This is a genomic window from Paenibacillus mucilaginosus 3016 (assembly GCF_000250655.1).
Classification (GTDB): domain Bacteria; phylum Bacillota; class Bacilli; order Paenibacillales; family NBRC-103111; genus Paenibacillus_G; species Paenibacillus_G mucilaginosus.
On the sequence record NC_016935.1, the window covers coordinates 4,258,537 to 5,181,282 of the forward strand.

The following is a 922,746-nucleotide window of genomic DNA, read 5'->3' on the forward strand; positions in this document are numbered from 1 at the left end:
GGGGCCTTGCAAAAATATCGGGATGGCAGTGTAACTAGCGAAGTGTATGGTATTCCCCTCGATGAATTCTCAGTACCTTCCGAATTCTATCAATACAATAATGGATGGCTCGCCTATATAGGCGAAAACCATCAGGCGTATTTGAAATCCCCGGAAGGCACGGTCACCCAAGCTACTTACTTGCAGGAGCCGGTATCTCTACATGCTCTTGGGGAAGACGGCACGCTGATCGTTAAGGATTCGCCATTTACCTACCATCTTTACCGTCCGGGTCAGGAGCAGCTAATTGAAATTGGATCTAACCGGGGGGCACGGGTGGATATACATGACGGCCAGGTCCATTATCTGCTTGGAGATACGATCTTCTATGTAAGCCAAGCTCCCGAAAATACACAGGCCTTCTCTTCGCCAGCGGCTCATAGCTTGAGTCTACCGTAGTTCAGCATAGTTATGCCCATGGTGGCATGCACAATCGGCAGTGATAAACCAAGAAGCGCGAGTCATGGAGGTCAACGACCTCTAAACTCGCGCTTTTTGACTCCGTATCCAGGAGTCCAAATGGTCGGAATGAATATGGAGTATGAAAGAAATAATTTGGTGCTAGGTCTAAATGGAAGTGCGTATTGTTTCTTGACCACACCATATCTTCCTCGTCCTGACTTAATAAGGTCCATCCGCCCGACAAGAACATATATCCATTCCAATCCAGGCTGTTAAAACGAGGCGGCCCTTAATGAATACATGTTCTTGTCCTCCGACAATCGCGTTGATACGTCTTGCCGCCGAAAGGCGGCAGCGTGCCGCCATGGCCGCTCCACCCCACCAATACTCGTTATCTAATAACGGAATGCGGATCGTTTCGGTCTCCATAGCAGCCCGTGCTCACCACACGCCGCAACACTCTAAGCGGTGTGTATAACTAACTATCGATTCAATGATTGATCGTCGTAATGACATAACGCCCGCCACTTTCAACAGGGAATCCAATCCGGCCGTTCTCCGTATAGGACCATTCCACTTCTTGATCGGCTTTGGTGATCTTGATCTGATGCTTTGCAGACACTTCACAAGTCTGCGCGATCGAAGAAGTGATGACGGCCTTGGACAACAAGCCGTTCTTCCATTCCAGATCCACTTCGTATCCGCCTCTGCCGCGCAATCCTCTGACATAACCGTCTTTCCATGCATCAGGCAGTGCCGGCAGAAGCTCCAAGAAGCCTTGATGAGATTGCAGCAGCATCTCGGCGATTCCGGCCGTCGCAGCAAAGTTACCATCAATCTGGAAAGGAGGATGCGCATCAAACAGATTGGCATATACACCGCCTCTGTGTGCATTAAGCGGTTCATCCCCCTTAACGAGTGTCAGCAAATTCGAGAGGAGCCGCTCCGCACGATTGCCATTCTTGAACCGGGCCCACAAGCCGATTTTCCATCCTAAACTCCATCCAGTCCCCCCATCTCCCCTGATTTCAAGCGATCTCCTGGCTGCATGGAAGAGATCGGGAGCCAAATGCTCCGTAAGGAGCCGCCCGGGATACACGCCTACAAGATGGGAAACGTGACGATGATGAACATCTTCGTCTTCAAAATCTTCAGACCATTCCTGCAGCTGACCTTTCTTACCGATTTGCATAGGAAGCAGCTTTTGCTTCGTTTCAAGCAGGGTGTTTGCAAATTCTTCATCCACCTGAAGCGTTTCTGCCGACGTTATACAGTTACTGAACAGCTCTCCGATCAATGCTAAATCCATGGTTGCCGCCGCGCCAACAGCATAGCGTTGATCTCCGATCATGAACTTGTGCTCCGGAGAGGTGGAGGGCGACGTAATCCAATAGCCATCTTCATTTGGAGTGAGCCAATCCAAACAGAATAATGCTGCCTGCTTCATGATGGGATATGCCGTATCCCTCAAAAATGCTTCGTTTCCGCTAAAGGCATAATGCTCCCATAAATGCTGGGTCAGCCATACACCACCGAGCGGCCAAAACGCCCATACCGGATCTCCATGACCATAGTCACCGACAGGCGCTGTCTGAGCCCATACATCGGAATTATGGTGCGCCACCCAACCTCTGGCTCCATAATTCACTTCTGCGGTCTTCCTGCCATTTACAGCTAACCTGCCAATAAAATCAATCAACGGCTCATGGAGCTCAGCCATATTACAAGTCTCGGCAGGCCAGTAATTCATCTCTGCGTTAATATTTAGCGTATAATTACTGCTCCAGGGTGCCCGGGTATCCTCATTCCAGATGCCTTGAAGATTGGCAGGCTGTGTGCCCGGGCGCGAGCTGGCAATCATCAGGTAACGCCCATAATGGAACAAGAGCTCAACCAACCCGGGATCACGGCTTCCATACTCGGCAATCCGCTGATCTGTAGGTAAATCCTGCGGAGCTGAACTCTCTCCCAAATGAAGATCGACCCTGTGAAAAAGCCTGCTGTGATCATCCACATGATGCTTGCGTATATCCGAATACTTCTTCCCGAGAATGGCCTGAATCGCTTCTTCGGTTACTTGTTCCGGCACGCGATTGGTGCTGCTCGCCCCGATCAATGGATCAAACGATGTCGCCGCACTGAAATACAAGGTTGCGCTAGTTGCTCCCACAATAGAGAGCCCATCCGCCTCGACTTTCATATTCCCGCCTTCGTGCACTGCAGAGAGACGTCCATAGAACTTCAAGCTTTTTGGCGCTTGCTGATCACCATAATGTACAGGATTCTTCACATTGTAGTAATTAGGCGCGACATACTCCGGTGCTATGCCTGATAGGGTATAGTGATCCGCGTCGGGCTTTGAACTGGAACGGAGTGGACTATCCAGTTTAGCGCGGAAACTAAGAAGTCCCTCCTTACTTGCCGTTAATCGTACTACGATGACCTGGTCGGGATGTGAAGCAAAGACCTCGCGGGTGTAGCTAACATCGCCAATGTCATAAGTAACGGTGACGATACCCGTTGAAAGATCGAGTTTTCTCTCATATCCGCGACCGCAAACTTGACCATGCTCCATCAGGATATGCAGATCGCCAAAAGGTAAATACGATTGAGTAAAAGGACCCATCATGAATTTGCAGAATCGATCCGCTTCTTCATATCTTTGTTCTGCAATGAGCTGCCTTACCTTCGGCAGCACTTCTCTGGCTTCCGGATTATTCCAATCGGTTGGGTATCCAGACCAAAGTGTATCTTCGTTCAGTGCGATGCGTTCTTTCTCAACACCGCCAAAGATCATCGCGCCAAGTCTGCCATTTCCAACGGGCAGCGCTTCCGTCCAATAAACGGCAGGGGATTGAAATTGAATGTTCATGCTTTTTTTCAGTATATTTATGGATTGGTCATGACTCATCGGTTATCACTCTCCTGCAGGTTTTAACATCGAGTCTCATTTGACCGGGCTTACGATAGTCTTCTGATCCCCTCAATGTAATGCTTATGTTATCCTCATACACCTTGTAAATTCCCATTCCCGGTCTTGACGGATCCAGGTCGGATACATGTAGCGCATCACCATGTCCCCATCCGGTCGAATACAGTCCGGTACCGTCATGATCACAATTTCGTCAAATCCGTTGCCATCTACATCAGCTGCCGCCAAACTATGATTGCCTTGTCCGGCGTATTCGCCGTTACCGGGGTCCTTGCTGTCGAACACCCAACGCTGGACTAACTTTGACGTGCGAAGGCTTCGGATTCACTTTCTTTCCGTTGCGATAAAGATCAAATTCAACATGTTCAGGATCCGTTCCAAGCTTGCGCCATCCAACGTAAACTCCTTGCCCGGTCTTAACAGCCACCAGTCCACGATCCAGGCGCTCCATCTGGCGAAGATACTTGAACGTCCCCGGCACCTCCAGCGACTTGGATGCCTCCAGACCACCGGCAGTTACTTGTTGATCGTCGAGGAATCATAGGAAGCCTGCATGATTTCGAGATAACGCTTCATGTTCAGATCCTCAAGACCTTTCACATAAGCATCCCAATCCTTGTCCAGACTCTTGGTGCCCGTTACGAACTGCAGTGCGTTCTGGTCGATATAGTCCTTGATGTTGGTCTGCATCATGCTTGCTTCGTCCGTATTGGCAGGGTCCACCCACAGCGCCCAGTGCGGAAAGATCTCTTCCGGCTCCTTGTTCTCCATAAGAAGCGTCGCTTCATACAACCGGCGCTCGTATCCGTCAGCCGCATAAATGTCCTTGCCTTGTATTTCGGCATCACGGTACGCCCGGTGATGATTATACTGACTGAGTGCTCCCCAATTGTCGTTGCGCGGTTTTTCACCAGATGCCAGCGGGATCGTTTTATAGAGCGGCTGAACCTTATCGTTCAGGGCCACGTCTCCCTCCTGCGGTCCGCGCCAGCTCTTGCCTTCTTCACCAAGATAAGCTCTCATCGCGCCCTCTTGCGTGTAGATGTAATCCAGCATCTTGATAGCCGTGATCTGCGCTTCCTTGCTTGCCTTGTTCGTGATAACGAATGATGCACCCGGATCGACCGGATAGTTAAACGTTGCATAGCTTGCATGCGGTCCCTGCAACGGCGGCAGCGGGTCGTAATCCTTCCCGTATGGAGCGTCCGTCGCCGTATTGACGAAGAGGGCGGGATGCATGCCGGCACCGACGCCAAGAAGCTGTGCGTCGGCGTTGTCGCCGATCTTCTTGAACGCTTCCGCATTCTGCGTGAACGCGCCCGGATCGATGAGCCCAGCATCATAGAGCGACTTTACGTAAGCAAGTCCTTCCTTCCACTCTGGCTTGTTGGCCGCCGTATCGACCTTGCCGTTCTTCATGATGAGATAGGTTCTGTCGTCGTCGTAAATAAATCCGTTCATCAGGTACGGAATGATGTGTACGCCGTAAGGCTCAATGGATCCGCTCAGCGGCACTTCGTCGGCTTTGCCGTTGCCGTTCGGGTCCTTCGTCTTAAATGCTTCGAGAACGGCCTTAAACTCTTTAAGCGTTTTCGGCGTGGAGAGACCAAGCTGCTTCAGCCATTTCGTGTTGAGCCACATCTTGTTCGGGTACGAGCAGTGGAAACATTCGTTTAATCCCGTCAGGCCGTAGATGTTGCCATCGGGAGCGGTGTTTATTGCTTTGTAATATTCGTTGCTTTCCAGCACTTTCTTGATGTTCGGCGCATACTGATCGATCAAGTCGTTAAGCGGAACGATAACGCCTTGCTGCCCAAACTTCAGTAAATCGGTCTGCGAGAAGCGGTCTACCCAAGGAATCAGCAGGTAGAGGTCAGGATAGTCTCCCGACGCAAGTGAGATTTGTCTCTTTTCGGCTGCACCGTCGAACGGTACCGTCGTCCAGTTGAACTGGATATTGAACTTGTCTTCCATCAGCTTCGTGAACTTGTTCGTTTTCAGATCGACGTCGTTTGCTTGCTGTGCAAATACGTTGATCGTAACTTTCTCCCCGGAAGAAGCCGTGTCCGTCTCACCGCCGGCGCTGCCGCCGTCATTATTCGATGAGCATCCGGCAAGAACCATGCTGAGAATCAGAATCGCCGCAACGATAACCGTCCATGTTTTTCTCAAAATAACATCTCCCCCTATTGATTTTAATCGAACAGCGACACAGACACGACGGGACGGCTACATACAAATACCCCCTGGTTTTGCCGCCGTCCGGTCAGCCTTTGACCGAACCGATCAGCATGCCCTGCACGAAATACCGCTGCACGAACGGATAGATGACGAGCACCGGCAAGCTTGCCACTACGATAAGCGAATATTTCATCAGCTCCGCCAGCTGCTGACGCTTCACCATCTCGGCGGCGTCGATGCTGCCCGTTCCGTTATTCAGAATCAGAATGCTGCGCAGAATCAGCTGGAGCGGATAAATCGACTGCGATTTCAGATAGATCAGCGCGTCGAAGTAAGCGTTCCATTGACCTACCGCATACATCAGCGCGAGTACGGCGATAATCGGTTTCGCAAGCGGAACGATGACGCTGAAGAGGAACCTCATATCGCTGCACCCATCGATTTCGGCAGCCTCGGATAACTCGTCGGGAATTGTCGACTGGAAGAACGTCCGTGCGATGATGACCTGCCATACCCAGATTGCGTTCGGGATCAGAAGCGCCCACCGGGTATCGATCATGCCTAACGACTTGACGACCAGATAGGTCGGGATCAACCCGCCGGAGAACAGCATGGTGAACGTGACGAAGATCATCAGCGGACTCCGTCCGAAGAACGATTTTCTGGACAGCGGGTAAGCGATCATGATCGTAAGAGCGACACTGATGAGCGTGCCGAATACGGTGTAGAACAGCGAGTTGGCATAGCCGGAGATGACTTGGTCGTTCCGGAACACCGCCTTATAGCCATCCAGGGTCAGATCAACCGGCCACAGCCACACTTTGCCCGATGATACTGCAGCCGGACTGCTGATGGATGAGCTGAGAATGTACACTAGTGGATACAGTACGGCGATCAACACTACGGTCAGGAAAATGTAGGTGCCGGCAATGAAAATCCGGTCTCCCAACGATTCTCTAATGGCTCTCCTAACGGAGCCTGCAGCATGACCCGACTGTGTTTTGGCGATTAGCATGGTCTTCCCTCCCTTGTGTATGCCCCTACCATAGGCTTGTGTTGGATACGCGTCTTGCGATCGTATTCACGACGAGCAGCAGCACCAGGTTGATGACGGAGTTGAACAGGCCGACCGCCGTCGCGAAGCTGTAGTTGGCGTTCAACAGCCCGATCTTGTACACGTACGTCGAAATGATTTCGGACGTCGAGAGGTTCAGCGGATTCTGCAGCAGGTACATTTTCTCGAAGCCCACGGCCATAATGTTGCCGACACTCAGAATAAGAATAATGACCGCCGCGGGCATGATGCCAGGTATATCGACGTTGAGGATCTTCTGGAAGCGGGACGCCCCGTCCACCTTTGCCGCTTCATACAGGGACGGATCAACCCCCGACAGGGCGGCCAGGTAAATGACGGCAGAATAGCCCATCGTCTGCCACACGTCCGAGAAAACGTAGACGGATCGGAATAGCGAAGGATCGCCCAGATAGTTGACGGATTCGAAGCCGAGCGCATTGGCGATCGTATTGACGATGCCAAGGCGCGGAGACAGGAACAGCATCACAATCGAGACCATAACGACCGTTGAAATGAAGTAAGGGGCGTAGGTCACCATCTGTACCGTCTTCTTGAAGCGCACATTCTTCACTTCGTTGAGTGCAAGCGCCAGTATGATCGGAATCGGAAAGCTTACGGCCAGATGATAAAACGAAATGTACAACGTATTCACAATCAGTGTCTTAAACGCGGGATTCTGAAAGAGCAGGTCGAAGTATTTCATTCCTACCCATGGGCTGCCCCAGATGCCTTTAATGACGTTGTAGTTCTTGAAGGCCAGCACGGCGTTAGCCATCGGCAGATACTTGAAGATCACAAAGTAAGCTACCGGCGGGATCACCAGCAGGTAGAGCTGCCAGTGTCGCTTCAGACTCTTTAACGCTGCCGCACGTAATGAAGCTCTTCTTCCTATGGATTTGACCGTCTTGACATTCGTAATCGCTGTACTCAGATTAACCCCCCCAGATTGAGAGCAGGATCTTATGCAGCGATCCGCTCGATATGATAACGTTTTCTTGCCCTAATCCTATGTCACCGTCACGAAACCTGTAAAGCGTACACTTCTTCCCAACCCGTACAAAACCGGAAATGCACCCTCAAAAACGTTGATATGACAGCGTTTTCGGCGTACGAAACGAAAAAACCATCCTGCCGGATGGGTTTTTTCGTTTCGTACCTATTCCTTAATCTGGCGGAAGGCGCTGGGTGACACGCCTCGTACCCGCTTGAAGGCCCTTCGGAACGAATGTGCACTGTTGTAGCCCACTTGTACGGCGATCTCGTCGATCGTCAGACGGTTCTCCAGCAGCAGCTCCGCCGCTTTGGTTATCCTGACGAGCTCGACGTATTCCGAAAGGTTCTCGCCTGTATGCTCCTTGAACAACTGGGAGATGAATTTCTCCGGTCTGCCGATCCTTTCGGCTACACGGTACAGCGTAAGATCCTGATCGGAATACTGCTCGCTGATGTAATCGATGACGGCCTTCACTGTAACGGCGTTCATATCCGATTTCTTCCGCACGACGTCACTGCAAATATCCTCGACCAAGCCTTCGAACGTCCGTCTGATCTGCAGAACGCCTTCGGTTGGCTGGATTTGCGCAATGCGGTTCTTGATCTCCTCGGCCAGCACTTCGTTGTGCAAGATCTTCTTCTCGGTCAGCTTGAGGAATGTACCCTTCAGTTCAATGATAAACTGCTGCGTCATCTCGTAGGACAGGTCTCGCTCTTCGAAGTTTCGCGTGAACAATTGCGCAAGAATGCGCTGGCTCTCCTCGCATTCGCCGGCCTTCAGCGTATTGAGCAGACGCTGCTCGGAATCGAGCGGATAATAATACATGGCGGATTCGCGCACTGCATCCTCGTACCGGGTTACTCCTTCCGCTCCGACATAGGTGGCGTAATCCAGCGCCTGAAGGGCTTCATTGAAGGAACGGCTGACATCGGACAGCACCGTATACTTCGCTCCCATGCCGATGTTGAAGGACAGTCGATACTGCCTGTAAGCCGTATCCTGCAGCTTCATAAGCGGCGTCTCGTCGGGGTAAGCGTCATCTCCGGCCGTTTCGTCGTCCTGCATAAAGACCACGGCGATTTTGTCGGTGCCCCAGTCCGTAATCAGGATGTTCGCATAGGCTTCCTGGAGCATCTGCTTCAGGAGCAGACGCCATACGCTCAGCTCTTGAACGATCTCCTCGCTTTGAAGGCCGCCGTAGCCGTTTATTTTCAAGATGCCGACATGCCCCTGACCGCCTATGACCTCGATACCGGTTTGGGAGGAGACCGCTTCGACTTCCCGGGCGGAGGAGAACTCACCAACAAGCAGCCGCTTGATGAATGCGTCCCGCAGCAGCGGAAGCTGCTCCTGAAGCTCCGTCTCCAGCCGTTTGCTGCTGGTTATTAGCTTCGAAATATTGCCCGCAATAAAATCCAGGTCGTTCCTGGCCGATTCCTCGCCTGAGCTGCCATATTCGCGAAATACCGTCAACAGCCGATGAATCGGTGCACTGTGACGGTAAGCGAGAAGCAGACCGATAAGCAGTCCCGCGATTGACGCTGAGCCTGTCAGGATGGCAGTGACGCGTTTGATTCGGTTCGCTTTCTCCATGATCGCTTCTTCGGGAATGCCGGCAGTATAGAGCCATCCATTGAGCTCCGACTTGATCGAAATCAGAAACTGCCCATCTTCGAACCGCATCGTGTCTCCTTCCACACCGGTCGGAACGGAGCGGAGTCTCGCAATCTCCTCATCGTCAATCCCCTGGGAAATAAGGGTCCGCCCTTCCAGATCAGTAACCATCGCCCAGCCCCCGTATTGCTCCACGGTATTTTGAAACATGCTGCCCATCTTCTCTTCATCAATGATGACGGCAACCGTGGCTTGTGGATTGTTGAAGCTGTTAATGGGCAGAGACTGCAGGAAGGTGATGGCCGCCGTGCTTTTCTCCGATGGACTGCCTTCATTGCGGGTATACGTGCGCAGCGGCATGATCTCGTTGAGGTGAGGCTTCTTCAAGATAGTGTCATTCCATTCCGCGAAGCTCATATTCTCCAGCTGATGAAGCTCATAATAATGCTCCGGCCGGTAAAACAGCGTATTAGGCGTGATCATAACATTATAATTTTGTAAATATACGAAATAGTTCGCCAGGTAATCGTTCGTGCTGCTGTAATTGGTCAGGCTGCGCTGCATGCGCCCAAGTCCAACTACGTTATTGGCGTCCAGCGGTCTGGGATCGACGATCAGGCGGTTAAGATCCTGATTAATGGCGAGCTGCTTCGTAAACCCCTCTACCTCTTGAAGCCGCCGTTCCAAAATTTCCTTGCTAAGCCGCAAGGTCTTGGTGCTATTCTCGATGGAGCTTGACTTCGCGACGTCGATCGATGCCCGGTAAGAGGCGTATCCGGCTATGTTCGGCAGGATAAGAATAATAAGATACGACACGAGAAATTTTCGGAAAACAGGCGAGAAGTTCGACCAGATTTGCTGCTGCATAGGCCCCCCCTATGGTAACAAAGAAAGCGTAATCAAGAAGCAAGAGGGGTCCCGCTCCGCCTTTCCTCACGGAGAGTGGATTCCTCTGCGGCTCGATTACACATGATTATGAATACGATACCATTAGTACTCCGCGAAAGACAATCCTCTCGCCCAATAAAAATCATAACCTAGCTTGATACCATGGGATATCAAGTTCGATATATAACTCAAAACGATGAAAAAGGACAGCACTTCCTCTGCCCCCAGACTTGTTTTAGATATCTTGTGTCATAACCCATAAAAATGCGATCCAATACTAGCCTTTTCTGTCGAATAGCAGCTGGTTGAGAGGCCCTAAGGCTGAAGCTCTGTGACAAAGTAACCTGGAATACTTGGCCATGCGGCGCTTAATGAATATGTGTTCTTGTCCTCCGACACATGGCTTTGTGTCTCCTGGACCTGGTTGTTATTTAGCTATCGTCTCCAGTTAACGTAATGAAGCTGCCGATCGTGCCAGCAGCTTCATCCTTGGTTGTTTGATGGAACTAACGCTCTTCGTTAGTTCCATCGTTACTTTTTCTTTACTGGTATCCAGATCTCACCCTGTGTATGCCCTGGCATTCCATAATACATTTCGAATTGAGGACCCTCAACCTGTTCGTATCCAGATTTCGGAAACCATTCGGTATATACCCGTTCCCATAGTTTTTGTAAATCACATTGCGGCTCCGGGAAAATAGCCCATGTTAAAGCTGGAACAGAAAGCTTTGTAAATCTCTTCGGAATTTCAAGTCCCTTCGGTAAATGATAGCATACCATGTACTTGAATGATTCTCCCGTATGGTCATATAAGGCAGCGTGCAGCACGGTATTACCAAACCGCCCCAGCAACTCATTCATTAGATCCACACTTCCGTCCTCATCACATTGTTTACGGAACTGAGGAACATCAGTAAATGCCGTTTGCAAATCCTGACTAACAAGACCATAAACGCCGAACATCTCAAAAGCTCCTCTTTGTTCTATCCGGTAATTCATCTCGACATCTCCTCTTATGGAGATATGAAAGGACATTCGAGGATAGGCTTTTAAGGAAACGCCTTTATCGCGCGCAGATATCGGCATGATTCCATGGAGATTCTTGAACGCCCGTGCGAACGCCTCCGGCGATTGGTATCCATATTTCATGGCAACATCGATCACCCTTGCATCGGTTGTCTGCAGTTCAAAAGCCGCTAATGTCAAACGTCGACGTCGGATGTATTCGGATAACAAGATTCCGGTGATGAACGGAAACGTGCATTTCCTGCACCAAATTGTCAGCCTCCTTCGCAACCCCTGTGGCGGTGTGTCTCCACCTTTCATTCCCAATAACTAGTCTCAGCTCTACCAACGATGAAAGCCTGTATTATATTCGCAGATCACCTTCTTTCATACGATTGTATTGGTTCTTCAACTTAAAGGCGCAATACAAAGTTGCGATGACGACGACCGGAAAGAATAACCACATTAAACCTCTGAAGACGGCGAATGGCGTTTCAAAAAGAAAGGACCTCCAAAACGCCTCCCCTTCCAGCTCCCAAAGGCCTGGCGTGTAATACAGAAGCTTCGGGTTGAATATCGCGCCGGGGTCTATACTTTCGCTCCGGATTAGCGAGAACATAACAATGGCATAGACGCAAGCCAGCAGTGCCCACAGATCAGACAACCTCTTATAGCGTATGGCCTTGGAATCGACATCCGAGAAGATCTCCTTGCTTCCGTCCGTATCTGCTTTCCGGAAGTACTGAAAACCGGAGTTTTTCGTACCGCTAATATGCTCCCAGCCGCTATCTTCGAATAAGGCTCGATAATCCTCGAAATCCGACGCCCGCTTGAAGGTACGGTAGTCCATCTTGATGGTGGCCGCCTCCGGCTGATCGCGCCGGAATTTATACCCGAGCCACGTCTTTTTCTCCAGTCGGATCCCCTGCTTGGTCAAATCGCTTAGCCACTGTTCTTCTTTCTCGAGATTCGTAAACACCTTGTAGTTCCTCACGGTTATCTCCCCCATACAATGTTAGGTTATCAGTTTCGCGGTCACGTTAAGCATATGCTGCATACAATCGCGGTCAAGCCGGGGCATAGATAACTCCCTCTATGGAGAATCCATTTGCGTCTCAAATGCTCACTTTTTCTTAGACTTTGACCAGCTGTAGATGAAGAAATATATGGGACTAACGAAGAAAGATCTCCACATGTATACATACAGTTGTATATTGGAACATATTGGAAGTAACCCGCCCGTTAATTCAATGAAGAAGAGAGCAGCTGCCGCGCGGCGATCTGCTCCCTGGTAGCTCAGCGTATAGATTGAAACTCTTCCTTTAGTATGGAGTACATTTTTAGATCTTGATGTCTCCCTTTTATAAAGAGTCCCTTTCTAATAATTCCTTCAAATGACATTTTCGCCTTCTCCATAACTCGTGCAGAACCGATATTTTCTAAGTAGCATTTTGCTTGAATACGAACCAAGTCCATATGAGTAAAACCGAATTTGATTACTTCTCTTGCGGCTTCCGTTGCGATACCCTTTCCCCAATAATCCGGTGATAAGGCATATCCGATTTCGGCAATTTTATGCTGTCTATCCCATGTGGCGAACTCTATTGTACCAATCAACCTGCTATTTTCTTTATATTCAATACCCCAATGAACCAAGCTCTTATTATCCCACTGAACAAGTACTCGCTCAATCGCCTCTTTTGTTTCTGTTATTGTTTTGTGAGGGTTCCAAGAAGCGTACCTCGGCACTTCCTCATTAGAACAGTAAAGATACATATCCTCTACATCTCCTACTGTTATCTTTCTTAGTTTAAGTCGATTGGTCTCAAGGACTGGCAGCGCATCGAATACATCTCCCATAAGAACACCTCCTAGTTTGGTTTACCTAGTACTAAATTCCAGAGATGGGCTGTATTCTCCTTCCCGAACAAGTCCACGTTATCCTGCCAGTTACTTCAACGACGATAGTGCAGCTGCCGCGCGGGGATCTGCTCTGGTTGATTGAGCCAATGCTCAATCACTCATTATTATTTGATAAAGGTTCTAGGGCGTTTGCTACATTAATCCCGTCTGTGAGAGTAGGTGCGCTAATCTGGTATCGAACATTCTCTTGATCCCAAAATAAAAAAAACGACCATTGTATCTGCTCCACTGGATCTCCCCCCATTTGCTTTCGGTCTTCCCTCTGCTACTTTCTGCATTTTCTTCAGCGAGCTCGGGCATCTTTTCCATACACTCATCTTTTTTCGGAATGAGCATTTGTGTGAACGACAGCCTGGCTTGTTCCGTGTTTGTATAGATGATATGGACACTTGTATCAGAGGCATCAATAGCCGGTGAACCATAGCTACCTGGCATATTTGAAGGAAGATAGAGATTAAATGCATTAAACCCAAAGCCTTTCAGTTCCTCCAATGAGTGAGATTTTAGCCTCTTTTTTTGGGGGAGCTTGATCTTAGAGGAAGGGTCGCTAAGGACTGGTAGTCCGATGGGAACTGAGGGTATAACAATCGGGTTGGCGTATTGATCTGGGGGCCTTACTTTAATAATCCCTTGAGGAGATGATGCTGGATTGTGCTCCTTTATGTCTGCGGGTATTTGCAGGGCAATACTTAACCCAAGGAACATCATGGGAAACTTAATAAAATCCATATGCCACCTCCTTATTACCAAACGATTCCATATATCATAATGTTGCATGGCGGTCTCTATTGCATCTTTCTAATGAAACAAGGAGCAGATCGGGTAATCTGCTCACCTAAGCCTTGCGCTATCGTTCCCAGGGAGTTGAATCAGGTGTATCTGCAGGATATTGTCCGGCGTGTTACGGTCTTATGTTTCTTTAGGGTATATACCACGCTTATAAACGCACAAACGAAGCAAGCAACCTAAGTCTTTGAGTGAAGATGGGAACTCTTAGAATTTTGTGATGGATGCAATATGGTCCGAACGCAACATAATGATTTATGGAATCGTATGGTAGTTAGGACACAACAAGGAGCCCTCCGTCGTTGGGGGGCTCCTTCAATTAGAAATCAGGTCCATGGGGGCATACAAAACTCTACCCCAATCGCCTATCAAAATGATTTCATTATTTGGATGCGGTTTTGCACTGTATACAGTGATGGTATCCGGTGTGCTGTTTTCATAAGCCAACTTAAGCTCACCATTGACGCATGTTATCCAGCCAAATTTCATTCCAGGTTCTATTCGAGTATTCTTTTCCTTCAAATGATAGGTTTTCCCACCCCATTCCACCACGTCAGGTGGATTGTTACAAGTGTCTGATGAAACAATTGTATTTGATAAGCATCCTATTACGCTGAACATCTGAATAGCAATTAGAAATAATGCAGCAGCTCTATTCAAATCATTCCCTCCATGACTCGTTGATGGTCGACCATGAATGAGACGATTGCAACCCACAAAGTATTAAAAGCATTACCAATCCACCCATTATATAAACTCGAACAGGGAGCAGACTGCCGCGCGGCGATGTGCTCCCTGGATATTGAACTAACGTCTCCCGTTTATTTCAATGACCATAAGGACCAGCACTCAAAGATTGCAGGTCCTTATTAACCTTAATTAGAAACACGGATGATTTATATCCGGAATATAACCCCTTTGATCTAGTTTTCTTCACACTAGACAACTTAATTCAATTATCGTTCTACCAATAGCTGAATGAAAAAGCAGTAATAATTTCTAGTCCCATACCTTTGGCCGCTTTAGTCCGGCTGTTCTCAAATAATCTAATAGTTGGCCTGTATGGACAGCTTCATGGTATGCAATTCTCATAAGCATATCACCTAATGTCCGAATATACCCGACGTCGCTTCGATCAATCTTAACTTGCGTTAAATCGTCTTGTGTATAAGATTTTACGGTATCTATAAATGCATCACGATATGTTTGCGAAAAGTCAATCTCCTCTTTCAGCGTTGAAAAAGGGCTCTTCTCGTATGGAGAATCATAAGCCTCCAGACTTCCTTTGTTCAACAATGCAAGGTGGTAATAGTGTTCGCTATCTAATACATGACGGATCATCTCTTTCATACTCATAGCATCTGAATCGGGACTCCAGTCCAAATATTCCTTTGGGATACTTCCCCATACAATAATGCTTCTACGCCGGATTTCTTCTAAATTCCACACTATTGCTTCAATTGCGTTCATAATAGCTTCCTTTCAACTTTAATATATTACCATAATACCAGAACATGCATTCCTATTTCAAATAAAGTTCTTTTACTTCCAGTCAGCACAGCGAGGGCAGCCGTTCGAGCAGACCGGCTGCATGTTGTCACACAACTCTATCTGGACATCCCATTTTTTTAGTTTATGGTAAAATATGCTTACTCTCGTTAGAAAAAGTTCACACTTAGGAGGAAATGAGAAATGACTGGTCAAAGAGTCAGGCTGCGTCCTTTTGAAACAGAAGATATTAAAGAGCTTCAGCGATGGTCCAATGACCCGGTTTCCATCCTGTTGGTTGGCAGAGCTCCACAAGCCTACGAACAAATTGAACGGCAAATTATGAGTAAACGACAAAAAGGAGATCTTCTGCTTGCAATTGAGAACGAAGAAAATAAACTTATTGGCTGGGTTTTCCTTAAGGATATCGAACATGAACACGGCAGAGCCGGTATAGGAATCCTACTCGCCCCAGAGGCTCGCGGACAAGGTTACGGAAAAGAAGCGATGAAAGCCATGATTAGAATAGGTTTTGACCAACTCCGCTTACATAAAATCTACTTAACTACAAGAGGTTTAAATGAACAGGCGATTGCGCTGTACAAAAAAATTGGATTTGTCATCGAAGGAAAATTGAGAGAGCATGCATTTTGTGATGGCCAATATTATGATACATACTATATGGGAATGTTAAAATCGGAATGGCAGATTTCCAACAAATCTTAAATAAGTTGTGGTGTACAGTTGAGATGAGTTTTTCTGCGCAAATCTGCCTGTTTGCTTAATCAAAATCCAAAAAGGGATGCCTCCATCACATAGTCTGGAGAGCATCCCATTTTTTTCAGGTATCACTTATATGTGCGTATATTCTTCCGCATACCTAAGTTATAGGTGATGCAGTGTGATGACCTATATATATGATGGAACTCCGTTCTTAATCCTCGGCTTCCGTCTAGGGTAAGGCGCACTTTTTTGTCTTTCACCAACAGATAATTTGCATAACCCCGCCGCATGCGATATGATTTTATTATCGACAAATTTGCAGGTCTAAATAAGGAGGTTCACGCATCTATGTGCCCCCGTACCAAAGAACAAAATGAACTCATCCGCACGCAGCGTAAAGAACAAATCCTAAAACGCCGCCGCGCGCGCTTACTTCCGCACGGGCGGCAGCTTTGATATTCGCGATGTCGCCCGCGAGGCGGAGCTCGGTTACGGCACGGTGTACCATTATTACCCCAACCGACATTTATTGATAGAAGATGTGCTGGACAGCGGCTTCGAACGATGCGAGCTTGCCCTAGCAGAATGGGCAAACCTCCGCAGCGGAAGCCCGGATGAGAGGCAGGTTATCTCGTATTGCAAGGCGCTGCTCCGGCTATGGCAATCGGACGCCCGCGCATATCTCGTCTACAAGATGGCCGCGGAACATTATGCAGGCATGTCTGAGAAAGATCGGCTCCCCGCCAAGAGACGATTCATGGAACGGCTGTACGTTCCACTCCAATCGATCACCCAGCGCGAAGACGACAGCGTCGACCATCTGCTTGCCGTGCTGGTGGGCTGCTGCGGGCTGAACTACTATGCGGGCACTTCCGAGCTGGACGTCGATCGAATCGCCCGGCTTGCTATGCAAGCAATCACAAAGGAGCACTGATGCGAACATGGTCATCTTAAAAAGCAAACATGAAATCGAGGCCATCCGCAAGGCATGCCAAGTGGTGGCCGAATGCCATCGCGCGGTCGCGCCGCTCATCCAACCGGGCATCACGACCAACGAGATTGAGCGGATCTTCGAAGACATTATCTTGAAGCACGGGGCCAAGCCCTACACGAAGGGCTATAAGGGCTATCAATATGCGACCTGCGCCTCCGTCAACGACGTGATCGCGCATGGCTTCCCGAGTGATAAGCCACTTGAGGAAGGCGATATCGTGACGATCGACACGGTCGCAGAGCTCGACGGCTGGCTCGGCGATTCGGCCTGGAGCTATGCGGTCGGGAAGATCTCGCCGACGGCCGAGAAGCTGATGCGCGTCACGAAGGAATGCCTTGACCTCGGTATCGCGCAGGCGCAGGCCGGCAATCGGCTCGGCGACGTGACGAGCGCGATCCAGCGGCATGCCGAATCGAACGGCTTCGGCGTCGTGCGAGACCTTCTCGCGCATGGCATCGGCCGAGACCTGCACGAGGATCCGAACTATATGCATGTCGGCAAGCCCGGCAAAGGCCTCCGCATCAAGGAAGGCATGGTGTTCACGATCGAGCCCATGATCACCGAAGGCACCTACTACATGACAATCGATGCGGACGGCTGGACCGCGCGGACACTGGATCGCAAGCTCGCCGCACAATACGAGCATACGATTGCCATCACCGCTGAAGGTCCACAGATCCTGACCTCACAATAGAATAATTAGAAGTCGGGCATTGCCTTCTATGAAGCTGGGAACATCACAGTGCCCGTACTCCTCGTGCATGCGGAGTGGGATATCGACGTGCCTCTTGAACTGGCGCAAAGTTTCTTCACTTCCCTGACCGGTGCCGTGTATCGCCGCTGGGTCGAAATTGGTGAAGGAACGCATATGGTGCTGTTAGAGAAAAATAGGCTGCAGGCATTTCAAGCCATTCAAGTCTTCCTGGACGAAGAATATTCGCCGGCACTATAAGCATGTTGCAATCTCAGTGATTCATTTCGATCTCCGAAGGAACAGGGACCCGCATGGGCAAGCAATTTATTGAGCTATACGGCAAAGAATATCTGTTCTTGTCATTTATGCCTAAGGATATATGTTCTTGTCATGCACTTTGGACAAGAACATATATCCTTAACCGGCAACGACGGTAGCCCGGACATCCCTCACCGCACAAGAGGCGAGCAGGTTATCACGACACAAGGACCGTCCGGACATGTTCCGAACGGTCCTTCTATGTGAAATATCAGGGAGTATAACTCGGAGGGGGATTGCTTCGGGGCTAGGATACGCCGCCTTCGGCAAAGGCCTCCCACTCCTCAAGGGATGGACCATATACGCCGGACACGCGCAGACCGGCTTGGCGCATCAGAATCGTCATCTGGCCCCGGTGATGAATCTCGTGAGCGGCGACGGCATACAGCGTCTGGCTGTTGGTCCACTGCTCGCCGTACATATCACACGACTCCTGCAGGGAGGCATCGGTCCATTGGGCCGACAGTGCTTCGAGCAGGCCCTGGCTGGACTGTCTGTAGGCAGCGGCGATCTCCGCTGCGCTCGCCGGCACGGGGGAATCCATGGCAGGAGCATCAAACTTCAGACCGGTACGGGACAGCATCTCATGATGGGAGGTAACGATATGCCAGGCCAACTCTCCAAGGGTACGGTGATTTTCCGCCACCTGCTGCTTCAGCGATTCATCGGTCAGCACATCGAGTAGCTTTTGCGTGGAACCGCTTTCGAAAGTCCAGGTCTGTTTGAACGCTTCGATAGATTGGAACATTTTTATCATCCTCCATTGGATACGGTTGTCCGGTCTTCTGCCGGCAGCTCTGTCCGTTATGCTGGTCCATTTCATCCTATTCCATTTTTTTCTTCTCTGCAAATATTAAATTTTCTTAAAAAAGATGGAACTGGTGTTCTTGTGTCGTGAAAGCCAAAAAGCCCTCTTCTTCTAGCCGGTGCTCCAATTTTTGCTCAATCCGATCGATTTGCTTAGTTTTGGAAACTGCCCGGTACTTTAATGGAGAAAGGCAGCCGATTATCTTAGCTGGCTGCCACGTTGTCCTAATGGAGGCTATCGTTCCCACTTGGTTGAATCTATACCAACTCCGAAATAAACATTGGCATGGCTCCATCCTCTTTGGAAAAACCACATTTATGATAAAAATCCATTGCACTCTTATATGAGATTAATACCTTCGTTTTACATCCTTTATATCTATCCAGCATAATGTCCATCATTTTCTTACCTATTCCTTTTCCCTGATAACTCGGATTGATTAGCATGTAATGGAAATACACGGTTAATACACCATCAGAAAGAGCATTACTAATTCCGATCAGCTTATCCCCATCCCAAGTTGCTACAATCGAATGAGATCCTTTAATGGCTTGTAGAAGTTCGTTTGGATACTTTCCTGATTCCCACTCTACCGAAAGAAATAATTCTTGAAGCGCCTCTTTAGTGATCCCTTCAAGATTCGAAGTGTAACGTATGCTCATCTTCCATACCAGCCTTCATCAAAATTTGACGCTTATGGTGCAGATTTTCTTTACTAAGTATACCGTTAATTTGATGAGCATAGCAGCGCATAGGACTGAGACGCTAGTAGGCCCTCCTCTTGGTACAATGCACGATATTTCAATGTCTGGCTAAATAAGAAGTGGCTTGTCACGGCTCAGTCTTCTTATCTAGATCATTCACTAAGAAGTCCAAAATCTGGCGCACATTCGATTCCACACTGTTCGTGAGCGTATGTATCGTGATTTCCGGATTCACCGGCGGTTCATAGACATCAGAGACACCGGTAAATCCTGCGATCTCACCTTTTCTCGCTTTGGCATATAAGCCTTTCACATCTCTGCGTTCACATTCCGCCAATGGACAATGCAAATACACTTCGACGTAGGACTCCAGCTCCGCTCGTGCATAGTTCCGCATTTCCATATAGGGTGCAATCATAGAGATGATCGTCGTAACCCCATTGCGGTTCAGCAGCTTGCTGATATAGACGGCGCGGCGAATAGTTTCGAGCCGGTCTTCTTTGCCGAACCCAAGCTCTTGTCCTACCTCGCGTCTAAGCTCATCGCCGTCCAAGCATTCGACTCTAATGCCTCTTTCCTTAAGGGCCGCTGTCAGAGCTATGGCCGTCGTTGTTTTACCGGAGCTTGGAAGTCCTGTTAACCATATTGCCGTCCCGACCAATGGCACTGTACCCCTTTACGATAAAATAGCGATCCTCTCAAGTGCGCGGTCTCCGTAAATAGGATCGAACGGCTGCCCCTCCATATGGATGTAGCCTATATAACAGTCACATTGCTTCATACGGCACGGGCTTTCTTTAGAGATGCCTTCCAGCCCATGTTTATACAGATTTCCGATCACTTGACGATCCTTGTAGCAGCGCTTTACGCGTCCGTCTCCTTGGACATAAAACACATTGTACCCGGCACGGCACGGCTTGCCCATACTGTCGTAATCCTTGGCATTAAGGGCAAAGAAAGGGTCCATACGGCTCAAAAACGCTGTATCCTCGGCAGAATAGTAATCCTGCTTATCTTTGTAGGCGTTCACCCACATATACACATCTTCAGGTAATGCCTTCCTTAGGGAGGAAATGGAGTTGAACGCGCTCTTGACACCGACACAGCCTACACTGAACGGGATTTTTTGCTCGTAGAGTTTGCCGCATTGCCGAACAAATCGTTCTTCCTCCGTCTGCCCGGGATGGTAGGTTACCCAGAATGCAGCCGTGACCGGATTCAATTCGCACGTCCAATCGAGCTTTGCGGATAAGTTGGTTTGTATAGCGACTTTATCCACGTGATGCATATGGGACAGCTGGGCCAAGGCTTCCCTGTACCAACGATGCGTAAGTCCCTCACCATAAGGGTTAAAAAACACGGACAGCTGATGTCCCCTGTCCTCCTGATTCCTTACCCAGTCGACAAATGCCTGCACCTGCAGCCGATCCTTAGCCAATGTCTCTTGGCTGTCCGTGTTCTTGCTAAAAGGACAGTACGGGCAGTCGTAATTGCATGAGCTTAAGCTCCCGCGGAAATAAATCGTCGCTTTCATGAGAGCACACAGCTTTCCATGCGGGCCCGTATATCCGGGGAGATGAACCAATCTCCGATGGCGTCGGAGTACATAAGCCCTTCTTCCGTAAGCCGCAGTACCTCATGCTCTACAGCAGCAAGATCCGTATGTACGAGCAGATACAACTCGGGATAATCGATGAGAGGCGACGAGGTGAACCTATCCACATAGCTGCTCAACGCCAAGCCTTCCGTATGAAGCAGCGCTTTCAGTATAAAGCGGCGCTGCTGGTCATCCCTGCTTAGCACAATGCCGTAATCTGCATGGGTGTAATCGGCTGCAGCCACATAGTCGGCTATGATGCTTGCTGTAGCTGAACGTCCTACGCTGTATCGCGAGGAATAATGGACCGATCTTGTGTAAGATCGTGCACCGCAGCCGAGTCCAATCATACCTTCCTCCTGGCAGCCATATGGAAGCAAGGATTTCCCCGACCCCGCTTCCGCTTTGGCGAATCTCCGCATAGAGTACTGGGTATACCCGCTTGCAAGCATACGTTCCCGCGCCGCGCTGTAGAATCTTACCCTCTGATCCTCGCCGCTCTGCCTGATCTGCTCTGGCTTTACAATCGTGTGCTCACGAGTGTACAGCGGATAAATAAAGATCTCCTCCGGCTCATAAGACAGCGCTCTGTCCAGCGAATAGATCCATGAATCAAGGGTTTGACCGGGAAGGCCATAAATCAGATCCAGATTAAGGATGGGAAAATGGTGCAGCTTGAGCTGTTCCAGAGCCCTTTCCACTTCCTGCGGTTTTTGCGGACGATAGATCGCTTCCGCTTCCGACTCGATGAAGCTTTGAATGCCCATGCTTACCCGATCCACCTGCCTGCTCTTTAAAATGGCTAGGCGTTCATCGGTTACCGTCTCGGGAGATGTCTCTACCGAGATGGAAGCTTGAACGGGATCCATGCCTATGACATGCTGAGCAATATGGAACAACCGATCAAGCTGGAGGGGCTCGAGTAAAGTCGGCGTTCCGCCTCCGATCGCGAATCGGGCAACCGGCTTTTTCTGAATGAACGGCGCCCATTGTGCAGCTTGTCTTTCCAAAGCATCCACGTATTCGGCATGTACATTGGCCCTCTTGTCAGGCAATGTGAATAAATTGCAAAAGCCGCAGCGAGCCCCGCAAAACGGGATATGCATATACAAAAAGAACGTATTCGCCAGTTCTTGGCTCCACAGATCCGATAGCGGCAGCTTCGTCTCCAATGCTCGATAGGAGGTTTTGTGCGGATAAGAATACAGATAAGACCGGTAAGGCTCTAGTGTCAGGTTGTCCTTCCAGCTGCGCAGAGCCTCCGGACTCTGGATGATGTCCCGATAATTAGGGTAGGCCGTATGGCTCACTATGATCTCCTCCTCTCCCCTTACAAAATAAATTCGCGATAAGGCACGTTCCACACGACTTCATGGGCAAGCCTGTGGCCGTTGTAGCCATCTTCACCGAAGGCGGTGCCGTGATCCGAGAACGCCATGCAGAATACAGGCCGTTCCCGTTCTCTGAAGGCCTGAAATAATCGGCCAAGTTCACCGTCAACATATCGGAGTGCCGCGCGCTGCGTCTCAACCGAGTCTTTTTTCGCTCCAGGCACAAAATAATGATTCGGCCCATGAATCGCTGATATATTCATAAACAGAAACAAACGCTCTGTCTTCTCGTAATTGTGCAGCAGCTTGATGGCATGGTTCACCTGATGCTCGGTAGAGCGTGGATTCGTAACCCCAAAGTTCATTCTCCAATAGCTTTCCTGGAAATAGCCGGGAAGCACTCTGGCCAGCGGAACTTTCTTCGTGAAAAAGATGACTCCGCCAATACAGATCGTACGGTAGCCCTCTGCCTGCAATCCGGAAACGATATCCGTTGAGTCAAATTGCCATGTATAGGGATGGACATTGAATCCCGTATTCTTCGAATGAAACAATCGAACATGCTCTGACTTATGGGTCGTAGCCGGGGTTGGCAGAAATCCGCCAAAGAAAGCGTGATGCGCTGCATAAGTGAAACTGCCCGGCGTGTGCCGCTTTTCCCAAGGTCCGCCGCCGCACAAATTCGGGCAGTTTGCTTCCTCCATTACGGCGGCGTCATAGCGCAGCGTATCCAGTGTAATCATGAGAATATCATGACTGCCTACAATTTCATTCATGTTAAACATGGTGGGGATCCCCTTCCATTCAGATAGTCGAAGGGAGTGTAGCCATTCTCATTTCCCATTCATAGGGGTCATGTCCTTCATAATGACTATGATATAGTAAATCTCCGAACGGATTGACATCCAATACATAAGGTCGAAAGGATGTGCTGCTCAATAATACATCTATGCCTGCAACAGTAGAACGTGGAAATGCCGATAGCGTCTGTTCGGCACTTTGCCGCACGGCAGCCTGAAGATCGTCAGGCAGGCCCATCTCATCCAAGCGGAATCGGGCGCTGTTGAGATGCAGGTTCGTTATAGGTGTTCTGCTTGCCCTGGCAATACTGTGACAAGCCTTCCCTGCTACGACAAGCTGCCGAATATCGAAAGCGCGATCCCTGTAAGACGCTTTCGGAATCCATTGTTCTACATGAGCGCCATGCCCCAATAACCAGTTGATGATTTGGCGGATGACATGGCGTTCTTTATAGTTCACCAGCTTTTTGACGTTATAAAATAACGGAGGTCTGGTTTGATAGCTCTGCACACCTATCGTAGTCACGGCCGATTCCGCCCCCGTAGCGGGGTTGACTTGGTACGCCATGACTCCGCATGCGCCGGAACCTGAGGCCAGCTTAATGAATAAACGGTGCATTCGTTCATTTGCCATAGCCTCCCGCAGTGTATCGTAATCCGGAATGGCTTCCGGCGCAGCTAATCTTCTGGGCGCCGGCAATCGGGCTGCTGATAAGATCTGGTGCGTGCGCCTCTTATCGAACATCGCGGCAATATCCTCAGGAGCATTCATCCATCGCGGCGTCTCCCACAGCTGTATAGCCTCCCTGTCCAGTCGGGACAACAGCCTGCAATACCCGCGAAACCACTGGGAAGGATGGTACAGCTTGCCCTTGATTTCCTTCAATCCATGGGCCATCCTAACCGGAATAGGCTGAACAACGCTCTTGTTATACCAAAGCCATCGCTCGTCTATAGGGAGGCTTGCCGCATCGGGGGCGCCAAGTGCAATAAGCTCACGTTCCACTTCAAAATGCTCCCCTGGTGCGTCGAGCCGCAGCAAGGGCGGTTCATCCATAGATCGTCCCAGACTTTGTGCAATCGAACTCAAGGATGCTCTTCCCTGAAGCACATCGATATAATTCAATACATGTGCCGGCGGTAACCCCAGCCGGGCCCTTGCCGCTTGCAGTCCGGCTGTTCTTCTATTATCGGCATTGCCAATAACAATCATCGATTCCATTGTTATTCCGTTAATGAAGGATAGCGGTAATCCTCGTCATCATCCGAATCCTGCTGATCGCTGATATCTACGCTCAGGCCTGACTGCTTCCAACGATCCATCATTTCATCCGACATGTAATGATAGCTTAAATCAAGATGCTGCAGTTTCTTTATCTTTTCACTATTCATAAGTGCTTCTGCTCCAGCATCCGTTAACGTACCCATGGAAAGATCCAGCGTATGTAGTCCATCAAGAATAGGTGCATTGGCTACAGCCATAGCAATTTCATCTTGGATTTCACTGTCTTTGAGCCCAAGATAGGTGAGCTGGGGGAATTTCCCTGGCTCGATCAGAGCGAGAACATCTTCGAGGCTCCCGTCAAATCCATAGTCTTCAACCCCCAGATAAAGCTCCAGCTTCTTCAGGTTTTTGAAACTGCCTTCGCTGATGCTGGTAATGACGTCTTTTCCAAGTCCGCCGCAAATGATCGTAAGCGCCTCCAGCTTGTCATGGTGAGCAGGATCTATGCTGAGACCTGTGCTTCCTTTAATCGTTAGTGAACTAAGCTCGGGATAAGCAGAGAGAATCGGTCCCAGGTTGGATTGATTAATCCAGGAGACCTCACATTCTTCAGAGGACATATCGCCAATAAACAAGCTGCGCAGCTGCGGGAAGCGGTCTTTCAACCGAACAAGCGCTTCCACAATTTCGCCGGAATCATTCTCGTAGGCGCCGCCCCAGTCACCGATGATGAGACTTTCAAGCTGTAAGCTCTCATCTTTGCTTGCAAGCTCCTCTATTAAATCTACAATGTTGACTCCATTCTCATATTGGTCATAATCGACAGATAGTTTACATTCGGACATAAGAAAACCTCCTGGAAATGAATGCTAACCTTTCATTCATTATAAGATTCACTCGCACGGATTTCAAACGTATACCCTATCCTATGCTCATTTAGAATCTCACAGACGAAGAGATGATAGCTCGGATACGTTGGCCAATAAAACGGACTGCCGTTGGGCGGTCCGTTGTACCCATGTGTTGTCGATTTAAGTATTAGACTGACGCGGTAAAGGAAACAGCAGCAGCCATGGACGAGAAAATAAAGTCCTAGACTGCTGCTGTTTCTTTGAACAAACATTCCCAGCTGGATCGTAATGTTCAAAGTGATTCGGGTTTTTTGGGCCGATTAACCTTTCTCTCGCAATCTAATTCAGGGAGACAAGATAGTCGGCAAGCTTATCGAAAGCACCCTCAAGATCTTGTTGAAGCTTTGGTGCCATACCCTTGTAGGTTTCTTGTTCCTCAGCGGAAGCGTTCACAGGGTAACCTTTCAGTTTTAAAACAGTTTTACCTTCGTCATCTTCTAGCGTTATGATATTCATAATTTCAAGAGGCCAGCTCACGCTAAAAGGCGCTCGGACCGTATTGCCTTGCTCATCGGAAAAGGATTGAATATAAGCCACTTTCTCAGGTTCGACAACCTCTTGGTATGCAAATTTTCTCCACATCACCAGATTTCCGTCAGGAGACGTCTGAATACCTAAAAACTCGCCGCCTGATCGAGCGTCCATGTTAACGACTTCGAGGGTGCCCCCCTTTGGTCCCCACCATTTTGTGAAATGCCCGGGCTCTGTCCATGCTTTAAATACGAGTTCGCGAGGGGCATCGAATACACGCGTAAATGCAATTTCGAACGATGGATTCAGATTGTTATCCATGAAAAGCCTCCTTTAACTCGATAATTGTTACCAGCTTCCAAATCAAAATGTAAACGCCTGCATGTTGGGGTTCGTACAGACTGTTTTTCCCTTTCTTGCACATCGTTAAAAAGTAATCTGTCAGATACGTAAACCGTTGGCGAGGATGGATAGAATTCCTCTCACTGTAAAACTCCTACAAGTATTTTACCATGACGTGTCCATCCGCACTACGGCGGCTGCTGCCACCGGACGGGATTTTGTGGATATGTTAAAAGGAGCTGCAGCCATGCAGCTCCTCCTCCGCACCCAACGCGGCTTTTCTTACTTTTCCTCGTATGTTTGAATTAGCTAGGCTCAAAAAAAGCGATTGATCTCCGCTAAATCACCCACAGCTCCAATAACCGAAGCAAACCGCATGGTTTGTCTCTGATTCGGCTCATAAGACGGCCATGGGATGAAGACGCCAGGATTGCCAGTTCGTATAAACCCGATCCAGGCGCTGCGAATAGCAGTTGATAAGTCAGCAACCACTTCTGAACTGGCCCCTTGTAATATCGGTGCATCTTTGCTGGCCTCGAAATTTCCGAATACAAACGGCACTTCCAAGCCATGGCAGGCTTTATAAGGAGATCCAGGCGGTGCCCAATCCAACTGATAAACCCAAGTACGAGAGCCTGTTTGATAAACTGCTTCTGCTAACCTTAGAGAGGGGAACCGGAAAATATAGTCCGTCATCAGGTCAGAGAGCAGATCGGCAGTTGTGCTGCCCGGCCGACGCCTGCGGTATCGCTCGATGGCTTCTTCTGTCCCGGTCAAAGCAGCAAAATGCTCATTCACCAAAGCGGGATCAAGGCCCTTGACGCTCCCCAAATAAACATGGGCCTCCTCTCGATTGGTACCAATAATGAGATCAATTCCTGCTTCACCGGCACCTTTTGCAGCCATCTCAATAAAACGGTCTGTCGTAGAAAGATGATCGAAAACAGGCATAAAAGGAAGATTGATTTGACCCAAACGTGAAATGTCTTGAGCCAATTTCCCCGACGCTTGTATGATTTGTACAGGAGGTATGGTGTTCAACTGTCTGATGATTTCTTCTGGACTTCTTTGATCGACATTCAAGAGATCCAGCAGCCGTTTTCCCAACTCAAATGCTTTTGCTTCGGATAAAGGTGAAATACTTGCAACTGCACTTTGCAGAATAGCCCTTTGGAAAAGACCACGAGCCTCCGGCATGGCCAATAGGCACATGATGGCATGTGCTCCCGCGGATTGCCCCATCACTGTGACCTGATCAGGATCACCGCCAAAACACTCAATATGGTCTTGAACCCATCTTAGAGCAGTGAGGATATCCGAAATCCCCATAATTCCATCGCTAACTTCAGGGTAATACAAGAAGCCCAACGCACCAAGCCGGTAATTGACGCCTACGGTAACCATGTTTCCATCCTTAGCAAGCTGCGCTCCATCGTACCAGTCCAGCGAACCTGCGCCGGTCATGTAACTTCCGCCATGCAGCCAAACGACAACCGGCCGTTTTTCCTGGTCCATGGCAGGTGTGGAGATCGTAAGAGACAGACAATCTTCCCCTTGTGGCGGTTCATAAGCATCTCTGACGACATGACGCAGGGGGTGAGGGGGCTGCGGCGCAATCGAGCCATGCCTACTTGCGTCCCGAATTCCCGTCCAAGGCAAAACAGGGCGTGCTGGAGAAAAGCGGAGAGCACCTATGGGGGCCTCGGCATAAGGAACACCCCGAAATTGAAATACATCTTTCCATCGAATACCTTGAAGGAAGCCAAGGGAGATTTGAACAATCTGCGATTCGTTTCTCATAGAAATGCACTCCTTTACATGTAATTCAGCTAAACGGATTTGGTACGCCGCTCGCCTGCATCATGCTGCCGTCTCCACAGCCGGGCATACAGGCCATGGGCCGAAAGCAATTCGTCATGGCGGCCTTGCTCCACGACCCGCCCTTGATCCAGTACGACAATTCGGTCGGCATGCTGTACGGTCTTGAGCCGATGAGCGACGACGATGACGGTTCGGCCCCGAACCAGCCGATCGATCGCTTTCTGAATCTCCGCTTCGTTCCCGGGATCCAGAGAAGCTGTTGCTTCATCGAGGAGAAGGATCGGCGCATTTTTCAGCATCGCCCTGGCAATGGAGATCCGCTGTTTTTCACCGCCCGACAAGGTGCTCCCGCCTTCACCGACCATCGTGTCGTAACCGTTTGGCAGTTTCAGGATAAAATCGTGACAGCAGGCAAGCCGTGCCGCTTCCTCGATTTCCTCACGCGTCGCGCTGCTTCGTCCGAACCGGATATTGGCTGCAATCGTATCCTGAAAGAGGTATACATCCTGAAATACCATGGATACTTTGTGCAGCAGCGCTTCCGGGTCCATGGCACGCAGATCCTCCCCGCCCATCGTTACCACTCCCTTTTCCGGGTCGTAAAAACGGGCAATGAGCCGAAGAATGGTGCTTTTGCCGCTGCCCGAAGGGCCGACGAATGCGGTGAAGGAGCCTGCCGGTATGCTTACGCTCACGTCTCGCAGGACCGGTTGATCCCGATAGCCGAACGTAACCTGCTTCAACTCGACATCATGATCTGCAGGCGGCTGCCGTTCTCCTTGCATGACCGGCTCCCGCAAAAGCTGCACGATGCGTTCACCCGCCTGCTCGCAGTAGCGAAGCTCCGCATAACCGGCGAGTGCTGTTGTTAGCGGATCGAAAATTCGGGTTCCGATGATCAGGAACGCGACGAAGGTCGTCACTTCCAGGCTTCCGCCGAGCAGCAGATGAACACCAGCCATGGTCATCAGGGTCAGGCCGGCGCGTACACAGGCCATCGCGCTCAGCACAATGGGCCCCAGCAGTCCTTCCAGGCGGATGCTCTGCCGCATCAATTCACTGAATGACCGTTCCAGCCGGACAAAACGTTCTCCGGTCAAGTTATAAGCCTTGATCACCCGGATCCCATTCAAGTATTCCTGCAGCCGGTTGGAAGCTTCGATCTTGGCACGTACATGCTGCGAGCCGAGCTTGCGCTGGATGCCGGACGTCAAGAGCACCAGCCCTATTGCCGCAGGCAGCGCTGCGAACAGGGAAAGCGCCAAGCGCCAGTCGAGGAATGACAGGCCGATTAAGGCCAGAACCGGCATGACGGCGGCTCCGATCAACTGCGGAACCAAATGGGAAATGCCATGTTCCAGCATCGCAAAATCGCCCGTCATCCTATGGGCAAGTTCGCCTGGATCGCGTTTGTTCAGGTACCCCAGCGGCAGCTTGCGCAAATGCTCGGCCAGCCGCGACCGTCCCTCCGCCGCCGCGCTGTATGCGTCGCGGTATTGGGCGCGGTAGGCGGGAATTTCGAAGATGAACAAGAGAAGGAGCGAAACCGCCAGCCCGATGCATACCCACCAGAGCCGTGCCGTATCGAGCGGGATACCGGGATGGACAAACGGGTCAAAGATCAATCTCGCCGCTTCCACGAGCAGCGCGAAAGGGATGACGGCCGCCAGATTGGCAGCGGTCGTGTATACAACGGGTTTGATCAACGAGCGTGGATTATCCGCTGTAATGTTTCGCAGCATGTTCATGATCATGTTCACCGTACGCCTCCCCTTTGCCCAAATGCCATTGTGCCGCATGGCGATAGGAACGCCACATGCTGGCGTACAAGCCGTTAGCCGAGACGAGATCTTCGTGCCTTCCCCGCTCGATGATTCTCCCGTTTTCCATCACGAGAATTTGGTCCGCCTCCCGAATGGTGGACAGGCGGTGAGCGATGACGATGACCGTCTTGTTTTTCATGAGCGCGGTCAGCGCCAGCTGCATCTCATGCTCGTTCTCCGGATCGGCGAACGCCGTCGCTTCATCGAGCACAAGGACGGGGGCGTTTTTCAGGATCGCTCTGGCGACGACGATCCGCTGCTCCTCCCCGCCGGACAAATAGACGCCGCCTTCTCCAATCCGTGTGTCATACCCATGCGGAAGGTTCTCGATGAACGTCTGGCACTGCGCCGCCTTCGCCGCGGCGTACACTTCCTCCGGCCGCGCGTCCGGCCGCCCTACCGCGATATTACTGTATACGGTATCGTAGAACAAAAACGATTCCTGAAACACGAATGCGACGGTGTTCATCAGATCGGGGCCCGGCATGTCACGGATATCCACACCGCCGATGCGGATGGTTCCCTTGTTCACATCCCAGAAACGAGGAACGAGATTGGCAGCCGTCGATTTGCCCGCTCCCGACGGACCGACGAGCGCCGTCACTTCCCCTTGGCGGGCGGTAAAGGTAATGTCCGTAAGCGCATTGCGGTCTGCCGGCTCCTTGCCATACGAAAAATAGACATGATCAAAGGAAACATCGAATGCCATCGGCCGCCTCGGACGCTCCGGCTCCGGCACCTGCCCCTCCGTCAATATGCGGTCGATGCGCTGAACGCCTTCGTGAATATCTCTAATCGTTTCAGCCAGGAACATGATTTTAAACATCGGGGCGGATAGGCCCGGAGCCATGACCAGGAAGAACAGCAGAACGGAGGAGAACGTGACGCTTCCGGGATAGCGGCTTACTAACAGTACGCCGACAGGCAGGATAAACGCGGCAAGTGACCCGAGAATCACCTTAAACGTCAAAGATCCGTATTGAAATTGATCGGTTAATTTCACCCCGTAGTCACGATAGCGGATCATGTCCTCATAAAATTGGCGAAACGATTGCACAGTCTGTCCGAACACCTTGACGGCCGGCATCCCCCGCACATACTGGACGGCGGAAGCATTCATCCTCTCCAGCGAATCATGGCACTGTCTGAGGTTTTCTTTCGTCTTCGGTCCGCTGATCAACGCGATCTGAACCGCAAAACCGAGGATCATCGGCACGACGCACGCAAGCGCCAGCCAAACATTCAGCGTAAACATCACGGCAATCATCAGGACCGCTGTCACGGCAGCATGAACGAAATCCGGCAGGTGATGAGCAATAAACGTTTCCACCTTCTCCACGTTCTGTTCCAGCGTTGTCTTGACGGCCCCCGTCGAAGTCCCGTTCAGCCAGCCGAGCGGAAGCTTGCCGATGTGACCGGAAAGCTTAACCCGGAGACCGTAAAGAATACGAAATGCGGCGATATGAGATAGCATTCCCCCCGCGTACGTCGTGACCAAGCCGGCTGCGAGGCCGATGAAAGCGATCACGCCAAGGCGGATCATCTTTGCACCGTCTGCTGAAGCCGGGGACGCTGCATGCTCCAGCAACTCTTTCAAAATAAAATAGACGGAAGCATAAGGCACCAGCATGCAAACGGCGCTAAGTGAAGACAGCAGGCTGGAGGCGATGAGTAGTCCGCGCTTCTCTCCGGCGATTTCCAGCAATCGGGGCACCCCCGTTTTTTGGGTCATTGTTCTCCCTCCCTCATGTATCCATCCGAATGCATACCCAAAATTCGCTTGAAATAAGAATACAGCCTGAATGGATTCCTTCTCTACCGCTGGACGGAGTATTTTCGCGGCTGCAGGGAGTTATCGATCCAAACCAAAAAAGACCGCCTAGGAGAGCAGCCTTTCATTCAAAAATGTTCAAGAACATCCATGCCGCAAATCAAAATGAACGTCTGCGTAAGTGTCCGGGATTCACGCCGTACTTGTCCCGAAACGCTTCCGAAAAGGAACTGGGGTTGGAATAGCCTACCGTAAGGGACGTTTCCATCACATTCAAATCTCCTTGCTGTAAAAGGAGAAAGGCTTTTTCCAGACGCTTTTCCCGCAAATAACCAAATACGGTCGTTCCGTACAGTTCTTTAAAGCCCATTTTTAATTTATTGTCATTCAGGCCAATCATGCGGGACAGTTCGATCAGCGAGGGGGGATTCGCCATCCGTTCCAATAGGATATCGCGTGCCCGCTGCAGTTTTTGCTTATCCATGGTGGATAATCTAAGAAGCTTCGGCTCGAAAAGAAACGATTGAAAGGCCGACCATAGGAGTTCCAGCACACTGCTCTCCAGCTCCAGGTTTTTCATGCGGCAGCTTTGCACGGATTGAGTCAACCGTCTAATGATTACGTCAGCCGCCGGATCGATGGATTCCTGAAAAAGGCGAAATGGCTTTCTCCCGAGCAGGCTGGAGAAGTCAGTATTCCTGGCACCCGAGTAATCCTCCATGTAATGATGGAAGGTCGAAATGGGAATCCCGATGGACAACGCCTGATAAGGCTGATTCCCTGTAAACTCGAACTGCACACTCCCTTCGTCGACGAGCTGGAGCACGCACATCCCGGGAACAAATTCATATTGATTCCGTTCGACATGGAGGACTCTTGTACCTTGCATACAATAGTGAAGCTCAACCATTGGCGTTTTTGTCGTCAGCGGCATCAGGAAATCGCTGTGAAACGTCAAGTCTTCAAACACGATATCAAGATCGGGGCGAGGAATAAGTCGATGAAGGGTTCCCGATCCGATTTGCGGCTGCACAGTCATGGGTTCCGAACCATATGATCGCTGCTGCTGCAGCCCGAATTCGTCGAAAAACAAATGAAAGTTATGATGGAAGTCTTCCATTAAGGTTCTACTCCGTTTCGACCAATACCAAGTACTGGTACATAAGATCATTAACGAAAATCTGGCTTGCTGCTGGATCCTAGTCTGTGCATCTCGCCTCTCATAACCTGCAAGCAAATTGCGGGGGAACCTCCGGGTCTCCACCATCCTTATAACTAAGACCGAACTGCACTAAACGGAACGCCTTCCCCAATGCACTTCTCCATTATATTCATAGTAGCATTCAAACTTCACGCATACCAGAGGATCTTTCCCTATGCCTGTCCTCACTTTCCTACTTGAATAGGATCAAAGCAGCGATTAACAGGAGCAAAACGATGACTGCGGATCCAACCACTTTTATCCAGCGTGGTGTTGTATAAGGCTCGGTGCTGCTTTTGTATTCCAGCTGCTTACGCCATCCATACCTGGTCATACCTTTTGGTTTGTACACCGACAAGACTGCTGCCACAAGCACGATCAGAAAATTCGTGGAATAACCTTGTATTTTCTTACTGATGAGGCTCTGTTCCAACGGCGCATTCCTAAATGAACAAAAAACAGCCGGTTCAATACCGGCTGCAAACTATCCTATTTTTTGTTGATTTTATAAGTGGCTTAAATCATATAATGCTTTGGCGTAGATGGCTGTCGCTTTGATTAAATCATCGATTTCTATAAATTCATCAATTTGGTGAGAGCTATCTACCTTGCCAGGGAAAAGCGCACCGTAAGCCACCGCATTTTTCATTAACGTCGCATACGTCGCCCCGCCCGATGTTACAAGTGTGGGTTCATCCCCTGTAATCGATTGATAAGCCGACTGCAATGTTTTAATCATAGGTTGATCGGCAGGGATATAATGTGTAGGGAACTGCTGTGCATCGGCGATTGTAAAATGGCAGGTCTCCGCTTTTTTCGTGATCATTTCAATGGTATGTTGGGTATCATTATTTAAGGGAACGCGAATGTTCAACTGAATGGTACCGCCATCTGCATGATTGTATTTGAAAATGCCGGCATTGACCGTTAAAGGTCCGAGCACATCTTCACTGTATTGGATTCCCAGCTTTTCCCCAAAAGGATCTCTATATAGGCAGTTATCGGCAAATGTGATGAATGATTGGTCCCTACCCGCAAAACTTAATGTGTTTAAGAAATGCAGGCACTCCAGTCCGGCATTCACTCCATTTTGGGGTTCCATACCATGCACGGTTGTACCGTAAAGGGTTAAAGTAATCGTTTCATCGGACTTGCTGACCTCACCGTGCAGCGCCTGTTCCTTACAATAGGTTTTAAAACGATTCATAAGTTCCTCAGGTTGATTCGTTTTCATTTCAGCAGCGGCTTGTCCAGGTACCATGTTTCCCCTGTCACCTGAGGAAAAGTTAACTAAAATAGTTCCGTGTTGTTCTTCTTCACTGCCACTTAAAGTCAGTTTCACATTAATTTGCCCTTTTTCGGCATACACCATCGGAAATACATCATCAGGAGAAAAACCGTAAGTTGGCTCGGGCTCTACGTCAAGATAATGTTTCACACAGCCCATACCACTTTCCTCATCTGTGCCATAGATCATACGGATCTTCCTTTTTAAAGGAAGGCCAAGGTCCTTCAATATCTTCAACGCATAAAATGCAGCCATTCCCGGTCCTTTATCATCAATGGCACCGCGGGCATAGAGCTTTCCTTCTCGAACAGTTGGCTCATAAGGTGGCGTTGTCCACTCTCCGGGAGCTGGAACCACGTCGACATGGGCAAGTACCCCAATATATTCTTCAGACTCTCCCCATTCAGCAAACCCGGCAAAGCCGTCTAAGTTTTTAGTTGTAAACCCCTCATTCTGGGCTAATGCCAAAACATAATCCAATGCTTCGCCAATCTTTTCCCCCATTGGATATTCGGGAGTACTCGTTGTTAAATCCTTAACACTCGCAATACGCAATAAGCCTTCCAAGTCCTTTAAAAGATCACCTTTTCTTTTTTCCACTTCTGCCAGCCAATTGATTTCCATTACATCCCAACTCCCTTCTCAATTATATTGATTTTATCATTCAAAATCGCTTCCCTCACAGGTTATCTTATCAAGCTGTTTAAGGAACAGTTCGGTGTCACTGTATGGGATGTATCCGTGTTCCGGCACGGTTACTATGGCCTGTGAGGTAAAGACATCCGATCATTTTAGCCGGCTGTCTTTATTCAGCTATCATCTCCCGGTAGTTCAATAGCGCATATGCTAAATATCAATACACTTTAGTGTTCCAGGCTCATTTTGAAACATAAGTTCAAGATGATTTTTTATTGCATGAAGTTGATCTACAGCAGCATTGAACCTAATTGCAACATGATTTGGTACTCCGAGTACTTTGACTGTTGAGTCATCAAGGATGATCTCTACTGAGTCACTGCGTAAAATGATTTCTTTGATATCGCAGTAGCCTGAACACTCTTCTCCATTTATGGTGATATGCACTTTATCAAGCCCTAGAGCCTTGTCTTGGTCATCGCTCACTGTGGATCTCTGAAGAAGTATATATTCTTTTGTTTCAACTTCTTGATCGGCCAAACCAACTAGTACAACCTCTGCGTCTTCATCCACATTCGAATATATAAATTGGGCGTATTGAATGAACAAGGGTATCCCTCATCTTCCGCTAAATTTACGATGGCCTTGAACTATCGTTCCCAGATCGTTCACTGTACCTTGTATAACATTATTTAAAAAGTTCGTCGACCGGAAGACCGTCCAATACGATATCTACAATAAACGGTAGTTTTTTAATGAATTTATTCCACTTCATGCCTCCATAAGTGTACAGTTCTTCATGCTCGACATCAAAGCTCCCTAAACATTTTTGATCAGGGATCCAAATAACAAAGCCGGTGCTGTTATAGCCCTCAACATCTTTCGTTAAGTCCAGAAAAACCCTGCCCTGCCACTCTATAGGCTTAACGTCAAATATCGTTTCGAACACGATGTATTGTGCGGGACATGCCTCAGGAAGGTCCAAGCGACGATTTTCTGTTCCAAGCCACTTAATAATGTCAGATGGTAACCCCATTTTCTTGAGTTCTGCCGCCCGTTTATCCGCTTCATGCCAAATAGACGGTTCAAACTGCTTAATATACTCCATCATTTCTGTATTTTTATGCCGTTTCGCCTCCAGAAACGCACGATTCCCGTACTTATCCTTAATCGTCACGTCCGCGCCATGCTCCACCAAATATGTAACGATTTCAAAGTGATTTCCATTCGCAGCCATTTGTACAGGAGTTGTACAGTACGGAAAGACCTGATCCGGCCCATTGAAATTGACATCCGCTCCATGCTCGACGAACAAACGGACCATTTCGAATTTACCATCCCCAGATGCAGTTCGAAGAGCAGCCCCGCCATTTGATTTCAAATCGAAGCCCAGCTCAATTAAAGCACGAACACCTTTATAATTTTTAAAAGCAAGGGCTCTCCAGAGAGCGGATGTTTTTACATGATTCAGCGCATGGAGATCTGCTCCATGTGTTAAGAGTTTTTCGAAAATCGCCCTGTTCCCATATCGAGCGGCCGTGGTGATTACGGGTTCTTCTCTATCATTTATACTATCAATGCTGTAGCTGTCTAGAATATCGGAAGCCCAACTTATTCGGTTATATTCAAGTGCTTTCCCCAACACCTGAAACGGTAACACAGAGCCTGGGGGATATTTGTATTTTTCCAGCGTATCCATGAACTTACTGTAATCACCTTCCTTCAAATATTTTTGTACTTCTTCTAGAAAGTCTTTCATAAGCTCCCCCTTTTGGGCAATACCCATAAAAGAAGAAGCCGCAGCTTATGCGGCCCTTCATAAATATATGTTCTTGTGCTCTCTTGCTCTGCCGAAGTGTTCCCCCGCCTTCTGCAGCTGACCCGTCGCCTATGGCCGATCGAAAACCGCCCCTACTCTCTTCGCAGCGGAATTCGATAAGCGGCACCGCAATCGGCATCCGGGCTGTCTCGGTGATGCCCAATGCCGAACGGTTGTGGGCAAAAAGCGAGGAATGGATAGGGGCTTACATTTAAGATCTTGTCCTAGAGCACCCCTCAACTATAATCTTCAATAAGGATTAACTTATCTTCATATATTGCAAATACGGACCTTCCCTTTAGTTGTAATTTATCCCCCACCTTTAATCCGTTAGGCAAATCATGAGCTAATACGGCCTCGTAATTAATCCAGACTTCTATTCTGTCTTCATAGTAACCATAGTTAGTAACGGTCTGACATCGACTAGAGAATAACTGTGCAGATTTTTCTGCTATTTCTCTGAATTCATTTATTCCTTTAGTCTCAGAATTCAGTTCTCCATTTGCAAAATTTTTGAATACAACTTCCTGATGCAGGAGCTTTAGCATGCTTTCAGTATCAAACGAGTTATAAGCCTTAATGTAACTTTCGATGATTTCCTTGGCTTTATCGTTAATCATAATGGAGCTCCTTTCCATATGTGGAGATGGCCTTAATGAAAATACAAATAGCTCCTCGTCCGAAAGGGACGAGGAGCCGCGGTACCACCCTATATTAGAACATTCCGATAAAAGAAATGCTCTCACTTAAACAAATAACGGTAAAAAACCGGTACACCTCTACTCACCAAAAATTGGTTTCAAGGGACTGCTCCGGAGTGAACTTCATTCAATCCTTATCCCCAGAAACGCTCTCAGTCTTCGGCGTTCCCTCCCTGTAAGAAGGCATTGAATTACTTTTCTCCATCAAAGCATTTGTATTGTATGAAATTTCTTCCATTTTAACCCGCTAACATGAATGAGTCAATAACTGATTACAAAATGGGGTTGTCAATTGAATTGCCAGTTACGTCGACGGAAAAAGGCTACCGGCTAAGAAGGCTACCGTGGTGTCTTATTCCAGCTAAAGTTATCGTCGAGTTAGCGGTGCAGTTCACGCGGCGTTCTGCTCCCCGGTTATTGTATATCGTTCCTCGTTTGTTCAATGAATAGCTCTTCCTGCATCTATCATTGTAAAAACTCCAATAAACAACACAACTTTATATCCGTTTATCCTCTAAGTCGGTAGTAGTTCTCTGCATTATATAAGGGCCAATTCCAAAACTTCTCACCTTGACTCATGATGAATCTGTCAAACCACAATTCAAAGTTCATCATTAAGGGGCGTGCCTCATGAAAGTGTTCCGTATGCCCTTTAACCATTAAGTAATTATTGTTTCCTTCGTTATATGCATTTAAATTAATCACGATATTATCCTGATAAATATATGCGATTTTCAAATATCCTTCGTCTGGTTCCTCATATGTAAACTGGGCTATATCTTGCCAGGGATATAAATAGGCTTCACCGCCATATTGAGGATGATCAAATAAAGAACATCCATTACATATTGTGAGGAAATTATAATAATCTTCGGGGAGCTTGTACCCTAAGCCTTTTTGAAAACTTAATAAATCTTCTGCTAAGGCAGGGATGTTAAATTTACAAGTGGTCTTTGCTCTGTAACCTTCTTGTAACTGTATATCTAGTAATCCGTTCCCCTCGTGCAGCCTTTCTTTAAGGGAACAGATTGTCTTGTATATTACTTCTCCTTGTTTCATCTTAGTCCTCCTAAAGCATTACGTTAAAGGAGCGACTCCTTGATGGTGTTGTGGACAAATCCATCATACGGAGGCGCTCCTTTTTTGACAAAGCCGAATCATAATCCACTTATTACTCCTCCGTCAGCTCCGGAGCCTCAAATACTTGACGCAATTCAATCTGCCCCTCCCCATTTCCTTGCGGGTCCGGCATCCGCATGGCCCACTCGATGGCTTCTTCCCTCGACTTTACATCAATCAGAATAAACCCGGCAATCAATTCTTTTGATTCCGTAAAAGGGCCATGCGTCACCACCGGCTTTTCCCCTGGTTTCGGATAAGAGAGGCGAATCCCATTTGAACTTGGGTGAAGTCCTTTAGCCGCAACCCGCACGCCTACCTTTACTAATTCCTCATTGTACTTCGTCATGGCTTCAATGAGCTCAGAGCTCGGGAGCTTTCCGGCTTCCGAATTCTTCGAGGCTTTGACAATCATCATAAATAGCATCCAATCTTCCTCCTTATTGTTGAGTCACTCTGAATTTCATTAGCGGCTTCCTCTGAGATCCGTGAACTTGCTGTCCTAAATATATCCTTTAAGGAGACCTATAATTTCTTTTCGATTGCGCTGTTCTGGAAGTCTTGTTTGCTATTTCATTAACGGAGCCGAGTCTAGATCAGGTGGCCGGTTAGATATCCTTCATGATCGTTCAGTTGTACTCCAGCTGGAACAAGCTGTATACTTAATCGGCTTTCTTCCAGAAACCTGCAGTGGATTGTGAACATTTGAAGGGGATCAAAGACGTGAACAATGATCACTAGTGTATGTTCGTTCGTCCAAACTGCGGCCCCGTAGGATGCTGCTCCTATATCCATAAAAGGTTCCGACCCAGGAAGCCAAACGCCCAATCCGAACCGAAGCTCCGTAGGTTCACCGTTTTTGTAAAAAAGAAGCCCCGGCTCTGCTCCCTCCAATTCAAATTGACACGCTTCATAACCGTATGGATTTGGGTCCAAGATCCAGCTCCGGCCTGTAATATTCCGGGATAAGCGGGAATGCGCCTCTCCTTCCGGCATGAATAGCTTCAAAGAGGAAAGTCGGCTCTGCAGCGCTGTTTCCCCTTCCGGATCCGGAGCCTGCTGAATCGTTTCGTTCTCTCTTAACGACGCATAGATAGTTGACCAGAAGCAATCGAATATACGTGCTTGCCCATCCCTGTACTCAAGTGTATTCGCGGTGGTTACGAACACCAGCTCCTGATCCGGAAGAACGATGACCAGCTGGCCCCCCATGCCGAAGGCGCAATAGCCGTTGTTACGAATCCTCCAGAACTGATAGCCGTAACCTAACTTCCCGTCCAGCATCATCCGGGTGCCATAGGTGCCGATCCGGCTGCCGGTGCTGCGTTTCACCCAACCTTCGGGCAAAATGCGGACACCGTTCCAGATTCCATCCTGAAGATAAAGCTGGCCAAATCTGGCTAATGCATCTGTCGTGCAGCGGAGGCCGCTGCCTCCCTTGTTGATGCCAGACGGGCAGCTCTCCCACCACAATTCCCCCATACCGAGCGGTTCGAACAGCCGGGGCCGAACATAGTCAAGAACCGACATGCCTGTCACCTTTTGCAAAATCGCACACAACGTATGGGTCCCGGTCGTATCATAAGCGAAGCTTGTACCCGGCAGCTTGGAAGGAGGCGTATTGAGAAAGCATCGAACCCAGTCCTCCACCCTCGTGTCTGTGGACCTCGGATGAACCGTAGCCATGAGCAGCAGGTGCTCGACGGTCATCATCGACGTATAGGCATGTACTTCTCGTTCCAGTTTCTCAGGGAAAAAATCTACCACACGGTCCGTTAACTTCAGCAGCCCCTCGCCCATAGCAATACCTATTGCGGCGGATGTCACGCTTTTGCTTACAGAAAAAATAGGGTGCAAGTCGTTCGCTTGAAAGGGACTGTAGTAGCCCTCAGCCGCAATTCTTCCGCTCCGAACAAGCATGAAACTGTGCAGCGGTATCCCCAGTTCCTCCGCCTTCTCTACAAAGTCCAATACCGCTCCCGATGAAATCCCGGCCTGCCCGGCCGAGATTCGCTCCCACTGCTTTTGACCTTGATCCAACCGAACCAATCCCCTCTTTGAGCAATTCTTCCGACCAATAATCCCGTATACATCCAATCCACTGATGTGGAGATGGTCACTTTATTATGGGGCATAAAAACACAAAAAAGTTAATCTTTCATGCGCACTTTAGCTGTTCAATTCATTATTGTTGTCGGATTCTGACTATGCAAAGGACGCATGGACAGAGATACCACATACAGACCGAGTCATTGATACACATGCATCGAAACGCGACAGAGGATCTATGCAGTAACTTTGTTCCGTCCATCTCATCCTAAAATACCCAATTGAATGACATATTCTAGGCCCTCATTGTTCGGAGTATTGACTCCATACCTGATACCGTTTACAAACTATTAACTTGTACGAAATTCTAGCGAGATGTTACGATCTTCACGGAATTATTATCATGATTTGGGGGGTATTTCCTTTCCATGGTGAAGAAATCAAGGTTGTTTGTTTTTGCGTTGGTTCTGTCGCTGTCTGCTGGTTTTTATGGCACGCCTACGGCCTCGGCGCTTCCGCCGGGAACACCATCCAAGTCCACCGCCCAATCCCAGCTGAACTCCCTGACTGTGAAGTCCGAAAGCACCATGACTGGCTACTCGCGCGACAAGTTCCCGCACTGGACCAGTCAAGGCGGTGGCTGCGATACCCGCCAGGTGGTGCTCAAGCGAGACGCCGACTACTACAGCGGGAGCTGCCCCGTCACGTCCGGCAAGTGGTACAGCTACTACGACGGCATTACCGTGTACTCACCCTCTGAAATTGACATCGATCATATTGTGCCGCTGGCCGAGGCATGGCGTTCCGGTGCTAGCAGCTGGACCACTGAAAAGCGTCAGAACTTCGCCAACGACCTGGGCGGCCCGCAGCTGATCGCGGTGACCGCCAGCTCCAACCGGGCCAAGGGTGACCAGGATCCATCGACTTGGAAGCCGACGCGTTCCGGCGCCCACTGTGCGTATGCGAAGTGGTGGATCAATACCAAATACCGCTGGGGCTTGCACCTGCAGTCGTCGGAGAAGACCGCTTTGCAAAGCATGCTCAACACTTGCTCCTACTGAGTCCGTAGTGCGTCTGCAAGGTTTGCCAACCGTTGGCAGTACACTTGCAGCGCAGCCATCATAACCGAGAAGGGAGTCACCTGAATGGAAGAGAAGTCGTCAATCTTCATCGCAACCCACGGTGTGATGACCGTTGAGGTCGGCGTGATCAGCGGGGAACTCGAACTGCGTACGACCTGCGATGACGAGGGTGCCCTCACGCTCGCCATCACGTATGTCGGCGCCGAGGAGTGGTATACGCTGCCAGGTGAGCACTATCGCCTGCACGATCCGCGTGACCACGAAGTCGTCCACCGCATGCTCGTCACCGTACTAGAGCGCCCTTGAGACAGACTGACCCGCCGGTCCGGTAACTTAACAAGCGTTCTGCCGTGCGCCTGGCACGTTTGTCTGTGCTAGATACATTTACTCCACTTAAAAAGGGATGCTCTCCGACACCTAATCTGGAGAGCATCCCTTTTTTACGGCAGAACGCACGCAGTTTTCAACCCAGCGTCCCCCCTTCCAAGCCGGCATCGATGTCCGGAACGAGCCGGTCGTGCAGGTTCGTCTCGCTCATCTGGCGAATAATTCATATAGGTCCATTTACTTCTAAACGGAGAGGAGTTAGGTGGGGAACGAAATGCTACGAATCTGCCTTTTTCGAAAGGACTACCCGGGCCAATCAGAAGGGAGAGCAGCGATGCCGAAATCGAAAAGGCTCATGGAGCTCATGATGACGGTCAACCGTAAACGGAGGTTCAAGGTTCAAGAACTGGCAGACGAATTTGGCGTCTCCACGCGGACGATCCTGCGGGATTTGCAGGAACTGAGTGAGCTTGGTGTGCCGCTGTATTCGGAGGTGGGGCCGCACGGAGGGTATCAGGTGGTGAGGGAACGGGTGCTGCCGCCGATTGCTTTCACGGAGGGGGAGGCCGCTGCCATGTTTTTTGCCGTGCATGCACTTCGCCACTATTCCTCGCTGCCGTTCGATGCGGAATCTGCCTCGGCCTTGAGCAAATTTTATCTGCACATGCCGGGTGACGTTCGGGACCGGATCGATGGCATGAAAGAGCGGGTCGATTTTATAACGCCGGCGCGCCGGTCCGATGCCCTGTTCCTGGCCGCCTTGCTGGATGCCGCCGTAAAGCAGAAGGTGCTTGCGGTCTTATACGAATCGAAGGAGGAAGGCACGACCAGCCGTCGAATACAGCCGGTTTTCCTGTATGCGCACAACGGCTTCTGGTACTGTACGGCATATTGCTTTCTGCGCCAGGGCTACCGTCTATTCCGCTGCGACCGGATCCGCGATGCGGCGGACGATCCGACCGAGCCGCTTAAACTGAGCCATATTCGCCTGTCCCGGCACGAGGCAGAGTCACCGGTGGATGCCGTAAGGTTGAGAGCCGAGCTGACCCGCATCGGTACCCAGCGCTGCGAAGCCGAGCTCTGGCTCTCCCCCATGCTCCATGTGCGTGAGGACGGGACTGGGACGATTGATACGGACGTCAACCGGGGCGACATCCCATTTTATACCGATTTTTTCATTTCGCTGGGAGACGAAGTCAAGCTGACCGAACCGGCGGAATTGAAAGAATCAATCCGCAGAAGGCTGATCGAGCTGCTGAAGAAATATCAGGGGTGAAGACGGGATGGTCTTGCTTATTGCACCGTCCCGTCCCTCGCTTCGTCTCTTGGGGTAAAGATTTGAATCGTTATGCCAAACCGGTCCGTTACGATGCCTAAAGCTGGACTGAAGTACACTTCTTGCAAAGGCATGACCACTTGGCCGCCCTCCAGGAGAGCATCATAGAAGCGGGCCGATGTTTCGGTATCGGGGGTTGTAATGCAGATCTGCAGGCGATTACCGGTCTCATTCGGCTTGTCCGAAATCGAATCCGCAACAAACAATTCCGCCTCCCCGATTTTCAAAACAGCGTGTGCTACCCAATCTTTGGCGTGTGCCGGCAGCGGGTATGACGGATCCTCGGGTCCTTCACCGAACGTTTGCATAAATACAACTCTGGCCTCCAGCGCGGATTCGTAAAATTGAATCGCTTCCCTGGCATTTCCGTTCAGCATGATAAAAGGTGTAACTTGAAATGTCACGATAGAGCAGCTCCTTCATGTTTAGTTTAGCTCGGACTGCTGTGCCGGGCTCGAACTTTATTGTATCCCCTAATCGTGACAGATCTCGTCATAAACTTTTATGTTAGCTCTGTTATCGTGAGCCCGCGAATTACGCATTCCTTGGCAAAGTTATTTCGTATGAGGTATGATTCGTAAAAAAGATGCTTAAGCAGGTGATTGGGTTGGACATGAAATATTTGGAGACCTTCATAAAGGTGTGCGATTTGGGAAGCTATTCGGCCGCGGCCGAGGCGATGAATATCAGCCAGCCGGGCGTCAGCAAGCAAATTGGGCGCCTGCAGGCGAACCTCGGCGTTACTTTATTGCGGCGGGAAGACAATGGGATCAAGCTGACCGAGGCCGGACGAGAAGTATATTTAAGCGGGAAGAATATCCTTGCGATATGGAACAAGCTTTCGGATGCCTGCCACACTGTAAGCAGCCAGCTGTCGGGCCTTCTGCGCATCGGTGCCAGCACCATCCCTTCCAAACATCTGCTGCCGAAGCTCCTGATGCAGGTTAACTCCACCTACCCGCATGTGGAGCTGTCCGTCAACGTTGCGGATTCGCAGCATGTACTGGATTCGCTCTATCGGGGTTCGACGGATATTGCCTACGTGGGGACCAAACCCGAGCATCCCGAAGCTCATTACATTCCTATGGCAGCAGATAAGCTGGTTGTCATCTCCAACCGGCCCGAATGGTCGGACCGGGATTTACAAGACTGTCCGTTCATTCTCCGGGAAGCCGGCTCCGGCACGCGAACCGCCTTCGAGCAAGCCGTGTCCGCCATGGGGGTGATGCCGGACAGAGTGAAATGCGCCGCAGAGGTTAGCGATACCGGCCTGATCATCCAGTTGGTCGAAGCCGGAATGGGACTTGCCGTCGTCTCCCGTCTTGATGTTGAAAGCCTGATTCAGCAGGGGCGCATTAAGGTCGTGTATGAATTGCCGGCCGAGCGGCAATTTTACCTCGTATTTATGCGCGATTCATCCAGCCAAGCCCTTATTAAGGCCTTCGTGCAATTGGCAACAGCCCCAGTCTGACCACGGCAGCGTTTCAAGCTTACCCTGGCCGACCGGGACTTCGTCTCATAAAAGCTTTTTAAATAGGACCTCAAGCTCCGTTGATCGTTTTAGGGTATTGTAAATCGGGGACTTGGCAAGCGCATTCAAGCAAAAATCATCAAAAGCCTTGTCCTCAAGATCAACATATAAAAAAACAGTCACTGTCATTTTTCGGATAAACGGTTCTTCATCGTACCCTTTTACACCAATCATCGATAAAGGGTTTTCCAGAGAAAGGTGTAAAACTCCCTCAATTTCTTCAATAAGTGAGCCCCTTTTTTTCGACTGCTCCAAAAGTGACAAGAGGATGCTGCTTAACACGGATCCGGCGAAGTATTCAAGACTGCTGATGGGTTTGTATTCCGAATCAAAACTGATTTGGTTTTCGATCTGAAAACTGTTTTTATTCGTATAGATCTTCACAGAGGAGAGATCATTCGATGTTCCTCTAAACTGGATATCGAACATTTTGGACTCATATAAGGGGGTTGCTTCATTATTTGCCCGCTTCATGATATTTGCTCCTTAGGATGGAAGCCGCTTCCGTTAACGAACGTATTTTGCCGGAAATCGTCTCAAGCACATTGACAGGGCTGTTGGAGAAGGTAGCAAAGCCGCAGTCCGGATTCAGCCATAATCGCCCCATTGGAAGATAGGTCATGGCCTCTTCCACTCTAGAGACGATGGGGTCAACAGTCTCAATTTCATCCGTACGCGGATTGATTACGCCCAAACCAAGCGCCGTATGCTCTACAATCCTAGGATCGGCCAATAAGGAGTTCAGCTCCCCTGCCCTTGGCGTCGAGAATTCAAGGGTCAGCAGGTCCGGATTCACCTTGGCCAATAACTCAAGCAGCGGTGTATAGGGTCCGGTCAATAATGTACTTTCATTCTTGCTCCAGTTGCCTCTGCAGACATGCAGAGAGGCGACCGTCTTGGTCCGGTCGATATGCTCCATGATCTGTCCAATCAAGGAACCGGCAAATTCAAGCTCCTCTTTCGGATCCTTCCTCTCGGAGAGAGCCGCGCACATAAATGACCTTGGCTTTCCCTCTGTGAACACTACCTCGGTTAGTACCGGTTCATCGAATTGAATCACATCAACCCCAATGCTTACAAGGTTGTCTATCTCTTCCTTCAAGATCCTTATCACATCTTGCCCCAGCTCTTCCTTGCTCCCATATACCTTGCCGGAGAGATTAGGAAGCCACATCGACCGGGTGAGCAGATAGGGGCCCGGTAATGTGATCTTGACGGGTTTGTCGGTGAACTTCTTCAGGTTCAACAGCTCATCGGCGACAATACCCCCGTTGTACTGCAGCTTACCCACACAAATCGCATTTTTTATGCTCACGGCCGGAACATCAAGTGCGGTCAGCATGTCCTCGAACGCCTTTTTGTCATCCATATAATCGAGCATTTCACTCATGCTCATCATTTGAACGCCGCCGATTTTATCGGAAACGAAGGACACATAATTATCCCGTCCCAGCTCGCCGCTTGTGATGATATCAATCCCCAGATCCTCCTGCAGCTTGACGACTTTGAGAGTTTCCGCTTCAATCAGCTGGTTGAAGTCGCTGGATTCAATCATTCCTCTTCTCATCATTCGTAGGGCGCTTAGCAGCGCTTTGGATCTCGGCATGCTTCCGATTAAGGAAGTAGGAAATAACGGTAACTGCTTTCTCATGACTTTGCTCTCCCAAAGTGAATAGAAATAGTGAAAAGAGAAGTAGCGGAAACATCCACGCTTCTCTTTTTCAAGGGTTACTTATTCAAAAACTTCAGATAATCATTGGCTTCGCGCAGCTGCTGGAATCCGGTGATTCTGCCTTCAACCCATTCCTTCAGGCCTTCCATATCCATCATTTTCTGATGGGCTTCATTGGTATAGTCCATTCGATGAAGCACCTTCTGCCATTCCACGAACCTTTCTGTCGAGAAATCAGGATGCGCTGTGAAAATGCAGTGGTCAAACGACGCCGTCGTATCGATGCATGTCAACTGATTCTCATCCATGGTGCCATCCTTCTTCCAAGCTTCCCAGTTCAAGTCCAGCGTTACAGAGGCGTCAACCTCTCCCGCCATTAAGGCTCTCATGGCATCCAGTTCTCCTCCAACATGGTCTCCATGGAGACCAACGCCGATATCAAACCTTTTCTCCACATAGTCCGCACCATACTCAAGTCCATTCTTATGCAGGTGGTTGATTGGAATCAACCTTGCTTGGGGCGAATCTACAGCTCCAAAGCCGATCGTCTTGCCCCTCAGCCCATCGAGATTGGTAATGCCGCTGTCTTTCCGGACAACGAAGACCGTCTTTCTGTCTCTGTCCGTATCTCTCATAGAACCCATCTGGCATGTCCCATCGGTTCTTATATACGTATCCAGCCAGGCCAAAGGGGAATTCCAGGCGATGTCGATTTCCCGGTTCATCAAGCCGTCAACCTGTCCCTCATAATCCTTATAGAAGACACATTCGATTTCCAGCCCTTCTTCTTTGAAAAAATCAGCGATGATCCCCCAGATCACGGTAACCCGCGGATCATAAATAACCGCCCCGACTTTTATTTTCTCGTTACTCAACTGAGCTCACTCCCTTGTTTCATTATGGAATCATCTGACCCGTTAATGCTTTTCCAAGCCAAACAGACAGAACGTCCGCACTTGGAGCCATAATTTGACCCGCATAGGCGTCTCTCAACAGCCTTTCGAGCGGTAGTGCCTTATTGTAAGCTTTCCCCCCGCCGACTCTCATGGCAAGCCTTCCGCACTCGATGGCGGCTTCCGAGGCAAAGATTCGGGCCGACAAAATCTTGGCAAGGGCATCAGCTTCCCCGTTGGCACCTGCTCTGGCCGCTTCCATCGTGATTGCTTTGGCGGCAGATGCCTGCTTGTAAATATTGCCTATATGAACTTGGATGGTTTCAATATTGGACAAGGTACTTCCATCCGGATATTTCCGGTTCGCAGCATGGCCGGCGGCGATCTCGTACATATGCAAGGCCGTACCGCTGTAGATCGCACCCAGCCCTGTGATGAAGAATGGAGCGACTACATTGAATACCTGCTCCTGCCCCGAGCCTTCCGCTCCGATGCGGTGGGATGAATCCAGCGTTACATGATCGATATGCATGGGACATGACGAATTGCCTCTCATCCCTAGGCCCTGCCATTCTGACAATTCAAAAGATAAACCCTTGGATTCCAACGGGAACACCCAGTTGTTGATCTTTCCTTCCTCAATCGATGGCGCAAGAACAAGATAGTAGGACGCATAGGAGGCGGACGTCACCATGCTCTTCTTTCCGTTAAACGTTGTGTATTCCCCGTCAACCTCAGCCGTCATTTCCGTTATGTAAAAGTGGGTGCCCGACCCGAATTCACTGTACGCCAAAGCCAAGAACTTTCCGTTTTCGATAATGTCCGTGAAGATCTTCTTCTTCAGGTCGCCGCTTCCATGAGTGACCAAGCACATCACTGCAACATTATGCATCATATAGCAAAGCGCCGTAGTGGAGCAGGTCTCCGCGAATGCCAGACAAGCCTGGGCATGCTCCTCAAGTCCCTTGCCTAATCCGCCGTATTCTTCTGGAATTAGGAGTTTTAGAAAGCCTTGTTCACCCAGCTCCCTAAAAGATTCCTGAGGAAATCTTGACTCCCTGTCTGTCAGATCTGTGTAAGGTGCAATGTAGGCCTTTGCAAAATCCCTGCCTTCTTGATAAACGTGATTCATAACGTTCCCTTCCGTTCGCTAGAATTATTATTTGCCGTACACAGATCGGAATAAGCCGGAAAAGGCGTCTGCCTGCGGCTTCACAACTACGTATCGACAAGAACCATCTAAACAAATATATCATAAGCTTACTGTCAAATGATAGTTTTTCATGGTACTTATAACAGAATGGAATAAACGCAGCGGACATATCGGCTTAACGGGTCCACCAGTCAAAATGCGAAAAAAGGAGCTGCTGCGGCATGCTCCTTCGTTTGTATTTGTACGTTATTCAGGAGAGCGGCGATCAGGGCAACCGCCCAGGCCACCGCTATTTGGGTCAATACCAGGTTACCCGACTTTCGAAGCACGGCACGTCAGCGGGCAAGCCACCCGCCATCCACCGCCAGCGTATGCCCGTTGACGTAGTTGGACGCCTGCGATGCCAGGAATACGACCGGACCGGCCAGATCCTCCGGTGTACCCCAGCGGTCCGCCGGGATCCGTTCTTGAATGGAGCGGTTCCTGGCCTCATCCGCCCGGATCGGCGCCGTATTGTTCGTCGCCATATACCCCGGGGCAATGGCGTTGGCATTAATTCCGTGCTTCGCCCACTCGTTGGCCATTAAGCGCGTAATGCCCATAACGCCGCTTTTGCTCGCCGTATAAGAAGGAACGCGGATTCCTCCCTGGAAGGAAAGCATGGAGGCCACGTTGATGATTTTGCCTCCGGTTCCCTGCTTCATATACTGCCTTGCCGCTGCCTGACTAAAAAGAATACGGTCTTGAGGTTGATGTTCAGCACATCGTCCCAGTCTTTTTCGGTAAAATCGATGGCGTCCGCCCGGCGGATGATCCCTGGGTTATTCACTTAAATGAGTGCCACTCGGTATTGCACGTGTGCCGGGTGCTAGTCTTCGATGGCCTGATAGACCATGGTCCAGAAGTCTTGGATCAGATGCGCCGAATCCGAGGTGGACATCCCGACCTGGGTGAGCAGGATACCAGTGAGCTGTTTGTCCGGGTCGGCGTACGCCGAGGTGCCGCTTCCGCCGTCCCAGCCGAACTGACCGATGGAAGCGTAGTCGCCGCGGTAGGTGCGTACCGCCATCCCGAAGCCCCAACCGCCGTGCTGCCCTTGGCCATGCGACAAATGAACGTAGTTTTTTGCCAAGTCGTCCCGGAATGCTTGTTGTTCGGGCGTGAGGCGGTTGGTGGTCATCAGCTGGACGGCGGGCCGGGATAATATCCTCTCGGTCCCGTGCATCCCTTGGTTCAGCAGCATCCGTAAGAACGCGTGATAGTCGTCGACGGTTGAGAGCAGCCCACCTCCTCCGGCTTGGAACGCCGGAGGTTGGGTGTAGCGTCCGCCTGCGGCCTCGTCCCACACGTTGAACTCTCCGGTCTGCGGATCGGGGATATAGGCGGGTGGCAGCCGGTCAATCTTGTTGGCGGGCACGTAGAAGCCGGTGTCCTTCATCCCCAGCGGATCAAGGATGCGTTCGCGCAGGAACGTCTCGAATGTCTGACCCGTGACCCTGGCAACGAGCACGCCGAGCACTTCGTTGCTCAGGTGGTACTGCCACCGCTCTCCGGGCTGGTAGCTCAGTGGGAGTGTACCCAGGCGGCGCATCCACTCATCCGGCTCGGGCAGCACTTCTTGCGGCGTGTCGTATATCCCCGCCTCGAAGATCGCGTTCTGGATCGGGGAGCCCATCAACGTCATATCCATGCCGAGCCCGAACGTAGAGGTTAACAGGTCCCGCACGGTGATCGGCCGCCTAGCCGGCACGGTCTCGTCCAGCGGGCCGTCGGGTCGTTTCAGCACCTGCCGGTCGGCAAGCTCGGGCAGCCATTTGGCTGCTGGATCGTCCAGATGCAGCCTGCACTCATCGAGCAGGACCATTACCGATGCGGCCCCCACCATCTTGGAAGTGGATGCCATCCGGAAGATCGTGTCCCGGCACATAGGCGCGCCTCCGTCGTGACGCATCGTGCCGAGCGCTTCGACGTGCGTCTCGCCGTACCGGCTGACCAGGACGACGAGCCCAGGGATCTTCCCGGACGCGACATGCCGTTCCAGCACGTCGCGCATTCTGTGCAGCCCAGTTTCGGAGAAGCCTCTATTGCTTTGTCCCATTATCTTTTTCATTTGGTTTCCCTCACTTTACTTTTTTATCAGCCCAATGGATAGGGTTCTCACTCCTTCAATCAACCTCCATACTTGTAGGATAAATCATAATACTGTGACAGTCAAGGTAGTATTTGAAACATAATACATTATCTAAAAAAACACATGCAGATACCATCAAAAACGCAGCGCAATAAGACCCGGCCATTACGGCCCGGGTCTTATCTAAGGCTAAGGCATTCATCAAACAAACGGTTTATCATCAGGCAGCCGGTGTCAGGCTCGACGAACCGGTAGAGGGAGACTCCGCAGGTGAGTCAGCCCCTTCTGTCCGGTTACTCTTCGTTTATAAATAAATCCGGCAGGATATCGTAAATATACTGGTTCACCCAATTCCAGGCATGTGTGCCGCCATCGGCTACGATGAAGTAGAAATTTCCTTTATTCCTATCGGATGAATAGATGAAGGTGTCCGTTACTTGTTTCATCGCATCGATCTGAGGCTTCATATTCGGATACGCGATATCCAAGTTGCCTGTGGCACTGAAAATGTAGTAATCCTGCGGCGTATAACCGGACTCTCTTGCAGCACCCGCAAGATACTCCGCGGTTTCCACTGGCTTGCTGCCGCCGCCAGCTTGGCCCATTACCCAGCTGTCACCGCTTAACGGCACATAATACTTGATATACTCTAAGCAATGGACAAAAGTGTACCACGTCGTGACGGATCCCATGGAGAACCCGCCAAATGCCCGATGGGCTCTGGATGCTTTGATATCCTCCAAGCTTGCGGATTGGGCATAGGTATGATACTTGGTTTCCACTAACGGAATAATGTCTTTGATTAGTTCCTCGTGGAAGTAAGCGGGCTCATTTTTGCCGCCATAGAAGGAAGGCGTTACAACAATAAGCGGTTCAATGTCACCGTTTTCAATCATATGGTCGAGGATTTTCTTTAATTCTTTGCTCTGGCCGGGTCCGCCAAAGATCAGGTTCTCATTCTCGCCGCCGCCATGCATCAGATAAAGCACATTATATTTCTTGCTCGGATCGGAGGCATCATAACCATTCGGAAGATAAACGTTCAGTTTCTTCTCATCTGTACCCTGGGTCAAATTAGGTGTTTTGTACGACAGGCTTTCAATCGTTCCCGGTTTATTACTCTCCATCCGGTATGCATCCGGAACGGCTTTGAAATACTTCTCATTTGCCGCTTCTTCGGTCATTTCCAGCTTACCAACCGCATCCTTTAAAGCAGCATATTGTTCATCCAGCTGGCTTTGAGTGACTTTATCGGTAAGGAAAGCGCCTTCAGTTGTTTTAAACAGGGCATCCTTTACGATATTTGAATTCTTATAAAGCGTAAAATCCAGTCTCAGCGAGCTCCTGATCAAATTGAGGAGATCATATGGATTCTGTCCGCTGACGTCCCCCCTGGTCCTGCCGGCAAGCAGAATTTCACCGAATTTACTCGTATCATTCCAAGCGCTGCCAGATGAATCGAACAAATTAAGGCTGCCGATTCGCTCCGGTCCTTTGGCATCATTAATCTGCAGCTCGATGCCCAGCACCTTTCCATTCTCAGGTATGGCCTCGAGAGCAATTCTTGCCTCAACTACATATCCGCCTTCCACTTTTTTCGCAGCGGTATAATATTGCTCGGCATCTCCGTTGTCCACCGTCAGTACATTTTCATAGTTTGTGCGGATATGTAAATCATCCACCTGATATTCCTGTGTCTTGTCATTGTTCTCATCTAAGAATATTTCCAGTGAGTCTTGCATGTAATGCGTTCCGGATTGTACGGACAGGTGCTTATCTTTGACTTCCGCCAGGATGTAAAGCGCACGATCATCCCATAACGCTTTAAACGTCGCTGAAGTGCCGGGATCGACTGATCCGTGCTTCGGGGCAACCGCAGGCGCCTTCTTCCAGTCATGATCCACTTGACCGTCAATGACCGGCGATCCAAAATAGGCAACCATTCTTCCCTGGGGATCGAATCCATTCTTGTCTACAGGACTTTTCCAGGACCCATAGGCGGTTTCGCAGGGGTGCCATTGTGTTTTAATGCAGACTCACCGCCCGCTGCGGCTGCAGTGACGTCAGGCCCCACGCCCAGCGAAGACGTGAACAATAGTGTTGCGGCAGCCAGCTTCATCATACCGAGGTGCAGACACAATCTCTTTCCTTGTTTCATCGTAAGCTCCTCCTCGCATTCTTCAAGTACGTACACCTTCGCGATAATCTTGAGGCGTTAAGCCGGTCCATTTCTTAAAAAAGCGGGTGAAGGAATGCGCCGCTTCATACCCGACCTTCGCTCCCACTTCGGCAATTTTGAGTTCGGTTTTCCTCAGCATCTCTTTTGCCGCTGCCAGTCTCGTTTCCTCAATATACTCGGATAAGTTTATACCCCGCTCCAGCTTAAACAATCGGGACAAATACGAGGGGTTAAAATGGATCACTTCCGCCAAACGAACGAGGGAAAGATCCTCGCTGATGTGTTCTTCGATGTATACGCAGATTCGATCGATCGCAGCGGCCGCACGGTTCTGCTCTCCGTGCTGCCTTGCCGAAAAGATCGCTGCCGCTGCACCCCGCAAGTGCATGAAACGCTCGGTCCAAGTCGGATAGAGCTCCGCCTGCATGAGCCCGTCCGCACCGATCTTCTCACGCAGCTCCCAACGGTTCACATGCGAAAGCAGAAGCAGTGCGATCGTATAATACAGCTCTGTCAGGTATGCGGCTCCGGCTCTTCCCGTACGGATCGGCTCTGCAAGCTCATCGAATAATTCAAGGAATTCCTCTTTCCTGCCGCTTTCCAAGTGCACCGTTAATGCCTCGGCTTTATCCCGCGGAGTGCGTTCCCGAAGATCAGGAAAGAGATCGGCTGCGAACAAATCCACTCTCTGAATCATACGCGTCCCGTCGCCCGCCCGGTAATGCTGCTGTTCTCTCAATTTCTCGTATACGGAAGGTATTCGATCCCATTTCGCAGGCTCACCCGTGAGGGCCACCGCCACCGTCATCTGCAATGAATCCAGGCAAGATTGCAGAATGAGCTCGAACATTCCCTCCAGGAAACGGACGGTCTCTTCGTGAGTCCGGGAAGATGACGGCTGCACAAGCCAAACCAAGTCGTCGTACCGGTCAATAAACCCGACGCTCGCAGCCTGCCCGGCTAAGAAAGTATCGGACAGCATCTTAACGGCGAGCGCCCGCTCCTGTCTGTAAGCACGCGATGACTTCCCGCCCGAGTGCGTTAAGGAACCTAGTGCGACGATCACGGGCGCATCCGGATTCAGCCGAATGTTCAGCCTTCGGAAGTCTTCCCCTACCGTCTCGTCTCCCGGAGCGTCGTACAGGAAGTTTCGGAAATAGTTGCTTTGCGCCAAAGTCTCGATCATATCGGATTGCGTTCTGGACTGCTGAAGAAGATCGAGGATCCGCAGTTCGTCCTCGACTTCCTTGATTGACTCTTTCACCGCGTCGATGACCTTCGGGTAACCTTCGCTCTTCAGCAAATATTTCACGCCCGGATGCTGGATGGCCTGGTACACGTACTCGAAGTCGTTAAAACCGGTAAGAAAGACCACTTTACAACGCGGCCAGCTTTGCCGGATCACCTCCATGAGCGCCAAACCGTCCATCCCCGGCATCGAAATGTCGGACAATACGATATCGAAGCGGGTCCGCTGCAGCCATTGCAGAGCTTCCTGCCCGGAGTACGCTTTATAAATATCCAGCTCGAGGTCGAGATTGCTGAAAATTTCGAACAGACCGTCTGTGATAATTTGCTCGTCGTCGACGATCAATAACCTATACATCCACTTCTCCCCTTCTTCTCGGCAGACGGAGTGTTGCCTGGAGACCTCCAAGAACACTACGGGACACCTGCAAGCCGCCGTTTCTGCCGAACGTCATGCGGACCCTGCGGTGTATGTTAATCATGCCGGTCGTCTCCGCCTGGTCGTCCCGATCGTGTAAAGAATGCGAGATCAAGATCAGCTTTTCTTCCGTAAGCTCGTCACCGTTATCCTCTACGACAACCCGAACTTCCTCCTCGTCCGTCTCGAAGCGTACGATGATGAGGCCGTCCTGTACTTTACGCTCCAGGCTGTGCTCAAAAGCATTCTCTATGATCGGCTGCACGATCAGTCTCGGGACCATCAACGTTTCGAACTCCTCCGGCAGCGGTTCGAAGCGAACCCCGATTCTTCGGGAGAACCGAAGGTCTTGAATTTCCGCGTACATGCGCGCATGGCGAATCTCTTGCTTCAAGGGAATTTCATCCGAAGCGTTGCGCGTCACAAATTGAAAGTAACTTCCCAGCAGTGTGGTAAATTGTTCGACCCGCTCCACATCACCTGTTTTCGCCATGGTGTTCAGGATAAAGAAGCTGTTATACAAGAAGTGCGGATTAATCTGGGATTGCAGTTGTTTCAGCTCGGCGCGCTGCGCCATGATTTTCTGTTTATAAGCTTGATCAATCAGCGAACGTAAATTCGCCACCATCTGGTTGAACCGATCATACAGATATCCGAACTCGTCTTTCGGCCCACGGGCCAGGAAAATATCCAAATCGCCGCTTTCCATCCGGCGGAAGCTCTTGACGAGCGTCAGCAGAGGCCTGTGGATGAACTTGTATGTAGAAAACACGTACACGGCGATCATCGACAGAGCTAGAATGGAGAAGAGCCATGCCCAGGTATAAAACCGGTCCCTCGGCTCCTGAACGACCCATTCCGGAATGAAGCGATACATGGTAAAATCCAGCATCGGGGAGTCGGCACGAACAAGATAGTACCTGTCTCCCGAGAGGGTAACGGTTTGCGAATCGGATAATGGGGCCTCTTCGGCCTGGCGCAAGAACGAGGGGAATTCCCTTACCGCGACCGCCCCCGTACCGCTTGTCAGCACGACCCCGCTGCGCCCGGGCAGTAACATGGTCCCGCTGCCGTCATACGTGTCGAATTGATGGAGCGCCTCCTGCAATTTCTGATTGTCCAGCTCGATCTCAACCGTGAACAGCGGTTCCCGGCCTCTCGTTCCGCTTTGCTTGGCTGCGCTGAGAAATAAGCTCCCGTTCCATTCGATGACCTGAGAGCCTCGGCCGAATTCAGAGCGAATATCGTAATAACGTTCTGCATCGAACGGCAGCGCACCGTTCAACGCGGACACCGACCGTCCGATCGTTGCGATGTGTACGCTTACGTTTTTGATATACATGCTGCTGTTTTGGATCGTAAACAACCGCTTCACGAGAGAATTGGTATGCTCCATCCGATCGATCGTACCCAGCGTCTGCCACGTCAAAGCCAATTCGTTCAAATTCTCATCCTCGAGCAGACTGTATTGCAGCAGCTTCATGCGTTCGATTTGATTCTCGAGATCGGTCAAATAGAATTCGATCTGTGAACCCGCCGTCTTCGAAATATCCTCGCGTGCGGTGTCTACCAGCCAGTTATACAGGTAAACGCCGAGCGACAACACGGGCAGCAAAATGAGAAGAAACGTAACGATCAAGCGGAGAAATATCGTATTCCGCAGTGAGAAGACTTGATGATTGAACAACATCTCAGCCCCCGAAGTTTTCCTCCATTATAGCTTGAAATCGATTCCCTTGTCTGTCCCAACTTCCCGCGCTATCCCTTCACGCTGCCCAGTACAATGCCCTTGACAAAATACTTTTGGAGGAACGGGTACGCCAAGATAATCGGCAGGGAGCCTAAGAAAATCTGCGATGCCTTCAAGGTCCGGTCGGAAATCAGCGCCAGGTTCAACATATCGTCACGGGACATATTCGACAAATTCTGTTGAATGACGATCGTCTGGATATAACTCTGCAGGGGATAGTTGGCCGGGTTGCCCATCATGAGCAGCCCGTCGAACCAGCTGTTCCAATGCTCGACCATCGAGAACAGCGCAAGCGTTGCGAGCGCCGGCTTCGAGATCGGCACATAGATGCGCCACAGCGTTGTCCAGTGGCTCGCGCCGTCGATGAGAGCGGCCTCTTCCAGCTCCTTCGGTACTTCTCTGAAGAAGTTTAACAGCAAGACGACACTGAACACGGGTACGGCCGTGGGCAGAACCAGCGCCCAGATCGTATCGAGCAAGCCGAGCTCTTTGACTGTGATGTACCAAGGAATCAATCCGCCGTTGAACAGCATGGTGAGAAAGAAGGTCCACGCATACACCAGCCGGAATCTAAGGGCATCCGACTCTTTGGACAGCGGGTAAGCGACCATAATCGTTAACAATAAATTCAAGGGTGTGCCGATGGCAATCCGCTTTAGTGACACTACCATGGACTGCCAAAACTCGGATCGACTCGCCGCATACTCGTAAGACGCCAGCGTAAAATCAACCGGCCACAGCTTGACATATCCGGCAGACGCCGCAGCACTTGAACTGAAGGACACGGCGATAATATGAACCAGGGGAAGGATGCATAACAATGCAACGAGAATCAAAAACGTTGTATTTACGATAGGGAACCATTCGAACCGCCGTCCCCGCAGAGCCGGGTTCAATCCCCTTTGGACCGTTGTTCGCTCCACTGCTCCCTCTCCTCTCTAGAAAATGCGGTATTTCGCAAACTTGTATGCAAAGAAATACGAAGTTGAAATCAGGATCAACGAGACTACCGACTTGAAGAATCCAACCGCCGTCGCTACACCGTACTGCGCGTCCAGCAAGCCGATCCGATAGACGAACGTATCCAGGATATCTCCGCTTTCGTATACCTGAGGGCTGTACAGGTTGAACACTTGATCGAATCCTGCGTTCAGCAGCTGCCCGAGGCTCAGCACCGAGAGCAGGACAATGACCATTCGCATCCCCGGAAGGGTGATGTGCCAAATTTTGTGCCAACGGTTCGCCCCATCGATGGTAGCTGCTTCGTACAACCCTGGATCGATATTGGTGATGGCCGCCAAATATACGATCGTACCGTAACCGAAGTTTTTCCAAACATCGGAGATGATGAGCGTGCCCGGAAACCAGTTGTTATCGCCGAGGAAAAACACTTGCGGAAGTCCAATCGCTTTCAGGAAGCTGTTCATAATCCCGCCGGAAGGCGATAAAATATCGATCAGAATACCTCCAAGGACAACCCATGACAGGAAATACGGCAAGTAAATCGTCGTTTGTACCGATCGCTTCACGAACTCATTCTTCACTTCGTTAAGCAGCACGGCAAAAACGATCGGGACGATCAAGCCGAGAACCAGCTTCAGGCTTGCGATAAACAACGTGTTCCACAACACCTGCCCGAAGTTCGGCAAGTTCATGACATACTCAAAATTGTCCCATCCGATCCACTTCTGATCCCCGAACAACCCTTTGGCGGGAATAAACTTCTGAAACGCGATCATAATCCCGGCCATCGGAATATACGAGAAGATCACGATGAACAGCAAACCGGGTAAAATCATGAAATGCAGCGGCAGCTCTCTCCTTAATTTCATACCCATTCCTATCCCTCCATCCTCTGGAAGCAAAGACAGCAGAGGACGAAAGAGCCGTTCCATCCCCCTGCCTGCGCCATTACTTCGTCGATGCGTACCATTCGTTGACTTCTTTCGTAATTTGATCGCCGCCAAGCTGCTTCCAATCGTTGACGAATTTATCGAACGTTTCGATCGGTTCACCAAGAATAATATTTACGAACACTTGGTTTTGCAGCTTCTTGAGCGTCGCATCCCTTTCGACCATCGTTGGCGTCGGGGCACCTACGAACTTCTCCATCAGGAATTGCTTGTTCTTGTCGTACTGGTCAACGACGCCCATGGAGCCCTGAGCACCGTAGATCCGCTCCCAACCCCACAGTCCAAAGCCTTCCTTTGAGCCCGACGCGAACATGTCCAGCTTCTCTTGAATCGTCTTCGCCTCGCCCTTCAATGCCGACGTATCGCCGGCCTTGCGTGCCGCATCGATCGCCCGGAACGCTTCCACGTTCTTCTTCAGCGGATACGGCGTCACCGGCGACAACTGCCATACGCTTTCCGCTTCCGGCGGCGCGAAGTATTTATTGAACTCTTCCGTCTCGCCCCAGTTCTTCTCGAGGTGCATGTTGAACAGCTTCACGAGCGCCTCGGGATGCTTGGCGCCTTTCTTTACGGCCCAGAACCGAGTCGTGCTGAATTTAAGCGGCACCTTCGGTGTTTCTCCGGATTCCGAGACGATCGGGAACGCCTGCCATTGCGACTTCGGATCGTTGTCCTTGCCCAGTTGGAGCGGCCAGATCGAGTTCCATTGCTCGCCGTATTCCATGCCGATCTTACCTGCGGAAATTTGCTCCGATACTTTTCCACCGTCCTTGATGCCGAACTCCTGGTCGATCTCTCCGTTCTTAGCCATGGTTTGCAGTGCCTGCAGCGCCTTCCGGACTTCCGGCTGGATGCCGCCGAACTCAAGCTTGCCGGAGCTGTTCTCGATCCAGATGCTCGGGTAGGCCTTGTAACCGGCCATGAAGCCCTCCAGCCCCATCGCGCCGCCCCATAGATCTTTGGTAACCCCGAGCCCGAACGTATCCTTCTGCCCGTTGCCGTCGGGGTCTTTTTCCGTGAATGCTTTCGAGATCGCCAGCACGTCCGACATCGTCTTTGGCGGCTGCAAGCCGAGCTTCTCGAGCCAATCGGTGCGAATCCAGATGAACATCGCCCGCTCGATCGAAGATTCGACCTGAGGAATCGCCATGAGCTTTCCGTCCATCGTCACAGCATCGAACGGACTGGAGCCTTCCTGCCTCAACACCTCTTTCGTCATCGGGGAGGCGTATTTTTCGTAGATGGCTCCCAAATCTTCGATCTGGTCGGAATCTGCCAGTTGTTTCAACTGCGTTGCATTGACCGGAATGAAGTCCGGCAAATCGCCTGATGCCAGCGTTACGTTGATTTTCTGCAAATACTGATCCGAAGTCGGATTGCCCTTCACGACCCAATCGTACTTCATTTTGATGCCAAGCTTTTCTTCATAGAGACGGGACCAACGGTTATCCTCCAGCGTTTCGTTCTTCAATACACCGAGCACGTTGTTCTCTACCACGTCGCTAAGGTTCCGAACGAACGACACTTCAATGGGAGGTTCGTATTTGCCGAACGGTCCGTCGTTCGCAACCGCCGTCCCGCCATCTTTGCCGCTGTTCTCATTTGCCGTAGATCCGCCCCCGTCCGTGCAGCCCGAGAGCACCAACGAAGTTAACAGCATCACGGAAAGTCCGCGCTGCAGCTTCGTCGAAGTCGATGGTTTGTTCATTGTTTATCCCCCTTTTTCATTGCTTTCACTTGGGCACGCTTTCATTATGAAGCCAAAAAGCGGATCAAACAACGTACATGTCTTTACTTGCTTACCCGATGTTTACAAAAATGTAAGCGTTACAAATGAAGCTCGCCAGTTGCTTCAATGAAAAAAGGAGCAGCTGCCGCGGCAAACTGCTCCTGGATCGTTCAATTATCGTTTATTTCGATGAATCAGTGATGCGCCCTCCTACCGCTCACCGAGCTTCAGCAGTCCGTAACCGGATGTATTCTGATAGGATTGGCCGGAGGTATCGTTCCAGATCGAGACGCTGTCGCGGTCCCCGTCGCCGTCTTCATCATTGTTGACCTGGATATCGAAGCCGATGAGCTCGTTTGCTTTCGGCGGCACTCCGGTCCATGCGATGGAAGCTTCCACCACATAGCCGTCTTCCGTCCGTTTGGCCGCAGAGATCAGGTTTCCGCTCAGCGAAGCCGGGTTGACTGAACGTTCATTGTCGAAGTTGATCCGGTATTGCCCGTCATCCGGCTCGAAGAAGTCCGTCTTCGCATTGTTCGTATCCACGAAAATCTCAATGGAATCCTGCTCGTAGGCATTGCCGCTTTGCTTGGACAGCAGCGTATCCTTCACCTCGGCCAAAATATACAAACGCTCATGGTCCCACAGGGTCCGTACCTTGGCCGTCGATCCCGCCGAACCGATGACATAGCGATCGGTCCGGATGGGATCCATCCCATTCCAGGCCGCATCGATCGTTCCGTCAATCACCGGCGTTCCCTGCTTAGCCGATACGTAGCGCGGCCCTTCGTCCAGCTTCAGGACCCCGAACTTGGAGGTATCGGTATCCTGCGATCCGGTGGTATCGTTCCATGAACTCATCAATACGTCCTTACCAGAACGGTCGGCAATCCGAATATCGAACCCGAGCTCTTGGCCCAGCACCCCGTTCTCTATGGGGATCGAGGCTTCGATGCGGTACCCGCCCTCGGTCCTGATCGTCTTGTAATCCGCATGCTTGTGCGGATTTGTCCCGCTGCGCCGGAACGTGTACTTCTTATCGTCCGGTTCATAGGCGGGTGTTTTGCCATTATTACCGTCAATGTATACCTCTACCGCATCATTGCCGTTCACCGTCGTATCGAATACATCGATGGTCACATACAGATGCCGCTGATCCCACAGCGATGTAAAGGCAGCTTTTGTCTCGCCGTTCTTCCGAACAGGTACGGAGGTTCCGCGTGCCCAAGCTTCCTCCAGCCTGCCGTCAATGTTTATCAAGCCGGCGGAGGTGGAAGCAGAGGCATGCCCGATCTCAACCGGTACTTTGCCCGGGTCGACGAGAGCCCAATACGCATATTTCGCCTGCAGGTTCTCATCGAAGAGCAGCGGCCAGTTCTTGCGCACGGTCGGGAACGTGCGAAGCCACGTATTTCCGTCATCTTTGCCCCAGAAGATCACGGCGGTAATTTGGTCTTTATGCTTCTTGAACACGTCGAAGGTATCCTTGTATTGATAGGCCTGCCTGATCTGCAGATCCACCGGGAACGTCTCCCAGGAATCCGTATCGTTCGTATAGCTGCTCATGTCAAGCTCGGTAATCTGCTGCTCGATGCCCAGATCCCTGAATGCGCCGATCGTCGCATCAATCTGCTGCGGGGAAGGACTCTGAATGCTGTTGTGCATCTGATGGCCAACGCCGTCAACGGGAATCCCTTTCTCCTTCAGCCGCTTGATCAAATCATACAGATACTGCCGCTTCACCGGATCATGCGTATTGTAGTCGTTGATGAACAGCTTGGCGGACGGGTCGGCGGCATGGGCGTATTCAAACGCCTTCTCGATGTACTCCTCGCCGGCAATCTGGTACCACAAGCTGTTGCGCAGACCCTGCGGCTGCGAAGGATCGATGACTTCGTTCACCACGTCCCAGGCATAAATACGGCCCTTGTACCGCCCGACTACCGTATCGATGTGCCGCTTCATCCGCTGCAGGAGAACTTCCTTGCTTGCCAGGTTCCCGTCCGCCCCGCGAAATACCCAATCCGGTGTCTGGCTGTGCCACACCAGCGTGTGTCCCCGGAAAGCCATCCCATGGTCGACAGCGAATCGGAATGCTTGATCTGCACGCGTAAAATCAAACGTGCCTTCCTGGGGCTCGGTGGCGTCCCACTTCAGCTCATTGCCTGCCGTCAAGCTGTTAAAATGCTTCTTGAGCAGCTTGGCGTCCGGCCCGTTAGGGTCGGCGATCTCAGATACAAGAAAGGCGGATCCGAGCATGAAGTCATCCTCGAACACATCCTTCAGCGAAGGAATATCCTCCTGGATCGCCGCCGGAGGAGAGTCCGGCAGGCGCTCAATCCGGATATCGTCTATGTAAAAAGCGAGTGTCGGATGATCTGAGGATTCAAAGTATATGGTTACCTTCTCGGAAGCGGCCGGGAGCGTGTATTCCCCCTTCAGCCGGACCCAGCCGCCGGCCTGGACCGGCCCCGAAGTGACGCTCTCATAGTGATCGGTGCCGCCCGTTGTCCGCTGGATGGTCATCGATACGGAGGCGTCGGGCGTACCTGCGGGCAGACGAAGCCAGGCCGACAGTGCATACGGCTGGCCCTCCTTCATCATCGAGGTGATATCGGCCTGCGGGCCGTTCCAGCCCTGCGTTCTTCCCTCCACCTGAAGACCATATACGCCGCTGTGCGCCGCGAGGGCGGCCGCCGTCAGAACCTCCGAGCCGCCGCGACCGTACCAGCCCTGTGCCGTTCCATCCTCGAAGTCGTAAGAGAGGGATTCCTGCTCTGCATTCGCCCGGTTCGGCATCGCTGCAAGAGACATGAAGGTCGTACCAAGAAGGGCGGCAGACAGCATCAGGGAGAGGGATCGTTTTCGGATGAGTCCCCAATTCATAGCATAAATCACACCTTCCTAAGCGTATTTTTCGTAAGCGCCCAAACCTATCACACTGCTATTCCTTCACACTGCCCATCTGCATCCCGTGTACGAAGTATTTTTGAAGGAACGGATAGACGATGAGAATCGGCAGGGAAGCCACGATCGTGATCGATGCCCGGATCGACATCGGTGTTACCATATTGCGGGCGGCACCCGGGTCCGCCCCGTTAGCGACCGCCGCACTGCTGTTCGAGATCATGGAAGAAGACAGCAGCTTCATAAGCTCATACTGCAGCGTGCTCAAATTCTGCTTGGAGGAGGCGAAGAGGAACGTATCGAACCACGAGTTCCACTGGCCAACGGCGACGAACAATGCCACGGTGGCAAGCACCGGCTGGCAGAGCGGCAGAATGATCGACAGGAACGTGCGGAAATCCCCTGCCCCATCTATCTTGGCGGATTCCACCAGGCCTTCCGGCAGCGTTTGGATATACGTCCGGATCACGATCATATTGAACGCGCTGATCAGACCGGGAATGATGTACACCATAAAGTGATTGAGCAGATGCAGGTCTTTGATCAGGAAGTAATAGGGAATCAGTCCGGCATTGAAGTACATCGTGAGCACGATGATGATCGTAACCGGCTTGCGGAATACATATTCCTTGCGGCTGATCGTATAGGCAATCATGGAAGTCAGGAACAGGCTCAGTACGGTGGCGATCACCGTGCGAGCGACGGACACCCAGAAGGCGTGAAAGATATTGCCGCCTGCGAAGACCGCCTCGTAGTTCTGAACCGTCCAGATGCGGGGCCAAAGATAGATTCCCCCGCGGATCGTATCATTGCCGGCGTTGAATGAAATCGCGAGCGTATTCAGAAACGGATACAGCGTAACGACCGCCATCAGGATCATGACTACCGCGTTGAACGTATGAAAGAATAGCGGCTCCATCTGGATCCGGGTTCTCATCGGTTTGTCCTCCTCATATCAGTCTGTCTTCGCCGAGCCGCTTGGCGATCGTGTTCGCGGCAAAGATGAGAGAAATACTGACCACTGTCTTGAATATGCCTGCCGCGGTAGCCAGCGAATAGTTGCCGACCTGCAGGCCGTACTTCAGCACGAAGATATCGATCGTCTGCGCCCAATCGACAACGACGCCGTTGCCTAGGAGGTACTGCACCTCGAAGCCTGCTTCGAGGATCCAGCCCATATTCATAATGAGCAGAATGACAACGATCGACTTGATGCCCGGCAGCGTCACATAGAGCATTTTCTGGTACCGGTTCGCCCCGTCGATCTCCGCCGCTTCATACTGGGCCGGATCGATCGAAGTAATGGCGGCCAGGTAGATAATCGCGTTCCAGCCGACTTCCTTCCATACATGGGAAGCCCCCACGATGCCCCAAAAATAGCTGGGCTCGCTGAGCCACATGACCGGTCCGTCGATCCACCCGAGCTTCATGAGCAGTACATTGACAATGCCGCCGTCAACAGACAGCGAGTTGGCCACAATGCCCGTTACAATAATCCAGGACAGGAAGTGCGGCAGGTACGATATCGTCTGAATCGTGCGCTTGTACAGCTTGTGTTTGATCTCGTTAAGCAGGATCGCGAACACGATCGCCGTAACGAAGCCGAGAACCATGTTGATCAGGCTCATGGCGATCGTATTGCGCAGCACGTTCAGGAACGTAGCGTCGCTGAACAGAAAGGCAAAATGCTTGAAGCCCACCCATTCCTGCTCCGAGAAGGACTTCGCCGGGCGGTAGTTCTGAAAGGCCATGGTCCATCCCCATATGGGGTAATAAGAGAATAAAATAACATAAGCCACGATGGGCATCGACATCCACATCAGCTGCTTCTGTCCGCGCATACGATGCAGCAAGGACGCTCTCCGGGAGGCGGCGCCCGCTGCGGATTTCTTGGATGGCACGATTTGTTGAATGCCCGCCATCGTTCTCTCCTCCTGTCTCTCTAGCGGTTGGAGCATCTGACGAAAGCGGTGGAAAGCACGGGAAGGTATGCCGGTGCTCTCCACCGTTTCATCGACGTCCTCCGTTTATTTGGAAGACCAGTTTTTGATCCTCCACTGAATCTGCTCGTTGATGCGGTCCTCGTAAGCCTTCACGTTGATTTTCTTGTAGGCATTGACATACTCGTTCCACACGGAGTCGAATTGGTCCGTTTTGGACATGATCGCCTTCGGCAAATATTTGAGTGAAGCGTCGGTCATCTGCTTATTGGCGACCGCGGCATCGGAGCCGTCGATCAGATCGATCTGCCATGCCGGGTAATAGACCGGATTCTCAGGCGGCGGGGAGAAGAAGTCCGTCCAGGTCTTATGCCCGTAAGCATCGAGCAGCTCCTTATCCTCCGGCTTCAAGGATTGGTAGAACTCCTCCGGCTGGCTGCCCGCACTTGTCGCATTCCCGTCACTGAAGGTGCCTTCCATCTTCGGTACGGCCCCGAAGAATCCGTCGGCACGGTTGGCAAGCTTCCAGGCCGGGTCCTCCTGCTGCTTGCGCTGCTCCGGCGTACGGTAGAACTTCCCGTCCTTGCCGACCATATAGTCGACGCCCTCTTCCCCCCATGACAGCAGCTTCTGGTATTTCTCATCCATCAGCGCGTCGAGGAATTTGATGATGCGTACGGGGTCTTTGGCGTCCTTGCTGATGCCGAAGCCGTTGTTTAAGTTGGGTGCCGGTCGCTCGAGATAGTAATCCTTGATGCTTGTGTCATAGACCAGCGGGAACCCGACATAGGTTCTGCCGATCTTATTCTGCGAGACCAGCGTATCTTCCGCCGGCTGGAAGTTCCAATGCTGGTCGAACATGCCGAGCACGCGGCCGGACGACAGCTTCGCGAGGTACTGATCGTAGTTCTGGACGAACGCCTCCTTATCCAGCAGGCCGTCGTTATACAGGCCGTTCAGTTCCTTGTAATACCGCTTGGCCATATCCTTGTCGGCGAATACGGACGCTACGGCGTTATCCACGACCACTCCGCCGTCGTTCGGATGGCCTGTCAGATGCTCGGGCGCATTCAGCAGCGGAAAGGTTCTCCAGTCGTAGGCGAGGGTGGTGAAACCGATCGTCGGTTGGCCGTCGATGGCCGGATGCTTCTTCGCATAATCGCGGATCAGCTTCAAGTAATCGTCCAGGGTCTTCGGTGTGGGGTAACCCGCTTCCTTCAGAATATCTTTTTGGATCCAGAACGCCGGGCCGGAATAATAAGTGGTAAGATACTCCCCGCTAATCACTCCGTAGTTCGGCAGCCAATAGATATGCCCGTCTTTGGAGTCCTTCATCTTGTTCCAAACCTTAGCAAAGTGTTTTTTGAGATTGGGCGCATGCTGGTCGATCAGTTCCTCCAGCGGAATGACCGCTCCCGCCGACACGAGCTTTGGGTCAGCCGTAATAAGGTCCGGGTAGTCGCCCCCCGCGATCATCACACCGAGCTTTTGCTGCAGGTCACCGACGATGAATTCCATGTTCAGCTTGACACCGAGCTCCTGCTCGATTTTTTTGTAGATCCGGTTATCCGCCGTCGGCGCCTGATTCGGCGTATTGATGAACGCGGATATGCTAAGCGCTTTCGTTCCATCTGTTGAAGCCATGTTGTCGCTGCCGCTGTCCGAACAGCCGGTAAGCCCCAGACTGAGTGCCAGAACAAGCGGCATCCGGCCGCCTTTGTTCCTTGCTCCCCCCATGCCTTTCTCCTCCTTCGGTAATGAAATGGTCTATGAATTGGTTTACTTCTTTATTATGTGGAAATGTATCCGTTTACAAAATAAATAGATTAAAGCTCTATGCCCCCTTAACTATAGATGCTGCGGGGAGGGTTCCGAAGGAAGCTGCTCCTCTCTCTGAAACAAAAGCCTGTAATGGGCGGGCTTCATCCCAAGTCGTTTCTCGAACTGCTTGAGAAAATGCTGATAGCCGCAGTAGCCAAGGGATTCCGCGATAACATACGAGGCCACATTCGTCTCTCTGAGCAGCCGCCGGGCTTCCTCGATGCGAAGGTCATGAATATAATCCAAAATGCCCACCCCGTACTTTCGGGAGAACGACTGGCCCAAGTAGACAGGGTTGATATAGAAGCGGTCTGCGAGTTCTTTGATCGTGAACGTTTCCCTGTAATGGCGACGCAGGAAGTCGGCTACCTGAGCCTGCGTGCTTCCCGTCTGTCTCTCCCACAGCGTGGAAGCGGCTGATTGGCAATTCAGGCAGAACCGGGTCAGCATTCGGGCGGTCTCCTCTATGTGACTGCCATACCGCATCGAGGTTCCAAAGCCCGATGAATGAAGAAGTTCATCGGCATTGCCGCCGAGCTCCTTATAGAGCATGGCGCAGCGAAGCAGCACCTGCGTCGTAAATATACCTACAAGCTCGGGCAGTGTCATCCGCTCTTGGAACGTACGGAAAGCTTCCCTGACCGCAGCGGCAACCGTTTCCGGGTGCCCTCCCTCCACTGCATCTATGATGGTATCCGCCGCTTTCAGGGCCTCCGGGTCGGAAGAGAGGGTCCTGCCTTGAATGTCGGCATAATGAACGATACCGGCAGGGCTGTAGTACAAAAACCTTGCGGCCTCAAGCGCGCTGCTGTAAGAGAGCGTCAGGTCATGGAAACGATCTATGCTGCAGCCTGCGGCCACCCCTGCCCTGACGCCGGATGACGTGCACTGCACAGTCTCATGCAGACGCTCTGCGAATACCCGGATGCTGCCGGGTTCTCGCGAACCGTAGACGAGCCCGAAGGTGCCCCTGCTCGAGTCGACCAGGCAGCAGCAGGCTGATCTCTCCGCCAAACGCTGCGCGGCTTCCCGGGCCCTGCCCGAGCTTTCTTCATCCGTCTCGACATGCAGATAAGTCCACTCGGACGCCCGGTCCGCAAGCTTCTCCAGCGTCCGTGCCGCTTCCCGCCGCTCGGCCGTCTCGCTCCCGTAGAGCAGCACCGAAAGCGAGCGGCTGAACGCATAACCTTCCGCCTTGTCGCTGATGAGCTTTCGCCTCTCCCGTTCACGAAGCTCCGCGTCAAGCTGCACCAGAACCTCTTCCACTTCCGAGGGGATGAGCGGCTTCGTCAAATAATGCGAAACGCCCATACGCATTGCCTGTCTCGCATAGTCGAAATCGCTGTGCCCGCTCATGATCACGAACAGGATGGAGTCCAGCCCCTCCCGGCGTGTTTCTTCCATAAGCTCCATCCCGTTCATCACCGGCATGCAGATGTCGGTAACGACCAGATGGGGCGGATCCCTAAGGATATGACGAAGAGCCTCCACCCCGCTGCCGTATGCAGAGTCAATTTGAAAGCCATGCTTCTCCCAATCCACCATGATCCTAAGCCCCTCGATGGCGTACGGCTCATCATCCACCAGCAGCACTTTGTACACGTTTACGCCTCCTTCATCCATACCTTCACATCCAGCCTGGAGACCGGAATATGAAAGCCCGCCTCCGTTCCCGTATCCGGATCGCTCTCCATTAGAAAACGGGCCTGATCGTGATAGAACAGCCCCAGCCGCCGGTATACGCTGCGTATTCCGATATGGCCGTCCATCCTTCGGTCGGACCGTATATCCTCCATCAGCCTTCTGAGCTTCGCTTCCTCCATACCGACCCCGTTGTCGGAGACCTGGATTTCCAGCGCACGCTCCGTCAGCCGCGCAGCGACCCTGATTTTGCGATTGTCCTTTCGGGCCTGAAGCCCATGCTTGCAGGCATTCTCCACGAGCGGTTGAATGCTCATTCGGGGGATGCGCAGAGCAAGCGCCCGCGGATCGATGTCGAAGGTGTAATCGAACAGTTCGCCGAAGCGGAATTTCTCGATCTGCAGGTACATCGCCGTGAACTGAATCTCTTCCTGCAGCGGAACGAGATCGTCCGCACGGGTGAGCAGCTGCCTCATGAGCAGGGACAAGTTTTTCATAATCTCGGCCACGTCGGTATATCCCTTTTTCGTGCATACGACCAGCAAAGCGTTCAGCGTATTGAACAGAAAATGCGGATTCATTTGGCTTTGCAGCATGGAGAGTTCCGTGCGTACCCGTTCGAGCTCAAGACTTTTTTGCCGGATCTCCAGCTTGTAGACTTCGTTGATGAGCGAGTTGATTTTGCAGGTCATGACGTTGAAGTTCCGGATAAGAGCGCCGATCTCATCGCGTCCCTCCGGGATGTCGATCAGGTCGAAGCACTCGTTGCGTACCCTGCCCATGTGCTTGGACAGCTTTTTGACCCGGTAATGATAGGAGCGGAGAATAATCCAGATCAGGAGCGTAGGCAGCACCGTGCTTGCGACGGCAAGCCAATATATGGAACGATGGGCGGCCGCCAGCAGCGCATCCATGCGCCGGGTATCGGCAAAGCCGACCAGCTTCCACCCCTTCACATAGTTCAAGCTCGCTATGGGCCGCTCCAACACTAACCCGGATTCCGGGTCAGCGGCCTGGAAAGACGGATGGGCCGGGATCTGTGCGCCCGGCTCCCCGAAGCCTGCGCTGGTGGCCACCACCCGGTTCTGTTCATCGACAAGCTGAAGCTGAAGGCTTCCGGTCTCCCGATTCAGAATGCGGTCCACTTTGTCCACGTTCAGGTCGATCTTCAAATACTTGGCATACTTCGAATAAGAGGGGAACTTGTTCATCCGGGAAACGATGCTGATGCGCCTGCCGGGGTTGAAGATGCGGTTGTCGTGGTAAGCCGTGAAGGAGATGCTTCCATCCGTGCTCATCAGCCGCTCCAGCCATGGCGTATTCTGGCTCCCCGTACCGATGACATGGTAGTGCGTACCGGTCTGTATCGTCGGGTTATCCGCATAGATGCCGATTTCCAGTATATTGGGAGAGGCGGACTGATAGCGGGTCAATTTCCCCCGCAGGGAGCTGTTATATTCTTCATAGTAATCGACCGCGGTATCATACGTTCGATCGAGCGCTTCGTATATCGAATTGTCGCTTGCGATCGAATGGCTGAGTGCCACGCTCTCCTCAATCATGCCGAGCAGCTCCCCCGAAGCCCTTTCGATCGACTTGCGGAGATTATCTTCCTCGCGGATCCGAATATCGGCGGTATGGCGCTGATAGAAGAAGATATTGAGCGCAATGATAGGGAAAAGCACGCAGAACAAGTAGATCAGCAAAAATTTATACTTGAGAGGAATGTCGTTGACTTTATGGAACATCCGGCCTGGATTCCGCATACCGATCCTCCCTGCATTTCGATTTGTAAAGGGACGGAGACTCCCCTGTAAGCGCTTTAAATTTGTGGGTGAAATACTCGGTATCATGGTAACCCAGCATGGGGGCGATTTCGGAAACACGCAGTTCGGTAAGGCGAAGCAGTTTGAGGGCTTCGCCGATCCGCAGCTTGTGGAGGAATTCGTTGAAGCGCATGCCGGTTTCCCGTTTAAACTGCTGTCCGAAGTAGACGGGACTGAGATGAAAGCGCCGGGCCACATCCCGAAGCTGGATTTTCTCGCGGTAGTGCCGCCTCAGGTAGGCGGCCGCCTCTGCTACGACACTGTGCCCGGTCATTGGAGGCCCTTTCCTCACCGCAAGCCACCCCGCGGTCTTGGTCCACAGCCGCTTCAGACTCTCGCCGTACCATGCTCCCTCATGGCCATCCCATGCGTGCAGCATCTGCCACTGCCAGCCGTCTTCCTCAGCGGCTGCTCCCCCTGACGAGGCAAACCGGCGGAGCAGCTCCCCGTGCAGATGTCTGGCCGCTGCCTGAACCCAGCATTCCTGCGCACCGGATCTCTCAAATAGAAGAAGAAGGCTGTCCGCGGCGCGGCTGACCCCTTCCAGGTCCGCCGAGTCCATGGCATGCAGAAGCATCTCTGTACATCTCGTCAGATCCTCCAGAGGGAAGGAGGGGGCAGGCCAGGTGCTCTTGGTATCGTTGCATGCCCGCTCTGCGGCCGCAGAGCATGGACCGCCGGCGGGTGACCATCGTCTGTCTGTACAGCTCAGTCAGGCCGGCAAGTCCGGCGGCCGCCATGCTGCAGTAAACTGCAGCATGCTCAAGCTGCTCCGCCAGCACGGAAGCCGTCCCGGTCAGCCGGGATTCAAACGCATCTCCGCTTGATCCGTCATCCAAGACTAGCAGGCCGGCGCGGCCCGGCGCTTCTTCGAATGCCAACAACTGCAGCCCGCCTGGGAATTCAGCCCCGGCCATGCGCTGTACGCGGGGGAGAAGCGACATTGCGTCATCCACCCTCCCGGGATCTACCTGAGCAGCTTCAGCGATTACAAGACCGCATCGAGTCTCTTCCCGGACACCGAGCACCCGGGCGGCTGCTCCGGCAGCCGTTGGTCCCCCCTGTTTCAGCAGGCTGACCACAGCGGCAGCCGCCGCTGCGGCCCGCTCCCTCTGGGCCGTGTCTTTCTCCAGAAGACGCTTCTCCAGCGGACCGGCCAGCTCAAGCAGCAGCTGGTGAATTTCTTCCGGCACGAGCGGTTTCAGCACATAACGGTCCACCTGGTAGCGCAGGGCCTGCTGAGCGTAGGTGAATTCCGAATAGGCGCTCACAATGACCGTCATGGTACTGACGCGCAGCTCATCTCTCATGGCCCGGATCAATCCGAGCCCGTCGAGAACCGGCATCCGGACATCGGTTAAGACGAGATCCGGTTCACTGGCCCGAATCGATGCGAGGGCCTCTTCCCCGTCCGTCGCGGTTCCGCAAAGCTCGTAGCCGCAGCCCTGCCAATCCACCATGGTTTTCCAGCCTTCGAGCATCAACGGTTCGTCATCCACCACCAGAACCTTAAACATCCGTTTCACCTGCCTCTTTTTTTATTGCAAGATAGGCTTCTCCTTTGTACTCACAGGGTTATCAGGGCTTCGCGGTATTCCTGCGGGGTCATGCCTGTCGCTTTTTTGAAGAAGCGGCTAAAGGAATGCGCCGCCTCATAGCCGACCGATGCGCCCACTTCGCGTATTTTGCGGTCTCCGTCCCCCAGAAGCTCCTTGGCCTTTCGGATTCGGCACTGCTCGATATAATCCGACAGGTTCATCCCTGTCTCCTGTTTGAATAACCTGGATAAGTAAGACGGGTTGAAAAAATGGATTTCCGCCAGCCGAACGAGGGACAGGTCTTCGTGCAAATGCCCGGCAATAAAGCCGCAGATTCTGTCGATGATATGCGTCGTCCGGTCCCTTTCATCCATCTGCCTCACACTGAATATACGGCCGGCAAGGCTGTATAAATAGTCAAATCCTTCTCTTATGGAGGGGTGCTCGTCGAGACGCATCAGTTTGCTGTAATCACCGATTTGACCGTGCAGCCTCCAGCGGTTGATGCAGGAGAGCAGAACGAGGGCGATCGAATAATAGGCCTCGACCGTTTTTTGTACATCCCCCTTCCTCTGCAGCATGCTGCTTGTCACTTCCTCCAGACATTGGAAGAAATCCTCCGCTCTGCCGGCTTCCAGGTGGGATTCCAGAAGTTCCGCCTGCAGACCGGTTCGCGATCCCTCTTTGATCGGAACGTGATCCACCTGATCCCGTCGGTCCGTTAAGATCATGGCCACCCCGTCACCGATCTTCATCTGCTGCAGCTGGCGGAGTCGTTCATACTGCCCGGTGACGGCTCCCCATTCACAGGAGGCACCGCTTAGGGTGAAGGACATCGTGAACCCGAGGGAGGACTGACAGGCTTCCTGGATCTGCTCAAGCGTTCCCTCCAAGAAACGGATCAAGTGCTCTCCGAACCTCTCTTCCTTTCTCTCAGACATCTGAATGAACCACAGCATATCCTCATGCTTGTCCAGAATTCCGAGGCTGCGCACATGCTCAGACAGGAAGGAGTTCCAGATGATTCTGGCGGAAGCCAGCATCCCGCTTCTTTCGGCATACGTGCTCCCTTCGGGATAAGCTAAGCGGCCAAGGGCCAGCACAACGGGTAGATTCGGATCCAGCGGGATGTGAAATGTATCAAAATGGCCGGCCAGCAGCTCCGGATGCTTAGCAAGGTGGTGGCTTTCCTGCAGAAGGTGGCGGAAGTAGCCTCCTTGCGCCATGAATTCAAACGCATCCCGCTGCTCTTGCGAGCGCTCGACTAAGGCTTTCATTTGACTGCTTTGTTCCAATTCCAGCATGACCTCTTGAACGGTTTGAATCACTTTGGCGTAACCTTCCGTTTTGAGCAAATACCGGACATGGGGCATTTGAATCGCCTGATAGGCATAGTCGAATTCACTGTAGCCGGTGAGGAAGATGATCCTGCACCTTGGCCAATACGATTGGATGGACTTGGACAGTTCGAGGCCCGTCATTCCGGGCATACGAATGTCCGTCAATACCAAATCGATACGGGTACGCGACAGCCAGCGCAGTGCTTCTTTGGCCGAATAAGCTTTGCAGATATCGAGGTTGTCCGGCATGAGCTGGCGGAACGCCTCATAGAGTCCATCGGTGATGATTTCTTCATCATCCACAATCAGCAGCCGGTACATACGGCCCCTCCTCTCCGTGCATGATCCGAATCTCGACCCGCAAGCCCTTCAAGCCGTTTTGCGACAGAAAGAGGCCGCTGCCTTCTCCGTAAGTCAGGTGAATCCTCCGGTGAATGTTGATCATACCCGTCATCTCGCTCTCCGACGTATGAACCAGACGCTGCTTCAGGGCCTCGATCTCTGCAGGAGTAATGCCGTCTCCGTTATCTTCTACAATGATTCTCGCCTCGTTCCCATGCGTCTCAAAGCAAACGCGCAGGAACCCTTCCTCATCCATTTCCTCCAGACCGTGTTCATAGGCATTTTCAATAATCGGCTGAAGGATCAGCCTTGGGACACGGATCTGCTCCATGGCTTCCGGCAGCTCATCGAACTGTACACGAATGCGCCGGCTGAAACGAAACTGCTGAATATCCGTGTACATCCTGGAATGCCTGATCTCTTCCGAGAGCGATACATGGTCTTCCCCATTGCGGGTAATGAAGCGGAAGTACTCTCCAAGCATATGGGTGAATTGTTCGATTCTCTCGATATCCCCGCTTCGGGAGAGCGAATGGAGAATAAAAAAACTATTGTAGAGAAAATGCGGATTGATCTGGGATTGCAATTGCTTCAGCTCCGCCTTCTGCATCATGAGCTTCTGCTTATAATCCTGATCAATCAGCGCCTGCAGCTTCAACAGCATCTGGTTGAAACGGTGATACAGATATCCGAATTCATCCTTGGGTTCGTGTTCAATCTGCATATCGAGCTCACCTTCTTCCATTCGTTTGAAGCTTTTCACGAGAATCAGCAAGGGCTTATGTACATACCTGTACGTGGAAAAGGAATAGATGGCGACCGCCACCAAAGAGGTGAAGACGAACAGCCACGCCCAAGTATAGAACCTGCTGAGCGGTCTTCTGACGGCTTCTTCCGGCAAATAGGCCGCCGCGGACAATCCCAATGCAGCCGAATATACACGATCAAAGTGATAGTTCTTGCCTTCGGAATGGACATAAAACGTATCGGAGCTTGCTGCCCTTGCCTCCCGCAGATAGCTTTGGACCACAGAAGCGGCCTCCTGACCGCTCGTAACTGTGAATCGTGCTCCGTCCGAGACGAGAAACGAACCGCTTTCCGGATTCATGCGGATTTGAAGCAAGGACTCCCTCAGCTTTTCCATATCCAGTTCAATCTGCACCGCGAACAGGGGCTCCTCCCCCTTCTTCCCTCTTTGCTTCAACGCACTGAGATGGAGGGAATCCCTCCACCAGATCAGCCGGCTTTCGTTTCTTCCCGGTTGAGAACGAAACCAGCCGAATCGCTCCTGATCCAATTCATCCACCGCATGAACCGCAGAGATGGTTTTATTCACGTACGGAATATGCACGGAAATATCTTTGATGTAAGCACTGGTATTCTTAACGGAGGTCAGCCGCTGCAGAAGATCATTCAGGCTGGCCCTCCGGTCCACAGGATCCATCCTCTCCCAGGTGACGGTAAGCTTATTCAGGTCGGGATCTTCCAGAATATCGAACTGCTGGAGCTCCATCCAGCTGAGCTCGCGATTCAAATCCTGCAAATAATGGGAAAGCCGAGTGATGGAGGTTCTGGATAACTCTTCACTGGCGTTCGTATAGCTCCACTGGTAAAGATATCCCCCCAGCGCTAGAATGGGCGCTATCACGATGACATAAGTGAAGAGCAGCCGGGCAAAGATGGAGCTGCGCAGGGTTCTTGAGGAAAAAGTAATCAACAAAACGCCTCCGTAACCGATTGGGATGCTTCTATATGATGATGTGCGGCAGCTGACAGGCTAGTCCGTTTCCTTGCGCTCTCTGCCCTTCTCCGCATGCCACCGGTTCACCTCCTCGGTCATCCGGTCTCCGCCCAAGCGATGCCACTCTTCCACGAACCGGTCAAACTCATCGATCGGCCTGCCGAGAATGATTCGAATAAAAGCCTCATCCTGCAGCTCATTCAGGATCGATTGCCTGTCCATCATCGTATCCGTCAGGGCCCCGTTAAACCCATCCGGCAGGAGCTGATGATTTTGTTCATACCGGTCTATGATCCCATAAGCACCGTTCGGGCCGTAAATCTTCTCCCATCCCCAACCGGATTCCTTATCCGGGCCTCCGGACGCGTAGGCGTCCAGACGCTTCTTGATCGCCCTGGCTTCATCTTTCAGGAAGGAGAAGTCTCCTGTGCGGCGCGCCTTGTCCAGCTGCTGAAAGGCCTCCAGGTTTTTTCTGGCCGGATAGGGAGTGACCGGAGACAGCTGCCATACGGGAAGAGGAGAGATATAGTAGGATTCGTACGCTGCCGATGCTCCCCAATTCTTCTCTAAGTGAAGATTGAACAGCTGGACGACGGCTTCGGGGTGCGGCACGTCTTTCCTTACCGCATAGAACTGCCATGTGCTGAATCGGAGTGGAACTTGTGGCGGCTCTCCGGACCCCGACACGAGGGGAAAAGCCTGCCACTCTGCGGAAGGGTCGATACCGCGGCTCCCCTGCACTGCAAACGAACTCCACTGCTCCCCATACAGCATGCCGATCTTGCCGGCTGCGACCTGCTTCCCCACTTTGGTACTATCCTTCATTCCGAATTCGCTGTCGATTTGCCCGCTCCGGTACATATTCTGGAGCTCTTGAAGCGCGGTTTTCACCTCGGGCTGAATGCCGCCATATTCAAGCTCACCGAATGAATTCGTCACCCACAGATTCGGAAACGCCCCATAGCCGGCCATGAAGCCTGCGACTCCCATAGCGGGATCCCATAGATTCCGGGTCACCGCAAGTCCATAGGTATCCGGCCGTCCATTCCGGTCCGGATCTCCCGTTGTAAACGCTTTAGAAATAGCGAGTACGTCATCGATCGTTTGCGGCGGCTGCAGCCCAAGCCTGTTCAGCCAATCCGTGCGGATCCAGATCAGCAGGGCTCGGTCGATAGAGGAGTTCGTCTCTGGAATCGCCATTAATCTGCCATCGATCGTTGCCGCATCGAAGGGGCCGGTCCCCTCCTGGCTCAGGATATCTTTGGTGAGCGGAGAAGCATATCGCTCATATACCTGGGACAGCTCTTGAATTAAACCCTTATTCGTAAGCAGCCTCAGCTGCTGCGCATTCACCTTGACCACATCCGGAATATTCCCGGACGCAACAGCCACGCCGAGCTTCTTCTGATACAGATCGCCTTTGGCCGTCCAATCGTACTTTACTTTAATCCCCAGCTCCTGCTCATAGATCCGGGTCCACCGGTTATCTCCCAGCGTCTCGCCCGGCAGTTGACGGAGCAGCTCTTCCAAGCCGTCATTCTCGGCTCCCACAAAGGAGATTTCAACCGCCCTATGGGATCGGGCTGCTGATTCCACGCCTTCAGGCTTCGCCCTGTACATTCGGCTCGTCTCCGCGCCGCTGCCGCCATCGCATGCGGACAGGATAAGAATGGATAGCATAGCCGTAAGTATACCATGACCGATGGTCCTTGCTGGCTTCTGCAAATGACATGCCCCCATTTCCCCTCGTGTTGTATGCTGCCACCCGCCCGTTCCTTTTTTCATTTTCATTATCCAAGCTTACGGAAGGGAAGACAATACACATTTCTTTATTTCCTTACCCATTCTTTACTAAAAATTCAAAATAACTGTACACCGGCAGGGAATGTGATATGATTCGTTGCGTTAGAAATCAGCATCCGCAGCGAATCGGCTGCATTTGCGGCCCGTGAAGTTGAGAGCGGTTTCAGTTTGGCCGCAAGCCGCCGTACTTGTTGAAAGGAGGTGTATGCAAGCTAACCAAGCAGAGGCTAGTCGGTTTCGATGAAAATATCAAAAAATGGAGGTAATAGGTTGATGATCAGGAAGCTGACCGTTTTGTTATGGGTTCTCACCTTACTATTGAGCGGGCTGCCGGGATTGTCTGTTCATGCGGCTAACAGCCCTCTCGCTAAAATTCCGGGCAATTCCAATCCCCTGATGGACCATAAATTAGGGGCCGATCCGTTTGCACTGGTCTATAAAGGCAGAGTCTATGTCTATATGTCCAGCGACGAGTATGTATACAACAGTGACGGAACGGTCAAAGAAAATGATTTCAGCCCGCTGAATAAAATTCAGGTCATCTCTTCCGCCGATATGGTGAACTGGACCGACCACGGAGCCATTCCAGTCGCAGGATACAACAATGCAAATAACGGAAGCGGCATTGCCAAGTGGGCCTCCCTCTCCTGGGCACCGTCAGCGGCATACAAAACGATCAACGGGAAGGATAAATTTTTCCTGTATTTCGCCAATGGTGCATCCGGCATCGGCGTGCTGACTGCGGACTCACCCATCGGACCTTGGACCGACCCGCTCGGTAAAGCTCTGGTTACTCAAAGTACACCGGGCATGTCCGGCGTTACCTGGCTTTTTGACCCGGCCGTACTGGTGGATGATGACGGTACAGGATATCTGTACAGCGGCGGAGGCATACCCAATACCTCGGACCCGGCCTCTGTCGCCAATCCCAAGACGGCCCGGGTGCTAAAACTGGGAGCGGATATGACCAGTGTTGCCGGAAGTGCGGTAACCATCGATGCCCCTTACATGTTCGAAGATTCGGGAATTCATAAGTACAACGGCAAATATTATTATTCGTACTGCATCAATTTCTCCGGAACCCACCCGCCCGATTATCCGGCAGGCGAGATCGGCTACATGGTGAGCAGCAGTCCAATGGGGCCGTTTACTTACAAAGGGCATTTTCTGAAAAATCCATATACCTTCTTCGGCGTTGGCGGAAACAACCATCATGCCGTATTCAACTTCAATAATCAGTGGTATGTTGTCTACCATGCCCAAACGGTCAGCAAGGCGCAGCTGGGAGAAGGAAAAGGCTACCGTTCTCCGCATATCAATAAGCTTGTGCATAATGCGGATGGAACCATCCAGGAGGTCCAGGGCAATATGGCAGGCGTCCCCCAAACCGCCAACCTGAATCCATACACCAGGGTCGAAGCGGAAACGATCGGGTGGCAGGCAGGCATTGCAACGGAAAAAAGTCAAGCAGCCGGCGGCCCTGTTGCTAATCTCAATGTGACGAATATTCATAATGGAGACTGGATCGCTGTAGGCAGCGCTGACTTTGGTACCGGAGGCGCCAAGACGGTTAAGGCCAATGTAGCCTCTACTGTAGGCGGAAAGATCGAAGTGCGTCTGGACAGCGCAGCCGGGCCGCTGGTCGGCACGCTGAACGTCAGCCCAACGGGCGGAGCGCAGGTCTGGAAGGAGATCGAAACCGGCGTAAGCGGTGCCGCGGGTGTTCACAAGGTATTCTTTGTTTTTACCGGATCCGGGACCGGCAGCTTATTCAATATGGATTACTGGCAGTTTACTCCGAATACGTCCGGAACAAAGGTTGAGGCGGAGACGATGACCCTGGGCGGTACCTACGCCGGTAAGGTCAATTCTCCTTTCTCGGGAGTCGTTCTATACGCCAATCAGGATTCTGCCGCGTACACGCAGTATTTTGCCAACTCCACCCACAGCATTTCAGTACGGGGGGCCTCGAGCAGCTCCGCAACCGCGAGAGTAGACCTTCTCATCGGAGGTACGGCCGTCGGCTCCTTTTATTTTACCGGAACTGCGCCGACGGTTCAGACCTTGTCCGGCATCTCCCATGCCACTGGAAATCAAGAGGTGAAGCTGGTCCTCACCACCGATAACGGCACATGGGATGCCTATGTGGATTATATAGAATTTCAATAATACGTGCAGATTCATCAGTCCGTCGAGGGCTTCTGGAGACGGTTACAATCCTTTATATCCATATTAGGCGCTCTCTTCAGGTCTATAGAATATACAAAAACAGCGGAGTTTGCCGCTGTTTTTGTTTTTAGGAAAAAAGCCGGTTTTGTATTGGCTACCGGCTTCCGGAATTTTCACCGGCTGCACCGAACGCATAAGGTAGCCCCGCTCCTCTGACACAATCAGCGAATACTGCAAACGCTTTGCTGCTGAACTGTTCTTTTCGGGTAACCAGCCTCGTTGTCACGAAACGGTATCGTTCGGGAACCGGATGCACTTCTAATCGTTCGTCAACCTCAGCAATAACTGATTCGGTTAAAAGCGTGTAACCGATGCCCGCTCGTACGCAATTCAGCATCGTATCCAGCGTGCTCACCTCAATCATATTTACGGTCGATACCCCCTGCCCATGGAGCCAATCCACGCTTGCTGCGCGCAACGGGCAGCCCTTTGGAAAAACGACCCATGTCGCATTCGCAATGTCGGGAGGAGCAGATTTTCCGTCTGCTTTCGTCAGGAGGATAACCTCTTCCCGAATCTCATGAGCCACCTTTAGCGGAGCCAGATCGAAATCTCCTGTGAAGAAAGCTCCGTCCAGTTCGCGGTTCAGCAATTTCTCGTAATTTTGCGGGGATGTTCCGGTGACAAGGGACAACGCTACTTTAGGGTGTTTTTTTTGAAAATCGGATAGCGCACGTATAAAGGGAGGAGTGGACGCAACGGTCTCCACTACGCCGATCGTGAGCGGACCGCTCGGATATTCAGGTTCTTGGACGGACATGATCGCTTCCTCGACCTTGAGCAGAATGTCAGAGGCATATTGGCTGAATATGCGCCCTTTCTCGGTCGGCAAGACGCCTTTCGGCGTTCTGTGGAAAAGCTGGACACCGAGCTCCGACTCCATTTTGCGAATTCGCATCGTGATGTTCGATTGAACATACTCCAGCCTCTCCGCTGCGCGGGTGATACTGCCCTCTTGTATGATGGCCATGAAAATTTTTAGATCGGTTAACTCCACTCGCGAACCTCCGTTCGTAGGTATGACATCAATAATTTTGATTCCCTCATCTATAATGATCATTTTACTATATGGAATGATCCGGTTACAATCGAACCTAGAAATGGATCATGCGGTGGAGATCAAGGGTATTGATACCGTAACATCGAGGAGGAATATTAATATGGGTAACTATTCTCATCTTTTTTCAACCTTTCCATTGGGTTCACTGCGCTTGCCGAATAGGTCCGTGCTGTCTCCGATGACACGGACGAGCGCAGAGCCCTCCGGGCTCGCGAATGAGCGTATGGCACGGTATTATACTCGGTTTGCCAAAGGGGGCTTCGGCCTCATCATTACGGAAGGCCTCTACCCGGATGCGATAAGCAGCCAAAGCTATGAGAACCAGCCCGGCCTAGCAAATGAAGCGCAAGCTGAATCCTGGAGACCTGTCGTCCGTGCTGTTCAGAGCGCAGGGGGCAAGATTGTTGCGCAGTTGATGCATGCAGGGGCGCTAGTCCAACATGACGGATTTACACCGATCGCTCCATCCGCAGTGAAGCCCGTAGGTACGATGCTGGAAGATCACGGCGGGAGCGGCGCGTTTGCTGTTCCAAGAGCCATGACCCAAGAGGATATCCGCATTGTAATCGGAAGCTTTGCCCAAGCGGCATTACGCGCAAAAAAAGTTGGATTTGACGGGGTCGAAGTCCATGCAGCGAACGGTTACCTGCTTGATCAATTCATCACAGATTACACAAATCGGAGAACCGATGAGTATGGAGGCCCGACGGAGCGGCGAATCCGCATCGTAGTGGAGGTCCTGAAAGTCATTCGCGCCGCCGTGGGTCCTGACTTCGTGGTAGGCGTCCGCATTTCCCAAGGCAAAGTAAACGATTTTCATCACAAGTGGGCTGGCGGAGAAACGGATGCCCGGATTATTTTCGAGCATTTGGCAGCAGCTGCTCCCGATTACATTCATACGACCGAATATAAAGCGTTTGCTCCGGCTTTTTCGGAGGGCGGCCCTACACTTGCCAAGTTGGCCAAACAATATAGCGCCCTTCCTGTCATAGCCAACGGCAAGTTAGGCCAACCGGACAAAGCGGAATCTCTCCTGGAGAATGATCATGCGGACCTTGTAGCAATCGGTACTAGCGCATTAGTTAACCCAGACTGGGTGAACAAAGTAAGGGTAGGCATGGAGCTGCATCCATTCGACCATCATTTTCTGCAGCCGATCGCAACGCTCAAGGAGGAAGAAGTTGGAGTGTAGGAACCTGCTGTCGCCGGCTATATCTAACTTCACATTGTAATCCCAACTCAACACTCTCTATCGAACTATCCCTCTGGTTAAGTAAGAAGCTGCCGGACATGGGCCGGCAGCTTCTTCTTGGTTGTTATTCTTCTATCGTTCCCCGTATACCTTCTTGAAGTTGAACTCCAGATTAAGCTTCGTTTCCTGTAGCCCCTTTATAATGATGCGTATGTGGTCTCATACCATTTAGAGTCGTAAAACCTTCAAAGTAATGGATATGTCCACCGCCTGGAACATCTACAGCTGGACCTGTAACCCCTTGAATAACATGAGAGTGGCCATGATTTACTGACGTAACGGTAGAATAACGATGAACATGGGGCACACCTGTAGGAGCGGGTTCAGTAACTCCGACATATTGATGAACGTGTCCATCATCATAAGAGGTCACTCCTGAAAAAGGGTGAACATGATAAACAGGACGACCGTCCCAGGAAGTAATGTAAAGACCATGGGAATGTTCATTTCCTGAGTCCCTTGAGTGAACAACGAATCCTTTAACGGGGATTTTTTTCAATTTTTAATGTTGCAGCTCCTTTTAAATGGTTTGGTAATAACCTATGTCAATAAACCATTTAAGTTATAGGCATTCGTGTAATCGTCTGGCGAAATAGGCTCTATCCCAGGTTCTCATAACAGCTGGCCAGAAAATGGCAAAAATCCTTGACAGCACTAATTGGCAAGGGACAAAAGTGTATGATAAAAATAACAATGACTTAACAAATGAAAATGCAGGTTTTATTGGTCTTGCGAAATATGATGCCGAAACAGCAAGATATGAATTTTTCGATATAACAACAAAACAAAAGGAAAGGCAAAGATAAAGATGGAAATGAAATATTCATAACAGTAGAACATGTCCCTTATAAAGGAGCTTTTAACCCCAAATTCACCAAGTAATAGTAGTGATGGATGGCCAGTTTGCCCAGCTGCATCAAGGCTTTCCGATCGGAATCCGCTCCAGTCTTCACCGACCGGCTGGCTGGCATTGCTTAGATATTCCTTCCAGATAAAGTAAAGGAATAAAGTTGCCGTCCAGCCGTCCGCAAGGAGATGATGAAATTTCGCTATCCCCCCCTTCGCTCTCCGATTTCAAGAAATAAAATTTGAACTATTCACAGTTGAACAGCGACCCACAGCTGGCATTCAGCATCTGGCGAAGGTTGATCGGGGGTCTCCCTCCTTGGGGTTTTCTTTCGGCTGGCAGCAGTTCCTTGATTTTATCCCATTGGTCATCACGGATTTCGTATCGTCTCATCATATCTATATGTACCCAATATTATCGGGTCAGGGTATGCATACACGCCTTAGTGATTATTGTGTTTCTTGAAGTTTCCGCCTCTCACTTCGGCAACATCGTATACCATCACAAAAGCAGTTGGGTCAATTTCATAAATGATTTCTTTCATTTTGCTTTCTTCCAATCGGTTAATGACGCACGTGATTTCCCTGAACTGTTCGTTTGAATATCCGCCTTCCACAAAATTATATGTAGCGCCTCGACCTAAGCGGTCACGAATGGTCTCTACCATGGTTTCGGGGTGTTTGGAAATGATTTTAAACGTTTTAGCGCGCTGATGAAGTGCGATACCCATCATGGCAGCCAGCTTTAATAAAATACTTTACGCAGAGCATTTACGGCTTGCTCCACTGCTTTTCTTCCTTTTTCAAAAGCGTCTGTTGCGTGGAAGAAGCCGTGAACCATACCATCATAACGATTCACTTCTACCGGGATGCCCGCTGCTTTCAGCCGCTCCGCATAAGCCTCACCATCATCGCGCAAAGGATCGAATTCGGCCGTGATCACGAGCGCCGGAGGCAAGCCGCTTAGATCGGCTGCCAATAAAGGAGAGGCATATGGATTCTTCCCATCCCGCTCATTCGCCAAATAATGGTTCCAATACCACCGCATGGTGCTAGTCGTCAATCCGTACCCATCCGCATTATCTCTATAAGAATCTGTCTCAAATGAATAATTGGTAACAGGACAGACCAACATCTGATAAACGAGAGAGGGAAATCCTCTGTCCCGTGCCATTAATGTTACGACAGCCGCAAGGTTTCCTCCTGCACTATCCCCGCCGACCGCAATTCGATTGGAGTCTGCACGGATAGAAGATGCATTCTTTGCAGCCCACACAACTGCTGCATAAGCATCATCGGAAGCAGACGGGAATTTGTGCTCCGGTGCCAGACGATAGTCAACCGAAACTACGACACAGTTCACACCATTGACCAGTTTGCGGCACAGCACGTCTACGGTATCCAAGTCCCCGACCACCCAGCCTCCGCCATGAAAATAGACGATTACCGGAAAAGGACCTTCTCCTTCTGGTGTGTAAATGCGCACCGTGATCTCGCCGGATGGTCCGGGAATCAACCGGTTTTCAATTTTGTATACCTCTTCCGGCGAGGCAGCCAAAGCGCTGCGATAGATTTCCCTGGCTTTGACTACAGGCAGCTCATGTAATGGGGGAACACCCTTGAGCTTCATTTGTTCCAATACAACCTGAACTTGGGGATCGAGCGGCATACTGAATAACCTCCTATAGTTGGGTATATGTCTCTCGTCATTTGCTGAATCAGGCGAGACTAGAGATTCCTTGAATCACCTTAACTGCTTTCCCACTCGCCTGCATCATGCTGTCGCCTCCACAGCCGGGCATACAGGCCATTGATCGAAAGCAATTCGTCATGGCGGCCTTGCTCCACGATTCGCCCCTGTTCCAGGAAAACAATCCGGTCAGCATGCTGTCGTGTCGTAACCGTTTGGCCGCTTCAGGATAAAATCGTGGCAGCAGGCAAGCCGCGCCGCTTCCTCGGTTTCCTCGCGCGTCGCGCTGCTGCGCCCGAACCGGATATTGGCGGCAATCGTGTCCTGAAAGAGGTATACATCCTGAAACACGATAGATACTTTCTGCAGCAGCGCTTCCGGGTTCATGGCACGAAGATCCTCCCCGCCCATCGTCACCCTCCCCTTGTCGGGTGCGTAAAAGCGGCGGCTGCCGTTCTCCTTGCAAGGCCGGCTCCTGCAATAGCTGCACGATGCGTTCACCAGACGATGATGAGCCCGCGCTTCTCTCCGGCGATTTCCAGTAATCGGGTCCTCCCCGTTTTATTGGTCATTGTTCTCCCTCCCCCTCCAAGGTCTTTATCTATTTCTTAGAATACAGCCGAAGCGATCCCCTTCTCTACCGCTGGGCGGAGTATTTTCGCGGCTGCAGGGAGTTATCGATCCAAACAAAAAAAAGACCGTTCAGGAGAACAGTCCTTCATTCGAAAAAGTTTTCAAGATGATTCATGCCGCAAATCAAAATGAACGTCTGCGCAAGTTTCCGGGATTCACACCGTACTTGTGCCGAAACGCTTCCGAAAAGGAACTCGGGTTGGAATAGTCTACCGTAAGGGACGTTTCATTCACATTCAAGTCCCCTAGCTGTAAAAGGAGATAGGCTTTTTCCAGACGCTTTTCCCGCAAATAACCAAATACGGTCGTTCCGTACAGTTCTTTAAAGCCCATTTTTAATTTATTGTCATTCAGGCCAATCATGCGGGACAGTTCGATCAGCGAGGGGGGATTCGCCATCCGTTCCAATATAATATCGCGTGCCCGCTGTAGCTTTTGCTTATCCATGGTGGATAATCTAGGAGGCTTCGGCTCGAAAAGAAACGATTGAAAGGCCGACAATAGGAGCTCCAGCACATTGCTCTCCAGCTCCAGGTTTTTCATGCGGCAGGTCTGTACGGACTGAGTCAACCGTCTAATGATTACGTCAGCCGCCGGATCAATGGATTCATGAAAAAGGCGAAATGGCTTTCTCCCGAGCAGGCTGGAGAAGTCCGTATTCCTGGCACCCGAGAAATCCTCCATGTAATGATGAAAGGTCGAAATGGGGATCCCGATGGACAGCGCCTGATAAGGCTGATTCCCGGTAAACTCGAAGTGCACACTCCCTTCGTCGATCAGCTGAAGCACGCACATCCCGGGAACAAATTCGTATTGATTCCGTTGGACATGGAGGACTCTCGTACCTTGCATACAGTAGTGAAGCTCGACCATTGGCGTTATTGCCGTCAGCGGCATCAGAAAATCGCGGTGAAACTTCAAGTCTTCAAACACGATATCGAGATCGGGGCGAGGAATAAGCCGATGAAGAGTCCCATATCCAAGTTGCGTTTCCATAGTCATAGGTTCCGAACCAATCGATCGCTGCCGCTGCAGCCCGACTTCGTCGAAAAACAATTGAAAGTTATGATGGAAGTCTGCCATTAGGGGTCTACTCCGTTTCTCATAGAACTTGAATGATGAACGTCGACTATGTTTCGCGGTGATCCGGTGATGCGGCACGATGGGATCGACGGCGCTCGTCTCGATCGCCGAGCGCGGCATGCCGAAAAGGACGCATGCCTCCTCCGCTCCGGCGACCGCCGTGCAATGCCGCCGCTTGACGAGCCCCAAATTAACTGCACTGAAAGATCGTTTGTAAAGGCTTTGATTTGCATGAATGCCATATAAAAAAGTATATTTTCCCATGTCGCCCAGAGAAACTCCAAGCGGAGATTGGATTGCCTTCTTTTCCTGATATGGAAGTTTCTAAACATCCTCTATTTCTGCATGGCACCACCGGTTGTATGTACCACTGTCAAATTCTGCTTCGGAAATGGTCAAGAGGTGTTCCATCACGTGGTTGCAGTGACATTTTGGTGTTTCGTCAGATTGAATGAATCCAATTTACATATCCGCCGACTTTTGTGCCATCCGCCACACTTAATTGATACTCGTAAATGGCCTCATCCTCTTCATGTTCCTCACCTGCTTGTTCCTGCCATTCCATAATGGAATTAGCTAATTCCTCTTAAGAAGACCTCCCTTTTCTTCCATAAACAAAGTACAGCGTAACCGCGGACATGATCATCAGAATGACAGAATAGACCAGGGTTAGCGCTTTGGTATCCGCCAAAGCCTGTGCATCCGTGCTGTTCTTAATGACGATACCGAGAGGCTGATACAAAGGATGATAGAGGAATACGGTAAGATCGTAATCAGCCAAAATGCCATTAAAGTTCAGGGCAAGAACGGCCAACGTCGACGGGAGTATGATGGGCAGCAGTACTTTCATGAACGTATACAAGGACTTGGCACCCAGATTTTTCGCCGCATCCTCCAGATTGGAATCCAGACTGAAGAAGGAGGCTTTCACCATCCGGAGGGTGAAGGGAAGGTGTACGATGACATAGCCCAGCAACAGCATCCAGACCGAGCCCACGAGAATCGAGTTCCCGATCAGGAGTCTTGGCGTGTTAAACGTTACAATGAGCCCAATCGCGATTAATGTGGAAGGCAGCATCCACGGGATCAGAAGGGCGTACTCCAGAGCCGCCGTCCATCCGTTCTTGTACTTATGCAAAATTCGCGATGCCGCCAAGGCAAGGGCCACAACGGCTGCCGATGCCGCTGCGGCATACCCCATGCTCACCAGATACGGCTTGAACGCGGTCATATTGGAAAACACATGCATGTAATTGTTCAAGGAGAAGCTGCTGAGGTTCAAGGTTGCCGTGGATATGCTGTGCGCATCGGTAAAGGAAAAGAGTACAATGAGAACAACCGGAATGATATACAGAAGGAATAGGAAGTACGCCACGACATGTGCAGCCAGATTTCCGAGCTTATTATTGATTTTCTGCTTGACCAGCTCCGACTTCACTTTGGAAACGGACATGAAGCTGCCTTTTTGCTCAAATCGGATCATGACGGTCAGCAGAACCAAAGTAGCCAGGCCGAGAATGAGCGCCAGCAGCGCAGCCAGATCTCTGGATGACGCGCTGTTCGAGAACGTTAGAATCATCGGGGTGATCGTTTGGAACTCTGCCCCACCCAGGATCAGAGGAGCAGATGTGGCAGCCAGGCCTGTCAAAAAGGTCAGAATGGTCAGCGCAAACATCGTGGGCTTCAACACCGGGAGAACCACCCGCCGCAGGATATAAAAGGTGGATGCCCCCATATTTCTTGCTGCTTCCACGGTTTGAAAATCGATTTTACGAATGGCATTGCTCAAAAACAGGACGTGGTTGGAGGTACAGGCGAAGGTCATTACGAATAGAACGGCCCAGTAGCCGTGAAACCATGTCGTATGGAAGGAAGGAAACAGATGGACCAAGAGCTTGGTCATGAATCCACTTTCTCCATATACGAATTTATATCCGGACACCAGTACGACACCGCTGTAGATCAGGGTCGTGAAATAGCCAAGTCTTAACACTCTTGCACCCTTGATATCAAAATACTCCGAGATCAGAACCAGAGTGACGCCCACAAGGTTTACCGTAAAAACAAGAGATACGGCCAGAATAAAGCTGTTATACAAGCTTCGCATCGCCCGTTCGGATGACAACAGCTTCTCCGCTGCCTCGAACGAGAATCGGCCGTCCTTAACAAAGATTTCGTAGTAGATATTCAGGTTGGGATAAATCAGAAAGGTCACGACAAACCAGGCAATCAGACCGTAACAAAGGTATGCGGCCGGATGGATGGAGGCCATCTTTTTGGTTATTTTCTCTGCGTACAACACACTCCCTCCATTCCCTAGTACTGCAGAATATCACTGACACGGATATAGATATCCAGTTCAGCCCCTACCCTATGTGGAGTCATCCCGCTTTCCTTCTCGATGGTCTTGAGTAGCCCCCCGCCAGCCACCTCTACGACATACTTGCTGTACAGTCCATAAAACTCCTGATCGACGATCGTCCCCTTCAGCTGCACGGCATCTACATCCGGCAGAGGCTGCAGATTCACTTTTTCGTTACGGATATAGGCAGCTTTGCCGGGATCGATCACATCCTTCAACCGGCTGTTTCGGATCATCCGCGGATCGAGCCGGTTGATATCCCCTATGAAATTGCACACGAACTCCGTTTGGGATTGATTGTAAACCTCCTGAGGGGTGCCCACCTGCTCTACGATGCCATTGTTGAATACCGCAATACGATCCGACAAGGTTAACGCTTCTTCCTGGTCATGAGTGACGTAGATCGTCGTAATCCCAAACTTCTTCTGAAGATTTTTGAGCTCATTTCTCAGCTGCACTCTCAGCTTGGCATCCAAATTGGATAAAGGCTCATCCAGCGCCAAAATGCTCGGCTTCAGCACCAGCGCTCTGGCAATGGCTACGCGCTGCTGCTGTCCGCCGGACAATTCAGATACCTTTTTGGGCAGCTGATCTTCCTTTAAATCCACCTTCCCGGCGATATCCCTCACTTCCCGGTCGATCTCAGCCTTCGAAACCTGTTTGACGCGCAGGCCAAAGGCGATATTCTCATACACATTCATGGTCGGAAACAGGGCATAGCTTTGAAAAACCATGCTGATTTCTCTTTTTTCGATTGGCACATGGGTAATATCCCTGCCGCCCAGCTTAATTTGTCCGCTCGCAGGCGTAATGAATCCGACCAGGCTTCGAAGAATGGTGGTTTTCCCGCATCCCGACGGGCCGAGAAAGGTAAAAAACTCGCCTTCGTTGATCTGCAGATTGAGGTTCTTGACCGCATGGAAATGACCGAACGTAATTTGAATATCATGAAATGTGATCATCGCTGTTACCCCTATATCCCTTGTCTATTTCATAATCTGCAGCTCGATCTTCTCTACCCACTTTCCAATGTTGCCAGCGATGAAGCCCCAGTCCAAAGGCTGTGCTTTTAAATTCGAATACAATGCTTTCACGGACTCATTGGCTTTTGCAGCTGCTTTGGTGTTGGCAGGCATGGAATTGAACTTGGAGGCAAATTCTCCTTGAACCTCGGCCGTTCCCATCCACTCTACGAACCGCTCAGCCGATGCTTTCTTTTTTGTACCGTTAATAATCGCTGCGTGCTCCACTATCATAGGTACGCCGATAGAAGGATTTACGATACCTGCCTTCACTTTATATTGTTCTTCCTTCTTGCTGAGCGTACCGGAAACCACAGCTCCCAGCGGTGTCTTTCCGCTTGCCAGATTGGAGTAGAAGTCCTCACCTTCGACCGCTCTGACCCCATTGTCAAACAACTGCTTGACTTCATTCCAGCCTTCCTGGGAAATGCCAAGCTCCCCCTTCGGGTCCTGGTGTCTGGTCAGAATACCTGCGACTACGAGCTGCGGGGTAATTTGCCCAAGCAGTGTGGGAGCCTCATACTTGCCCTTGAATGCGGCATCTTTGTAAAGATCCGTCCAATCCTTCGGTGCGGTTTCGGCAGTGAAATGTTTCGGATTATAGCCAAGCAGAATGGCCTGCTTCACAAGACCGTGATAGTATCCCTCCGGATCGTTTAAGCCCGGCTCTACTTCTCCAGCCCATTTCGGGACATATTTCGTCAGGACGTTTTCCTTCTTCAAATTTTCATACAGCATGTTGTTCAAGCCGAATACCACATCCGCAATCGGATTGTTTTTCTCTGCAATCAACCGATTGGTCAAGTTTGCGCCGCCTGCTCCAACAAGCTCAATCTCAAAGCCGGCACTCTTCGCTTTCTCGATTAACCATTCGCCGCGACCATCGGAATTCGCATTCGTATACACAATCAGTTTCTCATTTTTAACCGGTTCACTTGCTGCCGGTGCAGCCGTTGTGTTGGTGGCTGGGGCAGTCCCCGCCGCATTACCGTTATTACCGCCGCCGCCGCAGGCCGTTACCGCCAGACACAGGATCGACAGCAGAGACACGTTCGCCATTGTTTTGACCATTTTTGAATGACACCCCTTTTAGGATATAGGTTCATTTCCACATCGAATCAGGCAGTCCTAGATATATAAAATCAATCCGTCATGGGCCACCGTGACCCCCGAAGGCTTGAAGATTTCGTCAAATTCATCGTGAAGCAGCCTGGAATTATGGCTGAAGTGGGTGACTACGATTTTCCCTTCCTGTTTCAGTATGTTTTGCCTCCGAAACTCACGCTGGGCCTCCAGCACCGTCTCGATTCCCATATGATTGGTGTCGCGGGAATTTCCGGTATATCCGTGCGTGCAGTCCAGAATGACGCAATCCAGATTCCGTTCCTTTAACCATGCCCAGGTCGCTTCGGGGAACCAGCCCGAATCATGTCCGTACAACAGCTTTTTGCCGTGCTTTTCGATGACGTACAGCAAGCAGGTTTCCATTCGGTCATGATCCGCAGGCAGCGGGGTAACCACTGCATCCCCCACAGCTATCGTCTCGAATGGGCGCAGCAGATGGAAGGCAAACCGTTCGCCTTCAAAACGCCCGATGGCGACGCGCGTATGGTGCATGACGGCATCATTCCCGTAGATGTGCATGGGATGCTGAAGCCCGTGGGCAATCCCCTCCCGCCGGCATTCCAGATCATACGCATTATAATGATCGGAGTGCGTATGGGTCACGAGCAGGTGCTCTATGGCTCCCAGATCTATGCTGTCGCGAAGCGCCTGCATATAAGAATCGGGCGAATAGTCGAATTTGATCACATCGTCGATGATGGCCGAGCTTCGGGTGCGGATATTTTTTCCGCCAAGCTCCCGGGCTTTGATGCAGGATTCACAGCGGCAGAATGCATTGGGAAAACCCTCTGCAGCAGCGGTTCCGAGAAAATGAATTTTCATGAAATATTCCCCCTGGATGGCTTACTTGAGCTAACTACTTGCACGTTGGAGCACGGATTTTCTTTCCACAATCGTCGTTTGAACCTTGATGGTAATCGGTTTCTCCATGGTATGATGGACGCGTTTCATCAGGAGATGAAAGGCCGATTGGGCCAGCTTCTCGGTATCCTGCCTGACCGTGGTGAGCGGAATGGGAGTCAATGCGGACAAATGAATATCGGAGAACCCCACGATCGACAGCTGGTCAGGAACCGCAACCTCCATGCGCAGTGCCGTATATAAGGTTGAAATGGCAACATAATCATCCCCGCAGAGGAGAGCGGTCATCTGTGGATTGGCACGAATCAACCGTTCCTGTTCAGGATCACTTTCGTTCATACGGCTGGGATCGCAATCCACGTTTTTAAAATGAATGTACTGGGTTTTGACTGGAATGGCATGATCGAGCAGCGCCTGGATGTAACCCTGATACCGTTCCTCCCTGCTGGTGATATGATTGACCGGGTTCGAAGTGTATCCGATCTCCCGGTGTCCCTTCCCGATCAAATACTTGGTCATCTCGTAAGAGCCCTGATAATGATCGTGGTAGACGCAATCAATCGAAACCTCACGAAAAATTCGGTCGATAATCACAATCGGGAACTGCTGCAGTTTCAGCCTCAGCACCTGGTCACTGCAGGTCTTGCGTCCCTGGGGAAATAAAATGATGCCGCCGATCCCCCCTTCAACCAGCCTCTGCAGGCACACATCCTCATCCTCTTTATCCTTGCTGATCTTCAGAATAAGGTCGCAATCGTACTTGCGCACTTCGTTCTCGGCGGCAGCAATGATCTTGGAAGTGTAATCGGATAGATGGGGCACGATGAGGGCGATCTGCTTGCACGGCTGCTCCTCTGCCCGAACGGAATCCGGTTCTCTCTCCAGCGGCATCTTATCGTTGGACGGGGTACCCTCCTGCTGTCCGGACAGGAAGGTCCCCCTTCTCGGCAGACGGTACACCAGGCCCTGTTCGGCCAGCAGCTCCAGCGCCAGCTTGCTCGTCATCCGGCTTACGCCGAACAGCTTCGCAAGCTCTCCTTCGGATGGGACGGGATCATGCGGTTGAAGCCTCCGGCTCTGGATGATTCCTCTGACTTTATCCGCAATTTGCTGGTACAGCAGATTCGGTTTCTTTGACGCATGTGCATTTTTCATGTTAAGGCATCCCTCGTTTTACCCAAATCATGGACTGCAGCGCTGCCCTGGTGCATCCCTGACATGTGATCTAGAATGAGCTTACTGAATGTCACTGACATATTCAATGATATGTCCGTTAAGATTATGTAAATGAAGCGATCCCCTTCACGAACTCTTGATATCTCATCGATTTCTATATCAATGAATATTCACGCTTGATACTGACATAGAACTTGGTTCACTGGTTCTATGGATTTTTGGTCACCATATCTTCAGATACAAGAAGGTACCCATACGACGTCCACCTTGTTGGAGCACAAAAAAACGCAGCCCCAGGCTGCGTTTAACGAAAAGCTTTAACCGGACCGCCATTCCTGTACACCATCTTCAATGCGATAGGCTTTGAACCCCCTTTTTCTGCATGACATCCGGGCGTGATGTGGAGGCTTGGAACTTTAGCAAGGAGAAGCATATGGACCCTGGCCTGCGCTATGAGGGGGCACAGGAGTTTCTTGTGCGCATCTTGGCTTACCGAGACCCGCAAGCCGGTCCGAGTGAAGACAAACTCCCTTTGCCGAGATGGCGAGGGAGTTTGCTGTCTTCAAGCGGCTTGAGCTTGGCAAATACACGTTCAATCGTTACTGGTCTTCTTTGTCCCCTTTTTCCTGCACTGCTGCTTGCTGCCGTATATCGTCAACTCTGTTCTTGTAGGTTATTCCCCACTTCTTCATATCAAGGATGATCGGCGTCAACGTCATGCCGAATTCAGTCAGCGAGTATTCCACTTTAGGAGGCACCTGTTTATAAACCTCGCGGTGAATCATGCCATCCCGTTCAAGCTCGCGGAGCTGCAAAGTAAGCATAAATTGCGTCAGCCCCGGATAGAGCCGCCGGAATTCGCTGAATCTCTTGGGGCCATCGATAAGATGAAACAGAATGATCGCTTTCCATTTGCCCCCGATGACATCCAACGTCGTTTCGACAGGACACACCTCCACCCTCGCTTCGAGCTTGTTTTTGCGATCTCCCATAGCCATGACCCTCCAATAGTTTGATTTTTAATACTATATTATAAAATTATGCGTACTTCCCTAAATGCAATATTCATTCTAATATAACACTCATGCGGCACTTCATAAAGCGTCGCAAGCCAATGCAAAGGGAGAGTGGAGTCATGTCAAAAAAGGTATTGATCGTTTATGCGCACCCCGAGCCCACTTCGTTAACCAGCCGGTTCGTTGAGACGGCTGTGCAAGCACTTCAGGAGCAAGGACACGAAGTCATGTGGTCCGATCTGTACGCAATGGACTGGAAGGCCGTGTTCGATGGGCGCGACTTCCCGGATCGAGTCAATCCTGAACGATTATCCTTTGTTAAAGAGTCAGCGCACGCCTATTCAACTGGCCGTCAAACGGCAGACGTCGCTTTGGAGCAGCAGAAGCTTCTTGCTGCCGACGCGGTGATCTTACAGTTTCCTCTGTGGTGGTTCAGCATGCCGGCTATTCTCAAGGGCTGGGTAGAACGGGTATTCGCTTATGGTTTCGCATATGGCTTTAAGGGCGAAGGGAATCGCTACCGCTACGGCGATGGCATGCTAAAGGGGAAGCGGGCCATGCTGTCCGTGACTGCCGGAGGGCCTGAGAAGGATTATTCGCCGCGAGGCATCAATGGGCCGCTGGAGCAATTGCTGTTCCCCATTACTCACGGCACCCTCTTCTTCCCGGGGATGGATGTCCTGCCTACCCATGCCGTCTACGGAGCCGATCGCATGACGGCAGGCGACATCGATGCGGCGATGGCAGTCTGGCGCTTGCGTCTCGAGCGCCTGTTCGAGGAGGAGCCCATTGCGTTCCGGCATCAGAACGGCGGGGATTATCCGGACGGCCATGTGCTTGCAAGCGACATCGCCATCGGACAGACCGGCTTGACGGCTCACATTGCCGAAGGCGCGGCGCCTCTATGAGTGGAGCCTGATGGGGAAAAGCCGGTCTCAAAAAAGGTGGAGCAGCTGCCGCGGCAAACTGCTCCCGGATCGTTTCATTATTGTCTGCAGAGCATTCGTATGGACGCTGCTTGTCGGATACTGAAGCAAAGCCGCCTAAGCGGGTCTTCTCTCCCCTGCTTCCTTGCTATTTGACCGGTTCATTCACCTTTTCGTACCATGCTCTGGCGCGCTTGGTAACCTCGTCGCCGCCGGATGCATACCACTTCTCGACGAACTCGTCGAATTTGCTGATCGGGTACTGCCCGAGGATCATCTTGGTCGCATACTCCACATACAGCGTGCGGTTGTTGATGTCCGGGAACCCCGCATAGATGCTGGCAGGCAGGCCGTCTCCGGCAATATTCTTGCTGTATGCTTGGGCTCCCTCCATATTCCGGATCGTCTGGTCTACGCTCCACAGGCTGTCATCCGATGCCGCACCTTTTAGAAGTCGAGTGGTAAAATCCAAGGCAGCAAGCTCCTGCCATGGGTGCAGGAGCAGGTTCTCCTGCGTCCTCTTATCATCAGGGAGCCGGATCGCTTTGCCGTCCTTCAGGGTATAATGCATGCCTTCTACGCCCAAATACAATGCGTTCCAATTGCGTTTATCGTACAGGTTGTTCAGCAGCTTTAAGGTGGCCATCAATCTCGTCCGATCCTTGTTGTTCTTGACGACCCACTGCGGGTTCCCCACCTTTTTCTTGCTGTAGAAGCCCTGATAGCCGGATACTTCAAGCACAGGCATAACGGAGAAATTCCCCTTCACCCCCGTGTTCTTGTACATATTATCCAGATATAAGTGGGTTTGTTCGAGCCAGTGGTAATAGCTTCCCGCCCTGTCTCCCTGTACTTTCCCGTCCCATTGGAGCTTGTCATTCAGAAGCGATTCCTTATCCAGCAATCCCTCCTTATGCAGCTTCGACAGGAACGCCAAGGCCGCTTTCATGTTCGGGGTTACCGCGGAATAGGTCAGCTTGCCATCATACAGATCCCAATCCGGGTAGCCTTCGATCATGGCAACACCGTACATGGCAAACAGATGATCCATCCATCGCGCTTCCTGCCGGCCGCCTGTAGGAATTTCATCCTGCTGTCCATTGCCGTTGGGATCCTGATCCCGGAAGGCCTCTAACACCTGGACATACGCTTCTTGTGTTGTCGGCATGGATAAACCCAGCGCTTCCAGCCAGTCCTTGCGGATCATGGCGGCGTATCTGCCATAGTCCATGACGATCGGGATATAATAGATTCGCCCCTGTCCGGTGGGGTCGTTAGCTTTCACGACATCCCAAACGTCCTTCGGGATGCCGCGCCAAACATTCGGTGCATAGGCCGGCAGCAGCTCGGTCAGATCCGCTATCGCTCCGTTCTTGGCCAGGTTGGATTCGATCCCCTGCCAAGGCAGAAACAGGTCGGGCATTTCACCGGCAGCGATCTTCAAGTTCAACCGGTTCTGGTAGGTCGTGCCTCCATTCCATTCCACATACGGACTAATGATGCCGACGCCCAGCGTCTTCTTATACAGTTCATACAGCTTGCTGCCCTTCTCGATCGGCCTGTACCCGTCGTTCGAGCCCCATACTTCCAGATCGATGACCCCCTCCGCTGCAGGTTCGGCATTCAGGTCAGACGGAGCGTCCGTACTGCCGCTGCAGCCCGCCAGGACGATCAGGGCAAGGGAGCAGCTGACCGCGAGCCTCCTAAGTTTGTGGATCACCATGCCTGCATTCCCCCTGCGAAGTTTAGCGTTCTGCCATCCGGTCATTGCTTCGGCGTCGGTATTCGCTCGGCTTGCAGCCCGTCAGTTTCTCGAACAACCGGGAAAAATACTGCGAATCCGAGTAGCCGACGGCCTGGCAAATCTCATATACTTTCTGATCAGTCATTGCAAGCAGTTCCTTCGCCTTGTTCATCCGGATCTGAACCAGGTAGTTCAAATAGGTCTCCCCCGTCTTCTGCTTGAACAGCTGGCTTAAGTAATAGGGATTGATAAAAAAGCGGGCTGACAGATCCGCCAGGGAGATGGGTTCGTGGAAATGCTCCTCTACGTAGGCCTTGATCTCTGCAATCGTATCTTTCTTCCTCGATGCATGATGTTCGTTTCGAACCTGCTCGGAATAGGGAATGACAGCTCCCGCCCCCTTCCCCATCTTAAAGGTCAGCGCATCCCGGGCTTCTTCGAACGACAATCGAATGTCGACGGCCTGTTCCTTCACCGTTCCGACACCGGCCGCCATGGACAGCTGCAGCTCCAGCCATACTGCCTCCTTGAGACCGTGCAGAGCATCGATCAGTTCCCCGTACTCTATGCTTCCTTCATCTGTAACGAGTATGGCTGCTTGATTCGCGGTATACCGGAACGGGTAGACGCCTCCGAATGGGCTGCATTCCCGTTCCACCAGGCTGAACACGGATTCGAAACCCATATCCGCGCCTGGATTCAAGGGGCTGTCGAGCTCAAGTAAAGCACAAACGAAAGAAGTATGAGTCATTGGAATTTCGGCTGATCTCAGCAGTTCGCGGGCATAGACCGGATTGTCACGGCCTGCATCGATAAGGTCGCGCAGCGTATGCTGGAGGAGCACGCTCTTCAGGTTGTCGATCTGCTGCATGCCGCCCCGTTCCACCCGAATTTGCTCCATCGCATCACAGACGCAGTCCCGCAGCTCCTCTTCCTCAACGGGTTTATTGATATAATATTGAACGCCGAGCCGCATCCCTTTGCGCGCGTACTCGAAGTCCGCGTATCCGCTCAGCAGGATGTATTTCGCCTTACAGCCGGCCTCCTGCAGCATAGCTATCATGTCCAATCCATCTGCATGCGGCATCCGGATGTCCGTGATGACAATATCCGGCTTACAGGCTTGGATCAGCTGTGCGCCTTCCACCCCGTTGTAAGCCACGCCTGCAATTTCGCATTCCGGGATATAGCGGCCCATCAATTTCTGCAGACCGTCCACAATGCCTTTCTCGTCATCCACCAGTACGACTCTCATACGAGGCACCGTCCCTTCCATATCCTGACACCGTATGGTGGCTTGGGATATGAATCTCAACCATTGTCCCTATTCCTCTTTCCGAGCGGAACTTCAAATCATACGGATCGCCGTAATGCAGCTTGATGCGTTCGGCGATGTTCTTAAGCCCAAGACCTTCGCCGCTGCGTTCATCCGTCTGCTCCAGCTTGTGCAGACCCGACGCTGCCCCTTCCAGCAGAGCAGACAGTTCTTCCTGCTTGTCCTGCGGCATCCCCATCCCGTCATCGATGATCCGGATGACCATTCCCCCCTTCTCCGTCCATGAGCCTTCAATCACAATGTTCATGAAGTGGCTGTAATCCCGGAAGCCGTGAATTATGCTGTTCTCCACAATCGGTTGGAAAACAAGGGGAATGATGCTGCACGCGAGCATGTCCTGCGGCAGTCGGATATGGAGGCGGAAGCGATGGTCGAACCGGATATTTTGCAGGTCCAGGTAGTTTTTGGTGTACTCCAGCTCATGCTGTATCGAATGGAGCTTGCCTTCCTTGCCTAATGTCAGGCGGAACATGCGGGCGAGGATTTTGATCATATATGCAATCTCATCCTCATCCTTCACCAGCGCCTTCATTCGAATGGATTCTAACGTATTGTACAGCATATGAGGGTTGATCTGGTTTTGCAGCGCAAGGAACTTCGCCTGACGCTGCTTGATCTCCGCCAAGTACACGTTCTCGATTAAGGTTCGTATCGTAACGATCATCTTGTTGTAGCTGTGGACGAGGCTGCCGATCTCATCGCGGTAATGGGCGCTGTCAATGGGCACATACTGCCCGGCCTCCGCCTGCTTCATGCTCCGGCGCAGCCGTTTGATCGGATTCGTAATCGCGTAGTTCAGACCAATGGACACGATGGCCATAATGGCAAAGCCGGTCAGAATGACGAATGCGGTGACCGTTTGAATTTTCCGAATCCGCAGCATCAGCTTCTCCCGGGGAATCATCGTCGTAATCTTCAGCTTCCCCAGGTTCACCTTACCGGATATGACAATGCTTTCCTTGCCGCTGTCCTCCCGCGTATAACGGTCTCCCGCATTCAGTACATCCTTCCAGGTGAACCGGCCGGTAGCCGCATCGGAATGATAGACGGGCTCCCCGGAGCCATTGCTGATGACCACGCTGATATCGTATTTGTCCCGGGCAAGCACGAATTCTCGGTTCGGAGTCAGCAGGGTGAACGGGTCCAGATCGATGATCAGCCATCCTGCGAACGCGCCATCGTACGTGAATAACTTTCGGCCCACCGTGGTGATGGCGCCTTCCCCATGATCCTCGTAGTAAGCTCTGTCGTGCAGCCCCGTGACAAAAAACGCATCCTCCGAGTCACCCAGCCGTTTATACCAATCCTGTGACAGCAGTGCTTCTTCATTCACTATGCTTGTTGTATTGGTATAATGATACAAGGTGTCGTCAGGACCTATGAGCATCACCGTACCAATCTCCGGCTTGAGTAAGGCAACCCGCATTAGCATGCGACGGACCATCTCCCTCTGATGGATGAGCTCAGCCATGGTCATCTGCTTAGTATCTCTCAGCCCGGATATGAGGTCGTTGTCGACAAGTACGGTCTTTGTAATCTTATCGTATTCCTGCATAAGCAGATCGAGCGAATGCTCGATTTGAGAAGTATACAAGGCGGCGAATTCCTGCGAAGAATCCTCCAACCCGGCAACGGATTCATTATAAATAATTACGCTTACAATAAAAACGGGAATCGCGCAGCCAAGCAGGTACCCTCCCATCAGTTTATTCTGAAGCTTCATATTTCCGATCGTTGAAAGTAGTTTTCGCATCCAACTGTTGTACGCCATATCCTGATATGCTGCACCTCTTTCAACCGATGTGATCCTTGACTGGAAGGGCTGTCATAAAACAAGTGCGGCAATCCGGGCGGCCGTGAGGGACGCATGAATTACCGCATCTGTTATCGATATGACTCTATACTATCACAAGATCTGCAGATTTCACTACTCTCCCCTTCGGATCGCTGCGTACAAATTCTGGCTGCCTGATTCGTGAAGAGGCCTTAGCCTTTGGATTGCTGGTAGGATGCGTTGAACTCTTCGATAACTTTGGCGCCGCCTTCGCTCTTCCATCGTTCCACTTCCTTCTGGAAGGCAGCTTCATCGAGATTCCCAAGGATATATTTGTAGGTGGCATCCTTGATGATCTGACCAAGCCGATCCTTCTCTTGGGAATAGGTCGCAGAGTCAAGATTAACCGTCGGGTCGGCAACCACATGCTTTTCGTTATCCAGGTACAGCTGGTCCGCTTTATTATTGACCGGATAGTTCGATTGCCCTCCCAGGCGTCCGTTCGTATCCACTTCTCCTAACTCCAATGTTTTATAGGGACTGACTTCCTTGTCGATCTTCGCCTGATCTGCAATCGGCACGGCGACGCCATCTTTCGTTGTATAATGCTCCCCTTCGATTCCCCAGATGAGCAGGTTGGAGATTTCAGGCGACATCATCTGATCCAATACGTTCAGGATGCGCTTCAGTTCTTCTTCCGTCTTAATGGCCGACTTCGGGAAGAGCAGAGGATGATTGTAGCCTGCGGTGGACCAGACGGTGAATTCACCGCCAGGACCTTTGATTTGGTTCTGTACGTCGAACTGGGCTTTCGCATTCGACTTCACGGTGTCGGTATTCAGCGGCAGCACATCGCACATGCATCCGATATAGGCGCCGGCTTTTCCGCTTTTCACGAGATTCTGCTGATCGACCTTACTTGTAACCGGGAAGTCCAGGTTGATATATCCGTTGTCCCGCAGGTCCTTCATATAGTTCATGGCGCTCATATATTCCGGGAAGGTGAATGCAGGCATCAGCTTGCCATCCTGGAGCCCCCATTCATTCGGCGTGCCGAACCAGGAGGCGATTGTTTTGAACGCACCGAAAGCAAGATCTCCGCGGTCGGCCAGTCCCATCGTATCCTTCTGTCCGTTCTGATCGGGGTCATTCTCCGTAAATTGCTTCAGCATGGTATACAATTCATCGGTATTGGTCGGTGCAGGCAATCCCAGACGGTCAGCCCAGTCTTTGCGGAAAATAAGCCCTTGGCGGGACAAGGGCCTGCCTTGATACAGCGAATAGAGCTTACCGTCGACCTTCATATTGTTCAAGATCTCATCTTTTAACTTGCTCAGATTCTTATACTGTTCCAGGTAAGGACCGATTTCCCAGTATTGACCGTCCTTAATCGCGTCGCGGTTGGCCCCGGTTAACGAATAGATAGCCACATCCGGCAGATCGCCGGTAGCGAATGCCGCATGGAGCCGTTCTTCGAAGGTCGTGCTCGGAATCCATTGAATCTCAAGCGAGGCCTGCAGCTTTTCTTCTAAGATCTCTTCGATTCGGGGATGCGGTGTTTCGGCCTGATGAAGAGGCACCATAAAGGAAACCGTTACCGGTTGGCCTTCCTCACTGGCCGCGTCACCTTCCGAATTCGACGACGCGCTGCAAGCCGTGAGAACGGCTGTCATCACGACCAGCGCCGTGATGCCCCGTTCGTTGAATCTCACCATGAACTCAACTCCCCTTCCTGTGTGGCGGCCTTCGATATTCCGCTTGAAGCCGGCCTCCTCATTCGCTCTCCCCCTGTCTCGTCATGAAGGCCGCCTCGGCCGGCAGAACGGAGACGAAGAGGTAGGTACCCGAGCCAATTCCATACAACTCCCCGGCATCGCCTTCGCTCAGCTTCTCACAGCCTTTTACCTTCGCTTCTGCTGCACCAAGCCGCACACCATCGATCTCAACAAGCCTTCCCGGAACAACCACCTTCGCCTTCGTTCCCGGTGGAATGGTAACCTCCAGCCTGAATCGTTCGCCCTCCCGGTGCCAGCTTACGCGAATCTCGCCATAGAGCGATTCGTAAGCGGCGCGCACGTACTGGAGCCCGCCTCCCGGATGAGGCCGGATGATCGTCCGGGCGAAGCCGGGGGCATCGGGATCGGCCTCGATACCCGCCATATACCGGTACATCCATTCCCCCACCGACCCGAGCGAATAATGGTTGAACGAATTCATGCCTGGCGTCTGAAACCCCTTCTCCTCCGTCCAGCCGTCCCATCGCTCCCAGATGGTCGTGGCGCCGTGCCTGATCGAATACATCCAGGACGGGAACTGTTCTTGCTTCAGCAGGCTGTAAGCGATATCAGCTCTCCCGTGATCCGTAAGCGCGGGCAGCAGATACCCTACGCCCAGGAAGCCCGTCGTCAGCCGATCGCCGTTGGCTCGGATCTTCCCAACGAGTCGAGAGATGGCGCTGTCCCGCAGCGTCTCTGTCAACAATCCGAAGGAAAGCGCAAGCACGTATACCGTCTGCGTATCGCCATAGATCGTACCGTCCTGCGCGACGAAGGCGCCGCGGAAGGCGGCTGCGATCTTCTCATGCAGCGCGCCGTAGCTTCCGGAGTCCTCGTCATGCCCCAAGATGGCTGCGATCCGCGACATCAGCAGCGCATCGTAAGCGAAGTAGGCCGTCGCCAGCACTTCGTTCGGCGTGTTCTCGCCAATGGACAGCCAATCGGCGTAATTCGCATACCCCGGCCTCACCAGACCGTCGGTCGTCCCTTCCAGATAGGCCATCCATCGCTGCATGGCTTCGTAATGGGTCGATAGAATCCGCGTATCGCCGTACATTGTATACAGCGTCCAAGGGATGATGACGCCTGCGTCACCCCATCCCGAGTTATCCGGGGCGAACCAATTCAGCCGATCATTCCACATCTTATGCCGAATCCATCCGGCATCCGGAGCTACGTCGGTGAAAGCGCCCGACGCCTGCTGACAATCCGCGATATCCAGCATGTATTTGGTGAAGAAGCGGGAGACGTCCATATTGTACGACGCGGTACGCGCGAAAATCTGCGCGTCTCCCGTCCAGCCCAAGCGTTCATCGCGCTGCGGGCAATCGGTCGGGACGGACAGGAAGTTGCCCCGCTGCCCCCACACAATATTGCGGTATAAGCGGTTAATCATGTCGTCTGACGTCTCGAGCGTTCCGGTCACCGGCGTATCCGAATGAACGACCTTGCCTGTGATCGTGTCCAGATCCGCTTCCCCTTCGAAGCCGATCAGCTCCACGTAGCGGAAGCCGTGGAAGGTGAAGTGAGGCTCATAGCGCTCTACTTCCCCCGTTCCTCTGCAGATGTAGCAGTCCTGCTGCACGGCTTGGCGCAGATTGTCCAGATACAGCGTGCCATCCGGATTCAGCATCTCGGCATGGCTGACGACGATCCGGCCGCCCGGCTTCCCCGTCACGGCGATCTCCGTCCAACCGACCATGTTCTGCCCCATATCAAAGATGAACGTTCCCGCTTCGGTGCGCCGGATCGATACCGGCTTCCGCTCCTCCAGGATGCGAATCGGCGGCTCCAGCGCGGCGGTCAGCATGCCGTTATAGCCGGAACGAACCTCAGGTGCAGCCCAGCCGGAGTCGTCGTATCCAGCCTCGTTCCACCCGGTGAGTTCCAGCCGCGCGTCATAGCACTCCCCCTTGATCATATCCGAATACCGGATCGGACCGTCCGACGTCCGCCAGCTGCCGTCGGTCGTCACCCTCTCCCTTCGTCCGTCCTCGTATTCGATCGACGCTTGCAGAAGGAAGAGCGGCCGCTTCCCGTATACATGCCGGCCGAGGAAGCCGACCGTACCGGCGTACCATCCGTCCCCAAGAACGGCGCCAAAGACATTGTCGCCTTCGCGCACCGAATCCGTAATATCGTACGTCTGCACCTGAACCCGCTTCTCGTAATCCGTCCATCCCGGAGCAAAATAGCCGCCGATGCGAACGCCATTGACATACAATTCATATACGCCCAGTGCCGTCGCATGCACCAGCGCGCGCTTGATGGGGCCTCGCGTGGTGAACACTTTGCGGAAAAAGGGACAAGGCTGCAGGCTGCCCTCCATGGACGGCTCCGGTCTTCGTCCGATCCACCTGCTTCTCCATTCCCCGCGCTTCAACAGTCCCATGGTCCATTGAGCGGTCGTGCTCCACGCCGAGATGTTCCCTTCCCGATCCCGCACGCGCGTTTTCCAATAATACGCACATTCCGATTGAAGCGGCAGGCCGGCATATTCAATATGCGCCATCGCGGTGGACGGCACCATACCGCTGTCCCACAGATCCCCTATGTCACGGGCGAGCTTCTCCTCGCTCGAGGCGACAAGCACATGGTATGCGCTCTGCTCGAAGCCGCGTTCTTCGGCTTCCAATCTCCAGGACAACCGCGGATGGGGCGTATCCAGCCCCAGCGGATCAACCAGATATTCCGTACGACAGCCTGCGACCGAGTAACCCGGGCTCATGCTCGTCCCCCCTATCTCACGCGTTGAATCCGGACCGCCGTGTACAGCTGATCCGGAAGCTGCAGCCTGCTGCGGCCGCGAAGCGTATGGTCCAGCTTGGTTATGGTCATCTCCCACGTATCGATGATTTCGGCAGTGAACTCCGCGTCCTCCGGCAAAGGAATTTCCCTGTAGCTGGGCCGGTGAACGCCAAAATACTGAAGGTAGTACTCATCTTCCACACCGATCGTCGGCACATCGTAGATGCCCGGAATCGGTTTGTACCCGGCAGGCGCTTCTTCGAGGATGGACTTCAGGAAGGCGATACGCTCGGGACTTTGCCCGTACAGCCGGCCGCCCTTCGCCCACCATATCTCGTTGTCCGGATGGGTATACGTCTCCCCGTGCGTGCAGTAGGCTCCGCGAACGATCGATTCCCAGAACCGCCGGGTCATCTCTTCCGCCGTGATATTGCCCCATCGCTGCGGGAGATTGCCTTCGTAGCAGCATTCGTCGATGACGATCGGCTTGTGGTACTCTCTGCGCCAGATCGGGGGCAGCGTCACATCCCAATGCTGTACGCTCAGATGCGTCACCCAAGGCTTCGCGTGATCATAGAATCGGACGCTCCCGTGGTCATACATCCGCGTTCCATTATGTATCGATCTCGGGTGCCCATACGGATCTTCTTCCTGCACGATTCGGAACAGGCGGTCCCAATCGGCCGGCTTCTTCTCCTCCATAAAGTCGTATTCGTTGGCAAGAGACCACCATACATTCCGGAAGGCGGAAAGCCTCGCCAGCACATAGGACAAATAAGAATCATCCACCTCTGCGTCCATCCGGTCAAAGCCCCAATGTCCTTTGTCGTACGGATGGAAGAGAATCAGGTCCGCTTCGATACCCAGCTTCTGCAGATCCAGGATCCGGCGCTCCAGCTTGGCGAAGAACGCGGGATCGAACCTCGTATGGTCGAATCCGTCGTCTTCCCGGCGGGCGAACGGGAACGAATCGGGTTCTTCCGAGTTAAAGGCATAATGCTTCGGGAATACGCACATCCGCAGCTTATTGAAGCCGTTGTCCGCCAAGGTCTGCAGCGTCTTCTCCTGCATGCCCTGATTCAGATGAATCCAGGCATAGCAGGTCGTACCGAACGGGTGGAAGACCGTGCCATCCTCATGGGCGAACCGGTATTCGTCCATCACCCTGACCGGACCATGATTGCCTGCCGACGGAGGCGTGCATACGAAGCTGCCGGATATCCCGTCCAGCTCCGGAACCGGGCTGGAGGTCTCGAACCGCCATTCTCCCTGCCGATCCGGCATGAAGCGAATGCGATACGTGCCGCCGCCGTCGTAGAATCCTGCCGTCTTTACTTCGCGGCCGCCGAAGCGGAAAGCGGCCTGGAGCGGACAATCCCGGTAAGGATTCCCTTGATCGGGACCCTCCAAGCTGAGTTCAAACACGCCCCATTGTTCCACTTGTTCGTTTACCATGTTCATTTCGTATGTTCCACCTTTCTACCCTTTAATACCGGAGGTTGAAATGCCTTCCACAAAATATCGCTGTAAGGAAAAGAAAATAACCAAACTTGGGATGAGGGACACGACCGACATCGCCATCATCGCCCCCCAATTGGACTGGCTGGAGGAGTCCAGGAACAGGCGCAGTCCGAGCGGCACCGTATACTTGGCCGGCGTATTCAGATAGAGCAGCTGGCTGAAGAAATCGTCCCACGTCCAGATAAAGGTGAATATCGCCGTCGTGATCAATGCGGGCAGCGCAAGCGGCATCACGATCCGCCAGTAGATCTGAATAGGACCACAGCCGTCGATTCGGCCCGATTCGTCCAGATCGCGGGGCAGCCCCCGGATGAACTGCACCATGAGAAAGATAAAGAATGCGTCGGTGGCCAGCAGCTTCGGCACCGTCAGCGGACTGAACGTATCCACCCAGCCGAGCTTGTGAAACAGCACGTACTGCGGGATGATCGTGACATGGTGCGGCAGCATGATCGTGACCATCATGAGCCCAAACCAGATGTTCTTCAAGGAGAAGTCAAGGCGTCCGAACGCATAAGCCGCCATGGAGCAGGATACAAGGTTGCCGAGAACGGCCAGCAGGCACAGGAGCATCGAGTTGGCCAGGAAGCTGCCGAAGGACGTCCCGGAAATCCCGTTCCACCCTTTGACATAGTTGTCGAGCGTTATTTCCGCCGGCCACAGCCGCAGATCGGAGAAGATCAGATGGTCCGGCTTGAATGAGCTCGAGATGAGCCAGAGAATCGGGTACAGCATCAGGATGCCGAGCGCCATGACAAGCGCATGGACGAGCCAGGCCGTAGGTCTGGGGTAAGCTTGCATCACGATTTCCCCCCATCTGCGTAATGAACCCAGTACCTCGATGTTCCAAACAGGATCGCGGTGCAAAATCCGATAAGCAGCAGCAGGATCCAGGCCATCGCCGAGGCGTAGCCCATCTCGAAGTGCGAGAATCCTTTTTGATACAAGTACAGCGTGTAGAACAGGGTCGAATCGATCGGTCCGCCGGTGCCGCGGCTGACGACGAACGCCTGCGTGAACGCCTGGAACGACCCGATCAGCTGAATGACGAGGTTGAAGAAGACGACCGGCGACAGCATCGGGACCGTGATGCTGAAGAATTTCTGGATCTTCCCGGCGCCGTCCACCTCGGCCGCCTCGTACAGATCCTGCGGAATCTGCTTCAGTCCCGCCAGGAAAATGACCATCGACGATCCGAACTGCCACACCGTTAGAGCAACGATAGAGTACAGCGAGTACGTCGGATCGGATACCCAATCCGGCGCCTCGATGCCGAACGCACCGTGAAGGAAGAGGTTGAACAACCCGTCCGCTCCGAACATCTGCCTCCACAATACGGCGATAGCCACGCTTCCCCCGAGCAGGGTAGGAATATAATACAGCGTCCGGTAGAAGTGAAGCGCCCGCAGCCCTTTATTGAGAAGCATGGCGACGGCGAGCGCGAAACCGAGCTTCAGAGGAACCGAAACGAAAACATACGTCAGCGTTACTTTCAGGGACTGCAAGTAGCGGGTATCCTCCAGCAGCATGTTCTCGTAATTCGCGGTGCCCACCCACTTCGCGGGCGTCAACAGATCATACTGCGTGAACGACAAGTAGAGTGAGCTGATCATCGGACCCAAGGTCAGAACAAAGGTGCCGAGAAACCAAGGCAGCAGGAAGAGGAAGGGAACCGCATTTTTCTTCCATAGCCTTCCTACATAGCTGTGAGCGCGATGTGGTGTAACCGTCTGCTCCACATACGGAACCTCCCCGTCTCGATTAAGATTTCGATTTGGATTTGCTGACGGCGGCGACAGCCGCTTTCACCGTCTCTGCTGCCGCATCCGCAGCGGAAGCCTTGCCGAAGGCAAGCTTCTGCGCGCTGTTGCGCAGCGCCGTGTCCCACTCCTGGATGTTCGGCATTTCCCGGTCCATCTCGCGAGAGTGTTTGACCGCAACGTCCAGATAATTGTACGTCTTCAGTGTGATCGGATCGGCATTGGCCTTTAAGGCATCGCGCACGACGGTGGAACCAGGAATTCCCCGGTCACTGCCCAGAATTAAGGTGGCTTCCGGGTCATTGACGAAGAAGTTAAGGAGCTGGGCGGCTTCTTGCGGATGCTTGCTGTTCTTATTGATCGTCATGAACTGGCTTGGCTGGATCCACATGCCGTTCTCGGAACCGCCGGCCGGCAGCGGGATCATCTGCAGCTCATCCTTCATCGCCTTCTGGAAGGCGACGAACTGGTTGGACCAGATGACAAGCATCGCGAGTTTGCCCTCGACCAGCAGGGAATTGTCCGGTGTGGACTCCAAGTAAGCGGCGGACTGCGCGGCGGTTGGAATGATGCCTTCCTGACGGAAGCGGTTCCACATCTCAAACCATTTCGTTCCCAGCGCTTCGTCGAATGCGATCTCGCTGCCGTTATACAGCGCTTTGCCGTTCTGTCTTACGTAATGCCCCAAGTAGTGTGTGAAGCCGGATTGATCGGCGAAGGCATAATACCCTTTGCCCAGCTTTCCGACGAGCTGTTTGCTGTAGGCCTCCATCTCTTCCCAGGTCCAGCCTTCCTTCGGCGGTTCCATGCCGGCTTTCTTGATCAGCTCCGTGTTGTATACGATACTCAGCGCATTGGAGCCCATATTGACTCCATACTGCTTGCCGTCCAGCTTGCCTGTGGAGGCGATCTGCTCGTCGAACGTCCCGAGATCGATTGGTTTGCCGATGTACGGGTCGAGCTCCAGCAGCGTCCCGCGGGAGACATAGTCCGGGTAGTTGTTCCCCAATTGAATGATGTCGGGCGCGTTGCCGCCGGCGACCAGGGTATTCAGCTTGTCCCAATATCCATCCGCACCCAGGTATTCCGCGCTGACTTGGATATGGGGATTCTTCTGCTCGAACAGATCGATGACCTTATTGGTCGCGTCATGCCGGGCCTGCGAACCCCACCACATGATGCGAAGCGCAACGGTGTCCTTCCCTTCGCTCTTCCCCCCCTTTGTCGAAGAGGGCTCGGACACTGCGGCAGGCTGCGATCCGCTGCCTGTGCTTGGATCGCCCCCACACGCTGCCAGAAGCATGAACGTACTGATGAGCAGCAGTGAAGCAGGTTTTCTTCCGATTCTCATTTCTAACCACCTCTCTCTTGGGATCATAGTGGATGCCGGGATTCAGCCCTAACCCCGCAATTTGAAGGAGGAATCCGCTTACATTCACTATACCTAAGGCATTTCTTTCGCTCAAAGGGACGTTATTAAGTTTCTACCCGGTCATTTTTTAGCTTTATGCGACAGAAAAAAGGGGCAGATCCATGACTATCCCCTCTTCTCAATCTAATATCCTATTCTCTCAAAATTTGATTAACTTCCCCTGCAGGGAGGTATGTATGCAGCTTCTCCTACGGCAATTGAAATAGAATCCGGCTTCCGTCCGGAAACCATGATTCGTCTATGACTTCATTCATCCTACCTTGTAGCGGTGATGGCTACGCCGGATTGACGAGTACGATGTTTAGTTATGATTAAGTACAATTCCCCTATGAACACGATTGATACCGCTTACAAACTTGGCGTAAATCTATGTATACTTTTAGCGTTTCCATGCTGAATCGTTCAGGAAAGGAGGCAGAGGGTCCAGTCTTTCCTTAGGTCCGCTCACAAACCAATTTTAATCTCGATGATGGAGGGTGTTCACGGTAATGAAGCGGTTATCCTCACTAGTTTCAATGATCGTTATGGTCTTCACACTGACAGGCACTGCCGTCGTCTCCCCCGCTTCGGCTCAAACCGGGGCGGCCCCAGTGAAATCAATGAATTCAAAATCAAAATCCTCGTCCCATTTCCAGGATGTCCAAAGCCTGCCCCAGGATGTAAAAACCAAATTGGACGCTCTGCTTCGCGACGGCGTGTTTGACGGAGTCGAGGATGACGTGTTTGGTGTAGATACCCTAATGAATCGAGCCCAGTTCGCCAAAGTCGCGGCCATCATCTTCTCGCTTCCGGTCGACCAGACGCTTTCGCAATCCTCCTTTGCCGATGTGAGCACGGACGATCCGGCCAACGGCTACGCACTGCCATACATCGAAGCGCTTAGAACCGCCCGCCTCACGAACGGCGTCGATGCGGAAGGTACAATGTACAACCCTGCGGGGTCCGTAACCAGGCAAGAGCTGGCTGCCTTCTTAATCCGCGGGCTGAAGTGGGAAGCCCACGCCCATAGCGCGGCTCCTATCGCCGACGCCACCGTGGATGATTGGGCCAACGGTTATGTCGCCTATGCGCTGGATAAGAAGCTTATGGACGGTCTGCCGAATGGAAGCTTCGGAGGCAGGACCGAGGCTACCCGTCTTATGCTTGCGCTGTCCAGCTATCATGCGAAGCACGCTTCACCGGGGGCGGCGGTAAGTGGCGGCGGAGTCACTAAGGCCCCTGCATTGCCGGCCGGCATTCCCGTGGCACCTACAGGGATTGAGATCGATGGCGAAGGAGTACATCTAAGTGCTGGGGATACGTACTACGACGCCGACGGGAAAATCACGACTATGGGGCAGCAGCCGGTCATCCCCCTGATCGTGACGGGTCCGGATCATTACGAGTTTACGCCTAGCCAGATCGAAACTTTATACAGCAGCGGGTTTATTACCGCTGCCGCTGCGGGCGGAATCATGCTCGACAACCCAGTGATCGGACAGAGCGACAACGGGCTCGGCAAGCTTGTAATCAAGGAAGTGCAGTCCGCCGGAGACGTCACCGTCGCTGTGAAGCTGCCCTACGCTCAAGCCGGGAACGCCGCAGCAAGCCGGACGTTACAGGCAGGGTCCATGCGAGTTCCGGCAAGCATCGAGGTCAGCTCTAAGGATTTGATTGTGTTGGCAGAGAATGAGCAGCCGCAAGGCTTAACCTTTACGGTCAAGGATCAGTACGGCAAAGTGTTCAAAGCGCCGTCCTCACAGGATACGAGCCGCTACGCCATCCAATATAAGCTGGAGCGGCTGTCCGGTCTGCCGAGTCTGCAAAGTGCAGGTGGGATTTTCGATAGGCCGTGGGACGAACGGACTCCCGCCGATGCCTCCGACCCGAATCATCTTACGCAAACGTGGCAGCTCCCGATCGAGAAGAACGGAGATTACTTCAAATTCATGATCAAGCCCACTCTTAAGCCGGTAGGCCCGGAAGGCTCCCAATACACCATATCGGCAGCCGTCATCAACCTGGATACGGCCCAGGAGCTGGCTTCGGCCTCGGCCCATTTGGAAGTACACAATTGGAAGGACCTCGACCCCCTCATGGATTACAAGGTCGACATGCTTTCATCGCATTTCGCAGCCGGCCAATATTTGTCCGAACGCAAGCTTATCAATAGCCCAACGGATATTGACGCGGTGAACGCCAATTATCCTTTCTACGGGAAAGAAGTGAACATCATCGCCACAGACAATAAAAACCGCAGAATTGATCTGTCGAAAGTAGTACGGGATGACTCCGGCAATCCGGCAACCGTCGTGCAGCATATTGCCGCTGCTTCAGATGGCGTGCTCATGGGAGCTCCCGGCGTCAATTCAAATGGCATACCCGTCTACAGAGCATACGGAATTCATCCTTCGCCCGATCTGTTCGATCTCGATGTCACTTTCTACACACCGAGCGGCAGCAGAACGTTGCAGAAAACAAAGATCGAAGTCGTCTCCGGTGAACCGGTGGCGAGAGCGGTAGCCGTCAAAAATCCGGTGCTTAGCTTCAGCCTGAGTACCCAATACAAGATCCGTAAGCTCGACGGAACGGTTGAAGTAATCAAAGGCTCGGACTATCTGGCCGGTAAGCCGACGATCTGGGAGTTCCTCCGCTTCTGTGATTTTAACGGCTTGGATACGAAAGACGAGAGCAATTTCTTCAAATACTTTATTCAAACCACCGACCAATTCGGCAACAAGTATCAGAATACCAGCGACAACAAAATATTGGACCTCACGAAAGCCAACGACGTGCTTAAAGTGAAAGCCGTTATCGACACGGACAACAAGTATCAGGCCAAATGGAGCGTGAAGGACGAAGCCGTCCAAGATAAAATCCGGATCGACGATCAGATGCGGCTCCACTATGAGCCTCACGCCAAACATGCCGATGGAACCTTCGATTATTCGAAGCGAAACCTGCAAAGCTTTGGCATCCAGCTGGTCACGCCGTCCGACCAGAAGTCCTGGTGCTATGTAACTTTGAATGATTGATAAGAACTGGAAAAGCAGCTATCGCTAAGGGCGATGGCTGCTTTTCCTCCTGCTTCTTCCTCTATTCTTCAGCCTAATTATACCATCGAACCGGCTGCATGGATCAGATGAGGCCAGGATGAGGCCAATGTGTAAGGCGTCAATTCGCCGAACCATGTGATGAACATGCCGACTCTGCAATGTGAGGTAGAAGCAAAAAAGTGATTGCTTTTAAGCAACCACCTCAAGCTCGTATGGGTACTTTTCAAGTTCATTCTGCAGCCGGATCCGCTTCTGTTGTGCAAAGATGGCAAGGGCCCTTGGAGCCATCCGGGCAAGTGGTGCCGGTAGTTGTGTTCCCCAGCACGGTAGCGGAATAGGAAAGCATGACGGGAATTCGATTCCCATAGTAATCCTTGTACACCTGACTAAATTCGCCCTGCCCGGTCGATACCTGCGCAGCTCTCATATCAAGCCCATCCATATTGGCGCCGGTACAGTCCGCGCCCCGCAAATCCGCCTCATAGAAGCTGGCATCCGGATTAGGCGGCTGCGTGGCCGGAATCAACTGCGCTTGCTTGAAGCTTGCGCCGACCAATAGGGCTTCGCTAAAATCACTTCCCGCCAGTTGAGAACCGTCGAATTCAGCTTGAATCAAGATGGCTTTATTGAATTTGGCCAGATTCATCGCGGCACCCTTTGCGCTGGCAATCCCATCCGGATCCAGACCGGCATAAGTCATGAACAGCGAGCCTGAGAAGTCCACTCCGTCGCAGAACGAACCTGTTAGATTCGTGTTGATGAGGAACGCATCAACTACGACTGCCGCTTCATGCTTGACCGGGTCGCCAGAAGACGGAGCATTCTCAGAAATCAGGTAAGCGCTGTCCAGGTTAGCCATCGACAGATTGGCGCCGGTCAATTTGGCCCCTTTCAGCCGGGCATGCGTGAGCTGCGCCTTTTCCAGGTTGGAGTACTGGAGCTGAATCTCATACATCCGGCTTCCGGTGAAAGAAGCGCTGCGAAGATCTTTCTTGCTTAAATCCAATCCATCCGGAAGCAGCGCATAGTTCGCATTCAGGGCGGCTAAGGCTTCCGGGATATCTGTGATCTTGGCTTCGGACAGATTCAGATAAGACCAGTCGCTGCCGAGAAGCTTATATGGCACGACAGCCTGGACGAAGGAGGTACGATCCTTCTCGGTTCTGGCGAAATCAGGCGGATACTGGAAAGATACCGATGTCAGATCACAATGGTCAAACCGGGTATGATGCATAATGGCGCCGTCCAGCTTCGTGTTCACAAGGGATGCACCGGTGAAGTCCGCTCCTGACAAGTCCGCGCCGCTCAGGTTAGCTCCGTTCAACATCGCGCCGCTCAGGTTCGCGTTCGTCAGATTAGACTTGGACAGGTCGACACCGCTCAGATTGGCTCTGGACAGATTGGCATAGGATAGCTGGGAAGGTGAAGGCCGTATCTTCGTAAGATCCGTTCCACTGAAATCGGCATGCGTGAAATTGGCACCGTTCAAGCAGAGGCCGTCAAATCGGGCCAGCTGCAGATTGGCATTGACGAATTGCGCATTATGAAAGGATTGCACCTTGGTGAAATCCGCCATTCTAAAGTTGGCATTCGTGAGATCTGCGTTGTCCAGGTTCAGCCCGGATAAATCAGCACCGGACAGATCCAAATTCCGCGCTGAGTTCGTAATGATCAGGATAGGCAGTAGATTGCCCCCTACCCTGAATAAAGTTTCTTCCTTCATTTCTAAAGTGCCATTCCCAAATCCCCAGTTGACGGGATACCAGCCGCCCTTGACGGATTGAATATACTTCCCGGCATATGGCCCGGCTGCGCATTGAAAGGATACCTGTCCGTGGCCTCGATTGATGAGCCGGAACTTCTGTTCGTCCCCTATTCGCTCGGACGTAAAATTGTGATCGTTATTATTCCACAGCATCATGGTGTCATTGTAATGGCTGTTCCAATACCAGCTCGTATATGGATCCTGAATCGCGATCAGGCCGCCGCCCAAGTTGTAAATATCGAATTCAACATGGCCGCCTCCGTTCCCGATGCCAACGACAGCCAATCCGCCTGCATAGTGCAAATCATAATAATAGCATTGTGCTTGCCCAAGTGTATCAACCGAGAACGTCCACTTTGTAATAGGATTCACAGGGTCCCATCCCTTCTTGGCGTGCTCGGCGTCCATTCGCTGACCGAAGGCTCCGTACGCCCCGCCGGAGAGCTGATTTGTTGGAAGTTGAGAGTATACAGATTCCGCCAGAGATCAACGGCCATCGACGCTGCGACCATGCCTCTCTGGGTAACCAAGTGGCTCCCGGCAGGCGTGTAAATATCCAGGTAGTACTGGTCCGCCTCATACCCGTTTCCATATTGGCTTAGTACATAGATGTGGCCTTGAATTTCTACGCTCATGGCGAGATACTTCACATCCTGAGCAGCGTCGTGATTCACCAAGTTGATCCAATAGGGATACGCGGGATCGGCAAAAGCGGCTACTGGATGGCCGCCGCGGCTAAAGGCCTGGATTCGCTGGTTGCCTTTCTCCAAGACATACACCGTCTGATTCGGTGCTATGGCCACAAGCTCCGGCTGCAGCAGCAGTCCTTCCCTCGTGCCAGGCCCCAGTGTGATCATCGCCCATGGCGCTTGGTCGTCCGGCTGGCTGCTGGAAGGGATTCGGAGAATCTGCATGACGGGATACGAGGGATTGACGGCAATTACATACCCATTGGAATGGTAGGCCATGGAGGCCGGGAGCAGATTGAAGCGTCCCCAGCTCTCTTTTGCGGATAAGTTGAATTCGCGATCCGGACTGTTCTGGGGGACCGAGGGGTCATTCATCGGCTCGATTCGCCGAAGGTGGTAACCGCTCGCTGGATCTCCGGTGGGGTCCAGGTAAAAATATTCGGCATCTCCGCTTTCCGCTCCTAATTGGGGATAAGCGAGCAGCGGAGCTTTATTAAAGCCTCTGGGCGTGTTCATCACGCCTGCATTCGGATTCGGGCCATAGGAGATATTCTTGAAAGCGTACAGCTGCAGATCGTCCCCGTTGTCTCCATCGACTGGCGGAATGTTCATGCCGGATGCTTGCCAAACATAGCCTAGCAGTCCCTTATTTGAATTAAGCGTCAACCCCGCCAGACTCTCCAGCACATGTCCGCTTCCCCCTGTTCCAAGGCTTTCAGCTGTTTCTGAAGGGGGCTCGGCTGTATGCTGCCATGAATAGTGGCCATCCTGCTGGACCAGCAGCTGGCTGTGCTGATAGGTAGTCTGTTCATTAAGCGGATACAGCATCTGCTTCACGTTCACGGAAACGACCAATTGGTCTTGGCCCGGCGTAAGCAGATTATCCAATCGTTCCGATTTCCCTCCGCCGACAAGCCATCCTTCCTTGGAGTATACGGCAGCCAGGAAAGTCACTTTGCCGCCGACCGGAACGTTCTTTAGCTCGAACGATAAACGGGATACCTTCGGATCCGGAATAACGCCTTTGTATGTACGGGTTGTATTGTCGCTGTATTGCGCCGTTACGATATAATAGGCCGCGGCAGCTGCGAATTCAGGCTGCTGCCCGTTGTCTGCTTCCGCCATGAGAGAGATTGATGCATCCATCGTCACGGTCAGTTCAAAATCGATCACGCGCGGAGAAGCAATCACTTCGCCAACGGTTTGAGCCAGCTGGGCAACGGTCCCCTCAAGCGCCAAGGCCTTCAGTCCCCAGCCTACGATGGGAATGGCTTCTTCGACCTCCTCGGCCGACAAGATCGCAGCGAGCTCGGCTGCAAATTCCGACCCTGTGAGAAGCGTGGAGACAATCCGGTCCGCAAGCGAGGCGATCATGTCTTTTACGTCGTTGCCTGTATTGCTTGAGTTATTGATGATATCTTTGACAATGGTATAGATCGAATAGACCGTTGGAGCGATAAATTTGACTTTTTTGAAGAGCGTGTCGAACATCTTGCTGCTCTCGGTGCCTACCGTCATGATCAGGGACACGGTTGGGATGACCAAATCCATCAGCGAAGTCGCCCCGATGCCGATCCATGCCGCCCTCGGGTCCGCGTCGGAATGCGAGTTGCCGTTGCCGAGGCTCCCGATGGATAAACGGAGCTTGCCGATCGGATCAGCGGACGGCAATTGGAACGAGAACAAGGAAGAAGATTCCGTCACAGGAATACCAAGGAAGGTTCCCTCCGAGCTGACGTTGCCTATGAACTTCAACGACTTGGTTCCAAGAAGCAGCTGCTCCGCCTCACCCAAAGCATCCATCCACTGCTTCACTTCGAAGAGGTTCTCTCCCCTTAGCAAAGCAAGCAATGCCTCGTCGTTCATCTCAATGGGAGTGACGCCATCCCCCTTATAGAACGTCGCATAGACCGACATATGCCGGATGAACGAATTGGTCACCTTCAGATCAAGCTCGAACGATTCGGTCAGCTTCTCTACCGCTACCGAAACGCCGTATTGTGGCCCGCCATCCTTCAGGTTATAGTGATACCCGCTCTGATTTACGGCAGAGACACCCGTATCCCCCTGATTGGCCGCGATGTGGCTGATTCCTGGCTGTACATTCCAACGGACGCCGCGCAAGGCAGCATCGCTGTAAATCTTGCTCTTGATGCCAGCCGAAGCACCTGCGGTAAGATTCAGCAGGTACGGATGAAGCTCATAGGTGTAGAACGGCTTTCCTGCCTTATCCAACACCGGCTGGCCCTTCTCGTCCGTTAGGACCGTTGGCGTATTCCAGCCGTCCTTCAGCTGTTCAAGCAAAAAGACCATCTGTCGAAGCTCGTCGGAATCATCCATATGCTTCAATACGATGTCCGAGTGGTCAGGCGTTAGAACGGTTATGCTGGGGTTGAGAAACAAGATGGATTTGGCCGTATCGGCCGCAGAGAACACTTTCCCGCTTGCAGAGGTGGAGATGGCGGTTGCCTTAAGCGTGGGGATGCCTTGATGGTCCGGCGGGCCAAAGACTCGAATGAACTGAACCTTGGAACTGTCGTGAGGAACGGAGACGCAGTAATGAGTGGGATGGAAGTCTAGCGACTCGGATAAAAAGCCGCCCGCGCTCAAAGAATCGATGCTGTGCCTCACAAGTGGATACGATACACCTCCTGCTCTTAGAATAAGCGGCTCATCCGGTCCCGTTTCACCCAGAAATCGGAGATCATAATGCACATTGAGATTTCTGATCGGCTGGCTCAGTAACATATATTCCCCCTTTCGGAAACTGGTATTGTTGGGGACGTAATCCAGTTTCCTGCATGCTATTATAGTCAACGTCATGAACATATAGAACGAGTCTCCGGAACTCCCGGATTCACTTCATTTTTTTATGAAAATTGCCAATTCAATGGCTTTGAGAGTCGGTCTTGGACAGGTTCTTCCACTTAGAAGCACAAAAAAATTAGAAGCACAAAAAAAGTGCCCTGCCCTGCCAAGTCTTGTTCCCTTGGAGGACAGTGCACCATTTGTTCAACTTGTTTTCCAGGTTTTTACTCAAACTGCACTTGAATGCTCACAAGCTCAGACCTCGTGCCGATCCGGATGGGCGGCCCCCAGAAGCCGAAGCCCGACGTCACGATGGAATGCATGTCACCCTTTTGAAGATAACCCCAATCATTCTCATAGATCGCATCTGTGATCAGGTTCCCAGGGAAAATTTGACCCCGGTGCGTATGGCCGGATACCATCAAGTCAATGCCCAGCTGCTCTGCGATGTCCAGTTCATACGGCTGATGCTCGAGAAGAATCACCGGCTTCGATCGGTCAACACCTTCCATCAGCCGCTCCAAAGGTAACCGTTCACGGTCGGTACGGTCTTTACGCCCCACGAGGGTTAGCTGGTCATTTACAGTTACTGCTTCATCATAGAGAACCTGGATTCCACTGCGCTCTAGCGTATCGATCAACTCCTGCATGGTGCCATCATGCTTATCATGATTGCCGAGAGTGGCATATACACCGTAGGGTGCCTGAAGCCCGGACAGTATCAGATCGATCTTCTGATCGATGAACGGCTGAACGTCGTCGTCAAACATGTCCCCTGGCAGCAGGATGAGATCCGGCTTCAGCGCATTCACTTGCTCCACCAAACGCTCCGCATGGTTTCTGCCCGACAGAAGCCCAAAATGCGTATCCGCGGCCATCGCAATGTTCAGGGAAGCAATGGATGAGGAGTCTTTGTCCATTGGAAGGCTATACGCACGAACAACCGGGCTGTAGGCATTGTAAGAGCCGAAGGCAAGCAAAGAAACCAGCAGTGCCAGCGTCGTAAACCCAGCCACCCTCTGCGTCCCGTGCTGTGGCAGCAGGGTGAAGCGCAGCAGAATCACGGTAAGATGTGCAAGCGGCACCAGCAGGAGCAGCAAATAAAATAGAGCCATCCAATAGGCTCCGACCATCCCCAGGAGCTTGACCCCCGACATGCGTCCGATAATGAAGGAGCTGGCCGCGAGCGCCACCACGAGGCTGTAGAGTGACTTGAACCGCCGGGTTGATGTACCCGGACGAAGCCAGCGATACCCGCGCCATCCAATGTAATAGACTAATCCGCTATAAATCAATAATACGATGATTCCTATTCCGATAAACATACCCATTCTCCTGATGTCAGATTTACAATTGCACTGAAAACGGCAGCCATGAGGTTGGCTGCCGTATTTTTGAAAGCTCGTACACTATGGAACCGGTCCGGCAAGATAAATGGTAGGTGGCTTATCTTAGACTCTTCATTCTACACCTGCTTCAATGTATTTATTGTATTTGCTGTTCCATACGTGTTGTCGAGTTAATAGTTTCATGTGCATCCTCTACATCTACAACACTGGCGATGTTCTCTGCTTCACTTGTAGTAAATAATGGTATATATTATATATTGTGTAAAATGATAAGGGGGTTATTTGTGAGTGCAGCCACTCTACGGTTAATGGCTTGGGGTACATTTATTGTTGTTGTTCTATTCATTCTAGTGGATGGCTTTGTGCTTCATGCGGGCCAGAGATATGATGGTATTGGGCTCCTATTAACCTTTATTTTACCACCCATAGGTCTTGCCTGTACTTATATTACGTCTAAAATTAATAATTCCGGGAGTTATATGGCTCTGTACGTAATGAACATTCTTGCTTTATTATCGTTTCCTCTTTAGATGTTCTTCGGCACCTTACTCTTCGGTCCATAATAATTAAATTAAAAAGCCGCAACTGTGCGACTTTTACTTATTCCCCGACAGTATTGAGAGTTTTGTCACTCTCAGACAGAGAGGCAGTCAAAGTGAAAGACTACTCTCTCTTATTCTCTTCATACACAACTCGCTCCAGTTGAAATGGATGGTTCTCCAGTCTGATGATAAGTCGAGAAAGGGCACTTTGGCTTAAATTAATTGGAATTGAGAGCCATAAACCACTTTCTTTTTAGCTCTCTTGCAGAATGTCTTCCCCATTAATATTACCCTCCTGAATACGTCTTTTTTTAAGCATAAAAAGTCATACTATATTTTGAAAGTACAGAACACTTGGGAAATGAGCTGCGGTTAGTTCAATGAAAAATGGAGCAGCTGCCTCGGCAAACTGCTCCTGGGTTGTTTAACCATTGTTCCTCGTTAATGAAGTGGTGCATACAATGAACGTTTCCATTCATTGCCCCACTGCCCCATTAAAATGTAATCATTTTCTGAAGTTTCTGGTACATTGTACACTGTTATGGCGTCCAGCTCATCTGTCGCGGGCAGTAACTCGCCGTTAGCTAATTTGAAATAACAACATTTATTTCCTGGTTCTAAAATGGTATCTCTTGATTTTAGGAAAAAGATTGTTCGAAAATCTTTAAATAAGTAGGTGGCTCTTGATTATACAAAGTCCGAGTATCACCTATGTTAAGTGAAGACGACGATTCCAAGATTGTAAAGAATGCAAGAATCCCAAAAAGCATAATTGTTTTCATTTTTTATAACCTCCTCAACACAATGTTTCCACAAAATTACTTTTTTATGTGTAAAGGTTAATTTAATCATCCTGCGTTACTTCAATGGAAAAAACAGCCGATCATCCTTAGCCGGCTACCTCTGTGCCTTATTCAGATATCGTTCCACAATGAAGCCGATCCCTCTCCTACTTGAGGGACCGGCTTCCCCATTACTATATGCCACTTACCAAAGGGGTGGTATCCAATTTGAACTTTCAGATGAAAGACCTCCCCCCATAGTTGATTAACTATCCTCGAATCCCCAGGCGCTGGAAGATTTTCGCATGGTTTTCATATCTTGCAGCGGAGGCAGACCAAACAGCCTCCGGTATTCCCGGTTGAATTGCGACGGACTTTCATAGCCGACGGTCAATGCAGCCGTCGTCACACCCATGGGACCGCTCAACATCAGACGCCTCGCTTCCTGAAGACGCAGCTGTTTCTGATACTGCAGAGGCCCCATGGTGGTGATGGCCTTGAATTTATGATGCAGTCCGGAGGTACTCATGCTGCAGGACTTGGCGAGTTCCTCGACGGTGAATGAACGTGCGTAGTTTTCCTTGATCCAGTGGATCGCCTTGCCGATTCCATCCGCTCTTTGATCGAATAGCGCCTTTTGGAAAAATAAATGCCCAAACTCGCCCGACAGCAAGTTGAAAATCATTTCCTTCTTTATCAACTCGGACAAATATCGCACGTCCTGAGGCTTCTCGGTGAGCTTTACTAATCGGAGAAAGATATCCAGCAGCTCAGCATCCGATTTACCAATGAAGGCTCCGGCACTCAGCCCTTTCTCTTTGGATTCCGTGATGATGCCTGCCTCCATGACCACAGACGCGATTTCTTTCGTCGTAAAATCGATGCGCAGCCCCAGATACGGCGCGGGTTCAACAGCTCCGATCACTTGGGCTGAAGCCGGCATATCGATCAGCGATGCCAAATAATCGCCTGCACCATAGTGAAAGATATCTTGACCAAGGTAGAGCCTCTTCGTCCCTTGAAGAATCAGACAAAAAGATGGAGTCAGCACGCCCGGGCTTCGCTGTGTATCTCGACTGTGTTTAATAATGGATAGAAACGGAATCTTGGTTGGTGTCCGTCCATCTGTCAGGGGAATCCGATTCGTCATGGCAATAAGCTGCTCCAGCGCCTGCTTATGAATAGAAGCACTCTCTCCATTCCTCGCGTGGCCCTCTCTGCTTCGTTCCGGCATTCATTTCACCCCTCCCGTCCTGATCTAAATTATATAGACCTTGCATTGGATTGCAAAGATCGGAGGAGGCAAAAAGGAACTGAATTGCAGCTTTAGGCAATTTTCAGGCAGGAACAGTCTACTTCCTTCCATGGATTCCCTTCATAATACATTTCAGGTACAGAATCTTTGTTAGGAAGGAAGGAACGTGACTATGCATCATTCAAAATGGATCCTGCTAACCATTATCATCGCATGTCAGCTTATCGTTGTACTTGACGCCTCGATTATGATCACGGCGGTGCCGGAGATCGGCCGTACCCTTCATATGTCGACCACCAGCTTGACCTGGGTCCACAACAGCTATATTTTGGCATTTGGCGGTTTCCTGCTGCTCGGTGCCCGGACAGGGGATCTTTGGGGACGAAGAAAAACGCTTAGCGCAGGCATTGGACTGTTCTCGCTTACCTCTCTGCTGGCCGGTTTGGCGCCGACAGCCGAATTTCTGCTTGTTTCCCGTGCATGCCAAGGCTTGGCGGCTGCATTGGCAACGCCTGCTGCGCTGGCCTTGTTGTCAGCGAGCTTTGTGGAAGCCAAGGAGCGTACCAGAGCGATCGCGATGTACAGCGCAGTTTCGGCTGCGGGCGGCAGTATCGGTCTCATTCTTGGCGGATTTTTCACTGATTTCATTTCATGGCGCGTCGGGATGTTTATCAATGTCCCCATTGGGATTGTCCTGCTGTACTTGGTTCAGAGATTTGTACAGAATACAGAACCGAGGACTGGACGGTTTGATCTTTGGGGGGCGTTGACATCCGTAATGGGCATGACTTCGTTGGTCTATGGCTTAGTTCAAGCTGCGGAGGGCGGCTGGGAGAGAACTGCAGCATGGATTCCGCTTGCAGCCGGCATTATTTTGTTAGCGGCCTTCGTTCTTATTGAAGCTCGAGCGGCAGAGCCGATTGTCCCGCTTCGATTATTTACGAGCCGCCATCGGTCCGGGGCTTATCTGGGCAGGTTCCTTATCGTTAGCGGAAATTTCTCACTCTTCTTCTTTGTCCCGCAATATTTGCAGAGCGTCCTCGGTTTCAGTTCCTTTGAAGCAGGTTTAGCTTTCCTGCCGTTCACAGGGGCCCAGTTCGGGATGATGTACCTGATCCAAGGATTGGTGCACCGATTCGGCACGATCAAAGTACTGACAGCCGGTTTGCTGCTCGCATCCCTCGGTACCCTTTGGCTGAGCAAAATCATACTCGCCCAAGCGCCATTCTTCCCGCATATGTTCATCCTGCTGGCGATGATGGGGATCGGCTCCGGCATGGTCTTCCAGCCGCTTACCGCACTGGGGCTCACCGATGTTGATGCTCGCGATGCCGGTGCTGCTTCGGGTCTGATTAATGTCGCACACCAAAGCGGCTCCTCGTTCGGATTAGCCGTTCTCATTACTGTATTCGAAGCCGCTGTCGGATCGGATCAGCCTTCAACGCTGCAGCTTGCCGAGGCCCTATCGAGTTCCGTCCTGGGATCCGTCGTATTTATTATCCTAGCCCTTGCTGCTGTGCTTCTCTGCTCTCTTCCATCACGCCGGCCCGCTCGTACACAAGCACCAAAAAAGCAAATAAGCGGAATCTTGTAAAATCCGGCTCTCCTACTTGCAGCAGAGCATACGGGGTTACACCGATGGCCTTCTTGCTGCAGTTCCGAATCGAGCAGTCCAAGCGGCTGCTGGTGCAAACCACGTGGCCCGTCGCACGGATTGCCGAGGAAGTGGGATTCCGGTATCTCTCTCATTACTCCACCTGCTTCAGCAGGAAGGAAGGCCTGTCTCCCTCCGCGTTCCGGAGCAAGTTCACAAGAAATCAATAAGGCTTTACATAAAAAAACGCCAAGGAAAAAAATCATCAAAAACGGCCGCTCATCAAAATGAGCGGCCGTTCTCTGGATTTCTCCCTGCTTGCTGCTGAACTAGTGTAACTTTTTGCGTTCACTTCACCGGGGCAATCTACTCCTTGGGATCTCCCGCGATGTTCGCTTTCTTTTTATTGAATCGTACGCTTCAGCAGCATACTCAGCATCTTGGCCGCTTCCTCCCGCGTAACCGCATCCGCCCCGGCGAAGAAAGAACCGGTCCGGTCGGTGTACGACTTCCCATCCACGATGCCCGCCTGCTGCAGGGCCTGAGAGGCAGCCTGCGCATACGCCGGAATCGACGACTGATCGGCGAAAGGTACGGCAGACGCTGTTCTCGGTAAGGCGTGCTTCATGGCAGAAGCATACCTTACCAGCATCGCCGCCATCTGCTCACGGGTAACGGGAGCCTGCGGGGCGAATTCCGTCTCCCTTACTCCGTCGGTAATGCCGGTATCGACGGCCCACTGAACGGCAGCCGCATAGTAAGCATCCGCTGGAACATCCGTAAAGGATGTTCCTTGGGCCGTGCCCTGGCCGGCTCCTGCCATCCGGGCGAGCATCACGGCAAGATCCGCTCTTGTAACCGGAGCTTGGGGAGAGAACGTCTGTGGAAGGGTTCCGTTCACAATGCCGCGCGCTGCGAGAAATGAGGTGTGCGGTCTGGCAAAGCTGGAGCCCATATCCTCAAAGTGCAACGGATTGTAGCCTACGGCATAGCGGGACAAATGGTGCACGCGAAGAATGAGCGTATCGGCAGCAGCGTCATAGAAGCTGTACGGCAGCACTTCCAGGCTGTCCCCGGTGAGATGATACCCCACAAGGCTGTCCGGTCCTTCCCCTGCCGCGGCTTCGTATGGCATGTGAATGTTCACCTTGCCTCCGCCAAACGCCGATACATTCGCACGGCCCGATACGACCGTGTAGGTGAAGACCGGACGGCTGCCAATGGCTGCTCCGATCGTTTCCCTTGCCGCCTCCGGGAGTCCGGCAGACAGCGCCCCCTGCTCCTCGCGGGCGATTCCTACCGTAACGTCTCCATCCTCTCCAGCGGATGGGATGGCTGTGAGGGCTGTCCGGTCAAACGTAAGGCTTCCGAGCGCCGTGGAGACGGTCAGCTGGGCAGCCTTACTCTTCGCTATTGCTGCGAAGGCATCGCCCGGTACAGCAAGCTGCAGGGCGCGGGTGGTGCTATCGCCGCCCGTTACCTTGAACACGATGCCGGCGGACTTCCCTTCTGCCGCTGCCTGCTCCACTGCCTCAAGGAGCTCATTTACTTGTTCGGCGGCAATGCTTGCCTTGCCCGCCCCATCAAGAGCGGCTGTGAGTGTGACTTGGACCTGCGAGTTACCGTTCGATGTCACCACAGGGGCGGACCCGTTAGGGGCCGTACCGCCTGTCGAGACCCCTCCGCCAGATGCACTGCTGCTGCCGCCATCCGAGCTGTCATCCGAATCGTCATGATCCGTACCACCGCCGCTGTCGACAGAGTCTGAGGCCGTAACCGTTACCTCACTGAACGCGGTCCCGTACCCGCTGGCGGTAGCAGCGGTAATCCGCGTACTGCCGGGGGCGACCGGTGTCACGATCCCGCTGCTGCTGACAGCAGCGGCGGCCGGATTGGATGAAGACCAGGTGATCTCTGCCTCGGCATCCGACGGTGTTACTTGCACCTTCAGCTGCACGGGACTGCCGCCAACCTTCAGAGCAAGCTCAGGCTGATCGAGGGTAAGCTGCGGCTCCTCGATCTGCAGCACGGCCACGGTGCCTCCGACTTCGCTGGCCACCAGCAGCAGAGGCAGGCCCGTCGGAGAGTCTGACGCCGGGATGAATTCGATGCCTTCGGGTCCCGTATCGGTCGCGAGCGGATCCTGCAGCGTGAAGTCTCTCGTATTGGTGTAGTTCACAAACTCAGCATGAGCGGGGTTCGTCACATCATAGGTCATGATACCGCCGACCCGTTCGAGACCCACGAAGGCCAGCATCCGGTCCCCGACCTTGCCGAGGGTGATCCCTTCCGGCTCCGGCCCTTTCTTGGCGCTGCGGTCATCGGACGTCGTCTTGCTGTTGCTGGTGTTGAAATGATTCGGCAGCCGCTGGGCCGTGATCTGCTCGAAGTCGCTTCCGCTGTCATACACTTGTGTCATCCCGGTTGTATTCCAGATGGAGAAGGAGCGGGCGCCGAACATGTAGATGCCGTCCGGCCTTATACCGCTGACGGCCTCCACTTTATCATAGGCTGTCTTGCCCTCGAGGAACCGGGCTGCGGCCGAACCGGCCGTCAAGCTCTCCTTGAGATCCTTCACCGTGCTGACGTTCTCCCGGAAGTCCCACTCGGTCCCGTCCCCTTCATTCGCCGAAAGCACATACGTTGTCCCGTTCACCGTGTAGCTGGAGATTCCGTCCGGCATGTAGACCCCTTGGAACGGCACATTCTCCATATGAATGCGGCCGTCCTTGATCACATCGACGGGATTCCGGGGGTCATTCCAATCTTTAAACCCGAGACCCTTTACGCTCAGAACCGAACGAGCAGCGATATCGATCGTCGCAATGGCATTATTCTCCTGGAGGGAGACATAGGCCCGGCTTCCATCTTCCGACAGCGTGATGTATTCCGGCTCCAGGTCGAAGAGGGCATCCTGCTTGCTCCCCGGGCCCAGAATCTTGTTCTTCGGGGATCCATACGCGCCCCGGATCAGTACCCCGTCATCGATCACATCCGGATGGTCGAACTTGACATGCGTTACGGAGGCATTGTTATCTTCAGCCAACGTGTCCACGATCGTCACGCTGCCATGCGGGTCCGTCTCCGCCGAATCTGCTTCTCGCGGCTCTCCTTCGTCGGCCGTCAGGATATACCGGCCGTCCGAAGTGAACTTGATCATATCGGGCTGGACCCCTGCCTCGTACGTCTGCAGCAGAGCGCCATCATAATCCAGGACCAGGATCCGCCCCTTCTTGGCAAAGTCAGCTTCCTGCACGGAGACGGCAATCCGCTGGGTCGCTGTATTGATATCCACGCTGGTCAGATCCCCATAGACGAAGCCGCCCGTTTCGGACAATGCCTTGACGTTGACGGTGGCATCCTTGCTCATCTCCTGTCCGGTCCGCAGACTTACGATATCCAGGCTTGGCGGATTCGTGGAGCCGTTCACGAGATAAAATTTGCCGTTATCCTTGTTATACTTATGATCTCGGCTACCCCGCCGTCTTCATTCGTTGTGCCGACGGAGTATCCTCCAATCTTCGTCATCCGGATCCGGTCCTTTATTCCCTCTGCCTGCACGGTGAAGGGCACTGTCCTCTGCGTCACCGCATAGGCACTATCGGTCACCGTCACGCTGACCGTGTACTCACCCGCCGCTTCAGGAGCCGGAGTGCCGCTAAGCGTACCGGCGGCGCTATCGATCTGCAGTCCTGCCGGCAGTCCGGAAGCGCTGTAGGTGTACGGCGCCTTACCGCCATAAGCCGAGAAGGTGACGGAGTACGGCACGTCCTCATAGGCTGTAGGCACGGTGATGTCCGCCAGTCCGAGAGGGTCCGCTGCTGTGCCCCACTCACCGTCTATGCTGCCGCGGGGAGCCCCTGCCGCAAGCTCCTGCGGAGCGGCCGTACTGTAGTCGAGCTGGGCGAAATCGAGCTTGTTGTTGTCGCTGTCCGTGCGGTCCCGGCGTACGACCGCTTTCTTCTTCGACGTTCCCTCCGCACTGCCTGACGGGTAGCTCGTCTCATAGCCGTCGATGTCACTGCCCTCATCGTTGCTTGCCGTTCCCAGCATGTCCACATAGCCGGGAGGCTTCGTAAGATATGGATTCACATCGGTCAGCAGCTCGGTGCTGCTCATCAGCACAACCTTCAAGCCCTTGTTATTGATGAAGCGTCCGGGCCAGGAGAGGTCGCTCTTCGCAGCCAGCGTCAGCTGCGGAGCGGGATTGGCCGCTCCCGAGGCTTCCCCAGTGATCAGGAAGGAAGAATGCGCCGGGATCGTTCCGCTCAGGTCCAGCTTCTGCCATGCACCCGTGGGGCCTGTCTTGGCGTTTGACCCCCGGTCGGCGTACTGCAGGGACCATCCGTTCAGACTGATATCCTGGTCCGTAGGGTTGTACAGCTCGATGAACCCGTGGCTCGCATACGTATCGGCTGCAGGCGCCAGCCCGCCGCCGTAGACCTGGTTGATCATCACGTGCGGCACGCTGACATCATAGGCTCCTCCGGCCGTATAAGGTGTGCCCGGCAGCGCTGCTTCGGCAGCGCCTGCCTGGCCGGGTGACGCTCCCGTGAGCACGGTGCCTGCGGCCAGATGGGCTGCCAGCATCAAGGCGACCCACGGTTTGCTTTTGTTATTCGACATAATCAGACGTCTCCTTCGGTTCATTCATCCCATCCATTATAGGGAGAAAGACCCGAAGGGATCTACGCAGTCCATGTAAAGGGGATATGAAGGTTTTGTAAATAGATGCCGGATCGCCCCAGAAAACAAAAAAAGCCGCGATCTGCGCGGCCTAAGATGATCAGGAGTAATGGATGGAAAGGAAATTCCAATAGAACAAAAATGCCGTGAATCCCAGGGTAAAGGTGGAAAAGGCGATCTTCCAAACAGCCCCCCCGCTCTTTCTGTTCACAGCACTCTTCCAGAGCAGCAGTATGGCCAGCGCTGCCGAGAGAAGCGGCAGGGAGCATATGCCCCAGGCATACCAGCCGGGGTACCCATACGTGAGCTGACTGATGCCGTAGGTGAGATGAACCATCAGGAAGACCGTATGAAGTAGGGCAATAGCTCCGATCAGACGGGAGAACGGCCGTGTCGATTTTCGTAACGACTGCACAACGTACCTAACGAGCCAGATCAGCATGGTAACGATGAAAATCAGAGAGCCGGCTGCGTACAGGGACAGCAGCGTCCATGTTTTTTGCCAGAAGGACACTTTCTCCAGGGTGATGTTGTCGGAACCGTTGACGGTCATCTTCCCGTTCACCTTATGGAAGGAAAGCGTCTCTGGGCCAGCAGCGTCCCGGTACAGTCCTGCTCCGGCAGGCTTGAAGATCTTCGTCTGTCGTTCTTCGCTGCCTGAGAAGATTCCGGTAACCTGCAGGGTCGACGAATCCATTGCTTCCACTTTCGAACTGAAGCCTCCGAGGAACCGGAGCCACTTGCCCCATCCGTGCACCGGGTTGATTCCCGCCTGGTAGTCCCCCGCCAGCTCTGCCGGTTCGTAGCCTGCAGACGTACCGCTTCCGGCTGAACGGCCGGAAGCCGACATCTGTAGAGGAAGAATCATGTAGTTGCTGAGGACATCGACGATCCGATCGTGCAGCTCCACACCCGAACTCCCTCCGTTTATCGCAACGAAAATCCCGATGCGCTCTGAGGGAATCAGGACGAGTTCCGAGACGAAGCCGTCTATTTCGCCCGTATGGTACAGGGTAAGCAGGCCTGCGGATGTCCTGCCCCGAAAAAAACCGTAGCCCAGGCCGTCCTGCTGTTCGTTCGCCGCATACTGCTTCGCATGCATGGCATTCAGGGAGGGTTCCGGCTTCAGGATGCCCTGTCCGCCTGCCTGCCCCCTGTTCAGGTGAGCGATAAGGTAATTCGCGAATTCATTGGGCACGACACTCAGCCCTCCCGCCCCGGGAAGAGCGATATGACTGTACGGCACCTCCTCATAGCTTCCCCTGGAGTAAGTGTATGACTTTGCAAGCTTTGGGTCGCCGACCGGAAGATCGAGCGTGGCGCTGGGCATCTTCAGCGGGCCGAAGAGATGCTCCTTATAGAAGGACGACAGCGTCTGTCCCGACGTCTGTTCGATCAAATTCCCGACAAGTCCGAGACCGACGTTGCTGTATTCGTACTTTGCGCCGGGCGGCCGAATCGGGGGCTGCAGCCCGGAATACCGCTTCAGGAACATCGCCGCAGACGGAACCGTGTCCTCGGACCGGCCATAGACCCCGTACACTGCCTGGTCAAGCCCGGAGGTGTGGGTCAGCAGGTCATGCAGCGTGATGGGCGTGTTATGGTACGGCTGCAACTGGTAGGTATTGAGGTAGGTGTTGATGTCCCGTCTCAGATCCAGCCGTCCCGTCTCCACGAGCTGCATGGCGGCCGTCGCCGTCACCGACTTGGTCAGCGAGCCGATCGGGATTCGGGTGCCGGCCGGATCCATCGGTGACAGGGGCTCCAGCGTGGCATAGCCGTATCCCTTACTGAAATAGATGCTCTCCCCCCTGGTCACCACAACGGCCGCTCCGGGGATATGAAGGGTGTTCATCCGATCCTTGATCAGCGGATCCAGGGCTGTTTCCAGTGCGGACGGCGTCAGGATAAAGTCGGCGGCCGCCGTCTGTCCGTCCGTAACTACCGGAGGAAGCAGCAGACAGGCGCAGAGCAGAAGCCGTACGGCAGACTTCAAGATAGATTTCATGGTTTCCCCTTATCTCACACTTTCCTGCGTGACTTCTCATCGATCATCTTCAATGGCCTAATACCCTCCGCTTCCACTTCGGAAATGCATGCTGTTCTCATCATAGTTCGAAGGATGACTGGGAACCATTCCATTTTGCCTATACGAGGGTTAAGGAACGTCTATAGCTTTATTGTAACGCCCCCTTCACCACTATAAAAATGAAGTTTTTGTTTTCAATCGTATCCTGTGCCCTTTTACGAATGTTTCACGCTCAATTGATACGGGGTTAACCATTCCCGATGGGATCAAGGTTATAGTAAATACCGAAACGTGCTGCTGCAGGAATAAGTAGAGAGAGCATGATTGGAGGAGGAGAATCATTGAAGATCTACTATTTGATAACGGGAACCTCGAGCGGCATTGGTGAAGCTCTGGCAGCGAAGGCTTTGCAGAATGGAATGGAGGTATGCGGCATATCGCTCGGAATGTCCGGTAATCTGGTTCCTTTCGATCATTACCGCCATATCAATTATGATATCAGAGAGACCGCAGGCCTTGAACCGATCGCTGCCACTATTCTGAAGAACCTCGACACCTCGAGGCTGGACATGATCTGTCTCATCAATAACGCGGGGACGGTGGAGCCCCTCCAGTCCTTTGAAACCTGCGGACATGAAGCCATCGGGGCCAACATCCTCACGAATCTGATCGCTCCTATGGTTCTGACCTCCTCCTTTATCAAGTACACGGAGAACTATCCTATTCGAAGGAAAGTTGTTAACATCTCCTCCGCCGCCTCCATCTATCCGCTCAGCGGAATGGGAACTTACTGTACGGCGAAAGCGGGCATCAATATGTTCACAAGCTGCGTCGGGGCAGAGCAAGCCGACAAACCCAATCCGGTAGAAATCATTGCCGTTGATCCCGGCATGGTTGATACTGAGATGCAGCTGCGCTGCAGAGAAACGGAGAGATTTGCCATGGCAGAGTATTTTCGGGGTCTCCAGAACCATAACGGGCTTATCTCGGCCGCACGGGCTGCAGAGAACATTCACCGTATGATCGAGCGGAAGTATGAGAGGGGGAAGCTGCTGTCGCCTATTGGCGAGGTGATGTAGAGGCGCAGACAGCAGGGAGAGAACTTCTCAACACGGTCTACACAAGTGTATAGACACGAAAGACCGATAATTGGGAATGATCGGCTTCTTGCTCTCGTTCCAGGGCAAGGCACCGGAAACTGGGGTGCTGTAAAGCTCACGCCCTCCAGTTCTTCCCGGTGTATTCATTCGACGGCCCTGTTCCCGTCTCGTCTTGTTTATGCTTATGCCGACTTCAACAGTTCGAGAATCGCTTGGTGGGTTTGCCCCTCCCAACCTTTTTTGGCCCGTTCCAAAGCGGTTTTGCCTACGTAATCGCATATATAGGGATCCGCGCCATTGTGAAGAAGAAGCTCGGCTATTCGCGTATGTCCAAAATAAGATGCGCACGATATAGGGGTACGTCCTAGCGGATCCTGGCGGTTGATCTCCGCTCCATATTGTATCAATTCTTCTACAATGTTTACCTTTCCATGGAAAGTAGCCCGGTAAAGCAAAGTCTGTCCATTTTCTTCTTCATCCACGTCGTGAGCTGTCAGGTATTCTCTCAACATGGCAACATCGTTTTTCTCTAGTATTTCGTCAAAATCCAACAGTTCTCACCTCTCTTTTATCAATAATCATGACAAAATATTAATATTTTGTAAATAGTATAGTGTAAATTATTTTAATATCATCATAAGAGAATGCGGGGTAAGCCATGAATATATTGATGATCGGCGGCACCGGATTTATCGGCTTTCAACTGATCCTCCGGCTGCTCAACGTCAGCGGCCACAACCTCTACCTCCTCGCCCGCAGCCCCGAGAAAGCCCATCACCTTCTGAGCAGGCTGGAAGCGCACCACCGGCAGCGAATACACATTCTCCACGGCGACATCACCCAGCCTGGGCTCGGGCTCTCCCCGATTCAGGCCGCGGAGCTTCAGGGCCGCATCGGGGTTGTAATCCATATGGCCGCCTGTCTGCGGTTCGAAGAGAGAGCGCGGGCGCAGCTGTTCGCTACGAACGTCGAAGGGACGAGACACGTGCTCGACTTCGCTTCCGGCATCCGAGCCGGGCAGCTGCACTATATCAGCACGGCTTATACCGTAGGTACGCGCGAGCATGGGGTAGAGGAGTTGTACCCGCTGGACAGCCGGTTCAACAACCCCTACGAAGAGAGCAAAGTCGCAGCCGAGCAGCTCGTCTTCTCCTACAGAAGCCGCATGTCGGTATGCATTTACCGCCCGTCCATCGTCATCGGCGACTCCAGAACGGGAGAGGCCGACTCGTCATTTTCCTTCTACGGCCTGCTGCTCACCCTTGAAGCTTTCCGCAACCGGGCAGCCCGGACAGGCGATGATGGATCCCAGTCCTACCGTATCGCGGCGTCGCCCAATGAGAAGTTGAACGTGGTACCTGTCGATTATGTGTGCGACGTAATCGAGAGCGGCCTGCGCTGCGGTACGAACGGAACCATTTACCACATCACCCACCCTTCGCCCCCTGCGATCGGGTCCATGCTGGAGCTGGCCTTTTCTCATGTCGGCTTCCCGAACCCGGAATACGTTTCTCCGGAGCAGATACCCGAGTGGACCAAGGAAGAGCGGCAGCTCGCCAAATTGACCGCCGTCTTTAGCCCGTACCTCACGCAGAAAACCTGCTTCGATGATGGTAATACCCTGCACCTGCTGCGGCAAAACGGATTGAAGCCTCTGCAGCTTGACTTCAGAGCAGTGGAATCTATTATCGGCAGGTACAGCGGACTCCGCAAAGCGGCTTCCCCGGATCCATCGGAGATGCTAATTCAACACTAAGAGCCGCCCTCCTGAACAAAATCCTTCCCCCATATCTTAAGGAGTCAACAAGGAGAAAGATAAAAACCCGCTTCAGCCATCGTGCCGAAGCGGGTTTTTTTGCATGGATTCGCACCATATTCGCATTATCCAAAGGTAGAAACGAGAACTTTTTGCTTTATCTTTGAATGGTTATGGATGATATTTTCTCAGACGTTCGGCCCTACCGCATCTTCCGCGTCTGCAGCGGAGCCTGTCAACTGATATGCCAGAGTGAACAGCGGCGCTCTATAATGACCGTACCGTTTCTCCATTCGCCGTCTCACCTTTTCCGGCTGTGGGTTCGTATCTGGCTGCTATCGCAGCATACTGCCTTTATCCCATGCCAGCTGCCTGATTTTCCACCCCAGCTTTCCCGTTATGATCATATGAAGTCCCCATTTGCTTCCCCATACAAATCCGCGGTTCTCTCCCAAGCCGATGCAGAAGAATTCCATTATCGAGCCGGCGGATTTGTGAACCGGCGCGGGGCGGCCCTCCAGATCGGCAATCACGATTTTCCCCAGTCGATCTGCCTGCAGCACACCTTCTCCAGCCCTCATCAGATCCGCCTTGCCGTTCTCCGGATCGACGATTCTCGCACAGTCGCCGATGCTGTAAACGCCCGTCGCCCCTTGGACGCGATAACATTCATCCACCAGCACTTGCCCATCCGAAGTTAGCGGCAAACCCATGCTTCGAAGGGCCGGATTCGGGATCAGACCAATGGTCCAGATGCATAGGCCAACCGGCAGGCGATCGCCATTGCTGAGCTTCACTGCTCCTGCTTCCGCCTGCATCACCTTACGGTTGTAAAGTACGGTTACGCCGCATTCGCTGAGAACCCGATCCAATTTTATGCCTACTTTTTCGGGCCCTTCCAGGAACAATTGGTTCTGTCCGCTCAACAAATAGACCGTAATATCGGACGGGTCCAATCCTAATGACGATGCTTCCTTCCTCATCTCAAGCGCCAGCTCGGCGGATGTCTCAACGCCGCTGATGCCCGCACCCGCAACCGCGATTGAAGTCAGCCGCTTTCGTTCCTCACGGTTCGTCTCACCGGCAGCTTTCCGCAGGTTGGCGCGCCAGCGCTCCCGGATGTCCGCCGCGGCTTGCGGGTCGGTCAAAGCGATGCCGCCCCGATCGGATGCCGGCTGCCGAACGACACTGCCAACCGCTACGACCAAAAGGTCATACGGCATGAGGGCATGAATACCATGCGCATCCTCAAATCGAATCTGTTTTCCCCCGCTGTCCACGGACGTAACCTTACCTCGCACGTGTTCGACACCTTCTAAGAACGAATAATGCGTCCACGGAATCGTAATCTCTTCCTGGCCCACGGCCGGCCGGAACAACAGCATTTTACGCACATGACCGGGCTGCTTGTCGATCAGAACAAATCGAATCCGCCGCCCGTTCACCATGCCCCGGGTCTCATCCTTTATTGCTTTGAGTGAATGAAGCCCTACATGGCCGCCTCCGATGATGACGCATGTCAAGTCGTTCATCTTGCCTCAGCTCCTTTTACGTTTTGCACATATAACAACGTAAGGCGCTGATTTGTGACATCGGAAACGAGCAGCTGCTGCCGCGCGGCGATCTGCTCCCTGGGTCATTAGGCGATCGTTCCCAGCCAGTTAAAGCTCACCCAGATAACACGTCTCGAGTACCTGCTCTCTTACCGTGTCTTTTTTGAATACTCTGTACGCCTTTGAGGCGGCTCTGGAACTAACGATCTTGTGAATGTGCTGCCCAATGAAGTGAACACCTGCTCCATCATCAACCGCAATACCGGAGCATAGTTTCTCTGATTGTATCAGTTGATGGAAAGCAGGTTTCCTTTCTATTTCGCCATCATAGTGGGGACAATTACTGCCTTCCAAGAATCCCAGACATTTTATAGGCTCAAGTCCGTCACCGTATGAATCGGTTACACCTTCCTCAAACCAACAAATAGACCCAGCACTTATACCGGCCAAGACAACTCCTTGATCCCATGCTTTACGCAAAACAATATGGAGTCCCCAGTCCTTCCATAAGGCTAATAAATTCTTGGTATTCCCACCCCCAACATAGACGATGTCTTTAGTAAGTATAAAATCCTCCAAGTCTCTAGTCGGTGGTTTAAACAAGGAGAGGTGGGAGGCTGCACAGTTATATTTATGAAAAGAAGCGTAGAACCTTGCTATGTAACTTTCCGAGTCCCCGCTTGCTGTCGGAAGAAAGCATACAGTGGGGCAGGACTTTTTTGATTGCTTAAGTACATAATGATCCAATAGTGGGTTATCTGGCTCCATGGAGAAGCCCCCGCCCCCTAAAGCAATAATTTGACGCATGTGTAAGCCTCCCTGCTTCAAAATAGAATCCTCTGCATTATACCATATACTGGAACTTTTCTGTCCTTTAGTGGAACGGCTGCCCGAGCTCCTGCGGATTATTTTTCTAATAAGGTTTGTGGTTTGGAGAAATACTTTTTACGAAGTAAGACGGGAGGTGAACTATAAACATGAGCACAAAAACTAAACCTGACAAAAACAATCCCAAGCATGCTGCATCGCGATCTAACAAGCCGAGCGATCAAGGACAAAGCCCGGTACAAAAAAATTCTTAGCAGCGAATGAAGGTGCGAGTGAATCAAAAAACCGCCGGAGCTGCAGCTGCTCTGGCGGCCAATTAGTACTCTATTTGGGGGGATTCGTACAGCCTCGGGTAAATGAAGCATCCGCATCGAATTGGCCAACTAATGACCTCGTGTGCAACCCCATAACCATGAATTATGAAATCACCTCGATAGTAACATTTTCCGCAGAGATCGTGAATTCCATTAAAGGACCATCAAATAACACATGAAGCTCAAACCCTGTATCTGTGAGATAAACTTCATCATAAAGCCAAATACTACCTACACTTAAGCTGTGAGGCTGTAACTTTTTCACTCCCGCAAATGTTAATGTAACATCTGTCCCATAATGATAGCCTCCCCTACAGTCCAATTTTATGATAAACGCATCCTTCATAGGCATCTCGATCGAAGTTACTCGTGCATCATGTAATGACTTTTCAAACAACTGAATCGCATTCTCGGGGAGTGAGCATTTTATGGAGTTGTAGTAGTTCCGATAAGAAATTCCTTTTGCTTTCGTCCGCTCATCATACTCCATCCGCCATTGGTCAGCCATTTTTTTAAGTTCTTCAGATGGAAATTGTGAGTTTAGCGTTCCGTCTTGAATATATGGATGAAAGAATGCTGGAAGGAATCGCAGCAAGTCCTTTTTGGCAATCTGTAAACGGTTCAACTGTATTTCTTCAAAATGCAGTCCTTCCGAAACATGCCATGCGACATTTTCATCCCACTCTTTTTTCGTTTCCGGAAATAACAGAAAGCGTGAAATCTGCGCTTCTTCAAACCACTCTTTAGTGAAATAGTTCATTAGTTCCTCCTGGAATAGTCTCTCACTAACATACCGCTTGTTTACATGTTTTGTTGCTGCAAAAGACCGTCCCTCCATGGCAAAAGGCAACCGTCATCCAGCGGCTGCCTTCGTGTCTCGATGAACTATCGTTCTGTTCCGTCTTTTTGATAAAAAGTCAGCCGGTTTCCGAATGGGTCGGCCACTCGGATCTCCAAGCCACCCCACGGAGCCGTCTCCAGGCCGGGCCGGGCATAGTTATACCTTTTGGACAATAACTTTGCATGCAGCTCCTGAATTCCTCTGACTTCGATCCTCAGTGCCGCGCCCGGAGTACAGTCACCATGGTGTTCCGACAGATGAATGACGCATGGTCCATAAGAGACTTGCATATATAGCGGAAAATCAACTTCAAAGCGGTGCTCCCAATCGAGTTGAAATTCTAAAAATCCCAAATAAAATTGCTTTGCCTTCTCCTCGTCGAATATTCTCAGGATTGGCGTCAGGGACTCCACTCGGACGTTCGATTCTCCCATTCGTTTTCCTCCGTGACATGGTAGGGGTGGGATGCTTTAGAGCATTTTATCCTTTTAAGATTAGGGCATTGGTTATGCGCAGTTAGACGCGAAAAGAGGAGTAATCTGTGCCTAATAAAGCAAAAATAAGCAATATTGTGCGAGCGAGTCTCGAAGGGGATTATTGTATGCTAAAAGATGTGCTAACTTATATTGCTAAGATGATCCTGTTAATTGCACCAAGTCTTATTATTCTTCGTATGCTTCTCATGGTATTTCCGAACACGGGCCTAGGATTAATAGTAGCGTTGCCGTTGACAGTAAGTAAGCACAGAATCATTAGTTGCAATACTCATTTATTGGAGTGCTCGGCTGGTGAAAAAAAGACGAGGGTAGTTAGGTCCTCCGTCACATTATAGAATCTATGTTCTTTATTAGCTTCTACGAATAAAATGTCCCCTTTGCTAATCTCAGCAGTTTCATTACCGTTCTGAAACGAAGCTTTACCCTCAATGATCAAATAAATCTCATCTTCTGTATGAGGCTGCTGCTTATCCTTCTCTCCTTTATTCAGTCTGTAGAGCCCTACACTCATGGATGATACCCTCAGAAATTCATAATATGAAGTGTTTTCCAATTCTTTCAACTGGTTTAGATGCTTATGTAAGTCAGCTAATTTAAAATTCAAAGTGTTATCCCCTCTCTTTGCAATGGGTCTCTTTTTTGTTGTTCAGCAGATATTCATACCATAATTTTGTAAATCTTACATAAGTATTCGTTATCCTGTGGCGTTATCCTCCCCGCTAACATGTCTCGTTTTGCTTAATAATCAATCCTCCACGGGTTCCCAAGCCATCGAATTTCGATAAGGGTTCCATTTAATGGTTAACTGTGATGTAATAAAAAAAGTGGGAGGTGACGTTCATACATGAACAATACTTTTCTAAGATGTAGTTGGGGATTTGTTTATGGCTTTATAGCCAGCCTAATCTTTAGCGCATTTATTACAATAATAGGTAATGGGCTGGCAGGTGGAGGTACTTTGGATGGATGGGGCTGGTTCTTTATTGGACTAAGCGTTCCTTTATCAATTACTGTAAGCATCGCTGGGTACTACCATGCTTTTAAAAATCTAAGCCGGCTAAAAATTTTGGCTTTGCTGCGCGGCATTCGGCTTTCTAATTGTTACTTATATGAGCACCGTTGGAGCATTAATGGCTGATTCTATAGTTTACGATATTCACAATAAGAATATGGACCACTTCCGTTGGGGGCCTATAACGGCGTTCCTTTTCTTACCATTGTCCACTTTCCTTGTTGTTTTTTTGTTAAGTGCATTCAGAAACTTTCTGGACCTCAGGCGATTACTATAGATGTAAATATAGAAGTTCCGGAGCGTCCGTTTCCCCAAGATGCCGCTCCCAACCGCATCTTGGAGTCAATACAACAAACTCCCTTTGGCCTCGATGGCAAGGGAGTTTGTTGTATTGATTGGCGCCGAACAAATGAAGGGATGTAAGTCACCAACAAGCGGATTGGCTTTTTCAAATGGCTGCGCCATTCTTAATAGTCCCATTCAATTAAATCTTTCATAAACTTGCGTGCAAATGCTAATTGTTCCGGTGTATATTGGTCCAAGAAGGACAGAAATCTTTGTTCTATTTTGCCGTGAATGCGGTGGTGAATGCTGTGGATCTTCTGCCCGGCTGCCGTCAGACTATAATAAACTTCCTTCTTGTTCTCATTGATCTGCTGTCTTTTGATCAAATCAAGCTCTAACAGCCTCTTGCTGATTCGGGTTATCGATCCCTTGGTTAACTGCGTTTTCTCTGCAATCGTTGTTACATTAATAGGACTGTAATCGCCAATGCAGGCCACCAGATGAATCTCAGAGAGAGTCAGATGGAGCGGTGAACCAAACTCTTCTTCAAGCTGCCGCATTTCTTCATGGAATCTAACCGCCAACCGACTGTCCCTGATCTCCTGCTGGCTGATCAGTTCAATAAAATGTTTAAGCACCCACTGCTTGGTAACTTCCATTTCTTCCATCCAAGTAAGCCCCTTTAACTTTTGCATCTCCTCCCTGAGTATACAACAATCGTTTTGAGGAAAACAATTTCTTCAAGGTGATTCCCTTTGGATGATCGGATTTTGTTTTGGTCGAAACAAAATTGATATGTGGGATCAAGATCGTCCGCACCAATGAACAAGTCCCTGCCGCAGCTTCTCGATGTGATCAGATTCGGAGCGGGATACAGCCCATGCGATATAACCGTCAGGTCTAATAAGGACGGTATGAACATCCTCCCAATCCACGGTAGAACGATCCGCTAAAGTATAACTGAACGCCTTGATCTGCGGGGGCCATTGGCAGATGTTCATCTTCTCGTCTGAAGCCAGATGAAGCAGTACGAATGAGCCATCACGGAAGAGTTCGAAGCTGCTGATGACATCGCCTTGCTCGGAGCGGAGTTGAAATTCGGCCAAGCGCCTGCCGGTTAAAGGATGTGACGAACCGGGAAGTGTGGGGTCATAATGGACATCCACCGCGGCGATCCGGCTCGCCAATTGATAATTCGCTGCCGGTACATTCAGCATATCCGACATCATCTTTCTCAGCTGAATCATGCTGGATGTAAAACTCGTACCGAAGAGTAAGGTTTGTACCTGGGTGTTATGCAGCAGAGAGGTGTTGACAGGAAATCTTTCATTGTGATAACTATCCAGCAGCCATGGAGGGGCCCAGCCCTTCAGGTCCGCAGCCAGCTTCCACCCCAAATTGAATGCTTCCTGTATCCCTACATTCATCCCCTGCCCCCCGGCTGGGAAATGAACATGTGCCGCGTCACCAGCGAGAAAAATCCGCCGCTCTCTGTACTGCTGCGCCTGACGGGTCGCATTGCCGAATCGGGTCAGCCAGGAAGGCTCCCCTGCCCCCAGATCATCACCCAATATCCGGAGCATTCCTGACCGCAGTTCTTCAAGGGTGACCGGTTCACTCTTCGGGATATGGCTTCTATGCGGGTCGATTAGAACAACCCGGTGCATTGCCGCCGGTAAGGGGACGATCATGATCATCCCTTCTTCGCTGTATCGTGAGACCACGGGGAGGGCCGGCGGATGCTTCAGAATGACATCCCCCTGCATTGCCGTCAGGGTCTCGTCATGGCCGATAAACGGGATACCGGTTTGTTTCCGGACGATACTGCCTGCGCCATCCGCACCGACAAGATAGGCAGCTTTTAGACGGACCATCCCCTTTGTTCCGGCTGCGGTCACCTCTACTCCTTCATCATCCTGAACAACCGATAAGACTTCCGTGTTTCGCAGAATGTGGGCGCCTAATCGGACCGCGTTGTTTTCCAAAATGGCTTCCGTTTCGGATTGGGGCAAGAACAAGGAGTAATTGGAGGAGGAGTCAATCACGGAGAAATCCAATCGAGTATCCAGACCGGCAAAATGCCCCGTGGTCAAAGGGGTGCCTCGTTTAAGAAACTCCTGTTTGACCCCCCTCAGATCCAGCAGCTCCAATGTTCTCGGGTGAATGCTGAGCGCACGGGAATAAGGTGTCGTTTGAGACAATCGTTCGAGGACACACACCTGAATATTTGCTAAAGCAAGTTCAGAGGCGAGCATCATGCCGACCGGTCCTCCGCCGACAATAATAACTTCATAATCCATCGGAAACCTTCCTCCCTGTCATTTATGACTTTTGTTTCGCACAAAACAATAAATTTTGTTTTGTGCGAAACAAAATCAATTTACCATAGATTTTCTCTGCTGACAATAGGAATAGCTTATAGCACCACAAGGAAAGGGAGAGCTGCAATCAAGCGGCCCTCCCTTTATTAAACGGCTGCATCCCCTGCCGGTTCCCTTATAACAATTCCGTATTGAATTTTACCTCCGGAAAGCGCGGATTCGGCCCCTGAATGAGCTCCCCTCCGGTTCCTTTCAGCTGTTTATTAAAGAAGTCCAGCACATACTGGTTCACGATAAACTCCCCTCTCCTGCCGTTGATCTCCCCTGTCAGTCCCATGACTTGAAGCAGGTCGGAAAACAGCTGGAAATCGGTGAAGTTATAGTGGGCGGTTCCTTCCATGTAGATCCGGCTTCCATTATGCTGGAGAGTCGTTTTGATCAGGCTTTCCTCATATTGAATGATGTCTTCATGGAGATGTTTCCTTTTGCTCTCGATCGTTTCTTCCGACTCTATAAAGAGAAACGGCTTGGTCAGGTTAGCATTCTTACTCACGGGATATAAGGTGCCGTCCATATTGATTCCCGCTTTGATCCGGGGGTCCGTGACCGCCAGTTCAAAAGCCGCTGCCCCTCCGAAGGAATGCCCGACGATACCGATGTTGTTCATATCTATTTTCCCGCTGAATTCGCTGCCTGACTCCCCCGCATTCACCTTCTCCAGATGCCGGATCAGGAATGCGGCATCCTGATTCCAGATCCCGCCGACTTCCCGCCCGATCGCCTCCAAATCCTCGGAGGATACATCCGTCTCGAAGCCCGTTACTTTCCCATTGGGAAAGATGGTGGCCACCGTGCTGTACGTATGATCGATCACCGCTACGATGTAGCCGTTGCTGGCCAAGTTCTCGGCCTGGGCGGAGTGCAGAATTCTTCCGGTGCCCATGCCGTGGCCGATCAGCAGAAGCGGGTAAGGCTTGCCGGACGGCAGCAGCGCCGCGTTCTCGTAGGCATTCCCCCGGATATACCTCCAATAGTCCAAAGCAAAGCCGGGGATGTTGAGTTCCTTGGCAAAGGCCTGCTTATAGGCTTCGAACGCGCCGTCTTCCTCTGGAAACAGCTTATCACGGTTCCCGGTCGGCGGGTTTGAGGCCGGATACCACAGCTGCACCATCAGCTCCCTTCGGTCTTTCGGGTCGGTGGTAAGCGGCTCCTCACGCGAGGCGTCCGTCAGATGCAGGGTGCGGGTCCCGACCATATAGGGACCGTTCGGTTTAGGCAGATCGAATACCGGCAGGAATGCCGCGAGCGCGGACGAAGCGGCAACCAGCAATCCGGCGGTGATGGTCACCCCGTATCTCCATGCTTTCCTGAGCGGGGTGGTCTTGACTTCATGAGCCGGGCGAAGCAGGAGCAGCACGGCGCAAATTAGCGCAGTGATATAGACAACAAGCATCTGCCAGCGGTAGCCCTCGACAGCCAGGTGAAAGGCCAGCAGAGCAATGCCTGCCGTACCCGTAAGCATACCGGCGAGCCTGTTTGTCGCAGGCTTCCGACCAAGCTGTAAGAGCATGGTCAGGCACGCTCCGATAAGCAGAATTTCCAGCAATCTCACAGTGGTTCCCTCCTATGTTTTTCTCTTTCTATTACTCTTACCCCGAAATCCACATTTGGATATCATATACTCCTATGGAATAATTTACAGATCGTGCTGAAATCAGCCGGTTGCCCTGTAAAGACAAACGAAGCCGTCCCTCTTCACACGTGAGGGATCGGCTTCGTTAATTATGTGACTATTTGACTTGCGGATAAGGACGAGCTGCAAAGAAATCTGTCTTCCGCCTATTCCGCCGGCTCGTAGTCAAACCAATCGAATAAGGCGGGCGTACTCTGTCCCGTTGTCCTGGAGGCGGAGGCATACATCGCAAGGAAGATTCCCGTAAAACCGCCTGCCACTTCCGTAGAAAGCAAATGGGTCTCACCTCTACCCACTTCCACGGGACCGAGCTCGTCCTGCTGAATGAAGAATGTAAAGACCTCAGGCCGTGCCTCGATTCGTAACACAACCGTTCCTGTACCACAATCATGCCACGTCTCGGTACGCATCAGCCCTACGGTTCTTCGGAACAAGACCATCCTGCTTCCGCTGCGTTCTTTTATGACAAGATCGTAGTGATACTTTTCATTCATATACACAGTCAGTCCGGCTTCCTCTCCGTCATGCACCGGTTGAAAATCGACCGCGGCTGCCGCGCTGCAGGAGAAGTGGCACAGCCGGCGTCCGACAAATGCAGGTGAACTTGCATCATCCAGCGTCGCCTGGTTTCCCTTCAGCGCCAGATGCCCCGGGTAGTCCTGCAGCGACCAGCTGTTCTCCTTGGGATTGCGCAGGAAGGTCCAGTCGTACCGCAGCCGCCCTTCGTCAAAATCGTCCCGGACCGGCTTGTCCGGCCACCGCACGGGCAGCAGCTTGGGCGCCTCCATGACGGGCTCGATCCGCCCTTCCTTACCGATGACCGGCCAGCCGTTCGGTGTCCAGGTCACGGGAGCGAGGAAGGTCTCCCTCCCCAGATGATGCCGCATAGGGTAGGAAACCGGCCGGATCCCCAAGCAAACCGCCCACCAGCTCCCGTCATGCGCCTGCACAAGATCCGCATGTCCCATCGCTTGCAGGCTGCTCTTCAAGCTTCGGTGCGAAAGAATCGGATTATGGGGGCACCGCTCGTAGGGCCCATAGGGATCGCTGCTTCTTGCGATCGTCACCATATGGCCGTACTCGGTCCCGCCCTCAGCGATCATCAAATAATAGAGGTCGTTGATTTTATACAGATGGGGGGCTTCCGGATGTGCGCCTCCGGTCCCCTTCCAGAGCAGCCGGCTTTCGGTCAGCATGCTGCCGTTCGAGATATCGATCTCGCACTGGTAGATTCCGTCGCCCGGATCGCCTGAACAGCTGGATTGAAAATACACCCGGCCGTCCTCATCAAAGAGGAGGGATGGATCGATGCCCTTCTGCATTACGGGGATCGGATCGGACCATGGACCCTCAGGCTGCCTGCTGCGGACATAGAAATTTCCGATTCCGCCCACGTTCGTCGTCGTCATGTAGAACCAGCCGTCATGGCAGCGTATCGTGGGGGCATAAATGCCGCCGGAACTCCATGCGTTCGCCAGAGACAGCTGCTTCTCGGTGAGGAGACAATGACCGATCTGCCTCCAATGAACGAGATCCCTGCTGTGAAAGACAGGAACGCCGGGGAAATATTCAAAAGAACTCGTCACCAGGTAGTAATCCTCACCCGCACGGCAGATGCTGGGGTCAGGATAAAAGCCGGACAGGACTGGGTTGGTATACTGCATCGCATCTGCGCTCCTATTCATTCCAAAGTTTCACGCGGTCCTGAACATACTTCGTGAAGCCCTTCTCCATTTTCTCGACACCAGCCTTGATCAGATCCTGCTGATACGCCTCCCAGATTCCATCGAATTCTTCTGGTTTGGCCATAACCGCTTGAGGAATCCGCTTTCTGGTAATGTCCCTCATTTTATTCGCAAGAATTGTGACATCATCGTCGCCCGGCACGGAAATATTCCACGCGGCCCCCCATGCCTTAACCGGGAATTCCTCTTCCTTTGGAAACAGGTCCTTCCAGGTCGAAGCTCCGTAAGCTTTAAGCGTTTCCTTGTCGGCATCGGAATAGGTGTTGAGGATTTGTTCCGGGTAATTCTTGGTGTAATAATTACCTGTGGAATCTTGAACGCCGTCACCATAATGGGCGCCGAGATTCGTATAGAAGCCGATACCGGATTCCCTGCTGAATGCGGTGTTGTCGTTCATGATGCGCTGCTGAACGTCCTGCGGAACGACGCGTTTGCCATCCTGCATCTGGTAATGCTTGCCTTCCAGGCCCCAATTGTTCAACACCTGTGCCTGCTCCGATGCCAGAAAGTCGAGGAATTGGATGGCACGGACCGGATCTTCACACTCCGTAGTAATCCCAACGCCCCAGCCGGCCATAAAGCCGGTCGATTGGAACCGATTGTCCTTGTATTGATCGGACAGCATCACGGAATAGTGCCCGTACGTATGGTCCTGCTTCCCTTGGGACTTCAGCGATTTCTCGCCGTCCGCATAATCCCAGTCGACGTCGATTAATCCGATCACCCGTCCTGAAGCGATCTTGGCCAGATATTGATCATATTTCTGGACAAAGCTTTCTTTATCGAGCAAGCCGATGGTATACATATGGTTGAGCCACTTGAAGTAGTCTTTTTCACCTTCCGTCCGGTAATGATATTGGGCTTCGTAGGTTGTCGGATCGATGTAGTATTCGCCGTCCCCCGACTTACCGGTGGTCTCGGCTGCCGGGTTCGTCACGGAGATGTACATCCGCCAATCGTCCGCATTAAGGGAAAGCCCGATGTTCTTGTTTCCCTGTTCATCGGTCGGATGCTTGTCGATATAGGATTGAATGACCTTCTCATAGTCCTTCAGCGTCTTGATCGGCGGGTAGCCCGCTTCCTTCACGGCACGGTGCTGAAGCTCGAACCCTCCGCCAGCCGTGAAGTTGACACCTCCCACAGCCGAGTAGGTCGGGATGACATAGATCGACTTGTCCTCGGTGCTGTAGCGCAGACGCTTCGACTGATCGCCGATCAGCTTCTTGATATTTGGGGCGTGCTTCTCAATGAGATCGGTGAGGTCCAGCATGGCCCCCGCGTCAACCAGCTTGTTGAGCTCTCCTTTGGGGCTGATGAGATCCGGATATTGGCCGCTTGTCGCGATGAGCGCAACCTTCTGTGCCGGATCTCCTACGGCGAACTCGGCATCCAGCGTAACGCCTGTCCGCTTTGTGATTTCTTTTCCAACGTCATCCTGCATGTTCTGCCAATTGGGATTGGGATCGGCACTGAAGAACGTGAAGCTGATCGGAGTTGTACCTGCAGCATCGGTGCTGCCGTGTTCGCTTTCGCTGCCGCCGCTGGTTCCGACGCATCCGACCAGTAAACTAATGGTGAGCGTCAACGCCATGCATCCCTTTGGTGTGCTGCTCATGTTCCGCATCTGAATCTCACTCCCCTGATTTTGTCTGCCCGCTCGTATTATAGTTCACGGAATGACGGTCAAACCTTGATTTTCAGGTCATAAAATAGCATGATATAGACATTGAAGCTTTGGGTTGGGTGGTGTCCGAGTGATCGACGTTCATTTGGATTGGTTTACGACCGATCATCAGTTCCAGTTTTTTATTCAATATGGCGGCCATGAAGATGACATGGAGCTGCATCGTCATGTCGATTTTTCCGAGCTCGTCGTGGTATTGAACGGGAACGCCACACATAGGGTCAATGCCGAAACTTCGTTTATCAAGAAGGGAGACGTCTTTGTTATAGACGGAGCTACTCCCCATGCGTATATTGATCCCCACCATTTCAAGATCTGCAATATCATGTACCGCCCTGAGATGCTGCGGTCGGCCGGGCCCGATCTTCGAATGTCCAACGGCTATCAGGCGCTTTTCGTTTTGGAACCGTTTTATCGTCACCTTCATCCTTATCAGAGCAAGCTCAGCCTGCCGATCCCGAGTCTGGAGTATGTCTTCTCCCTCATTAAGGTCATGATTGAGGAATATCAACATAAGATTCAGGGCTATCAAACCATGCTTAATGCGCGATTTATGGAACTCGTTGTCTATCTGTCCAGGCAGTATGAGAATCAGGAACGCCACGGGGACCCAAGCAATCTGATGCATTTGGCGGCGGCGATCTCCTATATGGAGGATCAATATCTTAAGTCCATTTCGCTGGAGGAGATTGCAGCCGAGTCCAATATTTCGGTGAGGCACTTAAACCGGATTTTCCGTTCCTACTATCAAACCACCCCCTTCGCCTATCTTCAGAGGCTGCGGCTGGAGCATGCATGCATGATGCTGAAAAAGACGGGCCTCCCGATCACCGAAATTTCGCATGAAAGCGGATTTAATGACAGCAACTACTTTACCCGGCAGTTCACTAAAGTGTATGGCCAATCTCCAAAAGCCTATCGGCAAAGTTGTGGGGACAGGCCATACAGGGTGTGAATTTCGCTGCTATTGTATGGCAAAACAAAAAGGAGCCGAGTTTCCTCAGCTCCCTTTTGCCCATTTATTCTTGTCTTCTGACCACTCTTTTTCTGTTTACTTCTGCACAATCTGAAGAAGGTTGCCGCATGTATCGTCGAAGACAGCCAGTGTGAGTTCGCCCATTGTTGTCGGCTCGATAGTAAACTTTACGCCGTTTTCCACTAATCGGTTGTACTCTTGATGAATATCCGTAACGCCAAACATGGTGGCCGGGATGCCTTCGGCAAATATCTTCTGTTGATACTCTTTGGCGGCAGGATGGTTATTCGGTTCGAGCAAAAGCTCGGTACCGTCCTGATCATCCGGAGAAACCAGCGTGATCCACCTAAACTCCCCGACGGGAACGTCATGCTTTTTTACAAAGCCCAGCGTTTCGGTATAAAACTTCAATGCCTTGTCCTGATCTTGAACGAATATACTGGTAACAATGATTTTCATATGTTCGCCTCCTTTGATATGATCCCCAAAACCTGCATTCGTCAGAAGCTTCCGATGAAAATTAATCTATGAAATTAATCTATCCATCCTTTCAGCAAATGTTTAAGGGGTTCATTGTTGAAAATAATCACTCGATATTTTCCTTTTTTTCTGATGTTACGAGCCCGGCATCCTCCAATGCAGAAAGATGTTTGGCTATCGCCTGTCGCGTAATGGAAAGGTCGTGCTTCATAATAAGGCGTACCGAAAGTTCATACAACGTCATCTCATTGCGTTCGGATAGTTCGTCCAACATAAGCCGCCGAGTCGAGTCGCTTAGTGCTTTGAATATAGCGTCTTTGTCCCCATTCATATATCAAGTATAAGCAACCGTTGGGTTGCTTGTCAAGCATAAACAACCATTGGGTTGCTTGTCGCCAAAAAAGCCGCGGCATGCGCGGCCTTCATGAAAATATGGAAATGGGCTGCTTCATCTCATTGTTGTCACTGAGGATGATCGAGTGGCGTCTGCAGATCCTCCCGATGCTTCCTGATCCCATCCAGGAAGAGCCGGATGACGTTCATGCTGTTGTCCAAATCCGCCGCGTCGGGCGTGCGGCTTGCCAGCCAAAGGGAGGTTTCATTGAGCGCTCCCGAAAGGAAGTGCGCCATGGCGGCTGCGGACACGCCCGGGATATGTCCCTGTTCCTGCATCAGTTCCAGCTGCTCCCGCAGAAGGCGCATGGAATATTTCTCATCCATCGCCCGCCATACGTCCCAGCCCATAATCGCCGGGCCGTCAACCAGGAGGATCCGTTTGCGATTCTGTTCGACCGCTGCCAGCACGAATGCCCGGCAGCCCCGATAAAGCTGCTCCCAGACCTCATCCGCAGCGGATGCCGCGGCCTCCACTTGTTCGGCCACTTCAAGCTGCACCGCTTCCAGCACGATCCGGAACAGCTCCTTTTTGCTGCGAAAATGATGATACACGGCTCCCCGCGTCACGTCCGCTTCCTGCACAATCGATTCGAGCGACGCGCCCACGTATCCGTGCTCGGTAAAATGGGCGCGCGCCACCTCTGTCAGCCTGCGGATGGTTTGATGAGCTTCCTCCTTACTTCTCCTCATGGTGATCCGGACCCTCCCATACGGCCTCTGCATACTGTTCACGGAAGTCCCCTGAAGGAGGAATCACGGTAATGATGTCGATCAATACCCCATTCGGGTCACAAGTGATAAAATGCCGCTGCCCAAACTCTTCGCTTCGGATGTCTTGGACAAGGGGCAGCTTGTGCGTAAGGATAAGACGGTCGTATTCTGCGTCGACATGGTCAACCTCCAGGTTGAGCAGCAGCCCCTTCACCCCTCCGCGGTAAGCCGCGGGCACGGTTGAATGGTCTGCATCGAGAATGGCGAGTTCGAACGGGAGGGATCCGCCGGCCGATCGAAGACTAACGTACCAATCCGCCTCAAACACCGGTTCGAACCCAAAGTAATTCATGTAAAAGGCGGCTGTGTCTGCAACCCTGTCGGTCATCAGAACCGGATAAAAGCTGTTGATCTTCATGGAATCATCTCCCTTTTTCATCGTCTGTATCCATTTTACATACATACTGTATGTATGTAAATAGCAGCATAGGACCTTTTGTTCCAAACGACACTATTTGGATCACTAAAGTTAACTTAATAATAGTTATGTAAACAAACTGCGTGCGCCGGGGGGCGCCAAAAGCACCGGATCAGATTCATCATCCGGTGCTCTTCGCGATTCGTTACTTTTTGGCCGGCACGCCGTTCCTCCCTTTCGAGATGCCTTTGACGTGAGGGTTCCCGAAAGAGGAGAGCGTGAGCTTCTCCCCTTACTTGACATATTCAGCCATTACAAAAGTTCGATGTACCCTTCTGTTCCATGCACGCGAATTCGTTGTCCGTCTTGAATCAGCTTGGTAGCATTCTCCACACCGACAACGGCGGGCAAGCCATATTCACGTGCGATAACGGCTCCATGGGTCATCAGTCCCCCAACTTCGGTGACCAGGCCCTTGATGAATACAAACAAGGGTGTCCAACTGGGGTCAGTAAAGGTGGTGACCAATATATCTCCATCTTCCAGATCAGCTTCTTCCATATGTAAGATGACACGTGCTCTTCCCTCTATCACTCCGGAAGAAACAGGCAGACCCGCAATCGCTTCGGCTGGGAGATGTTCTCGTTTGTACTTGCCTGCAATGATTTCACCGTCAGACGTGATGACACGTGGTGGAGTTAGCTTTTCATACCATTTGTATTCGTCTTTTCGTTTGCCGATGATCCCGTAATCCAGTTGATTGGTGCGTACGACCTCGTGAAGCTCTTCAAAAGTGAGATAGTATATATCTTCTTTCTCATGGATTACGCCCGCTTGTACGAGTTGTTCGGCTTCTTTCAGCAGAGCCTGCTTATAAACGAAGTAACGGTTCACCAAGCCATACTTGGGATATTCCCGATAACCGATGAAATTCCGGATTAAGTCGATCTTTCGTTTGGTTTCTTTGGCTTTTTGTTCGCCATCCGGTAAGACCTTCAATCGATCTAATAACTCCTGTTCTTTTTTCAAAGCTTCCTGCCGCCCTTGCTCGAATTTCCGGTGGCTGGCATGAGGCTCCAAGTTTTTGATATTACTGAGAATCATGGGGATAAGCGTAGTTGGTTTTTCGCTCCAACGGGTTCTAGTAATATCGATTTCTCCTGTACATCGCATTCCGTATTTGCTGAGATAATCATGGATCGCGTCCAGCGTCTCCTGTCCACCTTTACACTTAACCAGGTCATCCTCAAAGTGATCCTCTTTTACCTGTTGTAAATATTCAATGACTTCTGGAAAAGGACGAATCACATCTGCGACATCCAGCAGCGCCAGACCCATTTCCGAGGTAATATTGTTCGGTACGGATTGAGATAGCGTATCCGCTGCGTTTTTTTCACCCAACCATTTCTTCATGTTTTCATTGATCCACGATGAAGCATCTATAGCAGCCATAAACACAGCCGAACTTTGTGGGTCAAATAAGATCTTCTTTAATTGCTGGATATCTTCCAGGATAAAATCAAACAAATCCGATCCTGATTTCGTTCGGATGTTTTGTTTCAACTCTTCGACCGATGTTTGATTACGCTTAATCAAATCGGTAACGATGGTCGGATCGTTTTCGATGGGGGCTTGAAGACCCGCAGACGATACACCTTTATTGCTTTTACCAAGACTCTGTTCTTTATTATTATTGGGTAGCGATTTGATAAAATCTCCCCGCTCTATTACGGTCATAAGTGCGTCTTTCATGAGCGGATCGTGTTGTTCCATGGCATTGAATAAATTTTCCCTGCTGTCAGGTGTAGCCAGCATAGCCGTAACATCGACAAACAACCTCCCGCCGGCTTTACGCATGGGTGCAGGAGTGACTAGAAGGTAAAAAGACAACCCCAGCGGTTTCAAGGGATCTGTCATCATTTGTTGATGTCCGACGGATACGTATACGTGATTTTCTCCATCATTCGCTTCAGGGATCGGGTATAACGTAGTGATGGGCCGACTCTGGACCATATAAAATGTATCGTGGGCCAAACACCATTCGATATCTTGAGGACATCCAAAATAAGCTTCGATCTGTCTTCCTGTGCGTGCCAGCTGCAGAATTTGTTGTTCCGTAAGGGTTTGAGCCTTTTGCTGATCGGGATCGATCGGCCGTGTCACTGTTCCGCCTTCTTTACGTGCATAGACAGCCAGCTTTTTCGCTGCTATTCTCTTTTCGACGATTTGCTCATCGCAAACTTTATAACTGTCGGCAGATACCAAGCCGGAGACCAGTGCTTCTCCAAGTCCAAAGCCGGCATCGATCGACAGCAGCTTTCGGTTAGAAGTAATCGGATCGGCGGTGAATAAAATTCCTGAAGCTTGTGGAAAAACCATCCTTTGAACGATAACGGATATATACACTTGACTGTGATCAAATCCATTCTGTATACGGTAGATTACCGCGCGGTCCGTAAACAGGGAAGCCCAGCATTGGCTGATATGCTGCAGGATGGCTTCCTTGCCGATGATATTTAAATAGGTGTCCTGCTGACCTGCAAAAGAAGCATGGGGCAAATCTTCAGCCGTCGCACTGGAACGTACGGCGTAAGCATGTTCTTCGCCAAACCGGGAAAGATAGTGAGTAACGGCTTTCATCACATCGGAAGGAATTTCTGCTTCCCTAAGGATTTGTCGAATTTTTCTGCTGATCTCACCAATTTGAGCGCGATCTTCTGCTTTGAGCATGGTTAGCCGATCCAACAAAGCATGATACGTTTCGTTTTGTTCGATGGCTTTTTGATATCCCGCTGTTGTCACACAAAATCCTTCCGGTACTTGTATTCCTTCGATTTTGGATAATTCCCCTAAGTTTAACCCTTTTCCGCCCACGAGCAAAAGCTGCGTTCTGTCCATTTCCTGAAAACCGAGAACCAAAGAAGTCATTCAACATCTCTCCTAACGATGAAATTGAGAAAACCATTTGACAAGAGTTCACCGGAATGGTACAATAAAATTGTAAGATAGAATAATTGTGTTCGTTAATAACGAAGATGTAATCTGATTATAACATCGTGTTTGTTTATATGCAATATAAAAGAACCTGATGAAACAACTCAGGTTCTTTTTTGATTTCATGCCATCAGCTACTGCATGCTCCTCTTGTGTTGTTGAGTATGCTAACCAAGCCTGTCGGGTGTCTTTTGCACTTCAAAGTTTGCTTGATCGTTGTAAGAAGGCAACGAGTTTTCATAATTGGTTGGTACATTGTCCTCCTCGAGTCCCGAAGTCCTATCTGTATCGGCCGGAGACTCTGGAACTGCCCAGCTGGGCTTCTCTCCCCGCATCTTCTCTTCAATCAGCTTATCATTTGATGGATCCATATCTGTAACTCCTCCTTTAGCCATCCATGCCGCGCGAACGCGGCACCACGGAATCATGAAAATTTATACTTCCTGCCTTATACTATTCTTACGGCTGGTGAGGAAGGTCGATAAGCTATGGTGTTGCGAACCCAACCTTTAGTCTGACTCCGACGACCATGGTGCACCACGGAATGTCGCTCCCTTTGGGGAAGCACGCAGGGTAGATTAACCCTTTTGCTGGTTGTTGCGCCAGTCCTCAATTCAATTTGCCGAAGAAAGGTGAGTATCATGGAAGTTCTTATTGAACGAGCTTGCGGGTTGGATGTTCATAAGAAGTCCATCACAGCCTGCATCGTTACTCCTGAAGGAAAGGAGATCAAGACATTCCGTACCCATACAGTCTTTCTTCTTGAACTTATCGATTGGATCAAGGAACACCGCTGCACCCACGTGGCCATGGAGAGCACCGGCGTTTTTTGGAAGCCAATCGTCAACCTGCTTGAAGCGGAACAGATTGAATTTCTGGTTGTGAATGCACAGCATATGAAAGCCGTTCCCGGCCGCAAGACAGACGTGAAAGATGCGGAATGGATCGCCGATTTATTACGGCACGGCCTGCTTAAAGCGAGCTTTATTCCGGACCGAAACCAACGTGAATTGCGAGAGCTGGTTCGCTACCGCCGAAGCTTAATCCAGGAGCGTGCCCGTGAACACAACCGGATTCAGAAGGTTCTGGAAGGGGCTAACATTAAGCTGGCTTCTGTCGTTTCTGACATTATGGGCGTCTCGAGCCGGGACATGCTGGAGGCCATGGTGAATGGGGAGACGGATCCGGAGAAGCTGGCAGGCTTCGCACGCCGAACCATGAAGAAAAAGAAAGAAGAACTAGAGCTTGCGCTGCGGGGGAACATGACTGCACACCAGCGTCTCATCCTCAAAAGCATGCTGACGCATATCGACTTCCTAAATGAACAGATTTCCGAACTGGATATGGAGGTAGCCAAACGGCTCGACCCTTTTCAGCAAGATCTGGATCGCCTGGATACCATTCCAGGGGTCGCCAGACGGACCGCTGAGCAAATCCTGGCTGAAATCGGCACCGATATCGCCTCCCGTTTCCCGAGTGCACCACACCTCTGCTCGTGGATCGGCCTTGTCCGGGGCATAATGAGAGTGCAGGTAAGCGCAAACCCTCCAAAACCCGAAAAGGCAACAAGTACCTCCGCTCTGCCCTCATTGAAGCTTCCCATTCCATTCGAGGATCGAACAACTACCTCGGTGCTCAGTATAGACGCATTGCAGCCCGTAAAGGCGGACATAGAGCAGCTGTTGCAGTTGCTCACTCCATCATGACTATTGCATACCATCTGATAACACGCCAGGAAGATTACACGGATTTAGGCTCTGATTACTTTGAGAAGCGAAAGCAAGACGCCATTGTCAGACAGACGGTTCGAAAGTTAGAAAACTTAGGATACTCTGTTACTTTGGCCACTACCGAAGTATCTTAGTTCTGAAATAACATCATTACTTGGAGGAAGACGCAGCTTTTAAAAAATTGAAGCAGCTGCGCCTAGTTTCGTGCTGCCTTTTTAGGCTATACGCTATGAGTTATTTTCAGGGTAGCTTTGAGCTTCCACATTTTACTTCCCATGTAGGGTATCTTCTTCAGCCGCATCTTATTCGCGGTGTTTGAGACGCAGGAACACTTTCATTGGCGCCACAAGGACCACTGGGTCATTGCCTGCATATACTGGGTTTGGGAATTACCCATCAATTGTGAAGAGGTGACCGTTTTGTATTATTACAATCATCCGGCATATGGCCAGCGTCCTGTGTATCCTCCGTATCCGCAATACGTTCCGACCCCTCAGCAAGAAATGCAGCAAGAACTTGACGAAGAGGATACACGTGAGATTCTTGAGCATCATGTCGGGGAGATTGTCGTCGCACGCATCCCAACTCTTTTTGAAGGCCGGAGGCAAGTATTTATCTATAGAGTAACGGGCGGCGGCCGCCGTGGACGCGCAACTATCATTTACGGTGACTCCAGAGATGGCGGCAGATGTTCCCTGAGAAGGGCCGTCGTACGGGCCAGAGACGTTGATATTGTAGGGTAAGGCTCAGGCGCGCCGGCTGCTTTCGAGTTAGGCTCATTCCGGAAACATCAAAAAACGCCCCACCGGGCTTCCGACCTGGTGAGGCGTTTTTTCGCTTTTCTTTCTAACCATGAGATTTTCGCCACCGGGTGTATGCGAAGGCATGGCGGTACATCATCAGGTGAATACTCAGCAGTATTAAGTAGACGGGTAAAGAATAAATCAATTGGTACCCGTTTTTGTAGTGGAACACTCCAGCGTAGTCCCCCAGCCACTCAAAACAAAGAGAGAGCCCAGCCCAAAATAAAATGTACGGAATCGTCATCCATTCATACATCCGTAATCGCTCATACCCATAAATATACCAGTAACCGAACGGGGCATACATGGTGTAGGAAAATAAATCAAATAACTGGAATTTAGTCTGATCTCCGAGATCATAAAGGTCGAACGGGGGAATCTCAATCGTATGATCGAAAATAAGCCCAAATGCGATGCCAATAAGCATATTAAAGGTGATTTGGAGGGGAGAAAATCGTCTGGGGAAAAACCAAATCGGTATCAGCGCAGCGGCAATGATGCCTAATACAAACCACTCGTTTCCACTGAACCCAGTATCGTATATGATATTTTCCATTATCGCAGCCACCCTTCCCTCAAAGCCATACGCTGAAACAGCTTCCCCATAAGCAAGGTATATGTCATAAAGGATAATATCATTATGGACTCTCTTGTCGTACCCCAGCCATGATCAATAAGCACGTGATTCCAGCGGAGCGCAGCACCCAGGAACCACTGCATTCCGAATGTGTAAACGGATATGGCCCACCGAACACCAGCTTTATTCGTATGGAGATATACGTTAGCAAAGGTAAGAAGAACAAAGGTAATCGTAAAATCATTGTGCAAAATCATGGATAAAAAATGAGGAATGCTCCACGTATTGATTCGAAATAACCTTAGATTGAATCCAATAATCGTAAGCTTATTCGTTAAAACCGCTTCAATGGCCATGAATAAAAGGAAGTTGGCAGCCAAAGGCAACTTGCGGGGCAGCTTTATCCATACATAAATGCAAAACCAAGCAAGGGAAAGGAAAACAACCAATACGGACAATCACATTCTCCCCTTCCTTCCATTTTTATTAACTTTCCCCTTGGGTATAACAATAATGTATTGTGAACCTTGAAGCTGCGTGGACACAACAAAGGCGCCACCCAGCGGGATAGCGCCTGACCATAGCGGCTGAAGGAATAAAAAAAACGACCACAGAGCAGATGACGATGCTCCGTGGCCTGTGTGCGAATCAGTGTCAGACACCGTTTCAAAGGATGACCGCTGTCGTGTTCGGAGGGATCGAACGGTACAGGCTGCGTTTAATGCGAAGAATGCAAAACTTCCCGCTTGACGATGACGCGGCGAATGAAGAACGCCATGGCCAGTCCGATCAGGGTGACGGTCATCGCAAAGACAAACACATTTTGGGATCCCAATGTGAGTGCGTTCGCCACTTCAGTCTGCTGCGTCGGTGCTTTGGAGTTGTGCAGGTACCCTTCCATGCCGCTCGTAAGAATACTGATCGCCACCGCCGTACCGATCGCCCCTGCGACCTGCTGCAGCGTATTCATAATGGCCGTGCCGTGCGGATACAGTTCCGGCGGCAGCTGGTTCAGGCCATTCGTCTGCGAAGGCATCCACACCATCGAGATGCCCACCATGAGCCCGATGTGCAGCGTGACCATAAAAGCAACCGAAGACGCGGGAGTAATTCCGGAGAAAAACCATAGGGTTACCGCAACGAGGATGAGGCCGGGAATGACGAGCCACCTCGGTCCGTACTTGTCGAACAAACGCCCCATCCGCGGGGACAGAATCCCGTTCAGCGCACTGCCCGGCAGCAGCATAAGTCCGGCGCCGAACGCAGAGAGGCCCCTGCCATTCTGAAGGAACATAGGCAGAATAATCATGCTCGACAGGATGATCATCATGCAAGTGAGCACCATAAACAGTCCGACGATATACATCGGATATTTGAAGACTCGCAAGTTCATCATCGGATCGCGCATCACATGCTGCCGGAGCGCGAAGAAGATGAGGGCCAGCAGCCCGATGCCTATCGAAGCCAGGACGACCGTACTGCCCCATCCTCCCCCGCCTTCCCCCGCACTGCTGAATCCAAAGACGACTCCGCCGAACCCAATCGTGGACAGGAAGACAGAGAGAAGATCGAGCTGTGGCTTGGCGACCTCGGTCACGTTATCCAAATACTTCAGCCCTACCAGCAGCCCGATAATCAAGAAGGGCAGCGACAACCAGAAGATATAGTGCCACGTAAAATATTCGATCAAGAGACCCGCCACGGTCGGCCCGGTCGCCGGAGCAAACATGATGACGAGTCCGACGAAGCCCATCGCCGCGCCGCGCTGTTCAGGCGGATATACGACCAGAATCGTATTAAACATCAGAGGAATTAGCAGCCCCATGCCTACCGCCTGCAGCACGCGCGCGAACATTAACATCTCGAAATTGAATGCGAGTGCCGCAATCAATGTGCCTACAATCGAACTTGCGAGCGAAGCGATAAACAACTGCCTTGTCGTGAATCTCTGCAGCAGCCACCCGGTCATCGGCATTAAGATGCCAAGCGTCAGCAGAAACCCCGTTGTCAGCCATTGTGCGGTCGCCGCCGAAATCTGGAACACTTTCATTAAGTTGCTGATTGCAATATTCAGTGCCGTTTCGCTGAACATGCCGACGAAACCGCAGATAAGCAATGACGCCATGATGGCACGCGTATTGTATACTTTCATTACTCCATTTCACTTCCCATGCTTTTCATATTATATATGTTAAACCCAGTAACACGTAACGTGCCAGCTGCCAGGTGACCTTTCCATAGCGGACTGCAGCATTTATTGTAAACGAAATGATGGATTTGCGGTTAGTAAATATTATGTAAAATAAAACAATCCCTAAACGGCTACAAAAAAATACACCCCCGCAAACATCAAAGTGCGTGAGTGTAATTCTATAATGAAACGGATCATAGTTCAATCCTAATGCCGTTCAGGACTTTCCTGATTTGGTATTTGCATTGTTCCCGCGGGAGAAGCATGATATGGTGAAATGCAAGGTTGAAGATAAAAAAATAGATACTTCTGAAAGGATCGTGTGAAATAGTATGGGTATGGCTGACTATAAAGGTAAAGTGAAGCATATTCAAGATACGCCCTTTGGTTATACGTTATCGGTCATCGGCGGCAAGTGGAAAATGATCATTATTTACCTCCTCGCCGAAAACCGGACGGTTCGCTTTAATGATCTGAAAAGACAGATCGGAGCGATTACTTATAAAACATTGAGTTCCCATCTGAAAGAATTGGAAGCGGATGGGATGGTGAAGCGGCAAGAGTATCCCCAAGTTCCCCCTAAAGTGGAGTACAGTCTCACAGAAAAAGCGGAAACCTTACTACCCGTTCTGGAAGAGTTATGTGAATGGGGCGCCAAAAACCAAAATCAGTAAATTCTTTTCTCTCTGCTGGCAAAAAGCCAAATGCTGCGTGTTCTCATAGAAAAGAACATACAGGCACACTTTATCAGAGGGAGTTTATAGTCTTGGTCTACTATTGGGTTATCATCACGTTTATCGCTTTCATTTTGTTTAGAGTTTTCAGCTTGTTTTCAAAAACAAAATGGAAAACCGATCTCATGTTTGCCATTCTCATCGGATGTGCAGCTGCCCAGGTAAATAAAAGAAGCCTCTAATCATATGATCCATATGATTAAGGGGCTTCTTTCATCACATCTTAGAGCAGCCGGCCTTGCGTGCGGTGCCAATCAGAAAAGGCCGAACCACTTTTTCTTGGCGACGTTCTTCCGGTCGGGCTGCACGAGTTCGTTGACACCCGCTTGAGCCAGCTTCTCCAGCAGCGCCTCCGTGCCCTGGGTCAGCTTCAGATTCATCTCTTCGGCGTAGAGCGGAATCAAGGTGAAGAAATGCACGGCCTTGCCGGGCTCCATGTTGAGAGTGAAGAAGGCGTGCGGGTCGTCCACTATCGTCGGCAGCTCGACGAGCATGCAGGCCAGCTTCGTGCTGCGGGCGTACGGCTGGGCCGGATCGCCGTTTGGAATCGTGTGGGCATGGTAGAGCCAAGTGCCGTAGTCATGGGGAAGGCGGGCAAGCGTCTTCAGCATGCGGACCGGCCAATAGTGCTCCTCCTTGCGGAACGCCTCTTCCGTCACCGCCCACGAAGGCGGCAGACACAGCATGAGCTCCGCGTAGCGAAAGTTCTCTGCGCCTTCGGGAACCGTCATCGGCAGATTGCTCATACCACAGGTGACGAGCGTGTAGTAATTGCGCCGCGGTGTCGGCGGTACGAGCAAAATATCGAGGTGAACCCGATCCGAAACCAGCTCATGGAACACGTTCGTGACTGGTCCGATATGCTGCTCTACATGCGTGGTGATGCGCTGGATGGCTGCCTCGTCACCGACTGCGAAATCGATATCCCGTTCTTTCGCTTCGTGATGGTAGATGGGAATGCCGGATGGAGATACTTCTTGGTTGCTCATGGCAGCCTCCTTAGTGATAGATGAAATCAGCTTATCAAGTCTCGTGTCATTGGGAAAGAAACGATGCTTTTTCTTATATCGGTGCAGAATGTTCCAAAAATTAGTGAAACGACTTTCGAATTGCTAAGCTCCACCGCGCTTCCCCTATTCCCCATACCCTTCAGGAGCGGGAATTCCTTTTTCAGCAGCACGGCTTACGGGTTCCCATGACTTCCAGGTCGCTATGCGCTCTTCGTAGCTGTGAATGGCTGCATCGAATACCATACTGCCAAGGATCAGTCGTAAAGGAGGATCTTCGCTGTCGACCAGCTTCATAAGAGCTTGTGCTGCTAATTGCGGATCGCTGTCTACCGAGCCCTCCGCATATTGCTTAGCCAATTCTTCTCTGAGAGGTCCGTAAGCCTCAATCGGATGACTTAAACGCAAAGCGTTGTACATCTCCGTCCAATATCCCCCGGGTTCTACCATGGTAAGCTTGATGCCGAAGGAAGCGGCCTCCCTTGCTAAGGCCTCACTCAATCCTTCCAGCGCAAACTTACTCGCACTGTACATCCCGCTCATTGGACCGGATACCAATGCGCCGATGCTCGAGATCTGTATAATGTGCCCTGAACCCTGTTCCCGCAGGTGGGGCATTACCGCCTGACTGACCCAGAGAGCACCAAAAAAGTTGGTTTCCATCAGGTCTCTGGCATCGCTTTCGCTCAGTTCTTCAACCATCCCTAAAGTCATGGTACCTGCGTTATTGACGACGATATCCAGCCGCCCAAAATGTTCTTTCGCCGCTTGGATTACTGCAAAAACAGATTCTCTATTCCTTACATCCAGCATCAATGGCAGTAAGGAGTCTGGATATTGGTCTTTCAACGGGTCCAGAGGGCTGATGGCTCTCGCGACGGCCACCACCTGATCCCCTGCCTCCAAGGCTGCACGGGTGTAGGCATATCCAAGTCCTTTGCTTGCCCCGGTAATGAACCAAACGCGCTTTCTCTTTGTTGTCATAACAGCACTTCCTCTCAGGAAAAAATAAAAAAACACAGACCTGTGGCAGCCTGTGCTTAACGTAATCGGAAGTAAAGCCCTATGAGTTCTTTAGAAGCAGACCTAAAGAAACCAACTCCTGCATCCTGCAATGCACTGGAGAAAGTTAGTTTTCCGCTTATCCTCATGGAACGTCACATGGACAGACCTCTCCCGATTACTCCGCTAACAGGCAGAATAAAAAAAGAAACCAGTATGCTGCATGGTTTACTTTTATCGGGAAGAATCAATCACACGTAACCCTCCATTCGATGTAGATTAGGAAAATCATACCAATCGTCCAAGCGGATGTCAACCGTGCTCTTTTCTAATAACTGTATTTTCCTGTACGTATCCATGAAAAAAAGCCGCGATTCCCGCGGCTTTCCTTCCTTATTTAAACTTGAACCAATCGATGTTGAATAAAGATCCGCTGGATCCTGTAAACTTCAGATAGACGTCATTCGTAACGGAGACACCGCTGACAGAGCACGATTTCGTTTCCCAAGTCTGACTGCTGTCGGTATCCGACACCTTGCAGGTTCCGGCCAAAGGTCCGGTCAGGCTGTCAAGCCGGACTTCCATGCTGCCTCCCGCTTCAGGCGCAACCCTTGCCTCCAACAGCTTGGGCGTACTGCTTCCAAAGTGTACGTTCTGAAATACGATATAATCCCCATTCTGAATATCTCCAACGAACGGGCTGCCCGCCGAACCGGTCTGGATGGCGACACCCGACATGCTGCTGTGACTTTCCGCCTGAATCGTCGAATACGCATCAATGTAGTTTGTCCTTAACCAGTCTGCGGCACTGAAATTCAATTTGGTGACGCCGGCGTATTTTTTGACGGTGGGTACTACGCTGGCTAAAGGAACGGTTTTATACGCATACGGCAATTTCTCGTTATACCCGTATGTAAAGGTAAACGGTGTGCTGGGCGGGTTCGTTTTGCTCATATTTTCTACCCCGTCGATGTGTGAAGACCATGCCCACTTCCCGATGGTGGATTTGTCATACCATGTGAATCCCTTGGTAAACGCATTCACACCATTGTTGTCCCAGCTGCTGCCAATGTAGGTCCCGCTGCTGTTGGTTACTTTGGAATTGACAAGTAAACTGTGATTCTTCGCATCTTTGAACAGCTCGCTGAAAGGCAGACTCATATTCCCTGTATCATCGCCTTGTCGTTCCGCACCGATGATGGGTTCATTGAACGCATTATATACGTTGGTATCTCCTGCGATCGAAGCCCCGTTTCTTGCATTGATCCCGCGTGATAATTTGTCTCCGCCGTATTTGGAGATCGCGGCGACACTATCGATGGCATGCTGATGCGTCGAATTATCAAAATAATTGTTATAGATGTGCCCCGTGCCCTGGCGAATCATAGGCAAACGTTGTCCCACATTCGTATAGCTGTTGTACGCCATGGTCAGCCGGATTCTTTGATTGCCATCCTTCACTTCGACGCCGGCCGGACTGATGTAGTTCGTATAATCCTTATCGCCGGAGCCTGCCAGATGAACTTTGGAGTGATAGGCCGCATAAGCCATAATCTGGTTCGGCGTAGCGCCTTCGTTACGCATTTTATAATACACGCTGCTTGAAGGGTTCAGCGTACCTGCCGCATATTTTTGCTCCATAAAGCTGATGGACTGGTAAACGGAGCTGGTGACGGACGGCTCGGTCTCTGCCGCCAAGCCGAACTCATTCCAGGAGAGCGTCACGTTCGACGCGCCATTCTCCATGTCAATCATGCCGTCTGCTGCGATAGTGAACTTGCAGTGGTCGATCCATACGTTGTTCGCGCCGTTTACCTTGATATAGGACCAGCCTACCTCCTTATGCTGCCCGGAGTCATCCCACTGCCACATTTCATCGAATTTGAGATTTCGGATGACAATATCGTTGGCGGAAGCCTGCAGTTTGATTTCGGCGTGCCGGATGGTTTTGCCTGATGTGGAGAAAATGGTCAGTCCGTCCACATTGGAGATATTGACTTTGGATACGCCGGAGGCGATCAGCAGCGGATTGGTGAATCCGTTGGACGGGTTCGGATATCTGGAGACAAAACTGTATTTGGATCTTTCGGTTGAATCCAGAGCCAATTCCGTCCAGCCCAGGTTAATATCTTCCTTCACTTCGATGACTTTGACCGTCCCGCTGCCCGCATCCAGGATGGCCTGCAGAAACTCTCTCCCGTTACTGACGGTACGATAATATGGCGTTCCTATGTAACTGCTTCTATCTTTTACGCCTAAAGAGGCATAGCCGGGAACGGATAAAAAGCCGCTTTCGTAGCTTTTCTCAACCTTCGTCGTATTCGGTATGGATTGAATCACGGCTGCCTCTGCCTTGCTGCCTGTATCAATGAAAGTAGGAGTGACCAACAGACTGCCGGCCACCAAACCGCTTATCACTTTTCTCTTCATGAGTACATGCCTCCCCGGATTGGTTACACGCTTAATCGAACGATGATGTCCGAAATTTATTATGGTTCCCCCCTCTTATAAAAACGTTTCAATAAAACGCTTCCAAATCCCCCTGTACGATATGTTTCATCTCATGAGCATGTACGGGAAACGAGGAATTATTTACTTGAATTATACCATAGCGCATGCTATGTATTTAGACAGAAAGCATTTGAAATCAGCCAAAAATTGCACTGGGTGGGGTCGTCATGTTACCGTTCTACGAGGTCCAAGCGAAAGATTTGAGAGTATTTCATTTGGTGGCAAGACAGCTGACGTTTCCTGCACATTTGCACCGGAATATCGAAATCCTCTATGTGTTCTCGGGTGTCCAATACCTGGAGATTGAAGGGAAGGCATACGCAGTCCATGCAGGCGAAGGGGCTATCATCTTCCCGGATATGGTCCATCGTTACTATAAGCAGGGGGAACAGCCCGCTGATGCGGTCCTGATTCTATGCAACCCGCAGCTGCTTGGAGGCGTGTTTCCGGACTTCGAAAAATTCCAGCCCCTCACGCCTTACTTGCCAAATGAAAAGATTCCCGAAGAGGCTGTGTATGCGCTTAAGCATATCAAAAAGAAAGATGCGTTTGCCGTAAAGCTGGGCTGGATCTATGTCATCATGTCCCATCTTCTTCCCCATATGGAGCTGAGGCAGCGGAAACGGATTCCCGTCCCGGATATGTCGAAAAAAATGATAGAGTATGTAGCCGATCATTTTACGGAGCCGATTACGCTCGATTCTCTTCGCGGCTGAACTCTGTGTCAGCAAATACTACATCTCGCACATTTTCTCGGACCGAATCAAAATGAATTTCAGGCAGTACCTCGGACTGCTTCGCGCTGAATACGCTGCCAAGCTGATACGTACAACGGATGCGGCCTTATCGGCGGTCAGCAGCAGTGCCGGGTTTGACAGCCAGCGCACGTTCAACCGCGTGTTCCATGCCAAATACGGGATGTCCCCGAGGGAGTACAGGAACCATGTTCGCCAATCTAAATAACTGAGGCCCCTGGAATTTTCTGCCCATACCAAAAGAAGACTGTCCTTGTACAACACAAGGGCAGTCTCTCTTGTACAGCTCCTAGAACCCATTGCTTACCGCATCATGGCGTTTGAAGGAACAGCAAATTCCGGTACACGAACCTCGAGAATGGAAACTTAAAGTTAAGTGCTATGCCTCCCTGCTCTACACCGACATCCACAGAAACCAGTGCCGGAGTGCGAACCAGTGAACGGACCATCCGGTTCACCGCTCTCCGATCTTCTCTTCCCACGGCTTTGCTGAAGGCCGCTGCGAAGCAGGTGTTACGGGCCAATTGGATGTACAGAGGCAGGATCGCCCGGGCAACGGCCCGGTGTGCCCGCGCCTCAAAGATAAACTGAGCCGTTCCAGGTGGAATGGTAACTCCAGCCGCCAGCTCCAATCTGAAATTCCCTGTCGGAAAGGCCACGAAATATCCGATCCCGTTGGTACCCAGAGGCAATCCGCTGGTTCTCGGAGAAACTGACTTCAGGAGTCTGCCCATCGCAATGAGGTCAGTCGCCACGACAGCCCTGCTCCACTGCCTGGCGAAGGCTCCATTCTTCGCAATGGCCCTGTAGAAAGGCAGCATGATTGCTGCTGTCCGCTGAAGCACCCGGACAGGGACAAATCCATTCTTGCGTTTGCCTATACTGTTCTTCGTCATAGCGATCATCCTCCCGAATCGTGCCAAGACGTATCTAAGAACAGCATATGAGCGCAGGGGAGGATCTGCTTGGACTGCCCTATTCGGGGTTCCTGTGAAGAAAAGGCTGCGTGTTAAACCCCTTGGGCTATCATCGCCTCAGCGACTCTCACAAATCCCGCAATGTTGGCGCCGATGACCAGATTGCCCGGAACTCCGTATTCTTCAGAAGCTTTCATGCTTTCCCGATAAATATTATTCATGATCGTTTGCAGTCTAGCATCCACTTCTTCCATCGTCCAAGACAGTCTTGCGCTGTTTTGGGCCATCTCCAAGGCGGAGACCGACACACCGCCCGCGTTTGCCGCTTTGGCAGGGGCGAAGAGTACTTTATTTTCCAGGAAGATATCGATGGCTTCTAAGGTGGAAGGCATGTTCGCCCCTTCTCCTACGGCCTTTACCCCATTGCGAACAAGCAGCTCGGCGGAGGCTTTGTCGATTTCATTTTGTGTGGCGCACGGCAAAGCGATGTCGCACGGAAGGGTCCAGATCCCCGAGCAGCCTTCCGTATAGATGGCATCCGGGTGTTCCAGCACATAATCACGGCATCTCTTGTTTTCTACTTCCTTTAGCCGTTTGATGGTAGAAAGATCGATACCGTCCTTATGATAAATAAAGCCGCCGGAATCACTGCATGCAACCACTTTGGCACCTAGCTGCATCGCTTTTTCCATGGCATAGATGGAGACGTTCCCTGAACCGGATACAACAACGGTGCTGCCATGAAAGCTCAAATTCCGGTCATTCAACATGTGTTCCACAAAATATACCGCGCCATATCCGGTTGCCTCTTTGCGGCCGAGGCTCCCTCCGTAACCGATCCCTTTTCCGGTTAATACACCCGCTTCGTAGGCGCCGGCCAGCTTTTTATACTGCCCGAACATATAGCCGATTTCTTTGGCTCCAACGCCGATATCGCCTGCGGGAACATCCATATCCGGACCGATATATTTTCTCAGCTCCGTCATGAAGCTTTGGCAAAAACGCATAATCTCCAGATCCGACTTCCCTTTCGGGTCAAAATCGGAACCGCCTTTTCCGCCGCCGATCGGCTGCCCTGTTAACGAATTCTTAAAGATTTGTTCAAATCCCAAAAATTTGATGATACTGGCGTTCACGGAGGGGTGGAATCTTAAACCGCCCTTATACGGACCGATCGCATTGCTGAACTGAACCCGATAACCTCGGTTCACCCTTACTTTTCCCTTGTCATCCACCCAAGGAACCCGGAAAGAAATACACCGGTCCGGTTCGACCAGCTGATCCAAGATGGCATGCTCGATGTATTTGGGATTTTTGTCGAGTACAGGGGTTAAGGAGTGTAAAACTTCTTTAACCGCCTGGTGAAACTCCAATTCATTGGGATTGCGTTGAATTACGGTTTCAAATAGTTGGTTGACATAATCTTCTGCCGTACGACGGTGCATGGGCTCGACTTCCGTTAGTACTTTCATGAATACACTCCCCAGTTGTATGAATGCAAAATTAAACTCTTTTTTTCATTGTGGTTTCATTCTATAATTTAATAATTCATCGCTCCAATATTCAAATCCGATGAAGTTCATGCGTTTTATGCATAAGCAGGGAGGGAAACATCCAGTGGAAATTAGACAAATGCGATACTTTATGGAAGTTGCCGAAAGAGAGCATGTAACGGAGGCTGCGAATGCCCTGCACGTTGCCCAATCTTCCGTGAGCAGACAGATCTTTAATTTGGAAAGTGAATTGGGGGTCGATCTCTTCATACGTGAGGGACGGAGAGTAAAATTAACACCGATAGGAAAAATATTCCTTGCACGCGTGAAGCAGGCCATGAACATGATTAACGAAGCGGAGAGGGAAGTAAAGGAATATTTGGAGCCGGAAAAAGGTACGGTTCGCATTGCGTTTCCAATCAGCCTGGCAGCACATGTACTGCCAACGGCCATCTATGCTTTTCGAGAGCGGTATCCGGAAGCGAAATTTCAGATGAGACAGGCTCTTTATCGGGACTTGATTGACGGGGTGATCCAAGGTGAATTTAACTTGGCCATGATCGCCCCCGTACCGGAAGAAGAGAAAAAGATTAAGCAAAAGATATTATTTACAGAACAAATCGTCGCCCTGCTGCCGATTCATCATCCGCTGGCCAAACGATCAACCATTGGGCTTAGAGAACTGAAGGATGTTCCTTTTGTCACACTGCCCGAAGGAACCGTGTTTCGAGAGATCGTTCTGAGGGCATGCGGTGAACTTGGATTTACCCCGCATATCGCTTTTGAAGGAGATGATATCGATGCGCTGAAGGGGTTAGTCTCAGCAGGACTGGGAGCCGCGCTAATGCCCGAGGTTACCTTAGTGGATAACATTCCGCAGTCCACTGTGAAAATCCCGATAGTCGATCCCCCGGTGACTCGATCGATAGGCGTGCTCTGTCCAACGCAGCGCAAATTACTTCCTACGGAGCAGTTGTTTTATAATTTTCTTTCGGATTTTTTTGCAGGAGGCCAGTATGCCAGACGATAGCGGAGGACATGATTCTGTACTCCCTAGGGGTCATCCCGTATTCCCCTGTTCGGGGTTCCTGCAAATCAAAAAGACCAGCCCGTGGGCTGATCTTTTGGGTTGGTTACCTTCTACGGTCTTATTCATAATATTCATACGGCTTCCACTGGGAATAGGGAGATACTTGCTTCTGCCCTGGCCAAGGCCTTGCCGTAACCCATGAAGAGGAACCCCGCAGCACCTCACCCCGGATCTTCTCGATCAGCGAATAAGGAATCTTCGGCTGCTCAACAGGGGTCAATGCCGCCTGGATGTGATTCACTTCGGCACACAGCCGCTGCACACAAGCCTCCATGATCTCTTTTCCGAGTTCGGGGCTTGCTTCGTCCGCATCGCTTCCCAGGGCCAGACGTCCACCGGATAAAGGGACGTTCTCCCATCCTCTTGCTTTCATATCCACCAAATCGGGCCGGATATACATGAGCTGGGAGAGCTCGTATTTGCCTGCATGATCCCCCGTATACATACCTTGGACTAACTCGGGGTCACTTCTCACCCACACCTTGACCGGAATGTACGCCATGAAACGGTCTGCAGCCTGCCGCAAATCTTCCTGATTTCCTCCGCTGTGGCCCGTAATCACGACAACGGCTTGAAACCCCGCATTCACAAAGGCCCTGAGTTGATATAAGAAGAAGGACAGGAACACAGCCGGAGGTACGGCGGTCATATGGGGATTCTCTTTTCCGACGTTCTCTTCGAGCCATCCTGCATGATATCCCGATTCATGAATATGGTATCCCATGGACGGAGCGACAATGCCGCCTGCCTGCCAGGCAGCCTGATGACATAGCCATTCCGCTTTGATCGTGTCCAATCCGAAAGCGCTGACCTGACCATGAGGCTCACACAGACCGAGCGGCAAATAGACGACCGGACACTGGGCTAACCGCTGCTTGAACTCATAGGGCAGCAGCTCCGACCACAGCGTCTTGGTGCCAGGGGCCGGATTACCACCAGTACTTGGTTTCATAGAAGTTTCTCACCCATCTGTGATGGCGCCGGATCTGTTCAAAGACCTCGCCCGGTAAAGGATCACGACCCGCTGCGGCTATATTCTCGTCCGCGTACTGCGGAATATGCATTGAAGAGATGGCCGTCGTGACACCCGGGTGATGCAGCACGAATCGGATGGCCAGCTCGGCCAGACTGTTCGCATAGGCAGGGACATATTCTTCACGCAGCCGGTTGACCCGGTCGATATACACCTGACGGGGCATGTAATCAAAGTACGATGCTCTGAAATCATCCGGTTCAAACACGGTATCTTCCCTGAGGAAGCCCGTTAATCCGCCTTCATCCAAAATACAGCGTGCGATCACGGCGACCTGGTGTTCCTGGCAGATAGGAATGAGGCAGTCGAGCGCCAGCGGATCGAAGATGTTAAACACCGTCTGAACCGCGTCGATCTGCCCGCTTTGGATAATGGACAAGGCAATATCGTGGCGCTGGTCGGGTAAAGAGATCCCGATGGCCTTGATCTTCCCCTCCCGCTTCAGCTGCTGCAGTTCCTCCATCCAGTAGCCGGTCTGATCCCATTGGGGCCAATATTGATGAAGCTGCATCAAATCGATCGATTCTACCCCTAACTGTCCCAGCGAAATTTCCGTACTTTCCCTCAGCCAGCCTTTGGGATACGCCGTTTCCACCGGGATGGGCATGCCCCAGCCCAGATTGCCGGGGCCTTTGGATTGAACCTTGGAAGCAATGAACGGTGCTTCACCTCTCCATTCGCGCAAGGCCAAGCCGATGATTCTCTCCGACTCCCCGTAATTTCGTGCGGTGTCAATCAAATTCACGCCATTCTCCAGGCTGTGCAGGACGGAGCGGACCAATTCGTTATCCGTATATGGGCCAAACGCCCCGCCTAATCCCATCGCGCCAAAGCCCAGGCGCGAAACCTGCTTTCCTGATCGTCCGAACGCATTAGATTTCATGAAGATAGTCTCCTCTAATCGATTTGAATAAGTACTTTGCCCTCTTCGATTTTGACAGGGTACGTTTTGAGTGCAATGCAGACGGGCCGGCGTTTGGCCGCACCGGTTGGGATGTCGAACCGGCCGTTGTGCTTCGGGCACTCAATCACATCCCCCATCACGAGACCGTCCGCCAAATGAACGGGTTCGTGCGTGCAGTATCCGTCGGAGGCGTAGTACTTGCTGTTCTCCGTCCGGTAAATGGCAAAGGTCCGGTCCCCATAGTCGAAGCGGATGACATCCTCCACCTCAATCTCTTCCGCAGCGCAGGCTTCGACCCATTGTGCGATGCTCATGATTCTTCCCTCCATTCCCTATTGAATATCGTTAACTTGCGGTTCCATTCGTTACGGCTGCTTCATCCCCATCCTGCCGGATCCCGTATACATACGGACGGGCCGTGTCCGGCAGGGGCCGCTCAATCACATAGGCCGGATTGTCCTTTTGTTTGATCAGGGCGGCAACCACTTCCTTCAGGGCAGCCCAAAGGCTGGGGCTTGCCGCCGGACAATCATGCTTCATCTCCTGATGAAGCTGGGGCAGCGCGTGATAGGGAACCATCGGGAACATGTGGTGCTCCGTATGGTAGTTCATATTCCAGTACAGGAACCGGAAGATCGGATTCATATAGACGGTGCGGGTGTTCAGCCGGTGGTCGAGCACATCTTCATGCAGTCCCAGATGCTGTGTGATGCCGAAGAGGATGACTACTGCGCCCCCGTAGAACGAAGGCAAAAAGATGAACATCGCGGGCAGGATGCTCCCGGTATAGATGCATGCTGCAATCACGCCAAGGATAACGAACGCGTAGACTCGCGCTTCCCAGAACGTCTTCCCGTACTCCGATGCGGGAATGTATTCTCTCTCCTGCTTGTCGAGCCGGCCGAACACATGCAGGATTACCCGTTTGAGTTCAACCGGTCCGCCATACAAATGAAAAATTTGCATGAGCAGGATTTTCCACACGGGAGGCCGTTCTGTTATGATCTCCGGGTCGCGGCCTACGATGATGGTGTCCGTATGGTGGCGGGCATGGCTCCACCTCCAGGGCGTTGCCGACCGGAGAACCATGAAGGATGCGATCTGGTAGATGACTTCGTTCATCCACGGGGTCTTGAATGCGGTTCCGTGTCCGCACTCATGCCATCTGGAATCGCCCGGTGTCGCATACAGGATGCCGTAGACGAGGAAGGCGGGGACCGCCCACCAGGTGCCCCAGGTTTGATAAGCGATTAGCCCTACGAGGGCAAGGGATCCGAACCAGATGAAGGTATCCCGGATCGCCGGACCGTCCTTTCTCTTCATCAGCTCTTTCAACCGCTGCCGGGGGATCGGACTCGTATACCACTCCGCTGTAGCGAGTCCTCTCTCCTGCGCGCGCTGATTCTCGGGTCCGGTAATGCTGTAATCTCGTTTGTGCGGATTCGAAGCCATGCCTGATTCCTCCTTTGCCCGCTGGATGTGCGGCGGATTAGCAGCCGTTCTGCTTCAGTTTGTCATCCAGGAATTTCTTCGCCCGCGGGATGTCCTGCTCATCCAGATGCTCGATAATGATTGGGATGTTCGGATGAAGCCTGGACAGCCTCTGCAGATACAGGTCGTAGTTCAGGATCCCGAGTCCCGGGGCCGGGAGCTCCACCGCCCCGGCTCCCCGGAACGTGTGGGATTCGACAGCGTCGATGGCGGCGTGCTTCTCCGAGGTGTCTTCGGCAGGCTTGCAGTCTTTGGCGTGGGCCATCTTGATTTTGTCGCCCAGCGTATTGAAGATAAGATTCAGTTCCTCATCCACATGATGAATATTCGTATCCGTAAAATAATTGGTAGGATCCATCAGCAGGCCAAGCCCCGGATGATTCACGTCGGAGAATAGTCGGGACAGCGCCTGCACCGATCCGATTACGTTATTCACGTAGTTCTCGACCAGAAAGACGGAGCCGTGATCATAAGCGAATTTGGCCAGATTCTCCAGTTCTCGGCACACTTCCTCATAGGCTTCCTCCGTGCCGTTCTTGTCATCCCACACCCAATCGCTTTCGGTGTTGTAGGTGCCTGTCTCGCTGATCACGTAAGGGGTTCCTAGATCCCGCGCATGCTTCAAGAGAGTTCTCAATCCGGACAGGTTCTGTTCCCGTTTTTTCGGGTCCGGATGAATAATATTGGTGTACCCCGAGATGCAGACGATGGGCAGGTTCGCTTCCCTGAACGCATCCCGGATCGTGTGACACTTCTCCCGCGTAAGGGACTCGAAGGACAGATCCATGTCCTTGAAGGAGAGATCCAGTTGAACGCACGAGAACCCGTCCCGTTGAATTCGCTTGATGGTCTCCGCCAGCGTATAGGGATAATACCCGTTGAAGATACCTACAGAAATCATGGCTGCATGCCCCCTTCAAAAGTGTAAGCGGAATATTGGCTTTCGATCTCCGTCAAAGCAACCGTGCGCTGTTCGGCGATGGACTTGTAACACGCATCGACCAGGGCCAGCGATCTCAGGTTATCCCGGCCGCCGATCTCCGGCTCACTGTCCGTCTCTACAGCACGCAGCAGCTGGGCCATCGTTCCCTGGAACGCATCCGGAAACCAGACGCCGTTCCACTGAGGCCGGTACCATTGATTCGGGGACTGCTTTGTAGTGAACTCAAGCGTACTTGGTGTGCGTTCGGGATAAGACGGCCAGCCGATCGTTCCTTGAGCCATGCCGTCCAGTCCTTCCACGCGCCATTTGATATACAGATCCTTCTCCGCCCCCTCGCCCGGCCAAGCCCACACATCATCCAAGCTGGTCGCTAACAGCTCATTGGCATAGTGGAACGTGTACTGCGTGATCCCGTCAATATGCGGGAACGGCGTCCGGGGGTCCCGGCGCGCAACCGCGGTGATTTTCTCCGGATCTCCGAACAGATAACGGAAAATATCGATGTGATGTATTCCCATATTGAGGATTTCGATGGCGAATAGGTATGCAGGAACTCCTGCCAATGGGGAATCGCACGCATTTCGATCGTGGCCAGGACGGGTTCGCCAAGATATCCCCGGTCGAGTATGGTCTTGAGCGCCCGCATCGATTGGTCATACCGCATGTTCGAATTGACGGCGATTTTGATGCCGGCGCCCTCACAAAGCTCGACGATTTCATGAGCGTCCCGGGCGTTCATCGCCAGCGGCTTCTGGCACAGAATGCCCTTGATGTGGTCCTGCTTCACAGCCCGCCTGACCACCTCCAGCTGGCGGTCCGGTGGAATGGCAATATCGAGAATCTCAATCCGCGGATCACCGATCAGTTCCTCCCATGTCCGGTATACTACCGGGATCTGCCTCAGCTCCGCAGCCGCCTTCGCATTGTCGAAGGTTCTTGAGCTGATGGCGTAAGGGTTGAATCCTGCATCCCGATATGCCACGAGATGGCAGTCCCGCATAATGAACCCGGAACCGATACAGCCAATTCGATAATCCTTGCGCTTCGGCATGACCGGCTCGACCGGTAAGTGCAGATCTATCGTCCCCACTGGATCATCCTCCTTCATGGTCCTTCCCTGAGTGCCCGACACCAATAAAGCGCTTTCTATTTGTTCATTTACAAATCCCCTCCCCCTTACTTCGCAGTTTCGATCCATAAGCAGGTGGTGAACCTCAATTCCTCTCCCGCCTTGATCCCCTTCACGCCTGTCAATTCATGGTCATAGGGGAGATTGAATGCATCGGTGACGCTGGTGTAGGGCTCGAGCGAGAAGGCCGATGCCCAATCCGGACGGAATAACAGGACAAATGGAAATTGACGGTCGACTTGGTAGGCAATCGTATACCCGCGGTTCTTCATATGAATCCGGCAAACCGGGTCTTCTGCCCCGTCACCGAACGTCAGCATGGTGCAGCCGAGCTCCGGGTAGGTTGAGATGGAAGCGCATTCAATCAAAGCCCGGCTAAAGTTGGTCTTTACCGGCCTGCCCGTCACGAAGGCTTCCTTCGTCACCGGCCATTCCTCCTCCGCCGGAACCTTCAGCACCAGCTCCTCTCCACGGTCAAAAGGTACGAAGAAATAAGGATGCAGGCCGAAGGCAAAGGGCGCTTCGTCCTCCCCTTCATTCACAATCGCTGCCTGCATGGTTAAGCGCCCCTCATAGAGACGATAGGTGACGGTGAAGGAAAGCGGATGAGGGAAATAAGCCAGGATGTCCGGATGCAATCCGAAACGGAACCGGCTGGTCACGAAAGCACCGTTCTCCTGCGAGGCCCCATAGTCCAGAACTTCCCAGCCCCTGGAGCAAAGCTCGCCGTGGAGATGGTTGGAGGGCGGTTCGTTCAAGGGCAGGCTGTACTGCCGTCCGAGAAATGAAAATTGTCCCTGCTTTACGCGGTTGGGGGGAAATAAGATCGGGGTCCCGTATTTGAAAGGGGCAAAGGGTTCGTTCCTTAGGGCAGTCAAGCTTGGCGGAGGCACAAGAACGGGATGTCCCCCGCTCTCGAAGCGGAAGAGATTGCAGCCTGCCTCCGGGATGACTTGTGCGGCTGCATCCCATTGGGAGTCGCTTAGAACAATAACGGAGTATCCTTCCTTGAGGATTGACTTGGCGGAATATCGGCTCATAGGACACCACCTTATCCGTATTCATCTAGACTGATTACCATTAGCCGGCCGGCTGAGGCCTCTTCTCAATGCAAAAAGCATAGCATGGCCGTATGGGGAATGATATAGGGGTATCCTGCTTAGATGAGATGAACCAGACCCCCTCCTCTCTTGGCAGATTAGGCTGCAGCGCCTGCCATGCGGGAGGAGTGGATAACCATACGATAAGCCTGCAGCACACCCGGGGGTGGGACAGCAGGCTTGGGTGAAGCTTACCTTATTTCGCGATAAGTAAAATAATCAAAGTCCGCAGGCTTGGCAAGTCCGCCGAGGTCCTGCGCGCACAGGCCCACGAAATTCCCGGTGAATCGAATATACTCAGGGAAATCATCGGACAAGTGGGTGATATCGACCGGTTCGCCGACCGGGGTCCAGGCGGCGTCTTCTTCCCCATAGTAGAATTGGGCCAACTCGCGGTTGACCTCCACCTTCAAGCGGAATCGGCACCTCCCGGTCCAGGGGATGTCCCGCTCCAGGAGTTCATCGTAGACGCCATTCCTGGACTGCAGGATGCCTAAGCATACGCCAAGCTCTTCGTGATGTGTAACGCGCAAGTACACGTAATCCTTGGTATCGTAATAGAGGATGAGCCCCGCCATCTGAAGGTAATTCTCGGGCTCATACTCCAGGCAGGTCTCCGCTTCGAACCGGAATGCCTGCTGCCTTCGGGCAATCAGGCTCTGGCGGTGCGTCGAGATCAGCGACTCTCTGCCCTTCAGCCTGAGGTATCCGGGCCGCTCCGACAGGCTGAGCCATGAAGGATCCGCCGGTACGCGCAGCGTGCTCCAATGCACATTCAGCTTCGGGCTGTCGAAATCATCCGTTTCCGGCTCCGGCTCGAAGGGAGACTCGGGAAGGCCCGGGGCCTGCACCGTCTCCTCCGGAACCGGGCCGCCCGAGGCCAGCCGAAGCCAGCCGTCCGCCGTCCACTCACAGCGCTGCAGTGCCGTCTCCCTGCCCAGGACACAGAGGTGATCCTTCACCGGACGCGCGCACAGATGCGCCATATACCACTCTCCCGCCGGCGTCTCGACGAGACAGCCGTGACCTGCCTTTTGCAGGGCCAGCTCAGGCCGGCCGGCGGAGGTGAGGATCGGGTTCTGCGGATCTACCTCATAAGGTCCTTCTATGCTCTTGGACCGGGCCATCGTCACGGCATGATTGTACTCCGTTCCGCCTTCCGCCGTCAGTAAGTAGTAATAGCCGTTTCGCTTATAGAGGTGCGGGCCTTCGGTGAATCTCAGCTCGGTCCCCCGGAAGATGTGCCGGACGGGTCCGACCAGCCTCTGTTCCTCGGCCGCATACTCTTGAAGGACAATGCCTGCAAAGCGGTTATGCCCTTTGCGGAAGTCCCACAGCATGTTCACAAGCCATTTGCGCCCGTCGTCATCATGAAACAAGGAAGGATCGAACCCGCTGCTGTTCAAATAAACCGGCTCCGACCAGGGGCCTTCGATGTTCTGCGCCGTCACCAGGTAATTGTGCGTATCCTTGTACGCTCCGATCCGGCTTTTGACATCCGTGAAGAGAAGATAGAAGGTTCCGTTATCGTAGCTTAAGCAGGGGGCCCAGACCCCGCACGAGTCCGCATTGCCCTTCATATCCAGCTGCGATGGGCGCGTCAAGGCATGCGTCAGCAGCCGCCAGTGCACCAAATCCCTGGAATGATGGATCTGTACGCCCGGAAACCACTCGAAGGTCGATGTCGCGATGTAGTAATCATCGCCGACCCGGCAGATTGACGGATCCGGATTAAAGCCGCGCAGCACAGGATTCATGATCATCGTCATGGAAATCGCCTCCAAGTTATCGTTTCATATAACGGTCGTAAGCCGCCTGCTGCACCTTGATCACCTCATCGACGCCCATCTTCTTGATGTTGGCGGCATATTCATCGAATTTATCAATCGGCTCGGCACCGTAGACAAACTTATCGAACATCTCGTCCGTGAAGGTACTGATCTCCGTGAACTTCGCATTGATCACATCGCGTTCCTCCTGTGTATAGGAGACATATTCCTTCGGAAAGCGGGGCTTCACCAGCTTGCTCACTTCATCCCTCATCTTAACGACCGACGGCGACTGGGACGCGTTCTCATAGCGAATGTCATTCACGGCAGGCCAATGATGCCGTCCCATCGACATCATCTTGGTCAGCGGCGAATTGTTCGGGTCCTTCATGATCATGTCGGTGTATTTGGGCTCATTGTTCTCCATCGTATACGTCTCACCAAGGATGCCGAAGTTATAGGTCATGTGCCCTTCCGGACCGTAGAACCAGTCCGCCCATTTCGCGAGCGCTTCCTTGTGCGGCGTTTTCGAAGAGATCCCCCGGGTGTTCTCGATGACACTGAGCTGCTGGCTTTTCGTGTAGCGCTGCCCGTCTTTGGTCTGAAGCGGAAGGAAGATGCTGAAATCCCCTTTGGGATTGGTCTTCACGATCGTCTTGTCGAAGTAGTCCTCGCGGACGAACACATCCCAGGTCATCCCGGATGCCTCGGTCGAGAGGCGCTGGTCCCAAATCTTCGAGTCATTTGTGGCGTATTCGTTGTCGATCAGCTTTTCCTTGAACAGCTTATTCAAATATACAAGTGCTTCCTTCATTCTGGGATCGGTATACGTATAACTAACCTTCCCGTTCTCCACGAGGAAGTCCTCGTCCAGGGAGACGCCGAAGGGTTCGATGAATCCGTTCAGGCCTTTCTTCTTGCCCCTGGTGGTGAAGGGAATCTCATCGGGCTTGCCGTTGCCGTTCGGATCCCTCTCCTTGAACGCCAGGAGAACGTTATACATCTCGTCCGGTGTATTCGGTGCCTTCAGACCAAGCTTATCCAGCCAATCCTGGCGCACGATGAATACACTGTTGGCCTTCACCGCCGCGAAGCTGGGAATATAGTAGATATTCCCGTCGTCCGTTTTGATGTTGCGCGCATATTCCGGGTTGCTCTCGAGCAGCTTCTTGAAATTCGGCATCGCTTTGTCAATCCAGTTGTTCAGCGGCTCGAAGGCTCCGGCTTCGCCGCCTTTGACGAACATGTCGACAGGGCCGCTCATCAGATCCGGAATGTCGCCGGAGACCACCGTCAAGTTGAACTTCTCTTTGTACTGATCCAGATTCTCGGGACCGGCGATCCATTCGATATTCACATTGGTTTTGGCCGCAACCTCCTTGACCCACAGCATGTCGTTGTTCATTTGGGCGTTCGGATGGCTCTGCACGAGCCAGCGCGCCTTCACCGGGCCGCCCGGCGCCGCTTGGCCTGAAGCCTTCGGATCTGCCGCGGATGGGGTGTCTGATGAGGAAGCCGAGCAGCCGGCCAGTACGGCGAGGGTGACGGATAAGAAACCGACCCCCGCTTTCTTCAGCATGGAAGAAGGACGATGGAACTTGGACATGTGGAATAACCTCCCTTTTGTCTATGCAGCCTTTATCTAATCTAAGCAACCAGCTTGCCGGCTAGCCTTTGATGGAACCGACCATAGCGCCCTGAACGAAGAACTTTTGAATAAAAGGATATACCAGCAGGATCGGCACCGTAGCTACCATGATCGTCGCGAACTTGACCGATTCCCCGATCATGGCCCTTTCGTCGGCAGCCGCACCGGTCAGCACCGAATCCGTCTGGTTCATGATGACGATATCCCTCAGCAGCAGCTGGATCGGATGCATCGATTTGTCGCTGAGATAGAGCATCGCAGGGAAAAAGCTGTTCCACTGCCCCACCGCATAAAAGAGGCCGATCGTCACCAGGGAAGGCAGCGATAACGGGAGAATCATGCGCAGCAGAATCTGCATATGGCTGCAGCCGTCGATGCGCGCGGCTTCCTCCAGCTCTTGCGGGATCGCCTCGAAGAAGGTCCGCTGAATGAACACATAGAACGAAGAGACCGCGCCGGGGATAATGATCGCCCAGATGGTATTGCGCATGCCCATCGCGTTCACGATCAGGAAGGTCGGCACGATGCCCCCGGCGAAGATCATGGGCAGCAGGATCACTCCGGTGAAGAACTTCCGTCCCAGCATGCTTTTCCGCGACAGCGGATAGGCCGCGCACACCGTAAGGAGCACGCTGACGAGCGTTCCGGTCACCGTGTAGACGACCGTGTTCCAGTAGGACCTGCCGATCATGGGGAATTCGAATACAAGCTTGTAGGCATCCAGGTTGAAGCCCTTCGGAATAATCCCGACCTTCCCCTGCTGAATGAACAGCTGATCGCTGAAGGAAGCGGCCAGAATGTAGAGGAAGGGATACAAGGTAAGGATGACCACAAGCGTCATAAACAGTGCATTGAGACGTTGAATACGATACGGGAAGCGGTTAAACGTTGATAAGGCATCTCCTGCGCCCCTCCTCACCACATACTGGAATCTGCATATTTCCTGGCCAAACGGTTGGCCGCCACAATCAGAATCAGTCCGATGACCGACTGGAACAGGCCTACGGCGCTGGAGAAGCTGTAGCTTGCTTCAATGACACCCTTGCGGTAAACGTAGGTGTTGATCACATCCGCCGTTTCGTAGGTTGAAGGATTATAGAGCAGCAGAATCACTTCATAGCCGATATCCAGCATATGTCCGATCTTCAGAAGCAGCATAATGATGATCGTGGGAAGAATGCCGGGCAGCGTAATATTCAGCATCTGCTTCCAGCGGTTCGCTCCGTCGACCATGGCCGCTTCGTACAATTCGCCATTGATTCCGGTTAAGGCGGCAAAGTAAAGGATCGCGGACCAGCCCATCGTTTTCCAGATATCCAGCACAGTGTAGATGCCCCAGAAATACTCGGGCTTCTGCAGGAAGGCGATCCGCTCTCCGCCGAACGAGGCCAAGAGGTTGTTCACGAAGCCGATGCTCGGTGACAGGAACGTCACCGCCATACTCGCCATAATGACCGTCGAGACAAAATGCGGCAGATAGCTGATGGTCTGCACACTGCGCTTGAGAATCTTGGAGCGCACCTCATTCATCAATAATGCGAAGAGAATCGGCATCGGGAAGACGAACACAAGATTCAATAGGTTGATCATCAAGGTATTGCGAAGCAGCCGCCAGAAATAAATGGAATCGAAAAACTGCAGAAAATGCTTCAACCCAACCCATGGACTGTCGGCGATTCCCTTGAACATGTTGAAATCAATGAAGGACAGCACGACCGAACCGATAATGGGCATATACCTGAAGATCAAGTAATAAATCAGGACCGGTAAAAAGATCAGGTATAAATGATATTCATTCATCAGCCGTTTGCCTAATCGGGTTAAGGCTTTGCGGTTTCTGGCTCCTCTCGCGGCCGTATTCACCGGAACCGGTCGCGGCGTTCCGTCTCGGGCATTCATTAGCGTCTTCCTCCCCTTTATCCCATGTGTGTTGGTGATATCTTGATCATGCGGGAATCAGGGCGGTATGTATATCGCTGAATCGTTCGTTCGATCCTCTTTCCTTCAGAAGGAGCACTGCGGGTGGGATTTTTCGTATCGTTCGAATGTACGATCAATCATTAAAATTAACGTTTTGGCTGCAAATGCGCCGGTTTCATGCGGGTTTTCTAGTGCACAAAAACCGGACAAGCGGGCAAGCCTTGTCCGGTTCTTAGGAGGACTTCATCTGCCGGTACTGTCCCGGAGTGATCCCCTCGTACTTCTTAAACACCTTGATAAACGTATTCACGTTAAGGATCCCCACGGCTTCGGAGACCGCGGCCACCGTCCAATCGGTTTCCGAGAGATATTCCTTGGCCTTCGCGATTCGGACACCGTGTACATAGTCGACGAAATTCATACCGGCGATTTCCTTGAATTTACTGCTCAGATACGTCGGAGACATGTCCAGGCTCTCGGCCAATTGGCTTAAGGACAGCTCCGATTGGTAGTGCTTTTCCACGTAGGTTCTCACTTTGTGCAGCAGCTTCTCGGATTGACTTTCCTTTTTGACGTGAATGTAATTTGAGATGTCCCTGAAGAGGCGGACGGTGAAGTCCCTCTTCCCCTGCAGCGTCTCCTGCCCGGTCAGTTCCCGGTACAGATCATATCCCTGCCCGAAGATGTCTTCCGGCGCAGCCTGAATGTCGTAGATCGTCCGGACAGCGGTGCCTGCAAGGGCATAGAACAAGTGATCGACCAGCTCGGGCTCGGTCTGCATGCTCTGCCTGTTCTGTTCCAGGACCTCATTCAAGCGCTGCTGCAGCTCTTCCATCCTGCCGATTTTCGTCAGGTTCATGATCTGCTTCTCCACATCCATGGAGTAAAGGACCGTGCTGCCGGACGCCGGAGATACCTCATCGACGAAAATAATGCTGCCTTGGCCCTTGACACTCTTGTAGCGCAGCGCCCTTAATGCATCCAAATAAGAAAAGGAGACGGATTCCGGACCGCTGCATACCCGTCCGATGCCTACCGTGAATTTGCGGGCATAGTGTTCTTCAAAGTGAGCGGCGGTCAGCTTAACAAAGTCGTAGACGATCTCGGGCGATGGATTCTCCTCATCGAGGTTGAAGACCGCCACCACCTTGTCGCTGCGCTTGCGCACATAGTGAATCGTCACGCCGGTTCCGCCGAAGCTTTGCGCGAGCGAATCCAACAGGACCAGAATGTTCGTTCCCTCGGCATTGACTTGATCATCCAGCCCGAAATCAACGGTTTCGAAGACCGCGATCTGAAACAGCGAATAAGGGAGGTTCAGGTTGATGGCAGGGGCAGTCTCCTCCACAGCGGAAGCCGTAACTCTTCCCTCCAGCAGATCGGTCAGGAACTTCTCCCTGAGCACCGGCTGGTTCTTCTCGAATGTATCCTTCAAGCCCCGGTTCTCGTCATACACATAGTTGATCATCCGATTAATAAATCCGAGTTCATCCAGTTTACCGCCGCCAAGACGCGATGAGGCCCCAACCCCGGCTGCGTTCAAGTACTGGATGATCTGATTGATCGGAGCATAGAGGCGGCCGGCCAGCAAATACGAGACGACCAGTCCGCTTAGCAGGCAGATCACCGCGGCGAGCAGCGTAGTATTTTGGATGCGGTCGGATTTCTCCATAATGGCCCGCACGGGAATAAGGCTGATATAGGTCCATTCATTCACATGCGACGATACATAGACGACAAGATGCTCCGTCCCGTCGATCGTTTGGCGGAAATTCCCCTCTCCACGGCCCATGTCCCGGATTTTCTGCATCAAAGCGGACTGGTCGCTTTCCTTCGGCTGCCGGGTAAGTGCGCCGCTTTCATGACTGAGTACGATATTCCCCCGGCCATCCGCAATATAGGTAAACTGCGGCCGGTCCTGGTTCCCATGGTTAATGCGGGCGGCAAATTCGTCGGCATCCAACGTCACATAGAGAACGCCCTTCTTTGTCTTCTCTTCCGGCGGTGCAGGCCGGGCGAATACAATCACCGGCTTCCGGTCGGAGCCGGTCTGGATGATCTGCCGTCCCAATGAGATTAAACGGAAGTCCGCCTTATCGTCACCGCTCTCGGGAAGCGGCTCGACAGGATATACCTGCTCGTAGAAAAACCGGCTGCTGTATTTCGATTCATTGCTGACGACAACGGGAAACCGGTAAAAGTGAAGCCACAAGCTTTGGATCAGGGGATTGTGCAGCTTCACGCTGTTCAAATACTTCATCACATCCGTAAACACCAGAATGCTGGACATGTCGCCGCTGTCCGGCATATATAACGCTCTGCGGAGAATCGGCTGCACCGAGATCTGCCTGGTTACATTGTCGAGCGCCTCGATCTCTTTATCGATATTGTCTCTTGCCTGCTCGATATACGTCTCGTTCGACTCTACGACTTCGTTGATGAGCAGCGTGGAAGAAGTATAATAAGAACCAAAACCGACGGTCAAAATACACCCGACGATCAGCACGATGAAGAACAGCTGCATGCGCACAAACACACTGCGATGCCGAAAGATCGCAAAACTCTGCTTCAGCATTCCCTTCCTCCACATCCATATGTAAACGCATACAAGTCATTTTACCATAAGTGGAAAACGAAAACAGCCCCAAACGGGGCTGTGCATAGGGGATCGGCCTATATCTGGACAGTGTGGCGGCATCCAGGGAGGCAGCTGGTTGGGATTCACTTGATAGCGTCGCTCCGGGTTGATGATAGCTTGAACAGCAGGCGGTTCAGGTCCACCACCAGCTGTGCGGGATCGCTGCACCCGTTGAGCAGGGCTTCCCTGATCCGCATGCCGGCCTGCTCCTGGAAGGCGATATATCCGTCGAAGCGCGGCCGGACATACCCCAGATCCAGCGTGCGAAGCGTGTCCCTGAAGAACTGATGGGTAAGCTCATTCGCTCCTGCATCCGTCCAGGCACTGCGGTGCCCCGGCTGCCCGCCGCTGTTCACATAGGTCGTACGCTGAAACTCGCCGCCGGCTGCGAGCTGAGCATACTCTATCGCCGGCAGGATATGCTTGCAGCGGCTCGAGACCGCGATCCCCACCCCGCCGATCATGCTCCCGCCGGGTTGTCCCGAGTCCGACGGAATATCGGCGTACCGAAGAAGGCGGGAAGCAAAGCCGTGTCTTGCGTAATTCGAGTAGCCGTAGATCAGCGGAACATAAGCAATCTCATCCGTTGCGGCCATCCGGTCCGACATGCCGATGGGATCCATCGAGAAGGAACGCTCGTGCAGATACGGTACGAGCTCCTGCAGCTGGGCGATCGCCGCCGCGCCGGTCTCCGGGTGCAGCTCGGCTCCCTCCTTCCAGAAGCCGCCTCCCGACAGCTGGGCGCTGAGCGTGACGAAGCTCGCGAAGGCATGCACCGGCAGGAGGGGAAGCCCCAGCTTATGCTCCTTCGGCAGCTCCTTGGCCAGGCGGCGAACCTCCTCCCAGGTCACGGGCACCCTGCAGCCATGCCGCTCCAGCAGATCCGCCCGGTATGCACTGACCTGTGCCGCCGCATCCGCGGCCAGCGCCCACTGCTTCCCGTTCCAGGAATAGCTGTCGTGGCTCGGACCCACGCTGTTACGCCGCTGATCCTCCAGGTATTCCTCGGGGATCCAATCATTCAGGGGCACGAGAACGTCATGCCCCACCGCTGCACCGATATGAGGGTGATCGATCATGATCAGGTCATACGTCTCGGCTAACCGCTCGAGAGGATACGCCTCGAAGTCATGCAGCGATCTGGCATCCCAGGTGATCTCCATCTCGGGATACCGCTTCTTGAATGCCTCCGAGGCCGCCTGCAGCGGCAGCACGCCTCTCGGATGGTTCCAGGTCATTCCACGCAGATGAATCATGCTCCCGTTCCCCTCTCGATTTCCTCCAGATCAACCGGACGATTCTCTTCCATCGAACGGTAAGCGGCGAATACCATCTGCAGCGTCTGCAGATTGTCGCGGACACTGTTCTCCGGCTCCCGCTCCTCCTCGACCGCCCGCATCAGCTCTCCCATCGTGCCCATGAAGGCATGCGGGAACCATCGTCCCTCCAGCTCCGGATGGAACCACTTGGGGCCAAGAGCCTTCGCACAGTAACTCATCGTGTCCTCCCGGCCGTGCGGATAGTTGTACAGCGCGCCGTTGGTTCCTTTGATGATGCCCTCCGTCCCCTCAAAGCGGAACGTGGCATACCAGTCCTCAGGATCGGCCCAGTTGTTATGGTTATCGTGAATGAGGGCCCGGCCCTCCCCCGCAAATTTGATATGAATCCAGCGTCCGCGTCTCTCCCAGGCTGGTCTGCCCGGGATAACGGGCGCCGTCCGCATACACATATTCCGGCTTGCCGAACAGGAAACGGATGGAGTCCAGGTAATGAATGCTGTGATACAGCACCTCCAGCCGGGGAATCTTCGTAATCCAGGGCCAAGACTCCCAATCCGTCTTGACATTGACCTGGATGGAGGCCTGCAGGGGAACTCCAAGCCATCCCTGATCCATGATGGCCCTGCTGGCACGGATCCCGGGAGACCACCGCATTTGCTGATTCACGGCAGCCCGGATCCCGGCCTGCTCGCATAGGGTGGCTATGCTCTCCGCGTCACGGTAATCCTCGCTCAGCGGCTTCTGGCACAGCAGGTGCTTGCCGGCGGCGGACGCTTCCTTCACTACCTGAAGCTGGTGCTTCGCCGGTACCGCGATATCTACGATGCTCACCGCCTCATCGTCCAGCAGCTCGGAGAGCGTGGAATATACCTTCGGGATCTCATACTGCTGCGCAAGCGCGCCTGCTTTGGTCCCATCGATGTCGTAGATTCCGACTACACGGAACCCCGCCATCCGGTAGGCCGGCAGGTGGCAGGACGCCACGATCTCCCCCGCCCCTACGATGGCGATTCCCATCGAACGGTCCTGCGGAAGCTTGGGCTTGTAGTCGAGCTGGGGCTCCCTCATGCCGATGCCCCCTGCCGCTTCACCATCAGCAGGTGCTCACACACCAGCACCGTCTCTCCGCGCTGGTTGGTCACCTCACACAGCTCGGTAACGAACCCGTAGTCCGGACGCTTCGGATGTTCGCGCTTTTCCTTCCAGGTCACGCGGACCCGGATGGTATCCCCGATGAATACGGGCTTGATAAACCGCAGCCGATCATATCCGTAGGAGAATGCCTCGGGATTCACCACTCCTGCGGTCATCCCTACCGCAACACTGAAGATCAAGGTCCCATGCGCGATCCGCTGCCCGAAATCCTGTGTCCGGCACCATTCGGCATCCATATGATGCGGATAAAAATCGCCCGTTTGTCCCGCATGCATCACAATATCCGTCTCCGTGATCGTTCTTCCCATGGTCTCTCTGACGGTGCCAATCTCATATTCCTCGAAGTATACCGACCGAAACATCCTCTGACTCCCCCGCTCTCATCCGTATTGAAACTTCCTCCATGCCCTGCTTTCCTGCCGCTTCCCTACGTTCTAATCCCATAGAATCGTGCCGCCGTCCCGCCCAGCACGGCTTCCTGTTCCTCAGCGGTTCTTCCGCGCAGAGCGATCCCCGTCTGCTCCCATACCTTGGCATAGTCCCCCGCCAGCAGGGAGACCGGCCAATCGCTCCCGAACATCAAGCGGTCCGCGCCGAACTGCTCGAAGGCATAATCGACATAAGGCTGCAGATCCGCAGCCGACCAATGCTCCCAGTCCGCGGCGGTGTTCAGCCCCGAAATCTTGGCATAGACCTGGGGGTACTGCGCTGCCTGCGCCAGCTGCGATGCCCACGGCTCCATCCCTTTGTCCTTGATGGGGGGCTTCGCCAAGTGATCGATCACCATCCGCAGCTCAGGAATACGCTCGGCAAGATACGGGATGTGCTTCAAATGGTTGGGGAATACCGCTACGACGTCGAAGGGAAGTCCGTAGGAAGCCAGCACCCGCAGCCCCTCGACAACCTCCTTGCGGATCACCCAGTCCGGATCCGGCTCGTCATGAATCAGATGGCGTACTCCCTTGAACAGCGGATGGCCCGAGAACCGCTCCAGCCTTCTCCCCGCTTCGAGCGGGTCATCCAGCTTCACCCAGCCGACCACTCCTCCGATCCAGTCATGCTTCGCCCCCAGACCGAGCATATACTCCGTATCTTCGTGAGAATTGGCCGCCTGCACAAGCACGGTCTTCTCCACGCCGGCCGCCTTCAACAAAGGCGCGAGCTCCTCCGGCTCATAGGTCCGGTATAAGGGTCCATGAGAAGGATTCAGCCAGGGGTATTCCTGCTTCTCCAAATTCCAGAAATGCTGGTGAGCATCGATTCTCACAGGTTCTACACTCCCTTCCCAATAAGCTGAAACTCTTGAAGAAGCACTTCATTATGCTCTCCGATTCTAGGCGAGCCTGCGGTAGAAACCAGCCGCTCGCCGTCGATCCGGATCGGGCATCTCGTTGTTACCATCGATGCCCCGTTCGACCTTGTGACCTCTTGGGTCATCTGCAGCACCCGGAACGCCTCATGCCCCGTCAAGCGATCCCAGGTCAGCACGTCCGCACACCAGTAGTCCGCCGCTTCCAGCCGCTCCAGCCAATAGGCAGTAGATTTCGTCACAAGGTGTTCCTTCAGCACCTGCTTAATGGCGTCCCGCTCCGTGAACCAGGACTTGGGGTCGGTATAGGCCGCTAGTGCATCGCAGGCAAGCAGCTCTCCCAGCTTCGTAACGGATCCCATGGCCAGCGCGATATACCCGTCGAGGGTTTCGTAGATCCCATAGGGGGCTCCGAGGTAAGCATGCGCATTGCGGACGGAGCTGCGTACCGGGGCCTGGCCGCCGTCATTCAGGTAGGTGCTGAGCACCTCGAATTGAAAATCGAGTACGGATTCAAGTAGGCTGGCTTCTACCAAGCCGCCTTCCCCGGTGATGCCGCGCCGTACGAGACAAGCCAAGATGCCCTGAACCAGATGGGCGCCGGCCATCATATCGGCAATCGCTAGACCGAAGGGCACCGGACCCTGGCCTTCGTGCCGCTCAGCCAGGTCAGTCCGGACAAGGACTGCACAAGCAGATCCTGTCCCGGCTTATCCTTCCAGGGCCCGCTCGGGCCATAGCCGCTGATCTGACCGTAGACGAGCCTCGGGTTCAGCGCTTTGACCGCCTGGTAACCCAGCCCAATTTTCTCCATCACGCCCGGACGAAAGTTCTGTATGAGCACATCCGCACGTTTGACGAGTTCAACGACAGCGGCCAGTTCGGAGGGATCCTTCAGGTTCACGGCGAAGCTTTCTTTGTTCCGGTTGATCGAATGAAATAACGTGCTGTCCCCGTCGAGCTCCAGGTTCGAAATATACAGCCTCCGGCACAGGTCTCCCCCGTCGGGTCGTTCAATCTTGATAACGCGCGCTCCCAGATCAGCCAGCCGCAGCGCCGCGGACGGCCCGGACAGAAACTGGCTGAAATCGAGTACAAGCAAGCCTTGAAGCGGTTTCATAACGGATCCCTGCTTTCCCTTGTAATCCCGAAGTGTCGGTATTCTGGTAGTACCACTTTCGCAAAATAAAAACCTGCCTTACAACAGGGCTAAACGGCGCCCTTCCCCAACGGAGCTCCGGTGTGATATGATGAGTTCACATTGGTTCTCTGGTAGTACCACGATTTCAGGTTACCACCGATTCCGTGCTAATTCAATCCTTTTTTTGGAGGTTCAACCGATACCATGGTGCAATGGGAAAGTGTCAAACGGGTCACCGTCACGGAACAGATCATGGAGCAAATCGCTCATTTCATAACCGAAGGGCAGCTGAAGGCGGGTGATAAGCTGCCGAACGAACGGGAGCTTGCCGCCACGCTTGGCGTAACCCGCGGCCGTGTCCGTGAGGCGCTGCGCGCCTTGTCGCTGATCGGCCTGATCACAATCAAGGCCGGTGAGGGCAGCTTCGTCAACAACCAGGAGGTCCCGATCCCCGAGGATACGATTGTCTGGATGTTCCATAACGAAATCCATAACCTCGAGGAAGTATACGCCGCCCGCAAGCTGATTGAGACGGAGATTTACAGCACCGCCGCGGGTAAGCTGGCCCCTCCCCACCTGGAACAGCTGGCCCTTCTTTTGCAGCGTATCCGGGATCTGCAGGAGCCGTCGGCTTCCGCTGTGCTGCAGCTGCTCGACGAATTCGACCTGCTCATCGGCGAGCACTGCGGGAATGCGATTTATTTTAAACTGATGCAGACGATCGTTCACCTGCGGAGAGAAACCAGCACACACATTCTCCAGGTGCCCGGGGCCGTAGAGAGCAGCATTGAGTCCCGGTCCGCCCTGCTGACTGCACTCGAAAGCGGAGACAGCACGAAGGTCAGAACCACGGCGAACGAGTTCTTCAAGACGTCCCAGGCGTTCTACGAGTCCTTGGTGAAGGGGGAGCTCCGTCCTTCCCGGTCTTTGAAGGACCGTCCGACAACGTAACAACCCTTTTGCGTCGTTTCACAGCTTGTCCGTTAACGTAATGGAGGCCGCCGGACGTGCCGGCAGCCTTCTTATGCTGATGCTCAGGCGTATGCTGTTTAGGACTTTACTTCAAACTCGAGCGGTTCTCCTAAGTGTTCAGGAATTCCGTTTTCCAAGACCGCTGTAGGTATGCTCTCCATCCCGTTATTACTCCTTGGAGCAGTCAGCTTTCTTCTGTTGGTTAAATCAAACATCCCCCAACACTCCCCATCCACAATAAGGGCTGTCTTGGCAGAGTCATTAGACCAAATCATATGCACCTGTTTGCATTCATGAATGGAAGGGGAAATTTGATTGTAGATCCAGAGCGCATCCGAGATCCCCATCAGTTCTCCTTCTGGTGACAAGGTACAAAAGTACAGGTAACCGGTCTCCCCATTATCTTCAAACACGCACAGCCATTTCCCATCAGGGGAAACCGCATCTATGACAAAGCTCATCTCCGGATTGCTCAAAGTGTACCGCCTCCCATATTTACATCCACGAACCGGCTTACGTTTGCCTCTGCCGTGTCAGTTGAACGGCCAAGATGGCCGCGCCGGTAACCGTTAAGCCAATGATTTGCAATGGCGTCAGGCTCCTGCTGAAAAAAACAATATCTAATAAGACGACTTCCAATAACATAAGGTTGTTGATTAAATTGCTCTTATAAGCACTCAAATGCTTTTGTGTCCAAGCCCACAAGGAAAAAGCAAGAGCCCCATTCACGGATCCAAGCCAGAGTAAAATAAGAATCAGTTTCCCCGTGATGACGGGAACCCCTTCGGTGATGAGACCGATGAGTATCATGCCTAACGCACCGATGAACATGGGGATCGTAACTAGGTCCGCCGACCGGACCTTTTTTGTATGCAGCAAATATCTTGTCATCGTTAGATGGGCGGCATACCCGATCGAAGAGATCATCATCAATCCGATACCGTACACACTGCTCTCTTCGAAATCCCAGGGATAATAATACAGCAAAGTCCCTGCCATCGCTGCGGCAATGCCGGCGAGAATGGTCAAGCTTCGAATTTCCCGCAGCCATAGTAGATCCATCAGAACGACAAAGAAGGTATTGCCGATGCTGAGCAGCAAACTGGATTGTGTGGGCGTCAAAAGCGACTGGCCCCCATATTGCAGCCCTTGGGCAACTAAAAATCCAAGGATACCCAGCACCAAGCAGCTGAGGAAAGGAATCTTAGGGGCATGAACTTCTCGGTCTTTGCCCCATTTGTAATTCAAGGCTTGCAGTATCCACAGCGTCAGCACTGCCGTCAGGTACCGTAAGCCGGACAGCATAAAAGGTCCGATCCCGTCCATGAAAGCGAATTTGTTAATAATATAAGAGGTAGACCAAAGAACCGTAACCAAAACAGCAGCCGTGACGACCCATAAACTCCGCATTCTACCTCCTTTCATCCCTCCCTGCCCAGAGTAAATCTAAAATAATTTAACCTAAGATATAAAGAGTGTATGTAGACCGGAGGAGCCGCTTTGTATAATTTTAGAATTACAGCGTTTTGAATATATCATAAGCGGTCTCTTAGAGAAGCCCGTTGCTGAAGGGGATACATACAGTGGATAGCGGCACCCATTTTTATTGCTGCAGGTGCAGCAAAGTAGAACCCAAAGAAGATGCATTAAACCTCTTTTCGACAGGGCACCGAATCATCGAAGGCCAAAAATACTCCGTCGGTTATTGCGTTACCAGTGAATTTCTTCTTCATGCTTATTCCATGTTGGAGGAGGACGAGGAAGACTGAGTGCCGGCCGTCTTCTACCAGACTTATTCCATTGTAACTATGATTACCAATTAAATCCATTCATTTATTAAAAAATGAAATCAGATAAGCTGCCGGGATATTACAGGCAGTTATTGGTTATCTTATCTGATGACATCAAGTCTCAGGAGAAGGATACCCTATGCCGCATCAGAGGTTCCAGCCAGGGAACATAAAACCACGTTATGCCAAAGGGCATATCTCCGTATTTGGGATCAATTCCGTATATCCGCGCACGCCTTGGATTGCCGCTTGGTGGTCGGCTGCTTTTCCAGGGTTTGGGCACATGTTTATAGGAAAGTACCTGCATGGTTTTGTTCTGATCATCTGGGAGCTTGTGGTCAACACCCAGTCCAATCTCAACGTGGGGATTGCCTTATCCTTTCTCGGCAGATTCGAGGAGGCCAAGGCTCAAATAAATCAGGATTGGGCTCTGCTGTACGTGGCCGTATATGTATACAGTATCTGGGACAGTTACCGCTGCGCGGTGGAGATCAAAAAAAGTCACGTTCTGTCCGAAGTGGAAGATGCGCCTATTGCACCTTCGGATGTCAGCTTCTTTGATGTCATTATTCTTGACAAGAAGAATCCCTGGGCAGGCATGCTCTGGTCCCTCTTCACCCCTGGTTTGGGGCAATTATATGGGGGAAGTACGATTGTCGGCACCTTTGTTTTGGCCTGGTGGATCTTTGTTTGCTATAAGGCCGCGGCCGTTCGGGCCTGGCTCCATTCGTTCCTTGGGGATTTCAGCGGCGTACATGCCATGGTGGATTGGAAATGGTTCCTCTTTTTGCCCTCCATGTACACCTTTGCAGTATATCAGGCCTATGCATCGGTAAATGAAAGCAATACGTTATTCGATATCGAGCAAGTACGACACCTAAGAGTGAGGGCTGAGAACTTGGGACACCTAACCACCAACAGCAACAATACCATACAACTCATCGCCACATTCGAGTTTTCGCCTTTTGTAGAGATGGTGATCCATGATTTTGAGAAGCTCGGCGTGCCTTCGCAGAATATTGTTGCCCTGCCTTTGGAAAACCTGGAGACGCAAATCCATGTTATTGATTCCATTCATCGGGTCGATGGCAGAAGCATTCTGGACGGAGCCATGATGGGCGGAACGATTTTTGCGGTTCTGGGAGCGATCTATGGACTCGTCTGGCGCTGGGGACCGGTTATTTGGGGGCTGCTTGGCCTAGCGGGCGGTTTCGTATTGGGATTACTCGTTGAACTGGCGGTGAACAAAAAGCGGATGACACTGTTTGCAGGCCGAAAAAGTGAGGTGATGGTGCAGGTAAGCTGTCATGCCTCCCTGAAGGACCATTTGATTAAAGTGCTCAAAATGCGGAAAGCCCTCGGGTATGCAATTAAACCTCAATGATTCATTTATTAATGGAACAGGCCGCCGATCACACCGGTGACCTGTTTTTTGTTAATAGTCCATCTCCTCAAAATAGAAGCGGCCCCCCTCGATAGTTACAAGGGGACCGCTGTTGAAGCTAAAGAACCAAAACCTTCCATTCCCTAAGACTCCAGAGAATCCAGCAGCGTCGCAATCTCGGAATTCAGGTTCAGCGTATTAAGAATGATTTGGAGAGCCTCAGCCCGGGTAGAGCTGCTCTTCGGCTCAAATCTGCCGGGTCCTTTTCCTTGAATGATGCCTGCTTCGGCAGCAGCCTGGATGGTATCCTTGGCATAGGATTCCCCTGCGTCTTGGAACGTTCCTGTTGCCTCGTTCTTGTTTAGCTGATTCATATTGATAAGTCTGGACATAATCACCACAATCTCTTCACGGGAGATAGTCCGGTCCGGCTGGAACGTCCCATCCCCATAGCCTCCGATCACACCGGCTGCCGCAAACTGCTTAATCGCTTCATTTTCATTGGCCCAATGGCCGCCGATATCCTGAAGAGCCACTTGCTTGTCGCCGCTGACTTGAAAGAGGCGTGAGAGGATGGAGACGAATTCCGCACGGGAGATGGTTTGATCCGGCTTCGCCGTTCCATCCTCATATCCTTGGATCACGTTAAGCTGGACGAAGAGATCGAAGGTCTTTTGTGCCCAGTGTCCCTTTGTATCCGATACTTTTGCAGGAGCCGCGGCTTTCTTGGCTTCCTCCACCTTCGCCAATACGTTCTCTTTCACGTTGTTGTCGGATTTCACTACGCTGCTATTGAAGATCCCGGCGTGTCCGGGCTTAGATGGTGCAGGTGTGGGATCCGGCACAGATGGGTTTGGTGCAGGTGTAGTTGTAGTTGTAGGTGTAGTTGTAGGTGTAGTTGTAGATGTAGATATGCCTCCACCTCCGCCGGAAGCTTTCCGTGCGGCCTTGAGGACTGTCAGCGTGAACGGCTTCGTCTCCTGAGCTTGGCCTTTCTGTACCGTTGCGGTCAAGACCACTGCCGCATTGCCCGAACTGTAACTCGGGCGTACCACGGTGCCTGTATCCGAGATCACGCTCGTCTTATCAGAGGACCAAGTGATCGTAGTGCCGTTCAGGCCTGTGGCGGGCAGCGTAACGTTACCCGTCACGGAATCCGTCTGGTCGTTGGGCTGCAAGCCTACTAGCAATGCCGCTTTGTCAATGGCCACTGCGGCTGCATCGGACATTAGTACGGTGAGGTCGAAGGTCTTCTCCAGTGTCACTGCACCCTTGGAGATGGTTGCTGTCACTTGGACCGTCTCCGTCGTATCGCCACGGGTCACTGTACCACTTGCGTCTACCCGGTCCGCGTTCGTGCTGGTCCAGGTAACAGCCGTGTCATGAAGTCCGTTCAGAGGCAAAATCACATTCTGCGTTACGGAGCCGGCTGAATCACCAGGAAGATAACCGACCGACAACGCTTCTTTGGCCAAGGTTACCGCATCGGCATCGGAAAGTGAATCACCGCTGCCGCCCGATCCCCCGCCGGATTCGGTGTTGCTGCCAGATCCTCCGTTGGAGCCTTCCGAAGGGGACTGAGCAGCCTCCAGAACAGTCAGCGTGAACGGCTTCGTGTCCTGAGCTTGGCCTTTCTGTACCGTTGCGGTCAAGACCACTGCCGCATTGCCCGTACCGTAACTCGGGCGTACCACGGTGCCCGTATTCGAGATCACGCTCGTCTTATCCGAGGACCAAGTGATCGCAGTGCCGTTCAGGCCTGTGGCGGACAGCGTAACGTCACCCGTCACGGAATCCGTCTGGTCGTTGGGCTGCAAGCCTACAAGCAATGCCGCTTTGTCTGCGGCCACTGCCGCAGCATCGGACATCAGTACGGTGAGGTCGAAGGTCTTCTCCAGTGTCACTGCACCCTTGGAGATGGTTGCTGTCACTTGGACCGTCTCCGTCGTATCACCGCGGGTCACTGTACCACTTGCGTCTACCCGGTCCGCGTTCGTGCTGGTCCAGGTAACAGCCGTGTCATGAAGTGCGTTCACTGGCAAAATCACATTCCGGGTTACGGCGCCGGCCGAATCACCAGGAAGATAACCGACCGACAACGCTTCTCTTGCCTCCGCTACCGCCTGGGCGTCACTCAGCGTCTGTTCAAGGACGGTCAACGTGAACATTTTAGTGTCCGTAACATGTCCTTTAGTAATCGCAGCAGTTAGGTCTACGGAGGCATTTCCTTGTCCGACAGCAGGACGCTGCACGGTTCCTGCCTCAGAGATCACCGAAGGATCGCTGGAGCTCCACAATATCGTCGACCCATTCTCTCCCGTTGGAGGCAGAGTGACATTGCTTTGTACGCCGGCAGCCGACTCGTTCACCGCGTAACCGATGGCGAGTCCACTTGTGTCTTCTGCTACCGCTTCATCATCTGGGAGGAATACGGAGACATTGGCATCCGTCAGCGAGAAGACACCCGCGTCTTGATTTGTGGTGATGATGCTTCCGTTAGCGGATTTCATCGTCACCGTTGTAAACACAATGGAGGTACTGACTGCAGGGGCATCACTTTTTACATCCATAATCAAGTCCAACACGACCTCATCCGAGCCGGCTTGTATTGGATGGTCCGGGTCGTCCGCCTTGATATTCAAATCCATGGTATACGTGCCGTCCCCATTGTCAACTACGATAGGGGCATCCAGGGTGGCATTGCCCGATAGATTAGGACCAACGGAATAATAGCTGGGATCTGTATACTGCCACCCCCCGTTCAGCATGGGTACCGTATAATTAGATGTGTCGAACACATCGCCGTCATACGTTAATTGGATGTGCAGCTCTTCCGCATCGGCATCGGATGGGAGTCCGAGCTGGTCTCCCCGGATGCTGATGGATGCGATATCCCCCCGTTTATACACCAGCACATCATAAGTATTGACCTTCAATCCGATGGAGTTCCCGGAGGCCAGTACAGTGGGCGCTCCCCCTCCGAGCGGGGACAGCACCAAGGCTGCCGCAAGCAGGGCGTTCATGAAGCGTCGGGTGAAGCGAATACGATACATTGGGTTTCCTCCCGTGTCCATCTTGTTGTAGATCGAAAGGGCTGCTCTTCACAAGCAGCCTCTCTCGGTCTTCCTTCAATGCTTTAAGGCGTATGAGAAGATAAGTAGATATACGTTAGCGGGTGAAGGTCCCACTCCCCGTTCAGCTGAAACACGGTAGAGCCGGTCCTGACCCCGTGTTTACGAATCATGGTTCCAATGGTCGGAAGCGGTTGTGTGTTATTGGAGGAAGGCCTCCAATTCTTGTCGCCGATCACGTCGACAACCTGGCCATCCTTAATGAGCTCGAAGGCACAAATGACATATCCGTCGTTCCCGTTTGTAGTCATTTTGAAAATGCCATGGAACCCTTGAACCGGCGCGATATCCATCAGATCATAGAAGGTATAATTGATTACGATCCCAAGTCTTCCTTGATAAATTTGCTGTACGTTGACATAAGGAGTCGAATTGATATCGTCGTTCATCATGACTTCCATCTGCTGCGTATTCAGATTGTACCGGTACCCTACTACCGTGTAATTGATTTGGCTCTCCGAATGGTTGAAGAACTCCAGTGCAATCCTTCCCTCAGGTCCACGGGTATACTCCGCAAAGTAAACACCCGCCCCCTGCTGCTCCTGTACCACAACCTCGATGAACGCGCCTGTCCCGTCTTCGGCAATCACCCAGTACCCATAAGTTCCGAGTCCTGCCGGAACCACTTTAAACATCTTTCCATTCAGCACTTGCGGTATGTCCGGGGTCATGGCACCTTTCGTCTGGTTGTACAGGGTAAGGCTGTTTTGCGTCGGGAAGAGAGCTGACAGGTCATACGAAACATCCGAGACCCCGTGCTTGGTCAGTATCTGTTTGTTATCCACAACCCGGACGGCCAAAACGTCGATCGTCGCATTCGTGACTCCGCCGCGCCCATCATGGGCCGTCACTGTTACCGTAGTTCTGCCATGTCCGGCTCCCGGAGAGAGAGTCAGCGTGCTGCCATTGATCGAGGCTCCAATCAGATTTCCATCTGCCGCGGTGGCGGTATAGGTCATCGCATCGTTATCCGGATCGGTGAACAAATGAGCAATGGAGAACTGATTGGCCGGCACTCCGGTGCCGATCAGCTGCAGCGGGACAGTCCCTGCAACCACAGGCGATTCATTCGAAGCAACGTTTGCCGTGAACGGTGGTCTGCGCCGTGTTGCCCGCAGGGTCGTGGGCCGTCACGGTGATGACCGCTTGACCGTCTGCCACGCCCGTTACGATGAGCTGGCTGCCGTTAACAGAGACGGAAGCGATGGCTGCATCGGAGGTGACAGCTTCGTAAGTGAGCATATCCCCAATCCCCATCGCTGAACACGGGCAGCAGATTCAGTGTTACATCGCGGGTCGGCTTCAATGACTGGCTGCTGACAGGCGCCGCTACCGTCGGCGCCTGATTAGGCCGGACGGTGACATCAAAGGACCGGGTCACCGAACCGCCATGCCCATCCACTGCGGTGACGGTCACGCTGGCCGTACCCACAGCCACTGGGGAGAGGGTCAGCCGGCTGCCGTTCATGGATACGGCTGCTGCAGACGCATTGGACGAAACGGCTGTGATCGTCAGCGGATCCCCATCCGGATCGGTGAAGACGCCGGTCAAATCGACCGCTGCATCCCCGCTGAATAGCGTGATCGTCTGGTCCTGAATCGGCGCGGCCTGCGGAGCCCGGTTGATCCGGATGGTGAACGTGTCGCTTTGCTGTCCGCCACGGCCGTCCTTGGCGATGACCCGAATCTCGGCTGTCCCGCCGGCCACAGGGTGAATCGTGAGCTGCCCCTGACTCAGTGCAGCCGTCGCCACATTCGGCGACAGCGACTCTACGGTCAGCGTAAGGGCGTCTTGGTCTTGGTCGCCAAACAGCGTGCTCACATCCAGCTGCAGGTCACTGTCTCCCCACGTCATAACCTTGTCTTCCAGGGCGTTCAGCACCTGCGGAGCCCGGTTGATATCGACGGCAAAGGTCCGGCTCAAGCTTCCTCCCCGGCCGTCCTTTGCCGTGACCGTCACCGAGGTCGAGCCCGCGGCCACCGGCGTAAGGTGAACCTTCTTATCCGTAACCGATACGCTGGCCAGACCCGGATCGGCCGATACCGCTTCCATCGTCCAGGAGTCCCCGTCCGGGTCCGTGAACAGGCCGCTGAAGTCTACCGTTTGGCTCCCCTCCCCTAGCGTGATCGTTTGGCCCGTCAGCGAGCCTGCCGCTTCCGGCTTGCGGTTTACCTTCACCGTAAAGCTGCCGCTGACCGTGCCCCCCCGGCCGTCGTCTGCCGTCACCGTTACGCTTGTGCTTCCGGAGGATACCGGTACGGCCGTCAGCTGCGTACCGGACACCGATACCGTGGCAATGCCGGTGTCGACGGAAGCTGCAGTCAAGATCAGGGCATCCCCGTTGGCATCCGTAAAGCTCCCCGACAAGTCTATGATCTCCGCAGTCCCATTCTCTTGAAGCATAAGATCGGCGATCGGCTGCCCGAGTGCCGGCGCCTCATTCACCCGAATGAGGAAGGCGTCGGTGATCGATCCGCCAAAGCCGTCCTCTGCTGTAATGGTGACGGTCGTCGACCCGCCGGCGAGCGGTGTAATCTGCACCTGCTTGCCGGTGAGGCTCACGGCGGCAATGCCCGGATCTGCAGCTACAGCCTGCAGGGTCAGAGAATCGCCATTGCTATCGCTGAACACGGAAGTAAGGTCCACCGTTACAGGACCGGCACCGATCATGACGTCCTGATCCGCAGCAGGGTTTGCCAACTGCGGAGCCCGGTTCGTACGCACCGTGAAGGTTTGGTAGGCTTGTCCGCCTTTGCCGTCCTTTGCCGTTACCGTGACAGGGGTTTGTCCGTCCGTTAACGACGTGATCTGCAGCTCAGAACCGCTGACCGTAACCACAGCGACCTGCTGATCCTGGGAGGAGGCCTCGAATGTCAGCGTATCTCCGTCCAAATCGCCAAAGGCATTTGAAAGCTCCAGTTTGCCGACGGTTCCCATCGTCACCACTTGTTCTGCAATGGCTGCGTCAGCGTCTGGCGCCCGGTTGGTTCTGACCGTGATGACTTTGCTCACGGACCCGCCCTTACCGTCCTGCACTGTAACCGTAATGGAAGCGGAGCCAGGCCCCGCCGGCGTCAAGATGAGTTCACTGCCGGATACGGCCGCCGTGGCCACCTCCGGATGATCCGAAGCTGTAACCTCATATGTAAGCGCATCGAGGTCCGGGTCGTTGAAGTACGTGCTCAGGTTCACCAGCGTATTCCCCGCATTCAGGGTGACGTACTGCTCTGGAACATCGGCGGCCACAGGATGCTGATTGACCGTAACGATGAAATCATCGGCAGCCTTGTTGTTATACTTGTCGAATGCCTGAACTCTGACCGTTATTTTCCCTTTCAACCGCGGTTCCACCGTGAGTATGTTCCCGGTGACCGTTGCCGTGACGATTTCCGGTGCAGAAGCGGTCTTAACGAGCTGCGCTTTGTAGGAAGTTATGTTGTTGTCAGCATCGGTGAATACCTGGGAAAGATCGATATCTTTGGTCGAGCCCATGGTAATCGTCAAATCGCTGATCGGGTTTGCGACCTTCGGCGAGCTTCCCGTAGAGGAGCCTCCGCCGGAGGAGCTGGTGGAAGACGTTGGAGCTGAAGTGCTCTGTACTCCGCTCACCGCCCCAATCTGGGATTGGACCTGGGAATAGTTCGTAACGACACTGCCCGGTGTCACCCCCGCCGGAAGCGTCAAGCTCTGCACTTGCGTTTGAGAACCCAGTGTAACCTTGGATGCGGACGGAGCCAGGTTAAGCTGGTTGACCGTCCCCATGGTTCCCAATGTTACCGGAGCGGCCGTATCAATGGTCACTTTGCCGATGCTGGCACTCCCCGTAATGGTAGTAGCTGCATTCACCTGCAGAGCGTCAACTTTGCCCTGCAGCTCCACGTTCTGCGCGCCATCCTTCAGCGTGACCTGATCGATATTCGCTTCCGCGCTTCCCACAAGCGCGGCGTTCGAAGTAACATTCACCTCTTGGACGAAAGCCTGGCCGAGGATCTCGACCCGTACCTCTTCTTTATTCACATCCACGGTGGTTAACGCGGAATCCTTAAAGACAACGGTATTCGTATCGCCGCCGTTGACCAGCGTCTTCCCTTTTACATCGATGCTTTCGCTGTAAAAGTCCTGCTGCAGCTCACGGCTGATCTCCAAATCGCCTGTAATGGTCAGATCCTTCAGTGAGATATAGTCTGCGGCCACCTTAAGCGCCCCATCAATCACGCCCTGCTGACCATGCAGCAGCAGATTGCCGCTGAACTCTTCTCCGCCGGGGAGCGCGGCTTTACCGCTGCTGCGCAGCTCGAGGTAAGTAATCCTGCTGATCTGGCCGTCCGCCTCCTCGAAGCGAATCTTGGCCCCTTTCAGGACCAGGCTGTTCCGGGGGTGCAGAATGCTCTGCACCTGTTCGGACGCCGTGTACTTCCGCCCGCCGATATACACCGCGTCACTGGAGATGCGCTGGACTGTATGGGGAGCCATCTGAAGGAAGCGCCCGGCCACCATAGCAACGGCTTGGCGGTCCGCTTCATCCAGCGGACGGAAGCGGCCGTCATCCCCGCCTTCAATCAGTCCAAGATCCGCAGCCTTGGCTACGGCCTTCTTGGCATACTCTGCAATGGCTTCGGCGTCCTTGAATGTAACAGAAGCCGCGGCTCCCGCAGGTGTGGCTTCCCCAATTGAAGCTTCAAAAATAACCGCCATGTCCTGGCGGGTCAGAGGCTGAGCACCGCCGAAACGGCCTTCGCGGATCCCGCTGACCAGCCCGGCTTTCACGGCAGCCTCAATATAGGGATAAGCGTAATGCTCTACCGGAATATCCGTGAAGGTTGGAGCCGAAGGCGGATTGGAGATATCCAATCCAAGCGCGCGGGCCAGGACGATGATGAAATCCTGCCGTGTCATTCGGCCCGCGGGGATGAACCGGCCTTCTCCAACGCCCTCAACGATGCCCGCTTCTACGAGCTGCTCAATCGTGCCTTTTGCATAAGAATGTTCAATATCTGTAAAGGCCCCCTGCAAGGGGCTTGCCTGAACTGGAGAAACGAGAGTGCTGAGAAGTGCTGCAGTGGTCAGCACCTTGATTGCCTGATGTCTATACATGAGATGCACGTTCCTTCCTTCTACGTTTCTCAAAAAGTTTAAAATAGTCACATTCCATTAATGTCGGTTTATGTCGAGGGATACATTAGAAAAATTTTTCAAGAGAATAATGAGACCGATTACAGCTGGATCAAAACAAAAGACACACCGGTTCGGTGTGCCTGGTCACTTACGAAATCATTTTCTTATGGCAATTGAAATAAAATCCGGCTTCCGTCCGGGAACCGCTCGAGCTGATTGCCGATCCATGAGCCTGCCCCCCTATTATCCGCGAAGGGCACATACTCTACATCCGCACCGGTGCCGCCCTCGGCACACATCGCCATAGGCCACTCATCCCGGTCGTAGCCCTTTTTCGTCGGAATGCCTTTCAGCGATTCTTTGCGGTTCTCCTCCGCCCCCTCCCGGTCAATCGTACACACAGCCGATTCCCCTTCGGCTATAGCCTCCCGGATATGCTTCAGCGTCTCGGGATACCGGTCCGCCGGCAGAATCAGCGTATAGTCTACGCCGTCTGGCTGCTGTGTATCCTGTTCTCCAAGAACTTGAAATACAACAATAGCAAGGATGAGAAAAAATATCATCTGAACGATCAAGCGCACCTTCTTCATTCGTGACTTTCGGCTCCCTCCTGTTACTATGTGGTCATCTCTACGCGGTCATAGTGGAACGTTAATCATCGATTCCATCCATTGAAATGCCTGAGCATCTGGATGAAGTCACGAAGCTCTTCATCTTTCCAGTTCGAGAGTCGTTCATAATAAACGGATTCTTTCTCCTGAAGGGCCTCCATTACCTTTTGTTGACCATCCTCGGTAAGTGACAGCACCACTCCCCTTCCATCCTTAGGCGATGCTTCTCTGTTCACATACCCCAGGGACTCCAGCTGTTTGACAAGTCGGCTTACCGAACTGCGATCCATCGCAGTGGATTCCGCTAATGCGGCGGCATTCGTTGGTCCATAGGAATACAGCCAGCGAACGATATGGAAGGCCGCAGGTTGAATGGCGGGGTCGAATTTCGCTGCAGCTCTGACGTTCAAGGCATGGACAGCACTGATGAGAGCATTCAGCTGCTCCCCCAATTGAAGCTGGAGTCTCTCCCTCGATTCCGTTCCCGGTTGGTTATCCATTCGCAATCCCCTTTCTTAGAATCCATTACTCTAGTTTAATTGACAAATATCAATTAAGTCAATATAATGGATATATGTCAACTAAATGCTTGCTGCTTGCTTCCCACAGGAAGAGTGTAGAAAAATGGTATCATTATGAAGGAGCAGTGACCATGACTAAAAAAACAGCTGTCATCACAGGGGCCACCAGCGGGCTGGGGCAGCTCGTCGCGTTAGAACTGGGAAGACGCGGTTTTCACCTTGTTCTGACTGCCAGGAGTAAAGATCGCGCTGCACACACAAAAAAGCAGATGGAAGAAAAGGCACCCTCTGCGAAAGTGGACTTCTTTTATGCGGATTTGTCGCTCCTTAAGGACGTAAACCGGGTAGGGAACGAAATCGCCGCTGCTTACCCTGCCATTGATGTGCTGTTGAACAATGCGGGAATCCATGCGTTTGAGGCACGCGTCACTCCCGAGGGGCTTCCCGAAATGATCGCGGTCAATTATTTGGCGCCTTGGCTTTTGACACACCGCTTAAAGCCCTGCCTGCAGAATGCGGGCAAGGCCAGAATAGTGAATGTGGCCTCGGAGGCTTCACGCCGTCACGGGAAGCTGAAGCTGCCGGAGGATTTAACGGATTCCACCCCGTTTACCGCACTCGGGTCTTCCCCCATCTATGGGAAAACCAAATTGTTCAACATTATGTTCACTGCTGAGCTTGCAAGACGGTGGGCAGGTACGGGAATCAGCGTGAATGCATTGAATCCGGGATTTAATGTTACCGGGCTCGGGCGGGAGCTCTGGTTCGCCCCGTTGCTGGAACGAATGTTGAAGTTACTCCGCCTTGGCGATCCGCGGAGAGGAGCCGATCTGATGACCCGCCTGATGGTCGAGCCCAAATATCAGCAAATCACCGGCGGGTACTTTACCGTTGGAACCGGAACATCCATCGAACCGGCGTATCCCGGAGGAGATGCCGCCATGCAGCGCAAGCTGTGGGAGGCAACCGAAGCGCTGCTGGAGACAAAAGGGTTTCCTGCGTCAAAGATACCGGGCAACGATCCGGACCAGCTTGGCCGGCAGTTCGTTTAGATTGGAGATATCCAGGAATCTCTCGCTCCCGTAGATCCGATGAATCACTTCCTTGTCCTGGCCGATGGCGGCCGCAAGGAAAGTTACGCCTTTGCGTTCATATTCAGCAAGGGTCAGCTGCATGTCTTGCAGGGCAAGGCTTCCGGTGTAATCCTCCATGGCTTTGGGCTGCCCGTCACTGAGGCTGATCAGCAGTTTGGACTGCTGGGGCGCGGCCGCCAACCGTTCCGCGATCATGCGCAGCGCCATCCCATCACGGTTATTGCTCCGGGCCCGAATCCCCATCAGACGGAAGCGGTCGTGGAGATCCCTTTGTGCAAAATCGGTATAGGCGTAAATGGACATCTGCTCCAATCGGGAAACGTCGGCCGTATCTCCGTAGATCAAGATGGGAATTTGGCACAGTTGGCAAAATTCGTATACGGCTAGTACCGCACGCTTGGCCGCTTCCAATCTTCCGAAGGCCGACATGGACGCGGATTCATCCACTCGCAGCCCCACCACTAGGGCCGGATTCTCGGTGGGAGGACGCTTTTTGGCAAAATACCTGAAGTCCTGATAAGCCACGCGGTCTGCCTGAAAGCGGCTGCCGTGGTATTGGTTTCTGGCAAATTCGCACGAATTTTCTTGTTCCAGCAGGGGGAGGGTTTTTCTGGCGATTTCCCGCACGATAGGCATAAGCTCCCTGCTTAAGCGTTCATATTCCTGCTCGGCTTCGGGCGTATAATCCGGCCGGTGGACGATGAGCTTCACCTTTTGGTGAATGGAGCCGGAGACCGCCGCCCTTGCATCCCGGTTGAGCTTTTTGCGGAACATCCGCTCTTTTTGTTTCGCTTCCTCCGCCATGGAATCGGGGTCCGCCTGATGATAGAGCGGCGCTCCTTCCTCCCCCTGATCCGAGCTTACCGTGTAAGTGGATTCATTCGAAACCTCAGAAGTGCTTTCCTCCCCATCCGCCGACTTTTTGACCGCTATACCCTGCTCCCCTGTCTTCTTATCAGGCTCCGGATCGGCATCGTCGACCGTGCCCCAGGATGGCATTTCGATTTCATCTAGAATTTCCGTTTTTTTTTACGTCTCCGTCTCCACCTTGTCCAAACCGGCCAGCAAGCCTCGGCTCCTCAAGGCATCCTCCAGTATCTTGATTTCCTCGGAGTCGGTTGTCATCTTGTAGATGACTTTATGGTAAAGGGATTCGTGCACGGAAGTCCCTGCTGCTACAGCATCCGCCCAATAGAACAAGGATCGCATGCCCGCCACGCCCTTAATCGCATTCGCGCGGGCGGTTTGGTCCAGGAGAATGATGACATCCGCCAGGACATCCAGCACTTCTTCATCGGTATAACCGGTTTTGGCCATCGCTCTATCGACCATGATATTCTTGCCGGGCAGATCCATCTTCTCCGTGTGCTGGACCCTGTCCCGCAGCGCTTCGTTGAGCGGCCGGGTTCCCGCATAGCTCCGGTTGGTTGTGATGACCGCGATGAAATCCGGATGCCGGCGTATGATCTCTGTCGGGAGATTGAGGCTGCCGTCGAGCTCCAGGGCCGAGTTGAGCGCCATCAATACGGCGGCGTCACGGATCACGGTAGGCTCCTGGATTTCCAGAAGATAGCCGTGCCGATAGGCTCTCACAATCTCGGACGGATAGAACCGGTAAGATACCGCCTCGTCCTCTTTTTCCCGGGCAAGCATGCTGCACAATTCTTTCACCTTCACCGCCGCCTGTTCTTCCGTCATCCCCAGAACGCCCGTCAGAATCTCCGCTGTGCTTTGAAACCCGTCGCTTTCATACAAGGCCTTCAGAACGGTTTGCTCCGCAGGCTCCATCTTCTCTAAGCGCTCGGGAGAAATGACGGGCAAGATAGAGCCGATAATATCGGATTTATCCATATCGGCGAAGCAGGTCACTTTCGTATAGGGCAGCCCGAATGCCGCCGACAAGGCTTTGGCCAGCTGGGTTTTGCCCGAACCGGCATCGCCTTCCAGGAGAATATTGGCGATTTTCATTTCGCCTCGGTGCCAGTTGCGTCTGATTTCGCTGCAGATCCGCAGCTCTTCTTCACTCGCCTTATGGGATAAGGGCTTTTTCCAGATGAGGTCCCTTTCCACATCCGTCAGCTGTCTTCCCGGCGACAATAGATTCTCTTCTATTATATTCATGGGTTTACTCCTTTCCTCTGCCGGTCAGTATCCCATCTCCTCCAGAAGCCGGGCCAGGATGCGGAGACGTTCTCCGATCATCTCTCCATCCTCATTCAGCGCATGGGCAAACCGCTTTATATCCTGATCAATCGCAGGATTGTCCGTGCATACGGATACGTTCATCGCAGCTCCCTGCAGTCCTATCCGGTCGATCAGGGGATGATCCGGGTCATAGAGCTTCGGCAATCGGTAGGCATCCTGAAAATGCAAACTGCTTCTGCAGATCAATAGGGCCAGGTCAAGAACGCGGTGGATCGGCAGTTCTTCGGTTGGATCGGACGTTGACTCACCCGCAGTCCGCCAAATTTTTGCGGATATGCCCGCTTTCCCCTGGTCCTTCCCTTGACCCAGTCCCAGGGATATTCCACTGACATCCGTGTTACGGGCATAGCGGCCGTCCACCTGTGCGTAATTCTCTGCAGCGATAACAGGTGTATGGTGTAACGAAGTTGATATGTTCATTGGTTTTACACGCTCCATGTCGGTGCTTTTTTTCGTAATGACTTGATTGTAATTCGGGTCAATGAACAAGTCAATGATAAAATAGATAATTTACAAACATGTTTGTTTAATAACAGGTATAATTATATTATTGTTTGATTTAATTCGGGATTTTGTTCCTGATTTTGGGGATGAGCTTATATCCCTGCAAATAAAAAAAACCGCGGTTGGCGCGGTTCTTCGCATTACATGAACGCTTCTTTTAATTTCGGCTTTGCGAGCGCACGAAGGCAGAGATATCCTCGTAGACCGAGTGGCCGTCATCGAACAGGTCGGTCATGGCATAAAATCCGTGGATCATCCCTTGGTAACGCCTGAGCGTGACGGTCCCCCCTGCTTCGATGAGGCGGCGGCCGTACAGTTCCGCTTCATCCCGCAGCGGGTCGTATTCGGCTGTCACAATCAATGCGGGCGGCAGGCCGGTGAGCGGTCCCCGCATAGGCGATGCGAGCGGAAGATCCCGGTTCCCCGCATCCCGTAAATAATGCCGTTCGAAATAATCCAGAGCCTCCCGGCTCAGAAAATAACCGGATGCATACCGGCGCATCGAATCATAATCGCCCGCAAAATCGGTCATCGGACAGATGAGCACCTGGCCGGCGAAAACAGAGGCTCCTTCTCTTTGGACCTGTTGAGCAGCCACCGCAGCCAAATTGCCGCCGGCGCTGTCACCGGCCACAAACAGCTTCTCCGCATCGAATCCCAGCGCTGCGCAGTGTCCTGCAATCCACTCTGCCGCAAAAACCGCGTCTTCAGCGGCAGCGGGAAAGGGATGCTCCGGAGCAAGACGGTAATCGACCGATACGACGGCGCAGCCCGTCACGGACGCAAGCTTGCGGCAGAGCGGATCGTACTTCTCCACATCGCAGAGAACGAACCCGCCCCCGTGGAAAAAGACGAAAGCCGGAAGAACGGCTTCCGCCATAGGCCGGTAGATCCTGACCAAGATGTCGCCGTGAGCTCCCGGAATCCACCGGTCTTCCGTCGAAGCCATGTCGAACGTATCGGAGATGGCCGTCCCGGCAACAAGCTTGCGCAGCTCTTCCGGCTCCTGGGTGTGGAATGCGGGCAGTAATGCCGTGTCCCGCAGGAATGCTTCCGCCTGTTCATGCAGTGTCATAAATACTACCCGGATTGGAGGAAGGCTCTTATGGAAGCCAGCCATCAGCGGAAGGCGATTGGGGAATTTTTGAAAACGCGCCGATCCGGTTTGTCTCCCAAGCAGATGGGGCTCCCGGAAGGATATACCCGCAGGCGAACCCCCGGCCTTCGGCGTGAGGAAGTAGCTCAGCTCGCCGATGTGAGCGTAACGTGGTATACCTGGCTGGAGCAGGGCCGCGAAGTTTCGGCATCCGCCGAGGTGCTGGATCGTCTGGCCTCAGCCCTGCAGATGAGACCGGCGGAGCGTGAATATCTGTATCAGCTGGCGGGACGGTACAATCCTTCGCAGCGCGAGGGGGCAGCACAGCTGACGCCCGCATTCAAGCAGCTGGTGAACAGCACGCCATATCCTTTCTTCGTGATCGGTCCGGAGAACCGGCTTGTCGCCTGGAACAAAACGGCCTGCGAGATCTTCACGGACTTTTCCGCCCTGCCGCCCGAAGGGATGCAGATGCTGCGGCTCATCTTCCTGCACCCGGCCTTCCGGGCGAAAGTCGTCAATTGGGAGCACACGACGAAGGTCGCGATCTCCTTCTTCCGAAAAGTGTATGACCGCTGCGCCGACCAGCTATGGTACAACCGGCTTGTCAGAGAGATGACGGAACAAAGCAGGGAGTTCGCCGAGTGGTGGCCGCTGCATGAGGTCGCCGACAAGAATGGGCTTCAAGTGGAGATGGAGCATGCGTCTATGGGACGGCTGCAGTTTGAAATCATTACTTTTACCCAAATCAACGATCTGGATCACCTGATGTGCTGTATTTACATGCCCGTACCGGATACACCTACGGCGGCGAAACTGGCGGATTGGCAGCACGCCAAAACAGCGAAACCCCGCATTTGAGCGCTACTAGCGCCCTTGCGGGGTTTTCCTCTGCCGGCTTTGGTAATTTGAGCCCCTCATACCTTATGCCCCGCTGCTCATCAGACGATCCCGGACTTCCGTCAAGGCGAACCCAAGCAGATTTTTTCCCTTCCATAACATTGGGTTATGTACATGGGGATGATCTGACGCAAGCCCAATCCCCCAGATTTGGTCTACTGGGCTCGCCTCCACAAAGATCCGCTGATTACAGCTCTTCATGAAGTTCCAAAGGCTGGGGTTCTGTCCGAACTTGGCCAGATTTCCGTTCAGCACGATATCATAACAACGAATGTCCCAAACCTCAGGATCAAAGCCCTGAACGGCCCGTCCGTAAGCTTTCATTTCTTTCGGATGCTTCGCCTTCATAATCGCGGCAGCCATGTTCTGGTCCCCGAAAAGTCTCGCCTTCTCAGCCATCATGTACTGCTCGGCACAGCTGTATTGTTCGCCCTCCACGATAAAGGGACTTTCCCACCACTGGCTCAAACAGCTGGCGGTAATACGGCCATCGGCCGCAGGCGTATGACCCCAGAAGAAAAGAAATTTCATTTCCTCTCCAGCCTGATAGGCTTGCTGCAATTCATGAATTGAATAGTACATCCCGGCCCCTCGCTTTCTGCCGTCCTAGTGTATGTAATCCTGAACCTCAACAAGATGATTGACGATGACATCAGCCTGTCTTAGTTCTTCTTCCTGAGCAAAATCAAACCGGCAGCCTATCGACAAGAGGCCATTCTTTTTAGCGGCAAGTATATCCGACAACCGGTCCCCGACTACCGCTGCACGCCGAATGTCATAGGTTCGGATGATGTGAGCGACCAGATCCGTTTTACTCTGGGACTGGATATGCTGGATACTAAAGGTCTTCGTGACCCAAGAATCCAGGCTGTAGTGCTCGACAATCGCCTGCAAATATTCGATCTCCCCATTGCTGGCAATGTAGATAGTGAATCCCTTGGACTTCAGGTACGTGAGAAGCTCCGTGACTCCCGGATACAGTTGGCCTTTACCGCTGCGAATATTCTGAATCAGCTGCTTCTGAAAGAAAGCGTTAGCTTCATGCTTCATTTGGTCCGTATGCTCCGGCATCAAGGTATCCCACACCACCGGCAAAGGGACTCCCATAATGGCCCGATAGGCTTGAAGAGGAGTCTCGGCAGACCAAGCCTTCAGGTCTCTCAAGTAATCGAAGGTTTCCTCTAGAGCATGCTCCAGAATCGTATCGGTTCTAAACAAAGTCCCATCCATGTCAAAAATAATGGAGTCCGTCATCAGTATACATTCTCCTGTTCGTTTATTAGGTCTACGTCAGCCGGGCGGCTGCCTGCCTGTGTGGGTTGGTATTGCAGCTCGTCTCGAATCCAGCCGGCAGCTCCCCTCGCCCGCTTCCCTTCAGCGCTGTCTCAGGATCTATGCCGCTCCATCCACGCGGTGGCCCAGTCGACCAGCGGACGCTGCTCCAGCAGCCGGACGTCCGCTCCCCCTATCCTGCGGGCCGTGAGTCCCGTCTCCCGCTCGTACTCTTCCCCGAGGCGCAGGAAGTCGCTGTCGTCTACGGCTTGGGTGGTATAAGTGACCCACTCCCGCTTCCCGTTGATCCACATGGCACTGCTCTCTTCCGAGTATCGCTTGGAAGGGAAGCGGGCCCGGGTTTCCGCCAGGTGCAGCGAAGTGTTCTTGTCATGCCCTACGCCGATCAGGAACACATACCCGCTGCGCCGGTAGAGCCGCTCCAGCGGTGAGCCGTCGCCGAAGATGTTGGAGAGGTCATGCCCTTCGGTGAGCTCCTCCGCGTACCGGCCGACAGCTGCGAAGGAGCGTGCCGGATGGTCCGACCTCCGGGCGCCGGGCCACTTCCGGAGCATCTCTGCTGCGGCCCCCATGCCGACTGCGGGGGTAATGTCTTTATCATAAGCGGGCCAGTGGGCGCGGATGACCGGCCAGCTCTCTGCAGGGGCCTCCCAGTGCACACCGGCAGCTGGATCGAGGTTCCGCCAAGTCTGGGATGGCATCAGGACCGTACCCTCCTCACCGACGACCTCGAGCAGCGACCGGATCAGCGTCTCGGCCCCTCCGACCACGTACCCAAGCCGGCTGAGCGACGCATGGACTATCACTGCGTGACCTTTCCCCAAGCCGCACTGCCTCCATCCCTCAGCCAGGTCTGCTTGCGTCAGTACCGCTTTCTTTTCAACCGAATCTCCCATGTACTGCAGCCTCCTTCATTCGTTGTGCTCCGCCAAAAGAAATAACCCCGCTGATATCAGCGGGGTTGTCACCGGATGGTTCCGGGGAAGCATTGCCCTTTGATTTACCTCTTCTGATTCCGGATTATACCAGCAGGTACGGTCGATACGCAATCCCCCTGGAGGAGGAAAATAGTCTCGATACGGATGATTTCCCCAAGGCTTGCGAAAAAAATGGGATTGCGCCCTCAGGAAGATTATGCTATTTTTGTTCTCGTGGAAACCGGTTTCCCGAAAATTTCATACCCTTGGGGGGCTCATACGATGAGTTTGAATTGTTCACGCAAGGTGTGGTTCCGTAGTGCCACGGCCGTTCTTCTCGCATGCTCGCTGTCCGGCTGCAGTCTGAACGGCAGCGGCTCCTCCGGCGGTCATACCGCCGGCACCCCTGTCCCGGAGCAAACCGGGCCGCATAGCGCGGGGCCTGCCGAAGCGGCAGACCTCATCCCTGAAGCGGGGGCATCGCTGACGATCTGGGAAGAGAAGTCGGAATTCGACTTCCTGCAGCCGGCACTGAATGCGTTTGAAGCGAAGTTCGGTGTCCCCGTTACCGTGGAGGAAGTCCCCTCGCCCGACCAGGCCAACAAGCTGGCCAACGACGGTCCGGCCAACCTGGCGGCTGATGTTGTGCTGCTGCCGCATGACCGGCTGGGCGATGTGGCCAGCGCCAACCTGGTTCTTCCCAATGATGTGCTTGAAGAGAGAACCCGTCAGACGAAGCTTGATACTGCCGTGAAAGCGGTTACCTTCGATGGCATCCTCTACGGCTACCCCAAATCCATAGAGACGTACGCGCTTTACTACAACAAAGATCTTGTGAAGCAGGCCCCCCCGCACCTGGGAGGAGATTGCCGAGTTCGCACGCACATTCAATGACCCCTCCACGAATCGGTACGCCGTCATGTGGGAGAACAAGAGCTTGTATTATAACTATCCCTTCATCACTGCCCTCGGCGGATACGTCTACGGCAAGAGCGGTACAGATCCTACTGACATCGGCTTGAATCATCCGAAGGCCGTAGAGGGCATGACCTACTTCCAGAGCCTGAAGTCCATCCTGCCGGTACCAGACGGCCGATGTCACCTATGACGTGAAGACACAGCTGTTCCAGCAGGGCAAGCTGGCCTTCAACATCGACGGCCCCTGGTCCGTCGGGAGCTTCCGGAACCATGTCAGCTTCGATGTCGCTCCCCTCCCCCAGCTTCCCGGGGGGAAGAACAGCGTATCGTTCTCCGGGATCCGTGGCTACTATGTGAACTCGTATACGAAGTACCCCAATGCCTCTAAGCTGCTGGCCGATTTCCTGACGAACAAGGAGAATGCGCTCGCGAACTTCAAGACCACCGGCAGCATCACGGCCCACAAGGAAGCCGCGGAAGACCCTCTTTTGAAGCAGGATCCTATTGTAAGCGGCTTCCTGGAGCAGTTCGGGCATTCCGACCCCATGCCGTCCCTTCCTGAGATGGCCAATGTCTGGGCTCCGATGGAGGCCGCCATCTCCGCGATCTGGAATGACAAAGCGGACGTACGTGCTTCCCTCGACAAGGCGGTCCAGACGATCCGGGACCAGAATCAGAATCGGTCCGCAGCAAAATAAGGATCACCCTACCCTTTCAACCTATTGGCAGGAGGCCATGAGCGCATGAACTGGAACCGGTCCACGAAGGCCGCTGCACTGTCCGCCCTGTGGATGGGCGCCGGACAGCTGTATAACCGGCAGTATATGAAAGGCTTGACCTTAACGGCGGTCGGTGCCGCCGCCGTCAGCTGGGGAGCGGCCGGTCTGATCCGCCGCCTGCACGGCCTGATCACACTCGGCACCGCGCCAAGACAGATGGTCAAGACGGGCAATCAATTCCGAATGACCGACGGCGACCATTCGATATTCCTCATGATCGACGGGCTGATCGCCCTGATGATCCTCTTGCTTCTGGCGGGCCTCTATGTGTTCAGCATCCGGGATGCGAAGCGCCAGGCCTGCCGAACGGAGCGGGGCGAGAGGCTGGAGACCTTCCGTGAGAGCCTGCTGGCATTGGGCGGAAGGCATTTTCCCTACCTCATTCTGGCGCTTCCGCTGATTGCCGCGCTTTTCTTGTCCGTGCTGCCGCTGCTCTTCAGCATTCTGCTCGCTTTTACCGACTTCGCCGCTCCCAACCTGCCTCCCGCCAAGCTCGTGAATTGGGTTGGTCTGCAGAATTTCACCAACCTGATCTCCCTCCGGTCCTGGAGCCGTACGTTCTTCGGGGTGTTCGGGTGGACCGTGATCTGGACCCTGCTCTCCACGGTCACCACCTATTTCGGCGGGATGGTGCTGGCCGTACTGATCCACCAGCCGGACGTGAAGTTCAAAGCGCTGTGGCGGACCCTGCTGGTCATTCCCTTCGCGCTTCCGAACCTCGTATCGCTGCTGATATTCCGCAATCTGCTCAACAACCAGTTCGGGCCGGTGAACCAAACCCTCCGTCTGCTGGGGCTCGAGGGTCTTCCCTGGCTGACCGACCCCTTCTGGGCGAAGGTGACGGTCCTTGCGGTCAACATGTGGATCGGGGTGCCGCTCTCCATGATCCTGATCTCGGGCGTGCTGACCACGATCCCCCGGGATCTGTACGAAGCGGCCACGGTAGACGGTGCTTCTGCGTGGCAGCGGTTCAGCGGTATCACCCTGCCTCTGGTCCTGTTCACCACGGCGCCCATCCTCATCATGCAGTTTGCGGGGAATTTCAACAACTTCAACGTGATTTTCCTGCTGACGGAGGGCAATCCCGCCATATCGGACTACCAATACGCGGGAGGCACGGACCTGCTCGTGACCTGGCTCTATAAGCTGACGCTGAACAACCGGCAGTATAATATGGCTGCGGTGATCGGTATCCTTATTTTCATCATCGTTGCGAGCCTGTCCATCATCAATTACCGGAGAAGTCGATCGTACCGGGAGGAGGAGATGTCGGCATGAACCTCAGACTGATCCTGACCTATGTCATCCTGGCCGCCGCTTCGCTGGCCAGTCTGTACCCCGCGCTGTGGATTCTGCTCTCCTCGTTCAAGACGGGGACCAGCTTGTACAGCGAGACGCTTCTGCCGCAGGGCCTGACCCTGGATCATTACCGGGAACTGCTGTCCGGGCGCAAATACGATTACCTGCTCTGGTTCCGGAACACACTGAAGGTCGCTGTCTTCTCCACCCTGTTCGGTACATTCCTCACGCTGCTTGGCTCCTATGCTGTGGCCCGCTTCCGGTTCGTGGGACGGCGCTATGGCCTCATGGGCCTGCTCGTGCTGAACATGTTTCCGGGCTTCATGTCGATGATCGCCATTTACGTCTTCCTTCTGCAATTGAACCTGCTGAACAGCCACTGGGCGCTGATCCTGGTCTACAGCTCGGGCTCCTTCCTCTCCAACGTGTTCGTAGCCAAGGGCTTCTATGACACGATTCCCCGGAGTCTGGACGAGGCGGCTCGAATCGATGGAGCGACGAACTGGCAGATTTTTACCCGCATCATGATTCCCCTGTCGAAGCCGATGCTCACCTATGTAAGCCTGGTGATCTTCAACGGGGCGTGGGTAGACTTTATTTTCGCCAAGCTGATCCTGCGCACCGGGGACAAAACGACGCTTGCCATTGGGCTCTATGACATGGTAAGCCGTTTCAACTCTACCGACTTCACCATCTTCGCGGCCGGTGCGGTGCTGCTCGCCGTGCCGGTTATGATCCTGTTTATCTGGCTGCAGCGGTTCCTGGTGGATGGCCTGACCGCCGGTGCGGCGAAGGGCTAGTACCGTAGGGGATGGTCCTGATCCGAGAAAAAAAGGAGAGAACCTGCTATGAATCTGGAAGCAATCTATCATATTGACGATATCCCTTATGCCTTCGCCGTTCGTGCGGACGCGATCAAGGTACGTATCCGCGCCAAGCGCGGTGAGGTGGTCAGAGCGCGGGTGCTGCATTCCGACCGCTATGTCCCCTATGGGCATGAAGTGCCGCTCGAGCTGGAGCTTGCGGCCTCGACGGCCGCTCACGATTACTTCGAGGGACTTATCCAAACGTCCACGTTCCGGGTGCGCTACCTGTTCCTGCTGGAGGATGCCGAGGGTCGTGCTGTGTGGTACGGTGAGCTTGGGGCGTCCGTACACCGGGACAAGGCCGGGCTGTTCCACTTCCCTTACCTCAACCCGTCGAATATTCATGAGGTGCCGGACTGGATTCACGACGCAGTCGTATACCAGATCTTCCCCGAGCGGTTCTGCAACGGGGACCCCGCCAATGATCCCCCGCTGACGGAAGCCTGGACGCCGGAGGCCCGTCCCCGTCCTGATTCTTGGTACGGCGGTGATCTGGCCGGCATTCGGCAGAAGCTTCCATATCTGCAGGAGCTGGGCGTCACTTTGATGTACCTGACTCCGGTCTTCCTGTCCCCTTCGACGCACAAATACGATATCTCGGATTATCTTAAGATCGACCCGCAGTTCGGTGACATGGAGCTGCTGCGGACCTTGGTGGCTGAAGCGCATGCGCTCGGCATCCGGGTGATGCTCGATGCGGTGTTCAACCATTCAGGCCAGGAGTTCTTCGCTTTCCGCGATTTGGTGGAAAAAGGTGAGAACTCGAGCTACCGGCAGTGGTTTTACGCTGAGGGATTCCCGGTTACCGAGGAGCCGGAGGCGAACTATCTCACCTTCGCGACGGGAATCAAGACAATGCCCAAGCTCCGCACGTCCGATGCCGAACTGGCGCAATACCTGCTGGAAGTGGCGGCCTATTGGATTCGGGAGACCGGCATCGACGGCTGGCGCCTCGACGTCGCCAACGAGGTCGATATGGGGTTCTGGCGCGGGTTCCGGCAGAAGGTCAAATCGGTGAAGCCGGATGCGCTGATCATCGGCGAGATTATGCATCACGCCGGGCCGTGGCTGCGCGGCGACCAATTCGACGGCGTGATGAACTATGTCCTTCGCGAGGCGCTCGTCGATTTCTTCGCGAAGCAGGCCATCGGAGTGCGCGAGTTTTCCGCCCGGCTGGCCCTGAACCGGATGATGCACAGCGATGCCGCCAACCAGGCGATGTTCAACCTGATCGGCAGCCACGACACCGACCGGTTCCTGACGCTGTGCGAGCGTCACGGATTGGGTTGGAATGACTTGAAGTACGACGTGGAACGGCTGCGTCTTGCCGTCTTTTTCTTGATGACCTATACCGGTATGCCGATGATCTATTATGGCGATGAAGTAGGCATGAGGGGTGGATATGATCCCGACTGCCGGCGGCCGATGATCTGGGATGAGGAGGCGCAGGACCGGGAGCTGTTCGGCTTCTTCCGTACCATGATCGCGCTGCGCCGGCGCCACCGCGCTTTGCGGAGGGGAACGTACCGCAGCTGGCTCGAAGAGGAGGCGTTGGGGGTACTCGGCTACATCCGCGACGACGGTACGGAGCAGGTTCTGGCGGTGCTGAACCACAGCCCGAACCCGGTGGAGCTGGAGCTTGAGCTGCCGGCCGGGCGGCGCGTCGGCGGGATGCTGGCCGACGCCCTGTCGGGGGCGGTTTATACGCCCGCGGCCCGGCAGGTGCTGGCGCTGCCGCCCTTTGGCTGCATGCTGCTGGTCGAAACGTAGCGGTAAGGTTGTTACGCAAGTTCATTTCATCCAACCGGAGTTTTCGTAATGAAACTGAAGAGAGACCTGGCCTTTTGGACCAGGTCTCTTATATTGTAAACGGCCGGACGCCTTCGTTATGGTAAAGTAAAGATACCTTTTTTCGAGCTCTTGGTTTTCTTCAGGCATTTCGGCCTTAGTTGTAAATACGTCAATCCCTTTATAAAGACAAGGGACATGGAGTCCTCCTTTCCATATGGATTCAGAGGACTAACGAGCTGCAAATACTTTAAATTTCTGGTTCGAGTCCTATTCGAATGGTACGAATAATTGCGTAACCTCCTCGCGCGATCCCTGGGCTTATTCCGGCTAACCCGTCTAACGCTCGGGCCCCTTCTTTGGTTTTACCCCCGACTTCTAATATGGTGAGTCCATCCGAACCAGCTCGTAATCAAACCAGGAATGGATTTCGTGCGACATCACATTCTCAATGGTATTGTTCCCTTTCAGCCAATAGAGGCCGCGGTTCTTATCCATATAATAGTCGCCGGCCGCAGAATGCGTCAGGCGCTCGGTTTCCAACTTGGTATTCAGCGTGTAAAGACCTGCGGTATCTTTCTTCTCCCCCTCCCATGTGTATCCGGACATGACGACATACAGGCTTCCGTCGGCTCCCGCCGGATTGGGCAGATCGGGGTTCTGGAGCCCTAAGGCTCTGACGTCCGCTTCGTTCAACAGTTCGTTCACGAGCCGGATCCTTCCCTCCGGATCCATGAGACCGATTCGGGCCGATCCGATTTCGTAGCCGTGACGGCTCGGCAGCCGGTCGACTGCGATCCAGACGGAGCCGTCCGGATTGGGGATGACCCGGCTCAGACGGGTGTTGAAGTGTTCCAGGCGGCTCACCTTGCCGCTCCGGACCAGGAAGTTGTAGGTTGTTCCGTGATACGGCCCGATGACCGGCAAGGGAAGCCTGAGGTTGACGGTGACAATGACGCCTTGTCGGCCGGCATCAAATTCAGTATAGGTGTGCACGGGAGGACCATAATCCGCGGCTTCCCAGACGTCCGAATCCGTCAGCGTATACAGGAGCTGGCCCCCGTAATACAGGTTCCTGTCCTTTCGGATCACATCCGCGGGCTTTCCACCATAGGGAGGAGTGGCTGTCCTCGTGTGATCCACAAGGGATTTGACGGATTCACGGTTCTTCCATGTCATAAGATAAGTACTTTTATCCATCTTCAAGACGCCCTTTGCCGGGTCCAGGAGCATGGAAGAGAAGTAAAGCGCATGATCATCTTCCCCGGCCACCGGGCCCATAACGTTCTGACCGCCGACCAATGTCAGGCCGTTGTCCGCATCCCATCTGATCTCCAAGTGCAGAAGTTCGTGCACATAGCGCCACGTCAACGGCATATAGACCACATCCCGGAAGGTCAGGAAGGGGTAAGGCTCCGTCTCGTTGTCAATCACGGTCCCGTTAATCCAAAGTCGCTGGTTTAACCGCTTCACGGAGAAAGCAGCAGCGTTTCGTTTGTCGGAGAGGTCCTGCTCCGGTGGCCCTTCCTGTATGGGAGGCGGATAATCCCCGTTCGGCATGATCATCAGCCCTTCCTCTTCACTCCAATGGGACTTGATATTCAGTGACTGGAGATGGTTCCAAGTCAGGGGCATATATGTGATGCTATTCATGTAAAGGAACGGATACTTACTGTGCGCCGAATCCAAGTCCACCCCGTTCAGAGTTACGGGAAAGGGCGGCAGCGCCGCGCGGGAAGTGACAGCTGCTGAGGCGGAAGGCAAAGGAGCGGCGGTTAGCAGAAACAGGCTGCAGCATGTCAGCAGGGCTGCCCGCTTGGTCCAAGAGATCATCTTTCATATCACCTGCTTTTCTGGGTTAGTATTCAATTCAATTGGATTAGACGCACGGAAAGTGATAAAGGTTACCGGTTAACTATAGAATAATTGAATACAAAATATAGAAAAATGGTGATTGATGGGTATTGGTATTAGAGGATAAAATTGGGTTAGGCATTTACTATTGGAGAGGAGAATTTACTATGGCTTATGTAACTGTTGCAGAAGAAAATGCAGTACCCGTCGAAATCTATTACGAGGATCATGGAACCGGCAAGCCGGTCGTCCTGATTCATGGCTGGCCGCTCAGCGGACGGTCGTGGGAGGCTCAAGTCCCGGCTTTGATCGAAGCGGGGTATCGGGTCATTACCTATGACCGCCGGGGCTTCGGAAAGTCGTCCCAGCCCTGGAACGGGTATGACTACGATACCTTTGCAGCCGATCTTCATAAGCTGATAGAGCACCTGGACCTTCGCGACGTAACCTTGGTCGGTTTCTCGATGGGCGGAGGCGAAGTGGCGCGTTATGTCGGTACCTATGGCAGTGACCGGGTGAAGAAGGCCGTGTTCGCCGCATCGGTTGTCCCCTATTTCTATAAATCGGACGAGCATCCGGAAGGCGGGCTCGCGGAGGAGGCCATTCAATCTTTCCAAGCCGGCATCAAAGCGGACCGGATTGCGTTCCTCGAAGCGTTTATCAAGAACTTTTTTGCAGCCGGCGACCGGACCGATTTGGTAAGCGAGCCGTTTCGTCTCTACAACCTGAATATCGCGTCGTATGCTTCGCCGAAAGGAACATTGGACTGCATCGATGCCTTCGGGCGTACCGACTTCCGGGCTGATGTAGCGAAGTTCACTATCCCGACGCTGATTATTCACGGGGACGCCGATGCCATCGTACCGGTGGAGGTCAGCGGCCAAAGAGCGCATGATCTGATCCCAGGCAGCCAGCTTGCTGTTATTAAGGGCGGTCCGCACGGGTTGAATGCAACCCATCCGGAGGAGTTCAACGCCATCCTGATTGATTTTTTGAAAAGTTAAGTTGATGCAATGGAGACCGTGCCTTTAGGGTGCGGTCTTTTCCTATGAATGCAGGGTCAACAAAGCACTTCCTCCGGTGGGAAGAAGTGCTTTATCTTCGTGCTTGCTGACCCTATGCTAACTCGTTACACTGTCCATTCTCACGCGATTCGTCTGATCGTCTCCCGCCCATCGCTGAAAGTCAATAAACTTCCTGATGCTATCCCGTTAGCCGAGCTCGATCGTTTTGGTGGCGACGCGCTCGTGAAACTCCCGGTCATGCTCTACGAATACAATGGTCGGTGCGTACGCCAGCAGCAGCTCCTCGATCTGCATCCGGGAAATCACATCGACAAAGTTGAGCGGTTCGTCCCAAATATGCAGATGAGCCTCTTCACACAGGCTTCTCGCAATCAAAACCTTCTTCTTCTGCCCGCCGCTGAATGAGGCCATATCCTTCTCAAATTGGATGCGGGCGAAATCAAGCTTTCGCAAAATGGTCTTAAACAAGCTCTCGTCGATCCCATGCTCGGCAGCATAGTCCGAGAGCGACCCCCGCAGATGAGACGTATCCTGGGATACATACGAAATTCGAAGCTGAGGCTCCCGCCGGAGCGTGCCCGTGTACTCCAGCCCCTCTCCGCCCAGGAGGCGGAGCAGGCTGGACTTCCCCGAACCGTTCGGTCCCGAGATGGCGATCCGGTCCCCCTGCTCAACCGTCAGACGGACGTTCCGGCATACCGCTTTTTCCCCGTAATAAATCGTGACGTCATCCAGTACGGCGAGTTCGGATTTGGGATACGCGAGCTGCGTGATCGCCAGGCTTTCGGCCTGTTCGATATTTTTGAGCAGCTTCGATTTCTCCTCCACCGCGGCGTGCTGGCGCTGCTCGATGGATTTGGCGCGCTTCATCATTTTGGCTGCTTTGTGCCCGACATATCCCTTGTCCAGCTTGGAGCCGGAGTTGCGGGTGCCGTTTTTCGATTTTTCGATCTCGTGGGACCAGCCGCTCGTACGCTGGGAAGAAGCCGATAGACGCTGGATGTCTTTCTGCAGCTTTTCGTTTTGCGCCATCTCGAATGTGTCCTGGCGGGTTTTGTTCGTCCACCAGCTGGAGAAGGTGCCTTTTTGGATCTCGATATTCGTCTTATTGATCGACAGGATATGGTCGACGCAGCGGTCGAGAAAGGCCCGGTCGTGCGATATGAGAATAAACCCGCGCTTCGAGTTCAGATAATCGCCGACAAGCTTGCGTGCGTGCAGGTCAAGGTGATTGGTCGGCTCGTCGATGAGCAGAAACCGGTTGTCCTGAATGAACAGTGCGGCCAATAAGACCTTCGTCTGCTCGCCTTGGGACAGCGATTCGAAGGGCCGGTACAGCACGTCTTCCGAAACCTTCAGCAGGTTCAGTTCACGCATGAGCTTCCAGTGCTCATAGCCCGGCACGATCTCTTCGAGGACGTCGACGGTCAAATGATCCGGATGTTCAACGGGAAACGGAAAATAATCAAAGGCAACCGGTGCGGAGATCGTGCCGCTGTATTCGTATTTGCCCTGGAGCAGGTGGAGGAACGTCGTTTTTCCCCGGCCGTTTCGCCCGGTGAACCCCAGCTTCCAGTCCGTATCGATTTGGAAGCTGACCCCTTCGAAGATGGGGTCATAGCTGCCCGGATAAGCAAACGTAAGATTGGATACCTGAATGGCGGTCATGGCGGTCATCCTTTCGTATGGAAATAGAAAGAGCCGCAAGAAAGGTGCCTTCCTGCGGCTCGGATCCATACGGGAAACATCCGTCCCCTACCAAAGGGACGGACGCGGGTCCGGATCGAAGAGCGCAAACGAAGTGCAGTTCCTTTCTTGCAGAGACGAAATAAAACGAGCACAGCCGGCCGCTGAGTCCGTTCCTTTCGTAATCTCACAGCAAGAAAGTTCTACATTCGTTCCACTCCCGTCATCAAAATTAGGTACAGTTTATCACAACCGTCATGGAAGCACAACCTTGCACCGTCACGTGCCCGGACTGAAGCCATGCGCACACTACCTGTATGACTTCAGTCTGTTTGCACGGCAACCAGAGGAGCGGGCGCCGCAGCGCCCCGCTCCTCTAGATTGATGTACGGTGATTTATACGCAGACTTCGCTCCAGTCGTCCCCTTCCGTGCCCACATCGCCGCAGGTGTCTTTCCCCTCATTACTGTCATAGAAGCCGTTCAGCATGGGAAGATCCATGACATCCGAGATGGCGATCAAGAAGCCGATGCCGACGAAGCGGCTCGCTTCCTTGTCCGGCTGGCTGACGCCCGCTTTCTCGAACTTATCGGTCACCGTGTCATGGATCTGCCGGTAATGCCTTCTGACGTGTTCACGGATCTCCGGCTCCGCGATCGCATGGGCCTGCATGGCCAGCAGGATCTCGCTGTGATGGGCTTTCATGATCTCCGTGAACACACAGCCCATCGCATGCTTAAGGCGCTCCGGCCCTTCCTCCACGCCCGCGAACGCTTCGTTGATGCGAGCGCAGGCCCGGTCGATCACAGCTTTGAACAGGGCTTCCTTATTGGCAAAAAAATGAAACACATACGGCTGCGTCACTCCGGCCGCCTTGGCAACCTGGCCGGTCGTCGTCTTGTAATAGCCGTTCTCGGCGAAGAGGGCCACCGCACTTTCGATAATCCGTTCCTTCTTGTCTTCCCGCACCGCCATGACTTCCTTCCCTTCCGTTCCGCTCGCCCCCTCTAGCGGATCACTACCGCACTGACCGTTCCGGAGAGATCCAGAGCGGTGAGCAGCGCAGGACGGCGTTCGTCCGGACTTCTCCGCTGCGGCTCGGCCGTGAGGGACAACGGCGGCTGAGGGGGCACCGTTACACGCGCCCCCGCTGTCGCGGGAACGATTCCCGACGCCTGCGAGCGCACCGCCGCAAAAAGCTGGAACAAGCCGCCGGCGCCGCCGGTCTCGCCGGTGACGCCTTTGATGGCGCAGACGGGCGTCGGTCTGCCGCCGAAGAGAGACTGCAGCGCTTCGGCTTCCGGCTCATCCAGAGCAGCCAGCCCGCAGGCACCGGAGACCACAAGCCCTACCTCGCCCGGGGCCGCAGACGCTTTGGAGAGAGCCTCGCCGATCACCCGGGACAGGCTCTTCTCCCGCTTGCCGGGTGTACGCCCAGCTGCACAGCCGGAGGTCCAGGAGGCCAGCCCCGCCAGGATTCGGGCTCCCCGCCCTTCGGCATGGGATCGGCGTTCGAGCACGACCGCCACGGCTCCTTCCCCGGGGGTGATCCCCCAGCTGGAGGCGTCGAAGGGTCTCCCGGTATCCCCTGAGGGATCTTCCGGTAGCGCTCCCGCCATCGTATAGATGCCGAGGAGCTCAGGGCTGAGCTCCTCGGTCCCGCCCACGAGGATGCAGTCCGCTTTGCCTCTGCGCAGGAGGGTCATCGCATAGCCCAGCGCATCGAGCCCCGCGCAAGCGCCGGTGGATATCGTCGTGTTGCACGCCCGGGCCTGCAGCCGGACCCCGAGCAGAGCGGCCGGCGCATTGACGAGCAGGTTCGGCGCTTCCATGGCCGATACCGCCCGCGGACCTTCGGAGAGCAGCGTCCGGTCGTACAGGTCGGCCGTATGCAGATTCGCATAGTTGCTGCCTACTACGATGCCGAGCCGGTCCGGGTCGACGGTGCCGGCCGGCAGACCGGCTTCTTCGAGCGCCGCCGCCGAGGCGGCCAGCAAGAAGCGGGATGCCCCGTGAACGAACCGCAGGCCTTTGGAGCCGAGCACGGGAACCAGGTCTTCCTGCGGCACACGAATCGTACGGTGCCCGCCTTCGGCCTGCGGGGTGCCGGGATGGTAACGGCCGCTGCAGACCGCCTCCCACAGGGCATCGGCGTCGAGGCCGAACGAGGATACGGTACCGATGCCTGTCAGGACTACTTCGTCAGTCATTGTGTTCATTCGGCTGCGCCTCCCAGCAGGATCGTAGAGATGTTGCCTCCGAAGGCGAAGGCATTGCTCATAGCTACCGACACCGGCATGTGCTGTGCCTGGTTCGCGACCGTATTCGGGACGCAGTCAGGGTCGGGCGTCTCGACATTCATCGTGGGCGGAATCACGCCGTGATGCACGGCCAAGGCGCAGGCCACCGCTTCAATCGCGCTGGCGGCGCCCATTGTATGGCCGATCATGGATTTGATCGAGCTGACGGGAAGAATCTCGGCCAGAGGACCGAAGGTGCGGCGGACGGCCGTCGATTCGGTGGAATCGTTGGCCCGGGTGCCGGTGCCGTGGGCGGAGATATAGGAGATGTCTTCCGGCCCTACTCCCGCATCCTCCATCGCCCGCTTCATGGCCAGCATGGCTCCGAGTCCTTCCGGATGCGGCGCGGTGGCATGGCTGGCGTCACAAGCCAGACCGTACCCCAGCAGCTCCGCATAGATGACGGCGCCCCGCGCCTTCGCCCGATCCAGATCCTCCAGGATAAGAGCGGCAGCCCCTTCGCTGACCATCATGCCCTCCCGGTCCAGATCGAAGGGGCGGCAGCGTTCGGGGGCGATGGCTCCGAGCCGGTGGAACATGGCGAAGCAGGTCCGCGACAGCGCATCGGAGCCGCCGACGATCGCCGCGTCGAGCGTGCCGTCTTCGATGAGCTCCTTGCCCCAGGAGATTGCGTAGTTGCCGGCTGCGCACGCCGTGGGGATCAGGAAGCTCGGCCCCTCGCAGCCCATTTCCTCCGATACGGCGGAGGAGATGCAGGCGTAGGGATAGTGGGCCCCGAGCCGGATATCCGGCTCGTTCCCGCTGCGTTCCTCGTCATGGTGCTGCTCGAGGACGGTATGGTTGCCCATGGTCGTGCCGAAGCAGACGCCGACCCGCTCGGGCGGGTACTCCGCCTCCTGCAAGCCGGCATCCTCGGCGGCCATGCGGGCTGCTGCCGCTGCAAGCCGGGTGGTCCGGGAGACGCCCGACGGGTCGAGCACCCGCAGCAGGGATGCCGGATCGACATCCGTCACTTCCCCGCCCCGGCTGACGCTGAATACGGAGGTATCGAAGGCCTGAATCTCGCCGATGCCGAGTTCCCCCCGGGTCATCGCCCGCCAGAACTTCGCTTTGCCCGAGCCTGCGGGGGACAGCACGCCAAGTCCGGTGACCGCAATCCGTCTCTGCATGGAGATGGACGCCCCGCTCACGCCTGAACCGCTGCCGACGTGCCGCTTTGCTCCGTCACCAAGGCATAGATCCGGTTCGCCGTGCGTTCGAGGTCCACGAATTCGGGCAGGGCGGATTCCGGAATGACCACGTTCATCTTCCGCTCAATCTGCGCGATAATTTCGATGGTCATCATCGAATCGATGCCGAGGTCCCGGTTAAAATCGTCGTGATCCGCGAAGTCGCTGATCTCGACCAGATCTGCAATGATCTCCCGGAGCTGGCTTTTCACTTGTTCCTGTGTCACGCTGCATTCCTCCATTCGGTTCATGGCCTCCTTCTGCGGGCGGCCTGTTTAAGAGCTTAATCCCCCGTCCACCACGAGGACGCTGCCGGTGATATAGCCGGCTTGCGGGGAGAGCAGGAAGCTGACGGCATGGGCCACGTCCTCCGGCCTCCCCGCCCTGCCCATCGGGATGGAGGAGAGAGCATGAGTTCTCGCTTCTTCCCTCATGGCTTCCCACATATCCGTCTCGATATAGCCTGGGGCCACGGCGTTCACCGTAATGCCGTGACGCGCGACCTCCTTGGACAGCGAACGGACGAACCCGATCTGTCCGGCCTTGGCTGCGGAGTAATTCGTTTGGCCGGGACTTCCGGTGATCCCGCTGACCGAAGTCATGCAGACGATCCGGCCCGAGTTTTGCTTGACGAACTCATAGATCGCAGCCCGCGCGTAATTATATGTACCCTTGAGATTGACCCGCAGCACCTCGTCCCATTCCTCTTCTTGCATGAGGAACAGCGGCTTGTCCCGCGTAATCCCCGCATTGATGATCAGGCCGTCCAGGGCGCCGAAGGCTTCCCTGACCTGAGCCACTGTCTCGCGCGCCTGCTCCAGATGCTCCGCATCGGCCTTGACCGCCAGCACACGGTCCCCGTAGCGCGCCTTAAGCTCCTCTGCCGCCTCTCCGCTGCTGCGGTAGGTGAAGGCGACTCGGGCTCCTGTATTCAGGAGCTCCTCCGTCACCGCTCTGCCGATGCCCCGGGTTCCCCCGGTTACCAGATAACATGCTTCCTTTTGCACCTTGTCTGTCTCCTTAGACCCGCACGCCCATCAGCTGCTTCGCCAGATTGTGTCCGCCCGAGATCACGCCGCTGTACCCCGCTCCCGGGCGGCTCCACGCGCCGACCAGATAGAGGCCCTCGATCGGCGTGGTCTGCGAGAGCCCCTTGGAGAGCGCCTGCTCCACGGTCGGGGCGGCGCCGTAGATGGCCCCCTGCGGGTGATTCGTATACCGGATCACCGTTCGCGGCGTCGCCAGCTCCATATGCTCCATCCGGCCGCTGATGCCCGGATACAGGGATTCGAGCCGCCGCAGATACAGGGCGAGAATCTCTTCTTTCTTTGCTTGATAGGCCGCATCGTCCAGCCCCGGTCCACCCCTCGGCTTCGCACAGCTGCATCACCGTCAGTGTCGTCACCGGCTGCGGCTGATACCCGGGAGCAATATTCTCGTACGCGGTGATGCACAGAGGCATCGCCTCGTACTGCTCGGTCCGGATCGCTTCGCCGATCGTATTGAGGTCATAAGTGGGGTTGAGGAAAATCTCATGGTGATGCTCGCCGTATTCCTCGCTCAGGCTCCCCCGCATGATGAGGTAAGCTTGAAGGCAGGAGTAGCTGGGCCGGAGCCGGCGGACCTTCTCCCGGTACGCCGCCGGCACGGAGCCCGGGTCGGAGAGTCGCGAGAGCGTCTGGCCGGGGTGAATGTTGGAGATGACCAGGTCGGCGGAATACTCGTGGCCCCGCTTCGTTCTCACCCCGTTCACCCGGCCTCCCGGGGCCGTGATCTCTTCGACATCCTCCCGGGTGATGACCCGGCCGCCGTTCTCTTCGATGATCGCCTTCAGCGCATCGGAGATCCGCTGGGACCGCCCCTGCGGGTAGTAGCCGCCGAAGTGATGATAGTCGGTCCAGGCATAGGCGAAGTAGACGGCGGACAGCTCGGAGGGCTGCAGGCCGAAGTAGACCCAGAACTGGGCCAGCATGCATTGAAGCTCCTTCGACATAGTGAAGCGGTCCATCATCTGCTGCAGGGAGTCGTCTTTGTAGGCGATGATGGTCGAGGGTTTGCGGGAGTGAGTATGAATCATCTCTTCCCGTATTTCGGCGCAGGCATGGAAGAAGCCGTCAATGGCTCCCCTCTCCTGCGGGAACAAGCGGTGAAGGGTTTCCCGGTAAGCGCCAGGATCACCGGACACGGAAAGATCATGTTCCGGAAATACCGCTCGGTACAGGTTCTCGGCCCGGTGGAATTCCACGCGTCCGAACATGCCCAGCTCTTCGAAGATTTGCCCCACCCTGCCCCCTTGGGCCAGTCCGCTCAAGCAGTGCAGGGAGACATCGAACTCCCAGGGCCGCCGGCGGAAGGAGGTGGCGAACCCTCCGTGGACGTAATGCCTTTCCAAAACGGTTACGTTGCTGCTGCCTTCCTTGGACAAGTAAGCGCCGGTAACAAGCCCTCCCAGTCCTGATCCAATGATGATCACATCCTGCATACCGAAGTTAGCCTCCCGGAGGTTCTATCGCTGCATACCGCAGCATGTTCAATCCAAGCATAGCGAAAGACCGTGACGGCCTCCATATCCCAAATGGGATAGATGTATTACCCTGCTGTCGTAACGGGGACGCTGCCGGCAAGCTTGGTGCCGGGTTCCGGCCGGCCTTGATCCAGGGCGTCTGCGTCGAGCAGACTGCGCAGATCCTCCATGTTCTCGCACAGGCCCTTGCGGCGGACCCGGCCGTCCGCGTCCGCGTAGTAAGCGAATGCCGCCAGCTTGGAGCGCAGAAGCTCGAACAGCTCCTTGCCGGGCAGCAGTTCCCCCTGGACGGGATGGGTTTTGAGCATCGCCTGGAACTTCGCTTCATTGCCGTAGCCGATCAGGATGAAGTTGACCTGGTCCTTGTACTTATCGTAGGCGGCATTCCAGTGCGGCAGCATCGCTTTGCAGCGTTTGCAGCCCGGGGCCACGAAGCCGATCAGTGTCGGCCTGCCGGCCAGGCTGTTCCTGGTAATCCGCCGGCCGGTGGTCATCGACGTCCCTTCGAAGGCGGGCAGTTCCCCGCCTTCACGAATGCCGGCGTTAGACATGGCCTGCATGTAGACCACATTCAGCGAGCGGATCATCACGACGAGGAAGAAAATGATGGGAATCTGCAGCAGCCATAAGGCGATGACGGAGTAAAATATAAACGAATTCATGGGATACCTCCTTTTTAGAAAAGCTTCATGTTCTCCTGATAATAATTCCAGATCATCTGCAGGACGAAAAACACCAGGGCGACGAGCAGCCCGAGCCCGATGGAAGGCCAGGTGACGCGCATGGCTTCCTCCGGAAACACCAGCAGCGTGACCAGCAGCAGAAACAGCAGCAGGATCTTGACCAGCGTGAAGCCATCCGCGTTCGATTCCATCCACTTCCCGTAGCAGCCGCAGGAGACCTGGCGGCCGCTGAGCATCACGGTCAGTACGGCGCCCCCGAAGCTGGCCAGCAGGGCCAGCAGCAGAGAAGCCCCGGCGATCCGGGTGCCGGGAAATAGCAGCATGAGCGCTCCCGCAATCTCCAGAAAAGGCGTCAATACGCCGTACAGGGAGGACAGCCGTGGAGGCAGCACCTCATAGTCGGCAACGAGCTGCAGGAAAGCGGGCAGATCCCGCAGCTTCATCACCGCCGACAGGAGAAAGATGATCACAAGTCCCACGACTATCGTGGCTAATCCGGTGTCCATAGGGGCATTACTCCTCTTCATTCAAGCCGGCGGCCACTTCCTCCAGAAGCTCTTCCAGCTCATCCAGCCCAAGATTTTTGTAGGCAAAGTCCGTTGGGGTATGCTCGGTCTCCCGGACACCGGCACAGTGGTCGGCGAGCAAACGGAGCTGCTCGTGAAGATGCCCGGCGATCCGTTCCATCGTCTCCCGGCGGTGCAGTCCGGCGTCGTACTCCCAGTCCAGGATCAAGGCATCCTGCTCCTGGTGGGCGTTCAGGTTCCAAACGTGCAGGAGCGGCATCCGGGGGTTGAACGAGCTTCCCGGCTGGAGCCGCGAGAGCTCGGTACCTCCCGCATCCAGGCGCTGCTGGTACTCTCCCATATAATTGAAGGAGATTTCGGGCAGCAAGGAGTGCGGGAAGTCCTTCCGGTCCGCAGGCGGTGTCAGATACTTCAGGACGCCGAAGCCGGCTCCTCTGCGGGGGACCTGCCGGAGGTGTTCCTTGACCGACTTGATGCTTCGTCCGGGAGAGCGGTCCCGGCCGAGCTCCAGTTTCACCGGATACATCGATGTGAACCAGCCGACGGTGCGGGAGACATTCAGCTCCGGCAGCAGCCCTTCGCGGCCGTGGCCTTCGAGCTGAACCAGCAGGGCATGGAGCCCCCAAGCCTCTTCCAGCGTCCGGGCGAGTGCCGTAAGCAGCATGACGTCCATGTCCGCGTTATAGACCCGTCCGGCTTCCCGGATCAGGCTCTTCGTGAGCTCGGGAGACCAGGAGAGGCGGATCGTCCGCCGTCCGGCCTCACCCGTGTTCCCATCCACCGGCAGGCGGGCCTCCGTTCCCTTCGCGAGTTCCGCCCAGTAGCTTTTCTCCTTAAAGAGATCCGTGCTTAGAGCATACCTCTCCAGGCCTGCGGCCCAGTCGCGGAACGGATGCGTCTTTGGTGGAAGTAGCGTTCCGGCCGGAACGCCGGCGGACATCCCGCTGTAGAGGGTAATCACGTCTTCAAGCAGGATGCGCCACGAGACGCTGTCGATGACGAGATGATGCACGGCGATCAGGAGATGGTCTCCTTCCGGCGTATGGAACAGGCCGAGCCGTACCAGCGGTCCTTGGTCCAGATTCATGCCGGATTGAATCCGGGTGCATTCCGCTTCGATCCGGCCTTCCTGGCCGCTCTCTTTCGTCCAATCGAAGCTTTCCATAGTGAAGCCGTCTTCTCCGGCCGGCCGGTGAACCGCCCGGAAGCCTGGCGTCCCGCTGTCCGGGAACACCAGCCGGAGTGCGTCGTGATGGCGCACAAGCGTGGTGAACACTTCGCGGATGATCTCCTCCCGGAAGCCTTCCCGGCGGTACAGCATCATAGCCTGGTTGAAGTGCGCTTCGCGTCCCAGCCGCTCGAAGAACCAGCGCTGGACAGGCGTCAATGCGCTTTCCCCCGTGATCTCCTCCTGCGGCGCGGCAGCCGATTCCGCCTGAAGATGCAGGCTCAATCCGGCGATCGTCGGATACTGGAAGAAATCCCGTACATCCAGCCGCAGGCCGTGCTTGTGCAGGCGGGACATCACCTGGATCGCTTTGATGGAATCCCCGCCCAGGGAGAAGAACGGATCGTGGATGCTGACCTTCCGGACCTGAAGCACGTCCTGCCACAGCTGCACGAGCAGCTCTTCCGCGGGGCTGCGGGGCCCCTCGTACGGAGCTCCGGTCAGCACCTCGTCCGGAGGCGCGGGAAGGGCCTTCACGTCCAGCTTGCCGTTGGCCGTCACCGGCATGGCGTCAAGCCTGACGAAGTGCGAAGGAATCATATAGCCCGGCAGCCGCTCCGCCAGGAACTCGCGGAGCAAGGTGACCGGGAGCTCCCGGTCCGATACAAGGTACGCGCACAGCGTTCTCTCCCCTGCTCCGCCGTCCCATGGCGTAACCACCGCTGCGGTAATATCTGGATGTGCGAGCAGAGCGGCCTGGATCTCGCCCGGTTCGATCCGGTACCCGCGGATCTTCACCTGGCGGTCCGTCCGGCCGAGGAACTCGAGCCAGCCTTCGGTGCGCCATCTCGCCCGGTCGCCGGTGCGGTACATCCGCGCCCCCGGATACAGGCCGTACGGATCGGGCACGAAGCGCTCCGCGGTCAGCGCCGGGTCACCGGCATAGCCGTCCGCGAGGCACTCCCCACCGATGTACAGTTCACCGGGAACGCCGGCCGGGCACAGGTTCCCGTGGCTGTCAAGCACGTAATAGCGGGCGCCTCGGATGGGCCTGCCGTACGGAATGCTCGTCCACTCGGGGTCGATCTCCCCGACTTCGTGGAAGTTCGACCACACCGCGGCCTCGGTCGCCCCGCCCAGCGCGATGACGCGCACGCCCCGGCAGACGCGCTTCAGCGCCGGGGGAAGCGTCAGCGGAATCCAGTCGCCGCTCAGGAGCACCAGCCGCAGGCTGCCGGACATCTCCGCTTCCGGGAAGAACGGCTCGAGCTGCGCCAGGGCGGCGGGAGCCGAGTCCCACAGCGTGACGGGCTCATCCTTGAGCAGCGCGAGCAGCCGCTGCGGGCTGCGCAGATCCTGCTCGGCGACGATGCGGACCGAGCCGCCGGCCGCCAGCAGGCCGAAGATGTCGTAGACCGACAGGTCGAAGCTCAGTGAGGTGACGAACAGCACGCGGTCCTGCGGACCGACACCGAAGGTTTCGTTCACCCAGGTGATGAGATTGACCACGGGCCGGTGCGAGACGACGACCCCCTTGGGGGTTCCGGTCGAGCCGGAGGTGAAGATGGCGTAGGCGGGATTCGCAGCTCCTTCGATGCAGGCACCCGCTGCGGATGGCTGCGGCCTGACCGCTCCTTCGCCGTCCGCTTGCCGGCCGAGCACGGAACCGTCCTCGGCAGCCACAACACACTGCATGAATGGCGAGGCCTTCAGCAGGGCCAGGGCCTGATCACCGAGGGAAGCGGTAGCCATGACAGCCCTCATGCCAAGCGAGCCTGTGATGTGCTGCAGCCGGCTCACCGGCAGCGAAGCGTCGAGAGGCACATAGGCGGCGCCGGCCTTCAGCACGGCGAGAGCTGCACAGACCATGCGGATCGACCGCTCGGCAAGGATGCCGACAAAGCATCCGGGGCCGAGCCCCTCCCCGCGAAGCCGCTCCGCCAAGGAGTCCGTGCGCTCTTGCAGCTGCCCGTAGGTCAGTTCGCCTTCTTCGGATACGAGCGCGACTGCTCCTGGCGTACGGGCCGCCTGCGCCTCGAACAGCCCGTGGATCGTTGCCGGCATCCCCTCGGCAGGATAAGCCGGCTGTGGCCCACTGCAAAGCGCGAGCAGCTTCCGCTGTTCCGCTTCGCTCAGAAGGGAAGCTTCCGACAGACCCAGCTGCGGATTCGCGGAGAAGGCGCGAGCGAGCTCGAGGAAGCCGTGGGCCCACTGCTCGACGCTGTCCCTGCGGAACAATGCCGTACTGTACTCCAGCTCGAAGACGATCCGTCCTTCCCGTTCCTCCGCAAACAGCGTAAGGTCAAACTTCGCGACCGGGCTGTCCGCCTCCAGCTTCCGGATCTGAAGGGTAGTGCTGTCCAGCTGCGATTTGTCCATGTTCTGCCAGGCAAACATGGCATCGAACAAGGGGTTGCGGCTGAGATCGCGCTGCAGCTCCAGCTTCTCGACCAGCGACTCGAACGGCACATCCGCATGCTCCAAGGCATCCATGGACGTCTGCCGGATCTCTTTCAGATAATCCCGGAAGGCTTTGGAGAACTGCGGACGGGTGCGGAGCACCAGGGTATTCACGAACATACCCGCAATGCCTTCCAGCTCCCGGTGCGGCCGACCGGCCACCGGCGTGCCCACCAGCACTTCCTCCTGCCCGGACAGGCGGCTGAGCCAGGCCGTATAGAGCGCGAGCAGCACCATGTACAGCGTGCTCTCCTCTTCTTCGGCCAGACGGCGGAGGGCTCCGCTGAGCTCGGGATCCAGCTCGAAGCGCAGCCGGTCTCCCGCGAAGCTGCGCACGGCAGGGCGCACGGTATCGGAAGGCAGCTCCAGCGGCGTCAGCTCGCCTGCCAGCTGCTCTTCCCAGTAGCGCTGCTGCCGCTCGATCCGCTCACTTTGCAGGAACTGCTGCTGCCAGCACGCGTAGTCCTTGTACTGCAGCCGCAGCGGCGTCAGCTCCTCTCCTTCGTAGAGGCGCATCCACTCGCCGGCGAGCAGCTCCATCGTGACTCCGTCGGCGATCAGGTGGTGCATATCCAGGAGAAGCAGATGCCGCTCCGGAGCGAGCCCGATCAGCCCGGCCCGCACCAGCGGAGCCTCCTCCAGCCGGAAGGGCCGGATAAAGCTCCGGACGTATTCTTTCACAGGGGTGGATAAGGCTGCCCATCCAGATTCCTGAACGGCATCGGTATCTGCTTCCCCGCTGCCGGCCGGCACCAGATCCTGCGCATCGACAAAGCCCAGATCCAGCCGAACCTCTTCTGGCTGGAGAATCCGCTGCCGGGGCTCTACCTCCACCAGCGCAAAGGACGTCCTCAGCGCCTCGTGACGGCGGATCAGCGCCTGCAGCGCCTGCCCCAGCCGGACACGGTCGAGCCTGCCCGTAAGCTCCAAGACACCGGGCATATTGTAGCTGAGCTCCGCGCCGTCCAACTGCTGCAGAATATACAGCCGCTTCTGCGCGGACGATACCGGATACCACGACTGCGGCAGGGCTGACGGTATGGCCGCATACGGGCTGTCCGTCTGTTCTTCAAGCAGGCGGGCCAGCGACTCGACGGTCGGACAGCGGAACACGTCGCGGAGCGAGGCTTCGCGCTGCAGCTCCTGGTGTATCCGGGAGACGAGCATCGCCGCCTTCAGCGAGTGTCCGCCGATCCGGAAGAAGTCGTCGCGGATGCCGATGCGCTCGCGCCCCAGCAGCTCCTGCCAGATGCGGACCAGCCCGGTCTCCATCGCCGTGCCCGGGGGCACATACCGCTCTCCGGCCTGAAGCTCCGGACGGGGCAGCGACTTGCGGTCGAGCTTGCCGCTTGCGGTCACCGGCAGCCGGTCCAGCTTCATGATGTACGCCGGCACCATATACGGCGGCAGCGTCCGCTGCAGCGCTCGGCGGATGCTCTCCGCATCCGTCAGCTCGCTGCACACGACATAGGCGCACAGGTCCGCATCCCCCTGCGCATCACGGTGCAGGACGACCGCGGCTTCCCGGACGCCTTCGATCTCCAGCAGCCGCGCTTCGATCTCGCCCGGCTCAATGCGGTAGCCCCTCAGCTTGATCTGCTGGTCGATCCGCCCGAGATACTCGAGCCTGCCGTCTGGCCGCCAGCGGGCCAGGTCCCCCGTGCGGTACATCCGTCCGCCGGGGATGAACGGGTCCGGGGAGAACCGCTCCGCCGTGAGCTCCGGCCGGCCCCCGTAGCCCCGGGCGACGCCCGCGCCCGCCAGGCACAGCTCGCCCGGCACGCCGATGGGCTGCAGCGCATCGGCGGCGTTCAGTACGTAGGCCCGCGTATTGGCCAACGGCGTGCCGATCGGGATACCGCGCTCGGCGTCCTGCGCCGTAAGCTCGGCGCAGACGGCATAGACGGCGGCCTCCGTCGGGCCGTACAGGTTCACCAGCTGAGCGTGCGGCAGCCGTCTGAGGCATGTTCTTGCCGTCTCCGATGCCAGTGCTTCGCCGGCCGAGAAGACGTACTCCAGGCGGGGCAGCGATGCCGTCTGCACTTCCTCGAGGAACAGCCGGAGCATGGACGGCACGAAGTTCACGTGCGTGACTTCGAAGCGCTCCAGCGCCTGGAGCATCGCCCGCGGGTCCTTCTCGTCGCCGGCCGGAAGAACCGCCAGCGACGCGCCTTCCAGCAGGCCGCTGAAGAGCTCGGGCACCGAGACGTCGAAGGTGTACGGCGTCTTGAACAGGAAGCGGCTTCCGGCTTGCACCGGGTAGCGCTCCTGCAGGGCGCGGAGCGTGTTGACGGCCGAGCGGTGCTCGACCTGCACGCCCTTGGGCAGGCCGGTGGAGCCGGAGGTGTAGATGACATAGGCGAGCGACTCCGGATCGTACCCGGCATCCGCCTCCTCCGTCCAAGGGGCTGGGCCCGATGGTTCGGCGGCTTCCAAGTGCAGCCTCTCGGCATCCACGACAGGCACAGGACTGGTAAGCTCCGCAGGCAGCGGAGCAAGCGCAAGCAGCGCGGCCGCCCCGCTGTCCTGCAGCAGATACGCAATACGCTCTGCCGGATGTGACGGATCGACCGGCATATAAGCGGCACCGGTCTTCAGGATGCCGAAGAGGCTTGCAACCAGCTCCGGAGACCGCTCGGCGAATACGGCGACGACACTGCCCGGCCCGACGCCGGTGAGCCGCAGAGCGGCGGCGGTCCGGTTCGCCCGCGCATCCAGCTCGCGGTAGCTCCACTCGCCTGCGCCGCTCACGAGCGCGGTCCGCTCGGGCGTCAGCCGCACCCGCTCATCGAACAGGCCGTGAAGCGTCGCCAATGCTCCTTGCTTCGGGTAGGGCTTATCGGTTGTATTCCAATGCGTCAGCAGCCGCCGCTCGGCCGGCTGCAGCATGGAGGCCTCGGCCAGCGGCAGGTCCGGCTCTGCGGAGAAGGCGCGGGCGAGCTTGATCAGGCTGCGGGCCCACCGCTCCACGCTTTCCCTGCGGAACAATGCCGTACTGTACTCCAGCTCGAAGACGATCCGTCCTTCCCGTTCCTCCGCAAACAGCGTAAGGTCAAACTTCGCGACCGGGCTGTCCGCCTCCAGCTTCCAGATCTGCAGCGCCTTGCTGTCGAGCCGCGATCTGTCCATGTTCTGCCAGGCAAACATGGCATCGAACAAGGGGTTGCGGCTGAGATCGCGCTGCAGCTCCAGCTTCTCGACCAGTGACTCGAACGGCACATCCGCATGCTCCAGGGCATCCATGGACGTCTGCCGGATCTCTTTCAGGTAATCGCGGAAGGCTTTGGCGAACTGCGGACGGGAGCGGATCACCAGGGTATTCACGAACATGCCCGCGATGCCTTCCAGCTCCCGGTGCGGCCGGCCGGCCACCGGCGTGCCCACCAGCACTTCCTCCTGCCCGGACAGGCGGCTGAGCCAGGCCGTATAGAGCGCGAGCAGCACCATGTACAGCGTGCTCTGCTCTTCTTCGGCCAGCCGGCGGAGGGCCCCGCTGAGTTCCCCATCCAGCTCGAAGTGCAGACGGTCTCCCGCGAAGCTGCGCACGGCAGGGCGCACGGCGTCGGACGGCAGCTCCAGCGGCGTCAGCTCGCCTGCCAGCTGCTCTTCCCAGTAGCGCTGCTGCCGCTCGATCCGTTCACTTTGCAGGAACTGCTGCTGCCAGCACGCATAGTCCTTGTACTGCAGCCGCAGCGGCGGCAGCTCCTCTCCTTCGTAGAGGCGCATCCACTCGCCGGCGAGCAGCTCCATCGTGACCCCGTCGGCGATCAGGTGGTGCATATCCAGGAGAAGCAGATGCCGTTCCGGAGCGAGCCCGACCAGCCCGGCCCGCACCAGCGGAGCCTCCTCCAGCCGGAAGGGCCGGATAAAGCTCCGGACGTACTCTTTCACGGGGGCGGATAAGGATCTCCATACGGATTCCCGTCCGGATTCAAGACCGGCCAATGGATCTGCCTCGCGGCTTGATTGTCCTGCACTGCCGGCCGGCACCAGATCCTGAGCATGGACATAGCCCAGCTCCAGCTGCACCTCCTCCGGCGGGAGAATCCGCTGCCGGGGCTCTCCCTCCACCAGCGCAAAGGAAGTCCTCAGCGCCTCGTGGCGGCGGACCAGCGACTGCAGCGCCTGCTCCAGCCGGGCGCGGTCGAGCCTGCCCGTCAGCTCCATAACACCGGGCATATTGTAGCTGAGCTCCGCCCCGTCCAACTGCTGCAGAATATACAGCCGTTTCTGCGCGGACGATACCGGATACCACGGCTGCAGCAGGGCCGCCGGGATGCCCGCATACGGGCTGTCCGTCTGTTCTTCAAGCAGGCGGGCCAGCGACTCGACGGTCGGACAGCGGAACACGTCGCGGAGCGATGCTTCGCGCTGCAGCTCCTGGTGTATCCGGGAGACGAGCATCGCCGCCTTCAGCGAGTGTCCGCCGATCCGGAAGAAGTCGTCACGGATGCCGATGCGCTCGCGCTCCAGCAGCTCCTGCCAGATGCGGACCAGCCCGGTCTCCATCGCCGTGCCCGGGGGCACATACCGCTTCCCGGCCTGAAGCTCCGGACGGGGCAGCGACTTGCGGTCGAGCTTGCCGCTTGCGGTCACCGGCAGCCGGTCCAGCTTCATGATGTACGCCGGCACCATATACGGCGGCAGCGTCCGCTGCAGATCACGGCGGATGCCCTCCGCATCCGTCAGCTCGCTGCACACTACATAGGCGCACAGGTCCGCATTCTCCTGTGTATCACGGTGCAGGACGACCGCAGCTTCCTGCACGCCCCCGATCTCCAGGAGCCGCGCTTCGATCTCGCCCGGCTCAATGCGGTAGCCCCTCAGCTTGATCTGCTGGTCGATCCGGCCGAGATACTCAAGCTTTCCGTCAGGCAGCCAGCGGGCCAAGTCCCCCGTGCGGTACATCCGCCCGCCGGGGACGAACGGGTCCGGAGAGAACATCTCCTGCGTGAGCTCCGGCCGGCCCCCGTAGCCCCGGGCGACACCCACGCCCGCCAGGCACAGCTCGCCCGGCACCCCGATGGGCTGCAGCGCATCGGCGGCGTTGAGCACGTAAGCCCGCATGTTGGCCAGCGGCGTGCCGATCGGAATGCCGCGTTCGGCGTCCTCCGCCGTAAGCTCGGCGCACACGGCATAGACGGCGGCCTCCGTCGGGCCGTACAGGTTGGCCAGCTGAGCCTGCGGCAGCCGCTCGAGGCACGTCCGCGCCGTCTCAGCAGCGAGCGCTTCGCCGACTGAGAAGACATACTCCAGCCGGGGCAGCGATGCCGGCGGCACTTCTTCGAGGAACAGCCGGAGCATCGACGGCACAAAGTTCACGTGCGTGACTTCGAAGCGCTCCAGCGCCCGGAGCATTGCCCGCGGGTCCTTCTCGTCGCCGGCCGGCAGAACCGCCAGCGACGCGCCTTCCAGCAGACCGCCGAACAGCTCGGGCACCGAGACGTCGAAGGTGTACGGTGTCTTGAACAGGAAGCGGCTTCCGGCTTCCAGGGGGTAGCGCTCCTGCAGGGCGCGGAGCGTGTTGACGGCCGAGCGGTGCTCGACCTGCACGCCCTTGGGCAGGCCGGTGGAGCCGGAGGTGTAGATGACATAGGCGAGCGACTCCGGATGGTACCCGGCATCCGCCTCCTCCGTCCAAGGGGCTGGGCCCGATGGTTCGGCGGCTTCCGAATGCAGGCTCTCCGCATCCAGGACAGGCACAGGACTGGTTAGCTCCCCAGGCAGCGGAGCAAGCGCAAGCAGCGCGGCCGCCCCGCTGTCCTGCAGGAGATAGGCGATGCGCTCAGCCGGATGGGACGGATCGACCGGCATATAAGCGGCACCGGCCTTCAGGATGCCGAAGAGGCTTGCGACCAGCTCCGGCGACCGCTCGGCGAATACGGCGACGACGCTGCCCGGCCGGATGCCGGCGAGCCGCAGCGCGGCGGCGGTCCGGTTCGCCCGCACACCCAGCTCGCGGTAGCTCCACTCGCCTGCGCCGCTCACGATCGCAGTCCTCTCGGGCGTCAGCCGCACCCGCTCATCGAACAGGCCGTGAAGGGTGGCTCCCCTTCCCTCCTGCGGATAAGCCCGTTCCGTTTGGTTGAAGCGCTCCAGCGTCAGCTTTTCTTCCGGAGTCAGTCTTCCCTCGCTCCCGAGGCTGTCGATCTTTTGCAGGGGATGAAGAAGAATGCTCTCCAGCAGCGTACGGAAGTAGGCCGCCAGTCTTTCCATGCGTTCCGTGCGGAAGAGGTCCGTGTTGTATTCAATGAGACATGCTGCCCCTTCCTCGCCTTCGAACACTTCCATCGACAGGTCAACATGTGAGGCAAGCCGGTCGACGAGCATGAACTCCCAGTCGAGCTCCGGCACACCATCCAAGGGGGGAAGCGGTTTTTGGAGCGTGAACATGACCTGAAACAGCGGGCTGTGGCTCATCACCCTCTGGGGGCTCACCGCATGGACGACCCGGTCGAACGGCACATCCTGGTGTTCGAAGGCCCCCAGCGCCTTCTCCCGGACTTGGGCGAGTACGGCTGCGAATCCCGGATTGCCCGAAAGGTCGGTCCGAATGGCCAAGGTATTGATGAACGGGCCCACCAGCAGCTCGAGCTCCGGACGGGATCTTCCGGAAACGGGGGTTCCCACTGCGAAGTCACTTTGGCCCGTGTGCTGGTACAGCATGACCTTGAACGCAGCGAGCAGTGTGATGAAGGGCGTGACGCCCTCACGGCGGCTGAACTCCTTGAGGCTGTTCCACAAGGATTTGGGCAGAAGGACCGTGCAGGACGAGCCGTTAAAGGTCTGGACCGGCGGCCTCGGAAGGTCGCTGTGCAGATGAAGGGCAGGCACATCCGCCAGCTCCTCCTTCCAGTACGAAAGCTGCTCCTGCCATCCCGGATGATCCTGCCGGCTGCGCTGCCACGCTGCGTAATCCGGATACTGGATGTCCAGCGGGTCGAGCGCAGGCTCCCCGTTCAAGGTACCGGCCCGGTAAAAGGCCAGCAGATCACCGATCAGCACACTGAGCGACCACCCGTCGAAAATCACATGATGCAGGATGAGGAACAGGACATGTTCCTCATCCCCGATGCGCCACAGACTGGCCCGCCACAAGGGACGGGACATGTCCAGGGATACGGCCAGCAGCTCCCGGATCTGTGCCTGTACGTCCGCGAGACGGCTTTCCGGTGAATCCCCGCAGCAGGACCGAACCTCAACCGGTGTTCCTTCGAACGCTGCAGGTACCTGAACCGGCCGGCCGTCATCGTCTGTCCTGATTACCGTTCTCAGAATCTCATGACGGCGGACCACCTGGCTGAAGCTGCTCTGCAGCGTATGTACATTCAGCGGCCCCCGGATGCGAAGGCATACGGGCAGATTATAGAAAGGACTGCCGGGCTCCAGCTGCTGCTGGAGCCAGAGCCTCTCCTGGGTGATCGACAGAGGAGCCTCTTCCCCTCTGTTTTGTGCCGCCTGTATCCGGTCATCCTGTTCCGTCAGTCTGCGCTTCATCCGTTCGATGAGCGCGGCCCGCTGCTGCGCGGGCAGATGCTGCAGCCTTTGGATCAGGTCACTCACCGCGGATCGCCTCCTGCCGAAACTTCCTGCAGCATCGCCGTGAGTTCCTCGGTGGACAGCTTCTCCAGCTCCTGCATGATCTGCTGCTCCTCAGTGCCGAGCGCATGGTTCCCGTCCTCCAGCAGCTCCAGAATCAGGTCGGCCAGCTCGCTGATGGAAGGACCCTTGAGCAGCTCGACGATCGTCAGGGAAATCTGCAGCCGGCTGTCGATCCGTCCTTTCAGTTCAATGGCCATCATGGAGTCCAGCCCCCAGTAGGACATCGACTGGTCGGTCGCGAGCTTCGAGCGGTGGATTCTCAGAATGGAAGCCGTGAGGTCAAGCAGGTACGACTCCAAGTGCTCCTTCCGCTCCCCTTTCTCCAAGGCAAGGATCTCGGTAAGAAAAGCATCCTGACGATCCGCCTCATCCCTCTCCTCGCCGCTGCCGCTGCGGGCAATCACGTCCTGCAGCATTAACGGCGCCTGTCCGAGCGGATAGTTGAAGTCCGCTACGGTAGGCCAGTCCGCTCCGATGACGGTAGACTGCGTGTACGGGCAGCCCATGAGATAGCCGAGCGCATCGAGTCCCTGCTCCAGGGTCATCGGATAGAAGCCGCGCTTGACGAAATACTCCAGGAGGTCCAGCTGCGTGGCCAGACCCACGTCGCCCCATGGCCCCCAATTGATGCTGAGGGCAGGCAGGCCAAGCGACTGGCGGTAATGAGCCAGCGCGTCCATGAACGCATTGCCCGCAGAGTAATTGCTCTGACCGGTAGAGACGACGACGGAAGCAATGGAAGAATACAAGATGAAGAAATCCAGGGCATGCCCCTCGAACTGCCGGTGCAAATTCCAGGCTCCCGCTGCCTTGGGCCGCATGACATCACTGAATTCTTCTCCGGTCATATGCAGGAGCAGCTTCGGTCTGGCGACGCCCGCCGTGTGAAGAACACCCCGGATCGGAGGCCGCTGCTCCGCTTCATATCCGGCGATCCATGAAGCAAGGGAGTCCCCGTCCGTCACATCGACGGCAGCCGTATAGACCGAAGCCCCCAGCAGCTCGATCTCGCGGACAGCGGCAATGCGCTGGCCGGCCGGACTATTCTTGTCGGTGCCTGCCCACTGCGTGCGGGGCGGCAGGCCCTGACGCCCCATAAGAATCAGATGGCGCGCTCCGCGCTGGGCCATCCACTTGGCGGTGACGAGGCCGAGCCCCCCCAGTCCCCCCGTGATCAAATACGCGCCGTCCTGCCGCATGGCCGGAGGGACGGGCAGCGCGTGGCTGCTGCACAGCGTGAGGCGGACGGTATGCCGCTTCCCATCGCGGAAAGCCGTCTGGTCCTCCCTGTCGGCGTGCCGGACCTGGTTCCACAAGAGCTCTGCGTCCTTCTTCGGGTCAAGCGACAGCGGATCGAGATCGACCATCCCTCCCCAGAATTCGGCATGCTCCTGATGGCCGATGATTTTACCGAGACCCCACACGGGCGCCTGCGCGATCTGGAGCCCTTCCGCCGAATCGCCTACGGCCTGGGCTCCCCGGGTAACGATCCACAGCTTGGGAGCCGTTTTGGAGAGACCTTTGGACAGTGCCTGAATCAAGTACACCGCCGAATGGCATCCGGTGATCTCGGATTGCAGAAGCGTGTCCGGGCCCGCCTCCTCCGTCACGACGGCATCCAGATTCCACAGGTGAAGCATCCCCTGGAACCGGACTCCGTCGGCCAGCGTTTGCTGAAGCAGGGCTTCATAGTGCTCGGGGTTCCGCGGGTCGATCCGGTACTCCGAGACCGACGATTTCTCGAACCCGTCTCCCGGCCGCAGCATCACAGCGGTCAGGCCAAGGCCGCCCAGTTGGGCTGACAGTGCGTCGCCAAGACCGTTTCCGTCTGCCAATACCAGCCATGCATTCGTCCCCTGCGGCCACTCCCTGGCAGGCACGTCCTCCCCGCGCTCCGACGGGCTCCATTTCATCTCATAGAAAGACTGGGGCTTGACCCACTTTTGGGCGGAATCTTCCTGCAGTGACCGGGCTTCGCAGCGCAGAATTTCCATGAGCACGTTCCCGTCCTCATCCAGGAACTGGATATCCCCATACAGCACTTGGGGGGTGCTCTCGGTAATCCGGGCATGAATCCACATCCGCTGGTTTACGCTGCGGTACAGAGTGCCTTGTTTTACTCCCGTAGGCATATAGACGGAAGCTGCGTTCTCTTCCTCGCTGAACGGAAGCGCAGCCGCGAGGACCTGGAAGCCGACATCGAGTACAGCCGGATGGATCGAATACCGGTCGCATTCCGGGAGAACCTCTTCCGGAATTTCAACCTGTCCCAGCGCTTCGTCCGCCCCCTGAAGAAGCTTCCGGATTCCCCGGAAGGCAGGCCCGTACTCCAGGCCCAGCTTGCGGAAATGACTGTAGCACCGTTCCCGGTCGATCTCTGTGGTGCAGCGTTCCTGCAGATCAGAAAGGTTCTGCGCCTTTGGTGCCTGGCCCACTTGGGAAATGAACCTGCCGGTCGCATGCAGCGTCCACTCCTGCCGGTCCATCCGGCTGGTGCTGTAGATCCGGAAGACGGCATCCTCCGGGTCGAATACCAGCCGGAGCCAGACGTTCACCCCGCCCGGGATGAACAGGGCTTTGCGGAAGCGCACTTCCCCGCACAGTCCCGAGCCGGATCCGCCGTAGATCTCGCGGGCGGCGGCCATGCCCATCTCCACGTAAGCGGCGCCCGGATAGACGACGGTACTCTGAATCTCATGATCGCGCAGGAAGCTGAGCTGACTCAGGTTCAGTTCCTTTTCCCAAGTGGGCTGCGGTGAGGAGAGCCTGCGGCCCAGCAGCGGATGGCACTCGCAGCCCAGCCGCTCCGCTTCGGCTTCGGGGGATTCCTGCCAATGACGCTCACGCTGCCATGGATACATCGGGAGGGAGACCGGATCCCCGCCGAAGGGATACATGCTGCTCCAGTCGACGGTGGCGCCTGCGGTGTACAGCGCTCCAAGGGCTTCCAGCACGCAGCGGGTCTCCTCCTCTCCGCGGCGGAGGGAGGCGGCCGTCGTTCCCGTCCGCCCCAGCCGGCTGAGACATTCCTGCAGCGACGAGGAGAGCACCGGATGCGGGCCGATCTCGATGAAGGTGGTATGCCCTTCCTCAATGAGGGCGGCTGCCGCATCGGCGAACCGCACCGTCTCCCGCACATTATGCCACCAATACGCCGCCCCGAGCTCTCTCCCGCTGATCTGCGCCCCGGTCACGGTCGAATACAAAGGGATGTGCTCGTCGCGAGGGGCCAGTCCGGACAGCGAAGTCAGCAGCTCTTCCCGCAGCGGATCCATGTAATGGCTGTGATAAGGCACTTTGCCGCGCAGGTAGCGGCTGAAGACGCCTTCCGCTTCGATCGCGGAGACGATCTTCTCCAGAGCCTGCGGCTCCCCGACCAGCGTGACGGAGCCGGGTGAGTTCACGGCCGCGAAGGATACCCGGTCTTCGAGCCCGGCGAGGCGCGGTGCGGCTTCCTCGAGGGACAATCCGACCGCGGCCAGCCTTCCCTGCCCGGTGGTCATCTGCTGCAGCCGGCTGCGGTGATAGATCAACAGGGCCGCATCGTCCAAGCTGAGCGCTCCGCTGACATACGCGGCAGCCGCTTCCCCCGCGCTGTGGCCGACAATCGCCTTGGGCCGGATGCCTCTTGCTTCCAGCAGCGCCGCCAAAGCAACCTGCAGCACAAAGTTCGCCGGCTGGGCAATCTCGGTCTCCTCCATGCGGGACTCCTCTTGGGGCTTCAGCATGGCTTCGAGTATGGACCAGCCGGATGCTTTGCGGAACGCCTCGTCGCACCGGTCGGCGGCCTCACGGAAGATGCCGTCTTCCCGGTAGAGCTGCTGCCCCATCGCCCACCACTGCGGGCCCATTCCCGTGAAGACGAAGACGGGCTCTGAGGCCGGGACATGGTCCGCACCGACATGCAGTCCTGCGGCAGGCTCTCCCTGTGCTGCGGCAGCAAGCTGATCTCCAAGCTCCGACCATGAGCCGGCAGCCGCGCTGAGTCGGAACCGGTGATGGCTCCGCCGAAGGCTCGCCGTATAGCACCAATCGTGAAGCGAAGGCGGTTGGGCGGAGCTGCGGAACTCGGCAATCCGCTCCGCATAAGCAGCGGCCAGGGCAGCCAATGCTTCTTTGCTCTGTGCGCTGACAGGGAAAAGATAGCTTTTCCCGGCGCCGTCACCGTCTTCGTCGCTGCCTGCCCGTCTCGCAATGGCCGGCGCCTCTTCGAGCACGACATGGGCGTTCGTGCCTCCGAAGCCGAATGAATTCACTCCGGCGAGTGCCTGTCCAGCCTGTCCCCCGGCCGAAGGCCAAGGGGTTACGGCTTCAGGAACCTGGAGAAGGTGTTCCCCGAACCGAATCTGCGGGTTCGGCTGCTGCAGATGCAGGTGCGGCGGAATCAGGCGGTGCTTGAGCGACAGCGCCGTTTTGATCAGCCCGGCGATGCCGGCCGCCGCTTCGGTATGGCCGAAGTTCGTTTTTACCGAGCCGATGTAGCACGGTGATGCGGCATCCCGTCCTCGGGAGAGGATCCGGCCGAGCGCATTGGCTTCGATCGGATCGCCGACCGGTGTGCCTGTGCCGTGAGCTTCCACGTATTGAATCTGGTCGGGTGTGATCCCGGCCTTGGCATAAGCTTCAAGGAGAAGCGCCTCCTGGGCTTCTCCCCGGGGAACGGTCAGCCCGCTGGAGTGGCCGTCTTGGTTGACCGCCGTACCGCGGATGCAGGCATATACCGGGTCACCGTCCGCAAGCGCGCGGGCCAGCGGTTTCAGGACGACGATTCCGGCGCCCTCCCCGCGCACATAGCCGTTAGCCGACGCGTCGAACGCCTTGGAACGGCCGTCGGGGGACAGCATGCCGGCCTTCGACTCGGCAATCGTATACTCGGGCTTGATCATCACGTTGACGCCGCCGGCCAGGGCCATCTCGCTTTCCCCGTTCCACAGGCTTTGGCAGGCCAGGTGGACGGCCACGAGCGACGAGGAGCAGGCGGTGTCGACCGATACGCTCGGCCCCCGCAGATCGAACATATAGGAGAGGCGGTTGGACAGAAGGGTCATCATCGAGCCTGTAGCGGTATGGGAATCGACCAAATGACGGTTGCTCTCCTGGAATTGAAGCAGTTTGTAGTCCAGGGTGAATCCGCCGATGTACACCCCCGTCCGGCTTCCCGCCATCCGCTCCAGCGGCTGGCCCCCATCCTCGAGCGCTTCCAGGGCCACTTCGAGCAGCAGGCGCTGCTGGGGATCGAGGAAGGCCGCCTCCCGCGGCGACATGCCGAAGAAACCGGCATCGAATTCGTCGATCCGATCCAGGAAGCCGCCCCACTTCGTTACGGTTTTGGCTTGTTTGGAGCGCTCCGGGTCATAGTAGGAGTGAATACTCCAGCGGTCCGCCGGCACTTCCGTAACGGCGTCCCTGCCTTCAGTGAGAAGCTTCCAATACAGTTCGGGAGAATGGGCTCCGCCGGGGAACCGGCATCCGACCCCGATGATGGCGATTGGCTCTAACGGCATACGGTTGTCCATCTGCTTATACACCTCGTTATCATAATCAAGCGGAATGCAAGTGGTGATTGCAGCTAAAGGTTTGCTGCTGCATGTCGCAGCTGACTGCCAATTCAGTGCTGCACACAACGATTCAAGGGTAAGCATAATCGATCCCGCACAGGGCCTGATAGATCCCAAATGGGATATATCAGGCATCGTCCTACGGGGATACATGCGGCAGTCCGGCGCGGGACGGGTCCACGGTTCGGCGGCAGCCGGTAAGGCTTATGTACGAAGACCCGTTCCTGCCGCCAACCCGGCAGCCGGTACGCTTCTCAGCGTATGATTGATGAGAACGATCATCTCAGTCCGGTGACGGCTGTCGTTCAGGAAAAAGTGATCTCCCTCGTAAGCTTTCAGCCGGCACTCGCCCCCAGTATGCCTGCTCCACTCCGGCACGTTCGGCAGATGCGTTCTGTCTTCCGTTCCATACATGACGGTGATATCGAATGGAAAGGGCGGACGTTCCCGGTAGACATACGTTTCGGAAATCCGGTAATCCTCTCTCAGGATCGGCAGGAACAAAGATAAGATCTCCTTATGCTGCAGCACCTCCCGCGGCGTGCCTCCCAGCTCGAAGATCGCCTCCATGAACTCCTGATCCCCCAGCGGATAAAGAAAGGAGACGTTCGCGCTTCGGTTCCAGATGCACAGCTCCCCGTCCGGACGCAAAGAGATGGAAGGGCTCTCTTCCCCCGTCCTGCAGCAGCAGATGAGCGGCTTCATAAGCAACCAGGCTGCCCAGACTGTGACCGAAGACAGAAAAGGGAGCTTCTCCCGCTTCCTTCCGGATCCGGGCGGCCGCATCGCGGGACAGTGACTCGATGTCCCGGCACAGCGGTTCCCCGATCCGGCTTCCCCGTCCGGGCAGCTCCAGAGGCACGAGTTCGATGTCCGGGTGGAGCTCCGCCCTCCAGCGGGAGTAGATTGCGGCTGAACCGCCGGCATAAGGAATGCAAAATAATTTCATTTGAAATCATCATCCTTTCTCATAAATAACAGAAGACAGAAACGAGCTGGAACGAGTTGAGTCCTGTATGTCTTCTATTTCAAAAAAGCGGCGGCACCCTGCCGGATGCCGCCTGATGTGAAGCTGGCGTTCCTGATTCCTTATCGGGTGTCCAGACTGACCTCAGCCTGCCGCATCCCCTCGTATACTTGGTTCAATACTTCCCCGATGATCCTCGCATTGCTCTGAAGCTCGGCTTCCTGCAGCATGCTGGTGTGTGTGCCTGCCGCCCGGCGGATAGCAGTGCGGCTTCGAGATGCGCCGGTCCAGGAGAAGCCGGCCCCCGTCTCCTCCGTATCGAGGATGAAGAGCGGTGCCTGCAGCGATCCGGTGTTGGCCATGGTGTTCAGCCACAGCCGGTAGGCGTTCATGCGCCGCTCCGCTGCCGCTCGGACCTCCGGCAGACGGAGAAGTTCCTGCTGGTCACCGGCCTCCGCCAGGTCAAGCAGCTCCCGTGTCTGCCTCTCCATCTCCTCCTTGCTCAGAACGTGGGGCTCCAGTCTTCGAACCGCATCCAGGAGGATGAGAATCGATACCTTCCTCCCCCGCTCCTCGAGCCGCTGTGCCGCAGCGTGGGCAAGGTTGCCGCCCGCGGAGTACCCGAGCAGCACATACGGGCCTTCGGGCTGAAGCGCGGTGATCCGCTCCACATACTGTTCCACTGGATCTTCCCCTTCCAGGAAGTCGAAGGCGATCCAGGCATAGTCAGGCAGCGCTTCGGCCAGGCCGCGGTAATGGAAGCCGTAGCCTGCCACCGGAGGGAAACAGAACACTGCCGGCCCCTCTTGCGCTCCGAAGATCGAGTACGGCTCGTCCCCTTCCCCCTGCCATTCCTGCCACAGCTTCAGCTTCTCGGCGAGCTCGCGGACGGTCGGGCAGCGGAAGAGCAGCGGAAGAGGCAGCGTGTGCCCAAGCAGATTCCCGATCCTCGAGGCGACGGAGGCGGCCATGAGCGAATGGGCGCCCCGGGTGAAGACATCCTCATCGATTCCGAGGACTTCGAGACCGAGCGCTTCCTGCCATATCTCCGTCAGCCGGAGTTCCAGTTCATTGCGGGGCTCTGTTACAGCCCCGGTGTCCATGGAAGACGGCTTCGGCAGCGCCCGGCGGTCAATCTTGCCGTTGGGTGTGAGCGGCAGCGCTTCAAGGCATATCACATGCTGCGGAAGCATGTAGCTTGGCAGCGTCCGGCCAAGGGCGTTCCTTACGAAGCGGACGTCCAGCGGCTGCTCCGTCACCACATAAGCGCACAGCTGACCTTCCCGGCCCTCCTCCGGCTCCGTGACAAGGGCCAGAGCCCCGGTCACACCCGGCAGCTGCCCGAGCCGGTACTCGATCTCCCCAAGCTCGATGCGGTAGCCCCGGACTTTGACCTGGTGGTCTTTGCGTCCGAGGAATTCCATGTTGCCGCAGGGCAGCAGCCGGCCGAGGTCGCCGGTCCGGTACATCCGGCCTCCCGGGTGGAAGGGATCGGCCGTGAAGGCCCGTTCCGTCCGCTCAGGATCATTCACATAGCCTTGGGCGACACCCAGTCCCCCGATGTGCAGCTCGCCTGCGATGCCTGGGGGCACCGGTTGACCGAAGAGATCGAGAATATAAAAAGCGTTGTTGGCCAGCGGCCTGCCGTAAGGAATGCTGCGCTGGTCTTCCTTCACCTCGCGAATCGGATAATGATTCGACCAGACGGTTGCTTCGGTTGCGCCGCCGAGTCCGATAACCCCGGCCTGGGGGAAGAACCGGCCCATCCGGTCCTTCAGCGCTACGGGAATCCAGTCGCCGCTGAGAAGCACCAGCCGCAGATCGGTCTGGACAGCCGGCAGTCCGCTGCGCTCCAGCGAGTCCACCAGATAGCCCATCGTGGTCGGCACGGAATCCCAGAGGGTGATCCTCTCTTCCTTCATCAGCTTCCACAAACGGTCGGGATCCTGCACGTCCTCCTTCAAGGCGGTCACTACGGTGCCGCCGGCAGCCAGTACGCCGAACAAGTCATAGACGGACAAGTCAAAGTTCATCGAAGTCACCCACAGCATCCGGTCATCGCACCCGACACTGTATTCGAGATTGACCGCATGGAGCAGGTTGACTGCCGAGCGGTGGGTGATCATGACGCCCTTCGGCTGACCCGTAGATCCCGAGGTGAACAGGATATAGGCGAGATCGTCCGGCGTGTGCCGTTCGCTGTCATCCGTCTGAGCCGGCTTCAGGCCGGCATGCAGCCGTAATTGGTCCCCGGCTGTGCCGCCGTTCTCGTCGAAGCCGATAACGGGAAGCCCGAGCTCTTCTGCGCCGCAGCCGGTCTCGGCCAGCAGGAGGCTGACCCCCGCCTGGCGGACCGCATACTGCTTCCGGTCCGCCGGGTCCCCGGGCTCGATGGGCACATAGGCGGCCCCCGTCTTCAGGATGGCCAGCATGCCGAGCACGGTACGGATTCCGCGCGATACGATGAGACCCACACGCCCGCCCCGGCCCGCCCCGTGCGCTTGGAGCTTCTGCGCAAGGCGGACGGCAGCCTGTTCCAGCTCGCCGTAGGTGATCCGGCCCTGGGCATCCGTCACGGCGACCCGCTCCGGGGTCCTGGCCGCCTGCTCGCTCACAAGCCCGTCGACTGTTGTATCGCTAGGATATGGCTGCTCCAGCAGCTGCAGCGCCTGCACGCTCTCCAGCCTCTCTACTTCGGTGAGGATGTCCAGCTCGCCGAGGAGCGCTTCCGGTGCTCTGACAATCTGCTCCGTCAGGGCAAGCAGGTGTTCCCGGATTCGCTGCATACTCCGGCGCGGGAACACCCCCGCGTTGTAGGAGAACCGGATGCGCAGCGAATCGGACGGCAGCACGATGATCGTAAAGTCGTAATTCGTATGCTCGAACAGATCGATGCCTGACAGGTTCAGTCCACTCTGTGAGGCTGACCCATACCCTCCGGCGTCCAGAGGATAATTCTCGAATACGAAGAGATGGCTCGCCAGCTCCCCCTGGATTCCGCTCAGCTTACCGATCTCCGCCAGCGAGAGATAATCATGGCTCCCGCTCTCGAGGGCATCCTGCTGCAGGCGCTCCAGCAGGGCTCCGAAGGATTCGGAGGGATCGAGCTGCATGCGGACGGCAATCGTATTGATGAAGAGGCCGACCATCGTCTCGACTCCGCGAAGCTCCGCTGGGCGTCCGGATACGACCGTGCCGAAGATGATATCGAGGCTGTGGTTATATTTGGCAAGCAGCAGTCCCCACATGCCCTGGAGCACCATGCTCAGCGTTGTCCGGTGGGCTGCGGCCAGCGTCTCCAGCGCCTTTGTGGCATTCGCACCAAGCTCAAAATCCAGTACCTCCGGAACATAGGCCGCCGGTGCCTGATTCCTGGCTCCGCTTTGTTGATCTTCCGGCCACACAGGGAGTTCCGCTCTTGGCCCGCAGCCGGCCAATCTGCCGCGCCAGTAAGCTCTTGCGGAGTCCGTGTCGCGTTCCTGCAGCCATTCGATATACCGGAAGTACGGCTCGACGGCCGGGAGTCCGGCTGTCACACGGCCGAGTCTGCTTTCATAGAGCTTCAGGAACTCGCCTACGAGGAGTCCGAGGCACCAACCGTCCATCAGCGCGTGGTGATAGCTCCAGACCAGCCGATGCTCCCGGTCGCCAAGCCGGAACAAGGCGAACCGCATCAGCGGGCCGCGGGCCGGATCGAAGCCGGATGCCCGGTCTTCGGCGCAGTAAGCTTGAACCCGCTCCTCTGCCGCTTCCCGGGGAAGATCCGCCAGATCCTCCATGCTCAGGCTCGTCCTTCTTCCCGAGTACACTGCCTGCAGCAGGCCGCCGGACGTATGCCGGAAGACGGTCCGCAGGCTCTCATGGCGTTCGGTCAGGAGGTGAAGGCTGTGCTCCAGCGCGTCCGTGTCGAGCCCGCCCTCCAGCCTGAGCGTCATCTGCTCAAAGTAAGCGGTGGAGGAAGGATCGAGCTGCGTATGGAACAGCATCCCTTCCTGCAGGGGGGATAGCGGATAGATCCGCTCGATCTCCGCACCGGACAGGACGTGTGAGAGCTCCCTTCGCCAGCTCCGAAGCTCTTCCATGGTGAGCCATGGGCCGCCCAGATCCGTTGGTGTGGACTCGGTCAACGGCCGGTGGAAGCAGTGCTCGGCAAGTGCCTTCAACCGTTCACCGAAGGAGAAGGCCAGCGCCTCAACGGCTCCTTCGGCGAAGGCTCCCGCCGGCACGCTGAAGGTGAACTGCAGCCTGCCGCCGATCGTCATGCCGTTCACGGACAGCAGGTGGGTCAGCTTCTGCTCCGGGGAGACCGGTGCTCCGCAGAGCTCGATCAGCGGTGAGAAGGTCACGCCTGCTTCCGTATCCTCCCCTGGTCCGCCGCCAAAGTCGCCCAGGTAGTTAAAGGCGGTAAGAGGCGACATGCCTCCCGCCAAGCCTTCACGAAGGCCGGGAGATGTAAGATAGGTCAGGATTCCGTAACCAATGCCCTTGTTCGGTACCCGGCGGAGGGCTTCCTTAACCGCAATCAGCTGCTCCCCGGGATCGGCTGCCGGTACGCGGAGCAGGAGCGGATACTTTGATGTGAACCAGCCGACCGTCCGGGTGAGGTTGCTCCCCTGCCCCGTGTCTTCGCGCCCGTGCCCTTCCAGGTCGATCGTGCACCACGATTCCCCTGTCCACTCCTGCAGCGATGAACCGAGAGCTGTCAGAAGAAGGTCATTGATCTCGGTGCGGTAGGCCCGGTGAGCCTCCGTCAAGATACGGGACGTTTCTGTTGCCGAGAAGGTGACCGGAATGCTCACAAGTTCCCCTGCGTATCCATACGGCTCCCCAATCCCCGCAGCAGGAAGCGGGGAGACCCCCATTCGCTCGGTTTCCGTCCAATAAGGAATCTCCTTCCGCAGCTTCGGCCCTGACGCATAGGCGAGGAGCCCTTTCGTCCATTCCTGATAGGATGTGGTTTTGGGAGGGAAAACGGCCTCCCGCCCCTGCTCTATAGAAGCATAAGCCGAGGAGAGATCCTCCAGCAGGATGCGCCACGATACGCCGTCCACCACCAGATGGTGCAGGATGATGAGCAGATGGTCCCCCTCTGCGGTACGGAACAGGCCGAGCGCAGCCAGCCTGCCCTGCACGAGCGACAGGCTCCGCTGCAGCTCCTCCGCTTTGTCGCTGATATGCTTGCGGATCAGTTCTTTCCCGCCGCCCAAGGCCCGAAGATCCTCCACGGTGAGACTCCAGCACTCCTGCGCCGCCGCAGCATCACGGTTCCTCTGAACGATCCGGCCGTCCACGAAGGCATACACCATCCTCAGCGCGTCATGGTGCACGGCTGCGGCTTCATACGCCAGCTTCAGCACATCGGCATCCCAGCCTTCCGCACGGAAGAGCATTACACTTTGGTTAAAATGATGCGAATCCGGCTGCTGCTGGCTCAAGTACCAACACTGGATCGGCGCAAGCTCCACCTCTCCGCTTACTTCCTCCTGGGAGCCGGAAGGGGTGTCGTTCTCCTGCATCAGAGGAGCGCACTCCGCCACGGTAGGATGGCGGAACAAGCTCTTGACATCCAGCTTCAGACCGCGGGCCTGCAATCTGGATGCGACTTGGATCGCCTTGATGGAATCACCGCCGAGCTCGAAGTAATTGTCGCGGATGCCGATGCGGGTCCGGCCCAGAACCTGGCTCCACACCTCGGCCAGCGCTTCTTCCCGTTCATTGCGCGGCGCTTCGAAGCCCGTACCTGTTACCGGGGATGCGGCCGGCTCCGGCAGACGCGACCGGTCGATCTTGCCGTTGACGTTCAGCGGGAACGCGTCCAGCCGGACATACGAGGCCGGCACCATATAATCCGGCAGCCGTTCTTGCAGGAACGTCCGCAGCGGCGCCATATCCGCCAGCTCCGGTGCTGCAACGACATAAGCGCACAGCTCCGGAAGGCCTTGCTCCGTTCGGCGGAGAATCACTTCCGTCTGTTCCACAAGCGGATGGGAGAGCAGCGTATGGGCTATCTCGCCGGTTTCGATGCGGTAGCCCCGGATTTTGACCTGGGTATCGATGCGGCCGAGGAACTCCAGACTTCCTCCCTCCGTCCACCGCGCCAGGTCCCCTGTCCGGTATAACCGTTCTCCTGCGGCAAAGGGGGACGGAACGAACTTCTCAGCCGTCAGCTCCGGCCGGCGGACATACCCGATGGCCAGCCCGTCCCCTCCGACGAAGAGCTCACCCGGCATTCCGGGCGGGCACAGCCTCATCATGGAGTCCAGCACATAGGCTGTGGAGTTGGAGATCGGACGCCCGATCGGCAGGGGACCCTCTGCATCCCGGTCAATCTCCGCTACGGCGGAGAAGGTCGTATTCTCCGTCGGGCCGTAGCCGTTCAGTACCCGGAGGCCCGGGCATGCGTTCATCACCCGCGCAGTGTGCGGGGCGAGCACCTCATCCCCGCCTACGATCAGCTGCCGCAAGCCTCGGAACAGGCTCGGATGCAGCTGGGCGAGCTGATGAAACAGCGGAGCCGTCAGCCACATCGTCGTAATCCGGTGCTCGGAGATCAAAGCTGCCAGCTTCAAGGGATCCAGGATCGCCGCTTCCTCCGGAATGTACAGCGACAGGCCGTTCAGCAGCGCCCCCCACACCTCGAACGTAGCGGCGTCAAAGACGGGAGCGCCGGTCTGCAGCAGACGGTCGCCGGGGCGAAACTCCACAAAGTCCATACCGAGCACAAGCCTGGCGATGCCTCTATGGGGAATCTTGACCCCTTTCGGAAGACCGGTGGTGCCGGAGGTGTACATGATGTATGCCGGCGCACCGCCGCCTGCGGGCGGAACAAAGTGCGGAATGCCTGCGGCTGCCGCCCCGCTTGTTTCCGTTACGAGGGAGGCCCCTTCCTCCTCCAGCTCTCTTATGAAGTACAGCGGGCAACCGCACCTGTTCACACCCAGTTGTCCGATGACCGGGTCTGGGCCTGCAGCAGCGATCCCTACCGCTTCCGCGTCCTTCAGCATATATCCAATGCGTTCCGGCGGATAAGCCGGATCGATCGGGAGGTAGGTGGCTCCAGCGATCAGGACGGCAAGCTGCAGAACCACGGTTTCTTTGGTTCGTTCGGCCCACAGGGCGACCACGTCGGCCGGCTGCACCCCTCGTCTCCGAAGCCCGGCTGCGATATGCAGCCCTTTCGTCCAGAGCTCCCCGTAGGTCAGGGAGCCCGCTTCGTCTTCGAGCGCCGGATCGTCCCTGTGCCGGTGAACGGACTGCAGCAGCAGCTCCGGAATGCTTGCATCCCGTGGATACTCCGCTGCCGTAGCGTTGAATTCATGCAAAATGCGTCCGCGTTCCTCCGGCTCGATCCACTCCAGCTTCCCGATCGCCGCATGGGGCTCCTCCGCCAGCCGCTCCGCCAATCGGATCAGGTGCTTCATGCAGGCTTCGGCCAGCCGCGGCTCCACCTGCCGCCCATCGTATTGGAAGCGCAGCGTCAGCTCGCTGCCGGGAATCAGGAACAAATGAAACGGGTACGGCGTCTGCTCGTACGCCTTCACTCCGGTGACTTCCAGAGCGCCGTTGCCCCCTGATGTATTCTCGCGGAGCGTCCGCTCCACAGGGTAGTTCTCCATCACCATAATATGATCGATCTCGTCCGCCGCCGGCTGCGAGCCCTGAAGAGCGGCGGCCAGTCCGATATGAGCATAGGCGGCGGATTCCAGGGCCTGCTCCTGCTGTTCTCGGAGCAGGGCGTCGAAGGAAGTCTCGGCATCCCAGGTCACGCGGACGGGAATGGTCTGAATGAACAGACCGACCATCTCCTCCACGCCCTCCACTTCCGGAGGACGGCCGGAGACGACCTGACCGAACACCACATCGGTACGCCGGTGATACAACCCGAGGAGGATGCCCCACACCGCCTGCATGAGGGAGCTCACCGTCGCCTGCCGGCCGGCTGCCAGTCTCTCAAGCTTCCGGGTCATCTCTTCGGAGAGCCGGCAGACGAGCTCCCGCTGGTCCTCCTGCGGTTCGGCGGACACTGGGTCGCTGCTGCTGCGTCTGCGCAGATATTGGAGAAGGGCCCCGGGCGATTCGTACCCGCCCAGAAGGCGGCCCCAGTAGGCCTCGGCCTCCGCGGAGCGCTGCTCTTTTTTCCATGCCAGATAGCCATCGAGAGATACGGCCGGCTCCAACCGGGCAGGCCTTCCTTCCCGAAGGAGGGGATACGCCGCCATGAAATCCTTCATGAGCAGGTTCAGACACCAGCCGTCCATCAGTATATGGTGATGCGTCCAAAGCAGCGTGAAGGCGTCGTCCCCGGTCCTCAACACGGTAAAGCGGATGAGCACATCCCTTGACAGGTCGAACCCGCGCCCGCGGTCCGACTGTACGGCCGAGTCGGATCTTGCTCCCTGCTCTTGTGCAGTCAAACCGCGCAGATCCACGACGGAAAGCTCGGGCTCCCGCTCTTTCAGAATCAGCTGAAGCGGCTCATCCGCCGTGTGGCCGTAACGGTACACGGAACGGAGAGCTTCATGTCTGTGCATCAGCATCCGGAGGGTTTCCCGGAACGCCTGCTCGTCAAAGCTTCCCCGGAACTGTAGTACCAGCTGTTCCGTATAGGCCGGGGACTGCGGCTCCGCCATCGCCTGGTAGATCATGCCGAGCTGCATGGCGCCGAGCGGATAGACTTTCTCCAAGACAGCCCCCGGTACACGGCCGGCGAGATCGGAGAGCAGGCTGCGCAGCGATGGAAGATCGGCGGCGAGTCCCACATCGGACGGAGTCAGCTGCGGTGCGTGCTTCCGCTCCGCACAATGACGGATGAGCAGGAGCAGCTCCTCACGGAATCGGCTGCAGAGCCGTTCCACCAAGGTTTCGTCCAGGACTTCCGAATCGTAGCGCAGCAGGAACAAGAGTCTGCCGTCCGTAATCATGCCGTTGGCTTCCAGCGCATAGGGCGCATGATTCCTCCGGCTGCTGTCGCTGCCGGAAGCCAGGCCGGCAACGCGGAAGCCGCCGGCCCCGGCGGAATCGACCTCTCCCAGGTAATTGAAGGCGATCTCGGGCTTCAGCCCGAAAGACAATCCCGGGCGCTGCTCCGGCGGGGTTATATACCGGAGGATGCCGTATCCCGTTCCTTTGCGCGGTACGCGCCGAAGCGATTCTTTGACCCGGATCAGCTGCTCGCCCGGATCGTCCGTATCCGCCAGATCCAGCACCAACGGATACAGGGAAGTGAACCAGCCTACCGTGCGCGTCGTATCGATAGGCTCCAGATGAGGTTCGCGGCCGTGTCCCTCCACCGCGAAACAGAGCGCACCGCCCTGGACCGAGCTGAGAAGACTGAGTCCGAGCGCCGTAAGCAGAAGCTCGGACGTATCGGTCCGGTAAGCCTGTCTGGCTTCCTGCAGGAGCTGAGCGGTCTCTTCCTGTGTGAGCTCGACTGGAAGCGTCCGTGGGCCTCCGGCTGTTAGGCTCCCGCCGGTCTTCCTTGGTAGCGAAGCCGGCTCGCTCTGCTCCATCTCCCTCCAGTACGGGAGCTCCCCAAGCAGGCGGGGGCTGACCGCATACCGCTGCAGCTGCCGGGTCCATGCCCTGAGCGAAGCGCTCTTGCGGGGGAGTTTCACCGCCGCCTTGTCGTTCGACTGTCCAAGCTGTGCATACGCATCGGCGAGATCCTCGAGAATGATGCGCCACGAGACCCCGTCGATGACCAGATGATGCACGGTGATCAGCAGATAGTCCGCTTCCGGAGCACGGAACAGCCCGAGCGCACAGAGCCGTCCTTCCCCGGGCTTCAGCATGCCCTTGAGCTTCTCCCCTTCTTCGGCGAGTTTCTCCTGCCACCGCGCTTCCGAGCGGAGATCCACCGTTTGCAATAGAAAATCGAACGCCTCTTCGGCTCCCCGGATCCATGCGGGAGCCCTCGTCTCTTCGGGTAAACCGGCAGTTCCCGGATTGTCTCCAAAGCACATCCGAAGCGCGTCGTGATGAATCATCACCTCTTGGAACGCTTGGCGGACTCTGTCCTCGCTGAGCCTGGCCGGCGCCTGCAGCAGAATCGATTGATTCCAGTGCTGCGGTTCGGCGAAGCCCTCGGCAAGGAACCAGCTCTGCATCGGCGTTAAGGGCAGCTCTCCGTATACCGCTTCCTGTTCGGCCTCTTCCCCGATCGGACGCAGACGCCCCTGGAGGCCGGCGATCGTGGGATGCCGGAACAGCTCGGGCAGCTCGAGCAGCAGCCCGTGCCTGCGCAGCCGGGAAGCCACCTGGATGGCCTGGATGGAATCCCCGCCGAGCAGAAAGAAGTCGTCATGGATGCCGATGCCTTCCCTGCCGAGCACCTCCTGCCATACCGCCGCCAGCAGGAGTTCCGTCTCCGCTGCCGGAGCCTCATACGCGGTTCCAGCCGGCAGGGACCCGGCACCGCCGGGCTCCGGCAGCGCTTTGCGGTCCAGCTTGCCGCTGGCGGTCAGCGGCAGCTGCTTCAGGCAGACATAATGCAGCGGAATCATGTAATCCGGAAGAACTTCCGACAGGAAGCTCCGCAGCTCCCGGCCCGTCAGCGGCGTACTTCCCTCCGTGCCCTCTTTTTGCAGTACGAGATAGGCACACAGGGCTTTGGTATCCTCGGTCATGCTGCGGACGACAACAGCGGCTTCACGGATCCCCTCATGGAGAAGCAGTGCGGCTTCGATCTCGCCGGGCTCGATCCGGTAGCCGCGCACTTTCACCTGCTGGTCGATCCGTCCCAGGTACTCTACCTGACCGTCCGGCAGCCACCGGGCGAGATCCCCGGTCCGGTACATGCGCTCGCCGGGCAGGAACGGGCAGGGAACGAACTTCTCCGCCGTCAGCTCCGGCTGTCCCAGATAGCCGCGTGCCAGGCCGATGCCCGCGATGCACAGCTCGCCCGGAACACCGACGGGAACCGCCTGACCGGCCGGATCCATGATATACAGACGGATATTGTCGATCGGCCGTCCGATCGGCACGCGGTCTCTTACTTCCTCTTCAGGCGTGCAGTCCACATGCGTCACATCGACCGTCGCCTCCGTCGGACCATAGAGGTTGATCAGCTCCGTGCCGTAAGGCCTCGTCAGAAGACGGCGGAAGCGCCGGACCTGACCGAGAGGCAGGGCCTCGCCGCTTGCAAACACCCGCTTCAGGCCGGCCAGCCGGCCGGCGTCTTCGGACTCCTGCTCCGTGTAAGTCAGGAACGCCTGCAGCATCGAAGGCACAAAATGCATCACCGTGACCCCATGCTGCTCCACGCCCGCAGCGAGCCTGGCGGGATCCTTCTCCGCACCGGCCGGAGGAAGATACACCGAGGCGCCCGCAGCGGCCCACCAGAACAGCTCCCAGACGGAGACATCGAAGGTGTAGGGTGTTTTTTGCATAATCACATCCTGAGGGGACAGCGGGTACGCTTGCTGCATCCAGTGAATCCGGTTGATCACGGCTTCATGCTCGATCATGACTCCCTTGGGCTGACCCGTGGAGCCGGAGGTATAGATCACATACGCAAGATGGTGGGAGGCGCAGCCGCTCTGCGGCGTATCGCTTCGAGTGCTGTAGCTCTCCTCCGAATCGAGGGGGATGCGCACCCCCTTGAAGCCGGCGCCCGGATCGCTGCTGCCCTCCATCGTCAGGAGCACGGGAGCGCAGCTGTCCCGCAGCACGTACGCCATCCGCTCGGGCGGGGTCCCCGGATCGATCGGCAGGTAAGCGCCGCCCGCCTTGAGTATGGCGAGTACGCCGACCAGCATCTCGGGCGAACGGCGGGCGGCGATGCCGACGATCACGTCGGGACCGGCCCCGTGACGCTGCAGTGTCCAGGCAAGCCGGTTCGCCCGCTCGCTCAGCTGGCCGTAGGTCAGGCTCCCGCTGTCCGTACGAACGGCGATCCGGTACGGGTCTGTGGCAGCGAGTTCTTCCAGCCAGCCCTGGATCGTTCTCTCCAGCGGGAAAGCCCGATCCGTATCGTTGAAGGAGCGGAGAACCCGCTGCTCTTCATCCGCGTCCAGCATCGGCAGGAGGCCAAGCTCCGTCTCAGGCCGTTCGGCCATACCTTGCAGCAGACGGCGGTAGTGCCCCGCCATCCCGCGGATCGAAGCCTCATCGAACAGCCCCTTGTTGTACTCGAGGGCAAAGGCCAGTCCCCCCCCAAGCTCAAGGGCTTCCAGTGTCAAATCGAACTTCGCCGTGCTCCGCTCCACCGGCATCGCCCGGATCTGCAGCTCCCCGGCTTCGAAGTCTCTCGGAGCGAGCTCCATATTTTGCAGCACAAAGAATGCATCGAACACCGGATTGCGGCCGGCGGCTCCCTGAAGGCCCAGCTTCGACACGAGCCGCTCGAACGGGTATTCCTGATGCTCCCAGGCCGCGAGGGTCAGCTCTTTCACTTCAGAGATCCACGAGAGAACCGGCATCCCGCTGTACGGACGGGCCCGCAGCGGCAGGGTCTGGACGAGCATGCCGGCCAGCGGCTCCAGATCGGCATGGATTCTGCCGGCGGTCGAACTGCCGACGATGATGTCGTCCTGCCGGCTGTACCGGGCAAGAAGGACATAGTAGGCTGCCAGCAGCACCATGTATAGGGTTGCGCCCGTCTGGTCTGCGAGCCGCCTGATGCTGTCCGTCAGCGTCTCCTCCAGCTCAAAGGTGAACACGGCGCCTTCCGCTCTGCCCGCGGTGGTTCTGGGCCGGTCGGTCGGCAGCTCCAGCACCGGCAGCTCCCCGGAGAAGCGGCCGAGCCAATAGTCTTCGCTCTTCCCGATGCTCCCGCTCTGCAGCCGTTCCTGCTGCCAGACGGCATAGTCTTTGTACTGGACGGGCAGAGCCGGTAATTGGGTATCGGGGCCGTGGGTATAAAAGGTCATGAGCTCCGAGATCAGCAGGCCTTGGGAGACGCCGTCGCACACGATATGGTGAATGTCGATCCACAGCCGGTGCTCCTCCGGGCCGTGGGCTGTCACGGCCGCGCGGAGCAGCGGAGCGCGGCCCAGATCAAAGGGCCGGCTTGCCTCCTCCTGCATCGACTGCCAGGCCTCCGTGCCGTGAGAAGCGTGCCGCAGCTCAAAGGATACCTGCGGATGAACGATTTGAACGGGGCCGTTATCCCGGATCTCGAAGGAGGTTCTCAGCGGCTCGTGCCGGGCAATCAGCGCTTGAAAAGCCGCCTCGAGACGGCGGATATCGAGTTGACCGCTGAGCACAAACCGCGCAGGCATGTGATAGGCAGTCCCATCCGGATTCAGGTTCTGCAGGGCGTAGATCCGCTGCTGCGCGGGAGACAGCGGATATGAGGCGCGCGCTCCAGCCGGCAGGATTTGTCCGGCCCGTACGGACGCGCCGGAAGGCACGCTGTGCCCGGCTGCGTCCGCATCCAGATACGCTGCCAGCTCCCGAAGGACCGGATGTTCATAGATGGCGCGCATCGGTACGTCCGCTTCCCATTCCTTGCGCAAGCGCGAGAACAGGACGGTTGCCTTGAGGGAATGTCCGCCGAGCAGGAAGAAGGAGTCGCTGCGGCCGATCCGCTCCACGCCGAGGACCGCCTGCCACAGAGCCGCCAGCCTCACCTCGGTCTCGGTTTCCGGCGCCTCATATTCTCCGGCCGCCGGGTGCAAGGCATCAGACCCATCCGGTTCGGGCAGGGCCTTGCGGTCCAGTTTGCCGCTTGGGGTGAGGGGCAGGCGGCCCAGAATCACGAAACGGGAAGGGACCATGTAATCCGGAAGTGTACGGATCAAATGGCTTCGCAGATGCGCCGCCGAAAGTTCATCTGCCGCTTTTTCATGCAGCGAACGATCCCTGCCGGCTTCATCTCCCGGCTCCAGAACGAGATAGGCGCAGAGTGCCCGGGTTCCTTCGCTCTCCGTATAGGGAGCAACAGCGGCTTCCCGTATCCCGTTATGAGCCAGCAGCGCCGCTTCGATCTCCCCCGGTTCGATCCGGTAGCCCCGGATTTTCACCTGACCGTCGATGCGGCCGAGGTACTCCACTTCGCCGTCCGGCCGCCACCGGGCCAGGTCTCCCGTACGGTACATCCGCTCTCCGGGGAGGAACGGACAGCCGGTGAATTTCTCCGCCGTCAGTTCCGGCAGGCCGAGGTACCCCCGGGCGAGTCCGGCGCCCGCGATGCAGAGCTCCCCGGGCACCCCGGCAGGCACGGGCTGGTCGGACTCGTCGACGATGAACAGCCGGATGTTATCGATCGGCCGTCCGATCGGCACCAGGTTCATCTTCTCTTCCGCTCCGTCACACAGGTAATGCGTAACATCGACGGCGGCCTCGGTCGGTCCGTATAAGTTCACAAGTGCCGTCCCGTTCGTGCGGCCGAGGGACCGGCGGAAGCGCCTGACCTGCGACAGGGGCAGCGCCTCCCCGCTGGCGAACACGAACCGCAGGCTGGAGAGCCCGCCCCATGCTTCGGAGTCCTCTTCAACATGCGACAAGAAAGCCTGGAGCATCGACGGGACGAAGTGGAGGGTCGTGACTCCATGCTCCCGTATCCCGGCTGCGAGCCGGGAAGGATCCTTCTCCGCTCCCGCAGGCGGGAGATACACAGAGGCGCCGGCAGCCGCCCACCAGATCAGCTCCCAGACGGAGACGTCGAAGGTGTACGGTGTTTTCTGCATGATGACATCGCTTGCGCCAAGCGGGTAGGCCCTCTGCATCCAGTGAATCCGGTTGACCGCCGCCTGGTGCTCGATCATCACGCCCTTCGGGCGTCCGGTGGAGCCCGACGTATAGATGACGTAGGCCAGATGGCTCGATGTGCCGATGGGAGGCGGGTCGGAGACATCGTCGCTGAAGCCCTCCTCGGCATCGAGCAGGAGCCGGATGCCTGCATAATCTCCGTCCGCGGGTACGCAGATGCTGTCCAATGTGAGCAGAACCGCGGCTGCGCTGTCCTGCAGGATGTAGGCCATGCGTTCCACCGGCGTTGACGGATCGATCGGCAGGTAGGCGCCTCCGGCCTTGAGTACCGCCAGAATGCCCGTCAGCATCTCCGGGCTGCGGGGAACCGCCAGGCCCACGACCGTGTCGGGACCGACTCCGTGCGCCCGCAGCGTCCAGGCCAGCCGGTTGGCCCGGCCATTCAGTTCACCGTAGGTCCAGACGGCCGCATCGGTCCGTACGGCAATCCTGTCCGGGTCCGCGGCTGCGAGGTCCTCCACCCAGGCATGAAGCAGCCGTTCCCGGGGAAAGTCCCTCTCGGTCAGGTTGAAGTCCTGAAGTACCCTCTCCCGCTCCGCTGTATTCATCAAGCTCAGCGAGTCCATTCCGGCGTTCGGGTCCGCAGCGGCCTTCTTCAATGCCTCCAGGAACCGGAGGGAGAGCTGATCGACGATACTTCGGTCATACCGGAGAGCGTTGAAGGAGAACTTGAACCGCAGGGCTTCTCCCGGAAATACGAGAAGCGTCAGATCGTAGCTCGTGTGCTCGTTGAATTCGGCCCCGGTGATGTCGAACCCCTTGCTGCGGCCCGCGGGGGCAGATACCTGCCGGTCGAGCGGATAGTTCTCGAACACGAGGAGATGATCGAACAGAGCTCCCCCAACCGGTGACAATCGCTGAATATCGGCCAGCGAGTAATACTCATACGGCGCGCTGTCCAGCGCCGCCCGCTGAACCTGCCCAGCCGTTTCGGTCCAGGTATCTCCCCCGCTCCAGCGCACTCTCACGGGGACCGTGTTGATGAACAGACCGACGGTCTGCTCCACGCCTGCCAGCTCGGCCGGCCGGCCGGAGACCACCGCGCCGAATACCACATCGCGCCTGCGGTTGTATCTTCCGAGCAGACTGCCCCACACGGTCTGTATCAGCGTGCTCATGGTGATGCCGCTCGCGGCGGCGGTCCGCTCCAGCTCCCGGGTCGTTTCCCCGTCCAGACCGTAAGAGACTTCCTCATACAGGGAAGCCCCCTGCTCTTCTTCCATCCCCCGTCTTGCCGGCAGCAAGGCTGCTTCTTCGTATCCTTCCAGGACGCCGCGCCAATAAGCGGCCGCCTCCTCCGGCTCCTGCCGTCCCAGCCACTCGATGAAATGACCGTACGGCACAGCGGCGTTGTCACCCCATTGATGGGAGATGCCTCTGATGAGCGAGGTGTAGGCGGAGGTAAAATCGTTCAGGACGATGCCAAGGCACCAGCCGTCCATCAGAATATGGTGGAAGCTCCAGACGGAGACGTAATCCGAGCCCCCCGCCCGGAACAAGGCGACACGCAGCAGCTCTTCCCCGGAAAGGTCAAAGCCCCGCTTCCGGTCCCTCTCCTTGTAGGCTTCGATCCGGCGGGCCGCCCCCTCTGCGGGGAGGCTTCCCAAGTCTTCGTACTGGAGGCTGACCGGCCGTTCTTTCAGAACGATCTGGACCGGCTGCTGCACTTTCTCATACAGGAACATCGTACGAAGCACATCGTGCCGCCCGATCGCGGCGTTCAGCGCTTCTTCGAAGTGCCGGGGCTCGATATCGCCATGCATCGTTAAGGTAATTTGTTCAAAATAAGCCGTAGACTCCGGATGCAGCAGGGAGTGAAACAGCATCCCCTGCTGCAGGGGAGACAGCGGATAAATCCGCTGAATATTGGACTTGGCACCCATCGGCAACCTCCATCTAGCGTTTGAGTTTCGTGCTCACGAGCAGTGATATTTCATCGAGCTCATCCATGGAGAGATCAAGCCCCAGCCCGACATCCGAAGGCGTTGCAACGGCTTCTTCTTTTTCCAGGCAGTGGCGGGCCAGCTCCAGCAGCTCCCTTTTGTAACGTTCCGCCAGGGCCTTTACATCCTTCTCCGGAATTCGCCCGGCGTTGTACACCCAGTCAAGCTGCAGGCACCCTTGACTCGAGGCGCCGATAATGTCCAGCGTATGGGCCCTTCTCATTGCCGGATCCGCCGGAGCTCCCCCTTCGAAGCGGGAAGGCCCGAATCGTCCGGCTCCCGCCTCCTGGCCGAATTCACCCAGATAGTTGAAGGAGACGTCCGGTTGCACCCCGCAGAGCAGCTGCGGCCGGAGCTCGGCCGGAGTCAGGTATTTGAGCACACCGTAGCCGAAGCCTTTGTCCGGAATGCTCCGCAGCATCTCCTTGGTATCGATGAGATGACCGCCCAAGGAGCCATCGGGCCTGCTGCGCAGGACAACCGGGAAGATGGACGTGAACCATCCGATGGTCCGTGTCACATCGGCCGACGGAAGCACTTCCTCTCTTCCGTGGCCTTCGAGATGGAGAAGGACGGCTTCCTTGCCCGTCCACCCGCACAAGGTCCTGCCGAGCGCGGCGAGGAGCAGGTCGTTGATGTCCGTCGCATAAGTGCGGTTGGCCGCATGGAGACGCTCCGTTTCCTCGGCAGTCCAGGTCACGGTGACCGTCCGGCTGCTGGGCTCTCCCCTTCCCATGTCTCCGCTCGATCCGAACAGGGGGCCGCAGTCCGCAGCTTCCACACGCGCCCAGTAATCGGCCTGCCGAAGCAGCTTCTGCTGGCGGGCGTACGCTTGTAGTTCTTCGGCCCAAGTACGGAACGAAGTCGTTTTCTCCGGCAGCTGAATCGCTTCTCCCCTTACCGCCTGTTCGTACCCCTGGAAGAGGTCCTGCAGAAGAATGCGCCAGGATACTCCGTCAACGGCCAGGTGGTGCACCGCAATGAGAAGGTGGTCGCCGTCGGAGGCCTGGAACAGCCCTGCAGCCAGCAAGGGTCCGCGATGGAGGTCCAGCGACCGCTGCAGCTCTTCGCTGTACCGCAGCACCGCCTCCGCTTCGGATGCCTCTTCCCGCACGTCCCGAACGAGGAAACGGACAGCCGCTTCGTGAAGTCCTGCGTTCCGCTGACGGAGTATTCCCTCTTCATCGGGGTCAAGCCGCAGCCGCAGTGCATCGTGATGCTCGGCCAGCCGGAGGAGCGCGCGGTCCAGCGGTTCTGCGGACAGCCGGTCACGGCTGTGCAGCAGCATGCTTTGATTGAAGTGGTGCAGAAGCTGCGGGTGCTGCTCCAGCCACCACAGCTGTACGGGTGTGAACGGTACCGGCCCTTCGACCGGCTCCTGCGGGATGACCGATTTGTAAGGCTTGATATGGGGAGCGAGCTGCGTGACGGCAGGATAGCGGAACAGGTCGCGGATCTCCAGCCGCAGCCCATGCTCCCGCAGCCGTGCGGCGATCTGGATGCCCTTGATCGAGTCCCCTCCGCCTTCAAAGAAATTCTCCTTCGCCCCGAAGCCCGGTCGTCCCAGCACATCACGCCAAACGCGGAGCAGCAAAGCTTCCATGTCCGATCCGGCTGCGGCTGCTTCGGGTACGGCTTGGGAGCCTTCTTTTTCCCTGACGGGCCTCGGCAGCCGGCCGCGGTCGACCTTGCCGTTGGCCGTCAGCGGGAGCTCGTCCACGAGCATGAGAACCTCCGGCACCATATAGGCGGGCAGTCCGGCAGCCAAGTCTACCTTCAGTGCATGGAGGAGGGCATCGGATTCGGCCGGGGCTCCGGAAGGGCCGCCTGCCGGGTCCCCGGCTCCCGCAACAAGATAGGCGCACAAGGCTGCTGCGCCGCTCTCCTCTTGATATGCGGTGACCAGAGCCTGCCGCACGGCGGGATGAGTCAGCAGTTTGCCTTCAATCTCACCCGGTTCGATCCGGTACCCGCGGATCTTGAGCTGCGTATCCGCGCGGCCGAGGAACACGATATTCCCGTCCGGCAGCCACTTCGCCAGATCCCCGGTGCGGTACATCCGGCCGCCCGGAGCAAAGGGATCGGGCAGAAACCGCTCGGCGGTCAGCTGCTCGTTGTTCAGATAGCCGCGGGCAACCCCGTCGCCGCCCGCATACAGCTCTCCGGATACACCGACGGGCTGGGGACGCAGGCGGCTGTCCAGAATGTAGACAGCCGAGTTGGCCAGGGGACGGCCGATCGGAATCACCTCGCCGGACGGCCTCCCGATCCGGTAAGCGGTGGTGAACGTGGTGTTCTCCGTCGGTCCGTACCCGTTCACCAGCTTGAGAGCCGGCGCATGCTTCAGCGTGATCTCCGCCTGCCGGGGCGACACGATATCCCCTCCGACGAACAGCCACCGCAAGGAGGCGAAGCAGTCCTCTCTCATCTGGAGAAGCGCGTCATGAAGCGGAGAGGTCAGCCACATCATCGTGATGCCCTGCTTCTCGATCTCCTCTTTCAGACGCTCGGCATCCAGCAGGATCTCTTTGGGACAGAGGTGCAGCGTAAGGCCGTGAAGCAGCGCCCCCCAAATCTCGAAGGTGGTCGCGTCAAAGCCGATGCCTCCGGTCAGCAGCAGCCGGTCGTCCTCCCGGAACTCGACATAATTCGTTCCGAACAGCAGCCGGAGTACACTGCGGTGCTCGACCATGACCCCCTTGGGCTTCCCCGTGGAACCGGAGGTGTACATCACATATGCCAAGCTGCGGGGACTGCCGGCGGGTTCCTCACCTGTGGTTCGGACGCCCTCATGCAGCGGTTCGGACAGAGCCTCCGCTTCCGGATCGATCACCGGAATCCCGGGCCCCACCCGGCTCCGGAACGCTTCCGGAGCGAAGACCGCAGCCGCTCCGCTGTCCTGAAGCAGGGAACGGATCCGCTCGTCCGGCAGTTCCGGATCGAGGTGCAGGTAAGCTCCACCGGCTTTGAGAATGGCCAGAGTGGCGGCAAAATGGCCCCGGTTTCTCTCCGTAAGCACGCCGACAACCTGTTCGGGGCCCATTCCTCTCCTGCGGAGCACAGCGGCGAGGCCGTCCGCCTGCCGGTTCAGCTCGCCGTACGTTACCGGGCCATCCGGCAGCTGCAGCGCCGCGCGCTCCGGCTGCCGCTCCGCCTGCTCTTCGAAGAGCGCATGGATCGTCCGGCCGGCTGGATAGACGGAGGCCTCCGGGTTGAATGCCTTCAGCACCTGCCGCTCCTCCGCTTCGTCCAGCAGATAAAGCTCTCCCAGCTCGATCTCCGGGAAAAGACTTACCTGCTGCAGGATGCGAAGCAAATGGACAGCCGCACGTTCGGCGGTGGTCCGTTCGAACAGCCGGGTCGCATACTGAAGCGTAAAGACCAGCTCCTGCCCCGTATCCAGGGCTTCCAGCGTCCAGTCAAATTTGGCCGAAGACGGCTGCCACGGGAGGGAGCGGATCACGAGGTCGCCCGACAGGCGGGTGCTCGCACTCGTGTTCTGGTGAAGGAAAACGACATCGAACAGCGGATTGCGGCTCAGGTCCCGCTCCGGCTGCAGGCGGTCCACCAGCGTCTCGAAGGGATACCCGCTGTGGGCCTCCGAGTCCAGCACCTCCTGCTTGACCTCCTGGAGATAGGAGCGGAAGGTCTTGTCCGCCTGCGGTTTCGTGCGCAGAGACAGCATGTTGACGAACATGCCGATTACCCCCTGCAGCTGCGGATGAGGCCGGGCCGCCGCAGGCGACCCGACAACGAGCTCCTCCTGCCCGGTATACTTGTGCAGCAGGAGCTTGAAGCCCGCGAGCAGCACCATGTACATCGTCGTTCCGGAGGAGCCTGCGAGCCGGGTGAGCCGTTGGTACAGCTCGGGGGCGGCCCTGAATTCGACGGCGTCTCCTTCGAAGCTGAGCTGGGGAGGCCGGGTCCGGTCCGTGCCCAGATTCAGTGCCGGCACGCCGTCCGCGAATTTCTCCAGCCAGTAGGCTTCGAGCTCCCGGTAGGCTTCCCCCTCCATCTGCCCGCTCTGCCATACGGCGTAATCCTTATACTGCGCAGACAGGTCCGGAAGCGGGCTTCCCGCGTAGAGCGAAGCCAGCTCGGCGCGGAGCACTTCCAGCGACATGCCGTCGCTGATGATGTGATGCATATCGGTCAGCACCACATGCAGGCGGTCCGTGATCCGCACCAGACCGACCCGCAGCAGGGGAGCCCGGCCCAGATCGAAGGGCCGGATGAAGCGTTCCGCCAGCTCTTTCGCCTCTTCCAGATCCCCTGCCGTGTAAGTCTCGATCTCGACTTCGGCGGTGGCGTGGACCCGCTGTACCGGCTTCCCTTCCACGATGCCGAAGGAAGTCCGCAGGGATTCATGCCGTCCGGCCAGCTCTTCCAAGGCCGAGCGGAACCGGTGCATATCCAGCGCGCCCTCGGCCAGGAAGTAAGCGGGCATATGATAGACCGGGGCTCCCGGGTCCAGTTCGTTCATAAAGTAGATCCGACGCTGCGCCGAAGACATCGGATAACTGCCCGGTCCGCCCGCAGAGAGAATCGGCTCGAGCGTTCTCTTCTGCTGCAGCTCCACATGCCGGGCCAGATCCCGAAGCACGGGGAAGCGGAAAATATCCCGCAGCGGGAGATGCACATCCAGGCCGGCCTGCAGCGAATGGATGAGCCGCGCCGCCTTCAGGGAGGTCCCCCCCAGTTCAAAGAACGAGTCCCCGGCGCCGATCCGCCCGCGTCCCAGCACCTCGGACCAAAGCTGAGCCAATCGCAGCTCCGCAGGGGTCTGGGGAGGCAGATGGCCGGCCAGCTCCTCTTCCGGAGGCTCCGGCAGGGCCTTGCGGTTGATTTTGCCGCTCGGCGTCAAGGGCAGGCTCGGCAGCTGAACGAACCGGGACGGCACCTTGTAGGCGGGCAGCAGCCCTGCCAGATGCAGCCGCAGCTCTGCAGGGTCCAGCTCCAGCGATCCGGTCACATAGGCACAGAGATAGAGGTCCCCCTGCCGATCGGTCCGGCAGACCACGGCCGCCTGCTCGACCGGCGGGTAAGCGTTCAGCGCCGCTTCCACCTCGCCGGGCTCAATCCGGTAGCCGCTGATTTTGACCTGCTCGTCCAGCCGCCCCAAATACTGGAGCGTTCCGTTAGCGGTGCGCTTGACCCGGTCCCCGGTGCGGTACATCCGCTCGCCCGGGAACCACGGGTCGTACACGAAGCGCTCCGCCGTACGTGCGGGGTCATGAAGGTATCCGCGGGCGACGCCGGGGCCTCCGAGAACCAGCTCACCGGGAATGCCGTCCGGAAGCAGCCGGCCTTCCGGGCTGAGGACATAGGCGCGGGTGCGGCCCAAGGGCCTTCCGATATAGGGGTGATCTTCCCCGGTGACGTCGTGCCAGGTGGACCACACGGTGGTCTCCGACGGTCCGTACACGTTGAGAAGCCGCGCGTCCAGCGTTCGCTGAAGCTCGTGCAGCAGCCCCTCCGGGAAGGCCTCCCCTCCCACCATGAGCAGCTTCAGCCCGCCAAGCGAGCGGAACCCGCCGGACACCTGCTCCAGCATCCGGAGACGGGACGGCGTCGTCTGCAGCACGTCCGCCCCGTGATCGGCGATGAGGCGAGCCCAATGCTCCGGGTTATCCTGTTCTTCGCCGCTCGCCAGCAGCACGGTCATCCCGCAGGCCAGCGCAGCCAGGGATTCCGTCACGAAGATATCGAAGGATACGGTCGTGAGGGAGAGAATACGGCGGCAGGTGTCAAAAGAGAAATCCGCGCACAAGGCGTCGATGTAGTGGACGACCGCTCCGTGCTCGATCATGACTCCTTTCGGCATCCCGGTTGATCCGGAGGTGTAGATCACATAGGCCAGATCCCCGCTTCCCGAAAGTACAGGGAGATTCGTGCCGTCAAGCTCCGCCGACTGGGCTTCCAGCTCGGATACCCGAAGGACGCTGCCGGCAAAGCCGGGGACGTCCGCGCTTTCCGTACCGCTTTCGCTTCGGGGCTGCTGAACGGCGGCGTCCATCAGCAGCAGCGACGCTCCGCTGTGGCCCAGCATCCGACGCACGGCCTCGTCCGGATATGCCGGGTCAATCGGCAGATAGGCGGCTCCCGATTTCAGTACGGCAAGCAGGGCGGCAAGCAGCCCGGCGGAACGTTCCATCCGGACAGCCACCAGGCTGCCCCGGCCAACCCCCCGCATGGCCAGCACCCTGGCCCACCGGTTCGCCTGCCGGTTCAGATCGGCATAAGTCACCGGACTTCCCCGGAAGATCACCGCTTCTTTTGCGCCCAGGAGCTCCGCCTGCCCTTCGAACCGGGCATGCACGGGGTCTTCGGACAGCGGCAGATCCTGCCGGCCCAGTGAAGCGGAGAGCAGCCTTTCCTTTTCCAGCGGTCCGGCGAGCTCCAAGGCCCCGATCGCTGCCTGCGGATCAGAGAGTGCCTGACGGAGCAGGTGAATATAATGGGAAAGCATGCGCTCGGCCGTCTCCCTGTGGAACAAGGCGGTATTGTACTGCAGGGTGAGCCGCAGTTGTCCCTCTTCGGTCTCCACGGCTTCCAGGATCAGCTCGAGCGGAGCCGTCCGGTTCTCGAGCGGGTAAGGACGGACCGCAACCCCGTCCAGCTCCAGGTACGGTTTCGGGGCGTTCTGCATGATGATCATGGCGTCGTACAGCGGATTTCGGCCCAGCTCGCGCGGAATCTCCAGCTTCTCCAGCAGCCTCTCCAGCGGATACGCTCCATGCTCAAAGGCGGCCAAGGCGAAGCTCTTCACTTCGTCCAGGTAGTCCGAGAACGTGCGGGATGGCTCGGGGCGGCCCCGCATGGCCAGCGTGTTCATGAACAGGCCGATGAGATGCTGCACCTCGTCATGACTGCGTCCCGCAACCGGAGTGCCGACCACGATATCTTCCTGTCCGGTATATTTGGCCAGCAGGATTTGGTACACGGCAAGCAGCACCATAAAGGTGGTGGTCCCGGTTTGCCGTTCGGTTTCCCTCAGAAGTCGGTGCAGTTCGGGATCGAGCAGCACAGGCAGCCGCTCCCCTTCGAACGTCTGCACCAGGGTGCGCGGCCGGTCGGCCGGCAGCTCCCGGGAGGGAAGCTCCCCGCTCATGCTCCCCAGCCAGAACGCTTCCGCCTGCCGGTCTTCCTCCAGGCCCTCGCGGCCATGGAGCCAGACGGCATAGTCCTTATACTGCACCGGCAGCGGAGCCAGGGATTCCCCGCGGTACAGGGCGGAGAGCTCGGAGAGCATCACCTGCAGGGACACCGCATCCGAGATCAGATGATGGACATCGAGCAGCAGGATCTGCCGCTGCTCCGGCAGCCGTACGAGAGCGGCACGGAGCAGCGGAGCCCGGCCGGGATCGAACGGCCGGACGAACGCTTGCAGCACCCCGGGCATCCGTTCTTCTTCCGCCGTATACCGTTCCACCTCGAGAGACACATCCGGGTGTATGGTTTGACAGAGCTCTCCGTCCTGAACCCTGAAGGAGGTTCGCAGCGCTTCATGCCGCTGCATCAACCGGCCCAAGGCCAGCTTCAGCCGTTCCGGTTCCAGGGCTCCGCGGAGCTCCACCGCTCCCGTGATGTGGTAATGCGTGCCCTCGGTCTCGAGCCGGTTCAACAGATACATCCGCCGCTGAGCCGGGGTGAGCGGATAATGCTCCGCCGCCGGGGCCGCAGGGATGGACATGGAGCGGGCAGGCTCCCCTGCCGTCTCCGGAGCGAGTGCCTCAGCCCGCAGAACCGCTGCCAGCTCCTCGATCGTCGGTCCAGCGAAGAGCTGCTTCAGCGTCACGGTGCGGCCGAGCCTGCGCAACAGCTTGGCGGTCAGGGCTGCCGCCTTGAGCGAATGACCGCCAAGCTCGAAGAACGAATCCCGGATGCCCGCTTCCTCTACCCCCAGAACCTCCTGCCAGATCGCGGCCAGCGAGGCTTCAAGTTCGTCACGCGGAGGAACGTAAGCTTCCCGTGATCTTGCGCTTACCGGAGCGGGGAGGGCCCGGCGGTCCAGCTTGCCGGTTGCGGTTCTGGGCATGGAGGCAAGGGGAATGAAGTACGCCGGAACCATGTAATCCGGGAGCCTGTCCAGGAGAAACCGGCGGAGTCCCGAGGTCCCGCCGCCTTCACGGAGTACGACATAGGCGCAGAGGGCGTCTCCCCCCTCTTCCGCTGCCGGCAGAACGATGGCCTCTGCCACGTCCGGATGGGACAGCAGCGCATGCTCGATCTCTCCGGTTTCAATCCGGTGGCCGCGGATCTTGACCTGCTGGTCCAGCCGGCCGAGATATTCAAGCTCCCCTCCCGGCAGCAGACGAACCCGGTCACCGGTCCGGTACAGCCTCTCTCCCGGAGCGAACGGGTCCGCAAGATATCGCTCCCGCGTGAGATCCTCCCGTCCGGCATAGCCCCGGGTCACGCCGGCGCCGCCCACATACAGCTCGCCGGCGGCTCCGGCCGGAACCAGGCGCCCCTGTTCATCGAGCACCCGGCAGCGGAGAGCCGGCAGCGGCTTTCCGATCAGGCTCCGTCCGGCCGACAGGTCGTGCCCGCCGATTTCCTTCAGGGTGACATGCACGGTGGTTTCCGTGATGCCGTACATATTGATCAGCCGCGTTTCCGGGTAGGCTTCCACCCAGGGAAGCAGGATCCGCGGCTGCAGGGCTTCTCCGCCAAAAATGACATATCTCAGGCGCAGCCGGGGGTGCCGGGCTTGGTCGTTGATCTCCTGAATCAAGGCGGCGAACGCCGTCGGAGTCTGGTTCAGCACGGTAACCTCATGCCGTTCCAGAAGTTCGAGGAAATGAGCGGGATGCTGGGCTGTCTGCTTGGGCACGACAACGCACCGCCCTCCCGACAGAAGCGCACCGAAGATCTCCCATACGGAGAAGTCGAATGTATACGCGTGGAAGACGGTCCAGACGTCCTCCGGTCCGAAGGCCAGCGGCAGTCCCTTCTGCTTCAGGAGCTGGACGACCTGCCGGTGTTCCACCATAACGCCCTTGGGCGTGCCGGTCGTCCCCGAGGTATACAGTACATAGGCCAGTTGCGCCGGACCTTGCGAAGCGGGCGGGTTCTCCCGGGAGCATGCGGACAGGGCAGGGTCGTCTACGAAGAGGACAGCCGCGTCCCCAACAGCGAATGACGGGCTGCGGTCGGTCAGCAGCACCGCCGCCCCGCTGTCCCGGAGCATCAGCGCTGCGCGCTCCTCAGGGTGCGCCGGATCTACGGGCACGTAGGCTCCGCCGGCTTTGAGTACGCCGAGCATGGCGGCGATCATGAGGGCGGAGCGCTCCAGCAGCAGCGCCACGCGGACCTCGGGACCCACCCCGAGCTCCTTCAGCCTCCAGGAGATCCGGTTGGCGAGCACATTGAGCTCGCTGTAGCTGATCTGCCGGCCGCTGAAGACCACGGCCGTATGCTCCGGATGCTGCCGGACCTGATCCTCGAACAAAGAAGTCAGGGTGGCTTCCTCAGGATAGTCCGAGCCGTCCCCCATCTCGGAGAGGTGGAGCAGTTCCTGCTCTTCCTGATGGGAGAGCAGGGTCATCTGCGATATGTGCTGCTGCGGTCCCCGCTGCGCCGCCTGCCGCGCCAGTTCGGACAGATGCCGCCCGATGCCCTCGATCACAGAGGATTCGAAGACGCTGGCGTTATATGTAATCTGGAACCGGAGTTCCTCCTCCGGCACAATATTGAGGTGAAGCGGGTACCCCGTTTGCTCCACCATGCTCATGCCTTCTACCCGCAGTCCGCTGTCTTTCCATACATCGTTTTCCGGCACGGGCATATTCTCAAAAGCGATAACATGATCGAACAATCCCTGCTTCAGCTCGGACATGGCCAGAATCTCATAGAGCGGGTAAGTCTCGTATGGCTTGGCGTCCCAAGTGCCCCGGCTCACCGACGCTGCCATCTCCCCTAGCGTCTGCTCCAGGTCGCGGATGCGCACCGGCACCGTATTGATGAACAGCCCTACGGCCCGTTCCAGACCCGGCAGCTCGGCCGGCCGGCCATGAACGACCGTGCCGAAAACCACATCCTTCGTGCCGCTGTAACGCTGCAGAAGGATACCCCATAAGGTTTGTACCAGGGCGTGAAGGGTGGCGGAAGCACTCAAGGCCAGCTCCTGCAGCGCTTGCGTCAGCTCGCGGCTGAAGGCGAACTCAAATACCCGCTTGTCATAGCCCTCACGGACGGAAGGCGTCCTTCCGTGATTCGGCCACTCGGCGGCGGTATCATATCCTTCCAGCAGCTTGGCCCAATACGCCCCGGCCTGCTCCCGGTCCTGATTCTCCAGCCAGTGCACATACCGGCTGAACGGCTGGGCGGGGGGCAGCTCCACGGAACGGCCATCGCATAATCCCGTGTAGAGCGCGAGGAATTCCTGAAGCATGATCCCGAGGGACCAGCCGTCGAGAATAATGTGGTGAAAAGTAAACAAGAGCTCAAAGGACATCTGCCCCGTCTTCAGAACGGCCAGACGCAGCGGAACGTCCCGGTCCAGCCGAAACCCGAGTGATAAATCCCGTTCCTTGAATTCCGCTGCCCGGTCTTCCAGCTCCTCCGGAGACAGATCGCTCCAGTCTTCCGTATGAAGCCGGACGCTGCGCTCCTTCAGCACGATCCCCACCGGCTTGTCCGATGGGGAAATTTTGTACACCGTACGGAAAATGTCATGCCGCGCCATGAGCCGCCGGAACGCTTCCTCCGCATGAGGCGGTTCCAGCGGCCCGGTCAGCTTCACCGTCAGCTGCTCCACGTAAGTCCGCTCCGATCCCTCCCGGAGACTGTCGTAGAGCATGCCTTCCTGCATCGGTGTTAGGCCGATGATATCCTGCACTTGCAGTTTAGTCGCCATTGCTTACGCTCCACTTTCGTATAGTTTCGTTCGCTGCACCGGGTTCACTTCGGCCCTTCCGGGCGTCTGCATCTTCTTTCATCCTGCTTCCGCTTACGGTCATTCGAGCGTCAGATCGGCGGCCATCTCTTTCAGAAACTGGTCGTATTCTTCCAAGTCCCATTCGTTGTATATAAAATCACTCGGCGTGGCCTCCGCCCTGCTCATCCCCGAGCAGTGTTCCAGCAGCCGATATACATAACGCTCCATAGAAGAGGCCAGCCGCTTCATGGCGGCTTCGCCGTATTTGCCTGCATCGTATTCCAGGAGAAGCTGCAGCTCTCCCCTCCGAATGTAGGCGTTGAGATTCCATCCGTACAGAAGGGACGATGCAGCACTGCCGGTCCGCCCTGCCGGCATCCGTGAGATCACCGTGCCGGTGCTGCCCAGCTCCTCCCCGAATTCGCCCAGATAGTTGAAGCTGATCTCCGGCTTCAGCGTATAGCTCGAGTCCATTTTGCATGCAGCCGGGGTAAGGTACTTCAGGAGCTGCCAGCCTGTTCCTCTGCCGGGAACCCGCCGAAGCTTCTCCTTGACCGATTTGATCCTATAGCCGAGATCGCCTGCACGGTCCGCTTCCAGCACCAGGGGGTACATGGCGGTAAACCAGCCTATCGTGCGCGAGACGTTCAGCTCCGGCAGACCTTCCCTTCCATGCCCTTCCATCTGTACCAGCAGGGACAGGAGGCCGAAGGTTTCCTCCGCAGCCAATCCCAGCGCAGTCAGGAGCATCACTTCCACATCCGCGTTATAGACCCGGTGAGCTTCGCCCGCCAGGGCGGCCGTCGTTTCCTTGGACCAGGCGGCATGGATGCTGCGGCTGCCCGATAACCCGGTGTCAGCCTCTGCAGGGATAGGGAAATGGGGGCCATTCTCGACTTCATGCCAATACGGCTTCTCCTGGAGAAGCTCCGGAGAATCGGCTATGCGCTGCAGCCCGGCGGCCCAGTCCCGGAACGGATGCGTCTTCGAAGGAAGCCGCTCCGCTGCAGCTTCCCCGCCTTGGAGGAGGGCGTCATGCAGGACCGTGAAATCGTCGAGCAGGATGCGCCAGGAGACACCGTCGATGACCAGATGATGCACGGCGATCAGCAGGTGATCTCCTTCCTGTGTATGGAACAGGCCGAGCCGCACCAGCGGTCCCTTCTCCAGGTTCATTCCCTTCTGAATGCGGGTGCATACCGCTTCCATCCGGCTTTCGAGGCCAAGGTTCCCGGAAGCTTCACCGTTCGATTCGGAGCTCTTCCCGCCCGGAAGGCCGTTCAATTCCGTCCAGTCTAAACGCTCCAGCGTAAAGCCCTCTTCGTCGGCCGGCCGGTGGACCGCCTGAATGTCTGACGTCCCTGCGGCGCCGCACGGGAATACAAGCCGGAGTGCGTCATGATGGCGCAGGAGCGTCGTGAACACTTCGCGGACGATCTCCTCCCGGAAGCCCTCCCGGCGGTACAGCATCATGGCCTGGTTGAAGTGCGCCTCCCGTCCCAGCTGCTCGAAGAACCACATCTGGACCGGCGTCAATGCGCTCTCTCCTGTGATCTCCTCCTGAGGAATTTCCGCCGTATCGGCCTGAAGCCGGGGACTCAGCTGCGCAATCGTCGGATACTGGAAAAAGTCACGGACTTCCAATCTCAGGCCGTGCCTGTGCAGGCGGGACATCACCTGAATCGCTTTGATGGAGTCTCCGCCCAGGGAGAAGAACGGGTCGTGGATGCTCACCTTCTCCAGCTGAAGCACCTCCTGCCAAAGCCGCACGAGCAGCTCTTCCGCAGCGCTGCGGGGTCCCTCGTACGGCGCTCCGGTCCGTACCTCCGCCGGCGGCGCAGGCAGGGCCTTCAGGTCCAGCTTCCCGTTGGCCGTCACCGGCATGGCATCGAGCCGGACGAAATGCGAAGGGATCATATACCCCGGCAGACGGCCGGCAAGGAACTCGCGGAGCTCGATCACAGGCATATCCCGGTCCGAAACAAGGTAAGCGCATAGGGTCCGCTCCCCTGCCCCATGGTCCCTGGCCGTGACGGCGGCTGCGGTGATCTCCGGATGGCTCAGCAGAGCGGCCTGGATCTCGCCGGTCTCGATCCGGTACCCGCGGATCTTCACCTGGTGGTCCGCCCGACCGAGGAACTCAAGCCAGCCTTCGGAGCGCCATCTAGCCCGGTCGCCGGTGCGGTACATCCGCGCCCCGGGATACAGGCCGTACGGATCGGTGACGAAGCGCTCCGCGGTCAGCGCCGGGTCGCCGGCATAGCCGTCCGCGAGGCACTCCCCGCCGATGTACAGCTCGCCCGGCACACCGACCGGGCACAGCTGCCTGCGGCTGTCGAGCACGTAATAGCGGGCTCCGCGAATGGGCCTGCCGTAGGGAATGCTCGTCCACTCGGGGTCGATCTCGCCGACCTCGTGGAAGTTCGACCACACCGCAGCCTCGGTCGCCCCGCCCAGCGCGACGACCCGCGCGCCGGGAAAGACCCGGCGCACGGCCGTCGGCAGCGTGAGCGGAATCCAGTCGCCGCTGAGCAGCACGAGCCGCAGCCTGGAGGATGCCAGCGCCGCCTCCGGGAAGAACGGCTCGAGCTGCGCCAGGGCGGCGGGAGCGGAGTCCCAGAGGGTGACGGGCTCCTCCTTCAGCAGCGCAAGCAGCCGCTGCGGGCTGCGCAGATCCTGCTCGGCGACGATGCGGACCGAGCCGCCGGCCGCCAGCAGCCCGAAGATGTCGTAGACCGACAGGTCGAAGCTCAGCGAGGTGACGAAGAGCACGCGGTCCCGCGGACCGACGCCGAAGGTTTCGTTCACCCAGGTGATGAGATTCACGACCGGGCGGTGCGCCACGACAACCCCCTTCGGCGTGCCGGTCGAGCCGGACGTGAAGATGGCGTAGGCCGGGTCTTCAGGCCGGGCTTCGCGGGCAGGGAGCTGCTCCGTGCCCGCGCTGCGAGCGGCCTGGGTTCCGTCCGCTCCGCCCGCGGCCGCCTGCCGTCCGGTCACTGTGCCGCGGTCCGCATCCAGGAAACACCGCATGAACGGCGAAGCCTGCAGCAGTGCCAGAGCCTGACCGCCGTATGCCGCGGAGACGACGAGCGCTCCCATGTCCAGCGCAGCGGCAATGGTCCGCAGCCGGCTCTCCGGCAGTGAGGCGTCGAGCGGCACGTAAGCCGCGCCGGCCTTCATCACGGCGAGAGCCGCGCAGACCATGCCGATCGACCGCTCGGCCAGCACGCCGACGAAGCGGCCGGGGCCCAGCCCTTCGGCCCGCAGGCGGGCTGCAAGAAGGTCCGTTCGTTCCTGCAGCTGCCGGTAAGTCAGTTCACCCTCGTCGGATAAAAGCGCCACGGTATCCGGCGCAAGGGCCGCCTGCTTCTCGAACAGCCCGTGGAGGGTCTGCCCTTCGGGCACCTCGCCGGGCGTACGGTTCCAACGATTCGCGAGCAGCTCCGCCTCGGCCGGGTCCAGGAGGGCCAATTCATCCAGCCGCTTCCCGGGATGGGCCATCGCATCCCGCAGCAGCTGCAGGAAATGAGCGCCCATCCGCTCAACCGTTGCCCGGTCAAATAACGCGAGCGCATACTGCAGATGAATCCGATAGCCTTCCCCTGCTTCGAGCACCTCCACGGTAAGATCGAATTTGGCATGGTCGCACGGGAGCGCATAGGGCACAACGCGGAGGCCGGCCGGCGCAAGCGGCGTCTCGTCCATATTCTGCATGACGAATACCGTATCGAATAAGGGGTTGCGTCCGGTATCTCTGGGAACCTGAAGACGCTCCAGCAGCTTCTCAAGCGGATAGTGCTGATGGCTGAACGCGCTCCGCAGCCGTCCGTCCGTCTCCCGGACGAGCCGGGCGAACTCCGCTTCCCCTTGCGGCGTGCAGCGGATCGGCAGGGTATTGACGAACATGCCGGGCATCTCGGCGAGATCCGCATGGGTCCTCCCCGCTGCCGGCACACCGACGATCAAATCCGTCTGTGCCGTATAGCGGTACAGCAGCGTCTGGTACGCGGAGAAGAGGACCGCGAACGGCGTTGTGCCGCTCTCTGCGGCGAGTCTGCGGATCCCCCGGGCCTCTTCCGTTCCCAGCTCCAGCTGTACTTCGTCCCCACGGAACTGCTGCATCGCCTGCCGGGCCCGGTCCGTCGGCAGCTGAAGTACCGGCAGCTCGCCTGCCAGTTCCTCGGTCCAATACGTTCCAGCCTTCTCCAAGAGGCCGGAGGACAGCTGCCCGGACAGCCAGACGGCATAGTCCTTGAATTCCACGTCAGGCCTCCGGAGGGTCCCGCCGTTATAGAGCCGGGTCCACTGCTCGAGCAGCAGAATCATGGACGAGCGGTCGACGATCGCATGATGTGCGTCAACCAGCAGCAGATGCTTTCCGTCTTCGGCCGTAAGCAGCGCGACTCGCAGCAGCGGACCTCTCCCCAGGTCGAAGGGCCGGATAAAAGCACGCACGGCCTCCGTCAGTTCCTCGCTGCTTACGCCTGGCAGCCGCTCCACCTCAAACTCCACTTCCTCCGCGACCCGCTGAACGACGGCCGTATCATCGAAGCTGAACGAGGTCCGCAGCAGACCGGTCTGCCGGATGAGCGAGCTCCATGCGGCTTCGAGCCGGTTCCGGTCCAGGTCTCCCTCCAGCCATGCCGCATAAGTCACATTGTAGGCAGTCCCTACCCCCTCCTGATGCTGGAGGACAAATAGGCGCTGCTGAACGGAAGTCGCCGGGATTCTCGCACCGGGGGCTGCCGGTGTAATCGGAGTGAATGCCGTACGTTCCGCCTCCCGGATATAGGCGGCCTGTTCCCGGACCGTCCGCAGCCGGTACATGTCGTCCAGCGTCAGCTCTACCCCGAACCGGGGATGAATGCGGGCGGCCAGCATACCGGCCTTCAGCGACTGGCCGCCGAGCTCGAAGAAGTCATCCCCGGTCCCGAAGCCGTCTCTGCCCAGCAGCTCCTGCCACAGGTGCAGCAGGTCTTCTTCCGTTTGGTTCGCAGGACGTACGGTCGGTACGGCCGAAGTGACCGCTTCGGCTTCCACCTCAAGTGCGGCAAGGGTTTCGTCGAACTCCCCAAGCTCATACCTGCGTGCAAGGGTGCCCCGCTGGATTTTGCCGCTGGTCGTCTTGGGCAGCACCTGTACGGGAATGATCCGGTCAATATCGACGCCCATCTGAACCCTCACATGGGACCGGATGGCTTCGGCGAGCGCAGCAAACTTGGCCGGTTCCGTGCGGACCGCGGCAAAAAGAAGCACTTCCTCGCGGGAGGCTCCCGGTTTTCTTGCCCCGCAGGCAGCCAGACGGCCGAACCCGATCCCCTCGATCTCCCCTGCAACCTGCTCGAGATCATGGGCATAGATGTTCTGGCCGTTGACCATCAGCACTTCCTTCATCCGTCCGGTGACCACGAGCCGGCCCCGGTGAAGGAAACCGAGGTCTCCCGTCTCGATCCAGCCGTCACCGCACAGCAGCTTCTCCGTCGCCTCGGGATTGCGGTAGTAGCCGCGGGTTACATTGCGGCCCCGGATCCGGATATGCCCTACCTGCAGCTCCCCGAGCGGGCGCCCGTCTTCTCCGCAGATGCGCAGCTCTACGCCCCGGATCGGCGCTCCGAGACTGACAAAGCTCAGTGTCCCTTCCGCTTCCTCGTCCAGCAGCCGGACCTCGGAGCCGATGGAGAGCGACGTGCGGTCCGCCGTGATGACATGAAGCGCCCCGTCCACTGCCGGAAGCGTGACGCCCACCGAAGCCTCGGCGAGGCCGTAGGCCGGCACCATCACGTCGGAGGCGAGTCCCCGGCCCTTCAGGGCTTCCAGGAACCGCCGGCATACCTCCGGCATGATGGGCTCGGCTCCGTTCACGATTTTGCGGATGACGGACAGATCCCAGTTCAATCCCTTCTCGGGAGCATAAAATTCCAGGAAATAGCTCAGTCCGAAATTCGGGGAGGCGAGTACGGTGGCCTGGTGCTCTACGGCGGCCTGAAGCCAGAACAGCGGGGAACGGACGAACAGCGGGGTGGGCATCAGACACTGGTCGAGTCCGGCCGCTGCCGGAGTCAGATGGAACCCGATCAGGCCGAGGTCGTGGGTTAAAGGCATCCAGCTCAGGAACGTATCCTCCGCCCATCTCTGCGGGTCGCTGTCCAGGATGCCGTCGATATTGGAGAGCAGATTCTCATGCGTGAGCATGACGCCCTTCGGCTCCCCTGTCGATCCCGACGAATACTGGATGAGGGCGAGCTCCTGGGGGGCCGGCCGGTGAATCCGACCGCTCGCGGGTTCGTCCCGAAGCCCGTCGATGAGCAGCGTATTCGGCAGCATCGCGTCGAAGGCTTCCTTGAGCCCCAGCATCGGTGCCTGGTGGGACAGCATCCGCTGCACTCTCGCCTCGGTCAGCAGGTGCGGCCGTACCAGCTTGGGCCAGACGCCGAACAGCTTGCGCCGATGCTCCCGGCTCGTGCCCGGGGAGACCGGGACCGGTATGAACCCGCCCAGCAGGCATGCCCAGAGGCCTTCCACGAAGTGCCTTGGCTCGTCCGCCATGAGGACGACCTCGTCCCCTGTCCGGACGCCCTTCCTTTGCAGGTGGCCGAGCACCCGAAGCGCATCGCCGAACAGCTCCTTATAGGTGCGGCGGTCGGTTTCTTTTTCCCCCGCAATGAACGTAATGCCCCGGTCCGATCTCCCTCCTGCCGCCTCGAGCATGTCCACCAGCGTTGCGTACGGCATCACACGATCTCCTCCTTGGCGGCATGACGGATGGCGAACGTAAGCTCCGCCTGGGATACCGTCTCCCCGGAGACGGATGCCGTGCAGGAGACGATGCCCGCATGGCTCATCCACTTGACGGCCTCACAGCGGATCAGCAGACTGTCGCCGGGTACGACGGGCTTCATGAATCGCGATTTGACCCCGGTCAGCAGAAACTCCGCTTCCTGCGCTTCCGGGGGCTCGCCGAGCCGGTAAAGAAGAATCCCGGCCTGTGCCATGCCTTCCGTAATCAAGACCCCGGGATAGATGGCCTTCCGCGGAAAATGCCCCGGAAAGCACCACTCGCCTCCGGATATATTCTTGCGGCAGACGATCGTCCTGCCGCGCTCCCATTCCTCGACCGTGTCGATCATGATCATCGGATAGCTCTGGGGAAGCAGCTCCCTTACCGTGTCGAACCCATACATCACCGGCATCCTGCACCTCTTTGTCCATTCGTTATTTGCTGCGGGCATACGCCCGGCATTCTGTTTATATCTTGTATTCAGCATAGCGAAGCGCCCGCTGCGGACCTATATCCCAAATGGGATATATTGCCCGGCTCTCCGTTCCGTTACAATGTGAAGCATGGAACAAGCGCTGCCGGCATGCAGGAGACCTGGATTTGTTAAATGAACCCTTTTAGGAAAGAAGTGACATATCATGTCATTGGACCCGACCTTGGCCGGCTCAAGACCAGCTCTCCCCCTCTGGTCCCGCCACCGCTTTATCGCCCTGATCCTGCTGTCGGGCATGATTCTGCAGACCGGGATTTGGATTCGCAATTTCGCCGTCCTGCTCTATGTAACCGACCGCACCGGAGGCGATCCGTTCGCGATCACCTTCATCGCCATAGCGGAATATGCGCCGATCTTTCTGTTCTCCTTTCTTGGAGGCACCCTTGCCGACCGCTGGCGCCCCAAAAAGACGATGGTCTGGTGCGATCTGCTCAGTGCGCTGTCCGTGTTCCTGATCCTGGGGACCCTGCTGCTGGGCTCCTGGCAGGCCGTCTTTTTCTCCACATTGGTCTCTTCGATCTTGTCCCAGATCTCACAGCCCTCGGCTATGAAGCTGTTTAAGCTCCATCTGCCCGAGCCACAGATTCCGCTGGCCCTCTCGATGTATCAGACGATGATGGCGCTGTTCATGATGGGTGGCCCGGTGCTCGGAACCTGGGTGTATGTCCACTGGGGGATTTATACGGCGATAGGACTGATGGGAACGGCCTTCGTATTGTCGGCCCTCGTCCTCTCGGGAATTCAGGGGGATGCGGAGCCCGAGGGCTCGAGACCCTTATCGGAGCTGTGGGCGGAGATGCGCAGCGCATTGGGATACGTGCGTACGAACCGGATTCTCCGAATCACGGGAGTGTGCTTTCTGCTGGCCGGGCTCGGCATGGGACTGGTGAACCCGCTCGGGATCTTCGTCATCATCGAAAAGCTGGGGCTTCCCAAGGAGGATCTGCAGTGGCTTACCGGTGTGAACGGGGCGGCCATGCTGATCGGCGGCGGGCTGACCATCGCGCTGACCCGCAAAGCGGCTCCTCAGCGGATCCTCTTCGCCGGCATGACGGTCAGCGTGCTGGCCATTGCGGCGATCGGCATGTCGAATACGCTGGCGGGCGTGCTGACGGCCCAGTTTTTCTGCGGGCTCGTGCTGCCCGGGATTCAGATGTCCATCAACGCCTTGATGCTCTCCCATACGGAAGAAGGGTACATCGGCCGGGTGAACGGCCTGCTCAGTCCCCTCTTCATGGGCTCCATTGTCGCTACGATGAGCGTCAGCGGCTGGCTCAAGTCGATGCTTCCGCTTTCCGTGCTGTATTATATCGCCGCCTTCTTCTTTGCCGCCGCCACGCTCATCATGCTGCCGATCCTTCGGGCGTCAAGAGAGGAATCGCGAAGGCAGGAATCCTCCGTACGGAGTACGCCAAGCTGACCCGATCCCTTGAACGGTACATCGGGCATACCTGCCGCACAGGGGCTGACGCACCGTCCCCCGAACGAGCCCCCTTCTTATGGCTGCGGGGTTCGGAATGAGGCTCATTCTTTTGGTGATCTGCGACAAAAAGCCTTCTCCTTAGGGCAGTCCTTGCCCTTGGAGAAAGGCTATTTGACATTTTTTACCTTGACAAAAAACGGACATATTTCCATCTTCGCAAAAACTTAACTAGGAGAAATAAAAAAACCTGCACTATACTGGACATGAAAAAACGGGAGCGAAAGGAGCCCTGACTGCATGTTCATCTTGTTTGAATCTGAAGCGGAACCCGCGACACGTACCTGGAGCTATTTGTCCGATATCCCTCCTGAACTCGTGGCCGAATGGAAGCGCAGGGTGGCTCTCGCCCAGATTACGGAGTCCACGCTCAGAGTCCGCCTGAGGCTGACCGGCAGCGAGCTGCAGTACCGGCGCAGCAAACACAGCCGCATGATCGAGGAGATGAAGAAGGAGCTTTCAGGTCCCGGTTCGTTTTTATCGAGACTGCATCTGTATGTCCTGCTCGATGCCGAAGGATACCTGCTGCAGATGGTCGGCAGCAATCCCGTAGTGAACAAGCTGGCCGGCCACCGGGTGCCCGGCGTGAGTATGGCTCTGGAAAGCGCGGGCTTGAACGCCTTGTCCATGTGCATGCAGCTGAAATGTACGACGGTCATGATGGGACACGAGAACACATGCCGGATTTTCGGCAATTTTACGGCCATCTGTTCCCCCGTCTTGGTGAAGGGCGAGCTGCTCGGCTATTCGGGACTTGCCATCCAAAACCAGGACGACATCGAGATGGCGGTTGCGCTGCTGCAGAAGGTCACGGCCAATATTCAGGAGCGTCTCGCCCAGGATTCGGCTTCCCCGTTAACCCGGGAAGAGATTTATGCGAAGCTCGACGAATACGGATTAACCCCGCGGGAGAAGGAGGTCGCCTACCGGTGGATGCACCACGAGACGACGGTCCAGATCTCATGCGAGCTGTATATTACCGAGGGAACCGTCCGGAATATGATCAAAACGGTGTATCGCAAAACCGGCGTCAATGAAAAAGGGAGGTTTATTACGAAGTTCCTGCTCTAAGGCCTGTCCGGATAAACCCCAGCATCGGTGTGAGGATTCTCGCTGCCCAGCGTTATAACCTTCGTTTCGTAGAAAACGTTACATAACAGGAAGTCCGTCCAAAGTCCTCCCGGAAAGAGGGTCTTGAACGGACTTCCTTGTCTTTGAAGATCCAAAGGGCTGAAGATGGACGGTTCGGATGCTTGCCGGCTTGGTATGCGCCGTCTTCAGCCGTTCATCCGGCAGACGGTGACTCTTGTTCAGATGAGCACGGATGAGATCGCGGCCTCGAGAATCTCCCCAAGCAGCCTTGCATTAGACGTGAGGGCCGGATCTTCCAGCATCTCCATGTGGGTGCCGCTTCCCTGGTATGCGGTGAGCGGTCCGGCTTCCCTTCCGCTCCATGATGGCAGCACCTCCGAGCCTTCCGCGAGCAGCAGGTGAACCGGGGCCTGCAGCGCAGCGCCGTTCACCGTCCGGTGAAGATAGCGCCGGTAGGCGTACATCCGCGCCTGCGCCTCCCGCCTGACGGAAGGGACGGAGAGCAGTCCCCCGTAGCGTTCCTCCGCAGCCGCCAGCTGCTCTTCCGTATCCCGGAACAGCTCCGCATCCGGAACCGGGTCGAGGCGGGTTCTGCGCTCCGCATCGAGAATCAGCAGGCCGGCGACTTCCGCCCCTTCGGCCTCCAGTGCCGCGGCGGTCTCATAGGCCAGGCAGCCCCCGGCGGAATAGCCCAGCAGCACATACGGCCCTTCGGGCTGCAGCCGGCGGATCCGTGCGGCATAAGCGGCCGCGCGGTGTTCGTCCTCCTCCGCTTCGGGGAGGAAGTCGAACGCATACCAGGCGTAGGCCGGCAGCTTCTCGGCCAGAGCGCGGTACTCGAATCCGTATCCGGCCACGGGCGGGAAGCAGAAGACCTTCGGTGCTTCGCCATCCCCTTCCCCGTTCAGCCGCGTGACCGACTCTTCGGCCCCGCCCTGCAGCTGCTGCAGGGCATCCAGTCCGCCGGCCAGCTCCCCCAGTGTTCGCTGGCGGAAGATCAGGTGCAGCGGCACCTCCACGCCGAACCTCTCGGCGATCCGTGCCGACAGGGCGGCAGCGAGCAGCGAATGGCCGCCGATCTGGAAAAAATCCGCGCGGACATCGATCTGCTCCACCTTCAGCAGATCACGCCAGATGGCGGCCAGCCGGGCTTCGCTCGGTGTCTTCGGCTCGGTGAACCCATCCGCGGCGGGCTGCGGCGCCGGCAGGGCCCGCCGGTCGATCTTGCCGTTGGCCGACAGCGGCAGCGATTCCAGCTGCATGAGCAGCTCCGGCACCATATACGCGGGCAGCATCCGGGCCAGATGCCGCTTCGCCTCGGAGGCAGCCACCGCCCGCTCCGCGGTATAGTAGGCACACAGCTGTACGTGACCGGCTTCCGCCCGGCGGGTGACCACGACCGCTTCGCGTACCGCCTCCAGCTGCAGCAGCGCCTGCTCGATCTCCCCGGGCTCGATCCGGTACCCGCGCACCTTGGCCTGCCCGTCCTTGCGGCCGAGGAATTCCAGCGTTCCGTCCGGGCGCAGCCGGCCCAGGTCTCCCGTGCGGTACATTCGGGTGCCTATGCTGCCCGCAGCCCCCAGGAACGGATCGGGCACGAAAGCGGCGGCCGTCCGCTCCCCGTCGTTCATGTAACCGTCGGCAACGCCGATGCCTCCGATATAGAGCTCGCCCGGTACGCCCGGAGGCGCCGGCCGGCCGAAGCCGTCGAGCACATAGTAGCGGTTGTTGGCGATCGGCCTGCCGTAGGGGATGCTGCGCAGCTTCTCGTCCGACTCGCCGATCTCGTGGCAGTTCGACCAGACGGCCGCTTCGGTCGCGCCGCCAAGGCCGATGGTCCGGGCCTCTGGGAAGAAGGCGCGGAGCCTGCGCCGCAGAGAGACGGGAATCCAGTCTCCGCTGAGAAAGACCAGCCGCAGCAGCGAATAAGGAGCGGCACCGCCGGCTTCCTCGAGGGACTGGACGAGATAGTGCATCGTCGTCGGCACGGAATCCCAGAAGGTGATGCCCTGCTCGGTCATCAGCCTCCACAGCCTACGGGGGTCCTGCACCTCTTCCTTTTCCGCGATGACGACCGAGCCTCCGGCGGCCAGCATGCCGAAGAGGTCATAGACCGACAGATCGAAGCTCAGGGAGGTCACCCACAGGAGCCGGTCTTCGGGACCGACTCTATAGGTCGAGTTGACCCAGTGAATCAGATTGACGGCTGAACGGTGCAGGATCCGCACTCCCTTCGGCTCTCCTGTCGATCCGGACGTGTAGATGATGTAGGCCAGGTCGTCGGGGGCGCAGGAAAGGCTGCGTCGCAGAGCTGCAGCCCTCTCCCCTTCCCGGTCACCCGAGACCCCATCCAGTCGGATGACGGTTACGGTGGAGTCCGGCTCGAACGGCAGCCGCATGTCCGTCAGAATCGCACGTGCCTCTGCGTGACGAGCCAGATGCGCCTGCCGCTTCGCCGGATACTCCGGGTCGATCGGTACGTAAGCGGCACCGGCCTTCAGGATGCCCAGCAGGCCGGAGATCATCGGCAGTCCTCTGGACGCGATCAGGGCGACCCGGTCACCGGGCATCACGCCCGCTTCGATCAGCGCCCCGGCCGCCGCATCGCCTTGAGCATTCAGCCGGCCGTAGGTGACCGAAGTCTCTCCATGAAGCAGGGCCGTTCGCTCCGGACCCTGCTGCGCCTGCGTCTCGAACAGGCTGATGAGCGTCTCCCCGTCGGGATAAGCGGCCGCCGTCCGGTTGAGGCTGACGACCGCCTCTTCGAACTCGGCCGGCGGCAGGATCTCGAGCTGCCCCAGCTCCGCTTCGGGATCGGCGGCCATGTGCTCCAGGAGGCGCAGCAGGTGGCCTTCGATCCTCCACATCTCCTCCGCATCATACACTTCGGTATTGTACGAAAGCTTGAAGCGCAGTCCCTCGTGCGGCAGCACAATGAGATTGAAATCATAGCTCGTCTGCTCGAAGAGCTCGGCCCCGACCGCGGTCACCCCCCCGCGATCCATCCCGGAGAGCCCGGAGGACAGCGGGTAATTCTCGAAGACGCAGAGGTGCGATACCAGCGAAGCTCCCGTGCCTCCGTTCATTCCGGCCAGCGGATACCAGTCATACGCGGCGGCGTCCAGGGCGGACAGGGTCATCCGCTGCAGCAGCTGCTGCAGTGTCCGGACCTCATCGAACCGCACCCGCACGGGGATGGTGTTAATGAACAGACCGACCATCGCTTCCACTCCCGGCAGACCCGCCGGACGCCCCGAGACGACTGTTCCGAAGATGACGTCCTTCGTATGATTATACTTGGCGAGCAGGATAGCCCAGGCCGCTTGGATGACATGGTTGAGCGTGGTCCTGCAGGTCGCGGCGGCCGTCTTCAGCCTCTCCGTCAGCACGGGGTCCGGCGTGAATTCGTGGAGCCGGTGCCGGTAGACCCCTCCGGCTTCCTTCGCTCTCCCTTCCTTAAGCGATGGCACCGGCGTCGGCCCATCGCATCCTTCTAGCACGCCCGTCCAATACCGGGCGGCCTCGTCCCGGTTCCGCTCTTCCAGCCAGCGGATGAAATCGCTGTAAGGTACCGCCGGAGGCAGCGCCCTCTCGGGTGTCGTGTACAGCTGCATGAACTCCCGCATCAGGATGCCGAGACACCAGCCGTCCAGCAGGATGTGGTGGTAGCTCCACACCACCTCCCACGTTTGTTCGCCGGTGTGCAGCACGGTGAAGCGCAGCGCGGGGGTATGCGCCAGGTCAAAGCCGAGCCGCCGGTCTTCCTTGCAGAGGATGTCGGCCATCCGCCCCTGCTCCTCCCGCGGCAGTTCCCGCAGGTCCTCATAGCGAACCGGCACGTCCCAGCCGTCCAGCACCGCCTGCAGCGGACGTCCCGCCCGGGTGCGGCGGAACACGGTCCGCAGAATATCGTGCCGTCCGGCCAGCCTGGACGCGCCAAGCCGGAACCGTTCCAGGTCCAGCGGCCCCTGAAGAGACAGCCTCAGCTGCTCGAAATACGCCTCGTTCTGCGGATGGTACTCCGCGTGGAACAGCATCCCCTCCTGCAGCGGGGTCAAGGGATAGAGTGCTGCGATCCCGGCTCCGGGATGCCCCCCCCGCAGCTCGCTGAGCCACGTTGCGAACTCTTCTTTCGAGAGGTGTTGTTCGATCGATGCCGGCTTCTGCGGCGGGGACTGGCCCGGGGAGCCGTCCAGCGGCGTGATGGCCTCGGCCAGCTCGGCCAGTACCGGATAGCGGAACAGATCCCGGACGTCCAGCCGCAGGCGCTCCTTGTGCAGCCTGGCCGCCAGCTGGATGGCCTTGATCGAGTCCCCTCCCCGCTCGAAGAAGCTGTCGTGGATGCCCGCGGCCGGCCCCCCCAGCACCTCCTGCCACAGGGCGGCCAGCTTGGCCTCCATCTCCGTGCGGGGAGGCGCAAAGGCGGTGTCCTGCGGGACGTCATCCTGCCGGAGGGCCAGGGCCTTCCGGTCCACCTTGCCGTTCGGCGTAAGCGGCAGCCGGAGAAGCCGGACGAACCGGGAGGGCACCATGGATCCGGGCAGGGCCGCCGCCAGATGCCGCTTCAGCTCCACGGGCCCGGGCGCTTCCCCGCTGCAGGTATAATAGGCCCACAGCTCGGGGCTGCCTGCGCCCTCCTCCTTGGCGACCACAGCGGCTTCCCGCACGGCGGGCAGCAGAAGCAGGCGGGCTTCGATCTCGCCCGGCTCGATCCGGTGGCCCCTGATCTTCAGCTGGGCGTCCGTGCGGCCCAGGAACTCCAGCGTGCCGTCCGACCGCCACCGCACCCGGTCACCGGAGCGGTACATGGTCCCGCCGGGGACGAACGGGTCCGGTACGAAGCGGAGCGCCGTCTGCTCCGGGTCTCGCCAGTAGCCGCGGGCAAGGCCGGCCCCGGCGATGCACAGCTCCCCCGGTGCCCCGGCCGGAAGCAGCCGGCCTTCCGCGTCGAGCACATAAGCGCGGACCCCGTCAATCGGGCGGCCGATCGGAATCGGTCCGTCCCCCGCCTCCACCCGGCAGCTTGCGGCGACCACCGTATTCTCTGTCGGTCCGTAGTTGTTGTGCAGCGCATAGGGTACCGGACGGACCCGCTTCAGCCGGTCCCCTCCCGTCAGAAGCAGCCTGAGCTGCCGGGGGGCCGGCTCCTCCAGGAACGGTTCGGCGATCGCGGTCGGCAGGAAGGCTTGGGTGATCCCCTGCTCTTCCATGAACTGCCGCATTCCCGCAAGGTCGAGCCGCAGCCGCTCCGGCAGCGGATAGAGCGAAGCGCCGGCCAGCAGCGGCGGGAACAGCTCCCATACGGCCGCATCGAACCCGAAGCCCGCATAGAGCAGGCACCGGTCTTCCGCGTTCAGGGCGAAGTGCCGGATATGCCACTGCGCCAGATTGACAAGGCTGCGGTGCTCGACCATCACGCCCTTGGGCTCGCCCGTCGTACCCGAGGTATAGATCACGTAGGCGAGGTCGCGGGGGCCGGCCGTCAGGGCGGCATGGGCCTCCCCGGCCCCCCTGTGGTCCCTCAGCTCCGGCTGCGAAGCTGAGTCTCCTGCTTCAGCGGGAGTCAGCTTCGCTTCACGGGCCGCCGGGCCGCCGTCTGCCGCCGGTTCAGCCCCGGCTTCGAGCTCCTGCTGCGAATCCAGGCAAAGGCCGGCCTGCAGCTCCGGACACTTCCGGAGCAGCTCCTGCAGTAAGGCGGTGTGCTCCTCTTGAGACACGATCACGGAGAGCCGGGCATGCTCGGTCATCCTGCGGATGCGCTCGAAGGGAAGGCCCGGGTCGATCGGCACGAACGCCGCCCCGCTTTTCAGCACCGCAAGCACCGCCGTTACCCGGTGGACGGAGGGCCCGGCCAGGACGCCGACGAGCTTCCCCGGACCGGCTCCATGACTTCCCCGAAGGGTATCCGCCAGCCGGTTCGCCGCCGTCTCCAGCTCCATGTAGGACAGCGAAGCCTCGCCGCAGACGACGGCCTTACGTTCCGGAGTACGGGCCGCCTGCTCCGCGAACCACCCGTGAGCCGTCACCCCGTCCGAAGCGGAATCTACAGCTGAGAGGGGGGCAAGCAGCGAAGCTTTTTCCTCGTCCGTTACGATATCTAGGTTGTGTGCCGGCATGTTCGGATCGGCCGTTACGGCTTCGGCCGCCCGGCGCAGATGGCCTTCGATCCTCCGCACACACTCCGGATCATACCGCATGGCGTTGTAGTTCAGCCGGAAGCCGAGCTCCCGGCCGGTGGTGACCGCCGCATCGATGTCATAGTGCGTCCGTTCGTCGACCCGGAATGCCTCGACCTTCAGCCCGGAAGCCTCCATCTGAGGCTCCAGCTCCTCCCCCGCCGGGTAATTCTCGAACCCGATCACATGGGAGATGAGCTCCTGGCCCGCCTCGCTCTCCTTCTGAATCTCATAGAGCGGATAATGATGATAGGGCTCCGAAGACAGGGAGCTCCTCTGTACCTCCCGGGCGAGCTCAGCGAAGCTGAGGCCGCGTGTCCGGATGCGAAGAGGAACGGTGTTGATGAACAGACCGACCATTCGCTCCACGCCGGGCAGACCGGCCGGACGGCCGGATACGACCGTGCCGAAGACCGCTTCGTCCGCTGCGTTATAGCGGCCGAGCAGTATCCCCCACAGGGCCATCACCACACTGTTCAGCGTCACCTGCAGGCTTTGGGCAAGGCCGCCGAGCCGGGCGGTCAGCGCTGCATCCAGCCGGAACGCATAGGTTTGCGGCTGGATGCCGGCTGAAGGGCCTGAACGGCGCCCCAGCGGATAGGACGGCTGCGCGCAGCCGTCCAGATAAGCTCTCCAGTAGGCGCCTGCCTCTTCCGTCGGCTGTTCCTGCAGCCAGCGGATGTAGCTGCTGTAAGGCGGAGGGGCGGACGGCAAGGCTGTACTGGCTGCACCCCCGCCCTCTTCGCTGTGATAGGCACGGAAAAAGTCTCTAATGACCGTACCGAGGCACCAGCCGTCCATGATGATGTGGTGGTGGCTCCAGATGCAGGTATGCTCCTCCGGTCCGGTACGCAGTACGGCGGCTCGCATCAGGGGGTCCTTGTCGAGCCGGAAGCCTCTGGCCTTGTCGGCCGCCTTGAAGCGCTCCACCGCTTCCCGCGCGTCAGCGGGGCTGAGGCGGGACAGATCCTCGAAACGCACCTCGGAGGGGCGGGCCTTCAGCACGACCTGCCGCGGCTCCGTGATGCCGGCGATGCCTTGGTGAAGGAACAGCGTGCGCAGCGCCTCATGGCGCTGCAGGAGCCGCTCCCAGCTGCGCTGAACCCGCTGCAGGTCCAAGGGTCCGCGGAGGATGAATTCGGCCTGCTCCAAATAGGCGGATGAATCCTCTCCGGCGAGGGAGGCGAACAGCATTCCTTTCTGCATGGGAGACAAAGGATAAATGTCTTGGATTTCAGTTTTTTTGGCCATGGTTGTTCCTTTCATGGGAGGAATCGGGGGTTTCGCCGCCGGGTTCGGGGGCGCTGCCGTTGATGGCCCCGGCTGACCGGGGTCCGGTCTTCAGTCCGATACCGGTCAACCGGGTTGTGGTTGTCTTCTGCCGGTTACAGCAGCTCCAGCAGCTCTTCGATGCTCGCGTACGCTTCCTCGGTCAGCTCCCCGTCGCTGTAATCGCTCAGCGTCCGTTCCCCGGTCTCCCGGGCTGAACAGTGGGCGATGAGTTCGCGGAGCGCGCACAGGATGCCGGCCAACAGCCGGTCCATCGTGTCCGGCGCAAATTCGCGGGGATCGTGCTCGAGCCGCAGATGCAGTTCGCCGCCGTGGATCATGGCCGTGAGCTCGATGGCCGCAGGCCTCTCTCCTTCCGGCGACATCATCTCGCCTGTGCCGTACGGGGAGAGACCGAACAGACCGTCCTGCAGCTCGCCGTCCGTTTGGCCCAGATAATTGAAGAGAATCTCGGCCGGAAGCGCGGGCAGAGCTGCTTGCAGGAGCTCCGTGAGGAGTCCGTAGCCGAGCCCCTTGTCCGGTATGCGCCGGAGCCCGTCCTTGACGCTGCGGATGGCTTTCGACAACTTGTTCTGCGTCATCCCGTCTTCGGTCTCGGAGACCGGGTCCATTACTGCTCCGCCTACATCGAGCAGCGCCGGATACAGCGCCGTGAACCAGCCTACGGTTCGGGAGACGTTCAGTCCGGACGGCAGCGCATCGCGGCCGTGGCTCTCCAGGGTGACCCGGAACCGGCTCCCGCCGGTCCATTCCTTCAGCGCCAGCCCGAGGGCCGTGAGGAGAAGCTCCTCGGGATCCGTCCCGTAGGCATGGTGGACTTCTTTTAACAGCCGCTGGGTATCCGCGTTATCCAGCTTCGCTTCCGTGTAGCGGGCGTCCCGGCGCAGACGGACCTGCAGCATTTCCCCATCCTTGGGCAGGCTGTCCGCCTCCGTGCCGGCCATCGTTCTCCAGTACGCCTCTTCCTTCTTCAACCGGCCGCTCTCGGCGTACTCCCGCAGGACAGCCGTATAAGCCAGGTAAGAGTCGGTCTTGGGCGGCAGAGGGACCGGGGCAGCCGAGGCTGACCCGCTGTACAAGCTTCCGAGATCCTCCAGCAGAATGCGCCAGGAGACGCCGTCCACCGCGAGGTGATGAATGGCGATGAGCAGATGGTCTCCATCGGCCGCCCGAAACAGGCCGAGCCGAAGCAGCGGGCCTTCTTCGAGATTCATCCCGCGCTGCAGCGCTTCGGCTTCTTCGTGAATGCGTCCGGACGGGTCGGCATATTCCCTTACATCGCAGATGGCAAGGCTCCACAGCTTCTCCGGCTCTTCGGTTCCCCGGAACCGCTGAACGCGCCTTCCCTCCTTCACGGGGAAGACGGTTCGCAGCGCGTCATGGTGCTCGACGAGCCGGGACACCGTGGCCCGCAGCCGTTCGGGGTCCCAGCCTTCCCGGCGGTACAGCATGAAGGCCTGGTTGAAGTGATGCGGCTCCCGGCGCTGCGTGCGGAAGAACCAGGACTGCACGCTGCTAAGCTCCGCTTCTCCCTGGACGGCATCCTGCTGGGCCGTCAGCCGGGCGGCCCGAACCAGGGGCGCCAGCTCCCCGAGGGTCGGATACTGGAGCAGCTCGCGGACGGACAGCTCCCAGCCCTGCCCGTGCAGACGGGAGACGATCTGCAGGCCCTTGATCGAATCGCCGCCAAGCTCGAAGAAGTTATCGCGCAGGCCCACCCGGCCGCTGCCGAGCAGCTCCTGCCAGAGCTCCGCGAGCAGGAGCTCCATCGGCTCGCGGGGCGGAACGTATTCCGTCTCCGTCCGGCCGCCGGCTATCGGAAGCGGAAGGGCCCGGCGATCGATTTTGCCGCTGGGGGTCAGGGGCATCGCCTCCAGCCTCGTGAACCGGGACGGGATCATGTGGGCCGGGAGCAGCCGTGCAAGCTCCTGCCGCAGCGCAGCCGTGCCGGACTCCCCCTCTGCCACGAAATAGGCGCAGAGCTCGCTGTGACCTTCAGCCGGAGCGGCAGCGGTCACTGCAGCTTCGCGGACGAGGCCCGTCCGCAGCAGAGCCGCTTCGATCTCGCCCGGCTCCACCCGGTGGCCGCGGATCTTAACCTGATGGTCGATCCGGCCGAGGTACTCGATATTCCCGTCGGGCAGCCAGCGGGCCAGATCGCCGGTACGGTACATCACGCCGCCGGGCTCGAACGGGTTCGCGGCGAATTTCTCCGCGGTCAGCTCCGGCCTTCTCCAGTACCCGCGGCCTACGCCGACGCCCGCGATGCAGAGCTCGCCGGGCACACCGACGGGCTGCAGCTGTCCGAGCGGGCTCACGATATACAGCCGGATATTGTCGATCGGCCGGCCGATCGGCACGCGTTCGAGCCGCGCGTCCGCCGAGCAGTCGAAATAGGTCACGTCCACGGCCGCTTCCGTCGGGCCGTAGAGGTTGATCAGCCGGGTGCCGTTCGGCTCGTGAAGCATCCCGTGGAACCGGCCAGCCTGCGGCAGCGGCAGCGCTTCGCCGCTTGCGAACAGGTACCGGAGACCGGCCAGCCGCGCTTCGCATGCCCGCTCCTGTACATGGTCGAGGAAGGCCTGCAGCATGGAGGGTACAAAATGGACTGCGCTCACCCGCTCCCTTTCGATCGTTTCGACCAGCAGGGACGGGTCTTTTTCACCCCCGGGGGCCAGCAGGCAGAGGGCCGCACCGGCGACCGGCCACCAGAACAGCTCCCAGACGGAGACGTCGAAGGTGAACGGCGTTTTGTGCAGGAGCACATCCCCCGCGCTGAGCGGAAAAGCCTTCTGCATCCAATGAATCCGGTTGACCGCCGACCGGTGCTCGATCATGACGCCCTTGGGCAGGCCGGTGGAGCCGGAGGTGTAGATCACGTACGCGAGATCGTCCGGCGAAGCTCCGTCCATTGAATTAGGCCAAGACTCATCCAGGTTCGCACCGTCAGTGAATAGGATACTTGCGTTCCACTCGTCACCATCGCCGGCATAATTCCCGTCCAGCATCAGGATGCGTCCCGTATAGGCCGCCAGCGCCTCGGCCGCTCCCGCTTCCGCAGCTGCGGAGGTGTGCGTCAGGAGCAGCGCCGCTCCGCTGTCCTCCAGCAGATAAGCAATGCGCTCCGCCGGGTACCCCGGATCAACCGGCAGGTACGCTCCCCCGGCCTTCAGGATGCCGTACAGGCCGATAATGGTTTCGAGGGACCGGTGGGCCAGGACCGCGGCCACGGCTCCCGGCCCTACCCCTTCCCTGCGAAGCTTCGCCGCCAGCCGGCCGGCACACTCATTCAGCTCCGCATAGGTCAGCCTGGTGCCGTCCGTCCCGATGACCGCTGTATGGCCGGGCGTGCGGCTGGCCTGTTTTTCGAAGAGCGAGATCAAGGTTTCGCCGGATGGGAAGCCGGCTTCGGTATCGTTGAACCCGTACAGCAGGGTCTGGCGTTCCGCTTCGTCCAGCCACTCCAACTGCTTGATCGTGCGGTGAGGAGCGCCAGCCGCATCTTCCGCCAGCCGCTGCAGATAACCCGCCCACCGCTCGATCGTCTGCGGCAGGAACTGGTCCGCATCGTATTCCATCATGCAGCGGAGGCGGCCCTGCTCCTCGGAGACGTACAGCGCCAGGTCGACCTTGGCCGTCCCCGGGTCAATCTCGTATTCGGTCAGAGTGAATTCTGAAGTGCGCAGCGTCTGCTTCTCCATATTCTGCAGGACGAGCATCGCATCGAAAAGCGGATTGCGCCCCGGGTCCCGGCGCTGCGGCAGCTTGTCCACGAGCTCCTCGAACGGGTATTCGCCGTGCTCGAACGCCTCAAGCACCGTCTTCCGCACGGCGGCCAGGAACGTATGAAGTGTCCATTGCGGCTCAGGCCGCACCCGCATCACCAGCGTATTGACGAAGACGCCCGCCATCCGCTGAAGCTCCGGCCGGAAGCGTCCGGCGTCCGGGGTGCCCACGGTCAGCTCTTCGGCTCCCCCAAGGCGCGACAGCAGGATGGAATAGACGGCCAGGAGCACCATATAGAGTGTGGTTCCCGTTTCCTGGGTCAGCCGGTACAAGGCTGCGGTCGTTTCTTCCCCGATCTCGAAGAAGGCCCGCCCTCCGGCAAAGGTCCGGACGGCCGCACGCGGCGCGTCGCCGGGAAGCTGCAGTACGGGAAGCTCGCCGCCCAGCTGCGCCAGCCAGTAGGCCTCGAGGGCTTGGGAAGCCCCGCTCTTCAGGAGGGCACGCTGCCACACGGCGTAATCCTTGTACTGCAGCTCTATTGCCGGCAGCGGTTCCCCGGCGTACAGCCTCATGAATTCATCCGTAAGGACGCTGAGGGTAACCCCGTCGGAGATGATGTGGTGCATGTCAAGAAGCAGCCAGGCTTCCGCCGTGCCCTGCAGTTCGATCAGTCCGGCCCGGAACAGCGGAGCTTCGCTGAGGTCGAATGGCCGGACAAAGGCGTGGATCAGATCCTTCGCCGCCCCCTCGCTATCGGCTGCATAACGGGTGATGCTCACCGGAACCGGCGGCAGGATCCGCTGGACCACCTCGCCGTCCTGCAGCGCAAAGGCGGTCCGCAGCGCTTCATGCCGCCCGGTCAGGCGGGTCAGCGCCTCCTCCATGCGCCGGATGTCCGGGCGGCCCCGGAGAACGAAGACGGCCGGCATATTGTAGCTGATCCCTGCGCCCTGGAGCTGCTGCAGCACGTACAGCCGCTTCTGCGCGGATGAGACCGGATAGGCCTCCTGTGGAAGAGCCGGCCGCAGATCCCCGCCGTCCGGAAGCACCGGCCGCCGGGCCGCCGCAGCAGCCATGCCGCTCAAGGTAGGATGCTCGAAGACATCCCGCAGCGACAGATCCCAGCCCAGATCGCGTCTTACCGTCTGGATCAGGTTGACGGCCTTGAGCGAATGGCCGCCGAGGTCGAAGAAGGACTGGTTCCTTCCGATCACCGGATGACCGAGCACCCCCGACCATACGGCCGCCAGCCTCTGCTCCCGCTCGCCGGCCGGCCATTCCATTGCTTCCGCTGCCGGGTGGAACGCTTCGGGGCGCGGCAGCGCCCGCCGGTCCACTTTGCCGCTTGGCGTGAGCGGGAGCCGGTCCAGGGAGGCGTACCGGGCCGGAATCATGTAGGCCGGGAGCGTATGCGAGAGCGCCTCCCGCACCTCGCCGGGTGTCCAAGAGGCTCCCGGGACGCTCACCACGTAAGCGCAGAGCTCGGTCTCTCCGTCCGCATCCCGGACGGGGGCCACCACGGCCTCGGAGACAAAAGGCAGCTCCGACAGGCGGGCCTCAATCTCGCCCGGCTCGATCCGGTAGCCGCGCACCTTGACCTGGTGGTCGCTGCGTCCGAGATATTCGATCGACCCGTCAGCCAGCCGCCGCGCCCGGTCGCCGGAGCGGTACATCCGCTCCCCTGCCCGGAACGGGTCCGGCAGGAAGACGGAGGCCGTCAGCTCCGGCCTGCCGAGATACCCGCGGGCCAGTCCCACGCCGGCAAGATAGAGCTCGCCGGGGACACCGACCGGCTGCTGCTGTCCGGTCGGGCTGAGCACGTACAGCCGCATGTTATCGATCGGCCGTCCGATGGGCACCGGTCCCATGCTGTCCTTCTCCGTGACGTCATGATAAGACACGTCGACCGAAGCCTCCGTCGGGCCGTACAGATTATGCAGCGTCGTGCCGCGGGGCCGGGTCAGGAGGCGCAGGAAGCCCTCCGCGTGCCAGGGCTGAAGCGCCTCCCCGCTGGCGAAGACGCGGCGCAGGCTGGACAGGCCCCGGGTGCCGCCGGGTGTCCCGGCGTGATTCAGGAACGCCTGCAGCATGGACGGGACGAAATGCATCACGGTGACGCCGCCCGTTCTTACGGCCTCCACGACGGCGGCCGGATCCTTCTCTTCCCCTGGGGCGAGCAGGACGATCCGGGCGCCGCCCAGCGCCCACCAGAACAGCTCCCAGACGGAGACGTCGAAGGTGAACGGCGTTTTGTGCAAAATGGCGTCTTCCGGACCCAGCGGATACTGTTTCTGCATCCAGTGCAGACGGTTCACGATCGAACGGTGCTCGATCATGACGCCTTTCGGCCGGCCCGTCGAACCGGAGGTGTACATGACATACGCCAGATGCTCCGGTCCGGCAGAAGCGCTGTCTGCCGCTTCCTGATCTTCGGGTGTGCCGGCCGGCCCCCCCGAAGACTCCGTCAGCCGGCCCTCCGGCGTCAGCACGATCACCGCCGCTTCGGAGGCCGCCGAAAGGACCTCGTCCCTTCCCCTGTCGTCGCTGAGCACGACACGTGCTCCGCTGTCTTCCAGCACGTAGTCTAGACGTTCCTGAGGCCACTCCGGCTGAATCGGCAGATAGGCGGCTCCGGCCTTGAGGATGCCGAGGATCCCGGCCATGAGGGCCAGCGAACGTTCCATCCGGATTCCTACGATCTCATCAGGCCCCACCCCTCTTCTCCGGAGGGCTGCGGCCACCCGGTCCGAGCGAAGATTCAGCTCGCCATAGGTGAGGCTCCTGTCCCCGAACTGTACGGCGGGAGCGTCGGGGCAGGCTTGAGCCTGCTCCTCGAACAGGCCGTGCAGCGTCTGCGTGCGGGGGAAGTCCGCTTCCGTTGCATTGTCGGATTCAAGGATCCGCTGCAGTTCCTTTTCCCCGATCCGCTCGAAGCTTCCCAGCTGCCGGCCGGGCCGGCTGACGATGGAGCCCAGCAGTTTCTCGAGGTGCCCCGCCCAGCGTATCACCGTTTCCGGCAGGAACAGGGTGGAGGCGTACTCGAACACGAAGTCGATCCCCTCTTCCGACTCGGCAGCATAGAGGGAGAGATCGAATTTGGAGGCCGTATGACTCACCTCCTGCGCCTCGACTTCAATGCCCGGCAGGCTCCACTCCGCCGTTCCCTGCGGCTGCAGTGCGAACAAGGTATCGAAGACCGGGCTGCGGCTGAAATCCCTGCGGATCCCAAGCGCCTCCACAAGCTCTTCGAACGGATAGTCCGCGTGGTCGAAGGCGCCCAGAGCCGTTTGTTTTACCTCTTCGAGATAATCCAGGAAGGACCTGGACGCTTCGGGACGCAGCCGCATGGCGGCGGTGCCTGTAAACAGCCCGAGCATCGAGGCTAACTCGGCCCGCGGCCGGCCGCTGACCGGCGTGCCCACGAGCAGCTCCTCCTGGCCGGCGTACCCTGACAGCAGCACCCCGTAGGCGGCCAGCAGCACCATATACAGGGTGCTCCCGGTCTCCCGGGCGAGAGCTTTCAGCGAAGCGGTCAGCTCTGCGCCGATGGAGAACGGGATGCGGCCGCCTGCGAAGTCTCTGTACCTCGGACGGGGCCGGTCGAGCGGCAGCTCCAGCACGGGCAGCTCCCCGTCCAGCGCCTGCAGCCAATACTCCCGCTGGGCGGCGTAGTGCCGCCCCTCTCTCCATGAGGCCTGCCATACCGCATAATCGCCATACTGCAGCTCCGGCGCCTCCAGCGCCTGCCCGGCGTAGAGCAGGGACAGCTCCCGGGTGAAGAGCCCCACGGATAAGCCGTCCGTGATCAGGTGGTGCATGTCGATCAGCAGCCGGTATGTTTGTGGGCCTGTACGAAGCAGTGCGGCCCTGAATAAGGGGGCTGTTCCCGGGTCGAACGGGCGGACAAATCCTTCCGTCCATGCCTCGGCACCCGCTTCATCGGTTTCCGCATAAACCAGAGGGACCTCGAGTTTGGCGGCGGCCCGCTGCGTGAAGCCTCCTTCGCCGCCGGCCGCAAACGAAGTGCGGAGAATCTCATGGCGGTCCATCAGCTGCTGCAGCGCGGCCTTGAACCTGTTCACATCCAGGCTCCCCCGGAGCCGGAAGGCGGCGGGAAGATTGTAGCTGAGCTGCGCCCCTTCGAGCTCATGCAGGATGAGCATCCGCCGCTGGGCGGACGAGACGGGATAGGTTCCCCGGGCATCCTGCCGCCGGATGGCCGGCAGCTCCCCGGTTCCTTCCGTTTCCTGCAGCCGGCGGGCCAGCTCCCGGATCGTAGGATGGCTGAACAGCTCGCGCAGCGGAAGGCGGATGCCCCCCTCCTGCTCCAGCCGGGCGGCGAAGGTCATCGCACGGAGCGAATGCCCGCCGAGCTCGAAGAAGCTGTCGTCCACGCCGATGCGCTCCACGTCCAGGACCTCCTGCCACAGGCCGGCCAGCATCCGCTGCGTCGCGGTCTCCGGCGCCTCGTAGCGGCGGCCGGCATGCAGGGATGCGGACGGGGCGGGCAGTGCTCTGCGGTCCAGCTTGCCGCTGGGCGTGAGCGGCAGGCGCTCCAGCGGCACGTAATAATCCGGAACCATGTAAGCGGGCAGTACCCCTGCCGCATAGGCGCGGATCTCCGGGGCGTTCAGTGTGCCGCCGGCAGCCGCGACAAGGTAGGCGCACAGCTGCCCGGCTCCCTCCCCGCCGGTGACGACGGTGACGGCCGCCTCGAGAACCTGCGGGTGCCGCTGCAGCATGGTTTCGATCTCCCCGGACTCCACCCGGTGACCGCGGATCTTGAGCTGCTGGTCCGTGCGGCCCAGGTACGCATAAGTGCCGTCCGGCAGCTTGCGGACCACGTCTCCTGTGCGGTACAGCCTCTCCCCGGGCACGTGCGGATGCAGGATGTACCTCTCGGCGGTGCGGTCCGGAGACCGGTAATAGCCGCGCCCGACACCTGAGCCCGCAATGAACAGTTCACCCGGCGAGCCTTCCGGCACGAGCTGCAGCTCCCGGTCCATCACATACAGCCGGGTGCCGCGGATCGGCCGGCCGATCGGCGGAAGATCCGGCAGGGAATCCTCCGGCCGAAGCGTATGCGTCGTGACGACATGGGTCTCCGATGGCCCGTAATGATTGTGCAGCGTGACGCCGTGCAGCTTCATATGTGCGCGCAGCTCCGCTGGAATCACCAGCTGTTCGCCGGCCGTAACGATCTCGCGGACCCCGGACGGGAACCTGGACGCATACACGGGACTGCCGAACAAGGTTCGAAGAAGGGCCGGCGGCCAGAAGACGGTGCGGATCCCTTCCCGGTCAAGATAGTCGAGCAGCAAGGACGGATCGCGGCGCGTCTCGTCGTCCAGCACGTGAAGCTCGCCCCCGGAAAGGAGGGTGGTGAACACCTCCTGGTAGCAGACATCGAAGCCTTGCGAGGCGAACTGCGCGACCCTTCCCGTGCAGTCGGCCCCGCCGCCCAGAATCTGATCCTCGAGCAGGGTCAGCAGGTTCCGGTGCTCGAGCATGACGCCTTTGGGGACACCGGTCGTGCCCGAGGTGTAGATGACGTAGACCAGGTCCCGGCTCTCGTTAAGGGGATCGGGATTGCCGGAGCCAAGGTGCGGTCCTTCTTCAAGCAGCTCAGTGTATTCCAGGGGAGTCACTCCCGCCCTGATCTGCCGCATGGAAGGAATCCGTTCCTGCATGGGTCTGCTGGTCAAAATGAAGTCCGCGCCGCTTTCCGAGATGACACGTTCTATGCGCTCTCCGGGATAAGCGGGGTCCACCGGCACGAGCGTCCCGCCCGCCTTCAGAACGCCGAGGACGGCGGTGATGAAGGAGGCTGACCGCTCCAGGAGAAGGACGACTGGGACTTCCCTGCCGGCCCCTCTGCTCCGCAGGGCATGGGCGATGCGGTTCGCCTCGCTATTCAGTTCCGCGTAGGTCAGGCGGGTCCCTCCGCAGACGACGGCCGTCCGCTCCGGCAGAGCCTCCGCCTGCGCTTCAAACCAGGCTTGGACGGTGGGGTAGCGCGGCATACCGGCCTCAGGCCCCTGATCTTCGTGCAGGACGCGGCGTCTCTCCTCCCCGCTCAGCAGATTCAATCCGGCGAGAGTCCGGTTCTCCGGCATCTCTGCCGTGGCGGATTCCAGCAGGCGGACGAAGCGATCCGCCCACATCTTCACCGTCTGCGCACGGAACAGCGCAGTGCTGTACTCGAGCACCAGCCGGAGGGTACCCCCCTCCTCATAAGCTGCCAGCGTGAGGTCAAACTTGGCGGTCCGCAGTCCCGCCTCTACGGGCTGCAGCACCAGCTCCCGGCTTGCCAGGTTCGCGAGCTCCATATTGTGGAGCACGAACATGGCGTCGAAGAGCGGGTTGCGGCTGACGTCGCGCGGGAGTTCCAGCAGCTCCACGATCTCCTCGAACGGCAGCTCCCGGTGGGCCAGCGCACCAAGCACCGCTTCCTTCACTTCACCGAGATAAGCTGCGAACGGTTTGTCCGGTGCGGGATACAGCCTTAGCGGCAGGGTGCCGACGAACATGCCGACCGTCCCTTCCAGCTCCTTGCGCGGTCTGTCGGATACCGGAGTGCCGATCATGACCTCTTCCTGGCCGGCATGCTTGGACAGCAGCAGGCCATAGGCTGCGAGCAGCAGCATGTACAGGGTCATGCCGTTCTCCTGCGCCAGCCTGCGGACCCGGCCGGACAGCTCGGGACTCAGGGCAAACGTGTGATGTTCCCCTTCGAAGCGCTGCGCCAGGGGGCGCGGATGGTCGGACGGCAGCTCCAGCACCGGTAGCTCTCCGGTCAGCGCGTTCCGCCAGTAGGCTCTCTGCTCCTCCCTGCGCTCTGCGTCGGCACCGGAGGTACGCCATACGGCATAATCCTTGTACTGCAGAGCGGGGGCAGGCAGCGGCCGCCCTTCATACAGCTCCAGCCACTCCCGAAGAAGCAGGTTCACCGACGTGCCGTCGGCGATCAGGTGGTGGAGGTCGATGAGCAGCAGGTGCTCCCCGAAGCCGCCGTCTGCCAGACCCACCCTCAGGAGAGGAGCCTGGCCCGGATCGAATGGACGCAGGAAGGCTTCCATGACCCTCCCCAGGCGGACTTCGTTTGCATCCCCTGCATCATCTCTCGTATCCTCGGCTGCTTCCAACGATTCCTTCAGGTTCGGCGGGCAGAACTCTTCCACTTCCAGCTGGGCGTCATCGGCGATGTACTGGACGGGCTGATCTCCCACCGTACCGAAATAGGTCCGGAGCGCTTCGTGCCGCTGGACCAGCTCACGGAACGACGCGGCCAGACGGCTCTTATCCAGCGCTCCCTTCAAGCGCAGGACGGTAGGCATATGATAGGCCAGGCCCGCGCCTTCGAGCCCGTGCAGAGCCAGCAGCCTGCGCTGCTCCGGGGTAACCGGGTAATACGGGGCCGGCTCAGCCGGTCCGATCTCCATCTCCGGCCGGTCCGGCGCTCCTCCCTCCTCCAGCAGACGGGCAAGTCCGGCTGGGGTCGGCTGCCGGAACACTTCCGCCAGATAGAAGCGGCGGCCCCAGCGGGCCTCCACCCGGGCCAGCAGCCCCATCGCCTTGAGCGAATGGCCGCCGAGCTCGAAGAAGGAATCGTGACGCCCAACCCTCTCCTGTCCGAGCACCTCGGCGAAGAGGCCGGCGAGCTCCTGTTCCAGCTCGGTGAGCGGCGCTTCATAACGGCCTGCCGGGGCATGAATGCGCTGCGGCCGGGGCAGCGCCCGGCGGTCCGGCTTGCCGCTTGCGGTCAGCGGCATCGCTTCGAGCTGCACATAGTAGGCAGGCAGCATATAATCCGGCAGGAGGCCGGCCAGCGCCTGTTTGAGGTCTGCAGGGCTGTAGGTCATCTCCGCAGTGAAATACACGCTCAGCCGGGAGGCCCCTTCCTCCTCCAGCACGGCTGCCGCAGCTTCCCTCATGCCGGGCAGACGGAGCAGCGCGGCCTCGATCTCGGCCAGCTCAATCCGGTAGCCGCGGATCTTGACCTGCTCGTCGCGGCGGCCCAGATATTCCAGCGTGCCGTCCGGCATCCAGCGGGCCCGGTCCCCCGTCCGGTACAGCCGTTCCTCCGGAACAAAGGGGCTCCGAAAGAAGGAGACGGCGGTCTCCTGCGGCCGGTTCCGGTAGCCCTCGGTAAGTCCCGGACCTGCGATACAGAGCTCGCCCGGCGTGCCTGGGGGCAGCGGCGCTCTTGCTTCGTCGAGAACATAGATGCGGCTCCCCGCAACCGGCCGGCCGATGCTCATCTCCCGTGCCCGTCCGGCGTCACGCTGAATGGTGGTGACGATGCTGTTCTCGGTCGGTCCGTACTCGTTGACAAGTTCGGTCCCGTGGCTCCAGGCGGTGCTTCGGGCTGCCAGGGCACGGGTCAGCGGGGCTCCGCCGAGCGTTACCGTACGGATGAGCAGGGATTCCTCCTCCCCGAAGACATCCAGCAGCGCCTGATACAGGCTCGGCACGCAGATGAGGTGCGTGACCCGCGAACGCCGTACGGCTTCCCGGATCCGCTGCGGGTCCCTGCGCTCTTCCCTGTCCGGCAGCACAGCGCGGGAACCGCTGATCAGCGGGGTGAAAAAGCTGCTGATAAACGCGTCAAACGTGTAATCGAGCAGCGGGAGCACGGCATCCTCCGCGGTCAGACCGTACGCGTACCTGCGCCACAGCAGGGTTCCCGAAACCGCGCCATGCGTGATCGGGACACCCTTGGGCACACCCGTGGTGCCCGAGGTATAGATGAGATAAGCGAGATCGGCCGGATCGGGAAGCAGGTCTTCCCCAGGAAGAGCTGTTCCGCCCTCCGACTCTTCACCGCCAAGCAGTTCGTCCAGATCAGCCACCGCGGTTCCGTGGAGCTCCCATGCAGCCAATAGGGACCCGGTCTCCGCGGCCAAATCCGCTGTAGTCAGCAGCACCTCAGCCCCGCTGTCCTCCAGGATGCTCCTAAGCCGCTCTGCCGGGGCTGCGGGATCGACCGGCACGTAGGCCGAGCCGGCAAGCCAGACGCCGAGCACGACCGCAGCGAGCCGGGCCGACGGCTCCAGCATCAGGGCCGTGACGCTGCCGCGCCCGGTTCCCCGACGCCTCAGCCCGCGTGCAATCCTCTTCGCCTGGAGACGAAGATCACCATACGTCATGGACTCCCCGCCGCATTCGACCGCCGTGCGGTCCGGCACCAGCCGGGCCATCTCGAGCAGCAGGCCGGCGGTCGTACGGGAATCCTGCGGCCGCCGGCTGACGCGGTTCCAGTCGGAGAGCATCCGCCGCTCCGACTCCGGCAGCAGCTGCGGGTCGCCAAGGAGCCGCTCGGGCTGCTCCGCCACGGCCTCCGCAAGAGCGGCAAACCGGTCCATCAGCCGCTCGGCCGTGCGGGCGGAGTGACGGGTGACGCGGTATTCCGCCAGCAGCCGGATGCCTTCTTCATCCTCCCAGGCGTGCAGCGTGAGATCGAACTTCGCGGAGCGGTGGTCCAGCTCGTAGGGACGAAGGTGAAGTCCCGGCAGACGGACTTCAGGCAGCTCCATGTTCTGCATCACAAATGCCGTCCCGAAGAATGGATGGCGGCCGGGTACACGGTCCGCCTGCAGCTTCTCGGCTGCAAGCTCCAGCGGGTATTCCTGGTGCTCGAAGGCGGCCAGCGCTTCGGATGCCGTGGACCGTAGATAGTCGCGGAACGACAGGCCCGCCGCCGGCCGTACCCGCAGGGGCAGCAGATTCACGAACATGCCGAGCGTGCCCTCGAGATCGGCATGGGGACGGGCTGCCGCCGCCGTTCCGAGCAGGAAGTCATCCTGTCCGGCCGTTCTCCCGAGCACCGCTCCGAAGACGGACAGCAGCACGGAGTACAGCGTCGTGCCGTTCTCCCGGGCGATCCGTTTCAGCTTGTCCGCCGTCTCCCTCTTCAACCGGAAGCGGTACAGAGCTCCGGTATCGTCAGCTTCAGCCGCGGCCTTCGCATCGGCTTCATCCAGCTCCGGAAGCTGCAGTACAGGAGGGAGCTCCTTCAGCCGGTCCAGCCAATAAGCCTCCTGCTCCCGGAGTGCTCCGCCGAGCAGCCTGGAACGGTGCCATACCGCGTAATCCTTGTACTGCACCCGCGGACGCTCTATGTTTTGGCCCAGGCACAGGTCCGTAAACTCCTGTATGAGTATGCCGAGCGAGGTGCCGTCCACAGCCGCATGGTGCACATCAAGGAAGAGCAGCGACCGGTCCGGGCCGAGCTCCACCTTTTCCACGCGGATCAGGGGCAGCCGGGATACATCGAAGGGGCGGATCCGCTGCCGGATCAGGGAGTGCACCTCCTTCTCCTCCGACGACCATACGGGAATTTCCAGTTTAAAAGGCGGATGCACCTTCTGCACCCAGCCCTCCCCTTCCTCATGGAAGGTAGTCCGCAGCGCTTCATGCCGCTCGATGATCCGCTCCAGGGCCTCCTTCCAGATTCGCTCATCCGCCGGCCCTTCGACCAGCAGAGCCGCCGGAATATTGTAGTCGGTACCGGTGCCGTCGATCCGGCTGGCGAGCAGCACCCTCATCTGTGCCGGGGATACCGGGTAACCGGTCTGCTCCTCCGCTTCAGGAATGCGTGCGGCAAGCGAAGCCTCCGGCTTCTTCAGCTCCTCAAGACCGGCGGCCAGCTCTGCGATGGTCGGCGCTGCGAAGATTCCCGCTAGCGGCACATGAACTCCCAGATGTCTTGAGATCTGCGAAGAGAGCCGTGCAGCCTTCAGCGAGTGCCCGCCGAGCGCGAAGAAATCGTCGTGGATGCCGATGCGCTCTACGCCGAGCAATTCCTGCCACAGGGCCGCGAGCCGGCGTTCGGTTTCGCTTCGGGGAGCCTCATAAGCAGCTCGGGAACCGCCTGCCTCGGGCGCAGGAAGCGCTCTGCGGTCAATTTTGCCGTTGGGGGTCATCGGCAGCCGGTCGAGCACCATCCAGTAAGCGGGCAGCATATAGTCCGGCAGCGCTTCAGCCGCATGGGCGCGCAGGTGATACAGATGGTGACGGAGCTCCTCCGCCGCCTCGGGACGCGGAACAATATAGGCGGCAAGCTCGGCCGCACCGTCCCGCTCGACATCCGTGACGAACGCTTCCTGCACGTGGGGATGCTGCAGCAGGCGGTGCGCAATCTCCCCGGTCTCGATCCGGTGGCCCCGGATTTTGACCTGCCCGTCGATCCGTCCGAGATATTCGAGCTCTCCGTTCTCGAGCCTTCTGGCGAGATCGCCCGTACGGTAGAGCCGCCCGCCGGGGAGCTGCGGATCGGGCAGGAACCGCTGCCGTGTCAGCTCTTCCCGGTTCAGGTAGCCGCGGGCGACCCCCTCGCCTCCGACATAGAGCTCGCCTGCCACCCCGACGGGCACGGGACGCTGCCGCTCGTCAAGCACATGGCAGGTCAGCGTCGGAATCTGCCGGCCGATCACGCTTGCACCGGACGCCAGATGGCCGGCAGCGAGCTCCTTCCACGTGACATGCACGGTGGTCTCCGTAATCCCGTACATGTTGACGAGACGGACGGCGGGATACGCTGCCGCCCAAGGGGCAAGCCGCACCGGCTGCAGCGCCTCGCCGCCCAGGATCACGGTGCGCACCGCCAGCTCCGGAGCGGGCACGCTGCCGCAGGCCTCCTGAATCAGCGCGTAGAAGGCGGTCGGCGTCTGGTTGAGGATGGTGACGCCCTCCTCCCTGCACAGCTCGAGGAAAGCCGCAGGGTTCTGCGCCGTTTCCTTCGGCACGATCACGCAGGTACCGCCGTAGAGCAGAGCCCCGTACATTTCCCATACGGAGAAATCGAAGCAGAAGGAGTGAAAGACGCTCCACACGTCATGGGCTCCGAAGTCGAACGGCATCCGGTCATGCACAAGCAGCCGGACGGCATGCCGGTGCTCGATCATGACTCCCTTGGGGGTGCCGGTCGTTCCCGAGGTATAGATCACGTAGGCGAGATCCTGTGGACGATTCACCGCCGGGAGGTTGTCCGCGTGCTCGTCCTCTCCCTCCATACTCCACATGTCCTTCGTATAGATGACGGCAGAGACGCTCTCCGGCAGCTCCCATTCCTGCCCGTCAGACGCAGACGGGGTCCCTGGGAACGAACCGTCGGTAACGAGCACCCGGGACCGGGAGTCCTCGAGCATAAAGCGGATGCGGTCCGGAGGATAGGCCGGATCGATCGGAACGTAGGCGCCTCCGGCCTTCAGGACGGCCAGCATGGCCGTCACGCTATCCGCCGAGCGTTCCATCAGCAGGGCCACCAGCGTGTCGGGGCCGACTCCCTGCTCCCGGAGCGCGCGGGCCATCCGGTTCGCGCGCCGGTTCAGCGCACGGTAGCTGAGCCGCTCCCGGCCGCAAACCACGGCCGTCTTGCCGGGATGGAGCCCGGCCTGCCGCTCGAAGAGCGAGGTCAGCGTCGCTTCGCGCGGGTAGTCCCCCTCTTCCCCGGCTGTCATGGCGAGCAGAGCTTTATTTTCCTCCCCCGTTATATAGTCCAGCTCCCCCGCCAGGCCGCTCCGGATAACGTACCGCAGAGGCAGCCAGCATACGAAGATGGCCTTCCAGACGGCGGAAGATCCCACGGTCAAAGGCGGAGGGCCGGTACACGCAGCGCACGGTGAGTTCCCGGCCCGGATGAACGGTCACATGGACGTCATAGTTCGTCTCCTCGTGCCACTCCAGATCCGTCACCGTACTGCCCGACGAGGCGGCGAGCAGCGAGTCCCGGTCCAGCGGGTAGTTCTCGAAGGCCACCACATGATCGAACAGCGGACTCCGCCCGCCGTGCAGGGCCTGAATGGCGTAGAGTGGATACGCCTCGTGGTCCGCTGAGGCCAGAACATCCTGCTGAACCTCCTGCAGAATGGCGGAAAAGCTCCGGCTCCCTGCCTGCACACGGACCGGGACCGTGTGGATGAACAGGCCCAGAGCCTGCTCGATGCCCGGCAGCCCGGCAGGCCGTCCTGCCACGACGGACCCGAAGACCGCATCCTCCGTTCCGCCGTAGCGGTGCAGGAGCACGCCCCACAGCGTTTGGAACACCGTGCTCAGCGTCACACCGTGTGCCTGGGCGAGGGCGTTCAGTTCGCCGGTCAGCTTCTCATCGAAGGAGAACGAGTACGTCTCTACCGGACTCTGCGTTCCTGCAGAAACGGAGGCAGGCCTTGTACGGGGCAGGCCGCTTATCCCTTCCACCCCCGAGAGATAGCTCCGCCAGTAAGATTCGGCTGCCTTGTCATCCCGCCCGGACAGCCAATGGAGATACCGTCCGAACGCAAAAGCGGGTGCCTCAGGCGTATAGGCATTCCCCTTGACATGCGCCGTATAGCCGTCGAACAGCTCCCCCAGCAGCAGGCCGAGCGACCAGCCGTCGAGCAGGATATGGTGGAAGCTGAGATGAAGCGCCGAGCTTCTCTCCCCGAGCCGGATCGCCGTAAGGCGCACGGGTACTTCTCTTGCGAGGTCAAATCCAATTCTGCGGTCCTCCCCGGCGAAGTCCGCCAGCCTCTTCTCCTGCCCGTCAGGCGGAAGGTGACGCCAATCCTCTTGCCGGATGTTCACCGGACGTTCCTTCAGCACGACCTGCAGCGGCTTATCCGTGTTCGAGGCACGGAAGACCGTCCGCAGAACATCATGGCGCTTCACGAGGCCCAGATAGCTTTCCCGCAGCGCCTCCACGCTCAGTTCGCCGCTGAACCGGATCAACAGCTGCTGGACATAGGCGCCCGTCCCGCTGTCCGATTGCGAATGAAACAGCATGCCTTCCTGAAGCGGAGTTAACCCATATACGTTTTGAATTTCGATTTTCGAGGTCATTCGGCCTGTCCCTTCTCCCGTCAATAGGTGGATTGCTGCTGTTGTAATTTCGTATGTAAAAAATCGGCGGCCCCGCCGGTACCCGAGGTTCCGATGTCAGAGGGCCGCCGAATGCAAGCGCTGAGGCTGGCAGGTACCGGGATTACCGGACCTGCAGGGGGCCGGCGGTTTGCCGCAGGAGGGAACGCAGAAGCTCCGCATTGCGCTGCAAATGCTCCCCCTCCAGTAGCTCGGTATGCGTGCCGCTGCCCCGGTGGAAGGTGAAGGCTCCCTCCCCGGCAGCTTCCTTCCAGGCAGCGGTGACGGGGGAGCCTTCCGCTTCGAGCAGATGAACGGCTGCGCGCAGCGGGACCGTGTTCACGAGCCCGTTCAGGAAGCGCCGGTATCCGTTCATCCGCTCGGCCGCTTCCCGCCGGAGGGATGGCGCCGCGAGCAGGCCGCCGTACCGCTCTTCCGCAGCACGGAGCGCCTCCTCCGTCTCCCGGCGAAGCTGCTCTTCGGGGGTATGCACCGCTTCCGTCTTGCGCGGCGTATCCAGTAGGAACAGCGCACAGACCTCTTCTCCGCGGGCTTCCAGTAACGCGGCGACCTCATAAGCGAGATTGCCGCCCGCGGAATACCCAAGAAGCGTATAGGGACCTTGAGGCTGCATGCGCCGCACCCAGTCCGCGTACCGGGCGATCCGTTCTGCCGGGTCTTCCAGCGGATCGCCGGGATGAAAGTCAAACGCATACCAGGCATAGTCCGGCAGGGCGTCGGCGAGTCCCCGGTATTCGAAGCCGTAGCCTGCGACCGGCGGGAAGCAGAAGAGGCTGCCGAGCTCTCCGCCGTCGTTCAGCCGGGCAACGGGCTCTTCCACCGTCCCTCGCATCCGCTCCAGATTCTCCAGCTGCTCCGCCAGCGTCTCGATGCTGCGGCAGCGGAAGATCAGCGGCAGCGGCACCTCGGTGCCAAGCTCGGCGCGGATGCGGGCGGTGAGCCTTGCAGCGAGCAGCGAATGCCCGCCGATCGTGAAGAAGTCCGCCCGGATGTCCACGTGCTCCAGGCCGAGCAGCTCCCGCCAGATCGCAGCCAGCTTCCGTTCGGTGTCCGTTCTCGGTTCCTGCGGGATCGCTTCCAGCGCTGCCCCGATCTGCTCCAGCCGGCGGCGGTCGATCTTGCCGTTGGCCGAGAGAGGCATAGCCTCCAGCGCGATGACCTGTGCCGGAAGCATATACTCCGGCAGTGTCCGGGCCAGGTAGGCGCGTACTTCCGCCGCCGGGAGCCGGGGCTCCGAGACCAGGTAGACGCACAGCTGCGTGCCTCCCCCCGGGCCTGTCCGCGCGGCGGCGGCCGCTTCGCTGACGGCTTCATGCAGCAGCAGCCGCTGCTCGATCTCGCCCAGCTCGATCCGGTAGCCCCGCACCTTGACCTGGTGGTCTTTGCGGCCGAGGAACTCCAGGTTCCCGTCTTCCTGCAGCCGGCCGAAGTCCCCGGTCCGGTACATGAGCCCAGCGGCGGAACCGGCGGGAGCGAACGGGTCCGGCACGAAGGCCGCCGCCGTCCGGCCGGGATCGTTCATATAGCCGTCCGCGACCCCGATGCCCCCGATGCACAGCTCGCCCGTGATGCCGGCCGGCACCGGACGCCCGTAAGGATCGAGCACGTAGTAGCGGGTGTTGGCGATCGGCTTCCCGTAGGGGATGCTGATCTGATCTTCCCGGCTCCCGCGGATCGGATAGTGGTTGGACCAGACGGCCGCTTCCGTAGCGCCGCCGAGACCGACCACCTGGACCTGCGGGCAGAAGCGGGCGACCCGTTCGTGGAGGTTGACGGGAATCCAGTCCCCGCTCAGGAAGGCGAGGCGCAGGTCGTGCTGCCTGCGCTCCTCGCCGGCCTCCTCCAGCGACTGGACGAGAAACCCTAGCGTCGTGGGAACCGAATCCCAGAACGTAATGCGCTGCTCCCGGAGCAGCCTCCACAGCTCGGCCGGGTCCCGGATGTCCCCGTTCTCCGCGATCACCACGGTCCCCCCGGCCGCCAGCATCCCGAGCAGGTCGTACACCGAGAGATCGAAGCACAGCGAGGTTACCCAGAGCAGCCGGTCCTCCGTTCCGACACCGTAGGCTTCGTTCACCCAGTGAATCAGATTCACGGCGGAACGGTGCAGGATGCGGACGCCCTTGGGCTGGCCGGTGGAGCCGGATGTGTAGATCACATAAGCGAGGTCGTCCGGGCTGCGGTCCTCGTCAGGGATCCGTAAGGGGTTGGCGGTGGAAGCGATGTCCGGCAGACCTCCGGGACCGCGATCCATCCGGATCACCGGCAGTCCTTCCGTGTCAAACACCGGCGGAACCTCCGTCAGAACGGCGGCGGATTCCGAGTGCCGGACCAGGTAGGCCTGCCGTTCAGGCGGGTAGTCCGGATCGACCGGGACATAAGCAGCCCCGGCCATCAGGATGCCCAGCAGGCCCGCCGCCGCGCCGATGCCGCGTCCGGCCACGAGTGCCACCCGCCGGCCTCGCCCGATCCCTGCCGCCTGCAGCGCCTGTGCCCAGGCACCGGCCTGCCGGGCGAGCTCGCCGTAGCTCACCTTCCGCTCTCCATGAACGAGCGCCGTGCGCCCGGGGCCCTCCTCCGCCCGGGCAAGGAACAAGCCGTCCAGTGTCATATCATGCGGATAGCCGGAGGCGGTATCGTTGAATGCATAGACAGTCGTCTGCAGCTCCGCCGGTGTCAGAATGTCCAGGGAGTCCAGCCCGGCCTCCGGATGGGCGGCGACGCCTTCGAGCAGGCGCAGCAGATGGCCTTCGATCCGTTCGATATCCGTGTCCCGGTATACATGGGCGTTATACGTGAACTGAATCGTCAGCCCGTTCTCCGGCAGCACCATCAGCGTAAAATCGTAATTCGTCTGCTCGTACAACTCCACGTTCCGGAGCAGGAGCCCGGAGGAAGCCTCCTCCTCGCCCGTCTCATTCCGGTTCAACGGAAAATTCTCATAGACGAACAAGTGGGAGATCAGCCCGGCTCCCCGGCCTCCCTTCATTTCGGCGAGCGGGAACCAATCGTACGGTGCGGAGGCCGCGATGGCGGAAGCCGCCTGGCTCAGCAGCTCGTGGAAGGCCATCCCGGGCTCCGGCCGGAGCCGGACCGGAATCGTGTTGATGAAGAGGCCGACCATCGATTCGACGCCGGGCAGCTCGGCAGGCCGTCCGGATACCACCGTACCGAAGACCACATCGGTGGTATGGTTGTACTTGGCGAGCAGCAGCGCCCAGACGGATTGGAGCAGCTGATTCATCGTGGCTCCACATCCCGCCGCGGTCCCCTCCAGCTGCCGAAGCACATCTGAATCCAGGACGAACCGGCGGCTGCGCAGCAGATACGCCGGTTCCCCGCCGCCGGATGCCGGTCTTCCGCCGGGAGCAGGGACGACCGTCTGTTCCTCACAGCCGGCGAGCACCTCTTCCCAGTAAGCGGCCGCCTGGTCTTTGTCCCTGATCTCCAGCCATTCGATGAACCGGTGGTAAGGTGCGGCCGGCGGCAGCGCGGCAGACCGTCCGCTGACGGCGGCATCATACAGGGCCTGGAATTCACCCAGCAGGATGCCGATGCACCAGCCGTCCATAAGGATATGATGATGGCTCCAGACCACCTCGAAGGCGCTCTCCCCCGTCGCGAAGACGGCGAAGCGCATGAGCCGGCCCCCGGCAGGATCAAAGCCGGCCGCCCGGTCCGCCCTGCGGAATTCTTCGAGCCGCAGCTTCTGTTCCTCCGGATTCAGTCGGCGCCAATCCTCGAAAGTCACCGGGACGCTGCTTTGGTCCAGGACGGCTTGAAGGGGAACGCCTTCGGCATTGTGACGGAACACCGTCCGCAGGATGTCGTGGCGTGCGGTGATTCCCTGTACGGCCTCCTGGAACGCCGGCATGTCCAGCGGACCTTGGAAAGAAAGCGTGAGCTGTTCGAAGTAGGCCGCCGAGTCCGGTTGGAGCCGGGCGTGGAACACCAGTCCCGCCTGCAGCGGGGACAGCGGGTAGATCCGCTCGATGTCCGGCACCGGGGAAGCAGGCTCTTCGCCGCCAAGGCTGACCAGGCTTTCGCTGCGCTGCCGCAGCTCCTCCCGCCAGCTCTGCAGCTCCCGGATCGACAGGCGGGTGCATCCGAGATCGGAAGGCGTGCGTACGGCGTCCGATTGGGCCAGGCAGTGATCCGCCAGCTGCAGGAGCTCCGACCGGAAGGCTTCGGCGAAGCGCCGCACCGCGCCTGTCTCCAGGTCTCCGGGCATGAAGCCGAAGCTGAACTGCAGCTTCCCGTCCGACATCCAGCCGCTGACCATCAGCCGGTTCAGCGGACCGGCGGCCGGGGCGATCGGGTCCCCCGAAAAGTCCGAAAGCGGGGAGACCGTAAAGCCCTGGGCCCCCTCCGGGGCGGAGGAGCCGCCGAAGTCGCCGAGATAGTTGAAGGAGATCTCGGGCCTGCTCCCGAAGTGCAGTCCCCTGCGCCGTTCTTCCGGAGTCAGGTAACGGAGCATCCCGTAACCGATCCCTTTGTTCGGCACACGGCGCAGCGTCTCTTTGACCTCCATCAGACACGCTCCGGCGGGAAGATCAGCCGGAAGCCGCAGGACCACCGGATACACGGAAGTGAACCAGCCGACGGTGCGGGAGACCGGCTGCTCCTCAACAAGCGGTTCCCGTCCGTGCCCTTCCCATTCGATGGAGGCGACGGGACTGCCGGTCCATTCGTTCAGCGCCCGCGCAAGGGCCGTGAGCAGCACATCGTTGATCTCCGTCCGGTAAGCCCTGTGGCAGTCGGCGGCAATGCGCCGGGAGTCTTCCGGGGCCAACCCGATCGTGATCGAGTCCCCCCGTTCCCCGAATGCCGCTTCCTGCGCCGCCGGAAGCCGGCCGGCTTCCCGTGACAGGTGCTCCACCTTTGACCAATATGGGATTTCGCGGAGGAGCTTCGGAGACGAAGCATACGCCTCCACTCTCTCGGCCCAGGTTCGCCACGACAAGGTCTTCGCCGGCAGGCGGATGTCGTTCCCGAGTACGGCCTGTTCGTAAGCCGTCCCGAAGTCTTCGAGCAGAATGCGCCAGGAGACGGCATCGACCACCAGATGATGAATGGTGATCAGCAGATGGTCGCCTTCCGCGGTACGGAAAAGACCCAGCGCGATCAGCGGCCCCTCGCTCAGATGGTGGCCGGCCTGGAGTCTGCGGCACTCTTCTTCGATGCGGTGCTGCGGTTCCGGCTCCGAGCGCAGATCATGCGATTCGAGCCGGAATGCCCGGCCCTGCGCCGCTTCCATGCTGCGGTTCCACTGGATGGCGCGGCCATCTTCCTCGCGGAAGATGATCCGCAGGGCATCATGATGCCCGGTCAGCGCTGTCCAGACCTTATGCAGCACCTGCTCGTCGAACCCCTGCCTGCGGTACAGCATGACCGATTGATTCCAGTGGTGGCGGTCCTGGAAGCCCTGCTCCCAGAACCACCGCTGGATCGCAGTCAAGGGCACCTCGCCTTCCACCGGCTCCTGCGGCAGCTCGGCCTCCAGCGGGCGCACCCTTGGGGCGAGCCCGGCAATGGTTCCGTGGCGGAACAGCTCCTTCATCTCCAGCCGGTACCCTTCGCCGTGCAGGCGGGCGGTCATTTGAATGCCTTTGATCGAGTCGCCGCCGAGCTCAAAGAACGGATCGTGAACCCCTACCGGCCCGCAGCCGAGAACTTCCTCCCAGATGCGCGCCAGGATGGCTTCCATCGGCGTTCTCGGCGGGGCGAAGGCGGCTTCGGCTCTTCGCTCCGTGCTGCGGGCCAGCGCCCGGCGGTCCACCTTGCCGTTCACGGTCAGGGGCAGCTTCTCCAGCTGGACGATCCGGGCGGGAACCATATAGCCCGGCAGGGTCCGGGAGAGCTCCTCCCGGAGTGCCGCTTCCGCCAGTTCGACGGGCGCACAGAGGAAGGCCCAAAGCTCCCGGCCGCCGCCGGGAAGCTCTGCCGCGACGACCGCCGCTTCCCGGATCGAGGGATGCTGCAGCAGCCGGCTCTCGATCTCGCCGAGCTCGATGCGGTAGCCGCGGATTTTGACCTGGGTATCGATTCGTCCCAGGAATTCCAGGCTTCCGTCCGGTCTGCGTTTCACGAGGTCGCCCGTCCGGTACATCCGCCCGCCAGCAACGAACGGGTCGGGGACGAAGGCCGCACCGGTCAGCTCCGGCGCACGCCAGTAGCCCCGCGCCAGTCCGTCGCCGGCGAGGCAGAGCTCGCCGGGAACGCCGTCCGGCTGCAGACGGACGTAAGGATCGAGCACGTAAGCTCTCACACGGTCGATCGGGGCTCCGATCCCAATCTGCGCTTCCTGGCGCTCAACAAGGCCGCTCGTGGAGACGACGGTATTTTCGGTCGGGCCGTAATTGTTATGGAGCTGATAGGGCTGCGGGCGGTACTGCTTCAGCTGGTCCCCTCCCGTAAGGAGAATGCGCAGCCGGGAGGGCGCCTCTCCCTCCATGAACCGCTCGCAGAGCTGCGTGGGCAGGAACGACACCGTAATGCCTTCCCGCTCGTAATAAGCACGGAGCCGGTCCATCTCCAGCCTGTATCCGGCAGGCACGATATGCAGTGAGGCGCCGCAGAGCAGTGCGGGGAACAGCTCCCACACGGCGGCGTCAAAGCCGAAGCCGGCATACAGCGTACAGCGGTCATCGGCGGTAAGGCCGAAGCGGCGGACGTGCCACTGAACCAGATGGACTACACTGCGGTGTTCCACCATGACGCCCTTGGGCCGCCCGGTCGAGCCGGAGGTATAGATCAAATAAACGAGGCCGCCCGGGTCGGCGAAGGTGTCGGATCGGTCCGGGGCAAAAGCTTCCAGCTCGCGTCGTCCCCATTGGTGCTTCTTTTTGGGAAGGGGGCGCCGTTCCGGAAGGTCTGTGTCTGTGTCTCCGTCGGTCCGGCCGCTATTCTCCCCTGCCGCCGCTCTCTTATCGATGGTAATGAGCACATCGTAGCGGAAGCGGGTCAGCTCGTTCTCGATGGTGCCGAGTTTGGCCGAGAACTGCAGTCCCTTCACCTCGGGAAGATCCGCAGCCCAATCCTCGAAAAATCCGCGGGAGAGGAACAGCTCCGAACCGAAATCCAGCTTCGTATGCGCCTCGGGGTGTGCACGCTTGTACTCTCTTAGCGACTCCAGCAGCTCCGCCTTGCTGTCCTGGTCCATGACGTCGCCGATGAACAGCAGCCCCTGCTCCTTCAGCAGTCCCGACGCCAAGGCGAGCACCCTGCGGAGGTAATGGTGGCCGTGAAACACCTGCACGACGCTGTTGAGGATGATCAGGTCAAAATCGCGCTCCTCCACCTCATCGATCCGGTGGGCCGGCAGGCACTGCAGCCGGATGTTGGCCTGACCTTCCCTGGAGGCCCGCTCCCGGTCCTTCTCGATGATGACCCGCGACAGATCGGTCCCATAGTACAGACCCACATGCGGGGCGATCCGGAACATGGAGATGCCTGACGCGCAGCCGATCTCCAGCACCCGCATGCCCGGGTGCAGGCGGGGAAGAAGCTTCCGGAGCACGTTCTCGCCGTACTCGTCCATCTCCTCGCGCGAGAGCGGCTCCCGGGTGTAGCTGCTCGTCCAGCCCCCGCCCGTAATGTCATCCGTCGCCTGTTCGCCGACCTGCTGCCACAGCTCCTCCGCCATCAGGTCGTTGTGTTCCCCTTCCGTCTCGGCGTATACCTCATGGCTGTCGAGGCAGAGATACGTGCGGAAGGACGGGCACTCCCACTGCAGCCGGTTCAGCAGGGCAAGCTGGGCGCGGTCCGTCATCACCATGCCCGCCTGCGAGTCATCCAGCAAGCTGCGGATGCGCTCGGCCGGCAGCTCGGGATCGAGCGGAACGTAGGGCGCACCGGCCTTCAGCACGCCCAGAATGGCGGCAATCCGGTAAGGCGACGCGTTGAGCATGACGGCCACCGGACGCTCCTGCCCTGCGTCATGACAGCTCCGCAGCAGAGCCGCAATCCGGTTGGCTTCCTCCTCGAGCTGCCGGTACGTCCAGACATCGCTTCCGCAGAGAACGGCCGTCTTGTCCGGCGTCCGGTCCGCCTGATCCTCGAACAGGGCATGCAGCGTCCGGTCCTCCGCAACAGGCTCTAACCGGTGAGTGAGCAGCCTCTTCCGCTCGTCTTGCGTGATCAGTTCGATCTCGTGCATGGGGCGGTCCGGCTGCCCGGCCGCTTCATCGATCACCCGGAGCAGATGCCGGCTGAACCGTTCCATGGTGGAACGGTCGAACAGATCCGTGCTGAATTCCAGCTGAAAACGGATCTCCTCCCCCCGCTCCCAGACAAAGAGAGTCAGGTCGAATTTCGAGGTTCCGCCAGTAAACGGCACGGCTTCGACCGTCAGATTCCCGAGCTTGAGGTCCGGCAGGTCCATGTTCTGCACGACGAAAGCCGCGTCGAACAAGGGGCTGCGCCCCGGCTCCCGATGCAGTCCGCTCCGCCGGGCGAGCTCCTCGAACGGGTACTCCTGGTGCGCGTAGGCTTCCAGCGAGAGGCTGCGGACTTCGGCGAGATACTCACGGAAGGTCTTTCCGCCGGCCGGGCTGCTGCGGAGAACGAGCATGTTGACGAACATGCCGATCATCTTCTCGGTGTCGCTGTGCGTCCGTCCCGCCGTCCCGGTGCCGATGACGAGGTCTTCGGTGCCCGAGTAACGGGCCAGCAGCTTCTTGAAGCCGGCGAGGAGCACCATCTGCAGCGTGGCTCCTTCCTCGGAGGCCAGCTTCCGCACCGAGGCGGCCGTCTTCCCGGGCAGCTCGAACAAGAGCTGATCGCCGGCAAAGCTCTGCACAGACGGCCGCGGACGGTCGGCTGGCAGGTGGAGCAGCGGCCAGTCCGGCTTCACCCGCTCCAGCCAGTACGCCTCCTGCTTCCGGCTGCGCTGTGCCCCTTCGCCGGTCTGCTCCCATACTGCATAGTCCTTGTATTGGATGGAGAGTTCAGGCAGCGGGCGGCCGTCATACAGCTCCCCCAGCTCCCGGACGAGGACGCCGAGCGAGGTTCCGTCCGCCGCGATATGGTGAATATTGATGAAGAGCAGGCTGATCTCCTCTTCCAGCTTAGCCAGCCCGACCTGGGGCAGGCAGGGCCGGGAGAGGTCAAAGGGCCGGTTGAACGAGGCCAGGATCTCTTCCCGGCTGCGGCTGCGTCCGTCAACCTTCTCGATCCGGAAGTCGAAGGTATCGTGCACCTGCTGCACCGGTTCGCCGTCTACCGTGTGAAACGAGGTGCGCAGCGGTTCATGGCGGCGGATCAGCTCTGTGAATGCGGCTTCCAGCCGCGGTTCATCCAGTCTTCCGCGGAGGGACAGCACGACCGGAATGTTATAGGAAATGCCGCTGCCCTCCAGCCGGTCCAGCACATACATCCTTTTCTGTGCGGAGGACACGGGATAAGAGGTCTGCGCAGGTACGGGAGGGATCGGCGCCCGACCCGGAAGGGTCGAAGGCTCGGCGGCGTCAATATAAGCGGCCAGCCGCTCGACCGTCGGTTCCCCGAACAGCACCTTCATCGGGACATCGACCCCGTACCGCTGATGGATGCGCGAGAGCAGGGTCATCGCCTTCAGGGAATGCCCGCCCTGCTCCAGGAAGGAATCGCGGATGCCGACGGGCCCGGTCTCCAGCAGCTCCTCCCACAGCATGACCAGCTCCCTCTCCGTGTCTGTTCTTGGAGCCAGGTAGGCGGCAATGTCCCGGCGGGAGAGAGAAACATCCGGTACGGCTGACAGCAGCGCGGCTTCGTCCACCTTGCCGTTCACCGTGAGCGGAATCGCATCCACCCGGATGAGCTGTGACGGCATCATGGCATACGGCAGCAATTCCGCCAGCCGGCTCTGCAGCGAGAGCTCCCCGGCTTCTTGCGGCGCAGTATAGAAGCCCAGCAGCTCCAAGCCGCTGCCGCTCTCACTGTCCCCGTGCAGCTCCCGCCTCACAACCACGGCGGCCTCCCCTACGCCCGGCATCTGCCGCAGGACCGCCTCCACTTCCCCCGGCTCCACGCGGTGCCCCCGGATCTTGACCTGCCGGTCCAGCCGGCCGAGGTAGGCGAGCGTCCCGTCCGGCCGCCAGCGGGCCCGGTCGCCCGTGCGGTACATCCGTCCGCCCGGGCGGAACGGATCGTCCAGGAACCGGGCTTCGGTCTCCGCAGGCAGGTTCCGGTAACCCCGCGCCACGCCGTCGCCCCCGACGTACAGCTCGCCCGGCACTCCGGGCGGGAGCAGCCGGCCGTCCGGTCCCAGGATATAGGCCGTGGAGTTGGAGACCGGCCGGCCGATCGGAATCGGAGCCTCAAGGCCGCTATCCGTGCCTGCCTCCCCTTCATGAGATCGGCCGCCAGGGTTTGTCCCGCTGCCAAGCCTCCCTGCTCCACCGATCCAACTTTCGATCCGGTGAACGGCGGAGAAGGTCGTATTTTCCGTCGGGCCGTAACCGTTATAGAGGGTCAGTCCCGGGCAGGCGGCCTGTACCCGCCGCACCGCCCGCGGAGACAGCACATCGCCTCCGGCAATGAGATGGCGCACGCCTTCAAAGAGTCCCGGATGCTCGGCGGCCAGCAGGTGGAACAGCGGTGCGGTTAACCACATGACGCTGATCCGCTGCCGGGCCACAAAATCTTTCAGGCGCTCCGCCTTCAGCAGCGTCTCCCTGCCGACGGGCACCAGCGCAGCGCCGTTCAGCAGCGCTCCGAAGATCTCGAAGGTGCCCGCGTCAAAGCCTGCAGCGCCCGTCTGAGCGAACCGTTCGCCGGGGCCGAACGGCAGATAGTCCGCCCCCTGCACCAGCCGGATCACATTCCGGTGTTGGACCATGACGCCCTTCGGCCGGCCGGTCGTCCCTGAGGTGTACATGATGTACGCCAGGCTTGCAGGGCCTGCGGAGCATTGGGGCTCCGGTACCTCGTCATCCACTGTGCCGTCATCCACCGTGCCGTTATCCAAGGCGAGGATGCTGCCGGTGTATCCGTCCGGCGGCTCCAGCTCCGGTGCGGACAGCAGCATCCGCACGCCGCTGTCCTCGAGCAGGAAGCGCAGACGCTCCGCCGGCAGCTCGGGGTCGAGCGGCACATAGGCGCCGCCGGCTTTGAGCACGCCGAGCAAGGCTGCGGCCATCGCGGGACTCCGGCCGGCCAGCACGCCGACCGGCTCTTCCGGCTCCAGACCGAGCGCCAGCAGGCGGAGTGCGAGCCGGTTGGCCCGCGCATTCAGCTCGCGGTAGGTCCACCGCACCGTTCCGTCGTCCACAGCGACGGCGCCGGGGGTCCGGTGCGCCTGCTCCGTGAACAAGCTGCCGATGCAGCGGCCCGAGGGATAAGGCGAGGAGGTATCGTTATAGGTGTGCAGCAGGAGGTGCTCGCTTTCTTCGGTAAGCAGCTTCCAGGAGCTCATGGGCGCATCCGGCCGGGCCAATCCCTCCCGGTACAGCTGCAGCAGATGAGCTCCCGCCTGGGCGAGAGATCCCTCAAGATATCGGCCTGCGGGACTGTGAAGGGTGAGCCGAAGCTGTTCCCGGTCCCGGCGGAAGGAGAAGATCAGGTCCGCAGGAAGCCCGTCCGCCGTCCCCAGCCCATGGAAACCCTCGAGCCGTACGACCGTTCCCCATGACGGGGAAGGTTCCGTCCCGCCATAAGCCGTGTTCAGCAGCCGGCTGAGCTCCGCCTCCGGGATGCCGGCATGACGCTCGGCCTCGGAGACGGTATGCCGCAGCGCTTCGAGCAGCTTCCGGTAGCTCTGATCTTGCTCCTGCCGGAGTCTCAGGGGGAGCAGCCTGCCGGAGCCGTGAGTCCCCTCTTCCGCTGGCAGAGGCATGGCCAGAAGGATCTCGCTCTCCCCGGTGTACAAGCTCATTAGAGCCTGGACGCCGGCAAGGAGAAGAAGATACAAGGCCGCGTCACTTCCCCGGCTTGCCTGCTCCAGCCTCGCACTCAGCTCTCCCGGCACGGCGGCCTGCCAGCGGGACCCGCCGGAGAGAGCGGCCTGCGCTCCGGAGTCCGGGGGAAGTGCCGTTCTTATCAGCGGGGGCTGCAGCACCCTTTTCCAGTACCGGGTCACCTCCCGCTGCCCTCCGAGGGTTATCATCGTCTCTTGGGTGGTCTGCTCACGATTCACTTGCATCCTCCTGTCTGGTTCAACGCCAGTTGCTTTACAGCTGAAATTCGATGGTTCCGGCAAAAGCCTTCGCCTGTGCTCCTCTGTCTTCAGGGGACCCGCAGCCGGGAGAGAACGGAAGGTCTCTCAGCAGGGTGCCCCGGTGCTCCGGCAGCAGCTCCAGCAGCGCGGTGAAGGACTCCGCCCACGTCCGGACGGTCTCCCGGTCGAACAGCGCCCGGGCATACTCCCAGCGGAACCGCAGGGTGCCTCCGCCCTCTGCGGACTCCGTCTCCGACGCTTCAAGCATGAGGTCGAATTTGGCGGCCGGCTGCTCGAACGGATGGGGTGCCAGGGCCAGCTCTCCGCAGGATGCGGGGAGATTCCCCTGCTGCCGCAGCGCGAATACCGTGTCAAAGACGGGATGGCGGCCTGCCTGCGTGCGGTCCCCGTACGTCTCGGCGAGCTTCTCGAACGGATAATCCCCGTGCTCGAATGCCCTCACAGCTTCTTCCTTCACGGATCTGAGGAAGTCTTCCACCGTGAGCTCTCCCGGCAGTTCGGTCCGCAGCACCACGGTGCCGACGAACATCCCGATGAGCGGAGCCCAATCGGAAGTCCGCCCCGCGACCGGCGTACCGATCAGGATCTCCTCCTGCCGGCAGAGGGTGCTGAGGAAGAGGGAATACGCGCCGAGGAGGACCATATACAGCGTAAGTCCGCTCTCGGCTGCAAGTCTTCGGATGCCGTCCGCGACACCCGCCTCGGCTTCCGCCACGCAGCTCTCCCCAAGGTAGCTCCGAAGGGGTGGACGGGGCCGGTCCGTCGGCAGCTCGAGCGGGAGCCAAGGACGCGACAGCCTGTCGTGCCAGTAGGCTTCGGACTCTCGATACCGCGGCCCTAAGGCCTGCTCCCTCTGCCAGAGGGCGTAATCGCCGTATTGGAGCGGCAGCGGCGGCAGTTCCTTGCCTTCATAGAACGCAAGAACTTCACGGATCAGCACATCCATGGAGGCCCCGTCCGATACGATATGATGAATGTCGAACAAAAGCAGGTGTCTGTCCGCTCCAAGCCGGAGCAGCTGCGCCCGCAGCAGCGGGGCGTGCGTCAGTTCGAAGCTTCGGATGAAGTCCCTGATCTCTCCTGTGACCTCATCTTCCGCCGCCTCTCTGACATCGAGCCTAAAGTCCGCCTGCGGGAGCACCCGCAGGACAGGCTCTCCCCCGCTGATCTCGAAGGTCGTCCGCAGCACTTCATGCCGCCGGATGACCGCTTGAAAAGCCGCTTCGAGCCGGGGAATGTCCAGCACGCCGCTTAACTCCAGCGCTCCGGGCATATTGTAGCTGAGCCCGGCTCCCGCCGCATGATGCTGCAGATAGATGCGCCGCTGTGCAGCGGACAGCGGGTACGTCTCCCTCCGCTCCGCTCTGCGGACCTGCGGGCTGAAGCTTCCCCGCTTCGCTTCGACTGCCTCTGCCAGCTGCTCGATGGTCGGGCTGCGGAAGATATCGCTGAGCGTCAGCTCCGCCCCGTAGCCCGTCCGGATGCGGGCGAGCAGCTCGGCAGCCTTCAGGGAATGCCCGCCGCGTTCGAAGAACGAATCGCGGATGCCAAGGCGTCCGCCCCCGAGCAGCTCTTCCCAAACCTCCGCCAGCTCCCGCTGGATCGCCGTCTGCGGCGCGGTATAGGCCGGTTCTTCCAGTTCTTCCGGAACCAGAGCGGCCAGCGCCTTACGGTCGATCTTTCCGTTCGGGGTCAGCGGCATAGTGCCTATCCCGATCAGGCGGGCGGGCACCAGGGAGGCCGGCAGCCTTGCCGCCAGACGCTCCCTCAGGCCGGCCGGCGTCAGACCTTCTTCCCCCGAGTAATAGGCCCACAGCTCGTGGCCTCCGTGTTCATCCGGCCGCACCGCGACAGCCCCTTCCCGGACCCCGGTGACGCTGCGCAGGACAGCCTCCACTTCCTCGGGCTCGACCCGCTGTCCGCGGATTTTGACCTGGCGGTCCATCCGCCCCAGATACTCGAGCGTGCCGTCCTCCCTCCAGCGGGCCCGGTCGCCCGTCCGGTACATGCGTCCGCCCGGTAGGAAAGGGTCGGCCGTAAAGCGTGCGGCCGTCTCCTCGGGAAGCCGCCAGTATCCTCTTGCCACACCGTCTCCGCCGACAACGAGCTCCCCGGGCACGCCCGACGGAAGCAGCCGGCCGTCCCGGCCCAGCACATATACCGCAGAGTTCGCAATCGGCCGGCCGATCGGGATGGAGGGCAGTGCGCTTTCATGTGCCGGCTCAGCTTCCCCGCTGCCGATCCCTTCAATCCGGTGCACGGCCGAGAAGGTCGTATTCTCCGTCGGCCCGTAGCCGTTATGGAGCGTCAGCTCCGGGCATGCCTCCTGCACCCGCCGGATCAGTCCGGGCGACAGCACATCGCCTCCGGCGACCACATGCCGCGCGCCCCGCAGCAGACCGGGATTCTCTCTGGCGTGCCGGTGCAGCAGCGGTGCGGTCAACCAGAGCACGTCTATCCTGGAATCGATCAGGAATTCTTCGAGCCGGGATGCGGACAGCAGGGTCTCCTTCGGCACGGGATGCAGCGAGCCGCCATTGAGCAGCGCGCCGAACAGCTCGAAGGTGCTCGCGTCGAAGCTGACGGCTCCGGTCATGGCAAACCGCCGTCCCGGGCCGAACGGCACGTAGTCCGTCCCCCGGACCAGCCGGATCACATTCCGGTGCGTCACCATAACGCCTTTGGGCCGCCCGGTTGTGCCGGAGGTGTACATGAGGTATGCCAGACTCTCCGGTCCGGGGACCGGAACCGGTTCGGGGACCGGAACCGGTTCGGGGCCCTCCTCCTCCTCCGCTTCTTCCAGGCAATCCGGCCACAGGTGCTCATCCAGGAGAAGATGCACGGCCTCCGGTACCAGGTCTGTCAAACGACAGGCCTCCTCCGGGCCGCACAGGATCACGCGGGCGCCGCTGTCCTCCAGCATGACCCGCAGCCGCTCCGCCGGATATTCCGGGTCGAGCGGGACATAGGCGCCTCCCGCTTGGAGCACGCCCAGCACGGCGGCAGCCATCAGCGCGGAACGCCCGCACAGCAAGCCGACAGGCTCTTCGGGCCGGAGGCCGAGCGCCTGCAGCCGGCGGGCGAGCCGGACGGCCCGGCGGTTCAGCTGGCGGTAGGTCCAGCCCACGGCTCCGTCCTGCACGGCGAGGGCGTCCGGTGCGGCCGTGGCCTGTTCGGCGAACAGCTCGGGGATGGAGGCTTCACGGGGATAGGCTGATGCCCTTCCCGCATAAACCTCGAGCAGCAGCCGCCGGTCCTCCGCAGTGACCGGCGTAAGCTCGGAAAGAGCCCTTCCTTCCTCTCCGGCGGCAATCGTCTCCAGTATGCGTACATATTCGTCGGCCAGGCGCTGCACCGTTTCTCTGCGAAACAGAGCTGTCCGGTATTCGAGCGAGAATTCGACGGCCTCGTCCGTCTCCACCGCTTCCAGGGACAGATCGAACTTCGCAGCCGGGAACTCGAAAGGCTCCGGCCTCCCGGTCACTTCCCCGAGCTGCAGCTGGGTTCGGAACATGTTCTGCAGCGAAAATACTGTATCAAACAGAGGGTGACGACCCGGATTGCGTCTGGCGCCAAGGAGCTCTACCAGCTCCTCGAACGGATAATCCTGATGCTCCTGCGCCCGCAGCACCCGTTCCTTGAGCTGCGCCAAGTATCCTCCGAAGGTGAGATCCGGCGAAGGAAGGCAGCGGAGCACCACCGTATTGACGAACATGCCGACGGTCTCCTGCAGCTCCGAGTGGGTTCTGCCGGCGAGCGGGGTCCCGATCCAGACCTCCTCTTCCCCTGCATAACGGGAGAGCAGCAGACTGTAAGCTGCGAGCAGCACGAGGTAGACGGTCGTTCCCGTCCGGGCCGCCAGGGAGCTGACGCTCTCCGCCAAGCCGGAGGTGATGCCGAACCGGATCCGGCTGCCCTCCAAATCCATCAGGGCGGGGCGGGGAAAATCCGCCGGCAGCTGCAGCTCCGGCGCATCGCCTTCCAGCTCGCGGAGCCAGAACCGCTCGAGCTCCCCTCTGCGCCGTTGATCTGATTTTTCCTTGAGCCATACGGCATAATCTTTATACTGGACGGGCAGCGGAGCCAGCGCGTCTCCTCCATAAGCCGCCGCCATATCCCGCATCAGGATGCTCATCGACACCCCGTCCGAGATGATATGGTGCATATCGACCAGCAGGTACCTTTCGAGACCTCCGCTTTCGGCTTCGATCGAACCGGCTTCCGCCGAAGTCGAAGCCCCCGTTCCGTCAGCTACGCCTGCGCGATGAACCGTAAGCAGCCGGACCCGCAGCAGCGGGGCATCCGTCAAGTCGAACGGCCGGATGAACCCCGTGAAGGCTCTCTCCCGGGCTTTACTGCCGTGTACCTCCAAAGTCTCCATCCGGCAGCACGCCTCCGCATGGATGCGCTGCATAGGCACCCCGTTCGTCAGCTCGAACGAAGTTCTCAGCGATTCGTGCCGGCGGATGACGGCATCCAGCGCCTGCTGCAGCCGAACGGGATCCAGCGCTCCTTCGAGGCGCCACACGGCCGGCATGTTGTAGGCCGAATTGCCGCTTTTCCACTGGTGAAGCAGATACATTCTCGCCTGGGCGGGAGACAGCTCGTAGCGCTCCTGCGGCGGTGCCGGCGGGATCGGCTCCTGTCCGGTCCGTTCGGCTCCGTCCAGGTAGCGGGCGAGGTCCGCAATCGTCGGCGTCTCGAACACTACCCGCAGCGGCACTCTTACGCCGAACTGCTGTTCCATCCGCGAGAGCAGCACCGTAGCCTTGAGCGAATGGCCGCCCTGCTCGAAGAAGCTGTCCCGGACGCTCAGGCGCCGGGTGCCCAGGAGATCCCGCCAGATGCGCAGCAGCGCGCTCTCCGTAGCCGTCAGCGGCTGTCCGCTTCCGTCATCTCCGCTCTCTGCGGTCTTCTCCGGCAGCGCCCTGCGGTCGATCTTGCCGCCCGCCGTGAGCGGCATGCGTTCGAGCTGTACCAGCCGGGCGGGAACCATGTATCCCGGCAGCAGGCGTTCGAGCCGCATGTGCAGCTCTTCGATATCGAGGAGCCGCTCCGAGGTCACATAGCCCCACAGCTCGGCCTCGCCTTCCGAATCGGTCCGCACCACCACGGCGGCTTCCCGCACCTCCCCGGTCTGGAGCAGCACGGCTTCCACCTCGCCCGGTTCGATCCGGTGTCCGCGTACCTTCAACTGCCGGTCCATCCTCCCCATGTAGGCGAGTGTTCCGTCCGGCAATCTTCTGGCCCGGTCTCCGGTCCGGTAGACCCGGCCGCCGGGCCGGAACGGATCGCCGGTGAATTTCTCGGCCGTCCGCTCTGGTGAACCCAGATAGCCCCGTCCGACTCCGTCGCCGCCGACCCACAGCTCGCCCGGCACGCCGACCGGCAGCTCCCGGCCTTCGGGCGATACGACGTATGCCGTCGAATTGCCGATCGGCCGGCCGATCGGAATTGCTTCCTGCCCCCCATGGCGGATCCGATGGCAGGTGGAGAACGTCGTATTCTCCGTCGGCCCGTAGCCATTCCACAGCTTCAGGTGCGGGCAGGCTTCAAGAACCGACTGCACATGCCTCGGGGAGAGCACGTCGCCGCCGACGATCAGCTCGCGCAGGCTGCCGAACAAGCCGGGGTCCTGCTCCGCCAGCCGGTTGAATAACGGGGAGGTCAGCCACATGACCGTAATGCCCCCGGAGCGTAGCCACTTTCGCAAGAGCACGGCATCCAGCAGGGTTTCCTTGTCCGCCGGCAGCAGGGTCCCTCCGTTCAGCAGTGCGCCGAAGATCTCGAAGGTGCTCGCATCAAACGAGATCGCGCCCGTTTGGGCGATCCGGTCGCTGGCCCGAAGGGCGGCATAGCCCTCGGCCTTGGCCAGCCGGACGACGCTGCGGTGCTCGATCATCACGCCTTTGGGCTGGCCGGTCGTCCCTGAGGTATACATGACATACGCCAGACTGTCGGACTGGATCGGCAGGTTCACCGGTTCCGCAGGAAAGCGTGCGATATCGGTCCGGCTGAGCTGCAGCTTGCGGCGTGCCCCCTGCGGCTTGGCTTCGTTGTCCCCGCTAACCGCCATCGTACTCCCTGCAGGAAGGATCGTCAGTATGGCGTCGAAGCGGAAGCGGGTAAGCTCGTTTTCGACCGTATGGATCTTGGAGCTGAACCGCACACCCGCCATCCGATCAGAAGCGGCCGCTTCGTCCTCCAGGAAGCCCCGGGAGACGAACAGCTCCTCCGAGAAATCAAGCTTGGTCCCGGCCTCCGGGTGAAGCGCCTTGTACTCGGCCAGCGAACGGTGCAGCTCATCCTTCAGATCGTGGTCCATCAGATCGCCGAGGAACAGAAGTCCTCCTCTCGGCATGTGGTTGACGGCTTCGCGGATCACGCTGCGGAGATAGTTGTGTCCGTGGAAGGCCTGGATGACCGAGTTGATGATGACGATGTCAAAATCGCTCTCCTCAATCGCCCCGATCTCATGGGCGGGCAGCGCCTGCAGGCGGATGTTATCCAGTCCCAGGTCCCTGGCCGTCGCGCGGTCCTTCTCGATGATGACACGGGAGAGGTCCGTCCCGTAATACAAGCCGGCGAGCGGAGCAAGGCGGAACATCGTGATGCCCGATGCGCAGCCGATCTCGAGAATCCGGGTGTCTGCGGTGACATAGGGCTTCAGCTTGAGCAGGACGTTGTCGCCGTACTCGTCCATCTCCTTGCGGCTGAGATGCCCGCCCGTATAGCTGTTCACCCAGCCGCCGCCTTCAATGTCGTCCTCCGCCTTGGCACCGACGTATTCCCACAGCGAGGCATCCATGAGTTCATTGCGCTCGCGTTCCGCCTCTTCCCTCACCGCATCGGTGTCCAATCCCACGAAGACGTGCAGCTGCGGGCACTCCCACTGCAGATTATTCATGAGTTTGACGTAGGCCCGGCTGGTCAGGATGTTCCGGACGCCCGCATCGCTGATGATCTGCCGGAGGCGCGCCTGCGGCCAGTCGGCATCCAGGGGCACATAGGCCCCGCCGGCCTTCAGAATGCCCAGGATGGCGGGAATGCGGCCGTCGAGCTGCTCGATCATCACGCCGACCGGTTCTTCCCGGCGGATGCCGAAGCCGTGAACGAGATACTGTGCGATCCGGTTGGCCTCCGCATCCAACTCAAGATAGGTCAAGCGGCGTTCCCCATAGACAACCGCTTCTCTGTCCGGGTACGCACGAACCGTCTCTTCGAACAGCCCCGCAATCGAGGCGTCCCTCGGGTAGGCATGGAACGTGTCGTTATACGATCTCAGCGCCTCCCTCTCTCCGGGCAGTGTCAAATCAATTTCGGCCAGCAGCCTATCCGGTGCTTCCGAGAGGACCCGGGCGAGATGCGTGAACCGCCGGTTCAGCAGCTCGATGCTCTCCCGCCGGAACAGCGCCCTGCTGTATTCGGAGAGCAGGCGCAGCCCCTGATCCGGCCCGAGCTCCCAAGCGTACAGCGTCAGATCGAACTTGGACGTGGTATAGCCGAAATCGTAAGGCTCCGCCCCGATGCCGGGAAGGGCCAGAGGCGGCATGTCCATATTCTGCAGTACAAAGGCCGCGTCGAACAGCGGATGCCGGCTGGCATCCCGGGCGATGCCCAGGCTGTCCACCAGCGCATCGAAGGGGTAATCGCCATGCTGGAAGGCCTGCAGAGCCGTATCTCTCACCTCGCCGATCAGCTGGCGGAACGACTTGGACGCCTGCGGCCGGGTACGCAGCGCGAGCATATTAACGAACATGCCAAGGATGCCGTGCGTATCCGGATGGGGACGCGATGCCGAGCCGGTGCCGAGGATGAGGTCCTCCTGGCCGCAAACCCGCCCCAGCAGGGCCGAATACAGCGAGAGCAGCACCGTATACAGCGTGGTTCCCGCTTCCTGTGCCAGCCGCCGCAGATTCCGGGTGACTCCGGCTTCGAGTTCAAAGCGCAGCTGCTCTCCCTCGAAGCGCTGCACTCCGGGTCTCGGGAAGTCGGCCGGCAGCTCCAGGAGCGGCAGTTCGCCGCCCAGCGTCTCTCTCCAGTAGGCCTCCTGGCGCTGCAGCTCCCCGCCGTCCTGCATCCGCTTCTGCCAGACAGCGAAGTCCTTGTACTGGATCCGCCCGGCCGGCAGCTCCCGGCCGGCATAGATCTCGCTGAATTCCCGGATAAGGATGCCAAGCGACGTACCGTCGATGACAATGTGGTGGATATCCAGGAAGAGCACGTGCTTCTCTTCACCCAGCCGGATAAGTTCGGCCCGCATCAGCGGGAGGCTCGTCAGATCAAACGGGCGGACCCGCTCGCCGATCCTCTTCCCGAGCTCCGTCTCCATGCCCTCGGACACCCCGATCTCCAGGACATATGGCGGATGAATCCGCTGCACCATTTGCTCGTTTACCGTATGGAAGGTTGTCCGGAGAATCTCATGCCGTTCGATCAGCCGCTCGAACGCGTGACGGACCCGCTGCAGGTCAAGGGAACCCGTCAGCCGGATGGCTACCGGGATGTTGTAGGCGGTGCCAGCGTCTTCCATGCGGTCTATCAGCAGCATGCGCGTCTGGGCGGAGGAGACGGGATAATCCCCTTCCTCCCCGGCCTGCGGTATGGGTGGAAGCTCCATGCGTTCCCCCTCCCCGCCCAGAGCGGTCATGCCGGCTACCGTGGGGGAGGTGAACAGCTGCTGCAGCGTCAGCTTGATCCCGAACTGCTTCTGGACTCGGGAGAGCAGCCTGGCGGCCTTCAGCGAATGCCCGCCCAGCTCGAAGAAGCTGTCATGAATGCCGACCCGTTCGACCTCGAGCACTTCCGCCCACAGCCGGCAGAGCGCTTCTTCGGCGGCGGACCGGGGGGCCGCATACGCCTCACAGTCCGCTGCTGCACCGGGTGCAGGCACCGGCAGCGCCGACCTGTCGGTCTTGCCGTTAGCCGTCCGGGGAATCCGTTCCACGGCAATGATCCGGGAAGGCAGCATGTAATCGGGAAGCGCCTCCGCCAGGGAAGCGCGCAGCCCGGAGGCCTCCCCTCCCGCCTGCAGGACAACGTAGGCCAGAAGCTCAGGGCCATCCGAGCGCCGCACTACAGCCGCCGCCGCTTCCTTCACCTGCGGGTGAAGGAGCAGCCGGTGTTCGAGCTCCCCGAACTCGATGCGGTGCCCGCGGATCTTCACCTGGCCGTCGCTGCGGCCGATATACTCGAGCTCCCCGCCCGGCAGCCGCCGGACCAGATCGCCGGACCGGTAGAGCCGCGCTCCGGAACGGTAAGGGTCCGCTACGAACCGTTCGGCGGTCAGCGCCTCTCTGCCGAGGTACCCTCTGGCTACTCCGTCTCCGCCGACATACAGCTCGCCGACGGCGCCTTCAGGCACCAGCCGGCCCCGGCTGTCGAGCACATAGCAGTACAAGGTGGGGATCGGACGGCCGATCACGCTCAGGCTCCGGTCCATTTCCTTCTCCGTGATCTCCTTGTACGTGACATGGACGGTAGTTTCCGTGATCCCGTACATGTTGATCAGCCGCACCTGCGGGTGCCGCCGCTTCCAGCTCTTGAGCTGCACGGGCTGCAGGGCTTCGCCGCCAAAAATGACATAGCGGAGGGACAGGTCCCGCCGCCTCTCCTCCTCACAGGCTTCCTGAGCCAAGGCATAGAAGGCCGCCGGCGTCTGGTTCAGCACGGTGACCCTCTCCCGCTCGAGCAGGGCCAGGAACTCCGCCGGCTGCTGCGCGGTCTCCTTCGGCACGAGGACCATCGATGCACCGTACAGCAGGGCGCCGAACATCTCCCACACCGAGAAGTCGAAGCAGAAGGAATGGAACACCGTCCAGACATCTTGCTCGTTGAAGTCGAAGGGGTGCCGGTCGTTCACAAGCAGGCTCACAGCCTGCCGGTGCTCGACCATCACGCCCTTGGGCGTCCCTGTCGTGCCCGATGTATAGATGATATAAGCAAGGCTGCCGGAGGTGCTGAACGGCGGAAGATTCTCCCCATCCTGTGCCGGCATGCCGGCAGGAGCGATCTGCAGCCCTTGGACTGCCCGGCCCGCCTGTGTGACCAGTTCTCCTTCCATCGGCTGAGAATTATCCAGCCCCGCACTATAATCTGGGTTTTGTTCGCTCTCTGTTCCTTCCCCCAGGAAGAACACCGATTCAACCGTGTCCGGGAGCGCGCTGTCCGTCGCTCGGCCGAAGGCTTCCTTCCAAGCCGCTGCGGTCGATAGCAGCAGCCGGGCTCCGCAGTCCTGCAGCATGTAACGAATCCGCTCCGCCGGATACGCGGGATCGACGGGAACGTAGGCACCGCCGGCCTTGAGCACGGCAAGAATGGCCGTCACGGTCTCTATCGTACGGCCGAGCAGCAGGCAGACGGGCTCGTCCGCAGCGACGCCATGCTCGCGCAGGCGGCGTGCGAGCCGGTTGGCCCGCTGGTTCAGCTCGCCGTACGCAATCCGTTCCGTGCCGCTGACGACGGCCGTTCTCTCGGGGGCCTCCGCTGCCCGGGATTCGAAGAGCGCATGCAGCGTCGCCTCTTCCGGATAGCGGGCCTTATCGAACTCAACTCCGCACCCGCCAAGAAGATCAGCCTTCTCCTCTTCCTCCATCCACTCGAGCTCACTAGCCGGGACATGCGGCTGTTCGGCCGCCGACTTCGCCAGCCGGCAGAGGCGCCGCAGCAGGCGTCCGATCACCGCCTCTTCGAACCGGCTGCGCCGGTAAAAGATTTGGATCGTGATCTTCTCACCCGGCAGAATGTTCACATGCAGGTCATAATGCGTCTGTTCGCACCAGTCGGCACGGACAATGCGGTAGCCTGCCTCTCCGCCGCCGGAGAGCGCTTCACGGTCCAGCGGATAGTTCTCAAAGGCAATGACATGGTCGACCGGATGGCCGGCTCCCTCCGTCTTCAGCTCAGCCAGCGAATAGGCCTCATGCGGTACGGCTTCCAATGATGCGGCGTGCCGCTCCCGCAGAAGCTGAGCGAACGGGCGGTCCGTCCCGCGGACCCGGACGGGTACCGTATTGATGAACAGCCCGACCGCTTCATCGATGCCCGGCGCACCTCCGCTCCGCCCTGACACGACCGAACCGAAGACCACATCGTCCGTTCCGCCGTAACGAAGCAGCAAAATGCCCCACAGCGTATGAAAAACAGAGCTAAGCGAGACGCCTTCCGTGCGGGCAAGATTCTGCAAATCTGCGGTCAGGCCTGCACCGAGCTCGCACGACTGCCGGCCCGGTGCGCCTTCCGCCGGCTCCGTCATGCCAGGGGGACGGCTCAAACGAACCGTTGCCGGCAGGCAGTCGGCGGGTTCATAGCCTTGGAGAACCGTGGACCAGTAGGCGGCGGACTCGGCAGTGTCGAGCGAGGCGAGATGCTGAAGATGCCGGCCATAGGAAGGTGAACGAAGCGAAGCCGCTGGGAAGTCCTCTCCTTGGAGAAGCCGGGTATACCCCTGGAACAAATCTTGAAGAAGAATGGCGAGGGACCAGCCGTCCAGCAGGACATGGTGGAAAGCGAGGATGATCGTACAGCGTGAGGGATGATGTTCAAATACGGTCATGCGAAACGGCGTTTCCTTCGTCGGCTGGAAGCCTTCCGCCCGCTCCCGCTCCCGGTACCCGTGAATAAAGGCTTCCCGCCCGGCCTCATTCAGATGAGACAGCGTTTCCCAGCGGATCGCAGCCCTGCGGTGCTTGAGTACGATCTGCAGCGGCTTGTCCACGCCCGCGGTTCTGAATACGGTCCGCAGGACATCATGCCTGTCGATCATCCGCTGATAGCTCGCCAGCAGCAGGTCCCGGTTCAGTCCCCCTTCCACCTCCAGCGTCATCTGCTGAATATAGTCCCCAGTGCCGATCCCCCACTGCGTATGAAACAGCATGCCTTCCTGCAGGGGAGTCAGCCCGTAAATATTTTGAATCTCCAGTTGGTTCGCCATGCGCTCTTGTCCCACTCCCGGTCTCAAAGGTTATGAACAGGGACTGCTTACCCCGTATACTGCATTTCCCGTCCCTTGCGTGCCTCCAGCTCGGCCACCCTGGCTTCCAGCTGCCGGATCTGCGCCAGAAGCTGTCCCATCTGGTCTTGAACCGGATCCGGCATGCGGATCTGGTCCATGTCCGCCGATGGCGCCCCGGTCCATTTCTTGCCCACGATCCTGCCGGGGATGCCGACGACCGTGCTGTACGGAGGCACTTCCTTCAGGACGACCGAACCGGCCCCGATCTTCGCATAGTCCCCGACGCGGAACGGCCCGAGAATTTTGGCCCCTGCGCTGATCAGCACGTGATTGCCGATGGTAGGGTGGCGTTTGCCCGTATCCTTGCCCGTTCCGCCTAACGTCGCCCCCTGGAATATCGTGACATCGGTCCCGATCTCCACGGTTTCTCCGATGACAATGCCGCACCTGTGATCAATAAACAGGCCTTCCCCGATCTTCGCGGCCGGATGGATCTCCACTTGAGTCAGGAACCGGTTGAACGAAGCCAGCATCCGGGCCAGCAGCTTGAAGCCGCGCTGATGAAGCTGATGGGACACCCTGTATAAAAGAACAGCATGAAACCCCGGATAGCACAGGATCACTTCGATCGCATGCCTCGCGGCCGGGTCCCGGTGGAGTACGGCATTCAGGTCACGCTTCACCATTCGAAACATAGTTCTCTCCCGTTCTATATGATCCTTACCGTATATAGGTTAAGGATAATCTTCCCGGACGCGCACGGGCTATATCCCAAATGGGATAGCCCTCCTCCCCTTCGGCTGTTTCCGTATAGATGATTGACGTCATAATTAATAATATGTAAACAATAAAACCTGGCCTGCTGTGGAGTCCGGCCGCCCTTCGCTGCATAGCCAAAAACGGAGCCGCTCATCGGCGGCTCCGTTGGGTCCTGTTTTATATCAACAACTCTCGCTTATTCACCCGGTACTTCCATCAAGGCTTCTGACGCTGCCCGTATCGATGCAGCCGATGCCGCCACGTTCTCCAGCGTGGATTGGGGATTCAACAGAACGGCTTTGGCTTCCAGGAGGGCCGAGTGGAACACCTTCCAGCTTTCCTTGGTGTACTGCTGCGGGTCCCGGTCCAGGTTCGCATCAAACAGCTGCTGCAGCTTCTCCTTGTTGACCTCCACTTGATTGCTGCCTGTAATGACGTCGATCCCGTCCACCACCAGCGTGCCGCCTTTTACAACGACTTTGGCCGTGTGTCCGTTATTTTTCAGCCCCCGGAGGCTGTAAGAGGTTTGTCTGTCGCCTCTCGGATGAATTCTAAGATTCTCTTCGATTAAGATTCCGTCCACATACAGATCGATGAGTGCATCGGACGTCGCTCCGAAGAGATTGAAGCCGGACCCGTCAAAATGGAAGATCATCCGGCTGCTGTTCGCGCTGTCCACTTTAGGCGTACTGTAAATCCGGACTCCGCGGTAATCCATGTAGTCTTCTTTTCTCACATTGTCCTTCAGCGAAACCTTCAAGGTGTGCGGCTTCTCCTCCAGGCCTCTTACAGAATACATCACGCCGTCGGGATTGACGCTGTAATTGCCCGCGTCGGCACCGTCAAGCTCAAAGTTGTATTGGGACAGAACGCCGGTTCCGGCCAGATAATCCAAGCCCGTACCGGTGAAGTTGATCAGCAGGTACGGTTCATCGTTGAAGTGGGCCCAGGCATTCGTGTCGTTGGAGCCCCAGGTGCTGCCATTCTTACGGTAGGCATAGACGGTGTTTTCCACGGTCCCGATCTGGGCTTCATCGGTTACTTTCACGATGTCCTTCGGCGCTAAGGTTTTGACTGCGGTAACAGGGTCCGTCGTTTCGATTTCCGCCTTGGTGAAGCTGGCATACTTCTCTTTGACCACTACCTTCACTGTGTGCACCCGATCTTCAAGACTCTCCGCAGACCAGACCATTCCCTGAACCTCGCTGTTATTGACATAGTTCGCCTCGCCGGCCAGCACACCGTCCAGATACACGTCCGCTTTGCCGTTGGAAGGATTGGTCACGCCGAACAGCCTGAATTCCGTGCCTTTGAATTGAATTTCAAAGGAAGTCCCTGCAGATCCCCAGGCATTCACACTGTTGGACGGCCAGCTACCGGAGTAGAAGACTTTGTTCAGCGTCCCCTGCACCTTGGTGGAATCCTTGAAGCCTACGGTCACCCCGTTCCAGACCGGCACGTCGGTTTTGGCCGTCATTAGGGTGCGGTTCAAATGAGCATAGCCGGATTGGGTATAATCCCACTTGCCTACATACCCGATAGGATTGAGCGGATCCGTGCTGCTCAGTGCCTCATCTTCCGTATCGAACTTCCGGCCCTGTGCGCTGTCATATTTATCCGATTCGTAGGTGTAACCCTTGATCGGTTCGATCCTCAGATTATCGATCAGCGTTTCGTAATACCCGGACCCTATCGCGACCCGGCCGGCCATGACCGTTGACTCCGCGTCCGTATAGGAAGCGACCGGTTCTCCATCCAGATAGAACGTGAATACATTTTCTTTGGCTTCCAATGCGGCATTGTGCCATACCTTGTTATCGAAAGCCTCGACAGCACCGCTGTTGACTACCTTCCCGAGCTTAAGAATCTCATAACGCCCGTCCGCAAAGATCCTGGCATTGTAAGGGGCATGGGAATCGGCTCCGCCCGCCTTGACCTGCCGCACCCCGATCAGGGCATAGTTGCTTCTTCCCGGGACTTCAGGGGTGTGAGTGTCCAATAAAAAGTCGTACGACACTTTGTAGTTCACCCAGCGGTGATCGCCCAATGTCGTGGTCGGGTTGCCGGCCGAAGCCGCTCCGTCCTGCCCGCCCCATACGGCCCACTCGGCACCGATAATGTCCGGCGTGATTTGCTGCTGCAGCATCTGGCCGTGAGCCTTGGCGTCCGGGATGTCCAGATCTTCCCTTGCCGCACTGCCGCTTGTCACCGGCTTGGTTGCCTTTCGGACCACTTCGAAAGCGGCCGTCTGGTCTGTGGTATAACGGGGAGTGCCCCCGCGGCGGTCGACATAATCTCGGCCCTTCGCATCGACAGGATAGCGGTCGTATTCAAAATCATCGGTATACGGCAGCGGCAGAATGGTGTCTTGGGACAGATCGGCAGGCTGTGATGAGTACTCGAAGCCTTCCACCTCGGACTGCTTATCCAGTGTGGTGACGGTCACGATGGAGTACGGCTTCACTTCGATTTCATATGTCCCATTGCTTGGTGTGATGCGGCCGATTGCTTTAAACCAGTTCGCATCGTAAGCCTGTCCGGCCTCCGCCCCGCGCGTCTCCCACACATAGACGGGCGCATTTTCTTTCCCGCTCAGATTCTTGGCTTCCATCCTGTACTTACGGGCCTGCTTGGTGTTGTTGACGAATAAGGTGGTATAATCGCCTGTCACAGGATCCTTGAGGGTCATATAATTATGCGTGCTCGTATCGACATCGACACCGCCGTCGAAGAACGCACCGTCACTGTAGGTCGCATCCTTCAAGATCATCCAGCGCTCATTCTCAGGTGTGGTGTGATCGTCCTGACCCACGAAGTTCATCACATGACGAACCCCCTGCAGCCCGCCGTCCACCTCATAGAAGCCGGACCATGGATCATACGCGCTGATCAGGTGCTTCGGGTTGTAGGAAGACCCTTCATAAAAAGCGGCCACGGAAGGCTGGAAGTCAAAGGAAACCGCACGCAGCGGATGGCTTCCTGCGCCTGTCCAGGAATACACGGAAATGATCCGCGAGGTCACGTCGAGAATGCCTGCTTTTCCTCCAAGCCCACCGTAGTGGGGTTCCATCTTCTCGCGGTAACGCGCATTAATCATGGGGGCGATGCCCTCGGACACCCACACTTCCTTTGGCTTCTTGCCCGCGGCAATCAATTGATTCTGCAGCTGGGTGAGCTCACTGGACCCGGTCAGGCCGTAGTGGGAGCTGATGACATCAATCTCATCGATCAGGTCGGGATGCTCCAGCAGGGTTCGGCTGATCGTTGCCGTGTCCCGGTAGCCGTCTGCGGCAACCAGCTTGATCTCCTTGTAGTCCGTCTCATAATTCGGTTCTTCCTTGATGCGGGAAGTGAAGTATTTCAGCCAGTCCACTTCATTTTTGCCGTTATTATTGATCGCCCTTTCATTCTGGGAGATCCCTACGTAATCCAGCTTAAACCCATATTCCTCATGGACGGCGTCGATCGTTTGTTTATACCATTGGTACCGGTTCTCATACTCGCTGACGGCTGCACCGTTCCATGACCAGCGGGGTTCGCCCCAACGCAGGATTTCGGTGGTAATGTCCGGATTGATCGATTTGGCATCGGCGGCGAACTGGAACCCCGCTCCCCGGAGCACGTTGGCCGGTTCATCCGCATACCGCATCGTGGCAGGCTCTGTTCCTGAAGAGGAATTCACATCGGCGCCGAGCTCTACTTTGACGTGCGTCAATCCCGCCCCGGTGTTTTTATTGAACAGCTTGTTCATGATTTCCCAATAGGCCTTCGGATTCTCTTCCTTATAATCGAGCAGCAGACGGGAGGTATTATTGGCCGTTACCGTTCCAAAGCCCTTAAACCGGTTATATGTATCTACATTTTGTCCATCGATGGTAATGGTTTTGGTGATGGCTTCAGCCCGGGATACCTCGGGCCCCATCAAGACAACACTTCCCAGCAGCAGGGAAGTCACACTGAGATAAGAGATCGCTTTTTTTACCGTTCTTCTTTTCCGTACCATAGTCTCATCCTTCCTCTCATCCAAGGCATGATTAAAGCGCATTCATTTTATTGCACTTTGGCTTCCCTCTCCCGGTTTTCCTCACGAACGCCCCCTTTCGGACTGCATTATCCTCTATCCTCGCAGTGGTTTCATTATTTCACAGGCGGTTTTGGTTTTTATATCATTATTTTGACTATCTTTCCTGTTATTTTTACCATGCGCCCGGCTGAGAAGCTTCTTGCTTGTTCGTTCCGCATAAAAGAAGCTTCTTGCTTGTTCGTTCCCAAAAAAAGAACCCGGTGCGCGCACCGGGCTGTACAGGAACTATGGAGGGATTACCGTTTATGGATGGCCAATTTGCTGCACTGCGTCAGCAGGTTAAGTTTTTTGACAAAGGCACCGTACAAATCCGGATGCTGGGGCTGGAGCGGAACGAACGCTCCCTCATCGTATCGGAAGATACATCCGTTCGGGCTGTATAACACCCACTCTATGTTTACACCGGGGTTTTCCGTATGTTTGAACAGCTTCTGGAGAATCAGCGGTTGAATCAGCTGAATCATGTCCCGTATATCTCGATCTGCCTCATCATTGAGATTCAACAGGTGGACCCTATGCTTCCTGGAATCATAAGCGACATGGACCCCCGTTATCCCTTCAGATGCCATATTCAGCAGATGTACCGTCATTCATTGTGCTCCTATCATTCGGTAATATAAACAAGGGAAGAAGGCTTCCTGGTGCCGGCTGTAAAAAAAGCCAAGGTAAAGGAACGCTTCCCGAGGCTTCCGGAGTCGGTGTTCCCACCCGTGTCCGGCTCTACGACAGCAGCTGCCTCTCTCGGCTTGAATATTACTCCATTTTGGAGGCAAAGTAAAACTTCATTCGGCTCAAATTCGGGGGGATTTTAAGCCGATTTAGGGGTATGCAGCGTTTCCATCGCTCACAGGCTCCTGTTTCTTCAGCCAGGCCTCCGCATCCTTCCTTTTGCGAATAATCCCAAGCGGTTTTCCTTATCGCTCAATTCTTCAATTCTTGAAGGATTCAACGCATTGCTCAAAATTTTCGATTTGCACCTGGTTGCCGATGATGACCATCAGGTCCTTTTCCTCGATCAGATCTTCTGCGGTTGGCGCGACAATCACGCGGTTCTTCTTATTGATGGCCACCACGCTGAATCCGTACTTCTGCCGGGAGTCCAGCTCCTTCAGTGTGAGGCCGGATAACTCTCTGGGAACGGTTAATTCCGCAATCCGGTAGTCATTGGACAATTCTATGTAGTCCAGCAGATTCGGATTAATCAATTGATGGGCCACCCGGACTCCCATATCCCTCTCCGGAAAAATCACCCGGTCCACCCCGATGCGTTCGAGAACCTTCCCGTGCAGCATCGAAAGAGCCTTCGCTACGATCATGCGGACACCGAGATCTTTCAGCAGCAGGGCAGTCATAATGCTTGCCTGAATGTCATCTCCAATCGCGACAATCACACAATCCATATTTCGAATCCCCAAGGATCGAAGTACTTCCTCTTCCGTTGTATCCGCAACCACCACATGGGTGAGCCGGTCGGCCATATTGTTTATGATTTCTTCGTTTTTATCTATGCCGAGGACCTCGCAGCCTTCGTTCATCAACGTCATCGCCAAACTGGATCCGAACCGCCCGAGCCCGATCACCGAGAACTGCCTCATCTTCATGATTCATCCCGCCTTACCCATTCTTTTCACTCCATACCATCCCTCTATTTCCATTTTTATATACCCTCCCCGGGCCATGGCTTAGATATGATGCGTTTGAAAAGAGGACAAAAAGAGCAGGCCGCCGTGATACGCTCCCCATACGGTAGACAGGTGAAATAATAAAAAACCTGTTACTGTAAGGGGAGCTTTTTCATGTCTAAAGAAAAATACTGTGCTACGGAGAAACTTGCTATCCTTGAAGAAGTTTCAAGTGGAAAAATTGGTTTTATCGCTGCAACCAAAAGATACGGTATGAATAAAACAACTTTAATGAAATGGCAGCGTCGTTATAAGCTATATGGGTATGAAGGACTGGAAAGAAGTACTCGCAATCGAAGTTACAGCGCTGAGCTGAAGCTTCAAGCGGTGAAAGATTATGTAGAGGGTGGATTGTCAAAATACCGGATCATCGACAAATACAGGATCTCAAGTACAACGCAGCTTTCTAACTGGATTAAGAAGTATAATGGTCATAGCAGCTTAAAAGCCTACAAAGGGGAAGCACAAGCTATGACAAAGGGTCGCTCTACTACGTGGGATGAGAGGATCGATATCGTCCACTATTGCCTGGCACATCAGCATGACTATCATAAGACAGCTGGCCAGTTTCAGGTCTCCTACCAGCAAGTATATCAATGGGTGAAGAAATTCGAAGCCGGCGGTGCGGATGCTTTAAAGGATGGCCGGGGGCGAAAGAAGGCGCCGGAAGAGATGACGGAGGCAGATCGCCAGAAGCTCGAGATGAAGAAGATGGAATACGAAATGGAGAGGCTTCGGGCGGAGAATGCATTTCTAAAAAAGTTACGGGAAATCCAAAGGAGGCGAAGCTAAGCCAATATCGCCAAGAGAACGTCTACCTTGCCATCCAAGCGCTTCAGGAAGAGGAGTCGATCAGCATTCAACTTCTGTGTGAAGTCGCAGGAGTTGCACGCTCAAGCTATTACAAATGGTTAAACCGCAAACCCAGCTCTCGTGAGCAGGAGAATGAGCGGCTGACAAAGATGATGATGTCCATATATGAAAAAGTAGAGAAAACCTTTGGGTACCGCCAATTAACACTCCACATGCGCAAGGAAACCGGACAGACGATTAACCATAAACGCGTGTACCGGCTGATGAAAGTCAAGGGAATCCAGTCGGTCATCCGCAGGAAGAGAAAGAAATACCCTCATTCTACTCCCCAGCACGTGGCCGAGAATGTGCTGAATCGTAATTTCCAAGCAGCTGAACCCAATGAGAAATGGGTAACGGATGTAACAGAATTTAAATACGGCAACGGTCAGAAAGCGTATTTAAGCGCGATTCTCGATCTTCATGATAAATCCATCGTCTCCAGAGTAGTGGGGCATTCCAACAACAACCCACTTGTTTTCGAGACGTTGAAGCAAGCCTTGCAAGCAGCTCCAGGAAGCAAACCAATGCTTCATAGTGACAGAGGATTTCAATACACTTCACTTGACTTCAAAAAGCTTTTGGACGATAACGAACTGACTCAAAGTATGTCCCGGGTTGGGCGGTGTATCGATAACGGGCCGATGGAATCCTTCTGGGGGACCTTAAAATGCGAGAAGTATTATCTACACACTTACCAAACCTTTGAGGAGCTTGAGAGAGACATTCTGGCTTACATCGATTTTTACAATAACGAACGATTACAAGCAAAACTAAACGGCCTCAGTCCAATGGAATACAGGACCAAGGCCGCTTAAGATTTTTATTTTTTGTACTGTCTACTTGACGGGGGGCTGTTCACCGAGGCCTGCTCTCCATTTTGCTGCAAGTAACGATATCGGGTAACCGTGACGGTGATCCTACACCACGGAGGATCTCTCTATATTCACCTGCGCCAGGACTAACCGCACCGGGTTCGCCAGCGTATCGCCAACCGGGCATTTGCTTTCAAGAAACCGTATGAATTCGCTGACCTGATCTTCGGAGGAAGGCGTGCCGATCCGGAAGGTGTACCGGATCTCGGAGTACCCGGGGCGAACCTCGGACCGGTTGAAGAAGCCGTCAAGATCGATCTCCCCTTCCACTTCCACCGAGAAATGCTCCAGTTGAATACCGAATTTGGGGGCATACACCCTGGCCACAATGGATTGGCAAGCGCCCAGGGAAGCAAGAAGCGCTTCGACCGGATTCATCCCGGTATCCGTTCCGCCGAGTGAAGCCGGTTCATCGATCAGAATCTCAAAATCCCGGGCACGGGCCCTGACCTGCACTCCATCTTGCAGGTAGGCTGAAGCCTTAAAGGTCTGAACGTTTGGCATACATTGTCCTCCTTAGGGTAATGAACGGCTTATCATATAGACTCAGACGTAAGTCATCACTTCGGCTCCGCGTTACTTGTTCCGCCTAAGCGCTTCGATCTCCTTGCCGGCGCCTTCCTGAGCCTTGCGCAGGACCGTGTTCACATCGGTGCCGTTCAAGGCAAGATCTTCCGCCGCTTTCGTCAGCCACTTGCCCGCTTCCGCATCGTACTCGCTCGGGGAGGTAACCTGGCGGGGCTCGACCTTGAACACACTGCCGAGGTTCTTCCCTTGGAGCACCTCGATGTCCGCACCGTATTCCTGCTGCAGCTCCGGCTTGTGAATCGAAGGAACCCTGCCGTTGCGTGCGGCCTTCCTCTGCACTTCATCGCCGAGCGCCGTAGCGATCACTGCGAACGCTTCGTCCTTATGCCTGCTATGCTTCGAGATCAGCAGGGAATGAATGCTCCCGCTCACCTTCGGTTCCTCATAATACGGCGGCGGCGCGAGGTCCCAGTTCAGCTCCCTGCCCTCCTTGCGCAGCTCCTCGAGCGGCCCGATCATATTCGCCAGGTACGATACGCGCATTGCCAGCGTCTGGTCCTTCATGAAGGTGTCTTTGTCATAACTGAATTTCCCCTCCGGTCCGACAAAGCCGGGGATCTCGTAGGCCTGCTTCAGCGTGGAGAACACCTTCGACCAGCCCGCCGACTGCAGCGCCGCCCGTCCGGACTGCGGATCGATCAGAGGCAGGGACAGACTGCGGGCCACCTGCGCCGGGCCTCCGGGATCGATTCCTATGTACCTGATCCCATCCTCGCTCCGGGTGAGCTGCTTGCCAAGCTCCAACGCTTGGTCCCACGTCAGCCCCTCGGCCGGCGGGTAAGGCACCCCGAACTTGTCGAAGATGTCCTTGTTATAGTACAGAATGGACAGATTATGCGAGAACGGCAGAGCCACGAGTTCCCCCTTGCCGGAGTAGGAGCGGATCGATTCGGTCAGCACCGGCTTCAGCCGCGAGAGGTCGAATCCGTGCTTCTGAACGAGTCCGTTTAGATCCTCGACTGCGCCCAGCGTGGTAAACCGCGTATAGGACCCGTCGCTGGTATAGATCAGGTCCGGCAGTGTTCCCGAGCTCAGCAGCTCTTCGGGCGTGGTCTCGGGCGGCGGGGTGATCCGTTTGAGAGTGATATGGGGATGCGCCTGCCGGACGGGTGCGGCAAAAAATTGCTCGAATTCCGTGTTGGTCAGCGTATTGCCATAGGTATAAAACGTCAGCTCCACCGGTGCAGCTTCCGCTTTGGCCTGGGGCTGCGCCTGCTCTGCCTCCCGGTCGGCAGACCCGGCGCAGCCGGAGAGAGGCAGGGCGAGCACAGAGAGCAGTACCGCGGATCTTCGGATCAAGGAAGGAATCAAGGAATAACACCGCTCCTTTGGCTGAAAAGTGAGAATAGGAGTGAGGCTGAAGAGATCAGGAAGATCTTCGGCTCTGCGGCGGCAGAATGCGGTCGATGAAGGGCGTGCGGTCCACCGCAGCCAGCTTGGTGCGGCCCGGTCCCCAGCCGATCGTCCGGCGCCAGCTGCCAAGCGTGCCCGCGGCGGCCAGATCTTCCTCTCGTACGCCTTCGTTCTCGTCCGCCAGCGGCGACACATACAGCGCGTCGGCCGGGCAGTAGGCTTCGCAGATGAAGCACGTCTGGCAGTCCTCCTGCCGGGCGATCACGGGCAGGCCTGTCGGGCCGGCATCGAATACGTTGGTCGGGCAGACCTTGACGCAGAGCCCGCATTCGACGCACCGTTCCGAGCTCACCACTTCGATCATGTTCGCACCTCCTCTTGCAGGGTCTCTATCCTGACGGCCGGCGATCCGGGGACAGCTTCCGGCCGCAGCCGGATTCCGCCGATCCCCGAGACGATAAGCCGGTGCTGCTGCAGCGGGTCCGCCTGCGGGTACTCGGCCAGCGTATGCATGCCGCGGGTTTCCCGCCTCCCGAGTGCCGCCGAATACATCCAGCGTGCGGCCGCAGCCATCGCCGCCGCTTCGCGCGAACGCACCCGCGCCTGCACCGTATCCGGCACGGCGCCGCCCATCCCGCTCCACAGCGCGTCCAGCCGCTGCAACGACTGCTTCAGCACCGGCACGCTGCGGTAGTAGTTGATCCCGAGCGGGAATACTTCGCGCTGGACGCCTTCGATGACGTCCTGCGCCTGGAAGGAGCCGGCAGCCCCGGCCTCGTACGCTGCGGTACCGGCCGTGCCGGCGGGCCGGGCGAGGCGCTGCCCCGCATCCCTGCCCTGCGAGAGCGCATACCGGGCGGCTCCGGCACCGGCCCAGGTGCCCGAGGAGATCGCCCAGGAGGCGTTGTAGGCGCCTCCCCCGGAGATGGCTCCAGTGACCCGCTCCCGGGTCGCCGCGTCGCCGGCGGCGTACAATCCGGGCACGGTCGTGGAGCAGTCGTCTTCGGTGAGCCGGAGGCCCCCGGTTCCGCGTACGGTTCCTTCATACCGCAGCGTCAGCGGGAAGGGCTGGGTGAACGGATCGATGCCCGCCCGGTCATAAGGCAGGAAGAAGATCGCATGGGACTGGCGAAGAATGGACCGCTTCTCCTCCGTATCCGCTTTGTCCATCACTGCGAAGACCTTCTTCCCCTCGTGGAGCAGCCGGTGCAGCCCTCCCCGATTGCCATGTCCTTCCAGTTCCTGGCCCTCTTCGTCGTACAGTGTAGCCCAGTTCAGCAGGCGGCCGCGCGTTACCGTCCCGAAGGCGGCGCTCGGCGCATACTGCCGGGTGAATTCCATGCCGGAGAGCTCGGCGCCGAGCTCGGCGGACATGAGCAGCCCTTCGCCGGTCAGCACGTTGCAACCGAGACCCTTGCTCAGGAACGCGCAGCCGCCGGTGGCGATGACCACGGCATGGGCCCGCACCGTCCACTCCCGGCCGTCCAGGCGGGAGACACCCCGGGCACCGGCCGCCCCATGCTCATCGCGGAGCAGTTCCAGAGCCGGGGACTGATCCAGGATGCGGACGCCGGCTTTGGCGGCGGCCCTGCGCATCAGCTTCATGTACTCGGGCCCCTGCAGGTGGTTGCGCATCGGCGTTCCGTTCTCGTCCCGGACGAACGGATAGCCCCAGGATTCCACCAGGAGCAGGCTGGTGTAGACCTGGTCGAGCACCCGGTGAATCCAGCGCTCCTCGGCGAGATAGCCGCTCGCCTCCACCCGCTGGCGGACCGCAGCGTCCCGCAGTTCCCTGTCCGGAGGCAGCACCAGCAGATTGGTGCCGCCTGGCGCCGTCGCCCCGCTTGAACCGAGGTAGCCTTTGTCGGCAAGCACGACCTTCGCGCCTTCCCGCGCGGCACTCCATGCCGCCCAGGCGCCTGCAGGCCCGCCGCCAATGACGAGGACGTCTGCGGTGAATTCGATGCCCTGTGTTCCACTCATTCGCTTGTTCACACTCCTCATCACAGTCTGCATACAGACGAATCCTTCTCTTCTTCGCACGGCCTTCACAAAAAAAGGAGGCATTCCCTAAGCGGGAAAGCCTCCGGTGGTCCGGTAAGGATGGGAAGGTTGTTTGATTGGCTACATCATATCACACAATTCCCACCTGTCAACTATGTATTCGTGTTCCGCACGTTCCCCACAAAAATCGGTTGACATGGAAAATATCACCGGATAATATAGGGTCTAATCCCGACTTTAATCCTTGGTTATTGGACCGTTTGCCGGGCAGCCCCATAGTTCCTGTCTACTAGTCCACTAGAGATGTCCATCCCTCGCCGCCCGCGGCAGGAAGGATATCTCTTTTATTTTGCTCCGTAGTAAAGGAGCCCGAATCATGACCCTGACTTCCCGCACGCCACCCTGAAGGCGGCGTTTCCACGGATGCCGAGTCCGCTGTCATGCGCATCCTGCCTGCAAACTCGATTGTTCAACTGCTGAACGATACGATCCAGGGGATCATCCCCGTCATTCTTCCCATGAAGGCGTGGATGGCGGAGTCAACCGACTGACCGTACCGACGGAGACGCTCCGGATGCCGGGCGTCTTTGATTTCAACCTATACATACTTAGCCATGAGGAGGAAGAACGACATGACCCAAGTATTGACCGTCCAGGAATTTACGATATTCTCACCGGAGGGAATACCCATCCACGGGATTATTCATGCCCTGGAGGACGGCGTGCGCAAACCGGTGCTGATCCTGAGCCACGGCTTCCGGGGCTTCAAGGAATGGGGCTTCTGGCCGCAGTGGCGAACGGCTTTGCGGAGCGCGGCTTCTACACGGTCCGCTTCGACTTCTCGCGGATCGCCGTGAAGAACAGCGGTCCGGGGAACGTCTTCTCGAGGAATCGCTGACGGTCTCCAGGGAGCTTGGCGACCTGGAGTCGCTGTTGTACGCCGTCCTGGGCGGAGCCCTGCCGCTGGCCGGGGAGGCGGACTCCGCGCGGATCGCCCTGCTGGGCCACAGCCGTGCCGGCAGTTCTAACCTGATCTTCGCCGGCGAACATGACAACGTCTCGGGCGTGGTCGTCTGGAATGGCGGAGCCACGCCGTCCGCCCAGGTCAGCGGCCAGCCACGCCCGATCGCCGAAGATATCGAACTGCATGCGGAGCGCTTCCATATTCCGACGCGTCTCGGCTCGCTGAAGATTCCGGTCTTGGCGGTGCAGGGGGCTGCCGATGCCGAGCGGGTGCTGGAGAGCTTCCGACTGCTGCAGGAAGCGGCGCCGGAGCAGACGTATGTATCGATTCCGGGGGCGGACCATTTCTTCGGGATCGTGCATCCCTATCAGGGCACGACGCCTTATCTCGAGGAAGCATTCGAAGCGACGGCCGGTTTCCTCACACAGCACCTGCTGAAGAAGGAAGCTTAGACGCGGATGCCAAGGAGACAGCTGCGGATATCCGCACTGCCTTCTTGGTTTGTTTATGTGTCAGAGGAACATCTTCGCGCAGGCTCTTCTCTCCCACCTTCAACACTAGACGGCTTCACCCTCCTCGAAGGAAGGTGAAGCCGTTTGTCTTCCTGGGGACTGGGGACGCTTAGCAGGAATGACTTTAGGCTTCCGTCCCCTCCTTTGAAGGAAACTTCCCTTCAATGAGACTCTCCGCAAGCGGCCGCCGGCCGTTCGGCACATCCCTTTCCTGCAGATCGGCCGGCAGAGCATCCTTGCTGCCTTTGTAGCCAAGGGCGATCACAGCATGGAGCTCGATCTCCTCCGGTACGTTCAGCACCTCCCTGGCGAGCGGGCGCTCGAAGCCGCCGACAGCCCGGGTGTTCAGCCCGAGCAGATGGGCCTGCAGAGCCAGGGTGCCCCAGGCGGCCCCCGTATCGAACGCGTGCTGGCCGTTCGGCTCGCCGTCTGCTTTCAGCTTGGAGGAGGCGATGAGCACCAGCACGGGCGCATGATCGGTCCACTGCCGGTTGCCCGGCTTAATGAACGATGCGAACGCCTGGCGCTGCTCTTCCGTTCGGGCTACGATGAACCTCCAGGGCTGCTGATTGCTCGCCGAAGGCGCCCAGCGCGCCGCTTCGAGAACGGCATGAAGCACTTCATCCGGCACAGGGCGCTGATCGAAGGCTCGGGAGGACCAGCGGTTCGGGAACAAGGGGGATACGCCGGTTTCGGGCTGACGGTGAGGCGCTACCTCGGGCGAGAGCACGTCAAGGCTGTGGTAGACAGCAATGGGTAAGGTGGTCATGGGGGATCATCTTCCTCTCTATGTATCGTTCTGTTTCGTAGTGGACCGCCTCCCGACCGGCGGGTGGGCAGACTGTTATCCAATGAAAAAGGAGGCCTCCTAGTGGTCAGGGGCCTCCAGTTTACTGGTAGCTTCGTTTCATTTATCCTATTAATACGGGTGGAATAGTTATAAATCTAGCATAAAAGAGAAGCTCCGTCAATGGGGGAGCCTACTGAAGGGTACGCTGTGCCGGCTGCCTGCAGCTGCTGCATGCTGCAAACCCTTACTCCACTTTACCGGTCCCTCCCTTTACTCGTTCTTCTTCAGCCGCTCCACGTCTCTTGCGATATTCTCATCCGCCTTGCGCAGGGCCGTGTTGATATCGATCCCGCCCACAGCAACGTCCTTGGTCGCTTCCGTCACCCACTTCGACACCTGGTCTTCGTATTCATGGATACGGTGCGTTTTCTGCTGCTCCCCGATGAATACGCTCCGGACGTTTTTGTCCTTCAGCACGGGGATATCCCGGCCGAACTCTTCTTCCAGCTCCGGATTGATGACTGCCGGCACGCGGGCATTCCGGGAGAGAAGACCCTGCACTTCATCGGTCAGGATTTCCTTGACCGCAAGGAACGCCTCCTCTTTATGCTCACTCTTGTTCGAGATGACAAAGGAGTGCACCTGGGCCTCCCGGGCCTTGCCGAGCTTGTTGCTGAAGTTCGGGATCGGCGCCAGATCCCAGTTAAATTCGGTACCCTGCTGTCTGAGCTCTTCCAGGGGGCCGACCATGTTGGCCAGATTCGCCACCCGCAGCGCGACCTTGCGGTCCTTCATGAAGGCATCGCGGCCGTAGACATACTGGTTATTCGGGCCGATATACCCGGGCACCTCATAGGCTGTCTTCGCAAACTGGAACAAGCGGGTCCACTCGGGATTCCGGCTCAGCAGAGGGGCTCCGCTGTCCGAATCAATCACGGGCAGTGCCACGTTGCGCGAAAGGTCAAGAGGACCGCCGGGGTCATAGCCGATATAATCCACCCCGTTGTCCGAACGGGTCAGCTGCTTCCCCAGCTCAAGCAGCTCTTCGAGAGACAGCTGCTTATCGGCCGGCGGGTACTCCACCCCGAATTTATCGAATATATCCTTGTTGTAATACAGGATGGCCTGATTGGCATTGAAAGGGATGGCGACAATCTCGCCGTTCTTGCCGAATTCTTTGATATGATCGTACAGCACCGGCTTCAATCGGCTCTCATCAAACTGGTGCTTTTGAATCCAGGGCCGCAGGTCCTCGACCGCCTTCAAACGAAGCAGCGGGTGCGGATTGATGATCAGTGAGAGATCCGGGATGGGCCCCGAAGTGAACACCTCCTCGATCGTGACTCCGGATGGCGGTTCGATCCGCTCCAAAGTGATATGCGGATACCTCTTCTTGACCGGTTCGGCGATCAGCGTGCGGAACTCGGTGTTGGTAAGTGTCGGACCGTTGACGTAGAACAGCAGCTTGACCGGCTCGGCGGAGGACGGGGGGCCGGCTGATTCTCCCGCTGCTGCAGCCCCGGATGGGGTCTCCGGAACGCTGCCTGCCGATGCGCAGGCGGAGAGGAGCAGGCTCAGGCTGAGGAGCGGAAGGCACGTCCGAAGAAGGGAATGAACCAATGATTTCGAATGGAACACGGGTTGAGCACCGCCTTAAGAATGAATTTATTGGTTTATTCAATGAAATAAAATCGATCGTGCTTGCTTCGAGTCCGGGTATTGGACACCTCCTTTTTCTCCATGCGGGTTCTCCCCCATCACGGCTTTTCTGCCCTAGAATAAAAAAAGAAGGAGACGCAGCAGGTTGCCAGCTCGTCTCCGGTTCGACCGGTGGTCCGGTATGCAATTATAATTCCAATCAAATTACTTTGATATATCGTAGCGAATCGTGCGGCCTCTGTCAATGCTATTGACAGACCTTGAAGATCCATGCTATATTCCATTTCATACTATTTCTATCCGATTTGTTTACATACTTCCTACCGGACATCCGGAGACCAGCCCTGCTGCTGCGTCTCCTTTTTTTGCGTCCCCCGTACCCGGCTGGCGCAGTGTCAACCCATATCCCAATGAATGAGGTGCTGAACATGAGTTCATCCGACCGCAAGCTGCATTTGAATGCGTTCCTGACCGGTACCGGCCATCACGAAGCATCCTGGCGCTATCCGGGCACGTCTCCGGAGCGGGGCCTGGATATCCGGCATTACCAGAAGCTGGCCCAGACTGCCGAACGGGGGCTGCTCGATTCGGTTTTCCTGGCCGACGGCTATGCGGGACGCAGCGCCGGGAAGCTGGAGCCGTTCACCCAGCTGTCTGCTCTGGCCGCCGTTACGGAGCATATCGGTCTGATCGCCACCGTCGGCACGACGTATAATGAGCCTTTCCATGTAGCGCGCAAATTCGCTTCGCTTGATCATATCTCCGGAGGCCGGGCGGGTTGGAACATCGTGACCACGGGAACGGAGTCCACCGCTTTTAACTTCGGGCTCGACGTTCACCCGGAGCATGGACTGAGGTACGAATATGCGGAAGAGTTCGTCGAGGTGACGAAGCAGCTGTGGGACAGCTGGGAGGATGACGCGCTGGTCTTCGACAAGGAAGCCGGTATCCAGCTCGATCAGGGTAAGGTGCACGAGATTCACTTTAAGGGAAACCGTTATTCCGTCAAGGGCCCGCTTAACATCCCCCGCCCTCCCCAGGGCTACCCTGTACTCGTTCAAGCCGGCTCTTCCGAAAGCGGCAAGGAGCTCGCCGCCAAGACGGCGGAAGTCATCTTCACCGCCCAGCAGACTCTCGAAGAGGCGCAGGCCTTCTACGCGGATGTGAAGTCCCGACTGGCCAAGTATGGCCGTACACCGGACCAGCTGCATATCCTGCCGGGTCTGAGCCCCATCATTGCCGACACGGAGGCGGAAGCCCGCGAGATCGAGGAAGAGCTGAATGCGCTCATCAACACGGAATCGGCGGTGAAGCGTCTGTCGGAGCGCGTCGGCATCGATCTCAGCGGCTATCCGCTGGACGGGCCGATCCCCTACCACCTGCTGCCGGGCATAGATGCGATCAACGGGCGCAAGGGCCGCTACCAGCTTGTCGTCGACCTGGCCCTCAGAGAGAATCTTTCGATTCTGCAGCTGACCCGGCGCCTGGCCGGAGCCCGCGGGCATATCACCTTCACGGGAACCCCGCTGCAGCTTGCCGATCTCATCGAGGATTGGTTCCGGCACGGCGGCGCGGACGGCTTCAATCTGATGCCGCAGCTGTACCCGAGCGGTCTCGACGCGTTCGTTGACAAGGTCGTACCGGAGCTGCAGAACCGCGGTCTGTTCCGCACAGCTTATGAGGGCACGACACTCCGCGAGAACCTCGGGCTTGCCCGTCCGGCTGCGGTGAGGCCGGCGCCCGCGTTGGAAGCCGGAGCCTGATTGAAGGGAACACGTATGTCTACACAGAGTACAATGCATGTTTGGTTCATATGTTAGAGATCAGATAAAAGAACCTTGGAGGCTATGATGACCGACATTCTGAACGCGCTTCAGTCGCACCGCTCCATCCGAAAATTCCAATCCACCCCCATCCCTGCCGCTGATCTGGAGCAAATCCTGCTCTCCGCTCAGGCGGCCTCCACCTCCTCGAACCTCCAGGCGTACAGTGTAGTCACAGTGCAGGAGCCCGGCCGCAGGGCCAGGCTTGCCGAGCTGGCCGGGAACCAGGCCTATATAGAGGAAAGCCCGCTGTTCCTCGTATGGTTAGCCGATCTGAACAAGCTGCGGACAGCCGTGAAATTCCACGAAGATGTGGAGCTGCAGACGAACACGGAGCTGTTCCTGCTCGCCTCCATCGATGCCGCACTGGCCGCCCAGAACGCGGCGGTCGCTTCCGAAGCCTTGGGCTACGGCATCGTCTATATCGGCGGTATCCGCAACAACCCCAGGGAGGTCAGCGACCTGCTCGAGCTTCCTCCGCTCGTCTATCCGGTCTTCGGCATGTCGGTCGGCGTGCCCGATCAGGAGCCGGACCTCCGGCCGAGGCTTCCGCTTGGTGCGGTCGTCCATTCGGAGGTCTACCGGCAGGAGGAGCTGGAGACGGGGATCCGGGCGTATGACGAGACGACACGAGAATATTACGCGAAGCGCAAGGGAGGCCCGAAGTTCGGGGAGACCGTTTGGTCCAGAGAAGTGCTGAGACGGCTGGAGCCGGGCCGCCTGCGCGGACATCTCCACGGCTTCCTGAGCGAGCAGGGCTTCGAATTGAAGTAGGCAGAGAAGCAAACCCGGTTCAACGATCCGCAGGAATGGCCAGCACTGGTGAGGTGACTGCTGAATATGAATGATTCACGCAAGGGCATTCAAGCTCATTTCAACGTGTTCTTAAGAGGTGCGGGACATCATGCGGCGGCCTGGAAGCATCCGGCCTCCATCCCGCAGGAGGATCTGGATCTCGGCTATTACGCCAATATTGCCCGGATCGCCGAACGCGGGCTGTTCGACGCCCTTTTCACAGCCGACAATTATTCAGGCCTCGGCCGCCGGCTGGAGCCTTATACACTTCTGTCTGCCCTGGCCGGGCTGACAAAGCATGTAGGGCTCATCGCTACCGTGAGCACCACATATAACGATCCCTACCATGTCGCGCGCAAGTTCGCCTCCCTCGATCATATCAGCAAGGGCCGGGCTGCCTGGAACATCGTCACCGGCCATTCGGCTTCGGACGCGGCGAACTTCGGCCGCCCGGATCACCCGGACGTCCGGCAGCGGTATGCCCGGGGACGGGAGTTCGTGCAGGTGACCAAGCAGCTGTGGGACAGCTGGGAGGAAGATGCGCTGGTCTACGACCGGGAGGCCGGCAAGGCCGTCGATGAGGACAAAGTGCATGAGATCGACTTCCTGGGTGAGTACTATTCGGTCAAGGGCCCGCTCAATATCCCCCGTCCTCCTCAGGGCTATCCCGTCCTCGTACAGGCCGGCTCCTCCGAAGGCGGGCGCGAGCTCGCCGCCGAGTCGGCGGACGTCATCTTCACGGCGCAGCAGACACTGGGGGCGGCGCAGGAATTTTATAACGACGTCAAAAGGAGGCTCGCGCGGTACGGCCGAACGTCCGATCAGCTGCTGATCATGCCCGGTCTCTCCCCCATCGTAGCGGACACCGAAGCGGAGGCCCGGGACATTGAGGACGAATTCAATGCCCTGCTTGATCCGAAGCAGGCGCTCCGCCGGCTGTCCGGCTACTTCACCGTAGACTTGACGGAGTATCCGCTGGACGCTCCGGTTCCGGTGGACAAGGCGAAGCCTTACGGCTCCATCACCACCGGCATTACGAGCCGCCAGGAGGTGGTCGTCGATGCGGCGCGCCGGGACGGGATGACCCTCCGCCAGTTCCTTGCCCGCAGTGCGGCAGGCCACGGGCATGTGTCGTTCACCGGTTCCGTGCTGCAGACGGCAGACTTCATCGAACGGTGGCTTCGCAGCGGAGGCGCGGACGGATTCAACATCCTTCCCCACATCTATTACAGCGGCTTCGAGACGTTCGTGGATAAAGTGATTCCCGAGCTGCAGAACCGCGGTTTATTCCGCACCGCTTATGAGGGAAAGACGCTCCGGGAGAACCTCGGGCTGGCCCGTCCGGACAACGGGCATAAGGCGGCGTGGGCGCTTCGCCGTCAGGCGGAGAACCTGCAGCCTCTGCAGACTTGAGGCCGCAGGCTTTACTCCTTGACGGTCCACACCCATATTGCCTGAAGCATCATCACCAAGGGATTCAGCGGCTCAGCCGCATCCACATACATAGCAAGATCACTACATTTCCATTTTGGGGAGGAATCATCATGACAGTGTCTTACCGGAATTTGGGCGCAAGCGGGTTAAAAGTCAGCGAGATCAGCCTCGGCTCCTGGCTGACCTACGGCGGGTATGTTGAACGGGAGAACGCGGTAAACTCCATCCGCAAGGCGTACGATCTCGGGATCAATTTCTTCGACACGGCCAACGTGTATGCCAAAGGGGAAGCCGAGGTCGTCGTCGGCGAGACGCTCCGCGATTATCCGCGGGAATCATTTGTGCTCGCTACCAAAGTGTTCGGGAAGATCGGGGACGGCCCGAACGACCGGGGCTTGTCCCGCAAGCATGTGACCGAAGCCGCCAACGCCAGCTTGAAGCGGCTAGGCACGGACTACGTGGATATCTATTACAGCCACCGCTTCGATCCCGAGACGCCGCTGGAAGAGACTCTCCGGGCGTTCGACGATCTCGTACGCAGCGGCAAGGTTCTCTATGTCGGCGTCAGTGAGTGGACAGCGTCACAGATCACCGAAGCTTTCTCCATCGCAGACAAGTACCTGCTGGACCGCATCGTGGTGAACCAGCCGGTGTACAACCTCTTCGACCGGTATATCGAGAAGGAGATCATCCCGCTGGGCACACGCAAGGGCTTCGGCCAGGTCGTCTTCTCGCCGCTGGCCCAAGGCCTGCTTACGGGCAAATATACTTCGGTCGAAGGGTTCCCTGAGGATTCGCGTGCGGCGAAGCACGAGAACTTCCGTAAGCGGATCACAGAAGACAAGCTGCACAAAGTCTCGAAGCTGACGGAGCTCGCCCGGGAGCTGGACATCACGCTGAGCCAGCTGTCCCTGGCATGGATTCTGCGCCAGCCGAACGTCTCCAGCGCCCTGATCGGTGCGAGCCGTCCCGAGCAGGTCGTGGAGAATGCTGCGGCTTCGGGCATCAAGCTCAGCGGAGAGACACTGGAGCGCATTGAAGCGATCCTTGCCGAAGAAGCCCCCTCTCCTGCCGTGACCGCTTAATCTCGGATCATTCGCATGGATACTGCATTAATGAACAAACTCCCTGGTCTCTTCGGCACAGGGAGTTTTTGTAGTTGGCTGAAGAGTCGATGCTCTGCAGCCTCGTCCGTCAAACGCACTCAAGCGATTGTGACAGAAAAAAGCCGATATCCCCTCATCTGCGGGAATATCGGCTCTCCATCCCATGCAACCTGCTGACCTACTCGTTCTTCAGCAGCTTTTCGACCTCTTTGTCAATCGTCTCCGAGGTTTTGCGGATCACGGTATTGACATCCGCTCCTCTCGCCAGCTCAAGGTTGGCTTCGGTGACGAACTTGGTGATACTGCTCTCATACTTATGCGAAGCATGGGTTTTCAGCGGAGCGTATTTGAAAATATTCTCTATTTTCTTACCTTTCAGCACGCCTACATCCGCGCCGTATTCCTTCTCGAGCTCGGGATTGATAACAGCGGGGACACGGCCGTTCCGCGAGATGACCCGCTGCGCCTCATCGGAGAGCAGGAACTTGATGACCTTGAAGGCCGCGTCTTTATTCTTGCTAAGTGAGCTCAGCGTAATGGAGTGCACCTGCGCCTCGCGGGTCTTACCGAGCTGGTCGGGGAAGGTAGGCACCGGGGCGATATCCCAATTCGATTCGATTCCCTGCTGCCGCAGCTCCTCCAGCGGCCCCACCATGTTGGCCAGCCACGCCGGACGCATCGCCATCGTGCGGTCTTTCATGAAGACGTCACGGCCCCACATATATTTGGTCTCATCCTTCGGAAGGAAGCCCGGGATCTCGAAGTTCGTCTTCGCCGCCTGGAATACGGTGAGCCACTGGGGCGAGTTCAGGACCGATTTGCCGGTTTTGGGATCTAGAATCGGAAGGGCGTAGCTCCGGGACAGCATCCCGAGTCCTTCGGTATCGATGCCGATGTACTGCACCCCGCCTTCCTCCCGGGTGAGCTGGCGGCCGAGCTCGAACGCCTGGTCCCAGGTCATCTGTTCGTCTGACGGGTAAGCCACGCCGAACTTGTCGAACACATCTTTATTATAGTAGAGAATATGCTGGTTGGAATTGTAGGGGATGCCGTAGATCTCCCCGTTCTCCCCGAAGTCCTTGATGTAATCGTAGGTATGCGGCTTCAGGCGGCTTTCGTCAAAGTTGTATTTCTTGATAAAAGGCCGCAGATCTTCCACCACCTTCAGCTGCTTGAGCGCGTGATAGCCGTCGCCGAAGATGAGATCCGGTTCCTCGCCCGAGGAGAAAAAGTCCTGCACCGTTGTCCCGGCCGGCGGGGTAATGCGCTCGATCGTCACATTCTTGAAACGCTTCTCCACCTGCTCCTTGATCTGCACCTTGAACTCCGTATCGGTGAAGGTGGCTCCGGTGACAAACAGCTTGAGCTTCGTCGGCTCCGTAATGTCATCGCTCTCCGTGCTGCCGGCTGCCGTTTCTGCAGCTTGGGGTGCGGGCGTTTCCCCGGCTTCCGGGGTTCCTTGGGAGCAGGCTCCGAGGGACAAAGATACGGCGGTCAGCAGGGCGGTTCCCAGCCACAGCTTGTTCATGATGTGCTTCCTCCTTTAGTGGATGACGGCTTGGGACCGCGGATTCGCGGGACGGGACAGGCCGTATCGGTCCCTCAATGTGCTGCCTTCATAGGATGTACGGAACAGGCCGCGGTTCTGCAGCTCCGGTATGACCTGATCGACGAAGATCTCCAGCCCGGAAGGATAGAGCTGCGGCATGACATTGAAGCCGTCGGCCGCCCCGTTCTTGAACCATTGCTCGATGACATCGGCCAGAGCCAGAGGCGTTCCGGTGAAGGTGAAGTGTCCGCGTGCCCCGGCGAGCCGCTGAACCAGCTGGCGGATCGTCAGGCTCTCCTTGCGCGCGAGCTCGGTGATGATCCCGTGCCGGCTTTTGTTGCCGTTGATCTCGTCGACGGATTTGACCGCATGAAGCGGTAGGGGGCCGTCCAGCGGGTATTCCCGGAGGTCCACGCCGAAGCCAGGGGAGAAGCGTTTCAATGCCTCCTCGATGTTAATATACGAGTGCAGCTCCTCCTCCAGCTCGCGTGCTTCGGCCTCGGTATCGGCGAGGATCGGGCTGATTCCCGGAAGTACCAGCAGCTGATCGGGGGTCGGCCGTACCGCGCCAGCCTGGATTTCACATCGCTGTAGAAGGTCTGCGCATCCTCCAGCGTCTGCCAGGCGGTGAAGATGGCCTCCGCCGTCTTGGCGGCGAGCTCCTTGCCGCTCTCGGACGAGCCGGCCTGCACCAAGACGGGATAGCCCTGCGGAGGACGTGGAATGTTCAGCGGGCCCTTGACCCGGTAATTCTCCCCCTGGAAATGAATCTCGTGCACCTTGTCGTTATGAATCTGGACCCCCGCCTCTTTGTCGAAGACGAGTGCGTCGTCCTCCCAGCTGTCCCACAGCTGCTTCACCACCTCGACGAATTCTTCACCTACCCGGTAGCGCTCCGAGTGTTCGGGATGCTCCTCCCTGCTGAAGTTGAAGGCGGCGGAGCCCCCGCCCGTGACAATATTCCAGCCCGCGCGTCCACCGCTGATATGATCGAGGGAAGCGAACTGGCGCGCCAGGTGGAACGGTTCGTTGTAGGTGGTGCTGACCGTCGCGATCAGTCCGATATGCTCGGTAAGGAGAGCCAATGCGGAGAATAATGTGAACGGCTCCAGCGTATTCGATCTTCCGGCGTAGCCGTCGGCAACGAACACGGCGTCCATCAGGCCGCGTTCGGCGGTTCGTGCAATCTCAGCCGCGTACCTGATATCGAGATTGCGGTGCGGTACGGCACGCGGATGCCGCCAGGATGCTTCATGGTGTCCCGAGCCGTACAGGAAGGCATTCAGCTGCAGTTTTCTATCGGGTGTGCTCATATGTAGTTCCCCCTCTTCATGATTGAAAGTTAGACCGTCGCATTCCGGATTAGCGTATTCGCAGGCCGGGCGAGTCCGAGATTCTCCCTCAAGGTGCGGCCTTCGTAGGCGGTGCGGAATAACCCGCGGTTCTGCAGCTCGGGCAGCACTTTGCTGACGAACGCCTGCAGCCCGTGCGGGAACGTCTGCGGCAGGATGTTGAAGCCGTCCGAAGCCCCTTCCCGGAGCCACTTCTCGATAAAATCGGCCGTCTGCAGCGTCGAGCCTGTGAATGTAATATGACCGTGCCCGCCGGCATGGCGGTAGATCAGCTGCCGGATCGTCATGTTCTCCCGGCGGGCGGCATCGAGGATGACCCCCTGCCGGCTGCTGATGCCGCCCAGCGCCTCCGGCCGCTTCGCTTGATCCAGCGGCACGGGGCCGTCCAGCGGGCAGCCCGAGAGGTGCACCTCGAACCGCTCGGACATCCGGTCGAGCGCCTTGTCCATATCGATGAGCGAATTCAGCTCCTCCTCCAGGTCCCGGGCCTCCGCTTCCGTGTCGGCCACGATGGGGCTCAGACCCGGCAGGATTATCAGGTCATCGGCGGAGCGGCCGTACCGGGCGAGCCGGGATTTCACATCCGTATAGAACAGCCGGCCGGCCTCGAACGTCTGCTGCGCCGTGAAGATGACCTCCGCCGTTCTGGCGGCGAGCTCCTTGCCCTGCTCGGAGGAGCCGGCCTGGACGAGCACCGGATGCCCCTGCGGCGGCCGGGGGATGTTCAGCGGCCCTTTGACCGCATAATGCTCGCCCCGGAAGCCGATGTCGCGCACCTTGGCGTCGTCGATCAGCTTCCCTGCCTGCTTGTCGTACAGCAGAGCGTCGTCCTCCCAGCTGTCCCACAGCTGCTTGACGACCTCGACGAATTCTTCGGCACCTTCGTAGCGCTCTTCAAGCTTTGGGTGGGCCGCCCGGCTGAAGTTGCGGGATGCGTCCCCCGCACCGGTGACGATATTCCAGCCGGCCCGCCCGCCGCTGATATGATCCAGCGAGGCGAACTGCCGGGCCACATGGAACGGCTCGTTATAGACCGTGCCGACGGTGGCGATGAGACCGATATGCTCGGTCAGTGAAGCGAGTGCGGACAGCTGGGTGAATGGCTCCAGCTTGGCGGCCTTGCCGGCATAGCCGTCGGCGAGGAATACGGAGTCCATCAGCCCCTGCTCGGCGATGCGGGCCATCTCCGCCAGATAATGGATGTCGAGATCCCCCTGCGGGTAAACATCGGGGTGGCGCCAGGCCGCCTCGTGGTGGCCTGCGGCACGCAGGAATACGTTGAAATGCGCTTTTTTGCCGGGTGTGGTCAAGGGAGTTCCCTTCTTTCAGCTGAATTGGGTAAAAGGGTGAGGCTTTTATGCTTCCGCTCCTGCCTTACGAATGAAGGACGGGACGGTGACGGGTGTTCGCAGGCCGGGCAAGACCGAGCCGGTCACGCAGCGTGGCGCCTTCGTAGGCGGTGCGGAACAGCCCGCGGTTCTGCAGCTCCGGAATGACTTTATCCACGAAAGTATTCAGGCCGGTCGGATACAGCTGCGGCATCACATTGAAGCCGTCGGAGCCGCCGGTCAGGAACCATTCCTCAATCAGGTCGGCCAGCTGCAGAGGCGTTCCGGTGAAGGTCAGGTGTCCCCGCGCGCCGGCGATCCGGTGCGTCAGCTGACGGATCGTCAGGTTCTCCCTGCGGGCGAGCTCGACCATGAGGGTATACCGCGCCTTGTGCCCGTTGATGTTCTCTTCTCCCGGCAGGTCGGCATACGGCAGCGGGCCGTCGATCGGATAAGGCGACAGATCGAAGCCCAGCCAGTTGGACAGCCCCCGGACGGAGTTCTCGGGATTCGCCAGCTCGATCAGCTCCCGCTCGATGTCCCGGGCTTCGCTCTCCGTGTCCGCGAGAATCGGGCTCAGGCCCGGAAGGATCTGCAGCTCCTGGGGACTGCGGCCGTACTTCGCCAGCCTGGACTTCACATCGCGGTAGAACGCCCGCGCTTCCCCGAGCGTCTGCTGGGCGGTGAAGATGACTTCGGCCGTCTTCGCCGCGAGCTCCCGTCCCGTCTCGGACGACCCCGCCTGCACAAGGACGGGATAGCCCTGCGGCGGGCGTGGAATGTTCAGCGGACCTTTGACCTGGTAGGTCTCACCCTGGAAGTGGATCTCATGCACCTTGTCCTGGGCGATCTGGACGCCGTTCGCTTTGTCATAGACCAGGGCATCGTCCTCCCAGCTGTCCCACAGCTGCTTCACCACCTCCACGAATTCTTCGGCGTATTCGTAGCGGACCGAATGTTCCGGATGCGCCTCCCTGCCGAAGTTGAAGGCAGCCGAGCCGGCCCCTGTTACGATATTCCACCCGGCTCGCCCCCCCGAGATATGGTCGAGGGAAGCGAACTTCCTCGCCACATGGAACGGCTCGTTATAGGTTGTACCCACGGTGGCGATGAGGCCGATATGCTTGGTAACGACGGCGAGCGCCGACAGCATGGTGAACGGCTCGAGCTTGCCGTACTTGCCCGCATAGCCGTCCGCGAGGAAGACCGAGTCGAGCAGGCCGCGTTCGGCGGTCTGTGTAAGTTCCTGGTAGTACTTGATGTCCAGCCCGCGCTCCGGTCGGGTGGCCGGATGACGCCAGGAGGCTTCATGGTGGCCGGTGGCGGCCAGGAAGGCGTTAAGATGAAGCTGTCGGTCAGGGGGGGTATGTTGACTCATGAGTAAGTTCGCTCCTTTGGGTTTGAAAATAATGTGATCAAGCTGCCGTCCCGGCAAAGGTCCAGCCCTGCTCCCCCATGAACGATGGTGGAATCTGATCTGAACCTGCCTGAAGCACGGCATCATTTACTTATCCCGCCCCGGCGGCAGGGCTCCTGCCGTACCGGTGCAGCTGCCAGTAATGGCCGCCGAGCTCGAGCAGCTCCCGGTGGCTGCCTTCCTCCGCGATGCGGCCCTGCCGCATAACCAGGATCCGGTCCGCTCCCGTGATCGTCGACAGCCGGTGGGCGATGATGAGCGTGGTCCGCCCCTTCGCCGCCTCCTGCAGCGCCTTCTGGATCATGAGCTCCGTATGCGAATCGAGATTCGCCGTCGCCTCGTCGAGGATCAGGATGCGCGGCTCGAACACGAGAATGCGGGCGAAGGAGATCAGCTGCCGCTCTCCGGCCGACAGCCCGCTTCCCCGCTCGGAGACCCGCGTCTCGTAGCCGTCCTTGAGGCGCAGGATCATGGCATGCGCCCCGACCCGGCGGCACGCTGCCTGCACCGCTTCCGCGGAGATCGAAGGGTCGAACAGCCGCACGTTGTCGAGGATGCTGCCGGAATAAAGGTAGGGCTCCTGCTGTACCAGGCCGACAAGCCGGTGCAGGGTCTTCGGCTCGATGTCACGGATATCCGTCCCGTCGATCCGGATGCTGCCCTTCTGCACATCGTAGAAGCGGCAGAGCAGCGAGATCAGGGAGCTTTTGCCCGCGCCGGTGGTTCCGACGATTCCGATCATCTCGCCTGGACGAATATGCAGATCGAGATCCTGGATCACATCCGGTCCCTCCTCCCCGTAATGGAAGGAGATCCGCTCAAAATCAATCCGTCCCTGCACCTCGGCCGGCACGAGAGGCACCGGATGCTCCGGATCCCTGACCACAGGCTGCTGGGAGAAGACGCTCCAGATCCGGTTGACGGAGACAGTCGCGGACTGCAGCTGGTTCCACTGCTGGGTGATGTTGTTAATCGGCTGGAAGAACTGGCGGATATACGTGATGAACGCATAGAGCACCCCGAATTCGATGCTGTGGCCGAGCACGGCATAGCCGCCAAGCCAGGTGACGAACGCCACGGACAGGTTCCCGAGCACGTCGAACGAGCGGTTGAAGAGCACGTTCGTGCGGATTTCCCGCAGATTGGCCCGGTAATAGCCGTCATTGCGCTCCAGGAAGCGCGTCTGCTGCTCCTTCTCCTGATGGAAGGCCTGAATGAGCTGCATGCCCGACAGGTTCTCGGCGGTAAAGGCGATGAGGCGCGAGAGCTGCGTGCGCGAGAGCTGGTAGGTCCTGCGCAGATAAGCGCGGAAGCCTATCGCGATTCCCGCGATGAGCGGCAGCAGCAGCAGACAGTACAAAGTCATCGTGACATCGAGCTGAAACATCAGGACGATAATGAACAGGAGCGTCATGCCGTCGCGCACCAGAGACAGGAGCACCCCGGTGAAAAACTGGTTCAATGACTCCGTATCGCTGGACACATAGGTGATCAGCGAGCCGGAAGGCGTCCGGTCGTAGTAGGCAACCGACTGCCGCAGGATATGCCGGAACAGATCCTTCCGGATGCCGGCGACGACGCTCTGTCCCGCCTGCTGCAGCAGGTTATCCTGCAGGTAGGAGAACAGAAACGAAGTCAGGGACAGAATCAGATACACGAGCGCGATCAGGCCCAGCGCGCCGAACTCCGCTCCCTTCGCCAGATGATCGTCGATGGCGATCTTCACGAGGAAGGGCTGCAGCAGGTCGCCCGATATGGCGAGCAGCGTGCAGACGAGCACCAGGGCGAACTTGCGGCTGTGGGGGCGGGCATAGCTGTACAAGCCCTGGAAGGCTGCAGCCGTATTCTCGGCGGGCGGGGAAGCCGGCTCAGACGCCTTCGGAGGCTTCCGCGAAGTGGTGCGGAACATGCGGCGATCCCTCCTCTTGTATGGCATGCATCCGGGCGTACCAGCCGCCAAGCCGGAGCAGCTGGGTATGCGTCCCCTGCTCGATGATCCGTCCGCCGTCCATGACAAAAATTTCATCGGCATGGCGGACGGCGCTGACCCGGTGGGCGATGAGGATCGTCGTCCGGCCCTTCCGTTCCCGGCGGACGGTCTCGAGGATCCGCTGCTCCGTCACCGTATCGACGGCGCTTACGCTGTCGTCGAGGATCAGGACGGGCGCGTTCTTGATCAGACCTCGGGCAAGCGAAGTCCGCTGCCGCTGGCCGCCCGAGAGGGTGATCCCCCGTTCGCCGAGCAGGGTATCGTAACCGTCCGCGAACGCTTCGATGCTGCTGCGGATCTGGGCCTGCCCGGCCGCCTCCTCCACCTCTCCGATCGGCGACTCCCTGCGGTAGAACGCAATGTTGTCGCGGATCGTCGTACTGAAGAGGAAGCCTTCCTGCGGCACGTACGCGATCTGGCTGCGAAGGCTTTGGAGCGACAGCTCCCGCAGATCCGTGCCGCCGATGCGGATCGCTCCCTCGGGCGGATCATAGATGCGGAGCAGCAGCTTGACTAGGGTGGACTTCCCGCTCCCCGTCCGGCCGAGGATGCCGATCTGCCGGCCGGGGGGAATCTCGACGGACACTTCCCGGAGCACCTCATCCCCGCTGTCCGGATAGGTGAAGCTGAGATTCCGGATGGAGATCGGCTGCCGCTCCAGATCGGCATCGGCCGCATTCAGGCTGTCCCGGATGTCCGGCTCCCGTCCGAGCAGCTCGCCGATCCGCTGCAGCGAGGCGCGGGAACGCTGCATGGTGTTGATCACCCGGCCGATCTGCTGCAGCGGGTTGACCATCATCCGCATATACAGAGTCAGCGCCACGAATTGGCCGAGGGTGATGCGCCCCCGCAGCGTCAGATAGCCTCCGTAGGCGAGCGTGACGACAAGCGAGAGCGAGCCTAGCAGCGGGATCAGCGACTGGAAGAACGCGGATACGCGCACCAGCGACAGCTGGGCTTCCCGGATGCGGTCGACCGTATCCGCGAAGCGCTGCGCCATCACTTCCTCTACGGCAAACTTGCGGGCGACGCGGATGCCGCCGAACTGCTCCTCCGCCGACTCCGTCATGGCGCCCAGCGTCTCCTGCACCCGCAGGGACTGTTCCCGGACCGGTCTGCGGAAGCGGATCACGAAGTACGGAATGAGCAGCAGCGGCAGGATGCACACCCCGATCAGGGGCAGCGGGATGGAGCTGAAGGCCATCGTGACGACGGCGGACAGGATCAAGATGGTGGAGTTGATCGTGTGATTGATCCCCATCGAGATCGATTCCCGCACCGACGTGACGTCATTCATGACATAGCTGAGCAGCCGGCCGACCCCATGCTTCGTATGAAAATCGGAGTTCAGCCGGGTGAACTGGCCGAACAGCCGCTGGCGGGCGGTGTACTCGAACCGCCGTCCCGCCCGCATAATCAGATACTGTCCGGCTGCGACAAGCAGGCCGTAGGATACTCCCACACCGAGCAGCTTCAGGCTGTACACGCTGATCGTAAGCTTCGACAGCGCCCCCTGCTGCAGCTCATCCGTGAAGCTTCCAAGCAGCCGGGGGTACTGCGAGTGGATGACGTTACCTCCGGCGATGGCGAGCAGGGCGAGCAGGTACACGTACCATTTGGATCTGAGATAGGACCGAAGCAAGCGTTCCGAACCCAAGGGATAACCTCTTCCTGTATTTAATTAATGATATGAATGATTAATGACGCAAATAGTAGAATCCCCTATTCGACGAGGCCGGTTCTCTCCACTCCTTCCACGAACCAGCGCTGGGCGATGCCGTAGACGATCAGCACCGGCAGGATGATGAGGAACGAAGCCGCCATCTTGATCGGTTCGGCGAAGATGCTGACGCCCCCCTGATCGCCTTCGGCCTGCAATCCGGCCGCCAGCTTCGCGAGCGAGATGGACAGCGGGACCTCCTTGGACCCCGACATATACATCGACGGCAGGTAGAAGTCGTTCCAGTTCCATACGAAGGAGAACAGGAACACCACGACGATGGCGGAGCGGGAGAGCGGCAGCATGACCTTGAAGAAGAACCGGAAGGCGTTCGCCCCGTCGATCCGCGCCGCCTCTTCCAGCTCCTTCGGCAGCGTGGAGAAGAACTGCCGGAAGATGATGACGAACAAGGCTCCTTTGAGCCCGTGCCCGAACAGGGCCGGCACGATCATCGGCAGGTACGTATTCGCCCAGCCGAATGACTTGAACATGATGAGCGAGGGCAGAATCGTAACCTGCGGGGGCAGGATAAAGGTGAATACGAGCGCGCCGAACCAGAAAGTCTTGAAGGGAAAATCGAGACGGGCGAACGCATACCCTGCTATCGCGCAGGAGAGGATCTGCAGCACCGCCACCGACAGCGAGAGGGTCAGACTGTAGAAGAAGGCCGTCTTGTACTTCAGCCCCTCGAAGGCTTCCTGGAGATGGCCCGTATAGATCGAACGGGGCACCCACACGACGGAAGGATCGAGCATGTTCGGCGCATCCTTGATCATCGTCGTGATCATATAGAGAATCGGTTTGAGATAAATAAAGGCGGTATCGATGAGAATCAGATATAAGAACAGCCGGAAGAGCAGTCCTTTGTCGGCTTCTTTGCCGATCAGCCGGGTACGGGCACCATACAGCCACTCCCGCAGGGTACCGGCATCCGGCAGGCGTCCTCTCAGATCCTCCGTGAGTCTTGCGAGACGTTCCATGCTTCTCCTCCTATCGTTTGCCCGCGAAGGCCCGGTCCACTTTGCCGTACAAACCGAGCACGAGCCCTACGAACACCAGGATGATCATAAAATAGATCCAGGCGAGCGCGCTCGAGAGGCCGTAATTGGCTGTCGTGACCTGCGAGATAATGGGATTCCCGGGAAACGTGAACAGGTCGACGACGGTAAACATCAAATTCAGGAACACGAACGGTACCAGTCCGGGCAGGGTGATTTTCCAGAACGTATTCCACGGGTCCGCCCCGTCGATCCGGGCGGCTTCATACACCGAAGACGAGATGGTCTGCCGCCCGGCCAGGAAAATCAGAATTTGGACGCCGGAGTACCAGAGCACAAGCACGAAGGAATTCAGCACGTTATGGATCGGCTGCGCCCACGAGGCGGGAACATAGCTCATCAGGTAAGCATCGATCCGGAGCGATTCCACGAAGGCGAGCGTCCCTTCCCCCTGCTTGATGAACTCGAGGATGATCTGGCCGGAGGAGAAGATCACCGGCAGGAAGAACACCACCCGGAAGAAGGTGCGCCCCCGGAAATTCTGGTTGAGCAGGATGGCCACCAGCAGGGAGAAGACAAGAATGATCGGAATCATCAGAGCGGCCTCCCGCAGGAACGGGATCAGCGAATCGTACAGCAGCCCGCCGTCCGCGAACAGGATCTCCCGGTAATACCCCCAGCCGTTCGGAATCGTTTCGATGCCGCCCACCGTCACCTTCACCCGGTGAAAGCTCATGTAGAGCGAGAACGCCAGAGGGAACGCCACGAAGGCGAAGAAGCCGATGATCCAAGGCGCAATGAACAGCGTCCCTTCCAGCCTGCGGATCGTGTGCGAAGGCAGCAGCGGCCGTCGGATCATCCCGCCTCCCCTCCTTTCGTGACGATAAAGTCTCTTGGAGGCACCTGTAAGCTTCCGTCCGTATAGGGCGTCTCATTGTAATTGACGATCACCGTATGGCCCCCTTCATAGACCGTCTTCTTGACGCCCGGAGCCAGCGTACGGTGCGCTGTGATGAACCGGTCCTGAACCCCTCCCAGCGCCTCGTTGATCCTGCTGTATTCTTCGGCCGCCTGCCCGATCCAAACGCGGTAATCGGTGCTGAAGCGGTTCTGCGAGTACGCTCCCTTGAGCGCCTCGGAGGGCGAGCCCGTGAAGACATAGGCCGGGTAGGCGCCGTATTCCACGCTGCGAAGATAATCCGCCCGGTAATCCGTCCGCTGGTTGGCCCAGTCCGCCGTGTAGGTGACGAGGCCGTGCAGCGCAATCTGGATGAACGGCACCGGCTCATCGACGAACAGGTCGAAGGAATGGCGGTCGGTCAGCCGGTGAATATGCTGCACTTGTCCAAGCGCGTATGCATTGGTATTCTCAGCCGCCACCGCACCGAGTTCTCCGCGCGTTCTGCTCAGAAGATCCTTGTGAATCTGCAGCACATCCCCCCGGGTCGCCGGATAGCCGCTGTTAAAATCGCTGCCCAGCACCTGACCGATGCCGTTCACGAATAAGAGGCCCGAGGCGCCAAGCTCCCGGTACTCCGGCAGATCCTCTTCCGCCAGCTTGGCATAGAACTTCGGAGACACCTGTGTGGTCCTCTCGTAATTCTCCCGGTTCTCCCACTCGATGACGGTCCCCGCCAGATTGCGGCGTCCGTGGAAGACCGGCCAGAAGCCGTCCTTGCCGTTGTTGTTGATCGTATAATCCGCAGTCAGAAACACCGGCACATCCAGGGAGCGGGCTTCCGTGATGAACCGCTTCATGCCCTCATTGCCCCCCAGCCGGGAGTCCACGGGCAGCAGTCCGCCGGAGGAGCTGTACCCGCCTTCCTGCCAGCCTGTGTAGTGGATGATCAGATTATCCAGCCCTTTGCTCCGCAGGTCGCGTACAAGCTGCAGCGCTTCATCGGTTGTCGTCCCCTTCAGATATTGGTCCGACAGCAGTCCTTTCTTGCTGTCCGCCCCGATCAGATCGGCATAGAACGGTACATGGCTGCTCTTCGGAACCAGCTTCTTCAGCCCCTGCTCCTCGGTCAGATGCCTGCGGTACCTCGCAGCCATGTCCGCGTAATCGCTGTGTCCGGCCTCCAGGAAGTAATACCTGGCCGTGCGGGCGGTCGCTGTGAAGCGTTCCTTGCTGTACGTGAAAAATCCCGTGTTCCCCCGCCGGCTCGTGCCCTGGAAAAATTTGATCCGGTACTGCCACTCGGGGGTTATCCAGTTCGAGCTGCCGAGTGCGCCGGAAGGAGCGGCGAAGACCTTCGCATATTCCTCCCCCGACGTCAGCACGCCGACGAAACCCTGCTGCCCGGACTTCAGCCCGAACACCGGCAGGCGCACAGGATCTCTCGCCAGATTTTCGGTGAAGAACGCATCGTCCGGGCCATAGACGTTCTCCCGGTAGACGGACTTGTCGCCCGTCAGGTTCGGTTTGAACCGGATCAGTGCACCGGAGCCGTCCGGGATGAGCAGGTAGCCGTCCTGCCCTGCCGAGGGCTCCGCACCGAACAGAGGGTACAGCTTCAGGTTCAGCAGGCTGAGCTCGCCCTCTTCGATCCCTTCATCCCGGATCGTCGTCTCGACATAGTCGGCCCCTAGCTTCACCTCGACCGGAATGCGGAAGCCGGTTCCCGTGAAGCGGAAGGCCGCCTGGAAGCCGTCCTTCGTCAGCTGGAAGCCTTCCAGTGCTCCCTTGTCCTCGAGCCAGGAGATCAGCTTGGCCTGGGATTTGGAGTTCGCCGCATCGATATACTCCGCCATGATCGGGGACAGGAGGTTGTTCTTCCAGGTCCCTCCGATCGTCTCGGCCGGCCAGGCAGCGGGGTTCGGGTACGAGCGCCACACCTGCCCGCCGGCCTTCTGCTCCACCTTGAAGTGGGCGGTGAGCGGGTCGACCCACAGCTTCAGCCCTGCGGATTCGGCGGCCGGCTGAAACCGGCCTTCCTCGGGCAGACCGGGCTTCGGCGCAGGCGTGCTGCGGACGGCTGCGACGGTTGGGGCTGCCGTCCCTTCTGCCCTCGCGTTCCCCAGTCCGCCCCCGGGCGCTGCCGCCGGGCGAGCATCCGGCGGCCGGAGACCGCAGCCGGACAGGCCGAGCGCCAGCCCGAGCCCGAGCAGCAGGACCGTCCGGCCCTTGGCGGGTGTATTCAGGCTGAGCAGGCTTCGCTGCAGAGCCAGCCTTTTGACGAGCCGCTCCTTAAGCTTCTTGATCGTCACCGGACGGTCACCTCCTGGAATACGGAATAGAAGAAATCGTAGAGCTCCTTCGTGAGCCCGAACGTAATAAAGAGCAGCATGCCGCAGACGCACATCGTAAAGACGGACAGCGATACGTTCAAGGAGGTCTCGCCCACACTGTAATTCTGCAGGCTCTGTACCTTCCAGAAGAGCAGCAGACCGACCCAGACGAACAGGCCGAAGTAGAAGAACCGGTACACTGCTCCCTCGTTCAGCGTCATGACCTGCGAGAGGAGCGTGAGCGGCACACCGATGAGCACGAACGGGAACAGGGCGTACGCGCTGCCATAGACGACATCGCGGAACCGGCCTTCCCCGCGGTAGATGGCCGAGATAAGATAATTGGCGATGATCCAGCCGAGCCAGATCACGAGGAACTGCACGATGGCTGTCCCAAGGCCCAGATCCAGAAGGACGTCCGGATTGTACAGGAAGGAGATCCCCCCTTCCATGACGCAGTAGGACGCCAGGGCGAGTACGAAGAGAATGAAGGCGCTGAGGAAGCTCCCTTTGTTCTCATAGCGTAAGGCGGCGAAGCCGTCGAGCGGATGCTTCAGAATATAGAAGGCATGCCGCAGCTGCCCGGGGAGTCTGGTGCCGCCCGCCGGTCCGGTGGCTTGGGGCCTGCGCCTGGAAGCATTCTTGGTCAGCCTGTTCAGAGCATAGAACGCCAGACCGCCGAAGAGGAGCACGTTCATCAGCAGCCCGAAGCGCTGCTGGAACCAGAGCAGCCGGTTCTGCCAGAAGGAATCCGAGTAGCCCTGTCCCTGGCCGGCCGCCTTGAAGAGCGTCTGCGCGCGTTCGTAATCCCCCCTGCCGTAAGCGGCCTTCGCAAGGCCCAGGATCGCGGGCGTATAGAACGCATTGAGCCGGTAGACCTCGGCCCAAAGTACTTCGCTCTCGGCATACCGGCCGTCCTGCGTCAGACGGTTGGCCTGGTGGACGAGCCGGCCGAATTCCGACAGCTCGAACTTCTGCAGGAGATTGTTCTCCCCGTCAAGGATGTACAGGTCGTTCTTCGACGAGCTGGCGATCGCCGTCGGGGACTGAATCACGCCGAGCTTCTCCGCCGATACCTCCGCATCCGCCCACCAGAAGAAGAGCAGACTGCCGCTGCCGTCATACTGGGAAACCACGCGCTTTTTGGTATCGATCGCCGTCATATTGCCGTCACGGTCCACCGTCAAGTCGTTCAGCTGGACAGGAGTGTCCTCTCCCCACTCCCGGAACGGGGTTTCACCATAGGTGAGTGCAATTTTCTCATCGGAGAACTCTGTTTTTTGGGTGAGCATATCGAGCCCCGCGATGTTCAGCTTCTTGATCTGGCCGGTCTCCACCTCCTTCGATACCGTATAGATCAATCCGTCGTGATCCATGGAGCTTGATGCGATCGAGCCCGGCAGCTTGCTGATCTCGCGCTGATACATCTCGCGGGTGTAGACGAAGCGCTTGAACGCGTCGATCAGCGAGAACGGCGTCTTGTTTGATCCGAAGAAGCCTTGGAATCTTCCTCCGGGATCGAGCTGCAGCAGTCCCTGGTAGCCCCCGAGGGAGGTAATGTACAGGAAGCCCCTCTTATCGACGACGAGCTTCACGGGATCGTACTTGAACGAAGCCGGCAGGAACTTGGACTCGGGGCGCGCGAATTCCCGGATCAGCTTCCCTTCGGCATCCAGCCGGACTACGCGCTTGTTGCCCGTGTCCGCGACGTAGATGTCCCCGTTCCTGTCCACGAAGAGCCCCTGCGGCCCTTTGAGAGGACTCTCTTTGACTTCCAGCATCCGCACGAACTTCCCGTCCGGATCCAGATGGACAATGCGGTTATTGCCTGTATCGGCGATGTAGATCTGATCCTTCCCGTCGATGAACACGTCCTGGGGTCCCTTCAGCGGGGAGTATACGAGCGCCCCCGGCTTCTTGGGATCAGGGATGAACAGATCCCTTCCCAGGGCCCCGCCCGGATTGTAAGCGGATTGGGTCCAGATCAGCTGCCCGTAGGCGTCTTTGTAATTGGTGTTATATGGCGTATAGGCAGAGGTACGGCCGGGCTGCACGAGCACAGCCGCCAGCAGTACGGCCAGCACCGTGAGCAGGATACGTCTAGCAGGATGCGGGCGCAATCTCGTCCCTCCTTTGGTCGGATACGTGTCTACTTGATGCCCGAATGGGCCATCGTGGCGATCACCTTGCCCTGCAGCAGCAGGAAGATGATCAGGCTCGGCACGAACAGGATGAGCGCGGCTGCCGCCGCCGCCCCCTGCCGGGCGACGAGGTTCGCCTGGTTGCTCGTCAGGGTCGAGAGGAAGAACGGAAAATTCTTCATCTCGTCGTCCTGCATGAACAGGGACGAGGTCTCGATGTTCCCCCACGAGCTCTGGAAGGTCAGAATGGCGACGGTGGCCACGGCGGGCATGCACACCGGGATCACGACCCGCAGGAATACGGTGAACTCGCCCGCGCCATCGATCCGTGCCGCTTCGAGCAGATCGTTCGGGATCTGGTCGATGAACTGCTTGAGCAGGAACACCCCGACAGGCATGGCAAGCAGCGGGAGAATATGGCCGGGATACGTATTCATGAGGCCCAGGTAGCTGACGACCAGGTATCTCGGGATCTGCACTACCTCCGGGGCGAACATGAGCGTCAGCAGGATGGCGGCGAAGACCAGCTCGTGTCCGGGGAACTTGTGCTTCGAGATCGGGTAAGCGCAGAGGGCGCTGACCACCGTCACGAGCACGACGGCCGCCCCGGTAATGATCACGCTGTTGAACAGATAGCGCGAGATCGGCACCGTGGAATTCGCCGCCACCAGGAACAGCTCCGAGAAATTCTGCAGCGTGGCCTCGCGCACCAGCAGATTCGGTGGATAGATGAACAGCTCATGATACGGCTTCAGGGCATGGTTGAAAATGTACACGATCGGCATCAGCATGAACACCGCAAGTAAAGTCAGCAGGATGGTGAGCACCCACTGGAAGCCGTCCATCCGATTCAGGCGGCTGCGTCTGCGTTTGCGGCCAAGCCGGCCGATAGGCCCCAATGCTTTCGAGACGAACGCGGTCATGTCACTCCCCCTCCTTCGAGCCAAACAAACTCCAGCTGAGCTTGTTCGAGGCGTACATGAGGATCAGAAGAAATACCGAGATCGCTGCGGCATAGCCCATCTCGAACCGGATGAAGCCGTAGTCTTCAATGTGGTTGATGATGAGATGCCCGGCATACTCGGGTGTCGGGTTAACCCCGGAGAGCTCGACCCCGATCGCACCCGCCTTGAAGGTGGCCACGATGGCCATGACGGCCCCGAACAGCATCTGAGGCTTCATTGACGGAATCGTAATATGCCAGATCTCCTGCAGCCGGCTGCAGATCCCGTCCAGCTTGCCTGCTTCATAAAGCTCTTTGTTCACACCCAGCAGACCGGCCAGCATGGCAAGGAAGCCTACACCCATCGAAGACCACAGCGTGACGACAATCATCGAATTCATGAGATAGTCTTTATCGGTGACCCACAGCTTTGGCACCTCGATGAGCCCGAGCTGCAGCAGCAGCGAGTTCAGGTAGCCGATGCGGTCTCCGCTCAGCATCGGCAGCCAGACGATGGACATCGCGATGCCGGCCGTCAGCGACGGGGTGTACATAGCCAGCGCATACCAGCGCCGCGACTTCTCCGGCAGCTGGGTAATCAGCCAGGCCAAAAGGAAGGCCGCCGCATACCCGCCGGGTCCCACGATCAGCGCGAAGACGAAGGTATTCGGCAGCGCGTGCTTCAGGAACAGCAGATCCTGCGACAGCAGGTACTGGAAGTTCTGCCAGCCGATGAAGCGCGGAGCCTCGATGGCGTTGAAGTAGGTGAAGCTCAGCCCGATTGCGGCGATCACGGGAATCAGGATGAACGCGATAAAGCACAGCATGAACGGGGCGATGAACAAGTACGAGAGGCGGTATTGCCAGATGCGGCCGAAGAGTCCTTTGGCCCGCATCCGCCGGGCCTGCTTCTTCAGCCCGACCCGGCCGGAAGGCGCCTTGACGGCCACGCTTCCCGCTTTATTCAGCATAGGGATCGACTCCTTTCCATGGCTCTTTGACGGCCGGCACATCCAGCGTGCGGACGACCCTGCCGCTGGCGTCAACGAATCCAAATTCCAGCTGCTTGCGCCGCAGCTCCCGGTCGATATCCAGCACCGCGGTCTCCAGAGAAGTCCGGTAGTTCAGGCCGTCGACGACGGACCGCAGCCAGGCGTTATGGATCTCACGCTCCAGAAAGTATCCGCCCGGAAGGTTCGGGATGTCCTTGTACCAGCGCCACTGGTCCAGGATCACCTCGGCATCCTCCCGCTTCCACGGCAGCTTGGCGAATGCGTTCACGTTGGAGGTGTTCCAGCGGAAAGCGACGCCGTTCACCGCTTCGATATCGTTGCCGTACCGCTCCTGCACTTCGTCGGACACCCACCATTTGAGGAATGCCCAGGCCTGGTCTTTCTTATTGGATCTCTCAAAAATCACCGAGGTCCGCTGTCCGCCCCCCGCCCACCGGACGATGGAGCCGTCAGCCTGCTTCACGCCCGGGATCTCCGCGATGCCCCACCGGCCGTTCAGCTCGGGCGCTGCGGCTGCAAGCTGGACGTACAGGTTGTAGTCGGATACGCCGATCGGCATCGTCCCCCGGCGGAAGTGCTGGTAGAAGCTCGGGACTTCCTTCTCCAGCGCATAAGTGTTGAATAGATCCGTCCACATCTTGAAGGCACGGAAGCCCTCCGGGGTATCCAGCGCCGTCTTCATCCCGTCCGGGCGGTACAGGTCCGTGCCGTTCTGGTAGAAGAACGGGGTGAAATCCTTCGGATTCATATAGAAGTTCAGCGCGTTCTGCTGCAGCACCGGAAGCAGGGCGTACACATCATCCCACGTCTGCGGGACCGGAAGACCGAGTCCCTTCAGAATATCCTTGCGGTAATACAGTACCTGGAAGGACTGGGTCTCGGGCAGTGCATAGTAGCCACCGTTGTAGTGAAGCGGCAGCCAGGATCCGGGGGAGAACTTCTGCTGAATCTCCTTGAAGTCGGGGTAGCGCGAGAGGTCATGAACGCTGCCCCGGATCGCGTAATCCACCGGCAGGTCCTGCGTCAGGCCGAGCGCCACGTCCGGCTGCACGCCGGCCGCATTCGACATGACGAGCAGCTGGGCGTTCGGCAGCAGATTCACCTTCACCTTGATGCCCGTCTCGGGGGTGAACAGTTCGTCGGAGAGCTGCTGGAGCTGGTCGACGTAATCTCTCCCCCGCTGCACCCAGACGTTCAGCACCCGGTCGTCCATGTTCTTGAGCGAATTGCGGGCGTCGAACGAGTAGATGAAATTTTGGGCCGTGCCGAAGGCCGAGCTCAGCCAGGAAGCCACCATATCCGGGAACTCGCGGTCCACAGGCGCCAGGTACAGCTCATCGAGCTGCAGAGGCTGCTGCAGAAGCGTCTCCGTGAATCCGCTGATTTTTTCTTTCATGGAAGAAATCTGGTCGGTGTAATACGGAATGTCGTCCACCTTCTCCAGCCAGCTCCCGGACATCATCCGCTGAGTTGCGGATTCCCTGCGAGATGCTGTCCTTGCCGCCGTTGATCTCCTGCAGCGAGTCCGCAAGCGTGACCATCCGCTTCGCGGCCTCCTCGAGCCGTGGCGTCAGGTCCGGCAGCTCCTGCTGCAGCTTCCAGGTCCGGTTGCGGTCGACAATCCCGCCGGTCAGCGACCGCAGATCGTCCTCCACGGTCCGGAGCAGCTCGGTGAGCTCCTCGATCCCGATCAGCACCGGCTTGAGCGGCGCGTGGGTGACCGCCAGGGATACGGTATGCTCCCCGGCCGTGAGATACAAGCCGTACGGCTCCTCCTCTTCCGGGCCCAGCAGGATACCTCTCCAATCGGAAGCGTACGGGAATCGGAAAGCGGTCAGCTCCCGGAACGGCACCTGCCCGTCAATCCGGACCGTGCGGAAGGAGGACTTCTGCGCGAACTGGTTCTGCAGGGACCGGAAGGCCAGCTTGTACAGCCCCGTCTCCGGCACATTGACCTTCCACGTGATCTCCTGGTTATGATACAGCCACCGCCTGCCGCCGACCGTATTGTAGGTAATCCGGCCTTTGGCCACCGGTACGGTCCGGGCGTCCGTGTCGGAGAACAGCTTGATCGACGTGTCGTTCTTATGCAGCAGATCCTCTGCCTGAATCGTTAGGACTTCGGCCTGCGCCTTCCGGCTGGGGGCGGGAGCGGCCGGATAGGCGGCTGCAGCTTCCGCGTAAGCAGGCGTACTGCGGGTAGCCTTCAAGATGAGCTTCTCCAGCGCCACCGGCTCGCTGCCGCTGATGCGCAGGGTATGCTCTCCCGCGGTGAAGCGCCACAGCAGCGGGCCGCCGTAAGCCCCGCCGCCATCGGTCAGCGCTGTCTGCTTCCAGGCGGGTACCTCAACAGAGCGCGGCCGCACTTCGTCTCCGTCGTCGTTCTTGCGGATCGGCCGTTCATCCCGCCAGTCGCGGTACAAAGTGATCGATGACGTTTCCCTGTAGGGTCTTCTGCCGTCCAGGGTCAGATCCCATACGATCGCACCGCCGATCCCCTTCGCCGGCAGCGGACGGTACGAGACGTGAATCTCATAGAGGCCGTCCGCGGGGACCGTGAAGCGGTACTCGACCCAGTTCTCCCCTGTGTTTTTCCACTGAAGAGCACGGGCCTTGCCTTCCAAGGGACCTATAATAAAAGCGCCGCTGTCGGATTGCCCTGCCGGTGCCGCGGCATCGATGACGATCTCCCCCGCTCCCGCCTGCACCTTCTCCTTCTGCCAAGCCTCCAGGACCTCGCCGTAATACGGCTCCGTTTCGGCCGCTGCCGGCGTACCGGACACCTTCACTGAAGCCTTCGCGGCTTGGGAGTCCTGGACCGTCGCTCCTTCTGCACTCGCGGTGCCGGGAGCGGCGGCAGGGCTTCCGCCCGGCAGCCCCAGCAGTCCGGCGAGCACGAGTAGGGCCGTCCGCCGGGTCAGGTCTCGATGGTTCATCTGCTCAAGCAACTATGTACACTTCCTTCCTGTCAGAGGCGGAGCTTATTCGGTGAATCGGGTTCCGGTTTCCTTGTCGAAGAACAGCAGCTTGGACATCTCCGGGGCGAGACGCACCTTCTCCCCTTCCTCGTACCGGTAATGCGGGTGAACCCGGACGACCAGCATCCGGTCCTGTCCGATATCGATATGCAGGAAGCGGTCGGCGCCCATCAGCTCGCTGAGGCGGTACTCCCCGGTAATGACCCCGTCGGAGTAAAGGCCTTCGAGCGCAATGTTCTCCGGCCGGATGCCCAGGGTAACGGCACGGCCTACCTGCTTGTGAGCCCGCAGGACCTTCGCCGCCGATCCGGTAAGTTCGAGCTGGAACCGGGAGGTATGGAACTCGAGCCGGCCCGGCACCTCTTCTAGAACCCGCCCCTCGATGAAATTCATCTGCGGCGAGCCGATGAAGGACGCTACGAAGGTGTTGGCCGGATACGAGTAGATCACTTCCGGTGAATCCACCTGTTGGATGATGCCGTCCTTCATGACGACGATACGGTCACCCATCGTCATCGCCTCCACCTGGTCGTGCGTGACGTAGACGAAGGTGACTCCTAGGGTCTTGTGCAGCTTGATGATCTCGGTGCGCATCTGTACCCGGAGCTTCGCATCCAGGTTCGAGAGCGGCTCATCCATCAGGAACACCTGAGGGCTGCGCACGATGGCGCGGCCGAGCGCGACGCGCTGCCGCTGCCCGCCCGAGAGCTCCTTGGGCCTGCGGTACAGGTAGGCTTCGAGCTCCAGTGACCGGGCCGCTTTCTTCACGGCGAGATCGATCTCATGCTTCGGCAGCTTGCGCAGCCGGAGCCCGAAAGCGATGTTTTCGTAGACGGTCAAGTTCGGATAGAGCGCATAATTCTGGAACACCATCGCAATATCCCGGTCCTTCGGCGGCAGGTGGTTCACCAGCCGGTCCCCGATATAAATTTCCCCCTCCGAGATCTCCTCAAGCCCCGCAATCATCCGCAGGGTGGTCGACTTGCCGCAGCCCGATGGCCCCACGAAGACGAGAAATTCCTTGTCCTGGATATCCAGGTGAACATCCTTTACGACCGCCTGCTTGTCTTTGCCATACCGCTTGTACAGATGATTGATCTGAATCCGTGCCATCTCCACCGCCCCTTGTTCCTTTTATCCAGCGGCCTCCGCTTCCTCCAGGGATACAGCAAAAACACCGGAGAAACAGGCAAAAGCCGATCTCCGGTGTTCCGGTAGAAGTACTATATTAACCTTATTGGAATAGTATGATATAGAATATAGCACCCCATCCCCGGCCTGTCAAAGCCTTTTTGGCGCCGGCTTTACCTTTTTTTTGTTCCGGCAAACGGAGCGCCGGCAGCAAAAAGAGACCGCGCCACAGCGGTCCCCTGCCTGGTCTGTTGGGTTGATGTGCAGCCTGCGTGGACGGGGTCGTCACCTGCTCCTCCCGTTTATTGGCGGCTTAGGCAGCACTACTCCTGACGCTCCACCATCCGTTCGAACAGAAAATCCACGATGTGCTTCACGTCCATCTCTTGGCCTGCCCCATGCTTCCGGACCCCCAGCTTCATCTGAAGCAGACAGCCCGGGTTGCTTGTCAGCATTACGCGGGCTCCGGTACGGCCCGCATGCTCCATCTTGTGCTCCAGCAGCTGGCCGGCCATCTGGGGCTGGGTCACGTTATAGATGCCCGCAGACCCGCAGCAGCGGTCCGCTTCTTGCATCTCGACGAAACGGACGTTGGCTACCTGCCGGACCAGCTGTCTCGGAGCGTTCGAGCTCTTCATCACGTTGCGCAGATGGCAGGAATCCTGGTATGTAACCGTCAGCGGCCCGGCGCCCGAATCCGATCCCGATTCCTGTTCCGCAAAAGCCGGTATTCTTCCATGTTCGAGAAACAGCCTGCTCACATCGATCACGCGGGAAGCGAACCAAGCGGCAAGCTCGCGGTACTCCGGGTCTTCGTGCAGCAGGTGATCGTATTCCGCCAGATGAGCGCCGCACCCGCCCGCGTTGGATACGATATACTCCATTCCGGCTTCTTTGAACGCTCTGAGGTTCGTACGGGCCAAGTCTCGCGCAGGCTCCAGCTCGCCGCTGTGGGCATGAAGCGCTCCGCAGCATACCTGCTCGCGGGGGATCACAACTTCAAAGCCGGCTTCCGACAACAGCTTCACCGTATGGACGTTCGTATCCGCGAATAGCACGTCCATGATACAGCCGCGGAACAAGGCGACGCGGGCCAGCGCTTCCCCTTTGGCAGGATAAACCGTGCCGAGCCGCTCGATCACGCCTTGAGCGGTCGCCTCAGGCAGAATCTGCTCCATCTCGCGCAGCTGCGGCGGAGACAGCCTGAGGAGGCCGGTGCCTCGGACCAGTCTCCTCAGTCCGGACTTTTGGTAGAAGGACAGGGATCTCCCGAGCCATCTGAGCCGTCCCCTATGCGGAAGAACTCCTTGGAAGAACAGCCTGCGGATTCCGGTTACGGGAACGCTGTGCTTGGCGTGATCTTCTATGGCGTCGCGCGCCTGCTCCATCAATTGGCCGTACTTGACATCCGCAGGACACACCGGCTCGCAGGCCCGGCAGCCCAGGCAGTGGTTCATTTGCTCCTGGAACGCCTGATCCGGATCCATGATTCCGTCCGCAACCGCTTTCATGAGCGCAATACGTCCGCGCGGCGATTCGGGCTCCACACCGGTTTCCCTGAACGTAGGACAAGCAGGAAGGCAGAATCCGCAGCGCATACAATTGGTGAGCTGATTATAATCGAGCTTTTGGTGCAGCGCTCTGGCCAACGGGCCGGTGAGCTTGGAGTCCGGTTTCTTCTCAATTGGCTGTGCTCCGCCATTCGCATTACCCACGGTTGATCACCACTCTTTTTCTCGTTTCTTTGGCAAACATCTTGCCCGGATTGAGCAGGTTATGCGGATCGAATGCCTGTTTGATCCCGCGCATCACGTCCACCCCCGCCCTTCCGATCTTCCACTCCAGGAACGGCGCCTTGACCAGGCCGACGCCATGCTCTCCGGTAATGGTTCCTCCCATCTCGATCGCCGCTTCAAAAATCTCCTCAAAGGCCTGCTCCACGCGGTGCACTTCCTCCGGATCTCTTGCGTCCGTCGTAGCCGTCGGGTGCAGATTGCCGTCTCCGGCGTGACCGAACGTGGCGATCGACACATCGTACTTGCGTGCGATGTCATTGATGCGCAGCACCATATCCGCGATCCGGGAACGCGGAACCGTGGCGTCCTCCAGTATCGTGGTCGGCCGAAGCCGCGCTAACGCAGTAAAGGCACTTCGTCTTGCCGTGAGCAGCTTCTCCGCGTGCTCCCGGCTCTGAGCCACCTCGACCCGGTCCGCCCTCTCCGACTCGCAGATCTCCCGAATCCGCTCCATGTCGCGTTCGACGGGTTCCGGATCGCCGTCCTGTTCGATCAGCAGGATCGCCTCCATATCCCGGGGAAGTCCCAGCTTGGCAAAATCGTCCACCACCCGAATCGTCGGATTGTCCATGAATTCCAGCGTGGCGGGAATGATCTTCGCCTCGATAATCCGGGATACGGTTCTGGCCGCCCCATAGAGATCCTTATACATCGCAAGCATCGTCTTCTTGCTCTTCGGCGGAGGCACCAGCTTCAAGGTCGCCTCGGTGATGACGGCCAGCGTCCCCTCGGAGCCGACCAGCAGCTTCGTCAGGTCATAGCCGGCGACATCCTTCATCAGCTTACCGCCGGTTCGGATGATTTCGCCGTTTGCGAGCACCGCTTCGAGGCCGATCACATAATCCTTCGTCGTTCCGTACTTGAGCCCCCTCAGTCCGCCGGAGCACTCGGCGATGTTGCCGCCGATCGTCGAGATTCGCATGCTGCTTGGATCCGGCGGGTAGAACAGCCCGAGCGACTCGATATGTGTGATGAACTCCGCCGTAATGATGCCCGGCTGCACGACAGCCGTCAGATTCTCGAGATCGATATCCAGAATCCGGTTCATGCGGTGCATCACCATGACGACCCCGCCCTGAACCGGAACCGTGCCCCCGCACAGATTGGAGCCTGACCCACGGGTAACAAGCGGTACGCGATGAGCCGCGAGCTCTTTCATAATCTCTGCAACTTGCCGGGTGTTCTCCGGATAGATTACTCCGTCCGGCAGGCTCTGTAGCATGGGTGTCCCGTCATAAGAGTGGGCTACCAGCGCCTCTTGGTCATCGCGGTAGTGCGTCTCTCCAACAATCCGGCGAAGCTGGCGGGTTAAGGCTTGATCCAGCATGGATAAGGGCATCTCCTTCGGTCTTCATCTGGTCAACTGATGAATGATTTTCCATAGTATAAGCTGTGCCTTTGACAACGTCTATAGGATGGGAACGACTTTATAGCAGGCATATGGATCATGGAGGGACCGGTCACGAGAAAAAAACCATAAAAAGAAACCATAAAAAACCCGCGACTTGGGTCGCGGGTTGGGCAAAAAGCGGACTCCAGGCCATGGAGGGCTTCTTATGAGGCATGGACGAGTAGCGTTCTTCCGGTCGATGGTTCATCCTATTCTTGCGCGTCTTCGTCCTGTCTGTATTCCAGAATATCTCCGGGCTGGCAATCCAGTGCCTTACAGATCGCCTCTAACGTGGTCAATCGAATGGCTTTGGCCTTCCCGTTTTTCAATATGGACAGATTAGCCATCGTGATGCCAACCCTCTCCGAAAGCTCGGTCACGCTCATTTTTCTTTTAGCGAGCATCACATCAATGTTGATGATAATGGCCATGTTCTTCACCTCAGACGATCAAGTCGTTTTCCGATTTTATATCAATAGCCTCTTGCAGCAGCCTTTGGAGAACCGCAGCAAACACGGCAACCACCATGGACGCGAAAATCAAGGCCATTCCGATCAGGATGATCCCGGGGGCATCGTCGCGCTCCGCAAGCAGATAAAAGAGCGGCAGCCCTAACACATACAGACCGCTGTAGGTGATGGCACACTGTTTGATCTTCTTTAAAGCCCCAACGGATAGCTCCGAGAAAGCCTTGTTCTTATCAATATAGCTTAAAAGGGTGTACGCTTGATACAGTGCGAAGTAATACGGTATCGCCGTTGCATACAAATCAGCGAAGACAAGATACTTCAAGTAAGCCGCTTCCGGATACAGCTCTGCCGCAAAATTGCCTATCTCGGGCACCAAAAATACACATAAAGCAAGAACGGGGACTCCCATAAGAATGACGGCTAACTTTAAAAAGAGCGTTGTTCCTCGTTTCATCAATAAGCACCTCGCTTAGAAATTGTCGATTAGAATTTATCATACGATTTATCGTAAGTCAATAAATTATCATCGTTATTATTTATATTATTATTGTTTTAACAGGATCATTCATTGTTTGCGCCAAGAAAAAAAGAGCACTTCTTCCATGCGAAGAAATGCTCTTATAGGTGCTATCTAATCCATACTTGACGGTTCACCGGAGCCGCAGGTGCTTTTTCTCATTCAGGAAACTCACTCAGGCCCGCGATGAGCGCATGGCTTTCACTTTTTTGACCGAGCTGTCGTTCAGGAACGCCCGGTACTCCTCGGATTCGACGGGATAGAGGGCGACCCTGCCGCTGGCATCGTGATGGATTCCCCATCCGTACCGCTTCCCCAGCGAGGAAGTCCGAAGGCACGGCTGCCCTTTGGAGAAAAACACCTCGCGCGCGGCTCCTCTTTGCTCTTCCGGGATCCCGCCGCGAATGGCGTGAACCTCAAACAGCACATCTTCCTGCGTATACCGGTAAGGATGGTTTGCGATCAGTTCATACTGGAGAAGGGGGACCGTTTTCGAATCTCCTTTGGCTTTGGGAATCTCGGCGGCTGTGACGGTACAGTCCTCGGCTACTTCAATGAACGTCCCGTAGAAGTTATGGTCTTTCATGAGGGATCCTCCCCGTTAGAATTCGCTGACTCCCTCCATGATACCATAAGTTTACAGTCGATCTACAAGTTTTGACGACGGTCTTACGTCAGCCTTCGAACCGGATTTTTTGATCCGCATCCGTTAAGGGGCTTCATAGTTTTTTAACGGCATGCCTACATATTCGCGGAAGCAGCGGATCCGATCCGCCTCGTACTCGAAGACGACTGCAAGCTCATTTCGATAAGGCCGGCCATTCAAGGACCCTTCCGCGCGAAATACCACCATTCCGTTCTCCTCATTCTCCAGCTCAATGAGCGGAGTCAGCTGCACCTTCAATACCGAGCGCTCGAACCTAATCAATTCCTCGAACCGCTCTTTGCCCTGCTGCTTGTGATTCCACCCCTCCAGCGGAATCGGTACAAAGAAATGAAAATCCTTCGTAACCTTCTCAAGAAAATCGACGGTATGCCCGGTTTCGAAGGCCTGCCTGAAAGCATCAAATGCTTCACCCGTCCGGGATGGAAAGGAACCCGCGTGCTTCTCCATAAGAAAAACCTCCTCGTTTCTGGGTCATTGGTCATTTCAAAGTTCAAGTGTGACAGGATCGCTTTCATGTTTTCATTGTATCTACCGGAGGATGCCGCAACAATCACGAGATTCTGATGCAAATGATCGGTTTGGGTAATCATTCATGGCGGGAAAAGTCCGCAGCATGAATAACGCCCTCAACTTTTCCTGCTGGAAAAATGAAGGGCGTCTTAGCCTGACGACTCGCTTGCGATTCTTGGGTTAATGCCCGAGCCCTCCCGAATGGGTGCCTGGAGCCTTCGGCGTGCGGGCGAGCGGCGGGAGCGTGCCGTAGGTGCCGGCCCGCCAGAGCCATTCGGCAGGGCCCATCCGGAAGCTGCGCAGCCAGATGCGGCTGCCGAATGTGAGGAGAAGCGATACGACGATGCAGTATACAGCGCCCGCCCACAGCGGAAGATCTGCCGCTGCATCGCCCAGCGCAAGCAGTGCGGCCCACGTGAGCAGGCTCTGCGCCAGGTAATTGGACAGCGCCGTCCGGCCGATGGCCGCGAAGTCCTCCAAGCGATGTGCCCCATACCGGCGGATGAGCCTCAGCAGGGTGCAGATATAGAACACGGCCATCGTTTTGCCGCTGAGGTGCGTGAGGTGGAAGATCTCCATCGGCGTATAGCTCTCATGGGAGAAGTAGTACCGCAGCATCGGGATGAACAGCAGGCCCGACAGCAGCAGCGCCGTCCACTGTGTGACGCGGAGGGGCTTCGCTCCGGCTCCGGCATCCCCCCTCTAACCACTCCTTCTTGCCCGCATGGAGTCCGAGCAGGAACAAGCCCAGCACCTCGATCCCGATGAAGAGCACATTCGGCAGACCGTCGCCGAGAAGATACACCGCCCGTTCTTTCCAGCCCGGTACGTCTGCAAATTTGGGGCTGCTGAGCTCTGCGGACATCCCCAGCCCATTCATCAGAAGGATGAGGAGCGATACCACCGCGGCATAAAGTCCGGTCAATACGACGCCCCATACCAGCACGGTCTTGGAAGAGCGCCGATAGAAGAGCAGAAGCAAGAACCCGAGCAGCGCATACGTATACAGGATGTCACCGTACCACAGCAGTACCGCATGAAGCAGACCGATCAGCAGCAGGATGCCAAGCCTTCTGGAGAAAAGTCTCCTCGCCGGCTTCCCCTGCTGCTCCGCCCGCTGCATGAAGAAATAGAAGCTCAGCCCGAACAGGAAGGCAAAGATCGAGTAGAACTTCGTCTGAAAAAACATGTCGTACAGGAGACGAACCGCCGCATCCGAGCCTGAATAGGAAGGCTGAAACGAAATCCCGCTGCCGATCATCTCCGGCACGTTCACGAAGAAGATGCCCAGCACGGCAAACCCCCGGATCACATCCAACGATTCAATACGGCTGCTTCCCGTTTGGAGGGTATTCACCGGGACGCTCCCTCCCTTCTATTGTCAATGTCCTTCCTATTGTAGCATTAACTGGCAGGCTCGTCACACCTTGTCACAGCGATCCCGTGCAATCCTGTTTTTGTCCCGGAGCCGGTCCTTTTAATAGAGCTGATACACCGTGTATTTCAATCGATAATCCGCGCCGTCTCCCTGCAGTTTATCCTGCTGCAGTGTGCCGTTATCGTTCGGTCCGGCGTTGATGGTGGTGGAATCGAGCAGATCGTCGTCATCCGCGTCATCCTCTTCCATCAGCTTGATTTCGGCCTTCGATAGCATTTTGATCCGGTGCGGTTTCAATGCGGTTCCGGTTACACTGGCAGGATCGTTATGCCCTTGGTCGCTGTCCGTATCCGGATAGTGGAAGGTGCTGGACGCCGTATTGTCGAGGAGCAGGTTCAAGTAAGGGTCGTCGTCTCCGGTCAGATCCTCCTGCTCGATGCAGTAAAGTTCGACAATGTCCAAGATCCGCAGATTCGTTTCGTAGGTGATGGCGAAGTAGGCCGCCTCATTCACGGCAGGCTGCGTTCGGGAGACAATCAGCCTGTATCCTCCTGTACCCAGCGTCTGCGTCGTGCTGCCGAACGTCTTCTCGAAGGCGGGAAGCGTAACCTGTGAAGCACCGCTCCCATACAGCGTCGGACCGTTCTTCGATTCGCGAATTGCGTATGCGAACGACTTCGGAGGACTGTTGGACGCGGGATCCGCATACTGGCCGCCTAAGAGCCGCTTTTGCTTCAGCTTGAACGTCGACCAGGGCTTTTGCTGGGCATCGGATAGCTCTGTTCTGAATTTGAAATAAACCTCTTTCTGCAGCGGATGGATTCCGTCGTCCTTGACCATTGTTGCGTTCATAGGCTGTGTGGGATGAAGCGCGATGGCGTCCTCCCATGTCGCTCCCGTCGCCTGATGAATCTGCATCGTATACGGCCCGGTCCAGTCCTTGTCGTGGGAACCGTCGGCCTTGAGGGGACGAATCCGCAGGTAGAACGGTCCCGGCGGCGAGTACTCCACCGTCTCTTCGCGCGATGTCAAGGCCGGGCTGCCTTCCCATGGTTCCACAGGGAATGACATCTCGTTCTCCGCAAAGGCGGTAAGCTCGAAGGCGGCCGGAGGCGTTCCTGCCCCCGCCTTGAACGTATAGGTTCCCGGATCCGGGAAGTACATCCACTGCACATTGCCCGCTGCGGACAAATTCATGGCATTCGCCCCTTCGGGCGGATCCACTTTGGCGGTTGACGGCGAACAGTAGGCGGCGCTGGTGCCGATGGTGATGTCCACGCCGTAATGGTCCGATAGATCCGTCCCTTTCGTGTCCTTATAATCCCGTTTGACCGTGGAGTGAAGAAAACAGCCTCGCGGATACTTGGCAAGAATGTAGTCGAGCCGCTGGTCGGATTTGAATTCCTCATCGATCAGCACATGGGTGTTCATGAGCCGTCTCGTAAACCCGGGATCTTTGCCTTTCGGCGAATTGTGGACCGCCCAGGTATCTTCCAATCCCAACTGATGCAGCTCGCTGTTCGTGCCGATCAGCGTATCGTATTCTGTGCTGCCGGCAATCACATTAAGGTCTCCGGTAAGCACGATTGCTTCATTCGTAAGACTTTGCCCGGGGAGAACCCAGCGGATCAGATCGGCGATCTGGGCGAAATTGCCGGCGCGGCCGGTCTCGGCATCGGCATCGGGAATCGAGTATGTCGCCTGGGTATGAGAGAAGAATACGTTGAGCGGCAGGCCTGCGGGATCCTCCAGGCGAACCCATCCGACCCCTTTGCTGCTGTACGAATCGTCGTGATACAGATCGTCGTAAGGGAGGAATCCGCTGCTGCAGCTGCTGTCGAAGCCATAGGAATCCAGGATATGGTACGTTCCGCAGATCAGCTGCGGGACCGTCACGTCGACCATCTCGTACTCATCCGGACAGCCTCCGTCTGGGGAAGGACAGGGCTTCAGCACCGGAATTTGTTTTGCGACGATCGAACCCAGGTCGCTGCGGGGAAGCGGCTTGAGTTTGGAGTACACGGCCAGCCCGCTGTTACCGAATATGCCGTCGAGTGTGCTCGTATCTCCCATTTCCGTGAGGGCATAATCATAATGCGGCTTCAGCTTTTCGGTGATGCCCTCTTTCATTCCGCTGTCGAACACTTCGTTGAGCGTAACCACATCATAATCGCCTGCCAGGATTTTGTCCCCGATCTGGAGGCCTCTGTCGTAAGGTGTCAGATTGTACTCCTCCCCGTTGAACAGATCGGTAATGCCCTGCACATTGTAGTGGAGAATCCTTACGGCCTTCCGCCCTGCAGCGGACGCCGGATCCTGATTCGACAGCACCGCGACCGATACCGCAAGCGCAATGAGCAGCAGCCACCGCATGAGCATCCCTGCCCAGCCAACCCGCTTCGTATGCATGAATACACTCCTTCTCCGGATCAAAGTCAAGGGAATCTCCCCCTATCCCTCATCGAGGATATGTATAAAGTGTAAGAATATGTCTTATTTAACGTCCTCATCCTTCTGCATGAACACAACAAAAAGGCAGCTGCCGCAGCCTCTGCCCCCTTCCCGCGTTCTCCTCGCATCCCTGCGGACTCGAAATCAAAAGAGCGACACCATTGGATATGGCATCCCTCTCTATACGCAGGATTAGAAGCCTTCCAGAACCACCTTGCCGACCGTCCGGCCCGATTCCAGTTTGGCATGGGCCAGGCGCAGGTTGGCGGCATGGATCGGAGACAGCGTCTCGCTTGTAGTCGTCCGGATCACGCCCTCGTCCACGAGACGCGCGATGTCATTCAACAGCTTGTGCTGCTCGATCATATCCGGCGTTTGGTACATGGAACGGGTAAACATCAATTCCCAGACGAACGTGACGCTTTTGTTCTTGAGCAGGGTCAGGTTCAGCAGTTCATCGGTCTCGACGATCGAGCAAATCTTGCCCTGCGGCGCGATCGCCTCCGCCATGTTCGTCCAGTGCTTCTCGGTGCTGTTCAGGCAGAGCACATAGTCGACTTGGTCGAAGCCCAGCGGCTGCAGCTGCGGCAAGAACGCTTCGAAGTGGTTAATCACGTGGTCCGCGCCAAGTCCCTTCACCCATTCCGTCGACTCCGGCCGGGAAGCGGTGCCGATGACCGTCAGGCCGGAATATTTCGCGAGCTGTGTCGCAATCGACCCGACCCCGCCTGCGGCTCCGATGATCAGGATGGTTTTGCCGGTATTGGCGGCCTTGTCCCGCGAGATGCTCAGCCGGTCGTACAGGCTTTCCCAAGCCGTAATTGCCGTTAACGGCAGTGCAGCGGCCTGCGCGAAATCCAGTGTGGACGGCTTCGTTCCGACAATCCGTTCGTCCACAAGATGGTACTCGCTGTTCCCACCGGGGCGCGTAATGCTGCCGGCATAGAAGACTTCGTCGCCGGGACGGAACAGCGTGCAGTCCGGACCCGCCTGCTCGACCACGCCCGCGACGTCCCAGCCGAGAATCCTTGGGGCGCTCTCCACCCGGTTTTTGGGCGAACGGACCTTATAGTCCACCGGATTCACGGAGATTGCCTTGACCTTCACCAGCAGATCCCGCCCTGCTGCGGACGGCTTCTCCACTTCCACGTCGATCAGGCTCTCCGGGTTCTCGATCGGCAAATAGCTGTACAGTCCAACGGCTTTCATCGTTTCTTTCGTCATGGTTCTTCTCTCCCTTATTGGTTCGATGGGTTAAGCTGATAATCGAAGTATAAGGGATGGAAGTCATTTCAAAAAGTACGCACATTGGTGTGTTCTAGTATCATTCTTTATACTATGGACCCAGGCCAAAATCTTACTGGTGGCAGCAGGAGTCGGAGCTTTTGGTGTGTTCGTACCGGTCATGGTAGCGCCACCAGACATAAGGCTTGGACTGCGGCCATCCAGGGGGAGAATCCTCCCACTCTTCCTGCCTGCCGAACGGCGTCATGTCGAGTAAATTGAAATTGGAGGCGAGCTTCTCGGTTCCGCGCGCCGTGGTATAGTAAGTCCGGAAGATGCTGCCGCCGTCGCGGAGAAAGACGCTAAGGCCGGGAATCTCCCCTTTGTCGGTCGTGGCTTCGAAATCAGAATTAAAGTCGCTGCCGAACGAAGAGAACCAGGGGATCGTCCAGCCCATGCGCCTCTGGAACGGCTCGATTCGCTCTAACGGCGCACGGGAAACGAGGACCAGGGTCGTATCACGGGCATGCAAATGAGCGGTATGGCCCAACCCGTCGACCAGCATCGAGCAGCCGACGCAGCCCTCCTGCCAGCCCGGATCGAACATGAAGTGGTAGACAATGAGCTGCCGCCGTCCGTCGAACAGATCGAGCAGTCCCGCCTGCCCGTTCGTCCCCTCGAAACGGTACTCCTTGTCGATCCGGACCATCGGCAGCCTGCGGCGCTCTGCGGCAAGGGCATCCAGCGCGCGGGTCGCTTCCTTCTCCTTCCGGAGCAATTCCTGCCGATCGGCAAACCATTCTTCCTGCGACACGATGTTCGGAAGTGCTGCACTGCTTTGACTCAATTGAATCCCTCCCATGGTTTCTTCTTCTGGTACATCGTAAGAATATCACGGAACGGCCTAGCCTATTTCTTCCCGATTGCTCAATCGGGAGAAGACGGGTGGATTTGCCGGTACATTGCGCTGCAGAGCAAGCTCCTCGCCGCCGAATCGCTGCGATCGGACCATGCCGATAAGCCGCCGTTCTTGTGGTGAAACTTGCGGTACCGGTTATTGTTTTCTGCCGATGTACAGGAATGACAGCACGCTGCCGCCGATCATAATGACCGCTGCAGCGAGCAGCGATGTGTGCATGCCGGCAATCAACGAGGGGCCGGCGCCCAGAAACGAGCCGAGAATGGCGACCCCGATCGTCGCGCCAAGCTGCCGGCATGAGTTGAGAGCGCCGGATACAGCACCTGTATGCTCCTTGGGCACGGAAGACAGGACCGCCGCCATCAATGCGGGAATGGTAAAGGACACACCAAATCCGATCAGCAGGAGTCCGATCAGCGTAAGGGTATAGCTCGTGTTCCCATCCGTCAACATCTGCAGCAGTGAACCGGCGGCCGCAAGGCTGAAGCCGGCCGTCATGGGGATCCTCGCCCCCATTCTCCCCACCATGCGGCCGGTCAGAATCGGATTGAAGGCCAGCGGAATCATCATGGGAAGGAGCGCGATTCCCGCCGCGTGTGCCGATAAACCGCGTGCCTGCTGAAAAAATAAGGGCACGATGAACAGAATGCCCGAGAGGCCGATGTTCACCGCCATCCCGGCAAGCAAGCCCGCCGATACGGTCGGAATTCTCAACAGCCTAAGCGGAAACAAAGGTGCCTTCGATTTCGCTTCCACCATTAAGAACAGGACGCCGTTGAACAGAGCCAGCGTAAATGCTGCCATAATGATAGCGGAACCCCAACCGTAGGTCTCTCCCTCCATGAGTCCGAACGAGAAAGCGGCTATGGCTGCAATGGCCGTGATTTGTCCCGGCAGGTCTAAGCTTGGCCGCGGCTTAGGGTCCGTTTCCTTCACGGACAGGAAGGTGAGGAGCAAGCTTATTCCGGCAAGCGGCACGTTGATCAGAAATATACTGCGCCAGCCGAACGTGTCCGCCAACAGCCCGCCGGCGACAGGCCCTGCTGCCATCGCTGCGCCGGTAACCGCCGCCCAGATGCCAAGCGCCCGGGCACGCTCGCCCGGGCCGGGGTAGGCGTGGGCGATCAGGGTTAGTGAGGCCGGCATCAGCGCTGCGCCTCCAATGCCGAGTACCGCCCGTATAGCGATCAGCGCCCCCAGGGTGGAGACGGCTGCCGAAAGCCCCGAGGCGGCGAGAAACAAGGCCAGTCCGCCCATATAGACTCGTTTGGCGCCAAGCTTGTCAGCAAACGCGCCCATGGACAGGAGGAAACCGGCAAATACGATCGTATAAGCGTTGACCACCCATTGCAGGCCGGAGATCCCTCCTCCCAAATCAGCCTGAATCGCAGGCAGCGCTACGCTCACGACCGTCATGTCCAGGAGGACCATAAAGTATCCGAGCGAAAGTCCGAGCAGCGACAGCGATTTCTCCAGCCTGCGAGCAGGTTTGGATTGTATTTCCATTCTTGTTTCCAAGTCCAAGATCCCCTTTCATCCTCATTTCAGGCTGCCCCTTCTTCTCATGGAGAGTGTATAATGAAATGTATACTGGCATAAGATGAGGGTTTATCCTAGGAGTCACTCTCCTACCATAGGAATCGGACAAGGGAGCAAGAAAGAAATCATGGAACAATCCAACCCTACACGGCTTCAAGAGCTGGCGCAGTTTTTGAGAACCCGCCGTGCCCGTCTCTCGCCCGAGCAAGCGGGTCTGCCGAATGAAGGGCGCCGGCGGACTCCGGGTCTGCGGCGCGGGGAAGTCGCGCAGCTGGCGGGCGTCAGCGTGGACTGGTACACCTGGCTCGAACAGGCGAGAGACATTCAAGTCTCGGCTCAAGTGCTGAACAGCATCGCAAGTGCCCTCCGGCTCGATACGGATGAACGGAAGCACTTGTTTATGCTGGCCCTGCAGCAGCTTCCGGCCGAACCGATCGCCGCAGACACCGCCGTAAGTATGACGCTTCAAACTTTTCTTGATCTGCAGGGGACAAGCCCCGCCTATGTGTACGATCAGCGGCTCAATATCGTTGCCTGGAACAGGGCTGCAAGCCTGATATACGGGGATTACGAGGGCATGTCGATGCGTGAGCGGAATTCGGTATGGCGGACGTTTCTTTCCCCGTATGTACGGCAGCTGCTCCAGGAGAACTGGGAGCATCACGCCCGGCACCGATTGGCCCAGTTTCGCGCGTGCTACGCACAAGCCGTCGGTGATCCCTGGTGGACGGATCTCATCGGGGAACTGAATCGGGAAAGCCCGGAATTCAGAGCCTGGTGGCCGCGACACGATGTTCTGAATGGTCCGGAAGGCAAGAAAATCAATCATCACCCTGCAGCCGGCTTGCTTGTATTTGAGCAGATATCGTTTCGTGCCACGGATGCTTCCCACCTTACAGTCACAATTAATATCCCGTCGGATGAGGAAACGACAGCCAAAGTCAGGAAACTGCTTCAACGCATGTAGAGACTTGGCACATGCCAAAGAGACCTGGCTCTTCACCGGGTCTCTTTCTTTGTAATCTCCCCTAAAGAAAGTCCTCTCTGAGTCTGCGGCTCACTTCCCCTCCGGATAATACAGATCCGTCATCATCGGAGAATAGCCCAGCTGCCGGCCCATGGACAGGATCTGTCCCTTGTGGTGAAACTCGTGGGTCGCCGTATGGGTAAACAACCAAAGCGGGGTTATGGCAACGGCATCTTCCTGCCAGGAGGGCGAACCGAGGATTTCCAGATCGGGCTGATCTTCGAATTCGTTCAAGAACTCTCCGACGAGCAGATCAACTCCCGCGAATACTTCGCGCATCGCCCGTACGTGCAGAACCTGTTCGGCAGGAACTGGCGGCAGGGTCCTCTTCAGCGCAAAACCGCCTAACCAGAACCGGTAGCAATCCGCCGCATGCGCCTGAAGACTGCGCATCGACCCGCCGCCGAAGCTTTCCATGTCTCTTACATAGTCCGAAGCTGCGATCGTTTCGCAGTATTGGAATAACACTTCCCTCGTTTGGACAAGCCATTCATACTGCCGGGTTAGTATACGCATGATTAGGGGATCATCCTTCCCATCCATTAGAATACATCCATTCGTATAAGATGATTGTATAGCTGCCCTCCCCATCTTGTTTCTTATCGATTGCCGACTTCGTTCTGATACGCCCGGAAATAGTCTACAACGACCTCACGGAACTCCAGCGCAGCCCGCGAAATGTAACGGCTTCCGTGCCATAGTAAAGCAATCTCCCGTACCAATTCGTGATCCTCTATTTGAAGATAGTGGATCTGTTCCCGTGAGTTCATCGCTGTGCTCGGTATGAAGCCAATGCCGATTCCGGCTTCCACAAGCGCGCTCAGCCTGGCCGGCTCATTGCCTTCATACACATAGTTCAGCGCAAATCCGGCCGATTGGCATACGGAGTCCACCAAATCGCGGGTAAAGTAGCCTCTTTTCACCCCGACGAACCATTCGTCCTTAAGCTCCGCCAAAGTAACGCTGCTTCGGCCTGCGAGCCAATGCCCCTTGGGCACAGCTGCCAGGATGGGATCGATGTGCACGATCTGGCATTCGATGTCTTCTCCTTGCATGGGAGGTGAGGACAGGCAGTAATCGACCTCTCCGCGATGAAGAAGCGTCACCATTTCCTGCGTGGTCAGCATTTGAACGTGAAATGGGGTGTGGGGATGCTTTTTGCGAAACGCCCGAAGAATCTGGGGCAGCGTGCTGGCGTTGGTCACCGCCAGTTTGATGGCGCCCTGTTCCGGGCTGGATAAATCGCGAAGCTCCTGCCTCCCCTGCTCGAGCTCAAACAGCGCTCTTTCGGCACGGTGGAGGAATCGGCTTCCGAACGCATTGAGCCGCAGCTTCCTCCCTGTCCGGTCGAATAGAGGGACCCCGAGATCCTCCTCCAGGCGTTGAATCGTTTTGCTCAGCGACGATTGCGTGACATGCAGACTGCGCGCCGCTTCGGTCATATGCTCCAGTCGGGCTACCGCGAGAAAATACTGCAATTGAAGAAGCTCCACTTCGCACACTCTCCTCATTCATTCCTTACGATCAATGAAATCATAACATGAAATGCGTTGGAATAAATGAGAAATCTCCCTTAAGATGACGTTACTACGCTTTGGAGGGGAGCTCCTATGAATGCTCGAAACAAGTGGCTGTTAATTTCCGTTGGACTGGGGATCTTATTGAACCCATTGAATTCTTCGATGATTGCGGTTGCCATTCCCAGGCTGCAGCAGGTGTACGAACTTGATTTTACCGTGGTTTCCTGGATGATCTTCACCTTCTACATCGCGAGTGCGGTCGCTCATCCTGTCGTGGGAAGAGCCAGCGATGTCTTCGGACGCAAGAAGATCTTTCTTGCCGGTCTTGCGGCAGCCTTCGCCGCTTCGTTAGCGGCTGCACTGGCACCAAGCTTCGGGTGGCTCATTGTGATGCGCATTGTGCAGTCCATCGGAACCAGCATGATGGTATCCGTGGGGATGGCCATTGTGCGGATTCATATTACGGAGAAACAAGCGGCGGCGCTGTCCGTACTGTCCATCTTCCAATCCGGAGCGGCAGCGATGGGCCCCTTTATTGGCGGGGTTTTGATTCACTGGTGGGATTGGCCCGCTATCTTTTACGTCAATATTCCGTTCGTGGCGGCGAGCTTTCTATTCTCTTGGAGGACGATCCCCAAGGACGAGCCGCTTCCAGCCGCTGCACGGGAGATGTCCGCACGGAAATGGATGGAAACCATGGATGCGCCAGGGATCCTGCTCTTCACCGCAGGTCTGATCGCCCTGCTTGTCGGGTTGTTATCAGCCAAATCAGCTGCGCAGGTCTCATTGCCCTATGTCATTCTTGCTTTCACCGGCCTTGTTACACTCGGATTTTTTGTAAGGCATGAATGGAGAACGGCGTCACCCTTTATTCCTCTGCGTACGCTTGCCAAGTTTCCTGCAATCACCTGGGTTAATGTTGAATTTATGGTTGTGAACGCCTTTTTTACGCACTCTTCTTTGGGATTCCGTCCTACCTGCAAACGGTACGCGGGATCAGCGAATTCCATACGGGGATGCATATGCTGACCCTAGGCCTGTGCTCGATCCTGGCTTCCCCTGTGGCAGGACGGTGGATCGATAGATCAGGACCTCGGCCGGCCCTGCTCGTATCCGCTGTTCTGATGACCCTGGGGTCCGTATGGATTGTGTCCTGGAATCCGGCTTCTCCGGTCATCAGTGTGTGCTTGGCGTTAGCCGCTTTCGGGATCAGCAACGGACTTACCTCTGTCGGAATGCAGGCGGCCTTGTTCCGCAGCTCCCCGAAAGAAATCATCGGCACGGCATCCGGATTATTCAGTACATCCAGATACCTCGGAACCATCCTCTCCTCCTTATTGACAGGCATGGTGATGGGAGGTCAGTTCAGCTTCGGGGGATTCCGGTGGCTTGGGATGATCCTCACGGTCATTGCGTTGTCCCTGGTCTTCATGAGCTGGCGGCGCCGGGAGTCAGTGCAGGTGGAGGCGTCGTAGATTTCCGGACCCATGCTAATATCTTTTTAACCAATCCAGGATGATATCGACGGATTCCTTATATCTCTGGCCCGCGAGCAGACCGGTATGGGTTGTGTTCCAGAGCCCTTGATATGCAGCCCGGAGATGCTCCGCGGTTACCCTGCCCCGCCGGTCGTCCTCGTCAGAGGCAACGGCTTTGATCACCAGGCACGGGCAGGAGATCGCACGGCTGTTGATGGATATCCCCTTACTCTCGGAGGAAAAGGAAAACGCGCGGACTGCCCTCGATGACTCCATGGCCAGATACTTTCTTTGAAAAGCAATGTCATCCGCCGATTCATCCAGACTTGTATCTTCTTCACGGGTTGGTGCAGGCTGGATGATGCCGGGTGTCGTGTCCTCCAATACCTGGTAGGGTACAGCTTCATGCACTTCCCTGCTGATGACCGAATCGACCAGCACCAACCCGGCGATCCGGACGGTTTCCGCCAGCTTCTGCCCCAAGATCCCACCCATACTGAACCCGATCAGAACCGGGGGCATACCACACGCTGCGATAACCTCCTGGATGTCCTCCAGATAATTCTCGAACGTGATTGTCGTCATATCCATCACTCTGCTTTTGTAGTGGCTTCTCAAGTTCATGACATAGCACGGCCACCCTTCACCGATGAAGTGAGGAATGTATTTGCCCCACATCCAGCTTCCGGTGAAGGCACCGTGTACAAACAGCAAGGGGGGTCTGCCGTGGGCCGTTTTGACGGGATCACCCTCGAATACTTCCAGAAATAAGTCATGTTCCCCTATGTATTTCCCCGTATGATCGGGCCATTCTTTCGTGTAATCTATCACGTCGATCTCCTCCCGCCATTTGATTTGATGTCAAACTAATTAACCGAAAATAAGGTGTCAGAAGTTTTGGTCAATTTTTTTCAGAATGCGAAGCAGGTCTTGTTGCTCCTTGTCAGAAATATTGAAGTAAAATACGTCTAACACTTCTCGGGAAATGGATTCGAAGACCGGCTCCAATTCGCTCCCTTTCTGTGTTAAAGCAGCATAAACAACCCTCGAGTCCTCTGTGTCCCTTTCCTTGGTCACATACCCGAGACGGACCAGCTTATCGACCAGCGCGGTGACGGTGGATTTATCTTTATGAATCCTCTTGGCTATGTCCGCCATAGGGAGCCGGGGGTTCGCGAACAGCGCATAGAGGATGTCCCCATGCGAGGTGCCGATCCCGTCAACCCCATGCTTCCCCAGCTCCAGAACAATGAACCGGTTCACCTTGTCTCTGATTTTGGCAATGAATGAAATAACATCTCTGGTTTCCATAACCGCATTATAGTTTGATATCAAACAATTGTCAATAACTGGATAGGCTTCCTGCGCAGCCGTCCCACCGATTGGAGCGAAAAGGCACGCCGAAGGAGATTCGGCTGCCTCTTCCTCCTACCCCTGCTTCAGCTGATAACGCAGCAGAACATTGCCGGAGGCAAACGCCTTTGTCTCCGTCAGTGTGAGTCCGAACTCATAGACATGTTCGAAAAGCGGTTTCCCCTGCCCCGCCACCACCGGTGTGAGGATAAATACGTACTCGTCAATCAAGCCTTCCGCAGCCAGCTGCCGGACGATGGTGCCGCTGCCCATAATCAGAATATCGCTGCCTTCCTCTTCCTTCAATCTCTGCGATACTTCGACTACGGAGCCGTTGAATCGCCTGGTATTTGCCCAGGTAATCTCTTTTTGTTCGCTTGAGAACACGATCTTCGTCATGGCCGTTAGTTCTTCTGCCACAGCTTTCCATTCTTTCGGAGCACGGGGATCATGAAGGATGGGCACCCAGTTTCGCTCAAACCCCCGGTATGTATGCCCGCCAAGGATCAGTGTGTCCAGCGTCCCACCCCCGGAACGTACGGCGATATCCACTTCCGGATCCTGCACGAACCAATCCATGCCGAAAGTGTTCTCATTCAAACTCGCAAAATAACCGTCGATCGAAATCCGGTTCAGCATGATGATTCTTCTCATTTTCGCTCACTCCCGACGATTTTGTTCAAGACCATCTTACACCCGCGTCTGCCTCCATAATTGTATAATCCCGTCAATTGGAAGCGTTACATGTAGGATGATCCCGTCTCATCGACGTGCAGTTCCGTCTCTCTCAGGGTGAGGATTTTGGGACTGACGAAGGAAAAGGTTCGGATCTCACGGATAAAATGCGACTGGTCATAATAGTTAAGCTCCTGGGCGACATCCGATAATCGCTCGAACTCACCCGAGTTGATTAACCTGATCGCTTCGTTGACCCGGATGAGCCTGATGTACAGCTGAGGCGCCATGCCTACCACGCGGGCAAAGCGCTTTTGAAATTGACGCTCCGAGATGGGAAATTCGGACAACACCCGGCTGACGGAAAGATCGGCAAGGTTCCTGCGCATATAGTCCAGCACCTGTTCCATCAATTCGTCTCTTTTATGAGGCTGTTCCAATCTTTGGGTTAAAAAGGCCTCGAGCAGCGCGACCCTGTGCGCGTCCGTTTCGGCTGACAGCAGTTTGGCCTCCAGCGCTTCCGCACCGAACTGACCTGCTGACAGACTCTTTCCATGCAGGGAGGAAGCGTCCATGCCGAACAAAGAGTAAAGCGCATGGGACTTGAATACGACCTGGATCGTTGTGAAGGGCGCGGCTTTAAAGCGCATCACACTTGGCTCCGAGCCTTGACCGTGCAAAAATAGAAGAGGAATATCCTTGATTACGGAGCTTGGTGTTTCTATACTTTCGACTGCCGCGGAACCGTCCTCACAGCGCTGGTACAACATCCCCGGCTGCCCGCTGGGACATACTTTGACCTCACCCGCTTCGCTGTTCTTCTGTGTCGTAACACGGATACATTCGATATCACGAGATAATGGAGGCGACGGCTTGATTACGGAAAATTGGATCGTATTCATGTGCTCATCCTCATTTCGGAAGGAATAGCGGTATACTTCTTCATTCCTCCGAACAATCCTGCCCCGAAACAAACAGGCAGGTGAATGCCATCCCACAATTCTGTTTCGACTGGCAGTAATGTAGTGACAACGTATGGAAGGGAGCGTACAATTGGATGAGGATGATCCTTTTGGAAAATGAGGTGCCGATACATGGATCAAATCGATTATAAAATCTTGTCGTCGCTGCACGATAACGCCCGTATGCCCATATCCGAGTTGAGCCGGATGATCGCCATGTCGCAGCCGGCGGTAACGGAAAGACTGCGGAAGCTGGAAGATCAGGGGGTCATCACCGGCTACCGGGCGGAGATTTCGCCGCGCAAGCTGGGCAAGCATACCACATCTTTCGTTTTGTTCAAGACGAATAACTGCAAGGACTTTCTCGCTTTCACCGAAACGTCTCCCGAGGTGATCGACCTGTACAGGATCAGTGGGGAATACAATTATTTGATGAAGGTGCTGACCGAAACTACCGAGTCGCTTGCCGCCTTCCTCGACGCCTGCAGCGCTTTCGGATTCTCAACCCCACTTATCGTGCTTTCCACACCATTTGAGGACAAAAGTCCGGTGGCCGACCGATTATCGGACGAAGCATCGCAGGGGAAACCGGAACCGGTGGCGCGTGGAATGTAAGAGCTCAGAGGATCGAGAACAACAATGACCCCCTCAAGGTCAATACACCATGAGGGGGTCTTTGGACTACCTGCTGCTATTTGTCCTGCAGGGAATATATACTTCGAGCTCCGATCGGGGTTACCTTCCCGATACCGTTCGTCGGACGCCTCGAAATCGAAGCCTTGCGCCCCGCCTTCCCCGCTCCAATCCCACAGCTTTTCGCCGCTGTCCGGCAGCCGAAGGTCGTAGAGGCACCCGAACGTGAATCCGGGTCGGCTGTTTCCGAATTAGTTTCTAAACGAATGGGGAGCTTTCACTCTCAAGGAGTCCACTTCTCCGCAATCCAGGCAAAATTCCAAAACGAGCTCCGAACCGCCTATGGCGAATCTTGCTTTAAGGGGGTAAACGCTGCCCTCCCCCACGATCTTGCCATGACCAAACTCCGTGCCGCCGCACCGCTTGCATGACTTTAATGCGGAAGTCTGGCTGTCGTTATCGTGTTCCACTGAGGTCCCTCCTCTGTTCCATCCCCCCGGATAGGATAGGAGCTGACACCGGTGGAGTCCCGATGCCAGCTTCGTTGTTACTCTTGCGGGAATGTAGAAGTGTCGATCACGAAGCGGTAACGGACATCCGCTTGTTCCACACGCGTCCATGCCTGCTGCACTTCTTCCGCATTCGCCCCGATCACTTCAATCATCGGAGCGATGCCGTGCTCCGCGCAGAAATCAAGCATCTCCTGCGTTTCCCGAATCCCGCCGACGAACGAACCGGAGATGCTCCGGCGCGACATGATCAGCGGGAAGGCATGATAGGAATCAGGGTTAACGGGAAGGCCGACATTCACAAGCGTGCCATCCACGCTCAAGAGGGAGAGGTAGGCATTGATGTCGATGTTCGCCGATACGGTATTGATCATGAGATCGAACGCTCCGGCCAGCTTGGAGAAGGTCTCCTCGTTCCGGGTAGAGTAGAACGAGCGGGCTCCCAATTGCAGCGCTTCTTCCTGTTTGCTTGCAGATTGGCTGAGCACCGTCACCTCCGCCCCCATAGCACGGGCGAACTGCACGGCAAGATGCCCGAGTCCCCCCATGCCCACAATGGCGACTTTCTTGCCAGGACCGGCATGCCAATGTTTTAACGGGGAATAGGTGGTTATGCCTGCGCACAGCAGAGGTGCGGCGGCATCCGGGCTGAGACGGTCCGGGATCCGGACCACGAAGCGTTCGGTGACCACGATGCTCTGGCTGTATCCTCCATATGTGGGAGCTCCGTCATAGTCCATCGCGTTATAGGTGAACACAACCCCTTTTTGACAGAACTGCTCCTCGCCGGCCAGACAGTACTTACACTCACCGCACGAATTGACAAAGCAGCCTACGCCGACACGGTCCCCTACGGAGAACTTGGTTACACCCGTACCCACGGCAGCAACGGTCCCGACAATCTCGTGGCCGGGAACCATGGGAAAGATTCCCCCTCCCCAATCACCCTTGCCCTGGTGAATATCACTGTGGCAGATCCCCGAGTACTGGATGTCGATCAGAAGGTCCTCTTCCCGAAGCCCCCTTCGCTCAATGACCGTGTGCTCAAGCGGTGCGCCCGTGCTCGGAATACACAGGGAATGTGCTTTCATCAGCCGTCCGTCTCCTTTGTGGAAGTTGTCCTGAGAATTCATATGTGATTCTAACACAGGAATTCCCTCAGAACTCGGCGGAGGCGGCAAATTAACAGAAACTATAGAAACACGGCCGGACAGAACGGCATTCTCAATAGAAGAGTTGGAGCCTGACTGCCGGTCCAGCGGTTACAAAAGCTTTACTTGATCATTTCTTGACCCTGAAGCTAGTATAGGGATGGACATGACCGATACCGATGAGGCAGGAGGGAAATTCATGATTGCAGCGGTAAACGTGACGGAATTCTGCACGGTGGGAGACTATTTGATTTATCGCATGAAAGAGGTAGGGATCGAGCACATTTTCGGGGTTCCCGGGGACTTCAACCTCCACTTCCTGGATCAGATCGAAGCATCCGGGGAAGTATCCTGGGTCGGCAACTGTAATGAATTGAATGCTGCATACTCAGCGGACGGCTATGCGCGGATCCGCGGCATCGGAGCACTCGTGACCACGTTCGGGGTCGGGGAGCTCAGCGCGTTGAACGGCATAGCCGGTGCTTACGCCGAACACGTGCCCGTCATCCAGATTACGGGAGCCCCTTCCACCTCGGCTTCCGTGCAGGGGAAACGGATCCATCACACGCTCGGTGACGGGGATTATACCCATTTTTCGTCCATGTACAAAGAAGTGACCGTCGCACAAACCTCATTGACCGCCGATAATGCACCCGAGGAAATCGACCGCGTTCTCGCCGCTTGCTGGCTGCAGAAGCGTCCGGTCTACATTTATCTTCCATCGGATGTTTGTTATCAATCCGTCCCGTGCCCGAAGGGTCCTTTGAGCCTTCCGCGATTTTCAAGCGACCCCGGTCGTCTGCAGTCTTTTCTTACCTTGGCCGCTGAAGCTTTGAACAATGCGTCCTTTCCGGTCATTCTTGCCGACTATGAAGTCTCCCGGTATCATCTGACGGACGCGCTGCGGTCCTTCGTCAACCATTCCGGTTATCCGGCTGCATCCTTAAGTATGGGCAAAGGCGTGATCGATGAGAATCACCCGCAATTTATCGGAGTGTATTCGGGCAAGATAAGTGACCCCTATGTAAGCAGCATGATAGACAGCGCGGACTGCATCCTCAGTATCGGTGTGAGACTGAACGATGTGGTGACCGGCGGATTCACGCACAACCTTCCCCCGGAAAAAATGATTGAGCTCCATCCCTCCTGTGCCCAGATCGGTCAGGTGGATTATCCGGACGTCGTCATGAGCGATGTGCTGGAGCAGCTCATTCCCCGAATTCGCAGGCGCTCCATGGAACAGGCAAACCTTCTGTCCCTCCAGGCACGTCAATCCCCCCGAATCGAAATTCTCTCTCCCCATGGATCCGGCAGGATCAGCCAAGAAAGGTTCTGGGGGATGATCAGCGAATTTCTTCAGCCCCGCGATGTGGTCCTGGCAGACACAGGAACCGCCTTGTTCGGCGCGATCTCCATTCCCTTCCCTGCGAAGGCCTCCTTCGTCGCCCAACCCTTATGGGCTTCCATCGGGTACTCCCTGCCGGCCTTGCTTGGGACACAAATGGCGGCACCCGACAGACGCAATGTACTGCTGATCGGCGACGGCGCGTTTCAGATCTCGGCACAGGAATTGTCCACCCTCCTGGCGCAGCGCCTGAAGCCCGTCATTTTCCTGATCAACAATGACGGTTATACGATTGAGCGGCTTGTACACCCTATCGACAATCCGTACAATGATATTCAGCCTTGGAACTATGATCTGCTCCCGCATGTATTCGGCGAGTTCGGCAGCTTCATCAGCCTGCGGGTGACCGATGAGATCCAATTGGCCGAAGCCCTGGAGAAAGCGGAGCTTTCGGACCGCCTGGTGTTCATCGAAGTCGTCATGGATCGGACGGACGCCCCGGAGCTGCTGAGATCCTTCGGAAACATCCTCACTTCCGGAAGCCCGGTGAAGCCGCTCCCTGTATCGTGAGCCCATCATTCCCCTGCTTCTTCCCGGCTGCGTCTTCTGGCGAGCCGCCATAAAAAGAAGATCACCCCGACCGCTATACCTGCATAGACGACATGGGAATACGTGTCCAGGACCCCCGCTATGTTCTCCCAAGAGGCTCCGACGGCCGCACCCGCATACACCAGGACGGAATTCCAGATCAGCGACCCCAGCACGGTAAACAAAACAAAGGAAGACAGCTTCATGGAGGTACTGCCCGCAGGAATCGAGATCAGGCTGCGGAGTAAGGGAACCAGACGTCCGATCCCGACCGCCCATGCTCCATAGGCCTCGAACCACGATTGGGCTCTCCGGATATCCTCCCGTTTCAAGCGCAGTAATCTCCCGTAACGGGTAACGAACGATTCCATCCGAGCGGGTGACATCCGTCTGCCGGCAGCATACAGGCAGAGGGCCCCGGCCAGTGAACCGGCGGTAGCGGACAGAATGACCCCCCAGATGCTCAGGCCCGCAGTGGTGGTCATAAACCCGCTCAGGGTTAGAATGAGCTCAGACGGGATGGGAGGAAACACGCTCTCCAGGGCGATGAGCGCAAAGACACCCAGGTACCCGAAGTCACTCATGAACTCTGTGATCCATTGTTTCATGGATGATCACCCCTCCTTCCCGAAACGCGCCAAAAGAGGTGCCCGAGCGTTTCACTATTGTTTAACAATGAAATCACCGGCTGAATCAGCAGACGAGCGATTCAATGGCCCCTGCCGGGATGTCCCCTGGCAGTAAAAACGCTTGCAGGAACCGGCAGCCGGCTCTCAGCAAGCGTTCTCTATTCCGCAGAGCATTACTGCGGGAATTACGGACGGCCCTGCTCCATGGACCGATTCATGGACAGGATCCCGTTCGCCTTCCGCCGGAATTCCGCTGCGGCCGTCTCCGGTGTCACCCGGTCGAACAGCAGCTGGTCGTACAGGTCCCGCAGCACCTTGGTCACTTCCGAGGAGCCGAGCGGGTCCGGGGGGTCCATCGGGGCGCTGTTCTTCTCCACCCAGGCCAAGTACTCGAACACCTGCGCAAGCTCCGGCTCGAGGTGCGGCAGCATACCCTCGATCACTTTCGAGGAAACCGGTACGCCGCGGTCCCCCTTCATCAGCTTATTGGCCTCCAGATCGTTAACGAAGTAGCTGATGAACCGGGCCGCTTCCTCTTTGTGCTTCGAGCTCTTCGTAATGGAGAAGAACATCCCCGGCTTCAGGAACAGTCCTTTGTCCGTATGGGGTCCCGGCATCGGAACGATCTTGAGCGGTTTGCCGTAGATCCGTGCCATATCGATAAACTGGTTCGAATACCCCCAGCCAAGCAGGGCCTGCCCTTGATTGAACGGGTCCGACGCCAGGTTGTTGATGTCGGAGGTCCAAATATCGGGCGAATAGATGAGCTTATCCCTCGCCATGCGCTGCATCCGGCCGAAGTAGTCGATGAACAGCCGGTCATCCTCATAGCCCAGCCGGGTGCCGTCTTCGGCGAACAGAGAGGAGCCATGCTGTCTCAGATAATAGGAGAAGAACTGCTCCGGCGTGAACGCGGTGCCGAGATAGACCCCTTTTCCCTTCAGCTGCTCGCCCATCGCGTCAAAGTCTGACCAGGTCCACCCGGGCGGAGGCTCCGCTATGCCGTTCGCTCGGAACACTTCCGGGTCGTAGAGGCCGTTCAATGCGTTCACGCCCAGATTGAAGCCGAAGAGCCTGCCGTCCAATCTCCCCCCGGACAGATGGCGTTCGCTGATATGGGCCGTGTCGATCAGTCCATTCTGGGTGTATGGGGTCAGATCTTCGAGGAGATTCAGGGACCCGTACTGACGGAGGTACGAGATATCCATCTGCATGACATCGGGAAGCGCATTGCCTGCTGCCAGAGGGGCCATCTTCTTCCAGTATTCGTTAAAGCCGGAGTACTCGTACTCGATCTCCACATGCGGATTCTGCTGTATATACTTCTCAATGACCCCAGCGGTCAATTCATTGCGATGCGGATTCCCCCACCAAGCGACCCTCAGGGTGACGGTTTCTTGCTTCCTTACGGAAGCGTCGGGTCTGCTTAATGAGGCACACCCTGTCAGGGATACTGTCAGAATGACCGATAATAGTACCAAGATGTGCTTTCTCACTCTTCAGCCCTCCTGCTGCAGGGGAAGCAGGACTTTAACCCTGGTCCCGGCGCCCTTGCGGCTCTCGACTTCAATCCCGTACGGTTCACCGAACGTCAGCTGGATCCGCTCCCTGATGTTCAGCAGACCGATGCCCGTTCCCCTTGTCTGAACCGCGCCCTGCAGAAGCCGCTGCACGTACTCCTCCTCCATGCCCGCTCCGTTGTCTTCCACCACCAGGAAGAGCTTGTCCTCTACCGCTTCCGCATAGACACGGATCGTGCAGGGCCCGATCTTCGGCTCCAGCCCGTACTGGATCGCATTCTCCAGGAGCGGCTGCAGCGTCAGCTTCGGGAGAGCGGCCGTCAGGTATGCATCCGGAACCTCCATTCGAAAATCAAGCCGGCTCCGGAACCGGTAGGTCTGGATTCGAATGTAGTGATCGACGATATCCAGCTCCTCCCCGAGCGTAATCGTATTCTGCTTCAGGCTGATCGACGTACGGAGCAGGAAGCCGAGCGAGACGGCCATGCTGGAGATCTCCTTCTGGGCATTCTTCTTTGCCATCCAGTTGATGGACTCCAGCGTGTTGTACAGGAAGTGGGGGTTGATCTGGGCCTGCAGCGCCTTGAACTCCGTCTCCTTGATCGTCAGCTGCTTCGCATAGTTCTCTTTGATGAGAGTCTGGATGCGGGCCATCATGAGCCGGAAGTTCCGGTGCAGCAGTCCGACCTCGTCCATCTGCTGGATCGGCGCTGACAGCGCATCCGCATCCAGACTCTCAAGGTCGCCCTTCTGGATGTCCTTCATCTCGCCGATCAGCGACTCAATCGGCTTGGTCAGGCTCCGGGCAAATACCATGCCGATGGCGTCCACGACGATCACAGCTGCAATGAAGAGGACAATCATCGAATTCTTCAGCCAGATGATCGTTTGGAAGATCTCATTGTACGGGACGATATTATAGAATATCCATCCGGTGTACGGGGATTTCACCTGGGAGACGAACGCCGCGTCTCCGTTCAGCGCCGTGATAACATACCCTTCCGGCGAAGCCAAGGGCTGCAGGGCTTCCGCCGTGTTCTCCGGAATCTCCCGGTACGGATAGACCATGGAAGGCCCCGACTTCAGAATAATGTCGCTGTTCTCGGCTGCGATCCCGGCATAATCCTCCACAAGACGCTTGATGTTGATCCGCAGGAACAGCGTGCCGATCGGCTTCAGCGTCAGCGGTTCATAGGAACGGACCTCCCGCACCATAATCAGCATGGGGTCCGAAGCGTCCGGATACAGCCAGCGCACAGCCCCATTCCCCCGCTTTGCTTCCTGGATCATCTGCACGTTTTTTTGCTCCGAGAACAAGATCGAATCCCCGTATTTGCTCTCTCTGCCCTGGGAGTCGATCAGGTGGACCGACTGCACGTAGCGGTCATCCGAGCTGATCAGCTCCCACAGTCGTTCCGCCAGCGTCCTGCGGATGGTATACCCGTTATATTCCATGGGATTGCCGCCGAGCTCCTTCAAGCCCTGCTGAATCCGGCTGTCCGCAATGATATTCAGGGACAAGGTCTCAAGCTTCTTCAGCTCCGTATCCACGGTCGTCGAAGACAGATTCAGCAGGCGGGATGATTTCTCGTACAGCTGCTTGTCATAGATGGAATACGAATAGTAGAGAGAACCGAAGGCCAGCAGAATGATCAGGATCAGCAGCAGGATAATCATTAGGAACAGCTTGACTTTAATCCTCAGGTTGCGGAAGGCCTTCATGTGATCGCGCCCCTTTATATCTGTTCTCCCTTGAGGTTACCATAATCAGGTGAATCGAGATACCGGCGCACTGCTTTTTTTCGCGTATTCACTGCAGGAGACCGCTCCCCGGGCATACAGTTCCGGAAAGCAGTCCCCTGTCGAAAGCCGCTTATTTCTTCGAGTAACGGTCATATGCGGCTTGATGCACCTTAATCGCCTCGTCGATGCCCATGCTCTTGATCGTCTTCACCATCGTATCGTATTCCGATACCGGCTTCTTGCCGGAAATAATGGCGGTCATCGTTTCGTTGATATACGTATTCACCTGGCTCATGATCGAGGTGCTTTGTCTGGCTTCATCCACAGTCAAACGGATCGGCGGGAGCGTCAGTGCCGGGCTCTGCTTCATCCAGTTGGCATTGGCATCCCGCTGGCCCTGGTTGAACATGAGTGCATCCACGTATTTGCCGTCCTGATTGATCGGCCCGTCCATGATGGACAGGGCATAGCTCGCGAGGGCCTGATCATACGTCAGCCCCTTCGGATTCTTGAGGATGGTGTCGGAGAACTTGATCTTGTCGCCTTCCTTGGTGTAGCTTTCGCCTTCGATCCCGAAGTTGAACAGCGCATGCCCCTGAGGGCTGTAATTGAAGTCCATCCACTGCACGATATATTTCTGCTTGTCCTTGCTTGCGCTGGAGGTAATCGCCTCGCCGTACGTCAGCACCTTCTGGTTCAGATTGAAGGCGGCATACGATTTGCCGTCCGGAGCCAGTGCCGATGGAACCCCGGTCAGCTCAAAGCCCGCCTGATCCTTCATCAGGTTGTAGTACTTGCCCATGCCGCTGAACACGCCGCCGACATAGGAGCCGGCCAGATTGTTCGTTACCTTGTAGTCGAAGGCTTTGCCGTCATTGGTCAGAATCTCCGGGTCGACAAGACCTTCCTTGTACCACTTGGCCATCTCCTCCAAGAACTTCTTGTATTCCGGCTCCACCGGACCGAAGGCGACTTTGTCCCCCTTCATCATGAAGCCTCCGATGATGCCGAAGGCCGGCGCAAAGTCATGGAGCTTGGTCAGATTGCCCGGTCCCCAGTTGCCGGTGAACGGCAGTTCATCCGCCTTGCCGTTGCCGTTCGGATCCTTCTCCTTGAACGCTTTGAGAACGCTGTACCACTCGTCGATCGTCGCAGGCTCCTTCAGACCCAGCTTGTTCAGCCAATCCTTGCGCAGAATCAGTCCGGTGGTCGCATTCAACTTGAGCGCATCCAGCTTCATCAGGGGGAACATGTAGATCGTGCCGTCGTCCAGCGTGATCTGCTTCTTCACATCCGGATCGCTTTCGATGATCTTCTTCAAATTCGGGGCATATTGGTCGATGAGCTCGTTCAGTCGGATAATGCGTCCGTCTTCGATCATTTTCTCCGGTCCGCCCACTGCGTCTGCCCAGTTATAGTAGATCACGTCCGGCAGATCGTTCGTGGCGATGAGCAGGTTGAATTGATCCTTCTGCTGCCCAAGAGGCGGATGGGTGAATTTGGCCGTGATGCCGGTGAGCTCGGCCTTCTTCTTGTAGGCGGCCACTTCCCCGAAGTTCTGCAGCGAAGCGGTCAGCTTGGCGTCATTGGCACGCCAGTAGTTGATCGTAAACGGCTCCTTCGTGATCGGAAGCGGAATTTCCGTCAGCTTCGGTCCATCCGCTTGGGCCGGTGGGTTAGCGCCGCTGCCGCTTTCCGGTTCGGCGCCCGAACAGCCGGCCAGGGTGGTGGTTACCAGGATAGAACACAATACGACGGACCCCATCTTTTTTTTCATCGAACAAAAGCCTCCTTGAAGTGTTGGTTTTTATTGTTTCACGGCACCGATCAGGGCGCCCTGAACAAAATACTTTTGGATAAACGGGTACACCAGCACGATCGGCAGCGTAGAGACGATAATGGTCGCATACTTGATGTTCTCGCCGATGGCGAAGCCCGTATCGACGCCTCCGCCCATCGCCTCCGTACTGGAGCTGATGAGAATATCACGGAGCACGATCTGGATCGGGTAGAGGTCCTGATTCCTCAGATAGAGCATCGGAGCGACATAATCGTTCCAGTGATCCACCGCGTAATACAGGGTCATGACGGCAAGAATCGCTTTGGACAGCGGCAGCACGATGTGGAACAGGATGGTGAAGTCATTGGCCCCGTCCAGCTTGGCCGATTCGATCAGACTGTCCGGAATGCTCTCGAAGTTGGTCTTCATGATCAGGAAGTAGAAGGTGCTGATCGCTCCCGGAATAAGGATGGCCCACCGGCTGTTGACCATTCCCAGATTTTGAATGAGCAGGAAGGTCGGAATCATCCCTCCGCCGAAGAACATCGTGAAGGTGATCAGCTTCATCAGCAGCTTTCTGCCGAACAGGTCCGCACGGGACAGCCCATAGGCGGCGAAGGAGGTCATGAGCAGGTTGACGGCGGTGCCTACGACCACGTAGAACAGCGTGTTCATGTAGCCGCTGAAGATTTTGGGATTCTGGAACACATGCTTGTACGCTTCCAGCTGGAAGCCTTCCGGCAGCAGCATGAAGGATCGTGATCTTAACATCTGATCCGGATCGCTGACCGAGGAATTGAAGATATACAGCATCGGATAAAATGAGATGGCGATGACACCGCACAGAAGCACCACATTCACGGCATCGAAAATATGCTCGCCTGTCGATCGTTTCATCAGTATTCTCCCTCCTACCACAGACTGCTTGAATTCAGCTTGCGGCTGATGGTGTTGGCGAGGATCAGAAGGCCGAAGTTGATGACGCCGTTGAACAGTCCGATCGCCGTCGAATACGTATAGTTGCCCTCGAGGATACCTGAGCGGTACACGAAGGTCGAGATGACGTCCGAGGTCTCGTAGGTCGGCGCCGTCTGCATCAGCAGGATCTTCTGGAAGTCGGCGTTCATCACGGCACCCAGCCGCAGGATCAGGAGAACGACCACCGTCGGCATAATCCCGGGAATCGTGATATGCAGCAGCTGCTTCCAGCGCCCGGCCCCGTCGATCTTCGCCGCTTCATACAGCTGGGAGTCGATGCCGGCGAGGGCCGCCAGGAAGATGATCGAACCCCAGCCTGCTCCCTGCCAGATGTTCGACAGGATATAGAGCGGGCGGAACATATCCTTCTCGGCCAGGAACATCACCGGCTCGAGCGCGAAGAGGCTCCGGAAGACATTGAACAGGCCGCCGTCCAGCGCCGAGAAGCTCTTCAGCATTCCTACGACCACCACAACGGAGATAAAGTGAGGCAGGTAGCTCACCGTCTGCACCGTGCTCTTGAACCATTTGACGCGGACCTCGTTGAGCAGCAGGGCCAGGATGATCGGAGCCGGAAAGCCCAGCACGATACTGAAGAAGCTTAAGATCAGGGTGTTCTTGATCAGCCGCCAGAAATAATAGCTTTCGAAGAACATCTTGAAGTTGTCGAAGCCGATCCAGGTTCCCGCCAGGATGCCCTTCACCGGACTGTAGGTCTTCTGGAAGGCCATCAGCAGGCCGTACATGGGTCCGTAATGGAAAATCAGATAATAAAGGATCACTGGAAGCAGCATGAGATACACATATTTATTCCGCAGGATTTCCTTCTTGTAGAACTTCACTCTGCTCGTCTTCAGCACTTCCGCTTTGGCCGGCAGCTGATGCTTTAGCTCCATTCCTTGGGCCCCTCCCCGTATAATTTGTCGATGACTACGCTTACATCCTTACTTTACAGCGTTTGCAGCTCCGCTCCCATGCTCAAAACAGAGGGATTTATGTTACAAAACCGGAAAAATCCGACAGACCGGTGTCAGAAAAAACAAAAAGAAACCCTCGCTAACCGCGGATCGCGGCCTGAAAGGGTTCATTGGAATCGATATGCTGCATCAAGGGGCTTTCCGGTATTCCGACGGGGAGTAGCCGGTATATCTCTTGAAGATCTTGCTGAAATAAGGCGTGTTGTCGCCGAAGCCCGTCTTCTCCGCCAGCTCGGAGATGGTCAGCTGCTCCGAAGACCTGCGGATCTTCTCCAGCGCCAGCTCAATGCGGCTGCGCAGGACAAAGTTGGTGAATTTTTCTCCCGTTTCTTTCTTGAACATCTTGCCGACATAATCGGGGTTCATGAAGATCTCCTTCGCCACCATCTGCAGCGAAAGCGTCTCATCATGAAGATGCCGCTCCACGATCTTCTTCACCGTCATCACAATCTGCGACTGCTTGTTCCGGTTCCGTTCGTACCGCTCCCGGGTGATTTCTTCCGCTACCGACATGACCAAGTGATGCATCGATTGAAGCTTGGTTGAGTCCAGAATGCCGGTCAGCTGCGTCAGGTAACCGCTCATCCGCTCCGGATCGCAGAGGCGGATCATGGCCATGAACAGCTGGATGACGTATGATTTGGTCGCCGCAATGTCGAGCCTGAGCTCTCCCAGCTGCCTGAATACCAGCAGCAGCTCCCGCTCGGCATCCTGCCAGGCGCCGGCTTTGATCGGCATGATCAGCCGCTCCTCGTCATAGGTGAAGCCGTGATGATCGGCGTCCCCTTGTATGGAAATGTCCCGCTCCGTAATCAGGCTCCCTTCCTCCAGATAGAACCGGTGGTTCAGGCACTCGATCGTCTGCTTATACAGGCGGCGCGCCTGCGTCAGCTGCCCCGGTTCACTGAGGGCGGCCGTCAGGTCGGTGCGGTAATACCGCATGAACGTCGAACGGACCATGTCGATGCGCTCGAACAGTTCTTCCTGCGGCAGGGTATCCTCCATCAGCAGAAGCACATGGCCTCCCGCCGTCGAGCTCAGCAGCGGGTTCGGGAAGATGTCCTCCGCAATGTTTTTCACAGCGAACAAATGCTCGTACTCGTGCTCTCCTTCCAGCTCGATCAGCAGCAGCCGGACCGTCTGGCTCTGAAACGGAAGCCCGTACACTTCCTTGAAGTAATCCCACTCCCTGGCTCCGTACGTTTTGTTCGTGACGAACTCCTTCAGGAACTGCTCCTTCGCGTGCGGCATCACACGCTCCAGGCTGAGCTTGATCGATCGGACGAACCCTTCCCTGTCGTCCCGTTCCCGGATCTCGGCCACAAGCTCTGTCAGTGCCTCGACAAGCTTCTCTTCACTGCAGGGCTTCAGCAAATAATGCTTCACGCCGTACTGCATGGCGGTTTGGGCATAGTCGAATTCCGAGAATCCGGAGAGCAGGACGAACGAAATCTGCGGATACTCCTTCGATACGGCCGCCACGAGTTCCAAGCCGTCCATGCCCGGCATGCGGATATCCGTTATGATGATGTCCGGCGGGTTCCGCCTGACAAACTCAAGCGCTTCCACTCCGTTCTCCGCCGTACCGCTTAACTCCGTCCCGACCGCCCCCCAATCGACGACCGATGAGATGCCGTCCAGAATAATGAATTCATCATCCACCAGCAGCACTTTATACATCCCGGTTCCTCCCATGCATCTGCCCTGTTCTTATGAATGGCCGCTGCAGCCGCCGCGCTATCAGTAGGGGGACCCGACCTCCCGCCTCACTTCTTCGATGATCTCCCGGACCCCCTGCTCGATTTGCCCCGGCTGCGCTCTCGCGATGCTGATCCGCAGGAACTTCTCCCGCTCCCTGTATTCCTTTAAATAAAACCGCTTGCCGGAGACGACCAGAATCTCCTTGGCCGCAAGCCGCTCGGTGAGCCGTTCCAGATTGACCGTCAGCGGCAGCTTGAACGGAACGTACACACCGGATCGGATATCCGGGATCTGCAGCAATCCAGCTTCGTTATGCCGCCGTACCGCCTCAGTCAGAGCGCTGATCCGTGCCGTATAAGATGCGCGTATTTTGTGTCTGTGCCGCTCGTACATGCCGCTTTTGATATACACTTCGAGTGCCGCCTGGGACAGCTGCGAGGTGTCCGCGTATCTTTTGAAAGTGCGGAATGTCTCCAGCAGCTTCTCCGGGATCACGGCGGCGCCGAGCCGCAGTCCCGGGAAAATGATTTTCGAGAAGCTTTTCAAATACACGACGTGCGAAGTGCGGTTGTAAGCGTAGACGGGATCGGTGCCCGGATCTTCCCCCAGATCCGCCATATAATCGTCCTCTACGACGTAGACGTCATATTGGCTGGCCAATCGGGCGATGGCTTTCCTCTCATCCGCCCGGTACGAGGTGCCGAGCGGGCTGTGGTACCTGGGCATCGTGTAGAAGAACTTGATTCCGCCCTGTCTGAATTTCGCTTCCAGTTCACCTAAGTCCAGGCCCGCTGCCGTGCGGGCGATCCCGCATACCGGAACGCCCTCCGCCTCGAGGAACCGTAAATAAAGATCATAGCTCGGCTGCTCGACAAGGATGACCGACTTCCCGTTCGGAAACGGCATTTTGGCCAAGATCTCAAGCGCCCGATTAGCCCCCGGCGTGACGAAGATCCGTTCCGCTTTGGAGAATACTTGATCACCGGCCAAATGCGAAACGAGCGTATGACGAAGCGTATCCAGCCCTTCGGCCTCACCGCAGGTGAACAAATCGGATTTGTAGGTATCCAGGGCTTGGTTCAGGCAGTGCTGGAAATCCAGATACGGAAACACGCTCGGATCCGGCGATATGGAGGCAAAATCAATCTTCGCGCTCTCTGTCACAGGGCTGCGGCTCCCCGGCTTATCCACCACGTAATAGCCGCTTTGCGCAATCGAGTAGGCGGCGTGGCGCTTCTCCAGTTCCGAGTAGGCCCTTGTGATGGTGCTGATGCTGCAGGCATACTGCTTCGCGGCATGGCGGATCGAAGGCAGCTTTTGACCCGATACATAATGTCCTTCCTGGATCTTGCGCTCGAGATCGGCGAGGATCTCCGCATATTTCGTCACTTGGCTCCCCCCGCTTTCCTCCATCCATTATATTACATCCGCCGAACTGTATCGATACAGTTTGGCAAAAAGGACATTGCTGCAGGCCGCATGCCGGCTTATCATGGGAATCAACAGAGCAAGGCCAGTAAGGAGAGTTCATATAAAGGAGACGATCGAGATGTCATCCACCGTTTCAACCGATGCGGTCACCATCATGCGTGAGCGCCATTCCGTCAGACACTTTGATGCAGCGCACCGGCTCAGCGAACACGAGATCAAGGAGCTCCTGGAGCTGGCGGGCAGCGCCCCGTCGTCCTGGAATCTTCAGCACTGGAAGTTCGTGGTCTTCACGGATGCAGCCGCCAAGGCCAAGCTGCTTCCAATCGCTTGCGACCAAAAACAAGTCGTGGACGCTTCCGCGACCGTCGCCGTCCTCGGGGACCTACAGGCCAACCGGAATGCCGAAGCCGTGTACAGTCCCGTCATCCGGGCCGGACTCCAGGATGCTTACGCCGGCTACGCTTCCGAACGGATCTTGTTCTCCCAGATCGAGGAAGCTTATGCGGTGGACGCCTCTTCCCCCTATCGGCGCGATGAAGCGATCCGCAACGCATCGCTGGCCGCCATGCAGCTGATGCTTGCCGCGAAAGCGAAGGGACTCGACTCGGGACCGATGGTCGGCTTCGACGCCGATGCTTTCGTCCGGGCGTTCCATGTGCCGCCGCGCTATATTCCGGTCCTGCTCGTAGCCATTGGCAGGGCGGCTAAGCCGGCCCGGCCTACCTCCCGCTTCCCGGTGGAGCAGACGGTGGTCTGGAACGGGTTTGAGCCGGAGGAGGGAGACACTCCCGGTTGATCTGTGTATCATGGCGGCTCTAAAATCATACGTATCCCGACGCAAACCGCAAAAAGGAGGGGGCGCTTGCCCCCTCCCAGACTCCGTTCCCCTCGCTGTTACAGTTTCCAGATGCGGTACAAGATCACGGCTGCTTCCGCGCGGGTGAGAGGATCGTTCGGCGCGATGGCGCCGTCTTTGCCGTTCACGACACCCAGCTGCACCAGTGCGGATGCGCTGTCTTTCGCGTAACTCGCGATCCTCTCCGCGTCGGAATAAGCCCCTAAATCTGCACCTGCGGGGACTTGCTTGCCGGCAGCTGAGAGCGCGCGTGCCGTCAGCACCATCATATCCTGACGGGAGATCGGGCTGTCCGGCTGGAACGTGTGGTCCTCCAGGCCGGTGGCGATCCCCAGCTCTTGGGCGACTGCCAGCTCCCCATAATAATAAGCTGTCGTCCCGACATCGCTGAACATGGCTTCCTTCCCGCCTGAGGCCTGCAGTTCAAGCCCTCTGACAAGAAGCGCGATGAAGTCCGCTCTCTTGATCGATGCGCCGGGAGTGAAGCGGTTCTCGGCGGTGCCTTGGATGACATTGCGGGCGGCCATCGCGTCAATGGCTCCTTTGGCCCAAGGCACGCTCTCCAGGTCATCGAAGACCATGGAGGCATAGGCAGCCGCATAGGTGCTGAAGTGGTGCGTTTGGAAAACCACCATCCCCGATGCCTCATCGTAGCGGCCGTTCGGAATCGGTGACGCACTGCCCCTGCCGTCGATATACCATACGACGATCTGTTCCGGATGCTCTAGCTCTTCCGCGGTCGGCTTATACGGGAAGGCGACCGTTACAGGGGCATCCGGGTTGTTCCATGGGATCACCTGACCGCCTGCTGTCAGGTGCAGCTCGATGGCCGGACGGCTGCCGATCCGCTCGCGGGTGGTCTCATCCCAGTGATCCGAAGTGGCTTGGCTTACACGGATGGACACCTGCTCAGCGGTAACGGCTGCACCCGAGAGCATGCGGCTTGGAATCCGGAGTGCCGCGCTCTCTGTTTGGAGCAGAAGCTCGAAGTTCGCCTGGCCCTTCAAGCTTTGAGCCGGCAGCTGCACTTCGTAAGCGGTGGCATCCGCCTGCTTGGGCAGCTCGATAACGATTTGTTTCCTGCCGCCCGCATCGGGTACCGCTTGCTCGAGCGCTTGGGTCAAGCTGTCGCCCGAGATCGTGCCCGTAGCCCGTCCGTTCGCTGTCTTTACTTCCGGTTTCAGCCTGACTGGGCCGCCAGTATGATTGCTGCCATTATTATTGTTGTTGTTACTGCCGTTTTGATTGCTCCCACTGCTGTTGCTGCTCCCACCGTTATTATTGGAGCCGCCGTTATTGCTGCTTCCTCCGTTTTGGTTACCATTGTCGGTGTCGTTGTCGTTGTCGTTGTCGGTGTCACCACTATCACCGTCACCATCCCCACCTTCACCGCTATCGCCGCCGTCCGTGCCGCCGCCGGTGCCTTTGCCGGTGAGGGTGAGCACACCGTAGACGGAGGTGTCCTGCCAGCCCATGCCGGTCGTATCGTTCCAGGCAGCCACGCTCTGCCGGGCGCCGTCTTTGGCGTCATTGATCTGAACGTCAAAGCCCAGCTTGGTGTCGTTGGCCGGTGTGACCGACCGCAGCGGAATCTTCACTTCCACCGTGTAGTTGGTACCGGAGACCCGGGCTGCGGACTCGAAGCCTTCCGCGATGCTCCCCGGATTGAATGAGGTCTCGTTGTCGAAGTTCACCCGGTACTGTCCGTCGTCCTCTTGATAGGACGAGGATTTGCCATTATTCTGGTCCAGGAAAATTTCGACGGAATCCTGTTCATAGGCGTTCGCACTTGCTTTGTCCAGCTGCGAGTCGCTGACCTGGATCAGTACATACAGGTGCTGATCATCCCAGAGCGCCTTTGGCCGTTCCGCTTGCTCCCTGCCATGCCATCTGGTAGCGGTTCACCGGGATGCCGGGCGCCTGGCTCCATACCGCGTCCACCGTCCCGTCCAATACAGGCGTGCCGTAGGCAGCGGTGGACTGGTTGGCGGTTGTCTGTACAGGCGGGTGCTCCTCCATGAACCGGTCCGGATCGATCACGGCATAGTAAGCCGGCTTCGCCTGCAGGTCCCGGTCGAAGAGCAGCGGATTTTGAGCCGACCTCCAGCTAGTGGCATCATTCAGTCCCCAGAAGGTCACGCGCGCAATATGGGCCGCATGCTCCTTGTAGAGCTTGAGGAGCTGCGCGTATAAATAGCCCTGCGTAATCGCCTGCTGCTCGGACAGCTCCGAGTTGCTGCCGGCCGTAATGTCAAGCTCGGTGATGCTGACTTCCACGCCCAGGGAGATGAACTTCTCCAGCGACCGTCTCACATTCTCCGGGTTCGTGTTGACATTGTAATGCGCCTGCATGCCGATGCCGTCAATCAGGAGCTTGCCGGGATGTGTCTGTGCGTAGGTCTCATTGATTTCCTTGACCATGCGGTAGATGGCCTCGGCTTTATTCGCGTTATCTTCATTATAGTCGTTGTAATACAGCTTGATGTCCCATTCCGGATGCTCGTCCAGCACCTCACGGGCCGCCAGGTAGGACTGCTCCACGAAGTCCGGTCCAATGGCGTTGTACCAAGCGGACCGGCGCAGCGCGTTCTTCCAATCCGCCGGATTCGGCGGGTTGTCGATCATCGCTTCGTTCACGACGTCCCAGGAGATCAGCTTGTCGCCGTAATGCTCCATGACGGTCCGGATATGCGTCCGCAGGTTGGCGAGCGCTTCCTCCCGGCCCAGAGGTGCCCCCCCGGATGTATTCATCCACGCCGGTGTCTGCTGATGCCAGACCAGCACGTGACCGTGAACCTGGAGTCCCTCGGCCAGCGCTCCATCGACAATGCTGTCGGCTGCGGTGAAGGTAAAGCTGCCCTTCTGAGGCTGCATGGCATCCGGCTTCATCGCATTTTCCGCCGTGACGACATGATGGTGCATCTTGAGCAGCTCGAGTCTTACCCCGCTCAGGTCGGCGGACGATACGGCGTTGCCGATCAGAAAATCGTTCCGGTAGGCATCTTGGATCGGAGTCAGATCTTTCTGGATGGCAACCGGACCGGAGCCCGTGCTAGTGAAGCTGATATCGTCGATATAGAAGGAAGCCGTACTGTTATTGGAGCTTTCCATATAGATCGTCAAATACTCGTCGCTGACATTGGTATATCGGTAGGTTCCTTCGTACAGGACCCAGCCGTCGGTGGTGGAGATCGTTTGGGCCAGAATGTTGTTGTAGCTCGGGCTTGTGCTCCCCACCTGCGTGGACAGCTGGAGCTGAGAGCTGGCCGGCGAGATCAGCTTGACCCAGACCGAGACTTTGTACTCGTAGCCCTTGTCAACGTACTTCTCCACACGCAGGGCGGGACCATGCCATGTGTTGGTTCGGCCCTCCACTTTCAGAGCGTAGGAGCCGCCTGCCGTATGATTGTCTTCATTCGTGACGGTGAGCGTTTCCGTGCCGGCCCGGCCTGCAAAGCCGCCTGCCGTTTGGTCTTCGAAGGTGACCGTGCTGAACGGCAGCGCAGGGTCTCTCGGGGGTTCCGGCTCTTCAGGCGTCTCCCCGCCCGCAGCAGCCTTCTCGGTGATCCGCAGATCTCCGATATAGAACGGAACCGAGGCCCCTTCCGTATTCGATTGAATACGCAGGGTATGGTCTTTGGCTGCATCCACGGTGAATTCTTTGGTCAGGGTGATCGCCTGCCCGGCTTCGTAATTCACATTCGCCAGCAGGCCGTAGCTGCCGATGGTTTGCAGATAAGCCTGCGCCCCGGCCGGCACGGCCGCATCCGAGTCAACGTATACGGAGGCGGTTACCGTGTAGGTTTTGCCGTTCACGAGGCCCATGTCGCTGAATTTGAAATCCGCCGCATCCCAGTTGTTCGTTCTGCCGCTGACATACAGCGCCGCACCGTCCTCGTTGCCGGCAAACCCTTTACCCGTAACCGGCGTAAGCACCGCTGCGCCCGACTGCGCTGCGACTCCTTGGCCGTCCGCAAAGTCTTCATGGTACACCGTGACCGGATCGCCCTGCGCCGACTCCAGTGCGGGGGCCGGTCCGCCCACCATCGCGGCGAACTCCGTCAGGGTCGTGCTTTTCTTCAGGTAGTGGCGGCCCATCGCGTACTTCCCTTGATTCGGATAGCCCACTTTAAAGGCGTATCGGATGCCGTTCTCCTGAGCGGCCGCTTCCGCGTTCGCGTTGTAGGCGCCGTATGGATAAGCGAGAAGCGCCGGGTCCTGGCCTGTCTTGCTCTTCAGGTACCCATTCGCCGGGGCAATCTCATCAGCCGCCTGCTCCTTGGTAATCCCGGATGTCCAGATTCCATTTGCTGTGCGTCTTGGTGTGGTTCTGAAGACTGACGCCCGGCTCTTGAGCAAGCGCTTCCAATTGTGCGGTACTCATGCTGTAGCCGCCGCCGATCCAGTCGCTGACGACAAACAGTACGGCATGCATCCCGTGCCGCTTCAAGATCGGAAGCGCGGTGGTCACGAAATCCGGCGTCGCATCGTCGAAGGTCAGCAGAATCGGCTTATCCGGGGGAGTTTCCCTTCCTTCCAGGATATCGACATACTGTTCGGCGGATAACGTGTCATACCCATGGTCACTCAGGTAGGCCATCTGCTTTTCGAATTCGGCTGTACTTGTATGGGTCCAGTCATCCGTCGCTTCAGCTACAATCCGATGGTACAGCAGGACGGGAATGTCGGGCGCCGCCGCTTCCGCTGCCGGAGCCAACCGGCCTGACGGAATAAGCAAGGCCGCTATGAGTATGAACGAGATGATGGTTTTCAGCTTTGGGTTCATTTGATGCACTCCTCCTTAGGGATGTAGAAACTTGAGTGAATCGCTTACCATTGTCCGGACTCCCCCTCCTTTACAGGTTTTAATTATAACGTGGATGCCACGAACGGTTTACCCGGGGAACTATAGAATGTACTGTAATTTTTAAAGCAGCAAACAAAAAATGCCGCACATGCAGGCGGCATTCTGCTGAAGCATATTTAGTCCACGGACACGATGAACGCGGCACCAGGGGACAGGGTTACGATGATACCTGCAAAACCAGTTTGCCGACCGTGTTCTTCTCCTCCAGGAGAGTAAGGGCTGCTGCGGCTTGCTCCAGAGGGTATACGCCCTGGATCTCCGCATGGAGCTCCTTTCTTGCCAGCATCCCCAGCGCTTCCCGCGCCGCTTTCCCGGTCTCCACCGGATTGCTGTCGCTGTATCCGCCTAAGGTAAAGCCGGCAAGCTGGCGGTTTGAAAACCAGATCTGATTAAAGGAATGGGGGATATCCTCCTCTCCACTGGCATTGCCCACGACAACCAGCTGCCCGAGCGGACGAAGCACCTCCAAGCTTTGTTTGCGCATGGGTCCCCCCACCGGGTCAAACACGGCATCAACGCCTTGTTGTCCGGTTGCCTTAAGGGTTCTCTCGACAAAATCGGTCCGGAGGAAGACTTCGTCGTATCCGAAGGCTGCCGCCTGGTTCAGTTTGCCGGCGCTTCCGACCGTGCCGAGGATTCTGCCGGCCCCCAGCCGCCTGGCTACCTGCCCCAGGAAGCTGCCGAGTCCGCCGGCGGCCGCATGAACGAGGATGCTGTCCCCTCTGCGCATTCGATAGACATCTTTGACGGCCAGGTAGGCGTGGTCAGATTGACGATCGAGGCTGCCGCCGTCGCCAGGTCGAGGTCGGCTCCCAGCTGGTCGAGCGGCACCGTCAGCTCCGGCCGCACATTCGCCATCGAGGCGAAGCCGTTCAAATCGTGCAGGGTCATCGAAGCAACGGGCTGCCCTACGTAGAAGCCCTCCACTCCTTCCCCGATGGCTCGCACATACCCCGACACTTCGAGGCCGGGAGTGAGCGGCATCGGAAATACGGACTCGAATTCGCCGCGGCTCAGCAGCACTTCAAAATAACCTACACCGGCATAAGCCACATCAATGGTGAGCAGACCGGGAGACGGCTGCAGGTCCGGTTTCTCTCTGAGCTGCAGCTGTGCAGGCCCGCCTGGCCGATCGATGATGATTGCTTTCATGGTTGGTGCCTCCTTGGATTGGGAATGAGTTCATCATACCCGGCATTCAAGGAGGCTGCCTGTTTGCCTTTATACAGGTATCCGGACTAACAGGCTGCCGTTCATATCGGCCAATGCGCCAATGTTTGTTCAGTATCGGTACCTGGTTCGGGAGTGAACACACAGCAGTGCAGGTTCGGATCTCCGTTGATCGCAGCAAAGGAGATTAATTGAAAATGCAGCCGGCCTGCGCCGGGATGGTCGAGGGTGTAATGGATGGCTTTCTTCTGCTGCACATGGTGCAGCCGCCACAGTGTCCGAAAGTCCTCGTCCTTCTCGCACATCTCCCTGACGAAGGGCTCAAACCAAGGATCGCCCACGGTTTGGTCATAACTCGAACGCAATCTTCCTACCGTGTACTCGGCGAAGGCCTTCCAATTGACAAGCTGCCCGCGCAGGCGGGGATCCATAAAGATCAACCTTGCCATCACGCGCTGCGCAGCGGGAACCGCATCGAAATCCGCGATGATCTCGGAAGCCATCCTGTTGAACGCCAGGACCTCGGTCCGATGGTTGGCGATGATGGCAGGATAATGCAATTGATCGATGATGCTCTGGAGCAGGGGATCCAGCTGCTCAGCGTGGCGGATCGTATTCCCTTCCGCGCCATAGTTGGCCAAATGAAGCAGATGGTGATGTTCTTCCGGAGACAGCTGCAGGGCTCTTCCGATACTCTCGATGACTTCCCTTGAGGTGGTGGTTACCCTGCCTTGCTCCAGCCAGGTATACCAGGTAATGCTAACGCCTGCAAGTTGAGCGACCTCCTCCCTGCGCAATCCCGGCGTTCTTCTTCTGCCGAACCGGCCGACAACGTCGGCAGGAGCCGGTTTCATCCGTTCCCTGCGCGATTTGAGAAAGTCTCCCAGTATTTTTGTTTTCTCCTGTCCCAACGCCATGAGGAAGCAGCCTCCTTTTCACCATCGGTCCGCCTTTGATGGATTATGAATTCAATTCTACCATAAAATAGCATGGTTCAGGCGGTACCCTTGACGGCTGCGATCCGAATCCTGCTCGTATCGGCCATCCACTGACCATCCCTCTCCAGATGCGGCTTCACCTGGGCCTCGATGGCATGGTAGATCGACGCTTTGTCTTCGGAAGTGACGTCCGGGAAGAAATGTCCGGCGAAGCTGTCCAGCCAGCGCTGAAGCCCTGTCCCTCCCGGGAGCGGAGAGGGCTTGTCGAAGTGCTGCGCCACGGTGACGCGAAACCCCGTGTGCTCCAGCAGGCTGGCGTACTCGCCAATGGTGGGCAAATACCAGGGATTCCGGCCGGCCGGCGCATAACCGTGTTCTTCGAGCGCCAGTTCTATGGCGGATGTCAGCCTGGCGACATTGCCGCTGCCCGCGAATTCGGCCACGAATCGCCCTCCCTTCCGGAGCGCCAGCCAGATGGAGCGCGCAGCGGCGGGAGCATCCTGGATCCAGTGCAGGGAGGCATGGGAGAACACGGCGTCATAGGGGGCATCTGTCCGGTAACGGCAGACGTCAGCCACCTCAAAATGCAGGTCGGGATACTTCTGGATGGCCCGTCCCACGATCTCCTCCGAGAGGTCAATCCCTGTGGGGACCGCTCCCGCGGCTGCGATAGCAGCCGTCAGGTCCCCTGCCCCGCAGCCGACGTCAAGGATGCGTTCTCCCGGCTGGGGCTGCAGCAATGACAAGACCTCGGCGCCCGGCTTGGGAACAAAGTCAGGCTTCATATGATGAGATCCCTCTGCGTCACGGTGATGGCTTGAGGGGCTGCTGTACATAGTTTCAGTCTCCTTAATTAACGATTTAATGAATCCATAATAACCGCATTTCGGGCGGCCAGTCAAGCGGCAGTCCCTAAGTCCAACTAAATAGCAGTTTATAAAGAATGGTCCAGGGAAGAAGCTCCCTGGACCGTTCTTTGATTGCTGCTGCTTTCATTCATGAGATTTCACCCGGTGTATCGGGATGAGGCCGGACTGCAGCATCGAAGCCCGTTTAGTGTCCGCTCTCGGCGGGCTTTTCCTTGGAGAAAAACCAGCCGCCGAGCGCAATCAGGATCAGGACCGCATAGAAGGACAATTTCCATTCGGGCAGCTTGGCGAATCCTTCAGGCAGGACGGACAGAGCCGGATGGGATAAAGTATACACCGATAATTTGACCCCTACCCAGCCCACAATCAGAAAGGCGGCGATTTCCAGGCCCGGTCTGCGCTGCAGCAGCTGTACGAAGTAAGAAGCGGCGAACCGCATAATGATGAGCCCAATGAATCCGCCGGCGAAGATGACCAGGAAGTGTCCTCCATCCATCCCGCCGATCCGGGGAAGCGGGGTTTGCGGAAGAGCGACAGCCAAGGCTACAGCGGCAAGGATCGAATCGACGGCAAAGGCGATATCCGCCAGCTCCACCTTAAACACGGTGGTCCAGAACCCCGCCCCTTTCTTCACGGGCTCCCATGCCGGACCGGAGCCGGTTTCCGCTTTCTTGACCAGCACCTTGCGGAACACATGATGGAGGGCAATGAAGAGCAAGTACACCGCGCCGATCGCCTGCACCTGCCACACATCCACAAGGAACGAGATGATGAACAAGGAAGCGAAGCGGAAAACAAAGGCACCTGCTAACCCGTAGAACAGTGCCCGCTTCCGGGCTTCTTCGGGCAAATGCTTCACCATGATGGCCAGCACCAGCGCGTTATCCGCAGCCAGCAGCCCCTCGAGGAGGATCAGGATCAGCAGCACCCAGCCGTATTCAAGCAAAATCGTCATGTCCATTCGTAATCTCTCCTTTAGCGGATATAACACAAACAGCCCTTACCGGGTTCGGCAAGGGCTCTCGAATGAATACCAAAAGACCTTTGCCGACTGGCAAAGGTCTCGCTAACAACGTAAGTGACGCTGCAACAAAGCCGGAGGCATCAAGCCACGGAATGACGACTTTGTTCGGATAGCTACTCCCCTTTGAGGGATGTATGAAGTTACTATCAATATACTGTTATCGGTGGAGGCCCGTCAACTGGTTAATGGTGGAAGGCAATGGGTCCGTCCACATCCGTCCACATCATTACTTACGATCCCGCTCACATACTCAGCGAATGGGGCCCTTTCACTTCTTGCGTATGCCGCTGTTCCGCGCGGCGCAGCTTCCACCCGGCCAGGATGCGGTAGAGAGACGGCACCACCACAAGGGTGAGAATCGTGGAATAGATCAATCCGCTGATGATGGAGACGGCCATCGGCCTCCACAAGCTGCCTCCCGCAATCGCCATGGGCATCAATCCGCTGACTGCGGTAGCGGCCGTAAGAAGAATCGGACGAAGTCTGGCCTTGCCCGCCGCGATGATGGCTTCATTCAGATCCAGGCCCTGCTCCTCGCGGGCCTGCTCCACGAATTCGATGAGGACGATGCCGTTGCGGACGACCATCCCGGACAGACTGACGACCCCCATCAGGGCCATGAAGCCGATCGGTGCGCCGGTCAGGAACAGGCCGATCAAGGCTCCGCCGAGCGCTAGATACACCGTCGAGAGGATGAGAATCGGCGTCGTTAAGGAGTAGAACTGGATCGCAATAATAATGAAGATCAGCATGAAAACCACAATCGACAGCTGGCCGATGGCCGCAAACGACTGGTCCCTCTCCTCATTCTCTCCCCCGACGCTGATCGTGTATCCGTCCGGAAGCGGCAGTGCGTCGAGCTTCGGAAGAAGCACCTTCATGAGATCGGCCGGCAGGACACCGTCCGTGTAAGAGCGGACCGTTACGGTACGCATTTGATTGTACCGCAGGATTTTCGAGATCATATCGGAGGATTCCAGCTGCACAAAATCCTTCAAGGGATACAGCCCGCCATTCTGTGAAGGGATGAGCAGATTGTGCAGATCCCGGTTCGCTCCCGGGTCGGCAAGCCCCTGTTCGCTGAAGAGCGTGATATCGATCAACTCATTGCCGTACTGCAGATCCGATACCTTGATGCCTTCGGTGGCCAAGCGTACCGTGGCCGAGAGGTCTTTCTCCGTCAGGCCGAAGTAATTCGCTTTGTCCTTATCGAGCACCATCTGCACCGTGGGAATCGCTCTGCCGACGTCATCACTGACATCTACGGCTCCCGGCGTGTCCTTGATCAGCCCCTGGACCTCAGCCGACAGCTTCTGCAGCACGGTGAGGTCCGTACCGCTGAGGCGAATCGCAATCGGCGCGCCGACCGGCGGCCCATTCTCCAGCTCGCGCGGTGTAATCTGTACATCAGGGTACAGAGCGGACAGCTCTTTGCGCCAGGACGATACCAGGTCCTTGGTACGGACCTGCTCCTGATCGATCATGGCCAGGATTTGACCGGTCTTACTGTCATACCTCTCCATTTCGGTGTAATAAAATTTGGGCGCCGAACGTCCCGCATAGACGGAGACTTCCTTGACGCCCGCCTGCTTCCCGATCCATGCACCGATCGCCGCCGCGGTATCCGAGGTATCCGCAAAGGTGCTTCCGGCCGGCAGCTCGATGTCGACGAGCAGCTCTTCCCGTTCGGCTGTCGGGAAATACTGCACGCCGAGCAGCGGCAGCAGCGCAAAGCTCGACGTTCCGACCGCCAGGGCGATCAAGCCGGTCAGCAGCGGTTTGCGCATGACCCGTCTGAGCTGGTTCTCATAGATGATGCTTAACCGGTGGAACTGACGCCCGAGAAGCCCCGGAGAGCGGCGCCTCTGCCCATCGGCAGCGCTGACTTGTTTGCGCCGGCGCTCCTGCTCCCACTGCCGCACAATGGGGACGACGGTCAAGGACATCACCATCGATACAAGCAGGGTGCTCGTGATGACCAGCGGGATGGGCCGGATAAAGTCGCCGATGTTGCCTTTCAGGAAGTACAGCGGGAAGAAAGCGGACGCCGTGGCAACGGTGGCCGTTAAGATGGACACCCCTACTTCTTTACTTCCCAGCAAAGAAGCCTTGGCCGGCGCATCTCCGAGTTCGAGCCGGCGTTCGATATTATCATTGACCACAATGGCATCATCAACCAGGATCCCAAGCACAATGACCAGCGCCACGATCGAGATCTGGTTGAGATCTACGCCGAACAGCTTCATGGGGATCAGCCCGATCAGAATGGACAAGGGAATGGCGGCGGATACGAGCAAGGAGGTGCCGAGGGTTAGGCCCAGTGAGCATACGACGATGACAGCCGCGATGCCGATCAGCAGTTCCTTCCCCAGATCGTTGAAGAGGTGCTGGACATTCTGTTTTTGGTTGAAAGCCGATACCAGCTCCACATCGCTCGGCAGCTGCGGCTTCAAGGCTTCCATCTTGGTATCGATGCGGTCCTGCAGGTCCGGAATGTCGACCCCTTTTTGCGCCTTGATCACCAGATCGATGGCCGGCTTGCCGTTATAGAAGATACGCTGCTCCAGTTTTTTGGGAGCCAGCGTCACCTCTGCCACATCCTTCAGCTTCAGCGACGATCCGGCTGCCGGACTGCGGTAGATCACAGTTTCGGCAACCTCGCTTGGTGAGCTCCACTCTCCCGTCAACTGTACGTACTGCCGCTGATTGCCCTGGTCCACGGTGCCGATCGGAACGCGCTCCCTGGAATTTTGAAGGGCCTGGGACAGGATTCCCCAGTGCAGCCTGTAATTCTCGAGCTTCGCCGCGTTCAGCTCCACCCGGATCTGCCGCTCGGGCAGTCCGATGACTTCTACACTGGAGACGCCGGAGACGGTCTGCAGCTGCTCCTTCCAGTTTTCCGTCAAGGGCCTCAGGGCTTCGAATTGATCCGTGCTCCCGACAACAAGATGCAGAATCTGTTCGGAAATCTCCGTCAGATTCGTATTCATCACAGGCGCCTCCGCGTCATCGGGCAGATCCGCTTCTGCCGCCTGGACCTTCTGCCGGAGCGTGTCCCACGACTGCTCCGCGTCCGAACCCGGGACCAGCTCCACCACGATGGAGGACACGCTCTCCTGCGAGGTGGAGGTGAGCTTCAGGATGTTATCCATCTCGCTGATCTTATCCTCGATCTTCTTCGTGACGAGCTGCTCGACCTTATCCGGAGACGCGCCCGGGTACAGCGTGCGGACACTGGCTACCGTCGCTGTAATTTCGGGATTTTCCCGCTGCTGCAGCCCCATGAAGTTAGCGGCTCCCACAACGGTGGCGATCAGCATGAACATCATCGTAATTTTGCGGTACCTCAGTGCCTTGCCGATCATCTGTGCTCTTCCCTCCGCTTCAGGCGTTCTCTCTTCCGATCGTCATGTCATAGATCATGCCCGTCACGACGCGGGCAATCTTCTCCACATCCGCTTCGGTCGATTCCTTCAGAATCACATACTGCATGCAGGTTTCGTTCAGCAGGCCGTTAATGGCTTGGGCCGCCACCTCGAACTCGAACGGGTCATAGTCCGGGAACAGGTTGAACTTGCGGAACAGCTTCATGATGATCTCGAGGAAGCTGCGCTCGCAATCCGCCGCCACCTTCTCGGCCTCCGCAAAATGCGACGCGCTGTGCACCCGAAGCAGATACATGATCCCCCTGTGGCTTCGGTACAGGGACATGCATTTGGAGATCGTCTCGAACAGCTTCCTTTTCAGCTCCTCCTTTGGCATATTCGGGTTCACCTGATCGGCGAAGATCGTCTCGACTTGCTCGAGGACCGCTTCATTGGTCTGTTGGATGATGGAGGTGAAGATCGTCTCCTTGGACTGAAAATAGAGATAAAACGTGCCCTGCGCGACCCCCGCCCGCTTGACGATGTCCGATACCTTCGTTTCATGGTAGCCCTTCTCCGTGAACATCTCTAATGCGGCATCGAGCAGTTTTTGCTTGGTCAGTTCATTGTCTTTTGGCATGATTCCGTACCTCGTTTGTTTTATTGTTCAGCGACGGTCACACGCTCTCCGTCCTTCAGACGCATCTGTCCCTGCGTGACGATCCGTTCACTGCCGTCCAAGCCGGAGACAATTTCCTGAAGCTTGTTTTTCACTCGCCCGGTCACTACCTGCCGCTTCTCCACATGCTCTTCCTTTACGATATAGACAAAAGACCCGCCGTTTTCTTCCACCACCGTTTCGATCGGCACGGCCATTGAAGGTGCTGCGGCCGACTGGGTGAGATTCAGCTGCACCCGGGTTCCCGGCTTGAGCCTGCCTTCCGGGTTCTCGGCCCCCAGCTGAAGCTCGAAGGTCTTCGTCTGCGGGTCTGCCGTGGAAGACAAATAGATGACCTTCCCTTCGAACGCTTCGCCGGTGCCCGGCTGAACAAAGCTCATCTTCTCCTGCCCTTGGGCAGCCTGCCAATAAGCCTCCGTAAGCTGGGCTTTGATCTTGACCTTATCCTGCTGCTGGACCTTGCCCACCTGCAGGCCGGGCTGCAGGGTCATTCCTTCCTCCATGGGCATATAAGTCAGCACGCCGCTGATGGGCGACTTGATATCATAATAGGTCATGGACCGCTGCCATTCTTCCAAAGAAAGCTGCGCCGTCCGGAGCTGGTACTCGCCCTGGCTGAGCGGATTGCTGGTCTCCAGCGTCCGCTTCTTGTCATGCAGCAGCTCAAGGTCCAGCCTGGCCTGCTCCAGACGGGTCTCCATGGACCGGAGCTGGTTCTTCTCGATGAGGCCTTCGTCATACTGATTGCGGAGCTTGGCATAGTCCCGCTCCAGCTCCGCAAGGGAGAGGTCCGCTTTCGCGATGGAGAGATCGATTTCCTTCTTGGAGTCGGCCAGGTCTTTCCTGGCCTTATCAAGCTGTTCCGTGGCGCTCACCAGGGCGGCGTGCACTTTCTCCTTCTCGCGGTTCATATCGATCTTCTCGATCTCCAGGATGGTTTCGTCTTTGGTGACGAGATCCCCCCTTTTTTTCAGCACTCTGGTTACGTCGCCGCCGACCTTGGACGTGACGTCGAGCTCCAGGAACGGCGTGACTTCGCCGGCGAGCGCAGCCTGTTCTTCCCAGGTGATCTTCTGCACGTTCGCCGCCCGTACCACCTTGGAGGCGGCATCAACGGAAGCGTTCGCCGGTTGACCGGTTTTGGGGCCGCCGCACCCGGCCGCCAGCAGTGCAGAGGATAGTATAACGGTCATCAGCTTCATATGATGAGTACTCACGCTCATCCCCACTCCCAACTAAAATGTGACTGACTAATCAGTCATAATCTTACCACTGCGATCGCCGCCTGACAATCCTGCAAAAATGTGAACGAACAGGAGTGGGTGTCTCTGCTGCATAAGAAGAAAAAGCCGCCTAATGGCGGCATTCCGTCCTCTGCCCCGGGGAAAGCCAAACAAGGAACAGCTGCCGCAGCGGCAGTCTGTTCCTTGTTCATAACCGTTGGAGCGATACCTAACACCAGATCAACTTAGGAGGTGGTCCCATCCTCCTCTATCCGCCGCGAAGCAGCCAGAAACCACAAGAGGAATGCAGTGCACACCAGCGCGATGAACCCGTAACCGTCGAACACGTCGGTACGTGAAGCCAGATATCCGAAACCAAGGCCGGTCACAATGTGGACGGTATTGAGGCCGAGGGACTGGAAGGAGTCTAACGTCGCCCGCATGGATGAGTCGGCACGGTGATGCAGATATCCGGTCACCAGCGGCTCCATCATGCCGGAGAACAGACACACGGCCAGAAGGGCCGCCAGACCTGCCGCATCCCGGCTCACCGCGGCAGCCCCGAATCCGGCGGCGAACACCGCAGTTATGCTGACGAGCAGTACCCGGTACCTCACCCGGCCCACCAGCCAAGGGGCCAGCAGGCTGCCGGGAAGGCGGAGCAGCATCAGGGCCGCGGATACGGCACCGAATGCAACGACAGGTAGGCCGATCCCGTCCACATACAGCTGCCAGAACTCGTCGATGAATCCGACGGCGGAGCCCGTCATCATCCCGCTGAGCAGAACCGGCACCAGACTCCGCTGGCTGCGGAAGAAGCGCAGCGACGCGCCGACATAGTGAGAGAACGGCATCGGCGCCTCACCGGCTTGCGCCGCGCGCGGCTCGATCAGCAGCAAGGTCAGAAGCAGCGCTGCCGACGCACTGCCAAGCGACAGCCAGTAGTTCAGCTCGAGACCATAATGCCCGGCAAGCCAGCTGCCGGACAAGGCGGCCAGGATGGCGCCGCCCAAATCGAAGACATTCAGCAGTCCGAGCTGACGTTCGAACGAAGCGGCCTTGCCCTGCTGCATCAGCGAATCGTAGAGCATCGCATTCTCCGCCCCGCTGCAGGCCGACCGGCTGATCCCCGCGAGGAACACCACCAGCGCAAAATGCCAGAAGCTTGACGCATAGAGCAGAAGCAGGAACTCGGTGCATGCGAGCAGCGCGCCCAGCACCAGCATCGGCTTTCGCCCCCACCGGTCGGCGGCGATGCCGGTCGGCACCTCGAGCAGGATGATCGTCACGGCATAGATGATCTCCGTATAGACGACCATCCCAATCGTCATCCCTCGTTCCTGCCAGTACAGCCGCTCGATGACATAAGCAGGGATCAGGCTGGAAAAAAAGCGGAGCGCATACATGATCCCAAAATTGTGCGTAATCTTCATCGGTCGAACCCCTTTCCTCATCGGGTTGGCTTGACATTCAAAGCACAATCCGAATCGGCGGAGCCCGTGCTGCCCGGTTCGTTCCTAAGGATTAACAGGGAGGTCTTGCGAAGTCCGGCATGGCCGTCCCTCCTTCCGAAGGTAAAAGATACTTCCATCATACGATGCACCGGGCAGCGGATCAAATACCGGTTGACAGTCAGCTTACGGTTTGCCCAGATAGTCGCTGATGATCTTCCGTTCCTCAGCCGTGATCTGTTCCATCTGCTGCCCCAGAGCCTCCAGCTGGCCGGAGATGGGCCTCTCCGACTCCACAATCTCCACGGCTTGCTTGTCCCACAGATCCCTAAGCCTTGCATCCATGGGGGTAGGAAAGATCCCCCTGTTGTTCGGGGCGAGGCTGCGGGTGAAGCCTCTCAGATCCTGGCCGCCCAGATAGTCTTCCGGGCCCGGCTGGTCACTCGGCTGTGGCAGAGCCGTGGCCTGAATATACTTCCAGGCTGCTTCCTTTTGTCGGCTTTGCTTCGTTACGGCAATCATGGAACCGTCCCGGTAGCCGAACAGGTTGAGCGGCAGCCGTGCAGCCCGCCAGCGGCCGGCCAGCTCCGGAGCCCAGCTTTTCAGCTGCCCGGTCAAATAAGTACCTCCGTACAGCATGGCAAGCTGACCGCTTCGCAGGGCCTGCTGGCCGGACGTATCCCAGATCGAGCTTCGGAGGGCCAGGCCATGCCTGCGGATTTCGCGGGAGACATAGAAGGCATCCACAAACGACTGGCCGCCGCGGGCAAACTTCATTCCCCGGTTCAAATAGCCTGCGGACAAGGCAGCCGTTTCATAAGGATCCGAGTAGTACTGGAACAGATACACATTTTTCTCCTTCAATCGCTTCGCCATCTCTACCCACTGCTGCGGATTGCTGATATAAGCGGCCAGAGCTTCCGGCTCGGAGGGAAGCCGTTCTCCTCCAGCAGGTCTGCCCGGTAAAAGGTGACTGCGGCCGGCAGGGCGGTCGGAAGGGCAATCAGCTTATCCATGGCCATGTTCGTGTATAAGGGCAGCATGCCTTCGGGAATCCGCTTTTCATATTCTTGAGCCTCGTAGGGAGCATCACGAAGATTGTCCAGGATATCGAGCCCATTGACTTTTCCCGTGTGAGCGCTGTCCAGGATGACGACGTCGGGCGCCTCGCCGGAGTTCACGGACCGGATGAGTTCATCGGCGATATCGTCATAGGAATGCCGGACGGAATTGACTTTGATGCCCCTATGAACGGATTCAAAATACGTATCGCCCTCGCTCGTATCATAAAAGGACCAGACGACCAGTTCTTCCGATGGTGACGGATTCTCCTGCTGGACGGTAACGGCCGGTGTCGGCTCCACCCGTTTCATATCGGTCACATGCTGGTGGCAGGCGGCGGTCAACGCCGGAACCAGGATCAACGCGATCCGCTTTACTAGCTTATTCATGTTCTTCCTTCCCTTTCACGATCCGGGTCCCGATACCACTCGATTCCGCTTCCCCGCTGTTTGGCCCGGTACATGGCCCGATCCGCCAAATTCAGCAGTTCTTCAGGGCGGTCGGCATCCGATGGGAACCGGGCAATCCCGATACTGGTTCTCGGCTGCAGCAGCAGGCCCTGATACGCCAAAGGCTCGTTGAAGCGTTCCAGAATATGTGCCGCGGTTCGCTCGATCTCTTGAGACCCGGCGGCCGGCAGAATAATAACAAATTCATCACCGCCGAGACGGCAGACCGTGCCTTCGCCGGCCGCTTGGGTCAAGAGTAAGGCCGCGTGCTGCAGAAGCGCGTCCCCGGCTTCATGACCATGGGTGTCGTTAATCCGTTTGAATTGATTCAAATCCATGAATAGAAGCGCGCCATAAGCATGAGGCTGCTCCAGCAGTTCCTTCAGGCAGGAGTGAAAATAAAGCCGGTTGGGAATGTTCGTTAAGGCATCCGTGAAGGCGAGCTGTTGAAAGCGGATCTCCGATTGTTTGATCTGATCGGCCTGCTCCTTCAATACGGCATTCATGTGGACCGCTTCGGCAAACATGGCTTTCAGCTTCAGAGCCATCTGGCGGAAGTTCTCATGCAGTCTGTCAAACTCCATAATATGGCTGTTCTGTACGGAGATTTCGAAGTGAGCGGTCATTTTGTCCGGCAGCCCAGTGGTTTCATGGGTCAGTTTGACCAGGAAATGCACGATAAACCGGCTGATCCCGTTCGACGTACTAAGGACAAGCAGGATGTACAGCAGAATCAGGACAAAATCCAAGGTGTATATCCCTTCCGCGTCCGCCAGCAGCAGCGATACCGGAATCTTTACGCTGATGCGAATGCCTGTCCCCCCATCAACCGTTGACTCATACAAATAGAACGCTTCACGCCATACGGAAGGCTCGATGAATTGCCGTTTAACCGGCAGCCAAAGGTACAGCGAATCGTCATATTGGTAGATGGTGCCTCCGGTGCGCCAGTCCCACTTCGGTTCCGCAGCCCCCGAGCTGTCCGCCAGAATATCGCCGTTATCATTCGATACGACTACGCGGGCTGAGGGGAATGCACTATGATCCACCATCGCGTCCAGCTTGCCGAGCTGAATGATGTCCTGCAGCTCCAGAGCCCTGTACTCCATGGCTCCCCAGGATTTCAGCTGCTCTTTGATGGTATTGGAGGTGGACTCCGCCATTTGATGCGCCCGAAGATTAATCATATGGTTCTGGGAGATCCCGGTTACGATCATGAAGCAGATGAATGGGAATACCAGACCGCTGATGGCCAGGTGAACCAGGATTTGCTGCAGCGGGATCGGCTTGTACTGCCTTTGCACAAAGGACCAGGGCAGGATCGGCAGATAGGTCAGCACGATTTCGGCTGCCAGCGCATTGCCCGCCCCATTCACACTGTACCCAAACACGTGGAGCATCACATCCCCGTGGAATGCCGTCCCCGTGAAAAGGTACCATCCGATAAGCGTCCCCATGCCTGCAGCGAACCAGAAACAAAGGTCGAACAGGAACACGGACCCCTTCCGCACGCGAACAACCGCTGCCAGCACAACAGCTTCGACGATCACGATCCCCGAGTTGAATAGCGGCATCTCCAGGAGGAAATAATTACTCCAAGCCACGAGCGCAGAGATCAGGATCGCCGCTCTTCCTCCAACCAGGTAGAGGGCAAGTATGATAAAGACCGATGAGAAATGATACTGCAGGCCGTACAGCATAGGAATGGAAAACCAGTCTGCCAGCAGGCTGAGGAGGAGCAGGATGAGCGCCGGCTGCAGTTTGTTTGAAATCATACCTGAGTTCCACAACATCTTACAATGCTCCTTCAGGAGGGATAAGGGCCGAAGCTACTGCCGGCCATACCGGATTTATCAAATAGTGTTTCATATAGGATTTATCGGCTTCGCGAGCCCCTGCTTTGAATGGATCGAAGCAGTCAAAAAAATCCGCCCTGCTTCTTCAGCACGGCGGATCGAGGTAGATCCAAACTAGATTTTAAACTTGCTCATGATCGTCTGTAGCTCGTCAGCCAAGCTCGCAAGGGCCTGGGACGAAGCCGTAATCTCTTCCATCGATGCAAGCTGCTCCTCCGTGGAAGCAGAGATGTTCTGAGAGCTTGCTGCGGATTCCTTGGCGATCGTGCGGACTTCGAGGATCGACGAGTTGACATTCTCGGTCTCGCCTGCGAGCTGCTGCAGTGCCGTTGAGATGCCCTCAATCTGCAGGACCACGCCCTGAACGGCCTGCTTGATGTTCTGGAAAGAGTCCCCCGCCGTACTGACCACCGTTAATCCGGCCATCACTTCCCCGGATGCTTTTTCCATGGTCTGCAGGGTATTAGCGGTATCTTTTTGAATCATCTGAATGAGCTCAGAGATCTGTTCGGTGGACTTGTTGGACTGCTCGGCGAGCTTCCTCACTTCATTGGCTACAACGGCAAACCCTTTGCCATGCTCGCCGGCGCGTGCCGCTTCGATCGCCGCATTCAAGGCCAGGAGATTGGTTTGGGCGGAAATGCCCGAGATCACATTCGTGATCTGCTCGATTTCATTCGAACGCTCATTGAGGTTCTTCACGGCATCAAACAAGCCGTTCACATTGGCGTTGATGGAATTCATCTGTCTGCTGACTTCCTGGATGGCCTGATTCCCTTCGGCGGATACTTCCGACGCATGAATGACGTCCGCCCTCATTTTCTTCGTATTATCTGCAATCGTCTTGGTATATTTCGTCATCTCCGCGATGGCTTCGGAGCTGTCTTCAATCTTGCCGACCTGCTGCTCCGTACCGGACGCAAGCTCCTGGGTCGTTACGGTAATATGTTCGCTGGCCTTGCTGTTTTGCGCGGCGCTCGCACTGAGCTGCTCCGAAGACGACGCCACCAGGTGCGAGGAAGACTGGACGGTACGGAAGACCGATTGCAGTCCGGCCACCATGTGATTGAAGGAAGCGGTCAATTCTCCGATTTCATCTTTCGACTTGTAGCTGCCTTGGACCGTAAAGTCGCCGTTCTCCGCCTGCTGCAGCAGCTGCTTGACTTCCTGAACCGGCTTCACGATCATGCGGGCGATGAGAAACCCAAGCCCCAGCAGAAGGATCAGTGCGACAGCGGTAATCGAAATGACATAGGTAATGATGGCATGCAAATCCGCTTGATTGCTGTCATTGATGGCACTGGCATTGTTCAGATTGGAGTGCTGCAGTGCTTTCAGCGAGTCATTCACGGCTTTGCGGTTAGCCTCGACGACATCCAGATACAAGGCATAGGCTTCCGTGATTTTGTCTTCGGAGATAAGGCTGATGACCCGGCCGCGGTTATCGCTCAGCGTCTTGGCATGAGTCTTGTACTGAGCCAGGATTGCCAGCTGATCTGCCGTTAAGGTGCCATGGTCGATTTCACCGATCATCGTATCGATCTCTTCCCAGGCCGAAGCGATTTCATCCTTCAGCTCCTTGATCCGTGCCGGATCTTTGGCTGTCAGCATCTCCAGGGTATAAGCGTCGCTTGCCCTCGCATTCACCCGGATCTGCATGATGGTCCCAAGCGGGATCAGGTTTTCCTTGTACATATACTCGGAGTTCTTGGCCATGAACCGGATGGACTGCAGTCCCAGGAACCCTACGGACCCCAGAGCCAGTACACTGACTCCGATGATAATCAACAGCTTCTTCATGATGCTCAAATTTCGCAGCAGTTTCACTTTGAAGTCCCCTTTTGGCTGTATATTGTCTATTGCTCATACAGCTATATCGGCATTCCGATGTCAGATCGTGAATGTCTCGGGGGCCCGCTTGTCTCTCCAGGATAAAAGGGCTTCGCCGTCGAACCAGCCGAGCGGCCGTTCTTTGTGTATTGGTCTTCCTGCCCCCATCGGTTGAGGTCTCAGCAGGTCATACCATGCCCTGCTTCGGGGAACCCTTCGCCTCTCCCTCCTGGGCTGCACCGAGCGAGTGCCGGTACAGTTCCTCGGAATAGCCCTGCCGCTCGAGCAGCTCCGGATGCGTCACCGATTGCCGCGGCAATCGGTTCCCAGTTGTTCCATATGGATCTGCGTGGAACATTCTACGTGACCTGAGATGGTCCCCTTCCCCCAAAAAGATAATGGTTTCGGCCGGAGCTCTTCACTTTGTACAGTGCCTCATCCGCAGCTTGGATGAGCGTCTCGAGCGGCGGCGCGACCTGCGCCGCTTCCGGCGAATAAATCACGCCTCCGCAGCTGACGGTCACATAAGGAGCCGCCTGCGAATCCCGGTGAGGGATTTGCAGAGAACGGACCCGCTCCACCAGGTGCCCGGCCAGGGAAACGGCGCCATCTTCCGTCATAGCAGCAATAACCGCAAACTCTTCCCCGCCCAGCCGGGCCGCGAGGGCACCGTGCTTCTCCGCCTCCTGCTGCAGCGCCCCCGCCACGTTCTTCAGACATTCGTCTCCCATGACATGTCCATAGGTATCGTTGTATCTTTTAAAATAATCAATATCGAGCAGCAGCAGCACAAGTTCCGCGCCTTCCTCCGCCGAACGGTCCAGCATGCGCTGTGACGTCTCGGTAAACTGCTTCCGGTTCGCAATCCCCGTAAGCCCGTCGAGCAGCGCCTGCTGCTCCAGCCACCGGTTCGCTTGTTCGAGCTCCAGCGTGCGTTCCCTGACCTTCTCCTCCAGCGAGGAGTTCGCGTGCTGCAGCTTGCGGGTCAGTTCGCTGCGTGCGTCGAATGCTTGTGTCAGTGAATCCAGCATTTCATTGATGTTCCTCTTCAAGCTGTCGATCTCATCGGTTCCGCCGGCCTCAAGACGGCCGGACAGATCCCCTTGAGCCGCCCTGCGCATCAGTGCACTCATCGCCACGATGGAACGAAGGAAGAAGCCGGACAGCCAGATCCCTGTGATGACGACGAGCAGCACGACAATAAGGACGAACGTAGTGGTGAAGGCTCTCGACCGGATTAAGGGCTCCAGGATCTCCCCTTGTTCTCCGATCACAACGACTCTCCACCCTGTCATCTCCACCGTGGAAAAGGCACCTTCCACCAGCGTACCGTCCCTCTCTTTGTACGAGATCCCGCCTTGCTTCTCCGACAATAACGTGCTTGTGAGCCGGCCCGCCTCTTCAGGGGCAAGCGTCTCCGCCATCGTTTGGCCAAGCCGGCCGGCTTCACGGTGTGCCAGGTACACCCCCTGTTCGGACAGCAGGTAGGCGCTGCCGGTCTCCCCGAGGGAGATATCGTGAATTTGTTCCAGCAGGGTCTGCGCTTGGAGCATGACGGCCAGGTTTCCGATCGGCTTCCCGTCCGTCCCCAGAATCGGGGCTTTCACAATAATCAGGCGCTCACCGGATGGATGCAGCTCGATCAATTCACGGTCGACCTCCGGCCCAGTGACGAGCTCGAAGCCTTCCGGATCGAGGTTCAAATCATACACGTTACCGGTCGTATGGTAGGCAAGTCCGTCCGGACTGATATAGCTCATGAGGAAAATATCCGGATCGATGGATTTCATGAAGCGGAGCTCTCGCATAATCCGGTCCGCTTCCCCGCTTTGAAACAGTTCAGCGTGGGTTCGGATGAGTTCCGTCATCATCACGGCTTTTCCCTTGAGCAAGTCAGCCATTTTGGTGCTGGTCGCATCGGCGAGGATGAGCTGCCCCTGTTCGATCTCGGTATGTAAAAAGTTCCCGTTCCTGTTCTCCATAATCGCAATGCAAAACAAGAGGGGGAACAAGGAAAAAACAAGCAGTACGGCAGTAAATTTGATCCGTAAGGACAGCTTCCTGAACATGGTGTACTCCCCGCAGTGGAATGTCATCATATGACTAAATTCGACAATTAACGACATTCTCATTATATGCCCGGAAGCCCCTGTTTGTATAGATGCCCCCGCAGGTTTCCATCAAAACACGGGTTACATTCGATGGAAGTTGTCTCCCCTCCCCATCGGTTCACTGAGCAGAAACTCTGTCATCTCGTCCTGCAGCGTTTCATGAAACTGGACGCGGTCGAAGCCGGGCGGGTCCTGCGAGGGAAGAAATGCGGGGGAGATCATTTCCGCCGGAAACGGGCTGAGGAAGGAAAAATGACCGGCATTCGCCACCGTCCGGTAACGAATCCTCTGCGGATCGGCCACCGCCTGAAGAATGATGGCGGCATGGAAAGCAGGCGTGAACGGATCATGCTCCGCACACAGCATCAGTATCGGGAGGCGGACACCGCTCAGGGCCCCCTCCTTGCGGAACCAGACGGACGCAGGCGCCAGCAGCACCAGGGAACGGATGCGTGGATCCCGCGCCGCGTCGATGCGGTGCGGCTGTCCGTCCGGGCTCTCGTCAGGAAAGCAGGTCGGGACGCCTCCGGCCGCCGCCAGCGCGGTATACCCGCCCATCGAATGTCCGATGACCGAATAACCGTCCGGCCGGATCCGCTCTTTGAACACCTCATCCCGATCGAACCAGTCGGCTGCCATGCGGAGATGCCTGGGACGGCACGCCAGATTGTGGATCGTTCCTTCATAGGTGTTGTCGCCGCGGTGATTGTATGGATGCTCGGGCAGTCCCACGACAAAACCGCTGCGGGCCAAATGCCGGGCAAGCGAGCGGTACACATACGGCGAACCGCCCGAGCCATGGGAGATCAGGACCAGCGGGAACCTCCCTTCCTGCGGTGCCGCGTCCCGGGCCGCCTCCACCGGGTACGGGCCCAGCCGGACGGTCCGTTCCGGCGCATCGGCCGGATACATGACGGTCATGGGAAACGTGATTCCAAGCGCGCGGTCGGTGATCTTTACCTCGCAGCATCCTGCACGGATGTCGTTTTTCTCGGCTTCGTTATTCATTCCGGATTCTTCCTCTCCTAATGCTGCATGCTTCCTTAAGTTGGCGGACCAATGGGAATATAGAGCTCCAATAAAGAGTCCTCGTGCGCCGGTCCCAGATACCGCCGGTCATACCGCGCAAACTCCGGCGCGTCCGTACGCACATAGCCCGACTTGGGCAGCCAGCTTTCGTAAATGTACTGGAACGTATCGGGGAGCCGGGCCAGTGTTCCTTTATGCGAGAATACCGCATAAGCTGCCGCGGGCAGCGTCAACGCAGCCATGCCCGCCGGGATCGGATCCTCCTCGCCGGCCGCCTCGACACAGGCGGTATAGGACACTTCCCACTGCTCCCCGGTCAGTCGGATGACCGCATAGGTGACCTCCTCCGTCCCCGTTTTCCGCTTGATTTCCGGCAGCCGGGGCCGGAAGCTCCGCCACAACCGGGCGACTTCATCCCCATTGACGCCGGGGATCGAGATCCCAACCAGATGCAGATTGTCCAGCCGGACCAGGGACGGCTCCAGGGAGATCCCTTCGTGCAGATGCCGCAGCCCCGCTTCGTCCAAAGGCCGCTTTTCCATCGCCCGGTACAGCGTATCCTTCATATCCCTCTGCCTGCGGAACTGTCCTGGCGTCACCGCGAACATTCTCCGGAAGGCCCGGGTGAAGGCTTCCTGGGACTCGAACCGGTACTTCATGGCGATCTCGATGATTCTTCCCTTCGTATGGAACAACTCGCAGGCCGCGTGTGTCAGTCTCCTCTTCCGGATGTACTCCGAGACGGAACAGCGGGCAAGCGACTGGAAGATGCGGTGAAAATGGTAGGGCGAATAACCCACGGCTTCGGCCGCTTCCGCGGGTGACAGCTCATCGAGCAGATGGTCTTCAATATAGGCAGCCGCCTGAATGACGGATTCTTTAGGGTTCATATCAATGCCTCCATGGAGATATGTCCACTATACGACAGGCGGAACGCTTTGTTTTGATTTTTTTTGCGAAAGGCGGCCATTTTTCATCATTTTCTACAACAAAAAAAGAGAGACGCTCTCTCCCTTGACTGCATACCGGGAAGGAAGCGTCTCTCCTGAGCGCTGCACCTGATCTAGGGTTGACGGAGCCACTTGCGGACAGGCTGGTACGGTGCCGCGAGGAGGCCGAGGAACGTTTCGCGAAGGTCGGACAGCATCCGGCGTACGGACTCGTCACTGAAGCCGGCCCTCAGATAGGTCATGTATACTTCAAACCCCGATCCATCGACGCATACATCCACCCGAAGCGGGGTACCTGAGTTGAAGATGGCCAGCGCCTTGTGGTATTCATTCTCGATCGGAAGGCTGGTGACCCAATCCACCCCGCTGGTCGTTTCGAAGAAGGAATGCAGGTTCTGGAAGATCATATAGGATTCGAACAAGGGCTCCCCGTCCGCGAAGCCGATCCACTCCCGAATGCTTTTCAGCGGCGTATAATCCCTCTGGGCCAGCTGAAGCTGTTTCTCCTGAATCCGGCCAAGAAGCTCGGGCACGCTCTCCTCATCCTGGAGCTGAATCCGAAGCGGCAGTGTATTGATGGCCGGCCCTACCAGCTCTTCCGACCCGTCGTAGGCTGCCTGCCTTCCCGAAGACATGACACCGAACAAGACATCGCGTTCACCGGTATACCGGGCCAGCAGCAGAGTCCATGCCAGCTGGAACAAGACATTCGCCGTCACCCTGAACTGTCCCGCAAGCTCCTGCACGGCCTTCGGCCGCTCCGGCTCGATCCGGATCGCCTGCTTGCCGAACCCCGCTTCCTTCCGCTCCCTGCTGCCCGGCGCATACTGGATGAGAGGCGTGGCGCGGGAGATGCCGGCCAGGTCGGTCTCCCAGTAGGCCTTGGCTTCCTGCAGATCCCTGGTGCGCAGCCACGCCGCGTAGCGGCCGTAATCCTGAACCGGCGGCAGTTCGTAGGGTTTTCCTTGCAGCAGGTGATAGTAGCATTTCAGCACATGGATCAGCACGATAAAATGGCTCCAGCCGTCCATCAGAAGGTATGAGCAGCTCATGACCAGCTGATGGTCATTGTCTCCGAGGGTGGCGAACATGACCTCATAGGTGGACGGGCGCCGGATGTAGGCCAGATCGCTGGCCAGCAGCTGCTGCTCCTGGTAGCGCCTCAGCTCCTCCTGCTGCCGTTCAGGCTCCCAGCCGCGCCAATCGCAGAAGCGGACGGGGATCCGGGCATGCCTGCGTTTCAGCTGCACAGGCACCGGCAGTCCGAGGTCGGCGATCGCCGTCCTCGTGATGGCATAATGGTTGCCGACAAGCTGCCAGGCTTCCGTCATTTTTTGCGGGTCCAGCTTATCCTTGAACCTCATGACCATGTTCACGAAGAACTGTGCACGCCCCGGTCTCTGAACCAGCATGTCCAGCATATAGTCCTGCAGCGGCGTCAGAGGATAGGCATCTTCAATGTCTTGCGGATGCAGGCCGGGGACAAGCGCGAGGTCAGCGCGGTTCAGGCGCGCCAGCGGAAAGTCCCACTTCGTTACAGGGGGCTCAGCGCTGACGATGGCCTCTTCCCCACGTGCAGGGTCCCCGCTCCCGGCAGATCCGGAGCCGTTCTCCAAGGGTGGCGTCCTGACGGTCACCACCCGGCTCAGCTCGGCGATGGTTTGATGCTGGAACACCTGCTTTTGGGTGAGCTCCATGCCCGCCGATTTCGCCCGGGAGATGAGCATCATGGTCTTGATGGAATCGCCGCCGATCTCAAAGTAATTGTGGTGGATGCTTACCTTGTCCAGGACAAGCAGCTCGGCCCAGATCCGGCAGAGCGCCGCCTCCACCTCATTGCGCGGTTCACCGTGCCCCTCATCCGCAGCCGCGGTCAACACCGGTTTGGGCAGTGCCCGGCGGTCGATCTTGCCGCTCGGTGTCAGCGGCAGACGGTCCATGACGACAATGGCGGAAGGGACCATATAGGGAGGCAGCTGCTCCTTTAGCCGCATCCGCAGGTGATCCGGATCCGCCCCCCTGCCGGCCGCTGTTGTCACATAGGCCGTGATGCGCTTGTCCCCCGGTGAATCCTCACGAAGGATGACCGCAGCTTCCTTAATGCCGTCCTGCGCCAGCAGCACGGATTGAATCTCGCTCAGCTCGATCCGGAAGCCGCGAAGCTTCACCTGATCATCCTTTCTCCCGAGGAATTGAATCTTCCCGTCGGGCAGGTAACGGGCGATATCCCCGCTGCGGTAGAGCCGCTCCCCTCCCCCAGGAGTAAAGGGGTTGGCTGCGAATTTCTCTCTGGTCAGCGCTTTCCGGTGAAGATAGCCGTTCCCCACTCCGCGGCCCCCGATCATCAGCTCACCGTGCAGCCCGACCGGCACCGGATTCATGTTGGAATCCACAATATAGGTCAACGCGTTGGCGATCGGCCGTCCGATATGCGCAGGAAGCTCCCTTCCGCCGCGTTCCGGCTCGATGATCCGCCACGTTGTGGCGATGGTGCATTCGGTCGGGCCGTACAGATCATAGACCTGGAACGGAAGCCCGGGAGGCAGCTTGATCCCCCACTTGTCACCGCCTGCAAACAAGCGGCGGAGGGGCGCTTCCGGAGGCCAGAATAGACCGACCAGCTGCTCAGCCAACGGCGTCGGAAGAAAGGCAAAGCTGATTCCCTGTCCGATCATCCAGTCGCGAAGCTTCCCGGGCTCCAGCCGGTACGCCTCGGGCGGTATCCACAGCGAAGCGCCCGAGACCAGGGCGCCGAAGATTTCGGCTACCGAGAGGTCGAACCCGATGGAGGACGAGAAGCATACCCGGTCGCCCGGAGACAAGGCGGATTCCTTGCGGTACCACTGCATGAAGTTCACGACGGCTTCGTGCGGAATCAGCGTGCCCTTCGGCTTCCCCGTCGTCCCGGAAGTGTAGATGACATAGGCGGCCGACTCGCCGGAGCCAGGCTGGGGGGATGGCGCGCTGTCGGGGGATCCTTCCTGCACGAATTCCCCTTCCAGACAAGCGGACACATCGACAGGAACAGCCTTCGTGTCCAGCGCGCCCAAGCGGGACAGGAAGCTTCTCTGCGTCAGGAGGAGGGATGCCTGCGAGTCGGCCGTTATGAAAGCCAGCCTCTCATCGGGAAGGGCCGGGTCGATCGGCAGGTAAGCCCCCCCGGCCATCATCACCGCGAGCTGGGAGATGACAAGCTCCGCGGAACGGTCCAGACACACGGCCGCCACGCCGCCCGGCGCAAGCCCCAGGCTGCGCAGCCGGCCTGCCAGGCGTTCGGCCTGCCGGATCAGCATGCCGTAGGTCAGCATGCGCCCACTTGCCTCCACTACGGCTGGCTGTTCGGGCTGCGCTTCCCCCTGCCTTGTAACCATGCTCTCCAGACGGCAGGAGGCCGGGTGGGCCTCCTCCCACCCATCCTCTGCGCGTTCCGCCCGGCTCCAGACGTTCAGCAGCAGTTCTCTCTCCTGAGCCGTCAGCATCGGCAGTGCATTCACCGGGGTGTCCGGAGCGTCCGCGATACCGGCCAGCAGGCATAGGAAGTGCTGTGACATTCGCCGGATCGTCGCTTCTTCGAAGAGATCCAGGTTATACTCCAGGGTTCCCATCCACCCTCCCGCTGCCTCTGCCATTTCCAGCGTGAGGTCGAATTTGGAGCTTCCCGTATCCACCTCGAGCGATTCGGCGGTCAGGCCGGCCCATGTGAGAGGGACGGACGGCGTATTCTGCAGGGTGAACATAACCTGTATGAGCGGCGTATAGCTGAGGCTCCGCGGAACGCCCAATTCGTCAACCAGCAGTTCAAACGGGACGTCCTGATGGACATACGCGGCAAGCGAATCTTCTTTGACCTGCCGGAGCAGCTGCCGGAAGGGCCGTTCCGGGGCCACCTGCGAGCGGAGGACTAGCGTGTTGACAAAAAAACCGATCAGGGGCTCGAGCTCCTTGCGGTTGCGCCCGGAGATCGTCGTGCCGACACAGAGATCCTCTTCCCCGCAGGTGCGGTGCAGCAGGGTCTGAAACGCAGCCATGAGCAGCATAAAGGCTGTAGCATGTTCCTCCCCGGCAAGCCGGCGGAGCCGCTCGGCCAGCGGCCTGTCCACCACGAAGGGCACCTTCCCGCCTCTGTACCGCTGCTCGGCAGGTCGCGGGTAGTCGGTCGGCAGCGGCAGCAGGGCCGGGGCTCCAGCCAGCTTGTCCTTCCAGTAGCGCAGTCCCTCCCGGAAGCCTTCTTCCTGATGCCGCCGCCGCTGCCACCGGGCATAGTCGCCATACTGCATCCCCAAGGGGGGAAGGTCCTTCTCCTTCCCTTCCGTATAGGCTTGGTAGGCTTCCAGCAGCTCCCGGCCGAACCGGTGATGGGACCAACCGTCGGTAATGATGTGATGAAAGGCAAGCAGGAGCAGATGCTCCTCTTCTGCCAGAACCAGCAGGGCGGTACGAAGATGAGGCCCTCTCTCCAGATCAAAAGGCCGGTTCAGACGGCGGATGCTCATCTGAACCGCCTCCTCACGCCCGCTTGGCGGCAGTGAACGAAGGTCCTCCTCCTCCAATGGGATGGAGACCGAGTCCAGGACCTCCTGGTAAGCTGTGCCGTCTTCGCTTCCGAAGACCGTTCGCAGGATTTCATGCCGCTGCACAACAGCATGCAGGCTGCGCTTCAAAGCTTCTTTGTGGAGAGGCCCTCCCAGCTTGACGCCGTAGATCAAATGATAAGCGGAAGAATGAGGCTCAAGCGCGGACAAAAACCAGAGCCGCTGCTGGGAAAAGGACAGCGGACTTCTCGTCTGCCTGGGACGTGGGGCGGCAGGACCGGTCAGCGGAGAACCGGGAGCCGCCGGATCCCCGGCACCCTGAAGTAGCCTGCCGAGCAGCGCTTTTTTTTCGTCGGATAACCGGGACTTTCGGGCTTCGAGCGGACTTGGTTTACCCATCACGCTTCACTCCTTTCCTCTTCCTGCTCAAGCAGATCGAGCACGGACCATTCAATGGAGTCGGCCAGCTCGGCTATCGTCTGCGCTTCATACAGCTGTCTCACATTCAGAGGAAAGGGATACGCCTTCTGAATGCGTGAGATGATCTGGGTCATCGAAAGTGAATCCGCACCGAGCTCGTAGAAAGGAACATCCGTGCGGATCTCCTCCTCGGGAAGGCCGAGCACCTCCGAATGAAACCGGATCAGCGTGGTCTCGAGCTCCGTCCGGGGGTTCGGCTCTTCCCCGCCGTCAATCGGATTCTTCGGCGATAACGGCTCCTGTGCCGAACTTCGAGGGGGCGGCGCTTCCGCCTGCAGCGGGGGCAGGAAGCTGTAGTACTGCCGTTCGAACGGATAGGTGGGCAGATGCACCCGCTGCCTTTTCTCCAGCCGGTACCGGGCCTGCCAGTCCACTTCCGCCCCGTCTGTCCACAAGGCGGCCAAGGCGGCCGACAAGCTATGGCTGTCATGGCATCCGATCACCCCGTCCTCATCGGAAGGCGGTGAACCGAAGACAATCACCCGATGTCCCGGGGTCCGAAGGACAGCTTGAACCTCATCTATTGCCGGCCTGCCGGCCTGCTTCGTGTGCACTGGCGAGGCATGCAGCTTCTCTGCGCGCGGTTGGACGGCCACTGGGACACCCCGTGCTTCGGTGAATACGGCTCCCCCCGGCTCTGCAGCCTCCGCTGCCCTGCGGACCGCCTCGTCCCACGTACAAAGTCCGGCGAGAATTGCCGCCACCGCTTCTCCCTCCTCTTCCCCGCCGACCCGGCCGGGCTGCAGCCCCATGTCCTGCAGGGTCAGGCCGAGACTGTAGGAGGCCGCCATGGAAACGACGGTCCATGAGCGCCCGGTGAGCAGCGGCGCCTCCCCGCCGGGGCTGCCTGCCGCCAGGGCGGCGACCGGCTCTTGTAAGACCAGGCCGCTGGCCTGTTCGGCCGCCGTTAACCTCTCCTGCAGGTGCTGCCGGAATACCGGCTCCGTCCGGTACAGCTCGATCAGGCCTTCCGCATCGGATTCCCGCCAAGGCAGGAACAGCCAAGCGGCATCCCGCAGCTCTCCCGGCGCCTGCTGCCCCGGCTCACGTGTATCCGGGAGTCCCAGCCGGTGCACGGCTTCGGCCCCATTCCGGCAGACGACCGCCTGGCGCAGAGGGAACCCCCTGCGACCCACCTGCAGGGTGTAGGCGATCTCCTCCACGTCCGCAGGTCCCGGAAGCCGGGAAGTCAGGTGCTCTCTCAGCCGCTCCGCTGCGGCCTCCAAGGCGGTCTCCGTACCCGCGGATACCGGCAGGACATGCCACGGCCGAGTGGAGGGATCACGCTTCAGAGAAGGCGCCTCCTCCAGGATGACGTGCGCGTTGGTTGCGCCGATGCCGAAGGAGCTGACCCCCGCCCTGCGGGGATGTCCGGCTTCCGGCCAGTCGCCCAGCTGCGTCTGCACATAGAAGGGGCTGTCCTCCAGCCGAAGCTGCGGATTCGGTTCGTGATAATGCAGCGAGGGAGGCAGCTTCCGGTGATGCAGTGCCAGCACCGTTTTGACCAGTCCCGCCACCCCGGCCGCACAATCCAGATGCCCGAGATTGCTCTTGACCGAGCCGATGGCGCAATACCCGCTGCGTTCGGTCCACTGCCGGTAGGCACGTGTCAAACCGGCGATTTCGATGGGATCGCCGACCGGGGTCGCCGTTCCGTGCGCCTCCACGTAGCCGATGGTTTCCGGATGAACGCCGGATACGGCCAGCGCATCCGCGATCACTTCCGCCTGGCCTTCCGGACTCGGTGCCGTGAAGCCCGCTTTCAATCCCCCGTCATTGTTGGCTGCCGAGCCGCGGATCACCGCATAGACCGGATCCCCGTCCGCAGCAGCCAGCTCCAGCCGCTTCAGCGCTACCACGCCCACCCCGTTGCCCGGCACGGTGCCCTGCGCTTCGCTGTCGAAGGTGCGGCAGAAGCCGTCGGGGGAGAGAATCATGCCTTCCTGATAGCGGTAGCCGGCCGCATTCGGGAAGGAGACGGAGCTGCCGCCGGCCAGCGCCATATCGCACTCCCCGCTGAGCAGGGACTGGTATGCCAGATGGACGGCGACCAGCGACGTGGAGCAAGCGGTCTGCACGGTGACGGCCGGGCCTCTCAGGTTCAGCTTGTAGGCGGTACGGCTTGTCAAGAAGTCCTTGTCGCACCCCAGAATGAGGGATTCCGCATCCTGTCCCAGCGCCCCCTGCTGGAGTGCAATCCGGTGAAGCAGGTATGTGCTCATGGAGCATCCGCCGAAGACGCCGATCCGGCCCTCGTACCGGTCCGGCACCCAGCCCGCAGACTCGAGCGCCTCATAGGAGCACTCGAGAAACAACCGCTGCTGCGGGTCTGTCCATTCCGCTTCGCGGGGGGGCATGCCGAAGAAAGCGGCATCGAACAACTCCGGCCCGCTGAGCATGCCTTTGGCCCTCACATACCCGGGATCCTTCCACTGCTCCTCCGGTACCCCGTTCTCTCTCAGCTCCTCCTCCGTGAAGAACCGGATGCCGTGCCTGCCTTCACACAGCATTTGCCAGAAGCCCTCCAGATCGGAGGCTCCCGGAAAACGTCCGGACATGCCGATGACGGCCACTCCCTGTTCCCACAAGGTATCATCTGTGATCATCTCTGTTTCCTCTCCTTCCGCCAAGCTGCCGCTCGGGCTCATGTTCTTGTACTGCTTCGGGCTTCCCGCTGCTTGCGCATTAAGGCTTTGCGTCCGTCCGCCCGTTCCTGCGCGGCCGATACCCGGTCTTCCGCAGCATCCGGACCGGACAGCCGCTTGGCGAGGGAGGCCACGGTCGGATACATAAAAAAGTCCGTTAACGTAAGCGGCTGATCATGCCGCTTTCGGATGGTCTCCACAAGCTGTGCGGCATGAAGCGAGTGGCCGCCCAGCTCGAAGAAGTTGTCATGACGGCCGACCTCGGCCAAACCCAGGACCTCCTTCCAGAGACCGGACAGCACCCGCTCGGCTTCGCTCCTCGGCACCGTGTCGTGAAGACCTTGAACCCTCCGCGCCTCCGGCTTGGGCAGGGCTCTGCGGTCCACCTTACCGCTTGGCGTCATCGGGAGGCGGTCCATTCGAACGAAGTAAGACGGGATCATGTAGGCCGGAAGCTGCCGCCCAGCAAATTCCCTCAGTTCCGCCGGTGAAAGCTCGGACGGAGCTTCGTAATAGGCAGCCAGATAAGCACCGCTTCCGTTCGCATCCATGGCATCGGTCACGACGGCCGCAGAGATCTGCGGATGCCCGGCCAGTACCGCTGCGATCTCGCCCGGTTCCACCCGGTAGCCGCGGATCTTGAGCTGATCGTCCAGGCGGCCGAGGTATTCGATGGTTCCATCCGGCAAATACCGGGCACGGTCGCCGGTCCGGTACATCCTGGAGCCCTTCGTGCCCTCCGCATCCCCGGCCCCGGCAGCGGGCTCCGGAAGGAACCGCTCTTCGGTTAACTCACGGCGGTTCAGGTACCCCCGGGCCACCCCCATGCCGGCAATACAGAGCTCGCCCGGCACACCGGGAGGCTGAAGCCGGCCTTCCGCGTCGAGAATGTAAACCCGGGTCGACACAATCGGACGGCCGATGGTGATGCGTGTCTCGGAGGTGATCTCCTGCACGGTGGACCAGACGGTCGTTTCCGTAGGACCGTACATATTGAACAGCCGGGCTGGTGCCGCCTCCCTGAGCTGCCTCAGCAGCGGTTCGTCCAGCGGCTCCCCTCCGACAAGCACGCACTTCATGGCGGCAAGCGCCGCGGTCATCCGGCTGCTGCCCAGCAGCATCCGCAGACGGGACGGGGTAGCCTGCAGCAGCTGAACTTCTTCGCGCAGACAGAGCTCCGCAAGAGCTTCGGTATCGAGCTGCTCCTCCCGGGAAGCAAGAACGACCGTGCTTCCGAGCATCAGTGGCAGCAGCGTTTCCAGCACGAAGATATCGAAGGAAACGGTCGTTAAGGACAGCACGGTCTTCAGCCCGGCAAGCGGGATGTCCCGTGTCATCCCGAGAAGCAGATTATGCACCGACCGGTGCTCGATCATGACCCCTTTCGGCTTGCCGGTAGAGCCGGAGGTATAAATCACATAGGCCAGATCTTCAGGCCGGACCGGCGCTCCTTCCGGCGGCGTCTGCGCTGCATCAGTCTCCGTCCCGGAGGGCGGCTCCTCCGGATCCGGCTGTACGATCTCTATGCCCTGCAGCCCCTGCCCGAAGTGTGCGTCCCTGGTGACCGCGAGCCTGCATCCGCTGTCTTCAAGCATCAGGCGGATGCGTTCTTCCGGATAATCGGGATCGAGCGGCAGATAGGCGGCCCCGGCCTTATTCACGGCGAGAAGTCCCGTGACCAGGGCAATGGACCGGTCGGCGAGCAGAGCGACAATCTCGTCCCTGCGCACCCCCCTGGCTCTCAGTCTGGCGGCCAGCCGGTCCGCCCTGCGGTTTAATTCCTGATAGGTGATCCGCTCTCCCCCGCACACCAGTGCCGTCCTGTCGGGAGTCCGTCCGGCCTGCTGCTCGATGAGCCCGTGCAGCGTCTGTGCCGCTTCCGCCGGGATCGGCTCGTCCGGCTTCAGGAACAGCCTGCTCACCAGCTCCTGGTCCGTCTCCCGCATCAATCCAAACCTGCGGAGTTCCAGACCCGGACTGCCGGTGATCTGACCCAGCAGCTCTTGATAGAAGCCCGCCCACCGCTCAGCGGTATCGTGTGAGAACAGAGCAGCAGCGTACTCCAGATGGCAGGACAGCACGTCTCCCTGCTCCATGACGGTCAAGGTCAAATCAAACTTCGCTGTCGGAAATTCGAAGGGATAGGGAGCCAGAAGCACATCCCCCAGAGCCAGCTTGGGCGAGTCCATATTCTGCAGGACGAACATGGCATCGAACAGCGGATTCCGGCTGATGTCCCTCGGGGGCTTGACCCGTTCGACAAGCTCTTCGAACGGATAGTCCTGATGCTCCAATGCGCCAAGCGCGGTCCTCTTCACCTGCCTGAGGTAGCCGGCAAAGGATTGGCTTCCCTCGGGCTGCAGATGAAGGGGCAGCGTATTCACGAACATGCCGACCATCCGCTGCGTATCCGCATGCCGGCGTCCGGCCACGGGAGTGCCGACCGTCACTTCCTCCTGTCCGGCCAGCTTGCCCAGCAGCAGGCCGAATGCAGCCAGCAGAAGCGTGAACAGGGTGGTGTCCGTTCGCTTAGCGAGACGCTTCACTTCCTGGGTCAGCCGGCGGTCCAGCGCAAAGTGCACCCGTCCTCCGGCAAAATCGCGCAGCAGCGGTCTTGGCCGGTCAAGAGGCAGGTCCAGCGGAGGCACCGGATCGCGGAACTGCGCCAGCCAGTACGCCTCCTGCTCCCGGTAGGCCTCAGACTGCATAAACCGCTGCTGCCATACCGCGTAATCCTTGTACTGCAGGGCAGGCGGCTGAAGCGCCTCTCCCTCGTAGAGCTGCGCCAGCTCCTGCATCAGGATCCCAATCGAGGTGCCGTCGGAGACGGCATGATGCATATCGAACAGCAGGAGATGCCGCTCGCTGCCCAGCCTGATCAGAGCCGCACGCAGCAGCGGCGCCTCTTCCAGATCGAAGGGTCTGATGAAGGAGCGGATGAAGTTCCGGATGCCCTCTTCACCCTGCCCCTCCAGATCGCAGCGGGCCAGTGTGAAGTTCACTTCCCTCCCGATCCGCTGTACCGGCCCCGCGTCCGACAGGACGAAACGGGTCCGCAGGGTTTCATGCCTGGCAATGAGACGCCTCAGGGCATCCTGGAGCCTCTCCGGGCACAGCACCCCCGCCGCCTCCAATACGGCAGGCATGTTATAGCTCAGCTCGGCACCTTGGAACTGCCTGAGCAGGTGCAGCCGCTTCTGGCCGGTGGTCAAGGGATAATCGCTCTGAAGAGCAGCGGGAGCCAGGGCCTCGTACGCTTTCCTGCCGGAAGTTTGGATGAAGGCCGCCAGCTTCTCGATGGTCTTGAGACGGAACAGCTCGGCCAGCGGGATTTCCACGTGGAATAGCTTATGAATCCGGGACAGCAGCGTGATGGCCTTCAGCGAATGGCCGCCCAGCTCGAAGAAATTGTCACGGATCCCGACCTTCGGCACCCCCAAGGCTTCTTCCCAGAGCTCCGCAAGCCGGGCTTCCGTGGGATTGCGGGGGGCCGCAAATGTCTGCTGCCGTCCTGACAGCATGTCCGGCTGGGGCAGCGCTCTGCGGTCCACCTTGCCGCTCAGGGTGAGGGGCAGCTCATCCAGCCGCATGAAGAAGGACGGCACCATGTAGTGGGGCAGCCGCTCCTCCAGGTAACTTTTGGCTTCCTCCGCTTCGAGATGCCCTTTGGACGTGTAATACACGCACATGGTTCGGCCGCCCGTACCGTCATCCAGATCGATGGTCACGGCTTGGATGACCGCCGGATGATTCACGAGAATGCTGTCGATCTCCCCGAGCTCGATGCGAAACCCGCGGATTTTGACCTGATGGTCCTTTCGCCCGAAGAATTCGATCGTACCGTCGGGAAGCCAACACCCGAGATCGCCCGTCTTGTACAGCCGCTGTACCGGACCGGGATGGAACGGGTCTTGAGTGAACGCCGCCGCCGTGCGGTCCGGATCATTCAGGTACCCGCGGCCCACGCCGATACCGGCCACCCAAATCTCTCCCTTCACCCCGATCGGGCAGAGCTGCCCCGTTTCATCGACTATGTAGATATGGAAGCCGGACAAAGGACGGCCGATGGGAACGGTCTCCTGTGGCGGGGCTTCTGTTAGAATATGTAAGGTGATATCATCGGACGCTTCGGTTGGACCATAGGCGTTCACCACCGGAATCTCCGGATAGAGCGCAAACCATCGCTTCAAGTGATCCCGTTTCACCGCTTCGCCGGTAGGAATCAGATAAGACAGCGCCGGAAGCGGACGATGCCGGTTTTCCAGCACCTCGAGCAGCACGGAGAGATAAGAAGGGACGAGTTCCAGGATCGTGACGCCGTCCGCAGCCAGCCGGTCCAGGAACGCTTCCGGCTGTTCCAGCAGGCTGCTGCTGTAGATGACCGTGCGGCCGCCCGAGCACAAGCCGGCAAACATCTGCCACACCGACACGTCAAAGCACTGCGAAGCATTTTGTGCCATCACACTGTGTTCGGCAATCCCGAGCTCTTCCGCCATGGCGGTCATATGGTTCATCATTCCCTTGTGCTCCAGCATGGCCCCCTTCGGCTTCCCTGTAGAGCCGGAGGTATAAATAATATAGGCAAGGGCATCCGGGTGAGCCTTGCGCTCCAGGTTCCCGGCGGAACAGGCAGCCAGCTCAACTTCCAGCTCCTCGGGTGCTAGGAGCAACACGTCCTGAAGCCGGCCGGACCGGCTGAGCTCCCCGTGCAGCTCTGCGCCGGTCAGCAGCAGCTTGATCTCCGCTTCGCCGATCATCCCGAACGCCCGCTCGGCGGGAGCTTCCGGGTCAAGCGGGATGTAAGCCCCTCCCGCCTTCCATACCGCCAGGATGGAGGCCACCAGGGGAATGGAGCGCTTCATCCAGATCCCGACCCGGTCTTCCGGCTCCAGTCCATGCTTCAGCAGCAATCTTGCCAGCCGGTTGGCCCACGCATTTAACTCCCCATAGCTCCATGCCCGGTTTTCATGAATTAAGGCGGTCCGCTCCGGCCAGTGTTCCGCATGCTCTTCGATACACTCCACAACGGTCATCTGCGGGGGAGTGCCGGCAGCTTTCCTGCTGAATTTGTCCAGAATCAGCGTTCTTTCTCCATCCGGAAGCATGTTCAGCTGCCGCAGCGGGAGCTCCGGCTGCTGCAGAGCGCATCGCATCAGGCACATCATGCGTTCGTGGAACAGGACGATCTCCTCATCCGTGAAGCGGGAGGCGCAGTAATGATATTGAATCAGGATTTGGCCGGTGGATAGATGATCATCGACGAATACGGTAAGCTCATTGGCCTGATGCCAGGAGGTTCCTCTTTCCACATGGTAAGTTACCGATGCATCGGGAACGGGATTGTGCCAGGCGATGGGGAGGTAATTCATGAAGACTTCCAGCGGCTGATCGGAGATGCCGAACGTCTCGCGCAGGGCGGGCACCAGGAGATTATAGGGATATTTTTGATGACGGAACGTCTCGTTCTGCCGGCGCTTGACCCGCTGAATGAAGGAGCGGAAGGTGCCGGACCCGTCGACCTCCATGCGAAAAGGTGTCGTACTTACCAGCATCCCGGCCATGGCTTTCGTTTCGCGGGTGGTCCGGTTGCTCGAGAACGTGCCCAGCAGCACCTCCTCCTCTCCGGTCATGCGGGAGAAAAAGAGGCTGAGTACAGCCATGAACAGGACGGCCGGAGACACTTCTTCGGCTTCAGAGAACCGGTAGATCGATTGACGCTGCTCCGGCTCCAGGGTCAGATGAAGATTGCCGGCTTCCAGATGCGGGCTCACAGTCCCCTTGGGTTTGAAGCGGCTTACGGGGGGCAGCGTCATGAACTGCTCCTGCCAGTAAAGGCGGTCCCTTTCGAAGCGCGGGCTCTCCAGGTAAGCGGCCTCACTCTGAACCTGCTCGAGGAAGGAAGGAGCGGGATCCAAGTCCGGAAGCTCATATCCCAGCGACTGGATGTATACATGCAGGATTTCATCCCCGAGCATATTCAGCGATAACCCGTCGACTACCAGGTGATGTGCGCCGATCCAGATGCGCGCTTCATCGTCCGCCACCCGCAGAAGCACGGCACGGATCAACAGGGGGCTGTGTAACGGAATCGGCTCGTTCTCCAAGAGGCGGATCTGGTCTTTCCACTCCCCTTCCTCCCGTCCCCTGTAATCCAGTACGGTGACCGGAATCGGTTCGGTGCTGAACATGCCAAGGACCGGTTCCGCGTCCCCTTCGGAGGGCAGAATCCGGATGCGGAGGGCATCGTGCCGGGCCGCTGCGGTTTGGATGGATTCGACCAGTCGGCTTTGGTCTATCCGACCGCGGAAGACTAGACTGATTGTCAATAAATGAAGGGTCGTATTCGCATGGATATATTCCCCGTACCATATGCGCTTTTGGGCATGGGTCATGGCAAACACCTGCTCGGCCTGGACCTGTTCCGCTGCCAGCATGAATTCGATCAACTCCTCAACCAAAATAAGTGAAAATATCAGTGCAACTACCATATTATAACATAATATTCCATATGTTGGCTGGTTACATCGAATCATTTTGTACAAGGTCATCCCATGTAGTCCCGTTACGGCACTGCATCAAAACCAGACCAAAGTCGGGGCCGCATCCCCTACCTGGTATCGGTGCCCCGCACCTGTCCCCTCTGCTACAATCAAGGCAAAAAACGGCAGGTGGAAGGCATTGTTATGGAAAAAAGGGTTCCGTTTTTTTGTCTGCTCGTTCCTTGTAGGAGTCTGTGTGGCGGGTGCGGGCATGGTGGGCACGTATATGAACATGAACGAATGGATGACCGACTCCCATAAGCCCGTGGGTCCATGGCCGAAAGTTCAGGTGGCGGAACATGATCCGCACAAGCCTACGGTGGCCGTCGTTCTGGGCAGCCAGGTGACGGAAGTGATGGATTTTATGGAGAGCTATGAGCTGTTCGCCCGCACCCAGGCTTTCAATGTCTATGCGGTCGCCCCGGACCACGGAGTCAAGACGTTATCCGGCGGGCTTCACATCCTGCCCCACTACACGTATGAGGAACTGGATACCCTGCTTGGCGGGAGTCCCGCCATGATCGTGGTCCCGGCCATTCCCTTCATGGACGAAACAAAATATCGGCCTACGCGCCAATGGCTGCAGCGGCACGCAGGCCGGGATACGACGCTGATCAGCATCTGCACGGGAGCCGAGAATCTGGCGGATGCCGGTCTGCTCAAGGGCCGGTCCGCCGCAACGTTCTGGGCGGATATCGACAGGCTGGAACGCGAATATGCCGATACGCATTGGATCCGGAATCAGAGGTACGTTGTCAGCGGGAATATCGTCACGTCGGCCGGCATTACCTCGGGAATCGACGCGGTGCTGTATGTGATCGGCAGACACATCGGTGAAGATCAAGCTCTGCTAGCCGCAAGGGAAATGAATTATCCTACCTATCATTTTGTCCGCGATCCGGCCATGATCCCTTGGTCTGTGGGTTGGAAAGATGCCGTATTCATGCTGAACTTCGCCTATCAGTGGAAGCAGCGGCAGATCGGGGCGCTACTGTATGACGGGATCGAGGAGACGGCGCTGGCCTCGGTCTTCGATACGTTCGATGCCTCCGGGACGGCGAACACGCTGACGGTCTCCGGCTCGGGGCGTCCGGTCCGGTCGCGGCATGGGCTGACCCTGGTTGCCAGGTATCAGACAGGGAATGCGCCCCCGCTCAATCAGATGATCATCGCCGGCACGGAGGCCCACGTATTGGCTGCAGAAGCTGCGTCTGGCTGGGAGGACCATCCGAAACAGCCGAAACCGCTGTACCTGCATAGCGGCTCCCCCGCCAGATATGTCATGGAAGCGCCGATTGAACAATTGGCTCTGCTGGAGGACAAGACAACGGCTGCCTTCGCGGCCAAGCGGCTCGAGTATCGGGCGGACTCGCTTCGGCTGAAGGGGAAGCCCTTCCCCGTCGAGCCTGCCGCGATGCTGCTGGCCGTCACGGCCTGCTCCGTCATCCTGGCGGTCTATGTGGACCGGCGATGGCTGGCTCCGGTAAGGTGAGCAGGAGAAGAAGCGGCGGGAATAGAGCTTTTCGGCCCCAACCCTTCGCAGCGAATCGAGCCCGGATGAGATATCCATTCCTATCATCGAAAAAAGACGCTCCCTCCCATTCTACCTGGAAGAAGAGTCTTCTTTGCGTTACTCACTTTCGATGACAGGAACGAGCCCCGGCGAGATAAAAATTCTTATAGTTCAAAAAAAGGCCGCTTAACGAATTGCGTTAAGCGGCCGTTCCGATTTCATTTTCATTTCAAACCCTGCACAAACAAACTGTCGGCGGCCAGGTCTAAACGGCCGGTTTCTGCCCTTCCCGAACGCCTTTTACTTCGTACATGTTCACCGTGACGCTCAGGATGTGCTCCGGCTTCGTTTTGCCGCTGCCGCTGCGGTGGCCTTGAATATGGGCGTCGCTCTTCTCCCAGTTCTTCCAGTCCTCCACGGACCTCCAGCGGATCATGATCATGACTTCTTCCGTCTCTTCCTGCTTCTTTCGATTCACCATAATGATTTTGTCGATCAGCCCTTCCATGGCATCCATGGGGCTCTCCTTGGAGAAACGTTCCAGGATCAGGTCTGATTTACCTTGCTGCACAACTATCGTTCTTGTTTGTATAAGCATCGAAAATGCCTCCTTATGGCTAGTGGGTGTCAGGCAGGACTGCGTTCCTTGGGTCAATTGGCAGGCTTGTCGTCAGCAGGCGAATCCGGTGCCGCCTGTGAAGAGCCGGGATCATCCGCAGGGGCGTCCGGCACAGAAGCCAACAGATCCTTCAAGCCTTCCTGAAAGCCGGCCACCAGTTCCTGAAACCGGACTGCCTCCTTGGAGGATGGAGCTTCCTGTGCGGCTTCCGCGGCTCTTGCCATCAGGTAGATGACTTCGGACCATTCTCTCATGAGGCCGCGGAGCTCATGCTTGCCGCCCCGGCCGTGTCCGTGTCTTCCGTGCTGCCCGTGCCTGCCGCCGTGCCGTCCCGGATGCTCCCAGCGGGTCTCCGCCCGTTCGGTCTCCTCTTCGGCTCGCTGCTGAAGGAACGTCCGGCCCTCGTCGGTGATATGATACAGCTTCTTCCCGTCGCTTTCGCCGGAGCCGATCAGCTTCATGTCCTCCAGCAGCTGCAGATTGGGATAAACCGAACCGGCGCTCGGGGTATACAATCCGCCGGTCTTCTCCTCCATCGCCTTGATCAGCTGATAGCCGTGCATCGGCTCCGTGGCCAGCAGCTCCAGGAGGGCGAATTTGAATTCCCCGCGCTCAAAGAACCGCCGTCTGCCTTCGCCCCGTCCCCCGAATCCGCCGTGACGGTGTCTGAGGTCCATCTCCCCATAACCGTGCTCCGGGTCCGGGCGTCGGCGCCCCGGGTGACGGCCCTGGTGAAACCGGTGATCGTAAAATCTCATGTGGAATCCACTCCTTCAATACGATATATCGTTATCTTATAACGATATATCGTATTGAGTCAAATTGTTTTTTCGTAAGTCCTTTTCGAAAGTCAAAAACCCGCCCCACCTGCCTCGCAGGAAAGAGCGGGTCTTGATCAACAAGGTGGAACTCCGTTAAGGCCTCCACAGGAGACGGCTTATCGTATCGCAGCCGCGCTCCGAGTGCCTGGCAGCAGCACGCTTTGGGCCAGAGCCAGGTTCGCTGCGCAGTGCTCCCGGTCCAGCATCCGGTTGTGCGTCCCCCGGCCCTGTACGATGTGCAGCGTTCCTGCCGTCAGGCCGCCCCACTCGGAAGCCCGGGCGTTCCAGAACGATCGCAGCTCCTCGTCCCCGTTCTCCGACTGGATCAGCAGGAGATCCGCCCGGATGCGGCCGGTCTGCCGCAGGGATCTTAAGTAAGCCTCGTAGGCGCCCATCTTCCTCGTAATCTCCTCTCTGCCGCTCTCGAGCAAAGAGAGGTCCGCCGAAGGCTCGATCGACGCCAGATGGCTCTGGAGCTCCTCGAAGGGATCTCCAGGCTTCTCTTCGGCCGCTTCCGGAAGGGAATCCAGCCTTGGGTAGCTGTCGAAGAGCAGCACCATGGAAACCGTTCTTCCCAGGCGTTCCAGCTCCTTGGCGGTTTCGAAGGCCAGGTTGCCGCCTCCCGAGTAACCGGCGAGCCGGATCTCCCCGTGCGGCTGGTGCTTCGTAATCACGGATACATAGCGCTCGATGCGGTCTTCCTCTTCGATGTAATCGAAGGCCAGCACCGCCGCCTGTCCGCGGAGCTCATGGGCCAGGCCGGCGAATGTCAGACCGTAGCCGACCACCGGAGGGAAGCAGAAGACCGGACTTCCCTGCTCTACGTTCCACAGTGTCCAGTGCTGGCTGTCGGTCCGGCTGTGCAGGTGTCCGGCCAGCTCCCGAACCGTGGCGTGGGCGAAAGCCGCGCCGATGCCGAGCTCCGCACCCAGCTCCCGGTTCACTCGGCCGACCATCTCTAGCAGCTTCATGGACTGGCCGCCGAGGTCGAAGAACGAGTCATGGACCCCGACCCGCTCCGCGCCGAGCACCTCCGCCCAGATCGCCGCAAGCTTCTCTTCCAGCGGGTCCCCAGGCGGCACATAGGCTGAAGCGTCTGCCGTATGGACCGGTTCAGGCAGCGCCCTGCGGTCCACCTTCCCGTTCGGCGTGAGCGGCAGCTCCTCCAGCTGCAGGAAGGCGGCAGGAATCATATAGGACGGCAGCGAAGCCGCCAGCGCCTGCCGGAGCTCCGGCCCGCGGATGCTTCGCACCGCGGTGTAATAAGCGCAGAGCTCGGTGGATCCACGGAGGTCCTTGTAAGGCGCCACGAACGCTTCCGACAGCCCGTCCACGGTCAGGAGCCGGGCTTCGATCTCTCCCGGTTCGATCCGGTGTCCCCGGATTTTGACCTGATGATCGATCCGCCCGAGATATTCGATGGTTCCGTCCGCCAGCCAACGGGCGGAATCGCCTGTCCGGTACAGCCGCTCCCCGGGTACCCAAGGATGGTCCGTGAACTTCTCCGCCGTGAGCTCCGGCCGGTTCAGGTAGCCGCGGGCTACGCCGACGCCGGCAACGCAGAGCTCACCAGGAGCGCCGATCGGCTGAAGCCGGTCTTCGGGTCCAAGGATATAAACCCGGGTATTGGGCAGCGGCCGGCCGATGGTGACCGGCGTGCTTTCGGACGAAGCCCCCTCACCCGGTGCCGTCCAGGCCGTGGCGCAGATCGTCGTCTCCGTCGGTCCGTACGCATTGACATACGTCAGGTGCCTGGACCACCGGGCGATGAGCTCCGGCGTTGCCGCCGAGCCGGCCGTAACCAGCAGCCGGAGTGAAGGCAGACGCTCCGGCTGCAGATGCGTCACGTACGTAGGAGGCAGCGTGAGTACGGTCAGTCCGGCCGCGGCGGCATACCGTTCGAACGCGCCCGCATCGCGGATCGTTTCGTCCGAAGGAATGTGCAGGGCGGCGCCGGTGAGCAGTGCCATGCCGATCTCCCAGACGGAAGCATCGAAGGAGATGCTGGCGAACTGGCCGATGCGGTCCTCCGGGCGGATGCCCAGGTCGCTCTTCCAATAGGCGGACAGGTTGGCCAGTCCCCGGTGCTCGACGACAATGCCCTTGGGGCGTCCGGTCGTACCGGAGGTGTAGATCAGATAAGCGGCTGAATCAGGCGACGCTTGAGAGGCGTCGGACGCTTCGGCAGGCACCGGAAGATCAACATTGTCGGCGATGTTCGGTTTTTCTGCCGCAGCTTCAATGCCATCCGTCAGCCACCCTTCGGCCAACAGGATGCTGCCGTGCCATGCCCGGCCGTAAGCGGCGAGAATGTCCCGCCTGGTCAGCAGCAGGCTCACGCCGCTGTCCTCCAGCATGAAGGCGATCCGCTCCCCCGGGTATCCCGGGTCGATCGGCAGGAAGGCGCCGCCGGCCTTGAGAATGGCGAGCAGGCCGACTATCATCTCGGCGGACCGGCCCAGGAACAGGCCGACCGGCATGTCGCGGCTTACGCCGAGCCCCCGAAGCTCTGCGGCCAAGCCGTCGGAGAGGCGGTCGAGCTCCCGGTAGGTGAGCGTGCCGCCGCCGCAGACGACCGCCGGGCGGTCCGCATGCCGGCGGGCCTGCTCCTTGAATAAGGCGTGGAACGTCTGTCCGCTTGGCCAGCCTGCCTCCGTATCGTTGAAAGCTTCGGTCAGCAGGCCGCGTTCTTCGCCTGGCAGGATCTCCAGAGCGCCGAGCCGGCTCCCGGGAGCTTCCAGGATGCCGCCGATCAGCTGCAGGAAATGGGCGGCCATGCGTTCGACCGTCTCCCGTTTGAACAGCGCCGTGCTGTATTCGAACTGGAAGAGAAGGCCTTGCTCTTCCTCCGCCGCGATCAGGGTCAGGTCGAACTTGGATACGGTGTGCGCGGCAGGGTAAGGCTTCAGGGTCAGTCCATCCACGTTGATCTCCCGGCGCTCGGTATTCTGGAGCACCAGCATGGTATCGAACAGCGGATGGCGGCTGAGGTCCCGGCGGGCGCCCAGCTTCTCGACAAGCGCTTCGAACGGGTAATCCTGGTGCTCGAAGGCCTCCAGCGCCGTCTCTTTCACCTCCTGCAGATAGGCCGGGAACGATTTGTTCCGCTCCGGCTTCACCCGCAGCGCCAGCGTTCCCACGAACATGCCGATGAGCTGCTCCAGATCCGCATGGGGTCTTCCCGCGGTCGGCGTGCCGATGACCATATCCTCATCGCCGCCGTACTTGGACAGCAGTATGCTGTAGGCCGCCAGCAGCACCATATACAGCGTGGCGCCGGCGTCTTCGGCAAGCTGCCGCAGCCTGCGGCCTGCCTCCGCGTCAAGCTTGAATTCGACGAGTCCGCCCTCATAGCTCGGGCGGGCCCCCCTTGCATAGTCAGCCGGCAGACTCAGCACCGGAAGCTCACCGCGGAACACGTCAAGCCAGTACGCCTCCTGTCCGCGCATACGCTCGCCGGTCAATGCTTCCTGCTGCCATACCGCGTAGTCCTTGTACTGAAGCGGCAGCGGCGGCAGCGTCTGCCCCGCATACAAGGCCGCGAATTCCTGGATCAGCACGGACATCGAGATGCCGTCCGAGACGATGTGATGGGTATCGAAGAGCAGCAGGTGCCGGCTGCCCGTCATCTGGACGAGGCCTACCCGGATGAGCGGCGCCGTACCCAGATAGAACGGCCGGACGAACACCCGGATCATCCGGTCGACAGCGCCGGAATCGGAGGCTGCCTCCAGGAAAAGGGGCTGTACCCTGTAATCCGTCTCGGCGCAGATCCGCTGTACCGGCTCCCCGTTCACCATGCCGAATTGCGTCCGCAGGCTCTCCTGCCGCCGGATCAGCGCACGGAACGCTTCCTGCAGACGGTCCGGGTCCAATCGGCCTTCGAGGATCAGGATGACCGGCATGTTATAGCCGATGCTCTCCCCGGTGAACTCGTTCAGCAGATAGAGCCGCTTCTGGGCCGATGAGACCGGGTACCATTCCCGCTCGGCTGCCGGCTGCAGGGGCAGCTGATCTCCGGCTTCGAGCCGATCCAGGGCATCGGCCATCTCTTCGAGCACAGGCCTGAGGAACATGTCCCTCAGCGGGAGCGTGCGGTGCATGGTTTTGTAGAGCCGTGCGGACAGCGTCATCGCCCTCAGGGAGTGGCCGCCAAGCTCGAAGAAATGGTCCTTGACCCCGGGAGGCTGTGACAGGCCCAGCACCTCCTGCCAGAGGGAGGCCAGCTTTGCCTCGGTTTCGCTGCGGGGAGCGAGATAGGGCTCTCCGCTGCGGACGGACAGATCTGCCTCCGGCAGCGCGCGGCGGTCCACCTTCCCGTTGGCGGTCAGCGGAATGCGGTCCAGCTGCATGCAGGCGGCCGGGACCATATACCCCGGCAGTGCACGGGACAGCCCCACCCTGACTTCCTTGGCGGGCAGCTCCCGCTCTGCCGTGTAATACGCACAAAGCTGCTTCTGGCCGTTCCCGTCCTCCCTCACGATAACCACCGTCATCCGGACGCCGGGAATCCGCGAGAGAGCGTGCTCGATTTCGCCCGGCTCGATCCGGTAGCCGCGGATTTTGACCTGATCGTCGGTCCGGCCCAGGAATTCGATGCGCCCGTCCGGCAGCCTGCGGGCGCGGTCGCCTGTACGGTACAGCCGCATGCCGGGGAGGTCGGGATGCTCCGTGAATTTTTCCGCCGTAAGCTCAGGCTGGTTGAGATAGCCCCGCGCGAGCCCCGCTCCGGCCAGGTACAATTCGCCTGCCGCTCCGACAGGCTGCAGCTGCCGGTGCTCATTCAGGATGCAGACCGCCATACCGCGGACCGGCCGTCCCAGGGTCACACGTTCACCCGGCAGGCAGCGGCTCACAAGCACGTCCACCGAGGCTTCCGTCGGCCCGTAATGGTTGTAGAGCTCGTAGCCTTTGGCCAGCAGTGCATCCTTCAGTCCCTCCTCGAGCCTCTCCCCTCCGCAGATCAGTGCCTGCAGCGGTTCGACACGCTCCACGTCCGCGAGCAGTTCGCCCATCAGCATCGGGGTCGTATTAAGCAGCTTGATGCCATGCCTGCGGATATAATCACGGAACACCGGACCGTTCAGCATCGTTTCCTTGCGGATGATGTGCAGCCGGGCTCCGTACAGCAGCGTGCCGAAGATTTGCTCGAGGCTCGGGTCAAAGGTGTATTCGGTGGTCAGCATGACGGACGGGGACAGATAAGGCTCGTAGGTGTCATGGAACCAGGTGATCGTATTCAGGATGCTCCGGTGCTCGATCTGTACGCCCTTCGGTGTTCCCGTCGTGCCGGAGGTGTAGAGAAGGTAAGCGAGATCGCGGGATCCGCCTGCCGGGTCCGGGCCCGCGGCTGCCGGGGCGCAAGCAGCGGCGCCGTCCAGCAGAACCGTGTGCAGTGCGGGCGGCACCCGGTCCTTCAGACTCTGCTGAATGACTACGGCTTCCGCCCCTGCATCCTCCAGCATATAGCGGATGCGCTCCGGCGGCAGCTCCGTTCCGACCGGGACGTAGGCCGCACCGGATTTGAGGATCCCCAGGATGCCGGCGATCAGATCGGCTGATGGCTCCGCCATCAGGGCGACGACAGCCCCGGTGCCGATCCCGAGGGCCTGCAGGGCGCAGGCCACGCCGTTCGCCCGTTGGTTCAGCTCCCGGTAGGTCAGCCGCACCTCACCGGAGACGACGGCCGCTGCATCCGGCGTCCGGGCAGCCTGTGCCTCGAACAGCCCGTGCAGCGTATCTCCTGCCGTGTGGGCTGCCCCCGGCTCCAGATGATGAAAGTCCTTTAGCAGCTCCATGCTCTCCGATTCCGTGACCATCCGCAGGGAAGCGATCGGCGTGTAAGGAGCCTCGAGTACCGAGTCGATCAGCTGCAGGTAGTGCGAGGCGAACCGTTCGACCGTCTCCTTATGGAACAAGGCGGCCGCATAGTCGAAGGTGCAGACGATCTGCTCTCCGCGGTCCTCCGCCGTCAGCGACAGGTCGAACTTCGCCGCGGCCGGTTCGGCCTCCAGGGAATTCAGCGTCAGCTCCCCGAGGCTCAGCCCGCCTTCCCTCCCCTGCTGCAGGGCAAACATCGTATCGAAGAGCGGATGGCGGCTCGGATCCCGGGGAATATCCAGCTTCTCCACCAGAGAATCGAACCCGTAGTCCTGATGCTCGAAGGCACCGAGTGCGTTCTCCCTGACTTCCTTCAGGTATGCCGAGAAAGGCTTGTCTCCGGCCGGATAGGTCCTCAGGGCCAGAGTGTTTACGAACAGGCCTTGAACGGCGGCCAGTCCCGGATGCCCTCTTCCTTCGGCGGGCGTGCCCACAATCAGGTCCTCGGCTCCGGTATACTTGGCCAGCAGCGTGTTATAGAGGGCGAGCAGCGCCATATACAGCGTGCTCTCCGAGTGGGCTGCCAGCTCCTTCAGCCTGCGGGTGCGCTCCGGACCGATCCGGAACTCGAACGCGCCGCCTTCGAAGCTCCGCCGGGCGGTTCTGGGGCGATCCGTCGGCAGCTCCAGGACCGGCAGCTCGCCCTGGAAGCAATTCAGCCAGTAAGCTTCCTGGGCCTCGGCCCGCTGCCGTCCGGCCCCCTCCTGCTGCCATACCGCGTAATCCTTGTACTGCAGCTTGACGGGTTCCGGATCCTCTCCGGCATACAGCCGGGTAAACTCGTCCGTCAGCATGCGCATGGAAGCCCCGTCCGAGACAAGATGATGCATGTCAAGCAGCAGCAGATGCCGCTGCTCCCCGAGCCCGAGCAGTCCGGCGCGCAGCAGCGGCGCCTGCTCCAGGTCAAACGGGCGCAGGAAGCCTTGCATGACGACACGGATAAGTTCATCCTGCTGCCCGGTACCCGCGAAGCCGGCTTCCAAGCGTTCGAGGGCAAAGGGCGCCTCCGCCCACACCCGCTGCATAGGTACACCCTGCAGGAGGTGGAAGCTGGTGCGCAGCACTTCGTGGCGGCGGATCAAGCCGCGGAGGGCTTCCTCCAGCCGCACGGGATCGAGCGTGCCTTCGAGCAGCAGCACGCCCGGCATGTTGTAGCTGAGCTCGCCGCCTTCGAGCTGGCTGAGCAGGTACAGCCTTTTCTGGGAGGAAGAGAGTGGATAATGGGACCGGACTTCCGCTGCCGGGATCGGCTCTGCGGCCGTCCGTCCTGAACGGAGAAGAACCTGAGCCAGGCCTTCTACGGTCGGATGCTCGAAGATTTCCCGCAGCGAGACGCCGATGCCCAGCTCTTCATGGATGCGGGCTGCAAGATGGGCGCCCTTCAGCGAATGGCCGCCGAGCTCGAAGAACGAATCGGTAATCCCGACCGGCTTCACCCCGATGACGTCCTGCCAGATCCGGACAAGCGATGCTTCCAGGGCCGTACGGGGCGCCGCAGCGTCCGTACGGAGACTGGGCCCGCCATCCTGGGGAACCGGCAGCCGGCTGCGGTCGATCTTGCCGTTCGGTGTCAGCGGCATCCGCTCGAGCCGGTGGAAGCGGGCCGGCACCATGTAGCCCGGCAGCAGCTTCAGAAGCCCATCTCTTACTGCGGCCGGAGTCAGCTCCCCATCCGCCGTATAGTAGGCACAGAGCTCGCTTTGGCCGTCCCGGTCTTCGCGGGCCAGCACGACGGCTTCCCGGACCCCCGGCTGTTCGGCCAGCCTGGACTCCACCTCGCCCAGCTCGATCCGGTAGCCCCGGATCTTCACCTGGTGGTCGATGCGGCCGAGATGCTCCAGGGTGCCGTCCGGCAGCCAGCGCGCCAGGTCGCCGGTCCGGTACAGCCTCGCGCCCGGCTCGAACGGATGGTCCGCGAACTTCTCCGCCGTGAGCTCCGGCCGTCCGAGATAGCCTCGGGCCAGACCCGTGCCGGCGATGCAGAGCTCGCCCGGGATGCCGGGCGGCTGAAGCTGTCCCGAGCCGCTCAGGATATAGACCCGGTGATTGGCAATCGGGCGTCCGATGCGGACCCTCCGCTCATCCGAAGCCTCCCGGGAGGCGGACCAGATCGTCGTGCAGATCGAGTCCTCCGTCGGTCCGTAGGCGTTGAAGTAATCGAGCCTGCCGCGCCACCTGCGGATCAGCTCGCTTGTGGCGGCCGAACCGGCCGTAATCAGAATCCGCAGGCTGGGGACTTCCTCCGGTGCCAGGTAGGCGGCGTAAGCCGGAGGTAGGGTGGCGACGGTTATCCCGTGCCGGCCGATATAGTCCCGGAGGAGGCGGTAGTCTTTGACCTCTTCGGCGGAAGGCAGATAGAGCGCCGCTCCGCAGAAGAGCGCCATGGTGATCTCCGACAAGGACGCATCAAAGGACATGCTCGCAAACTGGACGACCTTGTCTTCGGCGCGGACGCCGAACACGCCGTCGTAAGCCAGCTTGAAATTCAGGATGCCGCGGTGCTCCACCATGACTCCTTTGGGCCGGCCCGTCGTCCCTGAGGTGTAGATAACGTAGGCGAGATCACGGGACGTAACCTCCGTCTCAAGATTCGTACCGTCCGCATGATAAGAGGCTTCCTCGCCCAGCGCAATCCGGGTGCCGGAGAACGGCACGCCTGTCTCCATTCCGCGGGGCACGAGCAGCACGTCAGCGCCGGAATCCTCCAGCATATAGCGGATGCGTTCCTCGGGATACTCCGGATCGACCGGCACATAGGCGCCGCCGGCTTTCAGCACCGCGAGGATCGCAATGACCGCATCGGCGGAGCGGTCCGCCAGAACCGCCATGATGCGTCCCTGTGCGGAATCGTGCGCGAGCAGGGTCCGGGCGAGCCGGTTGGCCCGCTCGTTGAGCTCCCGGTAGGTGAACCGCTGCTTCCCGCAGAGGAGCGCAGCCGCCTCCGGCGTCCGGGCCGCCTGGGCTTCGATCAGGCCATGGATCGTTCCCTCCGCTATGTCGGCGTCCGTATCGTTGAACGTTTCGAGCAGTTCCTGTTTCTCGGCGGATGTGATCATCTCCAGCTCGGCGATGGTCGACTCCGGTGCTTCCAGAACCGCATCAATGAGCTGAAGGTAGTGTGCCGCCATGCGCTCGATCGTCTTCTCTCCGAACAGTGCGCTGCGGTATTCCAGGCTGCAGGTGATCGCCCGGTCGTCTTCCGCGGCGTTCAGCGTGAGGTCGAACTTCGCCGCCGGGGCTGCCGACGGATAAGGGTGCAGCTGCAGCCCCGTACCGTCTGTATCGCCCCGGTCCATATTCTGCAGGGCAAACAGGGTGTCAAAGAGCGGATGCCGGCCGGGTTCTCTCGCGATGCCCAGCTTCTCCACCAGCTCTTCAAACGGATACGCCTGGTGCTCCAGCGCCTGCAGGGTGCTCTCCCGGACTTCCCCCAGGAAGTCCAGGAAGCTCTTCGATCCGGCAGGCCGGCTCCGCAGCGCCAGCGTACCGACGAACATGCCGAGCAGCGGCGCTAGATCCGGATGCGGCCTACCGGCCGCAGGCGTGCCTACGATGAGGTCCTCCTGCCCGCTGTATTTGGCCAGCAGGACATGGTAGATCGACTTCAGCAGCATGAACATCGTCGAGCCGGAAGCCGCGGCCAGGCTTCTCAGGCCCTGCAGACGGGAGGCGTCGATCACAAAATCCACCGTACCGGCCGAGAAGTCGGGCTTGCCGCCTCTCGGTTCATCCGTTGGCAGCTGAAGAAGCGGCAGTTCGCCTTCGAAGACCCCAAGCCAGTAAGCCTCCTGGGCTTCGAGTGCCGTGCGGCCGAGACCTTCACGCTGCCACACCGCATAATCCTTGTATTGATTCTTCAGCGGAGTGAGCTGCACTCCGGCGTAAAGGGCAGCGAACTCCCGGGTGAGGATGCCCATCGATATCCCGTCCGAGATAATGTGATGCATATCGTACAGCATCAGATAGCGGCCGGGAGCTGTCTCGAGCAGCCCGACTCTCAGCAGCGGAGCCTCCTCCAGCCGGAACGGGCGGACGAACGCCCGGATCCGTTCCCCGATTTCCTCGCGCGCTTCCTGCTTGCCGCTCAGCGGCGGCAGGAGCTCGACGGCCCACTGCACTTCCGAGTGCACCCGCTGCACAGGCTCGCCCTGGATCATCTCGAAGCCGGTCCGCAGCGCTTCGTGCCGTGCAATCAGGTGCCGGAACGCTTCCTCGAACCGGCGGAGATCCAGCGATCCTTCCACGGAGAGGACGCCCGGCATATTGTAGCTGAGCTCCCCTCCGACAAGCTGGCTGAGGATGTAGATCCGTTTTTGTTCGGAAGAAACGGGATAATAAGTCCGCTCCGGGGCTCTCGGGATCGGGATATATTCCTCTCTTGCCCCCGCATCGATCAGCCCGGCCATCGACTTGAGCGTCGGGTGGCGGAAGAGATCACCCAGCGGGACATTGGTCTGCAGGTCCCGGTAGATGTGGGCCGCCAGAGCGGCCGCCCGCAGCGAATGCCCGCCGACCTCGAAGAAGCTGTCCTTCCTGCCGTATCTTCCCCCGCCCAGCACCTCGGCCCACAGCTCTGCCAGCCGGATCTCCGTGCGGGTCTGCGGCGCTTCGTACACCGCTGTACCGCGGCTGTCCTCTCCTGGTGCCGGCAGGGCGTCCCGGTCGATCTTGCCGTTGCGCGTCAGCGGCATCCGCTCGAGCAGGACGAAGAACGATGGAATCATGTACCCCGGCAGCTCGCCGGACAGGGCCTGCCGGATCTCGCTTGGAGCGATGGCCCGGCCTGAGGTGTAATAGGCTGCGAGTTCGAGCCCCCCCTCTCCGCTTCCTGCGAGGACGACGGCTTCGTCGATCCCCTCCAGCTGCAGGAGCTGGGCTTCGATCTCCCCAAGCTCGATCCGGTGGCCGCGGATCTTGACCTGCTGGTCGATCCGGCCGATGTACTCCAGCGTGCCGTCCGGCAGCCGGCGCACAAGGTCCCCCGTACGGTACAGCCGCCCGGCCGGGTCGAACGGATTCGGCGTGAACTTCTGTGCCGTGAGGTCTTCCTGCCCCAGGTACCCGAGCGCAAGACCGGCCCCGCCGATGCAGAGCTCCCCTGGCACGCCGACCGGCTGCAGGGCGCCTTCCCGGCTCAGCACATAGGCCGTGGTGCCGCTCAGCGGCCGGCCGATCGGCACGCCTGCAGCCGATTCATCCAGCCGGTTCACCTCATGGGAGGTGGCGAACACCGTCGTTTCCGTCGGCCCGTAGACATTGATGAGCCGGCCCGGTCCCAGATGCTCCAGCGCTTTGCGGACGTGCCTCACCGAGGCCCGTTCCCCGCCGAAGAGCACCTTCCGTGTCCCCGACAGGGCGTGAACGTCGGTGTCGACCAAGGCATTGAACAAGGACGTGGTCATGAACAGCACGGTGATCCGTTCCCTCTCCAGCGTTTCGGCCAGCAGACGGAGGTCGAGCAGATCCTCCTTGGCCATGAGCACGAGCCGGCCGCCGCTCGTCAGAGCGGCCCAGAGGTCGAACACGGAACCGTCGAACGCGTAGTTCGAGAGCTGCAGAATCCGGTCGCTGTCATCCAGCGAAATGTAATTCGTTTCTTTCACCACCCGCAGCACGCTGCGGTGGGCGGTCAGGATGCCCTTCGGCCGGCCGGTCGTACCCGAGGAGTAGATGATATAGGCCGGGTCGTCCGGCCCCGATACCGGAGCAAGGTTGGTGCCGTCCCCGTCTTCGAAGGACGGATCATCCACGCAGATCCTCGGACCGTCATAAGCGGTCCGGCCGGCCAACGCGCGCTGCAGCACAAGCATCCGGACACCCGAGTCCTCCAGCATGTAACGGATCCTTGCTTCCGGGTAATCGGGATCGATCGGCACATAGGCGCCGCCGGCCTTCAGGATGGCCAGGATGCCCACGACCATCTCCACGGAGCGGTCCGTCAGAAGCGCCGCCGGCATACCCGCCCCAAGGCCGGCCTGCCGGAGCGTCCGCGCCAGCCGGTTCGCCCGGGCGTTCAGCTCCCGGTACGTCCACCGCTCGCTGCCGAAACGGACGGCTGCCGCATCCGGCGTGCGCTCCACCTGCGCTTCGAACGCTTCATGCAGGGTGATTCTCCACAGCGGGTTGTCGGCTCCGTCCGCATTGAAGCCGTGCAGCAGAAGCTCCTCTTCGGGTGTCAGCACCGGCAGCTCTGCGAGCTTCGTCTCCGGAGCGGCTCCCACCGCCCGGACCAGGCGCAGCAGATGCCCGGCCATGCGCTCGGCCGTCTCCCGCTTGAAGAGGGCGCAGGCGAATTCCAGCGTGCAGTCGATGACCTCTTCCCGCTCGACCGCATTGAGCGTCAGGTCGAATTTCACCGCCGGGGTAACCGGTTCATGCGGCGTCAGACGGATGCCGTCCGCCTCCAGCGCCCGCTGCCCGGTATTTTGCAGGGCGAACATCGTGTCGAAAAGCGGATGACGACTGCTGTCCGCCCCCGCGCCCAGCTTCTCCACCAGCAGATCAAACGGGTAGTCGCCGTGCTCGAAGGCCTGAAGGCTCCTCTCCCGGACGTCCTGCAGATAGGCCAGGAAGCTGATGCCGCTCTCCGGATAGCAGCGGAGGGCCAGCGTATCGACGAACATCCCGATGAGCGGATCGAGGTCCGGATGATGACGGCCCGCCGCCGGGGTGCCTACGATGAGGTCCTCGGCTCCGCTGTACCGGGACAGCAGCGTGGTATAGACCGCGAGCAGCACCATGTAGAGCGTCGAACCCGTACGTGCGGCAATCTCCCGCAGCCCGCGGCTTTCCTCCGCCCCGATCGTGAACCGGACGGTATCGCCCTCGAAGCGTCTGACGGCTCCGCGCGGATAATCGGCCGGCAGCTCCAGCACCGGCAGGCTGCCCTGGAACGTCTCCAGCCAGTAAGCTTCTTTTTCCTTCATCGAAGGGCTCTCCAGCTCCGCCTGACGCCACATCGTGTAATCTTTATACTGGGTGGCCAGCAGAGGCAGCGTCCGCCCTGCATACAAGGCTGCAAACTCCTCCACGAGGATGCCCATCGATGCCCCGTCCGAGACGATATGGTGCATATCGAACAGCAGGAGATGGGATTCCCCGCTCCGGCGGAGGCAGCCCACCCGCATCAGAGGCGGCGTCGCCAGATCGAACGGTCGGACAAAACGGTTCATGTACGCCTCTAGCTCATCCGGATGCAGCGCATCCGGAGATCCGCTCTCCTCCCGCAGCAGCTCCAGCCGGAAGTCCGCTTCGGCATGAATCCGCTGGACGGTCTCGCCATTCACGGTATGGAAGCTCGTGCGGAGCGTATCGTGACGCCCGACGATCTCCCGGAACGCGGCTTCGAGCCGCTCCGGATCGAGCGGTCCGCTTACGGTCAGCGCGCCCGGCATGTTGTAGCTGAGCTCTCCGCCCTCTCTCAGACTGAGGAGATACATCCGCTGCTGGGCGGAGGATACGGGATATTCCTGCCGCTCCGCCGCCCTTGGGATCGGGCTGTATTCGGCCCGGCCCAGTCTCTCCAGCTGCTTGGCCTGCTCCTTAACCGTCCTGAAGCGGAAGAGCTCCTTGAGCGGGATGCGGCGCTTCAGCTCCTGATGAATCCGGGCGGCCAAAGCGGCCGCACGCAGCGAATGCCCGCCCAGCTCGAAGAAATCGTCATGGCGGCCCACCCGGCCGACGCCCAGCACTTCCTGCCAGATCGCGGCAAGCTGCGCCTCAAGCGGCGTCTCCGGTGCCGCAAAGTCCCGGTCTTCTTCGGGCGCGAAGGCCTGCGGCTCGGGTAGCGCCCGCCGGTCGACCTTGCCGTTGCGCGTGAGCGGCATCCGCTCGAGCTGCACGAAGGCGGCCGGCACCATGTACCCGGGCAGCGATTCGGACAGCGCGGCTTTCAGCTCGCGTGCGGACAGAGGCCGGTCGGCGGTGACATACGCGCACAGCTGCTTCTGGCCGGCGCCGTCTTCATAGGCGGTCACCACGGCTTCCCGGATTCCGCCGAAGAGCAGCAGCCGGTTCTCGATTTCGCCGAGCTCGATGCGGTAGCCGCGGATTTTGACCTGATGGTCCAGCCGCCCCAGGTATTCGATCGTGCCGTCCGGCAGCCATCGGGCCAGGTCTCCGGTGCGGTACATCCGCTCTCCCGGGAAGAGCGGGTCGGCCGTGAACTTCTCCGCCGTGAGCTCCGGCCGGCCCAGGTAGCCCCGGGAGAGCCCGTCCCCCGCCACGCACAGCTCGCCCGGCACGCCGATCGGAAGCAGGCGGCATGCTTCATCCACGATATAAGCGCGCGAGTTGCGGATCGGGCGTCCGATGGGGATGGAGTTTCCAAAGTGTTCACCGATCTCATATGTGGTGGAGAACGTGGTGTTCTCCGTCGGCCCGTAGCCGTTGACGACCTGCAGTCCCGGATGCGCGTCCTTCAGCTTCCGGATGTGTACGGGCGATAAGGCGTCGCCGCCTACGATCAGCGTACGCAATCCGGTGAAGAGCGCGGGATTCTGCTGAACGAGCTGGTTGAACAGCGGGGAGGTCAGCCACATGACGGTGATCCCTTCCCGGCGTACGGTCTCCTCGAGCAGGAACGCGTCGAGCAGGATATGCTCCTCCACGAGATGGAGGCTCAGCCCGCTCAGCAGCGCGCCCCAGATTTCGAACGTGGAAGCGTCGAACCCAAGCGCGCCGGTCTGCAGAATCCGGTCCTGAGGCCGGAAGTCGATATAATCCGTATTGCGCACAAGCCGCACGACACTGCGGTGCTCCACCATCACCCCTTTGGGCTGTCCGGTCGTGCCCGAGGTGTACAGAATGTATGCGAGGCTCCGGGGGCCGGCCGACGGCTCCAGCCTCTCTCTATGGTCCAACCGGGCGGCTGCTTCATCCATGGGCAGACACTCGATGCCGAAATCCGGCCGTTCGCTTCCTGCTCCGTCCGGTACCAGAAGGAGCCGGGCCCCCGAATCCCCGAGCATGTAACGGATGCGCTCCTCCGGAAAAGCGGGATCCACCGGGACATAGGCTCCTCCGGCCTTGAGGATGGCGAGCAGGCCGATGACCGTCTCCGGCGAGCGCTCCGCCAGGATGGCGACAGGGCTCTCCTCCTTCACGCCCCGTGCCTGAAGCAGCAGGGCCAGTGCGTCCGCCCGTTCGTTCAGCTCGCGGTACGAAAGGCTCTGCCCGCCGAACTCGACGGCTGCCCGGTCCGGCACCCGTGCCGCCTGCTCCTCGAACAGGGTGCAGATCGACGCCTCATGCGGATAATCGGCAGACGTATCGTTGAAGGTCTGCAGAATCTGCTCCTTCTCCTCTTCGGTAAGCGGGTCGAGCTCGGCTGCCGGGCCGTCCGGCCGCAATGCGGTCTGCTCGAGCAGGGCCAGAAGATGCCCGCGGATGCGTTCCACCGCCTCACGCGGGTAACGCCGGCTGTTGTACTCGAAATGAAGCTGCAGATTGTCTCCCGGAATGACAATGACATTGAGATCATAGTTCGTCTGTTCGGCGGCGTGCACGCCGGTAACCTTGAGTCCGGAGCCCAGCAGACCGCCCGGTGCGGCGAGCAGCTCTTCCGCCGGGTAGTTCTCGAAGGCCAGGATATGGTTCACAAGCTCCCGCCCCTGCCCGCTGCGGGATTGGATCTCGTAGAGCGGGTACGTCTCATGCTCGCGCGCTGCCGCCGCATCCTCCTGCAGCCGCTTGGCCACGTCGGAGAAGGGGGAGCCGGGATCAGCCGCGACCCTTACGGGAACCGTGTTGATGAACAGGCCGAGCATCCGGTCCGCGCCCGCCAGCTCCGCCGGTCTTCCCGAGACGACGCATCCGAAGACGACATCCTTCGAGCCGCTATACTTCTGAAGCAGGACGCCCCACGCCGCCTGAATCCAGCTGGACAATGTGGTCCGCCGCTTCGACGCCTCCCGGCTCAGCCGGCCGGTCAGCTCGCGGCCGAGGGCGCAGGACACCCGCTCCGCCCTCGGCTCTTCCGCCCCATCCGTCAGAGTCCCCGGCAGAAGGGTTGGTCCGCTGTATCCGTCGAGATAAGCGGTCCAGTATGCGGCAGACTCCTGCCCCTCCTGTTGTCCCAGCCATTCGATGTACCGGCTGTATGGCGGGGCGGCGGGAAGCTCAGGCTGCTTCCCTGCCGCGAGGGCCGCATAGATGGTGAATACCTCCTCGACCATCAGGGAGAGGCACCAGCCGTCCATCAGCACATGATGGAAGCTCCACAGGAAGCGGTAGTCCTCTTCCCCCGTGCGCAGGACGGTCAGGCGCATCAGCGCATCCGATGCGAGGTTGAACCCTCTGGCCCTGTCCTCGGACGCAGATGTGTCCAGGAGAGCCTGCAGGCGGTCCGCATCACCGCGGTGCATCCGCAGATCCACGAGCCGCAGCTCCGGCTCTCTCGTGCGGAAGACCGCCTGCAGCGGCAGCCCGTCCGCCCGCTGGAGGAAGTTCGTACGGAGCACCGCGTGCCGCTCCACCAGCAAGCGCAGGCTTTGGGCGAGCGCGCCCGTCTCCAGCGGGCCCTTCAGATCCACCGCCGTCTGCTCGAAATACGCTTCCGGCCGGTCGCCCATCAGGTGGTGGAACAGCATTCCCTGCTGCATCGGGGTCAGCGGATACAGGTTCTCCAGCTCCCCGATCCCGCTCACATCTTCCGCGAAGGCGTCCAGCTCCTCCGCGCTGAAGCCCTGCACCAGAACGTCGCTTGGCGTCAGCTCGCTGTGGTCCCGTGATGCGCAGTGGGTGATGACTTCCTCGAGGAACGACCGCAGCAGCGCCGCCAGCCCTTCCACCGTCTCCCTCCGGTACTCGCTGCGGCAGTAGCTGATCTCGAATTCGAGCCTTCCTTGCTTGAGCATCCCGTTGATGTCAAGCACGTAAGGACGCTTGGCCAGCGGGCTCACCGCTTCCCCGATTCCATAAGGGGAGAGCGCAAAGCCGCTGCCCGCCAGATCCTGATCGAACTGTCCGAGGTAGTTAAACGAAATCTCCGGCTCGGCGGCTCCTTCCAGATGTCCTCCATGGGCGGACAAATACCGGAGCACGCCGTAGCCCCGTCCCTTGCGCGGAACTCTCCTGAGGGTCTCCTTCACGTGCTTGATCTGCTTCCCGAGCGGAAGCCCGTCCGGCAGCTCCAGCAGGACCGGGAACTGGCAGGTGAACCAGCCCACCGTCCGGGAAACGTCGGTTCCGGCGGCCAGCTCTTCCCTGCCGTGGCCTTCGAGGTTCACCTTGATCCGCCGCAGCCCGGACCACTCCCGCACCGCCAGTCCGAGGGCGGTCAGCAGGATGTCGTTCGCCTCCGTATGGTAGGCGCGGTGAACCTCCTTCAGCAGCCGCTGCGTATCCGCCTCGGCGAGCTGCAGGGTAACGGTGCCGCTGTCTCCGGTGAGTGGACGCGGGCAGACCCCGTCTCTTGGCAGTGGCGCGATGTCCGCCTTTTCGGCGGCCTCCCAGTAGGCCCGCTCGGTCTCCCATGCTCCGCTCTCCGCTTCCCCCTGCAGGGCCTGAGCCCACTCGCGGAACGAGGCGGTCTTCAGCGGCAGCCGAACGTCCTGTCCGCTGCTTGCCTGTGCATACCCGGCCGCCAGGTCCTCGAACAGGATGCGCCACGATACCCCGTCCACCGCCAGGTGATGAATGACGATTAGCAGGTGGTCGCCGTCCGGACACTGGAACAGGCACAGCCGCATCAGGGGACCCTCGTTCAGACGGAAGCCGCGCTGGATTGCGTTGGCCCGGGCACTTACCTCCCCGGCAACTTTTATCGGCGGCAGGTCACGCAGGTCCAGGACTTCCATACGGCAGGCTTCGCCATCGCCCACAGCCCGGTTCCGCACCTGTGTTCCGCCTTCTTCCTTGATCCATACCAGACGAAGCGCGTCATGATGGGCTGCAATAGTCTCAGCGGTACGGCGGAGCGCCTCCGGCTCGAAGCGGTCCCGGCGGCAGAGCATGACCGCCTGATTGTAGTGGTGCGGCTCGGCGAGCTCCTGCTCCCCGAACCAGTGCAGGATCGGGGTAAGCGGCACCTCGCCCGACACTTCCCCTTGGTCGGACGCTCTTCCGGCCGCCTTCAGGTGCGGAGCCAGCTCCGCAGGCGTCGGATACCGGAAGAGGTCCTTGAGATCGAGCCTGTACCCTTCCTGCAGCAGCTTGGAGGCCGCCTGAATCGCCTTGATGGAGTCGCCGCCGAGCTCGAAGAAGCTGTCGTGCATTCCGACCGCAGCGCCGCCAAGCACCGACTGCCAGACGGAGGCAATCGCACGCTCCCCTGCCGTGCGGGGCGGCACATAACCAGCCGTCACTGTCGCAGTGGATTCCTGCGGCGAAGGGAGCGCCCGGCGGTCCACCTTGCCGTTCGGCGTCAGCGGCAGTCGCCCCAGCAGCACCCAGCGGGCCGGCACCATATGGGCCGGGAGCTTCCCGGCGAGCGCCTGCTTCAGCGCGTCAAGATCGAGTTCGCCTTCGCGGGGGACTACATAAGCGCAGAGCACCTTCTGCCCGTTCCCGTCTTCCCTGGCGGCAGCGACCGCTTCCTTCACGCCCGGGAACTGCAGGATCGCCGCTTCCACCTCGCCTGTCTCAATCCGGAAGCCGCGGATTTTGACCTGCTGGTCCATCCGCCCGAGATACTCGATATTCCCGTCCGGCAGCCATCTCGCCAGATCGCCCGTGCGGTACATCCGCCCTTCAGGCTGGAACGGATCCGCCCCAAAACGCTCCGCGGTCAGCTCTTCGCGATTCCAGTAGCCCCGGCCCACGCCGTGTCCGCCGATATACAGCTCACCCGGGATGCCGGCCGGCTGCAGCGCAAGGTGTTCGTCCACAATGTACATCCGCACCCCTGGCAGCGGCCTGCCGATCGGGAGCGTACGGCGGGCCGCAGGCTCCGCTTCAGTCCCTTCATAGAAGGAGGAGTCGATGCATGCTTCCGTGACCCCGTAGCTGTTGAGAATGCGCATCTGCCTGCCCCAGCGCTGCTGCAGCGTCGCGAACGCTTCCGGCGGACATATGTCGGAGCCGAGCACCAGCAGCTTCAAGAACCCGAGATCCAGCCCCCTGTCCTGCACATAATCCATGAATGGGAGAATGAGAGCCGGCGTCGATTCGAAAAAGGTCGCCCGGTGCCTGGCCATCAGCTCGTAGATGCCCGCCGGATCCATACGGATCCCGGCCGGACACAGAATGAGCCGGCCGCCATGGAGCAGCGCGCGGACCAGGTCGCCCGTGAACACGTCGAAGGAGAAGCTCGCCCACTGCAGCACCCGGACGCCCTCTTCCCGAAGACGGTACGCCTCATTCCAGGCGGCGGCAGCGGCGGCGAGCTGTCTGTGCTCGATCATGACGCCTTTGGGCTTCCCGGTCGTTCCGGATGTATAGATAATGTAGGCCAGATGGGAGTCATCGCATACCGGCTCCAGATTGGCCGAATCCCCGCTGTAGGCTGCCTCTTCGTCCAGCAGGACAACGGTCCCGCCGAAAGCCGCGCGTGCTTCCAGCTCCCGCTCGGTTACGAGTACGGACGCGCCGCAGTCCTCCAGCAGATAACGAATGCGCTCCTCCGGATACTCCGGATCTACCGGCACATAGGCCCCGCCGGCTTTGAGGATGGCGAGGATGCCGATGACCATCCGGGCGGAGCGGTGAACCATGATGGCGGCCGGGCGGTCCGCCCCCACGCCATGAGTGCGAAGCGTCCTGGCCAGCCGGTTCGCCTCCCGGTTGAGCTCGCTGTACGTGAGCATCTCGTCACCGAAAAGGACGGCCGGCTCATGCGGGGTCCGCTCTGCCTGATCCTCGAACAGCTCGTGCATGGTCTTCCCGGCCGCCAAGCCCGCGTCTGATGCCAGCGGAGCATGGAACCCGCCCAGAATCCGTGCCGCATCCTCTTCTGTGGCCAGCTGAAGCTCCTTCAGCGCGGCCTTCGGCTGCCGGCCATCTGCTGGAGCAGGTGCAGGAGCCGGTCCCGAACGCTCTCGATGACACCGTTCTCGAAGGCCAGCGCATTATACTCCAGCTGAAGGCGCAGCGCTTCGCCCGGGATGACGGTCAGATTCAGTTCATAGTTCGTCTGTTCCGTCAGCGTAACATTCGTGAGGCGCAGCCCCGTGCCGGAGGAGCCGCCCCACAGCTGCACCTGATCCTCGACGGGATAGTTCTCGAAGATGACCAGACTGCGGATGAGCTCCTGCTGGCGGCCGGACGCCGCCTGAATCCGGTAGAGCGGGTACGTCTCGTAGGGCCGGGAGCTCAGGGCATCCGCCTGCACTTGTGCCAGCAGCTCGGTGACCATGGCCTCCGCCCCGCAGCGGATGCGCACGGGGATCGTATTGATGAAGAGCCCGACCATGCGTTCGATGCCGGGAATCTCGGCCGGCCTGCCCGACACCACGGTGCCGAAGACGACGTCTTCCGTACCGCAGGATTTGGCCAGCAGGACCGCCCAGGCGGCCTGGATCAGGGAGTGCAGCGTGACCTGGGACTCCCGGGCCAGCCTGCCGAGCTCCTGCGTCAGGACGCTCTCCAGGTCCAGCACGAGGGTACGGGCCTCATAGCCCGGGACCGCTGCGGGATCGGCAGCGCCAGGCAGACCGGTCCCCGCTTCGTACCCGGCCAGCACGCCCTGCCAGTACCCGGCCGCCGCCTCTTCGTCCTGCAGCGACAGCCAGCGGATATACTCGCTGAACGGCGTCACGGCGGAAGCAGGAGCGGATTTCCCTTGCCCGAGCAGCTCCGCGTACGTCTCGAATACTTCCTTGGTGATCAGGGACAGACACCAGCCGTCCATGATGATATGGTGGAAGCTCCACAGGAAGCGGCAGGACGCCGGACCCGTGCGGATGATCGTCAGACGCATGAGATCCTCGCGGTCCATGCGGAAGCCTCTGGCCCGATCTTCCCGGGCAAGCGCCTTGAGCTCGTCCTCCAGCCCCGCCGCCTTCGTTCCGCGGAGGTCCAGAATCCTGAGCTCTCCCCCGCTCCGGCGGAAGACGACCTGCAGAGGCTCTTCCTTCCAACCAGTGAAGATGCGGGTGCGCAGCACATCATGCCTCCGGACCAGCGCATGATAGCTTGCTGAGAACGCTTCAAGATCAAGCTCCCCTTCCACGTCGAAGGAAGCCTGCTGGAAGTAGGCGGGCGAGTCCGCGTCGAGCAGCGAATGGAACAGCATCCCCTGCTGCATCGGGGTCAGCGGATATATATTCTCGATCTCGCCGACCTGGCGGGACTCGGCGGTGAATTGCTCCAGCTCCTCCAGCGAGATGCCCCGGGCCAGCACATCGCTCGGCGTCACTTCCTGCTCCTGCCTGGATGCGCAGTGGGCAATGATCATCTGCAGAGCGCACTGCAGCTCTCCGGCGAGGCTGTCCATGGACTCCCGGCGGAATTCCTGCCGGCTGTAGCTGATCGTCAGGGTCAGCACACCGTCCCGGATCATGGCCTGAAGATCCAGCGGTGCGAGGCGGGCCGCTCTTCCGCTCTGCAGATTTCCCGCCGGGTAAGGCGACAGCTGCAGGCCGTGCGCGTTCAGATCCTGGTCGAACTGCCCCAGATAATTGAAGGAAATCTCAGGCTCGGCTCCCGAGACCAGCCCCTGCCCGCTCAAATGCTTCAGAATCCCGAAGCCCACGCCCTTGCCCGGTACGTTCCGCAGCCGTTCCTTCACGGCCTTGATCCGGCCCGGCAGGGTCGGGAGAGACCCGGTCTCAAGCGTGACCGGATAGCGGCTCGTGAACCAGCCGACAGTCCTTGTGATGTCCACTCCGGGAACAATGGGTTCCCGGCCGTGTCCTTCGAGGGCGATCCGGACACGGGGCAGACCGCTCCACTTCCCGACGGCCATCTCCAGGGCGGCGAGCAGAATATCGTTGATCTCCGTCCGGTAGGCGCGGTTCACCCGCGTCAGCAGCAGGCCGGTCTCTTCCTCCGACCATTCCACCGTTACGATCTGGCTGTCTTCATTGCGCGAAGGTTCATCCGGAACCGTTCGGGGCAGAGGCCAGCTCTCCAGAGCGGCCGCCGCTTCCCAATAGCCCCGCTCCTTCTCCGCCTCTTCACTCCGGGCATAGCGGGAGAGCCCTTCCGCCCAGGTACGGAACGAATCGGTCTTCGCCGGGAATACGGGCGTCTCTCCTCGCGCGGCTTGGGCATAGCCCGCCGCAAAGTCTTCAAGCAGGATGCGCCAGGACACGCCGTCTACGGCCAGATGATGCACGGCCATCAGCAGGTGATCGCCCTCCGGGCAGCGCAGCAGTCCGAGCCGGACGAGCGGACCGTGCTCCAGGTCCATCCGGCTTTGGATTTCCTCGGCTTTTGCCGTTACCGCTTCCTGCAGACCGGGTCCCTCCCAGCCTGTATAATCCACACACTCCAGGTGGAACGGCAATCCCTCCCTGGTTCCGCGGTTCCAAGCGGTATACGCTCCTTCTCCGCTTCGGCGCAGCACGAGACGGAGGGCATCGTGATGTGCGGCGATGGCTTCCATAACCGTCCGCAGCGTACCCTCGTCGAACCGCTCCTCCCTGAAGAGCATTACGGCCTGGTTAAAATAGTGCGGATCGGCCGGTTCCTGCTCCAGGAACCAGCGCTGGATCGGCGTCAGGGTGACGGCCCCCTGCACCTCGCCCTGTTCGGCGGGACGGGTCACCGGGGACATATGAGCGCGGAGCTCGGCAATCGCAGAATACCGGAACAGATCCTTCATCTCCAGGCGCCAGCCGTCCTGCAGCAGACGCGAAGACACCTGGATCGCCTTGATCGAGTCCCCGCCGAGGTCAAAGAACCGGTCGTGTCTTCCGACCGGCCCCGTGCCGAGCACGGTCTGCCATACGGAAGCCAGCAGCTCTTCCAGCGGGTCCTGAGGAGGCGCATAATCCGCCGATCCCGAGAGGTCCGCCAGGGGCGCGGGAAGCGACTTCGCATCGATCTTGCCGTTAGGCGTCAGAGGCATCCGCTCCAGCTGCATGATGTAAGTCGGCACCATGTACGCAGGCAGCTCGCGGGACAAGACCTCTCTCAGCTTTGCCGGGTGGAGTGTTCCCTCCGAAGTCACGTAGGCGCAGAGCACGGATTGACCGGTCCCATCCTCCCGGGCGGCGACCACGGCCTCGCGGATCGACGGCTCGGCCTGCTTCAGCCGGTACTCCACTTCAGCCGGTTCGATCCGGTACCCGCGCACCTTGACCTGCTGGTCAATCCGGCCCAGGTAGACGATATTCCCGTCAGGCAGCCGCTTGGCGAGGTCTCCCGAACGGTACAGCCGGCCGCCGGGCTCGAACGGGTTCCCGACGAATTTGTCCGCAGTGAGTTCGGGACGGTTCAGGTATTCCCTGGCCAGGCCGTCGCCGGCGATGCACAGCTCTCCCGCCACGCCGACCGGTACCTGCCGGAGATCCGCATCCACGATGTAGACGCGGTGGTTCGGCAGCGGAGTCCCGATCGGCACCTCGAAGAACGCCTCCAGTGCTCCCTCGGGGGACCAGACTGTGGTGCAGATGGAGTCTTCCGTCGGTCCGTACGCATTGTAATAGCGCACCTGATCCTTCCACCGGTGCACCAGATCCGGGGACGCCGCAGAACCGGCCGTGATCAGTCTGGCCAGCGTCGGCATCCGCTCCGGCTCCAGGTGGACGGCATAGGCCGGCGGCAGCGTCGCGGTCGTGATGCCCTGCTTCGTTACATACGCTTCGAACGACCTGTAGTTGGTGATATCCGATGGCGAAGGCAGACATACGGCCGCCCCGGAGAAGAGTGCCATATAGATCTCCCACCCGGAGGCGTCGAACGAAGCGCTGGCGAACTGCACGATCCGGTCCTCTTCCCGAATTCCCAGGGTATGCCGGAAGAAAGGCTGGAGGTTGCACAGCCCGCGGTGCCGGACTACGACGCCTTTGGGCCTGCCCGTCGTTCCGGAGGTATAGATGACATAGGCCGGCGCATCGGGTCCCCCCGCAGAAGAAAGATCCGGGGTGCCGGAGATCCGCGAAGCTCCGTCCTCCAAGGGGATGCGGCCGCCGTCAAACGGAACGTTCTCCAGCACGTGAGCCTGCCCGAGCAGCAGCTTCGCTCCCGAATCCCCGAGCATGAAGGCGATCCGCTCCTGCGGATACTCGGGATCCACCGGGACATAGGCTCCGCCTGCCTTCAGGACGGCCAGCATGCCGACGATGAGCTCCGCGGAGCGTTCGGCCATGATGGCGGCATGATCTCCATCCTGCATGCCGTGCTGCCGCAGGGTAAGAGCCAGAGCGTCGGCCCGCTCGTTCAGCTCCCGGTAGCTCAGCTTCCGCTCGCCGTATACGACAGCGGTGTGCTCCGGCGTACGGCGGACCTGCTCCTCGAAGAGCCCGTGGATGGTGCTTCCCGCAGGGTACGGGGCTGCGGTCCGGTGAAATGCGGCAAGCTGCGCCTCCTCCTCCGCATCGAGGACGGACAAGTCGGCAAGCGGCAGGTCCGGGTGCTCCGCCATCCGCCCCATCAGGGTCAGCAGGCGTCGGCTCATCCGTGCGATCTCCTCTTCCCCGAAGAGCGACGTTCTGTAATCGAAGTGGAGCCGGAGCAGCTCATCATCGCCCACCTCTTCCACCCGCAGAAGCACATCGTTGATCTCATGCCCGCAAAAATCCGTCTGAAACCCCGCCGTGAGGTCACCGTAACGCAGGCTTTTGACCGGACGGTATTCGATGGCGGCATCAAACAGCCGGTTCAGCCCCGGGGTGCCGTGAAGCTCCCTCAGCTCCCGGATCAGCCGGTTATACGGATATTTCTGATGGCGCAGCATGCCGGCCTGCTCCTTCGCCGTGCTGCGAAGCAGCCCTGCGGCACTGGCAGCGGGATCGATCCCGATCCGGGCTGCGGCGGTGCTGGCGAACATGCCGATGCGCTCCTTATCCCGGGGGCCCGTCCGGTTCATATAGATCGTCCCGACCGTGATGTCCCGGGATCCGGTAACCTTATGGAGATAGAGCGAATAAGCCGCGAAGATCAAGGTGAACAAGCTCACTTGATGCGTCCGGCATGTCTCCTTCAGTGTTTCATAGAGTTCGCGGTCCAGGGTCGCCGTATACCGTTTAGCCGATGTGTCCTCCCCGGCTGTCGAGCGCGGCTTGAGCTCTCCCCCCTCGGGCAGGCTGCGGAATTTGTTCAGCCAGTACTGGCGGTCCTTCGCCCGGCGTTCCGAGGCTTCATAGGCCTCTTCGGCGGGAAGGGAATCCAGGAAGGCCGGTTTCGGATCTATGGCGGCATCGCCCTGGGTCAGAAGCATATACCGCTCCAGAATCCGGTCCCCGATGAGCTGGCACGACATGCCGTCGAAGGCGATATGATGCGCCCTGAAATGCAGCCAATGCTCCGACTCCCCGATCTTCAGTACGGAGAAGGAATACAGTTCCGCGTCCAGCCACGGGAGCGGGGTCCGGTTGCGCTCATCGATCCAGGCTTCGGCGCTCTCCCTTCCGCCTTCCCCAAGGAAGGTCAGGCAGGGCACGTGAAGCTGTTCCGCAGGCGGCTGAAGATACTGCCATGGCCCTTCTTCGCCGGCAGCGATCCGAAGATGAAACGCATCGTTCTCCCGGATCACCCCGCATACCGCCTGCTGCAGCAGGCCTTCATCCAGCGTGCCGTCGATCACGAGCCTGCCGGCGATCCATGCGGCCGTCGTTCCCGGAAAGAGTTGTTCCGTATACCAGATTCTCTGCTGGGCTTCTGTAAGCGCTGTTCTTTTCGTTGTCTCGGATTTCAATCAGGTTCTCTCCCCTATGTATGCTGTTAGTTGGATGATGAAACAGGAAATGGAAACAGACAGGAAGGTCAATCTCAAGAACTGCGGGGTTGGGGTGCTGTTGATTGCGGCGTAGTGATGCCGAAGTACATGCGGTGTTGGTGATGGGCAGAATGCTGTCAGATCATGCTGAAGAATGGTGTTTACCACAAATCATATCACAGGCCTTTCCACTTTGATGCGAATATACTATAATTTAACATTCCTTTAACCATTTCTTTACGGAATGAGGTTGGAGCGGCATTGCCCCTCTTCGCTGTATAAGTCAAAAAGGTCACCCGAACTCCAGCGGAGCCAAGTGACCTTCCATTTTAATGTAAAAATTGATCTCTCTCCAGCGTCTATCTTCGATGGGTATTGCTATTCTTCCAAAGCCGTTTGGATCAGCTGGTTCACCTGGGAGCTGAAAATCAGGCCGATGTGCGAAACGCCGGAGATCCGGATATTATTGGCGCCGTTCAGGATGGAGAGATAGTTCGCGACGATCGTGTCGCTTGTCGAGTAAATCGACGTGACATTCACGCCGGCCGGGGCATCGCTTGTTGTCAGACGGTTCGCGCCGCCAAGTGTAATGAGCTTGTCCACTTTCGAAGCGTCGTCCCGGTTCAGGATGTAATACAAGCTGTTGGCTCCGCCCATGCTGTGGGCGACAATATTCACCTTCGTGTGGCCGGTTTTGCTCAGGACATCGTCCACGAAGCTTGCGATGGCTGCGGAGTTCAGAAGCTGGTTGCCCTGTTTGCTTGGAAGATCGATCGCATACAGTTCATCGCTGGTCCAGCCCTGTTTTTGCAGGTAATATTTGATATAAGCAAAATTGCTGTCCGACCCGCTCAATCCGTGAACGAACACGACGGGCGTGCGGGCGGTAGGTTCGGCGGCCTCCGCTTTGGACGGCGGCATGCTGAGCAGCACCGTAAAGGCCATGAGCATGCAGGTCAGAATGACGGAGATCCATTTCCTGTTTTTCATCATTCCATCTCCCTATGTATTTGATAACGAACGAAATCGATTATAATTTAACATTGGTAGAAAAAAATAGGAACGATGGGCCCACTTTATTACATCTCCAGCACTATATTGGTAAAATATTGAAGACCTTCTGTATCCGGCACGGATACTGTGCCTGGCTTTATGTCATGCATGGATGAGCTTGGCAATAAACCCTTGATATGTTTATGGGACAGGCCTATACTCGTATGGGGGACGAATTTTTTGTCGCCACACGAGGCTGAGGGAGAGTAGTCATTCGATGAGGAAAATGATGATGGTTTCCGTTATGGGGTTATCCGTTCTGTTCGGAGCGGGGGCCGGAGTGTATGCCGGGGCCAACCTGGAAGAAATCAAGGCCTATTTGAACAACGATATTAAAGTCAAGGTAAACGGCCAAACGGTTCAGCTGCTCGACGAGCAGGGAAGCGTTGTCACTCCGATTACATACGATGGCAGCACCTATTTGCCCGCCAGGGCGATTGCGAGCGCTTTGAATGTAGCTGTGGATTATGACGCGGCCACGAACAGCGTGCTCTTCGGGGAAAAGGTGGATGGCGTGCCGGTCAACGCCGTTCAGACCTTCTCCAGCGCGATTAAAGATCCGGGCTTAACGAAATATAAGAATAAAGATTACCAGGAAGTCATCCGGGATACGATCAATAACGGATCCAACTTCTCGCTGTATCCCAAAGAAAAATACCAGACGCTTTACCTTCAGGCAGCCGCCCTTGGGGCCGATGTGCAGTTGAAAGTGGAGGATGATAACGGCCGTCTCCTCAAACAGGATACGATCACGGCGGCAGACGGGCTGAAGACCATCGAAGTGAATATCAGCGGGCAGGAGAGAGTAGTCGTGTTCTACAAGTATGAGAATAGACAGGGCTTGAACGGCATCTTTGTCCCTCTTACCACCTCCTACTATAAGTAATCATGCCTGGTAGGCCGCGCTCCCGATAGACAGGTACTTCGGCCGTGCAGAAATGATGCAGCTGATGCAGCATACAGCAAGAGGACCGGACAGGCTTCCCTGTTCGGTCCTCTTTTTTATTTCGTGATCCACTCGGCGAGTTTCGATGCTTTTTTATACAGTGCAAAGCAGATGATCAAGAAAAGGACTGGAATAATCGATTGAATCGTTACTCCCGCATCGAATGTTTTCATAAGTCCCAGCATAAGCAAAAGCAATAGAGCCATCGTACCTTTAACCAGCAGATGGAACATGATAAGAGACAATATGAATTTCAAGAAGATCTCCACCATGATGACCCATTGGTCTTCGCGTGGTGTTATTTCCAATTCCGGCTCGGCCATCCGGCGTGCGAACCGTGGGGCATAAATAAGCAAGCCCGCACCCACCAAGGCCTGGGCGATTCCTTCGAGAGCCTCCCCTGACTTGGCAGCCAGATGAGGAAGCGTGTAATCGGATAAAATCAAAGCGCCGGGCAGCCAAAGGATGATGTCCAACATCCCTGTAATCAGCAAATAGATACCGTACAGCCTGAATGTAACCTTGATGGCCGAGAAGTATGTAATCGGGTTTTTGCTTGGTTGATTGGTATGGTCTATGATCCCGCTGCGTCGATTATACCTTAAGTCCGGTGCTCCCTGGAACTTTCGGCTTGAAAGATTCGTCAGATTAGGAAGGAATGTCAGCTCGTACGCCCCGACAGGCAGAGGACTATCCGTACGGAAGGGGGAATCAAGCATGATTGTAAGAAAATGGGCAAGCGCCTATTTCACCTCCATGTTCTTCATCCTGGTGTTATCCCTGCCCTATGCCGTGGGCACAAACAGTCCGTACGCCCTCCGAGACTACTTCGGCTGGGCTTCTATCGTGGGGGTTTATGTGGTTCCCTCAACCTTCTTGTACGGATCACTGGTTTCGCTGGCGATCGATGCATTCACCGCCAGGTTCAAATTTCAGGGTCCGGCTGAATATCTGATCTCCGGTTTCCTGCATACCGGTTTCGGTTTTCTCTTCGGCGCGCTGCTGTCTTCCTCCCTCTTCAGCATCTATGGAGCTTCGGCTGCGCTGCTGTACTTCATGATCGACCGGGGAATCAAGCTGCTGGGCCCTCGGCTTCGACGCAAAGTGATAGTGTCCCTCTTGGCGGCCCCATTGTTCCTCATGGCGCTGATCGGCTGGAGTATCTTTCTCACTTCTCCTCCGGAGAAGGACTTCACTGCGGAAGAAGCGGTCCGATTCGCCACATCATCGACAGGAACGATTACGGATTTGTTCCCGAAGGAAGCCGGAACCGTGAAGGTCAAAGCGGGGGAATACGAGGTGGAGCGCGAGACGGCGGTTTGGCCATCCGCTGAGAAAGGGACATACGAGGTGCACTTCATCGAACGCTGGCGCAGCGGCATGGAGGCAGGAGAATGCCGGGATATCTATGAGGTGACCCGCAGCTCCATGACAGCCAAAGGCAGTGAGGGAACCGAACCGCCCTATCCCCGCTGATGGCGAAAAGCACGAAAAGAGGCTGCCGGCCGGCAGCCTCTTTCCTGCTTACTAATGCATGAGTGCAAACCCCTTACACCGAAATCGTCGTTCCGGTAGTGAACGTGACCGGTCTCATCGGACGCTCGAAGCGGTCTGCGCTTCTCAGCGCGCTGAGCTGGGCTGCGTTGAAGCCGAGCTTGGCGCCGAGCTGTTCGGGCTGCTCCGTAAGGGCAGACAGAGTGCTTGGGCTGCCGGCGATTTGGGACAGCAGCGTGTTGACTGCAGTTGTCATAGGTTTCTCACCTCCTTTCCCGCAGCCGGGGCCTCACGGCAGGCCGGCTTTCCTTACATTCAGCGGTAAGCCACACGGCTGCGCTGCCCATCCCACCGGATATCGGGGAGCAGCACCGCCTCCTTCGCCCGGATGCGCTCCGCCCAGGGCTTCAGCCTGGCGATCATGCCCGCCAGCTCCCGGTCGACATCCTGCGAGGGCTGGTAGCCGAGGCGCAGCAGCTCCGCATGATCCGGCCGGTAGTGATGCTCTTCCAGCTCCCGGCGGGGATTCTCCACATGCCGGATCTCCACCGGCAGCCCCAGCACTTCCGCCACAGAGGCGACCTTGTTCGCCCACTCATCCAGGCGGTACACGTTCTGGAACTGGTTCAGCACACGGTACTCCCCCTTGCGGGGCGGGTTCTCGACAGCGAGCGTGAGGCACTGCATGGAATCCTCCAAGGGCAGGAAGCCTCTCTGCTGGTGCCCCGAACCGTAAAGCGTCAGCGGGTGTCCGATGACCGCCTGACAGCAGAACCGGTTGACGATGGTGCCGAACGCCTGGTCGAAGTCCAGCCGGGTTGCGAGCCGTCCGTCGCTGCCCATGGCCTCCAGATGCGTGCCGAACACGACGCCCTGCATGATATCCGTCGCCGCCAGCTCCCACAGCTTGCAGGCGAACATGACGTTGTTGGAGCCGTGCACCTTGCTCCAGTGGTACCACGAGCCCGCCTGGCGTGGGAACGGCAGCCGGTCCTTCCTTCCCCGGAATTCGACCTCGAAGAAGCCTTCCGGGATATCAAGGTTCGGCGTTCCGTATTCCCCCATCGTGCCCAGCTTAACCAGATGGGCGTCCGGCACGTGCTCTTTCATCGCGAACAGCAGATGGAACGTGGAAGTCAGGTTATTGGTCTGCACGAACACCGCATGCTCCACATCGATGGCCGAATAAGGCGCCGAAGGGCATTCGCCCAGATGAACCACAGCGTCCGGCCGGAATTCCCGGACGATCTCCTCGACGAAAGGATAGCTGCGCAGGTCCCCTTCCCAGTACTTCAGCTCCCGGCCGTACCTTTCCTGGAACGCCTGCAGACGCTCCTTGATCCCGGCGACGGGAATCGCGCTCCACGAGCCCATCTCCTCCACCCACTGCCGCCGGAACCCGTTGTCCACGCCCGCCACTTCATGTCCCCGGATCGTAAGGGCCTGGGCCAGCGACCAGCCCAGATAGCCGTCCGCGCCGGCGATTAGTATTTTCATAACTTTCATCCCCTCTATTCCAAAATGCGGGCGCCGGACTGGTCAAGCACGTTGAACCGCCGGATAAACCAGGCCAGATCGTGAACGAGCTCCGCTTCAAGCAGCGCACGGCGCTCGCGGAAGTCGCCCGCTTCCACCTGGCTGACCGCCTCCCGGATGAACTCCGGATACAGCACGGCGTAGTAACGCAGCATCTGCAGGCATGCCGGCTCGCTGAGATACAGGAGACCGAAGCGCAGGTTATTGTGCAGCATGTGAGGCTTCAAGTTTAGGAGGAAGCGCTCGATCTCCGGCTTCGTCTTGAACCGGTGGAGCACCTGCAGCCCGGGCACCGAGACAATCTCCGCTCCGCTGAGCCAAGCCCTGACGCTGAACTCCGGCTCCGCCCCGCCGTACAGCCGCATGCCGGCGTCATAGCCGCCGAGCTTCTCAAAGAGGGCGCGGGGCAGCACCGTACCTGCCGCCGAAGCAATCTGGATGTGCGGCGGCCCGCCTGCCGGCAGCTCCCGGTTCCACTGCGTGCCCATGAAGGGCACGATGAGACTGCAGCCGTAGCCGCGGAAGCTCGATACCGTGTCGCAGATCGTGGCCCCGAGGATGCGTCCGTCGTCCAGATGCCGGAGCACCTCCACGTCCCAGCCCCGGCTGAACTCGACATGGGCATCGGTAATGAAAAGAATGTCTCCCCTTGCGGCGCGTGCACCGTAATTTCGTGCTCCCGGCACACCGGCCTGCTGCTCCAGCCGGAGCACGCGAAGCACGGTGCGGGGGGCGGACAGAGGCAGGTCCGCGGTGAGCGGCTCGTCGGAGGCGTCGTCCACGACGACGAATTCCAGCTCGCAGCCGGTCATCCGGGCGTCCGCGATCGACTGCAGGGTGCGGGCGATGCGGTCCCCTTCGTTGCGAGCGGGGAGGATAATGCTGATCATCGGTTCGAGATTCATGTGCGGTTCTCCTTACTGGCTTCAGCAGCTCCGTTGTTCGTGGTTCTCATGCTACCACCGCCGCTTCCGGCTGTCATGGGTTGGAGCTCCCACCGGGCACGCCGACCATTCTACCATTTTCTGTAACTCCAAACCCCTTCCCCAGCCCCCTTTTTACCGGAACGGCATGATCTGTGCCTTAGGGATTTGGAAGCGGATTCATATGACGGCGTCATTCGATATTGTGACGAAGTCACATCAGCGGCCGGGTAGGTTGACGGACCCGCTGCCTGACCGGTCCTGTTCCGGAAATGGGAAAAAGAGATCCTCCCTTCCATCCCGCGCGGCCATAGGAAGCCTGCAGCCCTTCCCCGCTCTATTGGCAGAAGATCGGCCGCAGGGCATAGGAAGCGCATATGAGGCTACATGACTTTCCGCATTGACTTCAGTCATTCGGGCGGGGGCCGGGCGGTTCGCTCCGGAACCCTGATCTTCGACAGACTGCGCGCCCCGCTGTCCCCTACGGTCCTTCCGAGGTCTCACCCGACCTGGGGCTTTGTACCGATTCCGCTTCTCTCGCAAACGCAAAAATGCCGCCCGATCGGCGGCATTCCGTGCAATGCTTATATGGTTTCCAAACAATAGGAGCGAAGCGCATCCAGCCGCCCGGCCGTCAGCCCGTATTCCTGCTCGAAGTACGCTTCATAGCTGCCGTAGCGCTCCTTGATCGCATCAAGCGCCGCATTCAGGTATTCGGGCTTCGCCGCCATGATGGCCTGGAATCCCTGCAGGGCCCGCTCATCCAGTGCAGGAGCGATGCGCGCCAGGATTTCCGCCTTGAACGACGCGAGGCCCTCGTTGGTCAGCAGATAGTCCAGCATCACGGTCTCCTCGGGCACGCCCAGCGCAAGCAGGATCAGGGCTGAGCCCACACCGGTGCGGTCCTTGCCCGCCGCGCAGTGATGCAGCAGTCCGAGCCGCTCCGGCTCCTGAATCAGGTCCATGAGCCGGCGGTAAGAAGCGTTGCCGAACGGCAGCTTCGCGTAGAATCCGGCCAGCATCTCCGGCCCGAAGCCTCCCGTCTGAGCGCCGCCAAGCAGCTCCTCCATCGTATGGCTCTGCGCCGCAGCTATCGGCAGATCGGCCGCGAACGCAGGGATACACTCGTAGACTGCGCCGGCAATGGCCGGGTCCGGCTTCAGTGCCGCTTCCTGCTCATGACGGTAATCCAGCACCGTCCTGATGCCGAGCGTGTGCAGGTGCAGCAGGTCGTTCTCCGTGAGGCCATGCAGCTCCGCCGAGCGGAAGAACAGCCCGTATTTGACCCGCCGGCCATCCTCCGTCTCATAGCCCCCCATATCCCGGAAATTATTCGCACCCTGGTAAGGAATGATCCGGCTTACCGGATCGATTGCATAATGGGTCATGTCCGCACCCTCTCCTAGTTATTGAATGGAATTTCAATGTAAAAGTGTGCCGCCTCAAAACCATCAGATGGCCGCTTTGTGGAACATTTCGTGCTCCTTGCCTTCGTACAAATACTGGGTGATATCGTTCGTCAGATGCTCGGACGGCCCGTCGAATACAATGCGTCCGGCCTTGATGCCGACGATCCGCGACGCATACGCTTTGGCGTAGTCCACCTGGTGCAGATTGACCAGGCAGGCGATGCCCTGCTCGCGGCAGTTCGTATGGATGGCGTCCATGACGGTCTTCGATGACTTCGGATCCAGCGATGCGATCGGCTCATCGGCGAGGATAAGCGAGGGCTTCTGGGCGAGCGCCCGGCAGACGCCGACCCGCTGCTTCTGGCCGCCGGACAGCTCATCCGCACGCTTGTAGATCTCGTTCTCCAGCCCGACCTTCTTAAGAAGTGCGATCGCCTCCTCCTTATCCGCCTCCCGGTACCGGCTCAGCATGCCTGCGACCGAGCCCATGTACCCGAGACGGCCGTGCAGCACATTCTCCAGCACGCTGGAGCGGTAGACGAGATTGTAATGCTGAAAAATCATCCCCATCCCCGCCCGGATGCGCCGCAGCCCCTTTTTGCCCGCATGCACGACATCTTCCCCGAGGAACGTCACGGTTCCTTCGGTCGGCTCGATCAGCCGGTTCATGCAGCGAAGCAGTGTCGATTTCCCCGCTCCGCTCGGTCCGATCACGGCTACGAATTCCCCCGGCTGTACGGTCAGGTCAATTCCGTTCAGTCCCCAGGTGCCGGTCGCATACTGTTTGCGGAGTCCTTTGATCTCCAGAATCGGTTTGGTTGTCATCACTGGCGCCTCCCTATCCTTGTTTGGCGATCCGCTTGCGGATCCGTACGGTTCCCATCTCCAGCAGGAACATCGTGAAGAATACCATCAGAATGCCGAGCGACAGGTCCGCGAACTGGTAGTAGCTGATGTAGCCCTGCAGCAGCGAACCGATCCCTCCTGCACCGACCATGCCGAGAATGACCGATTCCGCCACGCTGATTTCGAAGCGGAACGCCGTCGTGGCAAGGAAGGCCGTAAGCAGCGTGGGAAGCATCCCCTTGGCGATGACGTGCCACCAGGTCCCGCCGACGGAGCGGATCGCTTCGATGGTCTCACCGCCCGCTTCTTCAATCTGCGCAGCGAAGGTCCGGATCAGGTACGACGCAGTAGGGAACATGAGACCCAGAACGCCGGCCATCGGGCCGAAGCCCATGCTGGCGACGGCAAGCAGCACCCAGATTGTCGTCGGGATGGTCCGGATAATGACGAACACCGCGTTCAGGCTTCGTCCGACCAGCCGGTTCGGTGCCGTATTCTCCGCGACCAGGAAAGCGAGGAACAGCGCTGCGGCGACGCTGAAGATCACGGACAGAAAGGCCACGATAATGGAGGTGACGAGCTCGCGCAGCAGCTCCCCGGCATTGGCGAACGACAGCTGTGCCAGCTGTTTTCCGATAGCAGGCAGGCGGTCCAGTCCGGCCGCCAGCTGCTTCACGTCCAGCTCAGCGAAGTAGAGGCTGATGCCGAGCAGGAGCAGCGAGACGATCCCGAGCATCCGCTGCTGACGCTGTGTGGCCTTGTGGGCGATCGGAATTTTGCGAATATGGCGTGCGGCCATCAGATGATCCGCCTCCTTATCTGATTGGTGACAAGCTCGACGGCGAGGATCATGACGATCATGATCGTGATCACCATGGATGTTTTCCCGTACTGGAACAGGTCCATCGTCTGCTTGATCAGGCTTCCGATCCCGCCGGCTCCGACCAGCCCCAGGACGGCGGAGGCGCGGATATTGATCTCGAACATGAACAGCGTCCAGGAATAGAAGGCCGGCAGGAACTGCGGAATAATGGCGTGCCGGATCCGCTGGCCGTACGTGGCCCCGCATGCTTCCAGCGCTTCGATGCTGTCCCGGTCGAGCTCCTCGATCGACTCCGCATACAGCCGGGCGAGAAATCCGCAGCCGAACAGGATGAGCGCGATCAGACCCGCTGTGGTGCCCACGCCGAAGATTACGACAAGCAGCGAAGCCCACGCCAGAAAAGGAATGTTCCGGAGCAGCGATAGGAGCCCGCGCAGCACCGTTCTCACGGCCGGATGGGGCGTCGTGCTCCGGGCCATAAGCAGGGCGAGAGCCACGCCGAGCACCGAAGAGCAGAAGGTGGCGATAACCGCATAGATTAACGTATCGGCTACGGGTTTGAGATATCCCTGCAGATGGGATGGATTCGGAGGCAGGAAGTCTTCGAACAGGAACCGGATGAATATCGGGATGCCGAGCAGAAACTCGGCCGCATCGAACCGGATGTAGACCAGCGAGAAGGCGGTGAGCAGGACGAGGGCCGCAAGTAGAGCCCGCCTCCCTGCTCTTCCCTTCGGACGGTTGGGTGTCCTGATGGGGATCATGGTTGGTTTGGACATGCTGCAGATCTCCTTTGGCGTCAGTGGTTGAGCAGCTGCTCCGGACTGAGATGGAGCAGCTTCGCCGTCTCACGGACCGGGTCGAAGGCGCTGTCCTTCACCTCAACGAACCTGGCCTGATCGGAATTCATCACGGCCTTGAAGTAGGCCGGGTCCTGGTAACCGAGCAGGAAGCTCTTCACCTTCTCCTTCGTCTCCTGCGGAATGCCGGAGCGGATCGCCAGCGGCGTCACGGGCGCCATCGCTTCGCTGGACGCAAGAATACGGTACGAATCCTTCTCGATCAAGCCCCGCTGTACGAGCATGTCCGGGATCATGGCAGACATAGCCGCCGCATCGTACTGACCGCGCACGACGCCGATCACGGCATTATCGTGCTTGCCGGCAAACTGCACGCTTTTGAAGAACGAGGTGTCCAGCTCCTCTGCCGTCAAACCGAGCTTCTTGACGAGCGTCGCTTTCGGGAACAGATGGCCGGTGGTGCTGACCGGATCGACGAAGCCGAACGTCTTGCCCTTCAGGTCCTCCAGCTTCTCGATCGGCGAATCCTTCGGTACGATAATGACGGATGCCGGCGACTCTGTCATAGCCGGGATCGTTACCCCGACGATGGGCTCAACGCCTGCTCTCTCGACCGCCACGATGTAGGAGAACGGACCGAACATCGCGATGTCCGCCTTGTTGTTCCTCATCGCTTCAATCGCTGCATTGTAGCTCGTCGCCTTGTAAGATTCCACCGGCATGCCGATCGCTTCGGACAGCTTCGTCTCGAACGCCTTGTACGTCTGCTGGGTCTGCGTGTCCGATTCCTGCGGCAGATAGGCGATGACGAATTTGGCCGGCGCGGACGCCGCCTGCGGGCCGCACCCCGTTATCATCGCTGCGACCACGGTGAAGACGGTCAGCAGTAACATCCATTGTTTCATTACTTGTCCCTCCCTGGAATGGTAACAAATCCGTACCTTGGATACAACCTGGATACAAGATTAGGATAACCGCGAACCGTTATGCCGGTGTTAAGCCCAAGCAAAGAGTTTGTAAAGAAGTCTGTCCCTTCCGGAGGAGAACTTGCGCAGGCCGGATACGGACTGTAGTATGGAAGCAGGCTGGAAACGAGTTAAACGGCTTCGCTGTCCTTTAAGGACAATGCGCGTTTATTCAAATATCAGATGACAACGAAGAAAGGACAGGGTTGAACAGATGACGGCAAACTCGATGGTGGAAACAGCCTATCAATATATTCGCGAACAAATTCTGAAGGGACAGCGGATGCCCGGAACCGTGCTCTCGGAGAATGAATTGGCGTCGGAAATCGGGATGAGCCGCACGCCTATCCGTTCGGCGGTGTCCCGGCTTGAGCAGGAGGGCTATTTGCTCGCGCTCAAAAACCGGGGGGTTCTCGTTAAGGAGATCCCCTTCAGGGAGATGCTCGATACGTTCGAACTGATCCTGACGCTGCAAATCAGCAGCTTTGACCTGAGTCAGGAAAAGAATGCATCCTATGATCTTGGGGTGCTGGGCGAGAAGCTGCGTCTGCAGGTCGAAGCGACCGAGCAGCGGAACTACAGCGCTTATATCGATCATGGGCTTGCCTTTTTCCGCGGGGTCATTCAGGGGGCGCAAAACGTGATGATGCTTCGGGTGATTGATTCCCTAGGTGACAGGTTCAAGCAGTCGGCCATGGTGAATTACAACCTGACGCCCGCCAGCCCCCACTTTTCCATGACGCCGCTGAACCAAGCCGTCTATCAGGCTATCGAGGCCGGAGATTACGGCAGGGCCAAGGAGGTTCTGCATGGAGCCAATATGGAGGCCAGGCGCAGAGCTTTACAGGGTCAAATGTGATGATGCTCTTATCCATTGCAAAGCAAATACCCCGTTTTCGGCTTCGAAGACGGGGTATTTCAGGTAGATATGGGCAGCCGTGTCAGCAAGCTTTCTCCTGCCGCATTGGCCAAGAGGCCTCAGTTGCGGCCCTCCACGAACTCGATGATAAGGCGGCAAATCTCCTCGGGATGCGTCAAGGTCGGTTTATGATCCGCCCCCTCCAACCAGGCAAAGCGGATATCCGGTACGGCCCGGAAGCACTCGGCAATCCGGTGAAGATCCGGTACGTCCTCCCTGCCCAGGATGAACAGGGCAGGAACAGCCAGCTCACCCAGCCGTTCCGCCGCCGGAGGCTGCGGCCATACCGATTCCCATGTGCCCCACTGCATCATCTTTATCGTATTCTCTTTCCACATCCGCTCCATCATTTCCCTGCGGGGCCCGGCCATCACGATCCGGTACGAAGGACCGGACAAGGCGATCTCCATCATGCGGTCCACATCCGGGGCCGCTTCCCGGATCCTCCGCATCCACCCCAGGAACTCCGGACTGTGGGCAAATCCCGCCAGCCCGGGCGCGATCAGCACGAGCTTCGTCACCCGCTCAGGGTACTTCAGCGCAAATTCGGCCGCAATCTGCCCGCCCATCGAATGCCCGGCAATCACCGCCTGAGGAAGCCCCAGATGATCCAGCGCCCGAAGCAGGTCATCGACATAGTCGGGCGGCTCCTCCGCCGGATTCGGCGATTGTCCGCAGCCCCGCCCATCCAGGGCAATGACCTTATACTGCTGTGCCAGCACCGGCGTAACCCACGTCCAGTCCCGCAGATCCGCTCCTCCGCTGTGAAGAAGAACAAGCGGCGTTCCAACACCTGCGATTTCATAATATAAATCCATCGGCAGCCCCTCCGTACGCTGTGGAATGAGTTACCTTCTCATTGTATTCTTTGAATGAACGTTTAGTCAATTATAAATCTCAATTTATGATTAGCACCTAGTAATGAACCGGTGTTAGGTTTATAATAGGCAGGCAGTGCACTTACTTATTTATAGGAGATTCATCATGAACAAAGGAATTGTATACGGCATACTCTGCTACTTGATGTGGGGGCTGCTGCCGCTCTATTGGCGCTTGTTCGAATCGATGTCCGCGTGGGAAATCCTGGCCCACCGGGTGCTTTGGTCTTTTGTTTTTGTGGCCGTGCTTGCCGCCGCAGCCAAACGGTGGAGGAACATGCTCAGCGTCGTCTCTTCGCGGAACAGCCTGATTTCCGTCCTTCTTTGCTCGGTAACGATCAGCCTGAACTGGGTCTTATTCATATGGGCCGTGAACCATGAGCATGTGATCGAAACCAGCTTGGGCTATTACATGAACCCGCTGATCAGTGTGCTGTTCGCGGTGATCTTTCTGAAGGAAAAGCTCTCGCGCGGACAGTGGATCTCCATTCTAATCGCGGCTTGCGGCGTACTGCTCATGGCCCTTCAGTTCGGAGGCATCCCCTGGATCGCACTCAGCCTGGCCGTCTCGTTTGCTCTGTACGGTCTCGCCAAGAAGATGGCGAATCTCGACGTACTGCTCGGCCTCCTGTGGGAAACGCTCATCGTCCTTCCGCTCGCCATCATGTACCTGGGCTATATGCAGGCTGGAGGCTCAGGGACCTTCTTCACGTTAACTCCGTTCTCGATGACGATGCTGCTGCTGTCCGGAGCCGCCACCGCACTGCCGCTGTTCCTGTTTGCGAGCGCAGCGAAGCTGCTGCCCCTCTCCATGGTAGGCTTCATCCAGTACGTTGCTCCTACGACGAGCCTGCTGCTGGCGGTCTTCGTCTTCCATGAGTCGTTCACGGCAGGCAAGCTCGTCAGCTTCTCCCTCATCTGGCTGGCCCTGATCCTCTACTCGGCCGTAACATTCCGCAGCTCGAAGCTTGCGCGGCGGGAGAAGAAAGCGGCCTGAGAGGCAGGCCAAACCGTGACGCAGCAGGTTCATCGGCTGCCCGTAAGCCCAATAGCCCTCCCCTGCGCTCAGGCAGGAAGGAGGGCTTTTTCATTTCTATTCTTCCCAGTGTAAGCGCTACCAGTTATATCGGGAATTCAGATCGGCTCTTGCCTTGAACGCCACGGTCCCCCGAATTCACCTATCCATTCGATCCCAGGCCAGCGGCCAGCACCAGCTCCTGCAGCTGGTCCGGCGAAGGATCCGCCGTACCTGCGGTTCCGGCCGTTACAACCGGTGCGGCCGCCGCGGCCTGGACCAGCTGCTCCACCTCGGTGTCGGTCCAGACCGTGCCGTCGCCGAACTCGAACCGTTCTACCCGGTGCGCCGCACTCTCGAAGAATCGCTCGAAGGTCAGCACCTGCTCCACGGCGTTCCACTCACCGAGCGACATGATCAGATCGTCCCCGCTGCGGGTGACCGCTGTACCCGATGCCAGGAATTCCGAGAACAGCGTCACCGTATCCGTCTCGCCGGCAAGCCCTTCCTCCCGGATCGTGCTCCGGTCAAAGTCGGGACCGATCACATAGATATCGGACCCGGCGCCGCCGATCAGCAGGTTATCGAGGCTCTGTTCCTGATGAAATCCGCTGAGGTACAGGGTATCGATCCCAGCACCGCCCAGGAGCGTGTTGCCCACCCCTCCGGAGACCAGCACATCGTTACCTGTGCCGCCATCCAGCAGCAGCTCCGTACTCGCCCCGCCGATGATGCCTGCGTCGAGCCAATCATTCCCGTCCTCCCCGTAGAACCTTGAACTGCTCACGACCCCATACATACGGTCGTCCCCTAGGCCGCCATACGCCGTATGCCCGGAACCGAGAAGATCAAAAAAATCATTCCCCGCCTCCCCGTCATACCGGTTTCCTTCACTGATGCCCTCGGAGTAGCCGTCATTCGCCCGGTCGATGAAGGAGTCCGCACCTTCACCTCCGTGATAGCTTCCTCCGGAAGTCAAGTAGAGCTGAATCGCATCATTGCCGATGCCCCCCTGCCACAAGGTGCCGCTGCTGTAGAGCAGGTCGCCCTGATCGTCGCCTTCCCCGCCTTCCACGATCAGACCATCCTGGTAATACGCATTCACGCTGTCATTACCGTCCCCCAGGGTGATCCGGTTGTCATTCTGCAGTCCGCTGTCCAGCTGATACAAGGCAATGACGTCTCTGCTGGAGCCGCCTGCGATCAGTGAGCTCTGTCCATAGAGCATGATAAGGTCCGATCCCTGCCCGCCGGCAATGACATTGCCGTTCCCATAGGCTTCCACCGTGTCATCGCCGCCACCGCCAAGGATGACGTCCTGATTCGCGCTCACCTCGAACCGGTCGCTGCCGTCTCCCCCATACGAGGCATTGGAGGAACCCGTCACCTGGAACAGATCATCCCCCAGGCCGCCGTCAAGGTAATTCCCGCTGCTGCCGGCAATCAGCGTATCCCTGCCGTCCAAGCCGAAGAGGAGGTCTCCCCCTTCCGCCGCTGCGGTCAGTACATCATCCCCGTTCGTGCCAATCACCGGCCTAAGCCGCTCCAGATCCGACATGCGCTGCACACCAGCCTTCCACACCAGATTAGGAACGATACTCCATTCCTGCATCCAGCTTATCACAGCCCACAGGCGGCCGGGTTAAAGTTTTCTTGAGGAATAGCGCTTCAGCCAAAAAACATCGCCGGGACTGCTGTCCGCTCCCTGGAATGGCTGTCCCGGTATCGGCAAGTACCAGAGGGCATGCATAGCGGACCTCAAGCCGCTGCCCGGTTACCGACCGGATGACCGCTTCCGTCAGGCTCCCGTCCGACCAGAACAGATCCACCTCGAAGCCGCCGCGTGCCCGGAGGCCGCTGATCCGGCCGGCAGGCCAGGCTTTCGGCAGCGCGGGCAGCAGGTGCAGAGTGCCGTCGTGGCTCTGGAGCAGCATCTCGGCGACTGCCGCCGCTGCGCCGAAGTTCCCGTCGATCTGGAACGGCGGATGGTTATCGAACAGATTGGGCAGCGTGGACTTCCGGAAGAGCTCCAGCATATGCCCATAAGCCTCTTCGCCGTCCCCCAGCCTGGCCCAGAAGTTGATGATCCAGGCCCGGCTCCAGCCCGTATGGCCTCCGCCGTTCGCGAGCCGCCGGACGAGGGTCTGCCGGGCCGCGGCGGCCCATTCGGGTGTCCGCGCGGGTGTGATCTGCGTCCCGGGATGAAGGGCGAAGAGATGGGAGATGTGCCGGTGGCCCGGGTCCTTCTCCTTGTAATCTTCGAGCCACTCCTGCAGATAGCCGCCTTCGGCCACCTGGGGCAGCGGAATACGCTGCAGCGCCAGCTCCAGCTCCGAGCGGAAGTCTTCATCCGTGCCGAGTTCCCGTGCAGCCTCGCGGCAGGCCTGGAACAGCTCGCGGGCGATCTGCGAATCCATGGCCGGGCCGGCACACAGCGTTCCGCTTTCCCCATTCGGCAGAATGTAGGTATTCTCCGGCGACACCGAAGGACAGGTGATCAGGTGACCGTCCTTTGCTTCGATCATGTAGTCGAGGAGGAATCTTGCGGCCCCTTTCATCACCGGATAGAACTCGGCCAGCCGTGCCGTGCCCCCGCCGAAGCGGTAATGCTCCCACAGGTGCAGGCAGAGCCAGGCTCCGCCAAGCGGCCAATGCGTGGCCGGCAGGTAGATGTCCTGGGGCGCGGTATCCCCCCAGAGATCCGTATTGTGGTGGGCGGTCCACCCGCGGCAGCCGTACATCACCTCGGCCGTGCGGCTGCCCCGCTCGCTCATCCGCTTAATAAGATCGAACAGCGGCTCGTGGCACTCGGAGAGATGGCACGATTCGGCAGGCCAATAATTCATCTGCGTATTGATATTGATCGTATACTTGCTGTCCCACGGCGGACGCATCTGTTCGTTCCAGATGCCCTGCAGGTTGGCCGGAAGCGACCCGGGCCGGCTGGAGCTGATGAGCAGGTATCGGCCGTATTGAAAATACAGCGGGATGAGGCCCGGGTCTTCCCCGCCCTTCTTCACCAGCTCCAGCCGTTCATCCGTCGGCAGCACCGCCGCAGCGGCGGCCTCATCCGTTTGGAGCTCCAGCGACAGCTGAACCCGGTCGTACAAGCCGCGGTAATCCTCGGTGTGACGCTCAAGCAGGGATGCGTATCCCCTTGCGGCCGCGGACGAGAGGGTGTTCAGGCAGTACGCTTCGGGATCCTCTTGCCGGAACGTGGTGGCGGCGGACAGATAGAGGGTGACCGCATCCGCTCCCTCCACGATCAGGTGCTCGCCGATGATCCGTACGCTCCCGCCTTCGGCATCCGCCCGGAGGGCCGCCCGGAAGTCCGATCCGCCCTTCCCGCCGCAGTTCCCGCGCATGACAAGCACGTTCGGTCCTGCGGCTTCGATCTCGTCCAAATACCGGCTCTTCCCCCGGTCCAGCCGGGCGGTCAAGCCGATGGCTCCCGGCCGGTCGGCGCGAAGGCGGAGAACCAGCGCTTGGTCCGGATGACTGATGAACGTCTCCCGAATGAACGCCGTATCACCGATCCGGTAATGAAGGCCCGCCACACTTTTCGACAGATCGAGCTCCCTCCTGTACTCCTCGGCTTCTCCCGGCGGATGGTCCATGGTGATCCACAGGTCGCCGAGCGGCATGTAATGACGCTGGCTCTCCGGTATGCCAGACAGCGCCATGGCCGCCAGCTTGTGGGCCTCCGCCAGACGGCCGGAGAGCAGCTTCTCCCGGATCTCGGGAAGATACCGGAGTGCATCCGGGTTATGGCGGTCCACCGGGCCGCCATACCATACGGTATCTTCATTAAGCTGAATCCGCTCCTTCCGCGGAAGGCCGAACACCATGGCCCCCAGTCTGCCGTTGCCGAGCGGCAGGGCTTCATTCCAATCCTTGGCAGGTTGTCTGAACCAAAGCGTATGCTGTTCCATACGGTGCCTCCTATATCTTCATTTGCAAGCGGTACTCACCAGGGGTTACACCCGTGAGCTGCTTGAATCTGCGGATGAAGCTCGATACATTATGATAACCGACCTGCTCGGCGATGGTTTTCAGAGGCAGGTCCTGACTGACCAGCAGCTCCTTCACCTTCTCCATCCGGAGGCGGGTCGTATAGTCCAGCAGGGTCTCGCCCGTCTGGTCCTTGAAATATTGGCTGAGGTTGGGAACCGCCATCCCGAAGTGCCTGGCCATGCCCTGTACCGAGAAGTCGCAGGACCGGTAATGCTCCCCGATGTACTCCAGCATAAGATCCAGGGTCCGCAGCGGCGCCTCCACCCCCTGCGCACTCCGGAAGGCGCCGCAGAGATCACTGCATACCGAACGGATCAGCCCTTCAAAATCGTCCAGCGTATCCAGCCGTTCCAGGGCGAACACATCCGGAAAGACGGACGAGCTCTGCTCCTGCAGTCCGAGTTCGTCCCACGCCCTGTTCACCGTACGGATGATCTCCAGGCAGAGGCTGCGGACAACGAGCAGCGGCGGCTGGCTGCCCCTCACATATTTGAGCATGGCGGACAAAGAGGCCTCCACCTTCGCCGACTGCCCCGCCCGGATCGATTGGTCCAGGTGCTCCAGTTCGGCGCTTGGATAAGGGGTGACCGACAGGTCCGTCGGGATGACCCCGAAATCGATGATCCGGTTCAGCCCTTGGATGAAGCGGTATTCGATAGCCGTGTTGGCTTCCAGGTAAGATCTCGGCAGTCCGGTAAGCCCGCACTCCTGCCCGAGACCGATCGTGGCGGACCCGCTCCAGACAGCATGAGAGCTCTCCCGGAACGCCAGGACGGCCTGCCGGACCTCCTCGTCGCCGAGGCCGTCGGTCATCAGGATCAGGATGTATTTTCCGGTCTCCATGTGCTCGGCTGCATAACCTGGAAGATGAGATTGCAGCAGCGCTTCCAGGGTCTCGACTCCGATCTCCCGGTCGTTATCTCCTCCAGCCGAAGCCAGATGGAGTATCGCAGCCCGGAACCGTGATCCTGGGACCGGCAGTCCGATCTCGTCCGCATGCAGCCGAAGCTCTTCCTCCGATCCAAATTCCCCTTTGACCAGCGAGAAGATCAGCTGCTTCTTGGCCGCCGCCGCATGGCTTTTGACCCGCTCGTCCAGCAGCCGGTTGCGGGTGGCCAGAGAGGTAATCGCATAACGGACCGTCTCCAGCTCGTTCAGCGCCGGCCCCTCGGGCGTCAGGATATGCTCGGTCTCCCGCTGAAGCTGGCGGATCGGCCGGTAATTCCAGCGCATGCCGAGGAAGACGAACAGCGCTCCGAGGACAAGCACGGCGGCCCCTCCGTACAGGAACAGGGTTTGGGCCTGAGCCAGCCTGCCCATCACCAGCCTGACGGGTATAAGGGTGACGTAAGTCCATCCGCTCTGCTTGGAGCGGATGGAGAAGACATAGTGCTCCTCCCCTCCCACGGTAACCTTCCGGGAGCCGGGAGCCACCGCTGAAGCGGTGATGCTGCTGACTTTCTCCGCCTCTGTTTCGCTGATCGTTCCCACGCCGGCGATCGGCCGGTTCTCCGGATCGAGAATCCAGGTCGAGCCGCCTGTGGGGATCAGATTGGAGAGAAGCTGCCGGATCGCGGTTTCCTTCATCAGATAGACGACTGACGCATAGGGCTGATTCCGGTAGGGCAGGACCGGAACAATGACCCGCATATACCGCTCCCCCCCGATCCGATCGCTCGCCGGCGGCTTGATCACTCGCTCGGACAGGGAGTTCAGATCCCTCGACAGCTCCTCCTCCCTCCAATCGTCGAACTGATAGATCTGGTCGGCCAGCATGGGGAGCGCATAGATGCTGCTGCTCGTATACACGGATGCCTCTCCCCGGTAGTACAGCCAGATTTCATGAAGGAAGGGGTTCATTTTCTGGATGCGTTTGAGCTCATTCACGATCCCCCAGGCCTTATACCCATGGTCGCCGGAAACCCGGAACAGGGAGAGACGGTTGTCTTCCAGCATCATCTGGTAGGTCGTGTCCTCCAGCCGCTTCAGCTGCTCGTCCATCGCGTAGCGGACTTTATCCAGGGTGTTGAGATTCCCCTGCACCGTCTCCTCCTCCAGCTTGTTCACGAAGGCATGGTAGACGACGAAGGTCAATCCGGACACCGGCAGCAGCAGGATCAGAAGATACGACAGCAGGAAGGTAGTAAAGATGCGGTAAGCACGGGTCTTCCCCATACGGTCTCTCCTTTCTGTTCAAGGGCTTCACGCTTGGAGCGCGGCGGCTTAGTCCAGGTCAGGCAGGAGGCCCTGCCTTCACCCGCCATTCCAATCCTTATCTCTTCTGGTAGCGGTCGTAGGCCGCCTGCTGAATCCGGATCGCTTCTTCGATCCCCATCTTCTTCAGGGTCGCCGTGAACTGGTCATAATTGGCCAAGGGCTCGGAGCCCATAATGAATTTGATCCACATCTCTTTGACATACGTATTGACTTCGCTCATGATACTGCCGAGCTTCTGGCTCTCTTCCCCGCTGAAGGACAGCGGCGGGATCAAAAGCGATCGGTCGGCCTGGAACCAGGTCTCGTTCGCTTCGGCCGCTTCCGGATAGCGGAGCTCGAAGGCCGCCCAGGCGTGGAAGTCCATCACCTTCACCATGCCGGAAGTAGGCAGGGCGTATTTCTTCACCGCTTCCGTCGGTTCGAAGCCTTCCGGATTCTTGAAGACCTCGTCCGTGTAGACCTTCTTCCCGTTCTCGACTTTGTAGCTTTTGCCTTCGATTCCCCAATTCTGCAGGTCGCTGCCTTCCGGCCCGATCATGTAGTCAAGCAGCTTCACCGCCGCTGCGGGATCTTTGGCCTGCGAGCTGACGAACGCGCCGTCGAGCGGAACGTTCTGGACCATCTGCACGTGGCTGCTGTAGGACTTGCCCGCCGGACCGACCGCCGGAGGAAGGCCGATCAATTTGAAGTCGGGGATGCTCCCTTTCATCTGGTCCTTGTAGGAATTGATTCCGGAGATGACGCCGCCGTAGGCGCCGACCGTGTTTTTGACGAATTTGGCATCGAACGCCTTGCGGTCCGTTGCAGCGAACTCCGAATCGATCAAGCCTTCTTTGAACCACTTGTTCATGGTGGTGAGGTAATCCTTGTAGCCGGGCTCCAGCGGTCCGAAGGTCACCTTCCCCGTCGCGGGGCTGAGATGGAACTTATCGGCCAGCAGCCCCCACCCGGTGGCAAAGGAGCCGATGCTGCCCAGTCCGTCTCCCCGGTCGCCGAGCGGAATCTCGTCGTTCTGGCCGTTGCCGTTCGGATCCTTCTCCTTGAATGCCTTCAGCACGGTATACCATTCGTCAATCGTCTTCGGCGGCTTCAGTCCGACCTTGTTCAGCCAGTCTTCTCGGACCATCTGACCGGAGTACGCAATCCGGTGCAGGTCGATATCGATCTGCGGGAACTTCGCGATGGTGCCGTCATCGAGTGCAACCTGCTTGCGGATCTCGGGGTGCTCGTTCAGGATTTTTTTATAGTTCGGGGCATGCTGTTCGATGAGATCGTTGAGCTTGATGGCCACTCCATCCTCCACCAGCTTGGCGAACCCCCCGGGGTAGCTGCTCGGGGCATACACAATGTCGGGATACGTGCCCGAAGCGAGCATAATATTGAACTGGGAGCCGTCACCGGGCTGCTGGAACGTAATCTTCGTGCCCGTCCGCTTTTGAATTTCTTTGTAGGCTTCCACTTCTTCGAATCCCTTGACCGTCTTGGCCGTGAGGTTGGTGTTCATGAAGAAGGTAAGCTCCGCAGGCTTGCCGTCTTCTCCTTCCGCAGCCGGCACCTCGTCCGCGTTCGAGCAGGCGGTGATGGTTCCAAGTCCAAGCGCAAGGGTGAGCATCCACGGTGTGATGGGTTTACGGTTCATGTTTGATTGACCCTCCTGTCATTTCGGTCTCCTGATTTACCGGCTGATCCGCCTAGCCCTTCAGCGCTCCGATCATGACCCCCTTGGTGAAGTGCCGCTGAATGAGGGGGTATACGATCAGGATCGGGACGGTGGCCACGATGATGGTGGCGTACTTGACCACCTCGCCGAGGAACGGATCACTGGCTGTGGACAAATTGGTCGTCTCCGTCGTGCTGTTCTGGATCAGGATTTCCCGAAGGACGAGCTGCAGCGGGAAGAGGTCTCTGTCTCTCAAGTAAATGAGAGCGCTGGCCCAGGCGTTCCAATGGGCCACCCCATAGAACAGCACCATGACGGCCAGCAGCGGTACGGATAACGGCAGGATCACCTTGGCGAACACCGTCCAGTCCGAAGCTCCGTCCATCTTCGCGGCTTCCTCCAGCTCATAGGGAATCGACTGGAACGAGGTGCGCATGATGATCAGATTCCAGGTGGCGATCAGCCCGGGGACGATGAGCGACCATCTTGTATCCAGCAGCCCCAGATTCTTGATCAGCATATACTCGGGGATCAGTCCGCCGCTGAAGAACATCGTGAAGACGATCATCATCATCATGTATTTCTTCCAATACAAGTCCCGGCGGGAGAGTACGAAGGCGAACAGCGCCGTGAAAAAAACATTGAGCACCGTGCCGGCCGTCACATAGAACAGCGTATTTTTGTAACCGACCGCGATCATCGGGTTTTTGAGCACCAGCTTGTAGCCTTCAAGATAGAACCCGGCCGGCTTCCACAAAATGCCGGTATGCTTCACGAGCTCCGACGGGGTGCTGAGGGAAGCGAAGAGCACATACAGGAACGGATACAGGGTGACGATCATCAAGCCGCTGAGAAGGATATAATTGCAGGTATCGAACAGTTTATCGCCTATGCTTCTATGGGTCATCCGATGGTCTCCTCCTACCACAGGCTCGTCTCATTGACCTTCCGGGAGATCCGGTTCGCAATCAATAAGAGCGCAAAGTTCACCAGGGAATTGAACAGACCGACTGCGGTGCTGTAGCTGTAATTGGCCTCGAGAATCCCCCGGCGGTACACGAAGCTTGAGATGACATCCGCCGTCTCGTAGGTTTGCGAGTTGTAGAGCAGAATGATCTTCTCGAAGCCTACGTTCATCATGCCCCCGATCTGCAGGATGAGCAGGATCACAATTGTCGGCATGATTCCCGGCAGGGTCACATGCAGCATCTGCTTCCAGCGGTTCGCCCCATCCACCGTAGCCGCATCATACAGCTGCGTATCGATCGAGGTAAGAGCGGCCAGGTAGATGATCGACCCCCAGCCGATCCCCTGCCATATGCCGGAGCCGATGTAGAGCGACCGGAACAGATCCGGGTTCAGCAGCAGGTTCTGCCGCTCGACGCCGAACCAGGCCAGGATGGTGCTGAGCAGCCCCGCTTTCTGCGAGAAGTCGATGAGCATGCCGCAGATCACGACGAGCGAGACGAAGTGAGGCAGGTATGTTATCGTCTGCACCATCCGCTTGAAGGAGGAGCGCCGTACTTCATTGAGCAGCAGGGCCAGGATGATCGGCGCGGGAAACGCAAAGATCAGTTCGTATACATTGATCAGCAGCGTATTCCGAAGGATCCGCCAAAAATAATGACTGCCGAAGAAATCCTGGAAGTGCTTGAAGCCCACCCAGGGACTTTCGAGTATGCCCTTGGAGGGCACGTAATTCTTGAACGCAATCAGCGCCCCGTACATCGGCACATATTTGAAGATGAGATAGTAAGCGATACCAATAAGGGATAAGGCATAAATATATTTGTTCTTGGCAAAATCTTTGCGGAGCATCCGCCCGTATTCCCCGGCACGCGAGGGCCGATAGGCGGTTCCCGGTTTCGGGTATGAAGCTGTGTCAGCCACTATACTTCCTCCTCTCTATTTTGACTAAGCCGGCTTGCCCTTAACTTAACAAAATAGAGAGCGTTTTCACAATAACCAATAATTATGTGCCGGAATTATACCGGCAGCCCCGAAGTCCGCACTGCTCCGGCATTTCTTAGAAGGATTCCGAGATCGGCGGACCGCTGGCTGCCGGATCTCCTCCGCACCGGATCGGTCCGAACCGGCTCATGCTCACAGGCAGGCTTCCTTCTGGTGCCGCCCGTTATGTAGTGCATGGACAGCGGCGGCGAGCACTCTGGTTTAACGTTAACATTCGGCTGCATCATCGTCAATCCATAGCTCTGCATAGGGAAAAAGCGGCCCCCTGCACTGCGGAAGTACGCAGGCAAAGGGCCGCTGCTTGGCGGCATGCCGGACACTCTGGTGCGGCTGCTTAGGATTCGGAACAGGCTGCCGGAGATCTTGGCAGCGGCATGCCGGGCGGTCAGCCGCAGCCGTCAGCAGTCAGACCGGCTCAGTCTCCCAACGCTGCCGGCGGCTTCGCGAAGACGCCGGTCAGCGTCGGATCCCAGCCGTCCTGCCCGCCCAGCACCCGCTGGACCGTCAGGGCATTCGCTTCTTCCGTCGTCATCTGCTTGCTCCAAGGTACGCGTGCCTGGGCATTGGCGCCCGGGCCGGTGCTGCCGTACTCCCCGTAGACCGCCGTGGTTTCGTTCTCCACCTTGCCCCAGTTATGCCAGCCGGCCGCATAGAAATGCGCGTCCATCCAGGTGTCCACGAATTTGACGTTGCCGTACGGCCGCCAAGGTCTGCCGAGGTACACGGTGCTGTTCGATTTGCTGACACCCTGCAGCTCCAGATCCCAGGTATCGTCCCAGGCGCCGGTATAGGTTCCGGCCTTGCCGTACTGCTGAATGTACGGCTTGAGCGAGGTGGTTCCCCTCGTCTTCTTCGCCTGGTAGAACACGTAGCCGTTCACCGCCGTCTGGTCATGGGAGGCTGCGGTCGTGTATCCGCCGAAGGTGCCGACATGCTTCATCTCGGAACGGTCGAAGTAGGCGAAGCCGTTGCCGTAGATGTAATCCACGGTGCCTTCAATGTACAGGCTGCTGAAATACTGCCGGCCTTTCTCGACATACAGCGTATCCTGGAACCCGTAGAGGTTCAGCTCCCGGAAGACCATCCTGTCCCCGGAGACATACAGGGCGAGCGCCTGCCCTACCCCTTTGACGCCGTTCGTGTCCTTGTTCGGAAAAGCCGAGTTCTGGATTGTCATGTTCTCAATCGTACTGCCGGCCCCCCGGAGCTCGAACGTCGCGGTCTGCAGGCCGGGATGATACGTGACGTTCATATCGTAGGTGATCACGACCCCGCTGCGGCTTTCGCCTACAAAGCTGAGGTTCGGCTTATCGACCGGGGCGATGACCTTCTCCTTATAGATGCCCTTCTTGATGTAGATTACCGTGCGCTCCTGCCGGTTCTGGGGCACGGAATCAATCGCCGCCTGGACGGTCGTAAAGTCACCGGTTCCGTCCTTGGCCACGACAATCACGCGGGAAGGCGTCGCAATGAGCGGCTCGGAAGCCGGGCCGGCCCCATACCGGTTCTTGGCCGTAATCATATAATAGTAGGTGCTGCCGTTGGTCACCTTGGTGTCTTTGAACGACGTACGCTTGGTGGAAGCGATGGTCGTATAGGGACCGTTGTAGGACGAAGCCCGCTTGATCGTATACTCCGAAGCGTCCCGGACGGCATCCCAGTGCAGAACGATCTGCCCGTAGGCAGCTTCGGTTACGGTGCCTGTCGGAGCCGCCGGCGCCCCTTTGGGAGCCGTATACGGAACCGCGCGGACCTGCAGCGTGTTCATGCTGCGGGCGGAGACATTCTCGGCGCTCACGACATAGTAATATGTCTGCCCGTCCACGGCACCCGTATCCCTGTAGCTCGTGCCGTAAGTGGAACCGATCACCGTATAAGGCCCGCCGGATCCCGTGCTGCGCTTGACCTGGTAGACCGCCGCGCCCGGCGAACCGGTCCAGCTGAGGTCTACCCGCTTGCTGCCCGGAACCGCCCGGAGGTCAGCGGGCTCGGTCAGCGGAACACTGGGATTCGCCGTAAGGAGCTGGCTCTCGTCTCCGGTTCCGGCAATGTTCGTGCTCGAGAGCGTATAGTAATAAGTGGCGGCGGCGTCCAGGCCCGTATCATAATAGCTCGTCTGCGTGTTCGGAATCACGGAGGACACGACAGCGAACGGACCCTCAGGCGAAATCGCGCGTTTCAGCGTGTAGGTGGCCGCATCGGGAACGGCATCCCACTTCAGCATCACGGCCGATTCCCTGGCTTCCACGTTGATATTCTGCGGCGGTACGGGGGCGGGCCGCTCCCCGCTCGGTGTAATGGCGCAAGGAGCCGAATCGGTCGCTCCGAACGGGTTCACCGCGCGGACCACATAATAATAAGTCTGACCGTTGATGAGCCCCCCGTCCCGGAACGGATCGGAGCTGGCGGCCGCCCGGGTAAGTCCTTCCGCGACCTTCACGAAGGGGCCGGAGGCGGATTCACCCCGGAGCACATCATAAGTGACGGCGTTCGGCGCAGGAGACCAGGACAGGGCGATCTGCCGGTCTCCGCCGATTCCAGTCAGACCGGAAGGGGCATCCGGAGGCGCATTCAGCTTGTAGACCTGGATGTTGTCGAGCACGATGTTCTCCGCCGTCGTACCGCCGGTAGAGGCTCCGAACGCCGTGATGGCTGCGGTATCCCCCGCCTGGCTGCCGAGGGTCCGGTTATAGAACGGCTGCTCCCGGAGCTCGCCGACGACCGACCCGTCGCTGAGATTCGTGACATAGTAATCGGCCTTGAACGTGTTCAGGTTGATGACCGCCTTGAGATGATACCAGGCGGCATTGGTCAGATTGGCAGGCGTAATGTTCGTATAGATTCCGCCCGTGTCCGTCCATGCGATCTTACCGCCCTTGAGATCGACCTGGATGATCGTGTCCGACGTGTTCGCCTGGCTGTTCACCCCGCCGGTCAGCTTCAGAACATTGCGGCCCCGGCTGATGTCGTTGTTGGGGCCGTAGAAGTACATATCCTGCTCGACGGTCACGATCCCGTCGGAGATCCGGCTGCCGAGCCCCTTCGTCACGGAAGTCGCTCCGGCCCCCGAGCCGACGGTACCCGAGGCGTTCGAGCCGTCCTCGTCCCGGATCAGCAGCGCTTCGGACGGGAACGGTACGCCGTCCTTGCCCGAAGCGGCAATGCTTACCGAGCCGTTCGGTCCGGTTACGCTTGCGGTATAGCCCGCGAATGTCTTGACGGTGGACGTGCTCGTCACGGGCGGGTCCGTCACGCCGTTGAAGCTGTCGTTGATGAAAGCTGTGTTCCCCGGGGGAACGGTCAGTTCTTCCCCTGCAGCCGAAGCGGTCAATCCGTGAATCCCCGTACCGGAAAAGGAAGCCCCCGCCACCAGGGCGGATAGGGCGATATGCCACATTTTCTTCACGATGATCCCTCCTCCTGTTCTTCCATTGGAATAGGCACTACTTCAAAGAAGAAAGGTCATTCTCCTGGCTGACCTCGTGCTCCAGAACCCACATGAAGTACAGGGCTTTGGCCGCCTTCGCGCGCGTGACAACCGCCTTCGGCTCCAGCTCCGTGCCGTTCACCATCTGCCCCCGGGCAATGCCCTTCTCGGATCGGAACAGCCCGAGCTCATACGCATCCTTGACCTTGGCGGCAAGGTGAGGCGCGATCTGTGGGGTATCGGTCAGCTGCTGCCAGGAGACCAGCGGATAGTACATCGCCCCACGTGCGCCCGAATCCAGGTTCGGATCATAAGCCGGATCGCCGGGCACTACCGTCGTGCCGTTGTAATCCGTCATGTACTTCGGTTTGCTCGTGAACTTGGCGTGGTAGGCATCATCCAGAATCGCACCCATGACCTCCCGGGTCAGCTTCCCGTTCGGGTAGCCGGCGAAGACCGCAGGGTCCAGCTCCATCAGCTTGGCCAGGCTCCGGATGAAGGCATCCACGGTGATCGTCTCATCGGGACGGAAGTTCCCCCGGTCATCCTTGTGCAGGACGCCGAGCTGCAGCAGCTTCTCGATCTGATTGCGGTAATAGGCCCCTCCGCCGGTCGTCGTATCTTTGGCCATCTCGGGGAAGATCGCCGACCAGCTGCCATAGCGGGCCGCATCCCGGACATCCCCCCGAAGCAGGGAGGCGATCGCCGCCGCCGTGCGGTCGCCTTCCCCGCCGAGCTTCACCAGCTCGGTGGCGACGATCCGGGCAAATGGTTTGGCCAGCGCTTCCTTGTAGTGGGTTCCGTCAATCTTCTTCGACGGATGGCCGTTGGCGTAGCTGCCGTCATTCGTCTTGCCCGGGGTCTCCCCCGCTTCGATGGACATGAAGACGGCGGTCGTCGCCTCGACGCCGATCTCGTTATAATACTTGACGCTCTCGGCGTTGAGATCGACAAGCGTCACTCCCTGCTCCCGGGCGATCCTCTTCATGATGTCGGGGAAAAGCCTTGTCTTGAAGGAGTTCGTGTAGATATGGCCGGGAGCCGCATCGCCCTTCACCCTCGACAGCGGGGTGATCAATACGGGGATCATCCCCCGGGCGCGGACCGCCGGCAGGTACACTTCGCGGATGTAGGTTTCGTACATCCCTTCGGTCGAGCCTCTGCCGTAACGGCGGAACTCGTCAACGCTCTCGTCGTTGTGGCCGAACTGGATCAGCAGGTAATCCCCGACGCTGCCGGTCAGCAGAATATCGTTCAGCCGGCCTTCGGTGTAGGCGTTCTTGAAGGAGCGTCCGCCCATGGAATAGTTCACGACCTTGGCCTTCTCCCGGTTGAAGAGGTTGTCGAAGACCTGGCCCCAGCCGCTCATCGGCGCTTCGTCGAAGGTGTAGGACTTCACCGTGGAGTCCCCGAGCGTGAAGACCGTTGGAAGCGTGCCGGCGGCCCGGACCTGCTTCGGAAGGGGCTTCAGCACGATCTCCTCAATGCCGACAGGGGTATTCACCTTGTTCGGTTCGATCTCGATATCGAGGTAATCCCTTCCGTTCACGTACGTATAGGTCCACTCTTTGCCGGCGGCTGCAGCGGTATACTTGATGGGCACGAGCTTGGCGGCATCCCAGAACCCGCCCTTAAGCAGGCGGCTGGTCTGCATGCCCGATACCGACACGGTCGTATCCGCCGCATCCGAAGTGGTCTTGACATAGACGCTGTACGCGCCCGGAGGAGCCTGAATCCGGAACGCCATGCCGTAATTGTTGTAGTTGTCCTTCTCGTATTTCGGCTCCGCATAGAATGCAGGCTCCGTAATATAGAACCCTGTGCCGTCGGAAGTGATGGTGGACGTATGCACTTCTCTCGGAGGCATCGCGCTGGTCTGCCCAACGAAGCCGTACCCTGCAGCAGGCGTGTAGAGCGGTACACCGTCATACACATCATAGGTGACGGACCGGTAGCCCTCTTTGGCCTGGCTGGTAAAATTGAACTTGTAGGCGCGTTCCCCCTGAACGGAGGAGTCGAGCGGGAGCTGCCCCGGTTCCGTACCGGCCGCTTCGCTCCGGCTCTGAAGCGGCGTGAAGACCGAGGTCAGGAGCAGGGCGGACAAGCTGAGCTTCAGGAATCGTCTCACTCGCCGCACCCCCTTCCCGTGCCGCCGGTAAGGCTGCAAACGGATTCAATACTGCTGCTGGTCATTAATCTTCCTCCTTGCGATGAGTGCTTGGTTTGCCGTGCTGTTAAGCATCATAGCAAAGGGCTTCCTCCCGATTCGACCAGCTAACTTGCTCTTTTTAGCGAATCTTTGCTATTTCCGCACACTTCCATCCGTTCTAGAATCTGTGCTTCTCCAGAAATTCCGGCTTGTGCTTCAGGGTGACATGCTCCATATTCTGCGCCATCTTCTTGTACTGCAGCGGGGACATGCCCGTGATGAGCTTGAAATTCTTGTTGAAATGCGTGATGTTGAGGTATCCGACCTGTTCGGCGATCTCGATCATCTTGAGGCCGGTCTCCCGCAGCAGCCGCTGCGATTCCCGGATCCGCAGGGTATTGAGATACTCGGGGAACGAATGCCCCGTATACTTCTTGAGGAGGCGGCTGACATAGGATGGGGACAAAAAGAACCTCCCTGCGATCTGCCCCAGCGTCATCGGTTCCCGGAAATGGTCGTTGCAGTGCTGTACAATCTCGCGGATCGACGGATTGACGGGTTTGAGCTCCTCCGTGCTGCCGTCAGGCTGCTTGCGGCCGGCGAAGAGCAGCAGCTGCGTGAGCAGGCTCTTGAAGTACAAGGCCCTTCCTCTGCGGTCCTTGTCCGAATATTCGTTGATCATCTGAAGCAGCAGATTTTCGACGAAGGCCTGCTCCTGCTGATTGAGCTCCAGCACAGGCTCCTGTCCAGAGAACGGCAGCAGCAGGTCCGGCTGCTCCTTGACGGCCGAATCGATATAGGCATCGTGAAAATAAATTACCAGCCGCTCATGCTCCGGCGGACTGGCGGTCATCGTCTTGTGCGGAACGTTCTTCGGAATGAAGGCGAGTGAGCCCTTTTTGAGGGAATAACATTGGTTCCCGATATACAGGCGCCTCCGGCCCGACATAAGATAATAAATTTCGTAATAATCGTGAGTATGAGATTTCAGAAAGCTAAACGGAGTCACGATTTTGGATATCGACACTTCAAAGTCACCCTTCACCCTGGCACCCTCCCCGATCGTGTTCATCTGCTCCTGCGATCATCTCTTGATTATGGGCTCTTCCAGCCCGCCAAGCTATACCTTCGGGATAACTTATTGGCTGCGGCGCACGGTCACCGCCTGGGGATTCAGGCGACTAGCCCTGAGGCAACCTATGTGCAGGAGGCAACCTATGTGCAGGCAGCAGCCCGGCGGTTTGGGCCGCAGTACCAGCATGTGCAGTCCGCTTGAAAGCAAAAAAAGGCCGCCCAAGCGGCGGCCTTCCGAGCAAACCTGTTCTTTTGCCGGGAGTGTTACAAGCCCGGAGTGTTCTATCGCTTACAGCTCTACCATCGCCTTGATGACCCCATTCTCCGGTCGCAGCCAGCTGTCGTACTGATCGATCATGCCTTGAAAATCCGTCCGGTGCGTAATGAACGCATCCGTGTCGATGGCACCGCTGCGCAGCCCGCGGATCACTTCCTCGAAATCTTCCCGGAGCGCGTTGCGGCTGCCCATGATGGCCATCTCCCGCTTGTGGAAGTCCGGATCATGGAAGGTGATGTCCGCCTTCACGAGCCCCACATACACCAGCCGCCCGCCATGGGCCACGAAATTCAGCGCCCCCTCCATCGATCGGGCGTTCCCTGTGGCATCCAGCACGACGACCGGGAAGTCTCCGCCTGTGAGCCTCTCGACTTCCTGAAGCGGATCCCGTCCGGCATGGACCGTCTCGTCGGCAGGGGCCCACCTCCGGCAGAACGCGAGCCGCTCCTCGTTCAAGTCCATGGCGATGACCCGCGCTCCGGCCTGCTTGGCGAACTTCATGGTGCCGAGTCCGATCGGTCCGGCACCGATGACGAGCACCGTATCGCCCGGGCGGATCTCCCCGACCCGAACCGCATGCGCCCCGATGCTGAAGCATTCCACCACGGCCGCCTGGTCGGGCGTCAATCCGTCGGCCCTCACGAGCTGGCGTACGGGCACCGTCATGAACTCCCGCATCCCGCCGTCCTGATGAACGCCGAGGACACTCATGCCCGTGCAGCAGTTCGTCTTCCCCCTCCGGCAGGCGATGCAGCTGCCGCAGTGCACGTAAGGAATCACGCTCACCAAGTCTCCGGGGGCCAGGCCGTCCTGCGCCTCCCCCAGTTCGACGATCTCGGCGGCGAGTTCATGCCCCAGCACCCGGGGATATGTGAAGAACGGCTGATTCCCTTGATAAGCATGGAGATCTGTGCCGCAGATCCCGATCCGCAGGATGCGGATCAGCGCCTCGCCCGGCGCAGGAGCAGGCGGCATGCCGGCGTCTTTCATCACGAGCCGTTTCGGCTCTTCGCATACGATACATTTCATTAGGTTAGCACCCCCGTATGATATTCCGGCCTTCCGCTCGGCCACGATCGCCGTTGAATCGGCTGAAGCACACGCCGTACGGCTTCAATAGCCTTCAAGTCCGGCGGCTCCAGCGCACTCTCGATGTTCCTCCGGATCTTCTCCGGCTCCGCCGTACTGACGAGCGTCGTCGGAATCTCCTCGTGATTTACGGCGAACTGAATGGCCAGCTTCGGAAGGGACAGCCCATGCTGCTCGCAGTACGTCGAGGCCTCCCTGCAGACCTCTCGAATGAAAGGGTTTGCAGGATGCCAAGCGGGAGGCTCGGTTCCCGACAGCAGCCCCATCGACAAAGGAGAAGCATTCACGAGGGCCGTGCCGGTCTCCCGGAGCAGCGGCAGGAGGTCGAGCAGCGCGTCGTCATTCAGCGAATAATGGCAGTAAGAAAGAATAGCATCGACCTTATGATGCTCCAGCACGGTGCGGAATACGGACAGAGGCAGACCCGACACACCCGTGAAGCGGATTTTGCCCTGTTTCTTCAGCTCCTCCAGTGCCGGCAGCGCTTCCTCCACGATCTGCTTCCTGTCTCCGAATTCGATATCGTGCAGGAAGAGAATATCCAGATAATCCGTATGCAGCCGCGTCATGCTCTCTTCGGCACTTCGGAGAATCCGGTCGTATGAGAAATCGAAATCCGCTTTCCCGTACCTCCCCGCTTTGGTGCTGAGTATGTACCGGTCCCTGGGAATGCTCTTCAGGGCCTGCCCCAGCACCCGTTCCGCCTTGAGCAGCCCGTAATAGGGAGCTGCATCAAAGTAATTGATGCCGAGCTCAAATGCCGTGTGCACCGTCCGTTCCGCTTCCCGGTCATCCGTCGGATGAAACACGGACCCGAGGGACGAGGCCCCGAAGCTGATCACCGACACATCCAATCCCGTGTTTCCAAGCTTACGGTATTTCATTGGGCAGATGACCTCCTCTCACAATGATATTTTTATAATGTTATTTTAATGTTACCGGTAACAAAAATACTAACACAGCCCCGCCGTCCGGTCAACGGGAGCGGGCTTGATTTCTGCCTCTTCTTGCCGCATGATGAAGGTACTCAGTATTCCGTTCGGAAGGAAGTCCCGTGTGTATGGTTACCATTTATGATATAGCCAAGAAAGCCAATGTCTCCCCGATGACGGTCTCGCGCGTCATTAACAACTCCCCCTCCATCAAAGAGTCCACCCGCCTCAAGGTCGAGCAGGTCATCCGGGAGCTGGAGTATGTGCCGAACAAGCAGGCCCGCAGCCTCACCTCCAAAGAAACGCGGCTGGTTTCTCTGGTGATCCCGGATATCTCCAATCCGTTCTTCACCAATATCGCGCGCGGCGCGGAGGACAAAGCGCTGCAGCTAGGGTACCAGCTCATCCTCGGCAATACCGATGAGAATCAGGACAAGGAAGAAAAATATGTGAAGATGCTGATGTCCACCGGTGTCGACGGGGTCTTGATCGCCCCGACGGGCGACGGGTCCGCCGCGAACCTGAAGAAGCTGACGAAGCGCCGGATCCCGTTCGTGTATGTGGACCGGACGGTTCCCGCCGTCCCGGCCGACTCCGTCACCGGAGATAACCCGGCCACGATCAAGGGGCTGGTTCAGCATCTGACGGCGCTCGGACATACCCGCATCGCCATGATCAACGGTCCCGGCTCCATATCGATCGCAAGGGAACGGGAGCAGGCTTTCGAAGAAGCGCTGAAGCTCTCGGGCCTTACGCCGCAGCCTATGTACACCCTCGGGACGCACTTCAAGAAGGACAGCCTGAGCGAGATTGTCAGCGGGCTGCAGGCCATTCCGAAGCAGGCGTTCCCGACCGCCATCCTGGCCGCGAATAACTTCATCGGCGTGAACACGCTGCGGGCCCTCCACGAGCTTCAGCTCCGGGTTCCTGAGGACGTTGCGGTCGCCTGCTTCGACGACCCCGATATCATACCGGATTACAATCCGTTCCTGACCGTGGCGAGCCAGCCTGCCTATGATATGGGCTTTCTCGGCATGCAGCTGCTGATTGAGCGCATCCAGGGCACGGCCCCGATCGCGACCCGCCGGATCGTTCTTCCGGCCGAGATCATCGTTCGCCGGTCGACCGTCAGGGAGTGACACCCGAAGCAGCGGGACCGGCGGGGGCCATTCGCAATGGATCCGCAGCGAATGGCCGCGTCAAAAAGGTCTGCCGTCTCCCGGCAGACCTTTTTGCAGCTGCACCCTATGCATCCTCCTGTCAACGTCCGTCAGTAAGCATTCCATCCCGCATCCGCCGTGACGACCGTGCCGTTGACAAAGCCGGATTCGTCGGAGGCCAGGAACAGCGCCACCTTGGCGATCTCCTCCGGCTCCCCTACCCGTGGATTGATCCCCATCCCGACGGACGTACGTTCGAGCCCGAACGGACTCGGCGCGTTGATCGTGGTGCCGATATTCGTCTTCACGCCGCCGGGCGCGATGGCGTTGCAGCGGATGCCCATCGTCGCATACTGAAACCCGACGTTCTTCGTGAAGCCGACGACCGCATGCTTGGCTGCGGTATAAGCCGCCCCCGCTCTGGAGCCCTGCAGGCCGCCGAGGGAGGCGACGTTGATGATGACCCCGCTTTTCTTCTCGAGGAAGACCGGAAGCACCTTGCGGGTGGTGCGCATCGGGCCTGTCGCGTTAATGGCAAAGACGCGTTCCCACAGCTCATCGGTCACCTCCGCCGCAGGCACGAAGTTATCCATGATGCCCGCGTTGTTCACGAGGATGTCGACCGTACCGAAGGACTCCACCGCTCCGTCGATGAGGCGCTGGACGTCCTCTTCTGCCGTCACATTGGCTGCGATGGCGGCCGCCGTGCCGCCCTTGGCCTGAATGCCGTCCACTACGGCTTGGGCCGCTTCCACGCGCAGATCGGAGACCACCACCTTGGCTCCTTCCGACGCGAACAGCTCTGCGATGCTTTTCCCCATCCCAGATGCCGCCCCTGTAACGACGGCTGTTTTTCCGTTTAATCTCATGATGTTCTTCCTCCACACGTTCTCAGGCTTACTTATAGATGGTGACAGGCAGTGAGGTCAGCGTCTGGCCTGGAGCAGAATCTGCAAGATGGCTCTCCAGGTCGAATCCTGCCACAGGCTCAATCCGCGAGAAGCGCGGCAGGAATTCCGTAAGGGCCAGGTTCAGCTCCAGCCGCGCCAGAGGCGCCCCGAGGCAAAAGTGCGGACCGCTGCCGAAGGTCAGATGCTTCTTGTTGTTGGCCCGGTGAATGTCCAGGGTGAAGGGATTCTCGAACATCCGCTCATCCATATTGGCCGCACTCATCCACGAAATGACCACATCGCCTTTTTTGAGTTCAACGCCCAGCAGGTCGTTGTCCTGTTTGACTGTGCGGTGCCGCTTCGAACAGTGGAACCGGTAGCGCAGCATCTCCTCGACAGCGAGCGGGATGAGCTCCGGGTTCTCCCTCAGCTGTCCGTACAAGGCCGGGTCATCGTAGAGGAACGAGTAGAACGTGCTGGAGAGCATGTGGCTGGTCGTTTCGATCCCCGCCCCCAGCAGGAGCATCGTGGTCTTGACCACCTCGTCGTCCTCGAACCGTTCCCCCTCGAGCTCCACCTGGAGCAGATCCGAGATGATGTCATCTGCGGGCTCGGCGCGTTTTTGAAGCACGATGGGGTACAGGTATTGGAAGTATTCCCGGGCGGCCGTTCCCTTTCTTTCCTCGAGCTCCCGGGCATCCCCGCCGCGGGCAGGCTGGAACAGGATGTCCACCCAGTTCTTGAACAGGAGGTTGTCCTTCGAAGGCACACCGAGCAGGTCGGCCATGGCGATGGAAGGCAGCGGGCCTGCCAGGGACTGGACGATATCGACCGTGGTCCCCCCTTCCATCTCATCGATGAGCTTCGCCACTACCTGCCGGATGCGCGGCTCCCAGTTTTTCAGACTGCGCGGGGTAAAAGCCGCCGACAGCAGCGAACGGTACTTTTGATGGCGGGGCGGGTCCATGTTCGTGAGGCTGAGCTTCTCCGGCACCGTCCCCTCTTTATTTTTCGCGCCGATCTGAAACGTAGTCCGGGTGCCCTCCGCCGAGAAGAACTCATGGTTGCTCAGCACCAGCTTCACGTGATCGTACCGGAATACATTCCAGGTATCCGTCTCTTCGTGATAATACACCGGGTTGTCGGTCAGCATTCTTTTGTACCAGTCGAGCGGGAAAAATTCTTCGGAACGCGATCGGAACCGGCTGATGTCCTGGACCGGGATGAGCTGTTGGTTCATTAGGAATTCCACCTCCATAGATATGAGTGCCTTCCTGCGGATCGGTCAGCTGCTGCTCTCTGTGGTGTCGTTCGTTATGGCGTCCTCCTTTCCTCTTCACCGCTTGGGGACAATTCCTATTTTATACTAGTAGTCTATTTATTTTCAAATCTTTGAAGTTGGTCGATCATAATCTTTGATAAATCAGGGATTAATAATAGACGGGTCGTATAGTCATGTGAAAAAAGGCATTAAAAAAACAGCCTGCATCGCTGCCGGCTGTCCGTTTACTCAGGCTTAAGCTTCTCCAAATACCACCAGACCGCTTGGGCGGCCCTTCGGGCTTCCGCGCGAAAGGCGCTCTCTTCGAGCTGGGCCAGGAAGGCTTGCAGGACGGCTTCCAGGAGGGAACGGTTCGTCTCCTCCTGCTGCAGAACCATCAGGAGTCCCTTGGTGAGCTCCCTGGTCTTGGCCGGCTCCTTGGATTTCTGCACGGCCCGGTCGAGCTCCCGAAGCTCGTCGATCAGGGACTGCTTATCGGGTATCTCATCCTGTTCTTGATAGCCGATCAGCGACAAGGTCTGAAGGTCCATGATGTGCTCCCCTCTCTCCTGCATCGCTCTCAGCAGCACTTCCACGTAGGTCAGGACCCGGGGCACCGCCTCTCTCCATACGGGCTGCCCGCGGCCGTGAAGGTTGCGCCAGGTGTTCGCAATCTGGTGCAGCATGCCATGGCACAGGATCGCTCCTTCGTAGGCATACGGCCGGATCTCTTCGCCGTAGAGCTGGACGAGCCGTTCGGACAGCCACTTCAGCTGCATGCGGGCCAGGTCGGTCAGGTGGAACTCGCCGGAGTAGAACCAGGCCCAGAACAGCTCCGTTACCCGCTGCTTCTCGGGCAGCGACATGGGTATGGCAATCTGATCCACGAGCAGGTCAAAATCCGAAGCATACCCGCCGCTGCTCTCCAGTTCTTTACGGAGAAGCAGATCCTCCTGCAGGAGCTGCTCGAAGATCGCGACGACGCAGTCATTTTTGGATTCAAACCATTTATAGAACGTTCCCTTGGATACGCCGGACGCATCCAGGATCATCTGGATCGTCGTATTCGCGAAGCCGTGTTCCAGGAAGAGCGATAATGCCGTGTCTAACAATGCTTGTCTTCGGTTCGTCATGTCGGTTCCCCTTAGCTGCTGCAGTGATGGTTGCTATGATTTTATCATCACCTCCGGCTTCAAGGAAATAGCGTGCATTCAAAAAACACGGAGCAGCGCCGAGGCGTTTGCTCCGTGTTTCAGCTTAAAATCGGCTGTCCGATGGGGGCCGTGACAGCTGCAAATAATCAAATTGAACCCGGCTCCCCTCCCCCTTCGGAGATTGCGCCACCACGCCGGCTATAACCGGGGAAGGACACTTCAGCCCGAAATACCGGATCAGCCTCCACTCCTCTCCATCCGGAGAATAATAGAAGGAAATGCAGTCCCCGGCCTTGGTGATCCGCAAATACGGATTGTCGACCGTGACCCGCTCCGAATTGCAGTCATCCGAAGAACCGTCCCGGGTGACGACGGACACGATCGTCGGGTACGTGCCGTTAAACTCAAAGCAGAGCTTGGCCCAATGATCCGGCCCCGACATCAGCATCAAGCAGCCGGAATCATAGATATGCCGCATGTCCACCCGGAGCCGGGTGGTCAGCTCGAAGGACGGGTCGACCGGGAGATGCAGGAACGGCGCCGAGCTGGCCATATGCTTGCCTGCCGGGTCCCGGAAGAAGTCCGCTCCAGGAGGGGCTTCGGCGATCAGCCCGCCCTCCTCCGTATACGTCCACTTGTCCGGGGGATTCATCCAGCTTAATTGCTGCCTGGTTTCAGGGAGAAACAGATTGTTGTTCATGACGGAACCTACTTTCGATTGGTTTGTCTTTCTGACTGCCAGACTTCGCCCGCTGTATTGAAGTAATTCGCCGGCTGGCGGTGCTTGTCCTTGTAAGATAAACCAAAAATATGCAGAACCGGCCCGAGTCAAAACGGCTCCCCCTCCTTTAAGGATGAAGGGCTGTCAGTTATTCCTTCAGGGCTTCCGAATATTTTTTCTTCGTTTGCTTCATCCTAGACGGGTCACAATCATACTAAACCAAACCGAGGTGAGCTTTGATGAACAATAATCCGTCCGCAAATGCAGCAGCCCAGGGTCAAGCCGGATCGGCGGTTAATCCCCATCTGAACGCGCAGCAGGTTGAGCAGCAGGCTCAGCAGCTGATTCAGGAAGCGCAGCAGGCCATCTCCATGGCACAGCAGGCCGACCAGCTGTCCCAGCAGGCCCACCAGATCGCCGCGGCCAGTGCACAGCAATCCCAGCAGGCCGAGGCGCAGCTGCAGCAGGCACTGAACAGCAGCCAGTCTCTGACCAATGCAGGAGAAGCCTCTACCCAGCAGTAGCTTATCGTTATTCCGCTTAAACAACAAACCGGCTCCTTCGCAGGAACAAGGGAGCCGGTATTCTTTCATTGTCATCACTCGGCATACAGGTAGGACTTGACTCCGGGCCCGGCATAGGCCTTCCAGATGACGAGATTATACGGATGGGTCCAGTCGACCGTTTCCTGATTCCCGCGCAGTTCGTGAAGCCGGTTGCTGTTGAAGATCAACGACCCTTTTTGGTCGAAGGCAACCCCGTCCACCCAGAGCATCCGGTCGTCGGACACGAAAGGCTGAAACTTCCCCTCACGAGAGTATCTGCCGATTCCTTGATCCTCCAGCATCGTATACCATACATTCCCCTGGTTGTCCGCATGCATGCCGTCCGTGTTGGTTCCCTTGCTGCCCAGTGCGGTGACGGACTGTTCGATCTTCTCCATCGGAGTGGCAAAATCCCGCAGCAGCGCCGTATCAATCGCATACAGATTTCTGGCGCTTAGCGGCGAGTAGTACAGAGTCCTGCGGTCCGCCGACAGGGCGATGCCATCCGCCCCGGTCTTCATAGGCCGGTCCTGGAATACCGGCTTGCCCATGATGGAGAAGCGGAAGCCCGGGAAATCCTGTGTGCTGTAGTGTTGATGCAGGACTCGGCGGAATGACTTCGTCTTCATATCGTACACGACGAGTCCCGCTGCAACCGGCGAATCCTTCGATCCGTTGCCCGAATCGGTGATATACACGAACCCGTTTCTGTTGTCCACGACCAGGTCATTGAGAAAGGATGTCGTGTAGGAAGCGATGTGCTCCGGGATGGGTACCGAATCGATCAGTCGGTTCTCCGTCAGGTCCCAGACCACCAGCTTCTGCGAGCCGGGCTGCGACGGCTGGGACGCGATATGGCCCTGGTCGAGCATCCAGATGCGGTTCTGTTCGTCGATCTCATATCCCAGGACGGACTGAAGCTTATCCGGGTCTCCTGCCCGGTTCATCTCCCAGCTTGGGAACGGCTCGAGCAGCGGCTTGCCCTCCTTCATCACGATGCGGTTCATGGAAGCGGGAATGCCCGGATACCAGCGGGGAACCGATACATAGTAGCGGCCCTGCGAGTCCACCTTAACGCCTGCGGGAATCGCCGTCTTCCAGTATTGTTTGCTCTCGAACTCCTGCTTCATCGCAGGGTCGTTGAAATTCCAGTCGAGCCGGTTCCAGTGATAGACCATCTCAAAGGGGGCTGTCAGGGTATACGCTGACGGTGCGGCCGGGGCTGCCGGCAATATGTCCGCGGCATGGCCGGAGCCGGGCAGGGATGCGGCGGATACGGTTACAGCCGCAGCCAACAGAAACGTTGTACCGGGAAGCTTCATGACGGATATCGTCCTCCTTCATAGGCAAGTGGATTCATCTTGGGAGCGCTCGCCGTGGTGGGGGCTTCTCCTTGGACTTATCACCTGTTTTCCCGGCTCTGAAACAGGAAAAAGCCCTCTTCCAGCGAAGAGGGCCGCATCTTATTCAATCCACTGAATGACATCTTCCGCCTGTCTTCTGGCTTTGGGGCGCGGGTCCTTCTCCCGGTAACCGAACGCGGCCATGACGCTGACCCCGTACGCGCCGTCTTCCAGCAGGCCTTCCTGCTCCAGCAGCTCGTTCATCTTGTCCAGGTTGAAGCCTTCGACCGGGCAGGAGTCGATGCCAAGCAGCGCGGCCGCCGTCATCATGTTGGCCAGCGCGATATACGTCTGCTTCGACGCCCAGTCGAAGAGCGCGCGTTCGCTCTCGAACAGCCTGAAGTCTTCGCCCTGGAAGCTCGAATAGCGGGACATCATGGTCCGTACCGTTTCCTCCGGGATCTGCTTGATGCCGGTCATCTGATTCCAGAAATAATCGGTATCGTAACGCCCGTTCCTGCGTGCCAGCAGCACGACAAAATGGCTCGCCGTAGGCAGCTGCCCCTGAGCCCCCCAGGAGATCTCGCGCATCTTCCCGCGCAGCTCGGGATTCTGTATCACAAGGAACTTCCAAGGCTCCAGTCCTACCGAGCTCGGCGACAGGCGTCCAGCCTCCAGAATGACATGGAAATCCTTATCGGAGATCTTGCGCTCCGCATCGAAGCTCTTGGTGGCGTGTCTGAATTGGAATGCGTCCAGAAGTTCCTGGCGTTTGGTTTCGTTCGCACTCATATGTAAACCTCCCTGAATGATGTATGTGCGTTTGCTCCAGTGAAAATGTAGGTAACTTGTAAAAGGTTGATTAGTTACTTATTTTCACCACCTGTTATTGTAATGGTTACAAGAAAGGGTGTCAACTCCCCTTTCACTGGGTTCGAATGAAAGGATCCACGCGCAAAAAAAGCCAAAAAGACTGCTCTTCCCCGAGGTTCCCCTAGAGAAGAAGCAGTCCTCTTGAACGATATCCGGTGGTTACACCTGCGGAGTCCCCGTTCCCATGAGCAGAAGAGACAGCTCCGCCGGTGCATGGAGGGAGCTCTCTCCGTCCGCCGGTCCGGCCGCCGAACCGCCGGCCGCCATGGCTTGGATCAGCGTCTCGACCTGCTTGTCTGTCCAGATCGTACCGTCTGCGAATTCGAATCGTTCCACGCGCTGCCCTGCTCCGCCGAAGAAGTCCCGCACGAGAAGCTTCTCCGCCTCGCTGAAGAGCCCGAGGTCGTTCCCCTGGCGGTTCACCGTTACTTCCGGGGCGGAGACCGCTTCGAAGATCACCCGGTCCGTCTCCCCGCTCAGCCCCTCGTCGCGGATCGTATTCAGCAGGGCGCCTTCGCCGATCCGGTACGTATCCGATCCCCTGCCGCCGGAGAGGGTATTACCACGGGTTTCCCAGCCATGCACAGCCAGTTCATCGTTCCCGGAGCCGCCTCTGAGCAGATTCGATGCGTGTGTTGCGGTCAGCGAATCGTTCCCGTCGCCGCCGTCGAGCAGATTGAAGCTTGTGCCGGACGGATCATCGAGAAGAAGGGTATCGCTGCCCGCTTCGCCCTTCAGAACGGAATGGCTCAGAATAGAGCCATAATACGCACGCAGCGTATCGTTGCCCGTCCCTCCCAGGTACGTCTCTTCGCTGCCGCCTGCAGCAAAATTGTCATTGCCGCCGCCGCCGGAGTAGAGGTTGGAGCGGCTGTGGTAACTGCCATACTCATCGGAGCCAACAGAAAACCAGTCGTCCCCATATCCCCCGATCAATGTACTGTCAACCGCTCCAGAGGTGCCCAGGAAGTCGGTGTCCGCGCCGCCGTCGATCCGGTTCCCCGATCCTGCCAGAATGAAGAGGCTGTCTTCCCCGGTGCCGCCTATGGCCTGGTTGTGTTCCCCGCGAATCCGCAGCTCATCCCGCCCATCCCCAAGATCGAAGGTGGAGCGGTTCATCACCGTATCGCCGTAGTCGACATAATCATCTCCGGCTCCGCTGTGAACGGCAGAACGGTCCAGGGCTGCCTCCAGCCGGTCCTCCCCGAGTCCGCCGGTCACGAGAAGTTCGCTTCCGCTGACCGTAAGCTCATCGTCTCCTTCATTGCCATGAATCCGGCTGCCGTTCGAGACGACCGTGATCGTATCGTCCCCTGTCTCGCCATACAGGACATGGGAGTCCCCTTCCACCAAGAACGTATCCTCGCCGTCTCCTCCGTGAAGCACATGGCTGCTGCTCCCGGGGGCCGCCAACAGGTAATCCTCACCCGCTCCCGCGAAGATGTGGTCTTCTCCCGAGGGGGAAGCGGTCAGCACATCATTGCCCTTCGTACCAAATACCAGGCGCGGCTTTTGCAGCTCTTGTTCCATTCCGGCATCGTCCTCTCCGACATTGAATAAGGAATGACGAACTCCCTATACAGGAATTCCATATTCAAAATAGCATACTCATTCATCCTATAGTCTTATGTTTTCTTTAGATTCCCAGGTTTGTTCCAGCCACAAAAGAAAGAAGCCTGAGGATGATTACCTCAGGCTCCCTGCCGGCTCCGGCTACGCCTACGGCTGTATGCCCCAGACGAGGCTGCCGTCCTGGTGCAGAGTTACCCTGTTCCAGTCGGCATAGCCGGTCTTCGCGGGATCGAACGAGTAGTCGCCCGCCTCGTTGAGGCCGACCAATCCGACTTTGCAATGCGCAGCTGAATATCGCCGGTCTGTCCGCCGGCCGGGATGGAGCCTGCCGTGTCGGTGAAGCCCAGCTCCACATAGGTGTCCGCGCCGGGTCCTGCCGCCTCCCCGAAGCTCCGCAATACATTGGCCGAGCCGACCTGTGCCCAATCGACCCAGGCGTTCAGCGGCGGAGCGCCCTCCTTCGTGAAGTAGTAGCGGAGCTTGAGGCCGCTCAGCTTGACGGCGGTTGTGCCCGTGTTCTTGATATTGAACTGCGGGCCGATCGTATTGTCGGCGGCGTTCGTGTTCCCGGCACGGTACTGTACGGCCAGGCTGCCGGCCGGCGGTGCCGGTGTGCCGACGACCGACCAGTAGGCGGATTTGGCCTGGAGCCGCTCATCGAAGAGCAGCGGCCAGTCCTTGCGGTTCACCGGGAAGGAGCGCAGCCACGTATTGCCGTCGTCCTTGCCCCACAGCGTGACATTCGTGATCAGGTTCTTGCGCTTGCGGAAGAGCTCGAACAGCGCCTTGTATTTGTCCGCCTGCTGCTTCTTGAGGGTGTCGGGGAACGTCTCCAGCCGGTCCGTGTCGTTGGAATAGACGCCCATGTCGAGCTCGGTAATATGCTGCTCTACACCAAGGGCGGCGAACTTCAGCAGTGAAGTGTCGATCTCCTGAAGGGACGGGAAGGCGATGCGGATATGCGACTGGTGCCCTACCCCGTCAACCGGCACCCCTTTGGCCTTCAGCCGCTGCACCAGATTGTACAGCGCCTGGCTCTTCGCCGGCTCATGCGTATTGTAATCGTTGATGAACAGCTTGGCATCCGGATCCGCCTGACGGGCGAACAGGAACGCCTTCTCGATGTATTCCTCCCCGGCGATCTGGTACCACTCGCTGCGCCGCAGTCCGTCAGGCTGGGAAGCGTCGATGACCTCATTGACGACGTCCCACGCATCGATGACGTCTTTGTAGCGGCTCACGACCGTCTCGATATGCTTCTGCATCCGCTGGTAGAGCAGCTCTTTCGAAGCCCGGTTCCCCTGCGCGTCGCGGAACACCCACCCCGGCGTCTGGTTGTGCCAGATCAGGGTGTGGCCTCTCACCTGCTGGCCGTTCTCCACGCCGAAGTTTACCGCCGCGTCGGAATCGGCGAGATCGAACACCCCTTCCTGCGGCTCCGTGCTGTCCCACTTCAGCACATTGCCCGGGGTGACCGTGCCGAAGTGCTTGGCGATCAGCTTCCGGTCCGCCTCCTGGTTCATCTCGAAGTTCTCAAAGGCCGTCCCGACCGTAAAATCACCGGCAAACACATCCTTGAGCGACGGTATGTTCTCCTCGATCGTGATCGGACCCGCATCCGGCAGCTGCTCGATCCGGAAATCGTCCAGCAGGATGGACTGCGCCGGCTGATCCGGCGCCTCGAAATAGACGGACAGCTTGTTCGCCGCTTCCCGCAGCTTATACTGCGCCTCGATCTTCACCCAGCCGGACGAAGTCACGGCCGCCGAAGCGATCTGCTCATACTGCTCGCCGGCCGCAAGCGAATGCTGCAGGGACAGGTACACCTTCGTATTCGGCGAACCGGCGGGAAGCTTCAGCCAGCCGGAGACGACATACGATTGGCCCGCCCTCATCAGCGGCGTCACCTCCAGCGACGGCCCGTGCCAGCCCTTCGTCCGGCCGTCCACCTGCATGCCGTAGACGCCGCTGTGGGCGGCTCCCGGGGAGGCTGTCAGGATTTCGACGCCGCCGCGTCCGGTCCAGCCCGCCACCACCGCATCCTCGAAGTCATGCTGCAGGAGCACCGTATTGGCGGCGGAGACCGGAGCCGCCGCCAGCATGATCAAGGCCAGGGCCAAGCCGGAGATCCGGCCCGCTTTACTGCACTTCCAATTCAGTTTCATGGCACCTCATCCTTCCGTTGACCCTCATTCCCACTGCCTTCCTTAGTTGACCTGTGTCCATGCCTGCCGTCACTCACCCGGGGGCCGGGGCCGGGACAGCGTCCCTGCCCGGTTAGCCTCATCCGGGAACAGGAGAATGCTCTTTCTGTCCCGGCATGCAGCCCCAGAGATGAAGTGGACGGCGTAACTGCCTGAGCGGATTACGGCTGCGTGCCCCAGACCAGCGTGCCGCCTTGATGCAGCGTTATCCTGCCCCAGTCGGCATAGGCGGTCTTCGACGCATCGAACGAGTAGTCCCCGGCTTCGTTGAAGTTCGACCAGTCGGCCTTCGCGATGCGCAGCTGAATATCCCCGGTCTGTCCGCCGGCCGGGATGGAGCCTGCTGCATCGGCGAAGCTCAGCTCCACATAGGTGTCCGCACCCGTGCCTGCGGCCGTCTCGAAGGTCCGCAGCACGTTGGCCGAGCCGATCTGCGCCCAGTCGACCCAGGAGCCCAGCGGCTGGCTGCCGTCCTTCGTGAAGTAGTAGCGGAGCCGCAGATCGCTCAGTTGTACCGCGCTCGTACCGGTGTTCCTGATGTTAAAATGCGGCGCGATCGTATTGTCCGCCGGATTCGTGTTCCCGGCGCGGTACTGCACGGCCAGGCCGCCCGCCGGCTGAGGAGTCGTTCCGGCCGGCGTGACGCTGACCTGGACCGAATCCGGGCCGGCGCCTGCGCTGTTCACGGCGGAGACGACGTAATAGTACGTGGTGCCGCCTGTCAGGCCGGTGTCCGTGTAGCCCGTGCCGGTGACGCCGGTCGCCACGACCGTGTAAGGCCCGCCGCCGGCCGCCGCCCGCTTCACCGTATAGCTCGCTGCGCCGGACGAGGCCGTCCACGACAGCACCGCCTTCCCGTCACCCGCTGCTGCGGCCTTCAGCCCGGCAGGCGCCGCCGGCACGGCGGTGCCTCCTCCTCCGATCTCCGGCGGGAAGTTCGGCAGCGGCTGCTGGCCTTGGCCGTACTGCGCATAGAGCCCGGCGAGCGCTCCGACCAGCCCGGCATTGTAGTCGATGGCGACTTCGTTCTGCACATAATCGGTGATGAGATCGTTGTGCCGGTCGCTGCCGTCGGGACCTCCGACCAGGGCGCCCCACAGGATGTGCCGGTTATTCGGCGGGTCCGTCAGGCTGCCTCTGGTCGAGCCGTGGGCCGCGCGGTGATGCGGGTGCTTGACGTCCAGCTCGGGAGACGGGAAGCCGACGAGATACGAATAGCCCATCGGATTGCGGCCCATCAGATAATCCATCTGGCTCTTGGCCCACTCGGTGAACGCGGTGCCGCCCTTGTGCTTGTCGTAGATCAGCGCCAGCATTTGGGCGGCCGCATTGTAACGCGCAGAGCCCCATCCCGTTGCGAAGGAGAAGCCGGCCGGTGTCCGGGGGATATAGGCGCTGTCACCCGTGTCGCGGTGCGGCACTTTGCCGCCGGACCAGTACTCGAGGTTCCAGCGCGCCGAATCGGCATACTGGGCGTTCGCCGGGAAGAGCTCGGCGAGCCTCAGGACGACCCCGCCCCAGACGGTATCCCAGCTGTGGGTCCAGGTATTTTTCCACGTCCCGGTAGTGGAGCTCATGATCTTCTTGAGATCCCCCGTGTAGCTCGTGCCGGATACCCCGGCCGCATCCTGAAGATAACCGTTCTCCCCCGTGGCCGAATACAGCCAGACCGCCGCCCAGGCGAGCTCGTCGTCGTCCGCGCTGGAGTTGTAGAAGCCGTCGCTGTTCCCAAGGCCCCTGTACTGCCGGGCGAACCGGTACAGGGCCGACGCCGTGTCCAGGCAGCGTGCGGCGTAGGCTGCGTCGCTGTCCTTCATGTTCAGCGACATGATCGCCAGAGCGGCCGCCGCTCCGGCCGCCTGGTCACTGGCCGGCTTCTCGGCCGTGGCGAAGGTGGCCGGGCGGGGATACTTGACGGGGTCCTGCAGCTCCGGGGGGCCCCAGTACGCGTGATCCACCCCGCCGTCGCCCACCATGTAGCTGAAGGCCACGACATTCCCCTGCGCATCCCGGAATGTGGAGCGGAGGAAGTAATCGCTGAACCACCGCAGGATCTCCAGCATATGCGCTTCCTGCCCGCTGCTGCGGAACGCATCGCGGAATTCATAGAAGCCCCAGCCGAGCGTGGAGGCGGCATAGGTCTGCGGCAGACCGAACTTGACATGGTCCCCCGCGTCATGGAAGCCGCCGCTGACATCCACCGAGCCGTTCCCGTCGGGGTCGAGGACGGAGAGATTCCGGCTGATGAAGTCGGAGGACAGGTTGGTCATGTTCTTCGCCGTGCCGTTCACCCCGAGCGGCACCCGGACGTCCGAGAGCTGTGAATCGCCTCTCCAGGGCAGCCTTCCCCCGGTAACGCCGGGCCCCGATTTCTCCGCATCGTAGAAATAGATCGATTTCTGCAGCGCTTCCGCATAGTTGTAGGGCTCCGCCGCCCGGGAAGGCGCCAGGGGCAGCGCTCCCATCACTATCGCGCCCGTGAGCACAGACACGCCCAGGACTCGGGTCCAGCCCCCTTTTGCCATCGTCAATCGTTGGTTCAAAGCCACTCCCGCCTCTCCCTTCGCTGATAAAGCTGCTCCTGCTTCGTAACTCCGCCCGCCATCCAAGCGCCTCAATTCGGCGCGGAGCCCCATATGACGGAGCCGTTCAGATGAAGCGTGACCTTGTTCCAGTCCCCATACGCGATCTTCGTCCCGTCGAACGAATAATCGCCCGTCTCGCTGAAGTTCGACCAATCGGACTTCGCGATGCGCAGCTGAATGTCGCCGCTCTGCCCGCCGGCCGGGATCGAGCCCGCCGCGTCCGTGAAGCTCAGCTCCACGTAGGTGTCCGCTCCCGTGCCTGACGCTGTCCCGAAGGTGCGGTTCACATTCGCCGAACCAATCTGCGCCCAGTCCACCCACGATTGAAGTGCCTGGCTGCCGTCCTTGGTGAAGTAGTAGCGCAGCTTCAAATCGCTGAGCTTGACGGCTGTCGTGCCCGTGTTCTTGATATTGAAATGCGCCGCGATCGTGTTATCCGCCGGGTTCGTATTTCCGGCACGGTACTGCACCTTGAGCGTACCGGCAGGCGCCGCCGGGCCCGAAGTCGGTACGGCACTCACCTGCGCGGAATTCGCACTCTCCCCCGCACTGTTCGCTGCCGTGACCACATAGTAGTAGGTCGTGCCGCCCGTCAGGCCGGTGTCCGTATAGCTTGTGCCGGTGATGCCGGCAGCCACCGTGGTGTACGGTCCGCCGCTGGCCGCAGATCGCTTCACCGTGTAGCTCGCTGCGCCTGCCGAAGCGGTCCAGCTCAGTACGGCCTGCTTGTCACCGGCCGCAGCCGCCAGGCCGGACGGAGCCGCCGGAGCGGTCACCACGCCACCGCCACCGCCACCGTAGGTTTTGAGATTCGGAAGCTCATCCAAGGTCAGCACATTGGCGTGCTGGTAGACCTTCTTAAGATGGGCGAGCGTGTTCGTATTGCCGTCGGTCAGGAAGCTGCCCTCCCAGGTGCAGAACCAGCTCCAGTCGGTGTGATAGATGTCCATGAGATCCGGATCGGGGATGGAGCCGTTCTCCGTCATCGCGATCAGCTTGCGGTTCTGGCTGAGCGCCACGAGCCGGTCGTATTGGCTGACCTGGGGACTGTAATCGCCTGCCGCCGGGTAGGAGTCGAAGCTGACGACATCGACCACATCGTCACCCGGGTACCACTGAGGCGAGATGGAATTCCATACCCATATCAGGTTATGGATGTTATGGACACCGGTAAGCCGTTCATAGAGCAGGCGATACAGCGCCTTGCAGGGCTCCGGCCCTTTGGCGCCCCACCAGAACCAGCCGCCCTCCGCCTCATGGAGAGGACGGAACAGCACAGGCACCTTCGCGTCCTGCAGCTTCTTCAGCTGGACCGCAATGGCGTCGATGTCCCTCAGGAGCAGCTTGTAATCCTCGGACTCCGGATGGCTCATCGCATAGTCGATGTCGAAGGTCGTGGAGTCGGTGTAGAAGCCCCGCCACCACTCCTTGCCCGGCTCGTCAATGAGCCCTTTGGGCGCATTCCAGTGCCACGCGAAGGTTACAGCGCCGCCCTGGCGGTCCCAGTCGATCGCCTTTTCCGTTTCTGTAGAAGTGGAGCCGTGCTCCACACGGGAAGGCGAATATTCGATGAAATCGAACCCGACGAGGGCCGGCTTTTTGCCCACATTCGTCTCCAGCCAGCTTACGTTATTGTAGCCCTGCTGCCCCGCGAGCATCTTGCTGCCGTACGTGTCGACAAGGAAGCTCATCAGCGACTTCGCCTCCGGTGTCACCTGGGGATCGACAAGCGCTTTGGTGATCTGGTGCGGTGCAGGTGCCGGGGCAGGCGCCACCTTCAGATAGTCGATCTCGAACCATCCCCAGCCGCGGTCGATCCGGATCGTGTTGCTTCCCGCGTTCAGCAGCGCTTTGGTCGCCGGAATTTCCTTGAAGCCTGTGGTGCTGGCCAGGGCGATCTCGCCGGCCGGCTGTCCGTTCACGGCCAGCGTCGTCCGCTTGTCTCCATAGGGCCCGTTATAGCCGAGCCGGATCTCGTACAGCCCTTTCACCGGTACGTTCACCGTGAACGTCAGCGAATCCGCCGCATCGTCAAAGCTCGTGACATACCCGGACCCGGAGTAGCCGAGTGAAGCCGTACCGACCGTCGTTCCGGCCAGCAGCCCGTCTTCCGCTTCGTAAATGACAGAAGAGGCTTCCCCTGTTCCTGCCGCCGCAAGCGGGACTCCCGCCAGCAGGTTCACGGCCACCCAGCCGATCACCATCCTTCGTTTGGTCACCATACCTCTCTCCTGTTTGATCATAATACCTCTCTCCTTTTTAATCACAATACCTCTCTCCTTTCGTGGTCCGGCCGGACCTCCAGGCCCGTACCGACTTGCATCCTGTTTGGCCTGGGTGCGTAATCCGGATCATCCTGAACGGACCTACCGCCTCCCCTCTTGTCCTGTCCCCAAGCCACCTCCTCCCCTGCCGGCTGTCCGGCAGCGTTCCATTGGGGATGGTATGCTCATTATAATTTTTGGGGTAAGGTATTCTCTAACAGTTATGTAAGCATTTGAATAGCACTTTGGTGTCTTTTGGGCGGCCAAACCAAAAAGGACTGCCGGTCACCCGGCAATCCTTCCTGATCTGAACATTTTATCAATATCTTACTGCTTCTGAAGCGCCCACTGGAGGTTGTAGCTCGTGCTGTCGCCGTACTGCTTCACCACGGAACCGGCAGCGGACTGGCCGCCGTTGTCCAGGTACAGGCCTGTCCCACGGTTCTTGAACTTGACGTAGCTGCCGCTGTAGATGATCTCCCACTGCTGGTTGTAGCTGGTGCTGCCGGTCCACTGGCCGGCATTCGAGCCTGCAGCCGTGCGGCCCAGACCGTCAATGGCCTTGCCGGTAGTGCGGTTGATCAGCTTGTAGTACTGGCTGCTGAGGTTCACGATCTCAAACTGCTGGTTGTAGCTCGTGCTGCCGGTCCACTGTACGAGGTCGGCGCCGTCGGTGGTGTTACCGAGACTGTCCAGATACAGCGAGGAGAAGCCGCGATTCTGCACCTTGTAATACCCGCTGCTGGCGCTGTAGGAAGGCCATTTTGCCGCATCCCAGTACAGGTCCGTAATCCGGAGCGTCGGGAAGTTGCTGTTGTTGGCATCGTAAGCGTGACGGACCATGACCCACTTGCTGCCGTCCCAGAACGGCTCTTGACCGCCCGGACCGCGCCATCTCGAGTCGCCCACTTCGAGGATCGTGCCGCCGCCGTTCATCATGCTCGTCCCGGCCTTGTCGACATAGGGACCCGTAATGCTGGTGGAACGCCCGTAAGCGATCTTATAGGTGCTGTTCGCCGCCTGGCAGCAGTAGTCGAACGCGACGAACATGTAATAGTAGCCGTTCGTATAGACGATCTTGGCGCCCTCGATCGGGTTGTTGGCTACGCCGGGTCTGGTCGCGATGGTTTGAATCGCTGCGCCGGAGGCCGGCTTCATCGTCGCCGGGTCGAGCTTCACCAGCTTGATGCCGGAGAAGAAGGAGCCGAAGGACATCCACAGACTGCCGGAAGCATCCTTGGTGATTCCCGGGTCAATCGCATTGTAATCCTTGGACGAGTCGGAGCTGATGACCAGCCCGTCATCTCTCCAGTCCCCTGCGGCGATGCTCGAAGCCGACATCAGACCGATCAGGGAACGGTTCGTGCCGAATTCGGAGTAAGCGTAGTAGAGCCAGTAGCGGCCGTTATGGTAGATGACATCCGGCGCCCACACTTCATTGACGGCGGTCGTTCTCGTCACATAATTGGACCACCAGGACAGAGGGGCTTTGAACATCGGCGTGCCCTGCGTCCAGTTCTTGCCGTCGCTGGAGTATTTGACTTTGAGATAGTCCCCTGTATAGAACTGCCACCACGTATTCCCTTCCTTGATCACCGTTGGATCATGCGACTCCACATTCCCGGATACAGTCCATTCGGCGGCGGAAGCCGGCAGCGCCATGGTGAAGGTCATCAGCAGGGCGAGAAAAAGGGTCATCAGTTTTTTTCTGTTCAAAATTCCTGTCATCGAATGCATCTCCTTTGTGGTTGATACCGCAAATATTGACAGCCGGCAGGTTGCCTGTCTTTATGTACTGTAAGCGCTGTCAATAAAGGACTGCTGAAAGATCTTTCTTTCTATTGCATAGTCCTTTTAGTTCACAAGATTGTAAATTGCTGTGAGCCTCCTCTGGATGTGATGAAAATAATCCGTAAGCGCTGTCATCCTCTTGGTTGTCATAACCCTCCCTCGCTTGATGTAGCCTTATTCTATATTTATTTTATGTATTTATCAATAGGTTTAAATAAAATATTTACCCAAGGTTGATGAAAAGTTGATGAAGAAGCCCCGATGAAGCGAAAGGGTCAAGAGCCGCCGAACTGACGGATAGCTCTCCCCTTATGCTTCATGCCGGCCGCTTTCCCTATTCAGGGTCGGCACCCGGCCGGCTCCCATGCTTCCCTATGCCGAACGTCCCTCTTCCCCGTTCCACATCCGATCTACGATGGAGCCTATCTCCCGGAGCACGGGATCATTCCGCTTCTCCTTCAGATACCCGAAATGCAGGTCAATCTGCAGATCGAGGCCGTCCCAGCTCCTCAGCTTGTTGTCACGGACAAACCGCATGGCCACCGGCTCCGCGAGGAGCGAACAGCCGATGCCGCTGTGAACGAGATCCCCGATCAGCGATTCGTCGTCGACATACATGATTCGTCCGGGAACCAGATCCCGCTGCAGGAAGTAGTCGATGGACTGCCTGTAGAACGGACAGCCCTGGGTCGTCCAGATCCAAGGCTTCTCCGCAAAATACGCCAGCGACAGCCCGGTCTCCGGAACTTCCCAGCCCTTCGGGTAGACGACAACCATCGGAAACGAAGCGACCGGAATCGCATATACGGACGGATGGGTGCCGAATCCATAGTAGAAGCCCGCGTGAATTCGGGAGGCGCCCAGGTTCTCGAGGAAGTCTTCACTCTTGCTTTCGATAAAATGCAGCTCGGCCTGCGCGATGGATTCCGAAGCGAGCCGGATCAAGTCTTCGACCCGCAGCAGCTGCGCATGGGTGTTCAGTCCGATTCGGACGGGCGCCCCCGGATCGCCCTTCAATCGATTGGCTTTGGCGTAGAAATGATCGACGGAATCGAAGATGTTCCGCGCTTCCTGCAGCAGCTCCGCCCCTTTTTCCGTCAGGGCCATCCCCTTGGAAGTCCGGTGAAAGAGAGAAAAGCCCACCTCTTTCTCCAGCGCTTTGATATGCGCGCTTGCGGCCGGCTGGCTAGTGTTCAGACGGGCCGCCGCTTCGGTCAAGCTGCCCCTGCGGGCAATCTCCAGGAAGGTTTTCAATTGATACAGTTCCAAGCCTGCTCCCTCCCTTTTTTGGTGCATGCGCTGACCCTTCCGTTTTTCTGATGGCTCCCATCCGGAATTGCAATTGGACGACGGGAAACCGGTTGGGCTATAGTAGCCCCAGAAAGTAGAACGTAAGGAGCGTGCACTCATGTCTGCTGTCATTGCCATGTGTCTTTTCTCGTTATCGATGTCCATCTCTCCCGGTCCGGTGAACCTGACGATTCTCTCGTCGGGAGTGAATTACGGATTCAAGAGGTCCCTTCCGTTCGTCTCCGGCGCAACGATAGGGTTCACGATCCTGCTGGCCGCCGTCGGGCTCGGGCTCTCCCGGCTCGTGACAGAGGCTCCTCTATTCTTTGAGCTGCTGCCGTATGCGGGCGCCGCATATATGGGTTATATCGGCTGGAAGATCCTGTTCGCCCGTCCGGATATGGGGGTCAGAGAGGAAGGGCAGCCGCGCTTGCGCCAGGGTTTTCTCATGCAGTGGCTGAATCCCAAGGCCTGGATCGCCTGTGTATCCGGGGTATCCGCCTTCGGGCTCGACGGTTCCTACGCCAAGCTCCTGGTCTTTATCTGTATTTATTTTGTGATCTGCTATCTGTCCCTGGCCGTCTGGGCTCTCGCCGGGTCCAGGCTGCAGTTTCTCGCGAAGGTAAAGAACGGCATGAAGGCCTTGAATCTGTCCATGGGCGGCTCTCTGGTTATTGTAGCAGTCTATCTTCTCTTTTCAAACTAGAGGCAAAGGAAACAATGGGTTCAAACCATAAAAAAAACGGAACACTCATGAATGTCATGAGTGTTCCGTCTATGGGAAGGTTCAGCAGGACCATCTGCGGGAAGGTTCAGCAGGACAACCGGCTAAGGATGTCAGGCCGCCCTCTTCTTCGCCGGGGCAAACAGGCTGCCCCCGGCCGTGCGTTGATAGAAGTACCAGTTGAGGGCGATCGAGACGACGTAGAAGCCGATGAAGATATAGAAGGCCGCGACCGGGCTGCCGAAATTCGCTGTCGACCATCCGAACAGCTTCGGAATGAAGAAGGAGCCGTAGGCGGCGAAGGCGGCGGTGAAGCCCAGAACCGGTGCCGCTTCCTTCACCGGGAAGATGCCGGGGATCATCTGGAAGGTCGACCCCGAGCCGGTGCCTGCCGCGAAGAACAGAACCAGGAAGGCCGCCAGGAAGCCGCCGAATTCGTGCCGGCCCATGAAGTAGATGACCATGACCGCACCGATGGTCATCGTGATGAGGACCAGGGACGTGACCCGTGCACCGCCGAACTTATCCGAGATCCAGCCGCCGAACGGACGGGCCGCCGCGGCCACGAAGGCTCCGAGGAAAGCAAGCGATACATACTGCGGGAACTGGCTCTTCAGCAGCAGCGGGAACGCCGCGGAGTAGCCGATGAACGAACCGAAGGTGGCGACATAGAGCCAGGTCATGATCCAGGTGTGCTTGCGTTTGACGATGACGAACTGCTCGGCTACGGACTGCTTGGTTCCCGGCAGGTTATCCATGCCGAACCAGGCGGCCACCGTCAGGATGGCGATCGGCAGCACCCAGATGAAGGCCGCGTTCTGAAGCCACAGCTGCTGGCCGTTCTTCAGCAGCTGCCCGTCGCCGGCCAGGGCTGCGAAGGTGCCTGTCGTGATGATGAGCGGAGTGACGAACTGGACGACGGATACGCCCATATTGCCGAGACCGCCGTTGATGCCGAGTGCCGTGCCCTTCTCTTTCTTCGGGAAGAAGAAGGAGATATTCGCCAGCGACGAAGAGAAGTTCCCGCCGCCGAGGCCGCACAGGGCAGCCAGCGTAAACATGACGGAGTACGGCGTATCCGGGTTCTGTACGGCGAACCCGATGCCCACAGCCGGAATCGCAAGTGCCGCAGTGGAGACGACCGTCCAGTTGCGGCCTCCGAACTTGCCTACCGCAAAGGTATAGACGAAGCGCAGCGTGGCGCCGACGAGCCCTGGAATGGCGGCCAGCGTGAAGAGCTGGTCGGGGGTGAAGTTGAACCCGATGTCATTCAGACGGACGGCAACGACGGACCAAATCTGCCAGACAATAAAGGCCAGCATCAGGGAAGGCACCGATATCCACAGATTGCGCTTGGCGTGGCGCCGCCCTTCCTTCTCCCAAAACTCCGGATCCTCCGGTTTCCACTGTTGAATTCTAGCCATAACAGTCATTTCCTCTCTCTTTATATTTTACTGACCCATCGCGATGTCTTCTTTCTGACCTAATCATACTTGGCAAGGGTCCCCGGGGGATGTAATGTGAATCACAGCATCCTTGTCAAACCGGTAACATGGAGAGGAAAGGCTGTTCGGCTAAAACCAGGGGACAAACCCGTATAACGGGCTGGCAGATGCGGCATCCTTTGGTTAGAAATAAATAAAAGCCGCTTCCCGCATGAACGGCGGAAAACGGCCGTGAGGCACGTGCATTTACAATTCTTCAATCCATTGTGCAGCGGCTTGCCGCCACTCCTGGGCAATGATGCCGTGGCCGTTCACGGTCGGATGAATGCCGTCCCAGATCCAATACGACGGCTCCCTTACCTGGCTCAGCTCATCGAAGCGCTGCTGCAGCGGTACGAAGAGCAGTCCGTACTCCCCGGCGATCCGCTTCACCGCGGCCTGCATGGGGACGAGTAGCTCCGTCCACTCGTTCAGGGACTCGGCCACCCGGCCCACGGGCAGCAGGAAGGGCTCCAGCAGGGCAATGCGTACGGCAGGCAGCTGCTCCGTGAGTTCATCGATCATCATCCGGTACAGCTTATCGAATTTGGCCGGGGTCGCGCCGCTCCCGTCATGGAGCTGGAAGTGGCAGTCATTGATGCCGAGCATGAAGCTGACGATGTCCGGCTGCCGGTGGATGACATCGCTCTCCAGCCGGGCATACGCATCCACGATGCGGTTCCCCGAGACGCCTTTGTTGATAAAGCTCAGCTTCTTCTCCGGATAACGCGAGCCGAGCTCGGCATGAAGCAGATAGACATAGCTGTGGCCGATCTGGTGATTCAGGTCCCAGTCCTGCTGCGGATCTTTGTTGCGCTGTCCGTCCGTGATCGAATCGCCCTGAAACAGGATCACGGTGCCTTCCTTCCTTGGGTTCATGTTCTCGCTCCTCATCAACTTTATTCATCTAATGAACTAAGTTTGGAGCCGCCTTCCGGATTTGTCAATCCCCTTCGGCAATCTTGCAGCAGCGCTATCTTTTTAGCCGCGAGATGTAAAGTTTACCTAACCATCCATATGTATCATCTTTGCGCCGGCATGCTGAACGGTCAACAGGTACACAAAGCCTCTTCCCTTTCCCCTCCGATGTTAATGGCCGGGTTAACTATGCTGCGTTCCGGACATAGACCCGTGGCCTGGCTGGAGTTCTTTCATCTGTTACATAGAAGCGGGAGCAGCTGCATCGCAGTCTGCTCCCGTTCAGGTCATCTAACGTTCTCCATCCGTTAAGAAGCGTATGGCTGGGTACTTTGGGGGGTCATTGTCTAATAATGAGGATGTCCCGTGGAGGTCTGCCCGTTCTTTGAATCTGGGCGATTTCCGCGTTGGTCAGGTTGCGGCCTACCACAATGAACGAAGAGGTGACATTGTTAAAGTTAAATGCGCCCAGGTTCGCTACGTTCTGGCTGCCGCGGAACACGCGGAACGAACCCTGAAAATTGATCCGCGAGAAAAGGACAAGCGTTACTTCAGAACTCTGTACCACATTACGGAGCCGGAAGCTCGAGAGAACATTATTAAAACGGAAGGCTCCCAGATCCCGGACCGCCACTCCTCCGCGTCTGAAGAGAATACGGCGTACGGAAAAGTTCGTGCCGGACCACAGCGCAAGACGTACGTCACGGTTTGCCAACTCTATCACTCCTTTTCTGAGGATGATACAGTTTATGAGCAAATCGCTTGAATGGTATACGACAGATACCGCTGGCGATACGTCTGTTTTTAATAAAAAGAGGATACCATTTGAAATGGCATCCCACTCTTTGTTCGTCACTAAAGGCGCGCCCGTCATTCCCCCAGCGCAAAGCGCAGCGCACGGCTCGCCAGGCCGGGAAGCACGGAGACGTGCCCTTCCCCCGCGAACTCTACAAAGTCCGTGTGCAGCCCCTTCCCGGCCAAAGACGATAACCTCTCGTACAGGACTCTGGCATTGGCATTCATCCCGCTCGGATGATCCTTCTCAAGTTCGCCGACCGTGATCAGCAGCTTCAGTGCGCCGCCAAACCGGGGCAAACAGGCTTCGAGCCCGGCCGCCTGTTCCTCGATCAGCCTCTTGTTCCAATGCACGGACGGGCTGCCGGCGATGTAGGAGTGGAACGTATGCGGCTGCGTCAGCAGCGTTTGGAGGACGAACAGCCCGCCCAGGGAGTGTCCCAGAATGGCCTGTCTGCTCCGGTCGATCGGATAGTCCCGCTCGATGCGCGGCTTCAGCCTGCTCTCAATGAAGCGGCGGAACGCGTCTGCGCCGCCGGTCTCCGGCCAGGGCTGGCCGGGGGTTCTGACGGGCAGCGACTCGAGCACCTCCCGAGGCGTCGGCATCGTAAAATCGCAGAACCGGCTCTCATCAAAAGGGCAGTCGTGCGGATAGCCGATGCCCACCACAACGGCCGGGAGGACGCCGGTTTTCTCCGGTCTGCGCGACTGCACGCGCAGGGCTTCCACAAGGGTGCCGAACAACGCGTTGGCATCCAGTGCGTACAGCACCGGATAGCCTTGGGAAGGCGGCTTCTGCGTCGGCGCAGCCACCATGATCCGATAAGGCTGTCCCCCCTCCTCCCTGCGCAGCAGGAACTGCTCTGTGCCGGGCAGGGCATAGGCTCCCATACGGCGACCCTCCTCTGCCGGCGGTTGATCAGCACTAAGTGACTGGGTCAATGCAAACTTCCTCCTCTTTTCTTATCATCAATTGTCGAGCATGAGGCAAAGTACAAAATCATGCGGCGCTTCCCTGCGTCCGCCTGCTGCGGTACATCAGCCAGACAAAATACGGTGCCCCGATCAGGGAAATCACAATCCCGACAGGCAGCTCTACCGGAGCGAAGACGGTCCTGCCGATAAGATCGGAGGCCAGGACGAGCAGCGCGCCGATCATCCCGGATAAGGGCAGCAGCCGTTGGTGGGACGAGCCGGCCAGCCGCGCGGCCAGATGCGGAGCCATCAGCCCGATGAAGCCGATCCCGCCCGAGACGCTGACGCAGGCGCTGACGATCCCGATGCTGCACAGCAGCAGCAGCCTCCGCTCCTTCTCGACCGCAACGCCCAGCCCGCGGACGCTGTCCTCGTGCAGCCGGAACAGATCGAGCTGGCGCGAACGCAGCAGGAGCACCGGCGTGAGCACGACGAGCCAGGGAAGCATCGAGGCGATGTACTTCCAGTTCGCATTGTAGATGGAGCCGGCGACCCAGACGGCGGACATCTCGAAGTCCTGGGCGTTCATCTTCAGGGTGATGAACACCGTGACCGCCGACAGTCCCGATGAGACGGCGATCCCTGCGAGCAGAAGCCGCTGCGGATCCAGCCGTCCGTGCTGGTAAGCGAAGACATAGATCAGCAGCGCGGCGCCGAGTCCGCCGAGCCAGCCGGCCAGCGGCATCGCCATGACGGCGCCCCAGCCCGTTCCTTTGATGCCGTCCTGGACAAAAAAGAGAAACAGGACCATCGCCATCCCCGCTCCGGCGTTGATCCCGAGAATGCCGGGATCCGCCAGGCTGTTGCGCGTCAGGCTCTGGGTGACCGTTCCGGCCATGCCTAGTCCCATGCCGACCAGGGCGGCGATAACGATCCGCGGCAGGCGGAATTCGAAGATTACGAGATCGAACTCCCGCTGTGCATCCAGGCGCAGCAGCGTGCGCACGGTATCCCGCACGGTAATATCGAACGCCCCGTTCGTCAAGGAAATATAGGCGGTGAGCAGGATCAGGCCCAGGCAGCCCGCCAGCAGGAAAGCATAGGAATACGGCTTACGGTTCCTATCCATGCTTCTATCCATGCTTTCATGCATGCTTTCATCCATGCTTCTTTCCTCCCCGGGTGCGGATCAGATAGAGAAAGTAAGGCACACCGATCATCGCGGTAACAACGCCGATCGGCATCTCGTATGGATAATGGAGGAACCGGCTGAGCACATCGCACAAGGCGAGGAAAATGCCGCCGAGGACCGCCGAGCAGGGGATGATCCGCCGGTAATCCAGTCCGGTCAGGTACCGTGCGATATGCGGTACGAGCAGCCCTACGAAGCCGATCCTCCCCGCTACGGCGGCGGCGATTCCCGTAAGCAGAATGACGCTCAGCGTCGTCAGGAGCTTGACCCGTACGGTGTTCTGTCCCAGAGAGACGGCGAGCTCATCGCCCAGCGCAGAGACCGTGATCGATCTCGATACCCAGAGGGCGAGCAGCAAACCGGCCGCGGCAAAGGGGAGCGCGAGCGTGACCAGCTTCGGATCCAGCTGGTGCAGCCGCGCATTGTACCAGAAGCTGATATTCTGCGACACCTGAAAGTACATCGCAATGGCCGAGGCGGCGCTGCTCAGGAAGGTGCCGACGAGCGTGCCCAGGATCGCCAGCCGGACCGGAGACAATCCCCCCGGCAGCTGCGAGGCCAGCCCATAGACCAGCACGATGCTCAGCGCGGATCCCGCGAAGGAGGCCAGGATCATGCCCATCGTGGAAGCATAAGGCATCACGACCATACAGACGGTTACCGCAAAGGCGGAGCCGTCCAGGATGCCCATGATGGAAGGCGACGCAAGATCATTGCGGGTCAGCCCCTGCATAAGCGCCCCCGACACAGCCAATAAGGCGCCGACGAGCAGCGCCCCGAGCACTCTCGGCAGCCTCGAGTGCATGATGATCTGGTGATCGACATTCGCCGGGTCAAAGTGCAGGAAGGCTTCGAGAATCCGGCCGGCCTCCATGGCCTTGGCCCCGTACATGACGGACAGAAGCACCGTGAAGAGGATAGCCAGCGGCGCTCCCGCCAGAATCAGCGTATGAGCCTGAACTTTGCGTGTCATCGCCGCTTCGTTCACTTGACCTGTACGATGCTGCTCTGGCTTACAGCTTCAAGAAACTTGATCTTGCTGTACGCCGTTCCCCCCTGCGTCAGCGGATCGACAAGGTTCGTGTACAGATGCCCGTTCTTCACGGCGTTCATGCTTTGGAAGATCGGATTGTTCTTCAGCTCTTCGAACACCTTCGGCGTATCTTTGTTCTCTTCCTCCGAGAACTGTACGAACAGATAGTCCGGGTTGATCTCGGAGAGCTTCTCCAGGGACAGGTTCTGCTGGGCTTTCGCCCCCTTCACGATCTCCGGCACCGCAGCTCCGAGCTCTTCATACACGGACGGATTGAAGAAAACATCCTGCGGATAGACGAACATGCTGCCGGCGCGTACCCGGATCGCGAGCACCTTCTTATCCTTGAGGGCAGGCCCGATCTTCTCCTTCAGGGCTGCCGCATCCGACTTGTATTTCGAGAGAACTTCCTTGGCCCGCTCCTGCTTGCCTGTCAGCTCGGCCAGCAGGTTCAGGTTCTTCTCCCAGTCGCTCGCCAGGTGGGACACGGGAATGGTTACCGCGATCTTGCTCATTTTCTCGATCGTCTCGGCAGGAAACTTCGTGCTCATCAGAATGACGTCCGGCTTCAGCTTCAGGATCGTCTCGAGGTTCGGCTGGGCTTTCTCGCCGATACCCTCGGCTTTATCCGTAATGCCGGCGAAGAGCGGCGGGAAGCCCCCTCCCACGGTAATGGCTCCGACCGGCTTCACATCCAGCAGCAGCGCATCCTCCATCGACTCCAGCGCCCCGGTGATAACCACTCTCTCCGCCTTGACGGGTACGGTGTAGTCCTTGCCGCCGTATGAGATAACTCTAGCGGCCGATGAGGCCGGCTCCGCCGTACTGACGGCTTGTTGTGCGGGCGGACTGCCTGCCGCCGGCGGGGTGCCGGTTTGGGCTCCGCATGCCGTTAAGGCAAATAGTGTAAGCGCCGCAGCGCCGAGTGTCCACAATGTTCTCATGGATAAGGACAGCCCCTCTCTAGTGTGTGTTAATGAGAATCATTCTCATAAGAGTATAGAGGAAGACGATGCGCACGAACATGGACAATCTCCCGGACATTTCATGTACGATTTCCGCATAACCGGCTGCAGAGGTCCCGGATCATCCGTTCCTTCGCATGGGCGGAGTATTCACGCCACGGATCGGACGAAATCAGCTGCACCCGGCGTCTCCTCACGGCTTTCATATTCGTCCAATCGACGTCCGACTGGAGCTCTTCCCAGTACTGCAGCGTTTCGGTCTCCTGGCACACATTCAGCAGGATGTGATCGGCATCCACGGCTGAGAGCTCCGTCAGGCTTAAAGTCTGGCCCGGTGAATACTCGTCGGCCTCGTGAGGGGTAAGCAGCCTCATGTCCTGGCAGACCACCTCCCGCATGCCCCTGACGGGAAACAACCGGAAGGCCTTCTTGAAGAGGCTGGCTATCAGCACCTTCTCCCCCTGCAGCTGCCGATGCAGCTTCTCCCGCACGAGCCGGGCCTCAGCATCGTAACGGTCCAACCAGGTCTGCGCTTCATCCGCTGCTCCCACAATCCCGGCGATCTGCTGCAGCTGTTCGCGCCAGGGGGCCCCTTCCGGGATGAAATGCACCGGCGCGATGCGCTCCAGCCGTTCCTTTTCCTCCCCATGCAGCCTGTCCGTCGTGATGATGCAGTCCACCTCGCTTTGGGCCAGCCGGCCTACATTCGACTCCCAGTCTTCGTTAAAGCGGAACCCGCTCAGATGCAGAGGAATGTCCGCGCGGTAGTTGTCATAGTAGTACGAGGTCCATTTGGGATGCAGCGGAGCGGCATAGGGCAGGACGCCCAGCGCAAGCAGCTGGCCGAGTATCGGGGCGGAGTAAGCGGCAATCTTCTGCCTTCGGCTCTTGAGATAGACGGTGGGCGGCACCCCCACCTCGCGTTTGAACATGCGGCTGAAATAAAACTCATCCTGGTAGCCGACCATGAACGCCACATCCCGCAGGCGCAGACGGGACTGCGCCATGAGCTGCTTCGCCCGGTTGATCCGCACCTCCGTCAAATAATCGGTGACCGTTTTGCCGAAGGTTTTCTTGAACAGGCTCCCGTAATATTTGGGGGAGATGTCCGCCATGCGGGCCAGCTGGTCCATCGACAGGTTTTCCTCATAGTTCGTATCGATATAGGCCTTCGTCTTCTCGAGGGCCGTTCTTGAATCCACTCGCAGCTCCTCTCTGTGATGGGTCAGCGTCCAGTACAGCAGCTCATGAAAAACAGCCTGCCCATACAGGCGCTCCACCGCCTGCCCGCTTCGGGTGGAGCCGCAGAGCCCTTCGCACATTCGGAGCAGAGCGGGATCGGGATGAATGGGAAGCTCGCCCAGCAGCGGAAAAGCAGGTCCGTCAGCCCCCGAAGGATGGATGTCGAATTCGAGCACATAGAGCTGGGACTTCGCCCCTTCTTCCTCCCGGATGGCGATCGTCTGCCCGGGCCCTGCGATGTACACGGCATCCTGCCGCAGAGGATAAGTATGCAGATCTAGGGTCAACCGGCTCTCGCCGCACTTCGGGATCACCATATAATAGGAGGAAGTAAGCATGGGCATGAGGTTCCCCTCTTGAAGCAGGCTTGCCCTCCTGAACTTGATCCATAGATCGTCCAGTCGGCCAAGCGCATCTGAAATGCGGGTGTATGTGTCAGGCTGCATGAGTGCCCTCCAGTTAATGAAAATGAGAATCAATATCATCAAAGAAGGTAGCATATGCACCCGGGACTGTCAACACCGTGAATCGCCAGACAAAAAAACAAGGCCGCCTCGTGGGCAGCCTTGTTACGATAGGCTAATAAGACGCTTGGATGCGCGCCGCTTCGTCCTTCAGTCCGAGCAGCTGCATTTCCTCCAGAAGGAGCGGCTGCAGCTCTTTCTCATTTGGCAGTACGCGGGTGATTTGCAGGTCGCGCAGCAGGGCGAGCTTGGAGGCCCGCGGCGCACCGGCCAAGTATGCTTTCAGCTTCGACAGATCGATCGGCTCGTCTTTGCTCACCTTGAACTCCTCGTGGAGACGCCCCTGCTCCAGCGGTGTGGTTACCCCGAGCCCGTCCAAGGTTCGGATGGTGACTTGTCTTCCCCGCTCCTCGCTTGTCTTCTGTACATACGAGAAAGCGCTCAAGCCGAGCTCCGGTAGGCTGATCCGCTTCTGCAGCTCATGGATCACTTCCAGGCGGGCCTGCTTTTCTTCTTCCGTTCTTTGATAAGGTGAAGCCTTCTCTTCTTCCGCCCACCGCTCCTGTGCCGCCAGATACTCCGCTTCGGTACCGAACGGATTGAGAACCAGATTCGCGTCCGTCAGGCTGAGCCGCAGGAAATCCTTCAAGTTCTTGGCGACGATCCGCACCGGCCGGTCGAAATCCATGGGACTGATACAGACGATCGGCGCCTCTTCGAGATCGGTTACCGTGCCATAGTCGGTCAGGAACCCGTAGTGGACGCCGTCGACTCCCACATTGCCGAAGACAACGACATCGCCGGGGGTACTGAAGTATCGAAAGTTCTCCGTGTTCACAAAGAAATACACGGCATCATACAGCCGCTCCGGATCTCCGAGCTCTTGCCGCAGATCGAGCAGGGACTGCAGCGTAGGGGGGACGGCATATTTGCCGAAGTTGATCCGCTCGGATTGCTCGGCTGTCAGCTTCGGCAGCGGAGGCTGCACCGTCCCGGTTTGCATGTTCTCCCTGACTCCGACGTCGATGGTCGTTATCGGTTCCGGCGGTGAGGAAGCCGCTGCCAGATGCACAGCGGCAGCTGCGATGAGCAGCCATTTTACCGGCATGAATGAGCTCTCCTTTCATTGGGAAATGATTCCACTTTGGAAGCATCGCATACGGGATGAGACACTGTCAATCATCCCTCCTCTTTGGAAGTCTTCGTTTCTATCGCTGCGCAGGCCTCCGCCAGGAATTCGCTGCTTAGGCAGTAACCGACCCGATAATCCATCCGGTCCCTGCGCATAAAGCCGGACGCAAAAATCTTGAGTGCTTCGCTGTAATGCTCCAATTGATGACAGCGGCAGCAGTAATAGTAGGTGCTGTTGTCCAAACGTGCTCCCCCTCCAGTAAACTCCTTTACATCAAAAAACGGCCCAGTCAGCTCGTGGCAGGCATCCCCGCTTCCCTGTGCTGGAGTCCGCTTTTCATTATCTCCGGTTTCCCTGAAAATGGGTATCTCTTCTAATGATCAAAAACTTGTAATTTATTGACTCTTCGTGCCGGCTGCGGTCCCTTGAAAGGAGTGCGGCTTCGGACCCTGCGCAAAAAAACCTGCAGGCACCCCGACCGGAGGCGCCCATGCAGGCTCAAGTTCATACACTCATCCGTTAAATGAAACCGCCGTTGACACGGATCGTCTGCCCGGTAATCCACCCGGATTGTTCACTGACGAGGAATTCGATGACGTTCGCAATATCTTCCGGCTCTCCGATCCGGCCGAGGGCCGCCGACTTCTTCAGCCCTTCGATCTGCGCCTCCGTTTTTCCTTCGAGGAACAGCTCGGTGTTCACCGGTCCGGGAGCGACCGCATTGACCGTGATTCCCTTGACGGCAAATTCCTTCGCCAGCTGGCGGGTGAACTGCTCCACGGCCCCTTTCGTGCCGGCATAGACGCTGTAGGTCGGGAACATCTGTCCCACGACCGAGGTGGAGAAGTTAATGATTCTCCCCTTCTCCTGCATATGCTTCATCGCCTGCTGGCACGCAAAAAACGTCCCTTTGGCATTCAGATTGAACTGCTTGTCGTAATCCTCCTCGGTCACTTCCAGAATCGGCAGATACCGGTTCACTCCGGCATTATTGATGAGGATGTCGATTTGCCCGAAGATCTCCAGCGTCCGGGCGAACAGAGCTTCCACCTCCGGCACCCGGCTGAGATCCGCCTGTACGGCTGCGGCCTCCCCGCCCTTCGACCGGATGCTCCGGACGACCTCCTCCGCTTTTTGCGGGGAGCTTGCGTAATTAATGATCACCTTGGCCCCGAGCTCCGACAGCTGTTCGGCAATGGTACGGCCGATACCCCGTGATGCTCCTGTTACGATAGCGACTTTCCCCTGCAGCGTTTGATTGTCCGGCATGATACTCCTTCTTTCCGCTTAAGATGGATCCGGAGGTTCTTCCCCGGTCTATACTCTCATTATAATAGGGGAATCCCCCATTCCAGTAGCCTATTGCTGTTCGTTCCTTGCCTGATCCTCTTCAGGGGCGATACAATAGGCTCATCAACCACCCTTTGGAAAAGGAAGGCCCAAAACCATGAATCCAACTGTCACTCCGGCTGATCTGGCAGCACTTACGCAGGAACTGGCGGCTCGGATCGGGCGTCATGCGCCTTGTGACGGCCTGCATGAGACCGCCGTGCCGGACCTCCGGTTCCGCCGCTCATCCCGGGCATCGGAGCCGATGCATACGGTCTATGCGCCCTCCTTGTGCATCATCGTACAGGGCGCCAAGTCCGCTTCGCTCGGCGAAGAAATCTACCGCTATGATCCGGCCTCCTATCTCGTTACTTCCGTCCACCTGCCCGTCCTTGCCAAGGTCATGGAAGCCACGCCGCAGGTTCCTTACCTGAGCCTGCAGCTCAACTTCAGCCCCGATGCCATACTGGACCTCGCCCAGGAGACGGCCCGGCCCGAGAGCAGCCCGCCGGGTACGGGCCGGGGCATCTCGGTGACTCCATCCACTCCCCCGCTGCTGGAGGCCGTGCTTCGTCTGGTGAAGCTCCTCGATACGCCGGAGGATATTCCGGTCCTGGCTCCCCTGGCGCACAGGGAGATTCTATACCGCGTGCTGCAGGGCGGGCAGGGAGCGCTCATCCGGCAGTTCGCGGTGGCCGGCAGCCAGGCGAACCTCATCTCGAAGGCGATCCGCCTCCTGCACCGGGACTATGACAAGCCGCTGCACATCGAAGAGCTGGCCAGGGAGATCCGCATGAGTCCTTCCGCCCTCTTCAAGCACTTCAAGAAGGTGACGGCCATGAGTCCGCTGCAGTATCAGAAAGCGATCCGGCTGCAGGAAGCACGCCGGCTGCTGCTGACGGAGACGGTGGAAGCAGCGGATGCGGGTTATCGCGTGGGCTATGAGAGCCCTTCCCAGTTCAGCCGGGAATATGCCCGCATGTTCGGGCGTCCGCCGATCAGCGATGTGAGGCATCTGCGGGAGACCGTTCTTCCCACCCTATCCCCCACTTCTTAGAGAAGGCGGGGGATTTTTTGTGAGGGGCCCGCATTGCATTGATCCAATCCCTTACATAGTAAGAAAATCTTGCTTAATCTTATTTGTCGGATGCTGCCCCCATCTGCCGGTTCATGCGCCAAATTCAACCTGCCGCGTGCCGCTTGGCTCAGCGGATATGCCGGAATCAACTCCGATATGCCAAAATGAACCGGTGTTATGCCGGAACACTTCCCTGAAGACAAAGTGAGCTTCATCTCATGACAGGCTTATTGACGCCCTTTCGGGATACCGCTTACATTGGGAAATGTCCGATGAGGCAAAAGGCAGCTCAGGGCCGGCAGCTCAGGGCCGGTGTCCAAAGAACCCGAAGCCGCAGAATCGAACAACGGTGAAAGGAAGTGATCCCGAAGCCTCGACTCTTAAGGGCTTCCCGACAGCTTAGGTTCAGACTGAGCGTGCAGCAGGCCCGCACCCAATCCACAGTAGAGAGGAACTTTGTTCATGACAACTGCCAGCAAAATGAAACGCATGTGGTCCACATTCACCGCCATCACCATGCTCTCCTCCGTTCTCTTCATGGTGCCTGCAGCCCAGGCGGCCACCCTCTATGCAGATTCGCAGCTTGGAGCCAACGACGGATGGGGTTCCCGTACGGGTACGGGAACGACGTCCTTCACGCTGAACGGAGGCAAATCCACGACCTCCACGGAGACTCCCGGTCACCGTCGTCACAACGCGCGACCAGCTGAAGACGGCGGTAGCCGGCACCACCAAAGCGGTCATTCTCGTACGCGGAACCATTGACCTGAATGCAGGCAATACGGAATCCACTTACGCTTCCGGCACAGGCTACAACCTGACCACCTATCAGAACGCGTACTATAATAATGATTCCGCCACGATCAGCTCGCAGGAGACCGCCCGGGCCGCGGCAGCGACCAAGCAGAAGAATCAGGTGGTGATCAGCGTCGGCTCCAATAAGACGATCATCGGCGAATCCAACACCTCGATCATCAAAGGCGGCAGCCTGTACCTGAAGGGCTCGAACAACGTCATTATCCGGAACATCCAATTCCACGATGCGCTCGACTTCTTCCCGCAGTGGGATCCGTCCGACAGCGGCGGCAACTGGAACGCGGCTTATGACAGCATGACGCTCGACGGCGCAACGAACATCTGGATCGATCACTGCACCTTTGCCGACAAGGTAACGGATACGAACTCCGGCATGATTATGAAGAACTCCTCCACCGGAGAGGTCAAGCCGTTCGTCCGCCACGACGGCCTGCTCGATGCGAAGAACGGTTCCAACTTCATCACGATCTCGTACAACGTCTTCCAGGATCATTACAAGACATCCCTGATCGGCTCCAGCGACAGCACGACCACCGATGACGGCAAGCTGAAGCTGACGTACCACCACAACTACTTCCTGAACTCCAAGCAGAGAAGCCCGCGGGTGCGCTACGGCATGGTTCATGTCTACAACAACTACTATGTCGGCACGGCGGATCAGGTGTACGGCATCGGCTACTCGGCGAAGGTGTATTCGCAGAACAACTACCTCAATGTAAGTGCCGCAACGACGAAGCTCGCCGGCTACTCCGGCAGCGAATCCGTCAAGGGCAAGCTGTATGACACCGGCACGATCTACAAAGCCTACGGCTCTTCCACGGAGCAGTCCATCAACATAGCGACCGCTAACTCCCCTCAGGTGGGAACCGATGTGGGCTGGACGCCGACTTCGTACTATTCGTATACGGCGGATGCGACGGCCAATGTCCCAAGCATTGTATCGACGTATGCCGGAGCCGGCAAGCCGGTACGCTAAGCCTCTAACCAAGAGCAGTACAGCATGCGCTGCCAAAGGCTGTCGCTTACGCGGCGGGGTCCTCCCCTGCTGCGGGGCGGCGGCCTTTGTTCCATCTCCCGAAAAATTTCCACAAAAAGCGAAAACCCGTCCATTTAAAAGCGCTTACAGCTTCGGTATGATGAGTCGGAACAGAGAGACGGCCCTGCCATTCCTGTTCAATTGCCCTTCAGAAAGGAAGATGGAATGATGGTACAGAATGATGGACGCTGGATGAAGCGAACCGCCATATGCATGCTGTTGGCGGCTCTAATGGGGGGTTACGCCGAGGGGGCTTCCGCAGCCGCAGTGCAGTATACGAATCCGCTGGTGGCGCAGCGGGCCGACCCGCAGATCTACAAGCACACGGACGGCTACTATTACTTCACGGCGACGGTGCCGGAGTACGACCGGATCGAGCTGCGGCGGGCCACAACCATCCAGGGGCTGGCGTCTGCTGCCCCGGTGGTCATCTGGCGCAAGCATGCCAGCGGCGAGATGGGTGCGCATATCTGGGCGCCGGAGATTCATTACGTCGGGGGCAAATGGTATGTCTATTTCACGGCCGGCAAGGCGGAAGACAAGTGGGCGATCCGGCAGTACGCTCTCGAGAGCTCCGATGCCAACCCGCTGACCGGAACCTGGACGGAAAAAGGCAAGGTCGTCATGAACTGGGACTCCTTCACGCTCGACGGCACGACCTTCGAGCATAACGGCAGCCGTTATTTCGTGTGGGCGCAGAAGGACCCCGCGATTGCCGGCAACTCGAATATCTATATCGCCAAGATGAGCTCGCCAACCACCATCACGGGGACGCAGGTCCTGATCGCCAAACCGGATTATACGTGGGAAAAGCAGGGCGGCGTATGGGTCAATGAAGGACCGGCCGTTATCAAGAAGAACGGGAAGATCTTCATCACTTACTCCGCGAGCGCCACCGATGCGAACTACTGCCTGGGCCTGCTCACCGCCTCCGACACCAGCAATCTCCTTGATCCGAAGTCATGGGTGAAGTCCGCCCAGCCGGTATTTACGAGCAGTGACGCCACCGGACAGTACGGGCCGGGTCACAACTCGTTCACGGTATCCGAGGACGGCAAGAGCGACATTCTCGTCTACCACGACCGCAGCTACAAGGACATCTCGGGGGACCCGCTGAACGACCCGAACCGCCGGACGCGGGTGCAGAAGCTCTACTGGAACACGGACGGCACGCCGAACTTCGGGATTCCGGTTCCCGACGGCCTCACCCCGGTCCGCTTCCTGTCGTATAACTTCCCGTCGTACAGCATCCGGCATTGGGAATACCGGGCGAAGCTCGAGCCGAATGTGACGAAGCTGGCGGACTCGCAGTTCCGCGTTGTTACGGGTCTGGCCGGCAGCGGTACGGTGTCGCTCGAGTCGACAAACTTCCCGGGCTACTACCTGCGGAGCAGGAATGGGGAAGTCTGGGTGGAGAAGAACGACGGGACGGCGCTCTTCAAGCAGGAAGCCACCTTCTACCCGCGTGCGGGCCTGGCCGGCACCGGGCAGTCTTACGAATCGTATGCGGCACCCGGCCGGTATCTGCGCCACTACAACTACCTGATGTACGTGCAGCCGGTGTCCACCGCGACGGACAAGGCGGACGCCACGTTCCAACAAGACTAGCACGGGCACTCTCCCGTCCCCACAATAGAGAGAGGGCTTCTATCCTGTAGAGGCCCTCCCTTCTCCCTTTCCCACTAATGGTATCGCTGCAGCGATGGGCTGCTTCCATGCCATGCCGAAACACTCCTCAGCCGATCAGCGTCTGCGCAAAATCGGGGTCATCCAGAAAAGGCCTTCCGACGGCGACGGCATCCGCCAGACCGTCCGCGATAATCCGGTCCGCGAAAGGACGCGTATAAATTTTGCCGACGGCGATGACGGGCACATGAAGATGCTGCTTGATCGCGGCCGCATCCGGCACCTGGTAGCCCGGATGGACATCCGGCGGCTGGACGGGAAGCAGTCCTCCCGAGGATACGTCCACCCCGTCGAGCAGTCCCTCCGTCTCCAGCGGTTTCAGCATCAGCGCGACCTCCTGCGGAGTCAAGCCGCCTTCGGTGTAATCGGTCGAGGAGACCCGGACGATCAGCGGATACCCCCTGCCCGTTTCGGAACGGATGGCGGCCAGCGTGTCGCGCAGGAACCGTGACCTGCCTTCCCGCGATCCGCCGTAGGCATCGGTGCGGCGGTTGGAGAGCGGCGAGAGGAACTGGTGGATCAGGAAGCCGTGGGCCGCATGCACCTCAATCCCGTCGAAGCCTGCCGCGATGCTGCGTCTGGCGGCCAGCCGGTAATCCTCCAGAAGTGCTTCAATCTCGGCGGCCGTCAGCTCCGAGGGCACGCCGTACGTGTCGTCATAGGCCATGGCGCTCGGCGCCACGAGCTTCCTCGTTACCTCCGGCGCAGATTTCCTGCCTCCATGGGACAGCTGCACGAAGATCGGCGTATGCGCGGCATGCACTGCATCGGTAACCCGCTTCAGCGCTTCGGCATGCCGGTCCGTGAAGATGCCGATGTCGTTCGGCACCAGTCTGCCGTTATCGGAGACGGCCGTCGATTCCACGATCATCATGCCGAGCTCTCCGGCTCTCCTCGAATAATGCTGGGTGTGATGCTCCGTCGCATAACCTTCCGGCGAGCCTTGGTACTGCTGCATCGGGGCAAGGATCAGCCGGTTGCGAAGCTCGAGACTGCCGACTGTGATCGGGCTGTTCAGGGTGAGGGCGGTTTGCGCGGTTAACATAAGATTCACTCCTTGAATGGGGATTTGAATATCATTTTATCGGGTTGAAGGAATAGTTTACATGCGATAATCAAGAAAGAAGGTGCTGTAAAACTTAATAATCACGGAAAATCAAGCCTATTAATTTTATTTTTTAAGGTGAAGCTATCCATCGAACGCGCGTACCCCAAGCGGGCATAAAAAAATACCGCATGGGCTGCGGTACTTTTTTTATTACATTCCCTCTTTCCCTCATTTCCTCTTTCCCTCATTCCCTCGCCAGCTTCCGTCAGCCCTCCCTCCGGCCCCATACTGCGACCCGGAGAAGGTGCAGGCTTCCTGGCCGCCGCTTGTCAGCTGAACTGCAGGTCGTGCAGCTTCGCATACACCCCGCCGTTGTCCAGAAGCTCGCGGTGCGTCCCTTCTTCCGCAATGCCCTGTTCGGTGAGAACGAGAATGCGGTCCGCGCTGCGGATCGTCGACAGCCTGTGGGCGATGACGAAGGTGGTCCGGTGCTCGGCCAGCCGCTCCAGGCTCAGCTGCACCGCCCTTTCGCTCTCGTTATCCAGGGCGGAAGTGGCTTCATCCAGAATGAGAATGGAGGGATTCTTCAGGAACAGGCGGGCGATCGCGATCCGCTGTCTCTGGCCGCCCGAGAGCCTGATCCCCCGCTGGCCGACCTTCGTTTCGTACCCTTCCGGCATCACGGCGATGAAGTCATGCGCATTCGCGAGACGGGCGGCCTCCAGGACTTCTTCCTCGGAGGCTCCGGGCCTGCCGTAGAGAATGTTCTCGCGGATCGTGCCCGCGAACAGGTACACCTCCTGCTGCACCATCCCGATGGAGCTGCGCAGTGACTGCAGGGTGACGCTCCTGATGTCCGTGCCGTCGATCCGGATCTCTCCCTCTGCGGCTTCATAGAAGCGGGGAAGGAGATGGCACAGGGTCGTCTTGCCGGCGCCGGAAGGACCGACCAGCGCGATCGTCTCTCCCGGCTGCACCGTCAGATTCAGACCCCGGAAGACGGGCTCGCTGTCCCCGTCATAGCGGAAACCGACGCCGCGGAATTCAACTCTGCCCTGGACACATTCCAGAGGCCGGGCGTTCGGGGCATCCCGGATGCCCGGCCCAACGGCCAGCAGCTCCAGGAAGCGTTCGAACCCCGCCGCGCCATTCTGCAGATTCTGCGTGAAGTTCACAAGCCGCTTCACCGGGTCCGTGATGGTGCCGATGTACAGCAGGAATGTGAGGAGCTCGGTCAGGAGCAGCCGTTCATAGCTGATCAAGAGAGCCCCTGCGGCTACGACGGCCACGGTCAGCATCGTCATGAAGGAGGTCAGTCCGTTGTAGAACAGTGCTTCCGCCCGGTAGCTTCTCGCCCGACTCTCCAGGAACAACCGGTTCCCCGCTTCGAACTTGGCGCTCTCCATCTCCTCGGCGGTGAAAGCCTGAGCCACCCGGACGCCGGCCAGGCTGTCTTCCAGCTGCGCATTGATCTCCCCAATCCGCTCGCTGTTCTCTTTGAGGGCATCTTTGACCTTCAAGCTGTACCGGTAAGCGTAAGCGAACATGAACGGCAGGATGAGCAGGATCGTCAGCGCAAGCGTTCCGTTGATGCTCCACAGAATGGCAACCGAGCCGAGGATCCGCACGAAGGAGATGACGGCGTCCTCCGGCCCATGGTGAGCCAGCTCCGAGATGTTGAATAAGTCATGAGTGGTACGGGACATCAGCTGCCCCGTAGGTGTCCGGTCATGATAGGCAAAAGAGAGCCGCTGCACATGCCGGAACAGATCGCTGCGCATATTGGCCTCCATGCGGGCGCCCATCAGATGCCCGGCATAGTCCGTGTAATAATTCGCCGCGTACTCCACGGCCATCAGCAGCAGGAAGGCTCCCATCAGCTGGAACAGAAGATCCACCGCTATGCCTTCATCCCGGATTGCGCTGCTGGTCATTCTCCCGATCAGCACCGGGTAAGCCAGTGCACAGGCGGAAGCCAGCGCCGCGCAGGCCAGATCGGTGAACAGTACCTTTTTATAAGGCTTGTAGTAAGCCAGGAATGTCTTCAGTTTCGTCAAACGAATCCCTCCACAGGCGGTTCATGTCGGCGAGCCTGGCGTTCATGCCAAGGCAGGGGCTGTGGGTCATGGTCAGACGATTCTTCGTTCTCATTCGAATCACTCCCGTACGTTTTTTATCAGCGTAGCATCAGGCACGGCCGAAGGCCAAAGGAAAGGTTGGTTGAAACGATTTTTTATCATAAGGACTATGCCAAAAAGGAGGGATAAGTTCCCCCCTTTATTTGGCCGCAGGATGGCGGACCGGCACAGCGTCGGCCGGAGCCGCTTTGAACAGAAGGCCTGTCAGCAGCAGTGCCGTAAGCAGGAATCCCGCAGTCATGCCTACGACCCCGCCCCATCCCAGTGAGGACCAGAAGGCGCCGGCGGTTGTTCCTCCGATGCTCGAACCGGCATAGTAGAAGAACAGATAAAGCGAAGAGGCTTGGGCCCTGTCACGGCGGGCCCTCCTTCCGACCCAGGCGCTTGCGATGGAATGGCTGCCGAAGAACCCGAAGGTCACGACAGGCAGTCCCGCCAGCTTCAGACCCAGGCGGGGCTCGAGCGTCAAGGCGGCTCCAACCAGCGTGATGATCAGCGAGAGCGCCAATACCTTGTGACTCCCGTACTTCCGGGCCAGCTTCGCCATCCATACCGAGCTGAACATGCCGACCAGGAACACAAGGAAGATCCATCCTACAAGCGTCGGACTAAGAGAGTACGGCGGGGCGGCCAGGACATATCCCATATAATTGAACACGGCGGTGTTGCTTCCAAGGACCAGAAACCCGATCCCGTACAGGAGCAGCAGTCCGGGGTCCCGCAGATGACCCATCAGGGAAGAGAACAATCTGGCGGGCTCCGGCGGACGGGGGTGAAAATGCGCCGATTTCGGCAGACTCCGGATAAAGATCAGGCTCGCGATCAGGCTGATGAGACTGACGGTGCCGATCGCCACATGCCAGTTGAACAGCTCCGTGAGCAGGGAGGAGATCATACGGCCCCCCAGCCCCCAAGGGAATTGCCGCTGATATAGAGCCCCATGGCGATCCCCAGACTGCGCGGATCCATCTCCTCCCCCAGATAAGCCATCGCTATCGATGGCAGCCCGCCCAGGGCGAAGCCCAGAAGCATACGGTACACCAGCAGCGATTCGTAAGTCGGACTGAACGCCGTCAGCATGGATAAGACGGAAGCGGCCAGTACGGATGCGGTCATGACGGGCTTGCGGCCCCACACTTCTGACAAGGAACTGCAGAGGAGCATGCTGAATCCCAGGGTTACGGTCGTCAAGGAGAGGGACAGGCTCGCCATGGCAGGCGTGAGGTGGAATTCCCGGGTGAATTCCGGCATCAGCGGCTGCGTGCTGTACAGGATGGCGAACGTGTTGAAGCCGGCCGCGAAAAAGGCCAGATTGGTTTGGCGAAATGCGGGTGTGCCCTGCCGGATGGACCCCATGATGGATGAAACCTCCTCGATTCACTTCGGATGAATCTCATCCTACCATCGACAATTCATGATGTATAATTTATTATTGGTATGAATTTGATGCATAGAAGTAATGTATTGTGCATCATGAACAGGAATCCCGTTTCTGGAGGAGAATCATCATGGAGTGGCAGCAGCTCGAATACTTTCAGACCCTCGCCCGGATGCAGCATGTGACGCGGGCGGCCGAGGCCTTGTCCCTCTCCCAGCCGGCCCTCAGCCGTTCGATCGCCCGCCTGGAGGAGGAGCTGGGCGTCCCGCTCTTTGACCGCCAGGGCCGCACGATTGTCCTGAACCGTTACGGACGGCTGTTCCTGAACCGGACCGACCGTATTCTGGCCGAATACAAGCTCGCCAAGCAGGAGCTCTCCGATCTCATCGATCCGGACTCCGGTGAAGTCGCGCTCGGCTTCCTGCATACGCTGAGCACCGGTATCATCCCCGATCTGATCGGCGGCTTCCGGGCCGGGTTCCCGGCCGTCCGCTTTCAGCTCATCCAGAATCACAGCTATTCCCTGCTCGAGCATCTGCATGCCGGTGAGCTGGATATTTGCCTGATTTCCCAGCCGTCGGAGACCCGCTTTCCGATCCGCTGGACTCCGCTGTGGAGCGAGGAGATCCTCGTTGTGCTCCCGCTGGGGCATCCGCTGGCCGGAGCCGGGAGCATCCAACTGCAGGAGATCGCGGATGAACCGTTCATTTTCTTGAAGAAGGGGTATGCCCTGAGGGAATTGACCGACAGATTATTCGAGCAGGCGGGCATCCATCCGCGGATTACGTTCGAGGGCGAAGAAAGCGCCACGGCAGCCGGACTCGTCGCCGCGGGGCTTGGCATTTCGCTGCTCCCCCGTGCAGGACTGGACCACAGCGGAGTGGCCTGCGTCCGGCTTGCCGGGCCGCCATGCGAACGGACGGTCGGCTTCGCCGAGCTGGAGGGGCGGTTTCTGCCGCCCGCGGCCGAGCGCTTCAAGGCGTATGTACTGGGCTATTTTGGCAGACTGGGATCGCCCTGAAGCGTACAACCTGTATTCGTGCCGCCGTTTGGGCGAAACTCCATACGGCGCAGCATATCCTTCTGTTGATACATACGGTGAGCTATAATTGTCTGAAATTCAAAAAAGCCGCCATACGGCGGCTTCCTGTCAGCCTATTCTCATTTTCCTGCTGCGCGGCCTTCTTACAAACGGGTACGATCAGGCAATAAAGTCGATCCAGCCATTGCCGGTGCGCGCCGGTCTCTCCTGCTTCTCCACCGGCGTTCCTTCGCCGCCGGTTTCCTCGCCTAAAGCTGCGATCCGGGAGGAAGCGGCTTTCTGGCTCTGTTTGGACTGCGGCTGCCTTCCCTGGTCCCTCTCCTGGAACATGCCGGATTGGAAGCCCTGAGCGTTCGCGCTCTGGGTCACTTCAAGCTTCTCGACCTGGATGCCCTGGCTCTGCAGGGAGTGGCGGAGCTGAGCCAGCTGACTCTCCAGCATTTCTTTGCCCAAGGCGCTGTCCGCGGCGAATTGGGCGATCAGCTGGCCGTTCTGCATCATAAGCTTCACTTCCACATGGCCCAGGTGCTGCGGATACAGCGACAGCTTGGCTTCGGTCATTCCGCCGGCTCCGCTGTTCAGGAGGAAGGAAGTGGACACGAACTGCGTCATGTCCTCCGCGAAGGTCTCAGCCGGCACCTGCAGCACAGGCATCTTGCCTGCGTATTGTCCGGATTGGATCTGCTTCATGAGATCCGGAACGGTTACCGCGGGCTGGACGGGAGTCTGAGCCACGGCGGCTTCGCCGTCCAGCGGAACAAACAGCGGTTCATCCGCCAGCTCCGCGGTGTTTCCACCGGCCGTTGAGGCCGTCTGCGCCGCGTGAACCGCAGAGAGCTGGCCCAGCTTATGCAGCGCACTTACCGGCATGCTGCCTTCCTTGGGGGATGCCGGCTCGGAGATTACGGCTTCCCCGTTCAGCTTCTGCAGCAGCTGTGCGATGTCCGCCCCAGGCTTGGACTCCGCTGCTCGGCCCGCTGCAGAGGCAAGCTGCTCCAATGCGGTCTTCAGCTTCGGATCCCCGGTCTGCCTCAGGGCCTCCTGCAGCTCCTGCAGCAGGCGGGCTGCTTCAGCCGCATCCACCGCTTGAAGAGCAGAAGCATCTGCAGCGGCGGCGGAGGTTCCTGCGTTGTCCGGAGCGGCCAGCGGAATGAAGAGCGCTTCCGCTGCCCCGCCTGCGGTTTCAGCAGGAGCCTCTGCCTCCTCGGCCGCCGCGAGAAGCGCAGCCAGCTGCCCCAGCAGGGCTTGTACGTCCGGATCGGCCAGCAGAGCCTGAACCTCTTCGGGATTCCCATCCTCCACGAATGTCTCGAGTGCCTCGATCCGGTCTTCAGCGGCTGCGGGCTTCGATGAGGTGTCAGTTGGCTTGAGCTTGGTCTCGCCAGCCTTCACCGCCCCACTGGAAGAAGCCTCCTGCTTTCGGCCCATTTCCTCTATTACGGTTTTGCCCGTCTCGCCGAGCTTTTGTTTGAAGGCGGTGGAAAACCCATCCCGCCCCCTGCCGGCCCGTTTCGCGGAGCGGTCCGACAAGGGCGAGCCTCCTTGAAATAAGTCTCTCATCGATGCGGCGGAAGCTCTGACTTCCATGGGTTCCTTCACCTTCCTGATTATTTTTGAGTCTGCATATTCTTCTGTCTGCTTACCACTGCTGCTTCTGAGCTCTAGTAATGTAACATCATCGTGGCAGGTCCATCAATCCCATATGTTTTCCTGCACTGACATTGTAAACGCCCTCTCTTCACCTCAGAGCTCGGTCACCACCTTGCCGCTCAGCGCGTCGACCAGGAGCGGACAGTCCACCATATGCATGAACCGGTACCCCTTCCGGTTTCGGTCCCAGACGTAATATGGCTTGCAGGTTAAGGCCTCTACGATATTCCGGAAGGCTTCCTCCTTCTCTATCACCTCCGGTGGACGGGGCGGCAGCTCGGCAGGCTCGATCGCATCGACGAATGTATAGTTCTCCCCATCGACAACCACTTTGGTCCGCCCGAGTCCGACCTCATAGCCGGCCTCCCGGCGCTCGATGACCGCCATCAGCATTCCATTGCTTCGCAGCACCCGGGAGATCATCCACTGCCCCGACCCGCCCGGCCACCGTCTTCCGGCCCATTCCCGGACCGTTTCATAGGTGCGCTCAATCTCCTCCGGCCGGATCGGCACCGTATCCGGATGCTTCTCCTCCCAATCGATAAGGACTTCCCGGCTTTCCCGGCTGGTGATGAAGCGGTTGATGAACACGCCCACCTTCTCCGGTGTGACCGCCGCTTCGGCGAACCGCCGTTCCTCCTCCGGACTCCACAAGATCGGTCTGTTCAAAGGCGGCTGTCCAAACAGCTTGAGATTCCATTCATAGGCCATCGTTTCGCCGGTCAACCCGTCCAGGAATGTCTCCCCCACGCCATAGAGCCAGTGCCGCTCCCTAGGTTTGCCCGACATCTCAGGCATGTAGACCAGGCTGAAAGCATCGTAAGCAATCTGTCGAAGCAGGGAAGCATCCGGCGCTGGGCGGGGCTTGTCCAGTAGGGGGATGTCAGTGCCTGTATGCCGGCCGTAATCCCCATAGGAGATCAGCCGTCCATCCGCACCGATGCGGATTTCCAGATGTATGCCCGGGAAGAAGCGGACGCCGGCTTCGACCTGCCGGAACCTGAATCGAATACCGTCCTCTTCGGGCGTCTCGGAGATGGGCTCCAGCCGGCCGTCTTCCTCCCGGAGTCCCGTCAGCCGGTCGATCCATTCCACGGCTATGCGCCGCGAGTCGTGATTCGCTGTGCCGGACGGTTCCTCCCGACGGACATGACAGAAGCGAAGCCGCCGCGTGCGCGCATCCAGCGTTACCGTTACTGTGCCTGCCGGGTTCCTGTCTTCATCCTCCCAGTCGGCAGCGGCTTCCGGGAACCACTCCAGCTCGATCCGGTATTCCGTCTCCTGTACGGCGGATTCCTCCTGCCGGATCAGATGGCGCTTGCGGATATACCCCTGCAGCTCCAGCGTTTCCTCCCATTCCCGCCATAGGGAGTCCATGTCGATTCTCTCCACTGCCATAAATACGCCCTCCTTGGATATGTAAATTTATTCCACATCGTTACAGACGTCAAAGGGTGGAGAATGTTACATTCGGGCGGAGGTATCATGGTGCCCGGTTGATTTTGCGAAGAATGGAAAAGATAACAAGGTTCTGAATTACTGACGAATTACTGACGGATTTACTGAAGGATTTACTGACGGAAGACGAAAGGATGGTCATCATGCCGGAAGCAGACATCAATGGAACCCGCATGTACTACCGGTCCGAAGGCAGGGGCATTCCCCTCATTTTCATCCACCCGCCCGTGCTGGACTCCACCAACTTTACTTATCAGCTCGAGCAGCTGTCGGATACGTACCGGATCATCACTTTCGATATGAGGGGTCACGGGAGAAGCGCCTATTCCCCGCGAAAACTGACGTATGCGCTGATCGCCGATGACATCTGTGCGCTGATGGATGAGCTCGGCCTCCGCAAGGCTTATATTGCCGGCTATTCTACCGGCGGCACGATTGCGCTCGAAGCCCTCCTCACCTACCCCGACCGCTTCTATGGCGGCATCCTGCTCAGCGGCTTGTCCGAAGCGAGCACTTTCGTGCTGACGAGCGAGATCCGTGCGGCGATCCGGCTGAGCCGCCTCCGGGCCCAGCGGCTGCTGACCTCGGCGGTCTGTGCAGCCAATGCGGACTCGCTTCAGACCTTCAAGCGTCTGTACAGCACGGCGATTCAAGGGGATATCCGCAATCAGTATCAATATTACCGGGAGAGTCTTATCTATAACTGCACTCGGCGGCTTAATGATATTCAAGCCCCGGTGCTGCTGCTGTACGGCAAGCAGGACAAAGCGCTCTTTCCCTATGCCCGCATGCTCCGCGAGCATCTGCCCAACGCCACCATGCAGTTCATCCCCGGTGTGCGCCATCATCTCCCCACCAAGGCTCCGGGGAAGATCCATGAGGCCATGCGGCTGTGGGTCCGTCTGGTCCATCCGAAGGAAGCCCAGCCGGAGAACGAAGCTGCGAAGCTGCCGGATCTCCCGGTGGACGAGTCTGTTTCTTCAGAAGCGGAACGCCACTCTTCGCAAGCATTGCACTGAAAATAATAAAAACAAGGCTGCCTATCGGCCGGCAGCCTTGTTCTCCGTGTTACTCCTGCGTACTGCGGGGTGGACCGGCCTGCTCAGACCGAGCCGGTCACGCAGCGTCTTGCCTTCATATTCCGTCCGGAACAGCCCTCTGCGCTGAAGCTCCGGCACGACCAGCTCGACGAAGTCATCGAGCCCTCCGGGAAAATAGGGCGGCATGATATTGAACCCGTCCGCTGCACCGCCGGTGAACCACGACTCCAGCTCATCGGCGATCTCCGCCGGAGTCCCGGTCACCTCCAGATGCCCGCGTCCTCCGGCAATCCGCTGGTACAGCCGGCGGATCGTCATCCCCTCCCCGGCGAGCTCCCTCACGAGCTGCGTGCGGCTGCGGCCGCCGTTCATCTCCTCGGCCCGGGGCAGCTCGGGCAGGGGTCCGTCGACGTCGCAGCCGGTCAGGTCCACGCCGAGCAGCGCCGACAGCAGCGTCACCCCCGCTTCCTGCGGGACCAGCGACTCAAGCAGTGCCCGCTTCTCCTGCGCCTCCTCCCGCGTCCGTCCGATCACCGGGAAGACCCCCGGCATGATCAGGAGGGAGTCCGGCGAGCGGCCGTACTTCGCCAGCCTTCCCTTCACCTCCGCATAGAAGCGCTGCGCTTCCGGAAGCGCCGGCCACGCGGTGAAGATGACTTCCGCGGTCCGTGCGGCCAGCTCCCGTCCCGGCTCCGACGAGCCGGCCTGCACGATGACCGGATGGCCCTGCACCGGACGCGACACGTTCAGCGGGCCCTTCACCGAGAACCACGCGCCTTGATGATTCGGCGGATGCGCTTTGGCCCGGTCGGCATACCGCGCGTTCTCCTTATCGTACAGGAAGGCGTCGTCCTCCCAGCTGTCCCACAGACCGGTGACCACCTTCACGAACTCCCCGGCCCGTTCATAACGCAGCTCGTGCTGCAGATGGCTCTGGCCGCCGAAATTCAGCGCCTCCTCGTCATACTTGGAGGTGACCACGTTCCAGGCGGCACGGCCGCCGCTCAGGTGGTCGAGCGAAGCGAATTTGCGCGCCACATGGAACGGCTCGTTGTACGTCGTGGAAGCCGTGGCGGCAAGGCCGATATGCTCGGTCACCGCGGCGAGGGCCGACAGCAGCGTGAGCGGCTCCGGCCGGGCCGAGACGATCTGCTCGATCGCCGCGGGGAACCGGTTCGAGACGGAATAGCTGTCCGCGAGGAAGATCATGTCGAAGCGGCCCCGCTCCGCCGTTTGGGCAAGCCGGCGGTACAGCCCCAGATCCATAACGGATGAGGCCTCCGCTTCCGGATGCCGCCATGCCGCAATGTGATGGCCGGGAATCAGGAAGAAGGCGCCCAGCTTCATTTGACGCATACCAGATGATTTCATAAGCGCGGGTCCTCCCTTTTATTATCGTAATGCCTGTTCCACATAGGTGTTGTTGACCGCGTCCTTGAACGTGACCGGCTTCTTCAGAAACCGGTTCGCAAGCAGAATATCCGCCGTGGCCTGCTGGGCCTCCAGCGCTTTCGGGGTATATGCCGACAGCCGGGTGGAGCTGCGCTGCAGCACGGTCGTCAGGATGTCCGCCGGCAGCTTGGTGTGCTTCGAATAGATCTGGGCGGCCTCCGCCAGGTTGGCATTCTGCCAGTCGAGCGCCTGCTTGAAGAGCTTCAGGTACTCGGCTACCAGCTCCGGATGCTGCTTGGCAAATTCGTTATGGACGATCATCGAGACCGGGGCATAAATATCCGTCTTGACCTCCAGAGCCTTGGCTTTCTTCTGCTGCACATTCACGGTGACATAAGGATCGATGGTCACCCAGGCGTCGAGCTTGCCGGCCTCGAAGGCGGCCTGCGCGTCCTCGAACTGCAGGTTGATCAGCTTGACGTCCTCCTGTGTCAGGCCGCTTGCCTGCAGCGCCTTGATCAGATATACATGCGAGGTCGTGCCCTTCGCCAGTCCGATCGTCCGGCCCTTCAGCTCCGGGATGGAGCCGATCCCGCTCGCAGACGGCACAAGAATGGAGTTGAGCTGCCTTCCTTCGCTTAGAAGGCCGATGACCTCGAAGGGCAGCTGGTTCGATATGCCGGTGATCGCCGCCCCGTCCCCGAGGAAGGACAGGTCGACCCTGCCGGAGACGACCGCCTCAAGCAGCGGCGGACCGCTGGTGAACTGGCTCCATACGACATCGGCCTGCAGCTTGCTGAACCCTTCCTCGAGCCAGCCCTTCTCCTTGGCGAGAAGGAGCGGGTTCAGGCTGCCGTTGAGCGCCACCCTCACCTGCAGCCGGGCGCCGGGCTGCTCCTGAGGCTTGGCTGCTGCCGTGGAGGCGGCCGTAGGCTGAGCGCCTTGCGCGGACGGCTCTTTGGAGCTTCCGCAGGCCGCGGTCACCATCGCCAGCGCAAGGAGGAGCGGGGGCAGGGTACGCAGTTTGTTGTTTGAATTTACCGTGGTATTTCCTGTGGTACTTAACTTGATTTTGAACTTGGTTTTGACCATGATGCTTTCCGACAGCCCCTCTCCTCAGTACGGCCGGTCCCCTGCAATGGAGATCCGTTCCGCTGTGCGGCGGTTCGGGAAATAGTCCGAGACCGCATAATGCTGCGTCGCCCGGTTATCCCAGAAGGCGACTGAGTTCGGCTCCCAGCGGAAGCGAACCTGATACTCCGGCACATGCGCCTGCCGGAACAGGTAGGCGAGGAGCTTCTCGCTTTCCTCCGCCTCCATGCCGGCGATCCGGATGGTGAACGCGGCGTTGACGAAGAGGGTTTTCCGCCCGGTCTCCGGGTGGGTGCGAACGACGGGATGCTCCGCTGCCGGGAATTCCGCCTGCTTGGCAGCAAGCTTTTCCCCGTTCAGGAAGCGGGAGAAGGTCGGGGTAAAGTCATGGATCGCGGTCAAGCCGTCGATCTGCCTCTTCACCTCGTCAGGCAGGTTGTCGTAAGCGGCGGCCATATCGGCCCAGAGCGTATCGCCGCCGAGCGGCGGCACTTCGGAGAGCCGGAGCACGGAGCCGAGAGCCGGCTCGAGCCGCCAGGTGACATCGGTATGCCACACATTCTCATTGCCTGTCATGTTCGCATTCTTCTCGAAGCGGGTGACCTCCTCGGAGCTGCCCCGGGGCAGGAACGGATGCTTCTCGAGCGCGCCCCACTGCTTGGCGAACTGCAGCTGCTGTTCGCTGGTGATCGACTGGCTGCGGAAGAACAGGACCTTCCACTCCAGGAAGGCGCGGTGCAGCTCCGCCTTCAGTTCCGGCGTGAGGGGTTCGCTAAGATCGATGCCGGTAATTTCGGCACCGATGATCGGGCCGAGCGGTTGGAGTCCGAATAAGGTATAGGGAAGTTCCTGAACTCCCTCCGGCAGCCGTCGCAGGATGCGGGCACCGGCCTTGAGGTCTCTTGCGGGAACATAACTTCGGGATTCGTATGCAGTGGAACTCATTGGGTTCGCCTCCAAAATCATTAATCGAATGAGGATAATCGGATTAACGGGAATAAAAAAACTGCACGACACAGGGTCCAGGCCGGGGGCCCGAATCTCTGGTCGTCCAGTCGATTCCGAGTACGGTAATGGCTTTGGCTGCTTTAGCGGAAAGCCAATGAACAAAATGACTTCGAAGTCACTCTGTGGTGTGACCAAATCTTAACAGGGGTCAAAGCGTGCTGTCAATCCTCTTTTTTCCTCAGCCCTGCCTTCTCAAGCAATTCAGGGGCCGATCATCTGCAGCAGCAGGTCGATCGTCGTCTCGTCCGCCGGCGGATGTCCCCGCATCTCCAGGAGCATCAGGTTCTGGATCAGCGTCCCGAACAAGGAAGCCAGCTGTACGGGATCGCCCTGCATGACCGTGCCGTCTCGCTGCCCCTCCTCGATCAGTGTCATGAGCAGCCCCCGGTTCACTCCCGCCCGCTCGCGGATAACCTGCTTCTCTTCGTCATTCAGCTGGTCCGTGAACAGCGCCTGGAGCAGAACCAGGTAAATATCCGCACTCCGTTCCTTCGGCAGCGCCATCCGGGCGACGCAGCGGAACTTGTCCGCCGCCGTTCCCTCCATCCCGATCGCTGTGCGCAGGATCGCCCCGTAGCGAAGCTGTCCCAGCTCGATGACGGCCAGCAGAATCTCTTCTTTGGACTTGAAATAATTATAGACATGACCATGGCTCAGGCCCGCTTCGGCAGCAATGTCGCTGATCTTGGACAGCATTCCCTGACGGGCAAACAGACGGGCGGCCGCATCGAGGATCTGTCTGCGGCGCTCTTCGCGGAGCTGCTGGTCGCGCTCTGGATTACGCGGCATGGCTGAACAACCTCCTGCAAGTTCAATGAATCCGACCTCACCAGTGTAACAGAGCGGAAGATGCGGCACCACCGCCGCATGAGCCATGCCGGAATAGCGCGGCAGGGATGGCGAAGGAATCGGCCGGCAGGATTGACAGGTCAGGATGACGGGTGCTAAGATAGGCCACAACATGACTATATAGTCAGTTTGTGTGTCGGAATCGACTGGACGAACCGGAGATTCGGCAGGCGTGTTTTTCGCGCTGCCGGTCTCTTTTTTTATGCGGAGGCACCGGAAGTCCAGGACGCATCTTCTGAAGACGAAAGGAACGTGAACCGATGGCATCCCCCATCAGCATGACCAAGAAAATCACAGCGCGGGCCGAGCACCGGACAGAATACCGGCGCTCCAGCTCGCAGTGGCGTCTGTTCGTACGAGGAGCTGTGCTGCCCGTCTTCATTCTCGTGGTGTGGCAGCTGCTCAGCTCGGCCGGACTGATCTCCGGGCAGATGTTCTCTTCCCCTTCGCTGATCCTGAAGCAGTACGCGGAGCTGATCCGCACGGGCGAGCTTCTTCACCACCTGCGCATCAGTATGGTCCGCGCCTCCCTCGGCTTTGTGCTCGGCGGCGGCTGCGGACTCCTGCTCGGACTGTTCGTCGGCATGTACCGCTCTGTCGAGGAAACGGTGAATCCGAGCGTGCAGATGCTGCGCACGGTGCCCCTGCTGGCGCTCACTCCCCTGTTCATCATGTGGTTCGGCTTCGGGGAGCTCTCGAAGGTGCTGCTCATCTCGCTCGGCGCGTTCTTCCCCCTCTACGTCAATACGTTCCTCGGCATCCGCAATGTGGATGCCAAGCTGTTCGACGTAGGCCGGGTTCTGGAGTTCAGCCGGTTCGACCAGATGACCAAGCTCGTGCTTCCGGCCGCTCTGCCGAACATCCTGCTCGGCGTCCGGCTCTCGCTCAGCATCGCCTGGCTCTGCCTGGTAACCGCCGAGCTGCTCGGCTCCGACACCGGCGTCGGCTTTATGATCCAGGATGCGCGCGCCTTCATGCAGACGGATGTCGTCTTCGTCGGCATCACCCTCTTTGCCCTTGTCGGCAAGCTCTCGGATTCCGTCGTACGCTATTTGGAGGGCCGGATGCTGCGCTGGCAGGACAGCTACAAGGGATAGGCGCGTGGGTAAATAAAAAAGGCAAAGCCCTAAAACTACGGGCCTGCCTCATCGCTGCCTAATCCTTAATCATTAAACAATTCAATACGATCATGGAGCAATTGCTCAAACTGACTCTCCAGCTTATGAACACCGGCCGCCTCCAGCTCCTTCTGGTAGGAAGCCCAAAGGTCCTCAAAGTTTGCGGTCTTGGACATAATGATCTCCGGAATCCGCTTTCTTGTCACCTGGGTCAGTTTCTGCAGAATGAGTCCGCCGTCCGAATCCTGCGGAATGTTAATCTGCCAAGCTGCGCCCCAAGGTTTTACCGGGAACTCTGATACTTTCGGATACAGATCCATCCACATCTTGGCTCCGTACTTGCCAAGAACCTCCTTCTCCACTGCTGTGTACGAATCAATAATCTGCTGCTGGCTCTTCATGGAATAGGTCTGGCCGGTTGGATCTTTGACACCGTCACCGTACTGAGGGAACGGATAGCCGTAAACCCCAATACCTGTTTTCTTGCCATACTGTGGATCTTTGTTCCGCTTCTCCATCTCGTCGGCCGGAATGACGCGTTTGCCGTCTATCACCTGATAATGTACCCCTTCTACGCCCCAGCTGTTTAGGATCTGGGCCTCATCGGAGCAGAGCCAGTCCAGGAACTGAATGGCACGCACGGGGTCCTTGGCACTCTTCGATATCCCTACGCCCGTTCCTCCGGAATAACCGGGACTTTGGAAGTTCCGGTTTTTGAACTTGTCATTCAATACTACCGGGTACATCCCATACATTTTATCTTCTTTCCCGGCTTGGCGAAGCGCTTGCTCCGGCTCCGAGTACTGCCATTTGGAATCAATGATGCCCAGAACACGGCCGGAGGCGATCTTTGCCTTATACTGATCGTATTTTTGGACGAAGCTTTCCGGATCGATCAGCCCGGTGTTCCACATGTGGTTCAGCCATTTGAAATACTCTTTCTCTTCAGGGCGGGTCAGATGATACACGGGCTTCTTGGTATTGTCGTCTATGTACCATTCCCCATCGTCGGAGCCCCCGGTGGCAAATAAGGCCGGATTGGTCACCGATTGGGCGATCCGCCAATCATCCGCGAGAAGAGACAGCCCCAAAGTAGGCTGCCCGTCAATAGTCGGGTGCTTCTCCATGTAGGTCTTGATGGCGTCTTCGTAATCCTGCACCGTCTTGATCTGCGGGTAGCCCAGCTCTTTCACGACCTGATGCTGAAGCTGAAATCCGTCTCTCGGCTCCCACTGCTGCTCGTTGACGCCAAAGCTGCCCAGGAAGTAGATCGACTGGTCATCCTTGCTCCACCGGAGCCGTTTGAGATTATCACCGTAGAGCTTTTTGATGTTCGGCCCATATTGGTCTATGAGCGGAGCCAAGTCGACTAAGCCCCCGGCATCCACCAGGATGTTCACATTGTTGTTGGCGAAGATCAGGTCGGGGTACTCGTTGCTTGCGGCCATGAGGGACAGCTTCTGCTTGGGGTCTCCAACCGGGTAGTCCACCTTCAGGGTAACACCCGTTTTTTCCTTAATCTTTTGGCCCACCGGGCTCTGCATTTCTTCCCATTGCGTATTCAGTGTGGCGCTGAAGAATGTCAGGGTGACCGGCGGCTTGCTGTCGCCGGCAGCACTCCCGGACGGCGCCTCCGACGGACGTTCCGAACACCCGGTCGCCATAGTTAGAACGGCGGCCATCGATAATGCGACAGCCTTGGTTGTCTTTCTCATATGTAATCCTCCTGAATGAATCATTAGTCAGCTTTTTACAGCACCAAGCGTCAAGCCTTTAACAAAATACTTTTGCAAGAACGGATAGACAATCAGAATAGGCAGCGTGGCCGTGATCGTGATCGCCGCCCGGATCGATTCCGGTGAAACCTGTGCGGATACGGAGGGGTCGCCCGTACGGGACAAATCGCCGCTTGTACCCGCCTGTGTATTGGACAAGATTTTCATCAACTCATACTGCAGTGTGGTCAGTTCGGCGGTTCCGCTGTTGTACAGGAACGTATCGAACCAGGAATTCCACTGTCCTACCGCAATAAACAGTGCGATCGTGGCCAGAACGGGCTTACAGAGCGGAAGGATAATTTTGAAGAAAATCGTAAGATCATTAGCCCCGTCCAGCTTCGCGGACTCCTGCAGAGAGATCGGAAGCCCATCCATATAGGATCGGATGACAAATACGTTCCATGCATTGACGAGTCCGGGCAGAATGTAAACCCAGAAGGTATTCATCAGATGCAGTTCACGCATCAGCATGTAACCCGGGATTAAGCCGCCGGAGAAGTATAAGGTTAAAACAAAGATTAAGGAAATCGGCTTTCGGGCTATGAAATCCTTACGGCTCAGCACGTAGGCAATCATCGAAGCACTGAGGATCCCCAAAACCGTTCCGATGACCGTACGGAGAACCGAGTTCTTGAAGGCCGTAAGCAGGTTGCTGTACATGAAGATTTGCTTGTAATTTTCCCAGGTAAACTCCCTTGGCAGCAGGTAGATGGATCCCCGCACGGAGTCGACGGCGTCGTTAAGAGAAATGGCCAGCATATTCAGAAATGGATATACGGTCACAATCCCTACCGTAATCATGAAGAGATACAAAAAGAGATCAAACAGCCTGTCCGCCAGTTTTGCTTTCCATACCAGGTTCAAGTGACCTGTCACCTCCTATATATTGTTAAAATGCCTCATGGAACTAGATGACGCTTTCGTTAGTCCACCGCTTAAAGATCCGGTTAGAGATGAGCAGCAGCGTGATGGCGACAAAGGAATTAAAGATCCCGATGGCTGTGCCGTACGAATACCGCCCCAGGTTAATGCCATAATTCAGCACGTAGAGATCCAGCACCTGGGAATAATCCTGTACTAAGGCATTGCCAAGGAGAAACTGCTTCTCGAATCCGATGGAGGTCAGCCAGCCGATGGACAGAATCAGCATCACCATGAGCGTCGAACGGATTCCCGGCAGGGTAATATGCCAGATGCGGCGGAATCGGCCGGCGCCGTCGACTTTGGCCGCTTCATATAATTCAGGGTCAATCCCGGCAATGGCAGCCAGGAAGATAATCGAGTTCCAGCCCATCTCCTTCCACAAGTCCGACAGCGTGACAATAGCCCAGAACCATTTGCCCTGTGACATAAACTGAATCGGCTGGTCGATGATATGCAGACTCACAAGAACTTCGTTCACAATGCCCCCGTCCGAAGACAGCATCTTCGTGATGATCCCGGCGGCGACCACCCAGGAAACGAAGTGCGGCAGATAGGACACGGTCTGCATCACCCGTTTGAATAACATCCAGCGGAGTTCGTTCAGCAGAATGGCGAACAGGATCGGGACGGTATATCCGGCGATCAAGCCCATGAAACTCATCGCCAGCGTATTGCGCAGCACGAGATAAAACATGGGGTCCTGAAACAGCATCACGAAGTTATCGAATCCTACCCACTCCTGCTCGCTGAACGAACGGCCCGGCTTGAATTTTTGAAAGGCCATGGTCCAGCCCCATAAAGGTAGATAGTTAAAGACCAGCAGCCAGACCACGAAAGGCAAAGACATCAGAAACAGATAACGTTGTTCGAATACGATGCGAAACTTTGATTTCTTATTCGAAAAAGCTGATCTTGCAGGTTGTAAAGACTTTGCGGTTTCCATTCAAATGTATTCCTCCCCGATTAGTGAATCCCCTTACATCCATCACTATACGGGAAAAATAACGACTTCAATACCCTCGTGATCTGACATCCTTCATGTAAAAATGTGATGTTCCCGCTCAGTCTGCTTTGTATCTCCATTTGTCGGCATAAGCGGAAGGCGTTTCGCCCGTATACTCTTTGAATTTGATGTGAAAATAGTCAACGGAGGCATAGCCTACGGCGTCCGCCGTTTCATATACCTTCGCCCCGGCTGCCAGCTTTTGCTTGGCTTTCTCGATCCGTACGCGGTGAAGGTACGTGTTAAATGGATCTCCTGTTTGAGATTTGAACAATTTTCCCAGATAGGAGCGGTTATAATGAAACAGCTCAGCCAGCGTTTCCAGCTTCAAATCAGACGAATAGTGCTGGGCAATGTAATGAAGAATATTCATAAAATTCGCAGGTTTGCGCTCCTTGCTCCAGCGATCCACAAGTGGAAGCAGCTGCTCCTCCATATACTCCCGAACCGCAGCAAGTGTGGGTTGATTTTCTATCCCTTCAATCACCTCGTGGAGCAGCGGACACACCGATTGGATGCCCTCATCGACTCCCTTCAGGTTTTTGACCAATTCGTTATAGAGGGCGGCAAAGCTTGCCTTCACTCGCTTTTCATTCCATTCCCCTTTGAGCATAACCGATTCGGCTTCCTTTAACCGGACGCTTATCGCTTCGGTGTCCCCGGAGGCAATCGCTTTGGCCGTTTCGTCTGCACAGATTTCGATCCGGAATGAAGCGGGGTCCACATCCAAGCAGGGGGCATCGTCCCGCGGCACGATCAACCGGCCCGACCTTGCACAAAAAAACTTGCGCCCTATCTCGTCATACGCCTTATGGAAAGATTGGGAAATTTGCTCCAAGTTGAATACCCGGGGGCCGATAGCGTAAACAAGTTCGAGTCCAAGCTGGTCGTCCCCATCAAGGAAGCACGGATTCCACAGGCTCTCCCCATCCAGAGCTTCCGCAAGAATACCGACAACCCGCTGATAAGAAAAAACGGCTGCTCTGTCATCTGGGGAGCAGCTGCCTAACAGACGCGAGAGGATCCACTCCCTTTCGCTCATCTCCAATTCCCTGCGTTCGTCGTCGATCAGAAGCAGCTGGTATGAAGACCAGGGAAGTTTCAATCCGGCAGCCAGCAAGCCGTACTCCTCTTCGGACATCTCGTGTTCCGACCCCATCCGAAAAAGCGAGTGAAGCTTCCGCTCCATCAGCAGCCGGATGCTCTCATCCTGCCTCTCCCGCTCCTTCTTTCTCATCTCCCATTCCTTCCGGAGCATGCCGACCCTCTTGACGAGATCCTCCTGTTCGACCGGCTTCAGCAGGTAGCTTCGGACACCAAACTCCGTCGCCTTCTGCGCGTAGCTGAACTCGGAATAGCCGCTGAGTACGATAAAATCACACACCAAGCCCATCGCCCGGGCTTCTTCGATGACCTCGAGTCCGTCCAGCCCAGGCATCTTGACATCTATGATAACGAGATCTGGTGCAAGCTCCCCGCATAGCCGGAGGCCGTCGATGCCATTGTCGGCCTCTCCGCATAATCGGATGTCATATCGCTCCCAATCAATGATGCTGCGCAAGCCTTGCCGGATGATCGGCTCGTCGTCAATAATCAACAGTTTATACATGGTCTTCCCCTCCGATGGGGATACGGATGCGGATCACCGTTCCCTTGTTCTCTTCACTTGCCACTTCCAAGCCGTAGGGAGCCCCGTACTGAAGCCTCAGCCGTTGATGAACATTGATGAGTCCGATCCGCTGGCCTGATTCCTCGAACGGCTCCTCCAGCGTTCTGGCGATGTCCTCTACGCGTTCAGCCCGCATGCCGATTCCGTTATCCCTTACTTCGATGTTCAAGCATGATTCTTCCCGCACAATCTTGATTTGAACGACGCCCCGGCCCATCTTTTTCTCGATTCCGTGAACAATCGCGTTCTCGACGATCGGCTGCAGCACCATGGGCAGGATGATCATCCCCTCTGTCTCTTCCTGATCCGGCAGCAGAAACGTCAGCTTATCGCCAAACCGGAAATGCTGGATTTCCAAATACATCCTTACGATATCCATCTCGCTGGCGAGAGAAATTTCCTCCTGGCCGATCTCCAGATTATGACGGAGCAGACGGCCAAGCGACTTCACGATATTGGCAATGTCCTCTTCGCCCTGAACATGAGCTTTCATGCGAACCGTTTCCAGCACATTAAACAGGAAGTGAGGGTTGACTTGATTGGCGAGCATCTTGAACTTCATTTCCTTCTCTCTCAGCTCCAGCTCATGCCGCTGCTGCACGGCTTCATTAACCTGGAGCACCAAGTTTTCAATGCTTTTTACCATGTAATTAAAGTGCAGGGACAGCTGTCCGATTTCATCCTTGCCCTGGATCACAGACCGCAAAGTAAAATCGCCTGATGCCACTTCACGTATATCCTTGATCAGGGTGCCGATCCGGCTGCTGAGCGCTCCGGAGAAATAAAGGATGAGAAAAACCGCGAGCACCAGACTGCATGCCATGATGGAATAGGCAATGATGCTGACCTGATTGGCTTCCAGCAGGATCGTATCCAGAGGAACAATGCTTACCACGCGCAGGGCGTTGTCACTGTTTTCCAAGGTGATCGGTTGAACGATCATTTTCACCGGTTTTCCATCGTAAACCGTATCTTTTACTACCGTTCGTCCGTCCCCTGCCACCTCCTGCGACTGGCCTTGGAAGACCTTCCCAAGCAGTGATGGGTCCTTGGAAGCCACCACTTCATTCTCTTCCGTCAGGATCAACGTCTCATAAGGCTCTTGAGAAATGATGGAGTTTAATTTCTGCGAATGGATCGCAATGACTAATATGCCGCTGAACTTCATGTCACTCCGGAAGATTTGGCGAACGAGGGAAAAATGCTTTTCATTTGCCTTGGTCGGGTCCGGAACCAGCGTCCATACCACCCGTCCCCTGTTCTTCATCACCTGCTGAACCCATGCAGCGGACCGCACTTCTTCGTTAAGGATAAAAAACGACCAGTTCTCGAGCAGCGTCTGATTCTCCGTATAGAAGCGTATTCCGCTGATTTCCTTATAAAGCTCCATGTATTTGGTAAATTCATCATATTCGCTGTAGGCCTGATAAACTTCCAATCCATCCTCATACTGCTTATCGGCAATCGCTATCAATTTGTTGTCAAAATAGAAGTTGAACGACACATTCAATGCCAGCTTTAACGTCTCTTCGACCTGCTTCTTGATCTTTTCCGCGTTGTTCAGTGACTGCTCGACGGCATGTTCCACCGACTGCTCTTTTAACGACTGGGTAAGCAGCATTCCAACCGTCAGCACGGGAAGGAACACCACAAGCAGGTAGCTCAGTGTTAATTTTTTCCGGATTTCGATGTTATTGATAATCGTAGTAATCATGCGGTACACCGGCATCGCCTCTCTTTGTTTGCCTTTCTATATAAAGTCATCAGCGTCCACCTAGTATACAGGAACGATCGAAGCATTTTAATGGAGTAATGTAGTACCTATGCGTTAAACTGTGCTTCCGCCATGTACATAGACGGCTTGCACGCGAGCTGAATCGAACCCGGGTGAGATATACATTCTTAAAATGGAAAGAAAGCCTAAGGCTCAGGGCTTTAGGCTCTCATGGAATCCAAACATTACTTGTTGTGATACCATTCCTTCAAGACAGTCTCGGCACGTTTACCGTAAATATCAAACCCCAGGTCCAGCTTTGCTTCCGAAAGAGGATACAAATTCACACTCCAATCCCACCAGAAATACCCTCCGAACCACGGCTGCTCCCAAAATACTTTCATGACGGAGCTGTAAAAATTCGCTTGTTCTTCTTCACTGAAGGGAAGATCCGTATGTGAAAAATCCCAGGGCATGGTCGCGCAGCCCAGAGCACTGCGGCAGCCAATTTCCATGAATACAATCGGCTTGTTGAATTTTTTATGCAGCTTTTCCAGGTTGTCACGGACCCCGAGCCACTTGGCGATCATGTTTTCTTCCGTATCCCCAGGTACACTGCCGACAGGATAATAGGCACTCGTTCCGATGAGGTCCACCTGATCGAACCAGGCGACCCCCTCTTCCTTCCCATGATTCGCATTATAGATTAAAGGTCCGGAATACACTTCCCGTACACGGGATATAACCTTGATCCAGCGTTCCGTTTGTGATTCGGTTTTGATCATTTCGCAGCCGATGCAAAACATCTCACATCCAAGCTCTTCCGCAAGCTCGGCATAGTGTACCAAAAAATGAGTGTACGATTCAAACCACCGGTCCCAATATCGCTGGGACTGGCTCTCTTCCTCAGGAAATCCGATATGCGCCCGCCAGATCCCGTCTCGGGAATTGACGACCGGCTTGAGGCAAACTTTCAGTCCCGCCGCCTTGGCCTCGGCTGCCGCAAATTGGATATCCCGGTCCGTCATGGTGTATCCGTAATCAAACAGGATCTCCGTGGAATGAACAGACTCCTGCCATGTCCAAAACGACAAAGCAATCCACTCGCTCCCGGTCTCTTTCAGCTTCTGAATGGAGTCCACAGCCTCCGGTGTCCGATAGCTGCCCCGAGTGGCATTCCACCCCCATGTCATCCCTTTACAAAACATACGTTCCGTTATGGTAACCGCCTCCTTCGTATTGAACTTTCAGCTGCTGAAAGACGTTTGCTCTGCCTTTAGGTAATAAATCTTACTCGTAAAGTCGCCATGCAGCGGAGGAAGGATCAACCCCATGTGCATTAAACGGTCTCCGCCGTAAACCTCTCCGCTCTCTTCAAGGACATAATCATAACCCGCATTCAGCCCCTTCAGCCTCAGCCAACTTTGCGGCGGGTTCGGCTGTGCGAGCACCCGGAAGAAGCATACCAGCGCTTCCCTCTGATCCTCCGACACAAACATCCAGGCGGTTTCATTGCCGGCAAACGGACTCTTCAACCGGAAAAATTCACCCTGTTGAACGAGAGGCCGGAAGCGTTTGTAGCGGGTTACTTGTGCGGCAACCTGATCTTTCTCCTCTTCCGTAAACTTGGTAAGGTCAAGCTCGTATCCAAAGTTTCCTGACATGGCTACATCGCCGCGGGTGGTGAGGGGAGTAAGGCGGCCCACCTGATGATTCGGTACAGCGGAAACGTGGGCTCCGATGGTGCTGATGGGATACACCATGCTTGTCCCATACTGAATTTTCAGCCGCTCGACCGCATCCGTATTATCGCTGGTCCAGGTTTGAGGCATGTAATAAAGCATCCCCGGGTCAAACCGGCCGCCGCCGCTCGCACAGCTTTCGAACAGAATGTGCGGAAAGGCAGATGTCAATCGTTCCAGCAGTTCATACAGGCCCAGCACATAACGGTGGGCAATTTCCATTTGGCGTTCCGGCGGCGCTGCCGCGGACCCGATCTCCGAAAGCCCCCGATTCATATCCCATTTGATATAGGCAACCGGCACGGAGGAGAAAATCCGTGACAACGAGTCGAAGATATAGTCGCGAACCTCTTGGCGTGAGAAGTCCAGTACCAACTGGGTACGGGCCAGCGTTCTTCGCCGCCCTTCCACGTGCAGGCACCAGTCCGGATGTCTGCGGTAAAGGCCGCTGTCCGGCGAAACCATCTCGGGCTCTACCCAAAGTCCAAACTGCAGACCCTGACGGTTGATTCGCCCGGCGAGCTCGTTTAGGCCCTCGGGCAGCTTATTGCGGTCCTCCACCCAGTCGCCGAGTGAGGTTGTGTCATCGTTGCGCTTGCCGAACCATCCGTCATCCAGCACAAACAGCTCGATCCCAAGCTCCGCCCCCGATTTGGCGATAGCCTCCAGCTTGTCCGCAGTAAAGTCAAAATAGGTTGCTTCCCAGTTGTTCACAAGAATCGGGCGTTCCTGGTCCCGGTGAACGCCTCTGCACAGCCGGGTGCGGTACAGCTTGTGATACGTTCGGGACATGGCGCCAAGTCCATCCGCTGAATAGACCATAACGGCTTCCGGGGTCTGAAAGGAGGCTCCCCGCTCTAACTGCCAAGCAAACTCGAAGGGGTTAATTCCTATCGAGACGCGGACACATCCCATCGAATCGACTTCGGCATCCGCCGTAAAGTTCCCGCTGTACACCAAGCTGAATCCATATACCTCACCTTGATCTTCGTTTGCCTCAGGAGACAGCAGAGCGAGAAACGGATTGAGCTGGTGGCTGCTCATGCCCCGTCTGCTTTCGACCTTGAAGCTCCCCGGTCCAAGCGGCCGGCGTTCGATCTGCGTTTCCCGTGTCCAGGCTCCTGCGAGATACAGCATGTCATAATCGGACTTCTCCATATCGACGCTTGCACTCAGCGCCCGAAGAATCCGCAGGGATTCCTGACCGCCGTTGATCAGCACTGCCGAACGGGTAATCGCATTACACCCGGCAAACACGGTGTAACGAAGCAGTACCTTCAGGCCCGAGTATTCGTCTGCCAGGGTTAACTCGAGCGTCTCCGCTTCATCTTCCGATTCCACGTACACGGAGGGAAGACCCTCCAGCTTGGGCTTCCCTGCGCTGATCCGGTAGTCCTGATAGACCAGTTCCGTGATTCGGCTTCCGTCCGATAATTGGACCTGATAGGCAGGACTTCGAAAGTCCCCGCTTCCATACTGTGGATATTCCTGCGCGTACCGGTCCAGATTGGTGTGCGAATACACGCTGAAGTTCGAGAGATTGCTGTCCTCACGCAGCGGTTGGCCCCAATATACATGCACCGGGTACCCGTTTACGATTTGCAGGATATAGCTCGTGTCTTTCGCCTTAAGATGGAATGTTTGCGATTGTTCGTCAACTATGATTGGCACGTTTATAACCCCCCAGGTTCATCAAATGCTCACTTCATCTTAGCGCCCCGGATACAGCAAGGTAAATGGCAGCATACTTTATAAATATGGTATAATGCTAGATAACCAAATTCTACGATCCGAGGAGTTCCATGATCGAATACCTGCCTAAACATACGCATCACCGGGATCTGCACCTGAATCAGTATGGCATGGAGCAGTGCATTCCCGGTCACTATTTCGGTCCTGCGGTGAGGGACCACTATCTGATTCACTTCGTTTTGAGCGGCAGCGGGATGTTCGTGACTGGCCGTCAAACCCACCGGCTCTCGCAGGGTCAGGGCTTTCTGATCTGCCCCCACACCGTTACCTATTATCAGGCAGACTCTTTCCATCCCTGGAAATACTGCTGGATCGGTTTTTCGGGTCTGCAGGCCGAAATTTTTTTGAAGCAGGCGGGCCTGCACACCGATGCTCCCATCTTCAACTTTGATATGAACGAAGAGTGGGATACCTATTTCTCGGCCATCATGGAATCGAAGCAAACGCCCCGGGGGCGCGATCTCAAATTAACCGGGCTGCTCTATCTCATGCTGTCCCTTCTCGTTCAATGCAGCGCCACCACGGACTACACGGAGCTCGTCACGAACGACCGGAAGCAGTTCTATGTGAACCAGGTGCTTGATTTTATTGAAATGAATTATTCGAACCGGTTCTCTGTTAGCGATATAGCCGATTTTGTAGGATTAAACCGCAGTTACCTGTGTTCCTTGTTTAAGGATCACGTCCATTGCAGCATTCAGTCTTATCTGGTTCAATACCGGATTCAAAAAGCGTGTGAGCTTATGAAGCAGAGGGAGCTTTCCATTGGCGACATATCGCGCTCGGTAGGCTATGAGGATCCTCTTCTGTTCTCCAAAATGTTCAGGAAAGCAATGGGGGTTCCTCCCAAGCAGTACCGCACAGGCCTACTGATGGAGTAAACGCGCGCAGGCTTCCATATGGCATTAGGCTAGTTTATACCGACAGCCGGTTTGATCCGAAAAGACAAACTCCCAGGTTCCTATTCAGAACAAAGGAGTTTGTCTGCAGTCGGAGTGTCCTTATTATTTCGTGCCCCCGCCGGAAGCGGAGTCTTCTGCATCGCAGTTTGTGTACAAATCCGATGGCAATTCGTCAAGTGTAATGACGTAATCGTGGTTATAAACCTTATTCAGATGTGCAGCCGTATTCACAATGCCATCATTGATGATGCTGCCCGTCCATGTATTGAAGAAGCTCCAATCTGCTCCGTAAGCTTGCAGCAGATCCGGATCCGGAATCGGACCGTTCTCCGCGAGCGCGACGAGTTTTTTGTCGTTTACCAAAGAGAGCATGCTCTCATACTTGGCACTGATTGAATTATAATCTCCCGCAGGATTGTAAATATCGATGCTGGCCATATCCACGACATCATCGCCTGGATACCAATCCGCCTTCTCGGAATTCCATACCCAAATGAGATTGTTCAAGCCGTGATCGTTCGTCAGGCGGTCGTACATGAGACGCCACAGTTGTTTCGTTGGTTCGGAACCTTTGGCGCCCCACCAAAACCAGCCTCCTTCCGCTTCGTGAAGCGGTCTCCACAGAACCGGCACACCCGCATCCTGTAAGCGCTTTAACTGAAATGCGATCGCGTCGATATCGCGGATCAGAAGTTGATAGTCCTCCGAATCCGGATTCTCCAGAGCGTACTGCACATCGAAGGTTGTGAACTCGGTGTAGAAACCTCTCCACCATTCTTTACCCGGCTCGTTATAGAGTCCCGTGGGTGCGTTCCAGTGCCAGCAAAGCGCCACGATGCCTCCGCGGTCCTTGTACCAGCTGATCATCTTTTCGACTTCATTCGAAGAGGCGCCATACTCCACACGCGAAGGGGAATAATCCATCAGATCGGTTGAGAAAATAGCGGGTAACTTACCGGTTTGCTGGTTAATCCATTCGATGCTTGAGAGCTCCTGCTGACCGGAAATGATTTTATTGCCATACTGGCTAACCAGATAATTCATCAATGCTCTCGTTTCCTTCGTTGCATTCGGGTTAGTAAGCGAACTCTTGACGTCATGATCGTCAGGCGCAGCTGCAGCAGTTAACTTAATGTAGTCGATGTAATAATATCCCCAGTACGGTTCAATCACAATCGTGTTGGTTCCTGCCTGGAGCATCACTTTGCCGCCCGACACCTCAACGAAATTACTCGCTGCGGCTAACGATACTTCGGATGTTGCTCCATTGACGACCAAGTGCGTCTTCTTGTCTCCGAAAGGGGCGCTATAGCCGATTGATATATCGTACAGTTCTGGAGCCGCTGCGTTGTAAGTAAGCGTAACCGATCCGTCGCTCTGGAACGATGCATACCCACTGCCGGAGTAACCGGTTCCTTCTGTGCCGATCGATACGCTGTCTTTCAGTATGCCGTTTTCGGCCTCAAGCTTGATGCCCTCCGCGGACGGGCTGGCCGGAGCGGCTTTCACGACTCTTTTCCCTTCATCAACATTCGCTGCATGAATGGCTGAATGGGAACCCACCGATCCTAGCAGCGAAGCAATCAACGCCAAACGAATCATACCCGAAGCCTTCCTCGACCATGGAATCACCGTATTTATTCCTCCTTATTGCTTTGTAATAGAAGCCTTCCCCTCATTGAATCCGCTTTCTTAAAAGGATTAAACACCGCCATTCTTTGTTTATTTGTTTTCGAAAACAATACGATCGCCGGCAAATCAAGCGTATCATCCTGTCTGGGTAAAGGTAACCGGAGAAATCCGACATTCCTCATATAAAAATGAGTGTTTTTCGGATGAATCATCAACGGTACCGATCACCAAAAAAGCAGCCGTTTCTGTTATGAGAAACGGCTGCCCAATTTTTACTTGACCTCACTCGGACGCAAACCAGGGCCTCGTAGGAGACCCTGGTTTGCGTCTGTGCGCTTCGGGATCAAGTCCCGCAGTAGGTGCGGTATGGCCGGGTGGAATCCGCCGGAAGCGAGCAGTACCCTTCCTGTTCCGGCGTGTAGGCATAAGGCTTCGTGACCGCTTCGAGCAGCCGATGCATCACGCTGAAATCCCCGTCGTTCTCCGCGGCTTCCAGCGCTTCTTCGACCCGGTGGTTGCGGGGAATGACCGCGGGATTGCTGCTGCGCATCAGCTCGCGCGAGGCGGCTTCGGTCTCCTGCTGCCGGCCGAGCCTTGCCTTCCACTGCTCCTGCCAACGGGCAAACTCTTCGGTGCCGAACAAAGTCTCCGCTCCCTGCTGCCCCAGCGTCAGCGCGCGGAACGTATTGGTGTAGTCCGCCCGGTGCTCGTGCATCAGCCGGAGCAGGCCGTCGACCAAAGCTTCGTCCTCCGGTTCTTCGCCGAAGAGGCCCAGCTTGGCCCGCATCCCCGCCAGCCAATGGCTCTGGTACAAGCCGTTGAACTGCGAGATCGCCTCCTCCGCCAGCTTGACCGCCTGCTCGTCATCCTCGTGAAGAAGCGGCAGCAGCGTTTCGGCGAAGCGGGCCAGGTTCCAGCCCCCGATCCGCGGCTGGTTGCGGTAGGCGTAGCGGCCCTGCGAGTCGATGGAACTGAATACCGTCGCCGGGTCGTAGGTGTCCATGAAGGCACATGGACCGTAGTCAATGGTCTCTCCGCTGATCGTCATGTTGTCGGTGTTCATGACGCCGTGGATGAAGCCGGCCAGCATCCACTTCGCGATCAGCGCCGCCTGGCGCTGAACGACGCCCTTCAGCAGCGAGAGATAGCGGTCGTCATCCTTCGGAATCTCCGGATAATGCCGCTCCAGCGTATAATCCGCCAGGGCACGGAGATCCTCCGTATTGCCCCGCGCGGCTGCATACTGGAAGGTGCCTACCCGGATGTGGCTGGCCGCAACACGGGTCAGCACCGCACCCGGCAGGTCCCTCTCCCGCGTCACCGGCTGTCCGGTGGAAGCAACGGCCAGGCTGCGGGTCGTCGGAATCCCAAGGGCATGCATCGCCTCACTGATGATGTATTCGCGCAGCATCGGGCCCAGCGCAGCCCGACCGTCGCCGCCGCGGGAGTACGGCGTGCGGCCGGAGCCCTTCAGCTGAATATCGACCCGCTTGCCGCCCGGCGTAATCTGTTCGCCGAGCAGCAGCGCACGGCCGTCGCCGAGCATCGTGAAGTGCCCGAACTGGTGCCCGCAGTAAGCCTGGGCCAGCGGCCTGGCCCCATCGGGTACGCGGCTGCCGGCGAAGATCTCGGCTCCTTCGGCGCTCTGCAGGGCTTCCGGATTCAAGCCCAGGGAGACGGCTAGAGAGCGGTTCAGCATAACGAGCTCCGGGGAGCGGACCGCCGAAGGCCCCTGTTCGGAGAAGAAAGCCTCCGGCAGCCGGGCATAGCTGTTATCGAAGTTCCATCCGGATTCTATAATGGCATGATTCTCAGTCATTGGTTCTCCTTTTTATCCTGGGTATGGATAGGTTATAGTATACTGCTTCGGATTCCCTCAGCAGGCAATCCCTGGTAGTGTTTGTTTCTTTGCACTTATTATACCCCCTGCGGCATGGGGTGACGCCTGATCCGGCTTGCGGCGCGGCGGACAGCCATCGTGCGCTGCCGGTCACAGGAAGAATCTTCCCTACTAGTAACCATACTACATTGCTTGGCATGCCGCCAGCGTTGAACCCGTTTGAGATTCGCCAACGAACTCTTCCCCTTGCAACAGCAGGACCTTCCTTCCCCCATCGTACGACAAAAGCCCAGCTCTGCGCCTGTTCGCAGAACTGGGCCTTCACATGTATTCGAAGCGCCGAGCTTACTGCTCTACTCGCCGCTGCGCTTGGTTTCGGTGTTCCCTTCCAAGGTAATGCCCGAGAAGCGGGCCGTATTGTAATTGACGATGTCACTCGAGTTTTTGGCGGCATCCACCGCAAAGCCGATATACAGCTTCTCGCTCATCGGAATGTCGGCCGAACCTACCTCAGTCCACTGGACTCCGTCCGCCGAGGCATAACCGGTGAGGACCTCCCCTTTGCGCTCGATCTTGAGCCAGTAAGGGATCGTCGTCCCCTTCAAGGCCGGCAGACCGGCATCCTCCGGGAAGTCGGTCTCGCCCGGAGCGGCGATCGTTTCACCCTGCTTCAAGCGTGATGAGAAGAAGACGCCGTAAGGCGAGCCTTCATCCGCCTTGACCACGGAAGCGCTGATCAGCGCGGTCGGCGAATCGGGCTCGAGGCTTTGGCGGATCATCAGGCCGGAGAGGGCGTTGTTGTCGACCATGGTCAACGAGTCGATCCGGGCGGTCAGGGAGGCATCCCCGGTTACTTCGCGGTAGGCGAACTGGAACGCATCCGCCGTCCCGAATATCCGCCCTGCGCCTTTGACCGTGATTCCGTCTGCGGTGACCGCCGCATTGCCCTCAATCCCCACGCTGCCGATATCCTTGGAGGTCCATGCGCCCGTCTGCTTCATGACGTTGACATGAATCGGCATCGACGTCGTCTGGGTCTCGTTGCCCTCCTTGTCAACCGCTTTGGCGGATACGAACCATGTCCCTTCCGGCGCATCCCTCCACGTGTAATCAAAGGAGCCGCCGCTCGACACGCCGATCAGCACATCATTGCGGTAATATTCGACCTTGGCGATCCGGTGCTTGTCCTGCAGCTTCACGTTCAGGCGGATCGGGCTGCCGGCCTTGTGAACGCTGTTCAGCTCAGGAGAGCGCAGCTCGACCTCCGGATTGGACGGCGCATGGTTCATGTCGACCAGCGAATTCAAATACAGCTCGAGGTTCGAATAACCGGAAGCGGTAATGAATCTGCCGTCCTGCGTGTCTGCCGCATTCAGCCCCTGCTTCGCTTCCCAGGCATCCGGCATCCCGTCATGGTCCGTATCCGCCGGCGCAGGAAGTGACTTCAGCTGCGGAAAGCCGCCTGCTTCCCATTCGTTATTGATGAGCCGGCCGGTCCCCTGCTTCACATCACGGACGATCCGGGCATCGGCCGCGTCCCTGCGAGGATACGTCGCCCCGGCCTTGGCCAGCACTTCCTGATAGGCTTGTCCGGCAGGCCGAATGTTCAGCGTGTCATGCCCGGCTACCTCGTAAGGTGCGTCTGAGAATTCGGTTCCGCTTTTGACTTCCTGAATTCCGAGCGTGTTGTCCGCCGTGACCGCCGTATTGCCGTGCATGGTGTTGCCGGCGATATGAAACCAGCTCAGCTTCCCGTCCTGTCCGGGACTCACCAGACGCTCCTTGACGTTCTCGTACGTGGAAGGTCCCGGTTTGTAATAGTTGCCGATGACGTTGGTCTTCTGGTCGTTGCCGCCATAAGTGGAGTTGAAGCCCCAGTTGTAGATGACATTATTCACGAGATCCGTGCTTCCGACCGGATACACCTTGTTCCCTCCGTTGCCCAGTGCCGGTGCCCGGCTGACGTGGCTCGCGATCAGGTTGTTCGAGAAGGTGGCATTGCCTCCGCCCCAGATGCCCCCGTACCCGTGCCGCCCCTTGACATGGCCCGAGATCAGCAGGCTCTCGCTGATGATGCTCCACTGCACGGTCGTTTCGGCGTTGCGGTACATCGACAGGGTCTCATCTACCGACCAGCTCGCCGAGATGTGATCAATGATCGCATTCTTGACATCCCGCCCGCCGAAGGCGTCCGGCTCCGCATCCTTATGCTCGCTGCCCGGTCTGAACCGGAGGTAGCGTACGATCAGGTTCTCCGAACCCGAGATGTCCGTGCCATAGCCGGCTACCGCGATGCCGTCCCCCGGAGCCGTCTGCCCAGCGATCGTCAGGTTCTTCTGATTGATCTTCAGCGGCTGCTTCAGATGAATCGTACCCGACAGCCGGAAAACCACCGTCCGGTTCCCCTGGGAAACCGCATCCCTCAGGGAGCCGGGAATCGGTGTTTCCCCTGCCTCGTAGTCTTCGAGTGTAGTGACTTCATATACCTCGCCGCCGCGGCCGCCGCTTGCGTACATGCCTCCGCCTTCCGCACCCGGGAAAGCCGGCACCTTAGCGGTAGCCGCTGCCGCTGCCTCAGCCTGCCCTGAGCCTCCGGAGAAGCCGCCGCCCGTTAGGCCTGCCGCCACCAGGGATGCGGCTGTGATCCCCAACCAGATCTTTCGATTCATCGTGTCGTCCTCCTTCGTAGGTATGTTCCCTGCCCTGCTGCCTGTCGTTCTGGTCCTCCTTCCTGTCCCTCCTTCCTGCTCCTGCTTCCCATTATTCACGCTCCTTCCGCTTCAGGCTATATCTCCCGGACAACCGGATGGCCTAACCATAACACGGTTGTACGCTGTCCCTCCGTGTAGCTCTCAAGCAACTTCATGTGCAGGAGGCAACCAGCCCGTGCAAAAGAGGCCCCGCCCCATCATCTGGGGGCCGGAGCCCTGCTTATGCGCAAATCATGCGGATGGCGTACCCCGCCGCTTCGCGGTCTTGTTGTACCGCCGCACGGCCCAGGCGCTGGCTGCGTACAGAATGGCGCTGAAATAGAACAGCACATCGATCGTCAGCCAGTCGATGACATATCCGCCGAGAATGACCGCAGCGCCCGAGGCCAGCGAGGTCCAGAATTGGTAATTCGCCATGTCCGGGCCGCGGGTCCCCGGCTGCGTCCCGTCGGCCAGCAGAAGCCGCTCCCCCATCCGCTGCATGGCGCTGCAGGCGCCCATCACGAGCTGAAGCGCGAGCACCCAGCCGTAGGAAGCCACCCAGGGGAAGAGCAGCATCGCGGCGGTCATCCCGAGCGGGCTCCAGACGAGCAAACTTGCTCCAAGCCGGTCAAGCCGGGGACCGAGCCACTGGGAGGCCAGGGCTCCGCTCACGGTGAATACGGCGAAGGCCAGCCCGTACTTCGAGTAGCTGTTGCCGAGGTTCTTGAGGAAGAGCAGATAATACGGATAGATCATGCCTCCGGCCAGCGTCACGACGCTCTGGGTCCGGATGAGCCACTGGATCGACATAGGCTTAGTCCCCTCTGTATTGGTCATAGAATCCGTTCATGAATAGGTGCTGCGGATCATAGCGGTCTTTCATGGCGAAGAAGTCCCCGCTCTCCGGGTACGCCTTCCGGAACTGCTCCTGCGTCGGATAGGCGGCATAGGGAAGATAATACGTTCCCCGGTGCCGCAGGACCGCATCGAGAATGCGCTGAATCCCCTGGCGGAAGTCCTGCTGCTCCGCATCCGACAGCGAGACGTTGAACAGGCAGACGAGCGCGAACATGTCCTCTCTCGCATAGGACAGCTTCGCTTCCTGATCCTGCGCCACGTAGCGGACCGTAATGTTCAAGAGATTGAGCTCTTCCTCGGGAAGAATCTTCTTCAGCTCCTCCACGAATCCGGAGAACTCATCCAGCGGGATAAAATATTCCTGCAGCAGGTCGTTCCTCCCCGCCGTGCGGTATTCCATGAACCCGGACTCGGAGCGCATCGCATTGTTGCGGCTGATCCGGGTGCCATTTTGGTGTGCGGCAAAATAGTTCTTCTGCAGAGACCAGAACACATTCTTGCCCCAGGGGGAAGAACGGTTCAAGTGAAACAGAAGCTTCGACGGCACCACGCCGGACTCCCGCTTCAGCAGCGTGCTGTACCGGGACAGATCGGCGCTGCTCTCGCTGAGGTAATGGATCGCGTACATATCGCTGAGATACCCGTCCGGGGCGACGGAGATCCGGGCGATGTGCATGCGGACATCCGGATCCCCGAGCACGCGGCGGCGGAAATAATCCGTATACGAAGCGGTGTCGGTGAACTCCGCGGCGATCCGGTACACTTCGTCCTCCGTCAGAGTCAGCGTCACATCCAGGATGATGCCGAAGAGCCCGTAGCCTCCCAGGGCCAGCGGGAACAGCTCGGCGTTCTCCGTCCGGCTGACATGGCGCACCTGCCCGTCTGCCGTCAGCAGGCGGAACGACTCCACGCTTCCAATCAGAGAGCCATGCCGGATATCCCGCCCGTGCGCGTTGATGCTGATCGACCCGCCGACGGTAAAAATATTCTGCGACTGCATGCTTTTGACCGCCAGTCCGTAAGGGTTGACGGCATCCTGCACCTCCTTCCAGGTCGCCCCGGCCTGCACGCGGATCGTCCGGGCCTGCGGATCGACGGCTAGGACCTTGTTGAAGGAAGTCATATCGATGACGATGCCGTCTTCGTAGTAGGTGTGGCCGCCCTGGCTGTGCCGCTGCCCCGCAAGGGACACCGTAAGCCCCTTTTGCCGTGCCTCGCGCAGCAGAGCGGTCAGCTGCTCCTCTTCCCTGCCCTGCACAACCCGTTCCACCTTCACGGGATGCAGCCGGCTGTAGTCGGTGATCCGGAACGGGTCCTGGTCGGGGGTATCATTATGTATATACTGAAAGACGCACAAGGCGGCGAAGAGGAGGAGCGCTATTGTTTTTTTCATGTGGATTCTCTCCGTTCGGCCGTTTATTCGATCACGATTTTGAGTGCTGAGGCCTGCTGGGGATACGAGTCTGCGATGAATCCCGTAGTCCAGACTTGAGCTTCCTTCCCGACCAGGGAGCTGTCCATGCCCTTGGACTTGGCTGCGGCTCCGCCGATCCTCAGGATGCCGTCAGGCTGCAGATTGACCCACATGGCCTCCGGAAGATCGCTGCTTCCGACCTTCTTTTGCTCATCGACAATAAGAATCCGGTCCCCGTCCGCATCCCGGACGATCCCCGTGATATCCGGCTCTCCCCGGCAGCAGCTCCACACGGTAAGGTTGAGCGGAAATTCGCTTCCGGCCGCCGCGAAGACCGCCTCCCGGATCTCCTCCTGTTCCTCTGCGGTAATGATTTTCTCGATATCCTGGGCGGAGCGGATCTGCAGGAGCACCTCGTTCGCCCCCACCCCTAGGGCCATGAACCGGATGGAAAACCGCTCTTCCAGCTGGGCCTGTACTCCGGTAATCCGCTCTTTCATCTCCAGCAGCGGCTGCTGATTCCGCTTCTTATCGACCGGCTGAACAACCTGATCAGATATGCTTTGTGACGCAGCCCCGCATCCTGTGGCGACGGCGGTGGCAAGCGCCGCAAGAAGCCATTTTCGTACTATGATTTCCAGCCTCCCTCTTACGCTTCTGACCCATAGACGTAAAACCGGCCGTAAGGTTGCTGTACTCAGGAGGAAAAGGCATCATGACGCTGGCTGCCGCAAGGGGCAAACAGGCCTATCGCCGCATGGGGACAGAAGGATGGATGTGGTAAAATATTGAAGGCGAATCCAGCCTATTTCCATTACATGACCGGGAGGGAGCAGGATCACAGGATGTCAAGCGAAGGGTTGAAGCGAAGCACGAAGGTACTGTTTGCTTGGATGGTTATCTTGGTGGGAATGATTCTGACTTATGACAGATCGGCGAGTGCCCGGGAAGCCCAGCCGATCGGCGTTTATGTGGATGATGAGCCGGTTTCGTTCTCTGTCGATCCCCTGCTTGAGGACGGAACCACCCTTGTCCAGCTGCGGCCGCTTGTGGAGGCGCTCGGTGTGGAGCTGGTTTGGAACGCGCAGGACCGCACGATCCGGGGGACGGCAGACGGTCAGTCGTTCCTGCTGACGGTGGACAGCGGCAAAGCGCAGGTGAATGGACAAGAAGTCACTCTCGAGAAAGCGCCCCGGATCGTGGACGGGAACACGCTGATTCCCCTCCGGTTTGTCAGCGAAGCTACCGGTGCGGTTGTGGGCTGGCAGGGGGAGAAACGGACGATCTTCGTATACAGCGGCGCGTTCCTGGAAGAGCTGGGGATCGATCGCGAAACCGCGCTGGCCCTGCTGAATTCCTTGATCGGCGGGGATCTCGCCGCGGGGAATCCGGCGGAAGATCCGGCAGAGGCTCCGGCCAAGGATCCGGCCGGGGGTTCCGTCCCTGCAGACAGCGCTGGAGAAGCCGCCCCTCCGGCAGGCTCCCCGAGCGGACTGTATGCCGGCTGGACGGTTGACGTCACCGGATACTGCGGGGGCTTATGCTGGAGATACTACTACTTTATGCCGGACGGCAAAGTCTACATCCGTGAGCCGGAGAACGGCTTGGATGCGGTGGCCTGCACACCGGAGGACTGCGTAACCTACGAGATCGCGAATCAAGAGATTCGCCTGGGCAATGGGGATAAATATCCATACGAAGTGAAGTCGGAGTCGGAACTGAAAATTAATAATTTGACCTACCGGAAGATCCCGGTCTCCGACGGAGTGAAGCTGGAAGGCGAGTACCGGTCGTTCAGCTATGCGGGCAACGGCTCGGGCGGCGGCGTTGCGTCGGAGAGCCTCTTCACCTTCCGCAAGGACGGCACCTTCTCGGGCAGCGGCTGGGCCGGCGCGTTCACGGACGGTTCCGACACGGGCGGTGACGGGTCAGGGTCATCCACTGTGGTCTCCTCCGAACGGGAAGCCGCAGCCGGAACGTACGCCATCCAGGGAAACACCATCGAACTCGTCTACAGTGACGGCACGAAGGTGCGCAAGCTCTTTTTCCTGCCGGAGCATCCGGGCACGGAGATGCTGCATATCGGCGGGCTGGATTTCACGACAGATGAGGAGTAGCTGCGTCCGTTTTTTTCACACGATTCCTTAGATGCAGCGACAAGAGAAGAGAGCCTTCGGATGATGATCCGCAGGCTCTCTTTGGTCTTCAATGAAGTTCAGGTCACGTGCGCGTCGGGTGATTTGTCCGCTACCAGATTCAGGACGACGTTATGCTCGAGCAGCGCCTTCAAGCCGCAGAGCACCATCGTATACCCTCCCATGGAGTCGATGGCCTGCTGCACTACCGAGTCCCCATCGCCGGCAAACCCGGAGGGGGTGATCGCCACGAAGGTTTCGTTCTGCCCCCGCGGTGTGAACAGCCACTCGGTCTGCGTCCCGTCGGACGACTCGATCCGAATCCGCCGGTTCTCCTCGATGGCGAGGACGTGAATGTCATCGCCCACACCGTACATCTCCCAGTCCCAGCGGATCTTCTTGCCCGCTTCCAATCTCCCGCTGCTGCGGGTGAACCAGAACCTTGTCGTGATCTCCGGGTTCACGAAGGCTTCGAATACCTCCGCCGCCGGCTTTCGGATCAGCATTTCGGCTTGGACTACAGGGGCTTGAGTGATAGAGATCATAAGTGCTCCTCTCTTCCTTTGGCGGCCTGCCGCTTTTCTATCAGTATAGCAGATCGCTGCGCCGGATAAACCTGTTCGGCGGCTGCCAGAACCGAGGGTGCCCCTGCCGTCTCCTTCACCGTCGAGCTGGTTCCGTAAGCATCAGGCGAACGCTTCTTCCATCAGCTCCACGTTGATGGTGACCGCCGCCAGGCTGCCGGCCGCCGCGGACAGGATCAGCTGCGAAGGGGCGCCGGTGGAGGCTTCCCCTGCCGCAAACAGGCCGGGTACCGAGCTTCGGCCCGTTTCGTCGGTCCGGATGCCCCCGAGCTCCGTCGCTTCATAGCCGAGCTGCTCCCGAAAATCGGTCTGCGGCTGCCATGCCGGCGTGATGAAGCCGCCCGTCCGATCCAGCCGCGTGCCGTCGGTGAACTCCACCTGGCGCAGCTTCCCGTCGCTGCCGTGGAAAGCCGCCACGGTCTGCTCGGACACGATGATCTTCCGCGAAGCCAGCACTCCCTTCTGCTCTTCTGTCAGGACAGCGGCACCGTTCGTGCAGACCACGAGATCCCGGCTCCACTGGTGGACCAGCTTGGCGAGGTGGAAGACTTTCGGATGCTCCGATAGCACGATCAGCGGCTGATCCCGGAGCTCCCAGCCGTCGCAGTAAGGGCAGTGGAACAAGCTCCGGCCGTACAGCTCCTTTAGTCCCGGAATCGCCGGATACACTTCCTTCAGCCCTGAGGTGATCAGCAGCTTGCGGGATTGGAACCGTTCCCCGCTCTCGGTTGTCAATTCGAACCCGTTCTCCAGTCTGCGAACGTTCACAATCGAGACAGGGTAATGCTCTACCGACGGATACCTCAGCACCTCCTGATAGGCGATTCGGCGGAATTCAGCCGGTGTCACACCGTCCTGAGTCAGAAAGCCGTGCGAAGCATGGGTTACTTTATTACGGGGCCGGTCATTATCGAACAAGGCCACGGTTCTTCTCGCCCTGCCGAGTACCAGCGCCGCATTCAGTCCTGCCGGACCTCCGCCAATAATGGCACAATCGTAAATCATAGTGATTCCCCCTTAATGATGAAAAGTTTATTATAGATATTATGGATTAGTATAATCCATATTTATCCCAAAAAAAGCGAAGGATGATTCATCCTTCTTTATTTTCCTTCTGCATCTTCCTTCTGCAGCCGTGCCGCAATATCGGAGATCTTCGTGTTCTGCAGCACCTGCTCCATCTGGCGTTCGGCGTCAAGCACCACCTGCTGGATCAGGCATTCGCTCCCGTGATTCAGACTGCATTCGAAGAAAGAGGCCGTGCCTTCAATCGCATGGATCACATCGAGGAACGAGATCTCTTCCAGGCTCCGCTTGAGTCTGTACCCGCCATGGGCTCCAGGGACGGAATGGATCAACCCGGCTTTGACAAGCTTGCTCATCATTTTGGACAGATAGGTCTGCGAGACACCCAGCTTCTCGGCCAGGAACTGCACCCCGACCGGCTTCTCCGGCGCGGCTGCCACCAGATAAAGCATGGCATGAAGTGCGTAATCGGTGGCTTGTGAGTATTTCATGGCCTTCCCCCATTGTGGACTTCGTGAGTCCATAATAGCCTTTGGAGAGGGAAAAAGCAAGAATCTTTTTTGCGCTTAAGCCCGCCGCGGGGTTAACGGACTTTGGCCAGGCCAGGATGGTTTATCCCGCCTTCTCATGAACTATGGGCTCCAGGTAAAAAGCTACACTGTCCAATTCATTCACCGCCCGAACCGTCATCCCGTGATTCGCCGCGATCTGACGGACGATCGTCAGTCCCAGACCGAACTGACCGTCCTCCCCCGTCTGGAAGGGCTCGAACATGCGGGACAGCGTCTCCTCATCCAGCCGGGGGCCGTCATTGGCAATGCGAATCACCGGAGTACCGTCCGCGCCGCCGGACCGGCCGCCCTCCTTCGGATCGCCGGGATCTACGCTCAGCCGTATGACCGATTCCGCATAGCGCAGCTGGTTATCGAGCAGATTCTCAAGCGCCACACCCCACTGCTCGGGGTCCCCGCGCATGGCGGCGGACTCCGGTACCGATACTTCCCAGCGGATGTCCGGCCGTTTGAACCGCAGCCGCTGTACCGTGTCGTCCACAACCGGGGCGAGCGGGAATGCTTGTGTTTCTTTTTCGCGGGACGACATGTAATTGAGCTTATTGAGCAGAAGCAGATCGAGCACCTTGCGTTCGAGCCGTTCGGATTCCTTCAGGATCACGCTCAGGCTTCCCTGCAGCGAGCCTCTCGGAAAGATGCCGTCCTGGATCGACTGGACGTAGCTGCGGATCACCATCACCGGGGTCTTCAGCTCATGGGAGATGTTATGCAAGAAGAACTGCTGCGCCTGATCCTGCCGCACCAGGCGCTGCCGCATCGATTCGATGGCCTGGGCCAGACGACCGATCTCATCGCGCCGGGCCGTCTCCAGAGGCTCGTGCCAGTCCCGCTCGGCCAGGCGGCCGACATGGCGCTCCATCTGTACCAGCGGCCGGGTCAGGTACCGGGCCAGCACGAGGCAGGGCAGCCAGCTGAATACGATCAAGCCGACCATGAGCAGCATGAGTCTCACGAACATCGCCATAACCAGATCGTTGCGGTAGCTGCCGGTAGTATACGAAACCAGATAGCTCGCCGTCCCCTCAGCCTGCTCTTTGCGGATGACATAGAACAGCGTCTGGTCGTTGATGTTCAGAGTGTATTTTTCCAGCGGACGATCCTGGGTCTGGGCATCCTTCTCGATCGCCTCTACGAAGGGGGCGGCTATGGGAATCCGGGCAGGCAGCTCCGCGCTGTCCCCCCTGATCATAAAGTGCTGAATCCGCGGCATTCCGGGCTCGAGTTCGTCCTTCAGCTCCCTCTGCACGCGCAGGATGGCCTGCCCGGGTTCGATCACGACATCCTGGACCCCGCCGGTGTCGGGCAGGATCCGGATTCTCATCTCGCGGGATGCATCCGGGGCTGGGGCCGGGTATGCCTCGGCTGCAGGAGAGCCATTCTGCGATGGGATCGCCTTACTGCCGGGGTGGGGAACCGTTTCGGATGCCTTCGGGGCAACTTGTGGTGCCGCAGACTGCTCCAGAGTACCTCCGGCTGCGGGAACCGACCCCTGCAGCATTTGCACGTTCGTCTGGGAATCGACCAGAAGATCATAGAGCTGGTCGGTGAAGAAGCCCTTGAGCATCCAGGGCAGCAGCAGGGCCAGCAGGCCGAAGATGAACAGGGTCAGCGCGGCGAAAACGCCCCACAGCTTGACGGACAGCGGCCAATGCTTTACGCTCATCCGCCCACCACCCTGTATCCGTAACCGTATACGGTCTCCAGCCGGAGCTCCCGGAGCCTGCGGCGCAGCCGGCGCACGAGATCGTCGACCACCCGGTCCGACCCGAAATAATCGCTCCCCCAGACCGCGTTCAGCACCTGCTCGCGTTCCAGCACTTGACCTGCATGCCTGGCAAAATAAAGCAGCAGCTCGAACTCCTTCGAGGTCAAATCAATGACCGTTCCCTGGTCATCCTCTACCATCCTTGCCGCTTCATCGATCGTGTAAGGCCGCAGGTACAGCCTGCTCCTCCGGCCGCCGGCTTCCACCAAGGCTCCCGCAGGAATCCGGTACACCCGCTCGAGCAGCCTGCGGGTGCGCACCACCAGCTCGCGCGGCAGAAAGGGCTTCGCGATATAATCATCGCTGCCCATCTCGAGTCCCACCACCCGGTCGATGTCCGCATCCCTGGCGGAGATGAAGATCACCGGCTGCAGCGGCCGGTCGGCCTTCACTTCGCGCAGGAGCTGATACCCGTCTACGCCTCCCGGCAGCATAATATCAAGGACCCACAAGTCCGGCCGCTCCGCTATCGCCTCACGTGCCGAGAATCCGTCTGCGAACGAACGCACCTGCCAGCCCTCCTGCCTGAGATAAGCCTCCAGGATCCCTCTCAAATGCTCCTCATCTTCCACCAGATAGATCCGGTACATCGCTCTGTCCTCCCCCTTACGTATCCCATGCTCCCCTGTCCTCCGGTACAAACGAGCAAACAGGAGGGCCTGAACGGCCTGCTCCTGTCGGCTTCTTTCTTATTCCGCTTCAGCCTGCGTGTCCGCTTCCAGTGCTTTCAGCTTCTCCGCCAGCTTCTTGAGCTCCTCGGTTTGCTTGCGGTAGTCATCCAGCAGCTGGGGCAGCAGCGCGCGAACCGCCTCGGCGTCATCCGCCTCCACCGCTTCACCCAGCTTGATGAGTCGCTCCGCTTCCGGAGAAGGCTTTGTGCTGATTGTACCATCTCCCGTCTCCGCGTGGAACTTGAAGATCTTCACGTTCTTCGTCGTGCCGTCCGCAGGCGCGGGCTCACCCGGCGTATCGCCGTCCGGATGGATGCGCAGGACTTTGGGGGATTCGATCCCCGGTGTCGGTTCGGGGAGCTCTCCGCTCCACTCTGCAGCGCCTTCAGGAAGCTTCCCTTTCACCTTGATAACGCGGTTCGCCCCCGGCTCCGGCTCCGGCAGGGTGGCTTCGATCGCCTTCCGTTCTTCCAATGCAGCCGCCCAGGCCTCCGCCGACTCCGGTGCATACGTTTGGACAAGCAGCTTCCAATAGCTGCGCTGGTGGGCAGGATGGCTTAGCAACCCCGCACCATTCGTGTGGAACCGGACGATCCTCGGCTTCCCTTCGGCCTGCGCTGCATCCACTGCACCCTGCGCAGCCGCCTGCACCTCATCTGCCGCCCCCGTTTCCTCTGCAGATACGCTGCTGAAGCCCCCGGCCGTCCCCGCCAAAATCATCGCTGCTGCACTCATTTTCATCAGCCCAAGTTTCCATTCCATTCGCCAAACACTCCTTTACCTAAGTGAGTTGGGGCTATCATGCCCTTGCCCCTTGGTAAATAGAATACCGGGCGATTGCGGACAGCCTTTGGCACAATTGTGGGAGATTGTGGGAGAAAAGACTTGTGCTCGCAATGCGCTGCCTCACAGAAGCCAACGGCTTCCCGTCATATAATAAAAAAGAACCCTGACGCTCCAGAGCGAACAGGCAGCATTCAGGGCCGCATTCAAGGCGTATCCATAAGAAACCCGGCGAGGAGTGAATCGTCATGATGAAAGCACATGATATTATGATCCGAAATGTTTACTGTGTGAACGAAACCGACAGCGTCCGCTCGGTGATCCGGATGTTTCTGGAGCACCGGATCAGCGGCGTGCCCGTGGTGAACGGCAGGAAGAAGATCGTGGGGTATATCAGTGACGGGGATATTATGGAGTATATCGGCAGACACGAAGACCGGGTGGTCGGCTCGTTATTCTTTACCTTTGTGTTCCGGGGGGATGAATTCGGATTTGACGAGCGGATCAGCCGGATTCTGGATCTGCCGGTGATGGACATCGCCACCAAGAAGGTTATTACGGTGCAGGCGGAGGAGCCTATGGAGAATGTCGCGGCCATCCTCGCCCAAAGACAGATTAAGAAGCTGCCTGTCGAGCAGCACGGGGAACTTGTGGGGATCATCAGCCGCGGGGATGTCATCCGGCATTCGTTCAAGGCGCTTTTATAAAAAGTTTCTACTGCCGCCTGTCGGGAAGGTGATGGTTCCCTCTTCGCGTGCATTAAACCTCACCTTCTTCACGGCCGGTCACACGATAAACCGGTACCCGGCTCCCCATACCGTGCCGATGTACTGGGGCTTCGAGGGCGTGTCCTCGATCTTCTCGCGGATTCTCGCAATATGGACGGTGACGGTGGAAGCATCCCCCATCGCATCCATCCCCCAGATCCGCTCGAAGAGCTCCTCCTTGCCGAACACCCGGTTGGCGTGCTGGAACAGGAACAGGAGCAGCTCGAATTCTTTCTGGGCCATCGCTACTTCACTGCCGTTCACGAACACCCGCCGGGAATCCTTATGGATCTCGAGACCCCGGACCCGAAGCGTGGTTCCAGTGTTCGCCTGTGCACCGCCGAACCGCTCCTTCATCCGCTCGTACTTGTTCAGATGCGCGTTCACCCGGGCGACCAGCTCCCCGGAGCTGAACGGCTTCGTGATGTAATCGTCGGCGCCGAGACCGAGGCCGTTGATTTTGTAGATTTCCTCCGAGCGTGCGGAGACGAGCAGCACCGGCAGCTCCTCCTGCTCCCGGATCGTCCGGAGCACCTCGAAGCCGTCCATCCCCGGCAGCATGATATCCAGAATCACGAGGGAGAATTCTTCTTCCTTCAGTGCCTTCAAACCCTCCGCTCCGCTCTCTACAATCCTTACCGCATAGCCGCTGAGCTCCAGGTAATCCCGCTGCAGATTGGCAATGCTTTGATCATCCTCGATAATCAGTATCTTTTTCATTCAAGTCGTCTCTCCCATTCCACTCTTCTTCAGCGAGATCATGATCCGGGTGCCTTCCCCCGGAGCACTGCGGGCCCAGATCGTCCCCCCGTGCCCTTCCACGATCTGCTTGGCGATCGCGAGCCCGAGCCCGCTTCCGTCGGCATTCTTGCGGGAAGCGTCCACCCGGTAGAACCGGTCGAAAATATGGGGAAGATCCCCCTCCGGGATGCCCGGCCCGTTGTCTCGGATCTCTATGATGGCCGAAGTGCGGGTCTCCCTCAGCCGGAGCTCCACTCTTCCGTCCGCCTGGTTCACGTATTTGGCCGCGTTGTCGAGAATATTCTGGATCACCCGCTTCAATCGTTCGCGGTCGATATACACCGCTGCCGGCGCGCTCAGCTCGCTTACGAATTCAAGCGTGATCCCGGCGAGGTCGAACTCATGGCGGTATTCAGCGGCGCAGTCCTCGAAGTAACGGTAGAGATCCGTCCGTTCAAAATGGTACGGCAGCTGCTGCAAATCGAGCTTCGAATACAGCAGCAGATCGTCGATCATCGTGTTTACCAGCACGGCCTTGGAACGGGCGGTCTCGAGGTACTCCGCCCTCTTCTCGGGGGTTCTTGCCACCCCGTCGATGATCCCTTCGATATACCCTTTGATCGAGGTAACCGGCGTCTTCAGATCGTGGGAGATGCTCGATACCAGGAAATTGCGGTTCTCATCATATTTCTGCTGCAGATAGACCGATTCCTTCAGCTTGATCCGCATGAGCTCGAGCGTCCGGCACAGCTCCCGCACCTCGTCGTCCCCCTCTTCGGCGATCCCGAAGTCGAGGTCCCCGCGGCTGATGTGGACAGCGGCGTTCCTCAGCCTCGTGACCGGCAGGATGATCCCGCGCGAGAAGCGGTAGGACACCCAGGCGTTCAGCAGGAGGAACGTCAGCACGAAAAAGCCGACAACAAAGCTGCCGAGCAGAAGATAAAAGGAGGTATTCAGCTTTAGCGGAGCGAGGAGCAGCAGCACCCCGTCTTCTCCTGAAGGGAGCTCGTAAGAAGCGCGGGCAATCAGGTAAGTCGTACCGTCCAACTCTACGGTGTCTTCATGGGGGCTCACGGCGGTCAGCAGCAGACTTTTCTCTACATCGGGCCGGCTGAACGTTCGGGTGGCGAACAGCACCTCCCTGTTCTTCAGGAGGATGGCATGGGCACCGAGCGCCTTCACCCGCTGGGACAGCTCCTGCTGATACGAGGGGTCTGCCACCCCTCCGAAATCCCGGGTCATCGCTTCCCGCTGAATCTCGCTTAAGCCCGTCCGTACCTCGAAGGCCCTCTCCCACTGCCGGATCTGGGCTTCCCGGCCGAACAGCTCCGTATACACGGCCACAAAAATGACAGCCGCCAGAGCCGTCAGCGCAATGGAGAGCAGGACGGCCAGCGTATTCATCAGGAAGAAGCGTTTGGTTAACTGCATCGGACAATCCCTTTCTCTCTGTACATCCCGTTCTCTGTGCGAACCGCTAGATATCCTTGTTGTCGAACAGGTAGAAGCCTGCGGTGAACAACATTATACCACAGCCGGTCATGATAAAGAGCTGGCGGAGGATCTTGAACACATTCACCGTCTCGGAGATCCAGAGTGTATACCAGTCGAACATGGAAGTAATGAAGAAGCTCGAATAGCCCGAGAACAGGATGCCCAGGAAGTTCAGCGCGGCGAAGGCGATGACGGAGAGAAAGAATACCGCAAGCCCTCCGCGCAGCACGTTGGAGAGCAGAACGACCAGCAGCGAGAACACGAACACCGGGAAGAACGTCGCCATGTAAGACAGGATGACCCTGACGATGCCGGTCAGGGAGACGGACGACATGTTGAACAGGAAGCCGGCCAGCAGGGACAGCACCATGACGAAGGCGAGATTCGCCGCAATGAACAGCGCTACGTTCAGGACCTTCGCACTGAACACCCCGAACCGGGACACCGGACGGGTGAGCGTGATTTTCATCGTGTTGGATGAGAATTCGCCGCTGAACATATCGATGGCCACGAACGTGGCGAACAGCGGCAGGATCGTGTATGTAAACAGCGTCAGCACCACGAACGGAAATTCGGTGCTCCCCGCCACCCGAAGACCCAGCCCGTGCTTGATGGAAGTCACGGCAATTTGTCCGATGACAACGGCAAGAATGGACAGGATCGCGGCCGCGATGATTTTTTTCTTCTTGAGCAGCTTGAAGGCTTCATTGATGAATGCGGCTTTAAATCCGGCCACTGCGGTCCACCTCACTAACAAAATAATTCTCCAGCGATGCGTAATTCGAGAGGATGCTGCTGGTATAGTCCACGTTGACGAGCTTCCCGCCGTATACCACGCCGATCCGGTTACAGGTGAGCTCCACGTCATGGATCAGATGACTCGAGATGAAGAAGGTCGTCCCTTCATCCTGGGAGAGCCGCTTGATGAGCTTCCTCATCTCGAGCATCCCCTCGACGTCCAGCCCGTTCAGGGGCTCGTCCAGAACGAGCAGCTTCGGCCTCGACAGGATCGCCGCCGCGATGCCGAGGCGCTGCTTCATCCCGAGGGAGAACTTCCTGGATTTCTCGTTCTTGTACTTCAGCATGCCGGTAATCTCCAGGCATTCGTCGATTCTACGCTGGTCGATGTCCGGATAGAACCGGGCGAACAGCTTCAGGTTGTCGTTCGCCGTCATATAGGGATACGACTCGGCGGTCTCGATCATGCAGCCCACCGGCTTCATGGCTTGGACGTAGTCCTCGAAGACGCTGGCGCCGAAGATCCGCACATCGCCGCGGTCCGGTTTGACCAGTCCCGCCATCATCTTCATCGCGGTCGTTTTGCCTGCGCCGTTCGGGCCGAGGAAGCCGAAGATGTCGCCCGTATCGATCTCGAGATTCAGATCGCTGATCCCCCGTCCGTTGCTGTACACCTTGGTCAAGCCGGTAATTTCGATGGCTTTGGTCATCTCGGTTTTTCTCTCCTTAGCAGGTCAGGAAGCCGCTGTGAAGCACGGCCTCCCTCCCTTCTTGCTTTTCTGCTTATTCCTCGAATACGCGGTGGAATTGCCCGTCGAAGTAAGGGCGCGCCGCGTTGGAGCGGATGGAGTGCTCGTCGATGATCTCGATATCCAGCTCAAGATACAGAGTACCGGCGCTGCCCGTGTGCAGCTGTCCCTGCTCCTGCTCGCCTTTGGCATTCGTGTAAGTGAAGGTCGAGAACGGCTTCGACTGGTTCGGGTCATATTCGAACGTAAAGTTATACTTCTCGCCGAACTCAGCCTCGAATCCAGGCTTCACGGTCTCAGTATACCGGCCGGTCACCTTGTCCTTGTCGACGCTCAGAATCTCCAGCGTTCTCTCGCCGATCTTGACGAGCTTGCCGTCTTTCTCGAGGATCACGTTATTCTTGTACGTACCGACGTACTTCGCGCTGAATCCATTGCCGTGATCGGTGACCTTCTCCACATTCGCTCCGGTCAGGTCAGGCAGGGTAATCTTGGTTGTGCCGACATCCGAGAGCTTGAACACGATGTTCATCGTCAGATCGTGCTGCGTCCCGTTCTTGTCCTTGCCGGTGAGCGTGATGTCGCCCGTCAGGCTTTGGAGCAGACCGGTCTTCGTTTCCTCTGCGGTGCCCACAATCTTTTTGACGTAGATGTCGCTCTCGATCTCAGGGAGATTCGAGTCCTCCTGTGAGCGCCTTTCGCTCTCAATCATCCGCTTGATCCCGAAAGACGAGACCGCATTGACGACCGCCGGCACCTGAGCCTCGGACAGGCTTCCGGAGTAGATCCTGCCGCCGTCCGCTTTCTCTTCCGCCTGCACGTAGTCTTTAAGATTGCCGACCACGGCGTCCACGATCTTCTCGATCTCCGGGGCGCCCTTCTCTTTGAACGGGCTTGTGAAGACGTTACGGTCCTTCTGCTCCTGCTGGAATTCTGTGACGAAATACTTTTCTTCGCTGCTGCTTTTGTGTACCGTCATCTTGGGATCGGTGTACGTGTAGCTCGATGTCGTCTCACCGTTCGACTGCTGGTTGACGCTCGTACGCTCTTCCGCCTGCGTCGATGTATTCACTTTGGTGGTGTTGGAAGCTTGCAGCAAGGGCTTTCCGTTGTCTTCCAATGATACCATCGCTTCCATCGTGTAACTGCCCAGCCCCTGCTCCATCTGGGAGGCGGTCAGCTTGACGGAATCCTTGAGCCGGTCGTACCCCGAGCCGAGCAGCGCATCGGCGAAGGCGGTGGAGACGAAGACGCTCGCTCCGAGGGTGAATGAGAGAACGGTAAGTGATTTTTTGCTAAGTTTCATGGTCGGAACTCCTTCATGACATAATGGGGAAACGTTTCCTTACCACTCATTATATAGGAGGCCTATTGCCTTTTTCTAAATAACTTATTAACAAAAGATTAACTCCGGACGGGAGTGTGAATGGCTCTTCATATCGAGAAGAAAAAAGAAGCCGCCGGGATGGTCCGACAGCTTCTTCCCTATTGGATCGTGTGATTCCCTATCTTCGCGATGGAGCCGCTCTTACCCGTACAACGGGCCGAAATTCGCGCAGGCCCGGAAGTCGGCGCCCGTTGTGTCCTCCGTGCCGAAGGCTCCCCAGGCGCTGGGCCGCAGCAGCCGCTCGGACGGAACGTTGTGCATCGCCACCGGAATCCGGAGGATGGAGGCCAGCGTGATGAGATCCGCTCCGATATGCCCGCAGCTGACCGCCGCGTGGTTCGAGCCCCAGTGGTTCATGACCGTATACACATCGCGGAAGGCACCTGTGCCCGTCAGGTTCGGGGCGAACCAGGTCGTCGGCCAGGTCGGGTTGCTCCGCTCGTCGAGCTTCCGGTGCACCTCATCCGGCAGCTCGACCGTGACGCCCTCGGCCAGCTGCAGTACGGGACCAAGGCCGTGCACCAGGTTGATGCGCGCCATGGTTACCGGCATGCCGGCTGACGTCGTATAATCCGTGGAGAAGCCGCCGCCCCGGAAGAAGTCGACGGCGGGGCACCACTGCACGGCCTCCAGGCAGGCCTGCACCTCCTCCTCCGTAATCTCCCAGAACGGCTTCATAACCGGGAGTCCGTCCTTCCGCATCCTGCCCGTTCCGTCCAGCGCCGCCGGGCCCGAATTGATGAGGTGGATGAGGCCGTGCGCGGTGCTGCCCTGAAGTTCATAACCTGTCACGCGCTTCACGGCATCCGGGCTCCAATACGTCCTTACATCGGCGAAGATCTGGGCGGCATCCGTCAGCAGATGGCCGAAGAGCATCGTGACGCCGTTCAGGGTGTCGTTCTCCGTGGCCAGCATATACGGCTCCCGGATGCCGTTCCAGTCGAAGGAGCTCGTCAGCACCGCCTCCATGAAGTCCCCGTTCGGATAATGATCCGTCCATGCCCGCTGGCCCTGGAAGCCGGCGGCAATCGCATTGCGGCCAAGCGCCTCCTCGCCGTAGCCGAGCCGGTCAAGCGCCGGGTTGCCGACCATCAGGTCGCGGGCGATGAGCGCCATCTTCACGACGGTCTCCCAATCGGCGTCCTTCTGGCTGCGGCTGCGCCGCAGGGCGGGAGGGTTCACATCCTCCCCTTCCCGGCAGTGCGTACGAGTCCACTCCAGGGCTCTCACGAACTCCTCCGGGTCGTAGATCTCCCGCTCCATCCGCCGGATGAACTCACTCATATCGACGTATTCGTTGCGCATGCCGAGATACCGCCGGAAAAAGGGCTCATCGGCAATGCAGCCGGCGATCCCCATCGACACCGAGCCCATGGACAGATACGACTTGCCGCGCATGGTGGCCGCGGCAAGCCCCGCCTTGGCGAAGCGCAGCAGCTTCTCCTGCACGTCGTCCGGGATCGACGTGTCGCCCATGTCCTGCACGTCGCGGCCGTAGATGCCGAAGGCCGGCAGCCCGGCCTGGTTATGCGCGGCCAGAACGGCGGCGAGATACACGGCTCCGGGGCGCTCCGTCCCGTTGAAGCCCCAGACCGCCTTCGGCCGGAACGGGTCCGTATCCATCGTTTCGGTCGGATAACACCATGAAGGCGTCACCGTGATGGAGACTCCCGCTCCTTCGCGGGCAAATTTCTCCTCTGCCGCGGCGGCTTCCGCGACGCCCCCGATGCAGGTGTCGGCGATGACGCACTCCACAGGAAGCCCGTTCGCGTGCCGGAGCCGGGCGGAGAGCAGACCGGACACGGCGCGGGCCAGCTCCATCGTCACCTCCTCCAGCGATTCGCGGATGCCTCCCCGCCGGCCGTCGATGACCGGCCGGATCGCGATTTTCGGCATGCTTCCCTGCAGGCGGTTGGCTGTATGTACTTTGGTCATTGGGTGATCCTCCTCCGATAGGTTTCGGTCAGCCGGCGCAGCTGCTCCAGCTCCAGCCGGTGTGTGGCAGTCAGGTCCCGGGCGTCCGCCGTGCGGGCCGACCAGTGATCCAGGACGCCTTCGAGCTTCAGATAATACTTGGCGCTGACGGGATACAGCTGTTTCTCAACCCATGCGGCCACCGACAAAAAGTCCATCAGCCCGCCGGTTTCCTCGGGCTCCTCCCTGAAGCGGTTCAGCAGCCAGACGTACAGCTCCGGATGGAAATTCGCCATCACCCCGCTGTAGCCGGCAATGCCGAGCGGAAGCGATTCGAGCAGCGTCGCGGAGTTGGCGTTATAGATCTGCAGGCCGCTGCCCCGCACGGCGTCCATCCTAAGACGCAGCGTCTCCAGATCGCAGCATGTATCTTTGAGAAATTGGAAGCGCCCCGAGTCCGCACACCACTTCAGCAGCTCGGGCGAGATCAGCCGCTTGTACGGATAAGGGCATTCGTACATCCCGAGAGGCAGGTCCTGCGGCAGCCGTTCGATGAGCCGCTGCAGCTGCTCCGCCATCACCTCGTCCGGATCTCCCGGGCCGGCCAGACGGTTCGTGATGAGCACCAGCGCGTCGATGCCGGTGCCGGCCATTACGGTCAGCTCGGCGGCCTGGTCTTCCGGCGAATCGGCAATGTGGCCCGAGGCCACTACCGGTACGCGGCCGGCCGCCTTTTTAACGACAAACTCAGCAATGCCCGCCCGCTCCCCGAGCGTCAGCCGGAACATTTCGCTGGATTGGCAGACCGCGAACAGCCCGTGGACGCCTCTGTCGATATACCACTCCACGAGGCGGCCGAGTGCTTCATAATCCACTTTGTCCTCTTTTGTAAACGGTGTCAGCATGGTGGGCCAGACACCCCCCTGCAGCTTCCTCCTCATCGTCATCCCTCATTCCAGTAGTTGATCGTGAACCGCCGATCGGTTTATCGGCTTTCCCTTGTCTGCGGCAGCTTGATCAGATCGTCCACAAGTACGGGCCGGCCTGTTCGGATCGCGTGATTGGCCGCGATGCCGACGAGAATGGACCGGGCTCCGTCTTCGTGATTCGCAGCCCTGTGGTAAGGATCATCGGCCGGCTCGCCGAACAGATCCCGGAGCAGTGCCGGATCGCCTCCTCCATGACCGCCCTGCCCCTGTTCCACTTCCACTTCGTACGGTGCGCCGAACATGGGCCAGATCCGCAGCGATTTGTTCTTGAGCGCGCCTTCGAGCGCTTTGTCCCCGCCTGAATTCACATAGGACTGCTCGATGATCTCCATCTCCAGCCGCCCCCTGCTCCCGTTGATCGCTATGCGGTATCCTTCCCACGGGCTGTATGCGTGCAGGGCATAGGTCAGGATGGCCCGGTTACGGTAACGGACCAGCACCCCCATCGTATCCTCAATGGAGATTCCGTCGCTGAAGACGCTGAGATCCCGCTTATAGCCGTCCTCGTGCTCGGCTTCCAGATACATCGCTTTGAGGCGCCCATTGCGGTCCAGATGCAGGGCGAACGGATCGTCCTCGGCCGCCGGATGCCCTGTTGCGCGGTCGTAGAAGCGGGTCACGCCCCGCCGCTCCGCATTCTCCCGCCCATAGAAGAGCAGGTCCCCGTAAGCAAACACGGAGTCGGGGGCCGAACCGATCCAGTAGCTGACAAGGTCGAAGTGGTGGGTCGACTTGTGCACGAGCAGTCCGCCGCTGTTCCGCTTGTCCCGGTGCCAGCGGCGGAAATAGTCGGCTCCGTGCTTCGTGTTCAGCAGCCATTCGAAGTGAACGGAGAACACCTCGCCGATGGCTCCCTGTCCGATCAGCTCCCGTACCTTCGTATGGTGGGGTGCATACCGGTAGTTGAATGCGACCCGCACTTTGCCTCCTGTCCGGTGTACGGCCTCCAGGATCTCGGCGCATTTGTCTTCATCCACGGTCATCGGCTTCTCGGTGATGACTTCGCAGCCCTTCTCCAGCGCCCGGATAATGTAGGTATGATGGGTGCGGTCCACGGAGGTGACGATCACCGTATCCGGCTTCTGTTCGAGGAGCATGCGGTCGAAGTCCTCCGCCTTGTAGGTGGCCGCCGCCGGGCAGCCGTATTTCTCCGTGAGCTGCCGGTTGGCATAGTCCATCCGGGTCTGATTGACATCGCACAGCGCGAGCAGCTCCGAGGTGTCCCTGTAATCGGTAGCGATCGCCGAGCAGAAGAATCGCGATCTCCCACCTGCCCCGACAATCACATAGGTTTTTCTGCGTTTCATGCGGTTCCTTTCCTCCTGTTCCTGTGCATAGCCTAACTGTAAGCTGTAAGCGTCATGCAGAGAAAAGGGCTTCTGTTCCCTATCTATAGGGCGATCGGCCTGGGATCATGACTCGGCGGACAAAAAAGAAGGATGCGCTGCCGATGATCCGGCAGCGCATCCCGGGAAAGAAGCGCGGCCCTGCCATAGTGCAGATTTCGGCAGGATCTTATGCGGCTGCCCCTGCATCCGCTGGGCTGCCGCGGCAGAGCTTCCCACTTTGCAGCGGAGATGCGATGGTTATTGCAGCCGGCTGTGGCTTGCTAATGGATTCAGCCGCCTTCAACCCGCTCCGCCATGGGAGCTGCCGGGGCACTGCCGGGCTCCCTTGCCGCATCCGGCATGGACGGAACCGCCAGATCAACCGAGCTTCTCACTTGGCGGCCTGCCGCGTCCAGCGCCGTGTAGGTAATCAGGTAGCGGCGGCCCGGCACAGCCCGCAGAAGGAAGCTTGGGTCGAAGGCGCCGATGGAAGCCCCTTCGATATCCTCCTCGGGAAGGGGAACGTCCGCGGTGATCGATTCCAGGGAGTAGGAATGAAGACCGGATTCGTGCTCCCCATACACCGAAGCCGTGACCGGGATCATCCGGCCGTCCGCAGGCCGCAGTATGGCAGGGTCCGTCACCACGCGGAGGCGGAGCACCGGCGAATCGGCTGCCGGTGCCTGTGCTGCCGGCTGACCGGTTCCCTGCACGAGACTCCTCACCTCTTCGGTGTTGCCGGCTTCATCGAAGCTCCGGTACTCGAACCGCCCGCTTCCATACACAGCTGCCGTAACCGGATGGGAATAAGCGTTCCAAGGGCCCCCGTCGATCCGGTAGACGGAGCGGGTTACCGACAGGTTATCCTCGGCCTGCAGCCGGATGGTCTGAGAAGGGGAACGCCCCTCAGCAGCCGGGCCCGCCGAAGGGGCAATCTGCGCTGTCGTGACCGGTGCCGTTGTGTCCAGCTTGACGGAAGCCGAGTATAGCCGAGCATTCTCCGCTTCACCACCAGTATGGCGGAATTCGATCCGGTGCTCCCCGTCCGTACCCAGGGTAAAGGGAGCGCCGTAGGACTGCCACTGTCCCTGATTGACCCGGTACTCCGGGGGAGCACCTGCATCCACCCCGGCGGCTTGGAGCGTGACCGTAACCGGTGTGACATACCAGCCTCCGCTGCCGTCAGGCTGCTCAGGCGACAGTGCCGCCCGAAGCTCCTCCGCAGCAGCGCTTCCGGCCGCCAGGGAGAAGGAGGCGGAAGCCGGCTCCGCACCGGCTTCGCCCCCTATCACGACACGATACGTACCCGGTTCGTGTTCAGCAGGCATATACCGGAACCGGAACGTGCCCCCGGGTCCCGTGAGTCCCTGGTCCATGTAGTCCAGCCGGTTCTGCGGGCCGCGGACCTGGACGGCGACCCTCGCCCCTTCCGCGGCGCCGGCTCTGCCCGAGATCTCAACCATGCCGCTGCTCCGGTCGTAGACAGCGATAACCTCCGCCTGTGCGGACGGCTCCGCCATCGCGGGGAGTATCGTCGCCGACCACAGCATCAGCGCTGCCAGCAGTGTACGAATGCTTCGTTTCACTTGCGTTCCTCCTCCCGCGCCGTGCGGATATTCGAGACGGGCTGCTTGCCGCTCAAGTCCTTCCATACGAAAGCCTTCAAGTGATCCCCGTCCTGGCGCTTCGGCAGACTCATCACTGCCCGGAAGGTTCTGGTCGCTTCTCCGGGTACCGTCTGCTCCATCAGGACATAACGGACGAGCCGGTCCTTTTTATCATAGAGACCAATGACCATGACACCGCTTTGCTCCACGGCGGAGTTGTTATGGAAGCTCGCTTCCACATAAGCGTCCTGCGGTTGCTTCCAATCCCGAAGCGGGCGTCCGTTCAAATCCGTAACCGTCATTTGGCTTACGGAAAATAAGCCTTTGCCCCAATCTTTTTGATACGTGAGGGTGTACGTATCCGTGGTGCCGATGCCGTAGAGGTCGACGGCCGACACCGTGATCTCATTGACCCCTTCCCGCAGGGTAAGCGGTACGTCGAACGGAGTATCCTGTGTGACCTGCTTCCCTTCCGCCACCGCCGTGCCGTTCAGGAGCAGCGTGACCGCCGCATCCTTGTTGACTCTCGCCCTCAGCACATAGGCTGGTGAGAGAACAACGTCAGGAAGCGGTGCCTCAAGTGCAATGACCGTAGGGAGCTTGTTGTACGTTACGGTGATCGTCCGGGTGTTGACCATTCCGCCATCTCCTTCCACTGTGGAAGCGGAGACCGTAATCACATTCTCGCCTTCCGTCAGGGGAACCTGAACTGAGAAGGCTTCCCCCGCCTGCAGCTCGGCCGGCTCCGATACGGATGCCCCGTTATTCTGCACGGTCAACCGCCCGGCGTCCGTCATCGTTCCATGTACGGCATACTTCGGAACCGTCACGGTTTCCGCAGACGGATTCTCCAGCGTGAAGGCCGGTGCCCGGTGGAAGCTCACGTCCGTGAACAAGGCGGCCGCCAGATAGTCGGAGCTGCTTGTCGATTTGGCCGCATCGACCGCCAGGCCCGCGTAGACTTCTCCGGCCCACGGTACCGCCGCCGATCCGATGCGGCCCCAGTTCAGCCCGTCCTGGGAGACGTAACCGGTCACAGTGCCGCCCTCCCTCACCAGCCTGAACCAGTAAGGCGCGCTGATCTGTTCCCCGTCCACGATCTGCTTCTCATAACCTCCGCCCTGCGCCCCGCGCTGCAGGAAGAGGGCATGGCTGCCGTGGTAGGTAGGATCCATACTCAGCGCCAGCATGACCGCAGGCGAAGCCGGATCGAGGCTCTCGCGTACCATGAGGCCCACCTTGAGCTGATTGTCGATCTCCGAAGCAAAGGCGGTTTGGGCCGTAAACTCAAAATTCCCCTGCACCGGCTGGTAGGCGAAGTGCAGCGAATCCCGGCCGCCCGCCCCGATCTCCCCGGACCCTTTAACCTTGATCCCCGCGTCGCTCACGCTTGCCGAACCCGGAATCGCGGTTGAACCGATATCCTGAGAGATCCATGGCGCCGCATTCGCGGGTCCGTTCACATGGATGATGGCCGCGGAGGATAAGGTCATGGTGCCGCCGGCATCCACAGCTTTGGCATATACATAATGCTGTCCCTCGGCCGCCTGCTTCCACGTGAAGGAATACGGAGCTTCGGCATCCTCGCCGAGGAGCCGGTCACCGTCGTAGAACTCGACCTTGGCGACCGAACCGTCCGCATCGGAGGCCCCGGCTTCGATCACGATGTCTTCGCCTGTCAAGAACTGGGCATGCATCGCCAGATTGGTGATCTCCACCTCGGGATTCAGAGGACGGGATGCCGCCGCAAGTTCATTCATGTACTTCTCGAGGTTCGTGAAGCCGTCTCCGGTGTGGTCCCCGTTCGCATCGGAAGCATCGCCCTCATTCAGTCCGTGCGCCGTCTCCCAGGCGTCCGGCATGCCGTCATGATCGCTGTCCGCCGGAGCAGCGGCCTCCGCCAGTACCGGGAGTCCCCCGTCGCTGGCGATCGTATTGACAATCTTGCCGGTGCCCTTCCTGATATCGGTCACAATGCGGGCATCCAGGGAGTCCCGCATGGGCAGCACGGCGCCCACCTGCTCGAGCACCTTCCGGTATGCGGTCTCGGCGCTGTCTGTCGCCACAGGACCGCCGATCGGGTCGGCCGCGTCCGGAACAACCGCCGGCTTCGTCAGCCGCGTCAGGGCGTCCATGCCGAAGTCCGGTACGACGGACTGCTTCCAGTTGTCGGCGGAGTGCTCCGGATACCCTTCGATGATGTTGCCCTCGATAAACCAGGCGCCGGCCATCTGGCTGCTGGGATTGACAATTCGCGTTTTTACGTTGTCAAAGGTGCTTGGTCCCGGTTTGTAATAGTTGTTGATCATGTTGATGCCTGTTGCTTGTTCTCCGCCGTAAGCGGAATTGCCTCCCCAGTTGTAGATCACATTGTTGCGGTAATCGATCTTGGTCGGAAAGTTGTCGGGATCGACCTGTCGGTCAAACCGGGGATTGCGGCTCGAATGGTTCACAATAAGATTGTGATGATACGTGACATTCGTGCCTCCCCAGATACCGCCGTAGCCGTGGGAGCCCTTGCTGTGGATCGACTGGTTCAGCGAGTTGCTCACCAGGCTCCACTGCACGGTGATGTTGCGGTGCTCCTTGAGCGACAGCGTCTCGTCCGAGCTCCAGCTGAAGGAGCAGTGGTCGATGATGATGTTGTCGCCGCCCACATTGGCCGTATCGCCGAGCTGGTTCACGCCCGCCCGGAAGCGGAGGTACCGGACGATGAGATTGTCTCCCCCGATCGTCACCGGATAACCGCTGATCGCGATGCCGCCGCCCGGCGCCGTTTGGCCGGCTATCGTCAGATTGTTGTTGGAGATTTTCAGTTCACTCTTGAGCTGGATCGTGCCGGATACCCGGAAAACAATCGTTCGGTTGCCTTGGCTGACCGCATCCCGCAAGGAACCGGGAATCGGCGCTTCCGGCTCCTTGGCGGCCGGATTGTAATCCGCCAGCGTCGTCACTTCATAGACCGACTGTCCCCTGCCGCCGGTCGCATACATCGCGCCGCCTTCTGCGCCGGGGAACGCGGGAACCCGCAGCGGGGCGTCGGGATCGACCCGCAGACTCAGCGTCCGCAGCGTTCCGGCGGTGCCGCTCTCGTCAAGCAGCCGGTAGTCCACCGTGTTCTCGCCCTTCGTCCCTACTTCAAATTCAGCCGCATAGGAGGTCCATTCCCCTCCGTTCACGCGGTACTGTACCCCGAACGCTCCCGATTCGTTATGGGAGACGGGAAGCGAGACGACCACCGGCTTCGTGAACGTGTCGTTCTGTCCGTCCGGCTGGGCGGGTGCGGTGACCGCCGTCACCTGCGGCATGGCCTTCGGCAGAACGGTCCGGCGCGACGGATCCCAGCCGCCGAACATCCGGGGGATGGTGAACCCGTTCGCCTCTTCCGCCGACATCTGGTGGGACATCAGCCGGGTGGATGGGTTCGCGCCGGCCCCCTGGCTGCGGTACTCTCCGAAGTAGGACGGCGGAACCTGCATTGTCGTCCAGCCCTCCGGGTGGATATGCTCGTCCATCCAGGTGTTGATATAGCGCACATTGGGATAATCCTGCCATGGGCGGCCGAGATAGTGCAGCCCGGCGGCGGTACTGTCCTTCAGCAGGCGGGAGTCGAGGAACACGAGGCCCGGTTCTTCCGCCCGCTTCGTAGCGGCGGCCGTGACGTAGCCGCCCGAATCCCCCGCGTTGATGCTGACCGCGTCGACGTGGTCGAACACGGCGGCCGTGGCCGGGCCGTAGATGAAATCCGTCCTTCCCAGAATGACGCTGTTGCGGAAGTAATGCCGGCCGATTCTCGGGCTTGCCGCGGGAATCCCCGTATACAGCGTATCCTGGTAGCCCGCCAGCTTCACGTTCTCGAAGACGGACTGGTCCGCATTCACCAGCACCGCCAGGGCCTGGCCTTCGGACACGGGAGCGTCGTTCTCAACGGTCAGGTTCGACGCGCTGAAGCCGTTCCCGGTCACCGAGAGCGTGGCGCCGTTCAAAGCGGAACCCGGCGAAGTCGCGTTCGAAAGGTTGTAAACGATCTTCGTCAGATCACGTCCTGCGCCGACGAGGCTGACGAGCGGCGAAGCGACCGTCACGCGCTCCCGGTAGACGCCGGGCTCGATGTACACGACCGTACGGGCCGTGTTCCCCGCCGGAATGGCGTAGACCGCCTCCTGGACGGTTGCATAATCACCGGAACCGTCCTGGGCAACGGTGATGACACGTGCCGGTACGGCCGTCAGTTCGTCACTCGGCGCGCTGTCACCGCTCGTATTGACCGCAAGGACCCGGTAGTCGTAGGCGGTACCGTTCACGACCGCCGTGTCCTTGTGTACCGCGGCGGTCAGTCCTTCGACCACCGTCTCATACGACCCGCTGCCTGCGGCAGCGCGCTGGACGGTGTAGCCGGCTGCTCCAGGTACCGGATCCCAGGTCAGGGTGACACTGCCGTCGGCAGCCTCGGCCGACAGCCCGGCAGGCTTGGCTGGAGCACCTGCCGCGGCGGCGAAAGGCCGGGCCTTCACCTGCCGGGAGATCATGCTCTCCCCCGTGCCGTCCGCCTCCGAAGCGGTGACGACGTAGTAATAGACCGTCCCGTTATCCACCGTGCTGTCCGTGTAGGAGAAGGACGTCAGCCCCCCGGCAACGGTTTCGTAAGGACCGCCGTTCACCAGAGACCGCTTGACGTGATAGACTGCGGCCCCGGGCACTCCGGTCCACGACAGGGTCACGGATCCGCTGCCTTCCACCGCCATCAGCCCGGCCGGCCGGTCGAGCGGCAAGACCGCAGCGACCTCCGCTTCAGCTGCCGAAGCGGTGCGGACACCGGACCCGTAAGGCAGCCCGCTCAAGCCCAGCAGAACGGATAGTCCGAGCAGCATAACGCTTTTCATCGATCCGCTTCTTTGATATGCATGCCGTTTGCTCATCGCAGCACCGCCTCCTCGGACAGCGGCTTCATGCCGTCCAGTCCGTCCCAAATGTAAGCTTTCATCGTATAACCGGCGGTTCTGGACGGCAGGACGAAGCCTGCGCGCAGGACCTTCGTCTCGCCTGGAGCAAACTCGGCGGCCGCCGCCGTATAGTCAGCCATCCGCTGCCTGGAATCCAGGAGAATGACGACCAGCATGATCTGCTTAGTCTTCGACGTCGTATTGGTGATGCTGCGCTCGGCCGCAGCCTGCATTCCCGGAGAGAGGGTCTTCAGTTCCCGGCCGTCAAGGTTAATGAACCGCGGTGTACCGGCCCAGAAGGTATAATGGACCTTCAGCTCCCGGACCGTCTTGTTCCCCACCGGGTCTTCAGCCGTCACGATGAGGCGGTTCTCCCCTTCGTCGAGCGGGAGGTCGAGCGTGAATGGCTCGTAAGCCGCTGCCGTAACCGTTCCGGCGATGGGCACACCGGCCCGGGTCACCGTCAAGGAAGCGGTTTCATTCACGCTTCCTTTCAGCTCGACCACCGGTGTCTTGACCGACGAAGGCAGCTCAGCCAGCTGCAGCTCGGGTGCGACCGGGTCATAATAGACGGCGGCTGTCACGGAATCGTACAGCAGGGAGCCCGGCCGCTGCGCACGCAGCTCCAGTTCATTCGGGCCAAGGTTCAGCGGTACGTCCAACTCGAAAGCCGTCCCGTCAAGTACCATGGCGGCCACCGGCGACTTGTGATTGTAGACCGACAAAGTGATACCGCTTTCATAAACCGAACCGGTAACGGTCACGGTACGCTGGTTCGACCATGGTGCGACCGGAGCTGTATGTAGTCCGACAGGCTTGCGCTCCGCGAGGACGAAGTATCCGATATTGCGTCCCGCGTTCACCTCATCCACGGTGTTGAGTCCAAGTGTGACCGGCGCGTTCACGGCGGTTTCTTTCCGGTAGAGCTTCATCGTGTACGGGTAGGTCGAATCCTCCAGACGGATGGTGTCCCCAATCTCGCTCCACCCCGCTTCAGGCGACAGCCAGGCCGGCAGCGTGGCTCTCGCATCCATCGCCACATACACCCGGGCCGCGTCGCGTGCGGTGAAGACGGCAAGCTGCGCCTTGTCCGCCACCTTCTGCGAATTGCCGCTCGGCTGGATCCAGTCCAGATGCTCGTACTGTGAAGGGATGGCGGTCACTTTATAGTCCCGCTCCGCAAAAGGGGCATCGCCGGGATGCAGGCCGGTCTTCACCGCCCACTTCGCTCCGTAGTAGGAGTCGAATACCTGCAGCCGCCGATCACGCTTCCTGCCGGGGAAGGCAGGCTGATGATATCATTCGGTGCTGCCTCAATGACCGTCGTCGGTCCCTCGTACATCTTTCCGTCGAGGTCCTTCAGCACGCTGCTGACGCCGACGATGTAGGTGCGTCCATTGACAATATCGGTGCCGTTCACTTTCTTGATCGATGTCCGTTCGGTGGGCAGAAAATTCGTTTTGTTGTAGACGGTCACGGTCCAGGGATCTTCCGGCTTCTCCTTGATCTTGATGTTATGCTGGGAAGCGTGCGTGACGCCGGCATCCCAGAAAATCGCGATTTCCTGGTTGCGCGGCACATAGTACAGGCCCGTCGGCGCAGGCGGCGTATCGGTTACCGGAGCAGCCTTCACGGTTACCTTGCGGATGTACAGCTCTCCGTCGCTCGGCGAGGTCGTCAGCTGAAGCTTGTGGATGCTCCGCACGCTGTCCGCGATGCCGATGCGGGAGAAGATCAGCGTGCCGTCGACCCAGACGGACACCTTCTGGGTCTGCACGTTCGCTTCCACCTTGAGGTTGTACCAGGTGCCGGGGGTGAAGGCGACCGAGCTGTCGGCCGGCCCGTTCTTTGTGGAGAAGAAGGCGATCTTGCCCCTGCTGGAGGAGAGGCGGGCGGCGAACAGTTCGGCTGTGCCGGACGCATCCCGGCCGATCAGGTTAAGATAAGGCTGCGTACCTGAGGCGGATAAAAAGGACGTCTCGAACGTAACGGTGCCCTTCTGGCTCTCGAACGTCTTGGACAGCTCCGCGAAGCTGCCTCCCGTCCCGCCCTTGACCGCCAGACGCATAACGCTGCCTGTTCCGCCCGGATCAGCGGCCGTCTCGGCCTGCCCCGTACCCGAAGCGGGAGCGGTGTATTGGTAGCCGAGCGACGCGGCGCCCGTTCCGGCAGGGACACCCGTGAAGTTATCCTCCACGAGCACGGATGCTGCCGCAGGTTCCGCCGCTTGTGTGCTTGCGACCGGCAGCGCCAGGCTGCCTGCCAGCAGGCTGAGGACCAGCATGGATCCCAGGAATCGTTGAATCGATGGACGCAACTCATGAACACCTCCAAAATGGAATCATTCCTTCGGCACCGCGCATGCCCCTGGCTCCCTGTTCGGAGGCCCCGATGGCTGCGGTGCCCTGCTGCCTGCTGCATCACCCCTCTCCCGGCCTAAAGCGGTAGAACCGGCAGGAACCGGTGAGAATGAAGCTTCACCGGTTCCTGCCGCACTCTATCCTATCTTTTCCGTGGTCTCCTGGCGCCCGGCTGCACGGAGCTTCGCCAGCTCTTCCTTCAGCGCGCGGACCCCGAACCTCGGGCTCGACAGCACCGGCAGGCCGGTCTCCGCCCGAAGCCGGTCTTCCATCCTCGCCATCGACCCTTGGGCCAGCACGAGCACATCCACCGTGCCGGCCGCCGACAGGGCGGCTTCGAGAATGAGGCGGTCGTGCTCCTCCGGCCGGCCGGACGTCAGCGCCTGGTAAGCGCCCTGCGCCAGCGCATCCACCACCTGTACATCCGTCCGCTGCTGCCGCTCCGCCTCGCGGAGCAGGAGCTGCCGGGTCGGCGCCAGCGTCGTGGGCAGCGTGGCCACCACCCCGATGCGGTTATACTGTCCGGCGGCTTCGCGGGCCATGGCGTCATCGATCTTCACGATCGGCGTCCGGAACATCGGCCGCGCCCAGTCCGCCGTCTCCCCAACCGAGGAGCACGTATTGAAAATCAGATCGGCGCCCAGATCTTCGGCATGCCGGTAGTACTGGACAAGCCTGCGCGTGACTCCGGGCGTAACGCCGCCCGAACGGATTACTTCCCCGATCAGGCTGTCGTCGAGGATGCTGACGATCCGGCAGTCCCCCAGCTCTTCCTTGAACAGCGGCTGCAGGCGTTCCGCCAAGCCCTGTCCGGTATAGATGGCCGCAATAACCCTTTCCATCCTACTCTCCTCCTTATCCTGCGGCGGGATGGCCTGCACCCCGCTGCCCTGTCACTTCTGCCGCCGCTTCCCCCAGCCTGCCTTCCTCCCGAAGCCACGCCTCGGCATCCGGCAGGTCGAAGTGCCGGAGCATGCCCGGCAGGATGAAGCTGAGCGAGTCCGTCTCGTCATAGAACGGCTCCCGGATCCAGCCTGCGAGGCTGTCCATCCGGTTCACGGTCTGTACGCTCCGGATCCGCGGGTCCAGCAGCGCCGCCAGCAGGGCGTAGATCCCGTACCGGCCGCTTCCATAGAGACGGATGTCCGTCATGTCAACGTTGGATAAGCCTGCGGCAAGCTCGACGGCGCGGAGCACGTCATAGACCCGAAGTGCGGCCATGCTGTCGCCGAGCCACATCAGCTCGTCGGTGAACTTGTCCATGAGCCCGAAGCGCTTGAAGGGCTTCTCCTCCGGATGATTCAGGTGCGGCAACAGCGCGCCGATGCCGGTCGGATTCAGCACCATGGCGATCCGTCCGGAAGCGCTCGTCTCTTCGATCCACTTCGCGTGCTCCTCGAGGCGGGCTGTGCCGCCGTCCCACACCGCGATCGTGACCGGCAGCCTGCGCTCCGCTGAAGCCGCTTCGAAGAACTGCAGCGCATGCCCGAGCAGGCCGGGCTGGCTCCACCAGACCGTGCGCAGCGCCCACATGGACCCGATCTCACCCGCTCCCGATATGCGCGGGTTGAGATCGCAGGGCTTGCGCCCGGCATGAACGCGCTCCCCCAGCCAGGCAAGCGCCTGCTGCTTGCGCACCGGGGCGGGAAGAGCCAGCCGCTGCGCTTCCAGACCGGCCAGCCGCTCTGCATTCTCCGCATGCACGTTCCTCGCGCCTGACAGCTCGCCGATCACCTGCCCGCTGCGCGTGCAGAGCAGCGCTTCGGCCGGCAGAAGCTCCACGGTCTCAGGAGGCTCCGCCGTGCGGCCGAGCAGGTGCTCGGCGAAGAAGCGGGCAGCCGCTCGGGCCAGCGGGACCGTGAACTTGTGTACGTTCACGTCCTCGAAGAGGCCCAGCTTCGCGGACGCTCCGTACATCTCATAGAACCGGCGGTTGACGGCCACCGTATGGCGCGGGCCTTCAATCGGCACCGAGTCATACGTGGTGGCGAGCACGAGCACCGGGCGGGGGGCCATAGCCAGCACGATGTCCTCGTGATCCAGCCCGTGCGCGGAGAAGCCGGGCCACTTCTGCTCCGCATCCTGCGCTTTGCCCGTCAGAAGGAAGTGCGGCCGGTTCATGATGAACCCGCCAGGCGCTGCAGCGGCGATCCGCCGGTCGTACATCATGAGGAGAGCGGTCTGGGTGCCTCCGCCCGAGTGGCCGGTCACGCCGATCCGCGCCGGGTCGACTTCCGGACGGCCCGCCAGATAATCGACCGCCCGGACGGCGTCATGCAGCATGTAGCGCGCGAAGCTGTCCCCGAGCGGCAGGCACTGCCGGCCGACATTCTCATGCTCCGTCACGCTCGTCATCGGAGCCTCTCCGGCCTGCGGATCATAGAAGCCGAAGCGTTCGCCCTGCCCGATCGGATCGAGCGAGAGAACGATAAGCCCAGTCTGTACGAGATAGTGGCATACGCTCTGGTATTCGTCGCAGTGCTTCGCCTGCTCGCGGTGCCCGCAGAGCACCAGTACGGCTCCGCGGGGCGCCTCCCCGGATGCATCGTCCGGCAGATACAAATTCGCCGTTGCATACACCTGCGGGCGTGGTTCGAAGATCACCTTCTCGACCCGGAACCCCTTACCTGTCGTGGTACCTGTCACCACCGGATTCAGGGGCGTATCCGAAACGGGCATGCCGCCCAGGCAGCGCTCGATTCCATCCCGGATCTCCTGCTGCCGGCGCTCCACACCGGCGGGGTCGGTGATGGCCTCCCGAGCCTGTTCCCCTTTCCTTGCCGCCTGCATGGCGGATTCGTAGATCCACCTCGGCAGCTGGCTTTTGACGTCAAAATGGGCGATCTGCCCCTTCTCCAGCTTGTCGTACAAGTCTCATCCCCCCTTGGTTTGCGCAGGCTCCGCAGCGGTGCCGAGCAGTTCGTTCAACCGGACGGGCCTGCCGCTCTTCACGGAGGTCCAGACCGCTTCGCCGGTCAATACGGATGCGGCCCCGGCCTCCGCACCGGCCAGAATATCATAGGAACGCAGCGGGTCCGGGCCGAGGAACAGATCCTCGAGCAGCAGCGGATCACCGCCTCCATGCCCCCCGGGACGGGGGACAACATGAATCGTTTCCTTCCCGCCGAACAGCGGATAATAGTCGATCGTCTGCGGAGGAACGGTGAACGCCGCACGCCCGGAGACGGTTTCCTGGGTTTCGATCCTTCCCCTGGTCCCGTTGATCGCGAGCCGGTAACCTTCATATGGCAGGGAGAAGTTGACCGAATAGCTGAGCAGCGCCCCCTTGTCGTACTTGACCACGGCCGAATACGTATCCTCGATATCGATGTCGCTGTCGAAAATACAGGCGTCGGCCCGGTAGCCGGTGTAGCTGCTCGGCTTGACCTCCACGTTCCCAAGATGATCGTCCGGCGGCTGCGTCTCCTTGCTCCGCGAGGACCACCGCATAAAGTAGGTGCACTGCGTCTTCTCTTGACAGGTCCCGCAGTGCCGCCCGTCCTTCGGCGATGGATTGAGTTCCCCCTGGGAACCATAATAATGGAGCGCCCCATATGAGAACGCTTCCACGGGCTGCTGTCCGATCCACCAGTTCACCAGGTCAAAATGATGGGTGCTCTTATGGATGGAAAGTCCGCCCGAGCGGCTGCGCTTCCGGTTCCACCGTTTGAAATAGCTTGCCCCGTGATACGTGTCGAGATACCAGTTGAGATCGACCGAGGTCACCCGGCCGACCCGCCCTTCGAGAATCAGCTCCTTGATTCGCGTATGTATCGGAGCATACCGGTAGTTGAAGGCGACATGAAGAGTCCCCCGGCTCTCCCTTTGGGCCTCCAGCACCCGGCGGCAGTCCTCCCCCGTTGTCACCATCGGCTTCTCCGAAATGACATCCAGGTTCAACTCCAGTCCCTTGACGATGTAATCGGCATGGGTGTGATCGGCCCCGGCGACGATGAGCACATCCGGCTTCGTCTCGCGGATCATGTCGTCGAAGCGTTCCGGCGGATAGACCGGCAGTCCGGCGAGTGCCGGAAACTTGTTGAAGCAGTTCGTAAAGCGAGCCGGGTCCGCATCGAGCAGCCCCACGATCTCGCAGTGCGCCTGGTACGTGTCGAGCATCGCACGAATGAACATCCCGTTTGCCCTCGCACTGACGCCGCAGATCACATAGCGTTTTTTGGCCACCTTGGACCCCTCCTGTCTCATAGCCAGTATACAAACGGACCGTGCGGTCATCAGCGGTGCATTCCATCCGGAATATAGGGGGATTGCGCCGTTGCACCGGGCATCGGAGGAACCACTCGAAGAGATACTTACGGCCATAAAAAAAGCCCCGCCGTATGTTGGCAGGGCCATCCGGTAAAGGACCGGATTAAGGGTAGAGAATGAAGCGTTTTTTCTTGATGCCGTGGGCGGAAGCGATATAGAGGGTAAACTCTTTGATGTTGTTCTTCGTCTTGTCGTCTCCGTTACGGACATACGTGATTTTGAAATCGGCGCCTAAGGAGATTTTGTCGCGTTTCGGATTGGTCGGATCGGTATAAGGCTCGATGTACTGTACATTGCCGATGAATCCACGCACATCAAGCATCGAGTTGTAGATTGGAAGATTCACGTCGATATCATGGCCGTATTGGTCCCGGATCTGGAAGTTATTATTCTTCGGTCCGAGCAGTTCAGGATCCCATATGGTCCGTCCGTTCCAATCCAACGTGCTGCCGTTTTTCTTCACGGCATCACTGTCGTTCATTTTGGATTCCTTGACATACAGATCATCAGCATTCACTACGACATCCTTGGAAATCGACCGGATCTCCCCGTCAAATCCTTCGAAGAATACAGTGACTTTGGCTTTGCCGCTTTCCAGCCCGATGATCTTGTTGCTGTTGTTATGACCGATCACTTTGGTCGCATTGGAAGTGATCCCGAGGACCGGCGGTTTGGGCTTGTATTCCGTACCGAGCGCATTCTTGGAGCGAACCTCCAGCTCGGCTCCGAATGCCTTGTAATAATTCATGATATAAGTCGCATCCGTCACACTGCTGATCATATTGCGGTCATAGAGCGCTCTCCCCGCTGCAAACAGGGAATCTTCCACATCCAGTACATAATCGATGTAGGCCGTCTTAGGATTCACCACTTCTGCGGTTGAGCTAATTGAGCTTAACGTACGGATGACGTTCTGTCCGCCTTCCTCCACCTCTACGAGCGAAGCGGTCAGCTGATAGCTGCCCTCCTTGGTAAGAGAGCCGACGTATTTTATTTCACGTGAGTGAAAATCCTTCAGCTCGAACCTGCGGTTGGAATACACATCGTTCATCACCGACTTGTTATTTACCTTTACATCCCTTACTGCACCAGGCTCGCCGCTGGTCCGTTCTAATTTTAGATCGACCTTGAAGTTCGTATTCTCCGGACCGAAATCATCTCCATACTGATCGACAACTTTGAACGTAGGTCCGGCTTCCGTATTTTGAAAAATCGAGTAATGAAGAGGTTTCGGAACTTTTTCATCCGTATCCTCATTTGTATCCGTTCCGGTCACAATCGCATTCGGCACCCGCTTCTCGCGCACATCCAGCTTCAGCGTCTCGAATTTGTTCAGCTCCACCAGATGCACGATGACCGAACCAGGGCCTCTGCCCTTGATTTCTTTGATGCGGATTAGGCCTTCCTCACCGTCGTCAGCCTTAATATCAATCTTTAGGTTGCCTACGGTCCGCCCTGAGCTGTCGGTACGTACAGGTGCATTAGACTCCAGAACGAGCGGTCCGGTGGACGAGATTCGCAGCTGCCCTTCGACCTCCGCATACACGATCTCATTGACGGTTAACGTATAGCCCGAAGCGTCCTTGACCCGCAGCTCGACATGTTTGTCCACATCGCCGTCGGCCAGCGTTTTGTCCCAAGCGTAGAATTCAACCGAGGCAGGCGTCTTTGGTGCGGCTACCTTCAGGGTCTTGGTAACCTCCTGACCGCCTCCGGGACCGAAAAGGTGCACAGTCACTTCCTTGTCGGTCTTCAGCTTCGGAAAGGCCACCAGCTGAAGCTCGGGATATCCGTCATTGTTGATATCCTGGAAGTTATTTACGCTCTTGTCGTAGTTGATGACATCTCCCGGATTCATGAAGACCACGATGCCTGTACCGCTGTTCAGCACTCCAGGGTCGACCACGCGGTTGCCGTACTGATCCCAGGCCTGGAAGTCGAGGAAGGCCCGGAAGCCGGTCTTGAAGATGGACTGGCCGTCGTTGAACTTCAGCTCGCCTACCTCCAGCTTCGTGACGCGGGGCTTATCGCCGACCGTGAATGTTTTCTGCGCCGACTGGGCATTCTTGTGGTCCAGGAGGGAGACGAACACCTGGCTGCCGGGCAGTTCGTCTGTCAGATCCACGATGAGATAACGGCTTCCCGGCACCATGATCGGAGCACTGTTCTTGGCACCGACCAGGATGTTCACGTTGCTCGCCTTCAAGGTCGTCTCTTCCTTGTATTGGTTGACGGCCTTATAGGGAACGATCGCTTTGGATTGAGGCAGTGTGTCCGAAGGCGCCGTGATCTCGATTTTCTCGATCCGCTCCTCCTCCGCCTCGAACTCGAACACCTTGACGTTCATCTGATCGTCCGGCAATCCCGTCAGTTCAACGATGTAAGCGCCCTTCTCCAGCTTCTCATCCAGCTCCATCGTCGCTTCCGTCAATTTCTCGTCGGTCCACTGGACGAAGGCCGGAAGCGGCTTGATCTCTTCGGGTTCCTCCGAGTCGTCATCGTCTTCGTCGTCTTCCTTGAGACCTTTTCTCGTAATCTTGAGCTCGGCGGTCGTGTCGACAGTGCGGTCCAGCTTGACGGATACGACGTTCGACTTGATCGCCTTGACTTCAACGATCGAGACCTTGTCCGGCTGCTCCCCTTCCTCTTCGGCTTCCTCGCCGTCCTTGCCTTCGGCAGGCTGGACGATTTCATAAGCGGCCAGGGCCAGCGTTTTCCGCGTTGCAGGCTCTGTGCCACCGAAAGTACCGTCCGCCAGCAGCGGGATCAGCTTCTTCTCCACGGCGAGGGCGGCATAGCCTGCGGCCCAATCGCTGATGGAGTCATCCTCGAGAGCAGCGGCCGCTTCGGCTTCCTTCTCGAGACCGAGACCCCGGACCAGGAAGGCGGCAAGCTCCTGCCGTGTGACCTCACCGGATGGGTTGTACCGCTTGCCATCCGCGCCCGTGCCGGTGGTCCAGCCCCGCTTCCTTCAACGCTTCGATGTAAGGCAGCGCATACGAGTGAACGGGATCCTCCGCGAGCACATCGAGGAAGCTGGACTGCCGCAGTGTGGAGTCGACCTCCAGCTTGAAGACCAGGGCTGCAATTTTGGCGAACTGGGCACGGTTCAGCTTCTCGTCCGGGCCGAATGCCTCTTCAGAGATGCCGTCGAAGATCCCGTGGTCGACCAGCGCTTCGATGCGTTTCTTCTCCTCCGCCGGCAGTTCTTCCAGGTCCTTGAACAGCGACGGTGCCTCGATATCCTCTGCATCCTCCGCTTTCTCAGCCTCCGGCTTGTCTGCCTTCTCCTCTGCAGCCTCTTCCCCTTCTTCCTCAGGGGCGTCCTCCGGTTCCTGCTGTTCGCTCTCCCCGCTGTTCTGCTCCTGATCCTGCTGCTGCACCGCCTCCGCCTGCATGCCTTGAGCTGGCTGTGTGCCAGTCTCCGCCGCAGCGAGCGGGGTCAGCAAACATGAAAAGAGCAGCGTGAAGGAAACCAATGATGAGACCTCTTTGATCAAACCCTGCACCTCCTGTTATGAAAATGATATGTATGCGCTTACTTAACTGTAATCTATGGTGCGGACAGGATCACGGGGGGGTTACGGCCACTTTATAGGGGATTTCCGCTATCGTCCATTTTCTTAAGGGCCATATTGCTTACCGCGCAAAACGGGGCGATGGGGGCGGACTGACGGAGCCTTCATGCATGAAACAAATGCGGATACGACATTGTCTTCCTGCCCCGTCCCATGGCCCCCATGCTGCCACCGCCTTCACGCCTGCTTCGGCGGCAGCAGCACGATCCACAGTTCAACATCCCCAACCGCACCTGCCCCACTGCCTCTCGGATGCCCAGCCACCGCCTTCACACCTACTTCGGCGGCAGAAGAACGATCCGCCCGTTCTCCATCACAACCTGCACTTTGCCCGACTGCTTCACGCCGGTCGTCTCCAGGAAGCCGGCCGGGATCTGGACGCGGCCCGCCTGGTCCAGGATCGCATACTCCACATGCGATTCCTCTTCCCCGGCAGCCCCCTCTTCCACCGGCAGCTCATCCGTGCCCTCCTCCGGCACACGGCGGCGCAGCATCTCCGATGACGTCTTCCCGTCACGGATCGCCACCACGCGGTCGACCTTCTTCGCGAGCTGCGGGTCGTGAGTGACAATCACGACGGTCAGCCCGAGGGACCGGGACAGATGGCGGAACAGGTCCAGGATCGTGTTCGCCATCGCCGTATCGACGGAGCCGGTCGGTTCGTCGGCGAGCAGCAGCTTCGGCGAATTCGCGAGCGCAATGGCGATGGCCACCCGCTGCTGCTCCCCGCCCGAGAGCTGGTTCAGCCGGTTGTTCACCCGGTGGCTGAGGCCCACCGCCTCCAGCAGCTCCCTGGCCCGCTCCCGCCGGCGCCTGCCCTGCAGCAGCATCGGCAGCTCGACATTCTGCAGAGCCGTCAGGTAGGGAATAAGATTGCGGGCATTATTCTGCCAGACGAAGCCAACGGTTTCGCGCTTGTAGCGGATGAGATCCTTCTCCGACATCGTGAGAAGATCCCTTCCGTCCACCAGCAGGCGTCCGGCCGAGGGCCGGTCGAGCCCGCCCAGCATGTTGAGCAGCGTCGATTTGCCGCTGCCGCTGCTGCCGATGATCGCCATGAGCTCGCCAGCGGCCACCTGCAGATCCAAGCCCTGCAGGGCGACGACTTCGAGATCGGCGATCTTGTAGATTTTGACCAGGTTGTCGCATTGAATCATCTTAGTCCTCCCCCAGCTTGACGGCTTGATGGATACGGATGCGCGAGACGATATAGGCCAGGATCGACAGGCCGATGAGCATCATGAACCCGACGATGACATACAGCCTTGTCTCGTCCCGCGGGTCGAAGAGCACCTGGAACGGAGGCACCTGCGTCTTCGGATCGAAGGACATCTCGAACAGGGGCACGAAGAGCCGGCTGGTCAGGCTGCCGGTACCCATGCCGATGGCGATGGCCGCCCCCGAGATCAGCACCTGCTCGGCCGCCAGCATGCCGATGAGCTGGGGCAGCGAGATGCCCATCGCCCGGAAGATGCCGTACTGCAGCGTACGGGCGTGCAGGGACAGCACCCAGTACAGCAGAAAGCCGAAGAAGCAGATGCACACCGAGATCAGAAAGCCGAGCGTCATCACGCCGTTGATCGCCAGCTGGAACGGCTCCTTGACCGCCTTGATCTGCTCCTGCTTCGCATCCCGGAGCTCCTCGATCTGGAAGCCCTGCTCTTTCACGGCGGCATAGACGCCTTGGCTGGGCGCGCCTTCTTTCAGCTTCAGCCACACCTCATACGGCTCCAGCCCCAGATTGTTCTGGATGTAGGACAAGTGGCCGACGATCAGCTTCGGCCTGGATACTTTGGCACCGTCCGGTCCGCCCGCTTTCTCCTCCACCGCGCCGCTCCCGGACCCGGAACCCGGGTTCGGATTCCACGAGGGCCAGTAGTCGATAATCCCATACACGGTGAACGGTACAGCCTCCACTCCCTTCCAGCCGATCGAGACCGTCTCGCCCGCCTTCACCCCGTACTCTTCGGCAATGGACCGCGAAATGAGTACAGCCGAAGGCCGGGAGGCGATCAGATTGAGATAATCGCGGATATGGTGGTCCAGCAGGCCATTGCGCATCCAGACGGTCTCGCCGAAGGCTTTGGTGTCGATGCCCATGAGCTGGACGCTGCCGGACGTTTTGCCCTTGATGAGATCCGCGCCCGGACGGACGAACACCTTCGCTGCGCTCTCCACCCCCGGAAGCTGGGTGAACGGCAGGAAGGACGGCTCCGTGTACTGGGTTCTCCGGGGCGGTTCGGGGGGAGCGTCATCCTCGGCAGCCTGGGGCTGCACCGCCTCCTGCTCCTGTTCCTCCTGCAGCTCGCTGTACAGAATGACCGGAGGGGCATCGTTCTCCCACCGGATCTGCATCGTAATATCGGCGCCGGCGGCATAGCGGATCTTATCCGCCGTATTGGCGTTGATCGTGCGGGTCGCGCTCGCCCCGAACAGTCCGGTGGCAATCGTGACGATGAGGAAGACCATGAGAATCTGATACTGCACGATCGAACGGCTGACCTGAAGCATCGCGGCATACAGCGAGGGAGGCCACCAGCGGCGTCCGGCCCGGTAGATCAGCGTGATCAGCCAAGGATAGATCCGAAGCACGAGCAGGCCGGTTCCCAGGATGAACAGCGCCGGAATCAGGAACAGCAGCGGATCCACTCTCAGATCATTGGAAGAGAGTCCAAGCGAGAGCAGATCCTTCATCCGCGTGCGGTAATTATACAGTCCATAGAGCGCCAGTCCGATCAGGATGGCGTCCAGCCCGAACCGGTGCCAGAACGAGCTTGTGTCTTTCCGCGCCGACTGCTGCTTATGCTGGGTAATGCTCAGGCGGGTGGCGAGGAAGACCGGGATGAGCGTCATGACCAGGGACACGCCGACCGCAGCCAGGGCATAGACATACGCATCCCCGTTCAGGTTCACCTCGAGCTTCGCACGCTGCACGAACTCGAGGAAGCCGCTCGAGGCTCCCAGCATCTTCGTCAGCCAGACACCGGCATAGGGCCCGAGGAGCAGGGCGCACGCCCCCAAGATCAGTCCTTCCGCGGCATAGCTGAGAATGATCTGCAGGCGGCTGGCGCCCCGGCTGCGGAGGACGGCGATCTCGGTCTTCTGCCGGTCGGTGATCAGTGCGGCCACCATATAGAGGTAAAAGCCCAGCATCAGCATCACCGGCACGTTCAGCGACCAGAGCATCGTCCGGAGGCTCTTCTCCTTGGCATGATAGGCGGCCAGCGTCTGCATCGCCGGCGCATTCTTGTTATGCGTCTCGTAGCGGGCATCCATGTGTTCCTGGATCGCCCGGTCCGCCCGCTCGAAGTCGGAAGCCGAGGCGAGCGTCATCCGGGTATAGTCCAGCGCTGCATACCAATAGCCCGCCTGGACGTTCAGCTTGCCGCCCATCGTAAAGTCCCGCTCGAACAGCCCGAAATCGATCAGAAAGCTGTTCTTGTAGCTGCTCGGGATGTTGTACCAGTACAAGTCCGCGTAATCGCTGCGGTCGAACACCCCGACCGGCTTCACATAGACCGGCTCGCTGCCGGGCTGCAGCCGCAGGGCGAACACGCCATCGAGCACCATGGACAGCTCCGTCAGCGCCTCGCTGACAACGAGCGCCTCATAGACACCGTCCACCGGCTCCTTCGCCGGCATCCGCCCGTCGACGAGGCGGATATGTTCTTCCATGCCGTCCAGCGCGGTAAGGTCGGCGGACCGCTGCTTGTTCGGGTCCGCCTTGTTCGATTGGGCGGGGAGCAGGCCGTAGCGCTGGGTCGACCTTTCGCGGACATACGTCTGCAGGGGGAGGCCGAAGCGCTCGCCCGCCTCCCGCATCAGCGCGTCGGTCTCCGGCAGGCTGATCTTCTTTTTCTCCGCGTCTTCCCCGAGCTGGGCGGACAGCCAATAGATCCCCGGATACTGGCTGCCCTCCAGCTGCAGCTGCCTCAGCTCCTGGACGAGCAGGCGCTGCAGGATCGCGTTCGTGTAGACCGGCATGCTGCTCGCCAGCGCCACGGACAGGACGAGCCCGAGCAGCAGACTGATCTCGAGCCACTTGTTGTTCATCATCTTGCGCAGGATCATCAGAAAAAGTGCCAACGTCCCAGCCTCCTAGTTGTCCAGAATGATCCGCTGGCCCTCGCTGACGCCCTTGCGAATCTCCACCTCGGTTGCGGATACGATGCCTTTCTCCACATCGACCTCCTTGCGGCTTTCCCCTTCCATCACCTGCACGTAATCCCTTCCCATATAGCTGCGCAGACCTGCTCTAGGGATAACCAGCACGCCGGCCCGCTGCTCCGTCACGATCGTGATGTCCGCATGAGAGCCGATCGCCGTATCGGCCGGCAGCCCCTCGACGCGCAGAACCACCGACTTTGCGTTGATTTCGTCGGCCGTCTTGTTCCCGCTCGGCGGAGCGCTCATCGGGGTCTGAACGACCTTGCCCGGATAGGTCTTGTCTTTGAGCTTGACGCTCGCATCCATACCGATCTGAACCCCCGCCAGATCGTTCGGTCCCGCCGCCGTGTAGACCAGCTTCATCTGTCTCGGGTCGGAGATCGTCACTATATCCTCGTAAGCGGTTACTTCATCGCCCGGCTTGATCGGATCCAGATACGAAACGATGCCGTCCACTTCGGCCACCAGCCGTGACCGCTTGAGCTGGCTCTGCAGAGACCTCATCTGAATGCGCGCGCTTTCAAGATCGAGCGCTTTGATCCGGAGGGCGGGATCGTCCGCCGGCTTATTCTGCAGCTCCTGCTTCAGTCCGATCTCGATCTTCTCGATGGCGATCTCCTGCAGCCGGATTTTGTCGTCCAGGTCGCTCGTCTCCGTTTCGGCGATAACATCCCCGGCTTTGACCTTGTCACCCAGCTTTACATTCAATGCAACAAGACGGGCACCGGATTCGGTAAAATGCAGATAATGCATCCGTTCGGATACGAACGTCGCGTCTCCGGTGATGCCCTTGGCGATGTCGGACCGTTTCACTTCATAGATCGTCAGCGTCTCCTTGACCGGCTCGACAAGCGGCGGCTGCAGCTCCTGCTCCTCCACCGGCAGCAGCGAACAGCCGGCCAGCATGAACACCAGACCCCAGATGCCTGCGGCGCGGAGTATCTTCCTATTCTTCTTCGTGGGCAATACGACCATCCTCCAGTGTGTAGATATGATCAGCTGTGCTCATGATCGCAGGGTCGTGCGTGGTCAGGATCACGGTCATTCCTTCGTCTCTTACGAGGCTCCGGAAGGCCTGCATGACCTGCATCCCCATCTTGCTGTCGAGCTCGGCCGTCGGCTCGTCCGCCAGAATCAGGGCCGGCTTGTGGGCGATGGCTCTTGCGATGGCCACCCGCTGCTGCTCGCCCCCCGACATCTCGTAGGGCCTGTGCTTCATCCGGGCCTTGAGTCCGACAAGCTCCAGCGCATGCTCCCCGTATTCCTTATATAGAGCCGGCTTCACGCCGGCAATACGCAGCCCGAATTCCACGTTCTCATAGGCGGTCATCAGCGGAACCAGACCGAAGGACTGAAAGATCAGCCCCATCTGCTTACGCCTCAGCTCGCTCCGTTTTTTCTCCGGAAACCGGGCCAGATCCTCTCCGGCGAACAGCACCGTGCCTTCCGTCGGCCGGTCCAGCATCCCCAGGATGTTGATCAGCGTGGTCTTGCCCGAGCCCGACCTTCCCCGAAGCGCGATCAGCCGCCTGGCCGGGATCGTCAAGTCCGCGCCCCGCAGTGCGCTGACGGATGCGCTTCCCTTGCCAAACACCCGGGTGATGCCCACCGCCCTCACGAGCGGCTCTGCCGGCGGTACAGATTGGTCCATCGTCATCCCCCACCCTTCCTCTTCCATTCGATACCGTCCGCTTAGTTAACCATACAATGAAAAACGAGCCCCTTTTTAGGGGGTTCTGTGCGATTTTATAGGGTCATTGGGGCATGGCCGGACGCTCACAAAATAAAGTTGACCCGGTATCTAGGTACCGGGTTTATAATTACGGCATACGGGGAGGGATGAAGGATGCGGGGGCTTACCATCAGCCAATTAGCCAAGGAGTCACAGGTCACGGTCGAAACCATAAAGTTCTATGAAAAGAAGGGCTTGCTCACCAAGCCTCCCAGAACGGAGTCCGGCTACCGGATGTTTCCGGAGAGTACGGCAGCCGATATGGCATTCATCAAACGCGCTCAGGAAATGGGCTTCACCCTGCAGGAGATCCGGCATTTGCTCACGATGGTCCGGCAGGAAGACTATTACCCAACGGAGGAGATGCATGCCTTCGCTGCACTGAAAGTGGAGGAACTGGAGCGGCAGATCCGCCGGATGCAGAGCTTCAAGGAATTGCTCGAACAGATCGCACGGCGCCCTTATGCTGCTCCTCCCCTGCCCAGGCAGGAGTGTCCTCTTCTGGCCAGACTGTTGAAAGAGTGACTGATGAAAGGGTGAATGAAGTGAGCAAACGGATCGAAGTATTTACGGACAGCGGGAGGTTCGGAGACCAATTTACGGAACGGGTCAAGGGGGCTGCCTGTCCAAGATGTGTCATCACGGTATACGATGCCCATCAGCCGGAAGCGCTCGAGACGATGCGGGCCAAAGCCGAAGCCTATGGTGTGACGATACTGCCGTCCGTCGCCGTCGACGGCCATCTGGTCGATATGGACTCCCTGCAGCAGGGAACCATCCGGAAAGGGCTGAACCCCTGCTGAAGAGAAGCTCATCACGATATTCGCCTCTCGCATCCGCGATCCGCGGCCTGCAGTCCGAGCCGGAAGGTATGCGGTTCAACCTCCTCCTCCGGTGACCGATCGATTCAGCAGGGCGTCGGAACGTTCGTTTTAGAATAACGGAAGTGAGGTATCTTATGGAGGTATTTCCCGGTATTTCCCTGAACATAGCGGAACTCAGATGCCTTATAAGGGGAAAACGGATCCGGAAACCGTGCCCATCCCTACAATAGCGCATCTGAGGAGGGTATTTCATAATTGTTTCACTCTGTCTTCGAAAAGGCAGAATTTCTAAAACGCTATTTTTAAAACAGGTGGCTAAATTTTAGGCTGCCTGTTTTTGTTGTTTTTGGCGCATGCAATCAACAGCATATTGACAAAGCGTGTAGCTAAGAACACTCAGGGCGGCGTCAACCTCAGCTCTTTTACCGCGCTTCCTAGACGCCCCCAGTCCGTAGTAACCCTTCAGATAGGCAAAGATTCGCTCAACCGTTGTCCGTTTCTTGTATATTTTTTTGTAAGATTTACTGCCCCTGGCTGGTACGGTAAATCGTCTGAGATCCTTCTCTACCTTGATTTTATAGACCCTTTGACACCTGCCGCTTTTTTCTAGCGGGCATGCTTTGCACTCTTGGGGCCTAGTGAATTTTAAGCTTTTGTTCTTGGCATCGAAGCTGTCATATACGTAAGAGTGCCCTTCCTGACACACCGGGTGAAAATTCTCATTCAATCCTTCCGGCGGCTTTTTCGCTCGCTCGTTATAGTCAATTAGAGGCCAGGCTCCCAAGCTCCTTACTTGTTTGTAGACGGCCATAACATCATATCCAGCATCAGCCAAGGCGTGTTTGACCTTCCAGTCAGGAAAATCGGTTTGAAACTTCTTTAGCAGCGGAATCGCCAGCCGTCCGTCATTTACGTGAGCGGAACTGAAGAGGGCGCTCAAAATGTAATGCCCTTTACTGTCTGCGAGAATATGCAGTTTGTATCCATGCCACCACATGAGTTTTCCATTGGAGCCTTTTTTACTGCTCGTACTTGGATGTATAGGAATCAGCGGTTTGAGCTGCTCAAATGTGTAAGGGAGCATATCCTCGAGTTTACGTTCGAACAGGGGCAAAGAAGCTTCCCATGCTTCTCTTTCCAAACGGCGGCGCTCCGCCTCTGCCTTCGTAGGCGCACCCCTTTTATATTTCTTCCGCGGGTCTTCCAGACGCTTAGCGCTGGTGGATGGGGAGTGTTCCATTTCAAGGACAGGTTGTTCGTTAGACTCGGCCTTCGATTCCACTTCCTGTTCTTTACGCGGTTGGCGTTCCTCTGCCTCTACATGGGTGGAGTCAAAGCTAATAAAACTGGGAGAGACGAATCCCGCCGCAGCGGCGAGGGAAATGACTTGGCGCTGCAGCTCCCACAGCACACCGGAGTCGGCGAGTTTTGTATACAACCGTGAAAATGAAGCTTCACTAGGAATAGCGTCGGATCCGCGAAAACGGCAAGTCCTGCGGAACTCTTCATTTGTCCGCAAGCGCTTCAGCAAATCTTTTGTGGTCGGAATACGTTCAATGGTCCCAATGAGCATAGCGTATACCATGGCCGCATAGTTCAGCTCTTCTGGCCGGCCTCTGTGCGTTCTCTTGTTGAGCACGCGCAGTGCAGGTAAGAGGTCAAGCGTTTTGAAAACGATGCTGTATTTATTTTCTGGTGCCATTTCCATAAGCTCTTGCAGGGAAAACAGCTCTTCTTGACGAATAGTATACAAAAGAGTACCTCCTTCGTTTGAGTGTGGTGTGGTAACCATACATTCAATAACTTGGGTAGGTACTCCTTTTTTTTCTGCCCTGAAAGCCAGTTACGGCATGGGTTTTGAATTATGAAAGTGACTCCTGAGTTCCTTTATTTCCGGTGCGTACCATCGAAATGTGAGAATAGCGCACCGTACTTCCGTTATTTCTTAGACCGCATGCGCCAGCAGAATCGAGCCTAGCCCTGAATAAATATAAATTCTAATATGTAAGAAAAAACTCTGATCGGTTTCTATTCCAAGCATACCTTCAAAAAAAGGCAGCGGTACCGGGGGAGAAACGCCTCCCGGTCAACCGCTGCCTTATTCGATTGCATCCTTACCGCCCGGTTTGAACGGACAGCAGAGACTTATTTGTTCTGAAGCGCCCACAGGAAGCTTGCCTCAAGGATCTTCCACGCATCGTTCGTCGTTTTGCCGGACATGCCTGCAGCCATGTAGAAGAATACGGTACGGGCCGGTACGGTCTCGCCCTTGATATTCTTGGAGCCCTTCTCATACGCGTAGACAGCCGCTTTCTTGTCGTCACCGGCTACGGTCGCGATGACCGTGGCATTCTTGCCCGGCACACCGTAATCGATCCGGCCGTCTTCGGTGTACACGTCGATGGATCCGGTTACGCCTGCTGCGATCGGATGGGCTGCATCCTTGATCGTAATCTTCTTGACCTTCTCCACGCTGCTGTTTTCCGAAGTGGAGGACATGCCGAGATCGCCCATGGAGATGGCTTTATTGTAAATCACGGGAATTTCCAGCGTTTTCATGTGCTCCAGGTTTTCTTTGACATACTTGGAGTTCGTCGTTTCGCTGATGAAGATCAGATCGAAGCCCTTGATGCGCTCCGGGGACAGACGGCGGTCGATCAGATAGCTGACCACGAAGCCCTGGGTCTTCAGACGGTCGCCGATGATGACATCCTCTGCGGCCTTCTCCCGGCCGACGATGAGGAGCTTCTTGCCCTTCGGAGACACCTCTCCGGCAGGCTCGTCATCCTTGGACGTGTCATTCCCGCCCGCAGCAGGCTCCTCTTTGTCCGGGGTACCGGTCGCAGGCGTTTCCGATGCAGGCTTGCCGCCGGCAAGCAGGTTCTTCGCCTCATAGCTCGCCAGGGCCAGCATGCGGCGGGTCGCAGGCGACGTTCCGTCGAAGCTGCCGCCCTCGGCGGTCATCAGCTTCTTCTCCAGTGCGAGCGCGACATACGGCTTCGCCCATTCGGCTACCGTAGCGTCCGCCACAGGCGCGGCACTGCTAGCAGCCTCTTCAAGGCCCAGACCGCGGATCAGGAACGCGGACAGCTCTTGTCTGGATACGGGACCGGCCGGATTATAGAGGACGCCTTCGGCATCATAGCCGTTCGTCAGGCCGGCCTTCTTCAGCGCCTCAATGTAAGGAAGCGCATACGCATTGGCCGGGTCGTCCGCAGATACATCCTTGAAGGACGAGGCAGTCAGCGTCCCGTCCACCGGCAGCTTGAAGATAATGGACGCCACCTTGGCGAACTGGGCGCGGTTCATCTGTACATCAAGACCGAACGTGTCCTCCGAGAGGCCGTTGAATACGCCTTCAGAGAGGAGCGAGTTAAATTTGTCTTTTTGATCCTTCGGCAGGCCGGCGAGATCCTTGAAATCATCGGCCGTCTTGGCTGCCGCAATCCGAACCTCTCCCGGCGAGGCGGCTGAAACCGCGAACGGCAGGAGGGTCATCCATACGAGCACTAGGGACAAGAATGTCATCAGGGTTTTCTTCATTGAGTTCACCTTCCTGGACTGGATTTGGAGGCTATTTAGAAGCTGCTTTCATCTCCTGGATGGCCTTCGTGGACTGTTCCTCGATCATGCGCACCGCAGTGACGGAATCCTTCGATTCCTTGAAGATCAGCGGAGCAAATACGTTATGCAGCGGAACATCGTACCACAACAGGCCCTCGGCCCGAGCAGCCGGCGGCATCGCATTGCGGCTCGCGAAGACGGCGCCCGTATTGCGGCCCCGCATCTGCGGCAGGTTCTGCCCGAAGGCTTCCTGCACCGTGCGGCTCTGCAGCGGACCGATAACGCCCTCCCGGGACAGCTCGGTCTGATGCTCCTCGGACAGCAGAGAGGCCATGACCTGGAACGCCAGATCCTTCTTGGCCGACTGCTTGGCAATGAACATCGAATACAGATTCGGCTGGTAAGACGTGTTCGGCGCATCAGCGAACGACGGGACGGAGACGATGTCGAAGTTCAGGTTCTTGTTCTGCTCATGAAAGGTCGCGATCCGGTCCACGGTAGCTACAGCCATCGCAATGTTGCCTTCGGGGAATTTCTCCACCGTATCGAACTGGTTGGCGGGAATCTCGTAGAACCGCCTCAGGTTGTCGACGGCTTTGGTCCACCCCGGATCCCGCATGTTCGCCTTGTCCTCCTCCTGGCTGAGGGGCGAGAGCGAGAGCTGGTTGTAATTCAGATAATGGCCCGGGTTCTGCGAATAACCCTTGTACGTGATTTCGCCTTCCACCCGCGTCAGCTTCTTGGCCAGCTCGTAGAACTCGTCGTAGGTCATCCCGTTCTTCGGATAGTCGACCCCGAACTTGTCGAAGATATCCTTGTTGTAGAAGAGGACGAAATCGCTGTTCGTAAAAGGAAGCCCGTAGAGCTGTCCCTCCGGTGAGATGCTCCGGAGCTGGGCCATATAGGCCGGATTCAGGGTGCCCGTATCGAAGTTGTACTTCTTGACGAGCGGACTGATGTCGTATTGCAGATCGTTCGCAATGAGATACCGGTAAGCATTCATCCGCGTGTTATCCATAATGATGTCGGGAATGGTGCCGGCGGCGATCAGATCCTTGTACTGCCTTCCGGGATTATCCCAATGCACGTGCTTGACCTTGATATCGGGAAACTTCTTGCGGATCCAGGACCCGATCTGTTTCTCGAAGATGTCCTCTTTGGCATAGAAGGCCGGCCAGACGGTGTAAATGAACAGCCCGTTATCCGCCGAGGCCTGCTCCGCCGTGCCTGAATCCTTGGTCTTCGCAGCCTCCGGCTGGGTTCCGGCAGGAACGTCCGTACAGCCGCACAGCAGAGCAAGTGCGATGGCTGCCGAGCAGCCGGCTCCCGTCAGCTTGGGCATCATCTTTTCCCCCTCTCTGCCGGTCCCCGGGCTGCCATGGGACGGCACCCCGGGGATGGCATGAATAATGGGCCGGTGCTAGCCGTTCTGCAGCGTCCAGAGCACCAGGTTATCGAGCAGCTTCCAGCTGGCGTCCGTCGAATTCTCATGCATGCCGTTGCTCCAGTAGAAGAAGGAGACTCTCGCCTTGGTCGTATATCCGTTGTCGGCTTTCGTGCCCTTGTCGTAGTAATAGAGGGCGGCCTTCTTCTTGTCGCCCGGCACCGTCGCGATGATCTTCGCTTCCTTGCCCGGCACCCCGTAGCTCACGCCGAATTTGTCTCCGGCTTCCTTGAACACGTCGACCTTACCGGACAGGCCCCCGGCTACCTTATGCTTGCTGTCGACGATCTCGATGGACTTCGAGTTCATCACCGTCGTGTTCTCTTCCACGGAGGACAATCCCAGGTAGTACATGCCGTGGTTCTTCACATACACGGTCGGGATGGCGACCTCCTTCATGAAGCCGTCCTTGAGGTACTTGGAGTTGGTGGTCTGGCTGATGTAGATGAGGTCGTATCCCTTCACCTCGTCGATCGTCACATCGCGGTCCTCGATATTCGTTACGACAAAGCCGAGATTCTTGAGCCGCTGGGCTACCGCCACGTCCTCCGCCGGATTCCGCTCCCGGCCGACGAAGAGCACCTTCTTGCCCTTGGCCGAAATCTCGGGGGCCTGGGCAGGGGCCGGCGCCGGCGCCGGCTTCGCTGCAGGCGCTTCCGCCTTCGGCGTCTCGGCAGGCTTCGCTGCAGGCTGGGCCGCCGGCTTGCTCTCGGCCTTCGGCGTTTCCGCCGGCTTCGCTGCAGGCTGGCTCTCGGCTTTGGGCGTCTCGGCCGGCTTGCTCTCGGCCTTTGGCGCCTCAGCCGGCTTGGCCTCCGGCTGGCCCTCGGCCTTCGGCGTCTCGGCCGGCTTCGCTTCCGGCTGGGCCGTCGTCCCCGCATCGCTGCTTGGAGCCTCTGTCTTACCGGCATCCGCTGCCGGTGTGGAGGCGCTGCTTTCCGCTGCCGGCTTCACCGCTTATGCAGCCGGCTGGGCAGTCTCCGCCGGTTTCGTGCGGCCGCCGTCCGAGCAGGCGGCCAGGGTTAGGGCCAAGATCACGGCGGTCAGCCAGGCAAACACTCGCTTCACGCAATTCAGCTCCTTTTCCAATACCTTTTGTTAGTTGCCGCCCTTATTTCGCGGCTTTTTCCGTCTGGATGCCCTTCGTCGTCTGCTCTTCGATCATCCGCAGGGCGGTGGCCGAATCCTTCGATTCGCCGAAGATCAGCGGGGAGAATACGTTATGCACAGGCACATCGACATACGTGAGGCCGTTCGCACGGGCAGCCGGCGGCATGGCATTCTTGCTGGCGAAGATCGCTTTCGTGTTCTTGCCCTGCATCTGCGGCAGGTTCTTGCCGAATGCGTCCTGTACCGCCTTGCTTTCCAGCGGACCGATAATCCCTTCTTTTGCGAATTCGATCTGCATCTCTTCGGACAGCAGGTAGGAGATTACCTGGAACGCCTGATCTTTCTTCGTCGACTGCTTGGTGATGTACGCGGAGTACATGTTCGGCTGTGCTTTCGTCTGCGGCGCATCCGGGAATGAAGGCATGGAGGCGATATCGAAGTTCAGGTTCTTGTTCTGCTCATGCCACTGGATGATCTTCTCGGATACGTGCACGGTCATCGCCATCTTGCCCTTAGGGAAGTCATCGACCGACGTGAACTGGTTCGCCGGAATTTCGTAGAAGCGCCGCAGGTTATCGACGACCTTCTTCCAGCCGTCCGTGCTGAGCTCCGCCTTGTCTTCCGTCAGGCTGAGCGGCGAAAGCGACAGCTGGTTGTAGTTCATATAGAGTCCCGGGTGCTGCTGGTACCCTTTGTATGTGTTCTCTCCCTCTACGCGGGTCAGCTTCTTGGCGAGCTCGTAGATCTCGTCGTAGGTCATTCCGTCCTTCGGATAGTCGACCCCGAACTTATCGAAGATGTCCTTGTTGTAGAAGAGGACAAAATCACTGAGCTGAAACGGCAGACCGTAGATGTGCCCTTCCGGTGTCACGTTCTTCATCTGGGCGAAGGCGGCCTGGTTCAATTTGCTCGTGTCGAAGTTGTATTTCTTGATGAGCTCCGACATGTCGTACTGCAGGTCATTCTTCAGAATGTAGCGCTGCAGGTTCATCCGTGCGTTGTCGATGATGATGTCGGGAATCGTACCGGCGGCGATCAGATCCTTATACTGCCGGCCGGGATTATCCCAGTGTACGTGCTTGAACTTAAGGTCCGGGAACTTTTTCTTGAGATGCTGTCCGATCTGCTTCTCGAAGTTCTCTTCCTTGGCGTAGAAAGCAGGATACACAGTATAGATGAAAATTTCATTATCCGGCGCTTTCTCCGCCTTGCTGGCTTCCGGCGCCGGCTTGTCACTGGCCACCGGCTCGTCTGTACAACCTGCCGCGACGGACATCGTCAAGGCCAACGCCGATGCGGCCGCAATCCACTTTTTCTTGTTCATGCCTGAATGGAACCTCCCTTTTTGCGTTTCGGTGCCATGACTGGCCGAAGCCCATGACCGTAATATGTTACCGCTTACTTGTTCTACTTTAGTATGAAAAGAAGGACGGGACATTAGGGGGGCGGTTCGACTTTATAGGTTATTCGGCGCATCCTGGCAGGCTTGCTTCCAAGCGCGCTTCCAGGCTTACTTGGCGGAGCCTGTCGCCCACTGCACGGCGGCGTCGAACAGCTTCCAGCCCTCCTCCGTCTGGTTGATCTCCTCCCCATTGAACAGGTAGAAGAGGATCTCCCGGGCGGCCGCCTGCTGTCCGCTGGCCTTCGTCGACCCCTTCTCATAAGCGAAGATCGCCGCATTCTGCTCCTCACCGGGGACGGTCGCGATCACAATCGCATCTTCTCCCGGGGTTGCATAGCCCATTTTCCCGTTGTCCTTGTACACGTCGACCTTGCCCGAGAGCCCGGCGGCCAGCGGATGCCCGCTGTCCTTGATCTCCAGCGCCTTCGCCGCATTCCCTCCCTCGAGATGGCCGTAGGCTTCCTCATCGGACAATCCGATCTGCGGTGCCGCCTGGACCTCCGCATAGATGACGGGCACGGGGAGCGTGATGAATTTGTCCTCGATTTTGCCCGAGTTGACGGATTCGCTGACATAGATCAGCCCGTAGCCTTTGGCGGATTCGGTGGTCACTTCTTTGTCCGCGACAATCGTCACCTCCATGCCGTGCTTCTCGCGCAGGCGCTTGGCGAGGATGGCGTCCCCGCCGCCGTCCCTGCCGACAAGCAGCGCCTTCTTCGCGTTGTTCTCCGGAGCGGCTGCGGGGGCGGCCTCATCCTGCTGGCACGCCGAAGTGAACAGCAGCGCGCCGGCCAGCATCATCATTCCCAGCATACGTTTCATGGTCCCTGCCTCCTTATGGTTTTGGGTTCTGTGCGGCCCACACGATCGCCGCGTCGAGCAGCTTCCACCCATCCTCCGACTGGTTCTCCTCTTCGCCCGTCGGCATATAGAAGAACACCCGGCGCCCCGGCAGCGTCTGCCCGCCGGCGCCCTTCGCCCCTTTTTCATAAGCGAAGACGAGCGCTTTCTTCTCATCGCCCGGGGCTGCCGCAATGACGGCCGCCTCCTTCCCGGGAGCGGCATAGCCCATCCGGCCGGATGCCGCATACACAGCCGGATCCCCGGAGAGACCGGCCGCCAGGGGATGCTTCGGCTGCACCAGTCGGACCGACTTCTCTCCCGTCAGGTGGCCGTAGCTCAGGGGCTCCGTCAATCCGGCGGCCTCGGCCAGCTGCGGCTTGGCGTAGATGATGCCTGCGGCTACGTCCTTCAGACCGCTGTCCACCCGGGCCGCATTCACCGAGTCGCTGACATAGATGACGGCGTAATCTTTGGCCGCCTGCGCCGTGAATTCATTCTCCGACATATCCATGACAAGATAACCGAGCTTCTCCAAATGGCTGATCAGCACGGGATCGCCGCTGCCCTCTTTTTTCTTCAGCAGGAGCAGCTTCTTGGTCCCTGCGGGCGCTGCTTCCTGCCCGTCTCCCGCCCCGGCGGAACCCGCTTCCTGCGTGGAGCAGGCGGGCAGGAATGCGGTCAGCATCAACATCACCGCCAGCAGTGCAGCCAGCGGCCGCCCATTCAAGCGCTTCATGTGGTTCCTCCTTCCGGGCTTTGCGGCCCGGTTCTTCACTACTCCACCAGTCCGGTCCGCTCCACGCCTTCGATGAACCACCGCTGCGTGAAGAGATAGAGCAGCATCGGCGGAATGATCATGAGGAAGGTCGTCGCCATCCGGATCGCCTCGTCCGTGACCGAAGGGCCGTACACCTCGGCCTGCTGGCGGAGGGCGGAAGCGATCCGCGAGATGCCCATGGAGAGCGGCGCGGTTTCGATATCCGAGAGATACATGCTCGGCAGATAGAAGTCGTTCCACGTCCACACGAACGAGAACAGGAAGACGACGAGGATCGCGGGTCTGGCGAGCGGCATCATCACCTTGTAGAAAATTTTGAACACGCCCGCCCCGTCGATCCGGGCCGCCTCCTCCAGTTCCTTCGGCTGGGTTGAGAAGAACTGACGATAGATGATGACGAAGAGCGCGCCCTTCAGTCCAAGCCCGAAGAAGGCCGGCACGATGATCGGATAGATCGTATTGAGCATCCCGAGCTCTCTGGCATAAATAATGTTCGGCAGAATCGTCACCTGCATCGGCACGATGAAGGTCAGCAGCAGGCAGCCGAAGAGCAGCCGTTTGAACGGAATCTTCAGCCTGGCGAACGCATACCCGGTAACCGCGCAGGAGATCGTCTGCAGCACGGCCACCGACAGGGACAGCGTCAGCGAGATCCCCAGCGCCTTCGGATACTTGAGCCACTCCCACGCTTCCTGAAGGTTGCCCAGATAGAGCGTGTTCGGGAACCATTTCACGGACGGGTCCAGCAGATCGCCCGGATTCTTGAGCATGGTCGCCAGCATATGGAACACCGGCTTGAGATAGATGTAAGCGGCGTCGAGCAGGATGAGGTAGATGAAGCACTTGAACAGCAGCCCTTTATCGGCTTCCCTGCCGATAATCTTCCAGCGGGCCCGGTCCAGCAATTGCGGAAGCTCGGACCGCCGGGTTTTGGTTAATTTGTCCAGCTTGGTACCCAGCATGGTGTCCCTCCTTTCCCTCTATGAATGATTGGTGTGCAGGGGCTTACCTGGAGGCCCGCTGCGGTTTGGTCGCGAGGTGGAAAACATAGAAGATAAGTGCCAGGAACACGCTGATGATCGCAAAATAAATCCAGATGAGCGCGCTGTACTGCCCGTATTCGCTCTCCCGTACCCGCTGCAGGATGGGGTTGGTCGGGAACGTGAAGAGGTCGACCACGGTATAGATCATGTTGAGGAAGATGAACGGCGTCATGGCCGGCAGCGTAATCTTCCAGAAGGTCTCCCACGGGCCCGCCCCGTCGATCCGGGCGGCTTCGTACGCCGAGTTCGAGATCGTCTGGCGTCCGCCGAGGAAGATCAGGATCTGGACGCCGGAGTACCACAGGATGAGCACGAAGGAATTCAGGATCGAGATCAGCGGCGTGGACCACGTCGGAGACAGGTAGGCTCCGATGATGCCCGAGACGTTGTACTTGGCCATAAAGCCGAGCTCGCCCTCACCCTGCATCAGGAATTCCTTGACCACCTCGCCTGTCGCGAGAATGACCGGAAGGAAGAAGATCGCCCGGAACAGAGTGCGGCCAGCGAACGGCTGGTTAAGCATCATGGCAATCAGCAGGGCGAAAATGACGATAATCGGAATCATGAACAGCGCCTGCCTCAGGAACGGCAGCAGGTCGTTATACAGGATGCTCCCGTTCTCGAAGAGGATGGTCCGGTAATGGGTCCATCCGATGAACTCCGTTGTCGTGCTGGAGGCGGTGATGGTCACGTTCTGGAAGCTCATGAACAGGGAGTAGCCGATCGGGAACGCCATGAAGACCAGGAAGCCGGTCAGCCAGGGGGCGATGAAGAGCGTGCCTTCGAGATACTCCGTCAAAGAGGAGTTCATTCTCAGTCTCTTTTTCATGACTCTCCCCCTCCTTCCCCAAGGACCGCAAAGTTCTGTGCGGGAACCGTGTAGTCAGCGGTCTGGTAAGGCTCCCGGTTGTAATTCACGATCAGCTTCCTGCCGTTCGCGTAGGTCGTCTCCTTCACACCGGGCGCCAGCGTCCGGTGGTTCGTGATGAACTGGTTCTGCACAGGGCCGAGCGCTTCGTTGTACCGCTTATACTGCTCGGCAGCCTCGTTCTCCCAAGCGGGGAAGTACGTGTTGTAATACCGGATGCCGTAAGCGTTCACGAAGGCCTGGGTCTGCGCCTGGGTGAATATGAACGAAGGCTCCGCCCCGTACTCGATGTCGCGGAGGAAGTCGTTCACATCCTCCTGCCGGTTGTTCACGTATTCGGAGGAATACGAGACGAGACCGTGCAGCGTGATCTGGGCGAATGGCACCGGTTCATCCGTGAAGAGATCGTAGGAGTGATCGTAGACCAGCTTCCGGATGTGGTCCAGATACGGCAGGGCATAGAAGTTGGACTGGGTTCCTTTGACGCTGCCAAGCGACTCTTTCGCCCGGCCGAGCACCCGCTCCTGCACATCCCGTGCCTCGTCCCGCGGAGCCCCGAAGCCCGTATTGTAGTCGCTGTACAGGCGCTGCCCGATCCCGTTCATGACGATGCCGCTGACCCCGAGCTCCTTATAATCCGGCAGTGTTTCCTCCAGGCTCTTCTCCGCGAACTTGTCGCTGACCGCCGGCACCCGCTCTCCGTTATACAGCAGTCCGAGCGTCAGATTGCGGCCGGCGAGGTTGACCTTGGCATGGAACCGGTCGTCGAAGCCGCCGCCTCCCGTATTGTTAGCCGCAAGCTCCGTATCGAGGTAGACCGGATACCCGTAGCCGCGTGCCTTGTCGATGAACGACTTCATCCCGGCGCTGCCGCCGATGGACGAATCCGCCGGGAGCGAACGGCCGAAGGAGCTGTACCCCCCCTTCTGCCAGCCCATGTAAGTCAAGGACATCCGGGGCACGCCCTTCTGCGTAAGCGTGTCGACCATGCGGGAGGCGTCGGAGGTGTCCGTCAGCTTGATATACCGGTCGCTGACCACGCCCTCCTCCCGGTCCCCGCCGATCAGGTCGACGTGCAGGGGAAGGTTCTTGTCTTCGTCTGCGCGGGGTTTGATTCCCTTCTCCTTCATGAGATACTCGCGGTACGTCTGCGCCATGCCGACATAGCCCGCTTTCTCCGGACCCAGGATATAGTACCTGACAACCCGGTCGCTTCCGAACAGCTCGTCGCGGTTGTAGTCGACATAGCCCCATTCGTCCGGCGAATTGCGGCTTGTGAACTGCAGGAAGCTCGCGCGGTAATTCATCTGCGCCGTTACCCAGTTGTAACCGCTGAGCACGCCGGCCGGGGCCGCTACGATATTGGCGTACTCTTCCCCTTCATGGAGCACGGCCAGGAAGCCCTTGCCGCCGGTTTTCATGCCGAAGACCGGCATGATGATCTTGTTGCGGTTGCTGCCGAGCCCGGCAAAGGTCTGGTCCTGCCCGTAGACGCTCTCATCATAGATCTTGTTGACGTTGTTGCCGTTCTCCTTGTACCGGATCAGGGCTCCCGCGCCGTCCGGAATGAACATGTAGCCGTCCTGGCCCGCGGAATATTCCGCCCCGAAGAACGGATACAGGCGGACCCAGATCAGCCCCATCTTCGTCTCCCGGATGCCGTCGCGCGGAATCCGGGTCTGGATATAATCTCCCTGGAGCGTCACCTCGACCGGAATGCGGAAGCCGGTAGCAGGCAGTTCGTAGACGAGAGAGAATCCGCCCGGGATCTCCTTCACTTCCTTGATCTGCCCGCCCTCTGCCGCCAGGTTCGTCTCCTTGGCCTGCACGTTGCTCTTCGAGAAGTCGACATACTGCACCATCAGAGGGGAGGCCAGATGCTTTTTCCAGTTCTCGGAGATCTTCTCCTGTGCCCAGAACTTCGGCTCGGGATAAGAACGGTGTACACTCCCCGTTCGTTTGTCCTCGATGATAAAATGCCCTGTCTTCTCGTCAAGCTTCAGCTTCAGAGCATCGGACTCGGCCATGACCTTGAAGTCCTGGTCCTCCGGAAGCCGGGCGGGCACGGCTTGCGCCGGGGCGTCTGCGTTCCCCTGCTCCGGTGCGCCCAATGCCGTACGGCTGCCTGCCTCCGGCTTGAACTCCACGGGCACGCTGACGGCTCCATAGATCAGGGCGGCGGCGAGAAGGACCGCGATGATGATGTTTTTCTTGCCGGGACTTCGGAACCTGCTCATCGGTTCACCACCTCCTGGAGCATCTCACGAATTAAGGAAAGCAGATCGCTGGTCAGACCGCCCGTGACGAACAGCAGTACGCCGATCACGAGCATGGTGCACAGCGTAAGTACAATATTGATGACGGTCTCGCCGACGCTGTAATTGTGAATGAACTGCACCTTCCAGAACAGGAGCAGGCCGGTCCACAGGGTCATGCCGGTGAGGACCATCGAGTAGACGGACTCTTCGGACAGCGTCATGCCGTTGGAGAGCAGCGCCAGCGGAACACCTACGACGATATACGGAACGAACACATAGGAGCTGCCGATGACGATGTCCCGGAAGCGGCCCTCCCCGCGGTAGATGGAGCTCACGAGATGGTTCGAGAAGACCCAGCCCGCCCATACGATGAAGGACTGCAGGAATAACGTGTACACGTCCACCATGCGCGTCATATTGAAGGCGAACCCGGTCACCGACTCTTTGAACACCAGAGCCAGATAGACGGCTGCGAGCAGGACCAAGGCGCTGGCATAGGTGCCCTTGCCTTCATACCGTACGGCCGTAAAGCCGTCGACCGGATGCTTCAGGATGTAGAAGGCATGCTTCAGGCTGCGGAGGAAGGAGCTGCGGGGCTCGCTTCTCCGGCTCCACCGGGCCCGGAAGGACATGCCTGCCGTCCACCGGCCTGCCGCCAGGAAGAGCACGCTGCCGAACACCGTCAAACTGGCAATCCAGGAGAAGTTGCTCTGGAACCAGAGCATCCGGATCTGCCAGAACGATTCGGAGTAGCCTTCGCGGTCACCGGCTTCCTTGAACAGCGCCTGCGCCTTCGGGTAGTCCTCCTTGTGGAAGGCGGCCTTGGCGAGACCCAGGATTGCGGGGGTGAACTGGGCATTCATCCGCAGCACATCCCCCCACGGCTTCTCGCTGCCGTTGTAGTTCCCCGCCAGCGTCAGCTGGTTGGCCTCGTCGACCTTCTGGCCGAACTCCGAGAGGCGGAATACCTGGACGATATTCTCCTGATCGTCCAGAACGAACAGCTCGCTGCGCGAGTTGATATCCAGCGCCGCCGGGCTCTTCAGAAGCCCGACCTGCGAAGAGCCTGCGGCGGACGGGCCGCCCCAGAAGTACAGCAGGTTCCCTGCATAGTCGTAATGCGAGATATACTTGAACTGCTGGTCGACCACGACCATGTTCCCGCTGCGGTCCACCGCCACGTCGATCAGCTGAGGGGTCGGCGCCCCCTGCGCCGTTGTGGAGGCAGCCGCCGCCGCGGCCGCCGCAGCATCGCCCGGACGGGATTCGCCGAAGGATTTGACCGAGCTGCGCAGCAGATTGGCTCCCTTCGTGTTCAGCTTCTTGAGCTGATCGCTCTTGGTCATCCCCCCGGTGACGGTGTAGATATAGCCGTTCTGATCCGTGGCCACGCTGTTGATCGTCTCCGGCTTTTTGGCGACCTCGTTCGCGTACATCTGCTTCGTGTACAGCATCCGCTTCAGTGCGTCAAGCGGGGACAAGGCCGTGCGGTTGGCGCCGAAGAAGCCCTGGAACTTGCCCCGGGGATCCAGCAGCACCAATCCTTCATATCCTCCGTGCACCGCGATATACAGGAATCCGCGCTCATCGACCATGACCTTCGCCGGGTCATAGGTGAACGTCTCCGAGATATATCGGGAATCCGGACGTCCGAATTCCTGCTGCAGCTTTCCGTCCGGGCCCAGCTTGACGACCCGTTTGTTCCCCGTATCCGCGATGTAGATCTCGCCCTTGCTTGTCACGAAGACCCCTTCAGGCTTCTGCAGCGGGCTCTCCGGCAGGGTCAGGTAGCGGATCAGCTTCCCCTGCTCCGTCATGTGAACGATCCGGTTGTTCCCCGTATCGGCTATGTAGACCTCGTTGTTCGCATCGATAAAAATATCCTTCGGATTCCGCATCGGTGAAGGGATTCGTGCCGTGCTGCCATTGCCCTCCGGCGCCGTCAGGTCGCCCCCGAGGACGCCCATCGGATAATAAGCCGGCTGAAGCCAGATCAGATTGCCGTAGCTGTCTTTCGTAAACGTGGGATACTTCACTTCGGCCTGTGCGGCCCCCGGCATCAGCGCGGTGCACAGGATGATCAGGGCCGCAATGAGCCTCCGCCAGCTGCCAGTATTTCTCATGCTTAACCTCCCTTTCCTCCCTGCTCCTGTACGCGGTACAGCCTGATTCCGCCGAATAAGCCGTAGGGCCGCAGCCGGTAAGCCGGGCTGTAATCGCCGCCTTCCTTCCGGAAGGACGACCAGCTGGTAATGGACGGATCCCCTGAGGTGTGGTGGAACGGGCCGAGCAGATTGCGCGGGCTTCCCATGACCTCCACCTCGATGAGATTCTCTCCTTGCCGCAGGCGTCCGCTGATGTCGAGCCGGTTAGCGGCCCTCCATGGCACGTGGCCCGCGGTTTCTCTATTGATCCGGACCTCTGCCGTGACGGCCTGGAAGCTGCCGAGCTCGAGCCATGCCGGTCCGCCCGGAGTAAGGCCTCCATCCACCGTGAACCGGTAAACCATGCTTCCGGCATAATGCGGGTAGCCCTGCAGGCACCAGTCGCCGAGCTGCAGCTTCTCCGGTTCGCGGGTGATCCTCCTGCCCTCATCCACGCCGAAATCTCCGGTAAGATAGAGGTCCTCGACCTCCATCCGCTGATGATACCGGCACGAGAGGATCAGTTCATTGCGGCCTGACCGCAGCCCGCTGAGGGGCACGCGGTCGAACGAGCGGTCCAGGAACCAGCCGTCCGGCACCGCAGGAACCGGGTTTCCATTCAGCCGGAGCTCATACTCCCCGGCGGATTCCACCACCAGGTGGATCTCTCCTTCCGGAACGTCCGTCACTTCAAAGTCAAACCGGAACGCGGCCGGCGTGCCGTCTCCCGGGTGGGGTTCATGCACCCACCGGTATCTCTGCTCGAGCCCGTTGCCGTATACCTGCCTCATGCCGAGAGCTTCGCGGACCGCCCGCTGGGCCTGCCATACGTCCATCTCCCCGGACCATTCCCCGTCTCTTAGGCGGTAGGAGCAGCGGTCCAGCGTGAGCGCATTGGGCGCCGTGCGTGTGAAGCCGGCGGGTTCCTGGAGGAGCTCCATGCGGATGGTGCCCGGATCCTCGAGGAGCAAAAGGGCTTCGGATGCCGGCGAGGCATTCAGGCCGGTTTCCGGTGCCCGGTCCGTATGCAGCACGTACAGCTTGGAATCGGCCGGACCGAAGCTCGCGTCGAATTCCAGCAGCCCCTCTTGGCTGCGCCGGACGGGAAGAACCGTCACCTCGCCTGTAAGCGCATTCCACTCTTCGAGCAGGCCCGCTCCCTCCAGCATGATCGTGACTTGCTGTTCCCCGTCCCTGTCGTTGTTGACGATGAACAGCACCCGGCGGTTATCCGCTTCCTGCAGCATATACAGCATCTTGTCGGCTTCCGCGGGTTCCGTATGCTGCGGCGTCTGTTGCCGAATGCTGACGCGTCGGGGCAAGAAGGATTCAAGTGCGGCTGCGGCCGCCGCACCATCCGGAACCACCGTTAGGCCCGGGTGGCCGTACAGCCGGGACAGCTCAGGTGCGGGACGTCCTTCCAGCAGCTCCGCCGGAGGCCCCACTGCGACCACCCTGCCGCCGGCTTCAAGGAAGCCGGTCAGCAGAAGGAACGTGCTGCGCAGCATCGTACGGATCTCCGGCAGCACCACTGCCCGGTATTCCGCCCGGCCTGCCGCCAGCCTTGCCGTCTGCTCCGTCTGCCGGACACTGCCGATCTCCGACAGGATGATCTCGTCTCCCAGATCGAAGTCGTAATGGGCGCCGAGCAGCCCGCGGAGGAAGGCATTGAATTCGTGCCCGTACCGGTTGGCGGCGGACACGTCCCTGTCTTTGCCCCGAGCCGGGAATCCGTAGGGCCCGGTGCCGACCATGCTCCACGCGGTGGTCGACGGATGAAGAACCAGGACGTCGCGGACCGGGCGTCCTTCGGTCAGGACCGCCGAGAGCCTCGCGTAATAATCCTCGATCACCCGGCTGTACTTCCACCAGCTCGTATTGTAGTGGAAGACGGGCGGATAATCGCGCTTGCGGCAGCCCTTGATCGAATACAGGGCGAGATGCTGCGAGCGCAGATTCACGCCAAGCACGTACTGAAAGTCGCCGACCCACCGCTGTCCCTCGAAGGTAAAGCCCCAGCCCGTGCAGCCGTAGGTCTCGCTGAGCACCACCTTGCGTCCGTATTGATGGGCGACGGAGGTGCACTGCTTGACGGTAATCGTCTCGTTCGTCTGTTCCCCAAGCATATCGATGCCGGGCACATGCTGGTATCGGTAGTTCGGCATGACCGCCCCGCATACCCGGGTGGCCGTGCCGAGGTTGTTCTCCCACAGGTAATGCCCGGTAAAAGCGAGACCGCGGCTGCCGCACCACTCCCCGATCTGCCCGGAGTAAGCTTCGCTGAACCGCTCCGTCACCGTGCGCCAGTAGTCGTGGCGGGCCTGCGGAGACAGGCTTCCGTCGAAGAACAGGTAAGGGGCGGTATCCAGCACGTCACTGCCCCGCCGTTCCCGGTAGAATGCCGGGAACGACCCGCTCCACGGCAGCCAGCCGCGGCCTGCGGTGAACCGGCAGTGCCGGTCGTGGATGCTCGGTTCGTCGGTGAACACGCCGCGCACGGCACTTCCGAAGCTGCCCCCGACTTCCCGCTCGTAGGCCTCGTAGGTGAGCTCAATGAACGTGCGCACCGTATCGGGATTGAGGTTATCCGGCGGAGCCTCTCCGTTGAACCATTCGCTCCGCTCGGATACTTCCACGCGGAAGAGCAGATATACGGTTTCATGGTCTTGGTCCTGTTCCTGCTGCGGCTCCAGGATCGGAGGCAGCAAGGTGTTCTCCGCTGCCGCTGCTGCTTCCATCCGGCTGCCGAACATCACCTGCAGATCCAACCGAGTGCAGCTCAGCAGGCTCCGCTCTGCAATCACCGCCCGGAAGAGCGCCACGGGAGCGCCGTCAGCCAGCCTCTCAGCCAAGCGGCCCGAGCCTTCCTTCTCCGCCGGGACGACCTCGAGCGTCAGTCCCTTCGCCCGATAATCATCCCCGCCCCTGGCCTGCACGAGTCCGCCGGCGAAACCCGAGGGCCAGCGGTCCTCGTCATAGAGCCACGCCTGCATGCCTTGCGCTTCCGCCTCTTCGACGGCCGCCCGGACCAGCTTCATCCACTCCGTGCCCATGTACTCGGTCTCCAGCCCGTCGCGGGAGTGGATGAAGAAGCCGCCCATGCCGCCTTCCTTCATCTCCCCGATCTGCCGGAGCACCTCTTCCTCCCGCAGCGCATCATTCCAGGCCCAGAACGGAGCTGCACGGTATTCGGCCGGCGGATCATCGAACCGTCCGCGCAGGGTTTGCGTGCTGCTCATGAGCCGTCACCTCCTTCTTCCGCGCCCAGAATGAGGACGCCCTGGGCCGGCAGGACTGCGGTGCCGCTGATCCGGGCTCCGCTCAGCAGATCCTGCTGCACTGCGCTTCCCAGATGAACCTCCCGGGGTTCATCGTTGTGATTGAGCAGGAAGGTGTACGCTTTCCCGTCCCGCTCCCTGCGGGTCACCTCCACACCGGTCACCCCATCATAGATCGGGCGGATCCCCTTCCCTTCGCAGAGATGGCGCAGCCATTCCCGCATGAAGGCGGGGTCCGGGCGGGTCGCCGTATACCACGCTTCACCCCGGCCGAACCGGTGCCGCGTCAGCGCGGGCGCATCCCGGTAATACCGGTCCGTGAAGACGCCCACCGTCTCCGCACCTTCCGGATGGACCACCTCGCAGACGAGGCCGCAGGCATGCTCATCTCCCTTCGGCATCCCGCCGATGTCCTGCAGCAGCCGCAGTCCGTTGCGCTGGTCCGGGAACAGGGCGTCGATCTCCTCGACCCACAGGCCGAGCAGCCGCCGCAGCTTCCCGGGATACCCGCCGGGCACCACCCGGTCATGCTCATCGGCAATGCCGCTGTAGAACGAAACGGCCAGGGTGCCGCCATTCCCCACGTAAGCCTCGAGCTTTTCCGCGATTCCCGGCTTCACCATGTAGAGCAGCGGGGCCAGCACCAGGTCGTACCGCTCGTAATCGCCGTCCGGCGGGATCAGATCCACCCCGATGCCGCTGCTGAAGAGCGCGTCATAATAGTGCTGGATAACCTCCACATATTTGAGATATGCGGACGGTCCGCCGCCCATCTCGACGGCCCACCAGTTGTCCCAGTCGAAGATCAGGGCCACCCGGTTCTCGGTGCGGGCTCCAGGCAGCCGGCCGCCGAGCCGGTGAAGCTCCTCACCCAGCTGCGTACATTCGCGGAACACGCGGGTGTTCCCGTGCCCGCAGTGGTCAATGACCGCGCCGTGGAACTTCTCGTAAGCGCCCAGTGAGCGGCGCAGCTGGAAGAACATGACCGAATCCGCCCCGCGGGCCACCGCCTGCCAGCTCCGCAGCCGCATGACGCCCGGCGGCTTGGCCGGGTTCACCGTCTTCCAGTTGATGACGCTCGGGGTCGATTCCATCAGGAGGAAGGGCTCTCCGCCTTTTAACCCCCTCATCAGATCGTACCGGAGCGCCATGACGCTGGCCGGCGTGCTGTTCTCCGGATACATATCCAGGGCGATGACGTCCAGATGGGGAGCCCACCGGAAGTAATCCAGCGGCTTGTACGTGCCGTTCCCCTGGAAGTTGGTGGTCACAACCGCATCCGGGATGATGCTCTTGATCGCCCGGGCTTCCAGCAGATAACACTCCAGCCAGCTGTCCGAGTTGAACCGGTAATAATCCAGCGTCATCCCCTGGAAGGCGGTCTGGTCGGAGTTGCCTCCCTGCATCCCCTCGCTCAGCCCGCTCGGAAGCACGATGTCCTCCCAATCGTAATAGGTATGCCCCCAGAAGCGGGTGTACCAGGCGCTGTTCAGGGCGTCGAGCGTACCGTACCGCTGCTTCAGCCACTCCCGGAACGCCGCCTCGCAGTTCGCACAGTAGCAGCGGATGCCGATCTCGTTGTTCACGTGCCACAGCGATACCGCCGGGTGATCCCGGTACCGCTCCGCCAGGCGCCTCGCCATCTCGGGCCCGAACCGCCGGAACGCGGGGCTGTGCGGGCAGGAGTTGTGACGCCGCCCGAACTTCCGCTTCTTGCCGTCGTAGGTAACGGCCAGAATGTCGGGGTACTTGCGGGCCATCCATGCGGGATGGGCTGCTGTTCCGGTGCCCAGGCAGGCTTCAACGCCGCTGGCATGGAGCAGGTCCAGCACCTCGTCCAGCCATTCGAACCGGTACGTGTCTTCATCGGGCTGGTTCAGCGCCCAGGAGAACACGTTGACCGTCGCGATATCGATGCCCGCCTCGCCGAACAGCTTCATATCCTCGTCCCAGATCTCTCTCGGAAACTGCTCCGGATTGTAGTCGCCGCCATAACGGATTTTGCCGAACCGCACTGCCGTCATCCGCCCTCCTCCTCTCTGAACCGCAGGGCATTCTGCAGCACAAGCGCAATCACCCAGGACGGGTTCCACGTGTTGCTGTGTCCTCTGCCGTTCCAATTCGTCTGAAAAAATCCTTCCCCCTGCTCTCCCGCCCTGCTGAACCCATACTCTCCGGGCTGCGTGCAGATGCCCTGGCCCATGGCGCCGAAGGACATCCGGCCGATCCGCTCATAGTCGGGGCGGCCGGTCATGCGGCCGAACTTCCACAGCTCATAGGTCGGAAAATAGACGTCCAGATGATGGTTCTGCACACTGACCCCGGGCCAGCCGGCGGCCAGGAAGTTCTGATCCCGGAACGGCGTGCCGCGGTCATACACCGGATTCCAGTGAAACACGAAGGTGAGGATCCAGTCCGCTCCAATCTCCGCCCACTCCCGGTACTCGTCACGGCCGGTAAGGGTGTAGAGCTCATAGGCCGCGAGGAAAAAGTACATGCCCGCTTCCTTGTCCTCGCACCTCGCATCCAGCGTGGAGCGGGCAAACGGACGGTCGAACGAGGCCGCATGCGCCTCATAATAGCTTCGCAGGCCGGCTTCCGCAGCAATCAGATCGGCGGCGTCTCCGCCTACGCGGTAGGCTTTGGCCAGGGCGATCGTGCAGGGCAGGCCCGCGGCCGTAACCATGCTGTCGGCCGGGGTGCCGTCCGTCCGCCAGGCGGCCGGATAGACGCCCGACGGCAGCCTGCTGCGCCGGAACCAGTCCGCCGCTTCGCAGACCGCCTCCGTCCAGCCGGCCGGGATCTCCCGGCCATGACCCCGAAGCAGCAGCGCCAGATCGGCCAGGTCGGCGATCGTCTCGCCCAGGGCGCGGCTCGGAACCACCTCTTCGCCGTTCCAGCGGAAGTGGTCCCACCGCCCTTCGGCGAGGTCGTACATGCCGCGCCTCAGTCCCGGCACCTCTGTCCGGCTGCCGTGCAGGTAGAAATCCGCCGCCTGCACAGCCTTGGTGATGCGTTGCTCTTCCCCGCGGCGAAGGCCGAGCGTCAGATCGCACCAGGCCAGCTTCAGGCCCTGACCCGTCCAGCCGTACATGAAGTGCGGCGGATGCTTGGGCGCCCGGCCGGGAACGGCCTCCGGAGCGAATTTGACGTAGCCGGCTTCCCCGCGCCCGCCGCTTCTCCAGCGGCCGTCGAGCGCGTTCGTCTTCAGGCGGACGATCTCTTCTGTTGACAGCGGTTCCGCCCCGTGCGGGTCATACAGATGAAGCGCCTGCCGGACCATTTCCCGGAAGCCGCGCCCCGGACGAACCCCTTCGCTCCAATCGAGCGCATAGTCTTTCGCCAGCGTCTCCCCGGGAGCCAGGTTCTGATAACCGCCGCGCCAGCTGTCCGTGCGGCTTTTGGCCGTACAGACCACATCTTTCTCTCCATTGAACATCACGACGCCGCTCAGGGCGGCGGCCACGATGCCGTTCTCTTCTTCTATCGCTCCCAGCGATCCGTAGCGTACGGTCCCCTCCTCCGTTTCCGAACAGGAAGGGATCGAGAACAGCGTGAAGCAGTAAGAGGTTCCCACGGATTCCAAGCCCTCCTGCCACTCGACATTCACCCCGGGAATCGGCAGCCTGTGCTCTTCGCAGATCACTCCCCGCCCGGGCCCCCTGCCCAGCTTGGGCACGATCCGCTGGGGATCGGAGGAAGGGTTGTCATTGTAGAGCATGTGAGGAATCGTCACTTTGCTCTGTTCTCCCTTCGGCAGAGGGAGCAGCAGGCCCAGCGCCGCATCCGGCAGTGTCCGCGCGGAGATGTTCGTCCACGAAACCTGAAGCCGGAGCAGCGATTGATCATCGTAGGTGAGCTCCAGCTTGATGCGGAGCAACCCGTTCACCACGGCGCTGATCCGGAGGCCGGGCTCCTCCCCGGAACTGCAGACATACACATCCTCCAGGGAGACGGCGGCGGTTTGCCAGGGCGTGCCTTCGGAGAAGGTCAGCAGCCGCTCCAGCGGCTCATCGAGGAGCCACGCTTCTTCGCCCCCTCCGCGCAGGCCGAGGCGCAGTCTGCATCCAGCGGCATCAACCCCCGCTTCGGCTAGCTTTCGTCCGTCCCGGCTGACGATGGCATGCACGGCGCGCACTCTCCTTTCCTGCCCAGCAGCGAGATCAGCAGACGGTCCAGGGTCGGATTGCAGCCGGCCCGTCCGGCGAGCGGCATGCAGATCAGGTACAAGCGTCCCTGACCAAGCCGCTTCACTCCGGCTACCGGTAGCCTGCGCTTGCCGTCCCGCTCTCCCTCCGAACGGTAGCTCCAGAGAATGGGCTCGATGCCCTCTCCCTCAAGCCAGCAGCCGGCGATCCCGTCCAGCCGGTCCTGTGTGAGGTTATAAAAGTAAGCGAAGTCATCCGCCTTCATCCACCCGAGTGCTTCTTCATCGGCAGCAGGACTGCAGGCGAGCGTGTATACCTCGCGGAGCTTCACGGCCCGTACGGACGAGTTCCCCAGGTCCCATTCCGATTTGTCCGCCCCGCCGGACAGCACCAGCACCGCGGTTCCCCCGGCCTTCACCTTATTCAGGATTCCGGTCCGGTTCTCCGTATACGCCTCGTGGGAGGTGACGAGCAGCGGTCCGTCCGGCAGCTCTGCCCCGGCGGGCGGTTCCGCCGGTAGGTCAAGCAGCGTGCACAGCATCCGTGCGCCGCTGTCGGCAGCGATCACCTTGGCCGGCTTCGGGATCGCCGCAGACGACCTGGCGAACGCTTCGAAGCTGAAGCGCTCGAGAGCCAGCCGCCGGCCCTGTGCATCCAGCAGGCAGGCATCCACATACATCGCCCTGCGGTCCTCGGTCTGCGGGACGGTCACCCGGATCGTTCCCGCATACCCGGCCGCTGCCGCCTGCACGCCTGCTTTGGTCTCATAATGCGCGTAATCCCCGTCGTCATCCCGCAGCGTAGCGAGGATCCGGCAGCCTTCCAGCTCCTCCGGCGCATCGTTCAGCAGCCAGGCTTCGATCTCCAGCGTTTCTCCCTCATACGCCTTCCAGCGGTCACAGCGCAGGCTCACGCGGCTTGGCTCCAGGCTGTCTTTGTAAGTAAAAAAGGCAGGCTTCGGTACACGATCCACGCCGACAAGCGCTTTCATCCAGCCGGAGGGCCAAGCGTCGATGAGCAGGTGAATCGCCGTCGACACGACCCGGTCGGCTCTCCGCCGCCAGGCATCGGTCATCAGCCGCGCCGCCAGGGCCTGATGCTTCTGGCTGGCTTCGATCCACTCCCCCACGGTCTCCTGCTCGGGATACCAGTCCCCGTGCAGGGAATATGACTGGGCACCATGAATGCGGTTTGGAAACCAGCGCTCCTTCTCCGAAGCCGGGAGCCATTCCGCAGGGTACTTGGCCTGCATGAGCTCGAGGCGGTCCAGCCCTTCGGTCCCGTATTCTCCGCAGCCCGCCTTCCAGCCGTCGCGGATCGCCGGAAGATAGCCCTTATACATTTTGCCGACGGAGATGCCGTTGTTCGTGTACCACATGTTGTAGCAGTGAAAATCCGGCAGCCCTTCCCGGGTGGGCGGGTTGTAATCGCCGTCGGCGTTCTTCACGACCCGGTCGGGATTCTCCACATAGATCGCCTGCCGTGAGGCGACGAAGAACGCTTCGAGCTCGCTGCGGTGCAGATGCCGGTGGCCTTTGCGGCGCTTCTCCGTCCGGGAGGGCTCGTTGATCAGGGAGACCATGACCGACGAAGGATGGCTTCGGATCAGCCGCTCCATCTCCGCCGCCTGGCGTACGCCTTCGACGAACTGGCTCCGTCGGATGAAGCCGAAGGTGGGCAGATCGCACTGGTGCATCATGCCGAGCATGTCGAAGTGATCGTAGATCTCTTCCTGCACCGGGCGCTGTGTGATCCGGTAGAAGTTCAGGTTCGCCAGCTTCGCGATCAGAATATCGTCGATGAGCTGTTCGTAATCCCCCGTCATGACACACTGCTGCAGGTGCCCCATCTCGTTGGCGCCCCGCAGGATCACCGGCCGGTTATTGAGGTACAGGGTCCCTTTGACCGGTCCGCTTTCGTCCATATGGAACTTCCGCATGCCGAATGTACGGTCAAAGCTGTCTCTCGGGCTGCCGTCCTCCATCAGCTCGACTCGGGCTGTGTACAGGTAAGGCGCCTCCGGCCGCCAGAGGTTGAAGGACGGGAAGTCAACCTTGTACCGGTAATAATTCAGCCCCGGTCCCGCATAGGCCACCGGGAAGGTCATGGGGCCGAGTACCGCGCCTTCAAAATTCTTCGGCATGATCTGCAGCTGCAGGCCGAAGTCCTCCTTGAGCCCGTTCTCCGTCTGGAACACGTCGATCCATACTTCGACGAAGCCCCCGTCGATGTCCGGACGGACAAACACGTCCTGCACGAACAGCGCCGGCCGCTCCTCCAGATAGACCTGGTTGTAGATCCCGGCCCCCGGCGGACAATGGTTCCACCCGCTGTACGGATCGTCCCAGCCCGGCCCGGTGGCCGCATACATCTTGTCGCCGTCCAGCTTCGAGCCGCCGACCCCCATCATCGGGTAGTCGTTATGAACCTCCACCACCAGCGTATTGCTCGTCTGCAGATAATCGGTCACATCGAACTCGAACGGGGCGAAGAAGCCCTCATGGCTGCCGATGCATTTGCGGTTCAGGTATACCACCGTCTTGTAATCGACTCCCTTGAAGACGAGGTACACCCTCTTCCCCGCGGGAACCGGTGCGTGGTTAAATTCCGTGCGGTAGAACCCCGTCCACCGGCCCTTCGCCCCTGTCGGTCCGCGGAAATCGGGCACCGTGACGGACTCCCAGTCTCCGGCGCCTTCGAGGACCCGGTTGAAATCGGCGTCCTCCGCCGTCTGATACCGGAACTGGAACTGCCTGCAGCTCTGTCTGCTTCGATGCAGCCGCGGAGGCGGGATCAGATTGCGCATGAACGGACGATAGGCCTCGCGAAGGCGCTTCAGCTCTTCACGGAAAGCGTGCAGCCGGGCCTCGTACGGCGGCTGCCCGCCATGGGGAGCCGCTTCCGCGGACGGGTAAAAAAAGCTTTTGTCATAGGCAGGGGGAGGAAGCTCGCTCATTCCGTCCCGGCTGCCGGGATGCTCGCGGAAGGCAATCTCCGCGAACGCATCCCCGTGTGGTGCAGGCTGCACGCTCATCAATCTCACTCCCGTCACTTCCCTGCTATGTCAAACTCCAGCCGGGTTCCTTCCGTATTCTTTGCCGTGATTCTCACTTCCGACGTACCGAACCGCTGTGTCCAGCACCCCGGCTCACCCAGGTGGGGCTCCACGGCTTCCCTTACTCCCTCTTCCAAAAAGTGGTCCGTCACGATCCACCGGCCCGCTCCTCTGCGGCCGCTGGCCGTAAGCTCCGCAGGGCAGTCCGCCGGCAGCAGCCAGCGGGCGATCACTACGGTAGCTCCTTCTTCCGCACGGACAGCGATTGCCCGGAAGGTCTCCGGCGAGAGGGAGCTGCCTCCGGCCAGGATCAGACCGGGCTGCCCCAGGGTCTGAGCGGTGACCTTCTCATCGAACACGAGCACGCTCCGTGCCGGATAGAACAGCCCGTGGACAGGTTCGCCGCCGATCACGCGGCCCTTCTCCAGCGGAAAGGCCTCAGGGGCCGTTGTCCGCTTCAGCTCATGCCGCGGGAATTCGTAGCCCGGGATGTGCATGCAGCTGCCGTGGGAAGGAATGGTTCCCCGGCTCAGCAGATGCCAGATGTGGAACACACTTTGCTGCGCTTCCCCGGAGACGAATGTCCGGCTGCCGAAGGACCGTTCGTTCTGTCCGTAGTTCGCGTCATCCGAGTGGATCACCGCAATGTCGGCCTCCGCCCGGGTGTGGTTCCAGGACAGCGGATGGGCGGGAACGAACGAGCGCGTGAACTGCTCCCACACTTCGCCGAATTCCGTCCGCCGGAAGCCCTGCGGCGTGTGCCGCAGCAGGATGTCCACGTTCTCGACGAACAGGTGGCTCGGTCCCATCAGGTAGCCCACCTTCAGCGCGGATTCGAATTCCTCCGGCGAGTGCCCGGGGAATCCGGGATAGCGGGTGAACCACGCTCCCGCGTCGGGACCCCACAGGTCGGCGCAGATCCAGAGGGAGCGGCCGTACTGCTTGGCGGCTCCGAGAGCTGTCGCCAGCTGGAGCGACTGGAACGATTCCTTCATGATCTTGGGGCATACGTCCATGCCTGCCCTGGCGAAGGTGTGGAACATCACCGGGAAGACGTGCTCGCTGATCAGCGGCAGGGAGGCATCCGGTTTTCCTGCCTGTTCCAGCAGGTGCTGTACCCGGCGGCCTCTGGCATCGACTGCCTCTTCGACCGTCCGGCGGGCGGAGTCCAGGTCCACGCCGTCGACGGAGCCCCAATGCGGGAACCAGCCATCCTTGCGGTATTGGGCGGCGTTGATCTGCAGGTGCTCCGGCTCGTCGTAGAGCAGCCCGATGCACCGGCCTGACCGCACAGCCTGCTCTACGGCCGCGTCCGTCACGTCGTAACGGTTCGTGCCTTCCACCCAGGGCCCGTTGATGTTACCGTATTCGTTGCCGAGGCACACATCCAGTCCCGCTTCTTCCGCGTCCGCCAGCAGCTGCGGAACTTCCCCCGCGTCCGGCATCACGTGATGGACATAGAATTCGGCTCCCAGCTCCGACAGCGCCTTCATAAAGTGCTTCGGCTCCGGCCTCGGGTCCTGGGAAGGAACGAGGCTTCCGGTTCCTGTCCGCATGATCTCTTCCGATGCCTCGGCCGCCCAAGGATCCGGCCAGCCCACAACCGGACCCTGAATGCCCAGTCTCGGTTTATGCTCCATGGCGGGCCGTCCCTTCTCCGGCCGGCTGCCCCCGCCCCGTGCCTGCCTTGAAGGCTGCGGCGATCCGTTCGAGGCATTCTCCCACCTCTTCGGGCTTCGCATGCTCCAGGATCAGGGGAACTTCGGGCAGCCGCCGGGCCAGCAGTTCGGCGTAGAGCGGCCAGTCCGCCTGTCCCGTACCCACCCGCGGCGTCGTGAACGTGCCGTCCTCGGCGTACAGGGCATCTTTGGCATGCGCCATCGGGCAGGCGGGCCCAACCGCATCGAACAGCTCCGTCATGGCTTCGCGCTGGCGCAGCAGGTCATCCTGCGTCAGATAATTGAACGGGTCCATCACGATCTCAAGCCCTTCGGACCCGAGCTCCTGCGTCAGCTGTACCGCCTGCCGGGGGCTGCCGAGCACATTGTTCACGAAGCCTTCGATGATGAGCACCGCCCCATTTTCCACCGCACGGTCTCTCAGCCTTCCGATCGTCCCCACGAGCTGTTCCCAGGCCTCCGCCGTGCGGTTCTCCGGGCAGTCCCGCCACGAATTGGTCGGATGCAGGCTGCCGGTCTCCGTCAGAATATACCTTGTTCCGTAGTGGGGACATAGGTCGATCATCTTCTCGAGCTGGCGGAGCTTCTGCTCCCGCTTGGCCGGGTCGGGCAGCATCAGGTTGGTATAACCGGACAAGCCGATGACCGCGATCCCGCCTTCCTCGAACAGAGCCCGCAGTCGCTGGGCACGTACCGGGGACAAGGGCTCCTCATCCATCACGCCGAGCTTCTGCCTCGGATCGAGCTGGATGTACCGGAGTCCGTGTTTCTTGGCCTCCCGCAGCATTTCCTCCGCCGACAGGCCCATATAGATGTAGCTCATAAAACCGAGCGGGTTCATGCCGTCACCGTCCTTCCGAGGATCTCGGACCGTTCGACGACCCGGCCCTCCTTGCTCGAGACGACCATAGCCGCCGTCAGGGCAACGGTCTGCAGATTGTCCCGGGCCGTTACCGGCGGGGCCTGGCCCTCCGAGACCGCGTTGATGAAGGCGATCATCGACCCGGCGAAGGCATCCGGGAACCACGAGCCTTTGAGCTTGATTTCGTGGATGACATTCTTGTGCTTGTTCAGTGCCATGTACAAGGTATCCTGCGTGCACCAGAGGCTGCCTTCCGTCCCGTCGATCCACCACGTATGGCTGTGCGAACGGCTGGCCTTGACGATATTGTTAAACTGCAGCGAAGCCATCAGGGGACTTCTTCCCCCTGCCGCCCCGAATTCCACGTTCGCCGAATAGATCAGCGGATCGACCGCATTCTGGCCGGGCAGCATGGCTGTCGTGCAGTGCACCCGGGACCATTCCTCGGATGAGGGGTTAAAGTGCCGGCAGAGATCGATATAATGCACGCCGTGGTCGACGATATTGAAGTCCTTCATGGTCGTCCACCACCGGCCGGCCTGATCCTGGAACGAACGGAGCACATGTTGCAGGCTGTACACCTCTCCGATGAGATCCTGCTCCAGCACCGCCTTCATCGCTTTGTGGGCCGGCGCCCAGCGGGCCTGCTGGTTCACGCCGAGCACGATCCCGAGCCGCTCCGCTTCCTCTGCCAGCAGCAGTGCGTGCTTCGGCTCCAATGCCAGCGGCTTCTGGCACAGAACCGGCCTTGGCGCTTCGGCGATCAGCCGCAGCACCTGCAGTCTCGGCTCCGGATGGATGGCGAGATCGATGATCCCCACATCCTCGCGTTCCAGAAGCTTCCTTACGTCGGTCGTCCAGAACGGGATGCCGAACGCTTCGGCGGTGGCGCGCGCCGCTTCCTCATTGACGTCACAGCAGGCGACGACCTGCAGGCCGTACTTGCGGTACGCGGGCAGATGCGCCGTATTGGCGATGCTTCCGCAGCCGATGATGCCGATTCCGTATGGTTTCCCGTCTGCTGTCTTCAGCTTACCGGGTGCATAATGTTCAGGTCTGATGAATTCCATAAGCTCACCTCTCTGCATCTAACAATACACCGTTCCGCGAAAGGGGTTATAGGCGATTTCTGCTTAGATTGGGGAGCATTCGTGCACCTGCGCTGGCGAGCGCGTGCAGGGCTTGGGGAATGGGGTGGATACGTTAGTAAATCGGACATCTCCGTGCTCGGTTCGAAGCCATCCGGAGCCATGAACTTGCTGGACAGGACAGTCTGCGAAGGAAGAAAGACTGCTGCTGAAGTCCATGACGATGGCATCGGAACGCTGAACCGGCTCGAGCCCCACAGTCTGGGATGGTGAATAACGAAGGGAGGCTGCCTGCTGCAGTCGAGGGAGATCATCCGGATTGATGAACCGGCACGAGCCTCGCAATCTGCCAAGGTGATCAACGCGGGGAGACTTCCTACAGTAGTAGGAATGATGTCATCCTGACCGCTAAACCGGCTTAAGCCCCACAGTCTGCGAATGATCTACCCGTGAGACTTCCTACCGTAGTCGGGGGTGATCTCATCCGGATTGATGAACCGGCACGAGCCTCGCACTCTGCGAAGGTGATCAACGCCAGGGAGACTTCCTGCTGTAGTAGGAATGATGTCATCCTGACCGCTAAATCGGCTTAAGCCCCACAGTCTGCGAATGATCTACCCGTGAGACTTCCTGCCGTAGTCGGGGGTGATTTCATCCGGATTGATGAACCGGCTTGAGCCTCGCAATCTGCAAGAGTGTGTAACAAATGGAGCCTGCGTACTGTAGTCCAGAGGAAGATGACAGCGATCGTTGGCCACCATGTTCAGGGAGAAATCGGTCTGGCTGCTGCGAGTCGGATAGGTTTGAGGTTTGCAGCAACCCTATAGGGAATCCAGTCATGAGTCCTCATTCGTGCCCATCTCTGAACTATGTTCGCATGGGATCACCGAATGAATATCCCTAAGGCATTAGCTTCCAAACGAACAAGCATCCCGTCGTGGCAGCATCGAAAAAGGGTTATGCCCTCCCCTTAAGAGACAGCCAGCAGCTCACCCATGCATACGAGGCATGTTAAAGAGGGCCCCCTTCCGGCGGCCCTCAAGCTGATTTTAAACATCATGGTGAGGCAGACAGCAGTAAGTTCCTGGTGCAGCAAAGAATAAAGGAACTCAGATGCGCTATGCTCTGAAACCGACGATGCTTTTTAAAAATAGAGGAACTCAGGTTCGCTAATTCGATGTACGATACCTCTTTTGGCGGCAGTTGTACTTCTGTCAATAAAGTAGACACAAATTAAAGGAACCCTTTAAGGCTAAGCTGTTCTTTTTTCATGGTACATCTGTTCAAAGCGATGAGGCGTTTTATAACCCAAAGTGGAGTGACGCCGTGTTCGGTTATAGTAAAACTCGATGTAATTATAGAGTTCATCGGTAGCTTGTTTGCGAGTTTTAAACTTGGTCTGGTACACAAGCTCTTTTTTCAATGTACTGTGGAACGACTCAATACACGCATTATCATAGCAGTTACCTTTTCGACTCATGCTGCCCGTCATGAAGTAGCCTGCCAGCCGTTCTTGGTAATCACTGCTTGCATACTGAGATCAGCGGTCGGAGTGGTGGATCAAGCCAGGGGCCGGCTTCTGACGCCTGTAAGCAAGCTCCAGGGCATCGATCACCAGCTCCCTAGTCATCCGTGCACCTGTAGCCCAGCCTACGATTTTACGTGAAAATAAGTCCATCACACTGGCTAGATATAACCAGCCTTCGCCAGTGGCGACATAAGTAATATCTGTTACCCAGACCTTGTTTGGCGCATCGACTTTAAACTGCCGATTTAGGATATTGTCATGAACAGGCATGTTGTGTTTGGAATTGGTCGTTGCTTTGTATTTTCCAACCGTAATTGACTTAAGACCCATCTCTTTCATTAGGCGGCTGACCGTTTTTGAGGAGACAGTACAACCGTCATCCTCTCGCAGAATTGCAGTAATTACGGGGCTGCCCGGGCGTTTCTTCAAACGGAAAAAGTGATGCCGGATACGGTTTTTCAGCCACTTCCGGTGCTTTTCCCGTTTACTAGGCTTGTGTTTTACCCACTTGTAATAACCGCTTCTGGATACTTGTAACACGGAGCACATCTTCTCGACACGGTACTGGAAGCGGTGTTTATGAATAAACGAAAAAATCAGTGCCGGTCTTTCGTGAAGAAGTGCATCGCCTTTTTTAAGATTTCATTCTCCTCTTGTAGTTCGCGGTTTTGCTGCTCCAATTTCCGTAGTCGTTCGTAATCCACAAAGACTTGCGATTGTTCCGCAGTCGCACTTTTGCCATACTGCTTGATCCAGCGGCTCAAGGTACTCTTCGGAATCCCGAGCTCCCGGGCGATCTCTATCGGCTTCTTCCCCTCCTTCTCCATGTGTTCCACCGTTTTTTTCTTAAACTCACTGCCGTAACTCTCCCGCTGCTGACTCATGGCACACCTCGACCTTTGTTGGTTTGTCTTTATTATAAAGGTCGTTCCTTAAGCTGTGTCCACCGTTTAGTCTACATACAAGTAAACAACAATAAGACATCTGAGTTCCGCTATACGTTGGGAAATAGCGGGAAATACTCGAATAAGGCATCTGAGTTCCTTTATTTTTATTTTTGCTTTGCCTCTGCTTCTAATCCGACCCTGCAATCTACTGCGAGGCAGGTTCGGCGGGCGGCTCCGGCCCGAGCCCATACCCAACCCCGACATGGCCGGCGAAGGGGTGGAGTTCGAGCGCTTATATCAATTGCCGCACCCGCTGCCAGTACCCTCATCCCATCTCTCCTCTGTTGTGCCGCGAGCTTCTTATGCCTGCTTCCCAGCCTTGAGCCGTGCGAACATACACAGCCGAGCAGCGCGAAAGGACCGCCTCCCGGTGGCCCTCTCCTCGTTCACCCGCCTCTACCCCGCCCCTGCAATCTGCAGAGGGCAGACACGTCGAGAGGCTCCGGCCGAGCACGTACGTGCTCCCCGCTCGGACGATGTAGCGGCTAAGCCCGCTTCATCCGTCATGCATACAGCGGTTCCGTCCGCCCCTACCCGCGTACGCGTATGCCTATCTCCCAGCTTCGAACCATGCGAACAACTTAGCAAGCAGCGCGAAAGGACCGCCTCACGACGGCCCTCTCTACTTGCCTATGCTTTTACACCGACCCGGCAATCTGCTGCGGCGCGGGCTCGGCCATCGGCTCCGGCGCGAGCACGTACGTGCCCCCGGCGCGGACCGCGAAGCGGGTGAGCCCGCTTTCGTCCGTCGTGCCTACGGCGCCTCCGTCCGCCTCCACCCGCAGGGGAGACAGCGGCTGCCGGCAGGCGATCCGGCATTCGCCGTCCCGGCCCGCCCGGATCACGCAGCGGACCAGCGCACCGTCCGCCCACTCCAGATCCACTTCGAAGCCGCCCCGCGCACGCAGGCCGGAGACACGTCCGCTGCGCCATACCGGCGGGAGTGCCGGCAACAGCGCGATCTCGCCGCGGTGCGACTGCAGCAGCATCTCGGCTATGCCCGCCGTACCGCCGAAGTTGCCGTCGATCTGGAACGGCGGGTGGTTGTCGAACAGGTTCGGCAGCGTCGACTGCGACAGCAGCGCGCGCAGGTGGGCGTAGGCGTTCACACCGTCCTCCAGCCGCGCATAGAAGTTGAGAATCCAGGCACGGCTCCATCCCGTGTGGCCGCCTCCGTTCTCAAGCCGGCGATCCAGCGTAACCCGAGCCGCCTGCGCCCACTCCGGCGTATGGCGCACGTGGATGATCTCGCCCGGATGCAGCGCGAACAGGTGCGAGATGTGCCGGTGGCCCGGATGCACCTCGTCCCAGTCGCCCGTCCACTCCTGCAGCTGGCCGTGCCTGCCGATCTGCGGCGGAGGCAGCCGGCGCAGCACCTCTTCCCACTTCTCGCGCAGGAGGTCGTCGGTGCGCAGGATCTCCGCAGCGTCCGTGCAGGCGCTCAGCAGCGAGTACACAATCTGGATGTCCATGGACGGACCGATGGTCAGCGTACCCACGCTGCCGTCCGGCATGATGAATTTGTTCTCGGGCGAGGTGGAAGGTCCCGTAACCAGTCGTCCTTCCTTGTCCTCGAACAAGTAATCGAGGAAGAACTCCGCCGCTTCCTTCATCACCGGATAGGCCCTCTCCCGGAGGAACGTCTCCTCGAGGCCGTAGCGGTAATGCTCCCACAGGTGAAGCGAGAGCCAGGCGGCCCCCATCGGCCAGATCGAGCCCGGCATATAGTTGCCCTCGACCTGGGTGGAGCCCCACATATCGGTGTTATGATGGGCAACGAAGCCCCGGCAGCCGTACAGCTGCTCCGCGGTCTTGCGGCCGTTCGGCCGCATCCGGTCGATAAGATCGAACAGCGGCTCGTGGCACTCCGGGAGGTTGCAGCTCTCGGCCGGCCAATAGTTCATCTCGGTATTGATGTTGATCGTATACTTCGATTCCCAAGGAGGGGTGAAGCTCTCATTCCAGATGCCCTGCAGGTTCGCGGGATTTGAACCCGGGCGCGAGCTAGCCATCATGAGATAGCGTCCGTACTGAAAATACAGCCGGAACAGTCCCGGATCTTCCCCGCCCTCCCGGAAGCGCTGAAGGCGCGCATCGGTCGGCAGCGTCGACGGGTCCGGACCGGAGACCGGCTCCGGGTCCAGTTCCAGGTTCACCCGGCGGTAAAGGCTCCGGTGATCGGCGACATGGTCGCGTCTGACCGCCTCATAGCCCTTGCGCTCCGCCTGCTCGAGCTGGCGAACACACTCGGCCAGCGGATCGTCCGAGCGGAACGTCGTGCCGCCCGCGATGTAGATCGTCACGGCATTCGCGTCCCGGACGGCCAGGAAATCGCCGAAGGCATTGACCCAGCCGCCTTCGGGCACCGCTTTCACGGCCATGCAGTAGGTCACGCCGTTCTTGCCGTTCTCCCCGCACATGGCGATGGTATCGTGCGCGAGCTGCTGCGTGCCCTCGTCGAACGGCCTGCGGCTGACGTTCATCCGCAGATTAAGCTTGGCATCCGGCCCGCAGGTAATACGGACGGCGAGCACCCCGTCCACCGCGCTGGAGAATACTTCCCGCACGTGCGGCACCTCGTTGAGGCAGTAGCTCACATGGGCGATGCCTTCCTCGATGTCGAGGTCGCGGTAGTAGTTCGAGATCATTTTCTTCTCGCCGTCATGATAAATATGAAGGTCGCCGAGCGGCTGGTACGGCCGCATCGATTTGGGGATCGACATGAGTCCCATCTGCGCCGCTTCTTCCGCTTCGAGCTGCTTGCCCTTCAGCAGCAGACGCCGCACCTCGGGCAGATACTTCCGTCCATCGGGATTGTCCCCGTTCAGCGGGCCGCCGTACCAGACGGAATCCTCGTTGATCTGCAGCCGTTCCTGGTTGACCTTGCCGAATACCATGGCGCCGAGCCGCCCGTTGCCGACCGGCAGGGCATCGGTCCAGGCGCGGGCCGGCTTCTCGTACCAAAGCTTGTCATGCTTGGATGCTCTCCGTTGTTCCATCTCTTTCCTCCTCCGCCGGTCCGCTCAGGGCTCCGGGTAATCTGCGAATGCGCAGGGCCAAGTTTTCTTTCACCGGCAGGTCGATCCGAAACCGCCCCTCATACTCGCCGGGAAGCGGTTCGACCGTCATCTGCCAGGTATCGATCAGGTCCACGGTGTAGCGGCCTTCCGGCAGCTCGAAGCCCCGGAAGGCGAAGCGGTGGGGGCCGAAGTACTGCAGGTAGCATTCGCCTCGGACCTCCAGTGTGGCCGCATCATAGCGGTCGCTGTTGTAGCGCATCCCGTCCGGCAGCTCCTCCAGCATCCTCCGAAGGAAGGCGGCGCGGGCAGCACTCTTCCCTTGGGGCTTCCCGCCATGCGTGCGCCAGATCCGCCCCCCGTCCGCTTCCTCATACGCCTCCCCGCAGCTCACAAAGCCTCCGCGGGCCGCCCCTTCCCAGAGGCGGGATACCATTTCTTCCGGAGTCAGGCTGGCCTCCGGGCGGTCCAGGTTCCCCTCGCTTCCGGCACTGTCGATGAGTACCGGTTTGCCGTAAGCCCGGGTATAGTCTGAAGCCGCTTTGACATCCGGAGTATCCAGGCTGATGTGCGTCGCCCAAGGCGAGCCGAAATCCGAGGCCCCCGGCCGGCTGCGGACCGAACGCAGGTGCCCGCCGCAGTCCAGCTCCGCGATCAGGCGGAGCAGCCGGTTCCAGTCTCCCGGCGTCCGGCCGGCGAAGCCCTCGGGCTCCTCCACTGCCGACCACCAGACTCCGGCGCAGGCACCGAAACGCGCGATACAGTGCCTCACGTAGCGCTCCTCGTCCTTCGTGCTCATGTCCTCGGCTCCCAGGGCTCCCGGGTGCAGCAGCACCAGCTCCGCCTCGATGCCGCAAGCCGTCAGCTCGTTGATCCGCTCTTCGAGCATCCGGAAGTACTCCGGCTGCAGGAGGCGGACGTCCAACCGTCCATCCGGGTGCCGGCCGAACGGCTCCGGCACCCCCTCCGGCTGCTCCCCAAGCAGCTCTCCGGACAGCGGAAGGACGCTCATCTGCACCTTATTGAACCCCGAGGCCCGAAGCGCCTCCAGCGTCGCTGCCCGCCGCTCCCCGTCCTGCAGATGCCACTGGCTGCAGACGGTACCGACAGGAATAAAGCGGGTTCCGTCCGCATAAGCGAAATGGGCTTCGCCCCGCGTTCTTACGGGCCCCCGGTTCTCTCCAGACGGACCGGCACAGACGAACTGTCCTGTCAGGCCGTCAAGCTCGGGAGCACTGCTCTGCGTCCGGTACGTCCATGTCCCTTCTTCCTGCGGCATGAACCGGATCCGGTAGGTTCCGTCTCCGTCGTAGAAGCCTACCGCTTCCCCATACCGGCTGCCGCTGGTGAAGCCGGCCGACAGACACACTTCCTCGCAGGGATTCCCCTCCGAAGGGCCACGAAGCTTCAGCTCGAACAGCCCCCAGCGTTCCACCTTCGACTGAACGTTCACCCGCGTTCCCCTCCTTCCGTTGATCCCGCGCCCGCCGGACGGGCGCGCAGCGCCATCTGAGGCCGGCCGGGCAGCCCGATCCGGCACCGCCCGCGGAACAACCCTTCGAGCGGCAGAATGGTCATCTCCCAGGTGTCGATCAGCTCAACCTGATAATCCCCCTCCGCCGGAAGCTCCAGCCAGTGACTGCCCGGCTGGCGCCGTCCGAAGTACACCAGGCGCCAGCTTCCTTCGCCCGGCGACTCGATCCACTCCGGCGGGGCCTCCTCCAGGATGCGCCGCAAGAAGGCGATCCTCGCCGTGCTTTCCCCGTACAGACGGCCGCCCGTCGAGATCCACGCCCGGGTCTCCCGGTCGATGAACGACTCCCCGTGTCCGACGAAGCCGCCCCGGCTCGCTCCTTCCCAGAACCGGTGCACGAGCTCCCGGCCCGAGATATTCCCCCAGCGCCGCGAGCTGTTGCCCTCGTAAGAGATCTCGTCGATGACGATCGGCTTGGCCGCCGTCAGCCGCCACTGGCTCGTAAGCTCCGCGTCCCAGTGCTGGATGCTCTGGTGCGTGATCCAGGGCTTCGTGAAGTCGTAGAGGTTCGACGATTTGTACATTTTCGTCCCGTTGTGAATCGAGCGCAGATGCTGGTAAGGGTCAAACCGCTGGGTCAGCTGCAGCAGCCGGTCCCAGTCCGCCACCGTCTTGAATTTGTTGAAGTCGAACTCGTTGCACAGCGACCACCACACATGGCGGTAGGAGCCGAGCCTTGCGATGCAGTACCGCAGGTACATTTCGTCCTGCTGCGCCTCCATGTTGTCGACACCCCACCACCCTTTGTCATACGGATGGAAGAGCACGAGGTCCGCCTCAATCCCCAGCTTCAGCAGGTCCTCCAGCCGGTGCTCGAGATGCCGGAAAAATGCAGGATTGTACCGCGTCCGGTCGAGGTCCTCCGGGGAGGAGCCGGCAAAGACCGTCTGCAGCGGAGGCGGCATATCCCGGGTCGGCAGCAGGCACATTCTCACTTTATTGAAGGGTGAATCAGCGAGCGACTGCAGGGTCAGCTCCTCTTGCGCCGTATTCCCCCCGTGCGTCCAGTGATAACAGGTGGTGCCGAACGGCATATACGGCGTTCCATCCTCATAAGCGAAGCCGTACCGGCCCTTCACCCGGACCGGGCCATGGTTGTCTTCGCCCGCCTCCGTGCAGGTGAACTCGCCCGTATGACCGTCAAGCTCCGGAGAGCTGCTTCGCGTCACATACCGCCAGACACCCGGCCGGTCCGGCATGAAGCGGACCCGGTAGACCCCGTCTCCGTCATAGAAGCCTTCGGCTTCCATCGTCAGATTCCGGTACTGGAACCGGGCCGACAAACGAACGTCCTGGAACGGATTGCCTTCCTGCGGGCCCTCCAGAACCAGCTCGAACCGGCCCCACTGCTCTACCGTCTCCCGGCTGTCAGCCACAGCGGTCCCTACTCTGTTCACGCCGATCGTTCTCCTCTCCATCATTTGATCCCCGAATGCGCCATGGTGGCGATCACCTTGCTCTGAAAGGCAAGGAAGATAATGAGGTTGGGCAGGAACAGCAGCAGCGTCGCTGCAGCCAGCGCGCCCTGCCGGGCCACGCTGTTAGCCATGCCGCTCGTCAGCGTTTCGACGTAGAAGGGGAAGGTCCGCATCTCTTCATCCTGCATGTAGGAGATCGACGTCTCCGTATTCTGCCATGCGCTCTGGAAGGCGATAATGCCGATCGTGGCGATCGCCGGCAGCACGACCGGAATAATGATGCGCACGAAAAGGGTCCACTCCTTCGCCCCGTCCATCTTCGCGGAATCGAGCAGCTCGCCGGGCACCTGATCGATGAACTGCTTCATCAGGAATACCCCCGTGGGAACGGCCACCAGCGGCAGCACATGCCCCCAATACGTATTGAAAATGCCGAGCTGGCTCACCACCAGATACTTCGGAATGGCCACGGTCTCGGGGACAAAGACCAGGGTCAGCAAAATGGTCCCGAAGACCACCTTATGTCCCGGAAACTGGTGCTTGGAGATCGCGTAGGCGCACATCGCGCTGAACAGCGTAATGAGCGTGACGGACAGCCCGGTTACGACGAAGCTGTTGAACATATACCGGGTCACCGGCACGGCCGTCGTCTTCGTCGAAGCCAGAAGCTCGATGAAGCTCTGGATCGAGGGATCTCGGACGAGAATGTTCGGCGGGTACACGAACAGCTCCTGGTAGGGCTTGAACGCGTGGTTGAAAATGTACACGATCGGCAGCATCATGAAGATGCTGATGAGCACGAGCAGCACGAAGGCCACCCGCTCGGTCGGACTCCAGCGCCCGAGCTTCGAACGCCTCCGCCAGGGCACCCATCCGCTCAGTTTGGCCGCGAGATTCATGTTATTCGTCCTCCTTCGTACCGAAGAGCTTCCAGCACAGCTTCTGCGCCAGGTAGACGATCGTCAGCAGGCACACCGTCAGCGCCGTGGCATAGCCGAGCTCGAAGCGGGTGAATGCATAATCGTCGGTATGTGTGGTGATCATGTGCGCCGCATATTCAGGCGTCGGATTCATGCCGGAGAGCACTGTACCGATCTCGCTGATCTGGACCGCACCCACGACCGCCATGACCGCCCCGAACAGCATCTGCGGCTTCGTCGCCGGGATCGTAATGTACCAGATCTCCTCCAGCCGGCTGCGGATGCCGTCCAGCTTGCCGGCCTCATACATCTCCGGATTGACGTTCAGCAGGCCGGCCAGCATGCCGAGGAAGCCGATGCCCATGCTTTTCCATAAGGTAACCACGACCATGGACGTCATGAGATGATCTTTACTCGTGACCCACGGTACGGGCTCGCTGATGAGATTCAGGTTCAGCAGAAAATGGTTCAGATACCCGATCCGGTCGCTGGAGAACAGCGGCGTCCAGATGATGCTCATCGCCACAAGGCTCGCCAGCGACGGCGTATACATCGCCAGCGTGAACCACTTGCGGAAGACGGCGGGCAGAATCGAGATCAGCCAGGCGAGCAGGAACGCGCACACATAGCCGCCCGGACCGACGATGAGCGCAAAGGTCAGGGTATTCGGCAGCGCATGCTTCATCAGGATGAGATCCTGCGTCAGCATGTAGCGGAAGTTATCCCAGCCGACGAAGCGCGGAGGCTCGATCGAATTGTAGTGGGTGAAGCTCAGCACTACGGCGGCAATGACCGGCAGCAGAATAAACAAGATAAAGCAGATCATGAACGGGGCGATGAACAAATAGGATACGCGGTACGACCAGAGGGTCTTAAGCAGCTCCGCCAGCCTGCCTTTGCGCCGCTGCCCCAGGCTGATGCCAGGCGCCTGCACGATCATCTCACTTTTGGACATACGGCTCCACTCCTTCCCAAGGCTTCGTAATGGACGGCAGATTCATTCGGCGGATCACGGTTCCATCCGGGCTGATGAAGCCGAACTCCTGGACCTTCCGCCGGATTTCGCGGTCCACTTCCTTCACGGCCGTCTCGAGCGAAGTCCGGTAGTTCATGCCTCCGATGACGGTCCGTGTCCAAGCGTTGCGCAGCTCCCGCTCCATGAAGTAGCTGCCGGGTACGTTCGGGATCTCGCGGAACCACTTCCACTGCTCCATGATCGCCGTCAGATCGTCATCTCGCCACGGCAGCTTCGTGAACGCTTCGATATTCGACGTGTTCCACCGGAAGGTGACGCCGTTGAGCGTCTCGAGATCCGTGCCGAACCGCTCCTGCACGGCGGCGGAGGTCCACCACTTGATGAATTCCCAGCCTTCGGCCGGCCGTTTTGCATTCTTCATGATGACCGAAGACTGCATACTGCCTCCGAGCCAGCGGGCCACCTGCCCGTCAGCCTGCCGGACGCCCGGTACGGGAGCGAGCCCCCACAGTCCGTTCAGCTCCGGAGCGGCTACCGTCAGCTGGATATACGTATTGATGTCCGCAATGCCGATCGGGTACGAACCTTCGCGGAAATGCATGTAGAAGCTGTCCATCCGCTGGTCCACGGCATACTTGTTCTGCAGGTCGGTCCACATTTTGAACGCTTCGTAGCTCTTGTCCGAGCCGAGCCCGGTCTTCGTGCCATCCGGCGTATAATACTCGGCGCCGTGCATCTGCATGAACGCATTGTGCTCCACCGGTGTAAAATTCATCCCGTTCTGCTGCAGCACCGGCAGGATGCGGTACAGCTCCTCCCAGGTATCCGGCACCTTCAGGCCGAGCCGGTCGAGAATATCTTTGCGGTAGTACATCATCTGGAACGACTGGGTCTCGGGCACGCCGTAATAGCCCCCGTCATAGTAGAACGGAGTCCAGGAGCCGGGTGCGAACCGCCCGAAGAAATTCTCGAAGTCCGGGAACTGCTTCAGGTTATAGATGCCGCCCCGGATCGCGTAGTCGAACGGAATGTCCTGAGGCATGCCGAGAGCGACGTCAGGCGCTATGCCCGCTGCGTTCATGAGCACGAGCTGCTTCTCGTCCTTGAGCAGATTGACCTTGACCTTGATGCCGGTCTGCGGCGTGAACTGCTCATCCACCAGACCCTGAAGCAGGTTCACGTAATCCCGTCCGCGGAACATCCAGACGTCGAGCGCCTCTTCATTGTCTTCACTCCACTTGCCCTTGGCTTTGAATGAGTCGAAGAAGTTGGCCACCCCGCCCCAGAACTTCTCTCCGGCCGACGCTTCCATCTTCGGAAGCGGCTGCCCGGCGGGGACTACGAACAGGCGGTCAAGCTGCAGCGGCTGGGAGCCCAGCGCCTCGATCTGATCGGCGACCTTGCCCTGGATCTCGACGAGGCGGCCCGGATCATAAGGGATCTCGTCCGCATCCGCGAGCATGGCGTCGATATCTTTGCGCGCGGTAACCAGCCCCTGCGAGACGGAGTCCGGCCGGCCGTTGAGCTCGGTCAGCTTCTCCCGAATCGCGTCGATCCGGTCCCCGGTAGCCTGCAGTCCTTCGACGAAGCCCGGTAGATCGCGCTCCATGTCCCAGGTCCGGTTCTTGTCGTCCACGCCCCCGGTCAGCGCCGATACGTCTGCGAAGAGCTTACGGAGCTCTACGATCACTTCTTCCAGCTCGACAGCGAGCGGCTTCAGCGGAGCATACGTGACCCGCATGGAGATCGTGTTGGTTCCCTTCTCGAGATAAAACTCATACGGCCGGTTCTCCTCGTCCGCGAGCGTCAGCCCGCGCCAGCCGGACGCATACAGGAAGCGGTACGCCTTCAGCTCGGAGAACGGCACCTTCCCGTTGACGAGCACTGTGCGGAACGAGGAGCGGTTCGATACGAAGCCCTGCTGGGCCCGCATAGCAATGTGATAATAGCCGGTCTCCGGCGCTTCGAAGCTCCAGGAGATCTCCTGGTTCCCGGCGTTCCACCGTTCCCCGTTGATCGTATTATAGGTGATTCTGCCCTGGACATAAGGGGTATTGGCGATATCATTGTCATAGGCCAGCGACAGGGAGGAATCGCTCTTCCACTGCACCCGCTCGGCCTCAATGGTCACCGGCTCTGCCGTTACTGCGCCGGCAGCCGGCTGGCTCTGCCTGACCGCTGCATAGGCCTCCGTCTTGGCCGGCGGCTGCAGCAGGATCGACTCGAGGGCCATGGGATCGCTTCCGTTCAGCCGGATCTTATGCCGCCCCTCCGGAAGGTACCACTGCAGGGCGTCCGCATAAGCGCCCGCCTTGTCGCGCAGTTCCCAGGTCTGCCACCCGGAGATGTCCTCGGCCACCGGGCGGATCTCGTCTCCCCGGTCGTCCGTCCGCACCGGAAGCTTATCCTTCCAATGCCGGTAGAGCTCAATCGACTTCGACTCGAGGAACGGATTCTTCCCGTCGACCGTGATATTCAGCGCGATCGGCTTGCGGTTCTTCGAATCGACGAAAGGGTGGTAGGACATCGTGAGGGTATACAGGCCTCCCTGCTCCACGTCCACCTCGTACTCGATCCACTCGCTGCGACCCGCATTCCAGATCAGGACATTGTCTTTGCCCTGGTAAGCGCCCGTCTGCACCTTCGCTCCCTCGGCATGCCCGGCGATCCGGGAGCCGGGGATCCGAATCTGCGCCTTGTGATCGGCGGACGCCCCCTCCTTCTTCCACCGCTCCAGCACTTCCGAATAATACGGATCGCTTCGGCCGGTAAGGCCCGCTCCGCCTTCCGCATCGCCCGCCGCCTGCCCCGAGGTCTGCCCTGCGGTCTGCCCGTCTGCCGGTTTGGCGGCGTTGTCCGCCGCCCCTGCAGGATCAGCCGTGCCGTACAGGACAGGGACAAGCGTGAGGACGACGGCAAGCAGGGCTGCCAGCCGCGTCCGTATTCGACTTAACGCTTTCAACTCCATCCCTCCGCCTTTGCTCTTAATCAAGGATATTCTCTTCGGTCTCCCCATCGAAGAAGATCGCCTTCTGCATATTGGGGATCAGCGTAACCCTCTCGTCATCTGCGAAATCCTGGTCGGACGGGGTGCGGGCCACCAGAAGCTTCGAGGCGCCGATATCGGCATACACGAAGCGGTCGGCCCCCATCAGCTCGCCGAATTTGTGGATACCCGTCATGGTATCCTGCGGCTGCGTATCGTTTTCCTTCGCAGCGACCCCGATATGCTCGCTTCGGATGCCCAGATACACGGTGCGGTTCACTTTCTTTTTCTCCTTGAGCCGCTGCGAGGCTTCGGGAGGGACGCGAAGATAGTACTGCCTCGTATGGAATTCCAGCCCGCCGTCCGGCGCTTCCAGCAGCTTGCCCTCCAGGAAATTGATCGGAGGCGAGCCGATGAAGCCCGCGACGAACATGTTGGCCGGATGGTTGTAGATCCGCTGGGGGGTGTCGACCTGCTGGATCAGGCCGTCCTTCATGACCACAATGCGGTGACCCATCGTCATCGCTTCCACCTGGTCATGCGTTACGTATACCATGGTCACGCCAAGCTGCTTGTGCAGGGTGATGATCTCCGTGCGCATCTGCACCCGGAGCTTCGCATCCAGGTTCGAGAGCGGCTCATCCATCAGGAACACCTCGGGATTGCGTACGATCGCCCGGCCCAGCGCGACACGCTGCCGCTGCCCGCCGGACAGCTGTCTCGGCTTGCGCTCGAGGAACGGTTCGATCTCCAGCGTCCGCGAGGTCCGTTTGACCGACTGCTCAATCTCATGCTTGGGCGTTTTGCGCAGCCGCAGGCCGAAGGCGATGTTCTCGAAGACGCTCATATTCGGATAGAGCGCATAGTTCTGGAACACCATGGCGATATCGCGGTCCTTCGGGGGCAGGTGGTTCACCAGCCGGTCGCCGATGTACAGCTCGCCCGAGGTGATGTCCTCGAGACCCGCGATCATCCGCAGGGTGGTCGATTTGCCGCAGCCGGACGGGCCGACCATGACGAGAAACTCGCCGTCCTTGATTTCCAGGTTAAAATCTCTTACCGCATAGCCCCGTTCCTTGCCGAAGCGCTTTTCAATTTGCTTTAACAGGATTCTTCCCACTTCCGCACCTCCCACAAGCTCTTCTCTACTGACTCTATCTCCAATGTGAACGGTTGCAATCTCCCCGAATGTCCTTCATTATATCGTCTGCCCGTGAGACGATTATAGGCGGTGGTCGCTTACTCTATAGGGGCATTGCGCTTTAGACTTTGCGCCAGCCAGTCGAACGACAGGCGGCCCGATACCTCATGCTTTCCGGGGAAGAGATCGGAGCCGAAGCGCTCCCGGGCCCCTTCTTCCCGGTAGATGGTCTCGAGTACGGATGCAGCCTCCCGGAAGGACGCCGCAGGAAAAAGCCCGTCTCCCTCACCGGACTCCACGAACAGGGACCGCGGGGCGATGAGTCCGATGAGCTCGGGCAGCTCCGCCGCCTTCAGGATGCCGGGCAAATAATTGTCAATACAGTGGGTCCTCTTCCACAAACTTCCTGCAAATGTATTCGTGAAGCCGCACAGCAGGGCCGCCTGCAGGCGTGGATCCAGTGCAGCGGCAAAAGCGGCGACAAGGCCGCCGCCCGAGAAGCCCATGCAGCCGATCCGCTGCGGATCGACGTCCTCCCGCCCGGCGGTATAGTCGAGCGCCCGCATGGCTTCATATACGCGCAGGCCGGCCAGCGTCTGCCCGCACATCAGCAGCCGGGAGGCCAGCGCGAAGCAGGAGCTGGTCGTGTGCGGGTCCTTCGGCAGGTCGGCGGCCAGCCTGCGGTCGCCGAAGCCGACAATCTCGGGGGCGATGACGATGAGCCCCCGCTCTGCCAGCTGCAGGGCTGCGGGACGCCGTCCGTCCGGACGCGCTTCCGCCGGCGTATCATCGGCGCGCAGGCCGACGAGCTCCCGGCTGCCGATGCCATGGCCGTGCCAGGCAATAACGGCCGGTGCCCTGCCCTTCAGCCCTGCCGGCACAAGGACAAAGGCCGGCATCCGCAATCCGGCGTGCGTCGTATAGACGACGCGTTCCAGCCTGCCGGCCTCGAGCTCCCACCGCCCGATGACCTCCGGCTCCAGCGGAGCACCGGCCGCCGGCACAGGTCCCAGCGCCTCGACCAGGGCCGCACGCACACCGCTCCGGCGCTCGTTCCACGGGCGCTGCCTCCCCGCATCCTGTTCACGGGCCGCTTGGTAAGCCTCCTCCAAATAATGATCCGGATTCCACATGGGTCCGCCCTCCTCTTTTTATAGGTATCCCGTCAGCGGACACCGCTCCTGGTACAGAGCACACTATCCGAAAAAAAGATAAGTGCAGCGTTTCATTCCCTTCCTCTTCGGGTAAATAAGGCCAGTGTGAATTATTTTGCCCGGGGAAGTTTCTCTCTCTCTCTCTCTCTTCATTGTTAACGCTTACAAGGATATGGCGTTCTCTTCGATTTCCTGGAAGTTCTGCCGGTACTGCCGCGGGGTGACCCCTGTCTTCTTGCGGAAGAGCGCATGGAAAAATTTCATATCCTGGTAGCCGACCTGGTTCGCGATCTGGTAGATCGGAATATCGGTGGTCTTGAGCAGCTCGCAGCACTTCTGAATCCGCACATTCTGAAGATACTGCGTGAATGAAAAGCCCGTCGATTTTTTGAACAGACGCTGAAAGTGGCTGGCACTGAGGAAGAAGTAATCGGCGACATGCTGAACGGTGATGTTCTGCGTGTAGTTCGATTTGATGAAATGGACGACCTCCTCCAGCATCCGCGACGGAACGGGCTCCGCCTCGCTCTGCTGCTCGAAGCGCTGCAGCATGACCAGCATCTGGACCAGCAGGGCCGTCAGCACGGTCTCAAAGCCGGTGCTGCGCTTCAAGTATTCGCTGTGCATGGAGCCGATGAGTGTCTGGAAGGTGTCATACTTGTCCTGAATGTGCAGCCAGGGCTCGGAGAGTCCTGCCGGATCATAGACGGCATGGTAGGTGCGGGAATGCTCCTGCAGAAGACCCTTCCAGCGGTCCAGCAAACTGCTGCGGAAGATGCAGTTATAGATGACGAGCATCTTGTCCTGAGTTGGTGAGGACGGCCGGAACACATGCGAAGTGCCCAGCGGAATGAGGAACAAGTCCCCCTGCTTCACGGGAAGGACCCGGTCCTCGATGTAGTGGTAGCCGCAGCCTTCACCGACATAGCAAATTTCGATAAAATCGTGGGTGTGCTGGGAGAGCGTAAAGGACTCCAGCTCCCGGTTGACGAAGATCTCCAGATCTTCCTCGAAAAACATGTCTCCGCTTAAATGTCCGATTCTCCCGGTCATGATCATCACCCCAGGTAAAGTTTGCATTTCGACACCCTTCCCGACGATCGGATTCCCAGGCTGTATTCCGGTGGAAATGTTGTACCCCAATATGACATGTAAACGCATACATTACAATCAACGATTCCGGTTTTCGACACGCAAATCATATTGGTTGATTCCCATACCGTTCTTGTGCAGTGAAGAACCTGCGGCACTCGGGCCAACCTTTTCGGCCGCCGGCAAACCGAATGTCCGCTGGCGGCCGAAAAGCCTGTATTTACCCTTGGAATCATGCGAGGTTATCCAGGAGCTATCGGTTAGCATCATTTTTGGCGACTACTGTCGGCATCTTCCCTCGTCTTCTCTCAGTTTTCAACCAACCAATCTTCCGGAACACAAACATATTTGATTCCCTTGCGCAGATAGGAGAAGGCGATATGCAGCCGGCCGTCCCCCGGGGCGATGATGGAAGGATAGGAGTAGCCGACCTCCGACTCCTTATACTCCAGATCCGCCATCTGCACATTGCGGGTAAGAGGCCAGGTACGTCCCTCATCCTCGGAGATGGAGAGCGTAAGGGGGGTGCGCAGCGGCTTCTTCCGGGTCTCCCCCTTCCGCTGCACCCAGCGGAACTGATCGCGCTCCATCGTCGAGTCATTGTAGATGAGCGCGATGCGGCCGTCTGTTAACCTTGCCGCCTGCGTGGAAGAATTGTTATTCGCGAGCGGGCTCTTGACCGGCGGACTCCAAGTGCGTCCGGCATCAACCGATTCGCTCATGTAGATCCGGTCGGCCTGCCGGCTGCGGAACATGGCCAGGAGCGAACCGTCGCTGCGGGGAACGATGTTCATCTGCACGCGGTGGATGCTGCCCGGCACTTCCGTCTCCGTCCAGGTCCGGCCTTGATCGGTGCTGCGGAGCACCACGCTGTAATGGCCGTCCAGCCGGCAGTAATAAGCCGGAAGCACCCAGTCCCCGCTGCCGGTCACTACCGGCGGGTGGCGCAGGAAGATCCCGGGCCGGTCCGTGATGACTTCAGCCGGGCCCCAGGTCAGCCCGCGGTCCTCCGAGAGGCGGGTGACAATGCGCGAAGTCTTCTGGTTGTGGGGTTCGTTCGAGGTATGCAGCAGCCACAGCCGGCCGTCCGGCGCCTGGAAGAGCACCGGGTTCTGCTCGGAGCGTTCGGGGTCCGAGGACAGCTGCTCGGGTGTGGTCCACCGGTCCGAGCCGGCCGGAAGCCTCGAGAGGACGACATTCGTATCCGGGTTGCCCTCTCCGCTGCCCGTGAACCAGGTGCAGAGCAAATCCCCGTTATCCAAAGAGAGCAGATTGGCCGCATGGCTGTCGTTCGGATGCAGCACGGGCAGGAACGCTTCCCGGATCCGCGGATCGGCTTCATGTTGCGTAACAATTCCGTTAAATCGGGTCATATGTGCAGCACTCCCTGCTTGGTATTTGTTCGCCGCTTCCTTCGGTCCCCGGCTCCTGCCGGTTCAGGACTTCCCAGTTCAGCTCCGTCCCCGTCAATCCGGGGGCCTGGAACACGAGCCGGCCATGGGCATAGACCCGGAAGCCTTCTTCGATCTCGGGCGCCCCCGGTGTAAGCGGGGTCTCTGCGGACCGGCGGTAAGTGATCCGCAGCATCGTGCCGGCCGCCTTCACGCGGTCCAGGTCAAACCAGTCCAGCCCGATATCCAGCGGATCGAGCCTGATGCCTTCCCGGCCGACGGACAAGCCGGCGACGTGGGACACCACGAGGTCGATAAAATACGAATGGTTGTATTCCTGTTCATCACTCAGGGCTTCGCCGGTGGCGCTGTTGTAGTGCTCGACGAGCCCCGGACGGTTCAGGTCGCGGTACTGAAAATGCAGGAACGCATATTCACGGAGGTAGTGGCCGAACTCCCCGTCATAGCGGTGGCCTCTTCGCCTGCTCTCCTTCGCCAGTGCATCCAATGTGACCGAATTCGTATACGGCCAGGTCGGACCGTCCCAGACACAGCCGTTGCGCCCCTTGACGAAGTGGCCCATCCAGCCGCCTTCCTTCGCATAAGCCGGGCAGTCGGCCGAGACGGACGGGAACGGGCAGCGCGTGCCGAACTCCTGCTCATTGAACAGATGCTCCATCAAGCCGTCATGGCGTTCATCGATGATCCGGGCCCAGGCGGGATAGAAGCCGACGATATTTTTGACCAGCGCCTTCTCGTCGGTTTCGTGGTGCAGGTCGTAGAAGAACTGCGACTCGCCGTCCCACATTTTGTTCAGCACATCGGCCTTAACCGCCTCCGCCTGCTCCCGGTACCGCTCCGCCTCCGGGTCGCCGAGTTCTTCGCACAACCCCGCAATGCCGAGGAGATTGAGGTAGTGATACACGGTGCGGTCCACCCGCTTCAGCGGCGTATATGTCGCTTTGTCCTTGGGATTCCTCGGGTAGTCGTGAAAATACCAGTAGCTCGGCTGGTATTCCTTGCCCGTACGCGTATGCTTGTATTCGATCATCAGGGCGTCCCGCTCATTGCCGTATACGGTACACCAGGCTTCGGTATTCCGCTTCAGGGCAGGCAGCAGCTCCTCCGCCGCTTTGCGGTCCGGGTGGACCAGGAACAGCTGATACACCGCCCAGCTCCCGAAGTTTGCGAAGGAATGCATCACCGTGTCCACGGTCAGGCAGCTCAGCATGCCGTCCTCTCCCGGAGCCGCCATCATATTGCGGTAAGCGCCGAGCGCATAGTCCGGATCATGGTACCAGCGGGCGTCCATCGTATGCAGGGGAACGGACAGGTTAATCAGCTTGCTGAATTCCCAGCCCCCTTTGCCGAAGGGGGTCTTGCTCTTCTTGTGCGACCGCCCCTCGTAGAACAGCGGGTGGGCCAGGTTGCCGTACTTCGGATCCGCGAGATTGTGGCGCAGCAGGAACCAGCGGTAGCGCCAGGTGCGGTCGAGCAGCTCGTCGCTGCTGGAGAAGCCGGGCGTATGGTCGAACCAGGCTTCGTATTCGTTCTGCTGGGCCGCCAGCACCTCCTCCGCGGTTCTGCCGCTCTCCGCAATGGAGGCGGCGCGTTCGGAGAGAGTCTGGATCTCATCCACCCCTTGGATGCCGAAGGCGGCGGCGATGATCAAGGTCCGCGACTGCCCGGGCGGCACCCGGACCCCGTCCAGCAGCTCCCGGTCGCTGACGGCGATCACTCCGGTAATCGTGAAGCTGAAGTGCTCCATGGAGAACGCCCCGTTCAGCCGGTCCCCCTCCCGCTGCCCGAACGCCTCCCCGTAGGTGTCGAGGCGAAGCACCAGCTCCTCCCCGCTGCGGTTCGTCCATGTCTGGCATGAGACGGCACAGTCGTTCCAGGTGATGAACTTGCGCTCGGAGAAGGCCAGCCGGCTCCCCTCGTACTCCATGCTCAGATGGCTCGGCTGCCAATTCGTCCGGCACGGCTCGAAGGTGACGGCAGGGCTGCACCGTACCGCGAACAGCAGAGGAAGGTTCACCTTGTGGATAAAATCAAAGCGTCCCTCGAAGCCGGGGACCGGATCCAGATAATCCGCCCACAAGCGGGCCCCTGTGGACCCGAGCAGGAGCGCTCCCGGCAGCGTGCGGAGCGATTTCCTGCCGGCCTGGAGCACATCGTCCAATCGCTTAGCTCCTGACATCATTGTTCTCTCGCCCTACTCTCTGTCCTGAGGTTATTATTATCATTAATTATAAAAAAACCCAATGGTCGTTCCGAGGTGGTTATCGTCTCAATGTATAGGGCGATTCTACTTACAGGCAGCCTGTTCAGGGGATCAGATCCGCAGACCAGTAGGCGATCCGCTCCCTTTTCCAGGTATAGGTCACATGCACCCTGCTGCCCCGTGCGACGATCGCGGGATACGAATACTGCTTCTCCCCTTCATCGATCACCGTTTCCCCATACCAGCTGACGCCGTTGTCCTGCGAGAGCAGAAGCACCAGGGGCGATCTCGGCCCCTTGAGCTTGCCGGGCTCCGGCCGGGTCGGATTGCAGACCAGCGCCAGCGTGCCGTCCCCCAGCTTCGCCACGTCGAGGCCGCTGTTATTATTCGGCAGGGAGGTCGCGTAAGCCGGACACCAGGTGCGTCCCCCATCGGCGGAGTCGCTGCGGTAGACGGCGCCGGCCGTGCTCCGGGTGAGCATGTGCACGCAGCCCGGCTCCGACTCCCACAGGCTCGGCTGGATGATGCCCTTGCCGAGAAACGCACTGCGGTCCGCAGGCATCGGCACGTCACCGCTCCGGGTCCACGTCCGTCCGCCGTCCGGTGACAGATCGACGAAGGAGTCCCAGGCCGGCTCCAGGGAAGCCGGTGCGGCGATAGTGCCGTCCGCCAGGCGGACCGGCTTGTTCTTGACCGGCCCCCGCCCGCCCCGGTCTCCAGGGACCAGCTCGGCCGGCCCCGACCAGGTATGTCCGTCATCCGTGGATTTCATCACGAGCGTGGACCAATGCTCGATGCGGGTGCCCGTTTTGTAGTAGAGCAGCAGCGTGCCGTCTTCCCTGCGGAAGAGCACCGGATTCCAATGGGGCGTGCCGGGATAGCCTGCAGCCAGGCGCGGGGCGGTCCATCCCCCCTGCGCGCCACGGTGCGCGACCCAGATCGCCACGTCCCCGGCGCCTTCCTTCGAGCCGCCGAACCAGGCCGCGACGGCGCCGCCATCCGGCAGCAGCTCGATCGTGGACGCATGGCAGCTCGCGAAGGGCCGCTCGTCTTCGAAGATATATTCCTTGCACGGCTCGGTTACGCGCAGCTGAACGGTCATTGCAGTTCGCCTCCTTGATATGCGGCTGAGGGGTGAGATGCGGCGGAAGATGAAACGGCCGGAGGCTCGAATGCCCTATTCGGAGCGGCAGCGGTGATTTCATACCGCCTTCCCGCTTCGGTCGGGAACCGGACGATCGTCTCCCCTTCCGCCTCCACGGTGAGAAGCGCCCCGTCATCCGCTGTAATCTCGACAGGCACCCCCGCTGACAGACGGCACGGCTGGCCCGCCCGGGAGATCAGCGCTGCACGGATGAGCCTGCCGTCCTTCCATTCCATGTCGATCTCGAATCCTCCACGGGCCCGCAGCCCCCGGACCCGCCCCTCCCGCCAGTTCCTCCGGCAGGGCCGGAAGCAGGCGGACGGTTCCCCGGTGGCTCTGGAGCAGCATCTCCAGGATCCCGGCGGTGCCCGCCAGGCTGCCGTCGATCTGGAAGATGTCCATCTTCACCTTCGGATGGCGGTGCGCATTGGTCAGGTTGGGGTGGAGCCCCGCCAGCAGCTCGTCCAGGAAGCGGTGCGCGGTCTCCGGCTCGCAGAGCCTGGCCCACAGGGAGATCATCCAAGCGCAGCTCCAGCCGGTATGCGCGCCGCCGTGCGCCAGCCGTCTCTTGAGTGCCTTCCGGCACGCTTCGGCGAGCTCGGGCTCGCCCTCCGGCGTGATCTCCTCCAGCGGATGGAGCGCGGCGAGATGCGCGGTGTGGCGGTGTCCCGGCTCCGCTTCGCCGAAGTCCTCGGCCCATTCCTGCAGCTGGCCGTGCCTGCCGATACGGTAAGGCGGCATCCGCCGGAGCGTCTGCTCCAGGAGCACACGGAACGCTGTATCCTTCTGCAGCTGCCGGCTGGCTTCCATGCACCGGCCGAAGAGATTGCGCAGCAGCGCGATGTCCATCGTGGAGGCATAGGTGACGCAGCCCTGGCTTCCGTCCGCGGTGAGAAAATGGTTCTCCGGCGAGGTGGACGGACACGTCACCAGAAACCCGTCCGGCCCTTCCACAAGCCAGTCGAGCCCGAACTGCGCCGCTTCCTTCAGCACGGGATATACCCGTGCCAGGTACTTCTCATCCCGGCTGAAGGCGTAATGCTCCCACAGGTGCTCGCACAGCCAGGCGCCGGCCATCGGCCAGAACGCCCAGCTCGGCGAGCCGCCGACCGGCGTGGCGGTCCGCCACAGGTCGATATTGTGGTGGGCGGTCCAGCCCCGGCACCGGTAGTGCACGGAGGCGGCCCGGCGGCCGCTCTCCCGCAGGTCGTCCACGAACCGCAGCAGCGGCTCGTGGCATTCCGCCAGGTTGGCGGCCTCCGCAGGCCAGTAGTTCATCTGCACGTTGATGTTCGCCGTCCAGGAGCTGCACCAGGGCGGCTGCAGCTTGTCGTTCCAGATCCCCTGCAGGTTGGCCGGCTGCGTGCCGGGCCGCGAGCTCGACAGGAGCAGATAGCGGCCGTACTGGAAAAAGAGCGCCGCAAGGCCGGGATCGTCTGCGCCTTGGGCTGCAGCACGGATCCGGGCGTCCGTCGGCAGGGCATCCGCATCCGCACCGCTGTCTGCAGCGCTTCCGCCGAGCTCCAGGTCCACGCGCCCGTACTTCTCCGCATGCTCGCGGAGGTGCCGCTCCTTCAGCCGGCTGTAGCCCAGCCCGGCCGCCTCGCGGAGCCGCTCCGCGCACAAGGCGCGGGGCCGCCCGGCAAGCGAGGCCGCTGCCGGGTCACGGTCGAAGCCGTCATAGCTTGTCGCTGCAGCAAGCAGCAGCGTGACGCCCCGGCCGGAGACCACCCGGATCCGGCCGCCGGAGGATTCGATCCGGCCCTTCTCGGCCGTGACGTGAAGGGCCGCTTCGAACGCGATGCCCCGGCCTTCCTCATACCGGGCGGGTTCATCCGAGCGCACCGTGTTCGGGAGCACCCGGACGGGGCAGCGGCCTGACAGGGCCATGCCGCTGCTTCCTGTCCGGCGGACCGCGTACTGCAGCGGGCTGCCCAGCGAGATCGTCAAGTTCAGCGGCTGTTCGCTCTCGATCCGGAGCGCCAGCACCTGATCGGCTGCCGAGACGAACAGCTCCCGGGTCTGGAGGGCCCCGTCCGTCCTGTACTGCGTGCGGACCACCGCTTCGTCCAGGATCAGCTCCCGGCGGTAGTCCGTGATCTCCCCTTCCTTGTCGGACTGAAGCTCGAGATCACCCAGCGGAAGATAGGACTCGATATCCGGGCCCTGCATGTACTGCTGGATGATCTCCTCCGCTTCCGCATGCCGTCCCTCGAAGATCAGCTTTCTTGCAGGGTCCAAATGGAGATGTGCGTCTTCCCGCACGGTATCCCTGGGCTCGCCCGACCACAGCGTATCCTCGTTGAGGGCGATCCTCTCCCGGCAGGTGCCTCCGAATACCATGGCGCCGAGCCTTCCGTTGCCGGCAGGCAGCGCCTCGAACCAGCTGCCGGCCGGCTGTTCATACCACAGGACCGATCGCTCTCTTTGGCTCCTCATAGGGGTCCTCCTCCTCCGCTGTTATCTCTTCCCTTGCTGCAGACCGGACCGGGGGACCAGCCGGTCCCCCGGTCCGCCTTCCACCCGGCCGCCTGCCGGCTCATGCCTCGTAGAGCCAATCCAGCGTGTCGACGCCGTTATTTTTGTGCTCCACATCCCTTGCACGCAGGACCTGATCCTCCGCGATAACCCCCAAGATGAGATACGCCCCTCTGCCCAGGTCGATCGTATGCCGCCCCGCACCGAAACGGAAAGCATGGACATTGACCGAAGGGTAGGCGTACAGCCGCAGCCCCTTGCGCAGGACGGGCGCGTAGCCCCCCTGGTCGTCGGCATGCGTGTTCTCCTCGAGGCTCGGCACCTGCAGCCACTGCTCATCCTTCGAATTGAAGTAGCCGATAAGCACCTTCGACGGCTGCGGAAGCTCCAGCTCCACGGCCACACCCTCCCGGCCGGCCGCCATCTGGCTGAAGCGGATGCCGGTCAGCCCGTCGAGCTCCTCCGCGCAGCCGACGATATGAATATCGCCGTCGGTGAAGACGCAGGCCTCTTTGGTGACCCGGTACACTTCGGCATCCTTGGTCAGCAGCGTGAACGGGACCTCGCGGTAAGCGGTGATCGCCTCCTCCAGGGAGTGGAGCGCCTGCGGCAGATCTCCGCGGGTCAGCTCGCCGATGTGTTGGCGCAGATGCTCGAGCTCGGCTTCGTATACCGGCAGGCAGGCCTGCCAGTGTCCGTATTCCAGGCCGCCTCGGACAGGGACCTTGCGCTGCGGCGTCTGCATGCTGTTTGCAAAGGAGTACGTCCGGGCCGTCAGCTGTGCCAGCTCGCGGTAATAGCCCAGGCTTTCTTCCAGAAGCTCCGCCGCCGACTCGAGCAGATCGAGACGCTGGAAGTAATCGCCCTGTACCGTATGCTTGTAGGTCAGCACCCGGATGGCCGCCCTCACCTTGCACGCATAGGACCGGACCATGAGCCGGATCGCCGCGACGTCGTCCGCCAGCCGTTCGAACTCCTCCCGGCTGTCGTTCACATGGCGCCGTGCGCGTTCGATGGCGTCCGCCGCTTCCTCCGCATGCCGCAGGCACGCCTCCAGAATCTCCGGCGGCGTCTCCCCCAGATGCGGCTCGCCCCGGACTTCCCGCTGGACGTAGGCCTCCAGCCGCTCGCCCTGCGGCGACTGCGATTCCCACAGGTCCGGCCACGGCATATGCCGCTCCGGGTTCGTCAGCTGGCTCATCGTCATGCCGAGGCTCATCGTCTGGCGGTTGCCTTCCGTGATACCGAAGCGCCGGAGCAGCTTGGGCGCGCAAGCCCCCGACGCCTCATAGGCGTCCAGGAGCGCTTCCCCGGCTTCCCGGCTGCCGTAACGCTTGGCAAGCTGCCCGCTCCAGTAAGCGCGCTCGGCTTCGGGATCGCGGTCTGCATTCCAGGCATAGCGGAACCAGGCCGCGAACCAGATCCAGTCGCGGTCGAGCTGCCGCAGCCGGGGCTGGACCTTGTCCGGCGAATACGGCCAATCCCAGAAGAACAGCGGATACAGGTGCAGCCCGTTCGAGCCGAGCCGGTACCGGGCCGCCTGCATGCAGCGCTGGATGAATGCCGGTGCGCCGAAGCGGAACGGCTCCAGATTGGCCAGGATGTGCACATTGACAATATGGATCGACCCGAGCGAGCCGAGCTTGTTATGGGTCTCCTGCCACTTGCCCCTCGGGGTGAAGGTCGTCAGCGACTCCCCGTTGTATTTGGCTTCCGTGAACAGGCGGGGGTACAGCGGCAGCGCCGCTTCGATGACCTTCATCGGCTCAATGGCATGCGAGCGGAGGATGATCGGCGGCTTCTCCTTCACCTGCGAGCGCGCCAGCCCGTCGAGCAGGCCGGCCAGGATCGTTTCGGTGAACCATTCCACCCCGTAGATCTGTCCCTGCAGCGCCTCCCCGAGACAGACCATCAGCCCGACATTCGGATAGGTGCTCACGAAGGCGGCGATGGACTTGCGGTAGTAATCGGCGGTGAGCGGCAGCGGCTTCGGCTGGTGCTGCTTCAGCCCGTGCTTCTCCGCGAAGGGGAGCGGGATGTGAATGTTGTAGAACTTCAGTACCACCCAGATCCCCCGGCGGTCCGCCTCCTCCGTAATCCAGCGGAACGTCTCGGTGTTCAGGAGGAATTCCTCTTCGGTCACCTCGAGCGCTTCCGGATAATCGTCCAGCTTGACGAAGGACGAGAACGGATGGCCGCTCCACAAGTACACGACATTGCAGCGTTCCTCCAGCATCATATCGAGAAAATCGGTCCACAGCCCCCGGTCATAGAACCAGGGAAAGCGGCCGGGTGTGACCGGATACTCATAGGTCAGCCGCGGCGGCTCGACCGTGGTCTTCTGCAGGCCGATCGCCGGTCCCCGCAGCTTCATCTGCGGGGCGTCCCCGTAAGCCAGATCGTCCGGCAGCCGGCCTGCGGCGAATATCCGGCGGGCAAGCTCGAGGCACCCGTACAGCACCCCGGAATCGCTTCCCCCGGATACGGCCGTCAGCCCTCCCGGAAGCGAGGCCAGATAGAAGCCTTCCTCCTCCGGGGCCGGAGTATGGTACAGGAGGACATCGCGAGTCTCCAGCTCCTGAAGCAGCGGGGACTCCTTCCGGTTCCCCGCATAGATCTTCGTGCCCGGCACCTCCCGGTATCCGTCCCATGTCCAGGCAACCTCCTCCACATGGACCGTGTAGCCGCAGGTCTCCAGCGCCTCGCGGAGCTTGCGGACCCCGTAAGCCACGCGGGGCGCAGCATCAGGCGCCAGCGCGACAGTTATCGCTCTCATCTCGGGTGCTCCCTTCTCTATCGCCATCCGGTGCTGAACCGTCGGCCCTCTCATTTTAAAAACAGCTCAATCACCGGAACGGTCACATCCGGCTGCTTCACGGGAATGGACAGCGTCAGCGTCGTCTCATCCCGCCCTTCACGGAAGGCGCCTTCTTCGATGCCGCTGGCAACGAAGCCTTCCTTCATGCGGATCTCCGAAGCGTCATGCAGCAACTGCGCATACTCCACTTTGCCTGCGAAGCCCGGCAGATGGATGTTGCGGAACGGCCAGCTGTACACGTGCAGGTACATCCGGTTCGTCTGCGGATTGTACGTCAAGCGGCAGTCCGGAGGGCACGGGAACGACTCGGGCGCCTGGGTGCACCCGTAGATGGCCCGGCTGTGCCGCCGCATCCATGTCCCGATGCCCTTCAGGCGGTCGACCGCCCGCTCGTCGAACTCCCCGCGCCCGGTCGGCCCCACGTTCAGCAGCAGATTGCCACCCTTGGAGACGACGTCGATCAGCATCTTGACGAGCATCTCGACGCTCTTCCACGAGGACTCCTCGCGGTGGTAGCCCCAGGAGCCGCTGAACGTATGGCACGTCTCCCAGACGACCTTCCTCCCGTTCACGTTCACCCAGGCCTTCGGTATGTACTGCTCCGGCGTCGTAATGTCGCCCCCCACCTGCAGGCGGTCGTTCAGCAGAATCTGCGGCTGCAGTTCGCGGATGCGGCGGACGAGGGCTTCGCTGCCCCAGTCGTCCTTCCCTTTGCCGGCCAGCCCGCCCTCTCCCGGGAAGGAGAAGTCGTAGAAGAGCAGGTCGATCTTCCCGAAGCGGGTCAGCAGCTCTTCCGTCTGGCCGTACAGGTAGTCCCGGTACAGGGAGAAGTCCCGTCTGCCGCTCTCTTCGATGAACGCGGCGTTCTCCCGCAGCGGGTGCTTCGGATCGACCGTATAATGAGGGTGATTCCAGTCGAGCAGCGAGTAGTAAAAGCCTACCTTCATTCCCCGTCCCCGGAAGGCGTCCACCATCGGACGCAGCACATCCCGGCCGGCCGGCGTATTCGGCGCCTTGAAGCCGGTCAGCTCGCTGTCCCACAGGCAGAAGCCCTCGTGGTGCTTCGTGGTCGCGACGAAGTAGGTCATGCCCGCGTCCTGCGCCAGCTGCGCCCAGAGCTCGGGATCATAGAGATCGGGATCGAACCGTTTGAAATATTTGGCCCCGTACGCCTCCGTACTTGACTTCTCCCTCGACTGCAGCCATTCGTGCCGCGCCCCGAGCGAATACAATCCCCAATGGATAAAAAGACCGAACCGGTCCTGCGTAAACCATTCGCTGTCCCCGGTCGTCGGCTGAACATCATACGTCATTTGCACGTTCCTCCTTGTCTGTATAGGCGAGCCGGAGCTTCCGGCTCACGCTCCGATCTCTTCGCCTGCGGGATCGGCTGCTGTCCCCTCTGCGGGAATTTCGCAATCCGCAGCTCGGAGCCGCGACACGAACGTGTAGCTGCCCGAGCCCGCCCGATAGACGGTGCCCTCCGCTCCGGAAGCGATCAGACGGGCGAAGTCCCCTTCCGCGCTTTCGTCCGGCAGAACGAAGCCCGGCACGTATACGTCGGCTGCCGTGTTGGCGGGAATCTCCACCTGCAGGGTAAACAGGGACCGCTCCAGCTTCCAACCGATCCGGATCGTGCCGTAGACCGACTTGAACTCGCCCTTGGCGTAGGTGAGCCCGCCGCCTGGACGCGGCCGGATGTCGAACTGCTTGAAGCCCGGATGCGACTCGCGAGGACGCAGTCCCAGAAGGTTCGCGTACATCCATTCCCCGACCGAGCCGAGCGAATAGTGGTTGAAGGAATTCATGCCCGGGTTCTGGAAGCCCCCGGTCTCCGTCCAGGCGTCCCAGCGCTCCCAGATCGTCGTCGCGCCGTGCTTGACGGAGTAGAGCCACGAAGGGAACGCTTCCTGCGTAAGCAGCGCATAGGCGGTATCCTCGTGCCCGCTCTCCGACAGGGCGGGAAGCAGGTACCCGACGCCAAGGAAGCCGGTCGTCAGGCGGCTGCCGTGTGCCTGGACATTAGCGGCCAGATGATCCGCCGCTTTCCGGCGCAGCTCTCCCTCCAGCAGGTTCATCTGAATAGCTACCGCATAGACCGTTTGGGTCTCCCCTTTGATCCGGCCGTCTTCGCTGACAAAGGCAGCACGGAACGCCTCCCGGATGCGCTGGAACAGGCCGTAGTACTGCGTTTGCTCATCCTCCAGGCCCAGCACCCCGGCGGTCTTGGCCGTCAGGGCCGTGCTGTAGGCGAAATAAGCCGTATCGAGCACATCCTTCGGCGTATCCGCGCCGATGGACAGCCAGTCGCCGTAATTCGAATATCCGGGGCGGATCAGACCCGGCGAATGCCGCTCCAAATAATCCACCCACGTCTTCATGGCCGGATAGCAAGCTTCGAGAATCCGCTGGTCCCCGTACATTTGGTAGACGGTCCAGGGAATGATGACTCCCGCGTCTCCCCAGCCGCCGTTGTCCGGCGCATGCCAGTTCAGCACCTCGCTCGCATGCTTGAACGCTTCCCACCCGGCATCCGGCGCGACGTCGGGGAAGGCTCCGGAGGGCAGGCGCGCATCGATGACATCGAGCATGTATTTATGGAAGAAACGCGCCACATCCATCTGGTAGCTTGCGGTGCGGGCGAAGATCTGGGCATCGCCCGTCCAGCCGAGCCGCTCGTCGCGCTGCGGGCAGTCTGTCGGCACACTGAGGAAGTTTCCCCGCTGGCCCCAGCGGATGTTGCTCAGCAGCTTGTTGAGTCTCGGATCGGACGTCTCCAGGCTGCCTGTGTCCGTCACCCCCGAATGCACCACCCTGCCGACAACCGTGTGAAGCGTAGGGGCGGCCGTCAGGCCTGTCACCTCGACATACCGGAAGCCGTGGAATGTAAAATGGGGCTCAAGCACACACGGCCCGCCTTCCCGCAGCAGGTACCGCTCTTCCTGCACCGCCTCCCGGAGATTGGTCGTGTACAGCGACCCGTCTTCATTGAGCATTTCGGCACAGCCTACGATCACTTCCTGCCCTTCCCGGGTCTCTTCCAGCTGCAGCCGTACCCAGCCGACCATGTTCTGGCCCATGTCGTACAAGTAGGTGCCTCTCTCGGTCTTTTTCATGCTGACAGGCAGCAGCTCGCCCATGACCCGGACCGGGGGATCGACCTGCGCGGTCAGAATGCCCGTATAACACTCCAGCACGGCGGGGGTATCCCAACCTCCGTCATCGTACCCGGGCCGCTTCCAGCCCTCGGGCTCCAGCCGCGCATCATAGGCCTCTCCCTTGAGCAGATCCGAATACAGGATCGGGCCTGCGAAGACCTTCCAAGTCCCGTCGGATGCCACTATCTGACGCGTGCCGTCCGCCAGCTCGATATGCAGCTCCAGGAGCAGATAAGGCGTGTTCCCGTACCGGTGGGCCCCGAACATCCCGACATGGCCGGCGTACCAGCCGGTGCCGAGCAGCGCGCCGATTACGGCCTCTCCTTCGGAGAGGTGCCCCGTGACATCGTACGTCTGGTATTGGACGCGGGTATGATAATCCGTCCAGCCGGGCGCCAGGTAATCGCTTCCAACCCGCTCTCCATTGAGGTGGAGCTCATACGCGCCGAGCGCTGTGGCATACACCATCGCACGGCGGACCGGCCCCTGCACCCGGAACGCCTTGCGCAGGTAAGGTACAGGCGGAAGCGTGTGTGCCGAGGCGTCTTCCGTCCCGGGCAGCTTCCTCCCGATCCAGCCGGCCTGCCAAGGCTCCCCGTTCAGGAAGCCGGTGGACCAATAGGCGCTGGAGCTCCAGCCGGAAGCCTCCCCTTCCCCGTCCCATACGCGAACCTTCCAATAATAATGCTGTTTCGATTCAAGAGGTCTTCCCCCGTAGATGACATGTGCGGATTGGTCTGTGTCCACCCGGCCGCTGTCCCACAGATCGGCCGTTCCCTCGCGCAGCAGGCCCGGCCGGCTTGCGACCAGCACCTGGTAAGCCGACTGCACATCGTTATGCCGCCCGGATTCCAGCAGCCAGCTGAGGCGGGGGGCTGGGGTATCAAGACCGAGCGGGTTCTCGGCATATTCCGTACGAAGCCCGAAGATTCTCATGGATTCACTCCCCTGTATCGTTCAGTTGAACCACTTCGTCCCCTTTGCAGAGTGCCCGTGCCGGGTCTCCATGGAGGGGTGCGCTGTGACTGGGTTCAGTTTACAGGAATACGGCACCCCGGTTATAGGCCGAACAGGTCATGATTATAGGCGGCCGCTCGCACCGGTAACCGCCTTCAGCCAGGTGGAGGCCATGAGCATGTCGCCGAGCGGGTTCATGTGGACGCCGTCGGTGGTGAGGTCATGCCCGGTGTCGCAGCGGAGATAGTCGAGGAACGCCTTGTGGGTCGGTACGAGAATAGCATCGTAGCGGTCCGCCAGCCGGTGCACGGCCTCCACATAAGGCTGCAGCAGCTTGTTGCCTGTCGACTCCGGGTATTCCTTGATCACCGTCGGCTCCATGAGGATCGGGCGGCAGCCCGGAATCTCCCTCACCTGCTCGAGCAGCCGGGCGTAGACCTCCTCGTACCGCTGCGGGTACACCTGCTCCATATCGGGCGAATCGAGCTGCCGCCATACGTCATTGATGCCGATGGAGATCGACACCCACTGGGGCCGGTGGTCGAGCACATCCAGCGTCCAACGCTTCTCGAGATCGGTCACCCGGTTGCCGGATACGCCTTCGTTGATGATCCTAAGTGACAGGTGCGGATAGGCGGCGATCAGGTAATCGCGGAGCAGCCGGACGTAGCCGGTGCCGAGCTTCAGCGGATCTTTCTTTCTTCCCTTGTCGGTGATGCTGTCACCGATGAATACGATGCGGTCCTTGGATTGAAAAGGCATGGATGAATCCTCCTTAATAGTTAGGTAACAAAATAACGGTCATGCTCCTGCCTGCGGCTGCATTCCCTCAGCCAGATAGCGGTCCATGACGGCGTACAGCTCGGCCCGGGCATCCGGTCCCAGCGGCTGCACCGGCAGACGCGGCAGGCCGGCCGGCAGCCCGATCCGGTTCATCGCTTCCTTCAGCACCGACGGCAGCGTCCCGAGCGCGAAGGCGCTCCGCAGGGCACGCAGCTTCCGCTGCTGCTGCTCCGCTTCCGCCAGTCTTCCCTGCTGCCACAGCTCGTAGATCGAACGCACAGTCTCCGGGAACACGTTGGCCGTCGCCGCCACCGCCCCCTGGCCGCCGGCCATCAACGTGGACAGGATAAGCGAATCCGTACCGGCCAGGACGGCAAACTCCGGCCCGGCATGCTCCAGATATTGCAGGATGGTATCGTAGCTTCCGCTGCTGTCTTTGATCCCCACGATATTCGGGATGCGGCTCAGCTCCCCTACCGTCTTCGGGGCAAGCGCATTGCCCGTCCGGGCTGGGATATTGTAGAGGAGGATCGGCAGGCTCGTAGCCGCCGCAACCGCGCGAAAATGCCCGATGAGCTCCTGCTGGGTGAACGACAGGAAGTAAGGAGTGATTACCGTCAGGGCATCGGCGCCGAGGCGCTCCAGCTGCCGGGCCAGCCGGATCGTTTCGTGGGTGGCGGCACAGCCTGCACCGATATAGACCGGAAGACCTCCGGCCTCTTCCATCATGATCTCGGCCGCTCGGAGCTTCTCGCTTTCGGTCAGGGAGAAAAATTCGCCGTTCGTGCCAAGTCCGAACAGTCCGTGCACCCCCGAGGCGGCAAGACGCCGGACCAGCCGGCGGAGTGCGGCTTCATCAAGCTGCTGGCTGGAATCAAACGGGGTAATCAGGGCCGGGATGATCCCGGCAGGCTTCCAAGTCATTCTCTTCATCTCCTTGTAAGGGCTGTAGGCTAGGGCAGAAGCTTGCGGTACAGCGCCGACACCGCTTCGGCGTCCACCGCTTTGGGATTGTTGGCGAGCAGTCTTGTCACTTGAAGAGCGGCCGCGGTCAGCGCGTCCACATCCCCGTCACTTACTCCATAAGCTCGCAGATCCTGCGGGATGCCGAGCTGCCGGGTCCACTCCCGGAGGGTGAGAATCACCCGGTCTCCGGCCTCCTCCTCCGTCAGGTTCGGTCCCGCTAGCCCCATCGCCTGCGCCGCCAGGACCAATCGGCCCCCTATCGCATCCCGGTTATAGGCCGTTACATGCGGCAGCAGCATCGAGTTCGCCACCCCGTGCGGGATGCCGAACTTGCCGCCAAGCGGGTAGGCCAGCGCATGGACGGCCGCCGTCCCGGCGGCCGTCAGGGCCATCCCGCCGTACATCGAGCCGAGTAGCATGCTCTCCCGGGCTTCAAGATCCCCGCCGTCATGGTAAGCACTCAGCAGGTTTCGGGAGATCAGGCGGATTGATTCCATGGCGAACATGTCGCTGAGCGGGTTCGCTTTGTTCGAGATGAGCGATTCGAAAGCGTGCGTGAACGCATCCATTCCCGTAGCCGCGGTGATCTGCGGCGGCAGCGACAGGGTCAGCACCGGGTCGAGGATGACGAGCGCCGGCAGCAGGTGCCGGGAGATGATCCCGACCTTGAGCTCCTGCTCCGGCACGGTGACGATGGCATTGGGCGTCACTTCCGATCCGGTCCCTGACGTTGTCGGGATGAGCACGGCGGGCAGCCCCGGCCGGGCTACCCGATCGATGCCGATCAGCGTGTGGAGATCCACCGGATCGGTGAGGAGCACGGAGATCAGCTTGGCGGCGTCGAGCACGCTGCCTCCCCCGATGCCGATGATGAGATCCGGCCGCTCGGCCGAAATCTTATCCGTCACTTCACGGATATTCTCTACGGTGGGTTCCTGCTGCACTTCCGTCGTACAAAAGGAGGTGATCCCCTCCTCCCTGAGCTTTGCCATCATGCGGTCGACCGTCCCCTGCCTCAGGATCGACGGCTGGGCGACAATGGCCGCCCGGCGGAAGCGCCCCAGCTCGTGAAGCCGCTGCGGAAGCTGCTCCAGCGCATGGCGGCCGGCCAGGATGCTGCCGGCGGTCCGGAAGCCGTACAAGGCCGGTTCTTTTGCTGTCGTCATATGCATTCTCCTGTTTCGCTTGCGGATTTGCCCCCATCCTACGCCCGCCCCGGGCGCTAGTCAATGCGGTTGGAGCCTCACGATGCGATCCCCCTATAGTTCGGATTCGTTCCACCCCCACATCAACACACGGGCGGATATTATCCTGTAAGTATTCTGATGGCAGCCGAAGGCCCGGAAGCGGGCGCCGGCAGACACAGCAAACCGAGGAGTGTGTCCTGTGAACATTCAACCTTATTTGACGCCATACAAGCTGGGGGAACCCGTACTCACCGGTTCGGGACTGCCCGGCAGCTTTGACCTGAATGCCGTGGACTGCCCCTTCGTTTTCCGCCATAACGGGGCCTTTTATATGATGTATGTGGGATTCGACGGGAAGGGGTACCAGACGGCTCTGGCCACCAGTGACAATCTGCTCGACTGGAAGCACCTGGCCGTCATCCTGGCCAGAAGCGAGGAGGACCGCTGGGATGCCCGGAATGTGGCGGGTACGTGGATGCTCAAGGAGAACCGGATCGATGCCCCGCCGCTACTCAAAAAGTGGAAGAACAAGTACTGGCTCGTCTACCATGCATATCCGGACTACGGCTATGAGGAAGGCTCAGCCAAGATCGGCCTGGCCTGGACGGAGGATGAGAACCTGCTGGAGTGGCATCGGGTACCCGATCCGATCCTGACGCCCGAGGAAGGCGCGGATTGGGAGCGCGGCGGCCTGTACAAGGAATGCCTGATCGAGCACGAAGGCCGCTTCTACCTGTTCTATAACGCCAAGAACAAGAACAAGGGCCGCTGGCTGGAGCAGACCGGCGTCGCCTTCTCCACGGACCTCTTCCACTGGGAGAGGTATGAAGGGAATCCCGTGCTGAAGGTCACCCCGGACGCGTGGGACAGCGGATTTGTCAGCGATCCGTGTGTGCTGCAGGACGATGCGGGCTGGATCATGTACTACTTCGGCTTCGATTACCGCAAGGCCCAGGAGGGCATCGCCCTGTCTCCGGATCTGCTCCATTGGACCAAGCATCCGCATCCGATTCTCCGAGTCGGCGAGGAAGGCAGCATCGACTCCATCTTCGCCCACAAGCCCTCCGTTATCACACACGACGGGGTGCTGTACCATTTCTACTGTTCGTGCCGGCCCACCCGGCCGGGCGACCCGACCGTGAACTACGGCCGGGAATTCCGGACGATCTCGGTAGCCGCATCGCAGCCGATCGGGCAGGACTGCCCGGTGCAGGGAGGCTGAGTGAAGGTGCGTATCGACCGCATGTACGTGGAGTCGTCGGAGGAACCGCTCGGGATCGATGTTCCCTCTCCCGCTTTCCGGTGGAGCTTCGCTGGAGATGCCGGACGCGGGCTGCTTCAGGCTGCCTGCCGGATCGTCGTTGCGCTAAGTGAACAGGAGGCCGGCAGCGGGACGGGCACAGTGTGGGACAGCGGGTTCAAGGACACCCGGAACTGCGCCCAATTGCCTTACGAAGGGCCCCCGCTGCTCTCCCGCACCCGGTACTACTGGCGGGTCGAAGTGCGAATGGCCGCCGGGGAGCCCCTGTGCAGCAGGGTCTCCTGGTTCGAGACCGGCCTGCTGCACGAGCAGGATTGGCTGGCCTCCTGGATGGAGGCGCCGGCCTCCGGGGAGCAGGCGGAAGATGGAGCAGCGCCGGGGGCGCTGCCCCTCTTCCGCACCGAATTCCGGCTGGCCCTCCCGGTGAAGTCCGCCCGGGTCTATGTCTGCGGCCTCGGCCACTATGAGCTTCGGCTTAACGGACGCAAGGTCGGCGACCGGGTGCTCGAGCCGGGCTGGACCAACTACCACCGGACCTGCCTCTACTCCGTCTATGATGTTACGCAGTACCTGCAGGAAGGGGCCAATGCCGCCGGCGTGCTTCTGGGGAACGGCTTCTACCATGTGGCCGGCGGCCGGTACACGAAGTACAAGGGCTCCTTCGGCACGCCGAAATGCCTGGTGCAGCTGGAAGCGGAGCTGAGCGACGGCTCCAGAGTGACCCTAGCCAGCGGGGAGGGCTGGCGGACCGCCCCGGGCCCCCTTACCTTCTCCTGCATCTACGGCGGAGAAGATTACGACGCCCGGCTCGAGCGGCCCGGCTGGGATAGGCCCGGATATGCCGAGGACGGCGGCTGGACCCCAGCCCTCCGGGCAGCGGCTCCGGCCGGGAAGCTCAAAGCGCAGGGCTCCCCGCCGCTTCTGGTTCGCCGCGTCTACCATCCGGCGGGGTATACGCACCCGCGCCCCGGCGTGTATGTCGCCGATCTCGGGCAGAACTTCGCCGGCTGGGTCCGGATCCGGGTGCGCGGGGCGGCCGGCACGCGGATCACGCTCTCCCCCGGCGAGCTGCTGAAGGAAGACGGCACCGTCAGCCAGAAGTGGACCGGCTCTCCTTACCGGTTCCACTACACGCTGCGCGGGGACGACGAGGAGATCTGGTCGCCGCGGTTCAGCTATTACGGCTTCCGTTATGTGCAGGTGGAAGGAGCCGTGCCCGCCGGAGTAGCAGAGTTCTATTCAACCCTGGGTGATGCCGGGCTGCTCGGACTGGAAGGCTGCATGATCGATCCTGACATGGAGAGAACGGGCAGCTTCGAATGCTCGGATGACCTGCTCAACCGGACGCATGAGATCATCAACATGGCCATCCTCAGCAATGCCAAGAGCATCTTCACCGACTGCCCGCACCGCGAGAAGCTCGGCTGGCTGGAGCAGGTGCATCTCATGGGGCCGTCCGCCGCTTACAACCATGACATCGAGAGGCTGCTCGTCAAAACGATGGAGGACATCCGGGACGCCCAGCTGCCCGGCGGCATGGTGCCGACTACGGCCCCCGAATATGTCGTTTTCCCTGAACCGTGGGAGGTGTTCCGCGATTCCGTCTCGTGGGGAGCCGCATATGTGCTGACCGGGTGGAATCTGCTGACGCTGTACGGCAGCCGCCGCCTGCTTGAGGAGCATTACGGGGGGATGAAAGCCTACGTCGATTATGTAACCGGAAGATCCAAGGGGTATCTGGTCGATTACGGTCTCGGCGACTGGTATGATGTGGGGCCGAACGGTCCCGGATTTACGCAGAACACGCCTGTGGCCCTTACCGAGACGGCCATGTATTACCACATGACCGAAGTGTTCGCAGGCATCGCCCAGCTGCTCGGTCGCGGGGAGGACGCTTCCTTCTACCGGAGCCTGTGCGGCCGAATCAAGAAGGCGTTCCGGGAGGCGTTCTTCGACGGGGAAGCATGCCGTTATGCGGAAGGCAGCCAGACCTCGTACGCCATGCCGCTGGTGCTGGGGCTTGCTGCAGAAGAGCACGAGCCCGCCCTGCTGGCCGGGCTGATCGAGGTGATCCGGCGGCAGGGACTCCGAACGACGGCGGGCGATGTGGGCCACCGGTACGTGCTGCTCGCCCTGATGCAGTCCGGTCATTCGGACCTCGTGTACGGGATGGCCCGGCAGTCGGAATCCCCCGGCTATGCCTATCAGCTGCTGCACGGGGCCACTACGCTCACCGAAGCCTGGGACGGGCCGACCGTCGGCAAGTCGCAGAACCATTTCATGCTGGGCCACATCGAAGAATGGTTCTATGCCGGTCTCGCCGGGATCCGGTACCGGTTCGACCCGGCGACCGAAGGGTTCGCTCTGGATCTGCGGCCCGCCTTCCCCGAAGGGCTGTCGTATGTCCGCGCTTCCCACCGGCTGCCCTGCGGCACCGTGCGCGTCGGCTGGGAGAAATCGGGGTCCGGACAGCTCACGCTTGAAGCGGATGTTCCTGTGAACTGCACGGCCGAGCTCCGCCTGCCGGCCTCTTCGGCAGACGCCGTTACGGAGAGCGGCAGCCCGCTTCGGGAAGCCCAAGGAATCCGATGCACGGCCTGGGAGGACGGCTGTGCGGTGCTGCGGCTGGGTTCCGGATCCTACCGGTTCCACAGCACTCTGTAAGCGCAGCAGGGCAAACCGCTCCTCCCGTTCCCCTTCCCCACATGCCTCCGATCCACCTCCCCCCTACCTCACCTTTGCACCCACCCCGCATGTCATCTTCCACCTTCCCCTCTACTGATCTCCTTACATCCTCCCCGCCCGCGCGTACAGCAAAAAGAGGCAGACTGCATACCCAGCAGCTGCCTCTTTGCGTCATGGAGGGATAACCCCACTCGTCCAACCTTACGAAGCCGGATAACAGAAGGACGATGCATGTTTATTAATAATATCGGATGTGCAGCTGCTCTACCGGGATCTCCGGGAGACGCTTATCTAGCAGGATCCCTATCTCATCGCAGTACATACGGGTACAGCTGCATCCTTACGCATAGCTGTTGGATGCTCAATGTAATAGTTTTTTGCTTCATCCAGCATCGATAGCTTTGCACCGGCTCATACTGCCTTTCTTGGCAATGGTGGCATAAGAAGGAAAAGCACACGCATCACGCTGTTAGCCTGCAGAGGTGCGGAGAGTACGCCTGCAGAGGTGCGGGAGTACGCCTGCCGGACGGATGGTCTCAGCTGCAGCCGCTGCAGGCGGAGCCCATCCGCTAATTGCCTCTGGCGGCATCGCGATCCGCGGCCTGCAGTTCGAGCCGGAAGGCAAGCGGTTCAGCCTCCGGTAACCGATCGTTTCGGCGGGCGCCCCAACGTTCGGTAAAATTAGCGGAAGTGAGGTATCTTATTGAGGGATTTCCCAGCATTTCCCGAAACATAGCGGAACTCAGATCCCTTATTAGGGAAAAATGGGTCCGGAAACCGCACCCATCCCAACAATAGCGCATCTGAGTTCCTTTATCACCGATGAGTGGACTTCTGTCAATAAAGTAGACACAAAAATGAAGGAACCCTTTAACGCTAAGCTGCTCTTTGTTCATGGTACATCTGTTCAAAGCGATGAGGCGTTTTATAACCCAAAGTGGAGTGGCGCCGTGTTCGGTTGTAGTAAAACTCGATGTAATTATAGAGTTCATCGGTTGCTTGTTTACGAGTTTTAAACTTGGTTTGGTACACAAGCTCTTTTTTCAATGTACTGTGAAAAGACTCGATACACGCATTGTCATAGCAGTTCCCTTTTCGACTCATGCTGCCGGTCATGAAGTAGTCTGCCAGCCGTTCTTGGTAATCACTGCTTGCATACTGAGATCCGCGGTCGGAGTGGTGGATCAAGCCAGGGGCCGGTTTCTGACGCTTGTAAGCAAGCTCCAGGGCTTCGATCACGAGCTCCCTAGTCATCCGCGCGCCTGTAGCCCAGCCCACGATTTTACGTGAATATAAGTCCATCACACTGGCTAAGTATAGCCAGCCTTCGCCAGTGGCGACATAAGTAATATCTGTTACCCAGACCTTGTTGGGTGCCTCCACTTTAAACTGCTGATTTAGGATATTGTCATGAACAGGCATGTTGTGGTTGGAATTGGTCGTTGCTTTGTATTTTCCAACCGTAATCGACTTAAGACCCATCTCTTTCATAAGGCGACTGACCGTTTTTGAGGAGACAGCACAACCGTCTTCCTCTCGCAGAATCGCAGTAATCACGGGGCTGCCCGGGCGCTTCTTCAAACGGTAAAAGTGATGCCGGATGCGTTTTTTCAGCCACATCCGGTGCTTTTCCCGTTTACTAGGCTTGTGTTTTACCCACTTGTAATAGCCGCTTCTGGATACTTGTAAAACGGAGCACATCTTCTCGACACGGTACTGGAAGCGGTGTTTATAAATAAACGAAAAAATCAGTCCCGGTCTTTCGTGAAGAAGTGCATTGCCTTTTTTAAGATTTCGTTCTCCTCTTGCAGTTCGCGGTTTTGCTGCTCCAACTTTTTTAGTCGTTCGTAATCCACAAAGACTTGTGATTGTTCCGAAGCTGCACTTTTCCCGTACTGTTTGATCCAGCGGCTTAAGGTACTTTTCGGAATCCCAAGTTCCCGGGCAATCTCAATTGGCTTCTTCCCCTCCTTCTCTATATGTTCCACTGTTTTTTTCTTAAACTCACTGTCGTAACTCTCCCGCTGCTGACTCATGGCACACCTCGACCTTTGTTCGTTTGTCTTTATTATAAAGGTCGTTCCTTAAGTTGTGTCCACCGTTTAGTCTACTTCCAGAGTACCACCGAAAAGTGGGAATAACGCACCGTATTTCCGCTATTTTCATAGACTGCTTGCGCGCCAGCAGAATCGAAGCGAATGGATGACATCCTTTCTGAAAGCATTGGACGAATCGGATAGCTCCCCTCTACTCCTTCACGGCGCCAATCACGACGCCCTTGACGAAGTACCGCTGCAGGAACGGATACAGTACGAGCACCGGCAGCGCGCCGATAAAGATCTGCGATGCCTTCAGCGAACGGTCCGACAGCTCGGACAGCTCCGCCGGATTCGCGGCCAGCTTGGTGAAGTCGACCTGCACGATGATCGACTGCAGCAGGGTGGCCAGCGGCCAGTTGGCCTGCTTCATGTAGATCATCCCGTCGAACCACGAGTTCCAGTGGGTCACCATCGTGAAGAGAGACAGCGTCACGATCGCGGGCAGCGACACCGGCAGATACACGGAGAACAGGGTTCTCCAATGCCCTGCCCCGTCCATGAGCGCGGCCTCTTCGAGCTCCTTCGGGAGGGTGCGGAAGAAGTTCAGCAGGAGCAGAATGTTCCACACGTTGACCAGGGCAGGAAGCAGCAGCGCCCAGACCGTATCCGTGAGATGCAGCATGCGGATCAGGATATAGGTCGGAACGAGGCCTCCGCTGAACAGCATCGTCACCACGAAGAACCAGATATACCGGCTCCGCTGGGGAAAGATCCGGTCATCCTTCGAGAGCGGGTACGCGGTTACGACAGTCAGCATCATCCCGAGTCCGACGCCAAGGAGAACCCGCTCGGCCGTATTCCACAGGGAGCGGAGAAAGTTCTCATTGCTGAGCGTCTTCTGGTAGGAGGCCCATGTGAAGTCCATCGGCCAGAGAGTGACGAGATTGGCCGCAGCCGGGGCTTTGCCGCTCAGCGACACGGCCAGCAGGTGGACGGCGGGAAGCAGGCAGATCAGCGCGAGCAGCCCGAGGAATGCCAGGATCAGCACATAGGCCGCCCGGTAAGATGGGGATTTGTAGTACACCGCGGAACCTCCTTTTTCACAACCCTTTCTGCTAGAACACCCGGTAGCCTGCGAACCGGTAAGCCGCCCAGTACGCGGAGGCGATCAGGATCAGGCTGACCACGGATTTGAACATCCCGACCGCCGCCGCGAAGCTGAACTGTCCGTCGATCAGGCCCACCCGGTAGACGAACGTGTCGATGATGTCCCCTTTGTCATACACGAGCGCATTGTAGAGGTTGAAGATCTGGTCAAAATTCGCGCTGAGCACGCTGCCGAGCGACAGCGTCAGCAGCACGATCACGATGGGCAGAATCGCCGGCAGCGTGATGTGAATCGTCATCTTGAAACGACCGGCCCCGTCGATCTCGGCGGCTTCGTACAGCGCCGGGTTCACCCCGGCCAGCGCCGCCAGGAAGATGATCGCGCCGAAGCCGAACTCCTTCCACACATCGGTGAGAATCACGGTCCAGCGGAACAGGTCCCCGTCGCTCAGGAACGGAAGCGGGCCGATCCCGAGCAACTCCGCGAGGAGCCGGTTCACCAGACCGTTCACGGACAGCAGGTCGAGCAGCAGCCCGCCGAAGATGACCCAGGAGAGGAAGTGCGGCATATAGACCAGCGTCTGCACCAGCCGCCGGAAGACCATGTGCCGCACTTCATTCAGCAGCAGCGCGAACCCGAGCGGGACCAGCAGGTGGAGGATGATTTTGAACCCCGAGATGACGAGCGTATTCCAGATGACCTGCAGGCCGTCCTCCCTCTCGAACAGGTAGCGGAAGTGGTCCAGGCCCACCCAGGGCGAGCCCGAGAATCCGAGCCAGGGCTTGTAATCCTGGAACGCCATGATGAGCCCCGCCATCGGAAGATAGGCGAAGACGAGGGTCAGCAGGACGGCGGGCAGCAGCATCAGATGGAACACGGCGGTTTTGCTTTTTCTTGGCACGGGCTGGGGCTTCAAAGGTGCTCCGCTCGGTCTTGGAACGGGAACGTCTGCCTCTCTCACGGGACTTCTCCCCTTCTCGCTTTTGCTTTTCCACTTTTTGTTATATTGTATTAATGTTGCGGGGGGCCTGATAGAAGAAATCCTTTACATCCCATGATGATTTCATGAGGTAAGCCGCGAAGGGAGGGTCTCCATGCCTGTCAAGGGCAGCATTTTCAGCAAAATGATCGTCCTGATCGTCGTCCTTCTCCTTCCCGTCATCCTGCTGTACATCTACTTCAATCACGTGGCGGAGAGCCATATCCGGCGCGAGATCGAACAGTCCACCTTCGGCCGGCTCCGCTTCTTCCTGTCCCAGGTGGAAACGAAGCTGGAGCAGATGAGCTACTATTCCGCCCAGATCGCCCGCGATCCGACGATGAGCGAGCTGCAGGCCTCGGGCCTCGATTCCGATGCGTTCAGCAAGTGGAAAAGCGTCTCCAGCCTCTCCGAGAAGCTCCGGCTGCTCAGCTCCTCAAGCCCCTGGGAGAACCATATGAACCTGTATTTCCCCGAAACGAAGGAGGTCATCTCAACGGACGGGTCCCCCTTCGACGAAGCGCTGTTCGAGACTCCCCTGGAACCGGGATGGGTCCGCCGGAAGTTCACGATGTACGGAACGCAGGTGCCGGGCTTCGTCTACTACCTGATCGAGCCCGCCTCCTACCGCCAGCGGCCGCGCGATGCCACCTTCGTCATTGAGGTGGGCTTCCCCGAACGGAGCCTGGTCTCCATGCTCGATGAGTTCAAGGCCGGCGGTCCCGGCGATCCGTTCTTCTATCGACCGGGAACGGTGCCGATCCGAAGCCGCACCTCCGACGGGCAGACGGTGCCCATCATCACGGGTGCGCTCCGCTCACTGCCGGAGCAGCACTCCTGGACGCAGGAGATCCGCACGGAGAACGGCAGCTTCCTGGTGTACCTTGTCTACTCCGAGAGGCTCGGCATGTATCTGGCCGACTATTATCCCGAAGAGTCCCTGTTCTCCTCCGTTCACAACAGCCGGACGATCTTCTACCTGTCGATCGCTTCGCTTCTGCTCATCTCCCTCATCGGCTCGCTGCTGTTCCACCGCCACGTCCAGACGCCGGTCCGGGTGCTGGTCCGCGCCGTGCAGCGGCTGAAGCAGGGGGACTATTCGTACCGGATCCGGCACCGCGGGGAGGCCGAGTTCGAGTACCTGTTCGACCGGTACAACGGGATGGCCGCCGAGCTCCAAATGCTGATCGAGCATGTGTATGAGGAGAAGCTGCGCTCCCGCGAGGCCGTGCTGAAGCAGCTGCAGTCGCAGATCAATCCCCACTTCCTGTACAACAGCCTCAATACGATCAAGACGATGTCCATCCTCGGCAATGTGGAAGCGGTGGAGAGCATGATTGTGAATCTAGGGGACTTCTACCGCTATACGACACGTACGGAAAAAAGGCTCGCAGCGGTCCGGGAGGAAGCCGAATTCGTCCGCAGCTACCTGTCCATCCAGCAGCTCCGCATGCCGCGCCTGTCATTTGACATAGATATTCCCCAGGAAATGGAGACGCTGGAGATCCCGCGCATCCTGCTGCAGCCGATCGTAGAGAACGCGGTGGTGCACGGCATCGAGAACCGCCTTGGCGCCGGAACCGTGGAGATCCAGGGGGAACTGGAGGCGGGTTGGTGCCGGTTGATCGTATCGGATAACGGAAAAGGACTCTCCGGAGAAGCGCTGGCTTCTCTCGAGCTAAGGCTTCAGACCCCTCTGACGGAGAACACCGGCTGCGGTCTCTGGAACGTGCATCAGCGCCTCCAGCTGGAATTCGGCCCGGAGTCGGGCATATCGTTCTCCCCTTCCCCGCTGGGCGGCCTGTGCGTGGAATTGAAATGGCCGGTAAGCCAAAAAGACCGAAAGGAGCTGACTGCCCGTGTACCACATTCTGCTGGTTGACGATGAGGCGTCCGTCGTCGACAGCTTGGAGGTCTCCCTCCCGTGGGCCGAACTGAACATCGAGACCGTACACAAAGCTTATTCCGCCCAGGAGGCGCTCGAGATTCTGAACCGCCACCCCGTGGACATTGTCCTGACGGATATCCGGATGCCCGAGATGTCCGGGATCGAGCTCTCTGACGTCATCCGTTCGCGGTGGAAAGGGATCAGCGTCGTCTTTTTGACCGGCCATGCGGACTTCGAATACGCACGCCATGCCGTCGAGATTCAGGCGGCGGATTATATCCTGAAGCCGTTCCGCAACGACAGCGTGACGGCGGCTCTGCGGAGCATCATGGAGCGCAAGCAGCAGGAATGGCAGGCGCGCCATTCGCTGCAGAGCGCCGTCTATGCGCTGAGGGAGCATCTCCCGCTGCTGAGGAGCCGGCTGCTGAACGATCTCCTGAGCGGTAAATCGTTCGCGCCGGAGCTCCTGGCGCACAAGCAGGCGACCCTGCAGCTCCCATTCAAGCCGGGCGAGCCGTGCGGCCTGGTAATCGTCCGCATAGAGGAAGATCCCGCGGATGCCGGACCGGACGACCCGACCCTCATGGAATATGCCGTCCTCAACATCGCGGAAGAAGTGCTTCATCCCTACTTCCGGCTCTGGTCCTGCCGGGATGCGCAGGATTACCTTGTTCTCCTCGTCCAGCCGGTGCGGGAGGAGATCGAATCCGGCCTGCAGCGGGAGGCCGTACCGGCCCTGTGCCAGCAGCTCCTGGAGAAGCTTGCCTCCGAGGTGAAGAGCAGCGTCAAGAATTACCTGAAGGCGGGCCTCTCCCTGCTTGTCGGTCCGTGGGGCATGTATCCCGGCGGCCTTGCGGCAGCCTACGGTTCCGCCCTTACCTGCTTCCGCAGCCGGATCGGCCGGGAAAGGGAGCTGCTCTTCACCTACCAGGAGCCTCCCGCAGAGTGCGTCCGGCCCGGAGCCCTGCAGTCGCTCTATCAGCCCCCGACGCTCAGCCAGCTGCTCGAGAGCGGCCGGTGGAACGAGGCGAAGGGCAAGCTGGAGGACATCCTCGCGGAGGTGGAGCGGCTCGCGGGCGGCCCGCTGGATGTACACCTCGAAGCGTTCTGGAGCATCGCCGCCTCCTTCTCCTATCTCAGCCACAAGCACGGCCGCCCGGTGCCGGGTCTCTGGTCCGCCTCGGGCGGTCTTCCGCCGGGCGGGTATCCCCGGTCCGTGCGGCAGCTGGCGGACTGGTCCAGGGAGAAGCTGAGCCGGCTCGAAGGCGAAATGGAGCGGGAAGCCCGGGATTCCCGCAGCGAGCTCGTCCGGAAGGTGCAGCGCTTCGCGCAGGAGATGCTGGACAAAGACATCTCGCTCCAGGCCATCTCGGAGCATGTGGGCCTGAACCCGTCCTACCTCTCGCGCATCTACAAGCTCGAAACCGGCGAGAGCATCAGCGATACGATTTACAAGCTGCGGATGGAGCAGGCCGCCTATTATCTGCGCTCGACCGAGCTCAAGATCTACGAGATCACCGCGAGGCTCGGCTATCAGTATCCCCCTTATTTCATCAAGGTGTTCAAGCAGCATTACGGGGTTACCCCCCAGGAATACAGGGACGGCCGTGAAGGGACGGTGTGACCGTTCCTTCCACCCCTTTCCAAAAAGTATAACGAAAGGTAAAGGAATTCTTCTGTACCGGCTTCGGCGGCTCCAGTAAAGTAAATCTTGCAAACGGATGTTTTCATGGAAAGAGGGGGAATTCATGTGGGAAGCCCAAACCAACCGCGGGCAGGCAAAGCGGCGCTGGCCGTCCTGCTGACGGCAGGCCTCCTGACGGCATGCTCAGGGACGGGGGAGCCCGGGAGCGGCGGAGACACCGCGCCCGCTTCCGTGCTGAAGGGCGGCAGGTTCGATCCGCCGGTCACCATGACCTCGTGGGGATGCTACAGCGCAACCTACAAATACAAGGAGAACCAATCCTTTGAGCAGAATGTCGGCCTCGATTGGGTCAAGGAGAAGCTCGGCATCCAGATTCAGTACCTGTGGACCACGCCGTGGGAGAACGACGCCTGCCTGACCAAGATGCGCCTCTCCCTCTCCGGGAACGAGCCCCTGCCCGATGTGGTCTATGTCAGCGTGGACGCCAAGGGACGCTCCATCCTCGCCGATCTGATCGAGACCGGCCAGTTCATGGATATCGGCGAAGTCTTCGAGAAGCATGCTTCTCCAGCCTACAAGGAGATTCTGAAAGCGCATCCGGAGCTGTGGGCCTTCGCGGCCCGAGACGGCAAACGGTATGGCATCCCGCACACCGCCGACCCGTACGTCAACTCCCCCGTGCTCTACCTCCGGGAGGACTGGCTGAAGACGCTGAACCTGAAGACGCCCGGCACAATCGATGAGCTGGAGGCGGTCATGGATGCTTTCGTGAACAAGGACCCGGACGGGAACGGCAAAAAGGATACGTACGGGCTGGCGCTCGGCGTGAAGAACAACTGGCTGGAGGGATTCGCGAGCACGGGGTGGATCTTCGGCGCCTACGGCACCGTCCCGACCTATTGGCTGAAGGGCGCGGACGGCAGCCTGCAGTATGGCTCGGTGCAGCCGGGAGCAAAGGAGGCGCTCGCGAAGCTACGCTCCTGGTATGAGAAAGGCTATCTCGATCCGGAGTTCGCCATGAAGGATCCCGCGAAGGCCTCCGAGCTCGTGACCGCCGGCCGAACAGGCGTCATCGACGGCCCATACTGGCTGCCGATCTGGCCGCTCCCGGACCTGAAGAAGAACGTGCCGGGCTCCAGCATGCTTCCGGTCATGCTGCCTGCCGGTCCGGGCGGCAAGCCGGGCTTCAACGGAGGCGATTCCCTGCTCGGCGTCTACCTGATCAACAAGAAGTACAAGACGCCGGAAGCGCTCCAGGTGTATCTCAACAAGATGCTCCAGGCCGGCGGCAAGGAGAAAGGGTCGGATGTCGAGAACGGATTCATCGAAGGCTATGATTACAAGATGGAGAACGGCGCGCCGGTGGCCGTGCCCGACCAGCGGGTCGACCAGATCCTGCTCGGCAACGGCACGCCGATGATCCCGGAGAGGAACGTGAACTCCCTCGCCCACCTTGCCTCCGGGGCCGCTCCGAGGGACGGCTTCGACCAGGGGAACGTGGCTTACAAGGATGCCCATGTGCCGGGTTCGATCATGCAGAAGCAGCTCTCGTTCGGGATCCAGAATGAGTTCAAGGGGGCCTCGACACCGACCATGAGCACGAAGATGGAAGCCCTCCGCAAGATGGAGAACGAAGTGTTCACCAAGATCATCTACGGCAAGGAGCCTTTGACGGCCTTCGATGACTTCGTGGCGAAGTGGAAATCCTCCGGAGGCGACCAGATCACGAAGGAAGTCAACGATTGGTACCAGGCGGCCGGCAGCAAATAACGCAAGGGCGGCCGCATATCCCGGGAGGAATGGTTCATGCGATTTCGTCAGGTTCATCTCGATTTTCATACCTCGGAGGCGATTCCCGGCATCGGGGATCGCTTCGATCCCGGTCAGTTCCAGGAGATGCTCCGGCTCGGCCATGTCGACTCTATCACGCTATTCTCCAAGTGCCACCACGGCTGGGCCTACCATCCCTCGATGGCCAATGAAATGCACCCCCACCTGAAGTTCGATCTGCTCGGCGTCATGATCGATGCGGCCCATGAGATCGGCGTGCGGACGCCCGTGTATCTCTCCGCCGGACTCGACGAGAAGCTGGCCCGCCGGCATCCCGAATGGCTCATCCGTGACGCGGACGACCGTACGAGCTGGGTGGACGGGTTCATGAAGCCCGGCTATCACCTGCTCTGTCTGAACTCCCCCTACCTTGAGATTCTGCTGCGGCAGATTGACGAGGTGGTGCGCCACTACGATGCCGACGGGCTGTTCCTGGACATTGCAGGGGTGCGCAGCTGCTCCTGCCACACCTGCAGGGCCGCCCTGCTGGCGGAGGGCAAAGACCCGCGCGACGCGGAAGCCGTGCTGGAGCTCGGAGAGCGCACGTATGCCGCCTATGCCGGGCGGGTCCGCGAGACGGTCGATGCCGTGAAGCCGGGTCTTCCCGTCTTCCATAACGGCGGCCATATCCAGCGGGGACGCCGGGACCTGGCTGGGATGAACACCCATCTCGAGCTGGAATCGCTGCTTACCGGGGGCTGGGGATACGACCACTTCCCCCTCTCCGCCCGTTATGTCCAGGGACTCGGCATGCCCTATGTCGGCATGACCGGCAGATTCCATACGTCCTGGGGAGAGTTCGGAGGCTACAAGCATCCGAATGCGCTCCGGTATGAGACATCGCTGAGCCTGGCGAACGGCGCGCGCTGCTCCGTCGGCGACCAGCTGCATCCGTCCGGGATCATGGACAAGGCCTCCTACTCGCTCATCGGGGCAGCTTATGCCGAGGTGGAGCGTAAGGAGCCCTGGTGCACGGGAGTCCGGAATGTCGCGGATGTCGCGCTGCTCTCCGTGGAGGCGGTGCAATCCCGCTTGGGGAGGGCACCCGATGAACGTATGAACGTGAGCGACAGCGGTGCGGTCCGCATTCTGCTCGAGGGCAAGCTGCTGTTCGACGTGATTGATCCCGACAGTGATTTTTTCCGCTACCGCGTCCTGATTCTCCCGGATCATATTCCGGTATCAGGTCAGCTGAAGGCCAAGCTGGATGCTTATACCGCGCGGGGAGGCAGACTGCTAGCCACGGGCGCTTCGGGTCTGAACCCGGAGGGCACCGGCTTTGTCCTCGATCTGGGTGTGCGCTACGTGGGCGTGAATCGGTATGTGCCGGATTATTTCCGCCCTTCGTTTGCGCTCCGCAGCCTGCCGGAGGCCTCGTACGTCTTTTATGCTCAGGGGCGTGTGGTAGAGACGGCAGGTGTCTGCACCGTGCTGGGCGTCCGGGAGAACCCTTATTTTAACCGGGATGCGTTCACCTTCTGCTCTCATCAGCATACGCCGAGCACGCTGGAGGACGGCGGCCCCGGGATGGTCGAGGGCCGGGACGGCATCTATATCGCTTGGAACGTCTTCGAGGATTATGCCCTGAAGGGGAGTCTGGCCCAGAAGGAAACGGTGCTGCATGCGCTGGACCGGCTGCTGGGTACCGGCCGGACCCTGGAGACGAAACTCCCGGCACAGGGGATCGTCACCTTGATGGAGCAGCCCGCAGAGAAGCGGTATGTGGCGCATCTGCTGTATGCCTCTCCGGTCCGCCGTGGCGGCGGGATTGAGGTCATCGAGGATGTGATTCCGCTGTATGACACGGAGGTCACGATCCGGGTGGGGGTCCCGGTGAAGCGGGTATCCCTTGCCCCGCAGCTGGATGAGCTGCCGTTCGATAGTGACCCGGAGGGCGCGGTTCGCTTCCGCGTTCCGAAGATCGATTGTCATCAGATGGTGGTGCTCGAGGTGTGAAGGAAGGAAAAGCGTGCAAACACCGCGCATCGATTGATCCATAGTGACCCCGACCACTCCATACTCTATTGATCCGGAGGAAAAAATCCATGAAAAGACTAATTCGATTGTTTGCAGTCGTTTATCTCTCTCTTGCGCTGACAGCCAACATGGCGGTGGCGGCAGACCGTTCCAAGACTCCTGTGGAGGCTGCTGCCGGGGGCACTGGTCATTCTCTCTTTCTCCAAAAGGATGGAACCGTGTGGGCTTGGGGAGCCAACAGCACGCGCAGCTCGGGGACGGAACGAAAACCGACCGTTATTCCCCCATTCCCGTGAAGAACCTCGATTCGGTAATCGGCATCTCGGCCGGCGGAGCCGCCAGTTTCGCGGTCAGAAGTGATGGAACGGCTTGGGCGTGGGGATCGAATCTTTTCGGCCAGCTTGGCGACGGGACCACCTATGATCGCTTGACTCCCGTGCAGGTCCAGGGTCTCCATTCGGTTGTCGCTCTGGAAGCGGGCTCCTCGCACAGCTTGGCGGTCAAAGCCGACGGCAGCGTGTGGGCTTGGGGATGGAATACGTACGGCCAGCTCGGCGACGGAACCACCGATTCTCGCTCCACTCCCGTTCAGGTGCAGGCTCTCGATTCGGTTGTCGCTGTGGCAGCGGGCTCCGGACACAGCCTCGCGGTCAAAGCCGACGGCAGCGTGTGGGCTTGGGGAGCCAACTGGTCGGGGCAGCTCGGGGATGGAACCTACACGGAATCTACCGTTCCCGTACAGGTGACCGGTCTCGGTTCGGTCGTCTCCGTCTCTGCAGGCAATACGTTCAGCTCGGCACTGAAGAGCGACGGAACCGTGTGGGCTTGGGGGGCGAATGACAGCGGACAGCTCGGCAGTGAAACCGCGGCATCTAACAGTCCTTCTCCCGTTCAAGTAACTGGTATGGCATCAGCCGCTGCGATCTCCTCCGGCAGTGACTACAGCTTGGCGCTGAAGAACGATGGAACCGTATGGGCTTGGGGATACAATTCGTCCGGGCAGCTCGGCAATGGAACCACGACAAGCAGCTCCGCTCCCGTTCAGGTAACCCGGCTGGGTTCCGTGGTTTCCGTTGCTGCGGGCCCTCTCCATGGTTTGGCGGTCCAAAGCGGCGGAACCGTATGGGATTGGGGGAATAATACCTACGGCCAGCTCGGCGATGGCTATTTTGGCGGCGGCTATGACCGTTCCCTCCCGTTCCAGGTGTGCTCGACGAACAAATGTAAAAAGTGACACAAGATCCTGGTTCAATGCAAATTCATATATATGAACGAAAGAAGCCATCCTTTTCTGCAGAATCAGGTCCGCAGGCGGGATGGCTTTTTTCCAGATAGAGGAACTGAGGTTCGCTATCTCGATATATAAAGCTGAATCGGCATGGTAACAGCACTAGTAACGTAACTGAGTTCCTTTATTTGTTGGGAAATGACGGGGAATAACGATCTAAGGCATCCTAGTTCCTTTATTTGAACATATCGGTTGGCGGCCATCGAACGACTCGTTCCATCCATGAGGTTCGAATGCACCCCCGGCCCGGCTCATCGGGCGGATCATGGCTCTGCTGTCACCGCCACCGGGCCGTACAGTCCGGCGGAGGCGAACCAAGGCTGCCAGGCCTCTTCTTCCGTTCTCCCCTTGCTCCAGTACGTCATCTCCGGGCTGCCGCCGGCAAGGAGTGTCGGCCGGCCGATCTCATAGTGCGCGCCCAGCGTGCTTGTGATACGGACGCGCAGCTTGTGCGTGCCGGCGGCCAGCGGCTCCCCAAGCCGGAAGCGGTACGGCTTCCAGAGGCGGACGCCGAGCGGCCGGCCGTCCAGCCACACCTCGGCCGTGCCTCTCACGTGGCCCAGGTCAATCCGTCCTGCCGGAAGCTCCTGCGCAGCGTCAAGCTCCGCTTCGTACTCGACGGCCCCGCTGTGATGAGGCAGATGAAGCTCGGTCCTCCAGTCCCCAAGTCCGCCGGGGACCTGTGCGGTCTCAAAGCGGATCGGGCTCCGCAGGACGGCCGCCCCGGTCTTCGTCCCTTCGGGGATGACCCGGATGGCAGCCATAGCGCCGGCCCGCTGTGCAGGGAACCCGGCCCGGTCTCCGTTCACTTCCGCTTCCCTGCCGTCCACCCACACGCGGAATTCTCCCGCGCAGTCGAGCGTCATGGCATGAGCCCCCGCCGGGAGGGGGAAGCGCAGCCAGACCGGCCGCCCGATCTCCTGCGGATCGGCCAGGAGTGGGAGCGGAGCGGGCTGAGGCACGCTCTCCGGCATCAGCCATCCGACGTCCGGCAGCGGATGCGATCTCGGCGTCAGCCAGAGCGACTCCGTCTCCGCGTACTGCAGCACCGAAGCATGATAGATGCCGGGCTCTGCCCCGGTTTCATCCCGCCAATCCGGCCCCGTGAAGAAGGGCCGGAACGCCCCTCCCGCATACTCGGCCGCTCCGTCGATGAATACTTCGCCTTTGCCTTCCGGCAGCTCGAGTGCGATCTCATTCTCTCCCTCGCGCCACAGTGCGGTAACGTCCACTTCCTCTTGCCCCTGCCGGATATACGGGTTATAGTCCCCGTGCTCGGTGACCTTCACCCCGTTCACGAGCAGCGCCGCACGCCCTCTTGCGGCGAAGACCATGCGGACCCGCATAGGCAGCTCTCCCGGCGGCGCAAACAGCCGGCACGTGAGGCGGGAATCCGGGTTCGGGTGCCGGCTGTACAGCCACTTCGGCAGCGGCGGACGGGCTTCCGGGCTCACTTCCACCGATGCACGCATCGCTCCCTTGCCCAAGGGCTGTGCACACAGCAGCAGCTCGTTCGGCCCTTCCTTCAGCCAAAGCTGTGCCGTCTGCTCTTCCGGGCCGCCCTCCCATCGAATGGCCTCTCCGTTCACCGTGCCGGCCAGCTCCGTGTTACTCTCCACCCGCAGCCAATACATTCCCTCTGCCGGTGCCGTCACATAGGTCCGGGCCCATACCGTTTCTCCCGGGACCGCCTTGCCCAGGTTCAGAAACCGGCGCGGCACCCGGCCCATCCGCCCCGCCCAGGGACGGACCGACAGGTCGCCGAAGGTCTCGCTGTACACCACCGGAACCGATTCGCTTTCCACGAAGCGCTCTCCCCGGCAGAGCCGGAAGTAGGCGGCCTCGCTCCACAGGTGCTCAGTCCACCAGGAATCATCCCATGCCGGGCTCTGCCACCCTTCACCTTCACCGGACTGCTCCGTCTTCACACGGACCATCCTGCGCTCGACCGGCAGCAGCCCCCGCTCCGGCCCATGCAGGTCAAAATCACCGTAGCGGTTGTCGAGCGTGGGCACGGCGCTGACCCGCCAATTCTCCACCCGGAGGGGATACGGGGCCTCTGCCGTCTCATCCCCCTTCTCCGAAGACGCCTCAGGAGCAGGGTGCTGCGCAGGGGCTTCCAGAGCGGCGGCCAACTGCCGGTAAGACGATACGCCGTCATCCGCCTCTGCCGCAGCCGAAACGGCTTCCGTTTCCCCGCGCTGCCCTTTTGGCTGCTCCGCCTGGTTCGTACAGACGACCAGCGCGGCCGGCCAGGACTCGAACGCGAGCTCCACCTGGACACACCCGCCTTCCCGCCGGAAGGACAGCGGCTCGGTACGTCCGGTCACCGGATCCCAGAGCTCGGGCACCCGGTCCGTATACAGCCGGTACAGCGCCTTCCCGGGGCCCGGCCGGTCCTCTCTGGCCGGCTCGTGCATGCCGAGCAGCTCTCCATCCTGCGGCAGCAGCAGGAAAATGTCGGCTTCCGCCGTCCGGCGGTGCAGCGACGCCCCGGGCCCCTCCACCCGCCTCGGCAGCCAGGGGCCGATGAGCGTCAGCGCCTCCTCCGCACGGTCCACATAGAGGGCGCCTGCGAGGGTTTGTTCCTCCGGCGGCACGCTGACCCCCACGACAAGTCCCCCCTGCCGGGTCCAGGCTTCCACGCGTGTACGCGCCTCTTCGTCCATCTCGGTCGTGCCGCACAGCAGGAGCACCGAGAACGACTCCTCCGCGATCCGCAGCTGCCTGCCGTGCGGAACCGCTTTGGCCAGCGCGGAGTCGTCTGCGATATCGAAGTCCAGGTGCGCCCTGCGCAGCGCCCCGGGGTTCGCCTGATCCCGGCGGTTCCAGCCGGAGGCCAGCTCCCGGTACACCCGCTGCAGGTGGGCCACCTTGTCGTTCGGCTCCCGGTTGGCCACGCCCATGGGATGCTCCGTGGCGCCGCCATCGCTGAGCGACAGGTACCCGCTCACCGCGTAGGACGGATAATGCACCGCGATATCGCATACATGAGCGCCCTCGCTCAGCAGAGCGCACACCCGGCTGACCGTATCGGCGAAGACCGCATAATGCTCAAAGTACGGCTGCCGCCAGCCGGTATCCGGAGGAGCCCATTCCCACCAGCCGCCCCGGGTGCTGTAATATACCGAGTGCGGGCTGTACAGGGTCGCTCCCGCCTGGAACCAGGGGAGGAGCCAGTGCATCGTCTCCTCGAGCGTCCCTCCCCACCCGCTGGTATGGAATCCTTCGAGCCACACCCTGGAGCCGCCGTGGAGGTGGGCCATGGACGAGTGGGGCTTGATCTCCCCGTCCATGTCCGCCCCCGGCGCGTTGTACCATCGGTGCGTACGGAAGTAGTCCAGGTACAGCCGCTGCGCGCCGTTCGGATCGCCCCGGCGGGCCGGACCGGCCTGATCGCAGCCGATGAGCATGCCGCGGCTCCGGTGCCACTCGCCAAGCGGAATGAACCAGGACTGCTCGGCAAGCTCGGCAGCCAGGCGGTACACCCTCCGCCGGATGGCGGCGGCATCCGGCACCGGGTCGAACAAGGCCGGCAGCAGCGGGCCCAGTTCCGTCCCATAGCGTTCGCGGTACCGGGCATCCAGCTCCGCCGTCCACAAGGGCAGCGGCGGCAGCTCATCCTGGAAGCTGCCGGCAATCGTGCGGCCGAGCTCTTCCGGGAACCGCCGCTCCATCTCGCCGTGCACCCTGGCCCGGAGCTCGGCCGACGCTGCGGGATCCAGCCAGTTGAAGCCCTGCCGCACAGCCGCATACACCGTCTCCCTCTCTACGTCCTCGTGCAGGATCAGCGAGCCCTCCGGCAGCGGCTCGCCCCTTCCGGCTCTGCGCAGCTGATAACCGGCATACGCCGGCTTCTCGGCTACGATCCGCGCGAGCATATTCGCCCCGGAGAAGCCGATCTGGTCGTAGAACCAGACGTACATCCCGAGCCGCTTCGCTTCTCGCAGCACCACAGCGAACAGCCGCCACCAGGCCTCACTGGCATACGGGGGACTGTCGGCGGCGCACCCGTACTGCGGCCCGGTCGGGGCCAGGTTGATGATCCCGATATTGCGCAGTCCCCCTCTTCGGAATTGGCTCATCTGCCAGACGATCCGTTCCTCGGTGACCGTCTCGCCGCTCCACCACCAGAAGGGCACCGGCCCGAACCGGGGATCCCCTTCCGCGAACCTTCGCTTCAGTTCCTCCATGCTGTACCCGCCTCTCTTTTGTACCCCAATCGTTTCCTGTCCCTCTTCACAAGCCGAAACTCCGCATTTCCGCCCGCTCCCGGCCCCTTACTTAGTCCTCCCAAACGATAGCTTCCGGTTCCCCCTTGGAGGCGAGCATCGGTGACTGGCCTGCAGCGAGCGGCTTCAGCCGGAAGCGCAGTCTCCGTTCTTCCCCGGCCGGCAGCAGATAAGCGTCGAGCGTCGGAGCATATCCGCAGCTGTGATTGCCGAGCCCGCTCTGCCCGCTGTCGATATAGACGAAGGTCCGGTCCGCCCGCACGAGATCTTCCCGGTGCTTGGCTGCTGTCAGCACCTGCGGCGCCACTCCATGCACCGTCACATCGACGAGCGGCATCCCGGCGATCAGCAGCCCGGCTCCCGTGGAATCCGTTACCGCTGCCCACCGGACATCGGCCTTGTTCCCGTTCTCCTGCGGCTTGATATAGGGAACGAACTGCTCCGCTATGGAGCCGGCGTACATGCCGAGCTTCCCGCTCTCTTTGCGGTCGGGATAGCATTCGTGGGGCCCCCGGCCGAACCAGGCCATCCGGTCAAACTCCTCCGGCACCGTCAAGAGCACCCCATACCGCGGCAGCGGCGGCAGCTCTTCCCGGGCAGGCGACAGCTTGATATCCAGCGTCAGGTCGCCGCTCCCATACAAGGTATAGATCCGCTCCGCCGTGAAGGCCACGGCCTCTCCCTTCGCTCCGATCACCTCCCGCACGCGGACCTGTACGGCATGGTTCCTAGCCGCCGTCCGGTAATCCACGCTCCGGACCTCGGCCGTCAGCTTATCGTACTTCGCTTTGCGCCACTCCTTCGCCAGGTGGACATCGTTGTCGACCGGCGCGCGCCACAGCCGGATGACCGGCCCCTCCTGCAGCAGCCGGGTCCCCTGGCTGACCCACCCGGTCAACTGCCCCGTGTCTATCCCAAAGGTTGCGTGGAAGCTGCTGCCAATAACGGTTAAGGACGTGCCTTCCAGCGTCGTCTTCAGTGCAGGCAGCTGATCGGAAACAGCGGCATCCATCCCCGCAGTAATCTTCCTCTGCAGCGGCAGATCCGTCCAGGCGACCTCATGCCCCGCGGGTGCCCACCGTGTGCCCGCCCGCAGGACGAAGCGGACCCGCAGCCAATATTCGCCGCCGCTGTTCTGGGGCCCGTTGCGATAAGGAATGCGGACCGTGCGTTCTTCCCCCGGCGGCACGGCCAGCTCCGTAAGCTCACCGCTCTCCACCGCGTCGCCATCGCAGTACAGCGTCCACTCCGCACGCAAATGCGACAGGTCCAGGAAGCTGTAACGGTTCGCCACCTGCACCAGTCCGCTCTCCAGCTCCAACCCAGTGACCGATACCGGCTCGATCGCCTTCTTGTATTCGATGAGAGCCGGTTTCACCGTCCGGTCGGGGAATACCAGGCCGTCGATGCAAAAGTGGCCGCTGTGCGGCTCATCGCCATAGTCCCCTCCATAGGTGTAGGACGGCTGTCCCCCATCCTCCTTCCGCCGGAGTCCCATGTCGCACCACTCCCAGATCAGGCCGCCGAGCAGCCTCGGGTACCGGTGAACCGTATCCCAGTATTCTTTTTGGTTCCCCAGCGCATTGCCCATCGCATGCCCGAATTCCACCATAAGGTACGGACGCGCATCCTCCTTCTTCCCCTCCTCCTCGAGCATCTCCACTGATGGGTACATGGAGCTGACGATATCGACCACCGGCGCTTCATAAGCCCGCTCATAATGGATCGGGCGCGAAGAGTCCCTGCCCCGCACCCACTCGGCCATCGCATCGTGATTGCATCCGTAACCCGACTCATTGCCGAGCGACCAGACGATCACCGACGGATGGTTCTTATCCCGTTCGACGAGCCGGATGATGCGGTCCAGATAAGGAGCTCTCCACTCGGGATCCTCCGAGAGGCGGCTCTCATTGCCTCCGGCGAGCACGAAGCCGTGGGTCTCGAGATCGGCTTCGTCGATCACGTAGAGTCCGTAACGGTCGCACAGGTCGAGCCACCGCGGGTCGTTCGGATAATGCGAGGTGCGCACCGTATTGATGTTGTGCTGCTTCATCAGCTCGATATCGCGGACCATCGACTCATAGGTCACCGCGAAGCCCCGGTCGGGATCGAACTCGTTGCGGTTCACGCCCTTCAGAATCACCGGCGCACCGTTCACCAGCAGCTTCCCTTCCCGCACGGCAATGTCACGGAAGCCGACCGGCACGCTGCGCACCTCCTGCACCGTACCGGCCGCATCCCGTGTCGTCAGCAGTAAGGTGTACAGGACGGGCGTCTCCGCCGTCCAGCTTCGCACCCCGGACAAGGAGATAACCGTCCGCAGCTCATCTTCCTCTCCGGGCTGCGGGTTCAGGGGGGCATCGCTCAACTGGGATTCGTGGATGGGTTCCCCTGCTTCATCCATCAGCTTCAGCTGCACCGTGAAGCCGGATTCGGGTCCGGCGGAGCGGCGGGCGGCCGTCACGTCCACCGTCAGCTGTCCTCCGCCGCTGCCGGTGGGTACCGCCTGCACCGCAGCGTCCCGGAGCCCGGCCGCAGGAGCGGACACCAGGTACACGTCCCGGAAGATGCCGCTGAGCCGCCATTTGTCCTGATCCTCCAGATAGCTTCCCGCACACCACTGATAGACGCGGACGGCGATGGTATTTTCACCGGCGCGCAGATAAGGGGTGATGTCGAACTCGTGAGGATAATGGCTTCCCTGGCCGTAGCCTGCCTGCTCCCCGTTCACATACAAATGGAACGCGGCGTCCACCCCTTCGAAAACGAGCAGTGTCCTTCGTCCGCTCCAGTCTTCAGGCTGCCGGAAGCGGCGGCGGTAGATCCCGGTCGGGTTGCGCTTCGGTACATGCGGCGGGTCGACGGGGAACGGATACGGACAGCTGGAATAGAGCGGAGTCCCATAGCCGTGAAGCTGCCAGTTCGACGGAACGGGGAGGTCCGCCCACTGCGTGTCGTCATATTCCGCCAGCTCGCAGGCTGCCGGAGCTTCCTGCGGACTCTCCGCATAATAAAAGCGCCACACCCCGTTCAGGGGCAGCACATAGGAGGAGTTCTCCCGCTCCCCGCGCAGCGCAGATTCTTCATCGGCATACGGAACGGAGAGCGCATGAGGCCGCTCCCCGCCGCGTCCGAGCATCTGCGGATCGCTCCAATCTTTGATCCGGTCGTCCGCCGGGCCGTCCGCCGTTTTCGTTTCGTGAACCCCGGTTGTGCCTGTTGGGTACATTAGCGTCTTCCCTCCTTACTGAGATGCGCGTTGATCTTCATCTGTCTTCCTTGGAGCACATCCGCCAAAAAGCCTTCGCCCCCCATCTGTCCCCCCTTGAGGATCAGCTGCAGTCCGTCGAGGCGCGAATCTTCGCTGTGCGCCCGGCACACCGGGGCGCCGGGGGCTGCGGACGCCAGCCATTCCAGCGCGCTGATGCCAAGTCCCCGGGTCACATAGCCGGACGTATCCCCGCCGGCTACGACCAGGCGCTTCAAGCCGTGCGCCAGGACCAGCTCCCTGGCCAAAGCGCCGAGACGCACGCCGAGCAGGCGTCTCCACTCGGCCGGAGCCATCCCGCCGGCGGCCGCCAGCGCCTCCGCTTCCTTAACGGCCGGATCCTCCGGACCGTCGGCCGTATACAGCACGAGGCTACGGCCTTCCCGCAGGCATGCCAAGGAAGCCGCCAGCAGATCGCGGGCCGCCTGCTCCCCGCCGTCCGGACCCAGCAGCGCGGGTACCGGAACGCGAATGCCCGCGAAGCCGGACGCCAAGGCCGCGGCGATCTGCGTTCCGGTCACGGGCGAGCAGCTGCCAGAGACAACGAGCAGCGGCTCCGCCCGGCCAAGGGAGCCGCCGGAACCGGGCGGCGGCTCCGGCAACCGGCCGGATGCCCGCAGATACCCCGTCAGCGCATATTCGATGCCCGACGACCCGGCAGCAAACAGGGCTTCGCCGCCGGTCCTTCCGGCCTCTTCCCAGATCAGCCGTCCTGCAGCGGCCAGCCTGCCCTCATCCAGGGCATCGAACAGCACGATGCCGGGGCCCTGGCGGAGCAGCTTCTCCATCTGCCGCTCCACTTCCGGGAAGGGGCCTTCCAGTGCGAGGATGTCCATCAGCGCGGCCGGAAGGCGCGTCTGCCGGCCCAGATGCACCCTCAGGTCCGCTTCATCCATCGGCGTCACCGGATGGCGGGACATGGTGGGATGCCGGTCCAGCCGGTACACTCCGCTGCCGCCTGCCCCCCTTGCGAAGTGATGGCCGAACACCGTGTACCGGCCCAGCGCCGGCACTCCCGCCAGCAACGGAACATACCGTCCCGCCGGGAATACCGACCTGCCGATCTCGATCGCTCTGCCGATGCTCCCCGCTTCCGGGGAAGAATCGAAGGTGGAGCATACCTTGTAATGCATCAGCCTCGGGCGAAGCTCCTTCAGCTTGCCCAAGATCGGATACAGCTCCGACTCCATCTCCTGGGGACTCATGGACCGGCTGACCCCGGCCACACCGATGCACTCGGCATCGGGAAACCGGGAGCGGATCCATTCGACATCCGGTGCCTCCAGGCACAGCACCGTATGGAGGCCTGCAGACGAGAGCGCTTCCAGCACATCCGTAGAGCCGGTGAAGTCATCGCCATAGTAGCAGAGGAGCGGTGTGCGTTCGCCAGCTGCCTCCCTCATGCTCTGCGGCCCTCCACCGCTCCGAACCGCTCGATCGCCCTGCGGAGCGCTCCATGCGTCACGGCATATTCCTCTGCCGCAACCGCCTTGACGGCGGCTTCCCATCCCTGCTTCATGCTCTCGACGCCGGCGGCCGGGCCGTCCGGGTGGGCCAGGATGCCGCCTCCGGCAAGGTGCATCAGATCGGTAGTCCCCGCCTGCTCATACGTGATCCCGGCTGTACCCGCCCATTGACCGGACGAGACCACCGGCATGGTCCCGTAACCGCCGAACAGCGGCTGCCTGCACGCCCGGATCGAGCGCACGACGGATTCGTCGCTCTCATAGAACTTGCTCCCGAGTCCGTTCACATGCAGATGGTCGGCCCCCGCAAGCCGGCACAGCTTCTGGTATACCGTGAACTCCATCCCGAGCAGCGGGGAGCGGGTCATCATCCCCCATCCGTTGCGGTGCGCATGGATCGGCACCTGGCTGTAGCGGTTCAGCCAGGACAGACCGGCCACTCCGATGCTGTTGATGCTGACCATCACGCAGTTCCCGCCGGCCTCGACCACCAGATCGTGGTTTCTCCGGAGCTCATCGATGTCCCCGGTAATGTTGAACGCATACATCACCCGGCGCCCCGTCTCATCGGCGGCCCGCTCGACCTCGGCCATGACCGCCTTCACTTTGTCCTTCAGCGGAGCGTAAGGGGGATTCGCGTTCAGCTCGTCGTCTTTGATAAAATCGACCCCCGCAAGCGCCATCTCCCGGACAAGGCTGCCGAGCTGCTCCATCGAGAGCCCGACGCTCGGCTTCACGATCGTTCCGATCACCGGCCGGCCGTAGACCCCGGTCAGCCGCCGGGTTCCTTCCACGCCGAACTTCGGCCCCGGATAGGCGGCCGCAAAAGCTTCCGGCAGCTCCAGGTCCACCAGGCGCAGGCCCGAGAGCTCCTGCAGCTCGAAGAGATTGCCTGCGACGGCCGACATCAGGTTCGGCAGGGAAGGTCCGAAATTCAGCAGCGGATAGCTCACCTTGATGAGGCCCCGCCTGTACTTCCCGTCATGCCCGCGGGGCACCTTCGTGCCGGGCAGAGACGGGGTATCCGTCTCCTCCAGCGCTTCCACCGATACGATGGCGGCCCCGTGCCTTTCTTTGAGAGAGGCAGTCTCCCCAGGCACCGCCGTGAAGGTGCCGGTGGACTGCTCCCCCGCGATCACTTCTGCGGCACGTTCAAGGGTGTACGGGGTTTCGACCAGGTACACCGCTGTCACCCGCTCATCCAGCATGCCCATCCCTCCTTTTCGGCAGTTCTTCGGCGGTACGGATTTCTCTTATCCCCCGCCGTACCATCGCCACGGCCCGTCTCCGGGCGTTCCGGGTCCATCCGTATTCTCCGCTCTCTAACGAACTTATGCCTCTTCTACACCCCGCACGCCTGCTCGTCATCCTTACCATCCTTCTCTTCCTCTTGCTTTCACCGTCATCACACCCATACCCTTACCACACCCATTCCTTCTCGGGACGGCGGTACTGCCCTTCGCGCATCGGCGCCCGGTCGAATACCTGACGTCCGCTGTAGAGCGGATGCTTCGTCCCTCTCGGTGTCAGATCGACGACATCGTCTCCGCGCCACTGCGCTTCGAAGGTCTGGTTCATCGCCGTCTCGATCGTCCGGCGCATCGAGAGCGGGAAGGTTACGGTAATGCGTTCGCCGGCCCGTGCAGGACCGAGCTGGAGGAAGTGCCGGTTCAGCCAGCGGCTCGGCTCGCTTCCGCTGCCCTCCGTGGCCGCGCCCTCGAGCTCCCGCGTGAAGCGGATCTTGGTAAAGCCGGCCCATTCGGGGATTCTCACCTGCAGGTGCGCAATATCGCGGTTCACTTCCAGTACGACCTTGCCTTCGTGGGGGAGATAGCTGCTGACATCGAGCCACTGCGAGCCCCGGCTGAGCAGCAGGTTCACGCTGACCGTCCCCTGGTGCTCCGTCACGATATGGCTCCACCCCATGAACAGCCCCCGGGTGCCTGACCCGAGGCAGCACAGCTGCAGATCGCTGGTGTGTCCGCGGCCTTCGTTGACGTCGCAGCAGAAGTCATTCGGCGCCGAATAGCCGGCGAACGAGCCCCGCGTGCGTTCCGCCACGCTGTCATAGGTCTGCCAGCCGTGGATATTCTCCGGCGTCTCCCCTCCTGACTTCACCCAGCTGAGATCGAGAAGCTGCGATTCGGTGAGGTGGTTGCGGAGGAACCGCTCCACGGTGCCCCAATACTGCACATACCCGCTCTTGGCCAGCGTAAGGCCGGTAGAGATCAGATCGACCAGGGAGCATGTCTCATGCTCATATGCCTGCTCGTGCAGGTCTCCCGGCGTCCAGCCGAAGGCGGTACACTTCGTCAGCGCCCAATCGTAGCACTTCTGTACCCAGGCGATCATAGCGGCGTCTCCGGTGAAGGCGCCAAACCGGGCGATGGCATCGAGCGTGCCCAGCCGGGTATGAAAGTGGCCGCTGCGGTAAGCGAGCGCATCGTTGAAGCTGCCGTCCTTGTTGAACACGCCGCTGCGGTGAATGATCAGCTCGCTAAAGTAGCGGCACAGCTCGAGCGCATCCTGGCTGCCCGTCAGCTCGTGATACTTGAGCAGCGGCATGACCAGCCGGCCGCAGAAGGCGGCGGGGTCGGGAGCCAGCCGCAGCTGCACCCCGTTGGCCGAAGGCCAGCCCCCTTCCTTGTACTCGGAGGCGGGGTAGTACCAGACGTCGCGTTCCTTGACGGCGATCCGCTTCAGGGCCGCGACATGCTTATCAGCCGCTTCCTTGACCTGGGGGTCCCCTGTAGCCATCAGCCAGGTGGTCAGGGACAGGATGACGGCGCGCTGGTCGATCAGGTTGGCGTTCGGCTCCCAGTGGCCCTTCGGATTGATCTGCCGGTAGCTCAGGCCGTCCTCCTTGAAGAAGGAAAGCAGATTCGCCCTATACCGCGCCTCTACATCCTCCCCGAACGTCTCCCCCGACATATGCCGGGCGAGCAGCATCCCATCCACCATGCGTCCGTGCGAGGACCCGTAATCCCAATCGCCATGGGTCATATAAGGCGGTTCCGTCATCAGGTTGGCACTGAAAAAAGGCACATACCCGAAATCGCGGTCGGCCATACCGACCATCGCGTGCAGGGCATGGCCTGCGCGTTCCTCGAGCAGCAGCGTATCCGGAATCTGTCTGTAAGTCATAGGTTCTCTCCTTATGATTAGGCTTTTTCTCTTCCAAGTTTCCTCACTTCCAAGTTTCTTCATCGTAAAACGACACCGGTCATATAACAATGGGGGGATACGGGCATGTTCTTCCCCTCTTGACCCAATCCGTCCGGATTCCCATCATCACGCCAAAGAACCCTCCCCGCTTCAGGTTCGAAGCAGGAAGGGCTCTGCGGAAGTTCATGACGCTTTCTGTGACCGCCCGGCTCTTAGCAAGACGGGGAGGCGGCCGGCTGCGGCCGCCCTTCGCGGAAGGCTGCAGCGAACGCTGCAGCCCGTTCGGTCAGCACCTCATATTGTCCTGAGGCGACAGCCGAACTGTCGACCAGCGCGCCCCCGACACCTACTGCGGCTGCACCGGCTTCTGCGAATGCCTTCGTATTGCCCAGATCCACTCCGCCGACCGGAATGATCCGGAGGCCGTCCAGCGGCCCGCCCAGCTCCTTCAAATACCTCACGCCCAGAGCGCCTGCGGGAAAGAGCTTGAGCATGTCCACGCCCAGCCGGCAGGCCTGCAGTATCTCGCTTGGGGTCGCCACGCCCGGAATGATCAGCTTGCGCTGCTCGTGCACCGCCGCCACCACAGCCGGATTCAGGTCCGGCGCAAGCACGAACTGGGCTCCGGCATCCAGGACCAGCTGGGCCATCGCGAGATTCACTACCGTCCCCGCACCGATCAGCATGCGGCGGCCAAGGTTGGCCCGCAGCCTGCGGATACTTTCCAGGCAGCCTGGTGTATTGCCCGTCACCTCGAGGGCCCTGATCCCTCCGGCATACAGCGCCTCTGCCGCAGGGACGACGGCATCCACCGGCACCCCGCGGAGTATCGCTATGATTCCCGTTGTCCTGACGGCCTCCATCACGGTTCCTTTATCCATATAGACTCCTCCGCTCCCCATTAGGCTGACTGCGCCGCCTAGCGCATGAACGCACCGCCGTTAATCTCAATCGTCTCCCCCGTGATGAAGCCTGACAAGCCGGATACCAGGAACAGCACGGCGCCCGCCACATCCGAGGGCTCGCCCTGCCGCTTCAACGGTGTTCCGGCAATCGCCGCCTGCTGCGCTTCCGGGGTGGTCAGCTGGGCGTGGAACCGGGTGTTCCCGATAAAGCCGGGCGATACGCAGTTGACGTTAATTCCATGGGGCGCCGCTTCTTTGGCCAGCCCTTTGGTGTAAGCGATCACAGCGGCCTTGCTTGCCGCATAGATGCTGGCCCCCGGCCCTCCCCCGTTGTGCGCGGCAACGGAGGACATGTTCACGATATGTCCGCTCCCCTTGGCGATCATGCCGGGCAGCACCGCCTTGGACATGAATACGGTGCTTTTCAGATTGAGATCCATGACCCGCTCGTAGAGCGATTCGGTCATCTCCGCGCTGCTCTGCCGCTCCAGCATATGTCCGGCGTTGTTAACCAGAATGTCGACGGTTCCAAGCTCCGACCCAATTCTGTTCACAAGGGCCTCGATCTGTCCGGTTGAAGTCACATCCCCCTGATAGATCCGCGCCGTCCCCCCCATCTGCGCAATGCTACCGGCAACCTCCTCCGCCTTCTCCCTGCTGGTGTTATAGTTCACGGCTACCTTGGCTCCAGCTTCTGCGAGCATCAGGGCGATGCTTGCCCCAATGCCGGAGCTCGCTCCTGTCACCAAGGCTACTTTGTCTGTGAGAACGATTTTCATACGGTTATCTCTCCTTGTTTTGTTTTTTTCATCCGTTGTTTCGTCAGTCAGCGGTTACATTTCCACATCGGCGGCAAGCCCTCCGCTCCTCTTCCTGAGACCGGAAGCCATGCCGAAGACAAGAACCAAGACGGCCAGACTCAGGATGGGCCCGGCGATCGGACGGAGGAACAGATTCAGGAACGAGCCGTCCAAGAGCCTCAGCGATTGAAGCAGCGAGCTTTCCAGCATTTTACCAAGAACAAAGGTGAGCACGATAGGTGCCATGGGAATATCCGCCTTCTTCATCAAATAACCCAGGATTCCGAAGACGATCATCGTCCCTACATCGAACAGGCTGTTGTTCGCTGTATAAGCCCCGACAATGGAGATGACCAGGATCAGCGGGTACAGCAGCTTGGGCGGAATCATCGCAATGCGGGCCCACCAGCCTGCCATCGGCAGGTTCATCACGAGCAGGACGGCATTGCCGATGAACATGCTGGCCACCACCCCCCAGATAAACACAGGGTTCTGCTCGAACAGGGCCGGCCCCGGTGTCAGCCCGTGCATCATAAAAGCGCCCAGAATGATAGCTATCGTCGGTGAGCTGGGGATGCCCAGCGTGAAGAGCGGGATCAGCGCTCCGCCGCAGTACGAATTGTTCGCCGTTTCAGGGCCCGCCACCCCCTCCAGCGCGCCTTGCCCGAAGCGGGACGGATCCTTCGCGAGCCGCTTCTCGAGCGAATAGGACAAGAGCGCCGGGATCACGGAATTGGTTCCGGGAATCAGTCCGATCACAAAGCCCAGCACCGTTCCTCTCCCGATCGCTTTCATGTTAGGTTTCCATTCCTCCCTGCGGGGAAGCATTCCCTGGAGCTTCGGGGGCTTTCCGGCGGAGGACATCTTCTCCATCCCGAGCAGGATCTCCGACAAGCCGAACAATCCCATGGCCACGATGACAAAATCTATCCCGTTCATGAGCTGCGGCGTGTCCATCGTAAACCGGACCGTACCGGACATGGGATCGATGCCGATCATCGCCAGATTCAATCCGAGGAAGGCGGAGACCAGCCCGCGGACGACCGATTTGCCCATCAGCCCGATGACGGTGGACAACCCCAGCACCATCAACGCAAAGAATTCGGGAGGGCCGAAATGCAGCGCCCATTCGGCCAGCGGCGGACCGATGAGCATCAGGCCGAGAATCGATATCGTTCCTCCGATAAAGGAACCGAGGCCGGCAATGCCCAGTGCCGCCCCGGCCGCCCCTGCTTGGCGAGCGGGCTTCCATCCAGGCAGGTGATAACCGAGGCCGCTTCCCCGGGAGTGTTAATCAGGACCGAGGTGATCGTCCCCCCATACATCGCCCCGTAGTAAATGCCGCACAGCATAATAATCGCGGAGACCGGCTCCATACCGAAGGTAATGGGGAGCAGCACCGCCACTCCGGTGGTCGGCCCCAGTCCGGGGAGCACACCAACCAGCATCCCGATCGTTACGCCTATGAAGCAGTACAGCAGGTTCCACCCGTTTAAAGCGGTTGCAAAGCCCTGCGCAATCGCATCCCAATCCGGCATCCCGACCTCACCCCACCCATTCCCAGAGTTGACCGCTCGGCAGGGGAACGTCCAGCCACCCGCTGAAGGCGTAATAGATCAGCACATTGACGGACAACGCGATCGCCGACGCCCGAAGCCACGGATAGGAGCGGGCGAGCAGCAGCGTCATGGTTACCCCTCCCGCCAGCACAAATCCCGCCATGGAGAGAAGAGCCACGAACAAGGCCGCGGAAGCAAGCACCATGGCCACGCTGCGAAGGTCTCTGCCTTGGGGCATGACGGCCGACCAGAGGACAGGCTGCCGAAGCGAGCCGATCATATACAGAACAGACACAACCAGGAGCGCTCCGCTGAGCCACCTCGGGAACAGGCCCGGCCCGGGACCCAATTCCGTGTAGTAATCCAGCTCCCAGGACTGCAGGAACAGGATCCCCGATCCGGCGGTAAAGAGCAGGGACAGCATGAATCCCAAATTGCCGTGTATTCTCATACGTGACAGCCTCCAAGCAAGATCCTTATTTTTTGGACAGGCCGAGTTCCGGAATCAGCTTGCCGAATCTCTCGTCATTCTCCTTCACATACTGTCCGAAGCTGCTGCTGTCCTTGGAGACGATGGTCAGTCCGTTCTTCTTCATGAATGCCTTGAACTCCTCGTCCTCCATCCCCTTCAAGAAGCCTTCGGACAGCGCTTGCACAATCTCATCCGGGGTATCCTTGGGCACGCCGAGTCCTCTCCATGTGCCGATATAGTCGAATGCGATGCCCGTCTCCTCCTTCAAGGTCTTGACTCCCGGGAGCACTTCCGCCGGTTTATCGTCAAGAACAGCGAGCGAGCGAAGCTTGCCTGACTCCACTTGGCTCTTCACCTCCGGAGGGCTGACCGGTACGGCATCCACATGCCCGCCAAGCAGGGCCGTAATGGCCGGCGCAGCCCCTTCGAACGGAATGTGATTGAACTTCGTTCCGGTTTCCTTCTCGAGTGCGGCGGCAGCCAGATGCCAGATCGCGCCTGTGCCGGAATTCCCGAGCCGGACCTTCCCCGGATTCGCCTTGGCATAATCCAGGAAGTCCTTCATGGTCTGCCAGGGGCTGTCCGCACGCACCGTGATCGCTGCCGGCTCATAATTCATCATGCCGACCGGCTTGAAGTTCTGATAAGTGATCGGGGACAGCCCGAGGTGCGGCAGCGTCGTGAGCTCAACTGTCACCACCGTGACCGTGTAGCCGTCACTCTTCGCATTCGAGCCTTCGGTCATCCCTACCGATCCCCCGCCTCCGGTCTTGTTAACGACCGTGACCGGCTGCTTAAACACCTTCTCCGCCGCTTTGGCCAATGCTCTGGCCGTCGTGTCGGTTCCCCCGCCCGCTGCAAACGGCACGATAAGAGAAATGGGTTTGTTGGGAAAATCCGCCGATTTCCCTGCTCGGGCCCCCGACGTCTTGGCCGTTGCACCGCCGCATCCCGTAAGCACCGTCATCCCCAGTACGACCGTCAGGGACATCAGCAGGCTCCTGCTCCTCTTCTTGGACATGTCCATCCTCTCCATTCCTGTATGGGATTCGCTTGGCGATCGTTTCGCTGCATGCTCATTCTAAAGCCGTGTTGGTCCAACAGGCAATTGACGTTTCGGCACGGCATATGCAGTTCCGCCAGCACCGCCGCATTCTGGCCGATCTGCAAACCGGCTGTCCGTTAGGCATACTCCCAGCCGGCTTCCGCCTGCGGCCAAGATAACGCAGGACCGCCGGGAGGCGGCGGGCCGGCTGATCTCCAACCTGGCCTGACAGGATCCCTATCTCACGGCAGGCCTACGGGGATAGAGGGAGGTGCCGGAGTACACCTGCCGGGCGGAAGGCTTCAGCTGCCGCTGCAGAGGGAGCTGATCCGCTATTGGCCTCAGGAGTCCGTGATCCGCGTCCTGCAGTTCGAGCCGGATGATATGCCGTTCAGCCTCCGGTGAGCGATCGATTCGACAGGTCCGACGGAACGATCGTTTTTGCAATAACGGAACCAGGATGCCTTATCGGCTTATTTCCCGGTATTTCCCAACAAATAGCGGAACTCAGATGCCTTATATGGGAAAAAGGGTCTGGAAACGGGGCTCATTCCGACCATAGCGCATTTGAGTTCCTTTATTCCTGGGGGAACCCGTTGAAAAGTGGGCATAACGCACCGTACTTCCTCTATTTTCGTAGACAGCTTGCCCCCCAGCAGGATCGAGCCCTGGCGAGATCTATACATTCTTATATTTCAAGGGACGCAAAAAGGCCCGCCCCAGCCAGATTCATGGCATGTCGGGACAGGCCCTAAGCACCGTTCGTTCTGCTGACCTCCCGGTATTTGCCGGGCGTCATTCCTTTGACCTTGCGGAAGCTTCGAATAAAGCTCGTTTCGTTCTGGTACCCTACGAGCGGTGCGATGTCGCCTACTTTGCGGTCCGTTTCCATCAATAAGCGGCAGGCCCGGTCGATCCGAAGACGGGTCAAATATTCGTAAACCGAGCACCCGGTTTGCTGCTTGAACAGGCTGCTGACCGACGAAGTGCTCATGCGGATCGAGTCAGCGATCTGCTGGAGGCCGATGTTCCCGCTCAACTCTTCCTCCATCAATTGAATGATCTGCTGTACGGTGGAATGCTCCTTCCTGTTCATCCGGCTGCGTATCCCCTCAGCTGTCGCCTGGGACAGGTTAAGAAGCAATGCGGTCGTATCCTCGAGATCCATCATGTTCAGCTGATGCGCTGTGTAATCCTCCAGGTCGTGAACCCTGGCGAGCCCATGAAGCTCTGTCACCTCGACCAGCTTCCCAACCCACCGGTCAGCGAACGCATACACCGACTCGGGGGAGGGGCACAGATGACGTACCGATTGGGACCACTCCCGTATGCTGCGCGTGACGGCCTCGGCATCCCCCGATTCCACGGAGCCCAGCCACTCCCGCTCCCACTTCTCGGCCTCCTGCCGGGTAAATCCAGGGAGATGATCGTGCGCCTGGATGCTGAGGGTCGTGCCGTAACCTTCATACAGCCGCCGGGTGAGAGAACTCTTGGCTCCCGCGAAGGAATGATGAAGCTCCGCGATGGAAGCAGCCTGCGGCCCGAGACCGATGGAGAGCTGCAGGCGCAGATAATGACGGGACATCTCGATCATACGGTCGAAAAGAGGGCATGGGTCCGGATACGCGGGCGGGCCCCCCCGGGGCTGCAGAATGACCAGCATATTCTCTTTATCCAGCGAGGTGTGGATAGAGTGCCACTGCGGATTCAATACCTCATGCACCAGATTGGATAACGCATACTTCAGCAGCAGCTGGTCCTCTTCCGTGAACTCAGCCGACCATGCCTTGTAGCGGTTGATCGACACGACCGCCGCCGTGATCGGCGCCTCGGACCAATCCTGAAAATAGCTGCGCCATTTATATTGAATTTCCGAGGCTCCAATCCGGCGGAACAGGACATCTTCAACAAACTTGGACCGGAGCTCCGGCAGGCTTTGCCGGGAGATCGCGGAAGTCGCATCGTAGTCTTTCAGCAGGCTTTGAAGGTACTGCTCCACTTGGTGCAGATCGTCCGGCTCCCCTGACTTCTCCTTCTGCCCCAGTAACCCGCGGATTCGGTTCAGCGGACGGAACGCGGTGCGGCGGTAATACCACAGGGCCGCGCAGCCAATCAGAATGGAGAGCAGGGAGAGCGAGATGATGATATTGCGGACGAGCTTGGCATGCTTGAGAAGATCTTCCAATGAAATGAACGAGACCCAGCGCCAGCCCGTCATATCGGAGAACGTCTGGTTGGCCAAATAAAGCTGCTTGTCCAGCTCCACCTCGGTAAAAGGCTGAATATTCAGCTCTTCCACCACCTGCCTCATGTGCTCCTCTGCTCCAGGCAGGCTCCGCTTGGGATAAATCTGTTCCCCCTCGAGATTATAAATATACAGTGGCGCGTTCAGCTGGGTATGGATGGAGGTGAATAACCGGTCGTAATCGATATTCAAGATGACGAGGCCGATGAGCTTGTCTCCGGAGCGGATGGGCCTGTACAGGGAGATCAGTTCACTCTGCGCCGGGGATTGCACCTCATCGTCCCCCGCCGTCCTGCGTTTGATCAGCAGCGGTTCGGTATCCATCGCCGTCGCCCAGGGGATCCAGGTATGGCCGGCCTTGCCGCTGAAATCCTGTTCCCCCTCCGGAGCCGAAGAGGCGTAGCGCCGATGGACCAGGTCGACGACATAGACCGAAGTGATCTCTTCTTCATAGGCTGAGGACTTGAAATGAGAGAGCAGCCGCGCCCCAGCCTCCTTCTTGTCCCGGAGAGAGGCTTCGACATAAGCAACCGCCAGAGGATGAAAAGAGAGCTGCACCGCGATGTTATCGTAATTGCGGAATGCGCGGTTCGTCATATGCATGTTGATCTGCAGAAGCTCGGCCATCGGCTGGTTCAGTTCCTTATCGATCCGGCTGCGGTAATCCTGATACATGAATAAGCTCACCGATGAGATTAGCACAGAGATCGCTAACGTCAGCAGAAAGCTGAGTTTGATGGATTTGTTTGTCAGCATACGTTTGGCGAGAAGTCCCAGTGGCATGACAGCAATCCCCTTTGGTATACGGAGAATTTGGTTTAGCGCGAGTTTAGTAAGCGTTTACATTCTACTGGTTTATATTATAGCACAGATGTTACCAACTGCACCAAAGGAATGTCTGCCGCCTTCCCCGCTGAGCACAAAGAGACCCCACCTCAACATCTGGTGAAGTCTCTCTCCGCATAGCCGCCCAGCCCCCGGGCTGGACCTATGACAGATGACCTTCGCAGATCCGCCCTATCCGTACAAGAGCGGCCGGCTTCCTGCGCAGGTCCAATTAACCGGTGTGCGTCGGGTTCAGCCGGATGCCGCCGGGGGCACCGGGTTCAACCTCACCGGCGACCGCCTCCTGCTCCGCCCGGCTGCTGTGCAGTACAGCGGCCACCGCCCTTTGCCAGCCACGGTACTTCCGCTCCCGTTCCCCCGCCTCGAGCCCCGCCTCATAGACCCGGCCTTCCCGCTCAAGTGCAGCAATCTCATCCAGGGAGCTCCAAAAACCGACGGCTAGCCCGCCCGCGTATGCGGAACCCATGGCGGAGAGCTCCGCGGCCCCCGACCGGAACACCGGCAGATCCAGCAGGTCCGCCTGAAACTGCATCAGCCCTCCGTTCACGGAGGCCCCACCGTCGGCATGCAGCGCCTTGAGCGCAATGCCGGACTCCGCCGCGAGGAGCTCCGCCGCATCCCGGACCTGGTAGGCGATGCTCTCCAGGGCGGCACGGATCAGGTGCGCCCGGCCGGTGCCCCGGGTCATCCCCGTCACGGCCGCCCTCGCCCCGGGCTCCCAATGCGGAGCGCCCAGCCCGGTGAAGGCCGGCACGAGGTAGACGCCTTCGGAGTCGGGCGCCTCGGCCAGCAGGCCCTCCATCTCGCTGAAGCTGCCGAACAGTCCTAGGTTGTCTCTTACCCACTTGATGCAGTCGCCCGAGGTCCGGATGACCGCCTCAAGGGCATACGTAACCCGCCCGCCCAGCGCCCAGGCCGGCGTCAGCACCAGGCCGCCGCCGGCCTCCACCGGCTGGGCGCCGGCGTTCAGAAGGACGGACGTCCCCGTGCCGTAGGTGGCCTTGGCCATCCCCGGCTCCAGGCAGCATTGGCCGAGCAGGGCGCCCTGGGAATCCCCGATGAGTCCGGCGATCGGCACCTGCGCGTCGAACAGCTTCGGCTCGTTCGTATACCCGTAGATCACGTCCGAAGCTTTGACTTCGGGAAGAATCTCCGGAGGCACGCCGAAGAGAGCGCATAGCTCCGCATCCCACTGCAGCTTGTGGATGTCATACAGGGAGGTGCGGCTGGCATTCGTGACATCGGTCGCATGCACCTGTCCTCCGCTCAGCTTCCACAGCAGCCAGGAGTCAACCGTGCCCGCCAGGAGCCGGCCTTCGCCCAGCAGCTGCTGCGCCTCCGGGATCTCGGCGAGCATCCAGCCCCACTTGGAGGCGGAGAAATACGGATCGAGCAGGAGGCCCGTCTTGGCGCGGACCGCCGCCTCGTGGCCTGCGGCCTTCAGCTTCCGGCAGGTCTCCGCCGTCCGCCGGCACTGCCAGACAATGGCAGGGCACACCGGTTCTCCGGATACCCGGTCCCACAGCACCGCGGTTTCCCGCTGGTTCGTTATCGTTACGGCGGCCAGCTGTGAAGGGTCCGCACCGGCCTTCTGCATCGCAGCCCGGGCTGTCTGCAGCACCGAAGCATAAAGCTCCATCGGATCATGCTCCACCCAGCCCGGCTCAGGCTGCAGCTGCCTGTGCCCTGCGGAGCTCCCGGCCACGATCTGTCCGGCGCGGTCGATGACCAGAGCCTTGGTCCCCGAGGTGCTCTGGTCGATCGTCAGAAGGAAGATCGGGTCCATGGACGCTCCTCCCCGCTGCCCAGCATCCGGATGGCAATCTCCCGGATGTTCTCCTTGCTTAGCCCGTAATGCCGGAACACCTCGGCGCTTTTGCCCGCGATGGCGGGTTCGTCCGGGATACCCAGAATCCGTACCGGGACGGGACAACGCTGCACGACCACTTCCGCCACGGCCGCACCGAGCCCGCCATGTATGCTGTGCTCCTCGACCGTAATGATAAGGCCGGTCTCCCGCGCGGCCCGCACCACGGCTTCTTCGTCCAGCGGCTTGATCGTATGCATGTTGAGCACGCGGGCCGACACTCCGGCTTCCTTCAGCAGCTCCTGCGCATCGAGGGCAACGCGCACCGTCTCCCCTGCCGCGATGATCGTCAGATCGCTTCCCTCTCTCATCGTTACGGCCCTGCCGATAACGAACTCACCCTCATCGTCATCGTATACGTCCTCCACCGGATTGCGTCCGATGCGCACATAGACTCCACCCTCATGGCGCACCAGCGCCTCCGTCATCCGCCGGGTCTCATGCCGGTCCGACGGGAGGATGACGGTAAGCCCCGGAATGGCCCGCGCCACCGCCACATCCTGCAGGGAGTGGTGGCTCATGCCGAGCGCCCCGTAGCTGACGCCCCCGCTGATGCCGACCAGCTTGACGTTCGTCGCCGAATAAGCGACGTCCACCTTGATCTGTTCGATGCTGCGCATGCTGAGGAAGCAGGCCGGCGAAGTCACCCAGGGCTTCTTCCCGCTGTGGGCCAGCCCTGCGGCAATCCCCACGATATTCTGCTCCGCGATGCCCACTTCGACGAACTGCTCGGGATAGGCGGACGCGAACGGCGCCATCGCCGCCGACCCCCGGGAGTCGCTTGCCAGCACCATCAGATCCCGATCTTCCTTCGCCAGCCCGAGCAGCGTCTCGCAGATCACCTGCCGGTTGGGTATTCCATGGGCCATACGTTCTGCTATCATGCCTGCCCCCCCTTTATCTGTTCCAGGCTGCCAAGCTCCGCCGACAGCTCCGACAGTGCCAGCGCCAGCTCCTTGTCATTCGGCACATGATGATGCCACTTGGGCACATGCTCTGCGAAGGACACGCCTTTGCCCTTGACCGTATGGGCGAGTACCAGAGTCGGCTTGCCCGATACCTCAGGCGCTGCTTCGAAGACGTTCACAAGCGCATCGACGTCATTGCCGTCGACGGGGACGACATGCCAGCCGAAGGCGGACCATTTGTCATCCAGCGGATCGAGCCCCATCACGTCCTCCGTCGGCCCGCTGATCTGCAGCCGGTTGCGGTCGATGATGCCGACGAGGTTATCGAGCCGGTAGTGGGCGCCCGCCATGGCCGCTTCCCACACGGAGCCCTCGGCCTGCTCGCCGTCGCCCATCAGGCAGAACACCCGGGAGCTCCGTCCGTCGCGCTTGGCGGCCAGCGCCATGCCTACGGAGATCGCCAGCCCGTGCCCGAGCGCGCCCGTATTCATCTCGATCCCCGGCACCTTGTTGTTCGGGTGCCCGATCAGCCGGGTGCCGAACCGGCTGAACGTCTCGAGCTCCTCCTTCGGAAAGAAGCCGCGGTCGGCCAGAATGCACCAGAGGGATTCGACCGCATGCCCCTTGCTGGCGATGAAGCGGTCTCGCTCCGCCCACTTCGGATTGGCCGGGTCGATCTTCATCACCCGGTAGTAGAGCGACGTGAGGATATCCGTGTTGCTGAGCGAGCCGCCGGTATGCCCGGTCCCGGCCCGGTGAATCATGCGCAGCAGATCCATGCGGATCTGGGCCGCTTTCCTTTTCAAAGCACCTGTCTCCATTGGCGTTCCCCTCTCCCCGTTCAGCATTGCGCACCGCGCAGCCAGGCCTGGATCTCGCTTTCGGTCGGATCGACCGGATCGGCCGCGAGCCCCGGGATATACCGGCAGGCTTCATACAGCGGTGCGATGACATTGGCATGGATGCCCACCGAATGATGCACATACGGGCCCCGTACCAGCTTCTCTTCCCACAGCGGCCAATCGTTCACTTCCACCCAGACGTAGGAGCCCCGGGTGTACGGTCCCTGAATGCCGCGGGCTCTGCCCAGGAACAGCTGGTACTCCCCATGATCCCCGTCGAAGCGGGCCAGCGTCATGCTGCCGCCCCGGATCTCCCCTTCATGCGTGCCTGGCGCATGGTCGTCGAACAGGAAGTGCCGGCGCAGCTTCGGCCGCTCCTCCACCGATAACGAGACCGGGAAGTTCCCGCAGTGGAACAGCAGCTCCCCGTTCGGATTCTCCGGATGGCGGACCGTCAGATCCGCGAAGAAGGTCGGATGCCGGTTCATCGCCGCGGACTGCACCAGGACGGAGGTGATGGCCCCGTGGATATCGGTCTCACAGGTAACCGGAATCTGCTCATCCGTCAGAATCGCATTCGCCAGACAGGGCATAATGCCCATGGCGTCCTGCAGGGAGGACCAGCACTGGATGGCGATGGCCGAACTTCCTGTCGAGACCGCATACTGCTTCATGGCCACCTTCAGGGCGGCGATCCGCCGGACATCCTCTTCGCTCACCTCGGACCAGTCGAGCTTCTCCTTGATGTAATCCACAGCCTCAGCAAGCTCCGAGCTCTGCCCGTTCTCGATCCGCTTCGAGGCCCGCTGGATGTCCACGAGCGTGATCGGATGCACCTCGATCCCGAACCGCTCAAGCAGCTCCCCTTCATTGCACATCATTGTCCAGAAGGAAGACGGACGGGGACCGATCTGCAGAATGCGCAGGGAACGGAAGTGGCGGACGGCGTTCGCGGCACCGATGAAGTTCGTGAAGCCCCGCTCGAACACAGGGTCATCCACCCGGCTGTTCGTCACATAAGAGAACGGCACGTTGAACCGGCGGAGCACCTTGCCTGTCGCGAACAAGCCGCACTGCGTATCCCGGAGCCTCATCCCGTCCTCGAGCGGCGATTCGTCGCGCGGCCCCCACAGCAGCACCGGCTTCCCCAAGGCCCGGCCGACACGGGCCACGGTATCTTCCGTCCCGAAGTTGCAGTGCGGGAAAAAGACGGCGTCCACGTTCTCCTGCCGGAAGCGGTCGATGATCAGGTCCGCGTTCAGGTGATCGTCATAGAGCAGCCCTTCGGCGTTCAGCCCCTCGAGATCCACAATATCGATGTCCATCCCGAAGCTGGCGATTTTCTCCCGGATCATTACCTTGTACCTGAATGCATCTTCGGCACTGAATACGAACCGGCGCGTTGGCGCATAGCCCAATTTGAATTTTTTCATGAGTCACACTCCAGTGAATGATTGAGTTTACTTAACAAACTAAACTTATTGTGAATGATACCCTCTATACTGGAACCGGATGACGAAGTACAAAGGAAGTTTTCCAGCATTTTCTTTGAATTTAGCACGCCGATCCTTTATAGTCAATGCATTTTTCTAAACTTTTAGTATTTTGTTGAGTTATAATAACTAAACTTTAAGTTCTTAACCCGGGATTTCTTGCATAAACAAAAGGAGATGTGTAAACTAAACTTACTAAACTACTTCAACGATATAGAGAAATGGGGATCGGTACGGTGAAAATGGAAGATATCGCCAGGCTGGCCGGCGTCTCGAAGGCCGCTGTATCGCTTGCGCTCAGCGGCAAGCCGGGCATCAGCGAGGGGACGCGGGAGCGGATCCTGCAGCTCGCCAGCGAACATGGGTATGCGCACAAATCCAAGGCAGCCGTTTCGGCACAAGGCCCCCGGACACTGACCTTTCTGGCGGCGGCCAATGCCGGCATCGTGCTCGAGGACTATTATCAGCAGCCCTTCTTCCGGGAGCTGATTCATTTCATCGAGGAGCGCTGCAGAGCACGCGGCTATTCGCTCATCTATTCCTCCATGGAGCCGGAACCGTCCGCCGGGGAGCTGCGGGCTCTTGCCGAGGAGAAGCGCAGCGAAGGCGTCATCCTGCTCGGGACGAACCTGAACCGCTCCCAGGTGGCCTTCATCGCGGGGGAGCTGCCCCTGCCGCTGGTGGTGCTCGATACGTGCTTTGACACCCTGCCCCTTCCTTTTGTGGAGATCAATAATGTCATGGGGGCCTACCAGGCGGGCAGCCATCTCTGCGCCGCGGGACACCGTACGGTCGGCTACATCGAGTCCAATGTGAGGATTCACAACTTTGATGAACGGCGCCGCGGGTTCGAGCTTGCCCTGCTGGAGAGAGGCATGGAGTTCGCCGGAGACGAGATCTTCTCCGTCGCCCCGACGATCCTCTCCTCCCAGGAATCGCTCAAGAGCCAGCTCGCCGCGTACCTGGATGCGGGGAACTCCCTGCCGGAGGCCTTCTTCTGCGAATGCGACTACATCGCCATCAGTGCCATCAAGACGCTGAACGAGCTCGGGTACCGGGTGCCCGAGGACGTCTCGGTGGTCGGGTTCGACAATATCTCCGAAGCGCGGATCGTCTCGCCGGAGCTGACCACGGTGCATGTGGAGAAAGAGCGCATGGCCCATCTGGCCGTTGAGCTGCTCATCGAATCGATCGAATCGGCTCCCGGGGCCAAGGCGAAGATCAAGGTCGATACCCGGCTCGTCGAACGTCACTCCTCCCGCTCCCCTGTAAGGTCCTGAGATGGGAACAAAAAAATAAGGCACAAGCGCGGAGTGATCCGTTCTTGTGCCTTTTTCATTTTATTATGTGGTTCCCGGGCGGGCTCAGCCTCAGGCCCCCGCCGTTCCCTTGCGGAACTGGGAGGGAGTCACGCCCATATGGGTCTTGAAGACGCTGGTGAAGTAGCTGATATTCTCGAATCCCGTATCCATGGCGACCGCCGCGATTTTTTTGTCCGTCCTCTCGAGGAGCTTGGCCGCCTGCTGGGTGCGGTATTTGTTGATATAATCGATGGGACTGTACTGCATCACACTGCGGAAGACGCGGCAGAAGTGGCCTTCGCTCATGTTCGTGAGGAGGCACAGGTCCTTGAGCCGGATCGTGCGCTGGTAATGCTCATGGATGTAATGCAGTGCCGTCTTGATCTGCTCCGTCTTCCACAGCGCGGCCTTCGGCACCTCCCCCGCCTCCCCTTGGGAGAAGAGCTGGGCCATGATCAGCAGCAGCAGCCCCTTCGTGGCCAGCACCTGGCTGGCCGTCTCCTCCGCACTGCTCTCCAGCATGCGGCCGAGCAGCCGGATCACCTCCGCTCCCCACTCCGCTGCTCCCGTAATCTTGACCGGCAGCCGGCATACGCGCTGCAGCAGCGGATCGACGCACTTCTCCTGCACGAGGTCCATCGAGCCGGTCAGCAGCTCCGCGCCGAAGACGACCGCCGAATAGCTGCAGCCCGCCTCCCCGACCGGATCGCCGGCATGGATCTCGCCGGAGTGCACGAACACCGCCTCGCCTTCGGTGAGCTCGAAGCTCCCGGTTCCCACCTGGAACACTGCCCGCCCCTTCGTGACCAGGATGAATTCGAATTCGCTGTGCCAGTGGCATTCGAGCACGGTGCCTCCCGGAGCGCACTCCATGTGATATACGCTGATCGGATACATGGGGCGTCCGTGTACCCGGTTTTCTTTTAACGACATGGGATTCACCCGGCTGACCTCCTACCAATATGTCAGGATCCTGTTAGTAATGATCATTATAACAGAAGATTTCTCCTCCGGATAACCTTATCATGAAGCATAGACAGACATGATGAAGGGAGAACGAAACGTGAAGTTTACAGACGGCTATTGGATGTTCAGAGAGGGGTATAACGTACAGTTTCCGGTGGAAATCCGGGATATCCGGAGGGATGCGGACTCCGTGACCGTCTATGCGGCGTGCCGGAAGATTACCCGCAAGGGCGACACGCTCAACGGGGCGATGCTGACCGTGCGGTATTCTTCCCCGCTGCCGAACGTGATCCGCGTACAGCTGTATCACCACAAGGGCAGGAAAGTGACAGGACCGGCGTTCGAGCTGAAGTCGGAGCCCGGCGCGGCGGAGATCGTGCAGGACGGGGAGATCACGAAGCTGACGAGCGGTCAATTGGAGGTGCGCATCGACAAGAGCCTCGGCTGGGGCAGCGTCTTCTCCTATGACGGCAGACGCCTGACCGGCACGGGCATCAAGACCTCCGCCCACATCCAGACCCCGGACGGGAAAGTCTATATGCGGGAGCAGCTGGACCTCGGCGTCGGCGAATCGGTCTACGGCCTCGGCGAACGCTTCACCCCGTTCGTCAAGAACGGACAGACCGTGGACATCTGGAACGAGGACGGCGGCACGTCGAGCGAACAGGCTTACAAGAACGTGCCGTTCTATCTCTCGAGCCGCGGCTACGGGGTATTCGTCAACCATCCGGAGAACGTTTCGTACGAGGTTGCCTCGGAACATGTGTCCAAGGTCCAGTTCAGCGTGGAGGGCGAGTCGCTGGAGTACTTCATCATCGGCGGCGCGAATCCCAAGGAGGTGCTTCACCACTATACGGAACTGACCGGCAAGCCCGCCCTCCCTCCGGCCTGGAGCTTCGGGCTGTGGCTGACGACTTCGTTTACGACCAGCTATGACGAAGGCACGGTGAATCACTTTGTCGACGGGATGCTGGAGCGGGATATTCCCCTGCACGTGTTCCACTTCGACTGCTTCTGGATGAAGGAATACCAGTGGTGCGACTTCGAATGGGACAGCGAGGTGTTCCCGGACCCCGAAGGCATGCTGAAGCGGCTGAAGGACAAGGGGCTGAAGATCTGCGTCTGGATCAACCCCTACATCGCCCAGAAGTCGGCGCTCTTCGATGAAGGCATGGAGCACGGCTATCTCGTCAAAACGCCCCAGGGCGACGTATGGCAGTGGGACCTGTGGCAGGCGGGCATGGGACTGGTGGATTTCACGAATCCGGCCGCGGTCCAGTGGTACCAGAGCAAGCTGAAGCGGCTCATCGATATGGGCGTGGACAGCTTCAAGACCGACTTCGGCGAGCGCATCCCGGTCGATGTCGTCTACCATGACGGCTCGGATCCGGTGAAGATGCATAACTACTACACCCACTTGTACAACAAAGCGGTGTTCGAGCTTCTGGAGGATTCGCTCGGCCGCAATGAAGCGGCCCTGTTCGCCCGCTCCGCCACAGCCGGCGGCCAGCAGTTCCCGGTGCACTGGGGCGGCGACTGCTCGGCGAACTACAGCTCCATGGCCGAGACCCTGCGCGGCGGCCTGTCCCTCGGCCTGTGCGGCTTCGGCTTCTGGAGCCATGACATCAGCGGCTTCGAGCGCACGGCGCCGCCGGATCTCTACAAGCGCTGGACGGCGTTCGGCCTGCTCTCCTCCCACAGCCGGCTGCACGGCAACGAGTCGTACCGGGTGCCGTGGCTCTTCGACGAGGAGGCGGTGGATGTGCTCCGGCACTTCACCAAGCTGAAATGCACCCTCATGCCTTACCTGTTCGGCGCCTCCGCCGAAGCGGTGGAGCGCGGCCTTCCCGTCATGCGGGCCATGGTGCTGGAGTTCCCGGAAGACCCGCTCTGCCACCCGCTGGACCGCCAGTACATGCTGGGCGATTCGCTTCTGGTGGCCCCGATCTTCAATGAATCCGGGGAAGCCGGCTGCTATCTTCCTGCCGGGCGCTGGACGGACTTCCAGACGGGCGAGATCGTGGAAGGCGGCCGCTGGCACAGCGGACGCTACGACTACTTCCATCTTCCGCTGCTGGCGAGACCCGGCAGCCTGATCGCCGTCGGCAGCCAGGACAGCCGGCCGGATTACGACTATGCGGACGGCGTCACGCTGCATGCCTTCGAGCTGCAGGAAGGCAGCACGGCTTCAGCTCATGTCTATGACACGCAGGGCTCCCTGCAGCTGAGTGTCCGGGTGGAGCGCCGCGAGGGAGTACTGCATGTGAGCTCCGAAGGCGAAGGCGCCTCGAAGCCGTGGACGCTGCTGCTCCGCGGCATCGCCGAAGTCTCGGACGCTCAGGGAGCTGCGGTGGAGACGACCCCTCGGGGAGTCCAGCTGCAGGCATCCCCGGGTACAAGCGGGTTCACCGTCAAGCTCTAAGCAAAGCAAACAGCCCCGCCCCCTTCCTGTCAGGAAAGGAGCAGGGCTGTTTGAGCTTCCGAGCGGTCCGGCCAAGCCATGGTGAAGCGTACACTCGCGGGGCCCCTCTGCTTGATGGAGCATGCGGCCGCCGTGATGCAACCGGTCGGGTGACCCTGCCCGCTACCAGACGGCGTTTGCTTCCAGCTTGAAAAGCGAGCTTTGCAAACTTAGCTCCCTCCACTTCGCAAGAAGCTTGTAGGGCTCTCCACGTCCGAGCAGCTCCCGCGCCAGCTCGAAGCCTTCCTCATAGGATGCGACCTTGTCGAACCAGTATAAGCGGAGGCCGGCATTAAACAGAACATGATCCCTCTCGTTACGCAGCTCCGGCGCGTTCTCGCCCTGAAGAATCCGGGTTACCAGCTCGAGCTGTTCCGCTTTGGAACATGCTTCAAGCGGCTTACCGCTGAAGCCGAAGAGCGCCGGATCCACCGTACAGGTCGTATCCCCCCATGCCGTGACCCGGCGGACCAGGGTCGGCTTATAGGTTGGCAGGTCCTCCGAGCCTTCGATCCCCTGGACCGCATACGCGGTCTCGATGCCCAGCGGAGGCAGCAGGCGGATCAGATGGTCCATGGCCGTCTCATGCCGGACCCCGATGATCATGTACTGCGACTGAACCGGATTCAGGATCTTCTCGACCGTATTCAGGAAGGTGCGCAGCGCGAGCTGCTTGCGGACCGGCCTCATCCGGCCGAACGGAGGACAAATGAGCTCGGTCCAGATGAACCCGATCCCGATCCGCCGGAAGAGGTCCTCCCACTCCTTGGCCTGGAGCTCCACCTGAACGCCGAGGCCTTCCAGCAGCTCCTTCAGGGAAACGCCCAGCTTGGGGGGAAGAGACTCGCTCCCGTGAAGCACCTGGGAAAAACCGGCCGAGGCCAGCAGCAGGGAAACCGGAAGGGTCACGGGAAAATACAACCGTCCGTCGTAGGGGCCGGCGCAGTTAAGGGAATGGGGAAACCGCTTGTAACGGAGGGAGTACCGCCGGAATATGTCGGTGAATCCTTTGATTTCCTCCGGCGACTCTCCCTTCATCCGCATGGCGATCAGGAATGCAGCGGTTTGCGCATCCGTGGCTTCGCCCCTCGCCATCACATGGGCGGCCTGGACGGCTTCTTCATAGCTCAGATGCCGGGAGCCATGCCGGCCCATACCAATGATTTTTATCCACTCTTCCATAGCTCCTCCGAGGATTCTTGGGATTCCAGGCAGATTCTCAGGTGGGTATCACATATTGTATAAAGTTACAAATTATAACAATTTAAATATAGAGAAGAATCCTTAAAAGAATCTTAAACGAAGTTAAATATTCAGACTTCGGATATTTAGTTGTGACATAATCATGAACGAAGAGGGATGCGGGCATTCCTTTCCCTTAATCGGGTCTGGGTATTCGCTGTGCGGAAGAATGCTGTGCCTACCGGCCAGAGGAAGCCGGCAGCAGCTTCTTCCTCCCCTCACGGCTCGAGCGCCTTCGTCTCGCCATAGACGGGCGCGGTCCCATGGGCGCTCCCGACGTAATGGACGGCGTTGGCGATGACCCGCAGCACGTTCTTGTTATAGTAGGTCGGGAACGATTCATGCCCCGGCCGGAAGTAGAAGATCTTCCCGAGGCCGCGTGTGTATTCGCAGCCGCTGCGGAAGACTTCTCCGCCCGGGAACCAGCTGATCAGCACCAGCTTCTCCGGTGGAGGTACATCGAAGAATTCCCCGTACATTTCCTCATGCTCGAGCTCAAAATACTCCCCGATGCCCTCGGTAATCGGATGCGACGGGTCTACCACCCACAGCCGCTCCCGCCTGCCGTCCTCTCTCCACTTCAAATCGCAGGTCGTCCCCATCAACCGCCGGAAAATCCGCGAGCGGTGCCCGGAGTGCAGGACGATCAGCCCCATTCCCTGCAGAACCCTAGCCTGAATCCGGTCCACAGCCTCATCGGTAATCCGGTCATGTGCGAGGTGACCCCACCAGATCAGGACGTCCGTCTCCTCCAGGACTTCCTGCGACAGCCCCTGCTCCGGCTGATCCAGAACGGCGGTCCGCATCAGGAAGCCGTACGGCTGGAGGCCCTGTACCAATGCCGAATGAATCCCCTGCGGATAAACAGCTGCAACCTGGGGGTTCGTTCTTTCGTGAATGTATTCATTCCATATCGTGACACGCTGCGTCTTGCGCTCGAACGAATAACCGTTGCCTATAACCATCCTCATCCCCGTTCTCCCCTTTCGTTCCCCCTCACACCGGCGTCTAATCGGCAGGAAGCCTTTCATATACTGTTACCAAGACACAAGACATGCGTTTATAGAGGATGTGAATCTTGTTGAGAAAAGTGCTTGCCGGCAGCGGAGACACTCTTCGTTATCTTGCACACCGGTCCGGCCTTGAGCTTGGACGGCTCCTGTCACTCAATCCGCACATTTCACTGCCTGATACCGATATCGCCGGACGGATTGTTACTCTCCCTTCCGAAGGCCGGCCGGAACCGGCATACCGCGACATTGCGCCCTTCTGTCCGCCCCTTTCCGAACCGGAGTATCTGCCGAGCTGGATTCCCCTGACCCCGGTCGAACGGATGGCGGCGGAAGAATACGATGTGCTGATTATCGGCTCCGGCGCAGGCGGCGGCGCGGCGCTCTGGAGATTATGCGAGCAGTGGGGGGATAACGGCAGGAAGATCGGACTTATTGAGAGAGGCCCTCTCTTCCTGCCCACCCATGTCGCCAATATTCCGACCTTCGACTTCGAGACGTTCCGGGCTTACCGCCCCCCCGAAGCCACCTATATGGTGGGAGACGCCCTCCCCCAATTCCCCGGCTTGAAGCTGATCTACGCGCTGGGGGGACGGATGCTGCTGTGGGGGATGGTCTCTCCCCGCATGCCCGCATCCGAGTTTGCCGAGTGGCCCGTGACCGCCGCGGAGATGGACTTTTACTACAAGATCGCAGAGAAAGTCATGCACGTCACAACGGCCTATACGCAGGACTCCACGATCACGCAGATGCTCCTCCGGAAGCTGTGGGAGAACGGGTTCCCGAGTGCTATCGACCTGCCGCTTGCGGCGAATCTCGAGCCGACCCGTTTGGGTCGGGTCCGCTCCAATGTGTTCTTCAGCACCATCGAATTCCTGGCGAAGGCTCTCAGTCTCCGGCCCTTCGATCTCGCGGTCAACACGACCGCCGTGCAGGTGCTGACCGAGAACGGCCGAACCGCCGGTGTGCGGGCGATGACTCCGGACGGACGGTCCCATTTCATCCGCGCGAAGACGGTCGTTGTGGCGGCCAGCGCTACGCAAACCGCCCGGCTGCTGCTCAACTCGGGCATCCCCGGCGAAGCCATCGGGCGCTATCTGACCAACCATTCCTATATCGTAGCCAATCCCCTGATGAATACCGAGGGCTTTCCGGATGAATTAGGGGCGCTCGGCATCCTGATCCCCCAAGCCGCAGGTCAGCCATATCAGCTGCAGTTCCAGGGGCCCGAGCGGTATTTTCACTACCATGAACTGAGGAAGCCGAGAAAAAACAATTGGGAGCTCACCTGTTTCGTATCCGGCAAAGTGCAGCCGCGCCGCGAAAACCAAGTGTATATCGATCCCGGCAGAAGAGATCCCCTCGGCGTCCCCGATATCGGCATCCGCTTCTCTTACAGTGCCAGGGACGAAGAGATCATCCTCCGGATGGATGCGGCCATGCGGCAGACTGCGGCGGTTCTCGGGATGAGCTTCCCGCCCAGGTCGATCTGCATGATGCCACCGGGTACCGACAACCACGAATCCGGTACCTGCCGGATGGGAACCGATCCTTATACCTCGGCAACCGACCGGTACGGGCAGATTCACGGCGTGCCCGGTCTCTACTGTGCCGACGCCAGCGTCATGCCGTCCATCGGAGCGGTGAACCCGACACTGACCATTGTGGCGCTGGCCATCCGGACGGCGGATCATATCGCGCGGCAGCCGCAGCCTCTCTGACGATCCCGGTGCCCTAAGCTCCGGCAGGACTTTCCGTATACCTGCTGCCCAGGTCTTCTTCCCCACTTTATGCCGGCAGCCGAAAATGGGTGAATATCCCGGAGTCCGGAGATATCCACCCATCTAGGCAAGCTTTTTTCGGATCGAAGCGGCGATCGTCACAATCAGCAGAGGCAGCAGATAACACACCGTCGCCACCAGCGGATGAAGCACGGTTACCGCATTCACCCAGCGCGCTTCCCCCTTGGAGATGAACAGCATGGAGAACAGGAAGCAGGCCATGGTCAAAGGGAACACGAGCAGCTTGCCCTCCCGGAATGAGAACAGCTTGCTGAACGTTTCCTTCAAGACGAAGACCGTGATGCTGGCTTTCATGAACGAATTGGCAATGAGGGAGAAGCCCATGACCGATTCGATCCGTTGGATCACTTCCATCATATCGACGGTTTGAGATACCACGAACATGGAGTACTTGAGCTCGCTGGCCATCGGGCCAAGCACAACCATCGTGCACAAGGTGACGCACAGCAAACAGAATCCGTTGAACAGCAGGGCCGCATACATTCCCTTCGCGAGCAGATGATGCTCCTGGGAACGGACATAAGGCAGCAGCATGGAGAACAGAACCAATTCGACATAGGGAAAGCCGTAAGCGAAGTACGCTCCGAGCAGTACCGGCTTGACCCCGTTCGGCATGATCGGCTGCAGGCTCGTTACATCATAGTCACCGGCGAGCAGCAGCACCACCAGAAACACGAAGGCGATAACCAAGATCATCGGCATGACAAACATGCGGGACATGGTTTCGAGGCCCGAACGTACGGTTAGAGCCACGACGACAAAAATGGACAGGGTAAAAATAGCGAGGGGCGTCTGTCTCAGCAGCGTACTCTTCATGAACAACCCGATGTCCAGAACGATGCCGCTGGCCATATGGAACTGAAACCATATGAACGGGATGGCGATCAGGACCGTGGGCCATCTGCCCAGCGCCGCCCTGCTGACTTCAATGAATGATTGGCTGGGATACTTCCGGTGCAGTACCAGGACACACGCCAGCACCGCCATACCGGCTGCCAGGGCCAGCAGAAGGGAGATCCATGCGCCTTGGCTGGCATAGGCGATGAGCGGCCCGGGGATATTGACGATCGAGGAGCCTGTCATAAAGGTAAACAGCAGGAAAGACATCTGGTAAGCGCCGATCTGCTCCTTGGGTTTCACTGAAGGCCCTCCTTCCCAATCCGTCACTCGGGCTGCGGTGCTTTGAGGAAATCAACGATACGGTGAGCCGGCGCGTTAAAGAGGCTGTCTATAAAATCGTGCAGGAAAGGCCATCTCAAATCCAAGGCATACAACAGACCCATATATAGGGTACAAAGCAGGATAGCGGCATAAACGATCACTTCCTTCCTGCTCTGCCCGGACAGCCGGCGGGCGTCATAACCCACTATGGCAGCGTACAGAAGAATCAGCATTGTGATTTTGGCTCCCATGGCGCCTCCGCTCACTTGGTATGCAGGGCCGAGTGGCCTACATTCGTCCCGCTGCTCCGCAGGGTAACCTCCACATCAAACTGAAAAGAGGTCTCCGCAAAGAGGTCATCCCACTCCGGCTTCCACTGCTTCCATAAGGAAGGATCCTTCCGGTAGAGAACGTTCCCGAGCCCCAATGCATCGAATTTGATTTTCTTCAGATAGCCGGTTGCCCCTTCCAACTTCCGCTTGATAACCATTCCCGCACGGTCCGCGAAGGCTTTCGCTTCGTCCTCCGTTTCCGCCTTCCGGGAGCACGTGAGCTCGACGATGGCGGCCTGGACCTTCACCGCATACCGGATGACGGGCGGCCGCCGGCTGAATTCCGGCTTCATACTGCTGTGGAGGGACAGCACTTCGACCGATTCATTCATCATCGGGTCCTCTCCTTTCCCGCAGGGGATTTTCACCATGCCGCTCCCATATTTGTTCAACAGCATCTGTACCCCTTCCATCTTCTCCCCATCCAGCCGGCCTGTCATTGTCCCTTTCTTCAGCAGAGCGGCTCCCTCAATATTGAGCACGGGGGTACCGTCGATCTCGCTTTGGAATACGTAAGGTATCATGCTGTTACCTACTTCGCTGCGGGTCATCTTTCCCAGAAGGAGCAAATTCATATCCAGCGTCTTGGCATTATGCGCCGCCGAGGCCCGCTGACCCTCAAACAGCTGCTGGCTCAGCGTGTTCTCGATGAGCGGTTTCCTGCGCAGCACATCCGACGCCCTTCCCTGGGTAATCATCACCGGTGCGATGATGCGCGGCTCGTGGTCGCGGTAAAAGAACTCCATAAGGTCGGAAAGACCTTTATCTCTAGCCAGCGCCTCGCTGATAATCACCACTCTCAAATGACTCCACTGCATCTTTCTTCCGAGACGGCTTGGGATGTCCCGGATGGCTTTGGCAATCGAATAGTCCTCCCCCATGATATGAAGGTAGGACATCTGATTGCCTTTGCCGCCGACCGCCTGGACAGGCTTGAAGATCTGTGCGGTCAGGAGGAACTTGCCTTTCTCGTTCTCATCGATGGCAAGTCCCATGACGAAGCCTTTCTCCGGGAGCTCGGCCTGATCCCAGCACCCCGTTAGCAGCAGCAGCAGCGAGAAGCTGACGGAGATCCTTCTCATCCAGTTCATTGCCTGCCTCACTCTCGGTGTCATGTTACGTCTTCGGTTGCGGTTTCGGTTGCGGTTTTGGTTTCCTCAGATGCATCTGACGCGGTGAGCGCAGCAGCGACTGGAGCGGCGCCCGGATCAGGAAATCCTTCAGCTGCACCGGCTTGAATGGCGCCAGCGGAGCCAGATAGGGCTGGCCGAGCGGCCGCATGTTCGACAGATGCAGCCAAAGCAGCAGCAGCGCGATCATCAGGCCGAACCCGCCGAGCAGCGCTGCGAAGAGCATCATCGGAAACCGGAGGATCCGCAGGGCAACGGCAAGATTGAACTGGGGCATCGCGAAGGACGCAATCCCCGTCAGGGCCACGATGATCACCAGAATAGGCGAAGCGATGCCGGCGTTGATGGACGCTTCCCCGATGACGAGTGCTCCGACGATACTCACGGCCGAGCCTACCGGCCGGGGGAGGCGCACCCCCGCCTCCCGGAGCAGCTCGAAGAACAGCTCCATGATCAAGGCTTCGATAATCGCCGGAAAAGGAATGCCTTCCCGGGAATTCAGCACAGCCAGCAGGAGCACGGTAGGGATCAGCTCCGTATGGAAGGTGCTGAGGGCGATATAGATACTGGGGAGCATCAGGGCAATGAAAAAGGCTACCAGGCGCATCAACCGGATCAGACTGGCGATCAAGGTACGCTGGTAATAGTCCTCGCTGGACTGCATGAGCTCGGGGAAGGTGGCCGGACAGATCAGAATGGAGCCTGTCCCGTTCACCATGACAATGATCTTCCCGTTAAGCAGCTCGGCGACAGCCACATCCGGCCGTTCCGTATAACGAACCTGAGGGAACGGATTGTAGGGTGAATCCTCAATCAGCTCTTCGATGTACGAGGTTTCCAGAATCTCGCCGCAGGTCAGACGGTGAATACGTTTCTTGAATTCGGCGAGCACCTCGGGATCGACCGTTCCTTCGAGATACCCGTAAGCGATCTCCGTCTTCGTTTCGCTCTCCACAGAGAACTTTTCCATTTTAAATCGGGGCGATTTCAACCGTATGCGGAGCATCCCGATATTTTTATTCAATTCCTCAATCGTGCTTTCCTTCGGCCCTTGAACGACCGGTTCGGTGGTCGGCTCCGTGACTTGTCTTTTCTCCAGACCCAGGGCCTTGTAGCTCAGCGCCTTGTTCCACAGATCGAAGAATAGAACGATATACCCGTCGTTCACATCGCTTACGGCCTGCTCGAAGCTGTCCAGTACAACCGCCGTGTGGGTGGACGCCCCGCCCTGCTCGAAGAAACGGAACAGCTCCTCGGGCCGGACGGAGGTCCCCTGCCCGACCTGCGTAGTCATGAGATCCTGCAGGGTCTCCTTCAAGTAGTTGTATTCTTTGCGTTGGACGAGCGAGTTATAGTAGACCGAGAAAGCGGAATAGCCGAGGCCCGGGCCGTAATGCATATAAACGATGGAAAGGTCGCTGCAGTTCGCAAACGTGGTTTCGATCCGCTTCAGGTTGCTCCCCAGTACGGTGGATATGGCTTCGCAGCCGCTGTCTGCTCCCTTGTTCATCCGTTTCATCCCCTCAAGATCAGGTTGACCACAGGTGTGCCGTCCCGGCGGGATGGATGACGGGACGGCACCGTAAGATCACGTGCGGCGGTCATGGATTGATGTGCATTAGAATTGGCTTATACCCCATAAGATGCCAAAAGCGTGCCCTGTTTATTCAGGAGTCCGGTTTCGGACAACGGCTCCGGTTCCCTGCTGCCGCGCGATGTGATCCGCCGTGCGGATCGCCTGGGCGATGGTTGCCAGCGTGTTGTTCTCGGCGCCGATCGACGGCAGCACGCTGTTATCCGCGGCATAAAGTCCGGCTACGCCGTGAATGTTGCCGTAAGGACCGGCAGCGGAGGTGCGGGGATCGTCCCCGATCCGGCAGGTGCCCGAGTCGTGATGCAGGTCGCCGAAGGGGGTGAGACAGATCGGCGGGCGGCCGTCCCGGGAAGCGAGCCGGATGCCGGCATCGGCAGCGATGCGTTTGATTCCTTCGGTCATCCGGTGAACAACGGACCAGTCTTTGTCACTGAACGAGAAGTGAACCTTGATCTCCGGCACCCCATACTCGTCTTTCTTGTAAGGATCCAGGGTGATCCCGTTCTCGTACCGGGGCTCAATCTTCCCGTATCCATAGAAATTGACGGCCGTTTCGGTCTGCACCGGCCTCTCGAAGGCAACGGGATACCAGTAGAACGCTTCCGGCCCGGTTAACAGTACAGAATAAGGGTTCTCCCGGGACTGCGGAATCATGATGTTCAAGGGTCCCCAGGGGATGGGGAAGTCCAGCGTGCTGATGGTTCCCGTCGCTTGAACGAACGAATGCGTGGTCAAGTAATGTCCGAGGGCCCTGTTCTGAATGCCGGAGTACAGCAGCAGCCGCGGCGTCTCGAACGTACTGGCACAGACGACGACGGTCTTCGCTTTCAAGGTATATTCCGTCTTATCCGGTGCGGCTGCCTTCACGCCGGTCACGCGTCCGCCGGCGTGAAGAATCTGGAGCGCACGCGCATTCACGGCAAGATCATAGGGCCTCTGATTGAGCGCCCGGGCCAGCAGGGAGATCGAGCTCGTGAACATGTCGGTATGCAGCTCCCCATACACCTGAGGAACGATGTCGGCGGCAACCGGCAGCGGTGAAGCCTTGGAGTAGCCGCGCATCCACAGCCGCTGCAGCAGGATCTCCGTGAACGACGCCCCCTCCGCGAAGGATTCGGTAACGTTCATTACTTGCTCGGCAATCCCGTAATAGCTTTCCATTTCCTCCACCGGCACGGGCCACTGCGCCAAATCCCAAGACGGCATCCGCGGGGCGAAGGCATACCAGAATAACGTCCGGCCGCCGAGGGCGAACAGCTGCCGGGCTCCCCTGAACGAAGGCTCGCTGCCTGGCAGCGGCTGGGATAAGCCGTTGAAGTAAGCCGTAAGGCGGTCTTGATTCATCGTGGACAAATTGCGTGCGTGGGTCGGAATCACGGAATCCCCCCGCTCGATAATCCCGATCCGTTTGCGCTGCGTCTTCCACTGCTCGCACAGCCTCCACAGGACGGAACCGCCGCCGGCGCCGGTTCCGATGATCAGCACGTCATACTCCTCCTGCGCCATCTCCTCCAGCGTCTTGAGCGGAATCCAATGGTCCAGGACGGCCGGGGGCTGCACCTGACAAACCGGCAGTCTCCCTGGGCTTTTGAGGCGCTCATCCGCCCCGCTTTCCGCTTCCGTCCCAATCCCTGTCCCAGACGGCAGATAGACGGTGCTCCCGGCCAGCTCCTCGTCGTAATGACCGATGTGGGGATTGAGTGCCGCCGCCTCCTCAACGCTCACGCCGTTCAACCGGGCAATCGTCCTCAGCGTCTCCTGCTTGCCTGCTACCCAGATTCTCAGGTATACCCCTCCTTTGCTCCTTTGCTCCACTCATCCGGCAATAGGCGCTCCTGCCCCGCCTTCTCTTCTCTCTTATCCTATAAAGAAGGCGGCGGGATATGACAGGTGTTCGGTAACGGATCCGAAAACCCCGGACACGACAAAGAAGACTCCAAGTCAACACGGGAGTCTTCTTCACTTGAATCTTACTTTTCGCCCTGGGAACATGCCGTCTTTTGGTTTCACCACTTCCGGCTCATGATCCACTGCTCTCCGTTCGGTCCCATTCTTCTCCTGCCGGTATCGGCAAAGCAGGCGTTCCAATACAGCTGCCGGGCGGGTCTGTTCTTGTGATTCACGGCCAGGACCACTTCATTGCAGTTCGGAAAGTGCGTCCGGATCCAGCCCGGCAGCGCCAGCATCCCCAGCTTCGCATATCCCTTCCCCTGCTGTCTGCGGTCAATTGACAGAGCGGCCAGCAGCATCGCCCGGGGATTCGCAGAATACTCATGCACCCGTTCCGACGAGTGCAGAACAAAAAATCCTACAGGCGTTCCCTCACTAAGAATGACGATGGGGTGCTGATCAGCGGCCTGGGACAAAGCGTCTTTGGGTAGTGCCGTGAACTGCAGCTGTTCGGCCGGAAGCTCGAAAGCGTCCAGCGCTTCGGCATAGCGGGGCGTCCAATGCGTAAGTTCGATCTTCGCGGAGGCGGTCATAGGAGAGCATCCATCCTTTTTTGGTTCTATCGTATCACAAGAACGTACATTCGTCTCTCCTTCGTCCCGCTCGCTCAACCCGGCAGCAGCACGCCGCATTCTCCCTCCATTGCCCTTCTTGCACGCCCCGGGTGGACATGCAGGGGACCGCGTGTCCCGTCACGATAAAGGATGCCGTCCGCCGTCAGCCTGCCCAGCGCAGCGGTGACCGTCTCCCGCGTGCTGCCGGTCATGCTGGCGAGCTCCTGGTGGGTCAAGTCCACCTGCAGCCGCACCCAATCGGGCTCCCCCCGCAGGGCGGCGGGCGTCCCGAACTTGCCGGCCAGCTTCGCGAGCAGATAGAGCAGCCGCTTCCTTACGCTGCCGTAGGCCAGCCGGCTGAGCAGCTCCTCCGCCTCGCGCAGCCGGTCCGTCACGATCCCTATGAAGCGGATCGCAAGCTGCGGCCGTGCCTCGAGAATCTCCTGCAGAGCCTCCCGGCTGATAACGCAGATCACGCTCTCCTCCAGGGTCACCGCGAACAGCCCGCCCGGGCCGCTGCCGAACAGGCTTCCCTCTCCGAACAGGTGCCCGGTGCCGAGCACATCGACGGTGACCTCCCGGCCCTCTTCGTCTATCCGGTACAGCCGGACCGCCCCGGCCTTGATGAAGTAGACGGATGGGGAGGCCTTGTGCGGGGCCGTTACCACCGTCCCCTTCGGCTGTACCGCAGCCGGGGTGAGGCCTGCGATCCCGCCCAGCTCGTCCTGCTCCAGCCCATCGAACAAGGCGATTCGGGACAAATATTTGATGTGATTGAAGACGGCCCCCTCCTTGCTTTCGTTCTCATGTAAGCTGGCTTACATACGCTCCGCCGCCGGTATTCTACAATGGACTGCAGACGAAGCTGTGTCGGCTTCCATTACAGCAAAGGAGTGTATAAAATGAATTTGTTCTCGACCACCGCGGTCCTGCTGCTGGCCGCCATGTTTACGTTCTCCGCCGCCGCCAAGTTCCTGCGCACGGCATCCATGACGAGGCATTGGCAAGAGTACCGCTATCCCATGCCGCTCATGCAGGGGATAGCGGTACTGGAGGCCGCCGTTGTGGTCTCCATGATCGCTTCGCTGTGGCTGCCGTGGATCCGGCTCCTCGGTGCCGGCCTGTGCGCTGTGCTCATGCTTGGGGCTGTTCACGCCCACCTCATCCGAGCTCGCCACAAGCCCTTCATGGCTTCGAACGCGCTGCTGATGCTCGGCCTGGCGTTATATCTGCTGTGGACTACGGCCGCCGCTTGACAAGCTGATGCTGAGCCTCGCCGATGCTATGCTCGCAGCTTATACAGCGTAACCTCGTCTTCCTTGAACACTTCCTCTATGATTCCGTACACGACCTGCCAATCGGCTCCGCCCCGGTCGGAGCCGATCCGGTAGGGGAGCGCCGCGGACAAGCCGTTCGAGCGGGCAAACTCCCGCAGCTCCATCAGCGCCTGCTTCAGTTTGTCTTCCTGCGTGTACCTGCCGCCGGCTCCAAAGCCATCCTGCCCGAAGAGATTCGCGATGTATTTGCCTCCCTTGCTCCGAACGATCTGGCACTGCCCGAGCAGCGTCCCGCTCCTCTCGCCGGCGCACTTGGATTGATACGCAGTGTAGGCCTCCGGAAAGCGGGCGCGGATTCCTTTGGCCACGCCGGAACCCATCACCCCTCGGCAGTTGACCTGATGCCCCAGGATGTCTTCGCTGGCTAGAAGGAGATCCCCCTCGATGATTTTGACTGCCATACCCCATCTTCCCCATTCTTATTCGCTTTCCTGCTTCTTTTTTTCACAAAGATCTACTTATTGTAGCACTCTAGAGAACGAAAAGGCTACTTTCGCCCCTTGGATGGGTCTGGGAAATCAGGTAACCTTTTGGTGGCTGGTATAAAAGCTTAAGGAGGTTGCCTGTATTGCACCGGTTCCGCCCCATGCTAGTGATCACCCTGCTGTTCGCCGCCCTCTTCGGCCTGTTCAACCCCTCTGTCTCCGCAGAAGCTCCGAAGCCCCTTAAAGTATTCGTGGATACGAACCAGATCCCTTTCGAAGTAGACCCGCTGATCATTAACGGCACCACCCTGGTCCAGTTCCGGCCGCTCTTCCAGGCCATGGGGATGGAAGTGAAGTGGGAGGAAGCCAGCCGCACCGTAACCGGTACGAAGGCGGATCTCATGATTTCGCTGCGTATTGAAGATCCGCAGGCGGTCGTGAACGGCCGGCAGGTTCCGCTCAGTGAACCTGCGCGGATCGTGAACGGCAGCACCATGGTCCCGCTGCGGTTCATTGGCGAAGCTACAGGCGCCCTGGTGAACTGGGATGCGGTGAACGGCGAAATCACCCTGATCACCCCCGCCCTTCTGCAGAGCCTGGGTATGAGCAGGGAGGAAATGCAAAAGAAGATCGACGAGTATGCGGCCAAGCAGGGACATCCGCCTTCCGCATCTTCAGGTGACGGAACCGTACCGGCTCCCCCGGCGGCGGAGCCGAAGCCCGAAGCGCCTGCCGCACCCGCCGCTCCCGCGGCACCGCAGACCCCGCCTCCCGGCCCCTCCAAGCCGGTGGATCTTGCCGCCCTGCAGGGGATGTACTACGGCTTTCGTGATGATTTTGGCGGCTACGAATGCGGCGGCGCCTGCTGGGACATCTACACCTTCCTGCCTGACCAACGCGTCCTGGTAGGCGTTCCTCCCCAGGGCGGTCCGGAGACGATCGACTGCACCCGGGATGGCTGCACCACGTATACGATCGCAGACGGCAAGCTCACTCTCGCCACCGGTGACAGTTATGAGATCGGTGTAACGAGTGACGGGTACTTGGAGATCCAGGATGTGGCCCTGTTACCCGTCGCTGCTGTGGCGGATGGACTGAAGCTCGAGGGAACTTATAAACATATCGGATACCAAGGCCTTGTCGGCATCCACGCTTTCTCCTCGTCCTGGACGGAATATCTGACGTTCAAGTCCGACGGCACGTTCGAGAGCACCGATCTCTCGCTGTCCTCCCTTGACGTTCATGTGAGCACCACCAATGCGGCCGGCTCGAAAAGTGACACAGGCACTTATCAGATCAGCGGGAACACGCTTATTCTCACGTATCAGGATGGAAGCGTGCTGCGCCGGCTCTTCTTCGATCACGATTTCGACGACAACCAGTCGCTGAAGGATATCCAGATCGGCAGCCGGAGATTCTACATCCCAGACGAGCAGTAACCGCACGGATGCAGGCAGACCCCAAACGTCTTTTCGGAGTTCTCCGTAAATACGTTTGGGGTTATTCCGCGTAGTCCCCGACCGATCCTTTTGCGGCGCGGTCCCCCAGCGGTTACTCTCCCTGCGGCGGATGAATGATCATTACACTCTCGTCGTGCCGCTTGCTCATCATCTTGCGCTTCTTCCGCACCTCCTTGGACTCGAAGACGATGTCCATGTCATAGTCGCCCTCCGGGTACAGCTGCTCCCGTTCGATGTACAGCGACAGCCGCTTGCGGTTAATCTTCACCTTCTCCTTCTGGATCAGGATGAGCAGGTTGCCCCGCTCGTCCGCCAGTCCGCACACGATGCCGGTCCGCCTCTGGGAATGGATCCAGACGCAGTCGCCGATCTCGAACTCCGCCTGGAGCTCACGTGCCGCCTCCCTCTTCCCGCGGCGGACGGGCTGCTGCTGCCGCTGCCCCGCCGATGGCCCCGCGCCTGCAGCTCCTTCCCGATCAGGCCCCTGCAGGGCCTCTTCGAGAGACACAAGGCCTGCCCCGGCAGACGATGAAGCGGCTGATGACCCCCCCGCTTCACCGGCCGCGGCCGCCGGGCCGTACGTGATCGCCTTTGACCGCGCGATAATGCCGGCAGGCATGCCGAGCTGGGCGGCGATCTGGAACGCGTAGCTTCGGCCGGCTTCACCAATGGTCAACCGGTACAGCGGCCGCAGCGTCTCCACGTCGAACTCCATCCGTGCGTTCTCGAAGCCCTCCGCGGCTTCCGCATACCGCTTGATCTCGTTAAAATGCGTGGTTGCGATCACCGTCGAACCGCGGCGGTACAGCTCTTCCAGTACGGCGATCGAGAGCCCTATCCCTTCTCCGGGATCGGTCCCGGCCGCCAGTTCGTCCAGCAGGATCAAGGCGGAAGGTCCGGCTTCATCCAGAATGCGGATGACATTCTTCACGTGGGAGGAGAATGTGCTCAGCGACTGTTCCAGGCTCTGGCCGTCCCCGATGTCGGCGAGCACGCTGTGAAAGATGCTGAACCGGCTTCCCTCGGCCGCCGGTACCATGAGACCGGATTGGACCATCATCGTCAGCAGGCCTACCGTCTTCAACGTAACGGTCTTGCCGCCTGTGTTCGGTCCCGTGATGATCAGCGCCCTGTAGCTCTCCCCGATCTCGAAGTCCAGCGGCACCGCGTGTGCCCCGAGCAGCGGATGACGTCCGCGGAGGATTCGCGTTCTTCCGTCGGAGCCGATCTCAACGGTCCGACCCCCGATCGAGAGGCCGTACTTCGCCTTCGCAAAGAGAAAATCATAATGCCCGATGGTCTCCAGATTCAGCCGGATCTCCTGCGTATGGCTCTCGACAAGATCGGTCAGCAGCCCCAGCACCTTCGTCTCTTCCCTGCTCTCCTCCGCCCGGAGGGCGCTCAGCTCATAGGTGAGCGAAGCGGTCTCGGCCGGCTCGATGAACACCGTCTGCCCGCTGGCCGACTCATCCAGCACCGATCCGGCGACGAGCTTGCGGTGCTCCTTCTTCACCGGGATGACATAGCGGTCGCCACGCATGCTGATCACCTGTTCCTGCAGATAGCTGCGATAGCGCTGCATGGTGCTCTCCAGTTTCTTTTTCAGACGTTCTTCCGCGATGGCGATTTTCTTGCGCACTTTGGCCAGCTCCGGACTGGCTCCGTCATCGATCGCCCCGTGCCGGATGCACCGTTCGATCTCCAGCCGGATCTCGCTCAGCTCATAGAGAGACAGCGCATAGCTCGTTACCTGCGGAGCGATGGATTCCTTCCGGCTCATGAAGCGCTTGAGCTGGGCGGTGTTCTCCAGGAACTTGACGATCACCCCAAGCTCGCTGACGGTCAGCAGGAATCCCTTGCCGAGTCCCGCGGCCATCGTCTCCATGCCGTCCAAAGCGGGAACCGGGACACTTGCGCCGTGCTCGATCAGCTTGACGGCTTCCGCCGACTCCTCCAACCAGCGCTCAATCAACCCTTGATCCGTGACCGGCATCAGCGCCCGGATGTGCTCCCGGCCCAAATAAGATTTGGCATGGTCCAGCAGCCCCTCTTTTACTTTCTCATACTCCAGGCATCCGGCCATGTCCACTTTCATTTGCATGTTCTTATCCATTTCCTATACCCTCCGACCGTTTGGGATTTCATCGTATTGACCTCTGTGCATACAAAAAAGAGCAGCGTATGAACACGACGTGTTCATACGCTGCTCCCTGTTCGGAGATGATTTTTTCGCGCGGGCCCTCTGCACTACCCGTTTGGAAGAAACGGGTGTGTGAAGTAAACAGATGCTCATCAGGCACGAGCCTAGCCGGCTGCCCTTGGAATCTGTCCATAAAAAATACCGTACTCTAAGAGCACGGTATCCTCGCAAAAAAATGCTTTTTGCAGTCGATATGATCCGTTGTTCTTAACTAATTTCATGCCGCTGTGACGGCGCAGGCAAACAGGAGCACCAGATTCTCGGGCTCGCCGGCCTGCACATCGGTACCCTGCTATGCCACGTATGCCCATATAAGGACAGACCTGTAGCGTCTCAGGTATTCCGCACAGCCGCATCTATGAAATTGATTAGTTAAGAACAACCTCGGCCATAAAAGCATCTCCATTCATTTGTACTACTGCCATCATATGCAAATGGAAGTGAAATGTCAAAGCAGAGAATGGTTATAATCAAATTCTCCGGGGATGACGAACCCCATCCTTTATCTTATGGGATCATGGGCGAAGAAGCGAGCAGAATGCTCGGGAAGTCCTCCAGCGCGGCCTGTGCCTGTCCGGATCCGCCGGCGCCCGTGGAACCCGCCATGGCTAGTGCCATTTGCTCCACCTCTTTGTCGGTCCATACCGTGCCGTCTTCAAATTCAAAGCGTTCGATGCGGTATCCGGCGTTGTCGAAGAAATGCTCTATGTTGACGGTAACACCATATTCTCCCTGATGCATGTACAGGGAATGGCCGTCCCGTATGACACGCATATCGCCGGGGCTTGCACCGCCAAAGAAGCGGAGCGTATCCGTTTCACCCGCGGAACCCTGCTCACGGATGGTATGTCCACCTCCATAGATATCTCCAATCACTTCAATCTCATATCTATCCCCACCGGTCCCCCCAATGAACAGGTTCCCATCGCTCAGCGTACGGTAATCGGTGTATGCCCGCAGCGTATCTTCTCCCGTTCCGCCGTGCAGATCCGCACCGTCACTGCCCTCCAGCACCTGCACCAAGTCGCTGCCCGCTCCCGCGAATACCCTCTCCTTCGCTGCCGCTGTGATCATATCATCTCCCTGCGTTCCGAACACGAGCTGAAGCTGTTCCGCTTTGGCTTGTACCATAGTTTTCATCCTCCCGGGGATTATATTTTCCTATTTTTACCATATCTAAATCTATGATATCATAAAGGGGAAAGCTTCTCTCTAAAGAATAATGAATAGGTTTTCGGCCCAAAAAGGCCCTTTCGCAAGGGCCATCAGGGTAACAAATAGAACACCCTCCTCGGATAACGAGGAGGGTGTTCTGCAGATCATGTTGGAGAAGATATGTAAGACCACCGATAGATCGGTGGCAGTCTGTTGGATAAGAGGCTGTCTTTCCTTCTTCATTATGGCCCATAAGAACGGACCGTGCAATCCACAAGTTCAGGATAAATTGGTTACATTGGTCAGCGGCAGGCGCCGTAATACAAAAAAAGCCCCATGAACACGGGACTCTTTGCATACGACAATCCTATGCGGTTGAGAGGACTCGAACCTCCACGGGCGTAAGCCCACTACCCCCTCAAGATAGCGTGTCTGCCATTCCACCACAACCGCTTAACATGTTCCGCGGTGGTAATCCGCGGATCTGGTGCAACGGAGAGAGAGGGATTCGAACCCTCGAGACGCTTGTGACGCCTACACGATTTCCAATCGTGCTCCTTCGGCCAGCTCGGACACCTCTCCAAACCATAATAAGTAGCGGCAGAGGGGATCGAACCCCCGGCCTTACGGGTATGAACCGTACGCTCTAGCCAGCTGAGCTATGCCGCCATAGTACAATATATATCAGCAGAGAGAGAGGGATTCGAACCCTCGAGACGCTTGCGCGCCTACACGATTTCGAGTCGTGCTCCTTCAGCCTCTCGGACATCTCTCCACGCTGGAACTGCGCTCTTTCGAGCCGCACCGCTGTGTATTCAACCCCTCAGCGGAATTTCATTATAACCCGCATGTCCCTTCTTGTGAACGGCAATCTATTTCCTCTGTTGGAGGGTTCCTTCCCTGGCTGCAACTCCCTCTTCCCTTCTTTAAGGCTCTTTGCTAAGATGTACTCGAGGCAAACAAGAAGTTCGAACCGCGTCAGGTCCGGGAGGAAGCAGCGCTAAGAGCAGACCGGTTGTGCCTCTTTTTCAATTACATAGAGCAATCAAGTGAAGAGTCCCTTTGGGGCTCTTTTTTGGCATCCCACCCTGCGAATGAGTTGAAGTTCCCATGCCCACAATAACAAAGAAAGGCCGCCCGCAGGCAGCCTCTCCAAAGCGCATTTCTTCTTATTTTGCCGTCAACTTTACGCTATCTGCCGTAGCCCACGTTCCAACCGGGACCACCTCATAGGTAACGCCGGACGCCAGCCTGCCGTCGTTCTGGATATCGAACACCCCTGTATCCCCTTTACGAGTCTGCACCCGGTATTGGGCCGTGAGGACCGTTCCGTCCGATCCTTTCAGCTCAATGGAACGGTACGCGAACAGCTCATCACCCGGATCGGCCGACAGCGTCACCGCGACGACACGCTCATCGGTCTGTGATACCGCGGCGATCTGCAGCGGCTCGATCTGCTCTGCAACGAATGTGTTGTTCTCCAGCTCGAACCAATCGGAGGTTACCGTGTATTTCACACCCGGCTGCAGCGCGGTGCCTGCCGGCAAACGGAACTTCGGCTCCTGCCGGCCGTCCGTGGACTGCGTGAATCCTACATAATTCACGGTGACCGGCTGGCCGCCCTCCGGTGTCAGTGTCGCCTGGCGTGCGGCCAGAGACGGAATGATCTGCATGGTCTGTCCCTGCAGCGTGTTGCCCTCTTCGAGAACAGCCGCATTCGCCCCGCGCCCGCCGGCATAGGCCGAGATCACATACCCGTAATCGATCACTCCATCCGCACGGAAAGAGTCGACCTCGAACGTATCGTTCGTCACTTGGCGGGTGCTCTTCAGTTGAATCATTTCCCCGCTGGATGCTACCCGGAAAGTCTGCTGCCCCTTATAAGTAAGCGTATATTCATGGTCCGGCTGCATGGTTTGAACCGGAACAATATAGGTCGCGAAAGATCCTGTCTTGAGCCGGGGCTGGTTGACCAGCTTGATCCCCGGCTCGAAGATGAAGTTCGCCTGCGCGGCTGCCAAAGCCTCGTCGGCAAGGGTCAGCGGCCGGTCGAATGTCATCTCGAACGCTATTTTGTTCAGCGCCTTAACCGATACGATCTGCGCATGCTCCGAACGGACCGCCTTCTCCGCCGCTACGAACAGCCGGGCAGTGTCCCCCCGCGAGATATGCTGCTCCTGGCCGATCTGCAGACCGTTCATCCAATACTGCACCGACTTCACGTCCCGCTGGAGCGCTTTGGCGATCATCGCTGCAAGCTCCGAAGGGTCTGCCGGTTGATTCGGCAGGAATTTGGAGCTGTCCTCAAGCAGTTTATGCGCAGCGGCTGTATTCACATAGGCCGTGTACCAAGGCTCGGACGGCTGAGCCGCCGCTTCCTGCGAAGGCTTCAGTCCCAGGGCCAGGACGATCATCTTGACGGCTTCGGCATTCGTGACGTGCCGCTCCTCCTGCATATGACCTTCCCCTGCGCCGTGAAGAACGCCTTGGCTGACCAGCTGGGCGATCGCCTGCCGGACCGCATCACTGTCCATCGCCGTCTCCTGAGCTGCAGCAGCGGTGGATTGGAAGGAAAGCACACTCCCTCCGCCCATCAGTACTGCTATGGCCATAACGGCTGCCTTGCGGTTCATCTTCTTCATCCTGGTATCTTCCTCTCGGTCGGTTTATGGTTGTTTTCCTGAACAACTTCATCATAAACGACCACGCTAAACCCCCTTCTAAGGAAGTATAAACATTTTCTAAACAGGCGCATAACAATGTTCACAGTAGGTCAGACACCCGGGAGTACATAGGAAACATTACACATTAAACCGGTAGCCTGCGCCCCAGACCGTCTCGATGAACTGCGGATTGGCCGGGTCCCCTTCGATCTTCTCCCGGATCCTGGAGATATGCACCGTGACCGTCGCAATCTCCCCGCTCGACTCCAGCCCCCAGATGTGCTCGAACAGCGCTTCCTTGCTGTACACCCGGTTCGGATGGGTCGCGAAGAAGAGCAGCACCTCGAACTCCTTCGTCGTCAGCGTCACTTCCCTGCCGTGCACGTACACCCGGTGGGCTTCCGGATGAATCGACAGCTCCCGGATCTGGATCACCTCCGGCCCCGCGGCCTGCCGCCCTCCGCCCAGGAAGCGTTCATACCGGGACAAATGGGCTTTGGCCCTCGCCACCAGCTCGCCCGGACTGAAGGGCTTCGTCACGAAATCGTCGGCCCCGAGCCCGAAGCCGCGGATCTTGTCGATCTCCTCGTTCTTCGCAGACACGATCAGCACCGGGATATCGAGCTTCTCGCGCACCTTGCGGCAGATGCCGAAGCCGTCCGTGCCGGGAAGCTGCAGGTCTACGATCAACAGGTCATACCCTCCGCCCAGCGCTTTCGCCAGGCCGTCATCGCCGTCGCCGGTCACATCCACCTCAAAATCATTCAGCTGCAGGTAATCCTTCTGAAGCTCAGCAATATACGGATCATCTTCAATGATCAGGATTCTTTTCATGGGCGCTCACCGATGTTCCTTCACGATTTGGAGTGTAAAAAACATACTTGTTCCCCGGCCCGGCTCACTGTCCGCCCGGATCGTACCGCCATGGCCTTCGACGATCTGCCGGGCAATCGCCAGGCCGAGTCCGCTGCCGCCGGCTGCCCATGTCCGCGAGGACTCCGCCCGGTAGAAGCGTTCGAAGATATGCGGCAGCGCATCCGCCGGGATGCCGGGACCGTTGTCCGTCAGCCGCACCGTCACCTCATCCGCCCCCTCCGGCGCATGGACGCCGATCATAATGACTTTGGGCTCGCGGATCATATACTTCATGCTGTTGTGCAGCAGATTGTGGACCACCCGCTTGAGCTTCTCCCGGTCGGCGAGCACCGTCACCGGCCGCTGCGGGATCTCCTCCCATACCACCTCAATGCCGTGGCGTTCGAAGTCGATCGCGTGCTCCCGGGTGATCTGCTGCAGCAGTGCAGCCAGCTCCGTCTCTTCGAAGGAGAACGGCTCTTTCTTAAGATCCAGCTTCGAGTAAAAGAACAGCTCCTCCACCATCCGCTCCATATCCGCGGCCCTCGTATGGATGGCCCCCGCATACTGCGCAAGCTTCTCGGGCGTCCGCGCCACGCCGTCCCGTATGCCTTCGGCGTACCCTTTGATCGTGGTGATCGGGGTCCGCAGATCATGCGAGATATTCGAGAGCAGCTGCTTGCGGTTTTCCTCGTAATGCAGCTGGAGCCGGATCGAAGCATGCAGCTGTCTGCGCATCTCATCGAAGCTCATGACGAGCTGTCCGACCTCATCCCTCGACTCGGCCTGCAGCTCATAGGTCAGATCGCCGGCCTTGATCCGCTCCGCCGACTGCCGGAGCCCTTCGAGCGGCTTGACGATCTTGCGCGTGACATAGCGGTACAGAATGAAGCTGGTGATGAGCACGATGAGCAGAATGACTCCGATGAGCACCGGCAGCAGGGTGCGGACCATCTCCGCGAACGGACTGCGTTCCCGCAGCACGAAGATACTGCCTTTTACCCCGGCCGCCTCGTCGAAATAAAAATCAAACTTCGCGTACCCGAAAAACCGGCTGTTCACGTTAAGCGTATTGCGGATCGAGTAGTTCCCGAGGTCATACGCGGGAAGCACGCCCGTAAAGTCGGCCTGCGGCATGTTCGGCGTGGAGTAGATCAGCGCCTCGCTCCGGCGGACGACCAGTCCGGCCTGTACCATCTTGAGCTGCAGATCATAGTCCTTGAGCAGCTTCGGGTCCGTCAGCTTCGCCGGGTCATGCTTGGCCAGGTACTTCAGTTCGAGGAAGATGCGCTCCTCTTCCTCCGACAGCGGATGAAGACCGTAGTGAATCGTATAAAAGCTGCGGAGGCTCTTGAAGTCTCCCGTCACCGCTACCGACAGCAGATACGCCGACAGTACGATGAGCAGGACCGAGACGATGACGACCGAAGCAAAGGACAGCAGCAATCGAAATCTAATGGACACCCCGCCCCTCCTTCCTGTTCCTCCCTATTGTGTTCGGTATGGGATGGTGTCATGTATCTCATCCACTGTAGTACAGCCGGTGCTGGTTTGGCAACTGAACCAAGATCAACGGAGTTCCAGAATATAAAAAAGACCCTCCATACCGAGAGTCTTTCATTCAGGTTATGCGGACTGATGTGTGCCCCTACCCTGCAGACGCGTCTTCAGCACCGAATTGATGCGTTCGGAGGCGGCAAGCATCAGGAAAGCGTAAAGAAGCACCAGCACCGGGAAAATGCCGACCGTCAAAGCAGCCGCCAGTGCACCGAGCAGCGGGGGCAGGACCGTGCTGCCTGTATAAGCGGCCGCCATCTGGTAGCCCATGATGCGCGGGGCATGCTTGCTGCCGAAACGGGCCGGCGTCTCATGGATCATGCATGGGAAGATCGGCGCGCAGCCAAGTCCCACGAGAATCAATCCGATCAGGGAGCATACGGCCGGCAGCGGCAGCAGCAGGAGAAGTGCGCCCGCCAACACGGTAAGCTGCCCCGCGCGGATCAAGGTGCGGCTGCTGACCTTAAAGGTAACGAATCCGGTGATGAACCGTCCAACCGTAATGCCCCCATAGTACATCGAGATCCACCCCGCCGCCGTCGAAGCCGGCAGGTCTTTGACATGGACCAGGTAACTGCTTCCCCATAAGCCGACGGAAGCTTCAACCCCGCAGTAGAACAGGAACGTGAGCAGGGCGAGGATCACTCCCTGCTTCGCCGGGGACTTCTCTTCTTCCGCCTGGCGCCGGATGTCTTCCGCGCCCTCTTCTCCCGCCTGCTGCGCCGTTGCGGCAGCCTCGCGGGAAGCCGCTGCCAGCTTCCACAACGGCAGAGCGAGCAGCAGCACGGCCACCAGCCCCCACTGGAGCAGCGAGATCGTCTGGTACCCCTGCCTCCAGGAAGCGTCGCTGGTTACATACTGCGACAGGATGATGGGTCCCAGGGTGGCCCCGATCCCCCAGAAGCAGTGAAGCCAGCTCATGTGATGCGCCTTGTAATGGGCGGCCACATAGCTGTTCAGCCCTGCATCGACAGCCCCCGCCCCGAGTCCGAGCGGCACTGCGAAGAGAAACAGCCATGCCGGCGAAGGCGCGTACGCATAGCCGCTCAGCGCGGCGGCGGTGAGCATGACGCTGATCATCGTCACAAGGCCGGTTCCAAGCCGCTGGATGACCCAGCCGCTGAATAAGCTGGAGAGGATCGTCCCTCCCGCGATCAGCATGGAGATGTAGCCGGCCAGCCCGAGCGGCGCGCCGTATTCGGCCTGCATCACAGGCCAAGCCGAGCCCAGCACGGAATCCGGCAGGCCCAGGGAGATAAAAGCGATATAAATAAGGATAAGCAGTAAGGTAACCATAGATTGTAATTCCCGCCTGTCTTTCAGTTATTTGGCTAAGCGTAATCCCGATTCGAGCGTGCCGAGCGTCAGCACGACCATTCCGCTGACGTAATCGGCCGTAAAATCATCGGACACCCACAGCTCCGTCAGCGACCCTGCAGGCAGCAGTCTGCCGCAGGTCTCTGCCATAGCGGGCAGATGCCCCTGTTTAATGAAGCTCGCGTTCAGCACGACAAAATCCGGGTTCAGGACACTGCAGACGGCTGCGGTCAAACGGGCGGCAGCCTCGCGCCGCACTTCCTCCGGTTCAAGGAGCAGAGCCTCTCCCCAGCTGATCCCGAGCGGGATATTCGCCACCTCACCCGCAAAACCTCTCCTGCCCCGGAACAGCTTCCCCTCAATGACGATCCCTGCCCCCGGCGGGAACCGGTCCGGAATGTACAAGTAAGCGCCGGTCGCATCCGCGGCTACGCCTTTGCGTTTCCAGAAGCCCACCGCAGCCGCATTGACGTCATTCTCCACCGTCACCGGTCTCCGGTACTTGTCACGGAAGTGTTCCCGCAGCGCCAGGCCGCGCAGTGCTTCATAGTCGGACACCAGCATACGTCCCTCGAATTCCGCGCCGGGCAGTCCAAAGCCGATCGCCCCGATGGAAGGATAAGCTTCCATCGCCTCGTCAATTAGACTCTCGAAGGCCTGGAGGTCCACACTCTCTACTGGCGCCTCCGTATCGGCAGCAACCCGGCCCAGAAGATTCACTACCGTGCAGCGGATTCGGATATCCCCCTTGGCTTCATGAGGGAACAGAATCAGGGCATGGGCGTAATCCCCGTTGTACGAATACAGCTGGGCGGGCCGGCCGCCTCCCGATGACGCCATCTCGGCTTCTTTCACTTCTCCCTGAGAGGTCAGCTCCTGCAGAAGGGTACCGACCGTTACCGTGCTCAGCCCTGTGGCCAGCGCAAGCTCCCGCTTGGTCGCCTGCTCTTTTTCCTTGAGTGCCCTGCGAACCAGGTTCAGATTGACCTCCCGGATGACCAGGGAGTTGCCGCCGATCGAATCCAATATACCGCCCCCTCGAATAACATAAACACTTTTCAAAAGCATTTTATTAAGTTAGTTTGACTTTACAGTACCTGGAGTCAGCTGTCAACCCGGTAAGGTTAATTAGGCCTTCACTTCACTTCACTTCACTTCACTTCACTTCACTTCACTTCACTTCACTTCACTTCACTTCACTTGAACCGACCGGCCAGTGGAAATAAAGAATTGGTTAAGGTTTCCTCCCCTCGCTTTATAGCTTTCCCGTTTGTGGTTATAATGGAAACTGGATTGATCCTGCTTGTCCATGCACAAGCCAAATTGACCAAGGATGGTGTATCCCATGAGCCTGCGTCTGACCACCTATCTCGTCATGAACGGGAATGCGAAGGAAGCTATTGATTTCTATGAGAAAGCCCTGGATGCCAAATTGCTGTTCTGCCAAACGTTCGGAGAAATGCCCGAGAATCCCGAATTCCGTCTGCCGGAGGGCACAGAAGGACGGATCTCCCATGCCATGATCCGGATCGGCGAGTCCGATCTGATGCTCTCGGATACGTTCCCGGGCCAGCCCCACCAGAGCGGCAACCAGGTTACGATCTGTATTACGACGGCGGACCCGGCTCAAGCGCGGCAGATCTACGATGCTTTATCCCAGGACGGTCAGATCCAAATGCCGCTGCAGGACACCTTCTTCAGCCCCTCCTACGGCATCGTGACGGACAAGTTCGGCGTCAACTTCCATATCTACACTGAAGGAAAACAGTAAGAGGGCCTTCCCGTCCTTCCAGGATGCTCTCAGCGATAGAGACGATATGAAAAGACGGCTGCCGGCAACCGGCGAACCGTCTTTTTCTTCATTCATGCGGAAGAATTCAAGGCGTTCCGGCTGCTCCCATCGCTTCTGCCGCAGCGTGGACAGCAGCCTGCCTGCCACAAACTCTTCCGGTTAGACCAAGTCATTGCCGTAAAACTTGTTATCGATGCTGACCGTCCTGGACATCCTGGACACAAGATTCACCATGGTATCATTGCCGTCGCGCCTATGCACAAGGTAGTAGGTATGAGATGATCAGAATCCTTAGCGCAGCCTGCTAATGATGTACTCCTATAGGCTGACATAAGGCCATTAGGCAATGAAGCCCTTTAAAGCTAAGATTTTCTTTATATGGTAAAATTATTGTTAGACTATAGGAAAAGAGATCATTCGAAGTAAGGAGGTACAGCATGGACTGCATCTCACCGAAAGAAGCGGCGTTCAAGGTGAACCCGTGGCCTAAACATACCCTGGCGGCGGGTTATCGTCATACCGTCGCACTTACATCGGAGGGCACAGTGACAGCTGTGGGTGATAATAAATACGGCCAATGTGATGTAAGCGGCTGGCTCGATATCGTGGCGGTTGCGGCAGGCTGCGCTCATACCGGTAATGCACATACCGTTGGGCTTAAGTCGGACGGCACGGTGGCGGCTGCGGGCTGGAATAAGCATGGCCAATGCGAGGTAAGCGGCTGGCGCGATATCGTGGCGATTGCGGCGGGTTGGCGTCGTACCGTCGGAGTTACATCGAATGGCACGGTGATGGCTGTGGGACGAAATCATGAAGGCCAATGCAATGTAAGCAGCTGGCGTGATATGGTGGCGGCAGCGGCGGGTGACTGGCATACGGTCGGGCTTACTTCGGACGGTACGGTGGCGGCGGTGGGAAATAATCGGTATGGCCAATGTAATGTAACCGGCTGGCACGATATCGTGGCGGTTGCGGCCGGTTACCTTCATACCGTCGGGCTTACATCGAACGGCACGGTAGTCGCTGTGGGTGGGGATAAACGTGAGCCATGCAATGTAAGCGGCTGGCGCGATATCGTGGCCATCGCGGCAGGGAGTCATCATACCATCGGACTTACAGCGGACGGTACGGTGACAGCTGTGGGCTGGAATGAGCATGGCCAATGCAATGTTAGCGGCTGGCGCGATATCGTGGCGGTTGCGGCGGGCTGCGCTCATACGCTCGGCCTGAGATCGGACGGCACGGTTGTGGCTGTCGGTCGAAATCAGGAAGGCCAATGCGAGGTAAGCGGCTGGCTCGGCATCCAACGGCCCGGCCATTAATGTTCAAGAAGACACGGTACGGATAAACCCAACAAAGGAGCCGCCACCCGGCAGCTCCCTCAGTCCCGTCTCCCCACAACTTATCTCCACGGTATCCCTAGTCGATCCTCAAAACAATCTTCCCGCGCCCGTGCCGGGTCTCAAGGGCACGCTGCGCCTCCCCCGCCTGGCTCAGCGGGAATACCTGCCGGATGTGAATCTGCAGCCTCCCTTGGGTATGGAGCTCCACCAATTCGGCAAGCCGGGCGGCTGAGCGTTCGCCCCGGACCACTCTGAGGCCGAGTTCTTCGACAAGATCGTAGGCGAAGTACGTGCAGATGCGGTTCCTGTCCTTCACGAGCTCCACCGCCGCACGGAGCCCTTCGCCTCCGGCCGTATCGAATGCGGCGTGGATGCCGTCCGGAGCAAGCTGACGCAGCCGGTCCGCCAAGCCTGCCTCGTACGTTACCGGAATCGCGCCGAGCGAACGGATGAAGTCATGGTTGCCTTCGCTGGCGGTGCCGATGACCGTCTTCGCTCCCCGCTCCTTCGCCAGCTGTACCGCGAATGAGCCCAGCGAACCAGCCGCCCCGTTGATCAGGACCGTATCGCCCGGTCCGACGCCGATCGCGTTCAAGGCGATATGAGCGCCTTGTCCGTTGCCGGTCAGCCCGCCCGCTTCCTCCCAGGACAGGGTATCGGGCTTGCTCACGATCTGGTCCGCGCCGACGACCACATATTCGGCATAGCTGTTCAACAGGGAGAAACCCAGCACGCGGCTGCCTACGGAGTAACCGGTGACCCCTTCCCCCACCTGGTCCACGATCCCGGCTAACTCATTGCCCGGAATCTGCGGCAGCTTCACCTCCAACCCGTAGGCAGGCTTCCAGCCGCTTCGCACGGCGGAGTCAAAATGCTGCACGCCGGCGCTTTTCACGCGAACCCTCACCTGACCCGGTCCGGCCTGCGGCTCCGGAAACTCCATCAGACTCATCACCTCCGGTCCTCCGAATGAAGCAAATGCTGCAGCTTTCATAAGAATCCCTCCTTGGTTTGCTCAATCAACTTGGATCGGCTTCGTTTATTGGATATCGGTCAGCGCCCTCTTCTGCCGAATTGACAATAATACAGGATCAGAATGACCCCGTGCAGCAGGGCCAGCACCAAATAAATATGGCTGTACACGGAAGCAGCCGCAGATGAATGGATGACATTCCAGCCGGAAGCCGCTCCCTGGTCAACCGCAGCGCTGTAAAGGCTGGAGGAGAGCGCTCCGGCAATAAAGTTCAGCATGGCGAGCAGCCCCATACCTACGCCGGTCTCTTCCTTGGATAGAGTTCTCGAGATCGTGCCCGATAGAGCAATCATCAGGAACGACTGCCCGACATTGCCGAAAACCAGAATCAGTGCAATCCAAACGGGCGGGACGCCGGCATAAGAAGAGAGAAGTACAAAACAGGTCAATAACAGCGCCGATGCCGTATAAAAAAGAAACGGGTTCCCTTTGGCGTCCGCGAGCTTTCCCGCTTTTCGGCCCAATACCGCCGTGGCGGCGGCCCCCGGGACCATGGCCAAGCCGACCCATTCCGGAGCCAGGCCCTGCACGTCGGTCAGCAGCTGCGGACTCAGAAAGGGAAGCGAGTAACCGATCCCCGTCGTAAGAAAAGCACAAGCCAGCCCAACCGCATAATTTGGATTACGGAACAGCTCAGGGCGTATAAAGGGATTCTCCGCGGTGCGGATTCTCACGGTAAAGAGGAGGAGCACAATCACGCAGCCGGCGGCCGGTGCCCAGGCCTTCGTCGTGATGGCAATGAGCAGCAGTGCCGCCGCTCCCGCCAGAAGTCCGGCTCCCGTCCAGTCGATGCTCCCTGCCCGTTCCTGTTCGTCGGGCAGATATTTGCGGTAATAGGGCAATGCGAGCAGCGTCAAAAGCGGCATGAGGAACAGCCACCGCCAATGCGCGGCGCTCACGATCAAGGAAGCCGCGACGGGGCCGATCACCCCGCCGACCGCAAGACCCGTCATCGCGATGCCCAGAGCCCTCCCCCGGTTCTCCGGCGGAACATAGCGAACCGGAATCAGCCCTGCCGCCGCCGGGATGACCGCCGCCCCAACGGCCTGCAGCACCCGGCCAAGCAGGACCGTCCAATAGGCTTGAGCCGCCAGCCCGATCAGAGAGCCGAAGGCAAAGAAGAGCAGACCGAACGTCAGCAAATCCTTGAGCTTATAAAGATCGGCCAGCTTGCCATAGATGACGGTTCCGATGGCATAGATCAGCAAAAAAGAAGAAGTAACCCAGCTTACCTGCACGAGAGAGAGCTGAAATTCCCTCCGGATCTCGGGCAGGACGATATTGAACATCGTCGCGCTCATGACCGAGATGACCAGCGTGAACGCGAGAATCCGAATGACCTTTTCTCCCGCTCCCTGCGTTGTTCCGGTTCCCACAACCTCATCCCGCTTTCTGTAGGCATAGACCTCCTGTCAGTCTCGGACGGACATAGGGTCGAACGGCAAGCCCTTCTTCCCGGGAAGGTTGATTGTCGCTTGCATAGTTGTATTGTATACTCCATAATTCATAAAGAATAATACATCTTGTTCAATATCATTCATTCCCTTGAGTATATAAGAGGAGGGACCATGGCTTGGAACTGCTGCAGCTTCAGTACTTTCGCACGGTTGCCCGGATGGAGCATATGACGAAGGCGGCACAGGAGCTGCGGATTGCGCAGCCTGCCCTGTCCAAGACGATCGCACGGCTGGAGAAGGATGTGGGGGTGCCCCTGTTTGACCGCGACGGCAGGCAGATTCGGCTGAATACGTATGGACGGACCTTTTTGGACAAAGTGGAGGCGGCGCTCACCCTGCTGGAAGAGGGACAAAGAGAGGTAGCGGACCTTGCGGGGTTGGAGCATGGAAGCATTCATTTGGCGGCTTCGACCCTGGAACGCCTCTCGGAACCCTTAAGCGGCTTCCTTTCGCTTCACCCGAAGGTTAGTCTGCGGATCACACAAGCCGCCATGGTCGAGATGGCCCACCAGATGGAGGCCGGCGAACTGGATCTCTGCTTTACCCCTTTACCCATGGATGGGCCCGATTGGGGCAGCGTATCGGTCCTGAAGGAAGAGGTTTACCTTGCCGTCCCTCCCGGACACCGGTTAGCCGGCCGGAAGAGCGTACGCTTGAGTGAGGCGGCGGAGGAGCCCTTTATCGGGTACAAAGAGGGCTATCATTTTCAGAAAATGAATGACGGGTTCTTCCGTGCGGCGGGGTTCATGCCCCATTTCGTCTGCCGGGTAGACGAACCGGCGGCGATTGCCAAGCTGGTCGGATCGGGTCTGGGCGTCGCCCTGACAGGCGGCTGCGGAGGGCCGAACGTCCCCATTCATCTGCTGTCCATCGACGATCCGGTCTGCCGGCGCGAGTTTCAACTCGTGTGGCATAATAAACGGTACCTTTCCATGGCGGCCCGCAAGTTCCGGGATTATATGGTGGAGTACTTTGCCGCCGAAGAAGCTCATCTTGGCCCAAGATCATGATTTATGGCATGAAAAAACACAGCCAACCTCATCCGTTGGCCGTGTTTGTGCTTGTACCCTGGAGTGTGTTCGTCCCGTGTTCGCTCCCCTGCCGCAATACACGCGGAGGAGTTCTGGCGGATAGCCGTCATGGCGTCTCGAACAAGACGCGCCCCGTCCGGCTCAGATCATACCCCTGAATCGGGCGCAGCTCGCTGTGAAAGGCTTCGGATTGAAGCACCCCTTTGACCTGCTCGATCCACGCCAGGTTCTCCGGCTTTTTGACCATCACCAGGTCCACTCTCTCCTGCACGAGCGGGATGAACTCCACTCCGCCGACCAGGTAAGCGGCCTTCTCGGTGCCGACCCCAAAATCCGCTTCGCCGGTCGCCACTTTGCCGGCCACCCCCATATGATTGGACTCCTCCTGCGCATATCCCTGCAGCAGCCGTGCCGTGATGCCGTGCAGCCGGAGCTGCTCATCCAGCAGTACGCGGGCCCCGGAGCCCTTCTCCCGGTTGATCATCCGCAGCCCCGGCTTCGCCAGGTCCGCCCAGCCGCCGATCCCGTGCGGATTCCCCTGCCTGACATACAATCCGGCCATGCGCGAGACGAGGTTGACCACCACATACTCGAAGCCGGTGAGCAGCCGGCGGATGTAGGGCAGATTGTATTCGCCGGTATCCCCGTCGAGCAGATGCGTACTGACGATATCCGTTTCGCCCCGGTACAGGGCGATGAGGCTGTCCATGCTTCCCACGTAGGCGCGCAGCGGCCGGTAGCCCCCGACCTTTCGTTCCATATGCCCCGCGAGAATATCCAGGCTGACATCCTGCCCGGTAATGACAAGGGTATCTTTAACCGTACGGTTCAGTTGGCTCGGTGCCGCCGAGTGCGGAGCCGCTGCGGGAACCTCCTTGGCCGGCAGAGGCTGGCCGCCTTTGGCACGGGCTTTGTAGGCCTCCAGGTCCGAGGCGTCGACGCGCATCTGCTTGCCGACCCGGTATGCCGGCAGCTCGCCCTTTTTGATGAGATCGTATACCGTTAATTTTGAAACTTTAAGCAGCTTGGCGATTTCTTCCGTCGTATAGGATATGTCGATGCTCATGCTTGTCCTCCATCAGGCTTGCTCCGTCCCTTCTTCTCCTCATCATAAGCTTCGAGCAGGTTGATTTCAATTCTACTTTACGGAGTTTTTCATCTTATATATAATTACTCATAACCAAACCATACTAATTATAACGAAACAGAGAGAAAAGAGGATTCGGAGGAGAACCCATGCGGTTATTTCATCGATTTAGTGCTGTTTTGTTAGGTGCAGCCGCAGCTTCGTTGATCTTCACGGGATGCGGAGCATCCAAGAGTCCAGGCTCGGAAGGCGCCTCGCCGGCACCGGCAGATCAGGCGTCCGTACCGGCGGCCCAAGTCGAGCTGACGGTATCGGCGGCGGCCAGCTTAACCGACGCGCTCAAGGAGATCCAGAAGCACTACGAAGCGAAGAACGGACAGGTCAAGCTGAAGTTCAACTTCGGTGCCTCCGGCGCACTGCAGCAGCAGATTGAACAGGGCGCACCGGCGGATCTTTATTTGTCTGCGTCGGCCGAGAATATGAAAGCGCTGGTTGACAAGCTGTACATCGACGCTTCGCAGCAGACGCCCCTGCTCCGGAATGAGCTGGTGGTCGTCGTACCGGCGGACAGCACAGCCGGCTTAACCAAGCCGGAAGATTTGCGCGGGGATGCCGTCCGGCATGTGGCGGTGGGCGAACCGCAGACCGTCCCCGCCGGAGGCTATGCCAAGGAGGCGCTGACGAAGCTGGCGCTGTGGGACACGCTGCAGCCGAAGATCGTGCAGGCCAAGGATGTGCGTCAGGTGCTCACCTATGTCGAATCCGGGAATGCCGAGGCCGGCTTCGTATACAAGACGGATGCCCTCACCTCCGGCAAAATAAAGCTCGCCTTCACGGTGGACCCTGGGACGTATACGCCGATTGAATATCCCGCTGGCATCGTCAAGACCACGAAGCACGGGGAGGAAGCCGGCGATTTCTTCACCTATCTCCAAAGCAAGGAAGCCCAGGACGTGTTCGTCCGATACGGCTTCTCGATTCCGGAGTAAGGATGGAGCTCACGAACTGGACCGAGTTCACCGCCCCCATCCTGCTCTCCCTCAAGGTGTCCGTTGTCGCCAGCGTCTTCGTGCTGCTGCTGGGCGGAGGGGCCGCGTGGGTTATGGCCCGGAGAAGCTTCCCGGGCAAAACCTGGGTGGAGACCGCCATCCTTCTCCCCCTTGTGCTGCCTCCGACCGTGGTCGGCTTTCTCCTGCTGATGCTGCTCGGCAAAAAAAGCTGGATCGGACAGCTCTCGGAGCTCTTGTTCCACCGGCCGATCATTTTCACCTGGTCGGCTGCCGTCATCGCTTCGATCGTGGTGGCATTCCCTTTGGTGTATCAAGCGATGAAAACCGGATTCAGCGCCGTCAACCGGGATCTCGAAGATGCCGCCAGATCCACCGGCGCGAGTGAATGGCAGGTGCTGCGGCATATCACCCTGCCTCTTGCCTGGCGTTCCGTCGTTTCGGCCTACATTCTCGGGTTTGCGCGGGGCTTGGGCGAATTCGGCGCCACCCTGATGATCGCCGGCAACATTCCCGGCCAGACCCAAACCCTGCCTACCGCGATCTATATCGCCGTGGAAGCAGGCAGCCACACCCTCGCGTGGTATTGGGCCGCATGTATCATCGCCATTTCATTCGTGATGCTGCTGCTCGCTAACCGGCGGAGCACGGAGAAGTGATGAAGGGGCTTCACCGGGCAATACAACAACCAATCCAATATAAAGCGGTGATCTGTTATAACGGCGTTCATAAATGCGCTGCTTGTCTTATGGGTATTCGGCGGGATTGTTTTATCGCTTCTCATCCGGGCTTTTTATGGAAAAACCCTTGGGGCGGTTTCTTTGGTTATTGTTACCTTGGTCTATGGTCTGGCCTCGGAGTGGAACGGCGGGGATTTGAACCGGGCTTTGGGGAAGGCAATTGGACTCATTCTAAAGTGAATAAAAAACATGACATTTGTCACTCCAATAATTCATCGAAATGCGATATATTAATGGAATTATATAGTAAAGGAGGATAATAAAGTTTTGGGCAGGAAGAAAGCGAAGTCTTACATCATTAGTGCGGTAGTCGGATTTGTATTGGTTCTTGGGTTTGTGTACCTCTATGCAACCAAATTAAGCTTCTAGTCAGCCGAAAAAGCGGAGCCGCAAGGTCTCCGCTTTTTTCAGTACATGCCTCTGCTTACTCCCGGAAGCTCTCCTCCGCCCCCTTGTAAGCATTCAACCTCACTCGGATCTCGTGAACAAGCAGGCCTTTCTCTTCGTCCGATATGGCGTCAGCCGTCAATTTGCGTGCCGCCATAGGAAGCAACCATGGGTCGACCTCTTCGGCCGTCACACCGGATAACCTGGTGTACTCCTCCATGAACGCGTCGATCATCATCTCCCGGATGGAGTGAAAGCGGCCGATGATCCGGTCCCCCAAATGAGAAGGCAGGACAGCGTACCTGACCATAAGGATATATTCCGCCAGATCCGCCTCCGGATTCCCGGCCGATGCATTCATCCAGTCGATGAGGAGCCCTTCGTCATGCCGCACAAAAATATTCCCGGGATTCGGATCCCCATGACACACCCGCTGCTTGACGGGCAGGTCATCGAGTATCGCACATATTTGCTTTTTCTCTGGAGCAGTCAAGCTCTCCACTCCAAGAAGAGCCCCCTTGATGCTCTCTCTCTGGGAGGGCAGAGCCTCAGCAGATTGACTGTGAAGCGCATTCAGAATGCGGGCCGTCATGCGCACATCGTCATAAATCGGACTGTCCTCCGAGACTTCCGGCTGGTCCAACCCCCGGAGGAACCGCTGCATCAGCGTCTCCCCCTGGATCTGTTCCACCACAATGCCCGGACGTCCATCGACAACCCGCAAGTCAAAAGGCTGCGGCACAGGCAGCCCAAGCTCCCACGCCGTCCGGTGATTCCGGTACTCGTTTCTCATGGCATCCATACTTGTATTGGATTTGGCCAGTTTGATGATTTTCGCTGGTTGCTCCGTCCCATACTCATATACCTCTGAGCAGCCGCCCTCACCGATTTTCCTGCCCAGCTTAGTCTCCATCCGTGGACCTCCTTAGCTTGAGAGACAACCTTTTCTCCCGCCATTATACCAGAGCTCCACATTCCCTTTCTTTTGTTTTTTGATTGCCAGAAACTAAACATGCAGCTGTTGTTAAGGGGTATAAAAATCAGAAAGCTGAACACTGGTCAGCGGGTATCCCGGTTTATCCTCAAATTCCATGACATAGGCTTTCAAGGTTTCATTCGCAGCAAGTGTCAAGTCCGTCGTGAACGTTACCGTCTGCGTGCCTTCAATCGTATTATCAATTTGCTCGTTGGCATAGGCCGTGCCTTTTAGTACGCCGCCAGCCGTATATACCTCTACAATCCCCCTACCATAGGTAGTAAGATCACCCTGTTTGGTCACAGACATAGATCCTATGTTTCCATTCGGGTCTACAGCCACATGATTGATCACTAACGGATAAGCAGCTGGAGTTACATGCGGCTGAGGGTAAGCACTGTTCGGTGCAGGTCCTAAGCTTGTAATCGAAGCAGGTACGGTATATGGGGTTTCAGCTCTTGTCCCTTTCAATACTTCAGCTAATACTTTGGCCTGGGGGGCTTCCGGATCTGCATTCACGATCGCTTTGGCACCGTCAAAGAACATGCGGGCAAAATGGTCCACACCGGCATCATTCGGATGAGTGCCGTCTACACTCCCGCCTTGCACTGCCCTGAAATAGTAATCCGTACTCGCTGCCGTGAACCCCAAATCTTCGCAAAGCTGGGAATACCACGCAAGGGAAGGGGCATTTAGATCCACAAAGGCAATATCCGCCGCCCCCCTGCCACTTTTTCTTGGACATATTGTTTACCCATCGCAGAAAACCCATCTAAAGTAGATGTCCATGTGTTTGCTGCTGCATCATATTGATAAGCCCTGTGCCGATCGATGGGACCCACAATAATGAACTTAGCACCCTTGCTGTGAACAAAATCATAATAATAGTAAATCCCGTTATAGTAGCCTGTCGGACCATCCGTTTTATGATTATGTCCAAACTCGAAGAAGACAACGTCGCCGGGCTGAATACGTTCTTTAAACTGATCAAAATGTTTCATACTGGTGTAGGTATTCAATCCGCTTTCCGCATGATTGGAGACCGCAATATGGGGACCCGCATATTTGGACAGTGCCTGCCCGACACCCGAATAGTTTTGAAGCCTGAAGTAAGGCAGTGATGCCAATTGATCATTCACTGTGGAGTCACCCAGAACCCAAAGCGTTCTGCCTTGTTCGATCTGTTCAATTTTTGCAGAAGATAGGGCTGCATTCTCCCCGCTTACTGCAATATTGAGCATCGTATCCACATAGGTCCCGGTTACTTTAGAATAAACGTTTTGAACATTTACACTAAATTCATAGCTCAAGCTGGTACCCGCAGGAATGACCTTTTCTGTCAAATGAAAATGTCTTTTCTCTGAAAACAAATTCACCTTGGCATCCTTGCTCGGATCAGCGCCGGTTAGAGTCACCTTTACTTTGTAATAGGTATTGGGGGTTACCTTCACCGCAAAACGAATGGGCATCCCCGGATCGGTTACAGCGACAGCATCATCATCCGCCGTTTCCGGTACAGGCTTTGCAACCTCCCGAAGCTTGATCTCCTGCCCTTCCTGCATGACAAATCCATCACTTCGATCATCCTCTTGGTAGCCATTCGGACCTAACCCCAGAAAACCGTACCCTCTCTCCGGTGTATATGCCCTATCGGCCGTGACACCTGTGTATCCTCCCTCCACACTCTTGGCAGGTCCAAAGTCGAACTTCCAGCTCTGGAGTTTGCTGCTGTTTTGATCGGCAAGGTAGCCGAGTCCTTCTTTGTAAAGCTGACTCGTCGTTACCGGACGCATAAAGGTAACATCCGGTAAGCTGCCGTCTGCTTTTCGGGGTGCAGATAATTGGGCAATATCCAGACTTACAAAATCTTTATCTGTGATGTGAAGGCCGCCATTGATGGTCCAAGAGTTATGGCTTACCTTTTCCGGCGGATGATTATCATTCATGATCGGTGTCCCCATATAGGCGATGTTATGATGCAGCACTTCTCTGTAACCGGGAATGTCGACATCCTCCGTTGGGCTGACACGCTCCAGCATATTGAAGTTAGCCGTACCATTATGATAGGCCGTGTTACTCATCCAGTTAGCGGATTGACCCGGCTGATGGTTGGCATAAAAGCCATTCGCTCCGTTATTGGCAGCCAAGGAATAGGTGACGGTATGAACCGGCACCGGGTCCGGAATTCCCGATGTTCTATGACCATATCCGCCGACTTTGAACCCATTTTTATCGCCTATCCCATCCTGATTCCCCTTATGATTGAAAGCCCAGGAATGGTCATAAGTTACCGGCGCACTGGAACTGATACTGTCGAATCCGTCATCGCTGTTATTCCATGCACGGGAGTTAATGAACGAAACCGGTCCTGCATGAGCGCCAAAACCATCTGTATTTCCCGCTGATACGGCCGTGGGTCCGATGTTGTTATAGGAATCACAATTAAGGACAATTCCTGTGCCTCTTGTTGTGAAGTAAAAGCCATTGGCTTCATTATCATGAGCTGCTACATGCTCGAAATCGGCCTGTCCGATCACTCTAAACACTTCGGATTGCTTTTGGCTGCCTACTTTCACCCCGATGGCATCAAATCCTTTAAATTTGATACCGGTTACTTGATCCGCCACACGAAAAGCAGCCACACGTAAATTCGTAGGCACATGCTGGAAATCAAATACCGGTCTCTCGTCTCCCGGATAAGCCTCATAGGTGATCCCGCTCTTCGTAATGTCATGCACATAATTATAATTGCTGTCGGTGGCGGCAATTTGGAAATCATCGTACACTCCTCCGCGAATATATACGGTATCTCCGGAGGATGCTGCTGATTGCGCTTTCATAATGCTTTTGAAAGGCGCACTTTTCGTACCCGGATTCGTATCACTGCCGGTTGGGGAGATGAAATAATCTGCAGCGAATGCAGAGGTGGACATCACCAAGAATGCGGCTATGCCCGTGATTGCAGCAGCACCATATTTAAAAAGCGGACTGGCAGCAGCGAACCTGGACGACATGGATTGCTCCATCATTTTTTCCTCCCATTTCATACTGTAATTTGCAACGCATAGAGGTAACTTCAAGGAAACTGGCGCCTTCTTTGCCAGTGACGATAAGTACGATCACCTCCCTTGGTATAGACCGGCGGCAGCCGATATCACACCCTTTCGCTTCGAGCGAACCGGACTGAACCAGACTGAATCGGACGGAAGAATGCCTTCCGGGTTAAGGGGAATCACCACCGTCCACCTGTCGAACTTCTCTCCCGGCCGCCCGACGCTCTAAGCATAGTTTGGAATCCAATTCCCAGCAATGGGACTTTCTTGGAACGGCAGAACACGAAGTAGCACTTTTATGGTTCTGCAGTACTTTCTGGTCGTGGATACCAGTGAGGCGATTTGGGCACATGAAATCGTCGCCTTCGATCTTCCCTGAGGCAGGCTTCCCCTCGCATGCAAAGAAAGGCCCGGACGGAACCACCGGTCCGTCCGGGCCTTTCTATTAATCGATCTCCATGACAACCCGAAAACCTATGCCGGGTGTTTTGGCGTCAGCTCCGGCAGCGTTGCGATAGGCGGAGCGAACCATTGTATAATCGTCTCCCCAAGCCCCCCCGCGCAGGACACGTGACTCACCTGATTTTGGACCCTGCGGGTCAGCGGCATCCCCTTGGGGATAGGGGGCTGCATACCAATCACGACACCACTCCTGGACATTTCCGTACATATCGTGAAGTCCCCAAGCATTCGGCTTTTTCTGACCTGCCGGATGAGTCGCACCACCTGAATTGTCCCCGAACCAAGCATATTCACCCAGCAGAGATTCATTGTCACCGAAGTCCCATGCAGTGCTCGTACCTGCACGCGCGGCATATTCCCATTGGGCTTCCGTTGGCAGGGTAAACTTACGACCGGTCTTTTCTTGAAGTTTTACAATGAACCTTTGAGCCTCATCCCAGCTGACACTGTCTACGGGTGCTTGATCCCCTTTGAATGTACTCGGATTGTTCCCCATGAGTTCTGCCATTGTTCCTGGGTCACCTCATAGGTTCCCATATAAAACGGTTTTGTGATCGTGACTCGGTGTTCCGGAGCTTCGTCCCCCACTCCTGTATGCAAGGAAGACCCCATGGTGAATGATCCCGGATGGATCAAAACAAACTCCATGGTAACGCCGTGCCCGATATCCATGCTTTCCGTTTGGGATTTAGCAGATATGGAAGGATACAAGTACATCAGACCGACAGAAGCGATACCTAAGATGACCAGACATAGAAGTAGAAAAGACTTCATTTTCATCGTATTGGCACTCCTTTCGCAGCGCCGGGCTGCCGCCGATCGTCCCTGCTTGTTCGAATGGGCCGCTGTCTACCGCGGGCGCAGTCCTAATCTCCCCCGTCCCGCACCAGCTCCCGGAATCGGCCGGGGGTGATGCCCTCGAGCTTCTTGAACAGCCGGATGAAATAGCTGGGCTGGTAGCCTACCCGCAAAGCGATTTCGTTAATCATGGTATCCGACTCACGCAGCAGAGCTTTGGCCTTATCCATGCGAATATGAGTTAGATACTCCGTGAAATTGATCCCTGTCTCCGCCTTGAACGCCTTACTGAGTAAATAGGGCGCTGCACCGACATGCTCCGCACAGCTATCCAGCGAGATGTCCTTTGCATATTCGTTCTGCAAATAGTTCTTGGCCTGCTCAATCATTCTTTTCACTTGTCCGTTGGTCCGCTTTTCGAGCTCCTGCATGTAGGGCTCGATGATATGTTCGTTAAACCACTTCATGATGGAGCGTGTATCCCGGATCTGGGAAAGGGCTTCAAACATATTTTCTCCCTTGGACAGACTGGCCGGATTCATCCCCACTTGTGATACCACATTCAAGATTCCGGCCAGCAGGCGCATCATTCCTTGCTGCACGTCCATTTCTGTAACGCGCTCGGCAGACAGAGCTTCCATAAACAAGGTCAACTGCTGCACAGCTTCCTCCCGTTCTCCTGCCCGTAAAGCTTGAATGAGCTCACGCTCTATCGAGAATGGATAGTTCAGCCCTCCGGTCTCGGCCAGCAGACCAGGCTGTTCCATATCGATGATTTGGCTCTCGTATTCAAAGCTGCGGTAGCGGGCAGTCGATTTGGCGCCTTCGAACCGGGAGCCGATCTGCTTGATATCCTCTGTGGGCGGAGCGACCACCACGGTAGCCTGCATCCGCAAGAGCTCGTTAATTCCGCTGATGAACTCACGGCACAAGGAAAGGATCCGATCTCTGGGAGTAGCAGCCGGTTCGACGACCAGAAGGGCCATGGTTAAATCATGAAAATTAATCACGTAAGTTTGTTCCAGCCGGCTTCCGGCCAATTCCTCAATGATATTGCATGCCGTAAAGGTGACCAGCCCTTCATCGCCAGTATTGAACCGGCCCGCAAGGCCGCTGAATCCGATCAATTCCATATGGACCACGGTAAATACACTCCGGTCGACACGGCCTCCATACTGCCGGAAGCGTTCGATGAGTTCACTGCTGGAGTACCGGTCCAGATATCCCTGGATCAGCTGCTGGACGAAGCTCTCTTTCAGATGCGGCAGCTCATGCTTCAGCTTGGTTTGCAGCGAGGTGCTCTCCCGGTTCAACTCCTGCCACTTCTGATTGATCCATGAAAACTCATCCACACCTTTGCCCAGCAGCTCCGTTCGGTACCCGCTGAGCGTGTGAACCAGCTGGCCAACCGGCGAATAGATCCGGCGGGAGGCCAGCCATGCCATGGAAACCGCGATGACAAGAGCCGCGCAGCTGACGATGATGATCAATTTCGAAATGGAAAGCAGCGGAGCCGTGATCTCCTGTATAGGAGCCGCTGAAATATAAGCCCAGCGGGTGCTGACTTTCGTAAAATGGTCATACGAGACGGAATATTGGCTTCCCTGCCAGTCGAAATAATATAAGCCCGGCTCCTGCTCTCTGCTGCGGATGTCGCGGATCAATTCCTGGATAAAGGCATCGTTCTCTTCCCCGTCTCCCACACGGATGATCGGAGCTCCATTGTCTGGGAAGATCAGCGTTTTGGCGCCGTTATAGGGAGTCAGCGTACCCATCAATTGCGCCAGCTTATCCATGTTAAGCCGAACCAGCAGCAGCCCCACAGGGTCTTTGCTGTTCCCGGGCACCTTCTGGATGATGGTCAGCTGCTCCTGCTTTTGAACCCCCGGATACGTGTTGTTCCAGAAGATCGGACGGTCATGCTGAGGCAGGCGGCCATATTGTTCATTCAGGGCGGATTCGTTCAGCTCACTATACTCGGGGCTAAATCGGATGCTGCCCCGGTTCGGCGACCCCTTCACATAGAGTTCCACATGCTCAATCAGTTCGCTCGAGCTCTGTATGATAAGCAGGGTCTTGGTAATGTCCCAGGCGCGTCCATAATCTTGTCCGAAGTCGGTGCTCCCCAGAGTATAGTTGAACTGGGGCTCGAAGGCCCAATGTCCCAGGGACAATTCCAGGTGAGCCAGCGTTTCGTCAATGGTTTGGGCGCGTTCTTCCATGTTCTGCCGGTGGAGCTGGTGGAGCTCCTGCTCAATTTGGCCCCCGGCACCCCAATACATCAATCCGCTCAGCAAGAGTCCGGGCAGCGTAGCGATCGCAACAATCAGCAGCAGGCTCTGCCGGTAATATTTCGTTCCTTTGGAGAAAAGCTTACCCATCGTATTCACCAGCCGTCTATGTTTTCTTCAGTAGAATACCCCATCCGTATGGAATCAGGCAAGGTTTCCCATTCACGAATCTTCGAACGAAACCATCACCGGCAGTCGGCTTATCGCCTGCTGTACACGTGATCCAGCGAGTCTGCCAGCAGCTCCAGAGAGATGATGGTATTCAAAGACCATTGGGAAGCCTCGTTCGTATTGATCCATTCAATCTCCTGCAGCTCCTCCAAGTGGGTAACCCGTCTTTCGCTCTCCGAAAGGTTCATCTGCCCGAAAGGGTTGTGCAGAAGAATGTGCCAGCAGTTCTCCGCGGTCCGCTGGTCCTCTCTGTGATAGGCCCCGTAAGCCGCAATGCCCGCGCTGAGAACCGGGTGACCCCAGCTCTCGGTTCGAATCTCTCCCTTGGTGATGAGATCCTTCTCTTCCTGCGGAAGATTATAGTAGACGCCGAACTCAGCCAGCATATCCACCCACTCCGGATCACCGAGCATATCCGCGAGTTCGAACCAAACCTGCGGACCGCCCATGCAGATGACCATGTGGCGGCCGGAATTATCCTCTCCCATCGGATAAAGCTTACTGGTTTCAGGGTCATAGCCGTAAGAAGGACCGGACAGCATCCGGTATTTGGCCTTCTTCAAGCACTGAATGCCGGTCAGGATCTTGTCGCGGTATCGCGTATCCTCGAACCGTTCCCAGCGGGTCATCCAATTGGAGCAGAAGGCCGCCCAATCGGGACCGATCCGAAGATGGACCGGATTCTCATCCTTGGGAAAATATGCGCGCATCGGATCCATCACCAGCGTTGAATAATCCGCGTCCTTCACCAAATCGAGCAGGTCGCCAGTTCTCTCGTCGGCCGTCAAATAGTAATAATACCGGTGCAGGCCGGCCATGAAGACCCGGGCCTCCTTACAACCGCAGCCCCAATGAACCACATTGTGCCTGGAGCCGAGACCCTTGAACGGGCCGAAATGGTACGCGTCCACCTCGCTGGTATGCCGCGTCATGGCTTCAGCCAGGCGGAATATGTCAGCACGTCCGGTACGAAGGAAGGTCGTCCATAACCACATGTTCGGCACGAGCTCCGCATTCTGCCAGGCGCAGCCGCCCAGGTCATAGTTCCAGACATGGCGGACCGGATCGTAGCTGTGCATGACATCTCCGAAATCCCAGAAGCCGTACCAATCGCGCTGCACAACCTCTCTCTGGAAGAAGGAGAGTATTCCATCCAGCCGGTCCTCGAGATAGGACTTGGCCGGCGTGCTGCGGTCCGGCAGGCTCCACAAGCCAAAGGCGCGTACGCGGTGGTAATATTCGGGCTCGCAAACCAGCATAGGGGGCTCATTCAGCTCCGCCACCATCTCCTTCAACCGGTCGGTGCCCGGGGCAGCCGGTAATGCCCACAGCGTCAGCTCATTTGTATTGGCAATGCCATATGGAGTGGCGTTCAATTCCTTGAAGCCCTCGTAAGAGGATTCGACATGGGTTTCCGTGTCATAATGCCGCAGGTCCATCGCGGGAACGTCGGGAGACCACAGCCAGAGCGTAAGCGAAGCTTCATCCTTACTCGTGCCTTTCACTTCGATGGCACGGGGATGCTTCTCCCAGAAGTGGCGGAGTCCCGCGCCGAGACCACCGTCCAGGTTTCCTATATAGCCGAGCCCGCCGGCCCGGTGGCCGTCCGCTGCCTTCAGCCAGCAGCACTGCTCCTTCGTCCGTTTCCAGATGCGGTAATGGTCGGAAGCATCCTGCACCAGCTTGTAGTCGTCCCAAGTCGCAGAATCCTTAAGCAGCTCCATGAAATATTCATCTTCCACCGGGTCCAAATCTACCGACTGCGCATGGCACTGGCGCTCGAATAACTCACGGTATTTGCCCTTGGTGCGCCGGGTATGCAGCGTCTTGGGCGATTCGGAGAAAAAGCCCGTGTCTCCCGCGAGGCGGACATGCCGGTTATAGAGCGGGCCTGCCATGGCCACATGAAACGTAATCCCCAGCCCTTTCATGAAATCTTGATCCGGATCCCCGTCGTAGTGGAACGTATGGACGAGACGGATCGTATCCAGACCCGCATACATGTATACTCTCAAAGTAAACGGCAGCCATTCCCGCTCCCCTGCGGCTGCTTGATGAACTCCGTCCAGCCGAATGACCGCCCGGACCGGACCGCTCTGCTCCACACGATAGGAGTGAATCCGGCCGGCAAACCGTTCTTCGCGAATCGATGTACTGCCGATCCCCTCCGTTCTCTCCTCCCGAAGGGCGACCAGCATCCCGCCTGAGCAGACCACCCGGCCGTTCCTTGATATGCTTCTGATCAGCCGGTCTCCCTGCTTGGCAATCACACATTCCGCGACTCCCGAATGCAAGTGGATGCTCTCCTCCGTCTCCATAACGGTGATCTTCTGTTCATCCACAGATGGCTTCCCGACGGAAACGTACAGCTCCTCCCTGTCCTCTTCGCCAATCACTGCGGCATGGGCCGTCCATTTCACGCTGCCGTCCGGCCAATACGCCGCAGGCCAGCTCTGCATGGCAAGCTCTTTGTTGGGCCCCCTCAGAATGAATGGATCATTCCGGTCCAACACTCCTTTATCCCATGGGATCCCCCATGTGATTCCTTGGGGCGAATGACCTGTTGTATCCTGCAGCATATGCAGCCGTACTTTGGTTTCGTTTAACATTCGGTTTCACTCCTCGGGCACATTGTAAACTCGCGTTTTATTGTCTTCAATCGCACTTTCTTGCAGGCAGGAATCGCCTGATAACACTTTCATGCTGCTCTAGGACATTCTAATGGCAGGGCTGCGGCTGCCCAGCAGGCAAAGCCGTGTCAGCCCTGACACGGCTTTGTTTTATTTCTTGTTTTATTTCTTGTTTTATTTCTTGTTTTATTTCTTTGGAGATGCAGCGTACAGCGTGTTCATTTCATTCACGTAATCATCTCCGCCGCTCTTTCTCCAGAGCTCGAAAGCCGCCTTCAGATCCGCCTCGGAGGATTGGCCCACAATGAATTTGATTCGGGCATCGTTGATGATGTTATCGAGCTGCGGACCTTTGAGCGAATACACCTTGGAGATCAGCGGCTCGGCAGGATTCACGACAATATATTGTTCGGCTTCCTCTTGGAGCTTCTCGGTTTTCTGGGAGAGCGGAGACATCGCCTGCTTGCTTTTCAGTGTCCGGTCCTCCGGAATGTAAGTGAGCAATTGACCTAAGCCGGTGAGCTCGGCATCCGCCAGCGTTTTATCTGCAGTCGGTAAGATATAATCCTTTTCCTTGGTATAATGGCGGCCTTCGATCCCCGAATAGAGCAGCGTTTGAATATCTGCCTCATTCGTCTGGTCCAGGAACCCGAGCACCCGCTTCAGCTCGCCTTCCGTTTTCACGGCAGTTTTCGGAATGACGATCATCCCCGCGAAGCCGGAGGTCGGGAGCGCTCTCAGGCCATGCTTGCCTTCCACACCGATCATGTTGTCGACGTAATGCTTGTCCGGATCGTCCTTGTTTTCTTTTTGCAGATTGGCATGGATCTTCTGATCGATCCGTCCGGCCGTATCCGTGACGTCCACAATGACTCCAGCCTGGTTGTTCACCACCGGGTCAATCCACTTGGAGCTGTCGTAGACGGCGAAGTCCTGGTTAATCAGCTTCTCTTCATGGAGCTTCCGCATAAACTTCAATGCTTCCAGGTATTCCGGCGTTTCATGCTCCGGAACCAGTTTCCCGTCCACGACTCCCCACTTGTTAGGTGCGCCGAACCATAGTTTTATCGTATCGAAGCCATACGCGTTTTGACCGGTCCACTTCACCAGCACCATGCCGTACGTATCGTTTTTCCCGTTCTTGTCAGGGTCCTTCTCCTTGAACGCCTTCAGCATATGGTAGAAATCATCGATGGTCTTCGGCGGCTGCAGCCCTACTTGCTCAAGCCAGTCTTTGCGGTAATTGATGCCATTGCGTCCTAGAGCGCGGGTCCGGTAAAGGCCGTAGTTTTTTCCGCCGATCGAGGAGTTTTTCAGGATGATGGGATTGGCTTGACTTAAGTTTTTGTAATCCTTCAGATACGGGCCCACTTCCCAGAACGCCCCGGATTCAACCGCATTGACGAAGCTGGAGCCCTTGACATCGGGCACATACATCAGGCTGGGAAGTCTGCCGGAGGCCAGTGTAATATTGAACTTATCTCCATAAGAAGAGTTGGGAACCCATTCCAGATGGATCTTGGTGTTGGTTCTTTTTTCGATCTCCGCCAGAACGGGAGTGCCGTCCTTCGGGAAATTGGTGTTGAACGACGGAATCATAATGCTGAGCGCCAGAGGAGCGGAATTCTGCTGCTCCGCCGCTGTGGACGGCTGTGCCGGCTGTGCTTCCGGGCTGCCGCTGTCTGCGCAGCCTGCCAGTCCTGTCATGACAAGTGCAGCAGCGGATGCCAGGGAGAGCTTTTTTTTCATTTGACTTTTCATCATTCGCATATGGTGGTAAGCCCCCTTAAGATTTGCTTTCTTTATTGCAGTTTGCGTTCTTTATTGCAGTTTGCTTTCTTTATCGATGTTCTCTAGCCTTTGACAGAACCGATCATGACTCCTTTGGCAAAGTGCTTTTGAAGGAACGGATACACGAGCAGAATCGGAATCGTGCCGACCACAATGACAGCCATCTTGATGGATTGGTCCGGCGGCTTAACGAAGCTTGGGTCCATGTTGTACAGGTCCCCTGCAGCCGATTGGGACAGCATCACGATCTGCCGGAGCATCACCTGCAAAGGCCATTTGGATGGGTCATTGATGTAAAGCAGCGCGTCAAAAAAGCTATTCCAATGGGACACGGCATAAAACAGCGTAAAGGTGGCAAGCACGGGCTTGGACAAGGGCAGCACAATCTTCCATAAGAGCCCCAAATCGGTGCAGCCGTCGATCTTGGCGGCCTCTTCCAGCTCAGGCGGAAGCTCCTGAAAAAAGTTCTTCACGATAATCAGGTTAAAGGAATTAATCGCCCCGGGTAGGATGAGTGCCCACAAGCTGTCCAGCAAATGGAGCTCCCGGATCACCAGATACATAGGGATCATGCCTCCGCTGAAGAGCATGGGAAAGATCACCAGGTTCAATAACAGGTTCCGCCCGACCAAGGCCCTGCGGGCCAGAGGGTAAGCCATGGTTACCGTAAAGAAGAGGTTGAAAGCCGTTCCAACCACCGTAACAAAAACGGAAACCCCAATACTTCGAAGAAGGGTATCGGTCGAAAAAATATATTCGTACGCCGCGAACGTGAAGGTTTCCGGGATCAGGAATACCGCCCGCTCCGTCAATTCCGCATCACTGGCGAAGGACCCCGCAATGATATAGAGGAAAGGCAGCACAGCCGCCAATGCGAATGCACCAAGGAACAGATAGTTGCATGCGTCGAAGATGGTGCCCGAAACCGACTTATACGGTCTTGTCAACGAATTTCCTCCTCCCCCGCTAATATAGCCCGGAATGTCCGAACCTCTTGGCCAGCCAGTTGGTGCCCAGTACGAGAATGATCCCTACGATGGATTTGAACAAACCCACCGCCGTACTGTAGCTGAACGCTCCTTGGGTAATACCAACCATATACACATAGGTATCGAACACCTCCGCCACACTCCGGTTCAGCGGATTGAGCATCAAATAGATTTGTTCAAAGCCGTTATCCAGCACGTTCCCCATCCGGAGAATCAGCAGAATGACGATCGTGCTGCTGATGGAAGGCAGTGTGATATGCCAGATCTGTTTCCAGCGGTTCGCTCCATCCATAATAGCGGCCTCATACTGCTCCACGTCCACCGCAGCCAGGGCAGCCAGGAAGATGATCGTCCCCCAGCCGCACTCTTTCCAGATGGTCTGAAGGATAATGATAGGCCGGAACCAATCCGGCTGTGAGAGGAAGTCGATCTTTTGCCCCGTCCACTTGTACAGGTATTCATTCACAATCCCTCCCTCCGTCGTCAGGAACACGTAGGTCAAGCTCGCCACGATCACCATGGGGATGAAGTGAGGTACATAGATCAAGGTTTGAATCGTCCGCTTGAACAAGGCGAGCCGGACTTCATTCAGAAGCAGGGCCAGGATGATCGGAGCCGGGAAGAAAAACACCATATTTAGAAAAGATAGCATCAGCGTATTGCTCAGCAGCATGCCAAATTCCGGGTTGGCGAAAAATACTCGAAAATGCTCGAATCCTACCCATTCGCTTTTGAAGAACCCTAAGAAGGGCTGATAATTCTTAAATGCAAGCAGGGCTCCCCACATCGGAACATATTTGAAGATCAGAAAGTAAAGTAATCCTGGGATCAGTAAGACATACATCCACTTTTCCCGGCGCATCCGGGTAAGAATACTATGCTGTTGGTCTTTCCCAGTCATACGCGCCGCAGGGATACTGCCTTGGGCGGACGCTTGCTTCAACTACGGTCACCTCCAGATTGTTATTCGCATCGCGAGCGGTGTGACTTTATTATGAAACGGCCCCCAAATTCCGGCAATGAGACATTTTTGTTAGGGATATCCCCGCTAAATGGATCGTTTTATCTACATTCTGCTATGATGTCGGCAAAGTCCAACGCCAAGCTTCGCCAAATAAAAGAGAAAAAGCCGCTCCCAAGAGCGGCTCCGAGGTACCTCTTTATTTCCGCGAAAGATATAGTGACTGACTCTTCGGATCATACAGCTGCGGTTCTTGGTTCAGAGTGATGTGAAGAGCCGTGTTCCTGCCTGCGTCCGCCCCCGTAATGTTATATCCCTTCTGGGTATAATGGAACGGATCTTTCATAAGTCCTTCAGCAGCCATACTCGCAAATCGGGTGGACACCAGCACTGCGTTGGAATACGTCCTGCACAGATCCGTTTGGGCAAGCATGATCTCATCATATAACGTCGGATGATCCCGATGACAACCAATTCGTACGATATAGCACCTTTCAAGCCCGGCAGAAACCATGGCGTCGATCATCCGCTTTAATTTCGTACGATACTCTTCCCCTGCCATGCCATGATCCGCGTCGGTTTCTCCCTGGCACCAAACCATGAACTTATGTTTAATGGTATAGCCGTTGTCTGTGAGCCAGCTTGCTGCGGTGTGATAACGGGATATGGCATCGTTCAAGAATGCCCCGTCCGGCTGCCAGAGGTTAATGGACGTTCCGCCCTTGGAGCAAGAAACACCGATCATCATTCGATTGGTGATAGGGGTGTATTCCATGGCAAAAGCCGAGACCATAGACCCTGTTTTGGTCTCCTCGCTTATCCCGCTCGCTTCATTGTTCTCGTATACGCCGAATGGCTCTGACAGCGGATACAGCTTGGTGGGGTCAGAGAGGCTCTGAATTCAAACGCGGTTCCTGCTTGCACTTTCGGCGCTTCCGAGGCTTCACCTCTGCCTGCCATATTGGATTGGCCCATGAATAGAATCAAGTCTACATTTTGCGCAGTCATAACACATTCTCCTCTTTCCCTAAGATACGGCTGCCCCCACCTGGATAGTTGAGCATGAAGTCTTTATGTCGAAGCTCTTCCATATTATAGCATGGATAACCTGGGGTCATATTCAAAAAAACAGGAAGCAGCGCCGCGGCAGCCTGCTCCTGTTCCTAAAATTTCTATAGGTCAACATGTTGTTATCCTTTCGGGTACCTGAAAGATCATACGTCCGGATAATTATCCTTAAGCGTATCGTCTGCTACGATAAACGGGTAACCCGATTACTCAACTTGTGGGAGGTAGAGAACCGAATGTCGGCTTCAACCGATTTACGATTAAATCCATATCCCTGGTATCAAAAAATGCTCCAGCATTCCCCTATCGTATATAGTGAGCCGTTCGGGGCCTATCTGGTATTCCGGTATGACGACGTGCGCAGCGTATTTCAAGATTACAAGACCTTTTCCTCCGCACTCTATGACGGGCTGTCGACGGAGCTTACCTTCGATAATCAAATTCAAGGCATGGACCCTCCAAGGCATACGCAGTTAAGAGCGCTCGCAGCCCATGCGTTTACGCCCAAGGCCGTCGCCGACCTTGAACCTCGCATCCGCGAGATCGCAGACTATCTGATCGATGCGATGCTGGCCGGACAAGATATCGATTTTGTACAACAATTCGCCGTACCGTTTCCGGTTCGTGTCATTGCGGAGATGCTTGGCGTGCCGGAAGAAGATTTCGACCGGTTCAAGGTCTGGTCGGATATCATCGTTGAAATTTCTGAGCGTCTGCTGACCGGACAAACCGAGGAACTGCCTGAGCATGTCGCCGCCTACAAGGAAATGAAGCAGTATTTCCAAACGATGATCCATCAGCGGAGAGCCGAGCCGAGGAACGATCTGATCTCCCGGCTTGCCGCCGCGGAAGTGGACGGACAGCAGCTGACCGATCTGGAGGCGATCAATTTCTGTTTGATATTGCTTGTAGCGGGAAATGAGACGACGACGAATTTGATCACCAATCTGATCCGCACCTTCGCCGAGCATCCCAAGCAGTGGAAGCTGCTGAGGCAAAGACGGGACCTGATTCCGCAGGCAGTGGAAGAGGTCATGCGCTACCGTACACCGGTGCAGCTCATGTTCAGGCTCGTGACGCAGGAGACGGAAATCTCCGGAACGAAGCTGAAGGCCGGCGACCGGGTCGTCCTTTACCTTGGGGCCGCCAACCGCGATCCCGCCAAGTTCGAGCGCCCCGATACCTTCGACATCACGCGGCCGGCCAGCCCGCATCTTACGTTCGGGCATGGCATCCACTTCTGCCTGGGTGCGCCGCTTGCACGTCTGGAGACCTCGATTGCCCTGCAGGTGCTGCTCGACCGGCTGGATGCCTTCGAGATTCCGCCGGCCGAAGCGTTAGAACCGCTCACGGAGCTTTAATATTCTCGCCCTGCGTAAGCTGCCGCTTGCTGTTAAGGGATAGAACAGTTCCTGCCTGAAGGCCGTGTGGCTGATGGTGATCTATCTTATATGATTATAAAAACAGCGGCAGGCTTGGGGTTCCATCAAGCCTGCCGCTGTTTTATTGTAAGGATAGGAAAATCTCTGCCTGTGTTAGTCCAGAATCGGTTCTGCCCTAATGATATTCTGTCTGATGTGTCCGGCAAACCATTGACCGACAACGGTTATCCTATAAGGTTCACCAACGACCAGCTTGCTTTGTATATCATGGGAGTTCCATTTCCATCGGAGTAAGCTGTCTGTATTGCGAAACGTATGCAAGCTCCCATCTTCGAACCTAACCACAACCCTGTATTTTTCGGATACATTCTTTCCCCGTAAACTAAACCTGCTGTCTTTATTCACGATGGTCACTTCATATTCCGTTGAGGGGATCGCGTTTATTACGTGCATTAGGATGTAACCAATAATGAGAAAAACAATTATAAAAAAGAGAAGAGCTTGGTAAATAAATTTATCTTTATAGAATTTCGTTTTCTTATAGCGGCTGTGTCTCATGATGCTTCCCTTTTCCCCAATAAAAGTATTTCTTCCTCGAAGTACCCTTATTATTTCCATACCAGAGTAGGAATTATCTGTGCATGGAGGATTTGCCCCACTTCTTTGTCCCCCCTTACAGTCATCCCTCCCGCCTGCTACTTACGGGAGCGGGCCAGCGTCAGCCCGGCGAGGACCATGCCGGCCAGCCCCACCACGATGGCCACAATGGCCCCGGCTCGCCCATTGCCCGTGCCGAAACCACCTGGGGTGTTGGCCAGATGCAGCCCGGCGAGGACGATGCCGATCAGCCCCACCACCGCGGCCGCAATGGCCCCGGCCCGCCCGCTGCCGGAGCCGAAACGACCGGCGGAACGGGCCAGAGACAGCCCGCCGAGGACTGCGCTGATCAGCCCCACCACCGCGGCCACGATGGCCCCGAGCCGCCCGGGGGTTAATCCGATTCCGACATTACCGCCGGTCACTTCCGCAGAAGCAATCGATGGCACAAGCAGAAGTGTACCAAGAATTACGAATGAAGCCAGCTTCATTTTCATTTGTATTTCCTCCTCTTTGTTATTTGCAAGTAGTTTAGCAAGCCCATGTTAAGAACTTGTGGAGAAGGTATCCTTTTTTCATGGGACTTCTATGTTTGCCTAAAAAAAGAAGCTATAATACGGGTAAAACAGCAGAAAGAAGCGGGATGAAAATGAAAACCACTATACTTCTGGTGGACGATGAAGTGAAAATGCTGGAGGCGACGGCTTCCTATCTGCAAAATGAAGGGTTTCGGATGGTGACCGCCACGACGGGCGAGGACGCGCTGACTGCAGCCAAAGCGGAAAGCCCGGCTTTGGTTGTCCTGGACTGGATGCTTCCGGGAATGAGCGGGATTGAAGTTTGCCGCGAGCTTCGGAACATGGGGCCGTATGGAATCATTATGCTGACGGCAAAGACGGAGGAGGTGGATAAAATTCTCGGTTTGGAGATCGGGGCCGACGATTACATGACAAAGCCTTACAGCTTGAGGGAGTTAGCGGCGAGAATACGTTCCGTCTTACGCCGCATTCAGGGGAAACCCGAAGACATGCAGTCGATGCAAAGGGGAGATTTGACGATTATTGAATCGAAATGCCAAGTCTTGAAGAATGGCGCAGAAATGATTCTTACTCCTACGGAATTCAAATTACTGATGACCCTCGCCACCAAACCCGGTATTGTTTTCAGCCGGCTGCAATTGATGAAATCGGTCATGCATGATGATTTCGTCAACTACGAGCGCACGATCGATTCCCACATCAGCAACCTGAGGAAAAAGATCGAGAACGATCCGGCGAACCCCCAATATATTCAAACCGTGTTCGGATTCGGTTATCGATTCGGTGACAAGTTATGAAGGTGCGTTGGTGTATCGGGGATAAATTGTTTGGCGCGATGGCGGTTCTCGTGCTTTTTGTAACAGTGGGCTACTACGGGGCAACCCAAGGATACTTGAAGAACCGGTTTGATGATTACTTCAAGGCAAAAACCACAGACCTGTTTGTAACCCACTATCTGGAGCATAACCATTCATGGGAAGGCATTGAGCTATTGAAGATGTCAAGCGAAGAGGAGCAGCGAAATCCCCATGAACGTGAGCTCGCTCTATTGTCTACGGAAGGCGGCATCCTGTTTTATAGAGGGGCGGGCGATCCCGGGGCGTTGATGCAGACAGGGAAACGGAATACCGTCGTGGTTAACGGAACGACAGTCGGCACGATCTATGCCGACAGGTGGGAATCGGCCGAGGAGGGTCAGATCAAGAAGTATATTCTGGCCTCCATGCATACCTCAGCCTTGAGGGTGCCGGCCGTAACCGGGATCATTGCGCTGCTTCTTGGCTTATGGTTAACCAAGAAGATAACACAGCCGCTGAACCGGCTCCTTCCCGCCATCCACCAGATTGGAGTTGGCGAGCTTCCCATTCGCATTCCCGTGACGACAAGAGATGAGTTCGGAAAAGTGACCGAGGCGCTCAATCATATGGGACAGCAGCTGTTTCGCGCAGAAGAGGTGCGCAAACATTTGACCGCCGATGTGGCGCATGAGTTAAGGACGCCGCTCTCCATTATTCAATGTCATATGGAAATGATCCAAGAGGCAGGACGGGACATCCCTCCCGAAACCTTATTGCCAATACAGGATGAAGTCATCCGGTTGTCCAAGCTTGTCGACGATCTCCACCAGTTAACGCTGGCCGAAGCAGGCAAATTGCGGCTGGACCGATCCCCGGCCGATCTTGTCCCCCTTTTGGATCGGATTATCGAGATGTTGAAGCCGGAAGCAGAAGAACGGCATATCGATATGGTTCGCTCGTACCCGGCACAGCCCTTGAATGCACTTATCGATTCGAACAGGATGACGCAAGTATTCTATAATTTGTTGGTCAATGCCCTGCGGTATACGTCGTCCGGCGGCAGGATTTCGATCCGGCTGAAGGATCATTTCCACGAGGAGTCGCGTTATGTCACCGTCACGATTGCGGATACCGGAGCAGGGATCGCAGCGGAGCGGTTGCCCTTCCTGTTCGACCGGTTTTACCGCGTAGAAGAATCACGTTCCCGTCATACGGGGGGCATGGGTCTGGGACTTGCCATTGCAAAGGAATTTGTCGAGGCTCATCATGGCTTTATTTCGGTGCAAAGTGAGGTGGGCCGCGGGACCCAATTTACTGTGGAGTTGCCTTGCTCATAACAAATGGTAAATCCAAGCAGCGAGGCGGTGAGCGATCCCGGTGCGCCGCCTCTACTAGAAAAAATTCAAAAGCCCCTCACTTGGGGGCTTCTGATCATTCGTTATGCTTCATGAGCTGCTCGAATTGATACATAATGCATTCTTGAACTTTGATAGGCTCTAAGGACTTAATCGTATCCGTTCTTACCGGAATAACCAGCCTGGAAGTATGTGCTCTATAAATCAGCTTGATCTCATCAGAGGTCTGATCCATGATGGCCTGGTAGATTTTCAGCGCATAGCGCTCCATTTCTTCTGCTTCCTCTTTGCAAAGGATTCGTACCCATTCTTCTTTGTCCTCTTCTCCTGGTACATTACGCTGTATGGTGTAGACTTCGGCTGTTATCAAAGTAGCCCCCCTAGTTACGGAATCACCCCCAAATAGTATTCTCTCTCATTAGTGCATATCCCTTCTATATTAAAACGTACGGCATGGACAGGGTAATCGGTAATGAGGTGCGCTGGAGCTATTAAATGAAGTCCGTTTATAATCCTCATTCAACATAAAAAGGCTGCGGGATACCGGCAGCCGAAATGTATTCATGATTACGTCAGCTTCTAAGCGCTACACGATCGGGAGCTTGTGGCGGTTGTTCCAGCCATTTGTTTTTTATCATCATTTTCGTTCCGTCATCTGCATAGTTTAGAACTTCTGACATTAGCCGGGAATAGGTAAGACCCAAATCCTTACGCAAGCTGCCGGCAGTAGATGCTCCGTAATTAGCAATACTTGTGGCATTCAAAATGTTTACATGAAACATCATCAGCTTGTCAGAGAATGGCGGAATGACTGACGGAGCGATCGTTGAATCCCAGGTACTTGGCAAGGGAATGTCATCATTCAATAATATCTCTCGAAATACATCCTCATGTTTTTTCGCAATTTCTTTTCCCCTCTCCATATAATTCTTTACCTCTGAGGAGCGCGCCACTTGGGCAAACCCTAATATAAATGTTCTTCCTATCGAATTAGTCTCTAAAGCTTTTGAGATATGAGAAAGTTCAACGGAAGTAACAGGTCTATGTCTGCCTAGTACTCCTGACAGAAAAGATTCTTCTTTTACATACTCATTTTTTTCAGGAATTGGTATCACAGGGGAGCGTATATATGCCCCTTTTTGCAATAGGAGATCGGAAGCAGCATTAAACAGGGAAGTAAGTAACTCTAAACCCTTTGTAAAAAACTGTCTTACATCCACTCTTGCTGACAATTCAAGTGACGCTGCGCAATTAGCCGTACCAATGGCTGACATATATTTTATATATCGCAATGTAAAAAGATCGGAGTAAATCCTCGGAGCATCTGCATTATAATCATCTTCACTAAAACCATATGGGATAGGAATATTTTCAGTTAAAAGAAGTTGCCTAACCCCGTTTATGATGAAGCTTATCGTGCTTAAGCCGTTTTTTAGTATAGGTTCCAATATTTTATCTTCGTTTATTTTTTGGAAATGATTCAAAATACATTCCGTCATCGTATTCTGCATGTATGCATTCCATAATACCCCGATTTCAGATGAGGTTAGCTTTGAACTATGTTCCATTATTTCATCCCCCGCTTTTGAATTAGGTCTATAAATTTTATTTTTCTTCAAAATGAGAAAATTTATCCTGTTCCGCTGACTCATCCCCCATGCCGGCTGAACTTCTTAAGCTGGGCTCTGCTCCCCCAAGGGATCCGGAACAGCAGCTGCACACCGGGCAGGATCGAGATCAGGAAGAGGCTGAAGATCACGACCGGCAGGCCGGAGGCTTCGAAGACCCCGTGCCCGAGATACGTCTGCCACCCTACGGCAAGCAGTCCGAGGAGATAGGCGAGCCCCGTGATGTGGATGGACCTCATGCGGCTCGCGGCCGGTAAAGAGGCGCGCTCGGCGAGCCAGGCCACCAGCGGCACCGCCTGCAGCGCGTGGAATCCCAGCCCGTGCAGCACGATGATATTGCCGCTCGTCCCGACCATCCGGCCGTCGTTGACGGAGATCCAGATCCCGGATACAAACGAGAGAAGGATGGCAAGCATGGCATACCGGATGCCTGTAACGAGGGCCGGGCGGAGTTCGTAAGCCCTCCGGCGGAAATAGTAAACCGCCAGATACACATAGAACACGATCAGCAGCATGGCAGTAGTGGTAAAGAGGTTGCCCACCATTTCATCGAACGGGGTTCCGTTCTCAACGAAGCGGGGATTGACGCCGCGGAAATTCTGCACGTTCTCTGCGAAGTAGGAATACAGCGCGAGTACGATATACGACCACCGGAAGATGGCCCGGCCTCTCTCCCCCATCGCGGAATAAGGCAGGATCGCCGCCGTGGATAGCAGAAAGATCCCCAGCGCCGCATTGAACGAAAACGCTTTGGACAGGTTCCCCCCTGGGGCCACGGTCTCCCCGAACAACAGAATCCATACCGCACACACTCCTGCCAGCAGGAAGCCGAGCAGCCCGGTCAGCACCAGCCCGTACTCTCCCCCAAACCACCTCATGAGCGGCTTCATTCCTTCCGGCCGCCCCGTCCGATACCCTGCCTCCATAGTCATCACATACCGTCTCCTTTTTTTGGAACTTTTCGCTTTCCTTATCGTACAGCGCACGAGGAATGACGGATACGTGCCGAAGTCCAGAACGCTTCCTGGACCTTGGTGCAGGATAGGTCTGGACCCGGGACGACTGAAGAGGATCGGCATTATGCTGTCCGACGGCAAAAAGGAGCCCCCCGCCAGACCAGTCGGCGGCAGAGCTCCTTTGAAGTTCATGTGTGCAGCGTAGTGGGCTTGCGTCTCCTCATTTCGGTACTGCTTCGGGGCCGAGGAGAGTCAAGCCTGCGCTTCGGAAGGGCTCTCCGCGTGCTCGGGCGCTTTGTGCTTCATGATCGGCAGCATGGCCAGTGCACCCACGAGGAACAGCACGCCTGCGCCGGAGTAGATCGACACCAGCGAGAATGCATCCTTCAGCGCGCCCGCAAGGGACATCGAAACCACCATCATCCCGATGAACAGCGGGTTCAGCACGCCGTTCACCCGGCCGACAATGGAGGTGTGGGACCATTTGAGAATCATGGTGCTGATCCCGATGTGGATACAGGGGAAGACGAGCCCGTTCACAAACTGTACCACCAGAGTCAGAGGAACGCTCGTCGAATATCCGACGATGACCGTACAGACGGCGCCGACGATCATGCCGATCGCAAGGAGTGCCTGCGGCGCGACACGCTTCGCATACATGGCGACGATCCCTCCGCCGATCAGCATCGCGGCTCCGTTGATCATCAGCAGGTACTGCAGGAACTCCTCTTCCCTGCCGAGCCGCTCCGTCACGACGAACAGGTTCAGGGCCTGCGCGACTCCCACGGCCAGTCCCGCGAGAATGAATGCGAGTCCGAGCATCCGCAGCACGGGGCTCCGCCACACGTAACGGAAGCCCTCTACGAATTCCTCGCGGAATTGGCCTTTGACCGCTTCACTGCGCGGCTCCTGGATATCCGCCGGCAGACGCAGCAGGACGAGCGCGGAGAGCAGGAATGCCGTGCCCATCACCGCGATGGAAGCTTCCAGACCGAACGTGCTGTAAGCGAAGGTGCCGAGCATCGGCCCAAGGACCATGAAGACGGCCATCAGCGACTGGAACAGCGCCATCCCCTGCTGCAGCTGCTCTTCCGGCACATGTTGCTTGAACAGGCGCATGCCCGATGGCTGCGAGAACTGGGAGAGAATCGCCGAGATGAAGGCGACCAGGTAGACGGATTCCCAGGATCCGAAATGGATCGCCAGCAGCACGACGAACACGGATACGGCGGAGAGCAGATCGCACCAGATCATCGTCCGCTTCGGCCTCCACCGGTCGGCGAACGTCCCGCCGATGAAGGAGAAGACGAAGATCGGAGCGAACTCCGCAACGCTGATCAGCGAGATCGCGTAAGGGTCATTGTTCGTTTTCTCCGCGACATACAGAAGGATCGCAAAATTACGCACCCAGATGCCGATCTGCAGCAGCACGTTGGAAAAGAGAATCGTCTGCACGAACCGGCTTCGGAGAAGACTGGGCGCTTTGGGACTATGTTCGACCATGTTGTCCAAGGGTCAGACCTCCTTTTACATTCCTGATTATACCAGCCTAAAGTACGATCGGTTTCTTCTCGATTGCGCCTTTGCAGCCAGGACATAGCATAGACGTATGACTGGCCAAAAAGTTGCAGCAAATTTCCGGGGCCGCCGCAAGGCAAAAGGGCCGCCCCGACGCATCCGGAAGGATGACGGTTGGGACAGCCGGTTCATGCAGAGTTACAATGGAGAGGTACAATGGAGAATGGAAGCAGCTTTGCACTTTGTAATAAAAGAAGATCAGGGTAACAAGGCGCCCGCCTTCCCCTCATACTTCGCCCTCACGATCCGTGCCGCTTCCACCATATGGCGCAGGGAGGCGGCGGTCTCTTCGGCGCCGCGGGTCTTGAGCCCGCAGTCCGGGTTGATCCAGAAGAGGCCGGGTTCCAGCACACGGAGGGCGCGTTCCACCATGGAAGTCATTTCCTCCACCGGCGGGATGCGCGGGCTGTGAATATCGTACACCCCGAGGCCGATGCCCAGACGGTACGTGTTGGTCTCAAAGCTGCCGATGAGCTCGCCGTGGCTGCGGGACGTCTCGATCGAGATCACATCCGCGTCCATCGCCTCAATGGAGCCGATCATGTCGTGGAAGTCGCAGTAGCACATATGCGTATGAATCTGCGTCGTATCCTGTACCGAGCAGGTCGCCAGCCGGAAGGCTCTGACCGCCCAGGCGAGGTATGCCGCATGCTCCGCTTCCTTCAGCGGCAGGCCTTCACGCACCGCAGGCTCGTCGACCTGGATCATGCCGATCCCCGCCCGCTCCAGCGCCTCGACCTCCTGCCGGAGCGCATACGCCAGCTGATAGGCGATCTCCTCACGCGGAAGGTCGTCACGGACGAACGACCAGTTCAGGATCGTGATCGGTCCGGTCAGCATCCCTTTGACCGGCCGCGGGGTCCGCGACTGCGCGTACTTCGTCTCTTCGACGGTCATCGGCTTGACGAAGGCCGCGTCCCCATAGATAATGGGCGGCTTCACGCACCGGGAGCCGTACGACTGCACCCACCCGTTCCGGGTGAATGCGAACCCGGCCAGCTTCTCGCCGAAGAATTCCACCATATCGGTGCGCTCGAACTCCCCGTGCACGAGCACATCCAGCCCGATCTCCTCCTGCAGATCGATCCACCGGTCGATCTGCCCGCGGATGAAGCCCGCATACTGCTCCCCGCTCCATTCGCCCCTGCGCCAGCTCTGCCGGGCTGTACGGACCTCGGCGGATTGCGGGAAGCTGCCGATCGTCGTTGTCGGGAACAGCGGCAGCTTCCACTTCTTGCGCTGCTCGGTCTGACGCACGCCGAACGGACTGCGCTCTGTGGGCTGATCCAAGATGGCCGCCACGGCCTGCTGTATATCCCCCCGGCTGCGCTCGGGAGACCGCTGCAGGAGGTCCAGTGCAAGGTCCGCCGCCTCCAGACCGGCATCATCGGCAGCTCCGCCGTCAGCGAGCGCTCGGGCCAGGAGCACGACTTCCTCCAGCTTCTCATCCGCGAAGGCGAGAGCGTTCTTCAGTCCGGCCGGCAGCTCCGTCTCCCCCTTCGCGGTAACGGGTACATGCAGCAGCGAGCAGGACGTCTGCACGATGAGCCGCTCGGGCGATACGAATTCGGACAGCTCCCGGAGAAGCTTCAGCTTCCCGCTGAGGGGGGCTCTCCAGATCCCGCGGCCGTCGATGACACCGGCTCCCAGCACTTTGTCCTCCGGGAACCCGTGTGCGCGGATCGAGGACAGGTTGCCCTCGCCGCCTTGAACGAAATCGAGCCCGATGCCCTGGACGGGCAGCCGGATGATGTCGCGGTAATGCTCCAGCGATTCAAAATACGTCTGCAGCATGATACGGATGCGCGGTACAGCGGAGGCGAACGTTTCATAGATCCGTTTCAGCCTCTGCACGTCCGCCTCGCTGACATTCGTCACCAGTACGGGTTCGTCGAGCTGCACCCACTCCGCTCCTTCCTCCGCCAGCTCCCGGAGGACCTGCACGTACAGCGGAAGGAGCCGGCCGATCCAAGCATCCGTATCGCGTTCGGCGTATCCTTTGGACAGCTTCAGGAAGGTCAGCGGCCCGAGCAGCACCGGCTTCCCTGAGATGCCGAGCTTCTCACGGGCTTCCCGGTACGCAAGGAGCGGCTTATTCTCCGTGAGCACCGGCTCCGCCCCGTCCAGCTCAGGCACAATGTAGTGGTAGTTCGTATTGAACCACTTCGTCATCTCACCGGCCGGCGCATCCTTGAGGCCGCGGGCGATACCGTAATAGGTCGACAGAGGCACGGCCCCCCCGGTATACCCAAAGCGCCTGGGGACGATCCCGAACATGACCGCCGTATCGAGCACATGGTCGTAATAGCTGAAATCATTCACCGGGATGAGATGGATTCCCTTCTCCTTCAGCCTGCGCAGATGATCCAGACGGATCGCCTGCAGCTCCTCATGCAGCCCGGATTCCCCGAGCCTCCCCGACCAGAACGCTTCCAGCGCTTTTTTCCATTCCCGATGGACTCCGATCCGCGGATAGCCCAATACACTGCTCCGTACCATCTTATACACTCCTTCTGTTCCCTGGATTTCCTTACCCCGGGTGATGTACAAGAAAGATAACACGGAGACCTTGTTATCGGGTAACTCCCTCTACCTATATCTGGTTATAGTCTGAAGCTATACCCAGGATCAGGAAGTGGCTCTCCGCAGCGCTTCCACATAAGCGGCGCCCAGCTTGGTCAGCGGCATCTGGCGGTGCGCGATCCAGCCCACATGGATGAACTCGTCGCACTCGAGCGCAACGGGAATGATCTCGTTGCCGTTGAGATCCCGGCTCAGCACCCCGGTGGAGATCGTGTAGCCGTTCAAGCCGATGAGCAGATTGAACAGGGTCGCCCGGTCGTTGACCCGGATGCTTTTGGGGTGGGTCATCGTGCTCAGAATCTCCTCGGCGAAGTGGAAGGAATTGAACTCTCCCTGATCAAAAGAGAGATACGGATACTGCTGAAGCTCCTCCACCGTCACACTCGCCTGCCCCGCCAGCGGATGGCGGATGCTGATGAAGATGTGCGGTTTGGCGGTGAACAGGCTGTGGAATTCAAGATTCGCGTCCTTCAGCAGCTTGCCGATGACCTTGCCGTTGAACGCGTTGCGGTACAGGATGCCGATCTCGCTGCGGAGATTTCGGACGTCCTCAATAATCTCGTACGTCTTGGTCTCACGCAGTGCGAACTGATATTCATCCTGCCCGTAAGCCTGCACGAGCTCCACGAAGGCATTCACGGCGAAAGCGTAGTGCTGGGTGGATACCGAAAAATGCTGGGGGGACGGCCGTGCATGCAGATACCGGGTTTCGAGCAGCTCCGCCTGCTCGACGACCTGCCGAGCGTAGCTCAGGAATTCGACCCCTTCCTTCGAGAGGAGGATCCCCTTGTTCGAACGCTCGAAGATCGTAATCTGCAGCTCCTGCTCGAGATCCCGGATGGCGCTTGAGAGGCTCGGCTGCGAGATAAACAGCCGCTTGGCCGCCTCGTTGATGGAGCCCTGCTTGGCTACCTCGATGATGTACTTCAACTGCTGCAGCGTCAATGTTCTGCGCTCCTGTCCGCTAAGATCTGGTTCTTCATACCCCATTATACCTCGTGCGGGAAGCTCCGCCATCTTCTTCCGGGAAGCAGGGATAGCCCCTTGCCACGCTCTGCCGGAACCCGGTAGTATGGAACTATATTATTCCTCATCCTGCATCCCTTCAGATAACCCCGTCCAGCCAAGCAGGAACAAAGCAAGGAGGGCTCCGCCCATGCTCGTCCGCCACACCGTTCCCCACCCGAGTCTTCTGCCCTTTGTCGAAACCTATTGGTGCTGGGAGTCCGAGGCCGAACCGGCCGGCCGTCTCCCCCGCATCCTGCCCAATGCGGAGTGCGAGGTGCTGCTGCACTACCGCACGCCGCTGCGGACCATGTCACTGGATGGAACGGTTCTTAAGCTCCCCCATGCAGCCGTGGCGGGTCCGAAGACCCGGCCTTGCGATCTGCTTCCCGGCCTGGAGGGGGATCAGCCTGGGCCGATCGGGATCATCGGCATCCGGTTTCGGCCCGGCGCCTTCCGTCTCTTCTGCCGTCTGCCCGCCGACGGGTTGACGGATGCCATCCTTCCCTTGGAGGAAGCCTGGGGCACCGTCTCCCGGGAGCTGCTCCACCGCCTGCAGGAGACACCGGATTGGCAGCGCCGCACCCGCCTGCTGGACGACGCGCTGCTGAAGCTGCTGGAGTCCCGGCAGCCGGCCCGCACGCCCGTCGACCGCGCTCTGTCCATGCTGCGGTCGATGCAGCCGGATGGCCGTCCGGCGGTCCGCGCGGTCTGCGATGCGCTCGCCGTCTCGGAGCGGCAGCTCGAACGGTGGTTCCTGGGCCGCGTCGGTCTGCCGCCGAAGCGGTATGCCCGCCTGGCCCGGTTCCAGTTGACCCTCATCCGTCTGCTGGAGCCCGGCGCCACACCAAGCGGCCTCCTGCCGCTGGAGTACGGCTATTATGACCAGTCCCATTTTTTGAGGGAACTGCGGAGCCTGGCGGGCGCTCCGCTCGCTTCCTTCCTGGAGCAGCCGGACTTTCTGTCGTTTTTTTACAAGACCCCCGGCGCCTCTTCCCGTAATCTGGAATGGAATCAGAACGGTGAAGGAGAGAGATGCCATGAAGCTGTGGAGGTACAGCGGCTGGATGCTGCTCGGGACGGGGGTCATCCATAATGCGGTCGGACTGCTGCTGGGATGGGACATCATCGGCCGGATGGTTAAGGAAGGGCTGTGGGCGACGGTTGGCATGGACGCCGAACGGAACGCGGTCTTCTGGTTCCTGGCCGCCGGTTTCGCCTGGATGGCGGCCGGCCATCTGATGCAGATCTGGATTCGGCGGGAGGGCAGACCGGTGCCGGCTGCCGCGGGCTGGTATATGCTGGCGTTCGCCGCGGCAGGCTGCCTGCTCGCTCCCGACTCCGGCATCTGGCTGTTCTTGCCGCAGGCTGCGATCATTCTTGCGGCGGACCGGGCCCGGCATAGGGACACGGCTGGTCCGTAGAATGACGGCGTGGTCCGGCTGGAGCGGCCGGTTCGCACAGAGAAGAGGCCATCCCCTAAGGAATGGCCTCTTAACCCTGTCCGGTCCGGCTTCGTGCCGCTACTCCCGGATGAGCAGCTCCTGCCCGATATAGATGAGATCGGGATCGTGAATGAGGTGCCGGTTCCACTCGTACAGCTTCACCCAGTCCCGTGCCCCGCCGAGCTGCCCCTTCGCAATCGAGCTCAGCGTATCGCCCTGCTTGACTGTATAGGTGCGGGCCCCTGTCATGGACTCTCCTCCAGGACTTTCCGTCCCCGCAGCGTCCTTGTACGTCACGGACAGCCGCTTCAGCTGCGTCCGGTTCCCCGCAGAGACAGTCCCCGTGTGCTGAATGCCCAGGCCTCCGTAAGCATTGCCGTTGATCCGGGCCGACAGAGAGACTTCGTTCGGCAGACCGGCCTTCACCTGATCGCTCGACTGCACGCTGCTTGACGAGGCTTTGGCGTAGAGCATGTTCCCCTCGGTCCACACCTCGATGACGGCGCCGGGGTTGAACGCCGTGGTGGAGACCGGATCGCTGATCGGCCTGCCCGCCCCGTTCACATACTCGTACAGGGTGTAATCGGTGGCGATTCCATACTTCGTCGTCCGCTCGATTCTCAGGGCATACCCGCTCCTGGAGGCCGTATCATACTTGATATACACCTCCAGGTACTGTCCGTTCGGACTGCCGAAGCCCTGTCCGGCCGTTTTCTCCGGATTCGCCTCCAGCCGAACGCTCATGTCGCCGAACGGACGGTTCTGCGTGTACAGCAGTCTGGCGCCCCGCTCCGCCGTGATGAGCCCCTTGCCTCCTTCAGCTCCGTTAATGCCCTCGGCATACGCCCACGGTGCCTTGCCCGCGGCTCCGGGGGTCCACTTCGTCTGCTGGTCTGCCGGATCATGCGTATCCACGGTCCAGGTGCCGGGGAGAAGCTCCGGCTGCCATGCCGAAGGGAACTGCTCGAACGAGGTAGTGAAGCCGTACTTGGCGGCACCGGTGCCCGGGAGATCCTCGAGCGTGATGGCCCGGGAGCTGACCGCCCGCAGGGTCTTTCCCCCCAGGCTTCGGGCATGCTTCGGTGTAACAGCCGCCATGAGGTAACGGCCGACGTCCCCGGAGGTCAGCTTGTAGGTGTGCGAAGGCTGGTTATCCCGCGTCACCGCAGCTTCTACCGGGTTCGAGCCCTGTGCGTCATCCACCCGGTACCAGGTGATCTGCGACTGGTCTTCCCGGGTGCCTCCGGGATAGCTGAGATCCAGTTGATAGGTTACCTCCGCAAGACCGTCTGACCCAAGCGACAGCTTCGGCGGCTCCGTGAACGAAGGCGGATCCACGTAAGAAGGATACACCGTGACCGTCGTCCGGTTGAAGATGCCGTTGTAGGCCGCTGCGGTGACGGTCACCTGCACGGGCTCCTCGCCGGTGTTTTTTCCCTCGACCGTTACCTTCGAGCCCTGCTTCTCGCTCAATGCCGCAAGGTCGCTGTCCAGGGACCAGGTGAGGTGCTGGGGAGCGGCAAACGGGAAGATCGCTGCGCTGAGCTCGGCCCCCTTCTCTCCCGTCCGGATCGTGGAGCTCTCCGGCATTGTAATATTGGCGGGGAAGCTTCCCCCCGCTCCACCTGCAGATCCCGTGTTCTCACCCGCCGGGTTCCACCCGTCTTCCCCCTTGAGAAGATTATAGACGGTATAAGCCGGAAGCTGATCTTCCGTGAGTTCCGTGCCGTTCTCCTCGGGAAGGATGCGGTATGGCTTGCCGTTCAGCGTAGTGCGATAGGCGTAAGAGCGGATATGGCCCGCCGGGTAGGGCGCCCACTGGATGGAACGCAGATTCCCGTTCAGGTCCGTGAAGGCGTTGTTGATGAGATACAAGGTGGACGCGTTCTTGGCGAGAGTCAGGTCCCCCGGGTCCGCGAATTCGATCTCCCACCGGCTGTCGATGAACGCCATGCCGTGTTTGCCAGCCGCATAGATCGGCTTGTTCGTGTAGCTGTGCAGCGTGGTGTTCTTCATGACATGGATCAGCCCGCCGCCCATGTAATCGTCCGTGCCCTGGACATAGCTGTCCTGGAAATACGCCCGCTGCACCTCACCGAGGGCCAGGGTATCCAGCATGCTGATCAAGCGGACATTCTTGAACGAGAATTTGTCCAGGACCTTGTCTTTGTTCCCGGCCCCGATCGCGTAGGCCTGCGTGATGGTCGAAGAGCGCTTGGCCTGATTCTTGGACGGGTCCTTCGGATACACGAGGTCGACGTTGCAGTAGTTGCCGATCGTCAGGTTCTCCGCATGGAAGCCCGTGCCGGTCACGAACAGCGTCTCCGCCGGCGAGGAGCCCGATGGGCTCTGCGCGCCGATCGTGTGGCCCCGGTTGTCCGCCAGCACGACATCCCGGGCATCGGCAGAGAGACCGACCAGGCTCACCCAGTCTTTGTCGATGTAGAGGCCGCGGTCCGTCAGCGTCCCGTTCATGGGGTACACATCCGGTTCGATGTAGATCACCATCGGTTCCGCTTCCGTGCCGTCCACTGCCGCAGCGGCTGCGGCATGAACCGTTCTGAACCTGTAATTCGCCGGGTCGTCCGCAGGCAGCGCGCTGTCCACATAGAGGCTCTTCGGGCTGAGCGTCAGAGCGGCTCCGTTCTTCGCGGTGGTCCGCTTCGGCTCGTCAGCTGCAGCTGCAGGCAGGTTCCATGCCAGCAGACAGACCGCAGCCAGGGCCACTCCGGCCAGGGACAAGGAGAGCAGCTTGTTCAATGTCATTCCTCCGCTTCTGTGTGAACGCATGGATCTCCGTTCGGACTCATGAAGAAGCGCCCGATCCGATTGCCGGTGATCGCAGTCGAATCGGGCGTTCCGTTTAGATGCAGCTGTTTTACCGCGTTACCGATTTACCGTGATACTCCGCCCTGCACCGGATCGCTTGGCTGAGAAGAGCCGTCCCGGCCGGACACGGATACCTTATAGACGTAGGTCTGTCCCTTCTTCGCCTTCTTATCCGTGAACGAAGCAGTCCGGGTCGTCCCGATCTTCTCGAAGGCTCCGTCCGGGCGATCCGCTCGGTAGACCGTGTATTGTATCGCATCCAGCACCGGGATCCAGCTCAGCTCCACAGCATGCTTATCCCCCTGCGCCTTCAGGCCGGCCGGCGTGCGGCTGGTGATCTCCGGCGCTTCATTCGCATTGTAGCGGCTGAAGTTGTAATGCTCCTTGAACTGGGCCCGCGGCTTCCCGGTGATGTCGCTCGTGAGATCCACCGGTCCGCCCGAATAGATCGTGGCCTTCGTGGCCGTGTAAGCGATGATCTCTTCCCTGCTGTCTCCTCCGATGTCGGCGATCGTGAAGTTCGCGTCGAACTCGAATTCGGCGACAGGATTGAAGAAGCCGTCATACAGCTTCGGCTTGATCACTTCCCCGTTCAGTGTGCCCCGCCGGTAAGCCAGCATCAGGGGCGCATGCGTGCCGTTCCAGTTGTTCACGATCTTCGGCACCGTGCCGAAACCGGAATCGTCCGGCGTCTCCTGGAAGAGCGTCTCTCCGGTGCGGGAGAAAATGAACAGGCTGTCCTGGCCCGGCGCACTGCGGTTGACGCGGTCGAGACCGTAGATCTCATAGCCCGGAATATCGATCCGGAAGTCCCCGAGATAGACATTCTGCGGCTCGACCGTGTCCTTGTTGATCCACAGCTGCCTGCCGAAGCGGTCATAGAGCAGCGTATCGCTGCCGCCAAGCAGAATCTCCCTGCCGTTGCTCCGGTCCCCGTCCACATCACCGATCTGGATCGTATCGACATGATCGGCGACGCCCTGGGCCGTCCACTGGATCGAACCGTCGCTCTCGAAGTAGGTGTAGTTCATGATGAGCTCGTCTTTTCCGTCCCCGTCGAAGTCATAGGGCCAAGGAAAATGTCCGGTCCCCGCCGCCGCTCCGTGCTCCGGATGATCCGCGCTGTTGTACTCCCAGAGCAGGTTGAACTGCTCGTCGAGCACCCACAGCGATTGATACCGGTCCTTCAGAATGATCTCCGACGGCTTGCCGTCACCGGCAAAATCCGCGATGAGAATCGCGTCATGCGAACGGACCGGGTCGATGTCGACTCTCGGATCGCCTGTCGGGCGGGAGACCGGCAGGTCGTGCTCCCGCTTCACCTGGCCGGTCCGGCCGTCCAGGATGACGAATTTGTCCGTCTTCGACTTGATGACCTTGTTCTCCGGAGGTCCGTCATACTCGGTGACCGTCCTTACATAGAGCACATCGTTGTAACCGTCGTGGTCAATGTCATAGATCTGGGCCGGCTCGTCGGAGCCGCTGCCCGTCACGTTCGGGTCCGGCGTCCCGGTCTGCCACAGCAGGTTGCCGTCCAGATCATAGGCGGTCAGCGCCTGCACGCCATGCGGCACATACGCGTCCCGCCAGGCGCCGCCCGTATAATCGGGCTGCACCATGAGGATGTCCAGCCGGCCGTCGCCGTTCAGGTCGCCAAGACGCATGCGTGCTCCCGCCCCGGCGGCCGAAAGATCGATTTCCTTCGCCAGCTCCACCTGCTGCTTGGTCAGCGCAAGCACCGCCTTGGATTCGGCCGCGGGCCGTTTTCCCTGGAGGGCCTTGACCTTGTACAAATAAGAGGCGTTATTCGCGAGTCCCTCATCCTTATAGCTCGTCTCTCCTGCTGTTCTCCCTGCGTTGACAAAATGTCCGGAACCGAAGTCCGAGCGGTAAACCTCATAGGCATCCGCCCCGGGAACCGCAGTCCAGCTTAGCGTGACGGAAGTATCGGTAACGGCCCCCACCGCCAGTCCCTGAACCGGCGCAAGGGCTCCCGCGCGCTGAACTTCTTCCGACTCCGCGGCATAGGCCTGCCCGGAAGGCAGCACGGGACCTGACGACACCGCGAGCGCAGCCGTTAATCCGAGCAGTGCAGCCGTTTTTTTGGACCAAGTAACCATCAGATCATCTCCCCTTCATGATAAGTGAACCGGCCTGCTATCCATGCCCCCTCTTATGTAAGTGCTTACTTTTCCTATTATCCACAGATATTCCAAGGAGCGTTATTCAAAAATCAGACCTGTTTGTTTAAAAATCAGATCATTAAAACGCTTAAACCAAATGAGATGAAGGTCTATGCCGTCCACTAAAAGACGCTGCGCACTTATTCATAAGATCAGCTGACAGAATCGGGCTCATCTTTCTGACCACTCCAAAAAAAGCCGCCGGTACGGCCGGCGGCCTGAACATGCGAAGATGATGTCGTTCCTTTGCCGAAGACGTGATCTACTCTCCCCCGCCTTCACCTTCTCCTCCGGATTCCTTCTGCTCTCCGGAACCCTTTTCTTTCTTCTCTTCTTTCTTTTCTTCCTGTTTCTCTTCCTTCTTTCCTCCGCCTTCTTCTTTCTTCTCCTGGCCTGTCCCCCCTTTGTCTTCCCCGCCATCCCCGCCTTCCTTACCTTCCTCACCGCCCTCCTGGATCCCGGCCTCCTTCCGCAGCTGCTTCATTTTTTTGTCCTGCTCTTCGGCTTCCTTCTTGTCCTTATTGCGTTCTTCCTCTTCCGGGCTCGGCTGCTGCTGCTGCATCTTCATCTGCCCTCCGCAGCCTGACAGCAGAACCGCAAGCACACTGATGAGGAGCAGAATTTTGCGCAGTTCCACATGAATCCCTCCATTTTCCTCGAATGGCTTTATCATCCCCTTTTTCGTGCCGAGTATGAGCGCCCCGTCCTCCGTCTTGTCCCTATACATAATTAAGAGCGCCAAGTGTAAAAATAATCCTGTATAGATAAAAAACATCCGAGAACTATAGAAACCGTCTGGAGGCTGTACGGTGATCCAACTGATCCTGTGGTCGTTCTTCCTTGTTCCCTGGCTGTCCCTCTTCTTGATGAACCGGCAGGCGCTGGGCCGGTATATGCCGGTCGCCCTGCTGGCAACGGTAATGAATACGATCGTTTATCAAATGGCCTGGACGTACGGGTGGTGGAAGTACAAGGAAACCTTGTTCCCTTGGGATAAGGTTGCCCAGGTCCATACCGTATATGGAGCCTTCCTTGCAGGCACGCTGTGGATCTTCTGCTTCACCTACGGCCGGTTCTGGATATATATGATGGTGAACATCGGAGTGGACCTGACCTATGCCTTCGGGCTGCGGATGCTGTGGAAGACCCTGGGGATTACGGCGGGAGGCAATCTGCCTCCCTGGGGCAGCTTCGCCATAATGACGTTCATGGCCCTCCTTCTGTATCTTTATCAAATGTGGCAGGAAAAGGCTTTTGCACCGGCTCCGAGTCCGGCGGAGGAGAAGGGCAAAGTCAGGATCACAATGATCAGCCGCTCCGCCAGGCTTCTGAAGCATGGTGCGCGGTGAGGAAGCAGTGCCTCCCCCTCCCTCTGAAAGATTAAAAAAAGGCTGCCGGCATGCGAATGCGGGCAGCCTTCGTCGTCAGCTTAAACAGAGCACCTCCACCAAAAATCCACCGGGGGCCTGCACATAGAAGGTCCAGCCGTGGGATCTGGTCGGCGGTTCCACCTCGTACCCGTCCTCCTTCAAGCGGCGGTTGATCTCGTTCACCCGCTCTTCGCTCTCCTGGATGAAGCCGATATGGAAGGTCTTCGGATAGGAGACCGAAGCCCCCTTCATCAAGGTAAATACAATGCCGTCGTCGTCCGACAGCATGGCGAAGGCATCGCCGCGGGTATGACGCGTCTGCAGCCCAAAATACGTTTCCAGGAACCCCCTGGCTGCCGTAACATCCGTAACCGTGAGATTCAGATGGTTCAGCTTCATTGCTTTTCCTCCTCCTTATCCCTGGAATATGACTCAACGAGTAAACGTGAATTTTCTACGTTCGCGCTCTTCGGAGCCCCCCGAATAGAATATATTTCCATATTAATCATTCTATGTGAGAACATGAGAATCCTCTGAATGTAAAAAAATCCCCGCAGGAGATACATGGATGTACCCTCCTGCGGGGATTTCTGCCTGGCAGCATCATTTGAACGGGCAGGCTCCCTGACTTACTCCGCAGCCGCCGCCCCCCTCGTCATCAGCTTCTCCATCTGCGCCACCTGCTCGGAAGTCAACGGTCCGTGCTCCAGCGCCCCAGCGTTCTCGGTCACCTGCTTCACCGTACGGAAGCCCGGAATCGGAATGGTCCATTCACTTCGGGCCCACAGCCAACCGAGCGCTCCCTGGGCGAGCGTCCGTCCGCCCGAGGTGAGAAGGTCGCGGATATCCTGCAGCCGTTCCGACATGTCCGCCGAAGGTACCCCGTTCTGGAAGTAGGTCAGCCATTCCAGGTCATTCCTCCCCCGGATATCCTGCGGATCGGCAACCGTTCGGGCTTCCGAATATTTGCCTGTCAATAGACCCATGGCCAGCGGCCCGCGGTTAATGCTCGCCAGCCGCTGCTTCGCGCAGAGCTCCAGCATGCCGGCGTTGTCACGGAAAACATTCATCTCATGCTGAATCGCCGTGCAGTGCCGGCCGCGCGCGAAGACTTCCGCCCTTCCGGGGTCGTCCGTCGACCATCCGTAATAACGGATCTTCCCTTCCGCTGCGAGCTCCTCCAGCACTCCCATGACCTCGGGCGCAAGGTCCGGCGGATAATCGCCGAGATGAAACTGGTACAGATCGATATAATCGGTCTGCAGTCTTCTCAGCGAGGCTTCGCAGGCCTGCCTGATGTAAGCGGGACTGGCCGCCGCCCCCCTTGCTTCCTTGGTCGTCTCGTCGGTGACGTATCCGAATTTGGTGGCGATGACCACCCCGCTCCTGCGGCCCTTCAGCGCTTGGCCGATGACCTTCTCGCTGTGCCCCGCCCCGTAGTTGTCCGATGTGTCGATCAGCGTGATCCCGCTGTCGAGAGCGCAGTGGATCGCCTCGATGGATTCACGATCATTGACTTCGCCCCACCCGAACGGCTTCCCGGTTGCCGCTTCAATCCAGGGTCCGCCGATCGCCCAGCATCCGATCCCGAGGGCACTGACTTCGATTCCCGATCTTCCCAATTGGCGTTTCAACACGCTCTTCATCTCCTTTGATCTGATCTGCTTCTTCAGTATAATTGGAAATATCGGCCATTCTAAGAGCCAAAAACCGGTTGATTCCGGGAACCAATGGGAGGAGGGAATGCTCATGTTCGGTTTCAGCCCGGCCGAAGGCGCCGGCTCCATGACCAAGCAGCTGTGCACGCATCTGCGCGGACACATCGAGAACGGCACACTCTCCCCGGGCCTGCGCCTCCCGCCCACGCGCAGGGCGGCACAGGAGCTGCGGATCGCACGCAATATCGTGATCGAAGTCTACGAGCAGCTGACGGCGGAAGGGTACCTGGTCACCCGGACCGGCGCAGGGACCTATGTGGCGGACAGTATCCAGACGCACTTGCCGGTCCGCCAGCTACCGCAGCAGGTGACGGCAGCGGCGTCTTCCCCGGTCCGTCCGAAGGAGCAGTGGATTGACTTTGACGCAGGCACACCGGATCTCCGGCACTTTCCACGGAAGCTGTGGAGCCAATACCTTCGGGATGTGACCGCCAATGAGCCGGAGCATGTACTCGATTACGGGGACTGCAGAGGATCGGGAGCACTGAGGGAAGCGCTGGTCCGTTACCTGTTCCGGGTGAAGGGCATCCGGTGCAGCGCAGATCAGATCATCGTAACCTCCGGCACCTCCGAGGGCTGTCTCCTGCTCGCCTCCGCGTTCTCGGACCTGTTCCGGACGGTCTATGTCGAAGAACCGACGATTGGTTTCATCGCGGACATTTTCCGTAGACTCCATTATGCCGTTCATCCGGTAGAGGTCGATGGCCACGGCATGATCGTCGGTCAGATGGATCCTTCACTTCCCAGGGGGCTGCTCATCCTTACCCCCTCGCATCAATACCCGACGGGCAGCATTCTCTCGATCCAGCGGAGGCAGCAGGCCGTCAGGCTGGCGGAGACCTGCGGCCATTATATCCTCGAAGACGATTACAACAGCGAATTCCGGCACAAAGGCTCTCCCATCCCGCCGCTTCAGCTTCTGGCCCCTACCCGGGTCATCTATGCCGGCACGTTCAGCAAGACCTTGTCCCCGGCCGTCAAGCTGGGCTTTCTCCTTGTGCCTCCGGATCTCGTGGATCGGGTTCTTCAAACGAAGGCGGACCTGAATCTCTCGGCCTCAGGTCTGACGCAGCTGGCCTTATCCCGGTTCATCGAGGACGGCCACTTCGACCGTCACATCCATAAGATGAGGGGGATTTACCGGAAGAGGCGCATTTTCTTGAAAGAGCAGGTTCAGCGCTTGTTCGGCGGGGAGGTGCAGGTCCTGGGGGATGAAGCGGGCATGCATGTCCAGCTTGCTTTTCGGCCGGAGGTGTATGGGGCCGTCGATTGGAAGGCCAGCGAAGCGTTCGGGGTCCGGCTGAGCTCCTTCGATGAATATGCCCGGCACCAAGGCCGGTATCCCGGCAAGATCGTACTCGGCTACGGGAAGCTATCGGAAGAGCAGATCGCCGAGGGGCTCCGGCGGCTTCACGCCTTTGTGCAGTCGGCGAAGTCCGTCTAGCGGCAGGCGGTCCCGGGCAGCAAAAATACCCCGGAGGAGACACCGGGGAAGTGTCTTCCTGCGGGGCACGATGCCGCCAAGGGGATTAGAACGAGCTGAATTTGTCGTGGATTCGGGCCAGCATCTCTTTGCGGGTCTCATCCGTGGCGACAGTGGTCACGCCGCCGAAGAGGAAGTGCTCCACGACCTCAACGCCGCAGAAGTCGAAGATTCCGCCGCCGGAGGTTTTCTGCAGAGCTTCGTTCATGCCGGTCGCTTCATACACATCGCCGGGCGTACCGTACGTGTTGATGATCACGCCTTTTTTGCCGGTGAAGAGCTTGTCGATCCCGCCCTCGCTGTTGTACTGGTACGCGAAGCCGTAAGAGAAGGTCCGGTCCACATACCCTTTGAGGATCGCGGGAAGCCCTGTCCACCAGATCGGATAGATGAAGGTGATGACATCCGCCTCGGCCAGATGCTCCTGCTCCTGCTTGATATCCGCCGGTGCCCGGCCTTCACGGAGTGCGGCGGTGTCGGTGGCGGACAGGACGGGGTGAAAATTCAGCTTATACAGGTCCCGCACGCAAATCTCATGCCCTTTCGCCTTCAGGGCGGCTACAGCGGTGTCCAGGATGGCGTTGTTGAAGCTTCCCTTGTGCGGATGGGCATACACGATCAGATGATTCATTGCTTGGTTTCCTCCAGATGCAGGTTCAACTCTTGTCAGCTTCCCATGAAGCGGCCTGCTCCATTTGTAGTCTCCTTATGAGTCTTGCCAGCTTTTGGCTGTTCCATTCCTGACAAGCCGTGTCCTGCCGTCAAAATCGGCAGGCTGCAGCAGTCAAGCGGCTTGAATCGATCACAGCGGTCGTCCGGATCCACCGAAGGGTCCACTCATCAAACGCCTTCCGTTCAGCTTGCACCGGGAACGAGCCGTTCTTCTTTTCCCTGTGCTGACGCACTCCCCAGAGCAATCCCCCGGATGATCTCCGCATTGCCTTCCACATGCTCCTTGTTCAGCATGGTGTCATGCCCGCCGAGTCCCTGGTGCTCCCTGACGCTTCCGGCCGTCGCCGTCTGCCAGTGGGCGTAAGCCCGGTCATAGTCCCCTTCGGCCGGCAGAGTCGAGCGGATCAGGTGAATGTCGGCCTGCACGCTTCCACTGTTCTCGAGCGTGAAGAAGTACGTGAGGAACCCTTTCAGCCGGTCCATGTCCTTCTCCCGGAACTGGTATTCCTGGAAGACCGGGTGGGTCATGTAGTGCCGGCAGAGCAGCTCGAGATCCTTCGCCGACGGCATGCCCGCGTCCTTCTTGCGGTAGCAGTCGAGCAGGATCAGGCGCGACACCGGATGTCCGGCCGCCTCGAGCGCCTTGGCCGCCTCGAAAGCCAGGTGCCCGCCGGAGGAATAGCCGAGCAGAACATAAGGCCCTTCCGGCTGGACGCCGGTAATCAGCTCCACGTAATGCTTCATATGATGCGGATGGTCGATATAGTCGATGGAATAGACCGAGACGTCCTGCAGCTGCCGGCCGAGCTCATGGTAGATCATCCCGAGACCGCCCATCGGGGTGAAGCAGAACAGCGGGCTCCTGCCCTTTTTGTTCATGAGCATGATCGCCTTGGGCTCGGTCTTGTACCGGCTCATCAGGTAGGATGCCATCCCCCGGGGCGACGGCGCTTCCATCATGACGGCCAGCGGCAGTTCCACGCCGAAGTCCTGATGAATGCGGGAGACGAGCATCATCGCCTTGAGCGAGCTGCCTCCGGCCTCGAAGAAATCATCGGCCACGCCGATCCGCCTCTCCAGCAGCTCCTGGCAGAGAGCCGCCAGGCGGTGCTCCCACTGGTTCTGTGCGGCGGTGTTCTTCCGCTCCACGAGCAGCTCTTCCGGCTGAGGCAGCGCATGGCGGTCCATCTTGCCGTTCGCCGACAGCGGCATAGCGTCCAGCCGGATCATGTGGGCGGGAATCATATACACCGGCAGCCGGGCGGAGCAGTGATCCCGCAGCTCTTCCTCCCAGGCGGAGGCATCCGAAGGCACATAGTAGGCGCAGAGCACCTTCTCCCCTGCGGAAGCCTCGTAAGCGGTGACAGCCGCATCTTTGACATGCCGGTGGGCCCGCAGCACTTCCTCGATCTCGCCGAGCTCGATGCGGTACCCCCGGATTTTGACCTGGTCGTCCATCCGTCCCGTATACTCCAGCCGGCCGTCCGGCAGCCACCGGGCCGTATCTCCCGACCGGTACATGCGCTCCCCCGGGTGGAACGGGTCCTCCGGGAACGCTTCCGCCGTCAGCTCCGGCCGGTTCAGGTACCCCCGGGCCAGTCCCGCTCCGGCTATCCACAGGTGCCCCTTCACGCCGGCCGGCAGCGGCCTGAGCCGCTCGTCGAGGATGTAGACGCGGGTGCCGGGAATCGGCCGGCCGATGGAGGGCTTCCCGCCGGGCACGATGTGCCGCTCGCAGGTTGTAATGATGCTGTTCTCCGTGGGGCCGTATTCGTCGGCAAGCTCGATGTGCGGGAATACTTCCCTGCTGCGCTCCACCAGCCGCTGGGGCAGCTTCTCGCCGCCCAGGGTAACGACCCGGAGTGAGGCCGCCTCTTCCTCCCCGAGACATTCCAGCAGCACGGCATACAGGCTCGGCACACATTCGATATGGGTTACTCCCTGCTCCCGGATCAGCCGGCGGAGCGCAAGCGGATCCTTCGCCTCCCGTTCCGGCGCCAGCACGACCGCTGAGCCCGAGAGCAGGGGCGGCACCAGACACGACAGGAACGCATCGAAGGCGAAGGAGTAGACCTGCAGCACCCGGTCCTCCGGACGGAAGCCGAACTCCCGCCGGCGCCACAGCATCGTATTCACAGCGCCCCCGTGCTCGAGCATCACGCCTTTGGGGCGGCCGGTCGTGCCGGAGGTGTAGATCACGTAGGCCAGATCGCTGAGGCGGCTGTCCGGCGGGAGCGACTCCGTCTCATCGCTTCCCTCCAAGGACTCTTCCAGGAGCAGGGTCTCGCCGTTCCAATCGATGCCGGCCAGTTCACTACCGGTCAGCAGCAGCTTCGCCCCGCTGTCCTCCAGCATATAGCGCTGGCGCTCCTCCGGATAGTCCGGGTCGACGGGGACGAAAGCCCCGCCCGCCTTCCAGACGGCCAGCATGCCGGCGACCAGATCAGGGGACCGCCCGGCGCGGAGGCCTACAATCTCCTCGGACCGCACCCCCGCGCTTCGCAGACGGCGGGCCAGCCGGTCCGCCCGCTCCTGAAGCTCTCGATAGGTCACGCCCGTGCCTTCGAAGAGCAGCGCCGGGAGGTCCGGCGTGCGGCGGACCTGCTCGTCGAAGAGCACGTGCAGCGGCTTCGCCTCCTCCGCCGGTGCCGGCTCGCGGAAGAAGCTCCGGAGCAGCCTTTCTTCGTCAAGCGGCGTCAGAGTGCCGATCCGCTCCACGGGATCGAACTCCTGCAGCACCGCCGCATCCATCGTGTGCAGCAGCTGGGCCTGCAGCTGCTCGATAAACCAGTCCTCATGCAGCCCGGGATGATAGCTGAATTTGATCTGCCCCTCCTCGGGATATATATGGACGGTGAGATGGTAATTGATTTCCTCCGTATGAATCGCCGTGATCTCAAAGCCGAGATCCCTGCGGGATTGCTCCGGGTTCATGACCTCGCGGTCGATCGGGAAATTCTCGAATACGAGGAAGTGGTCGATCCGGGCATGCTTCAGATCCGTTTCCTGTTCAATGTCCCGGTAAGAGACGTAATCATGCGGCATCGATTCCAGGGCCTGGCGCTGCACCTGCTTCAGGCACTCGGCGAACGCAGCCTCCGGGTTCAACCGGATCCGCACCGGAACCGTATTGATCAGGAGTCCGACCATCCGCTCGATCCCCTCGATCGGGGCCGTCCGCCCGGAGACGATCGAGCCGAACACAATATCGTCGGAGCGGCAGTACCGTCTCATGACCAGCGCCCACACCGTCTGGAAGACGCTGTTGACCGTCACCTCATGCCGGCGTGCGAGTCCTTCAAGCCCCCGCACGCGCTCTGCTCCGAGCTCGAACAGTACTTCCTTGACGGCGGCGGCGCCGGAGGATCTGAGGATGCCCTGCGGGGCGGCGGGAAGCGCCTCGGCCGCCCGGTATCCCTCGAAATAGGTTTTCCAATAGCGGATCGAGGCCTCCTTGGGCCGCTCCTGAAGCCAATCCAGATACAGCCGGTAAGGAACTTCTTCGCTCTGCGGGATGTCCTGATCCTGCCTCAGCAGGCGGTATCCCTCCAGCAGATCGCGGAACACGTTGGAGAACGACCAGCCGTCCATGATGATGTGATGATTGTTGAAGATGAACCGGTAAGCCGCTTCCCCCGTACGGAAGACGGCGATCCGCAGCAGCAGATCCCTGGCCAGATCGAAGTCGCGGTCTTTGTTCGCCTGCTTCCACTGCGTCAGGAAGCTCTCCTGCTCTTCCGCCGCCAGTCCGCTGAGGTCCTCGTAATGGATGCGGAACTGCCGCTGATGGAGCACCACCTGTACGGGGCGCGTCATGTTCTGCTGGACGAAGACCGTCCTCAGGCTGTCGTATCGCCGGATCAGCTCGTTCATGCTCTGCTCGAGGAGCGGCACATCCAGCTCCCCCGCCACGTTCAGCTCAATCTCCACAAAATACAGCCGGGATTCCTTGTCCGCCAGCGAGGTGTAGAACATCCCTTCCTGTGTCGGAGTCAGCGGATCGATTCGCTTGATCTTATCCCTCGGTTTCATCGCAGCCTCCTGTTCTCTGCGGGGCCGGCTCTCCAGCGGCCGCCTGTGAATCATTATTCAATGGATTCGACAAGATCATAGAGCCCGTCCAGTTCTTCCAGCGACAGGGAGCCGTAGCCCAGATCGCTCGGCGTCTCCTCGCTGTGCGATTGCGCGGAGCAGTGGCGGATGACCGCCAGCAGGTTCGTTCTCAGCTTCTCCAGCAGCGCTGCGACCGTCTCTTCCTTGTGGATCCGGCGGTTGTAATCCATAAGCAGGTGCAGGCAGCCTTCCCGCACATAAGCGGTGATGAGCACAACGGCCGTCCGTTCGCACTCCAGCGAAGTGAGCCGGCCGGTTGGATACGCCGATGCCCCGAAGTGCTCCCGCTGCAGGTCCCGGTCAATCTGGCCCAGGTAATTGAAGCCGATCTCGGGCCGGAGCCGGCACTGCAGTCCTTCCTTGAGCTCCTCGGGGGTCAAATATTTCAGAATCCCGTAGCCGACGCCGCCCCGCGGAATCTGCCGCAGCTGCTCTTTGACCGACCGGATGCTGTAAGACAGATCATCTTCCCGGCTGATCTCGAGAACCACGGGATACTGTGAGGTGAACCAGCCGACCGTCCGGTTCACGTTGACGCCCTTGATGATCGGCTCCCGGCCGTGCCCTTCCATCCCCAGCATTATCCGGTCAGATGCAGTCCATTCCTTGAGGGTGAGTCCGGCGGCTGTCAGCAGAATGTCGTTGATCTCCGTCTTGTAGGCATGGTGAACGCCCTTCAGCAGAGCCTCGGTCTCTTCTCCTGTCAGCCGGACGCTGAGCGTGCGCTCATCGACGGCCAGATTCTCGATGCCTGTATAATCCGAAGGAATCGGCTCGCAGGGAGCGTCCTCCACCGATTTCCAATAAGGAATCTGTCTCAGCAGCTCACTGCTTCTCGCATACTTCTGCAGCTCCCGGGCCCAGCGCTGGTAGGAATCGCTCTTGGAGGGCAGCCGGATCTCCCGGCCCTCTGCCGCCTGTCCGTAGGCCGCATCCAAATCCTCGAGCAGAATCCGCCAGGAGACCCAGTCCATGACGAGGTGATGGGCCACGAACAGGAGATGATCCCCGTCTTCCGCACGGAACAGCGCCGCCTTCCATAAGGAGCCGTGCTCCAGCTGCATGCTTTCGTGCAGGCGGTTGGCATGGACCGCCAGCTCCTGCTCGGGGGGCAGGTTGCCGAGCAGCCGGATGACATGAAGCTCCGGCTCCCAGTCCTCCACCGGCCGGTTGTACAACCCCGCCGCTCCCCTGTTCCACTTCGACAGGACCGTACAGCGCAGGATGTCGTGGTGCTCGGCGAGCTTGCTCATCGCCTGCCGGAGGGCGTACTCATCGAATCCGTCCGCACGGCGGATGATGACCGCCTGATTCCAGTGGTCCGGATCAGTGAACGCTTCCTCGAAGAACCAGCTTGTGATCGGCGTCTCCGCGATCTCGCCCGTAACGGGAAGCTGATCGGCGTAAGAAGTGACGGGCTGGATATGGGCCATGAGATCTTTGAGCACCGGATGGATGAAAAGCTGCTTCATGTCGATCTCCCACCCCGACTTGTACAGGCGGGAAGCGATGCCGATCGCCATGATCGAGTCGCCCCCGAGCGAGAAGAAGTTGTCGTGGAGGCCGACGTCCGGCGCACCCAGCACCTCTTCCCAGATGGAGGCGATGAGCTTCTCAAGCTCGCTTTCGGGCGGAACGTACGCCGCCGCACTGCGGTCATGCACTGCCGGCTCTGGCAGCTTCTTCAGGTCCAGCTTGCCGCTGGTGGTCAGCGGGAACTGCTCCACCCGGAGATAATGGGCCGGAATCATGTAGGAGGGCAGCCGCTCAAACAGGAGCGCACGGAGCTCCTCGCTGTCGATCTCCGCTTCAGAAGTATAGTACGCACACAGCCCTTGACCGCCCAAGGACCGCCGGTAAGGGGCCACGGCAGCCTTGATGACGCGGGGATGCTGCTGCAGCATCCATTCGATCTCGCCCCGCTCCACCCGGATGCCGTTGATCTTCAGCTGGTCGTCCCTCCGGCCAAGGTAGGCGATCGTGCCGTCCGGCAGCCATTTGGCATAGTCGCCGGTGCGGTACAGCCGGCCGTCACCGAACGGGTCTGCGGTGAACCGCTTGGAGGTCTCCTCCTCAAGCCCCAAATACCCGCGGGCGAGATTCGCTCCGCCGACATACAGCTCGCCCCTGACGCCGACGGGTACGGGCTGCATCTGTGCGTCGAGAATGTACACCTGCGTATTGGCGATCGGCGTACCGATGCAGTGAAGCTTGCCGTCCGGCGTGAATTCATGGGCCGTCACGAACACGGCCGTTTCGGTCGGTCCGTAGATATTGATCATCCGTCTGCCGTCCCGCAGCCATCCGTTCACATCGAAGGAAATCACTTCGCCTCCGGTAACCACCGTACGCAGTGACGCCGGCAGCTCCTCCGGCTTCAGGGTGGATAAGATCGGCGGTGTCAGCAGCACCGTGGTCACCCGGTGCCGCTCAAGCAGCCCCCTCAGCGCTTCTCCCCCTGCGCGGGCTTCCGGGGAGACGAGACACAGCGCAGCGCCGGTGGAGAGCGGGCAGAACATCTCGAGGACCGACGCATCGAAGGTCGGTGAGGCGAACTGCAGCATCACGCCTTCCTGAGCACCTTTCAAGCCGAACAGCCCCATCGCTTCTTGGACCGCATTGCAGATGCTGCCGTGCTCCATGGCCACTCCCTTCGGGGCACCCGTCGAGCCGGATGTATACAGCACGTACGCCAGTGAGCTGCTCTCCGAGGCGGATGGCAGGCTGCCGCCCTCCTCGGCGTCAACCGAAGACCAGGAGTCATCCAGCTCCAGAACGAAGCTGAGGCTGGGATGAGTGAGCCTTACTGCGTCGTCGGTCACCGCATACCGCATCCCCGACCCGCTGACAATTCCCGTGATCCGCTCCTGCGGAAAAGCCGGGTCCATCGCGACATACGCGCCGCCGGCCTTCAGAATGCCGAGGATGGCGGCGATCATCTGCGGAGACCGCTCCACGAGCAGGCCGACCAGGGTCTCGGCGCCGACGCCCGACCGCTTCAGGAGGTGAGCCACCTGGTTGGCCCGCCGGTTCAGCTCCGCATAGGTCAGCGAGACCTCCCCATCGATGACGGCGGTGCGGTCCGGATATAGCGCCGCCTGCTCTTCGAACCAGTGGTGCAGGCAGACCGCTGCTGCCGGCCCGCATTCCTTGCGCTGCCGGCGTTCCGTCAGCTCCCGCAGCTCCTCCTCGCCCAGCATAGCCAGCTCACAGAGCGGCCGCTCCGGATGCTCTGCGATGCTCCGCAGCAGGCGGTCCCAATGAGCCGCCATCCGTTCGAAGGTCTCTTTGCGGAACAGATCCCGCGAATATTCCAGGAAGCCTTCGAGCCCATGCTCCGTCTCCGACAGTCCGATCGTCACATCATATTTGGCCGTCTCCCCGTCGATCATCTCCGTGCTGACCTCAAGACCGGGGAGCGTGAATTTCTCTTCCGGCACGTCCACGTAGACGAACACCGCCTGCACCAGCGGATTGCGGCTCGGATCGGCGGGAATGCGCAGCTCATCGAGCAGCAGCCCGACCGGCATATCCCCATGCTTGTACACGGCCAGCGCCGTCTCCCGCACGCTGCGGAGCAGCTCCAGGAAGCTCATGCGCCCGTCCATCCGGCTGCGCAGGGTGCCCATCGTCAGGAAGTACCCCATCACCCTCTCGAGCTCCACCCGGGAACGGTTCGCGAGCGGCGTGCCGACGAGAATATCGTCCTGGCCTGTGTACCGGAAGAGAAGCGTCTGGAAGGCGGCCATCAGGATCATGAAGGCGGTGGCGTTCTCCCCCTTGGCGATCCCCTTCAGCCGGTTCAAGACCTCAAGGGGCGTGCGCAGGAACACCCGGGCTCCCCGGTACGTCATGGCCGGCGGCCGCGGAAAGTCCGTCTCGATGTCCAGGATCGTATCGCAGTCCTTCAGCTGCTCCTTCCAGAAGCCCAGGAGCCGCTCCCGGTTCTCTCCCTGCAGGTACTCCCGCTGCCACTCCGCGTAATCCGCATACTGGACCGGCAGCTCGGGCAGCTCAGCGGTCCGCCCTTCCAGGGCCGCCTTGTAGTGGACCATCAGCTCCTCGAAGAAGATGCTGAAGGTGATCCGGTCTATGACGATGTGATGAATGGTAAGCGCCAGCATGGCTTCCGTATCCGAGAGGATAAAGAGCTTGAAGCGGATCAGCGGTCCTTTCTCAAGATCGAACAGCTGCTGCACTTCCTCCCGGAGCCCTTCCTGCGCACGCGCCTCCCTCTCTTCCGCCGGATAGGGGGAGAGATCCACCACCGGGACGGTGACCTGCAGTTCAGGGAGCACCCGCTGCAGCGGATCCACCCGGTCGAAGACCGTCCGCCACGCTTCATGACGCCGGACAATCTCGTTGATTCCCTGCTCGAGGGCCCACAGGTGGAGTGTCCCCTTCAGACGTGCGGCTCCGTACACATTGTAGGTAAACGACTCGGGATGCATCCGGTTGAAAAACCACAGCCGCTCCTGGTCAAACGACAGCGGGCTGGGCCGGTTATGATGGCGTCTCGGAATGGCAGGCTGCACTTCGGGAAGCCTGGCGGCGTCAAGCCGCTGCTCCTTCAGCTTCCGTTCGAATAAGGCCCGGTGCTCCGGCGACAGCTCCTTGATCCGGTCATGAATCGATTTCATCCTGTACCCTCGTCTCCTTTATCGAAAATTGCTCCTTCAGTCCGTTCAAAAGCTCCAGGCTCTCGCGGACAGCGTCGTGATCCACCCCAAAGTCGATCAGGCATGCGATCTCATTGACGCCGATATCCCTCAGTGTCTCCACCAGCTTCGCGCACTTGTCCGGGGTGCCCAGCAGCCCGCTTTCCTCGTAATACAGCTCGAACGCCCGGGAGACGATCACCTCCAGGTCCGCCTCCGACATGGCCGCGTAATCGTTCAGGATGTTCCGCTGCTGGCTGATGAACGTCTTGAGATAGGCCTTCAGCGGAGCGGCCACCTTGCCCTTGACCGCTTCATTGCTCTCCCCGAGGCAGGTATGCAGCATGAGCGCGACCTTCTTTGAAGCCGGATCATAGCCGGATTCGCGGAGCGTCTCGCGGTACATCGCAATCTTCTCTTCGAGCTCGGCGAACTTGCTGCCGGTGATCCCGGTCAGGATGTGGGCCCCGATCCGGCCCGCCTCCCGGTACGTCTCCGTGCTGCCGTTGGTCGCAATCCACACATCCAGCGGGGCGCGGACCGGCCTCGGCAGCGTCCGCACCGCATGAACCGTGCCGGCCGCATCGGGATACTCCAGCGTCTCGCCGTTCCACAGGCGCCGGACCTCGCCGATCGCCCGGAACATCTCCCGCTTGCGGTCCGCGTAGTATTCGGGCGTCTGCACGGGGGCGAGCAGGAAGTCCGCCGGGTGCCACCCCGCCGCGAAGGCGACGGAGACCCGGCCGCCGGACAGATTGTCGACGACGGCCCATTCCTCCGTGAACCGGATGGGGTGGTGGAGCGGCAGCACGACGCTGCCGGCCCGGATCTCCACCCTGCGGGTCAGCACCGCCAGGGCCGCACTAAGCACCGACGGATTCGGGTACAGCCCGCCGAAATCCTCGAAGTGCCGCTCGGGCGTCCACACGGCGGCAAACCCGTGCTCATCCGCGTAAGCTGCGCTCTCAAGCAGCAGCCGGTACTTCTGCCCCTCTTCCGTAGATCCGTCGCCGGAGAAGAAGAACAGACTGAAGTCCATCGTCTCCTCCCTCCGGCTCCGCTTCGGCACGAAGGCCGATTCCTCTCCCGTCGTGCGGCTCCCTTGGCTGGACTGCCGCCGGTCATCCAGCGGCACGGCATCCAGTCCCTGCTCCTTGAACTTACGGGCGAGCAGCTCGCGCTGCGCGGGCGACAATGCCGCCCATCTGTCCTGCAGGCTGCCGGTCATAGTGTCTCCCCTCCTTGTGAATTAGGCTTTCTCCAGCTCCTGCATCAGCTCTTCCTGTGACATCGCTTCGACTTCCCTCAGCAGGCGTTCAATCTCCTCCAGCTGCTCCCGGTCCGCCTGCGTCGATGCAACCGCCTCGGCGAGCTCGGCGATCGTCGGCGACTGGAACAGAATGTCCATGGGGATACCGCCGTGGAAGGTCTGCCGCAGCCGCGCCACGAGCTGGATTGAGTGCAGGGAATTGCCTCCCAGCTCGAAGAAGTTCTGATAAATCCCGATGCCGCTGACGCCGAACATGGCCTCCCACATCCCGGCGAGCGTTCTCTCCACCTCATTCCTTGGCGCGGTCCGTTCGGCGGGGCCGCCCGGATATGGGGCGGCGGGACTAACTGTTCCGTCCGATTCGTGCAGGGATGCCCAGGAATGTCTCGCCTTCTCCAAATCCTGCGTGGATACAACCGCCTGGGGCAGACCGGAAGCGGCGAGCCCTTCAATGACCGGAACCCCTTCCCCTGCGGAGAGCCCGTAGGCGGTCTGCAGGTTCTCCAGCTTCTCCCGGATGCCCTGCGGAATGCCGGTCATCCGCTCCAGCCAGACATCCTCCTGCCACATGCTCCAGCTGATGGAAACCACGGGCACACCGGCGGCCGACTCGGCCCTCGCCCAGGCATCCAGGAAGGAGCCGTAGGCGCACAAGTCCAGCTGCCCGATGCCTCCCGTGACCGAGATCGTCCGCGAGAAGAGCACCATGAACCCGGCCCGATCCCGCAGCAGCGATGAAAGCACCGTCAAGCCGAGCACATGTGGAGCCAAGGTCTCTCCCGTCCGCGCGGGGTCCTTCCACTGGATCAGGCCGGAGCTGTAGGGCTCGGATGCGAACAGCACGCCGTCCATGCGCCCGAACCTGGCTTCCGCCTGCTGCAGGACGAGCGCCGTTTGGTGCTCATCCGTCAGATCCGGGGAAGCATACAGGATACGGGAGCCGGACGCTTCCAAGGCGCGGATACGGGTGATGGTGTCCCTGGTGCCGGCAGGGACCGATGCGTCCTCCAGGCATGCATCCCATGCTTCCGGCGGCGGAAAGGACGGGTCGCCGAGCAGGATGAAGGAGGCCTGGACTTCCCGGGCAACCGCTTCACAGACCGGCAGTCCCATGCCTCCCGCCGCCCCGGTAACCAGATAGACGCCTCCGCTGCGGAATATTCCCCTGCGCTCTCCTATTCCGGGAAGTCTCACTTCCTCATGGGAAGGGGTATAGCGGAAGGGGCCCCGGTAAGCCGTCACGAAGTCGGAAGCATCCGCGCCGATCTCATTGGCCAGCCGCCCAAGAAGCATCCGCCCTCGGGCGCTTTCCTGGTAATGGGAGCCGGCTGCCCCGCCGGACTCGACATCGATCACCCGGGTGCGGAGGTGCCCGTACTCCTGCGGCATCACCCGCAGAGCACCCAGCAGCGTGGCCCGCTCGGGGAGGAAGACGGGCTCGTGGGCCACCTGCAGCAGCCGGGATGTCACCGCGATGAGCTCCACCGGCTGACCGGCCTCCTGCATTCCCAGTGCCTGCGCCAGAGAGATCAGGCTGTACAGCCCGCTGCGCTGGGCTGCCTGGTAATCTTCCTGCAGGGTGCGTGTACCCTGCTCGGAATGAACATCCGTGTTCCAGAGGTGGACGATCTTGTCCGGCAGCCTTCCGAAGGCCGCGCGGATACCGCGCAGGAGCTCTTCATACGCCTGCGGTCCGTCCGACGCAAGCACGAATGGGCCATCCCGGCCTACTTCCTGTGCGTGTCCTTCTCCACTCAGGACCATGACGACTTCGCCCCCCCGGCGGACGAGCTCCTCCCGAAGCGCGCCGGCAAGTCCGCCCTGATCGGCGAACAGCAGATAGAGCGGCAGCGGCTCGGTCTCACCCGCGGCTTTGCCTGCTGTCTCTCCGACTGGAAGCGGGGTCATCTTCCAGACCGGTGCGTAGAACCATTCCTCCATCGGTCTACGGCCTGCCCCCGCCGCCTTGGCCGCTGTCCCCGCCGTTTCCCTCTTCGGGAGGTAGTAGGTCTGGCGCTCGAACGGATAAGTGGGCAGGGGAACCCGGCGGCCCGGCCGGTCGCGGTAGAGTGCGGCGGGGTCTGCTGCGCCCGCACACCACAGCGCGCCGACCGCCTGCAGCAGGCTCTCGTAAGCCGATCCGCCCGATCCCGCTGAGGGCAGCGCAGCATAAACCCCGGCATGCCGCCCGGCTTCGGGGCTGCCGAGCGTTCCCTTGACCATCGAGGCCAGCGCCTGCCCGGGGCCGACCTCGAGGTACACCGCCCGATCCAGCCTGGCGGCAAGGGATTGAATGCCCTCTGCGAAGCGTACGGCTCTGCGCAGGTGCATGACCCAATACTGCGGGTCCACGGCATCCTCCGGCGCGATCCAGGTTCCCGTGACATTGGAGATGTAGGGCACCCGGGGGGCTTCCATACGGATGCCCCTCATCACTTCGGCGAAGGCTTCCAGGCAGCCCTCCATCATATGCGAATGGAAGGCATGGGAAGTCTGCAGCCGCTTGAAGGCGATCCCTTGCGCATTCAAGCTGGCCTCCAGGCGTTCGATCTCCTCCATGGTACCGGCCGCCACGCAGGAATCCGGCACATTCACCGCTGCGACAGAGATCCATACCCCTGCGGAAGCGGCCGCAGCCAAGAGCTTCTGCTCGGGCAGCTGAACGGCGGTCATCGCTCCCTTCTCCAGCTCCTGCATGAGCTGTGCCCGGCGGCATACCGCCTTCATGGCATCCTCGAGTGACATAACCCCCGCGAGGCAGGCGGCTGTGAACTCCCCGATGCTGTGTCCGATCATCGCCTCCGCCCCGATGCCCCAGGCCTCCAGCTGCTTTGCCAGCGCCCACTCCACGGAGAACAGCGCGGGCTGAGCGTGGACGGTCTGACGCAGCTCCGCTGCGGCCAGGTCCTCCCTCCCCGCCTCCGGGAACAGCAGCCGGCGGACATCCGTGCCGGTGTGGCGCACCGCCAGCTCCGCACAGCGGTCCAGGTGGCTCCGGTATACCGGAGCATGGCGGTACAGGTCCGCTCCCATGCCGGGATGCTGGCTGCCCTGGCCGGAGAAGAGGAAGATGACCCCCTCAGTCATACCGGCTGCCTCCTCCTTCCTGCCGATCCCGGCCGGAGAAGAAGTCATGACACGGCCGCCAAGCCGGGCCAGAAGCTCCTCCCGCGTCGAAGCGGTGACGGCGAGGCGCTGCCCGAAGGCCTCCCTTCCGGCGGCCAGCGTATACGCGATGTCGGACAGCTCCGCTTCCCGGTCATGCTCCAGGAAAGCGATCAGGTCCCGCGTTCTTTGGAGAAGCCCCTCATCGGTCCGTGCCGACAGCACGAACAGATGCGGCTCGGCCGCGGAATCCTCATGGGCCGCTCTGCCGGCTGCCGGCGCCTCCTCCAGAATCACATGCGCGTTCGTTCCGCCCATGCCGAACGAGCTGACACCGGCGCGGAGCGGGTATCCCTGGGCCGGCAGCCAAGGCCGCAGCTCGCTGTTCACATAAAAGGGGGAACCCGCAAGATCGATCTCCGGGTTCGCCTCCCGGAAGTGCAGGCTCGGCGGCAACATCCGGTGCTTCAGACACAGCACGGTCTTGATCAGCCCCGCGATCCCGGCCGCACTGTCGAGGTGGCCGAGGTTCGTCTTCACCGAACCCAAAGCGCAGTACTGGCGCTGATCCGTGTCAAAGCGGTAAGCGTCGGTCAAGGCGGCGACCTCGATCGGATCGCCGAGAACGGTGCCTGTCCCGTGTGCTTCGACATAGGTGACGGTGGACGCATCCACCTCGGCCACCTGCAGGGCCTCCCGGATCACCTCGCTCTGCATACCGACGCTCGGCGCCGTGTAGCCGATTTTGTGCGCTCCGTCGTTATTGACCGCCGTTCCCCGGATGACGGCCAGCACCGTATCCCCGTCGCTCAGCGCGTCCTCCAGGCGCTTCAGCAGCACGGCTCCCCCGCCGTTGCCAACCACCGTTCCCCGGGCCTGCGCGTCGAACGCCCGGCAGTGTCCGTCCGGCGACAGAATGCCGCCTTCCTGGTAGTCGAAGCCTTCCGTCTGGTCGGCTTTCACGGATACCCCGCCCGCCAGCGCCATGTCGCATTCATGGGTCAATAGGGCCTGGCAGGCCAGATGGACGGCGACCAGCGAGGAGGAGCAGGCCGTCTGCACGGCGATGCTCGGCCCCCTCAGGTTCAGCTTGTACGATACCCGGGTCGTCAGGAAGTCCGGGCCGCTGCCGATCGCACTCTGGAACGCGCCCAGCGCTTCGACGATCTCCGGATGGCTCTCCACATGCTTCAGGTAACCGGACTGCCCGCTGCCCGCATACACGCCGACTCTGCCCGTACAGCGGACCGGCGGATAACCGGCCGCTTCCATTGCCTCGTATGCGCATTCGAGAAATACCCGGTGCTGCGGGTCCGTCACCTCCGCCTCTCGCGGAGACATGCCGAAGAATGCGGCATCGAATTCAGCCGCCTGCTCAAGCAGGCCGGCGGCATGAACGCGCCCTTCCTGCGGCTCTTTGAAGAACGTGACGGACTCCCGGCCGCCCGCCAGACGGTCCCAGAACTGTTCCAGGGTCGATGCCCCCGGGAACCGCCCGGCCGCCCCGATAATGGCCACGCCGTGTACGGCCGGCTCTTTGTGCTCTTCGGTCATTGTTCTCTTCCCTTCCTTCGCAGTCGTTTCTGTCGTTCCAATTCGGCTCTCCGGTTCCCGCCGGGCACCTCAGCCGTGCGGCCAGCTCCCGGCCCGACCGGCTCCCGGTCTTCCACGGTCTTCGGGCTGTGCTTCTCCAGACCCTCCAGATGCCGGGCCAGGCTCCGGATCGTGGGACAGCGGAACAGGTCCGTTACGGAGAGGGACACCCCCCACCTCTCCCGGATTCGTCTGTGCACATGGAGCAGCCGGAACGAATCCCCTCCCAGGTCAAAAAAAGGGTCCGTCGGCGTCACCGTACCGCATCCGAGCGCTTCGATCCAGATTTCCGTCAGGGCCGCCTCGGTGGTGCCGCCCGCTGCCGTCTGCGCAGCCGCTGTCGTCGCCACCTCCCGGCGGACCAGGGTATGGAGCCGACGGCGGTCCACTTTGCCGCCGGCGGTCAAGGGCAGCTCCTCCACCTCCAGGAAGCGGTGGGGCACCATGTGGCGGGGAAGCTTGTCCCCCAGCCAGCTCCTCAGCTCTTCCGGATGCGGCTGCTCTCCGCCCCCGGCCCTCACGATGAAAGCGGCCAGAGCCGGACCGGCCCCCTGTCCTTCCTCCAGGACGGTCACGCAGGCCTGCAGGACACCGGGATGCGCGTTCAGCACGGCCTCGACCTCCTCCAGCTCGATCCGATGCCCCCGGAGCTTGACCTGGTGATCTTTGCGGCCGCAGTATTCGATACAGCCGTCGGGAGCGTACCTGGCCCGGTCTCCTGTCCGGTAGACTCTTACGGTCCCCCCGTATGGCTCCCCCAGATCGACATGCACGAACCGTCCGGCGGTAAGCTCCGGCCGGTTCCGGTACCCCCGCGCCAGAGCCGGCCCGCCGATATACAGCTCTCCGGTGATTCCCGGCGGGACCGGCTGCATATTCTCGTCGAGCAGGTAGATCTGCGACCTGCCGAACGGTCTGCCGATGTGGAGAGGCCGGTCCGCCGCATACTCCTGGTACGTCGCCCAGACGGAGGCTTCCGTCGGGCCGTAGCCGTTGATCAGCCTCCGGCCCTTGCCCCAGGCCGCCGCCACCTCGGCGGGGCACGCTTCCCCGGCCGTCACCACGGTATGCAGGCCTGCGATGCTCTCCCGCCAGCCCGGCTCCATCGCCAGCTGGGCCAGGACGGAGGGCGTCAAGCAGGCGGTGTTCACTCCTTTGCTCCGAATCACCTGCAGCAGCGGTTCTCCGGGCAGCAGCGCTTCCCGGGGCTCCACCACAAGCGCGCCCCCGTAACAGAGTACCGGCAGGATCTCGGCAACGGACGCGTCGAAGGAGCTGGAGGCGAACTGCAGCATTCTGGTCGCTTCCGATAACCCCATCACACGGCCCTCCGCTGCGATCAGGTGGGCCAGTCCGCGGTGCTCGATCTCGACTCCCTTGGGCTGTCCGGTCGTTCCGGAGGTATAGATGACATAGGCAAGCGACTCGGGTGCCGGCTCGGGCAGATGGCTGTCCGCACTGGCATCCATGCCGCTGCGCATTCCTTCCAGCGTCCCTATTCGGACACGATCCCCTAATGCGGGCTCCCCGTTCGAGGCCATGCGCTGAAGCGTCTTCTCATCCGACAGCAGCCATCCTGCGCCGGAATCCTCCAGCATATACCGGATGCGCTCCGGGGGATAATCCGGATCGACCGGCAGGTAAGCGCCGCCGGCCGTCATGACGGCGAGCATCGCGGTGATGAGCTCTGCGCCCCGGGGGAGCAGCAGGGCCACCACGTCCTCCGTCTCGAGTCCGTCTCCCTTCAGTCTCTGCGCCAGAAGCTCCGAACGGCCGGCCAGCCCGCGGTAGCTCAGCCGCTCTGAGCCCCATTCCACTGCCGGAGCATCCGGTGTACGCCGCGCTTGTTCCCGGAACAGGCCGACGACCGTGCTGCCGGACGGGAGGTCTTCCTCCGCCTCGTTGAATCCGATCAGGATGCGGCGCTTCTCCTCTCCGGACAAGAGAGGGAGCTCCGCCAGCGTCCGGGACGGTTCCGCCGCCGCCGTTTCCAGCAGCCTCACGAAACGGGTGCCCCAGTCGGCCATCTCCTCATCCCGGAACGTGGAGAGCTTGTATTCCAGGGTCAGTCCGTAGGTCGACAGATCCCTGTAATCTTTGACATGTACGACCAGCTCCTCATCGATCATTCCGCTGAAGAGAGGCTCCATATCGAAGGGCGCCCCCTCCGCCATACCGCTGTCCATCACCTGAAACTCGATACCTGCCTGGTAGAGCTTCAGCAGCTGCGGATGCTGCTCCCTCAGCTTTGCGATGAGGTGGTTAAAAGGATACTTCTGATGACGCAGCAGCCGGTTGTAATACCTGGAAATCCCGCTGCAGTGCTCGGCGAAGGGGGATCCGGGATCCAGCAGATGCCGGATCGCCAGGGTATTGGCGAACATGCCGTAGGTAAGTTTGTCCGTCGGATGGGTCCGGTTCGAAGTGATGCTGCCGAGAGTGATATCCCTCTGCCCCGTCAGGCGGTACAGCCAGGCATAAGCCCCGGCAAGGAAGAAATGATACGGCGTAACCCCGGCTGCGCTGCAGAACCGGTCGATCTGCGCCCTCAGGCCGGGACCGATCACCGTCTCCCACCGGCCGCTCTGCAGAGTACGGCTTCCCAGTTCGGGCACGGCGAACAAGGGCTCGGACAGATCTTCGAACTGTTCCCCCCAGAAGCGGGCGTCCTGCTCATACCTCGGGGAAGCAAGGTAATTTCTCTCCCGCTCCGCCGCTTCGGCGAAGGTCGGCTTCCCTTCGGATGGCACATAGGAGCCCTGCTCCAGCTTCGCATATATCCCGGCGATCTCCCGCCCGGCATGGATCAGTGCGGCCCCATCCGCATGAAGATGATGGGCTTTGATGTACAGCCAGGTCTGCGCGTGATCCAGCTCCAGAATCGTGAAGCGGGTCAGGACGCCGGAGCCCATGTCCAAGAGCTCCTGCATGTCCCGGGCGATCCATTCCCGGGCAGCCCACTCCCAGGCTCTGCCGGACGGATCGGCTTCTCCGAAGGCAAGGACCGGCACGACCGCTTCCGTATCCAGAGGGGAATACTCTGAGGGCCGGACGGGTTCTTCCTGCGGCCGAGCCATAACCGGCAGCCGGACGGATTCGTTCTCGCGAAGGAAGATCAGGACGGCTTCCCTGAGGCGGTCCGTCTGTAAAGGAATCCTCCATTTCAGCGCCAGTCCGATGTTCATCAGGCACGAGTCGGGATGCAGCTGCTGCATGAACCATACGCGCTGCTGCGCGTTCGTAAGCGAATACATTTCCGTTAGGACGGTGGTACTCATATAGTCCTCCCTGAGCTTTCCTTGAGCTATCCGTTAGAATGGTATGGGTCAACGGGTCTTGTGGAAGGCAGGCTGCGATGGGTGAGATTCTTGCGGGGAAATTCTGAAATTTATCATACCATATCGAAATAAAGCCAAATGTTAAATGTTAATAAATATATACAAAAAACGGCAGAAGCACGAATTTCTTCGTACTCCTGCCGCTTCCCTCTTATTCCTATGCTCTTCCTTTATCGCTATCCTTTGATGGCTCCGGCCGTCATGCCGCTGACAATGTATTTCTGCGCGAGCAGAAACAGAATCAGCACCGGCAGCGAAGTCAGCGTCAGATCGGCGAACACCAGGTTCCAGTCCCGGCTGAACTTGCCGTAGAAGTTGTAGACCGACAGCGGCATGGTCCAGTTCGAGCTGTCCGTCAGGAAGTAGATCGGTATCGTAATATCGTTCCATACCGACATGAATACCATGATCGCCACCGTCGCGTTCACCGGAACGATCAGCGGGAAGATCACCCGCAGATAAATATCCAGGATGTTCGCCCCTTCCAGGAACGCCACCTCATCCAGCGCTCTCGGGATCGACTTCATGAAGCCCGCATACAGGAACACGCTGAAGGCGCTGTTCATGGCCGTATAGATCAAGACGGCGCTGGTGATCGTGCCGTACAGACCGAGCCACTGGACGACCCGGATCGTGGTGATGATCGACATGGGAGCAATCAGCCCCATGAAGAAGAACAGATAGATGAAATTCGATACCTTCGTGTCGCGGCGTATCATGACGAAGGCGGCCGCCGAAGTGGTGATGATGTTCAGCACCGAAGAGACGCCGGAGATCAGAACGCCGTTCCAGAAGGCCCGCAGCAGGCCGCCCTGCTCGATGACCTGCGCGTAATTCGAGAACATCCACTGGCGCGGAAGCGCCAGCGAGAAATCGAGCACCTCCGAGCTCGTCTTGAAGGAGCCGAGAATCATGATCAGGAGAGGTGCGATGATCGTCAGGGCCAGGAGAATCAGCAGGACCTCCACAAGGCCGGCCTTCCAGTCAATTTTACGCAGGGATGTCATTATTCCTGCACCTCCTTGCGGCGCATATAGAGAAGCAGCGGGATGGAGATCAGCGTCACGGCGATGAACAGCAGGGTGTTGACGGCTGTCCCGAGCCCCCAGTTCCCCTCGCCGAACGCCCGCAGGATGATGGTCCCGATGACCTGGGAGGCATTGCCCGGTCCCCCGCCGGTCAGGACGAACACTTCCGAGAACACCTTGAGGCCCCCGATCAGTGTCAGCATGACATTGATGTTGATCGCAGGCCACAGCAGCGGAAGCGTGATGTGAACGAAGCTGCTCCAGCTCCCCGCCCCGTCGATCCGGGCCGCTTCATAATAGTCCTTCGAGATGGACTGCAGACCCGCCAGATAGATCGCCATCTGAAAGCCGGTATACTGCCAGATCGACAAGCCGCTGATCGTCAGCATGATGATCGACGGGTCGGTCAGCCAGGACATCATCAGGAAATCGAGACCCACGGCATCCAGAATCCCGTTGAGCAGGCCTTCCGAACGCAGCATCGGCGTGAACAGGAGCGAGATGACGAGCACGCTGACAATCGAGGGAGCGTAGAAAATCGCCCGCAGCGCGTTCCTGGTCTTGAGGTTCATGTTCAGCGCAACGGCCAGCAGGATGGCCAGCACGTTCTTCCCGATGACGGTCACCACCGCAAAAATAATCGTGTTCTTGATGGCCAGCAGCAGCGTCTCATCGGTGAAGATGCGTTCGAAGTTATAAAGCCCGTTGAACTCGATGGTCTCCGAGTCCAGCCGCCAATCCGTGAAGGAGTAGAACAGGCCGATCAAGGTCGGCAGCACATAGAACACGACGTAGATCAGAAGGGCGGGCAGCAGCAGATAATAAGAATACAACCGTTTTGTAATACTCATGGACTCACACTCCATACCAATTTGGCGGAAGGAAGCCGTTACGCTCCCTTCCGCCTGCCAGCCGGTGTCCCGCTGTCTCAGAAGCCCGGCATTTTCTTGTCCTTCATAAGCTGGCCGAATTTCTTATCCCAGGCCGCGTATACATCCTTCGGCGTTTTGCCTCCGGCGTACATATCCTGGTACCCCTTCCACAGCTCGGAGATATCGACCGGGAGATAGGCGTCCATCGTCAGCGTCGTTTTGTTCGTCTTGATGTAGTTGTCCACGATCGCCTGCTTGTACGGCGGCAGCTCCGGCGTCTCTATGTCTTTGAAGTTAGAGATGTACTTGTTCGCGGTCACGATCTTCTGCCCCACTTCCGGCGAAGCCAGGTACTCGAGGAATTTCTTCGTCTCCGCTAAGTGCTTGGCCTTCTTCGGTATGAATAACTGGCCTCCGAGCGGGCTGATGCCCATATCGGCGCCTTCCGCATGCGGGATGGCGAACAGTCCGAGGTGAATGTTCGGGTCCTTCTGGACGGCGTCATTGATGAGCCAGTCGCCCATCGCCATCATCGCCACTTCCTTCTTCAGGAACTTGCCGACGGCCATATCGTAGCTGTCGCTGAGCACGTCCTTGTTCGTATAGCCTTTCTTGAACAGGTCGAGCTGCTGCTGGGTAATCGTCTCGAACGCCGGAATTTCGGTCCACTTGCGCTTGTTCGTCGTGAGATCCTCCCACATCTTCGGGTCGTTCTTCTTGGCGTAATCGGCCAGGGCGGCGGCGGTCCAGATATTGGTCGCCCAGGCATCCTTGAACGGCATGAAGATCGGCGTAATGCCTTTGGCCTTGATCTTCTCGCAAACCTCGAGCAGCTCCTCATAGTTCTTCGGAACGGACAGCCCCAGCTCCTTGAAGATATCCTCGTTGTACACCATGCCCTGCTGGCCGGCGTCCTGGTTCAAGTGAAACGCATAGAGCTTCCCGTTCGACGACAGCACGTCCTTGTTGATCAGTCTTGAGGCCCAGGGCTCTGCGTCCAGGGGTTCAAAGTTTTTGCCCAGATTAAGCTCCCTCTCCGCGCTGACGAGGTTGTAGAGGAGGAGGTCCGGAACTTCCCCCACAGCAAGCTTCGTCTGCATGATCGTCGAGATCTGCTCCGAAGGGAGCATCTGGATGTTGACGCGAATGTTCGTCTTCTTTTCGAACTCATCGAGCAGCTCCTTACTCGCATAAGCGGCGTTCTCTGAGCTTTTGCCCAGGGCGAATTCGATCGTAACCTTGTCCCCGGAAGAAGCGCTCCCTCCTCCGCTGCCCGAAGCCCCGGTGCCCGGACTGCCCCCGGATGCGCATCCCACCATGGAAAGCGTTGTCAAGAATGTCAATGTACTCAATGCAACCTTCCGATTCACTTGTTTCAAGCTGTACTCCCCCGTTACTCTCATTTTGTTGTAGACCGGCTATGGACCTCATTATAGGCCCCCCTTCCCCCAAAGTACATGTTCACGGTTGACACTTCATGTGTATAATTATGAACCGACCGGTGCTTGTGAAGCGCTTAAATGGGGTGGTATAGTAAGAAATGATCTTCACCCGCCGGAAAGGAAGGTGCCCCCTATGAACCGCTGGACCGGCAGAATGCCGTTTCCGCTCAGCCTCCAGACGAAGCTCTTCGCCACCTTTTTCCTCCTGCTGGTCTTCGTGCTCGGGTGCTTCCTTGTCTATGTTCAGCTGCTCGTGATCCAGCCGCTCAAGGAAAGGACCGTTCAGGATACGCTCCTGACGGCCTCCAAAGTGACCGGTGGACTGGACAATTACATCGCCATGCAGAATCAGCTGTCCCAGCGCCTCTTGTCCAACCGGGACGTGTTCGCTTTCCTGTATGAGTCGTCTGTTCAAAAAGAGGACTACACGATGGATGATCTCCAGAAGAAACGCGTGCTCAGCGGTCTGATGTTCCAGGCCATCGGGCCCAGCCTGAATATTCACGACATGGTGATCTACAATGTTAAGGGCGACCGGCTCGCTTCCTATGTCGGATACAGCGATATGCCCACCCTGGAGCCCGTGCTGGGAAGCGGGACGCTGCGGAGCAGGCTCGAGAGCAGCGATTATATTCTCTATGCGCCGGCGGACCAGCCCGTCTCCTTCATCCGTTCGATCGTGGATGTGAACGGGACCGCTTACGGCTATCTGTCCATCCAGCTGGACCGCGGGGACATCCGGGCACTCGCCGACGCCGGCAGCATCGGCAGCGTCTATGTCGTCGACAGCAGCGGAACGCTGGTGACGGCCTCCCCCGGCACGGACCTTACACGGCTTGATGGAAGCGGTATCAACTCATCGCAGAGCAGCGGCATCTACCAGGATGCGAAGGGCAATTACGTCGCTTACCATCACTCTCTGCATACAGACTGGACGGTCTTCGTCGTTCAACCCGGTGAAGCCGTGCTCGGTTCGGTCAACTCGGTCCGGAATATCGCCATCCTGTTCCTGGTATGCCTGACCCTGTTCTCGTTTCTTTATATTTATCTCACGTCCAAAAGCCTGGTCCTGCCGATCCGCCGCATCCGCAGCCAGATTGTGCGGCTGACCTACAGCAACCTGAATCTGAAGCAGGACAGCCGGCTGCATAACAACGACCTGCTGCTGCTCAGCGAAGCGTTCCAGGAGCTGCTCGAACGCCTGCAGGACTCGATTGAGCGGGAGAAGCTCGCGGTGCACAAGGAAGCCATGGCGCGCCATTCCGCGCTGCAGGCCCAGATCGCCCCGCATTTTATCCACAATGTGCTGTACCTGATCAGCATCGCCGCACAGGAAGACAAGAAGGAGACCGTCGGCGAGATGTGCAAAAGCTTGTCCGAGAGCCTGAGATATGTCGTGTCCTCGCCGTACGAGCATGTGACCCTGAAGGAGGAAATGGAGCATACCCGCCACTACCTTACCTTGATCGGCCACCAGTATGAGGAGGATCTCACCTGGTCGTTCGACATCGAACCGGCGGCCGAATCCATCCTGCTCCCCCGCCTTGTGATTCAGCCTTTCGTAGAGAACTGCATCCAGCACGCCTTCAACCGGACGGACCCGCCATGGCATATCGGGATCAAGGCCAGGCTGTACAACGGGCTGTGGGCTGTCGAGATCTCCGATAACGGCAGCGGCTTTGAAGAAACGAGCCTAAGGGAGATTCTGAGGAAAACCGGAGACCGCTCCCAGGGGGGGACGGAGCAGGAAACGATTCCTGCAGGCATCGGCAGCATGGGGATCGTGAATACGGTCGGCCGGCTGCAGCTCATGTACAGGAACCGGCTGTTCTTCAATCTCTACAACCACGCCGGCGGCCGGGGCGCCACAATCCAGCTCATCGCGTCCCTGACCCGGGACTTCTACTAGATTCCGGTAGGTACCGATAGATTCCGAGAAAGGAGCTGCAGCCCATGTATCAAGCCATCATCGCGGAGGACAGCAAGCCGATCCAGCGCAATCTGAAATCCCTCCTGGCCGCCTCCGGACTGCCTGTTGAAGTGGCGGCCGCAGCCGCGAACGGTGAGGAAGCGCTGGAGCTGTGCCGGCAGCTTCCCGTCGACATCCTGATCACGGACATCCGTATGCCGAAGATGGACGGTCTGACGCTCATCGACGAAGCCAAGAAAATCAATCCCGGGCTGAAGGCGGTGCTCATCAGCGGTTACAATGACTTTGAATATACGCGCAGGGCGCTCAATCTGCAGGTATGCGACTATCTGCTGAAGCCTGTCGTCCCCGGCGAACTGATGGAGGTGATGCAGCGGGTCGTGGACCGGCTCGGGGAGGAGCGCGCGGCGGACAGCTCTTCGGTACTGGACGGCATCGTGGACCCTGCTGCCTGCGGAACGCTCCACCTGGATGCCTCTTTCCGGGAGGAGCCCAAGCGGGTGTGGGTCCTGCGCCGGCAGCCCTTCACGGTTCCTTCCGACCGCTGGGACCCCGCAGTGATCGCGCCCGCTTTGGCAGAAGCCTGGGGGCAAGCCCCTGTATGGGTGTATCCGACCCGTACGGAAGGGGAGCTCCTCCTGCTCTCGAATGCTTCGCCCGGTGAGCCGTTCCCCGCTGCTCCCGTGCTGCTGGAGAGCCTGAAGCGGGTGCTGGCGGAGTTCCGCCTCGAAGCGTCGGCTGCCTACAGCCCGAAGCCTGCGGAACCCCGGCAGATCCCGGATGAGTACCAACGAATGTCCCGGCTTCTGTACGAGCGTCTTGCGATAGGCAGACCCGTTGTGCTGGATGCCGGACCATCCCTTCAGCCTGCGGAGCCCTATGAGGAGAGTATCGAGCGGCTGTGCGGCGTGTATACCGACATGATCCGGAGGCTGCAGAAGGACCGTTTCCTGCTTCAGCTTGCCGGTCAGCTCAACGCCTGGAAGGAAACCGCCCTCCCCGCCGCCGGGCTTGAGCGGTTTGTTGCACGGCTCGCCGCGGCGTTCGAGGCGTCGCTCCCCCCAGCCGCTGAGGGCGGCGGAAGGAACGTGCTCGAGCAGGCCGGGCGGCTCCTCGGTCAGCCGAGCTACGGCGGGTTCTGCTCGGGTCTGCTGGCGCTGGCCGGCGAATGCTTCGACGAGCTGCAGGCTTCGAACCGCAAGAGCGGCAGCGAGCTGTTCCTGAAGATCGACGAGCATCTGCGGACCAACCTGTACGCGCAGGTGACGATGAACGATCTGGCGCTGAAATTCCATGTCAGTCCCTCCTACATCAGCCGGATCATGAAGAGATACTCGCAGAACACGTTCGTCCACCATTTTCTCGAGCTGAAGATCCACGAGGCGAAGCGGCTGATGGAAGCCCATCCGCAGATGTTAATCAAGGATATCTCGGATGCGCTCTGCTTTCACGATCAGCATTACTTCTCCAAGGTATTCAAGGAGTTCGCCGGCTGCAGCCCTTCTGAATACAGGGCGGCACTGAAGCCATCCGTATAGCAGCGCCAAGCACAAAAAAGCTGGCTCCCTTATGTTCAAGGACACCAGCTTTTTTGCTGCACCCTGGGGCGCGGGAATGCTTTTATGAATTCGCGGCCGCGTACGCTTGCGCCGCCGCATGAAGATAGTACGACAGCCCGGTTTGCTGGGCTTCGAGCATCCCCAGGTGGAAGTCGTCATTCAGGAAAAACTGCGTCTGCGCCGCAAATTCCTTCGGGGCTGCCGGATGGCCGTGCCGATGCAGAAACTCGAGGTGAGCCCGGATCCACTCGCCCACCTGGGCGTCATGATGCTTGACACCGTCCCTCAGGAAATCCGCCATCCCGTTCATGAAAGCCATGGCCTCCCGGGCTTGCTCATTCATCCCCTGAACCTCCGCTTCGCCAACCTGCAGAGGCTCCATGCCGTACGTTTCTGCCAAATGCTGATTTTGCCCGGACAGCGCCCGGTTCCATTCATCCTCGCTCCCGAAGCCTTTGAACAATGCTTTGTCATCCATAGGGGTTCCCTCCTTCATTGCGGCAATCGATTGCCGTAAAGTGTGCAGGATCGTGTCCAGTCTTTGCCGGCGGGCGGCAAGCAGCTCCTCCTGCTGCGACAGAACGGACAGCCGGTCCGCATGCTGATTCATCATTTGCTTGATTTGCTCCAGGGGCAGTTCCAGCTCCCTGTACACCAGAATCTCCTGCAGACGCTCCAGCTCTGTCGGTCCATACAGCCGATAACCGGCCTCACTCACCTTGCCGGGCATCAGGAGACCGATCCGGTGATAATGATGCAGCGTCTTGATCGTCACACCTGACAGATCCGATACTTCTTTCACCGTGTACAACAACTTGGTTATGTTCCCTCCCTTCTGTATGCAGTGTAAGGTCTTCCCCAAGAGGAGAGTCAAGCGGCAGTCATGGACTTCAAAACAAAGTCCGAACAAATGCGAAACCCTCTGCTCGGGTTATGGTCATTGCAGTCATTGCAGTCTCCATCGATATTTTTGATCATGCTCATCACTTATTGTAGATAACACCGATACCAAACACCATGTTACGATAAGGTCACTGGAGAACCTGAGGAGGAAAAGGGATGCTGAATGAAAGGGATCTGAAAGGGATATATGTACCGGTGGTGACCCCCTTCCTGCCGAATGCAGAGCTCGATCTGGATTCTTACCGGAACTACGTGGAGAAGCTGTTGGAAGAAGACATTCAAGGATTGGTCATTAACGGTACCACCGGGGAATCTCCTACCGTGTCTTGGGAAGAGGTGGTGGAGCTCGTAACCACGACGAAAGAGTGTATGTCTGCGAAGCGGAATCCCTTGCCGCTTGTCATTGGGACAGGAACGAATGACACCGTATCAACGGTGAAACGGACGGAAATGGCTGGAGTCATCGGCGCGGATGCGGTCCTGGTCGTCACCCCCTATTACAGCCGCCCCTCTCAAGAAGGCATTCTTGAACATTACCGGAGAGCGGCACAGGTCGGAGTACCGGTCATTGCCTACGAGGTCCCTTCCCGCACCGGTGTTCGGCTAACCGCGGATACGATCAAGAGGATTCTGGATTTGGACGGAGTCATAGGTTTAAAAGACAGTTCGGGCGGCACCGGGCTCCACTCCGAGTTGACACGCCTTGGTACGAAGCCTGTTCTTTGCGGGGAGGACCTTTACTTTCATGCGATGCTAAGTCAAGGAGCCAGCGGAGGAATCCTTGCATCCGCCAATGTGAATACGTCCGCCTTCATCGATGTCTATCGTCTTGCCAGTCAAGGCAACTTGGCCGGCGCCAAACAGCAGTTCGATCTCCTGGTTCCCCTCATCCGAAGGTTATTCCAGGAATCCAACCCGGCACCTCTGAAGTGGCTGCTGGCCCGGCAGGGCATCCTATCCTCGGACACCGTCCGTTTACCCATGGGACCCATCACGCAAGCATTGCAGCAGGAATTGGAACGAACGATACGGAATTCCGCAGAATAACGGGATTACCGCATTACAGCTCAGCGTCGGCTGCTCCTAATCTTGAGTCCTTATTTTTACAAAAAGGCATAAGCCCGGTTTATCGGACTTATGCCTTTTTGTGCTGCCGCAAGTTACCTATAAGGGATTCCTTACTCTGCTGCAGCCGTATCCCACGTGTCCGCCTGTTTGCCCGGGCAGGTCAGCTCCGACTGCGCCCATGCCCGCATCGCGGCAAAGATCGGCTGAAGCCGCTTCCCGCGTTCGGTCAGCTCGTACTCAACGTGCAGGGGCACGCCGGGGTAGAGCGTGCGCGTCACGATGCCCTGCTCTTCGAGCAGCCGCAGCCGCTCGGTCAGCGTCTTGGGGCTGATCGGATGCAGGGAACGGCGCAGCTCGCCGAACCGCTTGATCCCGTTGAACAAATCCCGCAGGAGAAGCAGCGTCCACTTGCCGTCGAGCAGCTTCAGAACGGGTTCAATGGCGTCCGGACAATTCCGGTCGATCATCGTCATCCCTCCGTAGTTCATTTTGTGAAACTACTGCACCTTTTTGTAACTACTTTTCAAATGTACCATGGCTGGCTATGATTGGGAAAGAAAAAGCACTGATGCGCTCAGGGCCGAAGGAGGCTGACATGAAAAGACCATTCCAAGTGGATTCGGCAGAGTACCCGTTCCGGGACCACTGGCTGCCTTACCGTGACGGATTCATACACTATGTTGACGAAGGACAGGGACCGGCCGTGCTGCTCTTGCACGGCAACCCCACCTGGTCCTACCTGTACCGGAATATCATCAAGGAGCTGCGCGGGCCATTCCGCCTGATCGCACCCGACTACCCTGGACTCGGCATGTCCAAAGCGCCTTCCGGTTATGGCTTTACGCCGCAAGAGCATGCCGAAGCCGTCACTGAGCTCATCTCCCGCCTGGAGCTGCAAGACTTCATCCTTGTGGTCCAGGATTGGGGCGGACCCGTCGGCCTACGCTATGCGGTCCGGCACCGAGACAACCTCCGCGGCCTTGTCGTGATGAACACCTGGGCCTGGCCCGCGAAGCGCCTCCCGATGAAGCTGTTTTCACTGGCCATGGGCGGCTGGCCTCTCGGGTATTGGCTGCAGACGCGGCGTAACTTTTTTGCACGGGTCATTATGCCCAGCGGCATTCACCACAAGAGCAAGGTGACCGACAGCCTGAAGCGCGCTTATACCGACCCCTTCCCCACACCGGCTTCCCGGAAGCCGACCTGGGTCTTCCCCCGGCAGATCCGCAAAGCCGGGCCGTGGCTCGCCGAGCTGGAAGCGGGACTCGGGCAGCTCTCCGGCGTGCCCGCTCACATCCTCTGGGGAACGAAGGACAGCGCCGGCTTCCCGCTCGAGGAGATGAGGAAGTGGCAGAGCTATCTGCCGAATCACGAGACCGAGATCCTGGAGGACGCTTCGCACTATGTACAGGAGGACCGGCCGGACCGTGTCGCAGCCGCGATCCGGAGCGTCCATCAACGGAGTATAATCTAAAATCCATATTCCCATTTCCAAGGAGGAGTTTCTATGAAAACCATACTATGGGCCGCCTTAACCGCCAATGGCAACTATGCGCAGTCCAGTCCCGAGAACCCGCCCAAACCGGAGGCTTTCGCCGATTTCGTGACACAGGCCCAAGCGGCCGGCAATTTCATGGTCGGCCGCCGCACGTTCGAGGCTTTGCTGGCCGGGGGAGGCGAGAGCGCCTTAGACGGTTTGGACATCGTCGTCGTCTCGAAGGGCGCCCAGGCGATGCCTGGCGTCACTTTGGCTCGCTCGCCGCAGGAAGCCCTCGCCTTCCTGGAGCGGCGGGGACATCGCGCCGCTCTCCTCTCCGGAGGCGCGGACCTGCATAACGCTTTCCTGGAGGCCGGGCTCGTCGATGAGATCATCTTCGTCATCGCTCCCGTGCTGGAAGGCAAAGGCTTGAATCTCCTGATCGATCAGGAGAAGTATACGTACAAGAACGTCGAGCTCCTTGACTGCAAGCCGCTGGGCGGCGGCGTCATTCAACTGCGGTATGCGGTTGGCAGGTAGCGTATCAGGAGGTTCTTAAACACGGAGGATCGATCTCCATATTCCATCGACTCAAACCATCAGAGGCCGCCGTTATGGGCGGCCTTGCTGTTTTCAATGAGCTGGTTTGAACCGGCAGCTTGTCTCATCCGATCATTTTCTACCCTCCTCCTGATCTCGCTCTCCTACCGTAATCCGACAGATTTCGTACAATAGACATATACACGACTCAGGAATACAGGAGGGCAATCATGAAAAAAATCACCTCATTCTCAGCCGCGATGCTGGCTGCGTCCGTACTGCTCGCCGGCTGCGGCGGCGGCGATCCGGCGGCGGAAGGCTCGGGCTCCGCATCCGGCGGCGCGGACGGCAAGGTCAAGCTGACCTTATGGCATAACTGGTCCGGCCAGGACGCCAAGGCGGTGGCGATGCGCAAAATCCTCGACGACTTCAAGGCGGCCAACGCCGATATCGAGCTCGAGGTGGAAGGACTGCCGACGGACGGCCTGAAGACGAGACTGAAGACAGTGGCCGCGGCCAACGAGATGCCGGATCTGTTCGTGATGTGGCCCGACGCCATGACCAAGGAGTTCGTCGCGGGCAATCTGCTCCAGCCGGTCAATGAATTCCTGGATTCCAAGCCGGAGTGGAAAAACAACTTCATTCCGAACGCCCTTGACGGATACACGGTGGACGGCAAAATCTACTCCGTTCCGATGAACCTGTCACCGAGCTCCTTCATCTACTACAACCAAGCCCTGTTCGACCAGCATGGCGTCAGCGTGCCGAAGACCTGGGACGAGCTGCTCGCCGCCGTCAAGACCTTCAACGACAAGCAGATCATTCCGATCGCGCTGGGCAACAAGGCCAACTGGGCGGTGCAGTCCACGATCTTCAGCGCCGTGGCCGACCGGGTAACGGGAACCGACTGGTTCCTGAAGGCCGTGAAGCAGGACGGCGCGAAGTTCACGGACCCGCAGTTCATCGAGGCCTTGAACAGGCTGAAGGAGCTCGGCGATGCCAAGGCGTTCCAGACCGGCTTCAACAGCATCGACCAGAACCAGATGAGACAGCTGTATTTCCAGGGGAAAGCGGCCATGTTCATCGACGGCGGCTGGGCCATGGCCGATGTGGTCGCCAACGCGCCCAAAGAGGTGCTGGCTCAGACCCACGTAGCCCTGCTCCCTCCGATCCCAGGCGGCAAAGGCGAAGCGCAGTCGACCTCCGGCGTGGTCGGCACGGGCCTTGGCGTGAGCCAATCCCTGAGCGGCGCCAAGAAGGATGCCGCCCTCAAGCTCTTCTATGCGCTGGCCGGTCCGGAAGGCCAGCAGGCGACGCTGAACAGCAGCACGCTGGTCAGCTACAAGCTTGAGCTCGATCCTTCCAAAGCGCATCCGCTGTTCGTAGAGCTTCATGAGCTGATGAAAACGACGAAGCTGAGTCCGGTCTACGACGCCAAGCTGAGCTCCGCTGCGGTCGAGGTCATTAACAACAGCCTGCAGGAGCTGCTGATGGGCGGAAGCCCCGAGGCCGTCGCGAAGAAAATTCAGGATGCACAGGCCGGAGCGCTCGGCAAATAACGTCAGGCCCCGAACCTTCCAGCCCTCCACTGCGGTGGCAGGGCTGATTCCACTTACGAGCCAAAGGATGTGAACCCTTTTGAATACGATTGCCGTGCGCAGATTTGTTGTGCTCAGCCTCACCCCCGCTCTGCTCATTTATGCTTTGTTCGTGTTCGTCCCGGTCATCTGGTCCAGTTATTACAGCTTCTTCGACTGGAAAGGGATCGGTGCGGCCAAGTTCATCGGCCTCCGCAACTACGCCGAGATCATCCAGGATCCCATCTTCTGGCGCGCCTTGAAGAACAACGTGATCTTCGTCCTGGTCTCGGTCTTCGGGCAGCTCCCCGTCGCGCTGGTCCTCGCCATTGTGCTGCATAAGAGCAATGCCCTGCAGCGGTTCATCCGCTCCGCCGTGTTCGTCCCGATGGTGCTGTCCTCCGTGGTCATCGGGATGATCTGGCAGTATATCTACCATCCGCAGATCGGCATACTGAACTTTTTGCTGGATAAGGCGGGTCTGCCGCACTGGAAGCTCGAGTGGCTGTCCGATGCCAAGATTGCGATCTTCGCGCTGGCCCCTCCCCTGGTCTGGAGCTTCGTAGGACTCTATCTCATCATCTTCATCTCGGCCTTCCAGAATATCCCCGGCGACATTCATGATGCGGCCCAGATCGACGGCGCGGAGGGCGCACGCAAGCTGTTCTCCGTCACGCTGCCCATGATCTGGAGCACCGTGCAGATTGCGATCATCCTGTGCATCTCCGGCAGCCTCAAGTCCTTCGACCTTGTCTATGTGATGACCAAGGGCGGACCCGCCCACGCGACGGAGCTGCTCGCGACCTACATGTACAATTCGACGTTCTCTTCCTACCGCTACGGGTTCGGGAGCGCCATATCCACGTCGATTGTACTGATCTCCCTGATCTTCATCGGTCTCAGCCAATGGCTCACCAGCCGCACATCCAAAAAGTAATCTGAGAGGAGGAACCTCCCATGCATCCGACCGCCGTACAGCCGAGGCCCGCTCCCCTTGCCGGAGGACGCCGCTTCCCCCGCGCGTGGAAGCAAGGAACCCTTTGGACGTTCCTGACACTTTATGCTATGTTAACGTTATACCCGCTCTTCTGGCTCGTCATCTCTTCGTTCAAGTCGAATGCGGAGTTTTTCAACCGGCCGTTCGCCCTGCCCTCTTCCTGGCAGTTCACCAACTTCGTGACGGCCTGGCAGTCCTCGAAGATGGGGCTCGCCTTCTTCAATTCCATTATCGTGTCGGGAGCTTCCCTGGTCCTGACGTTATTCGTCACCTCCCTCGCGGCGTATGTGCTGGCCCGCCTTCCGTTCCGATTCAAGGGGGCCGTCCTGACCTTCTTTGTGATCGGCATGCTGATTCCGATTCACAGCACCCTGGTTCCGCTCTTCATTCTGATGAAGCAGATCGGGCTGCTCAATTCGTACTGGGCCCTCATTTTGCCGTATACGGCCTTCGCTCTGCCGACAGCCATCTTCGTCTTGACCGCTTACCTCTCTTCGGTGCCCAAAGAAATCGAAGAAGCGGCTTATATCGACGGTACCGGCCTGTGGGGCGTCTTCTGGCGGATCATGCTGCCGATCTCGCTGCCGGCGCTGTCCACCGTCATCATTCTCAGCTTTCTGCATTTTTGGAACGACTTTTCGTTCGCTCTTGTGTTTATCAGCAAAAGTACATTGAAAACGCTGCCGCTCGCCATCGCCAACTTCGCCGACGGCTACCAGACCGACTACGGCCTGACGCTCGCCGCCATGACCATGGCCATCCTGCCGACGATCGGGGTCTATCTCGCCTTCCAGGAACAGGTGATGAAAGGCATGACGGCGGGCGCGGTCAAAGGCTGAGGGCAGCCCTTCATATCCACAACAACGACCCGGGGAGGAATACAGGTATGCGGCAATGGTTAGGCTCATCCCTGCGGCGCAAGCTTTCGCTGATCATGCTCGTCACGACCCTGCTTCCTCTGCTGTTCCTGGGTACGTTCGCTTTCACGACGTCTTCGCGCATCACCGAGGAGAAAGCCAAGCAGGCGGGGCTCGACACCCTGTCGCAGATGGAGGCCAAGTTTCGATTTATCCTGGGGGATGTCGAGAACATGTCCCTCTTCCTCATCGGTCAGCGGGAGATTCAAGCCTATATGAGCAGGCCTGACGACAGCATCGAAGATCAGGTCCGGATCCTCGGCACGATGACGAACCTCGTCTATTCCAAGGACTATATCTCCGATATCACGATTTATCCGGCCGGCGGCGCGGCGCCCCTGTCCACTTCGACCGTCTACAAGTCGGAGCTCAGCAATCAGGTCGATATCCGTCAAGTGAAGGATAAGATGTGGACGGGACTGTACTCGATCGAGAATTACCTCGGGGAGCGCAGCGTATTCTCCTTCATCCGTCCCTTCCGGAGCTACAATAACTACCAGACGCTGGGCTGGCTGTCCATCACGCTGGATGAACAGGAGCTCTCCCGCATCTGGTCGGAGCCGCAGCTGGCGCAGGGGCACGGCCGGGTGGCGCTGCAGAACGGACAGGGGGAGATCGTGTCCGCCTCGGACAAAAGCTGGCTGTCCCGCTCCGGGGAGTCGCTGTTCCCCGGCCTGGCGGCGGGGATGGGGGCCGCTCCGAAGGGACAGCGGACGCTGGGCGAAGGAAGGGATGAGACCAGTGTCCTGTATGTCAGGGAGCCGCTGTTCGGCTGGACGATCCTGGGCGTCATTCCCGCCGAGATGTACACCGCCCAGAACCGCTACATTCTGCAGCTGACCGGCATTGCCATCGTCCTTGCCGTCGCGGCGAATGCCGCCCTCACCCTGTTCGTCATCCAGCGGGTCACCAATCCGCTCCGTGCGCTGACCCGGCTGCTCTCGAAGGTGGATCCGGATGCGCCGCTGCCCCGGTACCCCGAAGAGAGCCGCGATGAGATCGGCCGTCTCGCCCGGAGCTACAACCGGCTGGGCCTGCACATCGAGCAGCTGAAGACCCAGCTGATCCAGGGCGAGACCCGCAAGAAGGAAGCGGATATGCGGGCCCTTCAGGCGCAGATCAACCCCCACTTTCTGTACAATACGCTCTCCTCCATTCACTGGATCGCCCTGCTGACGGAGGAGCACCGCATCGCCCGGATGGTGGGGGCCTTGAGCGATTTTCTCCGGTTCAGCCTCAACAAAGGCAGGGAGTTCTGCACGGTCGCCCAGGAGCTGGCGCACATCCGCAACTATGTGCAGGTCCAATCGATCCGCTTCCCGGATGAATTCAAAGTGGATTTCATCGTCGACGAACGGCTGAACGAGACCTATATGCTCAAGCTGCTGCTCCAGCCGCTGGTGGAGAATGCCATGATTCACGGTATTCAGAACAAGGAAGCCCCGGGCGTCATCTCCATCTATGCGGAGCAAAAAGGCTCTGTCATGAGCTTCAAGGTCATGGACGACGGAGCCGGCATGACGGAAGAGCGCCTGCGCGAGGTGACGGAGAGCCTCGGCGGCAGGCCGGCAGCCGGAGCGCCTGATGCCGGATACGGGCTCCGCAACGTGCATGAACGGCTGGAGCTGCACTACGGAAAGGGCTGCGGCCTTGTGATCGAGAGCCGGCCGGACGCCGGCACCTGCGTATCTTTTTCGATTCCGGTGATGGAGGAACCTCATGAAGATCCTGATTGTTGACGACGAAGTCATAATTCGTACGGGGCTGGCGAAGGTCATCAAGTGGAAGGAGCTCGGGCTGGAGCTGCTGAAGCCTGCGGCATCGGCCGAGGAAGCGCTGCAGCGGCTTCCGGAGGAGCGGCCCCATATCCTCATGACGGATATCCGGATGAAGAAGATGAACGGTCTCCAGCTGGCGGAGAAGGCCAAGGAGATGCTTCCCGAGCTGGAGACGGTCATCCTCTCCGGGTATGACGATTTTGCCTATATGAGGCAGGCGATCCGCCAGGATGTCTCCGATTATCTGCTGAAGACGAGCGGCCCCGAGGAGATCATCAAGACCGTGCTTCAGGTCAAACAGCGGATCGAGGACAAATGGAAGAGCCGGAACGAGGATGACTACAAAAACAGAGAAATCCGGGGCCGCCTCTTCGAGCAGTGGATCATGGAGGGCGAAACCGCGGCTGCCGATCCCCGTCTGCTCCCCTATTATCTTCCCCATCTGTTCGGCGCGGGGGAAGCGGCGGAAGGCGGGATGCAGGTGTTCGTTCTGACGGCCGAAGGCTGGGGTGCTTCCCCTTCCGCCTCCTCCCTGCTCCTGTTCGCGGTTCATAATATGCTGAATGAGCTCCTGCAGGGAGAGACCCTGATCTTCAAGCAGCGGATCATCCTGGCTCTCCGAAGGGATCGGCGCGACCCTTCCCCGATGGACTCCCTGCTCCCCGTCGTGCAGAAGATCGAGCGTCTGCTCAAATGCAGCGTATGCGTGGCCGCCGGCAGAAGCGGGCGGCGCCCCGAAGACCTTCATGCCTCATACTTGACCGCCCAATATGCCATGGGCTATAAGACGCTGCTGGATCAGCCGCTGATCGACTATGCCCAGATCTCCGGGCGCCGGGGCGGCCGGACGGTGTGCACGCTGGAGGAGGAGAAAGAGCTGTCCGCCATCCTCCTCGAGGAGGATTCGGTCGGACTCAACGGCTGGGTGCAGCGCTATCTGCAGCCGGAGCTCGAAGATCCGCAGGCGACCGTCGAATCCATCGAAGCCTTGATCCGTTCGGCCGCCCTCTCCGCCCACCGCTGGCTCGAGAGGGTGCTGGCCGCTACCGGGCAGAACGGAACGGCCGCCGATCAGGTGCAGCCGCTGGTGCTCCCAGCCGGCCATGGGCTCAAGGACGCTTTGTTCCAGCACCTGCTGTCCGTCATGGAGCTGTACCACCACCATCTGGCCGGGGGCCGCGCCGCGCACACCCGCAGGGCGATGGCTTATATCCGGGAACACTTGGGAGGCGACGTCAGTCTCCAGCAGGTGGCCAGACACGTTCACCTGCACCCCAGCCATCTGAGCGAAGTGTTCAAGAAGGAAGCCGGGATGACGTTCGGCGATTACGTCACGAGGCAAAAAATCGAGCGGGCCAAGGAGCTCCTTACCGTGTCCCCTGCCAAGGTGGCCGAGGTAGCCGGCGCGGTCGGCTTTGAGGATATCAAGTATTTCAGTCAGGTGTTCAAAAAGTTCACCGGCCGGACGCCGAGCGAATTCAGGGAGGATGCGGCGGCCCGGCATGCGGCGCCTTCCTCCCCGATAGATTCGCACATCAGTTAAATCTGCACATCAGCTAAAGGAGCGATGAGATTATGGAATTGTCAGGCTTATGGAGACTGCAGCACTTCGAGACGGGTCAAGTCCGTCCACTGGAGACGGCGTCCGTGTGGCTCGATGACCGGTTCTGGATGACGGCGGAGGTGCCCGGCGACGTGCACTCCGCCTTGATCGAACGGGGACTGATCGAGCACCCGTACTTCGGCCATCAGGATCTCAAGTGCCGCTGGATCGAGCAGAAGGAGTGGTGGTACCGCCGCTCCTTCGACTATTCGCTTGAAGCGGGCGGCTTCGAGAAGCACGAGCTGATCTTCGAGGGCCTCGATACCTTCGCGACCGTCTATGTGAACGGCCTCGAGATTGGGACAACGAATAACATGCTCATGGCCCATGCCTTTGATGTGACGCGGATTCTCCGGGACGGCAGGAATACGATCGCCGTCAAATTCGACCCGCTCCACCTGCATAACCGGGATAAGGCGCTCTTCGAGTGGTCCTCCTATACGAAGGAGCGGCCGTGGCTGCGCAAGGCCGCCATGAACTTCGGCTGGGATTGGGGGCCAAGGATGGTGACCACGGGGATCTGGGGAGCCGTCCGTCTCGAGCGTCACCGGCTGGCCAGGCTCGACGGTGTCTTCGCCAGAACAGCGGAGCTTGCCGGCACCAGTGCCGTCGTGAAGGTGGACGTGGAGACGACCGCCTTCCGCCGGAATGCAGAGCTACGCTGCGAGGTTCGTCTGCTGGACGCGGACGGCCGTCCCGCTGCCCAGGGCACGGCAGAGCGTGCAGGGCGCCGTGAAGACTTCGAGCTGGAGATCGCGGAGGCGAAGCTGTGGTGGACGCACGATCTGGGTGAACCGTACCTGTATAGGCTGGAGGTGAGTCTGTACGCGGATGGAGAGCTGGTGGACCGGCGGCAGGAGCCCTTCGGCATCCGGACCATCGAGCTTCAGCTGAAGGATGAGCAAGGGCAGCACGCTTTCGCCTTCCTGCTCAACGGCGTCAAGCTGTTCGCCAAGGGCGCCAACTGGATCCCCGCCGATCACTTCATCGGCAGCATCCCCGACCAGCGGTACCGCGACCTCATCGATCTCTCCGTGGAAGCGAACATGAACATGCTGCGGGTCTGGGGAGGCGGCATCTATGAGAAAGACGTGTTCTATGCGGAGTGCGACCGGCGGGGCGTGCTCGTGTGGCAGGACTTCGCCTTCGCGAACGCCCTCTTCCCGGATTATAACCGGGACTTCATGGAGAATGTGCGCCGGGAAGTCGAGTACAACATCAGGCGGCTGCGCAATCACGCCTCCCTCGCGCTGTGGTGCGGGAATAACGAGATCGACTGGCTGTACGACATGAAGTCGGCCGGCGGCGATATCACCGGTCCTTTTTACGGCGAAGCGATCTATCATGAGCTGATCCCTCAGGCGCTGGAGAATCTGGACGACAGCCGCGCCTATTGGCCCTCCTCCCCGTACGGCGGCAGCGACGCCAACGACCCGGATGTCGGCGACCGCCACAACTGGCAGGTATGGCACGGCTCGGTCTACCCGCGCAGGCACGGCGAGGTTCCCCTGCTCGATTACAGTGTGGAAGGCGTGACGTTCAAGAATTACAAGCAGGACTTCACCCTCTTCAGCAGCGAATTCGGCATGCATGCCTCCGCCAACCGGTACACCCTCGAGAAGAACATCCCGGAGGGGCAGTTCTACTGGAACAGCACCGAGATGGCGTACCGCAACAAGGATACGAACCATAAGAAGGGCATCCTGCTCATGGAGGGCTATACCGGCATCCCCCGGGATATCGAGGAGTACATGAACTTCTCCATGCTGACCCAGGCGGAAGGACTCAAGTACGGCATCGAGCACTACCGACGGAACAAGCACCGCACGAGCGGCTCGCTCATCTGGCAGCTGGGTGACAGCTGGCCGGGAACCAGCTGGTCGCTCATCGACTACGAGCTGCTGCCGAAGGCATCGCTTCACTACGCCAAGAAGTTCTATCACCCCCTGCTGCTGTCCGTCGATCATGATCCCGGCCTGCCGCTGCACCTGTGGGTGGTGAACGACAGCCTGAACCCGCTGGATGGCGAGGTGCGGCTGGAAGTGTATACGTTCGGCGGGGAGCGGCTCTACAGCTGCAGGGTCGAAGCGCATTGCGGTGCCAACTCGGCGGTGCGTCTGCTTACTCTATCTGAAGAAGACATCCTGCAGGGGGCTGACCCGGCTTCCGTCGTCGTGAAGGTAAGCACGGCCGATTGGGATGCGCCGGATAATCTGGTCTACCTGCGGGATCAGAAGGAGCTTCAGCTGCTCCCGGTCCAGCTTGATGTGCAGCGGGATGAAGCGGCGGGCACGGTCCGCATCACCGCCGGGGGTGCCCACGTCCGTATGGTGAAGCTCGACCTGCCGCAGGGGAACCTCCGCTTCAGCGACAACTTCTTCGATCTGCTCGCCGGTGAGAGCCGGACGGTGCAGATCCGCTCCGCAGCCGGGGAAGCGATCCGGTGGGACCGTCTCCGGGTCAGTGCCTTGAACCAGCATCGGGACTAAAAAGCGGGCCGGGCATACCTCCGTTCATGCCTGGCATGGACGCCAAAGTATGAGAAGGACAAGCTTCGCTCCTCGGTAACCGGTGCAGTGGAGCGCCCCATATTATCGGACAATAGCCGCAGCCAGGGACATAAACCCATGTCCGGGACTGCGGCTGTTGTGCTGCTGCCCCGTTCAAAGCTGCGCTGCTTTCCCCTTCGGAGCAGGAGTGATCTGCCTCTCACTCAAGCTTTGCCCATCGGATGATCCGGCGGCCTCCTCGACCAGTTCACCGTACATCGCCAGCCTTTCCTGGGTAAGGGCAATGATGTGATCCAGCTCCTGCCGCTTCGCCTCCAGTCCGGCAAGATGCTTCGACAGAATGGTGATGCGTTTATTCAATGACGGGGTCAGATTCGCCGGATGCTCCCCTTGCTGTATTTTCTCCATCACGCAGCCGTCCCGGAAAAACTCCGTAATCTCCTCCAGCGACATCCCCAGCTTTTTCAGACCGTTCAGGCACTGGATCAGTGTCACTTCGCTCTCCGAGTAGGTGCGTGCTCCGCCTTCCCGGCGCTTCGGCACCTTCAACACGCCAATTTTCTCATAATAGCGAAGCGTGTACGGGGTGAGCCCCGTCTTCTCCGCCACTTGGCTGATGGTAAGCATGATACCCGACACTCCTTTACTCCCGTTTTGAAACCATCATACAACTTAGAGCTGACTCGAAGTCAAGTCTGCAGCAATAGGAATCCCCTCTTGACTTCCAGTCGACTCTAACTTGTAAGCTGGGTGTACTTGGATTAGAGGAGGTATTCCCCATGTCGGTTCCCATCGTTTTCAAACTGCTTCTTGTTTCCCTGTTCATCGGAGCTTCGTTTAATCTCGCCTCGTATGCCGTCCACTTCTTTGCGGCCCCGGCCGCCGCGGCCTGGAGATTCGGGATCGCCGCTCTCCTGCTGCTTATCCTGCTATTCGCCAAGGAACGGATGAATACGGAGGCACTGCGCAGGAACTGGCGGATGTTCGTCCTGCTGGGCGTGGTCGGTGTGTTCGGGTTCAACATCCTGTTCTTCGAGGGGATGAAATCCACCTCGCCGCTGAACGGCGCACTCATCATGGCCACCAATCCCCTGGTATCGGCCCTGCTCGCTCGTGTAATTCTGCGTGACCCGGTCTCGCTCAGGCAGGGAACCGGCATCGTCTTTTCCCTGCTGGGCGTGCTGCTTGTCATCACGCAAGGCTCCTGGCAGGTGATCGGTTCGCTGTCCTTCTCCGCCGGAGACCTGCTGCTGCTCGGCGGCAACCTCTGCTGGGCACTGTACGGAGTGCTTGGCCGGGGGTTCATCCGCGGCTCGAGCAGTCTGGCGACCACGGCTTACACCATGACTATAGGTGCGGTGTGCCTGATGCTGTTCGCTGTGGGCAGCACCGGCCCGCTTCCCCTCTCCTCGATCCCTTGGAGCGCTTGGGGCGCGGTGGCCTTCATGTCGGTATTCGCCAGCGTGCTCGGCTACCTGTGGTGGAACCGGGGGATTGCCGAGCTCGGGATCAGCCGCACGGCGATCTTCTTTAACCTCGTGCCGCTCGTTACGATGCTGATCTCGCTGCTGTCCGGTACGCCGGTCACTGCCGTTCAGGTGCTGGGGACGCTGCTGGTCATCCTTGGCGTGGCGGTCGCATCTATGCCATCCCGGAAAAAGAGGCCCAGGGGAGCCGTAACGCTTTCCGGTGGGCGCTCTTCGTGAAGGAGCATCACAGCTGCGGCTTGCGGCCTCGCAGTACAATAACAACAGCCGCTGCCTGGGAACATGAAACCATGTCCCTGGGCAGCGGCTGTTTGGCTGTGAAACAACCGTATCTACTGCGTCAACTCCTGCGCGACCTCCCAGATATGTCCGCCCGGATCCACGAAACTCGCCGTACGTACGCCCCAGGGCCGATTCATCGGGCCATTGAGAAGCGCGACTCCGCGTTCATACAAATCGGAGCATACGGCGTCCACATCTTCCACCCGGATGGTCAACTGAAACCGCGTCCCGGCTTCGCGAACGGCCACCGCTGCTGGGTCGATAAGCTCACGGGCCTCAGAAGCTGCCAGCAGATTGATGCTCATGTTGCCGAAGTTGAAGACGGCTGAATGGCTGTCTTCATAGACCACCGGGATGCCGAAGACTTCGCAATAGAACGACTTGGTCCTCTCAAGCTCCTCAACGAACACCGTAATGACATCGATATGTTTTAATCCAAGCATACCCGCGGTCCTACCTCCACTCGATTGACGTCCATTTAAGCATACCATACGGAGGGGGACCCGATTTCTTTTACATTGCGAACAATGCTACTCCTTCACAGACCCCAGGGTGATGCCGTGGATGAAGAAACGCTGCAGGAACGGATACACGATCAGCACGGGAATCATGGCAATGAAGATTTTGGCCGCATTGAGCGTCTGGTTCGACAGCTCGCTCATGCGCTTGATCTGGTCTTCGTTCATCGTCGTGGCGTCGATGATCACGACGAGCTGCTGGATGTACGTCTGCAGAGGGTAATGCTCGGCCTTCGACATGAGCACGAGCCCGTTGAAGAACTCGTTCCAATGGTACACGATGCTGAACAGCGTCACCGTCGCCAGCACCGGAACCGCCAGCGGCACGAACACCTTCCAGAGCATGTACCAGGGACCTGCCCCATCGACCAGCGCCGCCTCCTCCAGCTCTTTCGGCAGATTCCGGAAGTAGTTGACGACGAGGATCACATTGAACATAGGCACGCTGTTGCCGAGCACGAGCCCCCAGATGCTGTTGATGAGGCCGAGCGACTTGACGGTCTGGTACCAGGGGATCAGTCCCCCGTTGAAGAGCATCGTGAACACCAGCGTCCACATGAACACATTGCGCAGCGGAAAATCCTTCGTCGTCTTCGACAGCGGATACGCCATGAGCACGGTGACGATCAGGTTCAGCCCTGCTCCGAGCACCACGCGCTGGACCGAGATCCAGAACGAGCCGAAGAACTTGGTGTCCCCCATAATCTCCTTGTAGGAGCCGAGATTGAAGCCGACCGGCCACAGACGGACCTCTCCGGCCGACGCCGCCGCATTATCGCTGAGCGACACGGCCAGCGTATACCAGATCGGGAGCACGCACAGCAGCGCAGCTCCCGCCAGCAGCACCACCAGCGCGCCGTCGACTACCCGGGAGCCCCAGGTCGTTTCGCGAACCATAACGGTCCCCCCTTTCCCTTTCATGAATGGATACTTTCCGAACTAAAAAATCCGGTAACCCGCAAACCTGGAGGCAAGCAGATACGATACGGTAATCAGGATGAAGGAGATCACGGACTTCAGCAGCCCTGTGGCCGTAGCCAGGCCATACTGCAGATCGACAAGCCCCGTCCGGTACACCCAGGTGTCGATAATATCTCCGGTGGAGTAGACCAGCGGGTTGTACAGATTGAAAATCTGGTCGAAGCCCGCATTGAGCACGTTCCCGAGGCTGAGCACCGCAAGCAGAATAATCGTGGTGACGATACCGGGCAGCGTCACATGCAGCAGCCGCTGCCAGCGGGTCGCCCCGTCGATCGCCGCCGCTTCGTAGAGCGAAGGGTTGATGCCCGTCAGGGCGGCCAGGAAGATGATCGTATTGAAGCCGAACTCCTTCCAGACATCGCTGCCTACAATCAGGAACGGGAACAGATCGGCCCGCGCGAAGAACAGGATCGGCTCCATCCCGAAGACGGACAAGATCTGGTTGACCGGCCCCTTGTAGGCGAAGACGTCGAGCAGAATCCCGGCCAGGATGACCCACGACAGAAAATGCGGCAGATACACGATCGTCTGCACCCACTTCTTCATCACGGCGAGCTGCACTTCATGGAGCATCAGTGCGAAGACGAGCGGGACGATGAGGTTGGCGACAATTTTCATGACCGCGATCACGATCGTGTTGCGGAACACCAGCCCGCTGTCCCCGAGCGAGAACATGTAGCGGAAGTTATCCAGGCCGACCCAGTCGGAATGCAGGATGCCGAGCCCCGGATTGTAGTCCTGGAAGGCAATGACGATCCCGAACATCGGCACGATGCTGAACAGCGTGAGCCAGATCATGCCGGGAAGCAGCATCAGGTAGTAATGCTTCACGAATCCTTTCGTTCTCATGGCAGAGCACCTTTCCATGCTATAGATTCTGTGAGCAGCGAGGCATCCCCACTTTCGGGATCCCCGGCTGCATTCACAGTTTCCTGAAGTGACCTTGTATTTGATCTTTTTAGCTGCCTGCGATGTAGTTCGTTTTTGAAAGCGACCTTTATGCGAAGCATAACGGAGCACAAAAACGAATCTACGAGCACTTATCCTTTCCTGCCGGCGACGTATTTCGTTTTTGACAGCGACCTTTATGCGAAGCATAACGGAGCGCAAAAACGAATCTACGAGCACTTCATCTTTGATCTTTTTTACCGGCGAAGTAGTTCGTTTTTGACAGCGACCTTTATGCGAAGCATAACGGAGCGCAAAAACGAATCTACGAGCACTTCATCTTTGATCTTTTTTACCGGCGAAGTAGTTCGTTTTTGAAAGCGACCTTTATGCGGAGCATAACGGAGCGCAAAAACGAATCTACGAGCACTCTACGAGCAAATTATTTCGATGCTTCCTCCACCTCGGCAGTGATCTGATCGCCGCCCTGCTTTTTCCAGTTCGTCACGAATTGGTCGAAGGTCTCAAGCGGCGCAGCCCCCATGATGATCTTCAGGAACGTCTCCTTCTCGAGCTTGTCGAGGTTCGCCCAGCGGCTCTCCATCGTCTTCGTCTGCGAGTAGGTGACGCTGTAGGTCTTCTTGTACGGCTTCTCGAGCGCCGCCACCCCGACGAAGGTCGAATACATCCGCTTCCACACCCCAAGGTCCGCCTCAGGATTCCAGTACTGGATATCCACCTTGTCGTACGGCTCGAGCTTCACCTTCTTGACGTTCTCGGCGTCGGCCTTGAGCAGCTTGTAGCCCGGCAGGTCGAGCTCCTCCGGCTTCTTCGTGCCGGCGAGCACTTCGCGCAGCATCTTCAGCGTGACGTCCATCTCGTCCATCGGCGCGAACACGAGGCGCAGCGGATAGTTGGCGATCGCCACCTTGACGTCGAACTTGGATTCGTCGCGCAGCAGCAGGTTGATCATCTTCATGGCCGCCTCCGGGTGCTCATAGCCCTTGCGGACGACCACGAACTGATTGGACGGCGTGCCCATGTGCGGCGTGAACTCGCCGCTTGCATCCAGCGGTACGGCGTACGCCTGCCAGTTCGCCTTCGGATCGTTCTTGATCGCATCCCCGAGCGGGCCGTAGCCGCCCCACCACATGCCGAACCAGATCCCGGACTTGCCGCTCTTAATCAGCTCGGAGGTGTCCTTGCGCACGCTCATCTCCTTGTCGATGAGGCCCTTGGCGTAGAGGTCGCGAAGCTTGGCGAGCGCCTCCTTCGTCTCCGGCTGGATCGAGCCGTAGACCGGCTTGCCGTCCGCCCCCTTGAGCCAGAAGCCGGGATAGGCATGGAACGAGGAGAAAATCGGATCGAAGCCGTAGTTGTTATTGTTCGGCGTAATGAAATTGGCATGAAGCAGTCCGCCCGCCTGCGGGCCCGTGATCCCGATCGTGTCGGCCTTTCCGTTGCCGTCCGGATCCTGCTCGACGAACGCCTTGGCCGTCTTCTCCAGATCGTCGATCGTCTTCGGCACGGGCAGGCCGAGTTTATCCAGCCAATCCTTGCGGATCCACATCAGATGAACCATATCCGACTCCGTGGTGACATTCGGGATGGCCATCATCCTGCCGTTGAAGGTGACGGCCTTGGTGGCAAGCCCCTTCGTCGACTCGATAATGCTCTTGACCGCCGGCGAGGCATACTGCGCGAATACATCCGTCATGTCGGTCAGCTGGCCCGCCTTCACCATCTGGCGCAGCTGCGTGTCGTTGACAACCATGGTGTCCGGCAGATCATTGCTCGCGATGGACAGGTTGACCTTCTGGTCGTAGTCCTTGCCCGCTGCGGCCTGCCAGACGAGCTTCGAGTCGATGTTCAGGTGCTCCTTGACGTAGCGCGTGTACTGGTTGCTCTCCGGCGTGTCGCCTGCCGGCAGGCTCTTGTCCGTCGGATCGACACTCTTGCCGATGGTGATCGTCACCGGCTGGTCGTACTTGCCGAACGGATCGGCCGGAGCGGCGGCGCTCTTGTCTGCGGCCGGCTTCGGATCGGAGGATGCGGCCGGCTGCTTCTCGGCCGGTGTGCTGCAGGCGGTGACGGTCAGCAGACCGGCGGCTACCAGGATGGGAAGGCCTCTTCGAATCTTGCGCATGAATACCCCTTCTTTCTGTTCAATATGGTCAGGCGGACAGAATGCAGTGCGGTCAGGCTCATCTCGCTGGAAAGGCTTACAACCCTAGGGTACCATAACCGCCGGCATCTGCCGGATGGCGCAGGGTCTTCGATTCGGGGGGACATTTGACCGCCTTCTCGTCGCCGCAACGGATTCGGGACTGCCTCCCGACATTGTTTTTCCCCATGGATTCGCGCGTACGGTCATTTGTCCCCCCCGTCAGGCGACACGGCTCCCCCCTGCTTCCTTACCTGACGGTATTCGCTCGGCAGCAGGCCGGTCACCTCGCGGAAGGTCCGGCGAAAATACTTTTCGTCCAGGTATCCGGTCTTCTCGGCGATCCACTGCACGGGCTTGTCCGTATGAATCAGGAATTCCTCCGCCTTGGCCATCCGCACCTTCCTCAGGTATTCGTTGAAGGTGCAGCCGACGATCGCCTTGAAGCATTCACTGAAATGGCTGCGGCTCATGTGCACCCGCCGGGCGGCCTCCTGTGCCGTCATCTCCCCGCCCAGCTCTTCATGAATGAGGTGAACGCTCTTCATCACGGCTTCCACGACCTCCTCCGAATGCGTGGAGCGGCCCATCGCCTGCCGCACTTCGGCACTGGTCGCATCGATCCACTGCATGGCTTCGTACCGGTATACCATGCCGGCGGGCGGCCGGATCTCGAGTCCGGCCACCTCGCGGAAGAACCGGCCCCAGGAAGCGGCCAGCGTGTACAGCAAGGCATACAGCGCCGCCGGGGCCATTCGGGCCGCCGCCAGCCTCTGCTTCATCTCCGCGCACCGGGCCGTGCTGTGGATCCACTCGGGCGAGAGCCACGGCTCGGCCGGCAGCACGGCAGACGCGCCGGCCGCCGGAGTGCCCGGCTCCCCCGCCGCCTTCCACCCGCATGCCGCCCACTCGGCCGGGCAGAAGGGTCCCGGCAGCCGCCCGTCCGGCCGCATATCGCGGAACAGGCAGTGGTCCTTGTACTCGCGCAGGGCTCGCTGCACCTCGCCGGGGCTGCTCCGCCGCAGGCCGTCCAGCTCGAGCAGTGCCCAGCCGGGCGCGATCTGCTGCCGCTGCCACTGCTCCTCCACGCGGCTCAGCGCAGCTTCCGCACCGGCTCCGGCCGCCGGCTGCCACAGCCACAGGCCGCGCTCGAGCTCCTGCAGCTGCGGCGCGGCTGGGGCCTCCCCGGCGCCGGCGAGCAGCCCCGGCAGCCATGCCGCATCCGCGTCCGGCAGCAGCGTCAGGAAGGCGGCGCCGCACTCCGCCCCCTGGACGTCTCCCTCGCCCGCACCCGGCTCGACCGCCGGCTGCCCCGCCTGCACCTCGCGGATCCGCCCGGCGATCCGCCCGAGCACCTCTTCGAAGCGCTCGGTCTCGAGCTGTACCTTTGCGATGTAGTCGATCGCCCCAAGGCGCAGCGCTTCCTGGATATACTCAAAATCCTGGTGCAGCGTCAGCACGGCGATATGTACTGGAATGTTCCTGCGGCGCACCTCGCGGATGAGCTCGATCCCCGTCATCACCGGCATGGCCAGATCGGTCAGCAGCAGATCGACCCTGTGCGACTCCAGGAATTCCAGCGCCTTCATTCCGTTCGCGGCTTCCCCCGCGACCTCCATCCCGCACTCTTTCCATGGCATCGCAGCAATCAGCCCTTTGCGCACCAGCTTGTCATCGTCCACGACCAGAACCTGTATCATGTGTAATCCTCCCCTGTCAGCGGCAGCCTCAGCTCAATCCGGGTGCCCTCACCCGCAGCGCTCCGGATCGCAAGCCCGGCCCCCTCGCCGTAATGGATCGCCATCATCCGTTTGACATAGTTCATTCCGATGCCCATCCCCACACGCCTCTCCTCGGGAGGGGGCTCCTCCAGCAGCCGGCGGACGGCCTCCTCGCTCATGCCGGCCCCGTTGTCCTGCACGATAATCCTCACGGCCGATCCTTCCTGCCGTACATCCACCTCAATGAGCCCCTCGTCATCCAGCCCGTGATAGAGCGCATTCTCGACCAGCGGCTGCAGGAGGAACCGCGGGATCGGGGTATCCAGCACCCGTTCGTCCGCTTCGATGCGGACAAGGAACTTGAAGTCGTACCGGATCTCCTGGAGGGTCAAGTACTGCTGCAGCGCATCCAGCTCCTCGCGGATCGTTGACTCTTGGCCGAGCTTGCCGAGGTTGTAATACAGCAGCTTGTTGAGCGACTGCACCAGCCGGTCGATCTCCCCCTGTCCGTGCAGGACGGCCAGCCAGTGCACCGTATCCAGCGTGTTCATCAGAAAATGCGGGTTAATCTGGTACAGCAGCTTCTCCACCTCGAGATCCGCACGCCGCTTCTCCTTCTGTTCCACCTCCGCGAACAGGGTCCAGATCTGGCCGCGCATCTCCCGGAACCGTTGAAGAAGATCGTCGAACTCCGGGATGTGGGTAGCCGGCGCCAGCGAAGCTGCGGTCTCCACTGCGCTCTCCCCCCCGGGCTGCCCCTGCCCGCTCTGCTGCTCCATGCTCTCGATCTCCCCGTGAAAGGCGCCTAGCGGCTTGTACACCATTTTCCACAGGAGCCATCCCAGCAGGAGCGAGATCAGCAGGAACACCAGCGAGCTCAGCAGCACCTGGGTCCACCAGCGGTTCATCTCCCGGTTGTAATCGCCCGCGGGAATGACGGACAGCACGCTCCAGCCCTGGCTGCTCCGCTCCCGGAACCAGTAATGGCCCGCATACTCGCCCGAAGTCCCTTCTCTGGTGAAGCCCGGAAAGAGGGAGTCGACCGGAAACACAGAGGGGATGTGGCTGTAGGCAACCCGGCCGTCATGGTCGAGGATCAGGTGCGCCACCTTCCCGCCGAAGCCGTCGCCGGTCAGGATCCCGCTCGTCAGCCGGAAGCCCGATTCGATGTAGACGTACACATCCTGCCGGTCAGGCAGCTCCACTCGGCGCAGTGCCGAGAGCACGATCTGGTTGACGAACCGGTTGCTGCTCGGATGAGGTCCGTAGTAGGAGATCCCGTTATAATGCCCGAGCAGCGGCGCCTTCTCGGGAGCGAAGCCGTCCTTCACGCCCATGTTCTCGAAGATCGTCGTGCCTTCTTTTTGAAAATAGTACAGCGTCAGTCCGATGTTGGGGTTCGTAAAGGTGATGAGACTGAGCTCGTTCCTCACCTCTTCCGTCAGCCGGGAGCGCTCGTAAGGCTCCTTCGCCGCCAGCAGCAGGTCCAGCTTGCGCCCGACCGACCCTTCGAAGGCCAGCTGCTGGGATACATGGTTCAGGTTGGTGAGCGTATTCTCGAGCGACTGCTGCACGCCCTTCAGATTGCTGACAATGCCGGATTGGATCTTGTTCTGCAGCATGGAATAGATGGTGGAGTAAGAGATCGCCCCGATGCTGAGGAACGGAATCAGGGAACTGCCCAGAAAGAGGATCATGATCCGCCTCTTCAATGTAAGCCCTTGCAAATATCGGTATGCACTGGATTTGCTTCGTACAGTACTGCTCATAAACCGCTCCCTTCCCCTCCTGCGTTTGTCCGTTCCGGTAATAAAGCCGATTAGGTGACGAAGGTTCCCCATAGGAACCGGCACCCTCCCGTCCTGCTCTATGATACATCGGCCCTTGCGGCAAAATCGAGCAAAAATGGTCACACCGGAGAAAATCATCCGAAGGCGCTCAGATGCGGTACGCCGAATCATCGTATCCCGTGATGCCGGTATGGTCCCGTTCCTGCCTCCAACGCCAACAGACCGCCGGTTATTTACCGGCGGCCCCTATGAGGTCGATCTAAGGTCAGTCGCAGACTATCCTTTATGGTTCCCTTGCATGCGCTTACCCGTTCCTGCTTCCCGAACCGAACCCGATGAGATACCCGTCCGGGTCCGGGAAAGAATTACCCCATTTATGGAACATTGCTCACTCCCATTCTATCGAACATACGTTCCTGTGGACACGGCCTTTTGTACTATTCAGCCGACACCGCTCACTGCAGCGCTTTCCCGAAGCCGGCGGCACGCTCCCGAAGGACCTCAGATAGCTGCGTCCTTAACTGGCGCATCCATTCGGGTTCATGCCTCCACCGCTCGCTACTAGCCCGGAGCACACGGGCATATCCGTACAGATCGGCAAACCGCCTGCACGCCGGCAGAACCGATTCCCAATCCTCTGGAAGCTCGTATTCCAAGAGGTATCCTTGAATGAACTGTTCCTTTTTCTGCGAGAAACACTCGGGCCGGATATAGTCCCGCAGGCTGTGGAGCGCTTGTTCGATGTCCATGGCATACCAGTGGTACATGGCGTCGTCAAAATCGATGGCATGGCACACACCGGAGGCTTCGTCAAAGAACACATTATCATACTCAAAATCATAGTGGATCAGGCCGTAATTGCCGGCGGTCACCGGCAGTCCGGAGAAATACTCCCTCAGCCTGGCGGCTTCCCCTGCGGCCGCTTCCTCCGAGGGAAACGCCCTCAGGACCGCCTGCACCCAATCCAGCACATCGAAGCAGGACCATCTTCGGGTTCCTGAGGGCGAGTAAAGGCTCGATAGCCGGTGAAGCTTCCCAAGCGCCTTGCCATGCGCGGCGATCACTTCATCACTGAAGTTCGTCCGGTGGATCGGCACACCCGGCACCCGGCGGAACACGGAGGCGAAGTATCCGCCCCATGGCGTCGCCGCTTCGATCAGCACCCTGCCCTCCCGGGAAGGCACGGGCTCCAGAGCTTCATACCCGTTCTCCCGAAGATAGGCGATGAACTCCAGTTCCGCCGAGATCTGCTCCTTCCGCTTCTCTTCGGCCGGAGCAAACCGCAGCAGCTGCGTCCCTCCCTCATTCCGGAACGGATAAATGGCATTCGAGGAGATCCGGTAGTGCCTGAACATCTCCAGGGAATCCGGATCATACTTCCAGTATTCCAGAAGCATCCGGGCCAGGTCTTCATTGTTGAACAGATACTTTAATTGGAGCATGGATATTCCTCCCTCACTTCTGGAGCATTGTGCATTCACCCCTTCGATCTTACAATCCCGGATGAAGAGGGGGTAGGGAGATCTTGGGTTTAATCAAAAAAGCCCAACAGGCATGATGCCGGTCAGGCTGCGCAGTGCAGGAGTCCAATGAAGTCACGTACAACGAACGGAAAGGGAAGCTGCAGCACTTGATCTGCCGTGACTCCCTACACCCGGGCAAGCTTATCCGGGTTTAGCACGAAGTAGACTCCGGCAAATTTTCCGTGTCGGAGCTGTATAAACATAGCGGCCAGCGTTTCGTTCCCCGAACGAATGACGATCCCGTTCTCTCCGTTCAGAGGAGCACACTCGAATTGAAGCCTTTCCCGGTAATGGGACTGTGCACCCTTGAACCCGCTGAGCAGGAAGCGGGCCACGCGATCGCGCGTTTGCAGCTGACTCACAGCCGCGTTTCCTTTTCCGCCTCCGTCGAGGACGAGCATGACGTCTTCGGTCAGCAAAGACAGCACCTGATCGATATTGCCCTGCTCGAGGGAGGTGAGGAATCGGTCAACCCAATCCGCTTCGACCGCTTCGGCCGCGACCGTCTCCTCCTCGGAAATTCCCATCCTGCCTCTTGCCCGGCTCATCAGCTTGCGGCAATTCGCCTCCCGCTTTCCGAGCAGTTCGGCTATTTCGGGATAATCGAAGCCCAGCGCCTCACGCAGGACGAATACCGTCCGCTCTGCCGGCGTCAGCCGCTCGAGCAGTACGAGCATGGCGTATGACAGCAGATCGCGGCGGACGACCTTCGACTCCAGAGTATCCTCTTCCGGCGTCCGGATCGGTTCGGGGAGCCACGGACCGACGTACATTTCCCGTTTCTTCCGCGCCGACTTCTGCTGGTTGAGGCAGTGATTGGTGACTATTTTGCACAAATACGCCTTCGGCTCCACCAATCGTTCGGGAGGTATGCCGCACACCTTAACAAACACATCCTGCACCGCATCTTCCGCGTCAGCCGCAGAGCCTGTCAACTGATATGCCAAGGTGAACAGCAGCGCTCGATATTGATCGTACAGTTCTTCCATTCGCGGTCTCACCTTCTCCGGGCTGCTTGGAACAGAACCTGCCCTATACATTAAAACTGAACCGGTAATTCAACTAATCCGCGCATCACATAAGCGGGGACCCATTGTAACGTGCCGGGATCCGTACTCAGACGCAGATTAGGCATTCTGCGCAGTAGAGTGAGAAGGGCAATCTGACCTTCAAGCCGGGCCAGCGGGGCACCCAGACAGTGGTGAATCCCCGTACCAAAGGCAAGATGACGGTTATTCTTTCGAGTAATGTCAAATCGGTCCGGATGAATAAATTGTGCCTCATCCCGGTTCGCTGAAGCTAAAGCTACGGCGATCATGTCTCCTTTACGTATCAGCTGCTCATGGAACGGAACATCTTCACCTGCCCATCGGCTGGACGCCAGCTCTACCGGCCCGTAGAAGCGCAATATTTCCTCGACCGCAGATGAGATGAGCCCAGGATGGCTCTTGAGCTTTTCCCATTGCTCCGGATGCTGCAGCAAAGCGAATACCCCATTTCCAATCAAATTCACCGTCGTTTCATGTCCGGCCACAATGAGCAAAAAAATCATCGAATACAATTCATTTTCTGTAAGCTGTTCTCCCTCTGTCTCTGCTTGAATCAATGAACTGACAAGGTCTTCATCCGGATCGTTCCGCCGCTCTTCAATCAGCTGACCCATGTATTTAATAAAAGACCGAATCTGGGGGAGCGCCTCCTGGATTTTCTCAGGCAGGTGAACAGCCCTGACGATCGCGTTAGACCAATCCCGGAACGAATCACGGTCTTCCGCAGGAATCCCCAGCATTTCACAAATCACAATGATAGGTAAAGGAAAAGCAAAGTCATCCATTACATTCATGTTCCCTTTGTCTTGAATCTCATCCAGTAACGTGTCAGCGATCTCTTGAATTCGACCGCGCAGTTCCTCGATCATTTTTGGCGTGAACGCTTTTTGCACCAGGTTGCGCAAGCGGGTATGATCCGGGGGATCGGAAGCCACCATATTGCGAATGAGTAAATCCCTTTCCAGCATGGGAAACGTCCATTTGTCCATCTGCTCTTGGCTCAACAGTGTATGCGGATTCTTAATAAACCGGCTGTCTTTCAATGCGGCCTGTGCATCTTCGTATCGTGTGATGAGCCAAGCCGTTTGACCGTTAGGAAGCATGAAACGATAAACGGGCTCTTGTTCCCTCAGCTGTGCATATAAAGAATAGGCATTACGCTTAAATTCAGAAGAAAACAAATCGAGTTGAGGTGCTTCATGATCCGGAATGGACATCGTTTCATCTCCCTTTCTCCTCATTTGATCTCCCTTTCTCCTCATTTGATCTCCCTTTCTTCAGGAGTCAACCTCGGCTCCTTCTGGGTTCTGCACATATAACAAGATAAGGTTCTGATCTGTGACATCGGTGGCGAAAAAAAATAGGAGCCCGCTTCTTATTCCCACACTTTACCAGCCGCCATTTCCTGCGGTCAATATCCGAGCGGTCATCGCCGGCTTCAACGTTCAAAGACCAAAGAAGCCCGACAGGGATGATCCCTGTCAGGCTTCTTCGCGCATGGGCAATGCCGCCTCTACCGGCTTCGTTCCCTACTCCAGCTCCACCGAGAACTGGTGCAGCCACTCGTCGATCCCGGTCGCCGGCACGGTCAGCTTCCGCGTAACCGCCGCGGCAGCCGGATAGCCGCCGACCTCGTTCTGGCTGTTCAGGATGCGGCCGGTGCCATTGAGCGTCTCGGACACTATGCGCTTGTCCACCGCGTCCCGGTCCTTCGGCCGAGCGCCTGCATGCTGCGTCACATACGCCAGCACCTCGCTTGAAGGGCGCACCGTCAGGCCGGAGGCCGGCCAGGACGGTTTGCTGCCGAGCAGCTTCACGCCGCCGAACGTCTGCGGCACCGCCTGGCCGGAGCGGTCCACCGCCTTGTTATCTTCCATGTACGCCTCGCCGCTGTTCGAATTCGTTCCGACGAGACCGAGGCCGGAGACCGTGTTCACCCCATGCCTCATATAGTTACCCACAATGCTGACCTTGGGACCTTGAGGCGTGATCGTGGACGAGGTCCATTCGCCAGGCACATACCCGAGCCGCATCGCCCACTTGCCCGGGTTGTGGATCACGTTGTTGACGATCACCCCGGTGGCAAAGCCCTTGAACCACGGATTGCGCTCATAGTTATGGGCAAACAGGTTGCCGACGATCGCCGCATCGGTCACGTAATCATGGATGAGGGTGCCCATGGAGTGGGGCCCCTTCGCATGCACGGAATCATGAAGGCCTTCAGCGATAATGTTGTTGCTGAACGTCAGCTTCCGGGAGGTGCCGTTCGGTCCGTCGAACCGGGGACCCGAGGCCGAGAGCGTCTCATCGACACCCCAGGCGAACGAGCAGTGGTCGATCACGATGTTGTAGGCATTGGCGCCATACGTCGAGACATCGGGCTCATAGCCGCTTCCCTTGGCCGCGCCGGCATCGCCCATCCGGAACCGGATGTGCTTCATGAGCACATCATGCGTCTTGATCTGCATGCCGCCGCGGATCAGGGTGATCCCCGGAGAAGGAGCGGTCTGTCCGGCAATGGTGACATAGGGCTCGGATACGACCAGCGTCTGCTGGCCGAGGTCAATGACGCCCCCCACCTCGAACACAATAATGCGCGGACCTTTGGCCGCCAGAGCCGCCTTCAGGGACCCGGCCCCATCCGCATTCAGGTTCGTGACCTTGATGACCGTGCCTCCGCGGCCGGCCGGCGTGTCCACGCCATAACCTTGAGCGCCGGGGAACACCGAAGCTGCCGCGACAGCGGGCAGCAGGCCGGACGGGGCTGAGGCAGCCGCCGTCACGAAAGGGCAAAGCTGAGGATCGACGTGCCGATCCTGCGCGACAGAGTACGTTTGATGGCCGAAATCATCTGGATTCCTCCTTTGAACTTTGAAGTTGATAAGACATCTGACTAGGCAAACAAGCTTCCGCTTCTCCTCCTTTCCGGGCTCCGCAGCTCCCCGAAGACCGGACTCCCTGCCTAACGGTCTCGGTGCACTGCGGATGCTCCTTTCTTATACCTGATCTGGTAAATTACAGCAATAACCCATATTTAACTTCCGCCTCTCTCCCCCCTGCAGCCTGCCGCACAGACCGCCCTCCGCGCCAAAAAGCCGCATCCGGCAGAGCGGAAGCGGCTTTCTTTCGTTCGATATGCTGAGGGAAACCAGGCGGCTTTGACATCCGCGGCCCTCGGCTGATCCAAGACAGTGATTATCCGGATCATCCTGCAGCGGCACGGCTGTTACCCTGCTCCTACGGTTTCTCCCTCCCTCGGCGGAAGACGGTAAAGTAGAGGGCGACGAAGCCGATGATCCAGGCGGCGAAGATCAGGAAGACGCTGCTGAAGGCCCCTCCTCCCTGCCCCTGATACATGGGATTCAGTGAAGAGGCGGATGAACCGCCGTCGAGCACCGCCCCGATCAGGGTCGTGCCGACCGCTCCGGTGATGAAGCTCGCCATCATGTAGATGCCCATGCCGACCCCGGTCTGCCTGCCGGTCAGCGTCCGGGACACCGTACCGGCCATCCCGATCTGCGCGAAGGTCAGTCCGGTGTTGGTCAGGATGAGAAGGACCGCGATGAGCAGGGGTGACGCCCCGGTGAAGGTGGACAGCAGCAGGTAGGATGCCGCCTGAAGAAGCAGCGCGCAGGCCGCGAGGAACCGGTTCCCCTTCGAATCGGCGATCCTCCCTCCTATAAGCCCGAGAAGCGCGGCAAGCAGGGCGCCCGGGAACATGACCACTCCCGTCTCCATGGAGGACAGGCCGTTCACGGAGCTGAGCATCTGCGGCACGAGATACGGCACGCACAGATTGAGCGTCAGGATCATACACCCGATGATCAGGCCGGCCGTGTACTTCGCATTCCGGAAGATGCCGGGCGAGACGAACGGATCTGCGGTACGGTGAATGCGCAGATAGAACAGCGCGAATACGGCCAGGGTCAGTCCGAAGAGCGCCCAGCTCCGCTGCGTGATGGAGAGCAGCAGCAGCGCGATGCCTGCGGCCAGCAGGAGGCCTCCGGCCAGGTCTGTCCGCCCCGGCTGGCTGCGCTCCTCCGGCAGGTGCCTGCGGAAGAGCGGAAGCGAGACCAGCACAAGCAGGGAGATCAGGAACAGGAAGCGCCAGCTGACCAGCCCGATGATGAAGCCGGCGATGATCGGACCGATGGCCGTTCCGAGCGCCATGCCGGCTGAGGTGATGCCAAGTGCCCGGCCTCGCTTCTCTCCCGGAATATAGCGAATGGGAATCAGCATGGATGAGGCCGGGATCACCGAGGCGCCCATCGATTGGAGGATACGGCCGGCGATGATCATCCAGTAGCTCGTGGAGAAGAGCCCGAGCAGGGAGCCTGCCGCGATGAGGACCAGCCCGGCGGTGATCAGATTCTTGAGCGGGAACCGGTCCGCGAGCTTGCCGTACGTGACCGATCCGACGGCATAGACGATAATATAGGCGGTGACCACCCAGCTGACCTCCGAGGAGGTCAGCCCGAATTCCTGACGGAGCACGGGAAGCGCCACATTGAACATGGTGGAGTTCATCACCGAGATGACCATGGCAAACGCAAGGGTCCAGATGATTTTGAATGAGTGAGATGAATTAGGGCTGCTTTCCATGCGGTACCATCCTTTACTTGCGGTCCAGCGGAGACTTCGCCACTACCTTGAGATCGAGTTCATGAATGATGCCGAGGACGCGGTCCATCCGGAGCGGCCCCGGCTCGGACGGGAAGATATGATCTTCATACGGGTCGCCGAGCGTGCGGAAGAACGGCTCGAACAGGCCGGATACGAGCAGGCCGACAACCTGGGTGTAGTCCGCATCCAGGCGGTAAGAGTGCAGCGTGCCCGCCGGCACGTGCAGGAAGTCGCCCGGCTGCAGCCGGATCTCCTCCCCGTTCGCCCACATGGTCATCTCCCCTTTGGTGCAGAAGAAGGTCTCCGTGTGGTGCTCATGATAATGCTCGACGATCGGGTCGCCCTTCGGACCGATCGAGGACACGAAGATGTATTCGCCGTCCGTATTCTTCTGCGAGGCCAGAATGCTGTGGAGCTGATCCGCCGTCAGCAGCCGGTCGCCTTCTCCGCTCTCGAGCACATAAGGAGCGGCCGCACCCGGATTCACCCCTCCCTCTGCGACGGAGGAAGCACCCCACAGCACCGGGCCAGCCAGGAACTCGATATCCGCGGCTGCCGAAGCCTGCTCCAACTGCTCGGCGGTGATCGCGCCGACCGGCTTGGCCGGATGCTCCACCGGCGCGTACGGGGTGCCGAGAATGGAATACACCGCACTGATGCTGCCTGGAACGGTGTATGACGCCAGCTTCGTGCGGTGTCCCGCCATCCGGTAAGCATGCGGGGTGCCCGGTGGAATGTGGACATAATCCCCGGCGGTGAGCAGATGATAGGTACCGTTCAGCAGGAACTCCAGCTTGCCTTCGAGCACGATGACGGATTCATAGGACTTAGCATGCCGGTGAAGCGGGAATTCCTCCCCTTTGGCTCCGGAGAGCACCACCATTTCGAACACGCCGCCCGTGCTTTGGGAGCTGGCCATCACCGAGGCGACTTGTCTCCCGAACACATAGCGTTCGCCTTCTCCGGCACGAAGCAGATAAGGTCTCATTTCTTGCGGCAATCTTGTGCATACAACAGTCATTACATTAGTTCCTCCTCATGAATAGCTTGCTTCCCAAGTCTACCTGAGGGGTACCCCACTCACCTATGGTCAGGGGCGACGCGGGATTGGGGGATTGCGACACCGGGCCGGTTGCACCGTCCTCCAAAGTTGGTTACTATAAAACGATATGGAAAACGATATGGAAAACGACATGGAAAACGACAGCACGCACAACGACAGCGCGGATAACGACAGCGCGGATAACGACACAGCCGTGATGACAGCGGCGGAAGGAGGAAACACCCGATGGGTTCACCGGTACGGCCCTATCCCATAGAGCATGCGTTTGCGGACGGAACCCCGATTTCCTTCCACCCCGTACAGGCCGACCGTCATTTTGATGTGCATACGCATCCCTTCCATGAGATCGCGTATATCGCCGAAGGAATCGGCACACTTGCAGCTGGACGAGATGCCATCCCCGTTGCCAAGGGAGATCTCATCTTCATTCCGAAGGACCGGGAGCATGTCTTCCAGCCGCAAAGGCATTCGACCCTGGAGGTCTTGAACTGTCTGTTCAAGGAAGAGGTGCTGGACCCTCCGCAGGGGTTGTCCGGTTACCTCATTTTCGATGATATGGCCGAGATCACCGGCATGTTCCGGGAGTGCACGGACTGCATCAAGGTCAGGGAGCAGGCCGGCGAATTTGCGAGGCTCATGTATGCGCTGAAGCTGGAGCTGAGCTGGAAGCAGACAGGGTTCCGCTACAAGCTCTATATTTATCTCATGGACATGCTGACCCGCATCCGCCAGACGAGCCCCTTCTGTTCCGCCCCGCGTCCGGCGGCGGATCCCGTGCAGTTCGCCGTGGACTACATTCACAAAGCTTACAGGAATCCGATGCCCCTGGAGGAATTCTGCCGGTCACTCGGGATATCCTTACGGCAGTTTCAGCGCAGATTCAAAGCCGAGACGGGCCGGACTTATACGCAGATGCTGCAGGATGTCCGGGTCCGGGTGAGCTGCGATCTTCTCCTTGATACGGACTGGAACATTCAGACCGTAGCCCAGGAAGTGGGCCTTCAGGATATGAAGCACTTCTACCGGCTGTTCAGGGAGCGGTGCGCCATGACTCCCCACGAGCTGCGCCTGCAGATTGGCGGAGAGTCCCGGCCGAGCCCGGAGCGCAGGAACCATTCTTAGATTTTCAAACAAATGAGGACAAGCCCATGTGGAAACCGGATCGCAGCAGCAAAACACCGATGTACTTGCAAATCGCGGATTATGTGGAGCGGAGCATCTCTCTCGGGGAATACCCGCCCGGCAGCTTCCTGCCTTCCGAACGCAGGCTCGCCGAGCGGATCGGAGTCAACCGCAGCACCGTGGTCCAGGCCTATGAGGAGCTGCGTGCCAAGGGGATCGTCGAAAGCTCGGTGGGCAGCGGAACGATGGTAAGCCGGGAGGTCTGGGGCATCCGCCCCGGCCTCTCCCCGGACTGGCGGCATTATGTGCAGGGCGGCACCTTCGCCCGGAGCCTCCCGTACCTCCGCCGGATCCGGGAGGTACTGCAGGAGCGGCCTTCCATCATCAACATGGCGAGCGGCGAGCTCTCGGCCGACCTGTTCCCGAATGAACAAATCATACAGGTGATGAAGGAAGTGCCCTTCGAAGCGCATCTCGGGTATGACGACCCCCAGGGCTATTATCCGCTCCGGGAGACCCTGTCCGGCTTCATGCGCCGGGAGCTGGGCATTCACACCACGGAATCCTCGATTCTGATCACCTCCGGCTCGCAGCAGTCGCTGTTCCTGATCCTTCAATGCCTGCTTGCGCCCGGGGACGCCGTGGCGGTCGAAGATCCTTCCTACTGCGGCTCCCTGGCCATGTTCCAATCGGCAGGTATCCGGACCTTCCCCCTGCCGGTCCGCGAGGACGGAATCGATCCGCGGGACGTGGAGACCCTGTTCAAGGAGCACCGGATCCGGATGGTCTTCCTGAATCCGAACTACCAGAATCCGACGGGAACGACGCTTCACCCGGACAAAAGAAGGCCGCTCCTGAACTTGGCGGCCGAGCTCGGCATTCCGATCGTGGAGGATGACCCCTTCAGTCTCACCGACTTTGAAGGAAACCCTCCTCCCTCCCTCAAATCCATTGACGAACACGGAACCGTCCTCTACATCGGCTCCCTGTCCAAGATTGCCGCGTCCGGGCTGCGCATCGGGTGGCTGATCGCTCCGAGCACGGTCGTACAGCGGCTGGCGGATGCGCGGCAGCAGATCGATTTTGGCCTCAGCATCATCCCCCAGTGGACCGCGAATGCGTTCATGCGCTCCGGCAATTTCGGGGAGCATCTGAGCTTCCTGCAGCAGGCGCTGGCGCACAAGCAGGACCTCCTGATCCGCTCTCTCGAGCGGGAGCTGGGGGATGAGGTGCGCTTTACGGCGGCCCGCGGCGGCCTGAGTCTGTGGTGCGGCCTTCGCCGGCCGGTCGACGACCTGAAGCTGCTGGAGGAAGCGGTGAAGCGGGGCGTCGTCTATACCCCCGGGGCGGTGTACGGCTCCGTGCCCGGCCATATCCGGCTCAGCTTTGCGCGCCCGCCGGCCTCCCGGATCGAGGAAGGCATCTTCGGCCTCGCCCAGGCTCTTCGTTTCCTCCAAGTGTGAACAACCATTGAATTTGGATGGTGGATTCCGCGGCCGAATGGATGGTGACGCCTGCCGCCGTTCTTGATATAGTTCTGTTGTAAGGAACACAGACGAAACCGCTTCTAAACAAAGTAACGGGGGATCGATCATGGAGCTGTATGTCTACTATATTTTATTCGCTACCATCATGCTGTTCGCCGTCGTGGCGACGCTGCTTGTCGGCATGTCCAAGAAGAACCGGGAAGGCAACCCGCAGTACGATCAGCGCACGAAGGGGAACTGGTCCCGCCTCACCTGGATTTATATCGCCGTCATCGCACTCGGCTATCTCGCCTTGGTCGTGTACATCGTCCAATCCAATTCGTGAGACCTGCAGGTCCCCTTCAGCCAAAAAACAAACCGAGCCGCGGAGGAAGCATCCTCTGCGGCTCTTTACTGTGCGCCCCTCCGCCTGCCGCTAGGCAGACTTGGCAAATCTTTAGAATTCAGAAGTCCGATTTGGCGAATACTTACAACCATCAGACTAGAAAAGGATGGTCGGTATGAGTCCGGATCAACAAGCCTCCTTCGAGCACTTGAGACAGATGAAAAAACAGTATTCCTCCGAACTCATGGATTATTGGATCCGCTATTCCAACATCGATACATGGCAGTTCTGGGCCTGCGTCGTACTGCTGTTCGGCCCCCTGGTCCTGCTTTATTTCATGCTGGACCGCAGCAAGGCATTCCACATGGGATTTTTCGGCTACAGCATCCATGTATTAACGTTCTATGCGGATAACTTCGGTGTGACCTACGGACTTTGGGATTATCCTTACAAAGCGATCCCCTTTCTACCGATGAGCCTCATGATTGATGCTTCTCTCGTGCCGGTGTTTTTTATGCTCGTGTACCAGTGGTGTGTGAATCATCACAAATCCAAGCTGCTCTTCCTCACGGCAACCAGCGTGTGCTTTGCTTTTGTTATCAAACCGATCCTGTCACTCGCCGGACTGTTCCTGCTCTTCGAGTGGATGAATTTCTTCTATCTCTTCCTGGCCTATATGTTCGTGACGCTTGGAGCCATGCTTCTAACCGCCATTTTCAGATGGCTGATGAGGTCCGCCATTCATAGGATTCCTTGAGGGCCTGCCTTCCTGCCTTGCCGTGTCTTTGACTCAGAGCTGCATGCCGATGCGGATCAATCGACACATTCGTGCGCTTGCCGCTTCCACCAGTTCCTCCGCTGCGGCCAAGCAGGACGGGAGATCCATAGGCCCGGGAACGATACTCATCAGGCCGTCGATCCCATGGTTCAGGACTTCCTCCGCCCCTTGTCCCAGACTGCCGGACAGACATACCGCAGGCACTCCCGCCCTCCTGGCGGCCGCGGCAACCCCTACTGGAGCCTTGCCATTAGTGGTCTGTGCATCGGTCGCGCCCTCTCCAGTCAGCACAAAATCCGCACCCTCCAGTCTGCGTTCGAACTCGACCGCATCCAGCACAAGCCGGATGCCCGGCATCAGCCTCGCGTTCGTGAAGTACAGCAGGCCGGCGCCGAGGCCTCCGGCTGCTCCAGCCCCCGGCTGCTCGGCTATATCCCGGCCAGTGGCTTCCCGGGCCTTGACGGCAAAGGCATGCAGCGCTTCATCCAACCGCTGCACCATTACAGGCTCAGCCCCCTTCTGGGGACCGTAGACTGCGGAAGCGCCGCGGGGACCGCACAGCGGATTATTGACATCGCAAGCGACATCAATCCGGGTATCCGCCAACCGCGGGTCAAGCTGCGACAGGTCAATGTGGTGAAGTCCGCGTAAAGCCGCACCGCCCGGAGGAAGCTCCTCTCCTGTATCATCCAGCAGCTTAACCCCCAAGGCTTGTGCCATGCCGGCGCCCCCGTCGTTGGTCGCGCTGCCCCCGAGTCCGATGATCAGCTTGCGCAGCCCGCGGTCCAGTGCCGCCTTGATCAGCTCTCCAGTGCCGTAGGTGGTCGTCCTTAGCGGATTGCGCTGACCGGCGGGCACCAGCGGCAGCCCGGACGCCTCCGCCATTTCGATCACACCTGTTGCCCCGTCGCCAAGTATACCCCAACGGGCGTTCACCGGTCTTCCCATCGGACCGGTGACCTTCTCTTGCATAAGCATGCCTCCCGTGGCTGCAACAAGCGCTTCGAGCGTGCCTTCGCCACCGTCCGCGATGGGCACTTTCACTATTTCGGCGTCCTGGAACACCGTACGGATTCCCCGCTCCATCGCGCGAGCGACAGCGACGGCGTCCAGGCTGCCTTTGTACGAATCCGGAGCCACAATAATACGCAAGATGATTCCCCTCCTTCGAGCCGGATTTCCTACATACATTCGATTAACACATGCCTATCCCCTTCTAGTCCGGTCGTGGGCTTTGGGGTTCGGGAGGCCGCCCCGGGATTGCATGGACTTCCGGTATGATGTTCGTCCATCCTGTCAAACACAGAGAGGCCGCCAGCTTGGGGCCGGCGGCTTTCTTTTTATGCTTCTTTCTTTGCTTCTTTATTGCCGAACTCCCGGCTCCCCTTGCCCTCATCCGGCTCGGTTCCCTTCCAATCCACCGGCGGTTTCTTTCCCCGGAGGGACCACCAAAGGAGAGCGATCACACTGAGTACAATGGTTCCTATATGGATCAGCAGGTAGCCGTTCGTCGAGAGATATTCCACCTCCACGATGGCCCCGTCCCCGGGGACGACGATATACCGGACGGTCTCCAGCCATGCAAGATGGTACCCGATGCACATCCACAGATTGCCGGAGAGGATCCGGCTCAGCTGCAGCGCTGTACCGAAGAAGATCAGCGTGAGGATGTACTCGGCGGTCAGCGAATCCCAGGAACCCAGTCCTGCAGCGATCAGCATGGCAAGCAGCGCCACAGGGGCGAGCACGAAGAGGACCACCTGCAGCACCAGCGCCAGCCATCGCGGCAGCCGAGTGTTCAGGTTCCGGTAGATATACCCGCGGAAAGCAAGCTCCTCCGGGAAAGCTTCATAGAAGAAGGCAATCGGCACATTGACCAGGATCACGAGAAGGGTCTCGGCGGGCAGATGCAGGCCGGTCACCCGGAGCCAGCCCAGCAGGCTGCCGAGCGCAAGGGCCGCGGCCGTCATGGCAAAGAGCAGCCCCGCCCCGAGCAGGGCATACGGAACGCCCGCAGGCAGCGCCGTGAGCCCAAGCCCGCTCCAGGGACGCCGGTCGGCATACCGACGCAGGAGATAGATCAGCGGGACCGCGACGCCCGACGTAACGGCGGCCAGCATCACCTGCTGGGCAAGCGTCGGGAAGCCGTAGCCCGCCGCGGTCAGGGCCACCGCCACGGCCAGTCCCAGACCGGCGACGAAGGACATCCAGCCCAGCAGCACCCTCCAGGGCATGCCGATGCGCCCTTCCGCATCCGCCAGCAGGTTCGCGGCACGGTTATCCTTCCCCTTCTCTTCGGCAGATGGTTCCACTCCACATGCTCCTCTCCCTCTATCAGATTGCCGCTCTATCAAGCGGCTCTCTTATATATAGTCCGTGAGAGAGCAGCATGTGCTGGGTACGTGTTCCGCTGTGCCATCTGCCTGAACCTGCTTTCCCAGCGGCATGGTGCTTCATTTGTACCAGCAGCCAAAAAAGTGGATAGCTTCTAAATAAAGCACGCCGGAAACGAAACGGCCTCTCACCAGGAGGTTCTCCAGCTTATAAAAAAACTTCCCCGCGTGTCCGAAGGACCGGGGGAAGCACGAGATGGCTGACCATTGCTCAGCGAAACTTCTTGGGAAACTGCTTCTGGATGCCTTGCGACAGGGTATCGGCCAGCATGAGAATATGCTCCTCCCCCTGATCGAAGGCCCGGATATCCGCTTCCCAATCTTTCTGCAGCCGGGCCCTGAGTGCGTCCGCCACGAGTTCCAGGTGCCTGTGCAGCATCGCAAGGACCTCTTTCTTCGGCCAATGCGGATTGGCGCGGCTCAGAAACTCGGCGATATCGTCCGCGTTCCGGTACCATTCCTTATTGTACTGCTGCACCTGAGCCTGATCGCCCTGCTTCGCCGCACCCACGATCTTGCCGGCTATGACAATGTGCTCGCGCAGCAGTTCTGCCAGCTTATGGCCCGCAGCTTCCCCGTAGAAGGGTTTGATCGCATCGCCGATGTCCTGCTGATTCTTCAGCAGCCTTGCCAGCACCTGGTCCTGATCGGCCAGCCCGTCAACGGCACTGACGATGTAGTTCCGGGTCCAGATCACATGCTCCATCCACAGCTTTCTCATCGCGGCTGCAAGCTGCATCTTCGACTGCCCCGGTACCGGTCTTTCCAAGCGCACTTGTTCCTGGGCGGCAGCTTGTCCCTGAAGCGGCAGTACAGCTAAAGCCAGGGACACGCACAGCAGGCCGATTGGCTGTAATCGAGTTTTGTTCAACCTCCATCTTCTCCTTCGCATGAAATCATCAACCCTCTTATTATGAAAAATTTGGTGTGATTCATGCATCGTTGACGCCGCACCGCAGGCCGTTCCCTTCCGCCTGTCCCATACGCCGGAGCTGCACCCGGCTCCGGGCTAGAGCTCCTTCACCATCTTCACTACATCGGCCTCATAATTCAGCTGCTTGTACAGGTTCAGGGCACGCTCGTTGCCCGCGAAGACGCTCAGCACGATTTGTTTGAAGCCCTGCTCGCGCGCCCATTCTTCGGCCTTCAAGAGAAGTCTCCTGCCGACTCCCCCGCCTTCGCTTTCCGGGGCAACCGCAACAGCCACAATGCTTCCCTGCTCGATCCCGGTCAGGGCATCCTTATGAGGCTTGACCTCCAGGAAACCCAAGCGCTTTCCGTTCTCCTCTTCCGCCACGAACACTTCGGTTCCCGGTTCCGGCCGGTCCACCGATTCCTGTGCGATGCGAAGCTGCGCTTCTTTCATCAGGGCAGGATCGCGCCAGCCCATGAGCTCCCCTTCCGCAAAACGCAGGGCTAAGGAAACGATAAACGGCTTATCGGACTCCTGCCAGGGTCTGATGTTCATAAGAGATTCCTCCTTGGTTTTGAATACATCCACTCATTAAGAAAAAAGCGGCCTCCCCCTCACACGGGAAAGACCGCCGTCTGCACTGCGCTAGGATTAGTTATGAATCCAAATGAGTCCGGCCGAGTTGTCCTTGGCTTCGCCAATGACCTTGAATTTCAACCCGAAGTTCGGCACAAGGCGTCCGGCATCCGGGATCTGCGTGTTGATGTAGGACTTGCTGTCCGAGAATTCGGTCACGCCGGGCAGGGATTTGTAGTCGTATTCCCCGCGCGTCTCGTTATTGATGTACCAGGCCGGTGTCTTGTCGATGGAGAAGGCCGCATCCGCCACTTGGTAACGCGTCGTCTGGGCCACGGAGTCGGCGCCGTCCTTCTTGAAGATCAGTGCTTCCGGATGGGAATCGACAACCCCGAGGAAGCCTTGGCCCGGGTGGATGCCCACCCAGTTGTCGAGGTAGCTGTCATCCGCGTACCATACGACAAGACCGGTATTGTACTTCACGCCGCGGCTGTAAGCGAGGGACTTGTCCGCCCCGGCATAATTTCTCCATTCGAGGTAGTAGTAGTGCTTCTTGTACTCGATGCCGTTCGTTACCTTGAAGCCGTCCAGCGTGAAGGCTGCGGCTGCCTCGGCGTCATCGGAGAAGACCACCCGGCCGTCCACCGTAAGCGCCGCGTTATCCAGCGCGAAGCCGTTCAGAGCCAGACCGCCGTCGGTCACATAGTCGAAGTGGAGCGACACCCTGCCGCCTGCGAACGGAGTCAAGTCATACGACTTGTCCACCCAGGCGCCGTTTGTGGTTTCCGCCTTCGCGTCGCCGTTCGTGTCCTCGTCGCCGATCACGTCAAGCGTCGTGCTCTTGCCGTCATAGGTTACGGCGGTTACGGTCAGGTAGTCGTACTCGAATTCCACCTCATACAGGGTTTTGAAATCAAACGACGCGGTCTTCGCTCCCGTCAGATCGAACTCCGGCGTGGAGAGCGTGGTGTGAAGGTTGTCGCCCTTCGTGCTGTAGTAGTACTGCTTGCCGAAAGCCGGCTTGATGCCCTCCACCGGTTTGTCCGGCAGGTTCACCTTCACGACGCCGGGATTCTTCGATTTCGTGACGCTCTGGTCGATGAGGGCCGAGATCCCTTCCCTCGTAATGTCCGCCGCATCGACTTCGGTGATGTTCACCCAGTTGCCGCCCATCGTTTTCTGGAAGAACTCCTTGTTCTGCGGGGAGAAAGAGCTTGGCGCCGTACCGGCGATCTTCCCGTTCCAGCTGCCGCCGCTCATGATCGACCAGGAGGCTACCGGTTCACCCTGCCCGGTGTACTGGGTGTCATACTCGTCCGGCAGCCCGAGATCATGGCCGAACTCATGGGCGAAGACGCCGACCGCCCCGTCTTCCGGCTGAATCGTATAGTCGTAGGCCGCCATCTGGCCGCCCCAGTAATCGACCTTCGCCGACGTGCCGGGAACCGCATACACCCCGTTCAGCGTCCAGCGGTGGGACCAGATCGCGTTGTCGCCGAGCTTGCCGCCCCCTGCTTCCTGGCCGGTACCCGCGTGAATGATCATCAGGTGGTCGACGAGGCCGTCAGGCTCGTTCTGATTCCCGTCGCCGTCGAGGTCATACAGGTCAAACGTATCGTAATCCGCCAGATTGACTCCGCCGGCCGCCGCCGCCTTCAGCGCATCCTTGACCAGATCGCGCGGCCCGATCGGGTTCTGGTTATCGTTCCCGCCCGCCGGATTATCGTCACCGTATTCGGCCGCACGGCCGGGCACCGTCAGCCAGTCCGATACATAGCCGTCCACCGTGTAGCTTCCGCCGGACTGCTCTTCATAGTACTGCTTGAACGTCTGGATCTTGGAGCCGTCGAACAGGGTGAAGTCGGTATCCCCGAACATCAGCTTCTGGTAATGCTCCCGGTTAAAATCGCTCGCAAACATATAGCCGGGTTCCTGTACGATATTGTTATGTTTGAAGTCCGAGAATTCGGTGAGCAGCACGAGCACTTTATCCTCCCGCACGGCACCGTGATAAGGCGCTTGCTTAGCGGACGGAATGTTTAGGCCGTTCGGACTACCTTTTTTATAATTGTCATGGCCTTTGCCCATCTGCTGCATGAGCTTCTCTTTTTGCTTGGCAATAAAGTCCTTCGACTTGCGGTCCATCTCCTCCTGCTGGCGGCCTTCCGCCGTCAGGGTATTGGATTTGGTTTTCGCCGCTTTATTGTTCTTGGCCGCTATGTACGATTTGACCGCTTTGGAGATTTGTTCCGGCGTGGCATTCTTGCTGAGCAGCCCCCGGTTCATCAGGCCTTTGGCCAGCCGTTCTTCATCGACGATGTTGAGGTCGATCGGCGGCGCATCCGGCATCGGGTCGCCGGCGCCGGCTTCGGCGCCGAGTGCCGAGGTGGAGAGGAGTCCCGCCGTCAGGCAGGCGGATAAGAGAATGCTGGTCATTCTGAGCTTCTTCTTCAAAAGATAACCTCCCAAGATGTAAAAATGATGAGCATGTTACCATTTCTAACATTTAACCAATGGTATATTGAAATTAAATAATAGTTTGAATATTCTAGTAAGTGCTACTAGTCCTGCGCACTTAGCACCATATTTTTCCTCTAAGAACCTTTATTTTTCGTCATATTTTGCCAACCCGGATGAACATACGTCCCTCTGCGCGCATTTCCCGCACGAGCAATAAGCCGTTCCCCTGAAGCAGGGAACGGCTTGTGTTCTGGAATATATTCACATCCAGATGCTACTTTATCTTCTTGACCGGGATCCAGATCTCGCTTCGGTAATTCGGAGCGGTCGTATCCTTCCCTTCGTTCCACAGCAGTTCCGGCCCCACTGCTATCTCATAGCCCGACGATGGAAACCACTCGGCATAGATGCGCCCCCAGACCTCCTGAAGCGCACTTGGAAAGGGGCCGACCGCCTCGAACACAGCCCAAGTCAGCGGCGGGACTTCCAGGGAAGCGAAGCCGTCCGGGCATTCCTTCGTCGTTGCGGCGCCGATATAATGGTCGAGCTCCCCCCTCTCCTCCATCCGCCCTTCCGAGAAATTCACGGAAGCGCTGATCAGGCCGGAGGGCTCCATATTCGAGAGCGCTTTGAGCCGTTCGATCGTCCCGGCGTCCAGGCTCTGCCACATCGCTGCAATGTCCGGATTCACCCCCTGGAATACGATAGGAACCCTCTTCATGAGCCCCACGATACGAAACGCTTCTTTGTCGGCCAGCCGATAGTTCATTTCATCTCCTCCTTGTACCGTTAACTGGAAGGACATCCGCGGATAAGCCTTGAGCGCCCCGCCCTGGCTTCGGGCCTCCGTCGGCGTGACGCCGTGCAGAGACTGGAAGGCCCGGGTGAACGAATCCGGAGAGCCGTAGCCGTATTTGACCGCCAGATCGATGATCCGGATCCCGCTGTGCTGAAGCTCGAAGGCCGCCATCGTAAGCCGTCTTCGCCGGATATATTCCGACAGGGGAACTCCCGCGAGGAACGAGAACATGCGGGTAAAATGATACTCCGAGCACTGCGCCAGCTGCCCCACCCGCTTGAAGTCGATGGTCTCCGTCAGATGGTCCTCAATATACTGTATAGCTGCGTTCATCCCTCTCAGCGAATCCACTGATCTCACCTCCTGCTACTATCTTATCAGGCGCCGGCGGGGGGCATCCGACAATCCCTGCACGGTACTGCAGGGGGCTGAGCCCCGTCCTTCCGGAATCTCCCGCGCCTTCAGACTTCATAAGATCCCAAACACTTTTCGTAAGATCCTTAATGTTGCTTTCCTCCCCCTCTCTTTATAATCAATGGCATAGACCCTATGCAAGCCGCATCTGACAGAAGGAGTGATGATCATGAGTTTAGCCTTGAAGACCGATCTTGGCGCCGGCGTGATCGAGACGGACAAGAACCGGAAGCTGAGCACGAAGGAGAAAGTATCGTACGGCCTCGGCGATTTCGGCAACGGGTTCATGTTCGACCTCGGACAGCTGTACCTTTTGAAATTTTTTACCGATGTAGCGGGCATCCCCGCTGCGTCCGCGGGCGGCATCTTCCTCGCGAGCAAGCTGTTCGCCGCGGTGTGCGACCCGATCGTAGGGTCGGCCATCGACTACCGCAAGAACATCGGGCCGGGCGGCAAATTCAGGCCCTTCCTCATCTGGGGCAGCCTCGTGCTGGCGGTGCTGACCGTGCTGACGTTCCTCTCGCCGGATGCCTCGCCGACCACCAAGCTGATCTACGCGTATGTATCCTACATGATCTGGGGTGTCGGCTACTCTTTCGTGAACATTCCGTACGGCTCGCTCGGCGCAGCGATGACCCAGGATGCCGGCGACCGGACGTCTCTCGCCTCCTACCGCCAGGCAGGATCGCTCGGCGCACTGTTCTTCACCAGCGTGCTCGTCATGCCGCTCATTCTCCTGTTCTCCAACGAGAAAATCGGCTATCCCGTCGTGATGGCGGTGATGTCGCTGGTCGGCGTGCTCTCGTTCTGGTTCACGTACCGCAACTGCAAGGAACGCATTGTCGTCACCGGTGCGCCCAAGGAGAAGCTGACGGTGAAGTCCGTGGTCAAGACCTTCGTTGCGAACAAACCGCTGCTGGTGCTTGTCCTGATGACGATCTTCACCATCTCGGCCTACAACCTGAAGTCGGCTATGCTCATCTATTTCGCTCAGTACAACCTCGGCAATGTGAAGCTCATGGCGTACATGAACTTCATTATCATCGGCTCGTCGTTCATCGGCGTACTGGCCCTGCCCCGGCTCGTGAAGCGGTTCGGCAAAAAGCAGGCCGCCATCTTCGGTCTGGCGGTGAGCATCCTGGCGGATACCGTGAACTTCTTCGTTCCGTCGAACGTGTACATCTTCACGATCCTGGCCAGCATCGCCTTCATCGGGATCTCCATTCCGAACGGGATCACCTGGGCACTCGTCTCCGACATCATCGATTACGGGGAGTGGAAGTCGGGCGAACGCAAGGAAGGCACCACGTACGCGCTGTTCAACTTCTCGCGTAAGCTCGCCCAGTCGCTGTCGGGCTTCCTCTCGGGCATCGGCCTCGGCCTGATCGGGTACGTCCCGAACGCCGCCCAGAAAGCAGGCACACTGCTCGGCATCAAGGGGCTGCTGCTGCTCTATCCGGCGGTCGCCCTGTCCATCGCCATCCTCGTGCTCGGCCTTATGTACAAGCTTACGGACAAGAAGCATGCCGAGATTGTCGAGGAGCTTGCCTCGCGGAGCTAAACCCAGCGAGCTGTACTTTCGGATATTCCCAAAAAGGCTGTTCTCCCTCTCTGCGAGGGGGAACAGCCTTTGTTTCGTATCCATTGCCCGCCGGAGCTTACCTCGTGTGCCGGAATTCCGATGGGGTCACGCCGGTGAATTTTTTGAAGATGACGCTGAAATACTGCGGATTCGCATATCCTACCCGCTCCGCCACCTCGTAGGTCTTCAGCTCTTCCTTCCTGAGCCAATCCATGGCGGCGTTCATGCGGGTCTCGAGGAGAAAGTCGCTGAAGTTGATGCCGGTCTCCTTCTTGAAGATGGCACTGAGGTAGGTCGTGCTGACATGCACATGGTCCGCCACATCCTGCAGGGACAGGCCTTCCTTCATGTAATGCTCCCGGATGAAAGCGGCCGCCTGGTCGGCCAGGCTCTTGTGCTGGCGCAGACGCCTCTCCTTCACCGCAGCGGACAAGTCGTTCATGAAGTCGCGGATGCGCTCGAACATGTCCCTGGCGGTCCGGTAGTGGTGAATCTCCTCGAACAGGCCTTCCACGGTTCCCTTCGCATACGGTGGTTCGTGCCAGTCCTGGAATGCATGGACCAGCGAGAAGACAATCTCCATGCCGAGCATATGCATCCGGACCAGATCCACGGGTCTGCGGGAGAGGAACTCTTCCTCTAGCCCGTCCAGTATCGCCCCCGCCTCCTGCTCCAGCCCGGATTTGATCTTCATCGTCAGCCGGGGGGCCCAGTCGGAGCCGACGGCATTATAGCCATCGGCCTTCGGCTTGATGAGGTCGTCGCGGTACAGGAACACCTGATTCTTCCCTGTCATATGCCGCAGCTCCGTGGCCGCCTTGGCGCTGTGATAGGAATCCCGGACCCGATCCAGCTTCTCCACGACGGAGCCGACGCCGGCGGTGACCGTGGTTTTGAGGTACGTTTCCACATTCGCCCGGATCGTCTCGGCTAACGTCAGCGCCTGCAGCTCCAGAGCCGTCTCGTCCTCCTCCGCCCCGTAGATCACAACGATCTCGTCCTTCAGCGCACTGAAGACAAGCCCTGTCGGCTCTCCAGGCCGGGGCTCAGGACCGCACTCCAGCCGGACGACCTCGTCCGCCACATTGTGTATGCAGTACTTCAGCAGTTCCTGCCCGTAGCGGTTCCGCGGCGAGGCGTCGTAGTAGTGGTCGGCGAGCAGCAGGATGACGGCATAGTGCCCGGCCTGCAGCGGAATGTCCAGGAAGTCAAGCTCATGCCGGATCTCCTCCTCCGTGAATTTGCCGGTGAGCAGGTTCTCACAGAACCGCTGCTTGAGCAGCGGGATGCCCTCGATCACCTTTTTGGCCGTGGCGTGCTCATGCTCCCACTCCTCGGCAGCCCGCTTCACGGTGTCGAACAGCTTCGCTTCGTCGAGCGGCTTCAGAACGAAGTCGAATACTTTGAGCTTCAGCGCCTTCTGGGCGAATTCGAATTCGTCGTAGCTCGTCATCATGATGATCTTCGTGTCGGGATAATGCTCCTTGATCTTCTCCGTCAGCTCCAGCCCGTCCATGAAAGGCATGCGGATATCGGTGAGCACGACCTGGGGCCGCTCCCGTACGACCGCCTCCCAGGCGTCTTCCCCGTTCGTCTCCGATGCGGCGAGCCGGAAGCCGCCGGCTTCCCAAGGGATCGTCTCCGACAAGCCCCGCAGAATAATCCGGTCGTCGTCCGCAATGATCAATGTCCGCATCTGCTTTTCCTCCTTCCTCTTAGCATTATGCATGCTCCATATAGGGAAACCTGACCGTGACGGTAGTTCCTTCACCCGGCCCGCTCTCGTAGGTCAGGCCGTAGTCTCTGCCATAGTGCAGCTGCAGCCGGCGGTGCACGTTCCTCACCCCGTAGCCGATGCCGGGCGTAGATTCCCCGTTTTCTTCCGCCAGGGCCATCTGCAGCAGCCGGAGCCGCTCCGGCTCCATCCCGAAGCCGTTGTCCTTCACCTGCAGCAGGCAGACGCCCTCTTCGATCCAGCCCCTTACTTCGATCCGACCGGTCCGCCGCACCTTTTTGACCCCATGGTAGATGGCATTCTCGACGAGCGGCTGCAGCGTCAGCTTGACGATCCGGCAGTTCAGCATCGCCTCTTCGACCCGGGTTTCATAGTGGAACGTATCCCCGTAGCGCATCTGCTGGATATAGAGATACTGCCCGATGTGTTCCAGCTCGGCCGACACCGCAATGACCGGGCTCCCCTTGCTGATGCTGATCCGGTAGTAGCTCGACAAGGCAGCGAGCATCTTCGACGCGTCCTTCGTCTCTCCCAGATCGCACAGGCTTTTGATGGAATAGAGCGTGTTGTACAGAAAATGCGGCTGGATCTGCGACTGCAGGACGGACAGCTCATGCAGCCGCTTCTGCTCCTGCTCGTATTCGACCTGCCCGAGCAGCTCCCGGATCCGGCCGAGCATATCGCGGATGCCCCGGTTCAGAATACGGATCTCCTCGGCATCGCCGGGGTGATCGGGCAGTTCGACCTCCAGCCGGCCCTCCCGGATCGTATGCACCCTGCGCGTCAGTCCGGACAGGGGCCGGGTGATCCGGTTCGTCAGCCAGCCCGTACTCAGGACGGCGAGCACGATAACCGCGATCACGACCGAGAGCGTGATCGTCTGGATGTATTGGATCCGGCTGTAGAGCTCCTCTTCCGGATACACCGCCGCCAGCCTCCACTTGTTGATTGCCAGCGTATCGTAGACGACGGTCAGCGCCTGTCCCGCTTCGCTGCGGAGCACGAACCGCCCCTTCGCGCCCGGCGCTTCCAGCAGCTTCCGCCTCAGCTCCTCTTCCCCGGCGGCATACCTGCTCTCCACGGTCTTGAATCCGGCCAGCCCATCCGTACTTGCAAGAACGAGGTACCCGTTCGGGGAAATCTCGGGAGCCGTGAGCGGCGCTTCGAAGAGCGCTTCCTTCAGACGGATCACGATCAGACCGCCCCGGGCTTCATCCCTGCCCTCGATCCATTGGTACAAGCCGGCCGTCCGCCCGCCCGCCGGGTCCCACTCGTTCTTCGTCAGATTGAACCAATAGATCCGGGAAGCGACCGTATAGGGCAGCTCGAAGAAGCGGCCCGGCTCCGGAATCCGTTCCGTCTGCAGCCGGTCCTTGCGGTAGTAGGAGAGCCTGCCCTGGTTATAGTACAAATAGACGGATTCGATGATCGCGTAGTGATCCGTATAGAGCTTATCCAGGGAGCCGGCCAGCGTCAGATAGTCGCGGGGCTGCAGCTTGAACCCGGGCTGGTCGGCCCGGCGGATGAGCATCTGCAGCTCGCTGTTGCTGCCGAGCGCCGTGACATCCCCCAGGACGGCGGCCAGCTTCTCGTTCAGGGAGTCTCTGGTCTGAACGAGGGTATCGTTCATGCTCGTTTCGGCATTGGCCTCGAGCTGCCGGGCCGCCAGCAGATAGGAGACGGTGCCGGTCACCGTGACGAACACGACGATGATCGGAATCAGGAAGGTCAGGAAGGCCGACTTCAGGGTTCTTCTAGGCCGTTTGAACATAGCGCAGCCCTCCTATCTGGCGCCGGGCAGCCCGCGTGAGCGCCCTATTCTTCATGATGATATTGGGCATAGGTCCGCTCCATGAGGGCCGCCCCAGTCGTCCAGGAACAGCTCCGGCGCCAGCTCCCCTGTGAGGACCTTCTGGAAATTCGGCTCGATCTGCTGCTTGACGGCCTTGGCATAGTTCGGCAGATCGTAGGGCATGTGCAGCCGGACGGTCTTCGGGTCCTCGAGCGCCGCCAGCGCCTCGCGGATCAGCGCCGGCTCCCTGAACGCCCCGCTCTCCAGCGAGCGCCGGTTCGTCGGGATCTGCCCCACATGGGCATTCCAATAGGTCTGGCTCTCCTCCGACATCAGGAACTGAAGGAGGTTCCAGGCCGCATCCGGGTGCTTGGCCGACCGGAAGATGCTGTAGCCGTTCGCCACCGTCACCATCACCCGGCTGCCGTCCTTGGCCCTCGGCAGCAGGGCCGCCCCTACGCGGTCACCGCCGAGCGAGGCCATGTGATCATGATAGGACCCGAAGTTGTGGGAGATCAGGGCGGCTGTTCCCGAATCGAAGGCGGAGACCATCTCCTTGTACCCGTTCAGGATGTCGCTGTTCTTTGTATATTGGCCGTAGAGCCCGATATATCGCTTCAAGAATTCCAGATGACGCGGATCGTTAATCGTGCAGGTGCCGTCCTCGCGGAAGTATGCGGACTGCCCGGAGTAAGCGTACAGCATGGACGTCAGCTGGGTGATGCTGCCGGCTCCCCCTCGCAGGCTGTAGCCGTACTGTCCGAGCTCCGGACGGTTCAGCTGCCGGACCCGCTCGAAGAACCCGTCCCAGCTCTCCGGTGCGCCGACGACCGCTTCCCGGAACCAGTCGGCCCGGTACCACAGCACATCAAAATATAAGGTGTTCGGCAGCTGATACAATTTTTCGTCCGGCACGAGCCCCCGGTTATAGTCAATGAACGGCTGCGGGATCTCCTCCCGGCCGGGCCATGCGGCATAATAATCGTCCAGCGGAAGAAGCGCGTCCTTGGCTGCAAAGTCCGCGATCCATTCCGCATTCACGGCCGCCAGATCCGGCATCGTATTCGCGGCGATAGCGACGTCGTACTGCTGCTTGTTGAAGCTGACGGGCACCCCGACATAGTTCACCCGGATGCCCGGGTGCGCCGCCTCGAACCGGCGGAACAGCTCCTCGTAGTAAGGCGTTCGGCTCTCTCCGGGATTCTCGTCCCAGAATGTCAGTTCGATGACGTCCGCCGCTTCCGGTCCCTCCTGCCCGGAGGGGGCCCACGCGCTGCAGGAGGTCAGCAGCAAGGTAAGGCATAGAGAGAGGGGCGGAATCCGTGTCTTGATCATGAGGCTGCTCCTCCCTTAAGAAGATCTAACGATCGTTTCATATCCCATTCAGTATACGACAAAAGCCGTAAAAAGCCCACCGCTGCGGCCTTCCGAGCGAGTATCCGAGACTGGAGAGAACGGAAAAAGGATACCGCGCAGAGCGGTATCCCAAGGGGACTTCCTTATGTATTTGTCCGGGAAGCAAGCGTCATGTCCTGCACCTTACTTCTTCTGCGGCTCCCACTCGCTGCGCAGGATCGAATAACAGCGGTTGTCCACATACTCCCCGTGGGATAAGGCATACCCCCGAAGGATTCCTTCCTCGGTGAATCCCAGCCTCTCGAGCAGCTTCATGGACGGAAGGGCATCCAGGTTCGTGTAGGCTTCGATCCGGTTCAGACCCAGGGTGCCGAAGCCATAGGAGAGAACCTCCTTCAGCACTTCCGTCATGTACCCTTGGCGCCAATGCTCCCTGCCCAGGTCATATCCGATCTCCGCCCGGGATCCCCGGCTCACTTCCCAGCCATTAAAGCCGCAGGTCCCGATCAGCACCCCGTCTTCCTTGCGGATCACAGCCCAGCGCAGCGCTTTATGGTCATCGAAGAGGCCGTTCATGAACCCGATCAGCCCTTCGGCTTGTTCGATGCTTGTGAAGGGCTCCATGCCCATATCCTTGGTCACTTCCGGGTCAGAGAACAAGCGGAGCACCGCCGGTGCATCTTCGATTGTCATCCGGCGAAGGAGGAGCCGCTTCGTCTCCAAGGTTGGGAACCGTTCAATCTTCACTGCCGATCATACCCTTTCTTCCGAATTCCAAGAACCCGTGTCTTTTAATTCCACTACCCTATTACTCTAACGGCATGATCCGGGCTGCGCAATGGAACAAACGGTTATATTCAACTTGTCCATGGTGCGCCCTTTACTTCACTCGGCAGAACGCCCCAATATTTGTGAAACACCTTCGAGAAGAAGCCGATATTCGCATAGCCCACCTGCTGGGCAGCCTGCTGCACCTGCCCGCCTTCCGCGAGCACCTGCTTGGCACGGATCATCTTGCGCCTCAGAACGTACTGGGAGAACGGCTCTCCCACTTCATGCTTAAACAGCCGGCTCAAATACGACTTGTTGACGTAGAACCGTCCCGCGATCGAGTGGAGGCTGATCTCCTGCTGCCCGATCTCCTCTTCGATGAGCGACAGCAGCTTCTGAATCAGCTTATGGCTGCCCGGCTGCGTCCGTCTCAAGGCATAGGCGGCCAATCGGACCACGATGCGCTGCAGGCAGCTGCGGATCTGCTCCCGGGTCTGAAGCTGACCCACATCATGAAAGTAGACGATGTCTTCTCCCGCCGCCTCCCGCAGCGGCCAATTCATGGTTCGGACGATCCGGAGCAGCGTATGCATCACAAGCAGCAGCCCGTCCTGCACTTCCTCCACGGTCGCAGCCTGATGGACCGTGTCCTGGAGCAGCCGGTCCAGCGCCGCCTCCGCTTTCTGCGTGTCCCCGGTGCCGATGCCGATCTCCAGATCCCGTTCGTCCGAGGGGGCCGGCATAAGCGGATCCTGTCCTTCCCGCTCCTCTCCGTAAGGGATCGCAATATGATGGCCGTAAACGACCCTGAGCTGAAGCGCTTTACGGGCCTGATCGTACAGGACAGGGAGCTTCTCCCAGTCTGCCGTCGTTCTGCTGATTCCGGCGCTGGCGGTAATCTTCAGGCAGTCCTTCATCGTCGACAGCACCTTCGTGACCGTGAAGCCGGCCCGGAGCTGAAAGTCGCCCTGCGGCTCCTCCTCCGTGCTCTGCAACAGAATCACGGTTGCGCCGTGCAGGTCCTGAATAATACTCGTCTCCCGGTCCTGGACCACTTCCCCCGCGATACTGCGCAGTGAGAACCGGAGGAGAGCCGAGTCGCCGTCACGGAAGCGCTCCTCCCCCGCAACGAGGGGGTCCGGCTCCAATACCGCGACCGCCAGCAGCCTTCCGGGCTTCATCTCGATGAGCAGCTCCGTCATCCTCCGCTCGATCTCCCACCTGCTGTAAGCGCCGGCCAGCCATTGGCCCAGGAACAGTTCCCGGAGCCGGGGCAGGTGGCTCTCCCATCTCCGCTGCAGCGCTTCACGGCTAAGCCGTTCCTGGAGCTCCCGCTGAACCAGCGAGGCCGCTTCAAGGACGGCGGCCCGGATCTCTTCATTGCCTGCCGGTTTGATCAAATACTTGAGTACACCGGACTCCATGGCAGAACGGGCGTATTCAAAATCCTCATACCCGCTCAAAATAATCATTTTGATGCCCGGATCCGAATCGGCGATGCGGCGGGCAAGCGTCAGCCCGTCCATCTCCGGCATCTGGATATCCAGAATGACAATATCCGGCTGCGCGCACTCCATCAGCCGGAGCGCTTCCACTCCGTTCTCCGCCAGGCCGACGACTTCAATCCCATGCGCCTCCCAGGGGATGGTCTCGGCGAATCCGGGTCCGGATTCCCACCTCGTCTTCAACGATCATCAGATTCATGGCATGGGGCCCTCCTTGCGCTCTTCAGCTGCATCACCTGCCGGACCGCGCTCCTGCCGGGGCGGAAGCCGTAAGGTGACGCAGGTTCCTATGTTCTCCACACTGTCCACCCGCAGTTCCGCCTCTTCCCCGTAATGCAGCTTGATCCGGGAGAGAACATTGCGCAGGCCGAACAGCTCGGGGGAAGCGTCCGCTCCTCCCGCCATCAACCGGATATGGGCCGTCGTGATGGCCGCCAGCTCCTGCCGGATATAGGCCAGTCTCTCTTCCGGGATGCCCGTACCGCTGTCCTTGACCTCCAGAATGAGGCTGCGGTCCGCTGCGGTTCCGGCTGAGATCGTCAGCTCCCGTTCCCCCTGTTTCTTCTCCAGGCCATGCAGAATCGCATTCTCTACTAGCGGCTGCAGGAGAAGCTTCAGCAGCTTGACCTCGCCGGCCTCTTCCTCCATTTGGAAGCTCACCTTGAAGTCAAACCTGCCCTGCTGCACCTTGATGTAGTGATCGAGATGACGGAACGTTTCGGCAACCGAGTACGTCTCCCTGCCTTTACCGAGACTGTAGCGCAGGAACTTCGACAGATGCAGTACCATATCCCCCAGCTCCTCCTCCTGCCGGAGAAGGGCTGCCGAATAAATGGAGTCGAGCGTGTTGTAAAGAAAATGCGGATTGATCTGCGACTGCAGCAGCCTGAACTCGGTCTGCACAAGCAGCAGCTGCTTCTCATAGACGTCCTCTATGAGATGGCGCTGTTCCCTGGCCATGTGATTGAAGGTATCCATCACATAGCCGAATTCGTCCTCGCGGCTGTGAACGATCTGCGTGTCGAGCTGTCCGATTCTCATCTGCTTCATGGCGGAGATCATCTTGCGCATCGGCTTCGAGATGCTGCTGTACACGACCCAGGAGATCCACAGGGAGATCAGCACGCTGACCGCGATAATCAGGGAAGTCCATACCTGGAGCTGCCTCGTTTCCTTCAGAATCTCCTTCTCGGGCTGGAGCATGATGAGCGTCCAGCCGGATGCCGGGGACACCGCTCTCACCATCAACATCGGATCGCTGTAGCCGGGAAGCTCCCGCACGAGCAGGTCCCGGGCATCGTCCGGCCAGGGAGGCGCAGCAGCTGCCGCACCGGCCGTCGAGGCGGCGAGCTCCCCCTTCTCCGTCAGCAGGTAAGCCTGCGCATTCCCGCCCGGCAGAAGCCCCTCAAGCAGATGGGCGAAATAAGACTTGCTGAGAGGAAGGAGCACGATATTTTTTCTGCGCTGCGGGTCCTGCAGGTTCATCAGGCGCATCACCACCAAATTGTTCTCATTGTAGACGGGGTCGATGACGCGGTTCGCATTATAACGGCTCTCCCGGGGGAAGAAGATCGTGATCCGCCCGTTCGCGCCGATGGCCTGCTGCACCCATTCGAGCTCCTCCTTGTTCTCTTCCTTCTGGTAGCCGGTCGTGGACAAGAGCATCCCCGAGGGATAGTGGAACAGCGATACCTGGGGGATGATCCGGTTCACGGAGGAGACCGTCGCAATCTGCTTGTTGAGGGTTTGAAAATCCAGGATCGCCCCGGGCGTCAGCACATCTCCGGCGTTCTCGAATTTGCGGTTGGCGTCGTGATCGTTCGCCAGCACGGTCGCCAGCTCATAGACGCCCTGCATCGTCAGGTCGATGGAATTCATGACCGAGAACATGGCGTTCTGCGTGCGTTCGCCGATCCCTTCCTTCAGGATGGACTGGGACCGCAGGTTCGAGAACGTGGATACCGCCACCAAAGGGAGGAGGATCAGGATAAAAAAGCAGGTCAGCCGAAACTGGACGGACTGCTTGAACCGGCTGCTCCATGTCTTGCGCACTGCTGCATCCTCCCCGTCCCTTATGCGAAGAGAAGGTACTCCTGGAAGCACCTTCACCCGTCTTCGGTATTATTTGCCCGCCTTCTTGGCGTTCGCGTTGACTTCCTTCGTAATTTCATCGCCGCCCTGGCTCTTCCACTGGGCGGCATAGTTATCGAAGTCATCGAGAGGCAGGCTGCCCATGATGATCTTCGTGAAGGTCTCCTGCATCAGCTTCGTCAGCTGCACGCCGTTCTTGCCCATGCTCGCCGTTGCAGGTCCGTTATACGCATTCTTGATGAGCGCGGAGCTGATCTGCTTGACATTGTCCTTCAGCTTGAACTCCGGCCCCAGCGCATCCAGCCGCTGATAATCGAGCTCCTGATCCCAAGGCGAAGCGTAGTCCAGGATGTTATTGCGATAAATGTGTTTGTTGTGCTCTTCGAAGTTCATGACGAGCTTGCCGTCCTGGCGGGACGAGATGCCGTGCTCCGCCAGCCCGAGCTTGAGCGTTTCGTGGCCTTTGCCGTTCGCGAAGTTCATCATCTTCACGACTTCGTTCACGCGCTTGCTCTTCGCCGGCACTATGCTGTAGCCGGTCACCATGCTGGAGGAGACCACGCCGGACTTGCCATCCCTGCCGACAGGATAGTCGAGCGGAATCCATTGCGCCTTCGGATCATTCTTCTTGCTCGTGAGAATCGGACCGCGGGTATCGAACCAGGTCGACGAGAAGAGCCCCGCCTTCCCGCTTGCCACTTTCTCTTCAATATTCTTGTTCTTGTTCAGCGCCCATTCGGCATCGATCCATTTGTTCTTGTAGAGTCCCGCCAGGAAGCCGAGCGCTTCTTTGGTTTCCGGCAGGATCGTGGCGTTGACCAGCATGCCGTCCCGCTCCACCCATTGAGTGACAGCGGAGTTCGCGGAGAACGGCACACCGAAGGCGCCGAAGAATGGAGCGGTGCGGATCAGGTTCTCTCCGATCAGCAGACCGACCGTATCCTGCTTGCCGTTGCCGTCCGGATCGTCCTCCGCGAACCGGCGCATGACGTTCACATATTCGTCCAGCGTCTTCGGCGGCTGCAGCCCGAGCTTCGCCAGCCAATCCTGCCGGACATACATGATGTCGCTGCCGCGGATATGGTTGACCCCCGGGATCGCATAGATCTTCCCGTCCACAGTAACCGCATCCCAGGCCTCCTGGGGAATCGACGCCTTGAGATCGGGCCCATGCTTCTCCAGCGCCTCATTCAGCGGCTGCAGCGCTTTCTGGTTGACCATGGAGATGAACCAGGAAGCGTCCTGGGTGTAGATCATGTCGTTGTCCTCGCCGGAGGACATCATCACATTCAGCTTATCCTGGTATCCGTCGGACGGAGGATAGACGACGTGGACATCGATATTCACGCTGTCATTCACGTACTTCTGGTACGGATTGTTGTTCTCATTCATGCCTTCGGGGAATTTGCGGCCCACATTGGGCTGTACGATGCTGATCTTCGGGCGCTCCCCTTCGCCTCCGGAGCCTCCGGAGCCGCCGGATACGGCTCCTTCCTTCTCTCCTCCGCAGGCCGCCAGCATCCCGGCAGCCAAGGAAGAAACCGTTAGTAAGGATAACGTGCGCTTTGTTCTCTTCATGCTGCATCCCGCCCCTTTTATACAAGATAATATGAAACCCTTACGGGTACAAGTCAGGAATAGAGAGGTACCGAAGCCGTTACCCTTTCACAGACCCGATCATGATGCCCTTGACAAAATACTTCTGCAGAAACGGGTACACGAGAAGGATCGGGAGGGTGCTGGCGATCAGCGCAGCGGCCTTCAAAGACTCGACGGCAAGCAGCTGTCTCTCCAGGCTGTCCGTTGTATTGATGTTGGATTGTCCCGACATGACGAGCTCCCGCAGGTAGATCTGCAGCGGCTTCAGACTGGAATCGGTTACATACATGACGGCATCGAAGAACGCGTTCCATTGGCCTACGGCATTGAACAAAGCAATCGTTGCAATGGCCGGCATGGCGAGGGGAACTACAATCCTCAGCAGGATGCCTGTGTTCGATGCCCCGTCCATTCTCGCCGATTCCTCCAGCTCAGCAGGAATCGATTGGAAGAAATTTTTCATAATGACAATGTGGAACGCATTGAGGGCTCCGGGGATGATATAGACCCAGAAGGTATTCATGAGATGGAGCTCCTTGATGACCAGATACGTAGGGATCATCCCCCCGCTGAACAGCATCGTGAAGACGATGAGGAACATGATGGCACTGCGGCCCCGGATGTAAGCACGCGACAGCGGATAGGCAAGCATACAGGTGAGGACCACGCTCAGCGCCGTACCGGCGAGGGTACGCTGCACGCTGACGGCGAACGATCGGACAAATCCCGGATCGTGGAACACTTTGACATAAGCTTCTGTGGTCCATTCGACGGGCCAGAAGGCGACATCACCCGATATGATGGCACGGTAGCTGCTGAATGATTGCGCAAGGATGTGCACGAACGGCGACAGCGCCAGCAGTCCGAAGACGGCCAGAGCCATGTGGTTGGCGCGGTGAAACCAGATTTCTCCCCTGGACATTCGCATCTCAGTAGATCCCCTCCTGCCCGGTCCGCTTGACCGCCTTATTGACAATCACCACGAGGATCAGGGAAATCACCGATTTCAACAGACCGACGGCGGTCGAATAGCTGAACTCGGACTGGCCGATCCCGACGCGGTAGACGTAGGTTTCGATGACATCGCCCACGTCATAGACCATGGAGTTGTACAGCACGAACACCTGCTCGAAGCCGACATCGAGCACATGGCCGAGCCGCAGCAGGAACAGCACGATAATGGTCGTCAGGATCGAAGGCAGCGTGACATGCACGAGCTGCTTCCACTTGCCCGCGCCGTCCATGACGGCCGCCTCATAGAGCTGCGGGTCCACACCGGCCAGCGCGGCGAGGTAGATGATCGCCCCCCAGCCGACCTCCTTCCAGATGTCGCTGATGACCAGCAGCGAGCGGAACCATCCGGGATCCGCCAGGAAGAAGACGGGCTCGAACCCGAGCCACTTCAGCATCCCGTTGACCGCGCCCGTCGCAGGCGACAGCAGGTTGACCATGATCCCCCCGATGATGATCCAGGACAGGAAGTGCGGAAGGTAGGCCAGCGTCTGGATCGTGCGTTTGTAGAGCATGCTGCGGATTTCATTCAGAAGCAGCGCCAGGATGATCGGTCCGGGGAACCCCCAGAACAGTTTGTACAGGGAGATCAGGACGGTATTGCGGAACACGAGATAGAACTGCGGGTCGTCCAGCATCCTGCGAAAATGGTCCAATCCCACCCAGTCGCTGGCGGCGAAGCCCGCGAATACGCTGTAGTCCTTGAAGGCGATAATGACGCCCCACATGGGCAGGTATTTGAAAATCAGGAAGTACAGGATGCCGGGAACCATGATCAGATACAAGTCCCAGTACTGCCGCAGATTGGCCCCCAACCGGCGGGCCGGCAGCAAGCCTGCCGCCGGCCGGGAGGAGCGCAGCACCGGGAGCCCCTCCCCCTTAGCCATGGCTTTCACACCTCCCGTTCATTTCACCGAGCCAGGCCCCCTGCTCCATCAACAGCCGCTGAAGCCGCTTCACATCCACCTCCCGCGAGGTCCCCCCGTCCGCCGCGCACAGGGCGGCCGCGGTACCGGCCGCCTGCCCCATCGCGAAGCAGTTCGGCATGACGCGCAGCGAGCCCTGCACGACACGGTCGGCGGAGGCGGCGCGTCCGGCGACCCAGAGGTTGCCGAGCCCCTGCGGAAGGAGAGCCCGGTAGGGAACACCGTGCGACCTGCCGGGAGGCAGATGGCGCATATCCATGCTTTCCTTGCTTGTGGCCATGTGGATATCGATAAAATACGAATTGCGGGCGATGTCATCCGGGAAGCTCCTCATCGAGGTGAAGTCGTCCTGCACGAGCCTATAGTCGCCGACGATCCGGCGTGTCTCGCGGATGCCGATCTGCTCGCCGGTGCTTACCAGATGGGCGTTCTCGAATCCGGGAACACAGCTGCGCAGGAATTCCACCTGGGTGCGGACCAGCTTGCGGCCTTCCACAGCGGCCCGGGTCAGATCTTCCGCTTTCGTGCCGTCAATGCCGAAGACATGGCCGAAGTTCACGCCGACGAGGCTGTCGGAGATCCAGGCCGAAGCCGGACACTTCCCGGCGCCCGGGGGGCAGGTGGCCATTCTCCTGGGCCAGCCGGACCGCCTTCGGAATTTGGCCGGTATCTCCGGAGTCCGCAAGATACTGCTTGAAGCGTCCGCGGTCCACACCGGCCAACAGATAGCACATCGTGCCGGGCTGCAGCTCTCCGCTCTCCCCGCCCTTCTGGAAGGGAGCGCCGGCAAGCGCGGCCACATCCGCGTCTCCGGAAGCATCGACCACATAGCGCGCTTTGACAACGGACCTGCCGGACTTGTTCACGAGAACCAGTCCCTCCACCGCGTTTCGGTCGCCGTTCAGGAGCACCTGACCGACAAACGTATGGAACAGCACGGACGCCCCGCTCTCGAGCACTGCCTCGTCGTAGACCCGCTTGAGGACTTCGGCGTCGATCGGCACCCAGTCCAGCTGGTCCCGGTACTCCTCGTAGTAAGCGGGCCGGCAGCTCCGTTTCATCCGCTCCATCAGCTCCAGTCCGATGCCGCGCACAACGGGCTTCTCCTTATCGGTGAACGGACAGAAGGCCGGGACCAGGGCGAGGGTCCCCATCCCGCCGAGGAAGCCCCGCTGCTCCACGAGCAGGGTTCTGGCTCCGTTGCGGGCCGCGGCGATCGCGGCGGCCGCGCCGGACGGTCCCCCGCCGACGACGGCCACATCCACTTCACTCAGAACAGGAAGCTCCTCGGAGGGAAGCCTCAGGGTCCGGCTCCATTTCATCGTCGGATTCGGATTGGGATTCGGTTTCAGGTTTTGATTTGGATTCGGCGTCATGGCTGCATCACTCCTCTTTGTTCGCAGTTGGTATGGTAACCTGCTCTCATTGTAGTTGCTGCGCTGCCCTTTGATTAGTACACGGCGATGACATCTTCTGCTCGGATCGTGACCTAAGGGCGTCGGTCGTCGCGTCAGTCCTTGCCGGGCTCTCCTGTCTTCTTGCCCGGAACGCCGCTGACGACAACGCCGGGCGACGCATTCCCGGTGCGGTCTACGGCGATCAGCCTGTAGCTGTACAGGAATCCCTTTTCCAGCCCGCCGAACGTCACGGTCTGCACGCCTTTGGTGATCGTCGCGAGAGGCTCGGCTCCCGCCGCTCCCTCAGGTACGATCCGGATGTGTGCGAGGTCCGGGTCGGACGGGTCCGTCCAGGTCAGCGTCAACCGGTCCTTCCCGGAGATTACTGCCGTGCCGGACACTTCTCCCGGCGCCGTACGATCCGCATAGCCTGCTTCCAGCTCCATGATTCTTACAATCCGGTCATCCGGATTCACGGGAAGCCCCTGCCACGACGGCTTCGTAATGCTCACCTGCAGGGCTGTCGTCCGCACCGGTTCGAAGTGGAGCTCGTTATATTCGCCGTAGAACCCGTCTTGTTCGTTATCTTCCACCGAGGCCAGCGGCTTCCATTCCGTACCTGTCCAGTACGCCAGGGTAAAGCTGCGGATATGCCAGTTCGCGCCGCTGGATGCTCCGCTCCACAGCTTCACCTGATTGATCGTCTGGGCTGCCGGCCACTCCATCCGAAGGAAGTGCTCCTCCCCGCCGCCCCCGGACAGCCACCGGGTGGACAGGCTTCCGTCCACAGCATATGCCGGCACATTCGTCCCCGTCGTCGAATCCGCCGTCAGGGCCGCCAGCTGCGCGGCATTGTGCACGGTAACCGGCCCTACGGTGTTCGAGGGTTCCGAAATGCCGCCGGCGTTCTTCGCCTTCAGCCGGTAATAATAAGCGATCCCGCTGTTCGCCGTCGCATCCTGATAAGGCCGGTCCTCCTCGGACAGATCCGAACCCGCCACCGACCAAGGCCCTTCCGCCGCTTCGGCCCTCTCCAGATCATAGGCATCCGCCCATTTCACGGGCTCCCACGCAATGGAAGAGACCGACTGGATGGGCAGCAGGGCGGGGGCTGTGGGGACCGGGGGTACAGAAGATGCGGTGACCGGTCCAGCCGGATACGAAGGCACCGAGCTGCCGGCCGCATTCTTGGCCGTGACCCGGTAGTAGTACGTGCTTCCTTCCACGGCCGACGTATCCTTGAAAGGCACGAACGGGATGTCACTGTCCGAGACGTCCGTTCCCACGGTCACCCATGGTCCGTCCGGATGGCCGGCGCGCTGGATGTCATAGGTCTGCGCCCCGGCCGAGCCTCTCCAGTACAGTCCGTGGACCGATTCGACAGGGAGCAGCTCAGGCGCCCTGGGCACGGCAGGCGGCGGCACGGGCCATCCGCGGATCGCATGGGCCTTCTCCTGCATCATCCGCATGACACTTGTCTCGTCATAGGAAGCACCGGAAGGAAAGCCGGGCCAGCGGTAATCCCCTGGCTTGTTGTAGAAGCCGCCGTCCTTGTTATGAAACTTGAGCGTCCACAGCAGGGCCCCGGAAGTGCCGCTCGTGATAACCTGATCCGCCAGGGCGGTCAGATTGGCGGTATGGGAATGGCCGAACTCGCCGACAATGAAGGCCTTCCGGCCCATACTGGCATTCCGGTCGGCTGCCGCCCGCAGCGCATAGTTGGTACCGCCGCTCTCGTAATAATGATTCGATACGATGTCCACATTCGGATCGGAGAGCGCAGCAGCGCCGATCCCGTAGCGGCCGTCCATCACCAGATGGTTCCCGTCGATGCTTTTGATATAGGCCGCCATCTCCGCCGTCCACTCATCGGTCGGGTAGAGCTCGTTGCCCGTCTCCCATGCCAAAATCGCTTTGTCATCCTTGTACTTCACTCCGGTGTACGTATTGGTACGACCCAGTACATAGCTCACCAGATGCTTGTAATCTTCCTTGAGCTCCGGGTCCGTGTAGAACTGCTCCGCTGTCATCCCGCGGAAGGCTGCGAACTGCTTCAGGCCGCCTACATGCTCCCAGGTATCGATAAAAGGAAGGATGACCCGGATCCCGTAGTCATTGGCCAGTTTGAGCACATGGTCAAGGTCGCGGAAGAACCCCTCATCGTAGCTCCGCAGTCCGTTGATATGGCTCGTGGACTGTCCGTTCGCCGTCCCTCCCTTGATCGTCAGCGTGTAAAGACGGACCACCGTCCCTCCCATCTGCCGGATCGAGAGGAACGCATCCTCCTGCTCCCACGGATCGGCCCGGTGCCAGACCGGTGACGGTATATAGGTCAGGTTCGAGCCGTTCATCGAGATGAAACGGAATGGCTCCGTCCCATCCAACAGCCTGTCCCCGCTGCGGGTGATGAAGCGGGCCAGCCCAGGGGCGGGAGCGGGCAGTTCGCTCGGTGTGGCTGTGAGCCGTACGCCCCCGGATAAGTTCCCAGCCGTGTCGGCGGTCTGCAGCCGGAAGGTGTAAGTACTTCCGTTGGTCAGCCCGGGCAAGACGCGAACCTCTACCCCCTTGCTGACGTATACCGCTTCCGTTACACTTCCTTCCTGCGTGATCCGCACCTGGTGAAAGTCCGGATCCGGCGGATCCGACCACCGGAGCGTCAGCTGTCCACTGCCCGCCACCGCTTCAGGACTGCCCGCTTCCTGCGGCGGCGTGGTATCACTGCCGTCCTGTACTGCAGCGTATACCTCAATCTCCGCCAGCCTGGCGATCCGGTCGTCCGCCGCATTGTAGCCGCCCCAGCTCGGCTTGGTAATATGCAGTCTCAGCCTCGAGGCCGTGACGGGTGAGAAGGAAAGATCATTATACTCCCCCGCATTGTTGTCCTTGTCATTATCAGTAACGGCAGCCAGCGTGATCCATGTGCTGCCGTTCCAGTAGTCCAGGGTAAAGTCGCGGATATGCCAGCTGCTCGCTCCCGTACCCACGTTCCCGCTCCATACCTTCACCCTGTCAACCGGATGAGCCCGCTCCCAGGTCATCTCGAACACATGCTCATAGGTGGTGCTGCCGGATATCCAGCGCGTCGTCAGGCTGCCGTCCACCGCGTTCGATGCGGGGTTCGTCCCGGTAACCGAATCCACCGTCAGCATGGCTTGCGGCGCAATGTTCACGGCTCCCTCGGCTCCTGCCGTCCCCCCGATTCCGGAGGGAAGCAGCCCCCATATCAGCATCCAAACCAGCATCATCGGGATCCACTTTCTTCGCATCTTCACCTTTACTGTTCCTCCTGTTCTTGCCAATGATTTGGGGCAGAGCAGCGTTGTAAGCGATACCAACTGGCTGTGCAGCTGTTGCGTTTTGTGCTGCCAATTCAGGTGCCGCTTCCCCGTCTCCCTGCCTTAAGTAGAGTATAGGCGGGATGCCCCGTTTTGGTTATGGCATGGCCATGACCTTTTCTGCTCCGATCATGACATTCAGGGGGGAGTATTTGGTAGTTCGGAATTTGTAAAGATCCAGAGAAGCGGCCCCATAGGAATGCGGCATGGGAGTATCAGAGTCTGCAAATCGTCCTCAGTGGGAAGCAGCAAAGCCCGCTCCATGAATGGAAGCGGGCTTGCAGCATGCCAAAGCATATTCGATTCTGGATCAGGCTGCTTACTGCTTGTCCGCACTCTCCGCTTCCCAAGCGGCAATTTCCTCCCGGACCCGGGGCGCGACCTCGGTGCCCAGCAGCTCGATCGCTCTCATGACGTCGTCATGCGGCATCGTTCCTACCGGCACGTGGAGCAGGAAGCGCGTGATGCCCACCCGCTTGCGCAGGTCGATGATCTTGCGGGCCACCGTGTCCGGGTCGCCAACGTACAGCGCGCCTTCAAAGCTTCTTGCGGCATCGAAGGTGCTCCGGGTGTAGGCACCCCAGCCCCGCTCCCGCCCCAGTACATTCATCGCCTGCTGCGTGGAAGGGAAGAACTTGTCGGCCGCCGTCTCCGTATCCTCCGCAATAAAGCCGTGCGAGTGGGAAGCGACCGGCAGCTTGGAAGGATCATGCCCGCCGTGGGCGGCCGCCTTCTTATAGAGCTCGACCAGCGGTGCAAAATGCAGCGGGCTGCCTCCGATAATCGCCAGCACCAGCGGCAGCCCAAGCAGGCCGGCCCGGGCTACGGATTCGGAGTTGCCGCCGCTGCCGATCCAGACCGGCAGCGGATCCTGTACCGGCCGCGGATACACGCCCCGGTTATCGATGGCCGGCCGGTGGCCCCCACGCCACGTCACCTTCTCCGATTCTCGAATCTTCAGCAGCAGCTCCAGCTTCTCATCGAAGAGCTCGTCGTAATGGTCGAGCTCGTAGCCGAACAGCGGGAACGATTCGATGAAGGATCCCCGGCCCGCCATGATCTCGGCACGTCCGTTCGAGATCCCATCCAGCGTTGCAAAATCCTGAAACACCCGAACCGGGTCGGCGGAGGACAGCACGGTAACCGCACTGGTCAGCCGGATGCGCTTGGTCTGCCCGGCAGCCGCGGCCAGAACCACGGCGGGCGAAGACGCGGCATAATCCTTGCGGTGATGCTCACCCACGCCGTAGACATCCAGCCCGACGCGGTCCGCCAGAACAATCTCCTCCACCACTTCACGCAGGCGCTGCGCATGGCTTATGACTTCGCCGGTGTTCACATCCGGCGTGGTTTCGACGAAGGTGCTGATTCCAATCTCCATTCGTGTCCCCTCCTTCTCTCTCCCTATTCTTCTCTGGTCCCCTTATTCACATGCAAAGTCTGGCAACCTGATCTAAGCTTACCGATTCTGCGCCCCGCAAGCAAACAACCCTTCCGGCCGGACCGGAAGGGTTGAGCTGACAGGTTACTTCGGTAAGGTGAACCGCTTCGGTTATTGTACGCTCAAGCTCCAGCGGGAGAGATTCACCTGGCCGCTGCCGCTGGAGACCTCCGTGCCGAATTCGACGGAGCTGATATACTTCGAGTTGGCGATCCACTTCTTGGTATACACCGCGTGATCCGCGAAGTTCTTGAGATTGAGATCGATGCTGTTCGTGTTCGCGGTTCTCAGGTAGGAGAATACGTTCCAGCCGCCGCCGGTCCCGTCATCCACATAGCCCTTGTACACATTCCAGGAAGAACCGCCGATCGAGACCGTCTCGATGTAGGTTCCCAGGGCTCCGGCATTCGTGTTATTGAGCCAGACCATGATTTCGTCCGTCGGGCGGCTGTTGTATTTGGCATTGTTCGTATCATGCAGCCAGAGGTCGTATGTCATGTTGTACACGCCCGAGGTGTTCGAAGCGAAGTTGTACGTCACCGAGGTGTTGATGTTCTTGTTATCCCAGATCCGGGTCGGGAAGCCGCTGCCGGCCGTATAACCGTCGGTCCAGTGCCAGCCGGACACGATGGAAGGATATCCCTTTACCCCGCCGCTGGTCGTCGGCCAATTCCAGACCCAGCCCAGATCCGAGGCGTTATTGTAATAGACACTCTGGCTCCAGCCCGACACCGAGGACTTGCCCCAGGCGTTGTTGAAGAGATACTGCTTGTTATTGTCAAAATACACCTTGCCGCCATCCGCACTCGTCGAAGCTGCTGTAGCGGCGGAAACCGCCAGCACCGAAGCAAGCATAAGCACCGCAGAGAGAGCACCTATCTTTGTACTTATCCGTTGAACACGTTTCATCATTCCATTCCTCCTTTTTGATCGGTACATCCCATTTGTTGGGCCCGTCCTGGACTGCTGGTCTTGGTTTTCTTTTTTCTCAGCTCCTTTCCACACCTAATGCAACTTTCCATACCTAATGAAACTTTCCACACCTAATGTAATCGCTGTCATTCCCTTGTTCAACAGGACTTCCGCTGTTGAATGATTTTAGTTTATCACTTGGCCCGATATCCAAAATACCACCTTTATTGGATGCGTTTTCATATAAAAACAGGAAAAGAGCGCCCGATGCCGGCCTACTCTTTTCCTCCCGACAAATAAAGATTTTTAGCTGTTTGAAGGAACAGCTTCACCGCGATGGACGATTCACTCAGGGAGGGAACCGCCAGTTGAATTTCCCGGATCGGCTGCGGTTCCAGCGGACGGACGACTACATTCGGTGGAAGCTTGGATAGAGACAACGAGATCCGGGAGACAATCGCCAGTCCCAGGCCTTCCTGAATCATGTTCAGTGCCGTATGGATGTTATGCACGTCATACCGGCAATACAGTACGGCTTCATGCTCCCGGAAAAGTTCATAGATCGGCGTCTCGAACCCGCCCTTGCAGAGAATCATGGGCTCATGGCCCAGGTCCGTGATATGCACCAGCGGCCGATTCGCCAGAGGGTGGTCATCACGGATCAGCAGACACAGCCGGTCTTGGAGGAACGGCAGGGTCTCAAACTCCTCCGTTGGCGGGATAATCCAGCCTACATCAATCCTGCGGGAGGATAACCACAGCTTGATCTCGGCTATGCTGCCTTCGTAGAGCTCGAACTTCAGTCCGGGGTGCTTCTCGCCCATCTCGCGCAGGATAGCCGGCAGGAAGTTGGTGCTGATGATCGGAAACGACCCGACGCGGACCGTGCCGACTTCGCCTCCCTTCTCGGCGACCACCTCCTGCTCTACTTTGTGGTACCCGTTCAAGATCTCCCGGAAGAGCACGAGCAGCCGCTGCCCGATATCCGTCAAGAGTACTCCTTGCTTGCGGTCCCGGATCAGCAGGGTAACCCCTAGCTCGGATTCCAGGGTGGAGATTGCGCGGCTGACGGCAGGCTGGGTCATGTTCAACTCCTGCCCCGCGCGGGTAAAGCTGCCGGTCTCCGCTATCTTCACGTAGAGTGAGAGCTGGGAAGGTGTCATAACAGGTACGTTATACCCCCTATGAGAAAGATGCATTTTATTTATTGTATAGGGCATTGTATCATGAAAATCAACCACCAGCCAACGAAAACCAAACAGGAGGGAAACAATATGGAACCCTTATCCCGAAGACGGTCCGCTGTATATTTGCTGTTTCTGGTTACGGTATGGGGCGTGAACTGGCCGCTGTCCAAGTACGCCCTCCAGTTCTCTCCGCCGCTTCTCTTCGCAGGACTTCGAATCTTCATCGGAGGAGCCCTCCTCGTTCTCTTCGCACTTCCTCATTACAGGAGGCTCCGGCTGAAAGAGACGTGGCCGATCTATCTCCATTCCGCCCTGCTGAACGTCGTTCTCTTTTATGTACTTCAGACCTATGGTCTGAACTATCTGCCGGCGGGCATGTTCGCGGCCATCGTGTTCCTGCAGCCCGTGCTGCTGGGCATCGGTGCCTGGTTATGGCTTGGCGAGGCCATGTATGTGGCGAGGGTCGCCGGGTTGATCCTGGGTTTCGCAGGCGTTGCAGCCATCTCGATTCCGGGCCAATCCGGAGCCTTCTCCACAGCCGGAGTCCTTCTGGGTCTGGGCAGCGCGGTGAGCTGGGCGCTAGGCACGCTCTATATGAAGCGGACAGCTTCCCGGGTAGACGCCGTGTGGGTGGTTGCCCTGCAGATGTTCCTCGGCGGAATGGTCCTGCTCGCCATGGGGTCTTCCGTTGAAAGCTGGAAGGAGATTGTGTGGAATGTGCCGTTCGTTACGGTACTGCTGTTGATTTCGGTGTTCGTGACGGCGTTAGGATGGCTCGTCTTCTTCCAGCTGGTGGGCAGAGGGGAAGCGAACAAGGTGGGGTCTTATACCTTTCTGATCCCGCTCATCGCGCTGGCCGTCAGCGTACTCTTCCTCGGCGAAACCGTAACCTACAAACTTATAACCGGCATACTCCTCGTTCTGGCCGGCATCATCCTCGTTAACCTCAAGCCTGGAGCCGCCCGTGCTGCCAACAGGGCTTCAGATGAGGAGCATCATGAGGCGGGAACAAAGTACGCCTGTCTCCCTAATGGGAACCATCAATAACTAATATCCACCATGAAGAGATTACGCCAAAAAAGCTTAGTCTCGGAATCATCCTCTGCTCCCGGGTCTCGCTTAGTACAGTTTCGATCCGCAGCCCGATGAGGCGCAGCCGCGGTCTTTCCGTTAGGTAAACTCCCATTGCCTATGTACTCCCCTCGTGCTCAATGGCAAATCAGAGATTCAGCAGCTTAAGCTGTCACAGGCACCATCTCAATCAGGTTCACCCGGTGCCCGTCCGGGTCGTATACATCGAACATGACATGATGATTCCATGGCGAATCCCAGGTCTCGAGCTCCGTTACGCGGACTCCCCTGCCCTGTAGTTCGGTATGCATCCCCGTCACATCGGAACAATTCAGGCACATTACCGAATGATCCCAGGCAGCCGGGGGATCGCTTACTTCCGCCAACGTCAGCAGCGCCGCATGTTCGGGATGCGGATCGCAGAATAAAGTCGCCCCTCTTCTGCCGTCTCCCCAGTCTTCCATCCCGCGGCTGACGAGGCCGAGCTCCGAATAAAAGGCAATCGAACGTTCCAAATCGCTTACCGGTAAAAAGATACTGCCAATCCGCTGAATGGGCATCCAGTCCTGCGCCTCCTCTGAACTAAAACCAAGTTTACCCCATTATATGCGAATATTTGTTCGCATGTAAATCTATTTTTTTACATTCCTGTCATCGAAAGCTGAATCAACCGGGTTGACGGAGGAGAGATCCGCTACTAACATAGAAAGAATCTATCGACATTTTCCAAAAGGGAGTACTATGTAATGCCCAATCATCCGGAATCTCCCGCCTCTGCGGCGGACAACAACCCCCTCAGCCGCCTGACGGCGGATTGCGAAAATTGCTTTGGCTTATGCTGCGTTGCCCTGCCTTTCGCCGCTTCATCCGACTTTGCCGTGGACAAGGCCGCCGGACAGCCCTGTACCAACCTGCAGGCCGATTTCCGCTGCGGCGTCCATCAGAAGCTCCGGGGCATCGGCTTCCGCGGCTGTACCGTGTATGACTGCTTCGGTGCGGGACAGAAGGTATCGCAGGCCACCTTCGGCGGGCGTGACTGGCGGCAGGCCCCCGAGACGGCGGGGCTGATGTTCGAAGTGTTCCCCGTCATGCGCCAGCTTCACGAACTCCTGTGGTACCTCGCCGAAGGGATGACGCTGGAGCCGGCCCGTTCGATCCGGAGCAGCCTCAGCTCCGCTTACGACGAGACGGAGCACCTGACCCTCCTGGATCCCGAATCGCTTCAGAATGTCCCAGTGTCCGCCCACCGGGCGCAGGTGAATGAGCTGCTCCTGCAGACCAGCGAGCTTGTACGCGAAGATGCCCGCCGGCGGCAGAAGGGCGCGGTCCGCAGCGGAAGGCGGAAGCTGAATCCGGGCCGTGGAGCCGATCTCATCGGGGCGAGGCTCCAGGGAGCCGATCTAAGCTGTGCCAATCTCAGAGGCGCCTACCTGATCGCAGCCGATCTCAGGGAAGCCGACTTGAGGTGGGCCGATCTCATCGGAGCGGACCTCCGGGATGCGGATCTCCGGGGGGCGGACCTCACCGGCAGCCTCTTCCTTACCCAGTTCCAGGTCAATGCGGCCAAGGGGGATGCCCGCACGAAGCTCCCTCCCCGCTTGATGCGCCCTGCCCACTGGCCGGGCTCGGGCCGCCAGGCTTAAGCAGAAACGAACACAGCGAGTTCTACTGATAATTCGACGCAAAAGCCGGCCCCTTCCAGGGCCGGCTTTTGGCTGTCACTCCCCTATATCCATACCCCTGCAATTCGGAAGGAGATTCCTATCCAATCCTAATCCTATCCAATCCTAATCCTATCCATTTTACCCCTCACCGGTCACTCTCTCCCGGCCACCAGAACCACGCTGGCGCTGGACGCCGACTGTCTGAGCTCGATCAGCGGAGCGTAGGCGTCCGAGTAGTAGAAACGGCTGGCGGTCTCCATGTCCGGAAATTCATGAATCACAATCATCGAGGGCTGCCATGGCCCTTCCAGTCCCTTCGGGCTCCGTTCGGCCGACAGGTTCCGGAAGCCGGGCACTTCTTCCTTCAGGAGTGCCTCCACGCGGCTTACATAGTTCTGAAACACCTCTTCGTTAAGCACTTCAATATCCACTACGACATATGCACTCATTCTGATTCTCCTCTTCGGATTAGTGGATGGTGATCGGCCATCCGGTTCCGCCGGCGGGTTCTGTTCCATCATATCCCGGGAGAGACCCCCTGTAAATTACGCACAATTTTGAACCGTAGTATCATTTTTTAAACCGGGCGGCCCGCTTGCGGATTGAAAAAGGACCCGTCGATCCGTTCCGCAGCAACTTCTGCAGACCGGTTCTCAGGATCCTGTACAAAAGGATTCACTTCACGTTCTCCGCCGCCCCGGCCTGCTCGAGATACTCCAGGCCCCAACGTTTCATCTCCTGAATCAGAGGCTCAAGGCGCCTGCCCATCGGGGTCAGGGAGTACTCCACCTTGGGCGGTACCTGCTGGTGCACTTCGCGGTGCAGAACCCCTTCCTGCTCCAGCTCTCTAAGCTGAAGCGTGAGCATCTTCTGTGTAACGGACGGAAGGGCCCGCCGCAGCTCCTGGAACCGCTTGGGGCCTTCCAGCAGCTCATACAGGATGATCCCTTTCCATTTGCCCCCGATGATACTCAGAGTAATCTCGACCGGACAGCCTTCCAGCGGCCTGCAGACCTGGCCTTCCTTCAACCGGTGTCTCATTCGGACACCCCCTCCTCCCCATTGTCTTCCTTTTATTTCACCTTCATTACCTTCAGGTTCCTATGTGACTTCAAAGTGCGTACTTCTCTATTTTTCTCCTGTGATCCATACTGTGGAAGAAAACAACAAACAAAGGAGTGGACCTGACCATGAAGCTCAAGGAAGGATCTGTACGCAAGACCGCTCTGGTCGTAGGAGCAAACGGCGTCATCGGACGGAACCTGATCGAATACCTGAAGGAACTGCCCGACTGGGACATCATCGGCTTGTCGAGACGCGGCGGAGAGGCGCAAGGCCGGGTCCGCTACATCCCCGTCGACCTGCTCGACGCAGGGGATACCCGGGAGAAGCTGGGCGGACTGACCGACGTAACGCATATCTTCTATGCCGCTTATCAGGATCGTCCCACGTGGGCGGAGCTCGTGGCGCCCAATCTGGCGATGCTCGTCCATGTCGTTGACGCCGTCGAGCCGGCCGCCCCCCATCTTCAGCATGTCAGCTTGATGCAGGGATACAAGGTGTATGGCGCGCACCTGGGGCCCTTCAAAACACCTGCCCGCGAAACCGACGCCTATCACATGCCGCCGGAGTTCAATGTCGACCAGCAGCAGTTCCTCGAGCAGCGGCAGCGGGGCAAGAACTGGTCCTGGTCGGCCATACGGCCCTCGGTCGTCTGCGGCTTTGCTCTCGGCAATCCCATGAACCTGGCCATGGTGATTGCAGTCTATGCGTCCATGTCAAAGGAGCTCGGCCTGCCGCTCCGGTTTCCCGGCAAGCCGGGCGCTTACAACAGCCTGCTCGAGATGACGGATGCCGGGCTGCTGGCCCGGGCGACCGTCTGGGCGGCAACCGACGAACGGTGCGCCAACCAGGCGTTCAATATCAACAATGGCGACCTCTTCCGTTGGAATGAGCTGTGGCCCAAGATTGCAGCGAACTTCGGTCTGGAGACGGCGCCTCCCCTCCAGATGTCACTCGAAACCGTGATGGCGGACAAAGAACCGCTGTGGAACAGCATGGTAACCAAGTATGGCCTCATGAACAACAGCTATCAGGAAGTGTCTTCATGGCGCTTCGGCGATTTTTTCTTCTCCTGGGATTATGACTTTTTCGCTGACGGAACCAAAGCCCGCCGGTTCGGATTCCACGAATACGTCGACACGGAGGCGATGTTCCTCGGCATCTTCGATGACCTGCGCCGCCGCAGGGTGATCCCCTGACCGATTGAGCTAAGACAGACCGGCCTCCGCTCCTGGAGACCGGTCTGATTCAGTTTGCGCCGGCAGCGCCGCCTTCATGAATAACCCTGGCGTTCGGACCATACACCCGCTCGATATGCGTATCTCCCCACCGGCACATGAGGTGGAGAATCTCCTTCAGGCTCCAGCCATAATCGGTCAGCCCGTACTCCACCTTCGGCGGAACCTGATCATGCGTAATCCGGAGAACGACACCGTCCTCCTCCAGCTCCCTGAGCTGCTGCGTCAGCACCTTCTGGGTCACGGCGGGCATCAGCTTCAGCAGCTCGCCGTTGCGTTTCTTGCCGAAGGTGAGATGGAACAGGATGACGGGCTTCCACTTGCCTCCCATCACTTCCAGCGTCGCTTCGACGGCCGTATTGTACGTTTTTACCCCTTCGGTCACAGGACTTCTCCTCCCCTCTTCATCCCTACCTTACCGTCTTGAGCCCGGAGCTGCAAGCCCATGTCATAGATGAAAAAACAATAAAAAAAAAGAGAGTCCGCCTTACGACTCTCTCTTCCACCCTAACGGCCAAGCTGCAGCAGCTCCCGGATCTTCGCCGCAATCCGCACGTCCGCCTTCCCGTCTCCCTGCTCGCCGCCCAGCCGGTTGGTCAAGACCGCCACCGCCAGCCCCGCCGAAGGATCGGCGAACCCGATGATGCCTCCCATGCCGGCATGCCCGAAAGCATCGGAGCCGCTCCCCATCGCCGAGGGCTGCTCCGGATCCCCCAGCGCATACCCAAGCGCCATCGGGTGGCGGCCTCCCATCACCTCGTCATCCTGATGGTGCTGCAGACGGGTCGCTTCTTCCGTCCGCTCCAGGCTGAGCAGGCGCACGCCGTCCACGCCTTCCCCGATCAGGGAAGCGTACATGCGGGCCAGCGCCTCCGCTGTCATGACGGCGCCCACCGCCGGGACACCGGCGCGGTGAAACAAGGGTTCGTTCCACTCGGGATTGTGAACCGGCATCACGCTTACCGGCAGAACCCGCTTCAGCAGCAGCTCCTCCGGCAGGCTGACCAACTGCTGAACATCCCCGCTGATCCGGGCGATGCGCGGCTCCGCTTCCGGCGGAGCCCCAAAGTAAAGACGGCCCTCGATCCCGAGAGGCCTGCAGATCTCTTCCTCCACAAGGCGCGTGAACGGTGTGCCCGCTGCCCTTGCGGCCGTCTCGCCAAGGATCCAGCCGAACGTCAGTCCGTGGTAACCGGACTTCGTGCCGGGATCCCATAGGGGGGACAGCCCTTCGATCCCGCGGGTCATCGCCTCCCAATCGCAGAGAGTCTCCATGCCGGCGCCTTCGGGCATCTGCGGGATTCCGGCCGAATGGGTCAGCACCTGCCGGATCGTGATCTTGTCCTTACCGTGTGCCGCGAACTCCGGCCAATAAGCCGACACCGGATCGTCATAAGCCAGCATTCCGGCCTGAACGAGACGGTGAATCAGCGTGGCGACGATTCCCTTCGAGGCGGATTGGCCGATGAACAGGGTATCCGGCGCTACCTTGCGGCCGGACAAGCTGTCGGCCGTACCGGAACAGACGCTGAGCACGAGCCTGCCGTTCAGATAAGCCGCCGCCTGCAGCCCGTATGCTTCACTGGAAGACGTGATTTCATCGAGCAGGGGCTGGAGGGCGGCTTCGAGGGACTCTCGGTTCATCCTCATCTCTTCCTTTCTCATTCATAGGTCCGCCTCATTATAACCCCGGTACGTGCCCAGGTCCTGGTACAAAATAAGTGAAACCGTTTTGGCCCCTCAAAGACTTACTCCGGCTCCGGGTGGAACCAGATGCGGTCGAAGTCGACCCAGCCGTACGAATTGACCCGGACGCCGCGGACGGATTGATGGAAAGCCGTGTTCGTCGACTTGTGTACGAGGAACAGGACCGCATGCGTCTCCCGAATCCTCTGCTCCAGCTTCGCCAGTCTCTCCCTGCGCCCGGCCTCCTCCGCCTCCCGGAAGATCCCCGCCGCCTCCTGCCTCACGGCCTCGGCAGTCGCCTCATCCCAGAGCGGAGCAAAAAAGTTGCCCTGCAGGTAAAGCTCCAGCTCCCGCACTTCATCGCCTCCAACCACCACGCCGTACAGCTGGCAGTCGTACTCTGCGAGCGAGGCCGTATCGCCCCATTCGGCCGTGCTTCGGACCGTGAGCTCGACCTGCACGCCGAACGATGCTGCACGCTCTGCAATCCACCGGGCATCCGCCTCGTGATAAGGATAGGTCACCAGCTTCAGGGGCTCTCCCCCGCAGCCGCTCTCCTCAAGGAGCGCCGCAATGTCCGGACCGCTGCGCTTCTGCGTTCCGGCGGCGGTGTCCCCCCTCCCGGACGGCTTCGGCTGGAAGCCGTGGGCCGGGCAGATCCGGTCACCCCCCAGCTCGGCGATCAGCGCTTCCCGGTCCAGCATATGATGCAGCGCTTCGCGGAATGCGGGATGCCGCTGCGGCCCCGGCTTCGCCTGGTTGAACACGAGCAGGGAGCAGCAGGTGAACCGGGTCTCGAGGCTGTTCCAGCCGCTGCCTCCGCTGAGCAGCGCCTCACGCGAAGCGCTGGAGTTCTCCCCGTGCGACGTCATGATGGACGTCCAGTCGGGCTCCTTCAGCCGGCCGGCATCCAGTCCCGCCAGGATGAGCAGCTCCACGCGGTCCAGGTGCGCCCGGCCCCGGAAGTGGGCCGGGAAGGCTTCGAGTACGCACCGTCCGCCGGTGCGGCTCACCACCCGGAACGGTCCCGTTCCCACAGGCACCTGGGCAAAGCCCGCTTCGTCCCGTTCCACCACCTCCCGAGGAACGACCGCCGCAGGGATGGTGCTCAGGAAGCGGGGAAGCAGGTGATTCGGCTCCCTGAGACGGATCCGGACCGTTTTGCGGTTCAGCGCTTCGAGCTGCGAGATGCCCTGAAACCTCCAGCCTCCCGCAAAGCGCGCGGGATTGTCCCTCAGCCGGCTCAGCGTATACACCACATCCTCTGCGGTCAGCTCCCGCCCGTGATGGAACAGAATCCCTTTCCGCAGGTGAAACGTCCACTCCGCCGCATCACTGCGGCTCTCCCAGGAGTGGGCTATTCCGGGCAGGACCCTCCCCTGCTCATCATCATACTCGACTAACGTATGGAACACCTGTCTGGCCAGGTGACAGTCGAACGCGTAATACACAAGACCCGGATCGAGCGTAGTGATCGACCGGTAGACAGGCAGGCGGAGCGTCTCCTGCACCGTATCCGACACCTGCTGGGTGGAGAAGCCGATGCCCTCCGACATCCAGTCCAGGAACCGGTCCTTGACGGCAGGTCCGCCGAAGCGGTTCAGTAGCTCCATGGCTTCCTGGACCTCCCCCTGCTCCATCCGGCGGCGGACCTCCTGCAGCAGCAGCTCGTCGGCATCCATCCGCAGGGTCAGTGTCGAGGTATGCCCCCGGCCCCGGCCGGGCTGCCATTCGATCCAGCCCTGCTCGTGCAGGGTGCGGACAATCGCCTTGACATAGCGGGGCGTGCAGTGCCAGATTCCCGCGAGCCTGTCGACCGTGACCGGGAAGGGCGTCTCTGCTTCCTGTTCGCTGAACATCCGTCTCAGCTCCAAATAGGGGAGCACCGTCTGCATACCTTTCCTCCGTTCTGAACATAAAAGGTGAACGATTCCCACCAAATCATACACTTTTCTGTCCTTTTTGTGCAGGTATACTGAACATAACGACAAAAAGAAAAGAAGGCTGCCCTCATGAAAACAAGTTCGCAAACCAAAACGCCACACCGATTTCGCATTCCTGCCTTTCACCCTGTAGCCTGGGGCGTGATTCTCGGCACCTTTCTGTCCCGGACCGGCTTCTTCATGTCGATCCCGTTCCTCGGGATCTATCTCGGCAAGGTAAAAGGCATCGATCCCGCGATGGTCGGCGCGATCCTGGCCATGAGCCTGCTGGTCGGCACGCTGGGCAGCTTCGCGGGCGGAGCCCTGTCGGACCGCCTGGGAAGGTACCCGGTGATGATCACGGCGATGTCTCTGTGGAGCCTGGTCTTCGTCGGATTCGCTTACGCGGATGCGACCTGGCTGTTCTTCGTGCTCAGCGCCCTGAACGGGCTCTTCCGCAACGTCTTCGAACCTACGGCCCGCGCCCTGCTCGCCGATGTGACGCCGCCCGAGAGCCGCGCCGCCGCCTTCAGCGCCCGCTACTTTGCGATCAATATCGGCGGCGCCATCGGCCCGCTGATCGGTCTGAAGCTCGGGATGGGCGGCACCTCGTCGCTGCTCCCTTTCCTGATCAGCGCCTCGATCTACGCTTTCTATGCCGCGCTGCTCGTCGTCTTCATGATCTCCTTCCGCCACCTGCTCCGGGGCAAAGAGGCGACGGAAGCGTCCGTGGGCCAGATGGTGCGGATCGTATTCACCGACAAAGTGTTCCTATACCTGCTGCTCGGCAATTTCTTCGTGGCCGGCGCCTACTCCCACCTGGACACCACGCTGTCGCAGTTCATCGGCCATGACCGCGTAGAAGTGTACTCCAACCTGTTCTCCGTCAATGCGGTATCCGTACTCGTTCTGCAGTATCCCCTGACGAAGCTCATGAAACGGTATACGTCCCTGACGTCGCTCAAGCTCGGCTGCTTTTTCTTCGGCATCGGGCTCTTCGGATTCGGTCTGTTCGATGACATGCTGCTGCTGTCGCTGTCCATGATCCTGTTCACGACGGGCGAAATTCTGTGCTTCGTGATCGGGGATGTGCTCATTGGAGAAATTGCGCCCGAGTCCCTTCGGGGAGCCTATTATGGCGCAAGCGGCTTCGCTTTTCTGGGACAAAGCCTCTGTGCCTGGATCGGCGGGATGCTCCTCCAGGGTCTCGGCTTTGATCAAGGCCCCGTCATCTTCGGGATTCTGACGCTGCTGACCTTCGCCGCCTTCCCGTTCTTTCACCGGGGGCAGCTCCTTCGGGAGCATCCGGCTGCATCAGCCAAATCGCAGGGGCTGACCGAGCCGGTGTGACGTCATAGCCATAAGGCGGAGCCTCCTTTGTGGGGGGCTCTGCCTTTGTTTTATTTTACCGCAGTCAAGCAGATGATCCTTTTCCTCGCTGGAGACCAGCTCCACTTTACCGTCCCGGGATACGCTGTAGCGCCAGACACTTTGGGCTTCCGTGCCGTTGACGGCAAGCTTCCATGCTTTGGTCAGTGTCACTGTGTGCGTGCCGTCCGCTGCCGTTTCGACTGTCGTCTTCAGTTCTCCGTCAACCCTGTTATCATGTGGCCCTGCCTGGGCTTGAATCGCTTGGCTTCTTCCCGCCGGCGGAAATTCGGGGCGGTCTTTCAGCACGAGTTCGGCGGCTCCAACCTCCTCCGCTGTCAGATGCCTGCCGGCAGATTCGGCTGCGGGCAGCTCCCCGCCTGGGCTGCAGCCTGTCAGCATCATCATGGCCAAGCATAGTGCGGCCAGTTGTTGTTTCATCCGAGTGTGTCTCCTTATGTACCCATAGATGTGTGAACGCTCTTCCCATCTTCTCTGCAGGCAAAGTTGGGCAGCGTGCTGTATATTCCCCTATTTAACGCTCCGTTCCTGCTATAAGTTGCGCGGAAGCATGGAAGGCTTGGAAAGCTTTTGCCATAAGGCTGTGTTAAAATAAGCCTTCATCAATTACGCATCGTTCCAGGAGGTTCTGACAAATTCATGAAACTATCGTTACAGATACCGTTCACGTTCATGCTGCTGCTAATGGTTATGCTGACAGAGTGTTCAGCCAACGAAAGGCACTACACAAAGGAAGACGTACTCCATACGTTCGAGGAACAAGGACTCCGCTTATCCGGGAGTGCTGCACCTTAAGGAAGAAAAGGACCTGGACAAAGAAATCGGCGGAGTGATTGCCGCGCTAAGGAGTACGGAGTAACAAAGACGACCTGCTAAACACAAAAAGGCCGGCACCGGAGTGCCAGCCCTTCATCCTGCTTCCATACGAGTCCACCTAACTATCCTCTATCAACCGTTCCTCCACTCCGCTCTCCATCCATCGACCACCGCGAGCGCCTGCGCATCCTGCAGGATGTCGCCCGGCTTGTTGGCCGTGCCGATCACATGGCCCGCCAGGCGGATGCCCGTGAAGTCGAAGATGTAGCGGAACTGCTGCACCAGCGGCTGTCCCTTCACCTGCGGGTCGTCGTCCCCTACGGCGATCACGTACGCCGGCTTGCCCGCGAGGCCGGCAAGAAACTCCTTGCGATTCTCACGCAGGGATTGGGACCACCGGTCGATGAAGGTCTTGAGCACGCCCGAGATCCCGTACCAGTAGATCGGGGTGCGAATACCAGCGCATCCGCCGCAACGACGCGGCCGATCAGCTCGTGATAATCGTCGTCCGGATAGGGACCCGGTTCTTCATGCCGGTAATCGACGATGGGCTGAAGGCGGTAATCGGACAGATAGAGATGATCCGCCTCCCTCCCCTCCGCCAGCCGGGCGGCCAGGATATCCGTATTGCCGTTCCGGCGCGAGCTTCCGTACAGTACTGCGATTCCCATTGTAGATTCAACGCCTCCTTCAGGGCCTAAGTTCCGTTCGCCAGAGGCAGCTGCGCCTCCTCATAGGTGATTGTAACACGAGCCGTCAGCGCCTGCGCTGCTTCTTTGGCTTCAAGGGGCGTGTCAGCCGCCGTGATGACATACCCGAGGCGGTCGTCGGAGCTGCGGGGCACGATGACCTCGTCCCCCGGCTTTACCGCAAGGTGCGAGCGCACCGCGTATGGGCTCTCCTTCCACGCCTCGAGTCCGCCGAGCTCCGCCACGGTTCCGTCCCGATCCGCCGTCAAGTAGGCAATGGCGGCGGCACGCTGCCGGCTGGGGGTAAGAAGCGGCTCGACCGGCTCGCCGAGATAATAACTCACCGTGGCGGCAAAAATGTCGATGCCGAACGCCTGCACGAGCAGGTCCGACGAGATCTGGTCGCCGCCCGGCCGGCCGTTCACCTCGATGATGCGCGGGCCGTCCGCCGACAGCTTCACCTCGACATGGCTCGGTCCGTTCACCAGGCCGATCGCCTTGAGTGCGCTGACCGCCGTATCGATCAGCGCCGCTTCGCTCTCGCGGTGAACCGAAGTCGGCAGCGTGTGCAGCACTTCCACGAAGTAAGGCAGCGGCGAAGTGCGCTTCTCGGTGACGGCGGCGAACACCGGCGTTCCCTCCTGCAGGAACAGCTCGACGCTGAATTCCGGACCGCCGATGTATTCTTCGACCAGATACTCTTCCCTGACCTTGAAATCCATGTACGTGACCTTGAACTGCTGGAGCTGGGCGAAGGCCTCCCGCAGTTCCTCTTCCCTATTGATAAAATATACGCCCTGCGAGCTCGCGCAGTTCGTAGGCTTGAGGACGACCGGGTACCCGATCGCCCCCGCCGCTTCCAGCGCTTCCTCCAAGGTGCCGACTTTCCGGTACTTCGCCCCGGGCACGCCGTGCTGCTCATAGGCCTGACGCGCCAGGTCCTTGTTCCGGGCCCGCAGCGCCGCTTCATACGGTACGCCCCGGAGACCGAGCCGCTCGGCGGCCTGCGCCGTCAGATGCGACGCATAATCGGTCGCCGGAATCAGCGCGTCCAGCCTGCCGAAGTACGGTGAAGCGGCAATCGCCTCATAGATCGACTCCCCGTCCCGGATGTCCGCCAGGAGCAAATCATGATAGATGCCCTCATAACCGTATTTGGCGGGATTGTCCTTGGACGATACGATGGCCACTACCTGATGCCCCTGCTCATATGCCGCTCTCGCGAAGCTCACCCCGTAGAAGCTCGGTTCCACAAAAGCGATGATTTTCTGCTTGCTGCTCATACCGGGAATACCCTCCTTTTCAATCACCAATGTTCACTATGGCTCCAACGTGGCGTTCTGTCCCTGTCCCGCGGCTCCAAGCGGCTTCAGTACATAAGCAACCACAAAGTACAGCACCAGTCCGGCAAGCATCAAGGCGCCGATGCCCGCAAAGCCGAAGCCCGGCGCCACCCGGTCCAGCACGACGCCCAGACCTGTGGCCGACACGCACTGCAGCAGCAGCGAGATCGCAATCCAGACGGACATCGCCCGGCCCATGAACGACTTCGAGACCGTCTCCATCAGCCGGGTGTTAATAATGATTCGCAGCGACGAATTGCTGAGGCCGAGCAGCACGCTGCCGAGATACAGGAGCGTCACGGAAGCGCTGAAGGCCCAGGCGAACAGAATGCCGGACGCCAGCAGGAAGAACAGCGTAATCGCGCCCTGGTTCGAGAGCTTGCGTGCGAGCGGAGCGGCTGCGAATCCGGATAGCAGACCGCCGATGCCATAGAACATATCGGAGAGACCGAACACCACGGAATCGCCCTGCACCGGACCGTTCACATAGCCGGGGAGCACCACGTTGAAGATCATGACGGCGACCACCGGGATGATGGACACGACGCCGAGCAGGAAGACGGGCGGCCGTTCTTTGAGGTAGCGCAGCCCTTCCTTGAAATTGGCGAAGAAGGATTCGCCCTTGTTCTCCACGGGCAGCGGAGTATACCGGACGCGGGAGAGGAAGAGCGAAGAGACCACGAACGCGGCGGCATTCAGGATAAGGATGAATTCGAAGCCGTAATATTTGTAGAGAATCCCCGAGGCCGCCCCGGCCAGGAACATGCCGACCTGCAGCGAGATCTCGATAAGCGAATTGCCGTTAATGAGCTCCTTCTCCGTGAGCAGCTCCTGCACGAGGCTGCGGGAGGCCGACATATAGACGGTCCAGCCCATGCCGTTGATAATCGTGAAGAGATAGAGATAAACGGAATGAAAGCCCGTGAACAGGAATGCCAGAGCAAGCGCAAAAATCAGCACCGCGCGGGCCCAGTTGGCGCCCTGGATGATGCTGCGGCGGTTGAAGCGGTCCGTCAGCGTGCCGACCAAAGGCGAGATGGCGAACCCGGCGAGGACATTCAGCGTCAGCATGAAGCCGATGGCGCCGAGCGACCCGGTGCGGTCCATGAGATACCAGTTGGCCCCGATCGTGCTCATGCCGACCCCGAAACCGCTGATGATATCCGACAGGAAGTAGTTACGGAACTGCCGCGACTTCAGTACGCTAAATACCATGATGCCCTCCGATCGCAGCCGCCTGCCGCCTCAGTCCGGGAAGCCCGAAGCCGAGCTGCTCCAGCACCTCCGCGTGCGTGCCCCCGTAGACCGGCCACTCCTCGCCGCAGTCGTGGGAGTACACCCGGCACTCCGGCAGCAGCAGCGAGAGATAGGATGCCGTTCCTCCGGTGCCCCGGTGCTCCTCCACGACGAGGAAGGTGCCGGACAACGTCCGCAGCTCTTCCGCATAGCGCTTCAAGGATGGGCTGTCCACGTAGACCAGGTGGGCGTGAAGCAGGTCCGGGTTCTCTTCAGCCAGCCTGGCGCAGATTTCCGTCGCCTGTTCGCCTACCGAGATCAGGCACAGCTGCGCTCCTTCCCGCTTCCCCCCCTGGTAGAGAATCTCGCGCGCACTGCTTCCAGTCGGCCGCTCCAGGCTGCGGAAGCCGTCATTGCGGGCGAGCCGGATATAATAAGGCTCGGGGGAGGCCGCCGCTTCCCGGATGACCCGCCGGGTCTCTTCCTCGCCGTGGGGGCAGGCGATCCGTACATGCTGGAACGACTGCAGGACGGCGATATCCTCCAGGCAGTGGTGCGTCGTGCCGAACCAGCCGCCGGATACGCCTCCGTAAGCGGCGGCGATCTTGATATTTTTGCCCATATAGCCCATGGCCAGCTTGATGCTCTCGGCCGCTCTCAGCGCAGCGAACGAAGCGAACGTGGAGAAAAACGGCACAAACCCCGCCTCCGCCAGCCCCGCCGCCATGTCGATCCCGGCCGCTTCCGCGATGCCGATATTGAAGAAGCGGTCCGGGTGATCCGCCTGGAACACATGGTTCTTGCCCCCGAGATCCGCTTCCATGCAGATGATCCTGCCGTCATTGCGCGCAAGCTCCGTCAGCTCCGCCTTGTAGGCTTCTCTGCTCGATAGACTCATGACAGGCTCCTTTTCCATTTCTCGGCCGTCTTCTCCGGAATTTTGGCATAGTGGGCATCGGGGTTGCCTTCGATCGCCCGGACCCCCTTGCCCTTGACCGTGCGGGCGAGCACGGCAAGCGGGCGGTCCGGCGGGGGCTCCACCGCATGCAGGATCTCTCCGTAATCATGCCCGTCCAGCTCCCTGACGTGGAAGCCGAACGCTTCGAAGCGCTCCCTCAGACGGGGAACCGGGGAAATCTCCTCCAGCAGGCCGTCGTTCTGGCCTCCGTTGACATCCACGATATAGATGAAATTGGCGATCCCCTTCGCCTGCACGATCTGGGCGGTCTCCCACACGAGCCCCTCCTGCAGCTCGCCGTCTCCGCCGACCGCAATGCCAAGGCCGCCGGTGCCCTTGAGCCGCTGGGCGAGCGCCCAGCCGGCCGCATACGGGATGCCGTGGCCCAGGCTGCCCGTGGCAAACGGGATGCCCGGCAGCTTGTGGTTCGGGTGCCCCGTGAACAGCGAGCCGCTGCGGCCGTAGGTCTCCGCGGGGTTCTCCGCGATGACGCCGTGCACGTGGAGGGCCGCATACAGGGCCGCCGCCGAATGGCCCTTGCTGAGCACGACCGCGTGCGGGGGCCCGCTCCCGAACTTGGCGAAGACGGCCAACAGCAGGTCGATCACCGACAGGCTGCCGCCGATATGGCAGCCGGTCGGACCCGCCGCCATGTCGATGATCAGCCGCCGGGCCTCCCTGGCCAGCTCCGGCAGCCTGGCTGTCAGGTCCTCGCGCCGGTCTCCCGCAGTAATCAGCGCATCCATCTACACCCCTCCTCCGAGCCGGAACCATTCGTTCACGGCTTCTCTCAGGATCGTCCGGGACGACAGGACTTCGGCGAAATGCAGGTACTCCCGGTTCGTATGATCGAGACTCGAATCCCCGGGACCGTAAGCCACCATCGGCACGCCGTCCCACGTGGCCGCCAGCGTGTTCATATCGCTCGTGCCGCGCTTCTTGATGTAATGTACCGTCCGTCCTTCCTTGGCGAAGCTTCGGACGAAGCTCTTGACAAGGGGGTCGCTCCGCCCGTTGGCATAGCCGGGTGTGGCCCGCAGCACCTCCACGCGTACGTCTTCTCCAAGATCGTCCAGCGCGATGCTTCGGCTGTAGTCCCGGCCTGCCGCAGGTGAGATCCGGAAATTCAGCGTGCCTGTAATGCTCAGTAATCCCTTCTGATTTGTATGTTTAACGTCGATCAGCGATGACAGGGAATCCGGGTCGATTTCCTTAACCCGGCGGCGGATCGTGTCCGCCGCGGCGTACAGCTCGTCGATCACACTGACGCTGTCCTTGGCGGCCGTGTGTTCCTGCAGCCGGGAGACGGTGATCTCCAGCTTGAACAGACCGTAGTAACCGAGGGTCAGGCTGTTCTCCCCGCTCGGTTCGCCGATGATCACGGCATCCGCCGCATAATGGTCCCTGACGTGGAGGGCGCCTTTGGAGGAGGAGACCTCCTCCTCCACCGCTCCGATCACGAGCAGCGTCCCGTCCCCGGGCACTTCGGCTTCGCCAAGCATGTGGATGAAGTTGACGAAGCTTCCCTTCGCATCCACAACGCCTCGGCCTGTCAGGCCCGCTTCGTCATTCGCCGCCTGCCACTGGTAAGGCACAGTGTCGATATGCCCGAGCAGCAGGAGCGTGCGGGGGCCGCTGCCCCGGCGGAACACGATATTACCCGCCTCGTCGATGAAGCCCGTCACGCCGGGATAGCGCACTTCCTGAAGGAGGAACGAGGCCAGCTCATGCTCGTCGTACGAAGCTGAGGGAATCCGGCTCACCTTCGAGAGCAGGCCCACCCCGGCCTCTTCCGCCTCCCGCGGGAAGTTCCAGAACCAGGTCCGGCCGCCGCCTTCGAGCGTATGAGGCCCGGTGATGCATACGTCGCCCGCCCCCTGCTCCAGCGCGATGGCGGCGGCACGCACCTTCTGCTTCATCCTGCCTTGGACCCAGGGCAGCTCCTCGCCCGGATACACATGCCGGATCGTCGATCCGGCATCTTCGATATCCTGCAGGATCCCAGGCGTGCCGGTGACAAAGCGCAGGTGCTGCGCGCCGAGATCCACCGCGAGATGGGCGGCGAGCACATCCGCATCGATATTGATGTAATCCCCGAGCGCCGGATCGTAGATCGGCGGCGTCAGGATGACGACATCGTAAGCGTCCAGCGCCGAATGCAGGAAAGCGGTATGGGCTCCGGCGTAGCTGCCGAACAGCGAATCGCGGACGATCAGGGTCCGGCCGTCTTTAACGGCTTTGAGCGGCTTCGCTTTCGTCCCCGTGACGACCCGGTTGTCCCCGCCGACCTGGGCGAACACGCTCAGCCCCTGCTCCCGCAGGGCGGCCGCGGCTTCCGCGAGGATGATCTCGTGATAAGCCGCCCGGATCACCGGCATCTCCTCCGGTGCGCAGTAGCGTACCTCATCGCCGCTCGGAAGAGTCAGGAAGGGCATCTCCCGGCCAAGCTGCTCGTACTTGCGCTTGATGCCCTCCGCCCCGCCCGCGACGAGCAGCACGCGGCCGCCGCGCTCCGAGATCCGCCGGATCTCGCCGAAGATCTCCGGCCGGTTCAGCACGGTGCTGCTGCCAAGCTTGATCACATAGAGGTTGTCCATCAAGGCCACGCCCCTTCCGCTGTGTACTCCAGCCCGGCCTCCTCGGGCAAGCCGAAATACAGATTGGCCGCCTGGACCGCCTGCCCGGCCGCCCCTTTGATCAGGTTGTCGATGCTGGCGATCGAGACGCAGCTGCGGCCGTCGACATAAGCGCCGACTTCCGCCAGATTCGTGCCCGTGACGGTCTTGATCATCGGCCCGTGGGGTCCGTTCTTTGAATTGAAGTAATGAATGAAGGGCTTGGAGGCGTACGTGCTGTAGAAGGCCTTGCGGACATCCACCTCGGTCACCCCTTCCTTCAGCTGCGTGTAAGAGGTGACCAGGATCCCCCGGGGCAGATCGAGGCTGAAGGTGGAGAACTGCAGCTCGATCTCCCGGCCGAGGTGTCCCTTCAGGGCATGCTCGATCTCCGGCTTGTGCCGGTGACCGTGCACCTTATGCGGCCGGAAGTTGTGTGCGCGCTCCGCGTGGGTCTCGGAGCTGGCCTTGCCGGCCCCGCTGGAGCCGGTCTTCGCATCGGTGACCACCCGGGGCTCGATCAGATCGTGGGCGGCCAGCGGATACAGGGAGTAGATGCTCGCCACCGCCATGCAGCCGGGCAGATTGACGAGTCTCGCATCCCGGTTGATCTCGCTGAACTCCGGGATGAAGTAGTGGCTGCCCCCCGGGACCCCGTATTTCAGGGTCTCAGGGTAATGCCGCTGCAGCAGATCGGGGTCCGAGATCCGGTAATCCCCGCTGAGGTTGAAGATCCTGTCCGTCTGGCCCGCCACTCCTTCGATGAACCGGGGGAGGCTCCCGGTGGGCAGGCAGGTGAAGATGAGGTCATAGGGCCCTTCGAGCTCCTCGAGCTTGCGGAATTTCAAGGAACCCGGTTGTTTCTTATGTAACGAGGAGATAAAATAACGATCCACCGGCAGGCCGGCCTTGGATTCCGAGGAAATGAAATCCACGCGGATCTGCGGATGCCGTCCCAGCAGCCGGTATAGCTCCGCCCCGGTGAATCCGCTGCCGCCGACAATGGCGGCCCTTAACGTCTTCGGTTCCACAGCACTCATCCCAGTCTGGCGTCCCTTTCGTATAAGACTTTGGTTTCCTTGTTCTTCAAGGCCAGCTCCCGGATGACCTCCGGATTCGCGTCGATCTTGCGGAAGGCCAGCGCATAGGCCTGGATGCGCTCGTACTCGACCGGCGAACGCAGCTCCCGGCAGATCGTCAGAGTGGAGCGAAGCATCTTCAGCGTCTCGGGAAAATGATGCAGGTCATAGCCGAAGTCCTTCCGCTCCGAGAGGGTGAACGGATACCCGCCCCCGAAGCCGCGCCGGTTCTTGAACGGCAGATGGCCGGGAATCGGCACGTTCTGCCACTCCCTCGCCGGAACGCCTTCGCTCAGGATCAGCTCCTGGATGGCGTTCTTGACCTGGTAATCCTCCAGATCGTCCAGCCCCAGCGCCTCCGGCGAGATCTTCACCCGGTACATGTTGTAGCTGTGCTTATACCCCTCCGGCACATAAGGGCCGCGGAACAGCCGGGTCTGTGTCAGCGCCTTCGTCAGGTAATCGGCGTTGCGGGCCCGGATGGCGTCATAGTACGGCAGCCGGTCGAGCTGGGAGATGCCGAACGCGGCGGCGATCCAGGACATCCGGTAGTCGATGCCGGATTCCTCCAGGAACGCCTGCGCCCGGTCGTAGTCCTCCCGCTCCCGGAAGAAGGCGATGCCTCCCTCCCCGCCGACCGGGAAGTTCTTGTCCGCCATGAGGCTCTGGCCGGCCCCGTCGCCGATCGAGCCGGCCAGCCGGCCGTCGATCGAGGCGGAATGCGCGTGCGAGGCGTCTTCGACAAGACGCAGCGAATACTTGTCGGCCAGGCCGCGCAGGCTCGGCAGATCCGCGGGCAGCCCATGGACATGGACGGGCATGATCGCCTTCGTCTTCTTCGTAATCGCCCGCTCCGCTTTCTCGGGATCGAGGCAGTACGTCCGCGGATCGATATCCACGAAGACGGGGATCGCCTTGGCGGCGACGACGGCCTGGGCCGTGGCGATGAACGTGAAGGCCGGCAGGATGACTTCGTCGCCCGGCTGAACGCCCACACCCGCCAGCGCCAGATGCAGACTCGACGTGCCGCTGGCGGTCGGAATCGCATAGTTCGCCCCGACATAGCTGCGGTAGGCTTCGGCGAACTCCTCCACGACGCTGCCGCCATCCTGCTGGATGGACACCAGCATCTGGGTGATGTCCTCCTTCGTAATCGAAGGGAAGGTGGTCCTGCGCACGTCCTCGGGAATGACCGCCGGACCTCCCTGGTAAGCCAGGAGTTCCCGGATCCAGTCTTCGGTCGGCAGCTCGAGCGGCTTGCGGAGAAAATCAGTCTTCATTCTCGCGGTTCCTCCTCAGCAGGGTTAATTTGACGCAGGCCGCCACGAGCGGGCTCAGCCGGTAGTTGAACTGCACCGCCGGCTGCAGCTCCGGCTCGCTCTCCTCCTGCGTCCACATCGTCTGAAGGTCGAAGGCGCCGAAGATTTTGAGGCGCTCGGCCTTCTTCCAGATCAGGGCATCATTCGCCGCGATGGCGGCGGCAGGGCCGAAGCCGAGGGGGGTGAAATCGAGGACGAGCACCGGAGCGCTGCCCGACAAAGAAGAGATACGGGCTTCGAGGTCGTTCAGGTCATCCCAGCCGACAGCGATGCGTTCGAAGGAGACCGGGACCGACGTTTGGTCCGTCCGTTCCACGCCAAGCCAGCGGATGAACTTTCGTTCCTGCTCGCTCGCGTCTTCGATCCTCGCCGCCGAGCCATGTCCGATGTCCTGGCCCCAGAGGGCCGCATGCACGGCCCCAGTGTAGCTGTTGAAGAGAGAGACATGCTTCTTCCCCGTAATTTTGGAGATGCTTTTCTCGAGGCCCTTCAGCTCACTCTCATTCTTCTCGATGCTCATGATGACGCCCGAGGTAAGCACCCGGGACAGCACGAAGGAGAGCGAAAAAAAATGCGATTTGGAGATTTGTGCGTTTTTCATTTGTCATCCCCGTTTACTTGGTATTTAGGTTGGCTGAAAGCTCCGGACGGAAGTTATCTTGCTGCTGACATACGCGGCAATGTGAGAGGCCACGTCGACGCCGTGTATTTTCCATGATTTGGCGAACTCGGGGTTCTGGTTCACCTCGCAGACGAGGTAGCGGTGCTCCTTGTAATCGTAGAACAAGTCCACGCCGTAGATCCCTTCCCCCAGCACATCGGTCAGCCGCCCGCAGAGTGCGCGGATCTCGGCGTCCACCACCAGGGGCTCCACCTCCGCTCCCAGATGGGTGTTCGTCTTCCAATTGTCCGGCGACACCCTTCGGAAGGCTGCGATCGGCTCCCTGCCCACCACAACCACTCGAATGTCAAAATCCCCCTTGTCCACATACTCCTGTACCAGGACCGGAAACGATTGGTGGCTCGGATCCAGCGACTCCCTTGCCGCAATCCATCCGTCCAGGCCTTCCCTCCCGACGATGCGGGCAATCCCCCTCCCCCAAGAGGAGCTGGCCGGTTTAACCACGAAGACCTGCCCGAAAGCCTCGAACGCTTCCCCGAGACTGGCGGCCGTAAAAGCCACTTGAAAGCGGGGCTGCGGAATGCCGCGGCCCTCGAAGACGACGGCCTGGTGAATCTTGTTCGTGCAGACCGTGATGGCTCTGACGCTGTTCAGCGTACGGATGCCCGCCAAATCCAGAAGGGTGGCCCGGCTCAGGGCATTCTTCTGCGAGAGGCAGCGGATCAGTGCGATATCCGGCGGCTTCCTGCCCGGAGAGCCGTGCGCTTCCCCCAAGGGAAGCGCCATGGAATCCAGGTTGACCTCCACTTGTAACCCTTGGGCGGTCAGCAGCTCGGCGATCCGTTTCTCCTCTTCCCTCAGCTTCGTGACGCACAGCAGGACGTTCGCTTGGCCGCTGCTCAAAGTGCTCCCCCCTTACTCTCCCCAGGTTTCTTCGATTTCCGGCGCGAGCTCCACGGTAATCACATCAGCGGCAGCGTGGACTTCGTGTTCCTGCCCGCAGGAGGAGCACTCGACAATCTCACCGGTCGTTGCGTCCTGGTCCACCGTGATTTCATCCTTGCATACGAGGCACAGCAGTTGGCTCATGAATCATACCACCTTCGGGTTTAATGTTGACTTCACCTATGAGTATACTTGGTAATAACTTGAATCTCAACCATTATTTTCTTGTCGCCTGGAAGATTAAGAGACATTCCGCTCCCGGAGGCCCGTCAGGCTCTTCGATACCAATTCCTTGAACAGCAGACGCATAAGAGGATCGGTTCCGGTCATCGACTCCGGATGCCACTGGACCCCCACGGCAAACGCATGCCCGGGCAGCTCAACGGCCTCAATCACCCCGTCCGGCGACGTGGCCGTGATGACCAGCCCCGGAGCCACCTGCCGCAGGGCCTGGTGGTGAAGGCTGTTCACCCGGATCTGATTGTGCCTGAAGATGCCCCAGAGCCGGCTGTGCTCGGCGATATAGACGGCATGCGTATCCTTTCCCCTGGCCACCCCGTGCTGCATGTGCGGGGCCGCCCCCGGGTATTCGCTCGGCAGATCCTGATAGAGCGAGCCGCCCAGGGCTACGTTCAGGACCTGGATGCCCCGGCAGATCGCAAGCAGCGGCTTATCGCTGTTCAGCGCATGCCGCACGGCCTCGATCTCGATGCGGTCCCGCTCCGGGAACAAGGAACCGAGCGCCGGATGCGGCTCCGCCCCATAGCAGGACGGGTCGACATCCTCCCCGCCGGAGAAGATGATCCCGTCGCACAGGTCGATCAGCTCCCGGAAGGTCTCCGGCGATGTCAGGGGAAGCACGACCGGCAGTCCGCCGGCCTGTTCGACGGAGCGGTGATAGTCCAGATGGACATAGGCTCCTTCACTGTACTCATTGCGCACGACTATCGTGCTTGTAATGCCGATTACCGGCTTCTTCATAACGGCTCCTTTCCCTGCATCGGGGTTCCTTGAAGATCTAGGACTGCTGCTGCGAATCCAAGGCATCGCGCAGGCCGTCCCCCATGAAGTTGATCGCCATGACGGTGAGCAGGATCATGGCTCCGGGAGGAACCCACAGCCAGGGCTGCTCCGTCAGCACCGTAAGCGACTGGGCATCGGTCAGCATGTTGCCCCAGCTCGGCGTGGGCGGCTGCACCCCCATGCCGAGGAAGCTCAGCCCGGCCTCGCTCAGGATGGCCGAAGCCATGCCGAAGGTGGCGGCCACGATGACCGGTCCGGCCGCATTGGGCAGGACATGGCCCAGCAGAATACGCGGGGTGCTGTAGCCGAGCGCGACACCCGCCTTGACGTAATCGGCCTCCTTGACGGCAAGCACGCTCCCCCGGACGAGCCGGGCGACACCGGGCCAGGAGAACAGCGCCAGCACCAGAATAATGGTGGTCATCGTGGCGCCAAGCACGCTGACGACAATCAGGGTGACCATGAGGAACGGGAAGGCCATGAACATGTCCGTCACACGCATCATGAGCATATCCAGCCATCCGCCGTAATAGCCGGAGAGCAGCCCGATCAGCGTGCCGGCCGCCACATAGAGTACCACGGTCACGAATCCGACGAGGAGCGAGACCCGGGTCGCATAGACGAGCCGGGAGAACACGTCCCGGCCGACCTGGTCCGTTCCGAGCCAATGCCCTGCCGAAGGGGGGGCCGAGAAGACGCCGGCCACCTCCCTCGGATCATGCGGGGCGATGAGCGGGGCGAATGCGGCGGCCAGGATCAGAAGCGCGGTGAAGATCAGTCCCGCCGCAGCCGGTTTGTGACGGAAGAAGCGGACGGCAAGGCCACGTCCTTTGGGCTGCCCGGCATTCTCTTCCAGAAGACCGGGCTTCAGATGAGCTTCGCCGGTATCGGCGCCGGTCAGCTCCATACGCTTTTCACCTCCTTTCATTAAATAGTAGACTGAGATTCATTGGTAGCGGATGCGGGGATCTGCCGCCGAATACAGGAGATCGGTCAGCAGATTCGTCGTCAGCACGATGCAAGCCGCCGTTAAATTCAGGCCCATCAGGGTAGGGTAGTCTCTCGAGAGGACGGACTGGATTGTCAGCTGGCCAATCCCCGGCCACTGGAAGATCTGCTCGATGAGAATGCTGCCGCCGAGCAGCAGCGGGATCTCCGAGCCGAATACCGTAATCATCGGGATGAGGGCATTGCGCAGGGCATGCTTGTTCGTCACAAGGAACGGATGGAGTCCTTTGGCGCGGGCCGTACGCAGGTAATCCTGCTTTAGCACATCCAGCATCGCCGCACGGACATACCTCACCTTTTTGCCTGCAATCACGAACCCCAGTACGAAGACAGGCAGAATCAGATGGGCGATCAGATCTCCCGTGCCCCCGCTCCCCCCGAGCGTTCGCATCCCCCCGGTAGGAAGCAGCCTCAGCTGCACGGCAAAAATATAGATGAGGCTCAGTCCCAGAAAAAACTGCGGAATCGAGGTGCCGATAAACGAAAGGCCGGTCATCAGGTAATCGAAGCGCGTATTCTGTTTCACGGCGCTGAGGATGCCGGCGGGGACCGCAATGAGCATGCCGAGGAGCAGAGAGGCTGAGGCCAGCAGCAGCGTCGGGCCGATCCGCTCCCCGATCAGCCCGGCCACCGGCGCATAGGAGCTGAACGAATAGCCGAGCTCCCCCTGCAGCAAGGCACCGAGCCATTTGACATACTGGACGATCACCGGATCGTTCAGCCCGAGCCGCTCCTTCCTCGCTTCGAGCAGCTCGGCCGGCATATTGGGATCGATGAACATATCGACGGGATTGCCCGGCGCCAGGTTGATCAGGAAGAAGTTAATCACCGTGATGCCAAGCAGAACAGGAATGGCGATCAGCAGACGCCGGACAAGGTATGGAAAAATGGTGTATCCTCCTCTCGCTTACTGCAGGGGGTAATGGCAGGCGGCTGCGTGTCCCACGCCCGCTTCGGCGAGCGGCGGCTCTTCGTGCCTGCAGCGCTCCTGCACGTAGGGGCAGCGGGTGTGAAAGCGGCACCCTGCCGGCGGATCCGCCGGATTCGGCACATCCCCCTGAATGACGATCCGATTCCTGGTGCGCAGCAGCGGATCAGGCGGCGGATAAGCCTGCAGCAGAATCTGTGTGTACGGATGCTTCGGACGCCGGAACAGCGTCTGCTCCTCTCCGATCTCCACGATTCTGCCCAGATACATCACAGCGATGCGCCGGCTGATATACTTGACGGCTCCGATGCCGTGGGCGATGAACAGATAGGTCAGCCCGAGCTCCTTCTGCAGATCCCCGAGCAGGTTCAGAATCTGCGCCTGGATGGAGACGTCGAGGGCCGAGACCGGCTCGTCGCAGACGATGAGCTTCGGCTCCAGGGCAAGCGCCCGGGCGATCCCGATCCGCTGCCTTTGGCCGCCGGAGAACTCGTGGGGATAGCGGTGCTGATGGGACTTCGGCAGGCCCACCAGATCGAGCAGCCGTTCGACCCGGCCCTGAACCTGACGCCGGTCTGCGAGGCCGTGGGCAAGCAGCGGCTCCGCCAGGGTGGCACCGATCTCCTTGCGTGGATTCAGCGAGGAGTACGGATCCTGGAAGATCATCTGCAGCCGGGTGCGGACCCGCACCAGCTCGCGCCGGGAGAGGAACGTGATGTCCTCTCCCTCGAACCGGATGGATCCCGCAGCCGGATTCTCCAGCCGGACAATGGAACGGCCGAGCGTTGACTTGCCGCAGCCGGATTCGCCGACAAGCCCGAGCGTCTCCCCTTCCCTGATCTGCAGGCTGACATCGTCCACGGCTTTGATCTGCCCTGCCGTCCGGGAGAATACGCCCCGGCGGATCGGGTAATAGGTCTTCAGCCCCTCCACCTGCAGCAGGGGAGCGCCGGTCTGCTGCTCCGTCCGTGCCCTGCTCCTGGCAGCGGGCGTACTCATAGGCCCACCTCCAGCAGCCCGGGAACAGCGGATGCCGCCTGCCCGCCGGCCAGCCAGCACCGGACGGATCGGCCGGCTTCCGCTTGCTTCAAGAGGGGGGGCTCCCGGCGGCAGCGTTCCTCCGCGAAGGCGCAGCGGGAATGAAAACGGCAGCCCTTCGGCATCTGCCGGGGAGACGGCACCATCCCGGGGATGGCCTCCAGCCGTCCCTCTCCGGCGTCCAGCCGGACGATGGAGTTCAGCAGCCCCTGCGTATAAGGATGGGCCGGCTGATGGAACATGGTGAACACATCCGCCTGCTCGACGATTTGCCCCGCGTACATGACGGCGACCTTATCCGCCATCTCCGCCACGACGCCCAGATCGTGCGTGATGAGCAGAATCGCCGTGCCCGTTTCGTCCCGCAGCTCCTTCATCAGCCCCAGAATCTGCGCCTGGATCGTCACATCGAGCGCCGTCGTCGGCTCGTCGGCGATCAGCAGCTTCGGGCTGCAGGAGAGCGCCATCGCAATCATGATGCGCTGCCGCATGCCTCCCGACAGCCTATGGGGATAGGTCTTCATGACTTCTGCTGCCCGGGGAAGGCCCACCTTCTCCAGCATCCGGACGGCGTAAGCCCCGGCTTCCCTGCCGGAACGCTTGGTATGACGCCGGATCATCTCCTTGAGCTGATCCCCGATCGTCAGGACGGGATTCAAGGCGCTCATCGGCTCCTGGAAGATCATGGCGATCTCCCCGCCCCGGATGCTGCGCATCTCCGCCTCCGGCAGCCTCAGAAGATCCCTCCCTCCGAACCGGATCTGCCCCTGGCTCGTCCGTCCGATGCCGCCCAGCAGCCGCATGACGGATAAGGCCGTCACGCTCTTGCCGCTGCCGGACTCCCCGACAAGGGCCAAGGTTTCGCCTTCCTTGATATCGAGGGTGACCTCATCCACCACGGTGACGGTCTCCCGACCGCTGCCAAAGACGGTCCGCAGCCGCTCGATTTCCAGGATGCTCTTCATCCGCTCTCCCTCCTCCCCGCGTACACAGGCACCGGTGCCCGGACTTCCGCCGGGATCGCGGGAGCGTACCGGCGCCCCCGGGTGGACTCCCGAAACTCTTCCCGCGCCTGCGCCAGCACCCCTCCGACGTCCGTCAGCAGCTCATAGGCAGCGAGAGCGATCAGCCTGGCGGCGTAATGCATCCCCTTCAGTCCGATGGAGGAGCCGAATGCGGCCGTGGCCTGCCATGTATGCACCTGGATGCCGACAGGGGCGCAGGTGGTGATGATCTGTCCGACCGGGGTGATCCACGAGACGTCGCCAAGATCGGTTGATCCTCCCGAGGCCGCCCCGCCCGCAGGCGTCTGTTCACTGAAGGCTGCGGGCAGCAGCTCCCCCGGCTCCAGCCCGAGCTTTCGGGCTTTGTCCAGCGCCGCCTCCCGCTGGGAGGTCTCCAGGGTGGCGGCGAGCGATGCGGCAAACTCCTGCTCCTCTTGCGAGAACACGGGAGGCTGTGCTTCGTGCTGCTGCCCTGTCAGGAGCGCATTAAGCGTATGGTTCACATTCAGGCTGTAGGCGCCTCCCTTGATGTCCCACGAGACCTCCGTCTCCGTCATCAGGGCTGCTCCCCGGGCGATCTTAAGCAGTCTCGCCAGCAGCGCATCGGCCGCGTCCCGGTCGGCGCCCCGGAGATAGTACCAGACGCTCGCAGCATCGGGCACAATGTTCGGAGCGACTCCCCCGTTCGTAATCGTATAATGAATCCGTGACCCGTCAGGCACATGTTCCCGCAAGTAATTCGCGCCGATGTTCGTCAGCTCCACGGCATCCAGGGCGCTCCGACCCAGATGGGGAGCCCCTCCCGCATGGGCTGTCCGTCCGCGGAAGTGAAGCTCGACGGAGGTCAGCGCCGAGGTAGGGGTGCTCCATGGCGTATTCTGGCTGCCGGGATGCCAGGTCAAGGCCGCAGCCAGGTCGTCGAAGACGCCCTCGCGCGCCATGAACGTTTTTGCCGGACAGCACTTCTTCCGCCGGGCAGCCGTAATAACGGATCGTCCCGGCGAGCCCCTCCGCGTCCAGACGATGCTTCAGGGCAACGGCGGCTTCCACACCGGCCGTGCCGAGCAGATGATGGCCGCAGCCATGGCCGGGACCGTCCGGCGATACGGGCTCTCTCACAGCGGACACCTTCTGCGACAAACCCGGCAGCGCGTCGTACTCGCCGAGGATGCCGAGGATCGGGCCGCCCGTGCCATACTCCGCCACGAAGGCGGTGGGGATCCCGCCGATCTCCCGCCGCACCCGGAACCCCTCCCGCTCCAGCACCGAGCCCAGCAGCCCGGAGGCGAAGCTCTCCTCATAGGCGGTTTCCGGGCGTTCCCAGATCTCCCGGGCCAGCTCTTCATAGCCGGACTGGTGTTCCAAGATCCACTCCACCAGCTGCTTTTTTCCCATATGACGTCCTCCTTGTTTCAGCAGTCTGTTCGTAACCAACGGGCGTCTCTCTCCCCAGCGGCTTATGGCTTCAAGTCCCACTGGCTTACATTGTTAAACATACCGATATCCCGCGGTCTGCCTTCGATCACCTGCTTGGACACGGCGAGCAGACGCTTCTCCGAGTAGACGGCCAGGGAGGGAACATCCTCATGAAGAATGGCCTGAAGCTCGTTGTAGATCGCACGCCGCTTCGCCGGGTCCGACTCGCTCTCCCCGCGGTTGATCAGCTCGTCGACCTTCGGATTGCTGTATTTCAAGTCATTGTTGGCGTTGTCGCTCTTGAACATCGTGAAGTAGGAACTCGGCTCGATGTAGAAGTCGCGGGTGAAGATCGTCAGATCGAACTCGCCCTTGCCGACCTTGGCGATGAGCGTCGCGAAGTCGAACTTCTGCACCTGAACCTTGATGCCGACGGCCTCCAGGTTCTGCACGAGGATATCAGCGGCCTGCTCGCGGATCTTGTTGCCGACCGGGATCAGGAAGGTCAGCGGCCTGCTCCCGTCCCAGTTCGTCTCCTTGAGCAGCGCCTTCGCTTTCTCCGGGTTATACGCATACTTCGTGATATCCTTGTTATAGTACGGGTGGTAGCTTGGGATCCCGCCGTCGATCACTTCCCCCTGGCCCTTCAGCAGCTGGTCCACGATGAGCTGCCGGTTCAGCGCATAGGCGACCGCCTGGCGGACCTTCACGTCGGGAACCTTCTGCACATTGAAGAACAGCTCGGGAGGCACCGAGGGGTTGCCGGATGTCAGCTCGATATGCGGCAGCGCCTTGACCTTCTCATACTCGGTGATGGGAATGAGGCCGACAGGTACGGAGTTCATGTGAATCTCCCCGGTCTGCAGCTGGGCCACCAGGTTGGCCGCCGGAAGGACTTTAATGAAGATTTTGTCGAGCTTGGCCGGCTCGCGGTAGTAGTTCGGGTTCTTGACGACTTCCGCATGCTGGCCTTTCTGGAAGGCCGCGATCTTGAAGGCTCCGATGGTCACCTCGGGCTTCTGGAAGTACGGGTGGGCTGCCACCTGCTCGGGAGCGACGTCCTTGAGGATATGCTGGGGAAGGAAGAAGACTTTGGTGCCGAAGCGCTCCTTGAAAATCAACGGGTCGACCGGGGTCTTGGTCCGCACCTCGAAGGTCTTGTCGTCGACGATCTTCAGGCCGCTGATCTCCGTCTTCCCGTCATCAAGCTTGCCGGCGGCATTCAAGCCTTCGATGAAGTTGAGTTTGAAGTTGGTATCCACCTTCGGGTGCAGCGCCGTCTTCAGCGTAAAGGCGACGTCGGCGGTCGTGAACGGCTGTCCGTCATTCCACTTGGCCGACTTGTTGATCTTGACGGTGAAGGTCTGGTTGTCTTTCGTCTCCACCGACTCGGCCAGCTTCGGCTGGAATTCGAACTTCTCGTTCAGGTCAAGCAGCGAATCGTTGATCAGCGCCAGCACGTTGTCCGAGGCCGAATCGCCGGCGTCATTGATCTGGTTCAGGGTTACAGGAGCATTCACGATGCCCACGTAGACGGTTTTCTCCCTGGCCGGCGCCGGGGCGGCGGTACTCTTCTCGGCCGGAGCCGCTGGGGCCGGTGTTCCGTCCGGTGAGGCGCAGGCGGTGAGGGCAAGCAGAATGACGGTCATGGAGCTGAGCAGCGAGCCTTTGCGGGTTATGCAGTTCACGTACAGGATCCCCCTTCAAGTCGACAGCAGATTAACTTCATTATTCCTATCGTTAAAGTGTGTTTATGTACCTGAATGTACCATCGTCCTCCAACCTTGTCTAATTGAATTTATCAATCGAAGAACGAGGAATTTCTATCCAAAAAAGAAAAGAAAAACCTGTTGGCGACGTCGACGTCCTTTAAGATCTCTGTGTGCGAGTCCATACGTTGGTGCGCGGGGAAGAATGGGTATGGGGTTTTAACTGCTGTTGAAGTCGTTTCCCATATTTTTCCATGATAAGGAAACGACTCTAAAAGCGGCCGCCCGTTAACTTTCAAACTCCGACCCATTCCCTTTCTAATGACTACTCTCTGCTCCACCGGTACCCCTGGGAGACGGCGGGCCGCCTGTTCTTCAACTTGATCTGGCAGGATCCCCATCTCGCCGCTGTCCATATGGGGACAGCGGTGCGGGGAGTACGCCTGCCGGACGGATGGTTTCAGCT

At 58.6% G+C, this 922,746-nt stretch carries 609 protein-coding genes, 4 tRNA genes, 1 other RNA gene, 23 pseudogenes and 1 other annotated feature (2 of these 638 cut by a window edge); of the genes and pseudogenes, 119 read left to right on the top strand and 518 right to left on the bottom strand.

Features of this window, described 5'->3' with window-relative positions:
- On the top strand, nt 1-438 hold the final stretch of the coding sequence (locus tag PM3016_RS18400) for a hypothetical protein (RefSeq protein WP_238540554.1). It extends 807 nt beyond the left edge of the window; only the last 438 of its 1,245 coding nucleotides appear in the window; its start codon lies beyond the left edge, outside the window; the stop codon is at nt 436-438.
- 493 nt (nt 439-931) lie between these two features.
- On the opposite strand, the gene PM3016_RS18405 is transcribed toward PM3016_RS18400, so the two are convergent.
- From PM3016_RS18405 to PM3016_RS18450, 14 genes and pseudogenes are all read right to left on the bottom strand, one after another.
- Nucleotides 932-3,352, bottom strand: a complete 2,421-nt coding sequence (locus tag PM3016_RS18405; protein WP_014370467.1) for a glycoside hydrolase family 95 protein — start codon at nt 3,350-3,352, stop codon at nt 932-934.
- A gap of 91 nt (nt 3,353-3,443) precedes the next feature.
- Nucleotides 3,444-3,691, bottom strand: a pseudogene (locus PM3016_RS39810) (rhamnogalacturonan lyase family protein); the annotation flags it as partial.
- Nucleotides 3,633-3,824, bottom strand: coding sequence for a rhamnogalacturonan endolyase family protein (locus tag PM3016_RS41440; protein WP_164923392.1), 192 nt, complete (start codon nt 3,822-3,824; stop codon nt 3,633-3,635). The pseudogene PM3016_RS39810 and the gene PM3016_RS41440, both read right to left, overlap by 59 nt.
- Nucleotides 3,825-3,889: 65 nt before the next feature.
- A complete protein-coding gene (locus PM3016_RS18410; protein WP_013917976.1) occupies nt 3,890-5,545 on the bottom strand; it encodes an ABC transporter substrate-binding protein in 1,656 nt (551 codons plus the stop codon).
- A gap of 94 nt (nt 5,546-5,639) precedes the next feature.
- Nucleotides 5,640-6,569 (bottom strand): carbohydrate ABC transporter permease, encoded by a 930-nt coding sequence (locus PM3016_RS18415; RefSeq protein WP_013917977.1) that lies wholly within the window; start codon nt 6,567-6,569, stop codon nt 5,640-5,642.
- Nucleotides 6,570-6,594: 25 nt separating this feature from the next.
- The gene (locus tag PM3016_RS18420; protein WP_014370468.1) at nt 6,595-7,449 is read right to left on the bottom strand and encodes an ABC transporter permease; all 855 of its coding nucleotides are present in this window, start codon (nt 7,447-7,449) and stop codon (nt 6,595-6,597) included.
- A gap of 336 nt (nt 7,450-7,785) precedes the next feature.
- Nucleotides 7,786-10,104: a helix-turn-helix domain-containing protein gene (locus PM3016_RS18425; protein WP_014370469.1), complete on the bottom strand. Its 2,319-nt coding sequence runs from the start codon at nt 10,102-10,104 to the stop codon at nt 7,786-7,788.
- 552 nt (nt 10,105-10,656) lie between these two features.
- Nucleotides 10,657-11,124, bottom strand: coding sequence for a GyrI-like domain-containing protein (locus PM3016_RS39815; RefSeq protein WP_238540613.1), 468 nt, complete (start codon nt 11,122-11,124; stop codon nt 10,657-10,659).
- A 129-nt stretch (nt 11,125-11,253) separates the two neighbouring features.
- Nucleotides 11,254-11,451: pseudogene (locus PM3016_RS39820) on the bottom strand (AraC family transcriptional regulator); the annotation flags it as partial.
- 43 nt (nt 11,452-11,494) lie between these two features.
- Nucleotides 11,495-12,124: a DUF2812 domain-containing protein gene (locus PM3016_RS18435; protein WP_014370471.1), complete on the bottom strand. Its 630-nt coding sequence runs from the start codon at nt 12,122-12,124 to the stop codon at nt 11,495-11,497.
- Nucleotides 12,125-12,426: 302 nt separating this feature from the next.
- Entirely contained in the window at nt 12,427-12,990 is a 564-nt protein-coding gene (locus PM3016_RS18440) for a GNAT family N-acetyltransferase (protein ID WP_014370472.1), read from the bottom strand.
- 195 nt (nt 12,991-13,185) lie between these two features.
- Complete coding sequence (locus PM3016_RS18445; RefSeq protein ID WP_014370473.1) at nt 13,186-13,782, bottom strand: hypothetical protein; 597 nt, start codon at nt 13,780-13,782, stop codon at nt 13,186-13,188.
- A gap of 372 nt (nt 13,783-14,154) precedes the next feature.
- Entirely contained in the window at nt 14,155-14,499 is a 345-nt protein-coding gene (locus PM3016_RS38190) for a hypothetical protein (RefSeq protein ID WP_148279691.1), read from the bottom strand.
- Nucleotides 14,500-14,838: 339 nt separating this feature from the next.
- Nucleotides 14,839-15,309 (bottom strand): DinB family protein, encoded by a 471-nt coding sequence (locus PM3016_RS18450; protein ID WP_014370474.1) that lies wholly within the window; start codon nt 15,307-15,309, stop codon nt 14,839-14,841.
- Nucleotides 15,310-15,531: 222 nt separating this feature from the next.
- Here PM3016_RS18450 and PM3016_RS18455 point away from each other — a divergent pair, with 222 nt between their 5' ends.
- From PM3016_RS18455 to PM3016_RS18470, 4 genes are all read left to right on the top strand, one after another.
- Nucleotides 15,532-16,053 (top strand): GNAT family N-acetyltransferase, encoded by a 522-nt coding sequence (locus PM3016_RS18455; protein ID WP_014370475.1) that lies wholly within the window; start codon nt 15,532-15,534, stop codon nt 16,051-16,053.
- Between the two features lie 715 nt (nt 16,054-16,768).
- Nucleotides 16,769-16,984 carry a hypothetical protein gene (locus PM3016_RS39825; RefSeq protein ID WP_238540555.1) on the top strand — a complete coding sequence of 72 codons (216 nt, stop codon included), beginning with the start codon at nt 16,769-16,771 and terminating at the stop codon, nt 16,982-16,984.
- Between the two features lie 7 nt (nt 16,985-16,991).
- Nucleotides 16,992-17,738, top strand: a complete 747-nt coding sequence (gene map, locus PM3016_RS18465) for a type I methionyl aminopeptidase (protein WP_013917987.1) — start codon at nt 16,992-16,994, stop codon at nt 17,736-17,738.
- Nucleotides 17,739-17,825: 87 nt separating this feature from the next.
- A complete protein-coding gene (locus PM3016_RS18470; RefSeq protein ID WP_236628489.1) occupies nt 17,826-17,996 on the top strand; it encodes an alpha/beta fold hydrolase in 171 nt (56 codons plus the stop codon).
- 307 nt (nt 17,997-18,303) lie between these two features.
- Here PM3016_RS18470 and PM3016_RS18475 read toward each other — a convergent pair whose 3' ends face one another.
- The 20 genes from PM3016_RS18475 to PM3016_RS18575 form a co-directional block, all read right to left on the bottom strand.
- Nucleotides 18,304-18,804 (bottom strand): DinB family protein, encoded by a 501-nt coding sequence (locus tag PM3016_RS18475; protein ID WP_013917989.1) that lies wholly within the window; start codon nt 18,802-18,804, stop codon nt 18,304-18,306.
- Between the two features lie 317 nt (nt 18,805-19,121).
- Nucleotides 19,122-19,526, bottom strand: a complete 405-nt coding sequence (locus tag PM3016_RS18480; protein ID WP_014370477.1) for a GNAT family N-acetyltransferase — start codon at nt 19,524-19,526, stop codon at nt 19,122-19,124.
- Between the two features lie 169 nt (nt 19,527-19,695).
- Nucleotides 19,696-20,235 carry an adenylyl-sulfate kinase gene (cysC, locus tag PM3016_RS18485; RefSeq protein WP_236628490.1) on the bottom strand — a complete coding sequence of 180 codons (540 nt, stop codon included), beginning with the start codon at nt 20,233-20,235 and terminating at the stop codon, nt 19,696-19,698.
- Between the two features lie 9 nt (nt 20,236-20,244).
- Nucleotides 20,245-21,102 (bottom strand): STM4011 family radical SAM protein, encoded by an 858-nt coding sequence (locus PM3016_RS18490; RefSeq protein ID WP_014370479.1) that lies wholly within the window; start codon nt 21,100-21,102, stop codon nt 20,245-20,247.
- Complete coding sequence (locus tag PM3016_RS18495) at nt 21,099-22,475, bottom strand: STM4012 family radical SAM protein (protein WP_014370480.1); 1,377 nt, start codon at nt 22,473-22,475, stop codon at nt 21,099-21,101. Before PM3016_RS18495 ends, PM3016_RS18490 begins: the two co-directional genes overlap by 4 nt.
- A gap of 20 nt (nt 22,476-22,495) precedes the next feature.
- Nucleotides 22,496-23,281, bottom strand: coding sequence for an STM4013/SEN3800 family hydrolase (locus PM3016_RS18500; RefSeq protein WP_014370481.1), 786 nt, complete (start codon nt 23,279-23,281; stop codon nt 22,496-22,498).
- Between the two features lie 19 nt (nt 23,282-23,300).
- Nucleotides 23,301-24,518 carry an STM4014 family protein gene (locus tag PM3016_RS18505; protein ID WP_014370482.1) on the bottom strand — a complete coding sequence of 406 codons (1,218 nt, stop codon included), beginning with the start codon at nt 24,516-24,518 and terminating at the stop codon, nt 23,301-23,303.
- 2 nt (nt 24,519-24,520) lie between these two features.
- Complete coding sequence (locus tag PM3016_RS18510) at nt 24,521-25,366, bottom strand: STM4015 family protein (protein ID WP_014370483.1); 846 nt, start codon at nt 25,364-25,366, stop codon at nt 24,521-24,523.
- Nucleotides 25,367-25,711: 345 nt separating this feature from the next.
- Entirely contained in the window at nt 25,712-26,224 is a 513-nt protein-coding gene (locus tag PM3016_RS18515; RefSeq protein WP_014370484.1) for an SRPBCC domain-containing protein, read from the bottom strand.
- Nucleotides 26,225-26,560: 336 nt separating this feature from the next.
- Complete coding sequence (locus PM3016_RS18520; RefSeq protein WP_014370485.1) at nt 26,561-28,045, bottom strand: carboxylesterase/lipase family protein; 1,485 nt, start codon at nt 28,043-28,045, stop codon at nt 26,561-26,563.
- A 29-nt stretch (nt 28,046-28,074) separates the two neighbouring features.
- Entirely contained in the window at nt 28,075-29,814 is a 1,740-nt protein-coding gene (locus PM3016_RS18525) for an ABC transporter ATP-binding protein (protein ID WP_041619470.1), read from the bottom strand.
- Nucleotides 29,783-31,621: an ABC transporter ATP-binding protein gene (locus tag PM3016_RS18530; RefSeq protein WP_014370487.1), complete on the bottom strand. Its 1,839-nt coding sequence runs from the start codon at nt 31,619-31,621 to the stop codon at nt 29,783-29,785. The genes PM3016_RS18525 and PM3016_RS18530 overlap by 32 nt, the downstream gene beginning before the upstream one ends.
- A gap of 199 nt (nt 31,622-31,820) precedes the next feature.
- On the bottom strand, nt 31,821-32,780 hold the full coding sequence (locus tag PM3016_RS18535; RefSeq protein ID WP_013918004.1) for a helix-turn-helix transcriptional regulator: 960 nt from the start codon (nt 32,778-32,780) through the stop codon (nt 31,821-31,823).
- 586 nt (nt 32,781-33,366) lie between these two features.
- Entirely contained in the window at nt 33,367-34,773 is a 1,407-nt protein-coding gene (gene pepV, locus PM3016_RS18545; RefSeq protein WP_014370488.1) for a dipeptidase PepV, read from the bottom strand.
- Between the two features lie 222 nt (nt 34,774-34,995).
- A complete protein-coding gene (locus PM3016_RS18550; protein ID WP_041619170.1) occupies nt 34,996-35,394 on the bottom strand; it encodes an Imm10 family immunity protein in 399 nt (132 codons plus the stop codon).
- Between the two features lie 79 nt (nt 35,395-35,473).
- Complete coding sequence (locus PM3016_RS18555) at nt 35,474-36,544, bottom strand: ankyrin repeat domain-containing protein (RefSeq protein WP_014370489.1); 1,071 nt, start codon at nt 36,542-36,544, stop codon at nt 35,474-35,476.
- Nucleotides 36,545-36,840: 296 nt separating this feature from the next.
- Nucleotides 36,841-37,224 carry a nuclear transport factor 2 family protein gene (locus PM3016_RS18560; protein WP_014370490.1) on the bottom strand — a complete coding sequence of 128 codons (384 nt, stop codon included), beginning with the start codon at nt 37,222-37,224 and terminating at the stop codon, nt 36,841-36,843.
- Between the two features lie 61 nt (nt 37,225-37,285).
- Nucleotides 37,286-37,522 (bottom strand) — a binding site (T-box leader).
- A gap of 290 nt (nt 37,523-37,812) precedes the next feature.
- Nucleotides 37,813-38,364: an SMI1/KNR4 family protein gene (locus tag PM3016_RS18565; protein WP_014370491.1), complete on the bottom strand. Its 552-nt coding sequence runs from the start codon at nt 38,362-38,364 to the stop codon at nt 37,813-37,815.
- 112 nt (nt 38,365-38,476) lie between these two features.
- The gene (locus PM3016_RS18570; RefSeq protein WP_014370492.1) at nt 38,477-38,851 is read right to left on the bottom strand and encodes a YciI family protein; all 375 of its coding nucleotides are present in this window, start codon (nt 38,849-38,851) and stop codon (nt 38,477-38,479) included.
- A 164-nt stretch (nt 38,852-39,015) separates the two neighbouring features.
- Nucleotides 39,016-40,464: a serine hydrolase domain-containing protein gene (locus PM3016_RS18575; protein ID WP_014370493.1), complete on the bottom strand. Its 1,449-nt coding sequence runs from the start codon at nt 40,462-40,464 to the stop codon at nt 39,016-39,018.
- Nucleotides 40,465-40,901: 437 nt separating this feature from the next.
- On the opposite strand from PM3016_RS18575, the gene PM3016_RS18580 reads away from it, so the two are divergent.
- From PM3016_RS18580 to PM3016_RS18590, 3 genes are all read left to right on the top strand, one after another.
- Complete coding sequence (locus tag PM3016_RS18580) at nt 40,902-41,534, top strand: HNH endonuclease family protein (protein ID WP_014370494.1); 633 nt, start codon at nt 40,902-40,904, stop codon at nt 41,532-41,534.
- 84 nt (nt 41,535-41,618) lie between these two features.
- A complete protein-coding gene (locus PM3016_RS18585) occupies nt 41,619-41,861 on the top strand; it encodes a hypothetical protein (protein WP_014370495.1) in 243 nt (80 codons plus the stop codon).
- Nucleotides 41,862-42,216: 355 nt separating this feature from the next.
- Nucleotides 42,217-43,158, top strand: a complete 942-nt coding sequence (locus tag PM3016_RS18590) for a helix-turn-helix transcriptional regulator (RefSeq protein WP_014370496.1) — start codon at nt 42,217-42,219, stop codon at nt 43,156-43,158.
- A 17-nt stretch (nt 43,159-43,175) separates the two neighbouring features.
- On the opposite strand, the gene PM3016_RS18595 is transcribed toward PM3016_RS18590, so the two are convergent.
- The gene (locus PM3016_RS18595; protein ID WP_013918017.1) at nt 43,176-43,622 is read right to left on the bottom strand and encodes a VOC family protein; all 447 of its coding nucleotides are present in this window, start codon (nt 43,620-43,622) and stop codon (nt 43,176-43,178) included.
- Between the two features lie 209 nt (nt 43,623-43,831).
- Here PM3016_RS18595 and PM3016_RS18600 point away from each other — a divergent pair, with 209 nt between their 5' ends.
- Entirely contained in the window at nt 43,832-44,689 is an 858-nt protein-coding gene (locus PM3016_RS18600; RefSeq protein WP_238540556.1) for a selenium metabolism-associated LysR family transcriptional regulator, read from the top strand.
- A 45-nt stretch (nt 44,690-44,734) separates the two neighbouring features.
- Here the strand turns inward: PM3016_RS18600 and PM3016_RS18605 are convergent, their stop codons facing one another.
- The 24 genes and pseudogenes from PM3016_RS18605 to PM3016_RS18710 all read right to left on the bottom strand — a co-directional run bounded on the left by PM3016_RS18605 (nt 44,735) and on the right by PM3016_RS18710 (nt 76,551).
- Nucleotides 44,735-45,223, bottom strand: coding sequence for an OsmC family protein (locus tag PM3016_RS18605; protein ID WP_013918019.1), 489 nt, complete (start codon nt 45,221-45,223; stop codon nt 44,735-44,737).
- Nucleotides 45,207-46,400 (bottom strand): cobalamin-independent methionine synthase II family protein, encoded by a 1,194-nt coding sequence (locus PM3016_RS18610; RefSeq protein ID WP_014370498.1) that lies wholly within the window; start codon nt 46,398-46,400, stop codon nt 45,207-45,209. The genes PM3016_RS18605 and PM3016_RS18610 overlap by 17 nt, the downstream gene beginning before the upstream one ends.
- 77 nt (nt 46,401-46,477) lie before the next feature.
- A complete protein-coding gene (locus PM3016_RS18615; RefSeq protein WP_014370499.1) occupies nt 46,478-47,296 on the bottom strand; it encodes a phosphate/phosphite/phosphonate ABC transporter substrate-binding protein in 819 nt (272 codons plus the stop codon).
- 22 nt (nt 47,297-47,318) lie between these two features.
- Nucleotides 47,319-48,446: an acyl-CoA dehydrogenase family protein gene (locus tag PM3016_RS18620; RefSeq protein ID WP_014370500.1), complete on the bottom strand. Its 1,128-nt coding sequence runs from the start codon at nt 48,444-48,446 to the stop codon at nt 47,319-47,321.
- A 356-nt stretch (nt 48,447-48,802) separates the two neighbouring features.
- A pseudogene (locus PM3016_RS18625) lies at nt 48,803-49,296 on the bottom strand (SDR family oxidoreductase); the annotation flags it as partial.
- Between the two features lie 39 nt (nt 49,297-49,335).
- On the bottom strand, nt 49,336-50,565 hold the full coding sequence (locus PM3016_RS18630; RefSeq protein WP_041619172.1) for a serine hydrolase domain-containing protein: 1,230 nt from the start codon (nt 50,563-50,565) through the stop codon (nt 49,336-49,338).
- Nucleotides 50,566-50,891: 326 nt separating this feature from the next.
- The gene (locus tag PM3016_RS18635; RefSeq protein ID WP_238540557.1) at nt 50,892-52,541 is read right to left on the bottom strand and encodes a sugar-binding protein; all 1,650 of its coding nucleotides are present in this window, start codon (nt 52,539-52,541) and stop codon (nt 50,892-50,894) included.
- Nucleotides 52,542-52,570: 29 nt separating this feature from the next.
- Nucleotides 52,571-52,756, bottom strand: a complete 186-nt coding sequence (locus PM3016_RS39830; protein WP_238540558.1) for a hypothetical protein — start codon at nt 52,754-52,756, stop codon at nt 52,571-52,573.
- Nucleotides 52,757-52,778: 22 nt separating this feature from the next.
- Entirely contained in the window at nt 52,779-54,383 is a 1,605-nt protein-coding gene (locus PM3016_RS18640) for a response regulator transcription factor (protein ID WP_014370503.1), read from the bottom strand.
- Nucleotides 54,376-56,082 carry a sensor histidine kinase gene (locus PM3016_RS18645; protein ID WP_238540559.1) on the bottom strand — a complete coding sequence of 569 codons (1,707 nt, stop codon included), beginning with the start codon at nt 56,080-56,082 and terminating at the stop codon, nt 54,376-54,378. The genes PM3016_RS18640 and PM3016_RS18645 overlap by 8 nt, the downstream gene beginning before the upstream one ends.
- A gap of 119 nt (nt 56,083-56,201) precedes the next feature.
- The gene (locus PM3016_RS18650) at nt 56,202-57,116 is read right to left on the bottom strand and encodes a carbohydrate ABC transporter permease (RefSeq protein ID WP_014370505.1); all 915 of its coding nucleotides are present in this window, start codon (nt 57,114-57,116) and stop codon (nt 56,202-56,204) included.
- 15 nt (nt 57,117-57,131) lie between these two features.
- A complete protein-coding gene (locus PM3016_RS18655; protein ID WP_013918030.1) occupies nt 57,132-58,031 on the bottom strand; it encodes an ABC transporter permease in 900 nt (299 codons plus the stop codon).
- 73 nt (nt 58,032-58,104) lie between these two features.
- Complete coding sequence (locus tag PM3016_RS18660) at nt 58,105-59,814, bottom strand: extracellular solute-binding protein (RefSeq protein WP_014370506.1); 1,710 nt, start codon at nt 59,812-59,814, stop codon at nt 58,105-58,107.
- Nucleotides 59,815-60,045: 231 nt separating this feature from the next.
- Nucleotides 60,046-62,721 carry an endo-1,4-beta-xylanase gene (locus PM3016_RS18665; protein ID WP_014370507.1) on the bottom strand — a complete coding sequence of 892 codons (2,676 nt, stop codon included), beginning with the start codon at nt 62,719-62,721 and terminating at the stop codon, nt 60,046-60,048.
- Nucleotides 62,722-62,779: 58 nt separating this feature from the next.
- Nucleotides 62,780-63,679, bottom strand: a complete 900-nt coding sequence (locus tag PM3016_RS18670; protein WP_013918033.1) for a carbohydrate ABC transporter permease — start codon at nt 63,677-63,679, stop codon at nt 62,780-62,782.
- A 13-nt stretch (nt 63,680-63,692) separates the two neighbouring features.
- Nucleotides 63,693-64,664: an ABC transporter permease gene (locus PM3016_RS18675; RefSeq protein ID WP_013918034.1), complete on the bottom strand. Its 972-nt coding sequence runs from the start codon at nt 64,662-64,664 to the stop codon at nt 63,693-63,695.
- Between the two features lie 105 nt (nt 64,665-64,769).
- Nucleotides 64,770-66,419, bottom strand: a complete 1,650-nt coding sequence (locus tag PM3016_RS18680) for an ABC transporter substrate-binding protein (protein WP_014370508.1) — start codon at nt 66,417-66,419, stop codon at nt 64,770-64,772.
- A gap of 111 nt (nt 66,420-66,530) precedes the next feature.
- A complete protein-coding gene (locus PM3016_RS18685) occupies nt 66,531-68,105 on the bottom strand; it encodes a response regulator (RefSeq protein WP_014370509.1) in 1,575 nt (524 codons plus the stop codon).
- A gap of 2 nt (nt 68,106-68,107) precedes the next feature.
- A complete protein-coding gene (locus PM3016_RS18690; RefSeq protein ID WP_014370510.1) occupies nt 68,108-69,910 on the bottom strand; it encodes a cache domain-containing sensor histidine kinase in 1,803 nt (600 codons plus the stop codon).
- Nucleotides 69,882-70,547 carry a helix-turn-helix transcriptional regulator gene (locus tag PM3016_RS39835; RefSeq protein WP_238540560.1) on the bottom strand — a complete coding sequence of 222 codons (666 nt, stop codon included), beginning with the start codon at nt 70,545-70,547 and terminating at the stop codon, nt 69,882-69,884. Before PM3016_RS39835 ends, PM3016_RS18690 begins: the two co-directional genes overlap by 29 nt.
- Nucleotides 70,471-71,487, bottom strand: coding sequence for a response regulator (locus tag PM3016_RS39840; RefSeq protein ID WP_238540561.1), 1,017 nt, complete (start codon nt 71,485-71,487; stop codon nt 70,471-70,473). Before PM3016_RS39840 ends, PM3016_RS39835 begins: the two co-directional genes overlap by 77 nt.
- A 50-nt stretch (nt 71,488-71,537) precedes the next feature.
- A complete protein-coding gene (locus PM3016_RS18700; protein ID WP_014370511.1) occupies nt 71,538-73,169 on the bottom strand; it encodes a helix-turn-helix domain-containing protein in 1,632 nt (543 codons plus the stop codon).
- Nucleotides 73,144-74,907, bottom strand: coding sequence for a sensor histidine kinase (locus PM3016_RS18705; RefSeq protein ID WP_014370512.1), 1,764 nt, complete (start codon nt 74,905-74,907; stop codon nt 73,144-73,146). The genes PM3016_RS18700 and PM3016_RS18705 overlap by 26 nt, the downstream gene beginning before the upstream one ends.
- 60 nt (nt 74,908-74,967) lie before the next feature.
- Nucleotides 74,968-76,551 carry an extracellular solute-binding protein gene (locus PM3016_RS18710; protein WP_014370513.1) on the bottom strand — a complete coding sequence of 528 codons (1,584 nt, stop codon included), beginning with the start codon at nt 76,549-76,551 and terminating at the stop codon, nt 74,968-74,970.
- A gap of 456 nt (nt 76,552-77,007) precedes the next feature.
- Here PM3016_RS18710 and PM3016_RS18715 point away from each other — a divergent pair, with 456 nt between their 5' ends.
- Nucleotides 77,008-78,903, top strand: coding sequence for a carbohydrate-binding protein (locus tag PM3016_RS18715; protein ID WP_014370515.1), 1,896 nt, complete (start codon nt 77,008-77,010; stop codon nt 78,901-78,903).
- A 154-nt stretch (nt 78,904-79,057) separates the two neighbouring features.
- Here the strand turns inward: PM3016_RS18715 and PM3016_RS18720 are convergent, their stop codons facing one another.
- Nucleotides 79,058-79,960, bottom strand: coding sequence for a LysR family transcriptional regulator (locus tag PM3016_RS18720; RefSeq protein ID WP_014370516.1), 903 nt, complete (start codon nt 79,958-79,960; stop codon nt 79,058-79,060).
- 163 nt (nt 79,961-80,123) lie between these two features.
- On the opposite strand from PM3016_RS18720, the gene PM3016_RS18725 reads away from it, so the two are divergent.
- Nucleotides 80,124-81,215, top strand: coding sequence for an oxidoreductase (locus tag PM3016_RS18725; RefSeq protein ID WP_014370517.1), 1,092 nt, complete (start codon nt 80,124-80,126; stop codon nt 81,213-81,215).
- 172 nt (nt 81,216-81,387) lie between these two features.
- On the opposite strand, the gene PM3016_RS37480 is transcribed toward PM3016_RS18725, so the two are convergent.
- A complete protein-coding gene (locus PM3016_RS37480) occupies nt 81,388-81,774 on the bottom strand; it encodes a YmaF family protein (RefSeq protein WP_081484332.1) in 387 nt (128 codons plus the stop codon).
- A gap of 115 nt (nt 81,775-81,889) precedes the next feature.
- Here PM3016_RS37480 and PM3016_RS37485 point away from each other — a divergent pair.
- Nucleotides 81,890-82,057 (top strand): annotated as a pseudogene (locus tag PM3016_RS37485) (DUF4822 domain-containing protein); the annotation flags it as partial.
- Between the two features lie 507 nt (nt 82,058-82,564).
- Here the strand turns inward: PM3016_RS37485 and PM3016_RS18730 are convergent.
- The 10 genes and pseudogenes from PM3016_RS18730 to PM3016_RS18775 all read right to left on the bottom strand — a co-directional run.
- Nucleotides 82,565-82,828, bottom strand: a pseudogene (locus PM3016_RS18730) (YitT family protein); the annotation flags it as partial.
- A gap of 38 nt (nt 82,829-82,866) precedes the next feature.
- A complete protein-coding gene (locus tag PM3016_RS18735; protein WP_014370521.1) occupies nt 82,867-83,790 on the bottom strand; it encodes an alpha/beta hydrolase in 924 nt (307 codons plus the stop codon).
- Between the two features lie 80 nt (nt 83,791-83,870).
- Nucleotides 83,871-84,255 (bottom strand): annotated as a pseudogene (locus PM3016_RS40835) (hypothetical protein); the annotation flags it as partial.
- A gap of 312 nt (nt 84,256-84,567) precedes the next feature.
- Nucleotides 84,568-85,527, bottom strand: coding sequence for a helix-turn-helix transcriptional regulator (locus PM3016_RS18745; protein WP_014370523.1), 960 nt, complete (start codon nt 85,525-85,527; stop codon nt 84,568-84,570).
- Between the two features lie 586 nt (nt 85,528-86,113).
- The gene (locus tag PM3016_RS18750) at nt 86,114-87,799 is read right to left on the bottom strand and encodes an ABC transporter permease (protein ID WP_420798971.1); all 1,686 of its coding nucleotides are present in this window, start codon (nt 87,797-87,799) and stop codon (nt 86,114-86,116) included.
- Nucleotides 87,800-87,843: 44 nt separating this feature from the next.
- On the bottom strand, nt 87,844-88,851 hold the full coding sequence (locus tag PM3016_RS18755) for an ABC transporter ATP-binding protein (RefSeq protein WP_014370525.1): 1,008 nt from the start codon (nt 88,849-88,851) through the stop codon (nt 87,844-87,846).
- A gap of 24 nt (nt 88,852-88,875) precedes the next feature.
- Complete coding sequence (locus PM3016_RS18760; RefSeq protein ID WP_014370526.1) at nt 88,876-89,982, bottom strand: extracellular solute-binding protein; 1,107 nt, start codon at nt 89,980-89,982, stop codon at nt 88,876-88,878.
- Nucleotides 89,983-90,039: 57 nt separating this feature from the next.
- Nucleotides 90,040-90,858: an MBL fold metallo-hydrolase gene (locus tag PM3016_RS18765; RefSeq protein WP_014370527.1), complete on the bottom strand. Its 819-nt coding sequence runs from the start codon at nt 90,856-90,858 to the stop codon at nt 90,040-90,042.
- A 30-nt stretch (nt 90,859-90,888) separates the two neighbouring features.
- Nucleotides 90,889-92,052 carry a GntR family transcriptional regulator gene (locus PM3016_RS18770; protein WP_014370528.1) on the bottom strand — a complete coding sequence of 388 codons (1,164 nt, stop codon included), beginning with the start codon at nt 92,050-92,052 and terminating at the stop codon, nt 90,889-90,891.
- 620 nt (nt 92,053-92,672) lie between these two features.
- Nucleotides 92,673-93,065, bottom strand: a complete 393-nt coding sequence (locus PM3016_RS18775; RefSeq protein WP_014370529.1) for a winged helix-turn-helix transcriptional regulator — start codon at nt 93,063-93,065, stop codon at nt 92,673-92,675.
- Between the two features lie 143 nt (nt 93,066-93,208).
- Between PM3016_RS18775 and PM3016_RS18780 the strand changes: the two genes are divergently transcribed.
- Complete coding sequence (locus tag PM3016_RS18780) at nt 93,209-93,997, top strand: NAD(P)H-dependent oxidoreductase (RefSeq protein WP_014370530.1); 789 nt, start codon at nt 93,209-93,211, stop codon at nt 93,995-93,997.
- Nucleotides 93,998-94,163: 166 nt separating this feature from the next.
- Here PM3016_RS18780 and PM3016_RS18785 read toward each other — a convergent pair whose 3' ends face one another.
- The 9 genes from PM3016_RS18785 to PM3016_RS18825 all read right to left on the bottom strand — a co-directional run bounded on the left by PM3016_RS18785 (nt 94,164) and on the right by PM3016_RS18825 (nt 108,024).
- A complete protein-coding gene (locus PM3016_RS18785; protein WP_014370531.1) occupies nt 94,164-95,738 on the bottom strand; it encodes a type 2 periplasmic-binding domain-containing protein in 1,575 nt (524 codons plus the stop codon).
- A 22-nt stretch (nt 95,739-95,760) separates the two neighbouring features.
- A complete protein-coding gene (locus PM3016_RS18790; RefSeq protein ID WP_014370532.1) occupies nt 95,761-97,014 on the bottom strand; it encodes a helix-turn-helix domain-containing protein in 1,254 nt (417 codons plus the stop codon).
- Entirely contained in the window at nt 96,992-98,818 is a 1,827-nt protein-coding gene (locus PM3016_RS18795; protein WP_063720039.1) for a cache domain-containing sensor histidine kinase, read from the bottom strand. The genes PM3016_RS18790 and PM3016_RS18795 overlap by 23 nt, the downstream gene beginning before the upstream one ends.
- Before the next feature lie 263 nt (nt 98,819-99,081).
- Nucleotides 99,082-100,584 (bottom strand): extracellular solute-binding protein, encoded by a 1,503-nt coding sequence (locus PM3016_RS18800; RefSeq protein WP_014370534.1) that lies wholly within the window; start codon nt 100,582-100,584, stop codon nt 99,082-99,084.
- 58 nt (nt 100,585-100,642) lie between these two features.
- On the bottom strand, nt 100,643-103,372 hold the full coding sequence (locus PM3016_RS18805) for a glycoside hydrolase family 78 protein (RefSeq protein ID WP_014370535.1): 2,730 nt from the start codon (nt 103,370-103,372) through the stop codon (nt 100,643-100,645).
- An 11-nt stretch (nt 103,373-103,383) separates the two neighbouring features.
- A complete protein-coding gene (locus PM3016_RS18810; protein ID WP_013918069.1) occupies nt 103,384-104,853 on the bottom strand; it encodes a DUF5605 domain-containing protein in 1,470 nt (489 codons plus the stop codon).
- 18 nt (nt 104,854-104,871) lie between these two features.
- A complete protein-coding gene (locus tag PM3016_RS18815) occupies nt 104,872-105,714 on the bottom strand; it encodes a carbohydrate ABC transporter permease (RefSeq protein WP_013918070.1) in 843 nt (280 codons plus the stop codon).
- Entirely contained in the window at nt 105,714-106,652 is a 939-nt protein-coding gene (locus PM3016_RS18820; RefSeq protein WP_013918071.1) for a carbohydrate ABC transporter permease, read from the bottom strand. Before PM3016_RS18820 ends, PM3016_RS18815 begins: the two co-directional genes overlap by 1 nt.
- Nucleotides 106,653-106,674: 22 nt before the next feature.
- On the bottom strand, nt 106,675-108,024 hold the full coding sequence (locus PM3016_RS18825) for an ABC transporter substrate-binding protein (protein WP_014370536.1): 1,350 nt from the start codon (nt 108,022-108,024) through the stop codon (nt 106,675-106,677).
- 752 nt (nt 108,025-108,776) lie between these two features.
- Between PM3016_RS18825 and PM3016_RS18830 the strand changes: the two genes are divergently transcribed.
- Complete coding sequence (locus PM3016_RS18830) at nt 108,777-111,119, top strand: S-layer homology domain-containing protein (RefSeq protein ID WP_238540563.1); 2,343 nt, start codon at nt 108,777-108,779, stop codon at nt 111,117-111,119.
- Between the two features lie 250 nt (nt 111,120-111,369).
- Here the strand turns inward: PM3016_RS18830 and PM3016_RS18835 are convergent, their stop codons facing one another.
- From PM3016_RS18835 to PM3016_RS18850, 4 genes are all read right to left on the bottom strand, one after another.
- Nucleotides 111,370-113,277, bottom strand: a complete 1,908-nt coding sequence (locus tag PM3016_RS18835; protein ID WP_041619473.1) for a pentapeptide repeat-containing protein — start codon at nt 113,275-113,277, stop codon at nt 111,370-111,372.
- Nucleotides 113,274-115,907, bottom strand: coding sequence for an NHL repeat-containing protein (locus tag PM3016_RS18840; protein WP_238540237.1), 2,634 nt, complete (start codon nt 115,905-115,907; stop codon nt 113,274-113,276). The genes PM3016_RS18835 and PM3016_RS18840 overlap by 4 nt, the downstream gene beginning before the upstream one ends.
- A 719-nt stretch (nt 115,908-116,626) precedes the next feature.
- Nucleotides 116,627-117,727: a metallophosphoesterase gene (locus tag PM3016_RS18845; RefSeq protein ID WP_013918077.1), complete on the bottom strand. Its 1,101-nt coding sequence runs from the start codon at nt 117,725-117,727 to the stop codon at nt 116,627-116,629.
- Nucleotides 117,728-119,340: 1,613 nt separating this feature from the next.
- Nucleotides 119,341-120,309 carry an AraC family transcriptional regulator gene (locus tag PM3016_RS18850; protein WP_014370540.1) on the bottom strand — a complete coding sequence of 323 codons (969 nt, stop codon included), beginning with the start codon at nt 120,307-120,309 and terminating at the stop codon, nt 119,341-119,343.
- Nucleotides 120,310-120,502: 193 nt separating this feature from the next.
- Between PM3016_RS18850 and PM3016_RS18855 the strand changes: the two genes are divergently transcribed.
- A complete protein-coding gene (locus PM3016_RS18855) occupies nt 120,503-121,924 on the top strand; it encodes an MFS transporter (RefSeq protein WP_014370541.1) in 1,422 nt (473 codons plus the stop codon).
- The gene (locus PM3016_RS40840; RefSeq protein ID WP_274380026.1) at nt 121,867-122,154 is read left to right on the top strand and encodes a helix-turn-helix domain-containing protein; all 288 of its coding nucleotides are present in this window, start codon (nt 121,867-121,869) and stop codon (nt 122,152-122,154) included. Before PM3016_RS18855 ends, PM3016_RS40840 begins: the two co-directional genes overlap by 58 nt.
- 173 nt (nt 122,155-122,327) lie before the next feature.
- On the opposite strand, the gene PM3016_RS18865 is transcribed toward PM3016_RS40840, so the two are convergent.
- The 3 genes from PM3016_RS18865 to PM3016_RS18870 form a co-directional block, all read right to left on the bottom strand.
- Nucleotides 122,328-125,354 carry a choice-of-anchor I family protein gene (locus PM3016_RS18865; protein WP_238540238.1) on the bottom strand — a complete coding sequence of 1,009 codons (3,027 nt, stop codon included), beginning with the start codon at nt 125,352-125,354 and terminating at the stop codon, nt 122,328-122,330.
- A complete protein-coding gene (locus PM3016_RS39855; protein WP_238540239.1) occupies nt 125,351-126,550 on the bottom strand; it encodes a putative Ig domain-containing protein in 1,200 nt (399 codons plus the stop codon). The genes PM3016_RS18865 and PM3016_RS39855 overlap by 4 nt, the downstream gene beginning before the upstream one ends.
- A 160-nt stretch (nt 126,551-126,710) precedes the next feature.
- Nucleotides 126,711-128,618, bottom strand: a complete 1,908-nt coding sequence (locus PM3016_RS18870) for a serine hydrolase domain-containing protein (protein ID WP_014370542.1) — start codon at nt 128,616-128,618, stop codon at nt 126,711-126,713.
- 362 nt (nt 128,619-128,980) lie between these two features.
- On the opposite strand from PM3016_RS18870, the gene PM3016_RS18875 reads away from it, so the two are divergent.
- Entirely contained in the window at nt 128,981-129,718 is a 738-nt protein-coding gene (locus tag PM3016_RS18875; protein ID WP_013918087.1) for an SDR family NAD(P)-dependent oxidoreductase, read from the top strand.
- A gap of 203 nt (nt 129,719-129,921) precedes the next feature.
- Here the strand turns inward: PM3016_RS18875 and PM3016_RS18880 are convergent, their stop codons facing one another.
- Nucleotides 129,922-130,290, bottom strand: coding sequence for an ankyrin repeat domain-containing protein (locus tag PM3016_RS18880; protein WP_013918088.1), 369 nt, complete (start codon nt 130,288-130,290; stop codon nt 129,922-129,924).
- Between the two features lie 107 nt (nt 130,291-130,397).
- On the opposite strand from PM3016_RS18880, the gene PM3016_RS18885 reads away from it, so the two are divergent.
- A complete protein-coding gene (locus tag PM3016_RS18885; RefSeq protein WP_014370543.1) occupies nt 130,398-131,495 on the top strand; it encodes an SDR family oxidoreductase in 1,098 nt (365 codons plus the stop codon).
- Between the two features lie 335 nt (nt 131,496-131,830).
- On the opposite strand, the gene PM3016_RS18890 is transcribed toward PM3016_RS18885, so the two are convergent.
- The 5 genes from PM3016_RS18890 to PM3016_RS18910 all read right to left on the bottom strand — a co-directional run bounded on the left by PM3016_RS18890 (nt 131,831) and on the right by PM3016_RS18910 (nt 136,132).
- Nucleotides 131,831-133,027, bottom strand: coding sequence for an NAD(P)/FAD-dependent oxidoreductase (locus PM3016_RS18890; protein ID WP_014370544.1), 1,197 nt, complete (start codon nt 133,025-133,027; stop codon nt 131,831-131,833).
- Between the two features lie 129 nt (nt 133,028-133,156).
- Nucleotides 133,157-133,855, bottom strand: coding sequence for a Type 1 glutamine amidotransferase-like domain-containing protein (locus PM3016_RS18895; RefSeq protein WP_014370545.1), 699 nt, complete (start codon nt 133,853-133,855; stop codon nt 133,157-133,159).
- A gap of 438 nt (nt 133,856-134,293) precedes the next feature.
- Nucleotides 134,294-134,950, bottom strand: a complete 657-nt coding sequence (locus PM3016_RS18900) for a DUF4085 domain-containing protein (protein ID WP_014370546.1) — start codon at nt 134,948-134,950, stop codon at nt 134,294-134,296.
- A gap of 125 nt (nt 134,951-135,075) precedes the next feature.
- A complete protein-coding gene (locus tag PM3016_RS18905; protein ID WP_013918095.1) occupies nt 135,076-135,465 on the bottom strand; it encodes a glyoxalase superfamily protein in 390 nt (129 codons plus the stop codon).
- A gap of 331 nt (nt 135,466-135,796) precedes the next feature.
- A complete protein-coding gene (locus PM3016_RS18910) occupies nt 135,797-136,132 on the bottom strand; it encodes a cupin domain-containing protein (protein ID WP_014370547.1) in 336 nt (111 codons plus the stop codon).
- A gap of 240 nt (nt 136,133-136,372) precedes the next feature.
- Between PM3016_RS18910 and PM3016_RS38205 the strand changes: the two genes are divergently transcribed.
- Nucleotides 136,373-136,666: a hypothetical protein gene (locus tag PM3016_RS38205; RefSeq protein WP_148279693.1), complete on the top strand. Its 294-nt coding sequence runs from the start codon at nt 136,373-136,375 to the stop codon at nt 136,664-136,666.
- Nucleotides 136,667-137,007: 341 nt separating this feature from the next.
- On the opposite strand, the gene PM3016_RS18915 is transcribed toward PM3016_RS38205, so the two are convergent.
- The 5 genes from PM3016_RS18915 to PM3016_RS18935 form a co-directional block, all read right to left on the bottom strand.
- Nucleotides 137,008-137,493: a MarR family transcriptional regulator gene (locus tag PM3016_RS18915; protein ID WP_041618372.1), complete on the bottom strand. Its 486-nt coding sequence runs from the start codon at nt 137,491-137,493 to the stop codon at nt 137,008-137,010.
- Between the two features lie 135 nt (nt 137,494-137,628).
- Complete coding sequence (locus tag PM3016_RS18920) at nt 137,629-139,125, bottom strand: monooxygenase (RefSeq protein WP_014370549.1); 1,497 nt, start codon at nt 139,123-139,125, stop codon at nt 137,629-137,631.
- Between the two features lie 196 nt (nt 139,126-139,321).
- Nucleotides 139,322-140,758 (bottom strand): alpha/beta hydrolase family protein, encoded by a 1,437-nt coding sequence (locus tag PM3016_RS18925; RefSeq protein ID WP_014370550.1) that lies wholly within the window; start codon nt 140,756-140,758, stop codon nt 139,322-139,324.
- 227 nt (nt 140,759-140,985) lie between these two features.
- On the bottom strand, nt 140,986-142,503 hold the full coding sequence (locus PM3016_RS18930; protein ID WP_014370551.1) for a glycoside hydrolase family 43 protein: 1,518 nt from the start codon (nt 142,501-142,503) through the stop codon (nt 140,986-140,988).
- 13 nt (nt 142,504-142,516) lie between these two features.
- Nucleotides 142,517-144,175 (bottom strand): ABC transporter substrate-binding protein, encoded by a 1,659-nt coding sequence (locus PM3016_RS18935; protein WP_143768220.1) that lies wholly within the window; start codon nt 144,173-144,175, stop codon nt 142,517-142,519.
- Between the two features lie 163 nt (nt 144,176-144,338).
- Between PM3016_RS18935 and PM3016_RS18940 the strand changes: the two genes are divergently transcribed.
- Entirely contained in the window at nt 144,339-145,223 is an 885-nt protein-coding gene (locus PM3016_RS18940; RefSeq protein WP_014370553.1) for an AraC family transcriptional regulator, read from the top strand.
- A 96-nt stretch (nt 145,224-145,319) separates the two neighbouring features.
- On the opposite strand, the gene PM3016_RS18945 is transcribed toward PM3016_RS18940, so the two are convergent.
- The 6 genes and pseudogenes from PM3016_RS18945 to PM3016_RS18970 form a co-directional block, all read right to left on the bottom strand.
- Nucleotides 145,320-145,703, bottom strand: a complete 384-nt coding sequence (locus tag PM3016_RS18945; RefSeq protein ID WP_013918103.1) for a VOC family protein — start codon at nt 145,701-145,703, stop codon at nt 145,320-145,322.
- A gap of 74 nt (nt 145,704-145,777) precedes the next feature.
- Nucleotides 145,778-146,055: pseudogene (locus tag PM3016_RS18950) on the bottom strand (ArsR/SmtB family transcription factor).
- Nucleotides 146,056-146,186: 131 nt separating this feature from the next.
- Complete coding sequence (locus PM3016_RS18955) at nt 146,187-146,810, bottom strand: TetR/AcrR family transcriptional regulator (RefSeq protein ID WP_014370554.1); 624 nt, start codon at nt 146,808-146,810, stop codon at nt 146,187-146,189.
- The gene (locus tag PM3016_RS18960) at nt 146,797-147,249 is read right to left on the bottom strand and encodes a VOC family protein (RefSeq protein ID WP_014370555.1); all 453 of its coding nucleotides are present in this window, start codon (nt 147,247-147,249) and stop codon (nt 146,797-146,799) included. The genes PM3016_RS18955 and PM3016_RS18960 overlap by 14 nt, the downstream gene beginning before the upstream one ends.
- Before the next feature lie 312 nt (nt 147,250-147,561).
- Nucleotides 147,562-150,177: a phosphoenolpyruvate synthase gene (gene ppsA / locus PM3016_RS18965; protein WP_014370556.1), complete on the bottom strand. Its 2,616-nt coding sequence runs from the start codon at nt 150,175-150,177 to the stop codon at nt 147,562-147,564.
- Between the two features lie 233 nt (nt 150,178-150,410).
- Nucleotides 150,411-150,614 carry a hypothetical protein gene (locus PM3016_RS18970; RefSeq protein ID WP_013918109.1) on the bottom strand — a complete coding sequence of 68 codons (204 nt, stop codon included), beginning with the start codon at nt 150,612-150,614 and terminating at the stop codon, nt 150,411-150,413.
- A 270-nt stretch (nt 150,615-150,884) separates the two neighbouring features.
- Here PM3016_RS18970 and PM3016_RS18975 point away from each other — a divergent pair.
- Nucleotides 150,885-152,107: pseudogene (locus PM3016_RS18975) on the top strand (IS110 family RNA-guided transposase).
- Nucleotides 152,108-152,819: 712 nt separating this feature from the next.
- Here the strand turns inward: PM3016_RS18975 and PM3016_RS18980 are convergent.
- From PM3016_RS18980 to PM3016_RS18990, 3 genes are all read right to left on the bottom strand, one after another.
- Nucleotides 152,820-153,332 (bottom strand): hypothetical protein, encoded by a 513-nt coding sequence (locus PM3016_RS18980; protein WP_014370558.1) that lies wholly within the window; start codon nt 153,330-153,332, stop codon nt 152,820-152,822.
- Nucleotides 153,332-153,811, bottom strand: a complete 480-nt coding sequence (locus PM3016_RS18985; protein ID WP_014370559.1) for a hypothetical protein — start codon at nt 153,809-153,811, stop codon at nt 153,332-153,334. The genes PM3016_RS18980 and PM3016_RS18985 overlap by 1 nt, the downstream gene beginning before the upstream one ends.
- 260 nt (nt 153,812-154,071) lie before the next feature.
- Nucleotides 154,072-155,505, bottom strand: coding sequence for an MDR family MFS transporter (locus PM3016_RS18990; protein WP_013918112.1), 1,434 nt, complete (start codon nt 155,503-155,505; stop codon nt 154,072-154,074).
- Nucleotides 155,506-155,876: 371 nt separating this feature from the next.
- Between PM3016_RS18990 and PM3016_RS18995 the strand changes: the two genes are divergently transcribed.
- The gene (locus PM3016_RS18995) at nt 155,877-156,218 is read left to right on the top strand and encodes a winged helix-turn-helix transcriptional regulator (protein ID WP_013918113.1); all 342 of its coding nucleotides are present in this window, start codon (nt 155,877-155,879) and stop codon (nt 156,216-156,218) included.
- Nucleotides 156,219-156,532: 314 nt separating this feature from the next.
- Here PM3016_RS18995 and PM3016_RS19000 read toward each other — a convergent pair whose 3' ends face one another.
- The 3 genes from PM3016_RS19000 to PM3016_RS19010 form a co-directional block, all read right to left on the bottom strand.
- Nucleotides 156,533-157,267 carry a suppressor of fused domain protein gene (locus tag PM3016_RS19000; protein ID WP_014370561.1) on the bottom strand — a complete coding sequence of 245 codons (735 nt, stop codon included), beginning with the start codon at nt 157,265-157,267 and terminating at the stop codon, nt 156,533-156,535.
- Between the two features lie 144 nt (nt 157,268-157,411).
- Nucleotides 157,412-158,269, bottom strand: a complete 858-nt coding sequence (locus PM3016_RS19005) for an SDR family oxidoreductase (RefSeq protein ID WP_014370562.1) — start codon at nt 158,267-158,269, stop codon at nt 157,412-157,414.
- Nucleotides 158,270-158,680: 411 nt separating this feature from the next.
- Nucleotides 158,681-160,717 carry a carbohydrate-binding protein gene (locus PM3016_RS19010; RefSeq protein WP_014370563.1) on the bottom strand — a complete coding sequence of 679 codons (2,037 nt, stop codon included), beginning with the start codon at nt 160,715-160,717 and terminating at the stop codon, nt 158,681-158,683.
- A 299-nt stretch (nt 160,718-161,016) separates the two neighbouring features.
- On the opposite strand from PM3016_RS19010, the gene PM3016_RS39860 reads away from it, so the two are divergent.
- Nucleotides 161,017-161,514 (top strand): AraC family ligand binding domain-containing protein, encoded by a 498-nt coding sequence (locus tag PM3016_RS39860; RefSeq protein ID WP_238540240.1) that lies wholly within the window; start codon nt 161,017-161,019, stop codon nt 161,512-161,514.
- Between the two features lie 52 nt (nt 161,515-161,566).
- Nucleotides 161,567-161,761, top strand: coding sequence for a helix-turn-helix domain-containing protein (locus tag PM3016_RS39865; RefSeq protein WP_238540241.1), 195 nt, complete (start codon nt 161,567-161,569; stop codon nt 161,759-161,761).
- A 103-nt stretch (nt 161,762-161,864) separates the two neighbouring features.
- Here PM3016_RS39865 and PM3016_RS19020 read toward each other — a convergent pair whose 3' ends face one another.
- A complete protein-coding gene (locus tag PM3016_RS19020; RefSeq protein ID WP_013918119.1) occupies nt 161,865-162,449 on the bottom strand; it encodes a hypothetical protein in 585 nt (194 codons plus the stop codon).
- A gap of 113 nt (nt 162,450-162,562) precedes the next feature.
- A complete protein-coding gene (gene gdhA / locus PM3016_RS19025; RefSeq protein ID WP_014370565.1) occupies nt 162,563-163,942 on the bottom strand; it encodes an NADP-specific glutamate dehydrogenase in 1,380 nt (459 codons plus the stop codon).
- A gap of 145 nt (nt 163,943-164,087) precedes the next feature.
- Here gdhA and gltC point away from each other — a divergent pair, with 145 nt between their 5' ends.
- Complete coding sequence (gene gltC / locus PM3016_RS19030) at nt 164,088-164,993, top strand: glutamate biosynthesis transcriptional regulator GltC (protein ID WP_014370566.1); 906 nt, start codon at nt 164,088-164,090, stop codon at nt 164,991-164,993.
- A 118-nt stretch (nt 164,994-165,111) separates the two neighbouring features.
- On the opposite strand, the gene PM3016_RS19035 is transcribed toward gltC, so the two are convergent.
- The 19 genes and pseudogenes from PM3016_RS19035 to PM3016_RS41445 all read right to left on the bottom strand — a co-directional run bounded on the left by PM3016_RS19035 (nt 165,112) and on the right by PM3016_RS41445 (nt 184,492).
- The gene (locus PM3016_RS19035) at nt 165,112-166,005 is read right to left on the bottom strand and encodes a creatininase family protein (RefSeq protein WP_014370567.1); all 894 of its coding nucleotides are present in this window, start codon (nt 166,003-166,005) and stop codon (nt 165,112-165,114) included.
- Nucleotides 165,983-166,969 (bottom strand): aldo/keto reductase, encoded by a 987-nt coding sequence (locus PM3016_RS19040; protein WP_014370568.1) that lies wholly within the window; start codon nt 166,967-166,969, stop codon nt 165,983-165,985. Before PM3016_RS19040 ends, PM3016_RS19035 begins: the two co-directional genes overlap by 23 nt.
- Before the next feature lie 14 nt (nt 166,970-166,983).
- On the bottom strand, nt 166,984-167,304 hold the full coding sequence (locus tag PM3016_RS19045) for a MocE family 2Fe-2S type ferredoxin (RefSeq protein WP_014370569.1): 321 nt from the start codon (nt 167,302-167,304) through the stop codon (nt 166,984-166,986).
- 31 nt (nt 167,305-167,335) lie between these two features.
- A complete protein-coding gene (locus PM3016_RS19050) occupies nt 167,336-168,442 on the bottom strand; it encodes a fatty acid desaturase family protein (RefSeq protein WP_014370570.1) in 1,107 nt (368 codons plus the stop codon).
- A 37-nt stretch (nt 168,443-168,479) separates the two neighbouring features.
- On the bottom strand, nt 168,480-169,382 hold the full coding sequence (locus PM3016_RS19055) for a sugar phosphate isomerase/epimerase family protein (RefSeq protein ID WP_014370571.1): 903 nt from the start codon (nt 169,380-169,382) through the stop codon (nt 168,480-168,482).
- On the bottom strand, nt 169,379-169,909 hold the full coding sequence (locus PM3016_RS39870) for a Gfo/Idh/MocA family oxidoreductase (protein WP_238540615.1): 531 nt from the start codon (nt 169,907-169,909) through the stop codon (nt 169,379-169,381). The genes PM3016_RS19055 and PM3016_RS39870 overlap by 4 nt, the downstream gene beginning before the upstream one ends.
- Nucleotides 169,795-170,514, bottom strand: coding sequence for a Gfo/Idh/MocA family protein (locus tag PM3016_RS39875; protein ID WP_238540242.1), 720 nt, complete (start codon nt 170,512-170,514; stop codon nt 169,795-169,797). Before PM3016_RS39875 ends, PM3016_RS39870 begins: the two co-directional genes overlap by 115 nt.
- Nucleotides 170,515-170,600: 86 nt before the next feature.
- Complete coding sequence (locus PM3016_RS19065; RefSeq protein WP_014370574.1) at nt 170,601-171,593, bottom strand: aldose 1-epimerase; 993 nt, start codon at nt 171,591-171,593, stop codon at nt 170,601-170,603.
- A gap of 251 nt (nt 171,594-171,844) precedes the next feature.
- Entirely contained in the window at nt 171,845-173,422 is a 1,578-nt protein-coding gene (locus tag PM3016_RS19070) for a glycoside hydrolase family 43 protein (RefSeq protein ID WP_014370575.1), read from the bottom strand.
- A 16-nt stretch (nt 173,423-173,438) separates the two neighbouring features.
- Nucleotides 173,439-175,028, bottom strand: coding sequence for an extracellular solute-binding protein (locus tag PM3016_RS19075; RefSeq protein ID WP_014370576.1), 1,590 nt, complete (start codon nt 175,026-175,028; stop codon nt 173,439-173,441).
- A gap of 61 nt (nt 175,029-175,089) precedes the next feature.
- Nucleotides 175,090-175,911: a carbohydrate ABC transporter permease gene (locus PM3016_RS19080; protein ID WP_051044980.1), complete on the bottom strand. Its 822-nt coding sequence runs from the start codon at nt 175,909-175,911 to the stop codon at nt 175,090-175,092.
- A 74-nt stretch (nt 175,912-175,985) separates the two neighbouring features.
- Complete coding sequence (locus tag PM3016_RS19085; protein ID WP_014370578.1) at nt 175,986-176,969, bottom strand: ABC transporter permease; 984 nt, start codon at nt 176,967-176,969, stop codon at nt 175,986-175,988.
- Between the two features lie 253 nt (nt 176,970-177,222).
- On the bottom strand, nt 177,223-179,565 hold the full coding sequence (locus PM3016_RS19090; RefSeq protein ID WP_014370579.1) for a helix-turn-helix domain-containing protein: 2,343 nt from the start codon (nt 179,563-179,565) through the stop codon (nt 177,223-177,225).
- Between the two features lie 146 nt (nt 179,566-179,711).
- Nucleotides 179,712-180,884 (bottom strand): ABC transporter substrate-binding protein, encoded by a 1,173-nt coding sequence (locus tag PM3016_RS19095; protein ID WP_014370580.1) that lies wholly within the window; start codon nt 180,882-180,884, stop codon nt 179,712-179,714.
- Nucleotides 180,881-181,351: a Gfo/Idh/MocA family oxidoreductase gene (locus PM3016_RS39880; protein ID WP_238540659.1), complete on the bottom strand. Its 471-nt coding sequence runs from the start codon at nt 181,349-181,351 to the stop codon at nt 180,881-180,883. The genes PM3016_RS19095 and PM3016_RS39880 overlap by 4 nt, the downstream gene beginning before the upstream one ends.
- Nucleotides 181,248-181,976, bottom strand: coding sequence for a Gfo/Idh/MocA family protein (locus PM3016_RS19100; RefSeq protein WP_238540243.1), 729 nt, complete (start codon nt 181,974-181,976; stop codon nt 181,248-181,250). Before PM3016_RS19100 ends, PM3016_RS39880 begins: the two co-directional genes overlap by 104 nt.
- On the bottom strand, nt 181,973-182,425 hold the full coding sequence (locus PM3016_RS19105; protein ID WP_014370581.1) for a MaoC/PaaZ C-terminal domain-containing protein: 453 nt from the start codon (nt 182,423-182,425) through the stop codon (nt 181,973-181,975). The genes PM3016_RS19100 and PM3016_RS19105 overlap by 4 nt, the downstream gene beginning before the upstream one ends.
- A gap of 65 nt (nt 182,426-182,490) precedes the next feature.
- Nucleotides 182,491-183,330, bottom strand: a complete 840-nt coding sequence (locus tag PM3016_RS19110) for an amidohydrolase family protein (RefSeq protein WP_014370582.1) — start codon at nt 183,328-183,330, stop codon at nt 182,491-182,493.
- A gap of 5 nt (nt 183,331-183,335) precedes the next feature.
- A pseudogene (locus PM3016_RS41445) lies at nt 183,336-184,492 on the bottom strand (CaiB/BaiF CoA transferase family protein).
- A 225-nt stretch (nt 184,493-184,717) separates the two neighbouring features.
- Here PM3016_RS41445 and PM3016_RS19120 point away from each other — a divergent pair.
- The gene (locus PM3016_RS19120; protein WP_013918139.1) at nt 184,718-185,464 is read left to right on the top strand and encodes a FadR/GntR family transcriptional regulator; all 747 of its coding nucleotides are present in this window, start codon (nt 184,718-184,720) and stop codon (nt 185,462-185,464) included.
- Between the two features lie 98 nt (nt 185,465-185,562).
- Here PM3016_RS19120 and PM3016_RS19125 read toward each other — a convergent pair whose 3' ends face one another.
- Nucleotides 185,563-185,961 (bottom strand): DUF2251 domain-containing protein, encoded by a 399-nt coding sequence (locus PM3016_RS19125; RefSeq protein ID WP_013918140.1) that lies wholly within the window; start codon nt 185,959-185,961, stop codon nt 185,563-185,565.
- 37 nt (nt 185,962-185,998) lie between these two features.
- Entirely contained in the window at nt 185,999-186,895 is an 897-nt protein-coding gene (locus PM3016_RS19130) for a DMT family transporter (protein WP_014370583.1), read from the bottom strand.
- 519 nt (nt 186,896-187,414) lie between these two features.
- Between PM3016_RS19130 and PM3016_RS19135 the strand changes: the two genes are divergently transcribed.
- Nucleotides 187,415-188,659: a hypothetical protein gene (locus tag PM3016_RS19135; protein ID WP_013918143.1), complete on the top strand. Its 1,245-nt coding sequence runs from the start codon at nt 187,415-187,417 to the stop codon at nt 188,657-188,659.
- Between the two features lie 143 nt (nt 188,660-188,802).
- Here the strand turns inward: PM3016_RS19135 and PM3016_RS36785 are convergent, their stop codons facing one another.
- The 6 genes from PM3016_RS36785 to PM3016_RS19165 form a co-directional block, all read right to left on the bottom strand.
- Nucleotides 188,803-191,712: an S-layer homology domain-containing protein gene (locus tag PM3016_RS36785; RefSeq protein WP_014370584.1), complete on the bottom strand. Its 2,910-nt coding sequence runs from the start codon at nt 191,710-191,712 to the stop codon at nt 188,803-188,805.
- Between the two features lie 83 nt (nt 191,713-191,795).
- Nucleotides 191,796-192,848 carry an Ig-like domain-containing protein gene (locus PM3016_RS19150; protein ID WP_014370585.1) on the bottom strand — a complete coding sequence of 351 codons (1,053 nt, stop codon included), beginning with the start codon at nt 192,846-192,848 and terminating at the stop codon, nt 191,796-191,798.
- Between the two features lie 7 nt (nt 192,849-192,855).
- Complete coding sequence (locus tag PM3016_RS38745; protein WP_014370586.1) at nt 192,856-193,032, bottom strand: hypothetical protein; 177 nt, start codon at nt 193,030-193,032, stop codon at nt 192,856-192,858.
- Nucleotides 192,977-196,885, bottom strand: a complete 3,909-nt coding sequence (locus PM3016_RS19155; RefSeq protein WP_014370587.1) for an Ig-like domain-containing protein — start codon at nt 196,883-196,885, stop codon at nt 192,977-192,979. The genes PM3016_RS38745 and PM3016_RS19155 overlap by 56 nt, the downstream gene beginning before the upstream one ends.
- A gap of 185 nt (nt 196,886-197,070) precedes the next feature.
- Nucleotides 197,071-197,496, bottom strand: coding sequence for a NucA/NucB deoxyribonuclease domain-containing protein (locus PM3016_RS19160; RefSeq protein ID WP_041619176.1), 426 nt, complete (start codon nt 197,494-197,496; stop codon nt 197,071-197,073).
- 65 nt (nt 197,497-197,561) lie between these two features.
- Nucleotides 197,562-198,017, bottom strand: coding sequence for a MarR family winged helix-turn-helix transcriptional regulator (locus tag PM3016_RS19165; protein WP_014370589.1), 456 nt, complete (start codon nt 198,015-198,017; stop codon nt 197,562-197,564).
- A gap of 152 nt (nt 198,018-198,169) precedes the next feature.
- Between PM3016_RS19165 and PM3016_RS19170 the strand changes: the two genes are divergently transcribed.
- Complete coding sequence (locus PM3016_RS19170; protein WP_014370590.1) at nt 198,170-199,090, top strand: SDR family NAD(P)-dependent oxidoreductase; 921 nt, start codon at nt 198,170-198,172, stop codon at nt 199,088-199,090.
- On the opposite strand, the gene PM3016_RS19175 is transcribed toward PM3016_RS19170, so the two are convergent.
- From PM3016_RS19175 to PM3016_RS19190, 4 genes are all read right to left on the bottom strand, one after another.
- Entirely contained in the window at nt 199,040-200,131 is a 1,092-nt protein-coding gene (locus PM3016_RS19175) for a vWA domain-containing protein (RefSeq protein ID WP_238540244.1), read from the bottom strand. The genes PM3016_RS19170 and PM3016_RS19175 overlap by 51 nt on opposite strands.
- Nucleotides 200,132-200,161: 30 nt before the next feature.
- Nucleotides 200,162-201,253 (bottom strand): AAA family ATPase, encoded by a 1,092-nt coding sequence (locus tag PM3016_RS19180; protein ID WP_041619177.1) that lies wholly within the window; start codon nt 201,251-201,253, stop codon nt 200,162-200,164.
- A 24-nt stretch (nt 201,254-201,277) separates the two neighbouring features.
- Nucleotides 201,278-201,757: a DUF6530 family protein gene (locus tag PM3016_RS19185; RefSeq protein ID WP_014370591.1), complete on the bottom strand. Its 480-nt coding sequence runs from the start codon at nt 201,755-201,757 to the stop codon at nt 201,278-201,280.
- A gap of 241 nt (nt 201,758-201,998) precedes the next feature.
- Nucleotides 201,999-202,916, bottom strand: coding sequence for an alpha/beta hydrolase (locus PM3016_RS19190; RefSeq protein ID WP_013918147.1), 918 nt, complete (start codon nt 202,914-202,916; stop codon nt 201,999-202,001).
- Between the two features lie 30 nt (nt 202,917-202,946).
- Between PM3016_RS19190 and PM3016_RS19195 the strand changes: the two genes are divergently transcribed.
- Entirely contained in the window at nt 202,947-203,798 is an 852-nt protein-coding gene (locus PM3016_RS19195) for a helix-turn-helix transcriptional regulator (RefSeq protein WP_014370592.1), read from the top strand.
- A 63-nt stretch (nt 203,799-203,861) separates the two neighbouring features.
- Here the strand turns inward: PM3016_RS19195 and PM3016_RS19200 are convergent, their stop codons facing one another.
- The 3 genes from PM3016_RS19200 to PM3016_RS19210 all read right to left on the bottom strand — a co-directional run bounded on the left by PM3016_RS19200 (nt 203,862) and on the right by PM3016_RS19210 (nt 206,026).
- Nucleotides 203,862-204,419: an NADAR family protein gene (locus PM3016_RS19200; protein ID WP_014370593.1), complete on the bottom strand. Its 558-nt coding sequence runs from the start codon at nt 204,417-204,419 to the stop codon at nt 203,862-203,864.
- 24 nt (nt 204,420-204,443) lie between these two features.
- The gene (locus PM3016_RS19205; protein WP_014370594.1) at nt 204,444-205,091 is read right to left on the bottom strand and encodes an HAD family hydrolase; all 648 of its coding nucleotides are present in this window, start codon (nt 205,089-205,091) and stop codon (nt 204,444-204,446) included.
- 131 nt (nt 205,092-205,222) lie between these two features.
- Nucleotides 205,223-206,026 (bottom strand): AAC(3) family N-acetyltransferase, encoded by an 804-nt coding sequence (locus PM3016_RS19210; protein WP_014370595.1) that lies wholly within the window; start codon nt 206,024-206,026, stop codon nt 205,223-205,225.
- Between the two features lie 303 nt (nt 206,027-206,329).
- Here PM3016_RS19210 and PM3016_RS39885 point away from each other — a divergent pair, with 303 nt between their 5' ends.
- Genes PM3016_RS39885 through PM3016_RS19230 form a run of 6 tightly spaced genes read left to right on the top strand, consistent with a single transcriptional unit; the run spans nt 206,330 to nt 211,679 of the window.
- On the top strand, nt 206,330-206,941 hold the full coding sequence (locus PM3016_RS39885; RefSeq protein WP_238540245.1) for a sugar ABC transporter substrate-binding protein: 612 nt from the start codon (nt 206,330-206,332) through the stop codon (nt 206,939-206,941).
- A 43-nt stretch (nt 206,942-206,984) separates the two neighbouring features.
- Complete coding sequence (locus tag PM3016_RS39890) at nt 206,985-207,155, top strand: hypothetical protein (protein WP_238540246.1); 171 nt, start codon at nt 206,985-206,987, stop codon at nt 207,153-207,155.
- 1 nt (nt 207,156) lies between these two features.
- On the top strand, nt 207,157-207,663 hold the full coding sequence (locus tag PM3016_RS39895) for a sugar ABC transporter substrate-binding protein (RefSeq protein ID WP_238540247.1): 507 nt from the start codon (nt 207,157-207,159) through the stop codon (nt 207,661-207,663).
- A gap of 45 nt (nt 207,664-207,708) precedes the next feature.
- Nucleotides 207,709-209,022, top strand: coding sequence for a carbohydrate ABC transporter permease (locus tag PM3016_RS19220; protein ID WP_013918153.1), 1,314 nt, complete (start codon nt 207,709-207,711; stop codon nt 209,020-209,022).
- Complete coding sequence (locus PM3016_RS19225; protein WP_013918154.1) at nt 209,019-209,843, top strand: sugar ABC transporter permease; 825 nt, start codon at nt 209,019-209,021, stop codon at nt 209,841-209,843. The genes PM3016_RS19220 and PM3016_RS19225 overlap by 4 nt, the downstream gene beginning before the upstream one ends.
- A 48-nt stretch (nt 209,844-209,891) precedes the next feature.
- Nucleotides 209,892-211,679 (top strand): alpha-glycosidase, encoded by a 1,788-nt coding sequence (locus PM3016_RS19230; RefSeq protein ID WP_014370596.1) that lies wholly within the window; start codon nt 209,892-209,894, stop codon nt 211,677-211,679.
- 396 nt (nt 211,680-212,075) lie between these two features.
- Here PM3016_RS19230 and PM3016_RS19235 read toward each other — a convergent pair whose 3' ends face one another.
- Entirely contained in the window at nt 212,076-213,263 is a 1,188-nt protein-coding gene (locus tag PM3016_RS19235) for a hypothetical protein (protein WP_238540248.1), read from the bottom strand.
- A 455-nt stretch (nt 213,264-213,718) separates the two neighbouring features.
- Between PM3016_RS19235 and PM3016_RS19240 the strand changes: the two genes are divergently transcribed.
- The gene (locus tag PM3016_RS19240) at nt 213,719-214,555 is read left to right on the top strand and encodes an alpha/beta fold hydrolase (protein ID WP_014370598.1); all 837 of its coding nucleotides are present in this window, start codon (nt 213,719-213,721) and stop codon (nt 214,553-214,555) included.
- 207 nt (nt 214,556-214,762) lie between these two features.
- Here the strand turns inward: PM3016_RS19240 and abc-f are convergent, their stop codons facing one another.
- The 17 genes from abc-f to fabZ all read right to left on the bottom strand — a co-directional run bounded on the left by abc-f (nt 214,763) and on the right by fabZ (nt 275,971).
- A complete protein-coding gene (gene abc-f, locus PM3016_RS19245; RefSeq protein ID WP_014370599.1) occupies nt 214,763-216,244 on the bottom strand; it encodes a ribosomal protection-like ABC-F family protein in 1,482 nt (493 codons plus the stop codon).
- A 414-nt stretch (nt 216,245-216,658) separates the two neighbouring features.
- Nucleotides 216,659-217,237: a TetR/AcrR family transcriptional regulator gene (locus PM3016_RS19250; RefSeq protein ID WP_013918160.1), complete on the bottom strand. Its 579-nt coding sequence runs from the start codon at nt 217,235-217,237 to the stop codon at nt 216,659-216,661.
- 32 nt (nt 217,238-217,269) lie between these two features.
- Nucleotides 217,270-218,481, bottom strand: coding sequence for a beta-ketoacyl synthase N-terminal-like domain-containing protein (locus PM3016_RS19255; protein WP_014370600.1), 1,212 nt, complete (start codon nt 218,479-218,481; stop codon nt 217,270-217,272).
- The gene (locus tag PM3016_RS19260; RefSeq protein WP_236628496.1) at nt 218,478-219,692 is read right to left on the bottom strand and encodes a beta-ketoacyl-[acyl-carrier-protein] synthase family protein; all 1,215 of its coding nucleotides are present in this window, start codon (nt 219,690-219,692) and stop codon (nt 218,478-218,480) included. Before PM3016_RS19260 ends, PM3016_RS19255 begins: the two co-directional genes overlap by 4 nt.
- A gap of 17 nt (nt 219,693-219,709) precedes the next feature.
- Nucleotides 219,710-219,979 (bottom strand): acyl carrier protein, encoded by a 270-nt coding sequence (locus tag PM3016_RS19265; RefSeq protein ID WP_236628497.1) that lies wholly within the window; start codon nt 219,977-219,979, stop codon nt 219,710-219,712.
- A gap of 48 nt (nt 219,980-220,027) precedes the next feature.
- The gene (locus tag PM3016_RS19270) at nt 220,028-220,759 is read right to left on the bottom strand and encodes a beta-ketoacyl-ACP reductase (RefSeq protein ID WP_014370601.1); all 732 of its coding nucleotides are present in this window, start codon (nt 220,757-220,759) and stop codon (nt 220,028-220,030) included.
- Nucleotides 220,732-222,234 carry a phytoene desaturase family protein gene (locus PM3016_RS19275; protein WP_014370602.1) on the bottom strand — a complete coding sequence of 501 codons (1,503 nt, stop codon included), beginning with the start codon at nt 222,232-222,234 and terminating at the stop codon, nt 220,732-220,734. The genes PM3016_RS19270 and PM3016_RS19275 overlap by 28 nt, the downstream gene beginning before the upstream one ends.
- Nucleotides 222,235-222,341: 107 nt before the next feature.
- Nucleotides 222,342-222,938, bottom strand: a complete 597-nt coding sequence (locus tag PM3016_RS19280) for a TlpA family protein disulfide reductase (RefSeq protein ID WP_013918166.1) — start codon at nt 222,936-222,938, stop codon at nt 222,342-222,344.
- A 14-nt stretch (nt 222,939-222,952) separates the two neighbouring features.
- Entirely contained in the window at nt 222,953-223,465 is a 513-nt protein-coding gene (locus tag PM3016_RS19285; RefSeq protein ID WP_013918167.1) for a MauE/DoxX family redox-associated membrane protein, read from the bottom strand.
- 7 nt (nt 223,466-223,472) lie between these two features.
- The gene (locus PM3016_RS19290) at nt 223,473-234,677 is read right to left on the bottom strand and encodes a non-ribosomal peptide synthetase (RefSeq protein WP_014370603.1); all 11,205 of its coding nucleotides are present in this window, start codon (nt 234,675-234,677) and stop codon (nt 223,473-223,475) included.
- The gene (locus PM3016_RS19295) at nt 234,674-240,232 is read right to left on the bottom strand and encodes a type I polyketide synthase (RefSeq protein WP_014370604.1); all 5,559 of its coding nucleotides are present in this window, start codon (nt 240,230-240,232) and stop codon (nt 234,674-234,676) included. Before PM3016_RS19295 ends, PM3016_RS19290 begins: the two co-directional genes overlap by 4 nt.
- Before the next feature lie 246 nt (nt 240,233-240,478).
- Nucleotides 240,479-240,844, bottom strand: coding sequence for a thioesterase II family protein (locus PM3016_RS40845; RefSeq protein WP_274379985.1), 366 nt, complete (start codon nt 240,842-240,844; stop codon nt 240,479-240,481).
- Nucleotides 240,792-241,223 carry a thioesterase II family protein gene (locus PM3016_RS40850; protein WP_274379986.1) on the bottom strand — a complete coding sequence of 144 codons (432 nt, stop codon included), beginning with the start codon at nt 241,221-241,223 and terminating at the stop codon, nt 240,792-240,794. The genes PM3016_RS40845 and PM3016_RS40850 overlap by 53 nt, the downstream gene beginning before the upstream one ends.
- Nucleotides 241,224-241,363: 140 nt before the next feature.
- Entirely contained in the window at nt 241,364-257,836 is a 16,473-nt protein-coding gene (locus PM3016_RS19305) for a non-ribosomal peptide synthase/polyketide synthase (RefSeq protein ID WP_014370606.1), read from the bottom strand.
- Nucleotides 257,837-257,849: 13 nt separating this feature from the next.
- Nucleotides 257,850-268,757 (bottom strand): non-ribosomal peptide synthetase, encoded by a 10,908-nt coding sequence (locus PM3016_RS19310; RefSeq protein ID WP_014370607.1) that lies wholly within the window; start codon nt 268,755-268,757, stop codon nt 257,850-257,852.
- 99 nt (nt 268,758-268,856) lie between these two features.
- Nucleotides 268,857-275,513, bottom strand: coding sequence for a non-ribosomal peptide synthetase (locus PM3016_RS19315; protein ID WP_014370608.1), 6,657 nt, complete (start codon nt 275,511-275,513; stop codon nt 268,857-268,859).
- A complete protein-coding gene (fabZ, locus tag PM3016_RS19320; RefSeq protein ID WP_013918175.1) occupies nt 275,513-275,971 on the bottom strand; it encodes a 3-hydroxyacyl-ACP dehydratase FabZ in 459 nt (152 codons plus the stop codon). The genes PM3016_RS19315 and fabZ overlap by 1 nt, the downstream gene beginning before the upstream one ends.
- Before the next feature lie 226 nt (nt 275,972-276,197).
- On the opposite strand from fabZ, the gene PM3016_RS19325 reads away from it, so the two are divergent.
- Complete coding sequence (locus tag PM3016_RS19325; protein WP_014370609.1) at nt 276,198-277,472, top strand: MFS transporter; 1,275 nt, start codon at nt 276,198-276,200, stop codon at nt 277,470-277,472.
- Nucleotides 277,473-277,772: 300 nt separating this feature from the next.
- Nucleotides 277,773-278,603 (top strand): helix-turn-helix transcriptional regulator, encoded by an 831-nt coding sequence (locus PM3016_RS19330; RefSeq protein ID WP_014370610.1) that lies wholly within the window; start codon nt 277,773-277,775, stop codon nt 278,601-278,603.
- A 239-nt stretch (nt 278,604-278,842) separates the two neighbouring features.
- Here the strand turns inward: PM3016_RS19330 and PM3016_RS19335 are convergent, their stop codons facing one another.
- From PM3016_RS19335 to PM3016_RS19370, 12 genes and pseudogenes are all read right to left on the bottom strand, one after another.
- Nucleotides 278,843-286,051 carry a non-ribosomal peptide synthetase gene (locus PM3016_RS19335; protein ID WP_014370611.1) on the bottom strand — a complete coding sequence of 2,403 codons (7,209 nt, stop codon included), beginning with the start codon at nt 286,049-286,051 and terminating at the stop codon, nt 278,843-278,845.
- A 134-nt stretch (nt 286,052-286,185) separates the two neighbouring features.
- Complete coding sequence (locus tag PM3016_RS19340; protein ID WP_238540616.1) at nt 286,186-302,403, bottom strand: non-ribosomal peptide synthase/polyketide synthase; 16,218 nt, start codon at nt 302,401-302,403, stop codon at nt 286,186-286,188.
- A complete protein-coding gene (locus PM3016_RS37505; protein ID WP_081484337.1) occupies nt 302,291-303,637 on the bottom strand; it encodes a condensation domain-containing protein in 1,347 nt (448 codons plus the stop codon). The genes PM3016_RS19340 and PM3016_RS37505 overlap by 113 nt, the downstream gene beginning before the upstream one ends.
- A 142-nt stretch (nt 303,638-303,779) precedes the next feature.
- Entirely contained in the window at nt 303,780-315,791 is a 12,012-nt protein-coding gene (locus PM3016_RS19345; protein WP_014370612.1) for a non-ribosomal peptide synthetase, read from the bottom strand.
- Nucleotides 315,792-315,825: 34 nt separating this feature from the next.
- Nucleotides 315,826-320,796 carry an amino acid adenylation domain-containing protein gene (locus PM3016_RS41585; RefSeq protein ID WP_476638829.1) on the bottom strand — a complete coding sequence of 1,657 codons (4,971 nt, stop codon included), beginning with the start codon at nt 320,794-320,796 and terminating at the stop codon, nt 315,826-315,828.
- Nucleotides 320,785-321,792: pseudogene (locus PM3016_RS41590) on the bottom strand (amino acid adenylation domain-containing protein); the annotation flags it as partial. The pseudogene PM3016_RS41590 and the gene PM3016_RS41585, both read right to left, overlap by 12 nt.
- Before the next feature lie 327 nt (nt 321,793-322,119).
- A pseudogene (locus tag PM3016_RS41595) lies at nt 322,120-326,427 on the bottom strand (class I SAM-dependent methyltransferase); the annotation flags it as partial.
- Nucleotides 326,410-327,765: pseudogene (locus PM3016_RS41600) on the bottom strand (condensation domain-containing protein); the annotation flags it as partial. The pseudogenes PM3016_RS41600 and PM3016_RS41595, both read right to left, overlap by 18 nt.
- A 47-nt stretch (nt 327,766-327,812) precedes the next feature.
- Nucleotides 327,813-328,499, bottom strand: coding sequence for a serine O-acetyltransferase (gene cysE, locus PM3016_RS19355; protein ID WP_274380027.1), 687 nt, complete (start codon nt 328,497-328,499; stop codon nt 327,813-327,815).
- Between the two features lie 242 nt (nt 328,500-328,741).
- Nucleotides 328,742-332,548: an S-layer protein gene (locus tag PM3016_RS19360; RefSeq protein WP_014370615.1), complete on the bottom strand. Its 3,807-nt coding sequence runs from the start codon at nt 332,546-332,548 to the stop codon at nt 328,742-328,744.
- A gap of 317 nt (nt 332,549-332,865) precedes the next feature.
- Nucleotides 332,866-333,219 carry a hypothetical protein gene (locus PM3016_RS19365; RefSeq protein ID WP_014370616.1) on the bottom strand — a complete coding sequence of 118 codons (354 nt, stop codon included), beginning with the start codon at nt 333,217-333,219 and terminating at the stop codon, nt 332,866-332,868.
- A 339-nt stretch (nt 333,220-333,558) separates the two neighbouring features.
- Nucleotides 333,559-334,230: a potassium channel family protein gene (locus tag PM3016_RS19370; protein ID WP_013918187.1), complete on the bottom strand. Its 672-nt coding sequence runs from the start codon at nt 334,228-334,230 to the stop codon at nt 333,559-333,561.
- A 195-nt stretch (nt 334,231-334,425) separates the two neighbouring features.
- Here PM3016_RS19370 and PM3016_RS41450 point away from each other — a divergent pair.
- Nucleotides 334,426-335,981 (top strand): IS3 family transposase gene (locus PM3016_RS41450; RefSeq protein ID WP_420798945.1). Its coding sequence is split into 2 segments (ribosomal slippage): nt 334,426-335,077 and nt 335,077-335,981, totalling 1,557 coding nucleotides; the frame shifts between segments, so codons are not numbered across the junction.
- A gap of 102 nt (nt 335,982-336,083) precedes the next feature.
- On the opposite strand, the gene PM3016_RS19385 is transcribed toward PM3016_RS41450, so the two are convergent.
- The 4 genes from PM3016_RS19385 to PM3016_RS19400 all read right to left on the bottom strand — a co-directional run bounded on the left by PM3016_RS19385 (nt 336,084) and on the right by PM3016_RS19400 (nt 339,962).
- Nucleotides 336,084-336,542 carry an OsmC family protein gene (locus PM3016_RS19385; RefSeq protein WP_014370617.1) on the bottom strand — a complete coding sequence of 153 codons (459 nt, stop codon included), beginning with the start codon at nt 336,540-336,542 and terminating at the stop codon, nt 336,084-336,086.
- A 72-nt stretch (nt 336,543-336,614) separates the two neighbouring features.
- Entirely contained in the window at nt 336,615-337,937 is a 1,323-nt protein-coding gene (locus PM3016_RS19390; protein WP_014370618.1) for an ABC transporter substrate-binding protein, read from the bottom strand.
- Between the two features lie 55 nt (nt 337,938-337,992).
- On the bottom strand, nt 337,993-338,343 hold the full coding sequence (locus tag PM3016_RS19395; protein WP_014370619.1) for a 4Fe-4S dicluster domain-containing protein: 351 nt from the start codon (nt 338,341-338,343) through the stop codon (nt 337,993-337,995).
- On the bottom strand, nt 338,340-339,962 hold the full coding sequence (locus PM3016_RS19400; RefSeq protein ID WP_041619181.1) for an FAD-dependent oxidoreductase: 1,623 nt from the start codon (nt 339,960-339,962) through the stop codon (nt 338,340-338,342). The genes PM3016_RS19395 and PM3016_RS19400 overlap by 4 nt, the downstream gene beginning before the upstream one ends.
- Before the next feature lie 653 nt (nt 339,963-340,615).
- Here PM3016_RS19400 and PM3016_RS39900 point away from each other — a divergent pair.
- On the top strand, nt 340,616-340,840 hold the full coding sequence (locus PM3016_RS39900) for a hypothetical protein (RefSeq protein ID WP_238540249.1): 225 nt from the start codon (nt 340,616-340,618) through the stop codon (nt 340,838-340,840).
- 76 nt (nt 340,841-340,916) lie between these two features.
- Nucleotides 340,917-341,399, top strand: a complete 483-nt coding sequence (locus PM3016_RS39905; protein WP_238540250.1) for an alpha/beta hydrolase family protein — start codon at nt 340,917-340,919, stop codon at nt 341,397-341,399.
- 184 nt (nt 341,400-341,583) lie between these two features.
- Here PM3016_RS39905 and PM3016_RS19410 read toward each other — a convergent pair whose 3' ends face one another.
- Nucleotides 341,584-342,228, bottom strand: a complete 645-nt coding sequence (locus PM3016_RS19410; protein ID WP_014370621.1) for a nitroreductase family protein — start codon at nt 342,226-342,228, stop codon at nt 341,584-341,586.
- A gap of 291 nt (nt 342,229-342,519) precedes the next feature.
- Nucleotides 342,520-343,887, bottom strand: coding sequence for an ABC transporter substrate-binding protein (locus tag PM3016_RS19415; RefSeq protein WP_014370622.1), 1,368 nt, complete (start codon nt 343,885-343,887; stop codon nt 342,520-342,522).
- A 449-nt stretch (nt 343,888-344,336) separates the two neighbouring features.
- Here PM3016_RS19415 and PM3016_RS19420 point away from each other — a divergent pair, with 449 nt between their 5' ends.
- The 4 genes from PM3016_RS19420 to PM3016_RS19435 all read left to right on the top strand — a co-directional run bounded on the left by PM3016_RS19420 (nt 344,337) and on the right by PM3016_RS19435 (nt 349,045).
- Nucleotides 344,337-345,671, top strand: a complete 1,335-nt coding sequence (locus tag PM3016_RS19420; protein WP_014370623.1) for an LLM class flavin-dependent oxidoreductase — start codon at nt 344,337-344,339, stop codon at nt 345,669-345,671.
- Nucleotides 345,672-345,758: 87 nt separating this feature from the next.
- Entirely contained in the window at nt 345,759-346,505 is a 747-nt protein-coding gene (gene nfsA, locus PM3016_RS19425) for an oxygen-insensitive NADPH nitroreductase (RefSeq protein ID WP_013918198.1), read from the top strand.
- Between the two features lie 66 nt (nt 346,506-346,571).
- Nucleotides 346,572-347,939: an LLM class flavin-dependent oxidoreductase gene (locus PM3016_RS19430; protein ID WP_014370624.1), complete on the top strand. Its 1,368-nt coding sequence runs from the start codon at nt 346,572-346,574 to the stop codon at nt 347,937-347,939.
- Between the two features lie 137 nt (nt 347,940-348,076).
- Nucleotides 348,077-349,045: an aldo/keto reductase family protein gene (locus PM3016_RS19435; RefSeq protein WP_041619483.1), complete on the top strand. Its 969-nt coding sequence runs from the start codon at nt 348,077-348,079 to the stop codon at nt 349,043-349,045.
- Nucleotides 349,046-349,244: 199 nt separating this feature from the next.
- Here PM3016_RS19435 and PM3016_RS19440 read toward each other — a convergent pair whose 3' ends face one another.
- From PM3016_RS19440 to PM3016_RS19560, 27 genes and pseudogenes are all read right to left on the bottom strand, one after another.
- Nucleotides 349,245-350,594 carry an ABC transporter substrate-binding protein gene (locus tag PM3016_RS19440; protein ID WP_014370626.1) on the bottom strand — a complete coding sequence of 450 codons (1,350 nt, stop codon included), beginning with the start codon at nt 350,592-350,594 and terminating at the stop codon, nt 349,245-349,247.
- A 15-nt stretch (nt 350,595-350,609) separates the two neighbouring features.
- Nucleotides 350,610-351,928 (bottom strand): annotated as a pseudogene (locus PM3016_RS19445) (LLM class flavin-dependent oxidoreductase).
- A gap of 29 nt (nt 351,929-351,957) precedes the next feature.
- Nucleotides 351,958-353,277 carry an LLM class flavin-dependent oxidoreductase gene (locus tag PM3016_RS19450; RefSeq protein WP_013918203.1) on the bottom strand — a complete coding sequence of 440 codons (1,320 nt, stop codon included), beginning with the start codon at nt 353,275-353,277 and terminating at the stop codon, nt 351,958-351,960.
- 64 nt (nt 353,278-353,341) lie between these two features.
- Nucleotides 353,342-354,673: an LLM class flavin-dependent oxidoreductase gene (locus PM3016_RS19455; protein WP_014370627.1), complete on the bottom strand. Its 1,332-nt coding sequence runs from the start codon at nt 354,671-354,673 to the stop codon at nt 353,342-353,344.
- Between the two features lie 130 nt (nt 354,674-354,803).
- Complete coding sequence (locus tag PM3016_RS19460) at nt 354,804-356,621, bottom strand: ABC transporter ATP-binding protein (RefSeq protein ID WP_014370628.1); 1,818 nt, start codon at nt 356,619-356,621, stop codon at nt 354,804-354,806.
- The gene (locus PM3016_RS19465; RefSeq protein WP_014370629.1) at nt 356,581-358,359 is read right to left on the bottom strand and encodes an ABC transporter ATP-binding protein; all 1,779 of its coding nucleotides are present in this window, start codon (nt 358,357-358,359) and stop codon (nt 356,581-356,583) included. The genes PM3016_RS19460 and PM3016_RS19465 overlap by 41 nt, the downstream gene beginning before the upstream one ends.
- A gap of 65 nt (nt 358,360-358,424) precedes the next feature.
- Nucleotides 358,425-359,402: a carbohydrate ABC transporter permease gene (locus PM3016_RS19470; protein ID WP_013918207.1), complete on the bottom strand. Its 978-nt coding sequence runs from the start codon at nt 359,400-359,402 to the stop codon at nt 358,425-358,427.
- Nucleotides 359,403-359,412: 10 nt separating this feature from the next.
- Entirely contained in the window at nt 359,413-360,279 is an 867-nt protein-coding gene (locus tag PM3016_RS19475) for a carbohydrate ABC transporter permease (RefSeq protein ID WP_013918208.1), read from the bottom strand.
- A complete protein-coding gene (locus tag PM3016_RS19480) occupies nt 360,276-362,630 on the bottom strand; it encodes a DUF5696 domain-containing protein (RefSeq protein ID WP_014370630.1) in 2,355 nt (784 codons plus the stop codon). The genes PM3016_RS19475 and PM3016_RS19480 overlap by 4 nt, the downstream gene beginning before the upstream one ends.
- Nucleotides 362,627-364,771, bottom strand: coding sequence for a YIP1 family protein (locus PM3016_RS19485; RefSeq protein ID WP_013918210.1), 2,145 nt, complete (start codon nt 364,769-364,771; stop codon nt 362,627-362,629). Before PM3016_RS19485 ends, PM3016_RS19480 begins: the two co-directional genes overlap by 4 nt.
- A gap of 29 nt (nt 364,772-364,800) precedes the next feature.
- Complete coding sequence (locus PM3016_RS19490; protein ID WP_013918211.1) at nt 364,801-365,715, bottom strand: carbohydrate ABC transporter permease; 915 nt, start codon at nt 365,713-365,715, stop codon at nt 364,801-364,803.
- Between the two features lies 1 nt (nt 365,716).
- A complete protein-coding gene (locus PM3016_RS19495; RefSeq protein WP_014370631.1) occupies nt 365,717-366,706 on the bottom strand; it encodes a carbohydrate ABC transporter permease in 990 nt (329 codons plus the stop codon).
- A complete protein-coding gene (locus PM3016_RS39910; RefSeq protein WP_238540251.1) occupies nt 366,696-368,183 on the bottom strand; it encodes an ABC transporter substrate-binding protein in 1,488 nt (495 codons plus the stop codon). Before PM3016_RS39910 ends, PM3016_RS19495 begins: the two co-directional genes overlap by 11 nt.
- Nucleotides 368,083-369,696 (bottom strand): carbohydrate-binding protein, encoded by a 1,614-nt coding sequence (locus PM3016_RS39915; protein ID WP_238540252.1) that lies wholly within the window; start codon nt 369,694-369,696, stop codon nt 368,083-368,085. Before PM3016_RS39915 ends, PM3016_RS39910 begins: the two co-directional genes overlap by 101 nt.
- A 33-nt stretch (nt 369,697-369,729) precedes the next feature.
- Entirely contained in the window at nt 369,730-370,839 is a 1,110-nt protein-coding gene (locus PM3016_RS19505) for an ABC transporter ATP-binding protein (protein ID WP_014370632.1), read from the bottom strand.
- 341 nt (nt 370,840-371,180) lie between these two features.
- Nucleotides 371,181-372,572, bottom strand: coding sequence for a (Fe-S)-binding protein (locus PM3016_RS19510; RefSeq protein WP_014370633.1), 1,392 nt, complete (start codon nt 372,570-372,572; stop codon nt 371,181-371,183).
- Nucleotides 372,565-373,980, bottom strand: a complete 1,416-nt coding sequence (locus PM3016_RS19515; protein ID WP_014370634.1) for an FAD-linked oxidase C-terminal domain-containing protein — start codon at nt 373,978-373,980, stop codon at nt 372,565-372,567. The genes PM3016_RS19510 and PM3016_RS19515 overlap by 8 nt, the downstream gene beginning before the upstream one ends.
- Before the next feature lie 272 nt (nt 373,981-374,252).
- Entirely contained in the window at nt 374,253-374,474 is a 222-nt protein-coding gene (locus PM3016_RS19520) for a helix-turn-helix domain-containing protein (protein ID WP_013918218.1), read from the bottom strand.
- Nucleotides 374,475-374,484: 10 nt separating this feature from the next.
- Nucleotides 374,485-374,967: a DUF2975 domain-containing protein gene (locus PM3016_RS19525; protein WP_013918219.1), complete on the bottom strand. Its 483-nt coding sequence runs from the start codon at nt 374,965-374,967 to the stop codon at nt 374,485-374,487.
- Between the two features lie 238 nt (nt 374,968-375,205).
- Nucleotides 375,206-375,616, bottom strand: coding sequence for a DUF6157 family protein (locus tag PM3016_RS19530; RefSeq protein ID WP_013918220.1), 411 nt, complete (start codon nt 375,614-375,616; stop codon nt 375,206-375,208).
- Between the two features lie 123 nt (nt 375,617-375,739).
- Nucleotides 375,740-376,144, bottom strand: coding sequence for a nuclear transport factor 2 family protein (locus PM3016_RS19535; protein ID WP_014370635.1), 405 nt, complete (start codon nt 376,142-376,144; stop codon nt 375,740-375,742).
- 243 nt (nt 376,145-376,387) lie between these two features.
- Nucleotides 376,388-376,825 carry a DUF418 domain-containing protein gene (locus tag PM3016_RS39920; RefSeq protein ID WP_238540253.1) on the bottom strand — a complete coding sequence of 146 codons (438 nt, stop codon included), beginning with the start codon at nt 376,823-376,825 and terminating at the stop codon, nt 376,388-376,390.
- Nucleotides 376,800-377,564, bottom strand: coding sequence for a DUF418 domain-containing protein (locus PM3016_RS39925; RefSeq protein ID WP_238540254.1), 765 nt, complete (start codon nt 377,562-377,564; stop codon nt 376,800-376,802). The genes PM3016_RS39920 and PM3016_RS39925 overlap by 26 nt, the downstream gene beginning before the upstream one ends.
- A gap of 120 nt (nt 377,565-377,684) precedes the next feature.
- A complete protein-coding gene (locus tag PM3016_RS19545) occupies nt 377,685-379,994 on the bottom strand; it encodes an endonuclease/exonuclease/phosphatase family protein (protein WP_014370636.1) in 2,310 nt (769 codons plus the stop codon).
- A gap of 234 nt (nt 379,995-380,228) precedes the next feature.
- Nucleotides 380,229-381,260 (bottom strand): zinc-binding alcohol dehydrogenase family protein, encoded by a 1,032-nt coding sequence (locus PM3016_RS19550; RefSeq protein WP_013918226.1) that lies wholly within the window; start codon nt 381,258-381,260, stop codon nt 380,229-380,231.
- Between the two features lie 133 nt (nt 381,261-381,393).
- Nucleotides 381,394-382,107 carry a DUF899 domain-containing protein gene (locus PM3016_RS19555; protein WP_014370637.1) on the bottom strand — a complete coding sequence of 238 codons (714 nt, stop codon included), beginning with the start codon at nt 382,105-382,107 and terminating at the stop codon, nt 381,394-381,396.
- A gap of 207 nt (nt 382,108-382,314) precedes the next feature.
- The gene (locus PM3016_RS19560; RefSeq protein WP_238540255.1) at nt 382,315-383,697 is read right to left on the bottom strand and encodes an MFS transporter; all 1,383 of its coding nucleotides are present in this window, start codon (nt 383,695-383,697) and stop codon (nt 382,315-382,317) included.
- A 148-nt stretch (nt 383,698-383,845) separates the two neighbouring features.
- Here PM3016_RS19560 and PM3016_RS19565 point away from each other — a divergent pair, with 148 nt between their 5' ends.
- A complete protein-coding gene (locus PM3016_RS19565; RefSeq protein WP_013918230.1) occupies nt 383,846-384,685 on the top strand; it encodes a helix-turn-helix transcriptional regulator in 840 nt (279 codons plus the stop codon).
- 90 nt (nt 384,686-384,775) lie between these two features.
- Here the strand turns inward: PM3016_RS19565 and PM3016_RS19570 are convergent, their stop codons facing one another.
- Nucleotides 384,776-385,261: a DinB family protein gene (locus tag PM3016_RS19570; RefSeq protein WP_013918231.1), complete on the bottom strand. Its 486-nt coding sequence runs from the start codon at nt 385,259-385,261 to the stop codon at nt 384,776-384,778.
- 83 nt (nt 385,262-385,344) lie between these two features.
- Complete coding sequence (locus PM3016_RS19575) at nt 385,345-386,238, bottom strand: LysR family transcriptional regulator (protein ID WP_014370640.1); 894 nt, start codon at nt 386,236-386,238, stop codon at nt 385,345-385,347.
- Nucleotides 386,239-386,355: 117 nt separating this feature from the next.
- On the opposite strand from PM3016_RS19575, the pseudogene PM3016_RS19580 reads away from it, so the two are divergent.
- A pseudogene (locus PM3016_RS19580) lies at nt 386,356-387,740 on the top strand (MFS transporter).
- A 15-nt stretch (nt 387,741-387,755) separates the two neighbouring features.
- On the opposite strand, the gene PM3016_RS19585 reads toward PM3016_RS19580, so the two are convergent.
- The 4 genes from PM3016_RS19585 to PM3016_RS19600 form a co-directional block, all read right to left on the bottom strand.
- A complete protein-coding gene (locus PM3016_RS19585; RefSeq protein ID WP_013918234.1) occupies nt 387,756-388,574 on the bottom strand; it encodes an alpha/beta fold hydrolase in 819 nt (272 codons plus the stop codon).
- 57 nt (nt 388,575-388,631) lie between these two features.
- Nucleotides 388,632-389,054 (bottom strand): MarR family winged helix-turn-helix transcriptional regulator, encoded by a 423-nt coding sequence (locus PM3016_RS19590; protein WP_013918235.1) that lies wholly within the window; start codon nt 389,052-389,054, stop codon nt 388,632-388,634.
- Between the two features lie 117 nt (nt 389,055-389,171).
- Complete coding sequence (locus PM3016_RS19595; protein WP_013918236.1) at nt 389,172-389,750, bottom strand: dihydrofolate reductase family protein; 579 nt, start codon at nt 389,748-389,750, stop codon at nt 389,172-389,174.
- An 86-nt stretch (nt 389,751-389,836) separates the two neighbouring features.
- A complete protein-coding gene (locus tag PM3016_RS19600; RefSeq protein ID WP_013918237.1) occupies nt 389,837-390,673 on the bottom strand; it encodes a helix-turn-helix domain-containing protein in 837 nt (278 codons plus the stop codon).
- A gap of 192 nt (nt 390,674-390,865) precedes the next feature.
- Here PM3016_RS19600 and PM3016_RS19605 point away from each other — a divergent pair, with 192 nt between their 5' ends.
- Entirely contained in the window at nt 390,866-391,348 is a 483-nt protein-coding gene (locus PM3016_RS19605; protein ID WP_013918238.1) for an Lrp/AsnC family transcriptional regulator, read from the top strand.
- 565 nt (nt 391,349-391,913) lie between these two features.
- On the opposite strand, the gene PM3016_RS19615 is transcribed toward PM3016_RS19605, so the two are convergent.
- A complete protein-coding gene (locus PM3016_RS19615; RefSeq protein WP_014370642.1) occupies nt 391,914-392,966 on the bottom strand; it encodes an NAD(P)-dependent alcohol dehydrogenase in 1,053 nt (350 codons plus the stop codon).
- Nucleotides 392,967-393,225: 259 nt separating this feature from the next.
- Here PM3016_RS19615 and PM3016_RS19620 point away from each other — a divergent pair, with 259 nt between their 5' ends.
- Nucleotides 393,226-394,941 carry an alpha-keto acid decarboxylase family protein gene (locus PM3016_RS19620; protein WP_014370643.1) on the top strand — a complete coding sequence of 572 codons (1,716 nt, stop codon included), beginning with the start codon at nt 393,226-393,228 and terminating at the stop codon, nt 394,939-394,941.
- A 5-nt stretch (nt 394,942-394,946) separates the two neighbouring features.
- On the opposite strand, the gene PM3016_RS19625 is transcribed toward PM3016_RS19620, so the two are convergent.
- The 8 genes from PM3016_RS19625 to PM3016_RS19660 form a co-directional block, all read right to left on the bottom strand.
- The gene (locus tag PM3016_RS19625; RefSeq protein WP_013918241.1) at nt 394,947-395,567 is read right to left on the bottom strand and encodes a DedA family protein; all 621 of its coding nucleotides are present in this window, start codon (nt 395,565-395,567) and stop codon (nt 394,947-394,949) included.
- Nucleotides 395,568-395,773: 206 nt separating this feature from the next.
- The gene (locus PM3016_RS19630; RefSeq protein WP_014370644.1) at nt 395,774-397,084 is read right to left on the bottom strand and encodes an ABC transporter substrate-binding protein; all 1,311 of its coding nucleotides are present in this window, start codon (nt 397,082-397,084) and stop codon (nt 395,774-395,776) included.
- Between the two features lie 3 nt (nt 397,085-397,087).
- A complete protein-coding gene (locus tag PM3016_RS19635) occupies nt 397,088-398,830 on the bottom strand; it encodes a cache domain-containing sensor histidine kinase (protein WP_014370645.1) in 1,743 nt (580 codons plus the stop codon).
- Nucleotides 398,831-398,981: 151 nt separating this feature from the next.
- The gene (locus PM3016_RS19640) at nt 398,982-400,628 is read right to left on the bottom strand and encodes a type 2 periplasmic-binding domain-containing protein (protein WP_013918244.1); all 1,647 of its coding nucleotides are present in this window, start codon (nt 400,626-400,628) and stop codon (nt 398,982-398,984) included.
- Nucleotides 400,629-400,658: 30 nt separating this feature from the next.
- Entirely contained in the window at nt 400,659-401,528 is an 870-nt protein-coding gene (locus PM3016_RS19645; protein ID WP_014370646.1) for a carbohydrate ABC transporter permease, read from the bottom strand.
- Between the two features lie 14 nt (nt 401,529-401,542).
- A complete protein-coding gene (locus PM3016_RS19650) occupies nt 401,543-402,505 on the bottom strand; it encodes an ABC transporter permease (RefSeq protein WP_013918246.1) in 963 nt (320 codons plus the stop codon).
- A 210-nt stretch (nt 402,506-402,715) separates the two neighbouring features.
- Nucleotides 402,716-404,266, bottom strand: a complete 1,551-nt coding sequence (locus PM3016_RS40855) for a response regulator transcription factor (RefSeq protein ID WP_013918247.1) — start codon at nt 404,264-404,266, stop codon at nt 402,716-402,718.
- Nucleotides 404,267-404,326: 60 nt separating this feature from the next.
- Entirely contained in the window at nt 404,327-405,676 is a 1,350-nt protein-coding gene (locus PM3016_RS19660; RefSeq protein ID WP_014370647.1) for an aminotransferase-like domain-containing protein, read from the bottom strand.
- Between the two features lie 160 nt (nt 405,677-405,836).
- Here PM3016_RS19660 and PM3016_RS19665 point away from each other — a divergent pair, with 160 nt between their 5' ends.
- Complete coding sequence (locus tag PM3016_RS19665; RefSeq protein ID WP_013918249.1) at nt 405,837-406,514, top strand: nitroreductase family protein; 678 nt, start codon at nt 405,837-405,839, stop codon at nt 406,512-406,514.
- Nucleotides 406,515-406,612: 98 nt separating this feature from the next.
- On the opposite strand, the pseudogene PM3016_RS19670 reads toward PM3016_RS19665, so the two are convergent.
- The 21 genes and pseudogenes from PM3016_RS19670 to PM3016_RS19760 all read right to left on the bottom strand — a co-directional run bounded on the left by PM3016_RS19670 (nt 406,613) and on the right by PM3016_RS19760 (nt 445,538).
- Nucleotides 406,613-411,360, bottom strand: a pseudogene (locus PM3016_RS19670) (endo-1,4-beta-xylanase).
- A 238-nt stretch (nt 411,361-411,598) separates the two neighbouring features.
- Complete coding sequence (locus tag PM3016_RS39945; RefSeq protein ID WP_238540256.1) at nt 411,599-412,171, bottom strand: zinc-binding dehydrogenase; 573 nt, start codon at nt 412,169-412,171, stop codon at nt 411,599-411,601.
- Nucleotides 412,102-412,593, bottom strand: coding sequence for a quinone oxidoreductase family protein (locus PM3016_RS39950; protein WP_238540257.1), 492 nt, complete (start codon nt 412,591-412,593; stop codon nt 412,102-412,104). The genes PM3016_RS39945 and PM3016_RS39950 overlap by 70 nt, the downstream gene beginning before the upstream one ends.
- A 101-nt stretch (nt 412,594-412,694) precedes the next feature.
- Nucleotides 412,695-413,528 (bottom strand): helix-turn-helix transcriptional regulator, encoded by an 834-nt coding sequence (locus PM3016_RS19685; protein WP_014370648.1) that lies wholly within the window; start codon nt 413,526-413,528, stop codon nt 412,695-412,697.
- 77 nt (nt 413,529-413,605) lie between these two features.
- Nucleotides 413,606-414,385, bottom strand: coding sequence for a class I SAM-dependent methyltransferase (locus PM3016_RS19690; protein WP_014370649.1), 780 nt, complete (start codon nt 414,383-414,385; stop codon nt 413,606-413,608).
- Between the two features lie 217 nt (nt 414,386-414,602).
- The gene (locus tag PM3016_RS19695) at nt 414,603-415,379 is read right to left on the bottom strand and encodes a TerC family protein (RefSeq protein ID WP_014370650.1); all 777 of its coding nucleotides are present in this window, start codon (nt 415,377-415,379) and stop codon (nt 414,603-414,605) included.
- 305 nt (nt 415,380-415,684) lie between these two features.
- Entirely contained in the window at nt 415,685-418,807 is a 3,123-nt protein-coding gene (locus PM3016_RS19700; RefSeq protein WP_014370651.1) for an efflux RND transporter permease subunit, read from the bottom strand.
- A gap of 19 nt (nt 418,808-418,826) precedes the next feature.
- Nucleotides 418,827-419,447, bottom strand: a complete 621-nt coding sequence (locus PM3016_RS19705; RefSeq protein ID WP_014370652.1) for a TetR/AcrR family transcriptional regulator — start codon at nt 419,445-419,447, stop codon at nt 418,827-418,829.
- Nucleotides 419,448-419,467: 20 nt separating this feature from the next.
- Entirely contained in the window at nt 419,468-420,709 is a 1,242-nt protein-coding gene (locus tag PM3016_RS19710; protein ID WP_014370653.1) for an efflux RND transporter periplasmic adaptor subunit, read from the bottom strand.
- A gap of 245 nt (nt 420,710-420,954) precedes the next feature.
- Nucleotides 420,955-422,142, bottom strand: coding sequence for an MFS transporter (locus PM3016_RS19715; protein ID WP_014370654.1), 1,188 nt, complete (start codon nt 422,140-422,142; stop codon nt 420,955-420,957).
- Between the two features lie 204 nt (nt 422,143-422,346).
- Nucleotides 422,347-423,036: a type 2 periplasmic-binding domain-containing protein gene (locus tag PM3016_RS39955; RefSeq protein ID WP_238540258.1), complete on the bottom strand. Its 690-nt coding sequence runs from the start codon at nt 423,034-423,036 to the stop codon at nt 422,347-422,349.
- Nucleotides 423,037-423,038: 2 nt separating this feature from the next.
- Complete coding sequence (locus PM3016_RS39960; protein ID WP_238540259.1) at nt 423,039-423,611, bottom strand: extracellular solute-binding protein; 573 nt, start codon at nt 423,609-423,611, stop codon at nt 423,039-423,041.
- The gene (locus tag PM3016_RS19725) at nt 423,608-425,446 is read right to left on the bottom strand and encodes a GGDEF domain-containing protein (protein ID WP_016362708.1); all 1,839 of its coding nucleotides are present in this window, start codon (nt 425,444-425,446) and stop codon (nt 423,608-423,610) included. Before PM3016_RS19725 ends, PM3016_RS39960 begins: the two co-directional genes overlap by 4 nt.
- Nucleotides 425,447-425,641: 195 nt before the next feature.
- On the bottom strand, nt 425,642-427,354 hold the full coding sequence (locus PM3016_RS19730) for a methyl-accepting chemotaxis protein (RefSeq protein ID WP_014370656.1): 1,713 nt from the start codon (nt 427,352-427,354) through the stop codon (nt 425,642-425,644).
- A gap of 190 nt (nt 427,355-427,544) precedes the next feature.
- The gene (locus PM3016_RS40860) at nt 427,545-427,676 is read right to left on the bottom strand and encodes a hypothetical protein (RefSeq protein WP_014651448.1); all 132 of its coding nucleotides are present in this window, start codon (nt 427,674-427,676) and stop codon (nt 427,545-427,547) included.
- Nucleotides 427,677-427,716: 40 nt separating this feature from the next.
- Nucleotides 427,717-429,426 carry a sensor domain-containing diguanylate cyclase gene (locus PM3016_RS19735; RefSeq protein ID WP_014370657.1) on the bottom strand — a complete coding sequence of 570 codons (1,710 nt, stop codon included), beginning with the start codon at nt 429,424-429,426 and terminating at the stop codon, nt 427,717-427,719.
- 123 nt (nt 429,427-429,549) lie between these two features.
- The gene (locus PM3016_RS19740) at nt 429,550-430,476 is read right to left on the bottom strand and encodes an alpha/beta hydrolase family protein (RefSeq protein ID WP_014370658.1); all 927 of its coding nucleotides are present in this window, start codon (nt 430,474-430,476) and stop codon (nt 429,550-429,552) included.
- A gap of 35 nt (nt 430,477-430,511) precedes the next feature.
- Nucleotides 430,512-431,387: an AraC family transcriptional regulator gene (locus PM3016_RS19745; RefSeq protein ID WP_014370659.1), complete on the bottom strand. Its 876-nt coding sequence runs from the start codon at nt 431,385-431,387 to the stop codon at nt 430,512-430,514.
- Between the two features lie 173 nt (nt 431,388-431,560).
- Nucleotides 431,561-436,378 carry a non-ribosomal peptide synthetase gene (locus tag PM3016_RS19750; RefSeq protein ID WP_014370660.1) on the bottom strand — a complete coding sequence of 1,606 codons (4,818 nt, stop codon included), beginning with the start codon at nt 436,376-436,378 and terminating at the stop codon, nt 431,561-431,563.
- A complete protein-coding gene (locus tag PM3016_RS19755) occupies nt 436,378-439,065 on the bottom strand; it encodes a type I polyketide synthase (RefSeq protein WP_014370661.1) in 2,688 nt (895 codons plus the stop codon). The genes PM3016_RS19750 and PM3016_RS19755 overlap by 1 nt, the downstream gene beginning before the upstream one ends.
- 38 nt (nt 439,066-439,103) lie before the next feature.
- Nucleotides 439,104-445,538: a non-ribosomal peptide synthetase gene (locus PM3016_RS19760; protein ID WP_014370662.1), complete on the bottom strand. Its 6,435-nt coding sequence runs from the start codon at nt 445,536-445,538 to the stop codon at nt 439,104-439,106.
- A 244-nt stretch (nt 445,539-445,782) separates the two neighbouring features.
- On the opposite strand from PM3016_RS19760, the gene PM3016_RS19765 reads away from it, so the two are divergent.
- Nucleotides 445,783-447,135, top strand: a complete 1,353-nt coding sequence (locus PM3016_RS19765; RefSeq protein ID WP_014370663.1) for a DJ-1/PfpI family protein — start codon at nt 445,783-445,785, stop codon at nt 447,133-447,135.
- Between the two features lie 286 nt (nt 447,136-447,421).
- Here the strand turns inward: PM3016_RS19765 and PM3016_RS19770 are convergent, their stop codons facing one another.
- The 5 genes from PM3016_RS19770 to PM3016_RS19790 form a co-directional block, all read right to left on the bottom strand.
- Nucleotides 447,422-447,754, bottom strand: coding sequence for an antibiotic biosynthesis monooxygenase (locus tag PM3016_RS19770; RefSeq protein WP_014370664.1), 333 nt, complete (start codon nt 447,752-447,754; stop codon nt 447,422-447,424).
- Between the two features lie 53 nt (nt 447,755-447,807).
- Nucleotides 447,808-448,533, bottom strand: a complete 726-nt coding sequence (locus PM3016_RS19775; RefSeq protein WP_014370665.1) for a PadR family transcriptional regulator — start codon at nt 448,531-448,533, stop codon at nt 447,808-447,810.
- 179 nt (nt 448,534-448,712) lie between these two features.
- Nucleotides 448,713-468,392, bottom strand: coding sequence for a non-ribosomal peptide synthetase (locus PM3016_RS19780; protein WP_081484338.1), 19,680 nt, complete (start codon nt 468,390-468,392; stop codon nt 448,713-448,715).
- Nucleotides 468,389-474,217, bottom strand: coding sequence for a non-ribosomal peptide synthetase (locus PM3016_RS19785; RefSeq protein ID WP_014370667.1), 5,829 nt, complete (start codon nt 474,215-474,217; stop codon nt 468,389-468,391). Before PM3016_RS19785 ends, PM3016_RS19780 begins: the two co-directional genes overlap by 4 nt.
- Nucleotides 474,218-474,616: 399 nt before the next feature.
- On the bottom strand, nt 474,617-475,228 hold the full coding sequence (locus PM3016_RS19790; RefSeq protein ID WP_274380028.1) for an esterase/lipase family protein: 612 nt from the start codon (nt 475,226-475,228) through the stop codon (nt 474,617-474,619).
- A 280-nt stretch (nt 475,229-475,508) separates the two neighbouring features.
- On the opposite strand from PM3016_RS19790, the gene PM3016_RS19795 reads away from it, so the two are divergent.
- Complete coding sequence (locus tag PM3016_RS19795) at nt 475,509-476,177, top strand: stalk domain-containing protein (protein ID WP_014651457.1); 669 nt, start codon at nt 475,509-475,511, stop codon at nt 476,175-476,177.
- Nucleotides 476,178-476,293: 116 nt separating this feature from the next.
- Here the strand turns inward: PM3016_RS19795 and PM3016_RS39965 are convergent, their stop codons facing one another.
- Nucleotides 476,294-476,716 (bottom strand): hypothetical protein, encoded by a 423-nt coding sequence (locus PM3016_RS39965; RefSeq protein ID WP_014370670.1) that lies wholly within the window; start codon nt 476,714-476,716, stop codon nt 476,294-476,296.
- A gap of 238 nt (nt 476,717-476,954) precedes the next feature.
- Between PM3016_RS39965 and PM3016_RS19805 the strand changes: the two genes are divergently transcribed.
- Nucleotides 476,955-477,713 carry a hypothetical protein gene (locus PM3016_RS19805; protein WP_014370671.1) on the top strand — a complete coding sequence of 253 codons (759 nt, stop codon included), beginning with the start codon at nt 476,955-476,957 and terminating at the stop codon, nt 477,711-477,713.
- Between the two features lie 73 nt (nt 477,714-477,786).
- Here PM3016_RS19805 and PM3016_RS19810 read toward each other — a convergent pair whose 3' ends face one another.
- From PM3016_RS19810 to PM3016_RS19845, 8 genes are all read right to left on the bottom strand, one after another.
- A complete protein-coding gene (locus tag PM3016_RS19810) occupies nt 477,787-477,987 on the bottom strand; it encodes a hypothetical protein (protein WP_013918286.1) in 201 nt (66 codons plus the stop codon).
- A 59-nt stretch (nt 477,988-478,046) separates the two neighbouring features.
- A complete protein-coding gene (locus PM3016_RS19815; protein WP_014370672.1) occupies nt 478,047-479,228 on the bottom strand; it encodes an NAD-dependent epimerase/dehydratase family protein in 1,182 nt (393 codons plus the stop codon).
- Between the two features lie 14 nt (nt 479,229-479,242).
- A complete protein-coding gene (locus PM3016_RS19820) occupies nt 479,243-480,172 on the bottom strand; it encodes a glycosyltransferase (RefSeq protein WP_014370673.1) in 930 nt (309 codons plus the stop codon).
- Between the two features lie 602 nt (nt 480,173-480,774).
- A complete protein-coding gene (locus PM3016_RS19825; protein ID WP_014370675.1) occupies nt 480,775-481,578 on the bottom strand; it encodes a tyrosine-protein phosphatase in 804 nt (267 codons plus the stop codon).
- Nucleotides 481,579-481,641: 63 nt separating this feature from the next.
- Entirely contained in the window at nt 481,642-482,424 is a 783-nt protein-coding gene (gene phnC, locus PM3016_RS19830) for a phosphonate ABC transporter ATP-binding protein (protein ID WP_013918290.1), read from the bottom strand.
- Between the two features lie 13 nt (nt 482,425-482,437).
- Entirely contained in the window at nt 482,438-483,244 is an 807-nt protein-coding gene (locus PM3016_RS19835; protein ID WP_014370676.1) for a PhnE/PtxC family ABC transporter permease, read from the bottom strand.
- Nucleotides 483,244-484,047, bottom strand: coding sequence for a phosphonate ABC transporter, permease protein PhnE (phnE, locus tag PM3016_RS19840; protein WP_014370677.1), 804 nt, complete (start codon nt 484,045-484,047; stop codon nt 483,244-483,246). The genes PM3016_RS19835 and phnE overlap by 1 nt, the downstream gene beginning before the upstream one ends.
- Before the next feature lie 20 nt (nt 484,048-484,067).
- Complete coding sequence (locus PM3016_RS19845; protein ID WP_013918293.1) at nt 484,068-484,973, bottom strand: phosphate/phosphite/phosphonate ABC transporter substrate-binding protein; 906 nt, start codon at nt 484,971-484,973, stop codon at nt 484,068-484,070.
- A 274-nt stretch (nt 484,974-485,247) separates the two neighbouring features.
- Between PM3016_RS19845 and PM3016_RS19850 the strand changes: the two genes are divergently transcribed.
- A complete protein-coding gene (locus PM3016_RS19850) occupies nt 485,248-485,892 on the top strand; it encodes a GntR family transcriptional regulator (RefSeq protein WP_014370678.1) in 645 nt (214 codons plus the stop codon).
- A 119-nt stretch (nt 485,893-486,011) separates the two neighbouring features.
- Here PM3016_RS19850 and PM3016_RS19855 read toward each other — a convergent pair whose 3' ends face one another.
- Nucleotides 486,012-486,770, bottom strand: a complete 759-nt coding sequence (locus tag PM3016_RS19855) for an alpha/beta fold hydrolase (RefSeq protein ID WP_014370679.1) — start codon at nt 486,768-486,770, stop codon at nt 486,012-486,014.
- Between the two features lie 166 nt (nt 486,771-486,936).
- On the opposite strand from PM3016_RS19855, the gene rarD reads away from it, so the two are divergent.
- The gene (gene rarD / locus PM3016_RS19860; RefSeq protein ID WP_013918296.1) at nt 486,937-487,827 is read left to right on the top strand and encodes an EamA family transporter RarD; all 891 of its coding nucleotides are present in this window, start codon (nt 486,937-486,939) and stop codon (nt 487,825-487,827) included.
- A gap of 181 nt (nt 487,828-488,008) precedes the next feature.
- Here rarD and PM3016_RS40865 read toward each other — a convergent pair whose 3' ends face one another.
- From PM3016_RS40865 to PM3016_RS19915, 11 genes are all read right to left on the bottom strand, one after another.
- Nucleotides 488,009-489,457, bottom strand: coding sequence for a calcium-binding protein (locus PM3016_RS40865; RefSeq protein ID WP_014370680.1), 1,449 nt, complete (start codon nt 489,455-489,457; stop codon nt 488,009-488,011).
- On the bottom strand, nt 489,432-491,777 hold the full coding sequence (locus tag PM3016_RS19870) for a glycoside hydrolase family 95 protein (protein ID WP_014370681.1): 2,346 nt from the start codon (nt 491,775-491,777) through the stop codon (nt 489,432-489,434). Before PM3016_RS19870 ends, PM3016_RS40865 begins: the two co-directional genes overlap by 26 nt.
- A 10-nt stretch (nt 491,778-491,787) precedes the next feature.
- Complete coding sequence (locus PM3016_RS19875; RefSeq protein ID WP_014370682.1) at nt 491,788-494,034, bottom strand: helix-turn-helix domain-containing protein; 2,247 nt, start codon at nt 494,032-494,034, stop codon at nt 491,788-491,790.
- A gap of 97 nt (nt 494,035-494,131) precedes the next feature.
- A complete protein-coding gene (locus PM3016_RS19880; protein ID WP_013918300.1) occupies nt 494,132-495,715 on the bottom strand; it encodes an extracellular solute-binding protein in 1,584 nt (527 codons plus the stop codon).
- A gap of 52 nt (nt 495,716-495,767) precedes the next feature.
- Nucleotides 495,768-496,643, bottom strand: a complete 876-nt coding sequence (locus tag PM3016_RS19885) for a carbohydrate ABC transporter permease (protein ID WP_013918301.1) — start codon at nt 496,641-496,643, stop codon at nt 495,768-495,770.
- A 14-nt stretch (nt 496,644-496,657) separates the two neighbouring features.
- The gene (locus tag PM3016_RS19890) at nt 496,658-497,626 is read right to left on the bottom strand and encodes an ABC transporter permease (protein WP_013918302.1); all 969 of its coding nucleotides are present in this window, start codon (nt 497,624-497,626) and stop codon (nt 496,658-496,660) included.
- A 496-nt stretch (nt 497,627-498,122) separates the two neighbouring features.
- Nucleotides 498,123-501,104, bottom strand: a complete 2,982-nt coding sequence (locus PM3016_RS19895) for a pectinesterase family protein (RefSeq protein ID WP_238540619.1) — start codon at nt 501,102-501,104, stop codon at nt 498,123-498,125.
- 46 nt (nt 501,105-501,150) lie between these two features.
- Complete coding sequence (locus PM3016_RS19900) at nt 501,151-503,262, bottom strand: GDSL-type esterase/lipase family protein (RefSeq protein ID WP_014370684.1); 2,112 nt, start codon at nt 503,260-503,262, stop codon at nt 501,151-501,153.
- A 199-nt stretch (nt 503,263-503,461) separates the two neighbouring features.
- A complete protein-coding gene (locus PM3016_RS19905; RefSeq protein WP_014370685.1) occupies nt 503,462-504,355 on the bottom strand; it encodes an AraC family transcriptional regulator in 894 nt (297 codons plus the stop codon).
- Between the two features lie 291 nt (nt 504,356-504,646).
- Nucleotides 504,647-505,663 carry a zinc-binding alcohol dehydrogenase family protein gene (locus tag PM3016_RS19910; protein ID WP_013918308.1) on the bottom strand — a complete coding sequence of 339 codons (1,017 nt, stop codon included), beginning with the start codon at nt 505,661-505,663 and terminating at the stop codon, nt 504,647-504,649.
- Nucleotides 505,663-506,607 (bottom strand): aldo/keto reductase, encoded by a 945-nt coding sequence (locus PM3016_RS19915; protein ID WP_014370686.1) that lies wholly within the window; start codon nt 506,605-506,607, stop codon nt 505,663-505,665. Before PM3016_RS19915 ends, PM3016_RS19910 begins: the two co-directional genes overlap by 1 nt.
- Before the next feature lie 176 nt (nt 506,608-506,783).
- Here PM3016_RS19915 and PM3016_RS19920 point away from each other — a divergent pair, with 176 nt between their 5' ends.
- Nucleotides 506,784-507,794, top strand: coding sequence for a LacI family DNA-binding transcriptional regulator (locus PM3016_RS19920; RefSeq protein ID WP_013918310.1), 1,011 nt, complete (start codon nt 506,784-506,786; stop codon nt 507,792-507,794).
- Between the two features lie 131 nt (nt 507,795-507,925).
- On the opposite strand, the gene PM3016_RS19925 is transcribed toward PM3016_RS19920, so the two are convergent.
- The 4 genes from PM3016_RS19925 to PM3016_RS19940 form a co-directional block, all read right to left on the bottom strand.
- On the bottom strand, nt 507,926-508,687 hold the full coding sequence (locus PM3016_RS19925; RefSeq protein WP_187296786.1) for an SDR family oxidoreductase: 762 nt from the start codon (nt 508,685-508,687) through the stop codon (nt 507,926-507,928).
- A gap of 25 nt (nt 508,688-508,712) precedes the next feature.
- On the bottom strand, nt 508,713-509,945 hold the full coding sequence (locus PM3016_RS19930) for a cytochrome P450 (protein ID WP_014370687.1): 1,233 nt from the start codon (nt 509,943-509,945) through the stop codon (nt 508,713-508,715).
- 266 nt (nt 509,946-510,211) lie between these two features.
- Nucleotides 510,212-511,099, bottom strand: coding sequence for a TetR/AcrR family transcriptional regulator (locus PM3016_RS19935; protein WP_014370688.1), 888 nt, complete (start codon nt 511,097-511,099; stop codon nt 510,212-510,214).
- A 124-nt stretch (nt 511,100-511,223) separates the two neighbouring features.
- Complete coding sequence (locus tag PM3016_RS19940; RefSeq protein WP_014370689.1) at nt 511,224-511,820, bottom strand: DUF1349 domain-containing protein; 597 nt, start codon at nt 511,818-511,820, stop codon at nt 511,224-511,226.
- A gap of 260 nt (nt 511,821-512,080) precedes the next feature.
- On the opposite strand from PM3016_RS19940, the gene PM3016_RS19945 reads away from it, so the two are divergent.
- Nucleotides 512,081-512,365: a hypothetical protein gene (locus tag PM3016_RS19945; protein WP_014370690.1), complete on the top strand. Its 285-nt coding sequence runs from the start codon at nt 512,081-512,083 to the stop codon at nt 512,363-512,365.
- Between the two features lie 74 nt (nt 512,366-512,439).
- Here PM3016_RS19945 and PM3016_RS19950 read toward each other — a convergent pair whose 3' ends face one another.
- The 8 genes and pseudogenes from PM3016_RS19950 to PM3016_RS19985 form a co-directional block, all read right to left on the bottom strand.
- A complete protein-coding gene (locus tag PM3016_RS19950) occupies nt 512,440-513,708 on the bottom strand; it encodes an L-dopachrome tautomerase-related protein (protein WP_014370691.1) in 1,269 nt (422 codons plus the stop codon).
- Nucleotides 513,709-513,849: 141 nt separating this feature from the next.
- Nucleotides 513,850-514,521 carry an NAD(P)H-dependent oxidoreductase gene (locus tag PM3016_RS19955; RefSeq protein ID WP_014370692.1) on the bottom strand — a complete coding sequence of 224 codons (672 nt, stop codon included), beginning with the start codon at nt 514,519-514,521 and terminating at the stop codon, nt 513,850-513,852.
- A gap of 240 nt (nt 514,522-514,761) precedes the next feature.
- A complete protein-coding gene (locus tag PM3016_RS19960; protein WP_014370693.1) occupies nt 514,762-516,132 on the bottom strand; it encodes a calcium-binding protein in 1,371 nt (456 codons plus the stop codon).
- 189 nt (nt 516,133-516,321) lie between these two features.
- Nucleotides 516,322-518,339 (bottom strand): annotated as a pseudogene (locus PM3016_RS19965) (endo-1,4-beta-xylanase).
- Between the two features lie 200 nt (nt 518,340-518,539).
- Nucleotides 518,540-520,903: a glycoside hydrolase family 9 protein gene (locus PM3016_RS19970; RefSeq protein WP_041619188.1), complete on the bottom strand. Its 2,364-nt coding sequence runs from the start codon at nt 520,901-520,903 to the stop codon at nt 518,540-518,542.
- An 89-nt stretch (nt 520,904-520,992) separates the two neighbouring features.
- Nucleotides 520,993-523,206 (bottom strand): glycosyl hydrolase, encoded by a 2,214-nt coding sequence (locus PM3016_RS19975; RefSeq protein WP_014370696.1) that lies wholly within the window; start codon nt 523,204-523,206, stop codon nt 520,993-520,995.
- A 348-nt stretch (nt 523,207-523,554) separates the two neighbouring features.
- Nucleotides 523,555-524,955, bottom strand: a complete 1,401-nt coding sequence (locus PM3016_RS19980; RefSeq protein WP_013918322.1) for a family 43 glycosylhydrolase — start codon at nt 524,953-524,955, stop codon at nt 523,555-523,557.
- 435 nt (nt 524,956-525,390) lie between these two features.
- Complete coding sequence (locus PM3016_RS19985) at nt 525,391-526,287, bottom strand: LysR family transcriptional regulator (RefSeq protein WP_013918324.1); 897 nt, start codon at nt 526,285-526,287, stop codon at nt 525,391-525,393.
- Nucleotides 526,288-526,426: 139 nt separating this feature from the next.
- Between PM3016_RS19985 and PM3016_RS19990 the strand changes: the two genes are divergently transcribed.
- On the top strand, nt 526,427-527,014 hold the full coding sequence (locus PM3016_RS19990; protein ID WP_014370697.1) for a LysE family translocator: 588 nt from the start codon (nt 526,427-526,429) through the stop codon (nt 527,012-527,014).
- Nucleotides 527,015-527,145: 131 nt separating this feature from the next.
- Here PM3016_RS19990 and PM3016_RS19995 read toward each other — a convergent pair whose 3' ends face one another.
- The 11 genes from PM3016_RS19995 to PM3016_RS20045 all read right to left on the bottom strand — a co-directional run bounded on the left by PM3016_RS19995 (nt 527,146) and on the right by PM3016_RS20045 (nt 538,441).
- Nucleotides 527,146-528,456, bottom strand: a complete 1,311-nt coding sequence (locus PM3016_RS19995; protein ID WP_013918326.1) for a NarK family nitrate/nitrite MFS transporter — start codon at nt 528,454-528,456, stop codon at nt 527,146-527,148.
- Between the two features lie 267 nt (nt 528,457-528,723).
- On the bottom strand, nt 528,724-529,395 hold the full coding sequence (locus tag PM3016_RS20000; protein ID WP_014370698.1) for an SGNH/GDSL hydrolase family protein: 672 nt from the start codon (nt 529,393-529,395) through the stop codon (nt 528,724-528,726).
- A 379-nt stretch (nt 529,396-529,774) separates the two neighbouring features.
- Nucleotides 529,775-530,149: a hypothetical protein gene (locus PM3016_RS20005; protein ID WP_014370699.1), complete on the bottom strand. Its 375-nt coding sequence runs from the start codon at nt 530,147-530,149 to the stop codon at nt 529,775-529,777.
- A 155-nt stretch (nt 530,150-530,304) separates the two neighbouring features.
- On the bottom strand, nt 530,305-531,120 hold the full coding sequence (locus PM3016_RS20010) for an alpha/beta hydrolase (protein WP_014370700.1): 816 nt from the start codon (nt 531,118-531,120) through the stop codon (nt 530,305-530,307).
- Between the two features lie 109 nt (nt 531,121-531,229).
- Nucleotides 531,230-532,273: a FecCD family ABC transporter permease gene (locus PM3016_RS20015; protein ID WP_238540260.1), complete on the bottom strand. Its 1,044-nt coding sequence runs from the start codon at nt 532,271-532,273 to the stop codon at nt 531,230-531,232.
- Between the two features lie 28 nt (nt 532,274-532,301).
- Nucleotides 532,302-533,309, bottom strand: a complete 1,008-nt coding sequence (locus tag PM3016_RS20020; RefSeq protein WP_014651478.1) for a FecCD family ABC transporter permease — start codon at nt 533,307-533,309, stop codon at nt 532,302-532,304.
- Between the two features lie 11 nt (nt 533,310-533,320).
- A complete protein-coding gene (locus PM3016_RS20025; RefSeq protein ID WP_014370702.1) occupies nt 533,321-534,313 on the bottom strand; it encodes an iron-hydroxamate ABC transporter substrate-binding protein in 993 nt (330 codons plus the stop codon).
- 101 nt (nt 534,314-534,414) lie between these two features.
- Nucleotides 534,415-535,920 (bottom strand): AraC family transcriptional regulator, encoded by a 1,506-nt coding sequence (locus tag PM3016_RS20030; RefSeq protein ID WP_238540261.1) that lies wholly within the window; start codon nt 535,918-535,920, stop codon nt 534,415-534,417.
- A 235-nt stretch (nt 535,921-536,155) separates the two neighbouring features.
- The gene (locus PM3016_RS20035) at nt 536,156-537,148 is read right to left on the bottom strand and encodes a hypothetical protein (RefSeq protein WP_013918334.1); all 993 of its coding nucleotides are present in this window, start codon (nt 537,146-537,148) and stop codon (nt 536,156-536,158) included.
- Between the two features lie 71 nt (nt 537,149-537,219).
- Nucleotides 537,220-537,414, bottom strand: a complete 195-nt coding sequence (locus PM3016_RS20040; protein ID WP_013918335.1) for a hypothetical protein — start codon at nt 537,412-537,414, stop codon at nt 537,220-537,222.
- A gap of 277 nt (nt 537,415-537,691) precedes the next feature.
- On the bottom strand, nt 537,692-538,441 hold the full coding sequence (locus tag PM3016_RS20045) for an SDR family oxidoreductase (RefSeq protein WP_014370704.1): 750 nt from the start codon (nt 538,439-538,441) through the stop codon (nt 537,692-537,694).
- A gap of 178 nt (nt 538,442-538,619) precedes the next feature.
- Between PM3016_RS20045 and PM3016_RS20050 the strand changes: the two genes are divergently transcribed.
- The 4 genes from PM3016_RS20050 (at nt 538,620) to PM3016_RS20060 (ending at nt 543,039) form a co-directional block, all read left to right on the top strand.
- The gene (locus tag PM3016_RS20050; RefSeq protein WP_013918339.1) at nt 538,620-539,558 is read left to right on the top strand and encodes an AraC family transcriptional regulator; all 939 of its coding nucleotides are present in this window, start codon (nt 538,620-538,622) and stop codon (nt 539,556-539,558) included.
- A 483-nt stretch (nt 539,559-540,041) separates the two neighbouring features.
- Nucleotides 540,042-540,344, top strand: a complete 303-nt coding sequence (locus PM3016_RS39980) for a hypothetical protein (protein WP_238540262.1) — start codon at nt 540,042-540,044, stop codon at nt 540,342-540,344.
- 154 nt (nt 540,345-540,498) lie between these two features.
- Complete coding sequence (locus tag PM3016_RS20055) at nt 540,499-541,371, top strand: pectate lyase family protein (RefSeq protein ID WP_238540263.1); 873 nt, start codon at nt 540,499-540,501, stop codon at nt 541,369-541,371.
- Nucleotides 541,372-541,596: 225 nt separating this feature from the next.
- Entirely contained in the window at nt 541,597-543,039 is a 1,443-nt protein-coding gene (locus tag PM3016_RS20060) for a family 43 glycosylhydrolase (protein WP_238540264.1), read from the top strand.
- A gap of 127 nt (nt 543,040-543,166) precedes the next feature.
- Here the strand turns inward: PM3016_RS20060 and PM3016_RS20065 are convergent, their stop codons facing one another.
- The 3 genes and pseudogenes from PM3016_RS20065 to PM3016_RS20075 form a co-directional block, all read right to left on the bottom strand.
- Nucleotides 543,167-544,162 (bottom strand): oxidoreductase, encoded by a 996-nt coding sequence (locus PM3016_RS20065; protein ID WP_014370708.1) that lies wholly within the window; start codon nt 544,160-544,162, stop codon nt 543,167-543,169.
- Nucleotides 544,163-544,494: 332 nt separating this feature from the next.
- Complete coding sequence (locus PM3016_RS20070) at nt 544,495-546,222, bottom strand: ABC transporter ATP-binding protein (protein ID WP_014370709.1); 1,728 nt, start codon at nt 546,220-546,222, stop codon at nt 544,495-544,497.
- A gap of 220 nt (nt 546,223-546,442) precedes the next feature.
- A pseudogene (locus PM3016_RS20075) lies at nt 546,443-547,659 on the bottom strand (MFS transporter).
- Nucleotides 547,660-547,811: 152 nt separating this feature from the next.
- On the opposite strand from PM3016_RS20075, the gene PM3016_RS20080 reads away from it, so the two are divergent.
- The gene (locus PM3016_RS20080; protein WP_014370711.1) at nt 547,812-548,702 is read left to right on the top strand and encodes a LysR family transcriptional regulator; all 891 of its coding nucleotides are present in this window, start codon (nt 547,812-547,814) and stop codon (nt 548,700-548,702) included.
- 180 nt (nt 548,703-548,882) lie between these two features.
- Here the strand turns inward: PM3016_RS20080 and PM3016_RS20085 are convergent, their stop codons facing one another.
- Together PM3016_RS20085 and PM3016_RS20090 are read right to left on the bottom strand one after the other, a co-directional pair.
- Nucleotides 548,883-550,253, bottom strand: a complete 1,371-nt coding sequence (locus tag PM3016_RS20085) for a flagellar hook-length control protein FliK (protein ID WP_014370712.1) — start codon at nt 550,251-550,253, stop codon at nt 548,883-548,885.
- A 213-nt stretch (nt 550,254-550,466) separates the two neighbouring features.
- Complete coding sequence (locus PM3016_RS20090) at nt 550,467-551,771, bottom strand: hypothetical protein (protein ID WP_013918348.1); 1,305 nt, start codon at nt 551,769-551,771, stop codon at nt 550,467-550,469.
- 203 nt (nt 551,772-551,974) lie between these two features.
- Between PM3016_RS20090 and PM3016_RS20095 the strand changes: the two genes are divergently transcribed.
- Entirely contained in the window at nt 551,975-552,850 is an 876-nt protein-coding gene (locus PM3016_RS20095; protein WP_013918349.1) for an alpha/beta fold hydrolase, read from the top strand.
- 21 nt (nt 552,851-552,871) lie between these two features.
- Here the strand turns inward: PM3016_RS20095 and PM3016_RS20100 are convergent, their stop codons facing one another.
- The 4 genes from PM3016_RS20100 to PM3016_RS20115 all read right to left on the bottom strand — a co-directional run bounded on the left by PM3016_RS20100 (nt 552,872) and on the right by PM3016_RS20115 (nt 557,152).
- Nucleotides 552,872-554,242: an LLM class flavin-dependent oxidoreductase gene (locus PM3016_RS20100; protein WP_014370713.1), complete on the bottom strand. Its 1,371-nt coding sequence runs from the start codon at nt 554,240-554,242 to the stop codon at nt 552,872-552,874.
- Nucleotides 554,243-554,263: 21 nt separating this feature from the next.
- The gene (locus tag PM3016_RS20105) at nt 554,264-555,355 is read right to left on the bottom strand and encodes an aliphatic sulfonate ABC transporter substrate-binding protein (RefSeq protein ID WP_014370714.1); all 1,092 of its coding nucleotides are present in this window, start codon (nt 555,353-555,355) and stop codon (nt 554,264-554,266) included.
- A 24-nt stretch (nt 555,356-555,379) separates the two neighbouring features.
- On the bottom strand, nt 555,380-556,300 hold the full coding sequence (locus PM3016_RS20110; RefSeq protein WP_014370715.1) for a TauD/TfdA dioxygenase family protein: 921 nt from the start codon (nt 556,298-556,300) through the stop codon (nt 555,380-555,382).
- Nucleotides 556,301-556,564: 264 nt separating this feature from the next.
- A complete protein-coding gene (locus tag PM3016_RS20115) occupies nt 556,565-557,152 on the bottom strand; it encodes a TetR/AcrR family transcriptional regulator (protein ID WP_014370716.1) in 588 nt (195 codons plus the stop codon).
- Between the two features lie 320 nt (nt 557,153-557,472).
- Between PM3016_RS20115 and PM3016_RS20120 the strand changes: the two genes are divergently transcribed.
- Nucleotides 557,473-558,309, top strand: a complete 837-nt coding sequence (locus PM3016_RS20120; protein ID WP_013918355.1) for an ABC transporter permease — start codon at nt 557,473-557,475, stop codon at nt 558,307-558,309.
- 65 nt (nt 558,310-558,374) lie between these two features.
- On the opposite strand, the gene PM3016_RS20125 is transcribed toward PM3016_RS20120, so the two are convergent.
- From PM3016_RS20125 to PM3016_RS20155, 7 genes are all read right to left on the bottom strand, one after another.
- Nucleotides 558,375-560,045: an ABC transporter substrate-binding protein gene (locus PM3016_RS20125; RefSeq protein WP_014370717.1), complete on the bottom strand. Its 1,671-nt coding sequence runs from the start codon at nt 560,043-560,045 to the stop codon at nt 558,375-558,377.
- A gap of 27 nt (nt 560,046-560,072) precedes the next feature.
- Nucleotides 560,073-560,972 (bottom strand): carbohydrate ABC transporter permease, encoded by a 900-nt coding sequence (locus PM3016_RS20130; RefSeq protein WP_014370718.1) that lies wholly within the window; start codon nt 560,970-560,972, stop codon nt 560,073-560,075.
- 43 nt (nt 560,973-561,015) lie between these two features.
- Nucleotides 561,016-561,975: an ABC transporter permease gene (locus PM3016_RS20135; protein WP_014370719.1), complete on the bottom strand. Its 960-nt coding sequence runs from the start codon at nt 561,973-561,975 to the stop codon at nt 561,016-561,018.
- A gap of 118 nt (nt 561,976-562,093) precedes the next feature.
- Nucleotides 562,094-563,644 (bottom strand): response regulator transcription factor, encoded by a 1,551-nt coding sequence (locus PM3016_RS20140; RefSeq protein WP_014370720.1) that lies wholly within the window; start codon nt 563,642-563,644, stop codon nt 562,094-562,096.
- Nucleotides 563,637-565,433 (bottom strand): sensor histidine kinase, encoded by a 1,797-nt coding sequence (locus PM3016_RS20145; protein WP_014370721.1) that lies wholly within the window; start codon nt 565,431-565,433, stop codon nt 563,637-563,639. Before PM3016_RS20145 ends, PM3016_RS20140 begins: the two co-directional genes overlap by 8 nt.
- 230 nt (nt 565,434-565,663) lie before the next feature.
- The gene (locus PM3016_RS20150) at nt 565,664-566,626 is read right to left on the bottom strand and encodes a glycoside hydrolase family 113 (protein WP_014370722.1); all 963 of its coding nucleotides are present in this window, start codon (nt 566,624-566,626) and stop codon (nt 565,664-565,666) included.
- A 39-nt stretch (nt 566,627-566,665) separates the two neighbouring features.
- Nucleotides 566,666-568,831, bottom strand: a complete 2,166-nt coding sequence (locus PM3016_RS20155) for an alpha-galactosidase (protein ID WP_014370723.1) — start codon at nt 568,829-568,831, stop codon at nt 566,666-566,668.
- Between the two features lie 131 nt (nt 568,832-568,962).
- Here PM3016_RS20155 and PM3016_RS20160 point away from each other — a divergent pair, with 131 nt between their 5' ends.
- Nucleotides 568,963-569,793 carry an AraC family transcriptional regulator gene (locus PM3016_RS20160; RefSeq protein ID WP_014370724.1) on the top strand — a complete coding sequence of 277 codons (831 nt, stop codon included), beginning with the start codon at nt 568,963-568,965 and terminating at the stop codon, nt 569,791-569,793.
- 123 nt (nt 569,794-569,916) lie between these two features.
- Here the strand turns inward: PM3016_RS20160 and PM3016_RS20165 are convergent, their stop codons facing one another.
- The 6 genes from PM3016_RS20165 to PM3016_RS20190 form a co-directional block, all read right to left on the bottom strand.
- Nucleotides 569,917-571,446 (bottom strand): glycosyl hydrolase, encoded by a 1,530-nt coding sequence (locus PM3016_RS20165; protein ID WP_014370725.1) that lies wholly within the window; start codon nt 571,444-571,446, stop codon nt 569,917-569,919.
- Between the two features lie 343 nt (nt 571,447-571,789).
- The gene (locus PM3016_RS20170; protein ID WP_013918366.1) at nt 571,790-573,265 is read right to left on the bottom strand and encodes a protein adenylyltransferase SelO; all 1,476 of its coding nucleotides are present in this window, start codon (nt 573,263-573,265) and stop codon (nt 571,790-571,792) included.
- A 374-nt stretch (nt 573,266-573,639) separates the two neighbouring features.
- Entirely contained in the window at nt 573,640-575,955 is a 2,316-nt protein-coding gene (locus PM3016_RS20175) for an Ig-like domain-containing protein (RefSeq protein ID WP_014370726.1), read from the bottom strand.
- 273 nt (nt 575,956-576,228) lie between these two features.
- Complete coding sequence (locus tag PM3016_RS20180) at nt 576,229-576,789, bottom strand: MFS transporter (RefSeq protein ID WP_014370727.1); 561 nt, start codon at nt 576,787-576,789, stop codon at nt 576,229-576,231.
- Nucleotides 576,790-576,793: 4 nt separating this feature from the next.
- Nucleotides 576,794-578,230, bottom strand: a complete 1,437-nt coding sequence (locus PM3016_RS20185) for an FAD-binding oxidoreductase (protein ID WP_014370728.1) — start codon at nt 578,228-578,230, stop codon at nt 576,794-576,796.
- 23 nt (nt 578,231-578,253) lie between these two features.
- Nucleotides 578,254-578,751, bottom strand: a complete 498-nt coding sequence (locus tag PM3016_RS20190; protein ID WP_014370729.1) for a hypothetical protein — start codon at nt 578,749-578,751, stop codon at nt 578,254-578,256.
- Nucleotides 578,752-579,096: 345 nt separating this feature from the next.
- Between PM3016_RS20190 and PM3016_RS20195 the strand changes: the two genes are divergently transcribed.
- Nucleotides 579,097-580,368: a copper amine oxidase N-terminal domain-containing protein gene (locus PM3016_RS20195; RefSeq protein WP_014370730.1), complete on the top strand. Its 1,272-nt coding sequence runs from the start codon at nt 579,097-579,099 to the stop codon at nt 580,366-580,368.
- Nucleotides 580,369-580,466: 98 nt separating this feature from the next.
- Here the strand turns inward: PM3016_RS20195 and PM3016_RS20200 are convergent, their stop codons facing one another.
- The 6 genes from PM3016_RS20200 to PM3016_RS20225 form a co-directional block, all read right to left on the bottom strand.
- Nucleotides 580,467-580,931, bottom strand: coding sequence for an SRPBCC family protein (locus PM3016_RS20200; protein ID WP_013918372.1), 465 nt, complete (start codon nt 580,929-580,931; stop codon nt 580,467-580,469).
- Between the two features lie 141 nt (nt 580,932-581,072).
- Nucleotides 581,073-581,975: an NAD(P)/FAD-dependent oxidoreductase gene (locus tag PM3016_RS20205; RefSeq protein WP_013918374.1), complete on the bottom strand. Its 903-nt coding sequence runs from the start codon at nt 581,973-581,975 to the stop codon at nt 581,073-581,075.
- A 98-nt stretch (nt 581,976-582,073) separates the two neighbouring features.
- Nucleotides 582,074-582,487: an RrF2 family transcriptional regulator gene (locus PM3016_RS20210; RefSeq protein ID WP_014370731.1), complete on the bottom strand. Its 414-nt coding sequence runs from the start codon at nt 582,485-582,487 to the stop codon at nt 582,074-582,076.
- Between the two features lie 121 nt (nt 582,488-582,608).
- Nucleotides 582,609-584,231, bottom strand: coding sequence for a HAMP domain-containing sensor histidine kinase (locus PM3016_RS20215; RefSeq protein ID WP_014370732.1), 1,623 nt, complete (start codon nt 584,229-584,231; stop codon nt 582,609-582,611).
- Nucleotides 584,228-584,923, bottom strand: coding sequence for a response regulator transcription factor (locus tag PM3016_RS20220; RefSeq protein ID WP_013918377.1), 696 nt, complete (start codon nt 584,921-584,923; stop codon nt 584,228-584,230). The genes PM3016_RS20215 and PM3016_RS20220 overlap by 4 nt, the downstream gene beginning before the upstream one ends.
- Nucleotides 584,924-585,022: 99 nt before the next feature.
- Nucleotides 585,023-585,766 carry a hypothetical protein gene (locus PM3016_RS20225; protein WP_014370733.1) on the bottom strand — a complete coding sequence of 248 codons (744 nt, stop codon included), beginning with the start codon at nt 585,764-585,766 and terminating at the stop codon, nt 585,023-585,025.
- 269 nt (nt 585,767-586,035) lie between these two features.
- On the opposite strand from PM3016_RS20225, the gene PM3016_RS20230 reads away from it, so the two are divergent.
- Nucleotides 586,036-586,494: a CBS domain-containing protein gene (locus PM3016_RS20230; RefSeq protein WP_014370734.1), complete on the top strand. Its 459-nt coding sequence runs from the start codon at nt 586,036-586,038 to the stop codon at nt 586,492-586,494.
- Between the two features lie 78 nt (nt 586,495-586,572).
- Here the strand turns inward: PM3016_RS20230 and PM3016_RS20235 are convergent, their stop codons facing one another.
- From PM3016_RS20235 to PM3016_RS20325, 21 genes are all read right to left on the bottom strand, one after another.
- The gene (locus PM3016_RS20235; RefSeq protein ID WP_013918381.1) at nt 586,573-587,274 is read right to left on the bottom strand and encodes a response regulator transcription factor; all 702 of its coding nucleotides are present in this window, start codon (nt 587,272-587,274) and stop codon (nt 586,573-586,575) included.
- Nucleotides 587,275-588,726: a sensor histidine kinase gene (locus PM3016_RS20240; RefSeq protein WP_013918382.1), complete on the bottom strand. Its 1,452-nt coding sequence runs from the start codon at nt 588,724-588,726 to the stop codon at nt 587,275-587,277.
- A 46-nt stretch (nt 588,727-588,772) separates the two neighbouring features.
- Nucleotides 588,773-589,525, bottom strand: a complete 753-nt coding sequence (locus tag PM3016_RS20245) for an ABC transporter permease (protein ID WP_013918383.1) — start codon at nt 589,523-589,525, stop codon at nt 588,773-588,775.
- A complete protein-coding gene (locus PM3016_RS20250; RefSeq protein ID WP_014370735.1) occupies nt 589,512-590,237 on the bottom strand; it encodes an ABC transporter ATP-binding protein in 726 nt (241 codons plus the stop codon). Before PM3016_RS20250 ends, PM3016_RS20245 begins: the two co-directional genes overlap by 14 nt.
- A gap of 73 nt (nt 590,238-590,310) precedes the next feature.
- Nucleotides 590,311-591,582: a hypothetical protein gene (locus tag PM3016_RS20255; RefSeq protein WP_014370736.1), complete on the bottom strand. Its 1,272-nt coding sequence runs from the start codon at nt 591,580-591,582 to the stop codon at nt 590,311-590,313.
- Nucleotides 591,583-591,804: 222 nt separating this feature from the next.
- Entirely contained in the window at nt 591,805-593,598 is a 1,794-nt protein-coding gene (locus PM3016_RS20260; RefSeq protein ID WP_014370737.1) for an L-fucose isomerase, read from the bottom strand.
- Nucleotides 593,595-594,518: a dihydrodipicolinate synthase family protein gene (locus PM3016_RS20265; protein WP_014370738.1), complete on the bottom strand. Its 924-nt coding sequence runs from the start codon at nt 594,516-594,518 to the stop codon at nt 593,595-593,597. Before PM3016_RS20265 ends, PM3016_RS20260 begins: the two co-directional genes overlap by 4 nt.
- Before the next feature lie 44 nt (nt 594,519-594,562).
- Complete coding sequence (locus tag PM3016_RS20270) at nt 594,563-595,873, bottom strand: Gfo/Idh/MocA family oxidoreductase (protein ID WP_014370739.1); 1,311 nt, start codon at nt 595,871-595,873, stop codon at nt 594,563-594,565.
- A 311-nt stretch (nt 595,874-596,184) separates the two neighbouring features.
- Nucleotides 596,185-597,480 (bottom strand): OmpL47-type beta-barrel domain-containing protein, encoded by a 1,296-nt coding sequence (locus PM3016_RS20275; protein ID WP_014370740.1) that lies wholly within the window; start codon nt 597,478-597,480, stop codon nt 596,185-596,187.
- Nucleotides 597,477-602,420: a pectinesterase family protein gene (locus PM3016_RS20280; protein ID WP_014370741.1), complete on the bottom strand. Its 4,944-nt coding sequence runs from the start codon at nt 602,418-602,420 to the stop codon at nt 597,477-597,479. Before PM3016_RS20280 ends, PM3016_RS20275 begins: the two co-directional genes overlap by 4 nt.
- Nucleotides 602,417-603,661 carry an Ig-like domain-containing protein gene (locus tag PM3016_RS39985; RefSeq protein WP_238540265.1) on the bottom strand — a complete coding sequence of 415 codons (1,245 nt, stop codon included), beginning with the start codon at nt 603,659-603,661 and terminating at the stop codon, nt 602,417-602,419. The genes PM3016_RS20280 and PM3016_RS39985 overlap by 4 nt, the downstream gene beginning before the upstream one ends.
- A complete protein-coding gene (locus PM3016_RS39990) occupies nt 603,658-604,761 on the bottom strand; it encodes a hypothetical protein (protein WP_238540266.1) in 1,104 nt (367 codons plus the stop codon). Before PM3016_RS39990 ends, PM3016_RS39985 begins: the two co-directional genes overlap by 4 nt.
- A 180-nt stretch (nt 604,762-604,941) precedes the next feature.
- Nucleotides 604,942-605,646 (bottom strand): aspartate/glutamate racemase family protein, encoded by a 705-nt coding sequence (locus PM3016_RS20290; RefSeq protein ID WP_014370742.1) that lies wholly within the window; start codon nt 605,644-605,646, stop codon nt 604,942-604,944.
- A gap of 13 nt (nt 605,647-605,659) precedes the next feature.
- A complete protein-coding gene (locus tag PM3016_RS20295) occupies nt 605,660-607,675 on the bottom strand; it encodes an alpha/beta hydrolase family protein (protein ID WP_014370743.1) in 2,016 nt (671 codons plus the stop codon).
- Between the two features lie 3 nt (nt 607,676-607,678).
- Nucleotides 607,679-608,989 carry a Gfo/Idh/MocA family protein gene (locus PM3016_RS20300; protein WP_014370744.1) on the bottom strand — a complete coding sequence of 437 codons (1,311 nt, stop codon included), beginning with the start codon at nt 608,987-608,989 and terminating at the stop codon, nt 607,679-607,681.
- A 187-nt stretch (nt 608,990-609,176) separates the two neighbouring features.
- Complete coding sequence (locus PM3016_RS20305) at nt 609,177-611,855, bottom strand: S-layer homology domain-containing protein (protein WP_238540267.1); 2,679 nt, start codon at nt 611,853-611,855, stop codon at nt 609,177-609,179.
- A gap of 127 nt (nt 611,856-611,982) precedes the next feature.
- Nucleotides 611,983-612,573: an S-layer homology domain-containing protein gene (locus PM3016_RS39995; protein ID WP_238540268.1), complete on the bottom strand. Its 591-nt coding sequence runs from the start codon at nt 612,571-612,573 to the stop codon at nt 611,983-611,985.
- Between the two features lie 353 nt (nt 612,574-612,926).
- Nucleotides 612,927-613,808, bottom strand: a complete 882-nt coding sequence (locus PM3016_RS20310; protein WP_013918397.1) for an ABC transporter ATP-binding protein — start codon at nt 613,806-613,808, stop codon at nt 612,927-612,929.
- A 1-nt stretch (nt 613,809) separates the two neighbouring features.
- Nucleotides 613,810-616,737, bottom strand: coding sequence for an ABC transporter permease (locus PM3016_RS20315; RefSeq protein WP_014370745.1), 2,928 nt, complete (start codon nt 616,735-616,737; stop codon nt 613,810-613,812).
- Between the two features lie 12 nt (nt 616,738-616,749).
- Nucleotides 616,750-617,784: an efflux RND transporter periplasmic adaptor subunit gene (locus tag PM3016_RS20320; protein WP_014370746.1), complete on the bottom strand. Its 1,035-nt coding sequence runs from the start codon at nt 617,782-617,784 to the stop codon at nt 616,750-616,752.
- Entirely contained in the window at nt 617,765-618,475 is a 711-nt protein-coding gene (locus tag PM3016_RS20325) for an ABC transporter ATP-binding protein (protein WP_014370747.1), read from the bottom strand. Before PM3016_RS20325 ends, PM3016_RS20320 begins: the two co-directional genes overlap by 20 nt.
- Before the next feature lie 189 nt (nt 618,476-618,664).
- Here PM3016_RS20325 and PM3016_RS20330 point away from each other — a divergent pair, with 189 nt between their 5' ends.
- Nucleotides 618,665-619,075, top strand: a complete 411-nt coding sequence (locus PM3016_RS20330) for a MerR family transcriptional regulator (protein WP_014370748.1) — start codon at nt 618,665-618,667, stop codon at nt 619,073-619,075.
- Nucleotides 619,076-619,095: 20 nt separating this feature from the next.
- Nucleotides 619,096-619,353, top strand: a complete 258-nt coding sequence (locus PM3016_RS20335) for a hypothetical protein (RefSeq protein WP_238540269.1) — start codon at nt 619,096-619,098, stop codon at nt 619,351-619,353.
- Between the two features lie 343 nt (nt 619,354-619,696).
- On the opposite strand, the gene PM3016_RS20340 is transcribed toward PM3016_RS20335, so the two are convergent.
- From PM3016_RS20340 to PM3016_RS20530, 39 genes and pseudogenes are all read right to left on the bottom strand, one after another.
- Complete coding sequence (locus PM3016_RS20340; RefSeq protein WP_014368491.1) at nt 619,697-621,127, bottom strand: transposase; 1,431 nt, start codon at nt 621,125-621,127, stop codon at nt 619,697-619,699.
- Between the two features lie 392 nt (nt 621,128-621,519).
- Complete coding sequence (locus PM3016_RS20345) at nt 621,520-622,917, bottom strand: S-layer homology domain-containing protein (RefSeq protein WP_014370750.1); 1,398 nt, start codon at nt 622,915-622,917, stop codon at nt 621,520-621,522.
- A 31-nt stretch (nt 622,918-622,948) separates the two neighbouring features.
- Nucleotides 622,949-624,283 (bottom strand): ABC transporter substrate-binding protein, encoded by a 1,335-nt coding sequence (locus tag PM3016_RS20350; protein WP_041619189.1) that lies wholly within the window; start codon nt 624,281-624,283, stop codon nt 622,949-622,951.
- A gap of 75 nt (nt 624,284-624,358) precedes the next feature.
- Nucleotides 624,359-625,333: a hypothetical protein gene (locus PM3016_RS20355; protein WP_014370752.1), complete on the bottom strand. Its 975-nt coding sequence runs from the start codon at nt 625,331-625,333 to the stop codon at nt 624,359-624,361.
- A gap of 157 nt (nt 625,334-625,490) precedes the next feature.
- Nucleotides 625,491-626,813, bottom strand: a complete 1,323-nt coding sequence (locus PM3016_RS20360; protein WP_013918406.1) for an ABC transporter substrate-binding protein — start codon at nt 626,811-626,813, stop codon at nt 625,491-625,493.
- A gap of 186 nt (nt 626,814-626,999) precedes the next feature.
- Nucleotides 627,000-627,713 (bottom strand): hypothetical protein, encoded by a 714-nt coding sequence (locus PM3016_RS20365; protein ID WP_013918407.1) that lies wholly within the window; start codon nt 627,711-627,713, stop codon nt 627,000-627,002.
- Between the two features lie 13 nt (nt 627,714-627,726).
- Complete coding sequence (locus PM3016_RS20370; RefSeq protein ID WP_014370753.1) at nt 627,727-628,470, bottom strand: hypothetical protein; 744 nt, start codon at nt 628,468-628,470, stop codon at nt 627,727-627,729.
- Nucleotides 628,471-628,508: 38 nt separating this feature from the next.
- Complete coding sequence (locus PM3016_RS20375) at nt 628,509-629,474, bottom strand: carbohydrate ABC transporter permease (protein ID WP_013918409.1); 966 nt, start codon at nt 629,472-629,474, stop codon at nt 628,509-628,511.
- Nucleotides 629,475-629,517: 43 nt separating this feature from the next.
- On the bottom strand, nt 629,518-630,384 hold the full coding sequence (locus PM3016_RS20380) for a carbohydrate ABC transporter permease (RefSeq protein ID WP_013918410.1): 867 nt from the start codon (nt 630,382-630,384) through the stop codon (nt 629,518-629,520).
- On the bottom strand, nt 630,381-632,660 hold the full coding sequence (locus PM3016_RS20385) for a DUF5696 domain-containing protein (protein WP_014370754.1): 2,280 nt from the start codon (nt 632,658-632,660) through the stop codon (nt 630,381-630,383). Before PM3016_RS20385 ends, PM3016_RS20380 begins: the two co-directional genes overlap by 4 nt.
- The gene (locus PM3016_RS20390) at nt 632,657-634,804 is read right to left on the bottom strand and encodes a YIP1 family protein (protein ID WP_013918412.1); all 2,148 of its coding nucleotides are present in this window, start codon (nt 634,802-634,804) and stop codon (nt 632,657-632,659) included. The genes PM3016_RS20385 and PM3016_RS20390 overlap by 4 nt, the downstream gene beginning before the upstream one ends.
- A 2-nt stretch (nt 634,805-634,806) precedes the next feature.
- Nucleotides 634,807-638,064, bottom strand: coding sequence for a glycosyl hydrolase (locus tag PM3016_RS20395; RefSeq protein ID WP_014370755.1), 3,258 nt, complete (start codon nt 638,062-638,064; stop codon nt 634,807-634,809).
- Nucleotides 638,061-640,127, bottom strand: a complete 2,067-nt coding sequence (locus PM3016_RS20400) for a beta-galactosidase (protein WP_014370756.1) — start codon at nt 640,125-640,127, stop codon at nt 638,061-638,063. The genes PM3016_RS20395 and PM3016_RS20400 overlap by 4 nt, the downstream gene beginning before the upstream one ends.
- Nucleotides 640,124-642,232: a hypothetical protein gene (locus PM3016_RS20405; RefSeq protein ID WP_014370757.1), complete on the bottom strand. Its 2,109-nt coding sequence runs from the start codon at nt 642,230-642,232 to the stop codon at nt 640,124-640,126. Before PM3016_RS20405 ends, PM3016_RS20400 begins: the two co-directional genes overlap by 4 nt.
- Entirely contained in the window at nt 642,196-645,285 is a 3,090-nt protein-coding gene (locus PM3016_RS20410; RefSeq protein WP_014370758.1) for a glycoside hydrolase family 2 protein, read from the bottom strand. The genes PM3016_RS20405 and PM3016_RS20410 overlap by 37 nt, the downstream gene beginning before the upstream one ends.
- A gap of 14 nt (nt 645,286-645,299) precedes the next feature.
- A complete protein-coding gene (locus tag PM3016_RS20415) occupies nt 645,300-646,946 on the bottom strand; it encodes a hypothetical protein (protein WP_014370759.1) in 1,647 nt (548 codons plus the stop codon).
- Entirely contained in the window at nt 646,936-647,826 is an 891-nt protein-coding gene (locus PM3016_RS20420; RefSeq protein WP_013918418.1) for a sugar phosphate isomerase/epimerase family protein, read from the bottom strand. Before PM3016_RS20420 ends, PM3016_RS20415 begins: the two co-directional genes overlap by 11 nt.
- Nucleotides 647,823-648,917 carry a Gfo/Idh/MocA family protein gene (locus PM3016_RS20425; RefSeq protein ID WP_013918419.1) on the bottom strand — a complete coding sequence of 365 codons (1,095 nt, stop codon included), beginning with the start codon at nt 648,915-648,917 and terminating at the stop codon, nt 647,823-647,825. Before PM3016_RS20425 ends, PM3016_RS20420 begins: the two co-directional genes overlap by 4 nt.
- Before the next feature lie 1,270 nt (nt 648,918-650,187).
- Nucleotides 650,188-651,347: pseudogene (locus PM3016_RS41455) on the bottom strand (IS3 family transposase).
- 701 nt (nt 651,348-652,048) lie between these two features.
- Nucleotides 652,049-654,409, bottom strand: a complete 2,361-nt coding sequence (locus tag PM3016_RS20440; RefSeq protein ID WP_013918420.1) for a glycoside hydrolase family 95 protein — start codon at nt 654,407-654,409, stop codon at nt 652,049-652,051.
- Nucleotides 654,381-655,880, bottom strand: a complete 1,500-nt coding sequence (locus PM3016_RS20445; RefSeq protein ID WP_014370763.1) for a DUF5060 domain-containing protein — start codon at nt 655,878-655,880, stop codon at nt 654,381-654,383. The genes PM3016_RS20440 and PM3016_RS20445 overlap by 29 nt, the downstream gene beginning before the upstream one ends.
- Complete coding sequence (locus tag PM3016_RS20450; protein ID WP_051045037.1) at nt 655,877-657,379, bottom strand: DUF5060 domain-containing protein; 1,503 nt, start codon at nt 657,377-657,379, stop codon at nt 655,877-655,879. The genes PM3016_RS20445 and PM3016_RS20450 overlap by 4 nt, the downstream gene beginning before the upstream one ends.
- Entirely contained in the window at nt 657,379-658,278 is a 900-nt protein-coding gene (locus tag PM3016_RS20455) for a carbohydrate ABC transporter permease (protein WP_013918423.1), read from the bottom strand. The genes PM3016_RS20450 and PM3016_RS20455 overlap by 1 nt, the downstream gene beginning before the upstream one ends.
- A gap of 1 nt (nt 658,279) precedes the next feature.
- Nucleotides 658,280-659,254: a carbohydrate ABC transporter permease gene (locus PM3016_RS20460; RefSeq protein ID WP_013918424.1), complete on the bottom strand. Its 975-nt coding sequence runs from the start codon at nt 659,252-659,254 to the stop codon at nt 658,280-658,282.
- Nucleotides 659,241-662,267 carry an extracellular solute-binding protein gene (locus PM3016_RS20465; protein ID WP_041619190.1) on the bottom strand — a complete coding sequence of 1,009 codons (3,027 nt, stop codon included), beginning with the start codon at nt 662,265-662,267 and terminating at the stop codon, nt 659,241-659,243. Before PM3016_RS20465 ends, PM3016_RS20460 begins: the two co-directional genes overlap by 14 nt.
- Nucleotides 662,260-663,381 (bottom strand): ABC transporter ATP-binding protein, encoded by a 1,122-nt coding sequence (locus PM3016_RS20470; protein WP_014370766.1) that lies wholly within the window; start codon nt 663,379-663,381, stop codon nt 662,260-662,262. Before PM3016_RS20470 ends, PM3016_RS20465 begins: the two co-directional genes overlap by 8 nt.
- Before the next feature lie 119 nt (nt 663,382-663,500).
- Nucleotides 663,501-664,535, bottom strand: a complete 1,035-nt coding sequence (locus PM3016_RS20475; protein ID WP_014370767.1) for a dienelactone hydrolase family protein — start codon at nt 664,533-664,535, stop codon at nt 663,501-663,503.
- Between the two features lie 183 nt (nt 664,536-664,718).
- On the bottom strand, nt 664,719-665,636 hold the full coding sequence (locus tag PM3016_RS20480) for an AraC family transcriptional regulator (RefSeq protein ID WP_013918428.1): 918 nt from the start codon (nt 665,634-665,636) through the stop codon (nt 664,719-664,721).
- Between the two features lie 320 nt (nt 665,637-665,956).
- The gene (locus PM3016_RS20485; protein WP_013918429.1) at nt 665,957-667,021 is read right to left on the bottom strand and encodes a sialidase family protein; all 1,065 of its coding nucleotides are present in this window, start codon (nt 667,019-667,021) and stop codon (nt 665,957-665,959) included.
- Entirely contained in the window at nt 667,008-669,212 is a 2,205-nt protein-coding gene (locus tag PM3016_RS20490) for an MGH1-like glycoside hydrolase domain-containing protein (RefSeq protein ID WP_238540621.1), read from the bottom strand. Before PM3016_RS20490 ends, PM3016_RS20485 begins: the two co-directional genes overlap by 14 nt.
- 154 nt (nt 669,213-669,366) lie before the next feature.
- Nucleotides 669,367-670,365: a sialidase family protein gene (locus tag PM3016_RS20495; protein ID WP_013918431.1), complete on the bottom strand. Its 999-nt coding sequence runs from the start codon at nt 670,363-670,365 to the stop codon at nt 669,367-669,369.
- Nucleotides 670,362-670,643: a glycoside hydrolase family 95-like protein gene (locus tag PM3016_RS41165; protein WP_337999605.1), complete on the bottom strand. Its 282-nt coding sequence runs from the start codon at nt 670,641-670,643 to the stop codon at nt 670,362-670,364. Before PM3016_RS41165 ends, PM3016_RS20495 begins: the two co-directional genes overlap by 4 nt.
- On the bottom strand, nt 670,540-672,846 hold the full coding sequence (locus tag PM3016_RS20500) for a glycoside hydrolase family 95 protein (protein WP_014370770.1): 2,307 nt from the start codon (nt 672,844-672,846) through the stop codon (nt 670,540-670,542). Before PM3016_RS20500 ends, PM3016_RS41165 begins: the two co-directional genes overlap by 104 nt.
- 100 nt (nt 672,847-672,946) lie before the next feature.
- Entirely contained in the window at nt 672,947-675,661 is a 2,715-nt protein-coding gene (locus PM3016_RS20505; protein ID WP_014370771.1) for a hypothetical protein, read from the bottom strand.
- A 50-nt stretch (nt 675,662-675,711) separates the two neighbouring features.
- Nucleotides 675,712-677,016 carry an alpha-L-fucosidase gene (locus PM3016_RS20510; RefSeq protein WP_013918434.1) on the bottom strand — a complete coding sequence of 435 codons (1,305 nt, stop codon included), beginning with the start codon at nt 677,014-677,016 and terminating at the stop codon, nt 675,712-675,714.
- A gap of 45 nt (nt 677,017-677,061) precedes the next feature.
- Entirely contained in the window at nt 677,062-679,797 is a 2,736-nt protein-coding gene (locus tag PM3016_RS20515) for a glycoside hydrolase family 78 protein (RefSeq protein ID WP_014370772.1), read from the bottom strand.
- Between the two features lie 144 nt (nt 679,798-679,941).
- Complete coding sequence (locus PM3016_RS20520) at nt 679,942-680,580, bottom strand: SGNH/GDSL hydrolase family protein (RefSeq protein WP_013918436.1); 639 nt, start codon at nt 680,578-680,580, stop codon at nt 679,942-679,944.
- Nucleotides 680,581-680,619: 39 nt separating this feature from the next.
- On the bottom strand, nt 680,620-681,525 hold the full coding sequence (gene dapA / locus PM3016_RS20525; protein WP_013918437.1) for a 4-hydroxy-tetrahydrodipicolinate synthase: 906 nt from the start codon (nt 681,523-681,525) through the stop codon (nt 680,620-680,622).
- A gap of 29 nt (nt 681,526-681,554) precedes the next feature.
- On the bottom strand, nt 681,555-682,733 hold the full coding sequence (locus PM3016_RS20530; RefSeq protein WP_014370773.1) for an iron-containing alcohol dehydrogenase: 1,179 nt from the start codon (nt 682,731-682,733) through the stop codon (nt 681,555-681,557).
- A 220-nt stretch (nt 682,734-682,953) separates the two neighbouring features.
- Here PM3016_RS20530 and PM3016_RS20535 point away from each other — a divergent pair, with 220 nt between their 5' ends.
- Together PM3016_RS20535 and PM3016_RS20540 are read left to right on the top strand one after the other, a co-directional pair.
- The gene (locus tag PM3016_RS20535) at nt 682,954-683,976 is read left to right on the top strand and encodes a glycoside hydrolase family protein (RefSeq protein WP_014370774.1); all 1,023 of its coding nucleotides are present in this window, start codon (nt 682,954-682,956) and stop codon (nt 683,974-683,976) included.
- Nucleotides 683,977-683,982: 6 nt separating this feature from the next.
- Nucleotides 683,983-686,679: a family 78 glycoside hydrolase catalytic domain gene (locus PM3016_RS20540; RefSeq protein WP_014370775.1), complete on the top strand. Its 2,697-nt coding sequence runs from the start codon at nt 683,983-683,985 to the stop codon at nt 686,677-686,679.
- Nucleotides 686,680-687,576: 897 nt separating this feature from the next.
- On the opposite strand, the gene PM3016_RS39150 is transcribed toward PM3016_RS20540, so the two are convergent.
- The 4 genes and pseudogenes from PM3016_RS39150 to PM3016_RS20560 form a co-directional block, all read right to left on the bottom strand.
- Complete coding sequence (locus tag PM3016_RS39150; RefSeq protein WP_420798972.1) at nt 687,577-688,569, bottom strand: IS3 family transposase; 993 nt, start codon at nt 688,567-688,569, stop codon at nt 687,577-687,579.
- A pseudogene (locus PM3016_RS39155) lies at nt 688,467-688,736 on the bottom strand (transposase); the annotation flags it as partial. The pseudogene PM3016_RS39155 and the gene PM3016_RS39150, both read right to left, overlap by 103 nt.
- Nucleotides 688,737-688,947: 211 nt before the next feature.
- Nucleotides 688,948-689,823 carry a carbohydrate ABC transporter permease gene (locus PM3016_RS20555; RefSeq protein WP_014370776.1) on the bottom strand — a complete coding sequence of 292 codons (876 nt, stop codon included), beginning with the start codon at nt 689,821-689,823 and terminating at the stop codon, nt 688,948-688,950.
- Nucleotides 689,824-689,854: 31 nt separating this feature from the next.
- Nucleotides 689,855-690,808, bottom strand: coding sequence for an ABC transporter permease (locus PM3016_RS20560; RefSeq protein ID WP_014370777.1), 954 nt, complete (start codon nt 690,806-690,808; stop codon nt 689,855-689,857).
- Between the two features lie 133 nt (nt 690,809-690,941).
- Here PM3016_RS20560 and PM3016_RS20565 point away from each other — a divergent pair, with 133 nt between their 5' ends.
- The 6 genes from PM3016_RS20565 (at nt 690,942) to PM3016_RS20585 (ending at nt 699,400) form a co-directional block, all read left to right on the top strand.
- Nucleotides 690,942-692,708, top strand: a complete 1,767-nt coding sequence (locus PM3016_RS20565) for a sensor histidine kinase (RefSeq protein WP_014370778.1) — start codon at nt 690,942-690,944, stop codon at nt 692,706-692,708.
- Nucleotides 692,686-694,338 carry a response regulator gene (locus PM3016_RS20570; RefSeq protein WP_014370779.1) on the top strand — a complete coding sequence of 551 codons (1,653 nt, stop codon included), beginning with the start codon at nt 692,686-692,688 and terminating at the stop codon, nt 694,336-694,338. The genes PM3016_RS20565 and PM3016_RS20570 overlap by 23 nt, the downstream gene beginning before the upstream one ends.
- Before the next feature lie 126 nt (nt 694,339-694,464).
- Entirely contained in the window at nt 694,465-696,129 is a 1,665-nt protein-coding gene (locus PM3016_RS20575; protein WP_014370780.1) for an extracellular solute-binding protein, read from the top strand.
- A 36-nt stretch (nt 696,130-696,165) separates the two neighbouring features.
- Nucleotides 696,166-698,145, top strand: a complete 1,980-nt coding sequence (locus tag PM3016_RS20580) for a beta-galactosidase trimerization domain-containing protein (RefSeq protein WP_014370781.1) — start codon at nt 696,166-696,168, stop codon at nt 698,143-698,145.
- A 149-nt stretch (nt 698,146-698,294) separates the two neighbouring features.
- Nucleotides 698,295-698,462 (top strand): RCC1 domain-containing protein, encoded by a 168-nt coding sequence (locus PM3016_RS40000; protein ID WP_238540622.1) that lies wholly within the window; start codon nt 698,295-698,297, stop codon nt 698,460-698,462.
- Nucleotides 698,387-699,400 carry an RCC1 domain-containing protein gene (locus PM3016_RS20585; RefSeq protein WP_014370782.1) on the top strand — a complete coding sequence of 338 codons (1,014 nt, stop codon included), beginning with the start codon at nt 698,387-698,389 and terminating at the stop codon, nt 699,398-699,400. The genes PM3016_RS40000 and PM3016_RS20585 overlap by 76 nt, the downstream gene beginning before the upstream one ends.
- Before the next feature lie 317 nt (nt 699,401-699,717).
- Here PM3016_RS20585 and PM3016_RS20590 read toward each other — a convergent pair whose 3' ends face one another.
- The 15 genes and pseudogenes from PM3016_RS20590 to PM3016_RS20660 all read right to left on the bottom strand — a co-directional run bounded on the left by PM3016_RS20590 (nt 699,718) and on the right by PM3016_RS20660 (nt 724,507).
- Nucleotides 699,718-703,647 (bottom strand): hypothetical protein, encoded by a 3,930-nt coding sequence (locus PM3016_RS20590; protein ID WP_014370783.1) that lies wholly within the window; start codon nt 703,645-703,647, stop codon nt 699,718-699,720.
- A 91-nt stretch (nt 703,648-703,738) separates the two neighbouring features.
- Nucleotides 703,739-706,915 (bottom strand): glycoside hydrolase family 2 TIM barrel-domain containing protein, encoded by a 3,177-nt coding sequence (locus tag PM3016_RS20595; RefSeq protein ID WP_014370784.1) that lies wholly within the window; start codon nt 706,913-706,915, stop codon nt 703,739-703,741.
- The gene (locus PM3016_RS20600) at nt 706,915-708,357 is read right to left on the bottom strand and encodes a four-carbon acid sugar kinase family protein (RefSeq protein WP_014370785.1); all 1,443 of its coding nucleotides are present in this window, start codon (nt 708,355-708,357) and stop codon (nt 706,915-706,917) included. The genes PM3016_RS20595 and PM3016_RS20600 overlap by 1 nt, the downstream gene beginning before the upstream one ends.
- Nucleotides 708,354-709,628, bottom strand: a complete 1,275-nt coding sequence (locus tag PM3016_RS20605) for a ribulose-bisphosphate carboxylase large subunit family protein (protein WP_013918451.1) — start codon at nt 709,626-709,628, stop codon at nt 708,354-708,356. The genes PM3016_RS20600 and PM3016_RS20605 overlap by 4 nt, the downstream gene beginning before the upstream one ends.
- 211 nt (nt 709,629-709,839) lie before the next feature.
- Nucleotides 709,840-711,564, bottom strand: coding sequence for a glycoside hydrolase family protein (locus PM3016_RS20610; protein WP_014370786.1), 1,725 nt, complete (start codon nt 711,562-711,564; stop codon nt 709,840-709,842).
- Between the two features lie 233 nt (nt 711,565-711,797).
- On the bottom strand, nt 711,798-712,466 hold the full coding sequence (locus PM3016_RS20615; RefSeq protein WP_014370787.1) for a bifunctional 4-hydroxy-2-oxoglutarate aldolase/2-dehydro-3-deoxy-phosphogluconate aldolase: 669 nt from the start codon (nt 712,464-712,466) through the stop codon (nt 711,798-711,800).
- 38 nt (nt 712,467-712,504) lie between these two features.
- On the bottom strand, nt 712,505-713,269 hold the full coding sequence (locus PM3016_RS20620; RefSeq protein WP_013918455.1) for an SDR family NAD(P)-dependent oxidoreductase: 765 nt from the start codon (nt 713,267-713,269) through the stop codon (nt 712,505-712,507).
- Nucleotides 713,270-713,323: 54 nt separating this feature from the next.
- Nucleotides 713,324-714,828, bottom strand: a pseudogene (locus PM3016_RS20625) (tripartite tricarboxylate transporter permease).
- Nucleotides 714,829-714,835: 7 nt separating this feature from the next.
- Entirely contained in the window at nt 714,836-715,300 is a 465-nt protein-coding gene (locus PM3016_RS20630; RefSeq protein ID WP_014370788.1) for a tripartite tricarboxylate transporter TctB family protein, read from the bottom strand.
- 25 nt (nt 715,301-715,325) lie between these two features.
- Nucleotides 715,326-716,342 (bottom strand): tripartite tricarboxylate transporter substrate binding protein, encoded by a 1,017-nt coding sequence (locus PM3016_RS20635; RefSeq protein WP_014651568.1) that lies wholly within the window; start codon nt 716,340-716,342, stop codon nt 715,326-715,328.
- A 775-nt stretch (nt 716,343-717,117) separates the two neighbouring features.
- Entirely contained in the window at nt 717,118-719,394 is a 2,277-nt protein-coding gene (locus PM3016_RS20640) for a helix-turn-helix domain-containing protein (protein WP_014370790.1), read from the bottom strand.
- Between the two features lie 274 nt (nt 719,395-719,668).
- Nucleotides 719,669-721,243 carry an FGGY family carbohydrate kinase gene (locus tag PM3016_RS20645; protein ID WP_014370791.1) on the bottom strand — a complete coding sequence of 525 codons (1,575 nt, stop codon included), beginning with the start codon at nt 721,241-721,243 and terminating at the stop codon, nt 719,669-719,671.
- A complete protein-coding gene (locus PM3016_RS20650; RefSeq protein WP_014651570.1) occupies nt 721,222-722,193 on the bottom strand; it encodes a transketolase family protein in 972 nt (323 codons plus the stop codon). Before PM3016_RS20650 ends, PM3016_RS20645 begins: the two co-directional genes overlap by 22 nt.
- A gap of 11 nt (nt 722,194-722,204) precedes the next feature.
- Nucleotides 722,205-723,053 (bottom strand): transketolase, encoded by an 849-nt coding sequence (locus PM3016_RS20655; RefSeq protein WP_014370793.1) that lies wholly within the window; start codon nt 723,051-723,053, stop codon nt 722,205-722,207.
- Nucleotides 723,054-723,073: 20 nt separating this feature from the next.
- The gene (locus tag PM3016_RS20660) at nt 723,074-724,507 is read right to left on the bottom strand and encodes an L-fucose/L-arabinose isomerase family protein (RefSeq protein ID WP_013918463.1); all 1,434 of its coding nucleotides are present in this window, start codon (nt 724,505-724,507) and stop codon (nt 723,074-723,076) included.
- Between the two features lie 281 nt (nt 724,508-724,788).
- Between PM3016_RS20660 and PM3016_RS20665 the strand changes: the two genes are divergently transcribed.
- Nucleotides 724,789-725,847, top strand: a complete 1,059-nt coding sequence (locus PM3016_RS20665) for a LacI family DNA-binding transcriptional regulator (protein ID WP_014651572.1) — start codon at nt 724,789-724,791, stop codon at nt 725,845-725,847.
- A 90-nt stretch (nt 725,848-725,937) separates the two neighbouring features.
- On the opposite strand, the gene PM3016_RS20670 is transcribed toward PM3016_RS20665, so the two are convergent.
- Nucleotides 725,938-726,801, bottom strand: a complete 864-nt coding sequence (locus PM3016_RS20670; RefSeq protein ID WP_014651573.1) for an AraC family transcriptional regulator — start codon at nt 726,799-726,801, stop codon at nt 725,938-725,940.
- A gap of 130 nt (nt 726,802-726,931) precedes the next feature.
- On the opposite strand from PM3016_RS20670, the gene yicI reads away from it, so the two are divergent.
- Nucleotides 726,932-729,256, top strand: a complete 2,325-nt coding sequence (gene yicI, locus PM3016_RS20675) for an alpha-xylosidase (protein WP_014370796.1) — start codon at nt 726,932-726,934, stop codon at nt 729,254-729,256.
- A gap of 162 nt (nt 729,257-729,418) precedes the next feature.
- Here yicI and PM3016_RS20680 read toward each other — a convergent pair whose 3' ends face one another.
- Nucleotides 729,419-730,477 (bottom strand): anthranilate phosphoribosyltransferase, encoded by a 1,059-nt coding sequence (locus tag PM3016_RS20680; RefSeq protein ID WP_014370797.1) that lies wholly within the window; start codon nt 730,475-730,477, stop codon nt 729,419-729,421.
- 278 nt (nt 730,478-730,755) lie between these two features.
- Nucleotides 730,756-731,508 carry a ThuA domain-containing protein gene (locus PM3016_RS20685; protein WP_014370798.1) on the bottom strand — a complete coding sequence of 251 codons (753 nt, stop codon included), beginning with the start codon at nt 731,506-731,508 and terminating at the stop codon, nt 730,756-730,758.
- 119 nt (nt 731,509-731,627) lie between these two features.
- Between PM3016_RS20685 and PM3016_RS20690 the strand changes: the two genes are divergently transcribed.
- Nucleotides 731,628-733,268 carry a GMC oxidoreductase gene (locus PM3016_RS20690; protein WP_238540624.1) on the top strand — a complete coding sequence of 547 codons (1,641 nt, stop codon included), beginning with the start codon at nt 731,628-731,630 and terminating at the stop codon, nt 733,266-733,268.
- 123 nt (nt 733,269-733,391) lie between these two features.
- Here the strand turns inward: PM3016_RS20690 and PM3016_RS20695 are convergent, their stop codons facing one another.
- The 7 genes from PM3016_RS20695 to PM3016_RS20725 all read right to left on the bottom strand — a co-directional run bounded on the left by PM3016_RS20695 (nt 733,392) and on the right by PM3016_RS20725 (nt 740,831).
- Nucleotides 733,392-734,489, bottom strand: a complete 1,098-nt coding sequence (locus tag PM3016_RS20695) for a GerAB/ArcD/ProY family transporter (protein WP_014370800.1) — start codon at nt 734,487-734,489, stop codon at nt 733,392-733,394.
- Nucleotides 734,490-734,512: 23 nt separating this feature from the next.
- A complete protein-coding gene (locus tag PM3016_RS20700) occupies nt 734,513-734,761 on the bottom strand; it encodes a hypothetical protein (protein WP_014370801.1) in 249 nt (82 codons plus the stop codon).
- Between the two features lie 11 nt (nt 734,762-734,772).
- Nucleotides 734,773-735,933: a Ger(x)C family spore germination protein gene (locus tag PM3016_RS20705; RefSeq protein ID WP_014370802.1), complete on the bottom strand. Its 1,161-nt coding sequence runs from the start codon at nt 735,931-735,933 to the stop codon at nt 734,773-734,775.
- A 25-nt stretch (nt 735,934-735,958) separates the two neighbouring features.
- Nucleotides 735,959-737,482: a spore germination protein gene (locus tag PM3016_RS20710; RefSeq protein WP_014370803.1), complete on the bottom strand. Its 1,524-nt coding sequence runs from the start codon at nt 737,480-737,482 to the stop codon at nt 735,959-735,961.
- A gap of 153 nt (nt 737,483-737,635) precedes the next feature.
- Nucleotides 737,636-739,381, bottom strand: a complete 1,746-nt coding sequence (locus tag PM3016_RS20715) for a GMC oxidoreductase (RefSeq protein ID WP_014370804.1) — start codon at nt 739,379-739,381, stop codon at nt 737,636-737,638.
- Nucleotides 739,382-739,572: 191 nt separating this feature from the next.
- The gene (locus PM3016_RS20720) at nt 739,573-740,049 is read right to left on the bottom strand and encodes a GNAT family N-acetyltransferase (RefSeq protein ID WP_014370805.1); all 477 of its coding nucleotides are present in this window, start codon (nt 740,047-740,049) and stop codon (nt 739,573-739,575) included.
- 74 nt (nt 740,050-740,123) lie between these two features.
- Complete coding sequence (locus PM3016_RS20725; RefSeq protein WP_041619198.1) at nt 740,124-740,831, bottom strand: Crp/Fnr family transcriptional regulator; 708 nt, start codon at nt 740,829-740,831, stop codon at nt 740,124-740,126.
- Nucleotides 740,832-740,972: 141 nt separating this feature from the next.
- Here PM3016_RS20725 and PM3016_RS20730 point away from each other — a divergent pair, with 141 nt between their 5' ends.
- Nucleotides 740,973-741,326 carry a DoxX family protein gene (locus PM3016_RS20730; protein WP_013918477.1) on the top strand — a complete coding sequence of 118 codons (354 nt, stop codon included), beginning with the start codon at nt 740,973-740,975 and terminating at the stop codon, nt 741,324-741,326.
- A 26-nt stretch (nt 741,327-741,352) separates the two neighbouring features.
- On the opposite strand, the gene PM3016_RS20735 is transcribed toward PM3016_RS20730, so the two are convergent.
- Nucleotides 741,353-741,808, bottom strand: a complete 456-nt coding sequence (locus PM3016_RS20735; RefSeq protein WP_014370807.1) for a macro domain-containing protein — start codon at nt 741,806-741,808, stop codon at nt 741,353-741,355.
- A gap of 167 nt (nt 741,809-741,975) precedes the next feature.
- On the opposite strand from PM3016_RS20735, the gene PM3016_RS20740 reads away from it, so the two are divergent.
- On the top strand, nt 741,976-743,271 hold the full coding sequence (locus PM3016_RS20740) for a stalk domain-containing protein (RefSeq protein ID WP_014370808.1): 1,296 nt from the start codon (nt 741,976-741,978) through the stop codon (nt 743,269-743,271).
- 112 nt (nt 743,272-743,383) lie between these two features.
- On the opposite strand, the gene PM3016_RS20745 is transcribed toward PM3016_RS20740, so the two are convergent.
- From PM3016_RS20745 to PM3016_RS20775, 6 genes are all read right to left on the bottom strand, one after another.
- The gene (locus PM3016_RS20745) at nt 743,384-745,405 is read right to left on the bottom strand and encodes an endonuclease MutS2 (protein WP_014370809.1); all 2,022 of its coding nucleotides are present in this window, start codon (nt 745,403-745,405) and stop codon (nt 743,384-743,386) included.
- A gap of 594 nt (nt 745,406-745,999) precedes the next feature.
- The gene (locus PM3016_RS20750) at nt 746,000-746,623 is read right to left on the bottom strand and encodes a calcium-binding protein (RefSeq protein WP_014370810.1); all 624 of its coding nucleotides are present in this window, start codon (nt 746,621-746,623) and stop codon (nt 746,000-746,002) included.
- A gap of 394 nt (nt 746,624-747,017) precedes the next feature.
- Nucleotides 747,018-747,100, bottom strand: a tRNA-Leu gene (locus tag PM3016_RS20760).
- Between the two features lie 40 nt (nt 747,101-747,140).
- Nucleotides 747,141-747,229, bottom strand: a tRNA-Ser gene (locus tag PM3016_RS20765).
- Between the two features lie 13 nt (nt 747,230-747,242).
- Nucleotides 747,243-747,316 (bottom strand) — tRNA-Met (locus PM3016_RS20770).
- A 19-nt stretch (nt 747,317-747,335) separates the two neighbouring features.
- Nucleotides 747,336-747,422: transfer RNA gene (locus tag PM3016_RS20775), tRNA-Ser, on the bottom strand.
- 172 nt (nt 747,423-747,594) lie between these two features.
- Here PM3016_RS20775 and ffs point away from each other — a divergent pair.
- Nucleotides 747,595-747,679, top strand: an RNA gene (ffs, locus tag PM3016_RS36935) — signal recognition particle sRNA small type.
- 137 nt (nt 747,680-747,816) lie between these two features.
- Here ffs and PM3016_RS20780 read toward each other — a convergent pair.
- The 5 genes from PM3016_RS20780 to PM3016_RS20800 all read right to left on the bottom strand — a co-directional run bounded on the left by PM3016_RS20780 (nt 747,817) and on the right by PM3016_RS20800 (nt 754,065).
- Nucleotides 747,817-749,289 carry a hypothetical protein gene (locus PM3016_RS20780; RefSeq protein ID WP_014370811.1) on the bottom strand — a complete coding sequence of 491 codons (1,473 nt, stop codon included), beginning with the start codon at nt 749,287-749,289 and terminating at the stop codon, nt 747,817-747,819.
- 159 nt (nt 749,290-749,448) lie between these two features.
- The gene (locus tag PM3016_RS20785; protein ID WP_013918485.1) at nt 749,449-750,144 is read right to left on the bottom strand and encodes a response regulator transcription factor; all 696 of its coding nucleotides are present in this window, start codon (nt 750,142-750,144) and stop codon (nt 749,449-749,451) included.
- A gap of 6 nt (nt 750,145-750,150) precedes the next feature.
- Nucleotides 750,151-751,629: a sensor histidine kinase gene (locus PM3016_RS20790; protein ID WP_013918486.1), complete on the bottom strand. Its 1,479-nt coding sequence runs from the start codon at nt 751,627-751,629 to the stop codon at nt 750,151-750,153.
- Nucleotides 751,630-751,791: 162 nt separating this feature from the next.
- Nucleotides 751,792-753,018: an MFS transporter gene (locus PM3016_RS20795; RefSeq protein WP_014370812.1), complete on the bottom strand. Its 1,227-nt coding sequence runs from the start codon at nt 753,016-753,018 to the stop codon at nt 751,792-751,794.
- Nucleotides 753,019-753,045: 27 nt separating this feature from the next.
- Nucleotides 753,046-754,065: an ROK family transcriptional regulator gene (locus tag PM3016_RS20800; protein ID WP_014370813.1), complete on the bottom strand. Its 1,020-nt coding sequence runs from the start codon at nt 754,063-754,065 to the stop codon at nt 753,046-753,048.
- Between the two features lie 319 nt (nt 754,066-754,384).
- On the opposite strand from PM3016_RS20800, the gene PM3016_RS20805 reads away from it, so the two are divergent.
- On the top strand, nt 754,385-754,810 hold the full coding sequence (locus tag PM3016_RS20805) for a VOC family protein (RefSeq protein ID WP_014370814.1): 426 nt from the start codon (nt 754,385-754,387) through the stop codon (nt 754,808-754,810).
- Between the two features lie 458 nt (nt 754,811-755,268).
- Nucleotides 755,269-756,153, top strand: coding sequence for an RCC1 domain-containing protein (locus PM3016_RS20810; protein WP_014370815.1), 885 nt, complete (start codon nt 755,269-755,271; stop codon nt 756,151-756,153).
- A gap of 97 nt (nt 756,154-756,250) precedes the next feature.
- On the opposite strand, the gene PM3016_RS20815 is transcribed toward PM3016_RS20810, so the two are convergent.
- Nucleotides 756,251-757,168, bottom strand: a complete 918-nt coding sequence (locus tag PM3016_RS20815; RefSeq protein WP_014370816.1) for an NADP-dependent oxidoreductase — start codon at nt 757,166-757,168, stop codon at nt 756,251-756,253.
- A 59-nt stretch (nt 757,169-757,227) separates the two neighbouring features.
- Nucleotides 757,228-758,583, bottom strand: coding sequence for an MFS transporter (locus PM3016_RS20820; protein WP_014370817.1), 1,356 nt, complete (start codon nt 758,581-758,583; stop codon nt 757,228-757,230).
- Nucleotides 758,584-758,780: 197 nt separating this feature from the next.
- On the opposite strand from PM3016_RS20820, the gene PM3016_RS20825 reads away from it, so the two are divergent.
- Nucleotides 758,781-759,674, top strand: coding sequence for a LysR family transcriptional regulator (locus PM3016_RS20825; RefSeq protein ID WP_013918494.1), 894 nt, complete (start codon nt 758,781-758,783; stop codon nt 759,672-759,674).
- Nucleotides 759,675-759,801: 127 nt separating this feature from the next.
- Here PM3016_RS20825 and PM3016_RS20830 read toward each other — a convergent pair whose 3' ends face one another.
- Nucleotides 759,802-760,761 (bottom strand): helix-turn-helix transcriptional regulator, encoded by a 960-nt coding sequence (locus tag PM3016_RS20830; RefSeq protein WP_013918495.1) that lies wholly within the window; start codon nt 760,759-760,761, stop codon nt 759,802-759,804.
- Between the two features lie 170 nt (nt 760,762-760,931).
- Between PM3016_RS20830 and modA the strand changes: the two genes are divergently transcribed.
- The 3 genes from modA to PM3016_RS38220 are packed head-to-tail and all read left to right on the top strand — an operon-like array spanning nt 760,932 to nt 762,789.
- On the top strand, nt 760,932-761,771 hold the full coding sequence (gene modA, locus PM3016_RS20835) for a molybdate ABC transporter substrate-binding protein (protein ID WP_013918496.1): 840 nt from the start codon (nt 760,932-760,934) through the stop codon (nt 761,769-761,771).
- A 2-nt stretch (nt 761,772-761,773) separates the two neighbouring features.
- Nucleotides 761,774-762,448, top strand: coding sequence for a molybdate ABC transporter permease subunit (gene modB / locus PM3016_RS20840; RefSeq protein WP_014370818.1), 675 nt, complete (start codon nt 761,774-761,776; stop codon nt 762,446-762,448).
- Entirely contained in the window at nt 762,445-762,789 is a 345-nt protein-coding gene (locus PM3016_RS38220; RefSeq protein WP_143768144.1) for a hypothetical protein, read from the top strand. The genes modB and PM3016_RS38220 overlap by 4 nt, the downstream gene beginning before the upstream one ends.
- 164 nt (nt 762,790-762,953) lie before the next feature.
- On the opposite strand, the gene PM3016_RS20845 is transcribed toward PM3016_RS38220, so the two are convergent.
- The 10 genes and pseudogenes from PM3016_RS20845 to PM3016_RS20890 all read right to left on the bottom strand — a co-directional run bounded on the left by PM3016_RS20845 (nt 762,954) and on the right by PM3016_RS20890 (nt 777,831).
- On the bottom strand, nt 762,954-763,829 hold the full coding sequence (locus PM3016_RS20845) for a phosphotransferase family protein (RefSeq protein ID WP_014370819.1): 876 nt from the start codon (nt 763,827-763,829) through the stop codon (nt 762,954-762,956).
- A gap of 111 nt (nt 763,830-763,940) precedes the next feature.
- On the bottom strand, nt 763,941-764,594 hold the full coding sequence (locus PM3016_RS38225; RefSeq protein ID WP_148279698.1) for a hypothetical protein: 654 nt from the start codon (nt 764,592-764,594) through the stop codon (nt 763,941-763,943).
- Nucleotides 764,585-766,921 (bottom strand): right-handed parallel beta-helix repeat-containing protein, encoded by a 2,337-nt coding sequence (locus tag PM3016_RS20855; RefSeq protein ID WP_238540272.1) that lies wholly within the window; start codon nt 766,919-766,921, stop codon nt 764,585-764,587. The genes PM3016_RS38225 and PM3016_RS20855 overlap by 10 nt, the downstream gene beginning before the upstream one ends.
- A gap of 469 nt (nt 766,922-767,390) precedes the next feature.
- Nucleotides 767,391-768,187, bottom strand: a pseudogene (locus tag PM3016_RS20860) (formylglycine-generating enzyme family protein).
- A gap of 86 nt (nt 768,188-768,273) precedes the next feature.
- The gene (locus tag PM3016_RS20865; RefSeq protein WP_014370820.1) at nt 768,274-770,586 is read right to left on the bottom strand and encodes an AraC family transcriptional regulator; all 2,313 of its coding nucleotides are present in this window, start codon (nt 770,584-770,586) and stop codon (nt 768,274-768,276) included.
- A 110-nt stretch (nt 770,587-770,696) separates the two neighbouring features.
- A complete protein-coding gene (locus PM3016_RS20870) occupies nt 770,697-773,276 on the bottom strand; it encodes an exo-rhamnogalacturonan lyase family protein (protein WP_014370821.1) in 2,580 nt (859 codons plus the stop codon).
- 207 nt (nt 773,277-773,483) lie between these two features.
- Entirely contained in the window at nt 773,484-775,067 is a 1,584-nt protein-coding gene (locus PM3016_RS20875; RefSeq protein ID WP_014370822.1) for an extracellular solute-binding protein, read from the bottom strand.
- Between the two features lie 83 nt (nt 775,068-775,150).
- Nucleotides 775,151-776,035 (bottom strand): carbohydrate ABC transporter permease, encoded by an 885-nt coding sequence (locus tag PM3016_RS20880; protein WP_014370823.1) that lies wholly within the window; start codon nt 776,033-776,035, stop codon nt 775,151-775,153.
- Between the two features lie 19 nt (nt 776,036-776,054).
- Nucleotides 776,055-776,978, bottom strand: a complete 924-nt coding sequence (locus tag PM3016_RS20885; RefSeq protein WP_238540625.1) for an ABC transporter permease — start codon at nt 776,976-776,978, stop codon at nt 776,055-776,057.
- Nucleotides 776,979-777,237: 259 nt separating this feature from the next.
- The gene (locus tag PM3016_RS20890) at nt 777,238-777,831 is read right to left on the bottom strand and encodes a sialate O-acetylesterase (protein WP_014370825.1); all 594 of its coding nucleotides are present in this window, start codon (nt 777,829-777,831) and stop codon (nt 777,238-777,240) included.
- 511 nt (nt 777,832-778,342) lie between these two features.
- On the opposite strand from PM3016_RS20890, the gene PM3016_RS20895 reads away from it, so the two are divergent.
- Nucleotides 778,343-779,467: a cytochrome P450 gene (locus tag PM3016_RS20895; protein ID WP_014370826.1), complete on the top strand. Its 1,125-nt coding sequence runs from the start codon at nt 778,343-778,345 to the stop codon at nt 779,465-779,467.
- 716 nt (nt 779,468-780,183) lie between these two features.
- Here the strand turns inward: PM3016_RS20895 and PM3016_RS20905 are convergent.
- On the bottom strand, nt 780,184-780,582 hold the full coding sequence (locus tag PM3016_RS20905) for a DUF6223 family protein (protein WP_013918510.1): 399 nt from the start codon (nt 780,580-780,582) through the stop codon (nt 780,184-780,186).
- A 152-nt stretch (nt 780,583-780,734) separates the two neighbouring features.
- On the opposite strand from PM3016_RS20905, the gene PM3016_RS20910 reads away from it, so the two are divergent.
- On the top strand, nt 780,735-781,421 hold the full coding sequence (locus tag PM3016_RS20910) for a response regulator transcription factor (RefSeq protein WP_041619495.1): 687 nt from the start codon (nt 780,735-780,737) through the stop codon (nt 781,419-781,421).
- The gene (locus tag PM3016_RS20915; protein ID WP_013918512.1) at nt 781,418-782,758 is read left to right on the top strand and encodes a sensor histidine kinase; all 1,341 of its coding nucleotides are present in this window, start codon (nt 781,418-781,420) and stop codon (nt 782,756-782,758) included. The genes PM3016_RS20910 and PM3016_RS20915 overlap by 4 nt, the downstream gene beginning before the upstream one ends.
- 94 nt (nt 782,759-782,852) lie before the next feature.
- Here PM3016_RS20915 and PM3016_RS20920 read toward each other — a convergent pair whose 3' ends face one another.
- The 6 genes from PM3016_RS20920 to PM3016_RS20945 all read right to left on the bottom strand — a co-directional run bounded on the left by PM3016_RS20920 (nt 782,853) and on the right by PM3016_RS20945 (nt 790,466).
- Nucleotides 782,853-783,146 (bottom strand): hypothetical protein, encoded by a 294-nt coding sequence (locus tag PM3016_RS20920; RefSeq protein ID WP_236628509.1) that lies wholly within the window; start codon nt 783,144-783,146, stop codon nt 782,853-782,855.
- A 202-nt stretch (nt 783,147-783,348) separates the two neighbouring features.
- Nucleotides 783,349-784,395, bottom strand: coding sequence for a DUF3231 family protein (locus PM3016_RS20925; RefSeq protein WP_236628510.1), 1,047 nt, complete (start codon nt 784,393-784,395; stop codon nt 783,349-783,351).
- Between the two features lie 29 nt (nt 784,396-784,424).
- Complete coding sequence (locus PM3016_RS20930) at nt 784,425-785,336, bottom strand: hypothetical protein (protein ID WP_013918515.1); 912 nt, start codon at nt 785,334-785,336, stop codon at nt 784,425-784,427.
- 276 nt (nt 785,337-785,612) lie between these two features.
- Nucleotides 785,613-786,863, bottom strand: a complete 1,251-nt coding sequence (locus PM3016_RS20935; protein ID WP_187296788.1) for an MFS transporter — start codon at nt 786,861-786,863, stop codon at nt 785,613-785,615.
- Between the two features lie 273 nt (nt 786,864-787,136).
- The gene (gene metE, locus PM3016_RS20940) at nt 787,137-789,437 is read right to left on the bottom strand and encodes a 5-methyltetrahydropteroyltriglutamate--homocysteine S-methyltransferase (RefSeq protein ID WP_014370828.1); all 2,301 of its coding nucleotides are present in this window, start codon (nt 789,435-789,437) and stop codon (nt 787,137-787,139) included.
- A 129-nt stretch (nt 789,438-789,566) separates the two neighbouring features.
- Nucleotides 789,567-790,466: a LysR family transcriptional regulator gene (locus PM3016_RS20945; protein ID WP_014370829.1), complete on the bottom strand. Its 900-nt coding sequence runs from the start codon at nt 790,464-790,466 to the stop codon at nt 789,567-789,569.
- A gap of 211 nt (nt 790,467-790,677) precedes the next feature.
- On the opposite strand from PM3016_RS20945, the gene PM3016_RS20950 reads away from it, so the two are divergent.
- Both PM3016_RS20950 and PM3016_RS20955 read left to right on the top strand, forming a co-directional pair.
- Entirely contained in the window at nt 790,678-791,622 is a 945-nt protein-coding gene (locus PM3016_RS20950; protein WP_014370830.1) for a helix-turn-helix domain-containing protein, read from the top strand.
- The gene (locus PM3016_RS20955; protein ID WP_014370831.1) at nt 791,567-791,950 is read left to right on the top strand and encodes a DUF6463 family protein; all 384 of its coding nucleotides are present in this window, start codon (nt 791,567-791,569) and stop codon (nt 791,948-791,950) included. The genes PM3016_RS20950 and PM3016_RS20955 overlap by 56 nt, the downstream gene beginning before the upstream one ends.
- Nucleotides 791,951-792,049: 99 nt before the next feature.
- Here the strand turns inward: PM3016_RS20955 and PM3016_RS20960 are convergent, their stop codons facing one another.
- The 3 genes from PM3016_RS20960 to PM3016_RS20970 all read right to left on the bottom strand — a co-directional run bounded on the left by PM3016_RS20960 (nt 792,050) and on the right by PM3016_RS20970 (nt 797,620).
- Nucleotides 792,050-794,737 carry a LysM peptidoglycan-binding domain-containing protein gene (locus tag PM3016_RS20960; RefSeq protein ID WP_238540273.1) on the bottom strand — a complete coding sequence of 896 codons (2,688 nt, stop codon included), beginning with the start codon at nt 794,735-794,737 and terminating at the stop codon, nt 792,050-792,052.
- A 128-nt stretch (nt 794,738-794,865) separates the two neighbouring features.
- Nucleotides 794,866-796,920 carry a rhamnogalacturonan lyase family protein gene (locus PM3016_RS20965; RefSeq protein WP_014370833.1) on the bottom strand — a complete coding sequence of 685 codons (2,055 nt, stop codon included), beginning with the start codon at nt 796,918-796,920 and terminating at the stop codon, nt 794,866-794,868.
- Nucleotides 796,921-797,245: 325 nt separating this feature from the next.
- Nucleotides 797,246-797,620, bottom strand: a complete 375-nt coding sequence (locus PM3016_RS20970) for a hypothetical protein (RefSeq protein WP_238540274.1) — start codon at nt 797,618-797,620, stop codon at nt 797,246-797,248.
- Nucleotides 797,621-797,792: 172 nt separating this feature from the next.
- Between PM3016_RS20970 and PM3016_RS20975 the strand changes: the two genes are divergently transcribed.
- Complete coding sequence (locus tag PM3016_RS20975) at nt 797,793-798,332, top strand: hypothetical protein (RefSeq protein ID WP_014370835.1); 540 nt, start codon at nt 797,793-797,795, stop codon at nt 798,330-798,332.
- A 75-nt stretch (nt 798,333-798,407) separates the two neighbouring features.
- Here the strand turns inward: PM3016_RS20975 and PM3016_RS20980 are convergent, their stop codons facing one another.
- Entirely contained in the window at nt 798,408-798,752 is a 345-nt protein-coding gene (locus PM3016_RS20980; RefSeq protein WP_014370836.1) for a VOC family protein, read from the bottom strand.
- Between the two features lie 230 nt (nt 798,753-798,982).
- Entirely contained in the window at nt 798,983-799,990 is a 1,008-nt protein-coding gene (locus tag PM3016_RS20985) for an aldo/keto reductase (RefSeq protein WP_014370838.1), read from the bottom strand.
- A gap of 112 nt (nt 799,991-800,102) precedes the next feature.
- Between PM3016_RS20985 and pdxR (PM3016_RS20990) the strand changes: the two genes are divergently transcribed.
- Nucleotides 800,103-801,515 (top strand): MocR-like pyridoxine biosynthesis transcription factor PdxR, encoded by a 1,413-nt coding sequence (pdxR, locus tag PM3016_RS20990; protein WP_014370839.1) that lies wholly within the window; start codon nt 800,103-800,105, stop codon nt 801,513-801,515.
- 85 nt (nt 801,516-801,600) lie between these two features.
- Here the strand turns inward: pdxR (PM3016_RS20990) and PM3016_RS20995 are convergent, their stop codons facing one another.
- From PM3016_RS20995 to PM3016_RS21035, 9 genes are all read right to left on the bottom strand, one after another.
- A complete protein-coding gene (locus PM3016_RS20995; RefSeq protein WP_014370840.1) occupies nt 801,601-802,185 on the bottom strand; it encodes an NAD(P)H-dependent oxidoreductase in 585 nt (194 codons plus the stop codon).
- Nucleotides 802,186-802,409: 224 nt separating this feature from the next.
- Nucleotides 802,410-806,258 carry a non-ribosomal peptide synthetase gene (locus PM3016_RS21000; protein WP_014370841.1) on the bottom strand — a complete coding sequence of 1,283 codons (3,849 nt, stop codon included), beginning with the start codon at nt 806,256-806,258 and terminating at the stop codon, nt 802,410-802,412.
- A 53-nt stretch (nt 806,259-806,311) separates the two neighbouring features.
- Complete coding sequence (locus PM3016_RS21005) at nt 806,312-810,979, bottom strand: non-ribosomal peptide synthetase (RefSeq protein WP_014370842.1); 4,668 nt, start codon at nt 810,977-810,979, stop codon at nt 806,312-806,314.
- The gene (locus tag PM3016_RS21010) at nt 810,963-812,225 is read right to left on the bottom strand and encodes a MupA/Atu3671 family FMN-dependent luciferase-like monooxygenase (protein ID WP_014370843.1); all 1,263 of its coding nucleotides are present in this window, start codon (nt 812,223-812,225) and stop codon (nt 810,963-810,965) included. Before PM3016_RS21010 ends, PM3016_RS21005 begins: the two co-directional genes overlap by 17 nt.
- A gap of 21 nt (nt 812,226-812,246) precedes the next feature.
- Nucleotides 812,247-816,926 carry a type I polyketide synthase gene (locus PM3016_RS21015; protein WP_014370844.1) on the bottom strand — a complete coding sequence of 1,560 codons (4,680 nt, stop codon included), beginning with the start codon at nt 816,924-816,926 and terminating at the stop codon, nt 812,247-812,249.
- Complete coding sequence (locus tag PM3016_RS21020) at nt 816,923-820,243, bottom strand: non-ribosomal peptide synthetase (protein ID WP_014370845.1); 3,321 nt, start codon at nt 820,241-820,243, stop codon at nt 816,923-816,925. The genes PM3016_RS21015 and PM3016_RS21020 overlap by 4 nt, the downstream gene beginning before the upstream one ends.
- A gap of 236 nt (nt 820,244-820,479) precedes the next feature.
- Entirely contained in the window at nt 820,480-821,310 is an 831-nt protein-coding gene (locus PM3016_RS21025; protein WP_013918535.1) for a carbohydrate ABC transporter permease, read from the bottom strand.
- Complete coding sequence (locus PM3016_RS21030; RefSeq protein ID WP_013918536.1) at nt 821,310-822,182, bottom strand: carbohydrate ABC transporter permease; 873 nt, start codon at nt 822,180-822,182, stop codon at nt 821,310-821,312. Before PM3016_RS21030 ends, PM3016_RS21025 begins: the two co-directional genes overlap by 1 nt.
- 77 nt (nt 822,183-822,259) lie before the next feature.
- Entirely contained in the window at nt 822,260-823,606 is a 1,347-nt protein-coding gene (locus tag PM3016_RS21035; protein WP_013918537.1) for an ABC transporter substrate-binding protein, read from the bottom strand.
- Nucleotides 823,607-823,778: 172 nt separating this feature from the next.
- On the opposite strand from PM3016_RS21035, the gene PM3016_RS21040 reads away from it, so the two are divergent.
- Both PM3016_RS21040 and PM3016_RS21045 read left to right on the top strand, forming a co-directional pair.
- Complete coding sequence (locus PM3016_RS21040; RefSeq protein WP_014370847.1) at nt 823,779-825,554, top strand: sensor histidine kinase; 1,776 nt, start codon at nt 823,779-823,781, stop codon at nt 825,552-825,554.
- Between the two features lie 44 nt (nt 825,555-825,598).
- The gene (locus PM3016_RS21045; RefSeq protein ID WP_013918539.1) at nt 825,599-827,113 is read left to right on the top strand and encodes a response regulator; all 1,515 of its coding nucleotides are present in this window, start codon (nt 825,599-825,601) and stop codon (nt 827,111-827,113) included.
- Between the two features lie 82 nt (nt 827,114-827,195).
- Here the strand turns inward: PM3016_RS21045 and PM3016_RS21050 are convergent, their stop codons facing one another.
- Nucleotides 827,196-827,948, bottom strand: a complete 753-nt coding sequence (locus PM3016_RS21050) for a MerR family transcriptional regulator (protein ID WP_041619200.1) — start codon at nt 827,946-827,948, stop codon at nt 827,196-827,198.
- 245 nt (nt 827,949-828,193) lie between these two features.
- Between PM3016_RS21050 and dapA (PM3016_RS21055) the strand changes: the two genes are divergently transcribed.
- Entirely contained in the window at nt 828,194-829,084 is an 891-nt protein-coding gene (gene dapA, locus PM3016_RS21055; protein WP_014370849.1) for a 4-hydroxy-tetrahydrodipicolinate synthase, read from the top strand.
- Nucleotides 829,085-829,215: 131 nt separating this feature from the next.
- Here the strand turns inward: dapA (PM3016_RS21055) and PM3016_RS21060 are convergent, their stop codons facing one another.
- Nucleotides 829,216-829,572 (bottom strand): winged helix-turn-helix transcriptional regulator, encoded by a 357-nt coding sequence (locus PM3016_RS21060; RefSeq protein WP_014370850.1) that lies wholly within the window; start codon nt 829,570-829,572, stop codon nt 829,216-829,218.
- Nucleotides 829,573-829,700: 128 nt separating this feature from the next.
- Between PM3016_RS21060 and PM3016_RS21065 the strand changes: the two genes are divergently transcribed.
- The 8 genes from PM3016_RS21065 to PM3016_RS21100 all read left to right on the top strand — a co-directional run bounded on the left by PM3016_RS21065 (nt 829,701) and on the right by PM3016_RS21100 (nt 840,483).
- Complete coding sequence (locus PM3016_RS21065; RefSeq protein ID WP_013918544.1) at nt 829,701-830,579, top strand: alpha/beta fold hydrolase; 879 nt, start codon at nt 829,701-829,703, stop codon at nt 830,577-830,579.
- A gap of 33 nt (nt 830,580-830,612) precedes the next feature.
- Nucleotides 830,613-831,122, top strand: coding sequence for a dihydrofolate reductase family protein (locus tag PM3016_RS21070; RefSeq protein WP_014370851.1), 510 nt, complete (start codon nt 830,613-830,615; stop codon nt 831,120-831,122).
- A gap of 230 nt (nt 831,123-831,352) precedes the next feature.
- Nucleotides 831,353-832,681, top strand: coding sequence for an extracellular solute-binding protein (locus tag PM3016_RS21075; RefSeq protein WP_013918547.1), 1,329 nt, complete (start codon nt 831,353-831,355; stop codon nt 832,679-832,681).
- Nucleotides 832,682-832,760: 79 nt separating this feature from the next.
- Nucleotides 832,761-833,636 (top strand): carbohydrate ABC transporter permease, encoded by an 876-nt coding sequence (locus tag PM3016_RS21080; RefSeq protein WP_013918548.1) that lies wholly within the window; start codon nt 832,761-832,763, stop codon nt 833,634-833,636.
- 20 nt (nt 833,637-833,656) lie between these two features.
- A complete protein-coding gene (locus PM3016_RS21085; protein WP_014370852.1) occupies nt 833,657-834,535 on the top strand; it encodes a carbohydrate ABC transporter permease in 879 nt (292 codons plus the stop codon).
- A 47-nt stretch (nt 834,536-834,582) separates the two neighbouring features.
- Nucleotides 834,583-836,352 carry a sensor histidine kinase gene (locus PM3016_RS21090; protein ID WP_014370853.1) on the top strand — a complete coding sequence of 590 codons (1,770 nt, stop codon included), beginning with the start codon at nt 834,583-834,585 and terminating at the stop codon, nt 836,350-836,352.
- Nucleotides 836,333-837,934, top strand: coding sequence for a helix-turn-helix domain-containing protein (locus PM3016_RS21095; RefSeq protein WP_014370854.1), 1,602 nt, complete (start codon nt 836,333-836,335; stop codon nt 837,932-837,934). Before PM3016_RS21090 ends, PM3016_RS21095 begins: the two co-directional genes overlap by 20 nt.
- A gap of 32 nt (nt 837,935-837,966) precedes the next feature.
- Entirely contained in the window at nt 837,967-840,483 is a 2,517-nt protein-coding gene (locus PM3016_RS21100) for a beta-mannosidase (RefSeq protein WP_014370855.1), read from the top strand.
- Nucleotides 840,484-840,657: 174 nt separating this feature from the next.
- Here PM3016_RS21100 and PM3016_RS21105 read toward each other — a convergent pair whose 3' ends face one another.
- Nucleotides 840,658-841,131, bottom strand: coding sequence for a MerR family transcriptional regulator (locus PM3016_RS21105; protein ID WP_013918553.1), 474 nt, complete (start codon nt 841,129-841,131; stop codon nt 840,658-840,660).
- A gap of 152 nt (nt 841,132-841,283) precedes the next feature.
- Here PM3016_RS21105 and PM3016_RS21110 point away from each other — a divergent pair, with 152 nt between their 5' ends.
- Entirely contained in the window at nt 841,284-842,210 is a 927-nt protein-coding gene (locus PM3016_RS21110) for a DMT family transporter (RefSeq protein ID WP_014370856.1), read from the top strand.
- 113 nt (nt 842,211-842,323) lie between these two features.
- Here the strand turns inward: PM3016_RS21110 and PM3016_RS21115 are convergent, their stop codons facing one another.
- From PM3016_RS21115 to PM3016_RS21170, 12 genes are all read right to left on the bottom strand, one after another.
- Complete coding sequence (locus tag PM3016_RS21115) at nt 842,324-842,716, bottom strand: VOC family protein (RefSeq protein ID WP_014370857.1); 393 nt, start codon at nt 842,714-842,716, stop codon at nt 842,324-842,326.
- A gap of 87 nt (nt 842,717-842,803) precedes the next feature.
- A complete protein-coding gene (locus PM3016_RS21120) occupies nt 842,804-843,688 on the bottom strand; it encodes a carbohydrate ABC transporter permease (protein ID WP_013918556.1) in 885 nt (294 codons plus the stop codon).
- Nucleotides 843,689-843,730: 42 nt separating this feature from the next.
- The gene (locus tag PM3016_RS21125; protein WP_013918557.1) at nt 843,731-844,621 is read right to left on the bottom strand and encodes an ABC transporter permease; all 891 of its coding nucleotides are present in this window, start codon (nt 844,619-844,621) and stop codon (nt 843,731-843,733) included.
- 481 nt (nt 844,622-845,102) lie between these two features.
- Entirely contained in the window at nt 845,103-846,806 is a 1,704-nt protein-coding gene (locus PM3016_RS21130; RefSeq protein WP_014370858.1) for an extracellular solute-binding protein, read from the bottom strand.
- 224 nt (nt 846,807-847,030) lie between these two features.
- The gene (locus PM3016_RS21135) at nt 847,031-848,524 is read right to left on the bottom strand and encodes a response regulator transcription factor (RefSeq protein ID WP_014370859.1); all 1,494 of its coding nucleotides are present in this window, start codon (nt 848,522-848,524) and stop codon (nt 847,031-847,033) included.
- On the bottom strand, nt 848,521-850,242 hold the full coding sequence (locus PM3016_RS21140) for a sensor histidine kinase (RefSeq protein WP_041619201.1): 1,722 nt from the start codon (nt 850,240-850,242) through the stop codon (nt 848,521-848,523). Before PM3016_RS21140 ends, PM3016_RS21135 begins: the two co-directional genes overlap by 4 nt.
- A 548-nt stretch (nt 850,243-850,790) precedes the next feature.
- Nucleotides 850,791-851,777, bottom strand: coding sequence for a phosphotransferase enzyme family protein (locus PM3016_RS21145; RefSeq protein WP_014370861.1), 987 nt, complete (start codon nt 851,775-851,777; stop codon nt 850,791-850,793).
- Nucleotides 851,778-851,983: 206 nt separating this feature from the next.
- Complete coding sequence (sigJ, locus tag PM3016_RS21150; protein WP_014370862.1) at nt 851,984-852,847, bottom strand: RNA polymerase sigma factor SigJ; 864 nt, start codon at nt 852,845-852,847, stop codon at nt 851,984-851,986.
- Between the two features lie 50 nt (nt 852,848-852,897).
- On the bottom strand, nt 852,898-854,124 hold the full coding sequence (locus PM3016_RS21155) for a cytochrome P450 family protein (RefSeq protein ID WP_014370863.1): 1,227 nt from the start codon (nt 854,122-854,124) through the stop codon (nt 852,898-852,900).
- Nucleotides 854,125-854,436: 312 nt separating this feature from the next.
- Nucleotides 854,437-855,690, bottom strand: a complete 1,254-nt coding sequence (locus tag PM3016_RS21160) for a pectate lyase family protein (RefSeq protein ID WP_041619203.1) — start codon at nt 855,688-855,690, stop codon at nt 854,437-854,439.
- A 454-nt stretch (nt 855,691-856,144) separates the two neighbouring features.
- The gene (locus PM3016_RS21165; RefSeq protein ID WP_014370865.1) at nt 856,145-857,509 is read right to left on the bottom strand and encodes an MFS transporter; all 1,365 of its coding nucleotides are present in this window, start codon (nt 857,507-857,509) and stop codon (nt 856,145-856,147) included.
- 13 nt (nt 857,510-857,522) lie between these two features.
- Nucleotides 857,523-858,551 (bottom strand): quercetin 2,3-dioxygenase, encoded by a 1,029-nt coding sequence (locus tag PM3016_RS21170; RefSeq protein WP_014370866.1) that lies wholly within the window; start codon nt 858,549-858,551, stop codon nt 857,523-857,525.
- A 267-nt stretch (nt 858,552-858,818) separates the two neighbouring features.
- Here PM3016_RS21170 and PM3016_RS21175 point away from each other — a divergent pair, with 267 nt between their 5' ends.
- From PM3016_RS21175 to PM3016_RS21190, 4 genes are all read left to right on the top strand, one after another.
- A complete protein-coding gene (locus tag PM3016_RS21175; protein ID WP_014370867.1) occupies nt 858,819-859,715 on the top strand; it encodes an AraC family transcriptional regulator in 897 nt (298 codons plus the stop codon).
- 26 nt (nt 859,716-859,741) lie between these two features.
- The gene (gene pdxR / locus PM3016_RS21180) at nt 859,742-861,178 is read left to right on the top strand and encodes a MocR-like pyridoxine biosynthesis transcription factor PdxR (protein WP_014370868.1); all 1,437 of its coding nucleotides are present in this window, start codon (nt 859,742-859,744) and stop codon (nt 861,176-861,178) included.
- A 130-nt stretch (nt 861,179-861,308) separates the two neighbouring features.
- Nucleotides 861,309-861,527: a hypothetical protein gene (locus tag PM3016_RS21185; protein WP_013918569.1), complete on the top strand. Its 219-nt coding sequence runs from the start codon at nt 861,309-861,311 to the stop codon at nt 861,525-861,527.
- Nucleotides 861,528-861,702: 175 nt separating this feature from the next.
- On the top strand, nt 861,703-862,284 hold the full coding sequence (locus tag PM3016_RS21190) for a CBO0543 family protein (protein ID WP_014370869.1): 582 nt from the start codon (nt 861,703-861,705) through the stop codon (nt 862,282-862,284).
- A gap of 33 nt (nt 862,285-862,317) precedes the next feature.
- Here PM3016_RS21190 and PM3016_RS21195 read toward each other — a convergent pair whose 3' ends face one another.
- From PM3016_RS21195 to PM3016_RS21220, 6 genes are all read right to left on the bottom strand, one after another.
- Nucleotides 862,318-863,457 carry a glycerate kinase gene (locus tag PM3016_RS21195; RefSeq protein WP_014370870.1) on the bottom strand — a complete coding sequence of 380 codons (1,140 nt, stop codon included), beginning with the start codon at nt 863,455-863,457 and terminating at the stop codon, nt 862,318-862,320.
- A gap of 188 nt (nt 863,458-863,645) precedes the next feature.
- Nucleotides 863,646-864,617 carry a CPBP family intramembrane glutamic endopeptidase gene (locus PM3016_RS21200; RefSeq protein WP_014370871.1) on the bottom strand — a complete coding sequence of 324 codons (972 nt, stop codon included), beginning with the start codon at nt 864,615-864,617 and terminating at the stop codon, nt 863,646-863,648.
- Nucleotides 864,618-864,909: 292 nt separating this feature from the next.
- Nucleotides 864,910-865,569, bottom strand: coding sequence for a hypothetical protein (locus tag PM3016_RS21205; RefSeq protein WP_014370872.1), 660 nt, complete (start codon nt 865,567-865,569; stop codon nt 864,910-864,912).
- A 138-nt stretch (nt 865,570-865,707) separates the two neighbouring features.
- A complete protein-coding gene (locus tag PM3016_RS21210; protein WP_014370873.1) occupies nt 865,708-866,166 on the bottom strand; it encodes a GNAT family N-acetyltransferase in 459 nt (152 codons plus the stop codon).
- Between the two features lie 96 nt (nt 866,167-866,262).
- Nucleotides 866,263-868,623, bottom strand: coding sequence for an immune inhibitor A domain-containing protein (locus PM3016_RS21215; protein ID WP_238540626.1), 2,361 nt, complete (start codon nt 868,621-868,623; stop codon nt 866,263-866,265).
- A 298-nt stretch (nt 868,624-868,921) separates the two neighbouring features.
- Nucleotides 868,922-869,797: an AraC family transcriptional regulator gene (locus tag PM3016_RS21220; RefSeq protein WP_013918581.1), complete on the bottom strand. Its 876-nt coding sequence runs from the start codon at nt 869,795-869,797 to the stop codon at nt 868,922-868,924.
- A gap of 232 nt (nt 869,798-870,029) precedes the next feature.
- Between PM3016_RS21220 and PM3016_RS21225 the strand changes: the two genes are divergently transcribed.
- Nucleotides 870,030-871,421 carry an MFS transporter gene (locus PM3016_RS21225; protein WP_013918582.1) on the top strand — a complete coding sequence of 464 codons (1,392 nt, stop codon included), beginning with the start codon at nt 870,030-870,032 and terminating at the stop codon, nt 871,419-871,421.
- A gap of 97 nt (nt 871,422-871,518) precedes the next feature.
- Here PM3016_RS21225 and PM3016_RS21230 read toward each other — a convergent pair whose 3' ends face one another.
- The 14 genes and pseudogenes from PM3016_RS21230 to PM3016_RS21295 all read right to left on the bottom strand — a co-directional run bounded on the left by PM3016_RS21230 (nt 871,519) and on the right by PM3016_RS21295 (nt 892,476).
- Nucleotides 871,519-873,138: a response regulator gene (locus tag PM3016_RS21230; protein WP_013918583.1), complete on the bottom strand. Its 1,620-nt coding sequence runs from the start codon at nt 873,136-873,138 to the stop codon at nt 871,519-871,521.
- A gap of 25 nt (nt 873,139-873,163) precedes the next feature.
- Nucleotides 873,164-874,948, bottom strand: a complete 1,785-nt coding sequence (locus PM3016_RS21235; protein ID WP_014370875.1) for a sensor histidine kinase — start codon at nt 874,946-874,948, stop codon at nt 873,164-873,166.
- A gap of 51 nt (nt 874,949-874,999) precedes the next feature.
- Entirely contained in the window at nt 875,000-876,304 is a 1,305-nt protein-coding gene (locus PM3016_RS21240) for an ABC transporter substrate-binding protein (protein WP_014370876.1), read from the bottom strand.
- Between the two features lie 204 nt (nt 876,305-876,508).
- Entirely contained in the window at nt 876,509-877,072 is a 564-nt protein-coding gene (locus PM3016_RS21245) for a GNAT family N-acetyltransferase (RefSeq protein ID WP_013918586.1), read from the bottom strand.
- Between the two features lie 110 nt (nt 877,073-877,182).
- Nucleotides 877,183-878,784, bottom strand: a complete 1,602-nt coding sequence (locus tag PM3016_RS21250) for a response regulator (RefSeq protein ID WP_014370877.1) — start codon at nt 878,782-878,784, stop codon at nt 877,183-877,185.
- Nucleotides 878,785-878,796: 12 nt separating this feature from the next.
- On the bottom strand, nt 878,797-880,653 hold the full coding sequence (locus PM3016_RS21255) for a sensor histidine kinase (protein ID WP_013918588.1): 1,857 nt from the start codon (nt 880,651-880,653) through the stop codon (nt 878,797-878,799).
- Nucleotides 880,654-880,722: 69 nt separating this feature from the next.
- Complete coding sequence (locus tag PM3016_RS21260; RefSeq protein WP_013918589.1) at nt 880,723-882,270, bottom strand: extracellular solute-binding protein; 1,548 nt, start codon at nt 882,268-882,270, stop codon at nt 880,723-880,725.
- Nucleotides 882,271-882,349: 79 nt separating this feature from the next.
- The gene (locus PM3016_RS21265) at nt 882,350-883,219 is read right to left on the bottom strand and encodes a carbohydrate ABC transporter permease (RefSeq protein ID WP_014370878.1); all 870 of its coding nucleotides are present in this window, start codon (nt 883,217-883,219) and stop codon (nt 882,350-882,352) included.
- Between the two features lies 1 nt (nt 883,220).
- Nucleotides 883,221-884,189, bottom strand: a complete 969-nt coding sequence (locus PM3016_RS21270; RefSeq protein WP_014370879.1) for an ABC transporter permease — start codon at nt 884,187-884,189, stop codon at nt 883,221-883,223.
- Nucleotides 884,182-885,550 (bottom strand): annotated as a pseudogene (locus PM3016_RS21275) (FAD-dependent oxidoreductase). The gene PM3016_RS21270 and the pseudogene PM3016_RS21275 overlap by 8 nt, the downstream one beginning before the upstream one ends.
- 188 nt (nt 885,551-885,738) lie before the next feature.
- Entirely contained in the window at nt 885,739-888,891 is a 3,153-nt protein-coding gene (locus PM3016_RS21280) for a discoidin domain-containing protein (protein ID WP_238540627.1), read from the bottom strand.
- 388 nt (nt 888,892-889,279) lie between these two features.
- Entirely contained in the window at nt 889,280-890,341 is a 1,062-nt protein-coding gene (locus PM3016_RS21285) for an LLM class flavin-dependent oxidoreductase (protein WP_014370881.1), read from the bottom strand.
- 171 nt (nt 890,342-890,512) lie between these two features.
- Nucleotides 890,513-891,313 (bottom strand): GH12 family glycosyl hydrolase domain-containing protein, encoded by an 801-nt coding sequence (locus tag PM3016_RS21290; RefSeq protein WP_041619205.1) that lies wholly within the window; start codon nt 891,311-891,313, stop codon nt 890,513-890,515.
- 275 nt (nt 891,314-891,588) lie between these two features.
- On the bottom strand, nt 891,589-892,476 hold the full coding sequence (locus tag PM3016_RS21295; RefSeq protein ID WP_014370883.1) for a LysR family transcriptional regulator: 888 nt from the start codon (nt 892,474-892,476) through the stop codon (nt 891,589-891,591).
- A gap of 111 nt (nt 892,477-892,587) precedes the next feature.
- On the opposite strand from PM3016_RS21295, the gene PM3016_RS21300 reads away from it, so the two are divergent.
- Nucleotides 892,588-893,547, top strand: coding sequence for a DMT family transporter (locus PM3016_RS21300; protein WP_014370884.1), 960 nt, complete (start codon nt 892,588-892,590; stop codon nt 893,545-893,547).
- A gap of 188 nt (nt 893,548-893,735) precedes the next feature.
- Here the strand turns inward: PM3016_RS21300 and PM3016_RS21305 are convergent, their stop codons facing one another.
- A complete protein-coding gene (locus tag PM3016_RS21305) occupies nt 893,736-894,131 on the bottom strand; it encodes a VOC family protein (protein WP_013918598.1) in 396 nt (131 codons plus the stop codon).
- A 186-nt stretch (nt 894,132-894,317) separates the two neighbouring features.
- Between PM3016_RS21305 and PM3016_RS21310 the strand changes: the two genes are divergently transcribed.
- On the top strand, nt 894,318-895,214 hold the full coding sequence (locus PM3016_RS21310; RefSeq protein WP_013918599.1) for a pentapeptide repeat-containing protein: 897 nt from the start codon (nt 894,318-894,320) through the stop codon (nt 895,212-895,214).
- 173 nt (nt 895,215-895,387) lie between these two features.
- Here PM3016_RS21310 and PM3016_RS21315 read toward each other — a convergent pair whose 3' ends face one another.
- Both PM3016_RS21315 and PM3016_RS21320 read right to left on the bottom strand, forming a co-directional pair.
- The gene (locus PM3016_RS21315) at nt 895,388-895,684 is read right to left on the bottom strand and encodes a DUF1330 domain-containing protein (protein WP_014370886.1); all 297 of its coding nucleotides are present in this window, start codon (nt 895,682-895,684) and stop codon (nt 895,388-895,390) included.
- Nucleotides 895,685-895,910: 226 nt separating this feature from the next.
- Nucleotides 895,911-896,276, bottom strand: coding sequence for a winged helix-turn-helix transcriptional regulator (locus tag PM3016_RS21320; RefSeq protein ID WP_013918601.1), 366 nt, complete (start codon nt 896,274-896,276; stop codon nt 895,911-895,913).
- A gap of 149 nt (nt 896,277-896,425) precedes the next feature.
- Between PM3016_RS21320 and PM3016_RS21325 the strand changes: the two genes are divergently transcribed.
- The gene (locus tag PM3016_RS21325) at nt 896,426-897,496 is read left to right on the top strand and encodes an SDR family oxidoreductase (RefSeq protein ID WP_014370887.1); all 1,071 of its coding nucleotides are present in this window, start codon (nt 896,426-896,428) and stop codon (nt 897,494-897,496) included.
- A gap of 49 nt (nt 897,497-897,545) precedes the next feature.
- Here the strand turns inward: PM3016_RS21325 and PM3016_RS21330 are convergent, their stop codons facing one another.
- The 3 genes from PM3016_RS21330 to PM3016_RS21340 form a co-directional block, all read right to left on the bottom strand.
- Nucleotides 897,546-897,920, bottom strand: a complete 375-nt coding sequence (locus PM3016_RS21330) for a winged helix-turn-helix transcriptional regulator (protein WP_013918603.1) — start codon at nt 897,918-897,920, stop codon at nt 897,546-897,548.
- Between the two features lie 122 nt (nt 897,921-898,042).
- The gene (locus tag PM3016_RS21335) at nt 898,043-899,179 is read right to left on the bottom strand and encodes a serine hydrolase domain-containing protein (protein ID WP_238540275.1); all 1,137 of its coding nucleotides are present in this window, start codon (nt 899,177-899,179) and stop codon (nt 898,043-898,045) included.
- 104 nt (nt 899,180-899,283) lie between these two features.
- Entirely contained in the window at nt 899,284-901,116 is a 1,833-nt protein-coding gene (locus PM3016_RS21340) for an SgrR family transcriptional regulator (RefSeq protein ID WP_014370889.1), read from the bottom strand.
- Nucleotides 901,117-901,233: 117 nt separating this feature from the next.
- Here PM3016_RS21340 and PM3016_RS21345 point away from each other — a divergent pair, with 117 nt between their 5' ends.
- A complete protein-coding gene (locus PM3016_RS21345; RefSeq protein ID WP_014370890.1) occupies nt 901,234-902,493 on the top strand; it encodes an MDR family MFS transporter in 1,260 nt (419 codons plus the stop codon).
- Here the strand turns inward: PM3016_RS21345 and PM3016_RS21350 are convergent.
- The 20 genes and pseudogenes from PM3016_RS21350 to PM3016_RS21440 all read right to left on the bottom strand — a co-directional run bounded on the left by PM3016_RS21350 (nt 902,458) and on the right by PM3016_RS21440 (nt 922,259).
- The gene (locus PM3016_RS21350) at nt 902,458-902,952 is read right to left on the bottom strand and encodes a hypothetical protein (RefSeq protein WP_014370891.1); all 495 of its coding nucleotides are present in this window, start codon (nt 902,950-902,952) and stop codon (nt 902,458-902,460) included. The genes PM3016_RS21345 and PM3016_RS21350 overlap by 36 nt on opposite strands.
- A gap of 528 nt (nt 902,953-903,480) precedes the next feature.
- A pseudogene (locus tag PM3016_RS21355) lies at nt 903,481-904,019 on the bottom strand (flavodoxin family protein).
- Between the two features lie 26 nt (nt 904,020-904,045).
- Nucleotides 904,046-905,320 carry an ATP-grasp domain-containing protein gene (locus tag PM3016_RS21360; protein WP_014370894.1) on the bottom strand — a complete coding sequence of 425 codons (1,275 nt, stop codon included), beginning with the start codon at nt 905,318-905,320 and terminating at the stop codon, nt 904,046-904,048.
- A 36-nt stretch (nt 905,321-905,356) separates the two neighbouring features.
- On the bottom strand, nt 905,357-906,595 hold the full coding sequence (locus PM3016_RS21365) for an MFS transporter (RefSeq protein WP_013918610.1): 1,239 nt from the start codon (nt 906,593-906,595) through the stop codon (nt 905,357-905,359).
- Nucleotides 906,585-907,514, bottom strand: a complete 930-nt coding sequence (locus PM3016_RS21370) for a transketolase family protein (RefSeq protein ID WP_013918611.1) — start codon at nt 907,512-907,514, stop codon at nt 906,585-906,587. Before PM3016_RS21370 ends, PM3016_RS21365 begins: the two co-directional genes overlap by 11 nt.
- Nucleotides 907,511-908,320, bottom strand: coding sequence for a 1-deoxy-D-xylulose-5-phosphate synthase N-terminal domain-containing protein (locus PM3016_RS21375; RefSeq protein ID WP_014370895.1), 810 nt, complete (start codon nt 908,318-908,320; stop codon nt 907,511-907,513). The genes PM3016_RS21370 and PM3016_RS21375 overlap by 4 nt, the downstream gene beginning before the upstream one ends.
- Nucleotides 908,321-910,171, bottom strand: a complete 1,851-nt coding sequence (locus tag PM3016_RS21380; protein ID WP_014370896.1) for a M20/M25/M40 family metallo-hydrolase — start codon at nt 910,169-910,171, stop codon at nt 908,321-908,323.
- Nucleotides 910,171-911,229 carry an N-acetyl-gamma-glutamyl-phosphate reductase gene (gene argC / locus PM3016_RS21385; protein WP_014370897.1) on the bottom strand — a complete coding sequence of 353 codons (1,059 nt, stop codon included), beginning with the start codon at nt 911,227-911,229 and terminating at the stop codon, nt 910,171-910,173. Before argC ends, PM3016_RS21380 begins: the two co-directional genes overlap by 1 nt.
- Nucleotides 911,226-912,548, bottom strand: coding sequence for a DegT/DnrJ/EryC1/StrS aminotransferase family protein (locus PM3016_RS21390; RefSeq protein WP_013918615.1), 1,323 nt, complete (start codon nt 912,546-912,548; stop codon nt 911,226-911,228). Before PM3016_RS21390 ends, argC begins: the two co-directional genes overlap by 4 nt.
- The gene (locus tag PM3016_RS21395) at nt 912,538-913,188 is read right to left on the bottom strand and encodes a hypothetical protein (protein ID WP_013918616.1); all 651 of its coding nucleotides are present in this window, start codon (nt 913,186-913,188) and stop codon (nt 912,538-912,540) included. Before PM3016_RS21395 ends, PM3016_RS21390 begins: the two co-directional genes overlap by 11 nt.
- Nucleotides 913,189-913,212: 24 nt before the next feature.
- Nucleotides 913,213-914,112: an ATP-grasp domain-containing protein gene (locus PM3016_RS21400; protein ID WP_013918617.1), complete on the bottom strand. Its 900-nt coding sequence runs from the start codon at nt 914,110-914,112 to the stop codon at nt 913,213-913,215.
- A gap of 12 nt (nt 914,113-914,124) precedes the next feature.
- Complete coding sequence (locus tag PM3016_RS21405; protein WP_013918618.1) at nt 914,125-914,298, bottom strand: hypothetical protein; 174 nt, start codon at nt 914,296-914,298, stop codon at nt 914,125-914,127.
- 96 nt (nt 914,299-914,394) lie between these two features.
- Nucleotides 914,395-915,135 (bottom strand): gamma-glutamyl-gamma-aminobutyrate hydrolase family protein, encoded by a 741-nt coding sequence (locus PM3016_RS21410; RefSeq protein ID WP_014370898.1) that lies wholly within the window; start codon nt 915,133-915,135, stop codon nt 914,395-914,397.
- A gap of 37 nt (nt 915,136-915,172) precedes the next feature.
- Nucleotides 915,173-916,084: an oligopeptide ABC transporter permease gene (opp4C, locus tag PM3016_RS21415; RefSeq protein ID WP_014370899.1), complete on the bottom strand. Its 912-nt coding sequence runs from the start codon at nt 916,082-916,084 to the stop codon at nt 915,173-915,175.
- A gap of 39 nt (nt 916,085-916,123) precedes the next feature.
- Nucleotides 916,124-917,074 carry an ABC transporter permease gene (locus tag PM3016_RS21420; protein ID WP_274380029.1) on the bottom strand — a complete coding sequence of 317 codons (951 nt, stop codon included), beginning with the start codon at nt 917,072-917,074 and terminating at the stop codon, nt 916,124-916,126.
- An 18-nt stretch (nt 917,075-917,092) separates the two neighbouring features.
- Nucleotides 917,093-918,112: an ABC transporter ATP-binding protein gene (locus PM3016_RS21425; RefSeq protein ID WP_014370901.1), complete on the bottom strand. Its 1,020-nt coding sequence runs from the start codon at nt 918,110-918,112 to the stop codon at nt 917,093-917,095.
- Nucleotides 918,109-919,116, bottom strand: coding sequence for an ABC transporter ATP-binding protein (locus PM3016_RS21430; protein WP_014370902.1), 1,008 nt, complete (start codon nt 919,114-919,116; stop codon nt 918,109-918,111). Before PM3016_RS21430 ends, PM3016_RS21425 begins: the two co-directional genes overlap by 4 nt.
- Nucleotides 919,113-919,943 carry a zinc-binding metallopeptidase family protein gene (locus tag PM3016_RS40010; RefSeq protein WP_238540629.1) on the bottom strand — a complete coding sequence of 277 codons (831 nt, stop codon included), beginning with the start codon at nt 919,941-919,943 and terminating at the stop codon, nt 919,113-919,115. The genes PM3016_RS21430 and PM3016_RS40010 overlap by 4 nt, the downstream gene beginning before the upstream one ends.
- Entirely contained in the window at nt 919,870-920,589 is a 720-nt protein-coding gene (locus PM3016_RS40015) for a zinc-binding metallopeptidase family protein (protein WP_238540276.1), read from the bottom strand. The genes PM3016_RS40010 and PM3016_RS40015 overlap by 74 nt, the downstream gene beginning before the upstream one ends.
- Nucleotides 920,590-920,612: 23 nt before the next feature.
- On the bottom strand, nt 920,613-922,259 hold the full coding sequence (locus tag PM3016_RS21440) for an ABC transporter substrate-binding protein (RefSeq protein WP_014370903.1): 1,647 nt from the start codon (nt 922,257-922,259) through the stop codon (nt 920,613-920,615).
- A gap of 449 nt (nt 922,260-922,708) precedes the next feature.
- Here PM3016_RS21440 and PM3016_RS36795 point away from each other — a divergent pair, with 449 nt between their 5' ends.
- Nucleotides 922,709-922,746: the start of a hypothetical protein gene (locus PM3016_RS36795; protein WP_164923393.1), read on the top strand. Its footprint extends 160 nt past the window's final position; the window shows 38 of its 198 coding nt (coding positions 1-38); it begins with the start codon at nt 922,709-922,711; its stop codon lies off the right edge, out of view.

Coding starts and splice junctions, on each gene's coding strand:
- PM3016_RS41585 (WP_476638829.1), bottom strand. CDS start 320,796: ATGCCGCTCACGGCGGGCGGCAAGATCGACCGCAGGGCGCTGCCGGAG.
- PM3016_RS21035 (WP_013918537.1), bottom strand. CDS start 823,606: ATGAGAGTAACGGGGGAGTACAGCTTGAAACAAGTGAATCGGAAGGTT.
- PM3016_RS19545 (WP_014370636.1), bottom strand. CDS start 379,994: ATGCATACGAAGCGGGTTGGCTGGGCAGGGATGCTCATGCGGTGGCTG.
- PM3016_RS21130 (WP_014370858.1), bottom strand. CDS start 846,806: ATGCGCAAGATTCGAAGAGGCCTTCCCATCCTGGTAGCCGCCGGTCTG.
- PM3016_RS40855 (WP_013918247.1), bottom strand. CDS start 404,266: ATGTATAAAGTGCTGCTGGTGGATGATGAATTCATTATTCTGGACGGC.
- PM3016_RS20415 (WP_014370759.1), bottom strand. CDS start 646,946: ATGGAGCATAAACCGAGACTGGGCATTCAGGGTCCGGTTGTGGGCTGG.
- PM3016_RS21140 (WP_041619201.1), bottom strand. CDS start 850,242: ATGATCCTCTTTCTGGGCAGTTCCCTGATTCCGTTCCTCAGCATCGGG.
- PM3016_RS20640 (WP_014370790.1), bottom strand. CDS start 719,394: ATGCCACTGGGACTTCTCGCCAAACGTATGCTGACAAACAAATCCATC.
- PM3016_RS20685 (WP_014370798.1), bottom strand. CDS start 731,508: ATGAGGATGGTTATAGGCAACGGTTATTCGTTCGAGCGCAAGACGCAG.
- PM3016_RS20050 (WP_013918339.1), top strand. CDS start 538,620: ATGAATCCAACTGTCACTCCGGCTGATCTGGCAGCACTTACGCAGGAA.
- PM3016_RS19650 (WP_013918246.1), bottom strand. CDS start 402,505: ATGGAGCTAAAGCATCAGCTGCCGGCCAAAGCGGAAGTGCTGAAGACG.
- PM3016_RS20665 (WP_014651572.1), top strand. CDS start 724,789: ATGGGGATCGGTACGGTGAAAATGGAAGATATCGCCAGGCTGGCCGGC.
- PM3016_RS19395 (WP_014370619.1), bottom strand. CDS start 338,343: ATGATCGAAGTGGTGAGCTCGGAACGGTGCGTCGAATGCGGGCTCTGC.
- PM3016_RS19980 (WP_013918322.1), bottom strand. CDS start 524,955: ATGACAGGAATTTTGAACAGAAAAAAACTGATGACCCTTTTTCTCGCC.
- PM3016_RS18405 (WP_014370467.1), bottom strand. CDS start 3,352: ATGAGTCATGACCAATCCATAAATATACTGAAAAAAAGCATGAACATT.
- PM3016_RS20250 (WP_014370735.1), bottom strand. CDS start 590,237: ATGACCAAAGCCATCGAAATTACCGGCTTGACCAAGGTGTACAGCAAC.
- PM3016_RS19535 (WP_014370635.1), bottom strand. CDS start 376,144: ATGGAGAAGCACGCGGGTTCCTTTCCATCCCGGACGGGTGAAGCATTT.
- PM3016_RS20170 (WP_013918366.1), bottom strand. CDS start 573,265: ATGACTGAGAATCATGCCATTATAGAATCCGGATGGAACTTCGATAAC.
- map (WP_013917987.1), top strand. CDS start 16,992: ATGGTCATCTTAAAAAGCAAACATGAAATCGAGGCCATCCGCAAGGCA.
- PM3016_RS39835 (WP_238540560.1), bottom strand. CDS start 70,547: ATGCTTCTGCATGCCATGGACTCGGCGGACCTGGAAGGGGTCAGCCGC.
- PM3016_RS19845 (WP_013918293.1), bottom strand. CDS start 484,973: ATGAAACAATGGATGTTACTGCTGACCGTCTTCACCGTGGTCGCAGCG.
- PM3016_RS18515 (WP_014370484.1), bottom strand. CDS start 26,224: ATGGATAACAATCTGAATCCATCGTTCGAAATTGCATTTACGCGTGTA.
- PM3016_RS39945 (WP_238540256.1), bottom strand. CDS start 412,171: ATGCGCAGAGGGGACAGCATCCTCGTTCATGCGGCCGCCGGCGGACTC.
- PM3016_RS20080 (WP_014370711.1), top strand. CDS start 547,812: ATGGAGTGGCAGCAGCTCGAATACTTTCAGACCCTCGCCCGGATGCAG.
- rarD (WP_013918296.1), top strand. CDS start 486,937: ATGAACAAAGGAATTGTATACGGCATACTCTGCTACTTGATGTGGGGG.
- PM3016_RS19235 (WP_238540248.1), bottom strand. CDS start 213,263: ATGATCATGCCGAACGGGGATTATCCGCCTCCCATACAGGAAGGGCCA.
- PM3016_RS20120 (WP_013918355.1), top strand. CDS start 557,473: ATGGCATCCCCCATCAGCATGACCAAGAAAATCACAGCGCGGGCCGAG.
- PM3016_RS20980 (WP_014370836.1), bottom strand. CDS start 798,752: ATGAAGCTGAACCATCTGAATCTCACGGTTACGGATGTTACGGCAGCC.
- PM3016_RS19085 (WP_014370578.1), bottom strand. CDS start 176,969: ATGAATGCCCGAGACGGAACGCCGCGACCGGTTCCGGTGAATACGGCC.
- PM3016_RS19385 (WP_014370617.1), bottom strand. CDS start 336,542: ATGCCAAACGTTCAGACCTTTAAGGCTTCAGCCTACCTGCAAGATGGA.
- PM3016_RS18640 (WP_014370503.1), bottom strand. CDS start 54,383: ATGTATAGGTTATTGATCGTCGACGACGAGCAAATTATCACAGACGGT.
- PM3016_RS20590 (WP_014370783.1), bottom strand. CDS start 703,647: ATGGAGGAACTGAAGCGAAGGTTCGCGGAAGGGGATCCCCGGTTCGGG.
- PM3016_RS20895 (WP_014370826.1), top strand. CDS start 778,343: ATGTCGGCTTCAACCGATTTACGATTAAATCCATATCCCTGGTATCAA.
- PM3016_RS21165 (WP_014370865.1), bottom strand. CDS start 857,509: ATGGAAAGCAGCCCTAATTCATCTCACTCATTCAAAATCATCTGGACC.
- PM3016_RS21335 (WP_238540275.1), bottom strand. CDS start 899,179: ATGAACCGAGAGTCCCTCGAAGCCGCCCTCCAGCCCCTGCTCGATGAA.
- PM3016_RS20955 (WP_014370831.1), top strand. CDS start 791,567: ATGAAGCTGTGGAGGTACAGCGGCTGGATGCTGCTCGGGACGGGGGTC.
- PM3016_RS19880 (WP_013918300.1), bottom strand. CDS start 495,715: ATGAACCGTAAACCCATCACACCGTGGATGCTCACCCTTGCGCTTGGA.
- PM3016_RS21065 (WP_013918544.1), top strand. CDS start 829,701: ATGAAAAGACCATTCCAAGTGGATTCGGCAGAGTACCCGTTCCGGGAC.
- PM3016_RS20600 (WP_014370785.1), bottom strand. CDS start 708,357: ATGAGGGAGGCAGCTGGCGAACGCACACCGCTCCTCTGCTACTATGGC.
- PM3016_RS19120 (WP_013918139.1), top strand. CDS start 184,718: ATGGTGCAATGGGAAAGTGTCAAACGGGTCACCGTCACGGAACAGATC.
- PM3016_RS20710 (WP_014370803.1), bottom strand. CDS start 737,482: ATGAACAAGGGAGCAGACAGCGGCTGCGAAGCCATATCCACCGTACTG.
- PM3016_RS21280 (WP_238540627.1), bottom strand. CDS start 888,891: ATGCGAAGAAAGTGGATCCCGATGATGCTGGTTTGGATGCTGATATGG.
- PM3016_RS18670 (WP_013918033.1), bottom strand. CDS start 63,679: ATGAGAACCCGGATCCAGATGGAGCCGCTATTCTTTCATACGTTCAAC.
- PM3016_RS18800 (WP_014370534.1), bottom strand. CDS start 100,584: ATGGTGAGATTCAACGAACGGGGCATCACGGCGCTGGTCGTGATGACA.
- PM3016_RS21240 (WP_014370876.1), bottom strand. CDS start 876,304: ATGATCAAGACACGGATTCCGCCCCTCTCTCTATGCCTTACCTTGCTG.
- PM3016_RS20325 (WP_014370747.1), bottom strand. CDS start 618,475: ATGACGATGGACCAATCTGTACCGCCGGCAGAGCCGCTCGTGAGGGCG.
- PM3016_RS19695 (WP_014370650.1), bottom strand. CDS start 415,379: ATGGACATGACGATTTTGCTTGAATACGGCTGGGTGCTGCTGATCCTG.
- PM3016_RS39815 (WP_238540613.1), bottom strand. CDS start 11,124: ATGAATTACCGGATAGAACAAAGAGGAGCTTTTGAGATGTTCGGCGTT.
- PM3016_RS20580 (WP_014370781.1), top strand. CDS start 696,166: ATGCGATTTCGTCAGGTTCATCTCGATTTTCATACCTCGGAGGCGATT.
- PM3016_RS18525 (WP_041619470.1), bottom strand. CDS start 29,814: ATGAACATGCTGCGAAACATTACAGCGGATAATCCACGCTCGTTGATC.
- PM3016_RS21300 (WP_014370884.1), top strand. CDS start 892,588: ATGGAACCCTTATCCCGAAGACGGTCCGCTGTATATTTGCTGTTTCTG.
- PM3016_RS20205 (WP_013918374.1), bottom strand. CDS start 581,975: ATGATTTACGATTGTGCCATTATTGGCGGAGGTCCGGCAGGACTGAAT.
- PM3016_RS19205 (WP_014370594.1), bottom strand. CDS start 205,091: ATGACGGACTCCATTATTTTTGACATGGATGGGACTTTGTTTAGAACC.
- PM3016_RS20410 (WP_014370758.1), bottom strand. CDS start 645,285: ATGAGCGTGCAGCCTGCACCACACGGGGATGCGTTCGCGGAGATTGCC.
- PM3016_RS20965 (WP_014370833.1), bottom strand. CDS start 796,920: ATGGTTACTTGGTCCAAAAAAACGGCTGCACTGCTCGGATTAACGGCT.
- PM3016_RS18760 (WP_014370526.1), bottom strand. CDS start 89,982: ATGGTCAAAACAATGGCGAACGTGTCTCTGCTGTCGATCCTGTGTCTG.
- sigJ (WP_014370862.1), bottom strand. CDS start 852,847: ATGGAAGAACTGTACGATCAATATCGAGCGCTGCTGTTCACCTTGGCA.
- PM3016_RS21060 (WP_014370850.1), bottom strand. CDS start 829,572: ATGATCGACCGGAATTGTCCGGACGCCATTGAACCCGTTCTGAAGCTG.
- PM3016_RS19870 (WP_014370681.1), bottom strand. CDS start 491,777: ATGGAACAGCATACGCTTTGGTTCAGACAACCTGCCAAGGATTGGAAT.
- PM3016_RS19640 (WP_013918244.1), bottom strand. CDS start 400,628: ATGAAAAAAAAGATGGGGTCCGTCGTATTGTGTTCTATCCTGGTAACC.
- PM3016_RS18570 (WP_014370492.1), bottom strand. CDS start 38,851: ATGCTATTTATGATGATTGTCAAAGCCTCGAAGAATTCGGAAGCCGGA.
- PM3016_RS19360 (WP_014370615.1), bottom strand. CDS start 332,548: ATGGTACGGAAAAGAAGAACGGTAAAAAAAGCGATCTCTTATCTCAGT.
- PM3016_RS20750 (WP_014370810.1), bottom strand. CDS start 746,623: ATGGTACAAGCCAAAGCGGAACAGCTTCAGCTCGTGTTCGGAACGCAG.
- PM3016_RS20370 (WP_014370753.1), bottom strand. CDS start 628,470: ATGAAGCGCTTGAATGGGCGGCCGCTGGCTGCACTGCTGGCGGTGATG.
- PM3016_RS19225 (WP_013918154.1), top strand. CDS start 209,019: ATGAACCTCAGACTGATCCTGACCTATGTCATCCTGGCCGCCGCTTCG.
- PM3016_RS19080 (WP_051044980.1), bottom strand. CDS start 175,911: ATGACGCTTGTGGTCATCCTTACCTTGTATCCCTTCCTCTACATTCTG.
- PM3016_RS20515 (WP_014370772.1), bottom strand. CDS start 679,797: ATGAGAATCTTCGGGCTTCGTACGGAATATGCCGAGAACCCGCTCGGT.
- PM3016_RS19430 (WP_014370624.1), top strand. CDS start 346,572: ATGAATGATTCACGCAAGGGCATTCAAGCTCATTTCAACGTGTTCTTA.
- PM3016_RS19930 (WP_014370687.1), bottom strand. CDS start 509,945: ATGAACCAACAGCTCATCCCGGTCCAGGACATCAGCCGGTTCCGATCG.
- PM3016_RS18945 (WP_013918103.1), bottom strand. CDS start 145,703: ATGAAAATCATTGTTACCAGTATATTCGTTCAAGATCAGGACAAGGCA.
- PM3016_RS40000 (WP_238540622.1), top strand. CDS start 698,295: ATGGCGGTGGCGGCAGACCGTTCCAAGACTCCTGTGGAGGCTGCTGCC.
- PM3016_RS19165 (WP_014370589.1), bottom strand. CDS start 198,017: ATGGATAACCAACCGGGAACGGAATCGAGGGAGAGACTCCAGCTTCAA.
- PM3016_RS19400 (WP_041619181.1), bottom strand. CDS start 339,962: ATGAGTGGAACACAGGGCATCGAATTCACCGCAGACGTCCTCGTCATT.
- PM3016_RS20845 (WP_014370819.1), bottom strand. CDS start 763,829: ATGGAGACTAAGCTGGGCAGGAAAATCGGTGAGGGCGGCTGCTCAGAG.
- PM3016_RS19440 (WP_014370626.1), bottom strand. CDS start 350,594: ATGAACAAGCTGTGGCTGGGAACCGCCCTGCTGACCGCCGTATCTTTG.
- PM3016_RS18980 (WP_014370558.1), bottom strand. CDS start 153,332: ATGGAAAATATCATATACGATACTGGGTTCAGTGGAAACGAGTGGTTT.
- PM3016_RS20960 (WP_238540273.1), bottom strand. CDS start 794,737: ATGACATTGAACAAGCTGCTCTCCTTGTCCCTGGCCGGAGTGGCCCTG.
- PM3016_RS20735 (WP_014370807.1), bottom strand. CDS start 741,808: ATGGCAGTCAAAATCATCGAGGGGGATCTCCTTCTAGCCAGCGAAGAC.
- PM3016_RS19825 (WP_014370675.1), bottom strand. CDS start 481,578: ATGACCCATTATGCAATCGATCCGGTAAGCCGGATCATTCCTTACCAG.
- PM3016_RS39950 (WP_238540257.1), bottom strand. CDS start 412,593: ATGAAAGCAATCATCATCGATCGGCCAGGCGGGCCTGCACAGCTGCAG.
- PM3016_RS19605 (WP_013918238.1), top strand. CDS start 390,866: ATGGATCAAATCGATTATAAAATCTTGTCGTCGCTGCACGATAACGCC.
- PM3016_RS21135 (WP_014370859.1), bottom strand. CDS start 848,524: ATGATACAGGTTCTGGTCGTGGACGATGACAAGCTGGTGCGCAAAGGG.
- PM3016_RS19745 (WP_014370659.1), bottom strand. CDS start 431,387: ATGAACCCTAAAGAATCCGTCATTCAGGCGGCTGCCTATATTGAAGAC.
- PM3016_RS21145 (WP_014370861.1), bottom strand. CDS start 851,777: ATGCTCCAATTAAAGTATCTGTTCAACAATGAAGACCTGGCCCGGATG.
- PM3016_RS18795 (WP_063720039.1), bottom strand. CDS start 98,818: ATGAAGCTTCAGAATAAACTGATGGGAGGGTACCTGCTTGGCTGCGCG.
- PM3016_RS20785 (WP_013918485.1), bottom strand. CDS start 750,144: ATGAAAAGAATCCTGATCATTGAAGATGATCCGTATATTGCTGAGCTT.
- PM3016_RS18995 (WP_013918113.1), top strand. CDS start 155,877: ATGGGTATGGCTGACTATAAAGGTAAAGTGAAGCATATTCAAGATACG.
- PM3016_RS21005 (WP_014370842.1), bottom strand. CDS start 810,979: ATGAAATCGATTCATGACCGGATCAAGGAGCTGTCGCCGGAGCACCGG.
- PM3016_RS19315 (WP_014370608.1), bottom strand. CDS start 275,513: ATGCCGTACGCAACGCTGGTGGACATGCTCGAGGCGGCAGGAGGGAGA.
- nfsA (WP_013918198.1), top strand. CDS start 345,759: ATGACCGACATTCTGAACGCGCTTCAGTCGCACCGCTCCATCCGAAAA.
- PM3016_RS19210 (WP_014370595.1), bottom strand. CDS start 206,026: ATGGGAGATTCGGTTGAAAAGAAAGCGGTACTGACGCAAGCAGACCTG.
- PM3016_RS18580 (WP_014370494.1), top strand. CDS start 40,902: ATGGTGAAGAAATCAAGGTTGTTTGTTTTTGCGTTGGTTCTGTCGCTG.
- PM3016_RS19220 (WP_013918153.1), top strand. CDS start 207,709: ATGAACTGGAACCGGTCCACGAAGGCCGCTGCACTGTCCGCCCTGTGG.
- PM3016_RS20265 (WP_014370738.1), bottom strand. CDS start 594,518: ATGAGGAGGAAGCTGCAGGGGGGTGTCTGGCCCACCATGCTGACACCG.
- PM3016_RS20125 (WP_014370717.1), bottom strand. CDS start 560,045: ATGAGAAAGACAACCAAGGCTGTCGCATTATCGATGGCCGCCGTTCTA.
- PM3016_RS18825 (WP_014370536.1), bottom strand. CDS start 108,024: ATGAGAATCGGAAGAAAACCTGCTTCACTGCTGCTCATCAGTACGTTC.
- PM3016_RS18530 (WP_014370487.1), bottom strand. CDS start 31,621: ATGACCCAAAAAACGGGGGTGCCCCGATTGCTGGAAATCGCCGGAGAG.
- PM3016_RS20610 (WP_014370786.1), bottom strand. CDS start 711,564: ATGACTTACAGACAGATTCCGGATACGCTGCTGCTCGAGGAACGCGCA.
- PM3016_RS19620 (WP_014370643.1), top strand. CDS start 393,226: ATGATTGCAGCGGTAAACGTGACGGAATTCTGCACGGTGGGAGACTAT.
- ppsA (WP_014370556.1), bottom strand. CDS start 150,177: ATGACTTCTTTGGTTCTCGGTTTTCAGGAAATGGACAGAACGCAGCTT.
- PM3016_RS19760 (WP_014370662.1), bottom strand. CDS start 445,538: ATGCTGGCAGCGGAACAGGTCCAGGCCGAGCAGGTGTTTGCCATGACC.
- PM3016_RS20035 (WP_013918334.1), bottom strand. CDS start 537,148: ATGCCGGTAAAATGGCTGCTCATCGCAGCTGCCGCTGTGCATCTGGCA.
- PM3016_RS39885 (WP_238540245.1), top strand. CDS start 206,330: ATGAGTTTGAATTGTTCACGCAAGGTGTGGTTCCGTAGTGCCACGGCC.
- PM3016_RS19815 (WP_014370672.1), bottom strand. CDS start 479,228: ATGAAAATACTAATCGCCGGCGCGGACGGCTATCTGGGCTGGTCGCTG.
- PM3016_RS19200 (WP_014370593.1), bottom strand. CDS start 204,419: ATGTACTATTCAATTCATGAATTGCAGCAAGCCTATCAGGCTGGAGAG.
- PM3016_RS20700 (WP_014370801.1), bottom strand. CDS start 734,761: ATGGGAGCCAAAATCACAATGCTGATTCTTCTGTACGCTGCCATAGTG.
- PM3016_RS18710 (WP_014370513.1), bottom strand. CDS start 76,551: ATGTACAGGGCGAAGCCTGAAGGCGTGGAATCAGCAGCCCGATCCCAT.
- PM3016_RS19635 (WP_014370645.1), bottom strand. CDS start 398,830: ATGAAGGCCTTCCGCAACCTGAGGATTAAAGTCAAGCTGTTCCTAATG.
- PM3016_RS39865 (WP_238540241.1), top strand. CDS start 161,567: ATGAATTTCAGGCAGTACCTCGGACTGCTTCGCGCTGAATACGCTGCC.
- PM3016_RS20065 (WP_014370708.1), bottom strand. CDS start 544,162: ATGTTAACCGCGCAAACCGCCCTCACCCTGAACAGCCCGATCACAGTC.
- PM3016_RS20650 (WP_014651570.1), bottom strand. CDS start 722,193: ATGGCCCATGGAATACCCAACCGGCAGGTGATCTGCGAGACGCTGCTC.
- PM3016_RS37505 (WP_081484337.1), bottom strand. CDS start 303,637: ATGACCTCGAAAATCGAAATTCAAAACGTATATGGGTTAACTCCGCTT.
- PM3016_RS19055 (WP_014370571.1), bottom strand. CDS start 169,382: ATGATTTCTGTAGGTATCTTCAACGGGTATTATCCCTATACGCTGGCG.
- PM3016_RS20360 (WP_013918406.1), bottom strand. CDS start 626,813: ATGAACAAGAAAAAGTGGATTGCGGCCGCATCGGCGTTGGCCTTGACG.
- PM3016_RS19955 (WP_014370692.1), bottom strand. CDS start 514,521: ATGAGTGCGAACGAAACCAAACGCCAGGAACTTCTGGACGCATTCCAA.
- PM3016_RS19175 (WP_238540244.1), bottom strand. CDS start 200,131: ATGCCATCCTGGGGCACGGTCGACGATGCCGATCCGGAGCCTGATAAG.
- PM3016_RS21040 (WP_014370847.1), top strand. CDS start 823,779: ATGAACCGCTGGACCGGCAGAATGCCGTTTCCGCTCAGCCTCCAGACG.
- PM3016_RS20375 (WP_013918409.1), bottom strand. CDS start 629,474: ATGCTGGGTACCAAGCTGGACAAATTAACCAAAACCCGGCGGTCCGAG.
- PM3016_RS19945 (WP_014370690.1), top strand. CDS start 512,081: ATGAACAATAATCCGTCCGCAAATGCAGCAGCCCAGGGTCAAGCCGGA.
- PM3016_RS18620 (WP_014370500.1), bottom strand. CDS start 48,446: ATGAATCACGTTTATCAAGAAGGCAGGGATTTTGCAAAGGCCTACATT.
- PM3016_RS18630 (WP_041619172.1), bottom strand. CDS start 50,565: ATGGGACAAAGCAATAGAGGCTTCTCCGAAACTGGGCTGCACAGAATG.
- PM3016_RS18725 (WP_014370517.1), top strand. CDS start 80,124: ATGGGTAACTATTCTCATCTTTTTTCAACCTTTCCATTGGGTTCACTG.
- PM3016_RS19105 (WP_014370581.1), bottom strand. CDS start 182,425: ATGTTTCGGTCGGTATACTTCGAGGAATATGAGATTGGCACCGTCAGA.
- PM3016_RS20615 (WP_014370787.1), bottom strand. CDS start 712,466: ATGGATAAAGGAACCGTGATGGAGGCCGTCAGGACAACGGGAATCATA.
- PM3016_RS20190 (WP_014370729.1), bottom strand. CDS start 578,751: ATGAAAGAGCGGATTACCGGAGTACAGGCCCAGCTGGAAGAGCGGTTT.
- PM3016_RS19910 (WP_013918308.1), bottom strand. CDS start 505,663: ATGAAATGTATCGTATGCGAAGAGCCGAAACGGCTCGTGATGAAAGAC.
- PM3016_RS19470 (WP_013918207.1), bottom strand. CDS start 359,402: ATGGAACGTCTCGCAAGACTCACGGAGGATCTGAGAGGACGCCTGCCG.
- PM3016_RS19035 (WP_014370567.1), bottom strand. CDS start 166,005: ATGAAACCAAGTACTGGTGGTAATCCGGCCCCTGGCACCAAGACGCTG.
- PM3016_RS20620 (WP_013918455.1), bottom strand. CDS start 713,269: ATGAAAATCGTTCTCACAGACAAAGTAGCCTTGGTGACAGGAGCGAGC.
- PM3016_RS18585 (WP_014370495.1), top strand. CDS start 41,619: ATGGAAGAGAAGTCGTCAATCTTCATCGCAACCCACGGTGTGATGACC.
- PM3016_RS21405 (WP_013918618.1), bottom strand. CDS start 914,298: ATGAGCCAACTGCTGTGCCTCGTATGCAAGGATGAAATCACGGTGGAC.
- PM3016_RS20400 (WP_014370756.1), bottom strand. CDS start 640,127: ATGACGGCAGTGCGGTTCGGCAAAATCCGTTATGGCGGCGACTACAAT.
- PM3016_RS20215 (WP_014370732.1), bottom strand. CDS start 584,231: ATGAGCGTAAAGCATTGGCCGCTGTCCGTCAAGCTGTGGGGCGTTTTC.
- PM3016_RS21320 (WP_013918601.1), bottom strand. CDS start 896,276: ATGAGACACCGGTTGAAGGAAGGCCAGGTCTGCAGGCCGCTGGAAGGC.
- modA (WP_013918496.1), top strand. CDS start 760,932: ATGCGGTTATTTCATCGATTTAGTGCTGTTTTGTTAGGTGCAGCCGCA.
- PM3016_RS19975 (WP_014370696.1), bottom strand. CDS start 523,206: ATGATCAAACAGGAGAGAGGTATGGTGACCAAACGAAGGATGGTGATC.
- PM3016_RS18905 (WP_013918095.1), bottom strand. CDS start 135,465: ATGGGAGAATCGAACGTCCGAGTGGAGTCCCTGACGCCAATCCTGAGA.
- PM3016_RS18475 (WP_013917989.1), bottom strand. CDS start 18,804: ATGTTCCAATCTATCGAAGCGTTCAAACAGACCTGGACTTTCGAAAGC.
- PM3016_RS19775 (WP_014370665.1), bottom strand. CDS start 448,533: ATGAGATTTTACGATCACCGGTTTCACCAGGGCCGTCACCCGGGGCGC.
- PM3016_RS18850 (WP_014370540.1), bottom strand. CDS start 120,309: ATGCCGGAACGAAGCAGAGAGGGCCACGCGAGGAATGGAGAGAGTGCT.
- argC (WP_014370897.1), bottom strand. CDS start 911,229: ATGAGTGCTGTGGAACCGAAGACGTTAAGGGCCGCCATTGTCGGCGGC.
- PM3016_RS20425 (WP_013918419.1), bottom strand. CDS start 648,917: ATGGAATTCATCAGACCTGAACATTATGCACCCGGTAAGCTGAAGACA.
- PM3016_RS19850 (WP_014370678.1), top strand. CDS start 485,248: ATGACGGCAAACTCGATGGTGGAAACAGCCTATCAATATATTCGCGAA.
- PM3016_RS20350 (WP_041619189.1), bottom strand. CDS start 624,283: ATGATGCCCAAGCTGACGGGAGCCGGCTGCTCGGCAGCCATCGCACTT.
- PM3016_RS39880 (WP_238540659.1), bottom strand. CDS start 181,351: ATGCGGACGGCGCCCGTTATCCCGGGCAGACCAGCCTGGGAGAGACGC.
- PM3016_RS20480 (WP_013918428.1), bottom strand. CDS start 665,636: ATGCAAACTTTACCTGGGGTGATGATCATGACCGGGAGAATCGGACAT.
- PM3016_RS20260 (WP_014370737.1), bottom strand. CDS start 593,598: ATGACCAAAGTACATACAGCCAACCGCCTGCAGGGAAGCATGCCGAAA.
- PM3016_RS18690 (WP_014370510.1), bottom strand. CDS start 69,910: ATGCGGAATCCAGGCCGGATGTTCCATAAAGTCAACGACATTCCTCTC.
- PM3016_RS21310 (WP_013918599.1), top strand. CDS start 894,318: ATGCCCAATCATCCGGAATCTCCCGCCTCTGCGGCGGACAACAACCCC.
- dapA (WP_014370849.1), top strand. CDS start 828,194: ATGCTGAATGAAAGGGATCTGAAAGGGATATATGTACCGGTGGTGACC.
- PM3016_RS18935 (WP_143768220.1), bottom strand. CDS start 144,175: ATGGCGTTGACGCTCACCATTAGTTTACTGGTCGGATGCGTCGGAACC.
- PM3016_RS19835 (WP_014370676.1), bottom strand. CDS start 483,244: ATGGCCGCACGCCATATTCGCAAAATTCCGATCGCCCACAAGGCCACA.
- PM3016_RS21230 (WP_013918583.1), bottom strand. CDS start 873,138: ATGCGGACATTGATCATTGCGGACGACGACCGGATTATTCTGCGGGGC.
- PM3016_RS21365 (WP_013918610.1), bottom strand. CDS start 906,595: ATGGTATTTAGCGTACTGAAGTCGCGGCAGTTCCGTAACTACTTCCTG.
- PM3016_RS41440 (WP_164923392.1), bottom strand. CDS start 3,824: ATGGAGCGCCTGGATCGTGGACTGGTGGCTGTTAAGACCGGGCAAGGA.
- modB (WP_014370818.1), top strand. CDS start 761,774: ATGGAGCTCACGAACTGGACCGAGTTCACCGCCCCCATCCTGCTCTCC.
- PM3016_RS19970 (WP_041619188.1), bottom strand. CDS start 520,903: ATGGCAAAAGGGGGCTGGACCCGAGTCCTGGGCGTGTCTGTGCTCACG.
- PM3016_RS18715 (WP_014370515.1), top strand. CDS start 77,008: ATGATCAGGAAGCTGACCGTTTTGTTATGGGTTCTCACCTTACTATTG.
- PM3016_RS20520 (WP_013918436.1), bottom strand. CDS start 680,580: ATGCCTTTTCAATCCAAGGACCGCATCGTATTCATCGGTGACAGCATC.
- PM3016_RS18890 (WP_014370544.1), bottom strand. CDS start 133,027: ATGAACGACTTGACATGCGTCATCATCGGAGGCGGCCATGTAGGGCTT.
- PM3016_RS19000 (WP_014370561.1), bottom strand. CDS start 157,267: ATGAGCAACCAAGAAGTATCTCCATCCGGCATTCCCATCTACCATCAC.
- PM3016_RS20390 (WP_013918412.1), bottom strand. CDS start 634,804: ATGAGAAATACTGGCAGCTGGCGGAGGCTCATTGCGGCCCTGATCATC.
- PM3016_RS20135 (WP_014370719.1), bottom strand. CDS start 561,975: ATGGAAACCGCAAAGTCTTTACAACCTGCAAGATCAGCTTTTTCGAAT.
- PM3016_RS19715 (WP_014370654.1), bottom strand. CDS start 422,142: ATGAAGATTACGCACAATTTTGGGATCATGTATGCGCTCCGCTTTTTT.
- PM3016_RS19940 (WP_014370689.1), bottom strand. CDS start 511,820: ATGAACAACAATCTGTTTCTCCCTGAAACCAGGCAGCAATTAAGCTGG.
- PM3016_RS20210 (WP_014370731.1), bottom strand. CDS start 582,487: ATGAAATACTCACAAGCCACCGATTACGCACTTCATGCCATGCTTTAT.
- PM3016_RS20485 (WP_013918429.1), bottom strand. CDS start 667,021: ATGACCCGATTTAACGGAATTGTTACGCAACATGAAGCCGATCCGCGG.
- PM3016_RS19690 (WP_014370649.1), bottom strand. CDS start 414,385: ATGTACAGCAGCCCCTCAAGCCATCACCGTGACGCAGAGGGATCTCAT.
- PM3016_RS18870 (WP_014370542.1), bottom strand. CDS start 128,618: ATGAAATCTATCTTGAAGTCTGCCGTACGGCTTCTGCTCTGCGCCTGT.
- PM3016_RS20505 (WP_014370771.1), bottom strand. CDS start 675,661: ATGAGAGCGATAACTGTCGCGCTGGCGCCTGATGCTGCGCCCCGCGTG.
- PM3016_RS18745 (WP_014370523.1), bottom strand. CDS start 85,527: ATGGCAGACTTCCATCATAACTTTCAATTGTTTTTCGACGAAGTCGGG.
- PM3016_RS20655 (WP_014370793.1), bottom strand. CDS start 723,053: ATGGAGACAGGTGCTTTGAAAAGGAAAGCGGCCCAGATCCGCATGGAT.
- PM3016_RS18565 (WP_014370491.1), bottom strand. CDS start 38,364: ATGAAACAAGGAGAAGTAATATACAAGACAATCTGTTCCCTTAAAGAA.
- PM3016_RS19550 (WP_013918226.1), bottom strand. CDS start 381,260: ATGACGAAAGAAACGATGAAAGCCGTTGGACTGTACAGCTATTTGCCG.
- PM3016_RS20235 (WP_013918381.1), bottom strand. CDS start 587,274: ATGAAAAAGATACTGATTATCGAGGATGATCAAAGCATTGCCAATCTG.
- PM3016_RS18785 (WP_014370531.1), bottom strand. CDS start 95,738: ATGGTGATCCACAAACTTAGGAGGCTCGCGGTCAGCTGCTCCCTTGCC.
- PM3016_RS21345 (WP_014370890.1), top strand. CDS start 901,234: ATGAAAACAAGTTCGCAAACCAAAACGCCACACCGATTTCGCATTCCT.
- PM3016_RS21090 (WP_014370853.1), top strand. CDS start 834,583: ATGCGGCAATGGTTAGGCTCATCCCTGCGGCGCAAGCTTTCGCTGATC.
- PM3016_RS19725 (WP_016362708.1), bottom strand. CDS start 425,446: ATGATTTCAAACAAACTGCAGCCGGCGCTCATCCTGCTCCTCCTCAGC.
- PM3016_RS20345 (WP_014370750.1), bottom strand. CDS start 622,917: ATGAAGAAAACCCTGATGACATTCTTGTCCCTAGTGCTCGTATGGATG.
- PM3016_RS18590 (WP_014370496.1), top strand. CDS start 42,217: ATGCCGAAATCGAAAAGGCTCATGGAGCTCATGATGACGGTCAACCGT.
- PM3016_RS20150 (WP_014370722.1), bottom strand. CDS start 566,626: ATGTTTTGTAAAGGGATGACATGGGGGTGGAATGCCACTCGGGGCAGC.
- PM3016_RS20680 (WP_014370797.1), bottom strand. CDS start 730,477: ATGGAAGAGTGGATAAAAATCATTGGTATGGGCCGGCATGGCTCCCGG.
- PM3016_RS19095 (WP_014370580.1), bottom strand. CDS start 180,884: ATGATTCATCTGCGTGGAATGACCTGGAACCATCCGAGAGGCGTGCTG.
- PM3016_RS19525 (WP_013918219.1), bottom strand. CDS start 374,967: ATGAAACGAGGAACAACGCTCTTTTTAAAGTTAGCCGTCATTCTTATG.
- PM3016_RS18425 (WP_014370469.1), bottom strand. CDS start 10,104: ATGCAGCAGCAAATCTGGTCGAACTTCTCGCCTGTTTTCCGAAAATTT.
- PM3016_RS21155 (WP_014370863.1), bottom strand. CDS start 854,124: ATGTCCATTCCGGATCATGAAGCACCTCAACTCGATTTGTTTTCTTCT.
- PM3016_RS19065 (WP_014370574.1), bottom strand. CDS start 171,593: ATGAGCCGATATTCCGCCAAGTCAATCCTCAAGGAAGGATACTCCGTT.
- PM3016_RS20045 (WP_014370704.1), bottom strand. CDS start 538,441: ATGCCGGACAATCAAACGCTGCAGGGGAAAGTCGCTATCGTAACAGGA.
- PM3016_RS19090 (WP_014370579.1), bottom strand. CDS start 179,565: ATGCTGAAGCAGAGTTTTGCGATCTTTCGGCATCGCAGTGTGTTTGTG.
- PM3016_RS18895 (WP_014370545.1), bottom strand. CDS start 133,855: ATGCGTCAAATTATTGCTTTAGGGGGCGGGGGCTTCTCCATGGAGCCA.
- metE (WP_014370828.1), bottom strand. CDS start 789,437: ATGGTACGGAGCAGTGTATTGGGCTATCCGCGGATCGGAGTCCATCGG.
- PM3016_RS18915 (WP_041618372.1), bottom strand. CDS start 137,493: ATGGAAGAAATGGAAGTTACCAAGCAGTGGGTGCTTAAACATTTTATT.
- PM3016_RS18810 (WP_013918069.1), bottom strand. CDS start 104,853: ATGAACATGGTAAACGAACAAGTGGAACAATGGGGCGTGTTTGAACTC.
- PM3016_RS19895 (WP_238540619.1), bottom strand. CDS start 501,104: ATGTGGCATATCGCCCTATCCGCCCTGGTGGCGGGGGCTTCCTTTTCC.
- PM3016_RS19625 (WP_013918241.1), bottom strand. CDS start 395,567: ATGAAACAATGGATCACAGAGTTCATGAGTGACTTCGGGTACCTGGGT.
- PM3016_RS39960 (WP_238540259.1), bottom strand. CDS start 423,611: ATGAATAAGCTAGTAAAGCGGATCGCGTTGATCCTGGTTCCGGCGTTG.
- PM3016_RS19330 (WP_014370610.1), top strand. CDS start 277,773: ATGTTCATCTTGTTTGAATCTGAAGCGGAACCCGCGACACGTACCTGG.
- PM3016_RS20635 (WP_014651568.1), bottom strand. CDS start 716,342: ATGTCCAAGAAGAGGAGCAGGAGCCTGCTGATGTCCCTGACGGTCGTA.
- PM3016_RS20510 (WP_013918434.1), bottom strand. CDS start 677,016: ATGACGTATGATGTTCAGCCGACGACCGGGGACAGCGAATGGTTTACG.
- PM3016_RS20595 (WP_014370784.1), bottom strand. CDS start 706,915: ATGTACCCAACAGGCACAACCGGGGTTCACGAAACGAAAACGGCGGAC.
- PM3016_RS21260 (WP_013918589.1), bottom strand. CDS start 882,270: ATGAAGAGAACAAAGCGCACGTTATCCTTACTAACGGTTTCTTCCTTG.
- PM3016_RS40850 (WP_274379986.1), bottom strand. CDS start 241,223: ATGAAATTATTTTGCATTCCTTATGCCGGCGGTTCAGCCGCAATCTAC.
- PM3016_RS18445 (WP_014370473.1), bottom strand. CDS start 13,782: ATGGATTTTATTAAGTTTCCCATGATGTTCCTTGGGTTAAGTATTGCC.
- PM3016_RS39900 (WP_238540249.1), top strand. CDS start 340,616: ATGACCCAAGTATTGACCGTCCAGGAATTTACGATATTCTCACCGGAG.
- PM3016_RS20230 (WP_014370734.1), top strand. CDS start 586,036: ATGATGAAAGCACATGATATTATGATCCGAAATGTTTACTGTGTGAAC.
- PM3016_RS20015 (WP_238540260.1), bottom strand. CDS start 532,273: ATGGATAGGAACCGTAAGCCGTATTCCTATGCTTTCCTGCTGGCGGGC.
- PM3016_RS19005 (WP_014370562.1), bottom strand. CDS start 158,269: ATGACAACAAAGAGAAAGCGCGTTTGGTTCATTACCGGGGCAAGCAAA.
- PM3016_RS21315 (WP_014370886.1), bottom strand. CDS start 895,684: ATGAGTGCATATGTCGTAGTGGATATTGAAGTGCTTAACGAAGAGGTG.
- PM3016_RS19170 (WP_014370590.1), top strand. CDS start 198,170: ATGACTAAAAAAACAGCTGTCATCACAGGGGCCACCAGCGGGCTGGGG.
- PM3016_RS19920 (WP_013918310.1), top strand. CDS start 506,784: ATGGTTACCATTTATGATATAGCCAAGAAAGCCAATGTCTCCCCGATG.
- PM3016_RS19280 (WP_013918166.1), bottom strand. CDS start 222,938: ATGAATTCGTTTATATTTTACTCCGTCATCGCCTTATGGCTGCTGCAG.
- PM3016_RS21380 (WP_014370896.1), bottom strand. CDS start 910,171: ATGGACAACCTCTATGTGATCAAGCTTGGCAGCAGCACCGTGCTGAAC.
- PM3016_RS21120 (WP_013918556.1), bottom strand. CDS start 843,688: ATGGTTCGCGAAACGACCTGGGGCTCCCGGGTAGTCGACGGCGCGCTG.
- PM3016_RS20805 (WP_014370814.1), top strand. CDS start 754,385: ATGAGCCTGCGTCTGACCACCTATCTCGTCATGAACGGGAATGCGAAG.
- PM3016_RS19615 (WP_014370642.1), bottom strand. CDS start 392,966: ATGAAAGCACATTCCCTGTGTATTCCGAGCACGGGCGCACCGCTTGAG.
- PM3016_RS19255 (WP_014370600.1), bottom strand. CDS start 218,481: ATGAACACAATGACTGACGAAGTAGTCCTGACAGGCATCGGTACCGTA.
- PM3016_RS19960 (WP_014370693.1), bottom strand. CDS start 516,132: ATGGAACAAGAGCTGCAAAAGCCGCGCCTGGTATTTGGTACGAAGGGC.
- PM3016_RS19805 (WP_014370671.1), top strand. CDS start 476,955: ATGATTGTAAGAAAATGGGCAAGCGCCTATTTCACCTCCATGTTCTTC.
- PM3016_RS39980 (WP_238540262.1), top strand. CDS start 540,042: ATGACAACTGCCAGCAAAATGAAACGCATGTGGTCCACATTCACCGCC.
- PM3016_RS20500 (WP_014370770.1), bottom strand. CDS start 672,846: ATGAGGAGCCAAAGAGAGCGATCGGTCCTGTGGTATGAACAGCCGGCC.
- PM3016_RS20815 (WP_014370816.1), bottom strand. CDS start 757,168: ATGAAAGCTGCAGCATTTGCTTCATTCGGAGGACCGGAGGTGATGAGT.
- PM3016_RS21190 (WP_014370869.1), top strand. CDS start 861,703: ATGAGTCCGGATCAACAAGCCTCCTTCGAGCACTTGAGACAGATGAAA.
- PM3016_RS20780 (WP_014370811.1), bottom strand. CDS start 749,289: ATGAAGAAGATGAACCGCAAGGCAGCCGTTATGGCCATAGCAGTACTG.
- PM3016_RS21350 (WP_014370891.1), bottom strand. CDS start 902,952: ATGAAACAACAACTGGCCGCACTATGCTTGGCCATGATGATGCTGACA.
- PM3016_RS18700 (WP_014370511.1), bottom strand. CDS start 73,169: ATGTACCGGCTGCTGATTGTGGATGATGAAGAAATCATCACCGATGGA.
- PM3016_RS19905 (WP_014370685.1), bottom strand. CDS start 504,355: ATGAACACGATCGGGGAGGGTGCCAGGGTGAAGGGTGACTTTGAAGTG.
- PM3016_RS21215 (WP_238540626.1), bottom strand. CDS start 868,623: ATGACCAGCATTCTCTTATCCGCCTGCCTGACGGCGGGACTCCTCTCC.
- PM3016_RS20145 (WP_014370721.1), bottom strand. CDS start 565,433: ATGCCGGTGTACCGCATGATTACTACGATTATCAATAACATCGAAATC.
- PM3016_RS21010 (WP_014370843.1), bottom strand. CDS start 812,225: ATGACCGGCAGCCTGCAGGACAGATGGGCGGCATTGTCGCCCGCGCAG.
- pdxR (WP_014370868.1), top strand. CDS start 859,742: ATGTGGAAACCGGATCGCAGCAGCAAAACACCGATGTACTTGCAAATC.
- PM3016_RS21045 (WP_013918539.1), top strand. CDS start 825,599: ATGTATCAAGCCATCATCGCGGAGGACAGCAAGCCGATCCAGCGCAAT.
- PM3016_RS21425 (WP_014370901.1), bottom strand. CDS start 918,112: ATGAGTACGCCCGCTGCCAGGAGCAGGGCACGGACGGAGCAGCAGACC.
- PM3016_RS18635 (WP_238540557.1), bottom strand. CDS start 52,541: ATGGTTGCCTATTTTGGATCGCCGGTCATTGACGGTCAAGTGGATCAT.
- PM3016_RS18970 (WP_013918109.1), bottom strand. CDS start 150,614: ATGGATCCATCAAATGATAAGCTGATTGAAGAGAAGATGCGGGGAGAG.
- PM3016_RS41165 (WP_337999605.1), bottom strand. CDS start 670,643: ATGGAATGGAAGGACGGCAGGCTCATCCGTGCAGCGCTGATCTCCCGG.
- pepV (WP_014370488.1), bottom strand. CDS start 34,773: ATGGAAATCAATTGGCTGGCAGAAGTGGAAAAAAGAAAAGGTGATCTT.
- PM3016_RS19875 (WP_014370682.1), bottom strand. CDS start 494,034: ATGGGGAAGACCCGTGCTTACCGCATCTTTACTACCTTCCTGCTGTCG.
- PM3016_RS19990 (WP_014370697.1), top strand. CDS start 526,427: ATGTCTGCTGTCATTGCCATGTGTCTTTTCTCGTTATCGATGTCCATC.
- abc-f (WP_014370599.1), bottom strand. CDS start 216,244: ATGACCGCCATTCAGGTATCCAATCTTACGTTTGCTTATCCGGGCAGC.
- PM3016_RS20660 (WP_013918463.1), bottom strand. CDS start 724,507: ATGAAAAAATTCAAATTGGGCTATGCGCCAACGCGCCGGTTCGTATTC.
- PM3016_RS21185 (WP_013918569.1), top strand. CDS start 861,309: ATGGAGCTGTATGTCTACTATATTTTATTCGCTACCATCATGCTGTTC.
- PM3016_RS19240 (WP_014370598.1), top strand. CDS start 213,719: ATGGCTTATGTAACTGTTGCAGAAGAAAATGCAGTACCCGTCGAAATC.
- PM3016_RS19935 (WP_014370688.1), bottom strand. CDS start 511,099: ATGACGAACCGAAGACAAGCATTGTTAGACACGGCATTATCGCTCTTC.
- PM3016_RS18680 (WP_014370508.1), bottom strand. CDS start 66,419: ATGGGGGGAGCAAGGAACAAAGGCGGCCGGATGCCGCTTGTTCTGGCA.
- PM3016_RS19495 (WP_014370631.1), bottom strand. CDS start 366,706: ATGCTGAATAAAGCGGGAAGCGTGGCCGTCAAGGCGCCTTCCGGCCGG.
- PM3016_RS21235 (WP_014370875.1), bottom strand. CDS start 874,948: ATGTTCAAACGGCCTAGAAGAACCCTGAAGTCGGCCTTCCTGACCTTC.
- PM3016_RS20720 (WP_014370805.1), bottom strand. CDS start 740,049: ATGACCGCCTCCGCGAAGATCGAACTTACGCATTGGACGCCCCGCTAT.
- PM3016_RS21295 (WP_014370883.1), bottom strand. CDS start 892,476: ATGACACCTTCCCAGCTCTCACTCTACGTGAAGATAGCGGAGACCGGC.
- PM3016_RS19460 (WP_014370628.1), bottom strand. CDS start 356,621: ATGTTCCGCACCACTTCGCGGAAGCCTCCGAAGGCGTCTGAGCCGGCT.
- PM3016_RS21370 (WP_013918611.1), bottom strand. CDS start 907,514: ATGAGTCTATCGAGCAGAGAAGCCTACAAGGCGGAGCTGACGGAGCTT.
- PM3016_RS18735 (WP_014370521.1), bottom strand. CDS start 83,790: ATGCCGCTCGATCCCCAAGTTCAGGTTGTATTGGAACAAATGAAGCTC.
- PM3016_RS21285 (WP_014370881.1), bottom strand. CDS start 890,341: ATGGAGATTGGAATCAGCACCTTCGTCGAAACCACGCCGGATGTGAAC.
- PM3016_RS21360 (WP_014370894.1), bottom strand. CDS start 905,320: ATGAGCAGCAAGCAGAAAATCATCGCTTTTGTGGAACCGAGCTTCTAC.
- PM3016_RS20630 (WP_014370788.1), bottom strand. CDS start 715,300: ATGAGAATACACGGCAATTTGGGATTCATGCTGTCCCTGCTCTTTACC.
- PM3016_RS20310 (WP_013918397.1), bottom strand. CDS start 613,808: ATGATTCAATGCGACAACCTGGTCAAAATCTACAAGATCGCCGATCTC.
- phnE (WP_014370677.1), bottom strand. CDS start 484,047: ATGTCCAAACCAACCATGATCCCCATCAGGACACCCAACCGTCCGAAG.
- PM3016_RS18960 (WP_014370555.1), bottom strand. CDS start 147,249: ATGAAGATCAACAGCTTTTATCCGGTTCTGATGACCGACAGGGTTGCA.
- PM3016_RS39965 (WP_014370670.1), bottom strand. CDS start 476,716: ATGTTGGACATCATCCTTTGGCTGCCCGGCGCTTTGATTTTATCCGAT.
- PM3016_RS40845 (WP_274379985.1), bottom strand. CDS start 240,844: ATGGAGGCGATCTTCGAGCTGGGAGGCACGCCGCGGGAGGTGCTGCAG.
- PM3016_RS19770 (WP_014370664.1), bottom strand. CDS start 447,754: ATGCTTATACAAACAAGAACGATAGTTGTGCAGCAAGGTAAATCAGAC.
- PM3016_RS19020 (WP_013918119.1), bottom strand. CDS start 162,449: ATGACGAAGAACAGTATAGGCAAACGCAAGAATGGATTTGTCCCTGTC.
- PM3016_RS20475 (WP_014370767.1), bottom strand. CDS start 664,535: ATGTGGAATCCGGATCATTATTTGGAGGAGGCTTACCAAGCGGCCCGT.
- gdhA (WP_014370565.1), bottom strand. CDS start 163,942: ATGAAAGTACTAACGGAAGTCGAGCCCATGCACCGTCGTACGGCAGAA.
- PM3016_RS21075 (WP_013918547.1), top strand. CDS start 831,353: ATGAAAAAAATCACCTCATTCTCAGCCGCGATGCTGGCTGCGTCCGTA.
- PM3016_RS20010 (WP_014370700.1), bottom strand. CDS start 531,120: ATGGGAGCCTATGCCCTGCCCGGCACAGAGCAGTTCCTGCTGCGCAGG.
- PM3016_RS18490 (WP_014370479.1), bottom strand. CDS start 21,102: ATGAAAGCGACGATTTATTTCCGCGGGAGCTTAAGCTCATGCAATTAC.
- PM3016_RS19490 (WP_013918211.1), bottom strand. CDS start 365,715: ATGACCGCGTTCGTCTCGAAAGCATTGGGGCCTATCGGCCGGCTTGGC.
- PM3016_RS20365 (WP_013918407.1), bottom strand. CDS start 627,713: ATGAAACGTATGCTGGGAATGATGATGCTGGCCGGCGCGCTGCTGTTC.
- PM3016_RS18855 (WP_014370541.1), top strand. CDS start 120,503: ATGCATCATTCAAAATGGATCCTGCTAACCATTATCATCGCATGTCAG.
- PM3016_RS19710 (WP_014370653.1), bottom strand. CDS start 420,709: ATGAGCGTGAGTACTCATCATATGAAGCTGATGACCGTTATACTATCC.
- PM3016_RS19595 (WP_013918236.1), bottom strand. CDS start 389,750: ATGAGAAGAATCATCATGCTGAACCGGATTTCGATCGACGGTTATTTT.
- PM3016_RS19950 (WP_014370691.1), bottom strand. CDS start 513,708: ATGAAGCTTCCCGGTACAACGTTTCTGTTGGCTGCGGCTGTAACCGTA.
- PM3016_RS20905 (WP_013918510.1), bottom strand. CDS start 780,582: ATGAAAATGAAGCTGGCTTCATTCGTAATTCTTGGTACACTTCTGCTT.
- PM3016_RS20255 (WP_014370736.1), bottom strand. CDS start 591,582: ATGAAACTTAGCAAAAAATCACTTACCGTTCTCTCATTCACCCTCGGA.
- PM3016_RS18500 (WP_014370481.1), bottom strand. CDS start 23,281: ATGTTTAACATGAATGAAATTGTAGGCAGTCATGATATTCTCATGATT.
- PM3016_RS19335 (WP_014370611.1), bottom strand. CDS start 286,051: ATGGCCAAAAAAACTGAAATCCAAGACATTTATCCTTTGTCTCCCATG.
- PM3016_RS19130 (WP_014370583.1), bottom strand. CDS start 186,895: ATGCGGAGTTTATGGGTCGTCACGGCTGCTGTTTTGGTTACGGTTCTT.
- PM3016_RS21015 (WP_014370844.1), bottom strand. CDS start 816,926: ATGACCGAAGAGCACAAAGAGCCGGCCGTACACGGCGTGGCCATTATC.
- PM3016_RS19185 (WP_014370591.1), bottom strand. CDS start 201,757: ATGAACATATCAACTTCGTTACACCATACACCTGTTATCGCTGCAGAG.
- pdxR (WP_014370839.1), top strand. CDS start 800,103: ATGTTCGGTTTCAGCCCGGCCGAAGGCGCCGGCTCCATGACCAAGCAG.
- PM3016_RS21110 (WP_014370856.1), top strand. CDS start 841,284: ATGTCGGTTCCCATCGTTTTCAAACTGCTTCTTGTTTCCCTGTTCATC.
- PM3016_RS18955 (WP_014370554.1), bottom strand. CDS start 146,810: ATGAGGAGAAGTAAGGAGGAAGCTCATCAAACCATCCGCAGGCTGACA.
- PM3016_RS21085 (WP_014370852.1), top strand. CDS start 833,657: ATGCATCCGACCGCCGTACAGCCGAGGCCCGCTCCCCTTGCCGGAGGA.
- PM3016_RS18600 (WP_238540556.1), top strand. CDS start 43,832: ATGAAATATTTGGAGACCTTCATAAAGGTGTGCGATTTGGGAAGCTAT.
- PM3016_RS20530 (WP_014370773.1), bottom strand. CDS start 682,733: ATGACGACAGCAAAAGAACCGGCCTTGTACGGCTTCCGGACCGCCGGC.
- PM3016_RS20030 (WP_238540261.1), bottom strand. CDS start 535,920: ATGCCCATGCTTACTTCCTCCTATTATATGGTGATCCCGAAGTGCGGC.
- PM3016_RS21125 (WP_013918557.1), bottom strand. CDS start 844,621: ATGAGAACGAAAGGATTCGTGAAGCATTACTACCTGATGCTGCTTCCC.
- PM3016_RS18480 (WP_014370477.1), bottom strand. CDS start 19,526: ATGAGCATACGTTACACTTCGAATCTTGAAGGGATCACTAAAGAGGCG.
- PM3016_RS20915 (WP_013918512.1), top strand. CDS start 781,418: ATGAAGGTGCGTTGGTGTATCGGGGATAAATTGTTTGGCGCGATGGCG.
- PM3016_RS19325 (WP_014370609.1), top strand. CDS start 276,198: ATGTCATTGGACCCGACCTTGGCCGGCTCAAGACCAGCTCTCCCCCTC.
- PM3016_RS39955 (WP_238540258.1), bottom strand. CDS start 423,036: ATGGCGAAGCGATTGAAGGAGAAAAATGTGTATCTGTTCCAGTACTAC.
- PM3016_RS20100 (WP_014370713.1), bottom strand. CDS start 554,242: ATGAAATCATCTGGTATGCGTCAAATGAAGCTGGGCGCCTTCTTCCTG.
- PM3016_RS21115 (WP_014370857.1), bottom strand. CDS start 842,716: ATGCTTGGATTAAAACATATCGATGTCATTACGGTGTTCGTTGAGGAG.
- PM3016_RS18840 (WP_238540237.1), bottom strand. CDS start 115,907: ATGGTCTTTTTGCTTGAACAGCTGAAGGACGGCTGGAATACGCCAACG.
- PM3016_RS20830 (WP_013918495.1), bottom strand. CDS start 760,761: ATGAGCATCGACATATCCTATACGACGGAAGAAATCGCCAAGCTGCTT.
- PM3016_RS20185 (WP_014370728.1), bottom strand. CDS start 578,230: ATGAAAAAAACAATAGCGCTCCTCCTCTTCGCCGCCTTGTGCGTCTTT.
- PM3016_RS20810 (WP_014370815.1), top strand. CDS start 755,269: ATGGACTGCATCTCACCGAAAGAAGCGGCGTTCAAGGTGAACCCGTGG.
- PM3016_RS40865 (WP_014370680.1), bottom strand. CDS start 489,457: ATGCAGGAATGGAGTATCGTTCCTAATCTGGTGTGGAAGGCTGGTGTG.
- PM3016_RS21340 (WP_014370889.1), bottom strand. CDS start 901,116: ATGCAGACGGTGCTCCCCTATTTGGAGCTGAGACGGATGTTCAGCGAA.
- PM3016_RS19285 (WP_013918167.1), bottom strand. CDS start 223,465: ATGGACACCGGATTAGCCACGATAGTCGTGGGACTTGTGATCATCTTT.
- PM3016_RS19665 (WP_013918249.1), top strand. CDS start 405,837: ATGTCATCCACCGTTTCAACCGATGCGGTCACCATCATGCGTGAGCGC.
- PM3016_RS20565 (WP_014370778.1), top strand. CDS start 690,942: ATGCCTGTCAAGGGCAGCATTTTCAGCAAAATGATCGTCCTGATCGTC.
- PM3016_RS19520 (WP_013918218.1), bottom strand. CDS start 374,474: ATGGCCATTATCATCAACATTGATGTGATGCTCGCTAAAAGAAAAATG.
- PM3016_RS19705 (WP_014370652.1), bottom strand. CDS start 419,447: ATGCCAAAAGACAATGAACTGACCAAGCAAAAACTGCTCGATGCCGCA.
- PM3016_RS19855 (WP_014370679.1), bottom strand. CDS start 486,770: ATGGATTTATATTATGAAATCGCAGGTGTTGGAACGCCGCTTGTTCTT.
- PM3016_RS18900 (WP_014370546.1), bottom strand. CDS start 134,950: ATGAACTATTTCACTAAAGAGTGGTTTGAAGAAGCGCAGATTTCACGC.
- PM3016_RS19295 (WP_014370604.1), bottom strand. CDS start 240,232: ATGGACAACCGTATGCCGTTAGAGCCAATCGCCATCATCGGGGTCGGA.
- PM3016_RS19075 (WP_014370576.1), bottom strand. CDS start 175,028: ATGTCCAAGTTCCATCGTCCTTCTTCCATGCTGAAGAAAGCGGGGGTC.
- PM3016_RS19755 (WP_014370661.1), bottom strand. CDS start 439,065: ATGATCACAGATGATACCTTGTGGGAACAGGGAGTGGCCGTCATCGGC.
- PM3016_RS20855 (WP_238540272.1), bottom strand. CDS start 766,921: ATGATGGAGCAATCCATGTCGTCCAGGTTCGCTGCTGCCAGTCCGCTT.
- PM3016_RS20605 (WP_013918451.1), bottom strand. CDS start 709,628: ATGCTGGATGAGCGGGTGACAGCGGTGTACCTGGTCGAAACCCCGTAC.
- PM3016_RS18415 (WP_013917977.1), bottom strand. CDS start 6,569: ATGCTAATCGCCAAAACACAGTCGGGTCATGCTGCAGGCTCCGTTAGG.
- PM3016_RS38205 (WP_148279693.1), top strand. CDS start 136,373: ATGAACAATACTTTTCTAAGATGTAGTTGGGGATTTGTTTATGGCTTT.
- PM3016_RS18770 (WP_014370528.1), bottom strand. CDS start 92,052: ATGAAAAATGCACATGCGTCAAAGAAACCGAATCTGCTGTACCAGCAA.
- PM3016_RS19230 (WP_014370596.1), top strand. CDS start 209,892: ATGAATCTGGAAGCAATCTATCATATTGACGATATCCCTTATGCCTTC.
- PM3016_RS19590 (WP_013918235.1), bottom strand. CDS start 389,054: ATGGAAACCAGAGATGTTATTTCATTCATTGCCAAAATCAGAGACAAG.
- PM3016_RS20910 (WP_041619495.1), top strand. CDS start 780,735: ATGAAAACCACTATACTTCTGGTGGACGATGAAGTGAAAATGCTGGAG.
- PM3016_RS20105 (WP_014370714.1), bottom strand. CDS start 555,355: ATGGTCAAAACCAAGTTCAAAATCAAGTTAAGTACCACAGGAAATACC.
- PM3016_RS19530 (WP_013918220.1), bottom strand. CDS start 375,616: ATGAAAGACCATAACTTCTACGGGACGTTCATTGAAGTAGCCGAGGAC.
- PM3016_RS20440 (WP_013918420.1), bottom strand. CDS start 654,409: ATGGAACAACGGAGAGCATCCAAGCATGACAAGCTTTGGTACGAGAAG.
- PM3016_RS20110 (WP_014370715.1), bottom strand. CDS start 556,300: ATGAGTTCCACTGCATACGAATCCCGAAGTTATGTTCCCGCAAGAGAC.
- PM3016_RS21095 (WP_014370854.1), top strand. CDS start 836,333: ATGAAGATCCTGATTGTTGACGACGAAGTCATAATTCGTACGGGGCTG.
- PM3016_RS18510 (WP_014370483.1), bottom strand. CDS start 25,366: ATGTCCGAATGTAAACTATCTGTCGATTATGACCAATATGAGAATGGA.
- PM3016_RS20795 (WP_014370812.1), bottom strand. CDS start 753,018: ATGGTTACCTTACTGCTTATCCTTATTTATATCGCTTTTATCTCCCTG.
- PM3016_RS21395 (WP_013918616.1), bottom strand. CDS start 913,188: ATGAAAAACGCACAAATCTCCAAATCGCATTTTTTTTCGCTCTCCTTC.
- PM3016_RS19365 (WP_014370616.1), bottom strand. CDS start 333,219: ATGACGGTACATCTGCTGAATATGGCATCTGAAGGGATAACGGGGGTC.
- PM3016_RS18440 (WP_014370472.1), bottom strand. CDS start 12,990: ATGGGAGATGTATTCGATGCGCTGCCAGTCCTTGAGACCAATCGACTT.
- PM3016_RS18610 (WP_014370498.1), bottom strand. CDS start 46,400: ATGAGAAAGCAGTTACCGTTATTTCCTACTTCCTTAATCGGAAGCATG.
- PM3016_RS19045 (WP_014370569.1), bottom strand. CDS start 167,304: ATGAGCATCGCACAATGGGTCGAAGCCTGCGCTGCGGAAGAGATTGAG.
- PM3016_RS20000 (WP_014370698.1), bottom strand. CDS start 529,395: ATGAACCCAAGGAAGGAAGGCACCGTGATCCTGTTTCAGGGCGATTCG.
- PM3016_RS39840 (WP_238540561.1), bottom strand. CDS start 71,487: ATGTTTAAGGTTCTGGTGGTGGATGACGAACCGTTGATGCTCGAAGGC.
- PM3016_RS19070 (WP_014370575.1), bottom strand. CDS start 173,422: ATGACGATGATCATGAATCCTGTGCTGCGCGGCTTTAATCCGGATCCG.
- fabZ (WP_013918175.1), bottom strand. CDS start 275,971: ATGCCGGTGATGTATGGGTTCGACACGGTAAGGGAGCTGCTTCCCCAG.
- PM3016_RS20270 (WP_014370739.1), bottom strand. CDS start 595,873: ATGAAACGCAGAAAAACCTATGTGATTGTCGGGGCAGGTGGGAGATCG.
- PM3016_RS20115 (WP_014370716.1), bottom strand. CDS start 557,152: ATGCCGCGTAATCCAGAGCGCGACCAGCAGCTCCGCGAAGAGCGCCGC.
- PM3016_RS19810 (WP_013918286.1), bottom strand. CDS start 477,987: ATGACAACTGCAGTCAACACGCTGCTGTCCCAAATCGCCGGCAGCCCA.
- PM3016_RS18765 (WP_014370527.1), bottom strand. CDS start 90,858: ATGAAAATTCATTTTCTCGGAACCGCTGCTGCAGAGGGTTTTCCCAAT.
- PM3016_RS21000 (WP_014370841.1), bottom strand. CDS start 806,258: ATGAAACCGAGGGATAAGATCAAGCGAATCGATCCGCTGACTCCGACA.
- PM3016_RS19915 (WP_014370686.1), bottom strand. CDS start 506,607: ATGAAATACCGTAAGCTTGGAAACACGGGATTGGATGTGTCGGTGATC.
- PM3016_RS19050 (WP_014370570.1), bottom strand. CDS start 168,442: ATGGCTTCGAATCCGCACAAACGAGATTACAGCATTACCGGACCCGAG.
- PM3016_RS18815 (WP_013918070.1), bottom strand. CDS start 105,714: ATGCAAGCTTACCCCAGACCTACGGCCTGGCTCGTCCATGCGCTTGTC.
- PM3016_RS18660 (WP_014370506.1), bottom strand. CDS start 59,814: ATGAACAAACCATCGACTTCGACGAAGCTGCAGCGCGGACTTTCCGTG.
- PM3016_RS19750 (WP_014370660.1), bottom strand. CDS start 436,378: ATGGGTAAACCAAGTCCGCTCGAAGCCCGAAAGTCCCGGTTATCCGAC.
- PM3016_RS18805 (WP_014370535.1), bottom strand. CDS start 103,372: ATGAGCCCGGGTTACTCGGTCGCAGGCTGTCGTACGGAATATCTGGTT.
- PM3016_RS39830 (WP_238540558.1), bottom strand. CDS start 52,756: ATGAAACAAGGAAAGAGATTGTGTCTGCACCTCGGTATGATGAAGCTG.
- PM3016_RS19790 (WP_274380028.1), bottom strand. CDS start 475,228: ATGAAAAACAGGAAATGGATCTCCGTCATTCTGACCTGCATGCTCATG.
- PM3016_RS18505 (WP_014370482.1), bottom strand. CDS start 24,518: ATGGAATCGATGATTGTTATTGGCAATGCCGATAATAGAAGAACAGCC.
- PM3016_RS19645 (WP_014370646.1), bottom strand. CDS start 401,528: ATGAAACGATCGACAGGCGAGCATATTTTCGATGCCGTGAATGTGGTG.
- PM3016_RS39825 (WP_238540555.1), top strand. CDS start 16,769: ATGTCTGAGAAAGATCGGCTCCCCGCCAAGAGACGATTCATGGAACGG.
- PM3016_RS19190 (WP_013918147.1), bottom strand. CDS start 202,916: ATGACACTGCATGAACAGGCGGAAGCATTCCTGCGGGACACGGCATTA.
- PM3016_RS20705 (WP_014370802.1), bottom strand. CDS start 735,933: ATGAACTGGATGAGAAGGATCTCCGTCAGCTTCTCGCTGCTGCTGCTG.
- PM3016_RS20935 (WP_187296788.1), bottom strand. CDS start 786,863: ATGGTCGAACATAGTCCCAAAGCGCCCAGTCTTCTCCGAAGCCGGTTC.
- opp4C (WP_014370899.1), bottom strand. CDS start 916,084: ATGGAGCTGACCGGCGCCGATACCGGCGAAGCTCATCTGAAGCCCGGT.
- PM3016_RS39855 (WP_238540239.1), bottom strand. CDS start 126,550: ATGTCGAATAACAAAAGCAAACCGTGGGTCGCCTTGATGCTGGCAGCC.
- PM3016_RS20160 (WP_014370724.1), top strand. CDS start 568,963: ATGATCGAATACCTGCCTAAACATACGCATCACCGGGATCTGCACCTG.
- PM3016_RS18605 (WP_013918019.1), bottom strand. CDS start 45,223: ATGAAGCGGGCAAATAATGAAGCAACCCCCTTATATGAGTCCAAAATG.
- PM3016_RS19735 (WP_014370657.1), bottom strand. CDS start 429,426: ATGTTCAGGAAGCTGTCCTTACGGATCAAATTTACTGCCGTACTGCTT.
- PM3016_RS19275 (WP_014370602.1), bottom strand. CDS start 222,234: ATGCAGGATGTGATCATCATTGGATCAGGACTGGGAGGGCTTGTTACC.
- PM3016_RS19010 (WP_014370563.1), bottom strand. CDS start 160,717: ATGAAGAGAAAAGTGATAAGCGGTTTGGTGGCCGGCAGTCTGTTGGTC.
- PM3016_RS19305 (WP_014370606.1), bottom strand. CDS start 257,836: ATGGGTGCCAAGTCCAATATTCAGCGGATTTATCCGCTGTCTCCCCTG.
- PM3016_RS19160 (WP_041619176.1), bottom strand. CDS start 197,496: ATGAAGAAGGTGCGCTTGATCGTTCAGATGATATTTTTTCTCATCCTT.
- PM3016_RS19420 (WP_014370623.1), top strand. CDS start 344,337: ATGAGTTCATCCGACCGCAAGCTGCATTTGAATGCGTTCCTGACCGGT.
- PM3016_RS20995 (WP_014370840.1), bottom strand. CDS start 802,185: ATGAATCATCTGATCGTGTATGCCCATCCGCACAAGGGAAGCTTCAAC.
- PM3016_RS20950 (WP_014370830.1), top strand. CDS start 790,678: ATGCTCGTCCGCCACACCGTTCCCCACCCGAGTCTTCTGCCCTTTGTC.
- phnC (WP_013918290.1), bottom strand. CDS start 482,424: ATGACAACCAAACCGATTCTGGAGATCAAAGGACTCCGCAAACAGTAT.
- PM3016_RS18560 (WP_014370490.1), bottom strand. CDS start 37,224: ATGATTAACGATAAAGCCAAGGAAATCATCGAAAGTTACATTAAGGCT.
- PM3016_RS19685 (WP_014370648.1), bottom strand. CDS start 413,528: ATGGCGTTGGGACAGGAGAAAACAAAAATACTGGGAGACTTTCTCAAA.
- PM3016_RS20025 (WP_014370702.1), bottom strand. CDS start 534,313: ATGAGAACATTGTGGACACTCGGCGCTGCGGCGCTTACACTATTTGCC.
- PM3016_RS20930 (WP_013918515.1), bottom strand. CDS start 785,336: ATGACTATGGAGGCAGGGTATCGGACGGGGCGGCCGGAAGGAATGAAG.
- PM3016_RS18790 (WP_014370532.1), bottom strand. CDS start 97,014: ATGAGAGTCGTACTGGTGGATGACGAGAAAGGCATTGTGGACGGTCTG.
- PM3016_RS18920 (WP_014370549.1), bottom strand. CDS start 139,125: ATGGATTATGAAGTTATTATTGTCGGCGGAGGACCGGTCGGCATGATG.
- PM3016_RS20095 (WP_013918349.1), top strand. CDS start 551,975: ATGCCGGAAGCAGACATCAATGGAACCCGCATGTACTACCGGTCCGAA.
- PM3016_RS20455 (WP_013918423.1), bottom strand. CDS start 658,278: ATGAATCTCGCGGCCAAACTGAGCGGATGGGTGCCCTGGCGGAGGCGT.
- PM3016_RS36785 (WP_014370584.1), bottom strand. CDS start 191,712: ATGTATCGTATTCGCTTCACCCGACGCTTCATGAACGCCCTGCTTGCG.
- PM3016_RS21030 (WP_013918536.1), bottom strand. CDS start 822,182: ATGAGTATTACAAAACGGTTGTATTCTTATTATCTGCTGCTGCCCGCC.
- PM3016_RS21290 (WP_041619205.1), bottom strand. CDS start 891,313: ATGATGAAACGTGTTCAACGGATAAGTACAAAGATAGGTGCTCTCTCT.
- PM3016_RS21210 (WP_014370873.1), bottom strand. CDS start 866,166: ATGAACATCAGACCCTGGCAGGAGTCCGATAAGCCGTTTATCGTTTCC.
- PM3016_RS21265 (WP_014370878.1), bottom strand. CDS start 883,219: ATGCGAATGTCCAGGGGAGAAATCTGGTTTCACCGCGCCAACCACATG.
- PM3016_RS18535 (WP_013918004.1), bottom strand. CDS start 32,780: ATGGAAGACTTCCATCATAACTTTCATTTGTTTTTCGACGAATTCGGG.
- PM3016_RS20885 (WP_238540625.1), bottom strand. CDS start 776,978: ATGACTGGGAAAGACCAACAGCATAGTATTCTTACCCGGATGCGCCGG.
- PM3016_RS18555 (WP_014370489.1), bottom strand. CDS start 36,544: ATGAAAGACTTTCTAGAAGAAGTACAAAAATATTTGAAGGAAGGTGAT.
- PM3016_RS20195 (WP_014370730.1), top strand. CDS start 579,097: ATGTCAAGCGAAGGGTTGAAGCGAAGCACGAAGGTACTGTTTGCTTGG.
- PM3016_RS18845 (WP_013918077.1), bottom strand. CDS start 117,727: ATGTTTATCGGAATAGGAATCATCGTATTATTGATTTATAGCGGATTA.
- PM3016_RS20870 (WP_014370821.1), bottom strand. CDS start 773,276: ATGTTAAACGAAACCAAAGTACGGCTGCATATGCTGCAGGATACAACA.
- PM3016_RS19370 (WP_013918187.1), bottom strand. CDS start 334,230: ATGAAGATGAGGCAGTTCTCGGTGATCGGGCTCGGGCGGTTCGGATCC.
- PM3016_RS20175 (WP_014370726.1), bottom strand. CDS start 575,955: ATGAATCGAAAGATCTGGTTGGGGATCACAGCCGCATCCCTGGTGGCG.
- PM3016_RS19455 (WP_014370627.1), bottom strand. CDS start 354,673: ATGAGTCAACATACCCCCCCTGACCGACAGCTTCATCTTAACGCCTTC.
- PM3016_RS18755 (WP_014370525.1), bottom strand. CDS start 88,851: ATGATCACATTTCATGATATTCAAATTACGTTCGGTCATTTCCATGCG.
- PM3016_RS20090 (WP_013918348.1), bottom strand. CDS start 551,771: ATGGCAGTGGAGAGAATCGACATGGACTCCCTATGGCGGGAATGGGAG.
- PM3016_RS19565 (WP_013918230.1), top strand. CDS start 383,846: ATGGAACAATCCAACCCTACACGGCTTCAAGAGCTGGCGCAGTTTTTG.
- dapA (WP_013918437.1), bottom strand. CDS start 681,525: ATGACTTGGAAGCCTGCCGGGATCATCCCGGCCCTGATTACCCCGTTT.
- PM3016_RS19260 (WP_236628496.1), bottom strand. CDS start 219,692: ATGCAGAGACGGATTGCGGTCACCGGACTTGGCGTGCTGTCCCCCGCA.
- PM3016_RS20280 (WP_014370741.1), bottom strand. CDS start 602,420: ATGAGCAAACGGCATGCATATCAAAGAAGCGGATCGATGAAAAGCGTT.
- PM3016_RS21375 (WP_014370895.1), bottom strand. CDS start 908,320: ATGGATGCGCTGATTACTGCGGGAGACCGGCGCGAGGACCTGACAGCC.
- PM3016_RS19475 (WP_013918208.1), bottom strand. CDS start 360,279: ATGATCCGACGGCCGCTGCTGCCTTCGCACACGATCCGCAGGCTGGAA.
- PM3016_RS21270 (WP_014370879.1), bottom strand. CDS start 884,189: ATGGCTAAGGGGGAGGGGCTCCCGGTGCTGCGCTCCTCCCGGCCGGCG.
- PM3016_RS19180 (WP_041619177.1), bottom strand. CDS start 201,253: ATGAATATAATAGAAGAGAATCTATTGTCGCCGGGAAGACAGCTGACG.
- PM3016_RS21225 (WP_013918582.1), top strand. CDS start 870,030: ATGAGTTTAGCCTTGAAGACCGATCTTGGCGCCGGCGTGATCGAGACG.
- PM3016_RS21170 (WP_014370866.1), bottom strand. CDS start 858,551: ATGACTGTTGTATGCACAAGATTGCCGCAAGAAATGAGACCTTATCTG.
- PM3016_RS18990 (WP_013918112.1), bottom strand. CDS start 155,505: ATGAAAGTATACAATACGCGTGCCATCATGGCGTCATTGCTTATCTGC.
- PM3016_RS19155 (WP_014370587.1), bottom strand. CDS start 196,885: ATGTATAGACATCAGGCAATCAAGGTGCTGACCACTGCAGCACTTCTC.
- PM3016_RS20420 (WP_013918418.1), bottom strand. CDS start 647,826: ATGAACCCGCTCGGTTTTATGAGCTACATCTATATGGGCCTGTCGGCG.
- PM3016_RS20395 (WP_014370755.1), bottom strand. CDS start 638,064: ATGAGCAGCACGCAAACCCTGCGCGGACGGTTCGATGATCCGCCGGCC.
- PM3016_RS21070 (WP_014370851.1), top strand. CDS start 830,613: ATGAAAACCATACTATGGGCCGCCTTAACCGCCAATGGCAACTATGCG.
- PM3016_RS20180 (WP_014370727.1), bottom strand. CDS start 576,789: ATGTCGATCCAGTGGCTCATCCGGACCCAGAGCGTCGTGACGCTGGCC.
- PM3016_RS20290 (WP_014370742.1), bottom strand. CDS start 605,646: ATGGAAAGGGTTATTGCGGCCATCTATACCGGACAGGGCTTGGCGGAA.
- PM3016_RS20225 (WP_014370733.1), bottom strand. CDS start 585,766: ATGGAATGGAAACTTGGGCTGATGAAAATGAGTGCAGCAGCGATGATT.
- PM3016_RS19195 (WP_014370592.1), top strand. CDS start 202,947: ATGGAAGCCAGCCATCAGCGGAAGGCGATTGGGGAATTTTTGAAAACG.
- PM3016_RS20220 (WP_013918377.1), bottom strand. CDS start 584,923: ATGTACCGGATCTATCTGGTGGAAGATGAGGAGCATTTGAGAGGGATC.
- PM3016_RS19600 (WP_013918237.1), bottom strand. CDS start 390,673: ATGAATACGATCCAATTTTCCGTAATCAAGCCGTCGCCTCCATTATCT.
- PM3016_RS20495 (WP_013918431.1), bottom strand. CDS start 670,365: ATGACCGTTCAGCTGCGCGTAACCGAGCCGTGCAAGGAATATATCTTC.
- PM3016_RS19570 (WP_013918231.1), bottom strand. CDS start 385,261: ATGCGTATACTAACCCGGCAGTATGAATGGCTTGTCCAAACGAGGGAA.
- PM3016_RS20460 (WP_013918424.1), bottom strand. CDS start 659,254: ATGTCCAAAAGTGAGATGATCGTGCAGGCGCCTGGCATCAGCCTGGGG.
- PM3016_RS21325 (WP_014370887.1), top strand. CDS start 896,426: ATGAAGCTCAAGGAAGGATCTGTACGCAAGACCGCTCTGGTCGTAGGA.
- PM3016_RS18930 (WP_014370551.1), bottom strand. CDS start 142,503: ATGCAGTATACCAACCCAGTCCTGTCCGGCTTTTATCCTGACCCCAGC.
- PM3016_RS18655 (WP_013918030.1), bottom strand. CDS start 58,031: ATGGGTATGAAATTAAGGAGAGAGCTGCCGCTGCATTTCATGATTTTA.
- PM3016_RS19700 (WP_014370651.1), bottom strand. CDS start 418,807: ATGATCGGCAAGGCACTGAGGTACCGCAAAATTACGATGATGTTCATG.
- PM3016_RS18780 (WP_014370530.1), top strand. CDS start 93,209: ATGTCAAAAAAGGTATTGATCGTTTATGCGCACCCCGAGCCCACTTCG.
- PM3016_RS39920 (WP_238540253.1), bottom strand. CDS start 376,825: ATGCTGCGGTACTACTTCTCCCATGAGAGCTATACGCCGATGGAGATC.
- PM3016_RS20060 (WP_238540264.1), top strand. CDS start 541,597: ATGATGGTACAGAATGATGGACGCTGGATGAAGCGAACCGCCATATGC.
- PM3016_RS19040 (WP_014370568.1), bottom strand. CDS start 166,969: ATGAAATCTAATGCGTTCGGACGATCAGGAAAGCAGGTTTCGCGCCTG.
- PM3016_RS21100 (WP_014370855.1), top strand. CDS start 837,967: ATGGAATTGTCAGGCTTATGGAGACTGCAGCACTTCGAGACGGGTCAA.
- PM3016_RS20890 (WP_014370825.1), bottom strand. CDS start 777,831: ATGGTCTCGGCTTTTGCCATGGAATACACCCCTATCACCAATCGAATG.
- PM3016_RS20200 (WP_013918372.1), bottom strand. CDS start 580,931: ATGATCTCTATCACTCAAGCCCCTGTAGTCCAAGCCGAAATGCTGATC.
- PM3016_RS18665 (WP_014370507.1), bottom strand. CDS start 62,721: ATGAATTGGGGACTCATCCGAAAACGATCCCTCTCCCTGATGCTGTCT.
- PM3016_RS20645 (WP_014370791.1), bottom strand. CDS start 721,243: ATGGACCCGATCTTCCTTCTGACGATCGACCAGAGCACCTCGGGGACC.
- PM3016_RS20020 (WP_014651478.1), bottom strand. CDS start 533,309: ATGACACGCAAAGTTCAGGCTCATACGCTGATTCTGGCGGGAGCGCCG.
- PM3016_RS19885 (WP_013918301.1), bottom strand. CDS start 496,643: ATGACCCATAGAAGCATAGGCGATAAACTGTTCGATACCTGCAATTAT.
- PM3016_RS21105 (WP_013918553.1), bottom strand. CDS start 841,131: ATGCTTACCATCAGCCAAGTGGCGGAGAAGACGGGGCTCACCCCGTAC.
- PM3016_RS18675 (WP_013918034.1), bottom strand. CDS start 64,664: ATGGCGGGCATTCAACAAATCGTGCCATCCAAGAAATCCGCAGCGGGC.
- PM3016_RS19505 (WP_014370632.1), bottom strand. CDS start 370,839: ATGGCACGGATTCAGATCAATCATCTGTACAAGCGGTATGGCAAAGAC.
- PM3016_RS21020 (WP_014370845.1), bottom strand. CDS start 820,243: ATGAGTACCACCGTCCTAACGGAAATGTATTCGCTTACGAACGCGCAG.
- PM3016_RS20670 (WP_014651573.1), bottom strand. CDS start 726,801: ATGTCGTTAAAAGAAAACCGGGTACACGGACGCCCCATGTATCCGATC.
- PM3016_RS18750 (WP_420798971.1), bottom strand. CDS start 87,799: ATGGCCTCCATCCATCCGGCCGCATACCTTTGTTACGGTCTGATTGCC.
- PM3016_RS19820 (WP_014370673.1), bottom strand. CDS start 480,172: ATGAATCTCGAACCGATGATCAGCATTATCCTCCCCGCTCGCAACGAA.
- PM3016_RS20745 (WP_014370809.1), bottom strand. CDS start 745,405: ATGGATAAGAACATGCAAATGAAAGTGGACATGGCCGGATGCCTGGAG.
- PM3016_RS20450 (WP_051045037.1), bottom strand. CDS start 657,379: ATGGAGAGGAGAACGATCGGCGTGAACAGAGTAGGGACCGCTGTGGCT.
- PM3016_RS19740 (WP_014370658.1), bottom strand. CDS start 430,476: ATGAATAACGAAGCCGAGAAAAACGACATCCGTGCAGGATGCTGCGAG.
- PM3016_RS21175 (WP_014370867.1), top strand. CDS start 858,819: ATGGGTTCACCGGTACGGCCCTATCCCATAGAGCATGCGTTTGCGGAC.
- PM3016_RS18520 (WP_014370485.1), bottom strand. CDS start 28,045: ATGAGAAACGAATCGCAGATTGTTCAAATCTCCCTTGGCTTCCTTCAA.
- PM3016_RS18455 (WP_014370475.1), top strand. CDS start 15,532: ATGACTGGTCAAAGAGTCAGGCTGCGTCCTTTTGAAACAGAAGATATT.
- PM3016_RS21410 (WP_014370898.1), bottom strand. CDS start 915,135: ATGAAGAAGCCGGTAATCGGCATTACAAGCACGATAGTCGTGCGCAAT.
- PM3016_RS21390 (WP_013918615.1), bottom strand. CDS start 912,548: ATGAAGACTGATTTTCTCCGCAAGCCGCTCGAGCTGCCGACCGAAGAC.
- PM3016_RS21430 (WP_014370902.1), bottom strand. CDS start 919,116: ATGAAGAGCATCCTGGAAATCGAGCGGCTGCGGACCGTCTTTGGCAGC.
- PM3016_RS20730 (WP_013918477.1), top strand. CDS start 740,973: ATGAATTTGTTCTCGACCACCGCGGTCCTGCTGCTGGCCGCCATGTTT.
- PM3016_RS20865 (WP_014370820.1), bottom strand. CDS start 770,586: ATGGGTAAGCTTTTCTCCAAAGGAACGAAATATTACCGGCAGAGCCTG.
- PM3016_RS21305 (WP_013918598.1), bottom strand. CDS start 894,131: ATGCCCATTCAGCGGATTGGCAGTATCTTTTTACCGGTAAGCGATTTG.
- PM3016_RS19795 (WP_014651457.1), top strand. CDS start 475,509: ATGAGGAAAATGATGATGGTTTCCGTTATGGGGTTATCCGTTCTGTTC.
- PM3016_RS19135 (WP_013918143.1), top strand. CDS start 187,415: ATGCCGCATCAGAGGTTCCAGCCAGGGAACATAAAACCACGTTATGCC.
- PM3016_RS18450 (WP_014370474.1), bottom strand. CDS start 15,309: ATGAACGCAATTGAAGCAATAGTGTGGAATTTAGAAGAAATCCGGCGT.
- PM3016_RS21025 (WP_013918535.1), bottom strand. CDS start 821,310: ATGACATCCCTGCGTAAAATTGACTGGAAGGCCGGCCTTGTGGAGGTC.
- PM3016_RS19515 (WP_014370634.1), bottom strand. CDS start 373,980: ATGCTGGATCAAGCCTTAACCCGCCAGCTTCGCCGGATTGTTGGAGAG.
- PM3016_RS38745 (WP_014370586.1), bottom strand. CDS start 193,032: ATGCTCACTTACGAAGCTGTCACCTCCGATGCAGCCATCGCTTCCGTC.
- PM3016_RS20240 (WP_013918382.1), bottom strand. CDS start 588,726: ATGCAGTTAACCAAACGCTTCTTCCTGATGAATACGCTGGCCGTCCTG.
- PM3016_RS20140 (WP_014370720.1), bottom strand. CDS start 563,644: ATGTATAAACTGTTGATTATTGACGACGAGCCGATCATCCGGCAAGGC.
- PM3016_RS20380 (WP_013918410.1), bottom strand. CDS start 630,384: ATGAAAAAGAGACTGAGAATGAACTCCTCTTTGACGGAGTATCTCGAA.
- PM3016_RS20875 (WP_014370822.1), bottom strand. CDS start 775,067: ATGCGAATGATGAAAAGTCAAATGAAAAAAAAGCTCTCCCTGGCATCC.
- PM3016_RS18775 (WP_014370529.1), bottom strand. CDS start 93,065: ATGGGAGATCGCAAAAACAAGCTCGAAGCGAGGGTGGAGGTGTGTCCT.
- PM3016_RS19995 (WP_013918326.1), bottom strand. CDS start 528,456: ATGGCTAGAATTCAACAGTGGAAACCGGAGGATCCGGAGTTTTGGGAG.
- PM3016_RS20385 (WP_014370754.1), bottom strand. CDS start 632,660: ATGAGCAGGTTCCGAAGTCCCGGCAAGAAAAACATCATCATCGCGGTC.
- PM3016_RS19100 (WP_238540243.1), bottom strand. CDS start 181,976: ATGAGGGAGCCCCAGCTCGACTACAAGCCCAAGCTTCCGCAGGACCGT.
- PM3016_RS19250 (WP_013918160.1), bottom strand. CDS start 217,237: ATGGCGGTGCGGGAAGACAAGAAGGAACGGATTATCGAAAGTGCGGTG.
- PM3016_RS18885 (WP_014370543.1), top strand. CDS start 130,398: ATGAATATATTGATGATCGGCGGCACCGGATTTATCGGCTTTCAACTG.
- PM3016_RS19410 (WP_014370621.1), bottom strand. CDS start 342,228: ATGACCACCTTACCCATTGCTGTCTACCACAGCCTTGACGTGCTCTCG.
- PM3016_RS19310 (WP_014370607.1), bottom strand. CDS start 268,757: ATGGCGACTAAACTGCAAGTGCAGGATATCATCGGCCTAACACCGATG.
- PM3016_RS20330 (WP_014370748.1), top strand. CDS start 618,665: ATGCGGGGGCTTACCATCAGCCAATTAGCCAAGGAGTCACAGGTCACG.